This is a genomic window from Acinetobacter sp. 24-47-64 (assembly GCF_057737055.1).
Map to the genome: position 1 here is coordinate 1,094,791 of NZ_CM173215.1, position 922,746 is coordinate 2,017,536.

General features: G+C 38.4%; 866 protein-coding genes, 9 tRNA genes, 3 rRNA genes, 1 other RNA gene, 11 pseudogenes and 2 riboswitches (1 of these 892 only partly in view). Of the genes and pseudogenes, 418 read left to right on the forward strand and 472 right to left on the reverse strand.

Going from position 1 to position 922,746, the window contains the following annotated elements:
- Positions 1 to 310: 310 nt before the first annotated feature.
- Positions 311 to 1,549, reverse strand: coding sequence for an MFS transporter (locus AC1M85_RS05210; protein ID WP_488213685.1), 1,239 nt, complete (start codon positions 1,547 to 1,549; stop codon positions 311 to 313).
- A 117-nt stretch (positions 1,550 to 1,666) separates the two neighbouring features.
- Here AC1M85_RS05210 and AC1M85_RS05215 point away from each other — a divergent pair, with 117 nt between their 5' ends.
- Complete coding sequence (locus AC1M85_RS05215) at positions 1,667 to 2,314, forward strand: TetR/AcrR family transcriptional regulator (RefSeq protein WP_488213686.1); 648 nt, start codon at positions 1,667 to 1,669, stop codon at positions 2,312 to 2,314.
- A 39-nt stretch (positions 2,315 to 2,353) separates the two neighbouring features.
- On the opposite strand, the gene AC1M85_RS05220 is transcribed toward AC1M85_RS05215, so the two are convergent.
- Entirely contained in the window at positions 2,354 to 3,820 is a 1,467-nt protein-coding gene (locus AC1M85_RS05220) for a CYTH domain-containing protein (protein WP_488213687.1), read from the reverse strand.
- 215 nt (positions 3,821 to 4,035) lie between these two features.
- Between AC1M85_RS05220 and AC1M85_RS05225 the strand changes: the two genes are divergently transcribed.
- The gene (locus AC1M85_RS05225) at positions 4,036 to 4,416 is read left to right on the forward strand and encodes an Mpo1-like protein (protein WP_035268687.1); all 381 of its coding nucleotides are present in this window, start codon (positions 4,036 to 4,038) and stop codon (positions 4,414 to 4,416) included.
- 294 nt (positions 4,417 to 4,710) lie between these two features.
- Positions 4,711 to 5,320 (forward strand): annotated as a pseudogene (locus AC1M85_RS05230) (HAD family hydrolase).
- A gap of 162 nt (positions 5,321 to 5,482) precedes the next feature.
- On the opposite strand, the gene AC1M85_RS05235 reads toward AC1M85_RS05230, so the two are convergent.
- Positions 5,483 to 5,680 (reverse strand): hypothetical protein, encoded by a 198-nt coding sequence (locus tag AC1M85_RS05235; protein ID WP_481588997.1) that lies wholly within the window; start codon positions 5,678 to 5,680, stop codon positions 5,483 to 5,485.
- 844 nt (positions 5,681 to 6,524) lie between these two features.
- Here AC1M85_RS05235 and thiE point away from each other — a divergent pair.
- From thiE to rapA, 6 genes are all read left to right on the forward strand, one after another.
- A complete protein-coding gene (thiE, locus tag AC1M85_RS05240) occupies positions 6,525 to 7,145 on the forward strand; it encodes a thiamine phosphate synthase (RefSeq protein ID WP_488213688.1) in 621 nt (206 codons plus the stop codon).
- A 31-nt stretch (positions 7,146 to 7,176) separates the two neighbouring features.
- The gene (hemL, locus tag AC1M85_RS05245; RefSeq protein ID WP_481586402.1) at positions 7,177 to 8,475 is read left to right on the forward strand and encodes a glutamate-1-semialdehyde 2,1-aminomutase; all 1,299 of its coding nucleotides are present in this window, start codon (positions 7,177 to 7,179) and stop codon (positions 8,473 to 8,475) included.
- Between the two features lie 89 nt (positions 8,476 to 8,564).
- Positions 8,565 to 8,981 carry a GlcG/HbpS family heme-binding protein gene (locus tag AC1M85_RS05250; protein ID WP_035267160.1) on the forward strand — a complete coding sequence of 139 codons (417 nt, stop codon included), beginning with the start codon at positions 8,565 to 8,567 and terminating at the stop codon, positions 8,979 to 8,981.
- Positions 8,982 to 8,988: 7 nt separating this feature from the next.
- Complete coding sequence (locus AC1M85_RS05255) at positions 8,989 to 9,699, forward strand: phosphopantetheine-binding protein (protein WP_488213689.1); 711 nt, start codon at positions 8,989 to 8,991, stop codon at positions 9,697 to 9,699.
- Between the two features lie 160 nt (positions 9,700 to 9,859).
- Positions 9,860 to 10,504: an RluA family pseudouridine synthase gene (locus AC1M85_RS05260; RefSeq protein WP_481590280.1), complete on the forward strand. Its 645-nt coding sequence runs from the start codon at positions 9,860 to 9,862 to the stop codon at positions 10,502 to 10,504.
- 202 nt (positions 10,505 to 10,706) lie between these two features.
- On the forward strand, positions 10,707 to 13,544 hold the full coding sequence (gene rapA, locus AC1M85_RS05265; protein ID WP_481952061.1) for an RNA polymerase-associated protein RapA: 2,838 nt from the start codon (positions 10,707 to 10,709) through the stop codon (positions 13,542 to 13,544).
- 29 nt (positions 13,545 to 13,573) lie between these two features.
- On the opposite strand, the gene AC1M85_RS05270 is transcribed toward rapA, so the two are convergent.
- Together AC1M85_RS05270 and AC1M85_RS05275 are read right to left on the reverse strand one after the other, a co-directional pair.
- On the reverse strand, positions 13,574 to 14,377 hold the full coding sequence (locus AC1M85_RS05270) for an enoyl-CoA hydratase-related protein (protein ID WP_481591383.1): 804 nt from the start codon (positions 14,375 to 14,377) through the stop codon (positions 13,574 to 13,576).
- Between the two features lie 79 nt (positions 14,378 to 14,456).
- Positions 14,457 to 15,659 (reverse strand): iron-containing alcohol dehydrogenase, encoded by a 1,203-nt coding sequence (locus AC1M85_RS05275; RefSeq protein ID WP_488213690.1) that lies wholly within the window; start codon positions 15,657 to 15,659, stop codon positions 14,457 to 14,459.
- Between the two features lie 161 nt (positions 15,660 to 15,820).
- On the opposite strand from AC1M85_RS05275, the gene AC1M85_RS05280 reads away from it, so the two are divergent.
- Positions 15,821 to 16,009: a hypothetical protein gene (locus AC1M85_RS05280; RefSeq protein ID WP_481610796.1), complete on the forward strand. Its 189-nt coding sequence runs from the start codon at positions 15,821 to 15,823 to the stop codon at positions 16,007 to 16,009.
- A complete protein-coding gene (locus AC1M85_RS05285; protein ID WP_488213691.1) occupies positions 15,978 to 17,684 on the forward strand; it encodes an AMP-binding protein in 1,707 nt (568 codons plus the stop codon). Before AC1M85_RS05280 ends, AC1M85_RS05285 begins: the two co-directional genes overlap by 32 nt.
- A gap of 43 nt (positions 17,685 to 17,727) precedes the next feature.
- On the opposite strand, the gene fabR is transcribed toward AC1M85_RS05285, so the two are convergent.
- Entirely contained in the window at positions 17,728 to 18,408 is a 681-nt protein-coding gene (gene fabR / locus AC1M85_RS05290; protein ID WP_092767102.1) for an HTH-type transcriptional repressor FabR, read from the reverse strand.
- Positions 18,409 to 18,547: 139 nt separating this feature from the next.
- Here fabR and AC1M85_RS05295 point away from each other — a divergent pair, with 139 nt between their 5' ends.
- Together AC1M85_RS05295 and AC1M85_RS05300 are read left to right on the forward strand one after the other, a co-directional pair.
- Positions 18,548 to 19,618, forward strand: coding sequence for a flavin reductase family protein (locus AC1M85_RS05295; protein ID WP_481590284.1), 1,071 nt, complete (start codon positions 18,548 to 18,550; stop codon positions 19,616 to 19,618).
- A gap of 12 nt (positions 19,619 to 19,630) precedes the next feature.
- Positions 19,631 to 20,725: a fatty acid desaturase family protein gene (locus AC1M85_RS05300; RefSeq protein WP_035267144.1), complete on the forward strand. Its 1,095-nt coding sequence runs from the start codon at positions 19,631 to 19,633 to the stop codon at positions 20,723 to 20,725.
- A 51-nt stretch (positions 20,726 to 20,776) separates the two neighbouring features.
- Here AC1M85_RS05300 and AC1M85_RS05305 read toward each other — a convergent pair whose 3' ends face one another.
- The gene (locus tag AC1M85_RS05305; RefSeq protein ID WP_180028835.1) at positions 20,777 to 21,478 is read right to left on the reverse strand and encodes an SIMPL domain-containing protein; all 702 of its coding nucleotides are present in this window, start codon (positions 21,476 to 21,478) and stop codon (positions 20,777 to 20,779) included.
- 544 nt (positions 21,479 to 22,022) lie between these two features.
- Here AC1M85_RS05305 and AC1M85_RS05310 point away from each other — a divergent pair.
- From AC1M85_RS05310 to AC1M85_RS05330, 5 genes are all read left to right on the forward strand, one after another.
- Positions 22,023 to 22,820, forward strand: a complete 798-nt coding sequence (locus tag AC1M85_RS05310) for a 2-keto-4-pentenoate hydratase (RefSeq protein ID WP_180028836.1) — start codon at positions 22,023 to 22,025, stop codon at positions 22,818 to 22,820.
- A gap of 25 nt (positions 22,821 to 22,845) precedes the next feature.
- Positions 22,846 to 23,742, forward strand: a complete 897-nt coding sequence (locus tag AC1M85_RS05315; protein WP_035267137.1) for an acetaldehyde dehydrogenase (acetylating) — start codon at positions 22,846 to 22,848, stop codon at positions 23,740 to 23,742.
- A gap of 11 nt (positions 23,743 to 23,753) precedes the next feature.
- Positions 23,754 to 24,773 (forward strand): 4-hydroxy-2-oxovalerate aldolase, encoded by a 1,020-nt coding sequence (gene dmpG / locus AC1M85_RS05320; protein WP_092767099.1) that lies wholly within the window; start codon positions 23,754 to 23,756, stop codon positions 24,771 to 24,773.
- A gap of 397 nt (positions 24,774 to 25,170) precedes the next feature.
- A complete protein-coding gene (locus AC1M85_RS05325; protein ID WP_481593471.1) occupies positions 25,171 to 26,463 on the forward strand; it encodes an OprD family outer membrane porin in 1,293 nt (430 codons plus the stop codon).
- Between the two features lie 261 nt (positions 26,464 to 26,724).
- Entirely contained in the window at positions 26,725 to 27,585 is an 861-nt protein-coding gene (locus tag AC1M85_RS05330; RefSeq protein WP_035267132.1) for an alpha/beta fold hydrolase, read from the forward strand.
- A gap of 334 nt (positions 27,586 to 27,919) precedes the next feature.
- Here the strand turns inward: AC1M85_RS05330 and hcaR are convergent, their stop codons facing one another.
- Positions 27,920 to 28,819, reverse strand: a complete 900-nt coding sequence (gene hcaR, locus AC1M85_RS05335) for a DNA-binding transcriptional regulator HcaR (protein ID WP_035267131.1) — start codon at positions 28,817 to 28,819, stop codon at positions 27,920 to 27,922.
- A gap of 281 nt (positions 28,820 to 29,100) precedes the next feature.
- Here hcaR and hcaE point away from each other — a divergent pair, with 281 nt between their 5' ends.
- The 17 genes from hcaE (at position 29,101) to AC1M85_RS05420 (ending at position 50,383) form a co-directional block, all read left to right on the forward strand.
- Positions 29,101 to 30,468 (forward strand): 3-phenylpropionate/cinnamic acid dioxygenase subunit alpha, encoded by a 1,368-nt coding sequence (gene hcaE, locus AC1M85_RS05340; protein ID WP_092767097.1) that lies wholly within the window; start codon positions 29,101 to 29,103, stop codon positions 30,466 to 30,468.
- Positions 30,465 to 30,983, forward strand: coding sequence for a 3-phenylpropionate/cinnamic acid dioxygenase subunit beta (gene hcaF, locus AC1M85_RS05345; protein ID WP_035267127.1), 519 nt, complete (start codon positions 30,465 to 30,467; stop codon positions 30,981 to 30,983). The genes hcaE and hcaF overlap by 4 nt, the downstream gene beginning before the upstream one ends.
- Positions 30,983 to 31,309, forward strand: coding sequence for a 3-phenylpropionate/cinnamic acid dioxygenase ferredoxin subunit (gene hcaC / locus AC1M85_RS05350; protein ID WP_005181999.1), 327 nt, complete (start codon positions 30,983 to 30,985; stop codon positions 31,307 to 31,309). The genes hcaF and hcaC overlap by 1 nt, the downstream gene beginning before the upstream one ends.
- 2 nt (positions 31,310 to 31,311) lie before the next feature.
- A complete protein-coding gene (gene hcaB / locus AC1M85_RS05355) occupies positions 31,312 to 32,127 on the forward strand; it encodes a 3-phenylpropionate-dihydrodiol/cinnamic acid-dihydrodiol dehydrogenase (protein WP_035267124.1) in 816 nt (271 codons plus the stop codon).
- 68 nt (positions 32,128 to 32,195) lie between these two features.
- Complete coding sequence (locus AC1M85_RS05360; RefSeq protein ID WP_481591390.1) at positions 32,196 to 33,161, forward strand: 3-carboxyethylcatechol 2,3-dioxygenase; 966 nt, start codon at positions 32,196 to 32,198, stop codon at positions 33,159 to 33,161.
- 4 nt (positions 33,162 to 33,165) lie between these two features.
- Entirely contained in the window at positions 33,166 to 34,395 is a 1,230-nt protein-coding gene (gene hcaD, locus AC1M85_RS05365) for a 3-phenylpropionate/cinnamic acid dioxygenase ferredoxin--NAD(+) reductase subunit (RefSeq protein ID WP_488213692.1), read from the forward strand.
- Between the two features lie 88 nt (positions 34,396 to 34,483).
- A complete protein-coding gene (locus AC1M85_RS05370) occupies positions 34,484 to 35,389 on the forward strand; it encodes a DMT family transporter (protein ID WP_488213693.1) in 906 nt (301 codons plus the stop codon).
- 434 nt (positions 35,390 to 35,823) lie between these two features.
- Positions 35,824 to 37,197, forward strand: a complete 1,374-nt coding sequence (locus tag AC1M85_RS05375) for a diaminobutyrate--2-oxoglutarate transaminase (protein WP_035267118.1) — start codon at positions 35,824 to 35,826, stop codon at positions 37,195 to 37,197.
- Positions 37,198 to 37,200: 3 nt separating this feature from the next.
- Complete coding sequence (locus AC1M85_RS05380) at positions 37,201 to 38,733, forward strand: pyridoxal phosphate-dependent decarboxylase family protein (protein ID WP_092767092.1); 1,533 nt, start codon at positions 37,201 to 37,203, stop codon at positions 38,731 to 38,733.
- A 353-nt stretch (positions 38,734 to 39,086) separates the two neighbouring features.
- Positions 39,087 to 40,112: a substrate-binding domain-containing protein gene (locus AC1M85_RS05385; RefSeq protein ID WP_179997953.1), complete on the forward strand. Its 1,026-nt coding sequence runs from the start codon at positions 39,087 to 39,089 to the stop codon at positions 40,110 to 40,112.
- Between the two features lie 99 nt (positions 40,113 to 40,211).
- Positions 40,212 to 41,591, forward strand: a complete 1,380-nt coding sequence (gene pstC, locus AC1M85_RS05390) for a phosphate ABC transporter permease subunit PstC (protein ID WP_092767091.1) — start codon at positions 40,212 to 40,214, stop codon at positions 41,589 to 41,591.
- Positions 41,591 to 42,979 carry a phosphate ABC transporter permease PstA gene (gene pstA, locus AC1M85_RS05395; protein WP_488213694.1) on the forward strand — a complete coding sequence of 463 codons (1,389 nt, stop codon included), beginning with the start codon at positions 41,591 to 41,593 and terminating at the stop codon, positions 42,977 to 42,979. Before pstC ends, pstA begins: the two co-directional genes overlap by 1 nt.
- Positions 42,980 to 42,991: 12 nt before the next feature.
- Positions 42,992 to 43,915: a phosphate ABC transporter ATP-binding protein PstB gene (gene pstB / locus AC1M85_RS05400; protein ID WP_035267112.1), complete on the forward strand. Its 924-nt coding sequence runs from the start codon at positions 42,992 to 42,994 to the stop codon at positions 43,913 to 43,915.
- Between the two features lie 116 nt (positions 43,916 to 44,031).
- The gene (locus AC1M85_RS05405; protein WP_488213695.1) at positions 44,032 to 45,078 is read left to right on the forward strand and encodes a M20/M25/M40 family metallo-hydrolase; all 1,047 of its coding nucleotides are present in this window, start codon (positions 44,032 to 44,034) and stop codon (positions 45,076 to 45,078) included.
- Between the two features lie 230 nt (positions 45,079 to 45,308).
- Positions 45,309 to 49,142: a phosphoribosylformylglycinamidine synthase gene (purL, locus tag AC1M85_RS05410; protein WP_488213696.1), complete on the forward strand. Its 3,834-nt coding sequence runs from the start codon at positions 45,309 to 45,311 to the stop codon at positions 49,140 to 49,142.
- A 134-nt stretch (positions 49,143 to 49,276) separates the two neighbouring features.
- Complete coding sequence (locus AC1M85_RS05415) at positions 49,277 to 49,990, forward strand: abortive infection family protein (RefSeq protein ID WP_488213697.1); 714 nt, start codon at positions 49,277 to 49,279, stop codon at positions 49,988 to 49,990.
- A gap of 285 nt (positions 49,991 to 50,275) precedes the next feature.
- Positions 50,276 to 50,383, forward strand: a complete 108-nt coding sequence (locus AC1M85_RS05420; RefSeq protein ID WP_373687177.1) for a KGW motif small protein — start codon at positions 50,276 to 50,278, stop codon at positions 50,381 to 50,383.
- 88 nt (positions 50,384 to 50,471) lie between these two features.
- Here AC1M85_RS05420 and AC1M85_RS05425 read toward each other — a convergent pair whose 3' ends face one another.
- Positions 50,472 to 50,948 (reverse strand): hypothetical protein, encoded by a 477-nt coding sequence (locus AC1M85_RS05425; RefSeq protein WP_488213698.1) that lies wholly within the window; start codon positions 50,946 to 50,948, stop codon positions 50,472 to 50,474.
- A gap of 701 nt (positions 50,949 to 51,649) precedes the next feature.
- Between AC1M85_RS05425 and AC1M85_RS05430 the strand changes: the two genes are divergently transcribed.
- Entirely contained in the window at positions 51,650 to 51,871 is a 222-nt protein-coding gene (locus AC1M85_RS05430) for a hypothetical protein (RefSeq protein WP_488213699.1), read from the forward strand.
- Positions 51,872 to 51,996: 125 nt separating this feature from the next.
- Here the strand turns inward: AC1M85_RS05430 and AC1M85_RS05435 are convergent, their stop codons facing one another.
- The gene (locus tag AC1M85_RS05435; protein ID WP_488213700.1) at positions 51,997 to 53,739 is read right to left on the reverse strand and encodes an FAD-dependent monooxygenase; all 1,743 of its coding nucleotides are present in this window, start codon (positions 53,737 to 53,739) and stop codon (positions 51,997 to 51,999) included.
- Positions 53,740 to 53,898: 159 nt separating this feature from the next.
- Here AC1M85_RS05435 and AC1M85_RS05440 point away from each other — a divergent pair, with 159 nt between their 5' ends.
- Together AC1M85_RS05440 and AC1M85_RS05445 are read left to right on the forward strand one after the other, a co-directional pair.
- Positions 53,899 to 54,807, forward strand: a complete 909-nt coding sequence (locus tag AC1M85_RS05440; protein WP_488213701.1) for a LysR family transcriptional regulator — start codon at positions 53,899 to 53,901, stop codon at positions 54,805 to 54,807.
- Complete coding sequence (locus tag AC1M85_RS05445) at positions 54,800 to 55,117, forward strand: YqfO family protein (RefSeq protein WP_092767083.1); 318 nt, start codon at positions 54,800 to 54,802, stop codon at positions 55,115 to 55,117. The genes AC1M85_RS05440 and AC1M85_RS05445 overlap by 8 nt, the downstream gene beginning before the upstream one ends.
- Here the strand turns inward: AC1M85_RS05445 and AC1M85_RS05450 are convergent.
- From AC1M85_RS05450 to AC1M85_RS05465, 4 genes are all read right to left on the reverse strand, one after another.
- The gene (locus tag AC1M85_RS05450) at positions 55,066 to 56,136 is read right to left on the reverse strand and encodes a helix-turn-helix domain-containing protein (protein WP_488213702.1); all 1,071 of its coding nucleotides are present in this window, start codon (positions 56,134 to 56,136) and stop codon (positions 55,066 to 55,068) included. The two genes, AC1M85_RS05445 and AC1M85_RS05450, sit on opposite strands and share 52 nt — an antisense overlap.
- A gap of 180 nt (positions 56,137 to 56,316) precedes the next feature.
- Positions 56,317 to 57,333 carry a DUF6670 family protein gene (locus AC1M85_RS05455; RefSeq protein ID WP_488213703.1) on the reverse strand — a complete coding sequence of 339 codons (1,017 nt, stop codon included), beginning with the start codon at positions 57,331 to 57,333 and terminating at the stop codon, positions 56,317 to 56,319.
- Between the two features lie 159 nt (positions 57,334 to 57,492).
- Positions 57,493 to 58,242 carry a nitroreductase family protein gene (locus AC1M85_RS05460; RefSeq protein ID WP_481589018.1) on the reverse strand — a complete coding sequence of 250 codons (750 nt, stop codon included), beginning with the start codon at positions 58,240 to 58,242 and terminating at the stop codon, positions 57,493 to 57,495.
- Positions 58,243 to 58,298: 56 nt separating this feature from the next.
- Positions 58,299 to 59,099 carry an enoyl-CoA hydratase-related protein gene (locus AC1M85_RS05465; RefSeq protein ID WP_481591404.1) on the reverse strand — a complete coding sequence of 267 codons (801 nt, stop codon included), beginning with the start codon at positions 59,097 to 59,099 and terminating at the stop codon, positions 58,299 to 58,301.
- A gap of 103 nt (positions 59,100 to 59,202) precedes the next feature.
- Between AC1M85_RS05465 and AC1M85_RS05470 the strand changes: the two genes are divergently transcribed.
- Together AC1M85_RS05470 and AC1M85_RS05475 are read left to right on the forward strand one after the other, a co-directional pair.
- Positions 59,203 to 59,784, forward strand: a complete 582-nt coding sequence (locus tag AC1M85_RS05470) for a nicotinate-nicotinamide nucleotide adenylyltransferase (protein ID WP_488213704.1) — start codon at positions 59,203 to 59,205, stop codon at positions 59,782 to 59,784.
- Between the two features lie 32 nt (positions 59,785 to 59,816).
- Positions 59,817 to 60,374 (forward strand): YceI family protein, encoded by a 558-nt coding sequence (locus AC1M85_RS05475; protein WP_228143107.1) that lies wholly within the window; start codon positions 59,817 to 59,819, stop codon positions 60,372 to 60,374.
- A 27-nt stretch (positions 60,375 to 60,401) separates the two neighbouring features.
- Here the strand turns inward: AC1M85_RS05475 and AC1M85_RS05480 are convergent, their stop codons facing one another.
- Complete coding sequence (locus AC1M85_RS05480; RefSeq protein WP_488213853.1) at positions 60,402 to 61,283, reverse strand: LysR family transcriptional regulator ArgP; 882 nt, start codon at positions 61,281 to 61,283, stop codon at positions 60,402 to 60,404.
- A gap of 101 nt (positions 61,284 to 61,384) precedes the next feature.
- Between AC1M85_RS05480 and AC1M85_RS05485 the strand changes: the two genes are divergently transcribed.
- Together AC1M85_RS05485 and AC1M85_RS05490 are read left to right on the forward strand one after the other, a co-directional pair.
- Entirely contained in the window at positions 61,385 to 61,987 is a 603-nt protein-coding gene (locus tag AC1M85_RS05485) for a LysE/ArgO family amino acid transporter (protein WP_488213705.1), read from the forward strand.
- A gap of 115 nt (positions 61,988 to 62,102) precedes the next feature.
- A complete protein-coding gene (locus tag AC1M85_RS05490; protein WP_488213706.1) occupies positions 62,103 to 64,259 on the forward strand; it encodes a TonB-dependent receptor in 2,157 nt (718 codons plus the stop codon).
- A gap of 56 nt (positions 64,260 to 64,315) precedes the next feature.
- Here AC1M85_RS05490 and AC1M85_RS05495 read toward each other — a convergent pair whose 3' ends face one another.
- From AC1M85_RS05495 to queC, 3 genes are all read right to left on the reverse strand, one after another.
- On the reverse strand, positions 64,316 to 64,777 hold the full coding sequence (locus tag AC1M85_RS05495) for a peroxiredoxin (protein WP_488213707.1): 462 nt from the start codon (positions 64,775 to 64,777) through the stop codon (positions 64,316 to 64,318).
- Between the two features lie 86 nt (positions 64,778 to 64,863).
- Positions 64,864 to 65,277, reverse strand: coding sequence for a hypothetical protein (locus tag AC1M85_RS05500; protein ID WP_035267219.1), 414 nt, complete (start codon positions 65,275 to 65,277; stop codon positions 64,864 to 64,866).
- 16 nt (positions 65,278 to 65,293) lie between these two features.
- Positions 65,294 to 65,962, reverse strand: a complete 669-nt coding sequence (gene queC, locus AC1M85_RS05505) for a 7-cyano-7-deazaguanine synthase QueC (protein ID WP_488213708.1) — start codon at positions 65,960 to 65,962, stop codon at positions 65,294 to 65,296.
- Between the two features lie 277 nt (positions 65,963 to 66,239).
- Here queC and filA point away from each other — a divergent pair, with 277 nt between their 5' ends.
- Positions 66,240 to 67,115: a putative pilus system protein FilA gene (gene filA, locus AC1M85_RS05510; RefSeq protein ID WP_481594689.1), complete on the forward strand. Its 876-nt coding sequence runs from the start codon at positions 66,240 to 66,242 to the stop codon at positions 67,113 to 67,115.
- Between the two features lie 74 nt (positions 67,116 to 67,189).
- On the opposite strand, the gene queE is transcribed toward filA, so the two are convergent.
- Both queE and dapD read right to left on the reverse strand, forming a co-directional pair.
- Positions 67,190 to 67,900, reverse strand: coding sequence for a 7-carboxy-7-deazaguanine synthase QueE (gene queE / locus AC1M85_RS05515; RefSeq protein ID WP_092767073.1), 711 nt, complete (start codon positions 67,898 to 67,900; stop codon positions 67,190 to 67,192).
- Between the two features lie 109 nt (positions 67,901 to 68,009).
- Positions 68,010 to 68,831: a 2,3,4,5-tetrahydropyridine-2,6-dicarboxylate N-succinyltransferase gene (dapD, locus tag AC1M85_RS05520; RefSeq protein ID WP_179997889.1), complete on the reverse strand. Its 822-nt coding sequence runs from the start codon at positions 68,829 to 68,831 to the stop codon at positions 68,010 to 68,012.
- 298 nt (positions 68,832 to 69,129) lie between these two features.
- On the opposite strand from dapD, the gene carO reads away from it, so the two are divergent.
- Positions 69,130 to 69,879, forward strand: a complete 750-nt coding sequence (carO, locus tag AC1M85_RS05525) for an ornithine uptake porin CarO (RefSeq protein WP_180028446.1) — start codon at positions 69,130 to 69,132, stop codon at positions 69,877 to 69,879.
- Between the two features lie 95 nt (positions 69,880 to 69,974).
- On the opposite strand, the gene AC1M85_RS05530 is transcribed toward carO, so the two are convergent.
- The 7 genes from AC1M85_RS05530 to AC1M85_RS05560 all read right to left on the reverse strand — a co-directional run bounded on the left by AC1M85_RS05530 (position 69,975) and on the right by AC1M85_RS05560 (position 76,660).
- Entirely contained in the window at positions 69,975 to 70,904 is a 930-nt protein-coding gene (locus AC1M85_RS05530) for a CysB family HTH-type transcriptional regulator (RefSeq protein ID WP_488213709.1), read from the reverse strand.
- Between the two features lie 55 nt (positions 70,905 to 70,959).
- Positions 70,960 to 72,021 carry a sulfate/molybdate ABC transporter ATP-binding protein gene (locus AC1M85_RS05535; RefSeq protein WP_035267206.1) on the reverse strand — a complete coding sequence of 354 codons (1,062 nt, stop codon included), beginning with the start codon at positions 72,019 to 72,021 and terminating at the stop codon, positions 70,960 to 70,962.
- A gap of 12 nt (positions 72,022 to 72,033) precedes the next feature.
- Positions 72,034 to 72,924: a sulfate ABC transporter permease subunit CysW gene (cysW, locus tag AC1M85_RS05540; protein ID WP_488213710.1), complete on the reverse strand. Its 891-nt coding sequence runs from the start codon at positions 72,922 to 72,924 to the stop codon at positions 72,034 to 72,036.
- Positions 72,921 to 73,754, reverse strand: a complete 834-nt coding sequence (cysT, locus tag AC1M85_RS05545; RefSeq protein ID WP_488213711.1) for a sulfate ABC transporter permease subunit CysT — start codon at positions 73,752 to 73,754, stop codon at positions 72,921 to 72,923. The genes cysW and cysT overlap by 4 nt, the downstream gene beginning before the upstream one ends.
- 84 nt (positions 73,755 to 73,838) lie before the next feature.
- On the reverse strand, positions 73,839 to 74,444 hold the full coding sequence (locus tag AC1M85_RS05550; protein WP_092767068.1) for an alpha/beta hydrolase: 606 nt from the start codon (positions 74,442 to 74,444) through the stop codon (positions 73,839 to 73,841).
- Positions 74,445 to 74,459: 15 nt separating this feature from the next.
- On the reverse strand, positions 74,460 to 75,476 hold the full coding sequence (locus AC1M85_RS05555; protein WP_488213712.1) for a sulfate ABC transporter substrate-binding protein: 1,017 nt from the start codon (positions 75,474 to 75,476) through the stop codon (positions 74,460 to 74,462).
- A 176-nt stretch (positions 75,477 to 75,652) separates the two neighbouring features.
- Positions 75,653 to 76,660: a sulfate ABC transporter substrate-binding protein gene (locus tag AC1M85_RS05560; protein ID WP_488213713.1), complete on the reverse strand. Its 1,008-nt coding sequence runs from the start codon at positions 76,658 to 76,660 to the stop codon at positions 75,653 to 75,655.
- A 153-nt stretch (positions 76,661 to 76,813) separates the two neighbouring features.
- Here AC1M85_RS05560 and pabC point away from each other — a divergent pair, with 153 nt between their 5' ends.
- From pabC to AC1M85_RS05580, 4 genes are all read left to right on the forward strand, one after another.
- Complete coding sequence (gene pabC / locus AC1M85_RS05565) at positions 76,814 to 77,623, forward strand: aminodeoxychorismate lyase (protein WP_180028461.1); 810 nt, start codon at positions 76,814 to 76,816, stop codon at positions 77,621 to 77,623.
- A gap of 5 nt (positions 77,624 to 77,628) precedes the next feature.
- Positions 77,629 to 78,678, forward strand: a complete 1,050-nt coding sequence (gene mltG / locus AC1M85_RS05570) for an endolytic transglycosylase MltG (protein ID WP_488213714.1) — start codon at positions 77,629 to 77,631, stop codon at positions 78,676 to 78,678.
- Between the two features lie 14 nt (positions 78,679 to 78,692).
- A complete protein-coding gene (gene tmk, locus AC1M85_RS05575) occupies positions 78,693 to 79,316 on the forward strand; it encodes a dTMP kinase (RefSeq protein ID WP_488213715.1) in 624 nt (207 codons plus the stop codon).
- Between the two features lie 61 nt (positions 79,317 to 79,377).
- Positions 79,378 to 79,797 (forward strand): PaaI family thioesterase, encoded by a 420-nt coding sequence (locus tag AC1M85_RS05580; RefSeq protein WP_481590302.1) that lies wholly within the window; start codon positions 79,378 to 79,380, stop codon positions 79,795 to 79,797.
- Between the two features lie 36 nt (positions 79,798 to 79,833).
- Here the strand turns inward: AC1M85_RS05580 and nadB are convergent, their stop codons facing one another.
- Positions 79,834 to 81,465 carry an L-aspartate oxidase gene (gene nadB / locus AC1M85_RS05585; RefSeq protein WP_488213716.1) on the reverse strand — a complete coding sequence of 544 codons (1,632 nt, stop codon included), beginning with the start codon at positions 81,463 to 81,465 and terminating at the stop codon, positions 79,834 to 79,836.
- A 233-nt stretch (positions 81,466 to 81,698) separates the two neighbouring features.
- Between nadB and AC1M85_RS05590 the strand changes: the two genes are divergently transcribed.
- The 11 genes from AC1M85_RS05590 to AC1M85_RS05640 all read left to right on the forward strand — a co-directional run bounded on the left by AC1M85_RS05590 (position 81,699) and on the right by AC1M85_RS05640 (position 90,955).
- Positions 81,699 to 83,084, forward strand: a complete 1,386-nt coding sequence (locus AC1M85_RS05590) for a Do family serine endopeptidase (protein WP_488213717.1) — start codon at positions 81,699 to 81,701, stop codon at positions 83,082 to 83,084.
- A 112-nt stretch (positions 83,085 to 83,196) separates the two neighbouring features.
- Positions 83,197 to 83,658 (forward strand): acyl-CoA thioesterase, encoded by a 462-nt coding sequence (locus tag AC1M85_RS05595; protein WP_488213718.1) that lies wholly within the window; start codon positions 83,197 to 83,199, stop codon positions 83,656 to 83,658.
- Positions 83,659 to 83,821: 163 nt separating this feature from the next.
- Positions 83,822 to 85,639 (forward strand): translation elongation factor 4, encoded by a 1,818-nt coding sequence (lepA, locus tag AC1M85_RS05600; RefSeq protein ID WP_180028436.1) that lies wholly within the window; start codon positions 83,822 to 83,824, stop codon positions 85,637 to 85,639.
- Positions 85,640 to 85,655: 16 nt separating this feature from the next.
- Positions 85,656 to 86,510: a signal peptidase I gene (gene lepB / locus AC1M85_RS05605; protein WP_488213719.1), complete on the forward strand. Its 855-nt coding sequence runs from the start codon at positions 85,656 to 85,658 to the stop codon at positions 86,508 to 86,510.
- A gap of 25 nt (positions 86,511 to 86,535) precedes the next feature.
- Entirely contained in the window at positions 86,536 to 86,910 is a 375-nt protein-coding gene (locus tag AC1M85_RS05610; protein WP_481609875.1) for a DUF4845 domain-containing protein, read from the forward strand.
- The gene (gene rnc, locus AC1M85_RS05615; RefSeq protein WP_035267179.1) at positions 86,882 to 87,583 is read left to right on the forward strand and encodes a ribonuclease III; all 702 of its coding nucleotides are present in this window, start codon (positions 86,882 to 86,884) and stop codon (positions 87,581 to 87,583) included. Before AC1M85_RS05610 ends, rnc begins: the two co-directional genes overlap by 29 nt.
- Positions 87,580 to 88,608: a GTPase Era gene (gene era / locus AC1M85_RS05620; protein ID WP_035267178.1), complete on the forward strand. Its 1,029-nt coding sequence runs from the start codon at positions 87,580 to 87,582 to the stop codon at positions 88,606 to 88,608. Before rnc ends, era begins: the two co-directional genes overlap by 4 nt.
- Positions 88,609 to 88,634: 26 nt before the next feature.
- A complete protein-coding gene (locus AC1M85_RS05625) occupies positions 88,635 to 88,826 on the forward strand; it encodes an NF038104 family lipoprotein (protein ID WP_180028433.1) in 192 nt (63 codons plus the stop codon).
- A 12-nt stretch (positions 88,827 to 88,838) separates the two neighbouring features.
- Positions 88,839 to 89,552, forward strand: coding sequence for a DNA repair protein RecO (gene recO / locus AC1M85_RS05630; RefSeq protein ID WP_092767057.1), 714 nt, complete (start codon positions 88,839 to 88,841; stop codon positions 89,550 to 89,552).
- 9 nt (positions 89,553 to 89,561) lie between these two features.
- Entirely contained in the window at positions 89,562 to 90,287 is a 726-nt protein-coding gene (gene pdxJ / locus AC1M85_RS05635; RefSeq protein ID WP_035267175.1) for a pyridoxine 5'-phosphate synthase, read from the forward strand.
- A gap of 14 nt (positions 90,288 to 90,301) precedes the next feature.
- On the forward strand, positions 90,302 to 90,955 hold the full coding sequence (locus AC1M85_RS05640; RefSeq protein ID WP_488213720.1) for a MiaE family protein: 654 nt from the start codon (positions 90,302 to 90,304) through the stop codon (positions 90,953 to 90,955).
- 87 nt (positions 90,956 to 91,042) lie between these two features.
- On the opposite strand, the gene AC1M85_RS05645 is transcribed toward AC1M85_RS05640, so the two are convergent.
- Positions 91,043 to 91,118 (reverse strand) — tRNA-Asn (locus AC1M85_RS05645).
- Between the two features lie 239 nt (positions 91,119 to 91,357).
- Here AC1M85_RS05645 and AC1M85_RS05650 point away from each other — a divergent pair.
- A complete protein-coding gene (locus AC1M85_RS05650; protein ID WP_488213721.1) occupies positions 91,358 to 91,801 on the forward strand; it encodes a hypothetical protein in 444 nt (147 codons plus the stop codon).
- A gap of 505 nt (positions 91,802 to 92,306) precedes the next feature.
- Here the strand turns inward: AC1M85_RS05650 and AC1M85_RS05655 are convergent.
- On the reverse strand, positions 92,307 to 93,533 hold the full coding sequence (locus tag AC1M85_RS05655) for a pyridoxal phosphate-dependent aminotransferase (RefSeq protein ID WP_488213722.1): 1,227 nt from the start codon (positions 93,531 to 93,533) through the stop codon (positions 92,307 to 92,309).
- A 215-nt stretch (positions 93,534 to 93,748) separates the two neighbouring features.
- Here AC1M85_RS05655 and AC1M85_RS05660 point away from each other — a divergent pair, with 215 nt between their 5' ends.
- On the forward strand, positions 93,749 to 93,931 hold the full coding sequence (locus AC1M85_RS05660; protein WP_092767054.1) for a hypothetical protein: 183 nt from the start codon (positions 93,749 to 93,751) through the stop codon (positions 93,929 to 93,931).
- A 41-nt stretch (positions 93,932 to 93,972) separates the two neighbouring features.
- Here the strand turns inward: AC1M85_RS05660 and AC1M85_RS05665 are convergent, their stop codons facing one another.
- From AC1M85_RS05665 to AC1M85_RS05680, 4 genes are all read right to left on the reverse strand, one after another.
- Entirely contained in the window at positions 93,973 to 96,867 is a 2,895-nt protein-coding gene (locus AC1M85_RS05665; RefSeq protein WP_488213723.1) for a calcium-binding protein, read from the reverse strand.
- A gap of 262 nt (positions 96,868 to 97,129) precedes the next feature.
- Complete coding sequence (locus tag AC1M85_RS05670) at positions 97,130 to 98,572, reverse strand: sensor domain-containing diguanylate cyclase (RefSeq protein ID WP_481590307.1); 1,443 nt, start codon at positions 98,570 to 98,572, stop codon at positions 97,130 to 97,132.
- A gap of 134 nt (positions 98,573 to 98,706) precedes the next feature.
- The gene (locus AC1M85_RS05675) at positions 98,707 to 100,122 is read right to left on the reverse strand and encodes a sensor domain-containing diguanylate cyclase (protein WP_092767051.1); all 1,416 of its coding nucleotides are present in this window, start codon (positions 100,120 to 100,122) and stop codon (positions 98,707 to 98,709) included.
- 76 nt (positions 100,123 to 100,198) lie between these two features.
- Positions 100,199 to 100,984 carry an A1S_2505 family phage non-structural protein gene (locus tag AC1M85_RS05680; RefSeq protein ID WP_488213724.1) on the reverse strand — a complete coding sequence of 262 codons (786 nt, stop codon included), beginning with the start codon at positions 100,982 to 100,984 and terminating at the stop codon, positions 100,199 to 100,201.
- Between the two features lie 190 nt (positions 100,985 to 101,174).
- Here AC1M85_RS05680 and uvrB point away from each other — a divergent pair, with 190 nt between their 5' ends.
- The 7 genes from uvrB (at position 101,175) to AC1M85_RS05715 (ending at position 110,186) form a co-directional block, all read left to right on the forward strand.
- A complete protein-coding gene (gene uvrB, locus AC1M85_RS05685) occupies positions 101,175 to 103,196 on the forward strand; it encodes an excinuclease ABC subunit UvrB (protein WP_488213725.1) in 2,022 nt (673 codons plus the stop codon).
- A 122-nt stretch (positions 103,197 to 103,318) separates the two neighbouring features.
- Complete coding sequence (locus tag AC1M85_RS05690) at positions 103,319 to 103,921, forward strand: lipocalin family protein (RefSeq protein ID WP_481589036.1); 603 nt, start codon at positions 103,319 to 103,321, stop codon at positions 103,919 to 103,921.
- A gap of 106 nt (positions 103,922 to 104,027) precedes the next feature.
- On the forward strand, positions 104,028 to 104,972 hold the full coding sequence (gene rarD, locus AC1M85_RS05695; protein WP_481607639.1) for an EamA family transporter RarD: 945 nt from the start codon (positions 104,028 to 104,030) through the stop codon (positions 104,970 to 104,972).
- Between the two features lie 157 nt (positions 104,973 to 105,129).
- Complete coding sequence (locus AC1M85_RS05700; protein ID WP_488213726.1) at positions 105,130 to 106,842, forward strand: hypothetical protein; 1,713 nt, start codon at positions 105,130 to 105,132, stop codon at positions 106,840 to 106,842.
- Between the two features lie 245 nt (positions 106,843 to 107,087).
- Positions 107,088 to 108,545 carry a glyceraldehyde-3-phosphate dehydrogenase gene (locus tag AC1M85_RS05705; RefSeq protein WP_180028420.1) on the forward strand — a complete coding sequence of 486 codons (1,458 nt, stop codon included), beginning with the start codon at positions 107,088 to 107,090 and terminating at the stop codon, positions 108,543 to 108,545.
- Between the two features lie 190 nt (positions 108,546 to 108,735).
- Positions 108,736 to 109,494, forward strand: a complete 759-nt coding sequence (locus tag AC1M85_RS05710; RefSeq protein ID WP_488213727.1) for an MFS transporter — start codon at positions 108,736 to 108,738, stop codon at positions 109,492 to 109,494.
- 11 nt (positions 109,495 to 109,505) lie between these two features.
- Entirely contained in the window at positions 109,506 to 110,186 is a 681-nt protein-coding gene (locus AC1M85_RS05715) for a hypothetical protein (protein ID WP_488213728.1), read from the forward strand.
- 28 nt (positions 110,187 to 110,214) lie between these two features.
- Here the strand turns inward: AC1M85_RS05715 and AC1M85_RS05720 are convergent, their stop codons facing one another.
- Positions 110,215 to 111,078: an SDR family oxidoreductase gene (locus AC1M85_RS05720; RefSeq protein WP_488213729.1), complete on the reverse strand. Its 864-nt coding sequence runs from the start codon at positions 111,076 to 111,078 to the stop codon at positions 110,215 to 110,217.
- 118 nt (positions 111,079 to 111,196) lie between these two features.
- On the opposite strand from AC1M85_RS05720, the gene AC1M85_RS05725 reads away from it, so the two are divergent.
- Positions 111,197 to 111,571 carry a winged helix-turn-helix transcriptional regulator gene (locus AC1M85_RS05725; protein WP_092767041.1) on the forward strand — a complete coding sequence of 125 codons (375 nt, stop codon included), beginning with the start codon at positions 111,197 to 111,199 and terminating at the stop codon, positions 111,569 to 111,571.
- Between the two features lie 55 nt (positions 111,572 to 111,626).
- Here the strand turns inward: AC1M85_RS05725 and AC1M85_RS05730 are convergent, their stop codons facing one another.
- On the reverse strand, positions 111,627 to 112,808 hold the full coding sequence (locus AC1M85_RS05730) for an MFS transporter (protein WP_488213730.1): 1,182 nt from the start codon (positions 112,806 to 112,808) through the stop codon (positions 111,627 to 111,629).
- Between the two features lie 257 nt (positions 112,809 to 113,065).
- Here AC1M85_RS05730 and cgtA point away from each other — a divergent pair, with 257 nt between their 5' ends.
- A complete protein-coding gene (cgtA, locus tag AC1M85_RS05735; protein ID WP_092767039.1) occupies positions 113,066 to 114,277 on the forward strand; it encodes an Obg family GTPase CgtA in 1,212 nt (403 codons plus the stop codon).
- A 28-nt stretch (positions 114,278 to 114,305) separates the two neighbouring features.
- On the forward strand, positions 114,306 to 115,439 hold the full coding sequence (gene proB / locus AC1M85_RS05740) for a glutamate 5-kinase (RefSeq protein ID WP_035265485.1): 1,134 nt from the start codon (positions 114,306 to 114,308) through the stop codon (positions 115,437 to 115,439).
- Between the two features lie 22 nt (positions 115,440 to 115,461).
- Here proB and AC1M85_RS05745 read toward each other — a convergent pair whose 3' ends face one another.
- Both AC1M85_RS05745 and AC1M85_RS05750 read right to left on the reverse strand, forming a co-directional pair.
- Positions 115,462 to 116,109 carry an HAD-IB family hydrolase gene (locus tag AC1M85_RS05745; protein WP_488213731.1) on the reverse strand — a complete coding sequence of 216 codons (648 nt, stop codon included), beginning with the start codon at positions 116,107 to 116,109 and terminating at the stop codon, positions 115,462 to 115,464.
- Positions 116,076 to 117,281, reverse strand: coding sequence for a DUF1615 domain-containing protein (locus AC1M85_RS05750; RefSeq protein WP_488213732.1), 1,206 nt, complete (start codon positions 117,279 to 117,281; stop codon positions 116,076 to 116,078). The genes AC1M85_RS05745 and AC1M85_RS05750 overlap by 34 nt, the downstream gene beginning before the upstream one ends.
- Before the next feature lie 282 nt (positions 117,282 to 117,563).
- On the opposite strand from AC1M85_RS05750, the gene dusB reads away from it, so the two are divergent.
- Positions 117,564 to 118,610 (forward strand): tRNA dihydrouridine synthase DusB, encoded by a 1,047-nt coding sequence (dusB, locus tag AC1M85_RS05755; RefSeq protein WP_481589043.1) that lies wholly within the window; start codon positions 117,564 to 117,566, stop codon positions 118,608 to 118,610.
- A gap of 78 nt (positions 118,611 to 118,688) precedes the next feature.
- On the opposite strand, the gene AC1M85_RS05760 is transcribed toward dusB, so the two are convergent.
- Together AC1M85_RS05760 and AC1M85_RS05765 are read right to left on the reverse strand one after the other, a co-directional pair.
- Positions 118,689 to 118,889, reverse strand: coding sequence for a hypothetical protein (locus tag AC1M85_RS05760; protein WP_488213733.1), 201 nt, complete (start codon positions 118,887 to 118,889; stop codon positions 118,689 to 118,691).
- Positions 118,890 to 118,962: 73 nt separating this feature from the next.
- Complete coding sequence (locus AC1M85_RS05765; RefSeq protein ID WP_488213734.1) at positions 118,963 to 120,012, reverse strand: NAD(P)H-dependent flavin oxidoreductase; 1,050 nt, start codon at positions 120,010 to 120,012, stop codon at positions 118,963 to 118,965.
- Positions 120,013 to 120,190: 178 nt separating this feature from the next.
- Between AC1M85_RS05765 and AC1M85_RS05770 the strand changes: the two genes are divergently transcribed.
- The 3 genes from AC1M85_RS05770 (at position 120,191) to AC1M85_RS05780 (ending at position 124,064) form a co-directional block, all read left to right on the forward strand.
- On the forward strand, positions 120,191 to 121,450 hold the full coding sequence (locus AC1M85_RS05770) for a putative DNA modification/repair radical SAM protein (RefSeq protein WP_488213735.1): 1,260 nt from the start codon (positions 120,191 to 120,193) through the stop codon (positions 121,448 to 121,450).
- Positions 121,451 to 122,230 (forward strand): TIGR03915 family putative DNA repair protein, encoded by a 780-nt coding sequence (locus tag AC1M85_RS05775; protein ID WP_180028408.1) that lies wholly within the window; start codon positions 121,451 to 121,453, stop codon positions 122,228 to 122,230.
- 535 nt (positions 122,231 to 122,765) lie between these two features.
- The gene (locus AC1M85_RS05780) at positions 122,766 to 124,064 is read left to right on the forward strand and encodes a dicarboxylate/amino acid:cation symporter (protein WP_035265514.1); all 1,299 of its coding nucleotides are present in this window, start codon (positions 122,766 to 122,768) and stop codon (positions 124,062 to 124,064) included.
- Positions 124,065 to 124,331: 267 nt separating this feature from the next.
- Here the strand turns inward: AC1M85_RS05780 and AC1M85_RS05785 are convergent, their stop codons facing one another.
- From AC1M85_RS05785 to ahpF, 4 genes are all read right to left on the reverse strand, one after another.
- The gene (locus tag AC1M85_RS05785) at positions 124,332 to 125,543 is read right to left on the reverse strand and encodes a YeeE/YedE family protein (protein ID WP_488213736.1); all 1,212 of its coding nucleotides are present in this window, start codon (positions 125,541 to 125,543) and stop codon (positions 124,332 to 124,334) included.
- 132 nt (positions 125,544 to 125,675) lie between these two features.
- Complete coding sequence (locus AC1M85_RS05790; protein WP_481612214.1) at positions 125,676 to 126,377, reverse strand: VIT1/CCC1 transporter family protein; 702 nt, start codon at positions 126,375 to 126,377, stop codon at positions 125,676 to 125,678.
- A 149-nt stretch (positions 126,378 to 126,526) separates the two neighbouring features.
- Positions 126,527 to 126,871, reverse strand: coding sequence for a hypothetical protein (locus AC1M85_RS05795; protein ID WP_035265393.1), 345 nt, complete (start codon positions 126,869 to 126,871; stop codon positions 126,527 to 126,529).
- 174 nt (positions 126,872 to 127,045) lie between these two features.
- Complete coding sequence (gene ahpF / locus AC1M85_RS05800; RefSeq protein WP_488213737.1) at positions 127,046 to 128,611, reverse strand: alkyl hydroperoxide reductase subunit F; 1,566 nt, start codon at positions 128,609 to 128,611, stop codon at positions 127,046 to 127,048.
- A 236-nt stretch (positions 128,612 to 128,847) separates the two neighbouring features.
- Between ahpF and AC1M85_RS05805 the strand changes: the two genes are divergently transcribed.
- Together AC1M85_RS05805 and AC1M85_RS05810 are read left to right on the forward strand one after the other, a co-directional pair.
- Positions 128,848 to 129,069 carry a DUF1653 domain-containing protein gene (locus AC1M85_RS05805; protein ID WP_035270203.1) on the forward strand — a complete coding sequence of 74 codons (222 nt, stop codon included), beginning with the start codon at positions 128,848 to 128,850 and terminating at the stop codon, positions 129,067 to 129,069.
- A 65-nt stretch (positions 129,070 to 129,134) separates the two neighbouring features.
- Entirely contained in the window at positions 129,135 to 129,719 is a 585-nt protein-coding gene (locus AC1M85_RS05810; RefSeq protein WP_481607625.1) for an O-methyltransferase, read from the forward strand.
- A gap of 76 nt (positions 129,720 to 129,795) precedes the next feature.
- Here the strand turns inward: AC1M85_RS05810 and ahpC are convergent, their stop codons facing one another.
- On the reverse strand, positions 129,796 to 130,359 hold the full coding sequence (gene ahpC / locus AC1M85_RS05815) for an alkyl hydroperoxide reductase subunit C (RefSeq protein ID WP_035270191.1): 564 nt from the start codon (positions 130,357 to 130,359) through the stop codon (positions 129,796 to 129,798).
- 510 nt (positions 130,360 to 130,869) lie between these two features.
- Here ahpC and hrpA point away from each other — a divergent pair.
- The 4 genes from hrpA (at position 130,870) to AC1M85_RS05835 (ending at position 138,007) form a co-directional block, all read left to right on the forward strand.
- Positions 130,870 to 134,757 carry an ATP-dependent RNA helicase HrpA gene (hrpA, locus tag AC1M85_RS05820; protein WP_488213854.1) on the forward strand — a complete coding sequence of 1,296 codons (3,888 nt, stop codon included), beginning with the start codon at positions 130,870 to 130,872 and terminating at the stop codon, positions 134,755 to 134,757.
- Between the two features lie 47 nt (positions 134,758 to 134,804).
- Positions 134,805 to 135,920 carry a beta-ketoacyl-ACP synthase III gene (locus AC1M85_RS05825; protein ID WP_035270185.1) on the forward strand — a complete coding sequence of 372 codons (1,116 nt, stop codon included), beginning with the start codon at positions 134,805 to 134,807 and terminating at the stop codon, positions 135,918 to 135,920.
- Positions 135,921 to 135,939: 19 nt separating this feature from the next.
- Entirely contained in the window at positions 135,940 to 136,710 is a 771-nt protein-coding gene (locus tag AC1M85_RS05830; RefSeq protein WP_481610446.1) for a lysophospholipid acyltransferase family protein, read from the forward strand.
- A 469-nt stretch (positions 136,711 to 137,179) separates the two neighbouring features.
- Positions 137,180 to 138,007, forward strand: coding sequence for an SDR family oxidoreductase (locus tag AC1M85_RS05835; protein ID WP_481589608.1), 828 nt, complete (start codon positions 137,180 to 137,182; stop codon positions 138,005 to 138,007).
- A 45-nt stretch (positions 138,008 to 138,052) separates the two neighbouring features.
- On the opposite strand, the gene AC1M85_RS05840 is transcribed toward AC1M85_RS05835, so the two are convergent.
- The gene (locus AC1M85_RS05840) at positions 138,053 to 138,865 is read right to left on the reverse strand and encodes a M48 family metallopeptidase (protein ID WP_488213738.1); all 813 of its coding nucleotides are present in this window, start codon (positions 138,863 to 138,865) and stop codon (positions 138,053 to 138,055) included.
- Between the two features lie 1,108 nt (positions 138,866 to 139,973).
- On the opposite strand from AC1M85_RS05840, the gene dsbD reads away from it, so the two are divergent.
- From dsbD to dsbG, 3 genes are read left to right on the forward strand one after another with little or no spacing between them, the layout of a single operon-like run.
- On the forward strand, positions 139,974 to 141,935 hold the full coding sequence (dsbD, locus tag AC1M85_RS05845; RefSeq protein ID WP_488213739.1) for a protein-disulfide reductase DsbD: 1,962 nt from the start codon (positions 139,974 to 139,976) through the stop codon (positions 141,933 to 141,935).
- Entirely contained in the window at positions 141,935 to 142,780 is an 846-nt protein-coding gene (locus AC1M85_RS05850; protein ID WP_180028994.1) for a TlpA disulfide reductase family protein, read from the forward strand. Before dsbD ends, AC1M85_RS05850 begins: the two co-directional genes overlap by 1 nt.
- Before the next feature lie 20 nt (positions 142,781 to 142,800).
- Positions 142,801 to 143,532, forward strand: coding sequence for a thiol:disulfide interchange protein DsbG (gene dsbG / locus AC1M85_RS05855; RefSeq protein WP_488213855.1), 732 nt, complete (start codon positions 142,801 to 142,803; stop codon positions 143,530 to 143,532).
- A gap of 100 nt (positions 143,533 to 143,632) precedes the next feature.
- Here the strand turns inward: dsbG and AC1M85_RS05860 are convergent, their stop codons facing one another.
- Positions 143,633 to 143,950, reverse strand: a complete 318-nt coding sequence (locus AC1M85_RS05860; RefSeq protein ID WP_481593421.1) for a metalloregulator ArsR/SmtB family transcription factor — start codon at positions 143,948 to 143,950, stop codon at positions 143,633 to 143,635.
- 102 nt (positions 143,951 to 144,052) lie between these two features.
- Between AC1M85_RS05860 and AC1M85_RS05865 the strand changes: the two genes are divergently transcribed.
- From AC1M85_RS05865 to AC1M85_RS05895, 7 genes are all read left to right on the forward strand, one after another.
- Positions 144,053 to 144,469: a YeeE/YedE family protein gene (locus AC1M85_RS05865; RefSeq protein ID WP_488213740.1), complete on the forward strand. Its 417-nt coding sequence runs from the start codon at positions 144,053 to 144,055 to the stop codon at positions 144,467 to 144,469.
- Complete coding sequence (locus tag AC1M85_RS05870) at positions 144,470 to 144,886, forward strand: DUF6691 family protein (protein ID WP_179997938.1); 417 nt, start codon at positions 144,470 to 144,472, stop codon at positions 144,884 to 144,886. It abuts the gene before it with no gap.
- Between the two features lie 14 nt (positions 144,887 to 144,900).
- The gene (locus AC1M85_RS05875; RefSeq protein WP_488213856.1) at positions 144,901 to 145,794 is read left to right on the forward strand and encodes an MBL fold metallo-hydrolase; all 894 of its coding nucleotides are present in this window, start codon (positions 144,901 to 144,903) and stop codon (positions 145,792 to 145,794) included.
- A gap of 187 nt (positions 145,795 to 145,981) precedes the next feature.
- Positions 145,982 to 146,395: a DUF2946 domain-containing protein gene (locus AC1M85_RS05880; protein WP_092768857.1), complete on the forward strand. Its 414-nt coding sequence runs from the start codon at positions 145,982 to 145,984 to the stop codon at positions 146,393 to 146,395.
- A gap of 236 nt (positions 146,396 to 146,631) precedes the next feature.
- On the forward strand, positions 146,632 to 148,077 hold the full coding sequence (locus AC1M85_RS05885) for a cytochrome ubiquinol oxidase subunit I (protein WP_180028991.1): 1,446 nt from the start codon (positions 146,632 to 146,634) through the stop codon (positions 148,075 to 148,077).
- Positions 148,074 to 149,078 (forward strand): cytochrome d ubiquinol oxidase subunit II, encoded by a 1,005-nt coding sequence (cydB, locus tag AC1M85_RS05890; RefSeq protein WP_180028990.1) that lies wholly within the window; start codon positions 148,074 to 148,076, stop codon positions 149,076 to 149,078. Before AC1M85_RS05885 ends, cydB (AC1M85_RS05890) begins: the two co-directional genes overlap by 4 nt.
- An 11-nt stretch (positions 149,079 to 149,089) precedes the next feature.
- Positions 149,090 to 149,197 carry a DUF2474 family protein gene (locus tag AC1M85_RS05895; RefSeq protein ID WP_155757002.1) on the forward strand — a complete coding sequence of 36 codons (108 nt, stop codon included), beginning with the start codon at positions 149,090 to 149,092 and terminating at the stop codon, positions 149,195 to 149,197.
- A 417-nt stretch (positions 149,198 to 149,614) separates the two neighbouring features.
- Here the strand turns inward: AC1M85_RS05895 and pcaD (AC1M85_RS05900) are convergent, their stop codons facing one another.
- The 7 genes from pcaD (AC1M85_RS05900) to AC1M85_RS05930 all read right to left on the reverse strand — a co-directional run bounded on the left by pcaD (AC1M85_RS05900) (position 149,615) and on the right by AC1M85_RS05930 (position 155,763).
- Positions 149,615 to 150,394 carry a 3-oxoadipate enol-lactonase gene (pcaD, locus tag AC1M85_RS05900; protein ID WP_488213741.1) on the reverse strand — a complete coding sequence of 260 codons (780 nt, stop codon included), beginning with the start codon at positions 150,392 to 150,394 and terminating at the stop codon, positions 149,615 to 149,617.
- A gap of 48 nt (positions 150,395 to 150,442) precedes the next feature.
- Positions 150,443 to 151,648, reverse strand: coding sequence for a 3-oxoadipyl-CoA thiolase (gene pcaF, locus AC1M85_RS05905; RefSeq protein WP_488213742.1), 1,206 nt, complete (start codon positions 151,646 to 151,648; stop codon positions 150,443 to 150,445).
- Positions 151,649 to 151,777: 129 nt separating this feature from the next.
- The gene (locus tag AC1M85_RS05910) at positions 151,778 to 152,431 is read right to left on the reverse strand and encodes a 3-oxoacid CoA-transferase subunit B (RefSeq protein WP_488213743.1); all 654 of its coding nucleotides are present in this window, start codon (positions 152,429 to 152,431) and stop codon (positions 151,778 to 151,780) included.
- Between the two features lie 20 nt (positions 152,432 to 152,451).
- The gene (locus AC1M85_RS05915; RefSeq protein WP_488213744.1) at positions 152,452 to 153,123 is read right to left on the reverse strand and encodes a 3-oxoacid CoA-transferase subunit A; all 672 of its coding nucleotides are present in this window, start codon (positions 153,121 to 153,123) and stop codon (positions 152,452 to 152,454) included.
- A 142-nt stretch (positions 153,124 to 153,265) separates the two neighbouring features.
- On the reverse strand, positions 153,266 to 154,186 hold the full coding sequence (gene catA, locus AC1M85_RS05920; protein WP_481590937.1) for a catechol 1,2-dioxygenase: 921 nt from the start codon (positions 154,184 to 154,186) through the stop codon (positions 153,266 to 153,268).
- Positions 154,187 to 154,336: 150 nt separating this feature from the next.
- On the reverse strand, positions 154,337 to 154,627 hold the full coding sequence (gene catC / locus AC1M85_RS05925) for a muconolactone Delta-isomerase (protein ID WP_092766278.1): 291 nt from the start codon (positions 154,625 to 154,627) through the stop codon (positions 154,337 to 154,339).
- 26 nt (positions 154,628 to 154,653) lie between these two features.
- The gene (locus AC1M85_RS05930; protein WP_092767668.1) at positions 154,654 to 155,763 is read right to left on the reverse strand and encodes a muconate/chloromuconate family cycloisomerase; all 1,110 of its coding nucleotides are present in this window, start codon (positions 155,761 to 155,763) and stop codon (positions 154,654 to 154,656) included.
- Between the two features lie 114 nt (positions 155,764 to 155,877).
- On the opposite strand from AC1M85_RS05930, the gene AC1M85_RS05935 reads away from it, so the two are divergent.
- The 5 genes from AC1M85_RS05935 (at position 155,878) to AC1M85_RS05955 (ending at position 161,493) form a co-directional block, all read left to right on the forward strand.
- The gene (locus AC1M85_RS05935) at positions 155,878 to 156,768 is read left to right on the forward strand and encodes a LysR family transcriptional regulator (protein WP_035266330.1); all 891 of its coding nucleotides are present in this window, start codon (positions 155,878 to 155,880) and stop codon (positions 156,766 to 156,768) included.
- A 168-nt stretch (positions 156,769 to 156,936) separates the two neighbouring features.
- The gene (locus AC1M85_RS05940; RefSeq protein ID WP_488213745.1) at positions 156,937 to 158,283 is read left to right on the forward strand and encodes a spinster family MFS transporter; all 1,347 of its coding nucleotides are present in this window, start codon (positions 156,937 to 156,939) and stop codon (positions 158,281 to 158,283) included.
- A gap of 36 nt (positions 158,284 to 158,319) precedes the next feature.
- Positions 158,320 to 159,312: a helix-turn-helix transcriptional regulator gene (locus AC1M85_RS05945; RefSeq protein ID WP_488213746.1), complete on the forward strand. Its 993-nt coding sequence runs from the start codon at positions 158,320 to 158,322 to the stop codon at positions 159,310 to 159,312.
- An 88-nt stretch (positions 159,313 to 159,400) separates the two neighbouring features.
- The gene (locus AC1M85_RS05950; RefSeq protein WP_488213747.1) at positions 159,401 to 160,516 is read left to right on the forward strand and encodes an NAD/NADP octopine/nopaline dehydrogenase family protein; all 1,116 of its coding nucleotides are present in this window, start codon (positions 159,401 to 159,403) and stop codon (positions 160,514 to 160,516) included.
- A complete protein-coding gene (locus tag AC1M85_RS05955; RefSeq protein ID WP_481593705.1) occupies positions 160,507 to 161,493 on the forward strand; it encodes a 3-hydroxybutyryl-CoA dehydrogenase in 987 nt (328 codons plus the stop codon). Before AC1M85_RS05950 ends, AC1M85_RS05955 begins: the two co-directional genes overlap by 10 nt.
- A gap of 30 nt (positions 161,494 to 161,523) precedes the next feature.
- On the opposite strand, the gene AC1M85_RS05960 is transcribed toward AC1M85_RS05955, so the two are convergent.
- Positions 161,524 to 161,991: a MarR family winged helix-turn-helix transcriptional regulator gene (locus tag AC1M85_RS05960; protein ID WP_092767678.1), complete on the reverse strand. Its 468-nt coding sequence runs from the start codon at positions 161,989 to 161,991 to the stop codon at positions 161,524 to 161,526.
- Between the two features lie 138 nt (positions 161,992 to 162,129).
- Between AC1M85_RS05960 and AC1M85_RS05965 the strand changes: the two genes are divergently transcribed.
- From AC1M85_RS05965 to AC1M85_RS06045, 17 genes are all read left to right on the forward strand, one after another.
- Positions 162,130 to 163,263 carry an amidase gene (locus tag AC1M85_RS05965; protein WP_488213748.1) on the forward strand — a complete coding sequence of 378 codons (1,134 nt, stop codon included), beginning with the start codon at positions 162,130 to 162,132 and terminating at the stop codon, positions 163,261 to 163,263.
- Entirely contained in the window at positions 163,260 to 164,417 is a 1,158-nt protein-coding gene (locus AC1M85_RS05970; RefSeq protein ID WP_481587685.1) for an acyl-CoA dehydrogenase family protein, read from the forward strand. The genes AC1M85_RS05965 and AC1M85_RS05970 overlap by 4 nt, the downstream gene beginning before the upstream one ends.
- 24 nt (positions 164,418 to 164,441) lie before the next feature.
- The gene (locus AC1M85_RS05975) at positions 164,442 to 164,801 is read left to right on the forward strand and encodes a hypothetical protein (protein WP_035266405.1); all 360 of its coding nucleotides are present in this window, start codon (positions 164,442 to 164,444) and stop codon (positions 164,799 to 164,801) included.
- 10 nt (positions 164,802 to 164,811) lie between these two features.
- Complete coding sequence (locus AC1M85_RS05980) at positions 164,812 to 165,348, forward strand: nuclear transport factor 2 family protein (RefSeq protein ID WP_488213749.1); 537 nt, start codon at positions 164,812 to 164,814, stop codon at positions 165,346 to 165,348.
- Positions 165,349 to 165,378: 30 nt separating this feature from the next.
- Positions 165,379 to 166,656 carry an aromatic ring-hydroxylating oxygenase subunit alpha gene (locus AC1M85_RS05985; protein ID WP_035266339.1) on the forward strand — a complete coding sequence of 426 codons (1,278 nt, stop codon included), beginning with the start codon at positions 165,379 to 165,381 and terminating at the stop codon, positions 166,654 to 166,656.
- 10 nt (positions 166,657 to 166,666) lie between these two features.
- A complete protein-coding gene (locus tag AC1M85_RS05990; protein ID WP_481590755.1) occupies positions 166,667 to 167,152 on the forward strand; it encodes an aromatic-ring-hydroxylating dioxygenase subunit beta in 486 nt (161 codons plus the stop codon).
- A 9-nt stretch (positions 167,153 to 167,161) separates the two neighbouring features.
- Positions 167,162 to 167,899: an SDR family NAD(P)-dependent oxidoreductase gene (locus tag AC1M85_RS05995; RefSeq protein ID WP_092767689.1), complete on the forward strand. Its 738-nt coding sequence runs from the start codon at positions 167,162 to 167,164 to the stop codon at positions 167,897 to 167,899.
- A 29-nt stretch (positions 167,900 to 167,928) separates the two neighbouring features.
- On the forward strand, positions 167,929 to 168,882 hold the full coding sequence (locus AC1M85_RS06000) for a PDR/VanB family oxidoreductase (protein WP_481592082.1): 954 nt from the start codon (positions 167,929 to 167,931) through the stop codon (positions 168,880 to 168,882).
- A 49-nt stretch (positions 168,883 to 168,931) separates the two neighbouring features.
- Positions 168,932 to 169,894, forward strand: a complete 963-nt coding sequence (locus tag AC1M85_RS06005; protein WP_180028234.1) for a p-hydroxyphenylacetate 3-hydroxylase reductase component — start codon at positions 168,932 to 168,934, stop codon at positions 169,892 to 169,894.
- A gap of 225 nt (positions 169,895 to 170,119) precedes the next feature.
- Complete coding sequence (locus tag AC1M85_RS06010; RefSeq protein ID WP_035266345.1) at positions 170,120 to 171,355, forward strand: OprD family outer membrane porin; 1,236 nt, start codon at positions 170,120 to 170,122, stop codon at positions 171,353 to 171,355.
- Positions 171,356 to 171,393: 38 nt separating this feature from the next.
- A complete protein-coding gene (locus tag AC1M85_RS06015; RefSeq protein WP_488213750.1) occupies positions 171,394 to 172,533 on the forward strand; it encodes an ABC transporter substrate-binding protein in 1,140 nt (379 codons plus the stop codon).
- 88 nt (positions 172,534 to 172,621) lie between these two features.
- A complete protein-coding gene (locus AC1M85_RS06020) occupies positions 172,622 to 173,659 on the forward strand; it encodes a branched-chain amino acid ABC transporter permease (protein WP_035266350.1) in 1,038 nt (345 codons plus the stop codon).
- Entirely contained in the window at positions 173,656 to 175,458 is a 1,803-nt protein-coding gene (locus AC1M85_RS06025; RefSeq protein ID WP_488213751.1) for a branched-chain amino acid ABC transporter ATP-binding protein/permease, read from the forward strand. The genes AC1M85_RS06020 and AC1M85_RS06025 overlap by 4 nt, the downstream gene beginning before the upstream one ends.
- Positions 175,455 to 176,228, forward strand: a complete 774-nt coding sequence (locus tag AC1M85_RS06030) for an ABC transporter ATP-binding protein (RefSeq protein ID WP_481614196.1) — start codon at positions 175,455 to 175,457, stop codon at positions 176,226 to 176,228. The genes AC1M85_RS06025 and AC1M85_RS06030 overlap by 4 nt, the downstream gene beginning before the upstream one ends.
- A gap of 38 nt (positions 176,229 to 176,266) precedes the next feature.
- Positions 176,267 to 177,268 carry a ketopantoate reductase family protein gene (locus AC1M85_RS06035; RefSeq protein ID WP_481587678.1) on the forward strand — a complete coding sequence of 334 codons (1,002 nt, stop codon included), beginning with the start codon at positions 176,267 to 176,269 and terminating at the stop codon, positions 177,266 to 177,268.
- A complete protein-coding gene (locus AC1M85_RS06040) occupies positions 177,258 to 178,001 on the forward strand; it encodes a class II aldolase/adducin family protein (RefSeq protein WP_228143120.1) in 744 nt (247 codons plus the stop codon). The genes AC1M85_RS06035 and AC1M85_RS06040 overlap by 11 nt, the downstream gene beginning before the upstream one ends.
- Positions 178,002 to 178,018: 17 nt before the next feature.
- Positions 178,019 to 179,005, forward strand: coding sequence for a TauD/TfdA family dioxygenase (locus AC1M85_RS06045; protein ID WP_481611785.1), 987 nt, complete (start codon positions 178,019 to 178,021; stop codon positions 179,003 to 179,005).
- 603 nt (positions 179,006 to 179,608) lie between these two features.
- On the opposite strand, the gene AC1M85_RS06050 is transcribed toward AC1M85_RS06045, so the two are convergent.
- The gene (locus tag AC1M85_RS06050; RefSeq protein ID WP_180028227.1) at positions 179,609 to 180,970 is read right to left on the reverse strand and encodes a spinster family MFS transporter; all 1,362 of its coding nucleotides are present in this window, start codon (positions 180,968 to 180,970) and stop codon (positions 179,609 to 179,611) included.
- A 174-nt stretch (positions 180,971 to 181,144) separates the two neighbouring features.
- Between AC1M85_RS06050 and AC1M85_RS06055 the strand changes: the two genes are divergently transcribed.
- Together AC1M85_RS06055 and AC1M85_RS06060 are read left to right on the forward strand one after the other, a co-directional pair.
- Complete coding sequence (locus AC1M85_RS06055) at positions 181,145 to 181,594, forward strand: MarR family winged helix-turn-helix transcriptional regulator (protein WP_092767707.1); 450 nt, start codon at positions 181,145 to 181,147, stop codon at positions 181,592 to 181,594.
- 98 nt (positions 181,595 to 181,692) lie between these two features.
- Positions 181,693 to 182,769 (forward strand): nitrilase-related carbon-nitrogen hydrolase, encoded by a 1,077-nt coding sequence (locus tag AC1M85_RS06060; RefSeq protein ID WP_180028226.1) that lies wholly within the window; start codon positions 181,693 to 181,695, stop codon positions 182,767 to 182,769.
- Positions 182,770 to 182,817: 48 nt separating this feature from the next.
- Here the strand turns inward: AC1M85_RS06060 and AC1M85_RS06065 are convergent, their stop codons facing one another.
- The 3 genes from AC1M85_RS06065 to cysS all read right to left on the reverse strand — a co-directional run bounded on the left by AC1M85_RS06065 (position 182,818) and on the right by cysS (position 185,264).
- Positions 182,818 to 183,477: a cupin domain-containing protein gene (locus AC1M85_RS06065; RefSeq protein ID WP_180028225.1), complete on the reverse strand. Its 660-nt coding sequence runs from the start codon at positions 183,475 to 183,477 to the stop codon at positions 182,818 to 182,820.
- A gap of 225 nt (positions 183,478 to 183,702) precedes the next feature.
- Positions 183,703 to 183,778 (reverse strand) — tRNA-Gly (locus tag AC1M85_RS06070).
- 64 nt (positions 183,779 to 183,842) lie between these two features.
- Positions 183,843 to 185,264 (reverse strand): cysteine--tRNA ligase, encoded by a 1,422-nt coding sequence (cysS, locus tag AC1M85_RS06075; protein WP_481952313.1) that lies wholly within the window; start codon positions 185,262 to 185,264, stop codon positions 183,843 to 183,845.
- A 195-nt stretch (positions 185,265 to 185,459) separates the two neighbouring features.
- On the opposite strand from cysS, the gene AC1M85_RS06080 reads away from it, so the two are divergent.
- The 11 genes from AC1M85_RS06080 to AC1M85_RS06130 all read left to right on the forward strand — a co-directional run bounded on the left by AC1M85_RS06080 (position 185,460) and on the right by AC1M85_RS06130 (position 197,299).
- Positions 185,460 to 186,452 carry a KpsF/GutQ family sugar-phosphate isomerase gene (locus AC1M85_RS06080; RefSeq protein ID WP_481587673.1) on the forward strand — a complete coding sequence of 331 codons (993 nt, stop codon included), beginning with the start codon at positions 185,460 to 185,462 and terminating at the stop codon, positions 186,450 to 186,452.
- Positions 186,453 to 186,455: 3 nt separating this feature from the next.
- Positions 186,456 to 186,995: a KdsC family phosphatase gene (locus tag AC1M85_RS06085; RefSeq protein ID WP_481587672.1), complete on the forward strand. Its 540-nt coding sequence runs from the start codon at positions 186,456 to 186,458 to the stop codon at positions 186,993 to 186,995.
- 39 nt (positions 186,996 to 187,034) lie between these two features.
- Positions 187,035 to 187,580 carry an LPS export ABC transporter periplasmic protein LptC gene (lptC, locus tag AC1M85_RS06090; RefSeq protein ID WP_481593664.1) on the forward strand — a complete coding sequence of 182 codons (546 nt, stop codon included), beginning with the start codon at positions 187,035 to 187,037 and terminating at the stop codon, positions 187,578 to 187,580.
- Positions 187,581 to 187,605: 25 nt separating this feature from the next.
- Positions 187,606 to 188,136 carry a lipopolysaccharide transport periplasmic protein LptA gene (gene lptA / locus AC1M85_RS06095; RefSeq protein WP_373683313.1) on the forward strand — a complete coding sequence of 177 codons (531 nt, stop codon included), beginning with the start codon at positions 187,606 to 187,608 and terminating at the stop codon, positions 188,134 to 188,136.
- The gene (lptB, locus tag AC1M85_RS06100; RefSeq protein ID WP_488213752.1) at positions 188,136 to 188,882 is read left to right on the forward strand and encodes an LPS export ABC transporter ATP-binding protein; all 747 of its coding nucleotides are present in this window, start codon (positions 188,136 to 188,138) and stop codon (positions 188,880 to 188,882) included. Before lptA ends, lptB begins: the two co-directional genes overlap by 1 nt.
- Positions 188,883 to 190,307: 1,425 nt before the next feature.
- Entirely contained in the window at positions 190,308 to 191,714 is a 1,407-nt protein-coding gene (locus AC1M85_RS06105) for a TolC family outer membrane protein (protein ID WP_481587693.1), read from the forward strand.
- Positions 191,711 to 193,846 (forward strand): type I secretion system permease/ATPase, encoded by a 2,136-nt coding sequence (locus tag AC1M85_RS06110; RefSeq protein WP_481587669.1) that lies wholly within the window; start codon positions 191,711 to 191,713, stop codon positions 193,844 to 193,846. Before AC1M85_RS06105 ends, AC1M85_RS06110 begins: the two co-directional genes overlap by 4 nt.
- A complete protein-coding gene (locus AC1M85_RS06115) occupies positions 193,843 to 195,030 on the forward strand; it encodes an HlyD family type I secretion periplasmic adaptor subunit (protein ID WP_481613418.1) in 1,188 nt (395 codons plus the stop codon). The genes AC1M85_RS06110 and AC1M85_RS06115 overlap by 4 nt, the downstream gene beginning before the upstream one ends.
- 109 nt (positions 195,031 to 195,139) lie before the next feature.
- Positions 195,140 to 195,742 carry an IMPACT family protein gene (locus tag AC1M85_RS06120; protein ID WP_488213753.1) on the forward strand — a complete coding sequence of 201 codons (603 nt, stop codon included), beginning with the start codon at positions 195,140 to 195,142 and terminating at the stop codon, positions 195,740 to 195,742.
- The gene (locus AC1M85_RS06125) at positions 195,729 to 196,346 is read left to right on the forward strand and encodes a DapH/DapD/GlmU-related protein (protein WP_092767727.1); all 618 of its coding nucleotides are present in this window, start codon (positions 195,729 to 195,731) and stop codon (positions 196,344 to 196,346) included. The genes AC1M85_RS06120 and AC1M85_RS06125 overlap by 14 nt, the downstream gene beginning before the upstream one ends.
- A gap of 110 nt (positions 196,347 to 196,456) precedes the next feature.
- Positions 196,457 to 197,299: a universal stress protein gene (locus AC1M85_RS06130; protein ID WP_035266378.1), complete on the forward strand. Its 843-nt coding sequence runs from the start codon at positions 196,457 to 196,459 to the stop codon at positions 197,297 to 197,299.
- A gap of 279 nt (positions 197,300 to 197,578) precedes the next feature.
- On the opposite strand, the gene AC1M85_RS06135 is transcribed toward AC1M85_RS06130, so the two are convergent.
- From AC1M85_RS06135 to mutS, 4 genes are all read right to left on the reverse strand, one after another.
- Complete coding sequence (locus tag AC1M85_RS06135) at positions 197,579 to 198,244, reverse strand: O-methyltransferase (protein WP_035266381.1); 666 nt, start codon at positions 198,242 to 198,244, stop codon at positions 197,579 to 197,581.
- Positions 198,245 to 198,379: 135 nt separating this feature from the next.
- Entirely contained in the window at positions 198,380 to 199,099 is a 720-nt protein-coding gene (locus AC1M85_RS06140) for a D-Ala-D-Ala carboxypeptidase family metallohydrolase (protein ID WP_035266384.1), read from the reverse strand.
- Positions 199,100 to 199,230: 131 nt separating this feature from the next.
- Positions 199,231 to 199,554, reverse strand: coding sequence for a ferredoxin FdxA (gene fdxA / locus AC1M85_RS06145; RefSeq protein ID WP_035266386.1), 324 nt, complete (start codon positions 199,552 to 199,554; stop codon positions 199,231 to 199,233).
- A 236-nt stretch (positions 199,555 to 199,790) separates the two neighbouring features.
- Positions 199,791 to 202,442: a DNA mismatch repair protein MutS gene (mutS, locus tag AC1M85_RS06150; RefSeq protein ID WP_488213754.1), complete on the reverse strand. Its 2,652-nt coding sequence runs from the start codon at positions 202,440 to 202,442 to the stop codon at positions 199,791 to 199,793.
- 298 nt (positions 202,443 to 202,740) lie between these two features.
- Here mutS and AC1M85_RS06155 point away from each other — a divergent pair, with 298 nt between their 5' ends.
- Genes AC1M85_RS06155 through AC1M85_RS06175 form a run of 5 tightly spaced genes read left to right on the forward strand, consistent with a single transcriptional unit; the run spans position 202,741 to position 207,600 of the window.
- Positions 202,741 to 203,991 (forward strand): dienelactone hydrolase family protein, encoded by a 1,251-nt coding sequence (locus AC1M85_RS06155; protein WP_488213755.1) that lies wholly within the window; start codon positions 202,741 to 202,743, stop codon positions 203,989 to 203,991.
- A 21-nt stretch (positions 203,992 to 204,012) separates the two neighbouring features.
- A complete protein-coding gene (locus AC1M85_RS06160) occupies positions 204,013 to 204,798 on the forward strand; it encodes an SDR family oxidoreductase (RefSeq protein WP_488213756.1) in 786 nt (261 codons plus the stop codon).
- A gap of 21 nt (positions 204,799 to 204,819) precedes the next feature.
- Complete coding sequence (locus tag AC1M85_RS06165; protein ID WP_488213757.1) at positions 204,820 to 206,058, forward strand: styrene monooxygenase/indole monooxygenase family protein; 1,239 nt, start codon at positions 204,820 to 204,822, stop codon at positions 206,056 to 206,058.
- A gap of 19 nt (positions 206,059 to 206,077) precedes the next feature.
- Positions 206,078 to 206,602: a flavin reductase family protein gene (locus tag AC1M85_RS06170; RefSeq protein WP_180028210.1), complete on the forward strand. Its 525-nt coding sequence runs from the start codon at positions 206,078 to 206,080 to the stop codon at positions 206,600 to 206,602.
- A gap of 53 nt (positions 206,603 to 206,655) precedes the next feature.
- Positions 206,656 to 207,600 (forward strand): SphA family protein, encoded by a 945-nt coding sequence (locus AC1M85_RS06175; RefSeq protein WP_488213758.1) that lies wholly within the window; start codon positions 206,656 to 206,658, stop codon positions 207,598 to 207,600.
- 48 nt (positions 207,601 to 207,648) lie between these two features.
- Here AC1M85_RS06175 and AC1M85_RS06180 read toward each other — a convergent pair whose 3' ends face one another.
- A complete protein-coding gene (locus AC1M85_RS06180; protein ID WP_488213759.1) occupies positions 207,649 to 208,686 on the reverse strand; it encodes an AraC family transcriptional regulator in 1,038 nt (345 codons plus the stop codon).
- A gap of 459 nt (positions 208,687 to 209,145) precedes the next feature.
- Between AC1M85_RS06180 and AC1M85_RS06185 the strand changes: the two genes are divergently transcribed.
- Complete coding sequence (locus tag AC1M85_RS06185; protein ID WP_488213760.1) at positions 209,146 to 210,126, forward strand: AraC family transcriptional regulator; 981 nt, start codon at positions 209,146 to 209,148, stop codon at positions 210,124 to 210,126.
- Between the two features lie 42 nt (positions 210,127 to 210,168).
- Here AC1M85_RS06185 and AC1M85_RS06190 read toward each other — a convergent pair whose 3' ends face one another.
- From AC1M85_RS06190 to AC1M85_RS06240, 11 genes are all read right to left on the reverse strand, one after another.
- Positions 210,169 to 211,512: an MFS transporter gene (locus AC1M85_RS06190; protein WP_092767747.1), complete on the reverse strand. Its 1,344-nt coding sequence runs from the start codon at positions 211,510 to 211,512 to the stop codon at positions 210,169 to 210,171.
- Between the two features lie 98 nt (positions 211,513 to 211,610).
- The gene (gene antC / locus AC1M85_RS06195) at positions 211,611 to 212,645 is read right to left on the reverse strand and encodes an anthranilate 1,2-dioxygenase electron transfer component AntC (protein WP_180028207.1); all 1,035 of its coding nucleotides are present in this window, start codon (positions 212,643 to 212,645) and stop codon (positions 211,611 to 211,613) included.
- An 11-nt stretch (positions 212,646 to 212,656) separates the two neighbouring features.
- Positions 212,657 to 213,148: an anthranilate 1,2-dioxygenase small subunit gene (gene antB, locus AC1M85_RS06200; protein WP_035266119.1), complete on the reverse strand. Its 492-nt coding sequence runs from the start codon at positions 213,146 to 213,148 to the stop codon at positions 212,657 to 212,659.
- A 2-nt stretch (positions 213,149 to 213,150) separates the two neighbouring features.
- The gene (antA, locus tag AC1M85_RS06205) at positions 213,151 to 214,587 is read right to left on the reverse strand and encodes an anthranilate 1,2-dioxygenase large subunit (protein WP_488213761.1); all 1,437 of its coding nucleotides are present in this window, start codon (positions 214,585 to 214,587) and stop codon (positions 213,151 to 213,153) included.
- Positions 214,588 to 214,817: 230 nt separating this feature from the next.
- Positions 214,818 to 216,821: an esterase/lipase family protein gene (locus AC1M85_RS06210; protein ID WP_092767847.1), complete on the reverse strand. Its 2,004-nt coding sequence runs from the start codon at positions 216,819 to 216,821 to the stop codon at positions 214,818 to 214,820.
- Positions 216,822 to 216,935: 114 nt separating this feature from the next.
- Positions 216,936 to 217,853, reverse strand: a complete 918-nt coding sequence (locus AC1M85_RS06215) for an ABUW_2363 family tetratricopeptide repeat lipoprotein (protein ID WP_092767751.1) — start codon at positions 217,851 to 217,853, stop codon at positions 216,936 to 216,938.
- 110 nt (positions 217,854 to 217,963) lie between these two features.
- On the reverse strand, positions 217,964 to 218,776 hold the full coding sequence (gene cysE, locus AC1M85_RS06220) for a serine O-acetyltransferase (RefSeq protein ID WP_488213762.1): 813 nt from the start codon (positions 218,774 to 218,776) through the stop codon (positions 217,964 to 217,966).
- Positions 218,769 to 219,611, reverse strand: a complete 843-nt coding sequence (locus tag AC1M85_RS06225; RefSeq protein WP_481590734.1) for an RNA methyltransferase — start codon at positions 219,609 to 219,611, stop codon at positions 218,769 to 218,771. The genes cysE and AC1M85_RS06225 overlap by 8 nt, the downstream gene beginning before the upstream one ends.
- A gap of 13 nt (positions 219,612 to 219,624) precedes the next feature.
- Positions 219,625 to 223,203: a DNA polymerase III subunit alpha gene (dnaE, locus tag AC1M85_RS06230; RefSeq protein WP_488213763.1), complete on the reverse strand. Its 3,579-nt coding sequence runs from the start codon at positions 223,201 to 223,203 to the stop codon at positions 219,625 to 219,627.
- 172 nt (positions 223,204 to 223,375) lie between these two features.
- Positions 223,376 to 224,434, reverse strand: a complete 1,059-nt coding sequence (locus AC1M85_RS06235) for a type II asparaginase (protein ID WP_481589306.1) — start codon at positions 224,432 to 224,434, stop codon at positions 223,376 to 223,378.
- A 186-nt stretch (positions 224,435 to 224,620) separates the two neighbouring features.
- Positions 224,621 to 225,856: a pyridoxal phosphate-dependent aminotransferase gene (locus tag AC1M85_RS06240; RefSeq protein WP_481611766.1), complete on the reverse strand. Its 1,236-nt coding sequence runs from the start codon at positions 225,854 to 225,856 to the stop codon at positions 224,621 to 224,623.
- A gap of 151 nt (positions 225,857 to 226,007) precedes the next feature.
- Between AC1M85_RS06240 and msrB the strand changes: the two genes are divergently transcribed.
- Together msrB and AC1M85_RS06250 are read left to right on the forward strand one after the other, a co-directional pair.
- Positions 226,008 to 226,427 (forward strand): peptide-methionine (R)-S-oxide reductase MsrB, encoded by a 420-nt coding sequence (gene msrB / locus AC1M85_RS06245; RefSeq protein WP_035266138.1) that lies wholly within the window; start codon positions 226,008 to 226,010, stop codon positions 226,425 to 226,427.
- The gene (locus tag AC1M85_RS06250) at positions 226,424 to 226,906 is read left to right on the forward strand and encodes a glutathione peroxidase (protein ID WP_035266096.1); all 483 of its coding nucleotides are present in this window, start codon (positions 226,424 to 226,426) and stop codon (positions 226,904 to 226,906) included. Before msrB ends, AC1M85_RS06250 begins: the two co-directional genes overlap by 4 nt.
- Positions 226,907 to 226,943: 37 nt before the next feature.
- On the opposite strand, the gene AC1M85_RS06255 is transcribed toward AC1M85_RS06250, so the two are convergent.
- A complete protein-coding gene (locus tag AC1M85_RS06255; RefSeq protein WP_488213764.1) occupies positions 226,944 to 228,464 on the reverse strand; it encodes a flavin-containing monooxygenase in 1,521 nt (506 codons plus the stop codon).
- Between the two features lie 155 nt (positions 228,465 to 228,619).
- Here AC1M85_RS06255 and AC1M85_RS06260 point away from each other — a divergent pair, with 155 nt between their 5' ends.
- The 5 genes from AC1M85_RS06260 to AC1M85_RS06280 all read left to right on the forward strand — a co-directional run bounded on the left by AC1M85_RS06260 (position 228,620) and on the right by AC1M85_RS06280 (position 235,655).
- Positions 228,620 to 229,630 (forward strand): AraC family transcriptional regulator, encoded by a 1,011-nt coding sequence (locus tag AC1M85_RS06260; protein ID WP_488213765.1) that lies wholly within the window; start codon positions 228,620 to 228,622, stop codon positions 229,628 to 229,630.
- Positions 229,631 to 229,730: 100 nt separating this feature from the next.
- Positions 229,731 to 230,873 carry a cell division protein ZapE gene (gene zapE / locus AC1M85_RS06265; protein WP_481587652.1) on the forward strand — a complete coding sequence of 381 codons (1,143 nt, stop codon included), beginning with the start codon at positions 229,731 to 229,733 and terminating at the stop codon, positions 230,871 to 230,873.
- A 354-nt stretch (positions 230,874 to 231,227) separates the two neighbouring features.
- Positions 231,228 to 233,390 (forward strand): malate synthase G, encoded by a 2,163-nt coding sequence (locus AC1M85_RS06270; RefSeq protein ID WP_180028202.1) that lies wholly within the window; start codon positions 231,228 to 231,230, stop codon positions 233,388 to 233,390.
- Positions 233,391 to 233,481: 91 nt separating this feature from the next.
- Entirely contained in the window at positions 233,482 to 234,930 is a 1,449-nt protein-coding gene (locus AC1M85_RS06275) for an aldehyde dehydrogenase family protein (protein WP_488213766.1), read from the forward strand.
- 59 nt (positions 234,931 to 234,989) lie between these two features.
- Positions 234,990 to 235,655, forward strand: a complete 666-nt coding sequence (locus AC1M85_RS06280; protein ID WP_481592103.1) for an SOS response-associated peptidase — start codon at positions 234,990 to 234,992, stop codon at positions 235,653 to 235,655.
- A gap of 17 nt (positions 235,656 to 235,672) precedes the next feature.
- On the opposite strand, the gene AC1M85_RS06285 is transcribed toward AC1M85_RS06280, so the two are convergent.
- The gene (locus tag AC1M85_RS06285; RefSeq protein WP_035266085.1) at positions 235,673 to 236,137 is read right to left on the reverse strand and encodes a MarR family winged helix-turn-helix transcriptional regulator; all 465 of its coding nucleotides are present in this window, start codon (positions 236,135 to 236,137) and stop codon (positions 235,673 to 235,675) included.
- A 556-nt stretch (positions 236,138 to 236,693) separates the two neighbouring features.
- Here AC1M85_RS06285 and AC1M85_RS06290 point away from each other — a divergent pair.
- Positions 236,694 to 238,226 (forward strand): TerC family protein, encoded by a 1,533-nt coding sequence (locus AC1M85_RS06290; protein WP_488213767.1) that lies wholly within the window; start codon positions 236,694 to 236,696, stop codon positions 238,224 to 238,226.
- Between the two features lie 146 nt (positions 238,227 to 238,372).
- Positions 238,373 to 238,828: a hypothetical protein gene (locus tag AC1M85_RS06295; RefSeq protein ID WP_257227597.1), complete on the forward strand. Its 456-nt coding sequence runs from the start codon at positions 238,373 to 238,375 to the stop codon at positions 238,826 to 238,828.
- A 99-nt stretch (positions 238,829 to 238,927) separates the two neighbouring features.
- Here AC1M85_RS06295 and AC1M85_RS06300 read toward each other — a convergent pair whose 3' ends face one another.
- Together AC1M85_RS06300 and brnQ are read right to left on the reverse strand one after the other, a co-directional pair.
- Positions 238,928 to 239,179, reverse strand: coding sequence for a hypothetical protein (locus tag AC1M85_RS06300; protein WP_035266079.1), 252 nt, complete (start codon positions 239,177 to 239,179; stop codon positions 238,928 to 238,930).
- Between the two features lie 420 nt (positions 239,180 to 239,599).
- The gene (gene brnQ / locus AC1M85_RS06305; protein ID WP_481589302.1) at positions 239,600 to 240,892 is read right to left on the reverse strand and encodes a branched-chain amino acid transport system II carrier protein; all 1,293 of its coding nucleotides are present in this window, start codon (positions 240,890 to 240,892) and stop codon (positions 239,600 to 239,602) included.
- Positions 240,893 to 241,236: 344 nt separating this feature from the next.
- Between brnQ and map the strand changes: the two genes are divergently transcribed.
- On the forward strand, positions 241,237 to 242,031 hold the full coding sequence (gene map, locus AC1M85_RS06310; protein ID WP_481592105.1) for a type I methionyl aminopeptidase: 795 nt from the start codon (positions 241,237 to 241,239) through the stop codon (positions 242,029 to 242,031).
- Between the two features lie 19 nt (positions 242,032 to 242,050).
- Here map and AC1M85_RS06315 read toward each other — a convergent pair whose 3' ends face one another.
- The 4 genes from AC1M85_RS06315 to aceR all read right to left on the reverse strand — a co-directional run bounded on the left by AC1M85_RS06315 (position 242,051) and on the right by aceR (position 245,965).
- Positions 242,051 to 243,229 carry a benzoate/H(+) symporter BenE family transporter gene (locus tag AC1M85_RS06315; protein ID WP_488213857.1) on the reverse strand — a complete coding sequence of 393 codons (1,179 nt, stop codon included), beginning with the start codon at positions 243,227 to 243,229 and terminating at the stop codon, positions 242,051 to 242,053.
- 53 nt (positions 243,230 to 243,282) lie between these two features.
- Positions 243,283 to 243,933, reverse strand: a complete 651-nt coding sequence (leuE, locus tag AC1M85_RS06320) for a leucine efflux protein LeuE (RefSeq protein WP_488213768.1) — start codon at positions 243,931 to 243,933, stop codon at positions 243,283 to 243,285.
- A 66-nt stretch (positions 243,934 to 243,999) separates the two neighbouring features.
- Positions 244,000 to 244,986, reverse strand: coding sequence for a transaldolase (tal, locus tag AC1M85_RS06325; protein WP_481594870.1), 987 nt, complete (start codon positions 244,984 to 244,986; stop codon positions 244,000 to 244,002).
- A 94-nt stretch (positions 244,987 to 245,080) separates the two neighbouring features.
- Positions 245,081 to 245,965 carry an HTH-type transcriptional regulator AceR gene (aceR, locus tag AC1M85_RS06330; protein ID WP_488213769.1) on the reverse strand — a complete coding sequence of 295 codons (885 nt, stop codon included), beginning with the start codon at positions 245,963 to 245,965 and terminating at the stop codon, positions 245,081 to 245,083.
- Positions 245,966 to 246,062: 97 nt separating this feature from the next.
- Between aceR and aceI the strand changes: the two genes are divergently transcribed.
- Complete coding sequence (gene aceI / locus AC1M85_RS06335) at positions 246,063 to 246,494, forward strand: chlorhexidine efflux PACE transporter AceI (RefSeq protein WP_488213770.1); 432 nt, start codon at positions 246,063 to 246,065, stop codon at positions 246,492 to 246,494.
- 55 nt (positions 246,495 to 246,549) lie between these two features.
- Here aceI and AC1M85_RS06340 read toward each other — a convergent pair whose 3' ends face one another.
- On the reverse strand, positions 246,550 to 248,079 hold the full coding sequence (locus tag AC1M85_RS06340; RefSeq protein ID WP_092767787.1) for an acetyl-CoA C-acetyltransferase: 1,530 nt from the start codon (positions 248,077 to 248,079) through the stop codon (positions 246,550 to 246,552).
- A gap of 240 nt (positions 248,080 to 248,319) precedes the next feature.
- Between AC1M85_RS06340 and AC1M85_RS06345 the strand changes: the two genes are divergently transcribed.
- From AC1M85_RS06345 to dnaX, 7 genes are all read left to right on the forward strand, one after another.
- A complete protein-coding gene (locus tag AC1M85_RS06345) occupies positions 248,320 to 249,711 on the forward strand; it encodes a 3-oxoacyl-ACP reductase (protein WP_092767789.1) in 1,392 nt (463 codons plus the stop codon).
- Positions 249,712 to 249,851: 140 nt separating this feature from the next.
- Positions 249,852 to 250,706, forward strand: a complete 855-nt coding sequence (locus AC1M85_RS06350) for a MaoC family dehydratase (protein ID WP_488213771.1) — start codon at positions 249,852 to 249,854, stop codon at positions 250,704 to 250,706.
- A gap of 68 nt (positions 250,707 to 250,774) precedes the next feature.
- A complete protein-coding gene (locus tag AC1M85_RS06355) occupies positions 250,775 to 252,034 on the forward strand; it encodes a serine hydrolase domain-containing protein (protein WP_228143123.1) in 1,260 nt (419 codons plus the stop codon).
- 69 nt (positions 252,035 to 252,103) lie between these two features.
- Positions 252,104 to 253,873 (forward strand): metalloendopeptidase CpaA, encoded by a 1,770-nt coding sequence (gene cpaA / locus AC1M85_RS06360; protein WP_488213772.1) that lies wholly within the window; start codon positions 252,104 to 252,106, stop codon positions 253,871 to 253,873.
- A 3-nt stretch (positions 253,874 to 253,876) separates the two neighbouring features.
- Positions 253,877 to 254,494, forward strand: coding sequence for a metalloprotease secretion chaperone CpaB (gene cpaB / locus AC1M85_RS06365; RefSeq protein WP_092767795.1), 618 nt, complete (start codon positions 253,877 to 253,879; stop codon positions 254,492 to 254,494).
- Positions 254,495 to 254,554: 60 nt separating this feature from the next.
- On the forward strand, positions 254,555 to 255,013 hold the full coding sequence (locus tag AC1M85_RS06370; RefSeq protein ID WP_481592111.1) for a copper resistance protein NlpE N-terminal domain-containing protein: 459 nt from the start codon (positions 254,555 to 254,557) through the stop codon (positions 255,011 to 255,013).
- Positions 255,014 to 255,131: 118 nt separating this feature from the next.
- Positions 255,132 to 257,258, forward strand: a complete 2,127-nt coding sequence (gene dnaX / locus AC1M85_RS06375) for a DNA polymerase III subunit gamma/tau (RefSeq protein ID WP_488213773.1) — start codon at positions 255,132 to 255,134, stop codon at positions 257,256 to 257,258.
- On the opposite strand, the gene AC1M85_RS06380 is transcribed toward dnaX, so the two are convergent.
- Positions 257,248 to 257,697, reverse strand: coding sequence for an acyl-CoA thioesterase (locus AC1M85_RS06380; RefSeq protein ID WP_488213774.1), 450 nt, complete (start codon positions 257,695 to 257,697; stop codon positions 257,248 to 257,250). The genes dnaX and AC1M85_RS06380 overlap by 11 nt on opposite strands.
- A 37-nt stretch (positions 257,698 to 257,734) precedes the next feature.
- Complete coding sequence (locus AC1M85_RS06385; RefSeq protein WP_488213775.1) at positions 257,735 to 258,895, reverse strand: iron-containing alcohol dehydrogenase; 1,161 nt, start codon at positions 258,893 to 258,895, stop codon at positions 257,735 to 257,737.
- A gap of 113 nt (positions 258,896 to 259,008) precedes the next feature.
- Here AC1M85_RS06385 and AC1M85_RS06390 point away from each other — a divergent pair, with 113 nt between their 5' ends.
- Genes AC1M85_RS06390 through AC1M85_RS06405 form a run of 4 tightly spaced genes read left to right on the forward strand, consistent with a single transcriptional unit; the run spans position 259,009 to position 262,745 of the window.
- Positions 259,009 to 259,530, forward strand: coding sequence for a low molecular weight protein-tyrosine-phosphatase (locus tag AC1M85_RS06390; protein ID WP_488213776.1), 522 nt, complete (start codon positions 259,009 to 259,011; stop codon positions 259,528 to 259,530).
- 11 nt (positions 259,531 to 259,541) lie between these two features.
- The gene (murB, locus tag AC1M85_RS06395) at positions 259,542 to 260,576 is read left to right on the forward strand and encodes a UDP-N-acetylmuramate dehydrogenase (protein ID WP_488213858.1); all 1,035 of its coding nucleotides are present in this window, start codon (positions 259,542 to 259,544) and stop codon (positions 260,574 to 260,576) included.
- Between the two features lie 10 nt (positions 260,577 to 260,586).
- Positions 260,587 to 261,717 (forward strand): YdcF family protein, encoded by a 1,131-nt coding sequence (locus tag AC1M85_RS06400; RefSeq protein WP_488213777.1) that lies wholly within the window; start codon positions 260,587 to 260,589, stop codon positions 261,715 to 261,717.
- Positions 261,717 to 262,745, forward strand: coding sequence for an alpha/beta hydrolase (locus AC1M85_RS06405; protein WP_035266046.1), 1,029 nt, complete (start codon positions 261,717 to 261,719; stop codon positions 262,743 to 262,745). The genes AC1M85_RS06400 and AC1M85_RS06405 overlap by 1 nt, the downstream gene beginning before the upstream one ends.
- Before the next feature lie 36 nt (positions 262,746 to 262,781).
- Here AC1M85_RS06405 and AC1M85_RS06410 read toward each other — a convergent pair whose 3' ends face one another.
- The 5 genes from AC1M85_RS06410 to AC1M85_RS06430 form a co-directional block, all read right to left on the reverse strand.
- Positions 262,782 to 264,452: an FMN-binding glutamate synthase family protein gene (locus tag AC1M85_RS06410; RefSeq protein ID WP_488213778.1), complete on the reverse strand. Its 1,671-nt coding sequence runs from the start codon at positions 264,450 to 264,452 to the stop codon at positions 262,782 to 262,784.
- Between the two features lie 110 nt (positions 264,453 to 264,562).
- A complete protein-coding gene (locus AC1M85_RS06415; RefSeq protein WP_488213779.1) occupies positions 264,563 to 265,729 on the reverse strand; it encodes a ribosomal protein uL16 3-hydroxylase in 1,167 nt (388 codons plus the stop codon).
- Positions 265,730 to 265,957: 228 nt separating this feature from the next.
- A complete protein-coding gene (locus AC1M85_RS06420) occupies positions 265,958 to 266,566 on the reverse strand; it encodes a hypothetical protein (RefSeq protein WP_488213780.1) in 609 nt (202 codons plus the stop codon).
- Positions 266,567 to 266,878: 312 nt separating this feature from the next.
- Positions 266,879 to 267,490, reverse strand: coding sequence for a Maf family protein (locus AC1M85_RS06425; RefSeq protein ID WP_481592480.1), 612 nt, complete (start codon positions 267,488 to 267,490; stop codon positions 266,879 to 266,881).
- On the reverse strand, positions 267,490 to 267,873 hold the full coding sequence (locus AC1M85_RS06430) for a DUF2237 family protein (protein WP_035269188.1): 384 nt from the start codon (positions 267,871 to 267,873) through the stop codon (positions 267,490 to 267,492). Before AC1M85_RS06430 ends, AC1M85_RS06425 begins: the two co-directional genes overlap by 1 nt.
- A gap of 138 nt (positions 267,874 to 268,011) precedes the next feature.
- Here AC1M85_RS06430 and AC1M85_RS06435 point away from each other — a divergent pair, with 138 nt between their 5' ends.
- The 4 genes from AC1M85_RS06435 to AC1M85_RS06450 all read left to right on the forward strand — a co-directional run bounded on the left by AC1M85_RS06435 (position 268,012) and on the right by AC1M85_RS06450 (position 271,665).
- Complete coding sequence (locus AC1M85_RS06435) at positions 268,012 to 269,199, forward strand: phosphoglycerate kinase (RefSeq protein WP_481610280.1); 1,188 nt, start codon at positions 268,012 to 268,014, stop codon at positions 269,197 to 269,199.
- A gap of 120 nt (positions 269,200 to 269,319) precedes the next feature.
- Complete coding sequence (locus tag AC1M85_RS06440) at positions 269,320 to 269,568, forward strand: hypothetical protein (RefSeq protein WP_481592481.1); 249 nt, start codon at positions 269,320 to 269,322, stop codon at positions 269,566 to 269,568.
- A gap of 132 nt (positions 269,569 to 269,700) precedes the next feature.
- Positions 269,701 to 270,738, forward strand: coding sequence for a class II fructose-bisphosphate aldolase (gene fba / locus AC1M85_RS06445; protein WP_481614214.1), 1,038 nt, complete (start codon positions 269,701 to 269,703; stop codon positions 270,736 to 270,738).
- Positions 270,739 to 270,816: 78 nt separating this feature from the next.
- On the forward strand, positions 270,817 to 271,665 hold the full coding sequence (locus tag AC1M85_RS06450) for an EamA family transporter (RefSeq protein WP_481614215.1): 849 nt from the start codon (positions 270,817 to 270,819) through the stop codon (positions 271,663 to 271,665).
- 23 nt (positions 271,666 to 271,688) lie between these two features.
- Here the strand turns inward: AC1M85_RS06450 and AC1M85_RS06455 are convergent, their stop codons facing one another.
- A complete protein-coding gene (locus AC1M85_RS06455; protein ID WP_488213859.1) occupies positions 271,689 to 272,342 on the reverse strand; it encodes an A1S_1983 family putative colistin resistance protein in 654 nt (217 codons plus the stop codon).
- A gap of 98 nt (positions 272,343 to 272,440) precedes the next feature.
- On the opposite strand from AC1M85_RS06455, the gene ispF reads away from it, so the two are divergent.
- The gene (ispF, locus tag AC1M85_RS06460; protein ID WP_092767822.1) at positions 272,441 to 272,926 is read left to right on the forward strand and encodes a 2-C-methyl-D-erythritol 2,4-cyclodiphosphate synthase; all 486 of its coding nucleotides are present in this window, start codon (positions 272,441 to 272,443) and stop codon (positions 272,924 to 272,926) included.
- 10 nt (positions 272,927 to 272,936) lie between these two features.
- Here ispF and AC1M85_RS06465 read toward each other — a convergent pair whose 3' ends face one another.
- From AC1M85_RS06465 to AC1M85_RS06475, 3 genes are all read right to left on the reverse strand, one after another.
- Positions 272,937 to 273,461, reverse strand: a complete 525-nt coding sequence (locus AC1M85_RS06465) for a phosphatase domain-containing putative toxin (RefSeq protein WP_488213781.1) — start codon at positions 273,459 to 273,461, stop codon at positions 272,937 to 272,939.
- 47 nt (positions 273,462 to 273,508) lie between these two features.
- The gene (locus AC1M85_RS06470) at positions 273,509 to 274,600 is read right to left on the reverse strand and encodes a 3-deoxy-7-phosphoheptulonate synthase (protein WP_051586615.1); all 1,092 of its coding nucleotides are present in this window, start codon (positions 274,598 to 274,600) and stop codon (positions 273,509 to 273,511) included.
- Between the two features lie 261 nt (positions 274,601 to 274,861).
- Positions 274,862 to 275,737: a sulfite exporter TauE/SafE family protein gene (locus AC1M85_RS06475; RefSeq protein ID WP_035269154.1), complete on the reverse strand. Its 876-nt coding sequence runs from the start codon at positions 275,735 to 275,737 to the stop codon at positions 274,862 to 274,864.
- Between the two features lie 186 nt (positions 275,738 to 275,923).
- On the opposite strand from AC1M85_RS06475, the gene lpxB reads away from it, so the two are divergent.
- Together lpxB and AC1M85_RS06485 are read left to right on the forward strand one after the other, a co-directional pair.
- The gene (lpxB, locus tag AC1M85_RS06480) at positions 275,924 to 277,093 is read left to right on the forward strand and encodes a lipid-A-disaccharide synthase (RefSeq protein WP_481593698.1); all 1,170 of its coding nucleotides are present in this window, start codon (positions 275,924 to 275,926) and stop codon (positions 277,091 to 277,093) included.
- A gap of 15 nt (positions 277,094 to 277,108) precedes the next feature.
- Positions 277,109 to 277,546, forward strand: a complete 438-nt coding sequence (locus tag AC1M85_RS06485; protein WP_481593699.1) for a GIY-YIG nuclease family protein — start codon at positions 277,109 to 277,111, stop codon at positions 277,544 to 277,546.
- Between the two features lie 66 nt (positions 277,547 to 277,612).
- On the opposite strand, the gene AC1M85_RS06490 is transcribed toward AC1M85_RS06485, so the two are convergent.
- Positions 277,613 to 278,482 carry a DUF2797 domain-containing protein gene (locus AC1M85_RS06490; protein WP_481593700.1) on the reverse strand — a complete coding sequence of 290 codons (870 nt, stop codon included), beginning with the start codon at positions 278,480 to 278,482 and terminating at the stop codon, positions 277,613 to 277,615.
- A 31-nt stretch (positions 278,483 to 278,513) separates the two neighbouring features.
- Here AC1M85_RS06490 and AC1M85_RS06495 point away from each other — a divergent pair, with 31 nt between their 5' ends.
- The 11 genes from AC1M85_RS06495 (at position 278,514) to AC1M85_RS06545 (ending at position 291,563) form a co-directional block, all read left to right on the forward strand.
- Positions 278,514 to 278,981, forward strand: a complete 468-nt coding sequence (locus AC1M85_RS06495; protein ID WP_488213782.1) for a DUF6231 family protein — start codon at positions 278,514 to 278,516, stop codon at positions 278,979 to 278,981.
- 101 nt (positions 278,982 to 279,082) lie between these two features.
- Positions 279,083 to 279,697: a YidB family protein gene (locus tag AC1M85_RS06500; protein ID WP_481593701.1), complete on the forward strand. Its 615-nt coding sequence runs from the start codon at positions 279,083 to 279,085 to the stop codon at positions 279,695 to 279,697.
- 162 nt (positions 279,698 to 279,859) lie between these two features.
- Positions 279,860 to 280,321: a hypothetical protein gene (locus AC1M85_RS06505; protein WP_481611010.1), complete on the forward strand. Its 462-nt coding sequence runs from the start codon at positions 279,860 to 279,862 to the stop codon at positions 280,319 to 280,321.
- Positions 280,318 to 281,913 carry an FAD-dependent oxidoreductase gene (locus AC1M85_RS06510; RefSeq protein ID WP_481611011.1) on the forward strand — a complete coding sequence of 532 codons (1,596 nt, stop codon included), beginning with the start codon at positions 280,318 to 280,320 and terminating at the stop codon, positions 281,911 to 281,913. The genes AC1M85_RS06505 and AC1M85_RS06510 overlap by 4 nt, the downstream gene beginning before the upstream one ends.
- A 62-nt stretch (positions 281,914 to 281,975) precedes the next feature.
- Entirely contained in the window at positions 281,976 to 283,853 is a 1,878-nt protein-coding gene (locus tag AC1M85_RS06515) for a 5'-nucleotidase C-terminal domain-containing protein (RefSeq protein WP_488213783.1), read from the forward strand.
- 436 nt (positions 283,854 to 284,289) lie between these two features.
- Positions 284,290 to 285,827, forward strand: a 16S ribosomal RNA gene (locus AC1M85_RS06520).
- A 61-nt stretch (positions 285,828 to 285,888) separates the two neighbouring features.
- Positions 285,889 to 285,965 (forward strand) — tRNA-Ile (locus AC1M85_RS06525).
- Between the two features lie 52 nt (positions 285,966 to 286,017).
- Positions 286,018 to 286,093 (forward strand) — tRNA-Ala (locus AC1M85_RS06530).
- Positions 286,094 to 286,472: 379 nt separating this feature from the next.
- Positions 286,473 to 289,364 (forward strand): 23S ribosomal RNA (locus AC1M85_RS06535).
- A gap of 180 nt (positions 289,365 to 289,544) precedes the next feature.
- Positions 289,545 to 289,659: ribosomal RNA gene (gene rrf / locus AC1M85_RS06540) — 5S ribosomal RNA — on the forward strand.
- Together the 16S, 23S and 5S rRNA genes with 2 tRNA genes alongside form the textbook arrangement of a ribosomal RNA operon.
- 551 nt (positions 289,660 to 290,210) lie before the next feature.
- Positions 290,211 to 291,563 (forward strand): MFS transporter, encoded by a 1,353-nt coding sequence (locus AC1M85_RS06545; RefSeq protein ID WP_481589498.1) that lies wholly within the window; start codon positions 290,211 to 290,213, stop codon positions 291,561 to 291,563.
- A gap of 26 nt (positions 291,564 to 291,589) precedes the next feature.
- Here AC1M85_RS06545 and AC1M85_RS06550 read toward each other — a convergent pair whose 3' ends face one another.
- Positions 291,590 to 292,075, reverse strand: coding sequence for a lytic transglycosylase domain-containing protein (locus tag AC1M85_RS06550; protein ID WP_373683363.1), 486 nt, complete (start codon positions 292,073 to 292,075; stop codon positions 291,590 to 291,592).
- Positions 292,076 to 292,344: 269 nt separating this feature from the next.
- Between AC1M85_RS06550 and ybaK the strand changes: the two genes are divergently transcribed.
- Positions 292,345 to 292,815, forward strand: a complete 471-nt coding sequence (gene ybaK, locus AC1M85_RS06555) for a Cys-tRNA(Pro) deacylase (protein ID WP_180028959.1) — start codon at positions 292,345 to 292,347, stop codon at positions 292,813 to 292,815.
- A gap of 10 nt (positions 292,816 to 292,825) precedes the next feature.
- Here the strand turns inward: ybaK and ppk1 are convergent, their stop codons facing one another.
- The 6 genes from ppk1 to AC1M85_RS06585 all read right to left on the reverse strand — a co-directional run bounded on the left by ppk1 (position 292,826) and on the right by AC1M85_RS06585 (position 299,143).
- Positions 292,826 to 294,892, reverse strand: coding sequence for a polyphosphate kinase 1 (gene ppk1 / locus AC1M85_RS06560; protein WP_481589500.1), 2,067 nt, complete (start codon positions 294,890 to 294,892; stop codon positions 292,826 to 292,828).
- 177 nt (positions 294,893 to 295,069) lie between these two features.
- Positions 295,070 to 296,161, reverse strand: coding sequence for a porin (locus AC1M85_RS06565; protein WP_180028952.1), 1,092 nt, complete (start codon positions 296,159 to 296,161; stop codon positions 295,070 to 295,072).
- Positions 296,162 to 296,380: 219 nt separating this feature from the next.
- A complete protein-coding gene (locus tag AC1M85_RS06570) occupies positions 296,381 to 296,794 on the reverse strand; it encodes an HIT family protein (protein ID WP_180028951.1) in 414 nt (137 codons plus the stop codon).
- Positions 296,795 to 296,823: 29 nt separating this feature from the next.
- Complete coding sequence (locus AC1M85_RS06575) at positions 296,824 to 297,090, reverse strand: YARHG domain-containing protein (protein ID WP_035266544.1); 267 nt, start codon at positions 297,088 to 297,090, stop codon at positions 296,824 to 296,826.
- Between the two features lie 83 nt (positions 297,091 to 297,173).
- Positions 297,174 to 298,043 (reverse strand): NAD(P)-dependent oxidoreductase, encoded by an 870-nt coding sequence (locus tag AC1M85_RS06580; RefSeq protein WP_488213784.1) that lies wholly within the window; start codon positions 298,041 to 298,043, stop codon positions 297,174 to 297,176.
- 5 nt (positions 298,044 to 298,048) lie between these two features.
- Positions 298,049 to 299,143 (reverse strand): alpha/beta fold hydrolase, encoded by a 1,095-nt coding sequence (locus AC1M85_RS06585; protein ID WP_092768451.1) that lies wholly within the window; start codon positions 299,141 to 299,143, stop codon positions 298,049 to 298,051.
- Positions 299,144 to 299,284: 141 nt separating this feature from the next.
- Here AC1M85_RS06585 and AC1M85_RS06590 point away from each other — a divergent pair, with 141 nt between their 5' ends.
- The 9 genes from AC1M85_RS06590 to trpB all read left to right on the forward strand — a co-directional run bounded on the left by AC1M85_RS06590 (position 299,285) and on the right by trpB (position 306,949).
- Positions 299,285 to 300,472, forward strand: a complete 1,188-nt coding sequence (locus tag AC1M85_RS06590) for an O-succinylhomoserine sulfhydrylase (RefSeq protein WP_488213785.1) — start codon at positions 299,285 to 299,287, stop codon at positions 300,470 to 300,472.
- 24 nt (positions 300,473 to 300,496) lie between these two features.
- Positions 300,497 to 300,826: a YbaB/EbfC family nucleoid-associated protein gene (locus AC1M85_RS06595; RefSeq protein WP_035266548.1), complete on the forward strand. Its 330-nt coding sequence runs from the start codon at positions 300,497 to 300,499 to the stop codon at positions 300,824 to 300,826.
- A 12-nt stretch (positions 300,827 to 300,838) separates the two neighbouring features.
- On the forward strand, positions 300,839 to 301,435 hold the full coding sequence (gene recR, locus AC1M85_RS06600) for a recombination mediator RecR (protein ID WP_488213786.1): 597 nt from the start codon (positions 300,839 to 300,841) through the stop codon (positions 301,433 to 301,435).
- A 209-nt stretch (positions 301,436 to 301,644) separates the two neighbouring features.
- Positions 301,645 to 302,787: a ribonuclease D gene (locus tag AC1M85_RS06605; protein ID WP_035266550.1), complete on the forward strand. Its 1,143-nt coding sequence runs from the start codon at positions 301,645 to 301,647 to the stop codon at positions 302,785 to 302,787.
- 129 nt (positions 302,788 to 302,916) lie between these two features.
- Positions 302,917 to 303,222: a YcgL domain-containing protein gene (locus AC1M85_RS06610; RefSeq protein WP_035266558.1), complete on the forward strand. Its 306-nt coding sequence runs from the start codon at positions 302,917 to 302,919 to the stop codon at positions 303,220 to 303,222.
- 34 nt (positions 303,223 to 303,256) lie between these two features.
- A complete protein-coding gene (locus AC1M85_RS06615; protein ID WP_092768473.1) occupies positions 303,257 to 303,628 on the forward strand; it encodes a hypothetical protein in 372 nt (123 codons plus the stop codon).
- Between the two features lie 29 nt (positions 303,629 to 303,657).
- A complete protein-coding gene (locus AC1M85_RS06620) occupies positions 303,658 to 304,509 on the forward strand; it encodes an AAA family ATPase (RefSeq protein ID WP_092768445.1) in 852 nt (283 codons plus the stop codon).
- A gap of 8 nt (positions 304,510 to 304,517) precedes the next feature.
- The gene (locus AC1M85_RS06625; RefSeq protein ID WP_488213787.1) at positions 304,518 to 305,705 is read left to right on the forward strand and encodes a vWA domain-containing protein; all 1,188 of its coding nucleotides are present in this window, start codon (positions 304,518 to 304,520) and stop codon (positions 305,703 to 305,705) included.
- Between the two features lie 35 nt (positions 305,706 to 305,740).
- Positions 305,741 to 306,949 (forward strand): tryptophan synthase subunit beta, encoded by a 1,209-nt coding sequence (gene trpB / locus AC1M85_RS06630; protein WP_488213788.1) that lies wholly within the window; start codon positions 305,741 to 305,743, stop codon positions 306,947 to 306,949.
- A 35-nt stretch (positions 306,950 to 306,984) separates the two neighbouring features.
- Here trpB and AC1M85_RS06635 read toward each other — a convergent pair whose 3' ends face one another.
- The 4 genes from AC1M85_RS06635 to AC1M85_RS06650 all read right to left on the reverse strand — a co-directional run bounded on the left by AC1M85_RS06635 (position 306,985) and on the right by AC1M85_RS06650 (position 309,318).
- Entirely contained in the window at positions 306,985 to 307,866 is an 882-nt protein-coding gene (locus AC1M85_RS06635; RefSeq protein WP_488213789.1) for a hypothetical protein, read from the reverse strand.
- Between the two features lie 175 nt (positions 307,867 to 308,041).
- Complete coding sequence (locus AC1M85_RS06640; protein ID WP_035266567.1) at positions 308,042 to 308,473, reverse strand: CBS domain-containing protein; 432 nt, start codon at positions 308,471 to 308,473, stop codon at positions 308,042 to 308,044.
- Positions 308,474 to 308,560: 87 nt separating this feature from the next.
- Positions 308,561 to 308,944: a DUF2750 domain-containing protein gene (locus tag AC1M85_RS06645; RefSeq protein WP_481609263.1), complete on the reverse strand. Its 384-nt coding sequence runs from the start codon at positions 308,942 to 308,944 to the stop codon at positions 308,561 to 308,563.
- A gap of 140 nt (positions 308,945 to 309,084) precedes the next feature.
- Entirely contained in the window at positions 309,085 to 309,318 is a 234-nt protein-coding gene (locus AC1M85_RS06650; RefSeq protein ID WP_035266572.1) for an SEL1-like repeat protein, read from the reverse strand.
- 225 nt (positions 309,319 to 309,543) lie between these two features.
- On the opposite strand from AC1M85_RS06650, the gene AC1M85_RS06655 reads away from it, so the two are divergent.
- Together AC1M85_RS06655 and AC1M85_RS06660 are read left to right on the forward strand one after the other, a co-directional pair.
- Complete coding sequence (locus tag AC1M85_RS06655) at positions 309,544 to 309,903, forward strand: hypothetical protein (protein WP_481587962.1); 360 nt, start codon at positions 309,544 to 309,546, stop codon at positions 309,901 to 309,903.
- Between the two features lie 106 nt (positions 309,904 to 310,009).
- Positions 310,010 to 310,330 carry a hypothetical protein gene (locus tag AC1M85_RS06660; RefSeq protein WP_481590861.1) on the forward strand — a complete coding sequence of 107 codons (321 nt, stop codon included), beginning with the start codon at positions 310,010 to 310,012 and terminating at the stop codon, positions 310,328 to 310,330.
- Here AC1M85_RS06660 and AC1M85_RS06665 read toward each other — a convergent pair.
- Both AC1M85_RS06665 and AC1M85_RS06670 read right to left on the reverse strand, forming a co-directional pair.
- Positions 310,327 to 311,838, reverse strand: a complete 1,512-nt coding sequence (locus AC1M85_RS06665) for a M16 family metallopeptidase (RefSeq protein ID WP_488213790.1) — start codon at positions 311,836 to 311,838, stop codon at positions 310,327 to 310,329. The two genes, AC1M85_RS06660 and AC1M85_RS06665, sit on opposite strands and share 4 nt — an antisense overlap.
- Before the next feature lie 7 nt (positions 311,839 to 311,845).
- The gene (locus AC1M85_RS06670) at positions 311,846 to 313,153 is read right to left on the reverse strand and encodes a M16 family metallopeptidase (protein WP_481610378.1); all 1,308 of its coding nucleotides are present in this window, start codon (positions 313,151 to 313,153) and stop codon (positions 311,846 to 311,848) included.
- 252 nt (positions 313,154 to 313,405) lie between these two features.
- Between AC1M85_RS06670 and ftsY the strand changes: the two genes are divergently transcribed.
- The 3 genes from ftsY to AC1M85_RS06685 all read left to right on the forward strand — a co-directional run bounded on the left by ftsY (position 313,406) and on the right by AC1M85_RS06685 (position 316,071).
- Positions 313,406 to 314,485: a signal recognition particle-docking protein FtsY gene (gene ftsY / locus AC1M85_RS06675; RefSeq protein WP_035266635.1), complete on the forward strand. Its 1,080-nt coding sequence runs from the start codon at positions 313,406 to 313,408 to the stop codon at positions 314,483 to 314,485.
- Between the two features lie 237 nt (positions 314,486 to 314,722).
- Complete coding sequence (locus tag AC1M85_RS06680) at positions 314,723 to 315,316, forward strand: nitroreductase family protein (protein ID WP_035266583.1); 594 nt, start codon at positions 314,723 to 314,725, stop codon at positions 315,314 to 315,316.
- Between the two features lie 113 nt (positions 315,317 to 315,429).
- Positions 315,430 to 316,071, forward strand: a complete 642-nt coding sequence (locus AC1M85_RS06685) for a DUF2057 family protein (RefSeq protein WP_488213791.1) — start codon at positions 315,430 to 315,432, stop codon at positions 316,069 to 316,071.
- Positions 316,072 to 316,130: 59 nt separating this feature from the next.
- Here the strand turns inward: AC1M85_RS06685 and AC1M85_RS06690 are convergent, their stop codons facing one another.
- From AC1M85_RS06690 to AC1M85_RS06725, 8 genes are all read right to left on the reverse strand, one after another.
- A complete protein-coding gene (locus tag AC1M85_RS06690; protein ID WP_481589510.1) occupies positions 316,131 to 316,427 on the reverse strand; it encodes a cyd operon YbgE family protein in 297 nt (98 codons plus the stop codon).
- 1 nt (position 316,428) lies between these two features.
- On the reverse strand, positions 316,429 to 316,530 hold the full coding sequence (cydX, locus tag AC1M85_RS06695; RefSeq protein WP_035266590.1) for a cytochrome bd-I oxidase subunit CydX: 102 nt from the start codon (positions 316,528 to 316,530) through the stop codon (positions 316,429 to 316,431).
- A gap of 26 nt (positions 316,531 to 316,556) precedes the next feature.
- On the reverse strand, positions 316,557 to 317,702 hold the full coding sequence (cydB, locus tag AC1M85_RS06700; protein WP_488213792.1) for a cytochrome d ubiquinol oxidase subunit II: 1,146 nt from the start codon (positions 317,700 to 317,702) through the stop codon (positions 316,557 to 316,559).
- Position 317,703: 1 nt separating this feature from the next.
- Positions 317,704 to 319,284: a cytochrome ubiquinol oxidase subunit I gene (locus AC1M85_RS06705; RefSeq protein WP_035266593.1), complete on the reverse strand. Its 1,581-nt coding sequence runs from the start codon at positions 319,282 to 319,284 to the stop codon at positions 317,704 to 317,706.
- Positions 319,284 to 319,475, reverse strand: a complete 192-nt coding sequence (gene cydP, locus AC1M85_RS06710) for a cytochrome oxidase putative small subunit CydP (protein ID WP_481587955.1) — start codon at positions 319,473 to 319,475, stop codon at positions 319,284 to 319,286. The genes AC1M85_RS06705 and cydP overlap by 1 nt, the downstream gene beginning before the upstream one ends.
- 411 nt (positions 319,476 to 319,886) lie before the next feature.
- A complete protein-coding gene (locus AC1M85_RS06715; RefSeq protein ID WP_488213793.1) occupies positions 319,887 to 320,501 on the reverse strand; it encodes an OB-fold-containig protein in 615 nt (204 codons plus the stop codon).
- 17 nt (positions 320,502 to 320,518) lie between these two features.
- Positions 320,519 to 320,827 (reverse strand): Rieske (2Fe-2S) protein, encoded by a 309-nt coding sequence (locus AC1M85_RS06720; RefSeq protein ID WP_171076765.1) that lies wholly within the window; start codon positions 320,825 to 320,827, stop codon positions 320,519 to 320,521.
- A 16-nt stretch (positions 320,828 to 320,843) separates the two neighbouring features.
- Positions 320,844 to 321,848: an adenosine kinase gene (locus AC1M85_RS06725; RefSeq protein WP_481593950.1), complete on the reverse strand. Its 1,005-nt coding sequence runs from the start codon at positions 321,846 to 321,848 to the stop codon at positions 320,844 to 320,846.
- Between the two features lie 258 nt (positions 321,849 to 322,106).
- Here AC1M85_RS06725 and AC1M85_RS06730 point away from each other — a divergent pair, with 258 nt between their 5' ends.
- Together AC1M85_RS06730 and AC1M85_RS06735 are read left to right on the forward strand one after the other, a co-directional pair.
- Positions 322,107 to 325,046 (forward strand): insulinase family protein, encoded by a 2,940-nt coding sequence (locus tag AC1M85_RS06730; protein WP_481589513.1) that lies wholly within the window; start codon positions 322,107 to 322,109, stop codon positions 325,044 to 325,046.
- A 73-nt stretch (positions 325,047 to 325,119) separates the two neighbouring features.
- Positions 325,120 to 326,211 (forward strand): phospholipase A, encoded by a 1,092-nt coding sequence (locus tag AC1M85_RS06735; protein WP_228143132.1) that lies wholly within the window; start codon positions 325,120 to 325,122, stop codon positions 326,209 to 326,211.
- A 39-nt stretch (positions 326,212 to 326,250) separates the two neighbouring features.
- Here the strand turns inward: AC1M85_RS06735 and AC1M85_RS06740 are convergent, their stop codons facing one another.
- From AC1M85_RS06740 to AC1M85_RS06770, 7 genes are all read right to left on the reverse strand, one after another.
- On the reverse strand, positions 326,251 to 326,886 hold the full coding sequence (locus AC1M85_RS06740; protein ID WP_092768415.1) for a CoA transferase subunit B: 636 nt from the start codon (positions 326,884 to 326,886) through the stop codon (positions 326,251 to 326,253).
- Positions 326,887 to 326,889: 3 nt separating this feature from the next.
- Positions 326,890 to 327,594, reverse strand: coding sequence for a CoA transferase subunit A (locus AC1M85_RS06745; protein ID WP_092768413.1), 705 nt, complete (start codon positions 327,592 to 327,594; stop codon positions 326,890 to 326,892).
- Positions 327,595 to 327,672: 78 nt separating this feature from the next.
- Entirely contained in the window at positions 327,673 to 328,605 is a 933-nt protein-coding gene (locus AC1M85_RS06750; RefSeq protein ID WP_092768465.1) for a hydroxymethylglutaryl-CoA lyase, read from the reverse strand.
- Positions 328,605 to 330,599 (reverse strand): acetyl/propionyl/methylcrotonyl-CoA carboxylase subunit alpha, encoded by a 1,995-nt coding sequence (locus tag AC1M85_RS06755; RefSeq protein WP_488213794.1) that lies wholly within the window; start codon positions 330,597 to 330,599, stop codon positions 328,605 to 328,607. The genes AC1M85_RS06750 and AC1M85_RS06755 overlap by 1 nt, the downstream gene beginning before the upstream one ends.
- 13 nt (positions 330,600 to 330,612) lie before the next feature.
- On the reverse strand, positions 330,613 to 331,413 hold the full coding sequence (locus AC1M85_RS06760; protein WP_488213795.1) for an enoyl-CoA hydratase/isomerase family protein: 801 nt from the start codon (positions 331,411 to 331,413) through the stop codon (positions 330,613 to 330,615).
- A gap of 12 nt (positions 331,414 to 331,425) precedes the next feature.
- On the reverse strand, positions 331,426 to 333,027 hold the full coding sequence (locus tag AC1M85_RS06765) for a carboxyl transferase domain-containing protein (RefSeq protein WP_481614302.1): 1,602 nt from the start codon (positions 333,025 to 333,027) through the stop codon (positions 331,426 to 331,428).
- Between the two features lie 26 nt (positions 333,028 to 333,053).
- Positions 333,054 to 334,226: an isovaleryl-CoA dehydrogenase gene (locus AC1M85_RS06770; protein WP_092768404.1), complete on the reverse strand. Its 1,173-nt coding sequence runs from the start codon at positions 334,224 to 334,226 to the stop codon at positions 333,054 to 333,056.
- Between the two features lie 145 nt (positions 334,227 to 334,371).
- On the opposite strand from AC1M85_RS06770, the gene AC1M85_RS06775 reads away from it, so the two are divergent.
- From AC1M85_RS06775 to AC1M85_RS06795, 5 genes are all read left to right on the forward strand, one after another.
- Positions 334,372 to 334,998 carry a TetR/AcrR family transcriptional regulator gene (locus tag AC1M85_RS06775; RefSeq protein WP_488213796.1) on the forward strand — a complete coding sequence of 209 codons (627 nt, stop codon included), beginning with the start codon at positions 334,372 to 334,374 and terminating at the stop codon, positions 334,996 to 334,998.
- 102 nt (positions 334,999 to 335,100) lie between these two features.
- Positions 335,101 to 336,792 (forward strand): AMP-binding protein, encoded by a 1,692-nt coding sequence (locus AC1M85_RS06780; RefSeq protein ID WP_180028887.1) that lies wholly within the window; start codon positions 335,101 to 335,103, stop codon positions 336,790 to 336,792.
- A gap of 98 nt (positions 336,793 to 336,890) precedes the next feature.
- Complete coding sequence (locus tag AC1M85_RS06785) at positions 336,891 to 337,565, forward strand: class I SAM-dependent methyltransferase (RefSeq protein ID WP_488213797.1); 675 nt, start codon at positions 336,891 to 336,893, stop codon at positions 337,563 to 337,565.
- A gap of 122 nt (positions 337,566 to 337,687) precedes the next feature.
- Positions 337,688 to 338,686 carry a cysteine synthase A gene (cysK, locus tag AC1M85_RS06790; RefSeq protein WP_488213798.1) on the forward strand — a complete coding sequence of 333 codons (999 nt, stop codon included), beginning with the start codon at positions 337,688 to 337,690 and terminating at the stop codon, positions 338,684 to 338,686.
- A 182-nt stretch (positions 338,687 to 338,868) separates the two neighbouring features.
- Positions 338,869 to 340,185, forward strand: coding sequence for a flavin monoamine oxidase family protein (locus tag AC1M85_RS06795; protein ID WP_488213799.1), 1,317 nt, complete (start codon positions 338,869 to 338,871; stop codon positions 340,183 to 340,185).
- Between the two features lie 60 nt (positions 340,186 to 340,245).
- Here AC1M85_RS06795 and AC1M85_RS06800 read toward each other — a convergent pair whose 3' ends face one another.
- On the reverse strand, positions 340,246 to 341,868 hold the full coding sequence (locus AC1M85_RS06800; RefSeq protein ID WP_488213800.1) for a long-chain-fatty-acid--CoA ligase: 1,623 nt from the start codon (positions 341,866 to 341,868) through the stop codon (positions 340,246 to 340,248).
- Between the two features lie 113 nt (positions 341,869 to 341,981).
- Positions 341,982 to 343,337: a flavin-containing monooxygenase gene (locus AC1M85_RS06805; RefSeq protein WP_218947418.1), complete on the reverse strand. Its 1,356-nt coding sequence runs from the start codon at positions 343,335 to 343,337 to the stop codon at positions 341,982 to 341,984.
- A 104-nt stretch (positions 343,338 to 343,441) separates the two neighbouring features.
- On the opposite strand from AC1M85_RS06805, the gene AC1M85_RS06810 reads away from it, so the two are divergent.
- The gene (locus AC1M85_RS06810) at positions 343,442 to 344,059 is read left to right on the forward strand and encodes a TetR/AcrR family transcriptional regulator (RefSeq protein ID WP_035270045.1); all 618 of its coding nucleotides are present in this window, start codon (positions 343,442 to 343,444) and stop codon (positions 344,057 to 344,059) included.
- Between the two features lie 4 nt (positions 344,060 to 344,063).
- Here the strand turns inward: AC1M85_RS06810 and AC1M85_RS06815 are convergent, their stop codons facing one another.
- Complete coding sequence (locus AC1M85_RS06815) at positions 344,064 to 344,936, reverse strand: alpha/beta hydrolase (RefSeq protein ID WP_488213801.1); 873 nt, start codon at positions 344,934 to 344,936, stop codon at positions 344,064 to 344,066.
- Between the two features lie 152 nt (positions 344,937 to 345,088).
- Between AC1M85_RS06815 and AC1M85_RS06820 the strand changes: the two genes are divergently transcribed.
- Complete coding sequence (locus tag AC1M85_RS06820) at positions 345,089 to 345,757, forward strand: phosphatase PAP2 family protein (RefSeq protein ID WP_488213802.1); 669 nt, start codon at positions 345,089 to 345,091, stop codon at positions 345,755 to 345,757.
- A gap of 4 nt (positions 345,758 to 345,761) precedes the next feature.
- Here AC1M85_RS06820 and AC1M85_RS06825 read toward each other — a convergent pair whose 3' ends face one another.
- The 15 genes from AC1M85_RS06825 to AC1M85_RS06895 all read right to left on the reverse strand — a co-directional run bounded on the left by AC1M85_RS06825 (position 345,762) and on the right by AC1M85_RS06895 (position 360,694).
- Positions 345,762 to 347,075 carry an ATP-binding protein gene (locus AC1M85_RS06825; protein ID WP_092768383.1) on the reverse strand — a complete coding sequence of 438 codons (1,314 nt, stop codon included), beginning with the start codon at positions 347,073 to 347,075 and terminating at the stop codon, positions 345,762 to 345,764.
- A 15-nt stretch (positions 347,076 to 347,090) separates the two neighbouring features.
- On the reverse strand, positions 347,091 to 347,771 hold the full coding sequence (locus tag AC1M85_RS06830; RefSeq protein WP_179999736.1) for a response regulator transcription factor: 681 nt from the start codon (positions 347,769 to 347,771) through the stop codon (positions 347,091 to 347,093).
- Between the two features lie 13 nt (positions 347,772 to 347,784).
- Complete coding sequence (locus AC1M85_RS06835) at positions 347,785 to 349,446, reverse strand: phosphoethanolamine transferase (protein WP_488213803.1); 1,662 nt, start codon at positions 349,444 to 349,446, stop codon at positions 347,785 to 347,787.
- A gap of 182 nt (positions 349,447 to 349,628) precedes the next feature.
- Positions 349,629 to 350,408 (reverse strand): 3-oxoadipate enol-lactonase, encoded by a 780-nt coding sequence (gene pcaD / locus AC1M85_RS06840; RefSeq protein WP_488213804.1) that lies wholly within the window; start codon positions 350,406 to 350,408, stop codon positions 349,629 to 349,631.
- A gap of 48 nt (positions 350,409 to 350,456) precedes the next feature.
- A complete protein-coding gene (gene pcaF / locus AC1M85_RS06845) occupies positions 350,457 to 351,662 on the reverse strand; it encodes a 3-oxoadipyl-CoA thiolase (protein ID WP_488213742.1) in 1,206 nt (401 codons plus the stop codon).
- A 23-nt stretch (positions 351,663 to 351,685) separates the two neighbouring features.
- The gene (locus AC1M85_RS06850) at positions 351,686 to 352,339 is read right to left on the reverse strand and encodes a 3-oxoacid CoA-transferase subunit B (RefSeq protein ID WP_180028014.1); all 654 of its coding nucleotides are present in this window, start codon (positions 352,337 to 352,339) and stop codon (positions 351,686 to 351,688) included.
- 20 nt (positions 352,340 to 352,359) lie between these two features.
- Entirely contained in the window at positions 352,360 to 353,031 is a 672-nt protein-coding gene (locus AC1M85_RS06855) for a 3-oxoacid CoA-transferase subunit A (RefSeq protein WP_488213805.1), read from the reverse strand.
- Between the two features lie 43 nt (positions 353,032 to 353,074).
- Positions 353,075 to 354,283 (reverse strand): benzoate/H(+) symporter BenE, encoded by a 1,209-nt coding sequence (gene benE / locus AC1M85_RS06860; protein WP_180000663.1) that lies wholly within the window; start codon positions 354,281 to 354,283, stop codon positions 353,075 to 353,077.
- Between the two features lie 56 nt (positions 354,284 to 354,339).
- Complete coding sequence (gene benD, locus AC1M85_RS06865; protein ID WP_488213806.1) at positions 354,340 to 355,119, reverse strand: benzoate diol dehydrogenase BenD; 780 nt, start codon at positions 355,117 to 355,119, stop codon at positions 354,340 to 354,342.
- 13 nt (positions 355,120 to 355,132) lie between these two features.
- Complete coding sequence (gene benC / locus AC1M85_RS06870) at positions 355,133 to 356,149, reverse strand: benzoate 1,2-dioxygenase electron transfer component BenC (protein ID WP_092768937.1); 1,017 nt, start codon at positions 356,147 to 356,149, stop codon at positions 355,133 to 355,135.
- 90 nt (positions 356,150 to 356,239) lie between these two features.
- Positions 356,240 to 356,743, reverse strand: a complete 504-nt coding sequence (gene benB / locus AC1M85_RS06875; RefSeq protein ID WP_035270498.1) for a benzoate 1,2-dioxygenase small subunit — start codon at positions 356,741 to 356,743, stop codon at positions 356,240 to 356,242.
- Positions 356,740 to 358,122: a benzoate 1,2-dioxygenase large subunit gene (gene benA / locus AC1M85_RS06880; RefSeq protein ID WP_035270495.1), complete on the reverse strand. Its 1,383-nt coding sequence runs from the start codon at positions 358,120 to 358,122 to the stop codon at positions 356,740 to 356,742. Before benA ends, benB begins: the two co-directional genes overlap by 4 nt.
- 74 nt (positions 358,123 to 358,196) lie before the next feature.
- Entirely contained in the window at positions 358,197 to 359,117 is a 921-nt protein-coding gene (gene catA, locus AC1M85_RS06885; RefSeq protein WP_481590937.1) for a catechol 1,2-dioxygenase, read from the reverse strand.
- 150 nt (positions 359,118 to 359,267) lie between these two features.
- A complete protein-coding gene (gene catC / locus AC1M85_RS06890; RefSeq protein ID WP_092766278.1) occupies positions 359,268 to 359,558 on the reverse strand; it encodes a muconolactone Delta-isomerase in 291 nt (96 codons plus the stop codon).
- Between the two features lie 26 nt (positions 359,559 to 359,584).
- Positions 359,585 to 360,694: a muconate/chloromuconate family cycloisomerase gene (locus tag AC1M85_RS06895; protein WP_092766279.1), complete on the reverse strand. Its 1,110-nt coding sequence runs from the start codon at positions 360,692 to 360,694 to the stop codon at positions 359,585 to 359,587.
- A gap of 114 nt (positions 360,695 to 360,808) precedes the next feature.
- Between AC1M85_RS06895 and AC1M85_RS06900 the strand changes: the two genes are divergently transcribed.
- The 4 genes from AC1M85_RS06900 to AC1M85_RS06915 all read left to right on the forward strand — a co-directional run bounded on the left by AC1M85_RS06900 (position 360,809) and on the right by AC1M85_RS06915 (position 365,894).
- A complete protein-coding gene (locus AC1M85_RS06900; RefSeq protein ID WP_035270297.1) occupies positions 360,809 to 361,723 on the forward strand; it encodes a LysR family transcriptional regulator in 915 nt (304 codons plus the stop codon).
- Between the two features lie 387 nt (positions 361,724 to 362,110).
- Entirely contained in the window at positions 362,111 to 363,481 is a 1,371-nt protein-coding gene (locus AC1M85_RS06905) for an MFS transporter (protein ID WP_092766280.1), read from the forward strand.
- An 83-nt stretch (positions 363,482 to 363,564) separates the two neighbouring features.
- The gene (locus tag AC1M85_RS06910; RefSeq protein ID WP_180029056.1) at positions 363,565 to 364,836 is read left to right on the forward strand and encodes a DcaP family trimeric outer membrane transporter; all 1,272 of its coding nucleotides are present in this window, start codon (positions 363,565 to 363,567) and stop codon (positions 364,834 to 364,836) included.
- 164 nt (positions 364,837 to 365,000) lie between these two features.
- Positions 365,001 to 365,894, forward strand: coding sequence for a LysR family transcriptional regulator (locus tag AC1M85_RS06915; protein WP_092766282.1), 894 nt, complete (start codon positions 365,001 to 365,003; stop codon positions 365,892 to 365,894).
- A gap of 56 nt (positions 365,895 to 365,950) precedes the next feature.
- On the opposite strand, the gene AC1M85_RS06920 is transcribed toward AC1M85_RS06915, so the two are convergent.
- Positions 365,951 to 366,712 carry a 3-oxoacyl-ACP reductase gene (locus AC1M85_RS06920; RefSeq protein ID WP_481589625.1) on the reverse strand — a complete coding sequence of 254 codons (762 nt, stop codon included), beginning with the start codon at positions 366,710 to 366,712 and terminating at the stop codon, positions 365,951 to 365,953.
- A gap of 78 nt (positions 366,713 to 366,790) precedes the next feature.
- Positions 366,791 to 367,861, reverse strand: a complete 1,071-nt coding sequence (locus AC1M85_RS06925; protein ID WP_180029054.1) for a zinc-binding metallopeptidase family protein — start codon at positions 367,859 to 367,861, stop codon at positions 366,791 to 366,793.
- A gap of 320 nt (positions 367,862 to 368,181) precedes the next feature.
- Here AC1M85_RS06925 and AC1M85_RS06930 point away from each other — a divergent pair, with 320 nt between their 5' ends.
- Complete coding sequence (locus tag AC1M85_RS06930) at positions 368,182 to 374,571, forward strand: BapA/Bap/LapF family large adhesin (protein WP_488213807.1); 6,390 nt, start codon at positions 368,182 to 368,184, stop codon at positions 374,569 to 374,571.
- A 77-nt stretch (positions 374,572 to 374,648) separates the two neighbouring features.
- On the opposite strand, the gene AC1M85_RS06935 is transcribed toward AC1M85_RS06930, so the two are convergent.
- From AC1M85_RS06935 to AC1M85_RS06945, 3 genes are read right to left on the reverse strand one after another with little or no spacing between them, the layout of a single operon-like run.
- Positions 374,649 to 374,846 (reverse strand): heavy-metal-associated domain-containing protein, encoded by a 198-nt coding sequence (locus AC1M85_RS06935; RefSeq protein ID WP_035268662.1) that lies wholly within the window; start codon positions 374,844 to 374,846, stop codon positions 374,649 to 374,651.
- 34 nt (positions 374,847 to 374,880) lie between these two features.
- The gene (gene cueR, locus AC1M85_RS06940; RefSeq protein WP_035268660.1) at positions 374,881 to 375,276 is read right to left on the reverse strand and encodes a Cu(I)-responsive transcriptional regulator; all 396 of its coding nucleotides are present in this window, start codon (positions 375,274 to 375,276) and stop codon (positions 374,881 to 374,883) included.
- A 23-nt stretch (positions 375,277 to 375,299) separates the two neighbouring features.
- Positions 375,300 to 377,765, reverse strand: coding sequence for a heavy metal translocating P-type ATPase (locus AC1M85_RS06945; protein ID WP_488213808.1), 2,466 nt, complete (start codon positions 377,763 to 377,765; stop codon positions 375,300 to 375,302).
- Positions 377,766 to 378,074: 309 nt separating this feature from the next.
- Here AC1M85_RS06945 and AC1M85_RS06950 point away from each other — a divergent pair, with 309 nt between their 5' ends.
- A complete protein-coding gene (locus AC1M85_RS06950) occupies positions 378,075 to 378,689 on the forward strand; it encodes an OmpW/AlkL family protein (RefSeq protein ID WP_488213809.1) in 615 nt (204 codons plus the stop codon).
- 68 nt (positions 378,690 to 378,757) lie between these two features.
- Here AC1M85_RS06950 and AC1M85_RS06955 read toward each other — a convergent pair whose 3' ends face one another.
- Entirely contained in the window at positions 378,758 to 379,366 is a 609-nt protein-coding gene (locus AC1M85_RS06955; protein ID WP_035268656.1) for a MarC family protein, read from the reverse strand.
- A 34-nt stretch (positions 379,367 to 379,400) separates the two neighbouring features.
- Positions 379,401 to 381,437, reverse strand: a complete 2,037-nt coding sequence (locus AC1M85_RS06960) for a choline transporter (RefSeq protein ID WP_035268654.1) — start codon at positions 381,435 to 381,437, stop codon at positions 379,401 to 379,403.
- Between the two features lie 248 nt (positions 381,438 to 381,685).
- On the opposite strand from AC1M85_RS06960, the gene betI reads away from it, so the two are divergent.
- From betI to AC1M85_RS06980, 4 genes are read left to right on the forward strand one after another with little or no spacing between them, the layout of a single operon-like run.
- Complete coding sequence (gene betI / locus AC1M85_RS06965; RefSeq protein WP_035268653.1) at positions 381,686 to 382,267, forward strand: transcriptional regulator BetI; 582 nt, start codon at positions 381,686 to 381,688, stop codon at positions 382,265 to 382,267.
- Positions 382,268 to 382,300: 33 nt separating this feature from the next.
- On the forward strand, positions 382,301 to 383,776 hold the full coding sequence (gene betB, locus AC1M85_RS06970) for a betaine-aldehyde dehydrogenase (RefSeq protein ID WP_488213810.1): 1,476 nt from the start codon (positions 382,301 to 382,303) through the stop codon (positions 383,774 to 383,776).
- A 10-nt stretch (positions 383,777 to 383,786) separates the two neighbouring features.
- A complete protein-coding gene (betA, locus tag AC1M85_RS06975; protein WP_488213811.1) occupies positions 383,787 to 385,454 on the forward strand; it encodes a choline dehydrogenase in 1,668 nt (555 codons plus the stop codon).
- A 14-nt stretch (positions 385,455 to 385,468) separates the two neighbouring features.
- Entirely contained in the window at positions 385,469 to 386,248 is a 780-nt protein-coding gene (locus AC1M85_RS06980; protein ID WP_488213860.1) for a TorF family putative porin, read from the forward strand.
- Between the two features lie 860 nt (positions 386,249 to 387,108).
- On the opposite strand, the gene AC1M85_RS06985 is transcribed toward AC1M85_RS06980, so the two are convergent.
- The gene (locus AC1M85_RS06985) at positions 387,109 to 388,254 is read right to left on the reverse strand and encodes an RICIN domain-containing protein (RefSeq protein WP_488213812.1); all 1,146 of its coding nucleotides are present in this window, start codon (positions 388,252 to 388,254) and stop codon (positions 387,109 to 387,111) included.
- A 247-nt stretch (positions 388,255 to 388,501) separates the two neighbouring features.
- Here AC1M85_RS06985 and zigA point away from each other — a divergent pair, with 247 nt between their 5' ends.
- The gene (gene zigA / locus AC1M85_RS06990; protein ID WP_488213813.1) at positions 388,502 to 389,722 is read left to right on the forward strand and encodes a zinc metallochaperone GTPase ZigA; all 1,221 of its coding nucleotides are present in this window, start codon (positions 388,502 to 388,504) and stop codon (positions 389,720 to 389,722) included.
- A gap of 17 nt (positions 389,723 to 389,739) precedes the next feature.
- On the opposite strand, the gene AC1M85_RS06995 is transcribed toward zigA, so the two are convergent.
- Together AC1M85_RS06995 and AC1M85_RS07000 are read right to left on the reverse strand one after the other, a co-directional pair.
- Positions 389,740 to 390,438, reverse strand: a complete 699-nt coding sequence (locus AC1M85_RS06995; protein WP_488213814.1) for a DUF1826 domain-containing protein — start codon at positions 390,436 to 390,438, stop codon at positions 389,740 to 389,742.
- A gap of 209 nt (positions 390,439 to 390,647) precedes the next feature.
- Positions 390,648 to 390,884, reverse strand: a complete 237-nt coding sequence (locus tag AC1M85_RS07000; RefSeq protein ID WP_035268632.1) for a VF530 family protein — start codon at positions 390,882 to 390,884, stop codon at positions 390,648 to 390,650.
- 228 nt (positions 390,885 to 391,112) lie between these two features.
- On the opposite strand from AC1M85_RS07000, the gene AC1M85_RS07005 reads away from it, so the two are divergent.
- Both AC1M85_RS07005 and AC1M85_RS07010 read left to right on the forward strand, forming a co-directional pair.
- Positions 391,113 to 391,331, forward strand: a complete 219-nt coding sequence (locus AC1M85_RS07005) for a hypothetical protein (RefSeq protein WP_488213815.1) — start codon at positions 391,113 to 391,115, stop codon at positions 391,329 to 391,331.
- Positions 391,332 to 391,603: 272 nt separating this feature from the next.
- Positions 391,604 to 392,497 carry a hypothetical protein gene (locus AC1M85_RS07010; protein WP_488213816.1) on the forward strand — a complete coding sequence of 298 codons (894 nt, stop codon included), beginning with the start codon at positions 391,604 to 391,606 and terminating at the stop codon, positions 392,495 to 392,497.
- A gap of 14 nt (positions 392,498 to 392,511) precedes the next feature.
- Here the strand turns inward: AC1M85_RS07010 and AC1M85_RS07015 are convergent.
- A pseudogene (locus AC1M85_RS07015) lies at positions 392,512 to 392,692 on the reverse strand (hypothetical protein).
- A 176-nt stretch (positions 392,693 to 392,868) separates the two neighbouring features.
- Here AC1M85_RS07015 and AC1M85_RS07020 point away from each other — a divergent pair.
- The 11 genes from AC1M85_RS07020 to AC1M85_RS07070 all read left to right on the forward strand — a co-directional run bounded on the left by AC1M85_RS07020 (position 392,869) and on the right by AC1M85_RS07070 (position 405,848).
- Positions 392,869 to 394,281 (forward strand): amidase, encoded by a 1,413-nt coding sequence (locus AC1M85_RS07020; protein ID WP_488213817.1) that lies wholly within the window; start codon positions 392,869 to 392,871, stop codon positions 394,279 to 394,281.
- Positions 394,282 to 394,396: 115 nt separating this feature from the next.
- Positions 394,397 to 396,142: a SulP family inorganic anion transporter gene (locus tag AC1M85_RS07025; protein WP_488213818.1), complete on the forward strand. Its 1,746-nt coding sequence runs from the start codon at positions 394,397 to 394,399 to the stop codon at positions 396,140 to 396,142.
- Between the two features lie 162 nt (positions 396,143 to 396,304).
- A complete protein-coding gene (sstT, locus tag AC1M85_RS07030; RefSeq protein WP_481590040.1) occupies positions 396,305 to 397,507 on the forward strand; it encodes a serine/threonine transporter SstT in 1,203 nt (400 codons plus the stop codon).
- Between the two features lie 34 nt (positions 397,508 to 397,541).
- A complete protein-coding gene (locus tag AC1M85_RS07035) occupies positions 397,542 to 398,219 on the forward strand; it encodes a YoaK family protein (RefSeq protein WP_092766442.1) in 678 nt (225 codons plus the stop codon).
- 12 nt (positions 398,220 to 398,231) lie between these two features.
- On the forward strand, positions 398,232 to 398,768 hold the full coding sequence (locus AC1M85_RS07040; RefSeq protein ID WP_481587919.1) for a DUF2058 domain-containing protein: 537 nt from the start codon (positions 398,232 to 398,234) through the stop codon (positions 398,766 to 398,768).
- A 558-nt stretch (positions 398,769 to 399,326) separates the two neighbouring features.
- Positions 399,327 to 400,568 (forward strand): mechanosensitive ion channel family protein, encoded by a 1,242-nt coding sequence (locus tag AC1M85_RS07045; protein ID WP_481597094.1) that lies wholly within the window; start codon positions 399,327 to 399,329, stop codon positions 400,566 to 400,568.
- A gap of 30 nt (positions 400,569 to 400,598) precedes the next feature.
- Positions 400,599 to 402,464: an ABC transporter ATP-binding protein gene (locus AC1M85_RS07050; protein WP_488213819.1), complete on the forward strand. Its 1,866-nt coding sequence runs from the start codon at positions 400,599 to 400,601 to the stop codon at positions 402,462 to 402,464.
- Positions 402,451 to 402,885: a MaoC family dehydratase gene (locus AC1M85_RS07055; protein ID WP_035267505.1), complete on the forward strand. Its 435-nt coding sequence runs from the start codon at positions 402,451 to 402,453 to the stop codon at positions 402,883 to 402,885. The genes AC1M85_RS07050 and AC1M85_RS07055 overlap by 14 nt, the downstream gene beginning before the upstream one ends.
- A 116-nt stretch (positions 402,886 to 403,001) precedes the next feature.
- Positions 403,002 to 404,033 (forward strand): AraC family transcriptional regulator, encoded by a 1,032-nt coding sequence (locus AC1M85_RS07060; protein WP_179997980.1) that lies wholly within the window; start codon positions 403,002 to 403,004, stop codon positions 404,031 to 404,033.
- A 68-nt stretch (positions 404,034 to 404,101) separates the two neighbouring features.
- Positions 404,102 to 404,476 carry a glycine cleavage system protein GcvH gene (gene gcvH / locus AC1M85_RS07065; protein WP_035267502.1) on the forward strand — a complete coding sequence of 125 codons (375 nt, stop codon included), beginning with the start codon at positions 404,102 to 404,104 and terminating at the stop codon, positions 404,474 to 404,476.
- 196 nt (positions 404,477 to 404,672) lie between these two features.
- A complete protein-coding gene (locus AC1M85_RS07070) occupies positions 404,673 to 405,848 on the forward strand; it encodes an MFS transporter (RefSeq protein WP_488213820.1) in 1,176 nt (391 codons plus the stop codon).
- A 54-nt stretch (positions 405,849 to 405,902) separates the two neighbouring features.
- Here the strand turns inward: AC1M85_RS07070 and AC1M85_RS07075 are convergent, their stop codons facing one another.
- The 4 genes from AC1M85_RS07075 to AC1M85_RS07090 all read right to left on the reverse strand — a co-directional run bounded on the left by AC1M85_RS07075 (position 405,903) and on the right by AC1M85_RS07090 (position 411,958).
- Positions 405,903 to 407,066: a PilT/PilU family type 4a pilus ATPase gene (locus AC1M85_RS07075; protein WP_488213821.1), complete on the reverse strand. Its 1,164-nt coding sequence runs from the start codon at positions 407,064 to 407,066 to the stop codon at positions 405,903 to 405,905.
- Between the two features lie 162 nt (positions 407,067 to 407,228).
- Positions 407,229 to 408,266, reverse strand: coding sequence for a 3-deoxy-7-phosphoheptulonate synthase (locus AC1M85_RS07080; RefSeq protein ID WP_180027847.1), 1,038 nt, complete (start codon positions 408,264 to 408,266; stop codon positions 407,229 to 407,231).
- Between the two features lie 409 nt (positions 408,267 to 408,675).
- The gene (locus tag AC1M85_RS07085) at positions 408,676 to 410,811 is read right to left on the reverse strand and encodes a sensor domain-containing protein (RefSeq protein WP_180027846.1); all 2,136 of its coding nucleotides are present in this window, start codon (positions 410,809 to 410,811) and stop codon (positions 408,676 to 408,678) included.
- A 385-nt stretch (positions 410,812 to 411,196) separates the two neighbouring features.
- Entirely contained in the window at positions 411,197 to 411,958 is a 762-nt protein-coding gene (locus tag AC1M85_RS07090) for an alpha/beta fold hydrolase (protein WP_481588125.1), read from the reverse strand.
- A 244-nt stretch (positions 411,959 to 412,202) separates the two neighbouring features.
- Between AC1M85_RS07090 and AC1M85_RS07095 the strand changes: the two genes are divergently transcribed.
- Positions 412,203 to 413,408 carry an amino acid aminotransferase gene (locus AC1M85_RS07095; RefSeq protein ID WP_035267772.1) on the forward strand — a complete coding sequence of 402 codons (1,206 nt, stop codon included), beginning with the start codon at positions 412,203 to 412,205 and terminating at the stop codon, positions 413,406 to 413,408.
- A 41-nt stretch (positions 413,409 to 413,449) separates the two neighbouring features.
- Here AC1M85_RS07095 and AC1M85_RS07100 read toward each other — a convergent pair whose 3' ends face one another.
- Positions 413,450 to 414,559: an S-(hydroxymethyl)glutathione dehydrogenase/class III alcohol dehydrogenase gene (locus tag AC1M85_RS07100; protein ID WP_092766302.1), complete on the reverse strand. Its 1,110-nt coding sequence runs from the start codon at positions 414,557 to 414,559 to the stop codon at positions 413,450 to 413,452.
- 135 nt (positions 414,560 to 414,694) lie between these two features.
- Here AC1M85_RS07100 and AC1M85_RS07105 point away from each other — a divergent pair, with 135 nt between their 5' ends.
- Together AC1M85_RS07105 and AC1M85_RS07110 are read left to right on the forward strand one after the other, a co-directional pair.
- On the forward strand, positions 414,695 to 416,239 hold the full coding sequence (locus AC1M85_RS07105) for a phospholipase D family protein (protein ID WP_488213822.1): 1,545 nt from the start codon (positions 414,695 to 414,697) through the stop codon (positions 416,237 to 416,239).
- Between the two features lie 90 nt (positions 416,240 to 416,329).
- On the forward strand, positions 416,330 to 416,767 hold the full coding sequence (locus tag AC1M85_RS07110; RefSeq protein ID WP_488213823.1) for a hypothetical protein: 438 nt from the start codon (positions 416,330 to 416,332) through the stop codon (positions 416,765 to 416,767).
- A 29-nt stretch (positions 416,768 to 416,796) separates the two neighbouring features.
- Here the strand turns inward: AC1M85_RS07110 and AC1M85_RS07115 are convergent, their stop codons facing one another.
- The gene (locus AC1M85_RS07115) at positions 416,797 to 417,384 is read right to left on the reverse strand and encodes a uracil-DNA glycosylase family protein (protein ID WP_488213824.1); all 588 of its coding nucleotides are present in this window, start codon (positions 417,382 to 417,384) and stop codon (positions 416,797 to 416,799) included.
- A gap of 13 nt (positions 417,385 to 417,397) precedes the next feature.
- Complete coding sequence (locus AC1M85_RS07120) at positions 417,398 to 418,120, reverse strand: SGNH/GDSL hydrolase family protein (protein WP_481609650.1); 723 nt, start codon at positions 418,118 to 418,120, stop codon at positions 417,398 to 417,400.
- A gap of 114 nt (positions 418,121 to 418,234) precedes the next feature.
- Here AC1M85_RS07120 and AC1M85_RS07125 point away from each other — a divergent pair, with 114 nt between their 5' ends.
- On the forward strand, positions 418,235 to 419,644 hold the full coding sequence (locus AC1M85_RS07125) for an alpha/beta hydrolase-fold protein (RefSeq protein ID WP_488213825.1): 1,410 nt from the start codon (positions 418,235 to 418,237) through the stop codon (positions 419,642 to 419,644).
- 24 nt (positions 419,645 to 419,668) lie between these two features.
- On the opposite strand, the gene AC1M85_RS07130 is transcribed toward AC1M85_RS07125, so the two are convergent.
- The 4 genes from AC1M85_RS07130 to AC1M85_RS07145 are packed head-to-tail and all read right to left on the reverse strand — an operon-like array spanning position 419,669 to position 423,529.
- Positions 419,669 to 420,412, reverse strand: coding sequence for an SDR family oxidoreductase (locus AC1M85_RS07130; protein ID WP_180027839.1), 744 nt, complete (start codon positions 420,410 to 420,412; stop codon positions 419,669 to 419,671).
- A 31-nt stretch (positions 420,413 to 420,443) separates the two neighbouring features.
- Positions 420,444 to 421,142: a histidine phosphatase family protein gene (locus AC1M85_RS07135; RefSeq protein ID WP_035267788.1), complete on the reverse strand. Its 699-nt coding sequence runs from the start codon at positions 421,140 to 421,142 to the stop codon at positions 420,444 to 420,446.
- Positions 421,139 to 422,260, reverse strand: a complete 1,122-nt coding sequence (locus AC1M85_RS07140) for a phosphotransferase family protein (RefSeq protein WP_481609646.1) — start codon at positions 422,258 to 422,260, stop codon at positions 421,139 to 421,141. The genes AC1M85_RS07135 and AC1M85_RS07140 overlap by 4 nt, the downstream gene beginning before the upstream one ends.
- A 27-nt stretch (positions 422,261 to 422,287) precedes the next feature.
- A complete protein-coding gene (locus tag AC1M85_RS07145) occupies positions 422,288 to 423,529 on the reverse strand; it encodes an acyl-CoA dehydrogenase family protein (RefSeq protein WP_488213826.1) in 1,242 nt (413 codons plus the stop codon).
- Between the two features lie 89 nt (positions 423,530 to 423,618).
- Here AC1M85_RS07145 and AC1M85_RS07150 point away from each other — a divergent pair, with 89 nt between their 5' ends.
- The 4 genes from AC1M85_RS07150 to AC1M85_RS07165 all read left to right on the forward strand — a co-directional run bounded on the left by AC1M85_RS07150 (position 423,619) and on the right by AC1M85_RS07165 (position 426,949).
- A complete protein-coding gene (locus AC1M85_RS07150; RefSeq protein WP_481597089.1) occupies positions 423,619 to 424,533 on the forward strand; it encodes a LysR family transcriptional regulator in 915 nt (304 codons plus the stop codon).
- Between the two features lie 106 nt (positions 424,534 to 424,639).
- Entirely contained in the window at positions 424,640 to 425,194 is a 555-nt protein-coding gene (locus AC1M85_RS07155) for a thermonuclease family protein (protein WP_488213827.1), read from the forward strand.
- A 100-nt stretch (positions 425,195 to 425,294) separates the two neighbouring features.
- Positions 425,295 to 425,744, forward strand: coding sequence for a MarR family winged helix-turn-helix transcriptional regulator (locus tag AC1M85_RS07160; RefSeq protein ID WP_481609645.1), 450 nt, complete (start codon positions 425,295 to 425,297; stop codon positions 425,742 to 425,744).
- The gene (locus AC1M85_RS07165; protein WP_481609644.1) at positions 425,741 to 426,949 is read left to right on the forward strand and encodes an MFS transporter; all 1,209 of its coding nucleotides are present in this window, start codon (positions 425,741 to 425,743) and stop codon (positions 426,947 to 426,949) included. Before AC1M85_RS07160 ends, AC1M85_RS07165 begins: the two co-directional genes overlap by 4 nt.
- Before the next feature lie 49 nt (positions 426,950 to 426,998).
- Here the strand turns inward: AC1M85_RS07165 and AC1M85_RS07170 are convergent, their stop codons facing one another.
- The 5 genes from AC1M85_RS07170 to AC1M85_RS07190 all read right to left on the reverse strand — a co-directional run bounded on the left by AC1M85_RS07170 (position 426,999) and on the right by AC1M85_RS07190 (position 432,170).
- Entirely contained in the window at positions 426,999 to 427,601 is a 603-nt protein-coding gene (locus AC1M85_RS07170) for a nitroreductase family protein (RefSeq protein ID WP_488213828.1), read from the reverse strand.
- A 245-nt stretch (positions 427,602 to 427,846) separates the two neighbouring features.
- Positions 427,847 to 428,338, reverse strand: coding sequence for a hypothetical protein (locus AC1M85_RS07175; RefSeq protein WP_488213829.1), 492 nt, complete (start codon positions 428,336 to 428,338; stop codon positions 427,847 to 427,849).
- A gap of 142 nt (positions 428,339 to 428,480) precedes the next feature.
- On the reverse strand, positions 428,481 to 429,062 hold the full coding sequence (locus AC1M85_RS07180) for a DUF4760 domain-containing protein (protein ID WP_488213830.1): 582 nt from the start codon (positions 429,060 to 429,062) through the stop codon (positions 428,481 to 428,483).
- Positions 429,063 to 429,663: 601 nt separating this feature from the next.
- Positions 429,664 to 431,058 carry a class II fumarate hydratase gene (gene fumC, locus AC1M85_RS07185; protein ID WP_481591124.1) on the reverse strand — a complete coding sequence of 465 codons (1,395 nt, stop codon included), beginning with the start codon at positions 431,056 to 431,058 and terminating at the stop codon, positions 429,664 to 429,666.
- A 110-nt stretch (positions 431,059 to 431,168) separates the two neighbouring features.
- Positions 431,169 to 432,170: an NAD-dependent epimerase/dehydratase family protein gene (locus AC1M85_RS07190; RefSeq protein ID WP_488213831.1), complete on the reverse strand. Its 1,002-nt coding sequence runs from the start codon at positions 432,168 to 432,170 to the stop codon at positions 431,169 to 431,171.
- Between the two features lie 71 nt (positions 432,171 to 432,241).
- On the opposite strand from AC1M85_RS07190, the gene tusD reads away from it, so the two are divergent.
- From tusD to AC1M85_RS07210, 4 genes are read left to right on the forward strand one after another with little or no spacing between them, the layout of a single operon-like run.
- Positions 432,242 to 432,610 (forward strand): sulfurtransferase complex subunit TusD, encoded by a 369-nt coding sequence (tusD, locus tag AC1M85_RS07195; RefSeq protein WP_035267807.1) that lies wholly within the window; start codon positions 432,242 to 432,244, stop codon positions 432,608 to 432,610.
- 44 nt (positions 432,611 to 432,654) lie between these two features.
- On the forward strand, positions 432,655 to 433,005 hold the full coding sequence (locus AC1M85_RS07200; RefSeq protein ID WP_035267809.1) for a hypothetical protein: 351 nt from the start codon (positions 432,655 to 432,657) through the stop codon (positions 433,003 to 433,005).
- Between the two features lie 5 nt (positions 433,006 to 433,010).
- The gene (locus AC1M85_RS07205; protein WP_488213832.1) at positions 433,011 to 433,310 is read left to right on the forward strand and encodes a DsrH/TusB family sulfur metabolism protein; all 300 of its coding nucleotides are present in this window, start codon (positions 433,011 to 433,013) and stop codon (positions 433,308 to 433,310) included.
- Between the two features lie 27 nt (positions 433,311 to 433,337).
- A complete protein-coding gene (locus AC1M85_RS07210) occupies positions 433,338 to 433,661 on the forward strand; it encodes a TusE/DsrC/DsvC family sulfur relay protein (protein WP_035267814.1) in 324 nt (107 codons plus the stop codon).
- Positions 433,662 to 433,908: 247 nt separating this feature from the next.
- Here the strand turns inward: AC1M85_RS07210 and AC1M85_RS07215 are convergent, their stop codons facing one another.
- Together AC1M85_RS07215 and AC1M85_RS07220 are read right to left on the reverse strand one after the other, a co-directional pair.
- A complete protein-coding gene (locus AC1M85_RS07215) occupies positions 433,909 to 434,280 on the reverse strand; it encodes a hypothetical protein (RefSeq protein WP_488213833.1) in 372 nt (123 codons plus the stop codon).
- A complete protein-coding gene (locus tag AC1M85_RS07220) occupies positions 434,280 to 434,630 on the reverse strand; it encodes an immunity protein Imm33 domain-containing protein (RefSeq protein WP_035267817.1) in 351 nt (116 codons plus the stop codon). Before AC1M85_RS07220 ends, AC1M85_RS07215 begins: the two co-directional genes overlap by 1 nt.
- A 152-nt stretch (positions 434,631 to 434,782) precedes the next feature.
- Here AC1M85_RS07220 and AC1M85_RS07225 point away from each other — a divergent pair, with 152 nt between their 5' ends.
- The 5 genes from AC1M85_RS07225 (at position 434,783) to accC (ending at position 439,270) form a co-directional block, all read left to right on the forward strand.
- Positions 434,783 to 435,400, forward strand: a complete 618-nt coding sequence (locus AC1M85_RS07225; protein ID WP_257219868.1) for a LexA family protein — start codon at positions 434,783 to 434,785, stop codon at positions 435,398 to 435,400.
- Between the two features lie 28 nt (positions 435,401 to 435,428).
- Positions 435,429 to 436,760, forward strand: a complete 1,332-nt coding sequence (locus tag AC1M85_RS07230; RefSeq protein WP_488213834.1) for a Y-family DNA polymerase — start codon at positions 435,429 to 435,431, stop codon at positions 436,758 to 436,760.
- Between the two features lie 236 nt (positions 436,761 to 436,996).
- On the forward strand, positions 436,997 to 437,452 hold the full coding sequence (aroQ, locus tag AC1M85_RS07235; RefSeq protein WP_035267826.1) for a type II 3-dehydroquinate dehydratase: 456 nt from the start codon (positions 436,997 to 436,999) through the stop codon (positions 437,450 to 437,452).
- An 18-nt stretch (positions 437,453 to 437,470) separates the two neighbouring features.
- Positions 437,471 to 437,890, forward strand: a complete 420-nt coding sequence (accB, locus tag AC1M85_RS07240) for an acetyl-CoA carboxylase biotin carboxyl carrier protein (protein WP_035267829.1) — start codon at positions 437,471 to 437,473, stop codon at positions 437,888 to 437,890.
- 15 nt (positions 437,891 to 437,905) lie between these two features.
- Complete coding sequence (gene accC, locus AC1M85_RS07245) at positions 437,906 to 439,270, forward strand: acetyl-CoA carboxylase biotin carboxylase subunit (protein WP_035267832.1); 1,365 nt, start codon at positions 437,906 to 437,908, stop codon at positions 439,268 to 439,270.
- An 83-nt stretch (positions 439,271 to 439,353) separates the two neighbouring features.
- Here accC and AC1M85_RS07250 read toward each other — a convergent pair whose 3' ends face one another.
- The gene (locus AC1M85_RS07250; RefSeq protein WP_035270703.1) at positions 439,354 to 439,836 is read right to left on the reverse strand and encodes a hypothetical protein; all 483 of its coding nucleotides are present in this window, start codon (positions 439,834 to 439,836) and stop codon (positions 439,354 to 439,356) included.
- 252 nt (positions 439,837 to 440,088) lie between these two features.
- On the opposite strand from AC1M85_RS07250, the gene AC1M85_RS07255 reads away from it, so the two are divergent.
- Positions 440,089 to 441,555 (forward strand): GGDEF domain-containing protein, encoded by a 1,467-nt coding sequence (locus AC1M85_RS07255; RefSeq protein WP_481595289.1) that lies wholly within the window; start codon positions 440,089 to 440,091, stop codon positions 441,553 to 441,555.
- Positions 441,556 to 441,559: 4 nt separating this feature from the next.
- Here AC1M85_RS07255 and AC1M85_RS07260 read toward each other — a convergent pair whose 3' ends face one another.
- The 3 genes from AC1M85_RS07260 to AC1M85_RS07270 form a co-directional block, all read right to left on the reverse strand.
- Positions 441,560 to 442,723, reverse strand: coding sequence for an MFS transporter (locus tag AC1M85_RS07260; protein ID WP_488213835.1), 1,164 nt, complete (start codon positions 442,721 to 442,723; stop codon positions 441,560 to 441,562).
- Between the two features lie 278 nt (positions 442,724 to 443,001).
- A complete protein-coding gene (locus AC1M85_RS07265; RefSeq protein WP_488213836.1) occupies positions 443,002 to 444,057 on the reverse strand; it encodes a hypothetical protein in 1,056 nt (351 codons plus the stop codon).
- A 21-nt stretch (positions 444,058 to 444,078) separates the two neighbouring features.
- Positions 444,079 to 444,603 (reverse strand): Panacea domain-containing protein, encoded by a 525-nt coding sequence (locus AC1M85_RS07270; RefSeq protein ID WP_488213837.1) that lies wholly within the window; start codon positions 444,601 to 444,603, stop codon positions 444,079 to 444,081.
- A 337-nt stretch (positions 444,604 to 444,940) separates the two neighbouring features.
- Here AC1M85_RS07270 and AC1M85_RS07275 point away from each other — a divergent pair, with 337 nt between their 5' ends.
- Complete coding sequence (locus AC1M85_RS07275; protein ID WP_286384893.1) at positions 444,941 to 445,159, forward strand: excalibur calcium-binding domain-containing protein; 219 nt, start codon at positions 444,941 to 444,943, stop codon at positions 445,157 to 445,159.
- A 179-nt stretch (positions 445,160 to 445,338) separates the two neighbouring features.
- Complete coding sequence (locus AC1M85_RS07280) at positions 445,339 to 445,563, forward strand: hypothetical protein (protein ID WP_488212786.1); 225 nt, start codon at positions 445,339 to 445,341, stop codon at positions 445,561 to 445,563.
- Between the two features lie 33 nt (positions 445,564 to 445,596).
- On the opposite strand, the gene AC1M85_RS07285 is transcribed toward AC1M85_RS07280, so the two are convergent.
- The 32 genes from AC1M85_RS07285 to AC1M85_RS07440 form a co-directional block, all read right to left on the reverse strand.
- Positions 445,597 to 446,361 carry an N-acetylmuramoyl-L-alanine amidase gene (locus AC1M85_RS07285; protein ID WP_488212787.1) on the reverse strand — a complete coding sequence of 255 codons (765 nt, stop codon included), beginning with the start codon at positions 446,359 to 446,361 and terminating at the stop codon, positions 445,597 to 445,599.
- Positions 446,348 to 446,584: a holin gene (locus AC1M85_RS07290; RefSeq protein WP_481595292.1), complete on the reverse strand. Its 237-nt coding sequence runs from the start codon at positions 446,582 to 446,584 to the stop codon at positions 446,348 to 446,350. The genes AC1M85_RS07285 and AC1M85_RS07290 overlap by 14 nt, the downstream gene beginning before the upstream one ends.
- Positions 446,585 to 446,643: 59 nt before the next feature.
- A complete protein-coding gene (locus AC1M85_RS07295; protein WP_488212788.1) occupies positions 446,644 to 449,133 on the reverse strand; it encodes a phage tail protein in 2,490 nt (829 codons plus the stop codon).
- A gap of 1 nt (position 449,134) precedes the next feature.
- Positions 449,135 to 449,557 (reverse strand): NlpC/P60 family protein, encoded by a 423-nt coding sequence (locus AC1M85_RS07300; protein WP_488212789.1) that lies wholly within the window; start codon positions 449,555 to 449,557, stop codon positions 449,135 to 449,137.
- A gap of 64 nt (positions 449,558 to 449,621) precedes the next feature.
- Positions 449,622 to 452,387, reverse strand: coding sequence for a hypothetical protein (locus AC1M85_RS07305; protein ID WP_488212790.1), 2,766 nt, complete (start codon positions 452,385 to 452,387; stop codon positions 449,622 to 449,624).
- A gap of 54 nt (positions 452,388 to 452,441) precedes the next feature.
- Entirely contained in the window at positions 452,442 to 453,299 is an 858-nt protein-coding gene (locus tag AC1M85_RS07310; protein ID WP_488212791.1) for a DUF2163 domain-containing protein, read from the reverse strand.
- Positions 453,296 to 453,937 carry a DUF2460 domain-containing protein gene (locus AC1M85_RS07315; RefSeq protein ID WP_488212792.1) on the reverse strand — a complete coding sequence of 214 codons (642 nt, stop codon included), beginning with the start codon at positions 453,935 to 453,937 and terminating at the stop codon, positions 453,296 to 453,298. The genes AC1M85_RS07310 and AC1M85_RS07315 overlap by 4 nt, the downstream gene beginning before the upstream one ends.
- Positions 453,938 to 453,947: 10 nt before the next feature.
- Positions 453,948 to 457,643 (reverse strand): lytic transglycosylase domain-containing protein, encoded by a 3,696-nt coding sequence (locus AC1M85_RS07320; protein WP_488212793.1) that lies wholly within the window; start codon positions 457,641 to 457,643, stop codon positions 453,948 to 453,950.
- A gap of 111 nt (positions 457,644 to 457,754) precedes the next feature.
- Positions 457,755 to 458,522 (reverse strand): hypothetical protein, encoded by a 768-nt coding sequence (locus AC1M85_RS07325; RefSeq protein WP_488212794.1) that lies wholly within the window; start codon positions 458,520 to 458,522, stop codon positions 457,755 to 457,757.
- Positions 458,523 to 458,595: 73 nt separating this feature from the next.
- Complete coding sequence (locus AC1M85_RS07330) at positions 458,596 to 458,832, reverse strand: hypothetical protein (RefSeq protein ID WP_488213861.1); 237 nt, start codon at positions 458,830 to 458,832, stop codon at positions 458,596 to 458,598.
- Positions 458,833 to 458,858: 26 nt separating this feature from the next.
- On the reverse strand, positions 458,859 to 459,179 hold the full coding sequence (locus AC1M85_RS07335; RefSeq protein WP_481588146.1) for a hypothetical protein: 321 nt from the start codon (positions 459,177 to 459,179) through the stop codon (positions 458,859 to 458,861).
- 6 nt (positions 459,180 to 459,185) lie between these two features.
- Entirely contained in the window at positions 459,186 to 459,947 is a 762-nt protein-coding gene (locus AC1M85_RS07340) for a hypothetical protein (protein ID WP_488212795.1), read from the reverse strand.
- Positions 459,948 to 460,007: 60 nt separating this feature from the next.
- A complete protein-coding gene (locus AC1M85_RS07345; protein WP_488212796.1) occupies positions 460,008 to 460,448 on the reverse strand; it encodes a hypothetical protein in 441 nt (146 codons plus the stop codon).
- Positions 460,441 to 460,923 (reverse strand): hypothetical protein, encoded by a 483-nt coding sequence (locus AC1M85_RS07350; protein WP_488212797.1) that lies wholly within the window; start codon positions 460,921 to 460,923, stop codon positions 460,441 to 460,443. The genes AC1M85_RS07345 and AC1M85_RS07350 overlap by 8 nt, the downstream gene beginning before the upstream one ends.
- A gap of 7 nt (positions 460,924 to 460,930) precedes the next feature.
- Positions 460,931 to 461,119, reverse strand: coding sequence for a hypothetical protein (locus tag AC1M85_RS07355; RefSeq protein WP_481589996.1), 189 nt, complete (start codon positions 461,117 to 461,119; stop codon positions 460,931 to 460,933).
- Between the two features lie 9 nt (positions 461,120 to 461,128).
- Positions 461,129 to 461,512: a DUF4054 domain-containing protein gene (locus AC1M85_RS07360; protein WP_481590999.1), complete on the reverse strand. Its 384-nt coding sequence runs from the start codon at positions 461,510 to 461,512 to the stop codon at positions 461,129 to 461,131.
- 8 nt (positions 461,513 to 461,520) lie between these two features.
- On the reverse strand, positions 461,521 to 461,907 hold the full coding sequence (locus tag AC1M85_RS07365) for a hypothetical protein (RefSeq protein WP_488212798.1): 387 nt from the start codon (positions 461,905 to 461,907) through the stop codon (positions 461,521 to 461,523).
- Between the two features lie 13 nt (positions 461,908 to 461,920).
- Positions 461,921 to 462,916, reverse strand: coding sequence for a DUF2184 domain-containing protein (locus AC1M85_RS07370; RefSeq protein ID WP_488212799.1), 996 nt, complete (start codon positions 462,914 to 462,916; stop codon positions 461,921 to 461,923).
- A 6-nt stretch (positions 462,917 to 462,922) separates the two neighbouring features.
- Positions 462,923 to 463,393 (reverse strand): structural cement protein Gp24, encoded by a 471-nt coding sequence (locus tag AC1M85_RS07375; RefSeq protein WP_488212800.1) that lies wholly within the window; start codon positions 463,391 to 463,393, stop codon positions 462,923 to 462,925.
- 14 nt (positions 463,394 to 463,407) lie between these two features.
- A complete protein-coding gene (locus AC1M85_RS07380; protein WP_488212801.1) occupies positions 463,408 to 464,592 on the reverse strand; it encodes a DUF2213 domain-containing protein in 1,185 nt (394 codons plus the stop codon).
- A gap of 56 nt (positions 464,593 to 464,648) precedes the next feature.
- A complete protein-coding gene (locus AC1M85_RS07385; protein WP_488212802.1) occupies positions 464,649 to 465,413 on the reverse strand; it encodes a hypothetical protein in 765 nt (254 codons plus the stop codon).
- 118 nt (positions 465,414 to 465,531) lie between these two features.
- On the reverse strand, positions 465,532 to 465,723 hold the full coding sequence (locus AC1M85_RS07390; protein ID WP_488212803.1) for a hypothetical protein: 192 nt from the start codon (positions 465,721 to 465,723) through the stop codon (positions 465,532 to 465,534).
- Between the two features lie 169 nt (positions 465,724 to 465,892).
- Positions 465,893 to 466,189, reverse strand: coding sequence for a hypothetical protein (locus tag AC1M85_RS07395; protein ID WP_488212804.1), 297 nt, complete (start codon positions 466,187 to 466,189; stop codon positions 465,893 to 465,895).
- Positions 466,190 to 466,236: 47 nt separating this feature from the next.
- Positions 466,237 to 467,046, reverse strand: coding sequence for a phage head morphogenesis protein (locus AC1M85_RS07400; RefSeq protein WP_488212805.1), 810 nt, complete (start codon positions 467,044 to 467,046; stop codon positions 466,237 to 466,239).
- Entirely contained in the window at positions 467,021 to 468,379 is a 1,359-nt protein-coding gene (locus tag AC1M85_RS07405) for a DUF1073 domain-containing protein (protein WP_488212806.1), read from the reverse strand. The genes AC1M85_RS07400 and AC1M85_RS07405 overlap by 26 nt, the downstream gene beginning before the upstream one ends.
- 8 nt (positions 468,380 to 468,387) lie before the next feature.
- Positions 468,388 to 469,914 carry a phage terminase large subunit gene (gene terL, locus AC1M85_RS07410; RefSeq protein WP_488212807.1) on the reverse strand — a complete coding sequence of 509 codons (1,527 nt, stop codon included), beginning with the start codon at positions 469,912 to 469,914 and terminating at the stop codon, positions 468,388 to 468,390.
- Positions 469,892 to 470,374, reverse strand: coding sequence for a DUF2280 domain-containing protein (locus tag AC1M85_RS07415; RefSeq protein WP_163170152.1), 483 nt, complete (start codon positions 470,372 to 470,374; stop codon positions 469,892 to 469,894). Before AC1M85_RS07415 ends, terL begins: the two co-directional genes overlap by 23 nt.
- Before the next feature lie 46 nt (positions 470,375 to 470,420).
- Positions 470,421 to 471,068 (reverse strand): putative metallopeptidase, encoded by a 648-nt coding sequence (locus AC1M85_RS07420; RefSeq protein WP_488212808.1) that lies wholly within the window; start codon positions 471,066 to 471,068, stop codon positions 470,421 to 470,423.
- The gene (locus AC1M85_RS07425; protein ID WP_488212809.1) at positions 471,065 to 471,235 is read right to left on the reverse strand and encodes a hypothetical protein; all 171 of its coding nucleotides are present in this window, start codon (positions 471,233 to 471,235) and stop codon (positions 471,065 to 471,067) included. Before AC1M85_RS07425 ends, AC1M85_RS07420 begins: the two co-directional genes overlap by 4 nt.
- 506 nt (positions 471,236 to 471,741) lie before the next feature.
- Positions 471,742 to 471,972, reverse strand: a complete 231-nt coding sequence (locus tag AC1M85_RS07430) for a hypothetical protein (protein WP_179998039.1) — start codon at positions 471,970 to 471,972, stop codon at positions 471,742 to 471,744.
- 197 nt (positions 471,973 to 472,169) lie between these two features.
- Complete coding sequence (locus AC1M85_RS07435) at positions 472,170 to 472,406, reverse strand: hypothetical protein (RefSeq protein ID WP_004646432.1); 237 nt, start codon at positions 472,404 to 472,406, stop codon at positions 472,170 to 472,172.
- 101 nt (positions 472,407 to 472,507) lie between these two features.
- Positions 472,508 to 472,792, reverse strand: a complete 285-nt coding sequence (locus AC1M85_RS07440; RefSeq protein WP_488212810.1) for a hypothetical protein — start codon at positions 472,790 to 472,792, stop codon at positions 472,508 to 472,510.
- Between the two features lie 122 nt (positions 472,793 to 472,914).
- Between AC1M85_RS07440 and xseA the strand changes: the two genes are divergently transcribed.
- The 3 genes from xseA to AC1M85_RS07455 are packed head-to-tail and all read left to right on the forward strand — an operon-like array spanning position 472,915 to position 475,049.
- Entirely contained in the window at positions 472,915 to 474,177 is a 1,263-nt protein-coding gene (gene xseA, locus AC1M85_RS07445; RefSeq protein WP_488212811.1) for an exodeoxyribonuclease VII large subunit, read from the forward strand.
- On the forward strand, positions 474,170 to 474,364 hold the full coding sequence (gene xseB / locus AC1M85_RS07450) for an exodeoxyribonuclease VII small subunit (RefSeq protein WP_488212812.1): 195 nt from the start codon (positions 474,170 to 474,172) through the stop codon (positions 474,362 to 474,364). The genes xseA and xseB overlap by 8 nt, the downstream gene beginning before the upstream one ends.
- A 1-nt stretch (position 474,365) precedes the next feature.
- Positions 474,366 to 475,049: a hypothetical protein gene (locus AC1M85_RS07455; protein ID WP_488212813.1), complete on the forward strand. Its 684-nt coding sequence runs from the start codon at positions 474,366 to 474,368 to the stop codon at positions 475,047 to 475,049.
- A gap of 32 nt (positions 475,050 to 475,081) precedes the next feature.
- On the opposite strand, the gene AC1M85_RS07460 is transcribed toward AC1M85_RS07455, so the two are convergent.
- The 9 genes and pseudogenes from AC1M85_RS07460 to AC1M85_RS07500 all read right to left on the reverse strand — a co-directional run bounded on the left by AC1M85_RS07460 (position 475,082) and on the right by AC1M85_RS07500 (position 478,873).
- Positions 475,082 to 475,597, reverse strand: a complete 516-nt coding sequence (locus AC1M85_RS07460) for a hypothetical protein (protein ID WP_488212814.1) — start codon at positions 475,595 to 475,597, stop codon at positions 475,082 to 475,084.
- 2 nt (positions 475,598 to 475,599) lie between these two features.
- Positions 475,600 to 476,001, reverse strand: a complete 402-nt coding sequence (locus AC1M85_RS07465; protein ID WP_488212815.1) for a DUF559 domain-containing protein — start codon at positions 475,999 to 476,001, stop codon at positions 475,600 to 475,602.
- Positions 475,998 to 476,258 (reverse strand): hypothetical protein, encoded by a 261-nt coding sequence (locus tag AC1M85_RS07470; protein WP_481589983.1) that lies wholly within the window; start codon positions 476,256 to 476,258, stop codon positions 475,998 to 476,000. Before AC1M85_RS07470 ends, AC1M85_RS07465 begins: the two co-directional genes overlap by 4 nt.
- On the reverse strand, positions 476,255 to 477,211 hold the full coding sequence (locus AC1M85_RS07475; protein WP_488212816.1) for a helix-turn-helix domain-containing protein: 957 nt from the start codon (positions 477,209 to 477,211) through the stop codon (positions 476,255 to 476,257). The genes AC1M85_RS07470 and AC1M85_RS07475 overlap by 4 nt, the downstream gene beginning before the upstream one ends.
- Positions 477,208 to 477,547: pseudogene (locus AC1M85_RS07480) on the reverse strand (hypothetical protein). Before AC1M85_RS07480 ends, AC1M85_RS07475 begins: the two are co-directional and overlap by 4 nt.
- Positions 477,544 to 477,840 carry a hypothetical protein gene (locus tag AC1M85_RS07485; RefSeq protein ID WP_179998048.1) on the reverse strand — a complete coding sequence of 99 codons (297 nt, stop codon included), beginning with the start codon at positions 477,838 to 477,840 and terminating at the stop codon, positions 477,544 to 477,546. The pseudogene AC1M85_RS07480 and the gene AC1M85_RS07485 overlap by 4 nt, the downstream one beginning before the upstream one ends.
- Positions 477,837 to 478,094, reverse strand: a complete 258-nt coding sequence (locus AC1M85_RS07490) for a hypothetical protein (protein ID WP_179998049.1) — start codon at positions 478,092 to 478,094, stop codon at positions 477,837 to 477,839. Before AC1M85_RS07490 ends, AC1M85_RS07485 begins: the two co-directional genes overlap by 4 nt.
- 47 nt (positions 478,095 to 478,141) lie before the next feature.
- A complete protein-coding gene (locus AC1M85_RS07495; RefSeq protein ID WP_179998050.1) occupies positions 478,142 to 478,594 on the reverse strand; it encodes a phage regulatory CII family protein in 453 nt (150 codons plus the stop codon).
- Between the two features lie 24 nt (positions 478,595 to 478,618).
- Complete coding sequence (locus tag AC1M85_RS07500; RefSeq protein ID WP_179998051.1) at positions 478,619 to 478,873, reverse strand: MerR family transcriptional regulator; 255 nt, start codon at positions 478,871 to 478,873, stop codon at positions 478,619 to 478,621.
- Positions 478,874 to 478,973: 100 nt separating this feature from the next.
- On the opposite strand from AC1M85_RS07500, the gene AC1M85_RS07505 reads away from it, so the two are divergent.
- From AC1M85_RS07505 to AC1M85_RS07535, 7 genes are all read left to right on the forward strand, one after another.
- Positions 478,974 to 479,693 (forward strand): LexA family protein, encoded by a 720-nt coding sequence (locus AC1M85_RS07505; RefSeq protein ID WP_488212817.1) that lies wholly within the window; start codon positions 478,974 to 478,976, stop codon positions 479,691 to 479,693.
- A gap of 93 nt (positions 479,694 to 479,786) precedes the next feature.
- Positions 479,787 to 480,920, forward strand: coding sequence for a DNA cytosine methyltransferase (locus AC1M85_RS07510; protein ID WP_488212818.1), 1,134 nt, complete (start codon positions 479,787 to 479,789; stop codon positions 480,918 to 480,920).
- A gap of 21 nt (positions 480,921 to 480,941) precedes the next feature.
- Entirely contained in the window at positions 480,942 to 482,711 is a 1,770-nt protein-coding gene (locus AC1M85_RS07515) for an ATP-binding protein (protein WP_488212819.1), read from the forward strand.
- A 193-nt stretch (positions 482,712 to 482,904) separates the two neighbouring features.
- A complete protein-coding gene (locus AC1M85_RS07520; protein WP_035265477.1) occupies positions 482,905 to 483,333 on the forward strand; it encodes a hypothetical protein in 429 nt (142 codons plus the stop codon).
- Complete coding sequence (locus AC1M85_RS07525) at positions 483,333 to 484,454, forward strand: ATP-binding protein (RefSeq protein ID WP_488212820.1); 1,122 nt, start codon at positions 483,333 to 483,335, stop codon at positions 484,452 to 484,454. Before AC1M85_RS07520 ends, AC1M85_RS07525 begins: the two co-directional genes overlap by 1 nt.
- Positions 484,451 to 484,594, forward strand: a complete 144-nt coding sequence (locus AC1M85_RS07530; RefSeq protein ID WP_481588176.1) for a hypothetical protein — start codon at positions 484,451 to 484,453, stop codon at positions 484,592 to 484,594. Before AC1M85_RS07525 ends, AC1M85_RS07530 begins: the two co-directional genes overlap by 4 nt.
- Positions 484,595 to 484,658: 64 nt before the next feature.
- Positions 484,659 to 484,925, forward strand: coding sequence for a helix-turn-helix domain-containing protein (locus tag AC1M85_RS07535; RefSeq protein WP_481608542.1), 267 nt, complete (start codon positions 484,659 to 484,661; stop codon positions 484,923 to 484,925).
- Between the two features lie 14 nt (positions 484,926 to 484,939).
- Here AC1M85_RS07535 and AC1M85_RS07540 read toward each other — a convergent pair whose 3' ends face one another.
- Positions 484,940 to 486,202: a tyrosine-type recombinase/integrase gene (locus AC1M85_RS07540; protein WP_488212821.1), complete on the reverse strand. Its 1,263-nt coding sequence runs from the start codon at positions 486,200 to 486,202 to the stop codon at positions 484,940 to 484,942.
- 310 nt (positions 486,203 to 486,512) lie between these two features.
- A complete protein-coding gene (locus AC1M85_RS07545; RefSeq protein ID WP_035270711.1) occupies positions 486,513 to 486,746 on the reverse strand; it encodes a hypothetical protein in 234 nt (77 codons plus the stop codon).
- Between the two features lie 272 nt (positions 486,747 to 487,018).
- Between AC1M85_RS07545 and AC1M85_RS07550 the strand changes: the two genes are divergently transcribed.
- A complete protein-coding gene (locus AC1M85_RS07550) occupies positions 487,019 to 487,567 on the forward strand; it encodes a hypothetical protein (protein WP_092766323.1) in 549 nt (182 codons plus the stop codon).
- Positions 487,568 to 487,715: 148 nt separating this feature from the next.
- Positions 487,716 to 488,192, forward strand: coding sequence for a hypothetical protein (locus AC1M85_RS07555; RefSeq protein ID WP_035263591.1), 477 nt, complete (start codon positions 487,716 to 487,718; stop codon positions 488,190 to 488,192).
- Positions 488,193 to 488,236: 44 nt separating this feature from the next.
- On the opposite strand, the gene AC1M85_RS07560 is transcribed toward AC1M85_RS07555, so the two are convergent.
- From AC1M85_RS07560 to prmB, 3 genes are all read right to left on the reverse strand, one after another.
- A complete protein-coding gene (locus AC1M85_RS07560; RefSeq protein ID WP_143047393.1) occupies positions 488,237 to 488,590 on the reverse strand; it encodes a hypothetical protein in 354 nt (117 codons plus the stop codon).
- 98 nt (positions 488,591 to 488,688) lie between these two features.
- A complete protein-coding gene (gene aroC, locus AC1M85_RS07565) occupies positions 488,689 to 489,774 on the reverse strand; it encodes a chorismate synthase (protein WP_035263593.1) in 1,086 nt (361 codons plus the stop codon).
- A 14-nt stretch (positions 489,775 to 489,788) separates the two neighbouring features.
- Positions 489,789 to 490,799, reverse strand: coding sequence for a 50S ribosomal protein L3 N(5)-glutamine methyltransferase (gene prmB / locus AC1M85_RS07570; protein WP_092766327.1), 1,011 nt, complete (start codon positions 490,797 to 490,799; stop codon positions 489,789 to 489,791).
- 371 nt (positions 490,800 to 491,170) lie between these two features.
- On the opposite strand from prmB, the gene AC1M85_RS07575 reads away from it, so the two are divergent.
- The 6 genes from AC1M85_RS07575 to AC1M85_RS07600 all read left to right on the forward strand — a co-directional run bounded on the left by AC1M85_RS07575 (position 491,171) and on the right by AC1M85_RS07600 (position 496,638).
- Positions 491,171 to 491,380, forward strand: coding sequence for a cold-shock protein (locus tag AC1M85_RS07575; protein ID WP_035263597.1), 210 nt, complete (start codon positions 491,171 to 491,173; stop codon positions 491,378 to 491,380).
- A gap of 123 nt (positions 491,381 to 491,503) precedes the next feature.
- Positions 491,504 to 491,809 carry a hypothetical protein gene (locus AC1M85_RS07580; RefSeq protein WP_481607396.1) on the forward strand — a complete coding sequence of 102 codons (306 nt, stop codon included), beginning with the start codon at positions 491,504 to 491,506 and terminating at the stop codon, positions 491,807 to 491,809.
- A 143-nt stretch (positions 491,810 to 491,952) separates the two neighbouring features.
- Positions 491,953 to 493,326 (forward strand): ABC1 kinase family protein, encoded by a 1,374-nt coding sequence (locus tag AC1M85_RS07585; RefSeq protein WP_481607397.1) that lies wholly within the window; start codon positions 491,953 to 491,955, stop codon positions 493,324 to 493,326.
- Positions 493,327 to 493,553: 227 nt separating this feature from the next.
- The gene (locus tag AC1M85_RS07590; RefSeq protein WP_035263601.1) at positions 493,554 to 494,849 is read left to right on the forward strand and encodes an acyl-CoA dehydrogenase family protein; all 1,296 of its coding nucleotides are present in this window, start codon (positions 493,554 to 493,556) and stop codon (positions 494,847 to 494,849) included.
- A 30-nt stretch (positions 494,850 to 494,879) separates the two neighbouring features.
- On the forward strand, positions 494,880 to 496,079 hold the full coding sequence (locus AC1M85_RS07595; RefSeq protein ID WP_035263603.1) for an acyl-CoA dehydrogenase family protein: 1,200 nt from the start codon (positions 494,880 to 494,882) through the stop codon (positions 496,077 to 496,079).
- Positions 496,080 to 496,152: 73 nt separating this feature from the next.
- Positions 496,153 to 496,638, forward strand: a complete 486-nt coding sequence (locus tag AC1M85_RS07600; RefSeq protein WP_488212822.1) for a GNAT family N-acetyltransferase — start codon at positions 496,153 to 496,155, stop codon at positions 496,636 to 496,638.
- Positions 496,639 to 496,675: 37 nt separating this feature from the next.
- Here AC1M85_RS07600 and AC1M85_RS07605 read toward each other — a convergent pair whose 3' ends face one another.
- Positions 496,676 to 497,887, reverse strand: coding sequence for an alkane 1-monooxygenase (locus tag AC1M85_RS07605; protein WP_488212823.1), 1,212 nt, complete (start codon positions 497,885 to 497,887; stop codon positions 496,676 to 496,678).
- Positions 497,888 to 498,075: 188 nt separating this feature from the next.
- On the opposite strand from AC1M85_RS07605, the gene AC1M85_RS07610 reads away from it, so the two are divergent.
- Positions 498,076 to 499,008, forward strand: a complete 933-nt coding sequence (locus tag AC1M85_RS07610) for an AraC family transcriptional regulator (RefSeq protein WP_488212824.1) — start codon at positions 498,076 to 498,078, stop codon at positions 499,006 to 499,008.
- 75 nt (positions 499,009 to 499,083) lie between these two features.
- Here the strand turns inward: AC1M85_RS07610 and AC1M85_RS07615 are convergent, their stop codons facing one another.
- The 3 genes from AC1M85_RS07615 to AC1M85_RS07625 form a co-directional block, all read right to left on the reverse strand.
- Complete coding sequence (locus tag AC1M85_RS07615; protein WP_488212825.1) at positions 499,084 to 500,949, reverse strand: SurA N-terminal domain-containing protein; 1,866 nt, start codon at positions 500,947 to 500,949, stop codon at positions 499,084 to 499,086.
- Positions 500,950 to 501,077: 128 nt separating this feature from the next.
- A complete protein-coding gene (locus tag AC1M85_RS07620) occupies positions 501,078 to 501,350 on the reverse strand; it encodes an HU family DNA-binding protein (protein WP_035263613.1) in 273 nt (90 codons plus the stop codon).
- A gap of 168 nt (positions 501,351 to 501,518) precedes the next feature.
- On the reverse strand, positions 501,519 to 501,947 hold the full coding sequence (locus tag AC1M85_RS07625) for a phasin family protein (RefSeq protein ID WP_092766445.1): 429 nt from the start codon (positions 501,945 to 501,947) through the stop codon (positions 501,519 to 501,521).
- A gap of 233 nt (positions 501,948 to 502,180) precedes the next feature.
- Here AC1M85_RS07625 and AC1M85_RS07630 point away from each other — a divergent pair, with 233 nt between their 5' ends.
- From AC1M85_RS07630 to fdx, 8 genes are all read left to right on the forward strand, one after another.
- Positions 502,181 to 502,831 (forward strand): hypothetical protein, encoded by a 651-nt coding sequence (locus AC1M85_RS07630; protein WP_092766334.1) that lies wholly within the window; start codon positions 502,181 to 502,183, stop codon positions 502,829 to 502,831.
- A gap of 139 nt (positions 502,832 to 502,970) precedes the next feature.
- Positions 502,971 to 503,444 (forward strand): Rrf2 family transcriptional regulator, encoded by a 474-nt coding sequence (locus AC1M85_RS07635; protein WP_035263618.1) that lies wholly within the window; start codon positions 502,971 to 502,973, stop codon positions 503,442 to 503,444.
- Position 503,445: 1 nt separating this feature from the next.
- Complete coding sequence (locus AC1M85_RS07640; protein ID WP_488212826.1) at positions 503,446 to 504,663, forward strand: IscS subfamily cysteine desulfurase; 1,218 nt, start codon at positions 503,446 to 503,448, stop codon at positions 504,661 to 504,663.
- A 103-nt stretch (positions 504,664 to 504,766) separates the two neighbouring features.
- A complete protein-coding gene (gene iscU / locus AC1M85_RS07645; protein WP_035263622.1) occupies positions 504,767 to 505,153 on the forward strand; it encodes a Fe-S cluster assembly scaffold IscU in 387 nt (128 codons plus the stop codon).
- A gap of 30 nt (positions 505,154 to 505,183) precedes the next feature.
- The gene (iscA, locus tag AC1M85_RS07650; protein ID WP_035263624.1) at positions 505,184 to 505,504 is read left to right on the forward strand and encodes an iron-sulfur cluster assembly protein IscA; all 321 of its coding nucleotides are present in this window, start codon (positions 505,184 to 505,186) and stop codon (positions 505,502 to 505,504) included.
- A 101-nt stretch (positions 505,505 to 505,605) separates the two neighbouring features.
- Positions 505,606 to 506,121 carry a Fe-S protein assembly co-chaperone HscB gene (gene hscB, locus AC1M85_RS07655; RefSeq protein ID WP_092766335.1) on the forward strand — a complete coding sequence of 172 codons (516 nt, stop codon included), beginning with the start codon at positions 505,606 to 505,608 and terminating at the stop codon, positions 506,119 to 506,121.
- 37 nt (positions 506,122 to 506,158) lie between these two features.
- The gene (gene hscA, locus AC1M85_RS07660) at positions 506,159 to 508,018 is read left to right on the forward strand and encodes a Fe-S protein assembly chaperone HscA (RefSeq protein WP_488212827.1); all 1,860 of its coding nucleotides are present in this window, start codon (positions 506,159 to 506,161) and stop codon (positions 508,016 to 508,018) included.
- A gap of 16 nt (positions 508,019 to 508,034) precedes the next feature.
- On the forward strand, positions 508,035 to 508,373 hold the full coding sequence (gene fdx / locus AC1M85_RS07665; RefSeq protein ID WP_035263630.1) for an ISC system 2Fe-2S type ferredoxin: 339 nt from the start codon (positions 508,035 to 508,037) through the stop codon (positions 508,371 to 508,373).
- Positions 508,374 to 508,438: 65 nt separating this feature from the next.
- Here the strand turns inward: fdx and AC1M85_RS07670 are convergent, their stop codons facing one another.
- From AC1M85_RS07670 to AC1M85_RS07695, 6 genes are all read right to left on the reverse strand, one after another.
- Complete coding sequence (locus AC1M85_RS07670) at positions 508,439 to 509,881, reverse strand: adenylate/guanylate cyclase domain-containing protein (RefSeq protein WP_035263632.1); 1,443 nt, start codon at positions 509,879 to 509,881, stop codon at positions 508,439 to 508,441.
- Between the two features lie 52 nt (positions 509,882 to 509,933).
- The gene (locus tag AC1M85_RS07675; protein ID WP_035263634.1) at positions 509,934 to 510,371 is read right to left on the reverse strand and encodes an HIT domain-containing protein; all 438 of its coding nucleotides are present in this window, start codon (positions 510,369 to 510,371) and stop codon (positions 509,934 to 509,936) included.
- Positions 510,372 to 510,595: 224 nt separating this feature from the next.
- Complete coding sequence (gene mfd / locus AC1M85_RS07680) at positions 510,596 to 514,054, reverse strand: transcription-repair coupling factor (RefSeq protein ID WP_488213862.1); 3,459 nt, start codon at positions 514,052 to 514,054, stop codon at positions 510,596 to 510,598.
- 550 nt (positions 514,055 to 514,604) lie between these two features.
- Positions 514,605 to 515,390, reverse strand: coding sequence for a glutathione S-transferase N-terminal domain-containing protein (locus AC1M85_RS07685; RefSeq protein ID WP_488212828.1), 786 nt, complete (start codon positions 515,388 to 515,390; stop codon positions 514,605 to 514,607).
- A gap of 30 nt (positions 515,391 to 515,420) precedes the next feature.
- The gene (gene rraA, locus AC1M85_RS07690) at positions 515,421 to 515,930 is read right to left on the reverse strand and encodes a ribonuclease E activity regulator RraA (protein WP_035263643.1); all 510 of its coding nucleotides are present in this window, start codon (positions 515,928 to 515,930) and stop codon (positions 515,421 to 515,423) included.
- 11 nt (positions 515,931 to 515,941) lie between these two features.
- Positions 515,942 to 516,607, reverse strand: coding sequence for a Rossmann-fold NAD(P)-binding domain-containing protein (locus tag AC1M85_RS07695; protein ID WP_488212829.1), 666 nt, complete (start codon positions 516,605 to 516,607; stop codon positions 515,942 to 515,944).
- A gap of 215 nt (positions 516,608 to 516,822) precedes the next feature.
- Here AC1M85_RS07695 and rpsT point away from each other — a divergent pair, with 215 nt between their 5' ends.
- Positions 516,823 to 517,092, forward strand: a complete 270-nt coding sequence (gene rpsT / locus AC1M85_RS07700; protein ID WP_035263646.1) for a 30S ribosomal protein S20 — start codon at positions 516,823 to 516,825, stop codon at positions 517,090 to 517,092.
- Positions 517,093 to 517,170: 78 nt separating this feature from the next.
- On the opposite strand, the gene AC1M85_RS07705 is transcribed toward rpsT, so the two are convergent.
- The 3 genes from AC1M85_RS07705 to AC1M85_RS07715 all read right to left on the reverse strand — a co-directional run bounded on the left by AC1M85_RS07705 (position 517,171) and on the right by AC1M85_RS07715 (position 519,278).
- On the reverse strand, positions 517,171 to 517,908 hold the full coding sequence (locus AC1M85_RS07705; RefSeq protein WP_488212830.1) for a histidine phosphatase family protein: 738 nt from the start codon (positions 517,906 to 517,908) through the stop codon (positions 517,171 to 517,173).
- A gap of 61 nt (positions 517,909 to 517,969) precedes the next feature.
- The gene (locus tag AC1M85_RS07710; protein WP_481609588.1) at positions 517,970 to 518,818 is read right to left on the reverse strand and encodes a 3'(2'),5'-bisphosphate nucleotidase CysQ family protein; all 849 of its coding nucleotides are present in this window, start codon (positions 518,816 to 518,818) and stop codon (positions 517,970 to 517,972) included.
- A 322-nt stretch (positions 518,819 to 519,140) separates the two neighbouring features.
- Positions 519,141 to 519,278, reverse strand: coding sequence for a hypothetical protein (locus AC1M85_RS07715; RefSeq protein ID WP_171076720.1), 138 nt, complete (start codon positions 519,276 to 519,278; stop codon positions 519,141 to 519,143).
- Positions 519,279 to 519,575: 297 nt separating this feature from the next.
- Here AC1M85_RS07715 and AC1M85_RS07720 point away from each other — a divergent pair, with 297 nt between their 5' ends.
- The 4 genes from AC1M85_RS07720 to AC1M85_RS07735 all read left to right on the forward strand — a co-directional run bounded on the left by AC1M85_RS07720 (position 519,576) and on the right by AC1M85_RS07735 (position 522,575).
- Entirely contained in the window at positions 519,576 to 520,268 is a 693-nt protein-coding gene (locus AC1M85_RS07720; protein WP_481587498.1) for an HAD-IA family hydrolase, read from the forward strand.
- Positions 520,252 to 520,692 (forward strand): RNA-binding S4 domain-containing protein, encoded by a 441-nt coding sequence (locus AC1M85_RS07725; protein ID WP_488212831.1) that lies wholly within the window; start codon positions 520,252 to 520,254, stop codon positions 520,690 to 520,692. Before AC1M85_RS07720 ends, AC1M85_RS07725 begins: the two co-directional genes overlap by 17 nt.
- A gap of 145 nt (positions 520,693 to 520,837) precedes the next feature.
- Complete coding sequence (gene recA, locus AC1M85_RS07730; protein WP_035263652.1) at positions 520,838 to 521,881, forward strand: recombinase RecA; 1,044 nt, start codon at positions 520,838 to 520,840, stop codon at positions 521,879 to 521,881.
- Between the two features lie 67 nt (positions 521,882 to 521,948).
- Entirely contained in the window at positions 521,949 to 522,575 is a 627-nt protein-coding gene (locus AC1M85_RS07735; protein WP_488212832.1) for a regulatory protein RecX, read from the forward strand.
- A gap of 26 nt (positions 522,576 to 522,601) precedes the next feature.
- Here AC1M85_RS07735 and ffs read toward each other — a convergent pair.
- An RNA gene (ffs, locus tag AC1M85_RS07740) (signal recognition particle sRNA small type) lies at positions 522,602 to 522,698 on the reverse strand.
- A gap of 285 nt (positions 522,699 to 522,983) precedes the next feature.
- On the opposite strand from ffs, the gene AC1M85_RS07745 reads away from it, so the two are divergent.
- Entirely contained in the window at positions 522,984 to 523,811 is an 828-nt protein-coding gene (locus AC1M85_RS07745) for a YbgF trimerization domain-containing protein (protein WP_488212833.1), read from the forward strand.
- Positions 523,812 to 523,857: 46 nt separating this feature from the next.
- Here AC1M85_RS07745 and lpxA read toward each other — a convergent pair whose 3' ends face one another.
- From lpxA to rimO, 12 genes are all read right to left on the reverse strand, one after another.
- Positions 523,858 to 524,646 carry an acyl-ACP--UDP-N-acetylglucosamine O-acyltransferase gene (lpxA, locus tag AC1M85_RS07750; RefSeq protein WP_488212834.1) on the reverse strand — a complete coding sequence of 263 codons (789 nt, stop codon included), beginning with the start codon at positions 524,644 to 524,646 and terminating at the stop codon, positions 523,858 to 523,860.
- Entirely contained in the window at positions 524,643 to 525,125 is a 483-nt protein-coding gene (fabZ, locus tag AC1M85_RS07755; RefSeq protein WP_035263658.1) for a 3-hydroxyacyl-ACP dehydratase FabZ, read from the reverse strand. The genes lpxA and fabZ overlap by 4 nt, the downstream gene beginning before the upstream one ends.
- 1 nt (position 525,126) lies before the next feature.
- Positions 525,127 to 526,197, reverse strand: a complete 1,071-nt coding sequence (gene lpxD, locus AC1M85_RS07760) for a UDP-3-O-(3-hydroxymyristoyl)glucosamine N-acyltransferase (protein WP_092766345.1) — start codon at positions 526,195 to 526,197, stop codon at positions 525,127 to 525,129.
- Between the two features lie 3 nt (positions 526,198 to 526,200).
- Positions 526,201 to 526,689: an OmpH/Skp family outer membrane protein gene (locus AC1M85_RS07765; RefSeq protein WP_179998091.1), complete on the reverse strand. Its 489-nt coding sequence runs from the start codon at positions 526,687 to 526,689 to the stop codon at positions 526,201 to 526,203.
- A 29-nt stretch (positions 526,690 to 526,718) separates the two neighbouring features.
- Positions 526,719 to 529,241: an outer membrane protein assembly factor BamA gene (bamA, locus tag AC1M85_RS07770; protein WP_481588191.1), complete on the reverse strand. Its 2,523-nt coding sequence runs from the start codon at positions 529,239 to 529,241 to the stop codon at positions 526,719 to 526,721.
- Positions 529,242 to 529,282: 41 nt separating this feature from the next.
- Positions 529,283 to 530,638 carry an RIP metalloprotease RseP gene (gene rseP, locus AC1M85_RS07775; RefSeq protein WP_180027805.1) on the reverse strand — a complete coding sequence of 452 codons (1,356 nt, stop codon included), beginning with the start codon at positions 530,636 to 530,638 and terminating at the stop codon, positions 529,283 to 529,285.
- A gap of 1 nt (position 530,639) precedes the next feature.
- Entirely contained in the window at positions 530,640 to 531,836 is a 1,197-nt protein-coding gene (gene ispC, locus AC1M85_RS07780) for a 1-deoxy-D-xylulose-5-phosphate reductoisomerase (protein ID WP_488212835.1), read from the reverse strand.
- Positions 531,837 to 532,661, reverse strand: coding sequence for a phosphatidate cytidylyltransferase (locus AC1M85_RS07785; protein WP_035263666.1), 825 nt, complete (start codon positions 532,659 to 532,661; stop codon positions 531,837 to 531,839).
- Positions 532,662 to 532,663: 2 nt separating this feature from the next.
- Positions 532,664 to 533,410: a polyprenyl diphosphate synthase gene (gene uppS, locus AC1M85_RS07790; RefSeq protein ID WP_180027804.1), complete on the reverse strand. Its 747-nt coding sequence runs from the start codon at positions 533,408 to 533,410 to the stop codon at positions 532,664 to 532,666.
- Between the two features lie 8 nt (positions 533,411 to 533,418).
- Positions 533,419 to 533,973 carry a ribosome recycling factor gene (gene frr, locus AC1M85_RS07795; protein WP_035263669.1) on the reverse strand — a complete coding sequence of 185 codons (555 nt, stop codon included), beginning with the start codon at positions 533,971 to 533,973 and terminating at the stop codon, positions 533,419 to 533,421.
- Positions 533,974 to 534,049: 76 nt separating this feature from the next.
- A complete protein-coding gene (gene pyrH, locus AC1M85_RS07800) occupies positions 534,050 to 534,778 on the reverse strand; it encodes a UMP kinase (protein WP_035263670.1) in 729 nt (242 codons plus the stop codon).
- A gap of 47 nt (positions 534,779 to 534,825) precedes the next feature.
- Positions 534,826 to 536,169 carry a 30S ribosomal protein S12 methylthiotransferase RimO gene (gene rimO, locus AC1M85_RS07805; protein ID WP_481589950.1) on the reverse strand — a complete coding sequence of 448 codons (1,344 nt, stop codon included), beginning with the start codon at positions 536,167 to 536,169 and terminating at the stop codon, positions 534,826 to 534,828.
- A 361-nt stretch (positions 536,170 to 536,530) separates the two neighbouring features.
- Between rimO and glnL the strand changes: the two genes are divergently transcribed.
- The 3 genes from glnL (at position 536,531) to AC1M85_RS07820 (ending at position 539,875) form a co-directional block, all read left to right on the forward strand.
- Entirely contained in the window at positions 536,531 to 537,640 is a 1,110-nt protein-coding gene (gene glnL, locus AC1M85_RS07810) for a nitrogen regulation protein NR(II) (protein WP_180027802.1), read from the forward strand.
- Entirely contained in the window at positions 537,627 to 539,117 is a 1,491-nt protein-coding gene (glnG, locus tag AC1M85_RS07815) for a nitrogen regulation protein NR(I) (RefSeq protein ID WP_035263676.1), read from the forward strand. Before glnL ends, glnG begins: the two co-directional genes overlap by 14 nt.
- Before the next feature lie 104 nt (positions 539,118 to 539,221).
- Entirely contained in the window at positions 539,222 to 539,875 is a 654-nt protein-coding gene (locus AC1M85_RS07820; protein WP_488212836.1) for an aminotransferase, read from the forward strand.
- A gap of 32 nt (positions 539,876 to 539,907) precedes the next feature.
- Here the strand turns inward: AC1M85_RS07820 and prpC are convergent, their stop codons facing one another.
- The gene (prpC, locus tag AC1M85_RS07825; protein WP_092766353.1) at positions 539,908 to 541,038 is read right to left on the reverse strand and encodes a bifunctional 2-methylcitrate synthase/citrate synthase; all 1,131 of its coding nucleotides are present in this window, start codon (positions 541,036 to 541,038) and stop codon (positions 539,908 to 539,910) included.
- A 4-nt stretch (positions 541,039 to 541,042) separates the two neighbouring features.
- Positions 541,043 to 541,927: a methylisocitrate lyase gene (gene prpB / locus AC1M85_RS07830; protein WP_035263679.1), complete on the reverse strand. Its 885-nt coding sequence runs from the start codon at positions 541,925 to 541,927 to the stop codon at positions 541,043 to 541,045.
- A gap of 218 nt (positions 541,928 to 542,145) precedes the next feature.
- Between prpB and AC1M85_RS07835 the strand changes: the two genes are divergently transcribed.
- Positions 542,146 to 542,799, forward strand: a complete 654-nt coding sequence (locus AC1M85_RS07835) for a TetR/AcrR family transcriptional regulator (RefSeq protein ID WP_488212837.1) — start codon at positions 542,146 to 542,148, stop codon at positions 542,797 to 542,799.
- A 118-nt stretch (positions 542,800 to 542,917) separates the two neighbouring features.
- Positions 542,918 to 543,838 carry an ornithine carbamoyltransferase gene (gene argF / locus AC1M85_RS07840; protein WP_092766356.1) on the forward strand — a complete coding sequence of 307 codons (921 nt, stop codon included), beginning with the start codon at positions 542,918 to 542,920 and terminating at the stop codon, positions 543,836 to 543,838.
- A gap of 49 nt (positions 543,839 to 543,887) precedes the next feature.
- Here the strand turns inward: argF and AC1M85_RS07845 are convergent, their stop codons facing one another.
- From AC1M85_RS07845 to rpiA, 8 genes are all read right to left on the reverse strand, one after another.
- Positions 543,888 to 545,180 carry an MFS transporter gene (locus tag AC1M85_RS07845; RefSeq protein WP_092766357.1) on the reverse strand — a complete coding sequence of 431 codons (1,293 nt, stop codon included), beginning with the start codon at positions 545,178 to 545,180 and terminating at the stop codon, positions 543,888 to 543,890.
- Positions 545,181 to 545,395: 215 nt separating this feature from the next.
- Positions 545,396 to 545,749, reverse strand: a complete 354-nt coding sequence (locus AC1M85_RS07850) for a YnfA family protein (protein WP_488212838.1) — start codon at positions 545,747 to 545,749, stop codon at positions 545,396 to 545,398.
- Between the two features lie 61 nt (positions 545,750 to 545,810).
- Positions 545,811 to 548,087 (reverse strand): ATP-dependent Clp protease ATP-binding subunit ClpA, encoded by a 2,277-nt coding sequence (gene clpA / locus AC1M85_RS07855; RefSeq protein ID WP_035263687.1) that lies wholly within the window; start codon positions 548,085 to 548,087, stop codon positions 545,811 to 545,813.
- Between the two features lie 9 nt (positions 548,088 to 548,096).
- The gene (gene clpS, locus AC1M85_RS07860) at positions 548,097 to 548,510 is read right to left on the reverse strand and encodes an ATP-dependent Clp protease adapter ClpS (RefSeq protein WP_035263688.1); all 414 of its coding nucleotides are present in this window, start codon (positions 548,508 to 548,510) and stop codon (positions 548,097 to 548,099) included.
- Positions 548,511 to 548,526: 16 nt separating this feature from the next.
- Positions 548,527 to 549,276 carry a DUF6776 family protein gene (locus AC1M85_RS07865; RefSeq protein ID WP_488212839.1) on the reverse strand — a complete coding sequence of 250 codons (750 nt, stop codon included), beginning with the start codon at positions 549,274 to 549,276 and terminating at the stop codon, positions 548,527 to 548,529.
- A 76-nt stretch (positions 549,277 to 549,352) separates the two neighbouring features.
- Complete coding sequence (gene argC, locus AC1M85_RS07870; RefSeq protein WP_488212840.1) at positions 549,353 to 550,402, reverse strand: N-acetyl-gamma-glutamyl-phosphate reductase; 1,050 nt, start codon at positions 550,400 to 550,402, stop codon at positions 549,353 to 549,355.
- A 646-nt stretch (positions 550,403 to 551,048) separates the two neighbouring features.
- Complete coding sequence (locus AC1M85_RS07875; RefSeq protein WP_481588200.1) at positions 551,049 to 551,732, reverse strand: M48 family metallopeptidase; 684 nt, start codon at positions 551,730 to 551,732, stop codon at positions 551,049 to 551,051.
- Between the two features lie 112 nt (positions 551,733 to 551,844).
- A complete protein-coding gene (rpiA, locus tag AC1M85_RS07880) occupies positions 551,845 to 552,516 on the reverse strand; it encodes a ribose-5-phosphate isomerase RpiA (RefSeq protein ID WP_481588201.1) in 672 nt (223 codons plus the stop codon).
- Positions 552,517 to 552,620: 104 nt separating this feature from the next.
- Between rpiA and ilvA the strand changes: the two genes are divergently transcribed.
- From ilvA to AC1M85_RS07900, 4 genes are all read left to right on the forward strand, one after another.
- On the forward strand, positions 552,621 to 554,159 hold the full coding sequence (gene ilvA, locus AC1M85_RS07885) for a threonine ammonia-lyase, biosynthetic (protein WP_481588202.1): 1,539 nt from the start codon (positions 552,621 to 552,623) through the stop codon (positions 554,157 to 554,159).
- A gap of 114 nt (positions 554,160 to 554,273) precedes the next feature.
- A complete protein-coding gene (locus tag AC1M85_RS07890) occupies positions 554,274 to 554,621 on the forward strand; it encodes a hypothetical protein (RefSeq protein ID WP_481587510.1) in 348 nt (115 codons plus the stop codon).
- Positions 554,622 to 554,728: 107 nt separating this feature from the next.
- Positions 554,729 to 555,385 carry a potassium channel family protein gene (locus tag AC1M85_RS07895; RefSeq protein WP_035263698.1) on the forward strand — a complete coding sequence of 219 codons (657 nt, stop codon included), beginning with the start codon at positions 554,729 to 554,731 and terminating at the stop codon, positions 555,383 to 555,385.
- Entirely contained in the window at positions 555,385 to 556,734 is a 1,350-nt protein-coding gene (locus AC1M85_RS07900) for a TrkH family potassium uptake protein (RefSeq protein ID WP_481588561.1), read from the forward strand. The genes AC1M85_RS07895 and AC1M85_RS07900 overlap by 1 nt, the downstream gene beginning before the upstream one ends.
- 241 nt (positions 556,735 to 556,975) lie before the next feature.
- Here AC1M85_RS07900 and AC1M85_RS07905 read toward each other — a convergent pair whose 3' ends face one another.
- Positions 556,976 to 557,299, reverse strand: a complete 324-nt coding sequence (locus tag AC1M85_RS07905) for a hypothetical protein (RefSeq protein ID WP_481588203.1) — start codon at positions 557,297 to 557,299, stop codon at positions 556,976 to 556,978.
- A gap of 186 nt (positions 557,300 to 557,485) precedes the next feature.
- Here AC1M85_RS07905 and AC1M85_RS07910 point away from each other — a divergent pair, with 186 nt between their 5' ends.
- The 5 genes from AC1M85_RS07910 (at position 557,486) to AC1M85_RS07930 (ending at position 561,118) form a co-directional block, all read left to right on the forward strand.
- Complete coding sequence (locus tag AC1M85_RS07910) at positions 557,486 to 558,385, forward strand: LysR substrate-binding domain-containing protein (protein WP_035263702.1); 900 nt, start codon at positions 557,486 to 557,488, stop codon at positions 558,383 to 558,385.
- An 85-nt stretch (positions 558,386 to 558,470) separates the two neighbouring features.
- Positions 558,471 to 559,556 (forward strand): tRNA (uridine(54)-C5)-methyltransferase TrmA, encoded by a 1,086-nt coding sequence (trmA, locus tag AC1M85_RS07915; RefSeq protein ID WP_481588205.1) that lies wholly within the window; start codon positions 558,471 to 558,473, stop codon positions 559,554 to 559,556.
- A gap of 242 nt (positions 559,557 to 559,798) precedes the next feature.
- Complete coding sequence (locus AC1M85_RS07920; protein WP_035263705.1) at positions 559,799 to 560,032, forward strand: hypothetical protein; 234 nt, start codon at positions 559,799 to 559,801, stop codon at positions 560,030 to 560,032.
- 114 nt (positions 560,033 to 560,146) lie between these two features.
- Positions 560,147 to 560,383, forward strand: a complete 237-nt coding sequence (locus tag AC1M85_RS07925) for a hypothetical protein (RefSeq protein ID WP_092766368.1) — start codon at positions 560,147 to 560,149, stop codon at positions 560,381 to 560,383.
- A 147-nt stretch (positions 560,384 to 560,530) separates the two neighbouring features.
- Positions 560,531 to 561,118 (forward strand): lecithin retinol acyltransferase family protein, encoded by a 588-nt coding sequence (locus AC1M85_RS07930; RefSeq protein WP_488212841.1) that lies wholly within the window; start codon positions 560,531 to 560,533, stop codon positions 561,116 to 561,118.
- Positions 561,119 to 561,336: 218 nt separating this feature from the next.
- On the opposite strand, the gene AC1M85_RS07935 is transcribed toward AC1M85_RS07930, so the two are convergent.
- Positions 561,337 to 563,058 carry a glutamine--tRNA ligase/YqeY domain fusion protein gene (locus AC1M85_RS07935; protein ID WP_035263709.1) on the reverse strand — a complete coding sequence of 574 codons (1,722 nt, stop codon included), beginning with the start codon at positions 563,056 to 563,058 and terminating at the stop codon, positions 561,337 to 561,339.
- 165 nt (positions 563,059 to 563,223) lie between these two features.
- On the opposite strand from AC1M85_RS07935, the gene AC1M85_RS07940 reads away from it, so the two are divergent.
- The 4 genes from AC1M85_RS07940 to nfsB all read left to right on the forward strand — a co-directional run bounded on the left by AC1M85_RS07940 (position 563,224) and on the right by nfsB (position 565,904).
- Positions 563,224 to 563,733 carry a peptidylprolyl isomerase gene (locus tag AC1M85_RS07940; protein WP_481591059.1) on the forward strand — a complete coding sequence of 170 codons (510 nt, stop codon included), beginning with the start codon at positions 563,224 to 563,226 and terminating at the stop codon, positions 563,731 to 563,733.
- A gap of 117 nt (positions 563,734 to 563,850) precedes the next feature.
- On the forward strand, positions 563,851 to 564,582 hold the full coding sequence (locus tag AC1M85_RS07945) for a UDP-2,3-diacylglucosamine diphosphatase (RefSeq protein WP_488212842.1): 732 nt from the start codon (positions 563,851 to 563,853) through the stop codon (positions 564,580 to 564,582).
- 135 nt (positions 564,583 to 564,717) lie between these two features.
- A complete protein-coding gene (locus tag AC1M85_RS07950) occupies positions 564,718 to 565,137 on the forward strand; it encodes a hypothetical protein (protein ID WP_035263715.1) in 420 nt (139 codons plus the stop codon).
- A 113-nt stretch (positions 565,138 to 565,250) separates the two neighbouring features.
- Positions 565,251 to 565,904, forward strand: a complete 654-nt coding sequence (nfsB, locus tag AC1M85_RS07955) for an oxygen-insensitive NAD(P)H nitroreductase (RefSeq protein ID WP_035263717.1) — start codon at positions 565,251 to 565,253, stop codon at positions 565,902 to 565,904.
- 42 nt (positions 565,905 to 565,946) lie between these two features.
- On the opposite strand, the gene AC1M85_RS07960 is transcribed toward nfsB, so the two are convergent.
- From AC1M85_RS07960 to ftsB, 4 genes are all read right to left on the reverse strand, one after another.
- Complete coding sequence (locus AC1M85_RS07960) at positions 565,947 to 567,191, reverse strand: D-amino acid dehydrogenase (protein ID WP_481589933.1); 1,245 nt, start codon at positions 567,189 to 567,191, stop codon at positions 565,947 to 565,949.
- Between the two features lie 139 nt (positions 567,192 to 567,330).
- A riboswitch (glycine riboswitch) is annotated at positions 567,331 to 567,419 on the reverse strand.
- 396 nt (positions 567,420 to 567,815) lie between these two features.
- A complete protein-coding gene (rodA, locus tag AC1M85_RS07965; protein WP_092766373.1) occupies positions 567,816 to 568,952 on the reverse strand; it encodes a rod shape-determining protein RodA in 1,137 nt (378 codons plus the stop codon).
- 82 nt (positions 568,953 to 569,034) lie between these two features.
- Positions 569,035 to 569,760: a 2-C-methyl-D-erythritol 4-phosphate cytidylyltransferase gene (ispD, locus tag AC1M85_RS07970; RefSeq protein ID WP_481589932.1), complete on the reverse strand. Its 726-nt coding sequence runs from the start codon at positions 569,758 to 569,760 to the stop codon at positions 569,035 to 569,037.
- On the reverse strand, positions 569,726 to 570,115 hold the full coding sequence (gene ftsB / locus AC1M85_RS07975) for a cell division protein FtsB (RefSeq protein ID WP_035263725.1): 390 nt from the start codon (positions 570,113 to 570,115) through the stop codon (positions 569,726 to 569,728). Before ftsB ends, ispD begins: the two co-directional genes overlap by 35 nt.
- Positions 570,116 to 570,369: 254 nt before the next feature.
- Between ftsB and AC1M85_RS07980 the strand changes: the two genes are divergently transcribed.
- Positions 570,370 to 570,927: a hypothetical protein gene (locus AC1M85_RS07980; RefSeq protein WP_481589931.1), complete on the forward strand. Its 558-nt coding sequence runs from the start codon at positions 570,370 to 570,372 to the stop codon at positions 570,925 to 570,927.
- Between the two features lie 62 nt (positions 570,928 to 570,989).
- Here the strand turns inward: AC1M85_RS07980 and eno are convergent, their stop codons facing one another.
- Genes eno through pyrG form a run of 3 tightly spaced genes read right to left on the reverse strand, consistent with a single transcriptional unit; the run spans position 570,990 to position 574,856 of the window.
- Entirely contained in the window at positions 570,990 to 572,279 is a 1,290-nt protein-coding gene (gene eno, locus AC1M85_RS07985) for a phosphopyruvate hydratase (protein WP_180027787.1), read from the reverse strand.
- A 46-nt stretch (positions 572,280 to 572,325) separates the two neighbouring features.
- On the reverse strand, positions 572,326 to 573,183 hold the full coding sequence (kdsA, locus tag AC1M85_RS07990) for a 3-deoxy-8-phosphooctulonate synthase (protein ID WP_035263729.1): 858 nt from the start codon (positions 573,181 to 573,183) through the stop codon (positions 572,326 to 572,328).
- 32 nt (positions 573,184 to 573,215) lie between these two features.
- A complete protein-coding gene (gene pyrG, locus AC1M85_RS07995) occupies positions 573,216 to 574,856 on the reverse strand; it encodes a CTP synthase (protein WP_488212843.1) in 1,641 nt (546 codons plus the stop codon).
- Positions 574,857 to 575,083: 227 nt separating this feature from the next.
- On the opposite strand from pyrG, the gene AC1M85_RS08000 reads away from it, so the two are divergent.
- On the forward strand, positions 575,084 to 575,482 hold the full coding sequence (locus AC1M85_RS08000; protein ID WP_481587524.1) for an internalin: 399 nt from the start codon (positions 575,084 to 575,086) through the stop codon (positions 575,480 to 575,482).
- A gap of 97 nt (positions 575,483 to 575,579) precedes the next feature.
- Here the strand turns inward: AC1M85_RS08000 and AC1M85_RS08005 are convergent, their stop codons facing one another.
- The 3 genes from AC1M85_RS08005 to AC1M85_RS08015 form a co-directional block, all read right to left on the reverse strand.
- The gene (locus AC1M85_RS08005) at positions 575,580 to 576,680 is read right to left on the reverse strand and encodes a YheT family hydrolase (RefSeq protein ID WP_488212844.1); all 1,101 of its coding nucleotides are present in this window, start codon (positions 576,678 to 576,680) and stop codon (positions 575,580 to 575,582) included.
- Positions 576,681 to 576,731: 51 nt separating this feature from the next.
- Positions 576,732 to 577,139 carry a nuclear transport factor 2 family protein gene (locus AC1M85_RS08010; RefSeq protein ID WP_488212845.1) on the reverse strand — a complete coding sequence of 136 codons (408 nt, stop codon included), beginning with the start codon at positions 577,137 to 577,139 and terminating at the stop codon, positions 576,732 to 576,734.
- A gap of 146 nt (positions 577,140 to 577,285) precedes the next feature.
- Positions 577,286 to 579,310, reverse strand: a complete 2,025-nt coding sequence (locus tag AC1M85_RS08015) for an NADPH-dependent 2,4-dienoyl-CoA reductase (protein ID WP_488212846.1) — start codon at positions 579,308 to 579,310, stop codon at positions 577,286 to 577,288.
- 138 nt (positions 579,311 to 579,448) lie between these two features.
- Here AC1M85_RS08015 and AC1M85_RS08020 point away from each other — a divergent pair, with 138 nt between their 5' ends.
- The 3 genes from AC1M85_RS08020 to AC1M85_RS08030 all read left to right on the forward strand — a co-directional run bounded on the left by AC1M85_RS08020 (position 579,449) and on the right by AC1M85_RS08030 (position 581,709).
- Positions 579,449 to 579,991, forward strand: a complete 543-nt coding sequence (locus tag AC1M85_RS08020; protein WP_481595357.1) for a PadR family transcriptional regulator — start codon at positions 579,449 to 579,451, stop codon at positions 579,989 to 579,991.
- Positions 579,992 to 580,002: 11 nt separating this feature from the next.
- Positions 580,003 to 580,911 (forward strand): alpha/beta fold hydrolase, encoded by a 909-nt coding sequence (locus tag AC1M85_RS08025; RefSeq protein WP_488212847.1) that lies wholly within the window; start codon positions 580,003 to 580,005, stop codon positions 580,909 to 580,911.
- 75 nt (positions 580,912 to 580,986) lie between these two features.
- Positions 580,987 to 581,709: an SIR2 family NAD-dependent protein deacylase gene (locus AC1M85_RS08030; RefSeq protein WP_488212848.1), complete on the forward strand. Its 723-nt coding sequence runs from the start codon at positions 580,987 to 580,989 to the stop codon at positions 581,707 to 581,709.
- A 9-nt stretch (positions 581,710 to 581,718) separates the two neighbouring features.
- Here the strand turns inward: AC1M85_RS08030 and AC1M85_RS08035 are convergent, their stop codons facing one another.
- The 4 genes from AC1M85_RS08035 to AC1M85_RS08050 form a co-directional block, all read right to left on the reverse strand.
- A complete protein-coding gene (locus AC1M85_RS08035; protein WP_488212849.1) occupies positions 581,719 to 581,898 on the reverse strand; it encodes a hypothetical protein in 180 nt (59 codons plus the stop codon).
- A 96-nt stretch (positions 581,899 to 581,994) separates the two neighbouring features.
- Complete coding sequence (locus AC1M85_RS08040; RefSeq protein WP_488212850.1) at positions 581,995 to 582,387, reverse strand: hypothetical protein; 393 nt, start codon at positions 582,385 to 582,387, stop codon at positions 581,995 to 581,997.
- A gap of 54 nt (positions 582,388 to 582,441) precedes the next feature.
- Positions 582,442 to 582,645 (reverse strand): hypothetical protein, encoded by a 204-nt coding sequence (locus AC1M85_RS08045; protein ID WP_171076723.1) that lies wholly within the window; start codon positions 582,643 to 582,645, stop codon positions 582,442 to 582,444.
- Positions 582,646 to 582,773: 128 nt separating this feature from the next.
- Positions 582,774 to 584,231 carry an aspartate ammonia-lyase gene (locus AC1M85_RS08050; RefSeq protein ID WP_035263747.1) on the reverse strand — a complete coding sequence of 486 codons (1,458 nt, stop codon included), beginning with the start codon at positions 584,229 to 584,231 and terminating at the stop codon, positions 582,774 to 582,776.
- A gap of 368 nt (positions 584,232 to 584,599) precedes the next feature.
- On the opposite strand from AC1M85_RS08050, the gene putP reads away from it, so the two are divergent.
- Positions 584,600 to 586,114 (forward strand): sodium/proline symporter PutP, encoded by a 1,515-nt coding sequence (putP, locus tag AC1M85_RS08055; protein ID WP_035263749.1) that lies wholly within the window; start codon positions 584,600 to 584,602, stop codon positions 586,112 to 586,114.
- Positions 586,115 to 586,159: 45 nt separating this feature from the next.
- Here putP and AC1M85_RS08060 read toward each other — a convergent pair whose 3' ends face one another.
- Positions 586,160 to 586,651 (reverse strand): Lrp/AsnC ligand binding domain-containing protein, encoded by a 492-nt coding sequence (locus AC1M85_RS08060; protein WP_035263751.1) that lies wholly within the window; start codon positions 586,649 to 586,651, stop codon positions 586,160 to 586,162.
- Between the two features lie 200 nt (positions 586,652 to 586,851).
- On the opposite strand from AC1M85_RS08060, the pseudogene putA reads away from it, so the two are divergent.
- A pseudogene (gene putA, locus AC1M85_RS08065) lies at positions 586,852 to 590,526 on the forward strand (trifunctional transcriptional regulator/proline dehydrogenase/L-glutamate gamma-semialdehyde dehydrogenase); the annotation flags it as partial.
- A gap of 52 nt (positions 590,527 to 590,578) precedes the next feature.
- On the opposite strand, the gene pepN reads toward putA, so the two are convergent.
- Positions 590,579 to 593,188, reverse strand: a complete 2,610-nt coding sequence (gene pepN, locus AC1M85_RS08070; protein WP_488212851.1) for an aminopeptidase N — start codon at positions 593,186 to 593,188, stop codon at positions 590,579 to 590,581.
- Positions 593,189 to 593,492: 304 nt separating this feature from the next.
- On the opposite strand from pepN, the gene AC1M85_RS08075 reads away from it, so the two are divergent.
- From AC1M85_RS08075 to thiM, 3 genes are all read left to right on the forward strand, one after another.
- On the forward strand, positions 593,493 to 593,756 hold the full coding sequence (locus tag AC1M85_RS08075) for a hypothetical protein (RefSeq protein ID WP_488212852.1): 264 nt from the start codon (positions 593,493 to 593,495) through the stop codon (positions 593,754 to 593,756).
- 199 nt (positions 593,757 to 593,955) lie between these two features.
- Positions 593,956 to 595,116: a hypothetical protein gene (locus tag AC1M85_RS08080; RefSeq protein WP_481607435.1), complete on the forward strand. Its 1,161-nt coding sequence runs from the start codon at positions 593,956 to 593,958 to the stop codon at positions 595,114 to 595,116.
- Positions 595,117 to 595,125: 9 nt separating this feature from the next.
- Positions 595,126 to 595,998, forward strand: a complete 873-nt coding sequence (gene thiM, locus AC1M85_RS08085) for a hydroxyethylthiazole kinase (RefSeq protein WP_481608467.1) — start codon at positions 595,126 to 595,128, stop codon at positions 595,996 to 595,998.
- A gap of 34 nt (positions 595,999 to 596,032) precedes the next feature.
- Here the strand turns inward: thiM and AC1M85_RS08090 are convergent, their stop codons facing one another.
- The 3 genes from AC1M85_RS08090 to AC1M85_RS08100 all read right to left on the reverse strand — a co-directional run bounded on the left by AC1M85_RS08090 (position 596,033) and on the right by AC1M85_RS08100 (position 600,325).
- Positions 596,033 to 596,401 carry a 5-carboxymethyl-2-hydroxymuconate Delta-isomerase gene (locus AC1M85_RS08090; RefSeq protein ID WP_481612575.1) on the reverse strand — a complete coding sequence of 123 codons (369 nt, stop codon included), beginning with the start codon at positions 596,399 to 596,401 and terminating at the stop codon, positions 596,033 to 596,035.
- Between the two features lie 52 nt (positions 596,402 to 596,453).
- A complete protein-coding gene (locus AC1M85_RS08095) occupies positions 596,454 to 598,169 on the reverse strand; it encodes an AAA family ATPase (protein ID WP_481608466.1) in 1,716 nt (571 codons plus the stop codon).
- A gap of 113 nt (positions 598,170 to 598,282) precedes the next feature.
- On the reverse strand, positions 598,283 to 600,325 hold the full coding sequence (locus tag AC1M85_RS08100) for a hypothetical protein (RefSeq protein WP_488212853.1): 2,043 nt from the start codon (positions 600,323 to 600,325) through the stop codon (positions 598,283 to 598,285).
- Positions 600,326 to 600,554: 229 nt separating this feature from the next.
- Between AC1M85_RS08100 and AC1M85_RS08105 the strand changes: the two genes are divergently transcribed.
- From AC1M85_RS08105 to mdh, 3 genes are all read left to right on the forward strand, one after another.
- The gene (locus AC1M85_RS08105; protein WP_481612573.1) at positions 600,555 to 601,385 is read left to right on the forward strand and encodes an SDR family oxidoreductase; all 831 of its coding nucleotides are present in this window, start codon (positions 600,555 to 600,557) and stop codon (positions 601,383 to 601,385) included.
- A 51-nt stretch (positions 601,386 to 601,436) separates the two neighbouring features.
- Positions 601,437 to 602,402 (forward strand): alpha/beta hydrolase, encoded by a 966-nt coding sequence (locus tag AC1M85_RS08110; protein WP_481609675.1) that lies wholly within the window; start codon positions 601,437 to 601,439, stop codon positions 602,400 to 602,402.
- Positions 602,403 to 602,708: 306 nt separating this feature from the next.
- Entirely contained in the window at positions 602,709 to 603,881 is a 1,173-nt protein-coding gene (gene mdh / locus AC1M85_RS08115) for an iron-dependent methanol dehydrogenase (protein WP_035263769.1), read from the forward strand.
- 201 nt (positions 603,882 to 604,082) lie between these two features.
- On the opposite strand, the gene AC1M85_RS08120 is transcribed toward mdh, so the two are convergent.
- Complete coding sequence (locus AC1M85_RS08120) at positions 604,083 to 605,258, reverse strand: sigma-54-dependent transcriptional regulator family protein (protein ID WP_488212854.1); 1,176 nt, start codon at positions 605,256 to 605,258, stop codon at positions 604,083 to 604,085.
- Between the two features lie 204 nt (positions 605,259 to 605,462).
- Here AC1M85_RS08120 and exaC point away from each other — a divergent pair, with 204 nt between their 5' ends.
- Positions 605,463 to 606,974, forward strand: coding sequence for an acetaldehyde dehydrogenase ExaC (gene exaC, locus AC1M85_RS08125; protein ID WP_488212855.1), 1,512 nt, complete (start codon positions 605,463 to 605,465; stop codon positions 606,972 to 606,974).
- Positions 606,975 to 607,033: 59 nt separating this feature from the next.
- Here exaC and AC1M85_RS08130 read toward each other — a convergent pair whose 3' ends face one another.
- The 3 genes from AC1M85_RS08130 to AC1M85_RS08140 form a co-directional block, all read right to left on the reverse strand.
- Positions 607,034 to 608,086, reverse strand: a complete 1,053-nt coding sequence (locus tag AC1M85_RS08130; RefSeq protein WP_488212856.1) for an NAD(P)-dependent alcohol dehydrogenase — start codon at positions 608,084 to 608,086, stop codon at positions 607,034 to 607,036.
- A gap of 101 nt (positions 608,087 to 608,187) precedes the next feature.
- Positions 608,188 to 608,790 (reverse strand): 2-hydroxychromene-2-carboxylate isomerase, encoded by a 603-nt coding sequence (locus AC1M85_RS08135; protein ID WP_488212857.1) that lies wholly within the window; start codon positions 608,788 to 608,790, stop codon positions 608,188 to 608,190.
- 22 nt (positions 608,791 to 608,812) lie between these two features.
- Positions 608,813 to 609,583, reverse strand: coding sequence for an SDR family oxidoreductase (locus AC1M85_RS08140; RefSeq protein WP_481588229.1), 771 nt, complete (start codon positions 609,581 to 609,583; stop codon positions 608,813 to 608,815).
- An 86-nt stretch (positions 609,584 to 609,669) separates the two neighbouring features.
- Between AC1M85_RS08140 and AC1M85_RS08145 the strand changes: the two genes are divergently transcribed.
- From AC1M85_RS08145 to AC1M85_RS08155, 3 genes are all read left to right on the forward strand, one after another.
- Entirely contained in the window at positions 609,670 to 610,242 is a 573-nt protein-coding gene (locus AC1M85_RS08145) for a TetR/AcrR family transcriptional regulator (RefSeq protein ID WP_488212858.1), read from the forward strand.
- 83 nt (positions 610,243 to 610,325) lie between these two features.
- Entirely contained in the window at positions 610,326 to 611,027 is a 702-nt protein-coding gene (locus AC1M85_RS08150) for a glutamine amidotransferase (protein ID WP_488212859.1), read from the forward strand.
- A 139-nt stretch (positions 611,028 to 611,166) separates the two neighbouring features.
- Positions 611,167 to 611,748, forward strand: coding sequence for a LysE family transporter (locus tag AC1M85_RS08155; RefSeq protein WP_488213863.1), 582 nt, complete (start codon positions 611,167 to 611,169; stop codon positions 611,746 to 611,748).
- A 47-nt stretch (positions 611,749 to 611,795) separates the two neighbouring features.
- Here AC1M85_RS08155 and AC1M85_RS08160 read toward each other — a convergent pair whose 3' ends face one another.
- Positions 611,796 to 612,383: a YceI family protein gene (locus AC1M85_RS08160; RefSeq protein ID WP_092766398.1), complete on the reverse strand. Its 588-nt coding sequence runs from the start codon at positions 612,381 to 612,383 to the stop codon at positions 611,796 to 611,798.
- A gap of 331 nt (positions 612,384 to 612,714) precedes the next feature.
- On the opposite strand from AC1M85_RS08160, the gene AC1M85_RS08165 reads away from it, so the two are divergent.
- Positions 612,715 to 613,242 carry a nuclear transport factor 2 family protein gene (locus AC1M85_RS08165; RefSeq protein ID WP_481596990.1) on the forward strand — a complete coding sequence of 176 codons (528 nt, stop codon included), beginning with the start codon at positions 612,715 to 612,717 and terminating at the stop codon, positions 613,240 to 613,242.
- A 48-nt stretch (positions 613,243 to 613,290) separates the two neighbouring features.
- Here AC1M85_RS08165 and AC1M85_RS08170 read toward each other — a convergent pair whose 3' ends face one another.
- Positions 613,291 to 613,506, reverse strand: coding sequence for a hypothetical protein (locus AC1M85_RS08170; RefSeq protein ID WP_035263790.1), 216 nt, complete (start codon positions 613,504 to 613,506; stop codon positions 613,291 to 613,293).
- 114 nt (positions 613,507 to 613,620) lie between these two features.
- Positions 613,621 to 615,609: a transketolase gene (gene tkt, locus AC1M85_RS08175; RefSeq protein WP_481589912.1), complete on the reverse strand. Its 1,989-nt coding sequence runs from the start codon at positions 615,607 to 615,609 to the stop codon at positions 613,621 to 613,623.
- A gap of 443 nt (positions 615,610 to 616,052) precedes the next feature.
- On the opposite strand from tkt, the gene metK reads away from it, so the two are divergent.
- A complete protein-coding gene (gene metK / locus AC1M85_RS08180; RefSeq protein ID WP_488212860.1) occupies positions 616,053 to 617,219 on the forward strand; it encodes a methionine adenosyltransferase in 1,167 nt (388 codons plus the stop codon).
- A gap of 45 nt (positions 617,220 to 617,264) precedes the next feature.
- Here metK and AC1M85_RS08185 read toward each other — a convergent pair whose 3' ends face one another.
- Positions 617,265 to 617,507: a hypothetical protein gene (locus tag AC1M85_RS08185; protein WP_035263796.1), complete on the reverse strand. Its 243-nt coding sequence runs from the start codon at positions 617,505 to 617,507 to the stop codon at positions 617,265 to 617,267.
- Positions 617,508 to 617,814: 307 nt separating this feature from the next.
- Here AC1M85_RS08185 and AC1M85_RS08190 point away from each other — a divergent pair, with 307 nt between their 5' ends.
- Entirely contained in the window at positions 617,815 to 618,024 is a 210-nt protein-coding gene (locus AC1M85_RS08190) for a hypothetical protein (RefSeq protein WP_035263798.1), read from the forward strand.
- On the opposite strand, the gene AC1M85_RS08195 is transcribed toward AC1M85_RS08190, so the two are convergent.
- Both AC1M85_RS08195 and AC1M85_RS08200 read right to left on the reverse strand, forming a co-directional pair.
- Positions 617,968 to 618,609 (reverse strand): LysE family transporter, encoded by a 642-nt coding sequence (locus AC1M85_RS08195; protein ID WP_179998148.1) that lies wholly within the window; start codon positions 618,607 to 618,609, stop codon positions 617,968 to 617,970. The genes AC1M85_RS08190 and AC1M85_RS08195 overlap by 57 nt on opposite strands.
- Positions 618,610 to 618,715: 106 nt before the next feature.
- Complete coding sequence (locus AC1M85_RS08200) at positions 618,716 to 619,300, reverse strand: FxsA family protein (protein ID WP_488212861.1); 585 nt, start codon at positions 619,298 to 619,300, stop codon at positions 618,716 to 618,718.
- Positions 619,301 to 619,422: 122 nt separating this feature from the next.
- On the opposite strand from AC1M85_RS08200, the gene ruvC reads away from it, so the two are divergent.
- Positions 619,423 to 619,968 carry a crossover junction endodeoxyribonuclease RuvC gene (gene ruvC / locus AC1M85_RS08205; RefSeq protein ID WP_035263804.1) on the forward strand — a complete coding sequence of 182 codons (546 nt, stop codon included), beginning with the start codon at positions 619,423 to 619,425 and terminating at the stop codon, positions 619,966 to 619,968.
- 23 nt (positions 619,969 to 619,991) lie between these two features.
- Here ruvC and AC1M85_RS08210 read toward each other — a convergent pair whose 3' ends face one another.
- Both AC1M85_RS08210 and AC1M85_RS08215 read right to left on the reverse strand, forming a co-directional pair.
- A complete protein-coding gene (locus AC1M85_RS08210) occupies positions 619,992 to 620,270 on the reverse strand; it encodes an acylphosphatase (protein ID WP_092766403.1) in 279 nt (92 codons plus the stop codon).
- Between the two features lie 15 nt (positions 620,271 to 620,285).
- Positions 620,286 to 621,797: an NAD(P)H-hydrate dehydratase gene (locus AC1M85_RS08215; RefSeq protein ID WP_488212862.1), complete on the reverse strand. Its 1,512-nt coding sequence runs from the start codon at positions 621,795 to 621,797 to the stop codon at positions 620,286 to 620,288.
- Between the two features lie 20 nt (positions 621,798 to 621,817).
- On the opposite strand from AC1M85_RS08215, the gene queG reads away from it, so the two are divergent.
- Positions 621,818 to 622,921, forward strand: coding sequence for a tRNA epoxyqueuosine(34) reductase QueG (queG, locus tag AC1M85_RS08220; RefSeq protein ID WP_481588239.1), 1,104 nt, complete (start codon positions 621,818 to 621,820; stop codon positions 622,919 to 622,921).
- A gap of 290 nt (positions 622,922 to 623,211) precedes the next feature.
- The gene (gene bioB, locus AC1M85_RS08225; RefSeq protein ID WP_481592720.1) at positions 623,212 to 624,201 is read left to right on the forward strand and encodes a biotin synthase BioB; all 990 of its coding nucleotides are present in this window, start codon (positions 623,212 to 623,214) and stop codon (positions 624,199 to 624,201) included.
- Between the two features lie 46 nt (positions 624,202 to 624,247).
- Here bioB and AC1M85_RS08230 read toward each other — a convergent pair whose 3' ends face one another.
- Positions 624,248 to 624,457, reverse strand: coding sequence for a hypothetical protein (locus AC1M85_RS08230; protein WP_092766405.1), 210 nt, complete (start codon positions 624,455 to 624,457; stop codon positions 624,248 to 624,250).
- A gap of 196 nt (positions 624,458 to 624,653) precedes the next feature.
- Here AC1M85_RS08230 and AC1M85_RS08235 point away from each other — a divergent pair, with 196 nt between their 5' ends.
- Positions 624,654 to 625,973 carry an acyl-CoA dehydrogenase family protein gene (locus AC1M85_RS08235; RefSeq protein WP_488212863.1) on the forward strand — a complete coding sequence of 440 codons (1,320 nt, stop codon included), beginning with the start codon at positions 624,654 to 624,656 and terminating at the stop codon, positions 625,971 to 625,973.
- Between the two features lie 160 nt (positions 625,974 to 626,133).
- Here the strand turns inward: AC1M85_RS08235 and AC1M85_RS08240 are convergent, their stop codons facing one another.
- Positions 626,134 to 627,396: an acyl-CoA dehydrogenase family protein gene (locus tag AC1M85_RS08240; RefSeq protein ID WP_488212864.1), complete on the reverse strand. Its 1,263-nt coding sequence runs from the start codon at positions 627,394 to 627,396 to the stop codon at positions 626,134 to 626,136.
- A 13-nt stretch (positions 627,397 to 627,409) separates the two neighbouring features.
- Positions 627,410 to 628,660, reverse strand: coding sequence for an SfnB family sulfur acquisition oxidoreductase (locus AC1M85_RS08245; RefSeq protein WP_481588244.1), 1,251 nt, complete (start codon positions 628,658 to 628,660; stop codon positions 627,410 to 627,412).
- A gap of 208 nt (positions 628,661 to 628,868) precedes the next feature.
- On the opposite strand from AC1M85_RS08245, the gene AC1M85_RS08250 reads away from it, so the two are divergent.
- Positions 628,869 to 630,284, forward strand: coding sequence for an LLM class flavin-dependent oxidoreductase (locus AC1M85_RS08250; protein WP_092766409.1), 1,416 nt, complete (start codon positions 628,869 to 628,871; stop codon positions 630,282 to 630,284).
- A 48-nt stretch (positions 630,285 to 630,332) separates the two neighbouring features.
- Here AC1M85_RS08250 and AC1M85_RS08255 read toward each other — a convergent pair whose 3' ends face one another.
- From AC1M85_RS08255 to AC1M85_RS08275, 5 genes are all read right to left on the reverse strand, one after another.
- Entirely contained in the window at positions 630,333 to 631,238 is a 906-nt protein-coding gene (locus tag AC1M85_RS08255; RefSeq protein WP_488212865.1) for a cation diffusion facilitator family transporter, read from the reverse strand.
- Positions 631,239 to 631,314: 76 nt separating this feature from the next.
- Complete coding sequence (locus tag AC1M85_RS08260) at positions 631,315 to 634,458, reverse strand: efflux RND transporter permease subunit (RefSeq protein WP_488212866.1); 3,144 nt, start codon at positions 634,456 to 634,458, stop codon at positions 631,315 to 631,317.
- Positions 634,448 to 635,665 carry an efflux RND transporter periplasmic adaptor subunit gene (locus AC1M85_RS08265; protein WP_488212867.1) on the reverse strand — a complete coding sequence of 406 codons (1,218 nt, stop codon included), beginning with the start codon at positions 635,663 to 635,665 and terminating at the stop codon, positions 634,448 to 634,450. The genes AC1M85_RS08260 and AC1M85_RS08265 overlap by 11 nt, the downstream gene beginning before the upstream one ends.
- Before the next feature lies 1 nt (position 635,666).
- Positions 635,667 to 636,986 (reverse strand): TolC family protein, encoded by a 1,320-nt coding sequence (locus tag AC1M85_RS08270; RefSeq protein WP_481588248.1) that lies wholly within the window; start codon positions 636,984 to 636,986, stop codon positions 635,667 to 635,669.
- Between the two features lie 46 nt (positions 636,987 to 637,032).
- Positions 637,033 to 637,470 carry a cation efflux protein, CzcI-like gene (locus AC1M85_RS08275; protein ID WP_488212868.1) on the reverse strand — a complete coding sequence of 146 codons (438 nt, stop codon included), beginning with the start codon at positions 637,468 to 637,470 and terminating at the stop codon, positions 637,033 to 637,035.
- Between the two features lie 240 nt (positions 637,471 to 637,710).
- On the opposite strand from AC1M85_RS08275, the gene AC1M85_RS08280 reads away from it, so the two are divergent.
- Both AC1M85_RS08280 and AC1M85_RS08285 read left to right on the forward strand, forming a co-directional pair.
- Positions 637,711 to 638,655, forward strand: a complete 945-nt coding sequence (locus AC1M85_RS08280) for an ABC transporter permease (protein ID WP_488212869.1) — start codon at positions 637,711 to 637,713, stop codon at positions 638,653 to 638,655.
- A complete protein-coding gene (locus tag AC1M85_RS08285) occupies positions 638,655 to 639,548 on the forward strand; it encodes an ABC transporter ATP-binding protein (protein ID WP_488212870.1) in 894 nt (297 codons plus the stop codon). The genes AC1M85_RS08280 and AC1M85_RS08285 overlap by 1 nt, the downstream gene beginning before the upstream one ends.
- 91 nt (positions 639,549 to 639,639) lie before the next feature.
- On the opposite strand, the gene AC1M85_RS08290 is transcribed toward AC1M85_RS08285, so the two are convergent.
- From AC1M85_RS08290 to AC1M85_RS08335, 10 genes are all read right to left on the reverse strand, one after another.
- Positions 639,640 to 640,344 (reverse strand): ABC transporter ATP-binding protein, encoded by a 705-nt coding sequence (locus AC1M85_RS08290; RefSeq protein WP_481953087.1) that lies wholly within the window; start codon positions 640,342 to 640,344, stop codon positions 639,640 to 639,642.
- A complete protein-coding gene (locus AC1M85_RS08295; protein ID WP_488212871.1) occupies positions 640,337 to 641,548 on the reverse strand; it encodes an ABC transporter permease in 1,212 nt (403 codons plus the stop codon). The genes AC1M85_RS08290 and AC1M85_RS08295 overlap by 8 nt, the downstream gene beginning before the upstream one ends.
- Positions 641,549 to 641,550: 2 nt before the next feature.
- Complete coding sequence (locus AC1M85_RS08300) at positions 641,551 to 642,720, reverse strand: efflux RND transporter periplasmic adaptor subunit (RefSeq protein ID WP_035263863.1); 1,170 nt, start codon at positions 642,718 to 642,720, stop codon at positions 641,551 to 641,553.
- Between the two features lie 20 nt (positions 642,721 to 642,740).
- The gene (locus AC1M85_RS08305) at positions 642,741 to 642,953 is read right to left on the reverse strand and encodes a TIGR03643 family protein (protein ID WP_051586492.1); all 213 of its coding nucleotides are present in this window, start codon (positions 642,951 to 642,953) and stop codon (positions 642,741 to 642,743) included.
- Positions 642,954 to 643,260: 307 nt separating this feature from the next.
- Positions 643,261 to 644,277: an ABC transporter substrate-binding protein gene (locus tag AC1M85_RS08310; protein WP_488212872.1), complete on the reverse strand. Its 1,017-nt coding sequence runs from the start codon at positions 644,275 to 644,277 to the stop codon at positions 643,261 to 643,263.
- Positions 644,274 to 646,082 carry an allophanate hydrolase gene (gene atzF, locus AC1M85_RS08315; protein ID WP_488212873.1) on the reverse strand — a complete coding sequence of 603 codons (1,809 nt, stop codon included), beginning with the start codon at positions 646,080 to 646,082 and terminating at the stop codon, positions 644,274 to 644,276. Before atzF ends, AC1M85_RS08310 begins: the two co-directional genes overlap by 4 nt.
- A gap of 11 nt (positions 646,083 to 646,093) precedes the next feature.
- Complete coding sequence (locus AC1M85_RS08320; protein WP_035263841.1) at positions 646,094 to 646,537, reverse strand: CopG family ribbon-helix-helix protein; 444 nt, start codon at positions 646,535 to 646,537, stop codon at positions 646,094 to 646,096.
- A complete protein-coding gene (locus AC1M85_RS08325; RefSeq protein WP_481589896.1) occupies positions 646,530 to 646,655 on the reverse strand; it encodes a hypothetical protein in 126 nt (41 codons plus the stop codon). Before AC1M85_RS08325 ends, AC1M85_RS08320 begins: the two co-directional genes overlap by 8 nt.
- Positions 646,656 to 646,909: 254 nt before the next feature.
- Positions 646,910 to 647,542 carry an NAD(P)H-dependent oxidoreductase gene (locus AC1M85_RS08330; RefSeq protein WP_488212874.1) on the reverse strand — a complete coding sequence of 211 codons (633 nt, stop codon included), beginning with the start codon at positions 647,540 to 647,542 and terminating at the stop codon, positions 646,910 to 646,912.
- A gap of 41 nt (positions 647,543 to 647,583) precedes the next feature.
- Positions 647,584 to 648,441: an SDR family oxidoreductase gene (locus AC1M85_RS08335; RefSeq protein WP_488212875.1), complete on the reverse strand. Its 858-nt coding sequence runs from the start codon at positions 648,439 to 648,441 to the stop codon at positions 647,584 to 647,586.
- 128 nt (positions 648,442 to 648,569) lie between these two features.
- Between AC1M85_RS08335 and AC1M85_RS08340 the strand changes: the two genes are divergently transcribed.
- On the forward strand, positions 648,570 to 648,947 hold the full coding sequence (locus AC1M85_RS08340) for a winged helix-turn-helix transcriptional regulator (protein WP_481592738.1): 378 nt from the start codon (positions 648,570 to 648,572) through the stop codon (positions 648,945 to 648,947).
- A gap of 300 nt (positions 648,948 to 649,247) precedes the next feature.
- Entirely contained in the window at positions 649,248 to 651,035 is a 1,788-nt protein-coding gene (locus AC1M85_RS08345; protein ID WP_488212876.1) for an NACHT domain-containing protein, read from the forward strand.
- A gap of 43 nt (positions 651,036 to 651,078) precedes the next feature.
- Here AC1M85_RS08345 and uca read toward each other — a convergent pair whose 3' ends face one another.
- The 9 genes from uca to AC1M85_RS08390 all read right to left on the reverse strand — a co-directional run bounded on the left by uca (position 651,079) and on the right by AC1M85_RS08390 (position 661,977).
- Positions 651,079 to 654,699, reverse strand: coding sequence for an urea carboxylase (gene uca / locus AC1M85_RS08350; protein WP_488212877.1), 3,621 nt, complete (start codon positions 654,697 to 654,699; stop codon positions 651,079 to 651,081).
- A 2-nt stretch (positions 654,700 to 654,701) separates the two neighbouring features.
- Positions 654,702 to 655,355, reverse strand: coding sequence for an urea amidolyase associated protein UAAP2 (locus AC1M85_RS08355; RefSeq protein ID WP_481595403.1), 654 nt, complete (start codon positions 655,353 to 655,355; stop codon positions 654,702 to 654,704).
- A 15-nt stretch (positions 655,356 to 655,370) separates the two neighbouring features.
- Complete coding sequence (locus tag AC1M85_RS08360; protein ID WP_481589888.1) at positions 655,371 to 656,108, reverse strand: urea amidolyase associated protein UAAP1; 738 nt, start codon at positions 656,106 to 656,108, stop codon at positions 655,371 to 655,373.
- A 28-nt stretch (positions 656,109 to 656,136) separates the two neighbouring features.
- Positions 656,137 to 656,248: riboswitch (guanidine-I (ykkC/yxkD leader) on the reverse strand.
- Positions 656,249 to 656,468: 220 nt separating this feature from the next.
- Entirely contained in the window at positions 656,469 to 657,143 is a 675-nt protein-coding gene (locus tag AC1M85_RS08365) for a hypothetical protein (protein WP_481589887.1), read from the reverse strand.
- Positions 657,144 to 657,443: 300 nt separating this feature from the next.
- Positions 657,444 to 658,361: a LysR family transcriptional regulator gene (locus tag AC1M85_RS08370; protein ID WP_092766426.1), complete on the reverse strand. Its 918-nt coding sequence runs from the start codon at positions 658,359 to 658,361 to the stop codon at positions 657,444 to 657,446.
- A 103-nt stretch (positions 658,362 to 658,464) separates the two neighbouring features.
- Entirely contained in the window at positions 658,465 to 659,265 is an 801-nt protein-coding gene (locus AC1M85_RS08375) for a sulfite exporter TauE/SafE family protein (protein WP_092766427.1), read from the reverse strand.
- A gap of 43 nt (positions 659,266 to 659,308) precedes the next feature.
- Positions 659,309 to 659,803: a flavin reductase gene (locus AC1M85_RS08380; RefSeq protein WP_180027880.1), complete on the reverse strand. Its 495-nt coding sequence runs from the start codon at positions 659,801 to 659,803 to the stop codon at positions 659,309 to 659,311.
- A gap of 96 nt (positions 659,804 to 659,899) precedes the next feature.
- Positions 659,900 to 660,943, reverse strand: a complete 1,044-nt coding sequence (locus AC1M85_RS08385; RefSeq protein WP_092766429.1) for a methionine synthase — start codon at positions 660,941 to 660,943, stop codon at positions 659,900 to 659,902.
- Between the two features lie 50 nt (positions 660,944 to 660,993).
- The gene (locus AC1M85_RS08390) at positions 660,994 to 661,977 is read right to left on the reverse strand and encodes a putative oxygenase MesX (RefSeq protein WP_092766430.1); all 984 of its coding nucleotides are present in this window, start codon (positions 661,975 to 661,977) and stop codon (positions 660,994 to 660,996) included.
- Between the two features lie 336 nt (positions 661,978 to 662,313).
- Here AC1M85_RS08390 and AC1M85_RS08395 point away from each other — a divergent pair, with 336 nt between their 5' ends.
- The gene (locus AC1M85_RS08395; protein WP_092766431.1) at positions 662,314 to 662,982 is read left to right on the forward strand and encodes an epoxyqueuosine reductase QueH; all 669 of its coding nucleotides are present in this window, start codon (positions 662,314 to 662,316) and stop codon (positions 662,980 to 662,982) included.
- Positions 662,983 to 663,036: 54 nt separating this feature from the next.
- On the opposite strand, the gene AC1M85_RS08400 is transcribed toward AC1M85_RS08395, so the two are convergent.
- The 7 genes and pseudogenes from AC1M85_RS08400 to AC1M85_RS08430 form a co-directional block, all read right to left on the reverse strand.
- Positions 663,037 to 663,540 (reverse strand): GNAT family N-acetyltransferase, encoded by a 504-nt coding sequence (locus AC1M85_RS08400; protein ID WP_488212878.1) that lies wholly within the window; start codon positions 663,538 to 663,540, stop codon positions 663,037 to 663,039.
- A 1-nt stretch (position 663,541) separates the two neighbouring features.
- A complete protein-coding gene (locus tag AC1M85_RS08405) occupies positions 663,542 to 664,306 on the reverse strand; it encodes an ABC transporter ATP-binding protein (RefSeq protein ID WP_488212879.1) in 765 nt (254 codons plus the stop codon).
- The gene (locus AC1M85_RS08410) at positions 664,303 to 665,319 is read right to left on the reverse strand and encodes a FecCD family ABC transporter permease (RefSeq protein ID WP_488212880.1); all 1,017 of its coding nucleotides are present in this window, start codon (positions 665,317 to 665,319) and stop codon (positions 664,303 to 664,305) included. Before AC1M85_RS08410 ends, AC1M85_RS08405 begins: the two co-directional genes overlap by 4 nt.
- Positions 665,316 to 666,332 (reverse strand): ABC transporter substrate-binding protein, encoded by a 1,017-nt coding sequence (locus AC1M85_RS08415; protein ID WP_488212881.1) that lies wholly within the window; start codon positions 666,330 to 666,332, stop codon positions 665,316 to 665,318. Before AC1M85_RS08415 ends, AC1M85_RS08410 begins: the two co-directional genes overlap by 4 nt.
- Positions 666,332 to 668,425, reverse strand: coding sequence for a TonB-dependent receptor (locus AC1M85_RS08420; protein WP_488212882.1), 2,094 nt, complete (start codon positions 668,423 to 668,425; stop codon positions 666,332 to 666,334). The genes AC1M85_RS08415 and AC1M85_RS08420 overlap by 1 nt, the downstream gene beginning before the upstream one ends.
- 214 nt (positions 668,426 to 668,639) lie before the next feature.
- Positions 668,640 to 669,320 (reverse strand): GntR family transcriptional regulator, encoded by a 681-nt coding sequence (locus AC1M85_RS08425; RefSeq protein ID WP_481589877.1) that lies wholly within the window; start codon positions 669,318 to 669,320, stop codon positions 668,640 to 668,642.
- Between the two features lie 207 nt (positions 669,321 to 669,527).
- Positions 669,528 to 670,157 (reverse strand): annotated as a pseudogene (locus AC1M85_RS08430) (methylenetetrahydrofolate reductase C-terminal domain-containing protein); the annotation flags it as partial.
- Between the two features lie 37 nt (positions 670,158 to 670,194).
- Here AC1M85_RS08430 and AC1M85_RS08435 point away from each other — a divergent pair.
- A pseudogene (locus AC1M85_RS08435) lies at positions 670,195 to 670,395 on the forward strand (transposase family protein); the annotation flags it as partial.
- A gap of 1 nt (position 670,396) precedes the next feature.
- Here the strand turns inward: AC1M85_RS08435 and AC1M85_RS08440 are convergent.
- The 11 genes and pseudogenes from AC1M85_RS08440 to AC1M85_RS08490 all read right to left on the reverse strand — a co-directional run bounded on the left by AC1M85_RS08440 (position 670,397) and on the right by AC1M85_RS08490 (position 685,942).
- Positions 670,397 to 670,729, reverse strand: a complete 333-nt coding sequence (locus tag AC1M85_RS08440) for an Imm42 family immunity protein (RefSeq protein WP_481595413.1) — start codon at positions 670,727 to 670,729, stop codon at positions 670,397 to 670,399.
- A 213-nt stretch (positions 670,730 to 670,942) separates the two neighbouring features.
- Positions 670,943 to 671,194 (reverse strand): hypothetical protein, encoded by a 252-nt coding sequence (locus AC1M85_RS08445; RefSeq protein ID WP_481596956.1) that lies wholly within the window; start codon positions 671,192 to 671,194, stop codon positions 670,943 to 670,945.
- A gap of 66 nt (positions 671,195 to 671,260) precedes the next feature.
- A complete protein-coding gene (locus AC1M85_RS08450; protein WP_481612544.1) occupies positions 671,261 to 671,506 on the reverse strand; it encodes a hypothetical protein in 246 nt (81 codons plus the stop codon).
- Between the two features lie 204 nt (positions 671,507 to 671,710).
- The gene (locus AC1M85_RS08455; protein ID WP_488212883.1) at positions 671,711 to 672,370 is read right to left on the reverse strand and encodes a VENN motif pre-toxin domain-containing protein; all 660 of its coding nucleotides are present in this window, start codon (positions 672,368 to 672,370) and stop codon (positions 671,711 to 671,713) included.
- Between the two features lie 40 nt (positions 672,371 to 672,410).
- Complete coding sequence (locus AC1M85_RS08460) at positions 672,411 to 672,773, reverse strand: hypothetical protein (protein WP_488212884.1); 363 nt, start codon at positions 672,771 to 672,773, stop codon at positions 672,411 to 672,413.
- A pseudogene (locus AC1M85_RS08465) lies at positions 672,773 to 674,554 on the reverse strand (VENN motif pre-toxin domain-containing protein); the annotation flags it as partial. The gene AC1M85_RS08460 and the pseudogene AC1M85_RS08465, both read right to left, overlap by 1 nt.
- A gap of 174 nt (positions 674,555 to 674,728) precedes the next feature.
- Positions 674,729 to 674,851, reverse strand: a pseudogene (locus tag AC1M85_RS08470) (transposase); the annotation flags it as partial.
- A gap of 144 nt (positions 674,852 to 674,995) precedes the next feature.
- On the reverse strand, positions 674,996 to 675,553 hold the full coding sequence (locus AC1M85_RS08475; protein ID WP_481596955.1) for a hypothetical protein: 558 nt from the start codon (positions 675,551 to 675,553) through the stop codon (positions 674,996 to 674,998).
- The gene (locus AC1M85_RS08480; RefSeq protein ID WP_488212885.1) at positions 675,553 to 683,622 is read right to left on the reverse strand and encodes a two-partner secretion domain-containing protein; all 8,070 of its coding nucleotides are present in this window, start codon (positions 683,620 to 683,622) and stop codon (positions 675,553 to 675,555) included. Before AC1M85_RS08480 ends, AC1M85_RS08475 begins: the two co-directional genes overlap by 1 nt.
- A gap of 35 nt (positions 683,623 to 683,657) precedes the next feature.
- A complete protein-coding gene (locus AC1M85_RS08485) occupies positions 683,658 to 684,173 on the reverse strand; it encodes a toxin-activating lysine-acyltransferase (protein WP_481596953.1) in 516 nt (171 codons plus the stop codon).
- Positions 684,174 to 684,184: 11 nt separating this feature from the next.
- A complete protein-coding gene (locus AC1M85_RS08490; protein ID WP_488212886.1) occupies positions 684,185 to 685,942 on the reverse strand; it encodes a ShlB/FhaC/HecB family hemolysin secretion/activation protein in 1,758 nt (585 codons plus the stop codon).
- Positions 685,943 to 686,172: 230 nt separating this feature from the next.
- On the opposite strand from AC1M85_RS08490, the pseudogene AC1M85_RS08495 reads away from it, so the two are divergent.
- Positions 686,173 to 687,103 (forward strand): annotated as a pseudogene (locus tag AC1M85_RS08495) (IS5 family transposase).
- Between the two features lie 189 nt (positions 687,104 to 687,292).
- Here the strand turns inward: AC1M85_RS08495 and AC1M85_RS08500 are convergent.
- A tRNA-Ile gene (locus tag AC1M85_RS08500) sits at positions 687,293 to 687,369 on the reverse strand.
- Between the two features lie 329 nt (positions 687,370 to 687,698).
- Between AC1M85_RS08500 and AC1M85_RS08505 the strand changes: the two genes are divergently transcribed.
- Entirely contained in the window at positions 687,699 to 688,265 is a 567-nt protein-coding gene (locus tag AC1M85_RS08505) for a 1-acyl-sn-glycerol-3-phosphate acyltransferase (RefSeq protein ID WP_171076734.1), read from the forward strand.
- A gap of 107 nt (positions 688,266 to 688,372) precedes the next feature.
- Complete coding sequence (locus AC1M85_RS08510; protein ID WP_035264495.1) at positions 688,373 to 689,122, forward strand: YebC/PmpR family DNA-binding transcriptional regulator; 750 nt, start codon at positions 688,373 to 688,375, stop codon at positions 689,120 to 689,122.
- Positions 689,123 to 689,198: 76 nt separating this feature from the next.
- Here the strand turns inward: AC1M85_RS08510 and AC1M85_RS08515 are convergent, their stop codons facing one another.
- Both AC1M85_RS08515 and AC1M85_RS08520 read right to left on the reverse strand, forming a co-directional pair.
- Positions 689,199 to 689,669, reverse strand: coding sequence for an Lrp/AsnC family transcriptional regulator (locus AC1M85_RS08515; RefSeq protein ID WP_035264497.1), 471 nt, complete (start codon positions 689,667 to 689,669; stop codon positions 689,199 to 689,201).
- A 113-nt stretch (positions 689,670 to 689,782) separates the two neighbouring features.
- Positions 689,783 to 690,547 (reverse strand): glutathione S-transferase family protein, encoded by a 765-nt coding sequence (locus tag AC1M85_RS08520; RefSeq protein WP_481589873.1) that lies wholly within the window; start codon positions 690,545 to 690,547, stop codon positions 689,783 to 689,785.
- A gap of 374 nt (positions 690,548 to 690,921) precedes the next feature.
- Here AC1M85_RS08520 and AC1M85_RS08525 point away from each other — a divergent pair, with 374 nt between their 5' ends.
- The 8 genes and pseudogenes from AC1M85_RS08525 to ychF all read left to right on the forward strand — a co-directional run bounded on the left by AC1M85_RS08525 (position 690,922) and on the right by ychF (position 699,434).
- Positions 690,922 to 692,124 (forward strand): SfnB family sulfur acquisition oxidoreductase, encoded by a 1,203-nt coding sequence (locus AC1M85_RS08525; RefSeq protein WP_488212887.1) that lies wholly within the window; start codon positions 690,922 to 690,924, stop codon positions 692,122 to 692,124.
- Between the two features lie 9 nt (positions 692,125 to 692,133).
- Complete coding sequence (locus AC1M85_RS08530) at positions 692,134 to 693,357, forward strand: SfnB family sulfur acquisition oxidoreductase (protein WP_481587041.1); 1,224 nt, start codon at positions 692,134 to 692,136, stop codon at positions 693,355 to 693,357.
- Positions 693,357 to 694,787, forward strand: coding sequence for an LLM class flavin-dependent oxidoreductase (locus AC1M85_RS08535; RefSeq protein ID WP_488212888.1), 1,431 nt, complete (start codon positions 693,357 to 693,359; stop codon positions 694,785 to 694,787). The genes AC1M85_RS08530 and AC1M85_RS08535 overlap by 1 nt, the downstream gene beginning before the upstream one ends.
- 25 nt (positions 694,788 to 694,812) lie before the next feature.
- Positions 694,813 to 695,654 (forward strand): annotated as a pseudogene (locus AC1M85_RS08540) (MetQ/NlpA family ABC transporter substrate-binding protein).
- A gap of 9 nt (positions 695,655 to 695,663) precedes the next feature.
- The gene (locus AC1M85_RS08545; RefSeq protein WP_481591139.1) at positions 695,664 to 696,497 is read left to right on the forward strand and encodes a MetQ/NlpA family ABC transporter substrate-binding protein; all 834 of its coding nucleotides are present in this window, start codon (positions 695,664 to 695,666) and stop codon (positions 696,495 to 696,497) included.
- An 11-nt stretch (positions 696,498 to 696,508) separates the two neighbouring features.
- Complete coding sequence (locus tag AC1M85_RS08550) at positions 696,509 to 697,579, forward strand: methionine ABC transporter ATP-binding protein (RefSeq protein WP_488212889.1); 1,071 nt, start codon at positions 696,509 to 696,511, stop codon at positions 697,577 to 697,579.
- Positions 697,560 to 698,219, forward strand: a complete 660-nt coding sequence (locus tag AC1M85_RS08555) for a methionine ABC transporter permease (RefSeq protein ID WP_481595434.1) — start codon at positions 697,560 to 697,562, stop codon at positions 698,217 to 698,219. The genes AC1M85_RS08550 and AC1M85_RS08555 overlap by 20 nt, the downstream gene beginning before the upstream one ends.
- 123 nt (positions 698,220 to 698,342) lie before the next feature.
- Entirely contained in the window at positions 698,343 to 699,434 is a 1,092-nt protein-coding gene (gene ychF, locus AC1M85_RS08560; protein WP_035264512.1) for a redox-regulated ATPase YchF, read from the forward strand.
- Positions 699,435 to 699,494: 60 nt separating this feature from the next.
- Here the strand turns inward: ychF and AC1M85_RS08565 are convergent, their stop codons facing one another.
- Positions 699,495 to 700,049, reverse strand: a complete 555-nt coding sequence (locus tag AC1M85_RS08565; protein WP_481595435.1) for an Mpo1 family 2-hydroxy fatty acid dioxygenase — start codon at positions 700,047 to 700,049, stop codon at positions 699,495 to 699,497.
- Positions 700,050 to 700,149: 100 nt separating this feature from the next.
- Between AC1M85_RS08565 and AC1M85_RS08570 the strand changes: the two genes are divergently transcribed.
- Positions 700,150 to 700,842, forward strand: coding sequence for a Crp/Fnr family transcriptional regulator (locus AC1M85_RS08570; RefSeq protein WP_481591143.1), 693 nt, complete (start codon positions 700,150 to 700,152; stop codon positions 700,840 to 700,842).
- Positions 700,843 to 700,908: 66 nt separating this feature from the next.
- Here AC1M85_RS08570 and AC1M85_RS08575 read toward each other — a convergent pair whose 3' ends face one another.
- The gene (locus AC1M85_RS08575) at positions 700,909 to 701,391 is read right to left on the reverse strand and encodes a hypothetical protein (RefSeq protein WP_035264529.1); all 483 of its coding nucleotides are present in this window, start codon (positions 701,389 to 701,391) and stop codon (positions 700,909 to 700,911) included.
- Positions 701,392 to 701,516: 125 nt separating this feature from the next.
- Between AC1M85_RS08575 and AC1M85_RS08580 the strand changes: the two genes are divergently transcribed.
- The 5 genes from AC1M85_RS08580 (at position 701,517) to dapC (ending at position 707,877) form a co-directional block, all read left to right on the forward strand.
- On the forward strand, positions 701,517 to 702,245 hold the full coding sequence (locus AC1M85_RS08580) for an AzlC family ABC transporter permease (RefSeq protein ID WP_180027874.1): 729 nt from the start codon (positions 701,517 to 701,519) through the stop codon (positions 702,243 to 702,245).
- Entirely contained in the window at positions 702,242 to 702,583 is a 342-nt protein-coding gene (gene ygaH / locus AC1M85_RS08585) for an L-valine transporter subunit YgaH (protein ID WP_179998205.1), read from the forward strand. The genes AC1M85_RS08580 and ygaH overlap by 4 nt, the downstream gene beginning before the upstream one ends.
- Before the next feature lie 185 nt (positions 702,584 to 702,768).
- Positions 702,769 to 703,986, forward strand: a complete 1,218-nt coding sequence (gene purT, locus AC1M85_RS08590) for a formate-dependent phosphoribosylglycinamide formyltransferase (RefSeq protein ID WP_481591144.1) — start codon at positions 702,769 to 702,771, stop codon at positions 703,984 to 703,986.
- Positions 703,987 to 704,009: 23 nt separating this feature from the next.
- The gene (glnD, locus tag AC1M85_RS08595) at positions 704,010 to 706,676 is read left to right on the forward strand and encodes a [protein-PII] uridylyltransferase (RefSeq protein WP_488212890.1); all 2,667 of its coding nucleotides are present in this window, start codon (positions 704,010 to 704,012) and stop codon (positions 706,674 to 706,676) included.
- A 31-nt stretch (positions 706,677 to 706,707) separates the two neighbouring features.
- Positions 706,708 to 707,877 (forward strand): succinyldiaminopimelate transaminase, encoded by a 1,170-nt coding sequence (gene dapC, locus AC1M85_RS08600; protein WP_488212891.1) that lies wholly within the window; start codon positions 706,708 to 706,710, stop codon positions 707,875 to 707,877.
- A gap of 303 nt (positions 707,878 to 708,180) precedes the next feature.
- On the opposite strand, the gene AC1M85_RS08605 is transcribed toward dapC, so the two are convergent.
- The 28 genes from AC1M85_RS08605 to AC1M85_RS08740 form a co-directional block, all read right to left on the reverse strand.
- A complete protein-coding gene (locus tag AC1M85_RS08605; protein ID WP_481593014.1) occupies positions 708,181 to 708,651 on the reverse strand; it encodes a hypothetical protein in 471 nt (156 codons plus the stop codon).
- Positions 708,652 to 708,695: 44 nt separating this feature from the next.
- On the reverse strand, positions 708,696 to 708,752 hold the full coding sequence (locus AC1M85_RS08610; protein WP_488213864.1) for a hypothetical protein: 57 nt from the start codon (positions 708,750 to 708,752) through the stop codon (positions 708,696 to 708,698).
- A 242-nt stretch (positions 708,753 to 708,994) separates the two neighbouring features.
- Entirely contained in the window at positions 708,995 to 709,693 is a 699-nt protein-coding gene (gene pyrF, locus AC1M85_RS08615) for an orotidine-5'-phosphate decarboxylase (protein ID WP_171076736.1), read from the reverse strand.
- Positions 709,694 to 709,831: 138 nt separating this feature from the next.
- Complete coding sequence (locus AC1M85_RS08620) at positions 709,832 to 710,197, reverse strand: lipopolysaccharide assembly protein LapA domain-containing protein (RefSeq protein WP_035264552.1); 366 nt, start codon at positions 710,195 to 710,197, stop codon at positions 709,832 to 709,834.
- Positions 710,198 to 710,217: 20 nt separating this feature from the next.
- Complete coding sequence (locus tag AC1M85_RS08625; protein WP_035264555.1) at positions 710,218 to 710,523, reverse strand: integration host factor subunit beta; 306 nt, start codon at positions 710,521 to 710,523, stop codon at positions 710,218 to 710,220.
- Between the two features lie 162 nt (positions 710,524 to 710,685).
- On the reverse strand, positions 710,686 to 712,362 hold the full coding sequence (rpsA, locus tag AC1M85_RS08630; protein WP_035264556.1) for a 30S ribosomal protein S1: 1,677 nt from the start codon (positions 712,360 to 712,362) through the stop codon (positions 710,686 to 710,688).
- A gap of 116 nt (positions 712,363 to 712,478) precedes the next feature.
- The gene (gene cmk, locus AC1M85_RS08635) at positions 712,479 to 713,159 is read right to left on the reverse strand and encodes a (d)CMP kinase (RefSeq protein WP_488212892.1); all 681 of its coding nucleotides are present in this window, start codon (positions 713,157 to 713,159) and stop codon (positions 712,479 to 712,481) included.
- Between the two features lie 18 nt (positions 713,160 to 713,177).
- Positions 713,178 to 713,609 (reverse strand): SRPBCC family protein, encoded by a 432-nt coding sequence (locus AC1M85_RS08640; RefSeq protein ID WP_180027685.1) that lies wholly within the window; start codon positions 713,607 to 713,609, stop codon positions 713,178 to 713,180.
- 75 nt (positions 713,610 to 713,684) lie between these two features.
- Complete coding sequence (gene tadA, locus AC1M85_RS08645; protein WP_481596932.1) at positions 713,685 to 714,209, reverse strand: tRNA adenosine(34) deaminase TadA; 525 nt, start codon at positions 714,207 to 714,209, stop codon at positions 713,685 to 713,687.
- 2 nt (positions 714,210 to 714,211) lie between these two features.
- Entirely contained in the window at positions 714,212 to 715,333 is a 1,122-nt protein-coding gene (locus AC1M85_RS08650) for an enoyl-CoA hydratase/isomerase family protein (RefSeq protein WP_179998211.1), read from the reverse strand.
- A complete protein-coding gene (gene ung / locus AC1M85_RS08655) occupies positions 715,330 to 716,043 on the reverse strand; it encodes a uracil-DNA glycosylase (protein WP_179998212.1) in 714 nt (237 codons plus the stop codon). Before ung ends, AC1M85_RS08650 begins: the two co-directional genes overlap by 4 nt.
- Before the next feature lie 28 nt (positions 716,044 to 716,071).
- Positions 716,072 to 716,668 (reverse strand): 6-pyruvoyl trahydropterin synthase family protein, encoded by a 597-nt coding sequence (locus tag AC1M85_RS08660; protein WP_180027682.1) that lies wholly within the window; start codon positions 716,666 to 716,668, stop codon positions 716,072 to 716,074.
- A 161-nt stretch (positions 716,669 to 716,829) separates the two neighbouring features.
- Entirely contained in the window at positions 716,830 to 717,786 is a 957-nt protein-coding gene (gene gspK, locus AC1M85_RS08665; RefSeq protein ID WP_035264566.1) for a type II secretion system minor pseudopilin GspK, read from the reverse strand.
- Positions 717,787 to 717,801: 15 nt separating this feature from the next.
- Positions 717,802 to 718,449, reverse strand: coding sequence for a type II secretion system minor pseudopilin GspJ (gene gspJ / locus AC1M85_RS08670; RefSeq protein ID WP_035264568.1), 648 nt, complete (start codon positions 718,447 to 718,449; stop codon positions 717,802 to 717,804).
- Positions 718,446 to 718,838 (reverse strand): type II secretion system minor pseudopilin GspI, encoded by a 393-nt coding sequence (gspI, locus tag AC1M85_RS08675; RefSeq protein ID WP_035264570.1) that lies wholly within the window; start codon positions 718,836 to 718,838, stop codon positions 718,446 to 718,448. The genes gspJ and gspI overlap by 4 nt, the downstream gene beginning before the upstream one ends.
- Complete coding sequence (locus AC1M85_RS08680) at positions 718,825 to 719,385, reverse strand: pilus assembly FimT family protein (protein WP_035264572.1); 561 nt, start codon at positions 719,383 to 719,385, stop codon at positions 718,825 to 718,827. Before AC1M85_RS08680 ends, gspI begins: the two co-directional genes overlap by 14 nt.
- 1 nt (position 719,386) lies before the next feature.
- On the reverse strand, positions 719,387 to 720,001 hold the full coding sequence (locus tag AC1M85_RS08685; protein ID WP_035264575.1) for a TetR/AcrR family transcriptional regulator: 615 nt from the start codon (positions 719,999 to 720,001) through the stop codon (positions 719,387 to 719,389).
- Positions 720,002 to 720,046: 45 nt separating this feature from the next.
- Positions 720,047 to 720,820 carry a TatD family hydrolase gene (locus AC1M85_RS08690; RefSeq protein WP_488212893.1) on the reverse strand — a complete coding sequence of 258 codons (774 nt, stop codon included), beginning with the start codon at positions 720,818 to 720,820 and terminating at the stop codon, positions 720,047 to 720,049.
- Between the two features lie 31 nt (positions 720,821 to 720,851).
- Positions 720,852 to 721,193: a PilZ domain-containing protein gene (locus AC1M85_RS08695; RefSeq protein WP_481587020.1), complete on the reverse strand. Its 342-nt coding sequence runs from the start codon at positions 721,191 to 721,193 to the stop codon at positions 720,852 to 720,854.
- A gap of 25 nt (positions 721,194 to 721,218) precedes the next feature.
- A complete protein-coding gene (locus AC1M85_RS08700) occupies positions 721,219 to 722,241 on the reverse strand; it encodes a DNA polymerase III subunit delta' (RefSeq protein WP_488212894.1) in 1,023 nt (340 codons plus the stop codon).
- Between the two features lie 13 nt (positions 722,242 to 722,254).
- Positions 722,255 to 723,016 carry a 3-deoxy-manno-octulosonate cytidylyltransferase gene (gene kdsB, locus AC1M85_RS08705; protein ID WP_481591157.1) on the reverse strand — a complete coding sequence of 254 codons (762 nt, stop codon included), beginning with the start codon at positions 723,014 to 723,016 and terminating at the stop codon, positions 722,255 to 722,257.
- Between the two features lie 9 nt (positions 723,017 to 723,025).
- A complete protein-coding gene (gene lpxK, locus AC1M85_RS08710; protein WP_488212895.1) occupies positions 723,026 to 724,036 on the reverse strand; it encodes a tetraacyldisaccharide 4'-kinase in 1,011 nt (336 codons plus the stop codon).
- A 3-nt stretch (positions 724,037 to 724,039) separates the two neighbouring features.
- Entirely contained in the window at positions 724,040 to 725,764 is a 1,725-nt protein-coding gene (msbA, locus tag AC1M85_RS08715) for a lipid A export permease/ATP-binding protein MsbA (RefSeq protein ID WP_035264595.1), read from the reverse strand.
- 233 nt (positions 725,765 to 725,997) lie between these two features.
- A complete protein-coding gene (locus tag AC1M85_RS08720) occupies positions 725,998 to 726,888 on the reverse strand; it encodes a ParB/RepB/Spo0J family partition protein (protein ID WP_035264597.1) in 891 nt (296 codons plus the stop codon).
- On the reverse strand, positions 726,885 to 727,667 hold the full coding sequence (locus AC1M85_RS08725) for a ParA family protein (protein WP_035264598.1): 783 nt from the start codon (positions 727,665 to 727,667) through the stop codon (positions 726,885 to 726,887). Before AC1M85_RS08725 ends, AC1M85_RS08720 begins: the two co-directional genes overlap by 4 nt.
- A 23-nt stretch (positions 727,668 to 727,690) precedes the next feature.
- The gene (gene rsmG, locus AC1M85_RS08730) at positions 727,691 to 728,323 is read right to left on the reverse strand and encodes a 16S rRNA (guanine(527)-N(7))-methyltransferase RsmG (RefSeq protein WP_488212896.1); all 633 of its coding nucleotides are present in this window, start codon (positions 728,321 to 728,323) and stop codon (positions 727,691 to 727,693) included.
- Between the two features lie 85 nt (positions 728,324 to 728,408).
- Complete coding sequence (gene murU / locus AC1M85_RS08735; protein WP_488212897.1) at positions 728,409 to 729,098, reverse strand: N-acetylmuramate alpha-1-phosphate uridylyltransferase MurU; 690 nt, start codon at positions 729,096 to 729,098, stop codon at positions 728,409 to 728,411.
- Positions 729,095 to 730,111: an aminoglycoside phosphotransferase family protein gene (locus AC1M85_RS08740; RefSeq protein ID WP_481611415.1), complete on the reverse strand. Its 1,017-nt coding sequence runs from the start codon at positions 730,109 to 730,111 to the stop codon at positions 729,095 to 729,097. The genes murU and AC1M85_RS08740 overlap by 4 nt, the downstream gene beginning before the upstream one ends.
- A 119-nt stretch (positions 730,112 to 730,230) precedes the next feature.
- Here AC1M85_RS08740 and AC1M85_RS08745 point away from each other — a divergent pair, with 119 nt between their 5' ends.
- Both AC1M85_RS08745 and AC1M85_RS08750 read left to right on the forward strand, forming a co-directional pair.
- Positions 730,231 to 732,705: an LPS-assembly protein LptD gene (locus tag AC1M85_RS08745; protein ID WP_488212898.1), complete on the forward strand. Its 2,475-nt coding sequence runs from the start codon at positions 730,231 to 730,233 to the stop codon at positions 732,703 to 732,705.
- Positions 732,705 to 734,003: a peptidylprolyl isomerase gene (locus AC1M85_RS08750; protein ID WP_179998229.1), complete on the forward strand. Its 1,299-nt coding sequence runs from the start codon at positions 732,705 to 732,707 to the stop codon at positions 734,001 to 734,003. The genes AC1M85_RS08745 and AC1M85_RS08750 overlap by 1 nt, the downstream gene beginning before the upstream one ends.
- 107 nt (positions 734,004 to 734,110) lie before the next feature.
- On the opposite strand, the gene hfq is transcribed toward AC1M85_RS08750, so the two are convergent.
- From hfq to tsaE, 4 genes are all read right to left on the reverse strand, one after another.
- On the reverse strand, positions 734,111 to 734,623 hold the full coding sequence (hfq, locus tag AC1M85_RS08755; protein ID WP_180027670.1) for an RNA chaperone Hfq: 513 nt from the start codon (positions 734,621 to 734,623) through the stop codon (positions 734,111 to 734,113).
- Positions 734,624 to 734,712: 89 nt separating this feature from the next.
- Positions 734,713 to 735,657: a tRNA (adenosine(37)-N6)-dimethylallyltransferase MiaA gene (miaA, locus tag AC1M85_RS08760; protein WP_481589849.1), complete on the reverse strand. Its 945-nt coding sequence runs from the start codon at positions 735,655 to 735,657 to the stop codon at positions 734,713 to 734,715.
- A 6-nt stretch (positions 735,658 to 735,663) separates the two neighbouring features.
- The gene (gene mutL, locus AC1M85_RS08765; RefSeq protein ID WP_481606982.1) at positions 735,664 to 737,616 is read right to left on the reverse strand and encodes a DNA mismatch repair endonuclease MutL; all 1,953 of its coding nucleotides are present in this window, start codon (positions 737,614 to 737,616) and stop codon (positions 735,664 to 735,666) included.
- Positions 737,617 to 737,624: 8 nt separating this feature from the next.
- Positions 737,625 to 738,092: a tRNA (adenosine(37)-N6)-threonylcarbamoyltransferase complex ATPase subunit type 1 TsaE gene (gene tsaE / locus AC1M85_RS08770; RefSeq protein ID WP_488212899.1), complete on the reverse strand. Its 468-nt coding sequence runs from the start codon at positions 738,090 to 738,092 to the stop codon at positions 737,625 to 737,627.
- A 116-nt stretch (positions 738,093 to 738,208) separates the two neighbouring features.
- On the opposite strand from tsaE, the gene AC1M85_RS08775 reads away from it, so the two are divergent.
- From AC1M85_RS08775 to AC1M85_RS08785, 3 genes are all read left to right on the forward strand, one after another.
- Positions 738,209 to 739,132, forward strand: a complete 924-nt coding sequence (locus AC1M85_RS08775) for an RluA family pseudouridine synthase (RefSeq protein ID WP_481591166.1) — start codon at positions 738,209 to 738,211, stop codon at positions 739,130 to 739,132.
- Between the two features lie 106 nt (positions 739,133 to 739,238).
- On the forward strand, positions 739,239 to 739,541 hold the full coding sequence (locus AC1M85_RS08780; RefSeq protein WP_481606985.1) for a type II toxin-antitoxin system RelB/DinJ family antitoxin: 303 nt from the start codon (positions 739,239 to 739,241) through the stop codon (positions 739,539 to 739,541).
- Between the two features lie 121 nt (positions 739,542 to 739,662).
- Positions 739,663 to 740,106: a GNAT family N-acetyltransferase gene (locus tag AC1M85_RS08785; protein ID WP_035264628.1), complete on the forward strand. Its 444-nt coding sequence runs from the start codon at positions 739,663 to 739,665 to the stop codon at positions 740,104 to 740,106.
- 56 nt (positions 740,107 to 740,162) lie between these two features.
- Here the strand turns inward: AC1M85_RS08785 and AC1M85_RS08790 are convergent, their stop codons facing one another.
- Complete coding sequence (locus AC1M85_RS08790; protein ID WP_488212900.1) at positions 740,163 to 740,885, reverse strand: pseudouridine synthase; 723 nt, start codon at positions 740,883 to 740,885, stop codon at positions 740,163 to 740,165.
- Between the two features lie 123 nt (positions 740,886 to 741,008).
- Here AC1M85_RS08790 and AC1M85_RS08795 point away from each other — a divergent pair, with 123 nt between their 5' ends.
- The gene (locus AC1M85_RS08795) at positions 741,009 to 741,461 is read left to right on the forward strand and encodes a DUF441 domain-containing protein (protein ID WP_092766204.1); all 453 of its coding nucleotides are present in this window, start codon (positions 741,009 to 741,011) and stop codon (positions 741,459 to 741,461) included.
- 120 nt (positions 741,462 to 741,581) lie between these two features.
- Positions 741,582 to 742,433 carry an alpha/beta hydrolase family protein gene (locus AC1M85_RS08800; protein WP_488212901.1) on the forward strand — a complete coding sequence of 284 codons (852 nt, stop codon included), beginning with the start codon at positions 741,582 to 741,584 and terminating at the stop codon, positions 742,431 to 742,433.
- A gap of 49 nt (positions 742,434 to 742,482) precedes the next feature.
- Here AC1M85_RS08800 and gltS read toward each other — a convergent pair whose 3' ends face one another.
- From gltS to AC1M85_RS08855, 11 genes are all read right to left on the reverse strand, one after another.
- Positions 742,483 to 743,706, reverse strand: coding sequence for a sodium/glutamate symporter (gltS, locus tag AC1M85_RS08805; protein ID WP_180027662.1), 1,224 nt, complete (start codon positions 743,704 to 743,706; stop codon positions 742,483 to 742,485).
- Between the two features lie 122 nt (positions 743,707 to 743,828).
- Entirely contained in the window at positions 743,829 to 744,074 is a 246-nt protein-coding gene (locus tag AC1M85_RS08810) for a hypothetical protein (RefSeq protein ID WP_488212902.1), read from the reverse strand.
- A gap of 216 nt (positions 744,075 to 744,290) precedes the next feature.
- A complete protein-coding gene (locus AC1M85_RS08815; RefSeq protein WP_488212903.1) occupies positions 744,291 to 744,560 on the reverse strand; it encodes a hypothetical protein in 270 nt (89 codons plus the stop codon).
- A 185-nt stretch (positions 744,561 to 744,745) separates the two neighbouring features.
- Positions 744,746 to 745,528 carry a hypothetical protein gene (locus tag AC1M85_RS08820; protein WP_035267104.1) on the reverse strand — a complete coding sequence of 261 codons (783 nt, stop codon included), beginning with the start codon at positions 745,526 to 745,528 and terminating at the stop codon, positions 744,746 to 744,748.
- A gap of 23 nt (positions 745,529 to 745,551) precedes the next feature.
- Entirely contained in the window at positions 745,552 to 746,544 is a 993-nt protein-coding gene (locus AC1M85_RS08825) for a restriction endonuclease (protein WP_035267103.1), read from the reverse strand.
- Between the two features lie 74 nt (positions 746,545 to 746,618).
- The gene (locus AC1M85_RS08830; RefSeq protein WP_488212904.1) at positions 746,619 to 749,258 is read right to left on the reverse strand and encodes a bifunctional aconitate hydratase 2/2-methylisocitrate dehydratase; all 2,640 of its coding nucleotides are present in this window, start codon (positions 749,256 to 749,258) and stop codon (positions 746,619 to 746,621) included.
- A gap of 290 nt (positions 749,259 to 749,548) precedes the next feature.
- Complete coding sequence (locus AC1M85_RS08835; RefSeq protein ID WP_035267100.1) at positions 749,549 to 749,818, reverse strand: hypothetical protein; 270 nt, start codon at positions 749,816 to 749,818, stop codon at positions 749,549 to 749,551.
- A gap of 143 nt (positions 749,819 to 749,961) precedes the next feature.
- The gene (locus tag AC1M85_RS08840; protein WP_035267099.1) at positions 749,962 to 750,339 is read right to left on the reverse strand and encodes a hypothetical protein; all 378 of its coding nucleotides are present in this window, start codon (positions 750,337 to 750,339) and stop codon (positions 749,962 to 749,964) included.
- Positions 750,340 to 750,412: 73 nt separating this feature from the next.
- A complete protein-coding gene (locus AC1M85_RS08845) occupies positions 750,413 to 750,847 on the reverse strand; it encodes an I78 family peptidase inhibitor (protein ID WP_488212905.1) in 435 nt (144 codons plus the stop codon).
- 118 nt (positions 750,848 to 750,965) lie between these two features.
- Positions 750,966 to 755,489, reverse strand: a complete 4,524-nt coding sequence (locus tag AC1M85_RS08850) for a translocation/assembly module TamB domain-containing protein (protein ID WP_488212906.1) — start codon at positions 755,487 to 755,489, stop codon at positions 750,966 to 750,968.
- A gap of 43 nt (positions 755,490 to 755,532) precedes the next feature.
- Complete coding sequence (locus tag AC1M85_RS08855; RefSeq protein ID WP_488212907.1) at positions 755,533 to 758,289, reverse strand: autotransporter assembly complex protein TamA; 2,757 nt, start codon at positions 758,287 to 758,289, stop codon at positions 755,533 to 755,535.
- A gap of 176 nt (positions 758,290 to 758,465) precedes the next feature.
- On the opposite strand from AC1M85_RS08855, the gene AC1M85_RS08860 reads away from it, so the two are divergent.
- Both AC1M85_RS08860 and coq7 read left to right on the forward strand, forming a co-directional pair.
- A complete protein-coding gene (locus AC1M85_RS08860) occupies positions 758,466 to 759,785 on the forward strand; it encodes an MFS transporter (RefSeq protein ID WP_481589838.1) in 1,320 nt (439 codons plus the stop codon).
- A gap of 4 nt (positions 759,786 to 759,789) precedes the next feature.
- Positions 759,790 to 760,425 carry a 2-polyprenyl-3-methyl-6-methoxy-1,4-benzoquinone monooxygenase gene (gene coq7 / locus AC1M85_RS08865; protein WP_481589837.1) on the forward strand — a complete coding sequence of 212 codons (636 nt, stop codon included), beginning with the start codon at positions 759,790 to 759,792 and terminating at the stop codon, positions 760,423 to 760,425.
- Positions 760,426 to 760,453: 28 nt separating this feature from the next.
- Here coq7 and AC1M85_RS08870 read toward each other — a convergent pair whose 3' ends face one another.
- The 5 genes from AC1M85_RS08870 to AC1M85_RS08890 form a co-directional block, all read right to left on the reverse strand.
- A complete protein-coding gene (locus AC1M85_RS08870) occupies positions 760,454 to 761,002 on the reverse strand; it encodes a DUF2799 domain-containing protein (protein WP_488212908.1) in 549 nt (182 codons plus the stop codon).
- Positions 761,003 to 761,148: 146 nt separating this feature from the next.
- Complete coding sequence (locus tag AC1M85_RS08875) at positions 761,149 to 761,604, reverse strand: 2-amino-4-hydroxy-6-hydroxymethyldihydropteridine diphosphokinase (protein ID WP_373683270.1); 456 nt, start codon at positions 761,602 to 761,604, stop codon at positions 761,149 to 761,151.
- A complete protein-coding gene (gene folB, locus AC1M85_RS08880) occupies positions 761,561 to 761,941 on the reverse strand; it encodes a dihydroneopterin aldolase (RefSeq protein WP_488212909.1) in 381 nt (126 codons plus the stop codon). The genes AC1M85_RS08875 and folB overlap by 44 nt, the downstream gene beginning before the upstream one ends.
- Positions 761,942 to 762,060: 119 nt before the next feature.
- On the reverse strand, positions 762,061 to 763,359 hold the full coding sequence (locus AC1M85_RS08885) for an ABC1 kinase family protein (RefSeq protein WP_035267090.1): 1,299 nt from the start codon (positions 763,357 to 763,359) through the stop codon (positions 762,061 to 762,063).
- Between the two features lie 39 nt (positions 763,360 to 763,398).
- Positions 763,399 to 764,178: a HesA/MoeB/ThiF family protein gene (locus AC1M85_RS08890; RefSeq protein ID WP_488212910.1), complete on the reverse strand. Its 780-nt coding sequence runs from the start codon at positions 764,176 to 764,178 to the stop codon at positions 763,399 to 763,401.
- Between the two features lie 240 nt (positions 764,179 to 764,418).
- On the opposite strand from AC1M85_RS08890, the gene AC1M85_RS08895 reads away from it, so the two are divergent.
- Entirely contained in the window at positions 764,419 to 765,345 is a 927-nt protein-coding gene (locus tag AC1M85_RS08895; RefSeq protein ID WP_488212911.1) for an N-acetylmuramoyl-L-alanine amidase, read from the forward strand.
- 58 nt (positions 765,346 to 765,403) lie between these two features.
- On the opposite strand, the gene AC1M85_RS08900 is transcribed toward AC1M85_RS08895, so the two are convergent.
- Entirely contained in the window at positions 765,404 to 766,168 is a 765-nt protein-coding gene (locus tag AC1M85_RS08900) for a 3-hydroxyacyl-CoA dehydrogenase (RefSeq protein ID WP_488212912.1), read from the reverse strand.
- 283 nt (positions 766,169 to 766,451) lie between these two features.
- Here AC1M85_RS08900 and AC1M85_RS08905 point away from each other — a divergent pair, with 283 nt between their 5' ends.
- From AC1M85_RS08905 to AC1M85_RS08915, 3 genes and pseudogenes are all read left to right on the forward strand, one after another.
- A complete protein-coding gene (locus AC1M85_RS08905) occupies positions 766,452 to 766,805 on the forward strand; it encodes a hypothetical protein (protein ID WP_180027646.1) in 354 nt (117 codons plus the stop codon).
- Positions 766,806 to 767,098: 293 nt separating this feature from the next.
- Positions 767,099 to 768,070 (forward strand): aliphatic sulfonate ABC transporter substrate-binding protein, encoded by a 972-nt coding sequence (locus AC1M85_RS08910; RefSeq protein WP_180027645.1) that lies wholly within the window; start codon positions 767,099 to 767,101, stop codon positions 768,068 to 768,070.
- Between the two features lie 116 nt (positions 768,071 to 768,186).
- A pseudogene (locus AC1M85_RS08915) lies at positions 768,187 to 768,888 on the forward strand (ABC transporter permease); the annotation flags it as partial.
- Between the two features lie 37 nt (positions 768,889 to 768,925).
- On the opposite strand, the gene prmC reads toward AC1M85_RS08915, so the two are convergent.
- Both prmC and prfA read right to left on the reverse strand, forming a co-directional pair.
- A complete protein-coding gene (gene prmC / locus AC1M85_RS08920) occupies positions 768,926 to 769,744 on the reverse strand; it encodes a peptide chain release factor N(5)-glutamine methyltransferase (protein ID WP_488212913.1) in 819 nt (272 codons plus the stop codon).
- On the reverse strand, positions 769,744 to 770,832 hold the full coding sequence (gene prfA, locus AC1M85_RS08925; RefSeq protein WP_488212914.1) for a peptide chain release factor 1: 1,089 nt from the start codon (positions 770,830 to 770,832) through the stop codon (positions 769,744 to 769,746). Before prfA ends, prmC begins: the two co-directional genes overlap by 1 nt.
- A gap of 402 nt (positions 770,833 to 771,234) precedes the next feature.
- Here prfA and AC1M85_RS08930 point away from each other — a divergent pair, with 402 nt between their 5' ends.
- The 5 genes from AC1M85_RS08930 to AC1M85_RS08950 all read left to right on the forward strand — a co-directional run bounded on the left by AC1M85_RS08930 (position 771,235) and on the right by AC1M85_RS08950 (position 775,304).
- Entirely contained in the window at positions 771,235 to 771,663 is a 429-nt protein-coding gene (locus tag AC1M85_RS08930) for a glycine zipper domain-containing protein (protein ID WP_092766183.1), read from the forward strand.
- A gap of 201 nt (positions 771,664 to 771,864) precedes the next feature.
- The gene (locus tag AC1M85_RS08935) at positions 771,865 to 772,371 is read left to right on the forward strand and encodes a YMGG-like glycine zipper-containing protein (protein WP_092766182.1); all 507 of its coding nucleotides are present in this window, start codon (positions 771,865 to 771,867) and stop codon (positions 772,369 to 772,371) included.
- A 131-nt stretch (positions 772,372 to 772,502) separates the two neighbouring features.
- Positions 772,503 to 773,507, forward strand: coding sequence for an LLM class flavin-dependent oxidoreductase (locus tag AC1M85_RS08940; protein ID WP_481586991.1), 1,005 nt, complete (start codon positions 772,503 to 772,505; stop codon positions 773,505 to 773,507).
- A 289-nt stretch (positions 773,508 to 773,796) separates the two neighbouring features.
- Positions 773,797 to 774,726: a ferritin-like domain-containing protein gene (locus tag AC1M85_RS08945; RefSeq protein ID WP_488212915.1), complete on the forward strand. Its 930-nt coding sequence runs from the start codon at positions 773,797 to 773,799 to the stop codon at positions 774,724 to 774,726.
- 20 nt (positions 774,727 to 774,746) lie between these two features.
- Positions 774,747 to 775,304, forward strand: a complete 558-nt coding sequence (locus AC1M85_RS08950; RefSeq protein WP_488212916.1) for an NAD(P)/FAD-dependent oxidoreductase — start codon at positions 774,747 to 774,749, stop codon at positions 775,302 to 775,304.
- Positions 775,305 to 775,481: 177 nt separating this feature from the next.
- On the opposite strand, the gene ppsR is transcribed toward AC1M85_RS08950, so the two are convergent.
- Complete coding sequence (gene ppsR, locus AC1M85_RS08955; protein ID WP_035267069.1) at positions 775,482 to 776,318, reverse strand: posphoenolpyruvate synthetase regulatory kinase/phosphorylase PpsR; 837 nt, start codon at positions 776,316 to 776,318, stop codon at positions 775,482 to 775,484.
- Positions 776,319 to 776,473: 155 nt separating this feature from the next.
- On the opposite strand from ppsR, the gene ppsA reads away from it, so the two are divergent.
- From ppsA to cyoE, 7 genes are all read left to right on the forward strand, one after another.
- Positions 776,474 to 778,852, forward strand: coding sequence for a phosphoenolpyruvate synthase (gene ppsA, locus AC1M85_RS08960; protein ID WP_035267067.1), 2,379 nt, complete (start codon positions 776,474 to 776,476; stop codon positions 778,850 to 778,852).
- An 80-nt stretch (positions 778,853 to 778,932) separates the two neighbouring features.
- Positions 778,933 to 779,694, forward strand: coding sequence for an RDD family protein (locus AC1M85_RS08965; protein ID WP_092766178.1), 762 nt, complete (start codon positions 778,933 to 778,935; stop codon positions 779,692 to 779,694).
- A 289-nt stretch (positions 779,695 to 779,983) separates the two neighbouring features.
- The gene (gene cyoA, locus AC1M85_RS08970) at positions 779,984 to 781,048 is read left to right on the forward strand and encodes a ubiquinol oxidase subunit II (RefSeq protein ID WP_092766177.1); all 1,065 of its coding nucleotides are present in this window, start codon (positions 779,984 to 779,986) and stop codon (positions 781,046 to 781,048) included.
- Positions 781,049 to 781,051: 3 nt separating this feature from the next.
- On the forward strand, positions 781,052 to 783,040 hold the full coding sequence (gene cyoB / locus AC1M85_RS08975; RefSeq protein WP_035267062.1) for a cytochrome o ubiquinol oxidase subunit I: 1,989 nt from the start codon (positions 781,052 to 781,054) through the stop codon (positions 783,038 to 783,040).
- A gap of 4 nt (positions 783,041 to 783,044) precedes the next feature.
- Positions 783,045 to 783,662 carry a cytochrome o ubiquinol oxidase subunit III gene (gene cyoC, locus AC1M85_RS08980; protein WP_035267060.1) on the forward strand — a complete coding sequence of 206 codons (618 nt, stop codon included), beginning with the start codon at positions 783,045 to 783,047 and terminating at the stop codon, positions 783,660 to 783,662.
- Entirely contained in the window at positions 783,659 to 783,991 is a 333-nt protein-coding gene (gene cyoD, locus AC1M85_RS08985; RefSeq protein WP_171076771.1) for a cytochrome o ubiquinol oxidase subunit IV, read from the forward strand. Before cyoC ends, cyoD begins: the two co-directional genes overlap by 4 nt.
- Positions 783,992 to 784,001: 10 nt before the next feature.
- Positions 784,002 to 784,880 carry a heme o synthase gene (gene cyoE, locus AC1M85_RS08990; RefSeq protein WP_035267056.1) on the forward strand — a complete coding sequence of 293 codons (879 nt, stop codon included), beginning with the start codon at positions 784,002 to 784,004 and terminating at the stop codon, positions 784,878 to 784,880.
- Between the two features lie 138 nt (positions 784,881 to 785,018).
- Here the strand turns inward: cyoE and AC1M85_RS08995 are convergent, their stop codons facing one another.
- Positions 785,019 to 787,037: a prolyl oligopeptidase family serine peptidase gene (locus AC1M85_RS08995; RefSeq protein WP_488212917.1), complete on the reverse strand. Its 2,019-nt coding sequence runs from the start codon at positions 787,035 to 787,037 to the stop codon at positions 785,019 to 785,021.
- 253 nt (positions 787,038 to 787,290) lie between these two features.
- Between AC1M85_RS08995 and rpsF the strand changes: the two genes are divergently transcribed.
- From rpsF to alr, 5 genes are all read left to right on the forward strand, one after another.
- Positions 787,291 to 787,677: a 30S ribosomal protein S6 gene (gene rpsF / locus AC1M85_RS09000; RefSeq protein WP_035267614.1), complete on the forward strand. Its 387-nt coding sequence runs from the start codon at positions 787,291 to 787,293 to the stop codon at positions 787,675 to 787,677.
- A gap of 11 nt (positions 787,678 to 787,688) precedes the next feature.
- Entirely contained in the window at positions 787,689 to 787,916 is a 228-nt protein-coding gene (gene rpsR / locus AC1M85_RS09005) for a 30S ribosomal protein S18 (protein WP_004719336.1), read from the forward strand.
- 9 nt (positions 787,917 to 787,925) lie between these two features.
- Positions 787,926 to 788,372 carry a 50S ribosomal protein L9 gene (gene rplI, locus AC1M85_RS09010; protein WP_035267617.1) on the forward strand — a complete coding sequence of 149 codons (447 nt, stop codon included), beginning with the start codon at positions 787,926 to 787,928 and terminating at the stop codon, positions 788,370 to 788,372.
- 203 nt (positions 788,373 to 788,575) lie between these two features.
- Complete coding sequence (dnaB, locus tag AC1M85_RS09015) at positions 788,576 to 790,021, forward strand: replicative DNA helicase (RefSeq protein ID WP_488212918.1); 1,446 nt, start codon at positions 788,576 to 788,578, stop codon at positions 790,019 to 790,021.
- A gap of 110 nt (positions 790,022 to 790,131) precedes the next feature.
- Positions 790,132 to 791,202 carry an alanine racemase gene (gene alr, locus AC1M85_RS09020; protein ID WP_488212919.1) on the forward strand — a complete coding sequence of 357 codons (1,071 nt, stop codon included), beginning with the start codon at positions 790,132 to 790,134 and terminating at the stop codon, positions 791,200 to 791,202.
- A 24-nt stretch (positions 791,203 to 791,226) separates the two neighbouring features.
- Here the strand turns inward: alr and AC1M85_RS09025 are convergent, their stop codons facing one another.
- The 5 genes from AC1M85_RS09025 to AC1M85_RS09045 all read right to left on the reverse strand — a co-directional run bounded on the left by AC1M85_RS09025 (position 791,227) and on the right by AC1M85_RS09045 (position 795,459).
- Positions 791,227 to 791,670, reverse strand: a complete 444-nt coding sequence (locus AC1M85_RS09025; protein ID WP_179998266.1) for a BLUF domain-containing protein — start codon at positions 791,668 to 791,670, stop codon at positions 791,227 to 791,229.
- Between the two features lie 78 nt (positions 791,671 to 791,748).
- Positions 791,749 to 792,483 carry a proteasome-type protease gene (locus AC1M85_RS09030; RefSeq protein WP_035267625.1) on the reverse strand — a complete coding sequence of 245 codons (735 nt, stop codon included), beginning with the start codon at positions 792,481 to 792,483 and terminating at the stop codon, positions 791,749 to 791,751.
- Positions 792,484 to 792,508: 25 nt separating this feature from the next.
- Positions 792,509 to 793,288 (reverse strand): transglutaminase family protein, encoded by a 780-nt coding sequence (locus AC1M85_RS09035; protein ID WP_488212920.1) that lies wholly within the window; start codon positions 793,286 to 793,288, stop codon positions 792,509 to 792,511.
- On the reverse strand, positions 793,285 to 793,887 hold the full coding sequence (locus AC1M85_RS09040) for an alpha-E domain-containing protein (protein ID WP_092766170.1): 603 nt from the start codon (positions 793,885 to 793,887) through the stop codon (positions 793,285 to 793,287). The genes AC1M85_RS09035 and AC1M85_RS09040 overlap by 4 nt, the downstream gene beginning before the upstream one ends.
- 21 nt (positions 793,888 to 793,908) lie before the next feature.
- On the reverse strand, positions 793,909 to 795,459 hold the full coding sequence (locus AC1M85_RS09045) for a circularly permuted type 2 ATP-grasp protein (RefSeq protein ID WP_488212921.1): 1,551 nt from the start codon (positions 795,457 to 795,459) through the stop codon (positions 793,909 to 793,911).
- Between the two features lie 226 nt (positions 795,460 to 795,685).
- Between AC1M85_RS09045 and AC1M85_RS09050 the strand changes: the two genes are divergently transcribed.
- The gene (locus AC1M85_RS09050) at positions 795,686 to 796,684 is read left to right on the forward strand and encodes a helix-turn-helix transcriptional regulator (protein ID WP_179998271.1); all 999 of its coding nucleotides are present in this window, start codon (positions 795,686 to 795,688) and stop codon (positions 796,682 to 796,684) included.
- 392 nt (positions 796,685 to 797,076) lie between these two features.
- Here the strand turns inward: AC1M85_RS09050 and mnmG are convergent, their stop codons facing one another.
- Positions 797,077 to 798,957, reverse strand: a complete 1,881-nt coding sequence (gene mnmG, locus AC1M85_RS09055) for a tRNA uridine-5-carboxymethylaminomethyl(34) synthesis enzyme MnmG (protein WP_488212922.1) — start codon at positions 798,955 to 798,957, stop codon at positions 797,077 to 797,079.
- Positions 798,958 to 799,216: 259 nt separating this feature from the next.
- On the opposite strand from mnmG, the gene AC1M85_RS09060 reads away from it, so the two are divergent.
- From AC1M85_RS09060 to purD, 7 genes are all read left to right on the forward strand, one after another.
- The gene (locus tag AC1M85_RS09060) at positions 799,217 to 799,573 is read left to right on the forward strand and encodes a hypothetical protein (protein WP_481589817.1); all 357 of its coding nucleotides are present in this window, start codon (positions 799,217 to 799,219) and stop codon (positions 799,571 to 799,573) included.
- Positions 799,574 to 799,705: 132 nt separating this feature from the next.
- Positions 799,706 to 800,596 carry a bile acid:sodium symporter family protein gene (locus AC1M85_RS09065; protein WP_488212923.1) on the forward strand — a complete coding sequence of 297 codons (891 nt, stop codon included), beginning with the start codon at positions 799,706 to 799,708 and terminating at the stop codon, positions 800,594 to 800,596.
- A 144-nt stretch (positions 800,597 to 800,740) separates the two neighbouring features.
- Positions 800,741 to 801,640 (forward strand): 50S ribosomal protein L11 methyltransferase, encoded by a 900-nt coding sequence (gene prmA / locus AC1M85_RS09070; RefSeq protein WP_488213865.1) that lies wholly within the window; start codon positions 800,741 to 800,743, stop codon positions 801,638 to 801,640.
- 19 nt (positions 801,641 to 801,659) lie between these two features.
- Positions 801,660 to 802,514 carry an MJ0042-type zinc finger domain-containing protein gene (locus AC1M85_RS09075; protein ID WP_488212924.1) on the forward strand — a complete coding sequence of 285 codons (855 nt, stop codon included), beginning with the start codon at positions 801,660 to 801,662 and terminating at the stop codon, positions 802,512 to 802,514.
- 374 nt (positions 802,515 to 802,888) lie between these two features.
- Positions 802,889 to 803,158 carry a DNA-binding transcriptional regulator Fis gene (fis, locus tag AC1M85_RS09080; RefSeq protein WP_001086304.1) on the forward strand — a complete coding sequence of 90 codons (270 nt, stop codon included), beginning with the start codon at positions 802,889 to 802,891 and terminating at the stop codon, positions 803,156 to 803,158.
- 88 nt (positions 803,159 to 803,246) lie between these two features.
- Positions 803,247 to 804,821: a bifunctional phosphoribosylaminoimidazolecarboxamide formyltransferase/IMP cyclohydrolase gene (purH, locus tag AC1M85_RS09085; RefSeq protein WP_092766164.1), complete on the forward strand. Its 1,575-nt coding sequence runs from the start codon at positions 803,247 to 803,249 to the stop codon at positions 804,819 to 804,821.
- A gap of 136 nt (positions 804,822 to 804,957) precedes the next feature.
- On the forward strand, positions 804,958 to 806,241 hold the full coding sequence (purD, locus tag AC1M85_RS09090; RefSeq protein ID WP_180027628.1) for a phosphoribosylamine--glycine ligase: 1,284 nt from the start codon (positions 804,958 to 804,960) through the stop codon (positions 806,239 to 806,241).
- Between the two features lie 53 nt (positions 806,242 to 806,294).
- Here the strand turns inward: purD and AC1M85_RS09095 are convergent, their stop codons facing one another.
- Together AC1M85_RS09095 and AC1M85_RS09100 are read right to left on the reverse strand one after the other, a co-directional pair.
- Positions 806,295 to 806,729: a PH domain-containing protein gene (locus AC1M85_RS09095; protein ID WP_092766163.1), complete on the reverse strand. Its 435-nt coding sequence runs from the start codon at positions 806,727 to 806,729 to the stop codon at positions 806,295 to 806,297.
- A gap of 169 nt (positions 806,730 to 806,898) precedes the next feature.
- Positions 806,899 to 808,314, reverse strand: a complete 1,416-nt coding sequence (locus AC1M85_RS09100; RefSeq protein WP_228143069.1) for a cytochrome P450 — start codon at positions 808,312 to 808,314, stop codon at positions 806,899 to 806,901.
- Positions 808,315 to 808,533: 219 nt separating this feature from the next.
- Here AC1M85_RS09100 and AC1M85_RS09105 point away from each other — a divergent pair, with 219 nt between their 5' ends.
- The 4 genes from AC1M85_RS09105 to AC1M85_RS09120 all read left to right on the forward strand — a co-directional run bounded on the left by AC1M85_RS09105 (position 808,534) and on the right by AC1M85_RS09120 (position 812,633).
- Positions 808,534 to 809,631: an AraC family transcriptional regulator gene (locus AC1M85_RS09105; protein ID WP_488212925.1), complete on the forward strand. Its 1,098-nt coding sequence runs from the start codon at positions 808,534 to 808,536 to the stop codon at positions 809,629 to 809,631.
- 343 nt (positions 809,632 to 809,974) lie between these two features.
- Positions 809,975 to 810,844, forward strand: a complete 870-nt coding sequence (locus tag AC1M85_RS09110; RefSeq protein WP_035267639.1) for a MetQ/NlpA family ABC transporter substrate-binding protein — start codon at positions 809,975 to 809,977, stop codon at positions 810,842 to 810,844.
- Between the two features lie 71 nt (positions 810,845 to 810,915).
- Positions 810,916 to 811,941 carry a methionine ABC transporter ATP-binding protein gene (locus tag AC1M85_RS09115; protein ID WP_488212926.1) on the forward strand — a complete coding sequence of 342 codons (1,026 nt, stop codon included), beginning with the start codon at positions 810,916 to 810,918 and terminating at the stop codon, positions 811,939 to 811,941.
- Complete coding sequence (locus AC1M85_RS09120) at positions 811,938 to 812,633, forward strand: methionine ABC transporter permease (protein WP_035267644.1); 696 nt, start codon at positions 811,938 to 811,940, stop codon at positions 812,631 to 812,633. Before AC1M85_RS09115 ends, AC1M85_RS09120 begins: the two co-directional genes overlap by 4 nt.
- Positions 812,634 to 812,673: 40 nt before the next feature.
- On the opposite strand, the gene AC1M85_RS09125 is transcribed toward AC1M85_RS09120, so the two are convergent.
- A complete protein-coding gene (locus tag AC1M85_RS09125; protein WP_143047387.1) occupies positions 812,674 to 813,060 on the reverse strand; it encodes a DUF4951 domain-containing protein in 387 nt (128 codons plus the stop codon).
- Between the two features lie 225 nt (positions 813,061 to 813,285).
- Between AC1M85_RS09125 and gloB the strand changes: the two genes are divergently transcribed.
- The gene (gene gloB / locus AC1M85_RS09130; protein ID WP_481591199.1) at positions 813,286 to 814,017 is read left to right on the forward strand and encodes a hydroxyacylglutathione hydrolase; all 732 of its coding nucleotides are present in this window, start codon (positions 813,286 to 813,288) and stop codon (positions 814,015 to 814,017) included.
- A gap of 252 nt (positions 814,018 to 814,269) precedes the next feature.
- Positions 814,270 to 814,473 carry a hypothetical protein gene (locus tag AC1M85_RS09135; RefSeq protein ID WP_035267651.1) on the forward strand — a complete coding sequence of 68 codons (204 nt, stop codon included), beginning with the start codon at positions 814,270 to 814,272 and terminating at the stop codon, positions 814,471 to 814,473.
- Between the two features lie 156 nt (positions 814,474 to 814,629).
- Here the strand turns inward: AC1M85_RS09135 and AC1M85_RS09140 are convergent.
- The 5 genes from AC1M85_RS09140 to AC1M85_RS09160 form a co-directional block, all read right to left on the reverse strand.
- Positions 814,630 to 814,714 (reverse strand) — tRNA-Leu (locus tag AC1M85_RS09140).
- Positions 814,715 to 814,752: 38 nt separating this feature from the next.
- Positions 814,753 to 814,826: transfer RNA gene (locus tag AC1M85_RS09145), tRNA-Trp, on the reverse strand.
- A gap of 38 nt (positions 814,827 to 814,864) precedes the next feature.
- A tRNA-Leu gene (locus AC1M85_RS09150) sits at positions 814,865 to 814,949 on the reverse strand.
- A gap of 108 nt (positions 814,950 to 815,057) precedes the next feature.
- Entirely contained in the window at positions 815,058 to 815,915 is an 858-nt protein-coding gene (locus AC1M85_RS09155) for a protein kinase domain-containing protein (protein ID WP_488212927.1), read from the reverse strand.
- Positions 815,851 to 817,395, reverse strand: a complete 1,545-nt coding sequence (locus AC1M85_RS09160) for a DUF3336 domain-containing protein (protein WP_488212928.1) — start codon at positions 817,393 to 817,395, stop codon at positions 815,851 to 815,853. The genes AC1M85_RS09155 and AC1M85_RS09160 overlap by 65 nt, the downstream gene beginning before the upstream one ends.
- Before the next feature lie 205 nt (positions 817,396 to 817,600).
- On the opposite strand from AC1M85_RS09160, the gene AC1M85_RS09165 reads away from it, so the two are divergent.
- On the forward strand, positions 817,601 to 818,473 hold the full coding sequence (locus AC1M85_RS09165) for an ATP-binding protein (protein WP_488212929.1): 873 nt from the start codon (positions 817,601 to 817,603) through the stop codon (positions 818,471 to 818,473).
- 388 nt (positions 818,474 to 818,861) lie between these two features.
- Positions 818,862 to 819,626: a hypothetical protein gene (locus tag AC1M85_RS09170; protein WP_488212930.1), complete on the forward strand. Its 765-nt coding sequence runs from the start codon at positions 818,862 to 818,864 to the stop codon at positions 819,624 to 819,626.
- Here the strand turns inward: AC1M85_RS09170 and AC1M85_RS09175 are convergent.
- Entirely contained in the window at positions 819,555 to 820,433 is an 879-nt protein-coding gene (locus tag AC1M85_RS09175) for a LysO family transporter (protein ID WP_488212931.1), read from the reverse strand. The two genes, AC1M85_RS09170 and AC1M85_RS09175, sit on opposite strands and share 72 nt — an antisense overlap.
- Positions 820,434 to 820,763: 330 nt before the next feature.
- On the opposite strand from AC1M85_RS09175, the gene AC1M85_RS09180 reads away from it, so the two are divergent.
- The 3 genes from AC1M85_RS09180 to AC1M85_RS09190 all read left to right on the forward strand — a co-directional run bounded on the left by AC1M85_RS09180 (position 820,764) and on the right by AC1M85_RS09190 (position 823,099).
- Positions 820,764 to 821,318, forward strand: coding sequence for a DUF4385 domain-containing protein (locus AC1M85_RS09180; RefSeq protein ID WP_488212932.1), 555 nt, complete (start codon positions 820,764 to 820,766; stop codon positions 821,316 to 821,318).
- Positions 821,319 to 821,470: 152 nt separating this feature from the next.
- The gene (locus AC1M85_RS09185; RefSeq protein ID WP_092766154.1) at positions 821,471 to 821,998 is read left to right on the forward strand and encodes an Ail/Lom family outer membrane beta-barrel protein; all 528 of its coding nucleotides are present in this window, start codon (positions 821,471 to 821,473) and stop codon (positions 821,996 to 821,998) included.
- Positions 821,999 to 822,151: 153 nt separating this feature from the next.
- Positions 822,152 to 823,099 carry an aldo/keto reductase gene (locus AC1M85_RS09190; protein WP_481612491.1) on the forward strand — a complete coding sequence of 316 codons (948 nt, stop codon included), beginning with the start codon at positions 822,152 to 822,154 and terminating at the stop codon, positions 823,097 to 823,099.
- 47 nt (positions 823,100 to 823,146) lie between these two features.
- Here AC1M85_RS09190 and tsaD read toward each other — a convergent pair whose 3' ends face one another.
- Positions 823,147 to 824,163 carry a tRNA (adenosine(37)-N6)-threonylcarbamoyltransferase complex transferase subunit TsaD gene (tsaD, locus tag AC1M85_RS09195; RefSeq protein ID WP_481595493.1) on the reverse strand — a complete coding sequence of 339 codons (1,017 nt, stop codon included), beginning with the start codon at positions 824,161 to 824,163 and terminating at the stop codon, positions 823,147 to 823,149.
- Between the two features lie 144 nt (positions 824,164 to 824,307).
- On the opposite strand from tsaD, the gene rpsU reads away from it, so the two are divergent.
- Positions 824,308 to 824,523, forward strand: coding sequence for a 30S ribosomal protein S21 (gene rpsU, locus AC1M85_RS09200; RefSeq protein WP_001136722.1), 216 nt, complete (start codon positions 824,308 to 824,310; stop codon positions 824,521 to 824,523).
- 33 nt (positions 824,524 to 824,556) lie between these two features.
- Complete coding sequence (locus AC1M85_RS09205; RefSeq protein ID WP_488212933.1) at positions 824,557 to 825,003, forward strand: GatB/YqeY domain-containing protein; 447 nt, start codon at positions 824,557 to 824,559, stop codon at positions 825,001 to 825,003.
- A 112-nt stretch (positions 825,004 to 825,115) separates the two neighbouring features.
- Here AC1M85_RS09205 and AC1M85_RS09210 read toward each other — a convergent pair whose 3' ends face one another.
- The 14 genes from AC1M85_RS09210 to AC1M85_RS09275 form a co-directional block, all read right to left on the reverse strand.
- Complete coding sequence (locus AC1M85_RS09210; RefSeq protein ID WP_488212934.1) at positions 825,116 to 825,478, reverse strand: hypothetical protein; 363 nt, start codon at positions 825,476 to 825,478, stop codon at positions 825,116 to 825,118.
- Positions 825,479 to 825,541: 63 nt separating this feature from the next.
- A complete protein-coding gene (locus AC1M85_RS09215) occupies positions 825,542 to 825,913 on the reverse strand; it encodes a GFA family protein (RefSeq protein WP_488212935.1) in 372 nt (123 codons plus the stop codon).
- Between the two features lie 9 nt (positions 825,914 to 825,922).
- Positions 825,923 to 827,362, reverse strand: coding sequence for a M48 family metalloprotease (locus tag AC1M85_RS09220; protein WP_488212936.1), 1,440 nt, complete (start codon positions 827,360 to 827,362; stop codon positions 825,923 to 825,925).
- 96 nt (positions 827,363 to 827,458) lie between these two features.
- Positions 827,459 to 828,418: a 2-hydroxyacid dehydrogenase gene (locus AC1M85_RS09225; RefSeq protein ID WP_488212937.1), complete on the reverse strand. Its 960-nt coding sequence runs from the start codon at positions 828,416 to 828,418 to the stop codon at positions 827,459 to 827,461.
- 29 nt (positions 828,419 to 828,447) lie between these two features.
- Entirely contained in the window at positions 828,448 to 829,125 is a 678-nt protein-coding gene (locus AC1M85_RS09230) for a hypothetical protein (protein WP_481611375.1), read from the reverse strand.
- Between the two features lie 157 nt (positions 829,126 to 829,282).
- Positions 829,283 to 831,172 carry a M48 family metalloprotease gene (locus tag AC1M85_RS09235; protein WP_481611374.1) on the reverse strand — a complete coding sequence of 630 codons (1,890 nt, stop codon included), beginning with the start codon at positions 831,170 to 831,172 and terminating at the stop codon, positions 829,283 to 829,285.
- Between the two features lie 84 nt (positions 831,173 to 831,256).
- Positions 831,257 to 832,795, reverse strand: a complete 1,539-nt coding sequence (gene purF / locus AC1M85_RS09240; RefSeq protein WP_035268762.1) for an amidophosphoribosyltransferase — start codon at positions 832,793 to 832,795, stop codon at positions 831,257 to 831,259.
- Positions 832,796 to 832,819: 24 nt separating this feature from the next.
- Positions 832,820 to 833,404: a CvpA family protein gene (locus AC1M85_RS09245; RefSeq protein ID WP_179998321.1), complete on the reverse strand. Its 585-nt coding sequence runs from the start codon at positions 833,402 to 833,404 to the stop codon at positions 832,820 to 832,822.
- A gap of 3 nt (positions 833,405 to 833,407) precedes the next feature.
- Positions 833,408 to 834,412 (reverse strand): quinone-dependent dihydroorotate dehydrogenase, encoded by a 1,005-nt coding sequence (locus tag AC1M85_RS09250; RefSeq protein ID WP_488212938.1) that lies wholly within the window; start codon positions 834,410 to 834,412, stop codon positions 833,408 to 833,410.
- A gap of 88 nt (positions 834,413 to 834,500) precedes the next feature.
- A complete protein-coding gene (locus tag AC1M85_RS09255; protein WP_180027608.1) occupies positions 834,501 to 834,980 on the reverse strand; it encodes a type II secretion system protein M in 480 nt (159 codons plus the stop codon).
- Entirely contained in the window at positions 834,980 to 836,122 is a 1,143-nt protein-coding gene (gene gspL, locus AC1M85_RS09260) for a type II secretion system protein GspL (RefSeq protein ID WP_488212939.1), read from the reverse strand. The genes AC1M85_RS09255 and gspL overlap by 1 nt, the downstream gene beginning before the upstream one ends.
- A 42-nt stretch (positions 836,123 to 836,164) precedes the next feature.
- Positions 836,165 to 836,620, reverse strand: coding sequence for a phosphoglycerate mutase family protein (locus tag AC1M85_RS09265; protein ID WP_488212940.1), 456 nt, complete (start codon positions 836,618 to 836,620; stop codon positions 836,165 to 836,167).
- Positions 836,621 to 836,693: 73 nt separating this feature from the next.
- Positions 836,694 to 837,767 carry an NAD(P)H-dependent glycerol-3-phosphate dehydrogenase gene (locus tag AC1M85_RS09270; protein ID WP_488212941.1) on the reverse strand — a complete coding sequence of 358 codons (1,074 nt, stop codon included), beginning with the start codon at positions 837,765 to 837,767 and terminating at the stop codon, positions 836,694 to 836,696.
- 53 nt (positions 837,768 to 837,820) lie between these two features.
- A complete protein-coding gene (locus AC1M85_RS09275) occupies positions 837,821 to 838,396 on the reverse strand; it encodes a nitroreductase family protein (RefSeq protein WP_035268783.1) in 576 nt (191 codons plus the stop codon).
- Positions 838,397 to 838,626: 230 nt separating this feature from the next.
- On the opposite strand from AC1M85_RS09275, the gene AC1M85_RS09280 reads away from it, so the two are divergent.
- A complete protein-coding gene (locus AC1M85_RS09280; protein ID WP_481595500.1) occupies positions 838,627 to 839,010 on the forward strand; it encodes a hypothetical protein in 384 nt (127 codons plus the stop codon).
- Between the two features lie 50 nt (positions 839,011 to 839,060).
- Here AC1M85_RS09280 and rhlB read toward each other — a convergent pair whose 3' ends face one another.
- Positions 839,061 to 840,212 (reverse strand): ATP-dependent RNA helicase RhlB, encoded by a 1,152-nt coding sequence (gene rhlB / locus AC1M85_RS09285; protein WP_092766139.1) that lies wholly within the window; start codon positions 840,210 to 840,212, stop codon positions 839,061 to 839,063.
- A 106-nt stretch (positions 840,213 to 840,318) separates the two neighbouring features.
- Positions 840,319 to 840,531, reverse strand: coding sequence for a cold-shock protein (locus AC1M85_RS09290; protein ID WP_004824348.1), 213 nt, complete (start codon positions 840,529 to 840,531; stop codon positions 840,319 to 840,321).
- Between the two features lie 387 nt (positions 840,532 to 840,918).
- Here AC1M85_RS09290 and AC1M85_RS09295 point away from each other — a divergent pair, with 387 nt between their 5' ends.
- The 5 genes from AC1M85_RS09295 to AC1M85_RS09315 all read left to right on the forward strand — a co-directional run bounded on the left by AC1M85_RS09295 (position 840,919) and on the right by AC1M85_RS09315 (position 843,645).
- Positions 840,919 to 841,140 (forward strand): sulfurtransferase TusA family protein, encoded by a 222-nt coding sequence (locus AC1M85_RS09295; protein ID WP_035265917.1) that lies wholly within the window; start codon positions 840,919 to 840,921, stop codon positions 841,138 to 841,140.
- A gap of 141 nt (positions 841,141 to 841,281) precedes the next feature.
- Positions 841,282 to 842,151, forward strand: coding sequence for an RNA polymerase sigma factor RpoH (gene rpoH, locus AC1M85_RS09300; RefSeq protein WP_035265916.1), 870 nt, complete (start codon positions 841,282 to 841,284; stop codon positions 842,149 to 842,151).
- Positions 842,152 to 842,268: 117 nt separating this feature from the next.
- Positions 842,269 to 842,634 (forward strand): DUF423 domain-containing protein, encoded by a 366-nt coding sequence (locus AC1M85_RS09305; RefSeq protein WP_035265913.1) that lies wholly within the window; start codon positions 842,269 to 842,271, stop codon positions 842,632 to 842,634.
- A gap of 15 nt (positions 842,635 to 842,649) precedes the next feature.
- Positions 842,650 to 842,847, forward strand: coding sequence for a sulfur carrier protein ThiS (gene thiS / locus AC1M85_RS09310; RefSeq protein ID WP_035265912.1), 198 nt, complete (start codon positions 842,650 to 842,652; stop codon positions 842,845 to 842,847).
- A gap of 12 nt (positions 842,848 to 842,859) precedes the next feature.
- Complete coding sequence (locus AC1M85_RS09315; protein WP_092766137.1) at positions 842,860 to 843,645, forward strand: thiazole synthase; 786 nt, start codon at positions 842,860 to 842,862, stop codon at positions 843,643 to 843,645.
- A 31-nt stretch (positions 843,646 to 843,676) separates the two neighbouring features.
- On the opposite strand, the gene AC1M85_RS09320 is transcribed toward AC1M85_RS09315, so the two are convergent.
- Positions 843,677 to 844,336: a glutathione S-transferase family protein gene (locus AC1M85_RS09320; protein ID WP_488212942.1), complete on the reverse strand. Its 660-nt coding sequence runs from the start codon at positions 844,334 to 844,336 to the stop codon at positions 843,677 to 843,679.
- A gap of 264 nt (positions 844,337 to 844,600) precedes the next feature.
- Positions 844,601 to 845,212 carry a glutathione binding-like protein gene (locus tag AC1M85_RS09325; protein WP_092766135.1) on the reverse strand — a complete coding sequence of 204 codons (612 nt, stop codon included), beginning with the start codon at positions 845,210 to 845,212 and terminating at the stop codon, positions 844,601 to 844,603.
- Positions 845,213 to 845,421: 209 nt separating this feature from the next.
- Between AC1M85_RS09325 and AC1M85_RS09330 the strand changes: the two genes are divergently transcribed.
- The gene (locus AC1M85_RS09330; protein WP_488212943.1) at positions 845,422 to 846,867 is read left to right on the forward strand and encodes a SulP family inorganic anion transporter; all 1,446 of its coding nucleotides are present in this window, start codon (positions 845,422 to 845,424) and stop codon (positions 846,865 to 846,867) included.
- 38 nt (positions 846,868 to 846,905) lie between these two features.
- Here the strand turns inward: AC1M85_RS09330 and AC1M85_RS09335 are convergent, their stop codons facing one another.
- Positions 846,906 to 849,368 (reverse strand): ExeM/NucH family extracellular endonuclease, encoded by a 2,463-nt coding sequence (locus AC1M85_RS09335; RefSeq protein ID WP_488212944.1) that lies wholly within the window; start codon positions 849,366 to 849,368, stop codon positions 846,906 to 846,908.
- Positions 849,369 to 849,578: 210 nt separating this feature from the next.
- On the opposite strand from AC1M85_RS09335, the gene trmB reads away from it, so the two are divergent.
- Positions 849,579 to 850,295 carry a tRNA (guanosine(46)-N7)-methyltransferase TrmB gene (gene trmB, locus AC1M85_RS09340; protein WP_481612479.1) on the forward strand — a complete coding sequence of 239 codons (717 nt, stop codon included), beginning with the start codon at positions 849,579 to 849,581 and terminating at the stop codon, positions 850,293 to 850,295.
- Positions 850,296 to 850,323: 28 nt separating this feature from the next.
- Here the strand turns inward: trmB and AC1M85_RS09345 are convergent, their stop codons facing one another.
- The 6 genes from AC1M85_RS09345 to AC1M85_RS09370 form a co-directional block, all read right to left on the reverse strand.
- Complete coding sequence (locus AC1M85_RS09345) at positions 850,324 to 851,100, reverse strand: Rossmann-like and DUF2520 domain-containing protein (RefSeq protein ID WP_488212945.1); 777 nt, start codon at positions 851,098 to 851,100, stop codon at positions 850,324 to 850,326.
- Positions 851,101 to 851,185: 85 nt separating this feature from the next.
- Positions 851,186 to 852,211: a lysozyme inhibitor LprI family protein gene (locus AC1M85_RS09350; protein WP_488212946.1), complete on the reverse strand. Its 1,026-nt coding sequence runs from the start codon at positions 852,209 to 852,211 to the stop codon at positions 851,186 to 851,188.
- A gap of 128 nt (positions 852,212 to 852,339) precedes the next feature.
- Positions 852,340 to 853,239 (reverse strand): lysozyme inhibitor LprI family protein, encoded by a 900-nt coding sequence (locus tag AC1M85_RS09355; protein ID WP_481589789.1) that lies wholly within the window; start codon positions 853,237 to 853,239, stop codon positions 852,340 to 852,342.
- Between the two features lie 191 nt (positions 853,240 to 853,430).
- Entirely contained in the window at positions 853,431 to 854,666 is a 1,236-nt protein-coding gene (locus AC1M85_RS09360; protein WP_481586674.1) for a dihydroorotase, read from the reverse strand.
- Positions 854,667 to 854,676: 10 nt separating this feature from the next.
- Positions 854,677 to 855,693 (reverse strand): aspartate carbamoyltransferase catalytic subunit, encoded by a 1,017-nt coding sequence (locus AC1M85_RS09365; protein WP_092766128.1) that lies wholly within the window; start codon positions 855,691 to 855,693, stop codon positions 854,677 to 854,679.
- 307 nt (positions 855,694 to 856,000) lie between these two features.
- Positions 856,001 to 856,618 carry a LysE family translocator gene (locus AC1M85_RS09370; protein WP_481612475.1) on the reverse strand — a complete coding sequence of 206 codons (618 nt, stop codon included), beginning with the start codon at positions 856,616 to 856,618 and terminating at the stop codon, positions 856,001 to 856,003.
- A 171-nt stretch (positions 856,619 to 856,789) separates the two neighbouring features.
- On the opposite strand from AC1M85_RS09370, the gene rlmKL reads away from it, so the two are divergent.
- Positions 856,790 to 858,994 (forward strand): bifunctional 23S rRNA (guanine(2069)-N(7))-methyltransferase RlmK/23S rRNA (guanine(2445)-N(2))-methyltransferase RlmL, encoded by a 2,205-nt coding sequence (gene rlmKL, locus AC1M85_RS09375; RefSeq protein ID WP_481589786.1) that lies wholly within the window; start codon positions 856,790 to 856,792, stop codon positions 858,992 to 858,994.
- Between the two features lie 49 nt (positions 858,995 to 859,043).
- Here rlmKL and AC1M85_RS09380 read toward each other — a convergent pair whose 3' ends face one another.
- The 5 genes from AC1M85_RS09380 to clpB form a co-directional block, all read right to left on the reverse strand.
- Complete coding sequence (locus AC1M85_RS09380; protein ID WP_488212947.1) at positions 859,044 to 859,478, reverse strand: hypothetical protein; 435 nt, start codon at positions 859,476 to 859,478, stop codon at positions 859,044 to 859,046.
- Between the two features lie 99 nt (positions 859,479 to 859,577).
- The gene (locus tag AC1M85_RS09385; protein ID WP_488212948.1) at positions 859,578 to 860,720 is read right to left on the reverse strand and encodes a GNAT family N-acetyltransferase; all 1,143 of its coding nucleotides are present in this window, start codon (positions 860,718 to 860,720) and stop codon (positions 859,578 to 859,580) included.
- Positions 860,721 to 860,730: 10 nt separating this feature from the next.
- Positions 860,731 to 862,254 (reverse strand): GH3 family acyl-acid amido synthetase, encoded by a 1,524-nt coding sequence (locus AC1M85_RS09390; RefSeq protein ID WP_488212949.1) that lies wholly within the window; start codon positions 862,252 to 862,254, stop codon positions 860,731 to 860,733.
- Positions 862,254 to 863,090, reverse strand: a complete 837-nt coding sequence (locus AC1M85_RS09395; RefSeq protein WP_481588431.1) for a hypothetical protein — start codon at positions 863,088 to 863,090, stop codon at positions 862,254 to 862,256. Before AC1M85_RS09395 ends, AC1M85_RS09390 begins: the two co-directional genes overlap by 1 nt.
- Before the next feature lie 204 nt (positions 863,091 to 863,294).
- Entirely contained in the window at positions 863,295 to 865,871 is a 2,577-nt protein-coding gene (gene clpB, locus AC1M85_RS09400; RefSeq protein ID WP_488212950.1) for an ATP-dependent chaperone ClpB, read from the reverse strand.
- A gap of 442 nt (positions 865,872 to 866,313) precedes the next feature.
- Here clpB and AC1M85_RS09405 point away from each other — a divergent pair, with 442 nt between their 5' ends.
- A complete protein-coding gene (locus tag AC1M85_RS09405) occupies positions 866,314 to 866,802 on the forward strand; it encodes a rhodanese-like domain-containing protein (RefSeq protein ID WP_035265884.1) in 489 nt (162 codons plus the stop codon).
- A gap of 64 nt (positions 866,803 to 866,866) precedes the next feature.
- On the opposite strand, the gene AC1M85_RS09410 is transcribed toward AC1M85_RS09405, so the two are convergent.
- Complete coding sequence (locus AC1M85_RS09410) at positions 866,867 to 867,292, reverse strand: OsmC family protein (protein WP_488212951.1); 426 nt, start codon at positions 867,290 to 867,292, stop codon at positions 866,867 to 866,869.
- A gap of 149 nt (positions 867,293 to 867,441) precedes the next feature.
- Here AC1M85_RS09410 and crp point away from each other — a divergent pair, with 149 nt between their 5' ends.
- A complete protein-coding gene (crp, locus tag AC1M85_RS09415) occupies positions 867,442 to 868,155 on the forward strand; it encodes a cAMP-activated global transcriptional regulator CRP (protein ID WP_035265881.1) in 714 nt (237 codons plus the stop codon).
- Positions 868,156 to 868,314: 159 nt separating this feature from the next.
- The gene (locus AC1M85_RS09420) at positions 868,315 to 869,364 is read left to right on the forward strand and encodes an NADP(H)-dependent aldo-keto reductase (RefSeq protein WP_180027586.1); all 1,050 of its coding nucleotides are present in this window, start codon (positions 868,315 to 868,317) and stop codon (positions 869,362 to 869,364) included.
- A 116-nt stretch (positions 869,365 to 869,480) separates the two neighbouring features.
- On the opposite strand, the gene AC1M85_RS09425 is transcribed toward AC1M85_RS09420, so the two are convergent.
- From AC1M85_RS09425 to gap, 5 genes are all read right to left on the reverse strand, one after another.
- A complete protein-coding gene (locus tag AC1M85_RS09425; protein WP_035265878.1) occupies positions 869,481 to 870,257 on the reverse strand; it encodes a M48 family metallopeptidase in 777 nt (258 codons plus the stop codon).
- Positions 870,258 to 870,359: 102 nt separating this feature from the next.
- Positions 870,360 to 870,668, reverse strand: coding sequence for a hypothetical protein (locus AC1M85_RS09430; protein WP_180027584.1), 309 nt, complete (start codon positions 870,666 to 870,668; stop codon positions 870,360 to 870,362).
- Between the two features lie 137 nt (positions 870,669 to 870,805).
- Positions 870,806 to 872,125: an adenylosuccinate synthase gene (locus AC1M85_RS09435; RefSeq protein WP_035265875.1), complete on the reverse strand. Its 1,320-nt coding sequence runs from the start codon at positions 872,123 to 872,125 to the stop codon at positions 870,806 to 870,808.
- 70 nt (positions 872,126 to 872,195) lie between these two features.
- The gene (locus AC1M85_RS09440) at positions 872,196 to 873,362 is read right to left on the reverse strand and encodes an ATP phosphoribosyltransferase regulatory subunit (protein WP_179998348.1); all 1,167 of its coding nucleotides are present in this window, start codon (positions 873,360 to 873,362) and stop codon (positions 872,196 to 872,198) included.
- A gap of 227 nt (positions 873,363 to 873,589) precedes the next feature.
- Entirely contained in the window at positions 873,590 to 874,621 is a 1,032-nt protein-coding gene (gene gap, locus AC1M85_RS09445) for a type I glyceraldehyde-3-phosphate dehydrogenase (protein WP_035265873.1), read from the reverse strand.
- A gap of 368 nt (positions 874,622 to 874,989) precedes the next feature.
- On the opposite strand from gap, the gene alaS reads away from it, so the two are divergent.
- From alaS to csrA, 3 genes are all read left to right on the forward strand, one after another.
- Positions 874,990 to 877,683, forward strand: a complete 2,694-nt coding sequence (gene alaS, locus AC1M85_RS09450; protein WP_488212952.1) for an alanine--tRNA ligase — start codon at positions 874,990 to 874,992, stop codon at positions 877,681 to 877,683.
- Between the two features lie 65 nt (positions 877,684 to 877,748).
- Entirely contained in the window at positions 877,749 to 879,029 is a 1,281-nt protein-coding gene (locus AC1M85_RS09455) for an aspartate kinase (protein ID WP_092766113.1), read from the forward strand.
- Between the two features lie 244 nt (positions 879,030 to 879,273).
- A complete protein-coding gene (gene csrA / locus AC1M85_RS09460; RefSeq protein WP_035265869.1) occupies positions 879,274 to 879,528 on the forward strand; it encodes a carbon storage regulator CsrA in 255 nt (84 codons plus the stop codon).
- Positions 879,529 to 879,594: 66 nt separating this feature from the next.
- On the opposite strand, the gene rnhB is transcribed toward csrA, so the two are convergent.
- Entirely contained in the window at positions 879,595 to 880,161 is a 567-nt protein-coding gene (gene rnhB, locus AC1M85_RS09465; protein WP_488213866.1) for a ribonuclease HII, read from the reverse strand.
- 67 nt (positions 880,162 to 880,228) lie between these two features.
- Positions 880,229 to 880,609: a hypothetical protein gene (locus AC1M85_RS09470; protein WP_180027580.1), complete on the reverse strand. Its 381-nt coding sequence runs from the start codon at positions 880,607 to 880,609 to the stop codon at positions 880,229 to 880,231.
- 203 nt (positions 880,610 to 880,812) lie between these two features.
- Here AC1M85_RS09470 and AC1M85_RS09475 point away from each other — a divergent pair, with 203 nt between their 5' ends.
- A complete protein-coding gene (locus AC1M85_RS09475; RefSeq protein ID WP_180027579.1) occupies positions 880,813 to 881,370 on the forward strand; it encodes a cytochrome b in 558 nt (185 codons plus the stop codon).
- Positions 881,371 to 881,382: 12 nt separating this feature from the next.
- On the opposite strand, the gene AC1M85_RS09480 is transcribed toward AC1M85_RS09475, so the two are convergent.
- From AC1M85_RS09480 to efp, 14 genes are all read right to left on the reverse strand, one after another.
- The gene (locus tag AC1M85_RS09480; protein ID WP_481588436.1) at positions 881,383 to 881,745 is read right to left on the reverse strand and encodes a hypothetical protein; all 363 of its coding nucleotides are present in this window, start codon (positions 881,743 to 881,745) and stop codon (positions 881,383 to 881,385) included.
- Positions 881,746 to 881,837: 92 nt separating this feature from the next.
- Positions 881,838 to 882,836 (reverse strand): adenosine deaminase, encoded by a 999-nt coding sequence (locus AC1M85_RS09485; protein ID WP_488212953.1) that lies wholly within the window; start codon positions 882,834 to 882,836, stop codon positions 881,838 to 881,840.
- Between the two features lie 73 nt (positions 882,837 to 882,909).
- Complete coding sequence (locus AC1M85_RS09490) at positions 882,910 to 884,229, reverse strand: NCS2 family permease (RefSeq protein WP_035265860.1); 1,320 nt, start codon at positions 884,227 to 884,229, stop codon at positions 882,910 to 882,912.
- Positions 884,230 to 884,680: 451 nt separating this feature from the next.
- Complete coding sequence (locus AC1M85_RS09495; RefSeq protein WP_092766106.1) at positions 884,681 to 884,797, reverse strand: hypothetical protein; 117 nt, start codon at positions 884,795 to 884,797, stop codon at positions 884,681 to 884,683.
- Positions 884,798 to 885,033: 236 nt separating this feature from the next.
- Positions 885,034 to 887,238 carry an OsmC domain/YcaO domain-containing protein gene (locus tag AC1M85_RS09500; RefSeq protein ID WP_488212954.1) on the reverse strand — a complete coding sequence of 735 codons (2,205 nt, stop codon included), beginning with the start codon at positions 887,236 to 887,238 and terminating at the stop codon, positions 885,034 to 885,036.
- Positions 887,239 to 887,473: 235 nt separating this feature from the next.
- Entirely contained in the window at positions 887,474 to 889,705 is a 2,232-nt protein-coding gene (locus tag AC1M85_RS09505; RefSeq protein WP_180027575.1) for an NADP-dependent isocitrate dehydrogenase, read from the reverse strand.
- 564 nt (positions 889,706 to 890,269) lie between these two features.
- Positions 890,270 to 890,346 (reverse strand) — tRNA-Val (locus AC1M85_RS09510).
- A gap of 26 nt (positions 890,347 to 890,372) precedes the next feature.
- Positions 890,373 to 892,385 carry a transglutaminase TgpA family protein gene (locus tag AC1M85_RS09515; protein ID WP_488212955.1) on the reverse strand — a complete coding sequence of 671 codons (2,013 nt, stop codon included), beginning with the start codon at positions 892,383 to 892,385 and terminating at the stop codon, positions 890,373 to 890,375.
- A 29-nt stretch (positions 892,386 to 892,414) separates the two neighbouring features.
- Positions 892,415 to 893,320: a DUF58 domain-containing protein gene (locus tag AC1M85_RS09520; protein ID WP_488212956.1), complete on the reverse strand. Its 906-nt coding sequence runs from the start codon at positions 893,318 to 893,320 to the stop codon at positions 892,415 to 892,417.
- Between the two features lie 10 nt (positions 893,321 to 893,330).
- Entirely contained in the window at positions 893,331 to 894,290 is a 960-nt protein-coding gene (locus AC1M85_RS09525) for an AAA family ATPase (protein ID WP_035265922.1), read from the reverse strand.
- A gap of 98 nt (positions 894,291 to 894,388) precedes the next feature.
- Positions 894,389 to 895,405, reverse strand: a complete 1,017-nt coding sequence (locus tag AC1M85_RS09530; RefSeq protein WP_488212957.1) for a 2-dehydropantoate 2-reductase — start codon at positions 895,403 to 895,405, stop codon at positions 894,389 to 894,391.
- A gap of 123 nt (positions 895,406 to 895,528) precedes the next feature.
- Entirely contained in the window at positions 895,529 to 895,831 is a 303-nt protein-coding gene (locus tag AC1M85_RS09535) for a YbdD/YjiX family protein (RefSeq protein WP_481588442.1), read from the reverse strand.
- Positions 895,828 to 897,921, reverse strand: a complete 2,094-nt coding sequence (locus AC1M85_RS09540) for a carbon starvation CstA family protein (protein ID WP_481608340.1) — start codon at positions 897,919 to 897,921, stop codon at positions 895,828 to 895,830. Before AC1M85_RS09540 ends, AC1M85_RS09535 begins: the two co-directional genes overlap by 4 nt.
- Before the next feature lie 170 nt (positions 897,922 to 898,091).
- A complete protein-coding gene (gene efp / locus AC1M85_RS09545; RefSeq protein WP_035265851.1) occupies positions 898,092 to 898,661 on the reverse strand; it encodes an elongation factor P in 570 nt (189 codons plus the stop codon).
- Between the two features lie 347 nt (positions 898,662 to 899,008).
- Here efp and epmB point away from each other — a divergent pair, with 347 nt between their 5' ends.
- From epmB to AC1M85_RS09560, 3 genes are read left to right on the forward strand one after another with little or no spacing between them, the layout of a single operon-like run.
- On the forward strand, positions 899,009 to 900,025 hold the full coding sequence (epmB, locus tag AC1M85_RS09550) for an EF-P beta-lysylation protein EpmB (protein WP_481596850.1): 1,017 nt from the start codon (positions 899,009 to 899,011) through the stop codon (positions 900,023 to 900,025).
- Positions 900,026 to 900,037: 12 nt separating this feature from the next.
- Positions 900,038 to 901,795 carry a GTPase gene (locus tag AC1M85_RS09555; RefSeq protein ID WP_481595521.1) on the forward strand — a complete coding sequence of 586 codons (1,758 nt, stop codon included), beginning with the start codon at positions 900,038 to 900,040 and terminating at the stop codon, positions 901,793 to 901,795.
- The gene (locus AC1M85_RS09560; protein ID WP_481589770.1) at positions 901,792 to 904,002 is read left to right on the forward strand and encodes an EAL domain-containing protein; all 2,211 of its coding nucleotides are present in this window, start codon (positions 901,792 to 901,794) and stop codon (positions 904,000 to 904,002) included. Before AC1M85_RS09555 ends, AC1M85_RS09560 begins: the two co-directional genes overlap by 4 nt.
- Positions 904,003 to 904,060: 58 nt before the next feature.
- On the opposite strand, the gene rpmE is transcribed toward AC1M85_RS09560, so the two are convergent.
- The 4 genes from rpmE to AC1M85_RS09580 form a co-directional block, all read right to left on the reverse strand.
- Positions 904,061 to 904,285 carry a 50S ribosomal protein L31 gene (gene rpmE, locus AC1M85_RS09565; protein ID WP_004971624.1) on the reverse strand — a complete coding sequence of 75 codons (225 nt, stop codon included), beginning with the start codon at positions 904,283 to 904,285 and terminating at the stop codon, positions 904,061 to 904,063.
- Positions 904,286 to 904,501: 216 nt separating this feature from the next.
- Positions 904,502 to 905,425, reverse strand: coding sequence for a bile acid:sodium symporter family protein (locus AC1M85_RS09570; RefSeq protein WP_488213867.1), 924 nt, complete (start codon positions 905,423 to 905,425; stop codon positions 904,502 to 904,504).
- 148 nt (positions 905,426 to 905,573) lie between these two features.
- Entirely contained in the window at positions 905,574 to 905,975 is a 402-nt protein-coding gene (gene gloA / locus AC1M85_RS09575) for a lactoylglutathione lyase (protein WP_481588447.1), read from the reverse strand.
- 9 nt (positions 905,976 to 905,984) lie between these two features.
- Positions 905,985 to 908,162, reverse strand: coding sequence for an AmpG family muropeptide MFS transporter (locus tag AC1M85_RS09580; RefSeq protein ID WP_488212958.1), 2,178 nt, complete (start codon positions 908,160 to 908,162; stop codon positions 905,985 to 905,987).
- 183 nt (positions 908,163 to 908,345) lie between these two features.
- On the opposite strand from AC1M85_RS09580, the gene AC1M85_RS09585 reads away from it, so the two are divergent.
- Positions 908,346 to 910,964 carry a Lon protease family protein gene (locus AC1M85_RS09585; RefSeq protein ID WP_488212959.1) on the forward strand — a complete coding sequence of 873 codons (2,619 nt, stop codon included), beginning with the start codon at positions 908,346 to 908,348 and terminating at the stop codon, positions 910,962 to 910,964.
- Positions 910,965 to 911,022: 58 nt separating this feature from the next.
- Here the strand turns inward: AC1M85_RS09585 and grxD are convergent, their stop codons facing one another.
- Positions 911,023 to 911,364, reverse strand: coding sequence for a Grx4 family monothiol glutaredoxin (gene grxD / locus AC1M85_RS09590; protein ID WP_092766094.1), 342 nt, complete (start codon positions 911,362 to 911,364; stop codon positions 911,023 to 911,025).
- A gap of 161 nt (positions 911,365 to 911,525) precedes the next feature.
- Between grxD and AC1M85_RS09595 the strand changes: the two genes are divergently transcribed.
- A complete protein-coding gene (locus AC1M85_RS09595; RefSeq protein WP_488212960.1) occupies positions 911,526 to 912,737 on the forward strand; it encodes an acetylornithine/succinylornithine family transaminase in 1,212 nt (403 codons plus the stop codon).
- 53 nt (positions 912,738 to 912,790) lie between these two features.
- On the opposite strand, the gene AC1M85_RS09600 is transcribed toward AC1M85_RS09595, so the two are convergent.
- From AC1M85_RS09600 to surE, 3 genes are all read right to left on the reverse strand, one after another.
- Positions 912,791 to 913,723, reverse strand: coding sequence for a LysR family transcriptional regulator (locus AC1M85_RS09600; RefSeq protein WP_179998372.1), 933 nt, complete (start codon positions 913,721 to 913,723; stop codon positions 912,791 to 912,793).
- A 103-nt stretch (positions 913,724 to 913,826) separates the two neighbouring features.
- Positions 913,827 to 914,666, reverse strand: a complete 840-nt coding sequence (locus tag AC1M85_RS09605; RefSeq protein WP_179998373.1) for a peptidoglycan DD-metalloendopeptidase family protein — start codon at positions 914,664 to 914,666, stop codon at positions 913,827 to 913,829.
- Positions 914,667 to 914,794: 128 nt separating this feature from the next.
- Positions 914,795 to 915,565 carry a 5'/3'-nucleotidase SurE gene (gene surE, locus AC1M85_RS09610; protein ID WP_035270482.1) on the reverse strand — a complete coding sequence of 257 codons (771 nt, stop codon included), beginning with the start codon at positions 915,563 to 915,565 and terminating at the stop codon, positions 914,795 to 914,797.
- Between the two features lie 290 nt (positions 915,566 to 915,855).
- On the opposite strand from surE, the gene AC1M85_RS09615 reads away from it, so the two are divergent.
- The 3 genes from AC1M85_RS09615 (at position 915,856) to AC1M85_RS09625 (ending at position 918,147) form a co-directional block, all read left to right on the forward strand.
- Positions 915,856 to 916,254, forward strand: a complete 399-nt coding sequence (locus tag AC1M85_RS09615; protein ID WP_035270480.1) for an MCR_0457 family protein — start codon at positions 915,856 to 915,858, stop codon at positions 916,252 to 916,254.
- 119 nt (positions 916,255 to 916,373) lie between these two features.
- Complete coding sequence (gene dacC, locus AC1M85_RS09620; RefSeq protein WP_035270478.1) at positions 916,374 to 917,522, forward strand: D-alanyl-D-alanine carboxypeptidase PBP5/6; 1,149 nt, start codon at positions 916,374 to 916,376, stop codon at positions 917,520 to 917,522.
- An 85-nt stretch (positions 917,523 to 917,607) separates the two neighbouring features.
- A complete protein-coding gene (locus AC1M85_RS09625; protein WP_488212961.1) occupies positions 917,608 to 918,147 on the forward strand; it encodes a gamma carbonic anhydrase family protein in 540 nt (179 codons plus the stop codon).
- A 105-nt stretch (positions 918,148 to 918,252) separates the two neighbouring features.
- Here the strand turns inward: AC1M85_RS09625 and AC1M85_RS09630 are convergent, their stop codons facing one another.
- Positions 918,253 to 918,933 (reverse strand): hypothetical protein, encoded by a 681-nt coding sequence (locus AC1M85_RS09630; RefSeq protein WP_180027559.1) that lies wholly within the window; start codon positions 918,931 to 918,933, stop codon positions 918,253 to 918,255.
- A gap of 229 nt (positions 918,934 to 919,162) precedes the next feature.
- Positions 919,163 to 919,300 carry a hypothetical protein gene (locus AC1M85_RS09635; RefSeq protein ID WP_180027558.1) on the reverse strand — a complete coding sequence of 46 codons (138 nt, stop codon included), beginning with the start codon at positions 919,298 to 919,300 and terminating at the stop codon, positions 919,163 to 919,165.
- A 230-nt stretch (positions 919,301 to 919,530) separates the two neighbouring features.
- On the opposite strand from AC1M85_RS09635, the gene AC1M85_RS09640 reads away from it, so the two are divergent.
- The 4 genes in view from AC1M85_RS09640 to purB are tightly spaced (at most 55 nt apart) and all read left to right on the forward strand, a layout consistent with a single transcriptional unit that may run on beyond the window.
- Complete coding sequence (locus AC1M85_RS09640; protein ID WP_035265740.1) at positions 919,531 to 920,016, forward strand: NUDIX hydrolase; 486 nt, start codon at positions 919,531 to 919,533, stop codon at positions 920,014 to 920,016.
- Between the two features lie 4 nt (positions 920,017 to 920,020).
- Entirely contained in the window at positions 920,021 to 921,154 is a 1,134-nt protein-coding gene (gene mnmA / locus AC1M85_RS09645; protein ID WP_488212962.1) for a tRNA 2-thiouridine(34) synthase MnmA, read from the forward strand.
- Positions 921,155 to 921,168: 14 nt separating this feature from the next.
- Positions 921,169 to 921,900 carry a high frequency lysogenization protein HflD gene (gene hflD / locus AC1M85_RS09650; protein ID WP_092766084.1) on the forward strand — a complete coding sequence of 244 codons (732 nt, stop codon included), beginning with the start codon at positions 921,169 to 921,171 and terminating at the stop codon, positions 921,898 to 921,900.
- Positions 921,901 to 921,955: 55 nt separating this feature from the next.
- Positions 921,956 to 922,746 carry the 5' portion of an adenylosuccinate lyase gene (purB, locus tag AC1M85_RS09655; protein ID WP_092766083.1) on the forward strand. 598 nt of this gene lie beyond the right edge of the window, so the window shows 791 of its 1,389 coding nt (coding positions 1–791); its start codon is at positions 921,956 to 921,958; its stop codon lies off the right edge, out of view.

Sequence of the window (922,746 nt, forward strand, 5' to 3'; positions counted from 1 at the left end):
CAAGTAAATCGAATAACTAGCGTTAAACGATAGACTCATCATAATGAATGCATTTTGTATGCCAACTAATAAATAATGATAAATATATAATTTAGGTATAATTAATAATATGGAGGAGTGATTAACGGATTTTTCATGAAAAAATTCATCATTTTTGTGCAAATGTCACCGAATTGGTGCATTGATCGATTTGAATGATGGTTGAGAATTTAGCGCGTTAATTTCTTAAATTGATTTCACTCAACGAAATGAGTTTATATTTCATAGAATTATTTAAGAATTGAGCGTAAAAAATTACACTCAACTCAACTCAATTAATTGATGTACATTGATGAGCTTTAGGATTATTCAATCCTCGACTATGAGTGAATACAGCAATTACAGCTAAAGAGATAAAAATCAATACACTGTAAATTAAGGTACTGGTATTGAAGTGATCTACCATAAAACCACCAAATAAAGCGCCTGCTGCAATCATGATTTGGAACATACTGACAAAAAGAGGCATCCCTTTTTCAACCGCATGTGGCGCATGTAAAAACATCCAGATATTGGCTGTCGTAGGAAAGGCACCAAAAGCAAAACCCCATAATGCTGTAAGAATATATGCAGCAGTTAAGAATTTGGCATAAACAGGGAATGTAAGGAATACGATTGCTAAACACAATGCAACAGCAAAAAGCGTATAGCGGACATTGATATTGCTGCTATAACCGGAGAATGCATTGCCTACGAAGCCTGCTGCTCCATAAATAAGAAGTAAAGAACTGATGGTTGAACCATCAAATCCTGCTTCATTTTTATAGAAAGGCGCCAAGTAACTGTATGTTGAAAAATGCGCTAATCCGATAAATAAAACAATGATTAACCCTTTACGAGCTTTTGGATCTCGAAACAATGCGGGTAGATCACTATATTGAATAGCTGAAGTCGGCGGTAATTTCGGTAGGAATTTAATTTCAAAAAACAGAATAATGGCACCAATCACCGAGGTGATCATAAAGGCATTACGCCAACCGTAAATTTCACTTAGCCATGTTCCAACCGGAACACCCAGCACAGTTGCCAGAGTCACGCCAGCCATGACGATAGCTGTTGCTTTGGCGATGGGTAGGTGAGGAGGTGCAACACGACCACTTAAGGCGATTGCAGTTGCCCAGAATCCGCCTATCGCGATACCCAAGAAAAAGCGACTCAATAGAATCCAAGTGAAACTTTCTGAATAGCTCGTAATGAAATTTGCAATGACCATGACCGCTGTGAGTGCGATTAATAAATAGCGTCGATCAAGTTGCTTCACCCAGACCGAGATAAGCGGTGCTGCGAAAGCACCCATCACGCCTGGAAGGGTAATGAACAGGCCAGCAGTACCGACTGAAATGTTGAGATCTAGTGCGATTGCATTGAGCACACCAATAGGGAGAAACTCACTGGTCACTAATATAAAAGCGGTGATAGAAAGTGTAATAACAGCAAACCAATTTCCTTGATTTTTTGTAGGAGATGGAGAATTAACAGCGGTTTCAGTCAGATGAGATTCAGATTTCATTGACCAACGCTCCTTGAAAATAATTTCATAATGATTGTTATAAAAATAAAATATTTGAATTTAAGATCTGGGTCAATTAATTTATTAATGATCATTATAAAATTAATTGGGTTGAATATGCAGGAAAGTTCAAAGCCAATAAATCAAATGGATAGTACCAAATCAATATCTAAGGGGCGTGGACGTCCTAAGTGTTTTAATGAAGAACAAGCACTTGAAAAAGCCATGACACTATTTTGGAAATACGGTTATGAAGCCACTTCAATGAGTGACTTAACATTCGCCATGGGAATCACTGCACCTAGTCTTTATAGTACGTATGGTGATAAATCTGAGCTCTTTAATCGTTGCATTGACTATTATCTCAAGCATGAATCATGCTCGATGGAAATGATTTTTAAACATGCACATTCCATAAAATTAGCAATGGAACTTTATTTGATTGAAAATCTAAAACGACTGGTGCAGAAAGACAAACCAAAAGGATGTATGTTGGTCGTGTCGACAATGAACTGTTCGATTCAAAATCAACAAATACAACAATCAATTTCGGAAAAAAGACAGCTATCTAAATCGAATTTACTAGAAAAATTATTAGCTGCCCAAGCCTCAGGTGTAATTAGTGCACAAACTAATATTCAGGCAATGACAGATTATTATATGACGATTTTGCAAGGACTAAGCTTACAAGCACGTGATGGTGCAACTTTTGAACAATTGGAAAGCGTTGTACACATGGCGATGCAAACTTGGGATCATTTTTAAGTCAGAACTTCTCACTGACGAAAAGTTCTGACTTGAATTTTATGACTTGATAAATTTTCGACTGACTAGGAATTGTTCAGTCGCTTCCAAAAGTTTTTCAGCGTAAATTTCTTGCTTTGCCGTCAACCAACCTAAGGCGAACCAGTCACTGGCTTCTAATTCTATTTGCTGTAAGTAGGATGATGAGGAGGACAATACTTGATATTGTTCAGCTGCATAATGTGCATCATTAAGCGCCTTGCCGTATTTTTGTAAATTCTTCACATCAAAAATTTGTGTTAAGACTGGGAAACTGAATTTTAATTCACTTAAATGTATTGCCAATTGGTCAAGACTTTCAAAGTTAGAAGGATCAGCTTCATTCAGACATTCCTGTAAAACTTTATACTGCTGTTGAAGCGTATTTTGAGCATAGGTTTTGAGGTCTTGGGTTTGCACCTTCTTGGAATTGCCTAAACTAAAACTCAAAAGTTCAAGATAGTGTTGAACGTTTTGGGTAGATTTGACTAAGTTATTTAATTTTTCTCGGGCGTAGAGCACATCTTTACTTAGCATTTCAGCAGTTTTAGGGTTTTGAAGAATAGCGCCTAAGGTATGTTGCATATGCTCATAATGTTTTAGGTTTTCAAAATGACTTTTAAATGCAGATAACTGATGTGCCCATTTATCTGTGCCCTTTGATGTCCAGTCTTTAAAAATAGATAGACTTAAAAACAAATAGTTCAAAGCAATATGTGCTTGTTCGATGTGTTCCTGTTCAGCCACTTCCGCAGAAATCGCAGCAATATTCGGCAGTAAATGTTGCATATGATGACCGATCATCATCCGAATCGTTTTTTCTGCGCTTTCTTTTTTTGCAACGATCCATTCTTTTTCAGTTCGCGCTGGGCTTACAACTAAATTTGAAACCAATAAATTACCAAACTCAGCCTTACTTCGAACGTCTAGCCAAAGTTGATATTTTTTGACCCACTCAAAACTAAACGCTAGTAATGTTTCAACTTTTCCTTGTTTGAGTTCAAACTCTACTTCATGAATCTCATGTTCTCGATCACCTGATCGTACAACGCCAATATCTAGACTCACTTCAATCTCAGCATCTTCAAAGCTAATCACTCGAACTGTACGTTGAATGTCTGTTTCAAACTGCAAGACTAATTGGTCAAAATCACCTTTCAATGCGTCATTTAAGACCTCATAAGCTTCGGAATCATCCGAATAAATAGATAGATCTAAATTCGGTGCAGCCTCAAGATTACCTAAATCATGATTATGTTCGAAACGGTGTAAATGACTTTTACTTTTCGTCGCTTTTAAGGTTTGAACCCAATTGGTATTTTCAAGACGTTGTCGAATGGCTATCCCATGCTGAGAGAGTAGGCGATCAGGAGTGTCATAGTACTTTGCTTGCATTTGAATGAGTTCAGACTTTTTGGGATCGATTGCTTTTAAAATCGCATTCCGTCGAGCTTCTGGGATCTGAAACTTTAATTCAATTTCAAGCATGTGATTTTCCTAATTGATCAATCATTTTCATAGAAGTAAGACATTTGATTGCCTTTTAATTTAAAGGGGATTGTAACTGATTCAGTTAGAACCACAATCTTGACAATTCACTTACATTTAATTGAATGAATGATTAATCACAATATTTGTAAGATAAGCTTTTCAAGTGCGATTTTTTGAATTATGGTGGTCAAAAAAAGGACAGGAATACAACAATGAATGCTTATGTAGAGCCGTCTTCATCGCAAGAAGAAGCTAAACTTCAATTACCCATCAAGAATTACTCAGAATTTTATCGTTTTTATTTGACTGAACACCGCAGCATTATGAGTCGTCGTTTACATGCAGCAGGTAGCTCAATCGGTATTTATTTTTTTACTCAAGCGATTCGTCAGCGTAAAGCTAAATATCTGGTCTACGGATTAGTTTCAGGCTACGCATGCGCGTGGGTGGGGCATTTTGTTTTTGAAAAAAATAAGCCAGCAAGCTTTAAACAACCGTTGTATAGCTTTATTTCAGACTGGAGAATGTTATCGGATATTTTGCGCGGAAACTTGAGTTTGAAAGATCGTAAATTTGATAAAATTGATAGCTAAATTTATATATTGTTAAAAAAGCTCAGCAGATTCTGGGCTTTTTTTGTCATAAAATGTTTTAAGAAAGCTACACAAAAATATGATTATATGATAGCTGGAGAGGCTTAACATCCAATGAATAAATCCAAATTATAAATATTGGGATTAAATAAAAAAATTAACGTATTCAGTTAGATGAGTTAACGGTATTATTCTGATAAACCACATATAATACATATTATGTTAATTTAAATAATACTGAAAAAAGAAGATGAACTATATATAGAACTTTTATTATGAGAGTGAGTATTTTTAATGCGAAACATACTTCTGTTTGATTTGGATCAAACTATTTTGAATAGGAATGAGTCACTTATTCGTTTTATATGTTGGCAAGTAAATTTTTTCCAATTAGTACCACAAGAACTAAAAGATGCATTTATAAAAAAATTTATTGAATTGGATGATAATGGAAATGTTTGGAAAGATATCGTTTACAGTCAATTAATCAAAGATTTTAATATAAAAAATTTACTGTTGATGAATTACTTAATTCTTACATTACTGATTTCAATAAATTTTCAATTGGTTTTGATGACGTCCAAAAAGTCATTTCAGATCTTTATCAAAAGGGATATAAGATTGGGTTAGTCTCCAATGGAAAAAGCCCATTTCAGGAACATAATTTTTATGCTTTAGGTCTTACCGAATATTTCTCGACTATCATAGTTTCAGAAGCGATTGACTTAAGAAAGCCCGATAAAAAAATATTTGCTTATGCTTGTTACCAGTTAAATTGTTCACCTTCTGATTGTATTTTTATTGGTGACAATCTTAAAGCTGATATAGAAGGTGCAAAAAATGTTGGTATGAAAACTATTTTTTTCACCCAAATCAAATACTAAAAAAACCTATTACAGATTAGAGTATTCATCATTATGATGAATTAGAGCGAGCCATCAATAGAATAAATAAAGAGGACGTATGATGAATGATATAATTAACTCATATGATAACTTTTTTATAGAATTGAATGGATTAAGTGATGAATCAAATAATTAAATGCGACTATTTAACATAATAGAGCTCATCCTAAGTTTTTTAAATCAGGTCGAATTTTATAAATATTATTTTGGAGTTCAAAAATATGACTTAGAGCTTTTCCTATCAGTAATATATTTTCTCTATTTTCTAGTGATGGATCTGATTGAATCTTACTAGGAATACTGTCTAATAATATAGCGGCTTGATGCAAATCATCATTTATTTTTTTTAATTGATCCATTTTTCTCTTCTATAAATATTGGTTAGGATATAAATAATATTACGTTGAGATCCTGAATTATTCAATTATATGGTGTATTGTTCTTCAAATAAGAACTTTTTAGAACATATAGATCTCTTTCATAAATCTTAGATTAGCATTTGAAGTGCAACACCATCTTTTTTAACTACACCTTACACATGTAAGCGGTTTGTATAATTCAAATATTCTTCTGCTATCTATTTTCTTTACTGGATAGTCGGACGTAATGTCTTTGCCATCTAGTACTACCGAAATTTCTTCAAAATCAAAATAAATATTTACTAAATTTTCTTTAAAACAAATAAATTCAATTTGACTTTCTTTACTCGTGTCAGAAAATTTTCACTGAAAGTGGTTTAATTAGATAAATCGTTATTTACTTTTCAATAATTACATTTACTAAGTCCTTACTATTATTTTTATACATAAATTTATGATTTTTAATAATATTTTATTTGCCTCCTAATCTTAAAAGGGAATCTCTTAGTCATTTGCTGTACATAACATGCCAAAAGGTGTTTTCATATTGATTCGTTTATAACTAATGCCAGGTATAGGCTCCTTCGCAGGCAACATATCTCTTTTTTCGCAAATTTCCTTTATGTACTTAAGTGTGTCTTTCGAAGAACTAGATGGAATATATTCAAACGTATTGGAGCCAATTTTTCTTGGATTAAATTTCACAAATTCATTTCAATCAATATCTTTAATACGCTTAGTCAACAATAGAGCCTGTTAATTTCTACATTTTATCAATGTGTTCTTGGAAGGCTTTGTCCTATAATGTTTTAAATTTTTTAGTATTTGCCTAGAGTTATTCTTTATGCGCGGTTTGTATTTAATCACCAACGATGATCCTATTGAACTTCTATTAGCAAAGCTTGAAGGAGCGATGGCAACTTATGAAGTTGCAGTACTTCAGTATCGTCGTAAAAACGTTGCGAAAGAAGATCAAGCTTATGAAATTGAATACATGAAGAATATGTGTAATCAATATAAGGTTCCTTTTGTCATCAATGATGATTTAGAGGCCGCAGTCAAATATGGCGTGGGTGTGCATCTTGGTCAAGATGATGGTTCAATCCAAGAGGCTGTGGAAAGATTGCCAAAAAACGTCTTAATTGGACGTAGTTGTAATAATTCTATTGAACTAGCTGAGCAAGCGATCGCAGACGGCGCAAATTATGTAGCATTTGGCGCAATTTATGCGACACAAAGCAAACCTGAAGCAGGTAATAATGGTTTAGAAACATTAAAAGCTGCAAAAGCAAAATTAAATGTACCTATTTGCGCGATTGGAGGTTTGACGGTTGAAAATGGCGCTGAAGTGATTGCTGCCGGAGCAGATCTTTGTGCTGTCATTAGCGATGTATTGGGTCGGTCTATGTCAACTGTTGGTCAACGTGTTTACGACTGGTCAGAGCTATTTGCTAAACAAGCTTAAATTTTTTACTTTTTTGAGTTGAGTGATTTTCATGAGTTTATCTCCTAAGCAAGAACAACTATTTAAACAAGCCAGCAAACATATTCCTGGTGGTGTGAATTCACCAGTACGTGCTTTTAATGGTGTAGGCGGTACGCCGGTATTTATTGAAAAAGCTCAAGGTGCTTACCTGTATGATGTAGATGGCAAACGCTATGTAGATTATGTGGGTTCATGGGGACCAATGATTTTAGGACATGCACACCCTGCGATTATTAAAGCTGTTCAAGACGCCGCTGTTGATGGTCTAAGTTTTGGTGCACCTACGGTGCATGAAACGACATTGGCAGATATTATCTGTGAAATTATGCCGTCAATTGAATTGGTACGTATGACCAACTCAGGGACAGAAGCAACAATGACTGCGATTCGACTTGCACGTGGGTATACAGGTCGTGACAAGATTGTTAAGTTTGAGGGCTGTTACCATGGTCACTCAGATTCACTTTTAGTGAAAGCAGGTTCTGGTCTACTCACAAGTGGTGAAGGCGAGGCGACATCTGCGGGTGTTCCTGCTGATTTTGCAAAACATACATTAACGCTTCCATACAATGATATTGCGACTTTAAAAGAATGTTTTGCTAAGTTTGGTTCCGAAATTGCGGGTGTTATTGTTGAACCTGTTGCAGGTAACATGAACTTGGTCAAACCAATTGATGGATTCTTGCAAGCCATTCGAGATGTGTGTGATGAGCATGGTTCAGTATTCATTATTGATGAAGTGATGACTGGATTCCGTGTGGGATTAGGTGGAGCTCAAGCACACTACGGCGTTACACCTGATTTAACTACGCTAGGTAAAATTATTGGTGCAGGTCTTCCTGTAGGCGCATTTGGTGGTAAGCGCGAAGTGATGGAATGTATTGCACCTCTAGGTAAAGTTTATCAAGCGGGAACTTTGTCAGGTAATCCGCTGGCAATGAGAGCTGGGATTGAGATGTTTAAACATCTTCGTCAACCAGGTTTCTATGAAAATCTAACCGCACAGCTCGAAAAGTTATTGACTGGTTTACAGACTGCCGCTGATGAAGCAGGTATACCATTTAAGACTCAACAGGTTGGAGGTATGTTTGGATTGTATTTCACTGATCAAGAAGACATCACAAGCTTTGATTCAATGTTGAAATGCGATGTTGAAATGTTCCGTAAATTCTTCCATGGCATGTTGGATGAAGGTGTAAATTTAGCGCCTTCTGCTTTTGAAGCCGGCTTTATCTCAAGTGCGCATTCCGATGAAGATATTGCGTTCACTATTCAAGCAGCTAAGAATGTATTTGCGCGTTTAAAATAGAATTTTTTTGAAAATCTATTAACATAAGCCTACAGTGTAAATACTGTAGGCTTTTTTGCACGTATAAAATTCACGGACTTAAAATAGAAATGAAATTAAAACATTATTTAACTTTAGAAGACGCGGAGTTCTTACTGACGCGTGCGCAACAATATGCGATTGATAAAAAGTTGAATGTCAGTATTTCTGTTGTAGATGAAACTGGAAGTTTACTTGCAATGAAACGCATGGATGGTGCATCTCCGATGACTGCGAATTTGTCAGCTGAAAAAGCAAAATGTTCAGCTTTGAGCCGCCACCCATCTCAAATTTTTGAAGAGCTGATCAAAGATGGGCAATTGGGTTTTCTGACTGTTCACTCATTGTCGGGAATGTTAGAAGGTGCGGAACCCATTATTTATCAAGGGCAATTGGTGGGAGCCGTGGGAGTTTCAGGTGCTAAATCTTTTGAAGATGCTGAAATTGCGCTGCATGCCATTGAAGTTTTCTTGGCTTTAGCTGATTAAAGTGGCAATGTCATATTTTTATACACCACCCAAAAAAATTGAACTCAGCGCGAGTTTGGCAAAGTGGTCCATTCAAGCTGAACAATGCGTCTTGGTGGTTTTTGGATTTCAACATTTAGCTGAATATAGCAATGACCAACATCAAGAATTATTAATTCATTTAAATCGCTTAATTAAAAAAGCTCAGGCTTTAGATATTGAAGTGATTGAAATTGAAGAGCAGCAATCATTTTCTAAAGTAGCGCAGTTGGGTGAATTACTCGCAGAAAAGAAACAACTCATTGTCTCTGGCATGATCAATTCACCTATAAAACAACTTTTACAGCATATCATTTCGATTACTCCTCAAATTTGTGTGGTGAACGATGCTGTTCATCTAGAAACGAAGAGCCAACATTTACAGTGGATTGAGAACTATGTAGAACAAGGTATTCATCATATGAATACCTCTGCCATGATTCGAATGCTGGAATTAAGTGCGTCGACTTCATTTATTCTTTCTGAAAAGGGCATATTATTGTCTATTGCTGAATACCTCGAATTCGATATTTTAGAAATTGATCCATTTCAAGATTTACGGAACTATGGCTTAGATTCAGTCGCAATGGTGAGTTTGATTGGCTTGTGGAGAGCCAATGGCGCACATATAGATTTTGAATCATTTGTGCAAAATTGCACACTTTCTCAATTGCTTCCTATCCTGAGAAAAGACTGCTAGATGTCAAAAATAAAACTTAATTCATTTGAATCGTTAGATTGATTTAATTTGTATCAGATATCGGAAAAATCATCACTGTTTGTCCATTTCAAGATTGTAATTTATCGCTAAGCTTTCTATTATTGCCGCCTTGTTTTCACGATCTGCTAGGAATAGAAATTTGAGTCATTTTCTTCAGGAACATCTCATTCATCGTGATCAAGATTTTATGGTGATTCACAAACCAGCTGGATTACTTTCTGTTCCGGGCAAAACGCCTGATCTTCAAGATTGCGTTATTAATCGTCTTCTTCAAGAAGAACCGCGGACGCTTCTTATTCATCGTTTAGATCGTGATACATCCGGCTTATTGGTGTTTGGACTCAGTAAAACAGGTCAAAAATCGATCTCTCGCCAATTTCAAGAACGTGAAACGGATAAAACTTATCAAGCACTAGTCGCGGGATATGTAACAGGTCAAGGAACTGTAGATATTCCTGTGATTTACGACCCATCGCGTCCGCCATTGCATATCGTAGATGCGCATCACAATAAAGCAGCGTTAACGCATTGGGAAGCAATTGAACAATTTCAAATTCAAGATCAGTGGGTGACACGCGTAAAATTAACGCCAATCACAGGTCGAGCACATCAACTTCGCGTTCACATGCAGCATTTAGGGCATCCCATCGTAGGGGATACTTTGTATGCAACACCAGCGCAACAAGCTTTGAAAGATCGACTCTGTTTGCATGCAGAGCAGTTAAGTTTCAATCATCCTGTTACCGGTGAACGACTGAATTTTCATTGTCCAGTGCCGTTCTAAAAACACATTTTTAAATCAGCATACGAATATTTTATGATCTGATCATAATGAAATCATGGTTATGATCAATTAAATAGATCGGTGCTAAATATTGCTCACTTTTTGGTGGGCTTTATGTCAAAATATATTGCTTATAGACGTTAAATTTTGCTCAAATCATCTCCTGTTTGAGCATAAGTTTTCAGTCCTAACTTGAGATAAGGTGGAAAAATTGCAGCAGTTTGCTATTGGTCAACGTTGGTTATCAGACACAGAGACAGAGTTAGGTTTAGGGGTTTTGATTGATGTAAATGAACGATCAATTAGCATCCTCTTTCCTAAAAGTGACGAAACCCGTGTCTATGCACGTAGTAACGCACCTTTATCTCGAATTGTGTTCAATGTGAATGATGAGCTTCAAGACCAAGAGGGCATCGTCTGGAAAGTCGAATCATTAGAAGAGCGTGGTGGCGTTATTCGTTACAACGTCATTCGTCAGTTACAAGATGGTACTGATGAACGTAAATCATTAAATGAAACTCGTGTTGGTGCGACGATTCAGTTGTCTAAACCACTTGATCGTTTACTGGCAAGCCAAATTGATTATAAAGAATGGTATGACCTGCGTATTGAAGCATTACAAATGCAAGCTAATATGCAAAATAGTCCATTACGTGGCATGGTGGGTGCTCGTGTTGGATTGATTCCTCACCAATTTTATATCGCGCATGAAGTAGGTAAGCGCTTTGCCCCACGTGTATTATTGGCGGATGAAGTTGGTCTAGGCAAAACCATTGAAGCAGGTTTAATCATACACCAGCAACTTAAAACAGGACGTTCTGAACGCATCCTGGTTTTAGTTCCTGATTCACTGCAATATCAGTGGATGATTGAAATGCGTCGCCGTTTCAATTTGAATTTCTCCCTATTTGATTTAACGCGTACTGCTTCGATCAAAGAACATGATCCAGAATTGAATCCGTTCTTAACTGAACAGTGCATCATTGCGTCTGTTGATCTCATGATCGACCATGAAGATTTACGTGAGCAAGCGCTCGAAGCAGGTTTTGATTTGCTTGTGGTGGATGAAGCACATCACTTGATGTGGTCAGAAGAAGAAGGTGGTAATGACCGCTATGATCTTGTTGAAGAGTTTGCTGAAAAAACAGCAGGCGTACTTTTACTGACTGCAACGCCGGAACAGTTAGGTGTTGAGTCCCATTTTGCTCGTTTACGTTTGCTCGATCCGCAACGTTTCAATTCACTTGATCGTTTCTTAGATGAAGAGGAAAAATATCAGCAAACAGCTCAAATTGCGGAAGTGCTGATGTCGGATCAACCCCTTGAAGCTGATCATTTCCAAGCAGTTGAGCAGTTACTGGGTCACAAGATTGAAGATGAGCCAGAACAGCGTTTCCGTGCAATTCATGAATTGTTAGATCGTCACGGTACGGGGCGTGTACTATTCCGTAATACACGTGAAGCGATACAAGGCTTCCCTGGTCGCGATTGTCAGCCTGCACCATTACCTGCGCCAGAAGGATGGTCGATGGATGGTAAACTTCGTGAACAAATGTGGCCAGAAGAAGCGCAATTAGACGGTGCTTGGATGGAAACTGACCCACGTGTAACGTGGATTATGGAAATGCTCCGTACTCAGTTAAAGCATAAAAAAGTCTTACTTATTGCACGTAGTGGGCCAGTAGTTGAAGCTTTAGAAAATGCATTACGTATCCATGCAGGGATCCGTACAGCAATGTTCCATGAAGGCATGAGTCTATTAGAGCGTGACCAAGCAGCTGCTTATTTTGCAGAAGATTCATATGGTGCTCAGATTTTATTGTGTTCAGAAATTGGTTCAGAAGGTCGTAACTTCCAGTTTGCTTCAGATTTAATCCTATTTGATTTGCCAGCGAACCCTGATGTTCTTGAACAGCGTATTGGTCGACTTGATCGTATTGGTCAAGAAAACCGTATTCAGATTCATGTGCCATATTTAGTGGGCACTGCACAAGAGCGTATGTTCCGTTGGTACAATGAAGCATTAAATATTTTCAGCAATATTTCTCCAACTGCGCAAACCTTACAAGAAAACTTTATTGTTGATCTTAAAGATTGCTTGTTGGCTGATAAAGGTCAAGCGTTTGAAGATCTTCTTGAAGCTGTAAGTGTGCAACGTGAAGCTTTAGAGCAAGAGCTACAAGCAGGACGTGATCGTTTATTGGAATACAATTCTTGTCGCCCAATGGTTGCGCAAGAAATTGTGCAAGCACTCGAAGAGTATGATGACAATACGACTTTGCCAATGTTTATGAAACGCTTCATGGCGTCAACCAATATTGATTTTGATGAGCAAAGTAATGGCACGGTGATTATTAAGCCTACTGATCAAATGCAAGTCCAAGGTCTGACTTTGGATGAGGAAGGCATGACCGTGACGTTCTATCGTGATCAGGCTCAAATCCGTGAAGATGCGCAATACATAACGCTTGAGCATCCTTTCACTGAAAGTGTCATGGAAATGATCAATACGCAATCGTTTGGTAGTACCAATGTGGCGTTATTGAAGTCTGCAGCTTTACCACAAGGTTCAGTTTTAGTTGAGGTGTGGTTCAAAGTGGATGTGATTGCACCGAAAGCATTGAACTTGCCAGCGAGTTTACCAACACAATTGATTCGTGTGTTATTAAGTGAAAAGGGCCAAGATTTATCAGCTAAAATTGCACCAGATATTTTGAAACCATACTTACATCATCTTGACGGTAATAGTTGTCGCCAAGTGGTGAAAGCACGTCGTGATGTCGTTGAACAACGTTATGCACAAGCTTTAGACATTGCAAAAGGTGCTTTGCCTGAATTAAAACAGCAAGCGAAAGAAATTTATAGCAATAAATGGCAATATGAAATTGATCGTTTAAGTTATTTGAAACAATTTAACCCAAGTATTCGCGAAGATGAAATTGCACGTTTGCAGAAGCTTCAAAAAGAAGGCTTAAGCCTTTTAGAAGGTTTAGCTGTAACGCCTGAAGCGATTCGAGTCTTGGTGGTGGTAAAGCCATAAAATAAAAAAAAGCACCCTAGGGTGCTTTTTTAGGACTGCAGAAATTGATTGAAGTCAGGTTTTCTTTTTTGTAAGAAAGCCATCACGGCTTCAATCATTTCAGGCGATGTTAAACGTTCTGCAACAACCTCAGCCTCCTGAACAATACAATTCTGAATTTGATCTTGCTCGGGTCGAATTTGTTTTTTAATAATTTTTAGCGTGGTCATTGGCAGTTGACTCATCTGTTGAGCCCGCTGTAAAGCTAATTGTTCTGGTTGCTCGCAAATCTGATTGATGATTCGACATTTTAGCGCCTCTTCCGCTGAAAATTTTCGACCTGTGAGCAATAATTCGGCAGCCATATGATAACCAGCCAACTCAGTGAAAAGAAGGCTGGTGCCACCTTCTACAGATAATCCCAAACTTACAAATGGAATTTGAAATTCTGTATCGGGGTGCGCGTATACCATGTCACAGTGAAATAGCATAGTGACGCCAACGCCTATAGTGCAGCCACGTACCGCAGCAATAATAGGTTTAGAAAATCTTGCGATCGCTTTTAGGAAGACAAATGGTGGTGTAGCATCAGCGGCTAAACCAACATATTTTTGAGCGGCAGACATAAAATCTTTCAGATCATTTCCTGCGGTAAAATCATGTTCGTTACCCTGTAAAATCACAACATTCACTTGTTGAGATTGATCTGCCGCATCCAATATTTTTGCAATGTCATTGTACATTTCCCCAGTTAAAGCATTTTTTTGCTCGGGGTGATCAATTTTGATGGTCAGGATTCTATTCTCAATCGTGACATGAATAAAAGGGTTTAGTGAATCTAAATTTTTTAACATGGCGGCATTCCTTGTCGCAAATTAAAAAAGCTCAGTAGACACGATTGTATACTGAGCTTTTATTCGTGCCTTATTGGCATTAAAGTCGATTTAAAATTTGCTCAGCATCTGAATAATTCATGTATTTTGGTACGGCATAAATTCCATGGGCTTCAGTAAAAGCAGATTTAATCATCTCTGGGAAATCTTGCTTTTTTAAATTCGGAATCTCAGTATTGATTTTCAAATCTTTGAGTAATTGCTTTACGCTTTGAATGAATATATTTGCGGCTTGTTCATCCGAAGTGTGTGACGAGCTTAAACCAATTTTCTTCGCTGCTAGTGCTAAGCGTTTTTCTGATGCTTTACGATTAAATTCTAGAACATGAGGCAAGATAATGGCATTAGCGCGTCCGTGTGGGATTTGATATTGAGTCCCTAATTGATGCGCCAAAGCATGTACATAGCCAATTCCAGCACTATTCATTGCCAAACCAGCATAATGAGAACCGAGCGCCATTGCTTCACGTGCTGCAATATTCTGACCATCTTCAAATGCTTTTTTTAAATTCTCCATGATCAATTTCATGGCTGCACTGGCGTAATAATCTGATTGTTTGTTGGCGAATCCGCTTACCCACGATTCAATTGCATGAGTAAGGGCATCAATGCCAGTGTCAGCAGTGATAGCAGGTGGCATGCCTTTCATGATGACGGGATCTAAAGCAGTTGCTAATGGAACGACTTTGGGATCAATAACTAAACCTTTAATATGAGTTTCACTGTCTGAAATAACTGCGGCAATGGTAACTTCAGAACCTGTACCTGCGGTGGTCGGAATCACGAACAATGGATATGCAGGTTTACGGCTTTTTAAAATTCCAAAAAGTTGTTTAGGCGATTTATGGTTTGCGGCTGCGAGCGCTAATACTTTTGCTGTATCAATCGTCGAACCACCCCCTATACCCAATACGCTATCGCATCCGGTATTTTTAAACAGTGCTAGAGATTTTTCGACAATTTCACAAGTTGGATCAGGTTTTACATCAGAGAAAATAACAACTTCAATCCCATTGTGCTTTAATTGATCTTGAATGGGTTGTATGACACCTAATTTGACTAATACTGCATCAGTCACAATCATCACTTTTTTCATGCCGAGCTGAGCAATATTGCCACACAATTGCATTGATGAATCTTCACCCGCAAATACGAGAGGATGTGATACTGGGATTGCAAGGGTGAGGGCTTTGACAGCCATAAGTTGAGTTTTTGCACGTAAAATAGTGGCAATCTGAGCCATAATGATCAATCTCTATCCATGAGTTTGATTTAGTTATAGGATAATCATTGTCCAAGTACATTGGCGATAATCATCAACACATTGGTCTTAAATTACAATTTTATCAAAAATATAGCGCAATTAAACTGAGCAAAATAATGGTTGGATTTTGATCAGAATTCATGATAGAAAATAGAAAACAATTCGAAAATTTAAATCGTAAAGCTGTAGTTTTTACTCGGCAATCAGGAACTCAGGACGAGTTTAAAACGATTAAATCAGCTTTCGGTTATGAGTCATTACATAACAACAATGATGCGTTATTGGGAGTCATTACACATGGAAGTAAATCAGAACAACAACCAATTTGAGTTTTTACCGACTCATATTCACTATTTAATGTATTGGGAAAAGAAATCGCCAAACCAAGATTTCTTGGTTCAGCCTTTACCAAATGGTCAGGTGATTAAATACACTTGGGGAGAAGTGGCCAGTCAAGTCAAAAAAATGGCTGCTTATTTACAATCTTTGAATTTGCCTGGTCGTTCTCAGATTGCAATTTTTGGTAAAAATAGTGCGCATTGGATTATGGCAGATCTTGCAATTTGGATGGCAGGTCATGTGTCGGTTCCTTTATATACGACTCTCAATGGTGAAGGAACCAAATATGTTCTAGATCATAGTGAAACTAAGGCTTTGTTTATCGGTAAATTGGATGGTATTGGAGACAGTTGGAACGATGTGAAACAAATCATCCCTCAAGATATGCATTGTATTAAATTGCCATTGGCACCTGACTATAATGCGCCAACATGGGATGAAATCACTGCGAAAACAGCACCAACCAGTGAGCCTTATTTTCCAAACGAGGATGAGCTTGCGACCATTATTTATACCTCGGGCAGTACAGGTCTACCTAAGGGCGTTATGCAAAGTTATAAGACCTTGCTCTCACCTGCGAGTGAGCTGAAATCTACGTTTGGTGTTTCAGAAAAAGATCGTGCTTTATCTTACTTGCCGCTAGCTCATGTTGCAGAGCGTGTATTTATTCAATCATCCGTGATGATTTGTGGTTTTACCGTTTATTTTGCCAATTCATTAGATACATTTATTGCAGATCTTAATCGTGCAAAACCAACGATCTTCTTTTCTGTGCCACGTTTATGGACTAAATTTTATTTGGGGATTAATGAAAAAATTCCACTTAATGTACAAAACGTGTTGTTTAAAATCCCATTCTTGGGCAATAAGATTAAGCAAAAACTCTTGGCAAAATTGGGTTTGAATCATGTTCGTTATGCTTTAACGGGTTCTGCACCTTTACCCGTAGATATTATTAAATGGTATCGTAATTTGGGCTTAGAGTTGCTTGAAGTTTATGGAATGACAGAAAACTGTGGATACTCGCATATCACACGTATGGGTGAATATATGAGTGGATATGTCGGACATGTTCAAGCACGAGTAGACTGCAAGATTGATGAGAATGGTGAGATTTTAGTCAGAAGCCCAGGAACAATGTTGGGTTATTACAAGAACCCAGAAAAAACAGCTGAAGATTTGACTGAGGATGGTTATTTAAGAACAGGAGACATGGGTGAAATTGATGCGACTGGCCGTCTAAAAATTACTGGACGTGTAAAGGACATCTTTAAAACTCAGAAAGGTAAGTATGTGATGCCTGTACCAATTGAACAAAAGATTGGTAATAACCAAATGATTGAATCTGTCTGTGTTGGTGGTGCAAGCCATAAACAGCCGATCGGCTTTGTGATGTTGGCAGAAGAAATTCGCAATAAATTGCAACAAGATAATAAACGTGATGATATCGAAGCAAAATTAATTGAGTTGAAGAATGAAATTAATGAAAAGCTTGAGCCACATGAAAAAATTGCATTCTTTGTGGTCATTATGGATTTGTGGACGATGGATAACGATATGTTGACGCCGACTATGAAGATTAAGCGTAATAAAATTGAGGCGAAGTACGAAGCCCTTATTCCAACTTGGGTTGCTCAAAATAAAGAAGTTATTTGGGAAAAGTAATAAAAAAGCCCTTCAACTGAAGGGCTTTTTTTACACTCAGTATTTATTCTTTCAGATGACGTGCGCCTTCTAAAATCATTCGGATCATCGTCATCGTTTGTTCAGCTACAACTTTTCTTTCATCGTGTGGCATGTTGATTAATTTAGCACCCATAGTGAATACCAATTGAGTAATCGCTTTTGCAGCCAATTCTGGATGCTTGATTTTATGAGAGTTATTTTGCTCGAGACGAACAAGATCATCCATGAGTTCTTGCTGAAAGTAATTGAGCTGTTTTTCAACCGCCTCTTTATAAGAGGCAGAACCAGTATAACCTTCACGTAACAACAGGCTCAGATTACCTTCGTCAGCATCTAACTGTTCAATAAATACTTCAACTGAACTACGCACAATACTTGAATTGCGAACTGCTTTTAAGCGAGCTTGATGCAAGATTTGACGTAAAACAATACCTGAGCGATCAATCAATTCAATGGCAAGTTCGTCGATATCTTTAAAATGTCTATAAAAACTGTTTGGCGCAATTCCTGCTTCACGGGCAACTTCGCGCAAGCTTAAAGATGCGATGCTTTTTTGAGGTCCGATAAGGTTGAGAGCAGCTTGGAATAATTCTTCTTTCGTGATTGTGGCTTTTCTTCCGACTGTACGTGCAGTTGGATGCTCCAAAATGGATGCGGATTCACTGGCATGTAGAGGAGAAAGAGTAATCGTAGAGCTGCTCATAAATATCAGAAGTTTACAGTTAGAGTTGCATTATATCGCTCTGTGTCAGGATATGGAAATCAATAGATGATATACAAGTGTCTATACAAATATATATACATGTGTATAATAATTCTAAACCCACTGTGATGAGCCCATAATGCAAGCAGTTAAGCAACCTAAAAATTTGATTAGATCCGCAGTAAATGCTGTATTTGATCCGAATGCTGCCAATTTTTGGTTGCAAAAGATCGATCCAATTTGGTCGGTGAATCAATCATTAGGCAAAATTGTTGAACGTACACAAGTTGCAAATGATACGGTCAGCTTAAAAATTGCGGTTAATCGAAAATTTCAGTTTGGTGAAGCAGGGCAACATCATCCAGTTATTGTCACGACACGAGGTCGTTGTTTTGAACGTACCTATAGTTTGACCAAAATCGACACTCAACATGTATTGTTGACTGCTAAGAAAGTCGATCAGGGTGTAGTCAGTTCTTGGATTAACGATATTGCTGAGGTAGGCGATATTGTTGAGTTTGGTGCACCCTATGGAGATATGACACTTGGAAGTGTAAATACACCTCTATTAATGCTGGCCGCAGGGAGTGGTATTACTCCAATGTACAGCTTGATCAAGGCATTATTGCAGCAACAAAAAAAATTAGTTCAGCCAGTTAAATTGATGTACTGGGCAAAAAAAACAGAAGATTTAGCATTTCAAACAGAGTTGATTGCTTTGGCGAATCAACACTCAAATTTTAATGTTGAATTTTTTACCACTCAAGATGAAGTGGCTGATTCCCGTTTAGAAGATTCTCATTTAACTGCTATCGAATCCTTAGATCAATATACGGTTTATGCATGCGGTCCAGCAGGATTTGTGCAAGTTGCTGAACAACTAACTGATACTCGTGTTCATAAATTTAAAGGTGAAGCATTCAGTGTTGAACCATTCATTAGTGATGAAACTGGTTTTGTTCAGGTCACACTTACGAAATCAAATAAGGTCGTAACGATTCCAAAGGGACAATCAATACTTGCAAGTTTAGAGCAACAAAATATTCGCCCACAGCACGGTTGCCGCATGGGGGTATGTAATAAATGTGCATGCCATAAAGCGCAAGGTGCAACTAAAAACCTCGTCAATGGTGCAGAAAATACTGAGCCTGGAAATCTGCTCAAAATCTGTATCAATTCAGCTCAGTCTGATCTCACTATCGACCTATAAGCGAGAATAATCATGAATATGCCAGTTCAAGCACAATATTTCAAAAACCCAAAAAATCGTGAACTCACTGATGCACAACTTGATGAACTCGCACGTGAACTTGATGCAATTAAGCAGGAAGTTCTTGATGATTTAGGTGAAAAAGACGAAAAGTATATTAAGCGAGTGTATGCAGCGATTCGCTACAGTTCAATCCTTGGACGTGCATGCTTATTTGCTGGCTGGTTTCCTCCAGCATGGCTTTTAGGCACAGGCTTGCTTGGTTTTGCCAAAATCATGGAAAACATGGAGTTGGGCCATAATGTGATGCATGGTCAATATGATTGGATGAACGACCCTAAATTTAAAGGGACAACTTACGAATGGGATATCGTCGGCACATCTGATGATTGGCGCCAAACCCACAACTACAAACACCATACCTATACCAATATTAAAGGTATGGATGATGATATTGGTTATGGAATTCTTCGTTTGTTCCCAGAGCAACGCTGGAAAAAAGGATATTTATTACAACCACTTTACAGTATTCCATTCTGTTTGTTATTCCAGTGGGGTGTAGCGATTCAGAACTTAGAAATTGGTAAGCGCTTAAAAGGGCGCATGACCAAAGAAGAATTTCAACAACGTTTGAACCCGATGAAAAAGAAAATGGGGAAACAGTTATTTAAAGATTATGTTTTCTTCCCACTCATTGCAGGTCCTGCAGCATTACCCGTTTTCACAGGTAATTTAGTCGCTAATGGTATTCGTAATATTTGGACATTCAGTATCATTTTCTGCGGTCACTTCACCAAAGATGTGGAAGTTTTTCCGAAGTCAGTTTTAGAAAATGAAAGCCGTGGCCATTGGTATATGCGTCAAATTCGTGGGTCTTCTAACCTGACAGGTTCTGAAGGATTCCATATTTTGACGGGGCATTTGAGTCATCAGATTGAGCATCATCTTTATCCAGATATTCCTGCTCGACGTTACCGTCAAATGGGGCCTAAAGTGAAAGCGGTGTGTGAAAAATACGGCCTGAATTACAATAATGCGAGTTTATTTAAACAATATGGTCAGGTTTTGGGACGTATTGTGAAATATGCCTTCCCATTTAAAAAGTAAGAAACAAAAAAAAGCCACTTATTGAGTGGCTTTTTGAACTTTAATAGCGAACTATTTTAATTGAATTGATCCATTTGCATTGACTGTGATTGTTGATTCTCCAGCAGCCATATTTTGTGAGTCTGCAGCGGGTGCACTCTCTACAACCATTGCGGCACGTGCCATGGCTAATGGTCTTGGTGAATAATTATTGGTGTTCATATTCAAGTTAACCAAGTTATAACTAGAACGATTCCAAGCTTTAGTGAGAACCTGAGCGCGCTGTTGGAAATTTTGCGTGGCTTCTGTCAATAACTCATTTTCAACCTGCTTTCGTTTTTCAGTGGAAACAGTGAAATTAATCGATTGTGTTTGAAAATCTTGTTGTAACTCGCTAATTAACTGGCTCGCTGCTTTAAAATCTTTGCTTTCAATATTCACTTCAGCGCGGCCGCGCCATTCCTTCAGTTTTGTTGAATTGTTGTTGTCATAGACAGGGTAAGTGGTCTGAGAACCTGTTTCGACCTTAACTTGGGGGTATTTTTTACTGATGTTGATGGCCTGATTCATCAATTGGGTCATTTGTGTTGAAAGTTGTGCAGGCTGTTTATTACTTTTTTCAATAAATAGAATGGCGTGCATTTCATCATTAGAGACTTGTTTAGAAGCGTCTGCTTGAAGATTAATAATATTAGTTTTAGGTTCTGTGTCAGCAAGTACCGAAAAGCTAATCCCGGTAGCTAAGATCAATAGTGGCAGTTTTAATAATTTCATTGTTATCTCTGTATCTTCACCTGATGAATATTTTACAGAATATTCTAATCTTTTTTGATGGAGAGAAAATGTGATTATTTGGTGATGAGATAGTAGCAATTGTAATATTCAACACTGATTTTACGACTTAAGTCGCCTTAACAAGGCTTTTAAAATGTATTTTAATTGAATTGTAGTTGAACAATAAGAGAATATAACTTGTCTTTGGATTAGTGCATTAATAATTTGTAATTCATGGATAATTCTATTATCAATGGTCTAATAAGTAGTATTAGAAATAGATTAAACATTCTGTATATTTAAATAATAAAATTTTAAAAACATGTAAAACAATAAGATAGTGTCTTGATTTGATAAATTATTTATAGTCTGAAACTATTGTCATAAAGAAAATAAGTATTGGCATATAGGTCAAGATTTTTCCATTCTAGCTCTCATCAGAGATGCAGGTATCTCTCTAAAAGAATTTGTCCCCCAGAAGGTTGTTTTCAAGCAATTTTCCTAAGGTCAAATAGATCATCGAATGAAGTTGAAGGAAGTCTTGATGTCTAATTCTGCTGTAGTTGAATCAGTAGCACAAGCGTTACGAACTGCTGAATTATCACAAAGTGCAATCGCACCAATTCGCCCAACGTTGGGTGGTGAAGCTGCTGATGTAGATATCGCTTACGCTGTACAAGAAGTGAATACAGCGCGTGCCTTATCAGAAGGTCGTCGTTTAGTTGGGCGTAAAATCGGTTTGACATCAAAAGTGGTTCAAGCACAACTCGGTGTAGATCAACCTGACTTCGGTATGCTGTTTGCAGACATGGCTTATGGTGATGGAGAGGCGATTCCTGCAGGTCTATTGATCCAACCTAAAGTAGAAGCGGAAATCGCTTTGGTGATCAAACAAGATTTAACGAAAGAAAAACACACTTATGCTGACATTATCAGCGCGACTGATTATGCACTTCCTGCTGTTGAGGTGGTGGATAGTCGAATTGAAAACTGGAAGATCAGTTTGATTGACACTGTCGCAGATAATGCATCTTCAGCTGCATTTGTATTGGGTTCACGTCCTGTAAAACTCGATAACCTTGATCTAGTGAATTGTAAAATGATCATGACACGTGGTGAAGAAGTCGTGTCTCAAGGTGTTGGTAAGGCTTGCTTAGCAAACCCTTTAAATGCAGCTGTCTGGCTTGCTGATGAAATGGTACGTCGTGGTCGTCCATTGTTAGCTGGTGACATTATTTTAACAGGTGCATTAGGCCCTATGGTTGTAGCAAACCCAGGTGATGAATTCAAAGTTGAGATTGAAGGCTTTGGTTCAGTGACTGCTGCTTTCGCTGCTGAATAAGTCGGAATTTTGAGAGAGTACGTTAATGAAAAAGATTAAATGTGCAATGATCGGACCAGGTAACATTGGTACTGATTTGCTTTACAAACTTCAACGTAGCGAATGGTTAGAGCCAGTTTGGATGGTGGGTATCGATCCTACTTCTGAAGGTCTTGCTCGTGCTGCGAAAATGGGTTTAAAAACCACTGCAGAAGGGGTTGATGGTCTTCTTCCTCACGTCATTGAAGATGATATCAAAATTGCTTTTGATGCAACGTCTGCATATGTACATGCTGAAAACAGCCGCAAGTTAAATGAACTTGGTGTACTGATGATTGACTTAACACCTGCTGCAATTGGTCCTTTCTGTGTTCCACCTGTGAACTTAGAAGCTTTACTTGCAGAAGGTGAAGTGCCTAACGTGAATATGGTAACGTGTGGTGGTCAGGCGACAATTCCTATGGTTGCAGCAGTTTCACGTGTTCAACCTGTTGAATATGGTGAGATCATCGCGACTGTGTCTACAAAATCTGTAGGTCCTGGTACACGTAAAAACATCGACGAATTCACACGTACAACTGCGGGTGCTATTGAGAAAGTTGGTGGTGCGAAAAAAGGTAAAGCGATCATCATCATTAACCCTGCTGAGCCACCACTTATGATGCGTGACACAGTACACTGTCTTGTTGAAGGTGAGCCAGATCAAGCTGCGATCACTGAATCAGTTCACGCGATGATTAAAGAAGTGCAAAAATATGTACCAGGTTACAAACTTGTAAATGGTCCAATTTTTGATGGTAACCGTGTTTCTATCTTCTTGGAAGTAGAAGGTTTGGGTGATTTCTTGCCGAAATATGCAGGTAACCTCGACATTATGACAGCTGCAGCTGCTCGTACAGCAGAAATGTTTGCTGAACACGTATTCAACAAAGAAGAAGCTTAAGGAGCAACCGCATGTCTAAGATTATTGTTCATGATATGACTTTACGTGATGGTATGCATCCGCAGCGCCATCAAACGACTGTTGAGCAAATGATTGCAATTTCAACAGCACTTGATGATGCAGGCGTACCATTAATTGAAGTCACTCACGGTGACGGCCTTGGTGGTTCATCAGTAAACTACGGTTTTGCTGCTGCGACTGACGAAGAATACTTGTCTGCTGTTGTACCGCGTATGAAGAATGCAAAAGTTTCTGCACTTCTTCTTCCTGGTATCGGTACGGTTGACCACTTGAAAATGGCACATGAAATCGGTGTATCAACGATTCGTGTTGCAACTCACTGTACTGAAGCTGACTGTTCTGAACAGCACATCACCGCTGCGCGTAAATTAGAAATGGACACAGTGGGCTTCTTAATGTTGGCTCACATGGCATCTCCAGAGCGTCTTTTAGAAGAAGCGAAGAAGATGGTGTCTTACGGTGCAAACTGTATTTATGTGACTGACTCAGCAGGTTACATGCTTCCTCAAGATGTAATTGATCGCGTTGGACACTTACGTCAACACTTGGACCCAAGCATTGAGTTGGGTTTCCACGGTCACCACAACTTAGGTATGGGTGTATCAAATACTGTTGCTGCTGTTGAAGCAGGCGCGGTACGTGTTGACTTGGCATCTGCAGGTCTCGGTGCGGGTGCAGGTAACACACCACTTGAATTGTTCATCGCTGTTGCAAATCGTATGGGTATGGACACAGGCGTTGACTTGTTCAAAGTACAAGATGTTGCTGAAGATCTTGTGATTCCAATGATGCACAACCCAATTCGTGCAGACCGTGATGCAGCTACTTTAGGTTATGCGGGTGTTTACTCTTCATTCCTATTGTTCGCTAAACGTGCTGAAGCGAAATATGGCGTATCTGCGCGTGAAATCTTAATGGAGCTTGGTCGCCGTGGTACTGTTGGTGGTCAGGAAGACATGATTGAAGATCTAGCTTTGACTATGGCTAAAGCAAAAGAACTTAACGCATAATTTAAAATTGATTTGAAAGAGCACTCTTAGGAGTGCTTTTTTTATGAATTTAGAAAATATACATATAAAAAAACAATTGCGTGAGATGTTTGGGTGCTTATATTGAGTGATTTGGTGTAGAGCGTATCGTGATTGTTAAACTTAAAAACTATTAAATAAAATGGCAAAATGCTTCTGGGTTAATTTGTAAGATATTAAAATATAATAAATTATCCATAGTAAAAGTTAATTTGCTTAGTTACTGAGCTATTATTAATTGTTTATAACAATGAGAGTTTTTAAAGTATTGTTTTTCATCGGAAAAGTCTAAATTTTTTTTAGACTCTAGTCTGATTTCTTCAGAGTGCACAATTTAGCAATATGCTCATCAACGCTGATTTGAGTATAGGATGAAGCCATGCGTCATCAAAAATTATGGCTAGCAATGATTGCTGCAACAACTCTAGGGACAACTGCTGCTCACGCGAATTTTGTGGCTGATTCAAATGTTCAGCTTAAATTTAAAAATTTCTATTTAGAACGTAATTACGATACAGCACCAAATCTAGATTATGGTAACTGGACGCAAGCAATCACTTTAGATGCTAAATCGGGTTATCACGATATTGGTGCAGGCATTCAAGTTGGTGCAGATCTCTTGGCTCAATATGCAATTGGATTGAAATCGCGTGATTCTGTAAATGACATTCATATGCCATATGATAACAGTCAAGGTCGTACAGAACGCGATAATGCTAAATTCGGTGCGACTTTAAAAGTTAAAGTTTCTGAAACTGAACTTAAAGTAGGTGATTTATTGCCGATGTCACCAGTTATTTTCTTCGATCCATCACGCCAATTATTAACTACTTATAGTGGTGCATGGTTAGAGTCGAAAGATATTCAGGATACTAAATTAACCTTAGCTTATATTGATGGTATTAATGCGCGTTACGATAATCAGTATCAAGATTTGACCTTATTCCCAAACAATGATTTTGCGAAGGCAGAAGCTCAAGGTCTCACAACTGATGATGGAATGTATATTGTTGGTGTTGATCACCAGTTTACATCAAAGATTGGTGGTAGTTATTGGTTCGCTGATTTAACTGACATCTTCAAGCAACATTATGTTGCTGCAAGCTATAAAACTAAACTTGATGAAAAAACGAATTTAGATGCACATATTCGTTACTTCGATAACAGTGAAACTGGCGATAAACTTTTTGGTGAAATTGATAGCCAAGCAATTTCTATGGGGGCGAAAGTCAATCATGGTATGCATACTGTTCAATTGGGTTATCAAGAGATGTTTGGCGAGCATGGAGATAAAGCGACACTATTCCCAACATTGGGTGGTTGGGTGCCACAACCTTATTTAGATAACTGGTCAGTCGCGAGTTTTATCCGTAAGGATGAGAAATCTTGGAGTGTAGGTTATACCTATAATTTTAAAGAAATGGGTGTACCAGGATTATCTGCCACTGTACGTCATTTCCAAGGTTGGAATATTGATACGGCAACACCAGGTCGAGGTCGCGAGAATGAAAATAACATCATCGTGAACTATGTTGTGCCAGAAGGTAAGTATAAAGGTCTTGGTTTCAACTATATGTTCATTGATACTAATTATAACAACATCAATGTTCCAGGTACCTTGAGTGATTTAGAAGAGCATCGTGTGGCGTTAAGTTATAGTTATAAATTCTAAAATGAAATTGATCTCGATATGATGAGCAAGGATCATATCGAGATCTTATCAAGTCATATTCAGAGGGTGAATATTGATTTTAAAAAAATAAGGAAAAACAGTAATTTATTTAATTGGTAAAAAGATGGATGCAATCGTAAATTTGTATCAGTTGAAAGGTACAGAGCAGTTAATATAAGCCTGTAAAACTATCATTTGTAAACATCAACTGATGATTGTTTCACAAATATATGATCAGTTATAGACAGTTAGAGGACTATGATGAGCACTGTTCAAATTCCAGAATATAAAACGGATTCATTCTTTGGTTTAGAAGATAAATGGATCGAAACTGCTGAAGGTGAGTTAACCCATTATCATGAAATTGGTGAAGGCACGCCTATTTTATTCCTTCATGGTTCTGGTACTGGTGTATCAGCAGCTGCTAACTGGTGGTTGAATTTACCTGCAATTGGTGAGCAAGCGCGTTGTATCGCAATTGATACCATTGGTTATGGTCAAACTGTCGTTGCACCAGGAACTCAATACGGTATCCGTGCATGGGTTGATCATGCAATTCGTACTCTTGATGCACTTGGTATTGAAAAAACATGGTTAGTAGGTAATTCGCTAGGTGGTTGGTTAGCATTCCAATTGGCACTTGATTATCCAGAGCGTGTACTCGGTATTGTTTCAATGGGTACAGGTGGTGCAAAACAAACTGCAGCCCTAAAAGCGCATGCAAACCCAGTTTTAACAGAAGAAGGTATTCGTAAGACACTTTCAATGTTCGTTGTAAATAAAGACTTAATTACAGATGAGCTGGTAAAAGTACGTTTTGATTCTGCAGCGAATGACTACGCATCTGATCGTTTAATGGATGTTGTGGGTGCGCGTGACCGTGATCGTTTCGAGTTCCCATTAGACTTTGAAAAAATGAAAGATATTACAGTTCCTGTATTATTGATTCATGGTACTCAAGATGTGGTGATTCCTGTGTCTCGTACTTGGGACATTTTAAATATCGTTCCTAATGCTGATGCACATATTTTCAGTCAGTGCGGTCACTGGTCACAAGTTGAAAAAGCAGAAGAATTTAATACGGTGATCAAAAATTATCTAGCAGTTCATGGTGTTAAATAATTTAAGAACCTAAAAAACTAAAAAAGAGGATGATTTAATCATCCTCTTTTTTAAAACTGAAAATACAGAACATGTGTTTAATACGTTTAAATCTGCATATTGATAATCAATATTGAGCATTGATCTGTTTTAATGCATTAGACTTAAGTGGTAGAGCAAGTCTAGTTAGTTAATGAGTTGTTTAAAAATCAGTCTAATCTAAAGCCTGAATTCATACAATTTATGATGATATTCGTAAAACTTTATTAGACTAAAGTCTAAGACTGTTGGTTGAAATAAAAAATAAAAATCACCGCTATGTTTAACGGTGATCATTAATTTGAAAAAAAATTAATTAATTACGATTAATATCAAGGTAAAAAACAGAGCTCAGTAAGTCCATAAATTTTTTGACGCCTTCTGAGTTAGTACTTTTTCTATAGCTTGCAAATAAATCGATTGAAGGTAATTCCACGTCTAGCGGGCGAATCACGGTGTTGTTCATCGTCAGTGGTGCGATATATCCAGGTAGAAAAGTACAGCCCAGGTTCATGCCAATAGAATTAATGTTAAAGAGGATATTGTCTGCAGTTTGAACAATATTTAAATTGATTTGATGGTATTTTGCAAAATCTAGAATGATCTTATTTAGGGTTTGAGATTGCTGTTCAGAAGGAATAATGAAATCGATTCCATCGAGCTCTTTTACTGGAATGCGATCGTATTTAGCGAGTGGATGATCTTTGGGGAGTAAGAAAATCAAAGGTTCTCGTAAAACAAATTGACTTTCGATTTCATCACTAAATAGATTTTGACGAGTAAAAGCGATATCAATTTCGCCTTTTTTTAACATTTTTGACTGATCGGAGTTGTTTAAGCTTAACAATTCAATCTTTAAATCCCGGTTTTGAACACGAAGATTAGGGAGAACGTAAGGAAAAATTTTCATTTCAACGACGGGAACAAAGCCGATACGTAACAATTGCTGTTTAGATTTGGCAATCTGACGAGTCATTGCGACTGCTTTGTCTGCTTGGGCTATCGTGAGGCGAGCTTGTTCAAGGAAGACTTGCCCCTCCTCAGTGAGTTCTACCTTACGTTTTGTACGATAAAGCAAAGGGACGCCAATTTCATCTTCAAGATCTTTAATCTGCTGGCTCAATGATGGCTGAGCAGTATAAAGGCGCAAGGCTGCTTTGGTGAAGTTGAGTTCTTCTGCCACAGCAATGAAATATCGAAGGTGTCGTAGTTCCATAAAAAATCATCCAAAGATTGATTCATATAATGTCTAAATATGATCAAGTGCGAGTATAGTTCACAAATGGATATTCGGTGAAGTGGGGCTGAGTATATTGAAATATCAACGTTATTATTAAAATATGGTAAAATTCACGTATTGATCGATTGATTAATTTATCGATAAAACATCTTGATTCAAACAAAAAAAATATTTCCCCAAAACTCGTTCAAAACTCATTATCTCTGCAAAGTTGAGTCTATTAGTTTGTGTCTAATTTAGTCACAGGAGAGCTTTTCATGAGTGGGAAAATTGATGTGCGCGAAATCGATGCTTTAGTCGATGCACAAAATGGACGTATCACGCCATCTATTTATACAGATCCAGATATCTATGAACTAGAACTTGAACGTGTGTTCGGTCGTACATGGTTATTCCTTTGCCATGAAAGCCAAATTCCAAAGGCTGGTGATTTCTTCAATACCTATATGGGTGAAGATCCGATCATCGTGGTACGTCAAAAAGACGGTTCAATCAAAGCATTGTTAAACCAATGTCGTCACCGTTCAATGCGCGTGAGCTTTGCTGACTGCGGTAACACTCGTGCATTTACATGTCCATACCACGGTTGGTCTTATGGCGTAGACGGCTCTCTTAAAGATATTCCTCTTGAAGATCGTGCATTCCCTCAAGGCGCATGTAAAGAGAAGTGGAGTTTGATCGAAGTAAACCGTGTGAAGTCTTATAAAGGCTTAATCTTCGGTTGTTGGGATGAAACAACTCCAGACCTTGAAGAATACATGGGTGATATCGCTTGGTACTTAGATGGCGTATTAGATCGTCGTCCAGGTGGTACTGAGATCATCGGTGGTGTTCATAAGTGGGAAATCGAATGTAACTGGAAATTTGCGGCTGAACAGTTTGCATCTGACCAATATCATGCATTGTTCTCTCACGCATCTGCGATTCAAGTATTAGGTGCTAAACCTGATGACGAATCTACTAAGAAATTAGGTGCTGCGCAAACTGCACGTCCTGTATGGGAAACTGCGAAAGACGCAATCCAATATGGTTCACGTGGTCACGGTTCAGGCTTCTTCTTTACAGAGAAACCAGATGCAAACGTATGGGTGGATGGTGAAGTAGCAAACTATTTCCGCGAAACTTACGAAGAAGTTAAAGAGCGTCTTGGTGAAATCCGTGCGTTACGTCTTGCGGGTCATAACACTATGTTCCCAACATTGTCTTGGTTAAACGGTACAGCAACACTTCGCGTATGGCATCCACGTGGTCCAAACAAAACTGAAGTATGGGCGTTCTGTATTGCGGATGCTGAAGCGTCACAAGAAGTGAAAGAAGCGTTTGAACGTTCTGCGACACGTGCATTTGGTCCAGCTGGTTTCTTAGAGCAAGATGACTCTGAAAACTGGATCGAAATTCAAAAAGTCTTACGTGGTTACAAAGCGCGTCAAAACAAACTCATTATGGAAATGGGTCTTGGTAACGAGAAAATTCGTGAAGATGGTATCCCTGGTATCACTAACTATATTTTCTCAGAAACTGCGGCACGCGGCATGTACCGTCGTTGGGCAGACTTGCTAATCCATGAAAAATGGGAAGATGTTGAGAAAGCAGCTGACGAATATGAGAAGGAGCTTATGAAATGAGTCAAGTGAGTTTAGAACTTCACCATCAAATTAGCCAATTCCTCTATCGTGAAGCGAAATTGCTTGACGATTGGAAATTCCGCGACTGGTTAGATACGTTAGCTGAAGATATTTCTTACACGCTACGTACAACACCAAATGCTCAAACACGTGACCGTCGTCGTTCAATTGAACCACCTACAACTTGGGTGTTCAATGATACGAAAGATCTTTTAGAGCGTCGTGTTGCTCGTCTTGAAACAGGCATGGCTTGGGCTGAAGAGCCTCCATCACGTACAACTCATATGGTGAGTAACGTGATCGTAGAAGCTACTGAAGTTGAAGGCGAATACGATGTATACGTTACATATCTTTTGTACCGTACACAAAAAGAGAAAGATGTCACTATTTACTGTGGTAAACGTCATGACAAGATCCGTAAAGTTGAAGGTGGCTTAGGCTTCCAAATTTTCAACCGTAAGATCACGCTTGATCAAGTTACCTATAACTCTCACAACCTGAGTGTGTTCTTCTAATGAATAAGATTTTTGTTTGCCAAGTTGACGAATTAGACGAAGGCGAAGCGTTGAAAGTAGATTGCGGCGTTAACGGTATCGATGCGCTTGCAGTGTTTAACAATGGTGGTGAGTTCTTCGCAATGAATGACCGTTGTTCTCATGGTAATGCTTCAATGTCAGAAGGTTATCTTGAAGATGATGGCACTGTCGAATGCCCATTGCATTCAGCTCGCTTCTGTTTAAAAACCGGTCAAGCATTATGTTTACCAGCGACAGATCCAATTCAAACTTTCCCAGTGATTGTTGAAGATGGTGCGTTATACGTTGAGATGGCAGGAGAGTAATCATGGGTTGGCTTAAAGGCGAAGTTGCACTGATCACAGGTGGTGGTTCTGGTTTAGGTTGGGCTTTAGTTGAACGCTTCCTTGAGGAAGGTGCGCACGTTGGTGTGTTACAACGTTCACAATCTAAAGTCGATGCTTTAAAAGAACGCTTTGGTGATCAAATTGTTGCAATCGCTGGTGATGTTGCCAACTATGAAGACAATGTCCGTGCTGTAAAAGCAACTGTTGAGCGTTTTGGTAAGCTTGATTGCTTTATTGGTAATGCAGGAATCTGGGATCACTACGCAGATATCGTCAATACTTCAGGTGAGCAACTTGATAAAGCGTTTGACGAAATCATGGGAATTAATACGAAAGCATTAATTCTAGGTGCTAAGGCTGCACTTGATGAGTTAGTAAAATCTGAAGGTTCGATAATCTTCACACTATCTAACTCAGCATTATATTCTGCGGGCGGTGGTCCAGTTTACACAGCATCTAAGCATGCTGGCGTAGGCATCATGAAGGAATTGGCGTATGAGCTTGCACCCAAAGTTCGTGTGAATGCTGTTGCGCCGTCAGGTATGAATGTAAACATTAAAGGTGCTGCATCATTAGGCCAAGAAAATCTAGGTCTTTTAGATGCGCGTGATCCTGAGAAAATCGCGCGTGGTATGCCGTTGAACTTCTTACCTGAGCCTGAAGAAATGACAGGTTCTTATGTGCTCTTGGCATCTCGTCAAAATAACCGACCTTTAACTGGTGTTCTGATCAATGCAGAATGTGGTTTGGGTATTCGTGGTCTACGTCAACCACGTGCTGGTTTCTTTGACGAATAAAATCTAGTCTAAAAAATGGACTTATCGGCAGCCTGTTCTAAGGCTGCCTTCCTTTTAAGGAGTCTCTCATGGCCGTTAAACTTATTTGTGCTTCGCACAGTCCTTTAATGGAATTTGCTTCACCTCAAGATCAGTCAAAAGAGCAAAAAGTACGTGCTGCTTTTGAACAATTATCTGCTGAAGTAAAAGCTTACGATCCAACACTGATCATTACTTTTGGTCCAGACCATTTTAACGGTTTTTTCTACGACCTTATGCCAAGTTTCTGTGTCGGTATCCGTGCTACGGCTGCTGGTGACTGGGATTACGGTAAAATTGACAATAAAATCGATGTTCCTGAAGACAAGGCTTTGGCACTTGTGCGTCAAGTTCTAGATGAAGGTGTTGATGTTGCATACTCATATCGTATGCAGGCTGACCATGGTGTGACTCAACCATTACACTTCCTTTGTGATGGAAAACTTGATCGTTATAAAACGATTCCAATATTTATTAATGGCGCTGCCGCACCAATGCCAACCACAAAGCGTACCATTGCTTTAGGCCGTGCGGTTGGACAATATATTAAGTCACTTAATCTTGAAAATGAGCGTGTACTTGTATTGGGTACAGGTGGTTTGTCTCATGATCCACCAACACCTCAAATGGGTTCAGTGCCACCAGAAGTTGAAGAGTTTTTAATTGCGGGCCGTAATCCAACTGAAGAAGCACGTAATGCGCGTCAAGCTAAAATTATTGCAGTTGGTCAGAAACTCGCTGCTGGAGATACATCAGTTGCAGTACCGCTGAGCCCTGAGTGGGATATTGCATTGCTTGAGAAATTTAAACAAGCAGATTTTGCTGCAATGGAAGCGATGACTGAGGCAGAAATTCGTGTCGAAGGTGGTCGTGGTGGTCAAGAAGTGCGTTGCTGGATGGCAGCATTTGCTGCACTGAGCGAAGTTGGTGAGTATGAAATGACAACTCACTGCTATGAAGATATTAGTGAGTGGATTGCGGGCTTCGGTATCGTATCTGCGGAATTAAAAGGTTAATCCCATGAGCAATGTAAACAACATCGTCATCGTTGGTGCGGGTCAAGCAGGCGCAAGTGCGATCCTTGAGCTTCGTGCAAACAAATATGAAGGTAAAATCACATTAATTGGTGATGAAACGCATCTTCCTTATGAGCGTCCACCACTGTCTAAAGACGTGATTTTAAAACCTGAAGAAACCAAGATTGAAATTTTATCTGAAGAAAAATTAGCAGATCTTGGTGTGACAGCAATTCGCGGTAATGGTGTCGTGAAAATCAACGCTGAAGCCAAAACTGTCGAACTTCAAAATGGTGATGTTGTTGCTTATGACAAATTGCTGCTTGCAACTGGCGGTGCGGCACGTCGTTTACCAAACTTTGATGCTTTAGGAAAACACGTTTATACACTTCGTAATCTTGAAGATTCACAAGCTTTAGTTCCTGTATTACAGCCAGGCCGTCGTTTAATCTTAATCGGTGGCGGTGTGATCGGTCTTGAGCTTGCATCATCTGCACGTTTCAAAGAATGTGAAGTCACTGTCATTGAAATGGGACCAATGGTGATGGGGCGTTCATCGCCACGCATCTTGAGTGAATTCTTGCTTGAACAGCAAAAATTGGCAGGTGTGGATGTTCGTCTTTCAACTTCAATTGCAGATTGCAAGCTTGATGGCGAAGAAATTGTGGTGACTTTAGCTGATGGCGAAGAACTTCGTGCGGATGCTGTGGTTTACGGTATCGGTATTGTGCCAAATGCACAGTTGGCAGTTGATGCTGGTCTTGACGTTGATCTCGCGATCAAAGTAAACGAAAATTGCCAAACCTCGAATGCTGATATTTATGCGGCAGGTGATGTGGCAACTCAACTTCGTGACTGTGGTAACCACCGTCGTGTTGAGACTTGGGAAAATGCCAATCTTCAAGCAGGTATCTTTGCACGCCATGTGATGGGTGTAGAACATCCTACTCCTAATCCAGCATGGTTCTGGACAGATCAGTTGGACATTAACTACCAATTCGTAGGTGATATGGCAGCAGCTGAGTGGTTAGTACGTGGTGAAATCAATCCTGAGCTACGTGCAGAATCTTCATTTGTATTGTTCGGTGTGACTGACGGTATTATTGTTGGTGGTATTACGGTAAATGCGGCTAAAGAAATGCGTCATCTTAAAAAATTGATTAGCAAACAAGCTGCATTTGAAGCAGATAAATATTTAGATCTTAGCCAAGACCTTCGTAAACTTGTGAAGTAAACTTGGTGAGATTGTGCAACAGACCTAGGGTAACTTAGGTCTGTTTTTTATGTGCCTAAGAAAATATTGATTTAATTTTGAGCAAATTATGAATTCTAGTTCCTCAAATATAATGGTCGTTGCGAGTATATATGCCTTATTGGTATTGATATGGGCTGCAACACCACTTGCCATTGTATGGAGTGTTGCAGAAATTCATCCAATGTGGGTGCTCATCATTCGATACTTTGGTGCATCTATAATTGCTTTGGCGTTGCTCAAAATGATGCGTGATCCACTCCCGTTTGATCATGTATCGCTGAAAAGTTATGTGGCTGGTAGCCTAAATTTAATAGGTGCGCAGTTATTTATCTACTTAGCAGCAAATTATTTAACGTCAGGCTTAATGGCACTGATCTTCGGATTTTCGCCATTAATTGCAGGTCTCATTGGACATCTCATCCTAAAAACACATAAGTTGTCTATTTTACAATGGAGTGGAATGGTCATTGCCGTATTGGGTCTCACATTTGTTTTTGCAGAATCTGCAGATGAGCGAGTCAATCCTTGGGGTGTAGTTTTGATGCTGATCAGTATGGTGTCGTATATCAGTTCGATTTTTTTGGTCAAACAAATTAATGCACCTTTAAGCCCCATGAGTCAGGCGACTGGTTCATTAATCGTTTCAGCTTTAGGATCACTCTTAATCATTCCATTCATTTGGCAACACATCCCAACCGTGCTACCAAGTACGCAAGCGATGGTGGGTTTTTTGTTCACAATGATCATGTCATCAATTGTTGCGATGCTGTGCTATTTTTGGTTAATCCGCCGCTTAGCAGCGTCGACAGTGTCTTTGAGTAATGTCATGACGCCAGTCATCGCCCTAGTTTTGGGGGCATCCTTAAATAATGAAATTATTCATAATGAAGCCTTGTGGGGGATTGTCGTTGTGATGATGGGGTTGCTGATGTATTTTAATCGAGAACTCTTGAAACTATTCTTAAAAAAATGAGTGAAAAAAAGTGGTTTTAATCACACACGTACAACTACATGAATATATAAGATTCATAATGTTACAAAACTATGCTTTAGCCCAAGCTCGAATTTAGGAATACTGAAAAAGTCAGTTCAAATCAGCAAAAAAAAATTGAACATTTTTTGCATAATTTGGACTGTTTTACTTTAGCTCAAGTTCAAACTTATCTAAAATAGAAGTGGTACAGTTTGAAATCTATACAAGTTATCAATTTGTCACATTAATATTTTAGAATCTGCTGGTGAAAACGATAGAAATCTATTTATTTTATTTCAAAATTCGTTATCATCGCGCCCTCTAGTTATAACTCTACACAATAGGCTAACTAGAACTCTATAAAGCACCGAGTCAAAGGACCGCAAGTCACCCGACTTATTTCTATTAACCCATATCAGAGATGGTAATTCGATATGAGCGTTTCTTCTGTAAATCCTGCACCTAATTCTACTAACGAATACTATTTGACTCGCCAAAGTCAGATGGAATCTAATGTTCGTAGCTATCCACGTAAATTGCCGTTAGCGATAGCAAAAGCTCAAGGTTGCTGGGTTACTGATGTTGAAGGTACAGAGTACCTCGATTGTTTAGCTGGGGCAGGAACATTGGCTTTGGGCCATAATCATCCTGCGGTCATTCAAAGTATTCAAGACACTTTAGCGAGTGGTCTTCCATTACATACTTTGGATTTAACGACACCTTTAAAAGATGCTTTTACTGAAGCTTTACTTGCTGAATTACCGGGTGGTAAAGAAGAGTACTGCCTACAGTTCTGTGGTCCATCTGGTGCAGATGGTACAGAAGCAGCAATTAAACTTGCAAAAACATATACTGGCCGTGGCACTGTGATCAGCTTCTCTGGTGGCTACCATGGTATGACTCACGGCTCATTAGCAATGACAGGTAATTTGTCTGCTAAAAACGCTGTTAATGGTTTAATGCCAGGCGTTCAATTCATGCCGTATCCACATGAATACCGTTGCCCACTAGGTTTAGGTGGTGAAGCGGGTGTTGACGCGCTTACTTATTTTTTTGAAAATTTCATCGAAGATGTTGAAAGCGGTGTGACTAAGCCTGCTGCAGTTATCCTTGAAGCGATTCAAGGTGAGGGCGGTGTGGTTACAGCACCTGTGAAATGGTTGAAAAAAATTCGTGAAGTGACTGAAAAGCACAACATCGTTTTAATTCTTGATGAAGTACAAGCTGGTTTCGCGCGTTCAGGAAAAATGTTTGCCTTTGAACATGCGGGTATCGAACCTGATGTTGTAGTGATGTCGAAAGCAGTAGGTGGAAGCTTACCACTTGCAGTACTTGGTATTAAGCGTAAGTTTGATGCTTGGCAGCCTGCAGGTCACACGGGTACTTTCCGTGGTAACCAATTGGCTATGGGTACTGGTCTTGCTACGATCAAAACGATTAAAGAACAAAATCTTGCGCAAAACGCACAAGAGCGCGGTGATTTCCTTCAAGCTGAATTGAAGAAATTAGCTGCAGAATTCCCATGTATCGGTAATGTACGTGGCCGCGGTTTAATGATCGGTATCGAAATCGTTGATGAGCGTAAACCTGCTGACCATATGGGTTCACTTCCTGCAGATGGTCAATTGGCTGCTGCAATCCAAGCAGCGTGTTTCAACAACAAATTGTTGTTAGAAAAGGGTGGACGTAACGGTACAGTGATTCGTCTACTTTGCCCATTAATTATTAACCAAGCTGAATGTGAAGAAGTAATTGTGCGCTTTAAGAAAGCAATTTCTGAAGCATTAGTTGCGGTACGAGGCGCTTAATTCATGGTAGATTTTGCAGAACACCGTAAAGCTTTGCTCTGTAATGATGCTGCATCCATTGCTGACTATACGTCAGCAATGGATCAGGCAACTCAAGCAGTAGCAGCTTGGTTACAAAATGACAAAATGTACACAGGCGGTAGCATTAAAGAGCTTCGCAGTGCAATTGCATTTAATCCTTCTAAAGAAGGATTGGGTGTGGAAAAGTCATTAGAGCGTATGGTTGAGCTATTCCTTAATAAGAGCTTAAAAGTACATCATCCTCATTCTTTGGCGCATTTGCATTGTCCTACTATGGTGACTAGCCAAATCGCAGAAGTACTCATTAACGCAACTAACCAATCGATGGACTCATGGGATCAAAGCCCTGCAGGTTCATTGATGGAAGTTCAGTTGATCGATTGGCTTCGTCAAAAAGTTGGTTATGGTGCAGGTCAAGCAGGTGTGTTCACCTCTGGCGGTACGCAGTCAAACTTGATGGGTGTATTGCTTGCACGTGATGCATGTATCGCGAAAAACTGGAAAGACGAAAACGGCAATCCGTGGTCTGTTCAGCGTGATGGCGTACCTGCGGAAGCGATGCGTAACGTTAAAGTCATTTGTTCTGAAAATGCTCACTTCTCTGTGCAAAAGAACATGGCGATGATGGGAATGGGCTTCCAATCTGTAGTGACTGTGCCTGTTGACGAAAATGCGCGTATGGACATGGATGCACTAGAGAAAACCATGGCACACCTTCAAAATGAAGGCAAAATTGTGGCATGTGTGGTTGCAACTGCAGGTACTACCGATGCGGGTGCAATTGATCCTTTAAAGAAAGTCCGTGAAATCACCAACAAGTACGGCGCGTGGATGCATATCGATGCAGCATGGGGCGGTGCTTTAATCCTATCTAATAATCACCGTGATTTGTTAGATGGTATCGAGCTTTCTGATTCAATCACACTTGATTTCCATAAGCATTACTTCCAAACGATTTCTTGTGGTGCATTCTTACTTAAAGATGAAGCGAACTATCGCTTTATGCATTATGAAGCGGAATACTTAAACTCTGCTTATGATGAAGAGCATGGCGTACCAAACCTTGTTTCTAAATCTCTACAAACTACACGTCGTTTTGATGCGTTGAAATTGTGGATGACGATTGAAGCACTCGGTGAAGAGCTTTACGGCTCTATGATTGATCATGGTGTTACTTTAACGCGTGATGTTGCAGATTATATTAAAGCAACAGATGGTTTAGAGTTATTGGTTGAGCCACAATTTGCATCAGTCTTATTCCGTGTAATTCCTGAAGGTTACCCAACAGAATTACTCGATACACTGAACCAAAACGTTGCGGATGAATTGTTTGCACGTGGTGAAGCGAATATTGGTGTGACTAAAGTAGGTCAGGTTCAATCATTGAAAATGACAACTTTAAGTCCAGTGGCAACTTTAGACAATGTGAAGAACTTGCTTGCGCTTGTACTGGCTGAGTCTGATCGCATCAAAGCTTCAATTGCTGATGGTACATATACGCCACCAATCGATTAATAGATTGTTTTTGAAAAAAAGCGCTCAATTGAGCGCTTTTTTGATATTCAAAATTCATAACTTTGACATATTTTTAGATCATGATTGAAGAAATCTTTATGCAGAATTAGGGGGATAATTATTAAAGAATAAGTAGGTAATAAAAATATCAGTATTTAACCGTAATTATTATAAATCGTTGAAATATAATTAAAAAATAAATAAGCAGGTTGGTGTAATAAAAATAATAAAATCGTAATAAAGCTGTAACCTTATTGTCATATTATCAAATCAAAATGCATGTATCGAAATAAGTACAATACTTCAATAAAAAGTAGCGTACTCCAAATTTGCATAAATTGAGAGATAACATGATGCGCTTTACAAATATTGCAATTGCATTAGCACTTTCTGGGGCAGCTGTAGCAACAACCGCAAATGCAGCACGTGACACAATTCAAATTGCGGGTTCTTCTACAGTATTGCCATATGCAAGTATTGTGGCTGAAGAATTCGGTAATAACTTCCCTCAATTTAAAACACCAGTAGTTGGTTCAGGCGGTTCGTCGGGTGGTTTAAAACAATTTTGTAATGGTGTTGGCGACAATACGATCGATATTGCTAACTCATCTCGTGCAATTAAATCGAGCGAATTGGCTGAATGTAAGAAAAATGGCGTTAACCAAGTATTAGAAATTAAAATCGGTTACGACGGTATCGTATTTGCTTCAAATGCTAACAAAGCAGCTTATAAATTACGTCCACAACATGTATTTGCAGCTTTGGCAGCTGAATTGCCTTCAAACGGTAAAATGGTAAAAAACCCATATACACGTTGGAATCAAATTGATAAATCATTACCAAATGAGCCAATCACGCTTGTAATCCCAGCTTCGAATCATGGTACACGTGAAGTCTTCCAGGAGAAAATGGTGGACGCTGGTTGTGAATCGTATGCTGCTATTAAAGCTTTAGATAAAGATGCCAAAAAGAAAGCTTGCACAACGTTCCGTAAAGATGGTCGTGTTGTGGAAATTGCGGGTGACTATACAGAAACACTTGCACGCTTAAAAACTTCTCCAAGTGCTGTTGGTGTGTTTGGTTTAGGTTTCTATGATCAAAACCGTGACCGTTTACGCGTTGCAACTGTGAACAATGTGGCACCGTCTGAAAACACGATTTTAAATGGTTCTTACCCTGTATCACGCCCATTATTCTTCTATGTAAAAGGTGAACACTTGAAATCAATCAAAGGTTTACCACAGTTTACTGAGTATTTCTTAAACAAGCGTGTTTCAGGTAAAGGTTCTAAGTTAGAAAAAGCGGGCTTAATTTCACTCTCTGACAAAGAACGCGCATCAATTTTGGCAAACTTTAAAGCAGGTAAAGCTGTTAAGTAATCAAACGACAAACTAATGGCAGGAATTATCCTGCCATTGGTTTTTTCATTGAAAAAAGTTTTTTCAAACCATGAAAATTGAAAAGACAGTGGAGAATACATGAATCTGCTACTTATAGGTGTGTTACTGGCGATCATCGCCATTGCCTATCAAATCGGATTACGCAAAAGCCGTAACTTAGCAGGTCAGGGAAATAACTCTGCCGCTTTGCATTCACGTCCTGGTTACTATGGGGCATTAGTTGCGTTGTGGTGTGGTATCCCTGCATTTTTAATTTTGATTGTTTGGAACTTGGTTGAGCCAACGATCTTGGAGCAGGTGGTGCTTAATCATTTGCCACAGGATATTAAAGCAAGTCTAGATCCAGCAAGCCTAAACGTAGTTGTTGACCGTGTTCAAGCGATTGCATCCGGATTTGGTGTCAGTGATACAGCAACGTCCTATGAAGTTGCAGCTGCAGAGCAACTGAGTAAATTTTCAACTATTGGCTCTTTTGCAAAATTAGCAGTTGTCATTTGCGCTGCATTGGCAGGGTTAGTATGGGCAAAAAAAAGAATTAGCCAAGATTTTAGAGCGCGTAATCAGGTCGAGAAAGTCATCAATGTTGGCTTAGCTTTATGTTCTGGTGTCGCAATTCTTACAACACTTGGAATTGTAATGTCGATGTTTGGAGAAGCGATGCGCTTCTTCAGCTTTGTTAATCCTTTTGATTTCTTCTTTGGAACAGAGTGGAACCCGGGTTTCAGTACTTCGGGAAGTGCAGAAGGAAGCTATGGTTTACTTCCATTGTTGTGGGGTACGCTCATGGTCAGTGGGATCGCACTATTGGTTGCTGTACCAGTAGGTTTAATGATCGCGATTTATTTGGCTGAATATGCTTCTCCTCGCTTCCGTTCTTGGGCAAAACCGACCATTGAAGTTTTAGCTGGTATTCCAACGATCGTTTATGGTGTATTTGCACTCATGATTATTGGCCCATTTATTAAAACTGTAGGGGCAATGGTTGGTATTGATATCAACGCAACGAGTGCGCTCACTGCAGGTTTTGTCATGGGAATCATGATCATTCCTTTTGTGTCTTCTTTATCTGATGACATTATTACTCAAGTGCCTCGAGCATTACGTGATGGATCTTTAGGATTAGGGGCGACCAAATCTGAAACGATTCGTAAAGTGGTCATTCCAGCAGCGTTGCCTGGCATTATTGGTGCATTTTTATTGGCTGCTTCCCGTGCAATTGGCGAAACTATGATCGTAGTTCTAGCAGCTGGTAACAGTCCTCTTTTACACGCAAATCCATTAGAAGCTGTTTCAACCGTAACGATTACGATTGTTAATCAATTAACAGGTGATACTGACTTTGCAAGTCCGCAAGCATTAGTCGCTTTCGCACTAGGACTTACATTGTTTGTGATTACTTTAGGTTTGAACATTGTTGCACTTTACATCGTGCGTAAATACCGTGAGCAATACGACTAATGAGTACTTCTAATCCTAATACTCTCGCGACAGTTGATTCAGCAACAGCTGAGCAGCTTAGAGAAAAGCGTAAGAAGACTATTCAGAATTCTTTAGCTAAACGTCATCGTAAAGAAAAGACGTTCCGTTTCTTCGGTTTTTCAGCAGTGATTGCTGGCTTATTCTTCGTAGTATTGCTATTCGGTAGTATTTTAGCGAAAGGCTTGCCTGCTTTTTGGCAAAGTAGCATGAATTTGCCAATCTATTTCGATCCAAAAATTATTGAAGTTGGTCCAAAACCTGTACTGGCTGAAGGTGAGAATCCAGCTCAGTATGAAGAACGCTTTATTGAGTGGCAGACTGAAGTTGGCATGGTGGATTGGGATGCATTGATCATCAATGCAATGATCAAACAAGATCCTCAACTTGAAGCACAACGTGATGATTTAAGCTATATCTATACGAGCTCTGAAGCATATCGTATCCGTGATATGGTGATGAATGATCCAAGCTTGGTTGGTAAAACAGTCGATGTAAAAGTCCTTGCTGATGCAAATATTGATGTGTGGCTTGCAGGTAATATTGATCGTTCTTTGCCAGATGAACAGCAACAACTTAGTCCTGAGATTCGTCAAATTGCCGATGAACTCAAGGCTAAAGGTGTTATCGAAAATTCATTTAACACGAATATTTTCACGAGTCCTGACTCTCGTAGTTCACCAGCGACATCTGGTTTAGCTGGTGCATTCATGGGCTCATTGTTCATGATGTTGATTGTAATCTTTATTTCGATTCCAATCGGCGTTGCATCTGCGATCTATCTTGAAGAGTTCGCACCAAAGAACTGGATTACAGATATTGTAGAAGTCAACATCAATAATTTGGCTGCTGTTCCATCGATTGTATTCGGTTTGCTTGGTGCTGCAATTTTTATTGGTTGGATGCATTTACCATTATCTGCCCCTTTGGTAGGTGGTCTTGTGTTAAGTTTAATGACGTTGCCAACGGTGATTATTACGACACGAGCTTCTTTAAAAGCGGTTCCACCTTCGATTCGCCAAGCTGCATTAGGATTGGGTGCATCAAGACTGCAAACTGTTTTTCATCACGTCCTGCCTTTGGCATTACCAGGTATTTTAACAGGTGCGATTATTGGTGTGGCTCAAGCATTGGGTGAGACTGCGCCGTTGTTGTTGATTGGTATGAGTGCTTTTGTAGCCAGTGTTCCAGCAAGCCCATTCGATCAATCTACAGCGCTGCCTGTACAGATTTTCTTGTGGCAGGGTAATGAACTTCGTAACTTCTTTGAAGGTCGTACTGCTGCAGCCATTATTGTTCTCCTTGCGATGATGATTAGCTTAAATAGTTTAGCGATCTGGTTACGTAAGAAATTTGAAGTCCGTTGGTAGTCGGAGCAAAATATGAATACAGTAACTTCGCAAGTAACTCAAAATTCCTTAAAAAAGGATCAATCAGTGAATTCAGATCAAACACAATTTACATCTCAAGATGCAAATCAAAAAACGTCAACTTCGTTTGTTTCACAATTTGACACGCAAAGCGAAAATAAAAAAGAAGCAAAATCGGATGTTGTAAAACTGAGTACAACTGATGTTCATGTTTATTATGGTGAATCTGAAGCGATTAAAGGCATTGATCTTAATATTTACCAAAATGAAGTGATTGCTTTTATTGGTCCATCTGGATGTGGTAAGTCAACATTCCTACGTACTTTAAATCGTATGAACGACACGATAGATAGTTGTCGGGTAACGGGTAAAGTCATGTTGGATAATCAAGACATTTATGATCCTAATCTCGACGTAGTACTACTTCGTGCGCAAGTGGGTATGGTGTTCCAAAAGCCAAACCCATTCCCAAAATCAATTTTTGAAAACGTTGCATACGGACCTAAACTCCATGGTTTAGCACGTGACAAATATGATTTAGAAGAGATCGTTGAAAATAGTTTACGTAAAGCGGGCTTGTGGGATGAAGTTAAGGATCGTTTGAATCAGCCTGGAACTGGTTTATCAGGCGGTCAACAGCAACGTCTATGTATTGCTCGAACTATTGCAGTTTCGCCAGAAGTGATTTTAATGGACGAACCTTGTTCAGCACTTGACCCAATTGCTACGGCTAAAGTTGAAGAGTTAATCGCTGAGCTTTCAACACAATATACTATTGCAATCGTTACGCACTCAATGCAACAAGCTGCACGTGTATCAGACCGTACTGCCTATTTCCATTTAGGTGATTTGATTGAAGTGAATTCGACAGAAAAAGTATTTACTCAACCTGATCATCAATTGACTGAGGCATATATTACGGGTCGATTTGGTTAATTAAAAATTTAGAAACATAAATAAAAAGAGTCTTCGGGCTCTTTTTTTATTACAAAAATCTGTGGATGGAATAAGGTTTTTCTCTAAAATGGAATTCTTAATAAACTGATATCCACATGACAATGAAAAAAATACTTTGTTTAACAGCATTAATGACCAGTATTTTTATGTTGAGTGCTTGCTCACATACACCAAATCAAAATCAACAAGTAACCATGCAAATCAATACTTCGAATTTGATCGAACAACGTCTCATGAGTCATCTTAGTGCCTTAGAAGATATTGCAGCAGCTCATGGCGGTAATCGCGCAGTTGGAACGGATGGTGGTAAGGCAACTGCAACCTATATTATTGAAGAGGCAAAAAAAGCTGGTTTGCACGCTCAGATGTTGCCGTTTGAAAATCGCAATAAGATTGTAGGTCAGAATATTATTATCGAAATCAAAGGTAAAAATCCTGATTTAGCTACGATAATCGGTGCGCATTATGATTCTGTGACCACAGGGCCTGGGATCAATGATAATGGTACAGGTGTAGCCGTTCTATTAGAGCTATTACAACATTATTCAAAATCTGAAAATCATCCTCAAAATACAATTTACCTTGCATTTTGGGATTCTGAAGAAGATGGTATCGGAGGTTCGCAAGATTTTGTTGCTAAAATGACACCTGAACAGCTGAAGGGAATAAAGGCTTATATCAATGTTGATATGGTCGGTACAAAAAATCCGAATATTTTGGTTGCTGATGTAGATAAATCTTCATTAAAAGATTTAGAAGCCCAGTTTAAGTCTGCTGGATTATCTGAATCTGACTATAAACCAATGATTGATGGCTTAAAGTCTTTACCTAGTCATCCAGAAGATACTGCGCTTGAAGAACATTTAAAATCATTCTTTAAAGCAAAGAACTTAACGATCAAAGAAGACATCACCACTTTAACAGCAAGCGACACATCACCATTTCTAGGAAAAGTGCCGGTCACATCGATCATTTTATTTAATGAACAAGAACGTCCAGGTGCAAACGAGGGGGAGATAATTTTAGATTTTGCGCCATGTTATCACCAAGCTTGTGATACCAAGGATTTAGTTGATCCAAAATCTATGATTATGGCTCTAGAGGCGATTCAACATCTGTTAAAAGTCACCAACACTCAATAGTTGAGATGACTGAAGAATTATTTAGGCGTATCTCATTTGAATTGCATCATAGGGTGCAATTCAATTTTTTTTACTGAATAAAAAAGATTTATTCGTAAACTCGATCGAAAATATGTCTTAAAGCAGTTTTGCTATCTAGCTGAATTTTGCAATACACAGTAGAATATGCGCTCTCTTCAAGTCACATTGTGGCATGGTTCAAAAGACCATCCCGTGGAGCCAAAATCAGCATGTTTATCGTGGCCGGTGCACCAGCACACTCTTCTTTTAAGCAAACGCAACTATTAACTCGTTTACAGTCAATTAGTTCGGTTCAATCAATAGAAAGTCAATGGGTTTATTTATTCGACCAAGCGCTCAACGAGCAACAACAGCAATCCGCTTTACAGCTTCTAAATGATGGTGCGTCATTTGAATTACGCCAAGCAGCCACAGATGAGATTCAAATCTTAGTCACTCCACGCGTAGGCACAATTTCGCCGTGGTCTTCAAAAGCGACCGATATTTTCGCGAACTGCAACACACCGGTTCATCGTCTTGAACGCGGTGTTTTGTTTACTTTGAAGGGTGTAAAAGACGTTTCAAATGAAATTAAGCAAATTCTGCATGACCGAATGACAGAAAGTGTTTTCAATCAAATTGACGATGCTGCTGCTTTATTCACTGAAACTGAGCCAAAACCACTAAACTCGATTGATATTCTAGGTCAAGGTAAAGAAGCGCTCGTAAAAGCAAACTCTGAATTTGGTTTTGCTTTATCGGATGAAGAAATTGATTACTTAACTGATGCATTTATCAAGTTAGGTCGCAATCCGCATGACATTGAACTCATGATGTTTGCACAAGCGAACTCTGAGCATTGTCGTCATAAAATCTTTGGTTCAGAATGGACAATCGATGGTGAAGTTCAACCATTGTCATTGTTCCAAATGATTAAAAATACCTATAAAGAATCACCTACAGATGTATTGTCAGCATATAAAGACAATGCTTCAGTGATTGTAGGATTTGATACGCAACGTTTTTATCCGAAAAAAGATGAAAACGGTCATTATGTTTATAAATATAAGAGCCAAGCTGCTCACATCTTAATGAAAGTGGAAACCCACAACCATCCTACAGCGATTGCACCATTTGCAGGTGCGGCAACAGGTTCGGGCGGTGAAATCCGTGATGAAGGTGCAACAGGTCGTGGTGGTAAGCCAAAAGCAGGCTTAACAGGTTTCACTACATCTAACTTGAATATTCCAGGCTTCGAACAGCCATGGGAAGAAAACTACGGTAAACCATCTCGTATGGCATCTCCACTTCAAATTATGATTGAAGGTCCATTGGGTGGTGCTGCATTTAACAACGAATTTGGTCGTCCTGCGTTAAATGGTTACTTCCGTACATTTGAGCAAAATGTAAATGGTGATGTAAAAGGTTTCCATAAGCCAATTATGATTGCTGGTGGTTACGGTAACATCCGTCCTGACCACGTTGAAAAAGATGCGATCCAACCGGGCGATTTATTGATCGTGCTTGGTGGTCCTGCAATGCTCATCGGTCTTGGTGGTGGCGCTGCTTCTTCTGTAGATAGCGGTACAATGGGCGAAAGCTTAGACTTTGCTTCTGTACAACGTGAAAACCCAGAAATGGAACGCCGTTGCCAAGAAGTCATTGATACTTGCTGGCGTATGGAAGACCACAACCCAATCGTGTCTGTACATGACGTAGGTGCTGGTGGTATTTCAAATGCGATGCCTGAACTGGTAAATGACCACGAATTAGGTGCAAAACTTGATCTTCGTAAAGTACCATCATTGGAGCCAGGTATGGCGCCAATGGAAATTTGGTCAAATGAAGCGCAAGAGCGTTATGTATTGGCGATCCGTCCATCTTCATTAGAATTATTTGAATCAATCTGTGCGCGTGAACGTTGTCCGTTTGCCGTATTAGGTGAAGCGACTGAAGCGCGTCATTTAACGGTTGAAGATCCATTGTTTGGTAACAACCCAGTTGATGTACCAATGCAAGTGATCTTAGGTGGTACGCCACGTATGAGCCGCGCGTATGACTGTATCGAACGTCACGGTGATGACTTTGATGCTGCACAAGTGACTGATCTTAAAGATGCGATTTATCGTGTGATTAAGAACCCAACAGTTGCGTCTAAATCATTCTTAATTACCATTGGTGACCGTTCAATTACAGGTATGGTTGCACGTGACCAAATGGTTGGTCCATGGCAAGTGCCTGTAGCAGATGCTGCGGTAACAACAACAAGTTTAGTGGGCTACACAGGCGAAGCAATGGCAATGGGTGAACGTCCACCTGTAGCATTGTTAAATCCTGCGGCATCTGCACGTTTAGCAGTGGCTGAGTCAATCACCAACATCATGTCTGCAAAAATCGAGAAAATCAGCGACATTAAATTGTCTGCGAATTGGATGGCTGCAGCAGGTCAAGTAGGCGAAGACCAAGCATTATTTGAAGGTGTAAAAGCCATCGGTATGGAAATGTGTCCTGCGCTTGGCATCGCAATTCCTGTAGGTAAAGATTCTTTATCGATGCGTACGACTTGGAATGACGAAGGTGAAGATAAGTCTGTAACTTCTCCAATGTCAGGTGTGATCACAGCATTTGCACCAGTGACTGATGTGCGTAAGACATTAACACCAGAATTGAAAAACTTAGATTCAGTACTTGTACGTATTGATTTGTCTAAAGGTCAATTCCGTTTAGGTGGTTCGATCCTTGCGCAAGTGTATAAAGCAATTGGTTCGGTTACACCAGATGTAGATAGCTTCGATGACTTCAAAGCATTCTTTGAATTGGTACAAGATTGGAATAACCGTGGTTTAATTAAAGCTTACCATGACATCGGTGATGGTGGTTTAATCGCAACTGTTGCAGAGATGATGTTCGCTTCACGCTTAGGTGTGGCTTTAGAAGATCAGTCTGTAGCAAGCTTATTTGCTGAAGAAATTGGTGCGGTATTACAAATTGCTAAAGCTGATTGGGATGCACTACAAGCTGAAGTCGCAGCATCAAGCTTAAAAGATGCGATCAGTGTCGTTGGTACAGTGAATACTACTGATACGCTAACGATCAATGGTTTAACGCTAGATCGTGTTGAACTGCAACAAGCGTGGACTGAAGTGTCACATCAGATTCAACGTTTACGTGACAACGTGGAAACTGCAGATCAAGAATATAGTCTAATTGCGAATAAAGATCATAAAGGTCTTATTGCAAAAGCGACATTCGATTTGAATGAAGAAATTGAAGCACCGTATATCAATACACGTCGTCCGAATATGGCAATCTTGCGTGAGCAGGGTGTAAATGGTCATGTGGAGATGGCAGCTGCATTCGACAAAGTTGGTTTCAATACGATTGATGTCCATATGAGTGACCTACTCGCTGGTCGTGTAAGCCTTGATGAATTTGAAGGTTTAGTGGCATGTGGTGGTTTCTCTTACGGTGACGTTTTAGGCGCTGGTGGTGGTTGGGCGAAGTCAGTATTGTTCAATCCTAAACTTCGTGATCAATTTGAGAAATTCTTTAACCGTCAAGAAACATTCTCACTCGGTATCTGTAACGGTTGCCAAATGTTGTCTCAATTGGCTCCACTCATTCCAGGTGCTGAAAACTGGCCACGTTTCCATCGTAACGTATCAGAAATGTTTGAAGCGCGAGCTGTAAACGTTCGTGTTGAAAAATCTAAATCTGTACTGTTAGAAGGTATGGAAGGTTCGATTTTACCAATTGCTGTGGCGCATGGTGAAGGTCGCGTTGTTGCAGCGGACAGCTCTATTGCTGCATTGAATGCGGGTAATCAAGTGACTTTACGTTATGTTGATAGCCAAGGTAATCCAACTCAACATTACCCATTGAACCCGAACGGCTCACCTGAAGCAATTACAGGTGTGACTTCAACTGATGGTCGTGCAACGATTATGATGCCTCATCCAGAGCGTAACTTCCGTGCGATTCAGCACTCTTGGAAACCTGAAGATTGGGATCAAGATGGTGCATGGTTACGTATGTTCCGTAATGCTCGTAAGTTTATTGGTTGATTAAATCAATAGATTGAAAAAGCCACCATAAGGTGGCTTTTTCATAGGTAAATTATTGTTTTGAAGATGTAGAATTGAGTTGAAAAAAAATAAAGAGTTCTCAAATGTCTGGTCTAATTTAAAAAGTATTACACTTGCGTGAATTGCTAATAGCTAGGGCTACAGATAGTTATGAAAAAGGTACCTCAGAGGCATTTCAAGAGCTTAGAAAAGAATTGCTGATAAAAAATCTTTATGGATATATTCCATTTATTGTTAAAGATACAAATACCTTAGATGAGTTTGAAGCGAGAATTAAATGGGATTTTAAATCTTATGTGGAACGTGAGAATTATATTTATTCAGAATTTAAAGAGTTATTGAATGTTTTAGAAAGTAGAAATACTTCTCCCTTAGATCAAGTAGTGGAGTTGAGAATTAACGAATTAAGTTCTGATTATATTCATCAAATATGGCAGAAAGCATTAGAGCGGAGAGTAACTGATCCTGATGGTGCTATTACATTAGCAAGGACACTTTTAGAGTCGACTTGTAAATATATTCTTGATGAACATCAAATTGACTACGGAAATGCGCCTGATATTAATCAACTATATAGATTAGTCAGTAAAGAATTAAATTTAGCACCTTATCAACACACAGAACAAACTTTTAAACAGATTCTTGGAGGATGTAGTTCAGTGATTGGAGGCTTAGGATCATTGAGAAACAAAGTAGGGGATGCACATGGTCAGGGCAAAAAGAATTTTAAGCCTGCATCGCGTCATGCTGAATTGGCAGTCAATTTAGCTGGAACAATGTCAGTTTTTTTATTTTCAACGTGGAGCTTAAAAGAAAATAATGAATAAATTTATTAATAAAAAGCATTGTTAAATAGTATCTTAAATTTACCTTATGGAAAAATAAATTTAGATTCGCTAACATGAGCTTATTCAGCCACCATTTTGGTGGTTTTTTGTATTTATAGATTTGGTTTCAAAATCTTTCTCCCACTGGACTTGGTTTGGTTTTTGTTTTTATATAGAGGTTAGGACAAGTGTGTTCATTGGACATATAGCTAACCATAATAAGTAAGAATTTAATGCGGTTCGTTTTTAACTCAGGTATGAGGTGACGATATGACCAAAACAATGATGATACTGAACAAACACGAGTTGAGGCAAAAAGGCTGGAAGCTATTCGCTTTTGTGGCCAGTCTTCAAATCCTATTTTTAATTGCAGGTTATTTCTTAACTGCGTAAAAAAAAGCCACCTTAAGGTGGCTTTCTTTAAATTCGAATTTAAAGCTCAGTTCATGAATCTTTAAGTTGATGCTGATCGAATAAATGATTACAAGCTACGACATTGTCCTTCTTTGTCCCCCTTAACGCGGTTTTGTCCGCCTTTTGGAGTTTGGCTATTTGACTCACATTTTAAATTACCATCGACCTGATTTGCAGTAACCTGAATGCTTGAACGATTTTCTTTAAGTTCAATATTGCCATCTACACGGTTATTGTGCAGTTGGATCGTTTTACCTTTTTCAAGTTGAATATTGCCGTCAATGCTATTGTTTTTAGCCGTCACTTGACCGAAATTTCCTTTAGATTCGAGGTTACCGTCAATCGTGCTATTTAAAATAGTTGCTTGCGCATTTGAATAGAGCATTATATTGCCTTTGACTGTAACTTGATCAAGCGTGCATGGTTGTGTCACTTTTACATTGTCATCAATGGTTTTATTCTTAATTACACCGTTACAATTAAAGTCAGCAAGCGCTGGAACAGATAAACCTAAAAGTAGGGATGAAAAAATTAACTTATTCATTTTAAACTCCTTTCATTATAATATGTTCATAATTGAACCATGTCATGATATGAAAGAAATGTGACAATCCTTTGAATTCCCAGCTAATTTTTTTGCTTTAAGGATGATTTGTATAAATAAAACTTAATAATGACTATTTTATTCAATAACGGAATATATCCAAACAGTCACTCACAAGTAGTGATGCAGATTTTTATCAAAAGCCCTCTATAAGTTAATTCTACTATTTCAATAAACAATTAAATAAAGAATTTTGTAGAGTAAATATTTTTTAAATTGTTGAATTATATGAAAAATACATTTGGAGCTTAAAAATACCTGTAAAATTAAACTGAGTAACTATTATTTAAATTTAAAACTCAATCAAGTCATCAGATTGTTCGTGGTTATAATGTTTTATAAATTTTAGATTTTAGAATAGTCACTATGAAAAAAATATTGATCTTAACAGGCTTGGCACTTATGTGCAGTCATGCTTATCCAACAAATATTACAGTTGATAAACTGATGAATTAAATTCTTTAAACTGTCAATCGTCAGCGCAAATCTTTCAAATTTCAAATGATCTTAATGAACAAAAAAAGCGTGGAATTAAAGTAAATCAGACGAAACAGGAAATTAAATTAGCCCATAATGTTTATCAGGGAATTTATGCTTATCAAAATTATAAAACCAAACATATGGTTCAAGATGATTTTGCTGTGAATTTTGAAAAGTATGGTGTGCGAGTTATCAAAATTGCATTTCAAGCAATTAAAACTTCAGAGAGTGAATCTGGCGCTTATTATTTTATTTTTGAAGGTCACCCATCGACCGTACTGTATCAACTTAAAAAATACTTTGGTGAAAAGTGGGAGAGTGAGCCGAGTTTTGATGAAACATCTCAAGGGAATACCAAGCTAAGCTGCGTTTATATCGGATAAAAAGATTCAAATAAACGTATCCAACAAATTTTGACTACCATCATAAAGTCCTTTCTTCACTGATGCTGACATTCGTATGAAATTTCATCCAAGTTAGCAAGCCACCGTTTGGTGGCTTTTATTAGTTAAATGATCAATTGAATCTGTTTCAGTACTGCTCTCAAAGTATTTTCAAAATCAAAAGATTCATTGGTACTGTCTTGATAACGCCAAGCAACATAGCCATCTGGACGTACTAAAACAGCACCAGATTCATGAATTTCAGACTTCGCATTCCATGTACCATAGACATCACGATAATCTCTTGAACCGATTTGAATGACATCTAAATACTCAAGATTAAGCTGTTCAGCAGCTTGTTTCCAGCCTTTGCCTGAGAGGCCTGTGAGTAAGGTAAAATGACCTTTGCCCGTAATATCTAGAGTTGAAACTTTTTGACCTTTAGCATTGATGAGCCAAGTATGCGGTACTTTTGCTCCAGGGCGTGTAGTGGCTTGTAGGTAAAGTTGATCATCTTGTTTAAATACTTCAGGTTCTGATTCAGAGATGACCGCATTTGAGCTATAACGCTGATTCAGTTCAACACCTTGAGCATTAAATTCAAAATTTTTAATTGCTAATGCATTGTAGAGTTTTGTACGTAATTCAGCGCCTTGTTCATTTTCAGCAAAAATACGCTCCAGCATTTGCTTTTGGGTTGTTACACCTTGATCAAAACCAAAAACTTCTTTGAGGTGTTTATAATCAAATCGTGATTGGTTGGCACGTGCAACAATTTGCTTACCTACAGGCGCACGTTCAACGGTATAAGAATCGAGAAGCGTAGGTTGAGACCAACCTTTAACTGCATATGCAAGTTTCCAACCGAGGTTAAAGGCATCCTGCATGCAGGTATTTGAGCCTAAACCACTTGATGGTGGATGACGATGTACGGCATCGCCACCACAGAACACGCGACCTTTCGAATATTCAGTTGCCCATGTTTGGTTCACGTACCAATAAGACAATTTTTGAATTTCGACATCTTCTACATGCTCACCAACGAAGGCATCAAGGCGTGCGCGAACTTGTTCTTCAGTCACTTGAGGCTCGCCCTTAGAAATATCGAAGCCCCAACCCATAATCCACTCATTCCATGGGGTGATGGCACGCAATAGTCCCATACCTAAATCACCAAAACTTGCTTCAGGATTGACAATCCATTGCAAAATCGCAGGGCGGTGCTGAACGTATTTAGATAAGTCCGCCTTAAAGGTCACATACACTGTACCAGCCCGCGCCATAACGCCTTCAAGTGGTAATTCCAATTGTTCAACAACTTTTGAACGTGCACCGTCCATTCCCACCAAGTATTTTGCACGTAAACTAAATTCGGTATTGGTAATATGATTGAGGAATGTTGCAGTCACGCCGTGTTCATCTTGTACGTGAGATAAATATTCAGTATTGAAGTTAAAAATAGCGCCACGCTCTGCCGCATTTTTAACGAGCAGCGCTTCCATTTTAGGTTGGATAAGATCCACTAAAGGGCATGGACTTCCTTTGATATAATCGCCATGACGCTCATCACCTGTGCCCCAAGCACTGATACGGGCAATTTCTTCGCCGACTAAACTGGTTGTGATCAGGCTTTCACCCATGTGTTCCCAAGGTGTTGCGATTTCCTTCACCTGTTCTTCGATACCTAAATCACGGAGGACTTCCATGGCACGTTGATTAGTAATATGTGCACGAGGACTGTTGGCTAACCAATTAAACTGGGTAAACAATTGAACTTTGACGCCATAATTGGCAAGGGCAAGCCCCAGAGTTGAACCAGCAGGACCAGTACCAATGACAAGAACATCAGTGTCAAAATGTTGAGACATGCTTTTTCCTAAATGAATTGAATACATGGGGAGAGTTTTTGAATTGAGTCAGTCTAGAAAAAAAGTGCAGTGATCTATAGTCGTATTCATATAAACTATCGATCTATATAAAATTCAAAGTAATGAACGTGCACTTATGCACGATGGGCTGATTGAGATATGGAATTACGACATTTACGGTATTTTATGACTGTTGCTCAAGAGCAAAGCTTTACTAAAGCTGCCGAAAAGCTCTATACCGCACAACCATCACTCAGTCAGCAAATTAAAGATCTTGAACAGGAAGTCGGTGTTACTTTATTTGATCGGACCACTCGTAAAGTCAAACTGACTGATGAGGGGGAAGCATTTTTAAAATACGCAGCTTTGACGCTGGACAATGCCAAGCAAGCTGTAGCTTCAGCTAGACAGGTCGCTCAGCAAAAGAATAATCAGATTCACATTGGATTTTTGAATGTGGCTGAACTGAAACTGATGCCTAGCATTCTGGCGCAGTTAAAAAAGAATATTCCAAATCTTAAAATTCATTTATACAGTTTGACTTGTACTGAGCAAATACAAAAACTTAGAAATGCTGAACTTGATATATGTTTTACTCGATACAAAATGGATCATTCAGATTATGAAGATATCCATATTTTGACAGAACAAATTTATTTGGTGGCTGCAGACAATCTTCATCCTTCAGAACGGACATTGAAACTACAAGAATTAAAAAATTCATCAGTCATTATGTGTGAACAAAATGCTTCACCAATATTCTATGACAAATTAAATGTTCTAGTTCCCTTCGAAAAGATGGATGATCAAATGCTGTGGGTGACTAATGTATTACAGCATATCAATCTGATTAATTTGGGAATGGGCTTTAGTTTTGCTCCCGAATACCTCCTGAAGTTTTTAAATCATAATATCAAAATTGTGAAAACAGATGAGCAATTACCACAGCTTGGTCTATATGCGAATTATCATCGTCATTCAAACAATATTGCATTGAAAATGATTACTGAAGCCCTTATGCAAATGACAACAGAGCGGAAAAGAGTGGAAGAGGTTATTCATGCTTAAACTGATCTATTTTGTACCAGAATCACATCTAGAGTTGACGAAACAGGCAGTATTTGAAGCAGGTGCAGGCGGGATCGGTGATTATGAGCAATGCGCTTGGCAGGTCAAGGGCTTAGGTCAATTTAAACCTGTCAATGGGGCTCAACCATTTATAGGTCAAGTCGGAGAGCTTGAACAAGTTGAAGAGTGGCGTGTAGAAACTATTGTGCCTGAAGATAAAGCCATAGAAGTGGCACGTGCATTAAAAGCCAGTCATCCTTATGAAGAACCAGCTTTTGAATTCTTACACATTATCTCTATTGACCCATGATCGGTTGAATTTTGTATGCGCTGACGATACGAGGATGGAGATTCTCCTGTCCAATATTTGAAGGCTCGAGAAAAGGCTGATGGCTCTGAAAACCCTGTTAAATATACAATTTCATCATGTTTGAGTGCGGTTTTAGCTAGTAACTGACGAGCAAGTTTTTGTCTGAATGACGTTAGAACATTCTCGTAATTAGTTCCAATATCTTTGAGTGAAATTTGGATTTTACGCGGGGAGAGTTTAAGAATTCTTGCGATATCTTCTAGAGCGAATTGTCTTAATTTTAGTTGTTCGCCTAAAGCCTCTTCAATTTGAATGACTAATTCATGTTTATCTACAAGTTCAATGTGCTTCTCAATGATAGCTTGATGTAACAGAAATAAATCAGGCTGAGCAGACGGAGAGGCATATTCTAGAATTTCTGCTTTGAATTTTATACAACCATAAGGCTGATTAAAATAAACTGGGCAATGCCATAGCTCATGATATAAGTCCTGAAATTCTGTATTGTCGTAGCTGAGCCAAATTTCTTGTGCTTGAAATTTTCCCTGACTGATATAATCAAAAAAAGATAAAACAATGGTAATCGTACATTCTAAATAATGACGGACAGGGTGATGAAAACCATTTAGGGTAACGGTGTCATCTTCTATGTGAAGTTCAATATCCAATCCTGTAGTGAAATATTGATAGTATTTCATTGCTATTTTTAATGCATCGCCAAAATTTGCACTACTTAAAAAAATGTATTCAAAAAGTTGACCACGAAAAGTGGGGAGATGGTGACCGACAGTTAAACCAATATTGGAATTTTGTGTAATAACTTCTGTGAGTTCCCAGAATTTTTTTTGAACACGATTGTCATATCTTAAATCGCGTTGAGGATAGTCGATTGGATGTTGTAACGCATTTAATTGCGAAAATATTAAATCCACATCAACGCCCATATTTTGCATTGTCTCGTATACCATGCTTGGAAAAATACCAGCATCGGTTCTGATTTTACTTTTTCTTGCGCTCATACCGATATTCAAGACTCAAGTCATGCATTGGAAAAACTAAGGATGCTCTATCCTCAGTTTAAAATGCTGAAATTATAATGTTGAAATGAGTTTAGAAATAATTTGAATGAATGAACATGTCTTTAAATGTCAAAGCCCCATCTCATGAGGCTTAATTATTGAAAGTTTATTTTGAAGCGCTTAATTGCTTATAGGATCAATATACTCAATATAACCTCGACCCTGAATATGCTGACCTTTGAATTGACCTGAATATTGGTAACTACCTGCATAACCGCCAGCCATACCATATTTAAAGTCGCCATTGGCCTTGCCATAAATAGAAATCAGAAGATTGCCTTGATCATCATTGACTTGCCATTCAAAGACTCGAAGTAAACGCATTTTAATGCCATTTGGTGTAGTGACAGGTTCAGGCTCATATTCATGCACCACAGATTCAAGCCCTCGTTCGTATATTCCTCCATGATGATCTACAGAACGAACGTAAACACGACTTTGCAAAACTAAGCCCATTGGACCATGAGTGTCCACAAATAAGACTTGAGTGTGGTTATTAATATTTAAGATTTGATAAGTAAAAAATCGAATGGGAATGTTGATATTGACACCACGTGCATATTCGAAGGTGCATAGACCTTGAACCTGAGTTTTCTGTCCATCGAGTTCTAAATATCCTTGGTACTCACAAAGCAGTGACCAGTGTTCATACATGCTTCCGGCGAGTTTAACGAAATGTGCGATTTTATCAGTCGCTTTTAATTTAAGTTCATAATTGAAAGCATGACCTTGGCGAGTTGCTTTAATGTCTGGGTAGTTAACCTCTATAACTAAGTCATTACCGAATTTGAGATATTGACCATTAGTCGCCAGTAAACATTCATGCTGTATACTATATCCAGAAAATAAATTAGGCTGCGTTGCAGCAGTACCAATTAATAGATTTGCGGTATCTAAATCTGAAGTTTTTATTAAATGAGAATTTCTGAATATTTTAACGAGAGGTTGTCCTGCAACCACAATCATATTTAAGAAGTTGAATGGGGCCGTTAGATTGGGAATCATGATCCCGTAGTGTACACAGGTATATTTTCCGAGAGGTGTGTGGATCGCAGTGTTTGCATCAAAAGCTTGACCATTTACTAGAGCTGAATGATCTATATGTTTAACAATGCTTGAGGGAAGTTTAATTTTCATCTTATTCTCAATTAATATTTTGGCTTAAAATCATTTTTGGAAAAATACAATCAAAAATATAAATCGAGATAAAAGAAAAAAATTGACACTACAAACAGTAAGCAATTGTTTGAAGTGTCAACACGAAAAATAAGTCATCAAAAATGTGTGATATTACATTTAAACTTTTTGAATAAATAAGTCTCGATCGAAACGATATTGTGGGAAGAACACACCATCTTCAGCACGCTCTCCCGCACCAATGACCATAATTGGAAACTCTTTAGCATTGAGCCCCAATGTTTTACATACTAAAGGTTCGTCAAAACCTTCCATCATACAACTGTCGAATCCATAAGCTCTGAGCGCGAGTACAAGATTTTCGCAGGCTAAAGCTGTTGTCTTCGCTGCCCAAAGTTTGGCATCCGCTGGTGTAAAAGCGGTAACAGGCATTTGTTTGTCAAAAGTACGTGCTACTTTGAAAGTTACTTTCTTAAAGTTACCAATTGCATTTAAGTAACCCGTTTTATAATTCAGTGGAATATAGGTGTAATATTTTTTGACGAGTGGAGGAATCTCAGGAAATGGAAATTCTTGAATATTCAGCTTTGCCATTTCATTAATTCGATCTGTACGTGCGACACAGACAATCAATTCAGCCGCTGTGCGCGCAGCCCATTGATTTAGACACGCTTTTACAATCTTTTGTTTCTTTTCAGGATTTTGGACAACATAAAAAGTCCAAGGTTGTAAGTTAGATGAATTAGGGGCCAAGAGTGCTAAATCTAAACATTGATCGAGGATATCAGACGGTATAGGTTTTTCTGTAAACTTCCGAACAGATCGACGACTGGTCACGACCTTTTTGAAATTTTCAACATCAATGCCTTGTGGTGCAGGTTCGTAGTAGCGTTTTTTTTCAGTCGTCATGATCCATTCCTTAGATAGAGAGTATTCACCGAGCCGTGAGACTCGGATCTTTTAGCTTAATTAAATTGTGTGAAATCAGGTTTACGTTTTTGCATAAAAGCTTGTACAGCTTCCATCATTTCTGGAGAACCGACGCGCCCCATAAAGATTACTGCTTCATGATCAATCCAGGACACGATCTCATCAACATCATGTTTCATTAAGGCTTTAGATTGCACGAGAGAAGCAAGTGGTAGTGAAGCCAGTTGAGTGGCTTTTTGAGCGGCAATTGCATAAACGTCAGATTCAATACTGTTGATCAAGTTTGCAGCCAATGCTTTTTCACTGTCGAATTTATCAGCAGTTAATAAAAGTTCTGCTGCTTTCACATGACCTGCTTGACGTGCTAGTAATTTACTAGATGCGCCTTCAGGTGAAAGACCTAAGCTTACAAATGGAATTTGGAACAAAGCAGTGTTATCTGCATAAACTAAGTCACAATGCAATAAGATCGTTACGCCAATACCAATTGCGACACCACGTACCGCAGCAATCAGTGGTTTAGAAAATTTAGCAGCAGATTTTAAAAGCACAAAAGGAGGACCATCTTCTGGACGAATTTGATCTTTCATCGCCGCAGATTTCATGAAGTCTTGCATATCATTACCAGCACTGAAATCCGCATCTTCGCCACGTAAAATGACCACACGAACAGCTTGATCTTTGTCTGCTTCATCAAGGGCTTTGGCGATCCAGAGGTATAATTCGCCGTATAATGCATTTTTGGCTTTAGGACGATTAATCGCCAAGGTCAGCACACCTTCTTCTAATTTTGCATTTAAATGCTCATGAGGTTGTTGAATACAACTTAATGACATCGTACTATCCTTGCTTTCAATTAATATAGATTTTATGAAATCTATTATGTCGTATTCTGGCGAAGAGTGACATAACTGATCAGTTCATAAACGTGACTTGGCGATGAATTATAAATTTGATTATTTGGTTTATATCGGACGTTTTCAGCCTTTTCATTTGGCACATATGGAAACCATTAAAATTGCGCTAACGCATAGCCAGAATGTTATTTTAGCGCTTGGTTCTGCTCAATTAGAGCGGAATATAAAAAATCCATTTTTAGCCATTGAACGTGAACAGATGATTTTGTCTAACTTTTCTCCTGATCAACAGGCAAGAATCAAATTTGTACACGTCATTGATGTTTATAATGATAAAAAATGGCAAAAATTGGTCAAATCTTTAGTGGCGAGTGTAGTACAGCCAAATGATCAAGTTGGCTTAATCGGTCACTTTAAAGATGACTCATCCTATTATCTAAAATTTTTCCCAGAATGGGAGATGTTGGAACTCGATAGTTTAAAAGGTGCAATTTCTGCAACACCACTTCGCGAAGCATACTATCGGGGGGAAATTATGGAAAAAGAACTTCCCCACGGAACCATTCAATTTTTACAAGCGTTTCAAAATTTAGAAATTTACCAACAACTGAAAACTAAATACCAACGTCAAGACAGTACAAGTTTGAGTGAATCAATTGAATGATTGTGTTTAACACAAGAAAACCGAGGGAAATCGTGCGTACTATTACACAAATGAGTTTGGCCACAGTGCTATTGTCTGCTTCTGTTTTTGCTCAAGCGCAAACATGGACACTATCACCTAGCAGTAAGATCAGCTTTGATATCCGATCTGCAGGAATGTCGATTGTAAATGGGCAGTTTCAAAAGTATCAATCACAGATGAATTTTGATCCGGCACAGCCTAATCAAGGTTCAGCTAAATTTGTGATGGATGTGAATAGCCTTAAACTGAGCAAAAACTCTTTAAAGGATATGGTCTTTGGTGACAGTTTCTTTCATGCAAGCAAATATAAAACTGTGACCTTTCAAAGTAATCAAATTCGTGCTTTAGGAAATAATAAATACAAATTTGATGGACAACTCACCATGCGTGGTGTGACACGCCCAGTTTCATTTGATACAACTTTAACTCCAAATGCATCGAATCCAAATGTGTTGAATGTACAATCTTCAACAGTCATCAACCGTAGTGATTTCGGTATGCGCAAAGCGATTGGTGGAATTGGCGAAAAAGTGAATATCAAGCTTGAAGGGCAATGGAAAGCCAACTAAATCGATGAAAAGAAAGCAGTGATTCACTCACTGCTTTTTTAATGTCATGAGTATGTCAGTAATATGTTTGAGTTGTGGGGACTGCTGTTTCCAATGATGCCAATATAGATCAACGTCTTGTGTTGCCTCAGGCAACAAACAAATCAATAGTCCTTGGTCGAGTAAGTCTTGAACTTGCAGTTCAGGCACCATGCCATAGCCTAAGCCGAGTTGGATTGCATCGACAAATGACTTAGAAGAGGGGACATAATGATATGGATAACTAGATTGCGGTAATCCAAATTGATTCAGTAGAACCGTTTCATGTAAATGATCTTTATCATTAAAGATGACCGCAGGCGCACGGCGAAAGGAATCGCGATTTAGTCCGTTTTTAAACCATGCTAATTTGAATTCTGGCTTACACACCATTTGATAACGCATCGTGAACAAAAATTCTGAGTGGCAACCTGTCATGGGTTGGGATTCAGCGCTTATACATGCATTTACATAGCCTGATTCCATTAATTGATGCGTATGATCCTGATCATCTATTTGAAGTTGTATTGTGATTTTTTGCTTTATTAACTGTTCAGCAATCGCAGGCAAGAGCCATGTTTCTAAAGAATCTGCATTCGTTCCAATGATAATTTTATAAAACTCAGAATTTTGATTTTTCCCCTGAATAAGCTGCAGAACATTTTCTTCTTGACGCTTTTGCCGTAATAAATGTTCAAGCAATATTTCACCTGAATGTGTCACACGGCAAGGTCGTTCTCTCAGGATTAATGTTTGACCAATCTGACGTTCCAATTGTTGGACACGAAGAGTAATTGCGGCAGCAGAGAGACAAAGCTTTTTAGCAGCCAGATCAAAACTTCCAGTTTCCGCCACGGTGATAAACGCGACACAGTCTTTATAATTGAAGATCATGATTTAATAAAACTTAATGAACTTAATATTAATTTAATAATACTCAATTTAAGATTGAATTGTTCATAATCCGCCTAATGATAAATATTAGGTGTTTTATGTCTTTATCCGTACTCTTTAATGGCTTTGTAACGAGTTTAAGTTTGATTATGGCGATAGGTGCTCAGAATGCTTTTGTGCTTAAACAGGGCTTAAAAAAAGAATATGTTCTGTCTATTTGCCTCATTTGCGCCTTTTCAGACTCACTTTTAATTTTGGCTGGTGTATTTGGATTTGGGAAGTTTATCTCAGGCCATCAACAAATAATGACGTATGCACAATGGGGTGGCGCTGCATTTCTAGTGATATATGGTGTCCATCATTTTTATCAAGCATTTTCGCCCAAAAAAACGATGAGTCTTGATCATCACACTACTGTTTCATGGTTTAAAATTATTCTCATTTGCTTGGCATTCACATGGCTGAATCCCCATGTATATCTAGATACTATCGTGCTTGTAGGTGCGATATCAACGCAATTTGAAGATCACTTATTATCGTTTGCTATCGGTGCGATCACGGCATCATGGTTATTTTTCTTTAGTTTGGGTTTTGGTGCGCATTATCTATCAGCTTACTTTCACAATCCCCGCGCATGGCAAGTCTTGGATATTTTGATTGCTTTAATCATGTGGTACATCGCCTATCACTTAATTATATGAATATTGATTAGATAAATTCCTCTAAAGCTTGTACGTCGATTAGATGACAACATTTAATGAACAAAAACTCACATAAAGATAATAATGATTCTCATTATTATTAATTGTTCCGAAAATGAAAAATTACAGTACCAAATTACTCTCTCAATCTGTAAGTGTTCTTATGATGAGTGGCGGTATAGCGACTATCACATGGGCAAATGATCAAAACCAACTTCCTACGATTACAACACAAGCTGAAGCGATTAATGCTTATGCAGATGGAAAATTAAGCAATGTATCTAAGTTGGGTGCTTTAGGTGAAAAAAAATTAATCGATACACCATTCACTGTAATGCAATATGAGGAGCAATTAATACGAGAAAGACAGGCATCCACCGTAGGTGATGTTTTAAAAAATGATGCCAGTATTCGACTGACGACAAATCAAGGTCATTTAAACGAAAACTTCAAAATTCGTGGTTTTGACTTAAATCATGAGGATATGAACTACAACGGATTTTATGGTATTGCACCATACGGAAAAGTGCCGACTGAATTTTTAGAATCAGTGACAGTTTTGAAAGGACCAAATGCAATTGTCGCTGGTATGGCACCGAATGGAGGCGTTGGTGGTGTGGTCATTGCCAACTCTAAACGCGCTGACCAAGACATGACAAGACTAAACACACAATACCAAGATGGCGGCTACTATCAATCAGGTATTGATGTCTCAAGACGATTTGGTGCAAACCGTGAGTTTGGTGTTCGGGTCAATGGTGCATATGGTGATGGTGAACATATCATTAATGATATGAATGATCGCCTAGTTCTTGGTTCCATCGCTGCGGATTACACCACGGATAAACTTAAAATTAATTTTGATAGTTATGCTATTAAGCAAAATCGCGATGGTGGGTCACCAACAATGGTTGCACTGGGTGGAAAAGATACAGTTAACAAAGTCATTGCACCGCCTAAAGGTGACCAAAACTATTTTCCGTGGTTAGAAGGGAATTCTGACAGTAAATTTGCTGGCTTATCAGGTGAATATCAATTTTCTCCCTATTTGAAAACCTTTGCTGGTCTAGGATATGCTGAAAAATCATATGATGGTCATTTATTCGGTACACGAATGATCGTAAAGAATGAGGACGGCGATGCCTCTTCCCAATATTACCGAGTGGGTGCAAATGAAAAAAATAAAACAGCACACATTGGGGTTGAAGGAAAATTTGATACTGCTGGAATACAGCATAATGTTGGATTGCGTGCAGATTATTTAAATAAAAAATCGGATCAACATAAAGGACGTGGAGCTCCTCCTGTAGATTTTAACACCAATCTTTATGACCCAAGTAAAGAAGGCAATATGCCTTTACAGCGTCCAGAAATTGCACCTTTAGCAGATAATAAGTACATCAGTTATACATTGACTGATCAAATTTCATTATTGAATGATCAGCTTCAATTGATTGTAGGCGCTCGTTATCAAGATATTGAAACGAATAATTTACAGACCAAAAAAAATTACCAAGAAGGCCGTATTTCACCAAGTTTAGGGATCGTCGTTAAACCTTTTGGTGAAGACTTGTCACTATATGCAAGCTATGTAGAAGGGTTATCAGAAGGATCGACCGTTGATAATGTCAATGATGCAAACGACAAAGTTACTTTTGCGCCGTTTGTGACGAAGCAATATGAGTTAGGTGCAAAACATCAGCATGGAACTTGGCTGAATACGCTGGCACTCTATCAAATTGAAAAACCAAGCACGATGAGCAAGTCGATTGAACCTTATACAGAAAATGGTGTAACAATTAATCAAATTACAACAGATGGTGCTGAAACTCGATCACGCGGCATTGAGTGGTCATTTTCTGGAGCCATTACTGAAGATTTAAACCTAATGGGAAGTTTGGCTTATATTGATGCAAAATATTCCAAAGCTCAAATGAATCAAGGAAATCAAGTTTTTGGCGTACCTGATTTTACCGCAACGCTTGGGGTGGATTATGATGTCCCACAACTCGAAGGATTAAATTTAAATGCCAGAGCAAGTTATGTCAGCGAACAGTATTTAAATGATACCAATACCTTGGAACTTCCAGATTATACTGTCATCGATTTAGGTGCACGTTATAAGACCAAGCTTGGCGGCGTGAATACGACGTTCTTAGCGAATGTTGATAACATTACAGATAAAAAATATTGGGAAGGTGCTTTTAACTCGAATTATGCGCTGATTGGTGGATCAAGAACTTATAAACTTGGCGTAAGTTTTGATTTCTAATCGTAGTTAAAAAGAAGTATAAATAGATGAAACCCACGTCAATCGTGGGTTTTTTCTTAGCTTTTCAAAGCTTTTAAATCTTCAAGCACTTGTTCAGCATGCCCTGCAGCTTTGACTTTACGATATTCTTTAACGAGTTTTCCTTGATGAAAAATAAAAGTTGAGCGCTCAATCCCCATCACTTTTTTTCCATACATATTTTTCTCTTTAATCACATCAAAGTGTTGGCAAAGCACTTCTTCTTTATCGCTAATCAAATCAATTGTTAAAGATTGCTTTTCGGTGAAGTTTTGATGGGCTTTCACTGAGTCCCTAGAAACACCGAAAATAGTGGTATGAAGCGCATCAAACTGATCTTTCAAACATGAAAAACCAACAGCTTGCGTTGTACACCCAGGCGTTGAATCTTTTGGATAAAAATAAATGATGAGCCAATCTGCATTCAACTCAGTTAAATTCACAGAACCTGTAGTCGTTGGGAATGTTTGATTGGGTAAACTAATCGTTTCCGTAGACATTATATTTTCCTCAAAATTTGTCACTACATTTATAGGGGAATTCAAAAAAATAGCCACACGAGGTGGCTATCTTATGTTAACTGAGATTATTTTTTAGCTTGTGCTGCTTTCATTGCTTCCTCTGTTAACGACTGTAGCTTAGACGTTAACTGTGGACCGAAGCATGCTTGAAGATCAGCGTTCTGTTTCTTCACGATAGCTAAGGTAGAAGGGCTTTTCTTTTGGTTAATCGCACTTTGGATTTCCCATTTTTGAGCATTAGTGAGCTTGCCGTCTGCTTCAATTGCACAAGTACAATATTTGCTGACTTCAGCAGCAGAAAGCTTATTCCCTTTAGCAGTTTCTTCCTTACAAACATTAATCAGTGCAGATTTTACGTTAGTACTTTTGTAGGCTTGCTGCATTTTATTATTCGGCTCATTTGCTTGAGCAGCAGAACCGAAAAGTGCTGCAGCAGAAACAATGGCTGAAAGAATAATGTTTGATTTTAAATTTTTCATATATGGCACCCTGTTATTACGGTATATAACGAGTTGGGTCTTCAACATCTGCATCTGCAAAACCTTGTTTACGCAAACGACAGCTGTCGCATTTTCCACAAGCTCGTCCTTGGTCATCTGCTTGATAGCATGACACCGTTTGACTGTAGTCTACGCCATGTTCGATGCCTAAGCGAATAATATTTGCTTTGGATAATTGTAGTAAAGGTGTTTCAAATTTAAGAGGTTTTCCTTCCACACCTACTTTTGTCGCTAATCTTGCCATATTGGCAAATGCTTCAATAAATTCTGGTCGACAATCTGGATAACCCGAATAATCTACCGCATTAATTCCAATTACGATGGCTTCTGCGTCAAACACTTCTGCTGCTGCAAGTGCATAAGACAGGAAAATCGTATTACGTGCTGGAACATAAGTGACAGGGATTCCTTCTTGTTCTTGATCAGGAACATCAATGGAATGATCAGTTAATGCAGAACCACCTAAATTACCCAAATCTATATTAATCACGCGATGTTCAACGCCTGCTTGTTGTGTCAGTTTACGTGCAGCATCCAATTCAGTTGTTGAGCGTTGACCATACATAAAACTTAAAGCGATACATTCATAGCGTGCTTGCGCCCAAGCCAAGCAAGTCGTTGAGTCTAAACCACCTGATAACAATACAATGGCACGAGGGCGCATAGGAGAACTCCAAAAAATTAAAGTAAATAAAAAATGAATTATAACTGATTATATAAAGAATAATGGGGTATAAATTTTTTGAATATATAGATCTGCATAAGTCACAAAACTAAATGAGATGATTATAAAGAAAGTGAAATGTTCGTTTTAGAAGATGAGATAAAACTCTCTTTTGAGTCGAATAAAGTTTAAACAGTTGTTGTTTTTGTTTAAATATTAAATATAATTTAACAAATACTTGATTAAAACTTACAAAAATAATTTTTACGGAATGAAAATGAATCAAATTAATACTTTAATTTTAACCACTGCTGCGTTGATCAGTACAAATTCTTTTGCATTTGAGGAGCTTTCAGATCAAGAGTTGTCAACATATGCAGCACAAGATGGTATTACGATTAGCCTTTTACCAGGTGGACCCATTCAAGCTGATTTGATTTGGCACGATAACAGTGGATTCGGACCAGATTACAACGAAGGAAACACAAAAGCAGGTGCCTTAATTTTTGGTACTGCGAATGGGCGTAGTAAAAATCCATTATCACTTTCTTCTGGTTCGGCAGATATTAGTATTACTTTAAAAATCGATGCACAAGGAGGGAATAGTACTACAGGGCCTTTCCTGAATTTAGGTGTATTTGTTCCTGAAGATATTATTATTAATACCGGTGATATTTGGGTGGGTAAATCGGGTCAAGTTAGTCCAACAGGACGAGGCTATAGTGACCCCGTTAAAATTATGGATAATATGAAATTTTATGTATCCAACCTCTCAACCAATATTCAGCTCGGTTCAGCACCTCAAGGCAGTCTTTTAAAACTGAATGGAATATTTAAAGACGGCTTACGTTTAGAGGGCTTCAAAGTCCACGATCATGATGGTGGTGGCGCATTCGGAATAGAATTTATTAATTTAAAAAATACTCAACCAGGGCGTTTCGGCATCAATAATCTTGATTTCGATGTTGCAGGTTCGATACGTACAGATGGACTGGAACTCAAAATAAATCGTCTTGGAGATCAAAATGGCTTTAATGCCATGTTATGGGGAGTAGGCGTTGGAGATGCATCATCAATAAATAATAAGATTGGGGATATTTCAATGAAAGGGATTAATTTAAATGGCACGACCATTAAAGTGTCAGCACACTAAAAGATCATTTTGTCTCAAACAACAGTACAGAAAAGTGCTGTACTGTTTTAATTTGAGCTATTTTTTTTTACGTTTTAACGACCTGTTTCGTCATTCCAGAGCAACTTATGTAATTGAAGCTGGAAACGAACTGGTAAGTGATCCTCTAAGATCCATTGTGCTAAATCACGCGCAAGTTGCGGTAACTTCGCAGCGCCTTTTTCAACAGCAAAAGCAGGTGAGAACCAAACTGTACTTACACGCTTGTGCAACTCATATTGATTCACTTGTTGTTTAGACCATTCATAATCTTCACGATTGCATATGACAAATTTAATCTGATCATGTTGAGTTAAATGGTCTAAATTACTCATTAAATTACGTGAGTCTTCACCTGAAGTTGGTGTTTTTAAATCTAGGACTTTAGAAACTCTACGATCCACTTTTGAAACATCTAGCGCTCCACTCGTTTCAAGGGAAACTTCACAGCCTAAATCTGCTAGACGCTCCATGAGTGGTAACGCATTGGGTTGAGCTAATGGTTCACCACCAGTAACACAAATATAAGGTGTTTTAAAATCAAGCGTGGTCTGGATAATATCCTCTAAAGACTGACGTTCACCGCCTTCAAAAGAATAGGTGGTATCACAATAAGTACAACGCAGTGGACAACCTGTTAAGCGTATAAACACTGTAGGTAAGCCTGAAGTGTTGGCTTCACCTTGTAATGAATAGAAGATCTCCGTAATACGTAACCCCGCAGACGGATCAGAAACAGGAATAGCGGAAGATCGCAAATTACTCATATCGACAAAACCAAACTAAAATAGAGATTATATAAAAGAAAAATCTCTACGATTATTACTAACCGTAGAGATGTGGAGTGTACTCCAAATACTATAAAGTATAAAAAAATTAGTCAGCGCGTAATAAGTCGTTCAAACTTGTTTTAGCACGAGTCTGAGCATCGACTTTTTTTACGATAATTGCAGCATATAAGCTGTATTTACCGCATTTAGAAGGAAGACTACCAGAAACTACCACTGAACCTGCTGGAACACGACCGTAGTGAATTTCACCTGTTTCACGGTCATAAATCTTAGTTGATTGACCAATGTAAACACCCATTGAAATCACTGAACCTTCTTCAACGATTACACCTTCAACGATTTCAGAACGTGCACCGATAAAACAATTGTCTTCAATGATCGTAGGGTTCGCTTGAAGAGGCTCAAGTACACCGCCAATCCCAACACCACCAGAAAGGTGAACATTTTTACCAATTTGCGCACATGAACCTACAGTCGCCCATGTATCAACCATTGTACCTTCATCAACATAAGCACCAATGTTGACATAAGATGGCATAAGTACAACATTCTTAGCTTGGTAAGAACCTTTGCGTGCAACTGCAGGCGGTACAACACGTACGCCAGCTGCTTTAAATTGCTCTTCAGTCCAACCCGTAAATTTAGTGTCTACTTTGTCATAGAATTGGAGATCGCATGATTCGATTGGTTTATTATCATTGAGTTTGAATGACAATAGAACAGCTTTTTTTAACCATTGATGAACAACCCATTCACCATCAATCTTTTCAGCAACACGTAATGAACCATTATCTAAGCCAGCAATTGCTTCCTCGACTGCTTGGCGAATTTCAGCAGGGCAATCTGTAGCTGTGAAGTTTGCACGATCTTCAAACGCTTGTTCGATGATTGACGAAAGCTGAGACATAATCTTCTCTTCCAAAAAAAATTTCCAAGATTTTACACTAAATTGATTATAAAAATTACAATTAATCCTGAAAAAATGTCCGACAATAATGACTATTCTTTATAAGTATGTTAATAAAAGTTAATAAAAGACTTAAGTGCAAATTATTTATAAAACAACAACTAAATCAAAATTGTATCAAAAAATAACAAAAAAGCATCAATTTGAATATTAACCAGCTTTGAAATCTCCATTAAGATGCTTCCGAGTCGAACACATTAATGATTAAAGAACAACTCATTTCTTTGAGGAGAAAAAAATGAAAGTGTTAAAATTACTCGCTGTTACAACAGCATTATCTGTTTCAGGCTTCGCTATGGCGGACACTCAAGTTGTACGTACAGGTAATGTATTTGAAGCTAATCAATTAATCCCTACTGGTGTTCGTGCTGAAGTTGGTACAACTGGTTACGGTGGTGCATTACTTTGGACTGCTAACCCATACGTTGGTCTTGCTTTAGGTTACAACGGTGGTGATATCTCTTGGTCTGATGATTTATCTATTGACGGTACTAAGTACGATTTAGATATGGATAATAGTTTGGCATACTTAAATGCTGAGATTCGTCCTTGGGGCGCGAGTCAAAATCCATGGGCTCAAGGTCTATATATGGCTGCTGGTGTAGCATATATCGATAATGACTATGATGTTACCAAGCGCCTAAACAACAATAACGATACTTTGAAAATTGATGGCAATAATTATTATGCACCATCAGGTCAAGGTTCCGTAGAAGGTAAAATGTCTTACAAAAATGACTTTGCTCCATACGTAGGCTTTGGTTTTGCACCAAAAATCAACAAAAACTTCGGTGTGTTTGGTGAGGTTGGTGCATATTATACTGGCAATCCATCAGCAAACATTGATGCTGTAGGATTAGCAGCTGTAGGTAGCACAAATACGGCTACAGGCGATTTAGCAGCTTCTGATCTTGAGCGCAAAATCGAATCTAAAGATAAATACGAATGGCTTCCAGTTGGTAAAGTGGGTGTGAGCTTCCACTGGTAAGATCCTATTAAAAAAAACGAGCTTCGGCTCGTTTTTTTATGCAAGTAAATGCTAATAATAAAGGCGCTATAGGCGCCTTTATTATTTGTGGCTTATTAATCTTCAGGATAAGCCACACGTTTTAATGCTTTGATATCAGCACTAGGTGCACATAGCGAAATAAACTCGTAACCGTATCCACGTAACAAATGACCTTTTCGTACAGCAATCCAAGTGGTATTCACCCCGAATAAATCAGTCTCAATTTGTTTTAAGCGATGATCTCGTTCTGTATCGTAGGCTACATCGTTGACAATACCGACACCCATACCTAATTCCACATAAGTTTTGATTACATCAGCATCAAGCGCAGACATCACTAAATCAACATCAAGTCCTGAGTCTTCAAAGGCTTTATCAATCTTTGAACGTCCCGTAAAACCACCGTGATAGGTAATAATCGGATACTCTGCCAAATGTTCTAAACTAATCTCTCGCGCTGCTATTTGAGTAAGTGGATGACCTTGAGGCGTAATAATACTGTGTTTCCAGTTATAAAAAGGGACACTTGCTAAGTTTTCTTCAGTAGTCAGATTCTCAGTCGCAATACCAATATCTGCATCGCCTAAAAGTAACATTTCAGTGATTTCAGTTGGGCTTGCTTGTTGCAAAATCAAATGAACTTTCGGAAATAATTTTTTGAATGAATTTACGATAGGTGGTAATACATATCGCGCTTGAGTATGAGTGGTTGCGATGGTTAATGTACCTTCATCTACACGATTAAAATCATCGGCTAATCTTTTAATATTGTCTGCATCGACCAGCATGCGCTCTACGATACCGAGCAAAGCTTGACCAGGTTCAGTTAACCCTAATAAGCGTTTACCTTTTCGGATAAATAGTTGAACGCCTAATTCATCTTCTAAATCTTTAATATGTTTACTTACGCCTGATTGAGACGTGTAAAGGGCAGCGGAAGCTTCCGTTAAATTAAAATTTTGTCTGACGGTTTCTCGAATAATTCTTAATTGTTGAAAGTTCATAGTCTTTGTTACCTTTAAAATGATGGGGCTATATAAAAGCCCCATCTACACATTTTTATGCGTTTTCTTGTGCAAATAAGTGCAATGTATTAGTCGTTAACCAAACCGATTGATTTGGGCGGAATTGATGCAGTTTAGCTTCATCTGGAGTGAGTAGAATTTCGATGAGATTGCCATCTTGACCTTGAAGTTCGGCAACCACTTTTCCTGCAATCCAAACTTCACGTAAGAACGTTGCTTGAATTGCATTGTCTGTAGGTTGAGCATGAATTTGGAACTCATCTGGTCGAATGAAGGCAATCACTTTACCTTCAGGTGCATCTTTAGCTAAAGGCAGTTGAATGCGATCATTTCCGATCTGTACGATTCCCGCTTGATTATGACCTTCGAACTTGTTGGCTTGACCTAAGAAGTCAAATACAAAAGGCGTTGCCGGTTTTTCATAGACTTCACGAGGTGAGCCAATTTGTTCAACATTACCTTTATTCATTACAATGATTTGATCTGCAACTTCAAGCGCTTCTTCTTGATCGTGAGTTACAAAAATCGAGGTGATGTGGAGTTCATCATGTAAAGTTCTCAGCCAGCGACGTAATTCTTTACGAACTTTTGCATCAAGTGCGCCAAATGGCTCATCCAGAAGTAGTACACGAGGTTCAACTGCAAGCGCACGTGCAAGTGCAATACGTTGACGCTGTCCACCAGACAATTGTGCTGGATAACGATCTGCTAAGAATCCTAATTGAACTAAATCGAGTAGTCGTGTAACCCGTTTTTTTATTTCAGATTCTGAGGGGCGTGTAGAACGTGGACGAACACGTAAACCAAAAGCAATATTGTCAAATACTGTCATATGACGGAATAAAGCATAATGTTGGAATACGAAGCCAACTTGACGTTCACGGACATGAACATTCGTTGAATCTTGACCTTCGAGGATCACTTGACCGCTGTCGGCAGATTCAAGACCAGCAATAATGCGAAGTAGAGTTGTTTTACCGCAGCCTGAAGGTCCTAATAATGCTACGAGTTGGCCATCAGGAAAATCTAGGGAGATATTGTTTAGTGCATGGAAAGCACCAAAGTGTTTTTCAATATTTTTAACTTGAATACTCATCGGATACTTCCTTTAAACTGTAGAATCTTCATTACGTTTGCTTAATTTCTCTTGGCGAATTTCGACCCATGTTTTAAGAATCAATGTCACAATCGCCAATAAAGCCAAGAGGGATGAAACAGCAAATGCTGCACTAAAGGTATATTCGTTGTAGAGAATCTCTACATGAAGTGGCAATGTATTGGTCTCTCCACGAATATGACCCGATACTACAGAGACTGCCCCGAATTCACCCATTGCACGTGCGTTACAAAGAATAACCCCGTATATCAAGCCCCATTTAATATTTGGAATCGTGATTTTCCAAAAAGTTTGCCAGCCTGAAGCACCTAAAACGATTGCCGCTTCCTCTTCTTCTGTACCTTGAGCTTCCATCAGTGGGATGAGCTCACGCGCCACAAAAGGAACTGTAATAAAGATGGTTGCTAGTACAATTGCTGGAACGGCATATAGAATCTTAATGTCGTTATCTATCAGCCATCCACCGAACCAACCTTGAGTACCAAACATCAATACCAACATCAAACCTGCGATTACAGGTGATACTGAGAAAGGCATATCGATAATCGTGGTCAATATGGATTTACCACGGAAATTAAATTTCGCAACAGACCAAGCCGCCGCCACACCAAATACTACGTTGAGCGGTACAGCAATTGCAGCTGTTAGTAAGGTGAGCTTTACAGCCGACAACGTATCTGGATGGACTAAAGCTTGCGCATAAACGCCGACACCCTGTTTGAATGCTTCAACAAAAACTAAAATCAAAGGCAGGATTAAGCAACTGAGGAAGAAAATCATGGCAACGACAATAAGTGTCCAACGAACCCAAGTCGGTTCTCGCGTCGCATCACGAGATTGCAATTTTTCCGCTAAAGCATTGCTATTTGTATTCAAACTCATTGTGCAGTTCTCCCTGTACGACGACTCGCCCATGCTTGTAACAAGTTAATCAAGAACAAGATAGCGAATGAAATAAGGAGCATGACAACGGCGATCGTAGTTGCACCTGCATAGTCATATTCTTCCAATCGAGAAATAATCATTAATGGCGCAATTTCAGTTTCGAAGGGTTGGTTACCTGCAATAAAGATAACTGAACCATATTCACCCACGCCACGGGCAAAAGCGAGAGCAAATCCTGTGATTAAAGCAGGGAAAAGAATTGGTAAAATCACTTTGGTTACAATTTGCAGTCGATTTGCACCCAATGCTGACGCTGCTTCTTCAAGTTCAGTCTCTAAGTCACTCAGTACAGGTTGTACTGTACGAACCACAAAAGGTAAGCCAATAAATATCAGGGCTAATGTAATCCCAATAGGACTATAAGCGACTTTAATGCCTAAGGGTTCAAGATATTGACCAATCCAGCCTGTCGGAGCATATAAAGATGTTAATGCAATCCCAGCAACAGCTGTTGGTAACGCAAAGGGTAAATCAACCAATGCATCAACAACTCGTTTACCAGGGAAACTATAGCGCACGAGACACCAAGCGAGTAATAAGCCAAATACAACATTAATGAAGGCAGCAATAAGTGCAGCACTGAAACTTAGTTGTAATGATTTTAAGATACGCTCAGAGCTTAAAATCTCCCATAAACCTTCCCAGCCAATACCTAAAGACTTAATAAAAACAGCCGACAAGGGTATGAGCACAATTAAAGATAAATACGCTAGGGTAAAGCCTAGAGATAGACCAAATCCTGGCAGCACTCGGGATCGCTGCGACATGACTACTCCTCAAATGAGAGAAAAAGCTTACCGAAATCAATAAGCAATTGAATTGAAAAATTTATCAAGAATAAGTGGCGAACTTTAAATTGCAAATTTGTAATACAACTTGCCATTATCAATACTATTGATATAGTTCGACAGCTTATCATGAATCAAAAAATCGAAGATCTCTGGAAATGGTCCAAATCCTGAATCAACATTAATATGACCAACTTGACCTAAGTTAATCGGTTTTACACCCCATGATTTTGCTAGTTTTTTTGCATCCTCAAAACCTAACCACGGATCATTTTCACTGATGAGCATTTTTGTGGGAACGCTAATCTTAATTTGATGAAAGTAAAAACTATAATCAGTCAAACTCAAACGAGCAAAACCATTCTCACCAAAACGACTTGGATTGGCTGGTGCAACTAAAACCAGTTGTTTAACTTTCTGTGCTATTTCTGGGTGCTGATGCAGAGCAGCGACAGACGTTAAACAGCCAAAACTATGTGCAACAATCTGTACGGGTGCATCTATCTGCGAAATTTTTTCTACAAAACGATGGATCCAATCTGAGAGTAAAGGAAAGTTCCAATCATCTTGTTGAACACGTGAGCATGGCATGACTTGACGTTGCAACCATGATTGCCAATGATTTTCATCACTTCCGCCGACGCCGGGTACAATGAGTGTATGTATCATGTCATGCTCCATTGGTTATTTTTTTGTGTTATTTGCTTTGGTAATTTGGTCAAAAATACCATTATTCTCAAAATGAGCTTTTTGTACTTTCGCCCAGCCACCAAACTCTTGATCAATTGTGACCAATCTCAGTGGCTTAAATGTTGATGAATATTGTTTTAATACAGTTTGATTACGCGGACGATAGAAATTCTTTGCGGCAATATGTTGTCCTTTAGGCGAGTAAAGGAAATTCAAATAACCTTGCGCCAAATATTTATTGCCTGATTTTTCTGCATTTTTTTCAACGATTGCTACAGGTGGTTCAGCAAGTATAGAAAGTGATGGCGTCACGATTTCAAATTTACCGGGTTGTTCACGCAGTGCTAAATGAGCTTCATTTTCCCAAGCAAGCAAAACATCGCCAATACCGCGTTCAGCAAAAGTTGTAGTTGAGCCACGAGCACCTGAATCTAAGACCTTAGTTTGTTTATAAATTTGCTGAACAAATTGTTGTGCTTTGGCGTCATTTCCACCTGGTTGGTGTTTGGCCCATGCCCAAGCCGCTAAATAATTCCAACGTGCGCCACCTGACGTCTTAGGGTTTGGTGTAATAATGTCCACACCCGGTTTTACTAAATCACCCCAGTCTTTAATATTTTTTGGATTGCCTTTTTTGACGAGGAAAACAATTGTGGAAGTGTAGGGTGTTGAGTTATGTGGGAATTTTTTCTGCCAATCTTTTGGTAATAAATCAGTTTTTTCAGCAATCGCATCAATGTCAGCTGCAAGTGCGAGAGTCACGACATCTGCATTTAAACCATCAATGACTGCACGCGCTTGTTTACCTGAACCGCCATGTGACTGACGAAAGTTGACGTTTTGCCCAGTCCGAGATTTCCAATACGCACCAAATTCTTTATTTACTTCTACGTAGAGTTCACGAGTAGGATCGTAAGAGACGTTTAATAAATCTTTAGCGGAAGCATTAAGCGAAGCAGCCGAAACAAAAGCTGCGAGAACCCCAAGTTTTAATTTAGCTGAAAAGCGCATGGCAACCTCAAAAGAAAATATTCTGTTACATGGCGCTAGAATAAATCTAATCTTTATGCATAAAAAATAATTAAAAATGAATTTTATATGAAAAAAAAAGATTTAGATGTGTTATTAAAAAAATGCCGATCATGAATATGATCGGCACGTCATAAGTTAAAGCTTAAATATTGTTTTTATTTATTACTGTTTGCTTTGACAATTTGATCGAATATCCCGCCATTATCAAAATGTTGTTTTTGGACTTTTGTCCAACCTCCAAACTCTTTATCAATCGTGACTAATTTCAGAGGTTTAAACACGGATTGATATTTTGAAAGTACCGTTGCATTTCGTGGTCGATAAAAGTTTTTGGCAGCAATGGTTTGACCAGCTGGAGAATACAGATAATTCAAATAAGCTTTTGCGACATTGAGGTTGCCATCTTTTTGCGCATTTTTCTCAACAATTGCTACAGGGGGCTCAGCAAGAATGGAAAGTGTTGGTGTAATGATTTCAAATTTTCCAGGTTGTTCACGAAGAGCTAAATGTGCTTCATTCTCCCAAGCCAGGAGTACATCTCCAATGCCACGCTCTGCAAAAGTTGTTGTTGCACCACGTGCACCAGAGTCTAGCACTTTAGTATTTTTATAAATTTTTCGTACAAATTCTTGTGCTTTAGCATCGTTACCGCCGGGTTGGTGTTTTGCCCAAGCCCATGCTGCTAAGTAATTCCAACGCGCACCACCTGACGTCTTAGGGTTTGGCGTAATAATTCCAACATCATTTTTAATCAAGTCTCCCCAGTCTTTGATCCCTTTGGGATTGCCTTTTTTGACTAAAAACACGATGGTTGAGGTATAGGGTGTAGAGTTCTGTGGGAATTTTTTCTGCCAGTCTTTTGGTAATAAATTGGTTTTTTCAGCAATCGCATCAATATCTGCTGCGAGTGCGAGAGTCACGACGTCTGCATCTAGGCCATCAATGACCGCACGGGCTTGTTTACCAGATCCACCATGAGATTGTTTAAAATTCAATTCTTGACCAGTCTGCTTTTTCCAATATGCTCCAAACTCTTTATTAAAGTTGTCATAAAGTTCGCGAGTTGGATCATATGAAACATTTAAAAAATCTTTTGCGAGTGTAGAAGCAGAAGTGACTGAAAGTAAAGCTGCAATGACCCCAATTTTAAAACAACGCATCATTATTCCTATGTGTTTGTCGTTTTTTGATGATTTGAGCATAGGGAAATTTTTTAAAATAAAAAAATAAGAAGAAATGAAAAAGTTATGATCAAAACAGCTATTCATTTTGTGAGTGACTTTTTACACTATGAGAACGGAATGAGGTTGCTTGAAATGATCTGTTTAAAAAATGCCAAGCCAATGGATGCAATATCTATTTTTGATCGAGGCTTCCATTATGGAGATGGCTGTTTTACCACGGCGAGAATTCGAAATAATAAAATTGAATTATTTGAACGTCATTTAAAAAGATTGAATACCGCCATTGAGCGATTGTCACTTCAAGCTAATCTTGACTATATTTCTGAGTCTATCCAGTATTTACAGCAAAAGTATGATCAATTAAACGGGACGATTAAAATTGTACTGAGTCGAGGCGAGGGGCAACGAGGATACAGTTTACCTCATCATTCAGCAGATCTTTGGTTGTATTATTATCCGCAAAACGTGACTGATCATCACTATGAAGTCATTGAGAGTGGTTTACTTGAGCGAGTAATGGGTTTAACCATGCCACAATTGGTGGGAATTAAATCACTGAATCGGTTAGAACAAGTGTTACTAAAGCAGGAAGCTGATGAGAAGGGTTTTCAAGAAGCCTTAGTTACAGATGTTCAAGGCTATATTGTTGAAGGAATCAGCAGTAACTGCTTTATACGATTGAATGATACGTGGATTTGTCCTGAACTTCGTTATAATGGCGTTCATGGGGTGATGCGTGCTGAAATTTTGGAGCGTATGAATCATTATGGTATAACGTTCCAAAAAAGAGTAATTGATTTGAATGAACTTCTTCACATTCAAAGTGTATTTTATTGTAATGCGCTCCACCCAATGAAAATCGCCTCTTGCCTTGATGATCGTCGATTAGATACACAAGCGTGTATTGATCTTTTTCACCACCTTCAACTTAATCAGATTTAAAGCTTATGTCCTCTCCTCAGAAATCAACAAAGAAAAAGAACAGCAAGACATCCTTTAAACCTAAAGCGCTTTTATTCATTATTGCAGGTCTAATGTTGCTTGCAACCATGATTCTATCTGCAAGTCTATGGAAGGATTATCCTGTAGAGGGTAAAAAGCAAATGCTCGCGATTAATCATGGTGATACTTACTCACAATTTATTGATCGTTTAGCTAAAAATAAGCAAGTTTCATTTCCCATTATTTTAAAGATTTATCAACGATTCATGATTCATGACAGCATGAAAGCTGGAGTCTATGAGGTCAAAGAGGGAACGAGTGTCCGTCAAGTTCTAGACATGATTTCAAATTCTGAAAATGCACAATTGAATCGAATTTTGGTCATTGAGGGTACAACATTTAAGCAGTTAAAAAATGCGCTTAAGAATGATGAATTGGTGACGAAAGAGCTGGTTCATTTGAGCGATGCAGAAATATTAAAGGAATTGAATATTCCATTTTCACATCCAGAAGGATTGTTTGCGCCAAATACTTATTTTTTTGCAAAGGGTGAAACAGATCGTAAAATTTTAACTGATTTGTATCAACACCAGATGAAGGCGCTAGATAAAGCCTGGGAAAATCGAGCTTCTGATTTGCCGTATAAAAATAAATATGAAGCGCTCATCATGGCATCAATCATTGAGAAAGAAACTAATGTTGATCATGAGTTAGATAAAGTCTCGGGCGTATTCGTTCGTCGATTAAAAATTGGTATGCGTTTACAAACTGATCCAACCGTGATTTACGGTATGGGCGATCAATATACGGGTAACATTACCCGTAAAGATTTAAAAACGCCAACACCATATAACACTTATACGAATTACGGATTGCCACCAACACCGATCGCATTACCAAGTGATAAAGCGATCGAAGCGGCAATGCATCCAGATCATTCTGACTATATTTATTTTGTGGCGACTGGAAATGGAGGTCACAAATTCAGTACCAATCTAGATGACCATAATCGCGCTGTTCAAGAATATCTTGCTGTGATTCGATCTAAAAAGTAAGGGGTAAAATAGACGTGTTTATTAGCTTTGAAGGCACAGAAGGTGTTGGTAAAACGACATTGATTCATAAAATTCGTGACTACTTCCTTGAGCAATCAAAGCAAGTTGTTCTAACTCGTGAACCAGGTGGTACTCCGCTCGCTGAGCAAATTCGTTCCGTACTTCTGACAGTGAATCATGAAGAAAGAATGAGTAATGATACTGAACTATTATTGATGTACGCAGCTCGAGCGCAACATCTGCAACAAGTTATAATGCCTGCACTTGAAAATAGTTCGATCGTGTTATGCGACCGTTTTTGTGATAGCAGTTTCGCGTATCAGTGTGCAGGTCGTGGGTTAAGCCGTGAAAAATTAGCGCTTTTAAACCAAAACTTTGTTCTAAAAATGCCTGACCTGACATTTTGGTTGGATGCTCCGACTGAACTCGGAATGCAACGAGCGCGTGCGCGTGGAGCATTGGATCGGTTTGAACAAGAAAAAGCAGCTTTTTTTGAAAAAGTACGCGCAGGATTTGCTGAATTACATCAGTTAGAACCCAATCGTGTTAAGCGTATTGATGCAACACGAAGTCCTGAGCAAGTATTTAATGATGCAATTGAACGAATTAGTTTATGGAAAGCTGAGCATAAATGCTAATTAAAAGATGCAAATATGATTTATATTGAGTCATTGTTATGGAAGAACGATTAGACTCAATATGATCAGTAATAAAGAAGAAATACTCAAATTCCTACAAACCGAATTTCCACAAAGTCTCCAAAAATGTGAAATAGTGTCAGTAGAGCCACGTGGTGCTACAGTCATTTATCATGTTGATGAAAATGATTTAAGACCTGGAGGGACAGTTTCAGGTCCGACTATGATGACAGCAGCCGATTATGGATTGTATATCGCAATACTCGGAGAAATTGGTATTGTAGGTCTTACAGTGACGACCAATATGAATATAAACTTTCTTAAAAAACCGAAAGGTGGTTGTGACATCAAGGGTGTTTGTAAATTAATGAAAGTTGGCAAAACTCTAGTTGTCGGAGAGGTTTACTTGTACTCTGTTGGGAATGATGAGCCGATAGCTCACGTTACTGGAACTTACTCAATTCCTCCCAAAAGGGCATAAAAAAGCGAGTATGAACTCGCTTTTTTTATTTTGAACTTAAACCTCAACTAAAGGTGTTTCCACTTCAAAATTTGGTGGGGTGAGTACGGTTTTTCGTAATTCTTGCGAAGGCTCAGGATAGTCCAAAGTGTAATGTAATCCGCGTGATTCTTTTCTTTGCATCGCACAACGAATAATCATTTCAGAAACGAGCACAAGGTTACGAAGCTCAATTAGATTTTTACTGACATGATAATCTTGATAATATTCGGTGATTTCATGTTTCAGCATTTCAACGCGGTGTAATGCACGTTCTAAACGTTTGGTCGTTCGTACAATACCTACATAGTTCCACATGGTCTGACGTAACTCATCCCAGTTTTGTAAAATGACAACGTCTTCATCAGGATTCATGACTTGAGAAGCATCCCATTCAGGGACTTCATAGTGATCTATAATATTTTGATGTTGATCTTGAATATGCTTTGCTGCACTCATGCCATATACAAAGCATTCTAAAAGTGAGTTACTTGCCATACGGTTAGCGCCGTGTAAACCTGTATAAGACGTCTCACCAATCGCATATAGACCTTGAATGTCCGTTTGACTATGTTCATCGACTACGACACCACCACAGGTGTAGTGCGCTGCTGGCACAACTGGGATCATATCTTTGGTAATATCAATACCCAGCTCGAGTAGGCGAGCATACAAAGTGGGGAAGTGCTCTTTAATGAACTCAGGGGTTTTGTGGGTAATATCTAGCCATACATGTCGTATACCCAATCTTTTAATTTCGTAGTCGATAGCTCGAGCTACAATATCACGTGGTGCTAACTCTGCACGTTCATCGAAACGAAGCATGAAGCGTTCGCCGTCAGGTAAACGAAGATAAGCGCCTTCACCACGCATTGCTTCAGTAATTAAGAAGGAACGTGCTTGAGGATGATATAAACAGGTTGGGTGGAATTGATTAAATTCCATATTGGCGACGCGGCATCCAGCACGATATGCCATTGCAATACCATCGCCTGTAGCGATATCAGGGTTAGAGGTATATAAATATGCTTTCATGGCACCGCCACATGCCAGTGCAGTAAATGGTGCTAAGAAAGTATGCACTTGCTCGGTTTGCTCATCTAAAGCATATAAGCCTAAAGCACGATTATCCTGATTCAAATGCCCCAGCTTATGCGCTGTAATGAGGTCAATCGCAATGAAATTTTCAAAGATGTGAATATTGTTTTTTTCTTGTGCCCGTTCAACTAAAGTGGTTGAAATTGCTTTCCCTGTTGCATCTGCGGAATGAATAATGCGGCGCTGAGAATGCCCACCTTCACGTGTGAGATGCAAGTTATCTTCATCATCTAGTGTGAATTTAACACCTTGTTTCAGTAAAAAATCAACAGAGGGTTTTCCTCCTTCAACCGTGTGTTGAACAGCTTGTTTTTCACAGAGATAAGCACCTGCAATGAGCGTGTCATCAATATGTTGTTGAATAGAATCCGCCTCATCAAGAACAGCTGCAACGCCTCCTTGTGCATAATACGTGCTGGCATCTTTCAAATGAGATTTTGCTAACACTGCGATATTAAAATGATCAGGTAATGAGAGTGCTAGACTTAAACCCGCACCGCCACTGCCCACAATAATCACATCAAATTGATGCGTACTTGTATTTTTCGGCATTTCCATTCGCAAACTGAATTTTAAAAGTGCGTTAATATGGCTCTTTTTCAAAGCAAAATTCAAGAGTTTGATTGATCAATTTTTTTTTTATGCACTTGAACTATTATTTTTTAATCATATTTTAAGTAAAGTATTGTTTTCTATTAATATAGAAACATTTATTTACGCACAGAGAATTTTGATTGTGCTAAAAATTATTTTATCCAAGAATCATAAATGAGAGTTCACTTAACATGAAAAATCGCGTTATAGCATCAGGACTTTTTGCTGCAGTCTTCACTGCGGCAGTGCAAACTCAAGCGGCGGCTACTGTTGACTTTTCAAATCTTGTAGAGCGAGTAAGTCCGGGTGTCGTCAGCGTGAATGTTGTTAAGAAAATGACACAAGAAGAAATTCTTCAACAACAAGTACCTGAACTACTGAAACGATTCTTCGGCAATCAAATTATTATTCCGCAGCGCCAAGCTCCTCAAGAGAAAACGGGTTTTGGGAGTGCATTTTTTATTAGTCGTGATGGTTACCTGATTACCAACCATCATGTTGTAGAAAATGCTTCACAAATCACCATCATGTTAAATGATCGTCGCGAGATTGATGCCAAAGTTATTGGTAGTGATGAACGTACTGATGTGGCATTACTGAAAGTTGAAGGTACGAACTACCCAGCACTTTCGACTGGGAATATCGACCAATTAAGAGTTGGGGAACCTGTTCTCGCCATTGGCTCACCGTTTGGTTTTGAATACTCGGCATCTGCAGGGATTGTCAGTGCCAAATCAAGAAATATGTTGGGTGAAACATCAGTTCCGTTTATTCAAACCGATGTCGCATTAAACCCTGGTAACTCTGGGGGACCATTGTTTAATCAACAAGGTCAAGTGATTGGTGTGAATTCTCGTATTTTCAGTGGTACTGGCGGATATATGGGATTGTCATTCTCCATTCCAATCGATGTAGCGATGGATGTGGCAGATCAATTAAAGAAAAAAGGTAAAGTTACTCGCTCATATCTTGGTATTCATTTACAAGAGATTGATCGTAACCTCGCAGAAGCTTATAAACTACCAAAACCTGAAGGTGCTTTAATTACAGAAATTGCGCCAAACTCCCCAGCAGAGCGCGCTGGTTTAAAGCAAAATGATATTATTTTGAAATACAACGGAACTGCAATTTCAAGAACGAGTGAGCTACTAAATTACTTAAATAGAACACAGCCAAATCAAAAAATTCAGCTAGAAATCTTGCGCGATGAACGTGTACGTACGATTTCAGCAACACTTGCATCAGCACCAGATGAAACACCAGCACAAGCGCAAAATGTAAGTGAAGCCAAAAAACGCGGACCTACATTAGGTGTTGCGATACGCGAACTTGCACCTGTTGAAAAAACACGTCTTGGTGTTAAAGGTGGTGTCTACATTCAAGAGGTTGTACGCGGAGGTTTGGCGGCACAATCTCGTATTATGGCTGGTGATGTGATCACCTCGATTAATGGTAAGAATGTAAGTACAACACAAGATTTTGTGGAAGCGGTGGCTAATCTTAAAACGAATACAGTTGCACGAGTGGGTATCATCCGTGAAGGGCGAAATGCCATGATCGGATTAAGAATCAAATAAACATAAATTGAATAAAAGGCCTTGCGACAGCAAGGTCTTTTTTATTTAACTCTAAAATTATACTAAACTCTTTTCGAATGTTGATGATGAATACGCAATACAAGGGAATACAGTGAGTACAATCTTTGACCTTAAAATAAAAGCAACAGCACAAGACATTGATATTTTAGGTCATGTGAATAATGTGGTGTATGTAAAATGGATGCAAGATGTTGCAACAGCACATATTCAACAACTGGGTTTAGGGGTTGAGCAATATCTAGAACTCAAACATGCCATGGTTGCAGTTGAGCATCACATGAATTACAGAAAGGCATGTTTTGAAAATGATGAAATTATTTTAAGAACTTGGCTTAATGATTTGAATGCGATGTATTCATTCCGTCAGTACGCTTTTTTTAGACCTTCAGACCAATCATTATTATTTGTGGGAAATACCAAATGGGCCTGTGTAGAGATTGCGACAGGCAGACCTAAACGATTATCTCCAACATTTACTCAAGCTTATCAGCCTATTTCTGAGACAGTAAATCCTTTGGATTTCACTCAAGATTATTCTTTACCCGCTAACTAAAGAATTGCTTGAGTCGAACGAATTAAATATTTCACCACATGGTGTTCATTATTATGAATACTTTGAAAAATCCATCTGCTATAATCGTCCGCAATTTGTTAAACAGCTTTTGCTATGTAGTTTTTATTTCATGCATAGCGCAATTTATTGTTCAAGGTAACCCATGGCGCAAGCTAAAAAATCCGTAAATATCAAAAATATACGTAACTTTTCGATCATTGCTCACATTGATCACGGGAAGTCAACTTTAGCTGACCGTTTTATTCAGACCTGTGGTGGTTTGCAAGATCGCGAAATGCAAGCGCAAGTTCTAGACTCAATGGAGCTTGAGCGTGAGCGCGGGATTACCATTAAAGCTGCATCTGTGACGCTTTATTATACACACCCAAATGGCGAAGAATATCAACTGAACTTTATTGATACACCTGGGCACGTTGACTTCTCATATGAAGTTTCGCGCTCGCTTGCTGCTTGTGAAGGTGCACTTTTAGTTGTTGACGCAGCTCAGGGTGTTGAAGCTCAGTCAGTTGCAAACTGTTATACAGCTATTGAGCAAGGTCTTGAGGTTCTTCCAGTACTTAATAAAATTGATTTACCTCAAGCTGAACCAGAGCGTGTTATTCAAGAAATTGAAGACATTATCGGAATTGAAGCAACTGAAGCACCTACGTGTTCAGCTAAAACTGGATTAGGAATCGAAGGTGTTTTAGAAACACTTGTGAATACCATTCCTGCTCCGACGGGTGACCGTGAAGCGCCGCTTCAAGCTTTAATTATTGACTCATGGTTTGACAACTATTTAGGTGTTGTATCCTTAGTTCGTATTAAGCAAGGTCGGGTGCGTAAAGGCGATAAAATGTTGATGAAATCAACAGGTCAAACGCACATCATTACCTCTGTCGGTATTTTCAATCCTAAACATACAGAAACTGATATTTTAGAAGCAGGTGAAGTTGGCTTTGTGATTGCTGGTATCAAGGATATTTTTGGTGCGCCAGTTGGAGATACGATTACACTTGCTACAACGCCAGAAGTAGAAACTTTACCTGGATTCAAAAAAGTTAAACCACAGGTATACGCTGGTTTATTTCCAATTGATTCGAGTGAATTTGAACCTTTCCGTGAAGCATTACAAAAACTGCAAATTAACGATTCAGCATTATTCTTTGAACCTGAAAGTTCAGATGCATTAGGATTTGGTTTCCGTTGCGGTTTCTTGGGTATGCTGCACATGGAGATTGTTCAAGAACGTTTAGAGCGTGAATATGATCTAGACCTGATTTCATCGGCACCGACTGTAATTTACGAAGCTGTTATGAAGAGTGGTGAGACAGTTTATATCGACAGTCCATCAAAAATGCCAGATGGATCTACTGTAGAAGACCTTCGTGAGCCGATCGCAGAATGTAATATCCTTGTGCCACAAGAATATCTTGGTAATGTAATGACGTTGTGCGTTGAACGACGCGGTGTTCAAAAAGACATGAAATTTATGGCAAATCAAGTAGCCATTACATTTGAGATACCAATGGCTGAAGTCGTTATGGATTTCTTCGATAAATTGAAATCATGTTCACGTGGTTTTGCATCATTAGATTACAACTTCGTCCGTTTTGAGTCTTCTTCTCTTGTAAAAGTAGATGTCTTGATCAACGGTGAAAAAGTTGATGCATTGGCAATGATTTGTCACCGTCAAGATGCGCGTCATCGTGGTATTGCACTTGTAGAAAAAATGAAAGATTTGATTCCTCGTCAAATGTTTGATGTGGCGATTCAAGCTGCGATTGGTGCTCAAATTATCGCGCGTTCAACAGTAAAAGCAATGCGTAAGAACGTATTGGCAAAATGTTATGGTGGTGACGTTTCACGTAAGAAGAAACTTCTCGCTAAACAGAAAGAAGGTAAGAAACGTATGAAGCAGGTGGGTAGTGTAGAAATCCCACAAGAAGCTTTCTTAGCTGTGTTAAAAGTAGAGCGATAACAACAAGGAATATCCCATGGATTTTGATTTTAACCTCATTCTCGTACCTGCAACCCTAATCTTTTTTGGATTATGGTTGCTGGATAAATTGGTGCTCAAACAAAGAGCAACCAAAGGAAAAGGGAATGAAAATTTCATTATTACATGGGCATATGATTTTTGGCCTGTACTTGCAGTTGTGTTAGTGCTGCGTTCATTCTTCTTTGAACCTTATAATATTCCTTCTGAATCCATGGTTCCGGCATTGGAAACGGGTGATTATATCTTGGTGAACAAATATCAATATGGTGTTCGTTTACCGATTAGCAACAACAAAGTCTTGAATGTCAATGAGCCTGAACGTGGTGATGTGGCGGTATTTAGATATCCACCAAACCCATCAATTAGCTATATTAAGCGTATTATTGGTTTACCTGGTGATCATATCGTTTTTGAGAATAATCAATTAACCATCAATGGTGAAAAAGTTGTAACGGAATCGGCTGAATTTAATCGTGAAAAAGATGTTTCAGACACGCCAAATTCAATTTATCATTATGAAACTTTAGGTGATCATAAGTATTTGGTTCGTAATTTGGAAGGTCAAAACCCGATTATTGCGCATTTCAATTATGCACAAACCAAACAAGATCTTCCTTATGTTGCCACTGCGAATGATCGCTTTGTGAGAACAAATGGTCAAAGCTGGGAAGTAACTGTTCCGAAAGGATATTACTTTGCCATGGGTGACAACCGTGATCAGAGTGCTGATAGTCGAATCTGGGGATTCGTACCTGAGGCAAATTTAACAGGACAAGCAATTTATGTATGGATGCATAAAGAAGCTGGTTTGAAATTGCCATCATTCAGTCGTAATGGTCAAATTCAGTAATCTTTAAATATATGGATAATAAAAAATGCGTAACACTCAACGTGGTGCATCGTATACAGCGATTTTATTAGGGGTAATTGTTGCGGCATTTGGACTTAAAGTGCTCGTAACATTGTGGCAGCCTTATTGGGATGACCGACTAATCAATCAATTGATTGAAGAACAAGTTGCAATCAGCTCAAAGGCGACAACACCACAACAGTTTGCTTCAACAATGGGGCAGAAGTTTAGCATGAACAATATCCGTGACATTGAGTTCAAAGATATTGCGACTGTCAAATCTAAACAAGGTTTACAAGTGACAAAGAAATATGAAGTAAGAAAGCCATTCTTATTTAATATTGATTTAGTCCTCACATTCGAGAAAAGTTTTGATCAAAGGTCAGTTCAAAGTAAGTGATTCTCGCTTACTGAGTCGCATCGGTTATCAGTTTAAGAAAATTGAATTACTTCAACTTGCGTTGACACACCGATCGGTTAGCCATAAACATAACTATGAACGCCTAGAGTTTCTAGGCGATTCATTGTTAGGTATGATTATTGCCAATTACCTTTATCATGCTTATCCACATGAAAACGAAGGTCGTCTGACGCGTATGCGAGCTACTTTGGTTCGACAAGAAGCGTTAGGCAAAATTGCAACAGATTTGAAACTTAGTCAGAGTTTAATACTCAGTACTGGTGAATTAAAATCTGGTGGTCATCATAGAGAGTCGATACTCGCTGACACAGTCGAAGCGATTATTGGTGCAATCTATACTGATAGCCAAGATTTAAAGTTGTTAGAATCAATTGTGTTGAAATGGTATGAACCTTATTTAGATCATATTGAACCAACAGATCAATTGAAAGATCCTAAGTCCCGTTTACAAGAGTATCTTCAAGCTCGTAAAAAACCTCTCCCAGTGTATGAGGTTGTTGATATTCAGGGTGATGCACCAAACCAACATTTTAAAGTGGAATGTATGGTTGAAGGCTTGCCAAAATGTATGGGTGAGGGTTCAAGTCGTCGTTTTGCTGAGCAAGCAGTAGCGGCGGAAATTTTAAAATTTTTGGAGCAAAAGTCTTCATGACTACTCATTCCGATCACATCGATGCTGATCACGAGTCGCAAGACAGCGGCAATGATTTAATCAATCAATTTTTTAGTTCTCAAGGTACTACAATTCCCTCAGACTACAAAAGTGGCTTTGTAGCAATTGTAGGTCGTCCGAATGTAGGTAAATCTACATTAATGAACCATATTTTGGGTCAGAAGCTTTCGATTACGTCTCGTAAGCCTCAAACAACTCGACACAAGATTGTGGGCATTGATACGCGTGAGAAATCTCAGGCAGTATTTGTTGACACCCCTGGAATGCATAAAAAAGAAGTCCGTGCTATCAATAAAATGATGAATCGTGCAGCTCATTCAGCCTTGCGTGATGTAAATCTTGTACTGTTTGTTGTAGACGCTGACAAATGGACTCAAAATGATGAATTAGTCCTTGAGAAGCTCAAAAATGCCGAAATGCCTGTCATCTTGGTCATTAATAAATTGGATACATTTGAGAATAAAAATCAGGCATTACCATTAATTCAAGAGCGTACTAAATTAATGAATTTTGCTGAGATCGTTCCAGTATCGGCATTGCGTGGCGCTAACCTTGATCATCTTCGAGATACGATCGAAAAATACTTACCGTTTCAACCACCATTGTATGCACTAGATCAACTCACAGATCGTTCTGAACGCTTCTTAGCTTCTGAAATTATTCGTGAAAAAATCATGCGTCAACTGGGTGAAGAGCTTCCATATGATTTAACGGTTCAAATTGAATCGTTTAAAACAGAAGAAGCGACTTTAAATGAGAAAACTGGTCGTATGAAGCCTGCTTGTACCTATATTGATGCTACGATTTTTGTTGATCGCCCTGGGCAAAAAGCGATTGTCATCGGTGAAAAAGGATCAAAGTTGAAAAAAATTGGTATGGATGCACGTGCTGATATGGAAAAAATGTTCGAAGAAAAGATCATGCTCACCCTTTGGGTTAAAGTCAAAGGCGGTTGGTCTGATGATGAGCGTGCATTAAAAAGCCTAGGGTATAGTGATATCTAAGGATTAAACGGTTATAGGAGCTGATGATGATGAAGATGGTTGCGATAATTGTATGTGCTTTGGTTTTACAAGGTTGCATTCATAAAGTTGTCACAGTTCCTGTAAAAGTTGCGTATAAAACCACCAAAGGAGTCGTCAAAGGTACTGCAGCAGTAGTTGGGGCTGTTATTCCCGATGGTGATGACGATGATGAAAAAGAACTAAAGAAAGATAAATAATAAGATTAGTCGATGCGAAATGAACTTTTGCATGGATACTTAATCCATCATCGAAAGTATCGAGAGCGGAGTCATATTGTCCATTTATTCACTGAAGAGTATGGACGAGTTGACGGCATACTAAGACAACCTCCACCACCGCAATATCAGCCTATCGCACTCCAAGCGACAGGTAAGTCTGAATTAAAAAATTTCACAAAATTAGAAATTGTTAATCATCCTATTTTTTTTCATGGAGATGCATTCTTTTCAGGATTTTATTTAAATGAAATCTTATTGAGATTATGTCCATTAGAAGAGGCAATGCCAGATACTTTTGCACAGTACCACAAGACATTAGAAAGTTTACAAAAATTAGCTCAACATTCAAATCCTAACGAATTCTTGAAGCAAATTCTTCGTCAATTTGAATACGTACTTCTAGAAGAGCTTGGTTATGCGATTGATTACTCGATAGATGCACACCAAAATGAAATTTTAACTTCACAAAAATATCAATTTCAATTAAACGAAGGCTTCATACCAGTTCAGTATTCAAGTGCCGCTACACTGACAGGTGAGCAAATTCGCAGCATGATAAATTATGAAAATGGTACAGATTTCAACGCTGAACAGTTACAATTGTTGAATAAATTATATCGTCAAATGATTACTTCATTATTGGGTGATCGCCCACTAAAAAGTCGTCAATTGTGGATTCAAAACGCTCAATCAAAATCAAATTAGGAAAATGTTATGGCTGCATTGCTTGGTGTGAACATTGATCATGTTGCAACTCTAAGACAGGCTCGAGGCACACGCTACCCGGATCCAGTACAGGCAGCACTAATTTGTGAAGAGGCAGGGGCTGAAGGCATTACATTACATTTACGTGAGGATCGTCGTCATATTCATGATGATGATGTCCGTCGCATGCGCCCTGTACTTAAAACACGCATGAACCTTGAAATGGCAGTGACAGATGAGATGGTGGCATTTGCTAAAGAAATAAAGCCGCATCACGTGTGTTTTGTGCCTGAAAAGCGTCAAGAAGTCACGACCGAAGGTGGCTTAGATGTTGTTGGTAATTTTGAGGCTGTTAAGTCTGCTACACAGGAATTAGCAGCGATTGGATGTGATGTATCGTTATTTATCGATGCTGATATTGAACAAATTGATGCTGCAATTGCCTGTGGTGCGCCAACTATTGAGATTCATACAGGTGCTTATGCAGATGCTGAAACAGAAGAAGCACAGCAGGTAGAGTTACAACGTATTATCCGTGGAACAGAATACGCTGCTGCTAAAGGTTTGGTCGTAAATGCTGGGCATGGACTTAATCTTGACAATGTTGCTCCTATTGCAGCAATTCCTCAAATACACGAATTGAATATTGGACATTCTCTGATTGCCGATGCTGTTTTCAAAGGACTTACGCAAGCAGTTCAAGATATGAAAGCAGCAATCAAAGCTGCACGATAAGATTGATGAGTACTATGTCAAATATTGATTATGATGAATTAATGAAGCCTGTCATAAGCTTCCTTGGTTGCGAAACTCCACAAGCTTGGTTAGATGAGGCTGTAAATAATCTTGATATTTTGATGCAAGATCATGCGAACTGTGAAAAGAAAGCAGCCAGTACAGCCATGAATCTCATGTTTAGATACAGCTTTTTTGTAGATTTACAAGTTAAGCTCGCTCAATTAGTGCGTGAGGAAATGCTGCATTATGAGCAGGTTTTAGAGTTTATGAACAAGCGCGGGCAGCAATGGGTTGGTTTAAGTGCTGGGCGTTATGCGGGTGGCTTACGCAAAGAAATTCGGACGTATGAACCAGAAGCGCTAATTGATGTTTTAATTATTGGTGCGTTTGTGGAAGCACGCTCATGTGAACGTTTTTATGCATTAGCGCCTAGAGTCGATGAGGAATTAGGGCGCTATTATCGCTACTTACTAAAATCTGAATCACGCCATTATGAGGATTATTTGGCTCTAGCTCTGGATGTGGCTAAAACTGCGAAATTGAAAGATCCTGAGGAGGATATTCAAAGTCGTATAGAGCACATTCGTGAAGTTGAAAAGCAACTCATCTTAACACCTGATGAAACCTTCCGTTTTCACAGTGGAGTTCCAGTAAAAGCAGCTTAAAATATGGTTGAGAAAATCCTCCCAAATGGGGGATTTTTTTGGCATAAAAAAAAGCCCAAGTCTTAAATGCTTGGGCTTTTTAGTATTTGGCTCTCCAACCTGGGCTCGAACCAGGGACCTGCGGATTAACAGTCCGTCGCTCTACCGACTGAGCTATTGGAGAATCTGAATGCGATTATAAGGGGATTTAAGATTGGGTCAAGTGTAAATTGCCATACAATTGTCACTTTTGAGCCGCATGTTGTTTATTTGCTCAAATAAAATGTTTTTTTTTAATTTACTTGCCAATTTAGAATGAGCTTGTTAGATTTATTTAACAACAGAGCGCTTGAAACAGAGTTTTAAGCAGTGTGGATTTATACCAACTTGCCAGCACTAAATGGCTAAAATAGGAGAAAGCGAATGAATACGCTTACCATTTCTCAGATCTTTTCTAATCTTGAATTCTATAAACAAAATTACCTGTCTATCTTAAATTCGCCTAGTTCTTATTTCACTGAAGTCGAGGGCGCGATAGTTGATGTATTTCCTTTTAAAAAACATCATCTGGTTTTGGGTGAGTTATTGCAGTTGTGGTTTTCTGAAAAATGGTCTGTTGATCACGATCAATCATTCACGCTTGAACAATATTTGGCAGCAAATGATTTAACATCTAACGTAAATAAAGTCTATATCTACTCCATAAAAGGGAATGCTATTCTTGGCACGAATAAATCGCTTGCTTGGTTAAATGAGTCGAATGCGGTGAGCGAGATTTTATTAAAGTCACCACTTAAATATTATGTTGAATGCCTAAGTTGTTCTCGTCCTTCAAAGCATTTGTTTAATAAACAGCTTACAGTTTAGGCAAAGTTTCACAAGTTAAATCTGAAATTGTTGAATGAATTGATTTTTTTTTAAATATAGTCCAAGTTAGCCTGTGTCATTTTATCTTCTTTAGTAGGGTGAATTGGTTTTTCTAGAACTTATTTTTCATTAATTAAATCCCATATTATGGTTACTTAGATCAGTTCCAACTTCTATATGATGGTGCAAAGCATATCTATAAATGGGATTTTTCAGTGATAAATATGATGTTTCAGATTGGGCTATCGATACTATGAATAGTGTATAAAGCTTAATTTATCAGCGGGCTACTTAGACAACTGTTGGATCATGTTTGAGTTGCTTTTTAAAAAATCTCTGACTTTTATCCAATCCTAAAAGCACACTTTTTTCGCTTCAGTGAGCGAGCGTACTAAACAAAAGGTTTTATGTTGCGTATTGGGTTATGTAGGTGCATGAAGGGGTTTAGATTTAATAAAAAAAACCCGCGAAAATCGCGGGTTTTTGATCTGATTAATTTATCAGATTATTTTTCAGCTGCGATAGAAGCAATTGCTGCATCTACGCCTTCGATTGAGTCAGCTGCTTTTTTGATACGTGCAAGCGCATCAACCAATACTTCATCTGCTGTTGCATATGAAATACGCATATAACCGCCTAAACCGAATGCATCACCAGGAACAACCGCAACACCAGTTTCTTCCAATAACCATGCAGAGAATTCTGTGCAAGATTTTAAACCTTTTGCACGGATCAATGGACGAATGTTTGCATAAGCATAGAATGCACCGTCAGCAGGTAAGCATGTAATGCCTTTGATATCATTCAAGCCATTAACAACCAAATCATGACGGCGTTTGAAAGCTTCAATCATTGGTTTAAGTACATCTTGAGGACCATTCAATGCAGCTTCTGCCGCAACTTGCGAAATTGAAGTTGGGTTAGAAGTAGATTGTGATTGAATTTTCTTCATTGCGCCGATTAATTTAGCAGGACCTGCTGCATAGCCGATACGCCAACCTGTCATTGCATATGCTTTAGATACACCGTTGAGAATGATTACGCGATCGTAAAGATCTGGTGCAACTGTAGCAATGTTATAAAACTCGTCGTCCCAACGAATTGGTTCGTACATATCATCAGAAGCAACATATACTTCAGGATATTTACGAAGAACTTCAGCTAATGCTTCTAATTCTTCTTTGGTATAAATCATACCTGTTGGGTTAGATGGGCTGTTTAAAACAACTAGGCGAGTTTTATCAGTAATTGTAGCTTCTAATTGAGCTGGTGTGATTTTGAAACGTTGTTCTTCACCACATTTAACAATAACTGGCACACCTTCTGCGATGATCACCATATCTGGATAGCTTACCCAGAATGGAGCAGGGATGATTACTTCATCGCCTTTATTTAACAATGCAAGCGCAAGGTTAAAGAATGATTGCTTACCGCCACAAGAAACGAGAATCTGGTTAGCAGCATAATCAAGGTTATTATCACGTTTTAATTTAGCGATAATTGCTTTTTTAAGACCTGGCGTACCGTCAACTGCGGTGTATTTAGTGAAACCGTTGTTAATCGCTGCAATTGCTGCATCTTTGATGTGTTGTGGTGTATCGAAATCCGGTTCACCTGCACCTAAGCCAATAACGTTTTTACCAGCAGCTTTAAGTTCTGCAGCTTTATTGGTCACAGCAAGCGTTGGGGACGGTTTGATGGCATTGACACGATCAGAGAGACGTACGTCCACGGCAGTATTCCTTCTTATAGGGATTAAAAAATAAAAAGCACACTATCTTAGCTTAAATTGAATGTTTTAGTCGTCCAATATCTAGGCAAATTAGCAAAAAATCACGAAATTCACCGAATTTTAATGCAATGATACATATCCACATTAAACAACGTGGGTCGCATAAAAAAACAAATTTCCGTACAATAGCGTTAGATTGAAATGAGTAGTCTCAAATGAGTTCGGAAAATTCTCCCAAAAAGAAGCCTGTAGTGAATCTTCCATTTCCTATCAAGCAAGTGAATGACGCAAAGCAAGCTGATGAAGAAATCGAAGTTCTACGTCCAAAGCCTCAGCGCTATGCTGATCGCACATGGATGCCACCACGTGGTACACGTCGCTCGATGGGTAAAAGATAAAAAATAGGTGCTTTAAGCACCTATTTTTTTGCAGGGAAGAATTACACGTAACTTAAGTTTTGATCTAGAGTCAGTAAGTTGAATGTAGAACCGTCTTTAAATACGATTGATTCAACTTGATGTGCTTCACCTTTAGCCCAATCTTTAATAGTGATTTGATCAGCAGAATCTTTAAGTTTGATGATACGATCATTCCCAGAGTCTTGAACGAGTAAATCATCAATTGAGATACCAGCACCAAATTGAATGGTATCTTGACCACCTTTTTCATAGATTGTATCTACTCCAAAGCCTTGATCAAAATAGTATGTCTCGTTACCAAGATCGCCATACAATTTGTCATTACCAATACCACCATTTAAGATGTTAATCAGACCACCATTTGCGATTAAGGTGTCATCTCCAGCGAGGCCTTTTAGTTCGTTATTTACGAATTTGCTACCTGTGATAATGTTGTCAGATTGGTTACCCGTACCACTTTGTTGAATTTCTGATCCAGCAATCAAAAGTTCTTTGATTGGATTGATCAGCGTAAGGTTTTCAATATTTTCGGTTAATTGATACTGATCTGCAGAACTAATGACAGTGTCTGTACCTTCATAGTTGTGTTCAAGTACGAAGTCATATTTTGATTGTACATAATAGGTATCGTCTCCACGACCACCTACGAGGACATTGATGCCTTCACCACCTTTAAGAATGTCATTGCCCCAACCACCAAAGAGCAAGTCATCACCTTTACCACCTACAAGCGTATCATTGCCGACACCGCCTTTAATGATGTCATTACCATCTTTACCGTTTAAAGTACGTCCTAAAACTGAGTAAGTGGTGATAATGTTGGTGTTAGGATTAAATAAGTTTGTCGCTACAGCTACAGAGCCAGCCAAATCACCTGCATATGCATAAGCAAGTTGAGTCAATGTATTTACAAGTTGATCACGTGAAGAGAAGCCATCATCAAATATTTCACCTTTGACGAATTGTCCAACGAAATTTAAGCCCTCAGTCACGATCTGATTCACAACATCAAAGATACTCGCACCAGCTTTTAAGTTGGCTTTAACTACATCACCCAATAGCTCTAAATACCAAGTAAACGGACGGCTATCACCACCATTCAATTGTGAAGTATCAACACCTAAATAGTGATCAAGAATACTTAATGGTGTGATACCTGTCCAATCACCTAGCTCGCCACCCAAGTTTTCAAGAGCTTGAGTTGCATCCATAAGTACCAATCCAAACTTACCATCAGAGCTTGGTAAATATCCTGCTGGAACAACAGTCTCGCCATCAGCATTTTTAACGCCATTCAAGAAATTGTCAGCTAAAGTTTTGATCAATACATTTGATGCTTGCCAGAATTGTTCATCCGTAATATAGATGCCTTTATCTGCAAGTGATTTACCTGTTCCTAAGCGAACATATTGATAAAGGAAGCTCTGAGGATCAGCTATTGCAACAGCTTCAGCAACTTTTAACCAGTTTTTAGTACCCTGATCAACTGCGTCATTTGATGCTAAATCTTCTTTGATCACGGTATAAATAGGGCGCCAGAAATTTTTACCTTGTAAAGAACCAGTTGAGATAAACTTGTTATATAGTTCTTGAACTTGTTTAAATGCAGATTCACTTACGCGGTAACTAAATTGATTGTCAATTTTGTAGAATTTAGGACGACCGTCATCTGATGGATTAGATTGATCTGGTTGTTTTGGTTGCCCCCATTCTCGATCAAAATGTGAGTCTGAAGGTGGAAGAGTGGCACCAATATCCTTACCAATATTTACGATAATGTCTGAAATTTGATCAATGATTGCATCACCGGCTTTATGAATTTCTTCGAAACCAGGAATGAATTTATCACCAACTTTAACCAATGGCGCAACGCTATCTAATAAATCATTCACGATGCCATCTTTGCCGATAATCAAATTTCCAACCAGCTCACTTGGAATTTTTAAAATTGAATCAAGGCTAAGTTCGCCATCTTTCCATTCATTTTTGTGGTGTGTATCTTTTGCTTCTACATTTGAGCCGAGGGCTTCACCAGCACCACTGAGTAAATTCGATGCTGCATCGATAATACGGTCACCTAACTCATGAACAACTTCAAATGGTTTACCAAGTAGAGCATTACCTGCTAGGCCAATAGGAGAAGCCACATCTAAAACTGTATTGACTAAATTTGCTGTTGTGACTAAACCATTACCTAGTAACTGAGCTGGAATAGAAAGTACTGAGCTAAATTTGAAATCAGGAACATAATCGAAAATAGGTTCAAGTGCATTTTCAACTTGATTTGCAACTGTATTCACAATTGATTTTAGGTTTTCAGTAGCTGATGGAAGCTCTTGAGACCATTCATTATCATAATGCGTATCTTTAGGTTCAATAGTCCCGCCAATCGCTGAGCCAATGTCATGAGCCACATCAGAGACAGCATCAATAATCGTATCACCTGCTTTATGAACAACATCAAAACCAGGGATTAGCGCATTTCCTGCAATAGCAATCGGTGCAGCAGCATCAAGAATATCATTGGCAATATTGGTTGCACCAATAATGGTGTTTCCAATTAAATCCCCAGGAAGGCTTAAAATATTATCTAAGCTGAGTTCTTTGTCTTCCCACTCATTTTTATGATGAGTGTTATTCGGTTCGATGGTTGCACCAAGTGCTTTACCCACTGAATTCACTGCATCTGAAGCTGCATCAATAATTTTATCACCAAGTTCGTGCACTGATTCGAAGGGTTTGCCAAGTAAAGCATTACCTGCTAAACCAATAGGAGAAACTACATCAAGAACAGTATTCACAGCATTGGTGGCAGCGATTAGACCATTACCAACGAGTTGAGCTGGAATTGAGAGAACTGAACTTAATTTAAAGTTAGGTAAGTAATCGAATGATTTATAATTGAACAAAGCCATTGTTATAGTCTCTTATAAAAATAAAGTGTTTTTAATCATTGTTCGTGATTAAAGTGTGATGAGAATCACATTTTATTAATTTAAAATCAATTGCTTTTGTTAGACAAGATCATGAATTTTTTGTCATAATTTAATGAAAAATATAGTAAAGCTTATATGAGAACTGAATAAGATTGATTTTTTCAAAAAAAAAACACCAGTGCAATGACTAGTGTTTCAAGAGCAAATAAAATGTATGATCTAAAAATATAAATATTATAAACTATTGATTTTTATTGGATAAATATTTGTAGTATTGTCTCTTATGATCATACATGGATTGATCTGCACGCTTTAACATATCCTCAATTGTTTCATTCTCAAGGCTTGTAGCAAATCCCATTGATGCACTGATGATATGGTTAGAATAATATTGATTATCGATATTCAATAATTCTTGAATGGTCAAAATCGTCGACTGAACGGTAGTTTCATTTGCACCTTGCATCAAGATAACAAATTCATCACCTCCAATTCGAGAGGCTGTATAACTGGTATTGTGAATCGTTCTACTTAAGATATTACCCATTCTGCGTAAAATCTCATCACCTGCATCATGACCAAAGTGATCATTAATCGGTTTAAGGCCATTCATATCAAGAAAAATTGCAGAAACTGGGCGAATAAGTGCGCGTTCTAATCGATGGATTTCTTCAGTGTAGAACGAGCGATTTTTGAGTTTGGTTAAAACGTCGTGTTTACCTAAATATTCTAAATAGCTCTCAGCTTTTTTTCGCGCTGTAATGTCCGTTAGGGCAAGTTGTACAAGTCCCCAATCTTCTTCATAACCTGGAAACACAGTGAATTGAAGTAAAACATAACGAATTGAACCATCCAAAGCGTAGTTGATTGCTTCACGACTATGATGAATTTTCCCATTCCATAGTTCGATTAATTGTTCCTTAAAAGTTTGATGCATTTCTTTTGAGAAAACCTTTTTTAGATTTTGAAATAAATCAGATTTCGTCGATGCCTTGAATAAATCCAATGTTGCTTGATTGACATCAAGTAATACAATGTCTTCAATGCATTGTTGTACGAAATCTTGATGCACATCTAAAAAAGTTCTGAAATCATCAATACCAATTGATTTAAGATGATCGAGTCTTAATTTAATGCGACTAAAGTCTTCAACCCATAATGATGTGGGTGAATAACTAAATCTTGCTTCAGCTAATCGACGATTTTTTTCTTCTAAACGCCGAGCTTGCATATAACCACTAATATCTTCTGTAGTAAGCAAAATACGGTCTAAACTTTGTTCTGAACCAGGTAAAACGACAGCTCGCAGTTTTATGTCTAAGGGTTGACCACTCAAGGTGAAATTAGTGGTTGTACTTGTAAACTCTAATTCACCCTTCCAAAGTGCAACTAATTCCGCTACATGTGCATCAAACATTTGATGTTGGAAAATGGTGCTTAAATTTTGGGTGAGATGTTTAAGGCTTTGTGCTTCAAAAAGATCGAGTGTTTTTTGATTTACTTTAACAATCTTAATTTGATGTGCGCATAAAGTCACAAGATCTGGATTTTGCTGCAGATGTAAAGCTAAATCAGTAACCCCATCACTACGCCATTGGTTAAAGATGGTTTGAATGGCACTAAAATCTTCCAACCACATTGGGATAGGAGATAAATCAAAAATTGATGAATCAAGTATCTCCATAACTATCCTTGAACTTTTCTTTTAAAACAATAAATTGTGGATAATATAGCACTAAATTATTTTGATATAAAATTCAAATTTTTTATTATTTACGTGATTTAAGACACTTTTTTTAAGCTAAGCTAACGTTGAGCTCAATTCGTTAGATTTTTATTTTGATAAAAATGATGCTTGTTAATATACATGCATTTATCTGCACGGCGTAACATATCTTCTAAGGTTTCGCCTTTAAGTCTTGTGGCATGTCCGAGTGAAACGCTGATAGAAAGATGAGGGTGATCTAGATTATGTTGATGTATTTGAGTTTCAAGATCATGAACAAGGATTTTAACTTGCTCAACATCGGCATGAGGCATCAATAATACAAATTCATCGCCACCTATTCTAGAAATTGAAAAATCTTTTTTGTGAGTGACAAATTGAAGAATTTCGGCAAAGTTTTTTAGATACTGATCACCGACATCATGTCCGAACTGATCATTGATGATTTTTAAACCGTTCATGTCAATGTAAATACAAGACACTGGATAGAGATCAAGTTGCTCAATCCGTTCAATTTCTTCATTAAAATAAGTTCTGTTATGTAAATCAGTTAAAATGTCATGTTGACCCAAATAATGTAAGTGATTTTCTAATTTTTTTCGCTCAGTGATATCTGTAAGGGCGACTTGTATCACCGCCCAATCATCTAAATTATGTGGAAAAATATTTAATTGTTCTAAAACGAAGATTTGTTCTCCATTCGCGTTGTAGAAACTACTTTCTCGCTGTTGATATTCTTCATGATTCCACAATTGTAGTAACTGGCTTTTAAAATTTTCCAAACGTTTAATATCAAATAAATCATGAGAATGATGTAAAAATTGAGATTTATCTTTCACAGCAAAAAGTTTGAGCGCCGCTTCATTGACATCAATGAAATTTATTTGCTCAAAGCATTCCACAACAAATTCTGGATGTTGATGAATGTGTTGGTCTAAATTCTCAATGTTTTGCAAACGGAGCAGCTCAAATCTTTTTTTAATTTGGCTAAAATCCATGATCCATAGTGCTGTTGGATTATAAGTAAATAAAGATTCGGCAAAATGACGTGCTTTTTGATATTGGGAAATATCTTCGGTGGTCATGAGTAGGCATTTCCAATTATCCTCATAACCTTTTAATTTCATACCGCGTAATTGAACATCTAAACGCTTTCCATTGGTCGTATAATTGATCACTGGAATATGATGTTCAGTATTCTTCCAAAGTGATACGAAAAATTGGATTTGGAAAGTGCTGACTTCAGGATGAAGGAACTTCTGAAAACTTTCTAAAATTTCTTCTAAGTTTTTTGCTTCATACAGTTTAAGCGTACTTTGGTTAACACGTAAGGTATGAATCGTACTCAAGCAAAGATGGAGACGACTGTGATCCTCCATCAGATATGCTTCAATATCTTCAATACCTTCAGCAGTCCATTGTTCAAAAATTTGTTTAACACCGCTGAAGTCTTGTAGCCACATCGCAATTGGAGATAAATCAAAGATGGTCAGATCTAAATGATCCATAGATGCGAGCCTTGGTGTTTAAAATTCATTCATTTATACAATATAAGTGAATGAATCTTATAAAATCAACATCTTATTAAACTGATTTTTTTGCTCGATGCTCAGGTTTTGGCGCAGAAATTGACTTAAGCCCTTGCCAAACATCAACAAAATCTTGTTCATTCATTTGGTAGAGTTCAAGTAAGGCCAATACCACACCACCCATCATAAATGCACGATCGGACTTAGGTTCATATTGGAAGGTTTGATCTTTAAGGTGGTAGAGAATATCTTCGATTTCAAAGATGCGTTCACGTCCATTACTGTCTACGGGGAACATCGGCGTTTCGATCAAAATATTCGCTAGTTTCTTTTCAGATTCATTTAAATTAAGTTGCTCAAATGCCGTTTCTAAAGAATCCGCGAACAGCAGTTCAGAAGAAAAAATGGCATGTAATAAAGGTTGGCTTAATTTAGGAAAGGTTCGTTCAACGAAAGGTTTAAATGAAATCGGGAAAATCACATTTTTTGATATACCTTTGAACATGGGTGCTATTTCAGCAACTTTGTAACCTGCTACACCACAACCAACGGCTGTAATAAAATACTTAATCTTGGGGTGGTTTTTTGTATAGATCTTAAAATCATTGATGTAGTGTTCAATCTGGGATAGAGGCATTTGTTGCAAATGCTCATTCATGGTAGGTATTGCATAGCTCTGTCCAGCCCAGCCGCGACCAGCACCTTTAATCGCACCGAAATGTTGAAGTGCAATTTTTGCAGCACCACCTGCATGCGTGCCTGCTAAATTACTACCAAATACAAATACTGTATCTTCATTTAAACTGTTGATAATCGTTTCATCGTGATATTGGTAAGTCATAGTTTTTTACATCAACATGCAATTTAAGTTCATGGTGCAATTGATTGCTGTAAGGGTCAAGTAAAATTGATTGAATTTATGGTTTTCACCCTCATCATCAGATGAGTAAATCATAAAGATTTGAGCAAGCAAGCCATGCATTACCAGTGTTATTGCATATTTTCATCATCTGTATAGCGAGAATTATCGAGTGAGTGACAGTCGTCCATTTGAATTAGTAACTAATTACGAGCCTGCAGGAGATCAACCTCAAGCGATTGAGAAACTTGTTAAAGGAGTACAACAAGGTTTTAAGGATCAATTGCTACTAGGGGTAACAGGCTCTGGTAAGACCTATACGATGGCGAATGTGATTATGCAATTACAACGTCCTACTATTGTAATGGCACATAACAAAACCCTCGCGGCTCAACTCTATGGAGAATTTAAAGCTTTTTTTCCACATAATGCTGTTGAGTATTTTGTAAGTTATTACGATTACTATCAGCCAGAAGCATACGTTCCGTCATCTGATACTTTTATTGAGAAGGATTCTGCTATTAATGATCACATCGATCAGATGCGGTTGTCCGCAACGCGTGCTTTGCTTGAGCGTAAGGATGCCATTATCGTTGCTTCGGTGTCCGCCATTTATGGTTTAGGTGATCCTAACGCATATATGAATATGCTCTTACATATTGTGACAGGTGATCGAGTCAGCCGTGATGAGCTGATTCGTCGATTGGTAGAAATGCAATATACGCGTAATGAACTCGAATTTTTACGAGGTACTTATCGAATTCGTGGAGAAATTCTTGATATTTTCCCCGCAGAGTCAGAACAAAATGCAGTGCGGATTGAGCTATTTGATGATGAAGTGGATTCGATCCGCTGGTTTGATCCTTTGACTGGAAAAATGATTCGTAAAGTCCCACGAATCACGATTTATCCTAAAAGTCACTATGTGACGCCTAAAGATAACTTGCAGCGTGCGATCGAAACGATTCGTGAAGAACTCAATGAGCGCTTGGCATATTTCAGAGCCGAAGATAAATTACTTGAAGCTCAACGTATTGAACAACGTACTCGGTATGACCTTGAGATGATGCAGCAGCTTGGATATACCAATGGTATTGAGAATTACTCGAGACATTTATCAGGTCGACCAGCTGGAGAGGCTCCGCCAACGCTTTTCGACTACTTACCTGAGGATGCATTACTTATTATTGATGAATCGCATGTTACGGTTCCTCAAATTGGTGCGATGTATAAAGGCGATCGATCACGTAAAGAAAACCTAGTGAATTATGGTTTCCGCTTGCCAAGTGCATTGGATAATCGACCAATGAAGTTTGAAGAGTGGGAACGTATTATTCCTACTACAATTTATGTCAGTGCGACGCCTGCAAATTATGAATTAGAAAAATCAGAACAAATTGCTGAGCAGGTGGTGCGTCCAACAGGATTGATTGATCCCGTCATTGAAATTCGACCAGTATTGACTCAGGTGGATGATGTCCTTTCGGAGATTAATCAACGTAAAGATAAAAATGAACGCGTCTTGGTCACAACGTTAACCAAACGAATGGCTGAAGATTTGACGTCATATTTAAAAGAGTATGGGATCAAGGTGGCTTATTTGCACTCTGATATTGATACTGTTGAACGTGTGAAGATCATTCATGAATTACGAACAGGTGTCTACGATGCTTTGATTGGAATTAACTTACTCCGTGAAGGTTTAGACATGCCTGAGGTATCTTTAGTTGCAATTTTAGATGCCGATAAAGAAGGCTTTTTACGCTCTGAACGTTCACTTATCCAAACCATTGGTCGTGCTGCTCGAAATGTTGAGGGAAAGGCTATTTTATATGCGGATCGTATTACGGATTCAATGCAAAAAGCGATTGATGAAACGGAGCGTCGCCGTACCAAACAAATTAATTTTAACTTAGAACATGGCATCACTCCGCGTTCGGCAGTCCGCCAAGTCATCAAAGAAATTGATACTGGTGAAGTGTATGATGATGAGTCAATTGATGAGAATGTATCAGGACAAGCACGTGCATTAAGTGCGGATGAGCGCCATATAGTTTCCGATCCAAAACTATTGGCAAAACATTTGGCTAAATTGGAGAAGGAAATGCTCAAAGCTTCGAAAGAGCTTCAGTTTGAGCAAGCAGCGCGTTTCCGTGATGAGATCGTGCGTTTAAAAGCACAGTTAATTCAGTGATTTAATTTACAGAAAACATTGTAAAATCATCACATAACGTAACATTAAGCCGAAAAATAACCATTATTGTAGAAGAGTAAATGAATACTCACAAACAAATTCAATAAATAGGGGTTATTTAGATGATCAAGAGTCTCCCATCTGCTGGTTTCAATGTTAGCAAGATTGTATTGGGTGGTGCGTTATTGGTTGGTTTAGGGGCAGCAACGATGGTTTATGCTCAGGAGAAGCCACTCAACACTGTTGAGAAAGTTGAACTCGATAAATACTTAGGTGTTTGGTATGAAGTAGCACGTAAGCCACTTTATTTCCAAAACAAGTGTGATCGTGATGTGACTGCGACATATACATTAAATGAAAATGGTAATGTCAATGTTGATAACCGTTGTTTTACTGCTGACGGTAAAGTTACTCAGTCAGTGGGTGAGGCATTTGTACAAAATCAGCCATTTAATACAAAATTGAAAGTTAGTTTCTTGCCGAGTGCTATTCGATGGTTACCAGTTGGTCGTGGCGATTATTGGGTGCTGAAACTGGATGAGGATTATCAAACTGTACTTGTGGGTGAGCCTAAACGTAAGTACATGTGGGTGCTTTCTCGCACGCATAATCCTGATCAAGCAGTTGTGAATGAGTATCTTGATTATGCTAAATCCGTTGGTTATGACTTAAGCGATGTGATACGTACAAAGCAAACGGGTCAAGCACCTGGTTCAACAAAATAATGTTGAAAATGATGAGAACCACGCTAAGGCGTGGTTTTTTTATGCATCAACATCTATTGCTATGAATTCTAGCTATAATATCGTTTGGTAAAATTTAGGTTCAGATATGTTAAAAGGTATAGCATTGTCAGTTATGGCATCAGTAACATTTGGGGTGCTATATTTTTATACGTATTTTCTAAGACCACTAGACAGTGAGCAGACCTTTGCTTGGCGAATGTTAGCAACATTACCTTTTTTAACGCTGTTTATGTGGTGGTCGGGTGATCTAAAATATGTTCGAGAAATTTATAATAAAATTTGCAAACAACCATCTATTTTAATTTGGCTCTTGATCAGTTCGTTTTTGTGTACAACTCAACTCTGGTTATTTTTGTGGGGACCAATCAATGGTCGGGGGCTTGAGGTTTCTTTAGGATATTTTTTGTTGCCTCTGGTGATGGTTCTCTTTGGTTGCGTTCTTTACAAAGAAAAGCTCTCAAAGTGGCAAATTGCAGCAGTGTTTTTTGCAATTCTTGGTGTCAGCCATGAAATCTGGCGCATCGGTACTGTGGCATGGGAGACCATGTATGTTGCTGTGGCTTATCCGATCTACTTTTTTTTAAGAAGAAAATTTGGAACAGATCATTTAGGTGGATTCTGGTGGGATTTATTGCTGGTGATTCCAGTTGCTATTTTTCTAGCATTTTTTTATTCAAACACATTGCCCCTGATTATTGAGTTTAAATATCTCATTTTAGCTGTACTAGGTCTAGGTTGCTTAAGTGCCTTAGGGCTTGGAAGTTACATCTTGGCGAGCAGATATCTTCCATTTGTGATTTTTGGGTTATTGAGTTATTTAGAGCCAATTTTGTTGGCAGGAGCATCAATAGCAATGGGTGAACGCGTGGAAGCAGGAGAATGGTTGACTTATATTCCAATTTGGTTTGCTGTATTGCTCCTTATTTTGGAAGGTACAATTTATCTCTATCGTCAAAGAAGAACTGAAAAGTTACTTCAATATCAACATAAGAAACTACAATCGCGTCTAGCCAAAAAAGATGAGCACTAAGTTTCATATCATTACATAAGCATGAGTTGTACATAAGAGTTTTTGACTGAATGATAAGAATAATTACTTATTCTTTAAAAATATTTGTGACATAATTAACTAAAACATAAAAATGTGGTAAATTTGTTAAATCAATAATAATTCTAATTTAACAATCATGATTCAGTACCAAACAAGAGCAGCATTATTACAGATGGAGCCTAGTCTGGATTTAAACTGGCAAAGACTCTTAGAGCGTATATTTCAACATTCAGATAGTGACGTTCGCGAAGAAATTGATCGTCAAATTCTCAAACCTAAAGATATATTTTGGAATCGTGTGAATAACACATTCGAATATAAAGTCACGACGTCGCTGGGAATTTTAAAGCATAGTTTTTCTAGTGAAAGAATGCGCTCCATTGCAGCAAAGTTATGTCAATCTATCCAATGGTTGAAGGAGATGACGGATTGCGTACAAGTGGCAGACTATTTAGAAAATGCGCTGTATCAAATTGACCTAATTGCTGTTGAGGACAATTTAAAATTACAACGCGAAAAAATGTTAATGCGTCGGGTTTTTTTGCAAGATGTTGCTAAGTTAATTCGTGAATTAAATCTTGAAACACCAGTTGGAGCTCGTCAGTTAACTTCAGCTCAGATTAAGAGCTTTATGATAGAGGTATTTATTAAGCAACAATTATTGGGGTATTGGTTTAAACCCCTTCTACCTAGAAGCTCATCGATCATGGAGCATCCTTTTTTTGCACAATGGTTGCTGAAAGAACAGTCCATTCGACACTTTGATATTGTTAAAACCTCTGAATTTCTATTCGTCATCGCACCAACCAGTCAGTTTGAACAAAATCCATTTTCGATCCGTCGTTTTTTATTTGAAGATCGAATGGAATACAACCAGCAAATTTATCTCAATGGGTTGGTTTTGGATATGCGCCGTTACAATGAAGAGGGGTATATCAAACAGTTTATGGAACACGTGCAGATGATGGTTACTATTCAGCATCAAGTCCATAAAGATGTCATACAAATTGTGCAAGAATTTGAAGATGTTGCTGAACAGATGATATTACCGCTTTTGTCACAAAATTTAGGGATGGCTGGAAGTAATAGTGATTTTGTAGCCAAACAGCATTTACGGAAGATTGAGCAAGCATTGACTGTCGAATTGCTACAACCTCTCGTGGTGGCTTTAGAACAGCATTTATCACATATTGAAGAATATGAGCATCTGTTTAAAAGTGTGCATCGCATATTTTCAGATATTCTGGCGAATTATAAAGATTTTAAACAACAGCCTTCATTATTTTTTAATTCCTCAGTCCAATTGTTTGAATACAAGTTGTTAGCCTATTTAAAACTACTTGAAAAGCGTAAAGATGAAATATTTGTACCATTGAATATGTATGAGCGTGGAGTCATGCATGAGCGCTCCAAGAAACCGTTAAATGCATTACAAGAAGATTTAAGCCAACATATTCAAGATTACCGAGAAATGCTGTCTCATACGATGCGTTTGAAACGAGATTATGCTGAAGTTCAAGGCTCATTTTTAAAAAGAATGGTGGCTGGAGAAAAGCTAGAAAAAGAACTTCAACAAACTTCATTGGCCATGGTGAAAATCAAGAAGCAGGCTTATCTAGATATTTTAAGTGTGCCTAAAAACTATCGAAAATATAGTGTATTTATTGAATTTGAAAGTTTTTCAGCTACAAGTGAGTTTGAACGACATTATGCATTCCCTTCGGGGCAAAATGGTTTAACTAAGCTTCCAGTATTGGTCAAACTCCCAGAAAACTTAGAAGATTTTAATTTAGAAGATTTAAATATGATGTTGAGTCAGGATATTTCGGCTTCACCAGTATTTAGTTGAACAGGCTGTAACTCAGTGACGAAATTGGATTTGTAGGCTTAATGATCAGTATTTGATATCTAAATGAAATCATTTACCCAAAAAATTATATTGTAATTCAATTGCTAAAATATATTTTTTACAAAGAGAAAATTGCTTTAGTAAAAAATAAAACGAGTTTTCATTTCAACTCTGAGTTAATTCCTTTACAATTATGGGGTTTTGAAATTTATGCTTAGATTTACAATTAATTAGAGGACGTATCTGTGAGCAAAGACACTATCGTTGCCCTACATGCAGAGCACCAAGGTCGCTGGAAAAACCGTGAAGAACTCGCGGAACGTATGATTGCCCTTGTTGGTCAGTTATACCGTGAAAAAAACATCGTAGCTACAGTATACGGTCGCTCTTTAATTAACCGCTCGGTTATCCAAATTCTTAAAGCTCACCGTCGTACACGTGTTTTAGACGTTGAACTTTCTGCTGTAGATACTTTCCCAATCCTTGAAGCATTGGTTAAAGTACAAAATATCGGCACAGCTGAAATCGATTTAGGCAAACTTGCTGTAGAATTTAAAGCAAAAGGTGGCGATGTAGATGCATTCGTTGCTGACGCTGTTAAATCACTACAAGGCAATGCCGCATCTGTTGAGCATAAAGATGTTGTGCTTTATGGTTTTGGTCGTATTGGTCGTATCCTTGCACGTCTTATGATTGGTCAGTCTGGTCTTGGTCGTGGTCTAAATCTTAAAGCGATTGTTGTTCGTAAATCATCTGATGGTGATTTAGAGAAACGTGCTTCTTTACTTCGTCGTGACTCTATTCATGGTCCATTTGCAGGTACGATTTCTGTAGATGAAGAGAACGAAGCAATTATTGCGAATGGTCAATTCATCAAAGTGATCTATGCATCTAATCCATCAGAAGTGGATTACACTGCATATGGTATTGAAAATGCATTGGTGATTGATAACACTGGTAAATGGCGTGACGCTGAAGGTCTTGCTCAGCACCTTAAATGCCCAGGCGCTGCACGTGTAATTTTAACTGCACCTGGTAAAGGTGATATGAAGAACGTTGTGTTTGGTGTTAACCAAGCTGACATTCTTGATGAAGATACAATCATCTCTGCTGCAAGCTGTACTACAAACGCGATTACACCGACGTTGAAAGTACTTCATGACAAATATACAGTGATTAATGGTCACGTTGAAACAGTTCACTCATTCACGAACGACCAAAACTTGATCGACAACTACCATAAAGCTGACCGTCGTGGACGTGCTGCAACGTTGAACATGGTGATCACTGAAACGGGTGCTGCTAAAGCAGTTGCTAAAGCACTTCCAGCGCTTAAAGGCAAATTAACTGGTAACTCTGTACGTGTTCCAACACCTAACGTGTCTTTAGCAATCCTTAATCTGACTTTAGATAAAGAAGTTGATCGTGATGAAGTGAACGAATATATTCGTCAAATTTCTATCAACTCTAATCTACAAGGTCAAATTGGTTATACAAATTCTACTGAAGTTGTATCATCTGACTTTATCGGTTCACGCACTGCAGGTGTTTTTGATGCGCAAGCAACAATTACGTCTGGTAACCGTTTAACAGCATATGTATGGTACGACAACGAAGTAGGTTATAGCTGCCAAGTTCTGCGTATCGCTGAACAAATGGGCGGCGTAAGCTATCCAAAAGTTCCTGCTGAAACAAATGCATAATTTGTAAGGCATAAAAAGAGCCTCTTTCGAGGCTCTTTTTTATTTGCCTAAATTTACGTAATTAAGACTTTAGAGCAATATGGTTTCTTCAAAATAAGTGGTTTAATATTGAAAAATTGCGTATTTGTTCACATAAAATATGGATTGTGAGCAGGTGATTAAAAAAAATAAGTGTTAAAGGATTATATTTTTGCGCATCAAATATCTTGTCATTGGCTTCGTGCTGATTGCTTTGGCTGCCTCGAGTGGTATAGTAATTGCCTTATGGGTTTTTCAACATTTTAAAATTTACATTCCACTTGAAGATCAAGCCGTGAATATTGATCTTCAGGAGCCATTGCAAGCGAAAGTTCAAATCCATGATGCTTTGGATGTGAATGTGACAGGTCGCGTGAAAACGACCATTCCAATACGTGAAAATCTTTCTATTCCTGTACAACAAACATTGAATCCTATGGTTCATTTCGACAATCAAGTACCAATTAAAACGGTTATTCCAGTCCGTGAAAATTTGATTGTGGATCAAAATTTAGCAGTAGATACTAAAGTTAAGGTTCGCATTTTGGGCAAAGATATTACACTGCCATTGAAAGGGACGATTCCAATTAAACTTGATGTACCTGTTGAAATGGATGTTCCCTTAGATCAAATGGTTCACTTGAAATTTCAAGCACCTGTTCAAGCGGATTTAAAAGAGAATCTACGCATCCCATTAAAAAAGGATTTAGATGTGGATATACCAGTAGAAGGTCATTTGAATGCACCAATTAAAACTGCGTTAGAGGCTTCAGTCAACGTACAAAATACTTTGCCAATTAAAATACAAAAAGGTGAGTTGGTTATCCCACTCAATACCTTAACATTACAAAAAAATCAAAAAGTGGAAGCAGCATCACCCATTAAAGTTCAGAAGGATGATCAATCTGCTGAATCGGTGAAAGCCCAGTGAGCTCAAGAAGCATGAGTGCTAAAAAAATCGTGGGATATGGTTCGCTCTTATTTATTATTGTGGCAAGCATTGTTGCCGTAGGTTTTTGGCTATATCTCAATATTCAAGCATCTGTTCAAGTCAGTGCGAAGAATGCAAGTGTACAGTTGTCAGAATCATTGCCGACCAAAATTGATGTTGGGAATTATCTTGAGGTACAAGCGATTGGCGCATTAAAAACAGAAATTAAAGTACAGGAAAATATTGATTTAGATTTGCAGGGTAAATACAAAACCAATCTCAAATTTAAAGTCGAAGTCCCTGTTTCTGTGAGTGTGGATTATCAAACGAAAGTAAAAATCGATCAAACGATTCCAATTAGTGCAACAACAGATTTGGTGTATAAAACACGATTTTTACCTAAATTTCCGTTAAATTTAGATTTGCCTATTCAGCTTGAAGTTCCATTTCATTTAAAACGTACTTATCAGGTTCCGATTACGATTGATTTTGATGGTCCTGTCTATTTAGATTTGCATGAGCAGCTTGATGTGGATATTGATCATGTTTTCAAACCTGTATTGCATTTAAATGATCCAATTTTGATGAAGGATGTATCTAGTTTTAGAGCAACAATGTACAACTTGGAGCGTGAAACAAAAGCAAATTTAGATATGAACTTGGATTTACCTCTGCGCAATATTAAAAAGTAAAAACTCCCCTTTAAGGGGAGTCTATTCTCTAAGCATTCAGGGCTCGCTGAATGCTTTCACGAATCGATGTAGTTTTTCGACCAATTAAATGTTCAAGATCTTTGCGTTCACTGTACATCGCACCATGGGCGGTGTGAAGATCTGCATCTACAATGACGTCAATGAGACCTAGTGGTAAACCAGCTTGAATTAATCCTTGACGATAATCTTCTGGAGATAAGTTTTGATATTTCACAGGCTGTTGTGAAAACTCAGAAAGTAGGGTCGAAAAATCATTTAAGTTAAAGCTTTCGCTACCAGCAAGCTCGTAAATTTTGTTCAAATGTTGAGCTGATTCATCATTTAATATTTGAGCTGCAGCAGTGGCATAATCCAAACGAGAAGCTGAACTAATTAAACCATCTTGAGCCGCTCCGTACACAATGCCTGTCTCGATTTGATGGGTGAGCGCAGATAAATAGTTTTCGCTATACCAATTATTTCTTAAAAAGGTGTAGGTAATAGAACTTTCACGTATTAATTTTTCCGTTTCTCGATGTTCATTGGCTAAGCCAAGCGGAGAATGATCTGCGTTCAGTAAGCTGGTATAGATTAAGTGAGGAACTCTAGCTTTAATTGCAGCATCAATAACAGCCTTATGTTGTGGAGTGCGACGACCAATTTCATTGGCAGAAATGAGCAGGAGTTTATCAACATCCTGAAGGGAATTTGCGAGATCATCTGGCTGATCATAATCAAATTTGCGTACTTGAATATCTTCAGAAAATAAAATTTTAGCTTTTTCTGGGTTGCGAACCAAAGCAATAATTTCATGCTTGCTATGAAGTTTTTTAAGTTCTTGAACAACTAAACGACCTAATTCACCAGTTGCACCTGTAATCGCAATTTTCATTTTAATTTCCTCTTAATGTGGCTAAAAAAATAAACTTGATGCAGGCATATTAATCTGTTAACTTACTTAATGAAAGTACGTACCTAAAAGTAAGTTATTAACTGTTAAGAGAAAAATGATGAATACATATGCGCATAGTGATTTATTAGGTCAAGTTTTATCCAGTGAATGTCCTTCTCGTGAAATTTTGGAGCATCTCACCAGTAAATGGTCAGTTCTCGTCCTAAGTTGCTTGAGTGATGGTGTGCATCGTTTTAGTGAGCTAAAACAAAGAATTGAGGGGGTGAGCGAAAAAATGTTGGCTCAGACACTAAAAACCTTAGAAAAAGATGGTTTTATTTTGCGCACTGTCTATCCAGTAGTTCCTCCAAAGGTGGAGTATCAACTCACTGTATTGGGTTCAAATGCAGCGATGAAATTAAATGAGTTGATCCATTGGATTGAGCGAAATTTACCCGAGATTTTGGAAAGTAAGGCAATTATTACGCGATAGTTATATTTCATCATTTCGTTATCGCTCAGTTTAAAGTGTGTACTGAGCGAGATGTTTATATGGTTTTCATGATCTTAAAATCATAACGATTAATACATAAAATTAAAATTGAGAAAAACAGTCCCAAAGCAACGCAACCAATCCATGCATAATGTTCCCAAGCATAGACAGCACCTAAAGAACCTAATGCAGCGCCTGAAAAGTAAATGGTCATATATACAGCATTAATTCGTGAGCGTGCTTGACCATCAATACGATAGACTAGATTTTGATTCAAAACATGAAATGCAGTGAGACCAAAATAGCTCATCAATACGCCAAGTGCATAAATGAAGATGTTCTGTTGCGCGAAATATAATGGAATACAAGAGAACAGCATCAAGGTGATACATAATTGAGCGACAAATTCTTCTTTCCCTTTGCCAACTGTTTTACCAGACCAACTCGAGGAATAAATTCCGATAATACCTAACAGACCAAATAGACCAATTTGAAAATCAGTAAATTGATATGGGGCACTCCCTAAAACAAAAGTCATCGATGTAAACACCATTGAGAGAATGCCAAATCCTAGGGCACCCGCGCAGGCACGGCGTATGAGATGCGGATTATGCTTTGCGATGCTCCAAAGAGATTTGTAAATATCGGTGACTTGTAAATGCGAAGCAGGTTGAGTGTTGGGGAGTTTTTTCCACATTAAACACGCAAAACATAAAGTCAAAATACCACTACTGAAATAAACGCCTTCCCAAGACCAATAAGTTGAAACAAAGCCGGCAAATGTCCTAGATAAAATAATCCCCATGACCAATCCGCTCATGAGTTTACCTACAACTGCCGAGCTTAATTCCGGTGGGCTAATGGAAGAAGCAAATGGAATTAATACTTGTGCTGATATGGCTCCAAATGTTGCACAAAGGGTAAAGATATATAAAGTGCTAATATCTGAGCTTAAAGACAAAAGGATCTGCGAAATTGCCGCAAATATCATTAAACTCACAATGAGTTTTCGTTTATTAAAAAAATCTCCAAGGGGAACCAAAAGCATGAGTCCGAGCATATAACCTACTTGAGCGATAACTACGGTAAACCCGGCTTGGCTGGTCGAAATTTCTAAACTTCTTTCGATTGAATAAATCAGTGGTTGATTGAAATAGGCTGAACCTGCACAGACACCACAGGCCAAAGCCATAATAAGCACGAATTGTGAGGATAAAGGGGTAGCAGAGCGATCCATGTCAAAATCTTAGAGTGCAATTTAATGCACTATAGGCATTATTTTGTGGTTTCAGAAATAAATAAAACCAATGATGTTATTTGATAAAACAATGAGTAATGAATAAATCAAATTTAATGCAGTGATACACCAAAATATTAAAGACTCAATTTATGAAAAAAGTCGCTAACTTATTCTCAACCAGCATAAATATAGTCGAGAAATACTTTAAAATATGGCAGAATAGGCGGTTTTAAAGTTTTTAGAGGATTGGCATTATGCGCTTTGTTGATGAAGCAGTCATTACCGTAGAGGCTGGCGACGGTGGCAATGGCGTAGCCAGTTTTCGCCGTGAAAAATTCGTACCATTTGGTGGTCCAGATGGTGGTGATGGTGGTCGTGGTGGCAGCGTATATATTCAAGCTGATGACAACACCAGTACGCTTGTAGATTATCGTTATACCCGTAGATTTCGTGCTGAACGTGGTAAAAATGGTGCTGGCGCAAACTGTGCAGGTCGCGGTGGTGAATCCGTAACACTATATGTTCCAGTAGGAACAACAATTGTAGATACTGAGTCTGGCGACATCATTGGTGATTTAATTGAAAATGGTCAACGTGTTCTTGTTGCTCAAGGTGGTGACGGTGGTTTAGGTAACACTCACTTTAAGTCATCAACGAACCGTGCTCCACGTAAATGTACACATGGTAACAAAGGTGAGTTCCGCGAAATTCGCCTAGAGCTGAAAGTTTTGGCAGATGTTGGCTTATTAGGTATGCCAAATGCGGGCAAATCAACATTTATTCGTGCTGTCTCTGCAGCAAAACCAAAAGTAGCAGATTACCCATTTACAACTATGGTACCTAATCTTGGTGTTGTAGATGCAGATCGTCACCGTTCATTTGTAATGGCTGATATTCCAGGTTTGATCGAAGGTGCTGCAGAAGGTGCAGGTCTTGGTATTCGCTTCTTAAAACATTTGGCGCGTACTCGTATTCTTCTACATATCGTGGATGTACAGCCAATTGATGGATCAGATCCAGCTTATAATGCTAAGGCAATTTTAAATGAACTTTTAAAGTTCTCTCCAACATTGTCAAAACTCCCAGTGGTGTTGGTTTTAAATAAAGTAGATCAGTTGCCTGAAGACTCAAGAGATGAGTGGTGCAATCACATCCTTGAAGAGTTGAAATGGGAGGGTCCAGTATTTAAGACTTCAGGCTTGATGTCTGAGGGAACCAAAGAAGTCGTTTATTATTTAATGGATCAAATTGAACAACAGCGCGAACGCGAAGTTGAAGATCCAGAGTATGCAGCAGAAATGCAAGCATTCCGTGATCAGCTTGAAGCTGAAACACGTGAACAAACCATTGCCGCTAAAGAGGCTTATCGTGAAATGCGTCGTAAACAACGTCTTGCCAGTCAAGAGGATGACGATTTTGACGATGATGAAGATGATGGCGAAATGGAAGTGTACTACGTACGTTAATCTCTTTATATAAGAGACAGAGGACAAGATGATAGAAGTGGTAGATGGGCAACGTCAGCTCAAGGGTTGCAAAAGAATCGTTGTTAAAATCGGATCATCTTTACTCACAGCAAACGGAAAAGGTTTAGATATAGATGCAATCTCGCATTGGGCGGGGCAAATTGCAGATCTACACAATGCAGGGCATGAGATTATTCTCGTGTCTTCCGGTGCTGTGGCTGAAGGTATGGTTCGAATGAAACTTGAGAATCGACCCACGGATCTACCCAGTCTTCAAGCTTGTGCTGCCATTGGTCAAATGGGGCTCATACAAACTTGGTCAAGTGTATTGTTGAATCACAATATTCAATCTGCCCAAGTTTTATTGACTCATGATGACTTGGCTGACCGTCGCCGTTATTTGAATTCTTGTGATGCTTTACAACATTTAATCGATTGGAAAGTGATTCCAGTGATTAATGAAAATGACACTGTATCTACTGATGAGATTCGATTCGGAGACAATGATACTTTAGCTGCAATGGTTGCAGGCCAAGTTCATGCTGATTTATTGATTATTTTGACAGACCAAGAGGGGATGTTTGATTCAGATCCTCGCTCAAATCCTAATGCGAAGTTGTTTCATACAGTTCGCGCATTAGATGAAAGTTTGTTTGATATGGCAGGTGGTGGTGGTAAGTTTGGTCGAGGTGGAATGCTGACCAAAGTACGTGCTGCTCGTTTAGCTGCGAAATCAGGATGTCCTACACTGATTGCCAGTGGAGACAGTAATCATGTGTTAACTCGATTAATGTCGGGTGAGATGCTGGGTACGTTGTTTATCACTGATAATGATCGAATCACTGCTCACCAACAATGGTTAGCTGCACATTTGCAAACTGCAGGGCGATTGGTGATTGATGATGGTGCTGTGAAAGCAATCAAAGAAAATCATCGGAGTTTATTGCCTGTAGGTGTGAAAGCAGTTGAAGGGCATTTCGAGCGTGGTGATGTGGTGGAGTGTGTGGATCAGCAACGGCATCGCGTCGCAGTTGGTCGTGTTAACTTTAGTTCACGTAGCGCTGAAATTGTCAAAGGCTTACCCTCAGATAAGGTACACCAAGTTCTAGGTGAAGCACGTTCATTAGAAATGATTCATCGCAATCATATGGCGATCTATTAATTTCTTATTAAAAAAAGCTCGCTTAGGCGAGCTTTTTTTGTGGGTCAAGATCGGGTAATTGATGAGATGATCCGACCATATAAGGATAATCAGCCATATCTAACATCGCTTGATCCTCATAAGAATTTCCATAAGCATAAATTGATTGAAATTGGTCTACATCATATTGCTTGAGTATGCGCTGTCTTTTTTCTTCGCCACTACAATCAGGAGAAGAATAATGACCCGTATAAAACTGATTGAGCACTTCAGTTTCAGTACAAATCAAATCTACATTTAAAATCTGAGAAATGGGTTTTAAATAAATATCAATGGATGCAGAGACAATCGCAATGCGGTCACCACGGAGTTGATGCTTGATCAATTGTTCATAAATGGGTGAGTTTAAGTGTTGTTGTAATGAATGGGCGTATTCAAGTGCAATCGGATCTGCATCAGACCTAGAAAATCCAGTAAACATTGCCTTGAATAGCTTAGGGCGCATTGCGTGCGCGGGGTAAATATTTAAAAAATAGGCTTGAATCCAAGGCAGGGTTTTTAGTCCTTGCTTAACAATATGTCGTTTTGATAAGGCGTAAAAGATAAAGCTAGTAAAACTATCTTTATCACATAATGTTCCATCAAAATCAAATAATGCTAGGTTTTGATTCTTTTTGCTTTCTGTATACATGTTTGATATCGACCGTTAACTCGCGTAGCAAACCAGTTGGTATTGTAGTCGCGACTAAGCTTAGGACCTGAAATAACCACTTCAGGCATAATGGCATAAAATTTTTCTTTTCCAATTTTCTTTTCGTAAAGCTCAGTCACAGCTTTATAGGTTTGCGTATCTTCAAACTTTTTCTCTTTTTCTTTCTTTAAATCAGCTCGAATTTGACGAGGTGTAATAAATACATTATTTGCGGCAAATACATTGATAAGTTCTTGTTCAGATTGACTCTTTTCAGCTTTTGGATTGCCATTTTTATTGTACAGTAATAAGTCTCCATCAAGCGTTAACTCCGCTGCTGTTAATTCATTGAGCATGCTTTGGAAAGCGGCGTTACGACTTGAATACATGCCTGAATTGTAGTCTGCAAAGCGATATATGGGTTGATCATAATCTGCTGGATACATCATCAGGCGGTGAATACCATAATAGAGTCCGCCATATTGACTATAAAGGTCTGATCTTAGATCTGCGATACTTCCACCTTGGCGCTTATGATCTTTTGCATAGCTAATATGAACTTGCATAGAGCCTAAAGTGGTAATGGGATTTAGTTTTTCACCAATATCTTGACCAACGAGTTTAGCTGCACCAGTGAGTGCACTGACATGGTAGTGTTTTGCCATGTGAGCAAAAATCTCACGATACAATTCATCTAATTCTCGTTCGGTAGAGACTTTTCGCATTTGTTTTAGATAATTGTCTTCAGGTGTTGGTTGATTTTTTAAGACTTCTTGGAAATACCCAGCAACGGTGCCTCCGATACTATCTCCTAATTTATCTTTGAATTTTTCATCTAAACGATCTTCAATTTCTTTAACTGCTTTGGCACCTAGTCCGGGTACATGGGGATCTGCAACAAAATTAGATTCTTGATCGACTACAGCAATAATGGTACACACATTTTCTTTCGTTTGAGGTATACCAAGTTGCTCGGTTATTTTATAAATATCCTCGGCCCATGAACCACGATTATTAACGCGGCCAGGAATGAGTTTTGAGATTTGTTCTGCATCAATCGTTTTATCTTGTGTGTTCCACCATGATGAATCACCACAAGCACTCATGAATAAACTTAATGTAGCAACACTACAGGCTTTAAAAATTACATTAGAGCGAAAGCTATTTTTCATAAATGCAAAGTATCAGGGATAAAGATTCTAGCGAAGTATACTATTTCATTCACGATTTGTGAGAACTTATATGTATACAAGATGATGGCAGCATGCTTCAAATCAAAATCTAAGTTTTGAGCTTAAGTTCATCCATTAACATTCAAGCAAAATGAGATAAAACATATTTTTAGTTTCAAACGTTATATAATTTAATGCTTGTATCTAATTTCAATCTCTCAATGAGTGCAGATTTAAAAAGTTAAGCATTCTGAAACTGTTTCATCATCATTGGTATTATTCATGTCTCAACATCCTGTGATCCGTGATTTATTTGATCGCGAAAAAACAACTCCTGTTTTTGTAGCACCCATGGCAGGTGTAACGGATCGACCATTTAGAACCTTGTGTAAATATTTTGGTGCAGGACATGCAGTTAGTGAAATGATGACTTCTGACAAAACGCTGCGTATGAGCAAGAAAAGTCTCTACCGAGCCAACTTTGATGGTGAAATTGCTCCAATTTCAGCACAAATAGCAGGATCAGACCCACGGGATTTAGCTGAAGCTGCACGATATCAAGTGTCAAATGGTGCTCAAATCGTTGACATCAATATGGGCTGCCCAGCGAAAAAGGTGTGCAATAAATTAGCAGGCTCTGCACTCTTACAAGATGAAGACTTGGTAGCCAGAATTTTAGATGCGGTGGTGGAGGCAGTAGATGTCCCTGTAACACTTAAAACGCGCTTAGGATTTTTAAACGGACATGAAAATATTATGCGTGTGTCGAAGCGCGCAGAACAAGCGGGTATTGCAGCTTTAGCATTGCATGGTCGTACACGGGAAGATATGTATTTAAATACTGCACGTTATGATCTAATTAAAGAAGTGAAGCAAAATATCTCTATTCCAGTCATTGCAAACGGAGATATTGATAGCCCAGAAAAAGCCAAGTATGTATTAGATCATACTGGTGCTGATGCCGTGATGATTGGTCGAGCAGCACAAGGTCGTCCATGGATTTTTAGAGAAATTGCTCATTATTTAAAAACGGGACAGCCACTTGCAGCGCCATCGATTGCTGAAGTAAAAGAAGTTCTATTGGGTCATCTGAATGAGCTATATGAATTTTACGGTGAGTATTCAGGCTGTCGCATTGCACGTAAACATATCGCGTGGTACACCAAAGGTCTCCACTCAAGTAATGAATTTCGTCAGAATATGTACAAAGTAGAAAGTACAGCGGAACAAGCCAAAGTCGTAGCCAATTATTTCGATTTACTTTTGGCAGAAGGGCAAATTATGAGTGATGTTCAAGTAGAATCTGTGGATTTATTAAAATCAGGTTGAGTTTCTATATGTCAGCACTTAACTGAAATAAGTTATTCATAATGTCTGCACTTAACTGAAATAAGTTATTCATAGATTCTACTGTTTAAATTCAAGAGGTTGTAAATTTATTTCAGAATCCGATTTTTTCTCTTCAGAAGAATGTGATTGATCTTGATTTAAAATTTGAGCATCTAGCTGCTCAACATTATGTTGAGTGGACTGATCTTTATCTTGAGCATGTGAATAGGTGTCTATTCCGAATCCAAACACCATAAGTGCTAATAATACAAAACCCATACTTTTCGCTACATAATTTAACAATTCATTGTAAATTAAAAAACTACAGCTCGGTATGGGTTTTATCGATTATTTAAGCATCATATTGATCAATTTCTAATATGATTTGATTGATTAAATCAGGTGCTTCTAAAACTCTGATTTGATTTACATTACTTCCTGCCCAGAATGCACCAAAACTTTCATCTTTGTTGGTTAATGCTGCTGCATTTAGTTGTTTACCTAAATCATATGCATAAGGGTAGGGAGCAACTAACTCACGCTGAGGTAAATCTACGAGAGTTGACCAACTGTTGATTATCCCTCTCGCTGGTCGCCCAGAGATGCTTGATGTAATTTGAGTTAAAGGCTTACTTAATAATGCATTACGATAAGCTGCATTTGCAGCTGAACTCTTGCATTGTACAAATGCAGTACCGAGTTGTACGGCTGAAGCTCCGAGATTCATCATATATTTAGCTTGAAAGCCATTCATGATTCCACCAGCTGCTACGACAGGTATCTTGCAGGTAGGAACAAGTAATTTTATTAAATCTGCTGTTTTGATTGCACTGTCAAAATGCTCATTAAAAATACCACGGTGTCCTCCCGCTTCAATACCTTGTGCAATGATGATATCAATCCCAGCGTCTTCAATTGCTCTAGCTTCCGCTAAGTTCGTTGCTGATACCATCGTAATAATACCAGCCTCTTTGAGGGCAGATATTTGATGTGCATGAGGTATCCCAAAGTGAAAACTCACCGCCTTAGGTCGAGTTTCTAAGACTAAATCTAAAAAATCATCATTATCTAAAAAACTGGGGTAAATACATTTTAATTCTTTGGGTGGTTCAGTATTAAAGTTATCAAAGTGGGGTTTTAGATAATTTATCCAGTTTAGATTCCGTTCAGAATAAAGTTCAGTTGGTTTGTGGCAAAAGAAATTCACCTGAAAGGGTAAATCTGTTAATTTTTGAGTTGCAACTATTTGTTGTCGAGCATTTTGGATACTGGCAGCACCTAAACCAAGAGACCCCAATCCACCTTGATTGGATACTTCAGCTGCCAGTTCTGGTGTGGATACCCCAGCCATTGGCGCTAAAAAAATGGGGTGCTGAATGGATAATTGTTCGAGTAAAGACATAATCAAGCTCCATGATTCAATTTCACTTTGCACAATCATGGTCAGAGAATCAAATTATATTCATTATTTAATGCGAAAATGCAAAGCGTCAAACTGTGTCGCATGAGTGATCACTGACATTTGGTAGAATAAATAAACAATTATAATATTCGAAATCTCATTGCTTCCCCATACATATATGTCTGATCGTATCCGTGAAAAATTACAGATTTTAGCTGATGCTGCCAAATATGATGTGTCTTGTTCCTCAAGTGGTAGTAACCGCAAGAACAAAGATAAAGGTCTTGGTAATACAGGTTCCGGAATTTGCCATAGTTATACCGAAGATGGTCGCTGTGTTTCATTATTAAAAATTTTATTCTCAAATGTCTGTATTTATGATTGTGCGTATTGTGTCTCTCGCCGTTCAAATGACGTAAAGCGAGCAGCATTTACCGTCCAAGAAGTGGTAGATCTGACCATTAATTTTTATCGTCGAAACTATATAGAAGGGTTATTTTTAAGTTCAGGAATTTTTAAATCCGCGGATTACACCATGGAGAGAATGCTTCAAGTCGTAAAAAAATTAAGACTGGAAGAAAATTTTAATGGGTATATTCATCTCAAAACTATTCCGGGCGCTTCGCAAGAGATTATTCATGAGGCTGGACTGTATGTCGATCGGATGAGCATTAACTTAGAAATGCCGACAGAAGAAGGCTTGGTGAAATTTGCCCCTGAAAAGTCGCATTCAGAAGTGCAGAAAGATTTAGGTATTGTGAGAGACCGTTTGATTGAATTGAAAGATGAGAGAAAACTAATCAAGTCGGTTCCTAAATTTGTGCCTGCAGGTCAGACAACACAAATGGTGGTCGGTGCGCATCACGAAACAGATCGTGATGTAATCTTGATGGCTGACAAGCACTATAAAGATTTTAAATTAAAACGGGTGTATTACTCAGGATATATACCTATCAATCCAGAAGACTCTGCTTTACCTGCTGTAGGTTCTGCACCGCCGTTATTGCGAGAAAATCGCTTATATCAATCAGATTGGTTAATGCGTTTTTATGGATTTGAAGCCAACGAAATTGTGGATGAAGCACATCCCAATTTAGATTTAGAGGTTGATCCTAAATTAGGTTGGGCTTTAAGACATCCAGAGCAGTTTCCAGTGGATATTAATACTGCTGAATATAAAATGATTTTGCGTGTTCCTGGCATTGGTGTGAGATCTGCTAAGAAAATTGTACAGGCTCGCCGTTTTGGAAAAATTCATATCGATCAGTTAAAGCGCTTAGGCGTTGCTTATAATCGTGCTCAACATTTTATTCGATGTGCTGATACACCTAAGTTTAAAAGAGAACAGCACGCTCATCAGATCCGCCAGCAAATTTTACAAAGTGGGCAATCAAAATATGTGAAACAACTGTCACCTCAACTAGGATTTGGGTTTTAAATGGCTGTGTATGTTTTTGATGGTACCATGACTGGGTTGCTGTGCTGTGTTTTTAGAGCTTTTCAATTCAAAGAGTTCGACGTAAAAGTTCAAACTGAAGGAAATGCTCACCAGAATTTGTTTGATGAGTCAGTCCGAGTTTACAGTGAAGAAAAGCAAGCTGAACGAGTCTGGCAAGGATTAAAATCTAAAATTTCTGCTTCAAGTTTGCGTAATTGGTATTTTACTTTTTTGTCTGAGCAGGAAGTGGCATACCAACATCTATTTGATTATTCCATTTATATCTTTAAGCACCAATATGCCGTTGAAAAAAATTTCGGTCATCATGATGTTTTAGCGCTTGCACAATGGGCTAAACAAGTTGGTCGTGAAAAGCACCGAATGGAGGCATTTGTTCGCTTTAAAAAGTGTAAGGATGGTTTATTTTTATCATTAGTAAGACCAGATTTTAATGTTCTGCCTTTAATCTCTAAGCATTTCAAAGCACGTTATCAAGATCAGCGTTGGTTAATTTATGATGAAAAGCGACGCTACGGAATTTACTATGATTTGAAGCAAGTCCATCAAGTTAATTTGAATGCGGCCGAAATTGATCAAAATATCCATATAGGTTCTAGTCAATCATTCATGATTGAACTCGATGATCAAGAAGAGCTATATGATCAACTTTGGAAGGATTATTTTAAGAGTGTAAATATAGTGGCACGTGATAATCCTAAGTTGCATGTTCAATACGTACCTAAAAGGTATTGGAGATATATGAATGAAAAACGGGTTTAGTATGATTTTTTAAAAATAAGCTGTTGAATTTATTTGATAAAATATAATAAAAACAATTTTTTAAGAGTGTTTTAAATTTATACTACTAAAATTATTAATATTTTTTGATTATATTTCTTTAAGGGTTATTTACATAAGATATTGAATTATATATTTATATATATTGTTCTTAGATTGCATTGAAATTTAATTATACTTTATAGGTATATATTAGGTCATAAAATAAAATTATTTGTATTTTTAATATTCAAAATTAACTTATGAATTTTTAATTTTCATTTTTTTTCTAAAAATATCAAAACTTAATTTTATATGAGTTAATTTTTATGACGATTCATATTTAGTCATCTCAGCCCAATTGGACTCTATAAATCTTTTTTTCTTAGACTAATAGTTAAGCCCGACTTTTTCATTCAAAAAGTGAATGTCACTAGAATTTCGACCTTTGAAATTATTTAACGCGCAATTCATTTTTGAGTGTGAAATTTATTGCATTTAACAATGGATTCACTTTTTTGAATTAGAAGGGTCTTCCATGGATATTCACGTTGATGAGCAATCTCAACCACCTAAGAAGCAAAAGTTTTATCAAATTTTATATGTTCAAGTCATCTTTGCAATTATTGCGGGTGTCACACTTGGACATTTTATGCCGGAGTTGGGGGCAAGTTTAAAACCTCTTGGCGATGCTTTTATTAAAATCGTCAAAATGATCATTGCACCCGTTATTTTCTTGACTGTGGTCACGGGTATTGCTGGTATGACGAATATGGGCGCAGTGGGGCGAGTGACGGGTAAAGCAATGGCTTACTTTTTAACTTTCTCTACGCTTGCGCTGATTGTGGGCATGATTGTTGCTAATCTTATTCAGCCGGGTAAAGGTCTTAATATCGATCCTGCTGCTTTAGAAGGTGACAAAGTTTCAACTTATGTTGAAAAAGCTCAGGATGCCTCTATTGTTGACTTCTTCATGAATATCATACCAAAGACTTTAATCAGTCCTTTGGCGGGTGGTGATATTCTTCAGGTTTTATTTGTTGCTGTTCTATTTGGTTTAGCGCTTGCAGCGGTGGGTGAAAAAGGGAAACCAGTTACAGACTTCTTAACGACACTGACCGCTCCGGTATTTTACCTTGTCGGTATGTTGATGAAACTAGCTCCAATTGGTGCATTTGGTGCGATGGCGTATACGATTGGTGCTTTCGGTATTTCGAGTATTGGAAATTTACTATTATTAATCGTAACGTTCTATATTACTTCACTTTTATTTGTTCTGCTTATTCTGGGAGCAGTTGCACGATACAATGGATTTTCTATCATTGATCTCATCCGCTATATCAAAGATGAATTATGGTTAGTATTAGGCACGAGCTCTTCTGAAGCTGCACTGCCAACGCTGATGAATAAAATGGAAAAAGCGGGTTGTGAAAAGTCGGTCGTTGGTTTGGTCATTCCAACTGGATATTCATTTAATTTAGATGGTACAAATATCTATATGACGATGGCTGCTCTTTTTATTGCTCAAGCCTGTAATATCGATTTGACCATTTGGGAACAGATCACAATTTTGTTGGTTGCGATGATTAGTTCAAAAGGGGCTGCAGGTGTAACGGGGGCGGGCTTTATTACTCTGGCAGCTACATTATCCGTTGTTCCAGCATTACCTGTTGCAGGGATGGCACTTATTTTAGGTATCGATCGTTTTATGTCTGAATGCCGCGCATTAACTAACCTTGTTGGCAATGCTTGTGCAGCAATCGTTGTAGCACGTTGGGATAATGCATTAGATAAAGAACAATTAGATGCAACTTTGAAAAAGAAAGTAGAGGCTTGACTTCACTTTTAATATCTAAATCTTAAGCCCATCTTCGGATGGGTTTTTATATAGATGATGCAGCATTTAAAAAACTCAAAGTAAGCACATAAAGACTTATTATAAGAACAAACTTTGGTGACTTAGCTGATTTCAATCGGCTGAAATTTAATACTCCTTTCTTTTTCTTTTTCTTTTTCTTTTTCTATTAAGTGGTTGTAATTGCACTATAGAAAGATAAAAACGCCCAATTGAAATTAGGCGTTCTCAAATATCGATATTTGCTGATTAGCAACCTGTAAGTTTTTCAGGCTGAGGCTTTTCATTCGGGAAAAATAGTGGACGAAGTTTCACACCTATACCATTACCAATAAAAGCGAAAATCAGCCATAACCACCCATGTAGACTGCCTGATGCAATGCCGCTGAAATAAGCACCGATGTTACAACCGTATGCTAATCGAGCGCCATAACCCAACATGATCCCCCCAATGACTGCTGCTAGAATTGAGCGTTTAGGGATATTGAGACTCGGTGCAAATTTTCCAGCGAGACCTGCTGCAAGTAAAGCGCCGAGCATGATGCCAAAATTCATCATAGAGGTGATATCGAACCACAATGAATTTGCTAAAGCTTTCGCATTTCCAGGTTGTTGCCAATATTCCCAAGCTGTTACATCAATTCCGACCAATGTTGCACCTTTCGCTGCCCATACTGCAAGCGCAGATGTGACACCCCATGGGCGACCAGCCAATGCAAGCGTGGCGAAATTAAGCAGGGTGAGAATAATACCACCCCAAATTAAAGGCCATGGTCCCTTTAAGAAACGTTTCCAGCCTTGATGTGCTGCAATAGGTTCTTGTTCAAGCTGACCGTGGCGTTTTTTCTCGAAGTAGATTGTTGCTAATGCGATTAAACCAAATAGCACAAAATTGAGTAATAGCGCTGGAATAACACCAAAGCTTTGTACTACTGAAATAGGGGCTAAATGTGGCAGTGCAAACCACCATTCAATATGTGAAGTTGCGATCAGTGAGCCTAAACAGAAAAAGAATAGAGTGATCAGCATACGTGAGCTACCACCACCGACAGTATAAAGTGTCCCAGATGCGCAACCACCACCCAGTTGCATGCCAATTCCGAAAATAAAAGCACCAATCATCACGGACATCGATACGGGATTGACGTTGCCTTTAACGGGTTGACCAAATAACTCACCTGCACCTAAAGCTGGGAAGAAGAGCAGTACTGCCAGGGCGAGCATAATCATTTGTGCACGTAAACCGCGACCTTTGCGTTCTTTAATAAAAACGCGCCAGCTCGACGTAAAACCAAATGATGCATGGTAGAGCGTCATACCAAGCGCGCCACCAATGAGGAATAACAGGGCTTGATTAATTCCCACAATTTGATGAGCACCAAGGGTACCTACGATCAATAAAACAATAGCGATCCAGACCGATGGCTGTGATCGGTCAGATTGAGCTGCAATAATGGACATGGAGATAAGAAAAGCTGATAAAACACATCAGCATTTTAATTGATTGGTTGCAGGTTGATAGTCCTACACTTCGTTTATCCATTAAATGCTGATGGGTAATACTGATTTTACATATTGATAATACTTATATGTTTAACCAACAGGTACATTAAACAGTGAGCCAATCCAACTTGAAAATGCCATGGCTGCGATTCCCCAAAGCGTAATTCGCAAGGCTGATTTTACTTTAGACGTTCCAGCAAAATATCCAGATAAAGCCCCTAGAATAAATAACGCTAAAATGCCAAAAATGGCAACACTGTATTCTAAATATGCAGGAGGACTGATCAGTATAGCGATCATCGGGCAAGCTGCACCTATTGAAAAGGCGGTGGCAGAAGACCAAGCGGCTTGAAAAGGTTGAGCTGTTGTATTTTCATGGATACCAATTTCATCACGTGCATGTGCAGCTAACGCATCATGCTCGCTCAGTTGTATAGCAACTTGATGAGCAAGTTCGGGTGATAGTCCTCTTTGTATATAAATATGCGTTAATTCTTTCAGTTCGATTTGTGGATTGCGTGCTAACTCACTTGCTTCAAACTTTAGATCAGCTTCTTCAATATCAGACTGAGATTTTACTGAAATATATTCACCAGCTGCCATGGACGTTGCGCCTGCAATCAAACCAGCAATACAAGTGATTAAAAGGGTATGTTGATTCGCGCCACTTGCTGCCATCCCCATGATTAAACTAGTGACTGAAATTATACCGTCGTTGGCACCAAGAACAGCAGCTCTTAACCAACCTGTGCGATGTATATAATGTGGTTCTGTATGGTGCGAATAGCTCATAGGATTTTGTCTTATTATCTGAAAATGTTATTCAAAAATGAGTTGTTATTCATACAGTATAGGCTTGATTCGTATCTTGGGGCTGTAAAATTGAACTATTTGAGAAAAAATTAAAGCCTCTAAAGAGGCTTTAATTGGTAAAACTCAAATTATTGTTGAGCTTTTTCTTTTACATTCGCTGCACCTTCTTCTACAGCTGCCGCAGCATTAGCAGTTGCTTCTTTAGCCGCTTCTGAAGCGTTGTGCGCAGCGTTTTCAGCATGTGCAGCAGCATTATCTGCAGCTTGTGCTGTCGCATCAGCAGCATTGTCGACTGCAGTTGCAGTTGATTGAGCTGCATCTTCAGTCGCATTTTGAATATCTGCACCTGCTTGTTCAGCAGCATTTTCTAAATGTTCACCAGTTGTCGCGCCAGTTTCAGGAGCTTTATCCTTATTACACCCAACCAAAGCAACTGTAGCAGCAAGACCTAAAGCAACAAGAATCTTATTCATTTTATCTTCCTTTTTTAATTCAATGAGTATCCAAGTAGCATGGATGAGAACAATATAAGCAGATTTTAAATAAAGTTTTATTCAAAAATTGTAAAGATAATATTGGCTTATAAAAGAGCCCCGAGAAAGAGTTTTCTCAGGGCTACACTTTAGTGTGGTATGTTAAGGCTTAAATTACTGTCCAGAACGAATGATGTAATCAAACGCTGACAGTGATGCTTTCGCGCCTTCACCAGTGGCAATGATGATTTGTTTATAAGGTACTATTGTACAGTCACCCGCAGCAAATACACCTTTTACATTGGTTTCGTTGCGATCGTTAATCACAATCTCACCACGATTCGTCAGCTCAACTTTGGTTTCTTTTAAGAAATCAGTGTTTGGTAACAAACCAATTTGTACGAAGATTCCCGCCAATTCGACTGTGTGTTCTTCATCCGTCGCACGATCTTTGTATTTCAGTGCAGTCACTTGTTTGCCATCACCGACCACTTCCGTAGACAACGCATTTTTGATGACAGTCGTGTTAGGTAAGCTGTTCAATTTATCTTGAAGGACTTGGTCAGCACGTAGCTTAGTATCAAACTCAACTAAAGTGACATGCTCAACAATACCAGCCAAATCAATCGCAGCTTCAACACCAGAGTTACCACCACCGATCACAGCCACACGTTTGCCTTTGAACAATGGACCATCACAGTGTGGGCAGTACGCAACACCACGGGTTTTGTATTCTTGCTCACCTGGTACATTCATTTCTCTCCAACGAGCACCTGTAGACAGGATGACCGTTTTCGATTCAAGTTTTGCACCATTCTCTAAAGTCACTTCAACTAAACCGTTGGCAGTTTCATCTGCACCTTTGATGTCAGACACACGTTGTAGGTTCATGATGTCGACACCGTATTCACGAACATGTGCTTCCATTTCAGCCGCAAACTTAGGACCTTGCGTCTTTTGCACTGATGTAAAGTTTTCAATATCCATGGTGTCCATGACCTGACCACCCATGCGCTCAGCAACGATTCCTGTACGGATACCTTTACGAGCCGCATAGATTGCAGATGTGTTACCTGCAGGACCACCACCGATCACAAGCACGTCAAATGCATCTTTGGCATTGAGTTTTTCAGCATCTTTCGCTGCAGAGTTAGTATCGAGCTTCGCAACAATTTCTTCCAATGTCATACGACCTTGACCAATATGTTCGTTGTCTTGGAACACCATTGGGACAGCCATGATTTTGCGTTCTTCAACTTCGTCTTGGAAGAATGCACCATCAATCATGGTTGCAGTTGTGCCAGGGTTGTAGATTGCGATCAAGTTAAGTGCTTGAACCACATCTGGACAGTTATGACAGCTTAAAGATACGAATACGTCAAAGTCAGATTTGATTTCTAAAGCTTTGATGGATGCTAATACTTCATCAGATACTTTTGGTGCATAACCAGAAGTTTGTAGCAATGCCAAAATCAAAGAAGTGAACTCATGACCCATTGGTAAACCTGCGAAGAAGACACGCGGTTCTTCACCTGCTTTTGCAATACCAAAGCTCGGCGCACGTTTATTTTGACCATCAAAACGAGCTGTGACGAATGGAGAAAGTGCTGCCACTTCTTCCACAAGTTCTTTGATTTTTGCAGATTTGTCTGAATCATTTAAAGTCGCAACCAATTCGATTGGACCTTCAAGGCGTTCTAAAAGCGTTTTTAATTGAGCTGAAGTATTTTGATCTAACATTGCTAACGTCTCCAAAGGAGTAATAATTCATTCGATACAGGTATACTAAGACAATTGATTGAATAGATAAAACAGTTTGTTTTTATAAATTCAATCGGAAAAATGAATTTAATCAAAGTCTTTGGTGTAGATGTATGAAAGTATTGAGTTAAAACTTGAATTTTCAAGTATAAAAGCAATTCGAATTCAGATATTTACATTAAAATTATTTTAATAGATATGAGCGAGGACCAATTATGACCTTAGAGAGAGGCATTTATAAACACTATAAAGGACAACTTTATCAAGTCCTTCATGTAGCGACGCATAGTGAAACTCAAGAAAAGCTTGTGGTCTATCAATGCCTTTATGGAGATTATTCAATATGGGTAAGGCCATTAGCGATGTTTACAGAAAGCATTTATCTAGAGGATGATGATCGTGAAATTGAACGTTTTAAATTGATTCAAAAATTATGATGATTGTCATAGTAAAGACTTTATCTTTGATTAGTTTATAGAAATCGATTCAATGAGAATATGTCATGAATGCTGAATTTTTAAGTCAAATGCAAAGTTTATATCAGCAGTTAATTCAACATGATGCATATCAAACTGATCGCGATCTGAGATATCGAAATATAAAACCAGAATCTGCCCATTATATTTCGATGCTTATTAAGATCCAGACCTCTAAACGAATTCTTGAAATAGGAACTTCGACAGGATATTTAACATTATGGATGGCGGAGTCGGTTTCGGATCATCAGGGTCGAGTGACGACGGTTGATATAAACTCAAAAAGAACAGCACTTGCGACTCAGTACGCCAAACAGTTTAGTTTAGATCACCTTATTGATTTTATCAGCAGTGATGCAATTAATTTATTAATTAATGAAGGCGATGTGTATGACTTAATTATCTTAGATGCGAATCGACATGCATATCCTGATTATTGGCAATATTTAAAAAAGGTACTACATCCTGAACATGGCGTAATACTTGTAGATAAAGTGATTTCCCATGCTGCTGAAATACAAAGTTTTTTAAAGGATGTTAAGGCTGATCCTGATTTTTGCACGATGACGCTGAATATTGGGTGTGGATTATTGATGATTACGCGGAATTGATGGTGATTGAGAATTTGATGGATTGAACACAAAAAAACCACGCAAAGCGTGGTTTTTTTTAGTGCTATCTAATGAATTAGATTTTACCAACTAGATCGATTGAAGGAGCAAGAGTTGCATCGCCTTCTTTCCATTTAGCAGGGCAAACTTCGCCTGGGTGAGCGTGAACGTATTGAGCTGCTTTAACTTTACGAAGAAGTTCTTGAGCATCACGACCGATACCACCAGCGTTGATTTCAACGATTTGGATTTTACCTTCTGGGTCGATTACGAAAGTACCACGGTCAGCAAGACCAGCAGATTCGATTAGAACTTCGAAGTTTTTAGAAAGAGTCCAAGTTGGATCGCCGATTAATGGGTATTGGATTTTACCAATTACGTCAGAAGTGTCGTGCCAAGCTTTGTGAGTGAAGTGAGTGTCAGTAGAAACACCGTAGATTTCCACGCCTAATTTTTGGAATTCAGCGTAGTTGTCAGCAAGGTCACCAAGTTCAGTTGGGCAAACGAAAGTGAAGTCAGCAGGGTAGAAAAATACTACAGACCATTTGCCTTTAAGATCAGCTTCAGTCACGTCTACGAATTGACCGTTGTGGTAAGCTGTAGCTGCGAATGGTTTAACTTCAGTATTAATTAAGCTCATCATTGTCTCCATGATTGAGGTTAGTCTTTAATTTTCAATTAGAGTATCGAACTTTCGTTCTGTGCTGAAATGGTATTTTTACATTACAAAAATCGGAAAAACCGAATTATGTAAATTGATTGCCATTTAAGTTTGTCATCTGTCTTCCTTGTAACACATCAAAATGATGTATTCGTGACAGGATGAGAAAATTTCACATGCCTACCAACATGAAGACACTGAAGTGAAAATTCAAGGGTAAATATTAAAAAAATCATCATTATTTTGGATTTAGTTTTTCAAAAATATAAAAAGCTACATGAAAATTTCAAAAATTGTATGAATTGTCACATAACACGGCTGACATGTTTCTATTTCAACATAAGATCATTTTAAGCTTTATATTCTCATTTAATCTAAAAAAATAGTCCGATTCAGATTTGGGATAATTTTTGAAAATGAGTAGAATAAAGCGTTTCGTAATTGATATAGGGCTAAAACTTGGCAACGATAGGGTTAAATGTAGAACAAATGGTGATGGCACGAGATCTTCATCGTTTAAATCGACTACGCAAAGGAAAAGATGCCAATGAAAAGCAATATCAAGAACTTTTTGAAAAATCAAATTTAAAAGTACAACAGCGTATTCAACGCATTCCTAATATCAAACTTAATCAAGATTTACCTGTTACCCAATATGCAGACAAATTGATTGAGGCCATTCAAAAACATCAGGTCATTATCGTTGCGGGTGAAACAGGTTCAGGTAAAACAACTCAGCTTCCTCAGATAGCCATGCTTGCGGGGCGTGGTTTAACAGGGTTAATTGGTCATACCCAGCCACGACGATTAGCTGCGCGCAGTGTATCGCAACGTATTGCAGAAGAGGTGGGTGAAAAACTCGGTGAGTCTATTTCATTTAAAGTAAGGTTTAACGAACAGGGTTCACAGGACTCTATCGTTCGTTTAATGACAGATGGTATTTTGCTGGCTGAATTGGCTCATGATCGTTTCTTAACCAAATATGACACCATTATTATTGATGAAGCACATGAGCGCTCGCTCAATATTGACTTCATCATGGGCTATTTAAAACAGCTCTTGCCACGTCGTAAAGATCTTAAAGTCATCATCACATCTGCAACTTTAGACGTTAATCGTTTTTCAAGTTACTTCAATAACGCACCGATCTTTGAGGTTGAAGGTCGTAGTTTTCCTGTAGAAGTGCGTTATCGTCCGATCTCTGAAATGAGTATTATAGGGAGTGATGATGATGAGTTTGATGACTTTGAAGAAAACCTACCGCGCGCAGTAGTATCAGCTGTTGAAGAATGTTTCAAAGATGCACAGGAAAAAGGTCATCCTGAACACGCAGATATTTTGATTTTTGCCAGTACGGAACAAGAGATTCGTGAGCTACAGGAAACTTTAATCAAACATGGACCTCGTCATACAGAAGTTCTACCTTTGTATGCGAGACTAGCGTTATCTGAACAACAAAAGATTTTTAATCCTGCAGGTGGTGGACGGCGTATCATTATTGCCACCAACGTTGCGGAAACTGCATTGACCGTTCCAAACATACGTTACGTCATTGATAGTGGTTTTGCACGTATCTCTCGTTATAACTACCGTTCGCGTGTTCAGCGTTTACCGATTGAAGCGATTTCTCAAGCAGCAGCCAATCAACGTAAAGGTCGTTGTGGTCGTATTGCACCGGGTGTGTGTATTCGACTGTATTCAGAAGAAGACTTTTTAAGTCGTCCCGAATTTACTGAACCTGAAATCAAACGTACTAATTTGGCATCTGTTATTTTGCAGATGCAGAGTTTAGGTCTTGGAACACTCGAAGATTTTGACTTTATTGAACCGCCTGATCATCGTCTCGTCAATGATGGTCGTAAACTGCTGATTGAACTCGGGGCGATGACGGAAAAGAGTAATCCTTCTGTTGTGGCTAAAACAGCCTCATCTTTAGATAAAGGTGGACTTCAAGGCAAAGGCGATTCTCTCACCAAAATTGGTCAACAAATGGCAAAAATGCCAATTGATCCAAGACTCGCACGTATGATTTTGGGGGGTGCTCATTTTGGGGCGCTCAATGAAGTATTGATTATCGTGGCAGCGTTAGCTGTTCAGGATCCAAGAGAGCGTCCTGCTGATAAACAAATGCAAGCGGATCAGAAGCATGCCTTGTTTCGTGAAGCCGACTCTGACTTTCTGTTCTATCTCAAATTATGGGATGCGTTGGTTGCAAATCGGGAGATGAGTGAAAATAAGCGTCGCTCATTTGCACGTAATCATTTCTTCAGTTGGTTACGCTTGAGAGAATGGAAAAAAACACATGAGCAACTGGTTGATCTTGCTCAAGGCTTAAAGCTTTCTTTTAATGAAAAGAAAACCAGTTACGAAAATCTTCACAGAGCTTTACTCACGGGACTATTGTCATTCATTGCAAATAAAACAGATGAACGCAATGTATTCATGGCAGTGCGTCAACAAAAGGCACGTATATTTCCTGCATCAACCTTACACAAAACCAATACACCATGGGTCATGGCATTTGAGATGGTAGAAACCTCTCAGGTGTATTTACGAACACTGGCAAAAATTGAGCCTGAGTGGATTTTGCTAGCTGCACGTGATTTAGTGAAACATCATTACTTTGAACCGCATTGGTCGAAAAAAGCAGGTGTAGTTAACGCATATGATCAAATTTCACTGTTTGGTTTGATTATTGAACCTAAGCGTCAAATCAATTATGAAAAGGTCGATCAAACTGCGGCGCATGAAATTTTCCTTCGCGATGCTTTAACGACGGGTCATCTGGGGATTACACCACCATTTTTAAAACATAACTTGCTTAAACTAGAAGAAGTTGAGCGAGTTGAAGACAAATTGCGTCGTCGTGATTTGGTGGTAGATGAAGAGACGATTTATCAGTTTTATGCAGCAAAAGTGCCTGAAGATGTAGCGAGTCGGCGTAGTTTTGAAGATTGGCGTGCAACAGTTGAGCCTCAAAAACCACGTTATTTGTTCATCGATGACGATGCTTTGTGGCTTAACGATCGTCCAACCACCCAACAGTTCCCTGATTACTTACGTAATGGGGACCTTCGTTTAGCGGCAAGTTATCGATTTGACCCAAGTCATGATGAAGATGGTGCGACGGTCAAGATTCCACTACAGGCCCTGCCACAAGTAGATGAAAACTTATGGTCATGGGGCATTCCAGGTTGGCGTCTTGATTTGATTGAAGCACTATTAAAAGCTCTTCCAAAAGATAAGCGTCGTGGCTTGGTACCTATACCAGATACAGCGCGTAAACTGATGACCAAAATAGATGCGCAAGATTTACAAAAGCATATTTTTAGTTTTTTAGCTTTTCAATTGAGAGGCGAACAGATCACTGAAAAAGATTTTAATGTAGATCGAATTGAACAATATCTTTTACCGCTCATTAAAGTCATCGATGAAAAAGGACGAGTGATTGAGCAAGGTCGCGATTTATCTGAATTAAAAGCACGCTGTCGTACTGAAACGCATAGTCCAGTCAAGCAGTTAAAAGGTGAGTATCAAACTTTCCCTGAGCATTTTGTGTTTGAAGCATCGCAAAAAGTCACAGGTGTCGTCGTCAAACAATATCAAGCACTTGTACCAAGCAAGGAATTTTCTAAGCTTGAGCAAAAGGATGAGTCAGGTGTTGTCATTCAAACGTTTAATGATCAGCATGAAGCGATACGCCATCATCGTGCTGGTATTATTCGCCTGATTCATATGCAGCTAGGTGATTTGATTCGACAGCTTAAAAAACAAATTTCTAAACCACTCGCATTAGCCTATTCCCCTTTGGGTGATAAAGCTCAGTTAGAACAAATGTTAGTTTACGCAACATTGCAAATGGCTTTAGAAAAAGAGCCTGTAGATGCGCAAGATTTCCAAACAATTCTGCAGGCTGTCAAGCAGTCTTTCCTGACGCATGGTCAAAAGGTCTTGGCTGCCTTTAATGACATTTATGTACAATGGCAACAAATTCGACGCGAGTTGATGATGATTGATGCCAATGTATTTGGTAAAAATATCGATGATATTGAAGATCAACTTGATCTGATGAATCTAGCGGATTTTGCTTATAGTAAATCTGTAGATGTGTGGATTGAATTTCCACGCTATCTTAAAGCTTTATTGATTAGGATTGATCGTTTGCCTCATAATCTAAAACGAGATGATGATGCGATTGCTCAAGTCGATCCTTGGATGGATAAATTATTTAAATATAAAAATGATCAAAAATTGAAAGAGCTATATTTTATGGTTGAAGAGCTCAGAATCTCATTATTCTCTCAACCGATGAAAACCAAGATGCCAATTTCGCCAAACCGTATTCAAAAAGTATGGGAACGTCTCGGAATCAGTTAATATAGCTTTAATTTGAAATATTGAGTTACTCAAAAAAGGAGTTTTGCATGGGCATTCGTATTACAGGCACTGGCTTATTCCATCCTGAACATGTCATCACCAATGAAGAATTGGTTGAAAGTTTAAATGCTTATGTAGAAAAGTTTAATCAAGAGAATGCTGAAAAAATTGCTGCGGGTGAAATCGAAGCACGCCGTGGTTCAAGTGCAGAATTTATTGAGAAGGCTTCAGGTGTTAAAGCACGTTATGTTGTAGAGAAGGAAGGCGTATTAGATCCTAATCGTTTACGTCCAAACTTAGCAGAACGATCAGATGATGAAATTTCACTTCAAGCTGAGTGGGGTGTGATCGCTTCAAAACAAGCAATGGAAAATGCCGGTGTAACTGCTGAAGACATTGATGTTGTAATATTGGCTTGTTCAAATATGCAACGTGCATATCCTGCGGTTGCTATTGAAATTCAAACTGCATTAGGCATTCAAGGTTATGCTTATGACATGAATGTTGCTTGTTCTGCTGCAACATTTGGCTTAAAACAAGCTTATGATGCGATTAAGTCTGGTGCTCGTCGTGTGCTCTTGGTCAATGTGGAAATCACATCAGGTCATACAGATTATCGTTCACGTGATTGTCATTTCATTTTTGGTGATGTGGCGACAGCTTCAATTATCGAAGATACAGATTCTAAAACAGGATTCGAAATTTTAGATACGCAATTGTTTACGCAATTCTCTAATAACATTCGTAATAATTTTGGTTTCTTGAATCCAAGTGAAACAACCAATGCGGATGATAAACGCTTCCGTCAAGATGGCCGTAAAGTGTTTAAAGAAGTATGCCCATTGGTTGCGAAAATGATTACAAAGCAACTTGAGAAAAACCAAATCGAACCGACGAATGTTAAACGTTTCTGGTTACATCAAGCCAATGCCAGCATGAACGAGTTAATTTTAAAGCTGGTTGTGGGTAAAGCTGCTGCTGAAGCAGATCCAGACTTAGTTCCAATCATTTTAGACGAGTTTGCAAACACTTCTTCAGCTGGGGTCATCATTGCGTTACACCGAACTGCAGATCAAGTGAATGATGGTGAATACGGTGTATTATGTTCATTTGGCGCGGGTTATTCTGTTGGTTCAATACTGGTTCAGAAGCGAGTAGCTTAATTATATAAAGAGATGTTCAATGGAAAATAAAGCATTGCAAATCCAACACCATTCTAAAATGATCCGATATGGTAGTTTGTTGCAACGTTTTTATTTTAAACCGACCTTTCTTGGTGTTGAACATCTCAATGCTGATCGACCTGCCATGTATGTGGGTAATCATACAATTTATGGTGTATTTGATACGCCAATATTGATTGATTATCTATATACAGAGCACAAAATTAAAATTGTGAGTTTAGGTGATCACATTCATTTCAAAATACCGTATTGGAAAGATATGGTTCATAAAATGGGTGCAATTGAGGGTCTAAGAGAATACGCCAGAGATGCAATGCAACAAGGATACTCTATCCTAGTGTTTCCAGGTGGTGGACGTGAGGTCGTAAAGCGCAAAGGGGAAGAATATCAACTCATATGGAAAGAGCGCTACGGATTCTTAAAGTTAGCTCAAGAATTTGACTACGACATTGCACCTTTTGTAGCTGTAGGTGGTGATGAAGTATTCGATTTGGCACTTGATGCCAATTATTTGCTTGAAAAAAAGTGGTTTAAAAAGCTTTTAGCTGTACCTAAAATTGGAAAAATACTCCGTCAAGGTGATGTCTTGCCTTCAATACCCAAAAATATTATTCCTAAAAGAGTCCCATTCTATTTCAAATTTTTACCACGACAATCAATCTCAAATATCAAAACAGAACAAGATTTGATTGAATTCAGAGATCAATTGCAGCAAACAATTTACGAAAATATTGCATCAACGCAGTTGATACGAGATAGACAAAGTTAAATCTTAGAAAATTATACTTCTTAATCTAATTATATTGTTGATTATAAAAATATTTTTAAAATAATATTAAAAAAATAAATTAGTGCTTTCTATTTTATATCAATTAGGTATATTATTTTAATGTAAATATTCAGTTTACTAAGCCCAAAGATTGTACTCCTCCTTGGGCTTTTTTTTATCTCAGAATAATAATAGGCGTATGAGAGCGATTTTCACTTTTTAAATTTCACACAAATTAAGTTTGAAAATCAAAGGTGAATTTTTGGTACAAAATGCAACTATAGTTGGTTTTATAAAAATTAATAAAAACAGAATGTTATTTAAATTTTTTAGCCTGCTATCAAAACAATTCTAATTTTGTAATTGCAAAATGTATGCTTCTACGACTTAGAGGTTCATAAAGAAATTTTGCATAAGTGGTTTTTTTTTGTACATTGAAAATTCAAAAACAAAATAACACAGAGGGATTATGTCACTACAAGGAAAAACACTGTTCATTACAGGTGCAAGCAGAGGTATCGGTCGTGAGATTGCACTTAAAGCTGCAAAAGATGGTGCAAATATTGTGGTTGCTGCAAAAACGAGCACTGAACATTCGAAACTCAGTGGTACGATTCATTCTGTTGCAAAAGAAATAGAAGCAGCTGGTGGGAGAGCATTAGCGATCCAACTTGATGTCCGAGATCAAGATGCTGTCGCAGCCGCAATGAAACAGGCTGCTGAACATTTTGGTGGGATAGATGTCCTCATTAATAATGCTGGTGCGATTAATTTGAGTGGGGTTGAAACGCTTGATCCAAATCGTTTTGATCTCATGTATCAAGTTAATACTCGCGCTGTTATGGTCTGTAGTCAAGCTGCCTTGCCTTATTTAAAACAAAGTCAAAATCCACATATTCTTAGTCTCTCTCCACCTTTAAATTTAAAAGAATCGTGGTTTGCGGTTCATTCTCCTTACACCATCAGTAAATATGGCATGAGTATGTTGACCATGGGAATGAATCAAGAATTCGAACGTTATGGGATAAGTGTTAATGCCTTGTGGCCTAGAACCATTATTGCAACTGCAGCGATAGAATTTTCTCTCGGTGGACGTGAGTTATTTAGCAAGGCTCGGACACCGGCAATCATGGCTGATGCAGCGTATGCAATCTTGACGAGTGAGAAACGTTCGATCACGGGTCGTATGATGATCGATGAAGAGATATTAAGAGAGAAAGGTGAAACTGATTTCGAAAAATATCGAGTTGAGCCATCAGATGAGGAATTGATGGTCGATTTATTTGTTGATCCATAAATGAGAAAGCCCAACATAGCGTTGGGCTTTATTATTTATACTAAATTATCGTAATGCAGTAAGGTTGACATCCTTTTGATACATCTCGATCTGCATGACTTGTTCAGTTAAGAATGCTTTACGTTGGTCATTGCTCGGATGACTTGCAAACAAAGTTGATTGATCTTTATTCATTTTACGTTTGTTGAGATTTGCTTCGAATTTATCCCAAAATGAGAGTGCTGCATTGTGATTGTAGCCCGCTCTCACCATCAAATCTAAACCAATCAAATCAGCTTCTTCTTCTAGATGACGGCGATGAGACATATTGGTTTGATTACCAGATAAACCACTTACAAGTCCGATGGCAGCCCCAGTTCCCATGGTTGCACCCATTAGACCCAAATTCATTGCTGCGAAACGAGAAGCCTTTTCACGACTATGATTACGGATAATGTGTGCCATTTCATGCGCAATTAGAGTGGCTAATTCATCATCTGATAAGTTTTCAAACATATATACAGCCGAATTAACTACAATTTGCCCACTTTGAAAGGATTGGGCATTCGGTTTGCTGCTGAGCACACCGTTAATTCGCCATTGAATTGGTTGACGACCTTCACGTAAATATTGATTAGCATGTGGGATTAAACGTGCCAAAATTTGATTTAAGCGTGGATCTTCAAGATATAAAGACTTAGTCTTCGCTTTCTTTTCAAATTTATTATAGCTACGGTTTGAAATTTTATTCCAAGCTGATTCCGGAATAATCATGAGTTGTTTGCGTTCGGAAGCTACAGTGCCTAATGATGTGGTTGAAACACAGCCAGTCGAGATTAATGCAATTGAACTTATAATACCAAACGCGAAGGATTTCATAATTACACCTTAATGATGGGATATTATTTGAGATCTAGCTTGATTTTTAATAGCTAGATTTCGTGTTTAATTATTGTTCAATATTTAGATTAATTAAACAAACATTATTTTAATTATTAATTTGAACGAATTAATATCATGGTGGTTATAATGAGATTTGAGTCACAATAATATTTTTTTATTTGTTATTTTGTTATTTAGATAAATTATTTTATTTATATATATTTTGTATTTTATTATATTTTTATTATATTATTTGTGATTGGATTAATATTTATTAAAATTAATAGTATATATAAATCAGTATTTTATGTTTTATTTTTGTTTTCTTTAAATATTTGAGTGTGATTCTGTTTTTGAATTTAATTTAATATGAGAATAAATTCTCACTATTTTAGTTGAATATTGATAAATAACTCATAACGAAATATTTTGGAATTCCATTCAAGGCTATTAAAATTAATTCTTATATTGTGAAGTTTTTCTTACATTGAGTTGGTGTATTTTGTGATTTATTTCTCAAATATTATCGTTGGGTATTTTAATTAAATTTGGGTGGACTAATTATGTGATTTATAACCACGAATTTTTTTGATCACAGTGTTATAAGGCCTGTTTGATTTTTGACAAGGTCTGAGCATCATTAATATGCGCATGCTGCTTATCCTAGCCAATCGATACAACAGAACACTTTAAAATAAATTCATCTAAACTTATTTTGTCTTCAGTCAATATAAGTATCAATTCGTTCAATTTCAAAGATGTTTAACCTGAACTTGAGTTTTCAGTACTCGTCATTCAATCGCATCGTATTTTGAAAGAATGATTAATCTTGATGTGGAGTACTCGGTGAATCAAATGAGGGTTTCTTTGGTGGTTCGAGTAAAGTCTCAATCACAAACGCTGTGCCAAGGTGATCAACAGAAATATTTAAAGAATTCCAACGGAATAATGAGATTTTTTGCGATATAAAGTTCATGTTAGGGCGAGTACAAATGTATGAGCGATCTCGAGTGACGATTGGCGTTGAAGCGGCATTTGTTTTATCACGCTTTCTTAATTCATTCGTTGAACTTTGAACGACTAGACAGGAACTGATACGGTCAATATGAATAATTGGTTTAAGGGTAGTTTATTGCTTGGTTCTTTGGTGAGTAGTTTTGCATTTGCAGATTTTCTACCACCAGATCAAGCATTTCAATTTGAGGCAGTATCAGTCAGTCATCATCAAGCTGAACTAAAATGGAAGATCGCAGATGGTTACTATCTCTATCATGATCAAATCAAAGTTTCAGACATTCAAGGTCCTGTAAAGTTATCTCTACCACGCCCAAAAGAGAAAGATGATCCAAACTTTGGTATGACCCAAGTGCATTATCAGGATGTAATCAGCAATATTCCAGTCAAACCAAATCAAGAATTTAAGATTCAATGGCAAGGATGTGCTGAAAGTGGTTTATGTTATCCGATTCAAAGAACAACGATAACAACTGACAGCACAGGTTTATTCCCAGCGCAGCAAACTACACAAGCTAAGAAAGTTTTAAATCTCAAAGAAATTTCAGCAGCATCTAATGGAGTTGTAAATACTCGAGATGCACAAGAAAATGCTTCACCAAAAACAGAAACACAACTCATTTCAAAGGATAACAATACAGTCGCAGATCGTAAAAATTTTAACGCTACTGCGCTTGAGCGAGATAAAACCGAATTTGGAGAAAATAATTTAATCAGTGAGGATCAATCCACGCTAGATGCAAATTTATCTAAAGAAAATCTGAATAGGCCAGCCAGTTTTTCGGGTGTATGGAACAACGATCAATTTTTTTTAAATTTGCTCTCTCAACAAAGTGTATGGCTTAATTTATTGGTGTTTTTAGGACTTGGAATATTGTTGGCATTCTTGCCTTGTTCATTGCCCTTAATTCCGATTTTATCAGGCATTCTTGTGCAAAATCACAGAGGTTATCGTGCCGCGGTAATAGCTTTTATTTTTGTCACAGGGATGGCTATCGTTTATGCGTTAATGGGATTCGTTGTTTCTCAACTGGGCTATAGTTTTCAGCGTTGGTTTCAAAGTCCGATCTTCATCAGTATTTTTAGTCTCTTGTTTATTATTTTTGCCCTTAATCTTTTTGGTGTATTTCAAATCTCTTTACCTCAAGGAATGTTACAACGCTTAGATCTTTGGCAACAAAAACAAAAAGGGGGCACATTGATCGGTGCAGGACTCATGGGGATGATTTCTGCACTGATTGTTGGACCTTGCATGAGTGCTCCGTTGGCTGGAGCATTAATATTTGTCTCACAGATTAACCAACCTTTATTAGGGGCGACTTATCTTTTTGTTTTGGGCATTGGGATTGGTTTGCCGCTTTTTATTGCGGCAGTTTTCGGGACGCATTTTTTACCTAAACCTGGGGTATGGATGGATCGACTCAAGGTCTGTTTTGGTTTCGTGATGTTGCTTGTGGCCACTTATTTTGCACGGCCACTTATTCCAACCAGTATTTATCAAATTCTGATGGGTCTTTTACTTCTTGGATTCGCTGTATATTTACTCTGGAAAATGCGACCTTATGTCGAAAAAATAGTGGTTAAAAGCATCATCATATTACTCAGTCTTGGCATGATGTTTTTAGGAATGAATTATGTGCAGCAAGGGTATAAGCACTCACTTGTAACGCAGGCCAAAACATTACATACATGGCATAAAGTCAATTCTGCCGCGCAGCTTTCAAATGTTTTGAACGCAAATCAAGGTAAAGCCGTAGTAATTGATGTTTACGCAGATTGGTGTGTTGCATGTCAACCGATAGAAAAAGAGGTACTTCCGCGTGAAGATGTTCAAGCCCAACTCAATGATTTGGTTTTAATTAAATTAGATCTCACTCATTTTGAACCAAGCCAAGATGAACTGTTAAAAAAATGGCAAATTTTAGGTCCGCCAACATTTATTTTTTTAAATACGCAACATGATGAAATACGTGATCTGCGTTTGACTGGTACTTTTACTACAACACAGTTATTAAATCGATTGCAGGAACAATCTGTCGGGATGGTTCAGTAATGATTTCATTTGATGGGATTCAACTTGGATCACTCATGTTTCCATGGGTTTTATTGATTCTATTCAGTGGGATACTGTTCATCAGTATCCTGATCAATGTTTTAGGTCATCACTATAAATGGACAGATACCCAAGTCAAAATCAGTAAAGATTCAGTGTGGACAAGCATCATTATTGGAGCAGTTGCCGCTAGAGTCATCTTTGTTATGTTCTATTGGGAGACTTATATTGCAAATCCTTTAGATATACTCAAAATCCAAGATAAAGGATTTAGCTTATGGAGTGGATTATTCTTCGGTGGGCTAAGCTATATCATTCTCAATCGAAGCTTACGAACAAAAATGAAGATCATTTTAGTTGGGGTGTTTTTATTTTGGGTAGCGATTGGCGTAATGATAAAAACTCAATACAAGGTTGAAAGTTTTTATCCTGATCTAAGTTTTCAGATACTCCCAACTGATCATAGTGAAAATAAGAATGAAGGGTATTTCACAGATTTTTTGGGTCAGCCTACAGTCGTTAATTTGTGGGCGAGTTGGTGCCCGCCATGTCATAGAGAGATGCCAATACTTTTTCAAGCACAAAAGGCTCATCCCAATATTCATTTTGTGATGCTCAATCAAGGTGAAGATATCACAACGGTTCAAAACTATTTACAAAAACACAGCTTCAACTTTAAAAATGTCAGACTTGATGTAAATGGGGAAATGCCCAAGCAGAGCAATAGTTTTGGCTTGCCAACTACATTGTTTTACGATGAAAAAGGTAAATTGGTGGATAGACATATGGGTGAGTTAAGCGCTGCAAAATTGCAAGAATATTTAATTAAAATGACAGCTGAGTAGAGCTAAAGGTTATGAAAGATATAAATAAATTAATATTGTTGTCTAGCGTATTTTTAATAAGTAGCGTCAGTTATGCGGATTTAAAAAAGCAGATTTCAGCAGAGGGCTTTGAGTTTGTAAAAGAAATTCCAGCACCAGCAGGTATGACAGGATGGGCAGGGCATATGAACCAACATCCAGGCACGGTTTTTATTTCTAATGATCAGAAATATTACATTATGGGTGATTTATATAATGCTCAAGGTGAAAATATTTCTATTGAAGCATTAAATACACATGTCAAAGACGCCGTATTAGATGATGTATGGAAGAGCATTGAAAAGTCGACTTGGATTCAAGATGGTGAAAATACAGCAGCACGCGTTGTTTATGTATTTTCAGATCCTAACTGCCCATATTGCCATCAATTTTGGGAAGCTGCACGACCATGGGTAAACTCGGGAAAAGTTCAACTTCGACATATACAAGTTGGTGTAATTCGAGAAGAAAGTCGAGGGCAGATTGTCACCATACTTAACTCAAGTGATCCTGCTAAAGTATTTAATGACTACAATAAAAAGAAAGGTAAAGAGCGATTAGTTGTTACGCAAAATATATCAAAATCTTTACATGAAAAAATCGACTATAACGAGTCACTCATGGATAAATATGGATTTTTTTCCACGCCAGCTATGGTATGGAAAAATCAACAAGGAGAGTTCAAGTCTATGCAAGGAATGGCAAAAGACTTGCAAGAAGTTTTTGGTCTTTAGTACTCTTGAATACAAAACTTTAAAATTTAATACATGGTCATTTGCATGGAGAATATGATCGTATTTGAGTCTCATATCCACAACTGAAAGAATTGCAAGATTATGAAGTAGGATCGCAATATAAGCTATAAAGCGTTTGCATAATGGTGAGGACTTTAGGATCACTCACTTGATAAAAAATTTGTTTACCTTCACGACGAGTCACCACCATTTCAGCTTTACGTAATACGGTTAACTGTTGTGAAAGCGTGGGTTGAAAAATTTGAGTTCGATTCTCAATTTCCTGAACGTTCAATTCACCATCTACTAAAATACAAAGTATCTTTAAGCGATCAGGATTCGACAGGACTTTAAGTCGATCGCTGACTTGATCAACTTGTGAAAAATCCATTTGATTGAATTCAACATCAGACGGCATTGGATGTTCCTTTGAAACAGAAGGATGCGTATGTTAAAGCATCTTGATTATTTTTAAAAATTATATAATATAAAAAAATATATTGTAAATAACTAAATTGTTATGCATGATTTTGTGATTGCTTTTTTAGGTGGAGCACTACTCGGTTTATCTGTGGTTGCATACTTATGTGTGAATGGTCGAATAGCAGGGATTAGTGGTTTAATCGGTCAAGTACTAAATCCGCATACAGTTTTCAAAACACCAGCATTGTGGTTTTTACTGGGTCTCATCATCACACCCTTTATCTATGGTATTTGGGTTCAGCCTGAAATTGAACTCGAAGCAAGTCCATTCATGATGATCGTGGCAGGTATTTTAGTTGGATTTGGAACACGTTTAGGTTCTGGCTGTACAAGTGGGCATGGCATTTGTGGTTTAAGTAGATTGTCCAAAAGATCTATTGTGGCAACACTGAGCTTTATGCTGACAGGCTTTATAACGGTTTATATAATTCGGCATGTCACAGGAGCATTCTAAATGAAAAACCTTTTTGCTTTTTTGTTTGGCTCACTTTTTTCCGTGGGACTCATGTTATCTGGAATGTCGAACCCTGAAAAAGTTCTTAATTTTCTTGATTTATTTGGCGAGTGGGATGCAAGTTTGGCATTTGTCATGATGGGTGCCATTGTCGTGGCATTCATACCCTTTCAGATCGTAACCAGAAGTGAAAAGCCTTTAACTCTATTCAATGAGACTATTGATCTACCAAAGAGCAATCAGCTTGATAACAAGCTCATTATAGGTGCTAGCTTGTTTGGTATAGGCTGGGGCATCGCAGGCATCTGTCCAGCACCAGGATTAACATTGATTGGTTTAGGGCATTATCAATCACTCTATTTTGTGATTGCGATGTTGATAGGAGTTTTAATTCACCGTAAATGGATGGGGGCATAGTTATGAAACTAGTGATGAAAGACGCCACTCAAGATCAAATCAAGCCGCTAATTAAAGATTTTTTTGATCAAAATACCAATACATTTAGTTATGTCGTGGCTGATCCTGTGACATTAAGTTGTGCCATTATCGATAGTGTTTTAGATTTTGATGCTGCTTCTGCGACAACAACGACGGAACATGCTGACCAGATTATTCAATACATACATGAACAGCATTACAAGGTTGAGTGGATTTTAGAAACACATGTGCATGCTGATCATTTGACCGCTGCGCAATATTTAAAATCTAAGCTGGGTGGCAAAATTGCCATGAGTCATCATATTGGAATTGTACAAGAAACATTTGGCTCAATTTATCAATTGGATATTAAGGCAATAAACGCACAGCAACCATTCGATTATTTATTTAAAGATCATGAGTGTTTTAAAATTGGAGAAATTGAAGCCTACAACATTCCAACGCCTGGTCATACACCTGCTTGTCTTAGTTATGTGATAGGTGATGCAGTTTTCGTGGGTGATACTATATTTATGCCAGACTATGGTACAGCACGATGTGATTTTCCACGGGGCAGTGCAGCAGAATTATTTGATTCAGTTCAGAAGCTTTATCAACTGCCTGATCATATGCGTGTATATCTATGTCACGATTATTTACCAGAAAATCGACATCAATATATGTGTCAAACAGATATAAAAACGCAAAAAGAATCTAATATACACATTCGAGTTGATTCAAAAAAGAATGATTTTGTGGAAATGCGCAATAGCCGTGACGCGACATTGGGGATGCCAAAGCTCATTTTACCAGCCATTCAAATCAATATGAACGGTGGCAAATTTCCGCCCACTGAACACAATGGAGTATCTTATTTGAAAATCCCTTTAAATTTTTTCAAATCATAAAATTTAGCTACTTTAATTTTTATAGATATTATAAATACATGTTATGTATAAAATTGAAAAAGGCTTTAAAAACAAGTTCAATAGGCGTATAGTTAAGTATGAAAGTTGATCAGCCTAGTCGGTTATTAACTTGATTTTTTTTCTATGTTTCTAAACACTCTTTATCGAAAAGAGTTGAGAGGAAATTTTGCTAAGATCTAGTGGACTCATCATTGCATTTGCAACGGTGTTATTACAACTAGCGGTTTATTTACAACCGATCTTACCGGAGAAATTTCATGTCGCTCCGGTATGCATGTCTATTATGCATAATTTACTTTCTCCAGAACGCCATCAGCATGTTCATGAGACTTATCACGATCTCGTCCACCATTTGAGTGAAAACGAACATCATCACGACCATAATCAAATTACTCACCAATGCCAATATTGCACTGTGTATGGAGACCTCGTCTTACCATTTGATTTTGGTGTAAAAGAAATTTTTGATCGCTTACAAGTTAAGTTGAGCTTCTACCGCAATTCTTTTTGGCACGTCTATTTTTCTCTACAGAAGCTCTATCTTCTGCCTCAAGGCCGAGCGCCACCTTTTGGACTCTAATTGATTTAAACCTTGGATCATTTTGATCTTAATCAATTTATTTAGAGTTCAATCTTATGAAAAAAATCTTTAAACAGTCTGTAGCTAACAGACGGTATTCACTCATCCTCAAAAAAGTGAATTTAAAATCGCGTGTTATCGGAATGATACATGACATCTACAATGTAATTCTGACTGTAGTTTTAAACTCATTGAAGAACAACATTCACCACAAAATTCAATGATAAGGTGACCTCATGGATCTAGGACTAACAGCGCTCGAATTGGCGCGTATACAATTTGCATTCACTGTTTCATTTCACATTATCTTTCCAGCAATTTCGATTGGATTGGCAAGTTTTTTGGCTGTGCTCGAATGGCGTTGGCTTAAAACGAATGATCCTGTTTATCGAGATCTGTTTAAATTTTGGATAAAAATATTCGCACTTTCATTTGGTATGGGTGTCGTTTCAGGCGTGGTGATGAGCTATCAGTTTGGAACCAACTGGAGTGAATTTTCACGTATTGCTGGTAGTGTCACTGGACCATTGCTGACGTATGAAGTGCTCAGTGCGTTTTTCTTAGAAGCTGGTTTCCTCGGTATCATGTTGTTTGGCTGGGGGCGAGTTGGACCAAAGACGCATTTTTTTGCAACCTTAATGGTGGCAATAGGAACATGTATATCCATGTTTTGGATTCTGTCATCTAACAGCTGGATGCAAACACCTCAAGGCTTTGCATTTGAAAATGGAATAATTGTTCCTCAAGATTGGTTCGCGATTGTCTTTAACCCATCCTTTCCTTATCGATTAGCGCATATGGCACTGGCCGCTTTCTTGGTTTCAGGCTTATTGGTTGCCGCAACTGCTGCATGGCATCTACTCAAAGGACGCCGTGATGCGTTAGTTAAAAAGTCATTCTCGATGGCAATGTGGATGATCCTTGCTTTAGCTCCACTACAGATGTTCGTGGGTGATTTACATGGATTGAATACCTTAGAACATCAGCCTGCTAAATTAGCTGCAATCGAAGGTCATTGGGAAACCAATAAAGATCATGGTATGCCGTTGTATCTATTTGGTATTCCAGATATGGAAGCTGAAGAAACTAAATATGCGATTGGTATTCCAAATTTGGGTAGCCTGATCATGACACATACCCTTGATGGTGAGGTTAAAGGCTTAAAAGAATTCGCACCTGAGGATCGACCTAATTCAACCATCGTTTTTTGGAGTTTCCGAATCATGGTGGGTATGGGCATGCTCATGATCTTACTGGCTGTATTTGGTCTATGGCTACGTAAGACAGGCAAATTCTATGATTCTAAATGGTTGCACAAGTTTGCTTTGTGGATGGGGCCTTCAGGTTTTATTGCATTATTGGCAGGCTGGTTTACCACAGAGGTGGGACGTCAACCTTGGATTATCTATGGCGTAATGCGTACGAAAGATGCGTTATCTCCTGTCTCTGCGGAACAGGTTGGACTTACGCTAATTATTTTTGTTGTGGTGTACTGCATCGTATTTGGTATCGGTATCTTTTATATGTTGAAAATGATGGTAAAAGGACCAGAATTTATTTATTCAACACCACATTCAGATGGCGAAGTGATCCGAGCTTCTAAACGCCCGATGAGTACCATTGATAATGAACAACAACTTGAAGCATCAAACAGGGTGAATGATCAGGAGAATTTGAAATGATTGATTTATCATTGATTTGGATTGTGATCATCGCACTAGGTGTGTTGATTTATGTCGTTCTTGATGGTTTTGATTTGGGAATTGGTATTTTATTTCCATTTGTGAAAGATCGCCAAGAGCGTGATGTCATGATGAATACTGTAGCACCCGTATGGGATGGCAATGAGACTTGGATGGTACTTGGTGGAGCTGGTTTATTTGCCGCTTTTCCACTGGTCTATTCGACTGTGTTGTCTGCATTATATATGCCCATCACCTTAATGGTGATCGCGCTTATATTTCGTGGAGTCGCTTTTGAGTTTCGTTTTAAGGCTAATCGGACTAAGGCACTTTGGGACCAAGCATTTATTTGGGGTTCAATTTTAGCTTCATTTTTACAAGGTGTGATTTTAGGCGCTTATATTCAAGGAATTCAGACGACCAATGGTGTGTTCACGGGTGGTGGTCTGGATTGGCTCACTCCATTTTCACTCTTTACAGGTTTAGGCGTTGTTGTGTTATACGCGACACTCGGTTGTGGATGGTTAATTTTTAAAACGGATGAGCGTGTACAAGATCATATGTACCGTCTGATGCCGAAGCTTATGATCGCGTTATTTCTAATATTTGGCGCTGTCAGTATTTATACCCCCCTTGTACATGACGATATTGCACAGCGTTGGTTTAGCCAACCACAAATGTGGTATTTCAGCCCCGTACCAATACTGGTATTGATTTTTACTTTCCTTGCGCTCAGAGCTTGTAAACGTCGTCAGGAGTTTGCGCCTTTCATCTATACATTGGCTTTGGTATTTCTTGCGTATACGGGCTTCTTAATTAGTTTATGGCCTAATATCATTCCGCCAAGTGTAACGATTTGGCAAGCTGCTGCACCTCAAAGTAGTCAATTATTTGCTCTCATTGGTGCACTCATTCTAATCCCAATTATATTGTTTTATACCGCTTTATCTTATTGGGTATTTAGAGACAAGGTCCGTGTTGGTGACGAAGGTTACCACTGAGGAGAATGATAATGAAACTGAATCAAGCAGGGTGGTTTATTGTTTTATGGCTCGGTGGTTTTTTAAGTCTATTATTGATTGCTGGTCTATTTCGATTGCTCATCCAGTGGGCGTATTAATCTAAATCTTTAGACATCAACAATTAACCCATCATCTAGGTGATGGGTTTTTAATTTAAATACTAACGACTAATCGTTGTTGATCATAATTGGGTAATAGAAACTATGATATAGGCACAATTAAGCGGATTTTAGCTTCTAAACCAACGCTTTAAAAATTTACTTAAACAATTGATTTAAGATAAAATTAGAAGAATCATCTGAATCTTTGAGAATGATGAGTGACATCGTTTCAATCACTTATGACATAACTATCGGCGTTTTAAGGAATCACGAGACTGATATTTAATTGTCGTTGTTCATGGTCTAATTACTGTGAAAAAAAAGCCAGACTGGTGGAGCAATCTGGCAAAGCGTCAAGATGAGTCACCCGTGACAAGTGATGTTTCCTGAGTTCAGGTTTAAGTTGTTCTGAACTTAAGCCTGAATAAATTCAGCAACAGCCTGGTTAAACGCCTGTGGTTGTTCAACATTCGAAATGTGCGAAGCATTAATCTCAACAAGTTGACTACCCGCAATCGCTGCTTGCATAAACTGACCATCTACCACAGTGGTCACAGGGTCTTGTTGACCTGCAATAATCAATACAGGAATCGAAATCTGTTTGAGTTGTTCACGCACATCCGCCTTAGCCAAAGCTTCACAGCAGCTTGCATAACCTTCAGGGCTGCCAGCTCCTAAGTCGTTTGAAAGTTCTTCAATCACTGCTGGGTTGCTTTGGATAAAGGGATCTGTAAACCAACGACCTGCAGCCGTTGATGCAATCGGTGCTAAACCTTGTTCACGAACCAATACGGCACGATCATTCCAAGCATTTTCATTGCCAATTTTAGCGGCGCTATTACACACAATCACATGACTAAAGCGTTGAGGATGATTGATCGCTAACCATTGGCCTGTCAAACCACCCATCGAAATACCACAGAATGCAGCTTTTTCAACATTTAAATGGTCGAGTAAATTCACCACATCTTGACCAAGTTGATCAATGGTATATGGACCTTGAGGCGCGTCCGATGCACCATGACCACGTGTGTCATAACAAATCACATAATGAGAAGCTTTAAAAAACTCAATTTGTGATTGCCACATGCTGAAATTTGTCCCTAAAGAGTTAGAGAAAACAAGAGCAGGCTTGCTTGAATCACCAAAAGTTTGATAATTGATTTGCGCATCATTTGAAGAAAAAGTAGGCATAGAATCCCTCCCGACCTCCCTTGAGAAAAGGGAGGGGGTTTTTAATAGTTAAACACGTTCGATAATTAAAGCGATGCCTTGACCCACACCGATACACATAGAGCACAATGCATATTTGCCACCAGTTGCTTCAAGTTGATTCAGTGCAGTCGTCACCAAACGCGCACCTGATGCACCCAATGGATGACCTAATGCAATTGCACCACCATTTGGGTTTACACGTGCATCATCGTCGGCTAAACCTAGGTCACGTGTACACGCCAATGCTTGTGCTGCAAACGCTTCGTTCAGCTCAATCACATCCATTTGCTCTAGTGTTAAACCTGTTTGAGCCAGTAACTTTTTAATCGCAGGTGCAGGACCAAAGCCCATAATGCGAGGTTCAACCCCAACGGTGGTCGCACCAATCACTTTGGCACGAGGTTTTAAACCATATTTTTCCACAGCTGCATCAGACGCAATCAGAATCGCAGCAGCACCATCGTTAATCCCTGATGCATTACCTGCGGTTACTGTACCGTCTGCTTTTACAACAGGTTTTAACTTGGTTAAGGCTTCTAAAGTGGTTGAGGCACGAGGATGTTCATCTTTTGCCACCACAACCGCATCACCTTTACGCTGTGGAATAGTCACAGGCACGATTTCTTGATCAAAGAAACCGCGTGCTTGTGCAGCAGCCGTACGTTGTTGGCTGGATAACGCAAATTGGTCTTGATCAGCGCGGCTAATGTTGAACTGTTCAGCCACGTTTTCGGCCGTTTGCGGCATGGTTTCAACACCATACATTTCTTTAAGCTTCGGGTTGATAAAACGCCAGCCCATGGTGGTGTCTTCAATCTTTTGACTACGACCAAATGCACTCTCAGATTTACCCATCACAAATGGAGCACGTGACATGGATTCAACACCACCTGCCACAATCACGTCAGCCTCACCAGCTTTAATGGCACGCGCAGCCATTGCTACGGTATCGAGTGATGAACCACATAAACGGTTGACTGTGGTTGCAGGTACTGTATAAGGAATACCTGCTAAAAGCGCCGACATACGACCGACGTTACGATTATCTTCACCGGCTTGGTTGGCACAGCCAAATAAAACGTCATCGACGACATTCCAATCCACAGAAGGGTTACGTTCCATTAACGCTTTTAATGGCACTGCACCTAAGTCATCCGCACGGACAGGTGCTAAACCACCGGCATAACGACCAAAAGGCGTACGGATGGCATCAATGATGTATGCGTTTTTCATTTATTTATGTCCTAAATCTTTGAATCCCTCTCGACCTACCTTTGACAAAGGGCGGAGTCCACCCGCTTAAATAAATTGGGTGGAAAGTCCCTCCTTTAATAAAGGAGGGATTTAGGGAGGATTGATAAATCAGTCTTGAGTCGCATCAATGAGTTTGGCACCCGTCATCGATTGAAGCTCTTCAAAAGATAAGCCTTCAACTTTCTCAATGACTTTCATGCCATCTGCCGTCACATCAATCACACAAAGGTCCGTATAAATGCGGTCCACACATTTCAAACCTGTCGCAGGATAAGTCAGCTCAGCAACGATTTTAGGTTCGCCTTTTTTAGTGACATGATCGGTGGTAATAAAGACTTTTTTCGCACCCACGGCTAAGTCCATTGCACCACCCACAGCAGGGATCGCATCAGGTGCACCGGTATGCCAGTTTGCAAGATCACCATTTTCAGCGACTTGGAAAGCACCCAGTACCGCGATGTCTAAATGACCACCACGCATCATGGCAAATGAATCACCATGATGGAAGAAAGCTCCGCCTTCTAATAAAGTCACAAACTCTTTACCTGCATTAATTAACTCAGGGTCACGGTCTTCTTCCGCAGGGGGTGGACCAAAGGCCAATAAACCATTTTCAGAATGTAAAAAGACATCTTTGTCAGCAGGTAAATAGCTCGAGATTTTAGTTGGTAAACCAATCCCAAGGTTGACATAAGCACCATCAGGAATATCTTGTGCAACACGTTCAGCAATTTGATCACGGGTTAATTTTTGATAACTCATTTTATTTCTCCAATCTCAAATTACTGCGCAGGTTGAACTTGTACAACGTGTTGTACAAAGATCCCAGGGGTGATGATGTGTTCAGGATCTAAGGCACCGAGGTCCATGACTTCTGATACTTGTGCGATGGTGATATCTGCTGCCATGGCCATAATTGGACCAAAGTTACGTGCAGATTTACGGTACACCAAGTTCCCCCAGCGATCTCCCTTATGCGCTTTAATTAACGCAAAGTCAGCTTTGATTGGATTTTCTAAAACGTAGTCTTTACCTTCATAATTCATGGTTGGTTTGCCTTCAGCGAGCAAAGTACCAAAACCTGTTGGTGTGTAGATTGGACCTAAGCCCATACCCGCCGCTTGAATACGACAAGCCAAGTTGCCTTGCGGTACAAGTTCTAACTCGATTTTGCCTGCACGGTAGAGTTCATCGAAGACATAAGAGTCAGACTGACGAGGAAAAGAACAGATGATTTTACGTACAGCGCCTGCTTGTAACAGTTTAGCCAAGCCGTAATCACCATTACCTGCGTTGTTGTTGACGATCACTAAGTCTTTAATACCGAGTTCAATTAAGCCATCGATGAGTTCAGCAGGCTGACCTGCAGTACCAAACCCACCAATCATAATGGTTGAACCGTCTTTAATTTGGGAGAGGGCTTCGGTTAAAGTCTTTTGAGATTTATCAATCATAGCGTTTTATAGATAAAGCTATCTATATCCTTTTAGGTCTTGCAAAAATTTAAACAAATCAAAATGATTAGATTTGGATTGGTCTAAATTCTTTAGTTAAATGAGATAAAGGATGGATGCGAAATCCATCCCTTTATTATTTTTAAGCTGATGCGCGGCGACGTTCAACTTCAGTAGAAGGCGCACCTTCAACGTCTTTCACTAATTCAATGTCAAATTGAATATGTTTGAACGCACCTTTTAGACCACGACGAGCAATTTCAGCTTCATCAGTTACGTCTACAGCAGTTGCCACTAAGCCATCACGCGTTGCAAATGCAAAGTCATCCCAAAGGTATTCATCACCTTCGATGTTGAACTGCGTAGTTAATTTACGGTAGCCAGGCGCAGTGACGAAGTAATGCACGTGTGAAGGGCGGTTACCATGACGACCAAGTTTGTCTAATACAAACTGAGTTGTACCTTCTGGTGGGCAGCCATAACCTACAGGCATTGTGGTTAATGCTGTATATTGACCTTGTGCATCCGTGAAGATCGTACGACGTAAGTTGAAGTCAGATTGAGACTTATCAAAGAACGAGTAGTTACCTAAGCTGTTTGCATGCCAAACTTCAACTTTAGCGCCTTCAATGATGTTACCTTCAGTATCTTTAACGATACCTTCAATAATTAAAGTTGGGATTTTGCCTTCTTCAGAACCATCATCCATACGTGCAAAACCAACTGATTCTGGTGCACCAGCGACATACAATGGACCTTCAATTGTACGTGGAGTACCACCTGTAATACCTGCTTGAGCATCTTTCTCATCTGCACGTAAATCAAGGAAATGCTCAAGACCTAAACCAGCAGCCAAAAGACCTAATTCGTTTGCTTGACCAGCATCAGTAAAGTACTCAAGACCCTTCCAAACTTCAGATTGGCTTAAATCTAAATCTTCAATCGCTTGGAATAAGTCAGATACTAAACGTACAACGATTTGCTGAACACGTTCATCAACAGGACCTGTTGCAGTATCAACGTTCATTTTTTTGACTAAAGCATTAATTTGTTCGCGGTTCATACTATTTCTCCTTAAGTATGCTTGCTGTGTGGTGGCTGACTTCTAATGTGTTTGAGCTCGCTGCCACAATCCTTGTTTAAAATGACGCTAAAAAACCTCTGGATGTATTGATGTCATGGCCTGAATCAATCAAGCCAAGACACTTAAAACTTAACGATCATCTTCACGGATAGAAGATGGGTGGCGATTTAACGCCATTACTTCGATATTCATATATGGATAAAGCGGAAGACCTTGTAAAATTGAATGAAGCTCTTCATTGCTTTCCACATCAAAAATACTGATGTTTGAATACTGACCTGTGATTCGCCAGATATGACGCCACTTGCCTTGTTGCTGTAACTCTTGCGAATACGCCTTTTCAACAGCTTTAATCTCATTCGCTTTTTCAACTGGCATATCCAGTGGGATGTTCACATCCATTCGTACATGAAACAGCATGTCTCACTCCTGATGTATCACGTCGCTTATTTGCGGCGAAGGTTGTCAATCTTGTCTAAATCCAACTCAATACCTAAACCATTGCCTTGAGGCAGATGTAATTCGAAATCACGATATTGAAGCGGGGTCTTTAAAATTTCGTCAGTCAACAGCAATGGACCAAACAATTCAGTGCCATATGCCAAATTCTCAAAGGTCGAGAACAAATGTGCAGAAGCGATGGTGCCAACAGAACCTTCAAGCATCGTGCCACCATACAGATCTACACCAGCGAGGTTTGCAATGGTTGCTACATCACGACCTTCGAGTAGGCCACCAGACTGAGCAACTTTTACAGCAAACACAGAAGCAGCATTACGCTTCGCTAAACGATAAGCTGTACTTGGACCCATCAATGACTCATCCGCCATGATGGCAATATCAAAACGACGAGTTAAACGCTCCATGGCATCAATATTGTCAATCGCACATGGCTGTTCAATTAGATCCACACCACCATCTTGCAGAAGCTGAATACCTTTGATCGCTTCTAACTCAGACCAAGCACGGTTCACATCGACACGGATAGAAATATCAGCACCTAACGCTTTTTTGATGGTGAGAACATGCTCAACATCTGCTTCTACAGCACGAGAACCAATTTTTAATTTAAAGAAGTTATGACGCTTAGCTTCGATCATCTTTTTCGCTTCAGCGATATCTTTATCCGTATCACCAGAAGCCAACACCCAAAGTACAGGGACGCTGTCACGCAGACGGCCACCTAACACTTCAGACAGAGGCAAGCCTAAACGTTGAGCTTGAATATCGAGTAAAGCAGTTTGAATGGCACATTTTGCAAAACGGTTGCCATTAATATTCTTCTTCAACACTTGCATAATTTGAGCAACGTTGAGATCAGTAAAAGTTTTGAGTAGTGGAGCAAAATAAGTATCGATATTGGTTTTGATACTTTCAGGGCTTTCTTCACCATAGCCTAAGCCACCGATGGTGGTTGCTTCGCCCCAACCAATGAAACCATCCGAAGTTTCGATTTTAATGAGGACTAAGGTTTGAGTTTGCATCGTTGCGACCGCCATCTTGTGTGGGCGGATCGTCGGGATTTCAACGAGCAAGGTTTCAATATTTTTGTACATGCAGCAATATATTCCATTAATATATGCTAAATACCTTATTTGAAATAAAGTATTGAAAATAGAGGTTAAGTAGTATATTAAAATACTAAAAAAGTATGGATTAAGGAAATTTCAATGGAATTAAGAACATTAAAGTATTTTGCTACTGTGGTCGAAGAAAAAAGTATTACAAAAGCTGCTGAGAAGTTATGTATCGCACAACCACCACTTACACGACAAATCAAAAACTTAGAGTCAGAGTTAGGTGTCGTATTATTTGAAAGAGGCATGAGACCGATCAAAACAACTGAAGTTGGAGAGTTTTTTTACCAATATGCTGTACAGATACTGACCTTAACAGCACATGCTAAATCGATGGTAAATCGATATAAAGTGACAGATACTACGGTACGAATTGGATATGTTGGTTCGCTTTTTTATTGGAAATTACCTGAGATTATTGATTATTTAAGAAAGCATATTGCAAATATAAAAGTTGAATTGGTGGAATGCGGAACCAGGGATCAGGTAGAAGCTTTGAAATTGGGGAAAATTGATATTGGGTTTGGTCGATTAGGAATTAGTGATCCTTCAATAAAAAGAATAGTGATCGAAAGAGAGCAACTTTTTTTAGCAGTGCACAAAGATCATACGTTAGTGACCCAAAATGTTAAGGAAGTACATTTATCACAATTGGTCAACGAACATATTTATATATATCCAAATACTCCTAAACCAAACTTCTCAACTTTTGTTCAAGGAATATTCTCTGAACTTGACTTAATTCCCCAAAATCTGATCGAGACGAGAGAAATCCATATGGCATTGGGGATGGTGTCATCTGGTGAGGGGGGGTGTATTATTCCAAAGAGTGCATGCTCTATAGGTATGAAAAATTTGAAGTTTATACCTATTCTAGATAATGAGGCTGAAAGTCCAATTACAGTTGCCTATAGAAGTATCGATAATAATGAATACATAAAACAAATATTAGATTATCTAGACGAATTGAAGAGCATGAACTAATTTTTTTAGATTAGATTAATATAAAATATCTATTTATATGTAATATTTAATGGAAAAATAAATAGAATAATAGTGTTAAAAATGATATTTATTTTATAAATCAGCATAAATTGGCATGGATTTGTCATAGGGATAGCGCTGATCTATAAAATATTTAGGATGATTTCGATGGAAAAAATTTCCGAGTTAAAGAGCAATGATGCAAAAAAGAAGGATATTTATGCTTGGTATGTTGTAATACTTTGCATGGTTGCATATATATTTTCTTTTATCGATCGTCAAATTTTGGCTTTGATGATTGAACCGATAAAAGCAGATTTGAATTTAACAGACACGCAATTTAGTCTACTCCATGGACTAGCTTTTTCTTTATTTTATGCATTCATGGGTCTGCCGCTGGCTTATATCGCAGATCGATTCTCAAGACCAAAATTAATTGCTGCCGGGATTGTATTTTGGAGCATTGCAACAGCTTTATGTGGTTTAAGTAAGAACTTTATCCAGTTGTTTTTGAGCAGAATGGGAGTAGGAATTGGTGAAGCTGCTTTGTCACCTGCAGCCTATTCAATGTTTAGTGATATGTTTGCAAAAGATAAATTGGGTCGAGCTGTCGCTATTTATTCGATTGGTTCTTTTGTTGGTGGAGGAATCGCATTCTTAGTAGGTGGTTTTGTCATTGGATTACTCAAGGACATGTCTCTTATCGCTGTACCCTTATTGGGAATGTTAAAGGCATGGCAAGTAGCGTTTATTTTAGTGGGTTTACCAGGAGTCATTATTGGCATATTGGTACTTTTAACTGTTAAAGATCCTAAGCGTAAAGGGCAAATGGTCGATGCGCAGGGGAACGTAGTAAAAGTGAAGCTTAGTGATACTTTTAAATTCCTGAAAAAGCATAAAAAAACATTTACATGTCATTATTTGGGATTTACTTTTTATGCCATGGCATTGTTTTGCTTAATTAGCTGGACACCTGCATTTTACATACGACATTACAATATGACAGCTACTGAAGTGGGCTATATGTTGGGTGCCGTGTTACTGATTTCAAATACTTTAGGTGTATTTGCGGCTGGTTGGATGAATGATTATTTTATTCAAAAAGGCAGAAAAGATTCGCCTATGTTTGTGGGTGTGATTGGAATCGTAGGTCTAATTATTCCAATGATTTTGTTTTCACAAGTTAATGAATTATGGCTATCAGTTACATTGTTGGTTGTTGCAATGTTTTTCGCTTCTTTCCCAATGCCGATCTCAACAACAGCAATGCAAATGCTTTCGCCAAATCAATTACGTGCCCAAATCTCATCTATCTTTTTACTCATCAGTAATTTGATTGCTTTAGGTATTGGTACCACATTAGTGGCTTTAATTACGGATCGTATTTTTGAAAATCCTTTAATGGTCGGTTCATCGATATCTATCGTTGGTGCAATATCATGCGTATTGTGCTTTGTCTTATTGAAAGTGGGTTGTAAAGCCTTCGAAAATAGTTTGCAAGTTGAGTCTAAATAAATCATGTCTGAATAAAATAATGAGGGTACACCTATCATGTATTTATCGAATCTGAAACTTTTAAAGAAATTCAACTTATTGTCTTCAAAAGATTATTTTCAGATTAAAGATGTGATAGGACAATACTTGTGCCCTCATCAATTTGAAGTATTGAATGATGAATCTTTAGAAGTAAAATTAAGTGGGTTTTCATTTGGTCAAGTTGCACTATTTGAATTAAGTTACAATGCTCCAGTTCAAATTAGTTTTGGTGCTGAGTGTCAAAGTTATCTGTTTAGATTTAATTTGGAAGGGGAATGTAAAGTCAAATATGATCATTCAACTTATCAACAACGTCCTGGATTACTTACAATTTCTCATCCTCATTTTGAAAATAGAATTGAACTCCAAGCCAAATGTAGAAATATCATATTAAAAATTGATCATGAGTTGATCAACACTGTTTTATATCGCTTGTTGGGATATATCCCTCAAAAAAATCTTATTTTCGATAGTGGCATTTCCTATACATCTGAAGAAAGAATTTCAATTTTAGAAACACTGAACTACTTATGCTTTGCATATTCAAATATTGAAAACTGGTGGCAAATTTCTGATAGCTTTAGTTCATATTTGACTGAGTTATTATTGATCAAAATTCCACATAATTTCAGTGAAAGAATCGCAGATAAAAAAAATCAACTCATCCCAAGTTATATCAAAAATGCAGCTCATTTGATTGAGCAACATTATATGGAAGCAATCTCGATTGAGGAAGTTGCGAGGCTTGTAAAAGTCTCGGTAAGAACGCTTCAAAAGGGATTTAATTCCTATTTGAACCAAACGCCTCTCAGTTTCATGACATCAATCAAATTGGACCGAGTTCATCAAGAACTTAAACACACTCAGGTTGATCAGCCTATAATTGATATCTTTAATGCTCATGGTGTAAGAAGCTTTGGACACTTTACTCGACTTTATAAAAAACGTTATGGATGCACGCCTTCAGAAACCGTGAAACAAAACAAATTAATAGAAATAAATTCGTAATTCGAATAGCAGTACCGCTTTTTGACGCGAGCAAAAGGAAGAATCTTTCCTACTATCACAATACACAATAAATATGTAAGGGAAAAAAATGAAAATCACAGTTCTCGGCGGTGGACATGGATGTTATGCATCAGCAGTGGAAATGGCGGAAAAAAATCACGAAGTTAAATTATGGCGAAGAGATCGAGATTCACTAAAAGAATTAGCGAAATATGGTGAGCTTACTGTAAAAGACTTTCGTGGCACTAGAACAGTATCTGTTGGGGATGAACATCAAAAAATCCAACTTGAAACTGATTTATTCAAAGCTATTGAAAACGCTGAATTGATTATTATTCCTTTACCCGCAACAAGCCATGAAGATTTATCGATTGAAATAGCACCATACTTAACATCTGGTCAAGTCGTATTTTTACCCCCAGGTACTTTTGGTACATATCTATTTGCTCAAGCAATGCTTAAAGTTGGGAATAAGTCTGACGTGGCTTTTGCAGAAACGGGTACGTTGCCATATTTAGTAAGAAAACATAGTCTGAATTCTATCGTGATTAGTGTATATGCGACGAGATTGCCTACTGGGGTCTATCCAGCAAAATTAAAAGATCATGCTATTAGAGTATTAAGGCAAGCTTATGACAGCATCGAGCCTATAGAGGATGCTTTGAGTGGAGCTTTAATGAATGCAGGACCCATTATTCATCCTCCATTAATTATGCTCAATGCTGCACCTTTAGAACATTTTGATGTATGGGATATTCATAATGAAGGTACTCAACCTTCAGTGAGGAGAGTAACCAGCTTATTGGATCAAGAGCGAATGAATATTCGTGAAGCATTGGGATACTCGAAACAGCATTTCCCACTCGCAGATCACTACAATAAAGAGGGTGAAGGAGATGAGTGGATGTATGGTAGGGGGGCACATGGTAAGTTGACTGACAGTGGCGATTGGCGCGAGAAAATAGATTTACATTCACATCGGTATATGCTCGAAGACACGCGATTAGGCCTGTCATTTATTGTATCGGTTGGTAAGTATGTTGGAGTCAAAACGCCGATTGCTGAAGGGCTTCTGAATATCGCATCATCAATTACTGGTAGGGATTTGTATAGTGAAGGTCGCACTCTTGAAAATTTAGGGTTATTTAATTTAACGCAGCAACAATTAAAAGACCTGTTGAACTCCGGAGAACAATCTGCATGATTAAAAATATTATTATTGTAGGTGCAGGCAGAATGGGTAATGCGATTGCGATCGCATTCGCATATGCAGGAATTGAGATTGCACTTGTAGACGTAAAAGATCGAAACCCAGCAGAAAAAAATGAATTTCTGCAAAAATGGAATGACAGCCTCGACCAAGAGTTGCATCTCTTAGAACATATCGGGATGTTAGTGAATGATCAATGTAAAGTATTAAAAGAAAGAATTCATTTCTATTTCAAAGATAATCAAACTATTGATTGGAAAAATTGTGAATTAATTATTGAAGGTGTACCTGAAATAATGACTCATAAACAACATTGTTTTCGGTGGTTAGAACCCTTAATTTCTAAAAACTGTATTGTAGCATCAACGACTTCGACCTTTTTGGTCACTGATATAGCAAAATTAATTTCTCATCCAGAACGTATTGTTAATGCGCATTGGCTTAATCCTGGGTATTTAATGCCTTTAGTTGAGCTAAGCCGATCGGAGCATACTGCTGATATAGCAGTAGAAAAACTAAAAACATTACTTGAGGCAATTGGTAAAGTCCCTGTGATTTGTAATGCAGTTGCTGGATACATTGTTCCAAGAATTCAAGCATTGGCAATGAATGAAGCAGCGAGAATGGTTGAAGAAAACGTAGCAAGTGCTGAGGATATTGATAAAGCGATTCGTACAGGTTTTGGTTTGCGTTTTTCAGTGTTAGGAATGTTAGAGTTTATCGATTGGGGTGGAGGAGATATTCTGTATCATGCTTCAGAGTATTTGAGAGAAGAACTTGGTGAGCGTTACAAAGCCCCTGATATTATCAAAAAAAATATGAGGGAAAATAGAAATGGCATTAGAGAACTATCAGGTTTTTACAAATATGAAAGCATGGATATTTATCAATATAAACTAAATGTCATATCAAAATTCGCTGAAAATTTGCGATTTAATCAGCTTATTCCACAATATGAAATTATGAAATAAGCGTTAGTAGGTAAAAAGATTTTAGTCTTTTTACCTATTTGGCATTAAATTGAATATTTTCTTTAATTGTAAATTTAGTGACTCAAGTTCTTGTTCATCAAAAGAATTTAATATACCAGCTAAAGTAACACGATTGATCTGATTAATTTCATCCACAAGACCATATCCTTTTTCAGTGAGCTTCACCATAGAAATCCTTTCATCATGAGGGGATGAGAAAACTTCAACTATACCTTCTTCGACTAATCTATAGATTGCCTTAGTTGCAGTTGTTAATTTGATTGTTGCTAAATTTGCTATTTCAGTGATATTGGCTTCACCGAGAGCATTTGTACTCAAAATGATTTTTCTTTTTGTATTATCGAGACCTATTTTTTTTAAAGATTTATCAATCAATTGGGAATACTTACCATTAACTTGAGATATCCAAAAAAATGGGAAATTTTCCAAACTTTTGGGATCGTTATTTGGCAAATAATTTTCAAAATTTTTTAACATGAGCAGCAATTAAACTTAAAAAAATATAATTGATTATACAAGAAAAAAGACAAAGATTATTTTATTTCAAAATAACTTGACAAATACATTAATTTTTCAGATATTGATGTTGAGTATAAAAATACATGGAAAAGTGAATTGAATATTATATCTAGAAGTCTCTCTTTAGGAGATGGAAAAATTAGAGTCGTGGTTAAAGACTCAATTGATATACAAAATGAAGTGACGACACTTGGAACTCAGGCGCGCGTTGAAGCATGCCCTGCAAACTCACACGCTGAAATTATAAAAAATATACTCAGCAGTGATTGCAAAATTATTGGAAAAACTCATCTTCATGAACTTGCATTCGGTATAACTGGAGTAAACAAAAACTTCGGAACACCTTTAAATGTTAAATATCCGCAACTTATTCCTGGAGGCTCTTCCAGTGGTTCGGCTGCAGCTATTGCGGCAGATATAGCGGACTTCAGTATTGGTACGGATACTGGTGGCTCAATTCGTATGCCAGCCGCTTGCTGTGGAGTGTATGGATTAAAACCTTCATTTGGTCGTGTAAGTCGTGATGGTGTTTGGCCAAAAGATACCACTTTAGACTGCGTCGGACCATTCGCATCAGATATCAACAATCTGATTCTTGCTATGCGGATCATTGATCCTACATTTAACGAAATCCAAATCGATCTACAGCAGATTCAATTAGGAATATTACGTGTCGAAGCGGAATCTGAAATTTGGCGTGTCTTAGATGCTGAGTTAACAAAAATTGATTTACCTCAAAAAAATCTATTCATAGACAATATTGATGAGGCATATCAAGCAGGTATGTCGATCATTAATTACGAAACTTGGGGTGCATATCATGATCTTACTCAAACTGGACTTCTAGCCAATGATGTTCAGCAGCGTTTATTAAAAGCATCTGAAACCACTCAAAAAGATGTAGAAAATGCTGAATTAATAAGAACTCAATTCACAGAGCAGATCAATGATTTACTCAACAATGTTGATGTTTTGATACTGCCGACACTACCTCAATTTCCACCTAAATTAGACGAAGCTGAAAATACTGTTGCTTTCCTCAATTTAACTAAGCTCGTGCGACCATTCAATCTATCGGGCCATCCAGCGCTCACGATTCCATATGAAACATCAAATGGCTTACCTGTCGGTATGCAATTAATTGCTAAGCATGGTGAAGATGAAAAATTGTGTGCTATTGCACAACACATTGTCGATATTACGAAGCATTCACAAGGAGGTGGCAAATGAGCAATTTAGCCAAAGATCAAACTGAGAGCTTGATTGATCTTGAAGAATTATGTCAAGAGATTAGACAGCGAGCGTGTTCAGGTGAATTCGACGAACAAGCATACGTGAGTCAAGACATTATTCAAAAACTGAAATCAATTGGGGTATATCGTGCTTTAGTTCCTAAACGTTTCGGTGGTGATGAGGTTTCACCGCGTACGTTTTGTGAACTTATTGAAAGGCTTTCTAAAGCAGATGGATCAGTAGGTTGGGTTGCAAGTTTTGGTATGAGCCCAGCTTATCTTGGGAGTTTACCTGAAGAGACACTTTCTGAACTTTATAAAAATGGCCCAGATATCGTTTTTGCTGGTGGAATTTTTCCACCGCAAGCTGCTCAAGTGACCGATGAGGGTTTAGTTGTAAAAGGCCGTTGGAAATTCTCAAGTGGTTGTAAAGGTGCAGATATCGTTGGTGTAGGCATTGCCCCGATCAAAGATAATGAATCTCATGGCTTACCACGTATGGCTGTTTTACCAGCGCATAAAGCTAAAATTGAAATGACGTGGGATACAGTAGGTTTAAAAGGCACAGGTAGTCACGATCTCATTGTCGATAATGTACTTGTACCTGAGCATTGGACTTTTGTTCGGGGTGAGCCATCTAAACTCAGCGAACCATTTTTCAAATATCCATCCCTCTCTTTGGCGACTCAAGTCCTTACCGTAGTCGGAATTGGCGTAGCCTCGGCGTCATTGGAAGAATTTAGAAAATTAGCTCCAGGTAAGTCGTCGATTACTGGAGGTGCAGAAATTGCTAATCGACCTATCACTCAGTACGAATTTGCGAAAGCTGAAGCTGAGTTCCTAGCTGCAAGAACATGGTTCTACAACACCATGGATATTGTATGGGAAGAAGTACTCAACGGACGAAAACCTGCGCCACATTTAATTAGTGATATGCGTCTATCTTGTACACATGCGGCAAGAGTCTGTGCAAAGGTCACCCGCAAAATGCAAATGTTAGCTGGCATGACTGCCATTTATACCAACCATCCATTTAGTCGCTTTGTGAATGACACGAATGTCGTTACACAGCATGCATTTATGGGTGATGCAACTTTACAAAATGCTGGTGCGATGAGCTTTGGGCTTAATCCGACACCTGGATATTTATAAATGACCGAAAAGAAGGAAATCGAAATGGAAGCTAAAAAATCATTACGCGTATTGTTCTGTATGGGTATTAACCAAAACTTCTTTGATGCAGAGCCAGCAGAAGCAAAAGCAGTGTGGGCAGCATTTGGTGAAATGTGGAATGGTATCCATGATTTACCTGGCGTGCATGTATACGGCAACTTAGATGATGATCAAAGCATGGTAGGTGCAAGTACGGGTTGGCCTTGGACAACCTATTTATTGGCTGATGTACCTGATATTGAAACAGTTCATGCTGCATGTAACTTATTCCGTACGACTGTGGTCGGAGAAGGTCCATATAAACTTTGGAAGTATTGCAAAGTTGAAGCAAGAGTTGGTCGTGAATTAATTATTCAACGATAAGGATATCGATATGGTCGACTCTAATGAACTCAAAAGCATTCTTCAACGTCTTCAACAGTTGGAAGCGCAGAATCAAATTCGTAATTGCCTAAATCGCTATATGGAAATTTGTGATGAACTTAATCAAAACACAAATTTAGAAGCGCTGATGGATTTATTTGATCCTGAGTGTATTTGGGAGGGGGTAGGGAAAAAATACACCCAGTCATTTGGTCGACTTGAGTCTTGGCAGGCAGTATATGACATGTTTAAAACATACACGCTGAAGGACTCGCATTTTGTTATGAATGCACATTTTGTGAATTCTGAACAAATTTATATTGATGGTGATGTGGCTATTGGGCACTGGTTGATGTTGCAAACATCTACTTTCAAAACGGGTGCAAGCCACTTGAATGCAGCCAAACTGACAATCCGTTTTAAGCAACAAAATAATGGCATTTGGAAAATCAAACACTTCCAAACAGAAAATATTTTCAGTCGACCAGTAACGCATTGGACCAGTGATGATGAGTTACCAGTACCGCAATCAAATTTAGTCGGTTGAGTTGCATAAACAGTTATAAGGGAATACATGATGAATAGTGCAATACCAGTTCAAAATATTGAAATTGATTACAATGAATTAGTTCAAAGTGACCGAGTGCATACCTCTTTATATAAAGATGCACAAATCTTTGAAGATGAAATGGAAAAAATTTTCTACAGCACTTGGGTTTGGGTTGCTCATGCAAGTGAAATTCCAGATGCTGGTAGTTATAAAACGATTAATATTGGTAAACAACCTGTAGTTGCTGTACGAGATCGCAAGAAAAAAGTCCACGTTTTACTCAACCGCTGTCGCCATCGTGCTGCTACAGTTTGTGAGCATAAAAAAGGCAAAACAAATAGCTTTGTATGTCCATATCATGGTTGGAGTTACGCTTTGGATGGTACATTGCGTGGCGTTCCTTCACCTGAAAGTTATGGCGAATGTTTAGATAAATCTGAATTTCCACTGATCAGCTTACGTGTAGAAGAATATAACGGCATGATCTTTGCGACTTTCAAAGACGATATTGAGCCATTAGAAGACTTTTTAGGTGCTGCGAAAAAGTGGATTGATCTATTCATGAAGCAAGGCGCAGGTTATCCAGTCAAAGTATTAGGTGAACATCGTTTTACATTCCCAGGTAACTGGAAGATTCAGTTGGAAAATACAACTGACGCGTATCATTTCCCATTAGTTCATAAATCATTCTTAAGTTCTGTAGACGAAAAAACAGAAGAGCTTTTCAACTTTGAAAATCAACCAGGCTATGTTGAAGATCTAGGAAATGGTCACAGCGTGATGGTGATGATTCCAGAACTGGTAGATCTTGATGAAGAGTTGATGGAGCGACCAATCCAAGAGCGTTTTGAAGAACTTGCCCAAGCACTACGTGAAGAAGGTCATGAGGAACTTGAAGTTCGTCGAATTTGCCGTGCTGTCGGTGGTTCGGGCTTTAACTTAAATATTTTCCCTAACATTGCATGTTCTATGGCGTTCTTCCGTGTAATGCAACCATTAGCGGTAGATAAAACTGAAATTCACCACTCAGTGATTACGATGGATGGTGGACCACAAATTGCCAACCAATATCGCCTACGTCTACATGAACATTTCCAAGGTCCTTTCGGTTTTGGTACGCCAGATGATGCGGAAGCTTGGGAGCGTGTACAGCATGGTGCAAATGCGGGCAATGATCTTTGGATCATGTTGAACCGTGGTTTACCAGGAGAAGTCAAAACTGAAGATGGTCTGAAGAGTGACGTGAGTGCTGAAACAGGCATGCGTGGCGCTTACCAACAATGGAAAAAGTTGATGACGGCTTAAGGGGAAGAGCATGAAAATTAATTTAAATCTTTTGAACGAAGTTACAGCATTCATTTGGGCTGAAGCTGACATGTTAGATCATTCAGAGTATCAAGCATGGTTAAGTTTATGGAATGAAAATGGTAAGTACATCATTCCAATAGACCCATCATTGACAGATTACGAAAACCATTTGAACTATGCATATGACAATCACCACATGCGTCAATTACGTGTAGAGCGTTTAGAAAATGGTGAAGCAATCTCGACAGCTCCCAAGGCCAATACTGTTCGTAGCCTGTCACGTGTGCGAATTATTGAAGAAACTGATCACAAGATAATTTTACGCTGTGCACAAAATTTAAGAGAGTTCCGCAAAGAAAATTTACGTCATTACACTGCTGATGTGATTTATGAGCTAATACGTCAAGAGAATGGCGAACTCAAAATAGACCGTAAAATTATCAATCTAGTCAATTCGACAGATACCTTAGCTGGTATCAGTTACATTCTATAGGAGGTGACCATGTCACAAGTTGTTTTGGTTACTGGTGCTGCCTCTGGTTTAGGTAATGTGATTGCTGAATATTTTGCTGAACAAGGGCATCAAGTTATTTTAACTGCAAGTACCTTAGAAAAAGCGGAAAGTGCTAAAGCTGCGAGTCAGTATCCATCGCAAATGTATCCCTTAAAACTGGATATATCAGTAGAGCAGGACTTTAGAGAAGCAGTGAGTTGGATTGAAACTCATTTCAACAAGTTGGATGTTTTAATCAATAACGCCACAGTAACTAAAGCAACTCCTGTCCTTGAAATCACTGCGAGTGATTTTGATTGGGTGACACAAGTCAACCAACGAGGAACATTTCAGTCATGCCAAATTATTGGTCAATATATGGCATCTAAAGGATTTGGACGAATTATCAATATGGCTTCATTGGCTGGTCAGAATGGTGGTACTGCAACGGGAGCGCATTATGCAGCTTCAAAAGGGGCAATCGTAACTTTGACTAAAATTTTTGCAAAAGAATTTGCCGCTAAAGGTGTGACGGTAAATGCCGTAGCACCAGGACCAATGGAGTCTCCAATAGTACACAGCGTTGTTTCAGATGAAAAAATGGAAGCGTTTATCAATAACATTCCTGTTAAGGCTTTAGGCAGTATGAGTTTTATCGCTGAAACTTGTGCTTTGTTAGCATCCCCACAAGCAGCTTTTGTGACAGGAGCAACATGGGATATTAACGGAGGACTATTTATGCGCTAAGCATTGGCTTAGTCATAAAGGGGAAAACTATGAACGAAAAATACTCCGTAATAGTAAATAAAAGATCAGTAGAAGCGGAAAATGTTGTTGTATTAGATTTAATTTCAGCAACTGAGTCTCCATTACCTGAAATTGAAGCTGGATCACATATCGATCTATTCCTGCCTAATGGTTTAATCCGTCAGTATTCTCTATGTCAAGATCCTAGTTTAAAAGGTGTTTTTCGATTAGGGATCTTAAAAGACGAAGCATCAAGAGGGGGATCACTGTCGGCGTTTAATGACATCTCTGAAGGGATGCAACTACAAGTCAGCCATCCTAAAAATTTGTTCCCATTGTTAGATGCATCTCACAGCGTTTTAGTTGGTGGTGGTATTGGGATTACACCGTTAATTACCATGGCTTATGATTTATTGAATAAGAATAAGTCATTTGAATTGCATTATTGTGCAGCCTCTAAACAAACCGCTGCATTTGTAGATGAAATCAAGCAAGGTCCCTTAGCGAGTTATACAACTTTCCATTTTAAAGATGATGGTGCAAATCATCGTGAATTTTTTGATCACGCAATGAAAGATATTGCCAAAGATTCACATTTATATACCTGTGGTCCTAATGGATTTATGGATTGGATTATTAATCTTGCTGAGTCTAAGGGTTTTAGTTCCGATCAATTACATAAAGAATATTTTCAGGTAGATATTGATTTAGGTGGCGCTAGTTTTGAAGTTGTTGCACAACAAAGTGGTAAAACGATTCAAGTAGCTCCAGAGGAAACTATTCTGCAAGCTTTAGCGCGAGAAGGGATTAAAGTCGAGTTATCGTGCGAACAGGGCGTTTGTGGAACGTGTATGTGTGATGTGCTTGAAGGCGAACCCGATCATCGAGACGTCTACTTTACTGACGAAGAAAAAGAAAGTAATGAGCAGATTTTAGTGTGTTGTTCTCGATCAAAAACACCGAGATTAGTTTTAGATATTTAATAGTTGAATTGCCATCATGGAAGGTCATTTTGGGATTCAGGAGAAGGGAATGAATAGTTATCAAAAATCGGAAGAACAAGCTATTGATCCGATGAAATTCCGCAGAGCACTCGGTAATTTTGCAACTGGGGTTACTATTATTACAGCGCAAAATGCGCAAGGTGAAAAAGTGGGTGTAACTGCCAATAGTTTTAACTCAGTTTCATTAGACCCACCTTTAATCTTGTGGAGTATTGATAAAAAATCGACCAGTTTTGAAGTTTTTAAAAACTCTAGTCATTTTGCAGTCAATATTTTATCTGGATCACAAATCGAGGTATCGAATAAATTTGCTAAACGCAATATTGATAAATTCGAAGGAGCAAACTACCGTTTGGGTGTAGGTAATGCTCCAGTTCTGGAAAATTGCTCTGCTGTTTTTGAATGTGAATTATTTCAAATTGTAGAAGGCGGGGATCACTGGATTATTATTGGAAAGGTCGTTAATTTTCAAGATGAAGGTCGTAGTCCATTAGTATATCACCAGGGTGCGTACTCAGCAGTAACACCACACCCAATGTTAAGAATTAAAGATTCAAATCCGGTCCAAACTGATGATTTGGGTCAACTATATCAAGGTAACTTATATAATAATGTTGCCTATCTCATGAGTCGAGCATTCAAGTTTTATCAAAATGATTACATCCCAAAGCAATTAGTCACAGGTTTTAGAACGAGTGAAGCTCGAATGCTTTTAGTGCTAGGCAGTGGTGCAAGTTCATGCAAAGATGATTTACCACGTGATATAGCAATGCCTATGCGAGAAATAGAAAGAGCAGCGGAAATCCTTAAGAAGGATGAGCTACTAGTCGAAACAGAAGAATTCTACCAATTAACGGATAAAGGTAAAAAAACCGCACATTATTTATTTGATATAGCTGATGAGCATCAAAATGAAGTATTTGCAAAATACAGCGACCAAGAAAAGAATACCTTTATCACCATTCTAAAAGATATTGCGGGTATTCATTAAATCAAATTGGGCTAAATGTTAGATCATTTGGCCTTTTTTCAATCTATGAAGATTTAAAAGGGATTTAATTATTAATTAAGGTATATAAATATACTTAAAAGAAAATTGAATTTTCTATGGAATTGGAAAAGAATTGGGTTGAATATATGAAATTTCATATAGCTGAATAGAAAAAATTAAACAGGGTTGAGTGAGAAAATCAGTAAAAAACTAAGGGGAAGTTGAGTGAAAAAGTTACCTACATTTGCAATACTAGCAATTTGCTGTAATACAGCAGTTTATGCGGACTTGGTAAAAGATAGTCAAACGACAATAAATTTAAGAAATTTCTTTATTGATCGAAATAACACAACACAGCCTGATGTTGGTAGTTGGTCACAAGCATTAGGTCTAAAGTTTAGTTCAGGTTATACCAATACACCCGTTCAGGTGGGTTTTGACGTGACTTCAAGTTACGCACTAAGATTATCAAATCATAATGCTGAAAGGTCTGATTCGATCTTACCATTTGATCCCATAAAAAATGAGCAAGAACGTAGTTATAATAAATTTGGTGCAACCTTAAAGCTGAAATATAAAGATTCTGAGCTATTAGTTGGGGAACTTTCGCCAAGAACACCTGTTGCATTTATTGATGATTCACGTCAGTTGGTGACAACATATGCTGGTGCGGCATTTGAAACGAAAGCGATTCAAAATTTAAAATTTTCAGCTGGAAGAATCACTCATATAAACGCGCGTAATGATGATGAGTTTGAAAAACTAAGCTTGTTTGCACCAGGTAAAGCAAGAATAGAAAGTAATGGTTTAAGTTATGTTGGTTTAGACTATAATTTTAGCCCTAAAATTTCAGGCTCTTACTGGTTTGGTCAGCTCGAAGATATTTATAACCAACATTATTTAAATGCAGCATATAACACTCAAATTGGCGACTCTAAAATCAAATTAGATGCACGTTATTTCCATAACAGTGAAGCTGGTGACAAATACTATGGAAACATAGATAGCAAAACATTTGGCGTTCAGGCCAACATTCAAAATGGCTCACATAGTTTTGCTGCAGGTGTTCAAAAAAATTCCGGGGATACCAATTTTCCAACATTTGATGGATTCGCTCCTCAACCTTTCCTACATACTTGGTCAACTTTAGGTTTCATCAAACCTGAAGAACTTACTTATCATGCACTTTATTCTTATGACTTTAAAAATGTTGGTTTGCCGGGTTTAAGAACGACTTTGCGTTATTTATATGGCACGAACATAGAGCGTAATGGCCTACCAGATAATAAAGAGACTGAAGCTAATTTCATTGTCGGCTATACCGTTCCAGAAGGGTCTTTTAAAGGGTTGGGTATAGAATGGAGGTATATCGACACGACTACTAAATATGGTGCAGGAACAACCAATGGTAATGATTTTGTTGAAAATCGAATCATTACTACATATAGCTATAAATTCTAATTACATAAACAGTTAATGGACAAACTGGAGATTATATGATGTTTAAAAAATTATTATTATCAACAAGCTTAATCGCAATTGCCACTTATGCTCAAGCTGATATCACGATTGGAGTTGTGACATCATCATCCGGACCTGTAGCAATGGTAGGTATACCACAAAAAAATACAGTTGCTTTATTACCTAAAAAAATTGGTAATGAAAACGTTCGATATATTTCTCTTGATGATGCGAGTGATCCTACAGCATCTGTCAAAGCTGTCGAGAAACTAATAAAAGAAAACAAAGTTGATGCAATTATTGGTCCTTCTGGTTCACCAAATGCTTCTGCAGTGATAGGGACAATTGCTAAAGCGAAAGTACCTCTTCTTGCACCGGTTGGAACTTCTACGATAGTCATGCCAATGAGTGACCAAAAAAAATGGGTGTTTAAAACCACCCAGAATGATGAAATCATCGCAGAAGCGCTTGTGCAAGATATGGTGAAGCGAAAAATTACAACTCTAGGATTTATCGGTACTGCTGATCCGTATGGAGAAAACTGGGGAAAAGTCTTAGCGAATTTAGCAAAGAAAAATGGGATTAAAATCGTTGCTCAAGAATCATTTCAACGTCAAGATACCTCTCTAACTGGTCAAGCGTTAAAACTCATAAGTAAAAAACCACAGGCAATTCTAGTTGCAGCACCAGGTAGTTCAGCAGTGCCTCCACAAACTGCTTTATATGATCGAGGCTATCGAGGGCAAATTTATCAAACGCATGGTGCGGCTTTAGATCAATATTTAAAAATGGGTGGCAAGAAAGTAGAAAATACGATTTTAGCTGCCAGTTTAATGCTTGTTTTAAATGAAGTATCTAATACACATCCTTCTAAGAAAATTGCTACTAAATATATCAATGATTATAAAGCAAAATATAAACAAACACCTGCAACTTTCGGGGCAAATGTGTATGACGCAGGTATTTTGCTTGAAAAAGCTGTACCGACTGCTTTGAAAAAAGCAAAGCCTGGCACCGTGCAATTCCGTGAAGCTCTACGTGATGCATTGGAATCTACAAAAGAAGTCGCAGGAACTCAAGGCGTGTATAACATGAGCCCATCTGATCATAGTGGATTTGACAAGCGTGGGCGTGAAATGATCATTGTTAAAAATGGTCAGTGGAAACTACTGAAGTAAATTTAGCTTTTCATCATAAATAAACTCAGAGCGATATGCATATATCGCTCTAGGTAAATTCATCCTCAAAAAAGGGTAGGAAGATGTTATGGATTTAAATATCGCGTTAATTTTGGGGCAGGATGGTATTACCAGTGGTGCTATTTATGCATTATTAGCGCTATGTATCATTTTAGTTTTTACTGTCACTCGGATATTACTTATTCCATTGGGTGAATTTGCTGTATTTGGTGCATTGACTTTGGCATCCATTCAAGCAGGTATTCCAAGCTTAATAGTTTGGCTGGTCGTTGCGTTTTTTATTGTCAATACAAGTCTGGATTTATACGCTAAATTTTTTAAAAATCAAATATTTAATATCAAAATTTTTATTGCGTCATTGATTTATATTTCTTTGATCGTTATCGCGATGTACACACTACCTTTAGCGACGCTTCCAATGCCAATTCAAGTTTTATTGACTTTGGCTGTGATTACACCGCTTGGTCCTCAAATGTATCGCACTTTTTTTCAACCTTTAGTCGCAGCCAAACCTTTAGTTTTATTGATCGTGTCGATAGCGGTTCATGTGGCATTAGTCGGTTTAGGACTCGTGATATTCGGTCCAAATGGTGCTCAAACACAACCATTTAGTGATAAAAGCTTTGAAATTGGGACTCTTGTTTTAAGCAGTCAAACTTTGATCATTATCGTTTCATTCTTTGTGATGATTTTAGTGCTTTGGTATTTCTTTGAAAAAACACTCTATGGTAAGGCATTGCATGCAACCGCTGTCAATCGAGTCGGTGCACAGCTCATGGGTATTTCTCCAATCTTTGCGGGCAAACTGACTTTTGTTTTAGCTACATTTATCGGAACCTTATCAGGCATTTTAATTGCACCGATCACAACCCTGTATTACGACTCAGGATTTATTTTAAGTCTGAAGGGATTTGTAGGGGCAATCATTGGAGGACTAATCAGCTTCCCAGTCGCAGCAATTGGTGCCGTGATTGTTGGTGTTATTGAGTCTTTCTCCATGTTTTGGGCAAGTGATTACAAAGAAATCATCGTCTTTACATTAATTATTCCTTTCTTACTTTGGAAATCACTCACAACTCGTCATGTTGAGGAGGATGAAGAATGAAATCAAAAACTTATTTCTTTATATTTGCGCTAATTGTATTCATCAGCCCATTTTTTTTACCGACCTATCAAGTCACTTTATTGAACTATATTGGTCTAAATGCTTTAGTCGTGTTAGGTCTTGTATTGGTGACAGGCGTTGGAGGCATGACTACATTTGGTCAAGCAGCCTTAGTTGGAATTGGCGCATACGCAACTGCTTACTTAACTGTGACTGAACAATTACCAAGTTTCCTCGCATGGACAGGTGGCAATCCTTGGTTTGGACTTCTGCTCGGAATATTCATTACAGTCGCATCTGCGATTTTGGTGGGTGGCTTAACACTTAAACTTTCAGGGCATTATCTGCCTTTAGGTACGATCGCTTGGGGTATTTCACTTTATTATTTCTTTTCGACCATTGAAACTTTAGGTGGGCATTCTGGAATTTCGAATATTCCCTCTATTTCTATCGCAGGATTTGCCTTTGATAACGGCAACAAAATGTTCTACCTCATTTGGCTCATTGTATTTATTGCCATTATTTTGACAAAAAATCTTTTAAATTCTCGAGAGGGGCGAGCAATCCGTGCTTTGAAAGGCGGACAAGTAATGGCTGAGTCTATGGGAGTAAATACGTTTAGAGCAAAAATGATCATCTTTGTGATTGCTGCAATTTTTGCATCAATTTCAGGGTGGCTTTATGCACACACGCAAACTTTTATTAACCCGACACCTTTTGGACTCCAAATGGGTATCGACTACTTGTTTATGGCGTTGTTAGGCGGTGTCGGTAGTATTTGGGGTGCAATATTAGGTGCAGGCATATTCACCATGGTACGCCAATGGTTGCAAGACGCTTTGCCTATTATTTTTGGCGGACAAGGTCATTATGAAACAATCGTATTTGGATTAATCATTGTTGTATTGATGCAAAAAGCACCATCAGGGATTTGGTCATTTATTACTAAGTTGATCCCAAATAAATATAAGCCTGTAGATTTATATCCTTCAATCCACCCCATTCCTCAAATGGACAAAGTAGAAAATCAAATCAACAAGGGTGAATTGATATTAGATGCGAAGAACATCACGAAAAAATTTGGTGGCTTGGTTGCGAACAATGAAATGAATCTGAAAATTCACGCTGGAGAGGTTCTCGCTTTAATTGGTCCGAATGGTGCTGGTAAAAGTACCATGTTCAATCAAATATCAGGTGTAGATGTTCCAACGAGTGGTGAAGTTTTATTTAAAGGTAAAAAAATAAATGGCATACCATCCAGAGAAATTGCCAAATTAGGATTAAGTCGCACATTCCAACACGTAAAAATATTGTCTGAAATGACTGTATTAGAAAATACAGCCATAGGTGCACATTTGCGCGGAGAAAAAAGTGTCATCTCATCCATGTTACTTCTTGATCGAGTTGAAGAAAATGAACTTCTCAATGAGGCTAAATATCAACTAGAACGTGTAGGGCTTGGAGAATATTTGTATGTCGAAGCCGGCAGTTTAGCACTCGGGCAGCAACGTATTTTAGAAATTGCACGTGCTTTATGTGCGAACCCAAGCTTATTACTACTTGATGAGCCCGCAGCAGGATTAAGATTTAAAGAGAAACAAGCCTTAGCTGAACTTCTATCTAAATTACGTGCTGAAGGTATGGCAATTCTCTTGGTCGAGCATGATATGGACTTTGTCATGAATCTCGCAGACCGAATTGTGGTCATGGAGTTCGGTCAAAAAATTGCTGAAGGATTACCAGAAGAAATTCAAAAAAATGAAGCTGTATTGGAAGCTTATTTAGGAGGTGCTGCATGATCACAATGCTTGGAAATCAAGAGGGCACGCCTCTGCTAGAAGTAAATAATTTGAGTGTGGCTTACGGAAAAGTCGAAGCGCTTTCAAATTTTAATATGCGTGTTAATCAAGGCCAAATTGTTTCTGTTGTTGGTCCAAATGGTGCGGGTAAAACAACTTTATTGTCTGCAATTATGGGGGTGCTGGGTTCTAAAGGAAACGTCGATTTCGATGGGCATGTGGAGCAATGTCCACAGGTTGAGCAAATGGTGATTCGTGGGCTCGGATTAGTGCCTGAAAAACGGGAGTTATTTGGAACAATGTCTATTGAAGACAATCTTATGCTTGGCGCTTTTCAACGCTATCGCCAAAGAGACAAAGAGATTTTGAGCACTTTAGATGAAGTGTATGACATTTTTCCTCGTTTGAAAGAAAGACGATCTCAGCAAGCAGGAACACTTTCTGGTGGTGAACGACAAATGCTTGCAGTGGGTCGTGCACTCATGGCTAAACCTAAATTGTTGATGCTTGATGAGCCGAGTTTGGGATTAGCACCACTCATCACTCGAGAAATTTTTAAGGTCATTGACCAATTAAGAGGACATGGCGTGTCTATCTTGTTAGTTGAGCAGAATGCCAGAGCTGCTTTAAAACTTGCAGATTATGCTTATGTCCTTGAAATGGGAGAACTATCAATGGAAGGAAGGGGCTCTGATTTAGTTGAAGATCCAAGAATCATCGAAAGTTACTTAGGAATTAATAGTAAGCATCAAGACGTATTAGCTATATAGAACATAACAAATCATACGATTTTCAGGGATTTGAATGGATGTCAAAAAAAATTTTGGTATATGGTGCTGGAGCCATAGGCTGTGTAGTTGCTGCTAGATTAACGCTAGCAGGACACCAAGTCACTGTTCTAGCGCGAGGGGAAAAAGTCGAAACGCTAAAGCAAAAAGGGATTCATTTAAAAGATGTACTGGGTGAATTTCAAGTACATCCATCTCGAATTGTGGATACTGAAGAATGCATTGAAAAACAGGATTTCATATTTATAGCAACCAAGTTTAACGCTTTATACGAAATCTCAACTCAGCTGAAGCGTTATATGCATAACGCGACAGTCATCGTGCCGTTAATGAATGGCATACCCTTTTGGTATTTTTACGGTTTAGAGAATAACTCTGAACATTCAAGCATAAATTGTTTAGATCAACAGGGCGTTTTAAATGACCATTTTCCATTAGAACATTTAATTGGCGCTGTCGTATTTATTACAGCGCAAAGTGTCAATGGAAATGAGGTCAAATCAGACAATCCATATTTGTTGATCTTTGGTGAGCCAAGTCATCAAATGACTGAACGATTACATGCGCTTGTTGAATTGTTTGAAAATACAAGTATCGAAGCACGACCCGTAGAGAACATCCGAGATCAAATTTGGACCAAGGTTATGGCTAACTTGAGCTCCAATCCATTATCGGTTGTGGCTGATGCTCCGCTAAGTAAAATTTATTCTGATCACAATTTAACTCGAATTACGCAACAAATTTTATATGAAGTTCGAGCTGTTGCGGCTTGCTATGGCGCTCGTATCAATATCGACCCAAACACATTTTTAAAATTGGGTTCAGAGATGGGGGAAACATATACATCAATGTGGCATGACTACAAAAATCATCGCCCTTTAGAGTTAGCACCCATTGCAGAAGCTGTATTTGAATTGGCAGATGCTTATGAATGTCCGATGCCGACATCCAAACTTATATATGAATTAACGGTCTATTTAAGCGAACAAGCCAGAACAAGGAATAATGAAGATGAAAAATAATGTATTGAATGTGTCTGAAGCTGAATGGGCGCTCAGAGTTAAATTAGCGAATTGTTATCACCTTATTGATTATTTTGGTTGGACGGAAACAATTTTTAATCATGTCTCAGCGCGCTTACCAGGAGCTGAACACTATTATTTAGTAAATCCTTTCGGCTTGAACTATACGGAAATCACACCCGAAAATTTATTAAAAGTTGATTTAAACGGTAATAAAGTGATTCATTCTGAATATGATGCCAATCCTGCAGGATTTGCTTTACATAGTGCTGTTCATGGTGCTCGTGATGATATTCGATGTTTAATACATACACATACCACACCAATCAGTGCCATTGCACAAAAGAAAGATGGCTTTAAAAATGACAATTTTTATGGTGCGCAGTTATATGGTCGGGTAGGCTATCATGCCTTTGAAGGCATTACCCTATTCGAAGAAGAAAAACAAAGAATGATCAAAAGTTTAGGTGATCATCACATTCTGGTACTTAGAAATCATGGTGTAGCTGTGGGAGAGAGTACGATTGAAAAAGCTTTTTTCCTACTCTGGACAGTTCAACGAGCCGCAGAAATACAATGCCAAGCGGATTCAATGCGTGGTGACGATGTTGAATTAGATCATATCGTAAAACAGAAGTGTGCAGACTTAACTCAAATGTTAATTCAAGAAAGTGCTTTCGCAGATAAGTTTTTTAATGCGATGGTTCGAAAAATGCAGGAAAACAAACACTAGTTCAGGGATAGATTGAGATGAATACGATATTAAAAGAAAAAATCAGTCATAAGTCGGCATGGGTGGGCAAAGACCTAAAAAATCAGACAGATTGGATTTATTATTTAAGCGAAGAAATGCTTCATGAATTAAGCCAAAATTTGCAATTTATAGAACAACAAGATCTAGAAATTGATCAATTGAATAACACGCATTTAACGATTAATAATTCACAAGTTTTATCTGAATTTAAAAAATATGCCGATGAGCTTGAGAATGGATATGGTTTCTTTCTATTAAAAGGTTTAGATGTCTCTAAATTTAGTGAACGCCAATTGGCGATTATTTACTATTTAATTGGCATGTATATGGGTCAACCCGTTACCCAAAATCCTAAAGGCGATTTATTGGGTAAAGTAGAAAACGTTGGTGATCTTAACAACAAATCAACGCGAGTTTATGAAACAAACGCATATCTCCCTTACCACACTGACTTATCTGACGTAGTTGGATTGCTATCAATTAGAAAAGCAATGAGTGGAGGATTAAGTAGTCTCGTCAGTGCTGCCACAGTCTACAATAGAATTTTAGAAAATTATCCTGAATATCTAGGTTATTATTATCATCCGACTTATTGTGATCATCTTGGTGACTCAGAACCAACACTCACGCCTATATTTAGCTTTTATGACAATAAATTAAGTTGTCGATACTTAAGAGCATATATTGAACTAGGACATGAGCGAAAAGGAATCCCTTTATCCAGAGTTCAAGTCGATGCGCTTGATATTTTCGATCAATACATACAAGATCCTGATCTCAGACTAGATATGATGCTTGAACCGGGTGATATGCAGTTCTGTAATAACTATTGTGTAATGCATTCACGATCATCATTTATAGATGATGAAGACATCTCAAAGCGAAGAAAATTATTAAGATTATGGTTAAAAATGCCTAATGCCCGATCTTTAGCCAAGGATTTCCCAGGTAGAAATGGTATTCAAAAAGTAAATCTTTCATAAAAATGCTCAATATTTGACTACAACCTGACTCGGACTTTTAAGTCCGAGTCTTTTTTTGCGATTACTCAAAAGTTGTAAGACTGAATCTGATTTAGAGATGAGTATAAATAATAATTACGCACTCATCTGATTGATCACCTAAACAATATTCTTTTTTTTGTTAACGCGCTATATGGTTCGTGATTATATCGTCTAACAATATTCACACTTTGAATGAGTTAAGTTAAATCAGCTTCTGGAAGTGAGTTTTCCTCATTCAGCAGTCCTGAACGCATTTTATTAAATTTGAGAGTGATTTCTATTCAAGTAGGGAGAATAATCTGCTCTTCAAACGAAAAATGTTGAAAGCCTAGACCTGACAGGGAATACGTCGTTTATCTTTATTTAATCGGGCATCGGACATGGGTATTCATCATAATGCGGCTTTGGCTTGCAACAAGTAGACTTTGATTATTTTTTTCTACCTTTGATTAGTTTAATCATTATTGACTCTCAGTTGAGAAAAAAGAACTCGAACAGATGTTCGAGTTCTTTTTCTAAAATAAACTAAATATGAGCTTAGATTTTAGAAAATGCTTTATGTAATTTTGCACAAATCACTTCTTATCTGACCATTTCATCTTTTTCTACATCTAGACTTTTCACAAAATGTTTACATCCTGTTTTGAGTAAAATAATAGTCAATAACGCTGAGAATCCACCTACGATTGAAATTGAATAACCCACCATGTTGGTATCCCCGAATACTTTATCGGTAATTAATGCGACTAAAGTTGTTCCAATACCTAAACCAATTAAGCTACTGATTAACAAGAAAATTGCAGAAATTTGAGCTCGTAATTGATTTGGAGCTAAAATTTGCATAGCTGCTGTTGAGGTTGGCATTGGGAAAGATGCAAAGAACATAGCCACTGTAAAAATAGCAACAGATAACCACAGTGAGTCTACTAATGTATAGCTAATAATCGGTAAGATAATTCCTAAACCACCTAAATAACCAGCATACATTGCAGCATCACGTCGACCTTTACTTGTCAGATAGTCAGTTAACCAGCCTGCAAAGAAAACGCCAGATGTGTTTGCGATAAGTAGAATCGTTCCTAACATATAACCTGTTTCAACAGGACTTAGACCAAAGTTACGCATATAAAATGCAGGTGACCAGCTCATGACACAAAACAATGCCATTGCATAGAATGTGAAGCCCATGTAGTGACAAGTAAATGTCTTACTGTGCTTTTTTAAGAATTTAAACGAATCCGTAAATTTAACTTTTACGACATTACCTGAGGCATCGAGTTTTTGTCCTGTTCGTTGCGGATCTCTTACTGTTAAAATAAATAAAAGACCAATAAAAACGCCTGGCAATCCAACGAGAATAAAGGCAACTTGCCAAGCCTTCATCATGCCGAGTAAAGGAATATCAATAAACGTTGCATCTTTTAATAAGCTGATCACATAGCCGCCAACGAGAAAAGCCATCCCTCCACCGATAAAAGAACCAATGGAGTAAATACCAACGGCTTTACCTAATTTGTCTTTACTGAACATATCACTAAACATGGAATATGCTGCGGGTGATAATGCTGCTTCACCAATGCCAATCCCCATTCTTGAAAGAAAAAGTTGAATGAAGTTTTTACTTAGACCACAAGCCGCTGTTGCTAAGCTCCAAAAAATAATGCCAATTGCAATAATTTTTGGTCGGGAAAATCGGTCTGCTAAATAAGCGATAGGCAATCCCATAAATGCGTAAAATAGGGAAAAAGCTAAACCGTGCAATAGACTAAACTGAGTATCAGTTAAATTTAAATCTGCTTTGATCGGTTCAATCATCAAGACTAAAATTTGTCGATCAATATAAGAAAATATATAAGCCAACATACATAGTGTGACTACGTACCAAGCGTATCTCGTATTTTTTTTGACCGAAGCGGGTTCTTCAGCATTTAGAGTATTCTGCATTTTCGTATCCTATATCCTTAAGGGTTTGATTTTTATTCCATTATTTTTTTAGCTAAACTGTGACTAGGTATTCAAATTTAAGCAGCATTAGTCATATATAATGCAAAGTTAAACTCAAATACTTTTTTATCAGCATACTGATAATATTTATGATTTTATAAAAGGGCAATAGGTATGTTTAAAAAAAATACGAATTCACCTGAAATATTTGATAATGAATCGGGTTACCTTGGATTTTTATTAAGAAAGACATCCCATGTATATCGTTTAAAAATGGAGCGTGTACTTGCTGAATATTCAATCACTCCACCACAGTTCACAATTTTGAAAATTATTTTGACTTACCCAGGTTTCACAAATGCGGAAATAGCACGTTTTGCTTCATTAACACCGCAAACAGTAAATTTGATGATCTCAAAATTAGAAAAACAAAATATTCTCTATAAAACTTCTCATTCTACGAATAAGAAAATTCAATTAATTGAGATATCAGATTTAGGGAAAAAACTTATGGAAGATTGTGGTGATGCTATTGATCGTTTAGAAGATTCTCTAGTCGATGGTTTTAGTGAAAGTGAAATAAGAATCGTCAGGAATTGGATGAAAAAAATTAATGAAGAATAATTTTCTAAATTATTTGGTTTTTGAACTTGCATAATTATCAGCACACTGATAATTTTTAAGTGCATTAAAAAAACTGAATGGATTTAGAGGAAAATAAAATGATCAAACCTTATGGTGTAGTAGGATTAGTTCCAACAATATGGGGCACAAGTTGTAGAGCAGATATTATGAAAAATATCTCTCATTTAGAGGAACTTACATCCGGTGCATTATGGTTGAGTTCTTTAGATATTCCAGTAAGACTGTTGGTTCTCCCAGAGGGGGCATTACAGGGCTTCAACGATGAAGCACTCGATGTTGATATTCAAGAATTCTTGGATGATGGTGCGATCGATATACCAGGCCCTGAAACAGATCGTTTAGGTGAGTTAGCTAAAAAACATAATGTTTTTATCATGGCGCAAGCCAAAGCTAAAAATGAGGATTGGCCAGGCATTATGTTTAATGTCGGATTTATTATAAATCCTCAAGGCGAAATTATTTTAAAACACCACAAAATGTCTGCTTTATTGCCATGCGAGCGTTCAGCATCACCTCATGATTTGTATGATGAGTGGGTAAAAAAATATGGTGAAGAGCTTCAATCATTTTGGCCAGTAGTTGATACGGAAATTGGTCGATTGGGCATCATGATGGCAATGGAAGGTAATTTTCCAGAAAATGGTCGAGGCCTAGCGATGAATGGTGCTGAAGTCGTCTATCGTGCATCTTTACCAGCTTCATTTACTGAAAATGATGTATTTGAAATCTCCAATCGTGCTCGTGCTTTAGAAAATAATATGTACGTAGTAGCACCTAATATTGGGGGGATGTATCTTGATGAAAATACATTAGCACCGATCGATTGTGGTGGTGGTCTTTCTATGATTGTGGACCATAAAGGTAAAATAGTGGGTAAACAGCATGATACCAATGGATCTACCTATGTCACTGGTGTAGTTGATATAGAGGCACTTCGTTATCATCGTACACACGCTCAGGTGACCAATTGGATGAAAGATATACGTGCAGAATGCGCACAATTAATTTATAAAAATAATATATATCCTAAAAATTTGTATTTGCAGCAAAAACAGGGACATCACGACGAATATAAAGCGGAAGTGATTGATAAGCAAATTCAGAAGCTTATTGATATGGGTGTCTGGAAAAAAAGCGCATATGATGAGTCTTAATCAATGCACTAGCTTAAAAACCCAATAATGTATTGGGTTTTTTTGGGTTTATATATTTTTTAAATGATCTTTTTTTACATAAATCAAAGCGCCAGAACCACCTGCTTTGATTTCAATACGATGTTGAATCGGAAACCTTATCCACGAACCGGCTGAATAATTTCGTTCATTCATCACCAATTTACCTTTGATAATGAAAATTTCAATACCGTTATGATGTGTTGATTCTAAAACCTGTTGGCTTTCGAGTTTTTCGAGAAAGGTGTCTTCATACTCAGATTGAAATAGTTGGCAAATCTTTCTGTTGTTAAAATAGGTCCAGTTTCGCTCGTCACGAGTATCAATTCGTGTAGCTAATTTTTCTTCTTCAGACATTTGCATGAGTTTCACCAAGATCAGACATCCATCTACGCTCGAGACAATATGTTTAGAAAGGTGAGGATTTCGCATATACCATCCAGATGGATAGTGCTGATGATCATCTTCAGTAAAGGTCCCTTTTAACACTAGAACTTCTTCACCGAAGGGGTGTTGATGCTCTCGGAACTGAGAATTTGAAGGGAACTCAACTAGGCTGGTTGCTCTTGCTTGTTCTAAGCCAACACGATCAAACATCATTCGTTTAACTTCGCCTCTTGGGGATTGAATCCATTGATAATCCTCTGGAGTAATTATTACAGGTTGAGAGAAGTCAGCATTTAATCTCATGCTTTTAGCCTAAAAAAGAGCATTAAAGTGATTAATTTTATCAAAAAAAGCGTGAATTTAAGATGAAAACCTGTTCAAGTTCGAGAGTGATTGGGTGTGGAACAACTTTGACTTTGGTCGGCTAGCGTTTTTTTCTCTTTCGAATAATTTAATCTAGGTCGACTTTATTTGAGAATTTAAGTCAATAAAAAAGCCTCAATCTTTCGATTGAGGCTTTTAAAATTTTGGAGCGGGAAACGAGACTCGAACTCGCGACCCCAACCTTGGCAAGGTTGTGCTCTACCAACTGAGCTATTCCCGCAATATGGTGTGAATTATAGTGATTTTGCACACCCTGTCAACACTTCCAAAACTTAATTGATGAATTAATCAGCACGTCGCCATAAAGTTCCTTGACGCGTATCTTCAAGTACAATGCCTTGATCAAGAAGATTTTGGCGAATCTCATCTGCACGCGCAAAGTTTTTCTCTTTCTTGGCATCTTTGCGTTGTTGAATGAGATTTTCAATTTCATCATTACTCAAAGATAAGCTTTCTTGACCAATATCTGATTTTAGGAATTCATCAACATTATGTTGAACAAGACCTAAGATATTGGTCAGATGGCGCAAGGTGGCATAATATATGGCCGCCTGTTCAGCAAGTTCGTCTTTTACGGCACGATTTAATTCTTTATTGATTTCAAAAAGTACGGCAATCGCTTCTGATGTGTTGAAATCATCCCGCATTGCTGCATTAAACTTTTCAACGAGTGCTTCATCGTATTGCGAATTAATTTCGGCACCATATATCTGTTGATATGCTTTAAATGAATGATAAAAACGACTTAATGTGTTTTTAGCTTCTTTAAGCGCAGTATCAGAAAAATTCACAGGACTACGATAGTGTGATGAAACGATAAAGTAACGAATAACTTCAGGATGGAATTTTTCCATGACATCGCGAATCGTGAAAAAATTGCCTAAAGATTTAGACATTTTTTCACCATCGACATTGATAAAGCCTACGTGCATCCAATAGTTTACATATTGTTCGCCAGTTGCAGCTTCACTTTGTGCGATTTCATTTTCGTGATGGGGGAAGGTTAAGTCAGACCCACCACCATGAATATCAAAATGATTACCAAGGCAACATGTAGACATTGCTGAACATTCAATATGCCAACCTGGACGACCATTCCCCCAAGGAGATTTCCAAGAAGGTTCATTTTCTTTTGCATGCTTCCATAGCACAAAATCGAAAGGATGTTTCTTTTCAACTTCAACATCGACTCGTTCGGAAGCACCTGCTTGCATGTCTTCGAGTTTACGACCAGATAGACGCCCGTATTTTTTAAATTTTTCAACTTCGAAGTACACATCACCGTTTGACGCAGGATATGCAGTGCCATTATTGACCAAAGTACCAATCATATTTTGCATTTGATCGATGTACTCTGTCGCACGAGGTGCTTCATCAGGTGCCAAGCATCCTAAATTAGCAGCATCTTCATTCATTGCCTGAATAAAGCGATCAGTGAGTGCTGTAATGCTTTCACCATTTTCATTTGCACGTGCAATGATTTTGTCATCAATGTCAGTAATATTGCGAATATATTTAACTTTCCAACCTTGGCTACGAAGAAAACGAATAATATAGTCAAATGCAACCATAACCCGAGCATGACCGATATGACAGTAGTCGTAAACTGTCATCCCACAGACATACATATCAATATGTCCTTCTTTGCGTGGTACAAACTCAACTTTTTTTCGTTGCTCTGAGTTATATAGAACAAATGGTTGCATAGGTCTTCAAAAAGCTAAAAAAATGGTGGTTCATCTTAACCTAAGGCTTATCTTTCACAAAGTTTTATGCGTAAAAAATCTATGCAAATGAAATCTATACATTTAAGAAAAAGATACTTGCATGCTTATGTTAATATATGAAGAATAATTTAATGATTGAAATTGTGGCTGAATCCAGCCTCAAGGTGCCCAGATTTGAATTCTGAAAATACTACATATCCAATTGATTTTCAAAAGGTTGCAAAAGAAACCTTAGAGATTGAGCGTCAAGCTTTATCGGTACTATCTAGTCAGATTGATGATCGTTTTTCCCAAGCATGTCAAATTATCCTACAGTGTCAAGGTCGTTTAGTGGTCACTGGTATGGGGAAATCTGGTCATATCGGTCGAAAAATGGCTGCAACATTTGCATCAACAGGAACTCCGTCTTTCTTTATGCATCCAGGTGAAGCTGGTCATGGTGATCTCGGGATGTTAGTGCGTGGAGATGTGCTGATCGCGATTTCGAACTCTGGTAAAAGTGATGAAATCATGATGTTAATGCCACTCATCAAACATTTGGGTGTGCCATTGATAACAATTTCAGGTGATGACCGTGGACCAATGCCACAGAACGCTGATGTTGCGCTTACACTTGGTCATATTCAAGAGGCATGCCCATTAGGTTTGGCACCAACTTCAAGTACGACAGCGACTTTAGCTTTAGGTGATGCTTTGGCTGTTGCTTTACTTGAAGCGCGTGGATTTACTGCAAATGATTTTGCCATGTCGCATCCAGCTGGTGCACTCGGTAAGCGATTACTGTTGCATGTTAAACATCTGATGCACGTGGGTGACTCTCTACCAAAAGTTTCACCAGATACACCAATGAATAAAGTTTTATACGAAATATCAAACAAACGTCTCGGATTAACCACAATTGTGGATGAAAATGATGTTCTGTTAGGTATATTTACGGATGGTGACTTGCGACGTCTCATTGATAAGCAACAAGGTTTTGATGTTAATCTTGCTGTATCAAAGGTTATGATTGAAAATCCTCTAACCATTTCACAAGAAGCAAGAGCGGTTGAAGCGCTAGAGCAAATGAATGCTAAAAAAATCAATCAATTTGTAGTAGTCAATGATGCCAAACAAGTGATTGGTGTGATTAGCATGCACGATTTAATTCAAGCTGGGGTAAATTAATTCATGGCATCTTATGTATTGTTAGAACAAGCACGACATATCGAAGCGTTGGTTTTGGATGTGGATGGTATTCTAAGTGATGGTTTTGTAACGTTGACGAACTCAGGTGATGAAATTAAGTCATTTGATATTCGTGATGGACTTGGGATGAAACTTGTTCAGCAAGCTGGAATTAAAGTTGTCATTATTACCGGTCGCCAAAGCAATATTGTGGCAAAGCGTATGAATGATCTAGGTGTAGACTTAGTTTATCAGGGGCGTGAAGACAAAGGGACTGCCTTACAGCAAGCTTGTACGCAACTGGGTTTAAAACCAGAAGATTGCTTGTATATGGGGGATGATTGGCCAGATTTATCAGCTTTTGCGATTGCGGGAATGAAAGTAACAGTGCCAAATGGTCATGTTGAAGTTCGTCGTCGTGCAGACCTTGTAACCCAAGCTTATGGTGGTCGTGGCGCTGTGCGTGAAATTTGTGACATGTTATTGTTGTCAAAAGGGGTTTACCATGAACTTCTTGAAAAATATTTGGCTGTAACGCATTAATATGCAGTTGATATGAACGCTGAATATAGTTGATGATTTATGGATACTAAAGTTTTATACATTACTGCTGTTATTGTCGCTGCTATAAGTGGTGGCTATTATTATTACAGCGGTAAAGGGAAAAAATTAGAGGGTTCATCCGCTCAATCGATGACATATTCGGCAAAGAATATTAATCTTTTGCAAACTGATGAAAAAGGCATGCTTTATGTTAAGGCTACAGTGGATGAACTGAACCAAGATATGAAACAGAAAACATCAAGCTTGCAGAATTTAAATGCCAGCATGTTTACTGATAATGTAGAAGACGCTACGTTTTATGCTAAACAAGCACATGGTTTCAATGACAATGAGAAGATTGTGTTATCTGGAGATGTTGTTGCAACCAAGCAAGGAGAAATGGGCAAAATGGTTTTTCGAACCGATGCGCTTACAGGATATCCAAAAACAAGAAAGCTTGAAACATCTGAGCAAGTTACTGTACAAACACCAAATGCAGATTTTGTCAGCCAAGGCTTAGAAGCAGATTTGAATGAAGGTCAGTACGATTTTAAAAATATTCGAGGAAAGTATGCACCAAACTAAACCTTCTTATTTATCAGGTTCGAAAATGCTTAAAGCAATAGCAATGGTGGCACTCAGTTCTATTTCTGTTATGGCATTTGCATTGCCAAGCGATCGTAATCAACCCATCATGCTATTAGCTGATCGTGCGACCTATAATGATAAAACAGGTATAACGACCTATGTGGGGAATGTTTCTGTTGAACAAGGTACTTTCAAGTTAAATGCAGCTTCTATTGTTGCTAATCTCAATGCCAATCGCCAAATTAGCTCAGTAAATGCGTCAGGTTCCCCTGCAAAATTCCAACAGCAATTAGAGTCTAAACGTGGCATTGCACGTGGTGAAGCCTCTAAAATTGTATATAACGCTGATACAGGCATTATTACTTTGTCGGGTAATGCATACTTGTATCAAGATGGCGCAAGTATTCGTGGGAACACTTTGCGTTACAGTATGAATAAGGGTGATATCGAAGTTGTAGGCGGTGGCAGTAGTGGCACAGGCAGTTCGAAAGGTCGTGTACAAATTATCATTCCACCTTCTGCCTCAAAATCATTCTCTGGAGTACGTGATTAATGAGTGTCAATGAATCACAAATCCAAACATTAAAAATTAAACATCTTGCCAAAGTTTATAGTAAACGCTGGGTGGTGAAAGATGTTTCATTTAGCATGCAAAGTGGTCAAATTGTGGGTTTGCTTGGACCGAACGGGGCGGGAAAAACGACAAGCTTTTACATGATAGTCGGACTGGTTCGAATGGATAAAGGTGAAATTCATTTAGATAATCTTGATCTTTCGGATCTTGCAATGCATGAGCGTGCTCGTCATGGAATTGGTTATTTGCCACAAGAGGCTTCAATTTTTCGTAAATTGAGTATTTCAGATAATATTATGGCGATTCTTGAAACGCGCAAGGATCTTAATAAGCAACAACGCAAAGAGAGACTTCAAGAGTTATTAGAAGACTTTAAAATTACACATATTAAAGATTCTTTGGGGATGAGTGTGTCAGGGGGGGAGCGTCGCCGTGCTGAAATCGCTCGAGCATTAGCCGCCGATCCTAAGTTTATGCTCCTTGATGAGCCTTTTGCTGGGGTAGATCCAATTTCTGTAGGTGATATCAAAGACATTATTCGCAATTTAAAAGAACGTGGTATCGGTGTGCTCATTACAGACCATAACGTTCGCGAAACGCTCGCGATTTGTGAGCATGCTTATATTGTCAGCGAAGGATCCGTCATTGCAGAAGGGACCCCAGATCAAGTACTTATGGATGAAACTGTCCGTAAAGTTTATTTAGGTGATGATTTCACAGTTTAAAAAAATAGTGTGATATCTATAAAATAATGTTGTTTTATAGATATTTAGACTGTAAATTAACTCAAACAAATCGTAAGTTTACAATTGACGCAGAAATAATATAAAAATCATTGTAGAATACGATTGATTTTATGTGACGTAGTTCACACTTTTTAATAGAGATTACAAGTGGCTAAACATCAATTAAGTCAGAAGGATATGGGGTATATCACGCTGTTTGCGATCAGTTTATGTGCGACACAAGTACATGCTGAAGATGCAATCGCTCCTCTAGCAATTGACGATACCCAACGTGCACTATCAGCAGAATTACAAAAACCCAAAATCAATTTTAGTTTGGAAAAAAAGACTGTTGAAGATATACCTGAACAGCTTGAAAAGCCACGTTTTAAATTATTCCAATCGAAATCCAAAATCTCGAAAGAGCAAGTGAAAGAACAGGTTCTTGTTCCTAAAGTTATTGAACAAGTTCCTGATTTAGACGACATAGTCGAAAATGAAATTGCTCAAGTTAACACTATACCTTTATCTAATTCGCAGTCTCAGAATGAGTCGAAGGAAAAGACTCAAAAGAAATCTTTCTTTGCATTTGTTAAGCGTGAAAAAGCGGCATCTGAACCAAAAGTATTGCTGCCAAAGGTAAAGCAGGATATTGAAGAGGCTTCAGCGCCAAATGTTCTAAAACCTACTATTTCATCTACTGTACAACCCGCTACTAAAGACACTCGTCAGGTTTTAAAACCGCTTAAACCAAAGATCCAAAATCAACTAACAGAATCTTTAATTGACGCGCAACACGCAAAATTACTAGAAAATGAAACATCGGTTTCAGAAGACAAAACAGAAAAACCAAAAAGTAAACTCTTTACATTTATTGGGAATATAGGCAAAGATAAAACTAAGTTGGATGAGGGTCATCACCAAGCTACTGGCAATGTTTCAAATACAAAAGTTTTGACACCGACTTTACAAAAATCGGTGAGTGAATCTTCATTGAAAGTGTCTAGTACACCAAAACCGAAGATTGTTAATGATCAACAAATTAACAGCCAAAACAACTTGCTACAAGCTCCACCTTCAACTGTAGCGAAAGTTGAACATCGTCAAAGTCTTGTATCTAAAGCCAAAGCTTTTTGGCCTTTTAAATCAGGTTCTCATAATAAGTTAGAAACACAGAATGTAATTGAGCGTCCAAATTTGATCGTTCAGCAACCGACTAGTGCTTTGGCTGTAAATAAACCTACAATTGTTTATTCAAAACCAATAGAGCAGAAAGCGAAAATATCTGAACAATCGCAGTCGATTAAGCCAGTTGTAAATATTAAGCCTAAAGCTGATCAAGTCGTCTCTGAACAAAAATACAATACGGTGAATGCTGAACCTCAAGCAAAGAAAAAATTCAGTTTAACTGCATTAAAATCAAATATGGATCAGTTTTTTAAACCTAAAGCTGATGATGACTTTAGACAAGTTAAGTTAAATGAACTGAGTGATTTTAGCTTTGATCCTAAACAGGTCGAACAATTGCCTGTGATCACGACACAGGCTTCGCCTAGTGCTCCAGTATCTTTGATGCCACTTGTGAATGGTACGGCTGATAAACAAACGTTAAGCTTATACGATGCGATTAAGATTGCAGTAGCTAGACATCCTGAAGTGACACAAAGTGTTTCTTCACTCGCATCACAAAATGCATTTATTGATGTTGCTAAAGCCGGTTATTACCCACAGTTGAGTGCAGGTGTTTCAACTGGAGATATGACTTCAGGAGAAAGAGGGCGTCAATTATTTAATGTCAATGCGACACAACTACTTTTTGACTTTGGTAAACAAAAATCACTAGTGAGTACAGAAGAAGCCAAGTTGCAGTTTAGCCAAGCTCAAGTTCTTGTCACAATTGACCAAATTGCTCTTGAAGTGGCTTCTGCCATCGTGAATATTAAGCGATATGAAGAAATTACACGTATTGCACGTGAGCAAATTGCTGGTATATCACGAATCCGAGAAATTGCTAATTTACGTGCAGAGGCAGGTATCAGCAGTCAGGCCGATCCAATCCAAGCGCAATCATATTATGAATCTGCACAATCAAATTTAATTCTGCAAGAAACACAGCTCAATGTATTTAAACAACGTCTTAGAACTTTGATGGGAACAGATATATCAAAATATAACTGGGAGATACCTGAGAGTTTAATTAAGGCTTCAGATATTTATTCAGAGCCAAAGTTTAACGAAATTCCGAAAATGATGGCTGCCAAAGCTGAAGTTGATGTTGCAGAATTAGAAAAAAAACAAACTCAATTGAGTCGTTATCCTACGTTAAATGTTAAAGGTACATTGAGTCAAGCAGTCAACGGACGTAATCCGAATAACAATCAAGACGATGGAACAGATAGTTCTATTATGCTTGAAGCAAATAGTACTTTCTTCCAAGGTGGTGCAATTAGTTCACGCAGTCGTGCGGCATCGTTTGCAGAAGAAGCTGCTAAAGCAAAAGTAAATGCAGTTTATTTAGAAACAATTGATGAAATTCGTCGTGCTCAAGAACAAGTTGAAAATAAACAGCGACAAATGAAAGTATTAATTGATCAACAAGCGACATCAGTCAGAACGAAAGAGTTATATCAAGAACAATATAAACTTGGCACTCGTACAGCTGTTGATCTTTTAAATGCTGAGCAAGCGATTCACCGTTCAAATTCAGATATTGAAACGGCACGTTATGATATTTATGAAAACTTAGTTCAATATATTGCCGCTTCTGGTAAGAGCCGCGATGTATATCAACTTAATAATTTGACCATTCAAGGGGTAGAATTGAAACCATGAATACAAGAATAAATTATCAACCATGGTTACAAGGTGTCCTGACGGTTGCACGTCACTATCGAATTGAAACCTCTGCTGAACGTATTCGCTTAGAACTAAATTGGAATCAGAACCAGTCAGTCGATGACATCTTGGCAATTATGACACGCCAAGTAGGTTTGCATGTCCGTAAAGTGGATTTTAGCCCCGATATTTTAAATCCGTGGCGTTTACCGGTATTGGTCGGATTTAAAGATGGGCAAGTTGGCGTCATTGATCGTGCAGATGCACAAGGTAACGCAAGTGTTCAACTGAGCGGTGATGAAGGGTTAGCACAGACATTTTCAGTAGATACATTATTAGATGTCATCGACTCAGTCTATATTTTAAGACCAGAAACCTCAGTACCTGATGCGCGTATTGACGAATACATTAAACCGTACGAAAAAAATTGGTTTTGGGAAATTGTATTACGCGATTGGAAACGCTATATCGATATTATGTTTGCATCATTGCTTGCAAACGTATTAGCACTCGCGACAATCGTCTTCTCGATGAATGTGTATGATCGTGTTATTCCAGCACAATCTATTCCAACCTTGTGGGTGCTGGCAGGTGGTGTATTACTTGCTGCAATCTTTGAATTCGCATTGAAATACTCACGATTAATTCTTTCAGATATGATTGGTAAGCGTGCAGATTTAAGAGTCTCAGATCGGGTCTTTGGTCATGCTTTACGTATTAAAAATAGTGAACGATCTAAATCCACGGGAACGTTTATTTCACAAATTCGTGAACTAGAAGGTGTACGTGAGCTTGTAACATCTACAACAATTACCGCCTTTGCTGATTTACCATTCTTCTTCCTGTTCCTTGGTATTTTTTGGCTCATTGGTGGCAATCTTTTCTGGGTAATTTTGGTGGTTGTACCGCTGATGATTATTCCAGGGCTTTTGGCGCAAAAAAAATTAGCGCAATTGGCTAAAGAGGGTATGCGTGAGTCATCAATACGAAATGCGATTCTCGTTGAAGCTGTTCAAGGTATTGAAGATATTAAACTGCTACGTGCAGAGTCCCGCTTTCAAAATCAGTGGAATCACATGAATGATGTTTCAGCTTCTATCAGCATGAAACAACGTAAAATTGTAGGCGTATTGAATCTTTGGACTCAAAAATTACAGGGGTTGACTTTTGCAATTGTGGTGTTGGTGGGTTGTTTTGCGGTAATGGATGGAGAAATGACCACCGGTGCGTTGGTGGCATGTTCGATTCTATCATCACGTATGTTAGCGCCAATTGCACAGGTTACAGGTGTTCTTGGTCGTTATCAGCAAGCTAAAACAGCGAAAGAAAGTCTTGATGAATTAATGAGTAAACAGGTTGACCATCCTGAGCGTTCACAATTGATTCAGCGATCAGTACTTGATGGTCATTATGAATTAAATGGTGTGGTCTTTAAATACGGCGAAGAAGATCCTAAACCAAGTGTTGTGATTCCTAAACTTGAAATTAAACCAGGTGAAAAAATTGCGATTCTTGGGCGTAACGGTGCAGGTAAATCGACCATTCTTCAATTACTTTCAGGTATGCAAACTGCAGTTCAAGGTAAGGTTCAATTAGATAATATTGATATTACCTTGTTAGATCCATCGGACGTTCGTCGTGACGTAGGTTTGTTGAATCAAAATGCGCACCTATTCTTTGGTACAGTCAGAGAAAATTTAACGTTAGGTGCACCATTAGCTACCGATGATGATTTATTAAAAGCACTTGCTGTAACAGGTGCACTCAACTTCATTCAAGAAAAGAAAGAAGGACTAGATCATATTATTTTAGAAGGTGGTGTCGGCTTCTCAGGTGGACAGCGTCAGGCACTTTTATTGTCAAGACTCCTCATTTGTCAGCCGAATATTCTGTTGTTAGATGAGCCTACAGCTGCGATTGATGATGTATCTGAAAAACAATTAATTGATCATATGAAGAACTGGCTTGGACATCGCACATTGGTTGTGGCAACCCACCGCCGTGCAGTTTTAGAGTTAGTGGATCGAATTATCGTGGTGAATGATGGTCGTATCGTTATGGATGGCCCACGTGATCAAATTTTAAATAATTCTGGCCAGCAACAAGCAAATTCAGGGGCTAAATCATGAGCGAAGAATTAAAACAACAACGTTCATTAAAAGTGTCTCAGTTAGAGCCACCATTACCGAAGGTCAGTATTACGATTTGGATTATTGGTCTGGGTTTGCTTGCACTCATTATTTGGGCAGCTATTTTCAAACTTGAAGAAGTTTCTAATGGTACAGGTAAAGTGGTTCCAACTTCTAAGGAACAAGTGATTCAATCTTTAGAGGGCGGGATTCTAACCAAACTTGAAGTTAAAGAAGGTGATATTGTTGAAAAAGGGCAAACCCTTGCTCAACTTGATCCGACACGATTTGCTTCAAATGTGGGTGAATCAGAATCGTTACTACTGTCATCGCAAGCAACAGCTGCGCGTTTACGTGCGGAAGTGAATGGTGGTCCACTGGTATTTCCAGAATCAGTTCAAAAAATTCCAAAATTGGTTGCTGAAGAAACTCAGCTTTATCATTCTAGACGTGCCAATATGGAAGAATCTATTGCTGGCTTAACGCAAGCACTTACGTTAGTTCAGCAAGAATTGAGAATGACAGAACCGCTTGTTGCCAAAGGTGCTGCGAGTGAAGTTGAAGTTTTACGTTTAAAACGTCAAGCAAATGAATTGACCAACCAAATTAACGATATTCGTAACCAGTACTATGTGCAGGCACGCGAAGAGTTATCTAAGGCGAGCACTGATGTCGAAACTCAACAACAAGTGATCAAAGGTAAATCTGATAGTCTGAATCGTACAATCTTTAAAGCACCAGTCCGCGGTGTGGTAAAAGAAATTGATGTGATGACTTTGGGTGGTGTTATTCCTCAGAATGGTAAGTTGATGACCATTGTCCCTTTAGATGAACAACTTTTAATTGAGGCGCGAATTTCACCGCGTGATATTGCATTTATTCATCCTGGACAGGAAGCTTTAGTTAAAATCACTGCTTACGATTATTCAATCTACGGTGGCTTGAAAGGAGAGGTAACAGTCATTTCTCCTGATACGCTACGTGATGAAGTTAAACAAGATCAATTCTATTATCGTGTGTATATTCGTACTGATTCAGACAAGCTTTATAACAAAGCTGGGCAAGCTTTCCCAATCACGCCGGGTATGGTATCAACGGTTGATATTAAGACAGGTCAAAAAACGATTCTTGAATACCTGTTGAAACCATTCAATAAGGCGAAAGAAGCGTTACGCGAACGATAATCTCTATTTTTTCAGTCTGTTTAAAACCCAATCAATGATGTTTTGATTGGGTTTTTTAATATGATTGAATCACGCATAATGTATTTGAGTTCAACCTTTGTAATTTACCATGCCATTTACTCTTGCTCAGACTTATATCTATGAAGAAGATATTAAGAAAAGCCGTTTTCAGGCGATCACCGCACCTGTGGAAAATGAACAGGATGTAAAAGAGTTTTTAAACCAGTATTTTGATGCCTCGACGACCCATCAATGCTGGGCATGGAAAATTGGGCATCAAGTCCGTTTTAATGATGATGGAGAACCTTCAGGAACAGCTGGAAGACCCATACTTGCAACGATTGAAGGGAATGAGCTCACTAATATTATTGTATTGGTAAACCGCTGGTATGGTGGTATCAAACTCGGAACTGGAGGCTTGGTACGAGCATACGGAGGTGTATCAGGGCAATGCTTATTACAGGTCGAAAAAATTGAACTCATCGAAAAGAAAACTGTAAATTTTAAATGCCAATTTAATGAGTGGTCGATTTTTCAATACGAGCTAAATCAACAAAAAATTGAATATATTGAAGAATATGTTGACTCTGGAGTATTGATTACTGCACGTATGCAAATTCATGAAATTGAGCCGTTTAAACTGAAAATCCAAGATGTGACTCGTGGACGTGAACAATTGAATATAGAGGATGTCGAACGTGACGGAACATGATCCTTTACTCAAGTATCGAGAACAACATAAACATCGTTTGAATTACATGCCTTGGTTATATTGGTCACTCAAGGCAAAGCATCGTGAATGGGCTGAAGCTTGGCAAAAAGATTATCAAGCCTATTTAATGGACATGGAGACTGTTGAAATTGGAGAAAATTGTTTCATTTCCCCTTTAGCCCATATTTTTGCTGAGCGTGGTCGGAAGATCATTATTGGAGATAATACTTTTATTGCCGCGGATTGTACCTTGCATGGTCCTTTAGAAATTGGGTCTGAAGTCGCCGTTAATCATCATTGTATTTTAGATGGTGGACGCGTTGGGATTAAGATTCATGACCAAGTACGGATCGCAGCTTATTGTCATCTTTATGCATTTGACCATGGCATGAGTTTAGATCAACCTATTTACCAGCAAGCAGTACGCTCAAAAGGCATTGAGATTCATCGTGATGTTTGGTTAGGGGCGCATGTGGGCATTAAAGATGGCGTGACCATACATGAACAGGTGATTGTAGGTATGAATAGTATGGTTACTAAGGATATTCAGGCAAGAGAAGTTGTTGCAGGGAATCCAGCTCAATTTATACGAATGCGTGAATAATTCGTAACGCGAAAGATTGAATTAAATTACATAAACCATGTTCATTTGCCCGAAAGCTATGATAGTTTAAAGAAAAGAACAATCAGACATCATGTCAAAGTGAGGCAATCATGAACCGTGTAATTGCGTGTATTGATTCATCCCCATGTATTCATGCCTTAGCTGAAGCAGCAGCCTGGATTGCGGATCGAACTAAACGTGAGTTAGTCCTTTTACAGGTTTTAGATTACTATCCTGCAAGTTATCATCTGGGTGAAATTAGTGGTGTGATTGGATTTGAAAGTAATGCAATGCTCTTAAAAGAACTCGCGGAATTAGAACAAAAACAAAGTGAATTAGCCTTAGATTATAGTAATAATTTGCTTTCACATATTTCAGAAGTGATTGAAGAAAAATATGGTATTACGCCGATAAAAATTCAAGAAAAAGGTGATTTCCTCGAACAGAGTTTCAATGTTTTAAATGAAAATGACATTGCGATTATTGGTCGAGTGGGTGAGCGCTCCGCAGAAAAACACAAAAGTTTAGGGAGTAATGTAGAGAATTTTATTCGTGGTGCCCGTTGTACGGTTCTAACTGTTGGTGAAACCTTTAAGCCACCAACACGTTTTATTTTTGCCTATGAAGATTCTCAGACTTGTAAAGAAATGATGCATCGTGTTGCTAAAAGTGATTTATTAAGAACACTTCAGTGTCATTTGCTTTATGTGGGTGATCATCCCGAAATTCTTGATATCCCAGCTCAGTATTTACGTGAAGCTGGATTGGATGTGGTTGTTGAATACCGTTTTGGAGATGTCGCTGAGAATATTTTAGATTATCAGCAACAACATCAAATTCAATTAATTGTGCTAGGCGCTTATAGTCGCAGTAAAGTAAAACAATTTTTCTTGGGCAGTATTACGACCAATATATTTAGAAATTCAGTCGTTCCATTGTTGGTTGCTAAATGATCAATCAATTTTGATTAATTTTACTTGATAAATATTGGTTCAACTTTACTGGTAGAAGGTGGATAAATTTTTAGAACAGTAGGGTTTTATAGTTTGATTATTTTATAATCTTTTGATTAAAGCTTATGAAAATCAGGTGTTTGCCATAATATTTTATTTTTATCCACAGGAATACAAACAGGAATCGGGGATAACTTTTTCAGGGCTTTAGTGCAAGAAAAAGGAGTATTCAAATTGATGAATACTCCTTTAAGTGATACTAATGACTAGTATTAAGATTTATTTGACAATCGCCAGTGCAAAACCATCATGTCCTTTACTGCCGACGGTTTGTAAGGCTGTACTCGACAATAGTCGAGGATGATTCTGCATAAGGCGGTACATTTCACGAATACCTTCGATGCTTGGTTTGACATTTTTTTCATCCAAAATATCACCAGCGCGAATCACATTATCTAAAAAAATAATGGTACCTGAGCGTGAAAATTTAAGTGATAGTTCTAAATACTCTGGGTAACTTTGTTTATCAGCATCAATAAATATAAAGTCAAATGGCTCAAAATTTTCAGGTAAAGATTTGAGAATATCCGCAGCGCGACCAACTTTTAATTCAACCGTTTGCTTTAATTTCGCATTGTCGATATTTTCTTGACCGAGTGCTGCATGTGTATCACGACCCTCGATCGTGAGAATATATCCATCCTCAGGAAGAGCTCTTGCTAGCCACATGGTGCTATAAGCCGCAAAGGTTCCAAGCTCTAACACACGCTTACACTGATTCATTTGAATTAACATTTGTAATAACATGCCTTGGTTAGCAGCAACTGCTAGATGGTCAGGAAAACCCTTATCAGCTGTATTTTGTAGAGTCTGAGTTAAAATTGGATCTTCTGGCATCAGATGAGATTCAATATAAGCATCAATATCTGACCATTGTTGTTGCATAACTGAGTACCTGTAGGGAGTTCAGTGCATTGTAATCGTTTCGAGTGAATGTGCAAATTTCTGATGCTTTGATGCTGAAAAATCAGTCAAAAAAAAGAGGTCAAAGACCTCTTAATTAAATGTGATCATCTAAAATTAGTAATGGCATAAAGATGTATTTCGAGTCAGATCGGGTCCCCAAGTTCGGTAACCTTGAGTATCAATATGTATTTGACCAGTCGCATATAAACCTAAGCCCATATTTAAGCTTTGACCATAATTTTGCCAAAATTGGCACAATTTAAATTTAGAATTTTCGATGAATGCATAATCTTCAGCCTGAGGAAATTCAGGACCGATTCTGAAATCAATGGCTGAGTTATACAAGTGTCGAGACGAACCTGCGCCACCAGCACACTGATTTAATGGAAGGTCACGATATACAGATGTAACCTCAAAATCAGTTAAAATCCTTGCTGCAACGAGATATTTAAATACTTTCAGTGTTGGTAACTGATTCGACCATAGCTCACGGTTTGGAACCATATATTCAGATTTACCACATTTCTGCCAAGCACGTGCTGATTTAAATAATTCAAAACTTGGGATAATATTGCCAACATTATTACGTTCTAAGTATTGTTCATATTCTCGTGCTTGAGCTTGGTTATTACCTTGCATCAGCCAAACACGATAAGAATTCGGCATGACTTTTGGTCGCGCTGGACGTTCATAGGTTATTTTTTCTTGTGGAATATATATGCGTTGACCATCATTGGTGACGATTGTTCGTCCTTTTTGAGGGGAGGACGTACATCCAATCAATATCAACGATATTGCACTGATTGAGCACAAGCCCTTCAAAATTAATTTCATTATAAATAAATTTTACTAAAGCAAATAAGTTTCTATTTTATGCTAATTGATTATCAAGAATGCGTATAAATTGCAAATAAATGTACCAATTAGGTATAAAAAAGATCAGCCGAAGCTGATCTCTCATTGGATTATTTTTCTAAATATTGCAATTTATTTGGTTTGCCATTCCATTCTTCACGGTCAGCTGGCTGATCACCAATCTGAGTAATATTTGGCCATTTTTCTGCAAGTTCAGCATTGAGTTCGATAAAGACTTCTTGACCTTCAGGTAGTTCATCTTCCGAGAAAATGGCATTTGCAGGGCATTCAGGCTCACATAACGCGCAGTCAATACACTCATCTGGATTAATGACTAGAAAGTTTGGACCTTCATAGAAACAGTCAACTGGGCAAACTTCTACACAGTCTTGATACTTACATTTAATACAATTTTCAGTGACAACAAAGGTCATGGCGTCAGCTACCTAAAAAATATGGTTCTAATAACGAATGCTGTATTTTAGGCAAATTGAACGAAACTAACAATTCCTTTTCTTGATATTTAATATAGGGGATGCTACTAAATCAGTAATATTTATGATGAGACCTCTTGGATTTCCAAATTCTTAGGCATTTTGTCTCTGAATTTCAAAAATCATGAATAAAAAAAGCCAGCAGTTGACTGGCTTATTGATTGAGTGTGCTTGAACTAAGATTTTTGGAGTAATTGTTTGAGTTGGTAGAGTTGGTCTAAAGCCTGTCTTGGACTTAAGTCATCTACAATAATTTCTGAAAGGAGTTGTTCAACTTGAGAAGGTTGATGAATTTCAACCACATTTTCAACTTCAATAATTTTTTCTACAGGTTCACTATTTGAAAATAAATCTTGAGAGAACAGATCTTTTTGCACAGGTTGAGTTTGCAGTTGGAGTTTCTCCAGTTTTTTAAGTTTAGCTTGAGCCTCTTTAATCACGTTTTGAGGAATACCTGCTAGTTTAGCGACCTGTAAACCATGACTTTGACTTGCAGGACCTTTTTGAACCTTATGCAATAAGATGAGATGACCATTCACTTCTTGCGCAGTGACATGATAATTATCAATACACGGATCCATGCCTAATTCTGTTAATTCAAAATAGTGCGTTGCAAAAAGACATAAACATTTAATGCGATGCGTCAAATCAAGAACACAAGCCCAAGCTAATGATAAACCATCATAAGTGCTTGTGCCACGACCTACTTCGTCCATCAATACCAAAGATTGTTGAGTGGCATGATGTAAAATTTGAGAAGTTTCCGTCATTTCCACCATAAATGTAGATTTGCCAGAAGAAAGATCGTCTGCTGAACCGATACGCGTAAAGATCCGATCAATAGGTCCCAATTTGGCAGATTTCGCTGGAACGAAACTACCGCAATATGCTAAGAGCGTAATTAACGCCGTCTGACGCATGAATGTGGATTTACCACCCATATTGGGGCCTGTGATAATCGACATACGATGCTGTACATCTAGATAAGTATCATTTGGGGTGTAAGGCGTTTTAATCAGTGATTCAACAACGGGATGGCGTCCTGCTTGAATGTGTATTCCAATTTCAGGGCTAAATTCCGGACGATTCCAATTATATAATCTTGATAGATGTGCGAAGTTTGTAAGAACATCCAGTTGAGCAATAGCGCTCGCCATCATTTGAAGATTGGCGATATCTTGACGTAATTCATCCAATAACATTTCAAACAAAAGTTTTTCACGAGCCAATGCACGTGATTCGCTTGAAAGCACTTTATCTTCGAAAGACTTCAATTCAGGGGTGATATAACGTTCAGCATTTTTTAATGTTTGACGACGAATATAATGGGCAGGAGCTTGTTCTGCTTGCGCTCTAGTTAATTCAATATAGTAGCCACTCACTCGGTTATAACCGATTTTTAGTGTGTTTATACCTGTTGTTTCTCTTTCTTTGATTTCTAAATCAATTAAAAATTGTCCTGCATGATCGCGTATTTGACGAAGTTCATCCAATTCATGATCAAAACCATTTGCAATGACATTACCATCTCTGAGTAGAACAGGTGGGTTTTCCACAATGGCTGACATGAGGCGATGATGTAAACCATTAAAGTCACCCAATTCCTCATTCAGTTGATTGATTAAAGCGGATTGCTGTGTTGAGGTCATTGGTGCTAATGCATGGCGTAAATATGGGATCTGAGCACATGCTTGACGTAGTTGCACTAAATCACGTGGTCGCGCACTTCCTAATGCCACACGGCTGAGTACGCGTTCGATATCACTGATTTCTTTTAATACCAGACGAATTGGAGCTTCATGATAGCCAGATAATATGGTTTGTATCGCATCTAGACGCTGATCCAACAACGCAGTATCACGAATCGGTTGCATTAACGTTCGACTAAGCAGTCGGCTACCCATAGCCGTTTGGCATTGGTTGGTTAAATCAAATAATGAAGTGCCATGCTCAAACAAAGGATCAATAATCTCTAGATTTCGTCGCGTCACAGGATCAAGTGCAATAAAGTCGGAGCTTTGTTCAAGTCGAATTGAACGAATATGTGGCAATGCCGTCTTTTGGGTATCTTTGGCATAATGAATTAAAGCTGCCGCAGCTGCTTTCGCCAACTCAAGATGTTCAATTCCAAAACCAGATAATGTACTTACGGCGAATTGATCACATAAAGTTTTTTGCGCATTATTCAGATTGAAGTCTACATTTGGGCGTTTTGTAACGGGACAATCAAGAATTTGCTTAATCTGTTCAACCACTTCTGGATGCTTGAAATCCTCATCAATCAAAACTTCACTTGGCATAAGACGCGCAAGTTCTAGAGGAAGTTGTTCAGCTTGAAAACTTTGTTGTTGGACTTTAAAAATACCTGCACTGAGATCTAATAGGGCGATACCAATTTCATCAGATTTTATACAGATGGATACTAAATTTGAACTCTGATGGGCATTCAGCAATGCGTCGTCTGTCAATGTACCCGGTGTAATAATTCTGACTACACCACGTTCGACAGGTCCTTTACCAGTGACTTCCCCAAGTTGTTCACAAATAACAACGGTTTCACCTTTTTTAACTAAACGCGCTAAGTATCCTTCTGCTGCATGATACGGAACTCCAGCCATTGGTATCGGTTGTCCATTCGCTTTACCACGGTGGGTTAAGGTAATCCCTAAAATTTTGGCGGCTTTATGCGCATCGTCAAAAAATAACTCGTAGAAATCACCCATACGATAGAACATTAACGAATGCGGGTGCTGTAATTTCACCGTCATGTATTGCTGCATCATTGGCGTCAATGTTGAAAGATCGATATTGGATTGATCTAAAGTCATCTTTGAAAAAAACCTGTAGTTAAATTTTGAAACGAAGAAGTACTGCTCAAGCTTAGCATGAGAAAAAATGCGTAAATCGATTATAAGATCTATTTTTAGCAAAAGATAAATGAGTCGAACCGATATTATAACCAACGACTCAATTTCGTTCATTGAATAATTAAATTCGATATCCATTTATGCAAATTCTTTGTGTAAAGAATCAGCAGTCTCTGGATAGTCTCCGCATCTTTTGGACAGTTTGTTATCGCATTTCATTTCATGATCAGATCATATTCGATGTCTTAGGGAAGAAAAAATGACAGGTCAAACGATTGAGATCACTACCAAATCGGGGAATCGCTATACAGGGTATTTGGCAGTCCCAGAAGCTAAGAAAGGTCCAGGGATTGTATTGTGTCATGAAATATTTGGTATCAATGCAGCGATGCGAGCAAAAGCTGACTTTCTCGCAGAGGAAGGCTATACCGTTTTAGTCCCTGATCTATTTTGGCGTACTGCACCCAACATTGAGTTAGGTTATACACCTGAGGATTTTGAAAAAGCTTTTCAACTTTATCAGCAATATGATGAAGATCAGGGTGTAAATGATATTCGTGAAAGTTTAGATTTTTTAACGACTTTAGATGCGTGTGACACGACTACGGGTCAGTCAGTGGTTGGATATTGTCTTGGTGGAAAGCTTGCATATTTGGCTGCATGCCGTATTGATAACTTAGCGTGTTCGGTTGCTTACTACGGTGTAGGCATTGACAAAGCGCTCGATGAACTCTCGAATGTGAAGGGTAAGCTTGTGTTACACATGGCTGAACTTGATCAATTCTGTCCAGCTGAAGCGCGAAATCAAATCACTGAAGCATGCGCACAATTTAAACACATTTATGCCTATGTTTATGAAGGTGTCGATCACGCATTTGCACGACCGAACAGCGATCATTATCACAAACCATCTGCGCGATTCGCCCATGAACGTACTGTAACAGCATTACATGAAACGGTTGGGCCTCACTACGACTTAGTTGCATTGTGGGAAGAGCATATCAGACATGAGTTCGACACGCGTGATGTACCAGCAACTATGGCAACGATGGTCGCTCAACCGTATGTGAATCACATTCCAACGTTGACAGGTGGTGTGGGATATAGTCAGTTAGCGCGATTCTATCGATATCATTTTGTACATCAAAATCCTCAAGATATGAAAATCACCTCAATTTCAAGAACCGTGGGATCTACTCAGGTTGTGGATGAATTCATCATGAGTTTCACTCACGACACTGAAATTGATTGGTTATTACCAGGTGTAAAACCAACTGGAAAATATGTCGAAATTCCGATGTTAGGGGTCATTCAGTTTAGAGGTCCAAAACTTTGTCACGAACATATTTATTGGGATCAAGCTTCTGTACTTGTCCAAATCGGACTACTTAATCCAGAAGGATTGCCTGTTGCAGGTGTAGAAACAGCGAAAAAACTTTTAAATGAAGATATTCCTTCAAATGGCTTGATGCCAAGTTGGGAGTCGAGTGCTGGTAAGCCAATCGAATAATCAAAATAAATGGGGCAAAAAATGGAATTAAATATTAAAGATAAAGTTGCCATTGTCAGTGGTGGATCAACATTGATTGGACAGGCTGTGGTTCAAAGTCTCGTGAATTTAGGGGCTAAAGTTGCCATTTTAGACATTGATGACTACGGAAAAACCATAGCTGCACAATATCCTTATGAAGTGATGTTTATACAAACTGATCTAACTTCAGACATCGCAATTCATGAAGCGGTGAATAGCATTAGAAATCATCTAGGTGAAGTCAGTTATTTAGTGAACTTGGCATGTACCTATCTTGATGATGGTTTCAAATCACCACGATCAGATTGGTTAAAAGCATTAGATATCAATTTGGTGTCTGTTGTTGAGCTAACGCGTGCCGTATATGAAGATTTGCAAAAAAATAAAGGGTCAGTGGTGAATTTCACCTCGATTTCAGCGCAATGTGCTCAAACGGGACGATGGTTATATCCAGTTTCTAAAGCAGCAATTTTACAACTGACCAAATCGATGGCAATGGATTTTGCGCCAGATGGTATCCGTGTCAATTCAGTTTCACCGGGTTGGACTTGGTCGAGAGTGATTTCTGAAGTGAGTGGACAAAATCGCGCGAAAGCTGATGCTGTAGCAAGTGATTATCATCTCTTGGGACGTTTGGGTAATCCAGCAGAAGTGGCAAATGTAGTGACCTTTTTATTGTCGGATGCTGCAAGTTTTGTGACTGGCGCAGATTATGCGGTAGATGGTGGGTATTCAGTCATGGGGCCTGAAACGAATCAACCCGCAATACCACGTTTAGCAGAATAAATTCAATATTGGAGAATAAAGATGAGAAAAATTGCAATTGTTGGTGCAGGTCAGTCAGGACTTCAACTTGGATTAGGACTGCTGGATAAGGGATATGACATCACGATTTTATCGAATAAAACTCCTGATGAGATTCGTCAAGGTAAAGTCATGTCTAGTCAATGTATGTTCCATACTGCGTTACAGACTGAGCGTGATTTAGGACTAAATTTTTGGGAAGAGCATTGTCCATCGGTAGAAGGTATTAGTTTTGCTTTGGTTGATCCAGCAAGTGGTGAAAGAGCATTTAAATGGAGTGCGCGATTAGAGCGTTATGCTCAATCTGTTGATCAACGTGTCAAGATGCCTTATTGGCTTGAAGAGTTTCAGCGCCGTGGAGGCAAGTTTGTTCTCCAAGACGTTGGTCTAAACGAATTAGAACATTTGGCTGACGAGTATGAATTAGTGCTCTTGGCTGCGGGTAAAGGTGAAGTGGTTAAAGAGTTTGTACGTGACGCAGAACGAAGTACTTTTGACAAACCTCAGCGTGCATTGGCTTTGACTTATGTGAATGGAATGAAGCCAATTTCGCCATACTCGAGAGTGAGCTTTAATATTATTCCTGGGGTGGGTGAGTATTTTTGTTTTCCTGCGCTTACAGTAAATGGTCCATGTGACATTATGGTTTTTGAAGGGATTCCTAATGGTCCTATGGATTGCTGGGCTGAAGTTAAAACACCAGAAGAACATTTAAATAAAAGCTTAGAAATTCTGAAACAACATTTGCCGTGGGAATATGAGCGTTGTAAAGACGTAACGCTGACAGATCATGGCGGATATTTAGCAGGACGTTTCCCACCAACGGTACGTAAACCTGTCATGACATTGGCTTCTGGTAAAAAAATATTTGGTATGGCAGATGCATTGGTGGTGAATGATCCAATCACAGGTCAAGGATCAAATAATGCAGCTAAGTGTAGCAAGGTTTATTTCGATGCGATCTTAGCACACGGTAATCAAGCGTTTACTGAAGATTGGATGGAGTCAACGTTTGAGAAATATTGGTCATATGCTGAAAAAGTCGTGAGCTGGACAAATAGTTTATTGGTTCCACCTCAACCTCATGTTGTTGAGCTACTAGGTGCAGCCTCTCAGAATCACAATTTAGCTTCTCAGATCGTTAATAATTTTGATGATCCACGTAACTTTTCACCGTGGTGGTTTGACGAAAACGCAGCGAAAGAATTATTAGAAACAGATCAAGTTTCTCAAGTGGCTTGATGGAACTGAGGTGTTAAAAATGGATGTATTAGATAAAATTAATCTGCAAGAGATTGACATCAGTAATCCTCGCGAGATTCGTAATCTTCTTGGTCAGTTTGCCACAGGTGTTACTGTAATCACCACACGTGGAACGGATGGTCGAAAAGTGGGTATGACAGCCAATTCATTTTCTTCGTTGTCATTAGATCCACCGCTGGTATTGTGGAGCTTGTCGAAAACAGCACCAAGTTTGCCCGATTTTGTTGCAGCTGAGCACTTTGCAGTTCATATGTTAACGAAGGAGCAGCATCAGCTTTCTACCCATTTTGCCCGTGGTGCACAAGATAAGTTTGCCACAGTTGATCATGGTGAATGTGATACAGGTGTTCCATTACTGAACGAAGCACTTGCTACACTTGTTTGTAAAAATGTACAGCAATACGAAGGTGGCGATCACTTGATTTTTATCGGTGAAATTCAAAAATATCAACAAACTGCTGGTGAGCCCTTAGTGTTTCATGCTGGTCGTTACCAAATTGCAGCGAGCCATCCAGACCTTTAATCATTGCTTTAAAAACCACGATGAATAATCGTGGTTTTTTATGGGAAATACACATGAAAAATAAAATCATATTAAGTGTTTTAACCTTGTTTACTACAGCAAATTCATCACATGTTCTTGCTTATGATTTACCGACTGTGAATTTGGGTATGACCAGTTTTCTAGATGGTGGACTACCAGCTGGATCTGGTTGGTATTCGCAAACGTATTTTCAACATTATGACAGTGACAAGTTGAGAGATGCGAGTGGACAAAAGCTTCCGTTGCCCAAAACAGATTTAAATTATCAAGTGATTGTCGAGCAATTAAGTTATATGTCGACCTATAAACCGACTGCTCATTCAAGTCTAGGTCTGAATTTACTTATCCCTTATTTAAGTAAAATCAGTGTTGACGATGGTTTAAATAATCAAGCCTTAAAAGCTAAAAGTGGATTTGGAGATTTGATGATTGGTCCATTTCTCCAGTTTGATCCAGTCATGGGTGAACAGGGACCAAAATTTGTCCATCGAATAGAATTACAGATAAATTTGCCAACAGGGGAATATCAGCAAAACCGTGATATTAATCCGGGTAATAATGCATTTTCCTTCAATCCATATTGGGCTGCAACGTATTGGTTTAATCCGAAATGGACAGCTTCGACACGCGCTCATTATTTGTATAATTTTAAAAACGATGATCCAACTTATGGTTTTGGTGCTGTTGATGACATCCAAGCGGGGCAAGCAGTACACATTAACCTAGCATCTGAATATGCTGTACATGATCAGATTCGGTTGGGTCTAAGTGGATACTACTTAAAACAGCTTACCGATACTAAAGTTGATGGTGTAAAAGTCGATGGTCGCAAAGAAAGTGTGTGGGCAGTTGGACCTGGACTTATGTATAGCCACTCGCCAAAAAATCATGTAGTCGCAAATGCATATTTTGAGCATGATGCAAAAAATAGAACTGAAGGCGATCGATTTCAAATTCGATACATTCATCATTTCTAATCAAAAAAGCCTGTGATTTCACAGGCTTTTTTATTGACAGACATAAAATTAAGAGAAGAGTGAATTTTGTGTAATCTTACGCGTTGATGATGGCAGCTCGCCATAACGACGTTTGTACTCTTGTGAAAAACGACCTAAATGAGTAAAGCCCCACTTAAATGCAACATCAGTGACCGTGGCATGTTCATTATTCATCAGTTCAAGATGAGCTTGTTCAAAACGAAGCTCACGTAAATATGCCATAGGGGTAATGCCAAAATGGTTTTTGAATCCTGCAAAGAGTGTTCGTGCACTTACACCTGATTGTTCCGCCAAGACTTCTATGTTGAGTGGTTCATGTAAGTGGTGGTGAATGTATGCTTCAGCACGTTTGATAAAGTAGGGCGCTAATTTTTTCTCATGATGAGAATTTGCTTTAAAAAAAGCATTATTTGGTTGTCCATAAATAAGCGCATTAAATAGATTTGATTCAAACTGTTTAAATGCAAGTGCGTGGTGGAGAGGATGATGCTCACATTTAAGTGCATCCATCATGGTTCTCAAAAGTTGCAGAAAATAACCACCAGATTGAGTGGTAAAATCAAGTCGAGGATTAAAAATTACATTTTTTTGTTCAGATTTCACGATATGTTGCTGACAATGATGTGCAAAATCATCTTTTGAAATTTTGAGAATGAGTTGAGGGGAGTGAGCACGCCAGCGCATTCTGAGTGATTGGTCAGGTGAGATAATTGACGCTACTTCTGAGTATGAAATAAATTTATCTTGACCAAATTCAATTTCAGCATAGCCTCGAGTAGGAATCTGAATAAGATAAAACTTTTCAAGTTGATCTGGTTCGATCAATACATCTGCGCCATATTCCAAGCGGCTGATAGAAAGAGCCCCAGTTTGAACATGATGCATGCTTGCACTAAAATTTTTAGCTGATTTTAACACTTTTAGAGCATGAGGCTTAAAAATTTGCCCTACATTTTTACAAGTTTCGCTCAAATCTGCTTGATTGAAGACCAAGTTTTGACTGTTGAAAATTGATTCATTACTAAAATTTTGCCCAGTTAGCTGAGAGGAATGAAGCTGGTTCATTGTGAATCCTTTTGGCTCATTAGTAGTCCGTACCATGACAGTAGTGTTAAATTGATATCATGGAATGAGATTTACGATATAAATAAATGAAGCAATATTCAGACCAGAAATAATAATTTTAAAATTTAATAGCTATAGTAGTAATTGAAAAAATTACATTTATTTATATCAGTCCTATCCTTAGGACGTTATTTAAAAATCTATCTCTATAATCGCTGAATGTCAAATAAAACCGAATTTTTTATCATTATGATTTTAATATAAGTTAATGAAAATATTATAAAAAATAAAAATACCTATTAAGTAATATAAGATACCAAATTAGTATTTTTTAATTTACTAATCTGTGTTCAAAAATATATGTAAATATTTAGTCGAAGCAAAGAGACATTATTTCGACATTATTATTAAAAATGTTTTATAGTATTTATCATGATTCAAAATAGCTAGGTGAACAGGATGATCACACTCAGCCAACATAAGGATCTTAGTCACGCATCGCGTGAATTGAATGTTGCTCAACGATTAATGAGCCTTATTTGTGGTTCACATCAATTAGAAACTGCTCGTAAAGATCAGCTTGATTTTCATTATTCAGGTATACGCTTGCCGAGTAAAAAAATGGCAATTGGCTGTATCAGTTATGGCACAGATGTGTCTATTCAAATTCAGCAGTTAGGTGCATACAGTATCAGTTTGCCTATTCATGGACAGCAAACATTGCGTATGAATGGAGAAACACATTTATCACATAGTAATAATGGAATCATTGTTTCTAGTCAGGATCAGCAAGAACTCATCATTCATCGTAATTGTAAAAAATTTCAAGTGGTGATTCCTGAAGAAAGTGTCAAATCTGTACTTTCCAATTTACTTTCTAAACCTGTTAAAGAGCGGGTGATTTTTGAGCCAGATATGCCATTTAGTGAAGATAACTTCCTAAGATTGTGGTGGAATAATATTCAACAATGTTTATCGCTCAGGCAAGATTATTCTCGTTTTGATGGTTTAAATCTGCTTTCTCAAGATTATGAAAGTTTTTTGATTAAGGCTTTGCTTTTAACCCAGCACAATAATTATTCCAATGAGTTAAGATCGCTCCAAGAGTATCAGCTTCCGAAGCCAGTCATGTTGGTCAGAGAGTTTATCCATCGTTTTGCTGATCAAGAGTTGGATGCATCAGATTTAGTCATGATATCGGGAACTTCAAAATCGACTTTATACCGTGAGTTTCAACAAGCGCTGCATATGAGTCCTATGGATTATTTAAAAAACTATAGACTTGAACAGATTCATCATGCTTTGCTGCAGAACAATGCAAATATTTCCATTTCAAGATTGGCTTATGACTGGGGATTCAGACATTTAGGACGATTTTCTCAAGAATACAAAGCCAAATATGGGGTTCTCCCGAGTGAAACTCTTAAAATTATGTTTTAAAAAAAGCCCCTTGATTGGGGCTTTTTAATGACTGAGTTGAGATTACTGCGTTACCTCTGCAGTTGCAGTATTGGCTGATTCAGGTTGTTTTAGTCCTTTTAATGCGAGCGCAATAAACGAAATAAATGTCGGAATTGCTAGGACATAGAAAATACCTGCAAGAGATAATTCAAAAGTAAAAATCAGTGATCCGTAGAACGCACCTAAGATCGCACCGATACGACCAATACCATGCATCCATGAAACACCTACACCGCGGCACACTGAAGGGTAGAACAGTGCTGTTAATGGAAGTAGTGATGATTGAGCACCCACTAATAATGCGCCGATTAAGAAAATTGCAATACCGAGTAAAACAATACTTTGGCTTACGAATGCTGCAACGAAGAACAATACAAATGCTGCGAGATAAGAATATTTAATCACAGTATTTGGATTAACTTTATCCATATACCACCCCATAAAGCATGCACCTATTACACCGCCGAATGGGAAAATCGCTGCAATTAAACTAAACTGTTCTGTTGTGAATCCAGCGGTTTTAAGAATAGTCGGCATCCAGCTGGTTAACAGATAAAATACCATTAGGCTGGTAAAGCAACACAGCCAAAGCATTGCTGAACCCCAAAAGTATTTGCTAAACAAAATTTTAACAGGGCTTTGTTTAGGATCTAATACTTCTGCTTCAGGTAGAACAAATACAGTACTTTGATCAAATGTTTGACCGTGAATCTTCTCAAGAATTGGTTTTGCTTTTTCTTGACGATTTTGTTTGATGAGGTATTGAGGTGATTCAGGTAACTTGGTAATCAAAAATACCAATACAATCAGTGGGATTACACCGCCGATAATAATGACATTTGCCCACCCTTGATTCTCTAATAAGAACGCAGATAAGACACCGCCACTTGAGATCCCTAACATAAATCCGCAACCTGCTAATCCGGTCAGGAATGCTTTACGTTTTAGAGGCATGTATTCGGATACCATTGTGCTGATATTCGGCATAGCCGCACCAAGTCCGACCCCTGTAATAAAACGATAGATCATAAGTTCTTGGGTGTTAGAAGCAAATCCACACATGATGGTGAAAATTGAAAACAACAAAGTCGTCATTACGATGACACCCTTGCGTCCAAATTTATCTGATAATGGTCCTGAGATAATAGCGCCGATCGACATGCCTACTAAGGCCGCACTGAGCACAGGTGCTAGATCTGGTTTTGAAATCCCCCAATCATCTAACAATGCTGGTGCAATAAAGCCTAAGATGCCAGTGTCTAATCCATCACAGAAAAAAACCAGAAACCCCAGAAAGAAAACTGTCCATTGTAAAGGGGACATTTTTTCCCGATCAATAACGTCATTTACAATTATTTTTTGCATTTAAAATTTCCATATATTCAAACGTTAGAACAAAAAAGGACTATCGTTTGCAAAGAATATTAACGATAGTCCTTAGTGATTGTCATCAGCTCATTTAATTATCTTGAGCTATGACTTTGAATAAACTTCTCACTGTAAACACGTCCGTTGTCTATCTGGTGATCAGCTAACCAATTTTTGACAGCATCGATCATTGGTGGCGGACCACACAAATACATATCGAATGCTGATTCGCTTAATTGCGATTGATCTAAATGTTCGTGGATAAATCCTTTTTTTCCAGTCCAATCATTAGAAGGTTGTCCGATTACGGGATGATACTCAAAGTGTGGAATCTTAGCTGAGTATGCTTTTAACCTTTCTTGTTCACACAAATCTTGCTCTTTGTTTACACCATAATACAGATGTACTGGTGGAATTTGAGGTTGTTTCACAATTTGATCTAGCATTCCTAAAAATGCTGACAATCCAGTACCTCCTGCGACAAAGACCAACGGCTTTTCTTTTTCCACTTCGCGAAGATAAAAACTACCTAGAGGGGCTTCGAGTAAAATGGTATCGCCAACTTTTGCCCGATCTCGCAAATAATCACTCATGAGACCTTGCGGCAGTAAGCGAATTAAAAACTGTAATTGATTACCTTCATTCGGTAGATTGGCGAAAGAATATGAACGCCAATCATTTGCACCAGGAATTTTTAATCGAGCATATTGACCCGGTAAATAATCAATTTTCTGCGTATGTTGACTGGCATCTACATGAATGATTGCCGTAGTTTCAGAGACTAATTCTACGTGAGTCACTTTGGTTTCGAGTTGAAGTGTTTCACCAGCATTACAGAAACTTGAGTCATGATCGAAATAGAATGCAGCATTCGATTGCACTCGTGTTTGACAAGCTAAAATTTTACGCTCTGCCAGATCACGTTCGGTTAATGCTTCTTCATCGACATAATCTTGAGTGTAATTGCCACTTTCACATTGCCCTTGACAGGTTGCGCAAACGCCTTCACGGCAGTCTAAAGGCAATGTGATACCTTGACGGAACGCAGCATCAAGTAAAAGCTCATCATTATTCACAGAGATAAAGAACGTTTTACCATCTGCAAAGTTGAGTGCAACAGAATGACTCATTCTTTTACTCCTTAAACGTGGTAGAAGTCGAGCACAGAATCAATTTTGTCATTCAACAAAATGGTGTGCTGTTTACGAATGCGGAAAGTGTCTTCATGTTGACGAAGGATATAAGTGACATGACCGTAAAAATAGCCTTCTAAACCTTGGCGGTTATAGAATGTCGACCAACCCGCTTTAACTTCTAATAATCCGTCTTCAAGTGTTTTTACACGGATGTTGTGAATCGCATGCATGAGACGCGGAAGGGGCGTAGCTGATGCAGCTTTACCAGTTCCTATACGGAATACGCGATCTTCAAGGCCAGCACGGTTTTCATAATAGATATATGAAAGCCCTTGGTTTGGATCAGTGACGTATTCATGGTCACTAATCCATTGTGGAATGTGGTATTCGCTGTCTTCGTCATAGAGTTCTAGATATGCGTCCCATTCATAGTTGTCACAAAGCGCAGATTTTTCATATAAAAATTGAGAAACTTGATGTACAAGAGCTTGTGTCATGATTAAGCCTCCTCAGTTGTCGCTTGTGATGCAGGGCATTCGTGTGGTTCAGAAGTATCTTCAGTGAGTTTAAGTGCTTTATTTTTTATGCCTTTTAACATGAGATCGCGCCAAACTTGGTGTTGATTGACATATAAACCTTCTTGAGTGATTTCAGTACCCGTGATGACTGGTTTGATCCCTAATGTTTGAGCATTCGGGCTGTCGCCATAATTCCACTTGTGATAACCGCGCGAAATGTCACTCCAGCGTTCTAAACGAGCTTGGAAACCACGCTGTTGTTCACGGAATTCGACTAAATCGTCAGGTGTGCCTAAGCCCGATACGTTGAAGAAATCTTCGAATTGACGAATACGGTTACGACGTGCTTCAGCCGACTCACCTTTAACACCAATACACTGGCTAATGACTTCAGTTTTATTCCACGCAACTGGACGAATAATACGAAGTTGCGAACTGATTTGATCCATAAAGAAAAGGCTTGGGTATAAGTTCAAGTTTCTGAGACGATGCATTGCCCATTCAGCACGTTTTTGACCATATTTTTCAACCAGATATGGCATCACAGTTGCGTAACCAGGACGTACAGTTGGGTTAGGCATGTCACTAAACAAAACGTTATGACCATTTTTAAATGAGAACCAACCATCATCAGTTGTGTCATCACCAGCACCTAATTTACTGTAATCAAGTGTGTCCTTTGGTCCTGTCCCTTTTTGTGCATTCAGTTGCTGACGATATTGAACTGTAGAGACATAGTTATAGTGAACAGTACTTACGTGGTAGCCATCTACACCATTTTCATTTTGTAGCTTCCAGTTTCCAGCAAAGGTATATGCTGATTTACCCGGTAAAACTTCTAATTCACCTGTAGGTGATTGTTCAACCATAAGATCAAGGAAAACACGTGTATCACCTAAATAATCTTCTAAGGTGTCTGTAGCTGTTGTATCTAAACTAACGAAGACAAATCCTTTATAACTTGCAATACGTGCTTTTTTTAGACCTCGTGATGATTTATCAAAGTCATCACAATACTCACCAGGAGCTTTAACTTTTACGAGGCGACCATCCGATTTGTAACACCAAGCATGGAACGGGCAGGTAAATGTGGATTGATTACCTTTAGCAACTCGGGTCAATGTAGCACCACGGTGCTCGCAGGCATTGACCATTGCATTTAAATTACCTTGACCATCACGGTTAATGATGAGCGGTTGGCGACCAATTTGAACAGTGACAAAGTCATTTGGTTTTGGAATTTCACTTTCATGACACGCGTAGATCCACACCTTTTCAAAGATCATTTCCATTTCTAGATCAAAAAGTTCTGGTTCAGTAAACATGTCACGTGCGATACGATAGACGCCATCCTCTGGTCGAAAATCGATACATCCTTCAATAAAATCATGCCATTCGATGCTGCTACGAGATCCCATGGTCTAACTCCTTATATCACTTGATTTCATTTATGTTTGAATCTATTGAACAGTGATTAACGGAGTCAGGCTATCCAGTTTGTTCTAATCGTTATCCATTTTTTCTCAAATATTTTATGGAGAAGGTAGTTAAAAATATGAGTGGGATTCAAAAGTCGTCCTTTGGGACTATAAAAACAAAAAGCCGATGCATCTTTGATACATCGGCTGATAAAAGCTAAAGGAAATCGTTATTTGGCAATTCCAAGCTCTGTCAAATGAAGTCTTAGGATTCGTCTTAATTCCAAAACAGCTTCAGGCGTTTCCTGAATTGAGTGACCACCTTTGATAATAATCTCAGATTGTGCCCCTTTAAGATGCGCACTCTGATAAGGCACGATCCCATCTGACATAACAGTAGGATCTTTACTCTCAGTCACATTCCCCATGATGGAGTGAAATTTAAATCCTTTAATTGGCGTCACAGGTGAGGTTAATTTGGTGAAAGGAGAGTTGTGACTCAGATCACTCGGACCATTTTGAATCAACCCATGACCTAAGTCTTTGACAAAATGTTTAATATTAATATCTTTATCTGAGAGCGATTCAGCAAATGCACCCAAAAATGCACCTGGCAACTTGATCACTTTACGCGCAGCTCGTGTAAACCAACGATCAGCATAATCTGTACCTCGATGAGGTGCTGCTAAGAAAATAGCACGATTGAACTGTGGCACAGGTTTGATTTGTAAACGAGCTTTAAATAAAGGTTCATTCTTAAAGCGGCTAATTTGAGAATTTTTTAATTGAGACAATGCAGGTTGTGTTAAATCAGCTTGGCTCACCAATAATCTTGAAATAATACCACCCATACTATGTCCAATCAGAACTGCATCTTTAGCTGATGCTGTAGATTGATCAAGTGAATTAAATGCTTGTTGAATGATCGCATTCACCTGAAAGCGACTTTCTAAAATTGGCATATTGGTTGAGTAAAATACTTGCCAAACTTGATAATGCTCTCTTAGAACATTATCTCCCATAATGTCATTGGTTAATGCAATCCAAGCTTCTGGACTGCTTGCAAGTCCATGCACCAAAACAATAATTTTTTTGTTTGGATTATAGGGTTCGAGCATAAAGAGATGAGGCATTGTGATTGTATTGTCACGATCAATCAAACTCAAATATGCGGCAGCACCTAAGTTATTTTCGGCAAGCCACAAACCATAAGGTGCAGAATAATTCGCAGCTAAGGGATAAACTTTTCCACCTACTTTTAATTGATCTAATCCATAAGGATCATAAATATTCAGGGTGAAATGCGGGTCATTCAGAATATCCTCTACATTACTTTGACTCGCAGGCTCAGCGGTCATCGTGACTGAAAGATAACGTGGTGGATGAATGTTAGGATTACGACCATTTTTATAAGCGTGATTTAATGGATCTACAATATATTTACCCGAATCGCTATTTCGCTCTGGCGCTGGAAGCGTTGCGACAAATTCCGCACCGAAACCATCTCGACGGTTAATCGAACGCAATCCGCTAAAATTGAGATTGTAGCTTGAAAGCAGGCTATCTAATTTTCGATTAGCAATCTGAGGGTAATGGTCATAGTTGACGGTATAAATGCTTTGACCAATTTTTATTTGTTTGGGAACTTTTTCATCCGTATAGCGCATACCATAGGTCATCACCATTTTCGCCAAGGCTTGATTGTAGAAATCTCGTATTTGAACTTGTCTATTATCGAAAATACGGTCGCTTGGTTGGCGTTTTGTCTTGAATAGATAGGCATAACTATAACGAATACTTTTATCAAGCATTGCTAACTGTTGGTCAAGACATTGACTATAGTTTTCTTGATGAAGTTTTTGCTTTTCTTCTGACTGATATTTATTAATTAAACTGGTATTACAATCAGAAGAATTACTGAGGGTTAATGCCCGTGTCAAATATGCTTCACTTGCAGTTGAATAAAGTTGTTCATCTTGAATTTGTTTTATTTTTTTTAGATCAGATACGCATTTATCTGGATCATTAGAGCAACTTTCAGCCTCACTGCCTGTCATGGAGAGGACATTCAGACTCGCTTCACTCATTTTTTTACGCGTTAATATGCTATCTCGTTCATTCGCGATCGAAACATTAAGCGCTTGATTTTTTACACTGACGACTTGGCAGCCTGTCATAAATAGTGGTGTTGCGAGCAGTAGGACGCCGATGTATTTATTGTTCATCATAAACATATTTTCAACTGTCAGCATGAATCATTAACGCTGAGCATACGTTATTTTTAGGGAGATAAAAATAAGTGCTAAAAAAATAGACTGAATGATCAGTCTATTTTTTTTTTAATAAGATTATGATTTCGCTGGATTGTTTAAAATTTGCCAAACATTGTAACGACCTTGTTTCTCAATTTCTTGAATCAAGCGGTCAGCAACTTCAGTTTCTTCAGGATATTTCACTTTGTAATTTTTTAAAGTTGTGATTGCATTTTTCTTTTGGCTCAATGCGAGGTAGTTATTAACAGCTACGAGATAAGCTTCTTGAACACCCGCTTTGATGGCCTTATCGATATATGGAATAGCTTCTTTTTGACCACCACCTTCAGACAAAGAGAAACCAAACCAGAAGTTCGCTTCAGCGTCTTCTTTGTTGATCTTAAGGATTTGTTGTGCATATTTTAAAGATTTAGTGGTGTAAGCAGAACCAAGATCAAGGTTACGACCCAATATACTTGCTTTAAATGCACGAATTAGGATATCGAATGACGCGTTATCTTTCGCTGCTAAAGTATCTAGTTGAGCTGAAACTTCACGTAATTTAGCTTCAAAACCGCGACGTTCTTGACGATCTGTAAAGCGAGGAGGATAGTGACGTGCTTTACCTTCAACCATCTGGAGGAAGTCATCAATTTCTGTAATATCGATTTCATTTTGACCCGCTAAAACCGTGTATTTCATCGCACGTTGTGAACTATTCACAGTCGGTACGATTAATTTGTTTTGGTCGAGGATCATCTTTCTGTTTGGATTATTTGGATCAGTCACCTCAAGTTTTTGAAGTGGTGCAGCAGCAGCTTTTTTTAGTTCAAGCTCGAATACTGGTGGTTGGCTATAATTAAAAGGATTTAATGCATAAAATGGCGCACTTAAATCAGGCTCAGAAAAGACGATTGGATCGTTTGTTTTAGATTGTTTTTTTACTGCTGGAGAGCTACAAGCACTCAATAATGAAACAGCGATCATGGTGGCAATAAGGGGCTTAATCGTCATATTTTCTTCCAATATTATGTTTTTAAATTCTAGTTCAGGTTGTATCTGAGTCTATGAAAAGACGAAACAACATGCAACTCAGATTCACCTAACTTAGTCAAACTTATACATTAAGCTTTTGATTGTGCAGTTTGAGCTTCGCACTCACGACGAACTTCGTCAATAATTTTTAACTCTTCAGCACTAAATGGTTGTCCATTACTTTGAGCGTTATTAAATGTAGGATCAAGTAATGAAAGTCGCTGACATAGAGTGTTCATGCGCTTTTCATTGTGCTGTATACGATCCAATAATACTCGCATACCTTCTAACATAGGATCTGATTGATCTTGGGTTGTCGCATAAGGCTGAAAACCGATGCTTTCTGCATAATTGCGTCGTTCAGATTCTTTGTCCAAATCTTTTTTCTGATTTTTGATAATAAATCGCGCTGGGTTGCCTACGGCAGTAGCACCTTCAGGGACTTCTTTAGTGACCACAGCATTTGAACCTACTTTCGCATTCTTATGCACGGTAAATGGTCCCAAAATTTTCGCACCTGCGCCAACGACTACACCATCTTCTAAAGTTGGGTGACGTTTGCCTTTATTCCAAGTGGTGCCACCTAATGTCACGCCATGATAGAGCGTCACATCATCACCAATTTCAGCTGTTTCCCCAATGACCACACCCATACCGTGATCTATAAAAAAACGTTTACCAATTTTGGCACCTGGGTGAATTTCGATACCAGTTGCGAAACGACTAAAAGAAGACAGCATGCGGGCAGAAGTTTTACACTCTTTTTTCCAAAGCTCATGCGCAACACGATGCATAATCAGTGCGTGAATTCCAGGATAAGTGGTTAAAACTTCAAATGTGTTGCGCGCCGCAGGATCGCGGGCAAACACAGCTTGAATATCTTCTTTAAGCTGTTTAAGCATCTTTTGATTTCTCTTTAGAATCTGACTTTTTCCATGTGCCATTGTTCAATGCCTGAACACGACTGAAAATACCTCTAAGAAGATGGTACTCCATACGATCTAATTGTATACGTCCGAATAAGCGACGCAAGCGTAAAGGCAATAATCGTGGGTTTTCTGGGTCTAAAAACTCGATTTCGTGCAACATTTTTTCAAAATGAGGATAAAATTGTTCCATCTGTTGATGTGTTACCAACGGCTCATCCCAATGCATAGAGTCTTCATCAGTCACTCTCATAACAGCTTGAGGATCTTCAACTTGTTCCATGAGAGCCGTGGTCGCCATTCGCATTTCATAGCAAATAATTTGAATGGCTTGAGCGACATTGAGTACGCCATAGTCTGTATTCACAGGGATGGTCACATGGTAATTCGCCATAGCCAATTCTTCATTGGTTAATCCGCGATCTTCACGCCCAAATATTACGGCAATTTCTTGTTGTTCTTTGATCACCGCTTGCATAGATTTATCAGCAGCAGGTCGAGCATCTAATAAAGGCCATGGAATAGTTCGGCTACGAGCACTTGTACCAAAGACTAAATGACAATCTGCGATGGCTTCTTCAAGCGTTTCTACAATCTGAATCTGATCAATTAAATCGGTTGCACCTGCTGCAAGTGCATCAATATCAGGATGAGGATAAGTTTTAGGTGCAACTAAAACCAATTTTGAAAGCCCCATGGTTTTCATTGCTCTAAGTGCGCTACCGATATTCGCAGGCAGGGTAGTATTCACCATGACAATACGCACATGAGACAAATGCGCTGAGACAGCAGCATTATCAATTAAATTCATAAATCTTCCAAAATTAAGAGTATTGACTGACTTCCGTCATGTATTGATCCATTGCTTCATCCATACTGATCTGGTCAGGTGGATAGGCATGTGATGTGATGACTGGTTCTGATTTTGGTTCTGCGGCGTGGGAACGTGCAGCTTTTGACTTGACATGATACTCCACATGTAAGGCCTCTTTACCAAAATAGTCGCGCAGTTTGAACAATAAGTCATCGAGTGGTGCGACATTCCATTGTGGTGGTAAATGAAAATCAGCCGTTGCATATGGAAAGTCGAGTTGTACTTGTAATGGCACATGCTGACACATATCTACATCACAAAATGGTTGAATGATCTGTGAAAGCTCTTGACCAAGATTTGGCTGAATATGCTCAGGTTGTAATTTGATGAGGATGTGATTCGCACGTTTTTGACGAATTTCGTTTAATGTAAACGCCTTAGTAAGGCGTCCCATCGGACGATCGAAGCCTTCACGTTCATAAATTTCACCTTCAATCACGATCACTCTTTCATTCACAATAATATCTTTAAAACGTTGGAAGCGTTCATGATTTGCTGAGACTTCAATTCGAGCAGTACCATCATCGAGTGTGATCATCATGCGGTTAGGGAAATTTGCGACATCCACAACCAAGCCGGCAAATACTGTAGTCACACCACGACGTGTTGGAGTCAGCTCATTAATTTTGTTAGAAATAAATGCTTTTAACTCGGGGCGATACACATCAATCGGGTGTCCCGTTAAGTATAAACCTAAGGTGTCTTTTTCACCTTTTAAACGGACTTCATCAGACCAAGGTTTTACAGGTTTAGTAGGTTTACGTTGAACTTCTTCAACTTCACCAAATAAATCCATAATGCCAGTTTCGCGATTTGAACGAGCTTGTTCGGCAGCTTGTACAGCTTCAGGCAATTGAGCCATTAAAGTCGCGCGTTCAAGGCCGAGACAATCTAATGCACCTGAGCGAATCAAAGCTTCAAGTGTACGTTTATTAATTTTCTTCAGATCAATGCGATGGCAGAAATCAAATAAATCTTTATAAGGTCCAAGTTGCTTACGTGAATCAATGACAGATTGCATTGCTGCTTCACCAACACCCTTGATTGCACCTAGACCATATACAATGGTTTTTTCATCAATTGCATGGAATTGATAAATCGACATATTGACGGAAGGTGGTAACACATCGAGACCATTGTTACGACAGTCATCAATCAAAAATACAATACTGTCTGTGTTTTGCATTTCCGAAGTCAGTACAGCGGACATAAACTCAGAAGGATAGTGTGCTTTTAACCAAGCCGTCTGATAAGCCACCAATGCATAGGCTGCAGCATGTGACTTGTTGAAACCATAGCCTGCAAATTTTTCCATATAGTCAAAGATATGGTTCGCCGTTTGCTCATCGATATCTTTTTTTGCAGCACCTTCAATAAAGATTTGGCGTTGTTTAACCATCTCTTCAGGTTTCTTTTTACCCATCGCACGACGAAGTAAGTCCGCACCACCTAGACTATATCCTGCACAATACTGAGCTGCTTGCATAACCTGTTCTTGATATACCATAATCCCATAGGTAGGTTCTAAGACACCTTCTAATAGGGGATGTAAGTATTCGAACTCTCCACCATGCATACGATGAATAAAGTCTGGAATTAGATCCATTGGGCCCGGGCGGTACAATGACACGAAGGCAATAATTTCTTCAAATTTACTTGGGCGTGCTTCCTTGAGCATTTTTTTCATGCCCACGGATTCAAATTGGAATACAGCAGTGGTATTTGCTTCGGCAAATATTGAATACGCTGCTTTGTCATTCAGCGGAATATTTTCAATCTTTAGAGGTATATCAAACTTTAATCGTTGGTTAATGTGCTGAATAGCATCTTCAATTACAGTAAGATTTCGCAACCCCAAGAAGTCAAATTTAACAAGTCCTGCCGCTTCAACATCGTCTTTATCAAATTGAGCGACACGACCAGTACCATCTTCTTCACACAGTACAGCTGAGAAGTCCGTAATCTTGGTCGGTGCGATTACAACACCACCTGCGTGCTTACCAGTGTTACGCGTTATTCCTTCAAGTTTAAGCGCCATTTCCCAGATTTCTGAAGCATCTTCATAATCTGGGTTGGATGGGTTGGTTACAATATCTTTAAGTTGTGGTTCTGCTTCTAAAGATTCTTCTAAACTTAAACCTAAAGGTTTAGTCGGGATCATTTTAGAAATACGATCTGCTAAGCCGTAAGACTTACCTAAAACTCGTGCAACATCACGAATTGCGCCTTTCGCTGCCATCGTACCAAATGTTGCAATTTGAGATACAGCATCACGCCCATAAGTTCGTGCTACATAATCAATTACACGATCTCGACCTGCGATACAAAAATCCACGTCAAAGTCTGGCATCGAAACACGTTCAGGATTTAAGAAACGTTCGAAAAGAAGTCCGTATGGCAGTGGATCTAAATCTGTAATTTTTAAACTGTATGCAACTAATGAGCCTGCACCTGAACCACGACCCGGGCCTACAGGTACGCCATTGTTCTTGGACCACTGAATGAAGTCCATGACAATCAAGAAGTAACCTGGGAATCCCATCGAGTTAATGATCTTGATTTCAAAATCTAAACGATCGTCATATTCTTTGCGAATTTCAGGCCAGTCTTCTCCACGTTTCTCCACAGGATAAAGGTGATTAAGACGTTCTTCTAATCCTTCTTTAGACAAATGGGCAAAGAAGGTATCAATTGTATGACCTTCAGGAATTGGATAGTCAGGTAAAAAGTATTTACCTAAGCGAAGTGTCACATTACAGCGTTTAGCAATTTCAACTGTATTTTGAATAGCACTGGGGATATCAGCAAATAACTCCACCATTTGCGCTGTTGTTTTGAAATATTGCTCAGGGCTGTAAGTACGTGGACGACGATTATCACCTAAAACATAGCCATCTGCGATGCAGACGCGCGCTTCATGGGCTTCAAAGTCTTCTTCTCTAATAAAATGAACATCATTATGAGCGACAACACCGATTTGATATTTTGCGGCTAATTTAACAGCTTCAATAATAAAATCTTCTTCTTGTGGGCGATTGGTACGCGTGAGTGCTAAATAAACACGATTGCCAAATTTTTCGATCCAAGCTTCAAGTAAGGGTTCAGCTTTTTCAGGGCTACTTGAACACAGCATTTCTCCAACATCACTTTTAATCCCTAAAAGTGCAATCATGCCCGGCGCTTGTTCTAACACCCATTCTTTTTTTACACACGGGATACTGAGTTGTTGTCCTTCAATAAAGCCGCGCGATACTACTTCAGTTAAACTACGCCAACCCTCATTATTCATCGCCAGTAAAGTCATACGATGTGATTCATCATTCAAACGAATCACACTTCCTAAAATAGGTTTAATCCCTTTTTTAAGACACGAGGTATAAAACTTCACTGCTGCATGTAAGTTCGATAAATCTGTCATCGCGAGTGCAGGCATAGAATCCTGTACAGCAGACTTCATTAGATCAGGTATACGTACGATTGATTCAGTAATAGAAAATTCTGTATGAACACCGAGATGAACAAACTGCATAGATGAGTCCTTTACAAGAGCAGAGCGTATTTTATCATGCAAAGTGATTTAGAACTGAGAATCCACGATATTTTATATGATTCGCACAAATTATCTTCGATTTGAATAAAGGCGATTTTATATCAATCAAAAAAGTGCCATTCGGCACTTTTTTATAACATGAAAATTGGGCTTAATATTCCCAGAACATGCGTTGTATTTCTTTTGCATCTTTGGTTTTGGTTAAAGCAAGCGCGGTTAAAATTTTAGCTTTTTGAGGGTTGAAGTCATGTGCAACTACCCAACCATATTTGTCATCTGGCTGTTCGGCATTACGGAGAACGAATCCTTGTGGCACTCGTGAAGAACGTACAATTTGTATACCACTTTGCTGAAGTTGATTCAGCGTGGGAACAATATTTTTCGCGACTGAACCGTTTCCTGTACCTGCATGGACAATGGCTTTAACCCCAGCATTGGCATACGCTTGATAAGCATCAGGAATCATGTTGCCAGAGCCATAGACAATTTGAACTAATGGGAGTGTATCACCCTTAATATTCTCGATATTAAATTCTGACCGCTGATTAAATCGCTTAACAGAACTTCGGAACCAATAAGGTTTAGATTCTACCAACGTCCCTAAAGCTCCCCATTGGCTTACAAAGGCATTAGTATGAATATTAATGCCTTTAGTCACATCTCGAGCTGCAAAAATACTATCGTTCATAAGGACGAACACCCCCTTATTTTTTGCACTCGGGTCTGCTGCCAGAGCAACTGCACTATATAAATTTAGTGGGCCATCCGCAGATAAAGCCGTCGATGGGCGCATTGAGCCGACAACAACAATAGGTTTTTCCGTTTGTACGACTAGATTAAGAAAAAAAGCGGTTTCTTCTAAGGTATCTGTACCATGTGTAATTACAACGCCATTTACATCTGACTTTTTAACCAAATCATTGACTTGGCGGGCAAGGGAAAGTAATTCTTTGTCTGTAATGCTTTCAGAAGCAACCTGCATTGCTTGTACGCCGCTCACATTGGCTAAATCTTTAATTTGAGGAACGGCATTCAGTAAGTCATCCACTGGAACTTTTGCGGCAGTGTAAGTGGCGCTGTTGGTTGAGCTTGCACCAGCACCCGCAATCGTTCCCCCAGTTGCAACGACAACAACGTTATTTTTAGCAAAGCTCGTTAGGGGTAATAACAAGCCAATCGATAGAGTCAGTGCGGTTAGCGTCTTTTTCATCTTTTTTCCTAAATGTTTTTTATAGTATTGTGCATGGATAATGCTTAATCACGATAAAGGAAAAGAAGGGTGCTTGTATATAATCAAAATGAAATTAATATCATGAAATAATCAAAATATTAAATATAAAACCCCCAGATTGAAATCTGGGGGTTTTAAATACATCATTCACATAAAACGACTGAATTAACGCATTTTCGCCAAGAATCTTCCTAAACGGTTAATCGCTTCACGAAGTTCATTTTCAGCAGGCAAGAACACCACACGGAAATGATCAGGCGTAGGCCAGTTGAATCCTGTGCCTTGTACCAATAACACTTTTTCTGCTTTGAGGAAGTCAAGCATAAACTGTTCATCATCCTGAATCGGATAAACTACAGGATCAAGTTTAGGGAAACAATACATTGCACCTTCAGGTTTAACGCAACTTACACCTGGGATTTCATTCAACATTTGCCAAGCAATATTGCGTTGCTCATACAAACGACCACCTGGACGAATTAAATCGTTGATAGACTGGTAGCCACCCAATGCAGTTTGAATAGCGTATTGAGCTTGATGGTTAGCACACAGGCGCATTGACGCGAGCATATCTAGACCTTCAATATAATCTGCCGCACGAGTCTTATCACCCGTAATTGCCATCCAGCCTGAACGGTATCCAGCAATTCGATAGGATTTAGATAATCCGTTAAATGAAATACACAGTTGATTACCCGCAAGGGCAGCGACCGATACATGTTCGATTCCATCGTAAACGATCTTATCGTAGATCTCATCAGCAAATAAAATCAGGTCATATTTTTTTGCAAGAGCGACAATTTTTTCTAAGACATGGCGTGGATAAACAGCACCCGTTGGGTTGTTCGGATTGATAATCACGATCCCACGAGTATTAGGCGTAATTTTGTTTTCCATATCCTGAATATCAGGATACCAATTATCTTCTTCATCACATTTATAATGAATTGCTGTACCACCAGAAAGATTAACGGCAGCAGTCCATAATGGATAATCTGGCATTGGTACCAGCATTTCATCGCCGTCATCTAACAGGCCTTGCATAGCCATTACAATCAGCTCAGAAACACCATTCCCAATATACACGTCATTGACATGCATATTGAAAATACCTTTTTGTTGATAATACTGACAAACCGCTTTGCGGGCAGGGAAAATCCCTTTTGAGTCTGTATAGCCGATTGCATTTGGTAAGTTCAACGCAACATCATTGATAATTTCTTGAGGTGCTTCAAAACCGAAGGGCGCTGGGTTGCCGATATTGAGTTTAATTATCTTATGTCCGGCTTCTTCCATTTCGTTGGCGGCGCGTAACACAGGTCCACGAATGTCATAGCATACATGCTCGAGCTTAGACGATTTCTTAATTTCGCGTGGAGTAGTGTTACCTAAAACGGACATATTCCCATCCAATTATTTTTGAGTGAATAAAAATAGATTACTAAATATCACAATCTATGTAGAAATTTAGCTAGAAATTTTTCAAGCTCTAGCGTAAATATGAAGGTACTGAAGCATGACATTGAATGTCAAAGATTTAAAGGAGTTAATCATGGGAAAACTCAATAAAACAGACCGAGAATGGCAAAGAGAGTTATCACCAGAGGAGTATCGCATTACCCGTCAAAAGGGAACTGAGCCTGCTTTCACAGGGCGATATTGGAATACCAAACAAGAAGGAACTTATGTTTGTCGTTGCTGTGGCGAACCTTTATTTACTTCAGAAACCAAATATGACAGTGGTTGTGGATGGCCTAGTTTTTATCGTCCAATCAACCAAACAGTCATTGAAGAACATGACGATCACTCACATGGCATGATTCGTACTGAGATTGTTTGTCATCATTGTGACGCACATCTAGGTCATGTTTTTGAGGATGGACCTGAACCTACAGGTCTTCGCTATTGTGTAAACTCAGCTTCATTAGAATTAAAAACCCAAGAAAAAAATGATGAGGAAACCTATCCATGACCAATATTTATCAATTTGAGGCAGAATTGCTAGAAGGGGAAAATAAGCAATTTTCGGACTATGAAGGTAAAGTGCTATTGATAGTCAACACAGCCAGCAAATGTGGATTTACGCCACAATTTGCAGGGTTGGAAGCGCTGTATGAAAAGTATAAAGATCAAGGTTTTGAGGTACTAGGATTTCCGTGTAATCAATTTGGTGGGCAAGATCCGGGTACGCATGAAGAAATTGGTAGTTTCTGCCAGAGAAATTACGGTGTATCCTTTCCGATGTTCGCTAAAGTGGATGTAAAAGGTCCTGAAGCCCATGTGATTTTTCGGTATCTCACCAACAACAGCAAAGGCATTTTAGGAAGTGGAATTAAGTGGAACTTTACCAAATTTTTGATTGGAAAAGATGGCAAAGTGCTTAATCGATATGCACCTACAACTAAACCAGAAAGCATCGAAGATGATATTCAAAAAGCACTGGCTCAGTAAAAAAAATCAGCTCAATTGAGCTGATTTTTTTATTCATTTAATTCAAGAAACGGTAATCGGCTAGATTTGCATTTTTGGTTTCTAGCCAATACTTCCATGTATAACTCGGCCAAAGTGAAAAATTCTTTCCGCCTTCTTGCTGATACCAACTCACACAGCCAGATTGCCAAACTGTGCCTGCAAATTTTTCTTGGATTTTACGGTTGAATTCTTCTTGGACTACATCTTTGACCACGATTGCTTTGGTTTTGGATTTTTCTACAGCTTCAATCAGTTGTAGAATGTAATTCACTTGAGATTCGATCATAAAAATTACAGAGTTATGACCTAAAACAGTATTCGGGCCTAAAAGTTGAAAGAGATTTGGAAATCCTTTGGTAGAAATTCCATAGTAGCTTTCAGCACCCTCTTTCCATGCTTCTTTCAACTCAATACCATTTTCACCATAACATTTAAAATCTTTTAAATAAATTCGTGGATCAGTAATAAAACCAGTACCGTAAATTAAGCAATCTATTTCTCGTACTTGCCCATCTTTGGTAACAATCGCATTTTCAGTAATTTCTTGGATGCTGTCCGTCACGAGCTCTACATTCTTGCGATTAAATGTTGGGAAATATCGATTTGATACCAAAATTCTTTTACACCCCATGGTGTAATCTGGTGTCAATTTTTTTGCTATTTCTTTATCTTTGACTTGGAAGCGAATAAAAGCTTCTGCAAGTTTTTGACCCAGTCGCATCATTTGAGGTTTTACAATCGGAACTACGCGTGATTCATTTGACCAATACAAGCGCGCTCGATGCAATTTTCTAAACCAGTCGTATTGGGCAAACAGTTTTTTGTCTAAAGCATTATAAGCACGTTCATCGCGCGGTATTACCCATGCAGCAGTTCTTTGAAACACGTATAACTGTTTGGTTTTTGGTGCAATCTCAGGAATATATTGAATAGCACTTCCACCTGTGCCGATACTGGCTACACGTTTACCATTCAGGTCATAAGCATGATTCCAAGATGATGAGTGGAATACTTCGCCTTTAAATTTTTCGATACCTTTAATTTTTGGAATTTGAGGAATATGCAATGGACCAGAGGCAAAAATAAGGAATTGACTGCGTAGAGCACTTTGATTCTTGATGGAGATTTCCCACGCATGAGCTTGCTCATCGAAGCGTGTCGAAATGACTTCGGTATCAAATTGAATAAATTTTTTTAAATCATATTCTTGAATAAGATCTTGAATATATTGAAAAATTTCAGGTGCTTCAGCATATCGTTTTGTCCAATCAGATTTAGGTGCAAAAGATAATGAATACATATGAGACTGCACATCACATGCAGCACCCGGGTATTGATTTTCACGCCAAGTACCACCTACATCTGTAGCTTTTTCAAGAATAACAAAATCTTTGATACCGCGTTTAAGAAGTTGAATAGCTGTGGCTAATCCTCCAAATCCGGCGCCGATAATCGCAATTTTAGTATTTTTCTTGATGAGTTGCGTTTCAGTTAAGTCGACTGAATTTGTATCTAGCTGATCTGATGTAATTTCCATTTTAATACTCGTTTATATTATTTGAAGCTATCATAAGCAGTCTGGACTGAAACTGACATGATTTCATTGACATTTAATATTGATATTTTCGGCAATATTCTTTCCCTTTTTTTTAGGGTAAAACATATGCAACTTTAATTTTAAAATTCTGTTTTATGAAAAGGTCGATTCTCGGTTTGTTGTATCTCATACAGGGCATGCGACAGGTCGGAATAAATGTGGACGAAAGATTGGAAGCTGTCGGTTTAAAGGCGGATGCCTTAGATCCGAGTTCAACGATTCAACCTGAATTAGAACAAATGATTCAAAGAATTATTGCTAAAGGGGTTAACCCGCTGCTTGGTTTGGATGTCGGTCAACATTATGCGCTCGCAGGCTATGGTCCGCTTCTCATGCTGTTGGTCACAAGCTCGAATGTCGGTGCGGCTCTCACAAATGGAATACGCTATCAAGCGCTTACCCATTTATCGGGTAGGCTTACATTAGAGCAGACGAGTGTCTATGCGGCTTTATGTTATGAGCCACTCAATTTACAAAGTGAAGTTGATGAGTTCAGGGCTCAATGTGAAATTTCAGGTACGGTTAAATTCGTGCAAGATATCTACAAAATGATAGGATTGCCCTTTCCTGAAGTGCAGATTGAATTGCCGTTTTCACGACCGAAAGAATCCATTTTTTTGAACAAGTATTTGAATTATTTCGGTGAACAAGTTCGGTTTGAACAAGAGAAATTTCGACTGATTTTTGATGCTGAAATTTTAGAATTGAAGTTGCCTTCAGCTGATCAAATCACATTTAATGTCCATCAACAAAGATGTAATGCTGAAATCGAAAGATTGAATGCACAACAATTGAATCAACACCAGTTGATTCAAAGAATTCACGATTATTTGGATTTACAAACGGGGCAGATTCCAACAATGGCAGAAACTGCTCAAGCATTGAATATTCCAGAGCGTACTTTGCGACATCAGCTTAACCAACTGGATACAAGCTATAAGCAAATACGGGAGCAACTCATTCGAGAGAAAGCGCTTCGATTAATTGAGTACAAAGAGTATTCAATCGAAGTAATAGCTGAAATGCTTGGATATTCAGAACCTGCAGCATTTAACCATGCTTTTAAAAGATGGTTTGGACAAAGTCCACGACAGTATGGGAAATAACCTCAGCATGTATGCTCAAATGGTATATGCCAAAGTGTTATTTATCATTTTTTTAAATATTCGTTATACTTCCGACGGCCTAAAAAAGTAATCAATATCTATGTTCCATTCTCATTCTTCGCAAAATAGTTTAAGTCACACTCCGCAATCACCTGCAGAACGTTATGCTCACGCAATTTCGTCAGGACAATTTATGCCTGATGATGCTCAAGCTCAAGCTGTACATGAACTTAATCGTGTTTGGGAAGAACTGATCTTACGATATAAAGCTTCTAAAAAAGCGTTTCGACGTTTTCGCCGTCAAACAGCCCCGAAGGGTGTTTATATGTGGGGTGGTGTTGGGCGTGGAAAAACTTGGTTGATGGACCAGTTTTATGATGCGATACCATTCCGTCGTAAGACGCGTATGCATTTCCATCATTTTATGCAATATGTGCATAAAGAGTTAAATAAAAATTCAGGACAGCAAAATCCACTCGACATCGTTGCTGATCAAATTTACAAAGATGCGGTTGTGATCTGTTTTGATGAATTCTTTGTATCAAATGTCACGGATGCGATGATTTTAAGTGATTTATTCCAAAAGCTATTTGTTCGTGGAATTACACTTGTTGCGACATCAAACATTGCACCAGATGGTTTATACAAGAACGGTATTCATCGCGACCGCTTTATTCCAACGATTGAAATGGTAAAAAAGAATTGTGTCATTTTGAATGTGGATGCAGGTGTTGACTATCGTTTGCGTGTACTGAAACAAGCGCAGTTGTTCAAATCACCTTTAAGCCATGATAATCAGGTATGGATGGCACAACGTTTTTCAGCATTAACCAGTGCTCAAAATGTGAGTGAAGAACCGATCATCATTAATGGACGTAATGTCGATACAATTGGTCATACTGAAGATGTATTGTGGTGTGAGTTTTCTGAACTTTGTATGAAGCCACGAAGTCCTGCGGACTTTATCGAAATTGCGAACACTTATAACACTGTCCTAGTCAGTAATGTTCCCGATCTGAATGATTATTTATCAGAAGGAACACGCCGATTCATTTATTTAGTCGATGAGTTCTATGATCGTGGTGTTAAATTATTACTAACCTCACATGCCAGTATCATTGATATATATAGTGGCGAAAAATTAGCGTTTGAAATCGAACGCACACGTTCACGCTTACTCGAAATGCAATCAGATGACTATTTACAATCTGCGCATCGACAAATTGATATGCCTGCAGAATAAATGTGAAAATTCAAAAACGAACCCAAACAGATGATGTTTGGGTTTTTTTATTTGGAGTGGAATAAATTTGAAATCGTCGCTTAAAAGCGTAGAGAAAATAGACATATTGGTTTAAATTAAATCAGATTTGATGGAAATTGGCACTTAAGTCTAATTTCTACCTTTATAAAACTTTATACACTGTAATTAGATTGTTGAATTAAAACGACTCAATAAGTAATAGATCAAAAGTCTCATCTGATTGGTGTCTATAATAAATGATCACTATTTAGCAATGTGATATTACTATTCAGCAATTTATAAATGGGTATACTAGATTCTCTTGTATAAAAAGTAGCAATATCAGGAAAGACAATGACTGCACGTATTCAGAAAGGCAAGTTAGCGATTGCTAAAGAACTCTACGATTTCATCGAAAATGAAGCACTACCAGGTTCTGGTTTAGACAGTGAAACTTACTGGAAAAACTTTGAACAAGTCGTTGTTGATCTTAGCCCAAAAAATAAAGCACTCTTGGCTAAGCGTGATGACATTCAAGCGAAAATTGATGAATGGCACCGCAATAATAAATTTGAATTAGGAGCTTACAAAGCTTTCCTGACAGAAATTGGCTACTTATTACCAGAAGTAGAAGATTTTCAAATTACAACTGAAAATGTAGATGAAGAAATCGCACTATTGGCGGGTGCACAATTGGTTGTGCCTGTACGTAATGCACGTTACTGCTTGAACGCTGCAAATGCTCGTTGGGGCTCTTTATATGACGCATTGTATGGTTTCGATGTCATCTCGGAAGAAGGCGGTGCGGAAAAAGGTAAGGGGTATAACCCTGTTCGTGGCGAAAAAGTTATCGCTTTTGCTAAAAATTTCTTAAATGAAACTTTCCCTTTAGCAAATGGATCACATGCGGATGCTACGAAATACGCTGTTGAAGCAAAAAAATTAGTGGTAACGCTTAAAGATGGCAGCACAACGAATTTGGCTAAAGAAGCTCAATTTGTAGGTTTTAATGGTGAAGAGTCTGCGCCGACAGAAATCGTTTTATTAAATAATGGTTTGCATGTCATCATTGAAATCGATGCGACAAGCCCAATTGGTCAAACGGATGCTGCTGGCGTAAAAGATCTTGTTTTAGAATCTGCGGTAACAACGATTCAAGATTTGGAAGACTCAATTGCTGCGGTTGATGCTGAAGAAAAAGTTGAAGGCTACCGTAACTGGTTAGGTTTGATGAAGGGTACTTTGGAAGAGAAAATCGAGAAAAATGGTAAAATCATTACTCGTGCTTTAAACAAAGACCGTACCCACAAGAATCTGATCGGTGGCGAAACAACTTTACACGGTCGTTCATTGATGCTTCTTCGTAACGTTGGTCATTTGATGACAAACCCGGCGATCCTTGTGGATGGTCAAGAAATCTATGAAGGTATCATGGATGCATTGATCACACCGTTGTTAACGTTTGCTGACATCAAAGGTCAAAACGAAATTAAGAATTCTCGTAAAGGTTCTATGTATATCGTTAAACCTAAGATGCATGGCCCTGAAGAAGTTGCATTTGCAGTTGAACTATTTGAGCGTGCAGAACAAGCTCTAGGTTTGCCAGCAAAAACGCTTAAAATCGGGATCATGGATGAAGAGCGCCGTACTTCTGTAAACTTGAAAAACTGTATTGCTCAAGCGAAAGATCGTACCATCTTCATTAACACAGGATTTATGGACCGTACAGGTGACGAAATCCATACCTTTATGGAAGCAGGTCCATTCGTTCGTAAGGGTGAAGTTAAATCTCAAATTTGGTTCCCTGCATATGAAAACCGTAACGTGATGGTTGGTTTACAAGCAGGCTTACGTGGCAAAGCACAAATTGGTAAAGGCATGTGGCCTAAACCAGATATGCTTTTAGATATGTATAAAACCAAAATTGAGCATCCTGAAGCTGGTGCGAGCTGTGCTTGGGTTCCATCACCATCTGGTGCTGTAATTCATGCGATTCACTATCACCAATGTAATGTTTCAGCGCGTCAACAAGAGTTGTTAAAAACTGAAGCATTACCTTTAGATGATTTATTAACTCCACCATTAGCGACTGATACGAATTGGACTGATGAAGAGAAAACCAAAGAGTTAGAAAATAACCTTCAGGGTATTCTTGGTTATGTTGTTCGTTGGGTTGATTTGGGTGTTGGTTGTTCTAAAGTTCCAGACATCAACAACGTTGGTTTGATGGAAGACCGTGCAACTTTACGTATTTCATCTCAACACGTTGCTAACTGGTTACGTCACGGTATCGTGACTAAAGAGCAAGTTGAAGAAGTAATGCAACGTATGGCTAAAATTGTAGATGAGCAAAATGCGAACGATCCAGCGTACACACCAATGGCGCCTGGGTTTGACGGTTATGCTTACCAAGCAGCATATGATTTAGTGTTTAAAGGTGCTGAACAACCATCAGGTTATACAGAACCATTACTTCATGCTTACCGCTTGAAGCTTAAAGGTTATACTGGTGACTAATTAAAATAAGAAAGCCTCTCCGGAGGCTTTTTTTACGACTGTGTAAAATAGTTGACCATTGGGTAAAAAGTGGCATGTAGAGGGACATAAAATGACGCGATATTCAAATTTAAATCAACAGTATATTAACGGTTCTTGGTTAAAAGGCTCTTCAGAGCGTGTCATACAAAATTTTAATCCATTTGATTTAAAAGAAATACACCAAATTCAAGCGGCGAATCAGTCTGATGTTGATCTCGCTTTTTCTGCAGCACAACAAGCATTTGATCTTGGCTTAACTACCTCTGCTATAGATCGCAAGAAAATCATTCAGAAGCTGCATGACATCATACAATTACGTAAAGACGAAATTATAGATTGGCTGATTACCGAGTCTGGAAGTACGCGTCTCAAGGCAAATATTGAAGTAGGTGCTGCGCTTGGTATTATCTCAGAATCATTCACTTTTCCTGATCAAATCCAAACTGTTCAGCTAGAAAGTAAAGATCCTGCGAGAAAAAGTTTTTATCAACGCAAAGCGTTGGGTGTTATTGCTGTCATTAGCCCTTGGAATTTTCCATTTCATTTGTCAATGCGATCGGTTGTTTGCGCAATCGCATGTGGAAATACAGTGGTACTAAAACCTGCGAGTGACACACCTGTTACAGGTGGAACATTATTAGGGAAATTGTTTGAAGAGGCGGGTGTGCCCGCTGGTGTACTGAATGTCATTGTGGGTAGTGGTAGTGAAATAGGGGATTATTTTGTCGAGCATCCTATTCCGAAGATGATTTCATTCACTGGTTCTACAGAAGTAGGACAAAATGTTGGTGCTAAAGCGATGGCCAGCTCTAGAATCAAACGACTTGCTTTAGAGCTTGGGGGGAATGCGCCATTATTAATTCTTAAAGATGCAGATTTAGATTTGGCAGTCGATTTGACGATCAAGGGGCGCTTCCTTCACCAAGGTCAAATCTGTATGAGCACTAATCGTGTCATCGTAGATCAATCAATTCACAATGAATATGTTGAAAAGCTTTTAAGCAAAGTAAAAGATATTCCTGTGGGTGATCCTAATCTTGATGAGACGCTTATAGGACCTATTATCAATAATACACAAGTGAAGCAGCATCAACGAATTATTGATCAGGCTCAAATAGAAGGTGCTAAGTTGGTCTATGCTGGGGGCATTGAGAATAATTTGGTTTCACCTCATGTGTTTATCGATGTGTTGCCGACATATGCAATTGCTCAAGAGGAAAGCTTCGGACCAATTCTGCCGATCATCAGAGCAGATGATGAGGCACATGCAATTCAAATCGCCAATGACACACTGTTTGGTTTATCTGGTGCTGTATGTACATCTGATATTAAGCACGGAGTAGAAATCGCTTCAAAACTCGACATTGGAATGACGCATATTAATGGTATAAGTGTTGCAGACCATGCTAATGCACCATTCGGTGGAGAAAAGAACTCTGGATTAGGGCGCTTTAATGGGCATTGGATTATGGATGAATTCACGCGTACACACTGGATGACAGTACCAATATCATCATAATGAACTGAATTGGATCGGCTATAATAGCCTAAGTTTTTTATAGTATTGAAAATTATGCTATGTGTGCCAACTTTAAGCCAATACAAGCGCATCAAATCCAAGCATTAGAACTTCCACATATTTCATTTGAATATGTGGAAGAGGTTTATCCAAGCTACGAAACCCCGTTATTATTTAAATCTGATCATAGCTACGAGTGGAGGTTAGTTAATTTTGGTTTTATACCAAAATGGGCAACTGATACAGAAATAGCGAAGAAAACCTATAATGCACGCAATGAAACATTAAGCGAAAAAAGAAGTTTTCAAGAAGCATTTGAAAAATGTAAATTTGGTGTAATTCCAGTCACTGAGTTTTATGAAGCAAAATATATTAATGGACGACCGCAACGATGGGGTGTGAGAAGAAAAGATGGTCAGGCATTTTTTATCGCAGCGTTGTATGAAATCACGAAAATTGATCAAATTATTTATCGTTCAGCAACGATGATTACCATGGATGCTATTCATCACGAAATGATGAAGGATTTTCATGAGCCTGGAGATGTTAAACGGTCAGTAATTATTATTCCGCACCATAAATTAGATCAGTGGTTGAGTTTAAAATCCCCCGACATTCAGAACTTTGTTGAAGGCTTTCCAGTAGGGGAATTTGAATGTTTTTATTGTCCAAAACCACGGCAGAACAATACAGCCCAACTCAATATGTTTGATGATGGGCTTTAATCTAAAGTTTAGGAAAATTAATGCGCTAAATTTTTGAAAATATGCTTTAAGCTTTCCATTAGTTTTTCAATTTGAAGTGGGGTTAATCCCTCAAATGTTTGTTCAAGAACCACACTCATCAGGTCATTAATTTTTTTTGTCATTTCTAAACCTTTTGGTGTCAGTACCACACGTGTAATACGGGCATCGTTTTCACACGAGTAAGTGTCAACCATTCCTTCATCTTTTAAACGGTAAACGATTTTTGTAGTCGTCGACATTTTTGACACAATCATGTCAGAGAGTTCTGAAACACTTGCATCTGGTTTAGTAGACAATGCGACAAGCAAACGTCGACGAGAATTATCAACGCCATACTTTTTGAGCACATGGTCAACATTCAGTACATACTGAGAATGGACTTGAGTGATCCAATAGAATGGAAAATTTTCGAGTTCAAAATTTTCAGATGAAGGTAAAAATTTTGCATATTTTTTTGACATCGCTACGTCCTTGTCAGTGTAACTTAATTGTTTTTATTAATTTAAATATTACATGAAGCATAACCTATATTAAAAGAACTTTGTTCAAATAATCAACTTATGTTCAAGCGCTTACCTTAAATCAGACAAAAGGTATGACACCTATTGACTTCAGTTTTATAAAACATATTTCAATGATCTGTAAATATTTTTATGTGTATCAAAACAGAAGATTCGAAAAATACAGCTATATTGATCTTCATGATTATATCTTTATGTCAATTCCACGCTGACCAAATTCTATTGAAAAATAGAGGAACTATAACTTGGCACTGATATTTTTTTTTGTGTCGAAAATGTCAAAGACTATTCAAGGATGGCAATTACGACTAAAGATATGATCTCAATTTACATAAAAAATTGTTTCGAACCAAAAAAAAGTAATTACAAAATTAAATTCTTATGCATAATAGTTCCATCATTTCTGAAAAGGTAACTTTATATATGGACCCGTCGCCGTGTTGGCCTAATTTAGCTTCTTACATTATCTTAAATAATAAGAACCAGGAGATTTAATATGGAATTTCTATTGGATCCTGGCATTTGGATAGGGTTAATTACCCTTATCATTCTCGAAATCGTTTTAGGTATTGATAACTTAGTATTTATTGCGATCCTTGCAGAAAAACTTCCTCCAGAACAACGTGACAAAGCCCGTGTAATCGGTTTATCCCTCGCATTATTGATGCGTCTAGGTTTGCTTTTTGCGATCTCATGGTTAGTGACCTTAACACAGCCATTGATTGAAGTTTTTGGAAAAACATTCTCAGGTCGAGATTTGATATTGCTGTTTGGTGGTCTATTCCTTGTGTATAAGGCTGTCAATGAACTCCATGAAAAAATGGAGGGTAAACCCGAGATTAAAACGAATAACAATGTCGTGTACGCTGGTTTTGCTGCAGTCGTCGCTCAGATCGTAGTGCTTGATGCAGTATTTTCACTCGACTCAGTGATCACTGCAATTGGAATGGTAGATAATATTTACGTGATGATGGCTGCGATGATTGTCGCTATGGTTGTCATGTTAATTGCATCAAAACCGTTAACTACGTTTGTTAACCGTCATCCTACGGTGGTTATCCTTTGTTTAAGTTTCTTGTTATTGATCGGTGTAAGTCTAATCGCTGAAGGTTTTGGATTCCATATCCCTAAAGGTTATATTTATTCAGGTATTGGTGTTGCAATTCTAATTGAAGCATTCAATCAATTTTCGAATCGTAATCTTGAAAAAAATCAAGCGAAGATTCCATTACGTCATCGAACTGCAGATTCAATTTTAAAATTGATGGGCAGTAAATTGGATGCCGATATTGCAACATCCAAAGAAGTTGAAGAAATTCAACAAGCTTTTGGTGATGAAGAACGTTATATGGTTGGTGGTGTGCTATCACTTGCTGAACGTTCAGTTGCTTCAATTATGACACCTCGAAATCAAATTTCTTGGGTAAATATTGAAGACGATGCCGAAGCAATTCGCGAACAGGTTTTAGCTGTACCTCATAGTCTTTTCCCTGTTTGCCGTGGACAATTAGATAAAGTCATCACGATTGTACGTGCAAAAGAATTGATTGATGCATTAGATGATCCAGATCAACTGAAAGATTTGATGAAACGTGTGCGTCCTATTTTCATTTATGAAAAAATGAAAGTGATTGATGCAATTAATACATTAAGAACTTCAAAAGGTTCATTGGTACTTGTTACAAATGAATATGGCAATATTCAAGGTTTAATTTCACCGTTGGATGTTTTTGAAGCAATTGCTGGTGAATTCCCAGATGCTGATGAACAGCTTGAATTGGTCAAAATCGACGATACCACTTGGAAGGCATCTGGTATGTTGGATCTATATCAATTAGAGCTGGCTCTTGATATTTTAGATTTAGTTCTGGTGCAAGAAGACTCTGGTTATTTCAGTGTTGCAGGACTAATTTTAGATAAAACGAGTGGGGCGGTTGATGTTGGTATGGTGATCGAACATCAAGGGGTTAATTTTGAAATTCTAGAAATGGAAGATAATCGAATTAAAACCGTTAAAATTACGCTTTAGTGTCTGATAAAAAAAGCTCCGTAAAGGAGCTTTTTTTTGGCTTAAATCTCTATATAAAGCATGTATATAGCCAAGTCATAATTTGAAATATGAGATAAGATGCTATACATATTGCAATGTGTATTCTAGCGAAGGAATGTAAGATCATGGTTGATCAAATGGAATTATCGGTACGACTCGCTATATTTTTTAGTGGTATTTTTTTATTGACCGGTATGCTTACTGGCGTTTGGAAGTATGTGCAAATCAGCTTATCTAAACAAGCTCGAGCACATTATTATGTTGATATTGCGCATAGAAGTAGTTTGCTATATGCACCTGCAACGTTAATTCTAGCGGTTATGGCATATTTTTCAGCATTGAATGAATCAATCAATTTGCTCTTTATTTTGATTAATATTTTCTTTTTTGCATTCTCAATTTTAAGTTATATTTTGCATGGCTTATTGAAAGATACGACAAATCAGTTCAAAGAACCACATCAATTAGGGCGTATTGAATTACCAAAATTGCTCATGAGAGGTGCGATGGTACTATTGGTCGTAGGTGAGGTTGGGGCGACCTTAGGTTTGCTTTATGGTTTGTATATTGGGTTATTCTAAGTAAATCAGTAGAAGAGCTGAATTGAAAAATTTGTTATTTTGATAGTGTGATTTGAATGATGACATTGACTTTAAGATGGATGCTTTGGCATCCATCTCTTAGTCTAAATGTGCTTCTTGATCAGAAAGCTTTTGAGTACGATATTTCGTGTCAATAAAGGCCCACACGTAAAATGCTAGCGTCGCAGCAAGTGCATAAGCAAAATATTCAAGCTTCAACGTGCCTTGAATTGTACCTTGCACAACAAGTGTCAGCATGAGAGCAAACATTGTGCTTAAAAAAACGACAGCATTGTTGTTCGCTTTAAGAGTATTAATGAAGACTTGCTTGTTGAAATGTAATGATAACATCTCCATCCCTCCTGATAATTCATGACAAATCTGAATGATTTAGTCGACTTTGTTTACATACTTGTACAGGGGATTGAAGAATAAAGCAAGTTTTTAACACTCTATTATGTAAATAAATTATGACATTAATATGACAAAAGTCGAAATATTTGAAATTAAGATACTACGTGAGCTAAGTGCTAGAATTATTTCGATAAATCGTGATGAGATGAATAGAGTTTCTTGTAATTCTTTAATCTATTTACTTTTTAGCATCTTGCAAAACAAATAAATAGTAGCAAAAGTCATTCCAAATCTGACTGATGAGGTCAAAGTTAAGGTGGGTAAGCAATAATAGTCTGTTGGATAAACGAGACAATTATTGATTACAGAACAAATACGGTTTGGGTAAAACAATATTTATTGATAAATCACCTGAATTTACTTCTTCAGTCTATCCAGCGTGTAGACAATGACAAATACAACTAAAGAAGGAATCAACCATGCTAAATTTTGTTCAGCCAATGGTAGATTGTTCATAAATGCTGGCAAGAAATGATCTAATTCTGCAACCTTAAGTCCATCAATAATACCGAATATGAAAGCAACCGCTGTAACAGGCGCAATGACGCGTGGAGCGGAATTAAAGAACTTCCACATAAATCCCATCATGATCACCACAATCGCTGGTGGGTAGATTGCACTTAATACAGGTACAGAGAAGGCGATTAACTTGGTTAAACCTAAGTTGGAAATGACAAATGAGAAACCAACAAGAATGAAAACCCATTTTTTGTAAGTAATCTTCGTGATTTGTGAGAAATATTCTGCACATGCACAAGTCAAACCAATTGCCGTAACCATGCATGCGATAAAAATCATCGCCCCTAGAAAATATGAGCCAAAGTCACCAAAGGCATGCTGAACATAGCCATGGAGAATAATGGCACCATTTGCAGCGTTAGGTGCAGCCTCGTGACTACTCAGTCCAAGTTTAAATAGGCTAATGTAAACCAGTGTAAGGCCAATACCTGAAATTAAACTTGCGATCACTGCATATTTGGTAATTAACTTTTGATCATTTACACCACGTGAACGTATCGCATTAATAATGACAATACCAAATACTAAAGCTCCTAAAGTGTCCATGGTTAAATAACCATTAACAAATCCTTCTGAAACAGGACTATTGATATAGTTTCCAATAGGTGCAGGGATATAATCTGCAGAAACTAAAAAGGCACTACCACCTAAAATGATCAAAGAGAGAATTTTGAGTGGAGATAAAACATAGCCGACAGTATCCAAAATTTTATTCGGATAAAGTGAGATTAACGTTACAAATGCAAAATAAATTGCACTGTAGATCAACAAGGTCGATGAAGACGTTCCAAAATAACTCGAAAAACCAATTTCAAAAGAAACTGTAGCTGTCCGAGGTGTCGCGAAAAGTGGTCCAACAGCAAGATAGCATGCTACGGTTAAGATTAAACTTGCAATCTTACCCAATGGAGAGCTTAAAAGTTGAATAGAGCCTTCAACACGCGATAGCGCAATGATCGTGATAACAGGAAGGCCAACAGCAGTAATTAAGAAGCCAAAAGCAGCTAACCAAACATGTTCACCCGCTTGTTGAGCAACAATAGGTGGGAAGATAATATTGCCTGCACCGATAAATAGTGCAAAGGTCATAAAACCTAAGGCAATAATGTCCCGTGTACGCAAATTGGTCATAAGGGAGATCGGTTCAAGAAAAAAGAAAGCGATTTTAGAGCAAATGTCAGTAAATAGGGAGGGCGGTCATCCATCGAATGGAATAGTAAAAAAGCAAGAAGCGAATAATTTTATTGGATGGGAAATTATGAGTTAAATTAAGTCTATGTATTTATAAAACTAATAAAATAAATTTATTTATTGAATTGAAATCAAGCAGAGCATAGATCTTGATTCGCAAAATAAAATAATGTACTGAATGGTTAAATAATAGTCGAAAATGATTGAGTTAAAGACAATCTATAGCGTTTGTGATCGAGAAATGAAAGTCCTATAATGAATCCTGAATTAAAAAGGGGTTCATCATGAAGGCAACAGCTGTCACCATTAAAACTGAACAAGATATTGAAAAACTAAGAATATCGGGTCGGCTTGCGGCACAAGTGCTAGCGATGATTGGTGATTATGTGAAGCCAGGTGTGAGTACTGAGTATCTTGATGATATCTGTAATGATTACATCGTCAATACACTCAAGGTGACGCCAGCAAATGTCGGTTATTACGGATATACAAAAACAACCTGTATTTCGAAAAATGAAGTTGTATGTCATGGTATCCCTGCTTCCAATATTATCTTAGAGGATGGAGACATCATTAATATTGATGTTGCAATCATCAAGGATGGTTATTTTGGTGATACCAGTCGAATGTACTATGTAGGTACAATTAAACCTGAAGCAAAAAAATTAGTCGATACGACTTATGAAGCGATGCTTGCAGGTATTAAAACGGTTAAACCTGGCGCGACACTAGGTGACGTGGGTCATGCTATTCAACAAGTTGCGCAACGCGAAGGTTTTACGATTGTACGTGAATATTGTGGTCACGGTATTGGAAAAACCTACCATGAGCAACCGAATGTATTGCATTACGGACAGCCTGGTCAGGGATTAGTATTAAGAAAAGGAATGGTGTTTACCATTGAGCCTATGGTGAATGCAGGCAAAGCCAAAGTTAAAGAATTAAAAGACGGATGGACAGTAGTTACAGCAGATAAATCTTGGTCTGCACAATGGGAACATATGGTTGCTGTGACTGATGAAGGATATGAATTATTGACACCTTGGCCTGAAGGTACGGGTGAATATCCTGTAATTTAATTCCCAAAAGCCTATTTTTTTAAATAGGCTTTTTAATTTGTATACGCATCAAATGATAAATAATAAATCCAATAACCAATCCCCAAAAAGCAGATCCAATGCCCAAAAACTGAACTCCAGATGCAGACATTAAAAAAGTGATTAAAGCAGCATCACGATCTAAATCTTCTTTAAATGCGATGCTGATGTTATGTCCAATCGTTGCAAAAAGTGCGATCGCCGCCAAAGTGGTGATCATTTCTCTAGGGAATGACAGTAATAATCCCGTTAGTGTCGCTGCAAAAATGCCCATAAAAATATAGAACACTCCACAAGCCATACCTGCAATATAGCGTTTAGCAGGGTCTTGATGAACTTGTTCATCAAGGCTCACAGCTGCACTAATTGCTGCGATATTGGTTGAAAATGCCCCGAACGGAGCGAATATTGCTTGAGCAATTCCTGTCCAACTTACTAATTGGTTGACATGAGGTTTGTAACCATAGGATCTGATCATTGCTAAACCAGGTAAATATTGTGAAGCCATATTAATGATCAAGAGGGGAATAGCTAAACCCAAAATACTTGACCAGTGAAATTCAGGCTGAATCCATACTGGATACGTCATTCCGTAGTGAATTTTGATTGCTGTGTATTCAAAGAAAAAAGGTGTGGCAATAATGCAAGCTAACAATGTAATGACAATGGAGTGGCGTGGTAATGCTTTTTTACTTATAAAATATGTACTGATCAAGATTAAAACATAGATCAATTGGTCTTGCATGACCGTAAATAATGAAATGCCAAATTTTAATAACACTCCAGCTAACATGGCGCTTGTAAGAGATTGCGGTAAAAATTCAAGAATTCTTTGAAATATTCCAAAAAAGCCCAATACAGCAGTCATAATTCCGCATATTAAAAATGCCCCTATCGCCTCATTCAAATTGTATCCTGAGCCTGTAGCGATAATCAGTGCTAGTCCTGCTGTTGACCATGATGTCGCAACTGGATATTTAAACTTCCAGCTTAAGATCAGTCCTGATAATCCTATACTCAAACCCAGTGCCCAAAACCATGAGCTAATCTGTGCTTGATTTGCACCTAATACTTGTCCAGCTTGAATAACCAGTACAGATGAAACGCTAATGCCGATTAAAAATGTAATAAAGCCAGCGAAAACAGCAGGTAGACTAAAATCTTTTTTTATTCTTGTTATCACGTTTTTGAGCATTTTTATATTATTTCCCTAATGAGTCTGTGATCTTAAGATTACATTGTTGATGTCGCAAGTTTGATTCCGAACAATCCAAATAAAATACCAATAGCGGCAACAGAAGCAGCAGCTACTTTATAATGCGTGTTGAAGTAATTTGAAATTTTGATACCTGTAAAGATCAACATACTTAAGTAGGCCATACTCATCAATTGTAAAATTACAGCAAGCATTAAAAAGCTTTGGGCTGGATAAGGATAAGCTGGATCTACAAATTGAACAAAAAAAGATAAAAAGAACAGTATTGCCTTTGGGTTAATTAGACTGATGAGTAATGCGGTACGAAAAGGATGAAATTTTTCTTGTTTTTGTTCAATAGAAACATTAGCTTGATCTTTACTTGGACGTTTCCAAGTTAAATAGGCTGCATATATTAAGCGGATACCTAAATAACTAAGATATAAAGCACCAATAATTTTTAGGGCGAAAAAAATCCAGGGAAATTGATGCAATAATGTTGCGGCACCTAAGACAGTTAGCAAAATAAGGATGCTATCTCCACACAAAATACCGAAAGCACCTTGATAGCCCACTTTTATGCCAAAGCGAGTCGCAATAGACATGACATAGAGCGAGTTAGGTCCAGGTAATAAAATAATAAGTAATGTACCTATTAAATAGGTTGGAAGATCAGTTATACCAAACACTCATTTATCTCTTAAAAATAATCGAGCTCCTAAGAGCTCGATTGAAAGAATGATGGATAGGTGCAATTAAGCTTTAATATCAGCATCTATGCCAAATGATTGTTTTAACAGAGAGCTGAGTTGATCTCTTGCCTTAATAAAGCCATCAATACCGCCTTGCAATAATTGCGATGCCATAAGATCTTTCTGAATTTGCGCTTTAAAATCTATTTCAGTGATTGGACTAAGCGATTCGATATTTGAGCTGTGTGCATTTGCATTTAACTGAACTTCAACTTGGCGATGATCTTGAGCCAACTCATCAAGTAAATTTGGTGATACAGTTAAGAGATCGCATCCAGCAAGTCCAAGAACCTGTTCTACGCTACGAAAGCTTGCACCCATAACTTCAGTTTTTACCTGATTTTGTTTGTAGAACTCGTAAATATGTTTAACGGATTGCACACCAGGATCTTGTTCAATTGGATAGTGATCCACATTTTCAGCTTTTTTATACCAATCGAGAATACGTCCTACAAATGGTGAAATTAACGTGACCTGAGCATCCGCACATGCTTTTGCTTGATGTAAACCAAACAACAAAGTTAAGTTGCAATGAATGCCTTCTGCTTCAAGAACCTTAGCAGCTTGAATACCTTCCCATGTTGAGGCGATTTTAATTAAAATTCGGTTTTGATCAACACCATAAGTCGCATAGAGTGCGAGTAATTCTTTAGCTTTAGCAATTGTCGCGGCTGTATCGTATGAAAGTGCTGCATCAACTTCCGTTGATACTCGACCTTTAACTACTTTTAGAATTTCCACACCTAATTTGACAGTCAGGATATCAATTGTTCTATCGATTAACTCATCTGACTGATAACCCTCTGACTTTGCTTGATCAAATGCAGCTTCAATCAGTTCTTTGTTTTCAGGGAATGAAGCTGCTGCCGTGATGAGTGAAGGGTTAGTGGTAGCATCCAATGGCTTAAATTTTTTTATAGCGTTTAAGTCACCTGTGTCTGCAACAATTGTAGTGAAGTTTTTTAATTGAGATAAAGCTGTTTCAGTCATTGCGATCTAATTCTTTGTTTCATTACTTATATCATCTTTATAACACATGATTATTTTGAAACATGCTACAAAAGTTTTAAATCAAGTTATTTTCCTACATTTTTCTTTTATTTCTGATGTGATGAATTAAAAATTGAGCAGCTTTTCCCAATGGTTGCTCTTTACTCCAAACCAGATCGATAAAATAATCAAATTTTGGAGTGAAATCTGAAAATCGTAGAACTTTAAGTTTTTTCTTTAATGTTGGTTGTTCGAAAAGCATTTCAGTGGGTAAAACTCCCCATCCAAGTCCTTGTGAAATTAATCTACATGCAGAATGGTGATTGTCTGTACGCCATGCATCTTTGGAGAAGAGTAATTCAGGCTTAATGTTCCGATCGCGACTAGCGACTACAATTTGACGACTTTGAAAAATTTCTTCATAGCTCACTTTTTGATTTTGGCACAGCGGATGATGAACAGATGCAACTGGAATTAAACTTTCTTTCATTAATTCCACGAATTGTTCATTCGCCTCAATATGTTCACGCTCAAACATCAATGCTAAATGTGCTTTACCCGTTAAAATCATTTGTTGAGCATCTTCTTGTGGTGCGCTGAATATATTGATTTGTAGTTGAGGAAATTGTTGTTCTAATAAAACAATATAATCAGTCCATCTACTATGCAGTAACTCAGATACCACCACAATATTTAATTCGGTTTCGATGCCGCTACTCAAACCAAATGCATGTTGTTTCCATTGATTCATTTCAATCAATAAATGATTAGTACGTTCATACAAAACTTTAGCTTGAAGTGTTGGCTGTGGTTCACGTCCTACTCTTTCAAACAGTTGAAGATTCAGATCAATCTCTAAATTGGAAATCGCCATACTGACAGCAGAGGGGACCTTGCCTAACTGACGTGCGGCTGCGGAAAAAGAACCTGTTTCTATCACAGTTTTAAAAACGACCAATTGTTCTTGATTAATATTCATATTTATTCTTTCAAAAATTTTGATAGATTCTAACTCGATCATTCAATATTATGAAAATAAAATGCGCGCATGAATAACAATGTTGATGAGTGAACGCATGTTTTTTTCAAAGAGAAGAATTATTCACGCAATAAGCTATGAAATCATTCTATTGGTGATCATCGCAATTTCTTTGAGTTTTATTTTTGAAGTTCCACTGGAGATTGCAGGTTCATTAGGTGGGATTATGGCTATACTTTCAGTGATCTGGAATATGATTTTCAATCATTATTTCGAAGAAATTGAAGCGCGCAATCAGTGGAAGCGTACTGTAAAAGTTCGTATATTGCATGCGCTAGGATTTGAAGGTGGCTTGATGTTAGTGACCATTCCAATTGTAGCATATATGATGGGTATGACGCTTATACAAGCTTTTATCGTCGACTTAGCTTTGACGCTTAGTATTCTGGTGTATACGTTTATATTTCAATGGTTCTATGATGGGATCGAGGCTAAACTGGGTTATGCGCCTGAGACTTTAAATCATTAAAATTTATAACAAAAAAGCCCCTCAATCGAGGGGCTTTTTTGTTAAGAACATCAAATTATTTTTCAATAATTGCCGTTACACCTTGACCACCTGCAGCACAGATCGACACAAGTACACGACCTGAACCTTTTTCATTTAAAATTTTTGCAGCAGTTGCGATAATACGTCCACCTGTTGCGGCAAATGGGTGACCCGCAGCCAACGAAGAGCCTTTAACGTTTAACTTCGCACGATCAATTGAACCTAAAGGCGCATCTAAGCCTAGACGTTCTTTACAGAATTTAGGATCTTCCCAAGCTTTTAATGTAGAAAGAACTTGAGATGCAAATGCTTCATGAATTTCATAGTAGTCAAAATCTTGAAGTTTTAAATTAGCACGCTCGAGCATACGTGGAACTGCGTAAGCAGGAGCCATTAACAAACCTTCTTTTTTACCAATGAAATCTACAGCAGCAGTTTCAGAGAAACTTAAATACGCTAAAATTTCGTGACCATTTGCTTTAGCCCATTCTTCTGATGCTAATAATACACAAGAAGCACCATCGGTAAGTGGAGTAGAGTTACCAGCAGTCATTGTACGAGCATCACCTTTACCAAACGCTGGCTTAAGTTTTGCAAGCTTTTCTACAGTTGAATCAGGACGTAAGTTGTTGTCGCGCTCAAGGCCAAGGAATGGCGTCATTAAATCGTCAAAGAATCCTGCTTCATAAGCTGCAGCCATTTTCTGATGAGACGATGCAGCAAGTTCATCTTGAGCTTCACGAGAAATGCCCCACTCAAGTGTTGTGATCGCTTGGTGATCGCCCATAGATAAGCCAGTACGAGGTTCACCATTTTTAGGAGCATCTAGCAAATCTTTTACGTTAATTTTAGTTAACGCTTTAAGACGATCTTTACCTGTTTTTGCAACGTTGAGTTCTAAGAGGGCTTTACGTAATCCATCACCAAATGCGATAGGAGCATCTGAAGTGGTATCTACTCCACCTGCAATACCCACCTCAATTTGACCTAATGCAATTTTGTTCGCTACGAGGAAAGCAGCTTGAAGCCCAGTACCACAAGCTTGTTGGATATCGTAAGCTGGAGTCTCAGGTGCAAGCTCTGTGCTTAACACACATTCACGCGTCATATTGAAATCACGGCTGTGTTTTAGTACAGCACCAGCAACGACTTCACCCAGACGTTGACCTTGAAGATTAAAACGCTCAACTAGACCATTCAATGCTGCTGTAAGCATATCCGTATTTGTGGCTGTGAAATAAGCACCATTAGAACGTGCGAAAGGAATACGATTACCACCGATAATTGCAACACGGCGTACAGTATTTTGAGTCATAGTTTTTTCCTGTTCAGCGGAAGATTGAGTCGTAGTTGCTGAAGTTTGATTTTCAGCTTTAGTTTTATTTGTTGCTGCTGTTTTTTTGCGAGTCGTCGACGTACGAGGGCGAGTCGCTTTTGGAGTATTTGCGTTGTTGGCACTGTTTGCATTACCACTACTCGCATTTGAACGAGCTTTTGATGTATTTGACACAGCCGCTTTCGCAGAATTCTCAGTTGTTGGATTTTCTTGAGTTGTTTTGCTCATAAGGCTTTTCCAAGCATATTTGGGATATTCTTGAGTGCTACATTAGCATAATCGCTAAGAGGTCGTATTGACTAAAATGACATTTAGCAATGCTTTCAGGTCAAGACATACATAGAGTAACTCAAGTATTATTTAACTGAAACGCAGGGATCGATTAATTTACTAAGTATCAGAGTTTGAACTGAACTTCATCTACATCATAGATCCTTCAAAAAATTATTCTATCGAGAGATCATATTCATGACTGACCAATATCAAGCTTTTGCAAAATCTCCAATTGGTAAATTTGTCATCAAAAATTTAGGTTTACCATCTCCAATTCACTTAGATCGCTTTGAATCAGCAACGCCTGTTGTTCAAGGCGCTGTTTTATTCGGTTCTGCGTCTAAAAGTCTTTTTAATGGTGAAATTGCGCAAGTTCTGAGTAATATTCATGCCAACAGCTATGCGGGAAACAATGCTGAGTTACAACAAGCTGCAGCTAAAGTAGGGTTGAACTTAGGTGCGTTTAATGAAGGCGATAAAGAGTCGAAATTCAAAGCAGTTGTGTTTGATGCTTCGGGTATTCAGGACTCTGAACAGTTAATTGAATTGTATAAATTCTTTAATCCAATTGCTCGCCAAATTCAAACTTCAGGTCGTGTAGTCGTCGTTGGCTTGACACCAGAATCAGCACCTACAGTGAAACAAGCGATTGCTCAACGTGCATTAGAAGGTTTCGTGAAATCTGTAGGTAAAGAATTTAAGAAAGGTATTGCTGCACAATTGGTTTATGTAGATCAAGATGCTGCTTTAAATCTTGAATCTACACTTCGTTTTGTACTTTCTCCGCGCTCAGCGTATGTATCAGGTCAAGTCATTCGTGTTTCAAAAGCAAATGTTGTTGATGTTGATTGGACTAAACCACTTGCGGGCAAAACTGCAGTGGTCACAGGTGCAAGTCGTGGTATTGGTGAAGCGATTGCGCATGTTTTGTCGCGTGATGGTGCTCATGTCATTTGCTTAGATGTACCACAACAACAAGCAGATCTTGATCGTGTTGCGAGTGAAATTGGTGGATCGACTTTAGCGATTGATATCACTGCACCAGATGCTGGAGAAAAAATCAAAGCTGCAGCGGCTGCTCAAGGCGGGCTAGATGTGATTGTCCATAATGCCGGTATTACACGTGATAAAACGCTTGCTAATATGAAGCCAGAGCTTTGGGATCTTGTGATTAACATTAACTTATCTGCGATTGAGCGTGTGAATGAATATTTGTTGTCTAATGAAGGCATCAATGAAAATGGTCGCATCGTTTGCGTATCTTCGATTTCAGGTATTGCGGGTAACCTCGGTCAAACGAACTACGCAGCTTCTAAAGCTGGTGTGATTGGTTTAGTGAAATTTACAGCACCAATTTTGAAAAATGGTGTAACGATTAATGCTGTTGCTCCTGGATTTATTGAAACTCAAATGACAGCAGCGATTCCATTCGCAATTCGTGAAGCGGGTCGCCGTATGAATTCGATGAGTCAAGGTGGTCAACCAGTTGATGTGGCTGAAACAATCGCATTATTTGCTTCATCTGCTTCAACGGGGCTGAATGGAAACATTGTACGTGTGTGCGGTCAAAGTTTATTAGGTGCTTAAGCTTTAGTGGTCATAGATTGTTAAATGAAAGAGAGTAATGTTCAGGCATTGCTCTCTTTATTGCTCGTATGATTTGTTATGATCGTTTTGTTGAGCTGCAAACTGTAAATTTTTTATAAAGATAAATGGGAATTTTTAACATGAAAACACGTCACTTTAGTCAATTGCCAAAAGCTTATTTAGCTTATCCTAAAGTCATTAAAGGTTTAATTTTTAAAAAACCGAAAGGCGAAAAGACACTTCCACAAGTGGATTACATCGTTGATGAATATCGTGTTGATCATGACCATTTAAAATCTTATAACGAAATTTGTGGTTATAAGAATAATGGATATGTACCATCGACTTACTTGGCAGTCATTTCTCAAAGTTTGCAGATGCAAATGATGACACAAGAACCTTTCCCATTTGCTTTGCTGGGTTTGGTTCATATTCGTAATCAAGTTAAGCAGTATCGCAAAATTGGAGTGAATGAAACTATCACGCTATCATGCCAATTTGGTGAGTTAAAACCACATGACAAAGGTTTGCAATTTGACTTCATTACGACTGCAAAAGTAGGAAATGATGTAGTGATGGAAGGTTTAACGACCTATCTTTCTCGTCAAAAAACAAATACTTCATCCGCTTCAAAGGCGAAAGAAGATCAGTTGCCTGAATTTAAATCACAGGGTAATTGGAAAGTCGCTGAAAACACGGGGCGTCGCTATGCGCTCGTTTCAGGTGATTTTAACCTTATTCATATTCATGCAGTTACAGCGAAAGCATTTGGTTTTAAACAAGCGATTGCGCATGGCATGTGGAGTAAAGCTAAAGCATTAGCAAGTATTAGTTTACCGGATGCTTATGATGCTGATGTTTATTTTAAGTTGCCTATGTTTTTACCATCTGAGGTTGAATTTTTAACGGGTGAGCGAGATCAAGCGACATATTTGTTAGTTCGTAATGCAAAATCACAAAAACCTCATGTTTCTGGTGTTGTGAAACCACTTTAATCGATGCTCTAGGCCTAACATGTTTGTTAGGCTTTTTTATAACTATAAATCAAGGATAGAAGATGAAAATTCTAAAAGATTTAATTTACGCTGACACACATAATTATAAGGGTATCGTTCACCATCAGTTTGCAGATTTGGCACATTTATTTAGTCGTTTACAAGACTCTCGTACTGAACAAGGTGGTGCATCATTGGCTGTATATTATGGTCAAGAAAAAGTGGTTGATATTTATGTTGGAAAAAAGTCTTCGAGTGAAGAGTGGTCAGAAGACACGATGGCGATGTGCTATTCCACCGGAAAAGGGATCTTAGCGACTTTGTCGCATATTCTAGTGAGTGAAGGGAAATTAGACTATCGTCAACCCATAGCTGATTATTGGCCAGAATTTGCTGAACATGGAAAATCTAATATTACTTTGGCTGACGTATTGAGTCACCGTAGTGGTTTATATGATGTTAGAAATGTCATTGCTCAAGCATCTGAAATGGCAGACTGGGATCACATGCTCAATGTGATGGCTAGCGCGACACCACGTTTTAAACCCAATTCAAATTATGCATATCAAGCACTTACGTATGGCTGGTTATTAGGAGGGCTGATTGAAAAAGCGACTCAGCAAAATCTTTCTGAGCTGATGAATCAATATTTAGTAGAACCACTTCAATTAGATGGTGCCTATTTTGGTGTCCCTCAGGATCAACTTTCAAGAATAGCCAAACCTCTAGAAAAAACAAATATTGAAAGAAAGTCATCAACTACTCAAGTTGCACAACAAAAGAAGAAAAAACAGAAAGTTTCATTTTCGGATCGTATCATTCAATATTCTGGTCAAAATCCTGATGATTTTATAGATGCAATGATTCCAAAGGGAATGAAGGGTTTTAGCTTTTTTGATGATCGTGTTCTGACTCAACCCATTCCTGCTGCTAATGGTGTATTTACAGCCAGAAGTTTAGCGAAAATCTATGCCATGATGGCGCACTATGGTCAGTTCGAATCAAGACAATTTATCAAGCCACTTGTATTCAAACAACTTTCGCAAATTCAAAGTTATGATCGAGACAAGGTGATGCCAATACCTATGCATTGGCGTTTGGGTTATCACAGAGTTATCACGCTCGGTAAAAGTGCAAAAAATGGTTTTGGTCATATGGGCTACAACGGATCAGGAGCTTGGTGTGATCCTGAAAGAAAATTAAGTTTTGCCTATACTCATAATTATCCTGTTGGGTCAATTACAGGGGATTATCGTTTGTGGAGTTTATCGCAAGAGGCATTGAGATGTGTGGATCACATTAATAATGGTAAAAAGGGATGGTTTTAACATTTACAAAGGGGAGTTTGTATTTATAATGTACACTAACTTTAACTAAAATAAACAAATAGTGACATGATGAATAAAAAAATTACCTTTTTACTAATGGGTTGTTTGATGAGTGGTGTTGTGGCAAGTACAGTACTTACACCAAACCAAAATCAGCAAAGCGGGCAGATTCCGAGCGGTTATGCTGAATTAGAATTTAAATTAGGTGATGGAAATTGGACGAAGCAAATCTATCTGCCAAACAATCCAAAAAATAATGACAAGATTAGAATTTCTTCATCGGCGGGATATACGGCATATCTAGATACTTCCAATATAGATATTCCACTTGAATCAATTCAAATCAATAGAGGAAACACATTCGACTTTATTTATAGTGAATCTTTAAAAAAATGGCGAATCAACAGTACACCTAGTGCCATTGTCGATAATTCAAGTGTACAAAATATTATATCTAATCAACAAATAATACAGCGAGTTCATCTAAAAGATGGCGCTTGGGCAAAGAAAATAGTATTGCCGATCGATGTAACTAACAATACGGTAATGTTGATTGAATCTGATGCAGGCTGGGATTCATCAATTGATACAACAAATCTTCTTTTTTCGAGTAATTTTAATTTAAAAAAAGGAGATCGCTATTGGTTTGTATTTAATCAAAAACTAAAAAAATGGGTTCCTGAATATATCAAGCCGAGGCAAATAAATGTTAGTTCAGTGGGTACTCAGTTAAATAAAACCGATAGCCCTTTAACTGAAATTATTTTTGGTGATGGAAACTGGGTGTCACAATTCACGTTACCAAGTTCAGCATATGACCGTGATCGTGTGATCGTGAAGTCGACTGCAACATGGGAAGCTACTATTTCAAATCAGAATATCAATACCTCAGCAACTTTAAAACTAAATAGAGGTGATCGATATGAATTTATGTTTGTAAAAGAATTAGCGAAGTGGATTTTAGTTTCTGCACCAGAAGGTGTGATACAAGCGAAAGATTTAAATAATCAAAAAGTTCCTGATCCTAAACAACCAGTGACACGTGTTAAGTTGGCAAATGGAAATTGGCAATCAGTAATTAATTTACCTGATCGTGCTCAAATCAATGACAAGATAATCATAAGTTCTGGAGCGGCGTGGAGCAGCACAATTCAGGCATCCAATAATTTACGACAAACGATTCAAACTGGTGAAACACAACGTTTTGTCTATACATCTCAAGGATGGCAAGCTGATAGTGCAACGATTGACATGCTTTTGGTGAGTAGTCCTGCTGTTGCAGAGAAATTAGGTGCAAATGCAGCGAAAATTAGATTGATTGAAGGCTTTGACCTAACCAATGTGTCTGCAGAAAATTCAAATGCCAAGTTTTATCTACGCAACGTTGGTTATCTGCAATATAAAACACCAGGTTCTAAAACATTAAACAATGTCCTTGATATTGGTCGTGTGGACAAAGTTATTCAGAATGAGCGTAATCGCTTAAAAGCTGATGCTATATATTATGAAGGTGATGAAGAGGGCTGTGGTTTAGCGTACTTACTTGTAAACCCTAACTCCAATTATATGATCGGTAGTGGAAGTATTAACTGTGGAATCACGGTTTTACGACATGAATTCGGTCATAATATGGGGGTTAATCATCATGATACCGCTGGGCCAGCACGTGGTTTGGAGCATCCTTTGGGTAGTACGATTATGGGAGGTAATAGTATCTCTTATTTCTCAAGCCCAGATTTATTCCATCCAAAGTATGGATACCAATTAGGGGGTACGAATGATCGTGATGCTGTCACTATGATTAATAAAAATGCTAAAGCAGTGTCGCTATTCAAATAATTTATGAAAGTAATTTATATTTTATTGGGTGTAGCAGTTTTTGTGACTGCTACATTTACGTTATATCTAAAACCCGAAAAAGACAAACCATCTGCAAGCTTACAGCAGCATCAAGTTGAAAATGAACTGGGTCAAAATGTTTATGCTCATGACGAACGCCTTAAAAATAAGAATGAGTCATCGAGTTCTCATTTGATGCCTGAGCTTATGCCTGTACTAGAACAAAATGTTGAACGGCATATGATTCTTCCAGAAAGTTTTCAGCATCGGGCTGACACGGGTTATTTATTTAAGTTTAGCCCTGATCAAGTGGCGAGCATGAAAGAGGGCAGTAAATTTCCCTTGAAACTTTTGCAATTTGGTATCAATCGTGTGGCCGAAATTACTGAGATTGAACAAGTTGAGGATGGAATTGTGAGATATAAGGGGCAATTTGAGGATTATCCTGCTGATCTAAACTATTTTACGATTACTCAAAGTATTGAAGATCAATATGCAATTATTAAAGTTTATACAGATAAAGGGTCATATTTTGCTGAAGTAATTAAAGGGATTGGACTCGCTTACCCTGATCAAGTTTTACATGATGATGGGGTTCACGTGCACCAACATACGCATTGATTCATATGCAGACTTGAGATATGGTAATTTTCACAAAATTGTTAAAATTGATTTGTGATTATGCGCCGTAGTACTGTCATCCCATTCGTTTTGATATCGTCGATTCATATGGCTTCTTGCGATCAGTCTACGCAATCAAATCAACTCTTGAAACAGAATGATTCAATAAAAAATCAAGTAACACCTCAATATATTGGTTTGTATCAAGGTACTACGCCATGTATGGGGTGTTTTTCGCGTTGTGAGGATTGTCCTGGTATGGCTGTTGATTTACAACTTAACGCAGACCAAACGTATGTGTTGTCACGATTAAGTCTAAGCGGTCATAACCAAGCAGAAGAAATCAAAGGTCAGTTCAAATTCATTAATACTGAAAAGTCTTTGATTCAATTAAACGGTGTCCCAACTAGAAATATCATTCTTGTCGATTTGGTCAACAAAATGCTAGAAATTCGTATCGATGGGACTGGTGAGGAATACGAAAATTTTGATGATTTTAGTTTGAATTTAACAGGTTAAATTTTCCCAAGAAAAAAGAGTTGGGTTTAAATTGTTTTTTGAATGTATGAATGATCTGTAACGCATTCACTCTTGCCAAAAAAAACAGTATGCTTAGTCCTGTAATTAGGGAGCATTCATGTATCAGGTTCTTGCGCGTAAATATCGTCCACGTAATTTTTTAGAATTGGTTGGTCAAAACCATGTGTCGCGTGCATTAACCAGTGCTTTAGAGCGTGGTCGACTGCATCATGCTTATCTTTTTACGGGGACGCGTGGCGTTGGTAAAACAACGATTGCAAGGATTCTTGCTAAATGTCTGAACTGTGAAACAGGTGTAACATCTACACCGTGTGAAGTATGCCCAACGTGTACCGCAGTCAATGAAGGTCGATTTATAGACTTAATTGAAATTGACGCAGCATCCCGAACCAAAGTTGAGGATACACGAGAATTATTGGATAACGTACCTTATGCACCAACGCAAGGTCGTTTTAAAGTGTATCTCATTGATGAAGTACACATGCTGTCCACACATTCATTCAATGCTTTACTCAAGACACTTGAAGAACCGCCTGAACATGTCAAATTTTTATTTGCGACGACAGATCCTCAAAAACTTCCAATTACGGTTATTTCACGTTGTTTGCAATTTACTTTGCGCCCATTGGCGGTTGATGAAATCACTTCACATCTCACACAAATTTTAACTAAAGAATCAATTAATGCGGAAGCTGATGCGATTTGGCAGATCGCTGAGTCAGCACAAGGTTCTTTACGTGATGCACTGTCGCTAACAGATCAAGCAATTGCATATGGGCAAGGTGCGATTCACCACCAAGATGTGAAAGAAATGCTGGGTTTGATTGATCGCACGATTATTTTCGACCTTATTTTGGCGATACATCAAAATCAACGTGCTAAAGTCAGTGCTTTATTACTCCAATTCCGTCAACAAGCACTTGATGTTTCTTTGGTGTTGGATCAACTCATTTCAACTTTACATGAGTTGGCTTTACTCCAATATTTACCAGACTTGAGTTTAAAATATAGTGCTGAGATTAATCAGAAAATTATGCAGCTTTCGAGCATGATTTCTGCTCAAGATCTACAATTGTATTATCAAATCGCATGTAAAGGTCGTGCTGAATTACAAATTGCAGTGACTCAAGAGCAAGGCTTTGAAATGTGTGTGCTCAGGTTGTTGGCATTCCGCCCGATGGCGAATAATGAGCAGCTGACCACTCAAGCACCTCCAGAACAATCAAATGTCTTAAAAGAAGCTGAAAATTTCAATCAGATTTCGACAGAGAATTCAGAATCTATATCGGCTGATCATCAAGAAGCAGGATCGAAAATCAGTTCGCCTGAGAATAATACGAGTTCGATTCAGCGTAGTCGTGATGTAAAAGATGAGGAAAATACGGATCTAATCTTATTTCAGCAGATGATGGCATCTGATGATGAGGCTGTTCCTACGGAGTCAGTTCATCCTGAAAAATCTGAATCTGAAAGCTTGCATTCAACAGAATTAAATCATGCGGATGATGTCGGTCAGTCTGTATCTGTTGAAGTGAAACAAGAGAATTTAACCAACTCTGTGGTAGGCAGTGGGGAGATTGAGCTGACTTCATTTGGAGCAAGCTTTAATTCAGAGCCTGTTGAATCTTCTATTGTTGATCAAGACAATATTTTCTTTTTAGAGCCTAAGCCAAATGAACATTCTGCTGAAAGCGCTGAATTGTCAGTTCAAGAAGAAGGATCATCGAATGGCACTCATTGCCCAAGTCTAGATCTACCCGATGAGAATAAAATTGTTGTCACAGATGTTGGCTTAAAAGGTTTAATGCCTCAAGATATTCTTAAACTTGAGCCTGTCGAATTGGTAGGTGAATGGGATACTCAAAAGTGGGAATACTGGTTCAGAAATAGTCCATTAACACCTGCGGTACAAGAATTAGCACAACAAGGTCTTATGCAAGGTCAAATTGATGGGACATGTGAATTCTATATCCCTGCAAAATACGAAGCTTTATTGCACTCACTCATTCCGAGTTTAGAAGCAGCACTCAAGCAATCATTTTCAAAATCTCAATTAATCGTAAAATACAACGAACCAAACGGTGAAACGCCTTTCGATCTGCAGGAAAAGCGTAAGCAAAAGGCATATCGACGTGCTGAAGAATTGATTCATCAAGAACCCGTCGTGGAAGACTTATTAAAAACTTTCGGCGGTGAGCTACATAATATTCAGCTTAAGTCTTAAGTTTAGTTGTCATAAACGTAGTTAAGGCTTCACGTATTGAGTTTGGTAATTCAATATTTTTACGAGAGTCACGGTTGACAAATACATGCACAAAATAACCTTGAGCAGCTGGCTCTGATTGATTTTTCTTAAATATTGAAATGCTATACGTCACTGAAGATCGTCCAATCTTTTCGATAGCGACAGCAACATCAATCACTTCGGGGTAGGATAGTTCAGAAAAATATGTACATTTTGATTCAACAACGAGTCCAATGATAGGCGAAGTTTTAAAGTCAAATAGTGCGTGTTGAATAAGTAGCGCATTTGCGGCGGTGTCAAAGTAGCTGTAATAAGTGACGTTATTGACATGCCCATACACGTCATTATCAGCCCAACGGGTTTGGATGGGAAAAAAGAATTTATAGTCTGCTCTAGTTTTTTTTGAAATAGTTGTCATATTTTATTCAGAAAGTTGATTAAAGATTTCGAGTCATTTAATCATAAATTGCTTGGTAGATGCTTAAAGCATCAGCATAGCTTAGAGCTCTAGGATTGTTTTGTAAGAGGCGCGTTTGTTGCATCGCATCATTAGCTAACATCTCTAAATCTGATTCTTGTACACCTAGCTCATTGAGTTTTAAGCTCAACCCACTCTGGCTAACAAGCCTTTCCATATGATCTATAAATAAATCACATAAGCCATCAGTATTGCCTTTGCTATATGGTTCAATCCATTGCATCAGTTCAGCATAGTATTTCTTCGCTTGAGGTGCATTGAATTTCAGTGTTTCAACAAGCACGATTGCATTGGTATGACCATGCGATAAGTGATAATGCCCGCCCAAAGGATAGGCAAGCGCATGAACCGCTCCAACAGGTGCATTTGCAAATGCCTGTCCAGCCAACATAGAACCTAAGAGCATTTTTTGACGCGCTTCTAGGTTTTGGGGTTGCTCTAGAACAAGTTTTAAATTTTGATTCAATAAATCCAATGCTTGTTTAGCGAGCAAATCAGAATAGAAATTTTTCTTTAGTTTTGAGGTGTAGGCTTCAATTGCATGCACCATTGCATCAATTCCTGTTGCTGCAGTGATGTGAGCCGGAAGACCTTGAGTAAAAGTGGCATCTAAAATGGCAGTATCCGCATACAGAACGGGTGAAACAATTCCTGTTTTTGTTGTTTTGCCTGTAGTGACAATAGAGATTGGTGTAACTTCAGAACCCGTACCTGCAGTTGTAGGCACTAAGATGAGTGGTAATCGTGGCGATTGAGCTTGATTGACGCCATATAACTCAGAAATCGTTTGGGTTTGATTGGGGTGTGAAAGTACGGCAATAATTTTTGCCACGTCTAAGGAGCTACCACCGCCAAAACCAATGACTGCATCAATGTGTAAACGTTTTGCTTCATCTACTGCATTTAAGATGACTTCCTCAGGAGGGTCTGCAACGACATCGGAAAAAATACTGAACTCAGTCCCAGTAGCGTTGAAAATGTGAAGAATAGGTTGGTGGAGGTGATGATCAATCATCCCTTGATCTGTGACGAGAAGAACTTTATTAAATCGATGTTGTTTTAAAATTGAGCCAAGCTGTTGAATACTCCCTAAACCAGAAATAATATTCCCGACAGTTTGAAATTGAAATTGGCTCATCACACATCCTTTTTGCGCTTTAAATAAGATTATTGTTTTACAGTTCTATAGGATTCACTCCTTAAATAACTTAACATATGCACTGCGAAAGTATATGTATTTTTGAGGCGAAGATGACGACGAAAATGCCATACAAAATTTTATGTGTATGTTTAGGAAATATTTGTCGTTCCCCAACAGCAGAAGTGGTAATGAAACACTTTGCTGATTTAGAAAAATTAAATATTCAAGTTGATTCAGCTGGAACCAGTAACTACCACCCAAACAAAGCACCTGATCATCGAAGTCAAAAGCACGCATTGAAACGAGGATATGATTTATCTTCATTACGTGCGAGACAGATTCGTATTGAAGACTTTAAGGAATTTGATTTAATCTTGGCGATGGATCATGAAAATCTAGTCAATATTCAGATACTGCAAGCTGAAGCAGCACAAATATTTCAAAACCATGAACTGCGAGCAAAAATAGAGCTCATGAGTGCCAAGGATCCTTCATATTTAAATCAACCCGTACCAGATCCTTACTATGGTGGAGATGATGGCTTTGAGTTGGTCTTAGATCAATGTGAGTCGAACAGTAAAGCATGGATTAGTTACTTAAAACCAATGTTGCAGCAGTCAAACGTTGAGTAAGATAAAAAATGATTGATATTCAAACCAATATACAACTCCAGTCTTTCAATACGTTGAATTTAAATGCTGTTGCATCTCATTATTGTATTGTTCGATCTCTTCAAGATTTGCGAGAAGCAATTCAATTTGCTGAGCAAGCTCAATTAAACATGATGATACTTTCAGGGGGGAGTAATATGCTGCTTCCCGAGTATCTAGATGCTTTAGTTGTTCAATTACATTTAGATGATCTTGTCCTGCTTGCTGAAGATGATACCAATGTAACAATTCGAGTAGGTGCTGGACGTCACTGGCATGAGTTCGTGCTATGGACAACAGAGCAAGGTTTTTATGGATTGCAAAATCTCGCATTGATTCCAGGGTGGGTGGGTGCTGCACCTGTTCAGAATATCGGTGCTTATGGCGTTGAAGTCGGAGATTTTATTGAATTTGTAGAGGCTTTTGATCGTACAAAAAATGAAATCGTTCAAATCCAAGCGAGTGATTGTCATTTTTCATATCGACACAGCATTTTTAAAGATCAGCCTGAGCGGTTTGTTATTACTGCTGTCATCTTTAAATTACTTAAACAGCCACAACTCAAAATGAATTATGGAGATTTAAAAGCTGCGATGGGCGATGACATTACGCCATATAATTTACAGCAACAAGTGATCAAAATTCGTCAAAGTAAACTCCCAGATCCTGCAGAATATCCAAATGCAGGGAGCTTTTTTAAAAATCCGATTTTAATTAAAACGAAATTTGAGGAAGTTTTACAGCTTCATCCCACGATTCCACACTATCCTCAAGCGGATGGTTCCGTAAAAGTTGCAGCTGGTTGGTTGATTGACCAATCAGGCTGGAAAGGAAAAAAATTAGGAAAAGTGGGAATGTTTGATCGACAGGCTTTAGTTTTAGTCAATTACGCTGATGCATCTCTTACAGATGTGCAAGCAACCTATCGCTCTGTGCAGCAAGATGTGTTAAATAAGTTTGGTATTTTATTAGAACCTGAGCCTGTTTTGTTCGATCAAAAAGGTTCTATTCAATCTCATTTGGTTTAAAAAGGACAGTATGTCTAGAAAACATTGGATGGTGACAACGGTGCGTATGATGGCGATCATATTCGCACTTTTGAGCTGTCTCATGGTTTTCTGGTATACACCATTTTATTCAGCACTTGTTGTGAAATCACTTCACGCATTTGTCCCTATCAAAGTTGACGAAATTGCGGCCAAGAGTCAGCAAATGGCAGCGTTAACTGATAAGGAGGATTTGGAGCCTGGTTCAAGGTTGTGGATTGCAAGACAAGCTTATCTCAAACTTATTGAAGAACAATTGATTGATCAAGAGGCTGAACAGCTTGCTGAAATTCAAACTCGCTATGTGTTATTAAAACAAAAAATTAAAGATGAATTGCTTACAGATGTAAATACAAAGAACGAAACTAAAGAGGATGTTGTCTTCGCAATTGATCAGCCTGATTTAGCCAGTGATGTTGCCATAAGCCAAACTGATTCAACAAATTCATCGATTAATGAAGAAAAAAATCAGCGCTTGGCTTTAATGGAAAAATATGAATTTTTCCTTAGAAATCATCCCTTAGAAGAAGATGAGGTTCAAAAATTAGATCCGCAAATCTATAAAGATATCGCGTTGATTCAAAATGAAAATAAAACTTTATCAAATCAAAAAGATAAACCTTATGCGATAGTTGTGTTGGGTGGTGGGTTGACGCTAGGGGATAATAAAATTGATATCGTAGTTAATGATTACACACGCTCTAGACTAGAAAAAACACTTGAGATTGAGAAGCAAACGGATTTACCTATTGTATTGAGTGGTGTTGAAGCACCGTATATGCAAGCGTGGTTAGCATCGCGTGGGGTAGAAGCGAATCTATTAGAGCAACGTAGCATGAATACCTGTGAGAATACACGCTTTAGTTCATTATTATTACAAAAAAAAGGAGGAGCGCCGACAGTGATTCTGATTACCGATCGTTATCATATGACACGTACACGACGTCTTTTTGCTTTGAACGGTATCAAGACAATTCCTGTTGAAGCGCCCATGCCTACAATGCTGACTACATGGCGTCCTAGCCAATTAAATTACGATCACAGTCGTCGTGCAAATTATGAATTACTTGCCACGATCAGAGATGTAATGTTTGGCTCTAGCGGTTGTCGGGAGGTTCCATAATGTCTGATATTCCATTTCTGAATCCAAATGTGTTGAAACAACTCGATTTACCCATTCCGAATCGAGAACAAACACCTTTAAGATTGGAACCATTAAATTTAAATCGACCTTATTCTCCTTCGAAAGAGATTCAAGCTTATCGTCATCTTTACGCACTTGATCGTCTTGAAGCGAATTATTGGCAGGGTTATATCAAAATGCCTTTGTTCAAACTTCATGTGCAGGTGTATCAACCTCGCATAGAGCAGGTGAAAGGTACTGTATTCTTATTGCATGGCTATTTGGAACACAGTGGGATTTACCAACCAATTATTGGTGAATTGCTGGATCAAGGGTTTAGTGTTTTAACTTATGACTTGCCTGGACATGGGTTAAGTGATGGCAATGCTGCCAGCATTCAGAACTTTGATCATTATCAGCAAGTACTCCATGCGGTTCACCAATATGTAAAACAAGCTGATCAATTGCCTAAACCATGGCTAGGTATCGGACAGAGTACTGGTGGTGCAATTTGGATGCATCATTTGTTGGAGTTTGCTGAACAACGTAAAAATCCAATTGTAGAACGCGTATTACTCTTGTCGCCATTAGTCAGACCTGCAAAAACAGCATGGTGGCATAATCCAGTAGGCTTGGGCATCATTCGCCGTATTAAACGTGAAGTTCCAAGACATTTTAAACGCAATAATCACAATCCTGAATTTTTAAGATTTGTACGTCTAAAAGATCCACTACAACCGCGTATGATGGGGATGGATTGGATATTAGCAATGTCAAAGTGGATGTTGGAAATGGAAAATCGACCTGCATGCCGAATTCCAGTTTGGCTCGCTCAAGGTGCTCAAGATCAAACCGTAGACTGGCGTTATAATATCGAATTTATACGCAGAAAGTTTCGCCTTCAGACCTTGCTCATGTTAGAGGAGGGATCTCATCAGTTGATCAATGAGCGTGCGGATATACGGGCAGCATTAACGGGTTTAATCCCAGCATTCTTACATGCGCAAAGTCATAAAGGATACTTTTAAAATAAAGGTGCTGATTTCAGCACCTTTTTGATGAAACTAGAATTTGCTGGCATCTGCCAAATTCCACATTCTGAAATAGAAATTTTCTTCGTCTTTATCTTTACAGTTCAATAGTTGACCCGATTCTAACCAAAAATGTAATTGAGCATAATTTTTGATTTCGCGATCATTTATACGTTGCGCGAGATGATGAGCTTTAATTTCACTCGGATGATTTAAACCTGCAGCTGCTATCATTTCCGACAGTGCATGCAATGTATTTTTGTGGAAATTATAAACACGTTCTGCTTTCGTTGGTACATGGACTGCTTTTTGGCGCTCAGCATCTTGTGTTGCTACCCCAACTGGACACTGATTGGTATGGCAACTTTGAGCTTGGATACAACCGACAGCAAACATAAATCCACGAGCTGAATTCACCCAATCTGCACCTAAGGCAAAGGTACTTGCAATATCAAAAGCACTGATGATTTTACCACTTGCACCAATTTTTACTTTATCTCTTAATCCAGCACCTACTAAGGTATTGTGTGCAAACAAGAGCGCTTCACGCAGTGGTGTTCCGATATTATCGCTAAATTCAATCGGTGCAGCACCGGTTCCACCTTCTGATCCATCTACGACGATAAAATCAGGAACAATATTGGTTTCAAGCATCGCTTTGACAATACTCATAAATTGCCAAGGCTGTCCGATACATAATTTGAATCCAACAGGTTTACCACCTGATAGTTCACGTAACTTTTGAATAAAATGCATCATTTCAATCGGTGTATTAAAGCTAGGGTGGCTTGGCGGGGAAATACAATCGCGATCACGAGGAACACCACGAATCTTCGAAATTTCTTCTGTAATTTTATGTTTGGGTAAAATACCGCCGTGACCTGGTTTTGCACCTTGAGACAGTTTTAGCTCAATCATTTTGATATTAGGATGTTTGGCTTGAGCTTTAAATTTTCCAGGATCAAATAGACCGTCTTCAGTTCGACAACCAAAATATCCACTGGCGATTTGCCAAACAATATCTCCATTATTTTCAAGATGGTAGGGGCTTAGGCTTCCTTCGCCAGTATCATGATAGAACTGACCCATGTGGGCACCGAGATTAAGTGCGCGTATTGCATTAGCACTTAAACTCCCAAAACTCATTGCTGAGATATTCATGATTGATGCACTATAAGGTTGAGCGCACTGATCATTACCCACTTTAATACGGAAGGTGCTGGTATCAGCTGGGAGTTTCGGTGCAAGAGAGTGAGTAATGAAACGATAGTCATCTTGATATACATCAATAATTGAACCAAAAGGCTTATCAGCATTTTCATTCTTTGCACGCTGATAAACTAAGCTACGTTGCATTCTTGAAAAGGGTAAAGCGTCTTGGTCTGATTCAATAAAATATTGACGAATTTCGGGTCTGAAATCTTCAAATAAGAAGCGAAAATGCCCCATGATTGGGTAGTTCTTTAAAATCGAATGTTTATTTTGAAGTACATCATATAGGCCTAAGACACTGAGTAAACTGGTCAGTAGCCAAATAATATTAATGACACTGTCGGATAGAAAATAATAAATATAATGGGGGCTGTAAAATAGCCTAAGCCATGTAATACTCAGGGCGATGATAATACATGCGAACCATACAGAATGCCTTGAAAAAAAAGTGTTCAGTAATTTATGTCTTATTGCTTGAGCAGGACTTGCCATTTTTATTTTCCATCGTTCTTTACTGCAATTACCATACGAACTTCTATGGAATCAGACAAGTAGTGAATTGTTAGCTTACAGCTGTAAGCTAACAATTTATATTTATGGGTTTAGTTTTCTTCCGAAGGAAGCAACATAATGATCGAATTATTCAAGAGTTCCGCGAGATCTTCAAGAATGTGTTGATCATATAAATTTTCATCCAAAGCGATCATTTCACCATCAGCGATACGTTTTAAATGGGGTTTAAATTCTTCGGAGATGCATAAGCGTTCTCCATTTGCCCAAAAGGTAAGTTCATCATTGAAGTTGCTATAAAGCAAACGTGAAGCAGGTTCGATTTTTAATAAATAACCTTCTTCAAGAGCTTCTTCTAAATCACCTGTTCCAATTTCGTCATTTTCTGGAATATTGTTTGGGTAACCTGGTTGCGAAGCGAGACACATGATGGCTTCATTAAGCATCTCAGGATTTTGCAGTTGAGCTAAAAGTTGTTCGCGCAGATAACTAAGCTCATGATCAGTAATTTCGCCGACAGCAGTGCTGACAGAGCGTGTGATATCTAATAATGGTTTTTTCAGTTGCTCTTGTTCTGAAAAAGAATCACCAAGACTATCCATCATGTCTGAGATATTTGGCATGCGGAAACCGAAAGAATAGGTTAAACACTCATCTTCAGCTACGCCATAATGAGAAACACCAGGTGGGACGTACAGTAAATCTCCTGGCGCCAAAACTTCATCAAAATGAACTTCCATTTCTTGCAAAAGTTTTAAAGGCTGACCTGCAACGAGTGCTGTCTGTTCATCACACATTTGCCCTAATTGCCAACGGCGATGTCCGTAACCTTGAACTAAAAATACATCATAAAAATCGAAGTGCTTACCGACAGAACCACCTTGTGGTGCGTAAGATACCATAATATCTTCACGACGCCATTGAGGAATAAAAGGAAATTTTTTCCATAACTCAGCAAGATCAAACGAATAGTGATCGACCGCTTGAACGAGTAGTGTCCATAATTTTGGCATTTTTTGGAAGTCTGCTTTGAGCAGTGGCGATGACTTCACATTCCATTGATTAGGGTCGCGATCTTTTTGTTTGATTAAACGCGCAGTCACGTTTTCATCGAGTGCAAGCTCCATAACATCATTGGGTTCAAGTAAACCCACAATTTCAGGAACTGCATTACGAACGAGGAGCGGTTTTTTTTGCCAATATTCTGTAAGGAATTGCTCAGCGCTAATACCGCCGAGAACGTCTAAAGTTTGGGACATAATAAGGACTACAATTTAGTTTGGCTTATTGTCCCTTGAACAATGCAAGTTCCGCAAGTGACGCAGCTTTAAAAGCGCATGTTTTCTTGCTTATGGATGATACAAATGAATATGAAAAAAATGAATATAGCTGTTTTAAAGAAATAATTAATTTACACTTTTGGGTTACTATTTCACTTCGAATAACAACCATTAAGTTATATAGTTTTAATAGTTTAATTTCTATACTTATAATAATGTCTTTGCTTCTTTTATAGCTAGATAAAAAAGATCAGTTGAGGAGTTTTTAATTGCACAAAGTGGTCTAAATTTAGTTGCGAGATTGTTAGAAGAAGCTACCTGACTAAAAAATCCTCTGTTTATTAAATCCAAAACTTCGTCATATTCATCTATAAAATAAAGACCTTCGTCTCTTTGCTCAGTAAAGTGTAGTGCCTCTTCACTATCTGTATAGTTCTCATAGATTTTCTCAAAAACTGTTATTGTTATGTCATCAATCTCTTTGAAAGCTCGCAATGCTCTCTTAATAATTGAAATATTTCCGTTATGTTTTTTATATATCAGTGCTAATGAGGCAATTGCTATTTTACAGGTTGTTCTTGATACCACATCCAATGATAGAAATAGAATATTGGTATAGTCTTCATCATGAATAATTTTTTCTAAAGTAGATTGCTCTATAAGCGCTGCTTTTACAAAGCGATTAATTCTATTTTGAATAAAAGCCTGTTGACCTGCTTGGAATAATTTATAAATTGGAGAAATAATTGGAGTACCATCACTTAGTAGTTCAATTCCTACATCAGTTAAAGTCGTTAAGGATTCTTTTGTCTTCATTTTAGTCAAAAAAATAATACTTTTTATAAAAATACCATAATATATGCTATACGAGATAATTTTTAATTTTAATATATCTCAATATCTTATGTTGATTTCAAGTGATTGTGAGGTCATGGTCCATATTGTTAGATGAATTTTAATGTTCCACAATTAATTTTACGCAATATTTCACAAATTAGTTTAGTAAAATTAATTACGACATGTTCCGATGTACTTATTTACACTAAGAGCAGATTATATCTTCAGCAATCAGATGACAATCAAAAATCCGAGCAATCATGCTCGGTTTTTTGAAAATAAAAAAAAGAATTACGGTACTAAAATTTTCAATTCACGTAAAATCTTACACAATTGAATCATCGGCATACCCATTAAAGTTGTTTGATCCTGCCCAATCATTTCTTCAAATAAGCTGATGCCCAAACTTTCACATTTGAAACTTCCAGCACATTGCAAAGGTTGTTCAAGTGCGACATAACGCTGAATTTCTTCCAAATTTAAATGCCTAAATTTGACCTTGTAATGTTCAACAATGGTTTCTTCAAACCCAGATGAAGCGTGTTGAACACTCAATGCAGTACTGAAATAAACAATTTTTCCTGAATTTGCTTGAAGCTGTTTGATTGCTTTTTCAGGAGATAAAGGTTTTCCAATAAATATGTCAGGTGCGCCTTCACGCCAAGCTACCTGATCAGAACCGATAACGATCGCATCTGGATCTTTCTCAGCAAAATATTTTGCTTTTTCATATGCGAGTCGATAGGCAAGATCATCGGCATGGCTTTCCCCACGCGGAGTTTCATCGATATCGGGTGATATTTGTTCAAAATCGATATGTAATCGATTAAGTAATTCCTTACGTGTCTGACTGCCAGAAGCTAAAATAATTCTTGCTGACGTTGAAGCAACATGATGATTCATTACACTGAGAATTCCATTAAAATATCGATCGGGACATAAGCAAGTACTGATTGATGACATGCCTGAAGTTTTAAATTCGGTGCCATATCATTCTGATAAGCTTCAACCCAGCGCGTCACACAAATACACCAGAAATCACCAGGTTTTAAACCGGGAAAACCAACTTCGGGTAGTGGTGTTGTCAAATCATTCCCAATTCGTTGTGAGAAACTTAAGAATTCTGACGTCATTTCGGCACAGACTGTATGTTGACCTAAATCAGAGGGTGCAGTGTGGCAAAAACCATTTCTGAAATATCCTGTGATAGGATCAAAACAACAACTGGCGAGCGGTTCGCCGAAAACATTTAAACGATTAATACTTGGATCTGGATGGATAGACATAGCAACACTTTGTGGTTCGACTCCATCTATCATAATCAAATCTAAAGATTTCTACAGCTTTTCTGAAATTTTACTCACCTTTTTTAGCATAATCATTTAGAATCTATGCGGTTTTGATATCTATAAAGTGAGCTATACATGAACTTTCAGCGTATGACTGACCTCGATTTAGCAGGTAAACGTGTTCTGATCCGTGAAGACTTAAACGTTCCTGTTAAAAATGGTGTGATTACGAGTGATGCACGTTTACGCGCTGCATTACCAACAATTAAAGCCGCTCTTGAAAAAGGCGCAGCAGTAATGGTTTATTCTCACCTTGGTCGTCCAGTTGAAGGTGAGCCTAAAGCTGAACAATCACTTGCACCTGTTGCTGCCTACTTAACTGAAGCATTGGGTCAAGAAGTTAAATTACTCACTGAATATTTGGATGGTGTTGAAGTTGCACCAGGCCAAGTTGTGTTACTCGAAAACTGTCGCTTTAACACAGGCGAAAAGAAAAATAATCCAGAGTTGGCAGCAAAATATGCAGCACTTTGTGATGTGTTTGTGATGGATGCATTTGGTACTGCACATCGTGCAGAAGCATCAACAGAAGGTGTGGCTCGTCTTGCTAAAGTTGCAGCAGCAGGTCCATTACTTGCCGCTGAATTAGATGCACTTGGTCGTGCGCTTCAGACGCCTGAAAAACCAATGGTTGCTATCGTAGCTGGTTCAAAAGTATCGACTAAACTTGATGTTTTAACATCGTTATCAGATATTTGTGATCAGCTCATTGTCGGTGGCGGTATTGCGAATACATTCTTAGCGGCTGCGGGCTATAACGTTGGTAAATCACTTTGTGAAAATGATTTAATCGATACAGCTAAAGCAATTGCTGCGAAAGTATCGGTTCCATTGCCAACAGATGTTGTTGTTGCTGACGCGTCAGAAATTAACTTTGATGACTTCCTTGGCTCATTAGCGGCAGCAAAAGCCGTAGTGAAAAAAGTTGAAGATGTTGCTGACAATGACATGATTCTTGATGTTGGTCCAGAAACAGCTCAAGTGTTTGCTGAAATTTTAAAAACTTCAAAAACAATTCTTTGGAATGGTCCAGTAGGCGTATTTGAGGTTGATCAATTTGGTGAGGGCACGAAAGCGCTATCTTTAGCGATTGCAGAATCTGAAGGTTTCTCTATTGCCGGTGGTGGTGATACTTTAGCTGCGATTGATAAGTATGAAGTGGCTGACAAAATTGGTTATATCTCAACGGGTGGGGGTGCTTTCCTTGAATTTGTAGAAGGCAAGACATTACCAGCAGTCGCTGTTCTACTTGAACGCGCTTAATTGGATTTAAGAAAAAAGACCTTCTAAGAAGGTCTTTTTTTATGACTAATTTTCGTCATGAAAATGAAATAATTTTGAAATATTATGATCATAATCTGATTTATCATGCGGAATAACATCATGAAATTACAATTAGGCGTAATTGCACTATTGACTGCTACTCTTGCAATGACGGCTTGTTCTAAACAAGAAAGTGCACCAGCGGCAGATCAAACATCAACATCAGAAGTTGCTGTTGAAGCATCAGATATTAGTGCTGAACAACAAGCGGCTATCGATGCTATTGATCAGCCATTACAAGATGAAAATAATACTGATGTTCCTGAAGAAGTTGCAAATGCACCTGCTGATCAAGCAACGGCGGAGTGATTTTCTACTTCAATAAGTATTAAATTGAAAATCTCCCTGCAATTGCAGGGATTTTTTATGAAATACTGTCAATTGTTGCTGAATTGAAACACAGGTCAGGTTAGAATATGGAGCATTACCTGGGAGGAAATTATGGCTCTTATTTCAATGCGCCAGCTCTTGGATCACGCCGCAGAACATAGTTACGGCGTACCAGCGTTTAACGTAAACAACTTAGAACAAATGCGCGCGATTATGTTAGCCGCAGATGAAACAAATTCACCTGTTATTGTTCAAGCATCTGCTGGTGCTCGTAAATATGCTGGTGCTCCATTCTTACGCCATCTTATTTTGGCTGCAATCGAAGAATGGCCACACATTCCAGTTGTGATGCACCAAGACCATGGTACTGATCCTGACGTTTGCCAACGCTCAATCCAATTGGGCTTTTCATCTGTAATGATGGATGGTTCATTAGGTGCAGATGGTAAAACACCAACAACTTATGATTACAACGTAGATGTAACTCGTCGTGTTGTTCAAATGGCACATGCGTGTGGTGTATCTGTAGAAGGTGAGATTGGTTGCCTAGGTAGCCTTGAAACTGGTTTGGCTGGTGAAGAGGATGGTGTTGGCGCTGAAGGCGTTCTAGATCATTCACAACTCCTTACTTCGGTTGAGGAAGCGACTCAATTTGTCGCTGATACTAACGTTGATGCGTTAGCAATTGCGGTTGGTACTTCACACGGCGCTTATAAATTTACGCGTCCACCTACAGGTGATATTTTAGCGATTGATCGTATTAAAGAGATCCACGCTGCACTTCCAAATACTCATCTTGTAATGCATGGTTCAAGTTCAGTACCACAAGAATGGTTAGCGATTATTAACCAATACGGTGGTGATATCAAAGAAACTTACGGTGTTCCTGTTGAGCAGTTGGTTGAAGCAATTAAACACGGTGTACGTAAAATCAATATCGACACTGACTTACGTTTAGCTTCAACAGGTGCTATGCGTCGTATGATGGCTGAAAAACCAAGCGAATTTGATCCACGTAAATTCTTTGCTCAAACTGTTGAAGCAATGAAGCAAATCTGTGTAGATCGTTATACTGCATTTGGTACAGCAGGTCATGCTGATAAGATTCGTCCAATTTCTTTAGAGAAAATGGTAGAACGTTATAAATAATTAATAAAATTATTTATAATTTTAAAAAGCCCACAGTGATTGTGGGCTTTTTCTTGAATAAAAAAACAAGAGCAAATTATGGAACTGATTTTTTCAGCAGCTTTGTGCAGCGTACTAGTATCGATTTTATTGAAGTTTAGTAAGTTTCGTGGATTTGATGTCATGCAAATGATTGCATGGAATTATGCTATCGCCACGATACTCTGTTTTTTTTGGTTTAAGCCAGACCTCAACCAAATATCATTAACCTCCACACCTTGGTGGCTTATTGGGTTGTTGGGGATAGCATTACCCTCAATATTCTTGCTGCTTTCCAAATCACTTGATCAAGCTGGAATTATTAGAACTGAAATCGCACAAAGATTATCCGTTGTTCTTTCATTGTTGGCAGCCTATTTTCTTTTCCAAGAAAAATTTAGCACACTGAAATTGATTGGTATTGCATTGGGTCTAGGTGCAATTGTTTTGATCATTTTTTCTAAAAAATCAACACCAACATTGCAAACAAAAAAAGCAGGAATGTATTTGCTCGCAGTTTGGCTTGGCTATGCACTCGTAGATGTTATGTTAAAATACAGTACAAGTTTAGGGTTAAAATTTGCAGTCAGTTTAAACTTGATGTTTGTGTTTGCTTTCATTATTTCCATCGGATATTTGTCCCTGCGTCAAACATCATGGACATTGCAAAATTTTCTTGCTGGACTAAGTTTAGGTGTATTGAATTTTGCCAATATTGCACTTTATGTGAAAGCACATATGTTGTTAAAGGATTCACCCGCAATCGTATTCGCTGGCATGAATATTTTGGTCGTAGTGTTAGGTGTGATCGCAGGTATATTAGTTTTTAAAGAAAAAATAACCCTAAAAAACAGCTTAGGTATTCTGTTAGCGATCACAGGGGTGCTGTGTTTAGCATTCGCAATTTAACTGTGAACTTGCATTCATTCTGTTTAATCATATAGTCGATAGATTCCACTAAAGCGCTCACAGCCTGTTTGCTCAGTTGAGACAATCAGTAATGATTTTTGATATTTGAGTTTGTACTGACAATCATGCTCATTATCAATAATTTCGTGTTTGCTTTGAGTGGTTGTATAAGCCAATAATGGGATGGTCTGGGTTTCTAGGCGATTGTTAGGGCTACGATAAGCAATACCTTCAATTTTAACGCGATCCTTGCTTAATTGATGAATCTTAAGGTGTACAGGTTGCGCTGCAATTTTACCTTGTTCAAACTTGATGTAATGCTGAGTGAGCGTTTGATTCATCGACATGTAAAAATTTAAATCATCAATGCGTTGATTGATTTGTAATGACACACAATTTTTATTTTTACACTGCTGCAGTCGATTCAGCCAAAGCTGTTGTGTATCTTGAATTAATCGAGTTGGTGCATCGGTAACTAAGTAGGATGTTAAAAAGCGTTCATTCAATTCATCTCTCAAAGATGAAAAATCAACAGCACAAATCATGGAATTTTTAAAACTTGATTGAGGCTTATCACATTGAATAAGTTGTGCCTGTGCGACAGAAACACTGCTTAATCCAATGAAAAAGATAGAAATTAAAGGTTTCATCCAACTTGATACGCTTTTTGACAACATCATCGCTTATACTTTCAAATGTTTGCGCATCTACTATAGCGAACAAGAATCAAAGAATACAAGATTTCATTTTCAAAAACTGTGTAAAGGAGTTCAATGTGAGCTTAGCTATTCGTATAGGCCAAGGTATTGATGTTCATGCTTTTGAGGAAGGCGATTATGTCACATTGGCTGGTATTCGTATTCCGCATACACATGGTTTAAAAGCACACTCTGATGGTGATGTAGTTTTACATGCACTTTGTGATGCATTGTTGGGTGCTTTAGCGCTCGGTGATATTGGACAGCACTTTCCAGATACTGATGAACAGTTCAAAGGCGCAGACAGTAAGGTTTTATTAAAGCATGTTTATCAGTTGATATTGGATCGTGGTTATCAACTGAATAATGCGGATATTACAGTGGCTTGTGAGCGTCCAAAATTAGCGAAACATAATTTAGATATGCGTCAAAGTATTGCAGATGTACTTGATGTGGATATCAATCAGATTAGTATTAAAGCCACAACCACTGAAAAATTAGGATTTACTGGTCGTCAGGAAGGAATTCTGTCTACAGCGACCGTATTAATTAGTCATCAATAAACAATTTTGATCATTCAAAGTTTTGCGCTTTCATTAAAGAGGCTTGCAGTTCTTGAGTGGCTTTACGTCCTTGCAACTGTAAGCCGACCGCGTGCATTAACCCAGTCCAAGTGTTGTTGGGTTCCCATACTTGGTGTAATAGCTCATGTGCTGTAGATAAATCCATATTCATATAATGTAGTCGGTACAGATAGATTAATGAACTACATTGACGATTTTCGGTACAATGTATCCAGACCATTTTCTCTTTCACGAGATGATCAATCAGATCGATTACAAATAAACATTGATCATCATGTGGAAATTCTGGATCAATAGGCACTTGGATGTAGTTAAGACCAATTTCAGCACTCAAGCGATCTTCATGATTTAAGTTCGGTGTAGCATCATTAAAAGCGAGATTAACGATGGTATCGATACCATAAGCTTTAATCGATTTAAGTTGTTCTTCGTTTGGCTGACCTGAGCTAAACAAATGCTCATGAACAAATTGAAAATGGGGGATTGAGCTAAGTTCTTTTTCGAGTTGATCCATGATTAAACCTTATAAAAAACGCCATCGTGTGATGGCGTTTTATCTGATTAACGTTGTGGTAGAACGTCTTTCAAAGCTGCATCCATTTCCAACAAAACTTTTTCAGTTGTTTCCCAATCGATGCATCCATCTGTAACAGACTTACCATACTCTAAATCGCAAAGATTTGCAGGAATATCTTGGCGGCCACCTTTTAAATGACTTTCAACCATAATACCTACGATCGATTTATTGCCATCTAAAATTTGTTCAGTGATATTTTTTAGGACCAATGGCTGAAGGTATGGGTCTTTATTAGAATTGGCATGACTCGCATCAATCATGATCTTGTTACTTACTTTTGCTTTCGCCAATGCATTTTCAGCTTCTGCTACAGAGCCAGCATCATAATTCGGTTTGCCATTACCACCACGTAACACGACATGGGCATATTGGTTGCCTTTAGTACGAATGACCGAAACTTGACCTTGGTCATTTAAGCCAAGGAAACTATGACCATGTTTTACAGATTGCATCGCATTGGTCGCAACAGTGAGACCGCCATCCGTACCATTTTTAAAGCCAACTGGAGATGATAAACCTGAAGACATCTCTCGGTGTGTTTGGCTCTCTGTTGTACGTGCACCGATTGCTGACCAAGAAATTAAGTCTTGGTAGTACTGTGGAGAGTTTGGATCAAGCGCTTCAGTTGCGCATGGCAGACCTTTCTCATTGAGTTCAAGCAATAATTTACGGCCTAAACGTAAACCTTTTTCAATGTTGAAAGAGTCATTCATGTCAGGGTCATTAATTAAGCCCTTCCAACCCACTGTTGTACGAGGCTTCTCGAAATACACACGCATGATGATATAAAGCGTGTCTTTCACTTTTTCGCTTAAGACTTTTAAACGATCAGCATAATCATGAGCTGCTGCAGGATCGTGAATAGAGCACGGTCCAATGACTACGAATAAACGTTTGTCGTTGCCATCTAAGATATTACGTACAGTTTCACGACCTTTTAGGACTGTTTGGTATGCATTATCAGTTAACGGTAATTCTGTTTTTAATTCAGCAGGAGTAACAAGAGGCTGAATGCTTTGTACATTCACGTCATCAATGTCGTTTTGGGTGATAGAATTTGACTGTAAAGTATTCATTGCCGTCACTGGTTCGTTTTTACAAGAAAATGTTCAATCTATTGAATATAGCATGATTCAGTAGATCATTTGTTATCAAAAAGTTGAATGGATTTAATAAAAAAAAGTAATGAAATTGTCTTTTTGGTATTAATCAGAGTTTCTACTTGTATTGTATAGAATGATTTAATTTTTGAAAATTATTAAATTGAATAAATCATTTAATTTCACCTCAGTGAATTATACAGCTTCACTGAGGTTACAGTTTGAACATGATATTAATTAAGACTGGGCTTGAGTTGAGGTTTCAATAACTGCCTCAGGTGCGGTCACAGGTTTCGCTTTGACTGGATTAAGCATGAAGTTAACACCAATGGCAAATAAGGTGATGCCCAGTACCTTGCGAATAATTTTTTCAGGTAAATGGGAGCTCACCAGCGTACCAACGATGATTGCAGGAATCGATCCGACTAAAAGCCACATTAATAAATTGAAATCCACATTACCTGAATTCATATGCCCCATACCTGCCACGAGCGTCAGTAAAACTGCATGTACAACGTCAGAACCAATAATTCTAATCATAGGTAAATTAGGGAACATGATGATCAGCGCCATAATGCCGAATGCACCCGCGCCAACTGAAGATAAGGTCACAAAAATACCCAGTACAATACCCATTAAAGCTATATATAAACGCTTCTGCTTTAATTTTTCTCGAGTTAATTCAACTTCCTGTTCAGTAACTTCTTTGGAAAATTTTTTGAAGAATTTTTCTACCTGTGTACGGAATACAATTGAAATACCAGTAATGGTCAGCATAAAGCCTAAGACCATCGTGAGAATGGCTTTGTAATGTGTGGATTGACTCAAATAGTTGTCTAAAACCCAAGTTGTGGCTAAAGAGGCTGGAATACTTCCGATCGCGAGCCAAATGACGATAGGCCAAACAATATTAAGTTTTTTTGCATGTACAAAAGAGCCGCAAAACTTAGAAATCGCGGCATAAAGTAGATCTGTACCAATCGCAATATGTGGTTCAATTTTAAATAAACCAATTAAGATAGGCGTCATAAGTGAGCCACCACCCACGCCAGTGACCCCTACACAGAAACCAACTAAAACACCTGCTAAAATATATTCAATAGAACCGTACATCGTTTGTGCTACTTATCAGAAAACCGGCATATCTTATGATTTTTGAATATAAGCTGTTGTCTTGATTATTCATTTACTTATTCAAAAATAAGATAAAGCATTACTAAGTTAAGATATTTCAAGAACTCAATCTGTTATGAGATGCTTATGTTAAGATACTTGTAGAGCATGAAAGAGGATATTCATTTGCAAAATCGAAAACTTAAAATTGGCATTGTGGTTGGTGAAGTTTCAGGTGATACCTTAGGCGCCAAATTAATACGTCGTTTTCGAGAGCAGGGAATTGATGCTGAATTTGAAGGAATTGGCGGTCCTCAAATGATTGCAGAGGGTTTTAAAAACTATTATGCGATGGATATTCTATCGGTGATGGGAATTGTTGAAGTATTAAAAGATATTAAAAAACTTTTTGCGGTTCGAGATGGCTTGGTTGATCAATGGACTAAACAACCTGTTGATATTTTTATAGGGATAGACGCACCAGATTTTAACTTACGCTTAGCAAAAAAAATAAAGCAAAAATCGTTGCCAATTAAGACTGTTCAATATGTGAGTCCTTCAGTTTGGGCATGGCGTCAAGGTCGTGTTCATGGGATTAAAGCCACAATTGACTTGGTACTTTGTCTATTTCCATTCGAAAAAACTTTTTATGATCGATTTAATGTGCCAGCGGTATTCGTTGGACATCCTCTCGCTAATCAACTACCGCTGGAAAATCCTATACTCGATGCAAAGCAGGCGCTTGGTTTAAATCCTGCACAAAAACATATCGCATTACTGCCTGGAAGTCGTCGTGGTGAAGTTGATAAGTTAGGACCGCTTGTATTAGATGCAGCAAAGATTGTCCATCAAAAATATCCTGAGTATCAATTTTTAATTCCAGCCATCAATGAGGCTCGTAAACAACAAATTGAGCAGATCCTAATAGGTTACCCAGATAGGTTCAGAGATAATATCAAGTTAATGGAAAATATTGACGCGGAATCTAAAATAGGTCGGATGGTCATGGATGCCAGTGATATTGTGGCGTTGGCATCGGGTACAGCAACACTTGAGGCGATGTTATTGCATCGTCCGATGGTGACTTTTTATAAATTAAACAGTTTGACCTACTGGATTGCGAAACTTTTAGTAAAAATTCCTTATTATTCTTTACCTAATATTATTGCAGGAAAAAAAGTAATTCAGGAGTTAATCCAGAATGATGCAACTCCAGAAAACTTAGCACATGAGATTGAGTTGTTGATGAATATCGAAAACTCAAAAATACAATCTATGCAATTGTTGACGATGCACAAGCAATTATTGTCGGATCAAAATGAAGATCCAGTGCAAGCGATTTTAAAATTATTATAGGTTGATATTATTAAAGTGAAAAATCCAACATTCGATAATTTAATTGAATTAACTGAAGATTTTTTCAAATTACATTGGGATGAAATACAATTGGGAACGCCTCCAATTTGGTCAGAGGCATTCTCAGATTTCATAAGAATGCCAAATTACTTAAAAGCTGGTGTATATGCTTTCTTAAAAGATAAGGAAGTTACATATATTGGTGTGGGGGCATCTAAAGGAGGTGGAATTTATCCTGACAGAGGTTTAAGTAGAAGATTTCAATCGTATGTTAAAGTCGATAAGGAAAGTAAAAAACCATATATTGTTGATCAAAGATTAAAAGATTCAGGGACAGTTGTTACGATTGGATTCGAATCACAATATGCCTACCTGGCATATGGATTGGAGGCATTCTTGATTTCACGTTTGAATCCTATTCATAATAAAATTGGTAGAAGAAACAGAGCATAAAGTTGTATTTTTTGTTTTATTAAAACCAAAAGCGACTCAATTGAGTCGCTTTTTTAAGTATATTAATTAAGTTCGAATCTTAATTTCATAACCCGTATATTTGCGTATATTGATTACACCTGTGTCCATAATCAGATATTGTCCTTTGATACCGTGCAGTTTTCCACGTATGACTGGCGTTTTGTCTAAGTTATGCGATTTAATTTTTTCAGGATATTGATCGACAGGATAAATGAATTCACGAGGAAGTTCGTTTTCTAAAATTTGTACATTTTCATTGAAATCTAGGCTCATGCTGAACTCATCTCGAATGGTTTCAATTTGAGGTTCAAACTCCGTGAGCAATTCATCTCTGATCTCTAACAAATTTACCTTTTCCGCTTCACCTTTCAGCAATTTTCTCCAGTCTGTTTTATCAGCGACTTGCGCACCAAACATGACTTCAAGTTGTCCTGATAACCGACGAGAGCCCACTTTCATAATAGGTAAAGCTTGGGTAGCCCCTTGATCTAGCCAACGTGTGGGCATTTGACCTAAACGGGTAATGCCAACCTTTAATGCACTTGAATTGGCAAGATAGACAATATGGGGTTGAAAGCATACTTCTTGAGCAAAGCTTTCTTCACGACAAGTCCCTAAATGGTAATGGCATGTTTCTGGCTTCATAATACACATATCACAGGCTGCTTTCGTTTTCATGCATTTAAAGCAGTGACCTTGGGAGTATGATTTTGGTGTTTTATTCCCACAGGAAACACAGTAAATTTTGCCGGTCCATTCAATTTCAATTTCTTGACCTAAGTTGAACGGGAGATTGATTTCTGAACGATCTAAAATAAATTTATATTCAACATTTGCCTGTTGTGTTTGTTGTTCAGTTACACTTAGGTTGGTTAAACCAGCGTGCATTTTATGACAAATGCCCTGTAATTCCATGCTTTAATCTCACTCAAATAAGGTGCAGCTCATGGCTGAGAAAAATGTCATCACGTCAATGCTAGACGATTTATCTAAAGAACAGCCAATTCAAACTGCCGTATGTCTTGGTCAGGATCTCAGCCAAGACTATGCTCAAACAATCCAATGGAATCATTTTAACGTAACTGAATTTTTAATGCTTCCTTTTCAGCAACGCTATGATCTAGGTGTTGTGATTTTAAATAATGAACAGATGGATAAACTATCAACCCATCATAAATCACAAATGCTGGTAAAACTGCGTGATTTAATGGCAAAAAGAATCGTCGTGTTGAGTCATATTGCAGATGAACAATTATTAAGAAGTCTGGGATTCACTCAGCTCATTGAGCAAAAAAATACAGAGCAAGATTTCGCCTTATGGCAATTCAATATTTTGAATTATAAGCATGTGCCAGATTGGTTTAATTCTAAGTTTTGGGCTAATCCAGAAAATTGGAATAAGTTTCGATGGTAATGGCAAACTTTGAGTTTATCAAAACACAACAATTTCAATGTACAAAGCCATGTTTTTAACGATATGCTGATCAATGAAAATAAGAATGTAAAGGTGTCTTGATGACAAATTTAAGTAATATCGTTGAAGTTTTAGCGAAACAGGCTTTAGGCGGTAATCCACAATCTAATCAATCGGGATTGGGTGGTGTACTTGGTTCGGTACTCGGGAGTTTAACGGGACAAAATAATCAGACCAATCAAAACCAACAACAAGGTGGATTGGGAGGGATTTTGGGATCTGTACTTGGTGGTTTATCGGGTAGTCAATCTGGTGGTGTAGGCAAATCATCAGGTCTAAACGCTCAAACCTTATTAATCGCAGTAGTTCCTTTAATTCTCAATTGGATTCAAAAAAATGGCGGTTTGCAAGGTGCACTTGATCAACTGAAAGGTCAGGGTCTGACGAGTCAAGTGGATGATTGGGTGTCAACTGGTCCTGGCGAAAATGCCAATGTCAGCACGCAACAGGTTCAAAATTTATTTGATCAGCAAGATGTAGAGCAAGTTGCACAAGAAGCGCAAGTTCCTAAACAGGATGTATACAGTGCGATTTCTTCAGTCTTACCACAAATTATTGATTCGCTTACACCTCAAGCAAATAAGACCGATCCACAAGAAGCGAATTCAGATATACAAAATGTGTTGAATCTTGTATCAGGATTTTTAAAGAAATAAAGTGAAATTAATTTGAGTTAAAAGCCGGATGTGACATACATTCGGCTTTTTTTATGCAATCGATCAAAGGATGTATGTGGAATAAAATTTAAACGATTGATATATTTCATAAAGAAGCATAGGACATGCTGAATAAAACAAAAATCATTGAGGGAGAAATTCATGATCCGTAAGGAGCATTTAATCACTGCTTCGTTGTCCTCGATTAAGGCAACCTATCAACAACTTTCATCCGCGCCACTTGCCATGAGACGAGGAGAATATAAGGCTCAGTTTATTGGTCCTTGGTGGTTAAGAGTGTCTGCAGCACCGAGTTTATTTTTAAGTGGATTGGGGGGATGGTTTGGGAAAAAATTCATCAATCAAAATTTAGTCACTAATATTTTACTCAATCGCGGGCAGAGAAGTGAAAAGCTTCAAATGGAGTGTCTAGAAGAGGCGTCTTTGATTGATGGAAAACAAACGATCGCCTTGTATTATGGCAAGACAGCACCAATTCCATGGCGTTGGGTGGTTGATGAGTTAAGACAGCTTGATGAACATACGATGTTATGTATGACTATCATTAATCTTCCTTTTTTAAAGCATTTTTCATTTCCATTTATTCTAAGTCGTGATGTATGAAATCAAAATTTGAATATGATGTCATTATTGTAGGTTCAGGCTTTGGTGGAAGTGTAGCTGCGCTAAGATTGTCTGAGCTTGGATTAAAAGTAGCTGTGCTAGAGCAGGGAAGAAGGCTCACTGAAGATGATTTACATCGAGCAAGTCGGAGTTCTAAATACTTAAATTGGGCACCGACGTTAGGGATGAAGGGTTTTCTTGCACAAGACGTATTCCAACATATGGGTGTGGTTCGAGGGGTTGCCGTTGGTGGTGGCAGTGTTGTTTATGCTGCTGTGTTGTTAAAACCAGGTCAAAAGTTTTATCGTGATCCAACTTGGAGTCATTTGTCAGAAGACTGGGAGAGGGAATTACAACCGCACTATCAGATGGCTCAGTCCATGCTAGGTGTAAGTTCAAATCCATATAAAGATCAGCAAGATGAGTGGTTAAAACAAACAGCAGAAAAAATGGGTTCTGGAGATAGTTTTGACACTGTACCACAGGGAATTTACTTTGGTGATCCTCATCATTGGGTGAGTGATCCACTTTTGAATGGTCAAGGTCCCGAACGAATAGGCTGTAATCAGTGCGGAAATTGTATAACGGGGTGTGCGCAGGGTGCGAAGAATAGTTTGGATAAAAACTATTTATATCTTGCAGAAAACAATGGAGTTGAGATTCTTCCAGAAACCAAAGTAACTCATCTTTCACATGTTGATGGAAAATATATCATTCATACATATCAGTCATTTAACTCCAAAGAAAAACAAGATTACTTTGCGAAACAGGTCATTCTATCCGCAGGTGTTATAGGAACTGTTGAAATTTTGTTTGCTTCAAGAGATGTGTATAAAACCTTACCGAATATTTCTGGTCAGTTAGGTGAACATATTCGAACCAATAGTGAGGCGATTGTTGCAATCTCTAATAATGATAAAACAATAGATTTAACGAGAGGGACGACCATTTCCAGTCATTTTCATGCAGATGACAAAACACATATTACTCAGAATCGATTTCCAGCAAGTTATGAGTTTATGAAGTTTTATATGGGACCACTGGTCAATGGCGATCAACCTGTAAAACGTGCACTCCATGTTTTAAAGCATTTTTTTCTGCACCCCTTTGTTTCAACTCGATCATGGCGTTCTAAAAACTGGCATAAACGTGTCACTGTATTAACCGTCATGCAACAGGCAGACAATCAAATACGATTTGTATATGGACGTACTGCACTCAGAGGTTTTAGGCGTTTTTTGAAAACGCAGGTTTCAGTTGGAGAAAGAGCGCCGTCTTTTATACCGTTAGCAAATGAAGCTGCAGAAAAATTTGCTGAAGTAAGTGGTGGTCAAGCACAGAATAATATATTGGAAAGTATGGGGCACTTATCTGTTACAGCGCATATATTGGGTGGTGCAGTTATGGCTGAGGATTCCTCTAAAGGTGTGATTGACTCTAATCATCAGGTTTTTGGCTATCAAGGCTTATATGTGGTTGATGGGAGTGCGATTCCTGTGAATGTTGGTGTTAATCCGAGTTTGACCATTACGGCATTAGCTGAGCGATTTGCAGAAAAATATAAAATTAGTCATTTCGATAAAGTGTCATAAATCCACCATCATAATGTCATATCTTCGTTGAATACTCTTGGTTTAAAAAAAGGAGTATTCAAATGAAGAACAAGATAAAAATAACAGGTCTTCTATTAACGACATCGTTATTGCTAAGTAGTTGTGGTGGAGATGACCAAAAATCTAATCCTAATATTACACAACCCTCAGAGTTGAAAATTCTTCATATTAATGACCATCACTCCCATTTAGATGGTGAAGAGCTTAGCTTTAATTTCGATTTAGGTCATGGTGAAGAACAACTAGTCGTTTCGCGTGGTGGATTTTCTCGTGTAGCAACATTTATGAATCTAATGGCAGAAAATCATCAGAATGTAGTGAAAATTCATGCTGGTGATGCGATAACAGGAGATTTGTATTACAACCTCTCAAATGGAAAAGCTGATGCTGAAATGATGAATACAGTGTGTTTTGATACTTTCACCTTGGGAAATCATGAATTTGATGCAAAAGATCAAGGCTTAAAAGATTTTATTGGTTTTTTAGACGAAGGACAGTGTAAAGAGCGAGCAGAGATTCTTTCTGCAAATGTTGAATTTGGGGTGAGTTCACCTTTATATCAGACAGATCGGATTCAAAAATCTATTGTTCTTGAGCGGGATGGGGAAAAATATGGGGTTGTGGGGCTCACCATTGCATCAAAAACTAAAAACTCCTCTCAACCAAATCAAGACACATTATTCCGAGATGAAATTACAGTAGCTCAAAATGAGATTAATCAACTCAAAAAACAGGGAATTAAAAAAATTATTTTACAAACACATGTAGGCTATGAACTTGATCAAAAATTAGCACAAGAACTTACGGATGTGGATGTGATAATTGGAGGCGACTCTCACACATTGTTTGGACCTCATATATTAGAAAAGTATGGTATGTCTCCTGTCGCTACCTACCCATTACAATTGAAAAATAAAAATGGCGAATCTGTTTGTGTTGCTCAAGCATGGCAATACAGTTATGTGGTTGGTGAACTTAACGTAAAATTTAATGCAGATGGTGCGGTTCAAAGTTGTGTGGGTAAACCGCATGTGTTAATTGGCGATGATTTTAAACGTAAGCAAAATAATGAAAGAGTCAGTGATCAAGAAAAAAAATATATAGAACATCAATTCGAAAAAGAACGAGCTCCTTTTTCTATTATTAAAGAAGATCAAAATATTTTGAGTGTCTTAGAGCCCTATAAGCAATCTAAAAAATTATTTGCAGTCAAAGTTGTTGGGCAGGCAGTTGATAATTTATGTTCAAGACGTGTGCCGGGAACTCAATTTGATCGCTCACGATCATCTTTAGGTGATGTGTGTAATTTGAATGCGCATGTCGATGCCCATGGTGGTGATATTCAACAAATGGTTGCCGAAGCATTTCTTAAACAAGGCAAAGAATATTTTAATGCTGATATTTCATTTCAAAATGCAGGTGGAGTAAGAGTTGATTTGGCGAAAGGAAATATCACGGTAGCAGATATCTACCAAGTCTTACCTTTCAAAAATACGCTCGTTCAATTGAATATGACTGGTCAAGAAATTAAAGATACGCTTGAAGATGCCATTTCAGGCGTGATTGAACAAAAAAATACTGGAAGTTATCCGTATACGGCTGGATTAACTTGGCAAGTTGATATGACGCAGCCTATTGGAAAGCGTATTACAAATATTCAAGTCAGAAATGGGTTTGACCAGTTTGTGCCATTAGATTTAAATCAGTTATATAAAATTGTAACCATCAATTTTTTAGCTGATGGTGCTGATTACTATCATACATTGAAAAAAATTACAGGTGAGCGTCGAATAGAAGTTGGATTGGACTATGCAGAAGCATTCTTAAATTACTTAAATTCAATAGATGGTGATCAAGAAATGAAAACAATTCGAAAACTAGCTACTTCATATTATAGTACTCAAAAATACATAGAGTAAGATTTAGAGCTTTTTGATCTAAAAAACCCCAATTTAATTGGGGTTTTTTAATTAAATTAATTGTTTTTGTGTATTTTTTAGTGTAAAAAACATAAATTTGCTTAAAAAATAAACATACATGAGTTTTCGTTTAAATAAGGGGTTGCAAGGGAAGAAAAAATCTATAGAATGCACCCCATACCGACGAGATACACGGAAACGAGCGAAGCAGGTTGCTGAGTTGTTAAGTGTTTCGAGTCCAGCTTCTAGCATTGACGAGATGTTAGAAAGATCATTAAGAGATTATGAAGAACAACTTGTGTGGATTTTTACTGGTTGATTGATCGATATATATTATCATTAATAATTGGTAGAAATTTCTCGAAGTTTATTTGAGCAAATTTTTTGTCAGTAATTGATGAGCCAAGATTGGTACCCTTTAGGTACTATTGATTTTAAACTGAAGAGTTTGATCATGGCTCAGATTGAACGCTGGCGGCAGGCTTAACACATGCAAGTCGAGCGGGGGAAGGTAGCTTGCTACTGGACCTAGCGGCGGACGGGTGAGTAATGCTTAGGAATCTGCCTATTAGTGGGGGACAACATCTCGAAAGGGATGCTAATACCGCATACGTCCTACGGGAGAAAGCAGGGGACCTTCGGGCCTTGCGCTAATAGATGAGCCTAAGTCGGATTAGCTAGTTGGTGGGGTAAAGGCCTACCAAGGCGACGATCTGTAGCGGGTCTGAGAGGATGATCCGCCACACTGGGACTGAGACACGGCCCAGACTCCTACGGGAGGCAGCAGTGGGGAATATTGGACAATGGGCGGAAGCCTGATCCAGCCATGCCGCGTGTGTGAAGAAGGCCTTTTGGTTGTAAAGCACTTTAAGCGAGGAGGAGGCTACTAAGATTAATACTCTTGGATAGTGGACGTTACTCGCAGAATAAGCACCGGCTAACTCTGTGCCAGCAGCCGCGGTAATACAGAGGGTGCGAGCGTTAATCGGATTTACTGGGCGTAAAGCGTGCGTAGGCGGCTTTTTAAGTCGGATGTGAAATCCCCGAGCTTAACTTGGGAATTGCATTCGATACTGGGAAGCTAGAGTATGGGAGAGGATGGTAGAATTCCAGGTGTAGCGGTGAAATGCGTAGAGATCTGGAGGAATACCGATGGCGAAGGCAGCCATCTGGCCTAATACTGACGCTGAGGTACGAAAGCATGGGGAGCAAACAGGATTAGATACCCTGGTAGTCCATGCCGTAAACGATGTCTACTAGTCGTTGGGGCCTTTGAGGCTTTAGTGGCGCAGCTAACGCGATAAGTAGACCGCCTGGGGAGTACGGTCGCAAGACTAAAACTCAAATGAATTGACGGGGGCCCGCACAAGCGGTGGAGCATGTGGTTTAATTCGATGCAACGCGAAGAACCTTACCTGGTCTTGACATAGTAAGAACTTTCCAGAGATGGATTGGTGCCTTCGGGAACTTACATACAGGTGCTGCATGGCTGTCGTCAGCTCGTGTCGTGAGATGTTGGGTTAAGTCCCGCAACGAGCGCAACCCTTTTCCTTATTTGCCAGCGGGTTAAGCCGGGAACTTTAAGGATACTGCCAGTGACAAACTGGAGGAAGGCGGGGACGACGTCAAGTCATCATGGCCCTTACGACCAGGGCTACACACGTGCTACAATGGTCGGTACAAAGGGTTGCTACCTAGCGATAGGATGCTAATCTCAAAAAGCCGATCGTAGTCCGGATTGGAGTCTGCAACTCGACTCCATGAAGTCGGAATCGCTAGTAATCGCGGATCAGAATGCCGCGGTGAATACGTTCCCGGGCCTTGTACACACCGCCCGTCACACCATGGGAGTTTGTTGCACCAGAAGTAGGTAGTCTAACCGCAAGGAGGACGCTTACCACGGTGTGGCCGATGACTGGGGTGAAGTCGTAACAAGGTAGCCGTAGGGGAACCTGCGGCTGGATCACCTCCTTAACGAAAGATTGACGATTGGTAAGAATCCACAACAAGTTGTTCTTCATGACGATGTATCTGAGGGTCTGTAGCTCAGTTGGTTAGAGCACACGCTTGATAAGCGTGGGGTCACAAGTTCAAGTCTTGTCAGACCCACCACTACTGACGAAGCAATTCATACAGAAAGATACATTGATCTAAATGATAAGCTGGGGACTTAGCTTAGTTGGTAGAGCGCCTGCTTTGCACGCAGGAGGTCAGGAGTTCGACTCTCCTAGTCTCCACCACGTATTCATTCGAATACGTAGTAAGCAAACGAGTTGATAGCTTATAGAGCTTAGTAATAAAGCTGTGTATACTGCACGCCTTGATTATTAAGCTCTGTGATTTATCACAGTTGACTGCGATCTGACGAAGACGTAGTGAATCATTAACAGCATATATTTGAGTTGAAATAATTTGTTCATACTCATAGAAAGAGCGGAAACGAGATAACGTAAGTTATTGAGTTGAAGTGATTGAAATGAGAACTAGCGAAATTAACTGAATCAAGCGTTTTGGTATATGAATTTGAATTGAAGCTGTACAGTGTTTAGATACACAGTACTTCAAACTGTAATGTTGAACGATCTACTTGTAGGATCGAACGACTGTTTGGGGTTGTATAGTCAAGTAATTAAGTGCATGTGGTGGATGCCTTGGCAGTCAGAGGCGATGAAAGACGTGATAGCCTGCGAAAAGCTCCGGGGAGGCGGCAAATATCCTGTGATCCGGAGATTTCTGAATGGGGGAACCCACCTATCATAAGATAGGTATTGCAACATGAATACATAGTGTTGCAAGGCAAACGCGGGGAAGTGAAACATCTCAGTACCCGTAGGAAAAGAAATCAATTGAGATTCCCTCAGTAGCGGCGAGCGAAAGGGGAAAAGCCCATTAAGTTATGTAAGCTTTAGTGGAATGCTCTGGGAAGTGCAACCATAGTAGGTGATAGTCCTGTACACGAAAGGGCTTACATGATGATGTCGAGTAGGGCGGGGCACGTGAAACCTTGTCTGAATATGGGGGGACCATCCTCCAAGGCTAAATACTCCTGACTGACCGATAGTGAACCAGTACCGTGAGGGAAAGGCGAAAAGAACCCCTGTGAGGGGAGTGAAATAGATCCTGAAACCGCATGCATACAAGCAGTGGGAGCCACTTCGTGTGGTGACTGCGTACCTTTTGTATAATGGGTCAGCGACTTACATTCAGTAGCAAGGTTAACCGAATAGGGGAGCCGTAGAGAAATCGAGTCTTAATAGGGCGTTTAGTTGCTGGGTGTAGACCCGAAACCAGGCGATCTATCCATGAGCAGGTTGAAGGTGAGGTAACACTTACTGGAGGACCGAACCCACTGTCGTTGAAAAGCCAGGGGATGACTTGTGGATAGGGGTGAAAGGCTAATCAAGCCTGGTGATAGCTGGTTCTCCCCGAAAGCTATTTAGGTAGCGCCTCGGACGAATACCATTGGGGGTAGAGCACTGTTTCGGCTAGGGGGTCATCCCGACTTACCAAACCGATGCAAACTCCGAATACCAATGAGTACTATCCGGGAGACAGACTGCGGGTGCTAACGTCCGTAGTCAAGAGGAAAACAATCCAGACCGCCAGCTAAGGTCCCTAAATCATAGTTAAGTGGGAAACGATGTGGGAAGGCATAGACAGCTAGGAGGTTGGCTTAGAAGCAGCCACCCTTTAAAGAAAGCGTAATAGCTCACTAGTCGAGTCGGCCTGCGCGGAAGATGTAACGGGGCTAAAACTATGTACCGAAGCTGCGGATTTGCAATTTATTGCAAGTGGTAGGGGAGCGTTCTGTAAGCCGATGAAGGTGGATTGAGAAGTCTGCTGGAGGTATCAGAAGTGCGAATGCTGACGTGAGTAACGATAAAACGGGTGAAAAACCCGTTCGCTGAAAGACCAAGGGTTCCAGTCCAACGTTAATCGGGGCTGGGTGAGTCGACCCCTAAGGCGAGGCCGAGAGGCGTAGTCGATGGGAAATTGGTTAATATTCCAATACTTCTGTGTAATGCGATGAGAGGACGGAGAAGGTTAAGTCAGCCTGGCGTTGGTTGTCCAGGTGGAAGATTGTAGGCATGTATCTTAGGCAAATCCGGGGTACTCTATGCTGAGAATCGATAGCAAGCTAGTTTACTAGCGAAGTGGCTGATACCATACTTCCAGGAAAAGTCTCTAAGCTTCAGTTACACAGGAATCGTACCCGAAACCGACACAGGTGGTCAGGTCGAGTAGACCAAAGCGCTTGAGAGAACTCTGCTGAAGGAACTAGGCAAAATGGTACCGTAACTTCGGGAGAAGGTACGCTGCCGGCGGTGATAGGACTTGCTCCTTGAGCTACTGGCAGCCTCAGAAACCAGGCCGCTGCAACTGTTTATTAAAAACATAGCACTCTGCAAACACGAAAGTGGACGTATAGGGTGTGATGCCTGCCCGGTGCTGGAAGGTTAATTGATGGGGTTAGCGTAAGCGAAGCTCTTGATCGAAGCCCCAGTAAACGGCGGCCGTAACTATAACGGTCCTAAGGTAGCGAAATTCCTTGTCGGGTAAGTTCCGACCTGCACGAATGGCATAATGATGGCGGCGCTGTCTCCAGCAGAGGCTCAGTGAAATCGAATTCGCCGTGAAGATGCGGTGTACCCGCGGCTAGACGGAAAGACCCCGTGAACCTTTACTGCAGCTTGACATTGAACTTTGATCTTACTTGTGTAGGATAGGTGGGAGGCTTTGAAGTAGAAACGCCAGTTTCTATGGAGCCGTCCTTGAAATACCACCCTGGTAATATTGAGGTTCTAACTCTGCTCCATTATCTGGAGCGAGGACCATGTCTGGTGGGTAGTTTGACTGGGGCGGTCTCCTCCTAAAGAGTAACGGAGGAGTACGAAGGTGCGCTCAGCGTGGTCGGAAATCACGCGTAGAGTATAAAGGCAAAAGCGCGCTTAACTGCGAGACCCACAAGTCGAGCAGGTACGAAAGTAGGTCTTAGTGATCCGGTGGTTCTGTATGGAAGGGCCATCGCTCAACGGATAAAAGGTACTCTGGGGATAACAGGCTGATACCGCCCAAGAGTTCATATCGACGGCGGTGTTTGGCACCTCGATGTCGGCTCATCTCATCCTGGGGCTGAAGCAGGTCCCAAGGGTATGGCTGTTCGCCATTTAAAGAGGTACGCGAGCTGGGTTTAGAACGTCGTGAGACAGTTCGGTCCCTATCTACCGTGGGCGTTGGAAATTTGAGAGGATCTGCTCCTAGTACGAGAGGACCAGAGTGGACGAACCTCTGGTGTACCGGTTGTGACGCCAGTCGCATCGCCGGGTAGCTATGTTCGGAAGGGATAACCGCTGAAAGCATCTAAGCGGGAAGCCTACCTCAAGATTAGATTTCCCAAGGACTTTATGTCCTCTAAAGAGCCGTTGAAGACTACAACGTTGATAGGTTGGATGTGGAAGTACGGTGACGTATGAAGCTGACCAATACTAATTACTCGTGAGGCTTGACTATACAACACCCAAACAGTTGGTGTTGTGGTTCAAATCATGACAAATAACTTGATTTAGTTAGATAAAACGCTAAACTGCACAAATTAAAGCAACTCAAATAGCTGTTAATAACTTCTTTGACCAAGCAAAGGCACGCAAATAATATATGTGAATAAGACCTAAGCAAAGTCACAACAGTTGTGCTGGCGACAATAGCAAGAGTGAACCACCTGATCCCTTCCCGAACTCAGAAGTGAAACCTCTTAGCGCTGATGGTAGTGTGGGGTTACCCATGTGAGAGTAAGTCATCGCCAGCTCATTATTCTAAACACCCCCTTCATTCAAAGGGGGTGTTTTTTTATGTGGAAAAATTGAATTTGAAAATAATTAAACCCTTGTAATTAAATAAGAAGCTCCATTCAGTTAATTTATGCTAAACAATAAATGCCTTAGTGATAAGGCTAATATCATAAAAACAACCCAACTAATTAGTTGAAAAGCTAAATAATAAACAATAATGAATGGTTCAAAAAATGAATGATTTACAATGAAATTTTTATTTACAAAGAGCATCAAAGTTGACTATTAAATAAAATGCCAATCCTAATTTGCAGATTGAGTATTAAAAATCAAGATTTCAGTCGAAAGGTTATATAAGAATTCATTCTTAGTAACTAAGAATAAATATAAAACTCTTAAAACTTGAATTTTCATGATTTTTTATGCCAATTGAATTATTAATCAATCTATTAAATGAATAATCCACTAGAAAGTTGTATAGACAAAAATCCTAATTTATTGCATTTATATAAAATATGAATCCAGGTTCATTATTTTAAAAATACTCACAATTGGAGGTGAGATAAAAATGACAGCGCAGACAATGAATGTGAATGCTGTAATTGATAATGCAAAATTTAAACCCTTTCATTTATCAATCGTATTATGGTGTTTATTTATCGTAATTTTTGACGGTTATGATTTAGCAATTAATGGCGTAACGTTGCCACTTCTTATGCAAGAGTGGGGTATGACTTCTGTCCAAGCTGGGTTATTAGCGAGCACTGCGCTAGCGGGAATGATGTTTGGTGCGATGCTTTTTGGTATGTTGGCAGATAAAATTGGTCGAAAAAAAGTTATTTTAATTTGTGTAACCTTGTTCAGTGGTTTTACTTTTTTAGGAGGATTCGCAAGTAATCCAACAGAATTTGGAATTTTAAGATTTATTGCTGGACTTGGTATAGGCGGTGTTTTGCCAAATTTAGTAACTTTAACTTCTGAATATGCACCACAAAAATTGAGAAGTACCTTAGTTACGATTATGTTTAGTGGCTATGCAGTTGGCGGAATTATGGCGGCTTTATTGGGTGTAAAATTTACACCTGAATTTGGTTGGCAGATTATGTTCTTTATTGCAGGAATTCCATTATTAGTATTACCGTTTATATGGAAGTATATGCCTGAATCACTAACATTTTTAGTGAAACAAAAAAATTATGAACCTGCCTCAGAAATTATTAATAAGATCAATGCAGATTTAAATGTTAATTCGTCAACTCATTTGGTTCTAAACGAAATTAAACTACCTGATGCATCGGTTAAATCTCTATTTACTGATAGTAGAGCGAAAACGACGTTATTATTTTGGTGCTGTTTTTTTATGTGTCTTTTAATGACATACGCATTAGGAAGTTGGTTACCAAAGTTAATGATGGCTGCAGGTTATTCTTTAGGAAGTAGTTTAACATTTTTACTTTCATTAAATATTGGCGCTGTCATCGGTACTATTGGTGGTGGAATTCTAGCAGATAAGTTTCATCTCAAACCTGTAGTGATTTCGATGTTTGTAATTGGAGCTTTTGCTTTATTTGGATTAAGTTTCAATTCGCCGCCAATGGTTATTTATCTACTTGTGGCATTGGCTGGTGCAGCATCAATTGGTACTAGTATTTTAATATATAGCTATGTAGCGCAATCTTATCCAATTGCTGTACGTTCAACTGGGATTGGTTGGGCTTCAGCGGTAGGGCGTATAGGTGCAATTGTCGGCCCCATTGTCATTGGTATTCTTTTAGGAATGGAATTGCCGCACAAATGGAATTTCATTGCTGTTGCTATACCAGCAGTAATTGGTGCAATAGCCGTATTCTGTATTAAGAGGACAAAAGTGATTGAAACAGTTCCTGAAAAAATAAAAATCGCATCTTCAATCACACAGTAGAATAAAAGCCTCATAAGAGGCTTTTTTTATAAATGTGATTTTAAAATTTTTTGATGCTCTTTAACCTGTTTGGCATAACGTTTACCTTGTTTTTTCATTTTTCGATTTGTGTTGTATCCAGTAGGCCCAACGTTGTAATAGGCCAGTGCTTTTTTCCAGCTACCAGCAGATTGATTATATTTTGATAGGATAAAAGTCCCACAATGTATATTAATATTTTCTTGAAAAAGGTCACCTGGACAAGATTGTTGCCAATATCTAGGGATAATTTGAGTAAGACCTACAGCACCTGCTGGTGATACTGCATAATTTCGATAACTCGATTCTTGTCGAATAAGAGCGGCCATTAACAGGGGGTCGACATCAAATTGTTGCGCACTTTGCACAATCAGTGGTGAAACCCTATTTGCGGTGTCTGGGTGTACAGAGTATGCCTTTTGAATACCTGTTGAAAGTTTTGCGGCGCGTTTTTGTACTGAACCACCACCTAAAGATGAGCAACCAACAAACACGATACACGATGATAGAACTAAACTATATTTAAGGAAAGTAAAGGATGGGGGAGGTGATTGTAAACGTTGTAAAAAAAGCAAAATAGTAACCGTGCAAATTCAATTTGCAAAAATCATAAGTAAGCTGGTGATTGGGGTCAAGCCCTAGATAAATTGGAGTGTTGTAGTTTTGCAATATATTGATGAGTAAGATAAATAGATCAGAAAAACTTTAAAATTGATTCAATATTTTCTTATAATAATGCCATTATTAAATGCCTGAAATCATCATGACGCCAGCTTGTAAATTTCTAAAAAACAAAAAGATAGATTATTCTGTTCATGAATATGAGCATGATCCTAATGCTGAAAGTTTTGGTTTAGAAGCAGCTCAAAAATTGGGTTTATCTGTACATGAAGTTTTTAAGACACTTCTAGTGACAGATGATGTCAATTATTTTGTGACAATTTTACCAGTGGACCATCAACTTAATTTAAAAAAGGCGGCGAATGCTTTCAGTTGTAAAAAACTTAAAATGGCTGATCCGAAAGTGGCTGAGCGTCTGACCGGTTATTTAGTGGGTGGGATTAGTCCAATTGCTCAAAAAAAGCGACTTAATACAGTCATTCACCAATCGGCAAGTTCTCTTAAAAAGGTGTACGTGAGTGGTGGAAAACGAGGGCTAGATATCGGATTAGATCCTCAATCATTGGCCCAAGTATTAGATGCTCAATTTAAGGACATTGTGGATCACACTTAATGTTTGATCACTACATTTGACGTAGATTGGTTAGATATTCTTGAGCGATAAAAATTTCTTGATCATCAGGTGGGCATACCTTGTTCCATTGATGTTCTTGATCTAATTCCCAAGCACGTTGATTATCGTTCAGATAATTCAGTAGACCATCTTTAATAATCGTTTTCTTTAGTTTTTTATCTTCAATCGGAAAACAAGTTTCTACTCTTGAAAATAAATTACGTCCCATCCAGTCTGCACTTGAACAATATAATTTCTCATTGCCTTGATCTAGAAAATAGTAGACCCGTGTGTGTTCTAAAAAACGTCCTACAATGGATCTGACGCGGATATTTTCTGATAACTGTGGTACTTGAGGTCTTAATGAACAGATGGAACGAATGATCAGATCGATTTGAACACCTGCATTTGACGCTTGATAAAGTGCCGCGATTAATTTAGGTTCAGTTAAAGCGTTAACTTTGATAATAATATGCGCTTTATGACCAGACTTAGCATGGTGGATTTCATTGGCAATGAGTTTTAAAAGCTGTTCATGCAAGGTAAAAGGTGCATGGAACAGCTTTTTAGGCTTTGCCATTTTTCCCATACCTGTCAATTCTTGAAAGATTTTATGGACATCTTCACAAATGTCATCATCAGTGGTCAGAAGACCGTAATCGGTATACATTTTTGCATTACCAGCATGATAATTGCCAGTTCCCAAATGAACATACCGTTTCAGATGATCTGCTTCTCTACGAACAACCAGAATCATTTTAGCGTGAGTTTTATAGCCCACGATGCCATACACAACAACAGCTCCAGCTTCTTGTAGGAGGTTGGCGACCATGATATTGGATTCTTCATCAAATCTAGCACGTAATTCAATAATCGCAGTAACTTCTTTACCATTTCGTGCTGCTTCTGCTAAGACCTGAACGATCTCTGAATCTGGTCCGCTGCGATAAAGAGTTTGCTTAATTGCCAAGACATTAGGGTCTTTTGCAGCCTCTTTTAACAGGTTGATGACGGGTGAAAATGAGTCAAAAGGATGATGTAAAAGGACATCACGTTGTTTTAATACATCAAATATACTTTTTGATTGTCTCAATATCTTCGGTATCACGGGTTGATAGGGTTTAAACTTCAAATCTGGACAATCAAAATCTGAAAATAATCGAGCTAAATTTACAGGACCTTGAACACGATAGAGTTGTGAAGGTTCTAAAGAAAATTGTTCAAGTAGATATTGGTTAATCGTTTCTGGGCAATTGTGATCAATTTCAAGTCGAACTTCACGTCCAAATCTTCGCGAAGAAAGTTCATCTTTAAGAGCAACTGCCAGATCGTCTACATCGTCAGCTAAATTTAAGTCAGCATTGCGTGTAACACGGAATTGGTAGCATCCTGTCGCCTTCATTCCTGGAAATAAGTCATTGATATGTTGTTGCAGAATAGCCGACAACAGGATGTAATGTTGCTTACCTTCGCATAAGTCATCAGGAATTTTGACCGCCCTTGGCAAAGTTCTCGGTGCAGGTACGATCGCGAGCTCAATCTGACGACCAAAAGCATCTTTACCTTCAAGCGTGACAATAAAATTAAGGCTCTTATTGACTAAACGGGGAAAAGGATGGGCAGGGTCTAAACTGATGGGCGTGATTACTGGTTGAATAAATTTACTGAAGTAGTTTTGAATCCATTCAGTATATTTATCTAAAATTCCATGATATTGGATAAATTCGATACCATAAGATTTAAGTTGAGGAATGAGCTCGTTATTAAGTATCTGATATTGTTCTTGAACCGCATGATGCGTTGTTTTAGATATTTGTTCTAAAATAATTTCATTGGGAATAGCATCAGGCGCAGTAGTTATTTGATTTAATTCGATCTGTTTTAAAAGTCCAGCAACGCGTATTTCAAAAAACTCATCTAAATTCCGAGAAAAGATGATTAAAAAATTTAGTCGCTCTAATAAGGGGTGGTGAGGGTCTTTAGCTTGAGCTAAAACTCGTTTATGGAATTCTAATAATGAAAGTTCGCGATTAATGTAAGTGTCTGAATTGTGTTGAAAGTTTTCAAAAGAGTGCATAGTACCAATTATTGCTTTTTGAGCCGTCAGGAAAGACCTTGCAGCGATGGTACGTTTGATGTGTGACAGTAATATTACATTGATTGGTATATATTCGATAAATATATATAATTGGATTTATTTTATTTTAATCAAAAAAGCACACAATAAGTGTGCTTTTTTTAAATCAATTAGGGCTTAGAAATCGTAACGGAAACCTAAAGATAAACCTAAAGCATCCTCACCTTTGAAACCCTTCACATTATTTGTACGTGCTTGTTCCCACGGTGTAAGGCTTGAGTTTTTGTCATTAAGCACAGTTGCGACGTTACCGTAAACACGAACTGCTTTATCAAGACGATGTTCAAGTCCTAAAGCAATGAGTGTTGCGTTCGCATCTTTAGCATCTACATCACGGTGCATCACTTGACCACGGATATATGTTTTTGGTGCAAATTTATAATCAGCTGCAACACCAATGACTTGTGCATCAGGATTTTTTACGTCATTGTCATGAGTCATATATTGATATAAACCACCAATATTTAGCTCAGGTGTGATTTTATAAGCACCAGCTAAACGGAAGCCATCACGTTCGCCGCGAGTCGCATCTTCTTCATAGTGTTCATAAGCAGCTGCGAAATCAACAGGACCTTCTTTATAGGTCAATGCAAGATCGTAAGCTTTATTCTTTTTAGAGTCGCCTTTCTTTTGAATAACTTCACCAGTATCTTTATCTACAATTGTTTCCGTGAAGCCTGGAGAATTGCTTTCGTGCAATGAAAGTGCTGCTAATACATTGAACCCATTTCCGAATTTTGGTGATTTATATTCGATGGTATTTTCATTACGCTCATCAAAACGTAAGTCACCAGCACGTGTTACATTACGTAAATCACCTACTTGATCGCCGAAAAAGTTAACTGGACCACGTGCTATTTTAAAAGGGCTATCAAAACGACCGACACGAGTTTGACCGAAATTACCTTTTAAGCCAACAAATGTATCACGTGTTGCAAAATCAACACCTGAATTTTGTCCACCGCTAGCAAAGTTGATTTCTTGTTCAATTTGACCAAAAACAGTCATATCATTTTCTAGTTTCTGTTCAACTTTAAAGCCTAGACGAGATGAATTAGATGATAAACCCACTTCATTATAATCTTTACCATCATCAAGGTAATCTAATGAAACATGCGCACGACCATAAATTTTAACGTCGGCTGCCATTGCGATTGATGGTGTAATTAGTGTTGCCCCAACTGCTAATGCACAAAGTGTTTTTTTCATTTCTAGCTCCAGTAAAGACTGATTTATTGTCCTAATAATCATGATCAGTAGTTTTTTTGTAACTACTGTTCTCTATTGGTGCTAAGTATTCATTACAAATAAGTCAGTAATATTAAGAATTTATTTCATTATCATGAAAATGGATAGAAACAATTTATAGTAATCAAAAGGCATAAACCAAAAAAAAGGAGCCAAAGCTCCTTTTTTTATGAGGATCTGTTATAAAGCAGCTTTAATCTTCTCAGCCAAAGTCTTGATACGCTCTTGATCACCCATTTGTGCTGCGTGTTTACCCAGTTCATGAATTGAACTTGGAATAAGATGGAAGTGAACGTGAGGCACGGTTTGCCCAGCTGCAGCACCAGATAACTGCATCAACACTATACCTTTTGCATCTAGTGCTGTTTCAATCGCTTTTGCAATTTTTTGAACGATTTGAATCGTGTACGCTGCAGTGTTTGGATCTAAGTCGAGTAAAGTTACGGCAGGTGATTTAGGGATGACTAAAGTATGACCATCTGCCTGAGGCATAATGTCCATAAATGCAAGAACTTGCTCATCCTCATACACTTTAATTGCAGGAAGTTCACCACGTAGAATTCTTGCAAAAATATTTTGATCATCGTAAGCCATAACTATTCCCAGAATGTAATTAGATTGAATTATTTACAGTTCAATTCTTTCTGACGTTGCTTAATGGAGTCAAGCTTTTGTTGCTCTTTTTCTGAGAACTTAGGTTTAGTTGTATTGCAATTTTCATTGCCGAACTTTGCCTTAGTATCTGGATCTTTAAAACAGAAGCCTTTTGATGCATAGATGATGTTGTAATCATCTTTAAGTTTTTCACACTCTTTTGTAGTATCGGCAAAAGCATTAACCCCAGCTGAAACAGATACAGCAGTAATTAAACCTAATAAAAACTTATTCATGAGTATCCTCATTTAGAAATGGACATTTGATATTGTCACATTTCAATTATATGGGCTTTATATGTGAATTCAATGGCGAAAATTTATTCTAAGGTAATTTTGCTCCATGATTCGTACATTTTAACTGCTGTCGAAAAATCACTATTAGGTTCAGCTATTGCATTAGCAGCACCAATTAGACTTTGAGTAAGCGTAATGACAGGTGCGGATAATTTTGCTTGATGAATGAGGTCTACTGCGATACCAGTGTCTTTGCTCAGTAACGGTAAGGCAAAAGTATTTGGAAAACTTCGATTTAATACCCGTTGAGGCAATACATTTTCAGTCACACCACTTTTACCACTTGAAGCATTGATGCACTCTAATGCTTCATTTAAATCCACACCATGCGCTTTAAGTGCAGTAAAACCTTCAGCAGCGGCACATAAGTGGACAGCCAAGAGCATGTTGTTCACTGCTTTCACAGCAAAACCAGATCCTGAGTCTCCTACATGTTTAATCAGTTTACCCATGGCTTGCATCGCTGGTAATACAGCTTCAAAAGCAACTTTTTCACCACCTACCATGAAGGTTAAAGTCGCGTTTTCAGCACCAATAGTTTGTCCGCTAACAGGCGCATCTAGAAAAAATACACCTTTTGATTTTAAAAAAGCTTGTTGTGCTTTAGCTGCATCAGGCACGCCACTGGTACAGTCTACCCAAATTGATCCAGATTTAATGTCGACTTGATGAATGATCTCATTGACTTGCTGACTCGTTGGTAAGCAACTAAAAATGATATCAGCTTGGGCAGCTTCTTGAAGTGATACAGCTTGTGTTTGATATTCAGTTGCATGTTGTTTGGCTTTCTCGAAATTTCGATTCCATACCAAAACTGATTCATAGTGTTTGGGTAAATGAGCTGCCATACGGTAACCCATTGCGCCTAATCCAATAAATGCAACTGTCGTCATTTTCTTTACTCTATTTGTGTTGAACGCTCTGCTAACCAGTGAGCAAGTTCAGGCCAAAATTGATCGGCACTTTTTTGACTCGACATTAAACCTAAATGCCCACCAGGAATAAGAGTAAACGTGACATCACGACTATTTGTCAATTCAGTCAATGGTCTAACAGCATCAGCTGTGACCATTTGATCGCTTGAACCCGCGCCAATCATAAGAGAGCAGTCTATATTTTTTAATTCGATTTTCTTATCTTGAAGTTCGATATAACCATTTTTTAGCGGATTTCTTAACCAGACATTGAATAACATATCTTGGTTTACCCCAGCAGGATAATCAATCATATGATTGAGGAAATAACCTAAAGTGGCATGTTCATGCAAAAGTTTTTTATCATCAAGATTCAGTAATAATTGTTTATGGCCTTCATACCAACCTTTTGGATCTAAAATTTTAAATCCAATTGCATTTAAAATACCTGGGGAGTGAATGAGGCGCTTAGGAATACGACCGTTATAAACTTTATGTTTGAGTAGACGAGTTCTTTCAAGATAGCGATTCATCTTAGCATATAGCTTTCCGATACTACCTGAAGCAAAGCTATCAATTGGACTACCTAAAACGATTAGATTTTTTACATGGTTCGGCTGTCTGAGCGCTGTGTACAACAGAACAAATATTCCCGCCATACTCCAGCCATGTAATGAAATTTGATCAGATTTAGCGTGTGTACGAATTTGATCGATACAATTCGGAATTGCATCATCAATAAAACCTAAAAAGTTGAGATCGCGATCTTTATAGCTAAAGTGTCCCCAATCCAATAAATACACATCAAAGCCTTGCTCTGTATAATATTTGATAAGAGAACGGTATGGATAAAGGTCATAAATATCCATCTTGATCGCTAAAGGCGCGACAAAGACCAATGGCTCAACATATTTTTTATTTTCAGATGCGTAATATCGAATTTTACTCGATTTATGAGTACCTATCACTTCATACGGCGTTGCTTGAGATAAAACCAAAGATTTACCGTAAAAAATGCGTGTCCCTAAATTTTTTAACTTGCTTTGTTTAGAACGCCAGTTAGTTTTTAAATGTTCCATGAAGGTTGAAGATCTCATAAGCATGTGATTTGAACGAAGTCTAAGCGATATTTATATATTTTACCTTGACCTTAAATGCTTTGGGCGCTCAAAATGTTGGCAATTATTCACAAAGGCAGTTTTTAGGACTGATTTAGAGCAATGAGCCAGCAAGACGACATTGAATACCAACTTGATACATTAGCACTTCGTACAGGTCATACGCGCAGTTTTGAAGGTGAGCATGCTGAACCGATGTTTCTAACTTCTTCATTTGTATATGCAAATGCAGCAGAAGCAGCAGCTAAATTCTCTGGAAAAGAGCCCGGTAATATTTATTCTCGCTTTACAAACCCAACAGTCGCAATGTTTGAAAAAAGATTGGCTGCAATGGAAGGTGCTGAACGTGCAGTGGCAACAAGTACGGGTATGGCTGCGATCATGGCGGTGGCGATGTCATTCTTAAAGGCTGGTGATCATGTTGTATGTTCTCGAGCAGTATTTGGTTCAACCGTGGCCTTATTTGAAAAATATATTTCTAAGTTTGGTGTGACTGTCAATTTTGTTGATTTAACAGATTTAGATGCTTGGAAAGCTGCGATCAAACCAGAAACTAAACTACTATTTGTAGAATCTCCGTCAAATCCATTATCGGAAATTGCTGATATTAGCGCATTAGCAGATATCGCGCATGAAAATCATGCCTTACTCGCAATTGATAATAGTTTCTGTACGCCAGTGCTACAACAACCATTAAAACTGGGTGCGGATCTTGTCGTGTATTCAGCAACAAAATATTTAGATGGTCAAGGTCGTGCGTTGGGTGGTGCTGTCGTAGGTAGTCATCAATTACTTGAAGAAGTTTTTGGCTACGTTCGTACAACTGGGCCTTCTATGAGTCCGTTCAATGCTTGGGTTTTCCTAAAAGGTTTGGAAACGCTTCGTCTACGTATGAAGGCTCATTCTGAAAGTGCACAAAAGATTGCTGAGTGGCTTCATCAGCACGATAAAATCGAGAAAGTATTCTTTGCTGGCTTAGCGGATCATGTAGGTCATGATTTGGCTAAAAAGCAACAAAAAGGTTTTGGTGGTATCGTTTCATTCGTGGTAAAAGGTGGGCGAGAAGCTGCTTGGAAAGTAATTGATCACACTCAATTTATTTCTATTACTGGAAATCTTGGGGATGCAAAATCAACGATTACTCATCCTGCAACGACTACTCATGGTAAATTGTCTGATGAAGCGAAGGCTGCAGCTGGCATTGCAGAAGGTTTAATTCGTCTTTCAGTAGGTTTGGAAGACGTTGATGATATTATTGCAGACATTCAACGTGGTCTTGATTTAGTCTAATTTAAATTTGTTCGGAGTATACAAATGAACATTAACATGCTTATGCAACAAGCACAGCGCATGCAAAAGGAAGTAGAGTCCAACATCAAGAAAGCGAAAGAAGAGCTTGCACAGAAAGAAGTGCATGCTGAAGCTGGTGGTGGTTTGGTAAAAGTGACAATGACTTGCCGTAATGTGGTAAAACGCATTGAAATCAATCCAGAATTACTTCAAGACGATCCAGATATGATTGAGGATTTGATTGCAGCTGCTATGAATGACGCTGCACGCCAAGCCGAAGCGATTTCAGAAGAAACAATGAAGTCTGCAAATAGTGGTATGGGATTACCTCCTGGCTTGTCAGGTTTATTTTAAGGATATTGCCGAGTGTTCAGCGAACGGTTTGACCAACTCGTCCAAGCACTGCGAATTTTACCAAGCGTTGGGCCTAAGTCGGCTCAGCGCATGGCGTTGCATTTGATCATGAAGAATAAGCAAGGTGCTTTGGCATTATCTGAAGCACTTAGCGATGCCGCTGATCATATCCATGAATGTTCTATTTGCCACTCATTGACTGAGAATGAGGTGTGTGACATTTGTCTGTCGCAAGACCGAGATGATGCCTTGATCTGTGTGGTTGAATCTCCTGCAGACGTGATGGCAATTGAGCAAAGTGGAAGTTTCAGAGGCAAATATCATGTATTGGGGGGGCATTTATCTCCTTTAGATGGTATAGGGCCTGAAGAGGTTGGCATACCTGCATTAGTTCAACGCTTAGCTGAAGGTCAGGTAGCAGAGGTTATTCTCGCTACCAATGCAACGGTTGAAGGACAGGCTACGGCACATTATTTGGTAGAAGCTACACGTCATTTGAATATCAAAATGACACGTATTGCTCAAGGTGTACCACAAGGGGGTGAGCTTGAGTATGTCGATAGTCACACCTTAAGCCAAGCAGTTCATAATCGTATGCAAATGAAATAAGCACAAATTGTGCTTATTTTTTTGATTAGAGAAATATCACTTTTCTGAATAGTTTTTTAGTCAAAAAAAATATTAAATTTTTCATGTTTTATAACTATTTACAGTGTATACATAGATTTGCTTGACGCTTTAATTGAAAATTTATATTTAAAATTGATAATTTAAGCTAAAATACATCTCGATACCAATCTAGCACATTGTTTTTTATGATGTTTCAATTTATCCAAGAGCAAAAAGAACTCGAGCATGTTTTGACACTAATGAGTCAACAAGATGTTTATGGTTTAGATACTGAATTTATCAAAGTTGATACACTATGGCCAAAATTGGGTGTCTTGCAAATCAATGTCGCAGATCAGGTGTTTTTATTAGATGGTACACGTCTAGATTTTTCGAGTTTCTGGCCTAAAGTTTTTGCTGCAAAGCAAAATATTTTCCATGCTTGTGGTGAAGATATTGATCTGATTTACCATTATTCAAAAGGCAATCATCTTAATAATGTATTTGATACTCAGGTGGCTTTGTCTTTTCTCGGACACGGATTACAGGTCAGTTATCAAAATGCGCTTAAAGAAATTTTAAATATAGAAATTGATAAAGATCAAACACGTTCAGATTGGCTTGCACGTCCTTTAACTGAAGAGCAAAAAGCATACGCAGCGAATGATGTCTTATATATTATGAATTTAGCCGATGCGCTAAAAAATGAATTAGAGAAAAAAGGACATTATCAGTATGTACTAGAGGATTGTAAGAGCCTCACGCTTGAGATTGCGACAGAAACGCCGAAAGAGAAACTATACGAAGATGTCGGAAATTATAGACACTCTCGAAAGCAGTTAATGCAGCTACAATTGCTCAGTGTTTGGCGTGAAGAAATGGTGAAGGCTTTAAATCAGCCTCGAAGTTTTATTCTGAAAAATGCCACTATGATTGATTTGGTGGAAAAAAATCCAAAAAATACATTTCAATTATCCCAAGTTAAAAATATTCGTCCGAATGTGGTTCGTGAGCACGGTAAAACGATTTTGGATATTATTGCGTTGCTGCCCCCAATGGAAGAATGGCCATTACGAATTGCTCGACCAATTAAACATTCATCTAAAGATATTACACATGATGTTGATAACATGATTGGTAATCTTGCAGAAGAGTTGGTGATCCCCAAAGAAGTGTTAATGCGAAAAAAATGGCTCGGGGCTTTATATCAGCATGTGGTTTTTCATGGCGATGAACAAGACTTACCTCAATATTTACTCGGTTGGCGTTATGATTTACTGACGAAGCCATTAATTGAGTTGCTTCATAAAGATGCACAATATTTGAGTATGCAAATGAAAGTCAATGAATGACTTCTCTCAAAATTTGATTAAAGAATTACCAGTCATCCTAAACTAGACTGATGCGTTAACAAACGCTAATGTTTCGCCGTTTTTTTTGATGTATGCTTTGCTTTGAGTTTAAAAGGTGTTGTTTGAATCATGTGGTGTGAAATCTACAAATCTAGTAAGAAAGACGAAATGTATATTTACGTTGCGCGTCCTGAACAAGCGGAAAACCAAGAAGCTGTTGATCCGTTATCAGTATTATCTGATGCAATGAAAAATGCATTTGGCCGAGCGACATTTGTGATGTCACTGGAATTACATGCAGAACGCAAATTAGCGCGTGCAAATGTTTTACATGTGATGGATTCAATTCAGACGAAAGGATTCTTTTTACAATTGCCGCCTGAAGGATTGATCAATCCTAATGCGGTAGAGCCAGAGGGACTACGCGGTGCGTGATAATCAAGTTGGAGGATGGGATCAGTTTGTTTCAATGTTGGATTCAATTCCAGAATATAACATTGCAATTACCGTCTATATTCTCGGAACTTTGATTATTCTGTGGTGTTGGTACGGCATAGCGAAACGCCTACCTTCACCTTTAGGTGGAGTGACTTGGATTTTTGTGTTTGCTATTTTGGCAACACCAACGATTTCTGAAGGTCCTAATTCCGCCTTAGCACCTGCAACTTTTGGTTTGATCTTTGGGGTATTAACAAAAGATTCACCTTTGATCTGGTCTAATTTCTCATTGATTGCCTTTGTTATTGCTTTAGGGTTATTGGCAGGTTATTTCTGGACTAAGTACGCTTCTAAACAAAAGAATCCGAGACACACATCGTCAGTGAAGACACCACCACTTTAATTATCCAAATAAAAAAATAAGGTTTCATTATGTCTGTTGATGCACATCAATTTACGGGTACAGATCAATATATCGCCACAGATAGTCTCAAGCTTGCTGTGAAGGCCGCTCGAGCGTTGCAAAAGCCTCTTTTAGTGAAGGGTGAGCCAGGTACAGGTAAAACATTATTGGCTGAACAAGTTGCTGATAGCCTGGGTTTAAAACTGATTACTTGGCATATCAAATCAACGACGAAGGCTCAACAAGGTCTTTATGAATACGATGCCGTTTCAAGATTACGCGATAGTCAATTGGGTGATGAGCGTGTTTATGATATTAAAAACTATATTAAACCAGGTAAATTGTGGGAAGCATTTACCTCTGAAGAACGTTGCGTTTTATTAATTGATGAGATTGATAAAGCAGATATCGAGTTCCCAAATGATTTGCTTCATGAACTAGACAAAATGTCATTCTTTGTTTATGAAACTGGTGAAACAATTACTGCAACACAGCGTCCAATTGTGATCATCACTTCAAATAATGAAAAAGAACTTCCTGATGCTTTTTTACGCCGTTGTTTCTTTCATTATATTGAATTCCCAGATGAACAGACCATGCGTGAAATTATTGCAGTTCATTTTCCAAGAATTTCAACGACATTGGTCAGTGAGGCACTTCAGGTCTTCTTTAAGCTTCGCCAAATACCTGGTCTTAAGAAGCCACCTTCAACTTCTGAATTAATTGATTGGTTAAGCTTATTGATGGCTGATGATATGCCTGAAGATATTTTAAGAAACCATGATAAGTCAAAAGCAATTCCACCGCTGTATGGTGCGCTCATCAAAAATGAGCAAGATGTGCAGCTACTTGAGCGCCTCGCATTTATGACTCGTCGATAGGTGATACTATGTTCGTAAGACTGTTTTACACCTTGCGAAAATACGGAATCCCCGTAACGACGCGCGAGCTGATTGATTTAAATCAAGCAATTAGTCTAGGTTTGGTTTTTGCAGATCAAGATGATTTTTATCAGCTTGTGAAGACAGTCATGGTCAAGGATGAGCGTTACTTCGATAAGTATGATCGTGCTATGAAGGATTATTTTCAGGGCATTCAAACCTTTGGTGTAGATGATTTACTCAGTAAAGTTAATCAACTTCCTAAAGAATGGTTTGATTTAGAACTCCTTGAAAAACACTTAACGCCAGAGCAACGTGAAGCACTACAAAGAGCAGGCTCTTTAGAAGAGCTCATGAAAATGCTGGAAGAGCGTTTGCGTGAGCAACATAAAAAACACCAAGGTGGTAATCGTATGATTGGCACTGGTGGCACTTCACCGTTTGGAGCTTTTGGTGATCACCCAGAGGGGGTGAGAATTGGAGGGCCGGGACGTAAAAAATCTGCGGTGAAAGTGTGGGAACAACGTAAATACCAAAATCTTGATGATGATCAAATTTTGGGAACACGTCATATGCAAATGGCGTTGCGTCGTCTGAGAAAATTTGCGCGTCAAGGTGCTGAAGAAGAGCTTGATATAGATCAAACGATTCGCGAAACGGCTAAGCAGGGAATTCTTGATGTACAGATGGTGCCAGAGCGTCGTAATCGAATTAAAGTTTTAATGTTGTTCGATGTAGGCGGTTCTATGGATGCCTATATTGCACAATGTGAAAAACTGTTTAGTGCAGCCAAAACAGAATTTAAGACTTTAGAATATTTCTATTTCCATAACTGTCTTTATGATTACGTGTGGAAAGACAATCATCGCCGTACTTCGACAAAAATGAATACCTTAGATTTATTTAATACCTATGGTAAAGATTATCGAGTGATTGTTGTTGGTGATGCAAGTATGGCGCCATACGAATTAAAATCTGCTGGTGGTTCTGTCGAATACATGAATGAAGAGTCGGGTGAAATTTGGTTGCGTCGTTTGCGCCAGCATTATGAAAAGACGGCTTGGTTGAATCCTGAAACTGAGAATTACTGGCATTACACTCAAACGATAGGAATGATCAAAGAAATATTTGAAGATCATATGTATCCAATGACTTTAAAAGGCATTGAAGATATGACTAAATTCCTCTCGCGCTAACTTTTTTAAATTATATTCATCTAAAGGATCTTGATATGAGCTATCAAATCAATGGTGTGGCATTGCCAAATGAAGAAGGTTTTTTTGGTGAATATGGTGGTCAATTCATTCCACCTCATTTAAAAGCAGCAATGGATGAAATCAATGTTGCTTATGAAGAAATTCGTAAAACACCTGAATTTCAAAATGAGCTTTCAGAGCTGTTTGCGCATTATGTAGGTCGTCCAAGTCCTTTATTTCATGCTAAACGACTTTCAGAACAATTGGGCGGTGCTCAAATTTATCTGAAGCGTGAAGATTTGAACCATACAGGTGCACATAAAATTAACCATTGTTTGGGTGAAGCTTTACTTGCTAAATACATGGGCAAGAAAAAAGTCATTGCTGAAACTGGGGCAGGTCAACATGGTGTCGCATTAGCCACCGCTTGTGCCTTGGTTGGTATCCCATGTGAAATTCATATGGGTCAAGTTGATATTGAAAAAGAACATCCAAATGTCGTGAAAATGAAAATTTTGGGTGCGAATCTAATCTCAGTCACTCGTGGAACAGCAACATTAAAAGATGCTGTTGATAGTGCTTTCGAAGAGTATTTGAAAGACCCTGATAGCTTTATTTATGCCATCGGATCAGTCGTTGGTCCACATCCATTTCCTAAAATGGTGCGTGATTTCCAAGCAATTATCGGTGATGAAATTAAAGTTCAATCACAAGACAGATTTAACAAATATCCTGATTATATAGTTGCTTGTGTTGGCGGTGGCTCAAATGCAATGGGCGCATTCAGTGCATTCCTTAATGATGGTGGTGTGAAATTGATTGGTGTTGAACCAGCAGGACATGGTTTAGATACTGATCAACATTCGGCAACACTAACTTTAGGTAAACCAAGTCAACTTCATGGTATGGCGTGTTATGTACTGGAAGATGAAAATGGCGAGCCATTACCTGTGCATTCAATTGCTTCTGGATTAGATTATCCTGGTGTGGGGCCTCAACACAGTTTCTTAAAAGATATTGGTCGTGTTGAGTACTCAACAGCAACTGATGAAGAATGTCTGAATGCATTCATGACTCTATCTCGAGTTGAAGGGATTGTGCCTGCATTAGAAAGTTCACATGCTGTTGCTTGGGCGATACGCGAAGCTCCACAATTGTCCAAAGATACCATTGTTGTGGTGAATTTATCAGGTCGAGGTGATAAAGACTCGGACTATGTGGCAGAAAAATTAGGTTTAAATTAACACATAAAAAAACCAGCTTAGGCTGGTTTTTTTAATTACATTTCTGGTGGTTCTTCATTCAAAGGCGTAAGAATATTTTCAAAGGAGGAAATTTCAATTGGAATGAGCGGCGTTTCGATTGAAAGATCTTGAACAGGTGTTTCAGTCGCTTGTTGAGCTTGTTGAGCTTGTTGAGCTTGTTGAGCTTGAACCATGGTTTTCATTATTTCATCAGCTGGTGCACTTAGTTCGTGTGCTTTTTTGCTGTCATATTTAGTGGCAAGTTCTTTTAAAATTGCGTAAGACAAATAACTCGTAAATGCTGGATTCTCAGATTTAGCCTTGGATGGAAGTAAAGAAACGCAAGCGGCATGAAATAAACCATGTTGTACGTATGTTGCATTGAATGCAGGATCTTTAGCTCTATCAGGATCACCTAAATAACCAATCTTGAAGCCAATTTCAGATGCAGCACAGGCATTGGTCACTTCAGAAGAGGGATTGCGATAGTCAGCATTTTTTTTGAAATATAGCACTTCTGCGATCGACATCATTTCATCTTGAATTTCTTTAAGTCGGCCATCTAAATTTGGGACTGCAAAATAATTTTTTAACTTAAATAGTGTTACAGTGCCTTCGAGCCATTTTTGAGGTTGCTCTGTATAACTCAAATTTGTATAACAGGCAGAAGTTTGCAGGGCGGCTTCAACAAATTCTTTGTTTTTTCTTGGATTTTTCATATCTTGATCAGCCCCTAAATATCCCATTTTGTAGGCTTTTTCATAGGTATTACATGCAGGCGTGATGAGCGTCTTTTTTTGATATGTTTTTGCTTTTTTTAGCAGCTCTATTTGATTCTTTATCGTTGGTTCAAGTTCAGATGCATAAGTGGAAGCAGTTACAAATAAAGCGGTGTAACACAATAACTTTTTATACATCATTAGTCCTTAGGCAAAAAAAATCCATAATGTGATGACTTTACTAATGCTGTTTAAATAGTTCAATGACTCAATAAAAGAAAATCATTGTAAAAGATGACCAATTTCAATCTATTGTTCAAAATTGAGATCATGATTGAATTATCAAAAAAGCCCCCTAGATGGGAGCTTAGCTTTATCCTGAAATATACTGTTGAAGTTGTTCAATCAACACTTTTTGGTCTTCCATCGCGGCTTTAACTAAGTCACCAATAGATACAATTCCGACGAGTCTATCGTCTTCTAATACTGGCAGATGGCGAATATGACGTTCTGTCATTAAATCTAAACACTCATCTACGGTGTTGCTTTTGCTTACAGATAAAACCGTACCAGTCATAATTTCTGAGACTGTAGTTAAGTCGGATGTACGTTGCATAAGTGCAATTTTACGCGTGTAATCCCGTTCAGATAAAATTCCAACAAGTCTTTCATCTTGTACGACAACAACGGCACCAATACCTTTTGTTGCCATTAATGTGATTGCTTCTAAAACCGTAGCATCAGGTGTGATGGTAGAGATTTCTGAATTGTTTTTATTTTGTAGGACTTGAGCTACTGTTGTCATAAGGGTTCCTCTTGTTGGTTATTCGTCCATGTATAAGTTAATAACTGAAATCTTAAATCTTTACAATTGTTTTAGTGGAATTTTCTGCTAAATAGATGGGCTCAAATGATTTTGAAAAAATAGCATCTGCATGTGTGGAATAGTGAGCTTAAAGTGGCGATCTCGATGATTGCACAGGGCAGGTGTTACTTTTAGTCGCGTTAGGGTTGGGAGTAGTGAATTTTTAAAATCATCAGGCGTTATTTTTCGAGGCTGATAGTGCGGCCAGTGAATTTTTGCATAATGTAAAGCCTGCACTGAATTGAGCCAGAAGGGGAATATGTATTCTTGATTGATTGATCGAATGGCCCAACCTTGATGTTCTGGATTGTACAGTCCCCAAAGTACTCCACAATACATCATGGTTTTAAGGATATTAATTTTGAGTAAAAAATGCTTTGAATTGGGTTGCAACTGTACAAAGGTGTTCATGATCGTTCAATGATTCATTATCAATGATGATAAGTTCAGTCTAATGTTTTTTTCTTAAAGTTTAGTTGCATTAATTTAAAGTTTGGTAAGCAAATATGTAATGAAAAAGCTAAAAAAAACGCCACGAATGTGACGTTTATTTATGCTTGCATTGTGGCCATGTTTTGCCAATACTGAGCTTTCAAAGAATCACGTTCTACACGGAAACCTTGAAGATAGAGTTCAGCTAGAAACATCGCTGCTTTACCGTGACCCGCACGTGCTGCATTCTCAAGTTCTGAAACTGCGTCTGTAAAATTCATTTCAAATTGAATGGTATTTACAGCATTCGAATACATATGTTCGAGGTCTTGTTGAGAGAATTGTTTAATCATATAAAACTCCTTATTCTAATTATGATTAGTACTACAGTTATAAAGACCTAAATTAGGTCAAAATGGAATATAACAAAGTAATATTAAACTAATATTACAATTTGCGTTAATTGTCAAATAAATTTTCAAGATAAATCTTTTAAAAAATACTTACATGATTAAACTTTAATCATTTTATATTGAGTTTATGATAAAACTGTAAATAACTATAAAGGAGAATGACTTATGACTAATACCATTGATGGTTTTACATTTGGCAATCCACCAGAGCCATCCGATATTATTGCGCTTGCACATCATCATAAAAAACAACTTGATGAAGCAATTTTTCATCAAGAAATCCATTTAGGTCACTACTGTTTAGAGCAGCGTAAACGTGTGCATGATTACACGCAGACGCTTGATCCTGCAGCGAAAGCTGAATTTTATCGCTATTATGACGGCGAATTAAAACGTATCGCCGTCATTGACGAAGAACACCCTGATGATGCTGAAGGTGGTTTAAGTGTTTTCACTATTTTTATCGTACTCGCGGTGATCGCTGCTATCTTATATTTTGGTGTTGTGCAGAATGTAGTCTCTTAAAGGTGAATAAGCGCCATTTTTTGCATAATGGTTCTTCTTTAAATCAACGTTAACACTATATTTTTAAAGCATCTCGGATTACACTTAAGCTAATCCGAGGTTGTACATGCTCCATTTAAAAAAAATTTCGTCTGATCTTTTCTCACAATTAAATATTGAGCAGATTCAAAATGCTTTCATCATAGGCATTGTACTTTTTATTCTTATTGTCTCTAGTATTGCACTGAATCGTCCAATTAATTCAGCCCACTTTGAACAAGTTCAAGCGCTCGCGGCTCAAAATCGTTTAGAGCGAACGCATGAAATGGCAACTTTGTTACTTGCAAAACCTAAGATTAAAAATATTGAATTTTATCGTTTGCTGAATGCTTATCATATCGAGAATGCTCGTATAAAAATTTATCCAGCGATTGAAAAGTTGGATTAGTCTTCAATCTTATTCAGATTGAGCCCAAGATTTTGATTCAGTATTTCTTCGATCTCCTTGGCAGTGACACGATCAGAGACAGCGATAATAGTGATTTGATCGGGGTGTAAATGTTTTTGTATTGCATTTTGAATATCTTGGCGAGTTAATTTTCGAATCTGCTCCTGATACTCATTTAGATAATTGGAATTAAGTCCGTAAAAACCAATTGATGCGATTTGGGCATTAATATTTGCATTGCTATTTAAGGTCATCGGAAAAGACCGAAGAATACTTTCTTTATTTTCTTTAAGTAAAGAGTCAGTAATAGGCTGTTTTTTGAAGTCAATGAATACTTGATGTGCGAGCTTTAAGCTTTCGAGCAATTGGTCTTGTTGTGTCGCATATCCAAAACTAAAAACGCCAGGTACCTGTGGTGTAGTAAGCGTACTCGATGCGCTATAGGTGAGTCCTCGTTTAACTCGTAACTCTTTTGATAAGATTGAATTAAAACTCCCACCACCAAACATTCTGTTGGCAACTTCCAAAGCGGCACGATCTGGATGTGCTCGCTCTAAAGATAAATGACCCAATAATGCATGTGCTTGTAGGCTTTCGCGTTTTAGTACTGAAATTTTAAAACCTGATTCACTTACGGGAGTTGGAAGGTTAGGCTGCTTTTGCCCTTGTGGTAAATTGATGCTGATCAGTTCCGAGATCTGTTGAGCTTGATCTTGAGTGAGTTGTCCTGTGATTGCTATATTGGAATTTTGAGCGACAAGCAATCGATCTCTAAATTCTTTGAGTAATTCAGGCGTAATCTTTTTTAAACTACCTACTGTCCCAGCTGTTGGTTGAGCATATGGATGATCCCCATACAGCATACGATACAGTTGTATTGACATTAGTCTAGATGGATTCTCTTGAAGTTGTTTTTGCCCAATTTGAGTATTACTGAGCGTGAGATTAATGCCTGATTGTTTGAAGGTGGCATGTTTGATTAAATGCAGTAGTAAGTTTAATGCAGGGTTAAATTTTTCAGGATCATTTAACACTCTTAGTCGAACAACAAACATATCGCGATAGGCATTGAAAGAATATTTGGCGCCTAATCCCTCAAATGTGCTGGTAATCTGTTTGGCACTGAGCTGATCTGTTCCTTCAAGCATAAGGCGAGCTGCCATATTGGATATACCGTAAAGTCCTTTACCTATGACTTCATCTCGTGCAGATCCAGCATTAAATGTAATTTGAATGTCGACCATTGGCAGATCATTCGTTTCAACAAATAAGGTTCGTACATTTAAAGAGTTTTTAAGTTCTTGAACAAAAGGCGCTTTATAATTTTGGGAAGAGTTTGTGATCTCTTTTAAGCTTAACAAGTTTTTAATCGAGCTTAGACCACTGGGATCTTCTTCGATGATCTGTTCAATTGGTTCCGCTTCTATAAGTTCCTCTGCATGCGACAGTGAACTCAAGATGGCACCACACAATACACTCGTTAAAAATAGAGAAGACAAATAATTCATAAAACGCCTAGTTGTTGTTTTTCTGTTCAGGATAAAGATGTAAAACGCTCAAATTGTCACGATTAAAATAAATATTGGCAATGCGTTGTAAATCATGCGGTGTGACTTTATCGAAGTAATCAGGGAGTTGATCAATCATGCGATAGTCTAGATCATTGATGCTGAGCAAACCAATGAGTCGAGCTTGCCCAATAATATCATCTTGGCTATACACTAAATTGGAAACGAAATTCGCCTTGACCCGATTGAGTTCTTTTTCATTCACTAATTCTGATTTGAATAAATCTAGTTCCTGCTGTATGCGTTTTTGCGCTTGCTCAAGACTGATACCCTCAGCAGGTATGGCAGAGATTAAAAATAGGCTATCCCCACGATTATATGGATCATAACTCACATTAATTGAGGTCAGAATTCGCTTATCTCGGATCAGTCTCTCTTGTAGACGTGCTGAAATTCCGCCGTCCAATAGATTTTGAATAATGGTTAAAGCGTAGGCGTCTTGAGGGTTTTTTGCTGTTTTAATGGAATTGACATTCCAAGCCATAAACAAGTTGGGCACATGTACAGCCTGATATTGCTGCATGAAGCGATATCCAATTCTTGAAAATTCAAGCACATCATTTCGCTCAGGAACGGTTTTTTTGGGAATCTTATTAAAATATTTTTTGACTTCTCTAATGGTTTGTTCAGGATCTACATCCCCAATAACGACTAATGTTGCATTATTCGGTGCGTACCAAGTTTGGTACCATTTTTTTAAATCATTTAATTGAATGTTATTCAGATTTTTCATTAAGCCAATCACTGGTTGGCGATAGTGACTGGTCGGGTATGCAATCCATTTAAATCTTTCAAAAGCAAGGTTTCGAGGATTGTCCTCTGTTCGTTGCCGTCGTTCAGCCATTACGACTTTAATTTCGGGTTCGAAATCTTCTTGGCGCAGAACTAAATTTTGCATTCGATCTGCTTCTAACTCTAATGCCAGTGGAAGATATTTTTTAGGATAGAATTGATAGTAATTGGTGTAATTTGTGGATGTGAATGCATTGACACTACCACCATAAATTCGACTAAGGCGTGTAAATTCATCATTCGGTACTTTTTTAGTGCCTTTGAACATCATATGTTCTAGTACGTGTGAAATGCCGAGTAAATTCCCTGACTCGTCACTACTGCCGACGGCATACCAAATTTGGCTAATTACTACAGGTGCGCGGTGATCTTCTCTAATAATGACTCTTAAACCATTATCCAGTGTTGTTTCGACGGTGTTTCGAGAGAGTTGAGTAGTTTGCTGATTTGCAAATGCCATCATCGGTGCTGATGTAATCGCAGCAATGATGATTGTCTGTTTGAAAATGAGTTGCAGAGAGAATTTGAGCCGACTGAGAGACACAATTAATCCGAATAATGACTTTAAAATTATTCTTGATGATGTCGTATATTTATTCAAGATTGAACTGTTGCAATTTGGTTGATCGTTTTAAAAGTAATTGCAGATCGTGAATTTAAAGCAATCTATGCTAAACTCCATTCTTTTAATCGCAATGCTTTTCAAGGAATCGGCATGCAAGAACAGCAAAATAAATTCTTGATTGATGCGGATATTGGTGATGACGATGTCACCTTACCGAGCCTCCCGGCCGTTAATGTGCCTATTATCGAAAACAATGAAGTAGAAAAGCTGGAAACGGTGCCGGCCGTTGAAGAAACAAAACCGAAAGGTGGTTTCTTCAGTCGTATGAAAGAAGGCTTATCAAAATCTCGTAAAAATTTAGCTGACGGAATGATGAACATTTTAGTCGGTGGTAAAGAGATTGATGATGAGCTGCTCGAAGAAGTTGAAGAACAATTATTGGTCGCAGATATTGGGGTAGAGGCGACTAAAACAATTATTGCCAATTTGACTGAAAGAACTGCGCGTGGCGATTTGATCTACTCTCATTCTCTCTATAAAGCTCTTCAAGAAGAATTAGTTGCTTTATTAGCACCACGTGTCAAACCGTTACATATCGATCCGAATAAAAATCCCTATGTGATTTTGGTTGTGGGTGTAAATGGTGTAGGTAAGACAACCACGATTGGTAAACTCGCAAAACGATTGCAAGGTGAAGGTAAAAAAGTCATGCTCGCGGCAGGCGATACTTTCCGTGCTGCGGCGACTGAACAGCTACAAATTTGGGGTGAACGTAATGATATTCATGTCGTTGCACAGGGTCATGGTGCAGACAGTGCTTCTGTAATTTTTGATGCTTTTGAAAGTGCACGAGCGAAAGGGATCGATGTATTGATTGCAGATACCGCAGGGCGTTTGCATAACAAAGGTCACTTGATGGAAGAGCTCAAAAAAGTAAAACGCGTTATGCAGAAAATTGATGCGACTGCACCGCACGAGGTGATGCTTGTTGTGGATGCTGGCACAGGACAGAACGCGATTAACCAAGTTGAAATGTTTGATGAAGCTGTAGGTTTAACGGGTCTTACTATTACTAAATTGGATGGTACGGCAAAGGGTGGTGTGCTATTTAATATTGCGAGCCGTACACATGTGCCAATCCGATTTATTGGTGTAGGTGAAAAGATTGATGATTTGAGACCGTTCTCAGCAAAATCATTTGTCGCTGCATTATTCGATAACGAAAAATAATTATTCTTGGGTTAATTTAAAAAGCTCCTTATACGGAGCTTTTTTTATAAATAATTAAAATTCATAAGGTTAATCAAATATGAGAAAGCCGAATCTTTAGACTCAATACATTAAATACGCAATTTGTTCCAAAAATAGAACACTTTGTTATGAAGATAAGGCTGAAAAGGTTTCGTAATATGAATAAGATAGCATTATCGTTAGCACACAATGAATGTTAAAAATAAGGAATAAGTTATGTCTTTTCTAAATCAAATTAAAAACCGCCGTACCATCTATGCGATTGGTAAGAATGTTTCTTTAGACAATACTCAGATTGAAGAAACCATTAAAGAAGCGGTACGTCAAAGTCCATCGTCATTTAACTCACAGACATCACGTGTTGTGACACTTTTTGGTGAGTCACATGACAAATTTTGGAATATCGTTTTAGAAACTTTACGTAAAATTGTTCCTGCAGAAGCATTTGAGGGAACTCAAAATAAGATCAATAGCTTTAAAGCGGGTCATGCAACTGTATTGTTTTATGAAGATCAAGATACGGTGAAAGGTTTACAAGAGCAATTCCCACTTTACGCTGAGAATTTCCCAATCTGGTCTGAACATTCAACAGCTATTGCTCAATTTGCAGTGTGGACAGCATTGTCAGAAAAAAATATTGGAGCATCATTACAACATTACAATCCAATTGTGGATGAAGAAGTGGCTTCAACATTTGAAATTCCAGCTTCTTGGAAACTTCGTGCTCAGCTTGTGCTCGGTTCAATCGAAGCGCCTGCAGGAGATAAAACGTTTATTGATGATGAAATTCGTTTTAAAACTTTTAATTAATCCAAATCATATAAAGGCACTTCGGTGCCTTTTTTTATGACGAGTTCTGTCATTAAATTGTCATCGCTTGGTAGCATAGTAGTCATATCTAACAATCAAATATTGAGTTATTTATGAAATTAAAAATTGCGTCTGCATTGATATTTACGGGTTTGAGCAGTCAAATTTTTGCAGCGGCGACCTTGGTGGTTCCAGAGGAACTGGTCGTAATTTCAGTGAATAATCAAGAAATTAAATCAGGACTATTTAAATCAAAAAAACAATACCAAATTGATGCGAATCAACCTTTGTTGAATGTTCGATATAATCAATACTTTGAACTACCTTTAAATAATCATGAGATCGTAAAGTCGGATATTCTTACTTTGAAATTGCCAACCCTAGAGGATAATAATTCATACAAATTGGATTTAATTCATCCACCACGAGATTTGGACCAAGCAAAAACATTCGCCAAAAATCCTCAATTGGCAATTTATAATCAAAATAATCAACTCATTTCAAATAATCTGATTGTTCAAATGACCTCGCAAAGTTTGCTAGGCGGTACGATCAATCAGATATTGCATAATGAGCCACAAGCTAGCCCAATGACCAAGTCAAGTACACCATCAATAAATACTCAAATAGTGGAACAAGCTGACATTAAAAATACAAATTCAAATACTCACGATGGTCAGACGTTGATTGAAGTATGGAAAAATTCTTCAAAGCAGGAACGTCAAAAATTTATGACTTGGCTTGCAACGCAATAAAACATTTAATATTTCATATACAGATATAAAAAAGCCCTCATAGAGGGCTTTTTTATAAATTAAGTGAACAGCCAAGTATAGTAACCATAAATCATCAATGGCCATGCTACAAATGGACTAAATAAATACTTCCATATCCAATAACGTGGTATAAACCCTACGCCATGGATAAATCCACCAGATATTCCAATCATAATCAGCATCATGGCACGATGACTGTAATGACCACTTGCATCCAACATCAGACTTGGATGGATGAGTAATATGGTAGCGAGAGGCAATGCCATCAGAAATGAAATGATCATTGCGAATGAGTATTTACGTTTTTCAGAATTTGACATTGCAAGCTCACTCATTTCATTCACCATCTAAGTCTTGATGTTGTTCCATGTAAATGGCTGCAAGTACACTCGCGAAACATGCCATTAACACACCTAGTATCCATGCGAAGTACCACATAATTATCTCCTAACAGTGATTCGGTTTTAATACAGACTATGCGTGTGGTCTTGAATATGTTTCTTGGTGATCACACCCCACATTTTGTAGTAACACCAAGTGGTATATGCCAAGATCAGCGGAACAAAAATACACGCAGCAACAGTCATTACTGAAAGCGTCATTTGGCTAGATACTGCATCCCACATCGTCAAGCTAATGTTTGGATGAATACTAGATGGCATCAGGAATGGGAATAGGGCAAAACCAGCAGTGAGAATTGTGCCAATCACAGCGAACGATGTACCCAGAAAACTAAGTCCCGCTTTATTTTTAGACGATGCTAAAACCACAATTATTCCTCCGATAATCGCCATTACCGGTGCCAATATTGTGATTGGATAAATAGAATAATTGTTCATCCAGCCATGATTGGCATTAGTGAGTACTTCTTTAGCAAGTGGATTAGCTACACCATTCGTATCATAAGGTGTTACAAGCGTGTAGCCTTCGATATTGCCGAAATACAACCATGCACCAGCACCGAGAAAACAGATGAGAAAAAGAATACCCATATATCGTGTAGCTTGAGCGGAGCGTGTTCTTAATGCACCTTCAGTGCGTAGCATTAACCATGCACCACCATGCGCAGCAAGCATCGTCAAACTGACCAATCCACAGACCAAGGCAAATGGATTTAAAAGTGCAAAGAAGCTTCCTGTGTAAGTTGAACGAACAGTTTCATCAAGTGTAAAGGGTACACCAAGGAACATATTGCCAAATGCAACACCAAAAACGAGTGCTGGTACTGCTCCGCCAATACATAAGCCCCAATCCCAAGCATTACGCCATTTAGTATTTTCGAGCTTAGAGCGATAGTCAAAACCAACAGGTCTAAGGAATAAAGCAAATAATACGAGTAACAGCGCCCAGTACATACCCGAGAAAGCTGTTGCATATACCATTGGCCAAGCTGCGAAAAGTGCACCACCCGCCGTAATAAACCACACCTGGTTTCCATCCCAATGTGGTGCAATTGTGTTGATAGCAGCTCGACGCTCTTCATCGTCTTTACCGACGAACGGCATCAGTGCCATAGAGCCCATATCAAATCCATCAGTCAAAGCAAACCCAATAAGGAGGACGCCGACCAATACCCACCAAATGATTTTGAGAAGTTCATATTCAATCATGTTAAATCTCCTCAGTTGACTTATTGGCTGCTGCTAGTTTTTCGAAATGATACTTTCCAGTATGTAAAGAGCTTGGTCCTAGTCTTGAGAATTTGATCATTAAATACATTTCTATGATGAGCAGCACTGTATAGAAAGCAGCGAGTGCTAAAATTGAACCCCATACATCCGCTGAACTAATACTTGATGCAGATAGGTGTGTTGGTAAAACTTCACCAATAGTCCATGGTTGACGACCAACTTCAGCAACGTACCAACCTGTTTGAGCTGCAATCCATGGAAGTGGAAGGGCGATCAGTGCAAACTTGAGCAACCAAGTTTTATTTTCAGCATTACGTTTCATGACAGCGTACGTTGCAAGAATGAACAACAAGAGCATCAAGAAACCTGACGCCACCATCGCTCTAAATGCCCAAAATAAACTTGGAACATGAGGGATAGTATCTAAAGCTGCAGATTTAATTTGTTGTTCAGTAGCATCAACCACAGTTGGTGTGTATTTCTTCAACAATAGACCATAACCCAAATCTTTTTGAGTCTCGTCAAATGCAGCTTTGAGTTCTGGTGATTGATCTCCAGCACGAAGTTGTTCAAGCTGTGCATAAGCGACCATACCATTACGGATACGTTGCTCATGTTGTGCGATTAAATCTTTGATCCCTGTGACTTGTTCAGTTGTAGAGCGAGTCGCAATTAAACCCATGACATATGGAATTTTCACAGCATAGTCTGTTGTTTGCGTCTCGGGATTGGGGATACCAAATAATGTGAATGCAGCTGGTGCTGGATGTGTATCCCATTCTGCTTCAATTGCAGCGAGTTTGGTTTTCTGAACATCACCTAATTCATATCCTGATTCATCACCCAGTAAAATTACGGATAATGTCGAAGCAAGACCGAAAATAGCAGCAATGGCAAATGAACGACGGGCAAAGGCCAAATCACGTTTTTTAAGTAGGTAATAACTTGAAATTGCCAATACAAAAATTGCACCAGTCACATAACCCGCAGAAACAGTATGGACAAATTTAACTTGTGCCACTGGGTTAAATATTAGTGCGGCAAAATCTACCAGTTCCATACGCATGGTTTCATAGTTAAATGCGGCCCCGACAGGGTTTTGCATCCAACCATTTGCAACCAAGATCCAAAGTGCTGACATATTAGAGCCTAAAGCCACTAACCATGTCACACATAAATGTTGGACTTTAGAAAGACGTTCCCAGCCGAAAAAGAATAAACCAATAAAAGTAGATTCTAAAAAGAAGGCCATTAATCCTTCGATTGCTAATGGTGCACCAAAAATGTCACCTACATAATGTGAGTAGTAAGCCCAGTTTGTACCAAACTGGAATTCCATCGTTAGTCCAGTGGTTACCCCTAAAGCAAAGTTGATCCCGAATAACTTACCCCAAAACTTGGTCATGTCTCGGTAAATCTCTTTACCTGTAATGACGTAGGTGGTCTCCATGATGGCAAGGATAAATGCCAAACCTAGAGTGAGGGGTACAAATATAAAGTGATACATTGCGGTCATTGCAAATTGAAACCGCGATAGATCGACCACGCTTTCAGAAATCATCAACGTGTCTCCTTCATTTTAAGTTCGCTGCCCGTAATTCGTTCAGCGACTTGATGGTCAAAGTTTTTGGGAATGGTAGGTGCATCAAACCAAATATTTTTAATCACGATAAGAATGATTACTTTGATAATAAGAATCAAAGTAATCTCTTTGATTAAATTTTTATTTAAACTTGAAGGTTTAATCATCATATTTAAATGCATTATTTAAATCTATTCTAAATATTATTATCTTTTTTTCATTTAAAATAAATACTTTATAGTCATAAATATTTTTAATATAAAAAATATAATAAAAACAATAGCTTGATGTTTTGATTTTTAATGGTATTAAATCCGACTAAAATGGTTATGTTTAAAAATAAAATAGACTAAATTACTTGGTATTAATATTTTAATTCCAACTAAAATAATGGGATTGTTGTTTTAAAGCTTATTAAATTGGTTGGTTTTAAGTCTGATTAAAATAGTTGGTTATAAAGATTTTATTAATTTTATATAATCGTTGAGTTGATTGGATTTAAATTTAATAGGCGTCAAAAATACCTTGAATGAACTATTTTCAAATCAAATGCATATAATTGAAGTGGGGGTAATAGCTCATTAATGCTGATCAACATTGAAAAGTTGATTTGTTTTGGCAATTTTTTTAGCAATAAAATGAGATCTTTTTGCACGGATCAGGAGGATTTGAGATTGAAATTCAAGTTCCCCAAACTCTGGTTCAACTTGTACATAATGTAATTGACCGAATTCATCGCGAACGCGTGCTTGAGCAGAGAAACCAGGTCGTGCATTACCACTAGAAACAGTTGCTAGTCGACCAAGCAAATTTGAGTGCTCTGATTTGTATTTGGGTTTGATTACTTGATCCAAACAATGAATCATAAATACCGTAAAGAAGATTGCGATAATTAAAGCGGGTAATAAAACATAGTACCAAGCTAGAAAGGTTTTCTGGCTTGCAAATACAATGAGCTGAAGAAAATATCCAGCAAAACTAAAATTGATCAGAAAAAAAACAAGAATGAGAACTTTGGAAAATTTAACTTGAAGCAAAGGAAGGCGAATAAGCCAATAAGGTGTTAATTTTTTTATAAATTGACTAGGTCTTAAGCCAAAAAAATAGCCTAAGGTTTCAGCCATGCTGAGCATTAGCAATGCAAACACGCACATATGAAATGGCATTAAATCAATTTCCATTAAAAATGCCAGCATGTCCTTCACCTCATGACTTAAGATTCTAAGTAAATTCCACCATCAGAATGAACTTTAATCTCGACTTTTTCTAAAGATTCACCTTGGCATGGGCCTGAAATGCACACACCAGTTTCTACATCAAATAAAGCACCATGAGTAGAGCATTCAATGAACTCTTGATCACGATCTAAGAATTGATTTTCAAGAAACTCGAGCTCAACTTGCAAATGTGGGCATACATTTTGATACGCATAGAAGCAACCATCTCGTTGCGTAATGAAAATGTTGTCACCATTTTCAGTTTCAAAAGATCGAGATTCTCTTTCAGGAATGTCTTCAGTCATGCAAATTTTATTCATTTTATGCGACTTCTATTTGAAATTCTTTAAGAAGTTTAGCGTAATCAGCTACGTCTAAACGTGGACCAAATTGAGCAACCACTTGGCTTGAGATTAAAATAGCCAATTCAGTCGCTGTTTGTAAATCTTTACCAGCATTTAATGCATATAAAAATGCACCAGAGAAAGCATCACCAGCACCGTTCGTGTCTAAAGCAACAACTTTACGTCCTTTCACTTGAAGTTCAGTTGATTCCGTTGCTACAAGAGCGCCGTCTGCGCCAAGCGTAATAATGACGGTAGAGCTTAATTTTTTAAGTGCAGCAAGAGCATTTTGTAAGTCATCAGTTTGTGTATACATCAATGCTTCTTGTTCATTACAGAATAGAACATCTACACCATCATCTAATAATTCGTCCAAGCCTGTACGCGCGTACTGCACCATAGCAGGATCAGAGAGCGTTAACGCAATTTTAACATTATTTGCTTTCGCAATTGCACGCGCTTGCTTCACGGCAGCTCGTGCCGTATCACTCGTAGAAAGGTAACCCTCTATATATAACCATTTAGCGGTTTTTAGCGCTTCAAAATCAATTTGTTCATTACTGAGTTCAGCTGTAATACCTAAGAAAGTATGCATGGTACGTTCTGAATCAGGACTGACCAAAACCATGCAAGTCCCAGTTACGCCTTCACTGATCGAACGTTCAGAGGTTTGTATTCCTGCATCATTTAGACCTTTTAAGTACAACGCTCCAAGATCATCATTGCCGACACGGCATCCATAAAACGCTTGACCACCTAAGGCACTAAAAGCCACTGTTGAGTTAGCTGCAGATCCCCCAGAGGCTTGACCTTTATATTCTTGAGAATTTTTTAAGTTTTGAAATAGACGGGCTTGAGTTTCCCCATCTGTAAGCTGCATAGTACCTTTTTGCAAATTTTGCTCTAAAAGAAATTCATCAGATACTTTGAATTCTTGGTCAATGAGGGCATTGCCAATCGCAAAAAGGTCAACTTTAGCCATGTCTAAATTCACATCACGAAAAAAGAAAACGATTTTACACCAATGCGATTGAATTCAGTAGCGTATTGCTTGATTTTCAAGCTTTAACCCGCATTTAATCGAAATGAATTATTTAATTCCGATATAGTTCTATTGATTTAGTTTTAATCTGACTATTTTACTCGGAAAATAGTTAGAGTTTGTTGTATAAATGATGAATTGTATTGAACTATCAGTATAATGATCTTTGTTAAAATTTATGTAAATTAAGGAGCACACATGACCGTAGATGTTACTGAAACCATTCAAAACACCGTTCATCCCGCGTTTCAGTTGGTACGTCAACATCATGTAGCCGCACTCGATATATTAGTTTCAGAATACCGTCATAAAGAAACTGACGCTGTGCATTTTCATCTAGCAACTGAACATGATGAAAATGTTTTTTTAGTTGCTTTCCGTACACAACCGATGGATTCAAAAGGCGAAGCACACATTCTTGAGCATACTGCATTATGTGGTTCTGAAAAATTTCCTGTACGTGATCCATTCTTTTTAATGATCCGTCGTTCTCTAAATACGTTTATGAACGCATTTACAGCTGCCGATTGGACAGCTTATCCATTTGCGACACAGAATAAAAAAGATTTCCAAAACTTACTTTCCGTCTATTTGGATGCTGCATTTGCAGCCAATTTAAACCCTTTGGATTTCGCTCAAGAAGGTATCCGAATTGAGTTGGAAAATGGTGAGCCTGTTTACAAGGGTGTGGTTTTTAATGAAATGAAAGGTGCAATGAGTTCGCCTTCAGATCAGTTATATCACCAACTTGCTCATCATTTATTCCCTAAAACGACTTACCACTATAATTCAGGTGGTGATCCTAAGGATATTCCTGATTTAACTTACGAAGAGTTAGTCAGTTTCTATAAGTCACATTATCATCCAAGTAACGCTATTTTCATGACTTTTGGTAATCAATCTGCCTATGAGTTACAAGAGCAGTTTGAAACTTTAGCGTTATCTAAGTTTAAGAAAGGTCAAACCTTATATTCGACACCAGAAGAGCGTCTAGAAGCACCTATTGAGGTGACAGAGACTTACGCGGTAGATGCTGAAGATTTGAAAGATAAAACCTACCATGTACTGGCATGGTTACTTCCTGAATCTAGTGATATTCAACTTCGTTTAGGCTTACGTTTGGCTGAAGGGATCTTATTGGAAGATTCTGCTTCACCATTACGTCACTATTTAGAAACGTGTGGTTATGCTCAATCTACAGGACCAATTTTAGGTCTTGATGATTCTAACTATGAAATGACATTCTACTGTGGTATTCAAGGTTCAAATCCTGAACATGCAGAAACATTCAAAAACGGTGTGTTGAATGTGCTGAACGAGGTTGCCTCGAAGCCTGTAGATCAGTCATTGGTTGATGCGATTTTGCATCAAATTGAATTACACCAACGAGAAATTGGTGGAGATGGCACGCCTTATGGTCTAAGCCTCATCCTCAATGGTTTAAGCAGTGCAATTCATCATAATGATCCAATACATGTTTGGGACGTAGATTCGACCATTGAGCAAGTGAAAGAGCAGTTGAAAGACCCGATGTGGTTGCCTAATCTGATTAAGACCCATTTGATTGATAATCCGCATCGTGTACAGATGACGCTTGTACCAGATGCGAATAAGTCGAAATTAGAGGCTGAAGCAGAAAAACAGCGTTTAGCTGATATAGGCGCACGCTTAACAGATGATGAAAAAGCGGAAATTGTACGCCAGACTGAGGCATTAAATGAAAGACAGGCAACTCCTGATAACTTAGATTTATTGCCGAAAGTTGGTTTAGACGATATTCCTGCCGAACTTCCAGTCGTTCAAGGTCAATTGAGAGAAATCATTTCTAATAACTTAGATACACCCTTGAACTTATACCATGCTGGTACTAACGGAATTTATTATCAACAAGTGATTATTCAAATTCCTGATCAAGTCGTGAAATCACCTTACTTTAACTTACTCTCCGTGCTCATGGGGGAGGTTGGTGCAGGTCAATATAATTATTTAGAATTACAGCAATTACAAACAGCGGTAAGTGGTGGCCTTGGTATGGGGGCATCTCTACGTAGTAAAGTTGATGATAAAGGTAAAATTAGCGCATTTTTAACGCTGACAACCAAATCGCTTGCCCACAAACTAGATACGATTCAATTGTTAAAACTGGCATTTGAGAAACTGCGTTTTGATGAAAAGGACCGTATTATTGAACTTTTACAACAGCGTAAGACGCGTTGGGCATCCCGTTTGTCTGGTTCTGGACATAGCTATGCCATGCAGATTGCTTCTCGTAATATGAGTGCATTGGCATTACGTGATTATAATAATACCGGCTTAGGTGCGCTTAATTGGCTGAGCGAGCTTGTGCAAAGCATTGAAACAGATGAACAAGCATATGCGAACCTCATTCAAGAGTTGCAAAATATTCACCGTTTGTTGTTACTCGCGCCTAAACAGTTCCTACTGGTCTGTGAAGAGCAACAGTCTGAACGTTTAATTGAAGAAATTCAAAATGTTTGGGATAAACTTGAAGTGAAGCGTGAGCCAGTGCATCTTGCTGAAGTTAATTTTGAACAAACGCAAAATGACGAAGCATGGCTGATTCAATCCAATGTCCAATTCTGTGCTTCTGCTTATCCAGCAGTTGAAGTTTCTCATCCGGATGCAGCACCGTTAATGGTGCTTGCGGCTTATCTACGAAATGGTTTCCTACACAGTGCAATCCGTGAAAAAGGAGGCGCTTATGGTGGTGGTGCAAGCTATGATGGCAATGCTTGTGCATTTAGATTCTATAGTTATCGTGATCCACGTTTAGCAGAAACTTTCCAAGATTTTGAAGCAAGTATTGATTGGTTATTGAATACTGAACAAAAACCACACCAACTTGAAGAGGCGATTCTGGGTCTTGTATCGAGCATGGATAAGCCAGGTTCTCCAGCAGGTGAAGCAATTACTGCATGTTATGCATTATTGCATGGACGCACGCCTCAATTCAGAAAAACTTTACGAGAGCGTTTGCTCAATGTAACGTTAGATGATCTAAAGCGTGTAGCAGAAACGTATTTAGTGAATCAAAAACCAACGAAGGCTGTTGTAGCACCAATGGCTAAAAAAGAGCAACTTGCAGAACTTGGGTTTTCAATAAAACAAGTGAATTAAAATTAAAAATGGGGCTTAGCCAATGCGAAATAGAATAAAACGTTCACCAATATGGTTGGGTGTGTCGTCGTTTATGTGTTTGCCTATACAGACAGTTTGGGCAACAGATGTGGTACCAGCGAATCCAGCGTCACCACAAGCGTGCGTTGCACTTGATTCAAATGCAGAGCGTTTAGCCTGTTATGATGCATTGTTTAAAGCCCCTGAACTTGAGCAACCTGCTTATGTTTCTGAGCGTCAGGCTGCGCGTGAAATACCAGCACCGCAGGTTGAACCACAGGATTTAAAGTCTAAAATCGAACAAAAAGTTGAAAACTTGTTTTCGGTGGAAGGTCCTGTAATTACACCGAATTCATCGTTGCTTGATAAACGATGGGAATTGGCTGAAGACAGTAAATTAGGTACATGGAATATACGCGCACATCAACCTGTATATTTACTTCCTGCATTTTGGACGTCTGATAAGAACGAATTTCCATCGAGCCCAAATCCTCAAAACACCGTAGAAGATGATCAAAATTTAAAGTCTTTAGAGTCCAAGTTTCAAATTTCACTCAAAACTAAAGCTGTTGAAAACTTAATCGGGAATAATGGCGATATTTGGTTGGGTTATACCCAGTCCTCTCGTTGGCAGGTTTACAACTCTGAAGAATCACGACCATTTCGTGAAACGAATTATGAACCTGAAGCAAGTATTGTGTTTCGAACCAACTATGAATTTTTAGGTTTAAATGGTCGCTTACTCGGTTTAACGCTGAATCATCAATCAAATGGACGTTCGGATCCTTTATCACGTAGTTGGAACCGTGTGATGCTGAACTTAGGATTTGAGCGTGATAATTTCGCTATGATGATTCGACCTTGGTATCGAATCGAAGAAGATTTCAATGATGATAACAATCCTGACATTAAAAACTATATTGGTCGTGGTGATTTAACGACTTTTTACCGTTGGAATGATCATGATTTTAGTTTGATGTTAAGACATTCACTTAAGGGTGGGGATGATTCTCGAGGAGCTGTTCAATTTGATTGGGCATTTCCAATCAGTGGCAAACTTAGAGGTCATTTTCAATTATTCGATGGGTATGGTGAGAGTTTGATTGATTATAATCATCGTGCTACCTATGCGGGTATTGGCGTCTCTTTAATGAATGCTTTCTAAATAAAAAAACCACGCTTAGGCGTGGTTTTTTTAGCGATCTTATTGCGATTGAATTAGGGGAACTCCAGTCACTTTCTGTATCTCATCAAAGTTGACGTCATGAGCCAGTTCTATCAGTTTTACCCCTTGAGGCGTGATATCCAAAACCCCTAGATCTGTAATCACGCGATGAACGACTGCTTTACCTGTAAGGGGCAGTGAACATTGCGGAACAATTTTTGGGGTGCCATCTTTGGCACAATGTTCCATCAGCACGACGACTTTTTGTACGCCAGCCACCAAATCCATTGCTCCACCCATACCTTTGACTTTTTTCCCTGGAATCATCCAATTCGCAAGATCACCTTGCTCAGAGACTTCCATAGCGCCAAGTATAGCTATATTCACGTGCCCACCACGGATCATGGCAAATGAATCAGCACTGGAAAAAAATGCAGCGCCTGCTCGCGCCGTAACAGTTTGCTTACCCGCATTAATCAGGTCAGCATCTACGGTTTCTTTTGTTGGAAATTCGCCAATTCCCAGCAAACCATTTTCAGATTGGAGCCAAACATTGATATTTTCAGGAATATAGTTCGCAACCAATGTAGGCAATCCAATCCCTAAATTGACATAAAATCCATCTTCGAGTTCCAAGGCAGCTCGTTGTGCCATTTCATTACGCGTCCATGCCATAACTTATGCCTCCGCCTTTAAGGTCATTTGTTCGATTCTTTTTTCTGGTGTAGTGTTAAGAACGATACGATTTACATAAATGCCGGGCAAATGTATCGAATCGGGATCGAGCTCACCGATCTCTACAATTTCCTCAACTTCAGCGACTGTGATTTTCCCAGCCATCGCACAAACGGGATTAAAATTTTGAGCTGTTTTCCTAAAGATTAGGTTACCTGCCTTATCTGCTTTATACGCTTTGACCAAAGCGACATCTGCAGTTAAAGAGGGTTCTAAAATATATTCTTTACCATTGAACTCACGTACTTCTTTACCTTCTGCAATCAACGTACCTACGCCTGTTTGGGTAAAAAATGCAGGAATCCCAGCTCCACCAGCACGGAGTTTTTCAGCCAAAGTGCCTTGAGGGGTTAGCTCGACTTCAAGTTCACCATTTAAGTATTGTCGCTCAAATTCTTTATTTTCTCCGACATAGGACGAGATCATTTTTTTAATTTGTTTTGTTTCGAGTAGTAATCCCAAACCAAAACCATCTACACCTGCATTGTTTGAAATACAAGTCAGCTCTTTAGCTCCTGTTTGTTTCAGGGCAGCAATCAAAGCCTCAGGAATACCACATAAGCCAAAACCGCCAACAGCTAAGGTTTGACCATCTTGAATGATATCGTTCAGTGCACTTTCAGCACTTTCATATACTTTGTTCGTCATTGAACACCTCATTGTATTTTTATTTTGTTCATCCTGAATCAGCTTTTGATCTTCATCATTTCATAATGCTGATACGTACTAAGCACATTTTTTTTGCCAATACGCATTGGCATAGTTAGATGGATTATTTCGTTGCAAAACTTGACTAATGTTACGACTCGCAAGCATCAGGGCATCTAGGTCAATGCCAGTCTCATAGCCCATATTGGACAAGAGATAAAATAAGTCTTCAGTCGATACATTACCCGAAGCACCTTTGGCATAAGGACAACCGCCAAGTCCTGCAATCGATGAGTCAAATATGCGGATGCCTTGTGTCAGTGATTGATAGATATTGGCAATTGCCATGCCGTAGGTATTGTGAAAATGGCCTGCTAAAAGTTGTGGTTCAATTCGTTCCAAACATGCATTCCAAACTTTGGAAACACGATCAGGTGTAGCTGTGCCGATGGTTTCACCCAAGGATACTTCGTAGCAACCTAGATCAATTAACTTTGCACTGACTTCAGCAACCTTAGATGGATCAATTGGACCTTCATAAGGGCAGTCGACGATACATGAAACGTATCCGCGTACTTTAATATCATGTTGTTGAGCAAACTGTAATACATCAGCAAACTTCTCAAAACTTTCCTCAATTGAACAATTTATATTCTTTTGAGTGAAGCTTTCAGAAGCAGCGGTGAAAACCGCAACTTCTTTACAGCCTACAGCTAAAGCTGACTCGAATCCCTTAAGGTTTGGTGTCAGTAAGCTGAACTGGATATCTTCATCATGTGGTAGGCTAGCATAGAGTTGATCACTTTCTGCCATTTGAGGTACCCACTTTGCAGATACACAAGAACCGACTTCGATATTCTTCAAACCAGTTTTCATCAAATCAAGAATAAGATTGCGTCTGTCTTCGAATGTTAAGGGTGTTTTTTCATTCTGAAGACCGTCACGAGGTCCAACTTCAACGATTTTCACAAAATTATCGTGATTTGGTGTGGTTTGATTGGTTGTTTTCATCATGCCGCATTCTCCTCAGCAGCTTGAAACTCAACCAGCTCATCACCAGCTTTCACTTGATCACCTTGTTGGAAATAAGCTGCGACTACGACACCATCAAATGGTGCACGTATAGCGTATTCCATTTTCATTGCTTCTAACGTTAATAACACTTCATCTTTTTTTACACGTTGATTTGCTGAAACAAATACTTGTGTCACTGCACCCGGCATTGGTGCTTTTAGATTTGAGTCAGATGAAGATTGATCATTTGTATTAAAATTAGGTTTGATGAGTTCAAATTTAAAAGTCTGCCCATTTTTAAATAGGGTGACCGCATCATTGGTTTTTTTAAAACTGATTTTCTCTTGACCGAAAGAGGTATAGATCGCCATGAGATTTTCATTGAGCAACTGACCTGAGATAGCGTAGCTTTCGCCATCAAGCTGTGCTTCGAACCCTTGTGAAGTTGAGATAAATTCAACTTGATACGTTTGTCCGAGATGTTCAAGTTTTATCGGTGTACGCGCATCAACATTACTTCTCCACAGGGGTTTTGCTTTCCAAACTGGATGGCTTGTACGCTTGGATTCATTTAACTGAGAATGCAGTTCAATAAATGCTGCTGTGACAATTGTTTCAGACGAAGAAGGAGTAGTGGTTTTAAATAGGAACTCATCTTCGCGCTGAATTAAATTAGTATCTAGGTTGGCATTTTTGAAAGAGTCACATGCCACTAAGCGATCTAAAAATGCAATATTGTTGCCTAAGCCTTCGACATGAAAGTGGCTCAAAGCATGATGCATTTGGACGAGTGCTGCTTCACGATTTTCTCCCCATACGATGAGTTTAGCAATCATTGGATCATAGAACGTTGTGATCTCATCACCTTGCACAATGCCACTATCAACACGGACACATTCATTTTGAGTCGGATAATGAAGATAATTAATTTTTCCAATTGCTGGGAGAAATCCTTTCTCTGGCTCTTCTGCATAAACACGAGCTTCAAGTGCATGGCCATGAATTTTTAATTCAGACTGTTGTTTTGGCAAAGGTTCACCATAAGCAACACGTAATTGCCATTCAACCAAATCTTGTCCTGTGATCATTTCCGTCACAGGGTGTTCAACTTGAAGGCGAGTGTTCATTTCCATGAAGTAAGCTGTACCATCTTGCTCAACAATGAACTCAACCGTTCCAGCACCGACATAGTCTACTGCTCGGGCAGCATTAATCGCAGCTTCACGCATCGCTTCGAGTTTAACTTCGGCCATTTTAGGGGCTGGGGCTTCCTCTAGGACTTTTTGGTGACGGCGCTGCACAGAGCAATCACGTTCAAAGAGGTGAACATAATTGCCATGTTTGTCACCAAAAACTTGCACTTCAATATGACGAGGATTGACAACATAACGTTCAATTAGAACGTCATCATTGCCAAAGCTTGATTTCGCTTCACTTTTGCATGAGTTCAGTGCAGGAAGAAAGTCTTCAGCACGCTCAACTAAGCGCATGCCTTTACCACCACCACCTGCACTGGCTTTAATCAGTACAGGATAGCCAATCTGATCAGCTTGTTGTTTTAAGAAATCTGCATCTTGATTGCTACCATGATACCCGGGGGTGAGAGGTACACCTGCTTTTTCCATCAATGCTTTAGATGTTGCCTTTAAACCCATGGCTAAGATGGCAGCCACTGGAGGTCCTATAAAGGTGATGTTGTTTTTTTCACAAGCTTCCGCAAATTGATCATTTTCAGATAGGAAACCATAACCTGGATGGATGGCTTCAGCCCCTGTTTTAAGTGCAGCTTGAATAATACGATCTGCTTGTAAATAACTTTGTGCAGCAGGGGATTCACCAATATAAATAGCTTCATCCGCTAATTTGACATGCTGCGCTTGGGTATCTGCATCTGAGTAAACTGCAACCGTTGCGATACCTAATTTTTGTGCACTACGAATCACACGACATGCAATTTCGCCACGGTTTGCAATGAGAATTTTTTTAAACATATAGAATCCCTTTTTATTGTTCTGCCGTTGCTTGAATCCATGCTGGGCTTTGTTTATTTAAAAAAGCAGTTAAGCCATTTTTGGCTTCATCACCTTGACGTACGTGCGCAATGTGTTGAGCGGTTTGAATCAGTAAATCTTCTGTGACTTCTTGATGATCAACTAAACGAATCAAAGACTTTGATGCAGCTTGAGCTTCAGGGCCACCAAGCAAAATTGCATCAATGATTTCCGATACGGTGGCATCCAACTGTTCTGGCTGACAAACTTCATGGACGAGACCAATATGCTTTGCTTGTTCTGCAGAAATACGTTCAGCAGTGAGAAAATATCGAGATGCTTGACGAGCACCGATGGCACGGATCACGTATGGACTAATCGTTGAAGGTGCTAAACCTAATCTCACTTCTGAAGTGGCAAACTTAGCATCAGTTGAAGCCACACAAATATCGCATGCTGAAGCAAGCCCCATGCCGCCGCCAAATGCAATACCATGGACACGTGCAATAGTCGGTTGTTTCAGCGAGGCTAAACTTTGTAACATTTTGGCAAGTTTCAAAGCATCCTCTTCATTTTCCACTTTTGATGCTTGACCTGCTTGCTTCATCCAATTAAGGTCCGCACCTGCAGAAAAGCTTTTACCACGACCTGCCAAAACGACAACACGAACGTCATCATTAGCATTTAAAGTTGTGAAACAGTGATTCAGCTCTTCTATCACTTGTGTATTGAATGCATTGTGTAATTCAGCACGATTAATCCAAACGGTCGCAACTTGGCGTTCAATTTCAAGCTGTAAAAATTCATAACTCATGTCATTATCTCCTTACATGCGGAACACGCCGAACTGAGTTGGTTCAATTGGTGCATTCAATGCAGCAGCCAAACTCAGACCTAAGACATGACGTGATTCTGCTGGATCAATCACACCGTCATCCCACAACCGTGCAGATGCATAATAAGGGTGTCCTTGCTTTTCAAATTGATCACGATAAGGTTGTTTGAATTGATCTTCTTCTTCAGCTGACCAAGTTTCACCACGTTGCTCAATTTGATCACGCTTAATCGTGGAGAGAACACTAGCAGCTTGTTCACCGCCCATCACGGAAATACGTGAATTCGGCCAAGTCCATAAGAAGCGAGGAGAATATGCTCGACCGCACATTCCATAGTTGCCTGCACCAAAAGAACCACCGACCACCAAGGTGATTTTAGGAACATTTGCGGTCGCTACTGCCATGACCAATTTGGCTCCATTTTTGGCAATACCTTCATTTTCATATTGGCGACCGACCATGAAACCGGTGATATTTTGGATAAAGAGCAATGGAATATTGCGTTGCGTACACAGTTCAATGAAATGCGCACCTTTCTGAGCAGACTCTGAAAATAAAATTCCGTTATTGGCAATGATTCCGACCTTCATGCCGTAGATAGATGCAAAACCTGTAATTAAGGTTGTACCAAAACGAGCCTTAAATTCATCAAGTCTTGAACCATCTACGATACGTGCAATCACTTCACGGATGTCAAAGGGTTTGCGTGAGTCACTCGGAATGACACCATAGAGTTCTTCAGCACTATAAAGTGGTTCTTCAATTTCGGTCTTCAATGCTTTCGGTTCGATATTTAGGTTTTGAACAATATTGCGTGCAATTTGAATCGCATGTTCATCACTTTCTGCAAGATGATCTGCGACACCAGATAAACGGGTATGAACATCGCCACCACCAAGGTCTTCAGCAGTCACCACTTCACCTGTTGCAGCTTTTACCAAAGGTGGACCACCGAGGAAAATCGTGCCTTGATTGCGGACAATAATCGTTTCATCGGACATGGCAGGGACATATGCGCCACCCGCAGTACAACTCCCCATAACCACGGCTATTTGTGCAATACCTTTACTCGACATGCGTGCTTGGTTGTAAAAAATTCGTCCAAAATGATCGCGATCAGGGAATACTTCATCCTGCATTGGCAGAAATGCACCGCCTGAGTCGACCATATAAATACAAGGAAGATGATTTTGTTCAGCAATTTCTTGCGCACGTAAATGTTTTTTTACAGTTAAAGGATAATATGTACCTCCTTTAACTGTTGCATCATTGGCAACGATCATGCATGTCACACCATGCACTTGACCAATACCTGCAACCACACCTGCGGCTGGTACATCGTCAGCATAAACTTGATAAGCAGCGAGTTGACCAATTTCAAGAAAGGCAGTTCCTGCATCAATGAGTTGATCAATGCGCTCACGCGGTAATAGTTTTCCACGTGCTAAATGCTTCTGACGTGCTTTTTCTCCACCACCTAAGGCAATGGTTTGAGCTTGTTTTTTTAAGTCTGCGACCAATTCAAGCATTGCAGCTTGATTGATTTTAAACTCTTCACTACGTGGATTGATTTTACTTTTAATTTCGTTCATCAATGACTTCCTTGTATTAACTTGAATTATTTGGTTTCGTTGAATAACTCACGACCAATTAACATGCGTCGAATTTCAGAAGTTCCTGCACCGATTTCATAGAGTTTGGCATCACGCCACAATCGACCTGTGCTGTAATCATTGATATAACCATTGCCCCCAAGGGTTTGAATAGCTTCACCAGCCATCCAGGTTGCTTTTTCAGCTGAGTAGAGAATGGCACTTGCTGCATCTTTACGTAAACCACGATCATGATCAGCTTTATCACATGCTGCACCCACGGCATAAACCAAAGCCTTGCTCGCCAACCATGTAGAATACATATCCGCAATTTTGCCTTGCATGAGTTGGAATTCACCTAAACATTGACCGAATTGCTTACGTTCATGAATGTATGGGATGACCACATCTAAACATGCATCCATAATGCCTAGTGGTCCACCACTGAGAACTGCACGCTCGTAATCCAATCCACTCATGAGCACTTTTGTACCGTTACCCACACCACCCATCACGTTTTCTTTAGGCACTTTGACATTGTCAAAGAACAGGGGATAAGTATTTGAACCACGCATTCCGAGTTTGTCTAAGTGACTCCCATGACTAAAGCCTTCCATGCCTTTTTCAATAATGAAAGCAGTCATGCCTTTGGCACCAGCATTGATGTCAGTTTTGGCGTAAACCACCAGCACGTCAGCATCTCCACCATTGGTAATCCACATTTTTGAGCCATTAAGTACAAAGTGATCACCATGATCTTCAGCACGTAATTTCATACTAACGACATCTGAACCCGCATTTGGTTCAGACATTGCCAAAGCACCGACATATTCGCCAGAAATTAATTTAGGAAGATATTTTTGTTTTTGTTCTTCGCTACCATTACGGTTAATTTGATTCACACAAAGATTTGAATGTGCCCCGTATGAAAGTCCAATGGAAGCAGATGCTCGTGAAATTTCCTGCATGACAATGATATGAGCCAAATAACCCAGATTGACACCACCGTATTCTTCACTCACGGTAAGTCCAAGTAACCCCATATCACCAAATTTTTTCCATAAGTGAGCTGGAAATAAGTTGTCTTGATCAACTTGTTGAGCAATAGGTGCGATTTCCTTTGCACAGAATGCAGCTACAGAATCACGTAAAGCGATTAGTGTTTCATCTAGTCCAAAGTCGATACTCTGTAAATTCATTTTCATTCATCCTAAAATTTATTTTTTATTTCCAGTGAAGCATTTTGTCCTTGCTTGAGAAATACAATACAGTTATTTTTTAAAAAAGTGAATATAGATTCAGAAAATGATTTATAATTCATTTTAGTTGATTGGGTGAACAATTATGAGTTATAAAAGATCCGCTTTGATGCAAGAGCGTATGGAGCAAAATCGTCAATCGATATTGCAATCCGCGCGCGAACTTATTGCGGGTGGTGGTTTTAAAGATGCACAAGTGCAAGCGATTGCAGATAAATCTGGTGTCTCGAGTGGTTTGGTCTATCGCTATTTTGAGAACAAAAATCAGATTTTGATTGAAGTGCTTTCACAGGCCATCAAAGGTGAGGTCGATATTCTGAATCAGATTGCAAAAAATGATTGGACTTCGACTGAGAAGTTGACAAAGGCCGTCACTGCTTTCGTAAAACGTGCTCTGAATAGCCCTCAACTTGCATATTCACTCATGTTTGAGCCCGTAGACCCAACGATTGAGCATGAACGTTTTAGAAGTAAGCAACTGATAAAACAATCCATTAAGGAGATTCTTGCCGAAGGAAAGGTCAATGGTGAGTTCGAATTTGAAGATTTAAATACAGCTGCATTATGCGTGGTTGGTGCGATGACATTCGTTGTGATTGAACCTTTAAATCCATCGCGTAATGTGATGTTTGATGACGGTTATAAAGGTTATTTCGTTAAGCAAATTGCAGACTTTTGTGTCAATGCAGTTAAGGCAAAGGAGGAAAATTAATTTAATTCACACAAAAGGATGTCATGTTTAAACGAGTAATCGCGTAATTAATAACGAAATATTGGATTGATATAAGAAAATAGAATCAAGGAGTATGATTCAATGACGCAATTACGACTCAGTTATGCCTATGGCACCAGTGAGCAACCCTTATTGGGTATGACCATAGGCCATAAATTTGATCAAGCATGCCTACAATATGCCGATCAGGATGCTGTGGTCAGTGTGCATCAAAATGTACGTTTGACCTATCAGCAGTTACAAGAGAAAGTAAATGCTTTTGCATGTAGTTTATTAAAAATCGGTTTAGAAAAGGGAGATCGTCTAGCGATTTGGTCCCCTAATTGTGTGGAATGGACGATCGCACAATTTGCAGCCTTCAAGGCTGGAATTATTTTGGTCAACTTAAATCCTGCGTATAAAAGCTACGAGCTAGAATACGTACTCAATCGAGTATCTTGCAAAGGATTGATCATTGCATCGACCTTTAAGACGACCAATTATCAAGAAATTTTGACGCAAATTGCACCAGAAATTTTACATACGACCAATGGCGTTTTAAATGCTGAAAAATTGCCGCATTTAAAGTATTTGATCAAAATAGATGATCAACAACATACTGGGTTTTATCGCTTTAGTGATTTATTGGTTGAACCGACTTCAGAGCAGTTAGATCAACTTAATGAGATAGCATCTGGTCTTCAATTCGATGAAACCATCAATATCCAGTTTACCTCCGGAACGACAGGTAGCCCCAAAGGGACCATGCTGACACACAATAATATTCTGAATAACGGGTATTTTGTGGGAGAGGCAATCAAACTGACTTCTCAAGATCGAGTTTGTATTTCTGTACCGTTATTTCATTGCTTTGGTATGGTGATGGGTAATCTCGCCTGTATTACACATGGATCAACCATGATCTATCCATCAGCTGTATTTAATCCTCTTGATAGTCTTAAAGCGATTGAACAAGAGAAATGTACCGCAGCTTATGGTGTGCCTACCATGTTTATTGCCATGCTTGATCATGAGCAATTTGACGAATTTGATTTGACTACATTGCGTACTGGCATTATGGCTGGCAGTCCATGTCCAAAAGAAATCATGAAGCGCGTCATTGAGCGTATGCATATGCGAGATATCACGATTTGTTATGGCATGACTGAAACAGCGCCAGTAAGCGCACAAAGTTCGATCACAGATTCGCTAGAACAACGAGTGAGCACTGTTGGTCGAGTTCATCCACATATCGAAATTAAAATAGTCGATGAACACGGTAAAGTAGTGCCTCGTGGCAAACTCGGAGAGTTGTGTGTACGAGGATACTCAGTCATGCTGGGCTATTGGGATGAAGAAGAAAAAACCCGAGAAGTCGTAGATGTCGCAAAATGGATGCATACCGGTGATATCGCTGAAATGGATGATGAAGGCTTTATCAAAATCAAAGGTCGCATTAAAGATGTTGTGATTCGGGGAGGTGAGAATTTATTCCCTAAAGAGATTGAAGACTTCTTATATAAACATCCGGCTGTTAGCGATGTTCAAGTCATTGGGCTTCCTGACCCGAAATATGGCGAAGAGTTATGTGCTTGTATTATTTTGCATGAAGGACATGAATGTTCTGAACAAGTGATCAAAGATTACTGCAAAGCCAATATCTCACATAATAAAGTGCCACGATATGTACATTTTCTTAAAGAGTTCCCAATGACTGCTTCTGGTAAGGCCCAGAAGTTTAAACTCCAAGAATATATGCGTGAGCAACTCAATATTTTTGATGAGAGTGCTTAATCGTCATTGAGTGATATTTTTAACTTTAAGCAGAAAATAACAAAGCCGAACTTAGTTCACTAAGCTCGGCTTAATTTTAAAAATAGTCGAAGAGTGAGATGGCAAAGAATTTTGATCACCCAAAAATCGTAGAAAACTACGATGTGCATATCAGACAGCTGATACCAGGATATGAACTCATGCATCTACATATACTGGCGCTGCTTGAAACTCATCTCAAAGAAGAGGCTAAAATTGCCATTGTCGGGTGCGGAACTGGATTTGAACTGAATTATTTATTAGATCATTTTACAAAGGCGGAGTTTGTTGTGTTTGATCCATCGGCAGCGATGCTTGAAAAAACAGAACAGATCGTTCAGTTTAAGCACCAAATGCACCGAGTCACAATTCTGCAAGGTGACACGACTGTGCTGCAGAAATATCCTGAAAATTTTGATGCAGTATTGAGTATTTTGGTTTTTCATTTTGTTTCACATGCATGCAAAAAGAGTTTTTTAGGTGATATTTACCATGCTTTGAAACAAGATGGCGTGGTTCTGAGTTTCGATCTGATGCAATTTGAAGAACCAAATGATCAGTTAGTATTAAAAAATTTGGTGACAAAAATAGGATTAAGTGAAAAACAAAGTCAGATCATGTTGGAAAGAATACATGATGACTTTAATTTAATGACGGTGAAAGAGATGAAGAATCTATACCTTCAGGCTGGTTATCAAAATTTAAGAACTTTTTGTCAAATGTCTAATTTTTATGGATTAAAAGCAGTAAAGTGATAATTTCATATTTAGAATAACCTATTCATTTTATCTTATATGAAAATCCTACAAATGGTTATATATCTAAAATGAAAAAGGATTATGATAAAAGTATTGTTTTATGAATATAAGGATTGTTCATGACCACAGAGACTCAATTTCCACAAACTTCTAATCGTGGAATCGCGGTATACAGTAATAACGCTGAAGCGATTGGTAATACACCGCTTATTCGCATTAATCGTGTGATACAGGGTGGGGCTACAGTTCTTGTTAAAGTGGAAGCACGTAACCCAGCATTTTCAGTAAAATGCCGTGTTGGTGCAGCTTTGATTGCAGATGCAGAACAACGTGGTGTGCTTAAAGCAGGAATGCATATTGTTGAACCTACGAGTGGTAATACTGGAATTGCGCTAGCTTTTGTTGCTGCTGCTAAAGGTTATGACATCACACTGACTATGCCTGCAAGTATGAGTATCGAGCGCCGTAAAGTACTCAAAGCATTGGGTGCTCATTTAGTATTAACCGATCCTGCTAAAGGGATGAATGGTGCTGTTCAAGAAGCAGAACGTTTAGTTGCTGAGAACCCAAAGCTTTATTATTTACCTCAGCAATTTGAAAACCCAGCAAATCCTGCCATTCATGAAACTACAACTGGACCTGAAATTTTTGAAGCAACGGGTGGTAAGGTTGATATTTTAGTGGCTGGTGTAGGTACGGGAGGTACGATCTCTGGTATTTCGCGTTATTTTGAGAAAGTTAAAAATCAAGCCCTTTACTCAGTTGCAGTTGAACCAGCAGACTCACCAATTATTGGACAAGCGAAGCGTGGCGAAACACTGACTCCGGGACCACATAAAATCCAAGGCATTGGTGCAAACTTTATTCCTAAGAACCTAGATTTAGATTTGGTGGATGAAGTTATCGCGATTGAAAATCAAACTGCAATTGATTTTGCTCGTCAATCTGCAATCAAAGAAGGGATTTTTGTGGGGATTTCAAGTGGTGCAGCATTAGCGGCCGCTCATGAACTTGCTCAACGTCCTGAAAATGCAGGTAAAACCATAGTGGTGATTTTACCTGATGCTGGAGAGCGCTATTTATCTTCAGTTTTATTTGAAGATATCTCAGCAGATTAACGAGAAAATCAAAGCATTCTAAAAAAACGGTCTTCATAGCCGTTTTTTTTTGATTTATTCGATTAAAACAATTTTTAACTCTTCTTAAGTTACCAATCATTTTAAATTTATTACATCACACGACTATTTTCACAGTTTTGAACGCGATATCTTTAAGCGAATTTTTTCTAATAAAAAAATGAATGAACGACTTTAATCATCCTATTTATATTATCGGCGCTGGTGTTGCAGGATTAAGTTGTGCTCAGCATTTAAAATCAGCAGGATTTAATGTTGTTGTTTTAGAAGCACGTGATCGTATAGGTGGGAGAATACATACACAAAACATTGATGGTCATTGTTTTGACCTTGGTGCATCATGGATACATGGTATTGATAATAATCCGATATGGAAAATTGCAGAGTCCAATCGGATAAGTACTCAAGTTTTTAATTATGATCAAGTGGATTATTTTCATGCCAATGGTCAGCTATTTACCGAACAAGAGAGCTTAGAATTTGAAAAATGCCTTCGTGATGTTCAGAAGGTTTTTCAAAATAAATCAAAAGAGCAGGATATCTCCGCTTTTGAGCAACTTGAGAATGTTTTAGGAAAGATACGTTTTCAACTTCATTATTTTGATCGAGACGTCATCACACAAAAAATTAAGCGGTATTACTCAAGGCTTGCCAATGATCCTTTTGCGACTGGTTTAGAGCAATTAGCCCATAATTTTATGGATTTTGAAGGCTACTTCTCAGGCGATGAAATGATATTTCCAAAAGGTTATGAACAGATTGTTAAAGTTCTGGCTACTGATTTAGAGATTCATACGAATGCAGATATTGTTGAAATCGATCATGACTCTCATCAAGTGCAGATAAAAACAGCATGTGGTCAGCTTTACATAGGTTCTCAAGTTGTGGTGACAGTTCCACTCGGTATTTTAAAGCAAGATAAAATTAAGTTTGAGCCGCCTTTGCCTAGTGGATTAGTCCGATCGATTCAAAAGCTGGGTTTTGGATCTTTCAATAAAATATTTATACAATTTTCAAAAGCTCTAGAATTTAATGGGAATGCACTTAAACACAATACGGCATTTTTTTGGGATGAGCGTGAGCTGTATAGTATTTTAGATTTTAGTCGTTTATATAATAAACCGACTTATCTACTTCTCGTTGGAGGTACAAAGTCAGAATGGGTTGATCAAGCAACGGATCAACAGGTGCATGAATATATCAAGAAAATATTGAAGATTTGCATGCACTCCAATGAAATTCAGAACATCATAATTACCCGCTGGGGAAGTGATCCGTTTAGTTTAGGTTCATTTAGTTTTCCAAAAGTTGAACATACTAAAGATGATGTAGAGATCTTTAAAAAAGAGCATCCAGCGCAAGTATATTTTGCAGGTGAACATTGTCATACCGATTATGCAGGTACTGTGCATGGTGCATATCTGTCAGGTCGTGATACTGCTAATTTAATTATTCGTAGTGGCTTAAATATAAAGCTGTAACTGATGTACAGTTACAGCTTTATTTAGTTAGTATGAGTGAGTTGAGAAATTAACCTGAACTCACATTAATACATGTCCATATTCTTCGCGAAGTTTTCTTTTTAGCATTTTTCCAGTGCCGCTAAGCGGTATGGCATCGACAAAAATCACTTTATCTGGAGTTTGCCATTTAGCAATTTTATCAGCATAGTAATCAATGAGTTGTTGTTCAGTGATTTGGCTATTAGGATGTTTAACGGCGATTAAGACAGGTCTTTCATCCCACTTTGGATGTTGTGCTGCGATGACCGCAGCCATCGCAATTTCTGGGTGACCCATTGCGATATTTTCAAGCTCTACAGAAGAGATCCATTCTCCACCAGATTTAATCAAGTCTTTGGCACGATCACTAATATGCAGATAGCCATCAGCATCTATAGACGCAATATCTCCAGTATCAAACCATCCATCACTGGTCAATGGTGAGTCGGACTGACCAAAGTATTTGTCAACAATCCAATGTCCTTTGATTTGTAAATTACCAATAGTCTCACCATCATGTGGAACAAGATCGGTTCCTCTTTCTTCAGACACTAAACGAATCCTGACTCCAAACGGCGGGCGACCTTGGGAAAGACGTAGATTTGCTTGTTGATCCTGAGAAAGTTGTTTATGTTTGGCTTTGAATTGATTGGCAGTGCCAAGTGGACTAGCTTCAGTCATCCCCCATGCATGAATGGTTTCACAATCATATACATCACGGAATGTCGCTAACATGCTTGGTGGGCAAGCCGAGCCACCAATGACATTACGTTTTAAAGAGGTCAGTGAACTGTTCATTGCTTTTGCAGCAATCAACAAGCTTTGCCAAATGGTAGGAACACCAAGTGCAACAGTCACTTCATATTGATCAATGAGTTTAACTAGACTCTCACCATCAAGACCCGGCCCTGGTAATATAATCGAAGCACCTACCATCGCTGCGGCATAAGGTGTTCCCCATGCATGAACGTGAAACATCGGAACTACAGGTAAAATAATATCTTTGGCTGATAGATTGAGTGAGTCAGGTAAGCTGGCCGCTAAACTGTGAAGAACAGTTGAGCGATGAGAATAGAGAGCACCTTTAGGATTGCCTGTTGTTCCAGAGGTATAACATAGTGAACTAGCAGTGGTTTCATCAAATTCAGGCCATGTATATTCTGCAGTTTGACCAGCAATTAAATCATCGTAGAACAAGACTTCGGGTAAGGATTGACGAATCTTTTCATCAGGTGCATCTAAGCAGATGAAATGTTGCACCAGTGGAATATGTGCTTTTATTCCTGTAATCAAAGGTAGGAATGTTTTATCAAAAATAATCGCTTTATCTTGTGCATCATTAATAATGAAAATCAGTTGTTCTGGAAATAATCTTGGGTTAATGGTGTGACAGATTAAACCACTACCAGAAATAGCATACCAAGCCTCTAAATGACGATGATTGTTCCAAGCTAATGTTGCAATACAATCGCCGTGAATGAGTTTAAGTTCATTTAATGCCTTTGCACCACGTTTAGCATTATCCGATACATCGCCCCAATTGGTTTCGTAAAGTGTGCCATCGGTGTTTTTTGAAACGATCAGGGTGTCTTTATGAAATTCAGCAGCATGTTCTAGTAAACTGCTGATTAATAAAGGTTGAAACATCATACGTCCGTGCATGCAAAGCTCCTGCTATTGATCATTTAAGTTGTTATTTTGAGTTGATTATACTTATGTAAGGTGAGTGCTCACGATTAACGTAACACTCACTGATGACCTAGAAATACACTAAATTATGCAGTCAGTAAAGAACCAACTAATTTACGGATTGAAACCAAAGGTTTACGCTCTGGAATGATGACACCAGCAGTTTTAAGGTCAGATACGAGTTCTGCACGGAAGTCATTATAGTCAACTTCTGCTGCATGTCGTTGACCGCCTTCAAAGTTGTAATGTGGATGATCTAACTCATGCTGAATCGCTTTTTTCATATCAGCTGGACGTTTATATTTTCCTAAAATTTCCTGACATGCCAAATTGGCTTGATGATCTGAAATTGGCCAAATACAACCTAATGGTTGGAATAAACCAATGAAATAAAGATTGTCATGTTCGGCATGCATCATTTTACGGTAAAGCGGTAATTTTTCAGCATGTTGGAAATCTATAAAATCTTTATCGAAGAAAGGGAAGACGGTCCAGAAACCAGTACAACAACAAATAATATCAAACTCTTGTTGAGTACCATCGACGAATTCTACAATTTTACCATTGAGACGCTTGATCGCTGGTTTTGGTTTGATTTTACCGTGACGCACATAGTCAATGAAGTCAGAGTTCGCCGTTGGATGTTGTGTCAGCATCGGTTTGTCATTTACAGGCAAGCCAAAATCTGCGTAATTTCCACTGAATGCTTTTACCAATTTGGTCAGAATTTTTTGGCGCATTTTGGGCGGAAGTTTTTCCATTGACTTGACGAGTATGTCTGCGGGATGTCCAAACATAAATTTTGGAACAAACCATTGTGGACTGCGCATCGATATATACACATCTTTTGAGACACGTGCTGATTCTACGGCAACATCACAGCCTGAATTACCTGCACCAATGACTAAAATTTTCTTTCCACGCCAGTCGTCATTTACACCTTTAAAATCATGTGAATGCATCCACTTGCCAGTAAATTCACCTTCATACTCAGGGTATTTTGGTTTCCAGTGATGACCATTTGCAACCATTAAATAGTCATATATTTTCTGTTGTTCTTTACCTTGATCATCGGTGTAATCCACCACCCATTTTTTATTTTCATTTTTATGAATATGGTTAATAGTGTGATGAAATTTAATCTTGTCATATACACCAAAATGTTTGGCATAATTTTCAAAATACTGCTGTAGATGATCATGTCGTGGATAATCAGGGTAACTGTCTGGCATTGGATAATCTTCATATTCAGACATTGTACGCGAGCTAATAATGTGTGTATTCTCATAGACTGAAGAATGACCAGTTTTAGAATTAAACACCCAATTCCCACCGACTTTGTCATTTTTCTCGAAGATATCGTATGCAATACCATTTTGTTGACAATTTTTAGCAGCCGTAATTCCTGACGGACCTGCACCAATGATACAGACTGTGTTCATATTCATATCCTTGAATGATGTTCTTTTTATTTATAACCAACTATAGTTGGTTTTATGACTATAATCGATTTATTTTTAAACAGCAAGACAGGGGATTTGTTTAAATGCTTTTTGATGAAATTAAGCTTCCTGTACAAAAAAGAAGTAAAGCAAGGTTAGAACTTGTATTAGAAACAACGAAGAAAATATTAGAAGAACAAGGCATCAATCACTGTACTATTCCCGAAATTGCAGCACAGTCCGATCTTCCTAAGATTACGATTTATCAATACTTTCCAACAGTTAATCATTTGTTCAGCATATTGGTGAAACGTTATTTAGATGAACTGCAGGCCTATGTTTTGTTTAAAAATGAGTGCTATCAAACTTGGTCAACACGTGATATTTGTTTTGATCTAATTTCTAAGGTGGCTGAGTTCTACAATTCAAATCCTGCTGCAAGTATTTTGATTCTGGGTGGGCCAGTACATGTTGATGGTTTTAATTTACAGGAAATCGTGATTGAGAAGATTGCTCATGATTTACAAGCGGTATTTGAGCAGAAAGTACATCCGCTGAAATTGAATAGAAAAGAGGAAGCGGTGTATCTGGTTGAAATGGTTTTTGCATTAATGAAACACAGCTACTATCAGCATCAACAAGTCACTGATGACATTCTAAAAGAATGCCATTTCATCAGTGAATTTTACTTAAGCAGTAAGGGATATAACTACCAACTTTGAAAGTTTATTTTAGTTTTTCCAAAAAATGTTGATGCGCTGCGATGAGTTGATCAAAAACGGGCGAATGAAATAGATCGAAGTGACCGCAGACGAACTCACGATATTCACCTTGTTTTAGTTTTTGTGCGAGTTTACGTGTTGCTTTGACAGGAATAAGTGAATCTAGTTCCGCACCTGACACAAAAACAGGGCATCGAATTTTATGAACGATCATCGTTGGTCGGTATAAACCAATGGTTGCAACGATTCGAGCTGGTACAGCATTTTTCCAATGTATCCCGTCTGGGATCAGTCGATAATAGGCATCATAGCAATCTTCACCCGCCAAAATAGCAAACCGATCTTTTGCAACTACAGGCATGGTTTTTACTCTACCTATTTTTGCTAGGGCTAAATCTTGTAATGCAATCATGGTTGCAGGCAATAAATATTTTTTAGGATACAGCGTCAAGCTCGCTAAACCATCAACGTGTGGAAAATTAGAGATCACTGCTTTAAAGGTGTGTTCACTTGCTAATGTTAGAACATGCGCACCACTGAACGAATACCCCCATAAAATGATATTTTTTTTCGGGATGTAGAATCGGGTTTGAATATAGTCGATAACGACGTTCCAATCCTGAAGTTGACTATTTTTATCGACAAGATGCTGAACAGGACCACTGCTTAATCCAAAACCAGAATGATCAAATACGCATACGTTATATCCCAATTCTGCATAAGCTTCAGCGAAAGAGTTTAAGCCACAGCTTTTTTCTCCACCTAAGCCATGAGCCATAATGATGATACTAGAATCTTTTGTGATCGGCTCTGGCATATAAAAATCAGCTTGGATTTGATAGTTGCCATTCGGAATAAGTAATTCTTGAGTTTGCATCGTGGTTATCCTTAACACTTTTTTATTTTTAAAACCCAACTCAGGTTGGTTTAAGCATATCGTTATGCAGTATAAAAGTCTATTTGATGTCAAATCGTTCAGAAAATTTTAAGCCTGATTGATTTAAATACATTTTTATTCGATGAATTCGTATGAGTTTTTTCTATCGCAAGCAATGTATCGCCTTAATCTTGAGCTATTTCATTTTGGTCAATCTATTTCCAGTACATGGTGCTGTCGACATGAAATTGATTCAATTAGGCTTAAATTCAAAAGGAGTGTTCTATTTAAAAGATGCATTTTGGTCAAGTGTAGTTGGGCATCAATGGGTTAAATATGTGCTAATCGCGATGTACTGCAGTATGCTGATATATGCAGTCATGGTCGCTCATCCCAAATCGAGAAATCAACGTTTGGAAACCTCTAAAAATTACATCACAATTTTTGCAGTTACTTTAATTTCAATTATTTTAATAGCGTTGTTCAAATCACAGTCGAACTTGATGTGTCCATGGGATGCAGCTCAACCTCAGGGAATGACAATTGTCTGGAGTCTCAGTAGTAAAGTTGGGCATTGTTTTCCTGGAGGTCATGCTTCTGCAGGTTTTGCATTATTGAGTGGGTATTTTGTGTTCAGGAACAAAAAAACACAATTAGCTCAATTTTACTTATTGAGTGCAATTCTCTTGGGAATGTTTATGGGATGGACGCAAATGCTTAGAGGTGCACATTTTTTTAGTCATAATCTTTGGACAGGTTGGTTGATTTGGATATTCAATGTCGTAATATTTAGTCTAAAAGATAAGGCTAAATTAGCCTAAGCAATTAATGTAGTTTAATTTCCACTCTCACCAATAAACCACCTAATTGAGGGCTGCGATCAAAGATAAGATTGCCCCCCATACGTTCTACCGCTTTTTCAACAATTGATAAACCTAAGCCACTACCAATTTCTTGATGTTGCTCGACTCGATAAAATCTTTTTTTAATACGTTCATAGAGATCTGCTGAAATTCCTGGGCCACTATCTTCGACTTGAATGATCGCTATATCATTCTCTTGAAATGTCGAAACATTAATGATGCCATTGGGAGGCGTGTATTTAATCGCATTCTCTATTAAGTTGGTTAATATCGAATCTATAGCAGATGAATAATTTATAATTTGAACGTGTTCATAACGTTCCATACCTAAATCGATTTCTTTGGCTAAAGCTAAATGAATCAATTGTTCAATAGATTGATAAGCACGTTCATCTAACCGAATACTCATTTTTTTCTCGTTACTGGCATTCAATGAATCTTGTTGAGCGAGATTTAAAAGCTGTCCGACCAAATGCTGAGTTCGGTGTAAACCATTATTCATTTTGATTAATGATTCGTGATGGGGGAGCTCTTTGAGTAAAATTTTAGTTTGAAGATTTAATGCTGTAATTGGTGTTCTTAATTCGTGAGCGGCGTCTGCAATAAATTGTTTTTGTTCTTGTTGGGCATCAGAGATCCTTTGAAATAATTGATTGATCGCTTGAATGCTGGGTACTAGCTCAATAGGGTACTGTTGAGGGTCGATTACGGTCAGCTCATTTGGTTTACGTGTACTTAATTCGGATTTAAATTGCTCAAATGGAGCAAAATTTCTTCTAATTATAAAACCTAAGCCATAAATCGCGAAGGGCATAATGATTAAATAAGGTAAAAACATGTTGATTGCGAGCTCTATGGCTAAAGCTTGTCGAACAGAGTCTTGTTGGCTCACTTGAACTTGAACAGTTTTCAATGGAATCACATAGGTATGCCATTTACCATAATGATTAGTGTGATGATAAAAACCTGACTTAGCGACTGGCTCAACCAACTGTTTAAACTTTTCATGTAAATGTGATTGTTGGTCATAGGCCCAAACATCTACAAATAAATCTTCTTCATGGTACTGTTTTAAATGTGAAAATTTACTCTTTACAGGATCTGGATTAAATTTTGCAACGCGCTCTGCCAGATTTTTCAGCTGAGCATCAAGTATTTCATTTGTTTCCTCTAAAGCTGTTCTATAGGCTGAAAAAACCAATATACATCCCATCACCACACTAAAAATTGAGGTAAATACAACAAGTTGCTTTTGTAAAGAGTAGGGTTGCGTCATGTATCAATTCTTGTTTTATGGTGTAGGCTGACCTAGCCGATAACCTAATCCTCGCACATTACGAATAAAATTTTTACCTAATTTTGAGCGTATGCGATGAATATAGACTTCAATGGTATTACTGCTGATTTCATTTTCAATATCATACAGTTTTTCTTCAAGATTAGACTTCGAAAAAATCTTATTTGGATAAGTTAAGAGTGGAATTAATAAAGCCCACTCACGGTTTGAAAACTCAACCGTCTGATTTTCAAAACTCGCGATATGTTGTTCAAGATCTAACCTGAGTCCGCCAAACTCTAAAATTTGTTTTATCTGAGATGTATTTTGTTGAGATGCACGTCTGAGTATGGCGTGAATACGCGCTAATAACTCCTCAAACTCGTATGGTTTTACTAGATAATCATCAGCGCCTTGATTTAATCCATCGATACGGTGCTGAAGTTGATCTCTTGCTGAAATAATGAGTACAGGAATTGAAGGAAATAGTGAGCGAAGATGTTTGAGTACTTGCATGCCATCCATCATAGGTAATCCAAGATCGAGCAGCACTAAATCAAATGCTTGTTGATTTAATTGTTTTAAGCCATCGATGCCATTATTGACCCAGACTACTTCAAATGATTGATATTGGAGCAACTTTTGAGATGACTCTGCAATCATAAAGTCATCTTCAATCATCAGGATTTTATTCATATTAGGCTCTGTTCTATAATTGAGGTTTGCATTGTTGGCTGAGGTCTAATGCGCGTTGTAATGTTGTAGTATGAATATTCAATAAACTAAGCATGGTGTGAAAGACATTGTCTTGGCTTAGTACATCTTTTTTCTGAGATTCAATGCATCGTACAGTTGACGCTTGATGTTTTCGCCATGCTGTTGCAAACCACATGATCATCGGCACATGAGTTTGTTGTGATGGTGCAATTTGATAAGGCGCGCCGTGTAAATACATTCCATGTTCACCCGTGGATTCACCATGATCTGATAAATACCATAAAGCGGATTGAAATTGAGTTTGTTTGTTTAATAAATTGATTGTCGAAGCGAGAATATGGTCTGTATATACAATTGAATTATCATACGTATTGATCAGAGCTTGTTGACTACATCCCTGAATTGCGCTGGTGTTACAGGTCGGCTGAAAGGGTGTGTATTGATGAGTGGACCGTTTATAGTAAGCTGGGCCGTGACTTCCCATTTGATGGAGTACGATAAGTCTTGGCGTTTTATCATTTTTGGGAATGGCTTGAATATAGGCATTAAGGCTATCAATCAATATTTCATCTTTACATTCACCCTTAGAATCGCACCATTGCTTATGAATAGATTCGGGAATTTCATAACGCTCAACCCGATTACAAACTTCTTTGCATCCTGAATTGTTATTGATCCATGTTACTTTGTAGCCCGCACGTTGAATAATATCGAGTAAGTTCTCCCGTTGTCTTGCGACTTTTTCTGTATATGCTTGTCGAGTCATACCAGAAAATAAACAAGGTACGGATACCGCCGTTGCAGTACCACAGGAACTGACGTTACGAAAATTGATTATATTTAATTTGCTTAATTCTGGATTTGTAGCTCGATCATATCCATTCAACTGAAAACTTTCTGCACGTGCTGTTTCTCCTATCACTAAAACCATCAGTTTTGGAGTTTGATGGGTCGCCGTTTGAATAAGTTGGTGTGCATCACGTCCGTAGGGGTGAATAGTCGTATTTTTGGGAGGTTGAAGATGTTTATAATAACTGAAGGAGGCTGCAACGACATTTTGAGGACTGATCATCCCTTTCAACTCTCTGTTTTCTCTAAAAATAGCTGCATAGTCAACATAATATAAATAAGCGCAACCTAACACTAAAACTAAACTGATTGCACTGTGTAACATTTTCCTGCAAAGGGTATGAGAAAACGTTGATTTTTTGATATTCACCCAATAAATAAAAAAAAGAGGCGCTAAAATAAAAAATACAACCCAAATAAATAATCTTATATTTATCAGATCAAATGCTTCCATCGTATTGGTTTGCATCATATTTTGAATCTGATCAGCATTAATAATAATGCCTAAACTACTTACAAAATATGCAGAAATACCGCCTAATACAATCCAGATACTTGCAAATATCTTTACGTTCGATCTCCAATGAATAAGATTGAAAATAAAAAAATAAGCGGCTGTGATTAAGACAGATGAACCTATTAAAAAAAGAATTGCTGGGTAACCTTGATAAGGTGTGAGTGAAGTAAGTTGTTTGTAGAACGCAATATTTAAACCAATGCCAACCCATACTGAGAGTACTAAATTGAATAGTGCTAGGCTTATCGTTGGTTTTTTCCATTGCTGAATGATAGATGTGTAGCGCATACGATGAGTTCTAATATTTAACTACGCTGAGATTAGGTTTTATTTCTTAAAATTTACTGAATAAATGAATGAACTCTAGGGCATAAAAAAAGCCAGACTGGTGGAGCAATCTGGCAAAGCGTCAAGATGAGTCACCCGTGACAGGTGATGTTTCCTGAGTTCAGGTTTGAGTTGTTCCGAACTTAAGCCTGAATAAATTCAGCCACAGCTCGGTTAAACGCCTGTGGTTGTTCAACATTAGAAATGTGCGAAGCATTAATCTCAACAAGTTGACTACCCACAATCGCTGCTTGCATAAACTGACCATCTGCCACAGTGGTCACAGGGTCTTGTTGACCTGCAATAATCAATACAGGAATCGAAATCTGCTTGAGTTGTTCACGCACATCCGCCTTAGCCAAAGCTTCACAGCAGCTTGCATAACCTTCAGGGCTGCCAGCTCCTAAGTCGTTTGAAAGTTTTTCAATCACTGCTGGGTTGCTTTGGATAAAGGGATCTGTAAACCAACGACCTGCAGCCGTTGATGCAATCGGTGCTAAACCTTGTTCACGAACCAATACGGCACGATCATTCCAAGCATTTTCATTGCCAATTTTAGCGGCGGTATTACACACAATCACATGACTAAAGCGTTGAGGATGATTGATCGCTAACCATTGGCCTGTCAAACCACCCATCGAAATACCACAGAATGCAGCTTTTTCAACATTCAAATGGTCGAGTAAATTCACCACATCTTGACCAAGTTGATCAATGGTATATGGACCTTGAGGCGCGTCCGATGCACCATGACCACGTGTGTCATAACAAATCACATAATGAGAAGCTTTAAAAAACTCAATTTGTGATTGCCACATGCTGAAATTTGTCCCTAAAGAGTTAGAGAAAACAAGAGCAGGCTTGCTTGAATCACCAAAAGTTTGATAATTGATTTGCGCATCATTTGAAGAAAAAGTAGGCATAGAATCCCTCCCGACCTCCCTTGAGAAAAGGGAGGGGGTTTTTAATAGTTAAACACGTTCGATAATTAAAGCGATGCCTTGACCCACACCGATACACATAGAGCACAATGCATATTTGCCACCAGTTGCTTCAAGTTGATTCAGTGCAGTCGTCACCAAACGCGCACCTGATGCACCCAATGGATGACCTAATGCAATTGCACCACCATTTGGGTTTACACGTGCATCATCGTCGGCTAAACCTAGGTCACGTGTACACGCCAATGCTTGTGCTGCAAACGCTTCGTTCAGCTCAATCACATCCATTTGCTCTAGTGTTAAACCTGTTTGAGCCAGTAACTTTTTAATCGCAGGTGCAGGACCAAAGCCCATAATGCGAGGTTCAACCCCAACGGTGGTCGCACCAATCACTTTGGCACGAGGTTTTAAACCATATTTTTCCACAGCTGCATCAGACGCAATCAGAATCGCAGCAGCACCATCGTTAATCCCTGATGCATTACCTGCGGTTACTGTACCGTCTGCTTTTACAACAGGTTTTAACTTGGTTAAGGCTTCTAAAGTGGTTGAGGCACGAGGATGTTCATCTTTTGCCACCACAACCGCATCACCTTTACGCTGTGGAATAGTCACAGGCACGATTTCTTGATCAAAGAAACCGCGTGCTTGTGCAGCAGCCGTACGTTGTTGGCTGGATAACGCAAATTGGTCTTGATCAGCGCGGCTAATGTTGAACTGTTCAGCCACGTTTTCGGCCGTTTGCGGCATGGTTTCAACACCATACATTTCTTTAAGCTTCGGGTTGATAAAACGCCAGCCCATGGTGGTGTCTTCAATCTTTTGACTACGACCAAATGCACTCTCAGATTTACCCATCACAAATGGAGCACGTGACATGGATTCAACACCACCTGCCACAATCACGTCAGCCTCACCAGCTTTAATGGCACGCGCAGCCATTGCTACGGTATCGAGTGATGAACCACATAAACGGTTGACTGTGGTTGCAGGTACTGTATAAGGAATACCTGCTAAAAGCGCCGACATACGACCGACGTTACGATTATCTTCACCGGCTTGGTTGGCACAGCCAAATAAAACGTCATCGACGACATTCCAATCCACAGAAGGGTTACGTTCCATTAACGCTTTTAATGGCACTGCACCTAAGTCATCCGCACGGACAGGTGCTAAACCACCGGCATAACGACCAAAAGGCGTACGGATGGCATCAATGATGTATGCGTTTTTCATAGTGTAAGATCCTAAAACCAGTCTTAAGCCTGAGTGGCATCAATGAGTTTGGCACCCGTCATCGATTGAAGCTCTTCAAAAGATAAGCCTTCAACTTTCTCAATGACTTTCATGCCATCTGCCGTCACATCAATCACACAAAGGTCCGTATAAATGCGGTCCACACATTTCAAACCTGTCGCAGGATAAGTCAGCTCAGCAACGATTTTAGGTTCGCCTTTTTTAGTGACATGATCGGTGGTAATAAAGACTTTTTTCGCACCCACGGCTAAGTCCATCGCACCACCCACAGCAGGGATGGCATCAGGTGCACCGGTATGCCAGTTTGCAAGATCACCATTTTCAGCGACTTGGAAAGCACCCAGTACCGCGATGTCTAGGTGACCACCACGCATCATGGCAAATGAATCACCATGATGGAAGAAAGCTCCGCCTTCTAGCAGGGTTACAAACTCTTTACCCGCATTAATTAACTCAGGGTCACGGTCTTCTTCCGCAGGGGGTGGACCAAAGGCCAATAAACCATTTTCAGAATGTAAAAAGACATCTTTGTCAGCAGGTAAATAGCTCGAGATTTTAGTTGGTAAACCAATCCCAAGGTTGACATAAGCACCATCAGGAATATCTTGTGCAACACGTTCAGCAATTTGATCACGGGTTAATTTTTGATAACTCATTGTATTTCTCCAATCTCAAATTACTGCGCAGGTTGAACTTGTACAACGTGTTGTACAAAGATCCCAGGGGTGATGATGTGTTCAGGATCTAAGGCACCGAGGTCCATGACTTCTGATACTTGTGCGATGGTGATATCTGCTGCCATGGCCATAATTGGACCAAAGTTACGTGCAGATTTACGGTACACCAAGTTCCCCCAGCGATCTCCCTTATGCGCTTTAATTAACGCAAAGTCAGCTTTGATTGGATTTTCTAAAACGTAGTCTTTACCTTCATAATTCATGGTTGGTTTGCCTTCAGCGAGCAAAGTACCAAAACCTGTTGGTGTGTAGATTGGACCTAAGCCCATACCCGCCGCTTGAATACGACAAGCCAAGTTGCCTTGCGGTACAAGTTCTAACTCGATTTTGCCTGCACGGTAGAGTTCATCGAAGACATAAGAGTCAGACTGACGAGGAAAAGAACAGATGATTTTACGTACAGCGCCTGCTTGTAACAGTTTAGCCAAGCCGTAATCACCATTACCTGCGTTGTTGTTGACGATCACTAAGTCTTTAATACCGAGTTCAATTAAGCCATCGATGAGTTCAGCAGGCTGACCTGCAGTACCAAACCCACCGATCATAATGGTTGAACCGTCTTTAATTTGGGAGAGGGCTTCGGTTAAAGACGCTGAGCTTTTATCAATCATAATCACTTCCTAAACAAACGATCTACATTTACCTTTAATATGATCAGGTCGATGTAGACGATGATGGGGTAGTATTTTGACGCTTCGTTAAAATCACGTGCGCTAAAATACCAATACAGATTCCCCAAAAAACTGAACTTAAACCTAAAAATTGCATACCTGAAACAGTCGCCAAGAAAGTAAGGAGAGCTGCGTCACGATCCTTTTCTTGGAACATAGCAACGTGTAAATTTGTAGCAATAGCACCTAAAAGTGCTAAACCTGCTAATGCAGCAACAAGTTCTTTAGGCAGTAAGCTAAAAAGCATCACAATGCTGCCTGCAAATAAACCACCTAAAATATAGAAAATACCGTTCGCAATACCTGCGATATAACGTTTCTCTTTGAGCTCATGTGCATCTTTACCTGTACAGAGTGCGGCTGTTATTGATGCCAGGACAATGGTGATCCCTCCCACACAAGCAACAGCTAACGATGCGATACTGGTAGTGGTAATAATGGGTTTTGCTTGAATGTCATAGCCACTTAATTTCAAAATTGCCATGCCAGGTAAAAATTGACCAGAAAGGCTGACTAAAATAAGAGGTACTGCAAGATTTAGAAAAGAGTTAAGCGTCCACTCGGGCGCAATGAATTGGGGTATTGCAAGTGAAAACTCCATATTCACAGCATTGAATTTTCCGAGGACTAAACTCATGAAAATACCAGCTGCCAATACAAAAAGCATGGCATATCGAGGTGTTAAACGCTTAGCAATCAGATACGAAATAAGCATTCCAAACACAATATATGGCATGGTATTGGTCGCGGTAAAAAGACCAAATCCGAACTGACATAAGATACCAGCCATCATTCCTGCAGCCACTGATTGCGGTATCAAAGCCAATAGTTTGTCGAAATATCCGGTAATACCAATGATGAAAATCACTACAGCTGTAGTGATATATGCAGCAACTGCTTCATTCAGTGATATATCTGGAAAAAGTGTGACTAGCAGAGCAGTACCAGGTGCCGACCAAGCGGTAATGACAGGAACTTTAAACTTTATTGATAATAGAATTCCAGCTACAGCAGCACCAATTGAGATACCCCAAATCCATGAAATCATCATGTCTGGGGAAACTTGGGCTTGTTGTGCTGCTTGAAAGAAAATAATTAATGGTCCGGCATATGAAATCAATACAGCTAAAAAGCCGGCGACAGTGGCGGAAATAGACCAATCTTCTTTTAGTGTTTTAAACAGGGTTGCCATTGTATTTGCCTCCTTGCGTCAATGATCCTGTGAGTTTAAAGAGTCCGTGATCAGGGTTAACCCTGATCACCACCACCTACAGGTACGACTGTGCCTGTAATGTATGAAGACTCATCTGAAGCAAGGAACAAAATAGCATTTACTTGTTCTTGAATAGTGCCATAGCGTTTCATGTAGCTGCGGTCAATGGTTTGATCAACCACTTCTTGCATCCAAGCTTGATCTTGCTCAGATAGTGGTGAAGTATTACGTGGAATTACACGTGGTGGAGCTTCAGTACCACCTGTAGCCACAGCATTGATGCGGATACCATCTTTAGCATGTGCAAATGCCATTGATTGAGTAAAACTATTTACACCACCCTTAGCCGCAGAATATGGAAGACGGTTAATCCCACATGTGGCGATAGATGATACATTCACGATCACACCAGATTTTTGGTGTTGCATGTGTGGTAAAACTGCACGACAACTCCATAAAGTAGGAAATAAAGAACGATTGATCTCTTTAATAATTTCCTCTTCAGAAAACTCTTCAAAAGGTTTCATCCAAATCGCACCACCAACATTGTTGATCAGCACATCAATTCGGCCAAAAGTCTCGATCGCTTTATTTACAACGGATTGTGCACCAGCATAGGTTTCAAGATCAGCTACGACAGTAACACCTGTGCCACCTTGAGTCGTAATTTCTTCAAGTGTGGTCTTCACGTATTCAGCACGGTCAGCCAGTACAACTTTTGCACCTTCGCTAGCTGCTTGAAGAGCAACACCGCGACCGATGCCTTGAGCGGCACCAGTGACGATTACGATTTTATTTTCAAATCTTTGATTCATGTTCCTCTCCACTTTAATTCGCAGAGAATTTTTCGAATAAGAAGTTTGCAGGTTTAACGCCTTCAGCATCTAACCAACCACGAACTGCATCTACCATAGGAACAGGACCACAGAGGTAAACGTCTACATCACCACCGTTGAGCCATTCAGTTTCAATGTGGCCTGTCACATAACCTTTACGTTCGTGTGCAGATTCTGGGTTTGCAACTACGGTACGGTATTCAAACCAATCAAGTTTTTCTTGAAGTTTGTTGAGTTCTTCAATAGCAACTAGGTCAAAGTCATTGGTTACACCAAAAACTAAACGTACTGGATGTTCAGAACCTTTTTCTTCTAATACTTGAAGCATCGACATAAAAGGAGCAATACCTGTACCACCAGCAAGCATTACTACAGGGCGTACTACATTACGTAAGTAGAAGCTACCAAATGGACCAGTGAATGTCATTTTGTCGCCGACTTTCGCTTCGGTGCTTAAGAAGCTACTCATTTTACCGTTAGGAACGTTACGAACAACAAAGCCGGTCAAACGGTTGCCTGGCTTAGAGCTGAAAGAGTATGAACGTGTTTCAGTTGATCCAGGAATACCTACATTTACATACTGACCAGCAAGGAAATTGATATCTGGCTGACCCTCGTCTAGTTGAATATCAAAGGTAATTGTAGATTCAGATAAGTTTTCTACACGAGAAAGCGTACCTTGATATTGATGAATTTGAGTTTTGCATACATCAGATGATGCTTGAATTTGGAAAACTGCATCTGAAGTAGGACGGCACTGGCAAGCTAAGATATAGCCTTGCTCAGCCTCTTCTGGTGTAAGTGCATCTTCAATATAAGTTTCTTCAGGCATGTCATAGCTGCCAGACTCACAAAAAGCTCGACAAGTACCACATGCACCATCACGGCAATCCAGCGGAATATTAATCTTTTGACGATATGCAGCGTCAGAAAGCGTTTCGCCTTGTGCAACTGAAATAAATCGGGTTACGCCATCTTCAAATTGAAGTGCAACATTATGGTTTGACATGGCTGAATATCCTTTAAGAATCTTTTGAACAATTTTTTGGTGTAACTACCAAAATTCCATTTGGTAGTTACTGAACTTGTTATTTACTAATTACAGGTGATATACGTCGATTACTTGATTGATGTAATCATTTTTGAGTACCACATATTTATTTAAAATTTGTGGTTTTTCACCAGACAAATTGATTTCGTAGCGTGACATGCCGAAGTAGCTGTACGACTTTTGGTAGCGGTAACTTAAAGTGTTCCAGTTGAAACGAACAACAACCTTATCTTCATGACGTTCAAGAATTTCAATGTTGTTAATATTGTGGCTTGTACGTGTATCAGGCATTGTTGCAGAAGAGCGTTCAGTTTTGATACGGAACACGCGGTCTTCTAAACCTTGACGATCTGGATAATAAATTAACGAGATTTCTGATTGAGGATCTTCAGTTAATGTATTGTAGTCATCCCAAGATGGCATCCAGAACGATGCTGTAGGTGCATAGCACTCTAACCATTCATCCCACTGTTCATCATCAAGTAGGCGCGCTTCTTTAAATAAGAACTGGCTCACTGATTCTAAAGTTGCTTCAAGATTCGCGTTACTCATGCGTTATCTCCTTGTTCAGCTAAAGCTTGTTCTGCTTTAATCGCACGTTTCATTTCTTCTAACCAATGTTGATGTTGCGCAAGGTATAAACCTTCGTCTTCAGTTTTAACGCCTGAAAGTTTAGGTTTTAGACCAATTTCGTTTGCTGCATCATCTGGGCCATTGATCCAATGCTTTGAGCCACGGCACATATCGTTCCACTCAAGTTCGATACCAGCATAACCTGCTTGACATGCACGGAATTCTTCTAAGTCATCTGGTGTCGCCATACCTGAAGCATTGAAGAAATCTTCATATTGGCGAATACGGCGTGCGCGAGCTTCTGGCTCTTCACCTACAGGTGCGATGCAGTAAATTGTTACTTCAGTTTTATCGACAGCAATTGGGCGAAGTACACGGATTTGTGAACCGAACTGATCCATCAAATAAACGTTTGGATATAAGCAAAGGTTACGTGAGCGCTCGATCATCCACTTCGACATAGCAGGACCGAATTTCTCAGAGTATTCATCTGCTTTAGGGAAGTTAGGGCGGTCTTCAGGGTTAGCCCATTGTGTCCAAAGCAACATGTGACCATTTTCAAAACCGTAAGAACCACCGCCTTGTTTACCCCAAGAACCTGCGCTCATTGCACGGATGTTGTCGCCAGCTTGTTTTTCTTTACGTTGTTGCGTAGTTGCAGCATAATTCCAGTGAACTGCAGATACATGGTAACCATCTGCACCATTTTCAGCAGTGAGTTTCCAGTTTCCTTCGTATGTATAAGTTGAGGCACCACGTAAAACTTCTAAACCTTGATCAGACTGACCCACGATCATATCGATAATTTTAGTCGTTTCACCTAAGAATTCTTCTAATGGCAAGACGTCTGGGTTTAAGCTACCGAATAAGAAGCCTTTATAACTTTCAAAACGTGCAACTTTCTTAAGATCATGTGATCCTTCTTTGTTGAAGCAGTCAGAATAACCAGCATCTGTTGGGTCTTTAACTTTTAAAAGTTTGCCTGAGTTATTGAATGTCCAACCATGGAATGGGCAAGTATAAGTAGCCTTATTACCACGTTTGTTACGGCAAAGTTGTGCACCACGGTGTGAACACGCATTGATCATTGCATTTAGCTCGCCTTGACGGTTACGAGCAATCACGATTGGCTGACGACCGATGTGTGTCGTGTAATAATCATTGTTATTTGGAATTTGGCTTTCGTGTGCCAAGTAAACCCAATTACCCTCAAAGATGTATTTCATTTCAAGGTCAAAAAGGGCTTGATCAGTGAAAACTGAACGATGAAGTTTAAACTCACCTGTCTCAAAGTTGTCTACAAGTAACTCATCAAGACGATCTAAATGGCTGGTATTAATTACAGGAATACGTGGCATGGACGTTCTCCGACTTTCCAAATTGAGGGGAAGTCATCGGGATAATTGACTTATCCCGATTCCGACTAATTGATTTAAGCTGATGCGCGGCGGCGTTCAACTTCAGTAGAAGGCGCACCTTCAACGTCTTTCACTAATTCAATGTCAAATTGAATATGTTTGAACGCACCTTTTAGACCACGACGAGCAATTTCAGCTTCATCAGTTACATCTACAGCAGTTGCCACTAAGCCATCACGCGTTGCAAATGCAAAGTCATCCCAAAGGTATTCATCACCTTCGATGTTGAACTGCGTAGTTAATTTACGGTAGCCAGGCGCAGTGACGAAGTAATGCACGTGTGAAGGGCGGTTACCATGACGACCAAGTTTGTCTAATACAAACTGAGTTGTACCTTCTGGTGGGCAGCCATAACCTACAGGCATTGTGGTTAATGCTGTATATTGACCTTGTGCATCCGTGAAGATCGTACGACGTAAGTTAAAGTCAGATTGAGACTTATCAAAGAACGAGTAGTTACCTAAGCTGTTTGCATGCCAAACTTCAACCTTAGCACCTTCAATGATGTTACCTTCAGTATCTTTAACGATACCTTCAATAATTAAAGTTGGGATTTTGCCTTCTTCAGAACCATCATCCATACGTGCAAAACCAACTGATTCTGGTGCACCAGCGACATACAATGGACCTTCAATTGTACGTGGAGTACCACCTGTAATACCTGCTTGAGCATCTTTCTCATCTGCACGTAAATCAAGGAAATGCTCAAGACCTAAACCAGCAGCCAAAAGACCTAATTCGTTTGCTTGACCAGCATCAGTAAAGTACTCAAGACCTTTCCAAACTTCAGATTGGCTTAAATCTAAATCTTCAATCGCTTGGAATAAGTCAGATACTAAACGTACAACGATTTGCTGAACACGTTCATCAACAGGACCTGTTGCAGTATCAACGTTCATTTTTTTGACTAAAGCATTAATTTGTTCGCGGTTCATACTATTTCTCCTTAAGTATGCTTGCTGTGTGGTGGCTGACTTCTAATGTGTTTGAGCTCGCTGCCACAATCCTTGTTTAAAATGACGCTAAAAAACCTCTGGATGTATTGATGTCATGGCCTGAATCAATCAAGCCAAGACACTTAAAACTTAACGATCATCTTCACGGATAGAAGATGGGTGGCGATTTAACGCCATTACTTCGATATTCATATATGGATAAAGCGGAAGACCTTGTAAAATTGAATGAAGCTCTTCATTGCTTTCCACATCAAAAATACTGATGTTTGAATACTGACCTGTGATTCGCCAGATATGACGCCACTTGCCTTGTTGCTGTAACTCTTGCGAATACGCCTTTTCAACAGCTTTAATCTCATTCGCTTTTTCAACTGGCATATCCAGTGGGATGTTCACATCCATTCGTACATGAAACAGCATGTCTCACTCCTGATGTATCACGTCGCTTATTTGCGGCGAAGGTTGTCAATCTTGTCTAAATCCAACTCAATACCTAAACCATTGCCTTGAGGCAGATGTAATTCGAAATCACGATATTGAAGCGGGGTCTTTAAAATTTCGTCAGTCAACAGCAATGGACCAAATAATTCAGTGCCATATGCCAAATTCTCAAAGGTCGAGAACAAATGTGCAGAAGCGATGGTGCCAACAGAACCTTCAAGCATCGTGCCACCATACAGATCTACACCAGCGAGGTTTGCAATGGTTGCTACATCACGACCTTCGAGTAGGCCACCAGACTGAGCAACTTTTACAGCAAACACAGAAGCAGCATTACGCTTCGCTAAACGATAAGCTGTACTTGGACCCATCAATGACTCATCCGCCATAATGGCAATATCAAAACGACGAGTTAAACGCTCCATGGCATCAATATTGTCAATCGCACATGGCTGTTCAATTAGATCCACACCACCATCTTGCAGAAGCTGAATACCTTTGATCGCTTCTAACTCAGACCAAGCACGGTTCACATCGACACGGATAGAAATATCAGCACCTAACGCTTTTTTGATGGTGAGAACATGCTCAACATCTGCTTCTACAGCACGAGAACCAATTTTTAATTTAAAGAAGTTATGACGCTTAGCTTCGATCATCTTTTTCGCTTCAGCGATATCTTTATCCGTATCACCAGAAGCCAACACCCAAAGCACAGGGACGCTGTCACGCAGACGGCCACCTAGCACTTCAGACAGAGGCAAGCCTAAACGTTGAGCTTGAATATCGAGTAAAGCAGTTTGAATGGCACATTTTGCAAAACGGTTGCCATTAATATTCTTCTTCAACACTTGCATAATTTGAGCAACGTTGAGATCAGTAAAAGTTTTGAGTAGTGGAGCAAAATAAGTATCGATATTGGTTTTGATACTTTCAGGGCTTTCTTCACCATAGCCTAAGCCACCGATGGTGGTTGCTTCGCCCCAACCAATGAAACCATCCGAAGTTTCGATTTTAATGAGGACTAAGGTTTGAGTTTGCATCGTTGCGACCGCCATCTTGTGTGGGCGGATCGTCGGGATTTCAACGAGCAAGGTTTCAACTGATGTAATCATTTCCACTCTACGCATTCTTGCATTGTGTATTTCATGTGGTATACCTTAAAAGAATGCAAAAATAGAGTCGAAGATCATTTTTGCATTTTAATATATTTAAAAGGTATGGAAGTCATGGAGCTTAGACATCTACGATATTTTGTCGCAGTGGTAGAAGAACAAAGTTTTACAAAAGCAGCCGAAAAGTTATTTATTGCGCAGCCACCATTAAGTAGACAAATTCAAAATTTGGAATCAGAGCTTGGCATTGCTTTATTTGAGCGAGGTAGCCGTCCATTAAAAACAACACAAGCCGGTTATTTCTTTTATCAGCACGCAGTGAAATTACTTGCCAATGCTGAAGAAGTTAAGTCTATGACAAAGCGTATAGGTCTAGTTGAACGTACAGTAACAATGGGGTTTGTCGGGTCACTGCTTTATGGGCTGCTTTCTAAAATTGTATATTTATATAGGCAGCAGCAACCCCACTTAAAGATTGAACTTGTTGAAATGACCACGTTAGAACAAGTTAAAGCACTCAAAGAGGGGAAGATTGATGTTGGATTTGGGCGGCTTAGAATTTCAGATCCAGCATTGAAGCGAATTTTGCTTCGTGAAGAGCGCTTAATGATGGCAGTGCATGCGAGTCATCCTTTAAGTTTAAAAAAAGAAGGTGTTTATCTATCTGATATTTCTGATGAAAATATTTTTTTATACCCTAGCCATACAACCCCTAGCTTTGCAACTCAAGTCCAAGCCTTGTTTGCAGAATATAATTTAGAACCTAAAAATATACGTTTGGTGCGAGAAATTCAGCTATCTCTTGGTTTGGTTGCAGCTGGTGAAGGTATTTGTATTGTTCCAGAAAGTGCGAAATCAATTCAGCTATCCCATTTGCTTTACATCCCTATTTTAGATGAAACTGCAGTAAGTCCAGTATTTATGACGATACGTAATCTAGATGAGAGCGAGGACATCATGTCTCTAATAGATTGTATTTACCAAGTGTATGATTTAGAAGCAATTAAGTATGATAGAAATTTAATTTAGATAGGGTCTAATACAATAATTAGACTTAGGTCTAAAGCTATTGGATAAAAAATAGCAAACAAAAATCTTAAATACTCAAAATAACTACGACTTTAGCTTATGCCCCGAAAAGGGGCTTAATTTTTTTTGATAAATTTCAAACAAATAATTTTAACTTTGAAGAAAAAGTAGGTTGCAATAAAAAATTCAAATTAGAAATTCTCAAAGAATTTTTTTTTAAAAGTAATTATTCGTCTAATTTTCATTCAATCATACTAGAAATAAGCCCTCGAGATTATTCAGACCTTGAAGGTATATATATAGATATATTCGGTTTTGGACATTTTTTCAGCTTTAAGTCAATGTTGCGTCATATTTTTGGAGAGTTTATTTGCAGGAGGCGCAACCTTGGAAGCAAACAAATTAAATATCAATCGTGTGATTGATGATGCTAAGTTCACACCATTTCATTGGGGTGTATTGTTTTGGTGCTTATTGATTATTATCTTTGATGGTTATGATCTTGTTATTTATGGAGTTGCATTACCTTTATTAATGCAGGAATGGGCATTAACTTCAGTACAAGCTGGATTGTTAGCAAGCACAGCTTTATTCGGGATGATGTTCGGTGCTATGTCATTTGGTACATTATCAGATAAGCTTGGTCGTAAAAAAACCATTATGATTTGTGTGGCAATCTTCAGTGGATTTACATTTTTGGGGGCATTTGCATCGAATCCAACTGAATTTGGTATTTTACGCTTTCTTGCTGGTCTGGGTATTGGCGGTGTGATGCCTAACGTTGTTGCTTTAATGACTGAATATGCACCTAAGCGAATTAGAAGTACTTTAGTTGCCCTTATGTTCAGTGGATATGCAATTGGTGGTATGACGTCAGCATTATTAGGTGCTTGGTTAGTTCCACAATATGGCTGGAAAATTATGTTCTATATCGCTGCATTGCCTTTAATCGCATTGCCGTTGATTTGGAAATTCCTACCAGAATCTTTGATGTACCTGACCAACAAAAACCAAACCGAGCAAGTGCGAATTAATGTGAAGAAAATCGCACCTGAAAAAAATATTACTGCTGACACTCAATTTGTATTAGATGAAGTCACAGCAGGTGATGAAGCTCCTTTAAAAGCATTATTCCAGCAAGGTCGTACCTTCAGTACTTTCATGTTCTGGGTTGCATTCTTTATGTGTTTACTCATGGTTTATGCTTTAGGAAGCTGGTTGCCAAAACTGATGATTCAAGCGGGTTACTCGCTTGGTGCAAGTATGATCTTCCTATTTGCATTAAATATCGGTGGTATGGTGGGTGCAATCGGTGGTGGATATCTTGCAGATCGTTTCCACATCAAAAAAGTACTCACAATTATGTTCGTGTGCGGTGCACTTGCACTTATCCTTCTCGGCTTTAATAGTCCACAAATCGTGTTGTATACGCTAATTGCAATCGCGGGCGCTGCAACGATTGGCTCACAAATTCTACTTTATACATTCGTCGCACAATATTATCCGTCGACAGTTCGTTCAACTGGTATGGGGTGGGCGTCTGGTATTGGTCGAATTGGTGCAATCGTAGGTCCAGTACTCACTGGTGCTTTGTTAACCATGGAACTTCCGCACCAAATGAATTTCTTGGTCATCGCAATTCCTGGTGTGATTGCAGCCTTAGCAATTTTTATGGTGAATCTGAAAAATTCAGTAGATGGAAAAATTGCTCAGGAAGAACCGGTGCACTCTTCTAAAGTCGTAGAACAAGCACAGTAAAAATTCTTTATAAATAAGACAGCTGCCAGAAGGTGGCTGTTATTTAGACTTTCAAACCATTTTATAGGATAAGAGAGATTAGGATGATCTTTTCAAACAAACCTTTTACTTTAAGTTTAATCTCATTAGCTGTTTTAACCTCTACTGCAACATTTGCACAAAGCACACAACAGTCTGAAATAGAGCAACTACGTCAAGAAATTGAAGTACTTAAATCAATGATGGAACAACAACAGAAGAATGCTGTTGTACAGACAAAATCGATTGAGACATTAAAAACAGAATCTGTTAAACCCCAACCAAAACTAAATGTTGGTAAAGATACCACTTTTAATTTTTATGGTAATGTTCGTCTAGATGCCTCATATCAAGCCGAAGGTAGTGCGGCAGATCGCCTATATAATAATATTAATAAAGTTCCTTTAGCGGGACAAAGTGAAGCAAGTGATCAACTGAAGTCGACTCTATCAGCAACACGTTTAGGTTTGGATATTCATAGTCAAATCAATGATAAAAAAGTTTCAGGTAAAGTTGAAGTCGACTTTTTGGGTGGAGCTGGATTAGATAATCTTCGTATACGTCATGCTTATATGAATTACGATAAATGGTTAATTGGTCAAACTTGGTCTAACTTTGCTGTGCCAGACTATATGCCTGAAACGATTGATGCCTTAGGTTATGTGGGTGGTGCTGTAAAACGTACACCTCAAGTTCGTTATAGTATGAGTTTAGCACCTGCAACAGGCTTGGTTCTTGCAGCAGAAGATCCAAAAGATGGCTTATCTAAAATGCGTACACCTGCAGTCACAGCGCGATTAAATCATCAATTAAATGATGATGCTAAACTCAGTTTACGTACTATGGTCAATGAAAAGAAAACAGAAGTTGATGAAGTCGTTGCATGGGGCGTAGGACTTGGTATGCAATATAAGTTAGCTCCTTCAACTACACTGAAAGCTGACTACTATCATGTAAAAGGAGATAGCAGTTTCGTTTCATGGACGAATCCTGGTATCAGCCGTAACTCATCTGGTGAAATTTTAGATGAGAATGAATTTGACTCGATTACAATAGGTCTAACGCAGCAATTTAATCCTCAATGGCGTGGAACTGTTGGTTTTGGTTATATGAATCAAGATGTGACAAATGCTTATCGAGGTGGTGCAATAAATCTGACAGAGATCAATAAGGAGCTTTGGCAAGGTTGGGTCAATGCATTCTATAGTCCGATCAAACCCATTAGCCTTGGGTTGGAATATGTGTATGGTGAGCGTAAAGCTGTAGTATCTGCACCAAATGGTTCTAACACAGGTGAGGATAATCGTGTAAGTGCTGTAGCAATTTATAATTTCTAAATGATTCCAGCTTGAATGATGATAAAAAGAGCGATTTTTCGCTCTTTTTTTATGGGATGGTTTTTGAGAATGTCAGAATAGATCCTAGAAAAAATAAAAATATAAAAGTACTATGAGATCTTATTTGACTTTAGATTCTCATCTACTAGGAGAAGGCGCGTTTCGTGTACGAATTAGATTGCAAATTACTCAGTATTTTTTTTCATGTTTACAAATTTAAAAGTGTCTCGGTTGCTGCTGAACAATTGCAGATGAGTCAACCTGCTGTAAGTAATATTCTTAATAAAATTCGACAACATTATAACGATCCGCTTTTTTTAAGAATTGGGAATGAAATGATCCCGACGGAATTATCAAAGCAATTATTCCCATTGGTCAGTGAAGCATTAAGTAAGGTTGAAGCGATTAATAATTTTACGATCGATTTTGATGAAGCTATATCAGATCAACAATTCACCTTGGCGATGACTGATGTTTCGCATTTAGTATTACTGCCTAAGATTTCCCAATATCTAAAAGCAAAAGCATCTCATGTCAGATTAAATGTACGGCCAATAACTTCTGAAACAAGTTATCAAATGGCAAATGGTGAAATTGATCTTGCATTAGGATTTTTGCCGCATTTAGAAAATGGCTTTTATCAACAAAAACTATTCGAGCAATATTATGTTGTAATTGCAGCAAAAGATCACCCTCGTTTAACGGGAGATTCAATCAGCAAAGAACAGTATTTGGCAGAATCACACATTGATATTGATGCGGGAATGGGGCATTACCATATTGAAAATGAGCTGTTAAACCTTGAACTTAAAAGAAATATTTTAATGCGATTACCAAGTTATCTTGGTGTTGGTCTTGTTGTTCAAGAAACTGATGCGATTGCTACAGTGCCTTATTATTTAAGCGAAGTTTTATTATCACGAGGAAATTTAAAAATCTTTGATGCACCCATTGCTTTCCCGACATATGGTGTTAAACAATATTGGCATATGTCCTGTCATCATAAGACCAGCCATCAATGGCTTAGACATATGTTTCATGAAATCCTTGTAAAATAACATTATTGGTAGGCTATTCCCTAAATAAAAAATAGCCTAAGCTCTAAGCATCGTTATTAATTTTTAACCAAACCGCCATCCACTATTAAATTTTGACCAGTGACAGCTTTAGAGTACGGTGACAAAAACATTAAAATGGCTGAAGCAAACTCATCAGGAGTGACTACTTTACGCAAGGGAGTAGCGGAAGCAATATAATCAAAAACTTCCTGTGGCGTGCTTTGACTTGCATCAGTTTGTTGAAGTAATCCACCAGACAACATATTGACATTAATTCCAAACTCACCTAATTCATGAGCACATGTTCTCGTCAATGCGAGAAGGGCAGATTTTGCAGTAGTATAGTCATGATATGGCACAACAGGATTTTGCACCAAGTTTGTTCCTATATTCACAATTCGACCGAATCGATTAGCTTTCATGTCGGCTAAAGCGGCTTGAGTGGTATTGAGGGCAGCTTTAACAGCACCCTCAAACTGAGTGTGCATATCATTCCACTGTATTTGTGAAATATTTGGTCTTGCATCCCCGTTAAATTTAAATCTAACGAGTGCATTATTCACAATTGAATGTATAGCTTCACCAAAATGCAGTTTGGCAGCGTTAAACATTTCTGAAACTTGATCTGCATCAGTAATATCCGCTTGATAACTAAAAACTTGATCAGGATGTGAAAGTTTTAATGTCTTAGCGGACTCATGACTACTATGATAATTGACAACGACACGAGCGCCTTCGCTCAATAATGCCTTGGTAATAGCCAAGCCAAGGCCTCGTGCCCCACCTGTAACGAGTACAATCTGTTCGTTTATTTTCATTTACACACAATCAATAAGACTTGGTGAAGATTGTATTTAAATAATAAGTAACTTCAACCTTTGATAAAGCAAAAAAATTTATTTTTGAAATGAAATTTCTAATAGTTTGTGATGAATAAATCTGAGCTTGTCTAAGACTTTATCTGATAGCGTAAATGGGTATGCATCATCTAAACCCATACTGCGATTAAGTGCATTTAAGTTAAAAGTGATGGTTAACCAGTTTTGTAAAACAGTTTCAAAGTTTTTAGCACCAATCGGATTTTCTTCGATCGTCATACTTGGGAGATCAGCACGTTTAGATTGAACACTCAGACCCGCATAGTATGCTGTTTCTAAGGTATCCATCATATGTAAATAATGTGCCCAAGTCTCTGCCCAATCTTCCCATGGGTGAGCACTTGCATAGGAACTAATAAATTTTTTCTGCCAGTCTATGGGTGGACCTTCGTGATAATGTCGCTTTAAAGCCTCAGCATAATCTTGTCGTTCATCTCCAAACATTACTCTGAACGCATCAATGAGATCTGGTCGAAGCTCTTGAATGAGATCGAAATAGTAATGCCCGCTTTCGTGGCGAAAATGACCGAGTAGGGTTCGATAGTTTTCACCCATTTTTATTCGGGTTGTTTCGCGGTATACGACGTCTGCTTCGCTTGCATTTAATGTAATTGTACCTTGAGCATGCCCAGTTAAAACAGGAAGATCTGGTTCGGGCATCAAAAAATTAAATCTAAGTCCAAATTGATCATGATCATTTTTTTTTGGTCTCGGCATGATATTTAGTTGTTGCATCATATAAAGGAAACGACGCTTCGCATGCTCTAATCTGCTCCAATAGATGGTGTGATCAGGATTATTTAAATTTGGAATAATAGAGGTTAGTTTGCAAGAGTCACAGTAAATATCAGAACTTTCTGCAGGAATCATCCAATTGCATACATGATGATGCAAATAATTAAAACAGGGTTTATAGAGTTTATTTTTGAATTTGGGATTAATGGATTTCCACAACTGACTAGTATGTTTATGGAAACTTCCCATTTCTCTTTCTTCTACAACATATCCTAAATTAATTCCACAATGAGTACATGTAGAATTCATAAAAAAGATTTGCTGATTGCACTGCGCGCAAGAAAAATATTTCATAAAAATTATTCATTTTTTTGAGATTATACCATTGCTTTTTTCAAAAAAAATTTGTGTTTCTGATATTAAATAATGAAAATTAAAAGCAAGAAGAATGATGAACAATAAGTAATCAACGTATTGAATTTGTAAATAGCAGTATAATTAAGATCATTTAGTTACTGTATAAAATAAAATCAATTTTATTAAAAAATAGTGTGATTCAAATCACAATATATTGAAATATATGATTTTTAATCTAAAAAAATCTTGATTAGAAAACTAAATGATCGTTTAATGCTATCAAGTAAAATTTCTTTAAATCTATGGGTATTTTGTATATGCAAACTCAGATTATCTCAAAAAAAACCTTGAATAATACGATCACTTCAGAAAGCAATATAATTAAAATTGTTGAAGACTCAGTTGTAATGATCGACGTGGCTCCTGAAGATGTTCAAGAGCTGATTGTGAATGATAATCAGGTCATTATTAAACTTAATAATGGGGAAACAATAACCCTAGAAAACTTCAATTATGAAACATCTGATTTAGTTTTCCGTAACCAAAATAGTGAGATGTTTGTTCTTGATTTCAAAAATGTAGAATACAACCCTTTAGAAAGCATAGAAGCGTTACTAGAAGGTGGTGCTGGAACTGGCGCTACAATCTTAAATAATTGGTTAGCTGGTGGTTCACTTGCACTAGGTGCAGTTGGAGTTGGCGTTGCTGTATTTGATGCTGCTAATGGATCAAGTGACACAAAACAACCTTCCAAAGATCTCAGCAAATTAGTTGATGCAATCAATGATGCTAAAAATTCATTAAATCAATTGGATGGTGATGAAAAACAGCGAGTTGAAAATGCTATTAATGATGCAGAAGCTGTTTTAAAAGACCCAGAATCAAGTCAAGAATTACTTGACCAGACGGCTGATGATTTAATTTCTATTGTTGAAGATGCTTTAAAAGATCAAGAAGCTAAAGATGCTGCTAAATTAGAAGAAGCAATTAATAATCTTGAAGCTGATTTGGAAAATGCAAAGGATAAGTTGGAAAATGAAGATCCTAATGATCCATATACTGATGAAACTAGATCAGAATTAGAAAAAGAAATTGAAGAAGCTCAAAAGCTTGTAGATGACTTTAATAACAATATTGGTGACAAGCCAAGCATTGATGATGTAAATAATGCTCGTGATGAACTAAATAATGCTGTGGATAATCTTACTAATTTAGATTTTTCAGCAGCAACACAAGCGGTTCAAACTGCAGAAGCTAAGCATGATGAATTGGTAGAGGCAATTGCTGCTAAAAATGGTGTAATCAGTCCAGCAACGCAAGCTCAATTACAAGCGATCAAAGATCAATTAGATGCGTTGAAAGGTACAGCACAAGGCTTGGTTGATGCATTACCTGCATCAGCAGCTAAAGATGATCTAAATGCTCGTTTAGATGCTCTAGATACAGTTGTACCAGCAGTGAACGATACAGATAGCAATGGTATTGCTGATGATGTTGATGCCGCGATTGCAGCAGCAACACAAGCGGTTCAAACTGCAGAAGCTAAGCATGATGAATTGGTAGAGGCAATTGCTGCTAAAAATGGTGTAATCAGTCCAGCAACGCAAGCTCAATTACAAGCGATCAAAGATCAATTAGATGCGTTGAAAGATACAGCACAAGGCTTGGTAGATGCATTACCTGCATCAGCAGCTAAAGATGATCTAGATGCTCGTTTAGATGCTCTAGATACAGCTTTACCAGTAATTAATGATTTAAATGGTGATGGTGTTGTTGATGCTGCCGAAGCTGCGATTGCAGCAGCAACACAAGCGGTTCAAACTGCAGAAGCTAAGCATGATGAATTGGTAGAGGCAATTGCTGCTAAAAATGGTGTAATCAGTCCAGCAACGCAAGCTCAATTACAAGCGATCAAAGATCAATTAGATGTATTGAAAGATACAGCACAAGGCTTGGTAGATGCATTACCTGAATCAGCAGCTAAAGATAGCTTAGATGCTCGTTTAGATGCTCTAGATACAGTTGTACCAGCAGTGAACGATACAGATAGCAATGGTATTGCTGATGATGTTGATGCCGCGATTGCAGCAGCAACACAAGCGGTTCAAACTGCAGAAGCTAAGCATGATGAATTGGTAGAGGCAATTGCTGCTAAAAATGGTGTAATCAGTCCAGCAACGCAAGCTCAATTACAAGCGATCAAAGATCAATTAGATGCATTGAAAGGTACAGCACAAGGCTTGGTAGATGCATTACCTGAATCAGCAGCTAAAGATAGCTTAGATGCTCGTTTAGATGCTTTAGATACAGTTGTACCAGCAGTGAACGATACAGATAGCAATGGTATTGCTGATGATGTTGATGCCGCGATTGCAGCAGCAACACAAGCGGTTCAAACTGCAGAAGCTAAGCATGATGAATTGGTAGAGGCAATTGCTGCTAAAAATGGTGTAATCAGTCCAGCAACGCAAGCTCAATTACAAGCGATCAAAGATCAATTAGATGCATTGAAAGGTACAGCACAAGGCTTGGTAGATGCATTACCTGAATCAGCAGCTAAAAATAGCTTAGATGCTCGTTTAGATGCTTTAGATACAGTTGTACCAGCAGTGAACGATACAGATAGCAATGGTATTGCTGATGATGTTGATGCCGCGATTGCAGCAGCAACACAAGCGGTTCAAACTGCAGAAGCTAAGCATGATGAATTGGTAGAGGCAATTGCTGCTAAAAATGGTGTAATCAGTCCAGCAACGCAAGCTCAATTACAAGCGATCAAAGATCAATTAGATGCATTGAAAGGTACAGCACAAGGCTTGGTTGATGCATTACCTGCATCAGCAGCTAAAGATGATCTAGATGCTCGTTTAGATGCTCTAGATACAGTTGTACCAGCAGTGAACGATACAGATAGCAATGGTATTGCTGATGATGTTGATACCGCGATTGCAGCAGCAACACAAGCGGTTCAAACTGCAGAAGCTAAGCATGATGAATTGGTAGAGGCAATTGCTGCTAAAAATGGTGTGATCAGTCCAGCAACGCAAGTTCAATTACAAGCGATCAAAGATCAATTAGATGTGTTGAAAGGTACAGCACAAGGCTTGGTTGATGCATTACCTGCATCAGCAGCTAAAGATAGCTTAGATGCTCGTTTAGATGCTCTAGATACAGTTGTACCAGCAGTGAACGATACAGATAGCAATGGTATTGCTGATGATGTTGATGCCGCGATTGCAGCAGCAACACAAGCGGTTCAAACTGCAGAAGCTAAGCATGATGAATTGGTAGAGGCAATTGCTGCTAAAAATGGTGTGATCAGTCCAGCAACGCAAGCTCAATTACAAGCGATCAAAGATCAATTAGATGTATTGAAAGGTACAGCACAAGGCTTGGTAGATGCATTACCTGAATCAGCAGCTAAAGATGATCTAGATGCTCGTTTAGATGCTTTAGATACAGCTGTGCCAGTAGTTAATGATTTAAATGATGATGGTATTATTGATGCTGCGGAAGCTGCGATTGCAGCAGCAACACAAGCGGTTCAAACTGCAGAAGCTAAGCATGATGAATTGGTAGAGGCAATTGCTGCTAAAAATGGTGTAATCAGTCCAGCAACGCAAGCTCAATTACAAGCGATCAAAGATCAATTAGATGCGTTGAAAGGTACAGCACAAGGCTTGGTTGATGCATTACCTGCATCAGCAGCTAAAGATGATCTAGATGCTCGTTTAGATGCTCTAGATACAGTTGTACCAGCAGTGAACGATACAGATAGCAATGGTATTGCTGATGATGTTGATGCCGCGATTGCAGCAGCAACACAAGCGGTTCAAACTGCAGAAGCTAAGCATGATGAATTGGTAGAGGCAATTGCTGCTGAAAATGGTGTAATCAGCCCAACAACTCAAGCTGAATTACAAGCGATCAAAGAAGAATTGAATGCGTTGAAAGGTACAGCACAAGGCTTGGTTGATGCATTACCTGCATCAGCAGCTAAAGATGATCTAGATGCTCGTTTAGATGCTCTGGATACAGCAGTACCGGCAGTGAACGATTTAGATAACAATGGTATTGTCGATGATCTTCAAGAAATAGTACTTCCAGCGGATAACTCAGTTAATTTCATTCCTGAATTGATTAACCCGACTACTAAATTACCTTCAGCAGAACAACAACTTGAAGATAAAACTGCATTTGCGGTAGCAAGTGTTGGCTTGGGTGCAGTGCTCGAAGCTAATGTTTTAACAGAAGTTCTTCAAAATTCATTAACAGTTGATGTTGCTGATGGGACAGTTCGCAACTTAACATTGAAATCACAATCAGGTGGTGTTTCGATCGTCTCGATGTACGATCTTAAAATTTATCAATTTGATGAAGAAACTGGTCAATACAAAGAGTACATGACTGAGAAACAATGGTTGAAAGCTTATTTACTGGCTGGTGTTTCTGAAGAATTGAACGTGAGCCTTCCTGAAGGTAAATATATTGTATTCTTAACACCTTCTGTTGGGGTAACAGTATTAAGTGGTTATACATTGAAGGTATTGAATGACATTATTCTGGATTATAATGAAGTTGTGTCAGTCGATGGCGAAGCAACTGGTAATGTAATCACAGATGCAGATGCTGTTGATGGTCAGGATGTACTGCCAACTGGTACGATTGTAGAGTCAGTTATGGCTGGTTCTAATGCAGCAATTACGTTGAATAGTAATTCTGAAACCGCGATCGAAGGTAAATTTGGTACGTTATTTATTAATCAAGACGGAAGCTATCGTTACGAGATTAATGAAGACTTTAAAGGTCCATTCGGGCAAGTAGATGAGTTTACCTATTACGTTAAAACAGAACTAGGTAATACAGCTTCTGCAAAGCTTAATATATCGATTGATAATAAAGTTGTTGAGGTAAAACAATCAGAAATCAACGACACTGTTATCATCAATCCACTTCCTGAAATTAAAGATATCACTGGTGAAGTGCCTAAATTAACAAATGTTAAAGTGTTAGATGTAAGTTTGTTAGATCCAGTTATTAAAGCTGGTGCAGTTGATTTATCTTCGTTCATGAATTTCACAGTGAATGAAAATAATGTTCGTGAAATGACTTTCCAAGGCGATGGCGGCGGTGTAAGTTTAACTTCATACTCTTTATTTATTTATAAGTTCAATGCTGATACCAATGAATATGTCCAAGTTCACAGCATAAATAACTGGTACACAGTAATTTTAGGTGGTAAATCTGATGAAGTTACACTTAAATTTACAGAGGGTGACTATTATGCAGTGACTGTTCCAACAGGACTTAATGTACTTGGTGGATCTGGTCTATATGTTAATAAAGACACACTTTATGATTATTCGACTGTTAAAACAGACAATGATTTTGTCGGTCAAACTTCAGGTCAGATTGAATTAGCTAATGGGTCAGAAATCATTATTGCTGGTAATACTCAGCTTGTTGAAGAAACAGAACTTCAAGGTGTGTATGGTAAATTAATTCTCAATAAGGACGGAACTTACCAATACTTCGTAAATAAACCTAGTGAAGGCACAAGCTTACCATATGGTGAAATCGAGACATTTACTTATGTCATTAAAGATCGGAATGGAAATAGTTCACTCGAAACGTTAACTATTAAAATTGATTTAGCTGTTGCTCAAGATGATTTTGAAGAATCTGAAATTGTAATGCAAAATAAATCAGAAACTATTGTAAATGATACAATTTTAGATATTGGTCTGGCTCAACGTACTATCGATGCTAAATTTGCAATAGCTGAAAACTCAGTCAGTACAGTTGCAATTTCTTTTGAAAGTACTCTATCTTTAACTTCATCACGCAGTATTAGTTACACAGTGAAAAATGCAGCTGGCACTGTAGTTAAGACTGGTGAGTTAAATGCTGTTACTGGAAAAGTATTACAGTTAAATGATCTTCCCGCTGGTGTATATACTGTACAAGCTAATCTTGTTAATCCTGGACTTGCTTATTTCGAGGACTCTACAATCACGTTTAATACAACGTACTTGAATGAATTTACTCCAGTTGCTTTAGAACCAGTTATTGGAAACGTTTCTAATAATGATGACGGTTTAAATTCTATTAGTTCTTATACTATTAATGGATTAACGACGTCGACTTATAGTGGTAATCCTAGTGTAACTGTCGAAGGTAAATTTGGTACTCTTGTTTTCAATAATGATGGTAGCTATACGTATACACCATCAGGAAAAGGATTTGGTAAAGAAGAATTTAGCTATACTGTTTCGACAGTTGGTGGAACGACTTCAACAGCTACTTTAAGCTTTGATGTAAACAAATCATTTACAAGTTCGAAATTTAATGACGCATTCACTGGAAGTGATATCGCGGATAAATTAATCTTCAACTTACTTGATGAAGCCGATGCAACGGGTGGAAATGGTTTTGATACGTGGTCAGATTTCGAAGCAGGTGTCGATGTAATTGATGTATCTCAACTATTTGTTGATGCTAATACTTCAACTACATTCTCAACAGATTCGACTGATCAAGTTGCGGATATCTTAAGTAAATATATCACTGTTAAAGATTCTGTAATTTCAATCGATCGCGATGGTGAAGGTACACAATTTGAAGCTACTCAATTGTTGAATATTGGTCCTCAAAATGCAGATCTGACGTTGGAGCAGTTACTTCAAAACGGTCAAATCATTTATTAATTCTTTAAAAATACGCATACTACGGTATGCGTTTTATCAAAAAAGGCGAAATAATGTTTCGCCTTTTTTATGGCAATTTAATCTTTTAATTCAGGAGGGAAACCATCTTCAGTCAAAACTTCAGCGATTTTTTCAAAGCTATATGTTGTACGAATATCTGCAATTTTGTTGGCAACATCTACATTGACGCTTGCATTAGGATCAAGTGACAATACAGATGCAGTGACACCTTTAGCACAACCCGAACAACTAATATTTTCAATAAATAATTTCATAATAACCTCTTGCGTTAGTTAACATCTATCACTGTCACGATTGAATATGTTCAATTTTATTCAGAATACTGCAGTTTGAAGTCGAATCATTAGAGCACATCTGACTCGCAGCCTTTAATTTTAAAATCATTGATTGCATCGAATGAATTTGTTCTGTCAAAAAATGGATATGTTGATCTGTAATTTTTTTCACATCAGCACTTTTTCTGTCAGGATTTTTCCAAAGCTCAACTAAACTTTTGATTTGATCGATCGAAAAACCAAGATCTTTAGCATGTTTAATAAAACTTAAAGTCGAAAGGTCTTGCTCTGTGTAAACACGATAACCGCTAGCGCTTCTGATCGGAACAGAAATGAGATCGATTTTTTCGTAATATCGAATCATTTTAGCAGTTAAGCCTGAACGTCGTGCTAATTCGCCAATATTCATGATCTTTCCTTTGTTTTAAGCTGCTAATTTAATTTCAAAGTTTTGAGTCTTAAGGCATTCGCTAATACAAATACCGAAGAAAGTGCCATTGCGATTGCGGCTAAAACAGGTGAGAGCAGGATACCAGTCAAGGGGTAAAGTACGCCTGCAGCAATCGGAATCAGACAAATATTGTATAAAAAAGCCCAGAACAGATTTTGATGAATATTTCTAATGGTCATTTCGCTTAATTTGATGGCTTTAGATAAGTTATTCAAATTTGATGACATTAAAATAAGGTCAGCCGTTTCAATGGCGACATCTGTACCTGAACCTATCGCAATACCGACTTGAGCTTGCGCAAGTGCAGGAGCATCATTAATACCATCACCAACAAAAGCAACATTTCCATATCGCGTTTGAAGGGTCTCAACGATGTTTAACTTTTCATGTGGTTTGACCTGTGCATAAACTGCATTGATATTAAGTCGATTCGCCACATATTGCGCTGCATTTTGATGATCGCCAGTAATCAAAGCAATGTGCTTGTCGTTCTTTTTAAGTTGAGTCATAACCTCGTAGGTTTCAGGTCTTAATTGATCCGTGATTAAAATAATTGATGCAAGCTCACCATCGATGGAGACCTCGATGGGTGTTTGAGCTTCATCTAGTAATCTTTGATGGTGAGAGAGTGCATGAGAGATCTTAGCGTTTTCTCGAGTAATAAATTCTACAGATCCAATTTTAATATCCTGACCATTCAATTGTGCTTGAATGCCGAATCCTGAAATACTCTTAAACTCAGAAATTTCAATCATCTTTATATGATGATCGGATGCATATTGAACAATCGCTTTAGCAATTGGGTGCTCGGAATGATATTCAACGGATGCAACAGTTTGTAGAACCTGTTGATGTGTAAATGGTGCGAAAATCTCGATATGACTAATCGCAGGTTGCCCTATTGTTAATGTTCCAGTTTTATCAAATGCAAATGTTGAAATTTCTCGAAGTTTTTGAAGTGAAGTCGCATTTTTAAATAAAATTCCGTGTTCAGCAGCACGTCCCGTCGCAACCATTATCGACATCGGGGTTGCAAGTCCCATCGCACAAGGGCATGCAATAATCAAAACAGAAACGGCGTTAATCAAAGCATAGCTCAGATTAGGTTCAGGTCCAATCACCAGCCACGCGATGAAAGTAATCATCGAAATCAAGAGGATAACTGGAACAAACCATAAGGTGACTTTATCGACTAAAGATTGTATGGGAAGCTTTTGTGTCTGAGCATTTTCAACCAACTGAATAATTGAAGATAAAATGCTACTTTCAGAAGAATGTTTGGTTTCAATGACAAGAAATCCATTTTGATTGAGGGTTCCACCAACAACTTCTGAACCCATCAATTTGTGGATTGGAAAAGATTCTCCACTGATCATTGACTCATCTACAAAGCCTTCACCTGAAATAACCACGCCATCTATAGGAATTTTTTCACCAGGCCGAACTTCAACCTGCATACCGATTGTAATTTTATCAATCGATATATCTTTAGTCTGGAGGTCAGATACTCTAACTCGCGCTGTTTTAGGTTGTAAGCCAATCAGATGTTGAATCGCTGCAGAAGTTCGACCTTTAGCTCGTGCTTCTAGATATTTGCCTAACAAAATAAATGTAATAATGAGTGTTGCAGGCTCGTAATAGACATGTACTGACTGTTGTGGCAATAAACTTGGAAAGAACGTAGCAACAATAGAATATAAATAGGCAGCTCCTGATCCTAAACTCACCAAAGAATTCATGTCAGGATGTAAATTTATCAGTGACTTGATACCTTGTGTGAAAAAATGCCGTCCAGGTATAAAAATAACTAAAGTCGCAAGAATAAATTGGAATAACCAACTCTGATTTTGACTGATGTAAGTACTTATAAAATGATGAAATGAAGGCAAGAGGTGCGACCCCATTTCAATGATAAATATAGGTAAACTGAGTACAAGTGCGATAATAAAATGCTTGAGAATTTTTTTTGATTCAAGTTCGCGATCTGGAAGTGCTGTGATTGCTTTTTGTTCAAGTACAGCTTCAAACCCTGATCTTTCAATTCGCTCAATAACTTGATCAACAGGAACTTGATAAAGTAGATCAATGCTTGCTGTCTCAGTCGCCAAACTTACTTGTGCTGCTAATACACCGGGTATTTTTAGTAAAGAACGTTCAACTCGACTCACACATGCAGCACAAGTCATGCCTAAAATTTTTAATTTTATTGTTGCCCATTTTTTAGTGTTAAAACCTGTTTTATTTATGGCTTGAATGATTTGTTGATTTTGTACATCTGTTGTTAACTCAATTTGCGCTATTTCAGTGGCGAGATTCACACTGGCATTTTGAATACCTTCGACTTTTTTTAATGAGTTTTCAACTCGGCTTATACAAGCAGCACAGGTCATTCCTTCAATTTTGATTTGAATAGATTTAGTTGAAGTAGATGACATACTTAACTCCATATGCTGATTGAAATAAGGTCATGATCATTCTAAACCTTCCCATTGTGGTAAGGTCAATAAGATTTGTTTCTTGTTTCATCATTACTGATTGGAATCCAAATTAGGCGTATGTTCTTTCCTCACTTAAATTAAAAACAATATTCCAAAAATCCATTTAAATTGAATAAATTTTCTTAAATAAAAAATCATCAAAACAAATCAGAATAAAAAATAACCATCAAAAAGAATTATCGATATGATCTAAAGTATTCAATTCAAATGATTAACAATCTTCAAAATTTCAGATATTTATAAAAAATGGGTAATGATATGAATGATAAATTAAGTTTTGGTTTATTCGCGATTTTATTGAGTACCGTGGCATTGAGTTCTAATGCTCACAGCGCAGATTATAAATGGAAGATAAGAGGTGCGATTAGCAATATTGATCCCACATCTTCTCCAGGTAGTATTTTTAATCGAACAGCACCCGTCACAATAGATGATGCTTGGGGAGTCACTGGTACGATCTCTTATTTTTATACACCCAATATCGCATTTGATGTATTAGTCGGTTTGCCACCAGAGCATAAAATTAATGTTGCTGGTAATGAAGTCGCAAAAACAAAACATTTACCTCCAATTTTCAGTGTGCAATATCACTTCTTACCCAATGAAAAGTTACAACCTTATGTGGGTCTGGGCTTAAATTACACCTATTTTTTTAATGACCGATTATATAGTGGTGATAAGTTCGATCTCTCAGATTCTTTTGGTTGGGCTGGTCAAATAGGCGTAGATTACCAATTGAACCCTCAATGGAGTGTTGGTGCTGATATCCGATATGCGGATATCAAAACTGATGTAAAAGTAAATGGAGAAAAGGTGGGAAGTGTGGATGTAGATCCAACGGTGTATAGTTTAAATATCGGATATAGATTCTAAATATTAGGGTTTAAAAAAGGAGTCATTGATAAGACTCCTTTTTTATAAATATCAACAACAACCTTCAATTAGCCATTGATGATCCCAGTAACACCAGTCACGATCATATCAATGGCAATCGTACCGATAAGCAATGCAGCAACACGACCCACGATATCTACATATAAGTCGATATAATTAGAATATTTATGCTGTAAATTATCATGCAAATATTTCATTAATATCAAAAGACTACAGGTTAAGAATAAGGTCATAAAGATGACTGTGATCGTCTGCCATAAACTTAATTGAATGCCTGTAATCACAGATGCAGAAATCGTTCCTGGACCGATCATAAATGGCATGGCGATCGTACCAGCCAAATGGTTTGGTGCTCCACGCATGACCCCAATCGTATCAGCACCTTCAAATACATAACGGTAACCAATCACCAGGAAAATGATTCCACCAAAAATTTGGAAAGATTCAAATCGTGCATGAAGTACATCATTAAAAAAGGCTTCACCTGTTTTAGCAAAAATGACAAAAACCACAAAGCTAATCAAACTACCTTGGATCAGGGCCATATTAAAAACTTTTGCATCTGAATTTCGAATAATCCCAAGCATATAAATGCTCATTAAAAAGGGATTAAGCAACGAAAAAAATAGAGCAAAGGCGTTTAGACTTTCTGACATAGTCATTTTCCTTGTTTAGATGAGCTACTACTAACTAAATGTCACGATCAGGAAATTGTGGACGTTTACCTGGACTGATTCGGTTAATATGAAGGTACATCATATGACGTTCATATTTGTCCAAAATGTCGTTAATCACTTGTTCTTTGTTGTAACCGACCAAATCATTACCTTGCGAACCTTCAAATAAGTAACTCTCTAAACGATAGTAATAACGCTTTGTTCGTTTAGCACGGGTACTAAAGTTAGGGGTGTCATAACGAACGGGCCAAATCTCATATACGAAATTTTCTTCTTCATTCAAGTGAATAATGAGGTCCAAATGATAAAGCTCAGCATTATCTTCAAGAGGCTTGGTATTCACATCGACTTTGACACCTTTGGATAAAAGTTCCTGTGCCACGGCATCCATTGCAGGTTTACACACATCATCTAACATTTTTAATGTTTGTTCATGGCTTGGATGAAGCATTACGCGACTGAGTCGCTTTTTCCAATTGAGAATATCCACATTGCCCACGACTGGCGCGGCATTTAAGCTAGTACTGGCTTGTCTGAAATCTTCCAATCTCAAGGATTTGTATAAACCCGCCATCACAAAGAATATGACAAAGCTAAAAGGCAGACCCATGATGATGGTTGTGTTCTGTAAGGCAGTAATACCATTTGCCATCAGCATCGCCAAGGTGAGTAAACCAATGGCTATAGCCCAAAATACGCTGAGCCACCTTGGAGAGTCATGCTCGATATTGGTGAATTTTGTCGTGAAATTACCCAAAACAAGAGCGCCTGAGTCTGCAGAAGTAACGTAAAATAATAATCCTGTAATTGTTGCTATACCGGCTAAGAAGGTAAAACCAGGATATTGTGCAAGTAGGTCATAGAAACCATGCGCTGGATTTTCTAAAACGGTTGTTGCGAGTTGTGCATTACCATCAAAAATTACATTGTGAAGTGCGCTATTTCCAAATATGGATAACCAAGTCAGTGTAAATAGTAGCGGAATAATCAACGTACCAAATACAAATTCACGAATGGTACGACCACGAGAAATTCGTGCTAAAAATAGACCAACAAATGGCGACCATGCAATCCACCAAGCCCAAAAGAAAAGCGTCCAACTGTTCATCCATTCTTTAGGTTGTTCGAATGGAAAACTCATTAAACTCAATTTTGGGAATTGACTGAGGTAATCACCTAAATTTTGGATTAAGCCTGCGAGTAAGAATTCTGTATTACCAATCAAAAGAATAAAGAGGAGTAACCCAATCGAGACATAGATATTGATTTCAGAAAGAACTCGAATCCCTTTATTCACACCTGCCGTTACTGAGATGACAGTAATAACCACCGCGATCCCGATTAGACCAGCTTGAATCCACAAATTTTCAGGTAGATCGAAGAGAACATGAAGACCATAATTGAGTTGTACGACACCAATACCACAGGTAGTCGCGATACCAAAAATCGTACCTAAGACGGCAGCTGTATCTACAGTGTGACCTATAGGACCGTTAATTTTTTTTCCAAAAATAGGGTAGAGAGCTGAACGGATCGTAAGGGGAAGGTTATAACGATAGCTGAAGTAACCTAAGGCTACACCAACCAATGCATACATGCTCCAACCAGTTAAACCATAATGAAACAAGGTCCATACCATGGACTGACGTGCTGCTTCAAAGGTTTGTCCTTCACCTACAGGTGGGTTCATGTAATGCGATAAAGGTTCAGCCACGGAAAAGAACATGAGATCAATACCAATACCCGCAGAAAAGAGCATTGCAGACCAACTCAATAAACTAAATTCAGGCTTAGAGTGTTTAGGTCCTAATTTAATTTCGCCGTATCGAGAGCATGCGATAAATACAATAAAGACAAAATAGAGTGTCGCAGCCAACAGGTAATACCAACTAAAGGTTCTGCTTACCCAATCGAGGGTTTGTGTAATGACGTTATTAGCAGCTTCATTAAACAAAATTGTGGTGATCGAAAACAAAAGTATCAATGATGCTGATACATAGAACACGACCTTATTCAAACTATCCTGCGTTTGATCATTTTTGTTATGCATAAATCAGTGACCATTCAATGAGTAATGAAATGATCTACAGCGCAGTTCGATTTATATCCTGATAGAAGCTTGCTTGATCCACAATTACAAACTTTTGCAAATACAAAACAAACTGAGCTGTACATCATGGAAGTAATAGCACTATAATTTTTATTGATTGAACGTTCAATTAAAAAAACGTTTACTAATGTTACAGCGTTCTTATTGATAAACGCTGATTATAATCTCCTGTAGGTTTAGGTCATCTTATGCCAAAAGTTGGTATGCAACCCATTCGTCGTCAACAATTGATTGATGCTACTCTCTCCACTGTAAATGAGCTCGGTTTTGCTGATGCATCCATTCAACAGATTGCGCAAAGAGCAGGTGTCTCCACGGGTATTATTAGTCATTATTTTGGTGGCAAGAATGGATTGATTGAGGCAACCATGCGCTATTTACTACAGCAACTTGGAGAAAGTGTAAGGGATCTAAAATCAGAGGTTGGACATTCTCCAGAAGATCGTTTAATGGCGATTGTTAAAGCGAATTTTGCAACTCCTCAGACCAATCAAGCCGCGATGAAAGTATGGCTCGCGTTTTGGGCTATTAGTTTGCATCAACCCGATCTACACCGATTACAGCAAGTGAATCACTGTCGGCTACATTCAAATTTAAAACATGAGTTTTTAAAACGTTTAAGCCCCCTAAAAGCTGAGCAAGCAGCTCAAGGGTTGGCTGCATTAATTGATGGGTTCTGGTTAAGGGGCGCATTAACAAGAAGTGAGATTGATACTGATCTTTCTATCCGTCTTTGCCATGCCTTTATCCAGCAGCAACTTACACAATAATTTTTAATATTTACTATATCTGAGGCTAATCGTATGAATAAATTCCCATTACAACGTCCTTATATTCATGGACAATTCGTCGATGCTCAATCAGGTCAAACTTTTGATTCGATTAATCCAGCCACGGGGCAAGTTCTCGCGACCATTCAAGCATGTTCTCAACAGGATGTGGATCAAGCCATTCTATCTGCCAAACAAGGACAGAAAGTTTGGGCTGAAATGACTTATATGCAGCGTTCAAGAATTTTAAATAAAGCTGTAGCTATTTTACGTGAAAGAAATGATGAACTTGCCACCATTGAGTCCTTAGATAGTGGTAAAGCCTATAGTGAAACATCGACTGTAGATATTGTGACAGGGGCTGATGTACTCGAATACTACGCTGGAATTTTACCTGTACTCGAGGGTCAACAGATTCCTTTAAGAACAGATTCATTTGTCTATACACGCCGTGAACCTTTGGGAATTGTAGCTGGTATAGGAGCATGGAATTATCCAATTCAAATTGCCTTATGGAAGTCAGCACCTGCTTTGGCGGCGGGGAATGCAATGATTTTCAAAGCCAGCGAGATTACCCCCTTAACAGCCTTTAAATTGGCAGAAATTTATACCGAAGCTGGAGTGCCAGATGGGGTATTCAATGTTGTAACAGGGGGCGGTGATATTGGTGCCTATTTAAGCCAGCATGTAGATATTGCGAAAATTTCATTTACTGGTGGTGTGAGCACTGGAAAAAAAGTGATGGCTCAAGCTGCTGAATCGAGTCTTAAAGAAGTCACGATGGAGTTGGGTGGGAAGTCACCATTAATTATTTGTGAAGATGCTGATTTAGACTTAGCTGCAGATATTGCAATGATGGCAAATTTTTATAGTTCTGGACAGGTTTGTACGAATGGGACACGAGTATTTATTCCAGAATCATTACAGCCAAAATTTGAAGAAAAGCTATTAGAACGTATTCCTTATATCCGCTTAGGTAATCCGCTCGATCCAGAAACAAATTTTGGACCAGTATCTAGCTTTGCGCATATGAATAAAATTTTGGCATTCATCGATTCTGCTAAAAGGGAGGGAGCACGTTTAGTGTGTGGTGGTTCTAGAGCAACAGGTGATCATTTAAAAAATGGTGCTTTTGTACTGCCTACAATCTTCAGTGATTGTCGAGATGAGATGACCATTGTTCAAGAGGAAATCTTCGGTCCTGTGATGAGTATTTTGACATATACATCAGAAGAAGAAGTGATTCGTCGCGCTAATAATACTTCTTATGGATTGGCTGCTGGCGTGGTTACCCCTGATATTGTCAAAGCACATCGAATCATCCACCAAATTCAAGCAGGTATATGTTGGATCAATACGTGGGGTGAATCGCCAGCTGAAATGCCAGTCGGTGGCTATAAGCATTCTGGTGTAGGAAGAGAGAATGGTTTAACGACTTTACAACACTACACGCAAATCAAATCGGTACAAGTGGAATTAAGTCCATTTCAATCTGTATTTAAAGCCTAAGGAGAACACTATGACATATGATTACATTATCATAGGTGCAGGTTCTGCTGGGAATGTACTTGCAGCGAGACTCACCGAAGATCCAGATATTAAAGTTCTGCTCCTTGAAGCGGGTGGCCCTGACTACCGTTTAGATTTTAGAACTCAAATGCCTGCTGCTTTGGCTTATCCTTTACAAGGTAGACGTTATAATTGGGCATATTTGACTGATCCAGAACCACATATGAATAACCGCCGTATGGAATGTGGACGTGGTAAAGGTTTAGGTGGTTCATCATTAATTAACGGTATGTGTTATATCCGTGGGAATGCCATGGATTTAGAGCAATGGTCTCAAATGAAAGGACTCAGTCATTGGCGCTATGCTGAATGTTTACCTTACTATAAAAAAGCAGAGTCTAGAGATATTGGTGCAAATGAATATCACGGTGATCAAGGCCCAGTTAGTGTTGCTACGCCAAAGTCAGACAATAATGAGTTATTTCATGCAATGGTTGAAGCGGGTGTGCAAGCTGGATATCAACGTACGGATGATTTAAATGGATACCAACAAGAAGGCTTTGGTCCAATGGATCGTACGGTGACACCTCAAGGCAGACGTTCCAGTACCGCTCGTGGCTATTTAGATATGGCTAAAGGTCGTCAGAATTTAACGATTATTACGCATGCCACAACCAATCGAATCTTATTTGAAAAAAAACAAGCTATCGGTGTTGAATACATTCTTGGTCAAGATGTAACTAATTTACACAAGGTCTATGCTGAGCGAGAAGTATTGCTGTGCGCAGGTGCTATTGCATCGCCTCAAATTTTACAGCGCTCTGGGGTAGGAGCTAAGTCATTATTAGAGTCACTGGATGTAAAGGTTGTGCAAGATTTACCGGGAGTGGGTGAAAATCTGCAAGATCATTTAGAAATGTATCTTCAATACCAATGTAAGAAGCCCGTCAGTCTTTACCCTGCATTAAAATGGTATAACCAACCTAAAATTGGCGCTGAATGGCTGTTTTTGGGTAAAGGAATTGGTGCAAGCAATCAGTTTGAAGCAGGTGGATTCATTCGCTCTAGTGATGAGTTTGAGTGGCCGAATCTCCAGTATCACTTTTTACCAATTGCAATTAACTACAATGGTACCAATGCAATCAATGAACATGGTTTTCAAGCACATGTTGGATCTATGCGATCGCCGTCAAGAGGAAGAATTCGCTTAACCTCGAAAAATCCTTTTGATCATCCGAGCATTTTATTTAACTACATGAGCACTGAACAAGATTGGCGCGAATTCCGTGATGCAGTGAGAATTACACGAGAAATTATGCATCAGCCTGCATTAGATCAGTATCGAGGTAGAGAAATTAGTCCAGGTTCAGCATTAAAAACAGATCAGCAAATTGATGAATTTGTAAAAAATCATGCAGAAACAGCGTATCATCCTTCGTGTAGCTGTAAAATGGGTGAAGATGATTTAGCTGTTGTAGATGGTTACGGTCGTGTCCATGAAATAGATGGGTTGCGAGTGGTTGATGCTTCTATCATGCCGCTGATTATTACTGGTAATCTCAATGCAACGACGATCATGATGGCCGAGAAGATTGCTGATCACATTCGTAATCGACCTGCTTTAACCCCTTCAGATGCACCATTTTATCGTGCAGAAACTTCACCCTTATTTTCTTAATTATAAATTTTATGATGATTAAAACGACTCAAGCAGTGCTGTTGAGCACTGCTAGCTTTATTATTTTACCCAGTTATGCAAATTCTACGAATCAAGAAACAAATTCACCAATTCAATTTGATGGATATGTCACATTAACCTCCAAATACATTTCACGTGGTTTAACAAATTCACCAGAAAATGATGACCTCGCAATTCAAACAGGTCTAAACCTCAGTTATAACAACTTCTATGTCGGGTATTGGGGTGCTACACTAGGCTACTCTTATGCTGAACTTCAAGGTGATAAGCGCCGTAAAACTGATAAATTAGAGCATGACTTTATTGTCGGCTACAGTTTTGATACTGGTAGGACAAATTGGAATATTTGGAATGCCACTTATTTCTATCCGAACGCGTCAAATACAACTTCCAATGAAATGGGGGTAACTGCCACACACCAATTCAATGATAAAAACTCTTTATCAACCAGTTTATCTGCATATACATATGATGTCGTGTATGCAAACCAAGGGGATACTTATCTAAACGTAATATATACCCACCAACTCAATGATAAATTATCTGCTACAGCAAGTGCTGCAGCGAGCTATTTTAATGATAATGGGAAATATGAAGGTCAAGAGCTCGGTGATACAAAACGAGAATTTGCTTATCGCTTCTCATCCATCGGGCTTGATTATGCCTTGACACCAGAACTCGGATTGAGTGGACAATATATTTTTGGTGGTAAGAACCGCTATAACGAAAAACAGAAAAATTTAGGTGTAGTGGCTTTCACCTATAGTTTCTAATTTAAGAAAATCTTCAAATGCTTAGGCTTAAATTTTGAATACCAAAATAGCCTAAGCAAAAGTGTAATTTTTAAATTAGACTCATCAATAAATAAAATCTCGACATATCAAAGATTATTAGTAAAAAAACTTATCAACTTAGTATTTATTTAATGAGTGATAGAAGTATGAATTGACCAAAAATAGGTCATGAATATGACGAGAAGAGTAAAATTTTACGCAATTTTTTTTCAAGAATTTATTTAGAAATAATTCTTGTGAAAAAAGTTCACTAAGATTTTTTGATGTTACATAGATGACTATGCTCAAGTATTAACTGATTTCAGCTAAATTCATAAATCAACTAGATATCCTATAATTTATAATTCATGAAGGACAATGGATTGAAAAAATAAAACTATGAATGTTCATATTAAACATGAGGTTAGAATTTGATTCTCTCCAATATTAAAATAGGGCTTTTGATTTCTATCTTCAGAGATAAACAACTAAACGTCTAATCTCATTTATTAAGTTTTAATATTTTGAAGAATTTTGTTCTCATCATTAACGGCGCTATCGGAAAAATAGCAACGATTTATGAAGAATATTTTTAATTGTTTTTATTTTATTGCTGTCATCAATATTACAAATATACCTTAGACAAATATCTCCCTAAAATCATTGAACTTATTTCGCTTTTTGAGCCAGTATTAAGAATGCTTTTAACCTGAGTGAGCTGGCTTATCTATGAGTAAAATCTCTAATTTAGATATCAAATTGTACTAAAATTAGTACGAGTCACTCAAAGAAAGCAAAAAAATTAAAATTTCAGCATTAAAATTCAGAGCTTTAAATGCTAAAGCTCTGAATTTAATAAGTTAACGTGTAATTTTCCACGTTTGATATGAATTATTGCTTTGACATCCAATCATTTGTAGGCGTGCCATACTATTTGCACCATCAGCGGCATCAAGGCATAGACCTGTTTTTAAGTTGATATATTGGCTTGTATGGCGACTATACATCCATCGTTGACTACTATCATTATTGCACGGCGCAACTTTAACGAAATTATCTTTAACATCGCCCATCAAACACGCATCCCGATGAGTTAAGTATAAGCGATGTGTGTGATCCGTACTCAGACGTTGATTACCGTTGTTAGGATCGCATGAATACAATCCCATTTGTTGACCACCATTCAAGCTATCTGCACAAAAACCTCGTGCACCATTTTTCAAAATGAAAGGTTTTTGCTGGGTGTAATTGGCATTATTCACAGTAGAAATGCAAGTAGAATCATCCGTGCAATGCGCTGATGCCACTTGTACACAATTTCCATAAGTTTTAGTCGTTTGTGATTTAGACTTAATTGAATAGTTTGCTATTGCAGAATAGGTGGCAGAAACAGATGTATGAACATCATTACAACTGTTATAGCCATAAATACCGTTGGGTTGTTGGTGCTGTCTGAAATTTTCGGTAAATGTAGCTAAACTATCAAAACCACCCCAGGTCTGAGGCACATTGATTTTTGCAATTTCAAGTTGTTTACCAGTACTCATGTCTTTAACAAAAGCTGAGACTGTACTGTCATTATTTTTCACAATCTTAAAATTATATTTCGTGCCTTCTTTCCATTCATAAGGTAAGTCACATTGAACGCCATCACCTTCATGATCAAATTGTCTGCAATAGGCAGGGTATCCTGATTTCCAAGATGTCGTTTTCCAGATTGAGAAATTTAAATACTTCTCATCATTGCTTCGTTGCTGTAATCCAACATAACCGATATTTCCATTTTTTAATGAAAATTGATTGGCCCAAAATGTATTACCATCATTTCCTGGCTCATTGGTAATGATGATTTGATTTTCAAGTGTTGCAAAGCCATTAGCAGGAATATTGTTCCAATGGTAGTCAGTAGAAACCATTCCGCCTGCAACCACGGCATACGTATTCGAAACTCCAAGTAACAGGGAAGTACTTAAAGTGGTACGAATAATAAGATTGATTAAATTCATTGTTATATGCTCATATGATTATAAAAATTAAGTCACAGATTCTTTAGTTTTACTTATGATTATATAGTGATGAATACAACTTAGAACCACTATAAATAAATTTTATTAAAGTTTAACTAAATAATAAACATATTGAAATGTTATAACATAACAATTATGATTTAGGTTATTTCAAAAATCAAGATCATTCATTGATTGCAATAAGCGATCAAATGATGTGGTTGAACATGAAAACGAGTAACTCACCATGAATATTGATTCTTCACAACCGTATAAATTACCTGTCACTGTGCTATCTGGATTTCTTGGTGCAGGAAAAACCACACTTTTAAATCATATTTTAAATAATAGAGAAGGAAAACGTGTCGCAGTAATTGTGAACGATATGTCAGAAGTCAATATTGATGCGGCTTTAGTCAGAGAAGGTGGGGCGGAATTATCACGAACGGAAGAAAAACTCGTTGAAATGAGTAATGGATGTATTTGCTGTACTTTGAGAGAAGATTTATTAGTAGAAGTAAGACGATTAGCGGAAGAGAAAAAATTTGATCAGCTCGTCATTGAATCTACCGGAATATCAGAGCCTCTACCTGTAGCCGAAACATTTACGTTTGAAGATGAAGACGGCGTATCTCTAAATGAGTACGCTCGTTTAGATACCATGGTGACCGTAGTCGATGCATTCAATTTTTTACGTGATTATCGTTCATATGATCTTCTTCATGAGCGTGGCGAATCACTTGGAGAATTTGACCAACGTACTGTTGTGGATTTACTGATAGATCAAATCGAATTTTGTGATGTTATTATTCTAAACAAAACTGATTTAATCGATGAGCATCAGAAGTCCCAGCTTTATGCGATTCTCAAAAAGCTTAACCCTAGAGCAAAAATTGAGTCATCCACATTTGGACAGGTTGAACTCGATAAAATACTCAACACACAGCTTTTTAATTTTGATGAAGCCTCACAAGCACCTGGTTGGTTAAAAGAGTTGAGAGGAGAGCATAAGCCTGAAACTGAAGAATATGGAATCGAAAGTTTCGTATATAGAGCAAGAAGACCCTTTCACCCACAACGTTTTTACAATTTTATTCATTCAGAATGGAAAGGTGTTATACGCTCAAAAGGATTTTTTTGGCTTGCTGCGGAACCAACAATGGCTATGTCTTGGTCACAAGCTGGAGGTATGGCTCGGCATGGTCAAGCAGGATATTGGTGGGCTTCGGCACCACAAGAGGAATGGCCACAAGATACGCAATCTATTCAGGCAATTGAATCGAGTTGGCATCCAGAAACTGGTGATGCCAGACAGGAAATTGTTTTAATTGGTCAAGAGATGGATAAAGAGCAATTAATCCAAAATTTTGATCAATGTTTACTTACTGATTCGGAGATGAGTTTAGGACCAATCGTTTGGTGTAATTTCTTTAACCCATTTGAAACTGAAAAAGAATTACTCGCCTAAATTGAGCAAGGAATTCCTTAACAAATTAAGAGTAATCTGAGTTCTCCTACATTTTCTTTTGGAGCACGGTGAACACAAGGAAGTACTTTCTGATCAGGATGATCTACAGCCAAACGCCAGAGATGACCAACTCCTAAACTTAAAGGTATTGCACTATTTTTAGGTTGATAGTGAAGATCCATATAGGTCTCTTCAAGAAAATCCTCAAACTCATGGTCTTCGCCATCAAACAATGATTTAATTTTTTGACGGATTTCTGGGATAAGAATTTTTTGTTCAACCTGATCATTGGAAATAATATCGCTAGCCGACCCGTAATAGGTACACAGATATGTATCCGTTGCTAATGGCGATCGATCTACATGAAAAGAATATACATCAGTGCTGATAAAATCCAATTCTTCATCACGCTGATATTCTTTGATTAAGTTTAAAGACGGCGATGCACCCAATTCGGTGAGTAACATTATATCATTGAGGATAATGTCTCTCGCTTTGCTTGCAGAGTCTGAAAGTTTGAGTTGCTCTAATTGAGCGATGGTAATTTCAGTAATATCTTCTATGAGTGTAAGTTTTTCAACGATTTCTTTGAAATTGTAATCTAAATGCCTATACCAACATAAAGCATTGACATGGTCTTCAAAAACTTCATTCGCTAATGCTTGGAAAGTATTCACCAATTTGGCTTGAGGATATGAGTGAATGAGTTCGAGCATATGATCTAAAACTTTTTAAAAACATATTATAGCTTTTAGCTCTAGACTTGATAAGACTGGATTTAGATGATTGATCGTTGTCCTATGTAGTAGGAGAGTGGGGCTTCCACCCCATAACTACACGATGTCAACAAAAACGATAGATACTCATTAAGGCTATTCTACGATTGGGTCTAAAAGATTAAACATAGCGTGAGTTTTTTTGTTGGCTACAATTTCTGTTTAGCTTTTTGACGGAGAACATACAAATATAAGCTTTCTACTTTTTCACGTGCCCATGGAGTAGTCCGTAGAAATCGTAAAGATGATTTAACACTTGGGTCGATGCAAAAACAACGAATTTCAATTTTACGACTTAATCCTTCAAAGCCTCCGTAGTAATCCAATAACTCATCTAAAATGTCAGCGAGTTTTTTTCCATGTAAAGGGTCATTGGAGGTGTTCATAGTTGATCAACTGAATTGTTTAAGATAAGCATTATAACCTGAGCTAGTTAAAAATTGAGAGCGTTGCTTTCTATAGTCAATTAACCATCAAAATGACAGCAGGTCATAGCCAAAAACGGATCATGCGTCAAAGAAAATAAATGAAAAACGACACCTTATGTCGTTCATATTTTGAACTTTTTGTTTTCTATGTTATTAATTAATTTAATTATTTAAATAGGTTTATCTATGCAATTTCAGTTACTAAGTTTAGATGCAAATACTGCTAAAATTAGCATTCAGTCTGACCAAAATAATCTAAGAGGGGTATGGGTTATTCAAAATTTAGCCCCTTATCATACACAATTTAAATCACTAATTTCTAGTTTAGAAGTAGCTCAAAATCCTGATGAAGTATTTAATGAGATTCGAAATAAATATAGATTACGTAGAGCTATGGTGATATAGATTTTAAGTCAACATAAATAGCCTTACGCAATCAAATCAGGGGGATGATGCATAAGGATTGTATGTCTGATTTCTGCATAACTTATATTATGTTACTGAGTAAAGTTAAAAACAGTATTTTGTAGGCTACAATCTTAGACATCATATTTAACATAAAATGAAGTTATGCGACTTCAGAATGACCTAACATAAATATATATATTTCTAAATTAATTAGAGCTTTAATTTTATTTATATTATTATTTTAACAAATTAATTTTGAAATAAAGTTTATGAGTGAATCTAAAAAAGTTTGCGGTATTGTAATGCCTATTTCTACCATTGATGGTTGTGATGAAAGCCATTGGCTTGATGTTTATGAGATTCTAAAAGAAGCTATATCGATGGCTGATTTTGAAGGAAATCTTGTAAGTCTTGCAGATGATGTAGGAATTATCCAAAAGAGAATAATTCAAAATCTATATGATAACCCTATCGTGGTTTGTGATGTTAGTTGTAAAAATCCCAATGTTATGTTTGAGTTGGGTATGCGCTTAGCATTTGATAAACCTACTATTATTGTTAAAGATGACATAACAACTTATTCATTCGATACCTCTCCAATTGAACACTTAGAATATCCTCGAGATTTAAGATTTTCAAAAATCGTTGAATTTAAAAATAAATTGGCACATAAAATTAAAGTTATTTCTCAACAGGCTCAAACGACATCTGCATATAGTCCATTTCTTCAACATTTTGGTCAATTTAAAGTTGCAAAGCTTGATCAAAAGGAAGTATCAGGACAGGAATATATTATTGATGAATTAAAAAGCATCAAAGCATCTATGGCACGACTAGATCGAAGAAATAATCCACCACCATCGAATCGGTATAAAAACTCATCTTATGAGGAAGTATTAAATAGTGACTTTGATATCTGTCTAGCAGAAGTTTCTGAAGAAAATCTACTGAATCTTCAAAAGCTTTTAACATCTTCAGAATTTAAACATCTAATCAAAGACTATGAAATTCGTTCTTTAGGTGATGATCATAGACATTTAATTTTAGATTTAACTGATGAGTCGAATTACACTCAAATAAAAAATAGAATTGAGAGTGTGATTGAAACAAAATTTCCTTCAAAAAGACATGCAACAATTAAGACTAGTAAGTTTATCGGGTAAAAAAAGAGTCCACGTTATCTAATGGTGGACTCTAGTTTTAAATTTAAGAATAAAAGGGCTGTTAATCCTCCTAATTTTACAGCTTCTTTGGGTTTTAGATTCTTCAAGTAATATTTGATCAGAGCATGTATTACATCTGATTCTTTCATCAATAGTTTTTTTATTAATGATGAATTTCATCGAAGATTCTTTAATGCCGAATGCTTAGCCATCGCAAATTATATAAACCCATATTCAGGGTTGTTGTTCCAGATATTCTATTTAACATAATATACATTATGCGAAATTGTGGCGAATCAATCTCTGGTCAATCGACAAATCAATATTTCATGTGTATACATATGCTTAGTCAATTTTAAAGAAAATCGATTATGGATAATCAAAAAAGAATTCATGCTTTCACGGATGATATAATAGGTACAAGTGATGCGATTGAGCTCTCAAACAGAATTCAATCTAAAGACATCTCAATTGATGAAGTTTTAAGAGCTTCGATTGAACGCGCAAAATTCGTAAATCCTCTGCTAAATGCAATTGAATTCGAAAACTTCGAACAAATACTTAAATCGCCTACTTTTAAACCAAATCAGATTTTTTCTGCAATCCCTACATTTATTAAGGATAATTTGGATCTTATTGGTTTTCCTACGCAACAAGGATCAACATCGTTCAAATCCAAGGAAAAGATCAAAAACTCTAAAATTACTCAACAAATGTTAGATACAGGCTTAATTGCACTGGGTAAATCCAAAATGCCTGAATTTGGCTTAAATGCTTCAACAGAATTCAAGTCTGGGGATTACACACGCAATCCTTGGCATACTGATTATTCGTGTGGAGCTTCTTCAGGTGGAGCTGCGGCACTCGTTGCATCAGGCGTAGTACCAATTGCACATGCAAATGATGGTGGTGGTTCGATACGAATTCCTGCAGCAAATTGCGGTTTAGTCGGTTTAAAGCCGACACGTGGTCGTTGGTATCCAAATGAAGGTTCACAGTATTTACCAATTGACCTTGTTTCAGATGGTGTTTTAACACGTTCTGTGCGTGATACCGCGTTTTTCTTCGCTGAAATGGAAAAACAATATAAGCCAAAAAAATTACCCGAAATTGGCTTAATCCAGCATCCATCCAGCAAACCTTTACGGATTGGTCTTGTTTATAATTCATTGCAAACCAATACTGATGCTGAGACCCGTCAAACTATTGAGTCTACTGCTCAATTACTCAGGAATTTAGGTCATCATATTGAAGAATTTTCACTTCCTATTCCAGATTCGTTTGTAGATGATTTCAGCCACTATTGGGGTTTTTTATCATTTATGATTCAACAGTTTGGAAAACCGCTACTTGGCAAAGATTTTAACGTGAATGAGTTAGATCATCTAACAGTTGGGCTTGCAAACTTGTACAAGAAAAATTTCTATAAAACCCCTTTATTTTTATACCGTTTAAAGCAAATCCAACGCATCTATCAACAAATCTTCCAACAATATGATGTCATCCTTTCGCCAGTTTTAGCGCATGTTTCGCCTCAAATTGGATATCTTTCACCTCACCTCGAATTTGATGTTTTATTTGAGCGTTTAAGGAATTATGTGGCATTCACACCTATTCAAAATATCGCAGGTGCTCCAGCGATATCATTGCCGATGGGTATGACCAAATTAGATTCAAGACCGATAGGTATTCAGCTTTCTGCTGATTTGGGACAAGAACGTTTACTGATAGATCTCGCTTATCAGCTTGAACAGATACAACCTTTTAAAAAAATATTCGATTAAATTCATACGCTAAGGATCATTAATCAAATTCTTGAGGATCCTTATCAACAATACTCAGTGCTTGTTTATCACTTTTTATGCATAATATATATATAAATGTGATTTAGAGATTTGTATGGATTTAACGAAGCATTCTGTGGAACGAATCATCCCAGCTTGGAAATGGTTAAAAAAATACAATACTCAAGATTTTAAATCTGATCTTCTTGCATCTGTGATCGTGCTTGCAATGCTTGTACCACAAGGCATGGCATATGCCATGATTGCAGGCTTACCTCCAATTATGGGGTTATATGCCAGTATTATCCCTATGATTGCTTATGCATTGATTGGAGGGAGTACTACCCTTTCAATTGGTCCTGTTGCATTAATCTCTATGATGACTTTTGCCACGCTACAGCCATTATATGAAGTGGGTTCACCAGTCTATATTCAAGCTGCCTATTTGCTAGCAGTAATGGTTGGCATAATTTCATTTTTATTGGGATTATTCAGATTTGGTTTTTTGATTCGTCTCATTAGCCATCCTGTGATTAAGAGTTTTATCATTGCTTCAGCTGTCTTAATTGCATTAGGTCAAATAAAATTTATTCTTAATATTCCATTGCAATCCAGTAATTTAATCGAATTTTTTACGAGTTTGGCTCAATATATTTCTTTATATGATTTGGCCAGCTTATCTTTGGGTTTAGCTTCAATTTTAGCGCTCATTTATTTACCACAATTACTTAAAATTCCAGCATTTTCAAATCATCAAAAATTAATGCAATTTGTACAAAAAGCATTACCGTTATGCTTAGTGCTATTTTCAATCTTACTGGTTCAATCCTTTGATTTAACTGTCTATGGAATTAAAACAGTAGGTGAAATTCCAAGTGGATTACCTCCTATTCAAATGCCGTACTGGACATGGGACATGGTGAAAATACTGCTTCCTGGTGCAGCAATGATCGCTATGGTGAGTTTCGTTGAATCTATTTCGATCGCGCAAGCTACGGCTTTTCAATCACGTAGTAATTTGAACAGTAATCAAGAGCTTGTTGCGCTCGGTGTTGCAAATTTTGGCGCTGGAATCAGTGGCGCATTTCCTGTCACTGGTAGCTTATCACGTACAGTGGTCAATGCTGATGCTGGTGCAAAAACACCTATGGCTGGGGTTTTATCCTCGCTACTTATTATTGTGGTCAGTCTATATTTTACAAGCCTATTTGAATATTTACCTTTAGGAGTATTGGCTGCAACAATCATTGTGTCGATATGGAAACTTGTTGAAATTAAACCATTTATAGAGGCTTGGAAATATTCTAAAGCAGATGGTTTAGCAATGACTCTTACATTTTTAGGAGTGCTGTGTGTAGATATTACGACAGGCTTAATGGTGGGTATTATTTCAACATTTGTGTTGCTGTTATGGAGAATTAGCCGTCCACATATTGCAGTGATTGGTCTCGTTGAAGGCACGCAGCATTTTAGAAATATTTCAAGACACCAGGTTATTACCAGTAAAAGGCTCGTTTCGGTGAGAATTGATGAAAATTTGAGTTTTCTCAATGCAAACACCCTGAAGGAATTTATTATTTCAGAGGTTAGCCAACATGATGAGCTTCAACATGTGGTCATTAACTGTTCCAGTATTAGTAATATTGACTATTCAGCTTTAGAGACTCTTGAAGAAATGAATTCTGAGTTATCTAAACTCAATATTCAACTACACTTAAGCGAAGTTAAAGGTCCTGTTATGGATCGCTTAAATTCAACCAATTGGATACATCATCTGACAGGTAAAATATACCTCACTCATTTCCAAGCAGTGTATGAATTAGACCCGCATTTCAGCGAAAATAAATCATCTTTTGCATAAGAATTTGATATTCTTAAGTAAGAATTATCAAAAAAAATCCAGTGATTTGATTCACTTAATTTTTATTATGAATAAGTTTTATATTTAAAATCATTTTTAAGTATAGAATACCCCACTTATTTATCCGATTTTAAGCCAGACTCGGCATTATTAGGTTCAGTTATGTTCACTGCTCTAGCACGTTTGAGTTTAGTCACCAAAATCATTATCGCCATTATTCTTGGCGTTTTGGTGGCTATATTTTTTCCTCAAGTTGCACCACAATTAAGCTTGCTGGGTGATTTATTTATTAAAGCCCTTAAATCTGTTGCACCAATTCTTGTTTTTGTTTTGGTCCTTTCTTCGATTGCAAACTTTAAAGTTGGTGATAGCAGCAGTGCGAAAATCAAACCCATTATGATGATGTATGCCGTAGGTATGTTTTTATCTGCGTTAACTGCTGTCATTGTGAGTAATTTATTTCCAAGCACTCTTTTCTTAGATGTCGCTGCGCAAGCTGATTTACAACCACCTGGCAGCTTGACTGAAATTCTTAAAAATTTATTACTCAGTTTTGTTGCGAATCCTATCGTTGCATTAAGTGAAGCAAACTTTATTGGGATTTTGGGTTGGGCTGTTGCACTGGGTATAGCATTTCGTCATGCCACAGACACCACAAAACAGTGTCTGACGGATGCTGCGAATGCCGTGAATCACGTGATTCGTCTTGTCATCAGTTTTGCACCTTTCGGTATTTTTGGACTTGTTGCAGTGACTTTTGCAGATGCAGGTCTTAAAACCTTAGCAAGTTATGCACAATTATTGTCTGTTCTATTAGGGACTATGTTCTTTGTTGCACTTGTAATTAACCCAATTATGGTGGCATTTGTTACGCGTTCAAATCCTTATCCATTGGTTATTCAATGTCTACGTGAAAGTGGGATCACCGCATTTTTCACCCGTAGTTCAGCAGCAAATATTCCGGTGAACTTGGATCTTGCCAAGCGTTTGGGCGTGAATGAATCGACAGCGAGTGTAGCAATCCCGTTGGGTGCTGCAATTAATATGGCGGGCGCATCAGTAACGATTACCGTATTAACATTAGCAGCGGTGAATACACTTGGTATTTCCGTTGACTTTACCACTATGCTTGTTCTTTCTGTTGTGGCTACTGTTTCTGCCTGCGGTGCTTCAGGTGTAGCGGGTGGTTCACTGTTATTGATTCCTGTCGCTTGTGGCTTATTCAATATTTCACCAGATGTGGCTATGCAAGTTGTAGCCATCGGTATGGTGATCAGTGTTCTACAAGATTCAACTGAAACAGCCCTCAACTCATCTACAGATGTATTGTTTACTGCTGCGGTTGATCGCGCTCCTTCAAAATAATATATTCATGGCATAAACATTTAGAATGAAAGATATGCCATTTCAATTCCTTCCAAACTGGGTACAATTTGGGGCTTTCATGCTTGCAGTAAATGCAGGCATGATCAACGTTTTGGGTCTCATTTCTTTATTACATCAGTCAGTTTCACACATGACAGGCAATGCAAGTTTGCTTGCCATCGGTCTTATTGACCATGATTTCAAAGCTGTAATTTTTCTTATTCTTATTATCCTGAGTTATGTTTTAGGCTCTAGTTTTAGCGGTCTGATATTGGGGAATAGTCAATTTAAACTCGGGCGCAGATATGGTCTACCATTGAGTTTAGTGACTCTTTTTATTCTGCTCTGTTGGGTATTTATTCCCTATTATCCTCGTTATGCACTGCTATGGGCATGTTGTGCGATGGGTGTACAAAATGCCATGGTAAGTCATTATAAAGGTGCGATTATACGCACGACTCACCTTTCTGGTGTCTTAACCGATCTTGGTTTAGCATTTGGATATTTTGTAAGAGGTCTGACAACGGAATCCAGAAAAGTTATTTTGCATTTAGTGATTTTATTTGGTTTTATTATTGGCAGTACTGTTGCGGCATTCAGCTATCCTTATTTACAATTAGAAGCGTTTTTAATTCCTGCAGGTTTAAGTTTTTTACTGACCCTGATCTATTGGATTTTATATTTCCGTCATTGTTATTTTCAAAAATCGTAGTTGGTATTACTCATGGTAAAAAATGCCTTGCAAGCACAATTGCTCAAAGCTGGTTTAGTCGATCAAAAAAAGGCTAAAAAACTTTCTAAACAAGCTGTGCATGAGCAACGCACGGGTCAAAGCAACGAAGCTGAGATTAAAGCTAAAATTGAACAAGATTTAAAGCAAAAACTAGAAAAAGATCAGAATCTTAATCTTGAAATCAAACGCCAGCAAGATGAAAAAGCATTACGTGCAGCAGTAGTGCAAATGATTGGTCAACATAAAATCAAAGATATTGATGGTGAAATCAGCTACCAGTTCGTTGATGAAAATAAAATCAAGAAAATTTATATTAATCAACAAGTTTACAATGCACTCGTGGCAGGCACATTAGTCATTGCTAAAGATCAAGCCAGTTATGCAGTTCTACCAAGAGCGCTATCTGAGCGGATTAATGAAAAAGTCGAAGGATTTATTATTGTGAATAATGCTGAGAAAAATGAAGCTATTACAGATGAGGAAGATCCATATGCAGCTTATGTTATTCCAGATGATTTAATGTGGTAAATTACTCTAAAGCCTAATTTATTAGGCTTTTTTTACGCTTAATGTGTGATTCAGATTGCGGTGTAGCAGGTATAAATTCACGATTAAGATGCTTTAAGTCATATTGCTGCTTCCAACCATCACGAGATGAGTCTATCAATTTTCTGCGCTCGCCTTCTATTCTCTAATTCGATTTTTTTTTCAATTGATGGTATTTGGGGGAGCTCAAAAAAATAATCGATTGATTTTCTCACATTATTTTTTCAATTTATAAATGCTGAAAATGCACAAGCTCAATAATGCTTCTTTCAGGAACTTTCGCGAAGGTTAAGAATACAGTGAGATTGAGAATGAAAAAAAATCTGGTTTCAAGATAAGCTTTATAATTTAAAAATGTAATGACGATAATCTAGGAAATTTTATAGTGTGCCTTACTTCACTTTAATTTTATTTAAAATAGAAGTTCATAAAATGTTTCAAGTAATTTATTTAATCTATTCTGTTTGATAAACGTTAACTCTAATAAATTTAATAACTTAAACCATTAAGCTAATGCCAATTCATTTAGAGGTGATCAAGTTGGACAGATTAAATTTTGTAACTCAAATCCAAGAATGGTCAGATCAATTTCCTTGGTTAGAGATGTTGACCTCTCTGAGCATTCTTATTCTCATTGCATTTATCGCAAATTTTATTGCTAAACAAGTGGTCGTCCGTGGTATTCGCAAAATTATTAGCAAACTACGTTTTAGTTATAGTGATGTCTTAGCGGAACATAGCGTTATTCGAAGAATTGCAAACATTGTCCCAGCATTGGTTATTATGAATGGAATTGTGACGGTTCCACACCTGTCTGAAAAAGTCATTACATTGATTCAGATGTTTGCACAAGCCTTCATTTTCTTGACCATTGCCTTGGCAATTAGTCAGCTTCTCACCATCTTTAATATTATTTATCAACGTAATCCTAAATCCCACAATAAGCCAATTAAGGGTTATTTACAGTTAGTTAAACTGATTATTTTTGTTGTTTGTGCTCTGATGGTCTTAGGAACATTTCTAAAAAAAGATGTTTTCACGCTATTGGCAGGTTTCGGGGCAATGGCAGCAGTGCTCATGCTGGTTTTCCAAAATACAATTCTATCTCTAGTGGCTTCAGTTCAAATCTCTTCATATGACATGGTTCGAATTGGTGATTGGATTGAAATGCCAACCTTAAATGCGGATGGCGATGTCATTGATATGTCATTACATACGGTGACCGTACAAAACTTTGATAAGACCTATACCACTATTCCGACCAATCGTTTGGTGACAGATACTTTTAAGAACTGGAGAGGTATGCAAGAGCAAGGTGTTCGTCGTATTAAACGTGCACTCTATATCGATCAAAATAGTGTTCACTTCTTATCTGCAATGGAATACAGCAAACTTAAAGAATTTCTGATTTTAGAAAAATATCTGGATGAGAAACAAACTGAGTTAAAAAACTTTAATCAGCAATATGCAAATAATGGGGTCAATAACCAACGTCGTTTAACCAATTTAGGAACATTCCGCGCATATATTGAATACTATTTAAAAAATCATCCAGGTATTGCACAAAATCAGTCTTTAATCGTTCGTCAATTACAACCGACAGGTGAAGGTTTGCCTATAGAAATTTATGCTTTTACAAACACGACAGCATGGGTGGCTTATGAGGCGATCCAATCCGATATTTTTGATCATCTTTTGGCGATTCTACCTGAATTCGGATTAAAAATATTCCAGATTCCTTCTGGGAATGATTTCAAGATTCCTCAAGACACAGTAAACTGAGTTTTGATTAGATGAATTAAGATTAGTCGTATGCTGCAGTGGTTTGAAAGACTCGTTGATCCATATCCATCCAAAGATTTAAATCAGCCCTTGCCGAAGAAATTTTTTCCATTTGTTTGGCAAGCAGCATCAGGAGTTAAGCGTTATCTCCTGGCGTTGGTGTTATTTACTGCAGCAACAGCTTCATTTGAAGCTATTTTCTTCTCTCAAATTGGTCATTTAGTCGATTGGTTATCCGCATCGACGCCTCAAAATTTTCTCGAAAATAACCAAACAAATCTAATGATTTTATCTGGTTTTCTACTGGCTAATATTTTCTTTGCAAGTTTGCAATCAATCATAAGGCATCAGATATTATTCAGCAGCTTTCCAATGCGCTTGCGTTGGCGTTTTCACAATTTATTACTTCTTCAAGGCTTGGACTTTTTTCACAATGATTTTGCAGGTCGATTGTCAGCTAAAGTCATGCAAACTTCACTTGCTGTTCGTGAATTTTGGGTAATTTTGGGGGATATCGTTACTTATGTGGTGATTTATTTTATTACCATCAGTGTGGTTTTAGGAAACGTCTCCCCTCTACTCCTTATTCCCTTGATGGCATGGTTGATTTTATTCATTGGCGCGGCATCCTTCTTTATCCCGCGACTTGGAAAAATTTCAAAAAAGCAGGCTGATGCACGCGCGGTGATGACTGGTCGTGTGACTGATGCTTATACAAATATACAAACAGTAAAATTGTTTGCACATGCTGGTCGTGAAAGCCAATATGCCAAAGAGTCTATGCAACTTTTTATGAAGACGGTGTATACCCAGATGCGTCTGGGAACTGCTTATGAAATTAGCATTAATCTACTGACCGCAATTTTATTCTTTGGCGTTTTAGGTACAGCAGTTTGGCTTTGGTTTATTGGTGAAGCAAACATCGGTGTGATCGCCGCAACGACAGCCATGATTTTAAAGCTGAATAGTATGGCTTCTTTTATGATGTGGCAAACTTCAGCCTTATTTGAAAATATTGGTACCATCCAAGATGGGATGACCACGCTAGCAAAACCAATAGCAATTCAAGACAAAGAAGCTGCACTGCCACTCGAGGTACACTCTGGTGCAATTAAATTTGATAATGTGAGCTTTGCATATAATCAAAAAAATGTTATTAATCACTTGAATTTAGAAATTAAACCGGGTGAAAAAATTGGAATTGTCGGTCGGTCTGGTGCTGGAAAATCGACACTGATCCAACTACTACTTCATTTTTATCAAACCCAACAAGGTAAAATTTATATCGATGGCCAAGCGATTGATGAAGTCACCCAAGATAGTTTAAGAAAAAACATTGCTCTCGTGACGCAGGATACTTCTTTGCTGCATCGAAGTGTTGCTGAGAATATTAAATATGGTCGACCTGAAGCGACTGATGAAGAAATGTATGAAGCTGTCCGTAAAGCTCGAGCAGAAGAGTTTATCCCTCAGCTTACAGATCTACGTGGTCAGACAGGATATGACGCTTATGTGGGTGAGCGTGGTGTAAAATTATCTGGTGGGCAAAGACAGCGTATAGCAATCGCACGGGTATTCCTAAAAGATGCTCCAATTTTGATTTTGGATGAAGCAACCAGCGCACTCGATTCAGAGGTTGAGGCGGCGATTCAGGCAAGCCTTGATGACTTGATGGAAGGTAAAACGGTAATTGCAATTGCACACCGACTTTCAACCATTGCTCAAATGGATCGATTAATTGTTTTGGATCAAGGAAATATCGTAGAACAAGGATCTCACGATGAGCTGATCCAACAGAATGGAATTTATGCCCAACTTTGGCAACGCCAAACGGGTGGATTTTTAGTTGAACAAAAAGTGAAAGACAAGGAATTAGACGAAGATGCTTTATCTTGATGATTTAAAAGTGGGTGATCAGTTTAAAAGTCGTGAATATGAGTTAACACTCGAAGAAATTAAAGAATTTGCACAAAAATACGACCCTCAAGTCTTTCATACTGATGAAGAGGCTGCGAAAGATCATCCTATTTTTCAAGGTATCGCAGCCAGTGGTTGGCAAACGTCAGCCATTACCATGCGTCTTTGGACTGAATGTTTTCCAATTGCCAAGGGGCTTATCGGTTCAGAGTCAAGCTTAAGATGGCCAAAACCAGCTCGTGCTGGTGATCGTTTGCATGTAGAAGTTGAAATTGTTGCTATCAATCCTTCTAAAACAAAGCTAGATCGCGGAATTGTGAGTTATGTCACACAAACAAAAAATCAGCATGGTGATGTTTTGTTGATTTCAACCACAAAAATTGTCGTTTTTAAGGCTTAAACATCGGTTTCACACTAGATTTGTCCGACAAAATTGGTATTTTCTATCTGGAATTTATGTCAGTATTATTTTCACCAAAAATTATGAAAAAAATTGTGTAAAGCAATGGATCGCACATGAAAACAGTTTCAGTTCGCCCAGATTTAGGCATTCCAGGTGTTTACGGACTCTTACTTTTAGATGTTGTTTCTCGTTGGGGTTATAGTGCTGAGTCGCTATTCGCTCCCTTTGGATTCACCAACGAGCAACTTGCCGATCCTGAATTTAGAATTCCACTACATGTAGCGAATGAGATGATTATTCTCGCGCGCAAAATGACAGGTGAAAGTTCTCTTGGTTATCATCTTGGTAACCAAATGCGGATTTCTATCCATGGTTTTATTGGCTATGCCATTATGACTTCGAATGAGATTACTGATGCACTTATTTTAGCCAACCGCTTTATACAACTGCGTATGCCTTTTCTGCAATTTCATTTTTCGACATTTACAGAACAAGTTTCTTTGCAGTTACAATGTGATATTGATCTTGAACCGCTGAGAACTGAAATTGTCATGGCTTTGACTTTTGGTGTCATTACCATGGCAAAAGCACTGACAGGCATAAATGATTTGTATGGCGAAATTAATTTCGACTTTCCTAAACCTGAAGGCTTTGACAAATACATCAGTCGTCTACACCCTAAAACGATTATTCATTTTGACCAGACTCATTTTCTTGCCAGTTTCGATAAAAGTTATTTAGGCTTGAAGATGGTTAACGCAGATCCGATTGCCAGTCAAATTGCAATTAATCAGTGTGAAGCAGAACTATCAGAGCTTGGAGAACGCCGTCGAATTTCAATGCGTGTTCGCGATATTTTGACACATTCTGAACAGCACTACTTAAGTATTGAAAATGTGGCGGATCGCCTGCATATGTCTGATCGTACACTGAAACGTCAGTTGGCTGCAGAAGGAACTTCTTTTTCAACCTTAGTGGATGAAGTTCGATATCGTCATGCAACCTCCCTACTGTCACGTACTGACTATTCACTTGAACAAATCGCAGATGAACTCGGTTATTCAGATGTTGCGAATTTCAGTCGTGCATTTAAACGTTGGAGTGGTCGAAGTCCAAGCAGTTGGCGTAAAGATCCATATTTATAGAACTTTCGTTTTTAAATAAAACACTGTATAACACAAGAAAATTTTTCAAATCGAATTGAGGAGTCGTGATGAATCATCCTTCAGAGCTTAAATATGCTCGCACACACGAATGGGTACGTATTGAAGGTGATCTCGTTGTTACTGGGATCTCAGATCACGCACAAGATGCATTGGGTGATCTTGTCTATGTAGAAGCACCTGAAGTAGGTCGTGAATTGACTGCTGGTGAACAAGCGGGTGTAGTTGAGTCTGTGAAAACAGCTTCTGATATTCATGCTCCTGTAAGTGGTGTAGTTGTAGAAATTAATGAAAATCTAGAAGATGATCCAGATTTTGTAAATGATGATCCCTATGGCAAAGGCTGGATCTACAAAATTAAACCATCTAATTTGGCAGATGTAGAACAACTTCTCTCAAATACAGATTATGAATCAGGTTTGTGATATTTATGACCAGTCTACGGACTGGTTTTTTATTTATACATTTTCGGATGAATGGCTCACTTTTTGATGTAATTTTCATGTAATTTGATTATAATTAATTCAACTTCTCTCCCTACTTCATTGCTGACCAAAACCAAAAATAATTTTATTTGGCACAGATTGAAGCTTTTAATGGTTCAATATTTCAAGGTTGTCTATGTCTTCTATACATGCTGAGCATCTATGGAATAAATCTTTTATTCTGTGTCTAATTAATAACTTATTTATTTTCATCTTCTATTTTGCTCAGACAACGATATTGCCAATTTATATTCTTAATGATTTAAATGGTAATATTACCCAAGCTGGGCTTGCACTGACTTTATTTCTAGCTTCATCGATCGCAATACGACCGTTTACCGGTCTCATTATCGAGAAGATTGGGCTTAAAAAAGCACTTTATATCTCTGAGTCATTTTTTGTACTGCTCTCTTTCGCTTATATCTTTGCTGATAATCTAACCCTATTACTGGTCATTCGGTTACTACAAGGAATTTGGTTCAGTATTTTGACCACTGCCATGATACCAATCGTCAATGACTTCATTCCAAATCAGCGTAAAGGTGAAGGCATGGGCTATTTTGTCATGTCAGTCAATCTTGCCATTGTACTAGGACCCATGTTGGGCTTGATTCTCATTCAACCATGGGGATATATTCCAGTGGCTACACTTTTAGCTGCAATTGTTTTTATTGGTTATTTGTTCTGCTTTTTGATTCCGATCCAGACACAATTTCAAACTGTTAAGCGCAAAACAAAAATTAGTGTTCATGATTTTGTTGAGATTAAAGCTTTACCTGTTGCGATGATGGCGATGCTCATCTCATTTTCTTATGCAAGTATCATGTCTTTTATCTCGACATATGCTGAATCAAAAAATTTATTGAACTATGCGAGCTTATTCTTTGCTATTTTTGCAATTTCCATGATGCTTCTAAGACCCTTCACAGGAAAGTTATATGACTCTAAGGGTCCTGCCTACGTTGTCTATCCAGCGATTGTGAGCTTTAGCATTGGGCTATTCATTCTAAGCCAAATTCATTCTGCTGCCGGATTATTGATATCTGCTGTCTTTATTGGTATAGGCTTTGGGTCTGCTCAGCCATGTCTCCAAACGCAAGCCATTCAAGCTGTAGCACGTGAACGAGTTGGACATGCGAGTTCAACTTTTTACACCTTTTACGATATTGGCATCGCATTAGGTTCTTTTATTCTAGGTATTGTGATCACACACTATCAGTATTCGATTGCATATATATTATGCGCGATATTGACGCTTTTGAGCTTGCTGTTTTACCGCTTCGTTGTTCAAACTAAAGTTAAAGCGGTCTAGATAGCTAAAAATTTGTCCAAAAAAAAGCCTTCAGATGAAGGCTTTTTTATTTAATTAGCTCTCTGCATTTTCATCAAACATACTGAAGGTTTGTGAAGAGGTTTCAGCATTCTCTCGGACGCGTGTACTTTTTAGCTTAATCTGTAGACGTAATTCATTTTTAGAGTCAGCATTACGAATGGCTTCATCATAACTGATCGCACCTTCGTTATATAAATCAAATAATGCTTGGTCAAATGTTTGCATACCAAGTTCTCGCGACTTGGTCATAATTTCTTTCAACTCATGAAAGTTACCTTTCAAAATCAAATCAGAAACTAAAGGTGTATTTAGCATGACTTCTACAGCAGCTCTACGTCCGACACCATCTTCAGTTCGAACTAAACGTTGAGAAATAATGGCTTTCATATTTGATGAAAGATCCATAAGCAACTGATTGCGCCGTTCTTCAGGGAAAAAGTTGATAATTCGATCCAAGGTTTGATTGGCATTATTCGAATGTAACGTGCCTAAGCACAGATGACCAGTCTCTGCAAAAGCGATCGCATGCTCCATGGTCTCCGTATCACGGATTTCGCCAATTAAAATTACATCTGGTGCCTGACGAAGTGTATTTTTAAGCGCATTATGCCATGAGTGACAGTCCACTCCGACTTCTCGGTGAGTGACCATTGATTTTTTATGTTTATGCACGTATTCAACTGGATCTTCTACAGTAATGATGTGCCCTGCTGAGTTCTCATTACGGTAATCAATCATGGCAGCAAGTGAAGTAGATTTACCCGATCCAGTGCCACCAACCACTAGAATTAAACCTCGCTTTTCCATTACCACATCTTTCAATGTTTCTGGTAATTTCAACTTTTCAAAGTTTGGAATTTCAGAGGTAATGGTACGAATGACCATCCCTACATTAAGTTGCTGTTGAAAAACATTCACGCGAAAGCGCGATACATCTGGGACATTAATGGCAAAATTACATTCTAATTCACTCTCAAATTCTGCTCTTTGTTTTTCATTCATTAAGCTATAAGCGAATAGTTTTGTTTTTTCTGCAGTCAAAGCTTGAGAACTTAAAGGCTTCATTGAACCTTGATGTTTCATACTTGGAGGAAAATCAGCTGAAATAAATAAATCTGATCCCTCATGTTCAAAAACGCTTTTAAGCAATCTGAACATGAATTGCCGAGCTTCGCTAAGTAATTCATTACTGAACATTAATTTCCCCAAGTTATAAATATTAAATACTTAAAATACTAATAGAAATATAAGGTTATTTCAGCTGTTTCATCAAATATTTAATGCTTTAAACAAACATTCAAATCTTAAAGGCAAAAAAAAAAGAACCCATATTTCATGGGTTCTTTTTTACGAATTATATTAGGAGAGTTGTTGAGCAACATCCAAAATCAATTGCTCTGTATTTAACCAACCCAAGCATCCATCAGTCACTGATTGACCATAAGTCATGTGATCAGAAATTTTCTGATTGCCATCGACTAAAAAGCTTTCTAGCATGACGCCACGGACTTGTGTTTGAGGTCGTTCATTCACAATTTGCTTTAATACAGCAGGTTGATTCAATGGATTTTTAGCACTATTCCCATGGCTACAATCAATAATCAAAGCTGGTAATACATGATTATTGTTTTCTTGAATCTTTTTAATTTCAGCGAATTGGTAATTTGTACCCTGATTCGATCCACGTAAGATCAAATGTGCGTGCGGATTACCCTTTGAAGATAAAATGCTTGGACCACCATCTTGACTTAAACCAAGAAATTGATGCGGTTGTGAAGCGGACTGAATGGCATCCAATGCAATTTGGATTGATCCATCTGTACCATTTTTGAACCCAATGCTATAAGGCATATGGCTAGATATTTCACGGTGAATTTGCGATTCGCTTGTTCTCGCCCCAATCGCGCCCCATGAAATCAAATCATCAAAATATCCTGTTGCCATTGGGCTTAAGATTTCTGTGGCCAACGGCAAACCCATTTCAGCAATTTGAATGAAGAGTGATCTAGACTGTTCAAGTCCTTTTTGCATATCTGCTGAACCATTTAAATCTGGATCATACAAGAAGCCTTTCCATCCTACAGTGGTGCGAGGTTTTTCAATATAAGTACGCATCACGATGAAAATCTGATCTTTGACTTGTTCTTGCAGTTGTTTTAATTTTTGTGCGTATTCGAGGGTTGCTTTAGGATCATGAATCGAACATGGACCAGTAATGACCAATAAACGTGGATCATGACCCGCTAAAATGTCTTGTATTGTTTGGCGATGTTGACGAATTTGAAGTGAAACTATCGGACTAACTGGTAAAGCTGATTTTAGTTCTAATGGTAAGCTTAATTTTTTTTCTAAAGTATGTTGAGCTGTGGTTATAAGCTGAGAATTAATTGCATTCATCTTGAATTCCTTTGGGCAGCAATTGCCCTATCTTTTATTTGAGCGTGAGGTGTCTATTGGCTGGGTTTTGTTCTTGACTAAAATAGAACCAATAACCGTTGCTAAAATAAAAAGTATTCAATGTTTTCATGAGATGCTCCTATATTTGTTGAGATGAAAAAAAACCTGATTGGTGTTGCCAATCAGGTATAAACTTGATGGGCAACATTTTTGTTGCCCGAACGCGTCTAGGCAACTAGATGTTAAATTGCCAAAAATAATAATAAGCGTTAGTAATCAAGTGTGTCGTTTTCATCAAATTATCTAAAATATAACCCTTAAAAGTAAAATACGCATAAATAGGCTGATTGACAAGCAATTTATATAAAAAATATTGTTATATCAATCATAACTCAAATATATCAATGGTTTATTGCTTATCTGTAGGAAGCCAATCTTTTATAGCACATACTTGTTTGAGCATCAGTTGCTCAGCCTCAGACTTACAAATCGCTTGGCTAAATAAAAAGCCTTGACCATATGCACAGCCAACATCCTGAAGACTTAAGAGCTGTTGGCATGTTTCGACACCTTCTGCGATCACATCCAATGACAGAATAGGTCCGAGCTTAGCAATGCCCTCTACAATTGAATTGATTGACTTCTCCTCATTCATTCGATTCACAAAAGCATAATCAATCTTGAGACAGTCGACAGGATAATCTCTTAAATGCGTCATTGAAGAATGACCGGTTCCGAAATCATCCAATGAGATTCGAAGACCATAATTTTTGAGCTTTTGTAGTGCTCGAATCACAAATTCTATTCCACGCTCAGCCAGAATATGTTCTGTAATCTCAACCTCGATTAAATGAGCAGGAATTTGATGTCGTTCTAAACGTTGAATTAACAATTCTGCATAATTGTCACGCATGAATTCAACTGGAGAGGCATTAATTGAGATCGGTACAAGTTGAACGCCCTTAGACATCCAATCTGCCATGTCACTGAAAATCTTTTGATGCATGATTTCACTGATTTTACTGGCCAGCTCATAATCGTTAAACGCTTCTGAGATTGAAGCTGGATAATGAAGTTGCTGCTGTGTATCATGCCAACGCATCAAAGCCTCAAATCCGATTAGCTGACAGTTATCTAAGCGAACCTTAGGTTGATAATACGGTTCGATTAAATTGTCCTGTATGATATAGCGAGCAGTATCAAGTTGTTGCATCTTCTTTTCAGCAAGTGCAAACATTTCGTCATCATACATACGATACCCACCACGACCTTTTTCTTTAAGATCATTTAGAGCGGTATCCGCACATTTCATCAATCCGAATACATCTTGAGCATCTTTAGGATAAATGGCACATCCAATACTCATCCCACTATTAATCACTTTTCCTGCATAAGTAATGGGGGCAATATTTTGTTTAAGCACTTTCTGTGTGGTTTGATGTAATTCTTCTTCTGAGGTCATCCCTGAGACAATAATTGCAAATTCATCTCCACCTAAACGTGAAACAATACACTTGCGATCTAAACTCTTTTGCAGACGTTTAGATAAGACTTTAAGTAGATGATCTCCAGCAGGATGACCTAAAGTATCGTTAATGTTTTTAAAATGATCGAGATCAATAAACATCATACCAATAAGTGTTTTTTCACGATTTGCTTGTGAAATCGCCGCTTTTAATTTATTTTTGAAGGCACGACGATTCATCAGACCAGTCAGATCATCATATTCACTGCTGATTTTTAGTTTAGCTTCGGCAACACGTTGACGGGTAATATCACGTGATACACAGAGAATACTGGTCGTATTTCCTTGTTCATCATGCACAGGTGTTAAAATATTATCCCAATACATCACAGTATCGCCGTGTGTGCTCATCCCCGCAAAACGGGCATTCTTCCCTCGAGCTGCTGTTTTAATCGCTTTTGCCCCCTGTTCACGTACTTCAGGTGGTAACAGCGTTAACCAATCCATTCCAAATTTCTTAACACGCTCTTGACCCAGTAATGCCATGCATCCAGATTTGTTCATGTGTTCAAGCTTGCCATCTGGTGTGATAATTTTTATACAGTCTACGCTGACATCGAGCATATCTGTATTGGCACGCAAGGCCTCAGCAGTTTCACGCATTTTGATTGTACGATCATGGATATTTGTGCAACTTATCATCCAATTTTGCTGGTTGGATTGAATCACCTTAGGTTCAGCAAGCATTAAGAACCAAAGATATTCACCTGATTTATTTTTTATACGACACTCTTTTTCAAATTTCTGACCGTTTTTTTGAGCATCATTCCAAATCTGATAAAGATGTTCAGCATCATCAGGATGAACAAATTTAAGCCAGTCTACGTCACGTAAGATTTGCGTATCCGCACCGATATATTGTTTAAGTGCGAGATTACAATACCCTGAGTTGGTGTGACTGACCCAAATCAAATTGGGCAGTAAATCGAGTGCAAATTTAAAGTCATCTGACAGTGTTAGATGCAAAGGCACAGCTTTGGACTGTAAATGATCAGCTCTATTCAGATCCAGAATGCTCATAGTTCACCTATTCGAAAATAACAACCCATCAAAATGACGAATACAAAAATCAGCGTAAAAATTTAGAATTTAATTAATCAGTATTTAAATTTCGTTAATAATGATTATTAATCATCATTAATTTTAAAATACGTGATAATAATAACACTTAAATGGATTAAATTAATACAAATACCATTTCTGCATGATACATAATTTTTATCACTTGTGAATATTAAATAGACAAAATGCATAAAAAATAATGAAATACGACACAATAATGAATTTATTTGATAATTCGACATCTTAGAATTAAATAATTCCGATTTTAATTAAAAAAAAATACCTACTTATATTAAGTAGGTATCGACTAATATAAAAATAATCTAAACTTATTATTAATTTATTATAAAAAATCTTTAATGTTTTTGATAACCTCACTTGGTTTTTCTGCATGTAACCAATGTCCAGTGCCATCAATCGTCACAAATTTAGCTTTAGGATATTGAAACCGAATAAGATCGTTATCGCGCTCGAGATTAATATAATCGGATAATTCTCCTTTTAAAAACAAAGTTTCATTCGATTGTGGATTAAGACGTTCCCATGACAAAATCTGAAAATATTGTTGTTTAAGTGCATCTAAGTTAAATAGCCACTGTCCATTGCGGAAAGATTTGAGCAGAAATTGAATAACGCCAATTTCATTAATATATTTCTGCATCAACTCGGTTGCCTCCTTTCTTGAAACAACTTGAGCTTTTTGAACTTCTTCTAAAGCTTTGAAAATTTGATCATGATGAGATTTTTGATAAGCGACGGGTGCCATATCAAGTACAATCAACTTAACTACTCGATGTGGTACAAGGTTTGCTAAGTGCATAGCAACTTTCCCCCCCATCGAATGACCAATGATGTGAAATTGTTGCACATTCATATCATCTAAAGTTTCTACAACATCTTGCGCCATGAGTTGATAACTCATTTGATTAGAATGAGGTGATAAACCGTGATTACGCAAATCAATTTGGATGACATCATGCGTTTCCTGAAATGCTCTCGCGAGCATGCCGAGGTTCGATAAACTACCAAAAAGACCATGAATCAGAACAAGAGCAGGTTGACGTTGATTCGCATTTGATTTGGTGATCTCAGCATTTAGTCGCATATATATACTCAAATAGCTTTAAAAATGTGATTCAAATTCTAACAGTAGATTTTGTATTTTAGTGTTAGTTTAATTTTTATTTATATAATTCAGTAAATTAAAGACAATCAAAAAAATTCGGTTATAAGTAAAAGTATTGAGTTTTATAAAAATTAGTCCTGTAATTCGATCTTGTGATCGTGCGGAAATTATATATATTATCCGATTAAACTTTTTACTTTGAACATTTTAGGAAATTTAGACCATGTTTCATCATGTAGATGCTTATGCAGGTGACCCTATTCTTTCACTTATGGAAGAATATAGTAAAGATGAGCGTACTCAAAAAGTGAATTTGAGTATTGGTCTATATTATAACGAAGACAGTATTGTACCTCAGTTAAATGCGGTCAAAGCTGCGTACAAAAATATTGAACCGAGCAACGATAAAGTTAAACTTTATTTACCAATGGATGGTTTGAAATCTTATAACGAAGCGACTCAAGCATTAGTTTTAGGTCCTGATAGTCAAGCGCGTAAAGATGGTCGTGCTGTCACGATTCAAACACTTGGTGGCTCAGGTGCACTTAAAGTTGGTGCTGATTTTTTGAAAAAATATTTCCCTGAGTCAGATATCTGGGTAAGTCAGCCAACTTGGGATAACCATATCGCAATTTTTAATGGCGCTGGTATCCAATCTCATTTCTATCCTTATTTTGATGCTGATACAAATGGCGTTAACGTTCCAGCAATGCTTGAGGAATTAAAAACACTAAAAGCAAAAAGTATTGTTTTGCTTCATCCTTGCTGCCATAACCCAACTGGTGCAGATTTAACGCCAGCAGAATGGGATCAAGTGATCGAAGTACTTAAGACGAATGATCTTATTCCATTCCTTGACATCGCTTACCAAGGTTTCGGTAAAGGTCTTGAAGAAGATGCATACCTTATTCGTGCTTTAGATAAATCAGGTATGAATTTCATTGTGAGTAATTCATTCTCAAAAATCTTCTCACTGTATGGTGAGCGTGTCGGCGGCTTAACATTTGTCTGTGATGATCAAGCTACTGCTCAAAAAGTGCTTGGACAATTAAAAGCAACTGTACGCCGTATTTATTCTAGTCCAGCAAGCACAGGTGCATTGTTGGTTGAAAACGTGTTAAACAACGCAGATCTAACTGCTCAATGGCAAGCTGAATTACAAGAAATGCGTGAACGTATTATTAAAATGCGTGAATTGTTAAATGCTAAATTGAGTGCGGCTCTGCCTGAACGTGACTTTAGCTATCTAGTAAAACAACAAGGTATGTTCAGTTATACAGGTTTGACTGGCGAACAAGTGGATATTTTGAAAGATAAATATGGTATTTATTTAGTCCGTAGTGGCCGTATGTGCGCAGCAGGATTAAACTTGAATAATATTGATTATGTGGCTGAATCAATTGCAGAAGTTTTGAAAGCTACCGCTTAAAAACAAAAAAACGGGCATATCGCCCGTTTTTTATTGCCCAATTAAAAATGTACAACTGTACGGATTGATTTACCTTCGTGCATTAAGTCAAAGGCTTTATTAATGTCTTCTAGCCCCATAGTATGAGTAACAAAAGGTTCTAATTGAATGTCACCCTTCATCGCATCTTCAACCATTTTTGGTAATTGAGTACGACCTTTTACACCACCAAATGCTGTACCCATCCATTTACGTCCAGTCACTAATTGGAATGGACGAGTTGAGATTTCTTGACCTGCACCAGCCACACCGATAATGACAGATTGCCCCCAACCACGGTGTGCACATTCAAGCGCTGAACGCATTACGTTTGTATTACCGATACACTCAAATGAATGATCAACACCCCAGCCAGTCATCTCTACAATGACTTGTTGAATAGGTTGATCATAGTCCTTAGGATTGAGGAAATCTGTAGCACCAAACTGCTCAGCCAATTTAAATTTTTCTGGATTAGTATCCACTACAATAATCCGGCCAGCTTTGGCTTGTTTAGCACCTTGAACAACTGCTAAACCAATACCACCTAAACCGAACACAGCAACAGTGTCACCTTCCTGTACTTTTGCAGTATTGTGAACCGCACCAATACCAGTCGTCACGCCACAACCCAATAAACAAACGTGTTCAGGGTTTGCTTCAGGATTAATTTTTGCTAACGATACTTCGGCAACAACTGTGTATTCACTGAATGTTGAACATCCCATATAATGGTAGATAGGTTCGCCGTTATACGAGAATCGAGTCGTTCCATCAGGCATAACACCTTTACCTTGAGTGGCACGTACAGAGACACATAAGTTTGTTTTATTTGATTTGCAGAACAAACATTCGCCACATTCTGCAGTATAAAGTGGAATGACATGATCACCTGGTTTTACACTGGTTACACCTTCACCAACTTCAACTACAATACCTGCACCTTCGTGACCCAGTACCGCAGGGAATACGCCCTCTGGGTCTTCACCAGAAAGTGTAAATGCATCAGTATGACAAACACCTGTATGCGTAATTTTCACCAATACTTCACCAGCTTGTGGTGGAGCAACATCTAATTCAACAATTTGTAATGGCTGACCTGGACCGAATGCCACCGCTGCACGTGATTTCATGATGAAAACTTCCTTTGTAAATTAAGATTTAACAGATAAGTTACAGTAACCGCTTTTGATAAAAACATTCAACTATTTGATTGATGATATTATAGCCATACAACTGAATAATAAGATTTAGGAACGACAGCTTTGATGCTTATGTTGCGATATATATTGTGTTTACTCACATTCTTTATTTTAACTGGATGTAATTTGGCGATGAATACAAGTATAAAACAAGCCCCAATCCAACCTCATACAACACATTGGCTCAGCAATACACCAGAAACAAAACGCAATATTGAACAAGGTTTAACTGCATTCTTACCGCTTCATGATCCTTTTATGAGTATGGCTTCACGTGTTCATTTAATACGTGAAGCACAACATACGATCGATTTACAGTACTATATCTGGGAAAATGATGTGATTGGTCAGCATTTATTGTCTGACCTACTTAAAGCAGCTGATCGTAATGTGAAGGTTCGACTGTTAATTGATGATCAAAATGGCACTCAATTAGACTCGACCTTAAGTGCATTGTCTGAACACCCCAATATCGAAATTAAGCTATTCAATCCCTACAAATTTCGCAGCTTTAGAGTTTTGGATTATGTGTTTCGCTTTAATAAAATCAATCATAGAATGCATAACAAACTGATTATTGCTGACGGAGCGATTGCTGTTACTGGGGGGCGTAATATCAGTAATGAATATTTTGATGCCAGTGACAATTTTCAATTCGCGGATATGGATATTTTATTTGCAGGGCAATCAGTTTCAGCTGCAAACACGGTGTTTCACCAATTTTGGAATGATGAGCTGAGTTATGATATTCAGCAAATAATTCCTGAGTCTCAAAAAGAATTGGCGCATTTAAGATCGTATTATTCAACCAAGCAAAATTTTCAAGGTGCTGAAACTAAAAAACGTATTGATCAAGCAGAACGTTTTTTAGAAGAAAATTTAAAAAAACATCCTATTCGCTGGTCTAAAGCTCATTTTGTTGCAGACAGCCCCAATAAAATCAGAGCGAAAGCTCAATCTCATGAACTGCTGTTTAATCAGTTCAAATCCATTATGGGGAAACCTGCTCAAGAAATAAACTTGGTGTCTGCCTATTTTGTTCCTACTGTTCATGGTGAGTCTTTACTCAAACAATTGAGTGAGCAGAATGTCAAAGTTCGAGTTTTAACAAACTCATATTTGGCAAATGATGTCCCGATTGTTCATGCATTTTATCAAAAATATCGAACCTCACTCTTAAGGTCAGATGTAAAACTTTACGAGTTTAAACCTTATATTGAACGGTCTGATCGGACTTGGTATGAAATTATGACGGGTAATGTTATTCCTGCGAAAGGAAAAAATGCGTCGCGGCTTCATGCTAAATTTTTTACTGTAGATGATAAAGTTTTTATTGGAACATTCAATTTTGATCCACGTTCAGCGTATTTGAATACTGAACTTGGACTGATCATTGAGTCAGCCGATTTTAAAACAGAGATATCTCAATCTTTAGATGAAAATCTTCCCAAAGTTGCCTATCAACTACATTTGGATGCACATCGAAACTTAAGATGGGAAGAACAACGAGGTGAAGAAAAGTTAATACATGATCATGACCCTGAAACGACTCGTTTTCAGAGATTTATGTTCAAGTCTTTGTCCTATCTCCCAATCGAATGGATGATGTAAATTGTTTGTTGTGACTGGTTTGTACAACCAGGATAAATTGCATTATTATTCACGTTTTATTTTTTGAACCCTTGGTTCTACTCTACTCCCATGCATTTTTTTGATCTTAGTCGACAGTATAATCTGAACGACATACTCACCCCTTTTTTATCACTTGAAGATTTATCTCAGCATGAATGGTATTTAGCTAAAATTAGTGTTGATTATGATTGCCTTACTGATGAAAACTTAGTTGAAGGTTCTATCACGTTAAAATCTAACCATAATGTTCAAATGGAATTGGCTTGGTTAATTTTAGACAATGGTCATGAGTTACAAGTTTTGTTCAAAGGCATTGAAACCTCTGTCTCAGAACAAACGCTCGTGATTGTGAAGGGTGCCCGCTTAGTTGATGAAGAAGGACAAGAATTATCTGCTCAAGCATTATCTTTATGGATTGATGGTACTCTACTCAATATGCTTCCACATATTCGTAAAGAAATTAAATCACGTTTAAACTTGTGGGATTATGTAGATTATGATGTGTAATAAGCATCTCGATTGACTTTAACAGGTTGTTAAATTAATCCAATTGACTGGAAAAGTTCACGATAGTATTCGGCTTTCTTTTCAAGAGCTAAAGGATAAGCTCTTGAAGAAGATGGCATACGATGGATTCGGATATCTTTGTTATCAAATTGCAGATCCACGACTGTACCGATTTTAACTTTAGTCTGTACAGATGCATTCATTGACTTTAATAAGGTCTCAGTTGCTTTATCACCTGTGGTTATAATATCTCGACAATATGGAATTTTTTTAAGCAATAGAAACATATCTGTCGGTGTAACGATTTCTAGAAATTGATCTGAGGCATTGCCTTTCAAACGCCGTACTTGATAGGCTGTATCAAATATTGCAATGCCCAACTCATTTAGAAAATCTTTCAGCATTTGCTCTTTGAATTGGTTATTTTCACGGTCTAGAAAATAATGAGGGTCTTGAAAAAAGATCAACCCATATATTTTCCACATATCATTTTGAAAATTCGGATAATAAAAATCCATTTTCCATCTTGCTTTCGGCGGAGGAAAACTGCCAAGCATGAGCAATTTGGCTTGTTGAGGTACAAATGGTTCAAGTGGATGTGTTTCGATATCAGTCATATCAAATTTCGGTCTAACTTTTCGATCTAAAGTGATTTTGAATAATCGAACTAATTTTTTTTGCCCAAAGCTGATAGATTTCTTTACTTGGATGAAATCCATCCTCAGCCATCTTCAAATTGAGTTGTTTATACTCATCCAAATCATATTTAACCAATTCAAATTTTGGTTGTGTTTCAATCCAATTTTCCAATTCAACATTCATTTGATAGGCATATTTTCCAAACAACCAAGCTAAAGGATTTGGTAATGCAGGAAACTCATTCATCGGTGGAACTCCAGTCGCGATAATGAGCTTGGGTGAAAATTTCTCAGCGATCAGTGAATATAATTGTTCTTGTAGGCAGATCCATTTTTGCGGTGAGATGAGCTGTGTTACATCATTGACCCCTATCGAAGTTACTACAATATCAAACTGATCGTCATTAATAGCATGTATAGTTCGAATCACATCTGAAGTACAATTTCCAGTTTTTGCGATTAATGACCAGCGAATTTGAAAATGATCTCTAAGTTCCTGTAATAATGTTCCGCTTAACGCATCTTCTTGAAATTGCACACCCACACCAGCAGCAGCTGAATCGCCTAAAATTAAAATTGATATTTGAGGACCATTCCCAACCAAACCATTTCTTTCCCCCAAAGCTTCTGCTAAACGAGGTGTATTTTTCTTGACTTGGTAACCTTGCACAAGTAAAGCTGGAACGAGTGCGATTGTCGCTAATTTAAGAAACATGTAATTGATTTTAGGTTTTGATATTTCCTATTTTAAACGATTTTTTGATATTTTCATTGCTATTTATTATTGAAAATAATTATCATTTACATAATTAATTCAAGGCTAAAATCCATGAATCATCCTATCAAATTTTTTTCTATATTGATGTTAATGAGTTCCGCAGTAAGTGCTGATCTTTCTGTAAATCATTCATTACAAGTCAGCACTCAATCCTATGCCCCTGTATGTGAGGATATGGATGCCAAAAGTAAGGTGCTTCAACAAATCCAAAAACAGATTCAGATGCATCCTGAGCAAAAAAATCATCTCCTCGATCAATTTTGGTCGGAAATTCGTAAAAATCAAACCCCAATAATTGAACATTTTAATGAAACACACCAACGTGTCATTTATTTATATCGTGGTGCAAAACACAATGTGCGATTAATCGGTGGTCCGAGTAATGATCATGAGTGGTTAACTCGACTTAAAGGTACTGATATTTGGTTTAAAGAAAGTATTGTCGATTCAAGATTTATCGGAAGTTATAGTTTTGCTGTGGATTCGCCGAATATCGATGGATATTTATCAAATTACTGCCCACATTTAAACCCAAATTTAAAAGAATCACGAGATCAGCGTCGAGCTATTTTAAAGGTACAACAACTCGACCCTTTCAATCCTCATAAGTGGTTTGATTCTAAAAACATTGCCTTAAAAACGAATACCACGCTGAGGAATGAAAATATCGCAAAACTCAGTCGAGCGCCCAATTTTATTGATCCAACTCAAATGGCTGAAAAAAGTGAAAAACAATTAGTTTCATCCGTGTTGAAAAGTAAAGTTTTGGGAAATGATCGTCTTATTCAGATTTATGCAACTCCACCTCAAGTCGGAAAATCATATATCACTCTGATTTTTTTTGATGGTGAGCAATATGCGCATTTAGTTAAAGTTCCCCAGATATTAGATCAGTTGGTTCAACAACAGCAACTCCCACCTATACAGGCTGTTTTTGTTGGACATCCTAATGATCAATTACGTGCTAAAGAACTTAGCCCCAATCCAGAATACACACAGTTTTTTCAAGAAGAATTATTGCCTTGGATGAGTCAACATTTGCCCTATCAACATGATCACAACAAAACAGTCTTATTGGGTTCAAGTTTAGGTGGTCTGAGTTCTGCTTATTTGGCGTTAAAAACATCCAATGATATTAGTCACGTCGTGCCACTTTCTGGTTCATTTTGGTGGAAATCTGATCCAAACGATACAATCAATGGTATGAGTAAACTGATCAGAGCTTCAACATTAGACAATACAAAGAAACTCAATTGGTATATTTCAGCCAATAGCTATGAAAATTCGAGACAAAATAATAGCTTAAGCATTCTAGAAACTTCTCCGATTGTCGCTCAGGATTTAATCGATCAGGGACACAATGTTCACTATCAAGAATATATAGGCGGACATTCATATGCCGTTTGGCAAATCGTCATACAAGATGCTTTGAAATATTTCTTTAAAAATAAATCCCACTAAATGTGGGATTTATAAGACGTTATTTTAACTCAGCTTATTGACGAGCTGAAGCGGTAAAACCTTCATTGCAAAACCCAATGGCAACCATGGCCACTTTGGAACATATGCTTTGACTGGTTGCTTTTCGATTGCTTCAGCTAATAGTCGTGATCCTGTGGCTTGATCGACCTCAAAAGGTAATTTTCCAGCACCTTCATTAATTTCAGTTCGAATGTAACCAGGATAAATCGTTGAAACTTTAATTGGTGTTCCAAGAAGTTCAGCTCGAATCCCTTCGGCTAAATGCGCAATTCCCGCTTTACTGGCAGCATAAGCTGTAAGATGTTTTGGCATACCACGCAAAGCACTCATCGACGAAATTACAACTAAATGTCCTGAATTTTGAGATCTAAAAATTTCGACCGCTGCTTCACATTGTGCCATCGCAGAAATAAAATTAGTTTCAACTGTTGCTTTATTAATCGCAAAATTACCTTTACCGATACGACGTCCTTCGCCCACACCAGCATTGACTATCACTCGATCGATAGTGCCTAGCTCATCTTTAAACTCTTTAAATACACGGAAGACTTGCTCATCATCCGTGACATCCAATGCCTTCGCACTTACTTTTACCTGATAGCGTTGTTCTATTTCATCTTTTAAAGCATACAACCTTTCTAAACGACGTGCACAGATCGCTAGGTTATATCCTTTTTTTGCAAACTCTTGTGCCATCCCAGCACCGATACCTGAGCTTGCACCTGTAATTAATATAGTTTTGTTCATTCCATTTTCTCTCTATGGCATATAGCCTTGATCAAATCCAAGTGAGCAAATCACGATCTTGTTCTTTTAAATAATGATGTTCATTTAAACTGAGTAATTGTGGTTCTGTACCAACCAATCTTAAGGTGGTAAAACTGGTATTGGTGATTGCCCAGTTCAATGCAAAAGTTTTGTCTGCACTTAAACCAAGTAAATGCCCTGCAACAACAGATATAACACCACCAGACGTATAAACTACGGCATAGCGAGGTTTTTCTGTTTCAAGTTGTATACATAGTTTGTTCAAGCCTTGAAGTACTCTTTGCTGAAATTGAGGCCAGCTTTCATCATAATCATGATGATGATCACCCTTGGTCCAACGTTGAATTGCACCTTCAAAAATTTTTCCTAAATATGCACGAGGATCTACCGCTTGACCAACATCTTTTTTAAGTAATGCAGGATCTGCAAAACGTGGTTCATATTTTGCAAACACTTGTTGATGATTGAACTCGTTCCAATGTGGATCGATATCAATATGACTGTCAGGAAAACACTCATTCAAAGAGATATCCGCCGTCTGCTGATGACGTTTCATCGAGCCAGCTAATACATAGGGCTGCTCTTGTATTAACTTTTGAAAATATTGCCCCAACACACGTGCTTGAACTTCACCTTTCTGAGAAAGCTGATCATAACTTTCAGCACCAAATGAAGCTTGACCATGTCTGACCAAATATATTGTCGTCATCTTGGCAGAATATCCTGTAATTTTGCGAGATAAGTTTTTGCAATTTCATTCGCTTCAAGCTTTTGTATACCTATGAGTTTTAAAGCACGAATATGTAATGCATGAATCACAATCCAAAAATCCTTAAATGCAGGATTATCCGTTTGTTTATGGTAATAACGATAATAAATTTGTTGTGCTATGACCGCTAATCTAAAGATCCCAAATACTTCATAGAACGTCCAGTTAGATGGCTTTAGTCGTGTTTTTTCAAGGTAATAATCCACAACTTCTTTACGTGTAAACATGCCTTCAAGATGTGTAGGTTGTCGACGTGTCGATTTAAAGATCATATTGTCGTTTTCTTCAACCCAATATGCTAAGGCTGATCCTAAATCCATAAGTGGATCACCAATTGTCGCCATTTCCCAATCCAACACCCCGATGACCTCAGTAGGCTGTTGAGGATTCAAAATGACATTATCAAAACGCCAATCGTTGTGAATAATACAGTTGGATGAATCCTCAGGAATATTGTCTTTAAGCCAATTTCGTACAAACTTAAAGGTCGGCACATTGATGGTATGGGCTTTGTCGTAGCGACTGTCCCAACCTTCGACCTGACGACGGCAGTAACCCTCACCTTTTCCAATTTGCTCAAGTGCTGTTCCTTGATAAGGAACTTGGTGCAATTCAATCAATTTGTCTAAAACATTTATACAAAGCTGATGCACATCAAATTTAGTGAGTTTTAGTTCTGGTGGAAGCTTTGCCCTTGGTATAATTCCCTCGATTCGCTGCATCACATAAAAATCGCATCCGAGTACAGATTCATCCTGACATAATGCCAGCATTTTGGGCACGACTGGATATAGATCTTTTAAAGCTTTCTGAACATTATGTTCTCGAACCATATCATGAGCAGATTTGGCTTTGGTTCCTGCGGGTGGTCTTCTTAATATCAGATCTGCATTGCTATATTTTAGCCGGTATGTCCAGTTTGAAGCTCCACCAGAATATTGTGTAACTTCTACAGGCTCAATCACTTCCACACCATTTTGATTTAACCAGTTTGTGACTGAAACGATATCGAGCTCTTCACCACGTCTGACTTGCCCTGCTGTATCTATAACTGACATATTTCTTCCTTAAATCGAGTGCTCATCTTATTGAGAATGACGAGTTGAAAAACCACGTTTCGCAAGTTCCAATTTTGCAATCATGCCTTTATGCACCTCATCTGGCCCATCTGCCAAACGTAATGCACGCGCTTGTGCAAAAAAACCTGTCAATGGCGTATCTCTAGATAGACCTGCACCGCCGTGAATTTGCATTGCCATATCGACAACTTTTTCCAAAACATTAGGTGCAACGACTTTAATTGCAGAGATTTCAGTGAGTGCAGCCATATTGCCCAGTTTATCCATTTTATATGCCGCATATAAGGTCAAAAGACGTGCTTGATCGATGGCAACACGCGCTTCCGCGACTCTTTCCAAATTACCACCAAGTTTCAAAATTTCCTTACCGAATGCTTTTCTTTGCATTCCACGATCAATCATTAATTCCAATGATTTCTCAGCAGCACCGATACAACGCATGCAATGATGAATACGTCCTGGACCAAGTCGCCCCTGTGCAATCTCAAACCCTTGACCTGCTCCACCAATAAAATGAGTGACTGGAACACGAACATTATTAAAGGTTACTTCTCCATGACCGTGTGGCGCATCATAATCACCAAATACAGGTAACATTCTTTCAATTTTTACGCCCTCAGTTTCAACTGGAACTAAAACCATTGAATGTTGTTGATGTCGACCTTTATTTGCGTCTGGTGTATGTGCCATAAATATAATGATTTTTGCATTAGGATCGCCTAAACCCGAAGACCACCATTTGCGTCCATTTAAAACAATTTCGTCTCCCTCAATTACAGCAGTGGCTTGCATGTTCGTCGCATCTGAAGAAGCAACTTCTGGTTCAGTCATGCAAAATACGGATCGAATTTTTCCGTCTAAGAGAGGTTTTAACCATTGCTCTTTTTGTTGTTCTGAGCCATAGCGCCAAATTAACTCCATATTACCGCTATCTGGCGCATTACAATTGAAAACCGTAGGAGCCAATAAACTACGGCCAGTTAACTCAGCAATGTGTGCATATTCTTGAACTGTTAAACCTTGACCAAATTCTGGGTCTGGTAAAAAAAGATTCCACAAATTTTGCGATTTAGCTTTTTGTTTGAGTACTTCAAGTTCTGCTGGCCACATCCATGATGTCCAATCATCACTTGAATTTAATTGATGAGCTTTATGCCAAAATTCTTGTTCTATAGGCTCTATTTCGTCTTGAATAAAGCGTTGTGCTAAATCATAAAAGTGTTTAGCTTTTTCCGTTAATTGAAACATTAATCCCTCGAACTATATTCTCATCACGCTTTACATCAACATAGCTTGAAACCTACTATGAATGAAATGATTTATTTAAATATTACTTTATGAATAGAATTCATCAGGAATCTGTGGATCTGAGCGCTTTTTCACACATTGATATCAATCTATATCCATTATTTATTGCGATATACGAACATCAAAGTATCAGTAAAGCCGCAAATTTGATGTGTATTACACAATCTGCAGCCAGTCACGCTTTACAGCGATTAAGATTACAATTGAAAGATGATCTTTTTATCCGAAGTGGTATAAAGATGGTTGCGACACCCTTTTCACATCAAATTTATCCACGAATAAAAGAAACATTAATCGCAATTCAGCATATCTCTACTCATCATATATCTTTTGATCCACTGACGATTCAATCTATTCGTATAGCAATTCATGATGAAATTGAGCCTTTAATTTTTCCGCAGTTAATCCGTCATTTTCGTGATTTAGGACTAGCGACACGGTTTCAAAGTATCAAATTAGATCGAACTAATTGGGCAAAAGATTTATTATCACAGCAACTTGATTTAGTGGTCGATCTTCAACAGAAAGTTGATGAGAAAATTTATTTTAACCCTTTAGTGAATGATCGCTTTGTCATATGTGGTTTGACAACCATCGAAAATTTAGAACAATACAAACATGCCCAACATATTGGTGTTTCATCAAGGCATTCTGGTGTGCTTATTGAAGATTTACATTTTAAAAAGTTGAATATTCAACGTGATATTTTTTTACGCTGTCAACACTATTCAACAGCACTACAAATTTTGAAGGAGTATCCTGACACATTGCTAACCTTACCTTTTAGTATTTTAAAAAATTTGAAATTACCTCAAGATTTAAAAATTTCCGAACTCCCTATTGAACTGCCTTTAATGAAAATGGGAATTTATTGGAATTCACAATTAGCATCACACCAAAAGTTTGAGTATTTAATTTCAGAAATTAATAAAATTTTTGCTTAGGCTATTTAGTAGAAAATCTGTGTGAACACCATCTGTTCAATATTGAATCAAACACTCACTTGGAGTTGATTTATCATATTAAGGCTTGTTTTCTCTTGTATTTTCTATGTTTGATCAACTCCCTGCATCATGGCTCATTGGGCTTGGTGCAATTTTATGCTTGTTACTTCTTATTATCTTCAGACAAATATGGATTTATCTTCTTCAAGTATTTAAACCTTTTAAAAAAGGAAAAACTTATTGGTGCCGTGTTACAGCGGTGAGTGATGGTGACACCCTCTCCTGCCATCGTTTGAATTTTAGACGTTCTAAAACTAAATTACGCTTTGCTTTTGTAGATGCGCCTGAATCTAATCAAAGTTACGGGCTTGAATCCCAACGCTTAGTTAAGAAAATGGTTCAAGGTAAAATTGTTCGTGTAAAAATCACGGATATTGATCGTTATGGACGTTGCGTGGGTGTGGTCTACCGCTATCGCAAGAATATGAATGAAGAATTAGTGAGGCGTGGTAGTGCGTGGGTTTACGAAGAATACATACGTGATCCAGAGCAATTAAAATATATGATCTCACTACAAGATAGTGCAAAACGCAATAAACGAGGTCTCTGGCGCGGGACCCGTCCTATTCGACCAAGTACTTTTAGAAAACAAAAAAACTAATATTTTCAGTTCCCTGATTATCAATAAGTGCATTACGCTTGATTCGTCTAATAATTGAGCGTAAATTCAAGCCAACAAACTAGTTAGCTTGGTTAACTATATGCAAAATTCTCCCAAATTCCGTGTCGTATTGCTGCGAAGTGCGCGACTCTTTAGTGACCGTTTAAATGATATCTTGGCTCAATACCAACTGAACTATTCAATGTGGCAGTTGATTTATCATATCTATGATCATGACTCCATCACTTCAATTGATTTGGCTCATGAACTCAATGTTTCTAAACCATCAATTGCAAAACGCATTAATACTTTACATAAATTAGATGTTATTCAGTTTTTAGAATCATCTGATAAACGCCAAAAATTAATTCAATTAACCGAAAAAGGTAGAGATCTTTATCAAATTTGTACAATTCAGATTAATCAATTTGAACAACAGTTTTTGAATCAAATAAATCCTGAAGACATCGCTCAGAGTGCTGAGACACTTCAGCTGTTTTTGTCTATTTTAGAGCGTGATAAAAGCTTAAATATTGTGGAGGAGTTATGAGTATTTCCTCAAATCAGGTTGATCAGCCTCTTTGGACACGTAATTTTATTTTGGTCAGTTTAATTAACTTTCAATTGGTACTGACTTTTTATCTTCTTGTTATTGTCATTGTGGGATTTTCGATAGCAGAACTTGGAGCGACGACGGCGCAGGCTGGTTTAGTATCAGGACTTTTTATTGTGGGTACACTGATTGGTCGTTTATTGGTGGCTAAATTCCTCGTTAAATTCGGTTCTAAAGTCACCATGCTGGTCGGACTCACTGGATTTCTGATATTTTCAGGCTTTTATTTTCTCCATTTAGAGGTTGGAACTTTATTAATCGTTCGATTCTTGCATGGCTTTATGATGGGGGTTGCCTCCACCGTATTTGGCACAATGATCGCTCAAATTATTCCAGCAACTCGTCGTGGTGAAGGTATAGGTTACTACAGTATGAGTAGTACTTTAGGAACTGCAATTGGACCATTTTTGGCAATCTGGCTAATGCTTCATGTCAGTTACAACATTATTTTTTCCCTATCTTCAATCCTTGCGGTTTTATGTTTAATTACAGCATTATTTATTCAAGTTCCTCAATTGCATCAGGTTTCGTCTATACCTGATCAGGCACATACTCAAAATAGTTTTCTATCTCAGTATATTGAAAAGAGCGCCTTACCCATTGCTCTGATCATGTTGGTAAGCTCCCTCTTCTACTCTGGTGTTCTATCGTTTATTAACTTTTATGCCAAAGAAATCGATCTGGTTGAAGCAGCATCGTTTTTCTTTCTCATTTATGCGTTAACAATTCTGCTCTCTCGTCCTATTACAGGACCACTGATGGATAAGAAAGGCGAAAATATAATTATGTATCCGGCCTTTCTCATTATGGCACTTGCATTCTTCTTGTTGAGCCAAGCTAACAGTTCGGGTCTTTTGTTGATTTGCGCAGGATTATTAGGTTTAGGATACGGTAATATCCAATCAATTTGCCAAACAATAGCAGTAAAAAGTACTAGTTTGGAACGGATGGGATTTGCAACCTCAACTTATTTTATCTTTTTAGATGCAGGTTTAGGATTCGGTCCTTATTTCTTAGGTTTAGCTTTAGACTTGATCAGTTACCAACAACTCTATTTATATAGTGCTATTGGTACTTTATTTTGCATTGTCTTATATTATGTATTACATGGGAAAAACGTTCGAAATATGAATATTGCTTAGGCTATTTATGGGTTTAAAAAAAGCACTCCAATGAGTGCTTTTCCATATTTTATTTAAACACTTTAAAACGTGTGGCGTCGTCAATATAGCCTTTATCGAAAGCTTCACCTTCCTTAGATCCAAATACCAATTGTGCGCGTAGTTTCCACGAAGCTGGTATAGCCCATTCAGTTTGGACTTGATCATCTACAATCGGATTATAATGTTGAAGGTTTGCACCTAAACCTTCTGTATGCAAAGCTGTCCAAACCGCAAACTGTGCCATTGCTGTTGAATGTTCCGCCCAAATTGGAAAGTTTTCCGCATACGAAGGATATTTCTCTTGTAAGTCAGTGATCGTATCCATTTCTTCGAAAAATAATACAGTGCCTACGCCTGCAGCAAAGCTATCCATTTTTGCAGAAGTTTTTGCTGCACTCGCCTCGTCCTTCGCATATGACTTTAGCTTCTCTTTCACAAAGCCCCAAAACTTTTCATGTTCAGCGTTAAATAAAATCACCGCACGTGAAGATTGAGAGTTAAAAGATGATGGGCTTTGTTTAATCGCATGCTGAATAAGATCTGTTAAGTACTCAGGAGATTGTTCAACTGCTTTTCCTAAAGCATAAATCGTACGGCGTTTTTGAATTAAATCTAAAAATTGATTCGACATTTTTTGAAATCCTTTGGTATTTCCTCGGGGAAATACGATACTCTGACCTTTAATTCATTAGAAATACTTAACTTAAGATTAAATTTTCAACAAATCAAATATGTTGTAGTGTTACATTAAGCATTTATCAGACCAACATCTATCCATTTTGAACCCTAATTAGAAGATCTGATTTTATTCGTATTTTTTTTACCCAACAGTAAAAAGCCCTCCATAATAGAGGGCTTGTCTTGGCATATGTAAGCTTAAAATTTAGCCTCAAGAACCTGAGCCGATACTTGGTTTTTCCATAGGGAGCGTAAGGTTGGCAAATAGAATTTTTCACCTAACTCTACTAATTCAGCATCAATCGCCGTATGAACTTCATGCATGAACAAATAGTCTAAATCTACCGTACTGAGCTTAGGGTGTTCTTTAGAAAACTTTGCTCTTTTTTGTTGAGCAGTTTTTACTAGCTGATCTGCAAATTCACGATTTTTGAATTGTGTAATGGCATTCAGACGCAGTTCAATCACACCCCAACCTGTCAGTAGCAGTTTGAAGGTTTCAAAATCTTTTGTTGTTGATTCCCATGTCATGTCTTCTAGATTTTCATCTTTAGGTAGAACAGGAAGGAGTAATTCCATAATACTCGGGAAGATTTTTTTAAAGTTAAGAATAAATTTAACAGGATGTTCACCTGGATAATCTTGAAATTGAACATTTTTTTGAACATCTGTTAAATATATATCGAGCATTGAAAATTTCCGTAGATTGGCTGTCTTAAGTCTAAGATAAGAACTTTGATACAACAGCAATTAAAAGCAATGTGTATTTTAACAATTGTGACGAGTTAATCAATCTCATAATAATTACATGACTATGTGATGAAGTTTTTACTTATTTTTTTAATGTTTTGCAGTTATCGCATAATAAATCTTCCTCTGTTGTATATTTCGTTAATTTCTCTATTAATCTCATGATAGCTATCATTATTAGCCACCCTGAGCCCGTTAAAATTGTTAATGTAATGTTCCGAAGATTATTAAATTTATGTTTCTTTCTATTATGAACTTCATCATCAATACCTTGCTTACAATTGATACATTCTGGTTTTTTGTTCTCTTCCCACCTTTTATGCAAAATTTCGAGTTGATTGTAAATTTTAGGACTATCAATCTCTCTTAAATATTCAATTACAGGTTGGAAGAGGTTGTAATTAGCTTTAAGTATTGATTTGAAACTACTTTTTATTAAGTCTTCATCTAAGTTGTTATGTCTGATTCCAATTGCTACAAATTCCAAAAAATTTAATAAATATGTTACAGCCGATTTTTCCTCATCTTCCAATGAATTAAATTTTTCTCTAGTCAATTGCACTTTATCTTTTGACTCTACGTTTTGATCCTTCCCCAAATTCCTTCTTATTTTGGTTGCAATATCAACCTTAGCAATATACGCAGTAGAATTCCTACTATTCATCAATACTTGTACTGAATGACTTCTTATAGTGTTTATAATTTGCACCCTTGAAGTAAAAATCCAACCAAAACGGCAGCTATAGCTGCTAAAACCATAACTAATGCTGTCGTTTTAAACTGCCCATCTGTATTTTCTATATCAAAATTTATAATCTTCAAAAAACTTTTTCAAATTAATATTTCTACAAACGTGATACCTAATAAAATTAAGATGAGAAGGAGTTGATTACTACTTCTAATCCTAATAAAGAAATTATCTCTACGATAAATATAAAAATAAGCAATTACAGTGACATATGGAATTATCAGAAGATAATTATAAAAGAAATTCAATTTTATTTTACTCAAAAATAAAGCACCCTAATGGATGCTTTTTTATTACACAAATTTAAATGAGTCTCAACCTAATCCATAGCCTTCTTCAAGGATTAGACGAGCTTTATAATTATTCATAATTGTCTCCTTTGTAAAAGCCTTAAGTGACGTATGAAAGGTCGTTATATAAATAGTATTCTGAAATGAATAATTGGTGAATATATTAAAGACAGTTGCTTGTCAATATATGTTATCAACATTCAAATCAAAAATTCACCAAATCAAAATCACTTCACATTAGGTGAAACCATATTCTCAGGTACAACGACTTCATCAAACTGCTCAGCTGTGACTAAATTCAGCTCTACAGCAACTTGTTTAAGTGTTTTACCTTCCTTATATGCTGTCTTAGCAACTTTTGCCGCGTTTTCATAACCAATCACAGGATTCAATGCAGTCACTAACATCAATGAGTTATGCAAGAAATAATCAATCTTATCTTGGTTCGGCTCAATCCCCACAGCACAATGCTCATTAAAGCTATTACATGCATCACCTAGCAGCTGAATTGATTGCAGTAAATTATAAGCAATAACCGGCATAAAAACATTTAGTTCAAAATTACCTGAAGCACCAGCGATATTAATCGTCGTGTCATTACCCAAAACCTGCGCAACAACCATCGTCATAGCTTCACTTTGAGTAGGATTCACCTTACCTGGCATAATACTCGAACCTGGTTCATTTTCAGGAATACGAATCTCCCCAAAACCACAACGAGGACCACTCGCTAACCAACGAATATCATTGGCAATCTTATTTAAACTCGCAGCAAGTGTTTTCAGTGCGCCAGAAGCAAATACTGCAGCATCACGTCCTGCTAGTGCTTCAAACTTATTTGGTGCAGTCACAAAAGGTAAACCCGTAAGCTCAGCCAATTTTTTTGCTGCATTTATAGCATAATCAGGATGAGCATTTAGACCTGTCCCGACAGCTGTACCACCTAATGGCAATTCATATAACCCTTCTAAAGCTTGCTCTAGACGCTTTAATCCATGATCGAGTTGGGATACGTAACCACTGAATTCCTGGCCTAAAGTTAACGGCGTTGCATCTTGTAAATGTGTACGCCCAATCTTAACGATATTTGAAAATTCTTGAGACTTCTGATGTAAAGTTTCACGTAAAGCTTGAACTGCTGGAATCAGTAACTCATTGATCTGTAAACTAGCAGCGACATGAATCGCTGTTGGAAACGAATCATTTGTAGATTGAGCTCGATTAACATGATCATTTGGATGAACGGGTTTCTGTGCTCCAAGCGGATTACCCAGTTTTTGATTCGCAATATTTGCAATGACTTCATTACAGTTCATATTACTTTGAGTACCAGAACCTGTTTGCCATACCACTAATGGAAATTGACTGTCCCATTGCCCCGTGATTACTTCTTCTGCAGCATCCACAATATAATTCGCCAATTCAGCAGGAATCTGATTTAACTCAGCATTGGTAAGTGCAGCCGCTTTTTTGACCAGCCCCATACCACGGATCATCGCACGAGGAAGTCGCTCACCGCCAATTTTGAAATTTTGCAAACTGCGCTGGGTTTGAGCCCCCCACATCGCATCACTTGGTACTTCTACATCACCCATCGTGTCGTGTTCTATACGTGTTTGCATATCAGCCTCAAATATTTCGCTATTCATTGGAAGAATCATGTTTGATTCAGATTGATCCACCGTTGATTTGATGCTAATCAAAAAAACCATAAATGTAAATGATTATCATTTTAATTATTAAAGGTGCTTTGATAGTATCGCCATTGATCTTCAATCATTTGTTCTAGTGATCGATGTGCTTTCCATTGCAATAATTCAAATGCTTTTAAACTATTCGAACCAATTTGATCTAATTCTTGGAAAACATAATCAGTTTCCTCAGTTCGAATTTTTGTTTCAGTCACTTTTTCTACCATATTGATCAAGTTTTGAATTGAACTTGGCTGACCTGCGATATCAAATGCTTCGCACGTAGATCTTTGATTAAATAACCACTTTAAAGTTGCAATGACTGCCTCGCACACATCAATGACATGCACAAAACTTCGTTCAACCGTTTGGTCTTTTGTCTTGGCATTCTTTTGTAATTGAATGGAATCGCGCTGCATGGCTGCGACTTGTAACACCAAAGGCAAAATATTTTTAGGTAAAGGGGCAACCACTTCACCCAAAACTCCATGTTCAAAAGCACCAGCTACATTTGCTAGTCTCAGGATCGCAATACTCCATTCTTCGTCCGTTTTAGAGGTATCACGGATGATCTCTTCAATCATTTGCTGGGATTTAATATAAGGGTTTGGATTGGCAAAATTGAGAGGATGTTCTTCATTTAAATTCAAACTCGAAGTGCCATAAACCGCCATACTTGAAAGATGCAATAATGTTCGTACACCAGTTCGTTGCATTGCACGCATCAGACTCATAATGCAACTGACATTATCATTATAATATTCAAGCGGTTTTAAGCGAGACTCCTCTAAAGACTTAAATCCTGCAGTATGTATAACAGCACGGATTGAGTACTGCTCAAAAACTTTATTCAGAGCAGGCGTATTTCTAACATCTAGCTTTACAAAAGGTACATACATCCCAGAAATGTATTCAAGACGTTCAAGCGTTTGTAAATTCGCATTGGCAAGATTATCTACAATGACGACTTCTTGACCATGTGCCAATAAGCTTAAAACAACGTGTGAACCTATAAAGCCTAATCCACCTGTCACTAAAATCATTGTATACTACCTTTTTGTTTAAAAGCCTGAACAAGCTATTTTCAGTTTGATCACCCTATGCGAAGTTTTAAATGAGTACGTTATTACTAATTACCTCGGCACCTAGCTCAATCCATGCTTGGCATGCATTAGGACTCGCACAATCATTGCAAGCGAAAGGCGAAATTTTTCGAGTTTTCTTTTATCAAGACGGCGTTCAAGTTGCAAACAACTTACAGTGGTCGCCAGATGATCAAAGAAGTCTCACACAAGAGTGGCAAAAATTAAATATCAAACTTCCTGTTTGCGTAAGTGCTGCCCTAGCACGTGGAATCACTGATGCTGAAAATGCTCAACGCCATCACATTGAGTCCCATAATCTGGCCGAAGGTTTTCAGCTGGTAGGACTCGGTGAATTGGCAGATGCTGTCTCATCTTCAGCACGTCTAGTTCAATTCTAAAGTATTCATTTTTCATTGATTGTTGCAATTGAAAGGTAAATTGTGTGAAATCTGTACTGGTTATATTAACCCAATCAAATCTCAACTCGCTACAAGTTCATGAGAGCCTTTCTGCAACCATGGTTTTAGCAACTTTTGGCGCTGAAGTAAAAGTTTTATTGCAAGGCGCAGCCTTAAGTTTACTCCGTTCCGAATTAAGCTTCGAACCCATTAAACATGCGTTTAAACTGGCTTCCAACCTCGTCGATAGCTTTGAGTTTTACGATCTAAGCCCTATTTTGGTTGAATCCAATCAACAAGATAATCCCTTTGTTCAACATACTACGCATGAAATTAAATTTATTGAATTTAATAAAGAGTTAATTCAAAGCTTTGACCATGTGCTGTATTGGTAACTCATATGACCGATAAAACGCTTTATTTAATACAATCTCAATTTGCAAATACTGAACATTGTATTCAACAGGTTCAAAAATCACTGGATACTAATGATGCTTTAGTGCTTATGGGGGATGCGGTGTTGGCATTGTTTACACCATCTGTACTTACGATTCAAAACAAGGTCTACGTTTTAGATCAAGATGCTGAGTTATTACCTTCGCATCTATTGAACGGCGAGTATTTTCAAATTGAAGTGATTGATTACACCACTTTTGCAGATATCATTCTGGGCTTTACACGCTGTATTAGCCTTAAATAAAACAAATTTATTGACTTAGGTTTTACCATGACCACTGAATTATCCCTTGAACTCGATCAAGATGGTCATTTAGTTGACTATACCATTTGGAATGAAAATGTAGCGCAAGTACTCGCGAATACGCTCGAGCTTGAGCTAACAGCTTGGCATTTCGAAGTATTGCATGCGGTGCGTCAGTTCTACGCTCAATTTGGTCATTCTCCTGCAACTCGTCCCTTAATCAAATTTTTAATGAAACACGTCAGCGCTGACATTGATAATGCAGTATTGCAAGAAAAGTTTAAAACAGGCCTAGTTGCTCGCCATCTAAGTCGATTAGCCGGAATACCAAAGCCTGCCAATTGTCTGTAAACCAAAACTACTTTTTGATTTACATAGCATATCGAGTCAGTTCGTAGCTTTAAAAAATGAATTAATCAGTGAAATAGACATTAAAAAACCCGCTATGCAGCGGGTTTAGACATCACCTAGACTAATGATGGTTAAGATGTCGCGTGTCAATCAGGGAAATTGGAATACGTCAACTCAACGCAAAAAATTATAATAAAGTTCGAGTTATCAATTCAGTCCAAATTCATATCAATATCTGACAAATTTGCTAGTTTGCGCTACACCAATCATCAATTGTCATGCCCGATTGTTGAAAACTCGTAGATTGCTGATTTAAATAAAATTGCGCAATACGTTTCATTACATGTGCTTGTTCAACTTGAATAAACTCGTCTGCTAAACCAACAATGTTTAGATAGGCCTTTAACCTTCCACATAAAGCAAGTTGTTGCTCCATCGGTGTGGCTGTACTGTGTTCATCATCTAAAATTTGCTTGGTTTGTTCGATCAGCTGCATTTCATGATCCAGTTTTTGCTGATACACCATCTGTTGTGCATCAATCAAATCATTCGCTACAACCTGTCGTGATACAAAAAAACTTAAACCTACAAAAATCAACCTCACCCATAACATGCGCATTAGATTCCTAAATCAGGCTCAGCTTTCCAAACATCCTCATAATCATCTCGATCAATCATAAAACGGAAACCTGTTTCCAATGCAAGAAATGGAATGGCATCGGGTAAAATTTCTTCAAGCTCTTTCACCGTCATCGTCTCAAAAAAATCTTCGCCCTCGCCTAATTCACCACCATAAATAAACCATGCCACTTTCTCACCTGGTTCAGGCTTATTACGCAAACCGACGATTGGCTCTTGATCTAAAGTATGCTTAGCCACAGCAACAACATCATCTTCATTCACTTTGATGTAAGCAGAATCAAACTCCTCACAGACTAATTTTTGCTCTTCAATAAAATCTTGCAACATGGATGATTCCATTTTCATCATAAATTCAGACCTAATTTTAAGCATAGTGTCGTATAAGCACAATCAATCCGACGAAACAATCTGTTTTTACAATGTTTTTTTTGCTATCTTGATTTTGTTACATATTCAAGATTAAATGGGGGGAATTTCATATGAGCAGCAATTCAAATATTTCAGCAACAAATACCGCTTCTCTACATGGTGGTAAACGTGCCAATGCAGGTCGAAAATCACAGTTTTCAGAAAAAACAGTAGTAATGCGTGTTCCTGAATCAAAAGTGATTCAAATTAAAGAATGGTTAAAAATACGACCTGAAGATGATTTCAATCAACAAATTGAAATTTCACCAATCCAATTTAGAACACGTTTAAAAATCGCCTATCCTATTGAATCTGTGGCAGCAGGCTTCCCTTCCCCAGCACAAGATTATGTAGAAGGACATATTGATCTAAATGAATACTTGGTTCACAACGTAGCATCTACTTTTATACTACGCGTAAATTCTTTATCAATGAAAAATGCAGGGATTGAAGTTGGTGATCAAATCTTGATTGACCGGAGTTTGAATGCAGAACATGGTGATATCGTCTTGGCACTGATTAATAATGAATTTACAGTAAAAAGATTAATGTTAGAAAAACAAAATGATGGAACGATCCTTTTATGGTTAAAAGCCGAGAATCCAGACTACCCTGACATCTATCCTCGTAGCGAAGAACAAATCATGGTCTGGGGTGTAGTGACTTGTATTTTAAAAAAACTGAAATAAATTGATCTAAGCAGTTCACCCTACTCCTATGCAAAATATTTATCATCAAGAGATTTTTGCGCTCATTGATATTAATAACTGCTATGTCAGTTGTGAGCGTGTATTTAATCCAAGTTTAAATGGTCAACCGGTCGTTGTTTTAAGTAATAACGATGGTTGTGTCGTATCCCGTAGTGAGGAAGCGAAAGCTCTCAATATTGGCATGGCCGTGCCATGGTATGAAATTGAAAAAGATATGCTTAAAGCTGGTGTTAAAGTATTCTCAAGCAACTATGCCCTCTACGGCGATATGTCTAGTCGTTTTTTCACTATTTTAGAGCAACACTTTCATGCAGATTCAGATTTAGAGCCCTATTCAATTGATGAATGTTTTATTCGTCTAACACATTATCAAAGTCTTTTTGATTTAGAAAAATTTTGTCGAGAATTAGTCGACCGTATTCAACAATGGATCGGTTTACCTTGTTGTATCGGGATTGGTTACAGTAAAACACAAGCTAAACTCGCCAATCACTTTGCCAAAAAACGTTCTGGTTTTAACCGAGTGTGTTCTTTATTGGATTTGGATCCATGCAGTTTTGATCAATTACTTATAGAAACCTCAGTATCGGAAATTTGGGGCGTAGGTCAAAAAATTAGTAAACAACTTGAAAGTTACGGTATTTATAATTGCTATGACTTAACTTTTGCCAATGAACACTATTTGATGAAGCAGTTTTCAGTGCTCATGGGGCGTACCATTCGTGAGCTAAAAGGTCAGTCCTGTATTTCACTAGAAGATCCTGATTTACCGTCTAAACGAATCTTAGCATCACGAAGTTTTGCATCAGCATTAAAGGATAAAGCATTAATCAAGCAAGCCATGATTTTTCATTTAAGTCGGGCTCATGAGCGTTTAACCAAGCAAGAACAATTATGCGCCTGTGTCCATGTGTCTCTTTATGAAAAAATTCCAGTAAAACCATTCAAGAAATCACATTCTCATGTAATTGGTTTGGAATATCCGACGGATGATTTATTAATCCTGACCCATGCAGCACAACAGCAAATTGATGTTTTATTTAAAGAAAATATACGTTATGTAAAAGTTTCCGTCATGTTTTCTGCTTTGAGTGCTAAAAAAACACATACACATGACCTTTGGCAGCCTCATGATTTAATCCAGCAGCGAGATTCACTCATGACAACAATTGGCGCTATGAAAAACCGCTTTGGAAAGCATTGTATTCAAGTGGGCTATCATACCAATCAACAACAATGGAAAATGAAGCAATTGCACCACTCTCCACGCTATACCACCTCATGGTCAGAAATGCTGACTATTGATGACTCACATATGGCGGTTACACAAAACAAATGAATACTTTTGGTCAATTCGGTTTAAAATAGCAGACTCGAAGAATTAAAAGAAAAATGTAATTTTTTAACATTGCCAATTGACTGCAAAGTTCTCAAAATACAGCTCATTGACGACATTGTTTTTTTGCTATTTTTGAAACAAAATATAAATGAAAAGCTTAAAAACATGCCATAATATGCAAACTTTGCAGACATCTTGCAAGGTTATATTGCAACTTTCATATTGGAGCTGTCTTCATGAGTTCGACCATTTTGGTCATACATGGACCAAATTTAAATTTGCTAGGAAAGCGAGAACCTGAAGTTTACGGACATTTAACTTTAGACGATATCAATCATCAACTCATACAGCAAGCTCAAGAAAGTTCAATTCAACTTGAAACCTTCCAAAGCAATTGGGAAGGTGCCATTGTCGACCGAATTCATCAAGCCCAAATTGATGGTATAAAATTTATCATCATCAATCCTGCTGCACTGACCCACACCTCAGTAGCAGTACGTGATGCCCTATTAGGTGTTGCGATCCCATTTATTGAAGTTCACCTTTCAAATGTTCACGCACGTGAAGCATTTAGACACCACTCTTATCTCTCAGATAAAGCTGTCGGTGTCATTTGTGGACTAGGCGCACAGGGTTATTCATTTGCATTAACTCATGCCGTGCAAAAAATTCAAACTTCTACACATCTTTAACCTTAGGAATACGAATTCATGGATATTCGCAAAATTAAAAAGCTCATCGACTTAATGATTGAATCGGATCTTCAATCTATTGAAGTAAAAGAAGGTGATCAATCCATTGCTTTAGCGCGTCGTAATCCTATCGTAGCCGCTGGTGTTGCACCAATACAATCTGCTGCGCCAGAAGCTCCAGTTGTGAAACCAGCTTCTCGTGGTGCTGTTGAAACCTCACCAATGGTTGGCGTGTTCTATGCTGCACCAAGTCCAGGCGAAGCACCATTTGTAAATGTAGGACAAACTGTTTCAGCAGGCGAAACGCTTGGAATTATTGAAGCAATGAAAATCATGAACCCAATTGAGGCAACTCAAAGTGGTGTGATTGAAGAAATTTTAGTTAAAAATGGTGATGTAATCCAATTCGGTCAACCTTTATTCCGCTACCGCGCGTAATCGTTGGGGGTTGGTATGTTGCAAAAAGTTCTCATTGCCAACCGAGGTGAAATTGCACTGCGTATTACACGTGCTTGCAAAACACTCGGTATTAAAACAGTCGGTATCTACTCGGATGCCGATAAAGACCTCATGCATTTACGCTTTGTTGATGAAGCCGTTTGTATTGGTCCTGGTGCAAGTAGCGAAAGTTATCTAAATATTCCTGCAATTATTACAGCAGCGGAAGTGACTGGTGCAGATGCAATTCATCCAGGTTATGGCTTTTTATCAGAAAATGCTGAATTTGCTGAGATTGTAGAAAGTTCTGGTTTTATCTTTATTGGTCCACGTCCTGAACATATTCGCCTTATGGGGAATAAAGTGTCAGCGATTATGGCGATGCGTAAAGCTGGTGTACCAACCGTTCCAGGTTCAGCTCATGCTGTAACACCAAACAATGCCTTGGCCGAAGCAAAAGAGATTGGCTTCCCACTTATCGTTAAAGCTGCTGCTGGTGGTGGCGGTCGCGGTATGCGAATTGTTGAACGTGTTGATACACTGTTGGAGTCTGTACAAGCAGCTCAACGTGATGCTGAAATGTGGTTCGGTGATGATACGGTTTACATGGAACGTTTCCTTCAAAAGCCACGCCATGTTGAAGTACAGGTGATTGGCGATGGTAATGGTCACGCCGTACATTTATATGATCGTGACTGTTCATTACAACGTCGTCATCAAAAAGTGCTTGAGGAAGCTCCTGCTCCGAACCTTCCAGAAGAAGCTCGTGCTGAAATTTTAGCAGCTTGCGTAAAAGCATGCGAATTAATGCAGTATCGTGGCGCAGGCACGTTCGAATTCTTATTTGAAGATGGTGAGTTCTTCTTTATTGAGATGAATACACGTGTTCAAGTAGAACATCCTGTGACTGAAATGGTAACGGGTGTCGATATTATTGAACAACAGCTTCGTGTAGCCGCTGGTCTTGGTTTAAATCTAGAACAAGATCAAATCAAAGTACACGGTCATGCAATTGAATGCCGTATTAATGCAGAAGATCCAACCACCTTCCTTCCATCACCAGGTAAAATCGAGCAATTCTACACACCTGGTGGTGCAGGCATCCGTTTAGATTCTCATATCTATCCAGGTTATAGCATTCCACCTTACTATGATTCGATGATTGCTAAATTAATCGCACATGGTAAAGATCGCGAAACCGCTTTGGCTCGTATGAAACAAGCCTTAGATGAAATGATCTTAACTGGAATCAAAACCAATATTCCGCTACACAAAGATCTCATCCTTGAAGATAAGAACTTTGCAGAACAGGCTATGGATATTCACTACTTAGAGAAACATTTGTTGAAACAGGTACAAGGACATAGCGAAGCTGAGTAATTACAGCTTTACAAGATGAATAAAAAAGCCTCTTTTTCAAGAGGCTTTTTTATTATTGAAGAATAGACTGCAAAGATTTTAGCTTAAGGCAATATACGATTAAGTTTTGCAAAACATTGTCCACCCTTTTCAGATGCACAGAAATTGATTTGATTCGGATTGTCCCATTTTACAAAATATTGAGACAAATCTCCTGCCTGATCTACTTGATTACCAGAACAGTCTTTTTCGTTGTTCTCATAATTGACTTGCATGACCAAGGTAGGCAACAAGCCCGAAGAGCTGTCTTGAGATGGTTGATACTCAAATAAACCGACCGACCACTCTTTAGCACTATTCACGACCACCTCATTGTTACCACGGAAATTATAATACTCAACACATTTTTTATTATTTGGAATTTCCATTCCCCATAAACCTAAAATTTCTGGGCGCATATTGATTCGAATATTATTTTCAGGCTGTTGTAAATCAGCACCTTTAGCTTGCGCCTGGACATTTTGATCGGCAGAAGAAAAAGACGTCATTAATAAAAGTAAAGGTGCAAAAAAAACTGTTTTTTTCATACAACATCTATAGGTCAACGTTTAGAGCTAAATTAGCACATTTCAGCAAGAAAACTCATAGAATTAACGTGATAAGAACAATTTTATATAAGAAAATGAATTCCCTATTGATGAACTTTAAATCATCAGCAGTTTAATGCGATCTATTGATTTATTAGTCCAAAAATATATTCTTATCAGAATAATATTCATTCTATACCTCACAGAAAGCTTAAAAATATAAGATTTTATGCAAGGGAATATACGTTAAGTATGACCATATGGATACGAACAGAGCTGATTAAAAACAATGCACAATCTTTTTTGATTGTCATGCTCATCATTACACTTTGTGCTTTGGCTGGAATACTTGGTCGACCTCTCTCATTTCTTGCAATTTTCTGGCCTGCAAATGCCGTACTACTTGGTCTTTTTTTAAGATTTAGTTATCTCAATAATCTTGGTGGCTGGCTTGGGGCCTTTTCTGGGTATATGCTTGCAGACCTAGGTACTGGCAACACTTTACAACTTACTTGGTTGTTAACTCTTGCTAACTTGCTAAACCCATTAGTGACCTTATACCTACTGAACCGGTTAAAAATCAATTATCAAGAATTCAATAAAGGTCTTACATTTGTTTACTTATTTTTAATTAGTGCTTTTGGAGGGTGCCTAGCGAGCCCAACCTTTGCGATTTTAACCATCCCTTATGTTCCTAACAGCTTTATGGAACTCAGCCGTATTTGGGTTGATTTTGGCATGTGGTGGAGTGGTGAAATTCTTAACTTTGTCGCTTTTTTACCTATTGTTCTCGCATTACCAAACAAAACTACAGTTCAACAATATTTTGTAAATCAAAAAAATCAACGTTTAAGTTTGCCCCTTGTCTTACCCTTCATATTTGTCGTTGTATCTGTAATTCTAACTCACTTTTTTATTGGCCCTGGCGCCATCATGTTCCCGATCGGAGCACTCATCTGGGCAGCATTAACCTACAATTTATTGTTGGTTGCAATCATCAACTGCTTTGTATGTATGTTCTTATACAACAGCTTAAGTGCATATTATCTAACAGAATCTCCAGAAGCATTTATTTCGACAACACTGTCTGTTCGCATCGGTCTTTTCATGCTGGCTTTAGGCCCACTAACATTATCAATTATTAGTTTGAATCGCCAAAAGCTATATCATCAAATATTATATTTAGCGAACCATGACAGTTTAACAACGACTATGAATCGCCGATATTTTTATGAAGAAAGCGAAAAGACGATAGACTCAACTCATAGGGAGGCGAAATCCAATATTCACAGCGTGTCTATTCTACTACTCGATATTGACCACTTTAAAAAAATTAATGATCAATATGGACATGAAATAGGTGATATTGTTCTCAAAGACTTTAGCAATATCGTCAGATCTCAAATTAGATCAAATGATTTATTCGGTAGAGTTGGCGGTGAAGAATTTGCCATCTTAATTAAAGATAGTAACCTACCAGCCTGCATTAAAATCGCACAGCGTATATGCGACCGCGTGGCAGAAACACCGATTATGATCAGGCAAAATCAACATCTCAATATTAGTGTAAGCATAGGTTTAAGTTATCAACAACTTCCGTCTGGCACCCCATTCCAACAATTGATTAATCGTGCAGACGTTGCCCTTTATCAAGCGAAATCTGAAGGACGAAATAGATTATGCGTGGATCCGCAATTACTATTTACTCAAACATCATAAGTCACTATCTTGCTTCAGTTGGCTTGAGATTTGGTAAAGCGGATAAAAATATGAAACCAATCAACGTTGAAGCTCCTGCAATGATAAAAATATAGCTGCCAGAAATCAGCTCCCAATATTGTCCTGCCAATACGCTTCCAGATGCCACACCCAAGCCCCACATCGTACTATACAAAGCTTGAGCTCTACCCTGCTGCCCAGCAGAAAAGTGCTCAAAAATAATGCGCATCGCCAATAAGTGAAATAAACCGAAACTGAATGCATGCATTGTCTGGGAGAGAAATTGGAGAACAAAACTTTCAGGAAATAAACCAACAAGCAAAAACCTAAGCCCAGTCATCCATAAACAGATCGCAACCAACTGACGCCATGTAAAACGATTTAAAAAAAATGATGCATACGCAAACATCATGATTTCAGCAATAACACCTGTTGACCAAAGAAATCCTGTTGCTGTGGTACTAAATCCAGATGACTGTAAGTAATTGCTATAAAAACTATAGAATGGTGCTTGAGCAAACAACATAATGAACTCAATTAAGAAAATTGCTTTCACAACTGGTTGTTTTAAGACTGGCATAATGGATTCAAGTGTTTTTTGGGCTTTTGGTGCGCCCTTCGGTTCTTTTACTGTAAATGACCATAAGAACGCTAGAAATGAAATACTCAGTAATAAAATCGGGAGATACTGAATATCGATGATTTCAAGAATTAGACCAATAAAGAAAACACCAACAATAAACCCAATCGATCCCCATTTTCTCACTTTGCCATAAAGTTCATTTCGTTTTTCGCCTAACCAAAATAATGTAACGCCTTCAAATTGAGCAAGTATCGCATTTTGAAAAAAGCTGAAGATCAACATTAACAAGGCAATTGATTGAAAATTATTGGGTATAATAAAAATGAGGAACCATATACTCGCTTCCATCCATGTTGCGATTCGCACCAATAGCATTCTTTTACCCGTTTTATCCGCCACCCAACCCCAAATAAACGGCGCAAAAAAACGTGTCATGATTGCAATTGCACTAAGCCACCCAATCTCTAAAAAGCTAAATCCCTGATCTTGCAGATATAGACTCCAATACGGCATGAAGGTACCGACAATCGCATAGTAGAAAAAGTAGAATCCACTTAGTTTGTGTCGAATTGGAATAGGTTGCATTAGCTTACATATCCTTGTATTTTCAATAACTTAAAATATTCAAAGGTTGCATAGCATTGCATAAGTTTATCCTTGATTGCAGTTCAACTGTCTACAAATCAGTCTACAAACTTTAAAAAAATATTTTTCCTAATTTTTTGTAGACCGCAGCATAAGACACTGATATTCTTAATTTTATGATTAAATTTGATGAAAAGCACGTTGCATTAAGTGAGGTGATGGATTGATGGGGTTCTTAGGTGGTTTATGTCGCACTTCAAGTGTTACTCTACCTACTATCAATTCTCCGTTTTTTCCTCTTTATTTTCTTCCCTTGCATCCTCTTTAACCTTATTGGTTACAGTTAATTTTTTAACTTCTGTTGTCTCAACAGTTTCTGACGGTTTTTTATTATTAGGCTCTACACTTGGTGGCGTGACAGCAACTATTTTAGTGGTAGTTTCATTAGTAACGGTAAATAAATTTTCCTTATATACGTTATACATACCAGCCAAACTTATTAGTAAAATTATTAGGAATGATGAAATTGACTTGCTATAAAAATCCCATGTCCATGGCTTCCAAATACTGACTTTACCAATCGTAAAACCATCATTTTTATTCTGACTCTCTAATGCTTTTTTTAAATTACTCATTGTATTGATCCATTTAACCAACATATTCAATAATGTCAGTAAACAGATCATCAACAGTGAAATAATAAAGGTTAAATACGGCCACCTAGAATTTACTTCTAATAGTTTTACAGTGGAGCCAATTAGGTTCACTCCACCAAAGAGCGTGAAAATAATAGAAGCAAATATACCTAGAATAGAAATATAGTTTGCAATGGTTGATTTGGCTTGTGCATCTGCTTCATTTGCTAATTTCTCAGATTTCTTAGCCAATAATTCCGCTTCAGTTGAGATTTTTTCTGCTTTTCTTGATACCTCTTGCGCAGATATTGCAATGTTTCGCGCAGTTTTGGCCTCTTGTTGAGTGACTTTGTTAATGTAATTTTTTTGAGTTGCCGCTAAATATATATGTCTTCTAAACTTAGTTAAACACTTATGTTTAGGATGCTTTTTACCATCATCTAAGGGAGGATACAACTCCTGATATCGGCCTTCAAGTTCCTCCATCATTAAGTCTAACTCCTCAAGACTAATATCTTGAGAATAGTCATAAATCAACTCAGTGATGTCATCATATGGAATATCAAAGTTTGGCAAACATCTAGTTTGAATTACAACTTGATCAAAAATTTTTATTAAGCTTCTTATAGCTTCATCATGAGCAGGGCTAGATATTAAACGAGATACGAAAATATCGAGTATATCGGTTTGTGTATCCAAAACTAACCCTGCCTAAAATTATTAAGAGTTTTTTGAAAAAAAGTCTATGATTTCTTGATCTGTATAAACCAAGCCTCTTTCTCCAGCAAGGATCCGAGGCTCCAAAAGCTTCCAAGGATCTTCTTCATGCGTTCTTTCAACCAAATCAAAAGGCTTTTCATTTATTAAAGCTTTAATCGTTGAATGAATTTCATCTTTAACTTCAGACTTTAATGAAAGGCTATTTGGGTCAAATTTAACTTCCTTTAAAGAAAAACCACCATTTTCTTCATCAGAAAATTCAAATGTTGAAATCGTAGAGTCTATATGCTCCGTTCCAAACATTTTAAAACTATGATAAACGTGGCTAACAACTGGTCCAAATTTCCATTTCTCAATCGGTTGTTCAAACAATTTCTCGTTACGATTAACCAAACAGTTTACATAGACATAATATAGAATTTTTTGTAATTTAATAGGCGTCAAAATACCTTTCATATCTGGATTATTATTTACAACGTATACAATATAGTTTGCAATATCGATTGCAGTAGTTCTTTTATTCATTATTCACCTCCAAAATTAACACTTAAATCAACAAGACCCAGATCGAAAAATCTAAGGATTAACATTGTCGGAATTCAGTGAAGGTGCGCATAATATTTCCAAAATCAATATTTTATAGTCAAAAAAAGACAGATTAGAACTTGTTGTTCGTCATACTGCCTGTCGCTCTATTTAATAACATATACCGCAAATATGCAATACTGTGGAACATAATTGTTTCACAAGTGCACATTGTTTCAGCCCCTCAAGACCGCTTGGACTGTTTTTAATAGACTTTCTATACATAAGTGGTGATACTAACTATACTTTTCGTTAACTATATAATTTTCAAAAAAATATGAAATTTTTATTACTTATCGTTTTGGCTTTTATATCCATCCATTCCTACGCTAAAAAATGCGCAGATTTCAGCACACAGAAAGAAGCTCAGGCTTGGTATGAGCAGCGCAAAAAGTCAGGGCAAACAGGTTGGAAGAGTTTGGATCGTGATAAAGATGGTTCTGCCTGTGATTGCTTGCCAGGTGGAAATGGGAAAAAATGCCCAAAGAAAAGATAATATAAACCTAAGAAAACGCTTGATTCATCTACAATTTAATATGGTGAGTCAGTTAAGGAAATAGAGTTATGGGAAAATGCACCCTGGCGCTAAGTGTGATTGGTGGGGTGCTAAGGTTGTGGATGGGTGAGATTGCTGATATAAAACCTACTCAATTTAAACCATAAAAAGAGAGAATCATGTCATTAGATAATTTATCAAAATCGGAGCTTTCTGAGGTTACCTTATCCGCTTTAGTAAACTCATTAAAAATGCATGGGCACGACTTGGATCAAATTCTAAAAGAGTATGAGTCAGAAATTTTAGACAACAAACTTTCAGGATCTGCACCTCAATTTAAGAGTGCAAGTATTGAGCATTTAAAAACTTACATTGATGATGCAAAAAAGAACCCGATTTTATAATTAATGAAAGCCCTCATTTAGAGGGCTATCTCTTTACTGATTAGCGATAATAACTTTTGAAATTTCTCTTGCAATCAACCATGCTCGATCTTGAATAAGTTTGGCTTCAGCATCATTAGAGATAAAACCAACTTCAAGGATTAAACCTCCATTTTGAACAAAGGCTAATTTACCTCGAGCTGATTTAGATTGATCAATCCAACCATTATCTCCACGAAGTCGTGAACCAGTGATTTTCTGGACGGCTTTAGAGATCTCTTGAGCCAACTTTCTATCTTTAGGTAATGAGATGGTTTCAATACCCACAGCAGATTTGTTTGCTGCTGCATTCATGTGAATCTCTAAAGAAATTTTAGAACCTTTGATTAATTTGAGGGCTGAAGACAACGGATCGTTCTGAGTGCCAATACCATCAGTTTTAACTTGCAAGCCCGCGTGCTTTAAGTAATAAGCCAAAGCATTTCGAATGGTTACAACAAAATCTGCTTCTTTAAGACTGCCATTTACCGCACCAGGATCAGAATTTGAATGCCCTGCTGTTACAGTTACAAACTGATTTACGCCATGCAGTTCAGGTTGAGCTTTTAAGCGCGCAAGCACCATTGCTACACCCACAAAACACCCGACAAATTCTTTCCATTGTTCTGGAATGTAGGTTTTTAGCTCTGGTGGAATAACATTCCACACCTGCACAAACTGATCGCAGAATAAAATCAAGGCATAAAAAAAGGCGCCAAATGCGCCCACTTGTACTGACTTGAGTTTCCAAGCCTGTTTCCAATTATCAATTAATTTCATTTTTACCTCTGTGCTTTTCTTCAGCACGTTTGTTTTCAAGTCGTTTGTAATGCCAATTCACTAGAAATGTGAGAAATGCCAATAGCAGACTCAGCCAAGGAATCCAGTTGATAGTTGCCACCCATGAAAAAAGGGTGCCTATTCCTAGACACCCATATGTAAATTTTGTAGCTGTGGACGCGGCAACCGCCGCATCTACGGCTAATTGCGCCTTTTCAGACATCTCGCCCCCTAAATTTTGGTAATAAAAAAGCACCCGAAGGTGCTTTATGGTTGAAAACTTTAACTATCAGCAGTTGCCTGTGTGATTCGTGTTGAATAGTTCCACGAAGTCGGCTTCCACACGTCCCGCGCAGCAACACGCACATAATATGTAGTCGTTGATTGCAAACCAGTAATCGTGCAAGCATTTTCAGTCCCTGTCCAACGTGCTGCCGTTGTATCAGGATCAAAGTTCGCATTAGTGCTGATCCACACCTGATAATCTTTCAAATCAGGCACTTCACTTGGAATCCAAGTCACTGTGATCGAATCTGCAGTTGCCGATGTGTACACGTTCAACAATTGTGGTGGCACTGGATTACTGATATTCAGCTCTGCAAAAGTGCTGACAATCGAACCGTTTTTACTTGCGACACGTACTGTATAAGCACGTTGAATACCATCGATTTTCGCTTCATCCATACTGTATGAATAATCGGTATTCGTCGTTTCAATTGTTCTTAGCAATACGCCATTTGACCAAATTTGCACAACGTAACCAGATGCGCCTGCGGCTGATTGCCATTGCACTTTGAAGCTAGTACCAACGAATGCTGACTGCAGTGACAAGCCTTTCACACCTGCAGGACGACCACCATTGATGGTGTAACTGTATGCCGTCACTTCATCCAACGTTTCTTCTTTTTGCTCAAGACCATTGAAGCTTGTGAACTTCAAATAAATCTGTTTGCCCACCATATTTGAGTTGAAGTCATATTCAAAAATGGCTCGGTCAATACGAACAAATGATTCACCTGCATTATGTGAGCTTGCATCATCAAAACGGCCACGAAGCAAGCTACTTAATGTATAACGCCCTGATCCATCCAAGGTTGCATCGATATAGTTGATATATTCATCACCGACTTTACACAAGGTTGCATCAACTTCAGCATCTTCAAGCGTACCACCAAAGATTTGAGATGATGTATTCAACTGTACTTGCATCGATGTGTCATCCGCATCAATGGCTGAAACTAAGGTACCGTAACGAGCAGAGCCATAGATAGTGCCGATCATTTCATAAGTCGTATTGTCTATACTTGCCCAGACGTTACAGCCACCCCAATTGATGCCACCTGATGCAGCTACCCAGATCTGATTTTTGCCACCGGTTAATTCTAAAGGAGGCTCAAAAATTGCCGGTGCATTGACGTTACCTGGTTCCTCATTGCCACCTTGGTACCCATTCGATGATTGCAGGTCATACTCAACTGCTGAACGAGATCCGACAGCAAGTTCTTCAGCGGTAATCGAAAGCACACCTTCTTCATCTTCTTCAACTCGTGTTATTCGAACAGGAAACTGATTCAATCCCAAGGATTCATCCGTAATCGTCACAATATCCATCGGCTCAAGTCGGCAGTACTTCCAGCCCAATTCAAACTCATATTCATTTCGAACATAGAGTTTTCGCTGTAATAGCAATTGCACCGCATGACGAGCAATTTTTGGCTCACAGAAAAAGTCAAACTTAACTGGATCTTGTGTACGGAGCCCAAACATTTCAATATTTGCTTGGTCCTTTGCTTCAACGGTTTCCGTGTTGTACTGGTTGAAGCGATTCACGTACTCAATTTGGCAATGATTATATGCATCAGTATCACGGCTTCGACGCACACGTACTGGCTGATCTTCACCTAAAAAATCGTCATCTGTTAAGTGATATACCGGTTCAAGATTTGGCGTAAATGTCACGCCATTTCCTGTCACTGCACTGTCACCGTATGAACGGATTTTCAAACCGTCTGGACTTGGTACCACAGCACAATTCACCGCTTCCACAATTTCATTGATGATTTCAAATGCTTCACGCTGTTCAGTCAAAGCAGGACTGATCAACAAATTGGTGGCTGCACAATACGTCCGAAATTCAGATAAATCTGCCATATTCAAACTTGGTGCTGCACCGTACCGTGGATTGGTGATGAAGTCTTCTATCACGTCAGCGGGATTCGCATCATGAATCGTTTCTGAAAATGTAATGTCGCTGATCACTTCAAAATTGTGATTCGATAATGCTGCACTACCGCCCAGATCATAATTGGCACATGCCACATATCCAAGGAATGGATAATGCACCGCTTCATCGGGATGCTTGGATGCTAAATATCCCCAAACAGGATTGTGATCACCATCAAAGAGTTCAAAACCAATCTGATCTATTGGCTTGAGTTGCACACTGCCTTCAGTCTTTGTGACAATCTGCTCTTTATCACGCCAGATGATGCCAATGTCTTTGATTTTGTTTTCACACAGACCCAACATCAAAGATGCTGAATATGTATATGTTGTGTTTTTGGTCTTGGTTTTACCGCCTTTACCGCCTGATTTGGTAGTCGTTGTATGGGCAATAGATTTAAAATCACCGTACCAAAACATATTGGCTGCAACACGATTTTTGCCATAGACCAATGGCTGAGTCAGACCATACGCAGATTGCTGAATGCGCATCGAGTTGATGCGCTTATCAGACGTACTGATCGTCGTACTTCCAAATACTCCACCCATATTATTCTTTTAGCCTCTTCATACGAAAAAAGCCCGCAATTCTGCGAGCTAGGCTTCCTTTTGTGCCATCTTGGAGTATTACTCCTTGATGAATATAGGAGTGAATAATCGTTGGCCATTCGACGACAATTGCACCATGACTGATGCACTTGCCAAAGTGATACAAAACAATGTCACCAGGCTGTGGCTCATCGACTTCATAGCACACTGATAAAACATGCTCTAAATATCGTTGTCCAAGCTGGTGCATGTGCCAATCTGGTGGGTATGGCCGTGGATCTAAGTGATCCATTAAGCCCACTTTTTCATAGACCTCACAGATTAGCGTTCCACAATCTACGCCCACGCCTTTAACTCTCCCTTGGTGATGGTACGGTGTGCCGAGCCATGTTAGGGCTTCGGCAACGGCTTCGAGGTTTTTCATATTTCGTCCAAGAAAAACCCTGACCTTTAATTAGATCAGAGTTTGTTCAAGCTTGTTGTGTTAATTAGACAATAAACTCCGCATTCGTAATTTCGGTGTTTTCAAATGTCGCTGTATTTTCATAAAGTACGCCTGTTTGTTTATGCTGACGTATTTTATTGAACGAACTGTCTTTGATTGGCCCACTCAATTTAAGCGGTGTTTGTGATTGATTCGACTCAATACCATTAACAGTAATATTGAAGAGATCGCCCATAGATGCAGGAGTACCATATCCAGAACTGACCAATACAATCCCGTTTGCAAAACTACCTCCATTATCTGAAACATTATCAACGCTAATATTCCCAACTTTTGACCCACCTGACGCAAGTAGGCGAACCCCGTGATGCTGTCCTTTACCGCTGATATTAGAGATTTGAATGTCCGTAATGTCGTCGCCGAACCCTCGGTCTGCGTATCCGCCAACTTGACCTGGATATATATAATTGCCATCGGGGTAAACGCGCCCAAACTTTCTAACAGCAGACAATGCAACCATGTCATCAGAAGTCGAGCCAGAGATGTTGTAAATCTTACCTTTTTTACAACCCTGCCTAACGTCTACGCCATCACCATTTTTAACAGTTGTATCGAACTTAATGTTAAATACTTCGAAGTTTTCGCAACCATGTTCCTGAGAAATAGCCCAACAAGTAGTCTTACTCATTGCAAAATCATGAAGCTTATAGTCTTTAACATTTGCAAAAAGAATCGGGATTGTACGCCATCCATAGAAGTCACCTACCCAGGGAATGGCAGCACCCCCGTCAATCGGGTGAGGCGCTGTATATGGTATATCAGGCCCACTTACCACGCTTGCCTCTATAGACTTACCAAAAATCCTAATATTTCTATTTTCATTTAGTTCAAGTGCTACGCCAAAAGGATCTGGGTTAACTACAATACCTTCATTTCTAAAGATGTTATCAAACACGCCATTCGCCAGTTTTACCGTGGCTTTATTTAGGTAGATCCAGCAGTTATCGGGTAAAATTACCGCAGAGTTGCGAACCCAAACACCATACTCCATATCTAAAATACCCCAGCCGCGTTTCTTGATAAAATTGATTGCATTCTCAATTTGATCGTGCTGAGTCGCCCCACTAAAATCGGAAATCTTCAAAACATTACCGCTCAACATTGCCTTGAGTAGCTCGGTTTCTGAACCAGATTCAATGCTGGCCAGCTTTTCATCAAAATCTTTGACGGCATCTCCTAAATATTTAACCCTTACTTGAAGAGATTTAAACTTAAGTTTTGCTGTGATCTGCATATCTGCATTTTCAATCACACCAGCACCGTTGTTAATGGTTCTATATGCCCAGATAGCTGTCTCCGGAACTATGAATGTTCCATCACTGTTATAATTTGCAGGAGCTGTTTTACTTCCATCCTCATGAATAAACACCCACACCCACCCAGGTCGATTGATTGAGCCCTCGACTGTTATGCTTTCAAAATTACTTACATCAATTTTTGTATAAGCACGTCCAGTACCGGCTGCGATTGGTGAATTTTCTGCTAAATTATTATTTGCTGCTGCGCCATTTGTAACATTGTACGGTACAGCCACAATATCAGCACTTTCATCAAAGATTTTTTCATGAAGGGTTTGAAATGACCTCTCAAAATAGGCAACAAGTGTTTCATTGGTATATCCAGTCAATTCAAGGTCAGCATTTTCAGTATAATTTTCTGTCTTAAATGTGCGATACGCCCATTTTGTGCCTTCAGGAATCTCTAAGAGTTCGTCATAACGAACGGCAGTAACAGTTTTTACGCCAGACTCACTAACTAAAACCCACACCCAAGCCGTTGTTGATGTCACACTACCCGTCGCTTTTAACGCCTTAAGAGCAGAAACGTCGATTTTTATATATGCCCGACTTGCATTTGCTGGACTAAATATGTTTGTAGAACTTGAGTCTGTATCTACAGCATAGCCCGCAATTGGAGAATATTGTACAACTGAACCTTGCCATTCTCCTTCCAATAAATTTGAAATATCAGATTTAAGTTGATTAATTGTGGGGATTACTGGCTGAATCTTTAGTTTTCCAGTAATAACAATATTATTCTCTGTATTGGTATTCGTTTTCATTGCACGATAAGCAAAAACTGCTCCATCTGGCACTGGTGTTTCCATATCCCCATAAATTGTTGATACAACCTTTGCACCACCCAATTTTTCAAATACCCAGACCCATAAAGCTAAGCCCTTTGATCCAACTGCTTTAATATGTGAATACATTGAAACATCGATCTTAACGTATTGTCGACCAGCACCTGTGGCAAGTATTGCACTCTGTGAAGGGTCGGTGTTTGGAACGGCTCCATCGGTTATGGTGTATGAAATTGATTTAATAAGGCTTTCACCTAATACATAGTCACTAACCGTCTCCTGTACTTTGTTGTCTGTGTACCCTGCTGCATGTAACACAGAATCATGAGGACTTTTGGTCAAGCTGGTTGAGTTATATGCTTCCTTGTACCAGATGCCGCCATTTGCAACTTCTCCAATATCAACCTTATCTCGTACTGTATCCGTTGATATTTTTGGCATAATGTTGGAAATATCCGCATTTGCTTCAGCAAGTGTTGGGTAGAATTTTGAAGCACCATTAGCGAAATTTGCTAGGGAAATATTTAATGTTGAGTTTAGATTATTTATTTCAGCCTTTGTCGCAACCTCCAACCCTAAATAATTTAAAAGTTTCTCTTGCGCTACCTTAAAGCCTGCTTGAGTAACATTTGACCCAATAAATTCAAGAATATTTGGTAAAGGCATTTTCCTACCCCATAAAAAAACCCAGCTCAATGCTGGGTAAGGATTAATATTTGGTTAAACTGCGGTTTCAGGTACAGGTATAAATGGCGCACCACGGAAACGACTAAAGTTATTAAAACGGTTTTGACAAGTTTCTAAACGTTTATCACATCCTGGATAAACCTTGATTCTTAGCCCTGCCTGCGGTGCTTCCAACAATGGTAAAGTCAATAACAAAGCACCCGATTCATGCATGCGAATCGTACGTTTTAGACCTGCATTGCCACCGTCCAAGAACTCAATTACGCCTTGAGTAAACCAACCTTGAGGCTGATTCACCTGGCATAAAATTCGTGCTGAAGTACTGCCTGACTCAATTGTTGTTTCAACCATGAAGTTTTCGCGCAATAGACCGCATGCCGTGTCAAATAGCGTATTGGTACAACTTGGCTGATACAGATTTCTCGGCATTTGCACATTCAATTCATCCAGATCTGATGCAACACTGGCTTGAATTGAATTACGATCTAAGTCAGGCTCAATGATTCGACCTTCGAACAACTTAATGGTGCCGGCACTGGTGTCCGTTGGCATACTCATATCCATAAATATGCGCTCCAACTTAAATCGAGCACCATCTAATTGACCATTATGAAACGCTTGAACAACATTAATGCCATTCCATTCATTATCATCAATACAATTAATGCTGATCGATAAATTATCAACCTCAATGCCGAGTGAAAGACTAATACCTTCACGGCTGATGATCGGACCTTTCGAACTATATGCTTGACCTGCAACAGTCAAATCAAAGTCATAATTCGTATATCTGAATACATCACCCTGCACAGTTGTAATAGTATAGAGATCTGCCATTACAAACTGATCAGCATCAAGCAACGCAATTAATTTTGAAGAAGCAGCTCTCATACTTTATTTCCTAAAGATCCCACCAGATCAACTCTTTTTGTGTTCCAAAGTTTATGCATAAAATTCGTAAACTGTTGCTCATCATCAGCAAATCGACACCGATAATAAAAAATGCCATCAACTTGCAACGTATCACCTTCAGCAAGGGGTATCGGTAAATTCAACAAACCGTTCTTTGTAATTTCATACTGTGTTACCCACATTTTTGCCTCAAGATCAGTCCACATTGGTTGATCAAGATCATCACTCCACATAAGAGGGTCTTCAGATACAAACTCAGCCGTATGACTTACCGGTATTTCTAGGCTGGCCATTTTCTTATGCAATTGAAAAGAAGTGGTTTCACCATCACCAGTAAAAGTGCATTTAAACTCACAATCCTCTGGCATTTTGAACAGAAAGGAATCGAATGCACCACGGCGTTCTAAAAAGAAGCTTTCCAGTTGCTGTAGTTCATTCTTTCCTTTTGATTCACGCAGAAAAGCAAATGACATTGAGATTTCATATTTGGGAATGGCTTGATAACTTGCGCGAAGTTCCCGACCATTCACAGATGTCATAATTTTGGTATTAAAAATGGGAGTTTTTGACAACTCCCATTCAAGACCTGGTAATTCAGGAAATAATACATCAGACACAAAAACCTCCTTAGGTACCGAAATTACGGCGATGGCCCTTTAATCCACTCGCCAATTCACGACCATGCTTTTCAAAGAAACGCTTTACGTCACGTGAGTCAAAGGCTTGAATTGAGAAATGATTACTCACTTGCTGACTTGGAGTTTGAGGTGTGCCAAAGCCTCCATCTGCACTTAGTGACTTACCTAAGGCACGAATCGTATTCGCGTGCTGTTTAGGTAAAACCATTTCTTCTTCGTGAAGTTGTGTCATAGGGTTTACACCTGCAGGAATATCGTAACCACCTCGGGCTGATGCCACTTTTCCCACAATTGCAGATACACCCGCGAATGCAGCAATACCAGCAGCCACACCCAATGCAGGACCTACGATTGGTATTGACGAAAGCGCCGCCCAAGCACCAGCCATAGCCTCCCAAGCCGACATCATGATTGACTTTAAGACTTCCATGAGCTTTAAACCTAAACGAGCAATTACACCTGTTGAAGTTGCAGCTGTTTTCATGCCTTCACCAGCTACCACGGCGCCAGTCTGTGCAGCTTGACCTGCTACTTCAGCAGCAGTTTCAGTTTTGATGAATCCTAATTTAATCGCCATACGAGTTGCTAAACTTGCAGCGTATTTTTTCAGTGGTTCACTAATCATGCTTTGAATAAATGCCCCTGCCAGTTCTGTAAAAATGGCATTCATGGCATTTTTCCAAGTCAGCGTGCCATTCATCATGGACTGAATGCCTTTATCCCATAGACCAGACATTCGTGACGTTAGACCACCAAACTTATCTTCAAAGTCTTTTATTTGGGCATCAGAAATCATGCCTGGTGCTTGGATGTCAGACATCGATCTTTGATGATCTAATGCACTAATTTCATTGATTACGCCACTTACCCCAGAACTATTCCCAGTGAGTTGACTTAGCTCTTGTTCAAGATCTAGGCGCTCCTGCAATCCAATACGCTTGATGGCATACAACTGTTCTTCAAGTTGCTTTGCAAGACGTACCTTTTCAGCATTATTGATTCTTCCAGCATCAAGATCAGCATCTAAACGTGCCATTTCTAGCTCGAATATTTGCTGAGACAAAATCATTTTGCCTTGAAGCTCTTCCTCATGAAGCGCCTTGAGTTTTTCAAGCTGCTCAATACTAATAGCTTTGATTTTGTCAGCGGCTTCCTGCTCAGCTTTGATTGAAAAAGCTTTCTTTTCTTCAGCTGACAATATAGAAGAATCAATGTCACTAAGTTCTTTCTTAAGATCTAAAGCAACCTGCTTGCTTTCATCTGCATATTTATACTGCAGTGCTAGCATTTCCTTTTCAGCTTCTTCAGCTTTGCGGATTTGCTCTTGAAGTGATTTATCAAATTCTGAAGATTCAGTCCCTGCTTCTACACCGTTAACGCCAGCCATGTAACCCTTGACGTTTTTCACGTACTGGCGATTAATTGGACCAATACCGGTACCACGATCAACATTCCCTTCACCTGCATGATAAGCAGAAATAGCCTTGTTGATATCACCATACTTATCTAGCAAGAAACGCATGTATTTGGCTGCGCCTTCAGCAGCTTGTTTTGTGTCGAATGGATCAGATACGCCAAAGCGCTTGGCGGTCATATCCAGCATTTGAAAGTTGCCTTTCGCCGTGCCGTATTTAGTCTGAACGCCTTCAACATTTCGACCCTTAGTCTCTTGCATGTTAAGAGCTGATAGCATGCCACTCGGCAAGCCATACTTGGCTTCAAAGCCTGAATAGTTAAACTTTTCAGCATTCGCTTTTACACGTGCATTGACCTGCAAGATCTGTTGCTGTTTTTCAAGCTCCTTAGTTTGACGTTTTTGAGTCTCCTCAGCTTTCTTTTCAGCCTCCTCACGCGCTTCAGCTGCTTGTTTACGCTTCCAGTCCGCTTCTTCAGCCTGTTTAACAGCTTCAGGCATTGCACCGTCTTTAGCGGTGTATCCCATACCAGCCTTATCACGAGCATCTGCCATGTGCTCAGCACGCTCACGCGACACACCACCAACGTTCATGTTGTGTTGAATATAGCGTTCTCGTTCAGACTGTTTGTTAGATTCACGAACATACTCCATCTGCTTTGCAGTCAAATTGGCTAATGCATTTGCTTTATCGTTGATGGAATTGGTGTGTTCCTTATTATCCTTAGTACCTTGTGTCACAACTTGGTTATAAGTTTTTAGAACACCCTGAGCATCAATGACTGCTTTACGCTCTTTATTAACGGCAGCAGCTTTCTCATCAATTCCAGCCTTATGTTTAGACTCAACTGTTCGTAGGTTATTAATACCTGTGGCTAGTTGATCTGAGTTCAGCTTGCCTTGAATATATTGATCGTGGAGCTCTTTAGCTGCTTTTTTATCAGCATCTGATGCATCGGAATGATTAACAACCGCACGCACCAAGCCAAGTAATGCAATTTCCTGTTTACGGAAACCCTGCTCAGCTTTGGATAGGTCTGCCGTGGCTTGTCGCGTCAATACACGCTGTTGGGCTTTATCAAGCTTTTCATATTCCTCACGAAGTTGAGCAACACTTTTACCTTGTGTGCTTAAAGCTGGAACAGCTTCATCACTGCTTCGTTTCATGTAAAGGAATGCAGCACCTGCCGCTAGACCTTGAAATGCCAACATACCTAAGCCAGCAGGTCCACCGAGCAATGCTGAAGCACTACGCAGTACACCCATCGCCGTAGCAGTACGCATCGCTTGACCCTGAAGCGCAGACAATTGCATTTGATAAGCCATGCCTTGGGCAACACCAATCACAAACTCTTTAGCTAATACGGCGCATTGAACAACCAATTTAGCTGAAATAGCAGCACCTAAAGCGACGGCCACAGCTTTGATGTTGTCAAAGTTCTGCGCAATAGCAGTCACTGCAGGCGTTACTGAATTGATCAGCATTGCTTGGAAGCCTTGGAACTGAAGCTCTAGTGTGTAAAGGTTTTCTTTGGCTTTACCGAGGTTGTCCACCATATCTTTAGACATGATAGCGCCAGCATTCTTGGCTTCTTCACCCCATTTTTTAAATCCTGCACCGCCGTCTTTGAGTAATGGAATAAGCAAACTGCCATCATTGACGATCTGCTCCATGTAAGTGATAGTTTCAGCGTGCGATAAATTGGCTTTTTCCAATCCATCGTAATATGCCTGGATAACTTCTGGACCACTTAAATCTTTGAACATATCGATGGTCACACCAATTTTAGGCGCAACCTTTTCAAAGAAGTCCATCATTTCGCCTTCACCACGGCGTGCTTCACCGAGCCGATCTAGCGCGTCCTTACCCATCATGCCGAACTGTTCTAATGACAATCCAGCTGTTTGAGCACCCTTGGCAAAGTATTGGAGGTCTTCTACCGATTCACCCAGCATGTCAGACATTTTCTGAACTTCTGAAGCGGTACCAATTGCATTGCGAGTGAAACTGACCAATCCATCTACAGCTAAGGCAGAACCAATACCAGCAGCAATTTTTTTACCTAGGCCCAGCATCTGCGTTGAGATATTGCTTGAAAGATTATCGAAGGTCTTTTGCACACCAGACACGTCAATCTGAAAGTCCACTTTCTTACCTGTGACTTCAATCTCCTGCGCCGTATCTTTGACAATACTTTCAGCTTCATTCATGCCTTTTTTAAGTTCAGAAGTCTTCGCACCAACGTGCACTTCCACTCGATTGTTGCTCATAATCCCTACCTCACAGGCATAAAAAAACCGCCGTGAGGCGGTATTGAAAATTTTCAGGTATTAAAAAGCACCCTAAGGTGCTTCTTTAAGTAAGTTTCAAAACTATGGGAGTTACTGTTTTGTTCCTAAGTACAGTACTGCGTTCTGTCTATTGCTATTTTCTGCTACTGCATAAAGTGATTTAATTGATGAATCATAATAAACCACACCCTTTATGGACTGTCCCGCTAAGAGGCAAGGTGAATAACCAAAAACTAAATCAACATTGTAGTAAGGTGCATTTTCTTCAACTGCTATTTTCCCCGTGAACGTACAGCCACTTTGTCCCTTACCTGAAATCACACCCGTATTTGAAATTGTTAAGGTTGCTTCTTCAATACCTTCAACTATCGCCGATTGACCTACATAAGATCCTGCGATTGTCGTGAGATTGGATACCGAGTTATTTAATTCAGCATCATATAAAGTGTCAAATGTAACCTGATTTGAAGGCGTATAAGTGATCGTTCCATTTAGGCTCTTTTTAGATTCAAAAGTACCATTAATAGAAGTGTCGTACACTGCACTGCCACCAAAATAAAAATCTTTCCCTTTGCTTGCTTTGACTGTATTACCAGAAACAGCTAAGTCACCAGTCATGAAACCAGTAATTCCGTTAGAATAAGGTGGTGTATATAAAAACCAGAATTTATTATTTTTATCAACCAACCCAATAACATTCTGCGCTTGATTGGTCTTGCCGGTGTAAACACCAGTGATTTCAGCATTAGCTACAGGTGTTTTATCTCCCTCATTATTAGAAGAAGATGAATTACCCCCGCCACCACCGCAAGCAGTCAATGCCAAAGTTAATAGACCCAATCCAATTACTTTTTTCATGGTTATATCCAAGTTGTTATAAAGTTCCCGCGAACTTTAACCAACTCAAAAACTTTAATCAATCTGGGCAGCCTTAGCCACCCTGAGGAAAGTTCTGCAGATCCGCAAACAAATCATCTTCATCATCGCTTTGAGTATCTTCTGAACCGGTACTGTCTTCAATCCCCATAAATGCTTCAAGGATCCTACACAGACGTTGAATACCAACATGGCTGGGAGGACACTGCTTGTGATACGCATTCAATGCTTTGACTCTTGGAAAATCCAATTCATTACGCACATAGTCGTAATCCTTGCCCAATGTAAGCACCAAATGCGTGTACAGCTCCTCCCAGTCTATTCCCCCGAATCAGTGGCCTGCTCGTCCTCACCTGTATAAACCAGACCAGAAGCCCCCATGACCGTTTCAAATACGGCGTTCACGTGACCAACATCAAGTAGTTCATCAGCAATAAATTCGCGGGTAATGTCAGGATAGTTACGCTTTAAAGAGCTATGTGCTACATCTGCCACTAAAGCAAAGTCACTTGGATCAAAGGTTTTAAGCTTTGGCATCAGCTTTTCAGCAGCACCCAAGGATAACGGCGCAAAAATCCAAATCTGGCCATTAATTTTAAGCGGATTACCACGTGGGTTTTCGACCTGGTTAAATTGCATTTGGTATTACTCCGAAGTAGTCCATTTGAAGACACGACCTAAATCATCGGCCATTGGCTGGAATTCAAACTCAGGTAGATCGTAATCATCCTGTTTTGAACTGAACGCAAGCTTATTGCTGACACAGCGGAAGAATTCAATACCAAAGAATTTACCCTTGTAGTCACGCATCAGATCAACACTGAATTCAGGCGTATAACCCATATCCAAGTTGCTTACGACACCTGATTTGGCACCTGCCACCGTCGCTGTGTATTTAAAGCTGATAAATACCGTTTTACCCACATCAGCTGCTGCAAAGGTATAAACGCCTGTCGCTTCATCCACACTGTATTGACCTGCAACCGGTGCACTCGCCACACGCTTTAATGGAATAGCTTTGGCATCAGTCACGCCTAAATCTTTTAAGAATGTACCGCTGTTCGGAACGACTGGTGTTACGGATGCTGCAACGACTTCACCATTGATGGTTTGTGCGACTGCAGTAATACCACCTTCAGTGACCACGCCACCAAAGAAAATTGAATTCAACAATGCGCCGTTGATACGACCCATTGTCGCTTTACACTTAATCGAACCTTTACCGCGTGCGGCATCCACGGCGAACTGACCACGGCCATAGAGTTCTTTTAAGTCATAACTGATATCAACTGACGTTGACTGCAGTACGCCCACTTCAACGGGTGTGCCGTTGGTGATTGGGTTACCATGCACATCCTGTAATGGTGTGGCAAAGATTTTACCGGCACCAAATAAATATTGAGCCATATCGACCTCTTAAAAATGAGAAAACCACCGTATTGGCGGTCATGTTATTTATGAATTGCTTTAGGTAGTGGTGAGGATCCGTATCGGAATGATGGCAATCCCTTGGTCATCAAGCATATTTTCAACTGCTTCAAAAACTTCGATCGTACCCTCAATCCAGCAATGCTCGACCAGTCCCCCTAAGGTTTGGTATTCGCAGATGTCAGGATGATCAGGTGCAAGCTTGGCACGCACTTGATCAATCATCTGATTCAACTGTACAGACGGCGGTATAGTTGGATCTGATTCATGAATGTAAACGTACACTTCCGCTTCAAGTTCAACCTTGGCATCCAAGCCTTTCACTGGTGCTTCAGTTTGATTGCCTTGCGTCACGAATAAGGCAGGACGGTCATCAGGTGCAACGTGATTGAAATGCTTTAAGCGCCGACTGGTGGTTTTAATCCCCTCGATGCCTGACAAGCGATTAAACAATGCCTGGTAAATGACTTCACTATTCACTGCTCAATCCCCTTTCAATTGCAGCATCAATATTCTTCGGCACGATCTTCGCCACGTCATCCAATGAATCACGCATAAAACGGCGTTCTCGAAAATCTGCTTTACGCGAATGGCCTTTGATCATGATTTGACGTGGTGTGATCGGCTGACCAAAGACTTTCTTGATCATCCGAAGATGTGCCTTAATGGCCATTGCACCTTTAAGCCCAAATTCATGAGCAAAGGCATACGGTACCAAGGCACCACCAGCTCCGACTGTACCCTCGATCCAGTCTTTATCCTCTTCCACCTTGGATGAAACGGATCCTCTTAAACGTCCAGACTGCACATTCAGACGCTGACCTGTCAGCATATCTTCCTGAATAGTTCGCTGAAGTTTAAGTGTGAGTGCATTTACCGTGCGCCGTATTTCAGCACGTACACGTTCATTGACCTCGTTAAAATCAACATCAGCATCAACACGGTAATCACTCATACATCACCTACTTTGCAGCAGTTTCCTTTTTAGGTTCTGCTTTGGTTTCAACCGCACGTTTAAAACCATGCGGTGCCAGAATGTGTGCAATATCGGTATCCGACTCAATCACACCTTTTTCAACCTTGTATGTGGTGCCTGCAATTTCAAGCGAAGTCGCTTTAAAGTTTTCAGGCGCTTGATACTTAAATGACATGCCTTGCTCCTAAACAACGAAAGCACCAACACCAATACGATTGGGATTAGTACCATCATTGCCAACTGGAATTGAATTTTTTAATGCCAGGTAACGCTGGCCATAAATGCTTTGGTTATAAAATGCATCGGTACCCGAACGTGAAAAGCTCACACTCTGACCTGCAATAGTCATACTTGATGCATCTGAAAAGCTGTTACCAGACTTTGATTTGTGTGCAACTCTGAGAATATGTGCTGCATATAGACCCACAGCACGTTCTTTCAGATCACCAAATTCAAGCGCCGTTACAACAAGATCAGCTTCTTCTAATGCATCGGCAATTTCAGCATCAGAAGTATTTAATAATGTTGTGTCGTACTTAAACTTTAATTTAAAAGCTTGTGGGTCCATAGTTCACCTTATTCAGTGGCTTGAGCAAGTTTTTCTTGCAGCTGCTCAAGGGTTTCATCTTCAGCAAAGGTGATTTCAAGATCAGTCAGTGCTTTACGCACATCATCAATCGTGAGCTCAGGAGTTTTGGATTCATCCTTGCCTTTACCTTCATCAGTTTTACCTGATTGAGCGCCTTTACCACGACCTGAAGCAGGTTTTGAATCACCAACTTCTGTAATTTCTTCAATGCTTAGCTCAGCAGCATCAATCAAATGCTTAGCAAACTTATTTTTTTGAAGTGCTTTGTGGTGATTGGCTTCAACTACTACGGCGATACCTTTAGGTAAAGTCACCAGGCCTGCAAAAACAAAAGCGGCATTAGAGCCGCTGTATGTGTATGAATATTTAGCCATGAGATTTTAATCCTTATGCATGATCAAGGTAACGAAGTGAATCAACACGCTTCAACCAAACGCCCTGGTATTTGTAGTGACCAGGTACAAGTACATCCAGTCCTTTCGGTTGCGCCGTCAGGAACTCAACGCTGTTACCTTTGAATTGAATACATGATGGATCACGGCGATAGATGATCGAACGGTCAGCACCAGCGGTACCTTTGCCATTACCACGACCAGAACCTCGAATCGTTAATGTCTTACCCTGAGTGGTGAAGATGTTGTTTTCTTCAATGTACTTCAGGAATGTTTTACCACCTGAGTTTGGTACTACACGTGTTGAGAGGTGGGAATATTGCGTTGATGCCATTAAATATGTATCAGGCTCAATAGACGCATCTCCATCAAATAAATCTGCTGAATCAGCCAGCGAATTATTGAAGTCGGATAAAACCTCTTCAATGGTCGCCGTAGACCAATCATGCTGCCCTGTCACAATAGTGACGCCTGTTTGGTTTAAGAAGCCATTCACCTGTTCAAGTTGACCACTCGCATTGGCTTTGGTGTAACCATACCAAGCCACATTCGACATGTGCTTTTCAGCTGCCAAATTTGCAGCCTGAACTTTATCCGCTTCAAGCGTGAGGTTTATTTGCTGTGCGGTCGCCAATTCAACCACTGAATATTGGTAGCCAATCACACCCACCTTCACAGGTAGGCTTACAGTATCGTATTCAACTTCTGCAAGCGGAATATCATCACCTGTACCAGCATAGTCTTCGCCGATACCCACGCCTTTTTTACGAGACAGAATTTCACCACCACCATAAACCGCATTTACATTGGTCACTGGGATGAACTTGGCATAGTCAAGGACCTGTGCCAGCTGTGGTGTAATTTCGTTTTGTTCTTCGATCTTTACGAAGAGCTGTGCCAATGCATCCATGTTGAACGCATCGCCAACTTGTTCCTGAATGGCATGTGAAATCGGCGTTAAACGCGCTTTCATTTTTGCTAATTTGCTCATGTGTTATTAAGCTCCACGAAGATTAAGAAGGGCTAAACCATCGGCACCTGTCACGGTTTCCCATGCTGCACCTGGTAATATTGTTCCGTCAGTTGCTGAGCTCGACAAAGAACCCAACGGCGCTGCTGTGGTACCGTTTGCAGTTTTTACATAAACCGCAGCAGTAATATCCGTGATTGGCGCTGTAGGCTTGACCCAAATTGCACCTTCAAACATCACGGGCAACATATCAGCTGCTTTATAGGCTTCTTTACCAGCCGCCGTTTTGCCTGTCTTACCAACGCCGTGGCGTACCACCACACCAAAACGTGTAGGTGTAGCACCTGACACAGCCGTTACTGATTTGCCATCAGTCGTGCGGACAACTACGTCACCGTCATTAACTAAAGTCAGACCTGAAAGCGGTAATGACAGTACAACTTCTTTGGCAGTTAAACGGCCACGCTGACCGACCACCGCATTTAATTGCTGAACCATGATTCAAGTTCCCCTTAAATTGTTTTGTATGCAGCAGACTTGTCATAACCCTTATTTTCTTTAGGGTCCTGATTGTTGTTTTGCTGTTGTTGCTGTTGATGTAATGCATCACCGACTGCATTGCCTGGTGTGGTCGATTTCACTGCTGACAGTGCACGGAACACCGTGTCGATCTGCTCAGGTTTAGCATCACCGACGGCGACTCCACCCAGTACAGCGGTCACCAATGTGTCACCTGCTTTGGCTGCAATCACATCACGTTTGATTTGATCACATGAACAGCCTTCAGTTTTGATACCTGGTACCAAGGCAATGGCGTCCGCAACCACTGACGCACGTTCAGCCACGACCTGATCAAGTTTTTCAGGTGTCATTTGGTTTTTCTCAAGATCACCGACTTTTTGCTTCAGTTCTGCATTTTCAGTCTGCAAGGTGTCAACCACTGCTTGTACAGCTGGCAATTCGTCACCGATGGCAAATTGTTTATCACCGACTTTGAGTTTTGCTGCTTTTAAGTTTTCAAGCTGGTCTTCTTGTTGCTTTACAGCATCGGCTAGCGCTTGGTTGTCACCAATCTCAAAGCGAATACCGTTTACTTTAATTTCCATCTTCTTCCCCTTTGGGTTTGGTTTATGGTCACCGACGCGACAATCACCGCCACAGCGACCGTATTTCACCAGCGCCACGTGATTGCCTTTAAAATTGATAAATTTGGCTTGATACGGCGTACCATCTGGCGCCGTGCCTTGTTCAAGGACAAGATCAGCCGCATAGCCTAATGAGATCTCAACGCGCTCATTGTTTTGGATTAAACCGATACTGTTTTGATCTTTAATGATCAGATCACCGACCAAGAAATCACCTTCTTGGCGCACATTGAAGCATTCACCAATGTGGTATTCCTTCCAGTTGGAAGCATTGATTTCATTTTTAGGTGGGTGGTAGTCCGTTGTATCTACGCCGTCGAATGACTTAATGACTTCAGGTTTGAATAGATCATCAGCTGCCACATAGACATTGATGACCTGATCCGCTGAATAGCCTTCCAGATTTGGAAATTCATAAGCGTAGTACTGACGGACTTGAGGTGCTTTGGCCAAACGTACATTGACGCATTTCAAATACCCTTCTTGAGTAAATGAGCGTGTACTTTCGCTTGGTGCAAAGTCACCAATTTTGAGTTGGTAAATAAGTTTCATGAATTGCACCCATAAAAAAACCACCTTTCGGTGGTTTTGTAGAAGTTAGAGTTAAATTATTTTTCAATCAAACTACTTAAAATTCCTTTCAGTTTATTTATAGACATATAATAATTTTCCTCGTAATCCTTAAAAGCTGATGTCAATTCAGTCACTATCCCTGTACTTAGACATGAGTTTTTACCCTTCGATTTAATCAAATCTAATGTTTTTTCTATTTTTTCTAAACTTTCATTGATTGTAAAATCTGAACGTAAAACAATTGGTGATTTGAGTAAGTTAATTTGAGTCCGTAAAGCATTCACATAAACTTCTCTTCTTATCCAATAATCATACTCAAGCGTTAAAATCATTTTTTTTATTTTTGAAATTTCAGTTTTTTTAGATCGTTCATCAGCTTGTATTTTAGAAAAAATCTCTTCTTTGATTGAAGGACTTATTATTTTCAAGCTTTTTTGATTTTCAGAAACTAATTCATCTTTTAAGTCATCAAATTTTAAATTCAATTTACTAGTTAAACTATCAATCTGATTTTTGATATTTTCTTTTAAAAGCTCTGCTTCTTTTTCATGATTTTTATGGTTTATGAACCAATTAGTACCTATCAATAGAATTGCTAGGGTAATTACACCACCTAATGACCAATAAACTGTAGATAAAAATTTATCCTGATACCCCTTAATTAATTCAAGTTGGGCTTTTAAAATTTCAACTTGAGAATTTGCTGCAGTGAGATTTTTTTCTAGAAGATCAATATCTGCTGTATTTCCAAATGCACTTCCACTAATGCCGAATATGCACAATAAAACAAGTGTTTTCATAAATATTTTGAGTATAAAAGTCTATAAATTATTTAAACAGTATATCCATAACTTTAAGCAACTTCCTTAATAGTTTTTCATACTATTTTAGCCCACGAAAGTGGGCTAAATGCCAAGTTTATGGTATTAAGTACACTCGAATTGAGTGGCCACCTCGAGCAGCATTATAACTATGTTCAACATCACGCACGGTACCTGAAACTTCGTCGCCGTTTTCAGTCGTACCATTAAATATTTCACCAATTCGAGGTACAACTTCCAAGTCCGCATCCATTGCTAAATGATCGTGATTAATAATTTCAACTTGCATAAGAAAATTCCTATCTAATGAGAATCAACTTTATGAAAGTTATAAAATTTAATCAATCAGGATATCCTCATAATTGAAAAATTTCTTTTTACGCATGACATCACCTTTCTGTGGGCAATAAAAAACCCACCGAAGTGGGTTAAATAAGATAAAACAACAAGTGACTTTACTATTGATCTTTAAGCGAATTCATCATTACCGAAGCATCTGCTGCCCAACACTCTAAAGCACAATCTTTATCAAATTTACTTAAACCAATCCCTTCACAACAATTTTTAGTCACTTGTAGAATTTCAATTGAATCCATATTCAATAGCAACTCGATATCGAAGTTTGATTCTTTAAAAACATCAAATAAAGGCTGAAAGTGGGGATCAACCACATCCATAGAAAGATACTTTCCAATCCATTCATTTGCTCTATTTTTTACATCCAACAAAATATCTAGTTTTTGGTATTGTTGCATCTGTAATCCCCTGCATATCGAAAGGTACTTTAAACCAACCTATTAAATCAGTCGATCAAAATATCCTCATAATTCGGCAACGCCGTGCATCGACATCCAATCTTTTGACCAGGATGACCTCCCTTTGGCGGTGCATCCCATCGAAAGGTTTTACCATGATGGCTTCGGCATAACGGACGAACCTTTTCATCCTTTGATGTTAAATAATCGTAAGTCGTTACACCTAAAGACGTCTGACGCTTCTTATTGATAGCGCCGTTGATCTTACCCATCTGATCGGCTGCAATCAGTCGTGCACGATTGTCTGTGCTATGACCGAGTTTTTTTATTTCCTGAGCCAGTTCCTGATTAGTTTGCCCTGTCTGCAAGGCATTCATCACCAATGCTTCAAGCTTATCAGTATATTGACTTGGAATCGATTTAATCAAAGATACGTTTGCAGCAATCTGATTATCGATTTCATCCTGAATATCAGCGCCACGGAAAAACGGCGTAAGGTCCACACCAAGAATGGTCTTGGTATGACTGGCAATCTGCTTATCCACTTCTTTACTGGTATCCATGACCACCTTAGTAGCCAAAGATACCGACACTTCCATGGTGTACTTCACCATCTTTTCACGTAACGCCGTGAATAGATCCGTCACCCAGCTATCACCAATGTTCTGACCTACTGTGGGTAAAACGAAATCCTTAGTTTGTTCCTGGCAATACTTGGATATTTCCATCAGCTGACGTGTATAGAACAGCTCAACACGGCGATTGACCTTGACGGCCTTAGGTTTAGCCTTGCGACCTTTCTTGCGTTTCTTGATCTGCTGAAGCTGAGGTTTAAGGATCTGTATGATCGTCGTCATTTGGCGTCACCATGGTTTCCAGCAATTTGATGTGTTTTTCATCAATTACTGAATAAACGCCGTCGATATTAAGCTGACGAGCAATCTGCGGTTCAGTAATGATGCCCATATTGAGATACTTCTCATCACGCTCAGCATTGGCTTTTTCCACCTCTGCACGGACTTTCGCATCTAATTGCCAAAGTGGATTAAACACGACATTTAGTTCAGGAAATTGGCGTCCAAACGTAGACTGACAGATCACGGCGAGAAACTTCATCAAGATCGGCTTGAGGTCCCATTCCTGCTTAGTAGCAATCGAGTCATAATAATTACGAGTGTCATGCTCACCAGTGGCATTCATGCCTGCAGGTGATTGGCCAAACAGAATCGTATAAGGGATATCTGCCGCGCCTGCCGTCTGAACTGAAAATTCACGCATCATGTCAGGCAAGCCGCCGAAACTATACGTTTTTGATTCGTACTTTTCTTCGGCATCAAGGACCAGCATGCCGTTTAAGCTTTTCATCAGCCCCACAGACATGAAACGTTCCATGACGCCTTTCATATCTTCTCTAATCTTATCGACCAAGTTCGGCGTTTGAATGACATCAATCTTTGATTCATGAATAAGGCTAGCAGATCCACGCTTCACGCTGGCATGGTCAAGTAGATCCTCATAGACTTCTTGAAGAATGCTTTGAGGCTCTTCATTTACCACATCAGCATGAGCAATACGAATTAGACGAGTATGGTGAATGCGCTTTTTCGCTTCATTCCCCATTTTCATTTCGTAAAATTCAGGCTGTTTTAGCAATCCACAGCATGCCGACGGCGGTAAATAACTGTTTTTATCCGCCGTGATATATTTCTTCTTGATGACCGTAAAGAATTCCAAACGACCTTGACCAAGTTTAGAAATATCTAAAGGTTGATCTAAGGCAGCACCGTCAGCTGTTCCAAGCAGGATATACACAACGCCGTAGAGGCGAGAAAGGATTAAGCCCGATAAAAGCACATGCTCTAAGTGAAACGCCTTACACGCTTCTTCAAGGCGTTTTAAATCATCACCTTGAATGCCTTCATAGAACCATCCAGCACGAAGCATGTCAGATGCAGGACGATTGACAATACGGCGTGCAAGCCAATTCTGATACACCGCTTCAAGTTGATCATCGTCAATGTCTTTACGGACGAACTTACCACCTGTAGCTTTGTCACGCTCGGTACCAATATTCGATACCAAGTTTGTATATGCACCCGCATCGCCAATGGCATTGATTGCCTGTTTTACTGCGTCAGCTACAAGCGTTTTAATTTTACCGCCTGTATCAGACTTTTTATCTTTAGCCATAAATACCTCTAATCAAATACAGTCGGCTTTTTCGCAAGTGAGTCATTAATCGCATCGATGGTCGGGTCCCATTGGTCATCATGCTCATGTGTGAAGTCGGCTTTAAGACCCTCGATTTCTTCAACATAATTCAATAACCACGGCGCACTCACAGGTAGAACAACACGGCGATCTTCAACATAGAACACCACATCCATAGTACGAGTCAGCTTGTCTGTATCACGCTGAATCGCTTTAATCGGTAATGTGGTTTCACGCGAAATGTTTTGAATCAGCATTGTTCCAGATGCTTTATCCTCGATGGCCATGTATCGAAGCTTGCCGATCTTGGTATTGCTTTCCTTATGCTTATTGATGAAAGCCTTGGCTTCCTTAATCAGCTCAGGTGCTTCCCATTTGCCACGGCGCACGTCAATGATGTACAGGCGATTGTCATAACCAAGCCCTGCACATAAGAACACTGAATAGTCGTTATGCTCTTTGGTTTTTTGCGCCGTATCTGCCCATATCGCACGCCACTTGAGTACTGGTAACTCATGGTACCGATCGAACCATTCAGCCTTAACAAGATCACCACCAAGCTTTTTAGGCTCTTGCTGGTACTGACTGCTGAACGTATAACGCGACACTGTAGCGCCGTCTTTATCCTGACCGCCCTTCTCTAACTGTAGTAATGACTGTAACGACTCTTTCAGTGGCCAATAACTCTGACGTCCTTTCTCATCACGCTCGACATCACGTGGCACTTTACGGCGTATATGCTCAGGCAAGGTATTGATGTAAGCATCATCAATCAGTGCCGGTATCGAGATCTGATGCCATTTCCCTGGCACGTTGCCAGTCATCACAAAGTTAGTCGGATCCTCAACGTGTAAACGCTGCATGATCAGAATAATTGGTGTGGATGATTTGGCTTTACGTGAGTTGACTGTGTTCAGAATCTTACGATTTGCCTTGTTACGTGCCGTCTTACTAAATGCATCTTCAGGCTTGAGCGGATCGTCCAGGATAATCGCACCGGTAAATCCAGCATCTGCCAAAGTACCTGCACGGCGGCCCGTAACTTGACCACCCATCGAAGCTGAATAAACATGTCCCGCTTCATATCCATCTACAGTCGTTTTCCAACTTGCCTTAGCATCGGTACTGGTCGAGATCTTCACAGGCCATAAGCCCTGAAAATCGACCGATTTCACGATGTTTCGCGCCGTGGATGACACATCCTCTACAAGTGACTGCGAGAATGACAAATATAAAAATCGTGAACGCTGATTACGTGCGATACCACGTGCGATCAAATTGGTCAGTAATTCAGTCTTACCCGAACCAGGTGGAACGTTAATGACTAAATTTTCAATGTTTCCCTCAATGACTTCATCAATTGCCCATGCAATATATTCATGGTGCCAATTGACTGAGAACTTAAACCCCATACGAGGCATGAAAAAACGGCGTGTGAAAAACAAATGTTCACGTTCGCATTTCTCACGTTCGATCTTTATCTCAAGCGGTCTAGTATTTACTTTCGAGTTCATCTAACACCTGCTTCACTAATTCAGGGCTAGCATCCACGTAGGTAACATTTTCGCTTTGTAATGGTCCACCACCTGCGCCAGTCAATTCTGTTTTATTGGTGTACTTGCCACCGACGTCTTCAGCCACCTGTTTAAGAATGGTCAGCTGTAAAATCGGATTGCGTTTGTTCTGTGGGTTATTCAGCAAATTCTCATAATGACGTAAGCGCACGGCGAGATTCGCCAAAGGCATTTCATCAGTGTTTTTACGGAACTGCTCCCGGGTTTTATAAAATTCGTCAGCCAGTACCTTACTGAGGTTTTGCCCTGTCCGTTTGGTCGGATCGTATGCCTCACACTGCTGACGTGAAATAGTGATGCCAAACTCTTGTTGGACAAGCTCAACAGTTTCAGTAGGTGTATTCCACTGCGCTAAGCTACGCACGATAAAGAGTTTGTGCTTTTGATTTAGCGTTGCCATTGCTCTTTATCCGTCCAACTTCGTCCAACTTAATGGACAAAAAAATTTAAACGACCTTCAGAAGGCAAGTACCACACGCATGGTAAATATCGGCTCTTGAAATTTCAGGTCGCTGTTTCGCTGCATCAATCATGGTTTGAACTTCTTCGCTTGCACCATAACGGCGTACCACACCAGTGAATTCCTCCACGTCATGCCCTTTGATCTCAAGCTTTGGTAAACCTGTTTCACGGTTAAATTGTGGATTACCCCATTCATCACGCTTATGTGCAATGTGGTAAAGCTCATGCTCAACCAGTGCACAAAAGGCAATATCATTCGCCACTTGGGCAAATTTGGCATCAACCGTAATGAGATATTCAGGAACTTGACCAAACCATTGTTCAAATTGTTCCTCTTGGCGTGCTTTCTTCCATCCACCCACATTGATCATGACTTTCTCAGCTTGACCAACGACAAAGCGCCCCTGTTTGATAAATCCGCCGTTTGCCCACATCACGGCGATCTGTGGCCAGTAAAATGAGTCTAGGTGAATATGATCAGGGTTAAACACTTCAGAATGTTCATTTAGGAATACAGCTTTAATCCATGCCCATAGTTCTGGTGCCGGCATAAAGTTAGGTGTATCCAAATCGAATATTTCTTTTGGTGGGTATGGTCGAACTGGTATAGCGTGTCCGACTTCATTGCTCATTGCAGTACGTTCCGTAAGTTTCGGATGCGCTCCTTAAGCTCAATCATGATTTCATCAATCGCAATCATTTGATGACGCTTAAGACCTGAGCGACTGAGGTTTTGATATTTCGCCAGCTTCGCACAACAGAACTGTAAATCTTGTTTAGCTTGCACACGATCTGTCATATAAGTCCCTACCGCGTTAATACAATATTTCAAACAAAAGAAACCCCACTAACAATTACGTTAGTGAGGTTTAGTGCCGTAATAAGTTCGGCAAGTACTTCAAAAAGGGCTTGCTCTTACCTGCGAGCCCTTTAGGTTGGCATGGTGCAAATACATGCATGCGTTAGAAATTCAAGTTAGATGTTAAACATCCAGGTTTATTGAAAGGAAAACTCAATTCCGTATTTCAACTTGAACACTTCCGTATTGCTTACGGTTACAACCCAAGATCACATTAACACCCCTTTAAACTTGAAAAATAAAGTTAATGTAAGGGAATTTATTTATCGCTTTAACTTGCTAATTCAATGAACGATTAATTATGTTAATAATTTAAATGGCAAAAAAATACCTCCTGAGTGAGGAGGTAAAATTGAAGAACAGGTTAGGTCCTGTGCATAAATAATATTCAATTTCTAAAAGCGTAGCATTAGCAATAAGTTACAATATTATATTAGAAGAATTCATTAACCTGAAGATTTTAATTCAAGCTGTCTATCATCTTGAGTAACCTTAATTTTAATATTTTGATAAGTACGCTTACTAGGATTCATAGCGGATCCCACCACCTCTTCAAAAAACCTTCTATCTTTCATTAACTCTGCATATAGCTTGTAGCCTATCAATATTCTTTCAGGTTTTTTATTATTCGCTAATGTTTCTTTAAAAATATTGTTTAACTGGTTTACATCTACCATAAATAAAAATTAGCTCTAAATTTAAGAAGCCCATTATGCCTTATTTAAAAGTACAAACAATGACAACTGCCTGTTATTAAAGCTTTCAGAACAAACAAACGTTTAAAACACTATATTTCGTAACTTTATCACCAAAAAAAAGAAATATTGATAACAAAAAAGCCCACCATTTGGCGAGCTTTCCTTGATGCTTAAACCTATTTTTGACATTTCACGTTAAACTGGTATTCGTCTTGAGTGACTTTAATTTTAATATTTTTATATTTTCGTTTGTTTGGATCCATTGCCGAGCCAGCCACTTCCTCAAAAAAGCTACGATCATTCATTAGCTCGCCATACGCTTTATAGCCTAATAAAATCTTTTCAGGCTTTTCGCCTTCAGCCACTAATTTACCGAGAGTATCTTCTAGTTTTTTAACAGTTAAAATCGCCATTTCAATTAGAGCTCAAAAACAAAAAGGCATTATCGCTTATTTTCATGAACAAACAATGTCAAAAAAAGCCCATCTTTCGATGAGCTTCTCAAAAAAATCACTTAGGTCTGTCCTACACCAAGCTGCGCACTAAACAAATTAGTCGCCACACCATTAAAAAACATCAAAATAGGTATAAGCGATTGTTTTTCCATAGCAACCTCCTTTTGAGCAAATGAAACAGTTGTAAAATTCGTAAACCAAGACAACAAATAAGCCGAAACAAAGGCGACTAAACCAAATGCGATTAGTGGATTTGAACCACCCAGACATACCACAGACCTAAGTGATCTTTGGATAAAAAAGCCCACCATTTGGCGAGCTTTTAAATTAACTTCATGTATCAACGTACACTTCGGTCACTATAGCTGAAATATGCCATAACCCTTGTGCAAGGTCAAACATTCATCATTGTTTTTGAACAGTATGTTCGTTAGTATTTTTAGTAACCTCATCTCGCTGCTCAATGATGTCTGATTACAAGCTAACCTTAAGTGAATATTTATCCACTGTTCAAGAAGTTATACGGGTCACCTTTGATGAACCTGTTTGGGTCAAAGCAGAGATAAGAAATTTAAATATTAAAAGCGGACATTATTATCTTGAGCTGGCTGAAAAAGAGGAAGGTTCAGACAAAGTAATCGCCAGTTGTAAAGCGACAATTTGGAAGTCTTCTGCTCAAAAGATGGTTCTAAAGTTCGAACGTGAAAGTGGTATAGAGTTATCTCGAGATCTTAATGTTCTGATAAAAGTTAAAGCCAAGTTTGACCCTCAATATGGTTTCTCAGTTAATGTAGAAGATATTGATTCAAGCTTTACGTTAGGTGATATAGCACGGCGCTATCAGCAGACATTAGAAAAATTACAAACCGAAGGTCTTGCAGATAAAAATAAACAGCTACCTACGCCGTTTGATATTAAAAATGTCCTGGTCATTGCACCTGAAAATGCTGCAGGTTTAGGCGATTTCAAAAAGGATGCTGACGCATTAGACAAAGCCGGTGTCTGCCATTTCGTTTATCACAGTGCAACTTTCCAAGGCAATACAGCTCCAACAAGTATCCGAGATTCTTTAATAACTGCCCTTAAGCAATGGGTCAAAGATCATGAAGTTGCCCCTGATCTCATCGTTCTTATTCGCGGTGGTGGATCTGTAAATGATTTAGCATATTTAAATGATTTTGATTTGGCAGCTCTGCTTTGTAAGCGTTCCGTCCCTATCTGGGTCGGTATTGGCCATGAAAAAGACCGAACGATTTTAGATGAAATTGCACATCGATCTTTTGATACACCCAGTAAGGTCATTGGAGGTATACGTAATTTGATTGTAGAGCGTGTCCAAGATGTATCTGATTCTCTACAAACTATTAAGTTGTTATCTCAGCATCAGATCACGGCGTATCAAAGCCAGAATGATCAATACATAAAGTCAATCAAGACACTGGCGAATAATCAAATTAGTTTAACTAATCGAAATTTAGACTTAATTAAAGACACCACTCAATATTTAGCACAGCAACAGGTTAAGCTGGCTTCTCAGCAAGTTGAATCTCTCATACGCGAAACATTACTTCAGAATCCCAAAAATGTTATGGCCAAAGGTTTTGGTATCGTCCGTAGCCAAGGCAAAGCCATACGTTCTATTCAACAAATATCAGGTGATAGCATCCAAGTAGAATTACAGGATGGTATTATCAATGCCAATGTGACTCAGGTATCTAGCAATGATTAAGAAAGAATTAACGTTTAAAGAAGGCTATGAAATTCTCAAAAAGAACGCCGAGCTCCTTGAGTCTCAAGATGAACCAGATATTGATAATTTGATGAAAATTGTTGAAGAATCGATGTCAGCATATAAAGCCTGTAAATCACGTGTAGACGCCGTTCAACAAGCTTTGAATGAGACATTTAAGGATTGAAATGCATAATTCACTTGAAAGCTTCTTAAAAAGAATATCTTTTTTCCTTATTTATTTACCAGCACTCATTTATGGTTGCCAAATTGCTTATTTTTCAGGAATAAGTGAACCGTTGGGAATAGACATCTCATCCTTAGGAATGAATTATTTTGAGGTTTCATTTTTTGGTTATTTAAATCTATCTACTACGTTTTTAGATAATTTAAATAAACTAGTATTATTAATTGCATTTTCTATATTGTATTTAGCCATAGCATTTTTATTACATGTTTTGGCGATTCACCCTTCAGAAAAAGAAAATGAAAAATTCAGAGTTGATGCACTATTATCTAGTTTTGAATTTCATAAACCGATTATTTACTCTAAGTTTGTCAAAATGGTTAATTCATTTTGGTTTACCACTACTATCTATTTCTTTATATTTATTTTTAGTCTATTTCTCATTTTTACATTCTATAATAAAGGTAAAAAAGATATTATTTCTACTGTTGATAAGATTAAGACATCTGAAATTTGTGAATACACTACTGGTTATATCAAACAAAATAACGAACAATTCAGAGTCAAACCTATTCTTTGTGGCAACTATAAATGTTATGGAATTAACTTAGATAGACTTGAAGTAATCACTTACCTCCCTGAAAACTATAGTCAATTTTTAAATGTCCCAAATAAATTTAAATAAATGAATACTTCAATAACGGTTAATAAAGCACCTTATTTGGTGCTTTTTTTATATCCAACAAACCCATACCGACTATGCAAAGCAGCTAAACCGCACTTAACATCCATTCTTGAATCTGCTTGAGTACGATTTTCACGTACCATTTCAGACCAAGAATTCCCATAAAAATAACGATCAATGATTGCTTCCATCCAATCATCTAAAACTTCAGATTGTCCCTGCATATCTAATATTAAACGCTGTACGGCGCGTGCTTCATTATCATCAATCTGACACACAATTTTTGTCTGCTTTAATTTTGGTAATTGATAATCACCAGTCAGGAAATCAACAATGATTTTTGATTCCTGAAAATCGGTCAGTTTTTTCTGTTTTCTTTTCTTAGTGGCATGATCCATGGCCACTGCAATCGGATTAATACTTTGGCTACATGTACCACTAACTGAATTCATCCATGCGCCGAATTGGTGTAACCATCCTTCTAAATCAAAACGTGACCAATCTATTGTTTGTAAAATATGTTGTTTCGTTGGCTCTGCTACAACCATGACTATTCCCCTACCATCTTCTCAATTTGTTGTATTGCTAAACCTGATTTCACTTGCTCTGTACTAAAACGTATTACCTGGTAACCCATCATTGTTGCTGCGTTGTATTTTTCCATATCGTCGATATAACCTTTGCCTCTGGTATGGCGTCCACCGCTCCATATACCGCCTTCGACTTCAATCAATATTTTCTTGCCGATTAGGAAAAAATCAGCTTTCCATTTGCGTTTGGGATGGAACCGAAATTCCTGCTCAAACTGAATTTTCACCGCTCGCAATTGCATGGCCAAAGTGGACTCACCTACACTTTCACGTGCTGCTTTAACCGTGGGACGCTTACGCCCCTTTTTCGGTTTTTCGATTCCTAGCATCTTGTGGTATTCAGCCAGTGAGTAACTTGTCATTCAGTTGATCCATTGGCCAACTCAGCAAATAACTGTTTGGCATGATCTGTGAGGCTAAAACCTTGTGGGGTTTCTCCGTCTTTAGCCACCAAACCCCACGATGCAAGACCGTTCAAATAGCGCTGTAAGCTGCGTATTGAGATTCCCATGTTTGGTTCTATCGCTTGATGAATCTGTTTCACAGATACTCTTCCAGGCGTTGATGCCAAGGTTTTAAATATCATTAGATTGGTATACGTCCGTTCAGCTTCAGTCATGCTGCAACCTCTGGGAGATGCCCATTGAATCCAACTTGCTTGAGATACGACTCCCATTTTTTTGCTTGTGCTGGATTCTCTAGCTTCACGGCGATACGTGCTGCTAATTTGTCGTATGATTCTCCTGGTTCACTGAACTTGCCAGCAAATTCAGGATGATGAGCAAGTTTTTGAGCGAAGGTTTGAATTTGTTTTTCGGTGAGTCCTATTGAATTGGTTTTCAGTGAACTCGAATTTCTAGAAGTGCCTGAACTTGGTTTTTCAGAGTATTTGGTTTTGTAGGCGTTGATCAGCCAATCAGCGAAGTGATAAATCATTAGAGCATCGCTCATTGGTTTATCAGCGTTGTAGATTTCAAATGCTCGTTTTTCTCGTTCAGCCCATTTTGAATTCACGATGGATTCAAAATCGATTCGGTCATCGGCCAAGAAAATTTCTTCACGAAGTTTTTTAAAGCAAAACCAAGATTTTTTATTTTTAGATTCTATTGATAGATTCTTTAAAAGATTCCGTGTCCCAACGTTGGGACCCTTTAACGGAATTGTTGGGACTCTTTCATGGAATTGTTGGGACTGTTCCATTGTTGGAACTGTTCCACTGTTGGGACTCTTTACCTCTTCATTTTGATCTTGTAAGGGTGCCGTTATTGGTACTGTTTCGCGACCATTTACTCCGACCAATTGATAGACTTTAACTTGTTTAGTTCTACCTTTGCGTTCACCGGTGTCAATAATCAATCCATCTTCGATTAGCTCATCGATGATTTTAAGTACAGTTTTACGGTCCATTTCCGTATCTTCTACCAATCTGCTCATGCTTGGATAAGCACAATGATCTTCACTGGCACGATCAGCCAGTGAGAGCAATACTAATTTTTTAAGGGGTTTTAAAGCTCCGCCTTTTTTGGTGGGCATTTCAACTTTCCATGCCCATACACTTGCATCCAAGCTCATGGCTTAACTCCCAATTTTACAAGGCCGCGCACTTCCAGCTGACGGACAATCCGAGGTTCTATAAAATCGTTGTTGATTTTGTAGCGAATTCTTGATTTTTCTTTGACTTGAATGAGTTGAGCGCCATTCTGCATTTGATGGCGTAGAGCTATGGCTTGCCCCCCCCATTTTGGTTATGTGCTCGAGGAGATAAAATTTCTCTTGTGCCTCAATTGCAGCATTCATTTTTGATAAAGGCATTGCTGCAAGCTCTAAAGCGGTATAGATCCGAACGGGATCTAGTAAATTAATAATTCTTTCTTGAGCGATAAAGGTGGTTTTAAGTTTCTTGCTCATTCATCACCATCCTTTGGCTTCACATAACTGCCAAATGCCATTACTTGATCTGCTTTAATTAAGCTTGAGATAACTTTATGTGCTAACCACATCGTTATACGAAATCGGTATGCCATCTTTTGAGCGAGTTCTTCTTTCGTCACTGCAGCATTGTTTTCGCTATAGCCACGTAGCTTGAGGTTCGTTTGTTTAACTAGATAAACTTCATTTAACAACTGCAGTGTCGGCTCATAGAATGACTGCACACCTTGTTGCTGTTTATAGTCAGGTTGCTTTTGAAATTGAGTATTCATGAAACCTCCGCTAATGCCATTTCAGCATCTGTTAAACGGCGTTTTAATTTGAGCTCTGCTGGTGTTGCCAGTCGGATATCCGCGCGGTGTACAAGTTGGCCACCTTCTAACCAGTAATATTCTGCAGGTTGAAATGCCTCAACCACCATGAGGTCATCAGTTTTGATATGGTTCATGTACACCACGACATCACCAGTCAAGAAGTCTGTGTTTGGATTGTTTTGAATAAGGTCTTGTGATAGATTTGTTTTCATTCATGATTTCCTAAATTATTGAATGCCTAAAAGCCTGACCTCGACCGTCAGGCTTTTTCGTCTACGCATGCATGGATTTGCGAATCCAGCTTTGCTAAAAATAAATGCAGTTGATGTATGACTTTAGACATGTCCAAGGCTTCTCCTTGCGTAATACGTCCATCTGCCATCATTTCTCTAAATACTGCACATACATCCCCACCACCCTTACCTATGCTTAAAACTAGATCTGTTAGCGCCGTATCTCTACATTCGGGAATCTGAGGAAGATCTATTGAGACCTTTCCGTGTTCAGCATTAAGTGCTTGCAAAATCCTGCAATCCCCTGTGATCGCGATTAACTTTGAAGCTTCGACAAGCGTTAGATGATGTGTTTCCGTATTTGGATTGACTTTGCTGTTCAGCACAGCAGGACTTTTAATACCAAGACGTGGCGCAAGTGCATTTGCTCCGCCTGGATAATCGTGAACTGTGTTATATGCAGCATCAGTGATGTTCATTCGTAATCCCTTTGAACGTGTTTATTATGCTGTTTGAAGATTAGTATCTAGTTCAACTTTTGGTTTTTTAGGTTTACCTATTTGAAGTATTAACTTACGACCGTAATTTGTGCTTAGAGCTGCTATTTGGGTTGAATAGTCAGTTTCACCTGTGTACTCAGAACGAGGTAAAGCTCCTTTTTCTATCCATTTATAAATAGAGCGCTCACTAAGATTTAATGCTGTAGCAACCACTGATACACCGCCAGCATCGTTAATAATCTCTTTGATGTTAATCATTGAAACTCCAATTATTTGAACTATTGGTTCAATAATAACACGAACTGATAGTTCCATCAATATAATTTAAGATTGAACCATTGGTTCACATGGGTATCTTATGACTAGCCGTACAGATAAAGTAAAAGAAGAATTTTCGAAAAGACTTCATATGGCCATGGATAATGCTGGTTATCCAGTTCGTGGACGTGCTCGAGTACTAAGTAAACATTTTTCAGTTTCAGATAAGGGTGCTGGTAAATGGCTAAATGCTGATGCTATTCCTGAAACTTCAAAAATCCCTTTAATTGCTGAATTTCTAAAAGTTAACTCTGAATGGTTAATTTCTGGCGCAGGACAAATGAATTTGCATTCTACGCAAATTTCAAAACATGAATCTAAATATGATAATAATATCACTACCCCATTCCCTATCACTGGTCGTTTAATCCCAGTTATTTCATGGGTTCAAGCAGGATCTTGGACTTCAGTTGACTCAGTACCCAATGGGACTCAATTCGAAGAATGGTTACCCCCTAACCCTAAATGCGGAAAGAATGGGTATGGATTGGAAGTCGTCGGTGAATCCATGATGCCTGACTTTAGACCAGGCGATAAGATTTATGTAAATCCCGATTTTCAAACGGCGGATTTGAAGACAGGTGATCTTGTAATCGTTGCTTGTGAAGGTGATGCTGAAGCCACGTTTAAAAAATTAATATTAGAAAGTGGGAATGTTTACTTACAACCGTTAAATCCTCACTGGCCTGAACAAACAATCGCTTTAGTTGATGGCTGTAAGTTGGTTGGTAAGGTGGTTGGGCTGTATCGTGACGTGTAACCATTTATTTTTTATTATTTTTTTAAACGGTCGACAAATGCTCCTGATATTGTTAACATCTTATCTAAAATTGGTTTTCAAGAGTAAAGCGATATGGATATAAAACCAACATTAGTTGACCTTTTTTGTGGTTGTGGAGGATTTGGACTTGGTGCAGAATTAGCTGGTTTTCATTCTCTAGCAGCCATTGATATTGATAAAACGTTACAATCTGCCTATAAAAATAATTTCCCTAAAACCAATGTAATTACTGCAGATTTATCAAAATTAGAAAAAAATGATTGGAAGAAAATTATAAATAATATTGAAATTGATGGTGTTATTGGAGGTCCACCTTGTCAAGGATATAGCCGAATGGGATCAGGAGATATCAGCGATCCAAGAAGAAAATTGATTGATGAATTCTTTAGACACGTTAATATTTTAAAACCTAAATTTTTCATAATGGAAAATGTTGAAGGATTATTAGATAAAAAGAATCGTCCGCAATTAGATGCGGCTCTAATGAAAGTTGATAAATGCTTCACTGTTCTTGAGCCTATTGTTATCGATGCTTCAAAATGTGGAGTTCCAACAAGTCGAAAACGAGTGATTGTAATTGGATATGACGCAAAAAGAATATCTCCCCTTACAAAAGAACAATTTTTTTTTGAAGAACCATTAGTAACAGTTTCTGACGCGATTCAAGATCTATCAGAACCAATCACTCAGTCTAAAGACTCAAATGATTTGGGCTTTTCCCCTTATAAGTTCAATAATAATTTATCAAAATATGCAATTTCAATGAGAAAGCAACCTCCTGAAGGTCTTGGAACAAATGAAGCAAAATTAGAATTAAAGTTTCAAAGATCATCAGGATATTTTGAAACAATTCATAAGCCTGAAGTCCAGAAAAGATATGAAAGCATTGTTCCCGGTAAAACAGACCCAGTCAGTCGATCAAAAAAATTGGCTTGGTATGGTTTATGCCCCACTTTAAGAGCCGGAACAGGCACGGATAAAGGTAGTCATCAGGCAGTTCGCCCCTTACATCCTGAACATGGAAGGGTTATAACAGTGAGAGAAGCAGCGCGTCTTCAAGGATTTCCTGACTGGTTTACATTTCATCCAACTAAGTGGCACAGTTTTAGGATGATAGGAAATAGCGTATCACCTCTTGTATCAAAAAAAATTCTTTCAGTTATTTACACTAGTCTTAAAAATGGATCATTTAAAAAATCAGCTTAGATTTTTGGGGAAAATATAGAAATGGTTAATAAATTAGAACTTAATATAGGAACATCTGTTAATTTTTTAGAACAAATACTAACCAAAGATGTTTCAACCTTAGAGGCTATATACGACCTTATAGATAATTCCATTGATGCTGCACGAAATAGTATTTTCTCAAAAGATAATTATAAAAAAGATGATCGTGGATTGCCTACAAATTATGAAGGTTATTCAGTTCATATAGATATAAAAGACAATTTGTTTTCAATAACGGATAACTGCTTTGGAATAGCTGAAGATTCTTTAATTAACAAAACTTTTGTTATTGCAGAACCGTCTAGCCATGATTACGGAATTGGTCAATATGGAATAGGTTTAAAACGTTCTTTGTTAAAAATAGGTAATTCCTATAGTTTTAAAATAGATAATGGTAAAAATATCTATACAGCTAACTTCGACAATGAGAGTTTTGCCAATCAAAAAAAATTAGTTGCAACAGTAGATGAATCGAGTGGAAATATAGTCACAATTTTTACAGTTACTGATTTAAAGCCAGAAGTAATAAATGATATTAAAAATGATAAATGGTTGAAAAAAGCCATTCAGGGCTTAGAAGATAGATACTCAATCTATTTTTCTAAAGGATTTGAAGTTCATTTAAAATATTTAGATGAAGATGTTGTTTTATCACTAAAAGAAAGTATTCCGAATTTAAGATTAGATGGAAAATTTTTACCTACTGCAAAATCTTTCAACATAAATGATGTTAATATAACTATTGAATCTGGGATACATGAAAAATACTACTTTCCATCCGAACAAAATTATTCCTTGAGTATTAATAGAAAACTAACTAATGATTTTGGTATTTATTTTATTTGTAATGATCGTGTTATTGTTAAGTCGAGTACAGAAGCTAAACATGGGTGGAAAACTAAGTGGCATTCTGAATATAACGGATTTATATGTTTAGTCCGTTTTACCTCAAAAGATCCTAGTAATTTACCTTGGAATACTGCTAAAAGTGCAATGAGAGAAGATGCATCACTTTTCTTAGATGTTATTGAAGAAATTCAACCTATAGCAGACAGATATCGCTCAGAAATTAAGAACCGTTATAATAAGAATAAAAATTTAGTAACCGAACCAGAAGTAGAGATCAATCCAGAAGTAGAGATTAATCCAGAGATTGAAACCAATTCAGAAGTTGAATCCAATCCTGAAGTTGAAACCAATTCGGAAGTTGAAACCAATTCAGAACTTGAAACCAATTCAGAACTTGAAACCAATTCGGAAGTTGAAACCAATTCAGAACTTGAAACCAATTCAGAACTTGAAACCAATCATGAAGTTAAAGAGAAAATAGAGAGATTAAGAAAACCTAAACTCCCGACATCTGTAGTACAAAATCAATATCTTGTAAAAATGATTAATCAATTGAATATTCCAAAATTTAATCATCTCTATAAATCACTACTAGATATAGATCCTCAACAACATACTTTGCTCACTATTGTTGGAATTTGGTCATTCTTAGATAGTTTAGCTAGAATTGATAAGTCATATTCTGGAGAAAATTTTAGCGGATATTTTTGCGGAAAACTCCAACATTACCCTGTGTCAGATAAAGAAGAGCTTAAGGTAATAAAAAAGCAATTCGAATGGTTTATGCATGAAGGTAATTTCAATAAACATGATAAAGATTATTCAACATTAAATGGAATTGATGTAGTTTATAAATTTAATAAACTACAACCAGTGATTGCTTTTATAATAGAAAACCACACTCTAATTAGCATTAAATAAATCTATATAATCTGCAATAAAAAACCCACCCTGTGTGGGTTTTCTTTTGCCTATTAAAACATAAAAACAAAACAAAGTTGAACTATTAGTTCTTGACTTAATTGAACCGTTAGTTCATATTCATATCACAGACAACAAAAAAGCACATCGATCTTCGAACCCCGATGTGCTTTTACAAACTGCGAGATCAATTATGAATCTAAATTTCACCCCTTTCAATACCGTCGCGGTAAGTTTATTAGTATCAAGTGTAACGATTGGTGCATTAGTCTTCACTAAACAACCTCAAGCGACAGATTTGAAGCTTAGCTATTCAAGCTATGTACCTAATCAAACATCAGTTGCAGCACTAAAACTGACCTCTGAAACGACTGGCTATGCAGTAGTACGTCTTGATGAATATACGTTAGATGTGTCATTTGACTACGAAAAATTCACGAATGATTACGGCGTACCTGGTAGTGAATTTGATGATGCAATGATTACATCGCTGACGATCGACAAAATTCACGATGTATTAGGTAACTCTGTATCAGATTTCACAGATCACAATGACCATTACAACATTAATCAAATGCTGATTACTCACATGCATAAGAATCGCATGTTAGGGGGTGTGTAATGGCCCTTCCTATCATTGAAGCGAACCAAACATTATTGGTGCAAGCCATCAATGTTTATCTATATGCGGATCCAGGACTTGGCAAAACATCAATTGGCTTTACAGGTGATAAAGCCATTTCCTTTGACTTTGATAAAGGAGCACATCGTACTGGTGAACTTCGTCGTGGTGCAGTAGTTCAAGTTCAACAATGGTCAGATGTAGCAAATCTTACACCTCAAGATTTAGCACCATATAACACAGTGGTTATTGATACTGTTGGCGCCATGCTTGAAAGCATCAAGACGCACTTGGCTTTGAACAATACCAACAAACAAAAAGATGGTTCACTCAAACTTAAAGCTCAAGGCCTGGCCAACAATATTTTTAAGCAATACGTGAACACCTTAATCGCTTCAGGAAAAGATGTGGTTTTCATTGCACATGCTTCTGAAGATCAAAACGGCGATCAAATTGTATATCGTCCTGATCTAGGCGGTAAGAACCGTAACGAGCTTTATCGAATAGCCGACATTATGGGTTATCTAACTACTGTGACCACTGGTGAAGGTAAAAATGCACGTGTCATTAGCTTTAAGCCTTGCCCTACTCATCATGCAAAAAATGCTGGTGGCTTAGGTGGTGAAACTGGTGAGGTGTGGGTACCTGACTTAAAACAAAATCCTACATTCTTGGCTGACATCATTAAACAAGCAAAAGACCATATCAACACGATGACACCTGAACAGTTGGAAACCATCAAAGCGGATGAAGACTTTGAAAATTGGAAACAAAGTTGCACTGAAGCTCAACATGCTGGGGATTTAAACCAACTCACTGAATCATTACCTCAGGGCCATCGTTACGTAATGGATATGTGGTACGCCGTTCAGCGTCGCGCTAAAGAATTAGGCTGTCCTTACAACAAAGATGAAAAGAAATGGCTCAATCCACCTGAATACAATGGCATTTCAAATGAACAACTAGCTCATCTTCAAGACTTTATTGCAGAACGTGGCTTAGACATTAAAACCGTTTGTGAATACTTAGGCTTAGATGCCTTGGCACAGATTGAGGTAAAGCAATTTGCAGCGGTTAAAGTCGATATTGATAATTATGCGAAAAGTATGGTGAAAACATGAAATTTAATTATTCCTCTATTACCCGAACACTCACAGTGTTCGGGACGCGAATGACCCATATTTTCGAAAATGTTGGTATTGGTGAAATTGATACGTTGGTCATCAATGCAAAGTTTAAAGAAGCAACATGGAGAAAGTAATGAAAAAAATTTATGTATCAGATTTTCAAAATGAAAAACAAATACAACTAACTGAGGTGTTTTCATGGCTTTGAAAAGTTTTAAGAATATCAATGAAGATGAACGATCTAAATTATTAAAACCATTTTTAGATGCACCTAATGATCAAAAGTTTGGACAAGATTTGGTAGCTCTATATTTAGATTGTTCGCCTTGGACTTTAGCTAGAATGCGATGTGATGGGTCTGAACTTCCCTACACCAAAATTGGTCGTCGAGTTGCATATAGAAAAGCTGATGTATTAGCATTCGAAAAAAGCAGAACCGTCACCTGCACAGCACAATACGCATAATTAAAAAGGCAGGTTTACCCTGCCTTTAATTGCTTAAGTCTTTCATCCCAGACACTTTCGTAGTTAAAACAATCAATTTTTCCTTGGTATACAGCCTCTATCATATTCATGGAAGCTCTTAATTCCTCCATCGGGATTTGTACATATCCACCTGTGACATCTAAACGCGGTCTAGCAGTATGGTTAAGCAGTCGTTTAGTCACATAGATGTTAAATCTTAGTAAATTACATATCGTCGCGAAGGTGCGCCTAAAATCATGCATCGATACATAAAAATTAACCTGAGCACCTATTTTCTTGAGTGCAGTATCTACTACAGTAGCGTGAATATTATGAGAGGTTGGAAGTTTAGTCGCTGGGAATACCCAATCATTTTCTTTTAGTAAGTATCTTTCTTTAAGTATGGATAGTAAGTGGTCCCCTACTGGAAATTCATGATTTGAACCATTTTTCGTATCTCTAAAAATAACTATACCTTCTTTAAAATTTACATCTTCCCATTTAAGACCGCAGACTTCTTGGCGACGGCAACCGGTATACATGGTAAATAGGATGATATCTCTATGCGTGTTGGATCGTGCAGTATTTTCTAGATTAAGCTCATCCTCATAATTCAAAACGGTGTTGTAGTACTTATGAATGATACTTTTATCTAAATGCCTATTACGACTTTCAATCTTATTCCAACCTTTAGTTACGGCAATAATATCTACCGGATTGCTTTTTAAAATTGGGTTTTCATCGGTAGAATAAAGCACATGAATATATTTCCATACCGTGCCAAGCAATGAAATAGCACCATTGGCTGATGACTTGCTGAGCTCAGATACTTCGATAAATTTATCCAGGACTTCTTTTTTAGTTATTTCAAAGAGCTTACGATCTGACCACTTTAAATATAAATCAAAGTATTTTTTATACTGTCTAATTGTCTTAGGTTTGAAATCATTTCTATCAATGTAAATTTTTAATGCTTCATCAACAGTGATATTTAAAAAATTATTTACGCTGACTTTTTCATTTGGACTAATGTATTCCCCATTGGAGATTTGAGCCAAGATCATTTGGGCTTTTGCTCGAGCAGAATTTACGGATATTTCATTCGCTTTCCCAATCACGACTCGATAAAGTTTCCCCTCGTGTCTACGTTCAACAATATAAGATTTTGATTTCGTGGTGACTCGAATCGCGAAACCGATCAAATCTGTATCTCTGATAATTTTTTGACCAGAATCCGTCAATGGGATAGCATCAACATTAGACTTGTTGAGTTTCATGATTAATCCAATAAACCTTCAGTAAGTTTATTAAATCATGCTTCTCAACAGTCTACAAATAGTCTACACGTGATTTTTTAAGACTTTTATAGCATCGTTAAAATTAGCATAAACCACTAATAAATATATAATTTTAAGTTAATAATATTCCACAATGGTGCTATAGAAAAAGTAGAATCCACCTAACCTACTTTGGATTGGGAATGTTTGGTGCATATCGAACCGTGCTTAATTTCAAATAGAACTATATTATAAAATAGATAATGAATAGTGATGAGAATAAGAAAGGCAGCTCAAGGCCGCCTTTAAATTAATTCAGTGCGATGACTTTAACTAAGATTGTTTGTGATTCTTCAAAGTCATCAAATATTTGCTTTCGATTAAGTTCTTTTGACTTCACTTTAAACTCATGATTCTGGTACTGAATGACTGATGGAATTGAATCGAAATACGCATAGTCTGCCTCGATGGTTTCTTCAAACAATGGAGTGCCCAATTGATAGTCTTTGCTCTTCAGCACCACATATTTCACAGTCGTTTTCATTTCATACTCTTTTATTAACGCTTTATTTTTAGTTATATCACCTTTTGAAAAGTGTTCAATCAAAAATAGAAACGTTTGACCATAAAGGACTCAATCAATTATTTTTTACCACCTTTAAACTTAATTCAAGCAACCTGACAAGCATCACAAAAAGAAAAATAGCAAAACACGACAATAAATATATATTTTTTGATAACTGGTTAACATTTATATGGATTGTATGCTAAATTTAGCATATACAAAAACAACATCTATTTAACTGGTTGATAATAATGAAAGTTCAATTTATATCTATTCTTACTGCTCTTTCACTGAGTGGGTGTATCGTTGTATCCAATAAACCAAATGCAAGTTCTGCAAAAGCTTATGCATCTAATGTTATTGATTTTAAACCTTCAGAAAATGCCAAGCGAATTGAAACACGTGGTCAGGTGATTTGTGAACCATCAAAACCATGTACTGAGTTAACATTTGATTGGAAACAGCAGAGCAATAATTTATTTAGAGTACATACCAATCTATTTGATCGAAAATCTTTTGATATCAAGCAAGTGATTTTCACGCTAGATGGTCAAACTTATCCTTACACAACTTTAACTCAAACCAATACACGATCAGTCAACAATTCCGATCTCATTAACTCTTCAAATTACATTGATGTACCAATGAATTTTGTCGTTATGTTTGATCAGTCTAAATCTATCGATATTGCTGTAGTGACAGATCAAGGTGCTATTACGCATAGTATTTTAAAAGATGGGCATGCATCATTTGCCTATCAAACATTTAAAAGTGGCTACCAACAATTTAAGCAAAAGTAAAAAAAGACCCACTATGGGTCTTTTTTTAATCATCGATACAAAACTGCAACGTGTTATTAGACTGCTAGGCATTTCATTTTTTAGAATTTTTCGTTAGATTTAACAAATTGTGTACACAGTTATAATAAACAAGACAATAGGTAAAATCATGAAAATCAAACTAGCGCTTATTTCAGCATTGGTTGTATTAACAGGTTGTGCAGGAAGTTATCCAGAACGTGTTGTAACCAAAGGACCTCTCATCTGTGCTACTGATGAAATTTGCCCTGAGCTTGCACTCCGTTGGAATGATGAAAAGCGTAATGGTTTTAAAATAACTGCAGATGTAAATGACACTATACAGCACGATATAAAACAATTGAACTTTATTGTTGATGGTCAGCCTTATGTCTATTCAACAATTCAACCAACCCAATATGCAACTGCAGCTGGTGTAACGAATTCATCTAATTTTATTGTCGTTCCTGTAAGTTTTTTAAACTCATTTAGAGACGCAAAACAAATTGATCTAAAAATCGTGACAGCTAACGGCGAAGTGACTCGTCCCATCCTGCAAGCTGACGGTCAGAAGTCTTCTGCTTACTTAACATTTATCAAAGGTTATACAGGTCAAACTATCGAATAAATGAATTATTCACTAAAAAGCCAGTTCGTTGAACTGGCTTTTTTTTAAGGCTTACAACTTTTTTGATAACTTGTTCCTAAATCTTGGAATGATAACTCAAAAGAATTTCTCATTTTTTTTGCAAATAATGCTTCTTCTTTTGCTTTAGCCATATGAATATTCTTTTGTGCTATTCGCTCTAAAGCATTTAATGCATCTGCATATTCACAAGCTCTTTGAATGATCAACGAAATATTCTGCTTACTATCGACCGATTGATGTAATCGAATTTGACTCGCTTCAATTTCGTTATAAATTGACTTCACTTCAATATCAAACTGAGATTGTGTTAAGCCATTCGCATAACTATACGATAATCCGCATAAGACCATCGCCCCAACCAATATCCTTATTTTCAATTGAATTCCCCATAAAACGTTCAATTGCAATTTTAAAATTATATTAAAAAGCCAGATCAATCATCTGGCTTTTTACATCATACGCTTTTTTACTTTGGTTAAATTGGCTCAAATGGCGCAACAACGTCGGCATTTTGGGCACGATGACGCATAAAGTGATCCATTAACACGATTGCAAGCATCGCTTCAGCGATTGGTGTCGCACGAACACCCACACAAGGATCGTGACGACCTTTAGTAAGAACATCCGTATCTTCACGATTAATGGTAATCGTTTTGCCTGGTGTGGTAATAGAAGCAGTAGGTTTTAGTGCAATTGATACACGAATATCTTGACCACTTGAGATACCACCTAATATACCACCAGCGTGATTCGCTAAGAAGCCATCAGTTGTCAGTTCATCACGTGTTTCATGACCAAATTGTTCAGCCACGCCAAAACCATCACCAATCTCTACACCTTTAACCGCATTAATTGACATCATCGCATGAGCGATATCAGCATCTAAACGGTCGAAAACAGGTTCTCCCCAGCCTACGGGTACTTTAGAAGCAATAATTTCAAGTCGTGCTCCACAGCTTGTTCCTTTTTCACGCAATGATGTCACAAGTGCTTCAAAGCGTGGTACGGCATCAACATCACCACAAAAGAATGGATTATTCGGCACTTCATTCCAATCTAGTTTTTCTGTTTTTTCAGTTCCGATTTGTGTTACATGCCCTCGGATTTCAATACCAAACTTTTCAAATAAGAATTTTTTAGCAATTGCACCCGCTGCAACACGCATCGCTGTTTCACGTGCGCTTGAGCGACCACCACCACGGTAATCACGGAAACCATACTTTTGTGTATAAGTATAGTCTGCATGACCTGGACGGAAAGTTTGTGCGATATTACCGTAATCTTTAGATTTTTGGTCTGTATTACGAATTAAAAGACCAATGGATGTCCCAGTGGTTTTACCTTCGAACACACCTGAAATAATTTCAACTTCATCTGGTTCTTTGCGTTGTGTTGCAAATTTAGAGGTACCTGGTTTACGACGATCTAAGTCTATTTGTAAGTCCTCAGCTGATAACTTCAGACCTGGTGGAACTCCATCTACAATCGCCATCAAACCAACACCGTGAGATTCACCACAAGTTGTTACACGGAACAATTGTCCAATACTATTGCCAGCCATGTTCAACAACTCCTTTAAACTTGAACAGATTGAATGAATAAATCACGATATTGACGGCATTGTGCTGCAGTCAGTGCAAAAATACCTGATCCACCACGTTGGAATTGCAACCAGTAGAAATCAACAGTATTAAAGTTTTGCTTCATCGCCCATTCTGAGTTGCCCACTTCAATGACGATTAAACCATCTTCAGTTAAATAGTCTGCGGCTTGAGCCAGCATTTTACGCACAAGATCCAAACCATCTTGACCCGCTGCCAATGCCAATTCTGGCTCGTGATGAAACTCATCTGGTAAATCTGCCATATCTTCAGCATCGACATACGGCGGATTAGAAATAATTAAATCGTATTGATTTTCAGCAGGTATTTTAGCGAAAAGATCAGATTCCAATAAAGCGACTTGATACTGTTTATTGTGATGCTCACAGTTGATTTGAGCAACCTCAAGGGCTTCTTTTGAAATATCAGTAGCATCGACTTCAGAATCAGGGAATGCATATGCCAAAGCAATTGCGATACAACCAGAGCCAGTACACATATCCAAAATACGCTGTGGAGTTTTAGGATTTGGATTCACTGGCAAATTATTGACCGCTTCACCCATTTCACCATTTTCAGTCAAACAATAAGGTGCAAAACGATTTTCAATCAGCTCAACGATTGGTGAGCGTGGAATCAGTACACGCTCATCTACATAAAATGGTTTACCAAAGAAATAAGCAAGATTTAATAAATATGAAGTAGGAACACGGTCATTGATACGACGTTCGAGTAAGCTCAAGAATTCCGCAACTTCGCTTGGCAGCAATTTTGAGTCTAAAATCTCAGCATCGGCATTCCAGTCCAGTGAAAGAGTTTGTAAAACTAAAGCTGAACTTTCAGCAAAATAATCTTCAGTACCTTGACCTAAGTGTGCATCGTATTGACGTAATGCTGTAACTCCAAAACGAATAAAATCTCGAATAGTTGTTAAGTTTTCAGCGGCTTCCTGTAGATGTTCAGGGCTAATAGTCGGTCGATCCACTTAAGGCGTCTCCAAGGTCGAATTTATAAAAACGGTCTATGATACCTTGTTTTGTCCTATTAATAAAAAGTTCTATCCGTGTTATTCGGCAAAATTGTATTGAAAATTTGAATAGTTAGAATTATCCATTGAATAAGGTCTACTCATTCAAGTTTTAAAATAGCGAGAAAGTTGATTAAAACTAACGATATTGAAAATAATCGTGTATACTCGAAGCCAACTAGAAAATTTATGTTGTTTCATTAAATCTTTTATTTCGCAGTGTTAGTCATAATCCTACGTTTGGTTTCAGATTTTAAGTTTCATTTTTTTTCCAAGTTACATCATTGAGTTCAAACTCATAACATTAAAGTTTTATTAGGATTCCTATTATGTCTAATACTGTTAAAGGTACAGTTAAATGGTTCAACGAAACTAAAGGTTTCGGTTTCATCCAACAAGAAAACGGTCCTGACGTTTTTGCTCACTTTAGCGAAATCAAAGGTTCAGGCTTTAAAACTTTGGCTGAAGGCCAACAAGTTGAATTCAGCGTAACTCAAGGTCCTAAAGGTCCTAACGCTGTTGACATCGTAGCAGTTTAATTAACTGTTAAAAAAAAGCGGGCTTTGCCCGCTTTTTTTGTCTCTCGAAAAGCTCACCAGACTTGAAAAAGAAAATTTAGACTCAAACTAATAAAAGTTAAAGTGAATTTCAAAAGTTAAAGTATGAGTTATAAACACAATAATTTAATGGCAATGCGTCAAAATTACTGGAGTGATGATTCTTCCCCTCGTGTCACAACAGAAAAACAATTTCTTAAGAAATTTTTGATGGATCATCAAATTTTTGAAAATCCAAGTTTGGATGATGTTAAATATTTTTTCTTCAGCTTACCTAGCGTCATTATTATCAAAGCATATGCCCTTGGATTTATTCATGAAACTGTTGTCAACTTAATGAAGTTATTCATCTCTGAGTATCGCGTGTCTCTGTCTACTCGAGCTCAACTCCCAGTTAAATATCGACTTTAGAAAGCTTAGGCTATTTAAGTTTGAATAAATTGACCATTTATACACCTGATATTGAAATACTTGAACTATTTTAATACGTTCATAACATGTAATATTCAATACAATGATTTCTCTGCGCGATTCGCTTAAAGGACCTAAACTTCATGTCAGATCAGAATGAAAAGCTTAAACAATTAAAAACCTCTTCAATAGATCGCCGTCTTTCGATTGCGAAAGCTTCTCTACTGGCTGGCACACGCTGGGCTGCTTCAAGTGCGAGTTCTATTTTTTCAAGCGAAGAAGAAAAAGAAAAAAAACGTAAACAAGCGATGAAAGAACAAGCTGACTATCTCGTTGCTGAAATCGGTAAATTAAAAGGCTCTATCGTCAAAATTGGTCAAATGATGGCGTTATATGGTGAACATTTTCTACCTGAAGAGATTACGCAAGCCTTAAACACTTTAAATAATCAGACCGTTGCCCTCGCGTGGCCTGCGATCCATGAGCAACTGCGCAACCAACTTGGCTCTAAACTCGAAGATCTTACCATTGATCATGAGCCTTTAGGCACCGCATCATTAGCGCAAGTTCACCGTGCAACACGTAAGTCTGATGGTCTTGAATTGGTGCTCAAAGTTCAATATCCAGGTGTAGCAAGCGCAATTGACTCAGATATGAGCTTGTTTAAGAACATGCTCAAACTTACACGCATGGTTCCTCAAACTCGTGAATTTGATCAATGGTTTGATGAGGTTCGCGAAATGATGCATCGTGAAGTAAATTACAAAATTGAAGCTGAAACAACACGTCGTTTTAGAGCGCGTTTAAAAGATGATCCGCGTTATGTTGTTCCACAAATTATTGATCAATATTGTACAGATCAAGTGCTTTGTATGACTTTTGAGCGTGGTGTTCCGATTAATAGCCCAGTCATGCTTTCACTCCCTCAGGAGCGTCGCAACAAATTAGGTGAAGCATCGCTTGAAATTGCCGTTCGTGAAGTGTTTGAATGGGGCGAGATGCAGACTGATCCTAACTTTGGTAACTACCTAGTACGCTTAGGTGACGGCGCGCAAATTGAAGATAAAATCATTCTTTTAGACTTCGGTGCGATCCGTCAATTTGATGATCAACTCCTCAAGGTAGCTCGTAATTTAATTACCGCGGGCTATCATCATGATGCTCAAGCCATGGTCAATGCTATGACAGGTTATGAGTTTTTCGATGCAATGCCATTAAGCATTAAACCTGACATGGCAAAAGTGTTCCTTCTAGCTACTGAAGCTTTTAGTACTTATAGCAATAATCCAGACCTACCAACAGGCATTATGGATGAACAGCAGCGCTATGATTGGAAACAAAGCCAACTGCATAGCCGTGTGATGCAACGAGCATCCAAGTCGATGGCATCGCGCTATTTTTCAGTTCCACCGAAAGAATTTATGTTCATCAGTCGTAAGTTCATAGGTGCATATACATTCATGACTGTGATCGAAGCAAAAACAAATGTGCGCAAAATGATCCAATCATATGTTTAAGGAACAAAGACCATAGTGATCTATCGTGTCACTATGGTCAATTTATTAAATAAAAAATTTAATTACTAAAAAGAATATATCTTAAATTTCATTAGAATACCTATTCAATTACCATTTATCTGTTTGGTCAAAAAAGTCTTTTAAGCTAGTCATTTTCGACATAGTCATTTCACTAAACACATGTCACGATCTTGTTGTTTAAAAAAACCATCAGGGAATTTACAACAATGAATGATATCGCAAACAAAGCGCAAGGTTTAGGCTTAGCCTTGATCACTAAGCTCGCAGGCAGTGATTTAATCGATCAATTAAAACTAAGAAAAATTATCGAACGCTCGCTTTATCAAGGTTCTAAGGCTGGATTTAAAACCTTGGGCTCTACACAGAAAATTTTTAAACAAAAATCCAATACTCCGACTCAACGTCTATCCAATCAGCAAAAAGGGTTATTTGATCTCAGCCTTTCTGAAGAACAACAGATGACTGTTGATGCGATGCAACAATTTGCTCATGAAGTTCTCTACCCCCTAGCACATACAGCCGACCACCAAGCTACTTTTCCAGAAAACTTATGGGCTCAATTTAAAGATTTAGGTGTCAATTATTATGCATTGCCTGAACAATACGGCGGCGTTGCTTCAGAAAAGAATGTGGTTACAAATGTGCTGATCGCAGAGCAACTTGCACAAGGTGACTTCTCATTAACAGCTACATTACTCTCCTCGTTCTCAGTCATTAATGCAATTACACAGTGGGGTTCAGCAGAGATTCAAAATAAGTATTTGTCGGCATTTAGCGAACAAGATGATCTATTTGCAACTTTTGCTGTTCAGGAAAATACACCTGCTTTCAACCCTTTCCAATTAAAAACAAAAGCGACACGCCAAGGCGATCATTTTGTCATTAATGGTGAAAAAACTATCGTTATTCTAGGTGAGCAGGCAGATCTTTTATTGGTTTCCGCAGATTTAGATGGAACAGCTCAGGTTTTCATTGTTGAGCGAAATGAAACGATTTCATATAAAGCAAATCCAGCAATGGGGCTTAAAGCAACCCAATCTGTGAGCCTAAAATTTAACAACACACCAGCATTTAAACTAAATGAGCAAGATTTTGATTATTCAGCGTTCATTGATCTGGGCAATTTAATGTGGTGTGCAATGGCAGTGGGTACATGCCAAGCGGTTAAACAATATTGCATTCAGTATGCCAATGAACGCACCGCATTTGGTGAACCAATATCCCACCGTCAAAGTGTTGCATTTATGATCGCGGATATGGCTATTGAAATTGATGCTATGAAAATGTTGGTTTTGAATGCTGCAAGCCGCGCAGAATCAGGTTTAAGTTTCCATCGTGAAGCATACTTAGCACGAATTTTGTGTGCAGAAAAATCAATGAAAATTGGCACTGATGGCGTACAACTCTTAGGTGGACATGGCTTTACCAAAGAACATCCAGTTGAACGTTGGTATCGGGATTTGCGTGCTACTGCCATTATGCATTCTGGTTTACATGCTTAATCAAATAATAAAAATTTAAGGACAAAGATGATGAATTTAGAGAATCCGAAAAAATTTAAAATGCTTGTTGATCAAGCTCATCAGACAGCGTTAAACGTGCTTCGCCCTATTTCACGCAAATATGATAAAGCTGAACATGCTTATCCCAAAGAACTCGACATGTTAGCATCCCTATTGGATGGTATGAATGAAGGTGGCGATGGCATGAATGCTGGCGCTGCCGTCAATAAACGTGGAGATACGACTCAAGGCAACAAAAATGGCGTGAACATGTCTACTGCTTTGGGTGTAATTGAGATGTGTTATGGCGATACTGGTTTATTACTTACCATGCCTCGCCAAGGATTAGGTAACTCTGCAATTGCTGCTGTAGCCAATGAAGAGCAACTTGAACGCTTCAAAGGAACTTGGGCTGCGATGGCAATTACCGAGCCAGGCTGTGGATCTGATTCTGCAGCAATACGCACCACAGCGACTAAAGATGGTGATGATTATATTTTAAATGGCGAGAAAATTTTCGTCACTTCTGGTGAACGAGCTGATTCAGTCGTGGTTTGGGCAACACTCGATAAAAAACTTGGGCGTGCAGCAATCAAATCATTTGTTGTTCCTAAAGGCACGCCTGGCATGACCGTTGAACGTCTTGAACATAAACTCGGAATTAAAGCTTCAGATACTGCTGTCATTCGCTTTATCGATTGTCGTGTCCCTGCTGCAAATTTATTAGGCAATGCTGAAATCGATGTTGCAAAAGGTTTCGCTGGTGTCATGGAAACTTTTGATAATACACGCCCTCTTGTGGCCGCAATGGCAGTTGGGTGCTCTAAAGCGTCTTTAGAGCGTATCAAGGAAATTTTTAAAGACCAACTAGATGCTGAATATGCCACCCCCTACCTTCAATCCTCAAATATTGCAGCTCAGATTTATCGTATGGAAGCAGAATGGGAAGCTGCTCGTTTATTAACCCTAAAAGCTGCATGGATGGCTGACAATAAAAAGCCTAACTCGCGTGAAGCTTCAATTGCAAAAGCGAAAGCTGGACGAATTTGTAATGAAATTACATTGAAGTGTGTCGAACTTGCTGCAAGTGTAGGCTATACCGAAGATGAGTTGTTGGAAAAATGGGCGCGTGACTCCAAAATACTAGATATCTTCGAGGGTACACAACAAATTCAACAGCTTATTGTTGCGCGCCGTGAACTTGGAAAATCATCAAGCGAATTGAAATAAATCACGTTGAATTAAACTCAACTCCGATGAAACTTAGATATACTCTGTGAAGATTTACTAAGTTTCATCGATTATGTACTTTATTCGAACTATTCAACCCCAAGATAATCCCCATATTGCAAAAATCATTCGTGAAGTCTCAGTGGAGTTTGCTCTCGCTGCTGAATCAGGCTTCGCAGTAGCAGATGCAATTCTAGATCAACTCTATGACGTTTATACAAAAGCTCACTCCATATATTGGGTTATTAGCAATGACCAACACGAGGTCTTTGGTGGTGGGGGCATTGCACCTTTGCTGGGCCACGAAAACACCCTAGAGATACAAAAAATGTATTTTATGCCCTCAATACGAGGTTTGGGTTTTGCAAAACAAATTCTAGAAAAATGTATCCAATTTGCACGAGATCAGGGCTACACGCAAATTTATCTCGAAACCACAGCATCTCTCTGGCAGGCTGTAAAATTATATGAAAAATTAGGTTTTCAACATCTACAACACCCATTAGGAAATACTGGACATAGTGATGCATGCGAAATACGCATGTTAAAAGTATTATAAAAAAACCGACCCATGGTCGGTTTTTTTATTTTGAGTGTTAGCCCAATAATTTATCAATAACACCAAATTTTTTAAAAATTTTTGATCGTCGTTTTGGATGAATATTGGCTTTATTTAAATCGCCACCATAATGGTCAAATACGCGCTTATCCATAATTTTAAACCATAACTTAGGTATTAAAACTGGGATCAACATCGTCGCATATCCACTTGGCAACACTGGCGCTTCTTCAAAGTTTCTCAATGCTTGGAATGGTCGTGTCGGATAAGCATGATGATCCGAATGGCGCTGCAACTGGTATAAGAATAGATTGGTTGTGATGTTATTATTATTCCAACTATGTTCAGGCATAGTACGCGAATAACTTCCATCTTCTTTCTTTTCTCGCAATAAGCCGTAGTGCTCAAGATAGTTGACCATTTCAAATAAAGTCACACCGTAAAGTGACTGTATGGCTAAGAATGGTAAAATTTTCTTACCATACAGTTTTAGCATCGTTGCGTGAAAAGTTGCACTAATGGCTGCGCCGTGAAATAACTCATTTTTCAGTGAAAAGAACGACTCACCCTTACGATTTAATCGATGTTTTTCAATCTGTATTGCTGACTTCAAGCCACCGCTAATGGTTCTTGGAAGAAACTCGTAAAAGGTCTCACCCATCTTAGAAGTCGCTGGATCTTCTGGAGTAGCTGCGCGCTTATGATGCCCATATGGGTGCTCAATACGGAAATGATTGTATCCAAGTGGTGCTAGTGTCACGTGTGACCAATAATGATCTGCACGCTTCGGTCGATGGCATAGTTCATGGGCAGTATTCACACCAATACCGTTGATCAACCCCATAGTACAACCAATCAACAACTGATCCAACAATGGGGTTTCTTTACGAGAGACCACGTATCCAGCAAAAAAATTGGCTGCATATTGTAAAGGAACAAACATTTTTACTATACGATCATAGTAAGGATCACTGACTAATTTTTTGATCTGCTCATCACTCGGATTATTCTCATCAGTACCGACCAAAGCATCAATGGTGGGAATAATTACGTGTAATAATAAAGGCCCACCTAATGCAAACAATTTTTTAGTTGCTTTAGGTCCGTATTGATATCCAGCCAAAAAGCCCATCCCTAATACAGGTAGTGCTGGACTAAGCAACCATAAGTAACGCTTCTTATCCAGTTGTAAGCCTTGCGCTATCGGGTTCTGACTCAATAACTCTTCAACTTTTACCTTTGCATTCACTTGCAATTTTCCTTTTCTATTTCTTATTTTTATCTTTGGTCATTTCAAATTTCAAATACAGTCGTAATCGTCCAAAAAAGCTATTGAGTCGTATTTCCGCGATGATTTTGAAGCTAAAATACATTATAGAAATCTTTACACATGTTAAGATTCAGCAATTGTATGCGTATAGGGAATATACGAAAAACATGGATGCCCTCAGTCAAGTTTTTGAAGATATTCACCTCAAAAATACGGAATATCTCTACCTTCAAGCACAAGGTAAATGGGCTTTTGAGTTAAGTCATCAAACAGCCATGATTACCTATATTTTATTATACGGTGAGGCCTTTTTTAAATTTCAAAATGGCGAACAGCTACACTTAAAAGCTGGAGATATGGCAATTATTCCTTCTGGAATGTCACATCAAGCCTATAGCCATCAAGAACAAAGATTAGTCAACATTACTCAAATAGATCATTTATTTAAAGGTTTAAGAGATGATGAAATTATCCTCGGTGACGAAGATGATAAATCTGAGAAATCTCTCATCTTCAGTATACGATCTAACATGGACAGTATTATGGGTGGACCATTGATTCAAGCCTTACCCACTTATATCCATTTAAACAATGCACTGAATGCTAGAGAGCCGGAGTGGTTAAGGATCGGGCTTTATTTCGTGGCTGATGAAACCAAGATAAACCGACCTGGTCGCCATAAGATTATGGATCACGTGGTGAGTATTATGTTAATCGAATGCGTGAGAGATTACATTTCCACGCTTACAGATCAGAATAACTGGTTAAATGCACTGACTCACCCAGAACTGAGCCCTGCATTTTCAGCGATTCACAGCCAACCAGAACGAAACTGGACTGTAGAATCATTGGCAGAAACTTGCTTTATGTCGCGTTCAAAATTCGCTCATTTATTTCAAAATATGGTGAATGAAACACCATTAGCATACTTACAGAAACACCGTTTAAGATTAGCCAGTCAACTTTTACGCTTGAGCCAGCTTTCAATTCAACAAATCGCGCATAAAGTTGGTTATTCATCAGAGACTGCATTTAGTCAAGCCTTCAAAAAACATTATCTATGCAGTCCAAGCCAATATCGTAATACTTATTTGAATTAATCGAATTGAATAAATCATAGCAAAATAAAAAAAGCACCGAAGTGCTTTTTTTATGAAGATAGAATTACTGGTGAGTTACTTGATTTTTGCAACTGACTTTAAATACTCAGTGTAATCTTTAAGTAATTGTGTACCACGATAGTTTTGATAAAGCTGTGCAAGCTGCTGTTTTTCTTCAACCGAAATCGAATCCATAGATGGTTTTTTTACCTCAGCCACACCGATAATTACCATTTCATTTGGTAATTGAGCTGTAGTCACAGACCACATTCCTGCTTTAGGTGCAGGCACACTAAATGCAGCACGTTCAATTTCTCGTTTAAGACCTTGAGAACGAGTAAAAACACCAGCATTTACGAAAGATTGCTGATGCTTAGTTAAAACCTGCTGTGAAGGTAGTGTTTTAAAATCCTTTAACATTGCAGCAACTTTTGCTTGAGCAGCTTCATATGCCTTTTGATTCAACAGCTTTTCTTTAACCTTCGCTTTGGCTACTGATAAAGGTTGAACACCAGCTTCACGGTATTCACGAACTTTCAACCAAACTGTATCACCATTCGCCAATTGTATATTGCTGGTCGCATTACGATCACCATTTTTTACATCTTGACTAAAGATCTTAGCTTTTACAGCAGGATCCGCTAGGACTTTATTTTGAGTGGCAAGAGTTACATTATTCGCAGTAACCAATTTAGCCGATTTTAATTCCTGAGGGACTACATCTAAAGCATCGCTACTTACAACGAGCTCATTCAAACCATTTACTAGATCAGAATAAGCATTGGCATTTTTAGATTTTAATAAATCAGCTTCAAGACGTGCTTTTTCAGACTCAAAACTAGCAACATTCACTTGAGCAGCTTTAGCTTGAATAATATGTACACCAAAATCGGTTTTTACTGGCTTAGAAATCGTACCTTTTGAAGCTTGAACTGCATTATCAAAAGCATCACCGAATACACCGGCTTCATAACCATCAACGCGACCCGCATTATCTTTGGAACTAGAATCTTCAGAATACTGTTGAGCAGCCTCTGCAAAAGATAATCCTGATTGAATTTTTGCATAAACATCATTGGCTATTTTTTCAGCCTCAAGCGCAGTACGATTATCTGTTGTAATCAAAATATGTTGGACTTCAACTTTGGCATTTTTATTTTGTTGGGTTACATATTGATCATAAGCTTGTTTTAATTCTGCATCTGTAACAGTTGTTGTGGCATTTGCTACCATAGCAGGCGTTACCAATACATAATCAAGATCAACTGAGGCAGGTTGCTTAAACAGCACTTTATGTTTTTCATAATAAGCAGCGACTTCAGCATCAGTTATTTTTACAGACGTTTTGTAATCATCCAATTTTACAGATGACATAAATAACGTACGTTGCTCACCTTGTAGATTTGCGATTTGCTGAATATCACTTTGGCTTACCAAAGAATTATCACGAATGCTTGAAACTAACATTTGAAGCGCATGATCTTGTCTTAAATTTTGGATTAGACCCTGGCTCGTCATATTAATTGATCGAAGATAGTTTTCATAAGCTTGTTGTGAAAATTTACCATCAACCTGCAGACTTGGCTGTTGAGCAATCATTTGTTCAATCTGAGCATCGCTTAAACTGATGCCTAACTTTTCAGCCTGCTGAACCAATAAAGCACGATCAATTAAACTATCTAGAGCCATTTGTTCAATATACGATTGATTCAGAAGTGATTCATCACCTTGAACCATTTGTAAGAATTGATCTTTATAATTCTTCGTTTGAACTTCTAGCTCTTTATTAGAAATTTCTAAATCATTAACGGTTTTAGCAATCCCATCTTTGTTTCCACCACCGAAATAGCCTTCAATACCGACCAATGCCAATGGTGTCAAAAATAATACTAGAAGGACTTTGCCGAGCCACCCTTTAATGAGTTTACGAAACGATTCCATAGGTATTCCAATATTTTATTTCAAAGCGATTCTAACTGATAATCCAAACCGAATATATCAGATGAAGCCATAAATTTTCTTTTTAATAAAAAACGCGCCAAGTCGGCGCGTTTTGGACTTAATAAGAATTAAGCTACAGAATCTTTTAAACCTTTACCAGCTTTAAAGCTAGGAACTTTGCTTGCTTTAATTTGTAATTCTTCGCCAGTTTTCGGGTTACGACCAGTGCGTGCAGCACGATCTTTAACGCTGAAAGTACCAAATCCTACTAAAGTAACAGAGTCACCTTTTTTCAGCGCTTCGCCAATAGAAGCAATAGTCGCGTCCAATGCCTTACCAGCATCAGTCTTAGACAATCCCCCTTTCTCTGCAATCGCATCAATCAATTCTGATTTATTCATGAAGATTACGTCCTCTTATATCGTTTGTTTAAAATCCAAGGCTTGTATTTTAAAAGGCCATGACGACTTTATAGCAATGCTTTGGGGGGAAACGCAATACTGCTCGACCTGTTTTGATCAAAATAAGCGACAAAAAATACCAAAATTACAGTTTTATCTCTAAATCCATCATTTTTTTTCGAGTTTGGCTCGTAAAGCTTGATTTTCAGCAATGAGCACATCTAATTTCTGGTGAATATCTAAAATCATATTCTCAAGATGTTGTACATCTTTAGTTGAGACGAGCCCAATACGATTAAGCGAAGTACTCACCCCATGATCTAAAAGTTTTTCGACCTTATCTTTTTTATCCGTAACAGACTCTTTAGTTTTTTCCGCAACTTTGTTTACTGTTTGATCTGTAAATTCAACCGTTTTTGATTCAAGCTCTTCACCAACTTTGACTAAAGAGTCAAACATTTTATTACCTTCTTCCTCTGCGCGAGAAAAAGCACCTAAACCAGCAAGCCAAATTTGTTTAGTATATTTACGAAAATCAAGTGTGGACTTACGTTGATGCTTTGTTTTACGTGAGTTTGCAGGTTGTGAGTTGTCCATTAATTCCTGTTCTTTATTGTTATTTACATACTGATCCACCGTTACACTCCTGTATATTTTAGCCTCTAAACTGACTATTCGTGCATAAAATACATTGATAATATCAAATATCGCTATTGAACCTTGTTCAAAACTGTTCTACAAAGCAATGATAAATGATGTAATCTTAGACTTAATTTAAGTTTGTGTTAATAGAACTTTTTAGATTTATTAAATTTGAATAGGATTTTTTTATGAGTGAATCGCAACAACAACAAGGTCATACCCGTTTGTTGCTTAACATTGTTATGTTAGTTTTAGAGACATTCTATTCTTTCGTCTTAAAACATGACCGTGTTGTTCGCCTTCAAGCAAAAAAATTTGTAGAACAACAAATTACAATTAAAATGAATAGCTATATCCCCTATTTTGACTTTTATATCCAATTTACGGATAAAGGCATCTTATTTGACCTTCAAGCGCCAGAAAAAGAACCTGACCTCAAGGTAAGTAGTACTTTAGTCGATATCATTCAAATTTTCGGGTTCGCAAACCGCAGAAGTTTGAAAAAAATGCGTATTGAAGGTGATCAAACCCTTAAAGACGAATTCAGAGATTTAGCATTGCATCTCTCAACACCGAAATTACTTTCAGATTGGAAAAATTGGTTAACAACAGCTTCTGAAGACCAAGATACAAAGGCTTCGAGAAAACGCATTGCACCATTACTTGAAAAAATTGACTTACAAAGATCTAAAATCAATACACTTCAAGTAGAGGTAAAACAATATAAAAATCGTATTCGTCGCATGCAATCCAACCAAAAACGTATCAACATTGCATTCGGGATAGTTTCGGTTCTATTTGTGGCTTTAATCGTGTATAATTTATTGAATATTTATTAAAATAATAAAGTTTTATCTGTTTGAATCCTCGCCATATTTAATTCCGATTAATTTAGTTGGTTTTTAGAAAAAATACTTGACTAAATTAGTCGGAATTCATAAAATTTCATCATCTAGCCTTTTACACGTGTATCGAATCATGCGCTTAACCACTCGCGGTCGCTACGCAGTGACTGCATTACTTGATCTAGCTTTGCAGCCGACTGAACAAACCATTACTTTGGCAGAAATTGCTACTCGCCAAACTATTTCTGTGGCTTATTTAGAACAACTATTTGCTAAATTAAAGCGTCATGGCTTGGTTTCGAGTGTACGTGGTGCTAATGGTGGATACCATTTAGCGCGTAATGCTTCTGATATTACGGTCTTAGAAATTATTGAAGCTGTAAACGAAACTGTTGATGCAACACGTTGTGACCACAAAGGTAACTGCCAAAATGGCGCAATGTGTCTAACTCACGATTTATGGCAAGAACTCTCCCTCCACATTGCCGATTACTTAGCTAAAATCTCTCTTGCTGATTTAGTTGCTCGCGATAACGTTCAAACTGTTGCGATCCGCCAGAATACAGCTCCATTAGATTCAGCCCTTTTATCGGTTACAGGTATTTGACATGAAACGTCCAATTTATCTTGATTATGCTGCAACGACTCCAGTCGACCCACAAGTTGCTGAGCGCATGATGGAATGCCTTACATTCGATGGGACTTTTGGTAACCCTGCATCACGTTCGCACGCATATGGTTGGCAAGCTGAAGAAAAAGTTGAATACGCTCGTGAGCAAGTTGCAAATCTTGTAAAAGCAGATCCACGCGAAATCGTTTGGACATCTGGCGCTACAGAATCTGACAACCTTGCATTGAAAGGTGTTGCACAGTTCTACGCTTCAAAAGGCAAACACATCATTACGAGTAAAATTGAACATAAAGCAATTTTAGATACTTGCCGTGAATTAGAACAAGAAGGCTTTGAAATTACCTATCTTGAACCAGAAGCTCAAACAGGTCTAATTACTCCTGAAATGGTTCAAGCCGCTTTACGTCCAGATACAATTCTTGTTTCATTAATGATGGTCAATAATGAAATTGGTACTGTAACTGATGTTGCCGCTATTGGTGAATTAACTCGTGCGAATAAGACATATTTCCACGTAGATGCCGCTCAAGCTGCTGGTAAAGTTGAAATCGATTTATCAACCATGAAAATTGATTTAATGAGTTTCTCTGCTCACAAAATTTATGGCCCTAAAGGTATCGGTGCACTTTACGTACGTCGTAGTCCACGTGTGCGTCTTAAAGCTCAAATGCATGGTGGTGGTCATGAGCGCGGTATGCGTTCTGGTACGCTTGCAACTCACCAAATTGTTGGTATGGGTGAAGCATTTGAACTTGCAGGTAAAAACCTAGTTGCTGAACAAACTCGCTTACGCACTCTACGTGACAAACTTTGGAATGGTCTACAAGATCTTGAACAAGTTTTCTTAAATGGTCATCCGACTCAAAACGTAGCAAACTACTTAAACGTAAGTTTTAACTTCGTTGAGGGTGAATCTTTAATGATGTCACTTAAAGATGCTGCTGTTTCATCTGGTTCAGCTTGTACTTCTGCAACATTAGAACCTTCTTATGTTCTTCGTGCATTAGGCTTATCTGATGAGTTAGCACACAGTTCAATTCGCTTCAGTTTTGGTAAATATACGACTGAAGAAGAGATTGATCACGTACTAGAAGTGACAAAAGCTGCTGTAGAAAAATTACGTGACCTTTCTCCACTTTGGGATATGTACAAAGAAGGAATTGATCTGTCGAAAGTTGAATGGACAGAACACTAATTTAAACCAAACACATGCATCTTATTAAGCTTAAATATTGAAATTTAATAAGATGCACCCATATTAAATATTATCAGCCGACCCTGAGGTTTGGAGACGCATCATGGCTTATAGCGAAAAAGTGATTGATCATTACGAAAATCCTCGTAATGTTGGTGTTTTAGATAAAAACGCAGAAAACGTAGGTACAGGTATGGTCGGTGCACCAGCTTGTGGTGACGTTATGCGTCTTCAAATCCAAGTGGATGAGAATGGTGTAATTGAAGAAGCTCGCTTCAAAACTTACGGATGTGGTTCTGCAATTGCTTCAAGTTCACTTGTAACTGAATGGCTAAAAGGTAAAACTTTAGACCAAGCACAGCAAATCAAGAATATTGATATTGCAAATGAACTTGCGCTTCCTCCTGTAAAAGTACACTGCTCTGTACTTGCAGAAGATGCAATTAAAGCTGCTGTAGAAGACTACCGTAGCAAAAAAGCGAAAGCTTAATTTAGCGCTTGATGATTGAATGGAGTTTTCATGATCAATTTAACTGAAAATGCTGCAACTCATATCAGCAATTATTTATTGAATCGCGGTAAGGGTGAAGGTATTCGCGTTGGTGTGAAAACTTCAGGTTGTTCTGGATTGGCTTATGTTCTCGAATTCGTTGATGAAGTTGACGAACATGATCAAGTCTTTGAACAGTTTGGGGTTAAAGTTTTCGTTGATCCGAAGAGCCTTGTTTATCTAGAAGGTATGGAAATGGACTATGTTAAAAATGGTCTAAACGAAGGTTTTGAATTCAACAACCCAAACAAAAAAGGTGAATGTGGTTGTGGTGAATCTTTCACTGTTTAAGATAATCATTCTCTTTTTACCTGATTAAAACAGTGCCCTGCACTGTTTTAATTCTATTCAGCGCCCACTTTTATTTTTCACTATTTTGGAATTTCCAACCCATGAATCATTTTGAGTTGTTTAATCTCCCTGTAGCACTCGATATTGATTTAGCAACTTTGAAAGCTAACTTTCTAAAATTGCAGCAACAATATCATCCAGATAAAGCTGAAAATAAAGACCAAGCCTTGATCAAATCTAGCGAAATCAATCAAGCTTATAAAGTTTTATCTCAAGTTGACAGCCGTGCTGGATATTTACTTACACTCAAAAAACAAGACTATCATTTAGATCAATCCATCAATGATTTCGAATTTTTACAATCTGCATTAGAAATTCGTGAACAGTTAGATGAAGCTCAAAGTTCTGAACAACTTTCATCTTTAAAAACTGAAGTGCAACAATGGATTGATGGTTTAGTTCGCGAATTCAAAATAGACTATGAAGCTGAAGATTGGGCTGAGTCTCGCGATACTGTTCGAAAATTACGTTTCTTCCAAAAAGTGATGAATGATATACATCAAGCTGAAGATCGTATTCTCGATGATGAAGATTTTGACTTAGATGACGAATTCTAATTTTATTTTTTTGTTTTATTTTCAAGGGATTTAACACATGGCACTCTTGCAAATTGCTGAACCTGGACAATCAAGTGCGCCACATGAACATCGCATTGCTATTGGTATTGATTTAGGTACGACCCACTCTCTTGTAGCAACTGTGCTTTCTGGCAAACCTAAAGTTCTAAATGATGAACAAGGTCAAGTGTTACTTCCTTCTATCGTACATTATGCTGAAAACTCTACTGTGCTCGGCAATGACGCAAAACCGTTTATAACTCGTGACCCACAGAATACTATTGTTTCTGTAAAACGTTTTATGGGACGCTCAAAAGCTGATATTAAATTTCAACACCCATATCAATTGGTGGGTGAAGACAATCAGATGCCTGCTTTTGAAACAGCGCAAGGTCGTAAAACACCTGTTGAAATTTCTGCTGAAATTCTAAAAAACCTAAAAGATCGCGCTGAAGCAAGTTTAAAGAATCCCATAAATGGTGCTGTCATTACAGTACCTGCCTATTTTGATGAGGCACAACGTCAAGCAACACGAGACGCTGCACAGCTCGCTGGTTTAAACGTACTGAGATTATTAAACGAACCTACAGCAGCAGCTGTAGCGTATGGTTTAGATCAAGCAACAAATTTAAGTACAGATCAAAATTATGTGATTTACGACTTAGGTGGTGGTACTTTCGACGTATCCATCCTACGTTTCTCACAGGGTGTATTTGAGGTACTCGCTACAGGTGGACACACTGCACTTGGAGGCGATGATTTAGATCGTCTTATCGTCAAGTGGGCTAAAAAATCACTCAATATCGAGACCTTAGATGATAACGAGTATGCACACTTCCTTGTTGCAGCACGTAAAGCGAAAGAAGCTTTATCGGACCAAGATCAAGTTAATCTTCAGCTTTTAGAAAACGAATTAACATTGGATCGTGCAACGTTTGAAAGCATCATTAAAGTTGCTCTAGATAAAACGATTTCAGTGTGCAAACGAGTATTACGTGATGCTAAATTGGAATTAGACGATATTAAAAATGTCGTTTTAGTTGGTGGCTCTACTCGCTCTTATGCGGTACAAAAAGCTGTAGCAGAAGTATTTAGTCAAGAACCCCTGTGTACCATTAATCCAGATGAAGTCGTTGCAATTGGTGCTGCAATTACTGCCAACCAATTAATTGGTAATAGCACCGATGGTTCTTTACTACTTGATGTAACACCATTATCACTTGGTATTGAAACCATGGGTGGATTAGTAGAGCGATTAATTTCACGCAATACTGCAATTCCTGTCGCTCGTCGTCAAGAGTTCACCACGTATCAAGATGGTCAAACTGCGATGTTAATCCATGTTGTCCAAGGTGAGCGCGATTTAGTAGAACATTGCCGTAGTCTCGGACGTTTTGTTTTACGCGGCATTCCACCGATGACTGCTGGTCAAGCACGCATTGAAGTGACTTATCAAGTCGATGCTGACGGTCTCTTATCGGTATCTGCTCGTGAAACAACATCTAACGTCTCAGCTCAGATTGATATTAAACCATCATACGGTTTATCTGATACTGATATGGAGCGCCTACTGGTTGATGGTTTTAAATTTGCAGCAGAAGATAAAGCCCTTCGTCATTTACATGAAACTAAAGTTGAAGCTCAACGAGAACTTGAAGCTCTTTCTCAAGCGCTTAAAGCTGATATTAAACTCTTGACTGAACAGGAAGCTCAGGATTTAATTTCTGCACAAACTCATTTGGCTCAACAACTTGAAACTTCTGATATTGAAGCAATTGAAGCTGCTGTTGCTGCGTTAAAAGTTCATAGTGATGCATTTGCTGCAAAACGAATGAATCAACATATTGATCATGCTCTCAAAGGCACTAAGCTTGACGATTGGTCAAACTCAAACTAAACATAGGTAAAAATTTATGCCACGTATTAAAGTTCTTCCACATGCGCAAATTTGCCCTGAAGGTGCTGAGTTTGAAGTTGAGCAAAATGCCAATCTTTGCGAAAGCCTTCTAAAAAATGGTATCAAAATTGAACATGCTTGTGATATGTCTGCAGCTTGTACGACCTGCCATGTCATTGTTCGTAAAGGTTTTGACGGTCTTGAAGAAATGAATGATGTAGAAGCAGATTTACTCGATCGTGCATGGGGTTTAGAGCCTGATTCACGTCTTTCTTGTCAAGTAAAAATTGAAAATGATGATTTAGAAGTTGAAATTCCGAAGTACACGATTAACCATGCTTCTGAAAATCATTAATCATTTGTAAAACCATATAAAAAAGGTCACTTAAGTGACCTTTTTATTTATGTAGATATAAAATCCTAATTTAGATATTTTACTTCATCAGATAGTTTTAACTTCACAATACCAGAAGAGTTGGTTAAATCCTGCTGAAGTTTAATACGTTCAATCATTTTTTCTAAAACTGCGATTAATTCAGCATATTCGTAATTTTGTACTTCTTCCATATTCAGCACCAGTTGAAACCCTTTGTACTCGTAATCAAACCAATGTTGATGGGTTTGCTTGGTGCTATATTTTTCCATGACCTGCCAACTTTTAATTGAACCATGAATCCCTTTCAGCTCTATAGGTTCCTGAGGTGCACAAAGATAATAGTTTTTAACTAACTTATAAGTCTCATCCGAGATTAAAATTTCATCAATTTCTGCAGCATTTTGAAGTCTTGCAGCTAAATTTGCATCCCGCCCAACAATGGTATATGCCATTCGATGAACTGCGCCATAGTTACCAACGTGACAATAACCTGTACTAATGCCCATACGTATATGCAGTGCTGAGTATCCCATTTTCACCCAGCGTTCACGCAAAAATTTCATTTGTTGACGCATTGCCATCGCCATATCGATGCAATTTTTGGCATCCTGCTCAACCCCTTGCGAATCTGGATCTCCAAAGAAAATGAGAATCGCGTCTCCCATAAACTTGTCAATTGTTCCACCATATTGCTTGGCAATTTCAGTCATATGGCTCAGATAATCATTCAAAACAAAAGCTAAGTCATCTGGAATAAGAGTCTCTGAAAGCTCAGTAAATCCCTGAATGTCAGAGAAAAAAATCGTAATTTTTTTTCGTTTATATTCAAGTTTCGCTTCAGTTTCACCACGCATGATTGATTGCCACAATTGAATTGGTGCATAGCGGCTTAACTGATTCGATAACTCAATATATCGATTCATTTCTTTAAAATAAGTTTGACGTTGAACATCTAATTTTTTTACACGTCGATTCTGATAATAATTAGCAAAATTCACAAAAAGAATCGCACATATACACGAGACTACGGACAATTCGATTGAAGTTTGCTGGAAATAATCTTCAAAACCAAAAATAAAAATTGTACAAATATAAAAAACAATGATCGCAACTAAAATTGCAATCGAACTCACCATCATCGAAATTTTATTATTAACGGCGGTAAACACCAATCCAAACAGGAAAACAAATGTTGGCAACAAACTTAAATGCACTGCTGCTAAGGCGGTAGCTACAACAACTACATCAATAATAAAGAACGCAAAACGTCTGGTTTTACTACCATAACGATATTGGATACTGTGTGAAATTCGGGGTGCCAATAGAATCAGCAAGAAAATAAATAGAGGGTATAAAATCTGATAATTTTGGTTTTGTGAAGTGAAATAATAGATCACAACAAGAATCGCGATCATCACATACCCCATCATCCTGAGGAGTACTTCAAACTGCTGTGGCTCTTTATCCAGCATTCGTTCAAATGGCAATTGCTATTACCTCAATTCACATTATTTTTATTCTTCCTTGAAATTGACGTATTTACTCCATACGCCAATCGAAAGGCATGTCACCTTGACCACGTAGCGCGAGCATGAGCGTTTGACGCATATGCGCTAAAACATCATTACTGTAAGGAACTGCAGGTGAAGCACCCCAAACAGGCTTAGGCCATGCAGAATCATTCTGATAACGAACTACATGATGAAAATGAAGTTGAGGAACCATATTTCCTAGTGCTGCAACGTTCATTTTATCCGCACGGAAAACTCGAGATAATTGACTAGATAACCAGCTAGATTCTCTTAAAAATTGTTCTTGGTCTGCTTGGCTTAATTCATATAATTCAGTTACACCAGGAACACGCGGTACCAAAATCAACCATGGAAATTGCATGTCATTCATTAAACGACAAGTTGAAAGTGGAAAGTCGCCAACAAAAAAAGTATCTTGAGCAAGTTGTGGATGCAAACTAAACATATATTTATAAATGACGCAAAAATTAAATGGATAGCTAATACTAACACAACAGTTTTAGACTGAGTATTATTAGTCATGTGTTTCGATACAAAAAAATATGTATTTCATTGATTTGAATCTCACTCATTCATTGCAATGCATCGCTAAAAAATCAACCTATAAGGTTGACTGTCAGCCAGTGCATTTTGAGCAATGAACAAGTATTGATTCAAGCCCAACTTAGATCAGTTGAGCCCTCTCATCAACTCATCTAAAAGATCATTAATAAACTGAATTCTTTTATCATTTTCCTCAAGCATAACCATCACTTTCAGACGTTGACCACCGTCCATTCTAAAAAATGTCGGATGTTTTTGCATCATTTGGATAATACTCATCGCTTGAACAGGAGTATCAGGTGAAAATTCAATTTGGCCACCCTGCTTACTCAAATCAATCTTGGTAATACCTAATTTTTCTGCTTTTATACGCACCTGATGAACAGTAAAAAGATATTTCACTTGTTGAGGTAGCACACCAAAACGATCGATAAGCTCCATACGGATATGATCGAGTTTTTCTTGTGTATCCGTATTACTAATTCGCTTATAGAACAATAAACGCTGATGCACATCACCTAAATATTCATCTGGAATTAATGCAGGCATATGTAAACTAATTTCTGCGGTGAGTGACAAAGGTGCATCAAAGTTAGGAGTCTTACCATTTTGGATGGCTTTAGTCGCTTTCTCAAGCATTTCCATATATAGACTATATCCAATTGCATGCATTGAACCACTTTGCTGCTCACCTAGAAGCTCGCCTGCTCCACGTATTTCTAAATCCTCTGTCGCCAATACAAAACCAGCGCCTAAAGTAGAAGCACGCTGAATGGCATCAAGTCGTTTTTCAGCATCACCTTTTAAGCCTTTAATAGACGGAACCATCAGATACGCATAGGCTTGATGATGAGAGCGCCCCACACGACCACGCAGTTGATGAAGTTGTGCCAAACCTAGCTTGTCTGCTCGCTCAATGATAATTGTATTGGCATTTGGTACATCAATTCCCGTTTCAATAATGGTCGAACACACCAATACATTATATTCTTTATGATAAAACTGCTGCATGACCTGTTCTAACTCACGCTCACGCATTTGACCATGCGCAACTGCAACCCGAGCTTCAGGAACTAACAACCGAATATTTTCAGCCGCTCGTTCAATGGTATCCACTTCATTATGCAAAATATAAACCTGACCACCACGTAATAGTTCACGCAAGATCGCCTCTTTCATCGTGGCATCGGTCTGCTCATTGACAAAGGTCTTAACAGCGAGACGGCGTGCAGGTGGTGTAGCAATAATTGAGAGGTCACGCATACCTGAAAACGCCATATTTAAGGTACGCGGGATTGGCGTAGCGGTTAGCGTCAGCATATCTACATCGGCACGCATCGCTTTAATACGTTCTTTATCTCGCACACCAAAGCGATGTTCTTCATCAACAATCATCAATCCAAGTTGTTTAAACTGGACATTTTCCTGCAAAATTTTATGCGTTCCAATGACGATATCAACTTTACCCTCTGCCAAATCTTCGATCGTTTTTAAGTGTGTTTTATTTGAGCCAAATCGAGATAACACTTCAATACGGATAGGCCAATCAGCAAATCGATCTTTGAAAGATTCATAATGCTGTTGCGCAAGTAAAGTTGTTGGAACTAAAACAGCAACTTGCTTATTGTTCTGTACAGCAACAAAAGCAGCTCTCATCGCCACTTCTGTCTTACCAAATCCAACATCACCACAGACTAAACGATCCATTGGTTTAGCTTGTTGCATGTCGTATAAAGTCGCTTCGATAGCATTCGCTTGATCAAGCGTTTCTTCATAAGCAAAACCACTAACAAACTGCATATAAGTAGTGTGATCTAATTCAAATTGGATACCTGGTTTTGAGTGGCGTCTTGCTTGAATATGAAGAAGTTCGGCTGCAACATCATGTATCTGTTCTAGTGCTTTGCGCTTAGCTTTATTCCAAGCATCAGTACCAAGTTTATGCAGTGGTGCTAAATCAGGATCACCTCCACTGTATCGACTAATCAGATGCAAATTGGTGACAGGAACATAGACTTTGGCATCATCAGCATAATTAAGTTGCAAAAATTCGTGGTCTTGCTCATCAATACATAAAGTCACTAATCCCGCATAGCGACCTACACCGTGATCAATATGAACTACAGGAGCACCTATACTTAATTCAGTTAAACTTTTAACTAAGAACTCTTCAGAAACTTCATGCTGGCGTTTTCTACGGCGTTGTACAACACGATGCTCATAGAGTTGATTTTCTGAAATGACAGATATTTGTCCTTTAATCTCCAAGCCACGTTCAAGTGGTGCATGCGTTACTGCTACTGAATATTGTTGATTAATAAACTCCTGATAATGCTCTACAACAGGAATTTCACCCATACTTGCTCGCAAGGAGTCCTTTAACGATTCACGACGTCCCGCACTTTCAGCAACGAGTAAGACAGGGTGTTGTGCAGCATCAATAAATGATTTTACAGCATGAAATGGCTGTTGATGTTTAGGCTCTACCGCTAAACGAGGTGGCTGTTCAGCAGAGGTATTAATTACACCCGCTTTAGGATCAAAAACTTCGTCAGATGCGATAATACGAGGAAACTGATTGAGTTGTTCAAAAATTTGATTTTGTTGAAAGAAGATTTGTTCTGGAGCTAATAAAGGTTGATCAACATTATGACGTCGGTCTTCATAACGCTGATAAATATCTTTCCAAAATTGAGTTAATTCACTTTCAATATTTCGATCTGTAATGACAATGGAATGATTTGGTAAGTATGATGTAATACTACTTTGTTCTAGCATTTCTTTTTTTGAAAAGAACAGCGGAAAGTAATAGTCCAATCCGGGTGAAGATATACCCTCCATTACATCCTGATAAATCGGATTTTTTTTCGGGTTCGCCGTTGGAAACTCTTCAGCATAACGGTCTCGAAATTGAGCTCTACCTTCTTTTAAAGGAAACTCTTTAGCTGGTAAAACCTTAAAATGTTCAAGTTTCGTCGTGGTCCTTTGAGTTTCTGGATCAAAAAATTTTAAAGAATCAATTTCATCATCAAACAAATCTATTCGAATTGGAGCATCTTGCCCTGAAGCAAAAATATCAACTAAACTTCCCCGAACAGCAAATTCTCCATGATCATATACAGTATCGACCAAATGATAACCAGCCTGAATCAGGCGTTGTTTCTGCTTTTCTAAATCAAATTTTTGCCCAACGCTAATATCAAAATGCTCACCTAACACCCAAGACGTCGGCGCAACACGTTGTGCCAAAGTTATGCTTGAAATGAGTAGTATCCCTTTTGCTGGCATATTAGAGAGCACTGATAATCTTTCTGAGACAATATCTTGATGCGGAGACAACCGATCGTAAGGTAAGATCTCCCAATCTGGAAAGATGGTGGGCTTCACACCATAAAATTCAAGTTCACTCTCAAGTTGAGCTAAATGTTGATTATTTCTAGCTACCAGAACAAAGAGTCGATCAGAGTTTTGACTTATTTCTTTTAAAAGCAAAGCGATGGCAGAGCCTTTAAGCGCCCCTAACCATCTTTTTTCGCCAGATTTTATTTGTGATAGATTAAGTTGAGAAATTTCTTTTTGGAACATGAAGATCGCTTTAAAAGTCTGGTAGGACATTGCACTATTTTATCATGTTCAAAATCGAGAATGAGTTATTTTTAGATATCACAAACATTCAGTCGCAAACATTAGCGCTCACGTTTGAATTCACGATAATAATCATTGAGCAATATCACGAATTTTTTTAACTGTTCTAGATTCTGTTGATTATTACCTAATCTCGTTGTAAAACGACCTGTATTCAACTCGAGATCTATTTTCTCTTTGATCAACATTCCCCGATAAAATAAATTTTCCAAATCATCAAAACGAGTAACCTTTCGGTTCGAAAAATATGACAATCTTTCATTTAGTTCATTCAAAACAACGTCATCGATAATATATCCTAATTCAGGATCATGACGAATTTGATGAGTCTGTAAATAAACTTGCTCAGCCGATGGTTTTTTTGAAACAAATCAGAAATTTTTTTAAACATAGTTTGGGAAGAAAAGCTGAAAACTCAAAATGATGGTCTATCTTAGCATCTGGTCACGAATACACCTATATTCATGACCAAAAAGCACTCAAACTAAAATTAACCGTAATTTTTTCTTAAATATTCTACAATCTTCTTCGATTCGAACAATTTTACGCCTGTATTAGGATCAACTAAATACGGGACTTGTATATCCTTCCCCTTGCGATTCATTACCTTTACAACCTGCTCGCGTTTACCGCCAGCCAAAGGAATATATTTCCCAGGCTTCAATCGTAAAATCGCTGGTCCTTGATCCTGCCAACGTTCTTTAGCAACATTATGAAACTTAAATGGTAATTCAAGTTCTGTGAGTTCAGCGCGCACGATTCTGGTGTATGGACTCGCTTCAAACCCCCACAGCTCAATTAAATGCTCGGGTTGTGGTCTCTGCTTAATCGCTTTATTTATAAAAATCCCACGAGCACCATTAATCAGTGTTCCAGCTAGAGCAACTACAGGCAATTTGGGGTAGTGTGAGAATTGCTTCGGTGTTTGACCTGTCTCACCATAATGCTTAAAAAGATAGTGAATAATATCCTGAGACTCGTAAAGTTTAGCCCCAGTATTTTCATCAATTAAAAAAGGTAATTGAATCTTACCACCAAGTGTTTTTACTTGATCTCGATAGACCCTTCCACCTTTCGGACAAGGATACACTTCGTAGTCAAGATTAAGTAAAGTCAACACCTCTCTTACACGACGACAGAATGGTGATCCTTCAAATTCGTAAAGCTTTAATGCTTTTTCTGGCTGTTTAGGAAACGGTGTACCTGAAGTCCCACGTCCACCTTCTGCAACAGCTGAAGCTAGCGCCTGAGCCACTTTTAATTGATGAATCACCATACTGATTACCTCGTTTTTGTTTTATTTAAATTAATCGACTAATTTTGTCTTGGACACAATAATTCCATTATTGTCTGCATAGATATAATCACCTGGTTGGATTGTGATATTTCCAATTTGAATCGTGATATTGGTTTCGCCCACCCCTTTGCGATTACTTTTTTGAGGTATAGCCGCAAGTGCGTGCACGCCTAGATTTAAACTCGCAATGGCATCAACATCTCTAACACAACCATTAATAATGACACCACTCCATCCATATTTAACGGCAGACTCAGCAATCATATCTCCCATCAATGCACAACGCATGGAAGAACCACCATCTACAACTAAAACTTTGCCTTGCCCATCTGTAGCGAGTAACTCTTTTACTCGTGAATTGTCCTCAAAACATTTAACAGTGACAGCTTCACCCCCAAAGCTTTTTACACCGCCGTAACTTTTGAAGAATTTTCCATCAATAGATGGATACAATACTTGAATATCTAAATCAGGATGGTCATCCAGTAAATCACACGTCACAAATGTTGGCGTTGTCACTTTTTATACCCTCAGTTATGTTTTTGAATCTCTAAATTATCATAAATCTTAATTTTTTCATTTTGAGTTCTTGCGCTCACGACCATAGTATTAGCGACTTGCTCTGCTGTCACTGGCTTATATTTGAATGTATTTGGCAGAAATTGCGATACTCGCTTGAAAATACTCTGAGAAATATCTTCGAGTGTCCTTGTTTCAGCTCTTTCACCAATTAAGAGTGAAGGTCGAATGATCGCCAATTGATAGAGTGATAATGATTTTAGATAATTTTCTAACTTTCCCTTCACTTGATTATAAAAGAATGGAGATCTTTCATTCGCACCTTCCGCACTTACAATTGCAAAAAAAGTATCGGTATTCACGAGCAAATCAGCAAAATGAGCATTTATCTCAAAATCGATATTGTAAAAATTTTCTTTAGAGCCTGCTTTTTTAATTGTACTTCCTAGGCAACTAAACGCATGTGAGAATCCAGAAGCGTCCTCACCATTTAACATTAAAAAGTCATCAATGACCAACTGATCAACTTTAGTGAACTTTTCAAATTGTTCATCATGCTTACGAACAACTACGACAATTCTTTCGCAATCTACCAATTGATTCAAATGATTTACCAAAGATCGACCAACTAAACCAGTTGACCCTATAACTATTGCACTTTTAATATTTTTAATCATTTTTTCGCCATTCCTTCCAATATTCATATAATCTAACGCGCTAACCGCATTTTATCTGCATCAAAAATGTTGTCAAAGCATGTCAAGACTTGACTTTGCCGCATCATTTAATCACAATATGGCACTTGTTTACGGGCTGGTGTAAATTCTTCTAATGTTTGTATTTAGTTGAAATTTCAGCCCGCCCAGACCAATCAATTTCAAGGAGTGCACGAGTGGCAAACTCTGCTCAAGCAAAAAAACGTGCTCGTCAAAACGTTAAAGCACGTAAACACAACGCAAGCTTACGTTCTATGGTTCGTACTTACCTTAAACGCACAGTAGCAGCGATCGCTGCGGGTGACTATGCAGCAGCTTCTGAAGCTTACAAAACTGCAGTACCTGTAATCGACCGTATGGCTGACAAAGGTATCATCCACAAGAACAAAGCTGCTCGTCATAAGAGCCGTTTAAATGCACAAGTTAAAGCTTTAGCTTCTAACTAAGTTGCGTTAAAAAAAGCCCTTTAAGGGCTTTTTTTATATCTTAAATTTATCAATAATGCTTAAAAAATATTAAAATTACTATCTTTCTTGCTCTATAAATTCACGAATAGACAGCTCATTAGATTCACCACGCCATATCCATTTCAATTTTGCATCTATAAATGCTTCACCTTCAAACCAAACAAACAAACCTTCCATCATTTCTGGCCAATCCTGCTGACTAATCTGTGTTTTACCTGAAATTACAGCCAGAATACCAGCGAGAATAGTGTCATGGCTAACCGCCAAACTTAATCCATGATTCTGTTGAGGGTGAGTTTGATAAAGCAAATGTAAAACATCAATCACACCTGTAATTGGCTGCTTCATCCCAGGTAAAGTATTGTTTACAAAGCTATTGATAAAGCCCAAAGCACCTTGTTGCTTAAAATATGGCGCAGCTTGCTCGATATCTAAAACGAAGCTACCAGGCTCGACCAAAAGCCCCTGCTCAACAATTTTAATATGATGGGTATTTGACTTAGGATTGATTTGATCAGCACCTTGAATCATCAGTGCTGCAGTATCAATACAACGTTGAATTGGACTAGAAATACAGTGTTCAATCACACGATCTGTTTGATCAATAAGATAAGCCCCCCAAGCCTGCGCCAAATCCTTACCTTGATCTGTTAATTGCAAATCATATCCATCGAGTCCTTGGCCCACCACCATTTCACGTATTGAGTGGCGAGTAAATAGTGTAACAGGCACAGCAACATCGGGCAGTAAATCAACCGCTCTGAGCATACTTGGAGGAAGCAACTTCAGCGACATAATAATTCTAATAAATGAAATTAATTTGACTATAACACGATGAAATTATAGTTCCACTCCCCTAAAGTACATTTGACAACGCATCTAAAGCCAATTGCCTCATTTCAGGATCACGATAGGCGATAAAACCATTATTCAAAACAGTATCACGCTGATTATAGGTAAATGGCACAGAATCCAAGGTCAACAAACCACCTCCTATGCTCTCTAGCAAGCCTTGTCCAGCACTGGTGTCCCACTCAGAGGTTGGATGAAATCTTGGGTAAATATCTATCTCACCTTCAAGCATCATACAAAACTTATAAGCACTTCCAGCTTCACGACGTATAACTGGTATTTCTCTTTCAATATAATCAATATAGTGTTGATACTTAGGATTTTTACTACTATGACTCAGTCCAATTTGGATGGCATCGACTGGTGAGACTTTAAATTTGCAATATTTTTCCCAAATATTGTTCATAAATGAATATTTATAAGGAAGATCCGTCAAATAGCCCATATACATAACTTGCTCTGTCGGCACGACTATGACTGAAAATACAGTTTGATGGTTCTGAATAAGACTCAGATTAATCGTAAATTCATCACGCTCATGAATAAACTCCTTCGTACCATCCAAAGGGTCTAGCATCCAACATTGAGGCCATTCATGTCGCTCCGAATAATCACTTTCTTCAGAAATGATTGGAATATCAGGTGTAAGTTTTGCAAGCTCTCTGAGCAGATATTGATTGACCTTTAAATCTGCTTGAGTTACAGGAGAATGGTCATCTTTTTCGTTGATTTTAAAATCACGTCCAGCACAATAGTTTTGATATTCTTCTAATAATATTTGGCTTGCAACAGCCAAAATCGGAACCAAATTTAACATTTGTTGATCTTGGGGAGCATGCGTTGTGATAAACATGGATAAAACCTATTTTTTCTGGCGCTACACACTCTAAGCACGACGATCATATTAAGAACCTCAGCCTAAAATGCAGCGTGATTTAATTTGCATTGTTGGATTTATATTTATAGTAGCAAACCTATAAAATATAACCACTTTGAAACACATAACCCATTTCAATCATAAGAACTCTAACACTTTTAAAACAAAATCCGAAGCGTGATTGCCAACAACCCTCAATACATCTTAAATAACACCCGCAATAGTTCCAAAAATCAGAGCGCGCCTTAGAGTCAGTATCAACATAAAAAAACAAGCCTTCTTAAAGAAGGCTTGTTTTTTATTTTTGCTCTTTGACTGGACTTTCAGGCTGTTCATTCGGTTTTTTTACAGGCTCTTTATTTTTAAAAGAGTCCTGATTCCCTTTATCCTCATTAGATTCTTTGTGTGGTTTCGAACTATTATCATGTTTTGTCATACGTCAAACTCCTATGCACCATTTTCAAAAAATATGATGCTTTCATAGCGACTTCTATACTATTTTTGTATTCATTATCAAGATCTAAATTTGTGACCTCACACATCTAATTCGATATAATACGAATGGAATGAAATATAGAAGTCACCACGCACACCCTTTCTTGAAGTTCAATTTTAAAATGCTGATGCAAGTCCAACCTTTTGCATCAAATGATGGTGTAAATCGATATTTAAATATCACCCATTTTGTTGTTTTTATTTGTGCTAAATTGCAACAATACCTGAGGAAAGATGAATGAATAAACCCATCATCATGTTTGACATGGATGGAACCCTACTCGATCTTGCTTTTGACGATTTAATTTGGAATCACAAACTCCCTGAGCGACATGCCAAAACTCATCAAATCAGTTTAGAGCAGAGCAATCAAATTCTATTTAAATTTTATCAAGATCATAAGCACACGCTCGATTGGTATTCTACGCGCTTTTGGACAGCCAAAGTCGGCGTTGATACTTTTCAGCTTCAACACGATCACAAAGAATTCATCAAGCCGAGACAGGGATGCATTGCGTTATTATCAAGCCTTAAGCAAGCTGGATACCGAATATGGTTAGTCACCAATGCTGATGAAAGAGGTTTGGCATTGAAAATGAATCAAGTTGACCTCACCTCTTATTTTGAAGTGATGATCAGTAGTGAAACAATCGGTTTTGCTAAAGAGCGTTTTGAATTTTGGGATCAATTACAGCAAATGCACCCATTTGAACCTCGTCACTGCGTTCTCGTTGATGATACTGCGGTTGTACTCGAAGGTGCTAAATCTTTTGGTATTGAGCATCTAATCACAATTACCCAACCATCTAGCGCTCAACCTGAGCGCGAAAGGTCTAAACTTCAGTATCCTGCAATTAATGATCTAAGATCATTAATCCCCTATTTAGACCAAATTAACCATGAGAAAGAAATGAATGTCAAAACAGCATGAAACTAAAATCACTGATTCAATGCGAATTGATAAGTGGCTTTGGGCAGCACGCTTTTTTAAAACCCGCTCAATTGCCAAAGCAGCAATAGAAGGTGGTAAAGTTCATCACAACAATGATCGTGTTAAAGTTTCCAGAGAAGTACGTGTAGGAATGGAGTTAACGATTCAGCAGGGATTTGAAAAGAAAACCGTCATTGTGAAAGCGTTATCGTCTGTTCGAGGTGGTGCGCCTGCTGCACAATTACTCTATGAAGAAACTGAAGTCAGTCTCGCGCGTCGTGAGTTGCTTTCTGCACAAAGAAAATTGCATAATCTTGCACGACCAGATCATCGACCAAGCAAAAAAGATCGACGTGATATTACAAGATTCCGTCAACAAAATGGTCAGCAATATGACGAAGTTTGGTCATACGATGATGAATAAGTTAAAGCGACAAATATTGTCGTTTTGAAGTTTAAAATTATAGAACAGTCCTATTTTTTCTGTCACTATAATGCCGTGGACATTAGACTTAATTAAAGACATCCACCTAAGTTATCAGTGATTTACAATGTTTTGAGGTTATGAGATGGATGATAATAAAAGCAAAGCACTGAGTGCTGCTTTAAGCCAAATTGAAAAACAATTTGGTAAAAATACGGTAATGCGCCTTGGTGACAATACTGTTCAAGCTGTAGAAGCTGTATCTACAGGCTCTCTTACATTGGATATCGCATTAGGTATTGGTGGTTTACCTAAAGGCCGTATTATTGAAATTTATGGTCCAGAATCATCAGGTAAAACCACCATGACACTTCAAGCGATTGCGCAATGTCAAAAAGCTGGTGGTACTTGTGCATTTATTGATGCTGAGCATGCTTTAGATCCTCAATATGCTCGCAAACTTGGTGTAGATATCGATAACTTATTGGTGTCACAACCTGATCACGGTGAACAAGCACTAGAAATTGCAGATATGCTGGTACGATCTGGCGCTATCGACTTAATTGTTGTCGATTCTGTAGCAGCCTTAACCCCTAAAGCCGAAATTGAAGGTGAAATGGGTGACTCTCATATGGGTCTACAAGCACGCTTGATGAGCCAAGCATTGCGTAAAATTACAGGTAATGCAAAGCGCTCCAACTGCATGGTGATCTTCATTAACCAAATTCGTATGAAAATTGGTGTCATGTTTGGAAGTCCAGAAACCACTACTGGTGGTAATGCACTCAAATTCTATGCTTCTGTACGCTTAGACATTCGCCGTATTGGTCAAGTAAAAGAAGGTGATGAAATAGTTGGTTCTGAAACACGCGTTAAAGTGGTGAAGAACAAAATGGCACCTCCTTTCCGTGAAGCATTATTCCAAATCATGTACGGTAAAGGTACAAATCAGCTTGCTGAATTGGTCGATCTCGCTGTACAACAAGAACTTGTTCAAAAAGCTGGTGCTTGGTATTCATATCAAGGCAACAAGATTGGACAAGGTAAGAACAACGTGATTCGTCACCTTGAGGAAAATCCTCAACTTGCACAAGATCTTGATCGCATGATTCGTGAACAGTTGTTAACCACAGCGACACCAGCTCCAACTGAAGAAAATGACGAAGAAGCAGATTTATTTGAAGTATAATTTTTCAAAAATTTGAAATCGAAGCGCCCAAATTCTGGGCGCTTTTGTTTAAGTGCATGGATTTAAAATGTCAGAGAAGTTTCCCAAGTTCATTCATTATGAGCAATTAAAATCAATAATCAATGAAGATGAACCTCAACATCTCATTAACGATCAACACTCGTCTAATCAATACCTCGCCAATCAAGCATCAGATGAATGTGATTTAGATGACACTCATTCATCAGATCTAGCACAGAATAAAGGCTTAACAGGGACTCGTTTGAGATCGTATGCATTTGCAGTCTTAACTCGCAAAGAATACTCAAAAAAAGACTTAATTGATAAACTTGCTTTGTATGCACAAAATAAGGAAGAGGTTTTGAGCTTAGTTGATGAGCTAGCGCGAGAAAATTATCAAAGTGATGCTCGCGTTGCAGAAATGACGGTACGCAGCCAATTACGTAAAGGAAAAGGTCCAAATCGAATAAAGCTAGCGCTTAAAAGCAAACACGTTGATAAAGCCTTGGCTGAACCAGAAATGGAAGAAATAGATTGGTATGAACAAGCATACTTATTGAAAGTCAAAAAATATGGCTATGAAGTTGCTCAGGACGCAAAATTAAAAGCAAAACAAATTCGCTTTTTACAATATAGAGGCTTTGAAATGGATGCGATTATGAAAGCTATAAAACGAAAAGAGAATGAAGAATAAGAGATAAATTATTATAATGGTGGCAACCCTACTAGCAAAACTCCGGCACATCATAGTTCTGATACCGTTGCTACCTTCCGGTCCTGGCGGGGTTCTCAGAGTACAATTGCGAAGCCACCAGCAGGGCTACCATTGCAAGAACAGAGTATAGAGATTTTTAACGATCTTGCAAGACCATAATGGGCTTTAAAGGCACTAAAAAAGTTCAAGTGAATATTTACTAATCTATTAACAACAAACTTGATATTTTTCATCTAAATAAATTCAACTTAAATTTCTTCATTTATACAGTTTCATTGTAAATTTATATTGATTTTAAATGCTATGACGTTTTTAATGATCTGATTATTAAGAATTGAAAATACTCAAAGTTCAAATTTGAGTATGGACACAAATGGAATAATGAACATGCTCAATAAGCGTACTTTTCTTGCACTAGCATTGATGAGCTCAACATCAGTTTTTGCCAATATTCCTATCGAATCAAAAGGATTAAGCCAAAATTCGAGTTTGAACCAAACAGCAGTCGCAGCGAATAACACCGCTACAGCCCCTACCAACACCAGTTGGCAGCTTATCCAACAAAATCAACGCTTAGAAAATCAAATTCGTGCACTTCAAGGCAAATTAGAAGAACAAGAACATCAAATTAATCAACTGACCAACGAATTAAAAAATCGCTATACAGATCTAGATCAAAGATTAGAACTCCTTCAACAAAAAATTGATCCTGTGGAGGAGTCCAATGCCGATGATTCTAATGCTGCACCACCCATTCCTAACGAGCCAACTGCACCAAGCACTAGCACTAACTCCAATACCACAGCATCACAAAATGCAACGAACTTGAATCAAACCAACCAACAAGAACTTGATAAAGCGGCTTATACAGTTGCCTTAGATGCATACAAACAAGGTGGCGCAAAAAAAGCCATTGCACCTATGCAAAACTTTGTACGTAACAATCCAAATAGTGTGTATACAGGTAATGCCTATTTTTGGTTAGCTGAATTCAATTTAGCAATTGAACCACCCAATTATGAAGAAGCAAGAAAACACTATGAAACTGTCGCTTCGAAGTTTCCAAATTCAGGAAAAGCAGCGCGATCTTTATATCAGCTGTATAGCATCGCGAAAGATGTAAATAAAAACGCTCAAACTGCTGAAATTTATAAAAATAAACTACTAAGCACCTATCCTGACTCAGAAGAAGCTGGATATTTCAAAAAAAGTTAAATAAAAAAGACATCATAAGATGTCTTTTTATTGCTAGCAAAAGCTCTTAACGAACAATACCGCGCTTAGATTCATTTAGAGAATCTATGAGGAGCTGAGCTTCAGAAACATTTGGTAAAATTTCAGCAGTAATCTGCTCAATGGCTTGTTGTGTCGTCAGACCACTTTTATAAATCAACTTAAATGATTCTCGTAAACCATTGATTACATCTTTGGACCAACCCTTACGACGCATACCTTCTACATTCATTCCAAATGCATGCGCCGGATTACCAGACACCATCACATAAGCAGGAACATCCTTCAAAATCAATGATGCTCCACCAATCATGCTGTATGAGTCGATTTTACAGAATTGATGAATACCGGAGTTGCCACCTACAACAACAAAGTCACCAACATGCACATGACCTGCGACACCAACATTGTTCGCAAAAATGTTGTTATTACCTACTACACAGTCATGCGCAATATGCGTATTGACCATCAACAGATTATTACTACCAATTTTAGTAATACTTTGATCCTGCACTGTACCGCGATGCAGACTGCAATGCTCACGAATTTTGTTGTTGTCGCCAATCTCAAGCCAAGTTTCTTCACCAGCATACTTAAGATCCTGACACACCTCACCCACACTGGCAAACTGGAAAATTTCGTTTGATTTACCGATGCGAGTATATCCACCAACCACCACATGAGAATGTAACACTGTCCCACTATCAATTGTCACATGAGGACCAATAATCGAATAAGGACCAATTTTTACATCAGAAGCAATCGTTGCCGTAGGATCAACAATTGCTGTAGGGTGGATTAAATCACTGTTACTCATGCTTGCTCTAATTTCTGATGAGAAATAATAATTTCAGCTGTCGCTGCAATTACACCATCAACGCTCGCACTACAAAGATACTTGTAAATACCACGTTTCTGCATTACAAGCTCTGATTTTAACACGAGTTGATCACCAGGAACGACTTGTTTTTTAAAACGAACTTTTTCAGCGCCAGCGAAAAGAAAAAGTGAACCCGGTTTGGGTTTTTCATTGTTCATAATAAAGCCAAGAACGCCAGAAATTTGTGCCATCGCCTCAACGATTAAGACACCCGGCATGATTGGATAACCTGGAAAATGACCTTGCATAAACTCTTCATTTATGGAGACATTTTTAAATCCGACAATTCCATTCTCAGTCACTTCTGTAACACGGTCTACCAATAGAAATGGATAACGATGCGGCAAATATTCACGAATTGTTTGAATATTCATCGGCAATTCAGGAATTGAAAAAGATAAAGTAGACTCTGTCATATTATTTACGCAATTTTAAAGTTGATTCGATTGACTCTAACTGAGCCTGCATATCATCTATTTGTTTGACTAATTTGGTCAATGGCACATCTGCTAATTGTCTTAGACGAACAACTGTTCGTTTCCAACGAGAATTTTCGAGCAATCCCATTCCTGAAGAATATGTACCAGCTTCTAAAATGCTACCTGTGACCATTGACATTCCAGTTAGCGTCACATTATCTACAATTTTTAGATGTCCTGAGATACCACAAGCACCTGCAAGGATACAGTTTTTGCCAATCACAGTACTGCCCGCAATACCGCATTTTGCAGCAATTGCAGTATTTTCACCGATTTGAACGTTATGTGCGACTTGCACAAGATTATCAATAATCACACCATCATGAAGTATAGTGTCATCCAAAGCGCCACGATCAATACTACAGTTGGAACCAATTCTGACATCATTTCCAATTTGAACAGATCCGAGTTGAGCAATTCGGTTCCACTTACCTTGATAAGGAGCAAAGCCAAAACCCTCTCCTCCAATTACGGTATTCGCATGGATACGAACACGTTTAGCAATTTTAGATCGACCCGTAATCGTGACATGCGAATCAATGAAACAATCCTCACCGATTTCAACATACTCATCAATTTTAGTTTGCGAATGAATTACTGTATTTGAACCAATCACTGCATGTGGGCCAACTACAACGTAATGACCAATGTATACATTATCTCCTATCATAGCACTCGGATCGATTACTGCGGTGGCCTCGATACCACGTTGCACAGTTTTAGATTCAAACACATGAGTTAAAATCGCGAAAGCAAGATACGGATTTTGTACGACAATAAAATTATTATGCTGATTAAGCTGAGCCTGCATCTCAGAAGTGACAATTAACGCACCTGCTTGAGATGAAATCGCTTCGTCTAAATACTTATCAGAATTTACAAAAGAAATTTGGTTTGAGTTCGCTTGAGTTAAACTTGCAAGACCCTCTAGCAACAGATCTGCATCACCAATAACTTGGCCTTGTACAAGTTTGGCCAAGTGATCGAGACGAAATTGATTTGATTTCATTGACTATTTGATTGCATTAACCTTTTGAATCATTTTAGCAGTTAAATCGTATTTTGGGTCATATGCCAAGGCAGCATTTTTATTTAAAACTAAATCAAGATTATTTTCTTTGCGCAATTGTTCAGCAACTTGTTTAATTCTTGAGTCAAAAACTTTGTTTGTATTTTGAATGGTGCTTTGAACACGTGATTGAACAGTCTGTTGCAAAGATTGAAATTCGTTCATCTTCGTTTGATATTGAGAGGATAGTTGCTGGGCATTCGATTGATTGGCTTGAGCTGATTTAGCCAAAGCTTCAATTTCTTTACCTAACTGTTCCAACTTTACCGTTTGCGGTTTAATTGTCTGCTCAAGCTGAGCATTCTGCTGCTTTAAATACGTGCTATTTTCTACCACTTTTTCTAAATCGATTACCCCATATCCTGCTGCATGTGCAAAGCCAACTACAGATGTGAGTAAAGCCGTTGATATCATTGTTTTAAATATATTCATTATTATTCCTTTTAAGGCAAAAGGCCGTACTAGAAAGTACGACCAATTTCAAATTGAACAGACTTAGTTTCATCACCAGGCTTATCATTCAGTGGGTACGCATAGCTTAATGATAGTGGACCAATCATCGTAATCCATGTGAAGCCTACACCAACACTATAACGCATATTTCCGGCATCGAAGCCAAAGTTATCTTTACAGTACTGTCTAGCATCGAATGCCGTCGGATTGGTTGCGCCAAAATAAATATTTCCAGTAGGTACGTCACATTGAGTGTCGAACACTTGAGCACCTTCAGCAAAAATAACAGGACGGACCTGTCGCGCCCAGTCGCCTTTAAAAGGAACTGGTAAGATTAATTCAGTGCCAAATTGAACTAATGCATTACCCCCCACTTCTTCAGGGTTTCTATCTTCTCTAGTTAGAGCAGCATCTGTAATACTCGGATATTTTGGACCTAATGTACTATTATCATAACCACGAACAGACCCATAACCACCAGCGTAATAGTTTTTATAGAATGGTAAATCATTACCAAAACCTACCTTACCATAACCACGCCATACAAAATCCTTTCCTAAAGGAATAAAGGCTTGAGTATCGTATGTTACCTTCTGATATTCAACATCACTGCCCGGCAATGCAATCTCTGCATTAACACGATGAGACATACCCGACGTTGGGAAGCGTGGATTATTTAATGTGTTATAAGACCAACCTAAATTTAAACTATAAGTAAAGAAATCACCTTTAAACTCATTACCGTACTCAACTTCAGGTTCAGAGCAAGGTTCATAACCAATTACATTACCGTTATCATCTTTAATTGGCTCTAAGTCGACTGGACAATACTTACCAGTACTTGTTTCCCTACCCCCATTGGCAAGTAAATAATCACGTACATAAGTAGAAACAAATGGACCAGTCGTTACTTCAGTTTGATCAATATTAATACCAGCACTTAAGCTCTGATTCTCATCAATTGGGTAACCAAAGCTCAGACCACCACCGAAGCTATCTGTAACATAATTGTTAACGTTATAGTCTTCGTCTAATTTCGTCTTACGATAATAGAGATTGTAACCACGGCTGACACCATCAATTGTAAAGTATGGATCAGTAACACTTAGGTTATAATAATCTTGTGTCTCAGAACGAGAAAGATCAATCGCTACACGGTTACCTGTACCTAAGAAGTTAGTTTGACTTAAACCTGCTTGGAACGTGATACCGCCATTTTGCGAATAACCCACAGCTAAAGTACTTGATCCTGAGTGTTGTTCTTCAACAGCGATATTCAAATCAATCTGATCAGGCGCTCCTGGAACACGTACCGGTTTAACATCAACTTTGCTGAAAAATCCAGTACGCATCAAACGGACTTTTGAAAGATCAATTTTTTCATTACTCGCTAATGCACCTTCCATCTGGCGCATTTCACGACGTAAAACTTCATCAGCAGTCTTGGTATTACCTGTAAAATTAATACGTCTAACCGTAACTTGCTGACCCGGATTGATGTAATAATTCAAATTAACTTTTTTTGTTTCATTGTCAATTTGAGGCACAACATTAATTTCCGCATAGTAATAACCAGCATTACCATACTTACGCTGTAACAACTGTTTTACTGCATTCACCAACTCTTGTGAGTAAGTTGCATCATCTTTATAAATCTTTAGTGCACGAAGATCTTCGTCTTTATATAAAGCATCACCTAAAAATTTGGTTTCACCAAATTTAAATTGCTCACCCTCATTCATTGAAACTTCAATGAAAATATTTTTTTTATCTTCACTGATATTCAAATTAGAGTTGGTAATTTCAAAATTGATATAACCTTTATTAAGGTATAAAGCTCTTAATGCTTCAAGGCTTGCTGCCATTTTTTCACGCGCGTAGCGATCATTTCTGGAAATGACAGATAACCATCCGCTTTCCTTGACAGCAAAGACTTGCTTAATTTCATCGTCTTTAAATACAGTATTACCAATTAAATTAATTTCAAAAACTTTAGCTGGTTTACCTTCAATGAAATTAATATTGACATCTACACGGTTATTGGCTTTTGCAACAGTTTCAACCTGAATATCCGCATTATAGCGACCTTGTTGTGAATACTGCTGTTCAAGCTCAGTTTCTAGCGTCTGAAGTGCAGATTTAGTGAGCACCTCACCTTCAGCTAGACCCATTTTCTTCAAGCCCTCTTCCAAGGCTTCTTTTGGAATGAGCTTATTACCCTTGAAATTGATTTTAGAAATAATAGGACGTTCAACGACTTTGAAAACCAAAACATCGTTTTCTTTGAAAGCTTGAATATCATCAAACGAATTAGAGGCATACAACGCACGAATCGCATTCGCAATCACTGGATCATTAATGCGATCCCCAGCATTCACCGGTAACATTGCGAGTACATTAGCTTGCGTTAGTCGAACTAATCCATCAACACGCACATCCCGCGCGATAAACTCGTCTGCTGCATATACTTGTTGTACTGCTGCCATTGCGCTAACGAGTGCCAATGGCATAAATAAATGTTTGTGCTGCATGCCTATTGTTTTCCAGTAAGTTAATTATCCATCTATAACGCTTATAAACGCATAAAATCATTAAATATTGCGAGAAACATCATACTTCCCAGCAACACCATACCAATTTTTAATCCAACCAATTGTATTTGTTCAGAAACAGGTTTACCACGAATTAATTCAATTATGTAATAAACTAAATGCCCACCATCCAACATCGGAATCGGAAGCAAATTTAATATCCCCAAACTTACACTCATTAATGCCATAAATGAAATGAAAGTTTGCCAACCCATTTCTGCACTTTGACCTGCAACTTTAGCAATCGTAATTGGACCCGAGAGATTATCCAACCCAATCAATCCTCGAATCATTTTGACAATTGAGCCAAGGATCATAGAAGATAATTGACCCGTTTTTTCAACCGCAACCACAAAAGCTTCCGCTGGATCATATTGAATTGTATGCTTATATTCAGCAGGAATATTGATCTGACCAGATTGAGCTTGCACTCCCAACATTCCTGTCGTATTGCCCATATTGTCACGCTTTCCTTGCGGCATGACCTTTAATTGAACAATCTCGCCTTGACGCATCACTTCGATATTCAATAGTTTTTCTGGTGATTTTTGTACTATATCAACAACTTCTAACCAATCGTTAATTTTTTTATTATCAATCGCGACAATTACATCACCTTCTTTCATCCCTTGGCGTATAGCAGCACCATCTTCAGATAATTTATGTACAACTGGTTGAATATGAGGTCGATATGGTAAAAACCCCAAGACATCCAATGGTGATTGAGACTGATCTTTTAAAAATTGCTGAATCGGTAAATTAAAAGTTTGTACCTGACCATCACGATCAGCTTGAATTTGAATCGTACCAGTTTCACCTACGCGATCAATCAGCGCATAATTCAATTTTTCCCAAGTTGGTGTCGCAGTCCCATCCACTGCTATGATTTTATCACCAGAACGCATCTCTACTTGTGCGGCTGGCGTATTTTCAATCACTTTACCAACTCGAGTGTTTAATTGTTCCTGAGCTGGTAAGAACAGAATCCAAAAAAGTAAAACAGCAAAAATTAAATTAACAAGTGGTCCCGCAGCAACGATTGCAATTCGTTTTAAAGGGGATTGCCGATTAAACGCATAAGGTAAATCTTCTGCACTTACATTACCTTCACGCTCATCTAGCATTTTTACATAACCACCTAAAGGCAATGCAGAGAGCTGATATTGAATGCCTGACTTTTTAGAGGTCCACTTTAGAACTGTTGGACCAAATCCAATTGAATAAACAAGAACCTTAACGCCAAGTTTTCGTGCTACCCAGTAATGTCCAAATTCATGAATTGCAATCAATGGGCCTAGAAGCAAAATAGCCGCGACGATAATGAAAAGTATATTCATCTTAGGTACTCAGTGAATTCGTGAGTTGAATAGCATAGCGACGTGCAAGCGCATCAGTCTCTAAGATTAGCTCTAAAGAATCAGCATTTGAATTTTGAACATGATTCAAAGTGGATTCAACAACTTTAGGAATATCTAAAAATTTGATTTTATCTTTTAAAAATGCTTCAACCGCGATTTCATTTGCAGCATTTAAGATCGCAGGCGCCAATCCTCCAGATTTCATTGCTTCACGAGCCAATTGCAACGCTGGAAAGCGTACAGTATCAGGCTGCATAAAATTAAGCGTATCGTTTAGAAATAAATCTAGCGGAGGAACATGTGTTTCAATCCGATCTGGCCATGCAAATGCATGTGCAATCGGCGTACACATATCAGGATTACCCATTTGAGCCAAAGTACTACCATCAACATACTGAACCATTGAGTGAATAATACTTTGTGGGTGCACAACCACTGTAACAAAATGTTCTTGAATTGAAAATAAATGACAGGCCTCGATCAACTCGAGACCTTTGTTCATTAGCGTTGCCGAATCAACTGATATCTTCTGTCCCATTGACCAATTAGGGTGCTTACAAGCCTGTGCAGGTGTCACAATACTGAGCTCATCTAGCGTATGATGCAAAAATGGACCGCCAGAAGCAGTCAACAAAATTTGTGAAACACCTAACTGGGGTTTACCACCTGTATCTAATTGTAAATAATTTTGAGGCAGGCACTGAAATATTGCGTTATGTTCAGAATCTACAGGTAATAATAAGGCTTTATTCTCTTTAGCGGCCTTCATCATGATGTCACCAGACATCACCAACGATTCTTTATTTGCTAGAAGAACACGCTTACCCGCTTGAACAGCAGCGAGTGTTGGCAATAATCCTGCCGCACCCACTATCGCCGCCATCACGATATCAACCTGAGGATGCTCAGCAACAGCAATTAAACCCGACTCATCAGAGAGAATTTCGGTTGAAGTGATATTTTTTAATTTGAAAAATTGATGTAGTTCATCCACCTTGCCTGAAGGTACAACAGCATACTGTGGATGATATTGTTGACATATTTCGCTTAACTGCTCTACACGACTAAATGCAGATACCGCAAAAACATTGTACTTCTCTGGATGTCGATCAATGACTTTTAAGGTACTTTGTCCAATTGAACCCGTTACACCTAATATACATACTGATTGAGACATCTATAAATCTACACCAACAAGTTTTAAAACAAATATTCCCGCAGCAAAAATAGGTGCGGCAGCAAGCAATGAGTCAATGCGATCTAATACACCACCATGACCAGGCAAAATACGACCTGAATCCTTAATACCTGCACGACGCTTAATCATTGATTCAAATAAATCACCTTGAACTGAGCTAAATACTGTCAGCACAGATAGGAGTAAAAATAGAATATGCTCTACTGCGGTTAAATCTAAATAGTTAAATTGTACAAATAAGATAACAATGATGACTGTAATTACACCACCGATTAACCCTTCAATAGATTTATTCGGGCTCACCTCAGGTGCAAGCTTACGCTTACCAAGCTTCCTACCTACAAAATACGCCCCACTATCAGCACCCCACACTAAGAGGAATAGATACATGAGCCACCAAGGTGAACTTATCCAGACTTCGTATATTGCCGATACTGCAGCGCTAATAATCACTACACCAATCCAATTCAGTGAAGTGTTATACCACGCATCATAAAGAGGATATTGCTTAACCCAATAAATGGTAATAACCCAAGTAATAATCGAAGCACTCCACAACAGCAGTACTAGATCATCAAAATAAAGCGCAATTGCAGAAAATACCGCAGTGATTACACCAAAGCATCCTGCTTTAAATTTATTCACTTGATCAGTTTGACGAGGCATGAGTTTAAACCACTCATAGCCAGCCCCCCCGGCAGCGATAATCATTAACGCTAACATTGGATAAATGGATGTAGTTGCGAACATACAGCTCAAGACTACAGCCACTAAAATCAATGCGGTAATTATCCGCTCTAACATTATTAGTTCTCTATTTTCTCTTGTTGGACCTGCTCAGAGGTTTTTCCAAAGCGCCTTTCACGCCCTAAAAACACACCAAAGGCATGATCCAATTCTTCTGTTGTGAATTCTGGCCACAACGTCTCAGTAAAATACAACTCAGCATATGCAGATTGCCATAATAAAAAATTAGACAATCGATAATCACCACCAGTACGAATCAATAAGTCGACTGGAGGTAAGTCACCTAAACTGACATGCTGAGCAAACAAATCAACATCAACTTGATCAACATCAATTTTTTGTTCTTTGACGAGTTGTGCGATTGTTTTAGCAGTTTGTGCGATATCCCACATTCCACCATAGCTCACAGCAATTGTGAGCGTCATTTCTGTGAAAGTAGCAGTCCTTTGTTCTGCTTGCAACATTAATTGTTGCAATTCTGGCGATAAACGAGAGCGATCCCCGATGAATCTGAGCCCAATCTGAAACTTTATCATTCGAGGAATTTGTTCATTAATCGTCTCTTGCAACAATTTCATGAGCAAATCAACTTCATATTGAGGTCGATTCCAGTTTTCACTTGAGAAGGCATAAACAGTAAGTGCTTTTACACCCACTTTACGACAATGCTCTACAATCGGATCAAGGACATTTTTTCCTTCACGGTGTCCATCACCTTTTTGTAGATGTTTCTTTTTTGCAAAACGATTGTTGCCATCCATAATGATGGCAACATGTTGTGGCAGAAGCTCTGCTGAGATGGTCATTATATAGCTTAGACCTTCATCAACTCTGCTTCTTTTGCTGCTAAACGCTTTTCAACTTCAGCAACAAACTTATCTGTGATTTTTTGGATTTCATCGCCAGCACGACGCTCATCGTCTTCAGAAATTTCTTTTTCTTTCAACAACGCTTTAATATCACCTAATACATCACGGCGAATATTACGAATCGCAACTTTTGCATTTTCAGCCTCGTTACGTGCCACTTTTTGCATATCACGGCGTGTTTCTTCAGTTAATGCCGCCATTGGTACACGAATTGAATCAGCAGTAATTGGGTTCAAACCTAAATCTGACTCACGAATTGCTTTATCGATTGCAGCAACCATGGTGCGCTCGAAAGGTTGAACAAGCAATGTACGCGAATCTTCAACCCCAATGTTAGCAACTTGGTTTAATGGCACATCAGAGCCATAGTAAGGAACCATTACGCCGTTAAGAATTGATGGATGTGCACGACCTGTACGAACTTTAGCAAAACCATGCTCTAATGAGTCCAATGATTTATTCATGCGCTCTTCAGCATCTTTTTTAAGATCGTTAATCATGTGATCTTCCTTACCTAATTCTCAAAATTTAAATCAAAATAGTGTTTAGTATAAATAGCTTTGAAAGCCACGTACATCAATTAGTAACGTGAGTACCTTCTTTTTCACCCATAACCACTGACAATAACGCACCTGATTTATTCATATCGAATACTTGAAGTGGAACATTATGGTCACGGCATAAGCAAATCGCGGTTAAATCCATTACACCAAGTTTCTCATCTAAGACTTGGTCGAATGTTAATGCATCATATTTAACAGCATCTTCATATTTGCTTGGATCTTTATTGTAGACACCATCTACCTTAGTCGCTTTAAGAATTAAGTTGGCCTCAATCTCAATACCACGTAAGCAAGCAGCGGTATCTGTCGTAAAGAATGGATTACCAGTACCCGCCACAAACACACAAACTTCACCATTATTTAAATGACGAATCGCATCACGGCTAGAATATGATTCTACAACTGTACCGATTGGTAATGCTGACATTAAACGGGTTTTAATATTACGACGTACCAATGCATCTCGTAGCGCCAAACCGTTCATCACAGTTGCTAGCATACCCATTTGATCACCTGTTACGCGACCAACCAACCCATCTTGCTGTAATTGGCTACCACGATAAAGGTTACCACCACCCACAACGATACCAACTTGCACACCTAGACCAACCAAGTGAGCAATAGATAAAGACATTTGATCAAGCACTTGTGCGTCGATACCCATATCTTTATTGCCTGCTAGCGCTTCACCCGAAAGTTTTAGCAGAATACGACCAAAGCGTGGTTTTTTAGAATCTAACATTACAAACTCCAATATCCGAATTCATTTATATGTATTACTTCAAACAATTATGCGGTTTTAATTTCAATCAATTCTGCATAAAGGTCGTATTCATCCGCATCAGTGATTTTAACAACCAGTAAATCACCTGCTTTAATCTTGCTCTTATCAATATCTTCTACAAAGACATTTCCATCAATTTCTGGAGCATCTGCATAAGAACGCGCCACTGCAACTGGAAACTCTTCTTCTAGATCATCAACCAGCACGGTCATGGTTTGACCAATACGCTTTTGTAGCTTTGCAGCAGAAATTTCTTGCTGAACCTGCATAAAGCGTTCGTAGCGTTCCTGTTTAATTTCTTCAGGCACATGATCTGGCAGATCATTTGCAGTTGCACCTTCAACTGGAGAGTATGTAAAACAACCAACGCGATCGAGCTGAGCTTCTTTCAACCAATCTAGAAGTTGCACGAAATCTTCTTCAGTTTCACCCGGGAAGCCAACAACAAATGTTGAACGAATGACTAAATCAGGACACTTTTCACGCCAAACTTTTAAACGCTCTAGCGTGTTTTCACTATGCGCTGGACGCTTCATTAGTTTTAAAATTTTAGGGCTAGCGTGTTGGAATGGAATATCTAAGTAAGGCAAGATCTTACCCTTTGCCATCAAATCGATAACCGCATCAACATGTGGATATGGGTAGACATAATGCAGACGCACCCAAATACCCAATTGACCTAATGCTTCACACATATCATAGAACTTAGTTTTTACAGGCTGACCATTCCAAAAATCAAGCTTGTATTTTGTATCTACACCATATGCCGAAGTATCTTGAGAAATAACCAAGACTTCCTTTACACCAGATCGTTTTAAAGCCGCCGCTTCTTCTAATACAGAACCAACTGGGCGAGATACGAGATCGCCACGCATACTTGGAATAATACAGAAGGTACAACGGTGGTTACAGCCTTCAGATATCTTCAAATATGCATAATGTTTTGGTGTTAATCGAATACCTTGTTCTGGCACAAGATCAATAAACGGATTATGTTTAGGAGGTTCAGGAACATATTGATGCACAGCTTCCATTACTTCTTGATAAGCTGCTGCACCAGTAACTTTAAGTACGTTTGGATGCATTTGACGAATTTTTTCTTCATCTTTACCCAAACAACCTGTTACGATGACGCGACCGTTCGCACTCATCGCCTCACCAATCGCGTCTAATGACTCTTGTACTGCAGATTCAATAAAACCACAGGTATTAACAACAACTAAATCAGCACCGTCATAATCCGACGCTACATCATAACCTTCAGTTTTCAACTGAGTAAGAATTCGCTCGGAATCTACCAATGCCTTAGGACAACCTAAAGAAACAAAACCGACTTTGGGGGATTTCATGAATCTGCGCTCCACTAGAATCCGCGTATTGTATGTCTTTTCAATTCATAAAAACAGTTGAAAACCCCACTCTTTGCATAACGCACCAAAATATTCCCATAAATTTTAAAAAATATTGCAATCGCACCAATATGATGCATTATTAAATAAACCCAACTTTGCATGAATATTTTGCAATCGCTTCGCGCTTTTTTTCTTAATAAATGAGTTCATTTTAGTTGTTTTTAACGATTTCAAACAAAGTTGGCTCATATTTTGCTTTATTTGAGGACGTTAAAATTAAATAACTCCCTCTTTGTGAGCAGTGATGGAAAAACTCATAGATGCAATTGCTCTATTTTAAGACAGGATTTTGAGGTTAATGAATCAACAACCAACGATTGATTACCGTTTACTCGTAGACAACTTGAGCACTGCGATACTTTTAGTCGATAGTGAATTAAATATTTTTTATTTAAATTCCTCATGTGAAGCACTCTTTGATATCAGCTTATTAAGAGCATCAGGTCAATCTGTGCTCAGTATTTTACAATCTCCAGGTGATTCATTTAACACCGAAGAAGCGCTCACAAATACATTACTCACGGGGCAAGCTTATACCCGCCGTGAAGCGACTATTATTGTGAACTTTAAAGATGTACATGTTGACTACTCTGTTGCCCAACTTAACACTGGCAAAAGTTATCACCCCCTCCTTCTGATTGAACTCAATCCAATTGATCGAATGTTGAAAATTTCTAAAGAAGAAAATTTTATTCAACAACATCAGGTCGCACGCCAATTAATCAGAGGTGTCGCGCATGAGATTAAGAATCCATTAGGGGGCATACGTGGCGCAACTCAATTATTGGCACGTAGTTTAAATGATCCTGAATATAAAGAATTTACGGACATTATTATTAGTGAAGTAGATCGCCTGAGAAATCTTGCTGACACAATGCTCGGTTCTCGGCAGTTACCAAGCTATGAACCTGTAAATATTCACGAGCCTTTGGAACGCGTTCGTTCTCTGATTGTGAACCAAACAAAAAAGAAAATTAAAATTACTCGTGATTATGATCTTTCTTTACCTGATGTTGAAGCAGATCGGGATCAACTTATTCAAGTGATGTTGAATATCAGTGTAAATGCTATTCAGGCCATGACTGAAAATAAAGAGTTTTTTCAAGACACTCAACCTGAATTAACCCTGCGTACACGTATTCATCGCCTTGTCACGATTAACGGAACTTTACATCGCTCAACTGTTCGAATTGATATTGAAGATAACGGCCCTGGCGTTCCAGAAGAAATTTTGGAGTCCGTATTTTATCCATTAGTCACAGGACGCGCTAAAGGAACAGGCTTAGGTCTGAGCATCGCACAAAATATTATGCATCAACACAATGGAATGATTGAATGCCAATCTGTTCCGGGCAAAACCGTATTTAGTCTTTATATACCTTGGGAGTTAAACCATGTCGCGAAATAAAATTTGGGTAATAGATGACGATCGCGCCATGCGTTGGGTTCTAGAAAAAACATTTAAAGAAGAAGGTTTAGATGTTACCAGTTTCGAAGAAGCTCAATCTGCACTGGATCAGTTACTTGATGATACACCTGATGTAATTTTGACAGATATACGGATGCCAGGAATTGATGGTCTTACCTTTCTCGCTAAAGTCAAAGGTCATTATCCTGATCTACCTGTGATCATCATGACGGCACATTCGGATCTAGAGTCAGCAGTATCAAGCTATCAAACGGGTGCTTTTGAATATTTACCAAAACCATTTGATATTGATGAGGCTTTAGCACTTGTAAATCGTGCCATCATGCACATTAATAAGCTCCAACAACAAGAATCTGCGAAATCAACCGTACAGCCAATTCAATCAACTGAGATCATTGGAGAATCTCCTGCAATGCAGGAAGTCTTCCGAGCAATTGGACGTTTGTCACAATCACACATTACGGTATTAATTAATGGTGAGTCAGGTACAGGTAAAGAGTTAGTCGCTCATGCATTGCATCGTCATTCACCTCGTAGCAGTAAGCCATTTATTGCGCTTAATATGGCTGCCATTCCGAAAGATTTGATTGAAACTGAATTATTTGGTCATGAAAAAGGTGCATTCACTGGCGCTAATACTCAGCGACAAGGTCGTTTTGAGCAAGCCAATGGCGGTACATTATTCCTTGATGAAATTGGGGACATGCCATTCGAAACCCAAACGCGTTTATTGCGTGTTTTAGCTGATGGCGAGTTTTATCGCGTCGGTGGACACATTCCAGTGCGTGTTGATGTCCGCATTGTCGCTGCGACTCACCAAGATCTAGAAAAATTAGTACATGATGGACGCTTCCGTGAGGATCTTTATCATCGTCTGAATGTAATTCGTATTCATATTCCTAAACTTGCTCACCGCTCGGAAGACATTCCGATGCTCGCACAACACTTTCTCGCACGAGCAGGTAAAGAACTTGGTGTAAGTCCAAAGATTTTACGTACAGAAACTATTGAATATATGAAACAGTTGCCTTGGCAAGGTAATGTACGTCAACTTGAAAACACATGTCGCTGGCTGACAGTGATGATTACTGGACGAGAGGTTTACCCAGAAGATCTTCCTTCTGAGTTAAAACAACTACCAATCCAAAAATCTGATGATCCAAATCATCCACACAATCAAGCAGATCGTATCGCTATTCAGCATTGGGATGAGTTGCTTAGTCAGTGGGCTGTACAAAAACTCAAAAATGGCGAAATGAAATTATTGGATATCGCCACGCCTATGTTTGAACGCACCTTAATTAATGCGGCACTACAACAAACTCGAGGAAGAAAACGCCATGCTGCTGAGCTTTTAGGTTGGGGTCGCAATACCTTGACTCGTAAGCTAAAAGAATTAGGAATGGATACTGCTGAAGATGATGAAGATGAAGTTGTAAGCACTACTGCCGAGTAAACTTCTAGATTTAGGTTAATCAACACAATTGATTAACCTTTTCTTCATCATAATTCTAAAATTTTAAATCATGCTCAATATAAAATACAAAAAGACGAGTCCAAATGAACAATAATCACTTAAAGCATAAAACTTATCTAGGTATCATCTTCTGCCTTATTTCTTCACCCTCCTTTGCCACAGTCAGCGGTCCGGAGACAATAGAAGTACTAGGTTCAGATATTAAAGATCATAAAATATATTATTTACGCCATTACCATGATGAATCTGGTCGACTACCAACACTCTATTATTATTTGCTCAACAGCAGAAACCCACATAAAGCGATTGAGGTTCAATCCATTTATACCCCATTAAATAGCCGAAATCACATTACTGAAATTCAGCATACGCTACGCAAAATTCAAAGTATTCAAGCTCGCCTTGTCAAACCAACACCATTAAGTCCCAAGACTGCTAAACTAAAATTCAATAGACAAAGAGAACAGACTGGAAATTTTTGGTTAAACGTGCCTGAAATTAAAGTAAGTAAATTCCAATCTCAGGTACAACTCAGCCAAAGCTCTGATCCTTCAAAGTATAAAAGTCAACAATTCGAGAATATTCGATATCATCGTAATTTACCTCAGATCAAAAAACTTTACGCATTTCCTTACACTTTCCCCAATTATCGCGTTGCAGTCATTAGTTACATGGGTATTCCTACTGAAACAGGCTACGAAAAACAAGATGCCATTTTACTCAGCTCAACAAAATAAAAAGCTCCCGAAGGAGCTTTTTATTATGCTTTTCAAGCACGCTGTTCAATTGGTACAACTTTGCGTAATTCAGGTCCTGTATAATCCGCACTTGGGCGAATAATACGGTTGTCCGCACGTTGCTCCATCACATGTGCCGCCCATCCTGTTACACGAGACATCACAAAAATTGGCGTGAATAGTTTCGTTGGTATACCCATAAAGTGATAAGCAGAAGCATGGAAGAAATCAGCATTACAGAATAATTTTTTCTCTCGCCACATGACTTCTTCACAACGTACTGATACTGGATATAAAACAGTATCTCCTACGTCCTTAGCCAAGCGCTCAGACCATACCTTAATAATCCCATTACGTGGATCATTGTCTTTGTAAATTGCATGACCAAAGCCCATGATTTTTTCTTTGCGTTCGAGCATACCCAGCATTTCGCGCTCAGCTTCTTCAGGAGATTTCCATTGCTCAATCATATCCATTGCCGCTTCATTTGCACCGCCATGCAGTGGACCACGCAAAGAACCAATCGCACCTGTAATACACGAATGTAAATCTGATAACGTCGAAGCACACACACGTGCCGTAAATGTTGAAGCGTTAAATTCATGTTCTGCATAGAGAATTAAAGAAACATTCATGACTTGTTCATGCAATTCATTAGGTTTTTCGCCACGCAATAAATGCAAGAATTGAGCACCAATTGAGTCGTCATCAGTATTTTCTTCGATACGAACACCATCATGGCTATATCGATACCAATAACAAATAATGGCTGGCAATGTTGCCAAAATACGATCAGCTATATCTTGCTGTTCACCAAAGGACTGTTCTGTTTCTAAGTTACCCAACATAGAAACACCTGTACGCATAACATCCATAGGATGTGAATCTGCTGGGATACGTTCAAGCACTTCTTTTAATGCTTGCGGTAACGCTCTCAGTGATTTTAGTTTTGCTTTATAGTCCGCAAGTTGTTGCGCCGTAGGTAGTTCACCAAAGAAAATTAAATATGCAACTTCTTCAAATTGGCAATTTTCCGCCAAATCCTGAACATCATAACCACGATATGTTAAGCCTGCACCACTTTTCCCAACGGTTGAAAGTGCTGTTTTACCTGCGACTTGTCCACGCAATCCTGCGCCAGTCAATACTTTTCCTTCAGCCATTTTTTTATTTCTCCTGAGTGAATAGCTTATCTAGTGTGTTTTCGAAAGTATGATAATCAAGGAACTCGTATAATTCTTTTCGTTGTTGCATTTTATCAATAACATTCACTTGCGTGCCGTCTTTACGAATTGAATGCATCACTTCTAATGCTGCTTTCTGCATCGCACGTGTCGCAGACAATGGGTATAACACCATTGAAATCCCCTGTTCTGCTAGCTCTTCGGTTGTATAATAAGGGGTATCACCAAATTCAGTGATATTCGCTAGCACAGGCACACCTACAGCATCACAGACTGTTTTATACATCGTTATATCAGTCATCGCTTCCGCAAAAATAGCATCAGCTCCAGCTTCAACACATGCACATGCACGATCAATGACGGCTTGAAGCCCTTCTTTTTGCAGCGCATCCGTACGTGCCATGACCACAAAATTAGAATCAGTTTTTGCATCAACAGCAGCCTTAATACGGTCTACCATTTCTTGTTGTGACACAATTTCTTTATTCGGACGATGTCCGCAGCGTTTTTGCGCAACTTGGTCTTCAATATGAACAGCAGCAGCTCCAGCAGCGATCATTTGCTTGATACTTCGTGCAATATTAAATGCACCACCCCAACCTGTATCAATATCCACAAGCAAAGGCGTATCTACACGTTCAGTGATACGACGAACATCTTCAAGCACATTATCTAAACTCGTCATTCCCAAATCAGGAAGACCATAGGAATAGTTTGCAACACCTGCGCCTGATAGATAAATTGCTTTATAGCCAACTTGTTTTGCCATCATTGCTGCATATGCATTTACAGTTCCGATGATTTGTAATGGCTTTTCCACTTCTAATGCTTGTCTAAATCTTAAGCCTGCAGACGATTGTTCTGTCATATTCCTTTCCACAGTGTTTACTATAATTATCGAGTTTTTAGTATATCTATAAATTTAGTTTGATATATGACCGTTTAGTATTTTTGCTCTAAAACTTTAGTCATATAAAAATGAATTATCATTCATTTTTTGATTTTGTTATTATTTTGAGTGTCAGGCGTTAAGTGCTTTAATTTGGTATACTCCATCTTCAATTTCATTTTCGCTATTGTTACTGCATGCAACATCCATTTCCGCATATTGAAACTTCTGGTTGTGATATGCCCCATACTCGCCGTGGTCAAGAACGACGTTTAGCATTATTGCTAAGCGCCAATACGCTATTCTTGGAACGTGGCTACGATGCTGTGTCTTTGGATGATATTGTTCAACATGCTGGAGGCTCCAAAGCATCTATTTATAAATATTTTGGCGGCAAAGAAGGCCTTTTTACTGCTATATGTGATTATCGACGTGAACTCTTTTTTAAAGATATCTGTGTTGCATATGATTCAGATCATGGCGATTTTAGATCTTATCTGATACATACACTACTTAACTTTCATCGCCACATTAAAAAAGAAGATCACACTGCCTTTATGCGCCTCGTGATTGAGCAATCCCAAAAAAATCCAGAACTTGCTCTTTATTTGCACGAAAAAGGCCCTAAACATATCCAGTTAGCGATCGCAAATGCATTAGAAAATGCGCATAAACTTGGTGTGTTAAAATGTGAAAATCCTTTATTTTCTGCTCAATTATATTTTGGAATCTTAAGAAATTTGGAATGGAAGATTTTAATGGGGATACCAGTACTTGAGACCGATCAAGAAACCATCGAATACATCAGCTATTCTGTCGATCGCTTCCTAGATGGGCACCAAAAAGTCTAGTTTTTTTGCAATTCTCTTTACATATAGTATATTAGTCGATTCTCGTTTTTTTTCATCAACCAACAATTATTGGTCGTCTCATTCACTATTTTGACGAAACAATGATTGTGGAGTAACCATGGCTCTACGACATTTTCTTACTTTACGTGACCTTTCAACTGCAGAATTAAATCGCATTATTGATCGTGCTATAGAATTAAAACGCATGCAGCATAATCATGAAGTCTACCAACCCTTTGTTGGTAAAGTAATGGGAATGATTTTTGAAAAATCGAGCACACGTACCCGTGTTTCTTTTGAAGCTGGTATGACCCAATTTGGTGGTAGCGCAATTTTCCTCTCGTCCCGGGATACGCAATTAGGTCGCGGCGAACCGATTGAAGATTCAGCTCGCGTTATTTCAAGCATGCTTGATATTGTGATGATTCGTACTTTTGGCCACGATATTGTCACACGTTTTGCAGAATATTCTAAAGTCCCAGTTATTAATGCACTGACCGATGATCACCACCCTTGCCAATTGCTTGCTGATGTTCAAACATTCGTAGAACACCGTGGCGCTATCCAAGGCAAAACCGTTGCGTGGATTGGTGATGGTAATAATATGTGTAACTCATATATCGAAGCTGCACATATGTGGGGCTTTAAACTTAAGATTGCATCACCAAAAGGTTATGAACCAAAACCTGAATTTCTCTCTGAATTCGCGCACTGCGCCGAAGTTGTAGACTCTGCTGAAGATGCTGCAGTGAATGCCGACCTTATCGTTACTGATGTTTGGGCCAGCATGGGACAAGAAGAAGAGCAAAAAATTCGTGAAAAAGCTTTTGCTGATTTTCAAGTCAATGAACGTCTAATGGATCTTGCTCATCCAGACTGTTTATTTATGCACTGTTTACCTGCCCATCGCGGTGAAGAAATTTCAGAAAATATGCTCGATCACAAAAATGCTGTGGTATGGGATGAAGCTGAAAACCGCCTTCACGCTCAAAAAGCACTTGTTGAGTTCCTCATCAATGAAAGCTTAAAAAAAGATTAATTTCATCCACTAAAAAAGCACCCTCGGGTGCTTTTTTATTTTCTAAATCTTAATGATCATCTTTTAAATATTTAGGTTCTTTGGGAAGTTGCCAACTACAAAAGAAACATACGATTAAAATAATGATCACGTAAATAAAAAATGAATTTTCAATTCCTGCGGCCTTAAACTGCAAGGCAACAGAAGGTGCAGAACCACCAAATACGGCATTACCTATCGCATAAGAGAAACCTACACCCAACGCACGTACATGCGGAGGAAACATTTCAGCTTTTACAATACCGCCAATAGAGGTATACAAACTAAGCAATAGCATCAGGAAAATCAGTAGCATCGCGACAATGAATGGAGTTTCGCTAAAATATCTCATCCCGATTGCCATGACTGGATAGATAAATATAGCCATCAGACCACTAAATAACAGCATAGAATTTCTGCGACCAATACGATCTGACAATGCACCAAAGAATGGTTGCGCCACCATGAGTACAAAAATGCAGGCTGTCATCATCAACCCTACCGTTTTAGGATCTATTCCAATATTGGTAAGGTAAGTTTTTGAGTAAACTGTAATCACATAGAAACTAAGAGAGCCTGCTGAAGTATAACCAACTACCAAAAGGAAAGTTTTCCAGTGATTTTTAAAAAGCTCACGAAGTGTACCAGAATCTTCTTTATCACTTTCATCACTGGATAAAGTCTCTTCTAATCTACTTCTCGCTAATAAAGATAAAATTGCTGCAACACCACCAATAATAAATGGAATTCGCCATCCCCCATCATAAAGCTGCTGTTCAGACATAAAAGCTAAGAATATTACACCCAATAAACTTGCAAGGAGTTGACCACCCGTGAGCGTTACGTATTGAAATGATGAAAAAAAGCCACGTTGACCTTTTAAACCCAATTCACTCATATAAGTCGCCACAGCACCATATTCACCACCAACGGATAAGCCTTGAAGCAATCGAACCATTAATAATAAAAACGGTGCAGCCATACCCACTTGCTCATACGTTGGTAACGCTGCAAACATGAAAGAACTTATAGCCATCAATATAATTGAGATGACCATTGATTTTTTTCGACCGTGTTTATCTGCAATTCGACCAAAAAGCCAACTACCGATAGGTCGCATAAAAAAGCTTGCTGCAAATACACCCCACACATAGATGGCTTGGGTAGAACTATCCATATCTGGCGCAGTTAAAGCTTGGGTAAAATATACAGCAAATACTGCATATATATAAAAATCAAACCATTCAACTAAATTACCAGAAGCTGCACCAATAATTCCTTTGATACGGCTGGTTTTTTCTTGCTTGGAATATGTTGTAGACAAATGAAAAATCCTTATTCTAATTACATTGTTTATTGTCGAATAATGATGAAACTCTGAAGTATTTCAAAATTATAGGCGGAAAATATATGCCTATTTCATGCCAATTTAAAAAGCCTTTATGTAAATTTTATTAAATAGGCTTCTAAATTTTTCTCAAAAATATTCAAGGTCGATTTATTATTAATTTAATTAAACAGACTTTCTCCTATAACAACTCACCGAATTAAGCCTTGTGGCTGTAAAATGATAATCAGCGCCCCGAAAATAACCACTCCGCCACCAATGATATCCCATTTAGTAAGATCCATTTGATCCACAAACTTTAACCACAACAATGCCGAACAAATATAAATACCCCCATATGCAGCATATATTCGACCTGATGCTGCTGGATGCAAAGTCAATAACCACACAAAAGCAGCGAGTGCGACAAAAGTGGGTAGCCACAACCAATGCGGACGCCCTTGATTTAGGATCAAATATGGAAAGTAACACCCTAATATTTCCATCAGTGCTGTCAGAAAAAATAAAGCTGTCGTAGATATTACTTTTGTAACTTGTATGTCCATACTTTCACCCAAAAATTAAAGCCCGTTTAAATAAACGGGCTTTAATACAATTAATAACACACTATGCTGGTTCAGCTGCAGAATCTTCAAATACTTCCAACTTTAATCCAACGGCTTTGCCATCTTCTTTTTTAACTGTTACTGCTACATTACCGCCGTTTTCAGCCAGCTCACCAAATAAAATCATTTCAGCAAGCGGCTTTTTCAAATGCTCTTGAATCAAACGCTGCATTGGACGAGCACCCATCAGACGATCATAACCGTTTTCACTTAACCAATCTCGTGCAGACTGATCTACTTCTAAAACAACTTTTTTGTCATCAAGTTGAGCTTGAAGTTCTGTAAGGAATTTATCTACTACAGAATCGATTACTGTCGTAGGTAGAGCTTTAAATTGAATAACCCCATCTAAGCGGTTTCTAAACTCTGGTGTAAATGCCTTCTTCATTGCTTCCTGATTATCACGACTATTATCTTGCTCTGTAAAACCAATACTTGTACGGGAAATACTTTCAGCGCCAATATTCGTTGTTAACACTATAATGACATTTCTGAAGTCTGACTTACGACCATTATTATCAGTTAATGAACCATGATCCATGACTTGCAGCAATAAATTAAACACATCAGGATGTGCCTTTTCAATCTCATCCAATAACAATACACAATGTGGATTTTTATGTATTGCGTCAGTCAGTAAGCCACCTTGATCAAAACCAACATAACCTGGAGGTGCACCAATTAAACGTGAAACCGCATGGCGTTCCATATATTCAGACATATCAAATCTGACTAGTTCAACACCGAGTAGTTTTGCAAGTTGTTTTGTTACCTCAGTTTTACCTACACCAGTAGGTCCTGCAAATACAAAACTACCAACTGGCTTATCTGGTGCTTTAAGCCCAGCTCGTGACAATTTAATTGCAGAGGATAATGCGGTAATCGCCTCATCTTGACCAAATACAACTCGTTTAAGATCACGCTCTAAGTGCTCAAGTACAGATTTATCATCTTTAGACACAGTTTTAGGTGGAATTCGTGCAATTTTCGAAACAATATCTTCAATATTTTCAACTGTAATCAAAGTGTTATCTTGATCAGCTCTCAAACGTCGTTGTGCCCCTGCTTCATCTATTACGTCAATCGCTTTATCTGGGAGGAAGCGATCATTGATAAATTTAGCCGATAACTCAACTGCAGAAACAAGAGCTGCATCATCATATTGAACTTTATGAAATTCTTCAAATTTAGACTTGAGTCCACGAAGAATATCAATTGTTTCATTAATTGATGGCTCATTAACATCAATTTTTTGGAAACGGCGTGATAATGCATGATCTTTTTCAAAAACTTGACGATATTCTTGAAACGTTGTTGAGCCAATGCAACGTAAAGTACCATTTGCCAATGCAGGTTTGATTAAATTCGATGCATCCATAGTGCTACCCATACTTGAGCCAGCACCAATGATCATATGAATTTCATCTATAAACAAAATTGCTTCGGGCTTCTTCTTTAGGGCATTTAACAATTGCTTTAATCGTTTCTCAAAGTCACCACGGTATTTTGTACCTGCAACAAGTGCACCGATATCCAAACTATAGACTTCCGCATTCAGCAGTGGCTTTGGTGCTTTATTGTTAACAATCAGCCAAGCCAAACCTTCTGCTATGGATGTTTTACCCACACCTGGATCACCCACCAAAAGCGGATTGTTTTTACGACGTCGACATAGAATTTGAGCTGCACGCTCAATTTCTTTTTCACGACCAATCAAAGGATCGGTTTTACCCTTTAAAGCTTCTGCATTGAGATTTAGGGTATAAAGTTCTAATGGACCTGCATTTGCTGAGGCTGAGTTTTCACCATCTAAGTCATCCGTTTCTTCTTCAGCTGGAACATCTTCCTTACGCGCACCGTGTGAAAGATATTGAGTTAAAGTAAGACGATTGATTTGGTGGCGTTTTAGCAAATAAACCGCAAATGAATCTCTTTCTGAGTACATTGCAACCAGTACATCTGCACCTTCAACTGTCCGATCTCCACCACTAGACTGAACATGGAAAATTGCACGTTGCAATATACGATCAAAGCTTTCTGTAGGATGAGGCGCTTGCTCAGCATTATCGCCTAATTTAGGCGTATGTTGCTCTACATACTCTTCAAGTTCTTTACGCAAACTGACAATTTCTGCACCGCAGGCTTTTAGTGCATTCACGGCAGAATCATTATCTAAAAGTGCGAGTAACAAATGTTCAACTGTAAGAAACTCATGTCTCTTTTGACGAGCCATGCTAACAGCCAAACGCAGTGATACTTCTAATTGACGACTGAGCATGTGATCCCCTTATTCTTGTGGCTCGATCTGGCAAAGCAATGGATGACTTTGAGAGCGCGCATAATTGTTGACTTGATTCGCCTTGGTTTCAGCAATGTCTCTAGGATAGACACCTGCGATACCTTTCCCTTGATAATGTACTGTTAGCATTACTTCGGTAGCTTGGTCAAGATTCAATGCAAAGTATTGTTGTAAAATTTCAATTACAAAATCCATTGGCGTGTAATCATCATTCAACAATACCACATTGTATAAGGGAGGTCGCTTAAATTGCGGTGGTGCTGTTGCTACAGCTAAATCGCCATCGGCTTCATCATTTTGTGCATCACTCAATCGTGGATTGAAGTGCCAATCCACCAATCCAGATTGTTGAAATGATAATTTAATGTCATTGAGACATTTATGACGTTTATTACTTCGCATAGCACTCTATAATCTATTATTGAGAATTTGCCGCAGCTTGCGGTACTTCAGCTGCAAATGCAGCAGTTGATTCGATTGCTTCACCACGTTGCCAACTAAAGCGCTTGGTTTGAGCACTTGAGCCTTTTACACGGATTTCAATAAATTGGGGCGTAAAGCCTTTTGGCATCGTCCAACGACCAGTTAATCGCTGATAATGGTCGAAATTGAATGATTTTTCTGAAATTGGAACAACCAAGACTTCCGTACCTTGAATTAATCTGATTTCAATTTCACCAGATGCTTTACGTTTATTCGGACTGACTTGAACTAAATCAACCTGATATTCATATACATTTTCTGGAAGCGACTTAACAGCTAAATTTTGCACAGTTAAACTCAATCCACCACGTTGTCTCAGCACTTCTCGGAAAATCGCACTCTGACCTTCAATTTGAAGTTTTTCAGCGTTGGCTTGATTTAATGCAGCATACATATCGTTTGAGTTAGTTACAGCAACATCACGTTCTTGAACTGAGGTATTTAATTTCTTATTCAGCTCAGATAATTCTTTTTTTTGTTTTTCGACAACTTCAACCAATTGTTCCGCGTCAGCATCATAACCAACTACAGTTAGACCTTGACGATGACCAACCGTATAGCCCAGAAGTAAACTGCCTACACATAAGATGATCCCACCCGCCATAAGGGGTTTATTCGATTGAAAAAAACCGATATTTTTTTCATCTTTATGCTGTGACGTATTATTTGATTCTGAGTTTTGCATCGTCATCTCTAATTTATAAAATCAAAACACACATTTAACTGCAAAGTTAAATGTGTGTGAAGTCAAAAAAGGTTTTTTATGGTAATAAACCAATCACGTTAAGGCCTGCATTTTCCGCAAATCCAAACATTAAATTCATGTTTTGAACAGCTTGTCCTGCTGCACCTTTCACCAAGTTATCTTGGGCAACTAAAATGACTAACTTTGTTGGTTGTGGTTTATACAACGCAATACGTAAATCATTTGATCCACGAACAGAACGAGTTTCTGGTGAACTTCCTGCCGGCATAACATCAACAAACTGCTCGTTTTGGTAGAACTGTTCGTAAATTGTTTGCAAATCGGCTTGCTGACCTACTTCTGTTAAGTCGATATATATTGTAGATAACATGCCACGAATCATCGGCACCAAATGTGGAACAAAAAGGATATTGTCAAATACACCGTTCTGTCCTGATATATTTTCAAGCGCTTCAACAATTTCAGGATGATGGCGATGCCCTGCTACACCGTAGGCTTTGAAGTTATCAGCATTTTCAGTATAGATCATGCCTAAACTTGCTTTGCGTCCAGCTCCAGATACACCAGATTTTGCATCAATAATAATACTTTCAGGTTTTACCAATACTTCTGAAGATCTCAGTACAGGCGCCAAACCAATTTGAACTGTCGTTGGATAACAACCAGGATTACCAATCACTTGAGCTTTTTTAATTTTTTCACGATTGAGCTCAGAAAGCCCATACACTGAATTTTTAAGTAAATCTGGACAAGCATGCTCCATACCGTACCATTTTTCAAATTGCGCTAAATCCTGCAAACGAAAGTCAGCGGCTAAATCGATTACTTTTGTATTCGCTGCTACTAATTCTTCAGCGTGTTTCATCGCTACACCATGTGGTGTCGCAAAAAACACAACATCGCAAGACTTTAATAAATCTAAGCTTAAATCTGAAAACTCTAGATCGGTATGACCACGTAAACTTGGAAACATATCATCGACACGACGACCAGCCTCAGTACGAGAAGTCAGTGCTTTCACTTGAACATTTGGGTGTCGCAGCAAAAGACGCAAAAGTTCAACGCCTGTATATCCTGTACCACCAACAATACCAACTGAAATCACGATATGTACCTCTAAATGACTGTATTCGTTACAGGCAGTAGTATGACAGGAACTTGTGACTTTCTGAACCCTTTCATATGGGAATGCTGTTATTTTGTAAGTTTAATAATTTAGATGGCTCTGTTAAGCATCTAATAAAGTCTATCATGTGACTTCATTGATTTTCTTGCCAACTGAAATAGCATAAATATAGTGCAAATATAAACCCTGGGAGAGCAAGAAATACGATCGGATCCTGTTTCACAACAAAAGGAGTTACTCCCCATATCGAACATAACCCTCCACTCACGGAAAGCAATTTAGAAATCCTTTTTTGATTTATCCATACAGTTGCCATGATCAATAATTTCAACCACGCTATAACCCCGCCAAAAAGCGATAAATAGTTCATCCAATGATAGTGAATAGGATTACTGGGGTTCAGTAGAATATACATGAGGATGCTATAAAGCATTAAAGCAGGTACAGACAAAATTAGAATCAAAAAACACACACCAATTCGTCTTATGAGCTTATTAGAGACAAACTAACCAAACAGAGCAATCATGATAGCCAAAATTTAGAATACCAGTCGCCAGATCAGACTAATTGACTAGCGCTAAACAATTGATTCTTTAATATCGACAAAGCAATCCCAGCATAATAATTAATTATGCATCCACCAATATGGCAACGGCGTTATTTTTAATTTTTTTCGGTTAAGTTTAAAATCTGGATCATACTTCGCCACTTCCGCCCAAAACTGAGCACTATGATCAAAATGCTTTGTATGTGCTAATTCATGCACACAAACATAGCGTGTTATTTCCAGAGGAAAAAGCACCAAAGCACTATTCAACATAATGTCATGACGTGCTGTACAACTTCCCCACCGCGTTTTTGGCTGACGAATCTTACAGCCATGATAAGCTAAACCACACTGATCAGATACTTGAGCCAGATATACAGGCAGATGCTGTTTAGCATAATCAATAACAAAGGCTTTTAAATATTGTTGAGGCTGACGATCACTCACACTCAGCTCATTCATCACTGAATCAAACTTATAGTTTAATTTCTGCTGAATATATTGAATTTTAATAGAATTTTCTAAATTAAATAACTGTAAAGATAAAGGTAAAACGCGATCAATCTGTTGAATTTTACTTTGTTGTGCCTGCCAAGTTTGAACGATCCAAGCTTCTGAATCTTGAACAAACTGTTGTATTTGTTTATGGGTACAAAACCATGGCGCAGTCACACGAATTGACGTTCCATCTATACGTAGACGTAGTCTTTTCGATCGAATACTTTTGGTGATTTCAATATCAGGAAGGTCGGATAAAGTCATTGTTATTCTTTAATTATTAAATCCCCATCTCCCCCTTTAAGAAAGGGGGAAGAAAAGCCCCTCTATTTAAAAAGAGGGAGTTTAGGGAGACTAGCTCGTCAAGGAGTTAAAATTAAATCGCTGTACGCTCTTCAATACCGTTGTTGGTCGCAACAATCGCAATGTCTGCTTTATTCAAAGCAAAGATACCGTTGCATACCACACCAGGGATATCATTCAATGTTTTTTCAAGCTCAAGTGCATTTAAGATATTTAAGTTATGCACGTCTAAAATCACGTTACCATTGTCGGTCACTACACCTTCACGGTACGCTGGGTCGCCACCTAAAGAGACAATTTTACGAGCAACAGCAGAACGTGCCATTGGAATCACTTCAACAGGAAGTGGAAAATCACGCCCCAACTGATCTACCCATTTAGAATCATCTACGATACAGACGAATTTTTTTGCAATCGATGCCACGATTTTTTCACGTGTCAATGCCGCACCACCACCTTTGATCATGTGCATATGACGATCAATCTCATCTGCACCATCTACATATGCATCAAGACCACCCACTGAGTTCATATCTACCACTTCAATACCTAGCGTCTTCAAACGCTGCGCAGTCGCTTCCGAACTTGCAACTGCAGCTTCTAATTGAAGTTCAGGAAGTAAATCAATCAAAAAGTTAACAGTACTGCCTGTGCCTACGCCTAAAATGCCCCCTTTCGGTAAGTGTTTTAAAGCTGCTTGTGCTGCTGCTTGTTTTTTCTCATCTTGGGTTGCATATAGACTCATGACTTCACTCAACTAATTTGGACTTTTGCAGTTATTTTAAACCGCTAAGCCTTATGGTTTGTTACAATAAGCGCCTATTTTAAACTGTTAGATGGAAAATTAACATGCTGTCTCGTTTGGTTCGACAAATTTTACAAGCAACGGTATACGACGTTGCTATCGAAACCCCACTCGAAGCGGCACCACGAATTAGTGAACGTCTTAACAATAATATTCGTTTTAAACGTGAAGACCTACAACCCGTATTCTCCTTCAAACTCCGCGGTGCCTATAACAGAATCAGCCAACTTCCTAAAGCTCACCTAGAACGAGGTGTCATTACCGCTTCTGCTGGTAACCATGCTCAAGGCGTAGCACTCTCAGGAAAAAAATTAGGAATTCGCGCGATTATTGTGATGCCCAAGACAACACCAGACATTAAAGTCCAAGCTGTAAAGCGTTTAGGTGGTGAAGTCGTACTTCATGGTGATTCTTTTGACATCGCAAATAAATACGCAATTCAACGTGCGCAAGAAGAAGGAATGACTTTTATTCCGCCTTATGACGATGAACTCGTTATGGCTGGTCAAGGTACAATTGCCAATGAAATTTTACGTCAATGGCGAGATGTGGATTATGTATTTGTTGCCGTTGGTGGTGGAGGTTTGATTGCAGGTGTTGCTGCTTACCTTGGTGATGTAGCACCGCATGTCAAAGTTATTCCTGTGGAATATGACGAGTCAGCTTGTTTAAAAGCTGCTTTAGAAGTAAATGAACGTGTGATTCTGCCTTCAGTTGGTTTATTCGCCGATGGTACAGCTGTGGCGCAAATCGGTGAAAAACCTTTCGAAGTGATTCGTCTGCAAAAATCTGACAATTCAGGTCCAATCGTAGAACCAGAAGTTGTTCTTGTGAATACTGATGAAATATGCGCAGCAATTAAAGACACCTATGATGAATGCCGTAGTATTGTTGAGCCGTCAGGTGCGATGGCACTTGCTGGTATTAAAAAATATGTGGCTGAGCACGGCTTAGAAGGTAAAAACATCGTTTCAATTGTATGCGGTGCAAATATGAACTTTGACCGTTTACGTTATATTGCAGAACGAACTGAATTAGGTGAACGTAAAGAAGCTATTTTTGCTGTCACGATTCCTGAACAAAAAGGTGCATTCCTCAATTTCTGTCGTGCCCTTCAAGGTCGAAATATTACTGAATTCAACTACCGTGCAAGTAGTGCGACTGCAGCGCAAGTATTTGTTGGAATTAGTTTAAAAAGCGGCGAAAAAGAACGTCAAGAAATATTCGAAACATTAAAGTTTCAGTATGATGTGGATGACTTATCTGACGATGAAGTTGCCAAATTACATATTCGCTACCTGATCGGTGGTCATGCTGATATTGAAAATGAACGTTTATTCCGCGTTGAATTTCCTGAACGTCCAGGTGCATTATTAACATTCTTGGAACGTCTTGGTCCAACGCATAACATTACCCTGTTCCATTATCGTAATCATGGTGCGGCTGAAGGTCGTGTATTGGTTGGACTCGAAGCTGAAGATGCACAACAAAACCCTGATGGTTTAGTTGAAACGTTAGAAAGTATCAATTATCCATACGAAGAAATTACCAATAATCTTGGTTATCAACGTTTCCTCAAATAAAATCAATACAGCCTGTCATTTTGACAGGCTTTTTTAATTCAATAATTGATATACAATTAAAATCGAAAGATAGAAAAAACGATCACTTTAAAATTTTAGATATTAAGATAAATCATGCAAATATGGTTCAGTTTTGTAGTAATTCCTTTTCTCATGTGGATCATCTTTTCCGCACTTCTGTTTATTTCGAAATATCTATATCCTGAAGTTACCACCTTAAGCAAATCCCTCGAAGTTTTTATTTTTTTAGGTTATGCAGCACTCCCCTATATCATGTTGGGATTAGCACCTATTTATCGTTATCGTATGACGTTGATATATATGATGGCAATTGTGCTCATGACAAGTTTCGTTCATGCTAACTTTATGATCGATCATATTCATTTAACTTATATTTACTTAGCACTTTCATGGACATTGATTTCAATTACGATTTACTATTTTTATAGTGATCACAAATAATCCTCAATAAATGAATTGAATCAACTCAGATCAACAAGATAAACTCACTCGAAGCGAAATTAAAATCAAATCATTACTTTCTGATCTTTAAAATTTTAGGATATTCAATGGCGCTATTTGCAGTAATTGGCTTAGGCAGCTTTGGTGGTACAGTTGCATTAGAACTCACTCAATTAAAACATGATGTGATTGGAATCGATACTGAAAAAAAATACGTTGAAAATATCTCTGATAACATCAGTCATGCTGTCATCGCCGATGCCACAGATGAACATGTACTTCGAGAACTGAATGTACAGAATTGCGATGCCGTCGTTGTCGCAATTGGAGAAGATATTGAGGCCAGTATTCTATGTGTCCTCAACCTTAAAAATTTAGGCGTAGAAAAAATCCTAGTAAAAGCAAAATCGAAAGCCCATCATATGATTTTGACGCATCTCGGTATTGGTCAAATTATTCATCCAGAAGAAGACATGGGTATTCGCGTTGCACAATCATTAAGCTACCCAATGGTTAGACGCTATATGGCGTTGAATGATGACCGTTATATTGTCAAAGTGGAGGTGGGTGAAAAACTACAAGGTGTAGAATTTAAAGATATCATGGAGCACAGCGACGGCGTACAAACATTATTATTACAACGTGGCACACATGTAATTTATGACATCGCACCTGGTACATTGCTGCAAAAAAATGACATTTTAATTGTTGAAGGTCCTGTCAATCTTTTACGTAAACTCTCATCGAGATTTATTTCGAAATGATGAAATTTTATGATCAATTGATCAATAAAAAAACGCAAAGTATTAATTTGAGTCCACCAAGTTTGCTTGCTTTGGGCTTTCTCAGTTTTATTATCATTGGAACATTACTGCTAAAACTTCCCTTTGCACACGAAGGAAATGTCTCTTGGCTAGAAGCCTTATTTACCGCCACGTCTGCTGTGACAATTACGGGACTTTCTGTGGTCAATATTGGCGAGGCATATACGACTTTTGGTCAGTTCATCATTATGCTACTCATCCAATGTGGTGGCTTAGGATTCATGACCTTCGCAATTTTGGCTGCATTGAGCCTTTCCACTAAACTTGGTTTAAAGCAACAAGTGATGGCTCAAGAAACAATTGGTCAAACCAGTTTAGCAAGGGCCTCGTTCACTGTTAAAGCCGTCTTATTGTATTCTCTATTTTTCGAAGGGATTGGAACATTCATCCTGACATTTACATGGCTTCAATACTACGATTTTAGTGATGCTCTGTTTTATGCAGCCTTTTACAGTATCTCAGCATTTAATAATGGTGGTTTCTCTCTTTTTCCAAACAGCTTAATGAGCTTTTCAGGTCAATATGCTGTAACACTGACCATAAGTATGTTGTATATCATTGGTGGAATAGGTTTTGTGGTACTTATGGATATCAAACGCGCTCATAAGTGGAAAAAACTCTCAACAAACAGCAAACTCATTCTTTCTACTATCGCAGGACTCAATCTATTTGCCTTTATTATGATTTGGTGTTTAGAAGCAAATAATCCATTGACCCTCGCCCCAATGTCAATTGGAGACCAAGCATTAAATGCTTGGTTTCATGCCACAGTACCGCGATCCTCTGGATTTAATAGTATTGATATGGCCAGTATGAGTGATCCAGCAACCTTGGTGACTATGCTATTAATGTTTATTGGAGGCGGATCTTTAAGTACTGCTGGTGGTATTAAAGTAGGTACATTTATTATTGTAGTATTAAGTGTGATCACGTTTTTGAGACGAGCTGACGAAGTCACTGTTTTTAAACACTCGATTCCTGCAACTGTCACCTATAAAGCTCTTGCGGTCATTAGCATAACTGCTATGCTCATTTTCATTGGTTTCTTTACGCTGTTAATTTTAGAGCCTAATAAACGTTTTCTAGATTTACTATTTGAAGCTGTTTCCGCGGCTTGTACAGTCGGATTATCTAGAGGTATTACTTCAGAATTACAACCTGCAAGTTTATATATGCTCATGATACTGATGTTTGCGGGTCGTCTCGGTCCTTTGACATTGGCTTATTTAATTGCAACCCCTAAAAAAAGCAGGTTGAGTCATCCTAATGCTGAAATCCAAGTGGGTTAGATAGAATTCACTTGGATCTAAGGTGAAGTTGATCGATAAAACACGAACCAATCCAAAAATAGATCAGATGTTTATAGCCATAAGTGCGTTTTATGATAGCCATGATTTCTTTATGCAAAGCATTGAACTTATCATGAAAAAACACAACCTTAGAACTTTGCAATTAATATCAAAATACAATGAAATTAAAAGACTCAAAGTAACCCCAAGTCTTTTGACTATATGCTTATGATTAAAAAAATTATGATTGAAAACCAATATAACGATTGAGGTTTTCGACACCCAGTGCAACTTTATAAATTTTAAACTGAGCTAAATTAGAACGCGTAATCTCAGTAAATACATTCGAGTTTTCGTCATCTGCATGAATTTCATCTACTGTGCGAGGCATAGTTGCTTCAAATTCATCTGAAATAAATTCAAATCCCAAGTCCATAGCAATAAACAATGTATGCTCACAAGGTTGAATATATTGCTCTTCATTCCAGTCGATAACAGCATGTTGACAATGCGGGCACTGTACATTTTCTTGAGGATCTTGAAGTTCAATTGTTGTATAAGCCATGTCAACCTTAAGTATTACGCGCTATAAAACATAAGTTTAACCATTGCTTTTAGATTTTTAAATAGTCCTCTTTATTCATTACTAATTATAACAATCTTAGATTTTAGAGAAAACACAGCAACTCAATTGACTATTCAGAACAATAATGTATTTTTTAACAAAACGTTGCATATATGGAATGAGTCCATGCTTTCAGATTTAGATGATTTTTATTGCTTTGCCCTTGTTGTCGAACATGGCGGTTTTAGCGCTGCTGAACGAGCAACCGACATTCCGAAATCAAAATTGAGTCGACGTGTTTATAATTTAGAAGAAAATCTCGGTGTAAGGCTTATTCAACGTAGTTCACGTCATTTTGCTGTCACTGATATTGGGATGAACATTTATCGCCATGCGCAAGTAATGATGAATGCTGCCCAATCTGCTCATGATCTGGTAGATCATTTAAGTGAACAACCAAGAGGCTTAATTCGTGTTAGTTTACCCGTATCAATTGCCCAGCATGAAATGACCAAAATACTGCCAAATTTCCTTAAGCAGTATCCTGAAATCAAAGTTCAATTGATGGTTACTAATCGACGTGTCGATATCATCAATGAAGGAATTGATTTAGCGCTTCGTGTTCGCTCAAGTTTGGATGATGACCCAAGTTTGGTCATTCGAAAATTTGAAAATATTGAACAACATCTTTTCGCCAGCCAGGCTTATCTCAATGAATTTGGATCTATCAAAAAACCTGAAGAACTCTCAAATCATCGAATATTAAGTATGGTTGATGAACATACTGATCAACAACTCGTACTACATGATTCAAACAACAAATCGATTAAAGTCAAAGTGAGTCCAGTCGTGATGGGCTCTGACTTACTTATGCTTGCACAACTTGCAAGTGACAATTGTGGGGTAGCATTACTCCCAGACAGTATTGTTGAAGATTATATTAAAGATGGGCGTCTTGTTAAGGTTCTGCCTAACTGGAATGCGCCACACGGTATTTTTCATGTGGTTTACCCTTCTCGCCGTGGTTTATTACCAGCTGTACGTGTGTTCATCGACTACTTAGTTGAGCACCTCACCAAAAGATAGTCACAACAGCACAAAGATTTAGAAGAATGTTGGCTTATTATTTGCTACCATTCACTCTGCTTTGTGCTAGTTTTTTTAGATTTTTATGACTTCTATTTATCAACAACAACTTGATGCAAAAATTGAACGTATCCGCAATCAATTTGCTGAATATCAACCACCTGAACTAGAAGTTTTTTCATCTCCTGAAAAACATTTCCGTATGCGAGCTGAGTTCCGTATTTGGCATACAGAAGATGATATGTTTTATGCCATGTTTGAACGCGCGGAAGATGGTATTCAAAAGAAAGTTGTACGTGTTGATGAGTTTCCAATCGCGGATAAATCTATTAATGATTTAATGCCAGTTCTCCTGTCTGAACTAAAATCAAATGCAGTGCTCTCTAAGCGTCTGTTTGAAGTACATTTTCTTTCAACGTTGAACGGTGAAATGCTGGTTTCATTGATTTATCGTTGTCCGCTTGATCAAGACTGGGAACAACTAGCAAAAAATTTATCTTCAAAACTCAATATTAAGATTATTGGTCGCAGCCGTGGTCAAAAAATTGTATTGACGGATGAATATGTAGTTGAAGAATTACAAGTATTTGACCGTAAATTCAAATATAAGCAAATTGAAAGTAGCTTCACGCAACCAAATGCGCAAGTTTGTCAAAAAATGCTGGAGTGGGCATGTAATGCAGCTCAAACCAGTGATAAAGATCTTTTAGAGCTTTATTGCGGTAATGGTAATTTTACCCTTCCATTATCGCTAAAGTTTAATCGCGTTCTAGCAACAGAACTGGCTAAATCATCAGTTTATGCAGCGCAATGGAATATTGAGCAAAATCAAATTAATAATATTCAAGTTGCTCGCCTTTCAGCTGAAGATTTTACCTTAGCATTCAATGCAGAACGTGAGTTTAGACGTTTACAAGAAGCCAATATTGATATTCAAAGTTATGACTTCGATACTGTATTTGTAGATCCACCTCGTGCAGGCATTGATGATGATACCTTGAAGCTGCTTCAACGCTTTAACCGTATTATTTATATTTCATGCAATCCAGATACTTTGCACGACAATTTAAAGATGTTATCGGAAACTCATAAAATCACTAAATTTGCGCTGTTCGATCAATTTCCTTATACCCACCATGTCGAGTCAGGCGTTCTTTTAGAGAAAATTTAAACAATTTATTTCTTACTAAATGGACAGTTCTTACACTGTCCATTTTTTATGCCTTTTGAATTTCACTTAAAAATCATATGAATAAAGAAAAATTTAATTTTTCAATGTCATAATTTCGTTAAACTTTAGGTTTATCATCGAAATATTTATTTTAAAATGTGCCTTAAATCACGATTACAAACTTGCATTAAATTTTAAATCGACTATATTTCGACCTATCTTTGGTTGCAAATGAAGGCTCTATGAGTTTTTGGCAAAAGCTGTTTTCATCAGATTCGCAGCAGAACGAGCATAAAAATCAAATTGCTTGTGTTGAAAATGATTGTTCATGTAAGACTAACGATCAGTTGATCGAGGCTTTACAAAAGGCATCAGATGAAGATGTAATCCGCGGAATCAAAAAAGTTCTTATTTCGCGTGGCTATTCAAAAAAAGATCTTACTGATTTATTGAGTAACAAAATCACCCTTCAGTAAAGAAAAAAAGCACTGCATAGACAGTGCTTTTTTTATGATAAATTTTCTGTTCAATTTAAAAATGTTCAATTAAGATAAGCTCATAGGATAATTAAAAATACATTTGGGGATTCAATGAAAAATATTCTATTCATTATTTTAGGGGCGACTTTCATATCGCTTAGTGGTTGTAATAAGCTACCTTCAGCATGTGAGGAAGTTTGGGGCAACATTGAAAAATTAGCGAAAGAGAGCGGTATTCCTCAAACTGCCATAGATCGTCAAAAAATCGAGTTTGAAGAGCAAATTAAACAGCTTCCTAAAGAAGATGCAATTAAAAATTGTGAAGCACAAAATGCTTTCTTCTCATAACTTCATTTGAGTTGAATAAAAAATTTAGGCACCTTTTTTAGGGTGCTTATATTGTATTTATACCTCATTATTTATTTCCAATTCGGTTATACTGTGGACTCTCTTTCAATAAATGTACATCTGTAAAGTTATTGGAATATTTTATAAATGCGGCATAAACACGTCAAAACATTCCCTCTTGGTGCTCACTTAATTGTTAATCATTTTGGTTATTCACATCATGGTATTTATGTGGGTAAGGGTCGTGTTATTCATTATTCAGGTTTTGCTCATCTCTTTAAAAAACATCCGATCGAAATTACATCTCTGCAAAAATTTGCACATGGCAAAAAAATTACGATTCGGCATTATAGCACCCCCAAATATTCAGGTCGTGCTGTCGTAAGACGAATGCGCTCTCGAATGCATGAAAATAACTATCATCTCATTATTAATAATTGTGAACACTTATGTTCTTGGGCGATCACGGGCATCGAAAGTAGTCCACAAGTCATCAAAATGATGAATAGACTCACCACTATTGGTTATATCAGCTCACTCATGAGCTACTTAAATAGTCTTCTTTTAACTTTAGCAACCACCTGTTTTGCTTTGGTATTTTATATTAAGAAAAAGTTAAATGATCAGCGCAAACTGAAAGGCCCTGTGTATATCGCTTTACAGCAACATCAGAAACTAAAGCAAAAAAAAGCCCCGCTTAAGCAGGGTTTCGAGGAAAACAAAGTTTCAAATTAACCTTTCGGTTGAATTAAATATGCGCTTGAAAATCCAAATAGTCAAATATATATTTGAAATATAATGTTATTTTAGTTTTTATTTATAAATTATTAAATTATTCTTAAATACTAACCTTTATCTAATCATGTGAATTTAATCACAAAAATTATTTATTAACCTAAATTTGAATAAAAAAAAGCCTGAATCAATCAGGCTTTTTTTGATATTACCAAACTTTATTTTGCAGGCTTAAAACTATCTTTTAAATCCAAAATACGGTTAAAGACAGGTTTTTCAACAGTATGATCAAATTGATCAGCGACAAAATAACCTTCACGTTCGAATTGGAATCGATCTTCAGGTTTCGCTTGAGCTAAAGCAGGCTCAATTACCGCTTGAACAATTTTTAGAGAATCTGGATTTAAATTCGCTAAGAAATCATCGTCCGCATCAGGTGCGGCTTCAGTAAATAGACGATCATAAATACGAACTTCAGCAGGAATCCCTTTATTTGCAGATACCCAATGAATAACACCTTTGACTTTACGACCTTCTGGATTCTTACCTAAAGTATGCGGATCGATAGAGCATTTAAGTTCAACAACTTCGCCATTTTCATCCTTAATCACTTCATCACATTTAATCACATAAGCATGACGTAAACGGACTTCACCACCAGGAATTAAGCGTTTAAACCCTTTAGGCGGCTCTTCCTCAAAATCTTTACGATCAATATACAATTCAGAAGTCAGTGGAATTACACGATCACCCATATCAACATTTGGATGGCGTGCGTGTGTTAAATCCATATCCTCTGGAAGGTTGGTCAATGTCACTTTAAGAGGATTCAATACCGCCATACCACGTGCAGCAGTATTTTCTAATGATTGTCGAATGCAGAATTCAAGCATTGCAACATCGACAATACCATCAGTTTTAGATACGCCCACACGCTTACAGAAATCACGTAAGCCTTCTGGAGTAAAGCCACGACGACGCATTCCCACGACTGTAGGCATACGTGGATCATTCCAACCATTGACGTAACCACCTTCGACCAGCTTACGTAATTTACGTTTTGAGGTGATGGTGTAATCAACATTCAAACGGCTTGATTCGTACTGGCGTGGAACTGCTGGAGAATTTACCTTAGCGACAACCCAATCATAGAACGGGCGATGGTCTTGGAATTCAAGCGTACATAACGAGTGCGTAATGCCTTCAATCGCATCAGACAAAGGATGAGCATAGTCATACATTGGATAGATTTTCCACGTATCGCCTGTTTGATGATGCTCAGAATGTAAAACACGGTAAAGAATTGGATCACGCATATGTACGTTCGGTGATGCCATATCAATCTTGGCACGAAGTACTGCTTGACCTTCTCCAAGCTCACCATTACGCATTTGTTCAAAACGTGCTAAGTTTTCTTCAACCGTTGCATCACGTTGCGGAGAATTTTTACCTGGTTCTACAAAATTTCCACGATTCAGCTTAATTTCTTCAGGAGATTGCAAATCGACATATGCATCACCTTGTTTAATTAATTGAATCGCCCATTGATACAATTGATCAAAGTAACTTGATGCGTAGCGTGGTTCACCATTCCAGTCGAAACCGAGCCATTTAACATCGTTCGCAATACCATCTACATATTCTTGTTCTTCTGCATCTGGATTTGTATCGTCAAAACGAAGATTACATAAACCAGAAAATTCTTCTGCAATACCAAAATTCAGGCAAATCGCTTTAACATGTCCAATGTGTAAATAACCATTAGGCTCTGGTGGAAAGCGCGTCACGACTTTATCTGTACGCCCTGCTGCAAGATCTTCTGTAATTACTTGACGTACAAAGTCTAAGCCCGGTTGTTGTTCTTGCTGCGCAGCATCGACTGATGGATTGTTAGTCGTCGGGGTATTTGGCAGGGATGAAACAACATCATTCGGCTTCATAGTTGATAAATCACTTCTATAAGATAAAATAGGATAATTAAAACGCTATCTTCATATTATTAACAAAGAAAATAACGTTTTTGCTTGCCTTGTAGTTTACAGTTTGCTTATGCTTCTCTCAACCACAAACCCATGGCTTTTTGTCCATGATCAGGAGATTATAGAATGAGTTTTCCTCAAGTCGAATTAAACACCAATAAAGGACGTATTGTTCTAGAGCTTAACTCTGAAAAAGCACCTAAAACTGTTGCTAACTTTTTAGAGTACGTTCGTGATGGTTTTTATGATGGCGTAATTTTCCACCGTGTAATTGACGGTTTCATGATCCAAGGCGGTGGCATGGATGAAAACTTCAAAGAAAAAGCAACTCGCGATTCTATTGAAAATGAAGCTGACAACGGTTTAAGCAATGACGAAGGTACGATTGCTATGGCACGTACTCAAGCTCCTCACTCAGCATCTGCACAATTCTTCATTAACGTGAAAAACAATGCTTTCCTTAACCATACGGGTAAAACAGCTCAAGGTTGGGGTTATGCAGTATTTGGTAAAGTTGTAGAAGGTATGGACGTTGTTAATGAAATCAAAAGTGTTCGCACTGGCAACCGTGGCTACCACGCTGACGTTCCACTAGAAAACGTTGTGATCGAATCTGCTAAAATTCTCTCTGAATAAGAAACCTACTCCCTAACTTATTAAGTTTTCAAGCACTGCTTTAAAACGAATATCATGTTCAAGGGATCGTTTCCCCATCTAAAGTTGATGGGGATGTAGGCAAATAAGGAATATTAAGTGACCTATCTGTTTATTTCAGATTTACACCTGTCACCTGAACACCCTCGACTCGTTCGAGGGTTTTTAGATTTATTAGATCATTATCAAGACCAGCAAACCCAACTCTATATTTTAGGTGATTGGTTTAATGCATGGATTGGTGATGACTATACAGCTCCTTGGCTCGATGAAATCGTTGAACGCTTAAAAAGATTTACTGCACAGGGAAATCAAGTTCTATTTTCTGTCGGCAATCGTGATTTTGCGCTGAATCAATTTTTTTTAAATAAATTTGATGGCATCTTATTGTCCGAAGTCTCTAACTTAAAAATAAATGACGTCCAAATTCGTATAGAACATGGTGATTCGCTATGTACAGACGATGTCGCCTATCAACGTTTTAAAAAAATAATCAGAAATCCACTCCTCATTTGGATACTGCGGAATACCCCACTTTCTTTTCGTACTCAACTTGCAAATGGATTTAGAAAAAAAAGCCACGAATCAAAAGAATTTAAATCTTATGATGTCATGGACGTAAATCAAGATGCTGTCCACGATGCATTGAAAGAAGTTGATTTACTAATTCATGGTCATACGCATCGCCCTCAAATCCATATCTCTCAAGATAAAAGAAGAATTGTTTTAGGCGACTGGCGTTTGGATCAAGCTCAAATTTTGGAAATTAATCAATCGAAATTCTCTAAGCAGTCAATCAATGATCTGACACTGAAAACATGGTCTTATTAGTTCCTCTATTTTTATAATGATCTCATCAACCTTTAAATTGAAATTTCACTCAATGTTTGAATATTAATCAGTATGTTTTGCTTTAAGTTTTTTTGCATATGATAATAACGACTCAATTCAATTCGTGAGTTTGTCATGTCTAATTTCAGCAATATTACTGTTCAACACCATGAAGATGATAAAGTGTCATTATTAATCGATGGTAAAGCAATCTCTGAACGTTATGATGTACGCCTAGATGCCACAATTATTGATGAACTCAAAAATCTTGCTGATGGCGCCGCATTGACAATCTTTGAACAATTTATATTTTCCCATCAAGATCTCAACTTTGAGCATTCATATCAATATGTGACTAACATCGTAAACCATAATAACGATTACGAATTGATCACCCACCTTGTCTACAAAATTAAGGCCGCAGACCAAGCACCGATCGAACATAATATCAGCAAGAATGGTCAACCTATGACTGAAGAAGATGTGCGCGCATTTATCAACCAACAAATTGCAATGTCATTAGAAAAATATACTGATTTAAAATATGCCTATTGATTTAAAGACAAGTCAGATTTTTCATATCATTTAGCATCAACTATAGAAAATATTTAAGTTCAGAGTCATTTAAAATTTTTAGATGAATATATTGTGAATAATCGGAGGATAATATGGATTTGTTAAACATCTCCCAATCTCGCTACACCACCAAAGCATACGATTCTTCAAAAAAGATCCCTCAAGAAAAGTTTGAAAAATTATTGGAATCTTTAAGGCTCGCACCTTCGTCTATCAATATTCAACCGTGGCATTTCTTTGTCATCGAAACTGATGAAGCCAAACAGCGCATTGCTAAAGCACTGGTTGGTAAGTATGTTTATAATGCACCCAAAGTCCTTGAATCTTCACACACAATTCTGTTTTGTACGCATAAAGACATTACAGACTCTCATCTAGATCGATTATTAAATCAAGATGAAATCAGTGGTCGTTTTAAAGATGACCAAGCAAAACAAGCTCAAAAAGATACGCGCTTAGGCTATGTTGATTATTATCGCAACGAAAAAGGCGATATCCAGCGCTGGTCTGAAAATCAAACTTTTATTGCACTTGGGCAAACCTTATTTGCTGCAGGTTTAGAAGGTATCGATGCCACTCCAATTGGAGGATTCGATGAAAAAATTATCGCTGAAGAGTTAAATCTTGACGCAAAAGGCCTGATTCCATCAGTGCTATTGGCACTTGGTTATCGAAGTGAAAAAGATTTTAATGCCAAATTACCTAAATCTCGTTTGAATGCAGATCAAGTTTTCACTCGACTATAAATGTATTTGCCACAATAGTTTTCACGCTATTGTGGCTTTTCATTAAGCCGCTATTTTCTGTGAAATTTCTAAACTGATCATTGCAGCAGTTGCAGCTGACAGCGTCCAACCCAGATGCCCATGACCGGTATTATAAAAGACTCTCGGATGCTTCCCTTGTCTTACCACTGGCATCATATTCGGCATCATCGGTCTTAATCCAGCCCAAGGGACACAATGCTCAGTTGAAATATCAAAATTACGATTCACCCAATGAACCAAAGGTTGTATGCGATCCATACGGATGTCTCGGTTATAGCCATTAAATTCTGCAGTACCAGCAATTCTTAAACGATCTCGACCTAATCTCGACGTCACAATTTTTGCACTTTCATCCAATAAACTTACCCATGGTGCATGTTGTTGGCTATGTTCATCATTCAACTGAACTGTAATCGAGTACCCTTTCACTGGATAAACATTGACACGATCTCCAGCCTGTTGTGCTAAATGATAGCTTCCAACTCCACCACAAATGACCATTGCATCAGCTTGAATAAATCCATCGGGTATATCTCTATTTTTAGGATCACAAGCGCGATATTTAGCTGAAACTTGCTCTGTAGAATGATCCAGATTTAAATCTTCAACTTCTACACCGTATAAAAACTTCCCTCCTTTATTCGCGACCACTTGGGCTAAATGCGTGGTGTATTTGTGTATATCTCCTGTGGCATCATCAGGACAATAAAAACCACCGTAATATTCCCCCGTCAAACTTGGTTCAATACTGTGAATTTCTTCATTTGTAACAGCGTGACGCTCTAATCCACCTTTGCATAACAAATCGTTCACTCTTATTGCAACATCATAATCCTGCTGATTATGATAAAAGTGCAAAATTCCACGCTTTTCCAAATCGAATTGAATATTTTCTTTCTGTGCAATTTCGAATAGCCGTTTTCTTGCCAATAATGCCAGCCTTACCGTTTCTTGTGTGTTGGCTTCGTAATTTTTGATATTACCCATAAATTCAATCAGCCAAGCGTATTTATGCAAATCAAAAGATGGGTTGAGTAATAATGGTGCATCTTTTTGGGTCATCCATTTGATACCCTTCAGTACCGTTGCTTTCTGATTCCACACCTCTGCATTACATGCAGAGAGTTGACCTCCATTCGCAAATGAAGTCTCCATTGCTGGGTATAAGTTTTTATCCAAAATTGTGACTTGATAACCAAGTTCTAATAATTCGTAGGCAGTGGTTATTCCTGTAATGCCAGCACCAATCACCATAATATGTGACATAAAAGCTCCTTGAAAATTTTATATTTTCAGTGCCCCATCTGTCACGGTACCTGAGAGCTTCGGAAATCTTCATCACATATGATTATTTCCATCCCCTTCGGTGAGTCTAAACATCATTAGACTTCTCTCCAGATGATTGAGAATAATTACAGTCCTTTTGCCTGAGAGATTCCGGGGTCGTTGCTCCTTCGGCGGATCTACAGAAGACCTCTCTCCTGCAATATTCGTTTAATTCTTATTCAGCAATTAATATGCCATAGTTAATTTTTTTATACATCTACATGAATCAAATTTAGAAAAAAATTTTCATAAAATGGATCATCAACTTTAAACCAACGGCTATGACAGGGATATTATTTTCTCAGGAAACAGTACAAAGGTCATTGTTTAGCTCAAATTTTCTCTACCATCGAGAACAATTTAGTCATTAAAAACAAATGAGGAAACAATTTATTTTTTAAAGTTACTCTCTCAGAGAGCTTAGATCATCTTCCATCTACACTTTCATATTCTTCAGCATAAAAGTGTAATGGATGATTAGAGCAATCATTGAAGCTCAAAGTTTCATTAGATGTGAGAGCAAGTAAAAGCTGAGTTGAAAATTTACTGTCACCCCCATATGTTTTAGCGATGTGTATGTATAGACATTACAATGCCCATACCTGCGAGCGTTGCAATGACTGCCGTACCACCATAACTCATGAGTGGCAATGGATCACCTGTGACTGGAAGAATTCCACTCACCATTCCACTATTCAAAAACACAAAGAAAAAGAAAGTTAAACCTGCCGCACCCGCATAAAGACGTCCAAAATTATGGAAGCTGTTCATGGAAATAATCAAACAACGAATAATGATCGCAGCAAAAATAACAAATAATACGAACACACCAAAAAAGCCAAATTCCTCTGCATAAGCAGACATAATAAAGTCTGTATGATGTTCGGGGAGATAACCTAAATGAGACTGTGTTCCTTCATTAAAACCTTTACCAAATAGTCCACCAGAACCAATCGCAATTTTAGACTGAATGATATTCCACCCTGCACCTAGCGGATCTGATTCAGGATCAAATAAAGTTAAAATTCGCTTTTTTTGGTATTCCTGTAGAAAGAAATTCCATAATAATGGTGCAACCACTGCAAACCCAGCGACCACAGCCCCAATCAAACGCCAAGAAATACCACTTAAAAAAATGACAAAAATTCCGGGAATAATTAATCCAATGTTTAAGTCAGGCTGTAATGCGACTAAAACAAAAGGAATCATCATCAGAAATAATGCAAAGAGAATATGCATAAATTTGGGTGGTAAAGTCCGCAGACTGAAAAACCAAGCCATCATGAGTGGCATCGTAAATTTCATAAATTCACTGGGCTGCACACTCCCTAATCCAGGAATAGAAATCCAGCGTTTTGCGCCTAAGCGGACATCACCAATTAGCAATACCAAAAGCAGAAGCACAATCGAAAATGCATACAGATAAGGACTGACAATTTGATAAACTTTTGGAGGAATTTGTGCACAAATAAACAGCAAAATAAAACCGATACCAAAACTGGTCGCCTGACGAATCACCATGCTTGAATCATGATTGGTTGCACTATAAACAACCATGAGTCCAAAAGCTGCGTTTAATATCAAAAAACCAAGTAACCATGGATCTAAATGTAATTTAGTCCAACGTGACGAATCATGTTTGATTGTTCGTCCATCTCTCAAGGCATGACGCAAAAAACGGTACTGTTGTGAAGGTATCATTGGCTGAATTGCATATTCTAAGTGGCGTTATTATAAGACAATGTTTTGGCTATTTAAGCAAAGTCCCAAACATAAAACTAAATTATTTCGAGTCACACTGTGACTGAAGAATCAGACGAGCAAGTTCTAAATCTTCAGGATAAGTAATTTTAATATTATCAGATCGTCCAATCACCACATCCACTGGATGATGAGCATATTCAAGCGCACTCGCTTCATCCGTAATTGTGATCCTGTGAGTTAAAGCGTGTTCAATGGAAGTTTTTAACAATTTAATGGTCGACAATTGTGGAGTTTGTGCTTGCCACAATGCACTTCGATCTACAGTTTTTTCAATAGCACTCGACGGATCTACTCTTTTTAAAGTATCACGCACAGGCGTTGCTAAAATTGCGCTATGCTTAGATTCGATAACATGGCGAATCAAAGACTCTAAATTGCTCAAGCTGACACAAGGTCGAGCAGCATCATGCACAAACACCAGATCATTTTCATCTGCAATATTGGTTAAATACTTTAAACCGTTAAGTACAGAATCAACCCTCTCCTGACCACCTAAGCAGAAATGAAGGATTTCCGATTTAGCAAATTGAAGTGTCTGAGCAAATTGGTCATGCTCTGAGATTGCCAATACATAGCCAGCAATAGGCAATTGAGCAATACGTTCTACAGTATGCTCAAGTACAGTTTTATTCTGGATAATTTGATATTGCTTTAACGCTGATTTGGAAAATCGACTACCAGAACCTGCTGCCGGAATAATAGCCCATAATTTACGGTTGTTCAGATTCAGGTTGTCTAGACTCATTAGTTCTTAAATCTACGTTAGCATTTGGGTCGATGTAAATCGGCTTATAATTCGTACTGATTGTACTCATTTGAATAAAAGTTTCATGAGGCTTAATTAAGCCAAGATCTAAACGTGCATGTTCTTCAATCGCCTCAACACCATTTTTTAGATCATACACTTCAGCAGCCAGAATACGATTACGCTCTTTTAACTCTTCATTTGTTTCAGCTTGTTGATTCATTTGCTGAAGTAGCGCCTGATGAGGGAAATATCCTCCTTCACCGAGCCAAAAGCGATATTGAAAGATGGCAATTAAAATTATTGCCACCAGCAAAATCACTTTACTTGAAGTAGTTTTAAAGACGTCTAACATTATTTTTGAGGCTTAGTTAACATCATGAAATTAGAGCACTAATATACCCTAAAACAAAGAAAGGTAGTATGTGTAACTGTGTTAAATATGCAAATGTTAAACAAATTCACATTGATTGATTTTTTTTAAAAATATGTACTGTTAAATATCAAAAGTTATTGAATATTCTAGAATCATTATTTTTACACTTTTTATTTCATAGCTTGATAACATAACAATTTGCTTAAGAGCTTCATAAAAAAGGATTTCAATTAATGAATGAATTTGAGATAACGATTCGTGCAGCCTATATTCAAGGTATTTTAGGGGTTCTAGGTGCATTAATTGGTGCTGCTGTCGTAATTTTCTCCCTGAGAAGCACAGCAAAGAATACAGTAAAACAAATTAAAATTGATAAAATTGCTGAATCTAAACGAGATCAATATATCGATCTTACAGACGCATATACACAATTTTTAGTTTCATCATTATTACTTAAGCACAAAAAACAAGATTCAGACAATCATCAACCCGATATTGAGTGGGACACTCATTTGTCCAAGTACATTAGATTGATTGGATGTATCAATAAAGTTAATTTAATTACAACATCATCAATACGATTAGAACTTTATGAATTAGAAAAAGTCCTCATAACTTATCAAACTTCTGTATCTAACCATTTCTTTAACAATTTCCCTTTAGACTCTAGCAAAACCCTTGAACAGAAAGTTTTCGACTTTGCAAAATTATTAAGAAATGATTTAAGTATTGAAAGTCATCAATCTTTGGAAGCAAAACTCTCTCAATTGAGGCTTAAACATAAACTTTAGAAATTAAATAAAAAACCACTCTTTATAGAGTGGTTTTTTAAAATTCAAAATAATCTAAACGATTAATTTAAACCTTTAAACTCAGCTTTACCGCGGTAAATAGCATTCGTCAATTCTTCGATACGAAGCAATTGGTTGTATTTCGCTACACGGTCAGAACGGCAAAGTGAACCAGTTTTGATTTGACCAGCACCAGTACCTACTGCAAGATCCGCAATTGTAGAATCTTCAGTTTCGCCAGAGCGGTGAGAAATCACTGTAGAGTAACCATTTGCTTTAGCAAGATAGATCGCATCTAAAGTCTCAGTCAACGTACCGATTTGGTTGTACTTAATCAGGATAGAGTTACCAACTTTTTCGTTGATACCACGTTGAAGGATCTTAGGATTTGTAACAAACAAATCATCACCAACCAATTGAATCTTGTCGCCAAGAATCGAAGTTAGGTAAGACCAACCTTCCCAATCAGATTCATCTAAACCATCTTCAATAGAGATAATTGGATATTGGTTTACAAGACCAGCAAGGTAGTCAGAGAATTGGTTGTTTGTGAATGCTTTATTGCCTTCACCAGCAAGGATGTACTGACCATCTTTGTAGAATTCTGAAGATGCACAGTCAAGCGCAAGCATAATGTCAGAACCCGCTTTGTAGCCAGTTTTTTCAATCGCTTCAAGGATAACTGTGATTGCTTCTTCGTTTGAACGTAAGTTCGGCGCGAAACCACCTTCATCACCAACAGCAGTATTTAAACCTTGTTTCTTTAAAACTGATTTTAAAGAATGGAAGATTTCTGCGCCTGCGCGAAGTGCTTCAGAGAATGAAGTGAAGCCAACAGGCTCAATCATGAATTCTTGGATATCAACGTTGTTGTCCGCATGTGAACCACCGTTTAAGATGTTCATCATTGGAACAGGCATTGTTAAAATGCTGTTGTTACGAAGATCTGCGATGTACTGGAAAAGAGGAATTTTCTTTTCGTCAGCAGCAGCACGCGCAGCAGCCAAAGACACTGCCAAAGTTGCGTTCGCACCTAATTTTTCTTTGTTTTCAGTTCCGTCAAGCGCGATCATTGTGTTATCAATGTCTTTTTGTTCGAATACTGATTTACCCACTAACGCGTCACGGATTAACGTGTTTACGTTGTTCACAGCTGTTTTAACACCTTTACCTAAGTAACGTGCTTTATCGCCATCACGAAGTTCTAAAGCTTCACGAGAACCAGTTGAAGCACCAGATGGTGCACATGCACGGCCAACTACGCCAGATGCTAAGATAACGTCTGCTTCGATGGTTGGGTTACCACGAGAGTCCAAAATTTCACGTGCACGAATGTCAACGATTTGGCTCATGAACAATTCCTCAGTTGATTAATAAAACGATGCGTCTAACGCTGCATCAGTGTGTATCTAATTTTTTGAAACCTTTAACCAAGGTATCCAATTCTTTAAGCTGAGCTAAGAATGGCTCAAGTTGAGACATTCGAAGAGCGCAAGGTCCATCACATTTTGCTTTTTCTGGATCAGGATGTCCTTCCAGAAAAAGACCTGCTAGACCTGTAGCCATACCCGCACGCGCTAATGTCGTAATTTGTGCGCGACGACCACCTGCTGAATCTGCACGACCACCTGGGGTTTGAAGTGCATGTGTCACATCAAAGAAGACTGGCACATTCATTTCTTTCATGATGTCGAAACCAAGCATATCGACAACTAAGTTGTTGTAACCAAATGCTGAGCCACGCTCACATAAAATCAGCTTGTCATTCCCGGCTTCCAAACATTTATGCAAGATATGACGCATTTCATGCGGTGCTAAGAATTGCGCTTTTTTGATATTGATAATGGCTTGAGTTTTTGCCATCGCCTCAACAAGATCTGTTTGACGGCTAAGGAAAGCAGGTAATTGAATGATGTCAGCCACTTCAGCCACAGGTGCTGCTTGATATGGTTCATGAACATCTGTAATGATCGGAACATTAAAATGTTTTTTAATGTCAGCCAACCACTCAATTCCTTTTTCAAGACCAGGTCCGCGGAAAGAATTTAAGCTCGAACGATTTGCTTTATCAAAGCTTGCTTTGAAAACATATGGAATATCCAAACGTTTGCAAATATCAACATAAGTTTCTGCAATTTCAAAAGCTAAATCTTTTGATTCAAGTACATTCATTCCGCCGAATAATACAAATGGCAAATGATTTGCCATTTGTATATCGCCTAAACGTACAATTTCTTGTGCTTTTAATTGTGACATTTAAACTTCCTAGTTATGTCCTAAGACATTCATTATTTCGATTTTTGATACTGTTTTTTAGCAGCATCAATAAAACCAGCAAATAATGGATGACCATCACGTGGAGAACTTGTAAATTCCGGGTGGAATTGTACAGCAATAAACCAAGGATGTTGAGGAATTTCAACAGTTTCAACTAAACGTTGGATTGGTGAATAACCAGAAATTTTCATACCTTTTTCTTCTAAAGTAGGAATATAACGATTATTCATTTCGTAACGATGGCGATGACGTTCAATAATTTCTACTGAACCATACACTTCTGCAGTTTTAGTGCCTTCAACCAATTCTGATTTTTGAGCGCCAAGACGCATTGTTCCACCAAGATCAGAATCTACAGAACGTTGTTGTACTTCACCACGTTCGTCTAACCATTCCGTAATCAAACCAATTAAAGGCGATTTAGTTGAACGGTTAAATTCAGTTGAAGTTGCATCTACGATACCAGCAACATTACGTGCGTATTCAATGACCGCAAGTTGCATACCCAAGCAAATACCAAGGAATGGAATTCCATTCTCACGTGCGAATTTAATCGCTTGCATCTTACCTTCAGTACCGCGCTCGCCAAAACCACCAGGAACTAAGATTGCGTCAGCATCTTTCAACACTTCCGCTACATCTTGGCTTTCTAGTTCTTCGGCATTGACATAATCAATTTGAACTTTAACGCGGTTTTGGATACCTGCATGTAAGAGTGCTTCGTTTACAGATTTATAAGCATCTGGAAGTTCAACATATTTACCCACCATCGCAACACGAACAGTGTACTCAGGATTTAATAGTGCTTCTACGACATTATCCCAATCTGAAAGATCGGCTTCTGGTAAATCGTTATAACCAAAACGCTCGCAAATTAAATCATCAACGTCTTGTTCATAGAACGTACGTGGAATTTCGTAAATTGTGCGTGCATCTTTACACACCACAACTGCACGAGCTTCTACGTTCGTGAACAACGCAATTTTACGCTTTGTATCAGCATCAACATCGTGTTCAGTACGACAGATCAAAATATCTGGTTGAATACCGATTGAGAGTAATTCTTTCACTGAGTGCTGAGTTGGTTTTGTTTTCAACTCTGCAGCTGACTTGATATATGGCAACAACGTTAAATGCATCAGCATTGTGCGTTTGTGACCAAGTTCAACCATTAACTGACGAACAGATTCCATGAATGGGAGAGATTCAATGTCACCTACTGTACCGCCAATCTCAACAATAGCAGCGTCATAGCCTTCACCAGCGCGAAGAACACGTTCTTTAATATTGTCTGTAATGTGTGGAATAACTTGAACTGTTCCACCAAGGTAATCACCGCGACGCTCTTTATTTAAAACGTCTTGGTACACGCGACCAGATGTAAAGTTATTAAGCTTGGTCATTTTCGCACGACGCAAGAAACGTTCGTAATAACCCAAGTCTAAGTCAGTTTCCGCACCATCCTCTGTGACAAAAACTTCACCATGTTGGAACGGGCTCATCGTCCCTGGATCGACATTAATATATGGATCCATTTTCACCATGGTTACTTTTAATCCACGGGCTTCTAAAAGTGCAGCAACTGAAGCAGCTGAAATACCTTTACCTAGTGATGAAACAACACCACCAGTAACGAAAATAAAATGGGTCATTGGGTTTCTCGTACAATCGAGCCTAAATCGGCCTGCAATGTTGCGCAATTTTACTTTACTCTGTACCTATAAAGCAAAGTCAATCCGCATCAATTCAAAGAACAATAAACAATTGGTTATTCTATCATCATTTCCAATAAAGATTCACGCACACTTTCAGTGATTTTCATCTGTTAATTTGCTGTTATACTACGTCAGTCGATCTAGCTAGTTTGTTTTGAGCAACTATGAATAAAAAATTTTTAATCGGTGGTGCAATCTTATCTGCACTCCTCGTTACTGCATGTGTAAAAAAAGAAGCGCCTAAGGAAGAAGAACAGGAACAAACTGTTGAAACAACTGAACAGGCAGAACAAATTGAGAACATTGAGATTTCTGAACCAGAAATCGAACCTGAGCCACCAACTCAAGTTGAAATTGAGCATCAGGAAACAAACAATACGTCAGCGACTATTCGTCGTGAATACCGCGATGCTCCAGCACAAACGAATCCTGCCCCAGCACCAGCTGTTGAAAATGTAGAACGCCCTACACCTTCTCCAAGTGCATCAACAGGTGGTTCTCAATCTGAAGATGATGCTGTTGCCGCTGCTATTGCTGCTGCTACCCCTGCTTTAGAAAACTAATTTTCGAATTTAAAAAAACCGAGTGACAAGACTCGGTTTTTTTATGTCAACATAAATGAAAGTCAAATTGTTATTCATTTATAAACAACAAAAATTGTCAGGCTTTCTCTAATTCTAAAAAAAATTCTGCAATTAATTTGTGTGCCCAAGATTCTGGATTTTTATTACCTTCATAGAAACAGCAATGGCTTCCTTTTTTTGTGGTCACTACTGCCATGTTCGGCATATGTTGAATCACTTCTTTATAAGGCTCTAAATTGCGGATATGGCATACTGGATCGTCTTCCGAATTTAAAATCATCAACGGCACTCTAATCTTCTCAAAGACATAGATGGGATTTGTCGCTTTACAATATGCGTCATAATTTTCAAATCCAGCGAACTGATAATATGTTTTTTCAAAATCAAATAAATCTTTAGCAACACTCAGTTGCTTTAAACTTTCTAAATTTCGCCAATGTTGCTCATAAGGTTTTAAAAAATGTGCATTTAACTTTTTTGCCATCAAACGGCTATAAAAAGGATGAACATTTGAAAAACCAGTTTCCGTATTGTATCCAGGACAAAGTGCGAAAGCCGCTTGAATTGGTGTGGAGCTTTCTTCCTCACCTAAATATCGAACCAATAATCCAGTTCCTGCTGAAGACCCAACTGCATACAATTTAGAATATGGTAAGCGCTGTTGAATATGTTCAATCTGCTCTCTTAGATCTTGCGTGTTTCCAAAAAGATTAATTTTAGGAACTGAAAGTGGTAGACCTGCATGCCCTCGTCTTAAACACAATGCAATACGCCAACCAGTTACTTGATGTAAGTCTCTGACCAATTCTCTCATACTGGCTGGGCTTCCAGTAATGGTATGCAGCACTAAAATAGTAGGTGTTTCCGCAGGCAGATGCATGCCATACCAAGCAATACCCGTTGTTCCCCCATCAGACATTGTTAACTGTTCAATGAAGTCATATTCTAATTTTACGGTTTTCTTTCGAATTTTATCAAAATACACCAAGTGAGCATGCGTATTCGAGAGCCACGGCGTTGGTCTATATTTATAATGCAGACGTTTCAAGTTTGAAATCACATGCGCTAACTCACCTTGCGGATTAAAATAGATTGAAGGTATAGCTGCATCAGTAAAATGATCAAGTTGGGTTTGAGTGAATTCTTGCATCCACTTGAAACGCTGATTAAGATTCATACAGACTCCGAATTTACTTACTCCAATTCATAAGCCAAAAACATGCCTAATTTATTTTGGTAGAAATTGAGCCATACGTTGGCCCATTTGCAACGCCAAAGCCTCTAAACCACTTTTAGGCCGAATCATCACCTCAAAGTCAATAATTTGACCTTGCTCATTAAACTGGATCATATCAATCCCTTTTAATGTTTTTTCACCGACATTTGCGGAAAATTCGAGCACAACACTGAGCCCATCTGCTGTATAGAACTCACGGTGATAACGAAAATTTTCAAAGATCTCAATCACATTGGTCAAAATAAAAGTAACAACTTGTTTGCCTAGATAAGGCTTAAATGCGACGGGTGATTTAAATACGACTTCTTCAGACAAAAGCTCATTCAATAGACTTAAATCACGCGTTTCAAGCATGTGGTGCCAACGTTGAATAGATTTTTGTGTGGTTTCGAGTGTCATTTTTATGTCCTTTTTGTTGTATCAGTCCAACCTTTTAGAAGAAAAGGGAGAATACTGCGTCAAGGAGAGGTCTCATTTAATTAAGTACCCTCTCCAAATCCTCTTCTTGCACTTTCATCTATAATATAAGAGAGAAATTTTATGGCTTAAATCTTGACAGCCAATTCAGCACCTTGACGAATCGCACGTTTTGCATCTAGCTCACCCGCTTCTTTCGCCCCACCAATTAAATGAACTTTTTTACCTGCCTGCTCAAGTTGATCAAACATAGCCGTATATGACTCTTGACCTGCACAAATCACCACATGATCCACGTTTAAGACGGTAGTTTGATCATTGATTGTGATATGTAAACCTTGGTCATCAATCTTGTTATACGTTGCACCTGGAATCATTTTTACATCGCGATTTTTTAATCCAGTACGATGAATCCAACCCGTCGTTTTACCCAAGCCTGCACCAACTAAAGTGGCTTTACGTTGTAATAAGTAGATTTCACGTGATGGCTGTTCTACTTGAGCAGGTTTTAAACCTCCTACATTAGAATATGATGTATCAATTCCCCATTCATCATAAAATTTTTGAGGATTCAAGCTTCCACTTTCCCCCTCATGGGTTAGATACTCAGCAGTATCAAAACCAATACCACCAGCACCAATAATCGCAACACGCTGTCCGACTGGTTTTTTCTCTCTTAAAACTTCGATATAAGACAACACTTTTGGATGATCAATTCCTTCAATATCTAAATGTCGAGGTGTCACACCTGTAGCGACTACAATTTCATCAAACTGATCTGTATTGAGCTCTTCAAAAGTTGCAGTATGGTTAAGTTTTAATTGAATTAAAGGCTGCAACTCAATTTTTCGCTTAAAGTAACGCAATGTCTCATAAAACTCCTCCTTTCCTGGAATCGTTTTTGCAATATTAAATTGCCCCCCAATTTGATCGGCTGCTTCAAAAATGGTGACCTGATGACCACGGTCAGCTGCATAAGTACCAAAACTCAATCCTGCAGGACCTGCACCAATGACAGCAATTTTTTTAGGCGTATGGGTTTCTTTAAAAATGAGTTCAGTTTCATGGCATGCACGTGGATTAACCAAGCATGACGCAATTCTGAGTGAAAAAATATGATCCAAACACGCTTGGTTACAGCCAATACACGTGTTGATTTCGTCACTTCTACCCTGTTCAGCTTTTAGTACAAATTCTGCATCTGCAAGCATTGGGCGAGCCATAGAAATCATATCTGCATGACCTGAAGCTAACACGTGTTCAGCCATTTCAGGGGTATTGATACGATTTGAGGTAATCAATGGAATATTAACTTCACCTTTTAGCTTTTCTGTCACCCATGTAAATGCTGCTCGAGGTACTTTCGTTGCAATCGTGGGTATACGCGCTTCATGCCAACCAATCCCTGTATTAATGATAGTCGCTCCGGCTTTCTCAACTTCTTTTGCAAGATGGATGACCTCCTCAAGCGTTGAACCGCCCTCAACCAAGTCGAGCATCGAAAGTCTATAAATGATAATAAAGTTTTCACCCACCTCTGCACGGGTACGTTTTACAATTTCAATCGGCAAACGAATGCGGTTTTCATAACTCCCACCCCATTCGTCATCACGGTGATTGGTACGTGCTGCGATAAACTCATTGATGAGGTAACCTTCAGACCCCATAATCTCAACACCATCATAACCTGCATATTGAGCCAGCTTTGCACAGTTGGCAAAATCATCAATGGTTTGATTAACTTCAGCCGAGCTTAAAGCATGAGGTTTAACTGGATTAATTGGTGCCTGAATTGCTGATGGTGCAACATTTTCAGGCTGATATGAATATCGACCAGTATGCAAAATCTGCATTGCAATCTTACCGCCAGCATCATGTACTGCTTGTGTAATGATTTTATGTTTCTCAGCTTCAGCAATCGAGTCTAATTTTGACCCTCCAGCAAAAGTCACACCAGCATCGTTGGGTGAAATCCCCCCCGTCACGATAAGACCGACCTGTCCTTGAGCACGCTCAGCATAAAATGCGGCCATACGTTCATAGCCACCTTCAACCTCTTCTAAACCTACGTGCATTGAACCCATCAATACACGATTTTTTAAAGTGGTAAAACCTAAATCTAGTGGTGCAAGTAAGTTTGGATAATTTGACATTCTGACCTCATGGCTCGCGTTTGCTTGCTATTATTGTGTGCTTCATGCAACTTGTTGCATAAATATATATTCTAATTTTGCATTTTATGCAACATGTTGCATAATAAAGTTGATTCAACATTTTACGATATATGATTTATGTCTTTAGCACATGTTTTGTTGACCAGTCTCATTGAAAAACCAAGTACAGGTATTGAACTTGCGCGTCGCTTTGACCGTTCTATGGGATTCTTTTGGAATGCAACTCACCAACAAATCTATCGTGAACTCAATGCTATGCAAAAAAAAGGTTGGGTTTCGACTATTGATGAAGGTGATCCCAACTCGAGAAAGAAAAAATATAAAGTTGATGCTCTAGGTCGAACTGAACTTGCCAATTGGATGGTACAGCATAGTGAGCCTGCCCAACTCAGAGAAGAATTGATGGTGCGTTTAAGAGCTGAAGCACAACTAGGTGGTAATAATGTGCTGACAGAATTGGAGTCTCATTTAGAAATTCATAAAAATAAGTTAAAAATATACCAAGCGATTTACGACAAAGATTTTGCCAATAAAAATAATGATGATCGTACACTCTATATTCATAAAATGATTCTTCAATTAGGCATTGAATTAGAGCAAGGTTGGATCAGTTGGTTAGAACGTGTAATTCCACAATTGAAAATAATGAATACAAAATAAAGGATATATCTATGCCATTTTATACCATGCAAGATGACGAAAAATTATATGTTCGTGAAATAGGTCAAGGTGAACCTGTTTTGGTGCTATCTGGTTTAGGAATGCAAAGTTGGCAATGGATTCCTTTTTTTGCATTTAATTTAAAGAAATATAAATTTATTATTCCTGACTGGCGTGGTTTTGGTGGGTCTAAGCATTGTAAAATTCCAGATGCTGATGCTATTTCAAGTCACTGGAACGATATTCAGGCATTGATCAGTCAACGCCCTAGACAACAATATAAAGTGATTGCTTATTCTATGGGGGCAACTACTGCCATGCATGGTATGCAATATGGTCAATTTGCTGATCAAATCCAAGCATACTTGCATATTGATCAAACCCCTAAAATACCTTCTGATGAAACTTGGAGTTTCGGGCTATTGGGCGATCGCTATCCAGAGTTCAAAAAGCTACTCATCGAACTTTCTTCTTTTTTACATCAACATGAAAATTATCAAAACCTGAGTGAATTATCTACTCACTTAAGCCGCGAATTAGTCGAGCTTTGGGTTAAATTTTTATCTTTACAAGATAATCATCAATTGAGCGCTAAAATTTTTAAAACAACACTCAATCAACCGAAAATTCAAAAGTTAATCCTCCCTATGCAACGTCTCGACTATATGCGTTGGTACATTGACAACTATCTAAACCATAAAGAAGATTACAGAGCCGCGATCTCAAAGTTAGAATGTCCAGCAACTTTTTTTATCGGCGCTAAATCCGCACTCTATCCAGCGCAAGGGCAAAAGCTCATTGCTGAATCGGTTAAAAATCATCGTATCGTACTGTTTGAGCGCTCAGGGCATACGCCTTTGATCAATGAACCCATTAAATTCGCACAAGAAATTTCTAAATTTCTGAATCAAACTATATAAGCTCTAATGAATATTTGAATATTAAGTTGATCCAGACGTCATACGTGGGCATAAAATCAATAGGATGGAGATTGGATGAATCAGTCTAAAAAAAAGCTTGTGATTTTTTCGGGTGCTGGTATGAGTGCTGAAAGTGGTATCAATACATTTCGAGATAGCGATGGACTTTGGGAAAACCATCGCATAGAGGATGTCGCAACGCCCGAAGCTTGGCGTAACAATCCTGTTTTAGTACAGCGCTTTTACAATGAACGGCGAAAAAAAATTTTAGCATCTGAACCTAATGCAGCACATCTTGCGATTGCAGCACTTGAACAACATTATGATGTACATGTGATCACGCAGAATATTGATGACTTACATGAACGCGCTGGAAGCAAAAAAGTACTACATCTTCATGGAAATATAAGACTGGCCAAAACCTCAGGGCCAGATGCTCAATTCGCAGACAAATTTTACTCAATTGAAGATACTGAACTGGATATTTCTCGTGACTTCTGTGACGCTGGATATCCGCTTCGTCCACATGTCGTATGGTTTGGTGAATCCGTTCCCGCTTTTGAAGAAGCAGAAGTGATTTGCCAGCAAGCTGAAATCTTTGTTGTGATTGGAACAAGCTTAGCTGTTTATCCTGTTGCAAGCTTAGTACACAGTATTTCACCAAGCTGTGATGCGTATTATATCGACCCTAAAGCCGATCTCGGCCGTGTGCCACAACACTATACATGTATCTCAAAATCAGCAACCGAAGGAATGCAAGATTTGGCTAAACTTCTTTCTTCAGTTCAGCCAAATTGAGGCATGGGCTTATTTGAGTTTATCAAAATAAGGTTTTAACCATCGATATAACCAGAAGCCAATTAAGACAATCAAATAAAAAGGCCAAATCATTAATAAAAACACCAAAAGATCGAGCACAAATTGCCAGCCATATTTGATGCTATTCCAAGCACGCTGAATAAAGTGATCACCATTTAATCGCGCCACTGCATCAATATCAATATCAACCCTTTCTCGGACCAGTGTTGGTTGATTCAGTTGTAAACTGATCGTACTGAATTTAACACGGTCTTGAACTTCGAGTTAAGTGAGCCGTGTGATTTCATTCAAATGAGCTAGTCGTGCTTGACTTGAAATAGTCTGTGCTTGATTCATTTTTTCTTGAAGAAGCTTCAATTCAAAACGTTGTGCACTATAGCGTTGCTGATTCAGAAAAAACATTAAAGGTAAAAGTTGATTAACAACATGTGGGGCACGCTCACTCGGTACACGTAGCACCATAAAAGATATAGGTTCAACTTTTTCAAATACTTTTACTTTACCTTCTGAAATATTCTGACGTTTAAGATCAACCACATTGAAATCAATATCTTTTCTTTCAATAAATCCGCCTGCTTCAAGGGTTATTTTTTCAATCTCTAAACTGCTTTTCACCACATCTTTAACGGTAAAGTTAACTTGCGCCTCTCGAACCATACGACGAGTAAGTTCAACCGGATTAACCTCTTGATTTAATATGACCTCAGGTTTTTACTCCTGGACGGGCAAAGTATTTGGTTCAGCCGCTTCTTGCATATCAACTTGCGTATCAGCAGTGTTTTCTTGAACTGCTTCAGCAGAGTGTTCCTCTATTTTTTTGAACAGGATGCCAGCATCATCGAACACAGCAGCGTGCTTATTACTATTCTTTTCATTCATTTTCTCTAAATTATAATGTTTGTATTGATGGCTCAAAATTTTAATTATTATAAACATTCAATTAAGAAATTATACTTAAAAGTTTCAATGAAAATGGCATACCTCATTGAATGAAATATGCCATCAATTCATATTCAATTGACTTTCAGATTCTACCTACTCTATTAGCTTACTTTGTCCATGTTCATATCATCGACAACATGACCAGCGATCTCAGACACTAAATTTTCAAAAGAGAAAATTTGATTTAACTGCTCTTGCGTCAAAAGATTCTGCTCAATGACAACTTGCTGAATGGTTTTATTTTCTGCAAGACAAACCTTCCCAATTTCATCACATTTGGCATGACCTAAGATCGGATCTAATAATGTGACGATACCAACACTTCGCATCACTGCATCGTAACAAGACTGTTCATTTGCAGTAATACCTTGAATACACTTGTTTTCCAGTGTTTGCATTGCTTGAATTAATAAATTGGTTGATTCATTTATGGTCAGTGCAATTACAGGTTCCATGACATTTAATTGTAATTGCCCCGCTTCAGCTGCCATGGTCACTGTCAAATCATTACCAATGACTTTAAAAGCAATTTGATTCACTACTTCAGGAATAACTGGATTGATTTTCGCAGGCATAATGGATGAGCCAGCTTGTAATTCAGGTAATCTAATTTCAGCTAATCCCGTACGAGGCCCTGAACTTAATAAGCGCAGGTCATTACAAATTTTTGAGAGCTTGACGGCTAAACGCTTTAAAGTACTTGATAGAATAATAAATACGCCACAATCACTGGTGGCTTCAACATAGTCTTCAGCACCTTGTAATTTCAATCCAGTAATTTGAGAAAGCGTTTGAACCACTTCTAGTGCATATCCATGAGGTGTGTTCACACCCGTTCCAATCGCAGTCGCACCCAAATTTATTTCTAGCAGTAAATGACGCATCTTTTGGATGAGGCGATAGTCTTCTTTTAATAGCGTCGCAAATGCACGAAACTCTTGTCCGAGTGTCATGGGTACAGCATCTTGGAGTTGAGTTCGCCCCATTTTAATTACGTGTTGAAATTCAGATGCTTTGATCTCAATAGCAGCGATTAATGAGCGAACTTGAGACAATAAATCTTCTAAACTGTAATATGTTGCTAGTCTCAATGCAGTTGGATAAACATCATTGGTCGATTGCGATTTATTCACATGGTCGTTTGGATGAATTACATCATATTGACCTTTAGGCAAGCCGAGATGCTCGAGTGCAAGGTTAGCCACCACTTCATTACTATTCATATTAATAGAAGTTCCAGCCCCACCCTGATAAATATCAATTGGAAATGATGATTTCCAACTTTCAGGCTGCTCAATCAGTTGATCACAAGCCCATTGAATCGCTTGGCTGACATCTTGACTCAATTTGGAAAATTTTAAATTTGTCTGTGCTGATGCTTTTTTTACCTGTGCCAATGCACGAATAAAATGTATGTTTTCACCTATTTGTTGATGCGAAATCTGAAAATTCTCCATCGCACGCAGGGTATGAATCCCATAGTAACGATCGAAAGGAACCGCTTTTTCACCGAGCAGATCATGCTCTATTCTTGTTTTATCAAATTGAACCGTAGACACTTTTATTACTCAACAATAATGCACCATTATCGTGCAATATCGATAATAGGCTTCATGCTTATTTTCACTATTGATTTAATACTTCTTTATGCAATAAAAAATTACAACTTCGCTGTTTAAGTGACAAATGTAACTTTATGTTAAAAATAATCATTTATAGAATTGTTTTAAACCTCAAAGTAAACTTTTTTGAAAAAATAGTCTTTGTAACCAAAATTACATTCAGTTTCACTAAACAACTATAAATCTCACTCAAATGTAACAGAGCGTAATTTTCAAAACGTGCTTGAATCAGCTCCTCGAATAATTCGATTAAAAATTCATCTCGGAAAGATGGTCATTTAGGACAGACAAAGGATGGCATAGCAATGAGCCAATTAAATCCTACGCTAATCACATTTATTTTTTATATTGTGGCGATGCTTGGCATTGGGCTTTATGCCTACAAAGCCACGAATAATTTTGATGATTATATTTTAGGTGGTCGGAGTTTAGGCAGTGTCGTCACTGCATTATCCGCAGGTGCATCAGATATGAGTGGCTGGTTACTCATGGGCCTACCTGGTGCAATTTATCTCTCAGGTTTATCCGAAGCTTGGATTGCCATTGGTTTAATTATCGGTGCTTGGTTGAACTGGCTGTTGGTCGCGGGTCGTCTACGTGTTCATACCGAAATACAACATAACGCATTGACTCTCCCCGACTATTTCACCAGCCGCTTTGGTGATCGGAAAAAAGTTCTTCGTATCATCTCAGCTTTTGTAATTTTGATTTTCTTTGCAATTTATTGTGCCTCTGGCATGGTCGCAGGTGCACGTTTATTTGAAAGCCTATTTGGTTGGGATTACAACACAGCCCTGTGGATTGGAGCAGTAGCAACGATTAGTTATGTCTGTATTGGTGGTTTTTTAGCCATCAGTTGGACAGATACATTCCAAGCAGGCCTGATGATCTTTGCGCTTTTACTTGCTCCAGTAATGACTTATTTAGCCATTGGTGAAAATGCTCAGCAAGTTAGTGTCATTGTGGAATCCGCACACCCATTAGCGAATAATTTACTTTCAGATCTCAGCACTGTAGCAATTTTATCTTCAATGGCATGGGGACTTGGCTACTTTGGTCAACCACATATTCTTGTGCGCTTTATGGCAGCAGATTCCGTGAAGTCTATTCCAGCAGCACGTCGAATTGGAATGACATGGATGATTCTATGTCTTGGTGGTGCAGTCGCTGTCGGTTATTTCGGAATCGCTTACTTTGATACGTTTCCTCAACTCAGTGCTGCAGTCAATGCAAATCCTGAAACTGTTTTTATGGAATTAACTAAAATTTTATTTAATCCATGGGTTGCAGGAGTGATTCTTGCAGCGATTCTTGCTGCAGTAATGAGTACCCTAAGCTGCCAACTATTGGTATGCTCTACCACGCTTACAGAAGACTTATACAAAGCATTTATTCGTAAATCTGCCTCACAAACCGAGCTGGTTTGGGTAGGTCGTTTGATGGTATTAATCGTTGCGATTATGGCGATCTTCCTTGCAATGAATCCGAACAGCAAGGTACTCGGTTTAGTTGCTTATGCATGGGCTGGCTTTGGTGCAGCATTTGGACCACTGATTATCCTTTCTCTCTTCTGGAAGCGAATGACCATCAATGGTGCATTGGCAGGTATGATTGTTGGTGCTGTTACCGTCATTGTATGGAAAAACACCATGGCTGATACTGGCGTCTATGAAATCATTCCTGGCTTTATTTTATCTTGGGTGAGTATTATGGTGGTGAGTTTATTAGGCCGCCCGCCAGCGCAAGATGTGACTGACCGTTTTGATGAAGCTCAACAGAAATATGAAATTGAAATGCAAGAAATCAAAAATGGAAGGTAATGAGAAATAAAAAATTAAGGGGCTTATAGCCCCTTTCTTATACATTTACTTTTTAAATGTTTGCTTAAGTTGCACTTGCGAAGATTCCTTAATAACTTCCATCACTGGATAGCTACGGGTTTCTTTGATGCCAGGCAGTTGCCATAAAACCTGTCCAGAGATCTTACGAAACTCTTCCATGTTGGCGCAACGAATTTTAACTACAAAATCAAACCCACCGCTGATCATGTGACATTCAACAATTTCAGGGTAACTTCTGACTGCATCAGAAAATTCTTCTAATACATTTGGAGTTGTTTTATCTAATAAAATTTCGACAAATACCACAAAACTTCGATTCAGCAGATCTGGATTTAACTTGGCTTCATAACCTGTAATATATCCATCTTTGGTTAGTTTTTGTACTCGAGCAAGCGCTGCTGTGGGAGAAAGATTGACCATTTCAGCAAGTTTTATATTTGATAGACGCCCATCTTTTTGCAAGATATCTAAAATTTTTAAATCTGTACGATCCAAGGTCATCATTTGAGTCTGCATGCGAATTATTCTCTAAATTTAACTCTAATTATAGTGAGTTATGCACCATATTTTCTGTAATTATAAATTAAATAAACCTTAAAGATAAATCTATTTCATTGTCACAGGACGCTGGCGTATATCTCATGGAACAACTTAGCTCACCCCTTTCTCGCCCAATAGACATTCAAGACATTACTGAATTTAAAGATAAATCAGATCTAGAATTAGAAATAAATCGTGCATGGCGCCGTGATGAATCTGAATGTGTCGAAACACTTCTCGAACAGACCGAGATTGATCAAGAAATTTCAGACAAAATTTATCAATTAGCCTTCAATTTAGCGCATTCATTACGTGAACGTAAAGGGTCAGCGGGCAAAGCAGGCATTGTACAGGGTTTATTACAAGAATTTTCATTATCTTCACAAGAAGGTATTGCGCTCATGTGTTTAGCTGAAGCGCTGTTACGTATCCCTGATAAAGCAACACGTGACTTATTGATCAAAGACAAAATCAACCAAGGTAATTGGAAAGATCATTTAGGTCAAAGCAGCCTAATGTTTGTAAACGCGGCAGCATGGGGCTTAATGTTAACTGGTAAGTTAATGGAAACACCTAAAGCAAATAGTCTATCTGGTCTTCTCACAGGCATCTTGGCACGAAGTGGTCGTGGCATTATTCGCAAAGCCGTTGATGTTGCTATGCGTATGATGGGTGAACAGTTTGTGACAGGTGAAACCATTGATGAGGCGTTAAATAATGCCGAACGATTAGAAGAACAAGGCTTTCGTTACTCATATGATATGTTAGGTGAAGCAGCGCTTACAGATCATGATGCAGAGCGCTATTATCAAGATTATACAAATGCGATTCATGCGATTGGTAAGGCATCATCCAACAAAGATGTTTACGAAGGCCCTGGGATCTCAATCAAACTTTCGGCGCTTCATTCACGTTATCAACGCTCGCAAATTGACCGTGTACACGATGAGCTTTATCACAAAGTCTTTAATTTAGCGGTTCTAGCGAAACAATATGATATTGGTCTAAATATCGATGCTGAAGAAACTGATCGGCTGGAAATTTCATTGGAACTTCTTGAACGCTTATGTTTCGAACCAAAATTGAATGGCTGGAAAGGCATTGGATTTGTGATTCAAGCTTATCAAAAAAGATGTTTTTACGTGGTCGATTACATCATTGATTTAGCTAAGCGTAGTCAAAAACGTTTAATGATTCGTTTAGTCAAAGGCGCCTATTGGGACAGTGAAATTAAGAAAGCACAAGTTGAAGGCATGACCGATTATCCTGTCTTTACTCGAAAAGTGCACACAGATTTATCTTATATTGCATGTGCTCGCAAACTTTTAGCCGAACCAGACTTTATTTATCCACAATTCGCAACACATAATGCACAAACCTTAGCCACTATTTATCATTTGGCAAATCCTGAACAATATTATAAGGGACAATACGAATTCCAATGTTTACATGGCATGGGTGAACCACTTTATGAACAAGTCGTCGGTTCTAAAGCAGATGATAAACTTGGCGTACCTTGCCGAATTTATGCACCTGTCGGAAATCACGAAACCCTTTTGGCTTATTTGGTTAGACGATTGCTTGAAAATGGGGCAAACACGTCTTTTGTAAATCGTATTGCTGATAAAACACTCAAAATTGATGAGTTGATTGAAAATCCACATCAAACCATTGATGTCACAAGTCGAATCGAAGGCAAAGTTGGATTAAAGCACCCTGCTATTCCATATCCGAAACATTTATATGCTGATCATCGCCCTAACTCTCTTGGAATTGATCTTGCAAATGACCAAGACCTTGAACATTTGAATCATACTTATCAACAATGGTCTAAAGTTCAAATTAAAGCCACCCCAATGGGTCTGAGATTAGATGAATCCGTACACGATACAGAGTCAATGGCAATTCTCAATCCTGCGAACCATCAAGATATTGTCGGTGAAGTGACGGAGACTCATGCCATGCAAGTGGAAATGGCGTTAGTTAATGCGACTGAAGCACAGCAGGATTGGCAAAATTTAGAAAAAGATCAACGTGCAGAATATTTAATTACAGCATCCAATGTGATGGAGTCTCGACTTGAAGAGCTAATGGTTCTGCTCAGTCGCGAAAGCGGTAAAACATTTGCCAATGCGATTGCTGAAGTACGCGAAGCAGTAGATTTCTTACGCTACTACGCAGCACAAGTGAAAGATCTAGAACACAAAGCCGTTATTCAACCCTTAGGTACAGTACTGTGTATTAGTCCTTGGAACTTCCCATTGGCAATTTTTACAGGTCAAATCGCGGCGGCACTTGTAACAGGGAATACTGTAATCGCCAAACCAGCGGAGCAGACTCCTTTAATTGCCTCAATTGCAGTTCAGATTCTTTGGGAATCTGGCGTACCACAATCTGTCTTACAACTCTTGCCAGGACGTGGTGAAACAGTGGGTGCACAACTCAGTAGTGATCATCGTATTCAAGGCATTATGTTTACAGGGTCCACTGAGGTTGCGAAAATTTTGCAGAAAACCGTTGCAAAACGACTGAATCAATTTGGTCAATCAATACCTCTCATTGCAGAGACTGGCGGTCAAAATGCCATGATCGTAGATTCTTCTGCCCTGACTGAACAAGTGGTATTAGATGTTGTCAGCTCAGCATTTGATAGTGCAGGTCAACGTTGTTCAGCACTGCGAATTTTATGTGTTCAAGAAGATAATGCGCATACCGTGATCAAAATGCTCAAAGGTGCGATGAAGCAATTGCGTGTGGGTATTCCAAGTTTATTAAAAACTGATATCGGTCCTGTAATTGATCGCGAAGCAAAACAAACCATTGATCAACATATCAATAAAATGAAATCTTTGGGTTATCCTGTTCAACAACTCATGCGGGATCAGGATGATTCCCACCTCAATCAAGGCACATTTGTTAAGCCGACTTTGATTGAGTTACCACATTTAGATGATCTTGAACGTGAAGTTTTTGGTCCAGTACTGCATGTCATTACTTATAAATATGGCGAACTTGATCGACTTATTGATCAAATCAATGCCAAAGGCTATGGTTTGACTATGGGCTTACACACGCGTATCGATGAAACCATACAAACCGTAATTTCAAAAGCAGAAGTTGGAAATCTCTATATTAACCGCAACATTGTAGGTGCTGTTGTGGGTGTACAACCCTTCGGTGGAGAAGGTTTATCTGGTACAGGTCCAAAAGCTGGTGGACCAATGTACATTTATCGATTAATGCATGAATGTACACATAAAAAAATTGCACAACCTTATGCAACGAGCCAAGGCGTTGAATTGACTGAACATCAAAATTTATTGAATCAATATAAAGATTGGGTCAATAAGTCATTTCCGCATTATCAAATGAAGGCGTTGCAACCAAGTTGTGTCGGACATAGCTATGAATTACAAGGACCAACAGGTGAAAGTAATCAATATGTTGTGTTACCGAGACATCGTGTTTTAAGCTTGGCAGATCAAGAAATAGATCAGATTCATCAACTTCATGCCGTTCTCGCGGTTGGCTCTCAGCCAACTGTTCTAGGTGAGAATACGTTTGTTTTAAAATACTTACCGTCTATGCCTAAAGAAGTCGCTCAACGTATCGCCATCATTGCTGATATTGAGACAGGTAGTTTTGATGCAATTCTACATCATGGCACCAAAAATCAACTGTTAAAATTGCAAGATAAAGTGGCTCAGCGACAAGGTCCGATCATCGGAATTACACATCTAGAGCCTAGTAATTATGACATTCCTTTAGAACGCTTCTTTATTGAACGTGCAATTAGTATTAATACCGCAGCTGCAGGTGGTAATGCAAGTCTAATGACCATGCAAGCTTGATTCTGTTGAGTCAAAAAAAACCAGTGCATTGCACTGGTTTTTTATTTGTGATTTAAACAGCAAGCATACTATTTAAAGTTTCCGATACATTTTTAGATTTCACGATAGGTTTCAATGCTTCGAGTTTCGCTTTGACTTCGGCTTGTTGAGGTTGGGCTAACGTGTACCAACGTGACAAAAGTTGTAACAAACGTGAGCCTACAATCGGATTCTTTTCATCCAAATATTGAGCCAACTGAATAATGTGATCTACCCCAAAACTCCAAGTATTCACAGGGTTTGAATTTAAACCACCAGTTACAGCACGGATTCGATTAGGTACTTTAAGATCGTAATCAGCATGTGATGTCAGTTTTTGAATCGTTTCTGCTGTCGCTTTCGGATGAGCTGCTTGGATCATAAACCACTGATCCATTGATAGAGCCTCATCTTTAAAACGCGTATAGAAATCTTCTAAAATCTCAACAGCTTGCGGTGCATCATTCCACACCAACACTTTTAAAGCACCTAAACGTTCAGACATATTACGTGTTTGACGATACTGTTGCTCAGCTAAGTCAAATGCAGCTTCATCTCCTTGACGCGCAATAAAAGAAAGCATGATGTTCTTTAAAGCACGTGTACCCATAGCTTGGGAAAAATCTGACTGTGTTGCTGGATCTAATGATAAATAAGTTTCTTTAGCAAAATCACCTAAACGGCGAGACAAAGTATCTAATAGAGCGTTACGCTTTTCATAGATCGCTGTCGGTTGATAATCGTAGTCAATACGGCTACCCAAATAACCTTCACTCGGAACATCAAATAAACGTGAAGCTAACAGCGGATCTTGCTGAATTACTCTAGGTAGCGTTTTTAACATCGCTTCAATATATATGTCAGCAGGTTGGTCATTTAATAAGATGCGCTCAAGCAATGTTTGCGTCGCTTGCCACTGATTAAAGCCATTGGTTTCGTACTGTAATAAGAACGCAAGCTGTTCATCAGTATAATTAAACTCTAAATTCACGGGTGCAGAGAAATTTCGTAATAGTGAAATTACAGGCACCTTCTCCACATTTTTAAACTCGATCGTTGCTTCATCATTCGTGAATAAGTAAACACCATCTTTGACTTTATCTTCAACCAAAGCCGAGCATTCAAGTTGAAGTTGCTCACCAGTGTGTTCATCAAACAAAGCCAAAGCGACAGGAATTGGAACCGCTTTTAAGTTTGGATATTTTGGATGTGGTTTTAAACTTTGCTTAAATTTTAAACGATAAGTTTTTTGCTCAGCATCATACTCACCTTTAGCTTCAAGCTTAGGTGTGCCCGGTTGGTTATACCAAGTTAAAAATCCTGATAAATCCACACCAGAACCTGCTGATAATGCAGCAACCCAATCTTCCACAGTCACAGCTTGACCATCATGGCGACGGAAATACTCATCCGTTCCTTTACGGAATTTTTCTTTACCTAATAAAGTCGCCATCATTCGGTTAATTTCTGCACCTTTTTCATACACAGTCGCTGTATAGAAGTTATTAATTTCTACGAAATGATCTGGACGTGGAGGATGAGACAATGGGCCTGAATCCTCAGGGAATTGGTGCGCTTTAAGCACTGCTACATCATCAATTCGTTGAACAGCAGCAGACTGCAAATCCTCAGAAAAAGATTGATCACGGAAAACGGTTAAACCTTCTTTCAAACAAAGTTGGAACCAGTCTCGGCAAGTGATTCGATTACCCGTCCAGTTATGGAAATATTCATGAGCGATAACAGATTGAACACGCATAATCGCAGCATCAGTCGTGTATTCTTCATCAGCTAAAACACATGATGTGTTAAAAATATTAAGCCCTTTGTTTTCCATTGCACCCATATTGAATGCACTGGTCGCGACAATCATATAATTGTCTAAATCATAAGGTAATCCATAGTGCTCTTCATCCCAACGCATAGAATGTTTAAGTGCTTCCATGGCAATATGGCACTTAGGAATATCTTTTTCTTCAGCATAAATTTCTAGAGCTACATCACGACCTTCAGAAGTGACGTAACGATCTTTTAAAACCGCTAAGTCTCCAATGACACATGCAAAGAGATAGGCTGGTTTCTTGGTTGGATCTTGCCAAATGGTATAATGACGTCCTTCGCCTACTTCACCCGCTTCAATTAAATTACCATTCGCCAGTAGGACTGGAAATTTCTTATCCGCTTCGACACGTGTTGTGAAAACAGACAGCACATCTGGACGGTCTGGATAGAACGTAATTTTACGAAAGCCTTCTGGCTCGTTTTGAGTTACAAACAGATCAGATGCTGCTTGGTATAAACCTTCAAGTTGTGTGTTTGATTCAGGATGAATTTCAACGACTGTAACGATGCATGCATCATCAGGTGCATCTTTAATCACTAACTGTTCATCATCTAGATGATATTGCGAAGAATCTAACTCTTGACCATTCAGTGTAATTGACTTCAACTCAAGCTCACGACCAAGCAACACCAAATCACCTTCAGTCTGACGTTGCATTTTTAGTGTGCCTGTCACCATCGCATGATCGTCATAGACTTGGATATTTAAATCAATCGAATCCACGACAAATGCTGGCTTCTGATAATCTTTCAAAAAAATCGTTTGATCTGCTTCGATCACTGGATTTGCCGCGATATTCATAACTCGTCCTATAAGCTGTTCTTTACAGCGATTATGCTTTTATGTGAAGTCAATTGATCATAGGTCAAAATTGACGAATTGTCTGTGCTTGACGCTCTATTTAATATGGGTCTATTCATGTTTTTTTCAATTTAATTTATTTGTAGTAACAACAGTTTGCTTCTTTATTACCCGTTTCAAATATCTTGTCTAAGTACGATAGAAATGTAACAAAAATTCACTTCTTTATTTTCAAGCATAATTATTGCTTCAGTTTAAGAGCGGTAATCATCAAAAAACTTATAAATCATAAATGAGGTGAAATATGCTCATCAGGGACCACATAGTCAGAGTAGAAAACATCAAAACCATGCAGATGATGGATGCTGCTAAAATTGATCATCGCGTGATTGCAGCATTTTTAAACAGCGAGGGAATGCCTATTGAAACATCAGAAGTCACAGCTGTATTGAAAAACTATGATGCACTCGGAATCAAGAGATTATCTCAAAAGAAATCTCAGGTACTGATCCAAGCTAAAATGCAACATTTTTCCGATTCAGAGCTCCCTTGCCCTTTAACCTATTAAATCCTCCATCTAGGTCGATCTAACATTTGAGGAAATGATTTTCGGGTTCGATCTATTCATATATTTCACATAAGCAGGCATTCACCTGCTTATTTTATTGATCGCAACACCAGTCAGATTTGTTTTCAATACTGACTCAATCAAGCGATGTTGAACAATCGTGTGTATAATTCTTTCATCTTGAAATTAAAGTGCTACCATGTTGCAAATTCTCCAAAAAAATGCTGATGAAAGTAGTTTCTGTCCACTTTGTCAGGCCAGTATGTACTTTATTGAAGCAGAAGAATTTGATAAAGAAATCCTATTCCATCAATGCTCTCACTGCCATCATCAAGTCTTTCAAGATGAAAACCGCAACTGTCATTGTGAGCGTTGCACAGCAAAACGAAAGAAAATGATGCAGGAAACTCGCATTCAAGAACAACGTAAAATTGCATCGAAGAATAAAGACATACAAGAACTCGATTTGCATCAACTGAGCTTTATGCACAAGTTGTTTTTACTCTCAATATTAGATCAACAAGTTCATGAGCATACCCAACATCAAGAATTCATCGATTGGGAAAATATTAAATATCACACCATTACCCCAAGTTATTTATTTCAAAATCATTTGATGAAACAACTTTTGAAAGACAATATTCTTGTCCCACGTGACTTTTCGAGTGAACTCAGTCAATACTATATTAATGTCCGTCTTGACGGCTATTCCGAGCCGAGCTTGTTTAGTATTACTCAAGCGTTACGTCAGCTCTTTTATGAAAATCTGAGTCAAGGTGTACCATTTAAAAATAGTGATGAAGTCAAAAGTGCACTCTACACTCTGTTGTACCAAGAAATTATTCAATTTGCGCAATACTACTGTCGTACTTGGGGCGTTCAAATTGCTGGAAATCAGAGTTTTCAAACCTTTTGTTTTAGATTATTAGATTCTCTTGCTGTGGGTCAAATCTATTATTTAGTTCAAACTGCGCTTGAGTATTTGCACCATCAGAAAGCACTCCAAGCCCGTAATGAAAATTTTATCAATACCAACCTTTTAAAAAAGACTTTACAGCAATATCGTGAACGTTCTTTAGCTGAAAAATGGGAAACCTCAACACTGCCAAGGCTACCTAACTTGCCTTTAAGTAAAATGAGCGAAATCTTATTTTTTCATTTTCTAGGCTATGATGAATCAATCTTTTTTCAACCTGTTTGGCGATCGTGGAGTAAAATCGAGCCACGTTTAAATTTCTACTCACAAAAACGTTGTATGAATTGTGGCTCGAATGAACTTTCTGTGGATTATGACGCAGATGACTATGTCAGTTTAATTTGTCGTAATTGTAATCACCAAGACCACTATTTTACACGCTAGCGAACGACTATGAATCATCCAGAAAACTTGATAGCAAATGCTCCAAAAGATATTGTGGTTCAAACCCAAGAGATTCTTAAACAGGTCATTGAAGCATGGCATCTGTTAAAAACCACTCAACCTTTAGTGCATTGTATGACCAATCAGGTTGCTGCCAACTATGTCGCAAATGTACTGTTAGCTGCTGGTGCCTCACCTGCCATGATTGATAATCCTTTTGAAGCTGAAAGTTTCGTGAGTATTAGTCAAGCTTTAAGTATCAATTTAGGGACTCCTCATACAGAACAAGTTGCCGCAATGAAAATTGCCACAGAAACTGCTCACAAAAAAAATATACCTTGGGTATTAGATCCTGTTGGCTATAGTGCTGTTTTGCCATGGCGTACTGAAATTACAAATGATTTATTGCGGTTTAAACCCACCATTATCCGAGGTAATGCTTCAGAAATTGGGAGCTTAGCAGGACAACAAAATCAATCTAAGGGTGTAGACAGTACCCTCGATAGCGCTGCCGTAGTAGAACAGGCAAAAACTTTATTAGATTACTCTGAATGTATCGCAATTTCTGGCGAATCTGATTTTATTCTTTCTAAGTCTTATGGATGTATGGTTAAGATTAATGGAGGTTCACATTTACAGCCAAAAGTTACCGCTACAGGATGCGCCTTAGGTGCATTAATTGCTGCTTATGCTGGCGTAACAAACCCAACCATTGCATGTATTGCTGCCCATGTACACTTTGCCATCGCAGGTAAGCTCGCTTATACGCAGGCTCAAACTGTCGGAAGTTTTAATGTCGCTTTCATCGATGAACTCTATAGCTATTCGGCTGAAAAAATTCAAAACAGTGCAGATATCGAAATACTGACTTTTGCTGCATAACGATAGGCTGAAGATCACTTCAGCCTTTTTAGTCTTACTTCTGAACTCTACCTTTACGATAATGCTCTTTTGGCATTTCCGCTAACTCAATGATCAATTGAACCGTTAAGCCTTGAGTATGATAACCATTAAAGCTATGAAGATACTCATTTAAGCGATCTGAAATAAGATTCTTTTGCTCTTCATTACGCCCCGTCATGATCCCTAAACGAACATGAATATAGGCTTGAGGCTCTTCGCCAAAACCAATCAGGAAATCACTATTAGCACGAATACGTGATTTGATATCAGAAGGATGCCCCACTAGACCTGTATCAAATAAAGCGTGGTTTAAGCCTAAAAGTAACGCTTGCGCATCTAAATTTTGGATATTATCCGAATACTCAACGATCATCTGTGGCATCTTAATTCCCTTTGCTTGTGTGTTAAAAAATCAATTTCAAATGCGTAACTCATTATTCAATGAATAATAAGGCTAATCTCACTTGGTCATAGCCCATACGCGGATTGGTATTTTCCACGATCGGACGCAACTTGATCGCACCATCTTCACCGAAATGTTCAGGACTCTGTCTTTTAAGTAATTTTTTATAGATTTTACGTACTTGTTCAACGACTTCATCCCCAGGATGAGCAACCGAGATATCTAATCCCTGCTCACGATGGAGTTTGCCTAAGTGGTTAATAATGGTTGCTGGCGTTAAACCACGCTCAACCGCAATATCCTGAATTTCATAACCATTTTCAAAGAGTTCGCGAGTTTCATCGAGAGTCGCGGTGGCATAATTGGCTTTGCCTGCATTTTTGGCAATTTTTTTCTCATTACGACTAATCTCAAGCTCATTGAGTGTGCCACCACAGTGCCGAATAAATGCCTTATGTTGCGCTTCTAAATCAGCATCACCAAAATGCGCTTCTGCTTCATCAGAGAGTTCTTGAAATCTTCTGTCGGCTTTAATTGCTAAACTGTCTAATTCTAATGCTTGCTCATTGAAGCCGAGCAACCTCAGACCATCAATAGATTTCAAACGAGATAAGGCGACATAGCCCTGACCCTTTTCAAAGGTATTCGCCAAATTGATTTCCGCCGCCGATAAAGTCATCCCTTGAGACTTATGAATAGTAATCGCCCAAGCTAACCGCAAAGGAACTTGGGAAAAACTCGCGATTGTCTTTCCTGCATCATTATCAACAGACCAGGTTTCAGGTTCGACCACCAGAACAGTGCCGTCTGTTAATTTCACTTTAGGTAATACCCCGTGATCATCTACTTCTTCAAAGCCAATGACTTCACCAAGGCTGCCATTGATATAACCCACATCAAAATTGTTTTTTACAAACATGACTTTGGCATGTTTCTTTAAGGTCAATTCTTCTGGTGCACGAACGGAAGATTTTAATGTCTCGATTAATTTTTCATTACCATCCATTTGTGCACAAAATTGATGACCATCCCCATCAATCTCATTTAAATGACGATAATTAATGGCATCAACATCCATATTATGGGTATACAAACGTGTAAATGTTTCACCAATATCTTGCTCACGCGTTTGTTGTAAAGCTTGAATATGCTCAGCTTGAATATTTTGCGCACGGATTGCATTCAAAATATCATTCAAGACTGAGTCATCTTGTCGATGTTGTTCGGTTAAATAACAAACACGAAATTTCGCCTCTACCCAAGCTTGGGACATAAAACAGAATTTATCTCGATTTTTTTCGTCATTGCGTCCGACTGGTGGTAACTGGAAGAAATCTCCAGCGGCAATCACCTGTATGCCACCAAATGCTTCATCAGACTCTTTAAAAAACTTGAGCACTTGATTAACTAAATTAAGCTGCTTTGCATGTAACATCGAAATTTCATCAATGATCAATACCTGCGCATTTTCTAAATGCTCTTTAAGATATTTGCGCTCTTTCATGCGCTTTAGATCATCATCTGATAAAAAATCTTTGATCCCGATCCCCGCCCACGTATGAATGGTCATCCCATTCATGTGTGTGGCTGCAATGCCTGTAGATGCGGTAATGGCGACTGAAACTTTTCGCGCTTTAAGATAATTAATATATTGATTAAGCGTATACGTTTTTCCTGCACCCGCAGAACCTGTCAAAAAGACATTTTCTCCTGCTTTCATTAACTTCAGTGCAGTTTCTTGTTTCATATGTGCTTAACCTAATTTGAACGCTCATAGCCTAACGACATTTCATCAAAAAGTTAAGCCAAAAATCAGCCTTGTGATCATGTTAACGCTTGAATACATCAATTTAAGGCGCATCAGCTGTTGATTTGTTCAGGATCCCCAAAATTCCAAATCAACATTTCATTGACTTGATGTACAAACGCTTTGGCCTCCCTCACAACCTTTAGATCAGCAACTTCATTATTGGGCAAACGCAGTTGGTCAAAATGAAGCTGATCGAATTTAAAAAAACAACCGAGTGTCAAATGCTGTGAGGGATCATGTAAATTTGACATATGGAACGCCACATATTCACCATCAATAATTCTTTGGGTATAAGATAAAGCCAGGCAATGTTTATAATTTACAGACTCTTGAATAATTTGCTCTAATTCATTCAACTCCACAAATTTCCAATTCTCTGTATACATGACTGCTTGAGGTGATACTCGTTTCCAATGACTTTCAGCATGTCTCAATTTCAAAGTCGTCAATGTATCCACATAATGTAAATGCTGATGCCAACGTATTGCTTGCTGATACCATGCGGGCCATGTCATGTTTTTCGCAATGGTTCGATCTTGTTGAAAAAAATCAATGAGATAATCTGCGACATAAGAGTCAAAAATACTATTGCTGCGGTTATATTGAGAGTTTGGATGTTTAAAGCGCTGCCTAAACTCATCTAGATTGATATGATACTGCTGCATCAAGAAATGAAAATGCGTTTGATGTTGTGTTGAGGGCTCAATAAATTTGATGATTTCATCAGGTAGATCTTTAACTAAGTCATTTAAAAACAACATATAAGACTGCATCACTTGAGAAATACGTTTAAAGACATATTTCACTGAACTCAATCCTTGCTGATCCAATGACCATAACAAGTCCAACCATTCCTTAAGATATAAAATAGAAGCCGTGAGTGGCTGTGATTTTTTAAAATCTTGAGCATTTTGTGCCTCATTCAATGCATATGAATGATGCTCAGCAGATAGTTCAAACCATGCTTGTTGCTGTGAAATACGTAAACACTCAGAAATAAATAAACGACCGATAACCTGTTCAAAATATTGAATCGAGAGTTGTATGACATGCGGATGTACTTTAGAGCAATCCACAAAACTTAAAGCGGTGACAGCCAATCGAATATTGGGATCTTTTAAATTTTCACTTACCCAGTCGATGACAAGATAATCTTGTTTAAATAACCAATTCACTGCTCTTTTGTGTATAAACAGTGGCGACTGTTGCGCTATATCTTCTACCCAATACTGCACATCTTTATTTAAAAAATTTTGTTTATTGAAAATATCTTGATACTGCCAATACCCTCGTTTGATCCAACGTGTAAAACCTAATAAATGCGGTGTTTGCTCGTTATGCTGTTTGAGTAAATTGAAATCAGGCTCTAAGTCTACCAATTGAGATAAGCTAAATTGTTCTTCGAAAGAAATTTGTGCCATACGATATAACCGTTTTGGCAACATTAATTCTGCTGAAGTGCTTAACCGATCGTATACTGGAATCAATTTTTGCACTGCAAGAAAATTATCTCCTATGACTGAATTGACCAAACACAGATGTTTAAAATTTAGTTCAACTTCCAGAGGTATTTGAGCACCAAATCGACTGAAATTCAGCAAATGAGGTTCATCATAATACTCACTTTGTATCATGATTCGATCTAACTGCATCGCTTGCTGATCGGTCAAATTATAGAGGCACTGTTCAACACGATTTTCTCCATCGACCCATTTAAAGATTTCTTCAACCAGCATTTGACGAAATAACTGCACTTTCGTTTTTAAATATAAAGAATGATGTGAGGCCTTATGATTAAAGATAAAACTAAAATCATTGAACATAAAATCCGCAATTTTTTGAATCTCGACATTTGAGTGGGATGTATAAAATTGAATTTTATAATCATCGATACACTCAACTGTGAGCAGTCCATCTGCGATCACTAAGCTATTATTTTCCTGATCAATTACGAATAAATTTTCAGGCGTAATCGTCCATAGATATAACCACTGATCCTGAAATACGGCTTTGAGTGTATCGCAATGATCAATTAATGCCTGTGCAGTATATTGATGACGTTGCTTTGGATTTTGCGGAGGACACGCCAGCATACAGTTTGCCTAAATAAGAAAGACTGGAAGAATTTTAAAAATAACAACGATATAACTATATTATTCTATCTTAAAATGAGTTGTGCTATTCAGATTCTGTAACTTTTGTATGAGTCAGATAAGCAGTTCGTATCATGCAACAATTATATGAAAATTTCTTGAAAGTGCGTTTGACTCACTGCTCTGACTGTATTAAAACAATCTCATACTAAGAACTTTAGAGACAATAATGAAAACAGTGGTGATTACAGGTGCAAATACAGGAATTGGATTAGCGACAGCAAAAAAATTTGTTGAAGATGGTCATCATGTCGTACTTGCCTGTCGTAATTTGGATAAAGCTCAGAAAGCTAAAGCAGAAATCAGCACCAAAGGTCATGGTCAAATTGATATTGTAGAATTAGATTTAAATGATTTAAATCAAGTCAAATCTGCAGCACAAACTTTAAAAGAAAAATATTCACAGATTGATATTTTGGTCAACAATGCAGGTCTAATGACGCCTAAATTAGAAGAAACGGCTAATGGTTTTGAAAAACAAATAGGCGTCAATTATCTAGGACATTTTGTGTGGACAATACAATTGTTACCTTTACTTCAAAACGCGCCTTCAGGCCGTATCATTCATCTTGCATCCATGATGCATGTTCTGGGTAAAATTGACACACATCAATTTAAATTTCATTCTGTTAAAAAATATAACGGTGTACTCAGCTATGGAAATAGTAAATTAGCAAATTTACTATTTAGTCATGCCTTAGCTGAAAAGCTCAAAGGCACATCTATCACCAGTAATGCAATTCATCCAGGTGGTGTGGATTCCGAAATTTATCGCGAGCTTCCTAACTATCAATATCGCGCTTTAAAATTGTTCTTAATCTCACCCAACAAACCAGCAAATCTTATTCATCAAATTGCGTTATCACCTGAATGGTCTAAGAAAACAGGTCAATACAAAAGTTTGCAAACACCAGCTTTTCAATCTGCACATGCGAAAAATCGTAGTTTAGCTCAGCGATTGTTTAACGAGACAGAACAACTTTTAAAAGAATATTTATAGTCAATATAAACAATTTTGAATCAGGGAATGAATCAATAGATGATCGAAAAAATGAGTGCTGAGACCACGCTAAAATACCAACCCGACATTTTAGGTGAAAAATTTGAGCAACATATTTTCAAATTTTCGCCTGATTATGATGGTGAGGTTATTGCAACATTAGTACGTCGTCCATCAGATATTCCATCAACTAAAGCTGTGCTGTATATCCATGGCTTTATTGATTATTTCTTTCAACAAGAAATGGCGAAAAAATTTAATGCCCAAGGTTTTCAGTTTTACGCCATTGACCTTAGAAAATACGGTAGATCACTACTTCCGCATCAAAAACCTTATTTTGTGAAAGACCTAACCGAATATGATGAAGATATTCATGCCGCATTGAATACAATTCAAAGTGACGGAAATGAATCGGTATTATTATGCGGTCATTCTACAGGCGGTTTAACTGCCACTTATTTTTCAATTCGACACCCTGATCATCCATTGATTAAAGCAATCTGGGCCAACAGCCCATTTTATGATTTCAATATGAATGTATTAAAAAAGAAATATGCGCTTCCAATGATTGCAAAATTAGCTCAGCAATTTCCGTTGATGCAATTACCAAGTGAATTAAATAAGTTTTACGTGAAGAGTTTGCACGAAAATTTGAACGGTGAATGGAGTTTTGATCTCAAGCTTAAACCTAAAACCTACACCAAAGTGTATTTGAGTTTTATTGGTGCTGTTGTGAAAGCACAACAGAAAATTCAATCTGGTCCTAAAATTTCAGTTCCGCTCCTTGTTATGCACTCAAGTCGCACGACCAATCCGAAGAAATACAATATTGATGTTCAGACCTCTGATGTGATTTTAGATGTAAAAACCATCGAAAAATATGCAAAAGGATTACAAGGTGATGTCACTGTAATGACAATTAAAGATGGCCTGCATGATTTGGTTCTTTCAAAAAAACTGGTTCGTCAGCAAGTGTATGACCAACTCTTTGCTTGGCTTTCTTCAAAAAATCTATAAATTCAGTTTATCTAAGACCTCATTTTACTGGTCTTGATTGTTAATGTGTATTGATCAAGCTGAATGGACTTTCTCTTGGTCATACAATATTTCTATTCTTCAACGTTTCCATCTCTTCACAGACCTTTGCGACCAATCTCCTTTTCACCCATTTGAAATATTATTTCTTGCTTTCTGTTTCTTGTTTTGAGCCATGGAGAAATTGGGTTGGTATTTGGTAGGTACACATCTTCTCAAGCGTGTCCAATACTGCAAACACGGTAAATATCGCCGAACACAACAATAAATGGTAAAAGGAATCTCACCATGGCTTTTAAAAATATTGCAGACCAAACAAACGGGTTTTATATCCCTTGTGTTTCACTTTTCGGACCAGGTAGTGCTAAAGAAGTTGGAAGCAAAGCTCAAAATTTGGGCGCTAAAAAAGCACTGATTGTGACTGATGCAGGTTTATACAAATTTGGTGTCGCAGATATCATCGCTGGCTATTTAAAAGAAGCGCAAGTGGAGAGCTACATATTTGCAGGTGCTGAGCCTAATCCGACTGATATTAATGTTCACGATGGTGTGGAAGCCTACAATAATAATGCTTGTGATTTTATTATTTCTTTAGGTGGTGGCTCTTCACATGATTGTGCTAAAGGTATTGGTTTAGTGACTGCAGGTGGTGGGCACATTCGCGACTATGAAGGAATCGATAAAAGTACCGTTCCGATGACACCTCTTATTGCAATCAACACAACTGCAGGAACTGCTTCGGAAATGACGCGTTTCTGTATTATTACCAATACAGAAACTCATGTAAAAATGGCAATCGTCGATTGGCGTTGCACTCCACTCATTGCCATAGATGATCCTAAACTGATGATCGCAAAACCTGCAGCATTGACAGCTGCAACAGGTATGGATGCGCTTACTCATGCAGTCGAAGCCTATGTTTCAACAGCAGCAAATCCAATTACAGATGCCTGTGCTGAAAAAGCCATCAGCATGATCAGTCAATGGCTGAGTCCTGCGGTTGCTAATGGTGAGAATATTGAAGCACGTGATGCAATGAGTTATGCACAATATTTGGCAGGCATGGCATTTAATAACGCCTCTTTAGGTTATGTACATGCCATGGCTCACCAATTAGGCGGTTTTTATAATCTTCCGCATGGTGTATGTAACGCGATTTTACTCCCTCATGTCTGTGAGTTCAACTTAATTGCCTGCCCTGATCGTTATGCCAAAATAGCTGAATTAATGGGTGTAAATATTGAAGGATTAACCATTAATGAAGCTGCATATGCAGCAATTGATGCGATCAAAATCCTCTCTCAGTCCATTGGCATTCCAACAGGATTAAAAGAGCTTTCGGTTAAGGAGGAAGATTTAGAAGTGATGGCTCAAAATGCACAAAAAGATGCCTGCATGCTCACTAACCCACGTAAAGCAGATCTCCAACAAGTTATCAATATTTTTAAAGCTGCAATGTAAACTTTTGATTTGCTAGATCTAAAAGAGAATCTGGATATACTTCAGATTCTCTTTTTTATTCTTTGATTCTCAATCGAATTCAATACTGCATTACATCAGGAATGGCGGCGTTAAATTTTTGTAGGTATAAAAAATGAGAGTAAAGGTTGTTAACAATATGAAAAAGATGCTTTAGGCTGTTGTGTTTTACTTTAATTTGACTCAATTATGATAGTGCTGTAAAAGTTGTTGCGCTGAGTGATCTTGCGGAGATAACTCCATTAAACGCTCCATTGCATCAACTGCGTCAGGATTTCGTGCAATGTATTTTAAAAGCACTTCAACATCACAATAGTTAAAAATTGCTTCACTCAAACGCGAATCTAGACAATTTCGCCAAGAACATAAGAATGGGCTTTCAGTTTTTGCGAGCATTACACCATTGACCTGCTGTAAAGCTTTATCAACAAATCCAACGTCTAAAGCATTTTCGATTTGGAGGAAATCAGCTTCAATATGCGCCAGTAATTTATAGGGTCTTGAGCCTAACATTCCACCCAATAAATCTCGAAGCTGGGACATTTCAGCTTTTAAAGTTCCCATGCTTACCTTTCGCTCCCCATACAAAGCTTGATGAAGCGAATCTAAGCTAAGCCCTTGAGGACATAATGCCAATATTGTCAAAATTTCAATCTGTCTAGGGGTAACCACCAAGGTACGTCCGTTAAATATGACTTGAGGAATTCCAAAGGTACGAATAAATAAATGTTGGCGTTGATAATTCAGTAATGCTGATTGTATTAAAGATGCACAACGTTCTGCTGCGAGTAGTCCAAAACTATTGTGATGATCCCATGTCGTTGATAAATCTAATACACCAATGAGTTGCTTCGAAAATGGATCAACAATTGGTGCTGCATAGCACACCCAATCATGAATAGACTCCATATAGTGTTCATTTGAAAACACACAACTTGATTTTTCAGTTTTCAAGGTTAATGCTAAAGCATTGGTTCCAACCACTTCCTCCCGCCATTGACCGCCTTCAATAAAGTGAACACGTTCTGCAGCCTTACGCATTTGTTGACTAGCTTCCGTCCAAATAATGGTGCTGTTGATATCGCCTACCGCAAGTACCATAGATGATTGTTGTGCAACATGTTTTAACTCTTGTTCACATATTTTCAATGCTTGATTTAGGCTGTTACTTTCAACAGTACTCGTTGTGATCAACGGCGCTACCATTCGCTCTTTCGGAATTTCTGCCAACTTCGATCTTTGCCAAGACTTTAAAATATGCTGACCAAGTTGTTTCGCCTGTACAGTTGAAAGACTGATTTTCTCTCTAAGTGTTTCTATTTGTTGTCTTTGCTTGATAAGAGTCTGCATTGAGTTCATTCCTTATTATCTCAACATTTCCCAATATGCATATGTTGTACTTATTATAGTTATAGTATTTGTTGATCAGTTGTAAACCTTCATCATTCCAACCTTTTTCCAACCTTATTGTGGTTATGTTAACTCATCAATAATAGAAGATATCTAATACCAAAGACGAAGATATTTTCCATAACTTTACAGCACAACCAAAGGATGGACACTATGCGCTACGCTGATCCCAATCAACCAGATTCTAAAGTTCAATTTAAAGCACAATACGAAAATTTCATTGGTGGGAAATGGGTTCCTCCAGTAAAAGGTGAGTATTTTGATAATCTTTCTCCCGTAGATGGGAAAGTCTTTACTCGAGTTCCCCGTTCTTCAGTCGAGGATATTGAGCTCGCTTTAGACGCAGCTCATGCCGCTAAAACTGAATGGAACAAAACGTCTGCAACAACTCGCTCTAACATTTTATTAAAAATAGCAGATCGCTTAGAAGAGAATCTAGAATTACTTGCTGTGGCAGAAACATGGGACAATGGTAAACCTATCCGTGAAACCTTAGCTGCAGATATTCCACTGTGTATTGACCATTTCCGCTATTTTGCTGGCTGTATCCGCGCACAAGAAGGTGGTATTTCAGAAATTGATGAAGATACTATCGCTTACCATTTTCATGAGCCGTTGGGTGTCGTTGGACAGATTATTCCATGGAACTTTCCGATTTTAATGGCGGCATGGAAACTTGCGCCTGCATTAGCAGCGGGGAACTGTATTGTCTTAAAACCAGCTGAGCAAACTCCTGTCAGTATTCTAGTTTTAGTTGAACTGATACAAGATATTTTACCACCAGGTGTGCTGAATATCGTCAATGGTTATGGTGTTGAAGTAGGACGCCCTCTTGCCACAAATCCACGTATTTCAAAAATTGCATTTACTGGCTCAACTGCGGTTGGTCAATTAATTATGCAATATGCCACCGAAAATATTATTCCAGTGACATTAGAACTGGGTGGCAAATCTCCAAATATTTTCTTCGAAGACATCATGGATAAGGATGATGAATATCTAAATAAAGCGCTTGAAGGTTTTGCCATGTTTGCCCTGAATCAGGGAGAAATTTGTACTTGTCCATCACGCGCTTTAGTCCAGGAAAGTATTGCTGATAAATTCTTAGAGATGGCTGTAGAGCGCGTGAAGCGAATTAAAACGGGACATCCACTTGATACAGAAACCATGATTGGTGCTCAAGCCTCGCAAGAGCAACAAGATAAAATTTTAGGTTGTATTGCGACAGGTCGTGAAGAAGGTGCTCAAATTCTTACGGGTGGTCAAGCACGTGAAGAAATTGGACAAGGTTTTTATATTGAGCCGACGATTTTCAAAGGCAATAACAGCATGAAAACATTCCAAGAAGAAATTTTTGGACCAGTTTTGGCTGTGACAACATTTAAAGATTTCGACGATGCTATCAACATTGCCAATGACACCATTTATGGATTAGGTGCTGGTGTTTGGTCACGATCAGCGCATACTTCTTATCGTGCAGGACGTGCAATTCAATCAGGTCGAGTCTGGACAAATTGCTACCATATCTACCCTGCTCATGCTGCTTTTGGCGGTTATAAAAAATCAGGGATTGGTCGTGAAAATCATAAAATGATGCTGGATCATTACCAACAAACTAAAAATTTATTGGTGAGTTACTCAACTAAACCAATGGGTTTCTTCTAAAACAAAAGCTAAAGAAGCGGCTGATTGCCGCTTCTTTTCTGCTACAGGAGCTTAATGGATTAGCTGGCTTGTAGACTTTTCATATCAATCACAAAACGATATTTCACATCACTTTGAAGCATTCGCTCAAATGCCTCATTAATATTTTGCATATCAATGACTTCTACATCTGACACGATATTGTGCTCACCACAAAAATCGAGTAATTCTTGAGTTTCTTGAATCCCACCAATCACCGATCCAGCGATTGATTTTCTTCCCATAATCATGGGCACGGAATTACTGCTAAATTCACCGAGATAGCCTACCAATACCAATGTCCCACTCAATGTAAGTGTCGGAATATAAGGCTTTAGATCATGATCATAAGGCACAGTATCAATAATTAAATCAAACTGATTTTTCACTGATTTCATTTGTGTTGGATCTGTTGATAACACGACATGATCTGCACCTAAATCACGTGCATCCTGTTCTTTATTTGCTGATCGTGTAAATAAAGTCACTTCTGCACCAAGCGCATGAGCAAGTTTAATCGCCATATGACCTAAACCACCGAGTCCAACAACAGCCACTTTAGAGCCTTTACCGACATTCCAATGTTTTAACGGAGACCATGTCGTGATCCCTGCACATAAGATGGGTGCAATGGAGTGAGTATCTAAATTTTCAGGTACTTTCAATACAAAATCTTGGCTCGCAATGATCGTTTGTGCGTAGCCACCATAAGTAGGTGTTTGATCATGACGATCTAAACTACCATACGTTTGTGTATTGCCAGCTTCACAATATTGCTCCAAACCTTGGTGACAAGCAGAACAAGTACGACATGAATCTACCATACACCCGATTCCGACCAGATCTCCAACCTTAAACTTCGTTACCGATGCTCCGATGCTTTTTACACGACCAATTACTTCATGACCCGGTACAATTGGGTAACGACTAAATCCCCAATCATTACGCGCTTGGTGTAAGTCAGAATGACATACACCGCAGTATTCAATATCAATAATGACATCATCGGGGCGAGCTTGACGTTGCTGAAACGTATATGGAACCAATGGACTTTTAGAATCAAGCGCTGCGTAAGCTAAAACATTATGGGTCATCGTGACTCCCTCAAGCTGTTAATTTCGTACTCTCTTATTCGTTATATCACATCAATATTTTTAATAAATTTAGCTGAGTCTCAATCTAATTTCTTTTTCACTTATTTTTGTAATTCTCGCTCTACAAAATGCAAGCGATCTTGTCCCCAATACATATTTTCCCGTACAAAAAATGTAGGTGCTCCGAATACTCCTCTTTGTACGGCATTGTTTGTTTCATCAATCAATTTTTGTTTTACTACCTGATCTTGGCTTAAATCCAAAAGTTGCTGACCGTCGATTGCATCCCCTTGAAATAAATTTATCAGAACTTCTGGATCGGCTAAATTCAAGGGCTTTCTAAACATCGCATCGAAAAGCTTGGTCAAAATCACTTCAAAATATTCATCATGATAGATTTTGACTCCCGTTAATATACGCATTAAAGTCAATGTATTCATTGGAAAATATGGATTCATCTGCATCGGGATCTGATAATAATCTGACCAACGACTTAAGTCTTGCATTGAATAGATCCCTTTAGCAGGCACCTCAATTGGACTCTTGTTACCAGTCAATTTAAAAATTCCACCCAATAAAATTGGTGTGTAATCAATCACTGCATTATATTTTTGGGTGATTTCTTGTAGCTTGTAAAAAGCCAAATAACTAAATGGACTGCCAAGGTCGAAATAAAATTCAACTTTTTGTTGTTGTGTAGTCATGTCTTATCCTTATTAAATATGATTACCACTGTTCAGACCATGGACGTAAATCCAATTCATGTGTCCAAGCATCTCGTGGTTGATGAGCAATATGCCAATAGTTATCAGCTATATGTTGAGGATTTAAAATACCGTCATGCTGTTTTTTTTCATACAAATGAGGGAAAGTATCTTTAATAAAATCAGTATCAATCGCCCCATCAATAATGACGTGCGCAACATGAATATGATGAGGCCCTAACTCTTTTGCCATACTTTGGGCTAAGGCTCTTAACGCATGTTTAGCGCCAGCAAAAGCGCTGAAATATGATGAACCACGGATGCTTGCTGTTGCACCAGTGAAAATGATAGTGCCGCGCTGCCTTGCGACCATCCGTTTAGCGACTTCACGACCATTTAAAAAAGCACTAAAACAAGCCATTTCCCAGATTTTAAAATATTTACGTGCTGTTTCTTCTAGAATGCTACACGGCACATTTGCTCCAATATTAAAGACCAATACTTCAATCTGACCAATGTCACGTTCAATTGTGTCAATCAGTTGAATCACTTGATCTTCTTTTCTTGCATCTGAAGCAAATCCATAAGCTTTACCACCGTGTGCTTCAATCTCTCGGATGACAAGTGCAAGCTTGTCTGCATTGCGTCGAGTCATACAAGCAGTATATCCACCTCGTGCAAAGCGTTTTGCGATCTCACTGCCTGTGGCATCTCCTGCACCAATGATCAGTGCGACCTTGTTATATGTTGATTTTTCTTCTGAATGATTAATTTCTGACTGCTGATCGTTCATCATCTCTCCATTAAATAACGATCGTTATTATAACGATCACTATGTTATAGTTTTGAGGCACAGTCAATGGTTATTGAATATTCAATATGAGATATAAAGCAGGATATAAAGAAGAAAAACGTCGTGATATTTTAAAAACCAGTGGTGAACTTGCAAAAAAACAAGGTTTTAACAATACTGGGGTTGATGGTTTTATGCACGCTGCAAATATGACCAGCGGTGCTTTCTATTCTCACTTTTCTTCAAAAAACGACTTATTTAAAGCCTTAATCGAATCTGAAATCGGAGCAAGTATTCAACAGTGGGAAATGAATCCTCATCAAGATCCAGAATCTTGGTTAGATTTTGAAATGAACCGATATCTTTCTCTATTACACGTTCAACACCCAGAAAAAGGCTGTGTTTTACCCTCACTTGCTGCTGAAGTTTCACGCGCTGATGTTGACATTAAACAATGTTTTGAAAACGAACTTCAGCGTGGTTACAAACTATTTGCGCAGCATGCTCCAGAACCTGATTTCGCTTGGGCAATACTCTGTCAAATGGTGGGCTCCGTACTATTAGCACGTGGAGTTCAAGATGAACGCTTAAAAAAAGATATTCTCAATTCTAGTCTAGCTATGCTCAAGACATTATTAAAAAATGGGATTGCAAAATAAATCGTTTTATATTGTTTTATGGACGAAACCTTAGTTCCAAAAGCTCTATAATTTCCTCATCATTCTTTTAAGAACGTCACATCATGAGAAAGCTTCCTGAAACAGTATATGCAATACAGCATTTAGCCTTTGAAGATCTAGGTTCTTTTGAGGAGACACTATATCAACTGGGTTATCGGGTCAGATATTTTGATGCAGGTGTGGATGATCTTTCAGTAGCATTAAACTACGAAGGTCTGACCATTATTTTGGGTGGACCGATTGGTGTTTATGAAACAGAAGATTACCCTTTCCTACAAACAGAAATAGACTTACTTAAAGAAAGATTAAAACTTCAACGCCCTACGCTTGGCATCTGTCTAGGTGCTCAACTTATTTCAAAAGCCTTGGGTAGTGCAGTATATGCCGGCCACACCAAAGAAATTGGCTGGAGTACGGTAGATATTATAAATGAGCAAGACAACGTTCTAAATTCTTTAAATGGTGTGCCAGTTTTGCATTGGCATGGTGATACCTTTGATCTTCCCGCGCAATCGAAACTTCTGGCGAGCACTCAAATTTATAAAAATCAGGCTTTTCAAGTTGGATCTAATATTTTAGCACTCCAGTTCCATCCTGAAGTGACCTCAGATAGTTTAGAGAAATGGTTGATTGGTCATACTTGCGAATTGCGTAAAGCGGGTATAGATATTACTCAATTACGTGCAGATAACCATCGTTATGCTGAAAAACTTGAATCTGTGGCAGGCTCAATCTTAAGCCGTTTTATTGAACAGATTAGATGATTTTGATTTGATTGCCTTCAACCCAACTGTAGATCAGGGTATTGGATTGTGCTATACCTAAATTCAATATCCAAAAATTATAATGAAGATATAAATCTCACCACTGTTCAGTTTAGCCATCATTCATTTCTTTGCACTTATTAGTCCTGGACCAGATTTTTTATTTGTCACGCAAAGTGCGGTTCGACAGTCTCGCATACATGCACTTTTTGCAGCATTAGGAATTTCTCTTAGTATTTTAGTTTGGGCAATTTGTGCTATGAGTGGATTACACTATCTATTCCAAAAAATGGCTTGGCTCCAAACAATTATGATGATTTTAGGAGGGGTTTATCTCATTTATTTAGGCATTCAACTCTTTAAATCAGGGCTAACGAAATTAGAACCTGCTTCAGCTTACGTTACAAAAGGCATAGTCAAGAAAAAATACAGTTCTTTACTGATTCAAGGCTTTCTCACCAATATGGCAAATCCTAAAGCATTAGTTTACTTCAGTAGTGTTTTCGCGCTTGCGATGAATAGTGATGCAACTCTGATACAGCAGAGTTCACTGTTAATGTTAATTTTTGTTGAAAGCTTGATTTGGTTTGCGATAGTTGCTTTTATTTTTTCTGCTAAACAAGTAAACACAATATATCAAAAAATCAGCAAGAAGATTGATCTTATAACAGGTAGTATTTTTATCAGTTTTGGATGTTTCTTAATTTTTAATCGTGATTAAAAAAGCACCCGTAGGTGCTTTCTAAAATGTACTGTTTTTGAAGAATATTATTTCTTATCAGTTGCGACTGAAGCTTCAGTCGTAATATTCACCGTGATTTTGTCGCCTACATTAGGCACATATGCTCCAACACCGAATGCAGAACGGTCAAATGAAGTCGTTGCATTGAAACCAATAGACTGCGCTTTCGTCATAGGATGTTCAGCTTGTTTATTCAAAACAGCATCTAGTACGACAGGCTTAGTAACATTTTTAATCGTTAGATCACCTGTGATCTTATACTTGTTCTTACCATTTGGTTGAACTTTAGTACTTTTAAAAGTGATATTCGGATATTTTTCAGCATCAAAGAAATCTGGTTTCAATAAATGTTCATCTAATGCTTTAACATTTGTATTGATACTTGAAAGTGGAATTGTAACATTCACTGCTGAATTCGCAGGCTTTTCATTGTCTACTTTGATCGTCCCTTGGATATCGCTAAAATTACCTGATGGTGTAGAAAAACCAAAATGATCCCAAGTAAATACTGTCGCTGTATGAGTTGGATCGATTTTATACTCAACTGGTTTAGCAACTGAAACTGTTGCTACAGAAAGTACTACGGCACTTAACGCTATTGTTTTAAAGTTCATCAATTTTTCCTCAAATTTTTTAAAAACATTTATGAAATGGATAGTGAATAATGTATAGCATTCTGAAATTCTTGCATCAGTACAGATAGAACAGTTTGTTGCAAGATTAGAACGCACCTTAAGAAGGTGTCACTTTTATCAAATCAATTTGATCAGATTATGACTATTACTTGTGTATAGATCATGTTTTTCATCTTTAAGCTTTCTCCTAATAAGCAGTTAACATCAACACATATCTTAAATATGAGATTAAATTAAACATTTATACAATATACTAATATTTTGTCTCATTTATAATACTAAAATTACCACTTTGAACTGGAGAATAATGATGAGTGAACAACAACAAGCGATTGATAAAGCGCTTAAAACTAAAGCACCTAAAGATGTCGTATTGGCTTTTTTATATAATACTGATAAATCAAGAGTAGCGATTGCTTCAGAAAAGTTAGTGGCTGAAGATGCCATTTATACTTCGCTAAATTTCAACAATCCTGAACTTAAACAAATTGAACCTTGGGCTGGTACTTCTACAGGTCGTGATGTCTATATATATACTTTTTCTAATGTCGGAACTTATTGGACGATCGATGATTTTCAAATCACAGATATTTTAGCTGAAGATGAAACAGTGGCTGTATTCGGACAATTTACCTATACATCTGTTCACGCTAAGCGCACTTTTACTTCACCATTTTCAATTAAAGCAATAGTTAAAGATGGCTTAATCACGTATTTCCAGTTTATGGAAGATACTTACGCTTCAGCTGCATCTTTCAGAGTAAGTGGTGAATGGACAATTCAACAAAATGCTGATCCAAAATTAAATTTTACCGTGTCTGAAACTACGGCTAATTAATAAAAATAGGCTATTAAAAAAGCCTCATAGGAGGCTTTTTTATGACTGTTAAAGCTTTTCAATCAGAATACGATCAATCTGTTTTAATCCTGAAGTTTTTTCACGATTTTTTCGACGTACTTTAATGATTTTCTCTTCTGCCATATCTTGTAGCAATAACTCTACTGCTACCATCGCTTCAAGTGGTAAGTCTTCACCAATCCACTTTTGCTCACCCGCATCCATTAAAGTAATTTCATCACTAATTTGCTCATACAAACTCATTGCGCTACTCACTTCCAATCTGAAATCTAGGGAATGAATGTATCTATATAGATACATAAAAATAAAAAGACGCCCCACAGTTGGGACGCCTTTTAAAACACTTAATTCTAAGAATTAAGCAGTAATTTCTTTCACTGCTGCGACAACTGCTTCAGTCGTAATACCAAAGTGTTGGAACAAATCTTTCGCTGGTGCAGATTCACCATACGTAGTCATACCAATCACACGACCATCAAGACCTACAAATTTCCACCAGTAGTCAACATGCGCCGCTTCAACCGCTACACGCGCACGGATATTAGATGGAAGAACTGCCTCACGGTAAGCAGCATCTTGCTTAACAAATTCTTCAGCACATGGCATAGACACAACACGCACACCTTCAAGCTGTGCATAAGCTTCCATTGCCAATGCAACTTCCGAACCTGTTGCAATGATAATCGCTTTCAATTCGCCTTTTTCTTCAGCCAATACATAACCACCTTTCGCAACATCAGCAATTTGTGCTTCTGTGCGTGTTTGGAATGCTAAGTTTTGACGAGAGAAGATCAACGCAGTTGGACCTTCAGAACGTGTTAACGCAGATTTCCAAGAAATTGCTGCTTCAACTGTGTCACATGGGCGCCATGTGTTGAGGTTTGGTGTACCACGTAAAGATGCGATTTGTTCAATTGGTTGGTGTGTTGGACCATCTTCACCCAAACCAATAGAATCGTGTGTGTAAACATGAATCACACGTTGTTTCATCAATGCAGACATACGTACTGCGTTACGTGCATATTCCATAAACATGAGGAATGTTGCTACGTAAGGAATGAACCCACCGTGAAGTGCAACACCGTTTGCGATTGCAGTCATACCGAACTCACGTACGCCATAGTGTACGTAGTTACCTGCAGCATTGTCTTGAACGCCTTGTGCGCCTTTCCAAAGTGTTAAGTTAGAACCTGCTAAGTCAGCAGAACCACCTAAGATTTCAGACAGCATTGGGGCAAATGCTTGGATTGCATTTTGGCTTGCTTTACGTGTTGCGATAGTTTCAGCTTTTGCGTTTACTTCTGCAATATACGCATCGGCTTTTGCAACGAAGTCAGCAGGTAATTCACCGCTTAAACGACGTTTAAGATCAGCCGCTTCAGTTGGATATTTTGCTTCATATTGTGCAAATACTTCGTTCCAAGCTGCTTCTGCTTGTTGACCTTTTTCTTTCGCGTCCCATGCAGCATAAACGTCAGCGGGAATTTCGAATGGACCTTCAGTCCAACCCAACGCTTCACGCGTTAATGCGATTTCGTCGTTACCCAGTGGTGCACCATGGCAATCTTCTTTACCTTGTTTGTTTGGTGAACCTAAACCAATAATCGTTTTACAGATAATGATTGTTGGTTTCTTCGTTTCAGCTTTAGCTTCTAAAGTTGCCGCACGTAATGCATCTGCATCGTGACCATCAACTTTCAATACTTGCCAGCCATAAGCTAAGAAGCGTTGTTCTGTATCGTCAGAGAACCAACCTTCTACTTCACCATCAATTGAAATACCATTGTCGTCATAGTAAGCAATTAATTTACCTAGCCCCAAAGTACCTGCCAATGAACATGCTTCATGAGAAACACCTTCCATTAAACAGCCGTCACCTAAGAAACAGTAAGTGAAATGATCAACGACTTTAATGTCTTCTTTGTTGAATTGCGCTGCTAAGGTTTTTTCAGCCAAAGCAAAACCAACAGCATTCGCGATACCCTGACCCAATGGACCAGTGGTTGTTTCGATACCAGGTGCATAACCTAATTCTGGGTGCCCCGGTGTTTTTGAGTGCAATTGACGGAATGCTTTTAAATCTTCAATTGAAAGATCATAGCCAGTCAAATGTAATAATGCATATTGAAGCATTGAGCCATGACCATTTGATAATACAAAACGGTCACGGTTAGCCCACTGAGGGTTTGTCGGATTGTGATTTAAGAATTCACGCCATACAACATCAGCAATATCAGCCATCCCCATTGGTGCACCTGGATGTCCAGAATTTGCTTTTTGCACAGCATCCATTGCAAGTACACGAATTGCGTTAGCAATGCGACGTTCATTCAGCGGGGTTGTCATAGATCAGTGTCCGATAAATTAAAGATGGGAAATGAATAAAATTCAAAAACTGGGTGTATTGTCTTAAAAAAATCAAACAGCGTAAAGCCCAGAAACGTATATTTCAGCCCTAAAGCGAAAAAATTCATACAATGCGAGTCGGTTTTATCAATATTCAATTCAATCCAATATTTTTTAGTCGCTTGGCCTTTTTTTAAAGTACTGATGTTGAATCATATATTCACATTCTTTCGTACCCACTAAAGCTGTTTTTTATTTCAGCTCAGTCTTAAAAAGAATAAGTCTTATACAAAAGTTTTCACTTATCAATTTAACAGATGATGATATCAATTAAAAAAACACAAAAATGACATAAATTCATGCTTTTTAGTCAGGTTAAGCTAGTCCTTAACGTTAAGTCGATGTACCATATTGCGTCTTTAGAAATAACTGTGATAGGACTTATGCGCGAGTACGCTGTATTTACTTCAGAATCTGTAAGCGAAGGCCATCCAGATAAAATGGCTGACCAAATCAGTGATGCTATTTTGGATGCAATCTTAAAAGAAGACCCATATGCGCGGGTTGCTTGTGAAACGCTTGTAAAAACAGGTGCTGTTGTTCTTGCAGGTGAAATCACAACAACTGCAAATGTAGACTTTGAAGCAATTGTACGCCAAACCGTAAATGGCATTGGATACCATCATTCTGATTTAGGTTTCGATGGTTCAACTTGTGCTGTTATCAACATGATTGGCAAACAATCTCCTGAAATTGCTCAAGGTGTAGATCGTCAAAAACCTGAAGATCAAGGTGCTGGCGATCAGGGCTTAATGTTTGGCTACGCAAGTCGCGAAACAGATGTTTTAATGCCTGCTCCTATTTCGTATGCGCACCGTCTTATGGAAAAACAAGCAGAACTTCGTCGTAACAGAAGTCTGCCATGGTTACGTCCAGATGCGAAAAGCCAAGTGACTTTTGCATATGAAAATGGCGTACCTGTTCGTTTAGATGCGGTCGTATTATCGACTCAACACGATCCTGAGATTTCACAGACTGATTTAAAAGAAGCTGTCATTGAAGAAATCGTGAAAAAAGTGATTCCAGCAGATATGTTCCATGCGGATACCAAATTCCATATCAACCCTACTGGTATGTTTGTGATTGGTGGTCCAGTCGGTGACTGTGGTTTAACAGGTCGTAAAATCATTGTAGATACATATGGTGGTATGGCTCGTCACGGTGGTGGTGCTTTCTCTGGTAAAGATCCATCTAAAGTAGACCGCTCTGCTGCTTATGCTGGTCGATATGTTGCAAAAAATATTGTTGCCGCTGGTTTAGCCGATAAATGTGAAATTCAAGTGTCTTATGCGATTGGTGTTGCTGAACCAACATCTATCTCAATCAATACATTCAATACTGCTAAGGTTTCTGAAGAATTGATTATTGCATTGGTACGTGAGCATTTCGATTTACGTCCATATGGTATTACACGTATGTTGAATCTCATTCAACCGATGTATAAGCAAACTGCTGCATATGGTCACTTTGGTCGTGAAGGTTCTGATACTGCATTCACTTGGGAAAAGACAGACAAAGTTGAAGCGCTTAAAGCATCAGCTGGTTTGTAATTTCCAAATAAAAAAGCCCACATCAATGTGGGCTTTTTTATAGATTCAATTTGCTTTATCACTTTGATGAAGCGTGTCCAAAAACGACTGCTTCACAGGGACATTTTGGTTATCTTGTAAATATAAATGGGCCACTTTAAATACAATGGCTGCGGCTAAACACGCAATGATACAAAATATCCAAAAACCATAAGGTGTTCTGATATTTTGTGATCCGCATTCAGAACACACTTTGTCTGTCGAAGCAACCACCTTGTCGCAACACGCACAATGATACTGATACAGCATACTCATCCTCCCGATTTGACTGTCTTTTTATTTTTATCTACATCACCTTAGAGGCTAATATTTATACTATATAAGCCTTCACCAATAATCAACCTCATGATGTAGCTATAAAACAGCAACCATCTATGTCTTCATTCAATATCTTGTATTATCAGATATCTATATGAATTTTTTTTGACAACCTGCTCTATCATTCTTTTTTCTTCTAGAGATTATCCATATTTTATTCACGCACTCGCCCATCATATCCGCATGGAAATCATAAATTGAAGTAAAATAAACGTAGTGAAAAAATGATGATATGACGATGGTTCAATTAATTAAGAAAGGCGGCTTGAGAGAAAGAGCAAACAGAAGTCGCTCTTATCAAGGTTCTGAAAATACTGAAGCAACTTTGCGACCAAGACGTTATCAGCAAGACACGCTCGTTCTGACTCAAACAGAAGAGTTAGATCAGGATTCAGTTAAGCAAAATAAGCGCATCTATCCACAACCAGACTGCAAAGATCAAAAATAGACCACCCGATGCCATATCTATGTAATGCCCTGAACGCTGGTAGAGCTGTTTAATTTTAGGTCGTGCTAAAACGACCATCAAAAACGTAAAGGTTAAAAACGTTTGAATCGGAATAATGACTGCCAGTTGTATTTTCAACATCTCTGGTGCTGAAGCAGTTAAGGCAAGTGAAAATACACTACTAAAATAAATCAGTGTTTTAGGATTGGATAGGTTTGTAAACAACCCCATCAGAAAGTATTTTTCAGCTTTTAAAGGTAACTGATTTTCATCAATTGCATCAAGTTTGAAAGACTTATAGGTTTGCCAACCACCCTTTAGCATCGCCCAGCCCATTTTTGCCAAAAATAAACCACCGACTAACATTAAGACTTGTTGAATCCATGGGAATTGGGCAATCAAAAGTGCAAAACCTGATAAAGTTAAAATCACCCAAAATAAAATTCCAATAGAAATACCTAAAATAACTTTCAACGTGTTTGCGATTGTGGTTGACGCTGCGCATTTGGCAATCAACAAAATATCAGGTCCAGGACTCAATTGAGCAACAAGATGTAGGACACAGATGGTAAGTAATAGAGACATAAATCAAAAATGAATAAAAATTGTTTGAATTATACTGTTTTTTAGGAAAATCGAGATACAAAAATAAAAAAACCAGACATTACATCTGGTTTTGAACATGCGCAATTTACTTTTGATTAACGTCTTTCATTTCAATTTTCTTTGCTTCAGGTGTAATTTCTCTTGCTTCACCATCAATGATAGTAGAGTCATTTGAACCACGACCGTGCTGCTGGCTTTGCATTTCTTGCATTTGGCGCATTAAATCTGCAAATGGATTCTGACCATTTGCTTGACCACCCATGCCGCCCATATCTGCCATCATACCACCCATCATTTTTTCCATCATGGCTTGCTGACGCTTCATCATGGTTTTCATCATCACCGCTTTAAATGCTGTTTGAACAGGTGGAATTAGAATAAGTAAGGCGAATAGATCGGAAATTAACCCCGGAATCAAAAGGAAAATACCCGCAATAATTTTAGGTAAGTTATTGGTCAAATTCGGATCAGCACTCATATGACCTTGTTGCATTTGCTGCATCTGTGGCATTAAACCTGATGCATGAGAACGAACCATATTTAAACCAATAAAGAATGCAGCAATAAACCAGAAGAATACATACCACATACTTCCGACTAGATCACCCACACCGACCCATACGAAGATTTCAAGGACTATACCGATTAAAACAATAAGAGCTAATTTCATGAAATGTAATCTAATCTCAAAAATTTAAATATAGGGTCGTAATCATCTGCTCAATCTGTATCAAGCTTTTTTCATACGCTTATGTAACAATATGGGCATTATTTTATTTTTAAAGTCATGGAATGTCATTAATTATCGGAATTGATCCTGGTTCACGTCTAACAGGTTACGGTATTATTCAAAAAGAGGGGCAAAAACTCACTTTTGTTGATGCTGGAACAATTCGCACTGAAACACCTGACATGCCTGAGCGTCTAAAACGAATTTTTTCAGGCATTGAAAGAATCGTTAAATTTCATGGTCCTACCGAAGCTGCTGTGGAACAGGTATTTATGGCGGTCAATCCTGACTCTGCCTTAAAACTTGGTCAAGCACGCGGTGCAGCTATAGCGGCATTGGTCAATTTAGATCTACAAGTGGCTGAATATACTGCGCGTCAAATTAAACAATCTGTTGTTGGCTATGGCGCTGCTGATAAAGAACAGGTTCAAATGATGGTTATGCGCATACTTAATTTAAGTATTAAACCACAAGCTGATGCTGCAGATGCACTTGCCGCAGCAATTTGCCATGCACATGCCTCTGGCAGTATGAGTAAATTGGCTGTCTTAAATGCTTTAGGTGGAATGGCACGTGGACGAAGCCGCAGCAGTAGTCGTCGACGTTAAAAGTCTCTCGACACTCAATGCACTTATTGGCGAATTTGAAAGTTATCGAAATCACGCTCTTTGATGTCAATTAAGTCTTCATAGAAGATTTGCTTAACTTTACTATTATGAGGCCCTGCCATGGCCAGTTTGATCATGTCATTTACATCTTTATATGTGCCAACAATGATAGCTTCCACATCCCCATTATCCATATTTTTAACGTAACCAGTTAAATGCAACTTTAAGGCTTGTTCCATAAACCAGCGACGAAATCCGACCCCTTGAACAAGACCTTGTATCGTTAATTTTAAATATCGCATATCTATCCCTGAATTTTATTTTAGATTTACTATTTGATAAATCGCTTGAGCCATATTCTGAGCTAACAAACCACGTTCACCCTGTTGAGCCAATACATCACCTGCCATGGCATGTAAGTTAACAATTTCATGAAGTTGAATGGAATTAGACAATTGTCCTTTAAGACTAGCAATCATTCCTGCAAGGATATCCCCCATTCCACCTGTACCCATTCCTGGATTACCTTGGGTGCAAATCCAAATGGTTTGCTGCGCGTCAATCGTTAAACTTCCTGCACCTTTTAATACCCATTCACCAGCATACAGTGTTTGTAATCGTTTAATTGCTTTGATGCGGTCATGCTCAACTTCCGCCACGCTAGAGTGTAAAAGTTTTGCAGCCTCACCAGGATGTGGCGTTGCGTAAGTTCTCTCATTGAGTCGAATGGGCTTTTCAGATAAGAACCACAATGCATCAGCATCGAGTACAGTCGGTTTGTTCGTAGAGGACAGAATACTCATCCATTGATCATATTGCTCAGCTGCCCAATCATCACGTCCCAACCCCATTCCAAAACAAATCGAATCGACTTGCTGTAGCAAATTTTTTCGTTGTGATGGATCGAAACGATTAATATCCTGCACCATTACATTGGGAGATCGTGACAAAATTGCTGAATGATGTTTAGCATCGCACACGATCGTGACTTTACCCGCCCCAGCGGCAAATGCAGCTTCAGCCGCCATAATCACCGCACCTCCCATTTGTGCATGACCGCCAATCACGAGCACATGCCCATACGTTCCTTTATGTCCTGTAGAGTGTCGTCGCGGCAAAATTGTTTTGACTGGGCTTAATCGGGCCACAGGTTTTAAATCTGAGTCACATGGTAAAATGGGAATGAGTTTTAGATGTCCTATAAAATCCTGTGCACGCCCTACAAATTGCCCTACCTTATATGCGAGTGCGGTAAGCGTATGCTGAGCATGAATAGCCATTGGTAATGGTTGACCTGTATTTGCATCTAAACCGCTCGGCATATCAATCGCAATTTTGACGCCGTCTTGCTCATTAATATGATGGATAATTCTCTGCCAGTCTTCACTTAAAGTACGATTAATTCCAATTCCAAACAATGCATCAATATAGACATCATAACCCTTACAATGGTTCAGATCGGTGAACTGCTTAAGTGGTATGGATTGACTCATTTTATAAGCACACTGCAAGGAGTCAGCCGAGTGATGATCGACTTGTGAAAAAGAAAAAATATCGATTTCTAGATTTTGGTTGAATGAACAATGTCGTGATAAAGAGTGCTGTGCTAAATAGTACGTAACAAGATAACCATCCCCTGCATTATTTCCTTTGCCGCAGCAGACTGCGATACGGATTTTCTTTTTTTCAATACCTTGAAGAATTGTGATGATTTCTTGTGCCATCATCCAAGCAACTTGCTGCATAAGACCAAAAGCACTATTTTGATCGTCAAACCAGCGCTGTTCCCAAGCTTGTATCTCACTGCTGTGATAAACTTGTTGATGCATTATCGTTCCTTTTTTTATTTATGACTCAATCTCTCTCATCTATACCAGCTCGTATTCCAACACAGCAATTTGATCCTCATGCGCTTAAAGCTTGGATTAAATCTCAAGCATTGGAACTGGGCTTCGCTGATTGTGTCATTGCCCGACCTGATGCTCAAGATGAATTACCTCGATTAAAAGCATATTTAGATCAAGGATTTCATGGTGACATGAAGTTCCTCGAAGAAAATTTGGAAAAACGTGCTAATCCAACACTGTTGGTTCCCCATACAAAAAGTATTATCTGCGTCAGAATGAATTATTTGGTTGAACGACCTCAACCTCGAACAGTACCTGATTTCCCTAATTCTGCCGTTATTGCGCGATATGCACGCGGACGGGATTACCATAAAACCATGCGCGGTAAATTAAAAACACTTTCAAACCTTATTCGTGAAAAAGTCGGTCCGTTTGAATCAAGACCTTTCGCCGATTCAGCCCCTATTTTTGAAAAATCACTCGCTGAATCTGCAGGTATGGGTTGGACAGGTAAACATACCCTGCTCATCCACAAAAAATCGGGTTCCTTTTTTGTACTCGGTGAACTGTTTAGTTCTCTTGAATTACCCTTTGACGAGCCTGCCAGTGCACATTGCGGATCATGTACAGCATGTATTGATATTTGTCCAACGCAGGCGATTGTAGCGCCATATCAATTAGATGCCCGAAAATGTATTGCCTATCTGACCATTGAATACCAAGGTGTGATTCCTGAAGAACTACGCCGTGGCATAGGTAATCGCGTATTTGGATGTGATGATTGCCAGCTGATTTGTCCTTGGAATAGTTTCGCACAAACCACAACGGTTACTGATTTCCATCCCCGTCATGGGCTGGATCGTCTTTCTTTAATGGAATTATGGCAATGGGACGAAGCAACATTCTTAGCCAACACAGAAGGCAGTCCACTGCGTAGAACAGGCTATGAAAGCTTTATGCGGAATATTGCGATTGGAATCGGGAATGCACCCTATCATCCAAACAATATTGAGCAATTGATACTAAAAAGAAATCAGTCTAGTGAGATTGTGCAAATCCATATTGACTGGGCAGTACAAGAACAACACTCAAAAAGAAACAATTAACACTACTTTTCCAAGATGACTTGACAAGACAAAATCACCATTTTGAGCATGATCTGAAATTTTAAGCACACGTTAGCAACAAGTTCTCAACATCAAGTTCCCCAAAAATAATTTTGCGGCGAAAAACGCATAAAAATAGTCAAGTTTGTAACTAAATCCACAATGATTAATTTCTATTGAGTTGGCAAATTTGATAATTTTTTTGAGTCATTATTGTCATATTTTACGATTTTGCATTATTAAAATTACAGTATGATCAAATAAGTAGCTTTTTAATTGATGGATAAATTATGCAAGTACGCAATGATTGGACGCGTGAAGAAATACAAAAACTCTATGAACAACCTTTCATGGACTTAATTTTCGAAGCACAACGCGTGCATCGTCAATACTTTGATGCAAATACCATTCAGGTCAGTACATTACTATCGATCAAAACGGGTAAATGTCCTGAAGATTGTAAATACTGTTCTCAATCTGCACGTTATGATTCCAAACTTGAGGCCGAAAAAAGAATTGCTGTTGAAAAAGTAATTAATGAAGCCAAAGAAGCTCTCGCTTCTGGATCATCTCGTTTTTGTATGGGTGCTGCATGGCGAAATCCTCATGAACGCGATATGCCTTATGTACTTGAAATGGTACGTGAGGTAAAGGCCCTAGGACTTGAAACTTGTATGACCTTAGGGATGCTCAATCAATCACAAGCGGAACGTTTAAAAGAAGCAGGTTTAGATTATTACAATCACAATTTAGATACCTCTCGTGAGTACTATCCAAATGTGATTACCACACGCACTTATGATGATCGTTTAAATACTTTAGACTTTGTACGCCAAGCAGGCATGAAAGTGTGTAGCGGTGGAATTGTTGGCTTAGGTGAAGATACTCAAGATCGTATTGGTCTATTACATGAACTTGCGACCTTAGCTATTCATCCAGAATCGGTACCAATCAACATGCTTGTACCGATCGAAGGCACACCCTTAGCAGATGTTGAAAAACTCGATGTGACTGAATGGATTCGCACTATTGCCGTAGCGCGCATTATCATGCCAAAAAGTTATATAAGACTTTCAGCGGGTCGTGAATCTCTTTCTGATTCTGATCAAGCTTTAGCGTTTATGGCAGGTGCTAACTCTTTGTTCTCAGGTGAAAAGCTTTTAACGACACCTAATGCTGGTGAAGGCAAAGATAAGCAGTTATTCGATAAGTTAGGTCTAAAAGCAGAAAAAGCGAAGCCGACTGTATCAGAGCTGACTATAGATGCAATGGCAAGTTAATTTCAAAGCTTCGCTTAATTAAAAACCGAAGCTTTGCTTCGGTTTTTTATGATGTGATCAATATGCCATAACTGGCATTAAGATACTGTCCCGGCTTAATTTCATCTGTTCCATTGGCATGGTGTACCGTTATTTTTTGACTAAATGCATCAAACTCAAACCGATCATAACTATCTTGGTGGTGCATCAACCAATAAATCGTATCTATGACATGATCATCACAAATATAAGTATTCGATTTAAAATCTTTAATCATTTAATTTAAATCCTTTTTTCAATCACAATATTATTATATCTCAATTCATTTTATGGAATATCATTTTCTTTATTTAAGATAATATCTAATTTTTTATTAATCCAATATATTATATTTACATATCACAATAAATCGATTTTCACCCATTTTATAAGCGCTATTATTTTATTTTAATTTAAAATAAAGACTGAGTATTATGAATATCGTTAATTTAAAAACTCAAACTGCATTACAACACCGTCCCAGCGCACTGACCACACAAATTAATGCTGTATGGGGACAAGGACCATCTTCACGTTATGAAAGCCTCGCCTCGTTATTTAGACCAACATTTGAAAAAATCAAAGCTTCGCGATCAGAACGCGAAGAAAAGCGAATTTTAGCTTTTGAACAGATTCAATGGTTAAAAGACATCGGTTTTACGAGACTTCGCTTACCCAGTTCGCAAGGTGGATTTGATGCAACTATTCCAGAATTATTTAATCTATTAATCGAACTTTCCGAAGCTGATGCAAATTTACCGCAGGCACTTCGCGTACATTTTGGCTTTGTGGAAGATTTACTGCTCAGCCGCGACCCACAGTTTAAATCTATATGGCTTCCTAGAGTGGCTCAAGGTCAAATTATTGGAAGCGCATGGTCTGAAGGTGGAAATGAGTCCATTCATGAATTTAAAACGAGACTTTCCAAAGATGCTGAGGGACGCACGATATTGAATGGACAAAAATTTTATACCACAGGAAGCTTGTATGCAGACTGGATTGATGTGGGTATTACTGATTTGTATGGAGAATCAGCCAGTATTCTAATCCCTCGACATGCTGAAGGTGTTGAGATTGTGGATGACTGGAATGGTTTTGGTCAAATTCTTACAGCAAGTGGTACTACTAAGTTCACTGATGTTGTTGTGAATCAACAAGATGTCATCGGAGACCAACAGCGCTTTAAATATTCAGCAGCATTCTATCAACTGATTCAATTGGCAATTATTTCAGGGCTTACAAGAGCAGCAAGCTATGAAGTATCAGCTGAGGTTTATAAACGTGAAAGAAATTATACGCATGCCAATGCTTCCTTCGTCCGTAATGATGCTCAAATCCTACAAGTGGTGGGTCAAATTCGTGGTGTCGCGTACACCACTGCAGCAATTATTGAAAAAAATGCACAGGCTATACAACGTGCTTTTGAAGCTGGGTTGAATGATAATGAACAACTCGAAGCAGATCAAAATGCCATAGCAGAATTAGAGGTTGCTCAATCTCAAACCATTATCACCACACTTGCATTAAATGCTTCGACCATCATTTTTGATGCTCTAGGAGCATCAGCCACTGATAAAAACTTAGCTTTAGATCGTTTCTGGCGAAATATTCGTACGCTCGCATCACACAACCCAAGAATTTATAAAGATCGAATTGTCGGAGACTTTAGCGTAAATGGTGCGTTGCCCCCTTATCAATGGCGTATCGGTAAAGTTGATGAATCAGGGCTTCTGCAAACAGATAAGGCTTCTTAAGCTCGCTTTAAATCGTTAAGACACTATTCTTTAGTGTCTTTTTTTAGTGTTTTTTAAAGTGATCTATCTAAATCGCTTAGGCTATTAAACTCTTATTTAAGAACCTAGTAAAAAGGTCCTTAACAGGACCTTCTTAGCAGCATCATCGAAATTACATCAATTAAGCCACTTGAGCTTTCAAGTGTTTCGCCAAAGGACTATTACCAATTTGCCATACAAATGGCAATTCAGTTTGATTCACGACAAAAGCACCCACCACTTTCTCCTTATAAATAATCGGATTATGTGAGGATACAACTCTTGCATTACGCCAGAAACGATCTAACTGCTTCGACGAAGCGCTGGCTGAAGCACCCAAACTATTGAATAGTTTAGTTGTTAAATCAAGTACAAGATCTGAAATGACGACCTGCCCTTGAGCAGATTCTAGTTCCGCAATTTGGTTAATCTCATGATCTTTTTCAGATGAAGCATTAAAGTGACTTAAATATGCATCATCCAGTGCTGCAGCTGTTTTTAAAGTAATGGATTGACTGGCAAATGCTTGGGAAGATGCCTTACCAATCACTTGTAGAATCTGAGCATCATCACGGACAAGATCAGCATTCCCGTGGCTAAAGATTCGAGTACGCTTACGCACTTCCTCACTAAAGATCTCCACCGCAGAAAATGCGATGCCGGTCAGTGTTGCTAGATGTACAACTTGATAAAAAGCTGTTTGATATTTAAAACGCTGATCAAACGGGTAAATATGATCTCGTTCAATCGACACTTGGTTGATTTTTAGCGTCCCGCTTCCAGTGGTTTTTTGACCAAATCCATCCCAATCATCATGTACTTTAATTCCATTAGCTTTAGTTGAGACCGCTGCAATCACATGCTGATCAGTGGTCTCATCATAGGCAAAAAGATCAATCCAATCGGCAAAAATAGTACCTGTAGAATAGAACTTTTCTCCTGAAACTTCATATTCGCCTTGTTGATTTTGTTTCACTCGGGTAATGACGTCGCCTATCTCAACATTACCGACTTCTGTCCAAGCGTTTCCTGCGATTTCACCATTTACAAATCGCTTAAACCAAAACGCTTGTGATTGATCTTTATGGGCCACTAAACGGTCTTCGACAAATGCAAAATGTCCACGTAAAGCTTGCACAATATTTGAATCCGCTGTCGCCAACTCGATTAAGATTTGGAAAAGTTGCTGTTGGGTAAAACCTGCACCGCCATATTTTTTTGGTACACGTAATGCACCAAAACCTACATCGTTTAACCATTTAATTTGTTCATGAGGCAAATCACGATCGGTTTCTCGTTGAACGGCCCCTTCTGCAATCCGCTTAAAAATCGGTCGAAACTTTGCTGCAACCTCTTCATAGTTGGCACCAAGTGAAAGTTCTTCATTCTGATTTAATATAGTCATAATAAATTTCTCCTTAGCTCCATGGATGACGTGGTGGTGGGACATCATTTAGAAAATAATTTCCTACAATGTTGTATTTCCAACGCACGGGATCATGCAAAGTGTGTGTTCTGGCATTGCGCCAATAACGATCTAAATTTAATTCTGATAAGGTCGAACGCGTGCCAGAAAGCTCAAATAATTTATTCGCTGCTAAAATCGCAATGTCAGTCGTTAAGACTTTTGCTTCAGCCACGAGCAATGTTGCTTCATTAATATGATCTTCGGTCGGTTCAGCAAGTGCTAAATCAATCGCTAATCCTGCCAAATCCAGAACGGCTTCAGCAGCACGTAGCTTAATTTTCAATTCACCAATATTGGCAATGGTATATGGATCTGAACTTGCTTTATCTAAACCTGAATCAATCCATGGACGTGCAAAGTTACGAACGTAATGAATCGTTTCTTGAATCGCACCACGTGCAATCCCAGCATCTACAGCAGCTTGAATAAATTGAGAAATTGCTCCAGCTGCTGTCGGTCTTACAAAAGCTTGATAAATTGGAACGATATATTTTGCATCTACTTTAACGTTGTTTAATTCGACTGATCCACTGACCGTTGTACGCTGACCAAACCCACTCCAATCATTGGTAATTTTTACACCTTCTGTCCCTTGTGGCACGATTGCAGCAAATGGTTTTCCTTCAGCATCAATCGCAACAACTGGAATGCGGTGTGCCAGTAAAGCTCCAGTCGCAAAGAATTTTTGTCCATTCACAATCCCATTGCCAGAAGCATCAAATTCTATTTTTGTGGTGAGATCGGCAACCGTCTTAGACCCTTTTTCTGAAAAAGCATTCCCCAAACGCTCTCCACCCAGTACTGCTTTAAAAAAGAATTGTTTTTGTTCTTCGGTGGCATCTAAACGGATATGCTCTAGAAACACCCAATGATTTTGTGCGATTTGACCTAGTGATGGATCAGCGCTAGAAATGGTTTTAACAACTTCAGCGAGAGTCTTGTAGCTCGCTCCTGCACCGCCATATTGCTTTGGAATGTTAATTGCCCAAAGCCCTGATTGAGAGTACTTGTTAATTTCACTCAAAGGTAAACGGCGTTCATGATCACGAATGGAGGCTTCCTTTGCAAAATCTTCAGCGAGCTGTTGTGCGATTTGAATCGCTTCTTGATCTGTCTTAATCACATGCGCTGGCTGATGAATTTGGTAGAATTCTTTTGAAATTTCAGCTTCATGCAATTTTATATCTATTTGTGCGGTCATTTTATTCTCTTCAAAAAAATTGAATAAAATTAAATTAGCACTAATTATTTTAATTTTTTATACGATTATTTTATTTACTAATCTGATTTCAAACATAATCAATTCATTTATTTTTTTATTATGTATATTGCAGTTTTTCTCATTAAATAATAAGTATGATATTTCATATAATGAGAATATAAACATTTAATTATTTTATATTTTCATTATGACTAAACATATACGATTTAATGCTTTTGAAATGAATTGCATTGCACATCAGTCCCCAGGCTTATGGCGTCATCCGCTCGATCGCTCTACAGAATATAAAGATTTGGAATATTGGACTGATTTAGCAAAAATATTAGAAAAAGGTATTTTTGACGGTATTTTTCTTGCAGATGTTTTGGGTATTTATGATGTGTATCATCAATCGGCTCAACATGCTTTAAATGGTGCTGTTCAAGTTCCTGTGAATGATCCAATTCAGATTGTTCCAGCAATGGCAGCAGTCACCCAACATTTAGGCTTTGGTGTAACCACCTCTATTTCATTCGAACATCCTTATCCCTTCGCACGACGTATGAGCACATTGGATCATCTCACCAAAGGTCGTGCGGGTTGGAATATTGTGACTTCATATTTAGAAAGCGGATCTAAAAACTTAGGTTTAAAAACCCAAGTGAGTCACGACAATCGTTATGATATTGCAGATGAGTATCTGGAAGTTTTATATAAACTTTGGGAAGGTTCTTGGGAAAATGATGCGGTACGACGCGACAAAGCCGCTGGTATTTTTGCGGATCACACCAAAGTTCATCCAATCCAACATGAAGGTAAATATTTTAGCGTGCCAGGTATTCATATCTGTGAACCTTCTCCGCAACGCACACCTGTTTTATACCAAGCAGGTGCATCAAAGCGTGGACAAAAATTTGCCAGTCAAAATGCAGAATGCGTATTTATATCTGCACCAACGAAAGTTGCTGTAAAAAAGTTAGCACAAGGAATTCGCCATAATCTTATTGAAGAAGGTAAAGATCCAAACGCTGTTTTAATCTATACGATGCTTGCGATTGTGGTCGATGAAACTGATGAAAAAGCACAGGCTAAATTTGCAGAGTATCAATCTTACGGTAGTTATGATGGTGGATTAACACTCGCTTCAGGGTGGTCTGGTGTAGATTTTTCACAATTCAAAGCTACAGACCAGGTTGAATATATTCATACCAATGCCATTCAGTCTATGTTGCAATCTTACGTAGAAGCAGATCCAGATAAAGTTTGGACCATTGAAGAAATTGCAAAATGGACCAGTGTAGGTGGAAACGGCCCCGTGATTGTCGGCTCACCAAGCACAGTAGCCGATCGTCTTCAAGAATGGGTGGATGAAACTGGCATTGATGGATTCAATTTGGCTTATATTTTGGCACATCAATCTTTTGAAGACGTGGTCGAATACGTCGTTCCTGAGTTACAACGTCGCGGTGTTTACCCTACAGAATATACCAAGGGGACACTGAGAGAAAAGTTGTTTGGTCATGGACCATTACTTCCAGATGATCATCGTGGTGCTCAATACCGTAAGTCATCAACGAATGGGCTGCACACTTCAACCCAAACCGCAACACTTGAATCTGTGTAGATCAATTTAAATTCTCTATATGTAAAAAAGCGCTTTTCGGGGCTTTTTTTAATGCTGATGTTCTAGTTCATGGTGATATGCATCATCTTCTATCTGCAAGGTCATTTCAGTAATATGGTGATCATGACTTAACATTTCAAAAGCTTGTTGATGTAAACGTTTAGGATCGACATTCGGTGCAACCAAATGAACTGTGAGCATGACTTTTTTGGGTGTGATCGCCCAAACTTTGAGTTGGTGAATGTCCTTAACTCCTTCAAGCGATAATAAATCTGCACGGAGCTTTTCAATATCAATTTCATCAGGCACACCTTCGAGCAGGATGTTGACACTTTGCTTGGCGAGAATCCAAGCACGTGGTAAGACCCAAAATCCGATCAGGACTGCGATAATCGTGTCAATAAGTACCCAGCCTGTAAAATAAATAATCACAGCACCGATGATCACACCTACAGAACCAAGTGCATCACTTAATACTTCTAGATATGCACCTTTGACATTGAGGCTATCTTTACTACTCGAAAAAAGAATCTTCATCGAAATTAAATTAATGATTAAGCCAATGACGGCGACTATCATCATTCCAACACTCTGAATTTCAGGAGGATTACTTAATCGATGAATCGCTTCTATCAAAATATAAATTGCAACGATAAATAACATCACCGCATTAAATAGAGCTGCCAAAATTTCAAATCGCTGGTAACCAAAAGTTCGCTTATTGTCTGCAGGCTTTTGACCAATCTTAATTGCAACCAACGCGATGGCTAGAGCAGCAGCATCAGTAAACATATGTGCAGCATCTGACAGCAAAGCTAAACTTTGAGTAATAAATGCAGCAACAACTTCAATAATTAAAAATGTCGTGGTTAAGGCTAAAGCAAAAGTTAGTTTCTTTGCGTTGTCTTTACTGACTTCCACATGACTGTGATCATGATTATGCGAACTACCCATTTTATACTCCTCATCAGAAGCCTCACTTAAAATAAAGTGAGGCTTCTGATTCATATACATAATGTTATTGTTTAATTTATTGTTCTGCTTTTGCTTGATTCATCCACCTATACAATACAGGTAAAAGTAGTAGCGTCAGTATGGTGGATGAAATAATTCCACCGATAACCACTGTCGCAAGCGGTCGCTGTACTTCAGCACCCGTACCCGTAGCAAGCGCCATTGGAACAAATCCTAAAGACGCCACAAAAGCAGTCATCAGCACAGGACGTAATCGCAACATTGCACCTTGCCAAATGGCATCATTTAAACTGTATTCACTTGTTAGCTCCTTAATAAAGGTCAACATAACCAGTCCATTCAGAACAGCGACACCTGATAAAGCGATAAAACCAATACCCGCAGACATTGAGATGGGAATATCACGTAACCATAAAAATAAGACTCCCCCCGTGAGAGCAAAGGGTACGCCCGTGAATACCAATAAACTTTCTCTTATATTTTTGAATACAGCCATCAGCAGGATAAAAATCGTAATCAAAGCCAATGGAATCACGATAGTCATTCTAGCTTTGGCAGATGCCAAATTCTCAAACTGTCCACCATACTCAATCCAATAGCCACTCGGTAATGCATATGTCGTGAGGCTAGATTGCAACTCTTGGACAAATGAACCCAGATCTCGCCCTTCAACATTTGCCGTCACAATAATCCTACGCTTGCCATTTTCACGACTCACCTGATTCATACCATCAATATTTGAAACTGTAGCCACATCTGCCAGTCTTACTGTCCCACCATTGGGGAGTTGTATGGGTAATTGTGCAATCCCCATGACTGTCCGATCTTGATCAGTAAGTCGAATAACAAAATCAAAACGGCGGTCGCCTTGTAGAATTTCACCGACTTGTTGACCACCGATACTTGAAGCGACTAAATTTTGTATTTCACGAACCGAAAGACCATATTGCGCTGCTAAAGAACGATTTACGTCTATATTTAATAAGGGTAAACCTGAAGTCTGTTCTACTTTGACTGCGGTACTGCCACTGATTTTTTGCACAATCTTGGCAATTTTGGCAGCTTCATCATTTAACACCTGCATATCATCGCCAAAAATTTTTATACCTATGTCACTGCGCACCCCGGAAATGAGCTCATTAAAACGCAGTTCAATGGGTTGAGAAAATTCACTATTGTTGCCAGGCAAAGTCTCCAAAAAAGTTTCAATACGTGACCTTAAATCATCTAAGCTTTCTTTGGGATTCGGCCACTCTTGGCGAGGTTTTAACATAATGAATCCATCTGAGATATTGGGTGGCATCACGTCTGTCGCCACTTCAGCAGTACCCGTTCGTGCGAAAACATTTTTAATTTCTGGAAAATTTTGAAGCAAAAGTTTCTCAGTCATTTCCTGCATTCTTAATGATTCTTCTAAGCTGGTACTGGGTGAACGCATTTGTTGAATAGCAAAATCACCTTCGCTTAATTGCGGTGCGAATTCACTTCCTAGACGTGTCGCCAACAACCCTGTTAAAACCAAAATACTAACTGCGAGCGTTAACATGACCGTTCGATATAAATAAGTCATATCTAATGCTTTTAGATATTTTTTCTTTAACCATAACATCCATCTACTTTCAGTTTCTTTGACTTCACCTGTTACAAATAAAGCCACTGCAGCAGGAACAAAAGTAATGGATAAAATGATCGCAGCAATAAGAGCTAATACTACGGTGAGTGCCATAGGGTGAAACATTTTTGCTTCAACACCACTTAAAGCAAATATGGGCAAGTACACCACTAAAATAATCGTTTGACCAAAAATTAAAGGACGGCGCGCTTGACGAGCGGCAAGGAATACTTCTTTAAATCTCTCTGAACGTGTTAAAGGTCGTCTTAACTGTTCTTGGGCATGAGCTAATCGGCGAATACAGTTTTCGACAATTACCACTGCCCCATCTACAATAATTCCGAAATCTAGCGCACCTAAACTCATAAGGTTGGCACTAATCTTTTGCTGTGCCATACCTGATAATGTAAATAACATCGAAAGTGGAATCACGCATGCTGTAATTAAAGCTGCTCGAATATTTCCCAAGAAAATGAATAAAATCACAATCACCAAAATCGCCCCTTCGACTAAGTTCTTTTGAACTGTCTTAATGGCTTTCTCGACTAAGGTGGTACGATCGTAAACAGTTTCAATTTTTACGCCTTCGGGCAGTGTGGTTTGAATTTCTTGAATTTTTTGATCAACCGCTTGTGCAACACTACGGCTGTTTTCACCCATCATCATCATGGCGATGCCGAGTACGGTTTCTTCTCCGTTATAGGTCGCTCCGCCTGTTCTAAGATCATGTCCAATCGACACTGAAGCAATATCTGAAACACGGACGGGATTTCCATTTAAGGTAACCACCGTTGTATTTTCAATATCCTGTATCGTATTCAGTGTTCCAGGAACTCGTACTGTCAGTTGTTGACCTCCATCTTCAATAAATCCTGCTCCACGATTTTCATTGTTCTCAGTAAGAACTTGTTGAAGTTGCGTCAAACTGACTTGTAGTTGTTGCATACGATTCAAGTCTGGCGAAACAACATATGTTTTATTGAATCCTCCAATACTATTCACCTCAGCAACGCCTTTTACGCGTTGCAATTGTGGACGCACGATCCAATCTTGAATTTCGCGTAAATCCATTGCTGTGTATGAAGAACCATCAGGTTTTTTAGCCTTTGGCTCAGCTTTTAGTACCCATTGATAAATTTCACCCAGCCCCGTAGATACTGGAGACATGGTAGGTGCGATATCATCAGGTAATTCGGATTGAACCTCTTGCACACGCTGATTGATTTGTTGACGTGCCCAGTAAATATCTGTGCCATCTTTGAAGACAATAGTGACCTGAGATAAACCATACCTAGAGATCGAACGTGTTAATTCAAGATCTGGTATCCCCGCCATGGCATTTTCAATTGGATACGTAATGCGTTGCTCAACTTCGAGCGCAGTAAATCCATTAGCTTGGGTATTAATTTGAACCTGTGTATTGGTAATGTCTGGAACTGCATCAATTGGCAATTTTTGATAACTATAAACTCCAACAGCAATCCAAGCACAGGCAAACAGCATGATCCAAATCGCATGTTGAATTGAAAACTGAATAATTCGCTCAAATAGCCCTTCAGCCTTCGGCATGTCATGATTAGTGCCCATGGTCAGCTTCTCCTTTTTCTAACTCCGATTTCAGTAAGAAGCTGCCTTGATTGACATATTTTTGCCCCGTTTGAAGACCAGACTTAATTTCTGCCCATTGACCATCTGAAGACATTTCACCTACTTCAATGGGTTGCGCTTTAAAGTGGAGTTTTCCATTTTTTTGTTCTGTAACAATAAATACTGCTGATTTACCTTCGATTTGTTGGACTGCATTTTTTGCAACGCGTAATACATTCGATGCATCAGGACTTTGAAGTTCAACATTTACCATCAAATTTGGTCTTAACTCACTTGCCTTTCCTTGAACTTTAGCGCGAACAATCAAGCGACCAGTCTGCGCATCTGCTTGCGACGTTAACGATTGCACAACTGCTGTATAAGTCTGACCTGACTGTAAAGATTTGAATTGAATATTTTGTTGTGTACCAATTTGATTACTCGCATCTGCAGGTAGCACAAATTCGAGCCATAAATCTTTTAATTGTTCGATGATGAAAATCTGATCTGCAAGTTGCACATTTTCACCCACCACAATGTCTTTTTGGCTGATCACGCCCGAGATTGGCGAACGAATGGTAAAACGACCATTCGAACCTGCTGAGGCACCCAAAGCTTGTAAACGTGCATTGGCACTTTGCACTGTGATTTGTGCTTGACGATATGCATTTTCAGCACGTTGCAAATCCTGTTTTGCGGAGATCCCCTGCGACCACATCTGTTGTTCACGCTGCAAATCTTGACGTGCCAAATCTAAATTGGATTGCGCCATTCTCAAATTCGCTTGTTGGTCAATAAGTTCTGGGACACTTAGTACTGCAAGTACTTGACCTTTAGTCACTTCTTGTCCCAGTGCCACATTCACTTGCTCAACATGACCAGCAAAATTAGGGGAAATATGCGCTTGCTGATCTGTATTTACCATCAATTTTGCAGGCAAGTTTGTGTATCGCGGAATTGCACCTAATTGAGCTGATTCTATTTTTATACTATGTTCGACTAGCTGTTTAGATGTGAGTTCAATCTCACCTTCTTCTGCATGATCAGCTTCTGCGCCATTCGACGTTTCAGCTTGCTCTTCACTCTCAACAATTGCTGTTTTCTTATTATCTTTGAAAAAAATCCAAATCCCGAAAACTACGGTCACCACAATAATGAGGGCGATGAGGAATGCTTGGTTTATTTTTCCTTGTTGTATAGATCTCATTTTATTCTGCCCCTATATTGATGAAATTTTCTGACTGTGACACAGCATCTTTGAGTAATTGGGTATAGGCATCCGAACGACTAATTTGTTCATAACTGGTACCAATACTTAATGCCTCAGCAGCTAGTGCGGTTTGCCATGCCTCTCTTAAGAGCTGAATTTGACTGAGCCGAATATTTTGTAATTGTGTCGTTGCTTGTTGCACCTCAGTGATTGAAAGTTTTCCATTTTTAAAACCGAGCAAAGAGCGCATCTGTACTTTTTCAGACAAATCTTTTTGTCTCAGTACAGCGTCAAATTGAAGCTTTAAGCCACGCACCTGATGAAATGAGTTTGCAATCTCTAAAATTTGTTGTTTGAGTTCTCTTTGTTGTTGACGCTCAAGTAGAGATTGCTGACGTTGAGCAAGCGGAATTTGGTATTGCTGACGATTAAAAATATTGAACGGAATATCGACACCCACAGATAAACTAGTATCGTTTGTCTCATTGGGCGCTTTTGTTCGCGTCATTCCTACATTCAAATTTGGATTTGGTTTTGCTTTTACTTTAAGTTGCTCAATTCGTTGATTAGCCTGCACAACATTGAGTGCATAAAGCTTTTCTAAATAACCTGCAGAAATATAATTTTGAACATTCTGTTCAACTTGGTCAGGCCAATAAATCCGATTTGAATCAACCTTCACCTCTGCTTCAGTTTCTCCCCAGAGATTAGAAAGATTACGTTTTGCAATTTCCTTATTTAAAATGGCTTGCTGATAATTGCGTTCATTTTCTGCCGCTTCAATCTGCGCTCGTTCATACTCAACTAAGGCTATGCTTCCTGCCTGATATCGTTTTTTAGCGCTGTCTAAAGTTTCACGACTGACTTGCAGTTGAGACTTTTGAATTTGCGCTTCAGATTGCGAAATTAAAAACTGTGACCAAGCATACTTCACGATTAATTGGCTTTGTGCTTCCCACAACTTTTCTCGCAATTCATTTTGTTGCCCAGCCAAACGCGCTATATTTTTTTGAATCCGTCTTTGACCAAAAATGTCGATCGGCTGACTAATACCTAGACTTAACTCTTGATCTTGATTCGAGCCAAAGCCATCTCGAGAGAGATTGATAGTCGGGTTTTGCCAAAGTCCACTTTGCTTGACTGCAAGTTCTGACATTTCTTGTCGTTGCTGCCAAATCTGTTCTGATTGTTGATATTGAGACACTTGAACCAGTGCTTGTTCAAGCGAATTGACTGTCATTGCTTGAGCATTTGCACCCAAACTAAGCGAACCTAAAACCAGCCATAATCGAATGGAATGTTTTAATTTAAAAGACATGTGAATTTCCCACTAATTTAAAAATAAGTGGTGGGAAATTTTTAGGCTACCCCACCAATAGCGGGGTTAATTCAGGAGGCGGAGGGATTTTACCTAAATGAGGCGATTGATAGGCATTAATCCAAAGAAAGTGATTTTGGTAAATCTTTTCGATGTGTTGTGACGAAGGCAAATTCTCGTTTACAGCAAGAATAAACTGAGACATTGACGGCAGATGATCTTGATGATCCAAAAAATCAATTTGCGCTTTTTCTTCTAGCGTCACGCTTTGATCATCACCAAGCACGAAGCCTTTTTCAATTTGGGACTTCGGACTTTTATTTGGAAGATCGGCTTGGCAAAGTACAGGTTGATGATGACCAAAGTGAAAACTTTGTGTCGATGTTGAGTCGCTTTCATGAACACAAAAAGCCGCCGCCACATTCCAAAGGCTTTGGAACATGAACATACATGCTAAGAATGTCACAAATTTAGCCGATCTCATTTAAGCAGGCTCTCATCTTTTCTATCTGCATTTAAAACGTGATAGTGATCACCATCAAGTGAAGAGTTGTAATTCTCCATCATATTTTGATGATCGAAACCTTGATATTGAAAGAATGTACATAAGAAAAATGAATGAAAACTTAAAAATTTAGCGCTTTTAAAGCACGCTTCGAAAATGGCATCGATTTTGCAACCTAATCATACGAATTTTATTTTTTGTATTACTGAGGTGGCAACGATGAGCTATGTTGCACGAGAATTGAGTCAAAAGCATAAATTTTTGCTTGGTTTTGGATCGTTTTTAATTCCAATTTTAATCTGGTGTGCAGTGAGTTATTTGCCTTTTATTTGGCATCCCCAAGTTCAAATCACAGATTCTGGTAGCACAACATTTTTACAATTCGATAGCCGTGTCAGTAGAGAAGTTTATTATGCTGAAGCGCAATTGGCAGTCGATCAAGGACTGCCACCACCTCGGGGAATTTTGGTCAATCCCATTTACCTACCCGCACCAGATGAAGTCGCTACAGCCTTAGTGACCGCATTTACAACGCCACCCGCTCAAGCAAATGCACCATGGTTTCATGAAAGTTTATGGCACAGCATTAAACTGGTGTTTACCGCATTTTTTATTTCTTCTTTGATCGGGATTCCTTTGGGTATTCTTTGCGGTTTTTCTCATAAAATTTCTCAGTTAACTGAACCTTTTGTAGAGTTCTTTCGCTATCTGCCTGCACCAGCCTTTGGCGCTCTTGCTGTTGCGATTTTGGGCATTAATGACGCACCTAAAATTGCCATTATTGTGATTGGTACCTTGTTCCAACAAATTCTGATTATTGCCAATACCACCCGTCTGGTCGACCGCAGTCTTATTGAAGCTGGATTCACCTTAGGAACTAATAAAATCAAAAGTTTATTTTATGTGGTCATCCCTGCTGCACTCCCAGAAATTTATCGAAACCTTCGTGTACTTTTAGGTTGGGCTTGGACCTATTTAATCGTTGCAGAACTCATAGGAAGTACATCCGGTATCACGTGGTTCATCACTCAACAAGCTCGCTATCAAAACTTTGACAATGTTTTTGCCGCAATTTTGATTATCGGTTTGATTGGTCTGATTTGCGACGTGATTTTAATGAAACTTGGACAGCACTTATTTAAATGGAAAACGGGAGCTCGCTAATGTCTTCACTAATTCAACCCTCAGATTTTGATGCCCGCGCTTACTTTGACAAAATTTACGCTCGTCCCGTCATTTTAGAAGCGAAAAATCTCACCCAGAAATTTAGCCACGGAAAAACTGAGCGCACCATTTTAAATGCTTTAGATTTAAAAATTCATAAACGTGAATTTATCTGTGTTATTGGTCCTTCAGGATGCGGTAAGTCTACCTTTAGCCGTATTGTGGCAGGTCTTGATCCATATACCAGTGGTGAATTACTGGTAGACGGTGAAACCATCACAGGACCGAGTCCAGAGCGTGGCATGGTTTTCCAAGGCTACACACTGTTTCCATGGAAAACGGTAAAAGAAAATGTCATGTTTGGTCCACTCATGCGAGGTGCCAGCAATGCTACAGCTGAGGCGCAAGCCCGCGAATGGATCAACATTATCGGACTTGAAAAATTTGAGCAGCAATACCCTCATGAACTTTCTGGAGGGATGAAACAACGCGTTGCCATCGCTCGCGCGCTCGTGAATCAGCCAAAAATTCTCTTAATGGATGAACCCTTTGGAGCTTTAGATCCTCATACGCGTCAAAAAATGCAAAAGCATCTGATCGATCTTTGGGCCAATATCGATATCACGATTATTTTTGTGACACACGATATGGACGAGGCGATTTTACTGGCCGATCGGATTGTGGCATTGAAGGCCAATCTTGGCGAAATTAAGGAAATCATTGAGGTTGATCTACCAAGACCACGTCAGCATGAATTGATGCTCACTGAAAAATTTAAATATTTAAGACAACGTGTAGATGCTTTGGTACATGCTGAAGAAGATGAACTTGATCCAGCACTCGCCGACTTACCTAAAATTCCAAGAATGACCAAGGTCAGTCATTCTAAATAAGGCGCTATATCCTGATCACACAAACGGTCAGGATAAAGCATGCAACATCAATCCTTTTGACCACACCATTTTAAATGCAGACTTGGATTAATCACGACTTCATTTCATCACGCTCAATTCGCCCATCTACCAATTGAATGGTTCGATCACATGTAGCGGATAATCGTGGATCATGGGTCACTAACAATACCGCACAATTTTGTTGCTCGTTTACTTCACGAAACAGCTCAAAGACTTCGCTCGCTGTTTGACTGTCTAGATTACCTGTAGGTTCATCAGCGAGGAGTAAAGCAGGCTGAGTGATTAAAGCTCTCGCGATTGCGACACGTTGTTGCTGCCCACCAGAAAGTTGACTGGCTTTTCGTTGTGCAAATTGACTCAATCCTACCGCTTTTAACAAATCATGTGCTCGATCTAAAGCTTGCTGATTGGGTTTACCATGCACCAACATTAGAGGCATCAAAACATTCTCAATAACGGTGAACGCTTGAATCAAATGATGAAACTGAAACACAAATCCTATGCTCTTCCCACGCAATTCTGTTCTTTGTTGATCTTCCATTTGACTGGTTGGTTGACCAAGTAAATAAATTTCACCACTGGTGGGTTGATCGAGTAAACCTAAAATATTTAATAACGTACTTTTACCTGAACCTGAAGGTCCAATTAACGCAGCAAAATCTTGACGATGTATCGCAAAATCAATCCCATGCAGCACTTCAATTTCATTGGGTTGTCCAATGTTATAAGACTTTTTCAAAGCCTCTAAACGTAGTACTTCATCATGATTAGACATGACGGATTGCCTCCACAGGATCTAAACGCGCTGCACGACGGGCAGGAATCGCCGCTGCAATTAAACCGCTCAATGTTGCAAGTAATAAAGCGGATCCAATCAAATAAGGTGAAATTGGAATGTAGAATAACCCTGGGCCAAATTCATTAAATGACCAAACCAATGCATAACTGGTCAGGATTCCAACAATAGAACCAAGTAAGCCGAAAATCGCACCTTGAATGAGAAAGATCATCAAAATTTGTTCTCGGCTCGCACCTGTCGCACGCAAGATTCCGATCTCACGTGTACGCTGTACCACTGTAATGGAGAGTACGCTGGCGATCGCAAATGCAACAGATATTCCAACAAATATAATAATCATATTGGTTGAAAGACTTTGCGCTGAAATCGCATTCACCAATTGCGCATTACTTTCAATCCAACTTTCAGCTTTTAATCCAGTGAGACGATGAATTTGAGTTGCGACCTGATCTGCGGAGAAAATATCAGAAATACGAAGATCAATAATGGTAACCCCACCCGGCAAACCCAATAAAGACTGTGCCCGCTTTAGATCGATATACATATAGCGTGAGTCTAGTTCTTTGACCCCGAGTTCAAAAATACCCGTTACATTCATGACGGCGTTAATATCTTGACCGTTATCAACGCGAATTTTACTGCCTACGCGCACACCAAGGTCTCTGGCCAACTCACTTCCGATGAGTACATCATCTGCTTTTAAACGAAGCTGACCAGTTTTTAGATACTCTTGCAAAGGTACAATACGTTGATAACGTGGTAAATCAATCCCCATAATCGCAACTGACTGAATCGCTTCTCCCCGTTTTACCAGTGCAGGTCCTGAAACCATGGGAGAAACGGCATTGAGCGTCTTGATATTGTCTAGATTTTCAAGAACTTCTTGCCAGTTATTGATCGACTTGAGTCTTTGAGCCCTTTGATCTTCATGGATGATATGTGCTACGCCCTCAGGCACTTTAACGACGCGATTGACCTCATCTGGTGCATGTAAACTGATATGTGCCTGAGTTCCTAACGTACGCTCAATCAAATTGGACTGAAGCCCCTGAATTAATGCACTAATAAAGACAATAACGGCAACACCAATAGCAACACCACCAATAATCATCAGTGTTTGACTGCGACCCTCGCGTAAAAACCCAACAGCAATGAGCCAATTGGTCCATAAACGCTTCATCTTCAAAGTGCTTGTACCTGCTTAGTTCTGACACGCTGATCCGCTTTTACTTGATCAGGTTTTATAACGACCTGATCATTGTGATCCAACCCTGATAAGATTTCAGACATGGCAGTCCCACGCAACCCTAATTTTACAGATTGACGTTGGACCTTGCCCTCTCTTACCACCATAACTTCAGCTTGCGTGGTTGAAGGGTCAATAAGCGCGTCATTGGCTATTACTTTGGTTTTATTTCGACGTGCTGTTTCGACATTCACTGAGACCGTCATATCTTGCTTCAAAAAATTGGGTACAGAGTTCACCGCCAATTTAACTTCAACCGTACCACGTTGAGGATCAATATTAGGTGCAATAAAGTTAACTTCAGCTGGAAATGCTTGCTCTGGATAAGCATCTGCAATCACTTCCGCTTTTTGACCTAATTTCAGATAAGGTAAATTTTGCTCATCCACCGCCACTTTAATTTGCGTTGGACTATCAACTGCGACTGTAAAGAGCACCTTTCCAGGTTGAATCGCATCCCCTTTTTCGACTTCACGCGTCAAGATCGTACCCGATACTTGTGCCCGAATTTCACTTTTTGCCAATTGGGCACGTAGTGCATTTAATCTTTCACTTAAGGTTTTTTCTTCCACTTGACCTGGAGCAAGGCTTTGCGCCTTCAGTTTTGCCGCAGATAATTGATTTCTCGCTAAGCGTTCAGCTTCTAAGGCTTGTTCTTTTTCCTCTACAGAAAGCACTCCCGGTTCCGTTTGCTGACGACGTCTTGCTTCGCGACTGGCTTGTTGTAATTGGAATTCTGCCGTTTTCAATTCAACCTGCGCTTGTGGATAGCGAATTTTCCGCAATTCCTCTAGCGCAACTTCTGCTTCACGGACTTGTGCTTTTAAATCATCAGATTGAATAATTAACAGTACATCTCCTGCTGCTATTCGTTGACCTTCTTGCACGCGTCGCTCAATCACCACACCCGAAATTTCACTCCCAATTTCACTACGTGCTACATTTTCAGCACGACCTGAAGCGACCACTGTTTGAATCAGTGGTTTTTCTTCGATTAGGTAAGTTTCGACTACAGGACCTTGCCACCAACGGAAAATGAAATATATCCCACCCATCGAAATGAGCAGAATGAGAATCCACCATTTTCGTTGTTTTAAAATACGCAAAGCTTTATCTCCCAATAGGCCTACTTCGGTTTATATTGTCGAGTACAGTAAGCTCTTAAAATATCTGGTGAGCGCTTGTGAAGATGCTTGGTATTCCGCCCCGCAACACGTTTACGCCACATTTCAAAACTACTTTTTTTTAATTGTTGTCGCATCAATCGAATGACTGCACTTTCGTTTAATCCGTATTCCAGCAGAATGGCTTCGAAGGGTGTCCGATCTTCCCACGCCATTTCAATAATTCTGGAAATATCAGCTGTTGTATACAACGCACATGATCCTTTTTCATTCGCATCAAACGTTGATGTTAAGCGTTCATTCGTGAAAAATATGTGATTTTTTGTTGATTTATAGACACTTCATACACGCTAACGCATTCATTGTATAAAACGATTGATTTTATGATTTTAATCCGTTTCCTAGTTTTTCCATTTTTATCTATTCTTAATACATACAAGGTAGGCAACTCTGTTGCTCTACCGACCAATCATTCAGTCCAACTTTGTGCCCAGTGCAAGCCCCTCTGCACTGGGCTTTTTTTTATTTAAATGATTCAACGAATTTTGGATAAATCAGCCCATCAATATCTAGTTTTACCGTATAAACTCCATTTTCAAGATTAAACTTATTGACATGATAAGTTGATCCATAAATAGAATCTAAAGTTGAAGAGCGTTTAAATACCTTTTGATTTGCCTCAAGATCCAACAAATGTGTGCCTTGAATAAATTGTTCATATTGCTCAGGTTCAACACCAACACGCTTAGACATAATCATCAAAGCATCGCTTCTCGTCACAGGGTCTTGAATATATTTGACGGTTCGATCCCATACTTCTAGCACTTTTTTCCACTCTGCTTGATGCCTAGATAAATGCGTCATATTTACCGTCAACGTATCATAGATTAATCCTGGTTTATCTTGAGAACTATAAATGATTTTGGACCCAGCTACGCTTTTTAAAGCTTGATTTGCTACAGGTTGCCATACAGCAATGGCATCCACATCTGGGCTGCTAAACACTTGGGGTAATTCGTTGGTTGCTGCATTAATTAGTTTGATTTCATTGGCTGATATATTTTGATCTGAAAGTGCGGTATTCAATAAATTATGATCGACCAGCCCTTTTTCGACTGCAATCGTTTTACCCTTAAGATCTGCCACACTATGAATGCCCTCTTTTGCAAGAATGACATCATTCCCTGATGAATAATCAGTTGCTAAAATCATAATGCCCCGCGTTCCACCTGAGGCGATGACCAAATTATCCCCATGTGAAACAGAAACCGCATCCAATTGGTTTGCTGCAAAAGCATTCATAGAGGCTGAATAATCAAACCATTTAAACTCTACGTTTAATCCAGCTTCTTTAAACCACCCTTTCTCAATAGCAACTTGCCATGCCACCCATCCCGGCCAATCACTGTAACCAATCCGAATCGGTTGCATTGATTTTTCGGCTTGAGCATGTTGACTTGGTTCTGGAATTTTTGCCGTTTTATCACAACCCACGAATAACAGTGCAGTTCCAATGACTCCCCATACCATCGTTTTCATTGCACCACCTCACCAATGCTCGTGCACTTAAATTTAGTATTGGTAAAATTTGAGGCTTGAATATAATCACGCCATCCACCAAAGTGACTGATATCAAGTGCATCTGCTAAAGCATGGTTTTCACATATAAAGCCTTTCACCCATGTTCCATCAATGAGTTGGACATTGCCAATACCAAGTGGTGCTGGGACTTCAGCAACAATGTCACCGAACAATGCTCTTGGTACATCCCACACTTCCACTTCAATAGAATGACCTGATGTATCTCGTTGTAGCCCCGGCTTAGGTGGCTGAGTATTTTTTAAAGCAAATAGTTTGTAATACGGCGCAGTACGCGTTTTTTTAACCAAGGTGGCTTGTCTGCTCGTTAACTGAAAATTCAGCGGCATGCCTGTAAGATGTGCTCCCACCACTGCTAATTTAATGGTGTGCTCAGATCCTATTGATTTATGAATTTGATAGCCTTGCTTTGACGTTGCTAAATTTAATCCTGAAGTCGCTTGCCATTGCTGACCGAAGTGTGCCAAAGCTTGATCCATCCAAGCGCCAGCAACTAAAGTGATACCACTTGGCAAACCATCATCACGGATGACATTTGGGAGTGCCAATGCTGATAAATCAGCAAAATTAACAAAATTGGTATAAGCCCCCATATGCGAATTCTTTTGGATCGGATCTGCTTCAACATCTGCAATGCGATAAATCGTAGGAGCTGTTGGCACCATCAACGCATCATAATTTTCTAATTGAAGATTAATCTGTCTAGCCCATTCTGCACGCTGATACTCATCTTGCATCACGTCTACAGCATTGAATTGATCAGCTTGATCAATAATTTGCTTAATTACCGGATGACATTGCTCACGTCGAACTTTGTGTTCGACGGCATGCGTACGCTCCGCAACCCATGAGCGGTTATACAATGCGGCAGCCAATTGATTAAATACTGTGAAATCAATCTCTTCAACTTGAAATCCGAGCGATTTCATTCGAGTAATGGCTGTTTGAAATGCTTGCTCACTTTGAGTATCACCATAAAATTCTAAGTGATCTGGGATTGCAATCTTGCCCTTCGAAAATTGTGTCGGAACTGTTCTCGGATGCTGTCTTGAATAAGCATCGGTCGCATCATAACCTTGCATCAATTGCGCTACCGTCCAAGCATCCTCTACTTGAGTTGCAAAAATTGAGATCACATCAATACTTCGACATGCAGGGATTAAACCCGTGGCTGAAAACCAGCCTTTGGTTGGTTTGAGTCCGACAATATTATTGAAACCCGCGGGAACTCTGCCAGAACCTGCTGTATCAGTACCGAGGGCGAATGGTACACACCCATTTGCTACTGCAACCGCTGAGCCAGAGCTTGATCCACCGCTAATATAATCCGGATTGAAACTGTTTTTTACTGCCCCATAGGGTGAACGTACGCCAACCAATCCCGTGGCAAATTGATCTAGATTGGTCTTGCCCACCACGATTGCACCAGCAGATTTAAGCTTAGCCACTACGGTTGCATCTTGCGTTGCTAAATAAACCGCATCTGGGCACGCCGCAGTGGTATAAAATCCAGCAACATCAATATTGTCTTTGACAGCAAATGGCACGCCATATAACGGAAGATCAGCAATATCCTGATGGACCAATGCATCAATCTGCGCCTGTATTTGCTCTGCACTGGCTATTGAAATCCAAGCGTGATCATCATTGCAGAGTTCAGCAACATAACGCTTTAAGTCATTCAACTGAATAGTTTGATTTGTATAAGCCTGTTGCCAATCTTGTATAGTCCATAATTTCTGCACGGCGGTGCTCCTTATACGTGTTCCGAATTTTGAGGAATAGGTGGCATGACTGCATCCATCAGCTCTAAATGCCCCTTAATTACCCCTTTTAATGCTTTAAATTGCTCACTGATGGCTTTTAGGTCACTGCTGACCCCTTGCATCAACATCACCTGCATGACTTTGTCATCATCTAATTGGATATGTAGTGAACTAATCACCTGAGTCAAAAACTGTTGCTGTAAATCAATAAGTTGTGTTCTTAATGGCTTTAAACTGACGTCATACAATAAGGTTAAAGTACCGACCATGACTTCATTGCGGCTAACAAGGTCATTGATCAAATGGTGGTTAATCATGTCAACAATGGCTTGAGATCGGCTTTCATAATGTTGATCTACAATTTTTTGATCCATAGCCTGCAATGTATTTTCAGGTAAAGTGATGCTGATCCGCGCCAGCTTCTGTTTAGGCACGTTTGAGCTCCTTAGGTTTTTGAGATTGTTGTAAGTGTAAACCGGCACGGACACTCATCAGTTCAATGAAGAATTGAAGGATGGGATGCTTCGATTGTTTGGTTTGATTTGTCGTCATCTGCAGCACCTCTAGGTATTACAAAAAAAAGAATTGGTAATACTTAGTAAATGCAGAAAACGTGCCAAAACTTTTCTTGAGATATATAAAAGAGAGCTAGAAAAAAAGTCGTCGGAAAGATTCAAAAATGTGCATGAATCAAAATTGTGCACTTGATTTGTTCAATGTTCAGAAATGCAAAAAGACCGCCTTTCTGGAGATAGACGGTCAACTCGAATGGTTATTATTTTGTCTTCTTGTTCTAATGAAATACTTTACTGAATATCAGTGACGAACTCCTCACGCGGAATACGGAATTTCTTCAATCCAATTAACCAATCTTTTTCTGGGTTACGGCGACCTAATGCCAATAGCACCACAGACTTTAAGCCTTTTTCTTTTAAACCTAATAATTCATCCAGACCGTCTTTATCAAAACCTTCCATTGGTGTTGCATCTACACCTAACTCAGCTGCTGCCGCAATTGCCATACCAAAACCAATATGAGCTTGTTTTGCAGTATGGTGGTATTGCTGCTCTTCAGTAAACGTCGAGAACAGGTTCTTTAAGTTTTGCACCACATCCATGGTCGTATCTAAAGGTAAATGACGCTCACTATTCATGGCGTTATAGCGTTCATCGATACGCTCGTCTGGAATCGTATCCCAAGCCGTAAATACCAAAAGATGCGATGACTGGGTAATTTGCGGTTGATTCAATGCAACTGGTGAAATTTTCTCTTTAAGTTCTTGGTTGCTGATCGAGATAATATGGAACGGTTGTAAGCCCGCTGAGGTCGGTGCTAAACGCGCAGCTTCAAGAATTTGATCGACTAATTCTTGCGGTAGTTTTTCACCAGTCATTTGTTTGGTTGCATAACGCCACTGTAAAGCTTCTAATAATTTCATGTATTTACCTATAATATTTAAATGTGAATATTTTTAATTCTTTAAGCGTATAAACTCGCCAACATTGATTTGAGTGATTGGCTTGGACGACCTAAAAGTTGTTCTAAATCTTGGCTTTGAACTTCATACTGTCGATGTTTAATATCTACGACTGTGCCATGTGTGAGATAGATCAGAAATTCGGGCAAACCGATTCTTTTTAACAACTGTTGATAGGCTTCTTCAGTGAGATCGTGATATTCCACTGGTATTGTTTTGAGTTGACTTAGCTCATCAGCAATATCTTGATAGCTATAAGCTTGGCTGCCGACTAACTCATAGACCTTATTCTCATGATCATTTTGAATTAAGGTATTTGCTATTGCTTCTCCTAACTCTGCTCTTAACACATAAGGTACTTTCCCCGCACCTCCAGAGAGCTGGATGCCTGTATCGATAACTCCTTCACCGATAATTTGTGGAATCGCTTCTGCATACATGGTGTTGCGTAGGAGTGTATATTTCAGTCCGCTTGCTTTGAGGTAATCTTCAGTTTGAAAATGACTGATCATCAAATCCTTCACTGCTGAATTTTCAATATTTTGAATGGATAAACCTGTGTAATACACATGTTGAACACCTGCTTCACGCGCAGTATCAATGACATTCTTATGTTGTTCAAAGCGATTCATTTCCATCGTTGAAATGAGAAGTAACTTGTCGATACCCTGAAAGGCTTTGATCAAACTTTCAGGGTGATTGAAATCTCCTTCACGTACTTCAATATGTTCATTGACATAAGGTTTGGCTTTTTCTAAGTTTCTCGCCAATACAGCAAATTCGTTGTTTTGTAACTGTTGCTTTAATTGTTGCACTACACTTCGCCCTAAATGGCCAGTAGCACCAGTAACTAAAATCATTCAATAACCTTGGATTATTTTTGCAATGATGTAATTTATAGGCGAGTTAAAAAACGAGATCACTATACTGTTGTATAGTGAATTTAGGATTTCCTTTGATTAAATTTTGTGACGAGATGGGAGGATAGATGGCTGATTTTATGAAAGAGAATGCAGAAACATTAAGCGAGGATGACCAATGTAATTTGATGTTTATTGTGGCACTTAAAAATGCCATGAACGTCATTAATGGCAAATGGAAACTTGCGATTGTTGCAACCATGATTAAACAGCCACGCCGTTTTAATGAGATTGAACGTCTGCTGCAAGGCATTACACCAAGAATGATTTCTAAAGAGCTCAAAGAACTTGAATTGAACAATGTTGTTGAAAAAATTGAGTCTCTTGATGAAACCACGGGTAAAACGACCTCAATGTATGATCTGACGCCATCAGGTCGTGGCCTAGAAAAGTTGATGGTGCAAATGGCGGTTTGGGGACAAGAGCATAAAGAGAGTTTGAAGTAATTATATTTTTTATTGATCGAATCAAGGCGGTCTAAGTCTAAGACCAGTACCACAATTTTTGCATCAATAACTTGGTAAACCAAACGATAGCCTGCTGACCTGAGTTTTACATTGTACAAATCGACCGATCCACTGAGCTTATTTTTCGGAATCTTGGGATTGTCTAAAATGGCATCATATTACGAATAAACTGTTCCACATTTTTTGGATTGAGCTTATCGAACTTTGTAGACGTGGTTTTTGTGAACTCGAGCTCGTAGGTCATTTAGGCTTACCTTTACGGTTTCTTCTGTTATAATCATGATTAATATAAACAAATATAAAATTTCAAACATGGCTGACCCTATAACAACTACCTTAACTTTAGCTTTCTTAAAACCAATCTTAAATGGTGTAGCTACAAGTGCGAGTCTATACTTCACAGAAGAGTTCAAAAAAAGATTTAAACTTGATAAATTTTCTGTTAATAACATACAACTTGTAGAGTCAGTAGAAAAAATAGGCTTAGTTAAAACACTTTTTACAGGCGCAGAAAAACCTGTAGAGCTAAGTACTTTCTTCTATTTACCGTCAATTACAACAGAGCAAGGTATTAGTAGGATTCATTCTATAGATAAAATTTCTACAGCACATAGTATTTTGATTGAAGCTACGGTTGGTCAAGGAAAATCGATTTTAATGCGGTATTTAGCACTACAAGAAGTCGCTAAAAATTCTAGAATTCCTATATTTATCGAACTAAAAAATATCTCTAAAGAAAAGAACTTGAATACATTGATTAAAGAAAAGATAAAGGTATGGACAAATAATGTTACTGATGACCAAATAAATTTTATTCTTCAATCTGGAAAAGTTTCCTTATTTCTTGATGCTTTTGATGAAATAAGTAAAGATTTTTTAGGTGATACTCTCACTTCTATTGAGCATTTAGCTAACAATTATTCCGATCTGAAATTGATAGTTAGTAGTAGACCTGACCACGAAATTAAATTCTCGCATTTTTTTGAAGTTGTTCAAGTAAATCCATACGATCACGAGGATCAAAAAAATCTAATTAATATATTGGTATCTGATCCTGATGCTCAAACAACACTGATTAATTCTATTGAGAATAGTACGCCTGAAATTCAAGATCTTTTAACTACACCATTAATGATCGGATTATATGTAAGGAAATTTAATGTAGATTTTTCACCACCTGAAAATATTACAAGTTTCTATAAAAATATTTTTGAAGTAGTTGCGACCACACATGATCGAACAAAAGGTGGTTATAGCAGAACAAGTTCATCAGGCTTGCAACAAGATAAGTTAGAAAAAATTTTTGAACGATTCTGCTTTGAATGCTATAAGAAAGATAAAACTTCTTTTGAAAGAATAGAAATAATTTCTATTTTAGAAACGGCATTAGATAAATTAAATATCAACATTTATCCATCCACAATCTTAGATGACTTTTGTAAGTATTTATGCCTAATTATAAAAGATGGTTTCAACTATACTTTTATTCACAGAAGTATATTTGAGTACTATGTAGCATACTTTTTAAGTAAATTAAACTCCGAAAATGCTGAAAAAATTATACCTAAAATAAATAATATAAATATATTAAATTTTTTAAAAAATTTAAACCAATATTATTTTAATAAATATTATATCAAAGAAATTTTTTTAAATTTCTTTAATGAATTCAACAAAAAAAATATATATTTTAATGACAAAGAAGTAATTTCTAAGGATTTTTTAGATTTTTTCCAACTTGGTCTGCAAGAAGATAAAGAAGTTATAATTTTTAATGAAGATGTTTTTATAAAATTGAGTGAATACTTTTACGTTTACTCTATATATATAACGAAAATGGTAAGTTATCTGATAAGGAATTACGATTTTAGTTATAAATTGATTAGCATAGAAGACCCTACTCTAAATATAAACAATATGAATACTGAAAAACTTCATAATCGTCTAAATAATGATAAAGATTTTAGAGAGTTATATAAGAAAATATTCATAGATTACAACAATGCAATGCTTCAAATAGAACAAAAGGAAAATGAAATTACTATAGATGATTTCGCAGATTTTTGACAAGAAACCGCCCTTACGGGCGGTCTTTTTTATTCCTATCTCATCAAGCAACTGGGGCCAACGTAAACAACACCTGCCCTGTTTTCACAGTTTGCCCTTTTTCAATGCTAATTGCTTCAACCTTCATACGTTCAGGCGCAATAATTGGAATCTCAATCTTCATCGCTTCAATCACGGCAAGCGTAGCGCCTTCTTCCACAATATCCCCTGACTGACATTCAATTTTCCAAATTGAACCCGGCATATGTGATTCCACCGCACAGCCCCCTTCAGGCACTTCCACGCCTTCACTATCATCCACAGCATCTAAACTTTCAGAGACATATTCGGCAAGTCCTGCCTCATGCCAGCGACGACGTTCAGCATCAAAGTTAGCCTGTTGCACCGACTTAAATGCCGAAATAGATGCTTGGTTTTCCGTTAAGAAGTCGTTGTACTCTTTTAAGTTCAAGACACCTTCTTCAATACGAAGTTTAAGGCGCCCAGCTTTAAAGTCCTCACGCATCTGCATCAGTTCTTCTTCAGACACTTCATAAAACTTAATTTGGTCAAAGAAGCGCAGTAACCACGGTTTGCCTTGTTCAAAGTCGGCATTTTTACGGTAACGAGACCACATTTGCGTGGTACGACCGACAAACTGATAGCCCCCCGGACCTTCCATGCCATACACGCACATATAAGCACCACCAATGCCCACGGCATTTTCAGGGGTCCATGTCCGTGCAGGGTTATATTTGGTGGTGACTAAACGCTGACGTGGATCAAGTGGTGTTGCGACAGGAGCACCAAGGTATACATCGCCTAAGCCCATGACTAAATAACTTGCGTCATACACCATGTCTTTTACGGCTTGTTTGTCTTTTGAGCCATTAATACGACGGATAAATTCAATATTGTCCGGACACCACGGTGCATCTGGACGAACGGTTTGCATATAGCGCTCGGTGGCAAGTTGCGTTTGTGAATCTTCCCAAGCCAGTGGTAAATATACAGTCCGTGATGGGACTTGCATCTCGGTCACATCAGGCAATTCAGCTTCAGCCACTTGCAATAAACGCAGTAAATCAAGCTGATCGAGTTTGATCGAGTCAAAATGGATTTGTAGCGAACGAATACCCGGTGTTAGGTCAATAATGCCCTGAATATTCTGTTTTTGAACCCATTGCATGAGGGCATGAATACGGAAACGTAAGTTTAGATCAAGCACCAACTCGCCATATTCAACCAACATATAGTTATTGCCGGCAGGACGATACACCACATCAGGCGCACCATTTTCACCTTTTAAGGTATCGAGAACCGCATTTTTTAGAGTTGCGAGTTCAGGATAGAACGACTCATCAAATGCCACCGCTTCTGTATCTGAAGCTTCTAATTGCGCATGATATTTTTCATTTAAAAGTTTGGCTTGGTGATAGCTTACAGGGACAAATTTCACTTTGTCACCGGCTTTAAGCTGACCGAGTTTCCATAGTTCAGAATGAATCACCACTGCAGGACAAACGAAACCACCGAGACTTGGACCATCTGGACCCAAGATAATTGGCATGTCACCGGTAAAGTCGATGGCACCAATGGCATAGGCATTATCATGAATATTGGATGGATGTAGACCCGCTTCACCACCATCTTCACGTGCCCATTCTGGTTTTGGACCAATCAGGCGGATACCGGTACGGCTTGAGTTAAAGTGAATCTCAAAGGTATTGGCAAAGAAGGTATCAATATCATTTTTGGTGAAGAAATCAGGCGCACCATGTGGGCCGTACATCACCGCAATTTCCCATTCATGGCTAAATGAAGGCACTTGTTCAGGTGCAAGAGCTTTAATTTCATCGCTTGTGAATGCTGTAATTGGGAGCATATCGCCAATCAGTAAGTTACGCCCGGCATGACCACCAAACTGACCCAAGGTAAAGGTTGATTGTGAACCTAAATATTCAGGTACATTTAGCCCGCCTTTGATGCCGATATAGGTGCGGCAACCTGTTGTAATTTTGCCACATTTTAAAATCTGACCTTTACGCACATTGATGGTTTGCCACATTGGCACAGCTTCGCCATCTAGTGTTGATGGCATATCGCCACCGGCAAGCACAATTTGACTGTCACAATGGAATTTTAACGTTGGACCTTGTAGCGTACATTCTAAGCCTGCAGTGTTATACGCATTGCCAAGCAATTGGTTCGCAACATTGAGTGATAATGGATCAATCGCACCTGATGGTGGCACACCAACATCCCAGTAGCCCAAACGTCCTGTAACATCTTGCACAGCAGTTTGAATGCCAGCTTGTAACACTTCAATCTTTTGGGTTTTCCACTCAAAAGTATTTAAAAAGCGTGTAGTTTGTGTGCCGGCTTTAAATACCTCACAGTCGATAATGTTTTGTAAATATTCAAGATTGGTTTCAATCCCTGCAACTGAGGTTTTCGCCAAAGTATCGGTCATAGCTTGAATCGCAGAAGCACGATCATCCGCAGTCACAATAATCTTCGCAATCATCGGGTCATAGAATGACGATACATTGGAGCCTGTTTCTACCCATGTTTCATTTCGGGCATTGTCATCAAACTCAACATGGGTGAGTAAGCCTGCACTAGGTTGGAAATTCTTGATTGGGTCTTCAGCGTACAAACGTACTTGAATTGAATGCCCTTTTGATTCGAGTTTTTCAGTAGGTGCAGTCCAATCACCGCTGGCCAAGGTGACCATCCATTCGACCAAGTCCACACCAAAGACTTGCTCAGTCACGCCATGTTCCACTTGTAGACGGGTATTCACTTCCAAGAAATAGAATTCTTGGGTGTCTGTATCCATCACAAATTCAACCGTACCTGCAGAACGATAGTTCACCGACTGCATCAATTGAATGGCAACATTTTGGATGTAGGCACGCTGTTCATCATTGATATGCGGTGCTGGGGTTTCCTCAATCACTTTTTGGTTACGACGTTGTACCGAACAATCACGCTCACCGAGTGCAATCACTTGACCTTGACCATCACCAAAAATTTGCACTTCAATATGACGGGCATTTTGTACAAATTTTTCAAGATACAAACCGGCATCTTTAAAGTTGGCTTGGGCTAAATAAGACACGGTTGCATAAGCATCTTTCAGTTCAGCTTCATTCCATACCAAGCGCATGCCGATCCCACCGCCACCTGCGGTACTTTTCAGCATCACAGGATAACCAATACGATTCGCTTCCGTTAAGGCTTCAGCTTCATCCGCCAATAACTGACTACCCGGTAATAATGGCACATTGGCTTGAATCGCAAGCTCACGCGCCGTGTGTTTCAGACCAAAGGCACGCATCTGCGCAGAATTTGGTCCAATAAAAGCAATACCCTGTGATTCACATAGGTCGCAGAATTCAGCATTTTCAGACAAGAAGCCATAACCCGGATGGATCGCTTGTGCGCCGGTTTGTTTGGCCACTTCTAAAATTTTATCGACATTTAAATAGCTTTGGCTCGCTGGTGCTTCCCCGATATACACCGCTTCATCCGCTAAAGTCACATGCAATGAATCGCGATCGGTCTCTGAATAGACTGCAACCGATTGGATGCCTAATTTTTTAAGGGTGCGAATGACACGACACGCAATTGCACCACGGTTGGCGATTAGAACTTTATTCAATCCATATTTTTTAGTCATGGTTATGCGTCCTCGCCTTCACGGATGATCAATTGAATTTTGGTTGGGTTATAGGCATTACAAGGATTATTCAGTTGTGGGCAGTTGGAGATCAGCACGATTAAATCCATTTCCGCTTTAATTTCCACATATTTACCCGGTGCAGAAATACCATCATCAAACTTTAGATGCCCCTCAGAGGTCACGGGCACATTCATAAAAAAGTTAATATTTGGACCGATGTGACGCACGTTTAAGCCGTGTTTTTTGGCAATTGGATGCTGAGACAGCGCAATCATGAAATTGTTACGGCAACTGTGCATTGGATATTTGTCATGTGCATAACGAACGGTGTTACTTTCACATGAACAAGCACCGCCTAAGGTGTCATGGCGACCGCAGTTATCATCATGAATGATGGCAATTTTGTTGCCAAAGTTGGTGTATAAAGCTGTACCTTTTTCTAAATAGATTTGTTTATTAATCGCTAAGGTATCAGTTGCGCTATAACGCTCTTCAGGGTTTGAAGCCGAGATAAACAGCGTATCCACCGCTTGGTTGCCTTCTAAATCCACAATACGGAAATATTGCCCTTTTTTGACTTCGCACATCCATGCTTCACCAGCAGGACATACTTCGCTTAAAACTGATTTTTCTAATTTTACGAGTGCAGTCATGTTGTATTCTCCCAATTAAGCGCTGAGTGCGTAGTAACGAGTATTGTTTTGAAATGCACGCTGATTTTGCGGGCATGAATCACGACATACATCGCTGTCGCTTAAAGGAAGTGCTTTGTATAAAGACAATTGAACATCGGCAGGTGCATATTCGGTGCTGGTGTCTAAAGCATGCGGTGCAGAGGATAAAAACACCAAGCAATCCATTTCAAAGCGCAGTTCAATCACTTGATTCGTATTGTCAGATGCCACATAGCTGAGATTGCCATGGTCATCCGGTTGAACTTTAGAAAACAAATTTAAAGTACTGCTGAGGTCTGTTGCAGATAAACCAAACTTGGTCATTTCAAGCAATAACGAATCTTTGCCGTTACGGTACATGTCGTTGCGTACATCTTGAAAGGTTTTTGAACCAAATTGTTGTTCAATTTGTTGTGCGGTACTTGGTGCACAAAATGCATCATTCCAGCCATGGTCATCTTTGACGATAGAGATCATCGCGCGACCAAGGTCAGATGCAAGGATATGTCCTGTACTTAAAAATGCCGTATGTTGCCCTTTTAAGCTGTCTGGCATGTTGTAGCGTTCGAGCTTATCTTCGCTATTGATGCAGTACAGTGCCACATTGGCATTTTTACCTAAGGCTTTGAGTTGTAATACTGCGCCACGCTGAATACGTGCTGACCAGTGGTGTCCACCCGGTAAACGTTCCGTCCAAAGGACTTGATCTTCGTGATAAGTTATTGTGCTCATATGCATCCATCCCAATCTTCTACGGTTTACCTCCCGGGCTTTTATCCCTCCGTGTAGCTTGAGCTTGCAACTTAAGCCGTGAACTCTCGGTCGCAGACATACATGATTGTTCATGTATCGGAACCCTAGATCACTTTATGATGATGTAGATAGATGCAAAGGCTATGCCAAAGTAATACTTTTTTGTATTTTAGTATTACTATCGCTTGATATATAACATTTCTCTTAGAGCTGATTGTATTGAACAGAATTTAATTCAAGTAAATCTGTTGAATCAGTCGGAGTAAAGAATACTCGGTAAGCACCGAAATTAACCTGCGTGCAATTTTCTTGTGCAAAGAAAAAAGCTAACACATGATTCTATTTTGTTTGTTTTGAGCGGTTATTTTCTGATTGCTTAAGTAGGTTTAGACTCTGATTGATATCACGCACAGTGATTAACTTAAAAATCATAACTAAGCTTCCAAGTGCTACGAACAAAAGAAATACAAGTAAAATGATTAAAGTCATCCCTGTGTTTAATGCGCTATCTGAGGTATAACGAGCTAAAAACCAAGTAAAATTTGAAAATATAAAAAAAGCTAAAGAACCGGTGACGGTATATAAGGCACCATACGCTAACCCTTTAAAGACTAATTCCCGTTCTGAATAAATACATTGAATTTCTCCATTTTCAACTTTAAAAAATTTCCATGTAGTGCGAAGGGACTTCACTAAGTAAAAATAGTAATCTGCATATTTGCGTATAAGTATATCGGTTAAAAATGAAGGAATCTCGACACCGCCATTGAGTTGATCACTGGCAATTTTCTTCAAAAAAGGATCTATTGTTTTATTCGGGCTTACAGAGATAAATTCTCGAATGTAAAAAGATGCAGCCTCATATAAATTTTTATTTTCATTAAAACTTTTCAGACTCACAAAATACGTTTTTCGACCGTAAAAGACAGCGACGATACCTATAAGCGTCGTACAAATAATCGAAAATAAGCTGAGATAGTCTGAAACTGAAAATGAAGGTATGAGTTGTATCATGGATATAATCTTAAATTTATAATGAATTGAGTTTTATAATTAAAAAAAACACTTAGATAAATGACCAAAATGGTGGACAATGGACTGAGATCAAATCGTTTACTTTCTACAAACAGATGATGAGTCCAATGTCTCGATGTCAGACATCAATCTTAGTTAAAAAAGTATAATCAAAAGCAAAAAATTCGTCTTCATACAAATAATAGCGACTATCTAATTTTCATCTTAACTTCGCTCATTATTGATATGAAGATTCATTCGAGGTTCAATCTTCACTTTATTCAGAATGATTAAACTTTCTTACATGTAATAAAGTTTTCTTGATTCTGAAAATTTAGCTAATTTTTTTATAAATGAATCGAAATAATCTTTTTCCTTATCTTCAGTTCGAAAACCTGCATATAAAGTACGCCTTAAGCCCTCTGGTGCAACGCAATCTAGGCGACGTGAAGTGACCCACCCTTTGGTTTCATATTCGTTTACCACCCAATCTGGTAAAGCTGCGATTCCACGCCCACTTGCGACTAACTGAATCAGCATCTGGGTCAGATCTGTGGTTCGAATATTTTTTGGAAGAATATTTGCAGGAATGAACAACTTCGACATGATATCTAAACGATGTTTGTCTACTGGAAATGTAATCAGCGTTTCATCAGCTAAATCTTGAACAGTAATGTTTTTTGCACGTACCAAAGGATGTGTTGTAGATAAAACAAGTCGTGATTCATATTCAAATACTGGGAAATATTCAACTCCCTTTAATGCAATTGGGTCTGCAGTAATCAACAAATCAAATTCGCCATTTTGTAGCAATTCATGAGGATTTGCTTCAAACCCTGATGCGAAATCTAAATCAACATCAGGATATTGGTTTCGATACTGATTTAATATCGGCATGAGCCAATCAAAACAACTATGGCATTCTGAAGAAAATGTAATTCTGCCAGTTTGCCCATGGATAATACGCGTGATATCGCTTTGAGCAATCTGAACTTGCGGTAAAATTTCATCCGCTAACTGCAACAGTCTTAAGCCAACATTAGAAAAAGTAATTGGTCTCGTCTTGCGGTTGACGACTTCAACCCCCATCCACTGATCAAGCTCACGTAACTGATGAGATACGGCTGAAGGTGTAATGCAGAGATCACTCGCTGCAGCGACTAAAGAGCCATGCTCTCTCAAAGCCAATAGCATTTTCAAATGTTTTAGTTCGATCATATGGGAATAAACTCAAATCATGATCCCTCTAGGGACATATTAAAATCTTCGCTTTAACCCACATTAAGTGAGCTATCTAGGCTGATAAGACATTTGGGTGAAATTAAATCAATCCTTTTACAAGGAAGATACTTCCTATGATAACCAACAAGACAGCGAAACATTTCTTTAACATTGCTGGCGATAAGGCATGTGCAGTTTTGGCACCAAATTTTGCTGTTATAAAACTCATCACACTAATGCCAATGAAAGCATAAATATGAACATACCCGATGGTATTCGGCACATTGATCTCAGCAGTCATACCAAAAACCATAAACCCTATAGCACCAGCTAGAGCTATTGGTAATCCACAAGCAGCAGATGTACCGACAGACTTTTGCATCACGACCCCATAACGATTCAGATATGGAACGGTCAGACTACCACCACCTATCCCAAAGAGTGCCGATGCAATCCCAATGACACTACCTGCTGCAACTTGCTGACTTGATGAAGGAAGAGCCATTGTTGAATTAACTGCTTTGTTCGCGCCTGTAAACATAGTATACGCCACCCAAATCAAAAATAAGCCGACCATGATTTGAAGATGTAATCCCGGTAACAAACCAGCAATTCCAGCACCTGCAAAACAGCCGATGGCCATGGGTGGAGCTAAATTTTTAAATACAGGCCATAGCACAGCACCATTTTTATGGTGTGCCATTAATGAGCTAATCGAAGTGACAACGATTGTTGCTAAAGATGTTCCTAGTGCCAGATGCATAATGACATCAGGATCATAACCCATTTGGGTAAAGACAATAAAAAGTAGTGGCACAATAATCGTACCACCGCCTACACCAAACAGCCCAGCCGCAAAACCAGCAAATGCACCGATGATTAAAAAGGTTATAAGTTCCACAATAGACTAACTTTTAAAAAGATGAAGGGATTAAGGGGTTGAGTTAAGCGTGTTCCAACTGACCCACTTGATGATAAGCACGGTTAAAGTACACCAAACTTTCTTCTTGATTACTTTGCTTTACTGCAGTCACACGGCATAAAAAAATACTATGTGTACCGACTTGTTGAATATTCTCAATCTCGCAATCAAAACTGACTAAAGCATCTTCTAAAATCGGCGACCCAGTTTTTAAATCAATCCAATCACCTAGTCTGAAGCGATCTTCTGAGCTGAGCTTGCTTGAAGCAAAAGCATTCGAAAGCTGTTCATGCTGAGTACTCAGTACGTTTACAGCTAAGATTTTATTTTCAACAAAATGTACATGTGAACGAGAGGACTGATTCATACAGACTAATAGTGTTGGCGGAGTATCTGTGACACTACATACCGCAGATGCAGTAAAGCCATGCATCCCTGCTTCGCCTGTGGTTGTAATCACATTTACCGCAGTTGTAAGTAAAGACATTGCATTTCTAAAGTCTGTTGCTTCAATCATCTCTTTCATCTCAAATATACATATGACGTGTCGTACATTAGACAGAACAAATGATCTTGCGACGATTTGCCCTGATTAATACAAGACTACGTTTGATTAAGCTTCTAGCTCTTTACGGACAATGGCAGCTCCAGCACTTAAAGCCTCAAGCTTGCCACGTGCCACTTGACGAGAGAGCGGCGTCATACCACAGTTCGTTGATGGATAAAGCTTATCCGCGTCCACAAATTGCAAAGCTTTACGCAGGGTATTCGCGACTTCTTCTGCGGTTTCAACTTGATTAGTTGCCACATCAATTGCACCGACCATGACTTTCTTACCACGAATCAATTCAATCAAATCCATTGGCACACGTGAGTTTTGGCATTCAAGCGAAATAATATCGAGCTTAGATTGTTGTAGCTTCGGAAATGACTCTTCGTATTGGCGCCATTCATTACCCAAAGTTTGTTTCCAGTCGGTATTGGCTTTAATACCGTAACCGTAGCAAATATGAACCGCAGTTTCACATTTTAAACCTTCAAGTGCACGCTCTAGGGTTGGTACCCCCCAATCATTTACTTCATCGAAGAATACGTTAAACGCCGGTTCATCGAATTGGATAATATCCACGCCTGCTGCTTCAAGCTCTAAAGCTTCTTGGTTTAAAATTTTGGCAAATTCCCAAGCCAATTTTTCACGGCTCTTGTAGTGACCATCAAATAAAGTATCAATCATGGTCATTGGACCAGGCAACGCCCATTTAATTGGCTGATTGGTTTGGCTACGCAAGAATTTCGCATCTTCAACAAATACCGCTTGTTTACGAGAAACTTCGCCCACAACAGAAGGTACACTTGCATCATAACGATTACGAATACGCATGGTTTCACGCTTTTCGAAATCCACACCTTCAAGATGCTCAATAAATGTAGTGACGAAGTGCTGACGGGTTTGTTCACCATCACTCACGATATCAATACCAGCAGTGACTTGCTCATGTAATGATAATTTCAATGCATCACGTTTTGCCTCAAGAAGCTCTTCCCCTTCGAGTTTCCATGCAGACCATAGTTTTTCAGGCTCAGCTAACCAAGATGGTTTCGGTAAACTACCCGCAGTTGAAGTTGGGAGTAATAATTTCGGTGGTGTAAGTGCCATGTCTAATCTTCTTTCTCTAAATTCGTGAATCTGTATATCAATTGGATGTTTTAAGCAGCTGTTTCGACTTCGAAATTTTCAGCCCATTTATTTAAAATGTCTTGATAAGGCTTAATGAAATTTTCTTCTGTCCATTTACCTTGTTTGACTGCTAACTCAGCACGTTCTACACGGTCATAAACAATACGAGTTAGTGAGTAGTCGCCATAGCTTAAGCTTGGTTTATACTCCACGCCTGCTGGTGAGTTAGTATTGTAAATTTCAGGACGGTAGATTTTTTGAAAGCTTTCCATAGTTGCAATCGCACTGATCAATTCAAAATCAGTGTAATCACGAAGTAAATCTCCAGCGAAATAGAATGCGAGTGGCGCATTACCACCTTCTGGTTTGAAATAGCGTACACGTAGGCCCATTTTGGCAAAATATTCATCGGTACGTGAATATTCATCATTTTTGTATTCCACACCTAAAATAGGATGTACATTGGATGTACGATAATAGGTTTTAGAGGTTGAAACACTTAAGCAAATTACCGGTTCTTTATTGAATTCTGCTTTAAATACTGCTGAATTCACCAGATGTTTATACAATTTGCCATGTAGATTACCAAAATCTTCAGGTTTTTCACCCACGCCACAACCCAACTGAGGCAATACCACACTGAAGTCATAATCACGCACATAAGATGAGAAGCTATTGCCAATCATACCTTCAATACGTTCACCTGTTTGGTGGTCAATCACCACACTTTTCAGTGTTTCAATAAATGGGAAAGTTTGTCCATTGCCTTCGATATCAATTTCTGCAGAAATGATGTCGATCTCAAGTGAATAGCGATCACCTTTAGGATTATCGACAGTCGCCAAGCTATTAAAACGGTTGTTGATCATCGCAAGTGTACGGCGCAGATTTTCCTGACGACTTTCACCACGAGCCAAATTAGCAAAGTTTGTAGTCAAACGTGTACTTTCTGCTGGCGTATAGTTTTCATCAAAACGGATACGTTTAATTGAACACTCAAATGCTGTACTCATGGAGATTGCCACCTAAAATTTTATAAAAAACTAAATTTCTGAATGGCTGTATTTAAACGTGAATAATAAAGTGAGTAAAACGATATAAATTCAGCTTAAGATGAGAATCCCTCATGTTAAAGCATATTCGCTATTTCAAAGCGATTTAGAATAGATGAGCTAACTTATCCATGCAGTTAATGAGTAGATCACTGGTATACGGATGCGATTCCGTTCACTCAAATGGTGCTCAAGTGAATTTATATCAACCTAACCTTAGAAAATATCAGCTTATTAGAGGTTTAATTATCAACTCAATCTTTAAAATATAGGGTTTAAATTTAAACCTATATAACCATGTCAAACAAACTTGAACGTCAAAAACTGTCTCTCCCAGCAGGTCACGACAAACTTCTACTTCATTCCTGCTGTGCACCATGCTCGGGTGAAGTGATGGAAACCCTGATTGAATCAGGCATCAACTTTTCGATCTTTTTTTATAACCCCAATATTCACCCTGTCAAAGAATATGAAATTCGTAAAGAAGAAAATATTCGCTTTGCCGAAAAACATAACATTCCTTTTATCGACTGTGATTACGATACAGACAATTGGTTTGCACGCGCCAAAGGTATGGAAAATGAACCTGAAAAAGGCATTCGTTGTACTATGTGTTTTGACATGCGTTTTGAACGTACAGCTTTATATGCAGCTGAAAATGGCTTCAGTCTAATAAGTAGTTCGCTTGGTATTTCCCGTTGGAAAGATATGAAGCAAATCAACGACTGTGGTCATCGTTCAGCTTCACATTATGAAGGGATAACTTATTGGGATTACAACTGGCGTAAGAATGGTGGTGCTGTGCGTATGCTCGAAATCAGCAAAAAAGAGGAGTTTTACCAACAGGAATATTGTGGTTGCGTCTATTCTTTACGTGATACTAATCGTTGGCGTATGAGCCAAGGGCGTGATCGCATCAAAATAGGTGTGAAATTCTATTCAAATGCTCTGGATGATCTAGACTGATTACTTCAGTATTTAGCTATAATCTATATAAATAATTAAGCTTATGGCTAAATTTCAAAATCGATGATCAGATTTTATAGTTCTTAACATATGAATGGTATTGTAAGTTTTTAACCACTCACGTTTAATCACGTCGAAACCTTGTAAACGCCAAAATTGCTCCGCTGCAGGTAAAAAGGGATGTGTATGCAAATACAAGGTTTCTATGCCGTGTTGCTCGGCATGTGTAAATAATAACTGACACAGTTGCGTGGCAATGCCTTGTCGACGATATTCAGGCAGTACAAAAAGTTTGACCACCTCAACAGCACCTTCAGCCATATCCAAATCAAAACGTCCGTCATAGGCACGGTAAGCAATCGTTGCAATAATTTTGGCTTGATTTTTGACCACGATAAAACAGCCTAAAGGACTGTCCACATAGTACTGCTCAAACTGGGCAATATCTTTTGGAATACAAGCACCATACAGTTCTGGAAATAAAAGCTGCCGTGAATATAAAGCAAATTGAATGACAGATTGATCGGCGGATTGCAGTGTTTCATAGGTTAAATTCATTTTACAACCAAGAATGATCAGGGATAACAATGGTCTTGTCTTGAATCATGGCTTCATGAAACTCGACATCGTAGATGCTTTTTAAAAATTTCGGATCGGTGAGACGCGCTTTTGAATCAGGACGAATCACTTCATGTTCACGCATAAAGAACAAATGATCGGCAAATAAAAATGCCAAATTCGGATCATGCATAATGGCAATCACTGTAAAATTCTGCCGTGACAATTGACGCAATTTTTTCATCAAATAAGATTGATAATAAACATCCAAATGATTGGTCGGCTCATCTAATAAAATCACTTTCGGTGCTTGCACTAAAATACGGGCAATCATCACCAATTGACGTTCCCCGCCTGATAGCTCCGTATAAGGACGCTCTTTTAAATGCTCGATATCGAGATCAACTAAAGCCTGATCGACCATGTCCCAATCTTGTTTAGATGGACGAAATCGACTAAATGCAGCCCGACCTGTAATCACCACATCTTTAACTAAAAATGGGAAAACCGTTTTATGGAACTGCGGTAAAAATCCAAGTAGCGCGGCTCTTTCTTTGCCTTTTATCTGTTCTAACGCCCGCCCCGCATAAAGTACTTGCCCATCTGTGGTCTGTTCTAAACCTGCCATCAGTTTAAATAGGGTCGATTTGCCACAACCATTGCGACCTAAAATCACCGAGAACTGATGGGCTGGAAATTCAAGCTGAATATTTTTTAACACGTGTTTATGCCCATAGGCATAGTTCAACTGTTCAATATGAATCATGCCCAAGCCGTCCTTTGTGTTTTGATTAATAATAAGAAAAATGGCGCACCGAGGAGCATGGTGAAAATGCCGATTGGAATTTCAAAGCTCAGTAAAACTCGTGAAAAATTATCAATCAGCAGTAAAAAACTACCGCCTAGAATCATGTTGGCAGGAATACTGTAGCGGTGGTCAGGGCCGACCAGCATGCGCACAATATGCGGCATAAATAGTCCGTATAGACTGATAATGCCTGCGGCAGCTACTGAAGTGGAGGTGCATAGCGTCACCAATACAATCAGTATGAGTTGCTCCCACTTCGGACTCACCCCCACAGCTTGTGCTTCATCAGCTCCCAATGCCATCAGATTCAAGCGCCAACGCATGGCGTATAAGCCCATTAAAGCCACCGTAATCGGCACAACCGCATATTGGACTTTCTGCCACGATGCCTGATGTAAATTCCCCATGGTCCACTGCACGATCGCTTGTAATTTAAAAGGATCACTTAAATATTGAATAATGGTCAGTCCTGCTAAAAACAGACCTGAAACAATCATGCCGGATAAAATCACCATCACCAATGAAGTTTGGCTTTCATGCTTTTGCTGGGCAAACACATAGGTTAATGCCACTGCACATACGCCAAAAATAAACGCCGATAAATTGGGCGATAACCAACTCAAAGATAATGCTAGGGCGGCACCAAAGGCGGCACCTGATGAAATCCCCAGCACATAGGAATCCACTAAGGGATTGCGGAACAAAGCTTGCAAGCCATTGCCGGCTGTTGCCAAAGCAGCCCCGACCATAAAGGTCAATAAGAGGCGTGGTAGGCGAATATTGAAGACAATATTTTGCATCAAGCTAAATTGTTGCGCATCAAAATACGCTGTACCCAACATCCACTGGATAAACCACAGTGCATAATCCCCTGCGCTTAATGTTTGACTCGGTCCTAGCAACAGCGACATAAAAATCAGTAGAATCGGCAATGGATAAAACCAGGTGTATTTCAATTTTGCCTTATTCATGACATCAACTCCTTGGCAATTTTCTGACCATAGAGTTTCTCTAAAATTTTGAGTTGCAAGGCTTCAACTGCTAAGTCTGAGGTGTCAGGGTAAATGTGATGATGCAGATAAATCGCAGTCACAAGAATTTTGATGGTATGTGGGTTATAGATAAATGCAGGGCTGAGATTAAACACTTTCTGTTGTTGTACTGCTTTTAGACCTTGCAATTCTTTACGCTGATAAATCAGGTTTGGGTCGGTATTCCACAGTACAATATTGTCAGGATTCCACTCAATCAACGTTTCTGGATTGACATTCGGTTGATTGGTCTCCGTTTTAACCACGTTGTAAGCCCCTGCCAATTCAATAAAATCATTGGTAATCGATTTACGGCCTGAGGTTGAATAAATTCGTCCACCTGACCATGCGTAATATATTGATTGCTTATATTTTTGCTTTGAGGTTTTGAGTGCCACTTCAGCCAGAAGCACATCTGAAAAATCCAGAATTTCTTTAGCCCGTTGCTCAGCACCTGTAAGCTGTGCAATTTCATACAGCTCTTCTTTCACCTGATCGTAAGTGCCTGATCCCATCACATAGACTGCGATACCAAATTGTCGAAGCAATTGAATGGTTTGTGTTTGCCCACTACCTAAAATCACCAAATCTGGCTTTAATAGCATTAAGCTTTCAATGTTGGTGGCATTTGAGCCTTGTGAAGGTGTAGCGAGTTGCTTATTGGCAATACGTGGATCCATTTTGGAATAAGCATTAAATAACGAGGTCTGTAAATAGACCTCAGCAGGAATCCCCACGACCTTTGCACCCTGCCCCAACATATATAGCCCGTCTAAACCTGATTCAAACAAGGACACAATACGCTGTGCTGGCTGAGCTAGGCAGACTTCGGTCTCTGAGCTATCAACCACACAGTGCGATGTTGGGCTTTGTATTTTTGCTGATATCGGTTGCTCTGTTGCCGTACAACCCAACAGTACACAGCTCAGTAAAAGGACAATAAATCTTTGCATTAGTATTGCCACTGTACCGATAACGCTGCTTTGATCGGCTCACCGGGTTGAATCCATACATGGCTATAACTGGATAGATAATATTCCTCGTTTAACAGATTATGAATATTCAGTTGATAGCGTAAATTTGGATTTGCTTGGTAATAAGCCCCAAGGTTCAATACGGTATAGGCAGGTAAGCTGAAACCATTAGCCGTATTGGTTGGGCTGTCCCCACTGCGTTGCCCGACATAATGGAGATTGAAATTTAGACCTGCTGCATGTTGCGTATTTTGCCAAAGGTCATAACTTGCCATGACATGTGCACTATGTTTGGGTACGTTGCTCAGTGCTGAGCCTGCAGGCAACACATCATCTTTGCTGACTTTGGCGTCCATATAGGCGTAGCCTGCTGACACCAGCATCTGGTCATTGATACGATGGTTGAAGTCAATTTCAAGTCCCTTGCTTTTCACTTCACCGACTGCAGCTTCAAAGTTTGGGTCAATCGCATCCGTCATCAGAACATTTTTTTTGCCCATATCAAACAAGGCGATGCTAAGCATACTGTGATCTTGCCATTGGTATTTCGCGCCGATTTCATAGCTTTTCGCTGTTTCAGGTGCAAACGTCTCCCCTGTACGACCCATGCCATTATTCATGGAAAATGCTTCACCATAATTGCTATATACAGACAGTGCTGGTGTAGGACGGTAATTAAGGCCTATGCGTGGGCTAAACTTTTGTGCTGTACTCTGATCCTTGAACTGCGTGCGATGGTTGATGAAGCGCTGTTCGACACGATCGAATCGACCTCCGAATAACACATTCCATTGGTCATTAAAAAAGACCTGATCTTGTACATTCACAGCCATGTACTGCTGACGTTCATCGGAATCGGTATGTAAAGGTAGTTCAGAGCTAAATTGCCCATAAGTGGGATTGTAAATGTTGATCCAATTGGGCTGAGCAGCCGAGTGATTAAGACGCAATTGACGTTGCATAAAGTCCAAACGCCCTGTTTCTGCACCGAGTACCAATTCATGCTGAACATGACCGAGTTCCAGTTGACCAAGTAATTCACTTTGGAGCAGCATATCCTCGGTCTGATAATCACGATGACGACGCTGACGCTCTAATGTTTCAAGGTCAGCCTGTAATTTGCGTGGTTCTGTTGAATAGCCGACCATTTGCGCATCTTTATAACTGATCGCAGCATTCATCTGCCATGCGTCATTGAGCTGATGCTTTAATCGTACTTGATAGAGATTGTCTTTGACGCGCATATCACCATCAGAAGGCTCACCCGTAAAGGTCTTTGGATCCATCAATAACTGGTTGTTGACAGCCGTGATACCACGGTCAAATGTGCCTAGATGCTGGGTAAATTCAGTATCTAAATCCACTTGGGTATTTTCAGATAATTTCCATGAGAATTGTGGCGCGACAAATAAACGTTGGCTACTGACATGATCACGGAAAGACTGGTTATCTTCCATTGCAGCGGCTATTCGATACGCCAACGCATCGCTGATTGGCGCGGTCTGTTCAAGACTTAAACGATATTCATCTTGTGTTGTCCCACGAAGATTAAGCGTTGTTTCAGACGTCCATTTTGGTTTTTTTGTGGTGACATTCAATGCCCCACCGACCTCACCACGTCCATACAGTGCGGCACTGGGACCTTTTAAAAAATCCAGTGATTCAATATTGACCATATCTTTAGGTGCAGAAATGCCACGATTGACACTCAGCCCATTACGAATGGCATCCACCCCCATATTGGGATTGCCTTGGAATCCTCGGAATGAATAGTTATCCCAAAAGCCCCCACCATAATTATTTTGATGCAATACCCCACTCACGATGCTGAGGGCTTGATCCATGCGCTGAATATCTTGCTGCTGGATAACGTCTTGCGACAAATGGCTTTTATTAAACGGGATATCCAATAGATCATGCTGAAAGTTGGTAAGCGCTTGAGCGTGCTGTGTAGATTCTGAGGCTAAAGCTGTGCTGAGATAAATCGTATCTAGGGTTTTGACCTGATCTGTTGCAAACACCCCTTGATTGATGCCAGTTAAACCTATTAATAAAGTTACACGAGATCTCAAAAAAACTATCCTCATTTATACGCACAATATTGATGCGTTTACAAATATTGAATTCAAATTGGTGCACTATTCATTAAATCTATGCACTAAAACTAAGCAAATGTTGTTCTGGCATCGCTAGATTAGTTTTGTGTACATTCTTGTATACAAGATATGAATTAGAGGCAAAAAAAATGCCAATTTTTTAAAATTGGCATTTTCTTAATAATTTATCCTAAACAGTCGAAAATATTTTAAGAGTAATTTTCTTCACGTCCTCAATACTATGTAAGACATGATGTTCTGCTAAATGGATCGCCCCATCAGCATCACGAGCTAAAATACATCTAAGTATTGCAGCATGATCTTGATAAGCATGCTGGATATCGAATTCACGCATGGCGCCTAGACTGAGCACAATTCGGATTTTTTCACTGATTTCATGATGAATCTTGGCGATTTGACGATTTCCTGCAGCTCTAACCAAGGCACAATGAAAATCTTCACTTTGCAGCACCAATGCTTTGGTGTTCTGGTTATAGTCCTGTTCGTCTACAAGCCATAATCGCTTTAAATTCTGTAATTCTTCAGATTGCTCATGATCCATTACGCATAAACGTTTAACAGCCTCTTTTTCCAAGATCATACGTAAATCAAAGAGCTCCTGATAAAAGGTAAAATCTAAAGGCTTAATTTCCCAACCACTGCGGAAATGCACATTCACATAGCCTTCCTGTTCAAGACGATACAGTGCTTGCCGTGTTGGGGTACGGCTGACCTCATACTTTTCAGAAAGGTCCGTTTCAGTAAAACGTTGTCCAGGTTTGAGCTTAAAGCTAAAAATATCATCCTTTATTTGTTGATAAATCACATTAGCTAAATTGCCAGTGCCTGACTTAATGGGCGTTATGCTCATCCTTAATTCTCGTTTTACATCTATGTAATAAATAAATTATAGAGTCATCATGAGAATTTAAGAATCAGTAAATATTGATATATAGGAAAATAGATTAAATTTTGGCTTTTAGATTTATAGGATAATTTAATTTAAGCCCCTATATAACGCTAATTAATAATTGCATTTCAATACTATAAATCAACCCATACAAGAAATTGAAAAGACTTAAACTTTTCCCAAAAACCAATTTTTCCAAGAACTGGTTCCACGAACTTCAACGGGTACGGTTGCAATCAGGGTATCTTTTAAAACGTCAGTTTGTCCTACGGCTTTGGCTAATCGGGCTTTTACAGAGTGAATGCATTCCCGATCTCCAAACTCACATCGATCTAATGTGGTGCCACCGCAAGGACCATTTGCAAGTCCTTTAGGACATGTTTCAGAGCAAATATATAAAGTATCAGCCAATCTACATTGACCACAATTTTCGCAGCCCACAACCATATGTTTTGACTTAAATTCGGTTTTTAACAAAGTTTTTGATGCCAACTCATTATCCCAAAAGGACGCTTTAAAAATAAACCTACCTACACCTTTAGAGATTTTGGACTCAAAAAGGGCTTTATGCATGACATGCAAATGATGATATTTAATCAGCTGACCTAATGTCGGTTGACGCGCATCATAATTTAATTCTGGAACAAACTCATCTCCAGTCTTAATCTGCCAAAGAGATTTCCAGCGTGCTTCAAGTTCCTCTAAATCATCATGTTGATATTGCTCAATATAATTTTGCAGAACCTTCTGTTCTTCTGAATTTTCGCATGCTGAAAGATGAACACCATTAAAACCTAAAAGCCAAAAAGCCAAAAAGCCAAAAAGCCAAAAAGCCAAAAAGCACTGTAAACTAGATCCTGAGCTAAAAGTTTACAATCAAGAAATCAATAAAAGAAGAATTGGGATTGAGCATGTATTTGGGACTTTGAAGACCTTCAAAATCCTTGCCGAGCGATATCGTAATCGAGGCAAAAGATTAGGCTTAAGATTCAATTTAATTGCTGGGATCTATACCATGGAACTGAATAAAAAATGACTTATGATAGAACTCTATTATTAAAACCAAGCCCTAAACCAAAACCAAATTGAAATAACTCCCCTGTATCAATCCAAACAAAATTATCACCATCCAAAGATGAAAAATCAATTTCATTAATAGGCTTTTCTCCAAAATCTTTTTTTAGATTATTAATCACTTCAATGTTACTGACCAAAGTATAAAAAATAGAGTTCAAAGTGATATTAATTCCTTTCCCTGGATAACATTTATCCTGAATCCAAAAACTAAATATTCCTAAATTTAATCCATCATTTAATGCAAAAATTACATCCCATTGAACAAAAAAATCATCATTAAACTTTAAAATCATTCTAGTGCCTCTGACTTCCATCCATTTTTACGCAAAATGGCTTTGGTTTTATTATCTAACTTTAAAGAATTTCTGGCACCATCTGAACTGCCAGCCCAATGGTAAGTATTTGAGCCAGTCCTTCATATGTGAACTGATGAATATTTCCTTTGAAAAGTCAGTCAAACGCCCTTTATTAAAAAACAGCAATCTAAACGAAATTAGTATAGTTTTTTAAGTTAAATCTATTTCCATTTCTTTATGTAGCCCTTTGTCGCACTCTAAAATAAATGGATAAATTTTTTCGGGTTCAGCGTAAATATATTCTAAATAGCTTGCTGGTAACCAATAATATATTTCATAATCACTTTGCCTATTATGAGTCGGAACTAGAAAAGATACATAATATTTTTTCATTCCTTCTTCAATCCCAACACTAAATTTTAATTCTTTTGATACATATATATCTCTAAAATTAAATTTCATTTTAATTTCCTATTTTTCTGACCTTTAACATGTCTTTCCTGACCTTTGTTGCATCAATAACAGCCTCTAAACTACCATTAGTAATTTACCCTCAGGAATCCACTGACTATTTGCACCAGCCTCATTACCAGATGGTAGTCTTAAACCTGCAGATCTTGGATTAGATATATCAATCCTTACTAAACTGCCATTTTTAAGTTGACTTTGTGGTATGCCTATTGAAGCGATTGCAAGTTGTCTTTCATTCTCTGTAATTTCCTGACCTGTTAGGAAATCATTCTTCAAACCAACTGTAGCCCAAATTTGTTTCAAAGTAAGCTCATTAGCCCAATCAAGAGTTCGCTTACCTAAAGTTTTTTCAGGTGTGGGCCCAATAAAATTTGTAGTAGCACCACTGACGGAACCTACATCCTGACCTGAACGGACGGCTTCTATATCTTTTATTGCTTGACTTGTGTAACCAATGGTGTCATTTAATAAGCCTGTAACCTGTCCTGATATTTTTAATCGTTATAATTATTTCACCATTTCTTTCATTTCTGGTGAAGCATCACTTGCCAAAATATTTTTTAGATGTTGTTCTACACAAGCAGAATTACCCGTTTGCACACAATCATTGAAGGCTTTATCAAGCATTTTATCGGTCTTTCTTAATATTGAAATTCCTTGCTCAATACATGCTCTATCATTCGAACTACATTTTTGAAGGTGTTTATTTACAGCTTTAAGAGTAGCTCTGGTTTGATAATTATTCTCCACGGCATTCTGCGCAACCTGCCCACTCTGCACTGTACTCGCTACATCTCCAGCAGTAGCACCAACACCTGAAGCAACTAAGTCTGTAATCGTACTAATCGTTGACTTTTCATCTGCTGTTAAATCTTTGGATTCTTTACCATATAGGTATTTAGCTAGTAGAGGTGCTGATGCTTCTGCTCCACCAGCTGCTGCAACCGCCGCGCCCAACACAGTGTGCGCTAAAATATGCGCTGCACTTCCTTCACTATCATTTGATTTGAAATATTGTCCAATCTCATAGCTGAGTTTAGAACTTGCTGTTGCGGCTGCTATTCCTAAGCCACTGTTAGTCGGAGCTGATAATCCTGCTGAAATGCTATCGACTAATATGCCTAATGTTTGAAGTTGTTGTTTCTTGTCGAACTCAGCTTGACTCAATGTTCCTGCTTCATTAGCTTTTTAGGCTTCGTCTAGCTTTTTATAAACTGTACTTTTTGAATATTTTTTCAATTTCTACGCTTCTATTTGGTTGCTCTTTTAAAACATTTTCTAATCCTTGCCGGATATAGAACTTTACAATAATTTCTTCATAATCACCTTCATTCGGCTCTAAACCCATCATTTCATGAACCCAAGCACAATAAATGGTTGTACCATCTTCTTGTAACTCAGGAACTAAACTCCAACCAGGATCACCTCCAACAGGCTCCATAGGATCTTTACCTATAATACCTCTCAAATAATATTCTAGGTCTTGTCCCCCTATTATTCCAAAACCCAAGCACCAAAGCAAAGGCATTAGATCTGCTGAAGAGCCCTCTTCATTAATATAACCTATCATTAATTAACTCCTCTAGAAGTAGGGTTTATAGGGAATGCTGATGGAACATAATTAGCCCCTCTATATGAGCTAATCGGTACTCTAAAAGTAATCCCATTCACTATTACATGCTGTATTTTATTTCCATTTACCCCATAATTTACAATTGCTTTTGCCGCTGCTTCATTTGCCATCGTTGCCATTTGTTTATCACTGTACACTTTCGGATCATAAACTGTTTTTGTCTCAACTCTTCCATTTGGTAGTTGATATTTAATATCAGAGATACCTTTTGTGACTTGATTTGGATTACCAATTACTTTCCCACCACTACTCTTAAGGACATCATAAAAAATATCAGCATTATGCCCTCCAGAAATTACTTTGGATTTTTTATTAATTGTCGCATCAATTAAATGTTTCCCTAAAGGTGTATCAATTTGGTTTGTACCAACTTCAGTATAGCCATCTCTAGGTCGAACAGGAATTCGACCAGCAAAATCTGCCTCAGGTTCTTTTAATAATTTCGTAATGTCACTACCATATTTTTTCCCAATATTCTCAAATGCTTCATCAGTTAATTTAATTGGCCCATTGAGTGTCTTTGAGAAACCTAAGCCAAGCATGGCAACTTTAGCATCTTGTCTTTCTTTTGGAGTAATAAAATCCCCTGTTAAAGGATCGTATGTCGCACCTAAAGCAGCAGCCAATTGTCTAATCGTTAAATCATTAATAACCAATAAGCCCTTTTCACCTATGGTTTTCTCAGGTATCGGACAGATATATCCAGTTGGACAAGAAAATTTCTCTTTAGTATTTTCTTTAACTACCTGCCCATAATTCTCATCAATAATTGAAAATCCATTATTTTCTACCGCATTCTGAGCTAATTGACCACTCTGTACAGTCGAAGCCACATCACCAGTACTTGCACCCACGCCAGATGTAACCAAACCAGTAATCGCACTTACCGTTCCTTTCTCATCTGCAGTTAAGTCTTTGGCTTCTTTTCCATACAAATATTTTGAAAGTAACGGTGCTGATGCTTCTGCTCCACCCGCAGTTACTCCTGCAAGGAGTGCATCATTATCACCTGCTGCTGCAACCGCCGCGCCCAACACAGTGTGCGCTAAAATATGCGCTGCACTTCCTTCACTATTATTGGATTTGAAATATTGCCCAATCTCATAGCTAAGCTTAGGACTCACTGTTGCGGCTGCTATACCTAAGCCACTGCTCGTTGGGGCTGACAAGCCTGCTGAAATGCTATCGACTAATATTCCTAAGGTTTGAAGTTGTTGCTGTTTCTTGTCGAACTCAGCTTGACTCAGTGTTCCTGCTTCCTTGGCTTTTTTAGCTTCATCTAAATTTTTATTAATTTCAGTACGTACTTCTTGGCGGTTCGCATCAAACTTCTTCGTCACATCCATTTGTAAATTAATTTCGCTTTTAACTTGATCTCGATCAAAGTTATTTTGCAATGCGCCACTGTTTTCACGTGCTGTATCTGTTGTGACATGTGTGAGGATTTCTGACTTGATCTGCTCAGCAGAGTTTCCTGTCAGCTCTTCTTGACGAACTGTTTCTCTAATCGTGATATTAGACGTATTAATACCACTTTGCGTCACACTACTGTCTTTATCACTGTCCAAACCAAAACCAATCGACTTGCTTACACCTTGGATTGTGGAAGCATGTTGATCAATTTTTTCAGGCGCTGATATTACAGTGCCGGGTTTACCCTGATCAGATTTAGTCGCATTTAATCCAGCACTCAGTGAAATCCCTTTAGCATCATATTGTCCCGAATAAAGGCGTACCTCATTTGGACTGGTTCGCCAAGTACACCGCGACCTCTTTAATATAGCCCTTTCTTCGCTGAGTCATTGCAGTTATTTTTTTAAATTTGTTAATTATGCACTTGGATCATTAGATTCTGTGATCTTGGGCTGCTGTGGATCATAGCGTTTAATCTATGCATAAAGACTATGTGTAGTTATACCTAAAAGTGATGTGATATCAGCAACACTATGACCTTTCTCTGTGACCTGTTTTACTGCTTCAATTTTAAATTTTTCAGGGTATGGTTTATTGCTCATAAGCACCTCGTTGATTTGCCATTTTATCTAACTAAAAGGTCTCTATAAAATAGGCGGCTAATCACTCAATCAAAAAATATCATACTTTGCATCTTCAACTGAATGGGTTTTCAAGAAATACCCTTTTAAATCCGTTACACAATATCATCGTCGCGCTTGAGTATATTCTGTCCAAATTAAATTCGGTGTACCATCATATATACAAAAACACAAATCAGGCCAATACAAATCATTAGTAACCATTACTCCAAACCCTTGAAAATTAGGAAAATCACCATAATAAGGAGAATGTATATACCAATCTTCTTTTCCGATCTTAGTTAAGTTGATTAGATCTTTTGGAATAATTAATTGATGTCTTAAACTACCATCCGAATTGTATACAGCAGCGTTGTTTGGTCTTAAGAAGTACCAAGGATATTCTATTTTTTTACTTAACTTAGAAGGCTGGTTATTAAAAATAATCAAAAAGCATTTACAATCTAATAAAACATGAACACTCTCCGCAATAGGTAAAATATACTCACTACCATCACTATAAATAATTTTTTTTTCTAAAGCAGTAATTTGCTCATTCTTCAATAATAAATTATTAAAAATATTGAGCGAAATATCAGAATCATATTCAGGATAATTCATAAATTCATAAATTTCTCCATTTTCAAAAACATTTGTCTCTATTACTTTCTGTATTGTTTTCATTATTTAATCTCTCTTGTCGAGCTAATTTTAAATAGCTCAGGGTTCGTGTAAGGAGATTTATCTACGAAATTAATCTGATGAGCATTACCTGGTAGAGTTTTACCAGTCTTATAATCATACATAGAGCCTGCTCTTCCTTCTCGTATACCCACACTTGGCTGTACTTCAAATTCAACCACATAAAATTTATTTGGCTTACCAGATGATTCATTAATACTAGGCTTAAACTCTTCAGTTATTGCAAGTTTATTTCGCATATCTGCAACAGAATTAACCTGTTCTTTTGTCGCCCAACCACCTAATTTCTGTGCCGGATTTTCTCCTTTTTTGATAGCTTCTACCATGTTAGAGTATTGAACTTCATCAATCACCATTCGCATTTTTTCGGATTGAATTACTCTTCGATCAGTTACAGTTGTGCCTGCTTTCCATGCTGGATAACCTGTAGGATGATAACTACCACCAACCTGTTGATCATTCAATGTTTTTGGATTATTTCCAATAAGATTTTCATTTACTCGTACTAATCCATCTCTATCTGTTACTTGTCCAGCATTAATATTTTCCGCCCTATACGTTGTACCGGATTGAAAGTCACGTACTGATGAGTCTCCAAAACTAGGATTCTCCACATTAGCGTTATTCTCAATTTTTTGTCGCTGAATTAAACCATCTGCTACTTTTGCCTCCTTATTGGCTAGACTGACTCCTTTAGCTGTTCCACCACCTACTGCCATTAAAGCTAGATCTGTTGCACTTTCAGGGAAAAATATTTCTGTCGCAACATAACCAAAACCAGCAATATAGTAACTTGCTCCTGTTCTTGGTTTTTCCCCTACCATATAATCTAAAACAGCTGATTTTGCTGGAATCAATATTTTTTCTGCTGCGCTTTGCTTTAAACCATTATATTTTGTACTGCAAGCACCATACGTCATGTTTTGGCAACTTCTTTGTGCATATCTCAAGAAATCTAATTGCTTCGTTGCTTGTATTGAAAATCCACTAGTTTCATTGAGAAGCCCTTTTGCTTCAATTGAAACTTTTAGTCTTCTTAGCTGTTGTTCAATCTCTTTCATTTCCGGTGAAACATCACTTGCCAAAATATTTTTTAAATGGTGTTCTACACAAGCAGCATCAGCTTTTTGCACACACTTATTGAAAGCTTTATCAAGCATTTGGTCGGTCTTTCTTAATATTGAAATTCCTTGCTCAATACAAGCTCTATCATTCGCACTACATTTTTGCAGATGTTTATTCACAGCTTTAAGAGTAGCTCTGGTCTGGTAATTATTATCCACTGCATTTTGGGCCACTTGCCCACTTTGCACAGTCGAAGCCACCTCACCAGTGCTTGCACCTACACCAGATGCAACCAAACCAGTGATTGCACTAATCGTTCCTTTCTCATCAGCTGTTAAATCTTGTGATTCTTTACCATACAGATATTTAGCTAGTAGAGGTGCTGATGCTTCTGCTCCACCTGCAGAAATACCCGCAGCCAGTGCATTATTGCCTCCTGCTGCTGCAACTGCCGCACCCAATACAGTATGCGCTAAAATATGCGCTGCACTTCCTTCACTATTGTTGGATTTGAAATATTGCCCAATCTCATAGCTAAGCTTAGGACTCACTGTTGCGGCTGCTATACCTAAGCCACTGCTCGTTGGGGCTGACAAGCCTGCTGAAATGCTATCGACTAATATTCCTAAGGTTTGAAGTTGTTGCTGTTTCTTGTCGAACTCAGCTTGACTCAGTGTTCCTGCTTCCTTGGCTTTTTTAGCTTCATCTAAATTTTTATTAATTTCAGTACGTACTTCTTGGCGGTTCGCATCAAACTTCTTCGTCACATCCATTTGTAAATTAATTTCGCTTTTAACTTGATCTCGATCAAAGTTATTTTGCAATGCGCCACTGTTTTCACGTGCCGTATCTGTTGTGACATGTGTGAGGATTTCTGACTTGATCTGCTCAGCAGAGTTTCCTGTCAGCTCTTCTTGACGAACTGTTTCTCTAATCGTGATATTAGACGTATTAATACCACTTTGCGTCACACTACTGTCTTTATCACTGTCCAAACCAAAACCAATCGACTTGCTTACACCTTGGATTGTGGAAGCATGTTGATCAATTTTTTCAGGCGCTGATATGACAGTACCAGGTTTACCCTGATCAGATTTAGTCGCATTTAATCCAGCACTCAGTGAAATCCCTTTAGCATCATATTCACTGTTATTTTGAATGTTTGAATAAGTCAAAGTCCCTGTATTTAGACTATTATTTTTTAAGTTTTCAGCTTTTTGCGTCGATGTGATCAAAGCACCTTTTAAATCAGTATTAGTCTTCACATTGATTTGGTAACCATCATCTCCAGCAAAGATCCCTGATTGCTCATTGACTGAGGCGTAATTGGCATCAACATTCGACTTACTAAAGCTACCCGATGCATTACCGCCATTGGTACCAACACTGATTTGACCTGAAATATCTTGTTGTTTGCTCTTATATGTTGCAGTATCTTGCAAACTTTCAATATTCAGTTCATTGGCATCTATCTGGATGCCCTTACCTTGAACTTGTCCACCAATAATATTGGTTGTATTACCGCTGCTAATTGTCGTTAAACTGTCTTTTGAACCGACATGACTATTGACATAGCTTGTATCAGTGCCATCGCCTTTGCCTTTTCCAAGATTCCCACCTGCCGTAACACCCAAACCTGTTTGGTTGCTGATGGTTACACCTGCATTCCAGCCTGAACTCTTGTTATTTGATTGTTCAATACTACTTTGTTCAGCGGCTTTGATGTTGACATCGTTATCTGCTACCAAGTGGGTACCTTTCAATCCAACAACATCAGAACCAAGGATATTAATGTTGGAATCTCCCCCTGCACCACTTGCTACAATGTTTGTTGTGCCTCCAGCGCTCACTTTACTTTGAGCAGCTGTATTACTTTGTGTATGGCTTGTTTCTACACTCTTTTGTTCGCCATAGGTTAAACTCACCCCAACTTCTACCGATTGGTTCAAAGTAGCAGAGCCAGTAAGAACATCATTTAATTTGCCTATGGACTGTCCTGCTTTGTAGGTATCGAAGCCTGCATTGGCTGCTGCCATTGCATTAACACGATCATTTTTACTTTGACCCACTTGTTTTGATGAATCTAAAACAGATTCAACTTGTTGCACGATTGGCACATTTACAGCAAGTGTTAAGCCTTTTTGTTCCATTTCACGCTTATAATCATTGATATTTTGCTCGTTGGCTGCTTCTATATTGACACGTTGTGCCAAGATATTTACATCACCTTCTTGTGCTAATACTGTGCTCCCCGTTTGTTGATAGGTGTTACCAGCGATAATGTTTGTATGACCAGCCAAACTTCCAACTGATGAAGCATTGCTTGTGAATTGTTGATTGTTGTTATCTGTACTTTCTTTTATCTGACCTACAGTAACACCTATACCAACACTGCTAAATAGTCCTGATTTTTTCTTACTATAAAAACTCTCTTCAGTAGACTGAGTAAGTGCCGACTCCACTTTTATGTTATTTTTTGCGCTTAAATTGGTATCTTGATCTGCAATAACATGACTACCTTTTACAGAGATATCTTTTTCAGCATTTAAGTAAATATTCTCACCACCAATGACACTAGCTACAGCTTGTGTTTGTTCAGAGCTGTCCTTGAATATTCGAGTCGTTGTACTCGCAAAGCCTTTACTCTTCGTTTTTAAAGCATCATCAGCAACTTTTGTATATTCACCAGATTCAATATTGATATTTTGTGCTTGAGCAACAACATTCCCTGTTGCACTATTGACTTCAGATGCACGTAAATTAATATCATTTCCTGCATTAAGCTGAATATCGTTATTTGCCTGAATCTGACTACCAATTTCTCCAGACTCACTACGTTTAATATAATTATTTGAATCTTTAATATTTTGTTGTTTCTGACTGACTTGTGTCGTTCCCAAGTTAATATTATTTTTGGCATTAAGTTGTGTAATACCCTCTTCACTGGCATTTGTAATAACACCAGCATTGAGTTGTATATCTTTTCCTGCATTTAATGCAAGTATGCCTTGTCCACCTTTAGCTGTTACATAAACACCAGCTTGACGGTTTAAATGCGTGTTTGAACCCTGATCACTTTCTGTTGTATTGGTTTCAGTGACAATATTGATATTTTCACCAGCATCTAAGAATAACTTTTGCTTAGCATCAATGGTCCCACTTAAATTATTAATATCTTTCTTAGCTTTAGCCGAAAGCTGATCTGCTGTTAATCGTCCACCGAGGTTTTGGATACCATCTGCTTGAATCACTAGTGCATTTCGACCTGCTATTGTACCGCTATTAACAAGACTATTTTCAACATTCAGGGCGGTATTACTGCCTGCTAGTAATGCGCCATTGCCATTAATATCTCCATTCTGCAACCTTACATAAACCTGGGGAGCCAGTACAGTTTCAACACGTCCATCATTCAAAGTGACCTGCTTTTCAACTAACCAAACAATATCACTAGTTAAGTTAGCAATTTGTTCTGCACTTAAAGCTATACCGACTTTAAGTTGCATCTGTTGTGCAGTTGTTACGCCATTCAGCATCAGTTGCTGAAATTGTTCTTCACTGCTATTGAAACCATCTAAAAAGCGTCGACCAGTTAACTGACTCACTTGTTCAGTCGTGATTTTTTGTTCATAGTAACCATCGCCTAAACGTTTATGCAGATTTTGAGGTTCTAAACTCAATAATTTGAGCATATAATCACTGCCTAGCCATTTTTTATAATTTGTGAAAGCTGGATCAGTTTCTATTAAATATTCAGGATTAGCTGGATTAGTATTAAATAAACTACTACTTGGTAAAGACGTATTTACATCAATTGTGCGAACCGTAATATCATTTTCAAGTGTTGAATTTGTATTAAGTTGGGTATTAGGATTCGTCGTTGATAATCCCTGAACATGTTCTTGATAACTCAACACACCTAAATTTAACTCTGTAATCATTGGTGCAGGTCTATATGCAGAAGTATTTGACCCTGTTACATCCGTGCCTTTTTTATGATCTCTCCAAAAATTTGTTAAAGTTCCCTCATCACGTATAATTGTTTGACCTAATGTTTCATGATTGTCTAAATCACCAACCTTAACATCTAGTAATCCCCCAGCCAGTATTTGACTGTCCGAATTCAATAATACGTCACCCGTAATTTTAATATTTCCTCCAGCGAGGATTTGACCAGGGGCAGAATTTACAACTTGTGTTTGGTCTTTAATTTTTTCGTAATTATAGCGATGCCAATTTTCATGCCATTGACCATCTGGTGTCACAAGATGATCCGACTCATCATTGCCAATCTTCCAACCTAGTTCAGCTTGGCTACCTTCTAGATAGCGTTGATTCTGCCCCTGTGCTTCATATTCAACTATATATTGACGATCAACTTCTTTTATTTGAGTTTGCAAATGCTCATTGGTATTTCTCAACAATCGACTTGAAATCGTTAAGTCGGCACCTGCTTCAATTTTAGCACTGTTATTATTGATACTTTGTGCTTGTCCAACCGCATGTTTGTTTTCATCTAAAGTGCCAGCAATCACCATATTGCCTTCACTTGAGATCAATGCTTTTTCTTTATTGACAATATCTTGCGCTGCCAAATCTAATCGATCTCGTGCTGCAATCACAGCAGCTATTGTTTCATCAACAGTTTCTTCTTGGTTGAGCACTTTATTTGCAGCTACTGCAACATGGTCACCATAAATACGACCTGTGCCAATATTATTTAAAGTACTCGTCAGCTCAACTAATGTTTGACCATTACTGTTAATTTCACCACGGTTGGTTAAGTTTTCACTTTGAATAAGGGTACCGTTATTGGCAATGATTCTACCTGTATCTTTATTATCAATATCACTGGCTTTAAGTTCTAATTTTGATCCTGCTTGTAATTCTGTTGTATTTACCAAATTACCCACAGTCTCAATTTTTAAATTGTTTCCTGCTTCAATTTTATTTTTCGTCGTGAAGCTCTCTTTTAACTTCAGCTTTAAATCATTGCCTGCACTGAGTTGCCCATCAGCTGTAATTGATGTTGCATCAATCGCTACATTTTGATTCGCTAAAATTTTACCTGCTGTATTCTGAACATCATTTGCTTGAATGTCTGAATCTTGTGATGAAAGAAGCTCACCTTCGTTATTATTTAGGTCACCTGTACGAATACTTAATGTTTTACCCGTAAGGATTTGTCCTTGTGTATTTTTAAGTTGTTCACTCTCAATACTCAGGTGCTGAACGACTTGAATTTTACCTGTAGTGTTATCAACATCTTTTGTTTTAGCTCTGGCATCTTGTGCTGTAATCACACCGTGATTATTCTTAAAATGCTGTCCCTGAACATTCAAAGTATTTAAGTTTAATGTCGCATCACTGTTATCCAAACCTTGATTGAGCGTTAAACTTACCCCACCATTTGCCGTGATTTTCCCTGCATCATTTTCAATGCTGTCCGCCTTAATTTTACCTTGGGCAAAACTCGCTGTAATAGACGAATTGGCTGAACTGGTACTACCGCCGCCTGTCGCAGTGCTTGGGGCTTCTGTTTCTGCACCTGAGCCACCTGTATTTCCACCACCTGTGCCTGTACTAGGGTTTGTTCCTGTGTCTTGATTAATTTCGGTATAACCAATTAAGCCTTTGTTTTTATTGTTAAGTGTTTTTGCATCAATCGCTAAGTCCTGTAAGCCTGTTTGAACAACTTTACCTGAACTGTTCTTCAGATCTTTTGTTTCTAGATCAACACGACCTGCATTGAGTTCGCCTTGGTTTTGAATGGTTTCTTTATTTCGAATATTCAATTCACCAGAAGTTGCTATCAAACCAGTGTTATTCAGGTTTGTCGTTTGTATGCTTTGCTTACCCAAACTCGAAATACTGCCACTGTTATTTAACTCTGTAGCTTGAATATCTAATGTTGCTTGTTGAGGATCTTCTTTATGTTGTGCAACAACTGAACCACTGTTTTGTAGTTGTCCATCTGCACTAATTTTAATACTGCCAGCAGAAGCAAACACTTGCCCTGCATTATTAATACCCACACCTTTGTCTGTACTAATCAGGCTAATCTTCCCTGCGTACATTCCCCCTAAGCTACCTGTATCTATGGCAAATTTTGGTGTGTTGTTCGTTGTACCGCTGCTTGCATTACCTATACTTTTAATATTACTTTGTGCATCAATGTCATTTTGACCTGTGACTATTTGCAAGTCTTTTGCCCATACACCTGCATTAATTTGTGCTGCATGACTAAGTAAACGCGTGTAGTCTGCTGTACTGGTATCTAATCCTTGTCCTGTAATATTGATTAAACCATCGCGAACTTGAAAGCCTGTAACCGCACCATTATTTAGTAACGGATTACCCGTACTTAACGTAACTGCACCAGCATTGATGAATCCACCACCATCAACATTAATTCCAGATGGGTTGGCAATAATTACATCGGCTTTACGTCCACCCACTTCAATATAGCCATTAAGGTGACTGGCATTGGTTGAGTTAACTTGATTCACAATGACTTTAGCTTCACCGACTGCAAGCCAAGGGTTACCTTGGATATAACCACCCAATTGCGTTTGAGCATTTTGACGGCTGTTATTGAGGATCACCCCATTTTTATTCACATCAAATTGTTCGTAGTGGTTCATTGAAACACCAGCTTGGCTTGGCGTTTGAATATTCACCTGGGTGGTACCATTAGCGCTGTTAATAATCGTCGGTCTTTGATTCCCTGCTGCATTTGGGTCTGCAATCACATTGGCTTCTGCTAAATCTGTGGTCATACCAATGCTTGCAACGCCCGTCAAAAGCATGATGGAAAATGATAGAACTTTTAAGCCTAAACTTTTTTCAGCTGTAGATTCTGTGTCTAGCTCTAAATGTGTGATGTTTGAATTACTTGTTTGTCCTTCTGCAGACACATTTTCTGCAACAACGACCATTTCACCACGTGTTTTACTGAAAATCGTTTTATAAAAGTTCTTATTCATTTTTCAATTACCTATTCTTTAATCTTTTAAATAAATTATTCAGCAAGTGCGTATTTGTTTTGCCAATCGTTAAAATCTTGCTCACTCATTAAATCGCCTTTGAATGTCATAACTCTTAAACCTGTCTCTCTACCTCTGTGATAAAGCGATCTCATACCATTTTTAGGAAACAGTTGTTGTGCGACTAGATTCTTCATTGTTTTACTACGGCCAAATGGACTAAACCAATCTATAATCCATAAACGATCACCACTGTTACTTTCATTGATTGACAACGGTAGACCTTGGCTTTGTATATATTTTTTTTCAGTTTCATTATTTAAAAATGCCCAACTGACATAGCCAATGACTCGACCATTTTCAACACACACAACAAATTGCTTATTCTGTATATAAGGCACAACTCTCGTCATTAAGTAACTTAAGGGTGCATCCTTTAAGCTGGGCACGTATTGCCATAACCACATCAATGAACCCAATACTTCAGCTTCACTCCAATGCTCATGAGGGTAATGTGATGGTGCAATTAAACTAATATTTCCAATTTTCATAATGGCCTCAACTAGAATGAGTAATTCACACTAAAACCATAGTTCATGTCATAATTTTGAAAGTACTCAGGCTTCTTAATCGGCTTACCTGCAAATACGTCATAATAGAAATTCCCACCGACTTTGAACTGTCCTCTGAAACCCATTGCACCACCAATTAAGGTTTTACCCAGTATCAATTCTGCTGACTGTCCATCGACATGCCCTGCATCTAATGCAATATAAAATTGGTGTGCTGGGAAAATTGACATCGCTAAATCATTACGCCAGTAATAACCACGGTCAGCAGCTAAAGTCATGTTCCCGTCAAAACCACGTACTGTATAACGCCCACCAATTGACATACGATCTTGCATGGTTAATGGTGTATCGTTGTACTGTGCTCTGATTGAACTGGAGTAGTTATAGTTTTGTTTTTCAAATTGAAATGGGACATTTAGATTGGCATCTAATGTCCAAATTTTCATGCGTGAAGAACCTTCATCAAAGGCTTCTTCCGGGGCACGTAAAGCACTAAAAGCACCTGTCCCGCGTTTATACCCAAGACTCAAATCAAGTACCGATGATTTTATATATTCTCGATGATCTATATTGAATTGCCAGCCTGAAACATCACGTCTTTGAATGCTCACCTCTGCATCATCAATGAAGCTTTTTGATTCTCGATGCCAACCTTTAAAGCTTGCTGAAGTTTTTCTTTTCGCATCGCGATATAACAATCGTGTTACACCTAGATCTTGTGTTTTACTTTCACCATTGTAGTTATAGACGTTATTCGCTCCGGCAACGGCTTGGTCGTAGTTGTATTGGCTTGCATTAGCACTAATGAGCCAGTTTTTATACGGTACTGAGTAATGCAGTGCATAGTTATTAGTACCACTTTCTACAGTCGTACCATGCTGATCTGTGATTTTTTGTTGATCCGCTAAGTTGCGACCAACTGTGATATAAAATAAATCACTTCGGAATAAAGGGTTATCTAACGAGACTGTTATATTACCTTGATATTTACCTGTTTGGCGACTTCCTGCATCATCCGCACTTAGAGTCACACGGATTGGAATTTTTCTTTGTTTCCATTTGACGATGACATCACTCTGATTCGGTGCATCAGCAGGGACAATTTGAATATCAGCCTCTGTAGTAGGCACACGTTTTAAATTTTCTAAGCCTTGTTCTAAATCTCGTAGATTCAGCACATCACCATTTTTAATTGGGAATATGTTTTTCGCATATTGAATTCGGCCGGCGCGGGTATTATCTTCATCACTTAAATCGAGTTTGATTTCTCGAACCAAACCAGGAATAACAGTCAGTTCTAACGTACCCGTACTTAAGTTTTGCGGGGCTACCAAAATACGTGTTGTGGTATAGCCACGACCAATAATGATGTTTTGTGTTTTAGTCATGAGCAAATTAACAGCTTGCTCACCTATACACATGCCAGACTTAAATTCGAGTTCTTTTAAAGCTTGTGTTAAGTATTTACTAAACTTATCACTCATTTCACCATTTAGTTTTACTTCATTAATATCAAAACATTTTTCTTCTTTTATTTCGTGAAGTTTCAAGCTTTCTTTTTGGTGTACAGCATCTAAACTTACATCTGCCGAAGGTTGTATGATTTTTTCTAATTCTGCTTGGCGTTCTTGATTTCGTATAAGTCCATCAATCGCAGGGTCAAAATTTTGTGCATGTGCAGATGAAATAAATATCCCTCCACCAATACTTAGAAGTATCCCCTTGAACAATAATTTTTCTGTAAACATGTTGTCACTTTGTATTAAATTTGCGATAAATCTAACAATTAAAAGTTTATTTTACAACATCTGTAAACCCTTTGTTTAATAGATATTTATAATCAAATGATTCTTATAATAATTTTAAAGCTTTAATTGATTTTTATTCGTAATAGCATCATTTTAAAATATTCTTAGCTTAGAGGGGCTTTGTTGCAGAAAGCTATTCTTAAGGGCTTCTTCAGCCATATAATTTTCAAATGAAGAAGCCTACACATAATCTACCGCACAACCAATTGGCCCGCATATAACCGAGCACTCATTAATCGCGGAAATATTGCCATTTGGTTTGATCCTACTACGCAATGGTATGCTCTATCAAAAGGCAAACAAGGACGAAATAAAACCTACTCCGACGCAGCCATCCAATGCTGCTTAATGATTAAATCCTTATTTCGTCTGTCTTTACGTATGGTCACTGGCTTTGTGCAAAGTCTGATTAAACTTTGCGGATTAAATTGGACAGCGCCAGATTACAGTACACTTTGTAGAAGACAAAAGTATATTGATATTGCAATCAGCTACCAAAAAAGTAGCTATGGGCTGCATCTACTCATGGACTCTACAGGCTTGATATTTCTAGGTAAGGGCGAATGGAAACGCAAGAAACATGGACCTGAATATCGTCGCCAATGGCGTAAGCTACATATTGCTATAGATGCTGAAACCTTTCAAATACGTGCTATACAGCTCACAACCAATAATATCAGTGATTCACAGGTACTAGGTGATTTACTTGATCAGATTCCACAAGATGAACAGGTTGACTCTGTTTATACCGATGGAGCTTATGACACTAAGCAATGCCGTCAGGCCATTGCAGATCGGCAAGCGCATGCGGTGATTCCACCTAGAAAAAATGCGAAACCATGGAAAGATACAAAGAGCAGCTCGCTAGAGCGAAATGAATTACTTCAAACAGTTAATCGTTTAGGTAGGACTCTATGGAAAAAATGGTCAGGCTATCATCGGCGAAGTTTGGTTGAGACTAAAATGCACTGCATCAAATTATTAGGAGATAAATTCAGTGCAAGGAGCTTTGATAGCCAAGTCAATGAGGTTCACGCACGTGTAGCAGTCCTCAACAGATTTACGGAATTAGGTCGACCACTTACCCAAGTTACGCCTTAAAGTTGGCTCAATTAGGGGCACTTTGCCTTTCAAATCTTTGTGCAACAAAGCCATTTAGGATACAAACAAGGATACACAGAGCGTGTTCCCATATGAAGTTATATGACGTTACACAAAGCAATAAAAAACCCTTAACTCTTTTAGAATTAAGGGTTTGGATTTCATATGAATGCATATGATTATAAAATTTGGTGGGCCCACACAGACTTGAACTGTGGACCAACGGATTATGAGTCCGCTGCTCTAACCAACTGAGCTATAGGCCCTATAAATACTGATTTCTCAAGTATTTGAGAATCAGAATACTAGCCAATATCAAATTCAAAAACAAGGTTTTTCATTTTTTTTATCTTCAGCTTGACCAAAATTTATTCATCGCAGTTTGCAAATCACGTACAATCTTGGTCATCTTTAGAATTTCAGTCACAAATATGTGAAAAATTATGAATTTTCGGTAAGCGTAGAGGATGTAAAGTTTGCAGAGAAAATCTAAATTTAGTAGTCCATTTTTCTATAATTTATCACTAAAGGGATTGAATTTTTTAAAATGAAGTAAGAAACTCTGCCATATAAAATTCAAATATCTCTGTGAATCATGAAAAAACACATTGCCGAAATGGCATTTAAACTTGCTGGTGTCAAATATCATGTTGAACCGAATGTGCTTGGTGATAAACAAGTCATTATCGGTTTTGAACATACCACGATGATGGATGCTGTACTCTCAATCGCTCTGTTTCAAATCCATGATATCCCGATTCACACACTAATTAAAAAAGAACTATTCAAAGGACCTTTTAAGCCAATTTTAGAAGGGGTTGGCGGTATTCCAGTTGACCGTCACTCAAATAAAGATATCGTGGCTCAAATGGTTGAACTCTTCAACTCCAATGACAAATTTAATCTCGTGATTGCGCCTGAAGCGACTCGTGCGAAAAATGGTGAACAACGTAAACCGATCCGCACCGGTTTTTGGCATATCGCAAAAGCCGCAAACGTTCCTATCGTTTTCTTGTTTGTAAACCAAAAAACCAAACAAGGCGGAATTTTTGGCAAAATCATGCCATCAGAGTTGGATCATGATTTGAAGTTGATTCAGGAACTTTATAAGGAACATACAGGTTTAGACATTATTATTCCTGAACCTAAGAATAAAGCCTGATCTTGAACAATTGCTAAAATAAGGGTCTTTATTAAAAAAAAGCCCTTATGGTAGAATTTCGCAGATTTGATTAGGCATAAGGCCAATCTACAAGGAGCATATTTCGCATGGCGGGTCATTCCAAGTGGGCCAATATTAAGCATCGTAAAGCTAAACAAGATGCTAGTCGTGGTAAAGTTTTCACAAAATATATTCGTGAAATTGTTACAGCTGCAAAACTCGGTGGTCCAGATGCAGCAAGCAACCCACGTCTTCGTGCAGTTGTTGAAAAAGCATTGTCCGTTAACATGACTCGTGATGTCATCAACCGTGCCATTCAGCGTGGTGCTGGTGGTGAAGACAATGATGATTTAAAAGAAGTCACATACGAAGGTTATGGTGTTGGTGGTGTAGCCGTTATTGTTGAGACAATGACTGATAACTTAAACCGTACAGTACCAGATGTTCGTCACTGCTTCTCTAAAACAGATGGTAACTTAGGTACTAACGGCTCTGTTGCTTTCCTTTTCACTAAACGTGGCGAAATTACTTTTGAAGATGTTTCTTTAGAAGACCAAATTATGGACGTTGCGTTGGAAGCTGGTGCAGAAGACATTGAGGTGACAGAAGATGAAATTCTTGTGATCACCACACCTGAGTCTTTTGGAACAGTGCAAGATGCTTTAGCGGCTGCAGGTTTAAAATCTGACAATGCAGAAGTGGTGATGAACCCTTCAACTAAAGCAGAAATCACAGATATCGATCAAGCGAAAAAAATCATGAAAATGATTGATATGCTTGAAGATTTAGATGATGTACAAAACGTATATACCAACGTTGAATTCTCTGAAGAAGTTTTAGCGCAATTGGATGCTTAATCCATATTCAGAATTAGAAAACGCACCTTCTGGTGCGTTTTTTTAATTGAAAGGCGTCTTTTTTTGCAAGCTTGAATTATGCTTTACTCAATAAACCATGACAGTTAAATACATCATATTCTTTAATGACAAAGCTTGAATGCAATGCCACAACATGATCAATTTTACCAATGCGCTGTAACAAAATCTGGCTATAATTTTCCATATCACGAGCAACAACTTCTATAATAAAATCAGCAGATTGCCCTGTGACTAAAAAAGCATTGATCACTTCAGGAATACTTTTAAGTTCATCTAAAAATTTTGCAAAAGTATCTGAGTCATGCTTACTCAATGATACTTGTAACAACACATGTAAATTAAACCCTAATTTTTGATAGTTAATATCACGCTTTAAATTCGTCATGATATTGGTTTCAATGAGATGTTTAATACGACGGTGCACTGAACTTACAGACAGGTTAATACGCTCCGAAAGCTCGTTCAGATTCAAATCTTCATGTGTAAGAATTTCTAAAATTTGTTTATCGTAACGATCTAATTCCATCTTCTTCTCAATATTTTCATGGCATAAAATGATTATGCGTTATTTTTTCAAAAATATCGATTAAAATGAAAATAAATTAACCAATCAGACAACTTAATAGAAAATATGCTCTGTTATATCCCGCGCCAATCTACCCGCGCATTTCGTTCGTTGGCATAAATACGTTTGACATATTGCCCTATTGGTAAATCAAGCAATTGATTTTGATAGTCCTCAAATTCAGATGAAACTGGCTGATGATATTCTCTTTCCCAAGGTGTACCAGAGATCTCAAGTAGTGGAGCAAGCATTGAACAAACGGCGATATCTGCCAAACCCAAACGATCTCCCACCATATATCGAGCTTGATTCTGAATCAATTGATCGTTTAACTGCAAAATAATTTCATGCATATTTTCTTTAGCAAGCGCAACTTGTTCATCATCAAGTTGGTAGCTGGTTGAAACTAAAGTTTTAATAAGTGGCTTACTGATCTTTTGAAATTTTCTCAGATATCCTTTTTCACCAATCATGATTTCTAGCGGCTCATCGCTTTCAGATAAAGCTTGAGCAAGCCCCCAGCGCCTCACTGATACACCCAATTGATTACTCAGGTCATTAATTTCAAGTGCTTTTTTTCTTAACTTTAAATCTGATCTGAGCAATGAATGCTCTGGATAAACATCATCCAAATACAGGGCAATTTGGGTTGAATCTGCAATCCACTTTTCTTTATCACGTAATATCGGTAGAGAATTTTGACCTGTTTTTAATTTTGCGAATGCACGATGTACGCCCGGAATCATATTTTGAGCAACATAATCCAATTCCTTATGATCAAGTAACCAGCGAGCTTTTTCACAAAAGTGAGATAAAGGAAACTGGTAAAGGATGCGCATAAAATCTCCGAAGTCTTGATCAATCATAGGATTTATTGTTTTGCTTACTTTATGCAACCCTATGCCAAAACACAATGTGATAATGCATCAATTGCAACTTAAATTGTTATTTTTGGAAATATGAATCCGTTAAATTATAAATGTTTAGCAAATCTTTATCTTTTTTATTGCAAAGTCTAAATGAATTCAACGTGTTTAGAGCACTGAAATTTATTAAAATTCATTATTAATCAAAATTTTAAGTTTTCTAATATTTTTCAATCGATATCTATATTTGTCTTAAGCATTTTTTTTGAATAGTTCAACGAAAACCAGCATTTAAAAAAAAATATTCTATGGGCGTAGCGTATATCTCCTCAAAGAGGAATTGATCTATGTCTCGTTTAATTACTGAAAATGTTCATGTTATTGAAAATGATCAAGATGCCATTCATGCAGCCTATCATGTTGCTGATTATGCGCTCGAAGGTCGCAATCAGCGTGACCAACAACGAGCTTTACCATTTGCAGAAATTGAATTATTCAGCCAAAAAGGTTTAGGAGGCTTACGCATCCCCCACGTATATGGCGGTGCTGAAGTATCTCATCGTACCCTTGCCCAAGTATTTCGTATTCTAAATAAAGCGGATTCAAGTTTAGGGCAAATTCCACAAAATCAAATTGCATTGCTCAATATGATCAACATCATGGGAAGCGATGAACAAAAGCAATTTATTTTCAACGAAATTTTAAAAGGTAAGCGTCTTGCCAATGGGGGACCAGAACGACATACCAAAGATACCAAGACTTTAGACACACACCTTGTTTTGGAGGATGGGAAATATCGAGTTTCAGGAAAAAAATTCTATTCTACAGGCAGTTCATTTGCACATTGGTTAGCCATCAAAGCCATACACCCTGAAGGTCACGTGGTTTTAATTTTAGTGAACCGTGAATCCACTGGTATCGAAGTCATCAATGACTGGGATGGATTTGGTCAACGTACCACTTCAAGTGGCACAGTGATTTTAGACCATGTTGAAGTTGATCCATTACTGATTTTTGATGAAAGAAAATTATTGGACGTCCCTAATTTTAGAGGCGCGTTTTCACAGCTGATGCAAGTGGCTATCGATGTTGGTATTGCTGAAGCAGCATTTGAGGACATGTTGTTTGCGATCCGTAAAGCACGCCCAATTGTGGATGCACAAGTTGAGCGTGCCAGTGATGAGTATTTCACCTTACAAGAAGTTGGCAAAGCTAATGTTTTGTTAGATGCCGCCATTCTTTTGCTTGATGAAGCAGCTGATTATTTAGATTCACTCAATGTAGTTGAACAACTCTCTGATGAACAGATTGCTGAAGCTTCGATCAAAGTTGCTGAAGCTAAAGTCTATGCCAATGATGCTGTACTGCATATCTCAGAAAAGTTGATTGAGCTCGGGGGAAGTCGCGCCATCCTCAATGTCCATAATTTTGTTCAACACTGGCGAAATGCACGTGTACATACCCTTCATGATCCTATTCGCTGGAAACTTCACGCGCTGGGTTCGTATTACTTAAACCATACTTTTCCTGCACGTCATGCCTGGATTTAAGGAGTCATCATGTCATCTTTACAAGCTTTAGAGATCCAAGAATCAGGCAGTTATAGACCAGCGCATATTATTCGCTCTGATGAAGAAGCATTAAAAGTCGCACACGAACTTGCAGAAAAGTTTAAGTACCGTGCATCTGAACGAGATTTAAATCGTGAGCTTCCTCACGAAGAAATCGAAGCGTACAGTCAATCTGGCTTATGGGCCATTACAGTACCTCAACAATATGGCGGTGCCGATGTTTCTATTCATACACTGACAAAAATCATCGCATTAATGAGTGGTGTTGATGGCTCTATCGGACAAATTCCACAAAATCATTTCTATGCACTTGAAATTTTGAGGAATACTGGGTCTGAGGCTCAAAAAAGACGTTTATTTACTGAAGTTTTACAAGGTGCTCGCTTTGGAAATGCCTTGGCTGAGTTTAAAACTAAAAATGCAGCACAACGCCATACCTCTTTAAGACAAGTCGAAAATGGTTATGTCCTCAATGGAGAAAAATTTTATTGCACTGGCAGTCTATTCGCTCACCGTATTCCAACCCTTGCTAGTGATGAACAAGAGCGCCAGTTTCTAGTCTTTGTTCCATATGATAGCGAAGGCTTAAGCCTATTAGATGACTGGAGTGGATTTGGTCAACGTACCACAGGCAGTGGGACTGTTAAATTTGAAAATGTACAGATTGACCCAGAGGATATAGTCCCTTTTGATTTGGCTTATTCAACTGCCACCATTTCAGGTCCATTTGCACAAATTATTCATGCCTCAATTGAAACAGGCATTGCTCGAGCTGCTTTTGAAGAAACATTAATACGCGTTCGTCAAGCACGCCCTTGGATAGATGCAAAAGTTGAACATGCCACTCAAGACCCTTTGACACTATACGAAATTGGTCGAATTGCAACAGACGTCAAGGCCACCGAGTTACTACTAAAACAAGCAGCGCAAGCGGTTCAAGATGCCAAAGTCTCCCCTTCAGAACATTCAGTTGCACATGCTTCTATTCAAGTGGCTAAAGCACGTGCACACAGTACCGAGACTGCACTAAAAGTCTCGTCAAAACTGATTGAACTGGCTGGTAGTCGTGGAAGTCAACGACAAGATAATCTTGACCGATACTGGAGAAACGCACGTGTTCATACCTTGCATGATCCAGCGCGTTGGAAATATTTCTTCATAGCCAATTATGTTTTAAACGGCGTATTCCCCCCAAGACGAGGTACGCTGTAATGACAAAAATTCAATCGAAACCTCAAAAACAGATCCTGTTCAATGCATTTGATATGAATTGTGTAGGTCATATCAACCATGGGCTTTGGACACACCCACGTGATCAATCCTACCGATTTAATGAATTAAGTTATTGGACAGAACTCGCTCAAACTTTAGAGAAAGGTCTTTTCGATGGATTATTCATTGCTGATATTACTGGCGTTTACGATGTCTATCAAAATGGCATTGATCTAACCTTGAAAGAATCGATTCAACTGCCGAGCCATGATCCAAGCACGCTGGTGTCTGCAATGGCAGCCGTCACACCGCATTTGGGTTTCGGTATTACAGTGAACTTAAGTTATGAATCGCCTTATCAATTTGCTCGTCGCTTCGCGAGTCTGGATCATCTGACCCAAGGACGTTTGGGATGGAATATAGTCACTGGCTATTTGGATAGCGCAGCGCGATTGGTCGGTCAGCAAGGACTGAAAGATCATGATTTACGTTATGAACAAGCTGAAGAATTTTTAGAACTCTGCTACAAATTTTGGGAAGGCTCTTGGGAAAATGATGCTGTCATCCAAGATAAGCTCAATCGCATTTTTACCGATCCGACTAAAGTACATACGATCCACCATCAAGGAAAGTTCTATAACAGTCACGGCGTCTTCCAAGTCTCGCCTTCAGTACAACGAACACCTGTTCTTTATCAAGCGGGAGCATCACCTAAAGGACTACAGTTTGCCACTCGGCATACAGAAGCCATGTTTATTGGTGGAGATACCGCTGAAAAAATTGCATCGCAAACACAAAAGATTCGCCAATTAGCCCATTCACACGGTCGTAATGGTACAGCAATTAAATTATTTGCAGGCATCACTGTCGTCACTGCTGAAACAGATCAACAAGCGCAAGAAAAACTGCAGGACTATATTCAATATGCAAGTCCTGAAGCAGGGATTGCGCATTTTTCAAGCTCAATCGGAACAGACTTAGGTCATCTAAAAGATGAGGATGCTATTCCATATAAAAAAACCAACAGCATCGTTTCTGTAAATGAGCGCTTTAAGGAAAACAAAGTCACTTTGGCAGATTTAAAAGCTCAGCATGTACTCGGTGGACGTTATCCCTTATTTGTTGGCAGTGGAGCAACAGTTGCTCAACAGCTAATCGAATTCATTGATATTTCTGGATTAGATGGTTTTAACCTTGCCCGTACAGTCGCTCCAGAGTCACATCAAGATTTTATTCGTTATGTCATTCCTGAACTCCAACAACGTGGTCGCTATAAGACTGCCTATGCTGAGGGTAGCTTAAGGCACAAGCTATTCAATGCGGGAGATCATTTACCACTTTCACATCCTGCACATCATTTCCGATGTCCAAGCTCAACACAAGATATACAACAATCAAATTTAAATCCTATACACCAACATTCAGCTTAAGTTTTTAATATTTAGGGGTCTTTCTATGGCACAAGCTCAGTCTTCTCGACTTAAATGGATCGGCGTTGCAATCGCCATTATTGTGATTGCAGCGTTTGCATGGTCCTTTTTGAAAAAAAATGATCAACAAGAAATTGTGATTGGCATTAGCCCACCATTTGCAAAACCACTTCAAGCCGCAATTGAAGAAGCAAAGGCTCAAGGCATTCATGTACTTTGGTAGAATTTTCAGATTGGAATACACCCAACATCACCCTAAATCATGGGGATATTGATGCAAATTATTTTCAGCATCAACCTTTCTTGAATAATGCGTTAAAAGAAACCAACTTTAAGCTCAAACCCTTGGGCATCGGCTCAGGAACACATGTCGGTTTATATTCAAAAAAATATAAAGCGATTAGTGAAGTTGAAAATGGCGCTCGAGTTGTACTGCCAAATGATCCTGTGAATCAGGGTCGCGCCCTACTCCTCTTACAACACGCTGGATTAATACAACTTAAGGATTCCAACAACCACTTATCCAACTTAAAAGATATTAAATCCAATCCAAAAAAATTGAACTTTATTGAAGTCGAAGGCCCGCAAACTGCGCGTGCCGTAGATGATGCAGACCTCGTATTTAGCTATCCAATGTACCTACGCTTAGCGCAAACAATTGATCCAAATGATGCCTTAATTTTGGATGAAATTAACAACACGCTTTATGCCATCTTATTTGTTGTTCGCGATGACTTTGAACAAACTCAGCCTGAAAAAGCAGCTCAACTGAAAAAATTTATCCAAATTTATCAAAGCTCAGACAAAGTTAAACAAGCATTGAATGAGGATATTGGTGAAAAACTATGGTTCAAAGGCTGGAAATAAGGAGTGTTCATGTCTACTTCAACTCAATCATCTAAATTCATCAAAATTGCAGTCATCATCGTCGCAGTACTGGCGGCCTTAGTGGGATATCGTTATATCAGTCAAAACTCAAATGATAAAGTGATTAAAATCGGCATTAGCCCACCCTATGCTGAATTACTGCAAAGTGTCGCTGAGGATGTAAAAGCACAAGGAATCCATCTCGAGTTGATTGAGTTTTCAGACTGGCAAGCACCCAATGTTGCTGTGCAAAATGGTGATATTGACGCTAATTTCTTTCAACAAAGTGTTTTTCTAGCGAATGCAGTGCGTGAAACAGGCTATGACCTTGTGCCTTTTGCGAAAGGTTCAGGCAGTCATGTCGGACTTTATTCAAAAAAATATCAATCCCTACAGGAAATACCTGATCAAGCGAAAGTAGTCGTACCGAATGATCCAGTTAACATGGCACGTGGTTTAAATTTGCTGGCTCGTGCAGGCTTAATTCAAGTCAAAGATATTAATAATGAGCTCACCAGCACCCGAGACATTATCAGTAATCCTAAAAAACTCAAGATTATTGAAGTTGAAGGCCCGCAAACCGCGCATGCTTACAATGAAGCTGACTTAATTATGGGTTTTCCTCATTATTTGAAAATGGCAAAAGTTGCTGATCCTACGTCTGCACTGTTATTAGATCCGATTAATAAAAAATTTGCGATTTTGTTTGTAACGCGTCGAGATTATCAAGATCAGGATGACAAATTAAAAACTGTGGTTGAAACCTTCCAAAACTCTGCAAAAGTCCGTCAGATTCTAGACAAAGACTTTGGACAAGGTTTGTGGTTTGAAGGCTGGAAATAAGGAGAATGATCATGGTGAGTTTTGGTTCACACATTGAATTTGCAGTACCCCATATTACAATTCGTCATTTAAATAAGTATTACGATGTACAAGGAAAACAAGTTCACGCACTCAAAAACATTAATTTGGATATTCCCGAAGGAAAAATTTTCGGCATTATCGGCAAAAGTGGTGCGGGCAAATCTTCATTGATTCGCACCTTAAATGGGTTAGAAACAATTTCTGATGGTAGTATTCATATACATCAACATGATCTAGGGCAGCTTAATCACAATGAATTAATCGCCCTACGCCAGCGTATTGGCATGATTTTTCAACATTTTAATTTACTATCTGCCAAAACAGTTTGGGAAAATGTCGCGCTTCCATTGAAAATCGCAAAAGTGCCTGCTGCTGAGATTCAAACTCGTGTGGATGAGGTTTTAAATCTAGTCGGTCTGGCTGAAAAGCATCATCACTATCCATCACAATTATCGGGTGGGCAAAAACAACGAGTTGGGATTGCCCGCGCATTGGTCAGTAAACCTGAAATACTATTGTGCGATGAAGCAACATCGGCACTTGATCCAGAAAGCACATCTGTTGTTCTATCTTTACTGAAGGAAATTAATCAAAAATTAGGACTCACCATCGTTCTCATTACACATGAAATGCAGGTAATTCGTGAAATTTGCGATCAAGTGGTGGTTATTGATCAAGGTGAAATCGTTGAATCAGGGCAAGTTTGGTCAGTCTTCTCTCGTCCCCAGCAGAATATCACGCAAGAACTCCTCAATTTGGAACAGCTTGATTTGCCATTCCAGTTACATCAAGAGCGAGCTACACATTTAACGCATACCATTTTGAAAATCAGCTATGCAACTGATTTGAAAAATCCTCCCAACTTAAATGATGTACTTTCTAAAATTACACTGCCTGTGCATTTATATCAAAGCCATGTAGACACTATTCAACATCATCTGGTTGGCTCACTTATCGTAGGTATTCCTCAATTAGATGTTGATGTACATACGCTCCATCAGCAATTCCCCCATAAAACATCACAAATCGAGGTGCTTGGCTATGCACAACCAGCTCATTGATCTTTTAATTACGGGTACCATTGATACTTTGTTAATGGTCGGTATTTCTGCATTTTTAGCGCTTCTCATTGGATTGCCTATGGCTGTAATCCTCGTCAATACCTCAGAAAATGGGATTTATCCGTCAAAAAAAATTAATCATACCTTGGGTTGGGTGGTGAATATTACGCGCTCTATTCCCTTCCTAATTTTGATGGTGGCGCTCATTCCCTTCACTCGACTGATTGTGGGGACCAGTTATGGGGTATGGGCTGCGGTTGTACCTTTAACTATTGCGGCTACACCTTTTTTCGCACGTATTGCGGAAGTCAGTCTACGAGAAGTTGATCATGGACTCATAGAAGCTGCACAAGCCATGGGCTGTAATCGCAAACAAATTATTTGGCATGTGCTTTTACCAGAAGCACTGCCTGGTATTGTTGCAGGTTTTACTGTCACGCTTGTAACCATGATCAATTCCTCTGCGATTGCGGGTGCTATTGGTGCGGGTGGTTTAGGTGACATCGCCTATCGATATGGCTACCAACGCTTCGATATGCAAATTATGTTGGCGGTGATCATTGTATTAGTCGTATTGGTCATGCTGATTCAAGCTTTGGGTGATCAATTGGCACATAGTTTGGACAAACGTAAAATCTAATTCACACTATTCAATTGAGTCTCATCTGTCTTTTCGAGAAACATCAAAGCCATGACCTGACTTTGTCATGGCTTTGATGTAAAATCACCGACAATTTTTAAATAACACTGTGTGAGTCTTTTCATGGGTTTTAATTGCGGTATTGTCGGCTTGCCGAACGTTGGTAAATCTACACTTTTCAATGCATTGACGAAAGCTGCTATTGCTGCAGAAAACTTCCCATTCTGTACCATTGAACCAAACACTGGCATCGTTCCTGTTCCAGATCCACGTTTAGATAAATTAACTGCTATTGTTAAACCTCAACGTGTTATTCCAACCACAATGGAATTTGTAGACATCGCAGGTTTAGTTGCTGGTGCTTCTAAAGGTGAAGGTTTAGGGAACCAATTCTTAGCCAACATTCGTGAAACTGATGCAATTGCACACGTAGTACGTTGTTTTGAAGACGAAAATGTTATTCACGTGAACGGCAAAATTGACCCACTTGATGACATTGCAACTATTAACACTGAGCTTGCTTTAGCAGATTTAGAAACAGTATCAAAAGCGGTTACACGTTTAGCAAAGTCTGCGAAAGGTGGTGATAAAGAAGCAGTTGCAACAAAAGCTGTACTAGAAAAAATTCAGCCATTACTTGATGAAGGTCGCCCTGCTCGCGCAGCTGATCTTGATGACGACGAGCGCAAATTAGTTCGTGGCTTTGGTTTATTAACCCTTAAACCAACAATGTATATTGCTAACGTTGCTGAAGATGGTTTTGAAAACAATCCGCACCTTGATGCTGTTAAAAAATTAGCGGCAGAAGAGAATGCTATTGTAGTTCCGCTTTGCAACCAAATCGAAGCTGAAATCTCTTTGCTTGAAGATGATGAGCGTGCTGAATTTTTAGAAGCGATGGGCATGGAAGAACCAGGTCTTAACGTGGTTATTCGTGCAGGTTATGGCTTACTTGGCCTACAAACTTATTTCACTGCAGGCGTTCAAGAAGTTCGTGCTTGGACTGTAAAAATCGGTGCGACCGCTCCTCAAGCTGCTGGTGTGATTCACACTGATTTTGAGAAAGGCTTTATTCGTGCAGAATGCATTGCCTATGACGATTTTGTTCAATACAACGGCGAAGCTGGCGCTAAAGAAGCTGGAAAATGGCGTCTTGAAGGTAAAACTTATGTCGTTCAAGATGGTGATGTTTTACATTTCCGTTTCAACGTTTAAGTTATTAAAAAACAGCCGAAAGGCTGTTTTTTTTTGCAAAGATTATTTAAAAGAATGAGATCATGGATTTTGAGTTGAAGTACTCGAGTGATTTACGTGTTTATGGTCCATTTCATAGCGTAATTGTTTAGCTCGAACCAATACTTTCTCTTCCAGTTTCTTACGTAAACCAATAAGAAATATAAATTCTGCTACCACAAATAAAGGACCTATAGCGAGCCCTACAAGATCATCCACAAAAGCTGGTTTTTTCTTTTCATAATAGTGCCCAATAAATTGAATAATCCATCCCACAATAAAAAATCCAGCACTTACCAATACCCAAGAGGATGTCGCTAAAGCTGCTACTTGTGTGGCTGGTTGATAAATTAAAGCAAATAGCACTGCCATTACCACACCAAAAATGAGATCCAAACTCAAGTAATAAATCACTGATGCGACGATCAATAACATTGCAAGATCAATGGAATATCCAGCAACTGTAAATTGCGCTTTGGCTGCAAAACACAAGATCGAAAATACAATCAAGGGAATTCCAATAAAATGCGAAAATACGTTTTTACGATCTAGGTGATAAGCTGCATATTGTCCAAGCAAGCTCTCTAAACGAGTCATGTTATCATTCCTTTTTCTGACTATTTCCTTCACTATATATAAATATAAACCAATAAGTTGTCGACTAGACGACAAATAATCAGCATAAAAAGGGAAAATTTTGCTTTCAAATCAATACGTTTATCTTTTAAAAAATAATTGGTGGTTTAGCCAGTTTGATCATGAACTACAACAGCTGATGCTCGAACATGCACAGCTCATTGAATATGGCAAAGAACAACTGATATTTTCTAAAGCTGATCAATTTGATGGCATTTATGCCGTGATTGATGGTGCTGTTCGTTTAGCACATATTGACGTAGAAGGTCGTGAGGCGGTGACAGTTATCGCAGATCCCATTATGTGGTTTGGTGAAATTTCGTTGATTGATCAACAACCCCGCTCTCATCATGCGATTACCAGTAAAAAATCCAAAATCCTCAAAATAAGTCGTGTAGGACTTGATCTAATTTTAGAACAATATCCAAAATTTTGGTTTTATCTGGCTCAATTGGTGAGTCATAAACTCCGTTATGCTTTCATGGAGTTGGTCTCTATTCAAACACAACCCCTTATTCAACGTTTAGCACAAAGATTAATCTTTATCTTAAATGGATACGGTAATCTCAAAGAGATTGAAAAAAACACCATCAACCTATCTCAAGAACAATTGGCACAAATGTTGGTCTGCTCAAGACAGACCATTAATCAAGAACTACAGCATTTAGAAAAAATTGGCGCAATTAAAGTTGCATTTAAAAAAATTGAGGTGATTAATCTTAATCAACTTAAAGCTTTAGCCGATCAAGCTTAATCGATTAAAGATGATGTGCTTCAGAAAAATCTGGATTAATCATTGTATTGGGGTCGCTAGGGTCACTTAAAATAATTTTGTATACGCCTTAGTGTTTCCTAATTCTGGTTGCTCAATTGCAGTTTTGCACTGCGCTTTATCGCGTTCATAATTGGCTTGACGCTGTGCGAGCTGGCCCTCATTTTCCACGATTGCACGTGCCCAAGCATCTATGGTTGTTAGCGCTTTACGACAAAGCGCATATTTCCCTTCAGTCACTGAGTCGGTCATTTTGACATTAATACGCCAATCCAGTACCAATTGACGCACAGGCTCGCGTACTTGTGATGGTATAAGCGCTTTATTGGCTTGATACAGAATAGGATCAACCTGATTAATCAATTGCCAAGCATGATTTGCATATTCAGTTGCGTCATTAGTCAGCTTCGGTGCTTCTTTAATTTCAACCTTTTCATCGGCAGTTTCTGCCTGACCACCACAACCGGATAAAGTGAAGATGAGGAATGTAGTCAATGCAGCTAATTTAAAGGGAGATTGAATCGCAAACATGACATCGCTCTAATAAACTATTCGGCACTATGCTAGTAAATTCGGGTAGAATACTCAATCTCGTTTTATACCTTTTGTTCCAATCTCCAATTAGGTTTATCGTGACCCAATCAAGCTCCTCACACATGACACCGGCAGGTTTTTGGCAAGGTGCCAAAGACAGTCAAGCCATCATTTTCACCTATTTGCCTGTTTCATTCGCGTTTGGTGTATCGGCAACTCAATTTGGATTTACGGCGTGGGAAGCATTATTTTTATCCTGTTCGATGTATGCAGGTGCCAGTCAATTTTTGGTGGTTGCCTTACTCGGCAGTGGCACTTCTATCTGGATGACAGCCTTAACTGTAATAGCACTTGATATTCGACATTTGTTATATGGCCCTGCTTTACAAAACTTAATTCAAGATAAACTCAATCTGAAAAAAACAGCAATTTGGTCATGGGGCTTGACCGACGAAGTCTTTGCATCAGGCATGATTAAACTTTCGCAACGCCGTCAAGAATGGTCTGAATCTTGGATGTTAGGTCTGAGTCTGTTTAGCTGGTTGTCTTGGGCACTTGGATCTTTTCTCGGAGGCTTATTTGCAGATCAAGTCAGTCATCTCCCCCAATTTTTGCAAGCAGCGCTCGACTTTCTATTACCTGCACTTTTCTTGAGCTTTTTATTGGCTGCATTTGAGAAAAAACATACCTTTGTCGTGACCATCACCATTATTGTTTCTGCTATTTCGTGTTATTTTATCGATTTATCCGCAGCGATATTCATTGGCATAAGCTCTGGTATTTTGGCTGGTTTGTTTAAACATTATGTACTGAAGCAACATGATCCTTTGCACACAGGTGAACAATCATGAATCTAGAAATTATTTGTGTCGGTATTCTAGTCGGCATCGCGAATTTCGCCTCACGCTTTGGTCCTTTTTTTGTGATTCAGAAACTACAACAAGGTCGCCAGAAACGCGGTGCTCTTTGGCTTAAAATCGCCCTTGGATCAATCGGTATTGCAGCAATCAGTTCAATGCTCGTGGTCGCGACTTTACCGCCGCTCTTAGAAACACCCAATAAGAGCGTTGCCATGTTAATTGGTTTTATTGTGCTCTCGGGTTTATATTTCAAATTTAAACAGATTGTACCTGCAACACTCACAGCGGCACTCACATACGGTTTGGTGTATACCTATTTCCCACTTTAAAATATTTCTCGCGTATTATTCATTCAGATTCTAAATTTATAAGCCTGATCCTCGGATAAGGCTTATAAATTTTTATCAATAAAAAAATTAAACGATATCAAAATAATTTCTTGCTTTTTCTTGTATTCATCGCGCTCAAGAGGTTTTAGTTCTGATATGCTAAAAGTCCATAATATCAAGCACGGATGAATCAAATGCTTATTACACTCGGTACTCCACTTCAATCTTCGGCGTTTAAAGTTCTATTATTGGGTTCAGGTGAGTTGGGTAAAGAGGTGGTAATATCATTACAACGATTAGGTGTAGAAGTACATGCAGCAGATCGCTATGACAATGCACCTGCCATGCAAGTTGCTCATCATTCCTACACTTTGAATATGGCGGACCCAAAAGAATTAAAAAAACTGATTGAACAAGTTCAACCTCATTTAATTGTTCCTGAGATTGAAGCCATTGCCACTGAAGTCTTAGTGGAAATCGAAGATGCTAAAACTGCCGTAGTTATTCCCTCTGCGAAAGCCGTGAATCTCACCATGAATCGTGAAGGAATTCGTCGCCTCGCAGCTGAGGAACTAGGGCTACCAACCTCGGCTTATCGTTTTGCCAATAGTTTGGAATCATTCCGTGCAGCATGTGATGATATTGGCTATCCAAATTTTGTAAAACCTGTGATGTCATCATCGGGTAAAGGACAATCACGCGTAAAATCTTTTGATGAAGTCGACGCTGCTTGGGAATATGCTCAAACAGGTGGTCGTGTCAATCAAGGTACTGTCATCGTAGAATCGCAAATTGATTTTGATTTCGAAATTACATTACTCACAGTACGCGCAAAAAATCCTGAAACAGGAGAAATCGAAACGCACTTCTGCGATCCTATTGGACACCGTCAAGATGCAGGTGACTATGTAGAAAGCTGGCAACCTCAACCTATGAGCACAGCTGCCCTTGATGAAGCAAAACGTATTGCCAATAAAGTCACAGTAGCGCTCGGCGGTTGCGGTATTTTTGGTGTGGAATTATTCGTTAAAGGTGATCAAGTTTGGTTCAGTGAAGTTTCTCCTCGTCCACATGACACTGGATTAGTCACACTTGCATCTCAATATCAAAGTGAATTTGAACTTCATGCCCGTGCGATTTTAGGTCTTCCAGTAAATACGCAACGTCACAGTGTTGCTGCAAGCGCTGTGATCTATGCAGGTGTTGATGATACGAATTTGTCATTTTCTGGCGTAAATCTTGCTATGCAAAACCCTAATGTCGATTTACGTCTTTTTGGTAAACCTGAAGGTTTTAAACGTCGCCGTATGGGGGTCGCAACTGCACGTGCTGAAACAACTGATATTGCACGCGAATTAGCGACTGAAGCAGCCTCAAAAGTAATTGTAAATCAAAACAAATAATTCATTAGGTAGGCCATCATTTCATGATCAATACGTCTCCATTAGCAAACTATGTTTCGAGTAATCACGACATCAAGGCAATTAATCAATGGCGCTCTGATGTTGAAAATCAATTACAACATGAGTTTGAAAATGGTAAGGCGATACGTGAGATCATCCTCACTCGATCTAACCTGATTGATGAGGCACTTAAATTCCTTTGGCAACATGCTGAGTTAGATCAAACCGATCTGGGCTTGTTCGCTGTAGGAGGTTATGGTCGTCGTGAAATGATGCCCTACTCTGATGTCGACATTCTGATCCTTTCAGAAGATGATCTTACACAAGAACAAGAAAATGCCATTACCATTTTTATTTCCTCTCTATGGGATGTTGGAAATTTTAAACCTGGCGTAAGTGTAAGAACCATTCAACAGTGCTTTGAACAGGCCATGAATGACTTAACGGTAGCAACATCTCTCATTGAGTCTCGTTTAATTATTGGCAATGAACACTTAGCGAAATGGCCTCGTCGTGTTGTTTCACAAACTTGGACGGATAAAACCTTCTTTGATGCCAAGATGGAAGAACAAGCCAAACGCTACGCTCAGCACAACAACACTGAAAGTAATTTAGAACCTGATATCAAAAATGCACCGGGCGGCATTCGAGACATTAACCAAATTGGTTGGATTGCAAAACGGCATTTCCGAGTAAATCGTATATACGATCTTGTACATTTAGGTTTCATTTCTGAGTTTGAACTTGGGGTGCTCGAAGATGCTGAGAATTTTCTCTGGGAAATTCGTCATCATTTACACCGCTTAACTAAGCGTGATGAAAACCGACTATTGTTTGATTACCAACGCGATATCGCAGCAAAATTTGGTTACCACAAAGTCGAAGGTGAACATATCAATTATCCAATTGAACAGTTCATGAAACGCTACTATCGAGCAGCTCAGCAGGTTTCAACCCTGAATGAAATGCTACTCGCCTATTTTAATGAGTCTGTCATCACGCCTCGTTTACCCAACTATGAGCGTAAAATTGAGGAAGTGAATGAAAACTTCAAATTGGTGGATGGTAAACTCGCAGTTCAACACCATAAAATTTTTGCAGAGAAGCCTACAGCCATCCTTGAGATTTTCTATATCCTAGCAAATCGCCCTGATATTGATGGTATTCGAGCTCGTACACTTCGATTGCTTACTTTAGCTGCAAAACGCATTGATCAAGCGTATCGAGATAATCCAGTTAATCAAGCCTTGTTTATGGCGATCATCCGATCACCGAATAACTTATATGAAACATTGCTTGCGATGAAACGTTATGGTGTACTCGGCAACTATATTCCTGCATTTGGGCAAATCATGGGCCTTATGCAATACGATTTATTCCATATCTATACTGTAGATGCACATACACTCCTACTCTTACGTAATTTAAATCGTTTTAAAGCGCCAGAATTTGCTAAAGATTTTCCTGTCGTAAGTTCCGTATTCCAGCGTCTGGTGCGCCGAGACATCGTATTCCTCGCTGCTTTGTTCCATGATATCGCCAAAGGTCGTGGTGGAGACCATAGTGAATTGGGCGCGGTTGATGCCATTGAGTTCTGTAGCAAGCACGGTTTTACTGAGCGTGAGTGTAATCTTGTTGCGTGGTTAATCCAAAATCATCTATTGATGTCGATGACTGCGCAGAAAAAAGATATTTCTGATCCAGATATTGTAAAAGATTTTGCCGAGAAGCTCGGTGATATGGAACACTTAGACTATCTGTATACGCTTACAGTGGCTGACATTAACGCAACCAATCCTAAGCTTTGGAACACATGGCGCGCATCGCTCATGCGTCAGTTATATACCAATGCTCGTGACGTTATTCGTAGTGGTTTGGGTCGTCCTGTCGATTACCAAATGCTGATCGAAGATACCAAATTTGCAGCAAGTGAATTACTTGTCAATGATTATGCTTTAGAAGCTGTTGAAAAAGTTTGGCAAGAACTTGGTGACGAATACTTCCTCAAAGAAACTGCAGATGAAGTCGCATGGCATACACGTGCAATACTAGATCATGGTGATAATTCAGCACCATTGGTGATGATGCGCGCGCACCGTAAATCAGCGCAAGATGCTGTGCAGATTTTTATTTACACTCAAGATCAACCTAATCTTTTTGCCACCACTGTTGCAGTTCTAGATCGTATGAATCTAGATGTACAAGATGCACGCATTATTACAGCAACTAAATCCTTTAGCTTAGACACCTACGTGGTGCTTGATCGTTTTGGCACATTAGTGACAGATCCAGAACGTGAAAATACGGTAAAAGAATCATTGGTGCACGCATTAACAGATTCACAAAATTATCCAGGTTTAATGCAACGCCGTATTCCACGCCAACTTCGTCATTTTGATATCGAAAACACAATTGATATTACGTTGAACGAGGCGCTACAGCAAAATATGGTCGAGATCTCTACCCTCGATCAGCCTGGATTACTTGCCCGTATCGGTGGCTTATTTATGATGCAAGGTCTCGATATCCATTCCGCGAAAATCGCCACCTTGGGTGAGCGCGCAGATGATATTTTCTTTGTAACCAAAAAGAATGGCGAACCTATGAATTTAACTGAAGCTCAGGCTTTTGCTGAACAATTAAAAGCAGCATTAGATGAGGCTTCAAATCAGGTCTGTAATCATCATTAAAATTTAGATTTAACCCGACGGTAACTATTTCATGAACTCTAGTTTAAACCTATTACATCCTTATCCATTTGAAAAGTTGAATAAACTTTTTCAGGATGTAAAACCTGCAAATCTTCCGTTAATTCCATTGTCAATTGGTGAGCCAAAACATCCTGCACCTGAATTCGTAAAACAAGCTATTGTCGATAACTTCAATCATCTTTCAACATACCCAAACAGTAAAGGCTTACCAGAATTACGTGAAAGTATTGCGCAATGGCTCACACGCCGTTTCAAATTAAATGCTATTAGCGCAGAAGATCATATTTTACCTGTGACTGGCACACGTGAAGGAATTTTCTCATTCGTACAAGCGCTGATTAATCGTGATGAAGCGCCTTATGTAGTCATGCCGAATCCCTTTTATCAAATTTACGAAGGTGCAGCTTTACTCGCTGGCGCTCAACCTTATTTCATCAACTGTACTGAAGAAAATGGTTACCTTGGTGACTTCGATACTGTCCCTGCAGAAGTATGGGAGAAGACAGCTTTACTTTTTGTCTGCACACCCGGAAATCCGACAGGTGCTGTTCTTTCAAAAGAACAGTTCAAAAAATTAATTGCGCTCTCTGATCAATACAATTTTGTCATCGCATCTGATGAATGCTATTCAGAACTATGGTTTGATGAAGCCCCTGTAGGATTACTCGAAGTTTGTGCTGAACTAGGTCGTGATGACTATAAAAACTGTATCGTATTCCACTCTCTGTCTAAACGTTCTAATTTACCAGGTATGCGATCTGGCTTCGTTGCAGGTGATGCTAGTCTATTAAAACCTTATTTAAAATTCCGCACTTACCACGGTGCTGCAATGCCAGTACAACATCAATTGGCATCGATTGCTGCATGGAATGATGAGGCACATGTTGAAGAAAACCGTAAACAATACCGTGCTAAATTTGATTTATTCCAACAAGAATTAGGTCATTTGCTACCACTGAAAAAGCCTGATGCGGGTTTCTATTATTGGTTAAAGGTAGATAATGATGAAACTTTTGCCAAAATGCTGATGGAAAAAGCACATATCAAAGTCTTACCGGGTCGTTATTTATCTCGTGATACTGAACAAGGAAACCCAGGTGAAAGCCATGTTCGTCTTGCTCTCGTAGCAGATTTAGACCAATGTAAAGAAGTTGTTAAACGCTTAAAATCAATTCTCTAATGTGCATGATCTTTAATTTTAAGCCCTCTTTTTAGAGGGCTTATTTTTTTGATTGATGATTCTAGGCATAGTTTGAGCGGAAAATGATATTTTCTAACAAACCTCTCTCTAACACTATCCCAGAGGAGGATAGAATTTAAAAGAATGGTTGTTCACGATAGCGTCTAGGGTTGGTTGTAAAGCTATTATTATAGTTTGAGGAGTTAGAGCTATGACAATCTTATTCTGCTTTATCGCTGTGGCTTCAATTATTTATCAGATTATAAATTTGGAAATCCGAGTCCAAGATTCACCCCGTTACTCTTACATATGAGATACGATGCGCCTAAAGGTTGTTATAAAAAATCTATATTTTATGTATGGAAATAAGCTATCTTTAATTTCTGCAATAGTACTTAACACATGATTATAACCAACACTTTCGTGTCTAGATTCATCACCACCAAATCGTTGAAGTTTGTTATGTACAAAATTATCTGATTTAAACTTTTCAATTAATTTCTCTGTGCTTTCCACAACTTTACTATCATTATTTGTAAGTTTTCTTACCAAGTTAGTTCTAGATAAATTTACCTCTTGCCATTTTTTTCGTTTCCCATAAAACTCTTTATAATTATCGCTTTTAAAGTCTGCATTCTTTTCTAAGTTTTTATAAATTCTTTCTAGATCGTCAAGCCTTTCCCAATATGCTTTACATTCACTGGCTGTAACCTCAAGCCCTTTCTGTAGATGCCAAACTAAAAAATACTTAAAGCGACTATATATGGTGTCCATCCTTTAAATGTTACCCAGCCATCTGTAACACAATTATCCATACCTTATCCTTTTAATACTCTATGAACAGTAACAACGTGACAACCAGCAGTTTTAGCAATTTCTTCTTTTGTTAAAACTTTTTAACTCTATGATTTTATCATATTTTTAGTAGCAACTTTTTCTATTTGGATTGTATCTGCTTCTTACTAAACCTTGTTTAAAACTTTCTTGAGTCTAACAATAATGGTCAGTAGTTCCCTTTAGAGATAATATAACTTTAACTATTGATACATCATAAAATTAAAAAAACGCCATGAATTTTCATGGCGTTTTAAAACACTTAAAGACTGTAATTTAAAAATTACAAAGTAGCCAGAATGTCTCTTAAAGTTTGATTTGGATTTTCTGATTTAGTAATCGGACGGCCAATCACCAAGTGTGTAGAACCATCTAACATTGCTTGCTTAGGTGTAACAATACGTTTTTGATCATCCGCTGCAGAACCTTCAGGACGAATTCCTGGAGTGACGAGAGCAAAGTTCTGACCTAAAGTTTCACGTAACATTTTTGCTTCTTGTGCCGAACATACAACACCATCCAAGCCACTTTCTTGAGTTAAAGTCGCTAGACGTTTTACATGTTCAAAAGGCTCAATATCCAAACCTAGATCACGTAGATCTTCTCGCCCCATTGAAGTTAATACGGTTACTGCAATCAACTGTGTTTGATAGTTACCTGCTTTTAATCTTTCTACACAAGTTTCCATCATTTTTCGTCCACCAGATGCGTGAACATTAACCATCCATACCCCTTGATCTGCAGCAGCGCAAACGGCTTGTGCTGTAGTATTTGGAATATCATGAAATTTTAAATCTAAAAATACTTCAAAACCCTGATCATGCAATGCTTTTACAACAGTCGGACCTTCATGTGTAAAAAGTTCTTTACCCACTTTTACACGACAAAGTTTAGGATCCAAATTTTCAGCCATTTTCAATGCGTCGTATTGGCTTTTTGCATCTAAAGCAACAATGATACTCAAGGTTGTTCTTCCGTCCATCTAAAGTTGCGTCATTATAAAGATGTTCAACTTAAGCTGCAAAATTAACTTTAAAAAACGCAGCTTAAAATTCAACAGTTTATTTTCAATAAAAAAACCTCTAAAATAAATTTTAGAGGTTTTTTAAATATTTATAAATTACAGCGGATTTGAGTTACGCGGATCTGAATGCACATCTAGTACTGTCTTTTCATGACGTACATTTGCAGCAGCTTCAGCAGCAGCTAACTGAGCATTTTGGATTTGTTCTTTACGAAGATATTCAATATCTTTGCGAAGACGCTTAATTTCCCAACTATTTTGGAATACACGGAAAACTTGAACTCCGAGTAATAATCCAACGATGATCCCAAGTGCCAAAGTCAACAAAAGCAATAAACCTAATCTCATTGCCGGTACTTGAGTGAAGAGAAGATCAACAGTCAGTTCTGTACCATTTTGCAGAACCAATGCCAATGCATATCCGAAGATTACAACTAACAGTGCAACTAATACGTAACGCATAACCACCCCTGAGTAATTTATTATTTTCCTGCTGATTCGTTTACAGCATCTCTTAGTGCTTTACCTGGTTTGAAATGAGGTACAGCTTTAGCAGCCACTTCAACTGACTTACCTGTTTTAGGATTACGTCCAACTCGCGGTTCACGATGATGTAAAGCAAAACTTCCAAACCCACGAATTTCAATACGATTATCAGCTGATAATGACTCAATCATTTGATCGATCATAATTTTAACAGCTTCTTCGACCAATGGCTCAGCCAAATGAGGATTTTTGATAGAAATACGTTCTATTAAGTCAGACTTATTAAGTGCTTCAGTAGTCATCTGCGACCTCTTTAATTATCAAGCTACTCTGTGCATAGCGAGATAATAACCTGTTTAAATACAAAACGGTAGCGCAGTAAGTCAATACTACGCTACCGTTTACAGTATTTGTGTAAAAAGTATTAGTTAAATTACATTAACAATACATTGAACACGAAAGACTTAGTGGTTCATTTGAGCTTTGATCAAATCACCAATTGTCTTAGGACCGTTGTCTTGACCTGCAGAAGCAGTTTTCAAGTTAGCAACAGCTTCTTTCTCTTCAGCTTCGTCTTTCGCTTTGATAGACAAGTTGATTGCGCGTGATTTGCGATCAACATTGATGATCTTAGCTTCAACTTCTTGACCAACTTCTAAGAATTTAGTTGCATCTTCAACGCGGTCACGGTTGATTTCTGAAGCTTTAAGAGAAGCTTCAACTTCGTCAGCCAACTTAATTGTTGCGCCACGAGCATCAACTGCAACTACAGTACCTTTAACAAGAGCACCACGTTCATTAGCAGCTAAGAAATCGTTGAACGGATCGCTGTTCATTTGCTTGATACCAAGGCTGATACGGTTGCCTTCAGCGTCTACAGAAAGGATAACCGCTTCAACAGTGTCACCTTTCTTGTAACGACGAATCGCTTCTTCGCCTTGTTCATTCCAAGAAATGTCAGATAAGTGAACTAGACCATCGATACCGCCTGGTAAACCGATGAAGATACCGAAGTCAGTGATAGACTTGATTGTACCTGAAACTTTTTCACCTTTGTCGTGAGCCTTAGCAAACTCTTCCCATGGGTTAGCACGAGTTTGTTTGATACCAAGAGAAATACGACGACGCTCTTCATCAACTTCAAGAACCATAACATCAACTTCATCACCAATCTGAACAACTTTAGATGGGTGGATGTTTTTGTTTGTGTGGTCCATTTCTGAAACGTGTACTAAGCCTTCAACGCCTTCAGCGATTTCAGCGAAGCAACCGTAATCAGTTAAGTTAGTTACACGCGCTTTAACGATAGAACCTTTAGGGTAACGGTTCATGATCGCTAACCATGGATCTTCACCAAGTTGTTTAAGACCTAATGATACACGGTTACGCTCTTTGTCAAATTTAAGTACTTTAACAGTAACTTCTTGACCAACTTCAACAACTTCTGATGGATGCTTGATACGTTTCCAAGCCATGTCAGTGATGTGAAGAAGACCATCAATACCGCCAAGGTCAACGAAAGCACCGTAGTCAGTAAGGTTTTTGATTGTACCAGTAACTGTTTGACCTTCTTCAAGTTGAGAAAGAAGAGCTTCACGGTCAGCTGAAGATTCAGCTTCCATAACTGCACGACGTGATACAACAACGTTGTTACGTTTAGCGTCAAGTTTGATAACTTTGAATTCTAACTCTTTACCTTCAAGGTGAGTCGTGTCACGGATAGGACGAGTGTCTACCAAAGAACCTGGTAAGAACGCACGTACTGGACCGATGTCAACAGTGAAACCGCCTTTAACCTTACCAGAGATAACACCAGTAACGATCTCGCCGTCTTCAAAGATTTTTTCAAGTTTAGTCCAAGTTTCAGCACGTTTAGCTTTTTCACGTGATAAAACTGTTTGACCCATACCGTTGTCAAGCGCTTCAACAACTACGTCAACTGTGTCACCAACGTTAACTTCAAGTTCACGTTGTTCGTTTAAGAATTCAGAGCGAGCTACTACGCCTTCAGATTTAAGGCCAGTATCTACAGTTACCCAGTCAGAATCGATGCTAACAACGATACCTTGGATGACTGCACCCTTTTCAACGTTGAGGTTTAATTCGCTTGCTTCAAAGAGGGCTGCAAAAGATTCGGTCATGATATACCTAGAAAAGTCAGCGGTCTTGGATCAGACAAGGCCGGTTTAGTTAAGTATCGACATAGTCCATATAGAACTGATCAAGCTATGCTTCCACTAATATTCATTAATTTATCTTATTGCGCATCAATATATGCGGTCATCAGGTTAAATACAGCGTCAATGTCCAGATCTGAACTATCGATAATGTAAGCCCCTTCAGCCGGCTTAAGCGGCGCAACGGTTCTTTCCATATCACGCTTATCACGTGCTTGGATATTAGATAAAATGTCGCTTATTTTAACATTTTGCCCCATGGCCTGCAACTGCTTTACACGTCGCTCAGCACGAGACTCAGCAGAAGCCGTCAAATATATTTTTGCTTGGGCTTCTGGGAAGATTGAAGTCGCCATATCACGGCCATCGGCAACAAGACCTGGTGCTTGAGCAAATGCACGTTGTCTTTCGAATAATGCCTGTCTTAATTCAGGTACAACTGCAACCTTGGATGCAAACTCACCGACTTTTTCAGTGCGAATTTCATCCGTTACATCATGCCCGCTAAGTAAAATTTTTGTTTTTAAATGATCACTAACAAATTGAATATCGAGATGAGTCGCTATTTCTACGCATTTAACCAACACATCTGGATTGTGAATTGAATCAATTAAATTCAGTTGATGTAATGACAATCCCAACAAACGATACAAGGCTCCAGAATCCAGTAAATGAAACTGGTAATGCTGTGCCAATTTTGCTGCCAAAGTTCCTTTGCCTGAACCGCTTGGTCCATCGATCGTGATAATTTGAATTGTCATTACTTTACCAACTTCGCCTTAAAGGCGTTTTGCTAATTTCTTAAAACCAAGTGTAATAGCAAGTTTGAGTTGTGCAAGAATTAATTTGCTCACAAACGGTGCTCTTGCCTGTAATTCGATCGTGTATGTGACTAAAGTTTTAGCTGTTGAAAGCTCTTTAAATTCAATAATTCCAAGATGATGTTTGATTAATGGATTCTTGATAATTTTGTATTCAATACGCTTATTTGGCTCTAGTACAGTAATTTCTTCTTGAATTGGCTTTATTGGGCCTAATCCCATTTTTCGTACTGATCCAATCCCATCAGGACGACTCGGATCAGCTGCATCTTTAATGCGTACAACCTGAATCGGTGCAAATACATCATTATAAGTCGCATGTTTTGACAAAACTTCAAATACACGATCTATAGGCTGGTTAAATTCTTGTTTAACTTGGATTGAATTCATTTTTATTCCTTTTCATTGAGTCCGCTTCATACTGACAATACATTATGTCAATTTTTCCACAATCAACAATAGCAATCATTCCTGATTATTTTCTATTTTTTGTCGTACACGCTGTTGTTTTTTTTGTTCTCGTCTGAATTTAAAAAATTCTGAAAGTTGATGAGCACACGCTGATTGCATGCAGCCCCCTTCAAATTCAAATATATGGTTGTAGTAACCTTGATTATTCAATAGCTGTCGCGCACTGACTAGAGAACCCGCTTTCGGCTCTAAAGTACCAAATACAACACGGTGAACTCGAGCATGAATTAAAGCCCCCACACACATCGTGCATGGCTCAAGGGTTACATAAAGGGTTGCATCTTCTGGTAGACGATAGTTCTGAATTTGATTACATGCTTGGCGAAGTGCGACCACTTCAGCATGAGCAGTCGGGTCATGACTCTGGATGGGTTGATTATATCCTTCACCAATTACTTTTCCTTGACTCACAATGACAGCTCCAACAGGGATTTCTCCCAATTGAGCTGCAAATGCAGCCTGCTCATAGGCACGCTGCATCCATTTTAGATCTTCGGCATCAAATTGAATTTCAGTCAAAATTAAATAATACCGTACTGTTTTAACAAGTTATTCCAGCTCTCGATATTTGTAACTGGTGGGTGCGCACCTAAAATTCCTTTTAAGGACATAGATTCTGCAGGTGTCCATTCAGGAGATAAATCTTTATCCACTAAACGTGCACGTACGCCTTCAACAAAATCAGGATGTCTAATTTTCCAATCAGAAATTTGAGTTTCAAGTTCAAATACTTCTTGCCAAGGATGAACTTGACGCCCCCATTGCCATAACAACCAGGTAATCGCAGCTGTACTTGGTGATCCTTTTGCCAGATTTTCACTCGCTTGTCTTAGCCAATCACTTCGTGCATCACTTAACCCGATGATTGCTTCGTAGTCATTTTCAAAGTTTGCACCACGACAGACACTGTGAATCACGTCTAACGAGATTTGCAGTGGCCCTGGAGAAACTGGTCGATGCAAACTATTTAAAGTGTCATCTAATGCCCTAAAATCACCAGCAGGATAATGATCCCAATCGATATTGATCAACTTTTGTAAAACAACATCGCGCTGAGCATCACAAATATGAGTCGCCCAACCAATACCATAAGCTCCTGCCGCAGTCATGATCGATCCAGTTAAACCTGTAAATAGACCTATTGGACCACGATCTGCCAAGAAACGACTAGCACCAACATCTGGATATAAACCAATATTTACTTCTGGCATTGCAAGGCGCGAATAAGGTGTAACGAGTCTGAATGGTGCAGCCATAAATAAACCAAGCCCACCGCCCATCACATAACCTTCACCCCAAACGACTATCGGCTTAGCGTAGTCATGCAACAAAAGATCTAGCGCGTATTCTTGTTCAAAAAATTTATTTGCCGCATCAACCTCATTATTGATGACCAACTGACGGAGTTTGCGTACATCCCCACCGGCACAAAAAGCTTTAGGGGTTGTTGAATCAAACCAGATCGCTTTAACCGCATCATCATGATGAAACTTTTCAAAAACAGCCAATAAAGCCGTTACAATAGATTCATCAAGTGCATGTAAAGATTTTGGACGATTTAATCGAACCACTCTCCATCCATTCTGTGCTTCTTCAACAATTAAGTCAGGATGATATTGATTCGTCTCAGGAGATATTGTCATGCTTCCAGCTGCCATTTAATTGGCTCAATGCCATTTTGTTTAAGATAATTATTTGTTTTTGAAAAAACTTTACACCCAAAAAAACCACCTCGGTTTGCTGCCAATGGTGATGGATGTGCTGCTTTTAAGACCAAATGCTTATTTTGGTCAATTCGTTGACCTTTCTTATGCGCGTACGCACCCCAAAGAATGAAAACGATCTTTTCACGTTGCTCATTTAGAACATCTATCGCAGCATCGGTGAAATCTTCCCAACCTTTCTTTTGGTGTGAAGTCGGCTGGCCCGCTTCAACAGTCAATACACTGTTCAGCAACAAGACACCCTCTTCAGCCCATTGAGTTAAATCACCATGCTTGGCAGGCGCTATTCCAAGGTCAGTGCTGAGTTCGTGATAGATATTACGCAAAGACGGCGGTAATGCAACACCCTTTTGCACTGAAAAACTCAATCCATGTGCTTGATTTGGACCGTGATAAGGATCTTGACCGAGAATCACGACCTTTACACGATCTAAGGGTGTAGTGTTGAACGCATTAAATATAAGGGAATTAGGTGGGTATATCACCTTATTCGCCTGTAATTCAGATTTGAGAAAAGCTTTCAGCTGATCCATTTTATCGCTGAGCAGAAAATCTGCTAAAGCATACTTCCAACCATCCTCTAACCGAACTTGATTCAGTTGACTTAATTCTTGTTCGGTGAGTTGCATTGTGTTCATCCCTAAATCAATCACAGCTTTAAAGTTTTACTTGTAAATCTACACTTGGGTTCTTAAAAGTGAATCCTTGTTTCAATTGTTCGTACATTTTAGGATCAGACCATTCATTTTGAATTTGTTCTGAGAATACGATTTGATCAAGCGCCAATAAGCCCATCTGTTCATTTACGATATCTTCAGCAAAACTTTGCGCATAGCCTGTGTCAGTTTCATGCACGATCACTGAATAGACTTCAACATCACCTTCACCATTTTGCGTGATAGTTGATTTCAGTACTTGTTCTGCCAAATAAAAGAAAATTCGAGAAAATTGTTCAGCAGAAGGTGAAACGGGTAATGAAACCCAACGCGCACTAAAAGTTTTACATGCTTGAATATATTCAGCTGAATCTTCTTGCCAAAAACAAATCGCATGATCAAAACTATCATAAAGTTCTTTGATCACACCTTTCAGCAAACCAAAATCATAGACCATTTGACCATGATCTAGCTTTGAGGCTTTCAATAATAATTCGACTTTATAGCTATGACCATGAATTGAACGCTTACAGCGGTCTGATGTGCAATTTCGCACAATATGCGCGTTTTCAAACTTAAATAATTTTCGAATTAACATATGTCAGAGCAATAAAAAATCATGGATTAAAATGATTATAGTGCATATTCACACAACTCATCATTAATTTTAACGTTTTAAGCAATTGGCAAAACGTATTAAAAACAAAAAAATAAAAAGCTATCATTCAATTTGTTTAAATTAATAGTTTAGCAATTTAATCAATTGGTTTGAAGAGGTGCCAAACTTCTTGAGAAGACATAAACCTTATCTTCATCACGCATCAGATAACTCGAAAAATATCGCTTTCGATCAGATAGCATGATTTCAATATCTGCTCGATAGAATGCAGATTTAACATCAAAATTATTTTTTGCTGTGCTTTTTGCTTCTTCACTTAACTGACTTAGAGTGTTGAGTTCCCAGAGCTGATCTACGGACTCAAAAAACTCACCATTGGCTTTTTTCTGATCCAAATCACGCTGTACATTTTGCACATCCAAACTTGGGTCTATAGCAGCAATAATCATCGCTGGTGCTGTATTAATATTAATTTTAATTTCTTTTAAAGGAATCGCTGTAACATAAGGTTTTATCAATAAAAACTTATCACCTTCAAATCCTCGCACTTGCTTCAACTCTTCAACGCTATGAAAAGGACCATTCGCTGGCAAATAAGGACGCGTTAAACTTAAATAATAATTACTCTCTGCCCCCATCGCGCCAATCGTCAAATCATCTTGATCTTGCCAATCAATTACCGCTTCATTCAATTCTTCTGGCAAACCAAGCTTTGTTAATAATCCCTTAAAGTAATTCACCGCATTATCATTCGGCACGCCATCATCTTTGACCAAACTGTTTAAATTAAACTTACCCGTTTCATCAATAATTCGCCCTGCGACATAACCACCATCAATTGGAAATGGTGGCATCGGTTGAGCCCAAGTTTCTTGAAGATTATCTGATTTTGAATTGGACTTAGCATCTTGAACCAATAATTCTGAGAAAAAAGCTTCAGCACTTTTTGCATAATACAGTGCTTGGTTTTGACGAATCACATAGGCCGTATTTTCACTGGTATTGTATTGACGATGGGCAATCGTCGCAGCAATGATAGTTGCCAAAGCGACTAACATTAAAATCGTAATCAAGGCGATTCCTTTTTGCTGCTTCATGCATTTTCCTAATGATTATTGACTAGATGTCGGTTTTAAATAGTCAGTATTAAGCAAACTGAAAATCCACTCGTATTCAACATCTTGTTGCTTAAATCTAATTCGCATACCTTTAGGCAATAGTCGAGCAACACCATCTTGAGCATCATTACCATTAGAACTTATTGTTGATGCATCCGGCCACGAATTCAATTCATTCGGGTTCAAAATTGTGATTTGAAACTCATCCACATTCTCTAGGATCGTACTGGATAAAGGTTGGGTTGTTTGAAGAACATTCAGATTGGGATACTTTAAACGATAAACTTTTCGATCTTGTGCATTATAACGATATTCTATTCTCTCAAATGGAGACAAACCCTGTTTCAGCGGATCTGTGACCCCTGCCTTACTAAATTGTAAAGACTGATCATCCAGTAAAAATGCAGGTTGGATTTGTCCTGCGATATTTGCAGTCAGCGGTACAATTTGCAAAGCATCTCTTTGCATTTGTAAATAACTATCTTGCAAACTGAGAAGCTGCTGCTCATGCACCGCATTGCGATCTTTGACTTTATTTAAATAATCAAAAATTTTCCATCCTAAAGCAGACAATACTGCAAAGATGGCTATGGCAACCAAAAGCTCTACCAAGGTAAAACCTTGTTGTTTACTCTTGATCATGAGTTGGATTGCTCTCTGATAGGATAGTTATAAAACACCATGGTGGTGACACCTGATTCAACTTTACCTAAATCATTGTTATATAGACTCACTTGCACTTCTATTTTCTGAACATCTGGGCTAATAGTCGCTTCTGATTTTTTATCAATTTGCCAACTTAACCCTTGAGAGGTAATTTGCTTCGATTGAGTTCCCTCTAGCCATTCACCACTAATTTGCATTGCAGCGACTTCATTTTGTGCGACGAATTGTGCTTTTGTTCTTAAAATTGCATTTGCAGTCGCCTGTGTGTACTGCATAGCCACCTTCGTCAATGACATTGCTGCTACAGCAAAAATAGCCAAAGCCACCACAACCTCAATCAAGGTAAATCCTTTAAGCACCCGCATCGATTTTACCCAAGTAATCTATTTGAATAAGATCACCAATTGCTTTTTGTTCATAATACATTTGAATTGTGACAGGTTTAACCTCGCCATTGCCCAACCAAATTAATTTAGGTGCATTATTATTCATCAAGTCTGCATTAGTTGCATTTTCAAAACTATAGTCGCTACTTTCGATCTGAAATGAAACCTTTGCAGGTAGCTCTCTCGCAGAAAACTCTGGCATTTCAACCCAAGTGGAAGGTTGACGATTATTATTCGATACAAGCGTCTGCTCTGGACGAGTTAAATCATTATATTTTTGAAATGTATAGCGAAACTGATCACCATTCGATTGTGGCACCAATGCAACCACTAACGATTGATCAACAGCCTCTCGATGAATACGTTTTAAATCTAATATTAAAGCCTCTCTAGCTTGCATTGCTTTACGTTGATCAATCCCACCAATATTCATCACCACCAATGCCGCCATGATGCTGATGATCACAGTGACCACCATCAATTCGATTAAAGTAAATCCGCCTTGACGGTGATCTAGAGATTGCATATTAGGCCACTGATTCTGTCAAATTAATCTGTTTAGGCATCATCAACGCTTGATCAATTAAAGCAACCCTTAACGTATCTCGACAGCCTAAATAGCGTTGATAGAAACTCGAGTTTAATATCGCAGCACCACCATGAGTAATCGACCAAATGGATGCTAAATAATCCCGAGAACTCATCTTACTTTGAATGGATGCTAGATGATTTTCTGTCATACGAATGATAATTCTGAGTCTACTTTTGCGAATCTGATACATTTCATTAAACAAATGATTAATACCCTGACCGGTTGTAGACAATCGCTCTTCAATTTGATGAAAGAGTACAGTACGTTCTGGATGATGCAAATGGTGCAACATAAAAAAAGCTAAATGTTCAGGAAATCCTTTTTCAGTATCTCGAACCATTTCTAATAACATGCGCTCATTACGAATAATGAGCAACATGTACAATTCATCTTTACTTTGGAAGTGCTTATAGAGTGTTCCTTTTGCCAAATCCAACTCAGCGGCCAATGCATCCAATGTCATGCCCGCTTCGCCGTTTTCCAAAAGAAGTTGTTCTGCGACCTGAAATATTAATGCTTCTCTCGCTCTAAACTGAGCCTGACGATCCATCTTCACTCTATAAACTCTCTTCTTTCTATTTTCCGTATTAAATTTTTACTGCATTCGTAGAAGATTCTCGAAATTTTGCGTTGTAATAAAGGCAATCTCCTCGACTGACTTATCATATACATCACTTAATGCTTTGGCTACATATGGGACATACTTTGGTTCATTAGACTTTCCTCTATATGGCATTGGTGCTAAATAAGGGCTATCAGTCTCAATTAATAGTCGATCTAATGGAACTTGCTTGGCCACATCACGTAAATCCTGAGCATTTTTAAACGATACTATTCCTGAAAATGAAATGTAATAACCACAATCTAGAACCGCTTTTGCCGTATCCCAATCCTCAGTAAAACAATGCAAAATTCCGTGTGTCGACTTTTCAGCTCTTATAATATCTATCGTATCGTTTTTAGATGAGCGTGTGTGTACGACCACTGGCTTTTTCACCATCTGTGAAGCTTGAATATGTCGTGCAAAACATTCTTTTTGTTCTTTAACAAATTCAGTACTGTGATAATAATCTAGACCCGTCTCACCAATTGCCCAGACCTTATCTTTACTCGCCAATTCAACCAAAGTTTCAACAGTAGCACGCTGCATGACTGCTGGATCTTCACATGGATGCACCCCAACACTGTAGCCTACTCCTTCGTGTCGAGTTGCAATTTCTGACAGAATAATATGATCATCTAAATCAACGGATATCCCCATCATTTTTGTGACACCAGCATCAATCGCTTGCTGAATTGCTAAATCGATATTTCCCTCGTAAGGTTCAAGATTGAGCATGTTTAAATGACAGTGTGTATCTACAAACACAAGGACACCTTTTAATTTTTTAAGTCAGAGCCTACATTGTAAAGCTTGCGCGTGCTGTTGACATACTTCCAGCGAGTATTTTTTCTGCTTCCATTTTGTAATAGGCTCCTTTATCTCCAGTTAACTGCAATCCAAAACCTTGTGGTTTAATGCCCGATTGCTTATACGAAATCCAAATCACCTTACCCGTAATTGGTATTTTTTGGGTTTGATTAGGAAGTGTTGCCAAGATAAAAATTTCTTCACCCATTTTGACTGGATGTTTGGTTGGAATAAATAATCCACCACCCTCAACAAAAGGCATATAACTGGATTGCAGAGTTTCGCGATCATTAATATTGACTTGTAATAAACCGCCCGGACGTGGCTGCATCTCTATCCCCTGTATTCAAACATGATTATTGAACATTCATTAATTTTATAAAAAGCTGATCAACAATTAAATTTGATTGAACATTCTGCTCAACCATTTGTTTTGCTTGATGCACATCGTTATAAATATCAAATAATTGCTCTAATTGATATTGCTCAGCCAACAAACTAAAGTCTAAATCGCTATTTTTTACATTTTGTTCCATTTTGTATGCAACAAGATCAGCTAATAAGTACTCAAACATAAAAATCAACTCGGAAAAGTTGAGTTGCTTATTCCATTTAGAAGCGTACTGCATTGGCATATTTTTTTTACTGACTAAATGATACCAATCATTTATAAACGCACTTCGCAGAGTTAACCATTCACTTGAGGCCAACTCAATAGCAGCTAAAGGCATACCATTCGAAAGGTTAAGCAACAGTGAGCTCAAAGTCTGCTGCTCTGCATTCAAATGTTCATTCAAATATGCATTGGCTTGATCATCAGTCAGCCGATCTAAGGCGTAATGTTGTAGGCGACTTCGTATAGTGGCTGGTAATTTTAAATAATGATCCGCCAAAAGAATAATCACAACACGCTCACCTGGTTCTTCAAGTGTTTTCAATAAAGCATTTGACGATGCGATATTGAGCGCTTCCGCCGGTTCAATCACAATAACCCGCCAACCATCGACGGTTTGTTGCACGAATGGCTGTAATTCACGAATTTTCTCAATTTTAATTTTAGCGTTTTGTTTCTTATTGTCCTCATCCGTCGTGACGTAAACATAATTTGGATGAGTATCTGATTTTAGCCACAAACAACTCGAACACTGACCACAAGGTTGATTTGGCTGCTTATCTAAACATAGCAGCCAAGTAACAAATTGCTGGGTAAAAGCTTCTTTACCACAGCCTTTTTTGCCATAAAAAAGTAATCCATGACCTACTTGAGGAAACCGCTGAGTCAGTGTGCTCCATACGTTAAGTTGCCAAGGATAAACATGCTGAGTCAGTGTGCTCCATACGTTAAGTTGCCAAGGATAAACATGCTGAGTCTGAGTCATTGACTAATCTATACTATTGGAAATGAGAAATAGGCATTGCATTAAGACGGTCTAAATCTTGTTGCGTATCCACACCTGGTGGTAAGCTCACCTCTGCCACATCAATTGCGATTCGATGACCATTTTCTAAAACACGCAGTTGCTCAAGGCTTTCTAAAACCTCGAGATCTCCCTGATCCCATGTCACGTACTCTTGTAGCAACTTCACTCGATAGGCATATAAACCAAGATGTCGGTAGGCTTTTCGATGTAGTATCTGAGGTTGTTGCTTTGATCCATCACGATCATATGGAATGGTTGCACGACTGAAATAAAGCGCTTCATTGAACTTACTCATGACGACTTTGACAATACTATCGCGTTTAAACTCTTCTAATTCTTGGATCACTTCACACAAAGTGGACATTGAACATTCAGGCTTTTGCTCTAACAAAGAAGCAACCTGTTGGACTAACGAAGCAGGTAATAATGGTTCATCACCTTGCACATTTACAATAATATCTTCACTCGCCCAACCTTTGATTCGTGCAACTTCACTCAATCGGTCGGTTCCAGAAGGGTGTTCTGCACTGGTCAACACAACATCAATTTGTTCTGCCTTACAAAGATCAACAATTCTTTGATCATCAGTAGCAACACATAAATCATCAAACCCAGTCACTTTTCGCGCCTGATCTACCACACGTAAAATCATTTCACGCCCGTGTATTTTAAGTAGTGGTTTTCCAGGTAACCGCGAACTTGCAAAGCGAGCAGGTATTACAATATGTTTCATGGATATTCCTTATGTGTTTACGATACCGAGTTTTGCAAGCTGCTTATCCAGCAAATCATAACAAGCTGATGATAAAGCTGCTTCAACAGGAACCACCCAAATTTCACGACTAAATTCTGGATGTTGTTTTAACAAAGGGAGGAGTTTCACAGCATCTTTTTCAGTGGTGATGATTGGATTTGAATCTTCAAATTGTAAATCATCAATCTGATAATCATAATGATCAGGAAATTCATGACACTGAAAATGCTTTAAGCCCATACTTTCAAGGGTTTTATAAAAGCGTTGCGGGAACCCAATACCTACGACCGCATAATAATTCAAATCAGTGGCAAAATATTCAACTTGATCTTCCACTGGATTTAACAAGTACGGCGCCGCTACTTGTAATTGCATATACAGATCTGAACTTGGTTGTTCAGCATGCTCAATTACTGTACCACTGCATAACCGTGCTACTGGCTCACGCAAAAAGCCTTCTGGCAACAGTTTCTGATTACCCAAACCACGATTGTTATCCAGCACAATCCATTCTAATTGACGATCAAGTGCCCAATGTTGCAAACCATCATCACTAATGATCAAATCAAGTTGATGCTGAGAGAGAAGTAACTCTATACTTTTCTGTCGTTGCCCACCTACGACCATCGGCACGCCTGTAGATTGCACAATTAAACAGGGCTCATCACCCACTTCATTTGGCTCAGAATCGAGATTCACGCTTGCAGGAAAAGGACCTTTACCACCATAGCCTCGACTAATTACTCCAACTCGAATATTTTTTTGTTGAAGATATTTAACCAATTGAATTAATAACGGTGTTTTACCACTACCACCTACCGTTATATTGCCAATGACCATGACAGGAACTGGTGCAGTATAAATAGGTTTTATACCACGTTGATACAAGGATTTATTCAGGGAAAATCCTAATCGATAAAGTAATGACAGGGGTCGCAATACAATCAACCACTTGGATTGCTTATTCCAAGCATTTTGAATGACCTGCGCAATAGACATAACTTATTCCTCAAAATTACGTTGATGCAGTTGGAAATATGCACCACGCAAATCGAGTAATTCCTGATGTGTTCCCTGCTCTAATATCCGACCTTTATCCATTACCACAATAAGATCTGCATTCTCAATCGTTGATAATCGATGTGCAATGACAATCGTTGTCCGATCCTGCATAGCTGCATCAAAAGCACGCTGAATAAAGTATTCAGACTCATTGTCTAATGCGCTTGTCGCTTCATCAAGAATTAAAATTGGAGCATTTTTTAAGATTGCGCGAGCAATTGCAATACGCTGTCTTTGTCCGCCAGATAAATTTAAACCTTGAGCACCTAATGGTGTGTCATAGCCTTGAGGCAGTGCCATAATAAAGTCATGGGCATAAGCAGCTTTCGCAGCAGCAATAATCTGCTCTTCCGAAGCATCTTGTAACTGACCATAAGCAATATTCTCACGAACAGTTCGGTTAAACAGCACGACTTGCTGATTGACCATAGCCACTTGTGAGCGTAACGCTGTAACTTCGATATCTTGAATATCATGGCCATCGAATTTGATTGACCCTGAACTTAATTCTTGAAAACGAACCAATAAGTTAACTAAAGAAGACTTACCAGCCCCCGAACGCCCCACCAACGCTACAGTCTGCCCAGCTTTAACATTTAAATTGAAATCATGAATGGCATGAAAACCATCGCTATATGTTAAATTTGCCTGATTAAATTCAATATTGCCTTTGAGTTGTGGTTTTAACTGCCCTTCATTTTTTTCTTCAGGCATATCCAATAATTCAAATACTGAATGTGCTGCAGCCATTCCTCGCTGTAATTTTTCATTGATATCGGTTAAAGCTTTAATCGGCTTACTCAACATACCGGCTGCAGTAATATACGCAACAAACTGACCCGCTGAAGTATCCTGTAATATCTCAGGTCTTAAAGCAATCCAAATCACAATACTTAAAGCGATCGCCATAATAAGTTGTACAACAGGACTATTTAATTGTTGTACTGCAACCATTTTTAAACCACGACGCAAGTTTTCGAGTGAGGTTTCTTTAAAACGAGTTTGCTCGTATGCCTGTCCACCAAAGCCTTTAACAACCAGATTACCATTCACGGTTTCTTGCACTACATGGTTTACATCACCCATCGTATCTTGCACTTGAGTAGACAGCTTACGCATACGTTTAGCAGCTTTTCTAATCAACAAACCGATTAATGGCGCAAAAATCAAAATACATAAAGTCAAGCGCCAGTTGGAATAGAACAAATATCCTAACAGCGCAATGGTGATCAAACCTTGTTGTAATAAGGTTCTTAATGACTCCGTTGAGGCAGCAGTCAGCTGTTCAACGTTGTACATAATTTTGGCAGTAATATGACCACTAGTGTTATCTAAATAATATTGCGACGGCAATCGCATTAATTTAGCAAAAACTTCTTGGCGAATATTAAAAATTAGATTTCGAGAAATCACCGAAGTGTAGTATCCACCTAGAAATAGCCCCACTCCTCGTACAAACATCAAAACCACAACCAAAAATGGGAATAAGTTCGTGAAACTTCGATCCTGTTCTTGAATGGCATTGATAATATGCTCTAATAATTTCGCAACAGAAACTTCAGTCGCGGCATTCAGCACAAAACCAAATACAACAATCAATGCAATCGTCCAGTACTGTTTTAAGTAACTCAACAAACGCATATAAACTTTAAAATCTTGCTTCACTCACAACCTCTAATTGGTACGGTATCCTTAAACACCTAAACAGATTCAGCACGTATGCAATTTAATCATACATAATTCGAACATCGAATGCTAAAGTCTGCCCCACTCTAAAATCAATGACCTGATTGTATGGAATGATCAAAGTAAACCTTAGCTCAATTGGAGTATTGAGACCTAAATGACTTAAATCTCAAACTCATCTAAATAAATCACATTTACTGCTTTTAAATTAATTATTTTTCATCTAAACAGATATTTAGAATACCATCTAACTCATCAAGTGAATGATAATGAATCACAAGCTTACCTTTACCTTGCTTATTGTGATCAATTTTAACATCTGCACTGAAACGTTCAGAAAGACGCTGAGTCAGTTGCTCTAAATCAGCTGAAATTGATGGTTTTGGCTTATCCTGTTTTGGTGCATTAAAATCACGCACTAACTGTTCTGTTTGACGAACAGAAAGGTTTTTTTCAATGACAATTTTTGCAATTTCAATTTGGTCTTTTGCACGCAAAGTCAATATTGCACGCGCATGCCCCATATCTAATTGACCTTGTTGGATATGGTCTTTAATCGGATCCGCTAAGCTTAATAAGCGCAATAAATTACTTACTGTAGTACGTGCCTTGCCCACCGTTTCAGCAATTTCTTGGTGACTTAATCCAAACTCTTCATGAAAACGCTGCAATGCCATAGCTTGATCAATTGGATTTAAATCTTGGCGTTGAATGTTTTCAATTAATGCCAACGCAATTGCAACTTGATCTGACAAATCACGAACAATTGCAGGAACTTCATTTAGTCCAGCAATTTGAGCTGCTCGCCAACGGCGCTCCCCTGCAATAATTTCATATTGATGTACATCATCCTCAATTGGACGAATGACAATCGGCTGCATGATGCCATGCTTTTTAATAGAAGATGCTAATTCCTGAAGGTCTTCTTCATGAATAAAGCGTCGCGGCTGATAATTACCACGTTTGAGAAGTTTGACATCTACTTGTTTGAGCTGACCATGATCTAATGACTGTGCTTCTAATTGTAATTTTTCTTTTTGAATAGAGCCCAATAACGCATCTAAGCCACGACCCTTTGCTAAGCCTCTTTTCTTCACGGTCATGCTTTACTTCCTTTTTTCACTTTGGTTTTTTTTAACATTTCAGCAGCAAGATTCAAATAAGCCACTGCACCCTTAGAACTTTTTTCAAAATAAATAATCGGTAACCCATGTGCTGGCGCTTCTGCTAAGCGTACATTTCGAGGAATAACCGTTTCGTATAATTTTTTACCAAAATACTGCTCCAACTCATCCGACACATCACGTGTCAGCGCATTTCGAGCATCGTACATGGTACGCAATACACCAATGATTTCTAAATCAGGATTTAACGCTTGTTGAATACGATCAATCGTTTGTGTTAAATCTGCCAAGCCTTCCAAGGCATAATATTCACACTGCATTGGAATGATCACGCTTTTAACAGCAGCCAATGCATTTACCGTGATCAAACTTAAGCTTGGTGCACAATCCACAATGATGTAATCAAACTTATCTTCAATTTGTTGGATCGCATCACGCAGAATAAATTCACGACCGTCTTGCTCAGCAATGGCTAATTCAACACCTGCTAAATCACGATTGGAGCCAAGTACGCGATATCCAACTTCAGCTTTAGTGATGGCTGTTTCAATTGGCACTTCACCCAGTAAAACATCAGTTACTGAGTATAAGAGATCATTCTTTTGAATACCTGAACCCATAGTGGCATTGCCTTGAGAGTCCATATCAATCAACAATACTCGCTTTTTAAGCACTGCTAATGATGCAGCCAAATTTACAGCAGTCGTGGTTTTACCTACGCCACCTTTTTGGTTCGCAATAGCAATAATTTGAGCCATGGTAACCCCAATCCCTAGAATTTTTAAATTTGTTTAAGTAGCAATAAATGACGTTGTTCATCTAAACGAGGAACGTGAAGCTCAATAATTTCGCAACTCAACTCATCTTTATGGTTTTCAATTTCCTCAGCAGGAATTAAACCTTTCATAGAAGCAATAACACTGTTTTTATGCATAAAAGGACGAGAAGCAGTAATAAAATCTGTCAGTGAGGCGAAAGCACGACTGGTAATTACATCGAATTTACCCAATTCATTAATACTCTCTTCATTCTCTACTCGAGTTTGAACTGCCACAACATTTTTTAGTTTTAGATCAGCAATAAACTGCTTGAGAAAACGAATTTTTTTTCCATTCGAATCCAGAAGCACACAGCTTCGCTCAGGTTGACATAGCGCGATGATCATCCCCGGCATACCACCACCGGTACCAATATCAAGCAATCGCCCTTCAGGCAAGTCTTTCAAGATACTGAGGCTATCCAACAAATGTTTAACTAACATTTCTTTAGGATCACGAATTGCGGTCAAGTTGTACGCCTTATTCCACAATACAAGCGCATCTTGATATTTTAATAATAAATTCAACGTTTCATCACTGAGTGATAAACCTAGTTTTTTACTACCTTGTTGTAACTCATGAAAAAAAGGATGCATAAACAGTAAACATCTCAATAAAATTAATCAAAGTATACCGTTTTATGCATCGTGGAACACTATTTAACGCTTAGTGAATACTCAGTTAGTTAAATTGTCCTTCTCGAATTTGCTGATCCAACTGCATCAACCTTTCTGGAGTACCCACATCCACCCACGTTTCTGCCATTTTTGCAGCTGAAATTCTGTGGTTGTGCATAGCATCTTTAAGCAAAGGTGCTAAAGGACGCTTGCCCCATTCTAGACCTTCAAATAAATGAGGATGAATCACCGCAATACCACTATAAGTCAAATTTTCGCCCTCTTTTTCTTGCTCAAAAGTATAAGCACGACCATCTAATAGTGTGAAATCACCTTGAGGATGTTGTAGCGGATTTGGTACAAGTACCAAGTGTGCCAGATCTTCTTGTAAATCAAGCTCAAGCAACTGAGCAAAATCAAACTGAGTCCACACATCCCCATTGACGAGGATAAATGGTTCTTCACCCAACAAGGGCAAAGCATTTATGATTCCACCAGCTGTTTCCAAACCCTCATCTTCACGCGTCCAGCGAATGTTCACACCAAACTGAGAACCATCGCCTAAAGCACCGATCAATTTGTCTGCCAGCCATGCCGAATTAATAATAATTTCACTAACACCAATCGACTTTAATTTTTCAATATGCCATACAATTAAAGGCTTTCCACCCACTTCCAACAGTGGCTTTGGTTTATAAAGCGTCAAGGGGCGCATACGGTTACCCAGACCCGCTGCTAAAATCATGGCTTTCATGCAGCTACTACCTCATAGTGACCATACTTGGCTTCAAATGCATGTAGCACTTTATCTTCAACCCATTGAATAAATGGAGTGAGTTCAGCGTAAGGCTTCGACTCTTCGAGTAAATACCACATGACACGAGGCAAGTCTTTTAAATAGCCCGACTTTCCATCACGTTCAAACAATCGCACAAAAATACCTAAAATCTTTAAATGGCGTTGAATCGCCATGAAGTCAGCATCTTTAATAAAGCGCTCTAAATCACGATCAATTTTTGAATCATCTGGTAATAATTCATAGAAGGTTTTAAACCATTGTTTTACACGTGCTGGAGGCCATTGCACGTATGCATCACGTGTAATTGAAATCAAGTCGTAGGTATCCGCACCGATTACTGCATCTTGAAAATCAATTACACCTTGCTCTTGCTCATCACTTAACAGCATGAGATTACGACTGTGAAAGTCTCGATGAACAATCACTTGTGGTTGAGCTAAAGCCGCATTTGCCAATATCGCAAAAGTGCGCTTAATCAAACCTTGTTCATCAGCATTTAATCGAATATTTAATGATGGAAGCAACCAATCTGTGAATAACTCCATTTCACTGATTAATTTTTCGTAACTATATTCTGGAAACTGATCCACACCATGAATAGACTGTAATTGAATGAGTTGTTTAAAACTCTGTAAATAATGCTGATCTACCGTGTCATCATTTAAATGGTTTGCTAAAAGCTCATCCCCAAAATCTTCTAGAAGCAATAACCCTTGATCTAAATCCTTTGCAACAATATGTGGAACACGAACTCCATGACGATCAAAGAATTCGTCAATCGTCACAAAAGGTACACAATCTTCTTTTTCTGGAGGTGCATCCATCAACATAAATGATTTATTATTCAAGGTGATTCGCGCATAGCGACGGAAACTGGCATCGCCTGCTAAATATTTTATTTCGAACTGCTCTGATTGAAGTACAGATTGCACCCACGTATGTATCAATTGTTCACGTTGTGTATTCATTTGCTATAAATTCTAGTACAGGCTGAATATTTAAAGTGCTAAGTGTAGCCACTAATCCGTTTTTTCTCTATGATGCGACAATAATTAATTGCAATTTGCATACTTGGTTAATGATATAAATGAAGCATCAGTTTACTTTCAGCCCTTTGGCGACTGCTATTTTAACCTTATTGTGTGGTAGCACAGTCTCAAGTTATGCCGACTCTAAAGACAGTACAACTGAGGTGGACAATCAAGCACTTCAAACTGCAATTAAAGAAAGCTACCCTGGTCAGCGCTTCTTTGATCAATATTATCTCAATAAAAATTCAGCCGAAGCGCAACAACGTAGCACGTTCTCCCCAAGCTCGAAATTTTGTGCTCAAACTTGGTTGACACCTATCAGCCCTGATACTAAAGCAGTTGATCCTGAGCAAGCAACATCGATCATCACCGCTGATCGTGCATATTACAATCCAAATGGTGATTCAGAATTAGAAGGCAATGTCATCATCGATCAACAAGGTCGTATGGTTCGTGCAGATAAGATTAAAATTGACAACACTCAAACCCATGCCAAAGCTTCTGGCAATGTACAGTTGGCACAAGCGGGTTTATTGGCTCAAAGTGATCAAATTGACTACAATTTAAAAACCCAAACGGGACGCCTCAATAACAGCTTTTATATTTCAGAAGCGACACATGGGCATGGTCGTGCAGAAAATATTGAGCGCACCTCACCCAATATTTTACTCCTTCAGAATGCAACTTATAGCACGTGTCCACCTGAGCAAAGCCCAACATGGAAGATTCAAGCCAATTCGATTGAGTTAAATCAAGACACTGGGCGTGGCGTGACCAAAGGCACTAAACTATATATTAAAAACACACCAGTGCTGGCTGTGCCATATTTCAATTTCCCTATTGATGATCGTCGTACCACTGGCTTATTAAACCCAGGTTTTGGTTATACAAACGATGGTGGTTTAGAACTTGAAGCGCCAATTTATCTCAATTTAGCACCCAATTATGATGCAACTATAACCCCACGTTTCATTGGCGGTCGTGGATTGATGGCTGAAGGTGAGTTCAGGTATCTGACTGAACAATATGGTGGTGGCCGTATTTGGGGTGGTTATTTAGCACAAGATCGTAAATATGATGATGAAGATCGTAAAGATTTACACCTCTTGCACAATTGGAAAATCAATGATCAATGGACGACCAATTTAGAATACAACTATGTTTCTGATAAAGACTTCTTTGCCGATCTAGACAGCAACCCGAATACAAGAACAGAGTTAAACCAACGCCGCGCTTGGGATCTTAATTACGCCAATGGAATTCCAGGGTTGCGTGCGCAACTCAAAGTTGAAGACTTCCAGACGCTAGACCCTGATGTTGATGATGTTGATCGCCCCTATGCGCGACTACCGCAATTGCTCGTCAATTATATCACTGGCAACCCGCAAGGATTGGAATACGAATTTAATAACGATACAGCATATTTCCAAAAAGATATTAATGACTTAAATGCTTCAGATAACTCAAATATGGACACCATTTATCAACCAAGTGGTACACGTCTTTATAATGAGTTTTCTGCTCGATATAATTTCCGCAATCAGTGGTCATTCTTTATACCACAAGCATCAGTTCGCTCTATAAATACTTTCTTTGATCAAAATACGATTGATCGTATCACTGAAGAACAAAGAAAAAATACCAAAGACAATGCAGTTATAGTTCCAGAGTTTACTTTGGATGCAGGTCTTATCTTTGAAAAAGATGGAAAATTCTTACAAACCATCACACCACGTGCATTCTATGCTTATGCACCACACAGAAATCAAAACAGTTCACCGAACTTTGACTCAACCGCAGCGTCCCTGAATTACGATCAACTCTTTAATCCACGTCGCTTTTATGGCCACGACCGCCTAGAAGATAATAACTTCTTATCACTCGGGGTAAGTTACAGCCTCTTTGATACAATCGGATTAGAACGTTTACGTGCCAGTATCGGACAAAGTTACTACTTTGAAGACCGCAAGGTGACTTTGAATAATAGTCAAAATGACCCATTTAACACTGAGCGTCAAACTGGTCCTGTGATCAGCATTGCCAGCCAGCTTTCTCAGAACTTTACTGTGAATGCAAACTCAATGTGGATGTCTAACGGAGACAATGCTCAACGTGATCTACAAGTGTATTACACAGGTGATCAAGGTAACCTTTACAACTTTGGTTATTTTAATCGTAAGCGACTTGAAGATCGTCAAGACCACTATGACCAAGTTACAGCATCCTTTATACAACCTGTGAAAGGTAATTGGAATTTGATGGGTCATATGCAATATGATCTAGACAACAGTGTTGCACGCGAGTACCTTTTAGGAATTAATTATGAGTCGTGCTGCTGGGGTGTTTCGGTCTATGGTCGCTCTTATTACAATGACTTAGATGATGTTAATGCACCAGACACCAAACAAAAACGTGCTGTAATGGCAGAGTTTACACTTAAAGGACTTGGTGGCTTAAACAGTAAGTTAAGCTCTTTACTGGAAAATCGAATCTTGGGTTTCGATAAAGTTAAACAAAATTGGACGAATTAATGAAGATGCAAAATTTAAAACAACTCTTTAAAGCTTCAGCGTTAGCACTTGTTATTTCTGCATCAGTGTCAAGTTATGCAAATCCATCAGATCAAATCGTTGCTATTGTTGGCAAAAGTGCCATTTTAAAAAGTGACATTGCACAAGGTGTCGCTGAGCTACAACATCAGCTTAAAGCTCAAAAACAGGATGTACCACCACTTCAGGTACTTGAAAATCAAGCTCTGAATAAACTTATCATCCAAAATGCGCAACTTGAACAAGTAAAACGCTATGGCATTCAAGTTGATGAAAAAACTTTAAATGATGCTGTACTTAATGTTGCTCGCCAGTCGAACAGTAATAGCCTAGAAGACTTCCAGCAAAAGCTTGACCGTATGGCTCCAGGCACTTATGAAAACCTACGTGCTAAAGTCGCTGATGATCTTGCTATTCAGCGCTTACGTCAACAACAAGTGATGTCACGCATTAAAATCAGCGACCAAGATGTTGAAAACTTCCTCAAATCACCGGAAGGTCAAGCTGCTGTGGGTACTCAAGCTCACGTGATTCACTTCAGAATTTCTGGTGAAGCCTCTCAACAAGAACTCACTCAAGTCGCGCAACAAGTTCAAGATGCACTTCAAGCTTCGAATGATGTAGATGCGATACAGAAACAATTTTCTACATCTACAATTAAAGTTGAAGGTGCAGATATGGGCTCGCGCTCAATCGCAGATATTCCAGAAGAACTTGCATCGAGTATCGCTTTAGTTTCACCAGGCAATACTACTGATTTAATTCAGGCTCGAGATGGCATCCACTTGTTGAAACTCTTAGAGCGCAAGTCAAATGAGAAAAAGACAATTGTGCCACAATACCAAACTCGCCATATTCTGATTAAGACTTCTGAAGTGGTGAGCCCTGAAAATGCCAAACACACTATTGACAGTATCTATAGCCGTGTAAAGGCAGGTGATGATTTTGCAGTTCTTGCTGCAACTTATTCTAATGATCCAGGTTCTGCACGTGATGGTGGTAGCTTAGGTTGGGTTTCACCAGGTATGATGGTGCCAGAGTTTGATCAAAAAATGCAGACTGCGAAAATTGGCGAAGTCAGTGAACCTTTTGAAACACAGTTTGGTTGGCATATTTTGCAAGTTACTGATGCACGTCAGCAAGACATGACTCAGGAACAGCAAAAACGCATAGCGCGCCAAATTCTTGGTGACCGTCAATTTGATGCAGAGTTAGATGGCTGGTTAAGAGAGCTTCGCGCAAGTACATACGTTGAAATTAAACAACCCAACCAAAACTAATTTTTTCTTAATTGAGAGCCTCCACTATGGGGGCTTTAATTTTAATTTTTAGGCTGTTCATATAAAAAAAGGCACCTTCATCAGGTGCCTTTTTGATTACTCAAAAATTAACGATTGTTATCATCTTCTTGAGCATCATCAAATTTTGTTTCGCCATCAAAGTTTGGTGTAGAAGTCGCACCAAAGCCACCTTGACCACCGAAGCCACCTTGACCACCGAAGCCACCTTGACTGCCAAAACCTTGACCGCCACCGAAGCCACCTTGACCGCCAAAGCCACCTTGACCGCCAAAGCCACCTTGACCACCGAAGCCGCCTTGACCACCGAAGCCACCTTGACCACCGAAGCCACCTTGTTGACCACCGAAGCCGCCTTGAGCACCAGCAGGAGCGCCTGCAGGAGCACCAGCAGGACGTGGATTACGTGCAGGTACAACTGTTGAAATAGCGTGTTTGTAAACCATTTGGCTTACCGTGTTTTTTAATAATACAACGTATTGGTCAAATGATTCGATATGACCTTGTAATTTAATACCGTTGACTAAAAAGATTGAAACTGGAATACGTTCCTTACGGAGAGAGTTTAAGAACGGATCTTGTAAAGTTTGACCTTTAGACATGTTATACTCCAAAAAATAAAATCAGCGCAAAAAAACTATCTTTATTTTTCAATTAAAATTTATAAAAAAGATAGTGAGTAAATTTTGCTTTATCCATATAAGTTTCGCAAGTCTTCTTGAGCTTGCTTTATCGTCAAAAAAGTTTGAAAACTGTGCGCTTCTTGCAAAGAACGTAACCAAGTGTATTGACGTTTAGCAAGTTGTCGTGTTGCAAACAAACACTTGTCTTCCATATCTTGCTTAGATTTGAGACTTCTATCACTATTTTTAAGAAAATCTAAAGCTTGGCGATATCCAACAGATCTCGCCGATGGCAAATTATCGTTTAAATCGTATTTTTCAATCAGATACTCCACCTCATTTAAAAAACCGATATCCCACATTATTTTTAGGCGCAGTTCAATTCTTTTGTGTAATTCTACACGATCAGGTAATAGCGCATAATTATGAAAATTGTAACGATATGGCTGTTTTTTAGGCTGTTCAGCTTGAAGCTCAGTGATAGGTCGACCTGTCAGACGATAGACCTCTAGCGCACGTATAATGCGCTGACGATCACTCACTTTAAACTTCTCACCAGCCATAGGATCGACACGTTTTAACTCTTCGTAGACGCTCTCCCAACCCAATGCCATGGCTTCATTTTCAATTTGTTGACGTACCTTTTCATCAGCATTAGGGAGATTCGTTGCCAAGCCTTCCAACAGTGCTTTGTAGTACAACATCGTCCCACCCACCAAAATTGGGGTCTTACCGCGTGAATGTATTTCATCAATCAGCAGCGATGCATCTTCAACGAATTGAGCTGCCGAATAAACCTCGAGCGGTGTAATAATATCAATCAAGTGATGTGGATATCGTTCCTGCTCTTCTTTTGATGGCTTTGCCGAACCGATATCCATGTCCTTATAGATTAACGCAGAATCCACTGAAACAATTTCAAAATTACCGCGCTCATATAGCTCGCATGCCAAAGCAGTTTTCCCACTCGCAGTCGGCCCCATTAAGTTGATGACTGGCATTTGATTTGACATGTACAATTACTCTCCTCGAGCAAATAATTTATCTAATTGACTAAGTGGAAAAGCTCTCCAAGTCGGTCGTCCATGATTACATTGACTTGCAAACTCAGTTTGTTCCATCTGCCTCAACAGTGCATTCATTTCAGAAATACTTAACATTCGATGCGCACGCACTGCGCCATGACATGCCATCCCTGCCAAGATATGGTCTCTTTTTTGTTGTAAAGCACTGGCCTCATCATTGGGATCAAGATCATTCAAAAGTTCTGGGATTAATGCATTAAAATCAGCTTTGTGCAAAATAGCAGGCACACCTCGCACTATCACTTGCTCATCGCCATATTGATCAATTTCTAAACCAAGCCGCGCCAACTGAGGCTTAAGGTCTTCGATACGCGTGGCTTGCATGCGTGTAATTGAAATCACTTTTGGAATCAGCAACTGCTGTGATGTCCAAAATTCAGGTTTATTCCAAGCAGATTTCATTTGCTGCAACAAGATTCGCTCATGCGCAGCATGCATATCCACAATGATCAAACCTTCAGAATTTTGCGCCAGAATATAAATTCCATGAAGTTGTGCAATTGCAATCCCCAAGGGGAATTCATCAACTCTAGACGATGTTGATTCCATCTCAGCATCATGAGGAACTTCAAAATTAGATGACGTTTCTTTCAAAGGTGCCAAATAAGACTTGAGTGCATTACTGATATTAGAATTTGAATAAGGCTGGCTCGGCGCACTATATTGAACTGACTGAGGCTGTTTAACACTAAAATCTGTTAAATACCCCGCATGACTCGATTCCTGCAACGTCTGGGACATAGGGGACGATGCTGGAGCATTTTGATGCAGATTAAATTGCTCTTGATAACGTGGTAACTGTACTGATGGTGCGATGACATCTTGATCAAGCTTTAAAGCCTGGGCTAAATCCGCAGTCGCAGTTTGAAATTGCGACAAAGTATCTTTGGCAAAATGACGTACAAATTCGTGTACTTCACGTTGATTCAAAAATCGAATTTCATGTTTAGTCGGATGCACATTCACATCAATAAATTCAGGATCAACTTCTAAGAACAACAAATAAGCTGCATGTTGATGCCCATGCAAGATGCCATCATAGGCCATTCGCAAAGCATGAGAGATTGTTTTATCTTTTACGATACGACCATTCACGTACACATACTGCAAATCACTTTGTGCTCGAGCATCAGAAGGATGACCTAACCATCCTGATAAGCGCATATTGACACTATCAGCATCGATCCAATACGCATTTTCCGTAAATTGTCGACCTAAAAGCTGCTGTACACGTTGAAATCTGAGTTGACCACTGTCTGCGACAGGCAAATTTAAACGAATAGCACCATTATGTTCCAGCACAATCCGAATATCGAAATGCGTTAAGGCTAAGCGCCGTACGATTTCTTCAATGTGACCAAATTCCGTATTTGGCTTTTTTAAAAACTTTCGTCTTGCTGGCACATTAAAAAATAAATCTTGTACACGTATGTGTGTGCCTTGCTGAGTAGCAACAGCTTGAATCTCTTGATGATCAAAGGCCGTGCCGTTTACTTCGACCTGATAACCAATTCCTGAATCATCACGACTACTGGTCAAGGTCAAGCGCGAAACAGCAGCAATGGAAGCCAAGGCTTCTCCGCGAAAACCTAAGCTCACAATTGCATGTAAATCTTCAGCAGTTTGAATTTTACTGGTCGCATGACGCATGACCGCAAGCGGAAGATCCTCAGGATGAATCCCTTTGCCATTATCGATAATCTCAATCAGCGTACTACCGCCTTGTTCGACTCGAATGATTAATTCAGTCGCACCTGCATCAATGGAGTTTTCTAGAAGTTCCTTCACCACTGATGCAGGACGTTCAATTACCTCTCCCGCAGCAATTTGGTTTGCTAATGCAGGAGATAAGGTTTGAATTCGATTCAAGCTAAGATCATGCGCCATAGATTTATTTAAAACTGTGTCTTTAATTTTGCGAGTAAGACTTCATCATTTGAAGAAATCGTGACATGACGCACTGATTCATCATCAGATTTCTCAATATTCAAGATAACATCTGCTTCTGGAATTTCGTCACCACCTTTAGAGGGCCATTCAAACAAGAATAGCGCATCAGCAATATCCAGATAATCACGAATACCCATCAACTCAAGCTCATAAGGATCATTCAAACGGTACAAATCAAAATGAAAGACATCCTGCTGATTGATTTTATAGGGTTCAACCAGGGTATAAGTCGGGCTTTTAACCGCACCACGATGACCTAAATTTTGTAGCCAATAACGCGTCAGGGTGGTTTTACCCGCACCCAAATCTCCAATGAGGTATATGACACCCTTTTCAATACACTGCCCTAAACATGCAGCTAATTTTTTAGTATCTGCTTCATCATTTAAGTTGAGTTGAAAAGAATATTGCATCTGGATCACATTAGACATCTGTTGAAGAGGTATAATAGCATGCTCCTGAACAGTGCCTATCTAGACTTGTTCAAAAACTCATTCATCTGATCATTTTTTTATTCTGTTGTCTTGTTATGCCAAAATCAAATTCAGAAAGTGCCCCAAGTTTTACGCCACCGATGATCAATGGTGTAACAGCCAGCAAAGTATTTCTTCCAAATCTACAAATCTCCCCAATTACGATTTATGATTTTCTCATTCAAGCCTTTTCTCATATAGACGCACTGGAGTGGCAACAACGTTTTCAAGATGGTCTTATTTATAATGCAGATGGCAACAAACTTTCCATCAACTCGGCGTATCAACCCAATTCTCATATTTTTTATTATCGTTTTTTAGCAAACGAAATTCATGTTCCGTTTAAGGAAAAAATTTTATACGAAAACGATGATCTGCTCGTGGTTGATAAACCTCATTTTTTAACCATGAGTCCGACAGGTCAATATGTTCAAGAAACCTTATTGGTGAGATTAAAGCAGTTCACTGATAATCCTCATCTCACACCGATTCATCGTTTAGACCGCGAAACAGCAGGTGTTGTTTTATTTTCAAAAAAAGTCGAAAGTCGCGGAGTCTATCAACAACTTTTTGCAGATCGAAAGGTATCCAAAACATATCAAGCCATCGCACCTTACTCAAAAGATTTAGTCTTTCCACAAACAGTCGAATTGCGCATGGAAAAGGGAAATCCATTTTATATAATGAAAGTATGTGAAGGCGTCACCAATTCTGTCACTGAAATTGACCTGATAGAACACAATTCACAGTGGGGACGATATATTTTGAAACCACTGACCGGTAAGCAACATCAACTCCGCGTTCACCTCAATGCGCTCAACATTCCAATCAAAAATGATCCTTTTTATCCGGTAATCGCGCATAAAGCTGAGGATGATTTCAGTGCTCCGTTGCAATTACTTGCTGATGAGCTTCAATTTATTGATCCGATATTAAATATTGAAATGCACTTTAAAAGCACGCAAACATTGACATTGTAGATACATTGTAATGACAAATTTATATAATTTTCACGTTCAGACATTGAAATTACATTTACTTAGATTAAAATAAGCACTTAAATTTAGAGTCGTTTGGTTTTAATTCATGAGAAAAACAGAAGTCTATCAAGTCCGACTTGACTCACAAGAAAAAAAACAAGCCTTTGCAGTTTTTAAGCAATTGGGGATTACACCAGCGCAAGCAGTGCGTTTATTTTTCAAACAAGTTGTACTGACAAAGTCCATTCCTTTTGCAATCGAAAATCAAACGATCAACATGGATCAATTGTTGAAACTTAAAAAGCTTAAGCAAGAACATCAAGATTCCAACACTACAACTTCGAGTTTAGATGACGACGATTTTTTTGCAGAATTGAATGCACTTTTGGGTGAAAGCGATAAAGATTAATTTTTGACATAAGTTAACTTTGTCGTATTTTTAAACAATTTAATTTACAGCACTCTGCGCAAATATGTTTAGCTCTTCATCATAACAACATTAAAAATAATGATCTGAGGAGAGCTTAACAGTGATAGTACGGAAAGCCACAACAGAAGATCTCAATCAACTCGCGGTACTTTTTGATGAATACCGACAGTTTTATGGCGCATCATCCAATATTCAACAATCCTATGATTTTCTAAAACAGCGATTCGAAAACCAACAAAGTGTTATTTTTATTCACATCAAAAATGATGTAATCACTGGCTTCGTGATTCTTTATTTAGGTTTTTCATCCCATGCTTGTTCAAGCTACTACATTCTAGATGATGTATATGTCACTCCAATTTATAGAAGACAAGGTTCAGCCAAACAACTCATTGACACTGCAATTTTGTTTGCACAATCCGAAAAAGCCAGTCGAATTTCATTAGAGACACAACGAAGTAACTTTCAATCTCACCAACTTTACGAAAAGATGGGCTTCGTCAAAGACAATGAATTCCAAACCTATCATTGCTTTCTATCCTAAGGCATTACACAACATATCGTCTTGAGAATAGAGTCTTTAGCATTGATGATTTAAATCTAAAGGAGTTGAGCATCAGGACTTTGATTTTTTGCGGCGAGTATTTGCTGTTCAGTGAGATAGCAATATTCACCTTCAGCAAGCTGATCTAATTTTAATTGTCCAATTTGCAGTCGATGCAATGATTCAACACGATTTCCCACAGCAGCAACCATACGTTTAACTTGATGATAAACGCCTTGATGCACTGTAAATTGTAGGTGTTGTTCGCTTATGAGTTGAATATCTGTTGCTTGAAACAATCCTGTTTCATTGCGAAGCTCTACACCTTGACCCAATTGAATGATTTGCTGCTCAGTGACTGGATCTGCTGTATGCATTTGATAAACTTTAGGAACATGTTTTTTAGGATGAGTCAGCGCTTGCAGAAATTGTCCATCATCTGTAAGTAACAATATACCAGTCGTGTCTTGATCTAAACGTCCGACTGTTTGCACTCCCCTTTGCAACAATATGTCATCGATTAATTCAAACACGCTGAAGTGATGCGTCGCTTGATGCGAGCATTCATAGCCTACAGGTTTATTGAGTGCTATATAAACTTTTTCACGATAAGTATATTCATCGTTATACACGTGGAAGCTAAGACCTTGAAGCTTCAGTTTACATTTCGGGTCCGTGATCACAGTACCATCAATGACCACTGCACCAGCTTTAATTAATTGTTGACAATATTTTCGTGATCCAAAGCCTTGAGACTGTAACATTTTTTCCAGAACCATGAATCACTTCCATTACTTACAATATTCGTTGAAATTTAAAGGATGCCATCTGAATGCAGACTTTAAATCAGTTAAACTATTATAACTTTCAAGTACTGTCCTGATAAGCACTGGATCTTCTTTATGTCTCAATTAGACCTCAATTTAATCGTTCTAATCATTTTATTGGCATGTGGAATATTCAGTCAAAATACAGCTGTCACAATTGCAGTCGCAGTACTTATTGTTTTTCGTATCACCCCTTTAAACGAGTATTTTCCATTGCTTCAACAGCATGGTTTAAATATCGGCATTATTATCCTCACCATTGGCGTACTCACGCCAATTGCCAGTGGCACCATTCCGGGTAAAGATATCCTCAAATCATTCTTGAGCTTAAACTCAATTTTAGCTATTGGAATCGGGTTACTGGTGGCATGGTTAGGTGGTCGTGGCGTAACGCTTATGGCGAATCAGCCAAATATTGTTGCTGGACTTCTGATTGGTACTGTAGCAGGTGTGGCTATTTTACGTGGCGTCCCTGTTGGACCTTTAATTGCAGCAGGAATACTTTCCATTATTATTGGCACTTCTTGAAACAGGTTGCTTTCACGACTGAACAGTCATTTCACAAACGCAACAGTCATTATTTGTTGGTTTAATCTTTTAGAACTGCAGTAAAGTATTTTGATTACGGATACTTGCACAGTTTAAATTATGCAAAAAATTAAAATTATTCGTCAGGATCAATACGAACTCGCTGCTACCTTTTTTCCTACCGAGCATTCAAAGCGTCTTCCCGTCTTGGTGTGCCCTGCCACTGGAATTACTCAAAAGTTTTATCATCGATTTTGCGAATGGCTTAACCAACAAGGCTATGCCGTAATGGTGTTTGATTTTAGTGGTATTGGTGCTTCTCTTTATGGCCCATTGAAGCAATCCAAAGCAAGTATTGTGCAATGGGGACAGTTAGATATTCCCGCTGCGATTGATCAACTCTTACAACTCACCCATGCCAAGCAAGTTATTCTTGTCGGTCACAGCGCCGGCGGACAACTCATTGGTATTACCCCCAACCATGATAAAGTTGCAAAAGTCGTTGCAATTGCAGGTTCGACTGGGCATGTAAAAGGGCTCAAAGGCCGTACGAAACTACTTGCTCCTGTGATGTTTAAAGGTATTTTTCCTCTCGCACGTATGATGCTCGGTTACGGCCCTACCCAAGCCATTGGTATGGGGGAAAATCTACCGAAAGATGTTGCACGTGACTGGGCTCAATTTTGTAGTCAACCAGGCTATGTTATTAATGCAATTGGCAAAACGGTTACCCTAGATCAAGATTATCACAAAGAGATACGAATTCCTGTCACGGCCATTTGGGCAAGTGATGATGAAATTGCAACCGAAGCAAATGTTCAGGATTTACTTCGTTTGTATCCTAATTCACCTACTGAAGCGATCGAACTCAAACCCAAAGAGCTTGGCCATAAAGCGATTGGACACATGATGATGTTCAAACAGTCGCATCAAAATATTTGGCCGATGATCGAATCTCAACTGCATATATAAGTCTCCATAAGTAAAAAACCGCCTTTAAGGCGGTTTATTTAAACTTGCTCTATCCCAATATCCCAATGGAGAGCTGGATCACTATCGCATTTACAATATCAATGAAAAAAGCACCTGTCAGTGGAATGAGTAAGAATGCTTTGTGTGAAGGACCATAGGTATTGGTTACTGCTTGAATATTGGCAATAGCCGTTGGCGTCGCACCCATACCAAAACCACAGTGACCTGCTGATAAAACTGCAGCATCGTAGTTGCTCCCCATCACCTTAAATGTCACAAAAGCAGTGTATAAAATCAATACCAGCATTTGCACAATCAGAATCGTGACTAACGGACCTGCCAAATCTGCTAATAACCACAGTTGTAGTGATAACAATGCCATAGATAAATAAAGTGATAAAGATGCATTTCCAAACACGTCAATCGCACGATCAAAGATATTTACTTTGAATACATGTTCAAGCAGATTTCTCAAAATCACACCTGAACCTAGCGCCCAAACAAAGGTTGGAAGCTCAAACCATTTACCCTGACTAAAATCTGTCATTAAGTTTGCCGTGAATATACAAAGTGCAAACATACCAAGGGTCGAAACCGCATTACTTGCAGTAATTAATCGTGTCTTTTTTGGATATTCAAATGGTGCAGATTTTAACTGATCATCTAATTGTGATTCGTTTTGCTCATTTTCAATTTTGTCAGCCAATTGATGACGTTTAATTAAAAATTTAGCAACTGGACCACCAACAATACCACCAATAATCAGACCAAAGGTTGCACTTGCCATACCCAATACAATAGCACCTTGAATGCCATGCTGGGTTTCAAGCACTTGCCCCCATGCACCTGCCGTGCCATGACCACCCGTTAAGGTGATTGAACCCACAATTAAACCAATAAGAGGATCTAAGCCTAAAACCGTCGCTAAACTCACCCCAACAATATTTTGAACGATCACAAACCCGATCACACAGAACAAAAATATAAATAGGGCTTTCCCGCCATCTTTTAATTTAACAAAATCTGCACCTAAGCCCACAGAGGTAAAGAACATCAGCATTAAAATGCTTTGAATTTGCGCATCAAAGGTGGCACTGATATTAAAGAATTTAAATAAGATGAATGCTGTAATTGCTGCGACCAAACCGCCAATCACAGGTTCAGGTAAATTGTAGTTTTTAAAGAATTGGACTCGGTTGACTAGATAGCGCCCAATAAATAGAAAAAATACGGCAATCACGATGGTGCCAAAGGCATCAACTTCAAAATTCATTGTATTTCCCTAATGTTTTAATTTTAATCAATTTTCACAAAGAATTATGCTTTATTCAGCTATTGAAATGTAATTTTTCAATGATTTACAGGCAGTACATTTATTTGTACTGCACTGTTGGTTTATTGCGATTGTTTTCTTCTTTGCTCTCGAATTGATTCGCGAACTCGATCTGGCTCGACTACACCTAAGTGATGCTGATTGTAATAGCGCTGTTTATCGTATTCAGACATGTTTACTGTTTCATCTTTATATTTCTGATAACGTGCGTCTTCTTCTGAATCATAATTTTTAATCTCTACGCTTGAACATGCAATGAGCGATAGACTGATTAAACTTAATGTGAGTATGCTTTTCATTATATTCATGCTGTGTTCATTTTTGCTTATTCTATTTATTTCACCTTTCTAGATTGTTGCTGTCTGTTTTATTTATGGTTACGTGCTTGTAAGATTTTCACAGTAGTCGATTTGAATTTATATTCGATTCAGCATGACGAATCTGTGTGAATGTGTTTTAATGCAGGCAGTATGAGATGAGCCTTATATGAGTATCACGAGAGTGGTACGACTAGCCCCGTCAATTTAATGATTACGGGGCTTTTTCATGGGCTTTCTTTTTCGGTAGATGACGGTTTCTCCATATTTTTGAAACACCCACTCTTTTGCTTGTTGGTCGGTGATGTTTTCAAAAATGTAGTAGTCATGATCCCATGCTTCTTGATGGAAAATGACCTTCTTCGTATAAGTTTCATTCTTTCCATTGGTCATACAAACAAAGCTGTCGCCTTGGTCTTTGACTTGAGTTCCGTTAAGGAAGCCACCGATACAGAGGAAGCGTGATTGTGGGGACATTATAACTTTAACTTTTTTCAATCATTTTACAATGTGCGGATTAAATAATTTATTGAATGAGGAATAAAGTTCATTTAAGTAATTTTCAATAAAATACATGATATCAAATTTGACTTAATGTAGAGTTAAAATATAAATAGTATAAACAATTTATATGAATTCTAATTTATTTAAAATTTAATATATTAAGCAATTTTAAAATTCTCCATGTACTCTTTTCCTTTATTTTCTAATTCAAAAATCCTCCCCTCTTTCCCAACATCTCTGATTAAACCTTTTGATTTTAAAGATTTGAGGGCATCTGCATAATTTAGATAATCTCTCAAATTACTTTCTTCCACATATTCTTTTGATCCAATAGTTATACTAGGTCTATATGAAACTTCATCTTTTCCAATATATTTACCTTCATTAGCGTAAAGATATTCAAGAATATTTTTCTCATAAATTGTTAATTCTTTATACTGCTTTATATTCTCATTATGATCTAATTGATTTCTTTCCTGTCTTAACTTATCTATTTCAGCTCTTAAAATTTCCCTGGTATTTTCGTCATTAATTTGTTCAATATCTACATCACGCTTTGCTTGGTCAATTAACTCTTTCTCTTTATTTGCCAACTCTAAAGATCTTTCTTGCTCTAATAGATTTTTTTCGGCCAAATATTTATGCTCTCTTTTTAGATCCTGTGAGTTCAGACGTTCATAAGCAGACCTTGAAATCCACCCAAATAAAACTTTTAACCAAGGCGTTACCAACATTATTGCAACTGCCGTAATGATTGGAAAAACAATTAAACTTAAAAAAGTTGTTTGATCATCAAATAAAAAGATTTTTTCTTGCGCTGTTCCTTTAGCAAAACACAATAAAAATAAGGCACGCCAATTAAATGCTAAAAACGCTAATAAAAAGAATCCCCAATATGGTTCTTTAACGCGTGTATTAATTGCATCAATCAAATCTTTCATTATTATTCTCGTTCTAGATAACTTTACACCCAACTCAACTTAGGAACATCCACAATGCCTAGTGCTTCTTTAGTCGATGATTTTAATTTTGATAAATTTGCATAAATCCAATCAACCAATTGCTCACCTTCCATAATATTTACTTGGTTTAACTCAGCAAATTCTTTCGACTCTTTTGAAAGATATCCTGTTGTTATAACCCATTTGTAAGTTCTGATACCTATTTCTTCTTCATAGGCAATCAATTGGTTTATTGCATGTTTATCTGTTTCCCCCCTATGATGTTTCACTTGAACTAAAATATTTTTTAAAAATGGGTTGTTTTCTGATGTTGCTTCTATATCAATATCTGCTATGCCTTCACCATTCTTTTTATCTAAGATCAATACACTTGAGTAACCTTGTATTTCTAAGAGTTCTTTAATCAATTCCTCTAAACCCCTACCGCCAGCTTTTAAACGTGTATTCCCTTTCCATAAGGCATTCAATAATTCTGTTTTAAATTCATTTTCATATTGATCTATTTTTTCTTGAAAACTACTCTTTATATCAAAATCCCCTAAGTCCTTTAAGTTTTGAATAATATGATCTATCTCTTGGGAAAATCTTGTTAGATCACCTATTGTAGTTCTAAGCTTTAATCTGCTCTCTAAATTTTCTTTTAGCTTAGAGCGTGGAATATAAATTACTTTTCCATCTTTTCTAAAAAACTCTACATCGATTTGATTAGCACCATGTCCTCCTTTAAATAGAGGATCATATTTTTTGGTTCCTATTACTTTAGCAATCGCAATCTTTTTACCTAAAGGAACAATAACAATATCTTCACTCTTTAATTCAAAATAGTTCTTAACTTGATTAGTCATACGACCAATCGAACCATTTTTCTCGATAATTTCTTGAATCACAGTTTTTATATTTGAATGTACTGAAAAGTTTACCTGCTTCCAACCATATCCAATTCTATTCTCTTTTATTAAAGATTCTGGACTTCTTACCATTAAATATTTTTTCATTTTTTAACACACAAAAATAAGGGCTGATTACTCAGCCCTTATTTCTAACTCAATATAAATTATTTTTCAATAACTTAGCTTAATTGAGCAGCAGCTATTTTTTTCGTATCAACGTCTTTAGCAGCGTCTGTATAGTCGTTCATTTGATCGAAGTTCAAGTACTTGTAGATATCCGCAGACATGCTGTCGATTTGAGCAGCATACTGTTGGTATTCTTCAGGAGTTGGTAACTTACCAAGTACCGCAGCAACAGATGCAAGCTCAGCAGAAGCCAAGTAAACGTTTGCACCTTGACCTAAACGGTTAGGGAAGTTACGCGTAGAAGTAGATACAACAGTTGTATTTGGAGCTACACGTGCTTGGTTACCCATACATAATGAACAACCTGGCATTTCTGTACGCGCACCAGCTTTACCATAAGTATTGTAGAAACCTTCTTCCATCAATTGGCGTTCGTCCATACGAGTTGGAGGAGCTAACCAAAGACGAGTAGATAAAGAGCCACCAGGTACTTTGTCTAAAAGTTTACCAGCTGCACGGAAATGACCGATGTTCGTCATACAAGAACCGATGAATACTTCATCAATTTTGTCGCCTTGAACGTCAGAAAGAAGTTTTGCATCATCTGGATCGTTCGGGCAGCAAAGGATAGGTTCTTTGATGTCAGCAAGGTCGATTTCATACACTTTCGTGTATTCAGCATCAGCATCAGCTTTAAGAAGTGATGGGTTCGCTAACCATTTTTCCATGTTCTCAACACGGCGCGCCATAGTACGAGCATCGCCATAACCTTCAGAGATCATCCACTTCAACATCGTGATGTTTGAACGAAGGTATTCAGCAACTTTCTCTTCAGAAAGTGTGATCGCACAACCAGCAGCAGAACGTTCAGCAGAAGCATCAGAAAGTTCGAACGCTTGCTCAACAGTTAAGTCAGTTTCCATTTCTGATAAGTCGATCTCTAAGATACGACCAGAGAAGATGTTTTTCTTACCTTTTTTCTCTACAGTTAAGTCACCTTCTTTAATCGCGTAGTAAGGAATCGCATGTACTAGGTCACGTAGTGTGATACCAGGTTGCATTTTACCTTTGAACTTCACAAGTACAGATTCAGGCATATCAAGTGGCATAACACCAGTTGCTGCAGCGAACGCTACAAGACCAGAACCCGCTGGGAAAGAAATACCGATTGGGAAACGTGTATGTGAGTCACCACCAGTACCAACTGTATCTGGAAGAAGCATACGGTTTAACCAAGAGTGGATAATACCGTCACCTGGACGTAGTGATACACCACCACGGTTCATGATGAAATCAGGAAGCGTGTGTTGCATTTGAACGTCTACTGGTTTTGGATACGCAGCAGTGTGACAGAAAGATTGCATTACGAGGTCAGCAGAGAAACCTAAGCAAGCTAAGTCTTTCAATTCGTCACGCGTCATTGGACCTGTTGTATCTTGAGAACCAACAGTTGTCATCTTAGGTTCGCAGTAAGTACCTGGAAGTACACCTTGACCTTCTGGAAGACCACAAGCACGACCAACCATCTTCTGAGCAAGCGTGAAGCCTTTGCCAGTTGCAGCTGGTTGAACTGGAGTACGGAACAAGTCAGAAGCAGGAAGGCCCAATTCTTCACGTGCTTTAGTAGTCAAGCCACGACCAATGATCAAGTTAATACGACCACCCGCACGTACTTCGTCTAGAAGTACTGGAGTTTTTAGTTCAGATTCAGCGATTTGTTCGCCATTTTTGAACGCAGTAACTTTCGCAGCAGCTTTGTCGATTTTAAGAGTGATTTCGTCGCCCATGTTCATGTTTGCAACGTCGATCTCAACAGGTAACGCACCAGCGTCTTCCATAGTGTTGAAGAAAATCGGAGCAATCTTAGAACCTAAGCAGTAACCGCCTTCTTTCTTGTTCGGAATGTGAGCGATTTCGTCACCAAAGAACCAAAGTACAGAGTTAGTTGCAGATTTACGAGAAGAACCTGTACCAACAACGTCACCCACGTAAGCAACTTGGTTGCCTTTCGCGATTAATTCTTTGATTTGGTTTAATGGACCAACTTCACCTGGAACTTCTGGCTTAATACCATCACGTTCGTTTTTCAACATTGCGTTAGCGTGTAACGGAATGTCTGGGCGGCTCCAAGCGTCTTGAGCTGGAGACAAGTCATCTGTATTTGTTTCGCCAGTAACTTTGAAAACTGTAAGTTTGATTTCTTCTGGAACGTCTTTACGGCTAGTGAACCATTCAGCGTCAGCCCAAGATTGAAGAACAGCTTTCGCGTTTTCGTTACCTGCTTTTGCTTTATCAGCAACGTCATGGAACGCATCAAAAACAAGAAGTGTTTTCTTAAGCGCTTCAGCAGCTAAAGCACCAAGCGCTGCGTCTTCTAATAATTCTACTAAAGGAGCAACGTTGTAACCACCAAGCATAGTACCTAGTAAGTAAACCGCACGCTCTTTAGAAACTAATGGAGAAGTCGCTTCACCTTTCGCCAAAGCAGCCAAGAAAGCAGCTTTTACGTAAGCAGCTTGGTCAACACCTGCTGGAACACGGTTTTCAAGCAAATCAACTAAGAATGCTTCTTCGCCAGCTGGTGGATTTTTTAATAATTCAACTAATGCAGCTGTTTGAGCGTCATCAAGTGGCTTCGGTGGGACTCCGAGTGCGGCACGTTCTTCAACGTGTTGGCGGTAAGCTTCTAGCACGGTGTTATTCCTCTTCTTTAAAAAATTACTTGCAATATCCTGCTTATAAAGCCTGCAAATAATATGGACTGCTAAATTTTACTAAAATTCCGGTTAAAAGTTAATGCAAGAAGAGTGTTTCTTTGTGATGACCATTATTTTCTTACTAAATGATCTCTCTTCTGATTACTCATTGTTCAATATGTTGTTTTATCGAACAATTCTGACATTAACATGAAGCTTTTACGGATCTGAAATAAATAAAAGGCAACAAGATGTTGCCTTTTAAATCCTTTTTTGACTATTCAACCTTAGTGGACAGTCGTGCGATCTAAATATTGTTGCAGACTTTCTCGTGTTCCTTCGAATCTGACCAAAATTTCATCATCATGTAGCATGCGGTGTTCGGCACAGGCAAAACTAATGTGTACCTGATAAATTTTGGCATGTTCATTGATCATATTTTTAAGATAGACTCGATCCCCTAAACTTAGGACGTAATGGCTGCCATTAATTACAGCAACACCATTGGCATCTTCAAGCAGAAGATCGGCATTATTCAGGTATGCGACCACTTCCATTGTTCCGCTCCTTTTGTTTTATTTATCTTATTTTTATATAAGCTTTTCTATTTTAATGCTAATCAAAATTTGTAATTAATTTCGACAAAAAAAAGGGAAACTTACGCTTCCCTCTTTTTTATGATCAATCTTATTGTGGCGCCTTAAAACTGTTTGTAGTCAGGCAGATTATCTTTATCGTAAGGAGTGGCTAAACACTCATCCGTTGCTTCTTTTTTGAATTTAGCCATTAATGCATCACGATCCACTTCTAATTGATTCGCAGGATAAGCATAGACCTTCTCAATTTGAGCATCTACAAATTTCTTCGTCGTCGGATCGGTCAGTTTAGAAGCATGTTCGACCGCTGCAGTCTTCTCGATACCATTTTGACGATCTAGCAAAATAGAGCGTGCAGCATTACCAATACTGGTACAGTAACCATGCCAGACTTCTTCAGGGGTTAGTGGCTTTTTTTCTTCACAAGCACTGAGCAAAACGGCTGAACCAAGTACAGCACCCAGAATCACGAATTTGTTCATACATCTCTCCTGTTGCGGCTATGATAATCGAGTTAAACCGAATAGGAAATCGTGTAATGACATTTCTCGTTCATTAACCGCAGCTTGAACGAATAATTTTATTCTGATCATCCACGGTTACTGTAATACGATCATTTCGATAATCCATAGTAACCAGATCATTTGGTCCGACACGGCGAATAATTTTGGCTTTGGTTTTATTCAAAATCTGTTGATCATCAAGATTATGCATACCGACTATTTTTTTCGCTTCTTCAGGCTTGCAAATATTTTGATGATGTCTAAATAGTTCCCATTCCTCTACCACAACACCATCTGGCAACTGGCAATAACCCACTTGACCATTTGCCTCATCACGTATTTCTAATTTTCCACCTTGTTGAACACAAAATTTGCTTGCAGGATTAGCCATTCCAATTTTTGGAGTAAGTTGCTCATTTTGAGTGGTTTGACAGCCCGCCATGAGTGTTGCAGCTGTCATCGCGATGAATATTGCAATTGTTTTCATTTTTTAATTCGTTCTTAACCGATAAATTTTAAGTCTAGCATTTTAACAATAGAGCTTAAATTTAATTTCGGTTTCTACAGTGCATTAAAAAGGGCTTCGATCGAAGCCCTTTTACCTTTTAGAATCTCCAATTGTAGAAAATATCAATGGCTTTTTCTAAAGACTGACTTGCTTCCAGATAGAGTCTTTGGTTCATCTGATATCGTAGCGTCAATTTATTGACTGGCGTAAAGACACCAACACCATATCGAATATATAAATCAGGGGTCAGATAACCTGTCACACTCACTTGAGTATCATCACCTGTTCCTTGCGCATCAAGAGCAAGACCACTTAACCCAAATGTCTGTCCAATTTGATTGGTCAAAGCACGTGTACCACCAAGCCCTAAGCTAATCCCCGCTGCAGCAATGGTATTGTTCACATCTGACTTAAAGCCTTCTGCTTGACTCAAGCTACTAGAACCCTCATTGATTCGACCTGTAATCAAGGCATTCATCGCCTCTTGTTCAGATAATCCCGCATCATTAAATACTTGGATATTTGGACTACTTGCGGTTCCAGTAACACGCACCCCAACTGTACTGCCTGAAATAAGTTTACTTGCTTCAACCTCAAGGGTTGGGTTGGACAATGCGCCATTGAAACGTGCAATTGCACGACTTAATTCTAAAGACTGCCCATAAGCTTCAATGGTAACGCGTTTACTTACACCAATCGCACCATTGGCACGCATGGCAGTTTCTAATCCGCGTTGCGTTAAATAAATTCTCCCAAGCAATGGAATACGACTATTAAAGCCTTGGAAAATCACTTGGTTTCCTAAATTTAATTCTAAGTCAGCGCGGATATCCCATGGCTTTGCAGCCTTAAGTACCGCGAGTTGATTATCACCTTCACGTACCACTCGAACATCGGCGGATAAAGGCACTACGGACGCACTCGATTCTGGCATTGAAATCAGCGCACGCGGAACTTCAACTTTACCATTCAAAGTTAACTGCTTACTGACAGGACGTGCATCTAAATCCATTTCAGTGTTCACAACAGCTGTGATTAATGGTGCTTGGCGAATAAATAAATTATCACCTTTGAGTTTTAAACGAATTCTAGGATCATTTTTCCAATCGATATCACCCGTTAACTTACCCACACCTCGACCACTATTGAAAGCGCCATCGATCGTCGCTTGGTTTTGACGAATAGATGAATACAGCTGAATATTCGTGAGATTAACAGGTAACGAAATCATGCTGATTGAACCATTTTTAAGTCGCATTTCGCCGTTAAATAACGGTTGAGTCAATGTCCCACTGATTTTACCCGCAAGGGATAAATTACCATCGATTTTACGCACATCCGCAATGAATGGTTTTAAAATTTTCAGTTGTACTTGACTCAGAGCAACTTCACCACGCATTGGTTTCGAATCAACAAATGGATTCACCACAACATTTGCATATCCAGTCCCAATATTCGGAGCTTTCAAATCAGCACGAAGTAATAATCCTTCACGAATACTTCGCGCAATAAGACTTACTTCATCATAGTTCATTGTAGTGCTGATATCATCAGGATCGGCAGCTGCTAGACCCACAACACCATTACGCGTAACAAGTTTGGCATCGATTTTTGGTTGAATGCCTTGCCCCCAAGACGCTTTAGCATAACCATCCAATTTACCCGTAATTGCGAAACCTTCAGGCATAAATGCGGCAAAGTCACCAAGATCTAAATTCCGACTCACAAATGAGGTGCTACCTTTGGTCTTACTCACACGTAAAGGCTGATCAAAGCAAAGTTGGCTCTGATTACTGGTCCAGCAATGAGCACCCACAAATAATTCTGTTTTCGCAGTATTATAAATCACAGGGGCAGGTTGAGCCTGTTTCAAATGCGCGCGTGCTGAGTCAAAGTCACCTTTTTGAATTTGACCTAACCAATCATTCGCAGGATTAAATCCACCTGCCAGTTGAACATAAAATTTAGAAAGCTTGTTCGCGGCTTGGACTTTCAATAAATGTGCTTTTCGCGTACCAGCAATTGAGACTTCAGCATTTTGAATCTCACGATTGCCACTTCTTAAACTGTCCATTCTTGCAGTTAATGCAGTAGGCACTGTATCTGAAGTTGGTAATTCCCCTTGGATGTTGAGTGATTTGATACTGACAAGATCATTGAAACCAAAGTTATTCACCTTTACATTCGCAGTTGCGGACAATCTCGGTTGAGACTGCACATTAACAAAACCTTGCGCACGACCACGTAAACCAGGATAAAGCTCAAATAATGCAGGTGCGTCAATTTTAACGCGAAGATTCTGAGCATTCCCTTCGGCTTGAATCTGATTCTGCGCATACACAAAATACAAATTATTGGCTTCAAACTGTTGTGGCAAGAAACCTGTCTGATTCGAATTAAGAATAACAGCAAGATTACCTTTTGCTCTCAGCGGTTTTTTATTGATCATGCCAGCGAGGTTGAGTCGATCAATATTAATTTTTTTCAAACGAGCTGACCAAACACCATCCGTTTTGACATTACCTGAAATTTCACCTTTAACACTTGAAACAAAATAATGAGGCTTAAAGCGTATTAAAGAAGCATTAATGTCCCATCCGATTCCATTGGCTAAATTGACTAAACCATTGGCATTGATCTGACCCGCAGCACCCTGATGTTTAAATTCGGAAATATTGATGCGCTGAGGTGTGCCTGCTACACGTATTTTAAGCTGACCATCCCCTTGTGACAGTTGGCTTGCATGTAATGCACCATCATAATTTACTGCGAAGCCTTTAAAACCACCACCCGACTTTTCATCATGTAGAAGAATGGCTGCTGTACTTGAGCCAGTCAGCTTAATTGTTTCCGGTGGATTTTGATTGGCAAGTTGACCTGAAAGATTAATCTGATTTAACTGAATAATTTGCTGGTTAGGTCGAGCAAAGCCACTCGCTTGAATTTGTCCATTTAATAAATTTACAGGAGCAGCATAACTGATGGTTTGCGGATTAAAGTCTTTTGCATTAAGCACCGCATTCCACTTCAACTGTCTTTGATCAGATGGTAATTCAACCTTGGCATTTGCTTGTAAAGATCCTTTTCCATCTGCTTGATAGATAAATGAAGGAACATGAAGATCATTACCTTTAAGGTCTAATTGGGCATTGTATTTGCCAGCAGGTAATGTTCCTTTTTCATTTGCACCAACTACGGTTGCCACATGAATATTTTGTTGACCTTCAACTAAAGCAAGTTTTACATCCCCAGATTCACTACTTAACCAACCAATGTACGGAACAGCACGATCAATATTTTTCCAAGCGACATCTAGCAACATCGGATTCGGCTTATTATTTTTTTGTTCAGCTTGATTAAGATTTAAATTCCATGTTTCATATTGGTCGAAATCAATAAGTGCTGTGAGAGCTAATCCCTTCTCTAACGAACCTGCTGAAGCGATTTTGGCATCCAAACGTTCTGGCAGAAAATCTTGCACCACTTGTGGAATCACTTTATCTTTTGGATTGATTTTATCTAAGCGACCTTGCACATCCCAAGTGACTTTATCCTTCCACCCGACGACACCCACAAGATTCAGCGCCCCGTTCATCAATTGACCATTCAGGTTTGAAATATTCAATTGATTGACGAGATCTGTATGCGCAAGCGCAGTATATTGTCCTTGAGGAATATTTTTACCAGAAATATCGGTGTTAATATCCAAATTCAAACGTTGGATATCTCCAGAAAACTTAGCAACACCTTGTTTAGATAAAAGCTCCTGCTCTAGCATTAAAGGCCAGTGATAATCTTTAAAGTTTAAAGCACCCTGCATTGGTACATTTTTTCGAACTGGATGTACCACTGCCCAACCTGTTAATAAATCAGGGGTACGTGTGGCAATGCCCGCTTGAATGGTATCTAAAGAGCCTTTTGCATGGAGATAAATATCCTCAACGTTGATCGACTTTAAAGATGGGAGTCTTACAACTGCTTGCGCATCTAACGGATATTTACCTTTAAAATCCATCTGACCTGTTGCATTTTTTACAGACAAATAACCCATATCAAACTGCGAGTCTTCAAACTTAAGCTCAGTACCTGACCATAGTGCTTCGTTTAGGATAATGTCATTAAATTGCACGTTAGAACTTGAAGTTTGGATCACCAATTGATCGATATCGGCATGATCAACACGTAAAACAAAAGGGAGTTTAATTTCACTAAACTTAAATGGCTCATCACTTGGCGGTGACTTGTTAATGACACGCAAATTTCGGACATCGGCACGATTCAAATGAATTTCTTTATCTAATATGGCACGCCAACCCAAAGTGACATCAGCTCTATCAATTTTCACATCAACTGATTTCAGCGTCACCAATACATTTTTTAGAATAATGCCTTGAAGTAAATTTCCACCTTCATATTCATACTGAATAATCTGTTGAGTGGACAAAGCACGGTCAAGTAAGAATTTACTGCCTTTGTCTGTTGAAAACATTACGGCAAGCGAAGCCACAAAAAAGATCAGAATAAATAAAATGATCAGCAATACACGGCGTAATAAACTTCGCTGTGGCGTCACGTTTTGATCAGGTTGTTGCTCAGGTTGCTGCTCGATGTCTTCAGCCATACTTATTCCAAAAAATGTTTGAGTACTTTTATTATCTTAAATATTAAAGTTGCGGCCCGATAAAGAAATGTAGACGAATCGGTTTACCAGGATCAGATATCCCCGATGCCACATCTAGACGAATTGGACCAATTGGAGAGTTCCAGCGGATTCCTGCTCCTATGCTATATTCAGTATCATTGGTAAATTTTTCATCATAAGCATTACCAAAATCACTAAATAATGCGGCGCGCCAGCCTTCTTTAAATTGGTAATTGTACTCTAAAGTCCCAATCGCACGCGCTTGACCTCCGACTTTATATCCAAATTCCACAGGGGACAAACTCTTATAGTCAAATCCTCGTAGACTTTGGTCACCCCCTTCAAAGAATCTCAAGTTATAGGGCACTTTTTGAAAATCTTCAGTGATGATATAACCGAGGTTTGCCCCACCAATGAATTGATGATCATTGTTACTGCCTAATGAATATAAAAATTTCCAGTTCGCATTTACAATCGCCATATCAGCATCGGATAGCAGGCTCTCACTCCCCAATTGGATTTTGTAGTTTTGTTTAAATCCTTTTGTCGGATTTAATCGATTATCACTGGTGACTTTAGTGGCTTCATAACCAAGTAATAAAGATTGCTGCTCATCATTACCCGTTGCAACGACAAACTCTGGGATTTCATCCCAATTGGTATCTGGGTCAAGTGTCTCAGGAATATCACCTTCAATCGTCATACGATCTAGACGATAACGCACGCCAAAAATATGCTGCCAATCACGACGCGCACCTTTAATAATTCTGTCAGCTCCGGCAACGGCGGATTCCACGATGAGATTTAATCCATTACCAATTTCATCACGATCTTCACGCTCGTACCCCCCCACTAGACTGACATAATCATTTAATGGGTGTTTATATGGAATATTATAACGACCATCAATCGATTGTCTGACTTGTGACAACTCTAAGTTTGCATCAAACGAATGACCACGATCATTCACAATAGAACGGCGGTACTGACTTCGTAAGCGCACACCGGTATCAGTACCATAACCAATACCCGCTTCAACACTATTTAATTTATCCGCATTCAATGTCACGATGACAGGGATTTTTTTCTCTTCACGTGCTAAGGCTTGTAAACGCTCATTCTCAGCCTCCTTGGCTTGTGCTTGATTCTCAGAATCATTCCGTTGTTGCAAGGTACGACGCTCATTTCCGCCAGCAAATTGAGTTTCATCTGCCACATTCTGCGTGACTTCTTCTGATGAACTTGCCTGTTGTTCAGCCTTTTCTTGACCTGTTAATAAACTTCGATCGATTTTTTGCTCATCCACTAAAGCCTGCAAATCAGGTGCGAGTTCAAGCGGCTTAATAATTGGATCAGGTTTAACAGCGTCAACGAGGCTATAGTTAAAATAACGTGAATTGGTTAAGTTGTTGGCTAATACATTTACACGCCATGCGGTAAAGTCTGCACCTTCTTGCCAAGGAGCTAATGTTCTTAAAATATCTTCACGAATCGGTAATTTTTTTGATGGATCACTCATTCTAAACTGCACATCATCCAGCTTATAACGTTCACCTGTTTCCATCTTCAAATTTATATCTGCTTGATTTTGAGGGCGGGCCAACATGACATCGTGCATTCGCCAATAATAATCAAAGAAACCGTTGTTATTCGCCGCTTCAATGATTCGAGCTTTTGTCGCTTCGTATTTACCATGATCGAAAATATCACCCACCTCCAAATCAGGAAGCACTCGAATCACTTGCAATTGAGCAAGATTCTGCCCAGGCCCAGTAAATTCAATATTTTGTTCTCGCACCACTACTGGATTATGAGGTGTGACATTGACACGCACACGGTTATCACTGACTTTTTCAAACTTAAATTCAGCATCGTAATAACCTACGGCTTGTGCAGCTTGGACAGTCATATTACGGAGTTGCGGGACGGCAGCATTGAAATCTGAAAATGACTCAACTGTGAATGATGATAACTTTGCTTTGATATTGTCCGCGAGTGGTTTAGGTGCGCCTGTAACATCTGCGGTAATACGTGGCACAGCAGCGGGCTGATTAAGACGTGGAGGACGTATTTTGTAGAAAATGCGTTTAAACACATTTACTTTTTCTGGTTCTTTATTTTCAGGTTCTTGGGTTTGAACGGATAATGAACGTCCTTCCACATTTTCAGACACCTCAATCTGACGATCAGACTGAATATTTTGCATCAACTGATCAATGTTGACTGGCGCTTTTGTTAACTCAGCTTCTGAAATGTCATTCGCAGGTAGATCTTGTACTTGAATGGCTGGAGTCGTCAATCCCGATCTGAAATTTTGCGCTTCCTGCTTGGCTTCTTCAGCGACTGATAAAATTTCATTGGCAAGTCGAGGGTCCACACTCTCCTCAGGCAGCAACTCCAAATCATCAAATTCTATCGGCTTGAATTGCTCTTGTGGACTCAATTGCTCTTGCTGCTGAAGCATTTCATAACTATTAAAATCATCTTGCCCACTCAACTGATCTATTTTTTGATCAATACTTTCAATTTTTTCTTTTGACAATCCCTGTTGCTGCGCAACGTTTTCTATTTTTTGTTTATTATTTTCGATGGCTTGTACGGATGTCGCAGGCTCAAGCTCCTGACTTGAAACCACTGTATCGGCTGCAAATAACACAGGTGAAGAAAGAGCACCTAAAAAAACACTTGCATAGAACCATTTATTGATATCATTTGATATCCATGTGTGCTGTACACATTGGGAAAGTAATGATTTTTTAAATTGTGTTTTCGATGGCATACTGCGCTCTGAATACTTTATATTTTAAATAGAAAATACGGATTTTTCACTCAAGCTAACTGAATCAAATTTCTAGTATTTTCGAAATTTTTAGGATGAAAATATGATACATGATTTTCCGATATTGTTACTAAATCATCACATTTCTTAATAATTTTTAAAAAAGCTGAATTGTCATGCAAAAACAAGAGCATCTACTGAGTTCGCGCCGTTTTTTACCTATGTTTTTGACTCAATTTTTTGGAGCCTTAAACGATAATGTCTTTAAACAATCCTTATTGCTTGTCATTACCTATGGTTGGATTCAACAACAGACCGCAAGCGTAAGCACACTGAATAATCTAGCTGCACTTCTCTTTATTCTACCTTACTTCATTTTTTCAGCGACTGCAGGACAAATTGCAGACAAATACGAACGCTCTTTCTTGATTCGTAATATCAAATTGCTTGAAATCTTGATTATGCTGATTGGTACTGCTGGATTTTTACTCGGCAATTTATGGCTATTGTTATTAGCATTGTTCCTCATGGGTACTCACAGTACCTTCTTCGGACCGATTAAATACGCCATTCTCCCTGAAATATTAAAACCGAATGAATTGATGTCGGGTAATGCTTTATTTCAGTCAGGTACTTCCATTGCAATATTGATGGGGATGATCTTGGGTGGTGTAGTGATTTCAAACTCTGAAGGCAACTTAGTTTGGATCAGCCTGACGGTCTTGACCATCGCGATACTTGGTTATAGTTGTAGTCGCTTCATTGTCAAACAAAAAGTCCGTGAAAATCATATCAATGTCGATTGGAATTTCTTTCGAACCAGTTTTCAAACCATACGTTATGCAAAAAGTTTACCCCTCATCTTTACCATTTTATTGGGTAATTCTTGGTATTGGTTTTACGGCGCGACTTATTTAACTCAAATTCCTCAAATGACTCAGCAAAATCTACACGCCAATGAAAATGTGGTCAGCCTCCTCCTTACCTTTTTTTCTGTGGGTATTGGTGTAGGTTCATTGCTATGCCGAAAAATTGGTGGCTCAGAGGTCAATATTAAAATGGTGCCTATTGGTGCAGTAGGCTTAACCGTTTTCGCCTTCTATTTAGCAGGAAGTTTAGCCTTTGTTCCTGAAAGGACTGGAGATTTTATTGGCATATCAGACATGTTTAATTCTGGTATGATTTATTATCATGTGATGATTGCAGTTACTTTATTGGGGATCAGTGGTGGTTTTTATATTGTTCCGCTGTATGCCATGATGCAAGCCTATTCACCGTGTTCACATCGTGCTCGCGTAGTGGCTGCTAATAACATTATGAATGCAGTATTCATGGTGTCTTCTGCTATATTCTCCATTATTATTTTAAGTATCTTAAGTATTGATATTAAGATTCTATTCGGTATTACAGCAATATTGAGTGCTCTGTACACGATTTGGTTATTAACACGCTTAAAACCAATGTTAAAAAATGCTCAAATTGATTTAGAGGATTAAGGTTATGCGTCACTACACAGGTCTAGATAAATTTATCCATTCATTTGATCAAGCACTGCGTAGTTTGGTACCAGGCACCACCACCTCACAACGTGAAAATCCAGCAAGTCAAGCAGAGACTCATCTCGCAGTGAGTGAAGCAAGGCATGTTGCTGGACTCATGCGTGTTAATCACAGTGGTGAAGTCTGCGCTCAAGCGCTTTATCACGGTCAAGCATTGACAGCTAAATTGCCTAATGTTCGTCGTGAAATGGAGCATGCCGCGATTGAAGAACAAGATCATTTAGCATGGTGTGAAGATCGTTTAAAAGAGTTAGATAGTCATACAAGTCTACTCAATCCTGTATGGTATGGTCTTTCTTTTGGTATGGGTGCGATTGCAGGTATTGCTGGTGACAAATACAGTTTAGGCTTCGTTGCAGAAACTGAACGCCAAGTGAGTCTGCATTTGCAACACCATCTTGACCAACTCCCACCGCATGATGAACGCTCTCGTCAAATTTTGAAACAGATGAATCAGGATGAACTTCAACATCGAGATACTGCACTAAATGCAGGTGGTGTGGAATTACCAGCTGCGGTCAAAATCGCAATGACGGGTATATCCAAACTCATGACCAAAACAAGTTATTATATTTAAAAAAAACGCGGCTCATGGGCCGCATTTTTTATAGATGATGGAATCGTCTAAACTTATTTAATTCACGCTCAGCATGATTGAAATTCAAATCTAACCGCAATTTATCCTGCTTTAAGGACTTTATTTTCTTAAGATACTCTTCCCGCTTTTCTTTGGTGATTTTGTCATCCAGTAAGTAGTCTCGATAAGTTTCAATTTCTTTATCTTTAGCATCTTTGTCTTTCTTAGAACGATAGTACTGATCGGCCACATTATAAAAGGGTGCTAATTGGGCATGTAACTCTGATGGACAAACCCTATACCCACCTCTTCCATCCAAAGCTCCATCGAAAATAACTTCGGGTTGACAATATGAACGAAGCCCGAGTTGGTAACCTTTTTCATATAACTTGTGATCAGGTTCAATATTCACTTTTGAACAGGCTTTTTGATGTTTATCAATGCGATTCGAATAACCACTGCTTCCATCTTTTTCACCTATTTCCGACCATTGAGCAGTTCGACACTCTTGAGGGGAAAGCGTTGCACAACCTGAGAGGAACGCCAAAATTGCGCTTAACACAATAATTTTATACATCTTCTTGATATGGAGCTTATTTATTTTGAAGTGCGGTATTATAAAAATTAGTCCATTCAAAAGAAGCCGATTATTGTTACATCAGAGCCTATTTGCGTATCAAAGACATATTTGATCAATGCTACCGATGGACTATTCGGCGAAACTCATCCTATTTTAGAAAATGAACCATCTAGTGACACTTGAGGAAAATGATGCGCTTCATGCTCAAATAATGGATTTTCCCAAATATCAAACATTGGAATTTTAACATCTAAGGCTAATGGCATTTTTTTTGGATTAAATTGCATATTTTGGAGCGTATTTCCCCATGCAATGAGATCTACATCCAAAGAGATATCATGTGACGGACGGACTCGACCAGAAGCTTTTTCCAGCGCTTTTAAAAGATTGGTAATTTCATTGACTTGCTGCTTTGATTCTAATAAACATGCAGCATTCCAATAATCTTGTCCAACACCATCTCGACAAGGTATGACATAGATAGGAGAACGCGTAATACATCCCAATGACGCAATTTGTTTTAATGCATTCACCAGATGATTGTGCGGTTGGCTATTACTCGCCAATGCTAGCGCATAAATCATTACGGTGTCTTTCAAGACGAATTCCTACTGAATTGGCTTGTGGAATAATGGCAGGCTTACGCACAGTAATTTGAATAGACTCAATTGCTGGATATTGGTCAAACAAAGCTTTGAGGACAATTTTTGCAGCAAATTCAATTAATTCAGGTTGAGCTTTTTGAATCGTCTGAGTCGCGATTTCACAAATTTCAGCATAATTTAAAGTATCAGCGAGAAGATCTGAATTTGATGCCTGCTCTAAATCAGTCGCAATATGAAGATCAAGCAATAATGGTTGAATGATTTGCCGTTCCCAGTCAAAACATCCGATGACTGTTTCAACTTTCAAACCTTCAATTAATATGGAATCCATCTTCAATCATGACCTTTTCGTAAACTATCAAACAGTGATAGCACACTTGACGGGAGGCGATAAAAGCAAATCCTCTTCTATTGAGGATTTGCTTTTATATTTTAACACTTGTTTAAGATTTAATGTTTCAACAAAAGATTAGGATCGATTGTTTGTACCATTTGTAAGCGCTGATCTGCATAAATATCAGTGTACGGCGCAAGAATTCTCATAAAACGATCAAAATAAAGCATTTGTTTAAACAGCAATGCGAAATCCCGTGGGAAACGGATGCCATGACGCTCACCTACAGCCACCATATCCATCATGATGTCATTTAAGTCGGCTGGATTAGATGACAGAATTTGCTGAGGATCAGCGGTGAGCACGCCACTGAATAATCGTTCTAAATCGTTTGCCAAAACTGTTGTATCAATTTGCGTATTGGTCATGCCCATTTTCAGCATATTTTCTGCCATCAATGGATAATTGGTATTTTGCAATGCATCCATGAAAGCAATACATGCAGTCCATACTTCAGGCTTTAATTGTCCCACAATACCAAAATCAATGAATCCAATGCGACCATCATCCAAAAGCATGAGGTTGCCTGCATGTAAATCTGCATGGAAACTTTCACACATCATCAAACTACCAAACCATGTGTTCATGGCAGTAATCAAAACCTGTGATGGGTCTTTGGAAACTTGACGAACCACATCGAAATCCGTCAACGGCACGCCATACAGACGCTGCATTGTCAGGACACGGCGTGTTGAATATTGATGATATACCTTTGGTGCAGTCGCTTTGGTATTTTGAGTAATGTGCAGATAATTAACAAAATCATCAATATTTTTTGCTTCTTCAATAAAATCAACTTCACGAACCATACGTGTTTTGATTTCTTCAACAATATCCGCAAGTGAAGCAAATTTAACTTTAGGAACTGCCTTCTCTAGAATCTTGGTCGCCCAATGTAGGACATTTAAATCCGTATAAAGGATGGTTTCAACACCAGGTTTTTGCACTTTGATCACGACATCTTCGCCGCTCACCAATTTAGCAGCATGCACTTGTGCGATCGAAGCAGAAGCTAATGGCGTTTCATCAATAGATGCGAAAATTTCACCTAAATCACGACCTTCAAACTCAGCATTCAAGACACTTTCAATATAGCTAAATGGGAGTTTAGGTGTCTGATCTAAACACCCTTGAAATTCCTCAACATATTCACGTGGAAATAATGAAGGCGTGCTGGCAATAAACTGTCCCAACTTAATATACGTTGAACCAAGTGACTCGAAAGTTTCGCGCATTAATTTCGCATTACTCGGTTTTTCTGTCGCGTATTTAATCCCTGCTCGCGCAGCAATGACCGCAGTTTCACCTACACGGGCCACTGAGCGTAAACCATCTAACCAAATATTATTTTTCATAATGTCGATATTAAATTTCGATATGTTGAGTGTAGCAAATTAAATTGTCTTTGCGGATTGACTGCTGTGACAGATTTGACATTCTTTATCCTTGTCAAAATTCAAAATTCGCTGTTGCATGTTCCTTCCATTCCATAGAAGGATCTTCTGTTTTAATGGTGTTAAATTTAACCCCAGATATAATAGCGCATGATGTGCTTGCATACTTGCCATCACGTTAGGAGTTGTTGCTAAAACTCCTGAATCTGCACACCTTAAACTATCATCTGCATGATCTTCTTTGGGAAAAAGACATTCATAACACGCTGATTCACCATCCACCATAAATAACTGACCCTGCAAACCAATTGCAGAAGCACTGATGAGTGGAACATTCGCATCCTTACAGATTTGATTGACCAAATAACGGGTTTCAAAATTATCACAACCATCTAACACAAGATCTTGATGTGTAATCAGTGCGGCAGCATTATTAAAATCAATTTTTGAAGTGATGTATTCAATCTTAATATAAGGATTAATTTGAGAAATTTTCTTTGCTAACACTTCAGCTTTGTAAAAACCCACATCATGATGATCAAAGGCAAGTTGTCGCTGTAAATTACTGATTTCTACAGTATCAGCATCGATGAGTGTCAACTTACCTACACCTGCTCTTGCCAACAACTCTGCAGTCAAACACCCTATCCCACCACAACCAATAATAAGCACATTGGACAGTTTTAATCTTTCTTGTGCATCAATATCCCAATCCTCTAGTAATATTTGTCTTGCGTACAACTGTAGCTCAACATCACTCAGTTCAATGCTATCACTCACCTAAACACCCTGATTACATGCTTGTATAAGCCTATGATACCGAATAAATAAGCAGTCTATTCATACAATTCTGAAGATAATTTTTACCCTAGAAGATCTGTACCTTATTGTTACAATTCGAATAGGTTTGTTTAATTTTTATTATTTTATTTTTTAATATCAATAAACATAATCTCAATAATTGATTCACTAGCAATTGATTTTAAAAACATCTAAATCCAATAAATGACAGTTATACTTATGAATAAAAAAATTTTAGCACTCGCTACATTATTAATGTCGAGTTTATTCCTGACGGCATGTAAAGATGAAAAGATCACCAACATTACATACGTCAATCAAGGTTCGGATACCCAACCAGAATATATAGAAAGCACGCTTTATGATCTGGACGAAGAGAACACTTCACCGAATCAAGACAATCGGCAAATGTTCTTGATTCTGCACTACACAGCAGTATCTAAAGACGAAACTCTAGCTTTGTTTAAAGATCCTAATTTTCCTGCCAGTAGTCACTATTTTGTACCCGAATTACCAACCAATGGTAAATTTACTGTGTACCGTCTTGTGCCTGATGATAAAAGAGCTTGGCATGCTGGCGCGAGTTCTTGGCAGACCAACAGTAGTTTGAATGCCTCGAGTATCGGAATTGAAATTGAAAATCTCGGTTTCCCTGCAGATGATGAACAACTCCCTTTGATGCAACGTCGATGGTATCCATTTTCATCAAAACAACAAATCGAAGTCCTTGCGGATATTATTTTAAAAATGACTAAAAAATACGAGATCAGACCCGACCGAATTTTGGGGCACAGTGATATTTCTCCAGGTCGTAAATTCGATCCAGGTCCGCTATTTCCTTGGAAACGTTTATATGAAGACTACAACATTGGTGCTTGGTACGATAACGACACTGTAAATTATTATCGTACCTATCATCCTTGGAAGAATGATATTGCTTCGTTACAAAGCAAATTGGCATTATACGGATATAACATTCCTGTCACTGGTCAATATGATCAAGTCACTCAAAATGTTGTATCCGCATTCCAAATGCATTTTTATCCTGAGAAATATGATGGTTTCGCGGATATTGAAACTGTAGCCCGGCTTGATGCATTACTTGAGAAGTATCGAAATGTAGCTCGTCCGGCGATTTCACCATAAAGCATCTGAGATCAGTTTAGTCGTTTATTTAAGTGAAGACTAAACTGATTTTCATATATTATTTTGGCGCCATACGAATTGCGCCATCCAATCGAATCACTTCACCATTTAAATACGAATTTTCAAAGATATGTCCAACCAGTTTCGCAAATTCTTCAGGTTTAGCTAAACGTGGTGGGAATGGAACCATCTGTCCCAATGCATCCTGCACATTTTGCGGAAGACCTTTAAGCATCGGGGTTTCCATGATTCCTGGCGCAATAGTCATAACACGGATCTTTTCACGTGCTAACTCACGCGCCAATGGTAAAGTCATACCAACAACAGCGCCCTTAGATGCAGAATATGCAGCCTGACCAATTTGACCGTCAAAAGCAGCAACTGAAGCCGTGTTCACAATGACACCGCGTTCTTCCTCTTCCCCCGAAAGCGTATACTGTGACATTAATTGCGCAGCATAGCGCAACATATTAAAGGTTCCACTGACGTTGATATTCAGCACTGTTTGGAACATATCTAAGGCATGTAGGCCATCGCGACCAAGCACTTTAGCTGATGGTGCAATACCAGCACAGTTGATTAAACCATTTAATTGTCCATATTTTCCTTGTATGTGTGCAAAGAATGATTCAACTGCTTTTTCATCAGTTACATCTAGTTGAATAAACTCTGCACCAATTTCTTGACCCGTCTGCTCGCCCAAAGATGCATTCATATCAACAATTACCACACGAGCACCCTGCTGTTGAAGATAAGCTGCTGTCGCCGCACCTAACCCAGAAGCGCCACCTGTAATAACAATCACTTTTCCTTGAATATTCATAAATCTCATTATCCTTTTTTTAGTTTTAAGTTGGCTTTAGGGTAATCCTCCTCTAATACGGATTCAATTTATTCAGTGACCAATTGGTCTAAATAATTCAAAATAGTTATAATTTAATATTTATTTAATATAAAAAATTAATCACACATTACAGTTAAGTTTGCTTTAGTGACATGATTTAAAAACCATACAGTCATCGTTATTCTTTTGAATTCGGCTAATATTTAGACTATTTTAATCTTATTCATTTCGGCAGTTTGCCATATCTCCTAAAGGTTCAATCATGTTTAAAATGATCGATGTCTTAGAGCAAAATTTTGCTCAAACTTTCCCCCATGCACTTAATCAAGATTCAGATCAAATTACAGAGCAGCTTCAAATGAGCATTCTGAATGCATCTGAAATAGATTTAAAAAATGCAATCAATCAATTCCTAGACACTCAAGATGCAAGTGAAACTGCACTTGCATTAGATATTTCAACTGAGCGTCTTAATGAACTGAAATCTGGTATTGCGTTAAAAGATGCTTCAAAAATTTCGGACACTTTAAAGGTAGTAGCGCTATGCTTGGCTTTGGAGTCAGACTCATTAGACCTTCTTGAAGTGAGCGATATTTCAACTGAGTATTTCGTATAATGTGAGTATTGAGATCAAGCTGATATGGTTTGGTCTCATTTTCACTCTTAGCCTTGCTATATTAAATTATGTGACCTTCATCTCATTGCATTAATTTATATAAAGTTCTGATAAATCACTATATTTTCACAAAACCACAATATTTATAAAATATTGATTTGATTTCAATTTGTTAACTCATAATTTTAACTTTATCAAAATTTGTTCTTTTAATATCTCATTTTCTTTTTTGTCACAAATCACCTGAAAGGCTATTTATATCGAAAATTTAGCGAATTAAATCAGGTACTTTAATGAAAAAATCGATATCTCCATTGAAATTAGGACTGTTGGGTTTAGCAATTAGTGTTGTTCATAGTGGAGCCAATGCCGCACTTCCTAAGGAAATCAAACTGGATTATGCCTATTATGCTCCTACGAGCTTAGTGGTTAAAAATCAAAAGCTATTAGAAAAGGCTTTACCCAATACCAAAATCAAATGGGTATTTAGTCAAGGCAGTAATCGCTCCTTAGAATATCTCAATAGCGGCAGTGTTGATTTTGCTTCAACTGCTGGTCTTGCCGCTGTATTAAGTCGTGCCAATGGTAGCCCTGTTAAAACAGTTTATATCCAAAGCCAACCTGAATGGACAGCTTTAGTCGTGCCAAAAGACTCCCCGATTAAATCCTTAAAAGATCTAAAAGGTAAAAAAATTGCCGCAACAAAAGGAACTGACCCATTTTTATTTACGCTACAAGCTTTAGATACCGTTGGATTGAATAAAAAAGATGTACAGCTTGTTCATTTGCAACATCCAGATGGCAAAACGGCGTTAGAACGTAAACAAGTGGATGCTTGGGCTGGCTTAGACCCTTTGATGGCATCAGCTCAAGTTCAGTCGGGTGCAAAACTGCTTTATCGTAATGTAGGCTTTAATAGTTATAGCGTGTTAAGCGTCAAAGAGCCATTTACTCGATCTAGCCCAGAAGCAATTGAAGCCGTAATTAAAGCGTATGAGCAAGCACGTAAATGGGCAAAAGCCAATCCAGATAAACTGGCGCAGTTACTCGCCACTGAAGCTAAACTACCTTTAGAGGTTGCAAAACTTCAGCTTCAGCGTACTGACTTTAATCAAAACATTCCTACAGCCCAACATATTAATGCACTACAAAAATCCGGCAAAATCTTGACTGAAGAAGACTTAGTTCGTAAAGGAACAAATGTAAATCAAGTTGTTCAACAGTTATTTAATGCCTCATTCGCTCAAAAAGTGGTGACAAAATAATGGCGATCAGTGAAAAAGCAATTGAGCATCGGAATATCAATGTCCAATCACAACTGTCGACAAAAGGGAATAAATGGTTGAAAGGTATTTTCCTCCCTGTATTACTGGTACTGCTGTGTGAAATTTTGGTTCGAGGTGGTGTAGTTGAACCTTATATGCTACCTGCACCAAGTAGCTTATTTGTTTCCCTGCAAGAACTTGCTAAGAATGATTTAGGTCAACATATTTGGGCAAGTACATGGCGAGTGTTTTTAGGGTTTGCTATTGGTAGTGGCTTAGCACTATTTTTTGCAGTTTTGGTAGGACTCAATCGCCATGCAGAAGAGTTTATTGAACCGACCTTTTCTGCAATTAAGTCAATTCCTAGTCTTGCGTGGATTCCTCTCCTTTTGTTATGGCTTGGTATTGATGAATCCTCAAAAATCACCCTCATTGCGATTGGTGCTTTTTTTCCAACCTATACCAATACTGTGGCTGGTATTCATGGTGTCGACCGAAAATTGATTGAGTTGGCTCAAGTGTATAGACTGAATCGATGGCAACAAATCTACCAAATGGTTTTACCCGCAGCTTCTCCATCTATCCTTACAGGCTTGCGCAATAGTTTGAGTTTAGCTTGGATGTTTATGATTGCCGCTGAACTCATTGCAGCAACGCAAGGTATTGGATATTTATTAAGTGATGGACGTGAAACATCGCGTCCAGATATTGTGATCATTGCTATTATTTTATTGGCAATATTGGGAAAAATCACGGATACCATAATGAAAGTATTTGAATCAAAATTATTGTTATGGCGTGATGTCATCAAAAGATGAATCAATAAAAAAGCGACCTAAAGTCGCTTTTTTATTTCTAATGAGGCCATTGTGCTAAAGTCACGCGATCGTTACCACCATAATCTTTAACGGTTCTCACTTTCTTATAACCTGCTTGACGAAATAGATGCTGAACAGCGTCTGCTTGATCATATCCATGTTCAAGTACCACCCAACCTTCAACAGTCAGATGCTTCTTGGCTTGTAAAATAATTTGCTCAAGATCAGCTAAACCTTTTTTATCAGAGATTAATGCACGTTGAGGCTCGGTCGCCAAATTGTGCATATGTTCATCTGCTGGATCAATATAAGGCGGATTAGATACAATGACATCAAAAAATTGACGCCCAAACGGTTTTAACCAACTGCCTAGTACAAATTGAACCTGATCTAAGTCATGTTGCTCGGCATTAAATTTAGCGACTTCCAATGTAGGCTCATAAATATCAGTTGCTGTTAAAGACCAATTAGGACGTTCGGAAGCGAGTGACAATGCAATGGCGCCTGTCCCAGTTCCTAAATCTACAACGCGCGCATCCTCAGGCAACTCTAACTTTAAAACTGTCTCCACCAAAACTTCGGTGTCCGGTCTAGGCACCAAAGTATCGGACGTCACTTTTAAGTCCAATGTCCAAAAAGGTTGCGAACCTGTGACATAAGCTAAAGGCTCACCTGCTTCAATCCGAGAAATCGCCTCTCGATACGTCTGCTCTTGTTCTGCAGTGAGCTCTTTATCCTTCTTCATCACCAAATCGAATGAATCAATTTTAGTGATATGTTCGAGCAACCAAGCATTTTCTTGACGCTCATAACTTTCAGGCTCACCACGCAGTGCAAGCGCTTGTTGAATGTTCATTAACCACCATTCTGCTGTGCAAGCATTGCCAATTGATCCGCTTGATATTCACGATGTAAGCTATCTAAAAGCTCAGTCAAATCTCCCTCCATCACTGCATCCAACTTATATAAAGTTAAGTTAATACGATGATCAGTCATACGACCCTGAGGATAATTATAGGTACGAATACGTTCTGAACGATCACCTGAACCCACCAAATCACGGCGCATTTCAGATGTCGCAGCATCAGCTGCTGCACGTTTAGCATTCTCAAGACGAGATGCCAATAATGCCATTGCCTTTGCTTTGTTCTTATGTTGTGAACGCTCTTCCTGACATTCAACAACAGTACCTGTCGGAATATGCGTGATTCGTACAGCAGAATCCGTTTTATTGACGTGCTGACCACCCGCCCCAGATGCACGATAAGTATCAATACGCAAGTCTGAAGGGTTAATATCTACAGTCGTATCAACATCAATTTCAGGAAGAATTGCAACGGTACAAGCTGAAGTATGAACTCGCCCCTGTGATTCAGTTGCAGGAACGCGCTGAACTCGATGAGCACCGCTTTCAAATTTTAAGCGTCCGTAAACACCTTCACCATTAATTAAACAAATAATTTCTTTGTAACCGCCATGTTCACCTTCATTTTCAGAAAGGATTTCGACACGCCAACCCTGTGATTCAGCATATTTACTGTACATACGGAATAAATCACCAGAGAAAATCGCAGCTTCATCGCCACCTGTCCCTGCACGTACTTCCAGATATGCAGAGTTCGCATCATTTGGATCTTTCGGAATCATCAGAACATTCAATTCTGCCTCTAAAGATTCAATTAATGCTTTATTTTCTTTAATTTCTTCTTGAGCCATTTCCTTAAAGTCAGGATCTGACAACATTGCTTCAGCCGTTACAATATCTTCTTCCGCTTGGGTATATTTTTTCCAAACAGTGGTGATTTCAGTCAAATCATTGTGTTCACGTGACAAATTACGGAAACGCTTATTGTCGGAAATGACTTCAACATCAGCCAATAGCGCTTCTAATTCTTCATGACGATCACAAAGTTGGTCTAATCGTAAACGTAACGATTCTTTCATGTTAAATAAAATCTCTAATACTGGATTAACTTAAGGACTGCCTTAAATTAATATTTCTAAAATTGCGAGTAGTTTAACGACTCTGACATTCAATTAACATATTTATATAGAATGACATTGCAAAACCATTTTTTAAATCCTTGTCACACCCAATTAATGGATAATCAAAAATTAGCTCCATAACTGCCAAGTTTAAAAACTGTTTACTGAATCAACTCTCCATAGTTTCTTCTTAATCAGCCCAATAATGCATATTGAATGATCAGTTGTAATATAAAAACAACATTGTGCAACCAAAACGTAAAACTCTAGGTTAACTTCTACATATTTAGTGCTTCACTTCTTGTTACATTGTGCTCAACGAATTATTACTCGTCCACGAACAAGGACATGGAGTCACACATGAAATTAAATACCCTATTAATGTCAGCCACCTTAGCCACTGCATCAATGTTCACGGTATCTGCACATGCAGACAGTACAGCGCGTGTCGCTGCTGCGAGTGCTTTAGGTAGTGTAGCAGGTACAGCAATTGGTAAAAACATGGGTGGCACAACAGGTGCAACTTTAGGTGCAGCACTTGGTGGTGCTGGTGGTGCTGCTGTTGCTAGTAATAAACGTAACCGTACTGAATCTGCCATTGGAGGTGCATTAGGTGGCGGTGCGGGTTATACCGTAGGTAATAGTATGGGTGGAACCAATGGCGGTTATATCGGCTCTGCTTTAGGTGCTGCTGGTGGTGCTGCTCTTGGTAACAAAATTGCGAAAGACAAAGCATATGATTCACGTCAAGATCGTAAATGGAAAAAGAAAAAACATAGCCGTCGTTAATATAATCTGATTGTTAGTTTCCCCTTTGAATACTCTGTATTCACCTCGATGCGCCTTAGGGCGCATTTTTTTATTAACAAATTAATTATGGATAAATTAGGGAGAGAAAAATACAAACCAGCAACTTGCTCTCCAAAATGATTGCAGAAATTTGGATTAAATTAAAACCATCAAATATAAGACTTCGACAAGGAGTTCCCCATGAAATTCAATTCAAAGTTATTTGCTGCTGCGATCGCAACTGCGGCCTTGAGTACAACAACTGCTTATGCTGATAGTTCGTCTAGAGTTGCCCTCACATCTGCTTTAGGTGGAGTCGTTGGTGCTGCGATTGGTCAACAAATGGGTGGCTCGACTGGAGCAATGATCGGATCAGCGATTGGTGGTGCTGGTGGCGCAGCTGCATCAGCGAATAAAAAAGATCGTAATGCTGCTGCAATTGGTGCAGCATTAGGTGGTGCTGGTGGTTACACCGTTGGTAATAATATGGGCGGAACAAATGCTGGTTATGCTGGGGCTGCATTAGGTTCAGCTGGTGGTTCAGTTTTAGGTAAAAAAGTGGCTGAAGATCGTCGCGAAGATGACTATAGAGATCGTTATGATCGCCGTGAAAGCGGTTATCGCAATTCAAACTATCGTTATAATGACCGTAATTACAGAAGTGACAATGGTCGTCATTTAGGCTGGTATAAAAACGGTAAACGCTAATTCCAAACTCTTAAAATTCAAGCGCTCAACCTAGAGCGCTTTTTTATTTACACTTATATCGTTTTTTTTCAATATACAAATACTCGAGTTCGTATTAACATCTTTATGAGTGTTCAAAAGAGTAGAAAGTTATGCGAAGCTTAAAAGATATCGAGTTTTCAGTATTGGAACTCGCTCCTGTACGTGATGATAAAACGATTGCTTTTTCACTACAGCATGCTTTGGAGTTAGCACAAAAAATCGAACAATTGGGTTTTAAACGACTGTGGCTTGCAGAGCACCATAATATGGATGGTATCGCTAGCTCAGCTACAGCTGTGTTATTAGGCTATATCCTTGCTAACACCTCCTCTTTAAAAGTAGGTTCTGGCGGAATCATGCTGCCTAATCATGCACCACTTGTTGTAGCAGAACAATTTGGAACACTAGCAACGCTTTATCCTGATCGAGTTGAGCTCGGACTAGGACGCGCACCAGGTACAGATCAATTGACCATGCGTGCCTTACGCCGAGGTCGTCAAGAGACTGAAGATCAATTTCCACAAGACGTGCTCGAAATTTTGAGCTATTTGGGGGAACCATCGCCACATCAGAGAATCAAAGCGACACCAGGTCAAGGAACACATGTTCCCGTATGGCTGTTAGGTTCTAGCTTATTTAGCGCACAATTGGCTGCTAAACTTGGCTTACCTTATTCTTTTGCTTCTCACTTTGCCCCTCGTATGCTGGGTCAAGCGATTCAACTTTACAGAGAAAACTTCGAACCTTCTGAATATTTGGATCGTCCTTATGTATCTATGGGCGTTCCAACTGTTGTAGCTGATACTGATGAAGAAGCTGAATACTTGGCTACTAGCGCTTATCAACGTGTATTAGGCTTAATGCGTGGGCAAAGCTTAAAACTCAAACCTCCAGTTAAATCAATGGATGGAATTTGGTCTGCTCCAGAAAAGATGTCAGTTGACAATTTTTACGCAATGGCTCAAATCGGATCACCAGAAACAGTGAAACAAGGTCTTGAACAACTACTGGTGCCTTATGATGTAGATGAGTTTATTTTTACCTGTGATATCTACGATACAGACAAACGCATTCAAAACTTTGAGTATTTAATGCAAATTAAGCAAAATGCTTAGATCAAAAAAATCCTGAAATGATTGAGTAATGGTTTTGATTTCAAATCTATAATTAATTACTCTTTCATTTCTTGAGTTTGTCAAACAACTATTGGCAATAAATGACATCAAATGTCCCTAAAAGACTATTCCAATGAAAAAATTCTTTTAACCAACAATATTAATTATTCATAATCAAATACTTAAAATTTGGCATTTTATATCAAACTAAAATAAGCACTTCTGCAAAACACATCACATTTTTAAGCGATAAAATTTCATGATTAAAAAATAAATACGGATGTATAACATGGCCTCTATCGACTTAGAAAAAATGTTGGATAAAGTAAAACATACTCAATGGACACTCTCGGATATTGACTGGGATGCTCCTGGCAAAGAATTAGTCACCGCAAAACAGTGGCCCAAGCTTAAAGATTTTATGGCTGATCTAATGTGGATCGAACATGTAGGTGCTCGTGCATTTTCTGCGATGTCAAAAAAAGCACCGACAGATACGCTTCGCGAAATGTATGCCATTTTCCACGCTGAGGAACAGCGTCACGCCAATGCCGAAATGGCACTGATGAAAAGATGGGGTATGCTTGAAGGCGATATTCCTAAACCCAATAAAAATTTAAGACTGATCATCGAATGGCTCGACACTTATGCTGATGAAATGCCCTTCTATATTCTAGGTGCTGTCATTCCGATGCTGGAAGTCGCTCTTGATGGCGCACTTTGTACATTCCTATTGGACACTGTAGAAGACCCAGTTTGTCATCAAGCTTTTGAACTGATTAATGGCGATGAAGCTCGTCATTTAGGTGTTGGATTTAGTGTCATGGAAGATCAAGGCTACAATAAAACCTTTATTGAGCTTTCTAAAATGGCAGCGCGAGTTGTAGATCCACGTTTATTACTTGGTATTCTTGCATACTTACCACTCATTAACAAAATGCGTGATAATGTGATTAAACTAGGTCTGCCAGAAGAAAAGCTCTATGCAGCGATGCACAAATTTGCTCGAATAGGTGGACGTACTGCAGAAGGTCGTCGTAATCCTTGGTATCAAATTATTAACTTCCATGCACGAAGTGCCATGAATCGACGTAATAAATGGTTTCATATCCCTGTCGACACCATGGTAAAAATGACTGATAAGATTCCAGAAAAATCTTTACCTAAAATCCCATCTTGGATATATGAATTAACTGCAGAACCAAAAGCAACCCACTAAAACAATAATTAGGTACAGAAATGAAAAAAAGGAATAAAGCCCACACGGATTCGTTCTTTCATAATGAAGCTGAGTATTTTTCCAACTTTAAAGGAAAAATTATCTCAGCTGAGGACATCAAACAAACCGATTTTTCAGGATTAAAGGTCGCGATTATTGGTGCCAATCAAATGTCAGTTTCACATTTAGATGTGGTTTGTCAAAATGCGCTATTCGTCAAAGTATTTCAAATGACACCTCATTTCGTTTTGCCACACACTGAAAAAGGGATTCAAAAAATTATTGCTCATCCCCTCATCGCTAAAAATAAACGATTATTTAATCAGCGAATTAAGACGACATTGGCAATACGATATTTAGATTCTCAGATTTCAGATACTTGGTTAAAAAGACAATTGATGCCAAATCCAGCTTCGTCGCAAAAAATATTTTTTAAATCCGATCATTATTACAGCGCCTTACAGCGAGAAAACTGTAAATTGATCACATGGCCAGTCGTGAAAATTACTGAAAATGCCATTCAAAGTATGGAAGGAATCGAACACTTAGTAGATATTATTATTACAACGTACGAATAGTGATCATCATTTTGTAGATAAATGTGATTCTAAATGATATTTTATGATGAAATTATAGACACTTGAATTATATAATTTTTGAATTTTATGAGTATTTATGAGTATTTATGACGATTAATCGCTTAATAAAAAAGAAGCACAGCTAGTGCTTCTTTTTTTTAAATTAGATTTACAAATTTAACCAATCCGACGTTTTAAGCCAGTCATTTGCAATACTCGTGTTGAAATTTCTTCGATCGACATTTCTGAAACATTTAGATATTTAATCCCTTCAGAAATATAAATACCTTCGATTGCACGCAATTCCATCTGGCATTGGCTAAAACTTGCATAACGACTGTTGGCTTTGCGTTCAGATCGAATTGCCACCAAACGATCAGCGTCAATCATTAATCCAAACAATTTATGCTTATGTGGACGTAAAACTGCTGGCAAACGGTTGTCATCCAAATCTTCTTCAGTTAACGGATAGTTCGCAACTCGAATACCAAATTGTAATGACAAATAAATTGAGGTCGGTGTTTTACCAGAACGCGAAACTCCAATCAAAATTAAATCCGCTTTATCATAGTGTCTTGTACGTGCGCCATCATCATTATCCAGCGCGAAATGTACAGCATCAATACGTGCCTTATAAGACTCAGAATCAGTCACAGCATGTGTTTGTCCGACTAAAGTTGTAGGGGCTGTTCCAAGCACCTCAGATAGCTTACTAATTAACCCTTCAAACACATCTAAATTAACCGCATTTGCCGTATTGATGATGTCCCGAACATAGGGATCCACAAGAGTATCAAAGACCAGAGGTTGTTGACCATCAGACTCTGCGCGCGCGTTAATCTCTGCAACGACGTTCATTGCGGCTTCTTCTGTAGTGATATAAGGAATGATATGAATATCAAAATCGACATGAGGAAATTGAGCCAATAAAGAATGCCCGAGTGTTTCAGCCGTAATGGCAGTACCATCGGAAATAAAAAAAACACTTCGTTTAATATCTTTACTTTCTGCCATTAAATTAATCCTCAAATATTTGTCTAAGTACTATATAATCTTTATAGTAAACCGATCTTACATGACTGTCGCTTAGTAATGAAAGTTTGCTAAGTTTTCACAGAAAAATATCATGCCAAGATAGTGATTAATACTGCAAAAGTGGAGTAACAACTTTGGAAGCACGCGTAATCGGTCTGGAAAAATTAGGTAAACACGACGTAGAAATCGTGGGCGGTAAAAACTCATCTCTAGGCGAAATGATCAGCCATTTAGCAAATGCTGGTGTATCAGTTCCAGGTGGTTTTGCAACAACTGCCGCAGCTTACCGTGAATTCCTTGAGCAAAGTGGTCTTAATGCCAAAATTTCAGCCGAGCTCAAACAACTCAATGTTGACGACGTAAATGCACTTGCTGAAACTGGTGCTAAAATTCGTCAATGGATCGTTGATACTCCGCTTACTCCAGCACTTGAAAAAGAAGTTCGTGATGCATTCGCAACTCTTTCTAACGGCAACCCTGAGATCGCGGTTGCCGTTCGTTCATCTGCGACTGCAGAAGATTTACCAGACGCATCTTTTGCAGGACAACAAGAGACTTTCCTAAACATCCGCGGTATTGACAACGTCTTAATCGCGATTAAGGAAGTTTTTGCTTCACTTTATAACGACCGCGCAATTGCTTACCGTGTACACCAAAACTTCGATCATGACATCGTTGCTCTTTCTGCTGGTGTGCAACGTATGGTTCGCTCAGAAACTGGTGCTGCTGGTGTAATGTTTACACTGGACACTGAATCTGGTTTCCGTGACGTTGTATTCATTACTGCATCTTACGGTTTAGGCGAAATGGTCGTACAAGGTGCTGTAAACCCTGATGAATTCTATTTATCTAAGCCACTTTTAAATGCAGGTAAACACGCAGTATTGCGTCGTAACCTCGGCTCTAAACACCAAAAAATGATCTATGGTGAAGAAGGCTCTGCAGGTAAATCAGTTGTTGTTGTGGATGTTGAAAAAACTGAACGCCAACAATTTGCTTTAAATGATCAAGAATTACAAGAACTTGCTAAGCAGGCGTTAATCATTGAGCAACACTACGGTGCGCCAATGGATATCGAATGGGCGAAAGACGGTGATGATGGTCAAATTTACATCGTTCAAGCACGTCCTGAAACTGTGAAAAGCCGTGAGAATGTCGGCACAATGGAACGCTACCTATTAAAACAAAAAGGTACAGTTCTTTGTGAAGGTCGCTCAATCGGTCAACGTATCGGTTCTGGTAAAGTCCGTATTGTTAATTCAATCAAAGAAATGGACAAAGTCCAAGATGGCGACGTTCTTGTTTCTGACATGACCGATCCTGATTGGGAACCAGTTATGAAACGTGCTGCTGCGATCGTTACAAACCGTGGTGGTCGTACTTGTCATGCCGCGATTATTGCACGTGAACTCGGTGTTCCAGCAATTGTTGGATGTGGTAACGCAACAGAAGTACTTGTTGATGGTCAAGAAGTAACTGTTTCATGTGCTGAAGGCGATACAGGTTTCATTTACGAAGGCGCTTTAGATTTCGAAGTTCAACGTAACTCGATTGAATCTATGCCAACACTTCCGTTCAAAATCATGATGAACGTTGGTAACCCTGATCGTGCATTTGACTTCGCTCAAATTCCAAACGAAGGTATTGGTCTTGCACGTCTAGAGTTCATCATCAACCGTATGATTGGTGTTCACCCTAAAGCATTACTCAATATTGACAGCTTACCTCGCGAAACACGTGCAGCTGTGATGACCCGTACTGCAGGTTACTCTTCACCGATCGAGTTCTACGTTGAAAAACTCGTTGAAGGTATTTCTACACTTGCTGCTGCATTTGCTGATAAACCTGTCATCGTACGTATGTCAGACTTCAAATCGAATGAATACGCGAACTTAATCGGTGGTAAGTTATACGAACCTGAAGAAGAAAACCCGATGTTGGGCTTCCGTGGTGCGAGCCGTTATGTTTCTGACAACTTCCGTGACTGCTTCGAATTAGAATGCCGTGCATTGAAGAAAGTTCGTGATGAAATGGGTCTAACTAACATTCAAATCATGATCCCATTCGTCCGCACAGTTGCTGAAGCAAAACGTGTTATTGAACTTCTTGCTGCAAATGGCTTAAAACGTGGTGAAAATGGTCTTAAAGTGATCATGATGTGTGAATTACCAACCAATGCTCTACTTGCTGAACAATTCTTAGAGCATTTTGATGGCTTCTCAATCGGTTCAAATGACTTAACTCAGTTAACGCTTGGGCTTGACCGTGACTCAGGTATCGTTTCTCATTTATTTGATGAACGTGATCCAGCAGTAAAAGCTCTTCTTTCAATGGCGATTCATGCATGTCGTAAGGCAGGTAAATATGTGGGTATTTGTGGTCAAGGACCATCAGACCACCCAGATCTTGCTCGTTGGTTAATGGAACAAGGTATCGAATCTGTTTCACTCAACCCAGACTCAGTTTTAGATACATGGTTCTTCTTATCTGAAGAAAAGACTAAACAAGCTTAATAAACTATGTTAAAAAAAGACCCATTCATGGGTCTTTTTTTTACCCCATTATTTTTAGTAATTTTTGAGAAATTAGGTTTATGCAAATTTACTTGGCGAGAAATAATCAACAAGCTGGACCGTATACGGTAGAGCAGTTAAATCAAATGCTCTCGAGCCAACAAGTTTTACTCACAGACTTGGTCTGGCATCAAGGTATGACTGAATGGAAAGCTTTAGGTGAACTCACTCAAGGAAAATTATATTACCAACCTGAAGGCTATCAACCCACTCCACCAGCACAACAAAGCTATTCAAATCCTTCAATTTCGAGTGTCAATGTTCAAAAGAATACTGCACAGCAAGAACTTGCCTCAATTGGATCACGATTTTTAGCTAAACTCGTTGATCTAGCGCTGTGGTTGCCTGCCATGGTGATTCCTTCATTCTTTATGCAGGAAGAACAAGTTGCTCAATTGACTGAACTTCAGCAAAAAATGCAGAATGCTAGCTCATCAGATCAAGCAATCAAATTACAGGAACAGTTATTTACACTGATTCCAATGGAAGCTTGGCAAGCAATGTTGGTTTACATTGTATTAATGCTAGCTGCTCAAGCATTTTTAATTGCGAAAAGTGGTCAAAGTTTAGGTAAAAAAGTAGCAAAAATTCAAATTGTTGATGCTGAAAATGGACAGCAAGTAAACTTAATGCGCGCATTCACATTGCGTAGTGTGATTTTTATTGTATTGAATTTACTCTTTATGCCATTCATTACCATCATTGATCATGCCTTCGGTCTAAGTCAAAAAAGACAAACTTTGCACGATAAATTAGCAAAGACTAAAGTCATAAAACGATAATTTTTATCTTAGGGGAGCAAATGCTCCCCATTGTTTTGCCTCTGTTTTCACATCAAAAGTAATCAATTCTTCAACCAATTCCGACCAAACAAATTGGGTTTAATCCTTATATTTAAAGGCACTTTACATATAGCTTAGTTGGTCGTTATAGGGCATAATGCCCTACAACGTAGCGGTGTCATATGACTGAAATTCAGTAAATGTCATTTTCTGTTTTTCAATCATGTGACACTATAATCGCTATCCCATAATTTTATTAGGGAATGGGACTCTTCACCGAGGTTGTAAAATGAGACAAACAATTTTAGCTGTATTGTCTTTATCAACGCTTGCCGTGCTCTTAACAGGGTGTGGCGGTGATATGGTACTTCTAAACTCAAAAGGTCCAGTAGCACAAGGTCAGTCTGATCTTATGATGACTGCGATCTACCTCATGCTATTGGTAGTAATTCCATCAGCATTGATGGCTTTATGGTTTAGTTGGAAATATCGTGCGTCAAATAAAGATGCAGACTATAAACCTACATGGGCACACTCTACTATTATTGAAATCGTAGTGTGGGGTATCCCGTGTATTATTATTGGTATTTTAGCGTATTTAACATGGTGGGGCTCACACAAGTATGACCCTTATCGTCCGCTAGAATCAGAGAAATCACATTTAACTATTCAAGTTATTGCTGAACAGTTTAAATGGGTTTTTGTTTACCCTGAACAAGAAATTGCAACAGTTAACGAAGTTCGTTTCCCAGAAAAAACTCCGATTAATTTCAATATCACCTCTAACTTCACAATGAACTCTTTCTTCATTCCTCAGTTAGCGGGTCAGATTTATGCAATGGCGGGTATGCAAACTCAACTTCACGTCCTTGCGGATAATGAAGGTGTATACCGTGGTTTCTCTTCGAACTATTCAGGCTATGGTTTCACACAAATGCGCTTCCAAGCTCATTCTGTTTCAGAAGCTAAGTTTGCTGAATGGGTGTCTGCAGTAAAAGCTGGTAACGGTACTTCAATTAACCCTGAAGCTGTTCAAAAAACAGTTTTAGACCAAGCTGAATTTGCAACCTTGCGTGATGGTAACCGTTCAGAGAAACAAATCGCTGCGATGGTTCGTAACGCTAAAACCGATCTAGAGAAGCAACAAGCTGAAATTGCTCAAAAAGAAGGTCCATATAAGGCACATCCTCATCCTGTGACTTACTACTCTTCTGTTGAAAAAGGCTTGTTTGAATCAATTATCAACAAATACATGGCAAACTACCACGGTGCGGATCACTCAGCTAAAGCTGAAGGTCATGCTGTAGCTGCTGATGTAAATGCTGAACCTGCTTCTTCAGTTGTAGGGGAATAAGACATGAGCTTCTTAGGTAAGTTAAGTGTAGATGCTATCCCGTACGATCCAATCGTACAGGTAACAGTGTTAATGATGATTTTAGGTGGTATTGCAGTATTTGCCGGTATCACTTATTTCAAAAAATGGGGCTACTTGTGGAACGAATGGTTCACATCTGTAGACCATAAAAAAATTGGTATTATGTACCTTATCGTTTCTGTGATCATGTTATTACGTGGTTTCGCGGATGCGATTATGATGCGTCTTCAATTGTTCCTTGCAAAAGGCGGCGGTGAAGGCTATCTGCACCCTGAACACTACGACCAGATTTTCACCGCACACGGTGTAATCATGATTTTCTTCGTAGCGATGGGTCTTGTAGTGGGTATGATGAACATTTCTGTTCCACTACAAATTGGTGCGCGTGACGTAGCATTCCCATTATTAAACTCTTTAAGCTTCTGGTTATTCGCTGGTGCTGCTGGTTTGATGATGGTTTCTCTTGCGCTTGGTGAGTTTGCTGCAACTGGTTGGATGGCTTACCCTCCTCTTTCAGGTATCGAATACTCTCCTGGTGTTGGTGTTGACTACTATATCTGGGCACTTCAGATCTCTGGTCTTGGAACACTTCTTACTGGTGTTAACTTCTTTGTTACCATCATTAAAATGCGTGCTCCTGGCATGGGTCTTATGGATATGCCGATCTTTACGTGGACATCTTTATGTACTGCAGTATTGATCATCGCATCATTCCCAGTGTTGACTGCAACAATTGCAATGTTAACGCTTGACCGTTATTTCGGTTTCCACTTCTTTACAAATGACATGGGTGGTAGCCCAATGTTGTATGTAAACTTGATTTGGACATGGGGTCACCCAGAAGTTTATATCTTGATCCTACCTGCATTCGGTCTATTCTCTGAGATTACTTCTGTATTCTCTCGTAAGACATTGTTTGGTTACAAATCAATGGTATATGCAACGATCGCGATTACAGTTCTTGCATTCGTAGTATGGTTACACCACTTCTTTACAATGGGTTCAGGTGCCAACGTTAACGCGTTCTTCGGTATCATGACCATGATTATTGCGATTCCTACAGGTGTGAAAATCTTCTCTTGGTTATTCACAATGTATAAGGGTCGTATTACCTTCACATCACCAATGTACTGGACAGTTGGCTTCTTAGTGACTTTCGGTATCGGTGGTTTGACTGGTGTACTTATGGCGGTTCCACCTGCGGACTTCCTTGTACACAACTCACTATTCTTAATCGCTCACTTCCATAACGTAATTATTGGTGGTGTTGTATTTGGTATGTTTGCTGGTATTACTTTCTACTGGCCGAAAATGTTCGGTTGGCAGTTAAGTGAATTCTGGGGCAAAGCATGCTTCTGGTTCTGGTTCTTCGGTTTCTACTTCGCGTTCATGCCATTGTATATCCTAGGTTTCATGGGTATGACTCGTCGTCTAAACTCGTATGACAACCCAGACTGGGATCCATATGTTGGTATCGCATTATTCGGTGCTGTATTAATCGCAATTGGTATTGCTTGTTTCATCATGCAAATCATTGTTGGTTTCTTACAACGCGAACAAACTCGTGACGTTACAGGCGATCCATGGGATGCACGTACGCTTGAATGGGCGACTTCATCTCCAGCTCCATTCTATAACTTTGCAGTACTGCCTCAAGCGAACGGTATCGACCGCTTCTGGACTGACAAAGAAAATGGTGTAGCTTACGCACGTCCTGCTAAATATGAAGATGTTCATATGCCAACTAACCGTGCTGCGGGTGTACTTATTGCACTGATCATCACTGTTATGGGCTTTGCACTTATCTGGCACATTTGGTGGTTAGCGATTGTTTCTTTCGTTTCTGCAATCATTGGCTTTATCTGGAGCTCATTCACGAAGAAAGTGGATTACTATGTTCCAGCTGCTGAAGTAGAACGTATTGAAAACGAACGTTATGCGTTACTCGAAAAACACTTGAAGAAGGACTAAGGATATGGCTGAAGTACTTCATCACGAAAACCACGAGCATGATGAACATCATCACGATGATACAGACATCACGGTCTTTGGTTTTTGGACTTACTTGATGAGTGACTTGATTTTATTCGGTACACTCTTCATCGCGTTCGCTGTATTAAGCAGTCATATTCCACCTGGCACTCCAAGTGCAAAGGATCTTTTTGCAGATTCTTTAGGTTTCGTTTTAACTGAAACTTTCGCACTTTTGATTTCATCAGTGACATTTGGTTTTGCGGTACTTGCTTCTTACAAGAAAAATGTTGGTCAAGTTCTAGCTTGGTTAGCAGTTACATTTGTATTCGGTGCAATCTTCATCGGCATGGAACTTTATGAATTTAATCATTTAGTTCATGCTGGTCATGGACCAAGCGTTAGTGCGTTCTTATCTGCGTTCTTTACTTTAGTTGGTACGCACGGTATTCACGTAACTTCTGGTTTGGTATGGATGATCGTGTTGATGATTCAAATCAAAAAATATGGTTTGACTACAATCAATACTCGTCGTCTTGCTTGCCTAAGCTTGTTCTGGCACTTCCTTGACATCGTATGGATCTGCGTATTCAGCGTAGTGTACTTAATGGGAGTATTATAATGAGTCATGATCATAATGCTGCTGGTGCATCACACGGTAACGTAAAGCAATACACAATCGGTTTTGTACTTTCTGTTTTATTGACTGTAGTTCCATTCTACATGGCAATGAATACTGATAGCTTCAGCCGTGGTGCAATTATTGCTGTTATCGGTATTACAGCTGTTGCTCAGGTACTTGTACAATTAGTTTACTTCTTGCACATGAACTCATCTTCAGAGCAACGTTGGAACGTGATTGCATTTATCTATACAATTCTAACTATTGCTGTTCTTTTAGTTGGTTCTGTATGGATCATGAACTACTTACATTCAAACATGATGATCTAAACTGATTGTCATGTTTAAAAAGTACTTATTCCTGACTAAGCCAGGAATTCTCTTTGGTAACTTCGTTACCACTTTGGGTGGCTACTTTGTAGCTACCCAAGGTTCAGTAGATTTCCTTCTCCTGCTTCTTACCCTCATTGGCACTACCCTCGTAGTTGCATCTGGATGTGTGGTTAATAACGTTATTGATCAAGACATCGACCAAAAAATGCAGCGCACTCAAAATCGTGCGTTAGTCAAGAAAACCATTTCTGTTCAAATTGCATTAGCTTTTGCTTTGCTGTTAGGCATACTCGGTTTTGGTATTTTATGGTTTTGGGTAAATGCGTACGCTTTTTTATTCGCAGTTATTGGTTTTGTCGTATATGTTGGTTTTTACAGCTTATGGACAAAACGAACAACGATCCACCAAACTGTGGTCGGTAGTATTTCTGGTGCAGCCCCCCCTGTCATTGGATATACAGCGGTCGCGAATCAGTTCGATTTAGGTGCGCTACTCATTTTCTTGGGTTATGCATTTTGGCAAATGCCTCACTCATGGGGAATTGCAATTTATCGTTTTGATGATTATAAAAATGCAGGTATTCCGATTCTTCCTGTTGCGCGCTCGATTGTTCGCACCAAGATCGAATCGCTGATTTACATTGTGCTATTTGCAATTTCAATGAACGCTTTATTTGTATTTGGCTATGCAAACTGGCTTTATTGTATAATTCTCAATGTATTGACTGTTTATTGGCTATATTTAAATATCATTGGATTTAAAGCTGAAAATGATCAATTATGGGCAAAGAAATATTTCTTATTCTCTGTTCTCCTAATTACGATTATCAGTATTTGCTTTAGTTTTACTGCTACTGCACCAATAAACAATCTTGTCATTTTTTAAAAGATAGAGAAGCCTCTATCTTTTTTTTATTTTGATACAGATTCATTTAAAATAAGAATAAACACAAAAAAAGGATTCTTTATTATTTAGTTTCCACTGAATACCCATAAATTACTTAAAATCGAAAATATTAATTCATCACCTAAAACCAACTTCAAATAAAAATGAACTGACTAAAGCTGAATGAAATGCGCTCAGTTTCTTATTTGCAAAAATGCTATGCCCACCATCAACTTGTTCATAAAAATATACATTTGGAATATTCATAGATTTCATTTTAGCCGCCATTTTTCTGGCATGCGCAGGCGTAACTCGATCATCGGTAGTTGTGGTGTAAAATAGCACAGCGGGTAATTTAGCTGTACTTTCAAAATATTCGTCCAACAAATGATAAGGCGAGATGGTTTTTAAATATTTTGCATCTTGGCTATCTAAAGGATCTCCGTATTCGGCAATCCACGAATAACCTGCCCCTATTTGAGTAAATCTCAACATATCGAGTAGAGGAACCTCACAAACAATTGCACTGAATAAATCTGGGTATTGCATCAGCATATTCCCCATTAATAATCCACCATTACTACCACCAATAGCAGCTAGCTTTTCTTTTATAGTCACGCCTCGATCTATAAGGTGTTGTGCAACTGCAGAAAAATCCTCATATGACTTATGTCGATTATGTTTTAATGCTTGTTGATGCCAATCAGGGCCATACTCATTTCCCCCTCTAATATTGGCTATAACATATACAACACCTTTAGATATTAACGATTCAATTTCTTTTTCCAAAAACCTAGGTGTAAGTGAAACTTCAAAACCTCCATATCCCTCAATCAAAACTGGTAAGTGATTCAACTGAGATTGTTCTAAAGAAATTTGAAAATATGGAACTTTGGTACCATCTTTTGACAATGCAAAATGTTGCGCAACTCGATAGTGTGATTGATCAATTGAATGAGCCTTAGACTTCAATTTTTGTTTTTTCATTGATTCAAGTTCGACCAAATATTGTGTCGGTGGATTTATAAAACTCTGAATCGATATCAATACATCGTTATTAAAATTTTCGACTGAATCTATGGTTATTTGCGAATATGCCTCATCTGGATAGATTGCGTCGGCTAATTTTATCCCTGATTGAATATCATACACTTCCAGATAATTGGACACATATTTCATGATGTCTAAAATCAGGAAATCCTGAGTGAACGTATAATTACTTAGAGTTTTACAAGTAGAAGACTTGAAAATCACATCAAACTCACGATCTCCATTTTTAAATGCATCAAAATCTATGCACATTAAACTACCCGCTAGATAACCAGCCGAAATATCCCAATGGGATTTCAACTCAATCAACATTAAGTTACGGTAGAAAGAAACACGCGCATCTTTGGGCACATTTAATTTAAATTGCTCTTCACCGACAAAATACTCACTCTCGTAAAAGTTTATGATTCGAGTAAAGACATGTCTTTCATAACCCTTACAATGATCTAGAAATGCAAATGCCGACAAATCCTGATCAAAAACTTCAAATACAGTCTTTGCTTCATTTAACGGTGTATCTCTTTTCCATCTCTTAACGATTTTTGGATAACCAGATAAAGTTAAACTGCCGTCTCCGAAGTCTGTCATCACATATATTTCATTTTGGCTAATCCAGCGAACTTGTGTTTTAGCAGATTCAATAAAAAATCCACCATCGACAAAGTTTCTTTCAGCAAGATTAAATTCTCGAATTTGAACTGAATCAGCTCCATTTTCTGATAGGTACACGAGACAATACTGATCATCAATCTCTAGCCTTTCAACGCCACCAAAAAACCACTTCACGCCCTCATCGGCACTTAACTGATCGAAATCAATCAACGTTTCCCATTGAATATCCTCTTTCTGATAGTTTTCCAATAATGCTCTACGCCAAACTCCTAGTACATTAATGTAGTCTTGCCAAAAGTTATAAACATAAGCACCTATTTTAGAAATGTATGGAAGTGCTTGTGCTTCGAATAAAACTTTCTCCAAACCAACATATGTCTCTTTAAAAAATTGATTTTGAGTTAATTTTTCTGATGTTAATGTGTTTTCTTTCTGTACCCAATCCAATGATTTTTTGCTGTTTATCTCTTCAAGATATAAAAATTGATCAGTCATTATGTTCTTATTTAAGCAAATTATTTAGACATCACTGTATTTAGAATCATTGTAATGATCTAGCAGACTGTCATTGAATATATGTAATGCAGAAAATTTTCGTATTTCAACTCATTGACTTGAAATTTAGGTTCAAAACACATAGAATCCAACCTTCGCAAATTTTGCGACACACTGTTTGTTTACATTCAGCTGTGACTCCTTGCTTCTAACAAATGCGTTAGAGGCTGCATAAAACCGTAAGGAGCTGACAATGCGTCACTACGAAATCGTAATTCTGGTACATCCAGACCAAAGCGATCAAGTGGTAGGTATGGTAGAACGCTATATCTCTCACATTAAAGATGCTGAAGGTCAAATTCACCGTCTTGAAGATTGGGGCCGTCGCCAATTGGCTTACCCAATTAACAAAATTCACAAAGCGCACTACATTTTAATGAACGTTGAATGTAACCAAACTACGCTTAATGAATTGGAAGAGTTATTCCGTTACAACGATGCTATTCTTCGTAACGTTATTATTCGTCGTGAAAACGCAATCACTGAAGAGTCTTTATTGGCTAAGAGTGCTGAAGAAAAACGTGCGCGTAAAGCTCAACGTGAAGAAGCACAACAAGCTCAAGACTCTGCTGAAGCATAAGGAGAACATCAATGGCACGTTTCTACCGTCGTCGTAAGTTCTGCCGCTTTACAGCTGAGAACGTTACATATATCGACTATAAAGATATCGATACTTTAAAACAGTACATCACTGAAAACGGCAAGATTGTTCCTAGCCGTATTACAGGTACTAAAGCTCGTTACCAACGTCAATTAGCTCTTGCTATCAAACAAGCTCGCTACTTAGCGTTGATTCCTTACACTGACAATCATAAGTGAGGTTGAGCTGTGGATATTATCTTATTACAACGCATTAAGAACCTTGGTAAATTAGGTGATAAAGTTTCAGTTAAAGCTGGTTACGGCCGCAACTACTTAATCCCTCAAGGTAAAGCAGTTGCTGCTACTGAAGCTAACACTGCTGCATTTGAAGCTCGTCGTGCTGAACTTGAGAAGCAAGAAGCTGAAGTATTAGCTGCTGCTCAAGCACGTGCTGACCAATTGAACGAAGTAAATATCGTAATCACTGCGAAAGCTGGTGACGAAGGTAAACTATTTGGTTCTATCGGTACTCGTGACATCGCTGACGCGTTGACAAATGCTGGTCTTGAAGTTGACCGTGCTGAAGTTCGTTTACCGAACGGTGCACTTCGTCACACTGGCGAATTCAACATCGCAATCCAATTGCACCACGATGTTGTTGCTGAAGTTCTCGTTACTATCGTATCTGAGTAATTTTATGCAAAGAAAAAGAGCATGCATCAGCATGCTCTTTTTTTATCCCTAATAATTATAAAATTTGATTTAGCAAGCTGAAATTTAGACTTAGTTTTTTATTTGTTATCGATATTATTTGTTGCACTGTCTTGCTTGTGCATTTTGCATTAAGATAAGTCTCCCCTATTCATTTTCGTAATTATTGTAAATCAAGGTTTTATATGTCTCAGGCGACTGCCAAAAAAAATACGAATAACACTGAGTTAGATTTGCTAAAGAGTGAATCTTCAGCACTCAAAGAGTTTCGTACGCCTCCGCACAATCTTGCTATTGAACAGGCTGTTCTTGCCGCACTCATGACAGTAGCTGAGTCATTCGAACAGGTCAGCGATATATTAACCGAGAATGATTTTTACGCGACTCGACATAAATATATTTTTAGAGCAATTGAAAAACTTTCTAAAGAAAGTTCACCTTATGATGCCGTATTGGTCAATGATTGGTTAATCAAACAGAACCTGCTTGATGTGATTGGCGGTGAAGAATATTTAATGCAATTGATGGCGGATTCTCCATCAAGCTTTTATAACCTTGAAACTTATGCCAATAAAATACGTGAATTTGCAACTTTGAGAAATATGATCAAAGTTGGTAATGAAATTCTACAAAATGCGTATGACACGAAAGGTCGAGAAGTCACTGAAATTTTAGATTTAGCTGAGACCAGTATCTTTTCTTTGGCTGAACAACACAATAACAATGCTAAAGCTCAAGGTCCAAAAGCAATTAATACCGTTGTCGCAGATGTATTCGATAAACTCAACGAGTTATCACAACTTGATGGGAATATTACAGGTCTGACCACAGGATTTGTGGAGCTTGATAATAAAACATCAGGTATGCAAGCTGGAGATATGATCGTCGTTGCTGCCCGTCCATCAATGGGTAAAACAACTTTTGCAATGAATTTAGTCGAAAGTGTGCTATTCAATTGCAACCTTCCTGCTCTCGTATTCTCCATGGAGATGCCTGCTGACTCTATTGCCATGCGTTTAATTTCCTCGTTTGGTAAAGTGCATCAAGGACATTTGCGATCTGGCAAATTAGATGGCGAAGAATGGAACAAGGTCACGGGAACGATTCTTCAATTGCAAGAAAAACATCTTTATATTGATGATTCATCTGCCCTCCCACCGACTGAAATGCGCGCACGTGCAAGACGTATCGCGAAACAACACGGTGGTAAACTGGGTTGCATCATGGTCGATTACCTGCAGTTAATGAAAGTACCAGGTATGGGTGATAACCGTGTGGGTGAAATTGGTGAAATTTCTCGAAGCTTGAAAGCATTGGCGAAAGAGATGCATTGCCCTGTGATTGCACTTTCGCAGCTTAACCGCTCACTCGAAAACCGTCCAAATAAACGTCCTGTGATGTCAGACTTACGTGAATCTGGAGCAATTGAGCAGGATGCCGATTTGATCATGTTCATTTACCGTGATGAGGTATATAACAAAGAATCTAAAGAAGCAGGAACTGCTGAAATCATTATCGGTAAACAACGTAATGGTCCAATTGGTACCGTTCGACTCGCTTTTGAAGGTCAATATACGCGTTTTAGTAACTTGTCACCTGAATATTACGCGCAGAACCAAGAAGAAGAGTAATTTTGCTTTGATCAATTCTTAGTTAAGAACGCACGAATTGATCCAACACAATTATCTTTTTTCAGTTTAAAAGATTTAACCTTTCCACATGCCTCTAGGAGTAAATTAGAGTGCGCCAAGCAACGGTTTGTATTGACACACACGCATTGCAATACAATTTAAATCGCGTGAAACAACTTGCACCAAACTCTAAAGTTGTAAGTATGGTAAAGGCAAATGCTTATGGTCATGGAGTCTCAGACTGCTTAGCCGCATTGAGCCAGTCTGATGCTTTTGGCGTTGCATGTTTAGAAGAAGCACTTGAAATACGTGAATTAGGTTTTAAACAACCTATCACCTTAATTGAAGGTGTTTTTTCTGAAGATGAAATGCAAATTGCGATTGAGCAACATATTGAAATAATCGTTCATCATCATCAACAACTGCAGTGGTTGTTGCAAGTTAAAGATGCTTATATCGCCCGAAATCTAAAAGTATGGGTTAAACTAAATAGCGGAATGAACCGCTTAGGCTTCAAAATTGATGTAATCAAATCGATTATTCATCAATTAAAAAATGAAGATTTTACCTGTGTACTTGCAATGCATTTTGCTAATGCAGATGTTGATCACCCTTTAAATGAACAACAAATATCTCAATTTCTTGAAGTAAAACAAGATTGTGCACCAATTTTAGCTTCGTGTTGTAATTCAGCAGCAATTTATAAATACCCTGAATTGCATTTTGACTATGTTCGTCCTGGTATTATGCTGTACGGCGCAACGCCATTTGCAGATCGTGACGTCCACACTCTAGATTTAAAACCTGTCATGACATTCAGTGCTGAGATTATTGCACTTAATGCCATTCAATCAGGTGAAGCTGTAGGTTATGGCTCAACCTTTGTTACACAGCGACCTATGCAATTAGCAATTGTCTCGATCGGATATGGTGATGGGTATCCAAGAGCTTTTATTCGTGAGAATTCAGTTTCATTTAAAGGTCAATTGACCCCAGTGATCGGTCGGGTTGCCATGGATATGATTGCCATAGATGTCACTGATCTCAACGCAAAAATTGGTGATCTAGTAGAATTATGGGGTAAAAATCGTTTAGTGGATGATGTTGCTGAAGCGAATGGTACGATTGGTTATGAGTTGTTATGTCGATTAAGCCAACGTCCGAAGCGTCTCAAAATGTAATGAGCGAATTAAATCAACGTAATGCTAAACAGCATTACGTTGTAGTTCATTAAAATCCGTATCCTGAGCGCGTGTCAAAAATCGAATTAGATAATCAGCTTGATCTTGAGTAAACTGTGTTGGCGTAAATTGACTAAATCCCATATCTATTAAAGCCTGCTTCACTGGACTTTGTCGTCCTACAAACTTCATAGACCATTCTTGAAATTGTTTTTTTTCAATATTTTTTCGCTGAAATAGGCGAATTTGATGATGGCGTTTATCCTTGTGAAGCTTTTGCAACAATATATCTAGTGTGGCTTCATCACCCTCTAGACATTGAAAATAGTGCCCATCTGCATAATAAAGTGCTCCAGAAATTTGATGCTCAAAATTGAAATGACGGGCTTCAGTCAAGATTTCACGAACATCAATCAATAACCGACTTGCATCTGCAGTTGACACACTCGCATAACTGAACTGTTGCATTGCTTCCCCTAATTTTTATAGTAATGATTTAATATTCAATGCAACTCAATTTAATCTAAACTAAATCATAAAGCAAAATTATTGCCAATAGTCTTCTGTTGGACGTGGCAAACCGTTCAATCCTTGACGCAAAGTATCTGACCAAAGTTTACTAATAGATGAGAAATATGGATCATCATCATGAATACGTTTAGACAATGGAATTGCAAAACTATCTTTTTTATAAATACATGCATCTAGTGGTAAGCCCACAGAAACATTAGATCTAAGGGTTGAATCAAATGAAATTAAACCGCATCTTAATGCTTCATCTAATTCAGTATTGTAATTTAATGCACGATCTAAAATTGGTTTACCGTATTTACTTTCCCCAATCTGAAAAAAGGGCGTATCTGACGTCGCATTGATAAAATTACCCTGAGGATAAATATTATATAACTGAATATCCTCCCCTTGAATTTGACCAGAAAGTAAAATCGTACAGTGATAATTACTTTGCTCTAGTTGATCAGTAGTCACATCCATAATGACACGCTTTAAAGTATGACCAACCAATTCAGCCATCTCGAACATGCTATTCACACTATACAAATTAGGTTCGTGTTTTAAATCTAGCTGATTCTGTAAATGCCCTATAACGGCTTGTGTCGTCGCCAAATTACCCGCAGTTTGTATACTGATAAAACGCTCACCCTCAACACCGAAAAGATAGAGTTTACGAAAGACAGAGATATGATCTACACCTGCATTTGTTCGCGTGTCACTGATACAAATTAAGCCATCACGTAAACGCATAGCACAACAATAGGTCATTGAAATCTCTCTTCTAAATTTTGTTCTAACACGGTAATACCTGAACGATGGTCGTCATACTCTCCACGCCACCAGCCTCTCGCACACCTCTGATAGGTGCAACGTCCCAATAATCACGCCCTAATGCAATATAAATGTGTGAACTTGGCGTATAGAGCTGATTGCTAACATCAAATGTATACCAAACTCCATCTATATAAGCTTCAGCCCAAGCATGGCTCGCCAAATGACTCATTTCTGGAACGTAAAGATATCCAGAAACATAACGCGCAGGAATATTTAACTCTCTACACATACCTACAAATACATGAGTATGATCCTGACATACCCCTTGTTGATGATGGAATGCATCTATTGCCGTAGTATTCACTTGAGTAGAATCTGAAATATATGGTATATGCTCAAGCAATGCATAACTTAAATGTTTTAATTCATCACGAGTCTTTTTACTCACATGCTGAGCTGCAAAAGCTTTCATTTCAGCATCACATTGAGTCGCTGGGGTAATTTGTAGAAAAATACCGACTGGCACTTCTGACTCAATAGCTTGTTCTGAAACTGTATCGATTTCAATAATGCCCTGCGCCATAATACTTAAATTTTGATATGCATAGCGTTGAGTCGAAGTAATCCAAATATTATTAAAGGCATCTTTTGCTTCGACCGTATGACCAGGAATACTCACTGACCAAGCATCTACTTTTTGGTGAGCATTACATTGAGGACACATTCGTATATATTGGATACTATTTTTTGCCGTTTCCGTATATTGATAATGGGTTTGATGATTAATCATCAATTTCATGCATCCACCTCAAATAAACATTGCACCTGATCATTCAATTGGTAAAAGCTATTAGCATTTGGATGCGCTAAAAGATGTTGCCAAGCCTCATCTAAGCTGTCCCATCCTTTAGACTTCAACAGTTCAATCACAACACTTAAAGAATTGATTGTAGAATTAACATCCTGATTCAATCTTATTTCACGATCAAGATTTTCGAAATATTGTCCTAGACTAAAAAACAGAAAAATGTCTTCATTTTCAGCTTCTAGAATATCGCTACACTCATCAACAACAGTACAAATTAATCCTGCATTTTGTGTCGCTGTATCCACCATCTGTTTTAATTCTGAATAAGCCTGAACTGACAATACACCACGTAAATCTTGAATATTATTTTTCACATATTCAAATTGTTGAAAAAAAGAAGCTGGCTGATCATTACTCAGAATCAGCTCATTGAGCGAACACGCATTAAAAGCAGGTAAGCAAAAAGCATGGGCATACTGCAATGCTTGAACATCATCTTGAAATGGAAACTGACCACATAAATGTTGAATACGAGATAAATAACGGCCAACCCAGTAAATATTTTGCGCATTGCTGTTTAATATAATCATGACAAGCTCCTGGTTGTATATTTATGAATGTAGCGGATCTATAACCCACGTATCTTTAATGCCACCACCCTGTGACGAATTTACAACTAATGACCCTTCTTGCATCGCAACTCGGGTTAAACCTCCCGGCACGATTTCTGTACGATACGGTGAACTTAAAATAAACGGTCTTAAATCAATATGGCGTTCAGCGATGCCGAATTCAGTTAAAGTGGGAGCGACTGAAAGCGCTAAAGTTGGTTGTGCAATGTAAGCATGCGGCTGTGCAATTAACTTTAATCTAAATTGTTCAATTTCTTGTTCGGTCGCTTTAGGACCAATTAACATGCCATAACCGCCTGAACCTTGCGCCTCTTTAACCACTAACTTTTCTAAATTACAAAGTACATAATCGAGTTCTTCACGTTCACGACATTGGTAAGTCGGTACGTTATTTAAAATTGGCTTCTGGTTTAGATAGTAATTAATCATTTTATCGACATAAGGATAGATTGATTTGTCATCTGCTACCCCCGTGCCAGGCGCATTCGCAATCACGACATTGTGTTGTAAGTAAGCAGACATTAGGCCAGGTACACCTAATGTACTGTCTGGCATAAAACACAATGGATCAAGAAATCCATCATCTAGGCGTCGGTAAATGACATCGACTTGTTTTTTACCCCAAACGGTTTTGGCATAGACCTTAGCATTTTCAACGAATAAATCCTGACCTGTAACTAGAGGAACATCCATCTCACGTGCGAGGAAACAATGCTCATAATATGCACTGTTATATCGGCCGGGTGTAAGCACCACGATAAATGGTTTATCTACTTCAGCATTTTCCTCGAGTATTTGTCTTAAAAGTTGAGGATATTGCTCTACACCTTGTAAATTTGATGACTTACAAAGTTCGGGCATCATTTTTTCACTAATTTTTCGACTTTCCAACATATAAGACACGCCTGATGGTGTTCTTAAATTGTCTTCTAGTACGAAGAAGTCACCTTGCTGATCACGAATAATATCGATTCCGCTAATTTGACTATAAACTTTACCTTTCAATGAATGTTTATACATCAATGGTTGGTATGCCTCATGAGTGAGCACTTGCAGCTCAGGCACTAAACCATCTTTTAAAATCGCCTGATTATGGTAAATATCATCTAAAAAAAAGTTCAATGCTTGCACCCTTTGTGCACAGCCTTGCTCTATTTTGTGCCATTGTTGTTTGGCAATTACACGTGGAATTAAGTCATAAGGAATAATGCGATCTGTACCCTCAGCACCACCATAGACTGTAAATGTAATGCCCTGATAGAGGAAATGTTCCTTCGCTTGATGATTTAATGATTTCAGCTCATCCAAGCTTCTTTCACATAACCAATTTTCGATTTTACTAGATGCCTCTAAGCCAATAGTTTTGTCATCTAAAAGTTCATTATAAAATTCAGATTTAAGTTGATCGAACAAGTACGCAGTGCTGTTTTGTTTAACTTCGATCTGCATAGATTTTTCAAAAGCTTTGACGGTATGATCAGCCTTAAAATTTGCGAGAATTGAAGTGGTATCTTTTTCCTCTTTTAGCATACATACCTCTTAATTGTTATCAATTGTAAACAAAATTAAGCAATTTCAATGCCAAAAATTTACCTATTCATCTATTAATGCCCCATTTTTGAAGCATTCACAACGAAAAATGGCCTAAAGATGTATCGAAATATACTCAACAGCTTCACTTTCCATGCTTGCTTATCTCTTAAAGATTTTTTATTGTGTGTTTGAAAAATATTTTCTCTTTATTCATTAGTTGATTATGTCCTCTCAAGAAAAAGAAACATCGAATAGCTTATATCGACAGTGGCAAATTCTTTCACGTTTAACCACTGGCAAATGGATGGGTACACGAGAGTTGCAAGAGACCCTGCAAAGAGAAGGTATTGAAATCAGTTTAAGAACCATTCAACGTGATTTAAATCAAATTTCTCAAAGATTTCCTATTGAGAGTAATAAAACTGTACCACAAGGTTGGCGTTGGCGATCAGATGCCCCAATTCAAAGCTTGCCGCATATGACCAGCTCACAAGCCGTCACCTTCATGATGGTTGAAGAGCATTTGAAGCATTTGCTTCCTCCAAGCTTAATTGAGGAAATGAACCCTTGGTTCGAGCTTGCAAAACGCAGCTTATCTACACAAAACAATGTACGTCAGTGGATTAACCGAGTTCGTATTGTCCCAGCAAGCCAGCCCTTGATCCCTCCTGTTGTAGAGAAACATGCGCAGCAAGCTATTTACGAAGGTCTATTACAAGATAAACAGATCGAATGCATATATCGTGCGCGTGGACCTGAAAGTGAAGAACGTGGTTATACCTTAAACCCGCTCGCATTGGTTCAAAAGGGTTCAATCATTTATTTGATTTGTACTCGACATGACAAATCAGAAGTTCAAACCTTTGCTTTACATCGCTTTAAATCTGCAAAAGTTCTAGAACAACGCGCCTTACACCCTGTTGACTTTGATATTGATGCTTACATTGAATCTGGTGCGCTCGGCTTTAGAGTTGATTTCAATAAACCCACTGAGCTCGTTCAACTCGAACTCTTTATGAATAAAGCTGATGCACTTTACTTTTCCGAAAGCCAACTCAGTAAAGATCAATCCATTACACAAGTATCCGATGATCTCTTTAAAGTGGTGGCTAATGTGCCCTTTACTTCACAATTGGTTTGGTGGCTCAGAAGCTTCGGCAAAAAAATCATTCGTATAGAACCGCTCGATGTATTTAACGCCGTTCATGAAATTGAAAATTAAAAAAAGAGCCAAATTGGCTCTGAAGATTTTTTATTATCATATTTTCAGTATTGCGCTGATTTCTAATTGTGTTGAGTTTAAATACGTGAACTAAACTCCCCTTTAGCCCACGTACATTTTTCAATGTCGTTGGATTATGATTTACATCGTGCAGCATGCAATTTCATAACCATTATAACGAATACGCTTCATCGTCATGGCCTTTCCTCTTTGTTGTGAACGTAGAATCAATATAACGACATCAACTTGGATTGAGAAATAATCATAATTTCTTTATTAATCTCTATTCTTGTTAAACATAAATAATAAATTATTCATCTTATTTATGAATAAATCGTTATATGAGGATCAAAAAAACCCGCATCAAGCGGGTTTTTTGGACTGCAACAGGCTTAAGCAGATTTTTTAGTTTGTGCATTCTTACGAATCGTAATCATCACCAATTGAACAGCAGCAGGTGTTACGCCCGGAATACGACTTGCTTGAGCAAGAGTTTCAGGACGAACCTCTTTGAGTTTCAAGGTAATTTCACGAGATAAACCAGATACTACGTCATAATCAAAATCAGCTGGAATCTTGGTTTCTTCAAGACGCTTCATTTGTGCAACATCTTGATGCTGACGGTTGATATAACCTTCGTATTTCACCGCAATCTCAATTTGGTCACCCACTTGAGCAGAAACATCAGAACCAGTAAGTTCCGCAATTTGAGCAAAAGTAATGTTTGGACGTTTCAATAAATCAATTGCTGAACATTCTTTAGAAAGATCCGCACCTGTCATTTCAACGAATTTTTTACCCATTGGATTGTTTGGTGCAGCCCAAAGATGTTGCAAACGACCTGTTTCACGCTCAACCGCTTCCATTTTTTCACAATATGCTGCCCAACGCTCGTCATCCACGAGACCCATTTCACGACCGATTGGCGTCAAACGTTGGTCTGCGTTATCTTCACGAAGCATCAAACGGTATTCCGCACGTGAGGTAAACATACGGTACGGTTCTTTCGTACCTAAAGTGATTAAGTCATCAACCAATACACCCATGTACGCTTCATCACGCTTCGGTGTCCATTGCTCTTGATCCCACGCACGGCGTGCAGCGTTCAGACCTGCAAGTAATCCTTGTGCACCTGCTTCTTCATAACCAGTCGTACCGTTGATTTGACCAGCGAAGTACAAGTTATTAATCGCTTTAGTTTCTAAAGTAAATTTCAACGCTTGTGGATTGAAATAGTCATACTCAATGGCATAACCCGGACGAAGAATGTGCGCATTTTCCATACCACGGATTGAGCGTACTAATTCAAACTGGACATCAAACGGTAAAGATGTAGAAATACCATTTGGATAAAGTTCATGTGTATCTAGCCCTTCAGGCTCTAAGAATACTTGGTGAGAATCTTTATCGGCAAATTTATGAATTTTATCTTCGATTGACGGACAGTAACGTGGTCCTACACCTTCAATCACACCAGTATACATCGGTGAACGGTCTAGGCCGCCACGAATAATATCATGAGTTTTTTCGTTGGTATGCGTGATATAGCACTTGACTTGCTCTGGGTGCATTGATGCATCACCCATAAATGACATCGTTGGTGATGGGAAATCACCCGGCTGTGGTGTCATCACAGAGAAATCTACAGAACGTGCATCAATACGTGGTGGCGTACCTGTTTTTAAACGACCTACTGGCAATTGAAGCTCACGTAAACGGTGCGCTAAAGAAATTGAAGGTGGATCACCTGCACGACCGCCGCTTGATTTCTCAAGACCAACATGAATCACGCCACCCAAGAATGTACCAGCGGTTAACACGACAGTTTTCGCATCAAAGCGAATCCCCATTTGTGTTACCACACCTTTAACGGTATCGCCGTCAACAATGAGATCATCTGCTGCTTGTTGGAAAATATCAAGATTGGCTTGGTTTTCTAATGTTTCGCGAATAGCCGCCTTATAACGTACACGGTCAGCCTGCGCGCGCGTTGCACGAACTGCAGCACCTTTACGAGAGTTCAGAATACGGAACTGAATACCACCCTTGTCTGCTGCGAGTGCCATCGCACCACCTAAGGCATCAATTTCGCGAACAAGGTGTGATTTACCAATACCACCAATCGCTGGGTTACAGCTCATCTGCCCTAAAGTCTCAATATTATGAGTTAAGAGTAAAGTCTGTCGACCCATACGTGCCGCAGCAAGCGCTGCTTCTGTACCAGCGTGTCCGCCACCGATAACAATGACATCGTAAACTTTAGGATAATGCATAGTGGTATATGAGGAGATAAAAATAATGACAGAAAATTATAGCAAATTTTGTTTGCCTTGAGACAATCGAGAACGATTTAATTCTAATTTTTTTGAAGTCCAATAATATAAACCATTTTGATATAAAAATTTATAAATTTTGCAGATTTAAGTGATTTTTAAACAATTTAGAAAATTTATTTACAGCATTGCCCTTCCATTGATTCGACTATTTTTTCAACATATTCAAGTCATATTTTTTTAACAAGAGTATACGAACATGAAAGTCCAGTTATTTACGATATCAATGTTATGTTGTTTGGGTCTAAGCGTAAGTAGTATGAGTATTGCGAATGACAAAGTTGATAATGCCTATAATGCCAAACAATTCCAAAGTGTATGTAAGGGTAAAAGCGAAGGCGATGCTGTCAGTTTCCCGTATAAAGGAATCATTTGGAATGGTACTTGCCAAACTCAATTTTTCCCTACCCAAAGTAAAGATTTGAAAGGCAATGAAGAGCAGCTTAATTCAGCTTGTAAGTCTGATGCAGCGAGTGTTTCCGTGAATATTGAAGGTCAAGAATATAAAGGCAAATGTGCACTCGGATATGCGCCACCGATGCCAAAAGCGTCTTAATCCAATTTTTTAAATTCGACCATTTATGCAACCAATTGAAAAATTGGTTGCTTTTATTTATTGATAACGATAAAACCAAATTAAAAATAACGATCTATTTACAAATAACACAACAAAATTCAGGATGAATTTATGGACACAGGGATCCTTACGATTTTTTTACCTTTAGCACTTGCAATTGTGATGGCGGGTTTAGGACTTGAACTCACTGTTCAAGATTTTCTACGCGTTCGTAAACACCCTAAAGCAGTGCTCATCGCATTATTTTCCCAACTCGTCATTTTGGTTGGCGTTGCATTTATTATATGTAAAATACTCAATCTTTCACCTTACTTGGCTGTCGGCTTAGTATTGCTTGCTGCCTCACCAGGGGGTGCGACAGCCAATCTGTTTAGCTATTTATACAAAGGTGATGTTGCCCTCAACATCACCTTGACTGCGATTAATGCCATTATTGCTGCAGTGACCTTGCCGCTTATCGTGAATTTTGCAATCGCACATTTCATTCAGGATTCAACCCAGATTGGTCTGCAATTTAGTAAAATTTTACAAGTGTTTGCCATTATTCTTATTCCAGTTGCCCTCGGTATGTTTGTGCGCTACAAATTTCCAAATGTTGCAACTAAACTAGAAAAACCAGTGCGTATTTTTGCCGTTGTATTCTTAGTGTTAATTATTGTCGGTGCAGTACTTTCTGAACGTGCCAACATTATGAATTATCTTGCTCAAATTGGTTTGGCGACAGCGTTATTTTGTATCGCAAGTCTTAGCGTCGGTTATTTTCTCCCTCGCTTCTTTGGTGTACCGAGTTTTCAAGCAAGAGCGTGTGCTTTTGAAATTGGTATCCATAACAGTACTTTGGCCATGGCGATTGCAATCACGATAATGAATAGCAGCGAAATTGCGATGCCAGCAGCTGTTTATTCAATCTTTATGTATATCTTCGCTGCTATTTTCGGCATGTTGCTGAATCGTTTTGCACCATTAGACCATCCGGCTGAGTTAACTCGAAACCACTCATAAATTAACTGATATTAATTGAGTTAACCAACTCATCTTAAAGGCACTGTAATCGTGCCTTTATTTATGCTTCAGGTTTTATCTGCATTCTTAAAGCGAATACAGTACAATGCTAACTCTCGTATTGCATATTTAGGTTTTTTTACTGTGAAGTGGTTACAAATCCATATTACTGTCGATCAAGCACAAGTTGATTTTACTGAAACATTATTATTATCTCTTGGTGCAGTCAGTGTGACGCTAGATGATGCAGAGGATCAAGCGTTATTAGAACCACTTCCAGGTGAGACTCCGCTTTGGAACAAAGTCATCGTAACGGGTATTTACGCTCAAGAAGATGATGAAGAAATCGATGTCGTCGCACTAGAAACTTTCATTAAAGACCAGATGCCTGAAGCGCCTTTACGTTATGAGTTTATCGAAGATCAAGAGTGGGAACGCACTTGGATGGATGCATATGAGCCAATTCAAATTTGTGAAAAATATTGGATCGTACCTGAGTGGATGGAAGCACCTGAAGCGGATGCGGTCAATATTAAATTAGATCCAGGCTTAGCTTTTGGTACGGGTAATCATGCTTCAACATTCCTCTGCCTACAATGGTTGGGTAAAACCGATGTAAAAGACAAAATCGTCATCGATTACGGTTGTGGTTCTGGCATTCTAGGTGTTGCTGCCCTATTGCTTGGTGCAAAAAAAGTATATGCGACGGATATTGATCCTCAAGCTGTACTCGCTACACAACAAAATGCTGAATTAAATGGCGTGCTCGAAAATTTATATGTCGGCTTACCTGAAGAATTTAATCAAGCACTCGGTGAGCAAAAGGCAGATGTATTTGTCGCAAATATTCTTGCTGGCCCACTGATGGCGCTTGCTGAGGAGTTTTCAACACTCATTCAACCTGAAGGTGAATTCGCACTAGCCGGTATTATTGAAGAGCAAGTTGATGATGTTTCTCGTGTTTATGCTGATTTTTTTGATATATTAGACAAAGAAAAGCGTGATGAAAATTGGTACCGTCTTTCTGGGAAACGCCATAAATAAGTAGAGCTTAATTTAAGATATGAGTGATAAACAAACCCGCTGCCCAAATTGCTCCACAATTTACAAGGTATCAGTCACCCAGTTAACTGTTGCCGAGGGTATGGTTTGTTGTCCTAAATGTTCTGCTGAGTTTAATGCGCTTCTACATCTATTCAATCCTCAACCGAAAGTGATTGAACCTTTAATCACAGAAGTCCAAGACAGTACAGCACCATCTGAAGATGTGATTGAACCCAAACAAGAACAACACCTATTGGATATTTTCGATCGTAAAGTTGCAAATTCAAACATAAACTTGCGTACCTATTTAAATAACTTAAATACGTTCAATCATGATCCGATTACCAACTACCCTTCTTTAAATCTTTCATCATCAATCCATGCCAATAGCCAATCGAAACCAAGAACTAGGCTTTATATTGCGACATGGGCGATCGTAAATACAATTTTAGCGTTATTACTGGTTTTTCAATTTTTATGGTTTAACCCAAATGTATTGCAACGCTCACCTGCGCTAAATCAGGCATTTATATCAGCATGTAATTTATTTAATTGTGACACGCTCGATGAACGCTATACCCATATAAAAGTACAAGACCTCAATCTTGAGTCAACATCAGCGATATCTACTGTTTTTTCAGGTCACTTGGTGAACCAATATAGCAAAGGGTTAAAACTGCCTCTGTTGAAAATAAGCATTTATCAACAAGGGAAGCTGATTTCATCCTCTATTAAAGCACCCAATGAATATTTAGTAGAAAGTTTGCATGGAATTACACGAATTCCTCAAGACAGTCCATTTGGTTTCAAATTTAGTATAAATTTTTCCCAATCTGAGTTTGACAATTATAAATTGGAAGTTATACGACCATAAGATCAAAAAAAACGATAAAAAAATTAAAAAAAATGTAGTTTTCTTGCTCACTTTTTCATAGACAATGGTATGATACGCGCCACGAAAGCTTTGTACCGCAAACTCCTCGCAATTTCTCAAAATAAATACAGTTCTGTTCATGTGCTTAATTTTTTTATTCAGCGCATCAGGGATGTTTTTTGTTTTATGTGGAACCGTAACAAATATTAAACTATTGTTACGCTTATTTTTCACTCAATTGCTCTAGTTGTGGCAAGCTAATTGTTCTTGTTTTAGAGTCGACCGTTTTAGGACCTAAAACGGAGCTCGTTTTTTTATTTTGACCACAAAATCACTTTTACCCTAAGTGATTATTGATTCTCGGATTAACTCGCATGAATAGCAAATCTCCTATTTTTACTGCACAATCTGATGTCGCTCTTCGTATTCACGTAGATCGCGCAGTTCGCCATTATTTTGCACAATTGCAAGGCGAGCAACCATCTCAAGTTTATGACATGGTTTTAGCAGAAATGGAGAAACCTCTTTTATCTGTAGTGTTAGAATATACACGTGGCAACCAGACTCGCGCTGCTGAGATTCTAGGCCTTAACCGTGGTACTTTACGTAAAAAGTTGAAAGCTCACGGTTTAATGAGTGAATAAATGATAAAATGCTTGCGGCTTCCGCGGGCATTTTTTTTACCTGCTATTTAGCTTTTTTGTTTTAATTCTTGATAACTGTGACTAAATCATGACTATTAAACGCGCATTAATCTCTGTTTCTGATAAAACAGGCATTGTTGAATTTGCCCAAGACCTTGTTGCTCTAGGGGTAGAAATTTTATCTACTGGCGGTACTTATAAGTTGTTACGTGACAACAATATTGCTGTAGTCGAAGTTTCAGAGCACACTGGTTTCCCAGAGATGATGGACGGACGTGTAAAAACACTTCATCCGAAAATCCACGGTGGTATCTTGGCTCGTCGTGGTCTAGATGAAGCTGTGATGGCTGAACACAACATCGATGCGATCGATTTAGTTGTGGTAAACCTTTATCCATTTGCTGCAACTGTTGCAAAACCTAACTGCTCACTTGCTGATGCGATTGAAAATATCGACATCGGTGGTCCAACGATGGTTCGTGCTGCTGCGAAAAACCATGCGTCTGTAGGTATCGTTGTAAATGCATCTGACTATGCGACTGTAGTTGCTGAGCTTAAAGCTGAAGGCTCACTTTCTTATGCAACTCGTTTTGACTTAGCAGTTAAAGCATTTGAACATACTGCTCAGTACGACGGTATGATCGCATCTTACTTAGGCGCTCGCGTTGGTAAAGAAGAAGGTCAAGCTGATCAATTTGCACGTACATTCAATACGCAATTAAATAAAGCTCAAGATTTACGTTACGGTGAAAACCCACATCAATCTGCTGCATTCTATGTTGACCCTGCTGCAACTGAAGCTTCTGTTTCTACTGCTAAACAGTTGCAAGGTAAAGAATTATCTTATAACAACATTGCCGATACTGATGCAGCACTTGAATGTGTTAAATCATTTGCAAAACCTGCATGTGTAATCGTAAAACACGCAAACCCATGTGGCGTTGCAGTCTCTTTAGACGGCATTAAAGCTGCATATGATTTAGCTTATGCAACTGACCCAGAATCTGCATTCGGTGGCATCATTGCGTTTAACCGTGAATTAGACGTTGCAACTGCACAAGCTATTGTTGATCGTCAATTTGTTGAAGTGATTATTGCACCAAGCGTTGCTGAAGGTGTATTAGAAGTTACAGGTGCGAAGAAAAACGTACGTGTACTTGTATGTGGCGAATTACCAGCAATTGACGAACGTGCTCCACAAATGGACTACAAACGTGTAAACGGCGGTTTACTCGTTCAAGATCAAGACTTAGGTATGATTACTAAAGATGATCTTAAAGTTGTGACGAAACGTGCCCCAACTGAACAAGAAATTGATGACATGATCTTTGCTTGGAAAGTTGCGAAATACGTTAAATCAAACGCGATTGTTTATGCTAAAAACCGTCAAACGATTGGTGTGGGCGCAGGTCAAATGAGCCGTGTAAACTCTGCTCGTATTGCTGCGATCAAAGCTGAACATGCAGGCTTAGTCGTTGAAGGTGCAGTAATGGCATCTGACGCATTCTTCCCATTCCGTGATGGTATTGATAACGCTGCTAAAGCAGGTATCAAATGTATCATCCAACCGGGTGGTTCAATGCGAGATGAAGAAACGATTGCTGCTGCTGACGAAGCAGGTATTGCAATGGTGTTCACTGGCATGCGTCATTTCCGTCATTAATTAATGGTTCGTGTCATGATGACTTCTCATAAGTCACCTATAACACTGATAAGAGATTTTTAATCTTGCCTAAAGTCCTCTTCTATTCATTTAGTTGAGGACTTTATGTCATTTTCGATTCATGGAGTATGAACCGATGAATATTTTAGTTTTGGGTAATGGCGGTCGTGAACATGCGTTAGCATGGAAAATCGCTCAAGATGAAAAAGTAGCTAAAGTTTTTGTTGCACCGGGTAATGCGGGCACAGCAACTGAACCAAAATGTGAAAATGTAGCACTTAACATTTTAGATAACCCTGCCATTATCGACTTTGCAAAAAATAATGCCGTGGACCTGATTGTTGTCGGTCCTGAAGCACCGCTTGTAAATGGTGTAGTCGATGCTTGTCGCGCTGCAGGTGTGAAAATTTGGGGTCCTACCCAATTTGCAGCGCAATTAGAAGGCTCTAAAGCATTTGCGAAGCACTTCCTGAAACGTCACAACATCCCAACGGCTTTCTATGACGTGTTCACAGAAGTCGATGCTGCTAAGGCATTTGTTGAGAAAAATGGTGCGCCGATCGTGATCAAAGCTGATGGTCTTGCTGCTGGTAAAGGCGTGATCGTTGCGATGACCAATCAAGAAGCATTCGATGCAATTGATGACATGCTTGCAGGCAACAAATTTGGTGATGCAGGTTCACGCGTTGTCATCGAAGAGTTCTTGGCAGGTGAAGAAGCATCTTTCATTTGTATGATTGATGGCGACAACATTTTACCTATGGCTACGTCACAAGATCATAAACGTATCTTTGAAGGTGACCAAGGTCCTAACACGGGCGGTATGGGTGCTTACTCTCCTGCTCCTGTTGTGACGGCTGAAGTTTTTGAAAAAACCATGAATGAAGTGATGCGTCCTACCGTTGAAGGTATGAAAAAAGACGGGCACGTTTATACAGGTTTCTTATACGCAGGTTTGATGATTGATGAACAAGGTCAGCCTAAAGTAATCGAGTTTAACTGTCGTTTTGGTGACCCTGAAACTCAACCGATCATGATGCGTTTAAAATCATCTTTAGTTGATTTAGTTGAAGCAGGTATTGAAGGTAAACTTCCTGCAGAAGCTGAATGGGATGAGCGTAAAACTGTCGGTATCGTACTTGCATCCAAGGGCTACCCTGAAACCTCTAGCAATGGCGATGTGATTTCTGGTTTAGATACGGAAATGGCAGATGCGAAAGTGTTCCATGCAGGTACGAAAGCCAATGAGAATGGTGACATCGTAACTGCTGGTGGTCGTGTCCTTTGCGTGACTGCACTTGGTAATACCATTGGTGAAGCACAAGCAAAAGCTTTAGAGCTTTGCCAAAAAGTAACGTTTGACGGCGTTCAATACCGTAAAGATATTGGTTACCGCGCGATTGCTCGTGAAAATGCTTAATACAGTTTAAGTATTAAAAAACCCCGCTTTGTGCGGGGTTTTTAATTAATTTCTTAAAGTTCAATTGATGTTTTATCATCTAATTCATCAAGATAATGATTGACTGATTTTCTAAAATCTAATGGTTTAGCAATATATGGAATTGGGGCATTAGAACCACCAGTTCCTCTAACAATAATTGAACCAAAATTAAATATGCGACCTAGGATACCTTGATCTACACCAAGACTCTCTACACGATTGATTTTAAGTTCAATTGTATTACGGCGAATTAACCCAGTTTTAGCAATAATCCTTCTATTCGTTATAGCTAGCTCTGTGGTCCATACGTTAATAATAGCTACTAAAATAAAAATTAGACCAATTCCAGCCATAGGTAACAATAATACCCCTATAATAATATAGCCAATTTGAGACATCCAAGACACATGTGCCCTTTCTAATATTTTTTCGTCTCTAGCTAGATTAGACTCAATGTAACTACCCATCACTACCTCATAATTATAAATTGTGCTTAATATTAGGATTTATTGAAAATATTTATATTGCTTGCAACCATATCTAACATTCCAATTCATTTCAACAAATACACAATAATTAATAAATAGTTAAATCATAATCTAAAGTAGTCCTTAAACCCTTAGAAAGAGCTTTTCCTTATTCCTGATTTACTTTAGGATGCAGCTTTACCATCATCTTAGAATATCCACGAACAAAATTAGACTGAACAATCTCAGGTGTTTCAAGCACTTCAATTCTGTCATAACGTTTGAGAATCTCCTCCCAAAGAATAGTCAATTGCATCTCAGCCAAACGACTACCCATACAGCGATGAATTCCATAACCAAATGATAGATGTTTTTTCACATTTTCACGATCAATACGAAATTCATCCGCATTTTCAAACACAGTTTCATCACGGTTAGCAGACGCATACCACATAACAACTTTGTCACCTTTGCGGATATACTGACCTTTATAAATTAGATCTTGAGTCGCTACACGGCGCATATACGCCAATGGTGTCTGCCAACGAATAATCTCACTAACCATATTAGGCAACAGATCAGGATTATTCTTCAGCTTGTCTAATTCCTGAGGGAACAAATGCATTGCATAAACCCCGCCCGACATCGAGTTACGAGTCGTATCATTCCCGCCTACGATTAATAATGCCAAATTCCCCAGAAACTCTAATGGCCGCTGAATCAGATCCTTTGTTTCATCACTCCGAATAAGCATACTCATCAAGTCAAAGCTTGAAGCCTCACCTGCTTCTATACGTGCAGCCTTATCATGCCAAAGTTGTGACAAATCTCTCACCATCTCTTTTAGACCATCAAAAGTATTTTCAATGGTCATCGTGCCGCCTGTCGTACCTGGGGATGAAGATGCAATTTCAGACCAATAGACCAATTTACGGCGTTCTTCGTAAGGGAAATCTAGCAATGTTGCCAACATTCTTGAGGTCAGCTCAATTGAAACTCGATCTACAAAGTCGAAAGCTTCATTTAAAGGCAAGTGATCAAGTACGTCTTGGGTACGTGTCCGAATCAAGCTTTCCATGTCTTTTAAGTTTTTAGGTACAAAAACCCCCTGCACAGCTTTACGCTGAATATCATGCTTCGGTGGATCCATCGCAATAAACATTTCAAGCTCTAAACCTTGCGGTTGCTCACCCAACATAATGATCGGTTCTGAAGAGAAGAGCTGATGATTTTTATCAACGTACATGACATCTTCGTACTGTGTCATCGACCAAAAAGGACCAAATAAACTGTTTGATTGATAATGTATCGGCGCATCTTTCCGTAATCGCTTAAAAGTATCCTTCCATACACCTTGCTTGTATAAAAAAGGGCTACTAACATCAAGCTCTTGTAAGGGGCAAACATTTGGATCTGGAAGTTGAATTTCTTCAATTTGATCAAAATCAGGATTCTTAAATAGGCTACTTTTTAATTTATGGTATACATGGGCAGCTTTGATGTGATTTTCTAAGGGAATATAGCGAGCGCTAAAATTCACCAAATCTACTCGAACAGCATTCATTTTTTTGACTAAATTATTCATGACAATGTGTCCTATGTGATCTCATCTTTAAATTTATATTCAGCCTTTATTCCATTAAGCTGATGATCTGTGTTTGAGCATAGAATTTAAAAAATACACAATCAGGTCATTTTTTGACATTAATAAGTCATTTTTTGACATTCTTTTAATTCAAATTAGCAGCTCTAATGAGGCTAGATTTAAGAAAGATCAATATCACGCTATCTGGACTTGAGTATGATGTCTAAAGGAATAGAACATAGCAATCAGGACGATAATGCAATTCGGGCATTGATTCCCTGCGCCTATGTCAGAATTATTGCGCAACAATTGGGAGGTGGGCTGCGTGTATTCCCAACTTTATTGAATGGCACATCTCTGACTGCTGAATTTATTCAACAGGAAGATTCCCGGATTTCAGCATCTGATTTTATTCGTATATTTGACAATGCATTGAACATGGCAGATGTTCCCGACTTCGGTTTAGAACTTGGACATCGCCTTAAACCAACGACTCATGGCGCAATGGGCTTTTTGATGCACAGTTGCCCAAACCTCTATGCTGCACTTGAAGCGATTCAACATTATCTACCTACTCGGATTGGATTTGCAGAAGTCATTCTCGAAAAGCGTGATCAGCAGATGAATTGTAAAATTCAATTTAATATCGATTGCTCCACCCTTGTATATCAAAGCATGATCGAGTCTTGCATGGTGGTATTTAAAGAGTGTGCTGAATTTATTTTAGGTAAGCCATTAACTGAGGCGAAGTTGCTTTTTAGCTATCCTAAACCTGCTTACCACGCTGCTTATACAAAAATTTTTCAATGTGATTTCGCATTTTCACAATCTTTTGATGGCATTCAGATACCTTTATCTGTGTGTAAAATCCCGAATGCTTCAGCAAGTCAGGAGAACTATCTCATTGCAAAAAAACAATGTGAAAATGTACTTAAGGAACTTCTTACACCCCAAAATACTTATCAGTTTCGTGTCAAAAAAATACTGATTGAGCATTTATCAGATCCCAAAAATGAATCTGAGATTGCCGCTTCATTATTCATGAGCAAACGAACCTTAGCTCGTCATTTAGAAAAAGAAGGTTTAACCTTTAAAGAAGTCAAAGATCAAGTTCTTGCACAGCAAAGTGCTTATTTTCTTGAGCATACGCAACTCACGATTGAAACAATTGGTATGCTTCTTAATTATCACGATGCCTCAAATTTCAGACGAGCATTCAAGCGTTGGTTTGGTATGCCCCCTAGCCAATATCGGCAGAAATACAATAATGATCTTACCAAGCAAATTTCTAAATTAAATCCATATTTTTCATATTGATATATTAAATCATTATAAGGTGTTCGGCTGATAACGGGTCTTTCTAATTTTAAACACTCAAATTATAAGTATGATATTTAAAGTTTATTTATACATTCTCATAAATTGTATATGACGCTTTATGCTAAGCTAGTTCATTAACATCACTATATTGAATAAAAAAAAATTGTTATCATCAACCAACTTTTTTGTTATCAATGCTTAAATAATTGATAGCTAAATACCGAATTACCTCTAACAGATGAATAGCTTGAAGTGCTCTTGAAACAAGGACAGTTCATTTCACTATTCACCTCACTGCATATGTAAGTTGAAGATCGTTTCAACATACTCAGGAAATATCATGAAGAAAATTCTTGGTTTAGTTTTGGGCCTATCAGTGGGTATCGCTGGATGCTCAAAACAAGATGCTCCAGAAACCGCTGCAAACAACACGAATAAAGATTCAGTTCAAACCATTACAATCGCTTCTACAGGTTCAGATGCAGATATCTGGAAGTTCATTGCAAAATTGCCAGAAACTGAAGCTGCAGGTTTAAAGTTAGATGTTAAAAACTTTACTGATTATGTTTCAATGAACACTGCGGTAGCCAATAAAGAGATTGATATCAATGCCTTCCAATCATATGCATATATGGTTGCATACAATGATGCCAATACTCAAAAAATTGCGCCATTATCTACGACTTATCTTGAGCCAATGGGGATTTACTCAAGCAAAGTTAAAAACTTAAATGATTTCAAAACAGGTTCGACCATTGCAATTCCAAACGATGGTGCTAATGAATCACGTGCCCTTTTATTATTGCAATCTGCTGGTTTAGTAAAGTTAAAACCTCAATTTGACAATGTCAAAGGCACAACTTCTGATGTAACTGAGAATCCTAAACAAATCACCATCAAACCGATTCAAATGGCAACTGCGGTACGTGTGAAAGATGAAGTGGATGCCATTGTATTAGGCAACACCTTAGCAATGGAAGGTGGTTTGAACGTATTAAAAGATGCGATCTACTACGAGCCAATCGATCAAAGTACAAAAATGAATGTGAATGTATTGGCTGTAGCTGAAGGGCGTCAGAATGATCCTGTATTGCAAAAGGTAGGTCAGCTATATCATACAGATGCAGTTAAGCAATATGTGAAAGAAAACTTTGGTGGCACTAAGGTTAATGTTGATAAACCAACAACATATCTCACAGAAGCTCAATAATTCTAGACTTCTGTATTTTTAACAGGCAAATTTAATTTGCCTGTTTTTCATTTTTAATAGTTCTTGACGTTATGATTGAATTTAAAAATATTAGTAAACATTATCAGCTTAAAGGCCAAACTATTCACGCCTTAGACAATATTAATCTGACGATTCCAGATGGAAGTATCTTCGGAATTATAGGCTATAGTGGTGCAGGTAAAAGTACACTGATCCGTTTGATCAATTTACTAGAAAGACCCAATCAAGGTCAAATGATCATCCACGGTCAAGATTTCACTGCTTTGAGCGCTTCAAAATTACGTCAAGAACGCGCCAATATTGGTATGATTTTCCAGCATTTCAATTTACTACAAACCAAAACCGTTGCAGCCAATATTGAAATGCCAATGAAACTCCTTGGCTGGAGTAAAGCTGAGCGTCTAAAACGCTTAGATGAGCTACTTGAGTTTATCGATTTAAAACATAAACGCTATGCTTTTCCAGATGAGCTTTCTGGTGGTCAAAAACAGCGTGTAGGTATCGCTCGGGCACTTGCCAATCATCCAAAAATTCTACTCTGTGACGAAGCAACATCAGCGCTTGATCCTCAAACGACAAAGTCTGTACTTGCCCTTTTGAAAAAAATTAATCAAGAGCAAGGAATCACCATTGTTATGGTTACGCATGAAATGGATGTTATTGAGTCGATTTGCGACTTTGTTGCAGTTATGGAACAAGGCAAAGTGATTGAACACGGTAGTACTCTCGATATCTTTAGTCAACCTCAACACCCGACGACCAAAACATTTATTCAAACTGTTTTACAGCAGCAGTTACCTATCAATATTTTAAATAATTTAGAAAATCAAAATCACCACAGTATTTATAGCTTGCAGTTCTTAGGTACTTCAGCACAAGAAACTGTTGTACAAGCTGCCATCAAACGATTTGATATTAGTCTCAATATTTTATTTGCCAACATGACCGAAATTAATGGCGCTGTGATTGGACAAATGTTTGTGCAATTACTGGGTGATCCAGACATTATTCAAGAAACCATCAGCTTTTTCCAACAACATGGCGTTAAGGTTGAACAATCAGGAGTACGTGCATGAGAGATATGATTGTTCAATGGCTAACAGAAATTACTGAACCTTTTTGGAAAAGCTCGCTTTCAATTGATCAATTTGTGACAGCCCTACAAGAAACCTTCCATATGGTTTTCTTTGCAATGCTATTCGGTACGATTTGGGGTTTAATTCAAGGGATAACCCTACTTGTTACACGACCAAACGGGATTTTAGCCAATCGTGTGATTTACTATGGATTAAACCCTATTGTGAATGCATTACGTTCCCTCCCGTTTATTATCCTCCTGATCGCGGTTATTCCACTGACAAAAATGATTGTGGGTACTTCTATTGGGACATGGGCAGCTATTGTTCCTTTAACCATTTATGTAGGACCTTATATTGGTCGTCTGGTTGAAACTTCACTCCTTGAAGTCAACGAAGGTATCGTGGAGTCAGCGCAAGCTATGGGCGCAACACCCCTACAAATTATTTTCAAGTTTATTCTGCCTGAGGCACGCAGTTCCCTCATTCTCAATTTAACTACAGCTGCAATCAGCTTAATTGGTGCAACAGCCATGGCTGGCGCTGTCGGTGCAGGTGGCATTGGTGATCTTGCGATCTCCTATGGTTATCAACGCTTTGATACCAGTGTCGTTATACTCACCGTTATTGTGCTTTTAGTATTAGTTCAATTGGTGCAAATGACAGGTGAAAAACTCGCCAAAATGCGATAGTAAATTTAAAAAAAGATCTCAAATGGGATCTTTTTTAATATCAATCCATCCAAAGTGAAGCGATTTTTTCCATTAATTGCGCACGTAACGGCGCAGTTGGATTGCATGGATTACGCTTTGCTTCATGCTTATAAAACGCTTGCCATTCGCGTATCATTTCCAAACTAACACCTTGAGCTTTAAACTGATGGATGTCTTGCTTAGATACACTTTCTAAGCGTGCTTGAGCACCTTCTGGCCCTGTTGCCCAACCGATAACCCCTTGCCCAAAACTCGGAAGGCTCATTTGGTTAGGTGTTTGAGGAACCGCTTTACGTTCAATTGTCTCATTGACCTTACAGCTGCTTGGACGCTCGTATAATTGAGACTTTTGCAGTTGACCAACTTGAGAGTTCTGCATACAACCAACAAGAACAATCGAACTCATCACTGCGCTGATGCAAGCACTCAATCTCACTTTTATCTTCATTTACTTTTTACTCGAAATTTGTTCATCAGATCAGATAATCTTAAGCTAACAACAATGCACCTCATCAAATTCGACATCAATATTTACAATACATCGCTGTTTAAAATTTGGGTGAATTTTACAATTTGATAAGCTTGATCTAGGATGAGATCAAATAAGTCACATGCTTTAGGATCGTTTAGGATGCGTTATCAAGTTCGCGTAATTGATGTTAACAATGCGCTACAAAACTATATATGGATTATTGAAGATACTGAAACCCAAGAAATTGCAGTGGTAGACCCTACAGAAGCCAATTTGGTGGTCAACTATTGTGACTCGAATGGTTTAACACTTAAGCAAATATGGCTTACCCACTGGCATAAAGACCATATTGGTGGTGTGCCAGAGTTAATCGCGGAAAAAAATATTGAAGTTTATGGTCCACGTGAAGAATTATCTAAAATTCCATTTATCAGTTGTCCACTCAATCATGATGATGAATTTTATTTTAATGACTTAAAACTTGACGTCATCGCTGTTCCTGGCCACACCTTAGGTCATATCGCAATATTTGCAGATGAAATTGACAGTTTATTCTGTGGAGATACCTTATTTGCAATGGGATGCGGACGCCTTTTTGAAGGAACGGCTGAACAAATGTATCAATCACTGAACCGACTGTCAGCGCTCCCTCCAAGAACTCAAGTCTACTGTACCCATGAATACACGCTCTCAAATGCACAATTCGCTTTGCAAGTAGAACCTGAGAATAAGGCACTGCAAGAACGATTTGAGCAAGTTCAGAAACTTCGAGATCAAAATCAAATAACCTTACCTTCCACCATTGAAATTGAACTTGAGACCAATCCTTTCTTGCGCGTCAACAGTGCTGAAGAATTTAAACGTATTCGGGAAATGAAAGATAATTTCTAAATTTAGCATTATCTATTCAAAATACAGGGGTTTATTACTGAGCGATATTCGCTCAGTTTTTATACCCTTCAGACAATACATTCTCTTCTTTATCTTAAAGCTTTAACAACATGATCAAATTCTGTCTTTTAATTGCATGAAATATATACATTTCTATGGAATTAAAATATATTTACATTAATTTAGGTTCAAACCCTTTAAAAACAACATCATTAACCTTATTAATATTTCATTAGTCAAAGGAGTTGTCTCATGAAGAAAGTGGTCAAAGCAAAAAATTTAATTGCATTCAGAATTTGGTTAGAAAAATTAGGTTATTCCGTTCGAAATTTAAAGGATAACCAAGGCTTCACTTTCAGTTTTAAAAAAGAATATGGTTTAGTGACATGTGACTTATCTGGAAATACGTTGGCAATGCAATTAGGTGAAGAATTCGAGGATCACTTGAAGGCTTAATTTCAGCTTAATTCAAAGGAATGAATACTGAATAGATCATTTAAATATTAATATCGCCTCTTTGTAGGCGATTTTTTTTATGTTTAGATATTTCAGTCTGTATTGATATAAAAATATAGGCAATAAAAAAGCAAGGTATCAAACCTTGCCTTAATATGGTGGGGACGGAGAGACTCGAACTCTCACACCTTGCGGCGCTGGAACCTAAATCCAGTGCGTCTACCAATTTCGCCACGTCCCCTTTGAATACTCAATTATATTACTGAGCTTCATAAAACTTGGCAGAGGATCAAGGATTCGAACCTTGACGAACGGTTTTGGAGACCGTCATGCTACCATTACACCAATCCTCTATTTCACTTACTTCGGTCATTCCACCTAGTAAATTACTTGGTGGGGACGGAGAGACTCGAACTCTCACACCTTGCGGCGCTGGAACCTAAATCCAGTGCGTCTACCAATTTCGCCACGTCCCCGATGGCTGTGTATATTATAGAGATCATTATCTCATGACAAGCCCTTTTTTTGAAAAACCTTATTGTTTGACTAAATATAAAACAATTATCCATTTTACTGGTTTTTCTTTAGACAAATTCGCTTAATATCTGTTTTAATTGATAAATATTGTCCAATCTTTGTGATTTATTTTTCATCAACATCTGCTGGAGTACTGGTGTTAAGTCAGAAAAAGGCCTAATAATTTCAACTTTTAATTGCTGACAATGCCATTTTGCCCAATCTATATAGCTTTTTTTACGGATTGAGTACTGATTTAACCATTCTAACCAAATAATACCGAGTGCATATATATCTGATGCTTGTGATTTTGACTCACCATGAAACAACTCAGGCGCCATATACCTTGGTGTTCCATGTGTAGAAACTTGAGGATGGCACTCAAAGTGAAACATCTGTTCAAAATCAATTAATTTGGGTTGACCATTCAATATTCTAAAATGTTCTCTTTTAAGATCTGCATGAACCCATCCTTGCTCATGAATCGATAGTAATGCATCTAGACTATGTAATAATAAATTGACCACATTTGAAAACTCATTGTGTGGGAAGGTCTGCATTTGAATATAGACAGAATTTTCTACTTCAAATAACGGCGCCGCATTTTCAATCAGAATCAATGATGAAGAATCATGTTTTGATGTAGGTGTATTGAATCTACTGTTTTCGTCATACACGATCTCAAACGGCACTAAGATCTTTGAAGAGCGAGTACTGAGTGATTGGTAGTGTTTTATCTCATTGTCGAACCACTGCTCATGCTGTGAACTGATACCCTGCTGTTGTCGCTTAACCCAATACTTTTGGTCGTCTATTTCGATACAATAAATTAGACGACCATACTGCTGACTTTGTTCAGAATTAACTGGTTGCCTGAGCAGAGGCTGAATGGTTTGCCACTGTAGATTGTTTTTCGAGAGATTCATTTTGCTGTTTTAGTTGCGTCAGCATATCCAAACAATGTTCAATGGTTTTTCCTATGCGCGCATGTGTTTCAATACTGGACAGTTTAGACCAAGTTGCCCGCTCGCCTTCTCTTTGGAGGACTTTAAACAAATGAGGTCGCGGATTTTGTAGCATATAATGATAATGTCGTAGGCTGTAATTACCTACAATATTTAAATCACCATAATAACGCTGATCAACAATACCATAACCGTGATCCAATAGTCGTCTAATCGTCGGCACACTGCCCATTCGGTCACGAGTGAAATTCATGACATCCATCGCAATCGTTTTACCATGTTTACGCACTAAACGTTGCGGCCAGCTGAGTAGATCTGTTCTAAAACGCTCCGCATCACTTTGCATGAATGGCACAATATGTGGATTCACCTGACTGGCAATGGTGTAATTAATATTGTAGAGACGAGCCATTTTCTCTTGTGGGAAATCACTTCTTACACTGCCATCCACCCAACGAATACTTGCCAAGTATGGTGTATGCACCCCATCATAACGCTTACTGGTCAGTCGAACTGGAGGAAATAAGATAGGAACCGCACATGATGCCAATACTGCACTCCACACCAGTAAATCTGGCGCAGTATATTTATTCATGATACGAGCATCTTCCTGAGCGACATCATAAGGTGCAACACTGATATTGATATCAAGTCCAGACTTTTCATACGCTTCTTGAAATGTTAAGTCCCCTAAATTTTCCACTAAAAATTTCTTAAGATATCGCACATCAGCAATACCACCATTTCCTCTAAGCAACTCTTTGAAACTTCTGAAATGGAATGCCTCGCTATAAAAGCTCTCTCCTGTCAGCAGCTGATCAATATCTTTTTGATCAGAAACGCCTAACATCGCCGTCATTAACGCACCAGCACTCGAACCTGATAAAACTTTCGGCATCAAATCTTGTTCCATCAGCGCCTTACACACGCCTGTATGAAACAAACCTAATGAGGCCCCACCCGAAAACATCATTGCTGGTTGACCATAGGTCAGTTGACAATTTTTAAAAAAATCAAATTTTTCTTGATGTGTCAAACCTGAACATTCATCCGAAGCGATATAAATTAAACTCTGTGAAACCTCTTCGATATAGTCCTCAATAAGTTTTTTAGTGCCAATATATGTTTGTGTGAACAGCATAGGATGACCAATATTGGCGACATCATGACTCAAGCCTTCTCGCAAAATATAGATAAGATCAAACACACGATGATTCAGCTTGTAACGGCGTAAGAGATTTAAACGATGCGATATAATTTCAGCATCAAAATAGGGTGAAGTATTATCAAACTTCCATTCCTGAGCGCCCGTCTCCTCATCCAGCTTTAAGGCAATGTCTTTCCACTCTTCATAGCTCTCCGCACGTTCAAGCTCATGTTGCATTTTTTTAATTCGATACGCTTGATGCGGATTAATTTGACTACGATTGCCTAAAATCATTGAGCTAGTCCTTTGATTTTTATTAGTTCAATTAGTTTTGTTCAGTTTTTAAACTATGCAAAAAAAGCACAAAATAATCAACTTAATAAAATTTATTTCTTGTATCGACCAGTCAGCATAGATTTATACCTTAGATCAGTTCACATCGCTGTCGTCATCATGTAGATTAAACTTGATTTTATTGAATTGTATTTCACAAACAACTATGGCGACTCTAGAACTACCAGATCAACTGTTAACAAAAATTTCTCAACTTATTGATCAACTTAATCACACATTATCTGAACCGAGTCAGGAAATTGATTTCTCAGCACTAGGATACAAATGGCAAAATAAACGGCTGATCCCCATTCAAAAACCTAAAATAATTCATCTTGATGATTTAAAAGGTATCGAAAAACAAAAAGAAAAAATACTGCAAAACACTGAACAATTTTTACAAAGCTTACCTGCAAACGATATTTTATTGACAGGATCTCGTGGAACCGGAAAATCATCTATTGTGAGATCTTTACTGTCTAAATATGCTGACCGTGGTTTACGCATCATTGAAATTGAGCGTGATAATCTGTCAGACCTACCAGAAATACAAAAAATTATTGAAGATCGTCCTGAAAAATTTATCGTGTATTGTGATGACTTAGCCTTTAATGCTGAAGACGAAAATTATCGTAGTTTAAAAAGTGTGTTAGATGGTTCACTAGAGTCAGGTTCTGGCAACTTTATTATTTATGCGACCAGTAACCGCCGCCACCTACTCCCAGAATTTATGCATGAAAACACCCCGATCACTAAAGTGGACGTGCCTCAATATACTGAATTACATCCGCAAGAAGCGATCGAAGAAAAAATCTCATTGTCTGATCGTTTTGGTCTTTGGCTTTCGTTCTACCCGATGGATCAAAATCTTTATTTAGAGATTGTAGAGCACTATTTAAAAAAATCTGATATTGAAATGACGCCTGAAGTACGTGTTGAGGCGCTACGTTGGTGCCAAGCCAGAGGTCAACGCTCAGGTCGTTCCGCATTCCAATTTTCAAAACATTGGATCGGCTCTACTCAATTAAAGCGTGATTAAGCATTTACATCAGCTTCTGCAATAAGAAACTAAGATGGAATAACGTCTTAGTTTCTCGACTTTCACTCTTTAATCTAAGTTATTAGCTTTTATTACGATAAAAGTTAATAAATTATTCATGAATAATTATAAAGATAAAATTAACAATTTAACTTATTGCTCTCTATCGATATCAAAAAATTTTAAATCAAAAAATCGCAAATATTACCTTAAGTTATTAATTTAAATAAAATTTATTATATAAATAAAAATTAAAAAAATAATTTAAATTTAAAACAATATAACATAACAACCATTTTTTGTTTTTCGAAAAAATTAATGTAACCCAAACTTAACAATTCAAAAATAGTATGAGGGACGCAAATAATTATAGAAAAAGGCTGCATCCATGCTCCAAATTAAAAAATATAGTAACCAACATACACAATCCCCAGATGTTCAAAATATATTAAAAACGCTTCATCAAGCGATCTTCATGACACCAGAGGGTTGTGATTTGAATGATATTGCTCAAGCCTATGCCCCCGATGATGCTGCAAGCAAACGGGTTTTGATCTATTTTGATGAAGAAAAACCTGTTGGATTTTTAAGTATGCAACGTTATGAAGTCAAAAAGAATGACCAGACAATGAATGTTTTTCGTGGTCAAGCAGGTCTTCTTAGCGCCTATCGAAAATCAAATCTATTAAAATTCCAATATATTTACTTCATCATTTCTCAAATGATCCGCCACCCAGCACCATCATATTTTTTTGCTGTGTGTTTACATCCCTCAAGTTATCGTGCAATTACACGATATGCTTTCAAAAAAAATACATGGCCTACTCGCCTAAACCTCGATAACAATACAGAAATGCAAGACCTTTGCACCCTATTCTCTCAGCAATTCAATTATCAACTTTCAAAATCTGGTCATGTTTTTATTTATAACGATGGTCTTGGAGGAACACGCGGTTGTAAGCATGAACACGATAACATGAATGAGGATGCTGCATTTTTTTTGAATCACAATGCCGGATATATTAATGGTGATGGTATGTTAGTGATTGCTAAAATCACTGTCTTTGAGGTGTTTTACCGTTTAACGTGTCACACTTTGGGTAAAATGAATCGCAATAAATATATTCAATGGACAAAACAGCGACAACAATAGTCCCGCTTTAAACGCATCTAGCACATATTGCTCACCACAATGTTGCTTAATCATCGGTAAGAATGCATCACAGGACAGTACACCTGTGGTGCTAATTGCTGCTTGTGGTTGATGTCTTCCAAAAAACTGTAGAAAAATGATGGAAGACATCCCTCGAATCATATCCACAATTAAAGCTTGAACTGCCAATAAGGGATTTAGTTTTTGTGAAATCATAGCAGCAGACAGACTTGCCCAACCGAATCCAGAAAGCAATACAGCACTTTCCTTCCAAATTATCAGCATAAAGCAGGCAAATATTGTATTTGCCAATACCATTATGATTGGGAGTTTAAAATCATGCCATTGCAATGTTTTGATGTTAAATGCTGATATAAAGACTCCGATCAAAAATAGAATAATGTAGATCAGAACGTTTTGAATACTTAAAGCTATTTGCTCATCTATTAAATCCATTCTATAAGTGAAGATCCCTCCTACAAACACCAAAATAAGCAAAAGATATACTGTCAATATTTTAATGATATCCTTAATTTGGATTGGTTTACGTTTGCTGTTTTCCTGCTGTTTCTTCTTATAAAATAGTGAACTAAACCAGTAAGTAAATGCGCATACCCCGAGTGCGAGAATAACTAACTTGCTCAAAACAGCTTTAGGATTTTCTAATGCGAGTAGGTTTGGCGCTGCGTAAACAGTGCAAAAAAAAATAAATAAAATCAGGGCTAAAAAAAATACTTGTTCAATGTACTTGTTGGGATGAAATTTACGACCATATAGATAGCCAAAAATGATGATGATAAGATCCAATCAGACATCCAAAATTATTTTTATACGTATCGCTTAGATTAATTCATAGATATAAAACTTATATGACAAAATGTTTCTTATTGAGCATCGTCATGTCTAATCATTTGTGTCTGCTAGATTTTAAGTTTAAAACTTAATTTCGCCCCGCTATCGTCCATAGTCTAATTCGTTGTTTTGATTTCTAATACAGTTCAATTTCAATCTTTCGGCGTGTTTAGCGCATCTCTTTAAAACAACTAATCACAATTTTAAAATATCACTCACAATTCTATAATCGTTTTTCATTTCAGATCACCTAATATATTTTTTAAAAGTACAAAAGAGAATGTGATGGCTTACAATCATAACGACCTTGATAACATCCCACGTAGAAGCTCTCGTGTTAACTCTCAAAGTTTTGACTACTCTTTGGACTTTAAAAAAATTAATTTCAGAGAAAGGCCAGAACTCTATCGAATTGGTCGTGGTGAACAGGGTGTATTACTCGTCGAACCCTACAAATCTGAAATTCTGCCCTTTTGGAAATTTGCAGATGAAGATAAAGCTAGAGAGAGTTCTAATAAGATTTATCAACTCTTTCTTGAATATTTAGCAGTCGATGATTTTGTCGGTGCAGATATGGCTCGTAAATTTTTACAAATGGGTTATACCCGAGCGAGACGTTATGCCAACCATAAAGGTGGAAAAAAATATAAAGGTCCTGTACCTAATGACAAAAAAGGTTTAAGTGGTGCTCACGGGCGTGAAGAACTACCACGCCAACAAGAAGACGCTATTAAGGCTGCAGCAGCACGAATTTTTAAAGTGAAATGGGATGAAGCTAAACAGCATTCCCACTATATTGCATTAAAAGAACGATTTAAAAACTCAATTGCGAGTCAATAAATACATTCTCACACCATTCATAATACAAATAAAATTATTTGTTTAGTTTTTATTTACAATAATAAAATAGACAGTACAATAAAGTTTGCCAAAAAATGATCGCCATTTTTAGCATTTAATGATAAATAAATCACAAATAATGAGCATGCGCCATGATAACTAAATTTTTAAAATTGGGTTTAATTCTCTCGATGACCACTTTAACAACGACAACTTTTGCCCAACAACACACCGTTTCATTGGGTTATGCTCAGTCTGAAATTGAAAATGCGTTTGATATTCGCGGTGTTCACGCTCAATATCGCTATGAACTCGAGACTCCTTTAAGCGTTATGGCAACAATGTCGTATCAAACTGGTGATGAAACTTGGATTGAACCAGGTGAACGCCAAGATACAGATGTAAAACATTTTTCTTTGCTAGCAGGCCCTGCATATCGTCTTAATGAGAATTTCAGTGTTTATGGTGTTGTCGGGATCGCGCATTCAAAAGTTGAAAGTTCATATCGCGCCTTGAACATATACGAAAACATGGATCTAAGTGAAACAGCGTTTGCATATGGTGTTGGTATTAATATTAATCCTGCTCCGCAATATGCGATCAATATCGGTTATGAAGGTACTAAAGTTGATGGGGCTAAATTTGATGGGTTCAACATCAGCGCAGGTTATCGTTTCTGATTCTGCTTGAATACATAGAGAATTAAAAAAGAGGCTTTTTGCCTCTTTTTTTGTCAAAATCATTGGATAATGTTTATACATTATTTGGATAGCGAGAAATAGACGAATCCTATATAGCTAGAATAAGTCGTATTATTCTACCTAGGATATTTCATGCAAAAAAGAAAACTTGGACAAACTGATTTATTCATCGCACCCATCGTATTCGGAGGAAATGTATTCGGTTGGACGGTTGATGAAAAACAAAGTTTCAAAATTTTAGATGCACTGTATGAGCGTGGATTTAACACCATTGATACAGCAGACTTCTATTCCATTTGGGCACCAGGCAATCATGGTGGCGAGTCAGAAACAATCATTGGTAATTGGTTAAAACAAAATCCAAGTAAACGTGAAGACATCGTGCTATTTACTAAAGTCGGTTTAGATATGGGGATTCCCGGCCATCAAGGTTTATCTGAACGATGGATTATGCAAGCAGTTGAAGACTCTCTAAGCCGTTTGAAAACAGATTATCTTGATCTTTATTTTGCACACTGGCCTGATGAAAACACACCTCATGAGGAAACATTATCAGCATTTTCAAAGCTCAAAGATCAAGGAAAAATTCGTGCCTATGGCACTTCTAATTTTTCAGCTGATCAATTAGACGCTTCTATTCAAGCTGCACAAAAGATTGGTGTGCAACATTATCAGGTTCTTCAACCTGAATATAATCTTTACGATCGCGATGTATTCGAACAAACACTGCAACCCATTTGTGAACGCCATCAAATTGGTGTAGTAAGTTTTTATAGTCTGGCTAGTGGATTTCTATCTGGGAAATATTCGTCATTAGACAATATTCAAGGGCGTCAACGTGCAGATACGCTTGTAAAATATTTTGATGAGCGAGGCTTAAACCTTTTAGATAAGCTCAGAGATGTGGCATCGCGCCACAATGCAGCACCTGCTGAGGTAGCTTTGGCTTGGTTACTTGCGCAAAAGCATATTTCAGCACCAATCGCCAGTGCAACAAACCTTGAACAAATTACCCAATTTTCAAATGCAGTGAATCTTCAACTCTCACCAGAAGACATGCAAATTCTTTCAATAGTGTAAATATAAAAAAAGAGGCTATAAGCCTCTTTTTTCTCGTGACCAAACATCTATGCTTCAGTAGGTTTTTTGAGTTCCGTCATCGGCCAACGTGGCGTCGTTGTCACGGCTAAGCCATCATGCTGTCCTGCTTTTAAGCGTTGATATCCAGCAAAAGCAATCATGGCGCCATTATCCGTACATAAAGCCGGTTCAGCATAATATACTTGAGCTTTTATTTTAGCTAAATCTGCTTCAAGACGTTCACGAAGACGCTTATTGGCACTCACACCACCAGCAATAACCAAACGCTTAAGACCACTTTGCTTTAATGCTTTAACTGATTTTTTGACCAATGTATCAACAATAGCCTCTTGAAAACTCGCAGCAATATCAGCGTCTCGGTTTTCATCACCTAATTTTTTCATTTGGACAGAAACCGCTGTTTTTAAGCCACTAAATGAAAATTCCAAACCTTGATGCAACATAGGGCGTGGAAATTCAAAAGCAGTGGCATCACCTTGCTCAGCAAGTTTAGAGATATTTGGACCACCTGGATAAGGCAGCCCCATCATCTTAGCAACTTTATCGAATGCTTCACCCGCTGCATCATCGATTGATTCACCTAAGATTTCATAATGTCCAATATCATATGCCGCCATTAATTGTGTATGCCCACCCGAGACTAACAAGGCGACAAACGGAAATTCCGGTGGAGTGGCTGATAAAAGAGGCGCCAACATATGCCCTTCCATATGATGCACACCAATCGCTGGTTTATTTAACGCAAATGCAAGCGTACGACCAAATAATGCTCCAGTCATGAGTGCACCCATTAGGCCTGGACCACGTGTATAAGCCACCGCATCAATCTCAGATTTTTTGATTTGACTTTCTTCAAGCAATTGATTGATTAAAGGAATTAATTTACGAACATGATCGCGGGATGCCAATTCAGGTACCACTCCACCATATTCAGCATGCAATTTAATCTGACTATATAACACCTGTCCTCTTAAGCCGACTTCGCTGTCATAGAGTGCGAGACCAGTTTCATCACACGACGTTTCTAAGCCTAAAACGATCATTAAATTGCCTTTAACCCATTTCAAAATATTGCTAAAGCTATTATAGACTTGTGATATGAGATGTAAATGAGTAAAATACTGACCTTCACTTGTGACTCAGCGCAATTCGGCGCTTAGTCTTATCCATAAACTAGAGGATTCTTCATGCCACAAGTTAAATTGAAAGAAGGCGAACCAGTAGACGTAGCTATCCGTCGTTTCAAACGTTCATGCGAAAAAGCGGGTGTTTTAGCTGACGTTCGTAAACGTGAATTCTACGAGAAACCAACTCAAGAACGTAAGCGCAAAAAAGCTGCTGCTGTTAAACGCTACCAAAAGAAATTGGCGCGTGAATCAGTACGTACTACTCGCCTTTACTAAGATTAATTTGTGATTGACTGCTCGGATATATAAATGACTACTTTAAAAAACCAAATTACTGACGTTTTGAAAGCAACAATGCGTGCTAAAGAAATGGATAAGTTAACGGTGATTCGTAGTCTCCAAGCAGCAATTAAGCAAATCGAAGTCGATGAACGCGTAGAACTAGATAATAGTCGAGTTCTCGCGGTCATTGAAAAACAAATCAAGCAACGTAAAGAATCGATTAAAGCTTTTGAAAGTGCTAATCGACAAGACTTAGCTAGTAAGGAACAAGCCGAGGTTGAGGTTTTATCTCAATTTCTACCAGCAGCTATGACTGAGGAAGAACTTGATTCAATTATTGCGCAAACGATTGCTGCGCAACAAGCTACTAGCATGAAAGATATGGGTAAGGTGATGAATTCTCTACGTCCGATCATAGCCGGACGTGCCGATCCTGCACAAGTTTCGAGTAAAATTAAAGCTCAACTTTCTTAACTTTTCTTATTATGTTTGATTTGGTCTATTTAATAATGTAATTAAATAGTCCAGTCTAAATCACGTATCCCCGATTTTATTACAACAATACTTTTCGTTTTTCACTTTCTGATTATTTAAACTCACATTGAATATTATATCTTTGTAAAATCTGCATTTCTTTAGATCGCTTCACTTTCTCAACAACATCCTGTTTACTCATTCTAGAGTAGGAAAATGGTAAATCCTTTCGATATTTATCCACTACCTGATAAAAACCATCGACATAAGTTCCAACAATGACACAATATCTTTGAGTCTGATCAAGGCTAAAATGTGTTGTATTTGGTGCTAGCATTTTTAGAAAATGCCTCATATCGGCATTATATTTTTGTGATACAACTTCAATTTCTTGTGTAAATTTAACAGGAAGTGTTTCCGCATGAGTGAACACCCCTACCCCAAACAACATCATAAAAAATAGTGGCAATTTCATTATTAGATTCAATCACATAATTTAAAATATTTATTCATTCATCATTCTAAAAGAATCTAATCACTAAGAATGAATAGTTTCAATAAAGTTAGGTTTGTATTCCTGGAAAAACTCTTCATAAGGTGGCGGTATTTTCCCTTCAACCACAGAACCGAGCCTTAAACGTATAATTCCTGGTAAATCAAGTCGATGTGAATATAAAGGACTTCCACATTCACCACAAAATACTCTTGCCTTTAACTCGGTATGAAAATAAGACTTAAGCACATCTTCACCAGAAATTAACTCGAAGTTTTCAAGCGGGATCGGGCTATTCCATGCAGTAAAACCGCCTTGAGCCAACTGACAGTGCTTGCAATAGCACAAGATACTTTTCTCAAGATCACCATGATAAATATATTGCACCTTTCCACATAAGCATTGACCTTTTATCATTTAAACCTCTTATAATTTTTGTTGACGCTCATCCTGCATCATCCGCAGTCTTTGATTGATGACTGCACTCATAGAGTTATTTTCCTTGGCTAAACGCTGAGCATGAATGAGTGAGCGAATCGCATTCTCTTCCGCTCCCTTCCAATATTCAACTTCAGCCCGATATCGCAATACATTTACAGTACGTAAAGGATTTTTAATATCTAAATTTGCCGCTTGTTGTCGAATGAACCATGCTTGCGTATCACGATTATTGGTTTGGATAAATTTATTCGCCAACCTTTCAGCAGCAACAAAATTTCCCTGTCGAATATAAATTTCAGCTAATTTATAACTTAAAGCACGATTTTCAGGTGTTATTCGTTGGCGCACCAATATCGTTTCCTGCGCAGAATCAAATTGATTGGTCGCCAAGTAGATATCTGCTTGAATAAGCGCGATAAGCTGATGATTTGGCTGGACTTTCTTAGCAAGCTCAATTTCTTTTTGTGCTAGATCAAAATCACCACGCTTTAAATAAAAAGCAGACAGTGCAATTCTTCCAGCCAATGCATTTGCTCTCACCACTCCCTTTAACTGTTCCTCGTTGGTTTGATTGGTCACAACTGCGGTATACCACTTGATCTGATCAAACTCAGAGAGTGTGTTGCTATATGGAACTTTAGGAAGTTGATCTGCACGTAATCGAGCCTCGCTCATACGCTGAGTAGTCAAAGGATGTGTTAACCAAAAATCAGGAAGATAACTAATTTTTGGAGTCGCACGATTCATGGTTTCAAAAAACTCAGACATACTGTACGGGTTATATCCAGCACGATACATCAATTGCATTCCAATACGGTCTGCTTCACGCTCTTGATTACGACTATAACTTAACTGTCGATCCACCAATGCAGCTTGAGTTCCCATCATCAGGGCAGCACCTGCATTACCATCAGCTTGTGATGCAATTGCAGCACCCACAATGATACCAGCGAGTGCAAGCAATCCCTGCCCTTTAAAAGCCTCTTGAGAACGACTGTAGTGTCTTTGCGAGACGTGTGCCACCTCATGAGCAACCACACCCGCAACTTCATCCATGTTCTTTGCCGACGTAATTAATCCGCTATTCAATGCAAATAAACCGCCAGGTACAGCAAAGGCATTAATTTGCGGATCGTTTACAATCACCAAAGCAATTGGTTGACCCAACTGTGTTTGCGCAATAATTTTTCGGAATACAGCCATAAATTGATCTTCCAACCAAACATTGTTTAACACTGGAAGTTGTTGCTGTACTTGACGATAGACTTTTTCACCGATCATTTTTTCTTTTTGTTGATCGATAAATCCAACACCACTATTAATATCAGGCACTTCAAATTGAATTTTATTGGCATTGTAGAGTTCATCAGCCGCCGCTGAAAAACTCGAACTCGCTATCAATAAAGCCAAAATGATCTTCTTCAAACCTGTATTCCTAAACGTGTACTTCATCGACTATAACATTGAATAATGTGAAGATTAATGATGAACTGTTACGTTTATTATCATTCTCAAAAGACTTTACTTATTCACAATATAATGAGGCTCATCCCCATCTAAGGCTTTTACCAGATTATCATAAGCAAGATTTGCCATTTTCATTCTGGTTTCTGCTGTCGCCGAACCTACGTGCGGCAATGTCACTACATTTTCCAATTGAAACAATGGTGATTCTTGGAGCGGCTCTTTCTGATAAACATCTAAACCAGCAGCAAAAATTTTGTGATTTTCAAGCGCCTCAATCAAGGCCGACTCATCCACAACTGATCCTCTGGCAATATTCACAAACACAGCATGTTTTTGCATTTTCTCAAATTGAGCTTGACCGATCAGCGCTTTCGATTGCTCATTTAAATCGACTGCAATGACGATAAAATCAGACGTTGAAAGTAAAGTATCAAGATCACAATATTTCGCCTTTAAAGGCTCAGCTCGCTCTATACATGGTTTTCGATTATGGTATTGAATATTCATATTAAATCCATAAAAACCACGTCGAGCTATCGCAGCACCGATATGACCTAAGCCAATGATACCGAGCGTTTTCCCATAAAAATCTTGACCAAATTGTGCAACACCAGCGGTACGCGTCCAATGTCCTTGCTTTGTCCAAGAATCTAAATGTGTAACTTTACGAGCCGCACTCATCAATAATGTAAAAGCCAAATCAGCAGTCGTCTCTGTCAACACATGAGGCGTATTGGTCAACCAAATACCCTGTTGTTTTAAATATTCAACGTCGTAATTATCATAGCCCACACTGACCGAAGAAATAATTTTAAGTTTTTTTGCGGTCTGTAAGTTGTCTTGATTTAAACGACGCCCAGCGCCTATCATCCCATCTGCATCCGCAACTTCTCTTAAAAGTTGCTCATTAATGTCACCCTGTTTTGGATTAATTTGAACGACCTGATATTTCGATTCTAATTGATTTAATATTTTCGGATCTATCTGACTAAATACCACAACCTTTTTTTTCATAAAACTCCCTCTTTAGATCCAGTATCGATTTAATTTTTAATTAAGTTCCACAAGCGACGTTTTAACAATGGCTGCTTAATCATGTCTTGTAAACTTGCAATCTGCATATGCTGAGTCGTCGATATATGCGGCAAACACCCTAAGCTCAATATCTTTTTATCAACAGATAATGCATCGATAAAACCCTGTATAAATACCTCAGCACCTCTTCCATCTTGGAATTGTGCGAAATTAAATGGCCATTTTAAATCGTAAAACTGTGAACTCACACTACGCTGGATATTCACCCATAAGTTTTCTTGATCTGTGGTGAGCGCTGTAGCATCTAGCAGAATAGTATGTGTTTTAGTGATCATCGCTTGAATTTCAAAAGCATCGATTACAAGCGGTTGACGCTCAGCAACCTCATCTTGAGACTGTTTGTCATTTTCCACAGATTCTCGAGGAAGCTGCACACCGTCTGGATTACTTTTTAATTGAAGCGAAGAATCCTCTATATTTAGCTGTTCTGCTTGTGAAGCTGGTTTTGTGAAGAACTGTTCTGATTGAGCTTGCGCAAATTCAGGAAAACATACATCTATTGGATGATTTTCTTCAACCTGATCGCGATATAAGGAAGGTTTGTAATGACGTGTTTGTGCCGTATTTTGTGGAATCCATATATCGATTCCCATCACAGCTAAGAGGCTTCTTTGGTGCTCTAACATATTCACATTCATTACAGATAGACTGACATGAGGGCTGGGTATTCTACCCACTTTTTTAATCTTTTACTGAACTTTTAATCCGCAAACAATCATAACTTAATTTCATTTCTGACGCATTAATATCCTTGCGCCTTTTAAACTCAGAATGCATTGATAGCTAAACAATAATAACGCTATTTTTCTTATGCATTTGATCCACAATTTCATCACTTTCAAATCCAAGTCGCCAATATAATAATTCAAGTACATCTAACTCATCTTGTGTAATGATTCGATCATTCCATAAACATAATTCAGCAACACCCAAAATACTCAACCGATCTCTCAACAATAATCCAGCAATATCATTGAGAATTTCACCTAAGTCGATAGGTTCATCTGAAATTTCTTCATAAAACTCAATTTCATCACGAGCTAAAATTCTTTCTAAGATTTGGGTTCTAACTTCAAGCTGATTAGCAGTATTTAACTGCTGAACATGTAATAACGCATCTATTAGCCTAACAATTTGCGGCTTAGCATCCTCGATTGATGTTGGACGATGTATTGGCAATAAATCCAGTTGAGACTTCACCTTTTCAATCAGCAAAGCATCCAAAAGTCCAATTTCACCATCTTCTTGAATAATTTTAGCCAATTTAGTAATAAACTGACGCGCACTTGTAGCAGGCATATTTCCCAACTGCTTACATGCCTCATGAAAAATTTGAATATGCACTCGTCCATCTATATTTAACAGTGAGTCGACAATTGCACGACTCACAGGCGCATCCGAAGGAATAAATTCACGGTACTGCCGAATCATTAAAATCGCAACCATCACTTCACGCGCACCAGTCGAAGTTTGCAAAGCCCTTTGAATGAGTTCTGGACGTTTCATCTGCTGTCTAACTTCACTATTTAAGGGTTTGATGGCATCCTTAATTGCAAAGCTGATCGGTGATAATCGTAATAATGGAAGTGGCTGTGGTGACATCCATGGATTATATTCTTCAGCAATAGACTCCTCTAAAGAACGCATTAAACTAAATAGTGGTTGATTTCGTAATTTTTGTAAATTTTCTAATTGAATATCTTCAAGTAAATTCGGATTTAATTCATATATACGATCTTGAATACAAGGTTGGATATTCAACCAACTTTGAGGACTAAGTGAGTTAGCAAAGCACATATGAGAAATAGCTTCAGAATATTCACTATGAATCTGTGATCCTGCGTGATGAACATAGATTCTTAATAAGGTTTGAATATTTGCATTACTACTCAATAATTGTCTTGTCATTGCATCGTTATACAATGTTCGACTACCCAAAGTAATATATTTCATCAGACGCGTAATAAAGACGCCTAAACTACCAATTAACCATATGACTCCACCGATCGCCACAAAAGTTGTTTCCAAACTATCTCTCAATTGATCCCGATTACGTCGAAATCCCTGCTTCGCGATTTTACTGCCCCATTGACTAAAGGTAATTAACCCACTGTATAAAATTTTAAGACGAGTATTTTCTCGAGTTTCACCCGATAAAATTTTATGGAATTCATGACCCAACAATCCATAAAGCTCTAACTCATCGAGATTTTGTAGCGCCCCCCAAGTCAGAATAATCACAGTATCTTTGGGATGAAAACCCGCAGTCAGTGCATTAACCCCTATTTCATCGGGTAAGACATAGAGTGTAGGTGTATCAATTGAGAAACGATGTGCTAATTTTTCAGCAAGCCTAAGCGCTGTACTTTCTTCTGGAGTACTTTCAATAAAAGTGAGTTGTCGTGCTTTCAATTGTTTTGCGAGCGTATGACCACCCGAGCGGAAGACATAAAACTCATAAACGACAGAACCACCGATAATGCTAATCAATAGCACCATCATATATGGACTGAGAAAATGCCACCAAATGGACTCAGAAGGATCAATATAATGAACCAACAATCCGAGCGTCGTGTTTAAAATGATAATTGCGAGCACAATAACAATTAAACATACGCTTAATGACCACAGCATATTTTTGTTTTTAATAAAGTAACCACTCACATCTTTCAATGTAAAATTTCCTCATTACATTGTGTTGTGATCATAAATTAAAAAAGCGGGAAATACCCGCTTTTTCAAATAGAAAACTATAAATTAATTTTCTTTAATACCACTCAGATCAACTGAGGCTGCATCAATATTTAGATCGATATAACCATCTTTGGTTTTCTTGGCAGAGTCATTACGCTTGCGCTCTAAACCATCGAGATATGACTCATCAATGTTACCCGCAACGTAAATACCGTCAAATACTGAGCAGTCAAAGTCAGTTAACTCAGGTACTTTTTTCGTACGAACAGCTTGCTTTAAATCTTCCAAATCTTGGAAAATCAAACGATCAGCACCAATCATTTCACGAATTTCTTCAACATCACGATTTGAAGCAATTAATTCGTTTTTAACTGGCATATCAATACCGTAGACATTCGGGTATTTCACCATTGGTGCAGCCGATGCAAAGAAAACTTTTTTAGCACCGGCGTCACGCGCCATTTGAATAATCTCATTACACGTTGTGCCACGCACAATTGAGTCATCTACAAGCAATACGTTCTTATCTTTAAACTCTAATTCAACTGGATTGAGCTTTTGACGTACAGACTTTTTACGCAACTGCTGACCCGGCATAATGAAGGTACGACCGATATAACGGTTTTTCATGAAACCTTCACGGAATTTCACACCGAGTGTATTGGCAAGTTCTAAAGCGGATGTACGCGAAGTATCTGGAATAGGAATGACAACATCAATGTCATGGTCCTCACTCCATTCACGCAGGATTTTCTGCGCCAACTTCTCACCCATTTTCAAACGTGCTTTGTATACCGAAATTCCATCAATGATGGCATCTGGACGAGCAAAATAAACATACTCAAAAATACATGGGCTATGATGTGGGTTAGCCGCACATTGCTTCGTGAATAGATTACCCGCATCATCAATAAAAATTGCTTCACCTGGCATCACATCACGTTCAACTTTAAAACCAAGCGCTGTTAAAGCAACTGATTCGGAAGCAAGAATATATTCAACACCATCATCGGTATCACGCGATCCCAAAATTAAAGGTCGAATACCATTTGGATCACGGAAGCCAACTAAACCATGACCTGTGATCATCGCAACAACAGCATAACCACCTTTACAACGCTCATGCACACGAGTGACTACATGGAAAATATCATCCGCAGTCGGTGTAAGTTTGCCGCGTTTTTGTAATTCATGTGCAAAAACGTTTAATAACACTTCTGAATCTGAATCAGTATTCATGTGACGTAAATCTGTTTTAAACAGATCATCATGAATCTCGTCAGCATTGGTTAAATTACCATTGTGCGCTAAAGTAATACCATAAGGAGAGTTTACGTAAAATGGTTGTGCTTCAGCGCTACTCGATGAGCCAGCTGTTGGATATCGGACATGACCAATTCCGTAATTACCTAACAATGCACGCATATGACGTGTATGAAATACATCACGCACCATGCCATTGTCTTTTCTCAAAAAGAGACGACCATTATGGCATGTCACAATCCCTGCAGCATCTTGTCCACGATGTTGTAACATCGTTAATGCATCAAACAACATTTGGTTAACAGGTGATTTACCAGCTATACCAACAACTCCACACATAGCAACCTCGCAGACAAGCTAGGATTAATAAAAAGGATTATTCGTTGAATGAGATGACGAATCATCTTGTTCAGAAGATGATTGACGAGAAGAATCTGATGATTGATTCGACTCTTCTGATTTCATATGACTTAAAGCTTTTGACGCTGTCTCTTTGGTGTACTCAGTCGCTAAAGGCGCGTAAGGCAATAAAGTTTGAATAAACTTAGATTGTTTCCAATGTGGAGAGCTCTCTACAAATGAACCAATCCCTTGCATAGTAATGAGGACGATTAAGAGACCTTTCAAGGTGCCAAATGCACCACCTGCCAATCGATTTAATGGACCAAGCTTTAAGCTTTTCAGCAACCGATTTAATATTGCAGTGACGATCCAAGTCAAAACAACAATAATCAGAACAATAAAAGCAAATGCCGCTATTTTTTGAACCACAGGATCTTGACTGAGTGCGGACATTGAAGGCGCAATTTGACCCGCAAATTTTGCACCCATAATGAGTGCAAAAATCCATCCTACCAAGTTCGCAAAGGCTTTAACGAATCCTTGACGCAAACCGTTAAGCCCTCCAATGAGCAGAATAATCAGTATAAAGATATCGATGGTATTCATAGATTAGGTCATAGCTTGTACGCAATCTTTAATCAGTTTTGGCCCTGTATAAATTAGACCACTGTAAATTTGAACCAATTGCGCACCCGTTTGCTGTTTAGTCGCGGCTTGATCACCACTAAGAATACCACCAACACCAATCAATGGGATTTGACCTTGAAGTAATTTTGAAAATGCAGATAGACATTGTGTACTTTTTTCAAATACAGGCGCACCAGATAAACCACCTGCTTCATCACCATGCGCTAAATTTTCTACACCCTCACGTGACAAAGTCGTATTGGTCACAATCAGACCATCAATTTTAAATTGAATTAATTGAGATGCAATAAATTCAATATCTGACTCAGTTAAATCTGGGGCAACCTTTAATACCAGTGGAACATAGTGTTGATATTGTTCAGCAAGTTCAAGTTGACGATTTTTTAAAGTTTCAAGAAGTTCTGTTAATGCATGTCCACTTTGTAAACTACGTAAGTTCTTGGTATTCGGAGATGAAATATTAACAGTAATATAAGATGCATAATTATAAACTTTTTCTAAACAAATTAGATAATCAGTTACAGCATCTTCAACTGCTGTATCGGCATTTTTACCGATATTGATGCCTAATACACCTTTATAATTTGCTGCTTTAACATTCTCAACCAGCTTATCTACACCATCATTATTAAAACCCATACGATTAATAATCGCTTGAGCCTCTGGAAGGCGGAATAAACGCGGTTGAGGATTACCAGACTGAGGTCGAGGGGTAATGGTTCCAATTTCGATAAAACCAAAACCTAAACTCGCAAGTGCATCAATATATGCACCATTTTTATCTAAACCTGCAGCCAAACCAACTGGGTTTGGAAATTGAATACCCATACAAGTCACTGGCTTTGGGTCTATTTTTTGACGCATTATGCCAAACTTATATGTCGATTTAAGCATTGATAATGTCAAATCATGTGCACGCTCAGGCGCCAATGAAAATAGAAATGGACGAGCAAGCGAATATAACATATCTCAAAAACTGCGGTTTTTTAAGTTGCCACATTATAGGCTGAGTATGCCCAAAACGCTATGCCTGTCATAGGTTTATTTTCACCACTTACTGTACTGATGCTGTTAATTTAATCGCAGCTCCAGACTTAATAAGTTCCAATTTTTCAACACTTAAACCCATTTGAACCAATTGGGTAAGAAAATTTGCGAGGATCGCGTAGTTTTCATGCTCAGCACTGATCATCAATTTATTATCGCTTGGTTGTGTGACCACAGATAATCCTGCTTGTTGTGCCACACGCTGAATTTTATCCGAAGGTGTTAGGCTTAAATCTGTTGAAGATTTCATTGTCACCACATTGGATTGCATCCACACCAATGTGTCTTTCAGTTCATTCAATCTTTTTTGCTGATTATCTGCTGCTTCATGCATTTTCCACAAAGCAGAACCAATCAATGCGACGACAACGATAATCGTTGCAGCGATGACAAGTACACGCTCACGTACACTCAATGACGATAAATAGTCATCAATCTTTTCAAATAATTGATCAAATTGATTTTGAAATTTTTCTAAAGTTTTCATTATTGTACTTTCACCAAACCAACGACCATTTTATCCTGAGTTTGCACATTCCCAAGTTCAGCTTTGAAGCCTTGCTGATTCATTTGCTGAATTAGATTTTGTAATTTTTCGGATGAGTCCGCCACCAAATCCATACTTAAACCAGATGCTTCATAAGAAACACGATTTGCGATAATTTGATGTTGCATTAAAATCGGACCTACACGGCTGATTAACTGTAAGACCTCAGTATTTGCAGGTTTACTCATCCGCAAATTACTTTCAAATTGGCTTCGCAAATTTTGCTCATTGAGACGACTATTGGGTCCAAACCAAGATTGATATTGCTCTACCGCAACCAAAGCCGTTTGATCAGATACTTTTTTTAACTTTACCCAACGCACTAAATCATAACTGAATTGCACTACAAGCAAGCCCACAAGCAGTGCTGCACATGCTTTCCAATAGCCTGAGATTCCACCCTCTGTGTTTTTTGCTTTAGGCAAAACATTGAATGGATGATTCTTTAATTTTTTTTCAGCTTTAAATACATAATTAAAGCTTTCCCGCTCATTTTGTTCCGTTGCATGAATCAAACTCATCATCTGATCATCATTTAACCGATCATGCAAAATATGTATAGGCTTTGGCAATAGATCCAAAAACAATGCTAAATCATCAATCGCAAAACCTTGACTTGATCCTGTTCTCGCCAATAAATGCCCATGAATATTGGCTAAAATGGTTTGTCCCTTTTCTGGCACTGGTAAGACCAAAAAATCGGGTAATAGCGCAACCACTTTCACCGGAATCAAGTTCAGAGCATGTTGCATTGTTTGAACTTGGTATTGACTGATCCCCATTACTGACAATTGATCTGGTGCCTCAAATTGAGTGAGCACTTTCATCTGATCAATGGAGTGAATGGTATATTCTTCAAGTAAATATTTAGCACCTTCGCTTCCAATTTGCTTGAATTGCGCTTTGGGCATATTCTGTTCAATAATTTGCACATCATGGCTTGAAAAGAATACAACAGCTTCTTGTCCATGATACGGTTGAGTATCTTGAATTAACTCTTCTAGCGTTGTTGATGAATTCCAATTTTCACCATTTGACCAGAGCCAAACCCCATTCGACACTGGCATCCATAAATACAACATTAATTTTATTCTGCCGTTTTATTCATTAAACACTTATGGTTATTAAGCTGACGGTACAAAATGTTTTAATTTTGTGGAAAGTCCCGCAGCAATGACTGTCTGATCATAAATCCGCGCTTCAGCAAGTGCAAAAGGATTAAAAAATTCAGACGTAATAATTTCTTCAATATATGCCACAACATTCATATGACATACAACCACAATATTCTCAAAAGGTAGTTGAGATAACCACTCAACTGCAACTTTAGCATCATCGTCAGGTTTAATTTTATCACATACTAAAACTTCAACATTTGGAAAGAGTTGCTGTATATGTTTTAAAGTTTCCTGCGCCCTGAGCAAAGTACTCACTACAAATATATCAGGTGCTACTACGTCTTTTAAAAAGTGCGCAGTTTGTTCAGCTTGAATATGACCCCGCTCAGTCAGTGGTCGTTTCGAGTCATTACCATTAATTGGTGGAGCGGCTTCACCATGACGAACTAAAGTGAGTTGCATTTGTTTTCCCTAAACCATGTGTCATCCATCATATCTAAACATTATGACAATGATGATAAACCATTCATTAATCTTAAACTTTATGATGCGGCAATACGAATTCAACATCACTTCGATGACCATTCTTCATCAAAGATAATGCAATATGTAATGGTGGTGCACCTTCATAAATCACTTCATAGAGTGCTGTGGTGATTGGCATATAGACATCAAGCTCTTTGGCTCTTGCATTCACTTGCACAATGGTATTAATCCCTTCAGCTGTTTGCCCCAGTTCCGTCGTTGCCTGCTCTAAGGTTTTACCTGAACCTAAAGCAAATCCAACTTGATAATTTCGACTTAAGGGACTATTACACGTTGCGAATAAATCGCCAACACCAGACAAACCTAAGAATGTCAGTGGATTTGCACCTAGCTGTACAGCGAAGCGACTCATTTCCGCCAACGCACGTGTCAAAATCATGCTTTTGGTATTTTCGCCAACGTTATAAGCTGCAGCCATCCCCATTGCGACAGCATAGATATTTTTAAGTGCACCTCCAAGCTCCACGCCATGTACATCATCGCTTCCAAATACACGAAATAGTGCACTGTGTAATGCTTGTTGCACTGCATATCTCACCAATTCAGAATGGCTGGCAATCACTGTTCCAGCAGGCATTCCTGACATAATTTCTTTCGCTAGATTTGGGCCCGAAAGGACGCCATAAGGCACTTCTGGAAGCTCTTCACGAATAATATCACTCATGAAACTAAAGGTTTTAGCTTCAATCCCTTTTGTGAGTGATACAACTGCCTGAGCGGTGATAAAGGGCTTAATCTTTTTGAGTACATCTCGGAATGAATGGCTCGGAATAGCAACCAAAATAATGTCTCGATCTCGAACAGCTTTTTCAAGATTGGATTCTGCTTTTAATGCTGGCTCAAGGTTATAATCTGGCAAATATCTTGAATTTACATGTGTTCGATTGATTTCATTCGCAATTTCCTCATCACGGATCCAAATCATGGTATCACAACCATTTCGTACTGCCGTATTCGCCATGGCTGTACCAAAACTACCACCACCAAGAATCGTAACGCGCAATGCTGTTTTATGATCAATTGCAACTGGCTCGACCAAATCTGAAAACTTTAATTCCGACATTCTTTTAAATCCTAAACATTCTTTTTCTAATCGTTAAATTTGCAATGTTGCAATTACGGCTGCCAAAAACTGACGAATGCATCTGTTTCAATCTCAGCGCGTGGTGCAATCGCCTTAAAAGCAGTCCCTACATAAATGATACCTGAAATTAAATCATGCGTTTGTAGCCCAAGCTTTCTTTTAAATAGATCTGACTCCACAACAGCACCACTGCGCCACATGGTATTGAAACCCTGAGCTTGTAAACTGAGCAAAAGATTTTGTATTGCAGCGCCTGAACTTAAAGTTTGCTCAAAATATGGAACTTTCGCATGATCATGAAATCGTGTTACAGCGATAATCAGCATAGGTGCACGCATAGGATGATGACGTACGCGTTCAATTTGAATTGAATCAGTTTCACCAAGGTCTGCTACTGCTTCACTGAGTAAAACACCAAATGCTTCACGTTGCTCTCCTTTCACAACAATAAATTGCGTCGGTTTCAGACGATGATGATCGGGTGCGGTTAAAGCGGCTTTAAAAGCTAATTCTAATTGTTCTGCGTTAGGATGAGGTTCTACCAAATGACCAACGGATTGACGCTGATGAATATTGTCATGCACTACTTGAGAAAATTGATCTGACATTTGAAGACTAATCTTTAAACTAACACTATGTACTTAAGCTTAGCATAAACATTGAAAACTACTCTACAGTTATACTTATACACGAGGCATCCAGCATAATTACAATCAAACATAAATCAGGCATTTTACTTCAAAATCGATACAAAACATGCTTAATTCTTTGGAATTTAAGCCCTAGCATACATGACTGAGCTCCAAACTTAATATTGCAACGCTAGAGGAAAAATAAAATGAAAAAATTAATGACATTGGCTTCTGTAGCTACTGCAACAATTCTCCTGAGTGCTTGTGCATCAACACCTACTGAAACACTTGCTATTCAAAAACCAAACAATCAATATGAAGTGTCAGGATTAGGCAAAACCCAAGTTCTTGCAAAAAATAATGCAATTTCTGCCGCGAACAAAACTTGTGGTAAGAATTCTGCACCTGTCTTAATTGACGAAAAAACTGAATATAACGGCGCACTAAAAGGTGTTGTGGATGAACAGACTGGTAAACTTATTACTGCAGCTTCATCAGTTCTTGGCTCTGTGATTGGTACTAAAAATACAATCGAAAAAGACACTGACTACCAAACAACAATCACCTTCAGCTGTAATTCAACTCGCTAAAATTTCCTATAAAAAAAGTCCCTTTGATGGGACTTTTTTTTATTGAGCAATTAGCAATAACCATCTAAACGTGTCAATGGAATCTTTTGACCAATCGCTTTTTCGATCTCAGGTAAATAAAAAGCATCATCTTCTGACAAGAAACTGATACTCACCCCTCTTGTTCCTGCTCGACCTGTACGACCTATACGGTGTACATAATCATCAGACTGCTCAGGCAGAGTAAAATTAATCACGTGTGACACACCATCCACATGAATACCTCGACCAGCCACATCTGTTGCGATCATAATGTTGTGTTTGCCATTTTTAAATTGATCCAACATCTTTAAACGTTTATCTTGCGCGATTTCACCAGATAACATCACTACCTTGTAACCATCACGCTTAAGATGATCATACAGCTTACGGACCTGATCACGGCGGTTTGCAAATATCATAACCTTTTCAATGGGCTCATCACGCAATATTTCTTGCAGCAATTTGTATTTATCTGATTTCCCAACCACATAAACACGTTGCTCTACGTCAGCATTGGTTTTTTTCTCAGGCTCAATTTCGACAGTAACAGGTTCAAATAACCATTGTTGAGCAAGATTGAGTACATCATAACTAAACGTAGCAGAGAACATTAAAGTTTGACGTTGTTCTTTGCGTGGAGAGAATCGCACAATGCGTTTAACAGAAGGAATAAATCCCATATCCAGTAAACGATCTGCCTCATCAATGACTAAAAATTCAATTTGATCCAACCAAATTTCTTTTTGTTCAGTAAAATCAATCAAACGACCTGGTGTCGCGACAAGAATATCTACGAAATTTTCATCCAGTTGTTTTTTTTGCTTATCGAAGTCTACACCACCCACCAAAGTCACAACATTTAAGTCGGTAAACTTAGTCAGATCACGTGCATCGTTTTCAATTTGAATCGCAAGCTCACGCGTTGGTGCCATAATTAGAGCACGGGGTTCACCACGATAACGCTGTGTTTGTATCGGATTGTTCAATAAATCATTAATAACACTAATTAAGAATGCTGCGGTTTTTCCTGTGCCTGTTTGTGCACGTCCAATTGCATCATGCCCTGCCAACGTATATTTCAATACTTTCTGTTGAATGGGGGTCATTTCATTAAACCCTAAAGCATCAATCGCTTGCTTAAGTTGCGGATGTAAATTAAGGGTTTCGAAACCTGATGACATATAAGGGGCTCTACAATCAATATTTGATAATGGTCTATAGTATAAACAAAAAACGCCCCAATTTATCAAAATTGGAGCGCAACCTAATTTTCAGTGAAAAGTAGGATTAGTCTAAAGGCTGAACTTCTTCAGCTTGAAAACCTTTTTGACCTTGTACAACGCTGAATTCTACGCGTTGACCGTCACGAAGTGAACGGTGGCCTTCACCTTGAATAGCACGGAAATGAACGAATACGTCATCACCGCCTGCGCGTTGAATAAAGCCAAAACCTTTAGTATCGTTAAACCACTTAACAACGCCTTGTTCGCGAGCTGTCATAAGTTAATCCTCAGTTGGTAAGAAAAGGGACCACCCGGTGTTGCAAACAGCAGAGCAAACAAATTTTAAAACATTTTTTATTTCAAAGCTTGTAATCATTCTGTAAAACTATTAACAAAATCCCGGTTATATCCATTATAAATAAGGCTTAGAGAACAAATTTCTCTACGCAATCCTTAAGTACGCATTGAGCTTAACATGGGTACAACACAATTAATAGAAAAATTTTAGCTAATTATCTAACTAAAACTTGTATATTAATCACACAAATTTAGTGCAAAAATTGCACTTTATTTGAACAGTTCATCTAAATCATTTAATTTTATTCTTAAGTCACACTTTTGCTAGAATAATGACCAACTTTATTATTCAATCTCGTGTTTTACTATGTCTCAAGTGTTAATCGATGCGATGGGTAAACCTTGCCCTTTACCTTTACTGCTACTTAAGAAATCGATGAAACAAAATAGTGCACCTCAGCAATTTTTATTAAAAGCTTCAGATCCGAACAGTCAAATCGATATTCAACGTTATTGTCAGCTACATAAATTGACATGCGCATTTAAACAAGTTTCGGATTCTGAATTTCATTACGTGATTGAATCTTAGGTGTTTTCATCTAAATTAATCATGGATAAATATTGTATTTAAATTTACATTTCACTACCCAAATTCGCTTAATTCTGTATGCTATAAGGATTAAGATGAATGTAATTGGTTTTTTAAACTATTTTCCTATAAGGAGTACTCATGACTGACAGCAGCAATCAATTGATGCCCCTGTCATTGTCTGCGCCCGGGGTCAATTTAGGTGCTTACATTAGTACTGTAAACCAGATCCCTATTTTGACAGCTGAACAAGAAAAAGAGTTAGCTGAACGTTATTTTTATGACCAAGATCTAGACGCAGCTAAAATGCTGGTGATGTCCCACCTTCGTTTTGTTGTGCATATTGCCCGCAGTTACGCAGGTTACGGCTTACCTCAAGGCGATTTAATCCAAGAAGGTAATTTAGGCTTGATGAAAGCCGTAAAACGCTTCGATCCCAATATGGGAGTACGCTTAGTTTCTTTTGCAGTACATTGGATTAAAGCTGAAATCCACGAATATGTGATTCGTAACTGGCGTATTGTTAAAATTGCGACAACTAAAGCTCAACGTAAACTGTTCTTCAACTTAAGAAGCTTAAAAAAATCGAGCAAGAAATTAACGCTCGAGGAAGCGCAATCTATTGCGGCTGATTTAAATGTAACAGCTGAACAAGTTCTTGAAATGGAAGGTCGTTTAACAGCTTATGACGCAGCCTTCGAAGCTCAATCCGATGAAGATGATGAAAGCTCAGTTCATGTCGCTCCTGCGCTTTACTTAGAGGATAATCGTTATGACCCTGCTCGTTTAGCAGAGGAAGAAGATTATGAATCTCAGAGCACCTCTGCTTTACATGAAGCAATGGATCAGCTGGATGATCGTTCACGCAATATTTTACAGCGCCGCTGGTTAGATGATGATAAGTCTACGTTGCATGAATTAGCAGCCGAATATAATGTTTCCGCTGAACGTATTCGCCAGCTTGAAAAAAATGCCATGGACAAGATCAAGATCGCCATGTCATCAAATTAATACGATTACAAAAAAAGAGCTATAAGCTCTTTTTTTGTATTTACGCTATGCAAGTTTAAAAAAATCGTACGTCATGTATGCTATCGTATGACGCAATTTTCGATTGGGAATAACCTGATGTGGATCTCAATATCAGCCATTAATTTAGCGCTTGCCGTAATGCTAGGTGCTTTCGGCGCTCATGGCCTTAAAGCTCGTGCAACCGAAGCCCAACTGACATGGTGGCAGACTGCAACTGATTATTTCTTTTATCATGCAATTGGATTATTAATACTCGCACTCATACCAAAAATAATTCCAAACTTTTCAACTCAATTCAGCTTTATCTTCATCCAGTTCGGTATCATTTTATTTTGTGGATCTCTATATCTCATGGCTTTAGGGCTCCCGCGCGGGTTAGGGGCAATTACACCTCTTGGTGGAGCATTGATGATTATTGGCTGGCTACTTTTAGCATGGCAAGCATTCAAAATTCAACATTAATTTGAAGGTCATCTGATGAATATTTTTTTAAATGGCGAGTCGATTCAAACGCAATGCCAAAACTTATTAGAACTGGTTCAAGAATTATCGCTAGAAGGTAAACGATTTGCTGTTGAAAAAAATGAAATGATCATTTCAAAAAGTAAACTAGCAGATACCCCTATTTCAGATGCTGACCGTATAGAAATAATTCATGCTGTTGGCGGTGGTTAACTCGGAGTAAATATGGAAGATAGTCCGTTGATCATAGGATCACGTTCATTTAGTTCACGACTATTAGTGGGCACTGGAAAATATAAGGATATGCAGGAAACTGACTTAGCAATCCAAGCCAGTGGTGCTGAGATCGTTACTGTTGCAATCCGTCGCGTAAACATTGGTCAAAATCCAGATCAACCTAACCTACTCTCAGTGATTCCACCGGAAAAATACACCATTCTTCCCAATACAGCTGGTTGCTTTGATGCCAATAGTGCCATTCGCACTTGTATGCTCGCACGTGAACTTTTAGATGGTCACAATTTAGTCAAGCTTGAAGTATTAGGTGATGAAAAAACGCTTTATCCTAATATTACTGAAACCTTAAAAGCTGCAAGAACATTGATCGATGATGGTTTTGAAATCATGGTTTATACCTCTGATGATCCTATCGTCGCGCAAGAACTTGAGAGTATGGGCTGTGTCGCTATTATGCCTTTGGGGAGTTTAATTGGTTCTGGTTTAGGTATTCTTAATCCACATACCATTTCTATCATCAAAGAAAATGCCAAAGTCCCTGTATTGGTGGATGCTGGGGTTGGTACAGCTAGTGATGCTGCTATTGCGATGGAATTAGGTTGTGATGGCGTACTCATGAACACTGCAATTGCTGCTGCACAGAATCCGATTCTAATGGCTTCTGCTATGAAAAAAGCTGTTGAAGCTGGACGCGAGGCTTATCTTGCTGGTCGTATGCCACGCAAACGTATGGCAAATGCAAGCTCTCCAGAAACTGGATACTTTTTTAAATAAAAAAAACCCACTTTTTAAAGTGGGTTTTTTCTTAACTCACTCGACGATACAAAGGATCATCCAATCCATCAATTTTGATAAAGTTAGGTAAATCTTTTATTCTTTCAATCCAAGCGCGTACGTTTGGATAAGGCTCTAGAGAAATATCACCCATAGGTGCTAACGCGACATAGACAAACACTGCGATATCCGCAATAGTTGGTCTATTATTCGCTAACCATTCACGGTCTTTGAGCACACCATCTAAAATAGCCAAAGATTTGTGACCACGTATTTTCGCCTCTTTAAATGTTTGCTCAGTACTTTCTAATCCCAAACCATTGTATGGACCTTTGAAAGACAATATCGCGCGTGCCGTGAAAACCCCGAATTGCATCCAACTGGCAGCAAAGGCAAGCCAATCTACAATTTTAGCTTGTTCTACTAAATCTTCAGACCACCATGTGTTTTTATCTGAATATTTACCTGCTAAATACACCAAAATTGCGGCAGAATCAGTTAAAACAATATCGCTATCTACTAATGCTGGCACTTCACCTTTAGAATTAATTTTTAAAAATTTCTCACTATGCTGTTCATCAATGAAATAATCTAGTTCTACAATTTCAAGATCCACTTTCAATAATGCTGCTAAAAGACGTACTTTATAACTGTTACCTGATTCGTTGTAAGAATATAATTTCAAACTCATTTTTTAGTCCAACGATTTAAATACAAAATACAAATATCATATTTAAATCAGCAACTTAAATAATGTTTAGTTCAAAAAATATCATGAATAACGATATCTTATTTAATGAATTACCACTGAATCTGAAACGAATTATGATGAAAAATTTGTCTTTTTAATGCTCTCTATTTCTGAAAAATATTTGTGAAATTTCTTTGAAAATTTTTGAGTAAAAAAAGAGCCTTTCGGCTCTTTCTCGAAACAAACGGAACGAAACCTTACCTGTTAAGGAATCAATCCTTCATCTCGCATCGCAATCTGTACAGATTGACGCTCTGCAACTTTATTGCGTATATGAATAATATTTTTATAAGGACTCAAGTCATGTTCAATATGATTAGACCAATTGGTGAGTACAAATAAGTACGCATCTGCAGGTCCAAAATTATCATCTACCAAATAATCATTATTAGATTCACCAATGGTTTTATCAATGAAAGTCAGTAAACGATCAACTTCGGCATACGCTTTTTGTTTAGCATCGTCCGTGAGTGGTGCACCGAAAAACACTGCATAAGCATCGTGTAATTCAGAATTTAGATAACCAAGCCACTCCAGTACTTTTGCTCGACCTAATCCAGAAGGTGGAATTAAATCTTGAGCAGGATCATGCTGTGCCAAAAATGGTAAAATTGCGACATTTTCCGTTAAAATTAAGCCAGGATTAATTTCTAGCGCCGGCACATAGCCTTTAGGATTAATTGCGAAGTAATCTTCGCCTTTTTCAGTGGTATGAGTTTTAAGATCGACACGAACCAAATCAAAATCAACATTAATTTCATTTAAAATAATATGCGCTGCGAGTGAACATGCACCTGGCGAATAATACAACTTCATACTTTTTCCTTGTTATCTAACTACTATCATTTTTAAATTGCTTCACGCTTTTTTTCAATAAGAACTGTTTTTTAAATTGCAAGCAAGCGTAAACATCGATGATCTCCTTATGAATATTGTGCAGATTGAATTAATTTTCAAGCTTTTTTCAGCTTTTATTTGTGTGATGTTTTACCATAGCGCTGCTACATCTTTGTGAAAGGCAAATTGTGATTTATTTAAAGAAAGATCAGTGGTTTTCTAACATTCGAACTGACGTACTTGCAGGCTTAGTCGTAGGCTTAGCTTTGATTCCAGAGTCAATCGCATTTTCGGCGATAGCTGGCGTTGATCCTCAGGTAGGTCTGTATGCCTCATTCTGTATAGCTGTTACGATCGCCTTCTTTGGTGGTAGGACTGCTATGATTTCGGCTGCTACAGGTGCGATGGCGCTGCTGATGATCACTCTTGTTAAAGAACACGGATTACAATATTTATTGGCAGCTACGATTCTGACAGGTGTAATTCAAATTATCGCTGGATATCTCAAAGTCGCAAAACTTATGCGTTTTGTTTCCCAGTCAGTGGTCTATGGTTTCTTAAATGCTTTAGCGATTCTCATTTTTATCGCTCAATTTCCAGAAATTGCTCAAATGAATAGCTTAGGCTATATATTTTTAGCGATTGGTTTATTGGTCATTTACGCATTTCCCTATTTACCCAAAATCGGAAAAATCATACCATCGCCATTAGTGTGTATTATTGTACTCAGTGTATTGGCACTTCTACTTGGCGCTGACATGAGAACAGTTAGTGATTTAGGTGCATTCCCAGATACCTTGCCTGTATTTTTAGTTCCTGAAATTCCATTCAATCTCGACACTTTACTTATTATTTTACCGTACTCTCTCACGCTCGCCACAGTTGGTTTGCTTGAGACCATGATGACTACGACTGTGATTGATGAAATGACTGAGTCTGAAGGAGATCGTCATCAAGAATGTCGCGGTCAAGGGATCGCGAACATGGTAAGTGGCTTTATGGGGGGGATGGCTGGATGTGCAATGATCGGGCAATCCATCATCAATGTCAGCTCAGGTGCAAGAACAAGATTATCGACATTAGTGGCTGGTGTTTTTTTGCTATGTCTCATGGTCTTCTTTAAAGATTGGTTGGCTTATATTCCTATGGCTGCTTTAGTCGCCATTATGATCATGGTCGCGTTCACGACATTTAATTGGGATTCAGTAAAAAATTTCCGCAAACATCCCGTGCAAAGTAATGTTGTCATGCTTACTGTCGTGATGATTGTTCTTGCAACACATAACCTTGCTCTAGGCGTATTGATTGGTGTAATTCTGTCAGCCCTATTTCTCATTAATAAACTCGAGAGTGAAGTAAAAGTTCAATCTGAATTAGAAAATCACGTGCGCTACTATACGGTGAAAGGTCAAATATTTTTCAGTAGCGCAGAAATTTTTTATGCATTTTTTGATTTCAAAGAAGATATCAAGCAAGTAGAAATAGATCTCAGCTATGCTCATATTTGGGACATCACTTCTGTCAATATGTTAGCGAATGTCGTAGCTAAATTTGAAGCTCAAGGGACTCAGGTACGTGTGATTGGTTTAAACCAAGCGAGCGTAACATTGATAGAACGTATCTCAAACACTTAAAAAAAGAGCCAAATGGCTCTTTTTTTTACTGCTAAGTTTTAGGAATAGTTTCTGCGTCTCCAACCAACCAAGGCTAACAGGCTTAATCCTAAAATGGATAGCCAGTTCAACGAACCACCACCTGACTTAGTGTCACGCTGTGGCTGCTCAGCATTTGTTGAGCTGTTGAGCTCTAAGTCGACAATCACTGGATCATGATCAGATGATCTAAATGCATGATCAGCATAAAAGAGCGACTTCTGCTCTGTAGTCTTAAATTCTTCGTTATAATCTAGATTCGTTGGCTCATCAGCGTTGATGTGCCATACAAATGCACGCTTAACCGCAGGAAATAACGAAGCATCAGCTAAAGCATGATCCAAATTACCGGCTCCACCAAATCCAGCTTTGTTACTGTCGACACCAAATACATAGGTATACGCCTGTTCGCCGAGCCCTACAACTTTGTCCGCCAGTACATTCGTATAATTAGCACGCTCTAAAGCCAAGATAGGATCTTCTTTTGCATAACTGTTTAAATCTCCAATCAAGAGCGTATTCGGATGACCTGTAATTTGCATTGGATTCTTTGCAATCCACTGCATGAGTTGTTGTACCGCTTTAACTCGTGTCGCATTCCAACACCCCTGACCATCACCTTGATCCGCATCAGCAGATTGATCATTTGAAGGACAACTTCCTTTAGACTTCAAATGATTCGGAATAACCGTAAAGATTTTACCGCCACTCACTGGTTGAAAACTTTGAGCAAGGGTCACTCGATTTCTTTGTGACTGGTCATCAAACACTGCAGCAGCGTTAACAGGTTTTACACGCTTACTGTTGTAAATAATCGCAACAGCAATCGCATCATCACCTAATCGATTTGAATTTGGCGGAGTGATATATTTCCACTCCGATCCAAGTGCTCGTGTTAAATATGCAATCGCACTATTTTCACCATAACCATTATTCGCAATTTCCATTAAACCAAATACATCAGCATCGATTTCTTTCATTGCACTGACTATTTTGGTATGTTGCTTCTCAAACTCAGCTTTGCTGCTAGCACCTCGCTCAGTTGGAAAACCATTTAAACCATTATCATAGTTCAAAACATTGAAAGCCACGACACGGGTTTGGTTTGAATTTTTCTGAATCATTGGTGGCCGCGGGTTATTGGCTTTAATTTGGATTTGAGTACGACCTTGTACAGGTTGAATACGCCAAGAATTAAATCGATATTCTAGAATACCCTCAACAGCATTTAACTGATCACCTGCACGTAGGGTATTTAAAGCACTAAACTGACTTGGCAATGTAGGCGTTAAATTTTGTGCATTATATCCATCATCAAGTTCAATTTTGGACAAAAGATTTTTTTGCGCCAATGCCGTTGCTTCTGCTGATTTAGCTGGATAAATATTGGTCGGCATAAACAAACGTCCTAGACTTAATGACAGTTGTCCGTAGCGACCATAATTGTAATTTTCACTTACCGTTAATGTTTGAGGTATTTTAACCAACATACCTTGATAACGCTTTGGCGCATGCCCTGAAGCGTTAGTTAAACTCTCAAATGGTAACTCGATTGATAATGGCGTTATCCAAGCGCTTGCCGCTTGATTACAAGTTAAAATATTTTCGGATAAATTATCAATCTGTAACTGATTTTGATATTCAGTTAATCGACCTTTAAGAACGACTTCTTCTCCGACTTTTCCTCCTTTTATAGGACTTGAAGCAGGAGCATATACAAAAATCGCGTTAGTTAGATCGGGTTTTGCTTTGGCATCAGGGGTTTGGATATAGAAACCTGAGAATCCATTCGCATAACGATAATCCGCAGTAATCACCCCCTTCACAGTATAGTTTTGATTCTTAGCTGCTTGTGAGAGTTCAGCGATAGGTGTATTCGCAGAGTTACAACTTAGAGTCGTCGGAGATGGCTCTATTGGTTCATTTGTACTAATCGCTAAATACTGGTTAAAAGCATTGCGATCCGACCATTTAGCCCACTCTTTTTGAATTTCAAAGGGTGCAGATGGATCTATCGAAACGACATCATGTGTTTTCTTTGTACGTTCAAAGCTTAAACCGGTTGCCCAGTTTTGCTGTATTCCAATCGCACCAAAACGGTCGACAGCCACATTGTTTTTATAGAGAACAATTGCATCATCGCCATTAAATGATAGGTTAGCAGTTTGCTGAACTGCTTCACCCAATTCAGTTTTTAAATTTGAATGTCCAATTAAAAAGTGCTGCTGAGCTGTTAAAGTTCCTTGCAGCTTAATCGTCAAATTCGCGGTGGTTAGACCATTCGGAAATATTTTTAATTGATACGCGGATAAATCAATAACACCTCCATCTGGATTATATAGTTCAATACCTTTCTTGTTATTATTACCATCCACATACTGGCTGATCATGAGTTCAGCATACGGCGTTGAACTAAATCCGATCAAACATAAAGATAATGTGAGTTTATTGAACACCCATTTATTTAGCGTTATTTTATTCATTCTAAGTCTTATTCATTGTTCATATTATTTTCCAAGCATAGTGTACAGGCATGACAAGTAGATGAACAATTCATGACATTTTGAAAAAGTTCATGAATAGATCGACAAATCATTAATAGCTACGTAGCGCTTTCAGGTATAAAAAGGTTTGACTTAGGAGTCTCAGGTCTTAAAATACCGCATTCGAATTTTTTCTCATTTGCCAAAGTTATGTCGAACGATCAATTAGACCCGCAAGTTGTAGAATTAGACAACTTGAACGAGCATCGCGAAATTGTCACATTTATGCGCCGTTCATCTCCGTTGAATACTTCTCAACGAACTGCGCTTGAACAATATGGTCACTTAATTTTGGAATATCCTGTTGGTGATTTACGTCAGCAATTTGAGCATCCTGAACGTCCATTGACGGTTGAAATCGGTTTCGGTATGGGGCGCTCTCTTGTACTTATGGCAAAAGCCAATCCTGAACGCAATTATGTCGGCATCGAAGTACATGTTCCCGGCATTGCACAATGTGTATATGAAGCGGGTCTGGCTGGTTTGACAAACTTACGTTTACTTGATGCGGATGCAATTCAAGTTTTGCGTGAAATGCCAGATAACAGTATCAATGCAATTCAACTTTATTTCCCCGATCCTTGGCAGAAAAAACGTCACCATAAACGTCGCTTTGTCTCACACGATCGTATGCCTTTAGTTGAAGAAAAACTTGAAATGGGTGGAACATTCCATGCTGCAACCGATTGGGAACCCTATGCAGAATGGATGTTAGATGTATTAGATAACCGCCCTCGTTTAGAAAATATGGCGGGTAAAGGTAACAGTTATCCTCGTCCTGACTGGCGTCCTCAAACTAAGTTTGAACGTCGTGGAATTGAAGAAGGCCATAAAATTAACGACTTCTTATTTAAAAAGATTCAATAATAAAAAAACAGGACTTAAGTCCTGTTTTTTATTCTGATTGTCTTTTATAAATTTGATCACTCACCACACTATACACTTGGCTTAAATCCGTACGTCCAGCCTGCGCAAGCATCTCTTGATGCATATGGATAATGTTTTGATCACCACGCATCGCTGGACCAGTTTGCACCTGTTTTGGGGGATTTAAAGTCGCTTTTTTCGCAGTTTCCAAAATCAATGGGTACAATAAATTAAAATCGACTTTTTGTGCATCTACGAGCTGCTTAGCGACGTCATAGCAGTAGTTGGTAAAGTTACACGCGAAGACAGCTGCTAAATGCAAACTCAAGCGCTGTGTTGAGTCATATTGATAAACCTTTTGACTCAACTCTTTTGCCATGTGAGTCAAGGATGCTAAATCCTGGTCGCTCATCGCTTCAACAAATATTGGCGTACTCAACCAATCAATTTGACTTTCAAAGCTAAAGGTTTGTAGTGGATAGAACACACCTGCACGCTCATGATATTGCGTGATTTTAGAGATATGGGTACTGCCAGACGTATGTACAATTAAAGCCTGAGTAAGCTGTTTTGCAACTTTTTCAGCAACTTCTTCAATTGCCTTATCACTCACCACCAATAATGCAATATCAACAGTGTCTTCGAGAGCTTCAATTGCATTGCATGGTCTAGCTCTTACTAAAGCCGCCAACAAATTGGCTTTAGATTGCTCTCGACTAAACACTTGGACAATCTCATGATGCTGACTCAATACCTGAGCCAAATGATGAGCTACGCGCCCTGCTCCAATCACACTAATACGCATATCGCTTCCACATATATTCTGTATACCTAAGCATGCCGATAAAAAAAGAGCGAATCAATTCGCCCTTTTGCTATATTGTAATGAATTAATTAAACACATTGTTTAGGTACACAATTCTCTCATTGGTCTTTTGAATGAAACATTTAGAATATTGCATCTCAACATTCATTTGATTCATTTCATTGTCCCAATATTGATAATGTTGCTGATAAGTTTCGCGTTCTTTTTCTGGGATACTTTCAATTGACTTTTGAGAGACCACTTTACAGTCCACGTCACGACGTTCGAACCATTCAGTTTGATCGCTCTTTAGCTGCTCTTTTTGTTCGCCGCTCAAATTATCCCAAGTTAAATTAAGTCGCTCGACAGCTCTTGCTTGCTCTTTATCTAAATCAGATTTTCTCAATTGCATAGCTTTGAGTGCCAAGGCCTTTTGTTTTTGTTGAACAGCCTCATACTCTTCGTAAGCTTTTGATTCATTCTGATTTGCTTTACGAAATGCTTCAAATTGAACAGCATATCTCGTCATACTTGCAGCAATATCTAACAATGCATTATCAGGTTGCACACTCAGCATTAAACCTTCTTTATCCGTCTTGGTAATCTCATAATTCAAAGTGCCTGTGAGCTTATCTTGCCCATAACTGATATTGCCATGAACATCATTAATCCAATGTTGGAGCGTATAACTACCTTCGTCATGTTCACATTCGTATTCGCAAGGTTTTTCAAGGTATGCATTTTCAGCACGACGTTGAAGCCCCTTCGGCAGGTGGATAACTAACTGGCTTGAACACGTCAGTTTGTTTGTTGCATTTGAAGGATCATTCATTGTTGTAATCGACTTTAGTTCAAATCTAAGCGATGAGTTGATTTGGGAAAGTAATTTTAAATCTGACTCATACTGATGTGTTGCTTTTAAACGACGATCTAAAATGTTGTTATATTCCTGTTGCACAAAGCGTTCAATTTCTTTGACATTCGTAGGAGAAGTACAACTCCAATCAGCAATTTCTACATTCTGTGAGGTGTCTTTGCTTTTCTTATTCAGATCACAACCTGCAACGAAGATGGTAGAGATAATCAAAGCCAATTTAATCTTATACGTCATTTTTTATACCGCATATTTATAATTTTGACATATTTAATCAAATAAAAAACAACAACTCCATCACATTTTTATTTTTTTAAAATTTGATGCGTAAAAGCTAACGCTCAACAACCCTGTTTAATCAATGCCTAACTTAGAGTGAAAATTTTTTGCTGTAATTCAGATGTTCGACTAATCGCCATATTTGTTTCGCAATTCAATCGAAAAACTTCAGGATTATCGGCGCCTTCACTATTTAATTTACATTCTAAATTACGCTTTTTTGCCCACAGTTCTTGCTCGTATTGTATTTTTTGGCGTGCTTGAAGTGAAGCTCTACTCCATACAGAATTTAGATCTTCATTGGCTTGATCTAATTTAAGTTGTGCTTCAGCAATAAGAATGGATTGATAATCATCTGATGTTTTATTTTGCTGATTTAAAAGTGCTTGTTTCTTTTGACGATCTAACACTAAAGCCGTCAAACGTGATGGTTTTAAATGGGCATCTATTAGAACTTTTTGCATAAAACTGGTGAAATGTAGTGCATTCACCAATTGTACAGTTACTTCATGCTCTGAAATTCGTACACTATAATTTAACTCAGTAGAAATCTGATTGTTCTCAAAGTTTAATTGAGAAAGTGCAGCTGATTCTAAAACATTTGACTCTCGATTTAATGCGCGCGATACATCAGCATCCGTCAGATAATTTGATGGTAGTTCAGCAGTGACTCTTGCTGTACACATCGTCTGATCAGAGGATCTCATTTTCTTTATTTTATCAATGTTTTCAATTTTAAATTGAACTGGTTTCAAACTACGCTGTAAGAGTTGACCATCTATAATAACTTGATCATTTTCTATAATACTTTTGAGTTGAGTCGCTGAGATATTCGCGATGTCTTTATGGATGACTTGTTCGAGTTTTAATTGCACTTCAGGTTGATCACAACGATTAAAAGCATACATGATTGAATACACTTGTTGGCATCCTGACAATGCACCAACCATGCACAATGTGGTCAATGTTTTCATCCGAAGTTTCATGCTACTCCCCCAATCAAACTCAAGCTCTTGATACCAAACCTCATTGGTTTTGTTTTGATTCTTATTAAAGCTCTCAGTTAAATTTTATTAAAAAATACAGATCTTCATAAAATATACTGAATCATGAATTATTCAATCATCCAAAATAAAAAAGGCCGATATTAATCGACCTTTAAATGATTGAATTCACATTATTTTATGAAAGTACGAATTACCTTACCTTTGACTTTTTGATTAATCAACGGTGTATTTTTACCTTGAGAAATAATAGAAGATTTATCAAGTGTCCATTCCAAATCTGGATCAACCAGCACCCATCCAGCCTGTGCTTTCCATGTCTCAGTCATTTGTGCAACAGCAGCTGGCGCACTCGTTACTTTTTCAACCCACTCTAATGGACTAAATAAACCTTCTTCAATCAATTTGATTCCAAAAGGAACATATGAATCAAAAGCAGTAAAACCTGGCAAAGTCTCTGCAAAAGGTGCCATTTTTGCAGAACTACTGAGTGGTTCATGATGCGTACAAATCGCGTCAATTACTCCAGATTTCACTCCCTGACGAAGTAACTCTTTATCAGACTCTGAACGCAAAGGTGGACGTACATGTGCCAAGGAATTGAATCCATCAATTAAAGATTCCGTAAGATGTAACTGATGCATTGCAACATCACACGTGACTGGCAATCCTTTTTCCTTCGCGATACGTATTAACTCAACCGAAGCACCACAAGACAGTAATCCGAAGTGTGCGCGGACTTTTGTCGCCTCTATCATTAATAGATATTTTGCGATCGCGACCGTTTCTGCCAAAGCAGGAATCATTGGTAAACCTTGGCGTGAAGCAATAAAGCCTTCATGCACACAGCCATCTTTCGCAATTTGAGGCTCTTCAGCATAGAATACGACAGTTAAATTCAAACCTGCAGCATATTCAAGCGTACGAAGCACCACATCGTCATTCGCAAAAGGTGCATTTGCATTTGATACAGCAGTACAACCACCCTTTTTTAAACCTGCCATGTTGGCTGGTTGATTTCCTTGAAGCCCTTGTGTTTGTGCACCTATCACTTCAAGGTAAATCCCGCCATCTAACATTGCCTTTTCAACAAGACCATGAATTAAAGCACCATTGTCCTGAACGATAGGTTTTGAATCTGGTGGGGTAAATACATGTAAAATGCCATTTTCACGTGCTGCTTTACCTTCAGATTTCAACGTTCCATGTTGTTGTTGACCTGGCTCTCGTAAACGTGCACACAAATCAACCATCGTTGGCATCAACCATTTGCCTTGCCCATCGATGCTTTCATGCACATCTGAAGTCGCTTCGATGCGTTTTCCATCTTGAATAAAAATAGTTTGTATTTGATCAGTTTGAGCAATTGGATCTAGGACGCGTACATTTTCGACTTTAACAATAGACATGACTGATTCCTTATACCGCAACTGCTTCAATTAAACCTTGTTCTTGTAACTGACCCTGCATCGCCAGCGCGAGAACTGCCATACGCACCGCAATACCATTGGTCACCTGATTCAAAATCACTGATTGAGGACCATCTGCAATACTTGAATCAATCTCAACACCACGATTCATCGGCCCTGGATGCATCACGATACAATCAGGTTTGGCCAAAGCCAAACGCTCTTTGTTCAAACCATACATTTTGTAAAATTCAGCTTGTGAAGATAATGCAGGTGAATCGATACGTTCATTTTGAATACGTAAAGTAATGATGACATCACAATCCTTAATCCCAGCTTCCATATTGTTAAATAGGCGAACACCTTCACCATATTCATCGAAGCCATAAGGAAGTAACGTATTCGGCGCAATCACACGAATATCTTTACAACCTAATGTTTGCAATGCAGCCACATCAGAACGTGCAACTCGTGAATGTTTAATATCCCCAATGATTGCAATGGAAATATCTTCAAATTTTTTATTGGTTTCACGGCGAATCGTAAGCATATCCAACATTGCTTGTGTTGGATGCGCATGACGTCCATCACCCGCGTTGATAATCGCAACAGTTGGACAAACATCCTTCGCAATAAAATGTGCAGCACCCGATGAAGAATGTCGAACCACAAAGATATCAGCCGCCATTGCTTCTAAATTCCACAGTGTATCTCTCAGTGTTTCGCCTTTAGAAGTACTTGAGCGAGCAATATCAATATTGAGCACGTTGGCAGAAAGACGTTTTGCCGCTGCTTCAAATGTCGTTCGTGTACGTGTCGAATTTTCGAAAAACAGGTTCATTACCGTTTTGCCTTCAAGCATATTATTGGTAATGAGCTGATTTTGGTCATTAAAAAAGGACTGTGCAGTGTCCAATATTTTTGTAAGAGTTTCTTTTGAAAGGCCTTCGATGGTGAGGAAGTGTTTGAGATTCCCATCTTGGTTGAGTTGAATCTGGCTCGGTGTATGCAATGCAGCGAAGTGCATGAGAGATTCCTTATACGTTAAGTCAACGTATTATACAGATTCTAAAATGATTTGGCAGTGACCCACACTGCAGCTGATCAATATCTAACTTAATCACGACTTATGATGTTTCATAAAATTTTTCAAAAACTTAATTTAACCAAAAGCATCCCATTGAAATCTTCTAATTCCCTCAAAATTAGGCTCCAAACTCCTACATAAAATCTTGTTTATCTTTATTTTGATACATCTGTTCAATCAAATTTCCCTGAAATAGTGAGTTAGATTATAAAAATAGAAATTTTTAATAAATGATCCACTCATAGTTTTATGGATATGTTAAAAAATGAGTGAGACACATCTGTATAGCAATCACGATTAAAAGACTTCCCATCACCCTATTCAAAATTCTTGCTCGATTTCCCACATTAAGAAACTGAGCCAATTTTTCCCCTGCATATCCCCAAAGCCATAAAGAGACATAGCAGACCATAAAATAAATCAAAACAAAAAGCGCTAAATAAACACTATTCTCTGAAGCTGAAAATAGAGCTGTACCTGAAACAGCGGCAATCCAAGCTTTTGGATTCAGCCACTGCATTAAAGCACCTTGCGTAAAATTTGGAATTTTCTCTAGATCTTGTTGATCCGTTTTAATTTTCTCGTCTTTAGCACTTAAAATATTCCAGCCAATCCAAACCAATAGAGCCGTTCCTAACAGCGCAATAGCATCCAAAAGAACCGGATACAATAAAATAATCTGATATAGACCAAAGCAAACTGCTGCAAGTAAAGCAGTAAATCCAATGGTAGCACCTGAAATAAAAGCAAAAGTTTTTCGAACACCAAAGTTCATACTGCTACTGAGAATAGTTAAATTAACAGGTCCAGGAGAGATAGACATCGATAATGAAAAGGTAAACATAGAGAAAATTAAAGCCAGCATATTTTTTTATCTTTTAGTGTTTTTTAGTTTTATGGGGCTATATCAACCAGTTTCAATCAATCTTTTAAATTTAAATTATTTTTAAAATGGTTGGATCAACGCATTAAAGCAGTTTTAAAATCAAAAATAAGTTAAAATATGCGATTGCTTTATTTGTCTTTGGGAATGTTCATGAATTCTAAACCTCGTCTTTCTACATATTGGGTTACCTGTGCAGATGGGCTTGAAACCTTACTTCAAGAAGAAATTGAAGGTTTAGGAGTACAAAACGTTGAACGTTTCCCTGGGCGATTGGTTTTCAAAGGTCAATTGGCTGATGCCTACCGCATTTGTATGTGGTCTCGTCTTGCATCACGTGTTTTGACGCCTATTCATACGTTTGAAGTTGAATTTACTCACGATGCACGCGATGTAGCTGAAGAACTCTACGAAGGTGCAAATAGTTTTGACTGGTCGCTTATTTTTGCACCTCAAAGTACATTTGCTGTGCGTTTACATGTTGAACGTGAGATCAAGGTCAATAGCCAATTCGCCACATTACGTGTAAAAGACGGTATCGTAGATTCCTTCATGGAGGCTGTCGGTAAACGTCCAAGCATCGATATCAAACAACCAGAAATTACCATTTATGCTTTGGCTGGTAAGAAAGAACATACTTTTTGTTTAGATTTGTCTGGTGATTCATTGCATAAACGTGGCTATCGCCACTATATGACTGATGCACCCATCAAAGAAAACTTGGCTGCAGCCATCCTTCAACATGCAAAATTAATTGAAAAGAATCCAGATATTGTTCTTGATCCAATGTGTGGTTCAGGAACATTCATTATTGAAGCTTTGATGATGTTAACTGACCGTGCTCCTGGTTTGGTTCGTCGTTTCGGCTTTAATGGCTGGAATGGTCATGATCATGATCTTTGGATGCAAATTAAAGGTGAAGCTGCGGAACGTCACAAAGTTGCCTTAGAAAAACCGCTTCCAAAATTCTATGCCTTTGACGCAGATTGGGAAGCAGTAAAAGCAACCAAAAATAATATCCGCGCTGCAGGATTTGAGGCATTGCTAGATCAAATTCAAATAGAAGAGCGCACCCTTTCTGATTGGCCAGATTTTAAGGCAGAAGGTAAATCTGTGGTCGTTGTCACTAACCCACCTTATGGTGAGCGTCTTGGTGATAAAGGCTCTAGCCGTTCATTCTATCTTGGTCTATCTGGCTTACTTCAAAAGAACTTTGCCAACCAAACTGCCGCAGTTATTGCAGCTCAAATTGAACAAGCAGACGTGTTGGCATTCAGCGAAACTCAAACGCTTCGCTTAATGAATGGTAAGCTGCCTATTTACATTCGCTCAGGTAAGATTAAGCCACCTGTTGTGACACAACCTTTCTTAGCCAATTGGCAACCACTTCAATTCGATAAAATTGAAGGTGCCGAAGATTTTACAAATCGTCTGCAAAAGAATATGCAGAATTTGAAAAAATGGGCAGTGAAAGAAAATATCTATTGTTTACGAATTTACGATGCTGATTTACCAGACTTCAATGTCGCTGTAGATCTATATGGTGACCGACTGCATGTTCAAGAATATGCCCCACCAAAATCAATCGATCCTGAAAAAGCGAAAAAACGTTTTAATCTTGCTTTACAAGCAATCCGTGCTGTCACAGGTTTGGGCCGTGATGCCATTTTTATCAAGACTCGTGCTCGTCAGGAAGGTAAAAACCAATACACTAAACAAAGTACTGCCTCTAAACGCTTTATCGTTCAAGAAGGCAAAGCGAAAATTTTGGTTAACCTCACAGATTATTTGGATACTGGCCTTTTCCTCGACCATCGCCAAATTCGCTTACGCATCGCTGCTGAAGCGAAAGGTAAACATTTCCTTAATCTATACAGTTATACCTCAACTGCAAGTTTACATGCTGCGTTAGGTGGTGCTGCGAGCACGACCAGTGTCGACCTTTCAAATACCTATTTGAACTGGTCTAAAGAAAACTTTGTCTTAAATGGTTTAACGGTTGATCATGCTGACCAACAACACCAGTTCTTTGCCAGCGATTGTTTTGAATGGTTAAAAGAAGGTCATGAACAATATGACTTAATCTTTATCGATCCGCCAACGTTCTCGAACTCTAAAAAATTCCATGGTACGTTTGACGTTCAACGTGATCACTTATCCCTGATTAAACGTGCAATGAATCGTTTAACCACTGGTGGTACGCTGTATTTCTCAAATAACTATCGTGGTTTCGAATTAGACGACGAAATCAAAGCGTTTTATGACATTGAAGAACTCACCCATGAAACAATTGGTCTAGACTTTAAACGTAATACTAAAATTCATCGTTCATGGAAAATTAGACACCTTCAAGCCTAATGATTAGAGAGCTTGACCAATAAAAACAGGGCAATTCGTTTGCCCTTTTTTATTTTCTTAAATTTTTTGAAGGTGAATATTCCTTTGTCACAATAATGGTTGGATCTGTTGAAACATAGACAGTACGTGGTAGCGTATCATAAGGATAATACGTCAGTGGTTTAATGGTTTTGCTAATCTGCTCAGGATCTGCTTTTTTGCTCAATTCAAAATCAAAAACTGCATTTGAAACCAATTGCTTCTGATTAAATTCTTCTGCTTGAGTCTGAGCCAAATGTTGTTGATTTTGTATTTGTACCTCAGCGCTCTGTGATACTTCTTTTTTTAATTCTTGCACTAAATTTTCATTCAAATTCTGATCAATCACTTGCTGTTCGATGAGTTCAGATTCATCTAATTGCTGTGCAGTTGCCCATTGGAAACCACACATCAGCATGCAAGAAATTAAAATTGACCGTCGAAAAGTAACACTTATGAATTCCATTTTTTATCTCGAGAATTATTATTGTAATTTTATTTATATATTTATTAATTACAGCTAATCAAGTGCGTTCACTCGCATTCCGATGAACGCACCATATTCTTAAATACGACTCACTTCAAAGTAAGAGTATTTAGAACGATCAATCACGTCATAGGGTTTACTTTCATAACTATGAAGCGTGTGAACTGCTTTCATTTTATGTGATGAACACTGCTCTAGAACTTGCTTACGTGGGTCATTCTCAACCACAGTCACACAAAATGATGTTTTACCCTGAGCTTTCACCAATGTATTTACTTTGGTCAGCATAAACTTTAGTACGTCTAACGCACTTGGATCACAGAGGAAACTATGCGTCATGAGATAATCAAAGGATTGCCCTTCTTCGGGAAGCGTTAACTGTCCAGTAATTCGAGCATAAGTGTTATAGACAGGTTTTAACAGTTTTAACGTTGTAGAATAACTCGCCACTTTAGTTTGTTTGAAATCTTTTTGATCCCACAAACCAAATAAACCTACGATTTTATGATCTGAATTGAGCACTAAATGAAAGTCTTCTAATCTCAGCCCATACCAAAAAGGATGATTAGCTTCCAATAACTGTCTAAAGTCATAATCAGGTAAAAAATTATAATGGGAAGCCATTTCTTGTATAAAACCATTGACCGCATCAATCTTATATATGGTCATTGTTTCAAGGCGAAGTTCAGCAGACTGCTTAAACTTAGGCACCTTAGAAATGGTAAAAGTGGTCATCGAATCAAAGATATAAGGTAAAGCATATCCTTCTCTTTCACGATGCATCATATTACGAGCTACTTTATTATCTTCTAAAATCACACTCTGGAAGATAATTTCACGAGGGAAACATTCAAAAATGTATTCCATAAATACATTAAACGCTTTTTTACCCCGAGCTGTAAGTTTGATTCGTAAATCTGATACATACCGTAATTGTTCAGTGACGCCATTGATCCAATACGATTTCCAACCGATGTTCATCATGGCAATAATTTGATCAGGCTGATCTTGATGTACGACAACCAAAATTTCAGGCTTATTATATTGTGCATGTGTAGCCCGAAAATAACTCGGTTTCCGCTCAAATGAAATCACCATACCGTTACTCGGCATACTTTCAGAAATCAGCTCAATCAATTGAGGATCATCTTGCTCCGCAGCATAACGTAGATAAAATTCAGGCGAGATTTTTGATCGATATAGTAAATTTTGCTCTGTCATTTTTAAATTCTTAAATAAATTTCATTTTCTTCAACGGTTCTGGCTTGATATTCCCCTCAATCATGCCATTGCGCATTGCGATTGTCTTATATTCATGCCATGCATCTTCCACATGCATCACGCGTGCTTCATCTAATTGCCCTAAATTACGTGCCAACTCATAGTGAAAATTTTGTTTTAGCAATTGATCTAACTGTTGATCGGACGGCTGCCCACTCACACTACCCTCAGAAAGCAAAACATAATAAGGTTTCGATTCGGTCTGTTCTATACCGAGTAAACTAATGGGTAAAAAACCGTTTTGTTTAAATGTATCGATCACACTCAAAGCAACAGATTGATCAATCTTTTCTCCGACCAAATCAACTGTCATCTTTCGACCAAGAAATTTAAAGCACGGAATGCCCTGATAAAAAGAATCAACCAATAATTCATCATCAATAATGTAGCGTTTTAGGCCAGACCCTGTCGTAATAATCGGACTCACGATTTGACCTGGTTTAAGCTGCCAAGCAGGGTAAATTTGCTGAGTATCTAAATCTTGAAACTCATAAAAATGAGCTTGATACATCAAGGGATAATGATCATCTAAAGGTATAGTCACTACGCCTTCAGTGGCCCAAAGCCCTTTACCTTCAAAACTTACACCCTTAATTTTGGTTTTTAAAATTTGTGCCCAGTGCTGTGCGCTTGCGGTATCCCAAGATGAAATTAAAAATAGCTTTGGCCACAATTTTTTCCAACAAGTCGGATCTTCCAAATCTAATCGTTCTAGAATCTGGCTACGTTTTATTGATTTTTTGATTTTTAAAAAATCTAAACTTTGACGACTCCACTGACCAGTCGATAAAACCTCAACGATTTCACTCTTATTTTCTTGGATAATTTCGATCAGTTGCAGTGCAAAAGTTGGGCTCCACACTGAAATCATGCCGAGATTTTCATCTCTGACTAAATACACAGCCGTAGCGAACATCGCATCTTCAGCAGTTTCTGCCAAAGCAATGTCCGCAGGGACTGCTTGTGTAATTTGAGTTAAAATTCGTTTTGAAAAAGAAAGTAAGGCACTATCATCATTTAAATTATGAGTGGTCGTCAGTTGACGCTGGCTTTCAGGCAACCAAGATACAGACCAATAGTGTGTTGTACGTTTTAGTTCAGGATAACGACGATATAAACTCGTTAGCCATAAACCAATCGCCTGATCTATTTCACCTAAAAATTGTTGGGTATATGGAATAAATTTGAGTGCTTCACTTGAACCACTTGTAGGCTGGAATCGAATAATTTTACTTTTATTAAGTAAATTTACGCCTTGATTACGTGATGCTTCAACTTTCTGCTTCCAATCAGCATAACGTGTTACTGGAAAATGTTGAGCAAACGACTCATATTCCATCTTTGGATCATCACATATAACTTTTAATTTATCACGCTGAACTTTTTCCAATTGATCAGCGTATTGATAAAAGTCTTTAAATGATTTTTTACAGGCCAAATTTAAAACTTGATGAGCTGCAAATATCACAGACATTAGGCCACCTTAGAATCTTGATCTTGATCTTTGGTTTGAGCCGATTTAGATAATTTATCTTTATTCAGATTCGACTTATTTTTTTTGAGCGATGATTTTTTCACAAACCTTACCGCTGTTTGCAAAATATCAACCCAACGCAGCTCACCAATACACGGTAATTCAGTACCTTGAACCCAAGATGGATTGCATTCCTCAAAAAACTCAATTTTACGATTTTTCTGGCGCATTTCTTCTGTTATTGGAGCCACATCAGGTTTCAGACACTGATAGTTTTCTCCAAAATCAATCAGCTTTGATTCATCATCATAGTATTCTGCAAAATACTCACGACAATACGCTTCAACATAATCTTTTAAATATTCATCTTTATTTTCTGGATTTGGATAATAGTGATAATAATTATTTGCAAGAAGTAAGTAGGTCTTAAAGCCCTTTGAGATCAGCATCCAATAGATCGGTACACCCGTATGACGTAATTTGAAGGTCATTACATAACGAAACATCGCACGTTGTAATGCTCGACTACCCCAATACGCCTCCTCAATAATGGTATCACCACTAAAAAAAGCATGGGCAGTTTTACCATTCACGGTAAAATTTCGCTCCATTACAGTTGAGAAACCCACTAAAAAATCTTTTTTGGGTTCTCGAATGATAAACACACCAGTCTTTTCCAGAAGGTCTCTTTCAAAAATTTCAAAGACTGTATTTGAATAATAGTTACTGTAAATATTGAACATCTTTTCAATATCACGGGGTTTTAAATCTTTTACCTTAACAAACTCACTATAAGGTTCTTTTTTTAATTTTCGGAGTCGTTTTAATTCTAGCATATTGATCCCATTAAGCTAAACAATGAATTCCTTTTGTGAATCAATAAACAAATTAAACATTTATTCACAAAAATATTGAGTGCAATCTTATACTTAATAGATTTGAGTAGCAATTTTATTAAAAAATAAATTTATTATTTTTAAATCACTTAAATGAAAAAAAACCTGAACGAATTCAGGTTTTCTAAGTTTGTTTATTAAATTCTAATTTAATTTAAGTTTACTAAAACTCAAATTTCCATCAGTGCTTTGTATAACAATTGTATCTCCTGGCAAAAATTCTCCCGCCAAGATTTTTTGAGCCAATGTATTTTCAACCTTTTGTTGAATAGCACGTTTGAGTGGTCGAGCCCCATAGATTGGGTCATATCCTGCCTCAATTAATTCATCGAAAGCAGTGTCATCTACAGTCAAACTTAAATCACGATCAGCCAAACGAGCACGTAAGCGATCTAACTGAATATCCGCGATACCTCGAATCTGCGATTTTTTCAGTGCATGGAAGATTACAAGCTCATCAATTCGGTTAATAAACTCTGGTCTAAAATGCTCAGAAACAGCAGCCATCACAACACTGCGTACATCTTGTTCCGTCGCCATGTCACCTAATTCGCGCACTTCATTTGAACCTAAGTTTGAAGTCATGACGATCACGGTATTTTTAAAATCCACCACACGCCCTTGCGAATCAGTCAAGCGACCATCGTCAAGTACCTGAAGCAGAATATTAAATACATCTGGATGAGCCTTCTCTACTTCATCAAATAACACCACGCTATAAGGCTTACGGCGTACTGCTTCATTTAGCACACCACCCTCTTCATAACCAACATAACCAGGAGGTGCTCCCACCAAACGACTAACAGAATGTTTCTCCATAAATTCAGACATATCGATACGGATCATGGCATCGTCACTGTCAAATAAGAAGTTTGCTAAAGCTTTAGTTAACTCAGTTTTACCGACACCTGTTGGACCTAAAAATAAGAATGAACCACTTGGGCGATTTGGATCTGAAAGTCCAGCACGTGAGCGTCGTACAGCATTAGAAACTGCAACTACCGCTTCATCTTGGCCTACGACGCGGTTATGTAAAAATGTTTCCATACTGAGTAATTTTTCACGCTCACCCTGTAGCATTTTTGCTACAGGAATTCCTGTAGCTGCACTTACAACTTCGGCAATTTCATTGTCCGTCACTTTATTACGCAATAATTTAGGTTCAACTTTCTCTTCAGATGCTTCTTCACTGAGTCGTTTCTCCAAATCAGGAATTACTCCATATTGAAGTCGTGCCATTTCAGCTAGATCATTTTCACGTTGTGCCTTTTGCATCGCAATACGTGCTTGATCAAGCTCAGCCTGAGTTTGTTGATCGCCTTGCACTAAACGCTTTTCAGAAATCCACACTTCTTCAAGATCGCTGTATTCCTTCTCCACTTCAGCAATTTGTTTTTCTAAGTGTGAAACTTCAGCTTTACTTCCTGCATCTTCATCTTTTTTTACAGCCTCAAGCTGTAATTTTAATTGAATAAGACGACGCTCTAATTTATCTAGAGACTCAGGTTTTGAATCAAGCTCCATCTTAATTCGAGATGCTGCCTCATCAATTAGATCAATCGCTTTATCTGGTAGTTGACGATCTGTAATGTATCGATGTGACATTTTAGCTGCAGCAATGATGGCAGAATCTAAGATTTTAACACCATGATGTACTTCATAGCGCTCTTTTAATCCACGTAAAATCGCAATCGTGTCTTCAACACTAGGCTCATCAACCAATACTTTTTGGAAACGACGTTCAAGTGCTGCATCTTTTTCAATGAATTGTCGATATTCATCTAATGTTGTAGCACCTACACAACGTAATTCTCCACGTGCTAAAGCAGGCTTCAACATGTTACCTGCATCCATTGCACCGTCGCCTTTACCTGCACCGACTAGAGTGTGCAACTCATCGATAAACAGAATAATTTCACCATCATGTTTAGCAAGATCTTTTAATACTGCTTTTAAGCGCTCTTCAAATTCACCACGATATTTTGCACCAGCTAAAAGCGATCCAAGATCAAGTGATAAGACACGTTTATTTTTTAAACTTTCAGGCACTTCTCCATTGACGATACGCTGTGCTAAACCCTCAACAATGGCAGTTTTACCAACACCCGGTTCACCAATCAAAACAGGATTATTTTTTGTACGGCGTGATAAAACTTGGACTGTTCGACGAATTTCATCATCTCGCCCAATCACTGGATCAAGCTTGCCAGAAAGTGCTCGCTCAGTGAGATCAATGGTGTATTTGTTTAATGAATCACGTTGATCTTCATGATTGTTACTCATGACTTTTTCATCACCTCGAACTTTAGTTATCGCAGCTTTTAAACCTGCGGATTGAACACCAACCGCATTTAAAATAGTTTTGGTTGCACCTGTTTCTGCTAAACCAAGTAACACCCAATCTGTTGAAAGAAACTCATCACCCGATTTTTGTGCATAACTATCTGCCAAGTTAAGCGCTTTAACCGCATCTGGACTGAGATTGATATCCCCAGTTGGATGGGCAAGTGTTGGTGCATCAGCAAGCGCCTGTTGCAACTTTGTGCTCAATTCTCGTAAATTCGCCCCTGCCTGCTGCAACAAACTCATATTTGATGGCTCTTCAAGCAGTGTCGATAGTATATGGATGCCTTCAATCGCTGTATGATCCTTGCCCATTGCTAAAGATTGCGCATCAGATAAGGCTTGCTGTAAGCGATTTGTAAATTTTTCAAAACGCATTATTATTTTCCTCACAACAAATTTGGTACTTGCTTAGTTAATGGGTGAGAAGCGTCATATTTCAAGTCGGTTTTTTAATTATTTTCTTAAATTTCAATTATTTAAAAAATAAAGATAGATTATAATTATAATATTTGTGCTGCTCATACATTTTTCAATACCCCTTCACAATTTTTTCATGGTGATTATGATATTTATCTACTATTCACTACATATGACAAAGAAAATATATTCTCAGTAAACGGTCATTATTGTTCTCAAATCATCACATAGGAGTACGCCGAACTTATATCGACCTAATCGGTACATGTTGTGCAAAATCATTCAATATGAATTTATAAGATAAACAATTAATTTTATATTTATTTAAAGAATATAGATAAAACTTATAATAATCACCGTTTTCCATAAACGGATGATTTAATCATTCAGGCATACTTACATGAATCATTTTATAAATCTCTCAGAAAATAAAGTCCATCAAGATAAAATTAAATTTATTTTATCTGAAGCAAAAAAAAATGTAGAAGATCATACACTCCTCTTTGCAGGCTCTTTAAAACCCCAAGATGCGTGGCTTTTGTTCCAATCCCAACAAGCGATCATTATTGATGTCAGAACACATGAAGAGCGAAAATTCGTAGGTTATGTCGAACATTCAGAACATATTCCTTGGCTCACAGGCATCTCACTTGAACGTAACCCTGAGTTTTTAGAGAAGTTACAATCTTTTGTTAATGCATATGACATCATTTTGCTCATGTGCCGTAGTGGAAAGCGCTCTGCAGCAGCAGCGAGTGTGGCGTATAACGCTGGTTTCACGAACGTATACAATATTGATCAAGGTTTTGAAGGTGATTTAGACCCTAACTCCCATCGTGGTACTTATAATGGTTGGCGCTTTCACAATCTGCCATGGGTACAAGAGTAAAATTGATTTAATGACTTTACATAAAAAAAGCAACCTTAAGGTTGCTTTTTTCAACTCGATAAAATCAAGCTTCAGCTTCAATGATTTCAAAATCATGTGTAATTTCAACACCGCCATCTGAAAGCATTTTACTTGCTGAGCAATATTTTTCTGCAGATAGCTCAACAGCTTTAGCGACTTGCTTTTCTTTAATTGCTTTTCCTGTAACCAAAAAATGCAAATGTATCTTCGTGAAAACCGCAGGAATTGTGTCTGCCCTCTCAGCCTCCAACTGACATTGAACACCCATCACATCTTGTCTAGATTTTTTTAATATGGTCACAATATCAAACGAAGCACACCCACCAAGCCCCATTAAAATGAGTTCCATCGGACGTGGACCACGGTTTTCACCACCGTAAGCTTCAGCACCATCCATGATAATTTGGTGACCGCTTTCAGATTTTGCTTCAAAAGCAACATTCTCTAACCAATGTACGCTAGTATGCATTGCAACTACCTAAAAAAAACTATAAATTTACTTAGGACTGTACACTAGCATATATTGAGCTGATAAGGAATTTCACCTCTTATGCTTCACGTGGCAAGTTTATTTAGGTCTAAAGATCTAGTTACTATCCAAATCGGAATTTAAAAAGCATGACTTCTAATTTTTCACAACTTAGTACAGATGCTTTGTCGCCAGGTCAATTACCTGAATCTGTCAAAGCTTTGCTCAAGCGTGCGCACATCAATAGATTTCCAAAACGAACTTCAATTATTGATGCGGGCTCAGAGTCGAAATCTCTGTATCTAATTTTAAAAGGGTCGGTTTCAATTATTTTACGTGAAGATGATGAACGTGAAATTGTGGTAGCCTATTTAAACCCAGGGGACTTTTTTGGAGAGATGGGATTATTTGAAAGTAATCCTCAACGTACTGCAGAAGTACGTACACGTGATGTATGTGAGATTGCTGAAATTTCATATGCTAACTTCCATGAAGTAAGTAAGCAGTATCCAGATCTTAGCTATGCGGTGTTCGCACAGCTCGTTCGTCGCTTAAAAAATACAACTCGAAAAGTAACTGACCTAGCATTTATAGATGTATCGGGTCGTATTGCACGTTGTTTAATCGACTTGTCAGCTCAACCTGAAGCAATGATTCTTCCAAATGGACGCCAAATTCGTATTACTCGTCAAGAAATTGGTCGTATTGTAGGTTGTTCACGTGAAATGGTTGGTCGTGTTCTTAAAACACTTGAAGAACAAGGCATGATTGAAACTGATGGTAAAGCTATCTTAATTTTTGATTCATCATTAGAAGCAGTAAATTCTGTTGAAGAAGACTTTGACAACAATGATGATGAATAAATTTTCATCTGATCTACATTCAAAAAAGCAAATCTGACGATTTGCTTTTTTATTGCCTTTTTTCTGAAAACTTTCGAATTTATTTGACATACGTTTTGAATCTTAGATTAGGTATGATTTCAATATATCAACTTAAAAAATACAGCAAGGATGTTGAGCATGAAATTTAATCGACTTGGGCAAACAGATATACACGTTCCCGAAATTTGTTTAGGAACAATGACCTTTGGTGAGCAAAATAGCCAGTCCGAGGCTTTCCAACAACTGGAATATGCACTCGAGCGGGGGTTAAATTTTTGGGATACTGCAGAGATGTACCCAGTACCACCTAAAGTCGAAACTCAAGGCGCGACGGAAGAAATTATCGGCAATTGGATTCAGCAGCGCGGCCAACGTGATCAACTTTTTCTTGCTTCAAAAATTGCAGGTCCAGGCCAAGGTGGTAGCAATATTAGAGGCGGCACAACTCGCTATACTGCCAGCGACATCAGCTCAGCCTTAGACTCAAATCTTAGACGCTTAAAAACTGACTATATTGATCTTTATCAGCTGCATTGGCCTCAACGCCCAACCAATATGTTTGGTCAATTGGGTTATACCAATCACCATGCTCACAGTACACTAGATATCACACCACTCGAGGAAACCTTATCTGCCCTTCAAGCGGAAATTAATAGAGGTAGAATTCGTTATATCGGACTCTCCAATGAGACACCATGGGGAACCATGAAATTTCTACATTTAGCTGAAAAGTTAGGGCTGTCTAAATTTGTTTCTGTACAAAACCCCTATAACTTATTAAATCGTACCTATGAAATCGGCATGTCGGAGATTGCTAAATTTGAAGGCATCGGTTTACTGGCCTATTCACCGCTCGCTTTTGGCTATTTAACAGGAAAATTTAGACATGGTGCGAGACCTGCAAATGCCAGAGTCACCTTATACTCTAGATTTGTGCGTTATAGTAATCCTGAAAGTGAATGGGCAACTGAACAATACGCCCTCTTAGCAGAAAAACATGGACTGACATTAACGCAATTGGCGTTAGCTTTCATTAAGCAGCAGTTCTTCGTGACCAGCACAATCATTGGTGCAACCGATTTAAATCAACTCAAAGAAAATATTGATGCTTTTAATGTGTCATTGTCAGAAGAAATACTTCAGGAAATTGAGATCATCCATAAACAACAGCCAAATCCAGCACCTTAAGTGTCTAATAAATTCGATTTCAATACATTTGAATCAACGCCATACTGTGATAACAATTTACTAAGTGGTGAATATAAAAAAAGGATGCTAACGCATCCTTTTTTAGCTTTATTCTTTTAACGGCGACTTTGGTTATAAATCGCTTGAGCTGCAGGTAAGTTTTTACGCATCGCCTCAATTCGTTGAGCATTTGAAGGGTGTGTTGATAAGAAAGATGCATTGCCACCATTACTTGCTTTAGCCATTTTCTCCCATAATGTAATCGCTGCTTGTGGGTTATAACCAGCTCGAGCCATTAACATTAATCCACCCTGATCAGCACGGCTCTCCAAGTTACGTGAATAAGGCAACCCTACACCCAGTTGAGAACCAATTTGTGCAACTGCTGCGCCACCTTGACCTACCCCAGCTGCACTTAAACCAACACCTAAAGCCAAGTCAGTTAAAGCTTGAGCACCCAATTTACTTTTTGCATGCTCTTCCAAAGCATGGATCATTTCATGTCCCATGATGGCCGCAATTTCAGCATCTGTTAAATTTAAACGTTCCACAATACCTGTATAAAAAACAACTTTACCACCCGGCATGACAGAAGCATTTAATTCACTTGATTTAATTACAGATACCTGCCATTGGAATGGCTGACCCGTTTGATTCATTTGATCAGCATATGGACGCAAACGATTGTATACATTCGTAATACGCTTATAGGTATTTGAGCTTGTATCCAATAAGCCCTTGCTGCGAGCTGTATCAATGGCTTGCGAGTAACTTTGTGCAGCAGCTGCATTTAATGTCGCTGAGTCCGCACCCGCCATATCCGCAAATGTTGTACACCCTGAAATCGAGATTACCGCAGATGCTGTAAGACCGAGCAATAATTTGTTCTTCATTATAATGTTCCAATCTACTTGAAAGTACTTGTTCATAATTATAGACAAACTCAACTACGCTTAATATCTCATTTTTCTTCACTTTTTTATTTGTTATGTAATTTAGTAAACAAATTGATAGCTGATCCAAAAGACCAAACAAAAAATATTAAGCACGAGATAGGTTTGACTCCACGGTTTTAAACGAGTTTCAAGCTTCTCATCTTTACGTTTAAAAAATAAATAGGTGTTCTGAATTAAAATAATAGGGACCAATATGCAAGCGATCATAATCGACAGCCCAATAAAGACTTGGTAGACCACATCTTCGGCTACTGTTTGAGATCGAATTATCATCATCGCAATCGTGGGTGCCCCCCCCATTGCAAATAACAATGAATAAAACATTGTTCCAGAAATATTCTTATGCATCCTGCACACTCTATTATTTTATACATTCGATTTTAACAATCTCTAAGATTCAGCACAGCCAATTTTTATACAACTTTGGTCGTTGTTTAGATCCAAAAAAGCCCTGTGATACCACAGGGCTTTTTTAAAACTTTTAATTAAGCTTCAAACGGGTGACGAAGAATAATCGTTTCATCACGGTCTGGACCAGTTGATACGATGTCGATTGGACATTCGATTAACTGTTCAAGTCGCTTAATATAGTTGATTGCTGCTTCTGGCAATTGGTCTAAAGATTTAGCACCAAAAGTAGACTCAGTCCAACCAGGCATTGTTTCGTAAATTGGTTTTAAAGTTTCAAATGCAAGTGCATCAGAAGAACCTACGCAGCCCGAATCTGCAGCTTCATAACCCACACAGATTTTGATTTCTTCTAAACCATCAAGAACGTCAAGTTTAGTCAAGCAAATACCCGAAAGTGAGTTCACTTCTACTGAACGACGAAGGATTTCAGCATCGAACCAACCACAGCGACGTTGGCGACCAGTAGATGCGCCAAATTCTGAACCTACAGTACCAAGGTGCTTACCAATTGCATCACCAACATCGTTTGCAGCATCATAAACCAACTCAGTTGGGAATGGACCTGCACCTACGCGAGTTGTATAAGCTTTGGTAATACCCAATACATAGTCAAGGTGTAATGGACCAAGACCAGAACCAGAACTCACACCACCAGCAGTCGTATTTGAAGATGTTACGTATGGATAAGTACCATGGTCAACATCAAGAAGTGAGCCTTGAGCACCTTCAAACATGATGTTGTCACCGTTCTTACGATATTTATGCAATTCGCCAGTAACATCAACAACCAGTGGAGCAACAACTTCACGCCATTGATCACATAACGCAAGCACGTCTTCAAGCTTAACCGCTTCTACACCGTAGAATTGTGTTAATTGGAAGTTATGGTATTCAAGTAACTCTTCAAGCAATGCTTTAAGATGATCACCACCACGCACTAAATCAGCGACACGAACCGCACGACGTGCAACTTTATCCTCATACGCTGGACCAATACCACGACCTGTTGTACCAATCTTGGCATTCCCACGTTTTTTCTCACGTGCTTGGTCTAATGCAATATGGTTTGGCAAAATTAATGGACAGTTTGGAGAAATACGTAAACGTTCTTTAACTGGCACACCTTGCTCTTCAAGAATCGTCATCTCTTTGATTAACGCTTCAGGAGAAAGCACTACACCGTTACCAATTAAGCAAAGTACGTTTTCACGTAAAATACCAGATGGAATGAGGTGTAAAACAGTTTTCTTACCACCTACGACGAGAGTATGACCTGCATTGTGTCCACCTTGATAGCGAACAACTGCAGCCGCTTGATCTGTGAGCAGGTCAACGATTTTACCTTTACCTTCGTCGCCCCATTGGGTACCAAGTACCACAACATTCTTGCCCATAATAGCCTCATTGCATCATGCTGTTAAAATTGAAGAACATGATTTGAAATTTAGTATTCAAATCAGGTGATTAAATCTGTTCGAGTTTCCACTCACCCGCTTGATTCACCAACTGGTGAGTCGCGTTAGGTACTGAATTCAACTCATCTTGACCAAGCAACTGCACAACGCTTTTGCCTTGATCACGTAATCCTTGAATTGCTTTGACTAGGTCAGCATTATTTCCCTTAGGTGCAACGATCACTTCCAATGCTTTAAATTGACCAGCGCTTAAAGCGTATAAGTCACATGAAAAGCCAGTTGCTGGACGTGCACGACCAAAATGCTCACCAATACCATCATAACGTCCACCTTGAGCTAATGGTGCAGCACGATTTGGTGCATACACTGCATACATTAAGCCAGTGTGATAGTGATATGAACGAAGCTCTACAACATCGATACCAATATGCAGATTTGGCCAACGTTGCTGAATCGCATCTTGTGTGCTTTGAACTGCATTAAATGCTTCTTGGAATGCCGAATCTTCTAAGATTTCTTGGCTTAAATGTGATTTTAAAGCGACTAAATCACTTGCATAACGACCAAGCGCATAAAAATCAGAGCCGAATTTAAGTTGTTGCGTATATTCAGCAAGCTCTGGTAATGCTTTACGCTGATATAAATCAGATAGATGCGACTCTGTAGCTTTGTTCAATCCTGCATGTTTAACTAAGCTACGGAATAGACCAACGTGTCCAATATCTAAATGGATCGCCTCAGTTACACCTGTATTTTTTAATAATTCCAACATGACATCGATCATTTCGACGTCAGCATCGATACTGTCTGAACCAAACAACTCAGCACCGAGCTGTAAAGGCGCACGTGTGGTATTGAAACCTTGTGGTTTGGTATGAAGTACCGTTCCAGCGTAGCAATAGCGTGCAACACCTTCAACTGGATACACGTGTGCATCAATACGCGCCACCTGAGGCGTCATATCTGCACGCACACCAAGTAAACGACCTGAAAGTTGATCAATTACTTTAAATGTGGCTAAGTCTAAATCTTGATTCGATTCTGAAAGAGAAGATAGAGATTCGATGTATTCAATAAATGGCGTGTACACCAATTGATAACCTCGAGCTGCGAGGAAATCTAACGCGGTACGACGCAAAGTTTCAATAACTTGCGCTTGCTCTGGTAATACATCAGCTACACCATCAGGTAATAACCATGTCTCTGAAATGGGCATGTTGTAAACCTAAATTCTGTCAGCGCGGAACAAATCCGCATAAAAAAATCGGGAACACACCCGATTTCTCCTAGTCTATCACGATCAACCCCCATGTGCATCAGACTTTTAAATAATTAAATCGGAATTTTAGATTATTCATAAGCTTCTATTGGTAATTCTGAACGCACTAGCAGTTGATCTATGTTATAGACTTAAACCTTTATAAAAGACACAGCATTTCAGTTTCATGACTGATCTGGAAATGAATGACATAAATCCAGTAAACGATTGGTATATCCCCATTCATTATCATACCAAGCATAGACTTTAGCTTGCTTCCCGACCACCATGGTTTGAGTTAAATCTACAATGAGTGAAAATGGAGAATGATTAAAGTCAGATGATACTAAAGGCTCATCTGTTACCGACATAATTTCCGAAAACTGCTCTCGTGCTGCTGAAATTAACGCTTCATTTAACTGATGGTCTGTAATGGGCTGTTGCGCTATAAATGTTAAATCAATAGCTGCCACATTAATGGTAGGAACACGAATTGAGTAACCGTCTATTCGCCCTTCCATTTTTGGCATAACACGTTTGATTGCACCTAGAGCAGATGAAGTCGTTGGAATAATGTTTTGCCCAGACGCCCTCGCACGACGTAAATCGCGGTGAACGTGATCTAAAACGGATTGATCCGCTGTAACAGCATGAATTTCTGTCATTAACGCACTTTCTATGCCAAAGGCATCGTCAATAATTTTGACCAGAGGAACCAATGCTTGTGTCGTACATGAAACACTCGAAATAATCTGATCCGTAGTTTTAACCTCTTTATGATTTACCCCGTAGACGATTGCAGCATCAACCGTATCAAAAGGTGCAGCCCCAATTATCACGCGTTGAGCGCCAGCATTGAGATGGCGTGTCGCTTCTGCTCGAGATCTAAATAAACCAGTACACTCTAAAACAACATCAACGTTTAAACGCTTCCATGGTAGTTGATCTGGTTCTGTTTGACAGTGAACTTCAATAGATAATTTTTTTTGATAGGCATAAATATTGAGAAATACTTGCTCTGCCACATAACTCAACTCCACTTCCCCATGAAATCTTCCATGTGTGGTGTCATATTTAAATAAATGAATTAAAGTTTCTACATCAGCCACATCATTAATCGCAACGATTTCAAAATTGAATTGCTTTGGATTTTCAAACCAAGCTCTTAAAACATTTCGCCCGATTCGTCCAAATCCGTTAATTGCGATACGTTGCATATGTAACCTTCAACTCTTTAATACAAGTTCTTGAAAGCTCTATGTTAAAGTATTTCTAAACTATACAGTAATAAATAATGGTCTTATGACTACTCAATATTTTTGATTGATCTTCGTACGAGATACACAGCTTGAGCATTTAAGAATCGTCTCAACAACGTTAATGCTTAAAATTCCACCTAAAACCAGAATTAAAGAGAATTGTCATTAAAACACTTTAAAATCATTGGTACAGGTGGCAAATTCCGTTATAATTTGGCGTTTTTAAACTTTTAGCCCGGTATGCTGGGGTGAATTTTATTGTGAATTCGCACTTTATTTCCCAGACATATTATTTGCCAATACAGAATTAATGGAGTGACTTGGTTGTGAGTACTCGTTTTATGACATCAGCTGAAATTCGTGAAGCATTTTTGCGTTACTTTGAATCGCAAGGCCACACACGTGTCGCGTCGAGTTCTCTAGTTCCTGCCAATGACCCAACTTTGCTCTTTACAAATGCTGGTATGAACCAGTTCAAAGATTGCTTCTTAGGCCTAGAAAAACGAGATTATGTACGTGCAGTGTCATCACAAAAATGTGTTCGTGCTGGCGGTAAACATAACGACTTAGATAACGTGGGCTACACAGCTCGTCACCATACGTTTTTTGAAATGTTAGGTAACTTCTCTTTCGGAGATTACTTTAAACGTGACGCGATTAAATTCGCTTGGGATTTCTTAACCAATGAAAAATGGTTAGGCCTACCTAAAGACAAATTATATGCAACGGTTTATCACACTGATGATGAAGCATTCGACATCTGGAACAAAGAAATCGGTCTAGATGAGTCTCGCATTATTCGTATTGGCGACAACAAAGGCGGTCAATACGCTTCAGATAACTTCTGGGCAATGGGTGACACAGGTCCTTGTGGTCCATGCTCTGAAATCTTCTTTGACCATGGCGATCACATTTGGGGTGGTTTACCAGGTACACCAGAAGAAGATGGCGACCGTTTCATCGAAATTTGGAACAACGTATTCATGCAGTTTAACCGTACTGCTGATGGCGTACTTCACCCTCTTCCAGCACCTTCCGTTGATACAGGTATGGGCTTAGAGCGTATTTCTGCTGTTTTACAACACGTCAACTCAAACTACGAAATTGATCTATTCCAACACTTATTAAAAGCTGCAGCTGAAATTATTGGTTTAGATACTGCTGAACTTGAAGCGAAAGCGCAAGCGGAAGGCAAACCAGTTGAATACCCAGCATCACTTAAAGTCGTTGCCGACCATGCACGCTCGTGCTCATTCCTAATCGCTGATGGCGTAAACCCATCAAATGAAGGGCGTGGCTACGTTCTACGTCGTATCATCCGTCGTGCAGTTCGTCATGGTAACAAGTTGGGTGCGACAGGTTCATTCTTCCACAAAATGTTAAAGCCTTTAATTGAGGTGATGGGCGCTGCCTATCCTGAACTTGAAGCACAACAAGCGCGTATCGAAGCGCAACTTTTAAAAGAAGAAGAGCAATTTGCTAAAACCTTAGAACAAGGTTTGAAATTGCTTGAGGGCGAACTTGCTAACTTAAAAGGTTCTGTAATTCCAGGCGAAGTAGTATTCAAACTTTACGACACGTACGGCTTCCCAACTGACTTAACGGCTGACATCGCACGTGAACGTGATTTAACGATTGACGAAGCTGGTTTTGAAAAAGAAATGGCTGCTCAACGTCAACGTGCACGTGATGCGGGTAAATTCGCAATCGACTACAACAGCGTTGTAAAAGTTGAAGGCGAAACTCAGTTTGACGGCTACGATGCAACTGCTGGTGAGGGTCAAATCATCGCAATCTATAAGGATGGCGAACAAGTTGATGAAGTCGCTGAAGGTGATGAAGCTTTAATCGTTCTAAACCAAACACCTTTCTATGCAGAAAGCGGTGGTCAAATTGGTGATACAGGTATCTTTAAAAACGATACAGGTATTTTCGAAGTTCAAGACACGAAAAAATCTGGTGGTGCGTTCGTTCACCAAGGTATCGTGACCATGGGTAACTTTAAAGTTACTCAAAATGTAGAAGCAACAGTTAAAGCAGACATTCGTGCAGCAACAGCACGTAACCACTCTGCGACTCACCTTCTACATGCTGCACTTCGTCAAATCTTGGGTTCACATGTTCAACAAAAAGGTTCATTGGTTGCTTCTGACGTGTTACGTTTCGACTTTGCCAATGATCAACCCGTGACATTTGAACAGATTCAAGAAATTGAACGTCTGGTAAATGCTGAAGTGATTGCCAATACGCCTGTAACAACTGAACTCCTTGACATCGAATCTGCAAAAGCAAAAGGTGCGATGATGTTGTTCGGTGAAAAATACGGTGAAGAAGTTCGCGTACTCTCTATGGGTTCTATCATTGAAGAGAAAAACTTCTCGATCGAACTTTGTGGTGGTATTCACGTTAAACGTACAGGTGACATTGGTCTGTTCAAAATCACTTCTGAAGGCGGTGTTGCTGCAGGTGTACGTCGTATTGAGGCAGTTACAGGTACGAAAGCAATTGAGGTGGCTCAAAAAGCTGATCGAGACATCAACACGATTAATGGCTTATTGAAAGCACAAAAAGATCAAACGATTGAGAAAGTTGAAGCCTTAGCGGACACAGCATCAAGCTTACAAAAGCAAATCGATCAATTGAATCAAAAACTTGCTCATTTACAGGCGGGTGAACTACTTAGCCAAGTTAAGGAAATTGCAGGTCGCAAAACGTTAATCACGACTGTTCAAGGTATGGATGCGAAATCACTTCGCAATCTACACGACGGCGTGAAATCAAAATTAGAAAATGCTGTGATTGTCCTTGCAGGTGTAGAGGGTGACAAGGTGAGCTTGATCGCATCTGTAGCTAAAGACTTCACAGCTTCTATAAAAGCAGGTGACATCATCAAACACTTAGCAACTGAGCTAGGTGGTAAAGGTGGTGGTAAGCCTGATTTGGCACAAGGTGGCGCGCCACTTAACGAGAAGTTTGCTTCTGTCATGGCAGAATTAACTGCTTGGCTAGCTGCAAAATAAAACTTCACCTTTTGTGTAACTGACCTTGAACAACTCTTCAAGGTCATGGTTTATATGGAACAACTATGGCATTAATCGTTCAAAAATATGGCGGTACTTCAATGGGTACTCCTGAGCGCATTTTAAATGTTGCTCGTCGTGTAAAGCGTTGGCATGATCACGGCCACAAGGTTGTGGTTGTTGTATCAGCTATGAGTGGTGAAACTAATCGCCTACTCGCTTTAGCGAAAGCCATTACCGACACCCCTGACCCACGAGAATTAGACCAAATGGTTTCAACGGGTGAACAGGTAACGATTTCAATGTTAGCAATGGCACTGAATTCTATCGGTGTGGAAGCGAAATCTTTGACTGGACGCCAAGTTGGTATTAAAACAGACAGCTCATTCACAAAAGCACGTATTGAATCAATTGATACAGATGTCATGACTGAACAATTAGATGCTGGTCGTGTCATCGTTGTTGCAGGTTTCCAAGGTTTTGATGCTAATGGAAACACAACAACTTTGGGTCGTGGTGGTTCTGATACTTCTGGTGTTGCATTAGCAGCTGCACTCAAAGCGGATGAATGCCAAATTTATACAGATGTGGATGGTGTATATACAACAGATCCACGTGTTGCACCAAAAGCGAAGAAAGTTGATCGTATTTCTTTTGAAGAAATGCTTGAAATGGCTTCTCTTGGTTCTAAAGTTTTACAGATCCGTTCTGTTGAGTTCGCGGGTAAATATCAAGTCCCTTTACGCGTACTCTCTAGCTTCGACAATGAAAATGATGGCGCATTTGACGAAGAATTTAAAAACAACGTCGGAACACTTATCACTACTGAATTGGAAGACAACATGGAACAGCCAATTATCTCTGGTATCGCATTTAACCGTGACGAAGCTAAATTAACTATCTTAGGTGTGCCTGATCTTCCTGGTATTGCATCTAAAATTTTAAAACCGATTGGTGATGCTAATATCGAAGTGGATATGATCATCCAAAACGTTGAAGAAGATGGTACAACTGACTTCACATTCACAGTCAATCGTGGCGAACTTGCTAAAGCTAAAAAAATTCTTGAAGAAACTGCTCAAGCAATCGGTGCTCGTGAAGTTGCAACACGTGATGATATTGTAAAAGTATCTATCGTAGGTGTTGGTATGCGCTCTCATGCTGGTGTTGCAAGTAAAATGTTTACAGCACTTGCTGATGAAGGCATCAATATCCTGATGATTTCAACTTCTGAAATCAAAATCTCTGTTATTATTGAAGAAAATTATTTAGAGCTTGCTGTTCGCTCACTTCACACTGCGTTTGGTCTTGACCGCGAACATGGTGAGTCTAGCGCACGTGCTTAATTTTCTGCCATGAGTTAGCAGAAACAATGCATACTTGATGAAGAAATATTCAGAGCCACTATAGTTTTTCCTATAGTGGCTCTGTTATATTAGGTCTAGAGGTTTATGGGATAATTTCAATAGTCCTGTGCGAATGGTTAAATTCGTCACATTTATCTATTAAAATATTTCGTGGTGCCGAGGTTGTTATTTTCACTTTTTGAAAAAACTATCGCAGGTTTAGCGTTTAAGCAAGGAGATAAACATGCTGATTCTCACCCGTCGTGTTGGTGAAACATTAATGATTGGGGATCAAGTCAGTGTCACTGTACTTGGTGTAAAAGGTAACCAAGTGCGAATTGGTGTGAATGCGCCTAAAGAAGTATCTGTACATCGTGAAGAAATCTATCAACGAATTCAGCATGAACGTGCGATGCATGAGCACTTGCAACATCTTGACCAAGATTACCAACCTTCTTACGAAGAAGAGAATTACACTCAAAATGATTTCAATCGTTGATTAGAAATGATTTTGTGACTAAAGCGGCTAAATTTAGCCGCTTTAAATTTTTGGTGTTTAAGCTGTTTAAAGTCCCAATGATTTGCGTACTGGACCAAAACTACGCCTGTGCTCTTCAACCACGCCAAACTGTGCAATAGCTTCAAAATGAGCTTTGGTCGGGTAGCCTTTATGTTTTGCAAAACCAAACTGAGGATATTTAGCATCAAGTTCCAACATTTGATGATCACGTGTCACCTTAGCCAGGATACTGGCAGCAGAAATTTCTGGATGTAATGCGTCTCCTCCAACCACAGCATCACAACTCATACTCAATCCTTGGGGAATTTTATTGCCATCAACCAATACATGTTGTGGTTGCACAGTCAATTGTTCAACGGCACGACGCATTGCCAACAATGAAGCATGCAATATATTGAGGTCATCAATTTCTTGATGACTCGCTTCAGCGATAGCCCAAGCTAGTGCTTTTTCTTTGATCTCTATAAATAATTTTTCACGTTTCTTTTCACTGAGTTTTTTAGAATCATTTAACCCAAGAATCGGATTGTTAGGATCCAAAATTACAGCAGCCGCAACGACCGATCCCACCAGCGGACCGCGCCCTGCTTCATCAGCACCAGCAATCAACATCATTTTCCTAATTTATCCTTAAAAAAAATAGGCCGATCATAATCAGCCTATTCATGTATCTTTGAAATTAACGTACAGCTTCAGCTACACATTCATTAATAGTTTTAGTCACGATATTGCTGACGATTGTTGCACGTGCTGTTGGATCAATCGCTGCTGTAGCCAAATCAACCGTAGTTACGCTTTGCGGAGCCTTTTCACTTACACATCCACAAATTTCACCTTGGATATTTTCTTTCTGCTCTGCAGTCATTAATTTCGTTGCAGTTTTCCAAGCAGAAATATTGTTCAATTCAGTTGTGCATTTTGCATTGATCGCAATTTTAAGTGCAGCCGAACCTAACTGTTGAGTAGTATTTGCGGCAGGTGATGATGTCCCCGTTGTACCTGTAGCACAAGCACCGAGTACTAATGTCATTGGTGCAAGTAAAGCAATTAATTTTTTCACAGTGTTGTCCTTATGATCTTACGAATTGAGCTATTTTGCCTAATGTAACATCATGAAGAAATAGATTTTTTGTATTTACCGACTATATGTTCAGTTATAAGTCGCATTCCGTTGCATATTTTCAACACTGTGTCTCATTTCAATACTTATAAATCATTTATGCTTAAATTATTATGTGCGAAATTCAATCATAAGTTTATATCATGAATAATAAATCCAAATATTACACACGTACGGCTCAAGTCTTGCATTGGGTCATGGCGATTATTTTTATCACGGCGTGGACGATCGGCTTTTATAGCGGCAATTTTTTAAGTTATGAAGTAGATGGTAGCTTCAAAGGTGACGTCATCACGCTTCACAAAAATATTGCAACCACTATTATTTTTCTGGTCGTGGTTCGTATCTTTTGGCGCTACACCCATCCTGCACCCGAGTTACCAGAGACAATGTCTCCCCTCATGAAAAGACTCGCACATTTAGGGCATCTTGGACTTTATTTTATGCTTCTGGCTTTACCAATTACGGGTTGCTTATGGAGTTGGAGTCTCGGCTACCCTGCACCAGTATTATTCTTATTTGATCTACCTGCTTTAATAGGTGAGAATCCTCAAGTAACTGAAATTGTAAAACCACTTCATATTTGGATTTCTTGGGCTGCAGGTTTACTTTTACTCGGACATATTGCTGCGGCATTAAAGCATCACTTTATAGATAAAGATCATGTCTTAGACAGCATGACCAAACAACCTAAAGATTGATTGAGTACGGCTCTAAATTTCTGAGTTAGATTTAGAGCTAATTACACATGCTTTTAGGCTATTCAACATGGCTTTTCGAATGACTTCTTGCTTGATATCTTCGTTAACTGTTGCTTTGGCAAGTTCCTGAGCCGGAATATCTTTTAAAGCATGATTTGATACACAATCACAGGTTTCTAATTTTAATTTCTTTTTGTTTTCTTCATTCATTAAATATGTCGTTATTTTCCATATTTTCGAATGATCGACTTCACGCTCGCATTGATACTGGATGACAGGCTGTAATACACGCTGTGTCAAAGTCATATTTGCATTCGCGATAACTACAGGCAACGTTAGCAGACTCAGGCAAAGCACAGATTTCAATTTCAACATCACATTCGGCTCTATTGTTTAAAGCATCTTAAACCAAAGGTGGGATTTTGACCCCCACCTTTCAGTATGTTACATAAACAAGTTTAACTGTTTTAAATCGTGAGAATTTTATCTTTCCACTTTTGTTTTTGCTCATCGGAAATAAACGATGCTTCAAATGAATTTATAGCGAGTTGCTTTAATTCATGATTTGTTAAATCCAAGGCCTCAGCGATCGCAATAAAGTTGTCATTCATGTAGCCACCAAAATATGATGGATCATCAGAATTTACTGTAACATGTACACCCTGCTGCAAGAGTCGACGAATATTATGCTGTTTCATATCATCTACAACGCATAATTTAAGATTAGACAATGGGCATACTGTAAGCGGCATTTTTTCTGCAATTAAGCGCTGCATCAACTTCGGATCTTCTTCAGAACGTACACCATGATCAATACGATTCACTTTGAGTAAATCCAAAGCTTCCCAGACATATTCTGCTGGACCTTCTTCACCTGCATGAGCAACAACCAAGAATCCTTCATCACGTGCTTTTGCGAATACCCTTTCAAATTTAGAAGGTGGATGCCCAACTTCACTTGAATCTAACCCTACCCCAATAATTTGGTCTTTGTAAGGTAAAGCTTGTTCAAGTGTTTCAAATGCTGCCTCTTCACTCAAATGACGTAAGAAACACATAATCAAATGCGTTGTGAGGCCTAATTTTACCTCAGCATCGTGGCAAGCTCGTTTTAAGCCTTTAATTACCGTTTCAAATGACACACCACGATCCGTATGGGTTTGCGGATCAAAAAACATTTCAGTATGAACCACTCGATCTTCTGCACATTTTTCAAAATATGCCCATGCAAGATCATAAAAATCTTGCTCATTAATCAATACATTCGCACCTGCATAGTAAATATCTAGAAATGATTGCAGATTGTGAAAATTATAAGCCTGTTTGACTTCTTCAACTGATTGATATGGGATTGCAATTTCATTGCGCTGAGCAATGGCAAACATCAACTCAGGTTCAAATGTCCCTTCAATATGGACATGAAGCTCAGCTTTAGGTAAAGCTTTAATTAACTCAACACGGTTCATTGCTACTCCTCATGAAACCAAAAAATAAAAAGGGTGCAAACTGAGTTTACACCCTTTTAAAAACTGTTAAAAATTAGCCGCCAAACATTGCAAATTTTAGCGCCCATAATACTGCGATAATCCATACCATATATGGTACTGTAGATGCTTTACCTGTAAGTAACTTCACCAATGCATAACTAATAAAGCCCATGGCAATACCATCAGCGATTGAGTAAGTGAACGGCATAAACACGATCGTTAAGAAAGCAGGAACCGCTTCAGTAATATCATCCCAATCAATATGCGTAATACCCTGAATCATCAATACCCCTACAAAGAGTAAGGCTGGTGCAGTTGCAAACCCAGGAACAGATTGAGCTAACGGTGCTAAGAACAAACAAGCAATAAAAAGTAAGCCAACTATTACCGCTGTAAGACCTGTACGTCCCCCTGCTGCTACACCCGCAGAAGACTCAATATATGGTGTCGTTGATGATGTACCTAATGCAGCACCAGCAACAATCGCTGAAGAGTCTGCAAACAGAGCTTTCTTTAAGCGTGGCAATTTACCATCTTTGAGTAAACCAGCACGATGTGAAACACCAACCAGCGTTCCTGTTGAATCAAATAGATCAACTAAGAAGAACACAAAAATTACACCGATTAAACTTGCGGTAAATAAGCCTTCAAAATCCATTTGCATGAATGTTGGTGCAATTGAAGGAATTTGACCAACCACACCTTTAAATTCACTCAATCCTAGGAATGTTGAGATTGCAGTCAACACTAAAATACTAATGATAATCGCACCACGTATTTTAAAGTGATGCATAACAACAACCATCAAAAAACCGAATAAAGCTAACAGAACGGTTGGTTGTTTTAAATCACCTAAACCCACTAGAGTCGCAGGATTGTCCACAATGATGCCAGCATTTTTCAAAGCGATTAATGCTAGGAATAAACCAATACCACCACCAATAGCCAATTTTAAAGACATTGGAATGGCATTCACGATAGCTTCACGAATTTTAAACATACTGATCGCGATGAAGACCAGACCAGACACAAATACCGCAGCTAAAGCGGTTTGCCAAGGCACACCCATTCCTAAACATACCGAATAGGTGAAATATGCATTTAAGCCCATACCCGGAGCCAATGCGATTGGGTAATTGGCAATAATACCCATGACAAAACAACCAATTGCTGCTGCCAAACATGTCGCAACAAATACCGCACCATGATCCATTCCTGTTTCAGACAGAATCATTGGATTGACAATGATGATGTAGCACATTGTCAGGAATGTCGTCATCCCTGCAATCATTTCAGTTCGAAAAGTTGTTTTGTTTTCGCTTAGTTTAAATAAGCGTTCAAGCAAACCCGCTGAAGAATTTGGATTTGTCATTGTCGAGCCCCTGCTTAAGATCGAGCGAGTCGTAAAAATTATTTAGATCATTTATTCAATGATTCATTGGCAAATGTAGCTCAGATGACGCATTCAATAAACGTACCAAAATGACATTTCCGATAAATTGAAGCACAATTAAAAAAGCTGCAATAAAGCAGCTTTGATATGATGATCTATCAATTGAACAGTCGCTAGACAATTCGATCTATCGGGATATATTTTTAATTATAACATAGACTGAATTTGAAGGGCTGAATACACAGTCATAGGTTATAAAACGCTAAAATTTAATCTTTATTTAAATCACGTTAAAAAATATAAATTTAAATATACCCCTTAAAAAATCACTGATGATTTTTAGATCATTTAATTTTAAATGGTAGAGTAAATTAAGCTTGCTAACAGTAAATACTTTCTAAATTTGCACTCTTACCGATCAATATGAACATTATTTCATTTGGAGGTATTCCCAAATTAGGTAACCTAATCCAAAGCCCAAACAGGAATACGCAGTAATAATAAAGAAAACGAAACTTGCTTTATTCTTTTTTTTCAAGAAATTCATAATGCTCGCTTTAAGTTAACTCGTCATGCACTATGATAATGCATTTAGCTAATAATACCAGTTAAATAGAATCATTTCCCTTAAATATCAATAAATTACTATTTTTAATAAATACTATCAATACTTTTCATAACCACTTCATTTTATTATATATAATTGAATACCCAACCTAAATCCACCAGATTGATGTTCATTAAGTATAAAAAGACCACTATGAATAGTGGTCTTTCATTCGATCAGTTTTGTTGAGAAACAAAACCTGCTCTGGCAGCATGAAGCTTCTTATAGCTCTCAATAAGTTTTAAATGACGATCGAGACCTTCAAGTTGCATATTGGTTGGCGTCAATCCATAAAAACGCACATCACCTTCGATTGAGCCTATTGCAGCATCAACTCTCTCATCACCGAACATACGTCTAAAATTCGGTTCATAGTCTTCAATTTCCATTTCTTCATCTAACAATACTTCTAAAACGACATCCATGCATTGATAGAATAAGCCTCGTTCTACAGTATTGGTGTTGTATTGTAAGAACTGTTCTACTTGGTCTTTCGCTTCTTCGAAATTTTCCAAAGCTAAGTTAATTAATAGTTTTAATTCAAGAATAGTTAACTGACCCCACACCGTATTATCGTCAAATTCAACACCAATCAAGGTAATAATATCGGTATAGTCATCCACTTCAACTTCTTCAAGTTTCTCTAGCAAAGCTTCGAGCTGTTCATTATCTAAACGATGTAAGTTAAGAATATCTTCTCTAAAAGCTAAAGCTTTATTGGTATTATCCCAAACCAGATCCTCAACCAAATACACCTCAGAATATCCTGGCACCAGAATTCGGCATGCAGTTGCACCTAAATGTTGGTATACAGCCATGTAAACTTCTTTACCCATCTCTTTTAGGATATTGAACATCTTTTCAGCTTCTTCAGCGTTTGTATTTTCACCTTGACTGGTGAAATCCCACTCTACGAAATCATAATCAGATTTCGAACTGAAGAATCTCCAAGACACAACACCCGATGAATCAATAAAGTGTTCCACAAAGTTATTTGGTTCTGTCAGTGCATGGCTATTGAAAGTAGGACGTGGTAAGTCATTTAAACCTTCAAAACTACGACCTTGTAAAAGCTCTGTTAGGCTGCGTTCTAATGCAACTTCAAAGTTTGGATGAGCCCCGAATGATGCAAAAACGCCACCCGTTCTTGGATTCATTAATGTCACGCACATGACTGGGAATTTCCCACCTAATGAAGCATCTTTGACCAGCACTGGAAAACCTTGCTCCTCAAGTCCCTTAATACCCTCAACTATTTTTGGGTACTTTGCTAGAACATGTTCAGGTACATCTGGCAGGGTAATTTCACCCTCTAAAATTTCGCGCTTAACCGCACGCTCAAATATTTCAGATAAACATTGTACTTGTGCTTCAGCCAAGGTATTTCCTGCGCTCATACCATTTGACAGATACAAATTTTCGATCAAATTTGAAGGGAAATATACAATCTCACCGTCTGACTGGCGCACAAATGGTAACGAACAGATACCTCTCTCAATATTGCCAGAATTTGTGTCGTACAGATGTGTGCCTAATAACTCATCTTCAGGATCGTAAATTTCAAGTGTATATTCATCTAAAATTTCTGATGGCAATTCACCATTTGGACCTGGTTGGAACCACTTTTCATCTGGGTAATGCACAAATTCAGCATTTGCGATTTCTTCACCCCAAAATTGGTCGTTATAGAAGAAATTACAATTCAAACGTTCAATAAACTCGCCTAATGCAGATGCTAAGGCACTCTCTTTCGTTGAACCTTTACCATTGGTAAAACACATTGGCGCTTGTGCATCGCGAATATGTAAAGACCATACGTTTGGCACTATATTCCGCCAAGACGCAATTTCAATCTTCATCCCTAAGCCCGCCAAAATTGCAGACATGTTGGCAATCGTTTCTTCAAGCGGCAAATCTTTGCCCGGAATAACAGTCACATTTTCCTTGGCAATATTTGGCATAAGTAAAGCTTGAGCATCCGCATCAATGCTTTCAACTTCCTCAATAACAAATTCAGGACCTGTTTGAATCACTTTTTTTACAGTGCAACGGTCGATTGAACGTAAAATACCTTGTCGATCCTTCTCAGAGATATCTGAGGGTAATTCGACTTGAATTTTAAAAATTTGTTTATAACGGTTTTCTGGATCAACAATATTATTTTGGGATAATCGAATATTTTCTGTAGGAATATCTCGTGCAGCACAATAAACCTTTACAAAATAAGCTGCACATAATGCTGAAGACGCAAGAAAATAGTCAAATGGGCCTGGTGCAGATCCATCACCTTTATAACGAATAGGTTGATCGGCAATAACCGTGAAATCGTCGAACTTTGCTTCCTGTCGAAGATTGTCGAGATAATTGACTTTGATTTCCATGCGGGCACCTACAGAACTTATCCAAACAGCTAGATAAGTTAAAAATAAATTAAAACGCATTGTAATCAGAAATGCATGCAAATTGAATGAAAGTTTTCTAGATCCTCCCCTTAAGCTCTCTCTAATTTGGCGTAATCAGTGTTTTATTTACAAAAATTTTAACAAAAAAAAGCTGGTACCGAAGTACCAGCTTTTTTAATCCGCCAAACTGAAATTCAGTTCAAATTAAGTGTTATTAGATGCTTGCAATAGCAGCATTTAAAGTTGCACTTGGACGCATAACTGCATTTACTTTCTCTTGATCGATTGCGTAGTAACCACCGATATCAACAGATTTACCTTGAACTTCTGCAAGTTCGGCAACGATCTTCTCTTCATTTTCAGCTAAAGTCTTCGCTAAAGTAGAGAATGTCGCTTTTAATTCAGCATCTTCGTCTTGAGCTGCTAATTCTTCAGCCCAGAACTTCGCTAAATAGAAATGGCTACCACGGTTGTCTAACTCACCTGTACGACGTGATGGAGATTTGTCGTTGTCAAGTAATTTACCAGTTGCAGCATCCAATGTTTTCGCAAGAAGTTTAGCTTTAGGGTTATTTTCTTTAATACCAAGCTCTTCAAGTGAAACAGCGAGTGCAAGGAACTCACCTAAAGAATCCCAACGTAAGTGGTTTTCTTCAACAAGTTGTTGTACGTGTTTAGGTGCTGAACCACCTGCACCAGTTTCGTACATACCACCACCCGCCATTAAAGGCACGATAGACAGCATTTTCGCAGAAGTACCAAGCTCCATAATTGGGAACAAGTCAGTGAGGTAGTCACGTAGAATGTTACCCGTTACAGAGATTGTATCTAGACCACGAGCAACACGTTCAAGTGTGTAACGCATTGCACGTACTTGAGACATGATTTGGATGTCTAGACCATCTGTATCGTGATCTTTTAAGTATTTTTGAACTTTCTTGATCAATTCGTTTTCGTGTGGACGGTATGGGTCTAACCAGAAGATTGCTGGCATACCAGAGTTACGTGCACGTGTTACAGCTAGTTTTACCCAGTCGCGGATCGGTGCATCTTTCACCTGACACATACGCCAGATATCACCTTCTTCCACGTTTTGAGACATTAAAACTTCGCCAGTTTCGATATCTGTGATGTTAGCTACACCAGCTTGCGCGATTTCGAATGTTTTGTCGTGTGAACCGTATTCTTCAGCTTTTTGAGCCATTAGACCAACGTTAGGTACTGTACCCATTGTGCGTGGGTCGAAGTTACCATTCCACTTACAGAAGTTGATCATTTCTTGGTAAATACGCGCAAATGTAGATTCAGGCATTACTGCTTTACAGTCGTAAGGCTTACCGTCAGCACCCCACATTTTACCACCACCACGGATCATTGCAGGCATAGAAGCATCTACGATCACGTCGTTTGGAGAATGGAAATTAGTGATACCTTTTGCTGAATCCACCATTGCTAAAGCAGGACGGTGTTCTTGACATGCGTGTAGATCTTCGATGATCTCTTCACGTAAAGAAGTCGGTAAAGTTTCGATCTTCTCGTAAAGACCAGCCATACCGTTGTTTACGTTAATACCTAGTTCGTCGAACAGTTTACCGTGTTTTTCGAACGCTTCTTTGTAATAAATCTTCACACAGTGACCAAATACGATCGGGTGTGAAACTTTCATCATGGTTGCTTTAACGTGTAAAGAGAACAAGATGCCCGCTTCTTTACAATCATCTAATTCTTTTTCATAGAAGTCGCAAAGTGCTTTCTTGCTCATGAACATAGAATCGATGATTTCGCCGTCTTGCAGTGCAACTTTTTCTTTAAGAACGATGGTTTCACCAGAATTCGTGATCAGTTCCATTTTCACATTGCGAGGACGATCTAAAGTCATAGACTTTTCGCCGTGATAGAAGTCACCTTCATCCATGTGAGAAACGTGAGTTTGTGACCACTGTTTCCACTCACCCATAGAATGTGGGTGTTTTTTCGCATAGTTTTTAACAGCAGCAGGCGCACGACGGTCAGAGTTCCCTTCACGCAATACAGGGTTTACTGCTGAACCTAAGCATTTACCAAAACGTGCTTTGAGTGCTTTTTCTTCTTCAGTCGTAGGATTCTCAGGATAATCTGGAATTGCATAGCCTTTTGATTGAAGCTCTTTGATACATGCAGTCAACTGAGCTACAGATGCACTGATGTTTGGAAGTTTGATGATGTTTGTGTCTGGATCTTGTGTAAGACGACCTAATTCTGCAAGATTGTCTGATACTTTCTGCTCTTCGCTAAGGTATTCAGAGAATTCAGCGAGCACGCGTGCTGCAACTGAGATGTCAGTTTTTACAATCTCAACACCAGCAGGCTTAGTAAAGGTCTCAATGATCGGCAGTAGTGAGTAAGTCGCCAGTAATGGCGCCTCGTCGGTCAGTGTGTAGATGATAGTTGACTTTCCACCAGCCATATATAGCCCCTTGCTTTGGATTGAGTTACAGAGCACCGAACTTTTGGTCCAGTCTCTTAGAACCGATTTGCTTAAATTAAAACGTTGAGAGTATCGTTCTTCGTCGCATTTCAGTCAATGAAATAAGCTTTTAGTACGCTATTTTGATGAAATAACATACAAAATAGTATCCATCTTTAGTTTGATAATACTGTATGAATTTCATTACTTCTGAATGAAAAGTGAAGAACTGGTAATGAACGTTGATCTCAACTTCCCTGTAATATGAACATTATACGTGTCTCATATTTAAACAGGATGGCAAAAGCGTACATTTCGGGCGTTATTGTAAGTGTTAATGTACGGGTATATTAATAAATTACGGAAATACCCAATATTTAGATTAAAGCATTTTGGGTATTTATACTTAAAATATATAATTTAATATCAAATTTAGAGATTTTTTAAACGCAATTTTTCTTGATAGAGCAAGTGATAACGAATACTTTACTTTTAAAAAAGAAGTAATGTCTTTATTACGAAAAAAGGGCTTAAGTAAAATACTTAAGCCCTTTTTTTAAATCTTGGTAGGTATATCCAGACTCGAACTGGAGACCTCTACGATGTCAACGTAGCGCTCTAACCAACTGAGCTATACACCTAGAATGCTTCGCATCTTATGCAAAAATCACTTGGCTGACAAGCCTTTTTCATATTTAACCAAAAGAAATGAACAAGTTTTAATCATTGACTTAAAATTTGCGAACTCTTGTTTGGAAATACTCGATTGTGAATAACTTAAGTGCTCGTACAGAATGATAATTTCGAGGAAAACAGCTCTATCATTTTGACTTAAAGGTGATGAAATTCTTTCCAACCATTGTCGAACCGTTTCGTAAGAATAACGGCGATTGTGAAGTCCTAATTTTTTATTAAAAATATGAAGTACCCAATCGATTTGTGAATAGTGTTTTCTTTTTTTTCTCAACATCCATAGTGCATAACATCCTAATATGATCAGTGAGCCTGCAAGGATAATCACAAACACTGAAGCAACTGAATGAATTCCGAATTTTGTCATCCAATTCTGTTGTTGATCAGCGTTATATCCAACAATTTTACTTTGCCATTGATAACTTGCGTAATCACTCCATACACGAATTTTTGTCAAAAAAGGATATTTTGCAACTGACCAATTTGTATTCTCAGAGTAGAGTGTTTGATTATTTTGAATTAAATTTTGCATTCCCTGATCAATACGTTCAGGAGCAATCATTGCAGTGGGATCAATCCTCTGCCATTGACCTCCAAAATATACTTCAGTCCAAGCATGTGCATCTAACTGCCTCACTTCCCAACTTTTCTGGTCTGGCGCAAATTGACCTCCTTGATAACCAGTCACGACTCGGGCAGGAATACCGACATAACGCATCAACATGACAAAACTAGAAGCAAAATGCTCACAAAATCCTTGTCGTGAATTAAACAGAAATGCATCTATCCGATCACCACTCAAAACACCGGGAGATAAAGAATACTGAAAGCTATTTTGCTTAAACCAGTCTAAAACTTGCTGGATATAACGCTCTGGCTGCTCTCCACTTTTAATAAATAAGTCCCAAGCTAAACTTTGACTTTTGATATCACGCTGATGGAGATACTGGGTGTAATACTGAATTTGAAACTGACTAAGTTCATGATTTATTTTCGTCCCACGCCCTAACCAAACTAAGTTTATAGGTTGAGCCGTTTGAATAGGTCGTTGAGCTGAAATACCACCGTCATAACGGAGATAATAATTTCGTTGTCGAGGTACAGATTGCTCTAATCCCATGATCCAATCTACAGAAGGATCTTTAGCCAAATACTGATATTCAACTTTTTGATTTAAAATAGAAAGTTGATAAGAGTTTAACTCGTTTAACCCTCTATTAAATCCATGACTCGTCCATTTTTGACCATCATATTGATCTAAGACCAAAGCTCGCCAATACATTTCTGAACGCGTCGGTAATTTTGTCATATCACCAATAATACGAAATGCCAATTCATTTGACTGAGACAGCTCAGCAATATCACCTGGGGACATAGAGTCACTGATTCCTGTCATTCCCTTATTTTGCTGAATCGGGAGATGCCAAAGCGGAGGTAATCTTGGGAAAAAAATAAAGAGTAGTATAAAAAAAGGAATTGCCAATCCGATGAATTTACCAACATGAATGACATCGTGCTTTAAGCCATTTTTAGTTTCTCGAGTGGACAGAAACTCCGCGGTTTGAATTCTATAAAGTCCTACAAAACAGCTCACTAAGCACAGCACCACTCCCAAAGCAACATACAACGTTTGACTGTATAAAAACGTACTTGCCGCCACAAATAAGGCAAAATTAAAAACGATGATCAAATCACGTTTTTTTTGGGTTTCTAATGCTTTTGCAAATAGAAAAGTTGTCAGCGATGCTACCCCAGCCTCAACACCAACAAAGGTATGGTAATGCAGATAAATCGCGCCAAGTGCAATTGCTGTAAAACTAAATTTTATTGCTTTGGAGACATTTTTTTTACTTTTTTGAATATGCCATAAATATATAAGCTCAATACAGAGCACCAAAATTAAAGCATAAGGCAGATAAATAATCTGGATAAATAAAATGAGTGCCAAACTCAATAGCATGGATTGTGAAACTTTAGGGTGTACCATATATCTAAACCTATTTTCTATTTCACACTTTATGCCTGAGCAAGCAGAATTTTAGCCTGCTTGATATGCTCAGCTCCAAATCCTTGATTCAATTCGGCATGAGGTAACACTAGCTTAAAAGAAATTTGTAATTGCTCACACTGCTCCACCACACCCATCATATATTTGAGCTTTTCTTCATGCTCGACTGACGGCATATGATGATAATGAATATCAACACATCGATCCTGTTGATGCTCTTCAAAAACTTTAATATACAAACCTTGGCCACGAGCAGCCTGCTTCCACGATACACTTTGTAATGAGTCGCCGACCTGAAAACTTCTTAATTCTTTAAACTCATCTTTTTCCTGATCCAATACAAATGCATTTGAAAAGCTTGTATTCGGATTTATTTTGGCTTGAGGCGCAATCCATGCATGTCGTCCATGAAAGATATAAGTCCATGCTCGAACAAGACCAAATGGATACACTGAAGCAATGTGTATATCGGGATAGTTATACTGTCCCCGTTGATCAACATGAATCGGTATAACACATTCAGACTGTTTTTGGTCAATGTGAATGTGCTGTGTCTCAGAATCGATGGAGATCGATAAATAACGTGAATATGAATAAGGTTGATTCAAGCAGATTTTAAATAAAATCGAGTGCCCTACCTGCCCAACTTCATCAGTAATGATTTCAATCTCAAGACCATGTAATTGTTTAAAGGTGATGTAGAAACTAATGCATAAGATTGCACTAATTAAAAAGCAGAAACCTAATATCAAATTATTGGCATAGTTAATACCCGCAATAAATGTGATCAAAATCAACACAAGATATAAGAAACCTTGCTGATAAATAAAAATCAAAATATCGCGTTGACCAATTTTTTTACTCTGCTCAAACCGAAATCTTTTTTTTAACCATTGCTTCCAGATACTGGTCACCTGCATACCCTCAAATCAATTTAACCTGATTCATTAGGGAGACCGTCTCATCCTCACTCAAGTTTAGTCGATGAGCGCATACTGCTGAAAATACAGCTTTTACATCATCAGGAATGACAAAGGCTCTGGCATGCACGATCGCTCTCGCTTGTGATGCTCGTTTTAAAGCCAATAATCCACGCGTCGATAAACCATGCGCACTTTTTCGTGTTACCGCAGCCAAATCCAATAAATAGTCTTGAATTGCATCACTTAAATGGACTTGATGAGTCAAGGATTGCAATCTTAGTATTTCAGTCTCATTAAATACATGGATCAACTGTGCGATTAATTTGGCACGTGATTCTTGTTGAAGAAGTATTTTTTCTGCATGGCGAGATGGATAGCCAAGAGATAACCGCATGAGGAATCTGTCTAACTGAGACTCTGGTAGTGCATAAGTCCCGCTTTGAAAGAGTGGATTCTGAGTTGCTATCACCCAAAAAGGCTGAGGTAAAGCATAACGCTGTCCATCAATCGTGGCGTAGCCCTCTTCCATCGCTTCTAGCAATGCACTCTGTGTCTTAGGACTACAGCGATTAATTTCATCTGCCAAAAGAACTTGGGTAAAGACAGGTCCGTACTTAAATTCAAACTGATGCTCTTTTTGATTAAAAACATTCACGCCAATTACATCACTGGCGAGCATATCATTGGTAAATTGGATTCTTTGAAATGATAAACCTGATAATGATGCCAAACTACTGGCCAATGTGGTCTTACCCAATCCAGGTAAGTCTTCAAATAAAATATGACCACCTGCAATTAAACTACATAAAGCCAATTCAGTTTGCGTATTTTTATCCAAAACAATTTGATTGATTTGTTCTAGAAATAATGAAATTTTGGGAGTAAATGATTGAATCTGAGATTCTAACTCAGGCTGTATAATATCTTTTGATTGAACACTCTGCTTCATTCCCCAAATCATCATTTACATTTCCAAAACTATATATTTCTACCATACAGGTTTTTTTTATTTTCTCAAATATTTCTAATAATCAGTGTATTAAAGAATCAGTATCAAACTTAATGCTGAATAAGCTTCAACTGTGTGAGCATCTCTTCAGGTCCAATTTGAAGGCTTGAATTATTGTTTTCCGCCAGCTTGATCTGTTCAATAAAATAGCTGTTGATCGGTGCATTCCCTCCGAGTGTATTAGCAAGTCTGACCACTTCACCATTAATCCAATCAACCTCCGTCGTGCGCCCTAAATTCAGATCATCCTGCATAGATGAACGAGCTAGTGGATCAATGGCTAACATTTTGCGACTGATCAACTTAAACAACCAATTAGGAAGTCGAAGAATATGAGGAATGATGTTCGCTGGTACAGGCGTTAATTGTGCGGGTTTAATATTTGCCTGCTTTAAAATTTGAAGCGTCTCTAACTGTGCCTGAGCAAGGCACTTTCTATACATTCGATTAGTAAGTTGATTTCTTAAAGTTAGACCAGATAAAGCGTTAATCGAATTGTTCAAGTTGAATAAGACTTTAGCCCACTGTACCTCTAACATATCATCACGGAATTCAACTTGTAGTTTCGCCGCATCTAACATTATTTTTAGCTGATTATTTTCTGCAAATTTTTTTATCATTAATATTCCATCAGAACCTTGATGAAAATGAGAAGGTTTGAGTTCTGCGACATTAAATGGAACCATTCCTTCCATAATCTCCCATTCTGGCAGCATTTTTTTTAACCGTGGAACATTACTCACCCCATTTTGAAACCCGATGAGACGTGGTTTATTGAGAGTGTCACAGCTTCGTATTTCAGATGCCACTTGCTCTGTCGCTGCTGATTTTACACAAATCATGACTAAGTCCGTGTCTAGGACTTCTGCTAGATTTGTTGTAAGTCTTAATTGATCTGGAGTGAGCTTATGATGGTATCCGTTTAAATCACTGAGCTCCAACCCATTTTGGCTTAATTTTTGATAGCTTCTTTCTCTACAGTAAAATGTCACCTGATGGCCTGCTGCGACCATTCTTCCACCGATATAACTGCCAATCGATCCTGCACCATAAATTCCAATTTTCATGTTTTTATCCTTTGTTATTGATCAAGAGTATACGAGTTTCGGAACAATAAATTTGTCAGGTTTTATACAATTAAGACAAATAAAAAACGACACCTCAGTGCCGTTTTTTTTAATACTAGAAAATTAACATGGACATTTCTTCATACCGCCTGCTGCACTTGGATAGCGTGCATCGACACAATAGCGATGAAAAGTTTTTTCATCCATTGGCTCTAGGTCAGGGTGATGCTTTTTCATATGTTCTACATAGTTTTGGTAATCTGGCACCCCCACCATTAAACGAAAACTTTGTTGTAACCGCTGCCAAATCAGTTGAACTGTTTTGATTCCATTCAACATTAAAAACTTCTTCGGCTGAGCCAAAATCGTGAATTTAATGATTTTACCCAATGCCAGCTTTTGACGAATTTGTTCTTTCAAACTCATTTGGTCTCTCCTGCAGGGATTTGATCTGTATAAATTGCTTCAGCTTCTTGAGCTGTTGGCTGCGGATTTGCTAAAGCACGACGAATCACTTTAATGGCAGCAAACAACATCACCACGGCAACAATCATAAAGAATGCACACAACGCAGCATTAATCTGATTAGATAAAGCAACAGTTTGCATTTCCGCAATTGATTTCGCAGGCGCTAAAATTTCGTTTCGCTCAATAGCCGCATTGAAACGATCTGCTTGTGCCAAGAATCCGATTTTTGGATTTTCATGGAAGATTTTTTGCCAACCAGCAGTCATCGCTGTAATGAATAGGAAAATCGTTGGAACAATGGTGACCCACACATATTTTTCTTTCTTCATCTTGAACAAAATGACAGTACCTAGCATCAGCGCCATCGCAGCTAAAATTTGGTTACCAATACCAAATAATGGCCACAAACTATTGATACCGCCCAGTGGATCAACTACGCCTTGATATACAAAGAAACCCCAGCCTGCGACTGCAACGGCAGTACCAATCAAATTGCCCACAAACGATTTAGAGTTTTTAACCGATGGGACAACGATACCCACAGTATCTTGAACCATAAAACGGCAAGCACGTGTTCCTGCATCAACAGCAGTTAGAATAAATAGCGCTTCAAACAATATTGCAAAGTGATACCAAAATGCCATCATTTCACGACTATTAAAAATTTCAGTGATGATGTGCGCCATACCAATCGCAAACGTCGGTGCACCACCAGTACGAGAAAGAATTGTGCTTTCACCAACCTCTTGAGCAAGTAGTGTTAAAGCTTCAGGTGTAACCACAAATCCTAAATTACGTACCGCCTCTGCGGCACTTTCAACCGTCGTTCCTATCACCGCAGCTGGTGAGTTAATGGCAAAATAAACGCCTGGATCCAAGATCGTTGCACAGATCATCGCCATGATTGCGACAAATGATTCCATCAACATACCGCCGTATCCGATCATCCGGATATCGCGTTCATTATTTACGAGCTTAGGTGTAGTTCCTGATGAAACCAATGCATGGAAACCTGAAATTGCACCACAGGCAATGGTAATAAATAAGAATGGGAAAAGTGATCCAGAGAATACAGGTCCCGTACCATCTACGAAGTGGGTAATTGCAGGCATTTTTAATTCAGGCATCGCAAATACGATACCCAATGCTAAACCTGCAATCACGCCAATTTTCAAGAAAGTCGATAAATAATCACGTGGAGCCAATAACAACCATACTGGTAATACAGAAGCGATGAAACCGTAGATAATCAATGCCCATGTTAACTCTGTACCAGATAAAGTGAATAATTGCCCCCAATAAGGATGTTGAGCAATATTTTCACCGTAGATGATACCGAGCATCATTAGTACAAAGCCAATGATTGAAACTTCGGCAATCTTTCCTGGACGGATATATCGCATATATACGCCCATAAATAATGCAATTGGAATGGTGGCAGCAATACTAAACACACCCCATGGACTATTGGTTAATGCTTTAACCACCACGAGTGCAAGCACAGCTAGGATAATGATCATTACCCCTAATGCGCCAAGCATCACAATAATTCCTGCAAATGAACCCAGTTCTTGTTTTGCCATTTCACCCAGTGAACGTCCGTCACGGCGTGTAGAAATAAATAAAACTAGAAAATCTTGGACTGCACCTGCCAGTACAACACCGACTAACAGCCAAATCGTTCCTGGTAAATAACCCATTTGCGCAGCAAGAATAGGCCCAACTAACGGACCAGCACCTGCAATCGCAGCAAAGTGATGACCAAACAGAACACTTTTATTTGTAGGCACATAATCTAGACCATCCGCTAGACGGTGCGCAGGTGTTAAACGCCGAGCATTTAACTCGAATACTTTATTAGCAATAAATAAACTATAAAAACGATATGCAATACTGTAAACACAGACTGCAGCGAGTACGAGCCAAACTGCGTTGACATGTTCTCCACGACTAACCGCTAATATTCCAAAGGATACTGCACCGATTATGGCCACAATAATCCAAATCAATTTCGAAGTCATGGATGACTTCGGTTGTATTTGATCCATATCAAACCCTCATTATTTCGTATTTGCAATCAGCTCAATTTTATTATTCGTGTTACTGCTGTTTTCCCTTGCGACTATACTCCTCAATAATTCTTCTTTACCTTAGACCTTGGCATTAAAAAAGGGATGATTGTCATCATCCCTTTCGATAATAGTATAAATTTACACCATTATGCACGTTCTAAGTATTCACCAGTACGTGTATCAACACGAACGCTTTCTTCTTGTTGAACGAATAATGGAACACGTACTACAGCACCTGTTTCAAGTTTCGCTGGTTTACCACCACCGCCAGAAGTATCACCACGTACGCCTGGATCAGTTTCAACAATTTTTAATACCACGAAGTTAGGTGCATTCACTGTTAAAGGAACACCATTCCATAACATGATTGTGCATTTTTCGTTTGAATCGTCTTTCAACCATTTCGCAGCATCACCCATTGCAACTTTGTCAGCCGCAATTTGCTCGAAAGTCACAGGATCCATGAAGTTCCATAGTTCGCCGTCGTTGTATAAGTAGTCCATTTCTACTTCTACGATATCTGCTGCTTCTAAAGAATCACCAGATTTAAATGTTTTTTCTAATACTTTACCTGATTTAAGGTTACGTAATTTAACACGGTTGAACGCTTGGCCTTTACCTGGTTTAACGTATTCGTTTTCCATGATTGAGCATGGGTTACCATCAAGCATTACCTTAAGGCCAGACTTGAAATCGTTCGTAGAATAATAGGCCATGAGAGGCTCACTCCAAACTTACTAACTTTAATCTATTAATGCGATGGGCTGCTACACTGTCATTTAGCAAGGCTGACAGGTGCATGATATGCCACATGCACATGCATTTATGTTGCGTATTCTAAATGACCAACCTACTCTGCCGCAATGATAAATTCCTAAATACAACGTTTAAGCTGTCTAAGTTCCATGCAGAACTACTGTTGTAGACTTAATTTGATCATCTTTAGGCTTGAGTATTTTCATCCCAACATTCAATAAAGAAGGCTTAATCAGGACACAACTGAGTTTTTCAATGGGTTTTGATTTAAAATGAAGCCTTTCATCTCCCTCTAAATTTAAACTGTATGACCCACTATTTGTATCAAGAGCAACATTGGCAAAATCAACTCAGCGATTTAATCACTGACCCACATGAGCTCATTGAACTCTTGGAATTGCAACCTGAAGATTTAATACATGGTGCAATTTTGGCATCAGCCCAATTTAAATTAAGAGTCCCTCGCGCCTTCGTCGCGAAGATGCAAAAATCTAATCCTGATGATCCACTGTTACTTCAAGTACTCCCTCATCATCTGGAGTTAAATGAACATCCTGATTTTGTGACAGACCCCCTTGATGAGGAGGCTGCCAATTTAATTCCAGGTGTATTACATAAATATCAGTCACGTTTTTTACTGACTTTAACAGGTGCATGTGCTGTTCATTGTCGTTATTGTTTTAGACGTCATTTTCCATATCAAGAAAATTTACCTAAAAATGACGACTGGAAAAAAATACAAGACTACTTACTCACTCATCCAGAAATCAATGAAGTGATCTTAAGCGGAGGGGATCCCCTAACACTTTCAAATCGTAAACTTGCCGTTTGGATCGATAGATTAAGTTCAATTCCACATCTTAAAATTTTGCGTATTCATTCTCGAGTTCCAATCGTTATCCCAAATCGGCTTGATGATGAACTTATTTCTCTGTTAAAAAACAGTAGGCTACGTATTATTCTAGTGGTACACTCAAACCATGCTACTGAAATTGATGACTTTACCGCTTCGAAATTAATGCAAATTTCACAACAAAATATTTTGGTGTTGAATCAAGCTGTGTTATTAAAAGGTATTAATGATCATCCTGATATTTTGGTTGATCTAAGTCATCGATTATTTGATGCGCGTGTGATGCCTTATTATTTACATGTGTTGGATAAAGTGAAAGGTGCTCAGCATTTTGATTTACCAAGTGAATCTATTGATTCAATCTATAAAGAGGTTTTGGCAAGGTTGCCTGGATACTTGGTTCCAAAGCTGGTTAGAGAAATTGCGGGAGAACAGAATAAAACACCGCTTTATGGAGTTGCCACTTTTTAGAGACTCATTCACATGCTTCAGGCTCAGATTTCAGAAATTTTTCACTATCCTACTGCCTTGACTCGAGATCAACTGAGTTTTGCAAATGCAAATGTTCAGGACTTGGGTTTTTGGGCATCTCAACTTTCAATTATGCAATTAGGTGACACCTCTGAAGCGGTGTTGAAAGCCCTATATGAAATCGCTGAACTCAAATGTTCGGAAACATTGCGCTTTGATCTTATTCAAGCGCTACACCCTTTGATCGAAAATATTTTAGAGAGACTTGAAAAAAACTTTTTAAATCAAGGTCTTTTTCTATCTGACCGTAACAAAGATATTATAGAATTAACCACTCGCTTGAGAACATTATTTGCTGATATCTACATAGATATTGCACAGCGCAGTGAAATGCAGCTAAAACAACAAAAGTTTTCTATTTTGAAGTTTGCTCAAAAGCGTAATGTGAAAACTGCACGACTCCTTTCCAGTTATTACGCTCTTCAACAATTGGGTTTATTGCTAGTACAACAACAGATGCTTTATCGTTCCGCCTTGTCTAAGCAATGGTTAATGACCCATTATCTGTATGATTTGGCATTAAAAAACCAAGAACACACGGTGAATATTAATTTATTGCAAGGCACGCATCACGCTTTAAAAAATATTCAACAATGCTATGCCCAAGTCTTATTATTAGAAATATTTAATACTCACCAAATTCGTCCTTCTGAGATCTACGCGCTCTATCAATGCACAGCGGATTGGGCGCAACTAGTGCAAGTTTTACCACGCGAAACCGCTTTATCTCGTTACGTTATTGATACCACTAAAGATCATCCGCCAGTTTACAACCGAAAACACCATGAGAGTTTTAAACCAAACATTTTCGTGGCAACACAATCGTTGCTTGAGCATGTCAACTTAACCATTCAAAAGGACAATGAATATTTATCTAAGAAAGAGAAAGCATATTTAACTGCGCCTCTTAAATTTCATGTACAAAATGTTTTAGGCTCGACCATTGAACGCAGACATGAACGTTATGAACATTCCGCTCAGTTACAACTCTGTTTCAGTTTACTTACCGCTCATTATTATCTCTCTAAAACCAAAACTTTTAGCGAAACCTTACGACTAACACCGCCTAAATCAAAATCAGAAGACGAGTTTGCATTTACATATTTAAATGACTACCCAGATGCCTATACAGACAAATCAAACAAGGTTCTAGATAAACAGGCACGTCAAATCCATGCGGCTCAAGTTTTAGATATCAGTTTAAATGGTTATCGCGTACGTTGGTTAGAAGAAGAAGCACCTCCAAATTTAAGAACTGGTGAATTTATCCTGATCAATGAGGGAGTGAACAGCAAATGGAAAGGTGGTGTAATTCGTTGGATCAAACAATCTGTTAAAAAAAGCTATGAACTTGGGCTTGAAGTGATTGGACCCGACATCCACCCTTGCGCCGCAAAAGTTTATACAGATCGAAGTTCTTTTAATTATCATCCATGTTTATTTGTACATACCTTGAAGATTGATGCTCCACAGCATTCTCTTATTTTGCCAAATTTACAGTTTTTCAAAGAACAACAATCTATTTATTTACGCTTAACTGATCAAGATATCAAAGTAGAATTGATAAAGACCATGCTCATCACACAAAGTTTTGTTCAATTTGAATTTGAATTATTTAATGATGAGCAGCAATATCTGATTGATGAATTTTTACAACATCAAAACCTTGAATCAAATCGTTTTCAAGACGTATGGGAAGCATTGAAGTGAAAAACCTACTTCTATCAACACAATTAAAGCAATCTGGAATGCGCTTACTCATTGTCGATGATAATCAGATTCGTTATAACCATATTATCTCTTTACTCGAAAAACGCGAGTACAAGGTAGAAGCAGTGCTACTCGATGATCAAGTGAGTCTTGAAAAGCAACTTCATTTAGATTGGGATTTAATTCTGTTTGGTCGTGCCTATGAAATGACCTTAACTCATTTTCTTCGACTGCTTGCAGATTCTGATAAAGCTTTTACCCCAACACTTTATCTAGCTCCAGAAGCGCTAGAAATGTCTGAAGTAAAACTCATTTCGATGGGCATCTACGATGTTTTAAATATTGATCAACCTGAACAATGTTTACTTAAAATTATTCGAGCATTGGCTTTTAGTCGCTTACAAAAAAATCAGATGCAATTAACGGATGAACTGAAACACAATGTTCAAATTAAACAAAATTGGATCGAAGAGCATAAAAAAGCAGTTGCAATCATAGAAGAAGGGATTGTCGTTGAATGCAACCATGAGTTTACGCATTTATTTGGCTTCAACACGTTTGATGACGTTATTGGATCCCCGCTCATTGATTTAATACAACCTGAGGATATTCAATCTTTTAAAGCACGATTTAAAAAATTAGCTTTCGGTAAATTTGAGTATGGACCTTTTGAACTGATTTCTCTTAATCCACAGTTAACACATCAAAATCCAGTCCAAATTGAATGTAATCCTACAGATCAAAATCAAATCATTGAAATTACGATTTCAACGCATTTTCAACAGGATGATCAACTATTTAGTCCTCAACTTGAGACTGCACCTCACCAAGACAGTAGAATTGCACCACACACAACATTGGCAAAAATTTTACAACATCTTGAAGAACACCCTGCTCAAGAAAATGCTTTGGTCATCTTCAGCCTAGCCAGTTGTCCAGACTATATCTTGAGTTCTGATTGGGATACTTTTAAAGGCTATTTCGGCAAACTTTCAGACTTTATTCTCGAACAGACCAATGGCGCTGTATTTAAAATTGAAACAGCCCTGTATGCCACTATCATTCAAGCTGAAACGATTGAAGTTCTAAAATCAAGACTCTCTGCGCTACATGCGCTTGAAAAACCTAGGCTCGTCAATCTGGGAGATCAAACCTATCAACAGCATGTCAAAATTGGTTATAGTCTCTTCAAACTGTCAGATTTAAATGTAGATAATTTTGAACAGCTCATTGCAAATGCTTATAACACACCCCTACCCAATTTATTGAGCAATGATGCTGCTTTAGAGACAACGCTTGAAGAAATTGAAGAGATTCATTTTGAAGTTACTCAAGCAGATGAGCCGACCTCTATTCAGTTGAATACACCTTCTTCTGAAGTAGAGCCTGATCATTCAACAGAATTTGTATCTCAAGCAATTGAAGAACCTGTACAGTCAGACGAAGTTCACGGCGATATCCTAGTACATCTTCGTAAAGTTCTTGAACGCGATCAAATTACGCTAAAGTTCCAACAAATCTATGATAAAGAAGACACTAGTCTTAATACCTATGAAGTAAGCAGTGGGTTTATTTTTGAAAACCAATGGATTCAATTGGACGATATTGAAGAATTGGTGGATGACCCTGAGTTGTCTATTAAAATTGACCGATGGATTTTGGTTGAAGCAGCAAAGCAACTGCACAATTTTTTAACACAATATCCTGAAGCTAAACTGATTATTAATTTACGACACCATGTTCTTTTAAAGCATCATCAATTGGCAGAATTAATTTCAAAACTGCTCATGATTGTAGGAGCAAAAGCACCTCAACCACTGATTTTACAGTTTAAAGAAAAATACATTGCTCAACATTTAAATGAAATTCTGCCTGCGATTGAGGTATTGAGAGCACAAGGTGCAGATATTGCCGTTTGCGAGTTTGGATTAAGTAAATGTAGTGATCTCATTCTCAAAGTTGCCAATATTCAGAATTTCACGCTGCATGAAGAATTCACAGATGATTTAAATACTGAAGAAGGTATTGAACGTTTTAAACAAGCGATTGAATACTTCAATAGTCATCGATCAGTCAATTTATTACTCAAAAATCTCAATGATATGAATAGCTTTGCCAACGCATGGAATGTCGACGTGAGATTTTTACAAGGTGATTATTACCAGCGTAAATTGGATCAGCTCATGAATGTTCAAGATCAAAGTTAATTCCAAATTTTGGACATAAAAAAACAGGCTGAACGCCTGTTTTTTTTTATTTTGGGTATTAACGTTTGATAGAACGTGACATACCAGCAAAACGTTGTTTGAACTTGTCGATACGACCGCCAGTGTCAACGTTCTTTTGCTTACCAGTATAGAATGGGTGGCAAGCTGAGCATACGTCTAGGTAAAGTGTTTCTTTACCAACAGCTGAACGAGTTTCGATTACGTTACCGCAAGAGCAAGTAGCAACTAATTTTTCGTATTTTGGGTGAATATCGGCGCGCATGGTCGATTCTCCATAGAGTTAAGAAGGCTTTAGCTGTCATCGCAATTGATCACTCTCTTCATCCATTACAACAGACGCAGAGGAAAGGCTGAAATACAGCAGATCAACACCACAACAGACCATTCTTTTGGCCCACCGAGACGGCTTCCGTCAGAGCTAAGCACAACAAGTGGACGACATTATACGCCACTTTATTTCAGATAGCGAATTTTTCCTTTAAGACTTTTCAATTTGCTTGGACCAATGATTTGCAATAATTCCGCAGACCATTAATTGGATTTGATGGAAAATCATAATTGGCAATATGATCATCCCCATAGGTTGTCCAATGAAAAGAATTTGCGCCATAGGCACTCCACTTGCGAGTGTTTTCTTAGAACCACAAAAAAATACAGCGATTTGATCGGCACGATTAAATCCAAACCACTTTGGGGCGTGATAGGCTAAAAGCATAATCAAAGTCAGAAGCACAGAGCATGCAATAATTAACCACATTAAGGTCACCCCACTGACTTCATTCCATAGACCTGCTACGACTGCACTACTGAATGCGCCATACACCACCAAAAGAATTGAGCCTTGATCAAAAGTTTTGACAATACTCGGGGCTTTTTGAATCAGAGGAAAAACGATAGGACGCAATAATTGTCCCAGAATAAATGGAACCAATAACAGCAGAATAATTTTGACTATCGCATTGGTTGGATCGAACCCATGATCAGACTGACCTAAAATAAATAAGGTCACTAATATAGGAGTGATAAACATACCAATAATATTAGAGAATGAAGCACTACACACAGCACTTGCGACATTACCACCTGCTACAGAAGTAAATGCAATAGAAGACTGAACTGTTGAGGGTAAAAAGCACATAAACAAGAAGCCCCAATACAGTTCTTGTCCAAGTAGCGGTAGCAATACAGGTTTAGCTATTAATCCTAGAATTGGGAAAACTGCGAACGTCAGTGCAAAGACCAAACTGTGTAATTGCCAATGTTTAATGCCTTGAATCACCGCCTCACGTGATAACTTTGCACCATGTAAAAAAAATAGGATTGCAATTGCAATCGTGGTGAAATAAGAAAAATAGCGAGCAGCAACACCTGAAATTGGCATCACTGACGCTAAAATCACCATAACAAACAGCAATATCGTGAAACGATCTAACGCTAAGAGCTTTAGCACCCCATATCCCTCTTTTTATTCTATCTGAATTGAAAATAAGCCCAATACACATTGATTGGGCTTATCTTTAAAATTTTACTCACAAATCAGCGAGTGAAATTTAATTATTTCTCGCGTTACTGTCTTGTTGAATAAGTTCAATCTTGTAACCATCTGGATCTTCCACAAAAGCGATTACGGTTACGCCGCCTTTCATTGGTCCAGCTTCACGGACAACGTTACCACCACGTGCTTTGATTTCTTCACACGCCTTATACGCATCATCCACTGCGATCGCAATATGACCATACGCATTACCCAGCTCATAGCTGTCTGTATCCCAGTTATGCGTTAGCTCAAGAACAGTATTGTTTTCTTCATCACCATAACCCACAAAGGCTAAAGTGAATCGACCTTCTTCATAATCACGTTTACGAAGCAAAGTCATACCGAGTACTTCAGTATAGAACGCCAATGAACGCTCTAAATTGCCTACACGTAACATGGTATGTAACATTCGCATAAAATTTACCTATTGATTGAAAGATGTACTTTTCAACTGATTTAACAATTTCGCCACCCAAATAACAAGTAACAAAATAGGTAAACCCATTAAAAAAGTCATAAAGAAGAATGATGAATAACCGAAGTTTGTCACTATTGTACCTGAATAGCCACCAATCATCTTTGGAAGTAATAACATCAATGAACTAAAAATTGCATATTGCATTGCTGTAAATGAAACGCTAGTCAAACTTGATAGGAACGCAATAAATACTGCACCAGCAAGTCCTGATGCGAGATTGTCAAATACAATGCCCATCACCAGCCACACCTTGCTATAAGGGACAACCACTTTACCTTTGAGTTCGACTATTTGATCACTATCAACTTGAACAGCTGGAAGATCAGATAAAGCCATACGTGACTTCGGTTGGATCGTTGAAACTGTTTTATAAATATGATCTTGGGTTAATTCATGCACCTGACCTGCATGCTGCACAACCGCTTGCACCGTAAATTTAGTGTGGTCTTTTAGACTGTCTCCGGGGACGACCACGCTCCAATTATTTTGATCCAACTTCGCAGGTATCACTTGCTGATTTGAAATACGAATATTCAGTGTTTGTAGTGTGCTGTCAGCTTTTAAGTTCGAGAGTTGACCGCGAATAATGACATCCTTGCTTAACTCATCTTGGTAGAGAATATCGTCCCCTCCAATGGCTTGAATGAAAATCTGAGAATCATCTTGACTCGAATAGCGTTGAAGCGGGATTTCAACATTCAGGGCTTTATCATAACCATCAGGGGTGGATAACACTAGAATACTATGATGTTCAGCAAAATTAAATGCAGGGAGCTTTAAAGACCAGTTCCCCACTTCATCAGGAGTCACTTGATGCTGTTGACCTCCCATTTGTACCAAGACTTGATTCATCGTTGGTCCAGATTTTACGAGCCCCACAAAGATGAGATTGGTCGTGCTGGCAACAATAGCGCCCACCAACATCATTTTCATAATGTTATAACGCTGAGCTAATAAGCCTCCAAGGAAGCCACCTAAAATTACAAAAAAAATGGCGAAAAACTTGTTAAACCAAGCGATTTCTTCTTTATCAAAATTCAAATCAAGATAAAAAAGATTGGCGACCACCCCAGCGACAATATCTGAAATTCGATAAAAACCAATGAGTAATAAAATAGCTAACGCAACTTTCAAACCATAACGTTTGAAGAAATCTAAAATCGGTGATAGCCATGTCTCGACGACTATTTTTTCATCAATGAGTTTTGCTCGGGTTAATCCAAATACGACCAACACAGCCAACGCCACACTTGCGAAGAAACGTAAAACTTGCCCAATAAATGACAGAAAATTACCATCGATATTTAACTGTGAAATCCAAGCACCAAATTGGAGAAACCCACAAACGAAGACTACTGTTGAAATCACAAAGACGATAAATAACTGAAAATAATCCTTTGCTTGATACTGATGAGGTTCTTGATTTACTACCGGTTCATGAATCACTAAGGTCGTCACAATCCCGACCATCATCAATCCAGCCATGAGTAAATAGGTGGACTGCCACGCCTCATAAATATAGTTACCCATGGCTGTACCAAGTGATGCAGCGAAGAGTAATGCACCGAGCTGAGTTACAATGGTCGCAATTCGATAACCTGCGTTATAGGTCGAAGCCATAACCGTCTGAACACTCGTATCTTGTGTCAACTCAATACGATAAGCATCCACGATAATATCTTGTGTCGCTGATGAGAATCCGAGAAAGATTGCGGATATCGCCATGAACGTTAAACTTGAAAATGGCCCTACACTCCCTCCATGAATACTCGGATCAGTAAATGCCATTGAACAAATAGCAATTGCGACCAAAATTTGAGAAACCAACAACCACCCTCGTCGTTTACCCAATTTCCTTGTTAAATAAGGCAATGGTAATCGGTCAATCAAAGGTGCCCAAATGAACTTGAAGGCATAAGCTAAGGCTGCCCATGAAAACATGGTAATGGTACTACGCTGAATACCGGCTTCACTCAACCAGAAAGATAGAGTTGAAAAAATCAGAAAAATTGGGATACCTGATGAGAAACCCAAAAAAAGCATAATGATCGCGCGTCGATCAAGAAAGGCTTTAAATGCCGAAGTCCATCCAGCTGATTCTGGTGACGAAGATTGTGATGTCATTGCGTTGTTATTTTCAGTGAAAAGTACTCTCGCTATTCAACTCTGTAATGCGCTTGGTTTCAATATAATTTACGCAAACTTCACCGAGTATTTCATCAATTTGATCTATCTCAACTTGATATTTTTGGCTAAACCTGTATACCTTAAACTATCAAATGTAAATTATAGTTTTGGATTTCACCTGTGACCCAGAGACACGATCAAATTAGTTCCACCGCAGTAGCTTTAACCACGACATCCACAAACTTAGAACAAAACTCGCAAAACAAGCTCCTATCCGTATTTGAACTTGAAGCCACGCAAAACACCTTGAATGCAACAGCACTCAAACCAGAACAACTGACGCATATTCCAAATTATGACAATATTCCTGCGTCTACAAAACGTATCAAGCCCCTTAATAATTTTTTAGGACAAGATCGTGCTAAAGCATCTGTAGAAGCAGGCATTGCCCTCCCATACTCAGGCTATAACATCTTTGCTGTGGGTACGGCAGGGTTGGGTAAACGCACCATGATCAAGCGCTTACTCCAGCAACATGCCAAAGATATGCCTACACCGGATGATTGGGTTTATGTATACAACTTCAAAAATGCACGCAACCCAATTGCGCTTAACTTTCCTGCAGGACAAGGCGCAAAGTTTCAAAGTACGCTACATCAAACATGGCAAACCATTTTCAAACAGCTCGAACGTCGTTTTAGTGCTGAAACGTATCACAATCGGATTGAAAAAATTCGTTTAACGACAGGTCATGAACAACAACAAGCTTTGATTGAGCTCACCAAAGAAGGTGAAGAGCTTGATTTAAAGTTGATCAGTCGTAATGAAGAACACTGCTTTATTCCTGTTCATCTTAAAGACAATAAAATTCAAGAGATGTCTCAAGATGACATCAATGCACTGAGTAGCAAAGAACGTTCTGAAATTGCGTCTAATATCCGTTATATGGATAAAAAGCTTGAGCGTTTAGGTTTACAGATTGGTGATCTTGAAGATGAAGCACGTGATATGGTGTCTGAGTTGAATCGTGACATTGCCAAACAAGTCATTATTCCTCGCATGGAACATATTTTAAATAAATTTCCAGATATCAAACATCTTGAACAATACTTAAAATTATATGCTCAAGATATTATCGACAATGTGGAAACCGTACTCGAACAGGAAGAAAGTGATTTTTCACCTGCATTATTTAACCGTGTCCCTGCGCGTTATCAAGCAAATTTAGTCATTAACAACAAGCCAAATTCTGGGGCACCAGTCATCTTTGAAGATTTCCCCACACATTACAACTTACTTGGCCATGTTGAACAATTAACGCAAAATGGCACTATCAGCACTGATTTCACTTTAATACGACCTGGTGCACTGCATCGTGCCAATGGTGGTTTTTTAATGCTTGAGGCTGAGCAGCTTTTAGAACAACCTTATGCATGGCAAGGACTCAAACGAGCGATTAAGTCTGGTCAAATTAAACTCTCATCTCTAGAGCACATGCTAACGCTGACGGGCAGCATTTCAATTGAGCCAGCATCGATTCCATTACAATTGAAAGTCATTTTAATGGCTGAACCAGAAATCTATTATGAGATTCTGGAGGTGGAGCCTGAGTTAGGAAGTATCTTTAAAATCAGAGCTGATTTTACCGACACATTACAACGTAATGACGAAAATGAACAAGCTTATATGCATTTGATTGCAGACTATGTTCAATCCTCTAAACTCCTTCCATTTGATCGTTCTGCCTTGGCTGCTTTACTGACCGACTCAAGTCGTCAAGCAGAGGATCAGAGTTCGTTGTCACTACATGCCTTAACTTTAGGTGATCTGATTCATGAATCTCATCACCATGCATCCAAATCTAATGCAACTATGGTGACAGCAGAACATATCGGTACTGCGCTCAAACACCGCCAATATCGTCTAGGTTATTTACGAGAGTTGTACTGGCAAGATTTATCTCGTGGTACACAGCTTATCGAAACGCGTGGTCATCGACTCGGTCAGATAAATGCTTTGTCCGTGATTCACTACGCCGATGTCGAATTTGGCCTACCATCACGCTTGACTGCTTCAGTGTATCAAGGTGGTGGCGATATTTTAGATATCGAACGTAGCGTGGAGTTAGGAGGTTCACTTCATGCTAAAGGTGTACTGTTAATGTCATCTTTCTTAAAGGCACATTTCGGACGTGAACAAACCTTGCACTTCTCTGCCGCTTTGGCTTTTGAACAAAGTTACGGTCAAGTCGATGGTGATAGTGCAACCGTTGCAGAACTTTCCGCTTTAATTTCTGCGATCAGCCAACTGCCGATTGATCAGTCATGGGCGATTACGGGTTCAATGAATCAACTAGGTCAAGTACAACCGATTGGTGGCGTCAATGCCAAAATCGAAGGTTTCTTTGATGCATGTAAACTTCAAGGTTTAACAGGCAAACAAGGTGTCATTATTCCACGTCAAAACATGCAGCATCTAATGTTACGTCAAGATGTGATTGATGCTGTCGAGGCAGGTCAATTCCATATTCATGCCATTAACACAATTGATCAAGCACTTGAGATTCTCATGGCGCGTCCTGTCGGAGAATTAAATAAAAAAGGTCGCTATACCAAAGGTTCAATTTATGCTGCTGTCATGGAGCAGCTAGAATATTGGCAAGCCATTGAAGATGGCGCTGAAATTGAAGAAGAGCCAAAGAAAAAGAAAAAAAAGAATAAAAAAGACAAAGCTAAAAAAGATAAAGCGATCAATGTTGAAGGACAACCTTCTCAACTCGCTGATGAAACTTCAAACTAGTTTGAAATTTTCAAAAATAAAAAAAGCACCCATCGGTGCTTTTTTTATTGCGCTCAAATTAAGCTTCAGGCGCTGGGCTATATTGCTCCACGAGCGTTTTTAATTCGCCTGTTTGGAACATTTCTAGCATAATATCACTACCACCGATCAACTCACCATTGATCCATAATTGTGGGAATGTTGGCCAGTTTGCAATTTGTGGCAAAGTCGCACGAATGTCTTGGTTTTCAAGAATATTTACATAAGCAAATGGGCGACCAATTTGGCTCAATGCTTCAACTGCACGTGCAGAGAAACCACATTGTGGGAACTGTGGTGTGCCTTTCATATAAAGAAGAACTGCATGTTTTGCAATTTGATCACGAATTAACGCTTCTGTATCACGCACTTGTTCAGTCATTGATTAAATCCTCAACTATTCTGCCTGCATTATACCTAAAACCGCCGTAAAGAGTATGGATTGCTAAATTTTTCCAGTTTAATTTGCAATTAGGCTTTTAATCTTAAGCAGATTTTGCTTAGATAAACTTTTATTTTCCACCTAACAAATACGAGTTAGACATGAACAATATCACCCTCGCTCCAGTTCAAACTGATCAACCATCTCATTTGATGCCTGTATTCAGCCGTCAACCGATCAGCTTTGTGCGTGGCCGAGGTTCGTATCTTTATACAGCTGAAGGTACAGAATATTTAGATGCGCTGACTGGCATTGCAGTATGTGGTCTAGGTCATGCACATCCAGTTTTGGCAGAAGCAATTGCAGAACAAGCGGCGACGCTTATTCACACCAGTAATATTTATGAAGTACCTTGGCAGACTGCAGCTGCGCAAAAGTTAGCTGAAGTGTCTGGTATGGAAGAAATTTTCTTCTCGAATAGTGGTGCTGAATCAAATGAAGGTGCAATTAAAATTGCGCGTAAATACGGTCATATGCAAGGTATTGCTTTACCGAAAATCATTGTCGCTGATCATTCTTTCCATGGTCGTACAATGGCAACACTTTCTGCGACAGGCAATAAAAAAGTACAAGAAGGATTTGGCCCGCTCGTTGAAGGTTTTATCCGTGTACCTTTTGGCGACATTGAAGCAATTGAAGAAGCAGCAATCAACCATCCAGATATCGTCGCGATTCTCGTTGAACCGATTCAAGGCGAAGGTGGTGTAAATACTGCCCCTCAAGGTTTTAGTTATCTTGAAGAAATTCGTCAAATCTGTAATCAACATAATTGGTTGATGATGCTAGATGAAGTTCAAACAGGTAACGGTCGTACAGGAAAATATTTCGCGTATCAACATACCAATATTATTCCTGATGTCATGACGACAGCTAAAGGCTTGGGTAATGGTTTCCCAATTGGTGCAGTGATGACTCAAGGTAAAGGTGTAGGTATTCTTACTGCAGGTAACCACGGATCAACTTATAGTGGTACTGCATTAGGTTCGCGCATTGTCTACACGATTATCGATTTGATGCAAAAAGAAAATATTGTTGAAAATGCAGCAACAATTGGCCAATACTTAGTTGATCAATTCCGTACACAACTTTCAGATCAAAACGTTATTGTTCGCGGCTTTGGTATGATGATTGGTATTGAATTACCAAAACCATGCGCAGAGTTGGTGGATATTGCACGCATAGAGCACAATCTAATTATTAATGTCACCGCAGGTAATGTCGTTCGTTTGTTGCCAGCGTTGAATATGAATCAAAAACAAGCTGATGATTTATTAAAACGCTTAGTTCCAGCGATTAAAAACTTCTTGGCTTAAGCCAAGATCAATAAAAAAGCCGCATATTGCGGCTTTTTTATTAAGAAGAACACTTAAGATGCTTCTTGGAATACTCGACCACCAGGCAACTGGCTGAAATATTGTTTTAAAGCATCTAGGCAGCGATGAATTTTCATTGGTTGTTGTTCACGTTTTAATGTCATTGCATTCAAAGTGTATGCAGGTAACTTCCATTCAGGTAAAACTTCAACCAATGTGCCATTCATTAATTCTTTTTGCACATCCAGATATAATAATCGCGCAATGCCGTGACCATTTTGGCACAGTGATTTAGCGACATAAACATTGTTTGTCTGTAAACGATTTTCCATGGACACATTCACCAATTCACGCGATGTACTGTGTTCAAATGTCATCATTTGCTGATTTTTTACAATATTTACTGGAATCAAATCATGCTGTGCTAAATCTTCAGGTCTTGAAATAACTGCATTTTGATTCAAATAACTTGGTGAAGCCACCAAGACTTGATCCACGCGTGCAAGCGGCAGACAAGATAAGTGATTAGACTCATCCACGCGAGAACACATTCTCACTGCAATATCGATTCTTTCTTGAATCAAATCGACAAATTGATTTTCAACTTCAAAGTGAACGGTTAAACCACGATGTGCCGAAATCCAATGCGACAACGCAGGAACTACATGGGTTGCACCGAGTTCTGGCGTTGTTGCAATACGTAAATCACCAACTAAATCGTCTCGTAACTCATTAATTCGAATTTTACCGCGCTCTGCTGCAGCGAGCATTTCTTGACAGCTATGAAAAAAGGCCTGCCCTGCTTCCGTTAAACTTAGTTTTCTTGTGGAACGGTGCAGAAGTGTTACTTCCATTTCTTGTTCTAGTGAACGAATTTGCTGACTAACCGCACTCGTCGTAATGCCTAAATCTCGAGCAGCACCACTGAAAGAGCTTTTTTCAACAACACATGCAAATACGCCCATCGAGCGAAGTTGATCTAACATAAATTTCCCTCTGAAATTATGAGATGCTTCTCTAATTAACAAAAATTAACAAAAGCAACTCATTGTATTATACGAAGAAATTGTTAAATTGCACTAAATATCTTCAGTTGATTGGCAAAATATTTGCTGGATTGATTGGCTTACCATCTAAACGAACTTGAAACTCAAGCATCGTACGGGTTGCACCACTCGAGCCCATTTCTGCAATTTGTTGCCCTGCACTTACGTTTTGCCCACTCTTCACTAACATCCGGTTATTGTGCGCATACGCAGTGATATAACCATCAATATGTTTAATGAGCACCAAATTACCATATTCTTTTAAACCATCAGCAGCGTAAACCACTTGACCATCAGCTGCTGCAAAAATTGGATCACCAACATTGCCACCAAAACGTAATCCCTTGACATTACTTGCCACATTGAAGTTTTCAATGACTGGACCATTCGATGGTTTCACCCAGCGTAATGAAGTTGCTTTAGTCGAAGTCGTCGGTACTGCAGCAGTTACCGCTGGTACTGGTGTGGTTTGTGGTGGTGGCGTAACCACAGCTGGTTTTGTTGGTAACTGAATGGTTTGACGTTGAATCTGAGTTTCAGTCGCTGTCAAAGGACGCGTGGTCGAACGTGTCACTTGTCGATTGCCAGAGGGTTTTAATCTTAAAGATTGATTTACATAGATGCGATAAGGCGGTGCAATATCGTTCATCTCCGCAATGCTCAAATAGCTCAATCCATAACGTGCCGCAATTTTACTTAAAGTGTCGCCAGAACGAACTGTATAGAAGTCAGGGGCAACAGCATAACGAGCAGAATTATGGATTTGGGGTTTCGATGCACAGCCCGACAAACCAAGAAAAGAAGCGACAGCAACCGCGATCAATGCTGAGTGAATAGATGGTTTAGACAACTTCAAAACTGTTTTGGGTCTGGCCAAAAGCATGATTTCCCTCTCTGACAAAAGATTAAAAAGACTGAATTCGGCTTAAGAGTAGCAAAATTAATGCTAAATTCACCGTTTCAAATATATTTTTCACAAAGTTATAACACATCCTACCTGTGGTCGTTCAATTAAAGCTCTAACTGAGATTCAAGTGAAGCCAACACCTGATAGTTGGTAGCATCCATTTGGATCGGTGTCACACTGACATATCCATTTGCAATGGCATAAAAGTCTGACTGATAACCCAGTTGGCTTTTTTCGGGATCTGTTACGGCCTCTCCAGCCAAACCAATCCAAACAACTTGACGGCCTCTCGGGTCCACTTGTGTGGTAATCGGTTTCGTTTGTTTTCTTCTTCCTTGATAAGTCACTAATGTCCCTTTTATTTCAGCCGTATCCGGAATATTAATATTGAAAATATGACGCGGTGGTAACTCAGGCAAACCATTTTTAATAAATTCATATACCCAATTTGCAGCTTGTGCATAATCTTGAGCATCTTGATACGAACGAACATTTGGACCAGCCAATGAAACTGCAATTGCAGGTTGTTTCATGAGTCGGCCTTCAAACGCGGCCCCAACTGTACCTGAATACAACACATCATCGCCTAAATTCGCACCACTGTTGATCCCGCTTACAACTAGATCAAATTCAAAATCAAATAGACCATTCATGGACAGATAAACACAGTCCGCTGGTGTGCCATTAATTGCCCATACATCTTCTGAAATTTGCACGGGTCGCAATGGACGATCAAGCGTTAATGCACTTGAAAAACCACTCCGCTCACTTTCTGGAGCAACCACGACTACTCGACCCAAAGGTTTTAATGCTTGTGCTAATGCTTGTATTCCTGGTGCGAACACACCGTCATCGTTGGCAATCAAAATATTCAAAACAATTCACTCAATTCATGTAATCCCATCTGTTCGATAGCCTAATCAAAATCCCCCAACACAACAATGAGCACACGCAAAGATGTTGAGGTTTTAAACGCCTTTAATCTTGAAAATCTGCTTACCCTTTAATCTTGAAAACTCAGCATGTAGTCATCCCCCTGTTCATACCTGAACTTTTCTTCTTTACTTTCTGAGTTCCAACAGCATTAATACACTTTCTCTATTTTTTAAACACGAAAAAAGATTATTCTATTCTTATAACTAACTTACTAATTTTTGAGTCATTTATGCAAAAACGTTTTTTACAATTGATTTCAACCGCATTTATCAGCAGCTCAATGTTATTTTCAAGTTTCACTTTCGCCAATGCTCAAGACTTAAAAGAAAATATCGAAGTTACTCAACAAAAAGTGACTAAAGATGAACTCGCTGCAATCTATGTCTTTTCAGAATCATGCCCAAGTTTAGTGGAAGAAGATGCGGCGTTTAAAGCAGGCTATCAAAAGCTATTAAAAGACTATTTACCTAACGAAAATTCACCTCAAACCACGCTGAACAATCTAATTAAACAACAGGATTATCAGCAAGCATTAGCTCAAGCGAGACAAGATGCGAAAAACGCTGGAGATAAAGCAAATCAACAAGTGTGCGAGGATATAAAAAAATATCAGTCTTCAGTTAAATAGAGCACGAAATAGTTACAATTCGAATGAAATAAGCCGACTCCACTGCTAGAAGTCGGCTTTGCTTTGTCCTAGAATGCAAAGCTGATTTTTGCGTTCATACAAGATTGGAACTACATAGAATGACCCGAAAAAGCGCCATTGCTGCATTATTACTATTACCTTCATTTACTTATGCAGCAACTGTTTTATCTTCACCACCAGAACTCAATAACAAGTCTTACGTTTTGATGGATTATGAAACAGGTCAAATTCTCGCAAGTAAAAACGAAAATGAAAAACTTGCGCCTGCTTCAATGACCAAAATGATGACCAGTTTCATTATTGAACAAAAGTTGTTGAACGGTGAACTCACGGAAGATGAAAAAGTTCGTATGAACGAGTCTGCTTGGTGTCGTGGTAGTAGTACAGAATCTTGTATGTATGTACCTCTCAACGGCACAGCAACCGTATTAGAAATGTTACGCGGGATTATCATTCAATCTGGTAATGACGCATCTAAGGCGATGGCTGAGCATATTTCTGGGAATGAAGGTACATTTGTACACAGCATGAACCAAGAAGCTAAGCGTATTGGCATGACCAACACGAACTTTATGAACTCAACAGGTATGCCTGCTGAAGGTCATTATTCTACTGCGAAAGATATGGCTACTCTTGCGAAGCACATCATTCATGACAGTTCAAAGTATTATCCTATCTACTCTGAAAAAGAGTTTACTTTTAACGGGATCAAGCAAGGTAACCGTAACGCGTTGCTATATACAGATCCGAGTGTAGATGGTCTTAAAACAGGTCATACTTCTGAAGCTGGTTATTGTTTAACGACTTCAGCTAAACGTGGCCCGATGCGTTTAATTTCAGTGATTTTTGGTGCTCCATCAATGCAAGCACGTGCAACGCAAACACGTGATTTGTTATCTTGGGGTTATGCAAACTTTGAAACTGTCAGTGTTCAACCCGCTCACAAAGAGTTGACCACTTCTAAAGTTTGGTTTGGTCAATCTAATCAAGTGAGTGTGGGTCTTGCTGAAAACTTCAACGTGACTATGCCAAAAGGTCAAGCAAATGCCATTCAAACTCAAATCGCGGTTCAACCGAACTTAAATGCCCCTCTTCAACAAGGGCAAGTTGTAGGTAAATTAACAGCGACACTTGACGGCAAAGTTATTGCGGAGAAGCCGCTTGTTGCTTTACAAGCGGTTGAAGAAGCTGGTTTCTTCTCACGTATGATCGATCATATCAAACAGTTCTTTAGTAATTTGTTTTAAGTCGCAGCTTGACTAAAGATATAAAGGCACTCAAATTCTTTTGGGTGCTTTTTTGTTTATAATGAGTAAAAACAGGCAATTTTTTATGACTGAAAATATCCGCAAATACTTAGAGACTTACCCACAATTTGATACAACAAATTATATTGATCCAACTGCGTTAGTGATTGGTGATGTTTTCTTGGCTGAGAATGTTTCAGTCTGGCCTTATGCTGTGATCCGCGGTGATGTTAATTTTATTCGGATTGGTAAAAATTCCAATATCCAAGATCATTCCATGTTGCATGTCAGTCATAAGAAAGCTGATAAACCTGAAGGTTCACCGCTCATTATTGGTGAGGACGTTACTGTGGGTCATCATGTGAAATTACATGGTTGTACTATTGGTAATCGTGTTTTAGTCGGTATTGGAACGATTATTTTGGATGATGTTGTTGTTGAAGATGATGTGATGATAGGTGCGGGTTCGCTTGTTCCACCCAACAAAGTATTAGAAAGTGGTTATTTATATGTGGGTAGTCCTGTGATAAAAGTGCGTCCACTGACTGATAAAGAAAAAGCTTTTCTGCCTTATTCGGCACAAAATTATGTAAAGGTTTCGGGGAATTATATTAATAAAGAATGATTAGGGTTAAAACTAATTGTTTAGTATATTCATGAGATAGAAATCAGAGAACTTCTATCTCTGCTTATCTATTTCCAACTCAAATCTCCCAATAAAAGATAACCATTAAATGGCTAACAGAGCCTTCAAATTTTCTATAGCTTCGATAGCATTTTTATTTGATACTTCAACCATATCCTCTGGGTCAACATCTTCTCTACTACCTTCCACAAAACCCCTCTGATACTCATTTGATGGTTTTTTTAATATCAATAGATCATCAATATAATCTAATAGCTTTAGTTTAGTCTGATAATCAACAAGAGAAATATTTGTTTCTAATTGGCATGTTTCTTTTAATGTTATTAATGTCTGATAAACCTCATGAAGAGATTTAACTATTTCGCGTAGGTAAGCCGCTTCCAATTTATATAAATCTTTATACTGATATGCATCAAAACCATTTTGTGCAGCATATAAATTTTCTGCAATTTCATATTCTTTTTCAACAAAAAATGCTAATTCATCTTTTAAAATAGTACTAATATATGTAAATCTCTTTCTTAACTCAGAAAAATTATTTAACATATTGAATTCATTTTCTTTTTTATGTAAGAATATCATTAAATAAATTACGACTATTGTATTAATAATTGTAAATATTGCACCAATAGCAGTAAACCATGCCCCAAATTTTGCATAATAATCAAGCTCAGATTGAGTTATAGGTATAAAAAATATACATCCATAAATAGCACCAGGTAGAAGAAGTAAAAATATTGAAAGAAGCAAGATAACTAATCCCATCTGCTTTCTTCCATATAAAACACTATTCAATTTATTAGATAAATTTCTCAAACTACACTCTAATATTTGATTAATCTAATTATCTTATCATCAATTAACCGCAAATTTACTTATAGCCACAAAATGTATAATTTCAGACTTTACTACTTCGATCTCCACTACCGCCCTTATAAACTAATCAATGTATCTCACCCTGTAAATAATTAGCCACTACGACATCAACAAAGACTTAATCAATCCACATCAACGCATCTCCAACAACATTCTTTTCAAAAACAGTTTGATCAATCCAACCAAAGGTGTAGCAGACAACAACAGCAATTAAGCTCCAAATGATTAATTTAGAAATATCTTGAATACCATTCATTATTTTTTTCCTCTTATTATGTCGTACCTATTTTTATTTATATATTATATTAAACTGATCAAAAAACGACTTATAAAATGTATCTTATCTATAATTCGCTTATGTTTTTTGACAGGTGTTTTCAACCTAAAAGCAAGCTTATTCTAAAGGTCAAAAGAATATTTCATCCAACATAGCCACACACCTCAAAATTTTATACAATATGCCTTCCCTTCATCTGGTGCTTTTTTATGACCGCTTGGACTGCTCACGTCACTGTTGCAACAGTGGTTGAAAAAGATGGTAAATATCTGTTTGTAGAAGAACAAACTGAAGGTGTCATGCACACCGTTTTTAATCAACCTGCAGGTCATGTTGAAGCTGGTGAAACCCTTATTCAAGCCGCAGTTCGTGAAACCATGGAAGAAACAGGTCACCAAGTTGAAGTCACAGATTTATTGGGTATATACACCTATACCCCACCTATGTTTCCGGATCGTACCTATTACCGCTTCTGTTTTTTAGCAAAATCAACACAGTATTTTGCCAATGCAACATTAGATACAGGTATCGTAGGTGCTGTTTGGATGAGCCTAGATGAGCTATTAGAAACGGCTCGCGCGCGTAGCCCATTGGTCATCAAAGCCATTCAAGATGCCCAATCAGGACAAAAATTTCCTTTATCGCTCGTTTATGAGCACCAAAATTCTCCCTTAATTTCAAATTTGGATGCCTAATCCTATGCAACAACGTGTCATCGTCGGTATGTCAGGTGGTGTAGACTCATCTGTCTCTGCGGCTTTATTACTTCAACAAGGATATCAAGTTGAAGGTCTTTTCATGAAAAACTGGGAAGAAGATGACGGCACAGAATACTGCACGGCTATGGATGATCTTGCAGATGCGCAAGCCGTCTGTGATCGTATCGGTATCAAATTACATACAGCCAACTTCGCAATGGAATATTGGGATCGTGTATTTGAGCACTTCTTGGCTGAATATGCTGCGGGGCGCACCCCAAACCCAGATATTTTATGTAATAAAGAAATTAAGTTCCGTGCATTCCTCGATCATGCCATGAAATTAGGTGCTGACTTCATCGCAACAGGACACTATGCTCGTCGCGGTGAAACCATGACCAACTCTAAAGGTGAGCAATATGCGCCTTTACTCCGTGGCGTGGATAACAACAAAGACCAAACTTATTTCCTACATGCCGTTCATGGTCGTGAAATTAACAAGACCTTGTTCCCTGTCGGTGAAATTGAAAAGCCTCAAGTTCGTAAAATTGCTGAAGATTTAGGTCTTGTAACAGCGAAGAAAAAAGACTCTACAGGTATCTGTTTTATTGGTGAACGCCGATTTAATGACTTCTTGAAGCAATATTTACCTGCTCAACCAGGTAAAATTATCCTTGAAGATGGTAAAGAGGTTGGTGATCATCACGGCTTAATGTACTATACGCTCGGTCAACGTGGTGGTATTGGTATCGGTGGAATGAAAGGCGCTGAAGAAGGTGCTTGGTTCGTATTACACAAAGATATCGAAGGCAATCGTTTAGTTGTTGGCCAAGGTCATGAGCATCCCCTCATGCAAAGTACCATGTTATGGTCTGAAGCGATTGATTGGGTTGCAGGTGAGCAAGAGATTCCAGAAAATGGTTTCCGTTGCACAGCGAAAACTCGCTATCGACAACCTGATCAAGCATGTGTCTTATTTAATGACCCAAATGCACCGCAAGGTGTACGTGTAGAATTTGATGAACCTCAACGTGCTGTTACGCCAGGACAAAGCGTTGTGTTTTACGCGGATGAAGTTTGTTTAGGTGGCGGTGTGATTCATCATACCAATGCGCCTAAACCTGATTTTATTTAAAGGAATTTTCAGGCATGACAGAGTTACCGTTCCAGCAGCTTCAGACTCTGAATGATCGTCAAAACAGAGCTTTGGCTTTGGCAGCAGTATTTCAATCGACTCAGCTGACACATATGACAGCCATTGCAGGTCGACAAAATATTGGTGAAAACGGTAACTTCTATTTAGAACAATTAATTAAGGCGAGTTTAAATATTCGCCCTACTTCCAATAAGAATTGTCAAACCTTAGATTTTTTTAACCAGCTTGCAGATATTTCTCTGGGATTAAAAACATTAGAAAGTAGCATCACCCAACCATTCAATACTGCACCAAAATCAAGAATACCTAAATTTGCCAATGCAAAACTTCCAATGTCCTATGCAATGGCATTATTACATTTAGAAAAGAAAGTATATAGCAACCCAAAATTCGTTGAAATTATTGAAAAATCACAAGAAAAAATACTAAAACAACTCTCCTTTTTTGATCATAATTATCTACATCCAAGTATTCTTGCAAACCTTGCTCAAACCTATGTCGAAACTGCAGGACAGATTAATCCTCGCATTATGGTGAAAGGCAATGCAGAAGCTTTTAAGGATTCTTCGCACACCAATCGTATTCGTGCTTCATTGTTTACAGGTTTACAGATGGCGCATTTATGGCGTCAGTCAGGTGGAAGTTCATGGAGCATGATCTTCACCAAACGCAAGTTACTGAAAGATATTCAAGATCTCGCTCGTTTACAGTTTCAGGTGGTTTAACCTGATGTATATCGAGTTCTGTTTTACGTTTCATTCCAAAGTTTAAGGAATTGCTATGAACGCTTTAACCGCACTTTCTCCATTAGATGGTCGCTATGCAAGCAAATGTGATGCTTTGCGCCCTTTCCTCTCTGAGTTTGGTTTAATCCATGCTCGTGTGACTGTTGAAGTGCGCTGGTTACAAGCACTTGCAAATCGCCCAGAAATTACTGAAGTGCCAGCTTTTTCTAACGAAACAAATGCAGCTTTAGATGCAATCGTTGCAAATTTCTCTGAAGACGATGCTAACCGTATCAAAGAAATCGAACGCACAACCAACCATGATGTAAAAGCGGTTGAATATTTCTTAAAAGAGAAAATTGCAAACATTGATGAACTTAAAAATGCGGGTGAATTCATTCACTTTGCTTGTACATCTGAAGACATCAACAACTTGTCTCATGCACTCATGCTGAAAAGTGGTCGTGAAGTACTAGCTACGTCTATGCAACAAATTGTGGACTCAATTGTTGCACTTGCAGAAAAACACGCTGATCAACCAATGTTGTCTCGTACACATGGTCAAACTGCAAGCCCAACAACATTGGGTAAAGAAATGGCGAATGTGGCATACCGTCTTGCACGCCAAATCAAACAATTCAACAATGTTGAGCTTCTAGGTAAAATCAATGGTGCTGTAGGTAACTATAATGCTCACCTTTCTGCTTACCCTGAAATTAACTGGCCTGCTCACTCGCAAGCATTTGTTGAATCTTTAGGTCTCACGTTTAACCCGTATACAACTCAAATTGAGCCGCACGACTACATGGCTGAATTGTTTGATGCGCTTCGTCGTTTCAACACAAT

Bases quoted from the DNA above. Each gene is read 5' to 3' on its own strand.
- AC1M85_RS05210 (WP_488213685.1), bottom strand. From the start codon at position 1,549: ATGAAATCTGAATCTCATCTGACTGAAACCGCTGTTAATTCTCCATCT.
- AC1M85_RS05215 (WP_488213686.1), top strand. From the start codon at position 1,667: ATGCAGGAAAGTTCAAAGCCAATAAATCAAATGGATAGTACCAAATCA.
- AC1M85_RS05220 (WP_488213687.1), bottom strand. From the start codon at position 3,820: ATGCTTGAAATTGAATTAAAGTTTCAGATCCCAGAAGCTCGACGGAAT.
- AC1M85_RS05225 (WP_035268687.1), top strand. From the start codon at position 4,036: ATGAATGCTTATGTAGAGCCGTCTTCATCGCAAGAAGAAGCTAAACTT.
- AC1M85_RS05235 (WP_481588997.1), bottom strand. From the start codon at position 5,680: ATGGATCAATTAAAAAAAATAAATGATGATTTGCATCAAGCCGCTATA.
- thiE (WP_488213688.1), top strand. From the start codon at position 6,525: ATGCGCGGTTTGTATTTAATCACCAACGATGATCCTATTGAACTTCTA.
- hemL (WP_481586402.1), top strand. From the start codon at position 7,177: ATGAGTTTATCTCCTAAGCAAGAACAACTATTTAAACAAGCCAGCAAA.
- AC1M85_RS05250 (WP_035267160.1), top strand. From the start codon at position 8,565: ATGAAATTAAAACATTATTTAACTTTAGAAGACGCGGAGTTCTTACTG.
- AC1M85_RS05255 (WP_488213689.1), top strand. From the start codon at position 8,989: ATGTCATATTTTTATACACCACCCAAAAAAATTGAACTCAGCGCGAGT.
- AC1M85_RS05270 (WP_481591383.1), bottom strand. From the start codon at position 14,377: ATGTTAAAAAATTTAGATTCACTAAACCCTTTTATTCATGTCACGATT.
- AC1M85_RS05275 (WP_488213690.1), bottom strand. From the start codon at position 15,659: ATGGCTCAGATTGCCACTATTTTACGTGCAAAAACTCAACTTATGGCT.
- AC1M85_RS05280 (WP_481610796.1), top strand. From the start codon at position 15,821: ATGATAGAAAATAGAAAACAATTCGAAAATTTAAATCGTAAAGCTGTA.
- AC1M85_RS05285 (WP_488213691.1), top strand. From the start codon at position 15,978: ATGGAAGTAAATCAGAACAACAACCAATTTGAGTTTTTACCGACTCAT.
- fabR (WP_092767102.1), bottom strand. From the start codon at position 18,408: ATGAGCAGCTCTACGATTACTCTTTCTCCTCTACATGCCAGTGAATCC.
- AC1M85_RS05295 (WP_481590284.1), top strand. From the start codon at position 18,548: ATGCAAGCAGTTAAGCAACCTAAAAATTTGATTAGATCCGCAGTAAAT.
- AC1M85_RS05300 (WP_035267144.1), top strand. From the start codon at position 19,631: ATGAATATGCCAGTTCAAGCACAATATTTCAAAAACCCAAAAAATCGT.
- AC1M85_RS05305 (WP_180028835.1), bottom strand. From the start codon at position 21,478: ATGAAATTATTAAAACTGCCACTATTGATCTTAGCTACCGGGATTAGC.
- AC1M85_RS05310 (WP_180028836.1), top strand. From the start codon at position 22,023: ATGTCTAATTCTGCTGTAGTTGAATCAGTAGCACAAGCGTTACGAACT.
- AC1M85_RS05315 (WP_035267137.1), top strand. From the start codon at position 22,846: ATGAAAAAGATTAAATGTGCAATGATCGGACCAGGTAACATTGGTACT.
- dmpG (WP_092767099.1), top strand. From the start codon at position 23,754: ATGTCTAAGATTATTGTTCATGATATGACTTTACGTGATGGTATGCAT.
- AC1M85_RS05325 (WP_481593471.1), top strand. From the start codon at position 25,171: ATGCGTCATCAAAAATTATGGCTAGCAATGATTGCTGCAACAACTCTA.
- AC1M85_RS05330 (WP_035267132.1), top strand. From the start codon at position 26,725: ATGAGCACTGTTCAAATTCCAGAATATAAAACGGATTCATTCTTTGGT.
- hcaR (WP_035267131.1), bottom strand. From the start codon at position 28,819: ATGGAACTACGACACCTTCGATATTTCATTGCTGTGGCAGAAGAACTC.
- hcaE (WP_092767097.1), top strand. From the start codon at position 29,101: ATGAGTGGGAAAATTGATGTGCGCGAAATCGATGCTTTAGTCGATGCA.
- hcaF (WP_035267127.1), top strand. From the start codon at position 30,465: ATGAGTCAAGTGAGTTTAGAACTTCACCATCAAATTAGCCAATTCCTC.
- hcaC (WP_005181999.1), top strand. From the start codon at position 30,983: ATGAATAAGATTTTTGTTTGCCAAGTTGACGAATTAGACGAAGGCGAA.
- hcaB (WP_035267124.1), top strand. From the start codon at position 31,312: ATGGGTTGGCTTAAAGGCGAAGTTGCACTGATCACAGGTGGTGGTTCT.
- AC1M85_RS05360 (WP_481591390.1), top strand. From the start codon at position 32,196: ATGGCCGTTAAACTTATTTGTGCTTCGCACAGTCCTTTAATGGAATTT.
- hcaD (WP_488213692.1), top strand. From the start codon at position 33,166: ATGAGCAATGTAAACAACATCGTCATCGTTGGTGCGGGTCAAGCAGGC.
- AC1M85_RS05370 (WP_488213693.1), top strand. From the start codon at position 34,484: ATGAATTCTAGTTCCTCAAATATAATGGTCGTTGCGAGTATATATGCC.
- AC1M85_RS05375 (WP_035267118.1), top strand. From the start codon at position 35,824: ATGAGCGTTTCTTCTGTAAATCCTGCACCTAATTCTACTAACGAATAC.
- AC1M85_RS05380 (WP_092767092.1), top strand. From the start codon at position 37,201: ATGGTAGATTTTGCAGAACACCGTAAAGCTTTGCTCTGTAATGATGCT.
- AC1M85_RS05385 (WP_179997953.1), top strand. From the start codon at position 39,087: ATGCGCTTTACAAATATTGCAATTGCATTAGCACTTTCTGGGGCAGCT.
- pstC (WP_092767091.1), top strand. From the start codon at position 40,212: ATGAATCTGCTACTTATAGGTGTGTTACTGGCGATCATCGCCATTGCC.
- pstA (WP_488213694.1), top strand. From the start codon at position 41,591: ATGAGTACTTCTAATCCTAATACTCTCGCGACAGTTGATTCAGCAACA.
- pstB (WP_035267112.1), top strand. From the start codon at position 42,992: ATGAATACAGTAACTTCGCAAGTAACTCAAAATTCCTTAAAAAAGGAT.
- AC1M85_RS05405 (WP_488213695.1), top strand. From the start codon at position 44,032: ATGACAATGAAAAAAATACTTTGTTTAACAGCATTAATGACCAGTATT.
- purL (WP_488213696.1), top strand. From the start codon at position 45,309: ATGTTTATCGTGGCCGGTGCACCAGCACACTCTTCTTTTAAGCAAACG.
- AC1M85_RS05420 (WP_373687177.1), top strand. From the start codon at position 50,276: ATGATACTGAACAAACACGAGTTGAGGCAAAAAGGCTGGAAGCTATTC.
- AC1M85_RS05425 (WP_488213698.1), bottom strand. From the start codon at position 50,948: ATGAATAAGTTAATTTTTTCATCCCTACTTTTAGGTTTATCTGTTCCA.
- AC1M85_RS05435 (WP_488213700.1), bottom strand. From the start codon at position 53,739: ATGTCTCAACATTTTGACACTGATGTTCTTGTCATTGGTACTGGTCCT.
- AC1M85_RS05440 (WP_488213701.1), top strand. From the start codon at position 53,899: ATGGAATTACGACATTTACGGTATTTTATGACTGTTGCTCAAGAGCAA.
- AC1M85_RS05445 (WP_092767083.1), top strand. From the start codon at position 54,800: ATGCTTAAACTGATCTATTTTGTACCAGAATCACATCTAGAGTTGACG.
- AC1M85_RS05450 (WP_488213702.1), bottom strand. From the start codon at position 56,136: ATGAGCGCAAGAAAAAGTAAAATCAGAACCGATGCTGGTATTTTTCCA.
- AC1M85_RS05455 (WP_488213703.1), bottom strand. From the start codon at position 57,333: ATGAAAATTAAACTTCCCTCAAGCATTGTTAAACATATAGATCATTCA.
- AC1M85_RS05460 (WP_481589018.1), bottom strand. From the start codon at position 58,242: ATGACGACTGAAAAAAAACGCTACTACGAACCTGCACCACAAGGCATT.
- AC1M85_RS05465 (WP_481591404.1), bottom strand. From the start codon at position 59,099: ATGTCATTAAGTTGTATTCAACAACCTCATGAGCATTTAAATGCAAAA.
- AC1M85_RS05470 (WP_488213704.1), top strand. From the start codon at position 59,203: ATGAATTATAAATTTGATTATTTGGTTTATATCGGACGTTTTCAGCCT.
- AC1M85_RS05485 (WP_488213705.1), top strand. From the start codon at position 61,385: ATGTCTTTATCCGTACTCTTTAATGGCTTTGTAACGAGTTTAAGTTTG.
- AC1M85_RS05490 (WP_488213706.1), top strand. From the start codon at position 62,103: ATGAAAAATTACAGTACCAAATTACTCTCTCAATCTGTAAGTGTTCTT.
- AC1M85_RS05495 (WP_488213707.1), bottom strand. From the start codon at position 64,777: ATGTCTACGGAAACGATTAGTTTACCCAATCAAACATTCCCAACGACT.
- AC1M85_RS05500 (WP_035267219.1), bottom strand. From the start codon at position 65,277: ATGAAAAATTTAAAATCAAACATTATTCTTTCAGCCATTGTTTCTGCT.
- queC (WP_488213708.1), bottom strand. From the start codon at position 65,962: ATGCGCCCTCGTGCCATTGTATTGTTATCAGGTGGTTTAGACTCAACG.
- filA (WP_481594689.1), top strand. From the start codon at position 66,240: ATGAATCAAATTAATACTTTAATTTTAACCACTGCTGCGTTGATCAGT.
- queE (WP_092767073.1), bottom strand. From the start codon at position 67,900: ATGAGTAATTTGCGATCTTCCGCTATTCCTGTTTCTGATCCGTCTGCG.
- dapD (WP_179997889.1), bottom strand. From the start codon at position 68,831: ATGTCTCAGCTTTCGTCAATCATCGAACAAGCGTTTGAAGATCGTGCA.
- carO (WP_180028446.1), top strand. From the start codon at position 69,130: ATGAAAGTGTTAAAATTACTCGCTGTTACAACAGCATTATCTGTTTCA.
- AC1M85_RS05530 (WP_488213709.1), bottom strand. From the start codon at position 70,904: ATGAACTTTCAACAATTAAGAATTATTCGAGAAACCGTCAGACAAAAT.
- AC1M85_RS05535 (WP_035267206.1), bottom strand. From the start codon at position 72,021: ATGAGTATTCAAGTTAAAAATATTGAAAAACACTTTGGTGCTTTCCAT.
- cysW (WP_488213710.1), bottom strand. From the start codon at position 72,924: ATGAGTTTGAATACAAATAGCAATGCTTTAGCGGAAAAATTGCAATCT.
- cysT (WP_488213711.1), bottom strand. From the start codon at position 73,754: ATGTCGCAGCGATCCCGAGTGCTGCCAGGATTTGGTCTATCTCTAGGC.
- AC1M85_RS05550 (WP_092767068.1), bottom strand. From the start codon at position 74,444: ATGATACATACACTCATTGTACCCGGCGTCGGCGGAAGTGATGAAAAT.
- AC1M85_RS05555 (WP_488213712.1), bottom strand. From the start codon at position 75,476: ATGCGCTTTTCAGCTAAATTAAAACTTGGGGTTCTCGCAGCTTTTGTT.
- AC1M85_RS05560 (WP_488213713.1), bottom strand. From the start codon at position 76,660: ATGATGCGTTGTTTTAAAATTGGGGTCATTGCAGCTTTACTTTCAGTC.
- pabC (WP_180028461.1), top strand. From the start codon at position 76,814: ATGATCTGTTTAAAAAATGCCAAGCCAATGGATGCAATATCTATTTTT.
- mltG (WP_488213714.1), top strand. From the start codon at position 77,629: ATGTCCTCTCCTCAGAAATCAACAAAGAAAAAGAACAGCAAGACATCC.
- AC1M85_RS05580 (WP_481590302.1), top strand. From the start codon at position 79,378: ATGATCAGTAATAAAGAAGAAATACTCAAATTCCTACAAACCGAATTT.
- nadB (WP_488213716.1), bottom strand. From the start codon at position 81,465: ATGCCGAAAAATACAAGTACGCATCAATTTGATGTGATTATTGTGGGC.
- AC1M85_RS05590 (WP_488213717.1), top strand. From the start codon at position 81,699: ATGAAAAATCGCGTTATAGCATCAGGACTTTTTGCTGCAGTCTTCACT.
- lepA (WP_180028436.1), top strand. From the start codon at position 83,822: ATGGCGCAAGCTAAAAAATCCGTAAATATCAAAAATATACGTAACTTT.
- lepB (WP_488213719.1), top strand. From the start codon at position 85,656: ATGGATTTTGATTTTAACCTCATTCTCGTACCTGCAACCCTAATCTTT.
- AC1M85_RS05610 (WP_481609875.1), top strand. From the start codon at position 86,536: ATGCGTAACACTCAACGTGGTGCATCGTATACAGCGATTTTATTAGGG.
- era (WP_035267178.1), top strand. From the start codon at position 87,580: ATGACTACTCATTCCGATCACATCGATGCTGATCACGAGTCGCAAGAC.
- AC1M85_RS05625 (WP_180028433.1), top strand. From the start codon at position 88,635: ATGATGAAGATGGTTGCGATAATTGTATGTGCTTTGGTTTTACAAGGT.
- recO (WP_092767057.1), top strand. From the start codon at position 88,839: ATGCGAAATGAACTTTTGCATGGATACTTAATCCATCATCGAAAGTAT.
- pdxJ (WP_035267175.1), top strand. From the start codon at position 89,562: ATGGCTGCATTGCTTGGTGTGAACATTGATCATGTTGCAACTCTAAGA.
- AC1M85_RS05640 (WP_488213720.1), top strand. From the start codon at position 90,302: ATGTCAAATATTGATTATGATGAATTAATGAAGCCTGTCATAAGCTTC.
- AC1M85_RS05650 (WP_488213721.1), top strand. From the start codon at position 91,358: ATGAATACGCTTACCATTTCTCAGATCTTTTCTAATCTTGAATTCTAT.
- AC1M85_RS05660 (WP_092767054.1), top strand. From the start codon at position 93,749: ATGAGTTCGGAAAATTCTCCCAAAAAGAAGCCTGTAGTGAATCTTCCA.
- AC1M85_RS05665 (WP_488213723.1), bottom strand. From the start codon at position 96,867: ATGGCTTTGTTCAATTATAAATCATTCGATTACTTACCTAACTTTAAA.
- AC1M85_RS05670 (WP_481590307.1), bottom strand. From the start codon at position 98,572: ATGGAGATACTTGATTCATCAATTTTTGATTTATCTCCTATCCCAATG.
- AC1M85_RS05675 (WP_092767051.1), bottom strand. From the start codon at position 100,122: ATGGATCATTTAGATCTGACCATCTTTGATTTATCTCCAATTGCGATG.
- AC1M85_RS05680 (WP_488213724.1), bottom strand. From the start codon at position 100,984: ATGACTTACCAATATCACGATGAAACGATTATCAACAGTTTAAATGAA.
- AC1M85_RS05690 (WP_481589036.1), top strand. From the start codon at position 103,319: ATGATCAAGAGTCTCCCATCTGCTGGTTTCAATGTTAGCAAGATTGTA.
- rarD (WP_481607639.1), top strand. From the start codon at position 104,028: ATGTTAAAAGGTATAGCATTGTCAGTTATGGCATCAGTAACATTTGGG.
- AC1M85_RS05700 (WP_488213726.1), top strand. From the start codon at position 105,130: ATGATTCAGTACCAAACAAGAGCAGCATTATTACAGATGGAGCCTAGT.
- AC1M85_RS05715 (WP_488213728.1), top strand. From the start codon at position 109,506: ATGAGTGCTAAAAAAATCGTGGGATATGGTTCGCTCTTATTTATTATT.
- AC1M85_RS05720 (WP_488213729.1), bottom strand. From the start codon at position 111,078: ATGAAAATTGCGATTACAGGTGCAACTGGTGAATTAGGTCGTTTAGTT.
- AC1M85_RS05725 (WP_092767041.1), top strand. From the start codon at position 111,197: ATGAATACATATGCGCATAGTGATTTATTAGGTCAAGTTTTATCCAGT.
- AC1M85_RS05730 (WP_488213730.1), bottom strand. From the start codon at position 112,808: ATGGATCGCTCTGCTACCCCTTTATCCTCACAATTCGTGCTTATTATG.
- cgtA (WP_092767039.1), top strand. From the start codon at position 113,066: ATGCGCTTTGTTGATGAAGCAGTCATTACCGTAGAGGCTGGCGACGGT.
- proB (WP_035265485.1), top strand. From the start codon at position 114,306: ATGATAGAAGTGGTAGATGGGCAACGTCAGCTCAAGGGTTGCAAAAGA.
- AC1M85_RS05745 (WP_488213731.1), bottom strand. From the start codon at position 116,109: ATGTATACAGAAAGCAAAAAGAATCAAAACCTAGCATTATTTGATTTT.
- AC1M85_RS05750 (WP_488213732.1), bottom strand. From the start codon at position 117,281: ATGAAAAATAGCTTTCGCTCTAATGTAATTTTTAAAGCCTGTAGTGTT.
- dusB (WP_481589043.1), top strand. From the start codon at position 117,564: ATGTCTCAACATCCTGTGATCCGTGATTTATTTGATCGCGAAAAAACA.
- AC1M85_RS05760 (WP_488213733.1), bottom strand. From the start codon at position 118,889: ATGGGTTTTGTATTATTAGCACTTATGGTGTTTGGATTCGGAATAGAC.
- AC1M85_RS05765 (WP_488213734.1), bottom strand. From the start codon at position 120,012: ATGTCTTTACTCGAACAATTATCCATTCAGCACCCCATTTTTTTAGCG.
- AC1M85_RS05770 (WP_488213735.1), top strand. From the start codon at position 120,191: ATGTCTGATCGTATCCGTGAAAAATTACAGATTTTAGCTGATGCTGCC.
- AC1M85_RS05775 (WP_180028408.1), top strand. From the start codon at position 121,451: ATGGCTGTGTATGTTTTTGATGGTACCATGACTGGGTTGCTGTGCTGT.
- AC1M85_RS05780 (WP_035265514.1), top strand. From the start codon at position 122,766: ATGGATATTCACGTTGATGAGCAATCTCAACCACCTAAGAAGCAAAAG.
- AC1M85_RS05785 (WP_488213736.1), bottom strand. From the start codon at position 125,543: ATGTCCATTATTGCAGCTCAATCTGACCGATCACAGCCATCGGTCTGG.
- AC1M85_RS05790 (WP_481612214.1), bottom strand. From the start codon at position 126,377: ATGAGCTATTCGCACCATACAGAACCACATTATATACATCGCACAGGT.
- AC1M85_RS05795 (WP_035265393.1), bottom strand. From the start codon at position 126,871: ATGAATAAGATTCTTGTTGCTTTAGGTCTTGCTGCTACAGTTGCTTTG.
- ahpF (WP_488213737.1), bottom strand. From the start codon at position 128,611: ATGTTAGATCAAAATACTTCAGCTCAATTAAAAACGCTTTTAGAACGC.
- AC1M85_RS05805 (WP_035270203.1), top strand. From the start codon at position 128,848: ATGACCTTAGAGAGAGGCATTTATAAACACTATAAAGGACAACTTTAT.
- AC1M85_RS05810 (WP_481607625.1), top strand. From the start codon at position 129,135: ATGAATGCTGAATTTTTAAGTCAAATGCAAAGTTTATATCAGCAGTTA.
- ahpC (WP_035270191.1), bottom strand. From the start codon at position 130,359: ATGAGCTTAATTAATACTGAAGTTAAACCATTCGCAGCTACAGCTTAC.
- hrpA (WP_488213854.1), top strand. From the start codon at position 130,870: ATGGTGATGGCACGAGATCTTCATCGTTTAAATCGACTACGCAAAGGA.
- AC1M85_RS05825 (WP_035270185.1), top strand. From the start codon at position 134,805: ATGGGCATTCGTATTACAGGCACTGGCTTATTCCATCCTGAACATGTC.
- AC1M85_RS05830 (WP_481610446.1), top strand. From the start codon at position 135,940: ATGGAAAATAAAGCATTGCAAATCCAACACCATTCTAAAATGATCCGA.
- AC1M85_RS05835 (WP_481589608.1), top strand. From the start codon at position 137,180: ATGTCACTACAAGGAAAAACACTGTTCATTACAGGTGCAAGCAGAGGT.
- AC1M85_RS05840 (WP_488213738.1), bottom strand. From the start codon at position 138,865: ATGAAATCCTTCGCGTTTGGTATTATAAGTTCAATTGCATTAATCTCG.
- dsbD (WP_488213739.1), top strand. From the start codon at position 139,974: ATGAATAATTGGTTTAAGGGTAGTTTATTGCTTGGTTCTTTGGTGAGT.
- AC1M85_RS05850 (WP_180028994.1), top strand. From the start codon at position 141,935: ATGATTTCATTTGATGGGATTCAACTTGGATCACTCATGTTTCCATGG.
- AC1M85_RS05860 (WP_481593421.1), bottom strand. From the start codon at position 143,950: ATGCCGTCTGATGTTGAATTCAATCAAATGGATTTTTCACAAGTTGAT.
- AC1M85_RS05865 (WP_488213740.1), top strand. From the start codon at position 144,053: ATGCATGATTTTGTGATTGCTTTTTTAGGTGGAGCACTACTCGGTTTA.
- AC1M85_RS05870 (WP_179997938.1), top strand. From the start codon at position 144,470: ATGAAAAACCTTTTTGCTTTTTTGTTTGGCTCACTTTTTTCCGTGGGA.
- AC1M85_RS05875 (WP_488213856.1), top strand. From the start codon at position 144,901: ATGAAAGACGCCACTCAAGATCAAATCAAGCCGCTAATTAAAGATTTT.
- AC1M85_RS05885 (WP_180028991.1), top strand. From the start codon at position 146,632: ATGGATCTAGGACTAACAGCGCTCGAATTGGCGCGTATACAATTTGCA.
- cydB (WP_180028990.1), top strand. From the start codon at position 148,074: ATGATTGATTTATCATTGATTTGGATTGTGATCATCGCACTAGGTGTG.
- AC1M85_RS05895 (WP_155757002.1), top strand. From the start codon at position 149,090: ATGAAACTGAATCAAGCAGGGTGGTTTATTGTTTTATGGCTCGGTGGT.
- pcaD (WP_488213741.1), bottom strand. From the start codon at position 150,394: ATGCCTACTTTTTCTTCAAATGATGCGCAAATCAATTATCAAACTTTT.
- pcaF (WP_488213742.1), bottom strand. From the start codon at position 151,648: ATGAAAAACGCATACATCATTGATGCCATCCGTACGCCTTTTGGTCGT.
- AC1M85_RS05910 (WP_488213743.1), bottom strand. From the start codon at position 152,431: ATGAGTTATCAAAAATTAACCCGTGATCAAATTGCTGAACGTGTTGCA.
- AC1M85_RS05915 (WP_488213744.1), bottom strand. From the start codon at position 153,123: ATGATTGATAAATCTCAAAAGACTTTAACCGAAGCCCTCTCCCAAATT.
- catA (WP_481590937.1), bottom strand. From the start codon at position 154,186: ATGAACCGCGAACAAATTAATGCTTTAGTCAAAAAAATGAACGTTGAT.
- catC (WP_092766278.1), bottom strand. From the start codon at position 154,627: ATGCTGTTTCATGTACGAATGGATGTGAACATCCCACTGGATATGCCA.
- AC1M85_RS05930 (WP_092767668.1), bottom strand. From the start codon at position 155,763: ATGTACAAAAATATTGAAACCTTGCTCGTTGAAATCCCGACGATCCGC.
- AC1M85_RS05935 (WP_035266330.1), top strand. From the start codon at position 155,878: ATGGAATTAAGAACATTAAAGTATTTTGCTACTGTGGTCGAAGAAAAA.
- AC1M85_RS05940 (WP_488213745.1), top strand. From the start codon at position 156,937: ATGGAAAAAATTTCCGAGTTAAAGAGCAATGATGCAAAAAAGAAGGAT.
- AC1M85_RS05945 (WP_488213746.1), top strand. From the start codon at position 158,320: ATGTATTTATCGAATCTGAAACTTTTAAAGAAATTCAACTTATTGTCT.
- AC1M85_RS05950 (WP_488213747.1), top strand. From the start codon at position 159,401: ATGAAAATCACAGTTCTCGGCGGTGGACATGGATGTTATGCATCAGCA.
- AC1M85_RS05960 (WP_092767678.1), bottom strand. From the start codon at position 161,991: ATGTTAAAAAATTTTGAAAATTATTTGCCAAATAACGATCCCAAAAGT.
- AC1M85_RS05970 (WP_481587685.1), top strand. From the start codon at position 163,260: ATGAGCAATTTAGCCAAAGATCAAACTGAGAGCTTGATTGATCTTGAA.
- AC1M85_RS05975 (WP_035266405.1), top strand. From the start codon at position 164,442: ATGGAAGCTAAAAAATCATTACGCGTATTGTTCTGTATGGGTATTAAC.
- AC1M85_RS05980 (WP_488213749.1), top strand. From the start codon at position 164,812: ATGGTCGACTCTAATGAACTCAAAAGCATTCTTCAACGTCTTCAACAG.
- AC1M85_RS05985 (WP_035266339.1), top strand. From the start codon at position 165,379: ATGAATAGTGCAATACCAGTTCAAAATATTGAAATTGATTACAATGAA.
- AC1M85_RS05990 (WP_481590755.1), top strand. From the start codon at position 166,667: ATGAAAATTAATTTAAATCTTTTGAACGAAGTTACAGCATTCATTTGG.
- AC1M85_RS05995 (WP_092767689.1), top strand. From the start codon at position 167,162: ATGTCACAAGTTGTTTTGGTTACTGGTGCTGCCTCTGGTTTAGGTAAT.
- AC1M85_RS06000 (WP_481592082.1), top strand. From the start codon at position 167,929: ATGAACGAAAAATACTCCGTAATAGTAAATAAAAGATCAGTAGAAGCG.
- AC1M85_RS06005 (WP_180028234.1), top strand. From the start codon at position 168,932: ATGAATAGTTATCAAAAATCGGAAGAACAAGCTATTGATCCGATGAAA.
- AC1M85_RS06015 (WP_488213750.1), top strand. From the start codon at position 171,394: ATGTTTAAAAAATTATTATTATCAACAAGCTTAATCGCAATTGCCACT.
- AC1M85_RS06020 (WP_035266350.1), top strand. From the start codon at position 172,622: ATGGATTTAAATATCGCGTTAATTTTGGGGCAGGATGGTATTACCAGT.
- AC1M85_RS06025 (WP_488213751.1), top strand. From the start codon at position 173,656: ATGAAATCAAAAACTTATTTCTTTATATTTGCGCTAATTGTATTCATC.
- AC1M85_RS06030 (WP_481614196.1), top strand. From the start codon at position 175,455: ATGATCACAATGCTTGGAAATCAAGAGGGCACGCCTCTGCTAGAAGTA.
- AC1M85_RS06035 (WP_481587678.1), top strand. From the start codon at position 176,267: ATGTCAAAAAAAATTTTGGTATATGGTGCTGGAGCCATAGGCTGTGTA.
- AC1M85_RS06040 (WP_228143120.1), top strand. From the start codon at position 177,258: ATGAAAAATAATGTATTGAATGTGTCTGAAGCTGAATGGGCGCTCAGA.
- AC1M85_RS06045 (WP_481611785.1), top strand. From the start codon at position 178,019: ATGAATACGATATTAAAAGAAAAAATCAGTCATAAGTCGGCATGGGTG.
- AC1M85_RS06050 (WP_180028227.1), bottom strand. From the start codon at position 180,970: ATGCAGAATACTCTAAATGCTGAAGAACCCGCTTCGGTCAAAAAAAAT.
- AC1M85_RS06055 (WP_092767707.1), top strand. From the start codon at position 181,145: ATGTTTAAAAAAAATACGAATTCACCTGAAATATTTGATAATGAATCG.
- AC1M85_RS06060 (WP_180028226.1), top strand. From the start codon at position 181,693: ATGATCAAACCTTATGGTGTAGTAGGATTAGTTCCAACAATATGGGGC.
- AC1M85_RS06065 (WP_180028225.1), bottom strand. From the start codon at position 183,477: ATGAGATTAAATGCTGACTTCTCTCAACCTGTAATAATTACTCCAGAG.
- cysS (WP_481952313.1), bottom strand. From the start codon at position 185,264: ATGCAACCATTTGTTCTATATAACTCAGAGCAACGAAAAAAAGTTGAG.
- AC1M85_RS06085 (WP_481587672.1), top strand. From the start codon at position 186,456: ATGGCATCTTATGTATTGTTAGAACAAGCACGACATATCGAAGCGTTG.
- lptC (WP_481593664.1), top strand. From the start codon at position 187,035: ATGGATACTAAAGTTTTATACATTACTGCTGTTATTGTCGCTGCTATA.
- lptA (WP_373683313.1), top strand. From the start codon at position 187,606: ATGCTTAAAGCAATAGCAATGGTGGCACTCAGTTCTATTTCTGTTATG.
- lptB (WP_488213752.1), top strand. From the start codon at position 188,136: ATGAGTGTCAATGAATCACAAATCCAAACATTAAAAATTAAACATCTT.
- AC1M85_RS06105 (WP_481587693.1), top strand. From the start codon at position 190,308: ATGGATCAGTTTTTTAAACCTAAAGCTGATGATGACTTTAGACAAGTT.
- AC1M85_RS06110 (WP_481587669.1), top strand. From the start codon at position 191,711: ATGAATACAAGAATAAATTATCAACCATGGTTACAAGGTGTCCTGACG.
- AC1M85_RS06115 (WP_481613418.1), top strand. From the start codon at position 193,843: ATGAGCGAAGAATTAAAACAACAACGTTCATTAAAAGTGTCTCAGTTA.
- AC1M85_RS06120 (WP_488213753.1), top strand. From the start codon at position 195,140: ATGCCATTTACTCTTGCTCAGACTTATATCTATGAAGAAGATATTAAG.
- AC1M85_RS06130 (WP_035266378.1), top strand. From the start codon at position 196,457: ATGAACCGTGTAATTGCGTGTATTGATTCATCCCCATGTATTCATGCC.
- AC1M85_RS06135 (WP_035266381.1), bottom strand. From the start codon at position 198,244: ATGCAACAACAATGGTCAGATATTGATGCTTATATTGAATCTCATCTG.
- AC1M85_RS06140 (WP_035266384.1), bottom strand. From the start codon at position 199,099: ATGAAATTAATTTTGAAGGGCTTGTGCTCAATCAGTGCAATATCGTTG.
- fdxA (WP_035266386.1), bottom strand. From the start codon at position 199,554: ATGACCTTTGTTGTCACTGAAAATTGTATTAAATGTAAGTATCAAGAC.
- mutS (WP_488213754.1), bottom strand. From the start codon at position 202,442: ATGACTTTAGATCAATCCAATATCGATCTTTCAACATTGACGCCAATG.
- AC1M85_RS06155 (WP_488213755.1), top strand. From the start codon at position 202,741: ATGACAGGTCAAACGATTGAGATCACTACCAAATCGGGGAATCGCTAT.
- AC1M85_RS06160 (WP_488213756.1), top strand. From the start codon at position 204,013: ATGGAATTAAATATTAAAGATAAAGTTGCCATTGTCAGTGGTGGATCA.
- AC1M85_RS06165 (WP_488213757.1), top strand. From the start codon at position 204,820: ATGAGAAAAATTGCAATTGTTGGTGCAGGTCAGTCAGGACTTCAACTT.
- AC1M85_RS06170 (WP_180028210.1), top strand. From the start codon at position 206,078: ATGGATGTATTAGATAAAATTAATCTGCAAGAGATTGACATCAGTAAT.
- AC1M85_RS06175 (WP_488213758.1), top strand. From the start codon at position 206,656: ATGAAAAATAAAATCATATTAAGTGTTTTAACCTTGTTTACTACAGCA.
- AC1M85_RS06180 (WP_488213759.1), bottom strand. From the start codon at position 208,686: ATGAACCAGCTTCATTCCTCTCAGCTAACTGGGCAAAATTTTAGTAAT.
- AC1M85_RS06185 (WP_488213760.1), top strand. From the start codon at position 209,146: ATGATCACACTCAGCCAACATAAGGATCTTAGTCACGCATCGCGTGAA.
- AC1M85_RS06190 (WP_092767747.1), bottom strand. From the start codon at position 211,512: ATGCAAAAAATAATTGTAAATGACGTTATTGATCGGGAAAAAATGTCC.
- antC (WP_180028207.1), bottom strand. From the start codon at position 212,645: ATGAGTCATTCTGTTGCACTCAACTTTGCAGATGGTAAAACGTTCTTT.
- antB (WP_035266119.1), bottom strand. From the start codon at position 213,148: ATGACACAAGCTCTTGTACATCAAGTTTCTCAATTTTTATATGAAAAA.
- antA (WP_488213761.1), bottom strand. From the start codon at position 214,587: ATGGGATCTCGTAGCAGCATCGAATGGCATGATTTTATTGAAGGATGT.
- AC1M85_RS06210 (WP_092767847.1), bottom strand. From the start codon at position 216,821: ATGTTTATGATGAACAATAAATACATCGGCGTCCTACTGCTCGCAACA.
- AC1M85_RS06215 (WP_092767751.1), bottom strand. From the start codon at position 217,853: ATGACGATTAAGCCCCTTATTGCCACCATGATCGCTGTTTCATTATTG.
- cysE (WP_488213762.1), bottom strand. From the start codon at position 218,776: ATGCTTAAACAGCTTAAAGAAGATATTCAAGCTGTGTTTGCCCGCGAT.
- AC1M85_RS06225 (WP_481590734.1), bottom strand. From the start codon at position 219,611: ATGAATTTAATTGATAATGCTGCTGTCTCAGCGCATTTGTCTCATGTG.
- dnaE (WP_488213763.1), bottom strand. From the start codon at position 223,203: ATGCAGTTTGTTCATCTCGGTGTTCATACAGAATTTTCTATTACTGAA.
- AC1M85_RS06235 (WP_481589306.1), bottom strand. From the start codon at position 224,434: ATGAAAAAGACGCTAACCGCACTGACTCTATCGATTGGCTTGTTATTA.
- AC1M85_RS06240 (WP_481611766.1), bottom strand. From the start codon at position 225,856: ATGTCCGTTTTAGGTAACACTACTCCACGCGAAATTAAGAAATCGTCT.
- msrB (WP_035266138.1), top strand. From the start codon at position 226,008: ATGGGAAAACTCAATAAAACAGACCGAGAATGGCAAAGAGAGTTATCA.
- AC1M85_RS06250 (WP_035266096.1), top strand. From the start codon at position 226,424: ATGACCAATATTTATCAATTTGAGGCAGAATTGCTAGAAGGGGAAAAT.
- AC1M85_RS06255 (WP_488213764.1), bottom strand. From the start codon at position 228,464: ATGGAAATTACATCAGATCAGCTAGATACAAATTCAGTCGACTTAACT.
- AC1M85_RS06260 (WP_488213765.1), top strand. From the start codon at position 228,620: ATGAAAAGGTCGATTCTCGGTTTGTTGTATCTCATACAGGGCATGCGA.
- zapE (WP_481587652.1), top strand. From the start codon at position 229,731: ATGTTCCATTCTCATTCTTCGCAAAATAGTTTAAGTCACACTCCGCAA.
- AC1M85_RS06270 (WP_180028202.1), top strand. From the start codon at position 231,228: ATGACTGCACGTATTCAGAAAGGCAAGTTAGCGATTGCTAAAGAACTC.
- AC1M85_RS06275 (WP_488213766.1), top strand. From the start codon at position 233,482: ATGACGCGATATTCAAATTTAAATCAACAGTATATTAACGGTTCTTGG.
- AC1M85_RS06280 (WP_481592103.1), top strand. From the start codon at position 234,990: ATGTGTGCCAACTTTAAGCCAATACAAGCGCATCAAATCCAAGCATTA.
- AC1M85_RS06285 (WP_035266085.1), bottom strand. From the start codon at position 236,137: ATGTCAAAAAAATATGCAAAATTTTTACCTTCATCTGAAAATTTTGAA.
- AC1M85_RS06290 (WP_488213767.1), top strand. From the start codon at position 236,694: ATGGAATTTCTATTGGATCCTGGCATTTGGATAGGGTTAATTACCCTT.
- AC1M85_RS06295 (WP_257227597.1), top strand. From the start codon at position 238,373: ATGGTTGATCAAATGGAATTATCGGTACGACTCGCTATATTTTTTAGT.
- AC1M85_RS06300 (WP_035266079.1), bottom strand. From the start codon at position 239,179: ATGTTATCATTACATTTCAACAAGCAAGTCTTCATTAATACTCTTAAA.
- brnQ (WP_481589302.1), bottom strand. From the start codon at position 240,892: ATGACCAATTTGCGTACACGGGACATTATTGCCTTAGGTTTTATGACC.
- map (WP_481592105.1), top strand. From the start codon at position 241,237: ATGAAGGCAACAGCTGTCACCATTAAAACTGAACAAGATATTGAAAAA.
- tal (WP_481594870.1), bottom strand. From the start codon at position 244,986: ATGACTGAAACAGCTTTATCTCAATTAAAAAACTTCACTACAATTGTT.
- aceR (WP_488213769.1), bottom strand. From the start codon at position 245,965: ATGAATATTAATCAAGAACAATTGGTCGTTTTTAAAACTGTGATAGAA.
- aceI (WP_488213770.1), top strand. From the start codon at position 246,063: ATGTTTTTTTCAAAGAGAAGAATTATTCACGCAATAAGCTATGAAATC.
- AC1M85_RS06340 (WP_092767787.1), bottom strand. From the start codon at position 248,079: ATGAGCAAAACAACTCAAGAAAATCCAACAACTGAGAATTCTGCGAAA.
- AC1M85_RS06345 (WP_092767789.1), top strand. From the start codon at position 248,320: ATGACTGACCAATATCAAGCTTTTGCAAAATCTCCAATTGGTAAATTT.
- AC1M85_RS06350 (WP_488213771.1), top strand. From the start codon at position 249,852: ATGAAAACACGTCACTTTAGTCAATTGCCAAAAGCTTATTTAGCTTAT.
- cpaA (WP_488213772.1), top strand. From the start codon at position 252,104: ATGAATAAAAAAATTACCTTTTTACTAATGGGTTGTTTGATGAGTGGT.
- cpaB (WP_092767795.1), top strand. From the start codon at position 253,877: ATGAAAGTAATTTATATTTTATTGGGTGTAGCAGTTTTTGTGACTGCT.
- AC1M85_RS06370 (WP_481592111.1), top strand. From the start codon at position 254,555: ATGCGCCGTAGTACTGTCATCCCATTCGTTTTGATATCGTCGATTCAT.
- dnaX (WP_488213773.1), top strand. From the start codon at position 255,132: ATGTATCAGGTTCTTGCGCGTAAATATCGTCCACGTAATTTTTTAGAA.
- AC1M85_RS06380 (WP_488213774.1), bottom strand. From the start codon at position 257,697: ATGACAACTATTTCAAAAAAAACTAGAGCAGACTATAAATTCTTTTTT.
- AC1M85_RS06385 (WP_488213775.1), bottom strand. From the start codon at position 258,895: ATGAGCCAATTTCAATTTCAAACTGTCGGGAATATTATTTCTGGTTTA.
- AC1M85_RS06390 (WP_488213776.1), top strand. From the start codon at position 259,009: ATGACGACGAAAATGCCATACAAAATTTTATGTGTATGTTTAGGAAAT.
- AC1M85_RS06400 (WP_488213777.1), top strand. From the start codon at position 260,587: ATGTCTAGAAAACATTGGATGGTGACAACGGTGCGTATGATGGCGATC.
- AC1M85_RS06405 (WP_035266046.1), top strand. From the start codon at position 261,717: ATGTCTGATATTCCATTTCTGAATCCAAATGTGTTGAAACAACTCGAT.
- AC1M85_RS06410 (WP_488213778.1), bottom strand. From the start codon at position 264,452: ATGGCAAGTCCTGCTCAAGCAATAAGACATAAATTACTGAACACTTTT.
- AC1M85_RS06415 (WP_488213779.1), bottom strand. From the start codon at position 265,729: ATGTCCCAAACTTTAGACGTTCTCGGCGGTATTAGCGCTGAGCAATTC.
- AC1M85_RS06420 (WP_488213780.1), bottom strand. From the start codon at position 266,566: ATGAAGACAAAAGAATCCTTAACGACTTTAACTGATGTAGGAATTGAA.
- AC1M85_RS06425 (WP_481592480.1), bottom strand. From the start codon at position 267,490: ATGAATCATCATGTTGCTTCAACGTCAGCAAGAATTATTTTAGCTTCT.
- AC1M85_RS06430 (WP_035269188.1), bottom strand. From the start codon at position 267,873: ATGTCTATCCATCCAGATCCAAGTATTAATCGTTTAAATGTTTTCGGC.
- AC1M85_RS06435 (WP_481610280.1), top strand. From the start codon at position 268,012: ATGAACTTTCAGCGTATGACTGACCTCGATTTAGCAGGTAAACGTGTT.
- AC1M85_RS06440 (WP_481592481.1), top strand. From the start codon at position 269,320: ATGAAATTACAATTAGGCGTAATTGCACTATTGACTGCTACTCTTGCA.
- fba (WP_481614214.1), top strand. From the start codon at position 269,701: ATGGCTCTTATTTCAATGCGCCAGCTCTTGGATCACGCCGCAGAACAT.
- AC1M85_RS06450 (WP_481614215.1), top strand. From the start codon at position 270,817: ATGGAACTGATTTTTTCAGCAGCTTTGTGCAGCGTACTAGTATCGATT.
- AC1M85_RS06455 (WP_488213859.1), bottom strand. From the start codon at position 272,342: ATGTTGTCAAAAAGCGTATCAAGTTGGATGAAACCTTTAATTTCTATC.
- AC1M85_RS06465 (WP_488213781.1), bottom strand. From the start codon at position 273,461: ATGGATCAACTCGAAAAAGAACTTAGCTCAATCCCCCATTTTCAATTT.
- AC1M85_RS06470 (WP_051586615.1), bottom strand. From the start codon at position 274,600: ATGAATACTTTACAGTCAAATTCTATCACCCAAAACGACATTGATGAC.
- AC1M85_RS06475 (WP_035269154.1), bottom strand. From the start codon at position 275,737: ATGTACGGTTCTATTGAATATATTTTAGCAGGTGTTTTAGTTGGTTTC.
- AC1M85_RS06490 (WP_481593700.1), bottom strand. From the start codon at position 278,482: ATGGAATTACAGGGCATTTGTCATAAAATGCACGCTGGTTTAACCAAC.
- AC1M85_RS06495 (WP_488213782.1), top strand. From the start codon at position 278,514: ATGGCTGAGAAAAATGTCATCACGTCAATGCTAGACGATTTATCTAAA.
- AC1M85_RS06500 (WP_481593701.1), top strand. From the start codon at position 279,083: ATGACAAATTTAAGTAATATCGTTGAAGTTTTAGCGAAACAGGCTTTA.
- AC1M85_RS06505 (WP_481611010.1), top strand. From the start codon at position 279,860: ATGATCCGTAAGGAGCATTTAATCACTGCTTCGTTGTCCTCGATTAAG.
- AC1M85_RS06510 (WP_481611011.1), top strand. From the start codon at position 280,318: ATGAAATCAAAATTTGAATATGATGTCATTATTGTAGGTTCAGGCTTT.
- AC1M85_RS06515 (WP_488213783.1), top strand. From the start codon at position 281,976: ATGAAGAACAAGATAAAAATAACAGGTCTTCTATTAACGACATCGTTA.
- AC1M85_RS06545 (WP_481589498.1), top strand. From the start codon at position 290,211: ATGACAGCGCAGACAATGAATGTGAATGCTGTAATTGATAATGCAAAA.
- ybaK (WP_180028959.1), top strand. From the start codon at position 292,345: ATGACGCCAGCTTGTAAATTTCTAAAAAACAAAAAGATAGATTATTCT.
- ppk1 (WP_481589500.1), bottom strand. From the start codon at position 294,892: ATGCACTCTTTTGAAAACTTTCAACACAATTCAGACACTTACATTAAT.
- AC1M85_RS06565 (WP_180028952.1), bottom strand. From the start codon at position 296,161: ATGAAAAAAACACTTTGTGCATTAGCAGTTGGGGCAACACTAATTACA.
- AC1M85_RS06570 (WP_180028951.1), bottom strand. From the start codon at position 296,794: ATGGCTTACGATGATCAAAATATTTTTGCAAGAATTCTACGTGGTGAA.
- AC1M85_RS06575 (WP_035266544.1), bottom strand. From the start codon at position 297,090: ATGAATAAGTTTTTATTAGGTTTAATTACTGCTGTATCTGTTTCAGCT.
- AC1M85_RS06580 (WP_488213784.1), bottom strand. From the start codon at position 298,043: ATGACGACAGTTGCATTTATTGGATTAGGCGCAATGGGTTACCGTATG.
- AC1M85_RS06585 (WP_092768451.1), bottom strand. From the start codon at position 299,143: ATGGAACATTTAAAAACTAACTGGCGTTCTAAACAAAGCAAGTTAAAA.
- AC1M85_RS06590 (WP_488213785.1), top strand. From the start codon at position 299,285: ATGAGCCAGCAAGACGACATTGAATACCAACTTGATACATTAGCACTT.
- AC1M85_RS06595 (WP_035266548.1), top strand. From the start codon at position 300,497: ATGAACATTAACATGCTTATGCAACAAGCACAGCGCATGCAAAAGGAA.
- AC1M85_RS06605 (WP_035266550.1), top strand. From the start codon at position 301,645: ATGTTTCAATTTATCCAAGAGCAAAAAGAACTCGAGCATGTTTTGACA.
- AC1M85_RS06610 (WP_035266558.1), top strand. From the start codon at position 302,917: ATGTGGTGTGAAATCTACAAATCTAGTAAGAAAGACGAAATGTATATT.
- AC1M85_RS06615 (WP_092768473.1), top strand. From the start codon at position 303,257: ATGTTGGATTCAATTCCAGAATATAACATTGCAATTACCGTCTATATT.
- AC1M85_RS06620 (WP_092768445.1), top strand. From the start codon at position 303,658: ATGTCTGTTGATGCACATCAATTTACGGGTACAGATCAATATATCGCC.
- AC1M85_RS06625 (WP_488213787.1), top strand. From the start codon at position 304,518: ATGTTCGTAAGACTGTTTTACACCTTGCGAAAATACGGAATCCCCGTA.
- trpB (WP_488213788.1), top strand. From the start codon at position 305,741: ATGAGCTATCAAATCAATGGTGTGGCATTGCCAAATGAAGAAGGTTTT.
- AC1M85_RS06635 (WP_488213789.1), bottom strand. From the start codon at position 307,866: ATGTATAAAAAGTTATTGTGTTACACCGCTTTATTTGTAACTGCTTCC.
- AC1M85_RS06640 (WP_035266567.1), bottom strand. From the start codon at position 308,473: ATGACAACAGTAGCTCAAGTCCTACAAAATAAAAACAATTCAGAAATC.
- AC1M85_RS06645 (WP_481609263.1), bottom strand. From the start codon at position 308,944: ATGAACACCTTTGTACAGTTGCAACCCAATTCAAAGCATTTTTTACTC.
- AC1M85_RS06650 (WP_035266572.1), bottom strand. From the start codon at position 309,318: ATGATTAAACAATTCTCTCAACAAGACCTCGAACATATGTATTCGAAT.
- AC1M85_RS06655 (WP_481587962.1), top strand. From the start codon at position 309,544: ATGACTAATACCATTGATGGTTTTACATTTGGCAATCCACCAGAGCCA.
- AC1M85_RS06660 (WP_481590861.1), top strand. From the start codon at position 310,010: ATGCTCCATTTAAAAAAAATTTCGTCTGATCTTTTCTCACAATTAAAT.
- AC1M85_RS06665 (WP_488213790.1), bottom strand. From the start codon at position 311,838: ATGAATTATTTGTCTTCTCTATTTTTAACGAGTGTATTGTGTGGTGCC.
- AC1M85_RS06670 (WP_481610378.1), bottom strand. From the start codon at position 313,153: ATGATGGCATTTGCAAATCAGCAAACTACTCAACTCTCTCGAAACACC.
- ftsY (WP_035266635.1), top strand. From the start codon at position 313,406: ATGCAAGAACAGCAAAATAAATTCTTGATTGATGCGGATATTGGTGAT.
- AC1M85_RS06680 (WP_035266583.1), top strand. From the start codon at position 314,723: ATGTCTTTTCTAAATCAAATTAAAAACCGCCGTACCATCTATGCGATT.
- AC1M85_RS06685 (WP_488213791.1), top strand. From the start codon at position 315,430: ATGAAATTAAAAATTGCGTCTGCATTGATATTTACGGGTTTGAGCAGT.
- AC1M85_RS06690 (WP_481589510.1), bottom strand. From the start codon at position 316,427: ATGAGTGAGCTTGCAATGTCAAATTCTGAAAAACGTAAATACTCATTC.
- cydX (WP_035266590.1), bottom strand. From the start codon at position 316,530: ATGTGGTACTTCGCATGGATACTAGGTGTGTTAATGGCATGTTTCGCG.
- cydB (WP_488213792.1), bottom strand. From the start codon at position 317,702: ATGATTGAATATGAACTTCTCAAAATCATTTGGTGGGTATTGGTCGGC.
- AC1M85_RS06705 (WP_035266593.1), bottom strand. From the start codon at position 319,284: ATGATTTCTGAAAGCGTGGTCGATCTATCGCGGTTTCAATTTGCAATG.
- cydP (WP_481587955.1), bottom strand. From the start codon at position 319,475: ATGATGATTAAACCTTCAAGTTTAAATAAAAATTTAATCAAAGAGATT.
- AC1M85_RS06715 (WP_488213793.1), bottom strand. From the start codon at position 320,501: ATGCTGGCATTTTTAATGGAAATTGATTTAATGCCATTTCATATGTGC.
- AC1M85_RS06720 (WP_171076765.1), bottom strand. From the start codon at position 320,827: ATGACTGAAGACATTCCTGAAAGAGAATCTCGATCTTTTGAAACTGAA.
- AC1M85_RS06725 (WP_481593950.1), bottom strand. From the start codon at position 321,848: ATGGCTAAAGTTGACCTTTTTGCGATTGGCAATGCCCTCATTGACCAA.
- AC1M85_RS06730 (WP_481589513.1), top strand. From the start codon at position 322,107: ATGACCGTAGATGTTACTGAAACCATTCAAAACACCGTTCATCCCGCG.
- AC1M85_RS06735 (WP_228143132.1), top strand. From the start codon at position 325,120: ATGTGTTTGCCTATACAGACAGTTTGGGCAACAGATGTGGTACCAGCG.
- AC1M85_RS06740 (WP_092768415.1), bottom strand. From the start codon at position 326,886: ATGGCATGGACGCGTAATGAAATGGCACAACGAGCTGCCTTGGAACTC.
- AC1M85_RS06745 (WP_092768413.1), bottom strand. From the start codon at position 327,594: ATGACGAACAAAGTATATGAAAGTGCTGAAAGTGCACTGAACGATATC.
- AC1M85_RS06750 (WP_092768465.1), bottom strand. From the start codon at position 328,605: ATGAAAACAACCAATCAAACCACACCAAATCACGATAATTTTGTGAAA.
- AC1M85_RS06755 (WP_488213794.1), bottom strand. From the start codon at position 330,599: ATGTTTAAAAAAATTCTCATTGCAAACCGTGGCGAAATTGCATGTCGT.
- AC1M85_RS06760 (WP_488213795.1), bottom strand. From the start codon at position 331,413: ATGAGTTATGAATTTTTACAGCTTGAAATTGAACGCCAAGTTGCGACC.
- AC1M85_RS06765 (WP_481614302.1), bottom strand. From the start codon at position 333,027: ATGAACGAAATTAAAAGTAAAATCAATCCACGTAGTGAAGAGTTTAAA.
- AC1M85_RS06770 (WP_092768404.1), bottom strand. From the start codon at position 334,226: ATGAATTTACAGAGTATCGACTTTGGACTAGATGAAACACTAATCGCT.
- AC1M85_RS06775 (WP_488213796.1), top strand. From the start codon at position 334,372: ATGAGTTATAAAAGATCCGCTTTGATGCAAGAGCGTATGGAGCAAAAT.
- AC1M85_RS06780 (WP_180028887.1), top strand. From the start codon at position 335,101: ATGACGCAATTACGACTCAGTTATGCCTATGGCACCAGTGAGCAACCC.
- AC1M85_RS06785 (WP_488213797.1), top strand. From the start codon at position 336,891: ATGGCAAAGAATTTTGATCACCCAAAAATCGTAGAAAACTACGATGTG.
- cysK (WP_488213798.1), top strand. From the start codon at position 337,688: ATGACCACAGAGACTCAATTTCCACAAACTTCTAATCGTGGAATCGCG.
- AC1M85_RS06795 (WP_488213799.1), top strand. From the start codon at position 338,869: ATGAACGACTTTAATCATCCTATTTATATTATCGGCGCTGGTGTTGCA.
- AC1M85_RS06800 (WP_488213800.1), bottom strand. From the start codon at position 341,868: ATGCACGGACGTATGATGTTTCAACCTTTATTAATCAGCAGTTTACTA.
- AC1M85_RS06805 (WP_218947418.1), bottom strand. From the start codon at position 343,337: ATGAACACAGTCTGTATCATTGGTGCAGGTCCGTCAGGAATTACGGCT.
- AC1M85_RS06810 (WP_035270045.1), top strand. From the start codon at position 343,442: ATGCTTTTTGATGAAATTAAGCTTCCTGTACAAAAAAGAAGTAAAGCA.
- AC1M85_RS06815 (WP_488213801.1), bottom strand. From the start codon at position 344,936: ATGCAAACTCAAGAATTACTTATTCCGAATGGCAACTATCAAATCCAA.
- AC1M85_RS06820 (WP_488213802.1), top strand. From the start codon at position 345,089: ATGAGTTTTTTCTATCGCAAGCAATGTATCGCCTTAATCTTGAGCTAT.
- AC1M85_RS06825 (WP_092768383.1), bottom strand. From the start codon at position 347,075: ATGACGCAACCCTACTCTTTACAAAAGCAACTTGTTGTATTTACCTCA.
- AC1M85_RS06830 (WP_179999736.1), bottom strand. From the start codon at position 347,771: ATGAATAAAATCCTGATGATTGAAGATGACTTTATGATTGCAGAGTCA.
- AC1M85_RS06835 (WP_488213803.1), bottom strand. From the start codon at position 349,446: ATGCGCTACACATCTATCATTCAGCAATGGAAAAAACCAACGATAAGC.
- pcaD (WP_488213804.1), bottom strand. From the start codon at position 350,408: ATGCCTACTTTTTCTTCAAATGATGCGCAAATCAATTATCAAACTTTT.
- pcaF (WP_488213742.1), bottom strand. From the start codon at position 351,662: ATGAAAAACGCATACATCATTGATGCCATCCGTACGCCTTTTGGTCGT.
- AC1M85_RS06850 (WP_180028014.1), bottom strand. From the start codon at position 352,339: ATGAGTTATCAAAAATTAACCCGTGATCAAATTGCTGAACGTGTTGCA.
- AC1M85_RS06855 (WP_488213805.1), bottom strand. From the start codon at position 353,031: ATGATTGATAAAAGCTCAGCGTCTTTAACCGAAGCCCTCTCCCAAATT.
- benE (WP_180000663.1), bottom strand. From the start codon at position 354,283: ATGGCAACCCTGTTTAAAACACTAAAAGAAGATTGGTCTATTTCCGCC.
- benD (WP_488213806.1), bottom strand. From the start codon at position 355,119: ATGAATCAAAGATTTGAAAATAAAATCGTAATCGTCACTGGTGCCGCT.
- benC (WP_092768937.1), bottom strand. From the start codon at position 356,149: ATGTCAAACCATAATGTTGCACTTCAATTTGAAGATGGCGTAACCCGA.
- benB (WP_035270498.1), bottom strand. From the start codon at position 356,743: ATGAGTAACGCGAATCTTGAAGCAACTTTAGAATCAGTGAGCCAGTTC.
- benA (WP_035270495.1), bottom strand. From the start codon at position 358,122: ATGCCACGTATTCCTGTAATTAATACCAGCCATTTAGATCGTCTTGAT.
- catA (WP_481590937.1), bottom strand. From the start codon at position 359,117: ATGAACCGCGAACAAATTAATGCTTTAGTCAAAAAAATGAACGTTGAT.
- catC (WP_092766278.1), bottom strand. From the start codon at position 359,558: ATGCTGTTTCATGTACGAATGGATGTGAACATCCCACTGGATATGCCA.
- AC1M85_RS06895 (WP_092766279.1), bottom strand. From the start codon at position 360,694: ATGATTACATCAGTTGAAACCTTGCTCGTTGAAATCCCGACGATCCGC.
- AC1M85_RS06900 (WP_035270297.1), top strand. From the start codon at position 360,809: ATGGAGCTTAGACATCTACGATATTTTGTCGCAGTGGTAGAAGAACAA.
- AC1M85_RS06910 (WP_180029056.1), top strand. From the start codon at position 363,565: ATGATCTTTTCAAACAAACCTTTTACTTTAAGTTTAATCTCATTAGCT.
- AC1M85_RS06920 (WP_481589625.1), bottom strand. From the start codon at position 366,712: ATGAAAATAAACGAACAGATTGTACTCGTTACAGGTGGGGCACGAGGC.
- AC1M85_RS06925 (WP_180029054.1), bottom strand. From the start codon at position 367,861: ATGAAATATTTTTCTTGCGCGCAGTGCAATCAGCAAATCTTTTTTATG.
- AC1M85_RS06930 (WP_488213807.1), top strand. From the start codon at position 368,182: ATGCAAACTCAGATTATCTCAAAAAAAACCTTGAATAATACGATCACT.
- AC1M85_RS06935 (WP_035268662.1), bottom strand. From the start codon at position 374,846: ATGAAATTATTTATTGAAAATATTAGTTGTTCGGGTTGTGCTAAAGGT.
- cueR (WP_035268660.1), bottom strand. From the start codon at position 375,276: ATGAATATTGGCGAATTAGCACGACGTTCAGGCTTAACTGCTAAAATG.
- AC1M85_RS06945 (WP_488213808.1), bottom strand. From the start codon at position 377,765: ATGGAGTTAAGTATGTCATCTACTTCAACTAAATCTATTCAAATCAAA.
- AC1M85_RS06950 (WP_488213809.1), top strand. From the start codon at position 378,075: ATGAATGATAAATTAAGTTTTGGTTTATTCGCGATTTTATTGAGTACC.
- AC1M85_RS06955 (WP_035268656.1), bottom strand. From the start codon at position 379,366: ATGTCAGAAAGTCTAAACGCCTTTGCTCTATTTTTTTCGTTGCTTAAT.
- AC1M85_RS06960 (WP_035268654.1), bottom strand. From the start codon at position 381,437: ATGCATAACAAAAATGATCAAACGCAGGATAGTTTGAATAAGGTCGTG.
- betI (WP_035268653.1), top strand. From the start codon at position 381,686: ATGCCAAAAGTTGGTATGCAACCCATTCGTCGTCAACAATTGATTGAT.
- betB (WP_488213810.1), top strand. From the start codon at position 382,301: ATGAATAAATTCCCATTACAACGTCCTTATATTCATGGACAATTCGTC.
- betA (WP_488213811.1), top strand. From the start codon at position 383,787: ATGACATATGATTACATTATCATAGGTGCAGGTTCTGCTGGGAATGTA.
- AC1M85_RS06980 (WP_488213860.1), top strand. From the start codon at position 385,469: ATGATTAAAACGACTCAAGCAGTGCTGTTGAGCACTGCTAGCTTTATT.
- AC1M85_RS06985 (WP_488213812.1), bottom strand. From the start codon at position 388,254: ATGAATTTAATCAATCTTATTATTCGTACCACTTTAAGTACTTCCCTG.
- zigA (WP_488213813.1), top strand. From the start codon at position 388,502: ATGAATATTGATTCTTCACAACCGTATAAATTACCTGTCACTGTGCTA.
- AC1M85_RS06995 (WP_488213814.1), bottom strand. From the start codon at position 390,438: ATGCTCGAACTCATTCACTCATATCCTCAAGCCAAATTGGTGAATACT.
- AC1M85_RS07000 (WP_035268632.1), bottom strand. From the start codon at position 390,884: ATGAACACCTCCAATGACCCTTTACATGGAAAAAAACTCGCTGACATT.
- AC1M85_RS07005 (WP_488213815.1), top strand. From the start codon at position 391,113: ATGCAATTTCAGTTACTAAGTTTAGATGCAAATACTGCTAAAATTAGC.
- AC1M85_RS07010 (WP_488213816.1), top strand. From the start codon at position 391,604: ATGAGTGAATCTAAAAAAGTTTGCGGTATTGTAATGCCTATTTCTACC.
- AC1M85_RS07020 (WP_488213817.1), top strand. From the start codon at position 392,869: ATGGATAATCAAAAAAGAATTCATGCTTTCACGGATGATATAATAGGT.
- AC1M85_RS07025 (WP_488213818.1), top strand. From the start codon at position 394,397: ATGGATTTAACGAAGCATTCTGTGGAACGAATCATCCCAGCTTGGAAA.
- sstT (WP_481590040.1), top strand. From the start codon at position 396,305: ATGTTCACTGCTCTAGCACGTTTGAGTTTAGTCACCAAAATCATTATC.
- AC1M85_RS07035 (WP_092766442.1), top strand. From the start codon at position 397,542: ATGCCATTTCAATTCCTTCCAAACTGGGTACAATTTGGGGCTTTCATG.
- AC1M85_RS07040 (WP_481587919.1), top strand. From the start codon at position 398,232: ATGGTAAAAAATGCCTTGCAAGCACAATTGCTCAAAGCTGGTTTAGTC.
- AC1M85_RS07050 (WP_488213819.1), top strand. From the start codon at position 400,599: ATGCTGCAGTGGTTTGAAAGACTCGTTGATCCATATCCATCCAAAGAT.
- AC1M85_RS07055 (WP_035267505.1), top strand. From the start codon at position 402,451: ATGCTTTATCTTGATGATTTAAAAGTGGGTGATCAGTTTAAAAGTCGT.
- AC1M85_RS07060 (WP_179997980.1), top strand. From the start codon at position 403,002: ATGAAAACAGTTTCAGTTCGCCCAGATTTAGGCATTCCAGGTGTTTAC.
- gcvH (WP_035267502.1), top strand. From the start codon at position 404,102: ATGAATCATCCTTCAGAGCTTAAATATGCTCGCACACACGAATGGGTA.
- AC1M85_RS07070 (WP_488213820.1), top strand. From the start codon at position 404,673: ATGTCTTCTATACATGCTGAGCATCTATGGAATAAATCTTTTATTCTG.
- AC1M85_RS07075 (WP_488213821.1), bottom strand. From the start codon at position 407,066: ATGTTCAGTAATGAATTACTTAGCGAAGCTCGGCAATTCATGTTCAGA.
- AC1M85_RS07080 (WP_180027847.1), bottom strand. From the start codon at position 408,266: ATGAATGCAATTAATTCTCAGCTTATAACCACAGCTCAACATACTTTA.
- AC1M85_RS07085 (WP_180027846.1), bottom strand. From the start codon at position 410,811: ATGAGCATTCTGGATCTGAATAGAGCTGATCATTTACAGTCCAAAGCT.
- AC1M85_RS07090 (WP_481588125.1), bottom strand. From the start codon at position 411,958: ATGCGACTAAATGCTGAGATCACCAAATCAAATGCGAATCAACGTCAA.
- AC1M85_RS07095 (WP_035267772.1), top strand. From the start codon at position 412,203: ATGTTTCATCATGTAGATGCTTATGCAGGTGACCCTATTCTTTCACTT.
- AC1M85_RS07100 (WP_092766302.1), bottom strand. From the start codon at position 414,559: ATGAAATCACGTGCAGCGGTGGCATTCGGTCCAGGTCAGCCATTACAA.
- AC1M85_RS07105 (WP_488213822.1), top strand. From the start codon at position 414,695: ATGCTTATGTTGCGATATATATTGTGTTTACTCACATTCTTTATTTTA.
- AC1M85_RS07110 (WP_488213823.1), top strand. From the start codon at position 416,330: ATGCATTTTTTTGATCTTAGTCGACAGTATAATCTGAACGACATACTC.
- AC1M85_RS07115 (WP_488213824.1), bottom strand. From the start codon at position 417,384: ATGACTGATATCGAAACACATCCACTTGAACCATTTGTACCTCAACAA.
- AC1M85_RS07120 (WP_481609650.1), bottom strand. From the start codon at position 418,120: ATGTTTCTTAAATTAGCGACAATCGCACTCGTTCCAGCTTTACTTGTG.
- AC1M85_RS07125 (WP_488213825.1), top strand. From the start codon at position 418,235: ATGAATCATCCTATCAAATTTTTTTCTATATTGATGTTAATGAGTTCC.
- AC1M85_RS07130 (WP_180027839.1), bottom strand. From the start codon at position 420,412: ATGAACAAAACTATATTAATTACAGGTGCAAGCTCAGGTATCGGTGCT.
- AC1M85_RS07135 (WP_035267788.1), bottom strand. From the start codon at position 421,142: ATGACGACAATATATTTGGTCAGACATGGTCAAGCTTCATTTGGTGCT.
- AC1M85_RS07140 (WP_481609646.1), bottom strand. From the start codon at position 422,260: ATGTCAGTTATAGATACAGCAGGGCAAGTCAGACGTGGTGAAGAGCTC.
- AC1M85_RS07145 (WP_488213826.1), bottom strand. From the start codon at position 423,529: ATGTTTCAATTAACGGAAAAAGCTAAACACTTTTATGATTTAGCACAA.
- AC1M85_RS07150 (WP_481597089.1), top strand. From the start codon at position 423,619: ATGAATAGAATTCATCAGGAATCTGTGGATCTGAGCGCTTTTTCACAC.
- AC1M85_RS07155 (WP_488213827.1), top strand. From the start codon at position 424,640: ATGTTTGATCAACTCCCTGCATCATGGCTCATTGGGCTTGGTGCAATT.
- AC1M85_RS07160 (WP_481609645.1), top strand. From the start codon at position 425,295: ATGCAAAATTCTCCCAAATTCCGTGTCGTATTGCTGCGAAGTGCGCGA.
- AC1M85_RS07165 (WP_481609644.1), top strand. From the start codon at position 425,741: ATGAGTATTTCCTCAAATCAGGTTGATCAGCCTCTTTGGACACGTAAT.
- AC1M85_RS07170 (WP_488213828.1), bottom strand. From the start codon at position 427,601: ATGTCGAATCAATTTTTAGATTTAATTCAAAAACGCCGTACGATTTAT.
- AC1M85_RS07175 (WP_488213829.1), bottom strand. From the start codon at position 428,338: ATGCTCGATATATATTTAACAGATGTTCAAAAAAATGTTCAATTTCAA.
- AC1M85_RS07180 (WP_488213830.1), bottom strand. From the start codon at position 429,062: ATGAATAGTAGGAATTCTACTGCGTATATTGCTAAGGTTGATATTGCA.
- fumC (WP_481591124.1), bottom strand. From the start codon at position 431,058: ATGCAAACACGTATAGAACACGACACGATGGGTGATGTAGAAGTACCA.
- AC1M85_RS07190 (WP_488213831.1), bottom strand. From the start codon at position 432,170: ATGATTTTAGTGACAGGTGGATTAGGCTTTATAGGTTCACACGTTGTT.
- tusD (WP_035267807.1), top strand. From the start codon at position 432,242: ATGAGTACGTTATTACTAATTACCTCGGCACCTAGCTCAATCCATGCT.
- AC1M85_RS07205 (WP_488213832.1), top strand. From the start codon at position 433,011: ATGACCGATAAAACGCTTTATTTAATACAATCTCAATTTGCAAATACT.
- AC1M85_RS07210 (WP_035267814.1), top strand. From the start codon at position 433,338: ATGACCACTGAATTATCCCTTGAACTCGATCAAGATGGTCATTTAGTT.
- AC1M85_RS07215 (WP_488213833.1), bottom strand. From the start codon at position 434,280: ATGCGCATGTTATGGGTGAGGTTGATTTTTGTAGGTTTAAGTTTTTTT.
- AC1M85_RS07220 (WP_035267817.1), bottom strand. From the start codon at position 434,630: ATGTTGCAAGATTTTATTGAAGAGCAAAAATTAGTCTGTGAGGAGTTT.
- AC1M85_RS07225 (WP_257219868.1), top strand. From the start codon at position 434,783: ATGAGCAGCAATTCAAATATTTCAGCAACAAATACCGCTTCTCTACAT.
- AC1M85_RS07230 (WP_488213834.1), top strand. From the start codon at position 435,429: ATGCAAAATATTTATCATCAAGAGATTTTTGCGCTCATTGATATTAAT.
- aroQ (WP_035267826.1), top strand. From the start codon at position 436,997: ATGAGTTCGACCATTTTGGTCATACATGGACCAAATTTAAATTTGCTA.
- accB (WP_035267829.1), top strand. From the start codon at position 437,471: ATGGATATTCGCAAAATTAAAAAGCTCATCGACTTAATGATTGAATCG.
- accC (WP_035267832.1), top strand. From the start codon at position 437,906: ATGTTGCAAAAAGTTCTCATTGCCAACCGAGGTGAAATTGCACTGCGT.
- AC1M85_RS07250 (WP_035270703.1), bottom strand. From the start codon at position 439,836: ATGAAAAAAACAGTTTTTTTTGCACCTTTACTTTTATTAATGACGTCT.
- AC1M85_RS07255 (WP_481595289.1), top strand. From the start codon at position 440,089: ATGACCATATGGATACGAACAGAGCTGATTAAAAACAATGCACAATCT.
- AC1M85_RS07260 (WP_488213835.1), bottom strand. From the start codon at position 442,723: ATGCAACCTATTCCAATTCGACACAAACTAAGTGGATTCTACTTTTTC.
- AC1M85_RS07270 (WP_488213837.1), bottom strand. From the start codon at position 444,603: ATGAATAAAAGAACTACTGCAATCGATATTGCAAACTATATTGTATAC.
- AC1M85_RS07275 (WP_286384893.1), top strand. From the start codon at position 444,941: ATGAAATTTTTATTACTTATCGTTTTGGCTTTTATATCCATCCATTCC.
- AC1M85_RS07280 (WP_488212786.1), top strand. From the start codon at position 445,339: ATGTCATTAGATAATTTATCAAAATCGGAGCTTTCTGAGGTTACCTTA.
- AC1M85_RS07285 (WP_488212787.1), bottom strand. From the start codon at position 446,361: ATGAAATTAATTGATAATTGGAAACAGGCTTGGAAACTCAAGTCAGTA.
- AC1M85_RS07290 (WP_481595292.1), bottom strand. From the start codon at position 446,584: ATGTCTGAAAAGGCGCAATTAGCCGTAGATGCGGCGGTTGCCGCGTCC.
- AC1M85_RS07295 (WP_488212788.1), bottom strand. From the start codon at position 449,133: ATGGGTGGAGTATTTGGAAGTACGACGATCAGTACGTCTGATAAGCGC.
- AC1M85_RS07300 (WP_488212789.1), bottom strand. From the start codon at position 449,557: ATGAAAAACCTCGAAGCCGTTGCCGAAGCCCTAACATGGCTCGGCACA.
- AC1M85_RS07305 (WP_488212790.1), bottom strand. From the start codon at position 452,387: ATGCCTTTACCAAATATTCTTGAATTTATTGGGTCAAATGTTACTCAA.
- AC1M85_RS07310 (WP_488212791.1), bottom strand. From the start codon at position 453,299: ATGAGAGCTGCTTCTTCAAAATTAATTGCGTTGCTTGATGCTGATCAG.
- AC1M85_RS07320 (WP_488212793.1), bottom strand. From the start codon at position 457,643: ATGAGCAACAATCGAGTGGAAGTGCACGTTGGTGCGAAGACTTCTGAA.
- AC1M85_RS07325 (WP_488212794.1), bottom strand. From the start codon at position 458,522: ATGAAAAAAGTAATTGGATTGGGTCTATTAACTTTGGCATTGACTGCT.
- AC1M85_RS07335 (WP_481588146.1), bottom strand. From the start codon at position 459,179: ATGCAATTTAACCAGGTCGAAAACCCACGTGGTAATCCGCTTAAAATT.
- AC1M85_RS07340 (WP_488212795.1), bottom strand. From the start codon at position 459,947: ATGGCTCAATATTTATTTGGTGCCGGTAAAATCTTTGCCACACCATTA.
- AC1M85_RS07350 (WP_488212797.1), bottom strand. From the start codon at position 460,923: ATGAGTGATTACCGTGTTGATGCTGATGTTGATTTTAACGAGGTCAAT.
- AC1M85_RS07355 (WP_481589996.1), bottom strand. From the start codon at position 461,119: ATGTCATTTAAGTATCAAGCGCCTGAAAACTTTAAAGCGACTTCGCTT.
- AC1M85_RS07360 (WP_481590999.1), bottom strand. From the start codon at position 461,512: ATGGACCCACAAGCTTTTAAATTAAAGTTTAAGTACGACACAACATTA.
- AC1M85_RS07365 (WP_488212798.1), bottom strand. From the start codon at position 461,907: ATGGCTAAATATTCATACACATACAGCGGCTCTAATGCCGCTTTTGTT.
- AC1M85_RS07370 (WP_488212799.1), bottom strand. From the start codon at position 462,916: ATGAGCAAATTAGCAAAAATGAAAGCGCGTTTAACGCCGATTTCACAT.
- AC1M85_RS07375 (WP_488212800.1), bottom strand. From the start codon at position 463,393: ATGGTTCAGCAATTAAATGCGGTGGTCGGTCAGCGTGGCCGTTTAACT.
- AC1M85_RS07380 (WP_488212801.1), bottom strand. From the start codon at position 464,592: ATGAAACTTATTTACCAACTCAAAATTGGTGACTTTGCACCAAGCGAA.
- AC1M85_RS07385 (WP_488212802.1), bottom strand. From the start codon at position 465,413: ATGAAAACACTTGTTTTATTGTGCATATTCGGCATTAGTGGAAGTGCA.
- AC1M85_RS07390 (WP_488212803.1), bottom strand. From the start codon at position 465,723: ATGCAAGTTGAAATTATTAATCACGATCATTTAGCAATGGATGCGGAC.
- AC1M85_RS07395 (WP_488212804.1), bottom strand. From the start codon at position 466,189: ATGCAACAATACCAAAAACTAGATATTTTGTTGGATGTAAAAAATAGA.
- AC1M85_RS07400 (WP_488212805.1), bottom strand. From the start codon at position 467,046: ATGACGACGATCATACAGATCCTTAAACCTCAGCTTCAGCAGATCAAG.
- AC1M85_RS07405 (WP_488212806.1), bottom strand. From the start codon at position 468,379: ATGGCTAAAGATAAAAAGTCTGATACAGGCGGTAAAATTAAAACGCTT.
- terL (WP_488212807.1), bottom strand. From the start codon at position 469,914: ATGAACTCGAAAGTAAATACTAGACCGCTTGAGATAAAGATCGAACGT.
- AC1M85_RS07415 (WP_163170152.1), bottom strand. From the start codon at position 470,374: ATGGCAACGCTAAATCAAAAGCACAAACTCTTTATCGTGCGTAGCTTA.
- AC1M85_RS07420 (WP_488212808.1), bottom strand. From the start codon at position 471,068: ATGAGCAATGAAGTCGGACACGCTATACCAGTTCGACCATACCCACCA.
- AC1M85_RS07425 (WP_488212809.1), bottom strand. From the start codon at position 471,235: ATGACAGATCGTGTGCAAGCTAAACAAGATTTACAGTTCTGTTGTGCG.
- AC1M85_RS07430 (WP_179998039.1), bottom strand. From the start codon at position 471,972: ATGGTAGATGTAAACCAGTTAAACAATATTTTTAAAGAAACATTAGCG.
- AC1M85_RS07435 (WP_004646432.1), bottom strand. From the start codon at position 472,406: ATGGCGATTTTAACTGTTAAAAAACTAGAAGATACTCTCGGTAAATTA.
- xseA (WP_488212811.1), top strand. From the start codon at position 472,915: ATGTCTGATTACAAGCTAACCTTAAGTGAATATTTATCCACTGTTCAA.
- xseB (WP_488212812.1), top strand. From the start codon at position 474,170: ATGATTAAGAAAGAATTAACGTTTAAAGAAGGCTATGAAATTCTCAAA.
- AC1M85_RS07455 (WP_488212813.1), top strand. From the start codon at position 474,366: ATGCATAATTCACTTGAAAGCTTCTTAAAAAGAATATCTTTTTTCCTT.
- AC1M85_RS07460 (WP_488212814.1), bottom strand. From the start codon at position 475,597: ATGGTTGTAGCAGAGCCAACGAAACAACATATTTTACAAACAATAGAT.
- AC1M85_RS07465 (WP_488212815.1), bottom strand. From the start codon at position 476,001: ATGACAAGTTACTCACTGGCTGAATACCACAAGATGCTAGGAATCGAA.
- AC1M85_RS07470 (WP_481589983.1), bottom strand. From the start codon at position 476,258: ATGACTGAAGCTGAACGGACGTATACCAATCTAATGATATTTAAAACC.
- AC1M85_RS07475 (WP_488212816.1), bottom strand. From the start codon at position 477,211: ATGAGCTTGGATGCAAGTGTATGGGCATGGAAAGTTGAAATGCCCACC.
- AC1M85_RS07485 (WP_179998048.1), bottom strand. From the start codon at position 477,840: ATGAATACTCAATTTCAAAAGCAACCTGACTATAAACAGCAACAAGGT.
- AC1M85_RS07490 (WP_179998049.1), bottom strand. From the start codon at position 478,094: ATGAAAACAAATCTATCACAAGACCTTATTCAAAACAATCCAAACACA.
- AC1M85_RS07495 (WP_179998050.1), bottom strand. From the start codon at position 478,594: ATGAACATCACTGATGCTGCATATAACACAGTTCACGATTATCCAGGC.
- AC1M85_RS07500 (WP_179998051.1), bottom strand. From the start codon at position 478,873: ATGATTAACATCAAAGAGATTATTAACGATGCTGGCGGTGTATCAGTG.
- AC1M85_RS07505 (WP_488212817.1), top strand. From the start codon at position 478,974: ATGACTAGCCGTACAGATAAAGTAAAAGAAGAATTTTCGAAAAGACTT.
- AC1M85_RS07510 (WP_488212818.1), top strand. From the start codon at position 479,787: ATGGATATAAAACCAACATTAGTTGACCTTTTTTGTGGTTGTGGAGGA.
- AC1M85_RS07515 (WP_488212819.1), top strand. From the start codon at position 480,942: ATGGTTAATAAATTAGAACTTAATATAGGAACATCTGTTAATTTTTTA.
- AC1M85_RS07520 (WP_035265477.1), top strand. From the start codon at position 482,905: ATGAATCTAAATTTCACCCCTTTCAATACCGTCGCGGTAAGTTTATTA.
- AC1M85_RS07525 (WP_488212820.1), top strand. From the start codon at position 483,333: ATGGCCCTTCCTATCATTGAAGCGAACCAAACATTATTGGTGCAAGCC.
- AC1M85_RS07530 (WP_481588176.1), top strand. From the start codon at position 484,451: ATGAAATTTAATTATTCCTCTATTACCCGAACACTCACAGTGTTCGGG.
- AC1M85_RS07535 (WP_481608542.1), top strand. From the start codon at position 484,659: ATGGCTTTGAAAAGTTTTAAGAATATCAATGAAGATGAACGATCTAAA.
- AC1M85_RS07540 (WP_488212821.1), bottom strand. From the start codon at position 486,202: ATGAAACTCAACAAGTCTAATGTTGATGCTATCCCATTGACGGATTCT.
- AC1M85_RS07545 (WP_035270711.1), bottom strand. From the start codon at position 486,746: ATGAAAACGACTGTGAAATATGTGGTGCTGAAGAGCAAAGACTATCAA.
- AC1M85_RS07550 (WP_092766323.1), top strand. From the start codon at position 487,019: ATGAAAGTTCAATTTATATCTATTCTTACTGCTCTTTCACTGAGTGGG.
- AC1M85_RS07555 (WP_035263591.1), top strand. From the start codon at position 487,716: ATGAAAATCAAACTAGCGCTTATTTCAGCATTGGTTGTATTAACAGGT.
- aroC (WP_035263593.1), bottom strand. From the start codon at position 489,774: ATGGCTGGCAATAGTATTGGACAATTGTTCCGTGTAACAACTTGTGGT.
- AC1M85_RS07575 (WP_035263597.1), top strand. From the start codon at position 491,171: ATGTCTAATACTGTTAAAGGTACAGTTAAATGGTTCAACGAAACTAAA.
- AC1M85_RS07580 (WP_481607396.1), top strand. From the start codon at position 491,504: ATGAGTTATAAACACAATAATTTAATGGCAATGCGTCAAAATTACTGG.
- AC1M85_RS07585 (WP_481607397.1), top strand. From the start codon at position 491,953: ATGTCAGATCAGAATGAAAAGCTTAAACAATTAAAAACCTCTTCAATA.
- AC1M85_RS07590 (WP_035263601.1), top strand. From the start codon at position 493,554: ATGAATGATATCGCAAACAAAGCGCAAGGTTTAGGCTTAGCCTTGATC.
- AC1M85_RS07595 (WP_035263603.1), top strand. From the start codon at position 494,880: ATGAATTTAGAGAATCCGAAAAAATTTAAAATGCTTGTTGATCAAGCT.
- AC1M85_RS07600 (WP_488212822.1), top strand. From the start codon at position 496,153: ATGTACTTTATTCGAACTATTCAACCCCAAGATAATCCCCATATTGCA.
- AC1M85_RS07610 (WP_488212824.1), top strand. From the start codon at position 498,076: ATGGATGCCCTCAGTCAAGTTTTTGAAGATATTCACCTCAAAAATACG.
- AC1M85_RS07615 (WP_488212825.1), bottom strand. From the start codon at position 500,949: ATGGAATCGTTTCGTAAACTCATTAAAGGGTGGCTCGGCAAAGTCCTT.
- AC1M85_RS07620 (WP_035263613.1), bottom strand. From the start codon at position 501,350: ATGAATAAATCAGAATTGATTGATGCGATTGCAGAGAAAGGGGGATTG.
- AC1M85_RS07625 (WP_092766445.1), bottom strand. From the start codon at position 501,947: ATGGACAACTCACAACCTGCAAACTCACGTAAAACAAAGCATCAACGT.
- AC1M85_RS07630 (WP_092766334.1), top strand. From the start codon at position 502,181: ATGAGTGAATCGCAACAACAACAAGGTCATACCCGTTTGTTGCTTAAC.
- AC1M85_RS07635 (WP_035263618.1), top strand. From the start codon at position 502,971: ATGCGCTTAACCACTCGCGGTCGCTACGCAGTGACTGCATTACTTGAT.
- AC1M85_RS07640 (WP_488212826.1), top strand. From the start codon at position 503,446: ATGAAACGTCCAATTTATCTTGATTATGCTGCAACGACTCCAGTCGAC.
- iscU (WP_035263622.1), top strand. From the start codon at position 504,767: ATGGCTTATAGCGAAAAAGTGATTGATCATTACGAAAATCCTCGTAAT.
- iscA (WP_035263624.1), top strand. From the start codon at position 505,184: ATGATCAATTTAACTGAAAATGCTGCAACTCATATCAGCAATTATTTA.
- hscB (WP_092766335.1), top strand. From the start codon at position 505,606: ATGAATCATTTTGAGTTGTTTAATCTCCCTGTAGCACTCGATATTGAT.
- hscA (WP_488212827.1), top strand. From the start codon at position 506,159: ATGGCACTCTTGCAAATTGCTGAACCTGGACAATCAAGTGCGCCACAT.
- fdx (WP_035263630.1), top strand. From the start codon at position 508,035: ATGCCACGTATTAAAGTTCTTCCACATGCGCAAATTTGCCCTGAAGGT.
- AC1M85_RS07675 (WP_035263634.1), bottom strand. From the start codon at position 510,371: ATGTTTAGTTTGCATCCACAACTTGCTCAAGATACTTTTTTTGTTGGC.
- mfd (WP_488213862.1), bottom strand. From the start codon at position 514,054: ATGTTCCAAAAAGAAATTTCTCAACTTAATCTATCACAAATAAAATCT.
- AC1M85_RS07685 (WP_488212828.1), bottom strand. From the start codon at position 515,390: ATGGTGATTCATCAATTAAAAGTGGCTCAGGCGCTAGCTTCAGCTGTT.
- AC1M85_RS07695 (WP_488212829.1), bottom strand. From the start codon at position 516,607: ATGATTAAAAATATTAAAAGTGCAATAGTTATAGGGTCAACTGGTTTA.
- AC1M85_RS07705 (WP_488212830.1), bottom strand. From the start codon at position 517,908: ATGTCGCTGAAGTTGCTTCCTCCAAGTATGCTCAGAGCGGTTGATTTA.
- AC1M85_RS07710 (WP_481609588.1), bottom strand. From the start codon at position 518,818: ATGTTTATCACAACGCATGCTCCCCAAGATCAACAAATGTTAAATTTG.
- AC1M85_RS07715 (WP_171076720.1), bottom strand. From the start codon at position 519,278: ATGACAAAACATGATAATAGTTCGAAACCACACAAAGAATCTAATGAG.
- AC1M85_RS07720 (WP_481587498.1), top strand. From the start codon at position 519,576: ATGAATAAACCCATCATCATGTTTGACATGGATGGAACCCTACTCGAT.
- AC1M85_RS07725 (WP_488212831.1), top strand. From the start codon at position 520,252: ATGTCAAAACAGCATGAAACTAAAATCACTGATTCAATGCGAATTGAT.
- recA (WP_035263652.1), top strand. From the start codon at position 520,838: ATGGATGATAATAAAAGCAAAGCACTGAGTGCTGCTTTAAGCCAAATT.
- AC1M85_RS07735 (WP_488212832.1), top strand. From the start codon at position 521,949: ATGTCAGAGAAGTTTCCCAAGTTCATTCATTATGAGCAATTAAAATCA.
- AC1M85_RS07745 (WP_488212833.1), top strand. From the start codon at position 522,984: ATGCTCAATAAGCGTACTTTTCTTGCACTAGCATTGATGAGCTCAACA.
- lpxA (WP_488212834.1), bottom strand. From the start codon at position 524,646: ATGAGTAACAGTGATTTAATCCACCCTACAGCAATTGTTGATCCTACG.
- fabZ (WP_035263658.1), bottom strand. From the start codon at position 525,125: ATGACAGAGTCTACTTTATCTTTTTCAATTCCTGAATTGCCGATGAAT.
- lpxD (WP_092766345.1), bottom strand. From the start codon at position 526,197: ATGAAATCAAATCAATTTCGTCTCGATCACTTGGCCAAACTTGTACAA.
- AC1M85_RS07765 (WP_179998091.1), bottom strand. From the start codon at position 526,689: ATGAATATATTTAAAACAATGATATCAACGGCTTTACTCACATCTGTA.
- bamA (WP_481588191.1), bottom strand. From the start codon at position 529,241: ATGCAGCACAAACATTTATTTATGCCATTGGCACTCGTTAGCGCAATG.
- rseP (WP_180027805.1), bottom strand. From the start codon at position 530,638: ATGAATATACTTTTCATTATCGTCGCGGCTATTTTGCTTCTAGGCCCA.
- ispC (WP_488212835.1), bottom strand. From the start codon at position 531,836: ATGTCTCAATCAGTATGTATATTAGGTGTAACGGGTTCAATTGGACAA.
- AC1M85_RS07785 (WP_035263666.1), bottom strand. From the start codon at position 532,661: ATGTTAGAGCGGATAATTACCGCATTGATTTTAGTGGCTGTAGTCTTG.
- uppS (WP_180027804.1), bottom strand. From the start codon at position 533,410: ATGACCATCTCAGCAGAGCTTCTGCCACAACATGTTGCCATCATTATG.
- frr (WP_035263669.1), bottom strand. From the start codon at position 533,973: ATGATTAACGATCTTAAAAAAGATGCTGAAGAGCGCATGAATAAATCA.
- pyrH (WP_035263670.1), bottom strand. From the start codon at position 534,778: ATGTTAGATTCTAAAAAACCACGCTTTGGTCGTATTCTGCTAAAACTT.
- rimO (WP_481589950.1), bottom strand. From the start codon at position 536,169: ATGAAATCCCCCAAAGTCGGTTTTGTTTCTTTAGGTTGTCCTAAGGCA.
- glnL (WP_180027802.1), top strand. From the start codon at position 536,531: ATGAATCAACAACCAACGATTGATTACCGTTTACTCGTAGACAACTTG.
- glnG (WP_035263676.1), top strand. From the start codon at position 537,627: ATGTCGCGAAATAAAATTTGGGTAATAGATGACGATCGCGCCATGCGT.
- AC1M85_RS07820 (WP_488212836.1), top strand. From the start codon at position 539,222: ATGAACAATAATCACTTAAAGCATAAAACTTATCTAGGTATCATCTTC.
- prpC (WP_092766353.1), bottom strand. From the start codon at position 541,038: ATGGCTGAAGGAAAAGTATTGACTGGCGCAGGATTGCGTGGACAAGTC.
- prpB (WP_035263679.1), bottom strand. From the start codon at position 541,927: ATGACAGAACAATCGTCTGCAGGCTTAAGATTTAGACAAGCATTAGAA.
- AC1M85_RS07835 (WP_488212837.1), top strand. From the start codon at position 542,146: ATGCAACATCCATTTCCGCATATTGAAACTTCTGGTTGTGATATGCCC.
- argF (WP_092766356.1), top strand. From the start codon at position 542,918: ATGGCTCTACGACATTTTCTTACTTTACGTGACCTTTCAACTGCAGAA.
- AC1M85_RS07850 (WP_488212838.1), bottom strand. From the start codon at position 545,749: ATGGACATACAAGTTACAAAAGTAATATCTACGACAGCTTTATTTTTT.
- clpA (WP_035263687.1), bottom strand. From the start codon at position 548,087: ATGCTCAGTCGTCAATTAGAAGTATCACTGCGTTTGGCTGTTAGCATG.
- clpS (WP_035263688.1), bottom strand. From the start codon at position 548,510: ATGCGAAGTAATAAACGTCATAAATGTCTCAATGACATTAAATTATCA.
- AC1M85_RS07865 (WP_488212839.1), bottom strand. From the start codon at position 549,276: ATGCAAAACTCAGAATCAAATAATACGTCACAGCATAAAGATGAAAAA.
- AC1M85_RS07875 (WP_481588200.1), bottom strand. From the start codon at position 551,732: ATGACTTTATCCGACCTTCCTGATATTGAAATCACCAAAAGTATTCGA.
- rpiA (WP_481588201.1), bottom strand. From the start codon at position 552,516: ATGAGTCTATATGCAACCCAAGATGAGAAAAAACAAGCAGCAGCACAA.
- ilvA (WP_481588202.1), top strand. From the start codon at position 552,621: ATGCTGTCTCGTTTGGTTCGACAAATTTTACAAGCAACGGTATACGAC.
- AC1M85_RS07890 (WP_481587510.1), top strand. From the start codon at position 554,274: ATGCAAATATGGTTCAGTTTTGTAGTAATTCCTTTTCTCATGTGGATC.
- AC1M85_RS07895 (WP_035263698.1), top strand. From the start codon at position 554,729: ATGGCGCTATTTGCAGTAATTGGCTTAGGCAGCTTTGGTGGTACAGTT.
- AC1M85_RS07900 (WP_481588561.1), top strand. From the start codon at position 555,385: ATGAAATTTTATGATCAATTGATCAATAAAAAAACGCAAAGTATTAAT.
- AC1M85_RS07905 (WP_481588203.1), bottom strand. From the start codon at position 557,299: ATGGCTTATACAACAATTGAACTTCAAGATCCTCAAGAAAATGTACAG.
- AC1M85_RS07910 (WP_035263702.1), top strand. From the start codon at position 557,486: ATGCTTTCAGATTTAGATGATTTTTATTGCTTTGCCCTTGTTGTCGAA.
- trmA (WP_481588205.1), top strand. From the start codon at position 558,471: ATGACTTCTATTTATCAACAACAACTTGATGCAAAAATTGAACGTATC.
- AC1M85_RS07920 (WP_035263705.1), top strand. From the start codon at position 559,799: ATGAGTTTTTGGCAAAAGCTGTTTTCATCAGATTCGCAGCAGAACGAG.
- AC1M85_RS07925 (WP_092766368.1), top strand. From the start codon at position 560,147: ATGAAAAATATTCTATTCATTATTTTAGGGGCGACTTTCATATCGCTT.
- AC1M85_RS07930 (WP_488212841.1), top strand. From the start codon at position 560,531: ATGCGGCATAAACACGTCAAAACATTCCCTCTTGGTGCTCACTTAATT.
- AC1M85_RS07935 (WP_035263709.1), bottom strand. From the start codon at position 563,058: ATGAAGCCGAATGATGTTGTTTCATCCCTGCCAAATACCCCGACGACT.
- AC1M85_RS07940 (WP_481591059.1), top strand. From the start codon at position 563,224: ATGAGTTTTCCTCAAGTCGAATTAAACACCAATAAAGGACGTATTGTT.
- AC1M85_RS07950 (WP_035263715.1), top strand. From the start codon at position 564,718: ATGTCTAATTTCAGCAATATTACTGTTCAACACCATGAAGATGATAAA.
- nfsB (WP_035263717.1), top strand. From the start codon at position 565,251: ATGGATTTGTTAAACATCTCCCAATCTCGCTACACCACCAAAGCATAC.
- AC1M85_RS07960 (WP_481589933.1), bottom strand. From the start codon at position 567,191: ATGTCACATATTATGGTGATTGGTGCTGGCATTACAGGAATAACCACT.
- rodA (WP_092766373.1), bottom strand. From the start codon at position 568,952: ATGATACCTTCACAACAGTACCGTTTTTTGCGTCATGCCTTGAGAGAT.
- ispD (WP_481589932.1), bottom strand. From the start codon at position 569,760: ATGAGTCTAGACAACCTGAATCTGAACAACCGTAAATTATGGGCTATT.
- ftsB (WP_035263725.1), bottom strand. From the start codon at position 570,115: ATGTTAGACGTCTTTAAAACTACTTCAAGTAAAGTGATTTTGCTGGTG.
- AC1M85_RS07980 (WP_481589931.1), top strand. From the start codon at position 570,370: ATGAATGAATTTGAGATAACGATTCGTGCAGCCTATATTCAAGGTATT.
- eno (WP_180027787.1), bottom strand. From the start codon at position 572,279: ATGAGCCAAATCGTTGACATTCGTGCACGTGAAATTTTGGACTCTCGT.
- kdsA (WP_035263729.1), bottom strand. From the start codon at position 573,183: ATGTCACAATTAAAAGCACAAGAAATTGTACGTTTAGGCGATATACAA.
- pyrG (WP_488212843.1), bottom strand. From the start codon at position 574,856: ATGACCCATTTTATTTTCGTTACTGGTGGTGTTGTTTCATCACTAGGT.
- AC1M85_RS08000 (WP_481587524.1), top strand. From the start codon at position 575,084: ATGAATAAAAAATTTTTAATCGGTGGTGCAATCTTATCTGCACTCCTC.
- AC1M85_RS08005 (WP_488212844.1), bottom strand. From the start codon at position 576,680: ATGAATCTTAATCAGCGTTTCAAGTGGATGCAAGAATTCACTCAAACC.
- AC1M85_RS08010 (WP_488212845.1), bottom strand. From the start codon at position 577,139: ATGACACTCGAAACCACACAAAAATCTATTCAACGTTGGCACCACATG.
- AC1M85_RS08015 (WP_488212846.1), bottom strand. From the start codon at position 579,310: ATGTCAAATTATCCAAACTTACTTGCACCACTAGATTTAGGTTTTACC.
- AC1M85_RS08020 (WP_481595357.1), top strand. From the start codon at position 579,449: ATGTCTTTAGCACATGTTTTGTTGACCAGTCTCATTGAAAAACCAAGT.
- AC1M85_RS08025 (WP_488212847.1), top strand. From the start codon at position 580,003: ATGCCATTTTATACCATGCAAGATGACGAAAAATTATATGTTCGTGAA.
- AC1M85_RS08030 (WP_488212848.1), top strand. From the start codon at position 580,987: ATGAATCAGTCTAAAAAAAAGCTTGTGATTTTTTCGGGTGCTGGTATG.
- AC1M85_RS08040 (WP_488212850.1), bottom strand. From the start codon at position 582,387: ATGGTTCGAGAGGCGCAAGTTAACTTTACCGTTAAAGATGTGGTGAAA.
- putP (WP_035263749.1), top strand. From the start codon at position 584,600: ATGAGCCAATTAAATCCTACGCTAATCACATTTATTTTTTATATTGTG.
- AC1M85_RS08060 (WP_035263751.1), bottom strand. From the start codon at position 586,651: ATGCAGACTCAAATGATGACCTTGGATCGTACAGATTTAAAAATTTTA.
- pepN (WP_488212851.1), bottom strand. From the start codon at position 593,188: ATGAATATCGCGGCAAATCCAGTGATCGAAGCAGATCAAACGATTTTT.
- AC1M85_RS08075 (WP_488212852.1), top strand. From the start codon at position 593,493: ATGCTCATCAGGGACCACATAGTCAGAGTAGAAAACATCAAAACCATG.
- AC1M85_RS08080 (WP_481607435.1), top strand. From the start codon at position 593,956: ATGTTGCAAATTCTCCAAAAAAATGCTGATGAAAGTAGTTTCTGTCCA.
- thiM (WP_481608467.1), top strand. From the start codon at position 595,126: ATGAATCATCCAGAAAACTTGATAGCAAATGCTCCAAAAGATATTGTG.
- AC1M85_RS08090 (WP_481612575.1), bottom strand. From the start codon at position 596,401: ATGCCACAGATGATCGTTGAGTATTCGGATAATATCCAAAATTTAGAT.
- AC1M85_RS08095 (WP_481608466.1), bottom strand. From the start codon at position 598,169: ATGAAACAAGAAACTGCACTGAAGTTAATGAAAGCAGGAGAAAATGTC.
- AC1M85_RS08100 (WP_488212853.1), bottom strand. From the start codon at position 600,325: ATGCTGGCGTGTCCTCCGCAAAATCCAAAGCAACGTCATCAATATACT.
- AC1M85_RS08105 (WP_481612573.1), top strand. From the start codon at position 600,555: ATGAAAACAGTGGTGATTACAGGTGCAAATACAGGAATTGGATTAGCG.
- AC1M85_RS08110 (WP_481609675.1), top strand. From the start codon at position 601,437: ATGAGTGCTGAGACCACGCTAAAATACCAACCCGACATTTTAGGTGAA.
- mdh (WP_035263769.1), top strand. From the start codon at position 602,709: ATGGCTTTTAAAAATATTGCAGACCAAACAAACGGGTTTTATATCCCT.
- AC1M85_RS08120 (WP_488212854.1), bottom strand. From the start codon at position 605,258: ATGAACTCAATGCAGACTCTTATCAAGCAAAGACAACAAATAGAAACA.
- exaC (WP_488212855.1), top strand. From the start codon at position 605,463: ATGCGCTACGCTGATCCCAATCAACCAGATTCTAAAGTTCAATTTAAA.
- AC1M85_RS08130 (WP_488212856.1), bottom strand. From the start codon at position 608,086: ATGACCCATAATGTTTTAGCTTACGCAGCGCTTGATTCTAAAAGTCCA.
- AC1M85_RS08135 (WP_488212857.1), bottom strand. From the start codon at position 608,790: ATGACTACACAACAACAAAAAGTTGAATTTTATTTCGACCTTGGCAGT.
- AC1M85_RS08140 (WP_481588229.1), bottom strand. From the start codon at position 609,583: ATGAACGATCAGCAGTCAGAAATTAATCATTCAGAAGAAAAATCAACA.
- AC1M85_RS08145 (WP_488212858.1), top strand. From the start codon at position 609,670: ATGAGATATAAAGCAGGATATAAAGAAGAAAAACGTCGTGATATTTTA.
- AC1M85_RS08150 (WP_488212859.1), top strand. From the start codon at position 610,326: ATGAGAAAGCTTCCTGAAACAGTATATGCAATACAGCATTTAGCCTTT.
- AC1M85_RS08160 (WP_092766398.1), bottom strand. From the start codon at position 612,383: ATGAACTTTAAAACAATAGCGTTAAGTGCCGTAGTACTTTCTGTAGCA.
- AC1M85_RS08165 (WP_481596990.1), top strand. From the start codon at position 612,715: ATGAGTGAACAACAACAAGCGATTGATAAAGCGCTTAAAACTAAAGCA.
- AC1M85_RS08170 (WP_035263790.1), bottom strand. From the start codon at position 613,506: ATGAGTTTGTATGAGCAAATTAGTGATGAAATTACTTTAATGGATGCG.
- tkt (WP_481589912.1), bottom strand. From the start codon at position 615,609: ATGACAACCCCGCTGAATGAACGTCGCATTGCTAACGCAATTCGTGTA.
- metK (WP_488212860.1), top strand. From the start codon at position 616,053: ATGCGCGAGTACGCTGTATTTACTTCAGAATCTGTAAGCGAAGGCCAT.
- AC1M85_RS08185 (WP_035263796.1), bottom strand. From the start codon at position 617,507: ATGCTGTATCAGTATCATTGTGCGTGTTGCGACAAGGTGGTTGCTTCG.
- AC1M85_RS08190 (WP_035263798.1), top strand. From the start codon at position 617,815: ATGGTTCAATTAATTAAGAAAGGCGGCTTGAGAGAAAGAGCAAACAGA.
- AC1M85_RS08195 (WP_179998148.1), bottom strand. From the start codon at position 618,609: ATGTCTCTATTACTTACCATCTGTGTCCTACATCTTGTTGCTCAATTG.
- AC1M85_RS08200 (WP_488212861.1), bottom strand. From the start codon at position 619,300: ATGAAATTAGCTCTTATTGTTTTAATCGGTATAGTCCTTGAAATCTTC.
- ruvC (WP_035263804.1), top strand. From the start codon at position 619,423: ATGTCATTAATTATCGGAATTGATCCTGGTTCACGTCTAACAGGTTAC.
- AC1M85_RS08210 (WP_092766403.1), bottom strand. From the start codon at position 620,270: ATGCGATATTTAAAATTAACGATACAAGGTCTTGTTCAAGGGGTCGGA.
- AC1M85_RS08215 (WP_488212862.1), bottom strand. From the start codon at position 621,797: ATGCATCAACAAGTTTATCACAGCAGTGAGATACAAGCTTGGGAACAG.
- queG (WP_481588239.1), top strand. From the start codon at position 621,818: ATGACTCAATCTCTCTCATCTATACCAGCTCGTATTCCAACACAGCAA.
- bioB (WP_481592720.1), top strand. From the start codon at position 623,212: ATGCAAGTACGCAATGATTGGACGCGTGAAGAAATACAAAAACTCTAT.
- AC1M85_RS08230 (WP_092766405.1), bottom strand. From the start codon at position 624,457: ATGATTAAAGATTTTAAATCGAATACTTATATTTGTGATGATCATGTC.
- AC1M85_RS08235 (WP_488212863.1), top strand. From the start codon at position 624,654: ATGAATATCGTTAATTTAAAAACTCAAACTGCATTACAACACCGTCCC.
- AC1M85_RS08240 (WP_488212864.1), bottom strand. From the start codon at position 627,396: ATGACTATATTAAATCAGAATGAAGAACTTTCACTTGGTGCCAACTAT.
- AC1M85_RS08245 (WP_481588244.1), bottom strand. From the start codon at position 628,660: ATGACCGCACAAATAGATATAAAATTGCATGAAGCTGAAATTTCAAAA.
- AC1M85_RS08250 (WP_092766409.1), top strand. From the start codon at position 628,869: ATGACTAAACATATACGATTTAATGCTTTTGAAATGAATTGCATTGCA.
- AC1M85_RS08255 (WP_488212865.1), bottom strand. From the start codon at position 631,238: ATGGGTAGTTCGCATAATCATGATCACAGTCATGTGGAAGTCAGTAAA.
- AC1M85_RS08260 (WP_488212866.1), bottom strand. From the start codon at position 634,458: ATGGGCACTAATCATGACATGCCGAAGGCTGAAGGGCTATTTGAGCGA.
- AC1M85_RS08265 (WP_488212867.1), bottom strand. From the start codon at position 635,665: ATGAGATCTATACAACAAGGAAAAATAAACCAAGCATTCCTCATCGCC.
- AC1M85_RS08270 (WP_481588248.1), bottom strand. From the start codon at position 636,986: ATGTCTTTTAAATTAAAACATTCCATTCGATTATGGCTGGTTTTAGGT.
- AC1M85_RS08275 (WP_488212868.1), bottom strand. From the start codon at position 637,470: ATGAGATCGGCTAAATTTGTGACATTCTTAGCATGTATGTTCATGTTC.
- AC1M85_RS08280 (WP_488212869.1), top strand. From the start codon at position 637,711: ATGAGCTATGTTGCACGAGAATTGAGTCAAAAGCATAAATTTTTGCTT.
- AC1M85_RS08285 (WP_488212870.1), top strand. From the start codon at position 638,655: ATGTCTTCACTAATTCAACCCTCAGATTTTGATGCCCGCGCTTACTTT.
- AC1M85_RS08290 (WP_481953087.1), bottom strand. From the start codon at position 640,344: ATGTCTAATCATGATGAAGTACTACGTTTAGAGGCTTTGAAAAAGTCT.
- AC1M85_RS08295 (WP_488212871.1), bottom strand. From the start codon at position 641,548: ATGAAGCGTTTATGGACCAATTGGCTCATTGCTGTTGGGTTTTTACGC.
- AC1M85_RS08305 (WP_051586492.1), bottom strand. From the start codon at position 642,953: ATGGCGTGGGAAGATCGGACACCCTTCGAAGCCATTCTGCTGGAATAC.
- AC1M85_RS08310 (WP_488212872.1), bottom strand. From the start codon at position 644,277: ATGAAAACGATGGTATGGGGAGTCATTGGAACTGCACTGTTATTCGTG.
- AC1M85_RS08325 (WP_481589896.1), bottom strand. From the start codon at position 646,655: ATGACGACAAATCAAACCAAACAATCGAAGCATCCCATCCTTCAATTC.
- AC1M85_RS08330 (WP_488212874.1), bottom strand. From the start codon at position 647,542: ATGAAATTATTAGAAGCTTTACAGTGGCGTTATGCAACCAAACAAATG.
- AC1M85_RS08335 (WP_488212875.1), bottom strand. From the start codon at position 648,441: ATGATTTTAGTTACTGGTGCTACTGGCCATTTAGGGCGAAGTGTAGTG.
- AC1M85_RS08340 (WP_481592738.1), top strand. From the start codon at position 648,570: ATGGCTGATTTTATGAAAGAGAATGCAGAAACATTAAGCGAGGATGAC.
- AC1M85_RS08345 (WP_488212876.1), top strand. From the start codon at position 649,248: ATGATTAATATAAACAAATATAAAATTTCAAACATGGCTGACCCTATA.
- uca (WP_488212877.1), bottom strand. From the start codon at position 654,699: ATGACTAAAAAATATGGATTGAATAAAGTTCTAATCGCCAACCGTGGT.
- AC1M85_RS08355 (WP_481595403.1), bottom strand. From the start codon at position 655,355: ATGACTGCACTCGTAAAATTAGAAAAATCAGTTTTAAGCGAAGTATGT.
- AC1M85_RS08360 (WP_481589888.1), bottom strand. From the start codon at position 656,108: ATGAGCACAATAACTTATCACGAAGATCAAGTCCTTTGGACGGAACGT.
- AC1M85_RS08365 (WP_481589887.1), bottom strand. From the start codon at position 657,143: ATGATACAACTCATACCTTCATTTTCAGTTTCAGACTATCTCAGCTTA.
- AC1M85_RS08370 (WP_092766426.1), bottom strand. From the start codon at position 658,361: ATGATCGAACTAAAACATTTGAAAATGCTATTGGCTTTGAGAGAGCAT.
- AC1M85_RS08380 (WP_180027880.1), bottom strand. From the start codon at position 659,803: ATGATTGAAGCAACAGACTTTAGAAATGCAATGTCTTTACTTACAACT.
- AC1M85_RS08385 (WP_092766429.1), bottom strand. From the start codon at position 660,943: ATGGCACTTACACCACCGAAATTATTACTCCCAACTTCAACTGCGGGT.
- AC1M85_RS08390 (WP_092766430.1), bottom strand. From the start codon at position 661,977: ATGAGTACAGCATTTGAGTGTTCAATTAAACGTATCCGTTTTGATGAA.
- AC1M85_RS08395 (WP_092766431.1), top strand. From the start codon at position 662,314: ATGTCAAACAAACTTGAACGTCAAAAACTGTCTCTCCCAGCAGGTCAC.
- AC1M85_RS08400 (WP_488212878.1), bottom strand. From the start codon at position 663,540: ATGAATTTAACCTATGAAACACTGCAATCCGCCGATCAATCTGTCATT.
- AC1M85_RS08405 (WP_488212879.1), bottom strand. From the start codon at position 664,306: ATGATTCATATTGAACAGTTGAACTATGCCTATGGGCATAAACACGTG.
- AC1M85_RS08410 (WP_488212880.1), bottom strand. From the start codon at position 665,319: ATGAATAAGGCAAAATTGAAATACACCTGGTTTTATCCATTGCCGATT.
- AC1M85_RS08415 (WP_488212881.1), bottom strand. From the start codon at position 666,332: ATGCAAAGATTTATTGTCCTTTTACTGAGCTGTGTACTGTTGGGTTGT.
- AC1M85_RS08425 (WP_481589877.1), bottom strand. From the start codon at position 669,320: ATGAGCATAACGCCCATTAAGTCAGGCACTGGCAATTTAGCTAATGTG.
- AC1M85_RS08440 (WP_481595413.1), bottom strand. From the start codon at position 670,729: ATGATTTTAAAGTTTAATGATGATTTTTTTGTTCAATGGGATGTAATT.
- AC1M85_RS08445 (WP_481596956.1), bottom strand. From the start codon at position 671,194: ATGAAATTTAATTTTAGAGATATATATGTATCAAAAGAATTAAAATTT.
- AC1M85_RS08460 (WP_488212884.1), bottom strand. From the start codon at position 672,773: ATGATAGGTTATATTAATGAAGAGGGCTCTTCAGCAGATCTAATGCCT.
- AC1M85_RS08475 (WP_481596955.1), bottom strand. From the start codon at position 675,553: ATGAAAACAATACAGAAAGTAATAGAGACAAATGTTTTTGAAAATGGA.
- AC1M85_RS08480 (WP_488212885.1), bottom strand. From the start codon at position 683,622: ATGAATAAGAACTTTTATAAAACGATTTTCAGTAAAACACGTGGTGAA.
- AC1M85_RS08485 (WP_481596953.1), bottom strand. From the start codon at position 684,173: ATGAAAATTGGAAATATTAGTTTAATTGCACCATCACATTACCCTCAT.
- AC1M85_RS08490 (WP_488212886.1), bottom strand. From the start codon at position 685,942: ATGTTTACAGAAAAATTATTGTTCAAGGGGATACTTCTAAGTATTGGT.
- AC1M85_RS08505 (WP_171076734.1), top strand. From the start codon at position 687,699: ATGAAAAAACACATTGCCGAAATGGCATTTAAACTTGCTGGTGTCAAA.
- AC1M85_RS08510 (WP_035264495.1), top strand. From the start codon at position 688,373: ATGGCGGGTCATTCCAAGTGGGCCAATATTAAGCATCGTAAAGCTAAA.
- AC1M85_RS08515 (WP_035264497.1), bottom strand. From the start codon at position 689,669: ATGGAATTAGATCGTTACGATAAACAAATTTTAGAAATTCTTACACAT.
- AC1M85_RS08520 (WP_481589873.1), bottom strand. From the start codon at position 690,547: ATGCGCATCCTTTACCAGTTTCCTTTATCTCACTTTTGTGAAAAAGCT.
- AC1M85_RS08525 (WP_488212887.1), top strand. From the start codon at position 690,922: ATGTCTCGTTTAATTACTGAAAATGTTCATGTTATTGAAAATGATCAA.
- AC1M85_RS08530 (WP_481587041.1), top strand. From the start codon at position 692,134: ATGTCATCTTTACAAGCTTTAGAGATCCAAGAATCAGGCAGTTATAGA.
- AC1M85_RS08535 (WP_488212888.1), top strand. From the start codon at position 693,357: ATGACAAAAATTCAATCGAAACCTCAAAAACAGATCCTGTTCAATGCA.
- AC1M85_RS08545 (WP_481591139.1), top strand. From the start codon at position 695,664: ATGTCTACTTCAACTCAATCATCTAAATTCATCAAAATTGCAGTCATC.
- AC1M85_RS08550 (WP_488212889.1), top strand. From the start codon at position 696,509: ATGGTGAGTTTTGGTTCACACATTGAATTTGCAGTACCCCATATTACA.
- AC1M85_RS08555 (WP_481595434.1), top strand. From the start codon at position 697,560: ATGCACAACCAGCTCATTGATCTTTTAATTACGGGTACCATTGATACT.
- ychF (WP_035264512.1), top strand. From the start codon at position 698,343: ATGGGTTTTAATTGCGGTATTGTCGGCTTGCCGAACGTTGGTAAATCT.
- AC1M85_RS08565 (WP_481595435.1), bottom strand. From the start codon at position 700,049: ATGACTCGTTTAGAGAGCTTGCTTGGACAATATGCAGCTTATCACCTA.
- AC1M85_RS08575 (WP_035264529.1), bottom strand. From the start codon at position 701,391: ATGTTTGCGATTCAATCTCCCTTTAAATTAGCTGCATTGACTACATTC.
- AC1M85_RS08580 (WP_180027874.1), top strand. From the start codon at position 701,517: ATGACACCGGCAGGTTTTTGGCAAGGTGCCAAAGACAGTCAAGCCATC.
- ygaH (WP_179998205.1), top strand. From the start codon at position 702,242: ATGAATCTAGAAATTATTTGTGTCGGTATTCTAGTCGGCATCGCGAAT.
- purT (WP_481591144.1), top strand. From the start codon at position 702,769: ATGAATCAAATGCTTATTACACTCGGTACTCCACTTCAATCTTCGGCG.
- glnD (WP_488212890.1), top strand. From the start codon at position 704,010: ATGATCAATACGTCTCCATTAGCAAACTATGTTTCGAGTAATCACGAC.
- dapC (WP_488212891.1), top strand. From the start codon at position 706,708: ATGAACTCTAGTTTAAACCTATTACATCCTTATCCATTTGAAAAGTTG.
- AC1M85_RS08605 (WP_481593014.1), bottom strand. From the start codon at position 708,651: ATGGACACCATATATAGTCGCTTTAAGTATTTTTTAGTTTGGCATCTA.
- pyrF (WP_171076736.1), bottom strand. From the start codon at position 709,693: ATGGACGGAAGAACAACCTTGAGTATCATTGTTGCTTTAGATGCAAAA.
- AC1M85_RS08620 (WP_035264552.1), bottom strand. From the start codon at position 710,197: ATGCGTTACGTATTAGTTGCACTGTTAGTTGTAATCTTCGGATATGCA.
- AC1M85_RS08625 (WP_035264555.1), bottom strand. From the start codon at position 710,523: ATGACTACTGAAGCACTTAATAAGTCTGACTTAATAGAACGTATTTCT.
- rpsA (WP_035264556.1), bottom strand. From the start codon at position 712,362: ATGACCGAATCTTTTGCAGCCCTCTTTGAAGCAAGCGAATTAAACCTC.
- cmk (WP_488212892.1), bottom strand. From the start codon at position 713,159: ATGACAATTCAAATTATCACGATCGATGGACCAAGCGGTTCAGGCAAA.
- AC1M85_RS08640 (WP_180027685.1), bottom strand. From the start codon at position 713,609: ATGAATTCAATCCAAGTTAAACAAGAATTTAACCAGCCTATAGATCGT.
- AC1M85_RS08650 (WP_179998211.1), bottom strand. From the start codon at position 715,333: ATGACAATATCTCCTGAGACGAATCAATATCATCCTGACTTAATTGTT.
- ung (WP_179998212.1), bottom strand. From the start codon at position 716,043: ATGCAACTCACCGAACAAGAATTAAGTCAACTGAATCAAGTTCGGTTA.
- AC1M85_RS08660 (WP_180027682.1), bottom strand. From the start codon at position 716,668: ATGTTAATTCGAAAATTATTTAAGTTTGAAAACGCGCATATTGTGCGA.
- gspK (WP_035264566.1), bottom strand. From the start codon at position 717,786: ATGAAGCAGCAAAAAGGAATCGCCTTGATTACGATTTTAATGTTAGTC.
- gspJ (WP_035264568.1), bottom strand. From the start codon at position 718,449: ATGATCAAGAGTAAACAACAAGGTTTTACCTTGGTAGAGCTTTTGGTT.
- gspI (WP_035264570.1), bottom strand. From the start codon at position 718,838: ATGCGGGTGCTTAAAGGATTTACCTTGATTGAGGTTGTGGTGGCTTTG.
- AC1M85_RS08680 (WP_035264572.1), bottom strand. From the start codon at position 719,385: ATGCAATCTCTAGATCACCGTCAAGGCGGATTTACTTTAATCGAATTG.
- AC1M85_RS08685 (WP_035264575.1), bottom strand. From the start codon at position 720,001: ATGGATCGTCAGGCTCAGTTTAGAGCGAGAGAAGCATTAATATTTCAG.
- AC1M85_RS08695 (WP_481587020.1), bottom strand. From the start codon at position 721,193: ATGCAGCCACGTCCGGGCGGTTTATTACAAGTCAATATTAATGATCGC.
- AC1M85_RS08700 (WP_488212894.1), bottom strand. From the start codon at position 722,241: ATGACTCAGACTCAGCATGTTTATCCTTGGCAACTTAACGTATGGAGC.
- kdsB (WP_481591157.1), bottom strand. From the start codon at position 723,016: ATGAAACATATTGTAATACCTGCTCGCTTTGCAAGTTCGCGGTTACCT.
- lpxK (WP_488212895.1), bottom strand. From the start codon at position 724,036: ATGTCTATTGCGCAGGTCATTCAAAATGCTTGGAATAAGCAATCCAAG.
- AC1M85_RS08720 (WP_035264597.1), bottom strand. From the start codon at position 726,888: ATGACCGTGAAGAAAAGAGGCTTAGCAAAGGGTCGTGGCTTAGATGCG.
- AC1M85_RS08725 (WP_035264598.1), bottom strand. From the start codon at position 727,667: ATGGCTCAAATTATTGCTATTGCGAACCAAAAAGGTGGCGTAGGTAAA.
- rsmG (WP_488212896.1), bottom strand. From the start codon at position 728,323: ATGCATCCTTTTTTTCATGAGTTACAACAAGGTAGTAAAAAACTAGGT.
- murU (WP_488212897.1), bottom strand. From the start codon at position 729,098: ATGAAAGCCATGATTTTAGCAGCGGGTCTGGGTAACCGTATGCGCCCC.
- AC1M85_RS08740 (WP_481611415.1), bottom strand. From the start codon at position 730,111: ATGAATACACAACGTGAACAATTGATACATACGTGGGTGCAATCTGTA.
- AC1M85_RS08745 (WP_488212898.1), top strand. From the start codon at position 730,231: ATGAAGCATCAGTTTACTTTCAGCCCTTTGGCGACTGCTATTTTAACC.
- AC1M85_RS08750 (WP_179998229.1), top strand. From the start codon at position 732,705: ATGAAGATGCAAAATTTAAAACAACTCTTTAAAGCTTCAGCGTTAGCA.
- hfq (WP_180027670.1), bottom strand. From the start codon at position 734,623: ATGTCTAAAGGTCAAACTTTACAAGATCCGTTCTTAAACTCTCTCCGT.
- miaA (WP_481589849.1), bottom strand. From the start codon at position 735,657: ATGTCAAATCAAATGCCAGTCATCAACTTAATGGGGCCGACTGCGAGT.
- mutL (WP_481606982.1), bottom strand. From the start codon at position 737,616: ATGGCGCATGATCTTAGCTTGAATCGAATTCAAACCTTATCTCCTGCA.
- tsaE (WP_488212899.1), bottom strand. From the start codon at position 738,092: ATGCAATATTCTTTTCAACTCAACTTAAATGATGAAGCAGATACTAAA.
- AC1M85_RS08775 (WP_481591166.1), top strand. From the start codon at position 738,209: ATGCCAAAATCAAATTCAGAAAGTGCCCCAAGTTTTACGCCACCGATG.
- AC1M85_RS08780 (WP_481606985.1), top strand. From the start codon at position 739,239: ATGAGAAAAACAGAAGTCTATCAAGTCCGACTTGACTCACAAGAAAAA.
- AC1M85_RS08790 (WP_488212900.1), bottom strand. From the start codon at position 740,885: ATGGTTCTGGAAAAAATGTTACAGTCTCAAGGCTTTGGATCACGAAAA.
- AC1M85_RS08795 (WP_092766204.1), top strand. From the start codon at position 741,009: ATGTCTCAATTAGACCTCAATTTAATCGTTCTAATCATTTTATTGGCA.
- AC1M85_RS08800 (WP_488212901.1), top strand. From the start codon at position 741,582: ATGCAAAAAATTAAAATTATTCGTCAGGATCAATACGAACTCGCTGCT.
- gltS (WP_180027662.1), bottom strand. From the start codon at position 743,706: ATGAATTTTGAAGTTGATGCCTTTGGCACCATCGTGATTGCCGTATTT.
- AC1M85_RS08810 (WP_488212902.1), bottom strand. From the start codon at position 744,074: ATGAATATAATGAAAAGCATACTCACATTAAGTTTAATCAGTCTATCG.
- AC1M85_RS08815 (WP_488212903.1), bottom strand. From the start codon at position 744,560: ATGTCCCCACAATCACGCTTCCTCTGTATCGGTGGCTTCCTTAACGGA.
- AC1M85_RS08820 (WP_035267104.1), bottom strand. From the start codon at position 745,528: ATGAAAGATTTGATTGATGCAATTAATACACGCGTTAAAGAACCATAT.
- AC1M85_RS08825 (WP_035267103.1), bottom strand. From the start codon at position 746,544: ATGAAAAAATATTTAATGGTAAGAAGTCCAGAATCTTTAATAAAAGAG.
- AC1M85_RS08835 (WP_035267100.1), bottom strand. From the start codon at position 749,818: ATGGAAGTGGTCGCATACCTGAATAATGCCGATCTTCTGCTTGAAGAT.
- AC1M85_RS08840 (WP_035267099.1), bottom strand. From the start codon at position 750,339: ATGAACAAATTCGTGATTCTGGGTGCTGTACTTGGTTCAGCCGTTTTG.
- AC1M85_RS08845 (WP_488212905.1), bottom strand. From the start codon at position 750,847: ATGAAAACAATTGCAATATTCATCGCGATGACAGCTGCAACACTCATG.
- AC1M85_RS08850 (WP_488212906.1), bottom strand. From the start codon at position 755,489: ATGGCTGAAGACATCGAGCAGCAACCTGAGCAACAACCTGATCAAAAC.
- AC1M85_RS08855 (WP_488212907.1), bottom strand. From the start codon at position 758,289: ATGCCATCGAAAACACAATTTAAAAAATCATTACTTTCCCAATGTGTA.
- AC1M85_RS08860 (WP_481589838.1), top strand. From the start codon at position 758,466: ATGCAAAAACAAGAGCATCTACTGAGTTCGCGCCGTTTTTTACCTATG.
- coq7 (WP_481589837.1), top strand. From the start codon at position 759,790: ATGCGTCACTACACAGGTCTAGATAAATTTATCCATTCATTTGATCAA.
- AC1M85_RS08870 (WP_488212908.1), bottom strand. From the start codon at position 761,002: ATGTATAAAATTATTGTGTTAAGCGCAATTTTGGCGTTCCTCTCAGGT.
- folB (WP_488212909.1), bottom strand. From the start codon at position 761,941: ATGGATTCCATATTAATTGAAGGTTTGAAAGTTGAAACAGTCATCGGA.
- AC1M85_RS08885 (WP_035267090.1), bottom strand. From the start codon at position 763,359: ATGAAAAATAATATTTGGTTAGATGGTTTACGCTCAGTGGCCCGTGTA.
- AC1M85_RS08895 (WP_488212911.1), top strand. From the start codon at position 764,419: ATGAATAAAAAAATTTTAGCACTCGCTACATTATTAATGTCGAGTTTA.
- AC1M85_RS08900 (WP_488212912.1), bottom strand. From the start codon at position 766,168: ATGAATATTCAAGGAAAAGTGATTGTTATTACAGGTGGCGCTTCTGGG.
- AC1M85_RS08905 (WP_180027646.1), top strand. From the start codon at position 766,452: ATGTTTAAAATGATCGATGTCTTAGAGCAAAATTTTGCTCAAACTTTC.
- AC1M85_RS08910 (WP_180027645.1), top strand. From the start codon at position 767,099: ATGAAAAAATCGATATCTCCATTGAAATTAGGACTGTTGGGTTTAGCA.
- prmC (WP_488212913.1), bottom strand. From the start codon at position 769,744: ATGAACATTCAACAAGCGCTTGCACTGCGTGGTGAGCCTGAAAGTTAT.
- prfA (WP_488212914.1), bottom strand. From the start codon at position 770,832: ATGAAAGAATCGTTACGTTTACGATTAGACCAACTTTGTGATCGTCAT.
- AC1M85_RS08930 (WP_092766183.1), top strand. From the start codon at position 771,235: ATGAAATTAAATACCCTATTAATGTCAGCCACCTTAGCCACTGCATCA.
- AC1M85_RS08935 (WP_092766182.1), top strand. From the start codon at position 771,865: ATGAAATTCAATTCAAAGTTATTTGCTGCTGCGATCGCAACTGCGGCC.
- AC1M85_RS08940 (WP_481586991.1), top strand. From the start codon at position 772,503: ATGCGAAGCTTAAAAGATATCGAGTTTTCAGTATTGGAACTCGCTCCT.
- AC1M85_RS08945 (WP_488212915.1), top strand. From the start codon at position 773,797: ATGGCCTCTATCGACTTAGAAAAAATGTTGGATAAAGTAAAACATACT.
- AC1M85_RS08950 (WP_488212916.1), top strand. From the start codon at position 774,747: ATGAAAAAAAGGAATAAAGCCCACACGGATTCGTTCTTTCATAATGAA.
- ppsR (WP_035267069.1), bottom strand. From the start codon at position 776,318: ATGGCAGAAAGTAAAGATATTAAACGAAGTGTTTTTTTTATTTCCGAT.
- AC1M85_RS08965 (WP_092766178.1), top strand. From the start codon at position 778,933: ATGCAAATTTACTTGGCGAGAAATAATCAACAAGCTGGACCGTATACG.
- cyoA (WP_092766177.1), top strand. From the start codon at position 779,984: ATGAGACAAACAATTTTAGCTGTATTGTCTTTATCAACGCTTGCCGTG.
- cyoB (WP_035267062.1), top strand. From the start codon at position 781,052: ATGAGCTTCTTAGGTAAGTTAAGTGTAGATGCTATCCCGTACGATCCA.
- cyoC (WP_035267060.1), top strand. From the start codon at position 783,045: ATGGCTGAAGTACTTCATCACGAAAACCACGAGCATGATGAACATCAT.
- cyoE (WP_035267056.1), top strand. From the start codon at position 784,002: ATGTTTAAAAAGTACTTATTCCTGACTAAGCCAGGAATTCTCTTTGGT.
- AC1M85_RS08995 (WP_488212917.1), bottom strand. From the start codon at position 787,037: ATGACTGATCAATTTTTATATCTTGAAGAGATAAACAGCAAAAAATCA.
- rpsF (WP_035267614.1), top strand. From the start codon at position 787,291: ATGCGTCACTACGAAATCGTAATTCTGGTACATCCAGACCAAAGCGAT.
- rpsR (WP_004719336.1), top strand. From the start codon at position 787,689: ATGGCACGTTTCTACCGTCGTCGTAAGTTCTGCCGCTTTACAGCTGAG.
- dnaB (WP_488212918.1), top strand. From the start codon at position 788,576: ATGTCTCAGGCGACTGCCAAAAAAAATACGAATAACACTGAGTTAGAT.
- AC1M85_RS09025 (WP_179998266.1), bottom strand. From the start codon at position 791,670: ATGCAACAGTTCAGTTATGCGAGTGTGTCAACTGCAGATGCAAGTCGG.
- AC1M85_RS09030 (WP_035267625.1), bottom strand. From the start codon at position 792,483: ATGACCTATTGTTGTGCTATGCGTTTACGTGATGGCTTAATTTGTATC.
- AC1M85_RS09035 (WP_488212920.1), bottom strand. From the start codon at position 793,288: ATGAAATTGATGATTAATCATCAAACCCATTATCAATATACGGAAACG.
- AC1M85_RS09040 (WP_092766170.1), bottom strand. From the start codon at position 793,887: ATGATTATATTAAACAGCAATGCGCAAAATATTTACTGGGTTGGCCGT.
- AC1M85_RS09045 (WP_488212921.1), bottom strand. From the start codon at position 795,459: ATGCTAAAAGAGGAAAAAGATACCACTTCAATTCTCGCAAATTTTAAG.
- AC1M85_RS09050 (WP_179998271.1), top strand. From the start codon at position 795,686: ATGTCCTCTCAAGAAAAAGAAACATCGAATAGCTTATATCGACAGTGG.
- mnmG (WP_488212922.1), bottom strand. From the start codon at position 798,957: ATGCATTATCCTAAAGTTTACGATGTCATTGTTATCGGTGGCGGACAC.
- AC1M85_RS09060 (WP_481589817.1), top strand. From the start codon at position 799,217: ATGAAAGTCCAGTTATTTACGATATCAATGTTATGTTGTTTGGGTCTA.
- AC1M85_RS09065 (WP_488212923.1), top strand. From the start codon at position 799,706: ATGGACACAGGGATCCTTACGATTTTTTTACCTTTAGCACTTGCAATT.
- AC1M85_RS09075 (WP_488212924.1), top strand. From the start codon at position 801,660: ATGAGTGATAAACAAACCCGCTGCCCAAATTGCTCCACAATTTACAAG.
- fis (WP_001086304.1), top strand. From the start codon at position 802,889: ATGAATAGCAAATCTCCTATTTTTACTGCACAATCTGATGTCGCTCTT.
- purH (WP_092766164.1), top strand. From the start codon at position 803,247: ATGACTATTAAACGCGCATTAATCTCTGTTTCTGATAAAACAGGCATT.
- purD (WP_180027628.1), top strand. From the start codon at position 804,958: ATGAATATTTTAGTTTTGGGTAATGGCGGTCGTGAACATGCGTTAGCA.
- AC1M85_RS09095 (WP_092766163.1), bottom strand. From the start codon at position 806,729: ATGGGTAGTTACATTGAGTCTAATCTAGCTAGAGACGAAAAAATATTA.
- AC1M85_RS09100 (WP_228143069.1), bottom strand. From the start codon at position 808,314: ATGAATAATTTAGTCAAAAAAATGAATGCTGTTCGAGTAGATTTGGTG.
- AC1M85_RS09105 (WP_488212925.1), top strand. From the start codon at position 808,534: ATGTCTAAAGGAATAGAACATAGCAATCAGGACGATAATGCAATTCGG.
- AC1M85_RS09110 (WP_035267639.1), top strand. From the start codon at position 809,975: ATGAAGAAAATTCTTGGTTTAGTTTTGGGCCTATCAGTGGGTATCGCT.
- AC1M85_RS09115 (WP_488212926.1), top strand. From the start codon at position 810,916: ATGATTGAATTTAAAAATATTAGTAAACATTATCAGCTTAAAGGCCAA.
- AC1M85_RS09120 (WP_035267644.1), top strand. From the start codon at position 811,938: ATGAGAGATATGATTGTTCAATGGCTAACAGAAATTACTGAACCTTTT.
- AC1M85_RS09125 (WP_143047387.1), bottom strand. From the start codon at position 813,060: ATGAGTTCGATTGTTCTTGTTGGTTGTATGCAGAACTCTCAAGTTGGT.
- gloB (WP_481591199.1), top strand. From the start codon at position 813,286: ATGCGTTATCAAGTTCGCGTAATTGATGTTAACAATGCGCTACAAAAC.
- AC1M85_RS09135 (WP_035267651.1), top strand. From the start codon at position 814,270: ATGAAGAAAGTGGTCAAAGCAAAAAATTTAATTGCATTCAGAATTTGG.
- AC1M85_RS09155 (WP_488212927.1), bottom strand. From the start codon at position 815,915: ATGAATCTCTCGAAAAACAATCTACAGTGGCAAACCATTCAGCCTCTG.
- AC1M85_RS09160 (WP_488212928.1), bottom strand. From the start codon at position 817,395: ATGATTTTAGGCAATCGTAGTCAAATTAATCCGCATCAAGCGTATCGA.
- AC1M85_RS09165 (WP_488212929.1), top strand. From the start codon at position 817,601: ATGGCGACTCTAGAACTACCAGATCAACTGTTAACAAAAATTTCTCAA.
- AC1M85_RS09170 (WP_488212930.1), top strand. From the start codon at position 818,862: ATGCTCCAAATTAAAAAATATAGTAACCAACATACACAATCCCCAGAT.
- AC1M85_RS09180 (WP_488212932.1), top strand. From the start codon at position 820,764: ATGGCTTACAATCATAACGACCTTGATAACATCCCACGTAGAAGCTCT.
- AC1M85_RS09185 (WP_092766154.1), top strand. From the start codon at position 821,471: ATGATAACTAAATTTTTAAAATTGGGTTTAATTCTCTCGATGACCACT.
- AC1M85_RS09190 (WP_481612491.1), top strand. From the start codon at position 822,152: ATGCAAAAAAGAAAACTTGGACAAACTGATTTATTCATCGCACCCATC.
- tsaD (WP_481595493.1), bottom strand. From the start codon at position 824,163: ATGATCGTTTTAGGCTTAGAAACGTCGTGTGATGAAACTGGTCTCGCA.
- rpsU (WP_001136722.1), top strand. From the start codon at position 824,308: ATGCCACAAGTTAAATTGAAAGAAGGCGAACCAGTAGACGTAGCTATC.
- AC1M85_RS09205 (WP_488212933.1), top strand. From the start codon at position 824,557: ATGACTACTTTAAAAAACCAAATTACTGACGTTTTGAAAGCAACAATG.
- AC1M85_RS09210 (WP_488212934.1), bottom strand. From the start codon at position 825,478: ATGAAATTGCCACTATTTTTTATGATGTTGTTTGGGGTAGGGGTGTTC.
- AC1M85_RS09215 (WP_488212935.1), bottom strand. From the start codon at position 825,913: ATGATAAAAGGTCAATGCTTATGTGGAAAGGTGCAATATATTTATCAT.
- AC1M85_RS09225 (WP_488212937.1), bottom strand. From the start codon at position 828,418: ATGAAAAAAAAGGTTGTGGTATTTAGTCAGATAGATCCGAAAATATTA.
- AC1M85_RS09230 (WP_481611375.1), bottom strand. From the start codon at position 829,125: ATGTTAGAGCACCAAAGAAGCCTCTTAGCTGTGATGGGAATCGATATA.
- purF (WP_035268762.1), bottom strand. From the start codon at position 832,795: ATGTGTGGAGTTGTTGGTATAGCTGGTAAATCACCTGTTAACCAAATG.
- AC1M85_RS09245 (WP_179998321.1), bottom strand. From the start codon at position 833,404: ATGAATACCATCGATATCTTTATACTGATTATTCTGCTCATTGGAGGG.
- AC1M85_RS09250 (WP_488212938.1), bottom strand. From the start codon at position 834,412: ATGTTATATTCGCTTGCTCGTCCATTTCTATTTTCATTGGCGCCTGAG.
- AC1M85_RS09255 (WP_180027608.1), bottom strand. From the start codon at position 834,980: ATGAAAACTTTAGAAAAATTTCAAAATCAATTTGATCAATTATTTGAA.
- gspL (WP_488212939.1), bottom strand. From the start codon at position 836,122: ATGTTGTATTTATGGATGCCAGTGTCGAATGGGGTTTGGCTCTGGTCA.
- AC1M85_RS09265 (WP_488212940.1), bottom strand. From the start codon at position 836,620: ATGCAACTCACTTTAGTTCGTCATGGTGAAGCCGCTCCACCAATTAAT.
- AC1M85_RS09270 (WP_488212941.1), bottom strand. From the start codon at position 837,767: ATGTCGGAATTAAAGTTTTCAGATTTGGTCGAGCCAGTTGCAATTGAT.
- AC1M85_RS09275 (WP_035268783.1), bottom strand. From the start codon at position 838,396: ATGTCAGATCAATTTTCTCAAGTAGTGCATGACAATATTCATCAGCGT.
- AC1M85_RS09280 (WP_481595500.1), top strand. From the start codon at position 838,627: ATGAAAAAATTAATGACATTGGCTTCTGTAGCTACTGCAACAATTCTC.
- rhlB (WP_092766139.1), bottom strand. From the start codon at position 840,212: ATGTCATCAGGTTTCGAAACCCTTAATTTACATCCGCAACTTAAGCAA.
- AC1M85_RS09290 (WP_004824348.1), bottom strand. From the start codon at position 840,531: ATGACAGCTCGCGAACAAGGCGTTGTTAAGTGGTTTAACGATACTAAA.
- AC1M85_RS09295 (WP_035265917.1), top strand. From the start codon at position 840,919: ATGTCTCAAGTGTTAATCGATGCGATGGGTAAACCTTGCCCTTTACCT.
- rpoH (WP_035265916.1), top strand. From the start codon at position 841,282: ATGACTGACAGCAGCAATCAATTGATGCCCCTGTCATTGTCTGCGCCC.
- AC1M85_RS09305 (WP_035265913.1), top strand. From the start codon at position 842,269: ATGTGGATCTCAATATCAGCCATTAATTTAGCGCTTGCCGTAATGCTA.
- thiS (WP_035265912.1), top strand. From the start codon at position 842,650: ATGAATATTTTTTTAAATGGCGAGTCGATTCAAACGCAATGCCAAAAC.
- AC1M85_RS09315 (WP_092766137.1), top strand. From the start codon at position 842,860: ATGGAAGATAGTCCGTTGATCATAGGATCACGTTCATTTAGTTCACGA.
- AC1M85_RS09320 (WP_488212942.1), bottom strand. From the start codon at position 844,336: ATGAGTTTGAAATTATATTCTTACAACGAATCAGGTAACAGTTATAAA.
- AC1M85_RS09325 (WP_092766135.1), bottom strand. From the start codon at position 845,212: ATGAAGTTGTATTATTCGCCAGGTGCATGTTCACTCGCAGCGCATATT.
- AC1M85_RS09335 (WP_488212944.1), bottom strand. From the start codon at position 849,368: ATGAATAAAATAACGCTAAATAAATGGGTGTTCAATAAACTCACATTA.
- trmB (WP_481612479.1), top strand. From the start codon at position 849,579: ATGTCGAACGATCAATTAGACCCGCAAGTTGTAGAATTAGACAACTTG.
- AC1M85_RS09345 (WP_488212945.1), bottom strand. From the start codon at position 851,100: ATGCGTATTAGTGTGATTGGAGCAGGGCGCGTAGCTCATCATTTGGCT.
- AC1M85_RS09350 (WP_488212946.1), bottom strand. From the start codon at position 852,211: ATGACGTATAAGATTAAATTGGCTTTGATTATCTCTACCATCTTCGTT.
- AC1M85_RS09355 (WP_481589789.1), bottom strand. From the start codon at position 853,239: ATGAAACTTCGGATGAAAACATTGACCACATTGTGCATGGTTGGTGCA.
- AC1M85_RS09360 (WP_481586674.1), bottom strand. From the start codon at position 854,666: ATGTCTATTGTTAAAGTCGAAAATGTACGCGTCCTAGATCCAATTGCT.
- AC1M85_RS09365 (WP_092766128.1), bottom strand. From the start codon at position 855,693: ATGCACTTCGCTGCATTGCATACACCGAGCCAGATTCAACTCAACCAA.
- AC1M85_RS09370 (WP_481612475.1), bottom strand. From the start codon at position 856,618: ATGCTGGCTTTAATTTTCTCTATGTTTACCTTTTCATTATCGATGTCT.
- rlmKL (WP_481589786.1), top strand. From the start codon at position 856,790: ATGAATTCTAAACCTCGTCTTTCTACATATTGGGTTACCTGTGCAGAT.
- AC1M85_RS09380 (WP_488212947.1), bottom strand. From the start codon at position 859,478: ATGGAATTCATAAGTGTTACTTTTCGACGGTCAATTTTAATTTCTTGC.
- AC1M85_RS09385 (WP_488212948.1), bottom strand. From the start codon at position 860,720: ATGACAGAGCAAAATTTACTATATCGATCAAAAATCTCGCCTGAATTT.
- AC1M85_RS09390 (WP_488212949.1), bottom strand. From the start codon at position 862,254: ATGTCTGTGATATTTGCAGCTCATCAAGTTTTAAATTTGGCCTGTAAA.
- AC1M85_RS09395 (WP_481588431.1), bottom strand. From the start codon at position 863,090: ATGCTAGAATTAAAACGACTCCGAAAATTAAAAAAAGAACCTTATAGT.
- clpB (WP_488212950.1), bottom strand. From the start codon at position 865,871: ATGCGTTTTGAAAAATTTACAAATCGCTTACAGCAAGCCTTATCTGAT.
- AC1M85_RS09405 (WP_035265884.1), top strand. From the start codon at position 866,314: ATGAATCATTTTATAAATCTCTCAGAAAATAAAGTCCATCAAGATAAA.
- AC1M85_RS09410 (WP_488212951.1), bottom strand. From the start codon at position 867,292: ATGCATACTAGCGTACATTGGTTAGAGAATGTTGCTTTTGAAGCAAAA.
- crp (WP_035265881.1), top strand. From the start codon at position 867,442: ATGACTTCTAATTTTTCACAACTTAGTACAGATGCTTTGTCGCCAGGT.
- AC1M85_RS09420 (WP_180027586.1), top strand. From the start codon at position 868,315: ATGAAATTTAATCGACTTGGGCAAACAGATATACACGTTCCCGAAATT.
- AC1M85_RS09425 (WP_035265878.1), bottom strand. From the start codon at position 870,257: ATGAAGAACAAATTATTGCTCGGTCTTACAGCATCTGCGGTAATCTCG.
- AC1M85_RS09430 (WP_180027584.1), bottom strand. From the start codon at position 870,668: ATGCATAAGAATATTTCTGGAACAATGTTTTATTCATTGTTATTTGCA.
- AC1M85_RS09435 (WP_035265875.1), bottom strand. From the start codon at position 872,125: ATGGGCAAGAATGTTGTGGTACTTGGTACCCAATGGGGCGACGAAGGT.
- AC1M85_RS09440 (WP_179998348.1), bottom strand. From the start codon at position 873,362: ATGCCCATTTCAGAGACATGGTTATTACCTGATGGTGTAGCTGATGTA.
- gap (WP_035265873.1), bottom strand. From the start codon at position 874,621: ATGCAACGTATCGCAATTAACGGATTTGGACGAATCGGGCGAAATGTT.
- AC1M85_RS09455 (WP_092766113.1), top strand. From the start codon at position 877,749: ATGGCATTAATCGTTCAAAAATATGGCGGTACTTCAATGGGTACTCCT.
- csrA (WP_035265869.1), top strand. From the start codon at position 879,274: ATGCTGATTCTCACCCGTCGTGTTGGTGAAACATTAATGATTGGGGAT.
- rnhB (WP_488213866.1), bottom strand. From the start codon at position 880,161: ATGTTGATTGCTGGTGCTGATGAAGCAGGGCGCGGTCCGCTGGTGGGA.
- AC1M85_RS09475 (WP_180027579.1), top strand. From the start codon at position 880,813: ATGAATAATAAATCCAAATATTACACACGTACGGCTCAAGTCTTGCAT.
- AC1M85_RS09480 (WP_481588436.1), bottom strand. From the start codon at position 881,745: ATGTTGAAATTGAAATCTGTGCTTTGCCTGAGTCTGCTAACGTTGCCT.
- AC1M85_RS09485 (WP_488212953.1), bottom strand. From the start codon at position 882,836: ATGAACCGTGTTGAGTTAATTAAAGCTTTACCTAAAGCTGAGCTTCAT.
- AC1M85_RS09490 (WP_035265860.1), bottom strand. From the start codon at position 884,229: ATGACAAATCCAAATTCTTCAGCGGGTTTGCTTGAACGCTTATTTAAA.
- AC1M85_RS09495 (WP_092766106.1), bottom strand. From the start codon at position 884,797: ATGAATTTCTTGAAAAAAAAGAATAAAGCAAGTTTCGTTTTCTTTATT.
- AC1M85_RS09500 (WP_488212954.1), bottom strand. From the start codon at position 887,238: ATGGAAATCAAAGTCAATTATCTCGACAATCTTCGACAGGAAGCAAAG.
- AC1M85_RS09505 (WP_180027575.1), bottom strand. From the start codon at position 889,705: ATGGCTGGTGGAAAGTCAACTATCATCTACACACTGACCGACGAGGCG.
- AC1M85_RS09515 (WP_488212955.1), bottom strand. From the start codon at position 892,385: ATGGTACACCCTAAAGTTTCACAATCCATGCTATTGAGTTTGGCACTC.
- AC1M85_RS09525 (WP_035265922.1), bottom strand. From the start codon at position 894,290: ATGATTTGGGGAATGAAGCAGAGTGTTCAATCAAAAGATATTATACAG.
- AC1M85_RS09530 (WP_488212957.1), bottom strand. From the start codon at position 895,405: ATGAAAATTGGAATTTATGGTGCAGGATCGATTGGCAGTTATATCGGT.
- AC1M85_RS09535 (WP_481588442.1), bottom strand. From the start codon at position 895,831: ATGAGTTTGAAAGAACAAATTCGTCAAAAGCTGGCATTGGGTAAAATC.
- AC1M85_RS09540 (WP_481608340.1), bottom strand. From the start codon at position 897,921: ATGGATCAAATACAACCGAAGTCATCCATGACTTCGAAATTGATTTGG.
- efp (WP_035265851.1), bottom strand. From the start codon at position 898,661: ATGGCCTATTATTCTACGAACGATTTCAAGTCTGGCCTTAAGGTAATG.
- epmB (WP_481596850.1), top strand. From the start codon at position 899,009: ATGACCCACTATTTGTATCAAGAGCAACATTGGCAAAATCAACTCAGC.
- AC1M85_RS09555 (WP_481595521.1), top strand. From the start codon at position 900,038: ATGCTTCAGGCTCAGATTTCAGAAATTTTTCACTATCCTACTGCCTTG.
- rpmE (WP_004971624.1), bottom strand. From the start codon at position 904,285: ATGCGCGCCGATATTCACCCAAAATACGAAAAATTAGTTGCTACTTGC.
- AC1M85_RS09570 (WP_488213867.1), bottom strand. From the start codon at position 905,425: ATGGTGATTTTAGCGTCAGTGATGCCAATTTCAGGTGTTGCTGCTCGC.
- gloA (WP_481588447.1), bottom strand. From the start codon at position 905,975: ATGCGAATGTTACATACCATGTTACGTGTAGGCAATTTAGAGCGTTCA.
- AC1M85_RS09580 (WP_488212958.1), bottom strand. From the start codon at position 908,162: ATGACATCACAATCTTCGTCACCAGAATCAGCTGGATGGACTTCGGCA.
- grxD (WP_092766094.1), bottom strand. From the start codon at position 911,364: ATGACTGAACAAGTGCGTGATACAGAAGCGTTAATTCGTGATCAAATT.
- AC1M85_RS09595 (WP_488212960.1), top strand. From the start codon at position 911,526: ATGAACAATATCACCCTCGCTCCAGTTCAAACTGATCAACCATCTCAT.
- AC1M85_RS09600 (WP_179998372.1), bottom strand. From the start codon at position 913,723: ATGTTAGATCAACTTCGCTCGATGGGCGTATTTGCATGTGTTGTTGAA.
- AC1M85_RS09605 (WP_179998373.1), bottom strand. From the start codon at position 914,666: ATGCTTTTGGCCAGACCCAAAACAGTTTTGAAGTTGTCTAAACCATCT.
- AC1M85_RS09615 (WP_035270480.1), top strand. From the start codon at position 915,856: ATGCAAAAACGTTTTTTACAATTGATTTCAACCGCATTTATCAGCAGC.
- dacC (WP_035270478.1), top strand. From the start codon at position 916,374: ATGACCCGAAAAAGCGCCATTGCTGCATTATTACTATTACCTTCATTT.
- AC1M85_RS09625 (WP_488212961.1), top strand. From the start codon at position 917,608: ATGACTGAAAATATCCGCAAATACTTAGAGACTTACCCACAATTTGAT.
- AC1M85_RS09630 (WP_180027559.1), bottom strand. From the start codon at position 918,933: ATGGGATTAGTTATCTTGCTTCTTTCAATATTTTTACTTCTTCTACCT.
- AC1M85_RS09635 (WP_180027558.1), bottom strand. From the start codon at position 919,300: ATGAATGGTATTCAAGATATTTCTAAATTAATCATTTGGAGCTTAATT.
- AC1M85_RS09640 (WP_035265740.1), top strand. From the start codon at position 919,531: ATGACCGCTTGGACTGCTCACGTCACTGTTGCAACAGTGGTTGAAAAA.
- mnmA (WP_488212962.1), top strand. From the start codon at position 920,021: ATGCAACAACGTGTCATCGTCGGTATGTCAGGTGGTGTAGACTCATCT.
- hflD (WP_092766084.1), top strand. From the start codon at position 921,169: ATGACAGAGTTACCGTTCCAGCAGCTTCAGACTCTGAATGATCGTCAA.